Annotated in this window: 845 protein-coding genes, 5 tRNA genes, 2 other RNA genes, 2 pseudogenes and 1 riboswitch (2 of these 855 running past the window's edge); of the genes and pseudogenes, 418 read left to right on the top strand and 436 right to left on the bottom strand. The window is 55.1% G+C overall.

Translation table 11 applies throughout. The features are described from left to right. The 3 genes from FIV00_RS12110 to FIV00_RS12100 all read left to right on the top strand — a co-directional run. Nucleotides 1–209, top strand: the 3' end of a protein-coding gene (locus FIV00_RS12110) for a flagellar biosynthetic protein FliO (RefSeq protein ID WP_152500982.1). It extends 1,351 nt beyond the left edge of the window; 209 of the gene's 1,560 nt are visible here — the last part of the coding sequence; its start codon lies beyond the left edge, outside the window; it ends in the stop codon at nucleotides 207–209. A gap of 50 nt (nucleotides 210–259) precedes the next feature. Then, on the top strand, nucleotides 260–976 hold the full coding sequence (fliP, locus tag FIV00_RS12105; protein WP_152504239.1) for a flagellar type III secretion system pore protein FliP: 717 nt from the start codon (nucleotides 260–262) through the stop codon (nucleotides 974–976). 139 nt (nucleotides 977–1,115) lie between these two features. Next, nucleotides 1,116–2,186 carry a DUF2336 domain-containing protein gene (locus tag FIV00_RS12100; protein ID WP_152500981.1) on the top strand — a complete coding sequence of 357 codons (1,071 nt, stop codon included), beginning with the start codon at nucleotides 1,116–1,118 and terminating at the stop codon, nucleotides 2,184–2,186. Between the two features lie 105 nt (nucleotides 2,187–2,291). Here FIV00_RS12100 and FIV00_RS12095 read toward each other — a convergent pair whose 3' ends face one another. From FIV00_RS12095 to FIV00_RS12075, 5 genes are all read right to left on the bottom strand, one after another. Beyond that, complete coding sequence (locus FIV00_RS12095) at nucleotides 2,292–6,563, bottom strand: hypothetical protein (protein WP_209006902.1); 4,272 nt, start codon at nucleotides 6,561–6,563, stop codon at nucleotides 2,292–2,294. A gap of 109 nt (nucleotides 6,564–6,672) precedes the next feature. Further along, nucleotides 6,673–7,386, bottom strand: coding sequence for a MotE family protein (locus FIV00_RS12090; protein WP_152500980.1), 714 nt, complete (start codon nucleotides 7,384–7,386; stop codon nucleotides 6,673–6,675). Beyond that, nucleotides 7,383–7,958: a DUF6468 domain-containing protein gene (locus FIV00_RS12085; protein ID WP_152500979.1), complete on the bottom strand. Its 576-nt coding sequence runs from the start codon at nucleotides 7,956–7,958 to the stop codon at nucleotides 7,383–7,385. Before FIV00_RS12085 ends, FIV00_RS12090 begins: the two co-directional genes overlap by 4 nt. Then, nucleotides 7,955–9,151: a flagellar motor switch protein FliM gene (gene fliM / locus FIV00_RS12080; protein ID WP_247649414.1), complete on the bottom strand. Its 1,197-nt coding sequence runs from the start codon at nucleotides 9,149–9,151 to the stop codon at nucleotides 7,955–7,957. Before fliM ends, FIV00_RS12085 begins: the two co-directional genes overlap by 4 nt. Nucleotides 9,152–9,201: 50 nt before the next feature. Beyond that, nucleotides 9,202–9,711: a flagellar basal body-associated FliL family protein gene (locus tag FIV00_RS12075; RefSeq protein ID WP_152500977.1), complete on the bottom strand. Its 510-nt coding sequence runs from the start codon at nucleotides 9,709–9,711 to the stop codon at nucleotides 9,202–9,204. A gap of 326 nt (nucleotides 9,712–10,037) precedes the next feature. Between FIV00_RS12075 and FIV00_RS12070 the strand changes: the two genes are divergently transcribed. The 6 genes from FIV00_RS12070 (at nucleotide 10,038) to FIV00_RS12045 (ending at nucleotide 16,569) form a co-directional block, all read left to right on the top strand. After that, nucleotides 10,038–10,736, top strand: a complete 699-nt coding sequence (locus FIV00_RS12070; protein WP_209006901.1) for a flagellar hook-basal body complex protein — start codon at nucleotides 10,038–10,040, stop codon at nucleotides 10,734–10,736. A 22-nt stretch (nucleotides 10,737–10,758) separates the two neighbouring features. After that, the gene (flgG, locus tag FIV00_RS12065) at nucleotides 10,759–11,541 is read left to right on the top strand and encodes a flagellar basal-body rod protein FlgG (RefSeq protein ID WP_152500975.1); all 783 of its coding nucleotides are present in this window, start codon (nucleotides 10,759–10,761) and stop codon (nucleotides 11,539–11,541) included. A 14-nt stretch (nucleotides 11,542–11,555) separates the two neighbouring features. Next, nucleotides 11,556–12,539 carry a flagellar basal body P-ring formation chaperone FlgA gene (flgA, locus tag FIV00_RS12060; protein WP_152500974.1) on the top strand — a complete coding sequence of 328 codons (984 nt, stop codon included), beginning with the start codon at nucleotides 11,556–11,558 and terminating at the stop codon, nucleotides 12,537–12,539. Continuing rightward, nucleotides 12,539–13,288, top strand: a complete 750-nt coding sequence (flgH, locus tag FIV00_RS12055; RefSeq protein WP_152500973.1) for a flagellar basal body L-ring protein FlgH — start codon at nucleotides 12,539–12,541, stop codon at nucleotides 13,286–13,288. Before flgA ends, flgH begins: the two co-directional genes overlap by 1 nt. Nucleotides 13,289–13,576: 288 nt before the next feature. Beyond that, complete coding sequence (locus FIV00_RS12050; protein WP_152500972.1) at nucleotides 13,577–14,383, top strand: lytic transglycosylase domain-containing protein; 807 nt, start codon at nucleotides 13,577–13,579, stop codon at nucleotides 14,381–14,383. A 203-nt stretch (nucleotides 14,384–14,586) separates the two neighbouring features. After that, the gene (locus FIV00_RS12045; protein WP_173005964.1) at nucleotides 14,587–16,569 is read left to right on the top strand and encodes a bifunctional 2',3'-cyclic-nucleotide 2'-phosphodiesterase/3'-nucleotidase; all 1,983 of its coding nucleotides are present in this window, start codon (nucleotides 14,587–14,589) and stop codon (nucleotides 16,567–16,569) included. Between the two features lie 235 nt (nucleotides 16,570–16,804). Here the strand turns inward: FIV00_RS12045 and dksA are convergent, their stop codons facing one another. Both dksA and FIV00_RS12035 read right to left on the bottom strand, forming a co-directional pair. Further along, nucleotides 16,805–17,221: an RNA polymerase-binding protein DksA gene (gene dksA, locus FIV00_RS12040; protein WP_152500971.1), complete on the bottom strand. Its 417-nt coding sequence runs from the start codon at nucleotides 17,219–17,221 to the stop codon at nucleotides 16,805–16,807. A 165-nt stretch (nucleotides 17,222–17,386) separates the two neighbouring features. Next, nucleotides 17,387–17,806: a flagellar assembly protein FliX gene (locus FIV00_RS12035; RefSeq protein WP_152500970.1), complete on the bottom strand. Its 420-nt coding sequence runs from the start codon at nucleotides 17,804–17,806 to the stop codon at nucleotides 17,387–17,389. A gap of 384 nt (nucleotides 17,807–18,190) precedes the next feature. Between FIV00_RS12035 and FIV00_RS12030 the strand changes: the two genes are divergently transcribed. The 10 genes from FIV00_RS12030 (at nucleotide 18,191) to flaF (ending at nucleotide 28,020) form a co-directional block, all read left to right on the top strand. Further along, on the top strand, nucleotides 18,191–19,276 hold the full coding sequence (locus FIV00_RS12030) for a flagellar basal body P-ring protein FlgI (RefSeq protein ID WP_152504236.1): 1,086 nt from the start codon (nucleotides 18,191–18,193) through the stop codon (nucleotides 19,274–19,276). A 2-nt stretch (nucleotides 19,277–19,278) separates the two neighbouring features. After that, nucleotides 19,279–19,587, top strand: a complete 309-nt coding sequence (locus FIV00_RS12025; RefSeq protein WP_152500969.1) for a rod-binding protein — start codon at nucleotides 19,279–19,281, stop codon at nucleotides 19,585–19,587. Next, nucleotides 19,584–20,078, top strand: coding sequence for a hypothetical protein (locus tag FIV00_RS12020; protein ID WP_209006900.1), 495 nt, complete (start codon nucleotides 19,584–19,586; stop codon nucleotides 20,076–20,078). The genes FIV00_RS12025 and FIV00_RS12020 overlap by 4 nt, the downstream gene beginning before the upstream one ends. A gap of 265 nt (nucleotides 20,079–20,343) precedes the next feature. Then, complete coding sequence (locus FIV00_RS12015; protein WP_152500968.1) at nucleotides 20,344–20,736, top strand: hypothetical protein; 393 nt, start codon at nucleotides 20,344–20,346, stop codon at nucleotides 20,734–20,736. Nucleotides 20,737–21,145: 409 nt separating this feature from the next. Beyond that, nucleotides 21,146–22,300 (top strand): flagellin, encoded by a 1,155-nt coding sequence (locus FIV00_RS12010; protein ID WP_152500967.1) that lies wholly within the window; start codon nucleotides 21,146–21,148, stop codon nucleotides 22,298–22,300. A 193-nt stretch (nucleotides 22,301–22,493) separates the two neighbouring features. Next, on the top strand, nucleotides 22,494–23,648 hold the full coding sequence (locus FIV00_RS12005; protein WP_152500966.1) for a flagellin: 1,155 nt from the start codon (nucleotides 22,494–22,496) through the stop codon (nucleotides 23,646–23,648). A gap of 250 nt (nucleotides 23,649–23,898) precedes the next feature. Further along, entirely contained in the window at nucleotides 23,899–25,395 is a 1,497-nt protein-coding gene (locus tag FIV00_RS12000; RefSeq protein WP_152500965.1) for a flagellin, read from the top strand. Between the two features lie 289 nt (nucleotides 25,396–25,684). Beyond that, nucleotides 25,685–27,178, top strand: coding sequence for a flagellin (locus tag FIV00_RS11995; protein WP_152500964.1), 1,494 nt, complete (start codon nucleotides 25,685–25,687; stop codon nucleotides 27,176–27,178). A gap of 91 nt (nucleotides 27,179–27,269) precedes the next feature. Further along, nucleotides 27,270–27,764 (top strand): flagellar biosynthesis repressor FlbT, encoded by a 495-nt coding sequence (gene flbT, locus FIV00_RS11990; RefSeq protein WP_152500963.1) that lies wholly within the window; start codon nucleotides 27,270–27,272, stop codon nucleotides 27,762–27,764. Next, nucleotides 27,646–28,020, top strand: a complete 375-nt coding sequence (gene flaF, locus FIV00_RS11985; protein WP_152500962.1) for a flagellar biosynthesis regulator FlaF — start codon at nucleotides 27,646–27,648, stop codon at nucleotides 28,018–28,020. The genes flbT and flaF overlap by 119 nt, the downstream gene beginning before the upstream one ends. A gap of 101 nt (nucleotides 28,021–28,121) precedes the next feature. Here the strand turns inward: flaF and FIV00_RS11980 are convergent, their stop codons facing one another. From FIV00_RS11980 to FIV00_RS11970, 3 genes are all read right to left on the bottom strand, one after another. Beyond that, nucleotides 28,122–29,657 carry a flagellar protein gene (locus tag FIV00_RS11980; protein WP_152500961.1) on the bottom strand — a complete coding sequence of 512 codons (1,536 nt, stop codon included), beginning with the start codon at nucleotides 29,655–29,657 and terminating at the stop codon, nucleotides 28,122–28,124. Between the two features lie 11 nt (nucleotides 29,658–29,668). Then, the gene (flgK, locus tag FIV00_RS11975) at nucleotides 29,669–31,522 is read right to left on the bottom strand and encodes a flagellar hook-associated protein FlgK (protein WP_152500960.1); all 1,854 of its coding nucleotides are present in this window, start codon (nucleotides 31,520–31,522) and stop codon (nucleotides 29,669–29,671) included. Nucleotides 31,523–31,596: 74 nt separating this feature from the next. After that, entirely contained in the window at nucleotides 31,597–32,979 is a 1,383-nt protein-coding gene (locus FIV00_RS11970; RefSeq protein WP_152500959.1) for a flagellar hook protein FlgE, read from the bottom strand. 312 nt (nucleotides 32,980–33,291) lie between these two features. On the opposite strand from FIV00_RS11970, the gene FIV00_RS11965 reads away from it, so the two are divergent. The 7 genes from FIV00_RS11965 (at nucleotide 33,292) to FIV00_RS11935 (ending at nucleotide 40,447) form a co-directional block, all read left to right on the top strand. Continuing rightward, a complete protein-coding gene (locus FIV00_RS11965; protein ID WP_152500958.1) occupies nucleotides 33,292–34,137 on the top strand; it encodes a MoxR family ATPase in 846 nt (281 codons plus the stop codon). 9 nt (nucleotides 34,138–34,146) lie between these two features. Then, nucleotides 34,147–34,689, top strand: a complete 543-nt coding sequence (locus FIV00_RS11960; RefSeq protein ID WP_209006898.1) for a hypothetical protein — start codon at nucleotides 34,147–34,149, stop codon at nucleotides 34,687–34,689. Between the two features lie 39 nt (nucleotides 34,690–34,728). Further along, entirely contained in the window at nucleotides 34,729–35,253 is a 525-nt protein-coding gene (locus tag FIV00_RS11955) for a histidine phosphatase family protein (RefSeq protein WP_152500957.1), read from the top strand. Nucleotides 35,254–35,336: 83 nt separating this feature from the next. Beyond that, nucleotides 35,337–36,830 carry a YcjX family protein gene (locus FIV00_RS11950; RefSeq protein ID WP_152500956.1) on the top strand — a complete coding sequence of 498 codons (1,494 nt, stop codon included), beginning with the start codon at nucleotides 35,337–35,339 and terminating at the stop codon, nucleotides 36,828–36,830. After that, nucleotides 36,827–37,873 carry a YcjF family protein gene (locus tag FIV00_RS11945; RefSeq protein ID WP_152500955.1) on the top strand — a complete coding sequence of 349 codons (1,047 nt, stop codon included), beginning with the start codon at nucleotides 36,827–36,829 and terminating at the stop codon, nucleotides 37,871–37,873. The genes FIV00_RS11950 and FIV00_RS11945 overlap by 4 nt, the downstream gene beginning before the upstream one ends. 108 nt (nucleotides 37,874–37,981) lie before the next feature. Further along, on the top strand, nucleotides 37,982–39,157 hold the full coding sequence (locus tag FIV00_RS11940; RefSeq protein WP_152500954.1) for a VWA domain-containing protein: 1,176 nt from the start codon (nucleotides 37,982–37,984) through the stop codon (nucleotides 39,155–39,157). A gap of 159 nt (nucleotides 39,158–39,316) precedes the next feature. Beyond that, nucleotides 39,317–40,447 carry a hypothetical protein gene (locus tag FIV00_RS11935; protein WP_152500953.1) on the top strand — a complete coding sequence of 377 codons (1,131 nt, stop codon included), beginning with the start codon at nucleotides 39,317–39,319 and terminating at the stop codon, nucleotides 40,445–40,447. Here the strand turns inward: FIV00_RS11935 and FIV00_RS11930 are convergent. The 3 genes from FIV00_RS11930 to FIV00_RS11920 form a co-directional block, all read right to left on the bottom strand. Continuing rightward, nucleotides 40,444–42,447, bottom strand: coding sequence for a diguanylate cyclase (locus tag FIV00_RS11930; protein WP_209006897.1), 2,004 nt, complete (start codon nucleotides 42,445–42,447; stop codon nucleotides 40,444–40,446). The two genes, FIV00_RS11935 and FIV00_RS11930, sit on opposite strands and share 4 nt — an antisense overlap. Before the next feature lie 267 nt (nucleotides 42,448–42,714). Next, entirely contained in the window at nucleotides 42,715–43,143 is a 429-nt protein-coding gene (locus FIV00_RS11925; RefSeq protein WP_152500952.1) for a universal stress protein, read from the bottom strand. A gap of 70 nt (nucleotides 43,144–43,213) precedes the next feature. After that, nucleotides 43,214–44,005: a helix-turn-helix domain-containing protein gene (locus tag FIV00_RS11920; RefSeq protein ID WP_152500951.1), complete on the bottom strand. Its 792-nt coding sequence runs from the start codon at nucleotides 44,003–44,005 to the stop codon at nucleotides 43,214–43,216. A 221-nt stretch (nucleotides 44,006–44,226) separates the two neighbouring features. Between FIV00_RS11920 and FIV00_RS11915 the strand changes: the two genes are divergently transcribed. Beyond that, nucleotides 44,227–45,453, top strand: coding sequence for an MFS transporter (locus FIV00_RS11915; RefSeq protein WP_152500950.1), 1,227 nt, complete (start codon nucleotides 44,227–44,229; stop codon nucleotides 45,451–45,453). A 113-nt stretch (nucleotides 45,454–45,566) separates the two neighbouring features. Here the strand turns inward: FIV00_RS11915 and FIV00_RS11910 are convergent, their stop codons facing one another. Both FIV00_RS11910 and FIV00_RS11905 read right to left on the bottom strand, forming a co-directional pair. Continuing rightward, complete coding sequence (locus tag FIV00_RS11910) at nucleotides 45,567–45,887, bottom strand: 2Fe-2S iron-sulfur cluster-binding protein (protein ID WP_152500949.1); 321 nt, start codon at nucleotides 45,885–45,887, stop codon at nucleotides 45,567–45,569. 146 nt (nucleotides 45,888–46,033) lie between these two features. Continuing rightward, complete coding sequence (locus tag FIV00_RS11905) at nucleotides 46,034–46,396, bottom strand: Hpt domain-containing protein (protein WP_209006896.1); 363 nt, start codon at nucleotides 46,394–46,396, stop codon at nucleotides 46,034–46,036. A 5-nt stretch (nucleotides 46,397–46,401) separates the two neighbouring features. Between FIV00_RS11905 and FIV00_RS11900 the strand changes: the two genes are divergently transcribed. After that, nucleotides 46,402–46,635: a hypothetical protein gene (locus FIV00_RS11900; RefSeq protein WP_152500948.1), complete on the top strand. Its 234-nt coding sequence runs from the start codon at nucleotides 46,402–46,404 to the stop codon at nucleotides 46,633–46,635. Nucleotides 46,636–46,650: 15 nt separating this feature from the next. Here the strand turns inward: FIV00_RS11900 and FIV00_RS11895 are convergent, their stop codons facing one another. Next, on the bottom strand, nucleotides 46,651–46,965 hold the full coding sequence (locus FIV00_RS11895; protein WP_152500947.1) for a hypothetical protein: 315 nt from the start codon (nucleotides 46,963–46,965) through the stop codon (nucleotides 46,651–46,653). A gap of 279 nt (nucleotides 46,966–47,244) precedes the next feature. On the opposite strand from FIV00_RS11895, the gene FIV00_RS11890 reads away from it, so the two are divergent. Beyond that, nucleotides 47,245–52,755 carry an antitoxin gene (locus FIV00_RS11890; RefSeq protein ID WP_152500946.1) on the top strand — a complete coding sequence of 1,837 codons (5,511 nt, stop codon included), beginning with the start codon at nucleotides 47,245–47,247 and terminating at the stop codon, nucleotides 52,753–52,755. 123 nt (nucleotides 52,756–52,878) lie between these two features. On the opposite strand, the gene FIV00_RS11885 is transcribed toward FIV00_RS11890, so the two are convergent. The 5 genes from FIV00_RS11885 to FIV00_RS11865 form a co-directional block, all read right to left on the bottom strand. Next, nucleotides 52,879–53,412, bottom strand: a complete 534-nt coding sequence (locus FIV00_RS11885; RefSeq protein ID WP_152500945.1) for a MarR family winged helix-turn-helix transcriptional regulator — start codon at nucleotides 53,410–53,412, stop codon at nucleotides 52,879–52,881. A gap of 152 nt (nucleotides 53,413–53,564) precedes the next feature. Beyond that, the gene (locus FIV00_RS11880) at nucleotides 53,565–54,170 is read right to left on the bottom strand and encodes an ABC-type transport auxiliary lipoprotein family protein (protein WP_152500944.1); all 606 of its coding nucleotides are present in this window, start codon (nucleotides 54,168–54,170) and stop codon (nucleotides 53,565–53,567) included. A gap of 25 nt (nucleotides 54,171–54,195) precedes the next feature. Further along, a complete protein-coding gene (locus FIV00_RS11875) occupies nucleotides 54,196–56,190 on the bottom strand; it encodes an MlaD family protein (protein WP_152500943.1) in 1,995 nt (664 codons plus the stop codon). Nucleotides 56,191–56,200: 10 nt separating this feature from the next. Then, the gene (locus FIV00_RS11870) at nucleotides 56,201–57,010 is read right to left on the bottom strand and encodes an ABC transporter ATP-binding protein (protein WP_209006895.1); all 810 of its coding nucleotides are present in this window, start codon (nucleotides 57,008–57,010) and stop codon (nucleotides 56,201–56,203) included. An 8-nt stretch (nucleotides 57,011–57,018) separates the two neighbouring features. Then, on the bottom strand, nucleotides 57,019–58,167 hold the full coding sequence (locus FIV00_RS11865) for an ABC transporter permease (protein ID WP_152500942.1): 1,149 nt from the start codon (nucleotides 58,165–58,167) through the stop codon (nucleotides 57,019–57,021). A gap of 122 nt (nucleotides 58,168–58,289) precedes the next feature. Here FIV00_RS11865 and dgcN point away from each other — a divergent pair, with 122 nt between their 5' ends. Both dgcN and dgcA read left to right on the top strand, forming a co-directional pair. After that, nucleotides 58,290–59,303 (top strand): N-acetyltransferase DgcN, encoded by a 1,014-nt coding sequence (gene dgcN, locus FIV00_RS11860; RefSeq protein WP_152500941.1) that lies wholly within the window; start codon nucleotides 58,290–58,292, stop codon nucleotides 59,301–59,303. Next, nucleotides 59,300–60,283, top strand: a complete 984-nt coding sequence (gene dgcA, locus FIV00_RS11855) for an N-acetyl-D-Glu racemase DgcA (RefSeq protein WP_152500940.1) — start codon at nucleotides 59,300–59,302, stop codon at nucleotides 60,281–60,283. Before dgcN ends, dgcA begins: the two co-directional genes overlap by 4 nt. Here dgcA and FIV00_RS11850 read toward each other — a convergent pair. Beyond that, complete coding sequence (locus FIV00_RS11850; protein WP_152500939.1) at nucleotides 60,280–61,446, bottom strand: MFS transporter; 1,167 nt, start codon at nucleotides 61,444–61,446, stop codon at nucleotides 60,280–60,282. The genes dgcA and FIV00_RS11850 overlap by 4 nt on opposite strands. Before the next feature lie 120 nt (nucleotides 61,447–61,566). On the opposite strand from FIV00_RS11850, the gene FIV00_RS11845 reads away from it, so the two are divergent. Continuing rightward, the gene (locus FIV00_RS11845; protein ID WP_152500938.1) at nucleotides 61,567–62,763 is read left to right on the top strand and encodes a protein phosphatase CheZ; all 1,197 of its coding nucleotides are present in this window, start codon (nucleotides 61,567–61,569) and stop codon (nucleotides 62,761–62,763) included. A gap of 80 nt (nucleotides 62,764–62,843) precedes the next feature. Here FIV00_RS11845 and FIV00_RS11840 read toward each other — a convergent pair whose 3' ends face one another. The 3 genes from FIV00_RS11840 to FIV00_RS11830 form a co-directional block, all read right to left on the bottom strand. Then, nucleotides 62,844–63,860 (bottom strand): threonine/serine dehydratase, encoded by a 1,017-nt coding sequence (locus FIV00_RS11840; protein ID WP_152504230.1) that lies wholly within the window; start codon nucleotides 63,858–63,860, stop codon nucleotides 62,844–62,846. Between the two features lie 136 nt (nucleotides 63,861–63,996). Then, nucleotides 63,997–65,046: a glycosyltransferase family 1 protein gene (locus tag FIV00_RS11835; protein ID WP_152504229.1), complete on the bottom strand. Its 1,050-nt coding sequence runs from the start codon at nucleotides 65,044–65,046 to the stop codon at nucleotides 63,997–63,999. Further along, nucleotides 65,043–65,846 carry a UDP-2,3-diacylglucosamine diphosphatase gene (locus FIV00_RS11830; RefSeq protein ID WP_152500937.1) on the bottom strand — a complete coding sequence of 268 codons (804 nt, stop codon included), beginning with the start codon at nucleotides 65,844–65,846 and terminating at the stop codon, nucleotides 65,043–65,045. Before FIV00_RS11830 ends, FIV00_RS11835 begins: the two co-directional genes overlap by 4 nt. Before the next feature lie 268 nt (nucleotides 65,847–66,114). Between FIV00_RS11830 and FIV00_RS11825 the strand changes: the two genes are divergently transcribed. Beyond that, nucleotides 66,115–66,894 carry an SDR family oxidoreductase gene (locus tag FIV00_RS11825; protein ID WP_152500936.1) on the top strand — a complete coding sequence of 260 codons (780 nt, stop codon included), beginning with the start codon at nucleotides 66,115–66,117 and terminating at the stop codon, nucleotides 66,892–66,894. 66 nt (nucleotides 66,895–66,960) lie between these two features. On the opposite strand, the gene FIV00_RS11820 is transcribed toward FIV00_RS11825, so the two are convergent. The 4 genes from FIV00_RS11820 to FIV00_RS11805 form a co-directional block, all read right to left on the bottom strand. Next, nucleotides 66,961–68,223 (bottom strand): OmpP1/FadL family transporter, encoded by a 1,263-nt coding sequence (locus FIV00_RS11820; RefSeq protein WP_152500935.1) that lies wholly within the window; start codon nucleotides 68,221–68,223, stop codon nucleotides 66,961–66,963. Between the two features lie 616 nt (nucleotides 68,224–68,839). Then, a complete protein-coding gene (locus tag FIV00_RS11815) occupies nucleotides 68,840–69,952 on the bottom strand; it encodes a TRAP transporter substrate-binding protein (RefSeq protein ID WP_152500934.1) in 1,113 nt (370 codons plus the stop codon). 1 nt (nucleotide 69,953) lies between these two features. Then, nucleotides 69,954–70,760, bottom strand: a complete 807-nt coding sequence (gene thiD / locus FIV00_RS11810; protein ID WP_152500933.1) for a bifunctional hydroxymethylpyrimidine kinase/phosphomethylpyrimidine kinase — start codon at nucleotides 70,758–70,760, stop codon at nucleotides 69,954–69,956. A 34-nt stretch (nucleotides 70,761–70,794) separates the two neighbouring features. Next, nucleotides 70,795–71,568 (bottom strand): hydroxyethylthiazole kinase, encoded by a 774-nt coding sequence (locus tag FIV00_RS11805; RefSeq protein ID WP_152500932.1) that lies wholly within the window; start codon nucleotides 71,566–71,568, stop codon nucleotides 70,795–70,797. A 68-nt stretch (nucleotides 71,569–71,636) separates the two neighbouring features. Continuing rightward, nucleotides 71,637–71,747: riboswitch (TPP riboswitch) on the bottom strand. Between the two features lie 139 nt (nucleotides 71,748–71,886). On the opposite strand from FIV00_RS11805, the gene FIV00_RS11800 reads away from it, so the two are divergent. Together FIV00_RS11800 and FIV00_RS11795 are read left to right on the top strand one after the other, a co-directional pair. Continuing rightward, the gene (locus FIV00_RS11800) at nucleotides 71,887–72,123 is read left to right on the top strand and encodes an Lrp/AsnC ligand binding domain-containing protein (protein ID WP_152500931.1); all 237 of its coding nucleotides are present in this window, start codon (nucleotides 71,887–71,889) and stop codon (nucleotides 72,121–72,123) included. Between the two features lie 24 nt (nucleotides 72,124–72,147). Continuing rightward, nucleotides 72,148–72,561, top strand: a complete 414-nt coding sequence (locus FIV00_RS11795; RefSeq protein ID WP_152500930.1) for a hypothetical protein — start codon at nucleotides 72,148–72,150, stop codon at nucleotides 72,559–72,561. Between the two features lie 34 nt (nucleotides 72,562–72,595). On the opposite strand, the gene FIV00_RS11790 is transcribed toward FIV00_RS11795, so the two are convergent. From FIV00_RS11790 to FIV00_RS11775, 4 genes are all read right to left on the bottom strand, one after another. Beyond that, complete coding sequence (locus FIV00_RS11790) at nucleotides 72,596–73,597, bottom strand: DMT family transporter (protein ID WP_152500929.1); 1,002 nt, start codon at nucleotides 73,595–73,597, stop codon at nucleotides 72,596–72,598. A 428-nt stretch (nucleotides 73,598–74,025) separates the two neighbouring features. Continuing rightward, the gene (sbmA, locus tag FIV00_RS11785) at nucleotides 74,026–75,285 is read right to left on the bottom strand and encodes a peptide antibiotic transporter SbmA (protein WP_152500928.1); all 1,260 of its coding nucleotides are present in this window, start codon (nucleotides 75,283–75,285) and stop codon (nucleotides 74,026–74,028) included. 247 nt (nucleotides 75,286–75,532) lie between these two features. Continuing rightward, nucleotides 75,533–77,830: a xanthine dehydrogenase family protein molybdopterin-binding subunit gene (locus FIV00_RS11780; protein WP_152500927.1), complete on the bottom strand. Its 2,298-nt coding sequence runs from the start codon at nucleotides 77,828–77,830 to the stop codon at nucleotides 75,533–75,535. A 283-nt stretch (nucleotides 77,831–78,113) separates the two neighbouring features. After that, complete coding sequence (locus tag FIV00_RS11775) at nucleotides 78,114–78,704, bottom strand: VOC family protein (RefSeq protein WP_152500926.1); 591 nt, start codon at nucleotides 78,702–78,704, stop codon at nucleotides 78,114–78,116. 188 nt (nucleotides 78,705–78,892) lie between these two features. Here FIV00_RS11775 and FIV00_RS11770 point away from each other — a divergent pair, with 188 nt between their 5' ends. Next, on the top strand, nucleotides 78,893–79,894 hold the full coding sequence (locus tag FIV00_RS11770) for a DMT family transporter (protein WP_209006894.1): 1,002 nt from the start codon (nucleotides 78,893–78,895) through the stop codon (nucleotides 79,892–79,894). A gap of 37 nt (nucleotides 79,895–79,931) precedes the next feature. On the opposite strand, the gene FIV00_RS11765 is transcribed toward FIV00_RS11770, so the two are convergent. Beyond that, nucleotides 79,932–81,602, bottom strand: a complete 1,671-nt coding sequence (locus FIV00_RS11765; protein WP_152500925.1) for a long-chain fatty acid--CoA ligase — start codon at nucleotides 81,600–81,602, stop codon at nucleotides 79,932–79,934. 304 nt (nucleotides 81,603–81,906) lie between these two features. Beyond that, nucleotides 81,907–83,064 carry an AAA family ATPase gene (locus FIV00_RS11760; RefSeq protein WP_152504227.1) on the bottom strand — a complete coding sequence of 386 codons (1,158 nt, stop codon included), beginning with the start codon at nucleotides 83,062–83,064 and terminating at the stop codon, nucleotides 81,907–81,909. A gap of 82 nt (nucleotides 83,065–83,146) precedes the next feature. Between FIV00_RS11760 and FIV00_RS11755 the strand changes: the two genes are divergently transcribed. After that, a complete protein-coding gene (locus FIV00_RS11755) occupies nucleotides 83,147–83,689 on the top strand; it encodes a hypothetical protein (protein WP_152500924.1) in 543 nt (180 codons plus the stop codon). A 13-nt stretch (nucleotides 83,690–83,702) separates the two neighbouring features. Here the strand turns inward: FIV00_RS11755 and ade are convergent, their stop codons facing one another. Further along, entirely contained in the window at nucleotides 83,703–85,421 is a 1,719-nt protein-coding gene (ade, locus tag FIV00_RS11750; protein WP_152500923.1) for an adenine deaminase, read from the bottom strand. A 353-nt stretch (nucleotides 85,422–85,774) separates the two neighbouring features. Between ade and FIV00_RS11745 the strand changes: the two genes are divergently transcribed. The 8 genes from FIV00_RS11745 (at nucleotide 85,775) to eda (ending at nucleotide 95,439) form a co-directional block, all read left to right on the top strand. Continuing rightward, entirely contained in the window at nucleotides 85,775–87,094 is a 1,320-nt protein-coding gene (locus FIV00_RS11745; RefSeq protein WP_209006893.1) for an ROK family transcriptional regulator, read from the top strand. Nucleotides 87,095–87,117: 23 nt separating this feature from the next. Beyond that, nucleotides 87,118–88,134: a sugar ABC transporter substrate-binding protein gene (locus FIV00_RS11740; protein ID WP_152500921.1), complete on the top strand. Its 1,017-nt coding sequence runs from the start codon at nucleotides 87,118–87,120 to the stop codon at nucleotides 88,132–88,134. Nucleotides 88,135–88,209: 75 nt separating this feature from the next. Continuing rightward, complete coding sequence (locus tag FIV00_RS11735) at nucleotides 88,210–89,295, top strand: ABC transporter permease (protein ID WP_152500920.1); 1,086 nt, start codon at nucleotides 88,210–88,212, stop codon at nucleotides 89,293–89,295. After that, nucleotides 89,295–90,068: an ATP-binding cassette domain-containing protein gene (locus tag FIV00_RS11730; RefSeq protein ID WP_152500919.1), complete on the top strand. Its 774-nt coding sequence runs from the start codon at nucleotides 89,295–89,297 to the stop codon at nucleotides 90,066–90,068. Before FIV00_RS11735 ends, FIV00_RS11730 begins: the two co-directional genes overlap by 1 nt. A gap of 83 nt (nucleotides 90,069–90,151) precedes the next feature. Beyond that, the gene (locus FIV00_RS11725) at nucleotides 90,152–91,099 is read left to right on the top strand and encodes a carbohydrate kinase (protein WP_152500918.1); all 948 of its coding nucleotides are present in this window, start codon (nucleotides 90,152–90,154) and stop codon (nucleotides 91,097–91,099) included. Between the two features lie 99 nt (nucleotides 91,100–91,198). After that, the gene (gene zwf, locus FIV00_RS11720; protein ID WP_152500917.1) at nucleotides 91,199–92,674 is read left to right on the top strand and encodes a glucose-6-phosphate dehydrogenase; all 1,476 of its coding nucleotides are present in this window, start codon (nucleotides 91,199–91,201) and stop codon (nucleotides 92,672–92,674) included. 139 nt (nucleotides 92,675–92,813) lie between these two features. Beyond that, a complete protein-coding gene (gene edd, locus FIV00_RS11715; RefSeq protein WP_152500916.1) occupies nucleotides 92,814–94,634 on the top strand; it encodes a phosphogluconate dehydratase in 1,821 nt (606 codons plus the stop codon). A gap of 166 nt (nucleotides 94,635–94,800) precedes the next feature. Then, nucleotides 94,801–95,439, top strand: coding sequence for a bifunctional 4-hydroxy-2-oxoglutarate aldolase/2-dehydro-3-deoxy-phosphogluconate aldolase (gene eda / locus FIV00_RS11710; RefSeq protein ID WP_152500915.1), 639 nt, complete (start codon nucleotides 94,801–94,803; stop codon nucleotides 95,437–95,439). 38 nt (nucleotides 95,440–95,477) lie between these two features. On the opposite strand, the gene FIV00_RS11705 is transcribed toward eda, so the two are convergent. Further along, complete coding sequence (locus FIV00_RS11705) at nucleotides 95,478–96,104, bottom strand: PilZ domain-containing protein (RefSeq protein WP_209006892.1); 627 nt, start codon at nucleotides 96,102–96,104, stop codon at nucleotides 95,478–95,480. A 317-nt stretch (nucleotides 96,105–96,421) separates the two neighbouring features. Here FIV00_RS11705 and pgi point away from each other — a divergent pair, with 317 nt between their 5' ends. The 5 genes from pgi to FIV00_RS11680 all read left to right on the top strand — a co-directional run bounded on the left by pgi (nucleotide 96,422) and on the right by FIV00_RS11680 (nucleotide 100,598). Next, the gene (gene pgi / locus FIV00_RS11700) at nucleotides 96,422–98,044 is read left to right on the top strand and encodes a glucose-6-phosphate isomerase (RefSeq protein WP_152500914.1); all 1,623 of its coding nucleotides are present in this window, start codon (nucleotides 96,422–96,424) and stop codon (nucleotides 98,042–98,044) included. A gap of 257 nt (nucleotides 98,045–98,301) precedes the next feature. After that, the gene (locus FIV00_RS11695; RefSeq protein ID WP_152500913.1) at nucleotides 98,302–98,571 is read left to right on the top strand and encodes a glycine zipper domain-containing protein; all 270 of its coding nucleotides are present in this window, start codon (nucleotides 98,302–98,304) and stop codon (nucleotides 98,569–98,571) included. Nucleotides 98,572–98,622: 51 nt separating this feature from the next. Then, entirely contained in the window at nucleotides 98,623–98,892 is a 270-nt protein-coding gene (locus FIV00_RS11690; protein ID WP_152504225.1) for a bacteriocin, read from the top strand. 98 nt (nucleotides 98,893–98,990) lie between these two features. Continuing rightward, nucleotides 98,991–99,263 (top strand): hypothetical protein, encoded by a 273-nt coding sequence (locus tag FIV00_RS11685; protein ID WP_152500912.1) that lies wholly within the window; start codon nucleotides 98,991–98,993, stop codon nucleotides 99,261–99,263. 603 nt (nucleotides 99,264–99,866) lie between these two features. Continuing rightward, the gene (locus FIV00_RS11680; RefSeq protein WP_152500911.1) at nucleotides 99,867–100,598 is read left to right on the top strand and encodes a DNA alkylation repair protein; all 732 of its coding nucleotides are present in this window, start codon (nucleotides 99,867–99,869) and stop codon (nucleotides 100,596–100,598) included. Nucleotides 100,599–100,815: 217 nt separating this feature from the next. On the opposite strand, the gene FIV00_RS11675 is transcribed toward FIV00_RS11680, so the two are convergent. After that, the gene (locus FIV00_RS11675; RefSeq protein WP_152500910.1) at nucleotides 100,816–101,352 is read right to left on the bottom strand and encodes a hypothetical protein; all 537 of its coding nucleotides are present in this window, start codon (nucleotides 101,350–101,352) and stop codon (nucleotides 100,816–100,818) included. Between the two features lie 83 nt (nucleotides 101,353–101,435). On the opposite strand from FIV00_RS11675, the gene FIV00_RS11670 reads away from it, so the two are divergent. Then, the gene (locus FIV00_RS11670) at nucleotides 101,436–101,648 is read left to right on the top strand and encodes a hypothetical protein (RefSeq protein WP_152500909.1); all 213 of its coding nucleotides are present in this window, start codon (nucleotides 101,436–101,438) and stop codon (nucleotides 101,646–101,648) included. A 66-nt stretch (nucleotides 101,649–101,714) separates the two neighbouring features. Here FIV00_RS11670 and FIV00_RS11665 read toward each other — a convergent pair whose 3' ends face one another. After that, nucleotides 101,715–102,638 carry a hypothetical protein gene (locus FIV00_RS11665; RefSeq protein ID WP_247649379.1) on the bottom strand — a complete coding sequence of 308 codons (924 nt, stop codon included), beginning with the start codon at nucleotides 102,636–102,638 and terminating at the stop codon, nucleotides 101,715–101,717. Nucleotides 102,639–102,984: 346 nt separating this feature from the next. Between FIV00_RS11665 and FIV00_RS11660 the strand changes: the two genes are divergently transcribed. Continuing rightward, the gene (locus FIV00_RS11660) at nucleotides 102,985–103,239 is read left to right on the top strand and encodes a hypothetical protein (RefSeq protein ID WP_152500907.1); all 255 of its coding nucleotides are present in this window, start codon (nucleotides 102,985–102,987) and stop codon (nucleotides 103,237–103,239) included. 143 nt (nucleotides 103,240–103,382) lie between these two features. Here the strand turns inward: FIV00_RS11660 and ald are convergent, their stop codons facing one another. Then, nucleotides 103,383–104,522, bottom strand: a complete 1,140-nt coding sequence (ald, locus tag FIV00_RS11655; RefSeq protein WP_152500906.1) for an alanine dehydrogenase — start codon at nucleotides 104,520–104,522, stop codon at nucleotides 103,383–103,385. Between the two features lie 182 nt (nucleotides 104,523–104,704). Between ald and FIV00_RS11650 the strand changes: the two genes are divergently transcribed. Continuing rightward, nucleotides 104,705–105,172, top strand: coding sequence for an Lrp/AsnC family transcriptional regulator (locus tag FIV00_RS11650; protein ID WP_152500905.1), 468 nt, complete (start codon nucleotides 104,705–104,707; stop codon nucleotides 105,170–105,172). A 209-nt stretch (nucleotides 105,173–105,381) separates the two neighbouring features. Beyond that, nucleotides 105,382–106,272 (top strand): SMP-30/gluconolactonase/LRE family protein, encoded by an 891-nt coding sequence (locus FIV00_RS11645; RefSeq protein ID WP_173006237.1) that lies wholly within the window; start codon nucleotides 105,382–105,384, stop codon nucleotides 106,270–106,272. Here FIV00_RS11645 and FIV00_RS11640 read toward each other — a convergent pair. Together FIV00_RS11640 and FIV00_RS11635 are read right to left on the bottom strand one after the other, a co-directional pair. Continuing rightward, a complete protein-coding gene (locus FIV00_RS11640; RefSeq protein WP_152504224.1) occupies nucleotides 106,261–107,259 on the bottom strand; it encodes a glutathione S-transferase family protein in 999 nt (332 codons plus the stop codon). The two genes, FIV00_RS11645 and FIV00_RS11640, sit on opposite strands and share 12 nt — an antisense overlap. A 38-nt stretch (nucleotides 107,260–107,297) precedes the next feature. Further along, nucleotides 107,298–107,729, bottom strand: a complete 432-nt coding sequence (locus FIV00_RS11635; RefSeq protein ID WP_152500903.1) for a DoxX family protein — start codon at nucleotides 107,727–107,729, stop codon at nucleotides 107,298–107,300. A gap of 107 nt (nucleotides 107,730–107,836) precedes the next feature. Between FIV00_RS11635 and FIV00_RS11630 the strand changes: the two genes are divergently transcribed. Beyond that, entirely contained in the window at nucleotides 107,837–108,736 is a 900-nt protein-coding gene (locus FIV00_RS11630; RefSeq protein WP_152500902.1) for a LysR family transcriptional regulator, read from the top strand. 25 nt (nucleotides 108,737–108,761) lie between these two features. On the opposite strand, the gene FIV00_RS11625 is transcribed toward FIV00_RS11630, so the two are convergent. The 3 genes from FIV00_RS11625 to FIV00_RS11615 all read right to left on the bottom strand — a co-directional run bounded on the left by FIV00_RS11625 (nucleotide 108,762) and on the right by FIV00_RS11615 (nucleotide 110,565). Continuing rightward, on the bottom strand, nucleotides 108,762–108,986 hold the full coding sequence (locus FIV00_RS11625; RefSeq protein ID WP_152500901.1) for a hypothetical protein: 225 nt from the start codon (nucleotides 108,984–108,986) through the stop codon (nucleotides 108,762–108,764). 40 nt (nucleotides 108,987–109,026) lie between these two features. After that, nucleotides 109,027–109,614, bottom strand: coding sequence for a hypothetical protein (locus FIV00_RS11620; RefSeq protein WP_152500900.1), 588 nt, complete (start codon nucleotides 109,612–109,614; stop codon nucleotides 109,027–109,029). A gap of 126 nt (nucleotides 109,615–109,740) precedes the next feature. Then, nucleotides 109,741–110,565 (bottom strand): rhodanese-related sulfurtransferase, encoded by an 825-nt coding sequence (locus tag FIV00_RS11615; RefSeq protein WP_152500899.1) that lies wholly within the window; start codon nucleotides 110,563–110,565, stop codon nucleotides 109,741–109,743. Nucleotides 110,566–110,943: 378 nt separating this feature from the next. Here FIV00_RS11615 and FIV00_RS11610 point away from each other — a divergent pair, with 378 nt between their 5' ends. The 3 genes from FIV00_RS11610 to FIV00_RS11600 all read left to right on the top strand — a co-directional run bounded on the left by FIV00_RS11610 (nucleotide 110,944) and on the right by FIV00_RS11600 (nucleotide 114,111). Next, on the top strand, nucleotides 110,944–112,032 hold the full coding sequence (locus tag FIV00_RS11610; RefSeq protein WP_152500898.1) for a YjgN family protein: 1,089 nt from the start codon (nucleotides 110,944–110,946) through the stop codon (nucleotides 112,030–112,032). 203 nt (nucleotides 112,033–112,235) lie between these two features. Further along, on the top strand, nucleotides 112,236–113,306 hold the full coding sequence (locus tag FIV00_RS11605) for a M48 family metallopeptidase (RefSeq protein WP_152500897.1): 1,071 nt from the start codon (nucleotides 112,236–112,238) through the stop codon (nucleotides 113,304–113,306). A gap of 124 nt (nucleotides 113,307–113,430) precedes the next feature. After that, nucleotides 113,431–114,111, top strand: coding sequence for a GntR family transcriptional regulator (locus FIV00_RS11600; protein ID WP_152500896.1), 681 nt, complete (start codon nucleotides 113,431–113,433; stop codon nucleotides 114,109–114,111). A gap of 147 nt (nucleotides 114,112–114,258) precedes the next feature. On the opposite strand, the gene FIV00_RS11595 is transcribed toward FIV00_RS11600, so the two are convergent. The 7 genes from FIV00_RS11595 to FIV00_RS11565 are packed head-to-tail and all read right to left on the bottom strand — an operon-like array spanning nucleotide 114,259 to nucleotide 120,179. Beyond that, nucleotides 114,259–115,128, bottom strand: coding sequence for a dioxygenase (locus FIV00_RS11595; RefSeq protein WP_152500895.1), 870 nt, complete (start codon nucleotides 115,126–115,128; stop codon nucleotides 114,259–114,261). A 10-nt stretch (nucleotides 115,129–115,138) separates the two neighbouring features. Beyond that, on the bottom strand, nucleotides 115,139–116,446 hold the full coding sequence (locus tag FIV00_RS11590) for a TRAP transporter large permease (RefSeq protein WP_152500894.1): 1,308 nt from the start codon (nucleotides 116,444–116,446) through the stop codon (nucleotides 115,139–115,141). Then, nucleotides 116,443–117,003: a TRAP transporter small permease subunit gene (locus FIV00_RS11585; protein ID WP_152500893.1), complete on the bottom strand. Its 561-nt coding sequence runs from the start codon at nucleotides 117,001–117,003 to the stop codon at nucleotides 116,443–116,445. Before FIV00_RS11585 ends, FIV00_RS11590 begins: the two co-directional genes overlap by 4 nt. 31 nt (nucleotides 117,004–117,034) lie before the next feature. After that, nucleotides 117,035–118,120, bottom strand: a complete 1,086-nt coding sequence (locus FIV00_RS11580) for a C4-dicarboxylate TRAP transporter substrate-binding protein (RefSeq protein WP_152500892.1) — start codon at nucleotides 118,118–118,120, stop codon at nucleotides 117,035–117,037. Nucleotides 118,121–118,151: 31 nt separating this feature from the next. After that, nucleotides 118,152–118,607, bottom strand: coding sequence for an OsmC family protein (locus tag FIV00_RS11575; RefSeq protein WP_209006891.1), 456 nt, complete (start codon nucleotides 118,605–118,607; stop codon nucleotides 118,152–118,154). Between the two features lie 10 nt (nucleotides 118,608–118,617). Then, nucleotides 118,618–119,298, bottom strand: coding sequence for a malonic semialdehyde reductase (locus FIV00_RS11570; RefSeq protein ID WP_152500890.1), 681 nt, complete (start codon nucleotides 119,296–119,298; stop codon nucleotides 118,618–118,620). Further along, nucleotides 119,295–120,179, bottom strand: coding sequence for a fumarylacetoacetate hydrolase family protein (locus FIV00_RS11565; protein WP_247649378.1), 885 nt, complete (start codon nucleotides 120,177–120,179; stop codon nucleotides 119,295–119,297). Before FIV00_RS11565 ends, FIV00_RS11570 begins: the two co-directional genes overlap by 4 nt. A gap of 101 nt (nucleotides 120,180–120,280) precedes the next feature. Here FIV00_RS11565 and FIV00_RS11560 point away from each other — a divergent pair, with 101 nt between their 5' ends. The 8 genes from FIV00_RS11560 to FIV00_RS11525 all read left to right on the top strand — a co-directional run bounded on the left by FIV00_RS11560 (nucleotide 120,281) and on the right by FIV00_RS11525 (nucleotide 125,733). Beyond that, nucleotides 120,281–120,667, top strand: a complete 387-nt coding sequence (locus tag FIV00_RS11560; protein WP_152500889.1) for a YciI family protein — start codon at nucleotides 120,281–120,283, stop codon at nucleotides 120,665–120,667. Nucleotides 120,668–120,763: 96 nt separating this feature from the next. Further along, complete coding sequence (locus FIV00_RS11555; protein ID WP_152500888.1) at nucleotides 120,764–122,038, top strand: malonyl-CoA decarboxylase; 1,275 nt, start codon at nucleotides 120,764–120,766, stop codon at nucleotides 122,036–122,038. A gap of 122 nt (nucleotides 122,039–122,160) precedes the next feature. Next, nucleotides 122,161–123,219: an MBL fold metallo-hydrolase gene (locus FIV00_RS11550; protein ID WP_152500887.1), complete on the top strand. Its 1,059-nt coding sequence runs from the start codon at nucleotides 122,161–122,163 to the stop codon at nucleotides 123,217–123,219. 181 nt (nucleotides 123,220–123,400) lie between these two features. Further along, nucleotides 123,401–123,775 carry a helix-turn-helix transcriptional regulator gene (locus tag FIV00_RS11545; protein ID WP_152500886.1) on the top strand — a complete coding sequence of 125 codons (375 nt, stop codon included), beginning with the start codon at nucleotides 123,401–123,403 and terminating at the stop codon, nucleotides 123,773–123,775. Next, a complete protein-coding gene (locus FIV00_RS11540; RefSeq protein WP_152500885.1) occupies nucleotides 123,772–124,230 on the top strand; it encodes an SRPBCC domain-containing protein in 459 nt (152 codons plus the stop codon). Before FIV00_RS11545 ends, FIV00_RS11540 begins: the two co-directional genes overlap by 4 nt. Beyond that, entirely contained in the window at nucleotides 124,227–124,802 is a 576-nt protein-coding gene (locus FIV00_RS11535) for a dihydrofolate reductase family protein (RefSeq protein WP_152500884.1), read from the top strand. The genes FIV00_RS11540 and FIV00_RS11535 overlap by 4 nt, the downstream gene beginning before the upstream one ends. Nucleotides 124,803–125,008: 206 nt before the next feature. Beyond that, nucleotides 125,009–125,473: a hypothetical protein gene (locus FIV00_RS11530; protein ID WP_152500883.1), complete on the top strand. Its 465-nt coding sequence runs from the start codon at nucleotides 125,009–125,011 to the stop codon at nucleotides 125,471–125,473. Continuing rightward, complete coding sequence (locus tag FIV00_RS11525; RefSeq protein WP_152500882.1) at nucleotides 125,470–125,733, top strand: hypothetical protein; 264 nt, start codon at nucleotides 125,470–125,472, stop codon at nucleotides 125,731–125,733. The genes FIV00_RS11530 and FIV00_RS11525 overlap by 4 nt, the downstream gene beginning before the upstream one ends. A gap of 353 nt (nucleotides 125,734–126,086) precedes the next feature. Here FIV00_RS11525 and FIV00_RS11520 read toward each other — a convergent pair whose 3' ends face one another. From FIV00_RS11520 to FIV00_RS11500, 5 genes are all read right to left on the bottom strand, one after another. After that, nucleotides 126,087–126,866: a hypothetical protein gene (locus FIV00_RS11520; RefSeq protein ID WP_209006890.1), complete on the bottom strand. Its 780-nt coding sequence runs from the start codon at nucleotides 126,864–126,866 to the stop codon at nucleotides 126,087–126,089. 687 nt (nucleotides 126,867–127,553) lie between these two features. Beyond that, nucleotides 127,554–129,074, bottom strand: a complete 1,521-nt coding sequence (locus tag FIV00_RS11515) for a proline/glycine betaine ABC transporter permease (protein WP_152500881.1) — start codon at nucleotides 129,072–129,074, stop codon at nucleotides 127,554–127,556. 10 nt (nucleotides 129,075–129,084) lie between these two features. Then, nucleotides 129,085–130,134, bottom strand: coding sequence for a glycine betaine/L-proline ABC transporter ATP-binding protein (locus FIV00_RS11510; protein WP_152500880.1), 1,050 nt, complete (start codon nucleotides 130,132–130,134; stop codon nucleotides 129,085–129,087). A 73-nt stretch (nucleotides 130,135–130,207) separates the two neighbouring features. Beyond that, the gene (locus FIV00_RS11505) at nucleotides 130,208–131,179 is read right to left on the bottom strand and encodes a glycine betaine ABC transporter substrate-binding protein (RefSeq protein ID WP_152500879.1); all 972 of its coding nucleotides are present in this window, start codon (nucleotides 131,177–131,179) and stop codon (nucleotides 130,208–130,210) included. A 33-nt stretch (nucleotides 131,180–131,212) separates the two neighbouring features. After that, nucleotides 131,213–133,540: a DUF1989 domain-containing protein gene (locus FIV00_RS11500; protein WP_152500878.1), complete on the bottom strand. Its 2,328-nt coding sequence runs from the start codon at nucleotides 133,538–133,540 to the stop codon at nucleotides 131,213–131,215. 108 nt (nucleotides 133,541–133,648) lie between these two features. Between FIV00_RS11500 and FIV00_RS11495 the strand changes: the two genes are divergently transcribed. From FIV00_RS11495 to FIV00_RS11480, 4 genes are all read left to right on the top strand, one after another. Next, the gene (locus FIV00_RS11495) at nucleotides 133,649–134,662 is read left to right on the top strand and encodes a LacI family DNA-binding transcriptional regulator (RefSeq protein WP_152500877.1); all 1,014 of its coding nucleotides are present in this window, start codon (nucleotides 133,649–133,651) and stop codon (nucleotides 134,660–134,662) included. Nucleotides 134,663–135,006: 344 nt separating this feature from the next. Beyond that, a complete protein-coding gene (locus FIV00_RS11490) occupies nucleotides 135,007–136,200 on the top strand; it encodes a GlxA family transcriptional regulator (protein ID WP_152500876.1) in 1,194 nt (397 codons plus the stop codon). A gap of 279 nt (nucleotides 136,201–136,479) precedes the next feature. Then, entirely contained in the window at nucleotides 136,480–137,397 is a 918-nt protein-coding gene (locus tag FIV00_RS11485; protein ID WP_247649377.1) for an MBL fold metallo-hydrolase, read from the top strand. Beyond that, a complete protein-coding gene (locus tag FIV00_RS11480) occupies nucleotides 137,394–138,344 on the top strand; it encodes an MBL fold metallo-hydrolase (RefSeq protein ID WP_209006889.1) in 951 nt (316 codons plus the stop codon). Before FIV00_RS11485 ends, FIV00_RS11480 begins: the two co-directional genes overlap by 4 nt. Before the next feature lie 9 nt (nucleotides 138,345–138,353). Here FIV00_RS11480 and hemA read toward each other — a convergent pair whose 3' ends face one another. From hemA to FIV00_RS11415, 13 genes are all read right to left on the bottom strand, one after another. Further along, nucleotides 138,354–139,568, bottom strand: coding sequence for a 5-aminolevulinate synthase (gene hemA, locus FIV00_RS11475; protein ID WP_152500875.1), 1,215 nt, complete (start codon nucleotides 139,566–139,568; stop codon nucleotides 138,354–138,356). Then, nucleotides 139,568–140,002 carry a DUF302 domain-containing protein gene (locus FIV00_RS11470; protein WP_152500874.1) on the bottom strand — a complete coding sequence of 145 codons (435 nt, stop codon included), beginning with the start codon at nucleotides 140,000–140,002 and terminating at the stop codon, nucleotides 139,568–139,570. Before FIV00_RS11470 ends, hemA begins: the two co-directional genes overlap by 1 nt. Before the next feature lie 93 nt (nucleotides 140,003–140,095). Continuing rightward, nucleotides 140,096–141,355 (bottom strand): NAD(P)/FAD-dependent oxidoreductase, encoded by a 1,260-nt coding sequence (locus tag FIV00_RS11465; protein ID WP_152500873.1) that lies wholly within the window; start codon nucleotides 141,353–141,355, stop codon nucleotides 140,096–140,098. A 22-nt stretch (nucleotides 141,356–141,377) separates the two neighbouring features. Continuing rightward, entirely contained in the window at nucleotides 141,378–142,082 is a 705-nt protein-coding gene (locus FIV00_RS11460) for a c-type cytochrome (protein ID WP_152500872.1), read from the bottom strand. Nucleotides 142,083–142,088: 6 nt separating this feature from the next. Continuing rightward, the gene (locus FIV00_RS11455) at nucleotides 142,089–143,384 is read right to left on the bottom strand and encodes a c-type cytochrome (RefSeq protein WP_152500871.1); all 1,296 of its coding nucleotides are present in this window, start codon (nucleotides 143,382–143,384) and stop codon (nucleotides 142,089–142,091) included. After that, nucleotides 143,368–144,639, bottom strand: a complete 1,272-nt coding sequence (soxC, locus tag FIV00_RS11450) for a sulfite dehydrogenase (RefSeq protein ID WP_152500870.1) — start codon at nucleotides 144,637–144,639, stop codon at nucleotides 143,368–143,370. The genes FIV00_RS11455 and soxC overlap by 17 nt, the downstream gene beginning before the upstream one ends. 20 nt (nucleotides 144,640–144,659) lie before the next feature. Next, nucleotides 144,660–146,357 (bottom strand): thiosulfohydrolase SoxB, encoded by a 1,698-nt coding sequence (gene soxB, locus FIV00_RS11445; protein WP_152500869.1) that lies wholly within the window; start codon nucleotides 146,355–146,357, stop codon nucleotides 144,660–144,662. Between the two features lie 92 nt (nucleotides 146,358–146,449). After that, nucleotides 146,450–147,301: a sulfur oxidation c-type cytochrome SoxA gene (gene soxA, locus FIV00_RS11440; protein ID WP_247649376.1), complete on the bottom strand. Its 852-nt coding sequence runs from the start codon at nucleotides 147,299–147,301 to the stop codon at nucleotides 146,450–146,452. A 39-nt stretch (nucleotides 147,302–147,340) separates the two neighbouring features. Beyond that, entirely contained in the window at nucleotides 147,341–147,670 is a 330-nt protein-coding gene (gene soxZ / locus FIV00_RS11435; RefSeq protein WP_152500868.1) for a thiosulfate oxidation carrier complex protein SoxZ, read from the bottom strand. A gap of 25 nt (nucleotides 147,671–147,695) precedes the next feature. Next, entirely contained in the window at nucleotides 147,696–148,118 is a 423-nt protein-coding gene (gene soxY, locus FIV00_RS11430) for a thiosulfate oxidation carrier protein SoxY (RefSeq protein WP_152500867.1), read from the bottom strand. Between the two features lie 22 nt (nucleotides 148,119–148,140). Continuing rightward, nucleotides 148,141–148,614, bottom strand: coding sequence for a sulfur oxidation c-type cytochrome SoxX (gene soxX / locus FIV00_RS11425; RefSeq protein WP_152500866.1), 474 nt, complete (start codon nucleotides 148,612–148,614; stop codon nucleotides 148,141–148,143). Between the two features lie 153 nt (nucleotides 148,615–148,767). Continuing rightward, nucleotides 148,768–149,328, bottom strand: a complete 561-nt coding sequence (locus tag FIV00_RS11420) for a thioredoxin family protein (RefSeq protein WP_152500865.1) — start codon at nucleotides 149,326–149,328, stop codon at nucleotides 148,768–148,770. Nucleotides 149,329–149,344: 16 nt separating this feature from the next. Next, a complete protein-coding gene (locus FIV00_RS11415) occupies nucleotides 149,345–150,085 on the bottom strand; it encodes a cytochrome c biogenesis CcdA family protein (RefSeq protein ID WP_152500864.1) in 741 nt (246 codons plus the stop codon). A gap of 81 nt (nucleotides 150,086–150,166) precedes the next feature. On the opposite strand from FIV00_RS11415, the gene FIV00_RS11410 reads away from it, so the two are divergent. The 4 genes from FIV00_RS11410 to FIV00_RS11395 all read left to right on the top strand — a co-directional run bounded on the left by FIV00_RS11410 (nucleotide 150,167) and on the right by FIV00_RS11395 (nucleotide 153,293). After that, nucleotides 150,167–150,535 (top strand): hypothetical protein, encoded by a 369-nt coding sequence (locus FIV00_RS11410; protein ID WP_247649375.1) that lies wholly within the window; start codon nucleotides 150,167–150,169, stop codon nucleotides 150,533–150,535. Nucleotides 150,536–150,542: 7 nt separating this feature from the next. Then, a complete protein-coding gene (locus FIV00_RS11405) occupies nucleotides 150,543–150,926 on the top strand; it encodes a helix-turn-helix transcriptional regulator (protein WP_152500863.1) in 384 nt (127 codons plus the stop codon). A 41-nt stretch (nucleotides 150,927–150,967) separates the two neighbouring features. Then, nucleotides 150,968–152,023, top strand: a complete 1,056-nt coding sequence (locus FIV00_RS11400) for a YeeE/YedE family protein (protein ID WP_152500862.1) — start codon at nucleotides 150,968–150,970, stop codon at nucleotides 152,021–152,023. A 181-nt stretch (nucleotides 152,024–152,204) separates the two neighbouring features. Then, nucleotides 152,205–153,293, top strand: coding sequence for a YeeE/YedE family protein (locus FIV00_RS11395; RefSeq protein ID WP_152500861.1), 1,089 nt, complete (start codon nucleotides 152,205–152,207; stop codon nucleotides 153,291–153,293). A gap of 36 nt (nucleotides 153,294–153,329) precedes the next feature. Here the strand turns inward: FIV00_RS11395 and FIV00_RS11390 are convergent, their stop codons facing one another. Beyond that, nucleotides 153,330–154,055, bottom strand: a complete 726-nt coding sequence (locus tag FIV00_RS11390; RefSeq protein WP_152500860.1) for a LuxR C-terminal-related transcriptional regulator — start codon at nucleotides 154,053–154,055, stop codon at nucleotides 153,330–153,332. Nucleotides 154,056–154,170: 115 nt separating this feature from the next. Between FIV00_RS11390 and FIV00_RS11385 the strand changes: the two genes are divergently transcribed. Next, on the top strand, nucleotides 154,171–154,611 hold the full coding sequence (locus FIV00_RS11385) for a hypothetical protein (RefSeq protein ID WP_152500859.1): 441 nt from the start codon (nucleotides 154,171–154,173) through the stop codon (nucleotides 154,609–154,611). 39 nt (nucleotides 154,612–154,650) lie between these two features. Continuing rightward, nucleotides 154,651–154,884 (top strand): hypothetical protein, encoded by a 234-nt coding sequence (locus FIV00_RS11380; protein ID WP_152500858.1) that lies wholly within the window; start codon nucleotides 154,651–154,653, stop codon nucleotides 154,882–154,884. A 346-nt stretch (nucleotides 154,885–155,230) separates the two neighbouring features. Here the strand turns inward: FIV00_RS11380 and FIV00_RS11375 are convergent, their stop codons facing one another. Next, entirely contained in the window at nucleotides 155,231–155,932 is a 702-nt protein-coding gene (locus FIV00_RS11375) for a hypothetical protein (protein ID WP_152500857.1), read from the bottom strand. A gap of 305 nt (nucleotides 155,933–156,237) precedes the next feature. Between FIV00_RS11375 and FIV00_RS11370 the strand changes: the two genes are divergently transcribed. Together FIV00_RS11370 and FIV00_RS11365 are read left to right on the top strand one after the other, a co-directional pair. Further along, entirely contained in the window at nucleotides 156,238–156,426 is a 189-nt protein-coding gene (locus FIV00_RS11370) for a hypothetical protein (RefSeq protein WP_152500856.1), read from the top strand. A gap of 647 nt (nucleotides 156,427–157,073) precedes the next feature. Then, nucleotides 157,074–157,364: a hypothetical protein gene (locus FIV00_RS11365; RefSeq protein WP_152500855.1), complete on the top strand. Its 291-nt coding sequence runs from the start codon at nucleotides 157,074–157,076 to the stop codon at nucleotides 157,362–157,364. A gap of 2 nt (nucleotides 157,365–157,366) precedes the next feature. Here FIV00_RS11365 and FIV00_RS29775 read toward each other — a convergent pair whose 3' ends face one another. The 3 genes from FIV00_RS29775 to FIV00_RS11355 all read right to left on the bottom strand — a co-directional run bounded on the left by FIV00_RS29775 (nucleotide 157,367) and on the right by FIV00_RS11355 (nucleotide 157,945). Continuing rightward, complete coding sequence (locus FIV00_RS29775) at nucleotides 157,367–157,510, bottom strand: hypothetical protein (RefSeq protein ID WP_173005959.1); 144 nt, start codon at nucleotides 157,508–157,510, stop codon at nucleotides 157,367–157,369. A gap of 94 nt (nucleotides 157,511–157,604) precedes the next feature. Then, on the bottom strand, nucleotides 157,605–157,802 hold the full coding sequence (locus FIV00_RS11360; protein ID WP_152500854.1) for a hypothetical protein: 198 nt from the start codon (nucleotides 157,800–157,802) through the stop codon (nucleotides 157,605–157,607). Between the two features lie 67 nt (nucleotides 157,803–157,869). After that, nucleotides 157,870–157,945, bottom strand: a tRNA-Lys gene (locus tag FIV00_RS11355). A gap of 645 nt (nucleotides 157,946–158,590) precedes the next feature. On the opposite strand from FIV00_RS11355, the gene FIV00_RS11350 reads away from it, so the two are divergent. The 3 genes from FIV00_RS11350 to FIV00_RS11340 all read left to right on the top strand — a co-directional run bounded on the left by FIV00_RS11350 (nucleotide 158,591) and on the right by FIV00_RS11340 (nucleotide 161,873). After that, nucleotides 158,591–160,366, top strand: a complete 1,776-nt coding sequence (locus FIV00_RS11350) for an acetolactate synthase 3 large subunit (RefSeq protein ID WP_152500853.1) — start codon at nucleotides 158,591–158,593, stop codon at nucleotides 160,364–160,366. Between the two features lie 26 nt (nucleotides 160,367–160,392). Next, a complete protein-coding gene (gene ilvN / locus FIV00_RS11345) occupies nucleotides 160,393–160,965 on the top strand; it encodes an acetolactate synthase small subunit (RefSeq protein WP_152500852.1) in 573 nt (190 codons plus the stop codon). A gap of 83 nt (nucleotides 160,966–161,048) precedes the next feature. Further along, the gene (locus tag FIV00_RS11340) at nucleotides 161,049–161,873 is read left to right on the top strand and encodes an arylamine N-acetyltransferase (RefSeq protein WP_152500851.1); all 825 of its coding nucleotides are present in this window, start codon (nucleotides 161,049–161,051) and stop codon (nucleotides 161,871–161,873) included. A 27-nt stretch (nucleotides 161,874–161,900) separates the two neighbouring features. On the opposite strand, the gene FIV00_RS11335 is transcribed toward FIV00_RS11340, so the two are convergent. Continuing rightward, nucleotides 161,901–162,356, bottom strand: coding sequence for an SRPBCC family protein (locus FIV00_RS11335; RefSeq protein WP_152500850.1), 456 nt, complete (start codon nucleotides 162,354–162,356; stop codon nucleotides 161,901–161,903). A gap of 23 nt (nucleotides 162,357–162,379) precedes the next feature. Next, nucleotides 162,380–162,796 (bottom strand): SRPBCC domain-containing protein, encoded by a 417-nt coding sequence (locus FIV00_RS11330; RefSeq protein WP_152500849.1) that lies wholly within the window; start codon nucleotides 162,794–162,796, stop codon nucleotides 162,380–162,382. A gap of 56 nt (nucleotides 162,797–162,852) precedes the next feature. Between FIV00_RS11330 and FIV00_RS11325 the strand changes: the two genes are divergently transcribed. Further along, nucleotides 162,853–163,185 (top strand): helix-turn-helix transcriptional regulator, encoded by a 333-nt coding sequence (locus FIV00_RS11325; RefSeq protein ID WP_152500848.1) that lies wholly within the window; start codon nucleotides 162,853–162,855, stop codon nucleotides 163,183–163,185. A 152-nt stretch (nucleotides 163,186–163,337) separates the two neighbouring features. Next, a complete protein-coding gene (gene serA / locus FIV00_RS11320) occupies nucleotides 163,338–164,582 on the top strand; it encodes a phosphoglycerate dehydrogenase (protein ID WP_152500847.1) in 1,245 nt (414 codons plus the stop codon). A 44-nt stretch (nucleotides 164,583–164,626) separates the two neighbouring features. On the opposite strand, the gene FIV00_RS11315 is transcribed toward serA, so the two are convergent. Then, on the bottom strand, nucleotides 164,627–165,253 hold the full coding sequence (locus FIV00_RS11315) for a DUF1826 domain-containing protein (RefSeq protein ID WP_152500846.1): 627 nt from the start codon (nucleotides 165,251–165,253) through the stop codon (nucleotides 164,627–164,629). Beyond that, nucleotides 165,250–166,464, bottom strand: a complete 1,215-nt coding sequence (locus FIV00_RS11310; protein ID WP_152500845.1) for a GTP-binding protein — start codon at nucleotides 166,462–166,464, stop codon at nucleotides 165,250–165,252. Before FIV00_RS11310 ends, FIV00_RS11315 begins: the two co-directional genes overlap by 4 nt. 164 nt (nucleotides 166,465–166,628) lie before the next feature. Between FIV00_RS11310 and FIV00_RS11305 the strand changes: the two genes are divergently transcribed. The 6 genes from FIV00_RS11305 (at nucleotide 166,629) to FIV00_RS11280 (ending at nucleotide 171,502) form a co-directional block, all read left to right on the top strand. After that, on the top strand, nucleotides 166,629–167,066 hold the full coding sequence (locus FIV00_RS11305) for a thiol-disulfide oxidoreductase DCC family protein (RefSeq protein ID WP_152500844.1): 438 nt from the start codon (nucleotides 166,629–166,631) through the stop codon (nucleotides 167,064–167,066). Further along, the gene (locus FIV00_RS11300; protein ID WP_152500843.1) at nucleotides 167,059–168,744 is read left to right on the top strand and encodes an SDR family oxidoreductase; all 1,686 of its coding nucleotides are present in this window, start codon (nucleotides 167,059–167,061) and stop codon (nucleotides 168,742–168,744) included. Before FIV00_RS11305 ends, FIV00_RS11300 begins: the two co-directional genes overlap by 8 nt. A gap of 131 nt (nucleotides 168,745–168,875) precedes the next feature. Continuing rightward, a complete protein-coding gene (locus FIV00_RS11295; protein WP_152500842.1) occupies nucleotides 168,876–169,352 on the top strand; it encodes a hypothetical protein in 477 nt (158 codons plus the stop codon). A 138-nt stretch (nucleotides 169,353–169,490) separates the two neighbouring features. Beyond that, the gene (locus FIV00_RS11290) at nucleotides 169,491–170,240 is read left to right on the top strand and encodes a pyridoxine 5'-phosphate synthase (protein ID WP_152500841.1); all 750 of its coding nucleotides are present in this window, start codon (nucleotides 169,491–169,493) and stop codon (nucleotides 170,238–170,240) included. Then, nucleotides 170,241–170,825 carry an HD family hydrolase gene (locus FIV00_RS11285; RefSeq protein ID WP_152500840.1) on the top strand — a complete coding sequence of 195 codons (585 nt, stop codon included), beginning with the start codon at nucleotides 170,241–170,243 and terminating at the stop codon, nucleotides 170,823–170,825. A 53-nt stretch (nucleotides 170,826–170,878) separates the two neighbouring features. Continuing rightward, the gene (locus FIV00_RS11280; protein WP_152500839.1) at nucleotides 170,879–171,502 is read left to right on the top strand and encodes a LysE family translocator; all 624 of its coding nucleotides are present in this window, start codon (nucleotides 170,879–170,881) and stop codon (nucleotides 171,500–171,502) included. 28 nt (nucleotides 171,503–171,530) lie between these two features. Here the strand turns inward: FIV00_RS11280 and FIV00_RS11275 are convergent, their stop codons facing one another. From FIV00_RS11275 to FIV00_RS11265, 3 genes are all read right to left on the bottom strand, one after another. Continuing rightward, nucleotides 171,531–172,328: a siderophore-interacting protein gene (locus tag FIV00_RS11275; protein WP_152500838.1), complete on the bottom strand. Its 798-nt coding sequence runs from the start codon at nucleotides 172,326–172,328 to the stop codon at nucleotides 171,531–171,533. Nucleotides 172,329–172,486: 158 nt separating this feature from the next. Further along, the gene (locus FIV00_RS11270) at nucleotides 172,487–172,981 is read right to left on the bottom strand and encodes a YHS domain-containing (seleno)protein (RefSeq protein ID WP_152500837.1); all 495 of its coding nucleotides are present in this window, start codon (nucleotides 172,979–172,981) and stop codon (nucleotides 172,487–172,489) included. A 140-nt stretch (nucleotides 172,982–173,121) separates the two neighbouring features. Beyond that, nucleotides 173,122–173,727 (bottom strand): TetR/AcrR family transcriptional regulator, encoded by a 606-nt coding sequence (locus FIV00_RS11265; protein WP_173005958.1) that lies wholly within the window; start codon nucleotides 173,725–173,727, stop codon nucleotides 173,122–173,124. Between the two features lie 176 nt (nucleotides 173,728–173,903). Here FIV00_RS11265 and gatC point away from each other — a divergent pair, with 176 nt between their 5' ends. The 4 genes from gatC to FIV00_RS11245 all read left to right on the top strand — a co-directional run bounded on the left by gatC (nucleotide 173,904) and on the right by FIV00_RS11245 (nucleotide 177,463). Beyond that, nucleotides 173,904–174,191 carry an Asp-tRNA(Asn)/Glu-tRNA(Gln) amidotransferase subunit GatC gene (gene gatC / locus FIV00_RS11260; RefSeq protein WP_152504218.1) on the top strand — a complete coding sequence of 96 codons (288 nt, stop codon included), beginning with the start codon at nucleotides 173,904–173,906 and terminating at the stop codon, nucleotides 174,189–174,191. A gap of 17 nt (nucleotides 174,192–174,208) precedes the next feature. After that, complete coding sequence (locus FIV00_RS11255; protein WP_152500835.1) at nucleotides 174,209–174,694, top strand: GNAT family N-acetyltransferase; 486 nt, start codon at nucleotides 174,209–174,211, stop codon at nucleotides 174,692–174,694. A 3-nt stretch (nucleotides 174,695–174,697) separates the two neighbouring features. Beyond that, the gene (gatA, locus tag FIV00_RS11250) at nucleotides 174,698–176,182 is read left to right on the top strand and encodes an Asp-tRNA(Asn)/Glu-tRNA(Gln) amidotransferase subunit GatA (RefSeq protein ID WP_152500834.1); all 1,485 of its coding nucleotides are present in this window, start codon (nucleotides 174,698–174,700) and stop codon (nucleotides 176,180–176,182) included. Nucleotides 176,183–176,362: 180 nt separating this feature from the next. Further along, nucleotides 176,363–177,463 (top strand): NAD(P)/FAD-dependent oxidoreductase, encoded by a 1,101-nt coding sequence (locus FIV00_RS11245; protein WP_152500833.1) that lies wholly within the window; start codon nucleotides 176,363–176,365, stop codon nucleotides 177,461–177,463. A gap of 3 nt (nucleotides 177,464–177,466) precedes the next feature. On the opposite strand, the gene FIV00_RS11240 is transcribed toward FIV00_RS11245, so the two are convergent. The 4 genes from FIV00_RS11240 to FIV00_RS11225 form a co-directional block, all read right to left on the bottom strand. Then, nucleotides 177,467–177,817, bottom strand: coding sequence for a ribbon-helix-helix domain-containing protein (locus FIV00_RS11240; protein WP_152500832.1), 351 nt, complete (start codon nucleotides 177,815–177,817; stop codon nucleotides 177,467–177,469). A gap of 174 nt (nucleotides 177,818–177,991) precedes the next feature. Beyond that, entirely contained in the window at nucleotides 177,992–178,585 is a 594-nt protein-coding gene (locus tag FIV00_RS11235; protein ID WP_173005957.1) for a DJ-1/PfpI family protein, read from the bottom strand. Nucleotides 178,586–178,739: 154 nt separating this feature from the next. Further along, nucleotides 178,740–179,507: a class II aldolase/adducin family protein gene (locus FIV00_RS11230; protein WP_152500831.1), complete on the bottom strand. Its 768-nt coding sequence runs from the start codon at nucleotides 179,505–179,507 to the stop codon at nucleotides 178,740–178,742. Next, nucleotides 179,504–180,637 carry a TauD/TfdA family dioxygenase gene (locus tag FIV00_RS11225; RefSeq protein WP_152500830.1) on the bottom strand — a complete coding sequence of 378 codons (1,134 nt, stop codon included), beginning with the start codon at nucleotides 180,635–180,637 and terminating at the stop codon, nucleotides 179,504–179,506. Before FIV00_RS11225 ends, FIV00_RS11230 begins: the two co-directional genes overlap by 4 nt. Nucleotides 180,638–180,805: 168 nt before the next feature. On the opposite strand from FIV00_RS11225, the gene FIV00_RS11220 reads away from it, so the two are divergent. From FIV00_RS11220 to ilvC, 3 genes are all read left to right on the top strand, one after another. Beyond that, entirely contained in the window at nucleotides 180,806–181,699 is an 894-nt protein-coding gene (locus FIV00_RS11220; protein WP_152500829.1) for a LysR substrate-binding domain-containing protein, read from the top strand. Nucleotides 181,700–181,944: 245 nt separating this feature from the next. Continuing rightward, on the top strand, nucleotides 181,945–182,595 hold the full coding sequence (locus FIV00_RS11215; RefSeq protein WP_152500828.1) for a TetR/AcrR family transcriptional regulator: 651 nt from the start codon (nucleotides 181,945–181,947) through the stop codon (nucleotides 182,593–182,595). A 104-nt stretch (nucleotides 182,596–182,699) separates the two neighbouring features. Then, the gene (gene ilvC / locus FIV00_RS11210) at nucleotides 182,700–183,719 is read left to right on the top strand and encodes a ketol-acid reductoisomerase (protein WP_152500827.1); all 1,020 of its coding nucleotides are present in this window, start codon (nucleotides 182,700–182,702) and stop codon (nucleotides 183,717–183,719) included. Nucleotides 183,720–183,783: 64 nt separating this feature from the next. On the opposite strand, the gene FIV00_RS11205 is transcribed toward ilvC, so the two are convergent. From FIV00_RS11205 to FIV00_RS11170, 8 genes are all read right to left on the bottom strand, one after another. Next, entirely contained in the window at nucleotides 183,784–184,545 is a 762-nt protein-coding gene (locus FIV00_RS11205; RefSeq protein WP_152500826.1) for an AraC family transcriptional regulator, read from the bottom strand. Nucleotides 184,546–184,591: 46 nt separating this feature from the next. Further along, nucleotides 184,592–184,888: a putative quinol monooxygenase gene (locus FIV00_RS11200; protein ID WP_152500825.1), complete on the bottom strand. Its 297-nt coding sequence runs from the start codon at nucleotides 184,886–184,888 to the stop codon at nucleotides 184,592–184,594. A 2-nt stretch (nucleotides 184,889–184,890) separates the two neighbouring features. Next, nucleotides 184,891–185,535 (bottom strand): class I SAM-dependent methyltransferase, encoded by a 645-nt coding sequence (locus tag FIV00_RS11195; RefSeq protein WP_173005956.1) that lies wholly within the window; start codon nucleotides 185,533–185,535, stop codon nucleotides 184,891–184,893. Between the two features lie 111 nt (nucleotides 185,536–185,646). After that, nucleotides 185,647–186,549, bottom strand: coding sequence for a D-alanyl-D-alanine carboxypeptidase family protein (locus tag FIV00_RS11190; protein ID WP_152500823.1), 903 nt, complete (start codon nucleotides 186,547–186,549; stop codon nucleotides 185,647–185,649). A 33-nt stretch (nucleotides 186,550–186,582) separates the two neighbouring features. After that, nucleotides 186,583–187,344 carry an ABC transporter permease gene (locus tag FIV00_RS11185; protein WP_152500822.1) on the bottom strand — a complete coding sequence of 254 codons (762 nt, stop codon included), beginning with the start codon at nucleotides 187,342–187,344 and terminating at the stop codon, nucleotides 186,583–186,585. Then, entirely contained in the window at nucleotides 187,341–187,832 is a 492-nt protein-coding gene (locus tag FIV00_RS11180; protein WP_152500821.1) for a GNAT family N-acetyltransferase, read from the bottom strand. Before FIV00_RS11180 ends, FIV00_RS11185 begins: the two co-directional genes overlap by 4 nt. Then, nucleotides 187,829–188,764, bottom strand: a complete 936-nt coding sequence (locus FIV00_RS11175) for an ABC transporter ATP-binding protein (RefSeq protein ID WP_152500820.1) — start codon at nucleotides 188,762–188,764, stop codon at nucleotides 187,829–187,831. The genes FIV00_RS11180 and FIV00_RS11175 overlap by 4 nt, the downstream gene beginning before the upstream one ends. Nucleotides 188,765–188,989: 225 nt before the next feature. Beyond that, nucleotides 188,990–189,640 carry a pyridoxamine 5'-phosphate oxidase family protein gene (locus tag FIV00_RS11170; RefSeq protein WP_152500819.1) on the bottom strand — a complete coding sequence of 217 codons (651 nt, stop codon included), beginning with the start codon at nucleotides 189,638–189,640 and terminating at the stop codon, nucleotides 188,990–188,992. Between the two features lie 421 nt (nucleotides 189,641–190,061). Here FIV00_RS11170 and FIV00_RS11165 point away from each other — a divergent pair, with 421 nt between their 5' ends. The 3 genes from FIV00_RS11165 (at nucleotide 190,062) to FIV00_RS11155 (ending at nucleotide 193,240) form a co-directional block, all read left to right on the top strand. After that, nucleotides 190,062–190,964 carry a pirin family protein gene (locus tag FIV00_RS11165; protein WP_152500818.1) on the top strand — a complete coding sequence of 301 codons (903 nt, stop codon included), beginning with the start codon at nucleotides 190,062–190,064 and terminating at the stop codon, nucleotides 190,962–190,964. A gap of 70 nt (nucleotides 190,965–191,034) precedes the next feature. After that, nucleotides 191,035–192,189 (top strand): GNAT family N-acetyltransferase, encoded by a 1,155-nt coding sequence (locus tag FIV00_RS11160; protein ID WP_152500817.1) that lies wholly within the window; start codon nucleotides 191,035–191,037, stop codon nucleotides 192,187–192,189. Nucleotides 192,190–192,328: 139 nt separating this feature from the next. Beyond that, the gene (locus FIV00_RS11155) at nucleotides 192,329–193,240 is read left to right on the top strand and encodes a PhzF family phenazine biosynthesis protein (RefSeq protein WP_152500816.1); all 912 of its coding nucleotides are present in this window, start codon (nucleotides 192,329–192,331) and stop codon (nucleotides 193,238–193,240) included. On the opposite strand, the gene FIV00_RS11150 is transcribed toward FIV00_RS11155, so the two are convergent. Beyond that, nucleotides 193,237–194,133, bottom strand: a complete 897-nt coding sequence (locus FIV00_RS11150; protein ID WP_152500815.1) for an AraC family transcriptional regulator — start codon at nucleotides 194,131–194,133, stop codon at nucleotides 193,237–193,239. The genes FIV00_RS11155 and FIV00_RS11150 overlap by 4 nt on opposite strands. Nucleotides 194,134–194,304: 171 nt before the next feature. On the opposite strand from FIV00_RS11150, the gene FIV00_RS11145 reads away from it, so the two are divergent. Further along, complete coding sequence (locus FIV00_RS11145; protein ID WP_152500814.1) at nucleotides 194,305–195,069, top strand: SDR family NAD(P)-dependent oxidoreductase; 765 nt, start codon at nucleotides 194,305–194,307, stop codon at nucleotides 195,067–195,069. Nucleotides 195,070–195,142: 73 nt separating this feature from the next. On the opposite strand, the gene FIV00_RS11140 is transcribed toward FIV00_RS11145, so the two are convergent. Further along, nucleotides 195,143–196,045 carry a DMT family transporter gene (locus FIV00_RS11140; RefSeq protein WP_152500813.1) on the bottom strand — a complete coding sequence of 301 codons (903 nt, stop codon included), beginning with the start codon at nucleotides 196,043–196,045 and terminating at the stop codon, nucleotides 195,143–195,145. A 58-nt stretch (nucleotides 196,046–196,103) separates the two neighbouring features. Further along, complete coding sequence (locus tag FIV00_RS11135; RefSeq protein WP_152500812.1) at nucleotides 196,104–196,754, bottom strand: glutathione S-transferase family protein; 651 nt, start codon at nucleotides 196,752–196,754, stop codon at nucleotides 196,104–196,106. A gap of 153 nt (nucleotides 196,755–196,907) precedes the next feature. Here FIV00_RS11135 and FIV00_RS11130 point away from each other — a divergent pair, with 153 nt between their 5' ends. From FIV00_RS11130 to FIV00_RS11120, 3 genes are read left to right on the top strand one after another with little or no spacing between them, the layout of a single operon-like run. Further along, complete coding sequence (locus FIV00_RS11130; RefSeq protein WP_371419583.1) at nucleotides 196,908–197,222, top strand: ArsR/SmtB family transcription factor; 315 nt, start codon at nucleotides 196,908–196,910, stop codon at nucleotides 197,220–197,222. Nucleotides 197,223–197,227: 5 nt separating this feature from the next. After that, nucleotides 197,228–197,740, top strand: a complete 513-nt coding sequence (locus FIV00_RS11125; protein ID WP_152500810.1) for an SRPBCC domain-containing protein — start codon at nucleotides 197,228–197,230, stop codon at nucleotides 197,738–197,740. 2 nt (nucleotides 197,741–197,742) lie between these two features. Then, nucleotides 197,743–198,441 (top strand): DUF899 domain-containing protein, encoded by a 699-nt coding sequence (locus FIV00_RS11120; protein ID WP_152500809.1) that lies wholly within the window; start codon nucleotides 197,743–197,745, stop codon nucleotides 198,439–198,441. Nucleotides 198,442–199,100: 659 nt separating this feature from the next. Here the strand turns inward: FIV00_RS11120 and FIV00_RS29770 are convergent. Beyond that, on the bottom strand, nucleotides 199,101–199,253 hold the full coding sequence (locus FIV00_RS29770; RefSeq protein WP_173005955.1) for a hypothetical protein: 153 nt from the start codon (nucleotides 199,251–199,253) through the stop codon (nucleotides 199,101–199,103). Between FIV00_RS29770 and FIV00_RS11115 the strand changes: the two genes are divergently transcribed. Together FIV00_RS11115 and FIV00_RS30550 are read left to right on the top strand one after the other, a co-directional pair. After that, on the top strand, nucleotides 199,252–200,808 hold the full coding sequence (locus FIV00_RS11115; RefSeq protein WP_152500808.1) for a 2-isopropylmalate synthase: 1,557 nt from the start codon (nucleotides 199,252–199,254) through the stop codon (nucleotides 200,806–200,808). The genes FIV00_RS29770 and FIV00_RS11115 overlap by 2 nt on opposite strands. Before the next feature lie 1,428 nt (nucleotides 200,809–202,236). Then, nucleotides 202,237–203,238: pseudogene (locus FIV00_RS30550) on the top strand (methyl-accepting chemotaxis protein); the annotation flags it as partial. Between the two features lie 138 nt (nucleotides 203,239–203,376). On the opposite strand, the gene FIV00_RS11105 reads toward FIV00_RS30550, so the two are convergent. Continuing rightward, nucleotides 203,377–203,793 (bottom strand): 4-oxalocrotonate tautomerase, encoded by a 417-nt coding sequence (locus tag FIV00_RS11105; protein WP_152500806.1) that lies wholly within the window; start codon nucleotides 203,791–203,793, stop codon nucleotides 203,377–203,379. A gap of 125 nt (nucleotides 203,794–203,918) precedes the next feature. Here FIV00_RS11105 and FIV00_RS11100 point away from each other — a divergent pair, with 125 nt between their 5' ends. After that, nucleotides 203,919–204,509 (top strand): TetR/AcrR family transcriptional regulator, encoded by a 591-nt coding sequence (locus FIV00_RS11100; RefSeq protein ID WP_152500805.1) that lies wholly within the window; start codon nucleotides 203,919–203,921, stop codon nucleotides 204,507–204,509. On the opposite strand, the gene FIV00_RS11095 is transcribed toward FIV00_RS11100, so the two are convergent. The 3 genes from FIV00_RS11095 to miaA form a co-directional block, all read right to left on the bottom strand. After that, on the bottom strand, nucleotides 204,502–205,059 hold the full coding sequence (locus FIV00_RS11095; protein WP_173005954.1) for a GNAT family N-acetyltransferase: 558 nt from the start codon (nucleotides 205,057–205,059) through the stop codon (nucleotides 204,502–204,504). The two genes, FIV00_RS11100 and FIV00_RS11095, sit on opposite strands and share 8 nt — an antisense overlap. An 81-nt stretch (nucleotides 205,060–205,140) precedes the next feature. After that, complete coding sequence (locus FIV00_RS11090; protein WP_152500803.1) at nucleotides 205,141–205,680, bottom strand: GNAT family N-acetyltransferase; 540 nt, start codon at nucleotides 205,678–205,680, stop codon at nucleotides 205,141–205,143. 193 nt (nucleotides 205,681–205,873) lie between these two features. After that, nucleotides 205,874–206,830 carry a tRNA (adenosine(37)-N6)-dimethylallyltransferase MiaA gene (miaA, locus tag FIV00_RS11085; protein WP_152500802.1) on the bottom strand — a complete coding sequence of 319 codons (957 nt, stop codon included), beginning with the start codon at nucleotides 206,828–206,830 and terminating at the stop codon, nucleotides 205,874–205,876. Here miaA and serB point away from each other — a divergent pair. After that, the gene (gene serB, locus FIV00_RS11080; RefSeq protein WP_152500801.1) at nucleotides 206,829–207,719 is read left to right on the top strand and encodes a phosphoserine phosphatase SerB; all 891 of its coding nucleotides are present in this window, start codon (nucleotides 206,829–206,831) and stop codon (nucleotides 207,717–207,719) included. The two genes, miaA and serB, sit on opposite strands and share 2 nt — an antisense overlap. A gap of 72 nt (nucleotides 207,720–207,791) precedes the next feature. Here the strand turns inward: serB and FIV00_RS11075 are convergent, their stop codons facing one another. From FIV00_RS11075 to FIV00_RS11050, 6 genes are all read right to left on the bottom strand, one after another. Beyond that, nucleotides 207,792–209,279, bottom strand: coding sequence for a Do family serine endopeptidase (locus FIV00_RS11075; RefSeq protein ID WP_152500800.1), 1,488 nt, complete (start codon nucleotides 209,277–209,279; stop codon nucleotides 207,792–207,794). 149 nt (nucleotides 209,280–209,428) lie between these two features. After that, nucleotides 209,429–209,614 carry a DUF2065 domain-containing protein gene (locus tag FIV00_RS11070; protein WP_152500799.1) on the bottom strand — a complete coding sequence of 62 codons (186 nt, stop codon included), beginning with the start codon at nucleotides 209,612–209,614 and terminating at the stop codon, nucleotides 209,429–209,431. Next, on the bottom strand, nucleotides 209,611–210,546 hold the full coding sequence (gene hflC, locus FIV00_RS11065) for a protease modulator HflC (protein ID WP_152500798.1): 936 nt from the start codon (nucleotides 210,544–210,546) through the stop codon (nucleotides 209,611–209,613). The genes FIV00_RS11070 and hflC overlap by 4 nt, the downstream gene beginning before the upstream one ends. 2 nt (nucleotides 210,547–210,548) lie before the next feature. Continuing rightward, nucleotides 210,549–211,745, bottom strand: coding sequence for an FtsH protease activity modulator HflK (hflK, locus tag FIV00_RS11060; protein WP_152504216.1), 1,197 nt, complete (start codon nucleotides 211,743–211,745; stop codon nucleotides 210,549–210,551). Nucleotides 211,746–212,001: 256 nt separating this feature from the next. After that, nucleotides 212,002–212,466 carry a GNAT family N-acetyltransferase gene (locus FIV00_RS11055; protein ID WP_152500797.1) on the bottom strand — a complete coding sequence of 155 codons (465 nt, stop codon included), beginning with the start codon at nucleotides 212,464–212,466 and terminating at the stop codon, nucleotides 212,002–212,004. A gap of 18 nt (nucleotides 212,467–212,484) precedes the next feature. Further along, entirely contained in the window at nucleotides 212,485–213,009 is a 525-nt protein-coding gene (locus FIV00_RS11050; protein ID WP_152500796.1) for a dihydrofolate reductase, read from the bottom strand. Nucleotides 213,010–213,166: 157 nt separating this feature from the next. On the opposite strand from FIV00_RS11050, the gene FIV00_RS11045 reads away from it, so the two are divergent. Genes FIV00_RS11045 through FIV00_RS11035 form a run of 3 tightly spaced genes read left to right on the top strand, consistent with a single transcriptional unit; the run spans nucleotide 213,167 to nucleotide 215,639 of the window. After that, nucleotides 213,167–213,538 carry a TfoX/Sxy family protein gene (locus FIV00_RS11045; RefSeq protein WP_152500795.1) on the top strand — a complete coding sequence of 124 codons (372 nt, stop codon included), beginning with the start codon at nucleotides 213,167–213,169 and terminating at the stop codon, nucleotides 213,536–213,538. After that, entirely contained in the window at nucleotides 213,538–214,218 is a 681-nt protein-coding gene (locus FIV00_RS11040) for a TIGR02453 family protein (protein WP_152500794.1), read from the top strand. Before FIV00_RS11045 ends, FIV00_RS11040 begins: the two co-directional genes overlap by 1 nt. Nucleotides 214,219–214,277: 59 nt before the next feature. Next, entirely contained in the window at nucleotides 214,278–215,639 is a 1,362-nt protein-coding gene (locus tag FIV00_RS11035) for a GH1 family beta-glucosidase (RefSeq protein WP_152500793.1), read from the top strand. Between the two features lie 2 nt (nucleotides 215,640–215,641). On the opposite strand, the gene FIV00_RS11030 is transcribed toward FIV00_RS11035, so the two are convergent. Next, nucleotides 215,642–216,715 (bottom strand): serine hydrolase, encoded by a 1,074-nt coding sequence (locus FIV00_RS11030; protein ID WP_152500792.1) that lies wholly within the window; start codon nucleotides 216,713–216,715, stop codon nucleotides 215,642–215,644. 169 nt (nucleotides 216,716–216,884) lie between these two features. Here FIV00_RS11030 and FIV00_RS11025 point away from each other — a divergent pair, with 169 nt between their 5' ends. Then, nucleotides 216,885–218,270: a multicopper oxidase family protein gene (locus FIV00_RS11025; RefSeq protein WP_152500791.1), complete on the top strand. Its 1,386-nt coding sequence runs from the start codon at nucleotides 216,885–216,887 to the stop codon at nucleotides 218,268–218,270. A 13-nt stretch (nucleotides 218,271–218,283) separates the two neighbouring features. On the opposite strand, the gene FIV00_RS11020 is transcribed toward FIV00_RS11025, so the two are convergent. Next, complete coding sequence (locus FIV00_RS11020) at nucleotides 218,284–219,078, bottom strand: thymidylate synthase (protein WP_152500790.1); 795 nt, start codon at nucleotides 219,076–219,078, stop codon at nucleotides 218,284–218,286. Nucleotides 219,079–219,225: 147 nt separating this feature from the next. On the opposite strand from FIV00_RS11020, the gene ssrA reads away from it, so the two are divergent. The 4 genes from ssrA (at nucleotide 219,226) to FIV00_RS11000 (ending at nucleotide 220,795) form a co-directional block, all read left to right on the top strand. After that, nucleotides 219,226–219,598: a transfer-messenger RNA gene (ssrA, locus tag FIV00_RS11015) on the top strand. Between the two features lie 175 nt (nucleotides 219,599–219,773). Continuing rightward, nucleotides 219,774–220,343, top strand: coding sequence for an SspB family protein (locus tag FIV00_RS11010; RefSeq protein WP_152500789.1), 570 nt, complete (start codon nucleotides 219,774–219,776; stop codon nucleotides 220,341–220,343). 17 nt (nucleotides 220,344–220,360) lie between these two features. Next, entirely contained in the window at nucleotides 220,361–220,570 is a 210-nt protein-coding gene (locus tag FIV00_RS11005) for a DUF4169 family protein (protein WP_152500788.1), read from the top strand. 6 nt (nucleotides 220,571–220,576) lie between these two features. Then, nucleotides 220,577–220,795, top strand: a complete 219-nt coding sequence (locus tag FIV00_RS11000; protein WP_152500787.1) for a ribbon-helix-helix domain-containing protein — start codon at nucleotides 220,577–220,579, stop codon at nucleotides 220,793–220,795. Nucleotides 220,796–220,802: 7 nt separating this feature from the next. Here FIV00_RS11000 and FIV00_RS10995 read toward each other — a convergent pair whose 3' ends face one another. Next, nucleotides 220,803–224,579: an AsmA-like C-terminal region-containing protein gene (locus tag FIV00_RS10995; RefSeq protein ID WP_209006888.1), complete on the bottom strand. Its 3,777-nt coding sequence runs from the start codon at nucleotides 224,577–224,579 to the stop codon at nucleotides 220,803–220,805. A 198-nt stretch (nucleotides 224,580–224,777) separates the two neighbouring features. Then, nucleotides 224,778–226,202 (bottom strand): FAD-binding oxidoreductase, encoded by a 1,425-nt coding sequence (locus FIV00_RS10990; protein WP_152500785.1) that lies wholly within the window; start codon nucleotides 226,200–226,202, stop codon nucleotides 224,778–224,780. Nucleotides 226,203–226,343: 141 nt separating this feature from the next. On the opposite strand from FIV00_RS10990, the gene FIV00_RS10985 reads away from it, so the two are divergent. Further along, nucleotides 226,344–226,832, top strand: coding sequence for a thioesterase family protein (locus FIV00_RS10985; protein ID WP_152500784.1), 489 nt, complete (start codon nucleotides 226,344–226,346; stop codon nucleotides 226,830–226,832). Between the two features lie 162 nt (nucleotides 226,833–226,994). Beyond that, the gene (locus FIV00_RS10980) at nucleotides 226,995–228,638 is read left to right on the top strand and encodes a chloride channel protein (RefSeq protein ID WP_152500783.1); all 1,644 of its coding nucleotides are present in this window, start codon (nucleotides 226,995–226,997) and stop codon (nucleotides 228,636–228,638) included. Between the two features lie 20 nt (nucleotides 228,639–228,658). On the opposite strand, the gene FIV00_RS10975 is transcribed toward FIV00_RS10980, so the two are convergent. Next, nucleotides 228,659–229,693 (bottom strand): phytanoyl-CoA dioxygenase family protein, encoded by a 1,035-nt coding sequence (locus FIV00_RS10975; protein WP_152500782.1) that lies wholly within the window; start codon nucleotides 229,691–229,693, stop codon nucleotides 228,659–228,661. A 75-nt stretch (nucleotides 229,694–229,768) separates the two neighbouring features. Next, nucleotides 229,769–231,583 (bottom strand): aminopeptidase P family protein, encoded by a 1,815-nt coding sequence (locus FIV00_RS10970; protein ID WP_152500781.1) that lies wholly within the window; start codon nucleotides 231,581–231,583, stop codon nucleotides 229,769–229,771. 249 nt (nucleotides 231,584–231,832) lie between these two features. Between FIV00_RS10970 and FIV00_RS10965 the strand changes: the two genes are divergently transcribed. Further along, complete coding sequence (locus FIV00_RS10965; RefSeq protein WP_152500780.1) at nucleotides 231,833–232,030, top strand: hypothetical protein; 198 nt, start codon at nucleotides 231,833–231,835, stop codon at nucleotides 232,028–232,030. Nucleotides 232,031–232,150: 120 nt separating this feature from the next. On the opposite strand, the gene FIV00_RS10960 is transcribed toward FIV00_RS10965, so the two are convergent. Beyond that, on the bottom strand, nucleotides 232,151–233,041 hold the full coding sequence (locus tag FIV00_RS10960) for a 50S ribosomal protein L11 methyltransferase (protein ID WP_152500779.1): 891 nt from the start codon (nucleotides 233,039–233,041) through the stop codon (nucleotides 232,151–232,153). 141 nt (nucleotides 233,042–233,182) lie between these two features. Here FIV00_RS10960 and FIV00_RS10955 point away from each other — a divergent pair, with 141 nt between their 5' ends. Then, on the top strand, nucleotides 233,183–233,749 hold the full coding sequence (locus tag FIV00_RS10955) for a tetratricopeptide repeat protein (protein ID WP_152500778.1): 567 nt from the start codon (nucleotides 233,183–233,185) through the stop codon (nucleotides 233,747–233,749). A 24-nt stretch (nucleotides 233,750–233,773) separates the two neighbouring features. Here FIV00_RS10955 and FIV00_RS10950 read toward each other — a convergent pair whose 3' ends face one another. From FIV00_RS10950 to FIV00_RS10840, 23 genes are all read right to left on the bottom strand, one after another. Beyond that, nucleotides 233,774–236,212, bottom strand: coding sequence for an ATP-dependent helicase (locus tag FIV00_RS10950; RefSeq protein WP_152500777.1), 2,439 nt, complete (start codon nucleotides 236,210–236,212; stop codon nucleotides 233,774–233,776). A 333-nt stretch (nucleotides 236,213–236,545) separates the two neighbouring features. After that, nucleotides 236,546–238,606, bottom strand: coding sequence for a methyl-accepting chemotaxis protein (locus FIV00_RS10945; protein ID WP_152500776.1), 2,061 nt, complete (start codon nucleotides 238,604–238,606; stop codon nucleotides 236,546–236,548). A 375-nt stretch (nucleotides 238,607–238,981) separates the two neighbouring features. Then, a complete protein-coding gene (ligA, locus tag FIV00_RS10940; protein WP_152500775.1) occupies nucleotides 238,982–241,138 on the bottom strand; it encodes an NAD-dependent DNA ligase LigA in 2,157 nt (718 codons plus the stop codon). Nucleotides 241,139–241,148: 10 nt separating this feature from the next. After that, nucleotides 241,149–242,816 (bottom strand): DNA repair protein RecN, encoded by a 1,668-nt coding sequence (recN, locus tag FIV00_RS10935; RefSeq protein WP_152500774.1) that lies wholly within the window; start codon nucleotides 242,814–242,816, stop codon nucleotides 241,149–241,151. Between the two features lie 105 nt (nucleotides 242,817–242,921). Then, entirely contained in the window at nucleotides 242,922–243,734 is an 813-nt protein-coding gene (locus FIV00_RS10930) for an outer membrane protein assembly factor BamD (RefSeq protein ID WP_152504215.1), read from the bottom strand. Between the two features lie 286 nt (nucleotides 243,735–244,020). Continuing rightward, nucleotides 244,021–244,965, bottom strand: coding sequence for a UDP-3-O-acyl-N-acetylglucosamine deacetylase (gene lpxC / locus FIV00_RS10925; protein ID WP_152500773.1), 945 nt, complete (start codon nucleotides 244,963–244,965; stop codon nucleotides 244,021–244,023). Nucleotides 244,966–245,221: 256 nt separating this feature from the next. After that, nucleotides 245,222–247,000: a cell division protein FtsZ gene (ftsZ, locus tag FIV00_RS10920; protein ID WP_152504214.1), complete on the bottom strand. Its 1,779-nt coding sequence runs from the start codon at nucleotides 246,998–247,000 to the stop codon at nucleotides 245,222–245,224. A 115-nt stretch (nucleotides 247,001–247,115) separates the two neighbouring features. Next, complete coding sequence (ftsA, locus tag FIV00_RS10915) at nucleotides 247,116–248,438, bottom strand: cell division protein FtsA (RefSeq protein ID WP_152500772.1); 1,323 nt, start codon at nucleotides 248,436–248,438, stop codon at nucleotides 247,116–247,118. After that, the gene (locus tag FIV00_RS10910) at nucleotides 248,435–249,127 is read right to left on the bottom strand and encodes a cell division protein FtsQ/DivIB (protein ID WP_152500771.1); all 693 of its coding nucleotides are present in this window, start codon (nucleotides 249,125–249,127) and stop codon (nucleotides 248,435–248,437) included. The genes ftsA and FIV00_RS10910 overlap by 4 nt, the downstream gene beginning before the upstream one ends. Nucleotides 249,128–249,336: 209 nt before the next feature. Continuing rightward, nucleotides 249,337–250,263, bottom strand: a complete 927-nt coding sequence (locus FIV00_RS10905; protein ID WP_152500770.1) for a D-alanine--D-alanine ligase — start codon at nucleotides 250,261–250,263, stop codon at nucleotides 249,337–249,339. Then, the gene (gene murB / locus FIV00_RS10900) at nucleotides 250,264–251,235 is read right to left on the bottom strand and encodes a UDP-N-acetylmuramate dehydrogenase (protein ID WP_152500769.1); all 972 of its coding nucleotides are present in this window, start codon (nucleotides 251,233–251,235) and stop codon (nucleotides 250,264–250,266) included. It lies immediately after the preceding gene. An 11-nt stretch (nucleotides 251,236–251,246) separates the two neighbouring features. Then, nucleotides 251,247–252,647 carry a UDP-N-acetylmuramate--L-alanine ligase gene (gene murC / locus FIV00_RS10895; RefSeq protein ID WP_152500768.1) on the bottom strand — a complete coding sequence of 467 codons (1,401 nt, stop codon included), beginning with the start codon at nucleotides 252,645–252,647 and terminating at the stop codon, nucleotides 251,247–251,249. Further along, nucleotides 252,644–253,750 (bottom strand): undecaprenyldiphospho-muramoylpentapeptide beta-N-acetylglucosaminyltransferase, encoded by a 1,107-nt coding sequence (murG, locus tag FIV00_RS10890; RefSeq protein ID WP_152500767.1) that lies wholly within the window; start codon nucleotides 253,748–253,750, stop codon nucleotides 252,644–252,646. Before murG ends, murC begins: the two co-directional genes overlap by 4 nt. Nucleotides 253,751–253,767: 17 nt before the next feature. Beyond that, entirely contained in the window at nucleotides 253,768–254,925 is a 1,158-nt protein-coding gene (locus tag FIV00_RS10885; protein ID WP_152500766.1) for an FtsW/RodA/SpoVE family cell cycle protein, read from the bottom strand. Nucleotide 254,926: 1 nt separating this feature from the next. Further along, nucleotides 254,927–256,327, bottom strand: a complete 1,401-nt coding sequence (gene murD, locus FIV00_RS10880) for a UDP-N-acetylmuramoyl-L-alanine--D-glutamate ligase (RefSeq protein WP_152500765.1) — start codon at nucleotides 256,325–256,327, stop codon at nucleotides 254,927–254,929. Between the two features lie 5 nt (nucleotides 256,328–256,332). Continuing rightward, nucleotides 256,333–257,418: a phospho-N-acetylmuramoyl-pentapeptide-transferase gene (gene mraY, locus FIV00_RS10875; protein ID WP_152500764.1), complete on the bottom strand. Its 1,086-nt coding sequence runs from the start codon at nucleotides 257,416–257,418 to the stop codon at nucleotides 256,333–256,335. A gap of 10 nt (nucleotides 257,419–257,428) precedes the next feature. Next, nucleotides 257,429–258,859, bottom strand: coding sequence for a UDP-N-acetylmuramoylalanyl-D-glutamyl-2,6-diaminopimelate--D-alanyl-D-alanine ligase (locus tag FIV00_RS10870; RefSeq protein ID WP_152500763.1), 1,431 nt, complete (start codon nucleotides 258,857–258,859; stop codon nucleotides 257,429–257,431). Next, complete coding sequence (locus FIV00_RS10865) at nucleotides 258,856–260,325, bottom strand: UDP-N-acetylmuramoyl-L-alanyl-D-glutamate--2,6-diaminopimelate ligase (RefSeq protein WP_152500762.1); 1,470 nt, start codon at nucleotides 260,323–260,325, stop codon at nucleotides 258,856–258,858. The genes FIV00_RS10870 and FIV00_RS10865 overlap by 4 nt, the downstream gene beginning before the upstream one ends. 89 nt (nucleotides 260,326–260,414) lie before the next feature. Continuing rightward, nucleotides 260,415–262,127: a penicillin-binding protein 2 gene (locus FIV00_RS10860; protein ID WP_152500761.1), complete on the bottom strand. Its 1,713-nt coding sequence runs from the start codon at nucleotides 262,125–262,127 to the stop codon at nucleotides 260,415–260,417. A 10-nt stretch (nucleotides 262,128–262,137) separates the two neighbouring features. Beyond that, the gene (locus FIV00_RS10855; RefSeq protein WP_152500760.1) at nucleotides 262,138–262,491 is read right to left on the bottom strand and encodes a hypothetical protein; all 354 of its coding nucleotides are present in this window, start codon (nucleotides 262,489–262,491) and stop codon (nucleotides 262,138–262,140) included. A 2-nt stretch (nucleotides 262,492–262,493) separates the two neighbouring features. After that, nucleotides 262,494–263,534 (bottom strand): 16S rRNA (cytosine(1402)-N(4))-methyltransferase RsmH, encoded by a 1,041-nt coding sequence (gene rsmH, locus FIV00_RS10850; RefSeq protein WP_152500759.1) that lies wholly within the window; start codon nucleotides 263,532–263,534, stop codon nucleotides 262,494–262,496. After that, nucleotides 263,531–263,998 (bottom strand): division/cell wall cluster transcriptional repressor MraZ, encoded by a 468-nt coding sequence (locus FIV00_RS10845; protein WP_152500758.1) that lies wholly within the window; start codon nucleotides 263,996–263,998, stop codon nucleotides 263,531–263,533. Before FIV00_RS10845 ends, rsmH begins: the two co-directional genes overlap by 4 nt. Nucleotides 263,999–264,539: 541 nt before the next feature. After that, nucleotides 264,540–265,592 (bottom strand): AraC family transcriptional regulator, encoded by a 1,053-nt coding sequence (locus tag FIV00_RS10840; RefSeq protein ID WP_209006887.1) that lies wholly within the window; start codon nucleotides 265,590–265,592, stop codon nucleotides 264,540–264,542. A gap of 112 nt (nucleotides 265,593–265,704) precedes the next feature. Here FIV00_RS10840 and FIV00_RS10835 point away from each other — a divergent pair, with 112 nt between their 5' ends. Next, complete coding sequence (locus tag FIV00_RS10835; RefSeq protein ID WP_152500757.1) at nucleotides 265,705–266,151, top strand: cupin domain-containing protein; 447 nt, start codon at nucleotides 265,705–265,707, stop codon at nucleotides 266,149–266,151. A gap of 42 nt (nucleotides 266,152–266,193) precedes the next feature. Next, on the top strand, nucleotides 266,194–267,681 hold the full coding sequence (locus FIV00_RS10830) for an NAD(P)/FAD-dependent oxidoreductase (protein WP_152500756.1): 1,488 nt from the start codon (nucleotides 266,194–266,196) through the stop codon (nucleotides 267,679–267,681). Nucleotides 267,682–267,698: 17 nt separating this feature from the next. On the opposite strand, the gene rnpB is transcribed toward FIV00_RS10830, so the two are convergent. Next, an RNA gene (gene rnpB, locus FIV00_RS10825) (RNase P RNA component class A) lies at nucleotides 267,699–268,111 on the bottom strand. Nucleotides 268,112–268,387: 276 nt separating this feature from the next. Between rnpB and FIV00_RS10820 the strand changes: the two genes are divergently transcribed. Both FIV00_RS10820 and FIV00_RS10815 read left to right on the top strand, forming a co-directional pair. Next, on the top strand, nucleotides 268,388–268,954 hold the full coding sequence (locus FIV00_RS10820) for a carboxymuconolactone decarboxylase family protein (RefSeq protein ID WP_152500755.1): 567 nt from the start codon (nucleotides 268,388–268,390) through the stop codon (nucleotides 268,952–268,954). 55 nt (nucleotides 268,955–269,009) lie between these two features. Next, on the top strand, nucleotides 269,010–269,588 hold the full coding sequence (locus tag FIV00_RS10815; protein WP_152500754.1) for a TetR/AcrR family transcriptional regulator: 579 nt from the start codon (nucleotides 269,010–269,012) through the stop codon (nucleotides 269,586–269,588). An 18-nt stretch (nucleotides 269,589–269,606) separates the two neighbouring features. Here the strand turns inward: FIV00_RS10815 and FIV00_RS10810 are convergent, their stop codons facing one another. Beyond that, nucleotides 269,607–271,082 (bottom strand): PLP-dependent aminotransferase family protein, encoded by a 1,476-nt coding sequence (locus FIV00_RS10810; RefSeq protein ID WP_152500753.1) that lies wholly within the window; start codon nucleotides 271,080–271,082, stop codon nucleotides 269,607–269,609. Between the two features lie 80 nt (nucleotides 271,083–271,162). On the opposite strand from FIV00_RS10810, the gene FIV00_RS10805 reads away from it, so the two are divergent. Further along, the gene (locus tag FIV00_RS10805) at nucleotides 271,163–271,837 is read left to right on the top strand and encodes a pyridoxamine 5'-phosphate oxidase family protein (RefSeq protein WP_152500752.1); all 675 of its coding nucleotides are present in this window, start codon (nucleotides 271,163–271,165) and stop codon (nucleotides 271,835–271,837) included. 96 nt (nucleotides 271,838–271,933) lie between these two features. On the opposite strand, the gene FIV00_RS10800 is transcribed toward FIV00_RS10805, so the two are convergent. The 3 genes from FIV00_RS10800 to FIV00_RS10790 all read right to left on the bottom strand — a co-directional run bounded on the left by FIV00_RS10800 (nucleotide 271,934) and on the right by FIV00_RS10790 (nucleotide 274,413). Further along, nucleotides 271,934–272,560, bottom strand: a complete 627-nt coding sequence (locus FIV00_RS10800) for a lytic transglycosylase domain-containing protein (RefSeq protein WP_247649413.1) — start codon at nucleotides 272,558–272,560, stop codon at nucleotides 271,934–271,936. A gap of 399 nt (nucleotides 272,561–272,959) precedes the next feature. Continuing rightward, the gene (locus FIV00_RS10795; protein WP_152500751.1) at nucleotides 272,960–273,724 is read right to left on the bottom strand and encodes an N-acetylmuramoyl-L-alanine amidase; all 765 of its coding nucleotides are present in this window, start codon (nucleotides 273,722–273,724) and stop codon (nucleotides 272,960–272,962) included. Further along, complete coding sequence (locus FIV00_RS10790) at nucleotides 273,721–274,413, bottom strand: molecular chaperone DjiA (RefSeq protein ID WP_152500750.1); 693 nt, start codon at nucleotides 274,411–274,413, stop codon at nucleotides 273,721–273,723. Before FIV00_RS10790 ends, FIV00_RS10795 begins: the two co-directional genes overlap by 4 nt. Nucleotides 274,414–274,676: 263 nt before the next feature. On the opposite strand from FIV00_RS10790, the gene FIV00_RS10785 reads away from it, so the two are divergent. Beyond that, entirely contained in the window at nucleotides 274,677–276,839 is a 2,163-nt protein-coding gene (locus FIV00_RS10785) for a bifunctional diguanylate cyclase/phosphodiesterase (protein WP_209006886.1), read from the top strand. 14 nt (nucleotides 276,840–276,853) lie between these two features. Here the strand turns inward: FIV00_RS10785 and arsH are convergent, their stop codons facing one another. The 7 genes from arsH to FIV00_RS10750 all read right to left on the bottom strand — a co-directional run bounded on the left by arsH (nucleotide 276,854) and on the right by FIV00_RS10750 (nucleotide 281,922). After that, a complete protein-coding gene (gene arsH / locus FIV00_RS10780; protein ID WP_247649412.1) occupies nucleotides 276,854–277,513 on the bottom strand; it encodes an arsenical resistance protein ArsH in 660 nt (219 codons plus the stop codon). Nucleotides 277,514–277,586: 73 nt separating this feature from the next. Further along, nucleotides 277,587–278,000: an arsenate reductase (glutaredoxin) gene (gene arsC / locus FIV00_RS10775; protein WP_152500748.1), complete on the bottom strand. Its 414-nt coding sequence runs from the start codon at nucleotides 277,998–278,000 to the stop codon at nucleotides 277,587–277,589. Between the two features lie 12 nt (nucleotides 278,001–278,012). Continuing rightward, nucleotides 278,013–278,354 (bottom strand): helix-turn-helix transcriptional regulator, encoded by a 342-nt coding sequence (locus FIV00_RS10770; RefSeq protein ID WP_152500747.1) that lies wholly within the window; start codon nucleotides 278,352–278,354, stop codon nucleotides 278,013–278,015. Between the two features lie 66 nt (nucleotides 278,355–278,420). Further along, complete coding sequence (locus tag FIV00_RS10765; protein ID WP_209006997.1) at nucleotides 278,421–278,879, bottom strand: winged helix DNA-binding protein; 459 nt, start codon at nucleotides 278,877–278,879, stop codon at nucleotides 278,421–278,423. Between the two features lie 117 nt (nucleotides 278,880–278,996). Next, a complete protein-coding gene (locus FIV00_RS10760; protein WP_152500745.1) occupies nucleotides 278,997–280,301 on the bottom strand; it encodes a TRAP transporter large permease in 1,305 nt (434 codons plus the stop codon). Then, nucleotides 280,301–280,858, bottom strand: coding sequence for a TRAP transporter small permease (locus FIV00_RS10755; protein WP_152500744.1), 558 nt, complete (start codon nucleotides 280,856–280,858; stop codon nucleotides 280,301–280,303). Before FIV00_RS10755 ends, FIV00_RS10760 begins: the two co-directional genes overlap by 1 nt. 71 nt (nucleotides 280,859–280,929) lie before the next feature. Beyond that, nucleotides 280,930–281,922: a TRAP transporter substrate-binding protein gene (locus tag FIV00_RS10750; protein WP_247649374.1), complete on the bottom strand. Its 993-nt coding sequence runs from the start codon at nucleotides 281,920–281,922 to the stop codon at nucleotides 280,930–280,932. A gap of 230 nt (nucleotides 281,923–282,152) precedes the next feature. Here FIV00_RS10750 and FIV00_RS10745 point away from each other — a divergent pair, with 230 nt between their 5' ends. Then, on the top strand, nucleotides 282,153–283,619 hold the full coding sequence (locus FIV00_RS10745; RefSeq protein ID WP_152500742.1) for a glycosyltransferase family 39 protein: 1,467 nt from the start codon (nucleotides 282,153–282,155) through the stop codon (nucleotides 283,617–283,619). 141 nt (nucleotides 283,620–283,760) lie between these two features. Further along, nucleotides 283,761–287,345 (top strand): hydantoinase B/oxoprolinase family protein, encoded by a 3,585-nt coding sequence (locus tag FIV00_RS10740; protein WP_152500741.1) that lies wholly within the window; start codon nucleotides 283,761–283,763, stop codon nucleotides 287,343–287,345. Between the two features lie 165 nt (nucleotides 287,346–287,510). On the opposite strand, the gene FIV00_RS30545 is transcribed toward FIV00_RS10740, so the two are convergent. Further along, nucleotides 287,511–288,134 (bottom strand): DUF1062 domain-containing protein, encoded by a 624-nt coding sequence (locus tag FIV00_RS30545; protein ID WP_152500740.1) that lies wholly within the window; start codon nucleotides 288,132–288,134, stop codon nucleotides 287,511–287,513. Between the two features lie 334 nt (nucleotides 288,135–288,468). Beyond that, entirely contained in the window at nucleotides 288,469–289,245 is a 777-nt protein-coding gene (locus FIV00_RS10730; protein ID WP_152500739.1) for a HugZ family protein, read from the bottom strand. Between the two features lie 181 nt (nucleotides 289,246–289,426). Here FIV00_RS10730 and FIV00_RS10725 point away from each other — a divergent pair, with 181 nt between their 5' ends. Next, a complete protein-coding gene (locus FIV00_RS10725) occupies nucleotides 289,427–289,864 on the top strand; it encodes a BA14K family protein (protein ID WP_152500738.1) in 438 nt (145 codons plus the stop codon). Between the two features lie 97 nt (nucleotides 289,865–289,961). Here the strand turns inward: FIV00_RS10725 and FIV00_RS10720 are convergent, their stop codons facing one another. Together FIV00_RS10720 and FIV00_RS10715 are read right to left on the bottom strand one after the other, a co-directional pair. Further along, a complete protein-coding gene (locus FIV00_RS10720) occupies nucleotides 289,962–291,182 on the bottom strand; it encodes an alanine racemase (protein WP_152500737.1) in 1,221 nt (406 codons plus the stop codon). Nucleotides 291,183–291,254: 72 nt separating this feature from the next. Next, nucleotides 291,255–292,079 (bottom strand): extensin family protein, encoded by an 825-nt coding sequence (locus FIV00_RS10715; protein WP_173005952.1) that lies wholly within the window; start codon nucleotides 292,077–292,079, stop codon nucleotides 291,255–291,257. Nucleotides 292,080–292,129: 50 nt separating this feature from the next. On the opposite strand from FIV00_RS10715, the gene FIV00_RS10710 reads away from it, so the two are divergent. After that, nucleotides 292,130–292,756, top strand: coding sequence for a LysE family translocator (locus FIV00_RS10710; protein WP_152500735.1), 627 nt, complete (start codon nucleotides 292,130–292,132; stop codon nucleotides 292,754–292,756). 74 nt (nucleotides 292,757–292,830) lie between these two features. Here FIV00_RS10710 and FIV00_RS10705 read toward each other — a convergent pair whose 3' ends face one another. The 27 genes from FIV00_RS10705 to FIV00_RS10580 form a co-directional block, all read right to left on the bottom strand. Continuing rightward, entirely contained in the window at nucleotides 292,831–293,913 is a 1,083-nt protein-coding gene (locus FIV00_RS10705; protein WP_152500734.1) for a DUF2336 domain-containing protein, read from the bottom strand. A 709-nt stretch (nucleotides 293,914–294,622) separates the two neighbouring features. After that, the gene (locus FIV00_RS10700) at nucleotides 294,623–295,222 is read right to left on the bottom strand and encodes an FMN-dependent NADH-azoreductase (RefSeq protein WP_173005951.1); all 600 of its coding nucleotides are present in this window, start codon (nucleotides 295,220–295,222) and stop codon (nucleotides 294,623–294,625) included. 369 nt (nucleotides 295,223–295,591) lie between these two features. Then, entirely contained in the window at nucleotides 295,592–295,810 is a 219-nt protein-coding gene (locus FIV00_RS30540; protein WP_371419582.1) for a DUF6127 family protein, read from the bottom strand. A gap of 245 nt (nucleotides 295,811–296,055) precedes the next feature. Further along, nucleotides 296,056–296,409, bottom strand: a complete 354-nt coding sequence (locus FIV00_RS10690; RefSeq protein WP_152500733.1) for a hypothetical protein — start codon at nucleotides 296,407–296,409, stop codon at nucleotides 296,056–296,058. Further along, complete coding sequence (locus FIV00_RS10685) at nucleotides 296,409–296,873, bottom strand: lysozyme (protein ID WP_152500732.1); 465 nt, start codon at nucleotides 296,871–296,873, stop codon at nucleotides 296,409–296,411. The genes FIV00_RS10690 and FIV00_RS10685 overlap by 1 nt, the downstream gene beginning before the upstream one ends. Beyond that, nucleotides 296,863–297,078 (bottom strand): hypothetical protein, encoded by a 216-nt coding sequence (locus FIV00_RS10680; RefSeq protein ID WP_152500731.1) that lies wholly within the window; start codon nucleotides 297,076–297,078, stop codon nucleotides 296,863–296,865. The genes FIV00_RS10685 and FIV00_RS10680 overlap by 11 nt, the downstream gene beginning before the upstream one ends. Before the next feature lie 22 nt (nucleotides 297,079–297,100). Next, a complete protein-coding gene (locus FIV00_RS10675) occupies nucleotides 297,101–297,433 on the bottom strand; it encodes a hypothetical protein (RefSeq protein ID WP_152500730.1) in 333 nt (110 codons plus the stop codon). Nucleotides 297,434–297,443: 10 nt separating this feature from the next. Continuing rightward, the gene (locus FIV00_RS29765; protein WP_173005950.1) at nucleotides 297,444–297,587 is read right to left on the bottom strand and encodes a hypothetical protein; all 144 of its coding nucleotides are present in this window, start codon (nucleotides 297,585–297,587) and stop codon (nucleotides 297,444–297,446) included. 141 nt (nucleotides 297,588–297,728) lie between these two features. Continuing rightward, nucleotides 297,729–298,238 (bottom strand): hypothetical protein, encoded by a 510-nt coding sequence (locus FIV00_RS10670; RefSeq protein ID WP_152500729.1) that lies wholly within the window; start codon nucleotides 298,236–298,238, stop codon nucleotides 297,729–297,731. Continuing rightward, nucleotides 298,238–300,379, bottom strand: a complete 2,142-nt coding sequence (locus tag FIV00_RS10665) for a collagen-like protein (RefSeq protein WP_152500728.1) — start codon at nucleotides 300,377–300,379, stop codon at nucleotides 298,238–298,240. The genes FIV00_RS10670 and FIV00_RS10665 overlap by 1 nt, the downstream gene beginning before the upstream one ends. Before the next feature lie 242 nt (nucleotides 300,380–300,621). Further along, nucleotides 300,622–301,047 carry a hypothetical protein gene (locus FIV00_RS10660; RefSeq protein WP_152500727.1) on the bottom strand — a complete coding sequence of 142 codons (426 nt, stop codon included), beginning with the start codon at nucleotides 301,045–301,047 and terminating at the stop codon, nucleotides 300,622–300,624. Between the two features lie 843 nt (nucleotides 301,048–301,890). Beyond that, nucleotides 301,891–302,316 (bottom strand): hypothetical protein, encoded by a 426-nt coding sequence (locus FIV00_RS10655; RefSeq protein ID WP_152500726.1) that lies wholly within the window; start codon nucleotides 302,314–302,316, stop codon nucleotides 301,891–301,893. After that, a complete protein-coding gene (locus FIV00_RS10650; protein WP_152500725.1) occupies nucleotides 302,313–304,427 on the bottom strand; it encodes a hypothetical protein in 2,115 nt (704 codons plus the stop codon). The genes FIV00_RS10655 and FIV00_RS10650 overlap by 4 nt, the downstream gene beginning before the upstream one ends. A gap of 43 nt (nucleotides 304,428–304,470) precedes the next feature. Then, complete coding sequence (locus FIV00_RS10645) at nucleotides 304,471–304,965, bottom strand: hypothetical protein (protein WP_152500724.1); 495 nt, start codon at nucleotides 304,963–304,965, stop codon at nucleotides 304,471–304,473. A gap of 3 nt (nucleotides 304,966–304,968) precedes the next feature. Then, the gene (locus tag FIV00_RS10640; protein WP_152500723.1) at nucleotides 304,969–307,401 is read right to left on the bottom strand and encodes a hypothetical protein; all 2,433 of its coding nucleotides are present in this window, start codon (nucleotides 307,399–307,401) and stop codon (nucleotides 304,969–304,971) included. Continuing rightward, complete coding sequence (locus FIV00_RS10635) at nucleotides 307,398–307,985, bottom strand: hypothetical protein (RefSeq protein WP_152500722.1); 588 nt, start codon at nucleotides 307,983–307,985, stop codon at nucleotides 307,398–307,400. Before FIV00_RS10635 ends, FIV00_RS10640 begins: the two co-directional genes overlap by 4 nt. A gap of 22 nt (nucleotides 307,986–308,007) precedes the next feature. Then, a complete protein-coding gene (locus FIV00_RS10630; RefSeq protein ID WP_152500721.1) occupies nucleotides 308,008–308,346 on the bottom strand; it encodes a hypothetical protein in 339 nt (112 codons plus the stop codon). Nucleotides 308,347–308,425: 79 nt separating this feature from the next. Then, nucleotides 308,426–310,681 (bottom strand): hypothetical protein, encoded by a 2,256-nt coding sequence (locus FIV00_RS10625; protein ID WP_152500720.1) that lies wholly within the window; start codon nucleotides 310,679–310,681, stop codon nucleotides 308,426–308,428. Beyond that, on the bottom strand, nucleotides 310,678–311,163 hold the full coding sequence (locus tag FIV00_RS10620) for a hypothetical protein (RefSeq protein ID WP_152500719.1): 486 nt from the start codon (nucleotides 311,161–311,163) through the stop codon (nucleotides 310,678–310,680). Before FIV00_RS10620 ends, FIV00_RS10625 begins: the two co-directional genes overlap by 4 nt. A 155-nt stretch (nucleotides 311,164–311,318) precedes the next feature. Further along, nucleotides 311,319–311,804 (bottom strand): hypothetical protein, encoded by a 486-nt coding sequence (locus FIV00_RS10615; protein WP_152500718.1) that lies wholly within the window; start codon nucleotides 311,802–311,804, stop codon nucleotides 311,319–311,321. A gap of 155 nt (nucleotides 311,805–311,959) precedes the next feature. Beyond that, entirely contained in the window at nucleotides 311,960–312,445 is a 486-nt protein-coding gene (locus FIV00_RS10610; protein WP_152500717.1) for a hypothetical protein, read from the bottom strand. 337 nt (nucleotides 312,446–312,782) lie between these two features. Next, nucleotides 312,783–313,820 (bottom strand): hypothetical protein, encoded by a 1,038-nt coding sequence (locus FIV00_RS10605; RefSeq protein ID WP_152500716.1) that lies wholly within the window; start codon nucleotides 313,818–313,820, stop codon nucleotides 312,783–312,785. A 379-nt stretch (nucleotides 313,821–314,199) separates the two neighbouring features. After that, on the bottom strand, nucleotides 314,200–314,676 hold the full coding sequence (locus FIV00_RS10600) for a hypothetical protein (RefSeq protein ID WP_152500715.1): 477 nt from the start codon (nucleotides 314,674–314,676) through the stop codon (nucleotides 314,200–314,202). Between the two features lies 1 nt (nucleotide 314,677). Then, nucleotides 314,678–315,496, bottom strand: coding sequence for a hypothetical protein (locus FIV00_RS10595; RefSeq protein ID WP_152500714.1), 819 nt, complete (start codon nucleotides 315,494–315,496; stop codon nucleotides 314,678–314,680). Between the two features lie 193 nt (nucleotides 315,497–315,689). Continuing rightward, nucleotides 315,690–316,478 (bottom strand): hypothetical protein, encoded by a 789-nt coding sequence (locus tag FIV00_RS10590; RefSeq protein WP_152500713.1) that lies wholly within the window; start codon nucleotides 316,476–316,478, stop codon nucleotides 315,690–315,692. A gap of 135 nt (nucleotides 316,479–316,613) precedes the next feature. Continuing rightward, entirely contained in the window at nucleotides 316,614–317,486 is an 873-nt protein-coding gene (locus FIV00_RS10585) for a hypothetical protein (RefSeq protein ID WP_152500712.1), read from the bottom strand. 1 nt (nucleotide 317,487) lies between these two features. Then, nucleotides 317,488–317,799 carry a hypothetical protein gene (locus FIV00_RS10580; RefSeq protein WP_152500711.1) on the bottom strand — a complete coding sequence of 104 codons (312 nt, stop codon included), beginning with the start codon at nucleotides 317,797–317,799 and terminating at the stop codon, nucleotides 317,488–317,490. Nucleotides 317,800–317,997: 198 nt separating this feature from the next. On the opposite strand from FIV00_RS10580, the gene FIV00_RS10575 reads away from it, so the two are divergent. After that, nucleotides 317,998–318,279 carry a hypothetical protein gene (locus FIV00_RS10575; RefSeq protein WP_152500710.1) on the top strand — a complete coding sequence of 94 codons (282 nt, stop codon included), beginning with the start codon at nucleotides 317,998–318,000 and terminating at the stop codon, nucleotides 318,277–318,279. Here FIV00_RS10575 and FIV00_RS10570 read toward each other — a convergent pair whose 3' ends face one another. The 6 genes from FIV00_RS10570 to FIV00_RS10545 all read right to left on the bottom strand — a co-directional run bounded on the left by FIV00_RS10570 (nucleotide 318,280) and on the right by FIV00_RS10545 (nucleotide 324,563). After that, complete coding sequence (locus FIV00_RS10570; protein WP_152500709.1) at nucleotides 318,280–320,004, bottom strand: portal protein; 1,725 nt, start codon at nucleotides 320,002–320,004, stop codon at nucleotides 318,280–318,282. 4 nt (nucleotides 320,005–320,008) lie between these two features. Continuing rightward, the gene (locus tag FIV00_RS10565) at nucleotides 320,009–320,236 is read right to left on the bottom strand and encodes a hypothetical protein (RefSeq protein ID WP_152500708.1); all 228 of its coding nucleotides are present in this window, start codon (nucleotides 320,234–320,236) and stop codon (nucleotides 320,009–320,011) included. A gap of 315 nt (nucleotides 320,237–320,551) precedes the next feature. Then, nucleotides 320,552–322,804 carry a hypothetical protein gene (locus tag FIV00_RS10560; protein WP_152500707.1) on the bottom strand — a complete coding sequence of 751 codons (2,253 nt, stop codon included), beginning with the start codon at nucleotides 322,802–322,804 and terminating at the stop codon, nucleotides 320,552–320,554. Beyond that, a complete protein-coding gene (locus tag FIV00_RS10555) occupies nucleotides 322,801–323,286 on the bottom strand; it encodes a hypothetical protein (protein ID WP_152500706.1) in 486 nt (161 codons plus the stop codon). The genes FIV00_RS10560 and FIV00_RS10555 overlap by 4 nt, the downstream gene beginning before the upstream one ends. A gap of 194 nt (nucleotides 323,287–323,480) precedes the next feature. Then, on the bottom strand, nucleotides 323,481–323,966 hold the full coding sequence (locus FIV00_RS10550; protein ID WP_152500705.1) for a hypothetical protein: 486 nt from the start codon (nucleotides 323,964–323,966) through the stop codon (nucleotides 323,481–323,483). 123 nt (nucleotides 323,967–324,089) lie between these two features. After that, the gene (locus FIV00_RS10545) at nucleotides 324,090–324,563 is read right to left on the bottom strand and encodes a hypothetical protein (protein ID WP_152500704.1); all 474 of its coding nucleotides are present in this window, start codon (nucleotides 324,561–324,563) and stop codon (nucleotides 324,090–324,092) included. Nucleotides 324,564–324,909: 346 nt separating this feature from the next. Here FIV00_RS10545 and FIV00_RS10540 point away from each other — a divergent pair, with 346 nt between their 5' ends. Further along, entirely contained in the window at nucleotides 324,910–326,694 is a 1,785-nt protein-coding gene (locus FIV00_RS10540) for a radical SAM protein (RefSeq protein WP_152500703.1), read from the top strand. An 11-nt stretch (nucleotides 326,695–326,705) separates the two neighbouring features. Here the strand turns inward: FIV00_RS10540 and FIV00_RS10535 are convergent, their stop codons facing one another. From FIV00_RS10535 to FIV00_RS10510, 7 genes are all read right to left on the bottom strand, one after another. Further along, nucleotides 326,706–327,608 (bottom strand): aminoglycoside phosphotransferase family protein, encoded by a 903-nt coding sequence (locus tag FIV00_RS10535; protein ID WP_173005947.1) that lies wholly within the window; start codon nucleotides 327,606–327,608, stop codon nucleotides 326,706–326,708. Continuing rightward, nucleotides 327,574–328,068, bottom strand: a complete 495-nt coding sequence (locus tag FIV00_RS29755) for a hypothetical protein (RefSeq protein ID WP_173005946.1) — start codon at nucleotides 328,066–328,068, stop codon at nucleotides 327,574–327,576. The genes FIV00_RS10535 and FIV00_RS29755 overlap by 35 nt, the downstream gene beginning before the upstream one ends. 14 nt (nucleotides 328,069–328,082) lie before the next feature. Next, a complete protein-coding gene (locus tag FIV00_RS10530; protein WP_152500701.1) occupies nucleotides 328,083–329,663 on the bottom strand; it encodes a terminase in 1,581 nt (526 codons plus the stop codon). Then, the gene (locus FIV00_RS10525; protein ID WP_152500700.1) at nucleotides 329,647–330,117 is read right to left on the bottom strand and encodes a hypothetical protein; all 471 of its coding nucleotides are present in this window, start codon (nucleotides 330,115–330,117) and stop codon (nucleotides 329,647–329,649) included. Before FIV00_RS10525 ends, FIV00_RS10530 begins: the two co-directional genes overlap by 17 nt. A 273-nt stretch (nucleotides 330,118–330,390) precedes the next feature. Beyond that, nucleotides 330,391–330,915, bottom strand: coding sequence for a DUF6362 family protein (locus FIV00_RS10520; RefSeq protein WP_152500699.1), 525 nt, complete (start codon nucleotides 330,913–330,915; stop codon nucleotides 330,391–330,393). 20 nt (nucleotides 330,916–330,935) lie between these two features. Further along, nucleotides 330,936–331,361: a hypothetical protein gene (locus FIV00_RS10515; protein WP_152500698.1), complete on the bottom strand. Its 426-nt coding sequence runs from the start codon at nucleotides 331,359–331,361 to the stop codon at nucleotides 330,936–330,938. Further along, nucleotides 331,361–331,699: a hypothetical protein gene (locus FIV00_RS10510; protein ID WP_152500697.1), complete on the bottom strand. Its 339-nt coding sequence runs from the start codon at nucleotides 331,697–331,699 to the stop codon at nucleotides 331,361–331,363. The genes FIV00_RS10515 and FIV00_RS10510 overlap by 1 nt, the downstream gene beginning before the upstream one ends. A 221-nt stretch (nucleotides 331,700–331,920) precedes the next feature. On the opposite strand from FIV00_RS10510, the gene FIV00_RS10505 reads away from it, so the two are divergent. Then, the gene (locus tag FIV00_RS10505; RefSeq protein ID WP_152500696.1) at nucleotides 331,921–332,655 is read left to right on the top strand and encodes a LexA family transcriptional regulator; all 735 of its coding nucleotides are present in this window, start codon (nucleotides 331,921–331,923) and stop codon (nucleotides 332,653–332,655) included. A 202-nt stretch (nucleotides 332,656–332,857) separates the two neighbouring features. Further along, the gene (locus FIV00_RS10500; protein WP_152500695.1) at nucleotides 332,858–333,178 is read left to right on the top strand and encodes a hypothetical protein; all 321 of its coding nucleotides are present in this window, start codon (nucleotides 332,858–332,860) and stop codon (nucleotides 333,176–333,178) included. A 31-nt stretch (nucleotides 333,179–333,209) separates the two neighbouring features. Here FIV00_RS10500 and FIV00_RS10495 read toward each other — a convergent pair whose 3' ends face one another. From FIV00_RS10495 to FIV00_RS10475, 5 genes are all read right to left on the bottom strand, one after another. Beyond that, a complete protein-coding gene (locus tag FIV00_RS10495) occupies nucleotides 333,210–334,622 on the bottom strand; it encodes a 3'-5' exonuclease (protein ID WP_152500694.1) in 1,413 nt (470 codons plus the stop codon). Continuing rightward, entirely contained in the window at nucleotides 334,622–335,143 is a 522-nt protein-coding gene (locus tag FIV00_RS10490) for a hypothetical protein (protein WP_152500693.1), read from the bottom strand. Before FIV00_RS10490 ends, FIV00_RS10495 begins: the two co-directional genes overlap by 1 nt. A gap of 55 nt (nucleotides 335,144–335,198) precedes the next feature. Continuing rightward, on the bottom strand, nucleotides 335,199–337,028 hold the full coding sequence (locus tag FIV00_RS10485; RefSeq protein WP_152500692.1) for a DUF294 nucleotidyltransferase-like domain-containing protein: 1,830 nt from the start codon (nucleotides 337,026–337,028) through the stop codon (nucleotides 335,199–335,201). Nucleotides 337,029–337,134: 106 nt separating this feature from the next. Further along, entirely contained in the window at nucleotides 337,135–338,922 is a 1,788-nt protein-coding gene (locus FIV00_RS10480) for a sodium:solute symporter family protein (protein ID WP_152500691.1), read from the bottom strand. 14 nt (nucleotides 338,923–338,936) lie between these two features. Further along, nucleotides 338,937–339,197, bottom strand: coding sequence for a DUF4212 domain-containing protein (locus FIV00_RS10475; protein WP_152500690.1), 261 nt, complete (start codon nucleotides 339,195–339,197; stop codon nucleotides 338,937–338,939). 816 nt (nucleotides 339,198–340,013) lie between these two features. On the opposite strand from FIV00_RS10475, the gene FIV00_RS10470 reads away from it, so the two are divergent. Then, a complete protein-coding gene (locus FIV00_RS10470; protein ID WP_152500689.1) occupies nucleotides 340,014–340,322 on the top strand; it encodes a helix-turn-helix transcriptional regulator in 309 nt (102 codons plus the stop codon). An 80-nt stretch (nucleotides 340,323–340,402) separates the two neighbouring features. Further along, nucleotides 340,403–341,587 carry an NADH:flavin oxidoreductase/NADH oxidase family protein gene (locus FIV00_RS10465; RefSeq protein ID WP_247649373.1) on the top strand — a complete coding sequence of 395 codons (1,185 nt, stop codon included), beginning with the start codon at nucleotides 340,403–340,405 and terminating at the stop codon, nucleotides 341,585–341,587. A gap of 174 nt (nucleotides 341,588–341,761) precedes the next feature. Here FIV00_RS10465 and FIV00_RS10460 read toward each other — a convergent pair whose 3' ends face one another. Together FIV00_RS10460 and FIV00_RS10455 are read right to left on the bottom strand one after the other, a co-directional pair. Then, nucleotides 341,762–342,082, bottom strand: a complete 321-nt coding sequence (locus FIV00_RS10460; protein ID WP_152500688.1) for a hypothetical protein — start codon at nucleotides 342,080–342,082, stop codon at nucleotides 341,762–341,764. Nucleotides 342,083–342,163: 81 nt separating this feature from the next. Continuing rightward, complete coding sequence (locus FIV00_RS10455) at nucleotides 342,164–343,048, bottom strand: LysR family transcriptional regulator (protein ID WP_152500687.1); 885 nt, start codon at nucleotides 343,046–343,048, stop codon at nucleotides 342,164–342,166. Between the two features lie 106 nt (nucleotides 343,049–343,154). Between FIV00_RS10455 and FIV00_RS10450 the strand changes: the two genes are divergently transcribed. Both FIV00_RS10450 and FIV00_RS10445 read left to right on the top strand, forming a co-directional pair. After that, nucleotides 343,155–344,717, top strand: a complete 1,563-nt coding sequence (locus FIV00_RS10450) for a proton-conducting transporter membrane subunit (RefSeq protein ID WP_152500686.1) — start codon at nucleotides 343,155–343,157, stop codon at nucleotides 344,715–344,717. Between the two features lie 16 nt (nucleotides 344,718–344,733). Beyond that, nucleotides 344,734–347,109, top strand: coding sequence for a YbcC family protein (locus FIV00_RS10445; RefSeq protein WP_152500685.1), 2,376 nt, complete (start codon nucleotides 344,734–344,736; stop codon nucleotides 347,107–347,109). Between the two features lie 82 nt (nucleotides 347,110–347,191). On the opposite strand, the gene FIV00_RS10440 is transcribed toward FIV00_RS10445, so the two are convergent. The 10 genes from FIV00_RS10440 to FIV00_RS10395 form a co-directional block, all read right to left on the bottom strand. After that, nucleotides 347,192–348,061, bottom strand: coding sequence for a 3-keto-5-aminohexanoate cleavage protein (locus FIV00_RS10440; protein WP_247649411.1), 870 nt, complete (start codon nucleotides 348,059–348,061; stop codon nucleotides 347,192–347,194). Between the two features lie 76 nt (nucleotides 348,062–348,137). Next, nucleotides 348,138–349,160, bottom strand: a complete 1,023-nt coding sequence (locus tag FIV00_RS10435; RefSeq protein ID WP_152500684.1) for a branched-chain amino acid ABC transporter permease — start codon at nucleotides 349,158–349,160, stop codon at nucleotides 348,138–348,140. After that, on the bottom strand, nucleotides 349,160–350,023 hold the full coding sequence (locus FIV00_RS10430; protein WP_152500683.1) for a branched-chain amino acid ABC transporter permease: 864 nt from the start codon (nucleotides 350,021–350,023) through the stop codon (nucleotides 349,160–349,162). The genes FIV00_RS10435 and FIV00_RS10430 overlap by 1 nt, the downstream gene beginning before the upstream one ends. A 1-nt stretch (nucleotide 350,024) precedes the next feature. Then, nucleotides 350,025–350,735, bottom strand: a complete 711-nt coding sequence (locus FIV00_RS10425) for an ABC transporter ATP-binding protein (protein ID WP_152500682.1) — start codon at nucleotides 350,733–350,735, stop codon at nucleotides 350,025–350,027. Further along, nucleotides 350,722–351,450: an ABC transporter ATP-binding protein gene (locus tag FIV00_RS10420; RefSeq protein ID WP_152500681.1), complete on the bottom strand. Its 729-nt coding sequence runs from the start codon at nucleotides 351,448–351,450 to the stop codon at nucleotides 350,722–350,724. Before FIV00_RS10420 ends, FIV00_RS10425 begins: the two co-directional genes overlap by 14 nt. A 68-nt stretch (nucleotides 351,451–351,518) precedes the next feature. Then, a complete protein-coding gene (locus tag FIV00_RS10415; RefSeq protein WP_371419571.1) occupies nucleotides 351,519–352,808 on the bottom strand; it encodes an ABC transporter substrate-binding protein in 1,290 nt (429 codons plus the stop codon). 36 nt (nucleotides 352,809–352,844) lie between these two features. Further along, the gene (locus FIV00_RS10410) at nucleotides 352,845–353,768 is read right to left on the bottom strand and encodes a 3-hydroxyacyl-CoA dehydrogenase family protein (RefSeq protein WP_152500680.1); all 924 of its coding nucleotides are present in this window, start codon (nucleotides 353,766–353,768) and stop codon (nucleotides 352,845–352,847) included. Nucleotides 353,769–353,771: 3 nt separating this feature from the next. Next, entirely contained in the window at nucleotides 353,772–354,572 is an 801-nt protein-coding gene (locus FIV00_RS10405; RefSeq protein WP_152500679.1) for an SDR family NAD(P)-dependent oxidoreductase, read from the bottom strand. After that, on the bottom strand, nucleotides 354,569–354,919 hold the full coding sequence (locus tag FIV00_RS10400) for a cupin domain-containing protein (RefSeq protein WP_152500678.1): 351 nt from the start codon (nucleotides 354,917–354,919) through the stop codon (nucleotides 354,569–354,571). The genes FIV00_RS10405 and FIV00_RS10400 overlap by 4 nt, the downstream gene beginning before the upstream one ends. A 62-nt stretch (nucleotides 354,920–354,981) precedes the next feature. Continuing rightward, the gene (locus FIV00_RS10395) at nucleotides 354,982–355,821 is read right to left on the bottom strand and encodes a cyclase family protein (protein WP_152500677.1); all 840 of its coding nucleotides are present in this window, start codon (nucleotides 355,819–355,821) and stop codon (nucleotides 354,982–354,984) included. A gap of 177 nt (nucleotides 355,822–355,998) precedes the next feature. On the opposite strand from FIV00_RS10395, the gene FIV00_RS10390 reads away from it, so the two are divergent. Further along, nucleotides 355,999–356,754, top strand: coding sequence for an IclR family transcriptional regulator (locus tag FIV00_RS10390; RefSeq protein WP_152500676.1), 756 nt, complete (start codon nucleotides 355,999–356,001; stop codon nucleotides 356,752–356,754). Between the two features lie 55 nt (nucleotides 356,755–356,809). On the opposite strand, the gene FIV00_RS10385 is transcribed toward FIV00_RS10390, so the two are convergent. The 5 genes from FIV00_RS10385 to FIV00_RS10365 form a co-directional block, all read right to left on the bottom strand. Next, nucleotides 356,810–357,631 carry a citryl-CoA lyase gene (locus FIV00_RS10385; RefSeq protein WP_152500675.1) on the bottom strand — a complete coding sequence of 274 codons (822 nt, stop codon included), beginning with the start codon at nucleotides 357,629–357,631 and terminating at the stop codon, nucleotides 356,810–356,812. Continuing rightward, nucleotides 357,628–358,821 carry a CaiB/BaiF CoA-transferase family protein gene (locus tag FIV00_RS10380; RefSeq protein WP_152500674.1) on the bottom strand — a complete coding sequence of 398 codons (1,194 nt, stop codon included), beginning with the start codon at nucleotides 358,819–358,821 and terminating at the stop codon, nucleotides 357,628–357,630. The genes FIV00_RS10385 and FIV00_RS10380 overlap by 4 nt, the downstream gene beginning before the upstream one ends. A 27-nt stretch (nucleotides 358,822–358,848) precedes the next feature. Further along, entirely contained in the window at nucleotides 358,849–360,372 is a 1,524-nt protein-coding gene (locus tag FIV00_RS10375) for a tripartite tricarboxylate transporter permease (protein ID WP_152500673.1), read from the bottom strand. Nucleotide 360,373: 1 nt separating this feature from the next. Next, nucleotides 360,374–360,865, bottom strand: a complete 492-nt coding sequence (locus tag FIV00_RS10370) for a tripartite tricarboxylate transporter TctB family protein (RefSeq protein WP_152500672.1) — start codon at nucleotides 360,863–360,865, stop codon at nucleotides 360,374–360,376. Between the two features lie 83 nt (nucleotides 360,866–360,948). Next, nucleotides 360,949–361,929, bottom strand: coding sequence for a tripartite tricarboxylate transporter substrate binding protein (locus FIV00_RS10365; RefSeq protein WP_152500671.1), 981 nt, complete (start codon nucleotides 361,927–361,929; stop codon nucleotides 360,949–360,951). 117 nt (nucleotides 361,930–362,046) lie between these two features. Here FIV00_RS10365 and FIV00_RS10360 point away from each other — a divergent pair, with 117 nt between their 5' ends. The 3 genes from FIV00_RS10360 to FIV00_RS10350 are packed head-to-tail and all read left to right on the top strand — an operon-like array spanning nucleotide 362,047 to nucleotide 365,104. Further along, nucleotides 362,047–362,712, top strand: coding sequence for a response regulator transcription factor (locus tag FIV00_RS10360; RefSeq protein WP_152500670.1), 666 nt, complete (start codon nucleotides 362,047–362,049; stop codon nucleotides 362,710–362,712). Continuing rightward, entirely contained in the window at nucleotides 362,709–364,094 is a 1,386-nt protein-coding gene (locus FIV00_RS10355) for a sensor histidine kinase N-terminal domain-containing protein (protein ID WP_152500669.1), read from the top strand. The genes FIV00_RS10360 and FIV00_RS10355 overlap by 4 nt, the downstream gene beginning before the upstream one ends. Next, nucleotides 364,064–365,104, top strand: a complete 1,041-nt coding sequence (locus FIV00_RS10350; RefSeq protein ID WP_152500668.1) for an ABC transporter substrate-binding protein — start codon at nucleotides 364,064–364,066, stop codon at nucleotides 365,102–365,104. Before FIV00_RS10355 ends, FIV00_RS10350 begins: the two co-directional genes overlap by 31 nt. A 76-nt stretch (nucleotides 365,105–365,180) precedes the next feature. Here the strand turns inward: FIV00_RS10350 and rraA (FIV00_RS10345) are convergent, their stop codons facing one another. Genes rraA (FIV00_RS10345) through acnA form a run of 3 tightly spaced genes read right to left on the bottom strand, consistent with a single transcriptional unit; the run spans nucleotide 365,181 to nucleotide 369,411 of the window. Further along, the gene (gene rraA / locus FIV00_RS10345) at nucleotides 365,181–365,681 is read right to left on the bottom strand and encodes a ribonuclease E activity regulator RraA (RefSeq protein WP_173005943.1); all 501 of its coding nucleotides are present in this window, start codon (nucleotides 365,679–365,681) and stop codon (nucleotides 365,181–365,183) included. Beyond that, nucleotides 365,678–366,832: a 2-methylaconitate cis-trans isomerase PrpF family protein gene (locus FIV00_RS10340; RefSeq protein WP_152500667.1), complete on the bottom strand. Its 1,155-nt coding sequence runs from the start codon at nucleotides 366,830–366,832 to the stop codon at nucleotides 365,678–365,680. The genes rraA (FIV00_RS10345) and FIV00_RS10340 overlap by 4 nt, the downstream gene beginning before the upstream one ends. Then, nucleotides 366,832–369,411, bottom strand: coding sequence for an aconitate hydratase AcnA (gene acnA, locus FIV00_RS10335; RefSeq protein ID WP_173005942.1), 2,580 nt, complete (start codon nucleotides 369,409–369,411; stop codon nucleotides 366,832–366,834). The genes FIV00_RS10340 and acnA overlap by 1 nt, the downstream gene beginning before the upstream one ends. Nucleotides 369,412–369,500: 89 nt before the next feature. Between acnA and FIV00_RS10330 the strand changes: the two genes are divergently transcribed. Both FIV00_RS10330 and FIV00_RS10325 read left to right on the top strand, forming a co-directional pair. Beyond that, nucleotides 369,501–370,172 (top strand): IclR family transcriptional regulator, encoded by a 672-nt coding sequence (locus FIV00_RS10330; RefSeq protein ID WP_173005941.1) that lies wholly within the window; start codon nucleotides 369,501–369,503, stop codon nucleotides 370,170–370,172. A gap of 103 nt (nucleotides 370,173–370,275) precedes the next feature. After that, complete coding sequence (locus FIV00_RS10325) at nucleotides 370,276–371,151, top strand: oxaloacetate decarboxylase (RefSeq protein WP_152500664.1); 876 nt, start codon at nucleotides 370,276–370,278, stop codon at nucleotides 371,149–371,151. A gap of 118 nt (nucleotides 371,152–371,269) precedes the next feature. Here the strand turns inward: FIV00_RS10325 and FIV00_RS10320 are convergent. Further along, nucleotides 371,270–371,346: transfer RNA gene (locus FIV00_RS10320), tRNA-Ile, on the bottom strand. Between the two features lie 239 nt (nucleotides 371,347–371,585). On the opposite strand from FIV00_RS10320, the gene FIV00_RS10315 reads away from it, so the two are divergent. The 3 genes from FIV00_RS10315 (at nucleotide 371,586) to FIV00_RS10305 (ending at nucleotide 375,570) form a co-directional block, all read left to right on the top strand. Beyond that, complete coding sequence (locus FIV00_RS10315) at nucleotides 371,586–372,641, top strand: AI-2E family transporter (RefSeq protein ID WP_152500663.1); 1,056 nt, start codon at nucleotides 371,586–371,588, stop codon at nucleotides 372,639–372,641. A gap of 124 nt (nucleotides 372,642–372,765) precedes the next feature. Further along, nucleotides 372,766–373,539, top strand: a complete 774-nt coding sequence (locus tag FIV00_RS10310) for an SIMPL domain-containing protein (RefSeq protein WP_152500662.1) — start codon at nucleotides 372,766–372,768, stop codon at nucleotides 373,537–373,539. A gap of 552 nt (nucleotides 373,540–374,091) precedes the next feature. Continuing rightward, nucleotides 374,092–375,570, top strand: coding sequence for a PAS domain-containing methyl-accepting chemotaxis protein (locus FIV00_RS10305; RefSeq protein ID WP_152500661.1), 1,479 nt, complete (start codon nucleotides 374,092–374,094; stop codon nucleotides 375,568–375,570). Nucleotides 375,571–375,735: 165 nt separating this feature from the next. Here the strand turns inward: FIV00_RS10305 and FIV00_RS10300 are convergent, their stop codons facing one another. From FIV00_RS10300 to FIV00_RS10275, 6 genes are all read right to left on the bottom strand, one after another. Further along, on the bottom strand, nucleotides 375,736–376,323 hold the full coding sequence (locus FIV00_RS10300) for a GNAT family N-acetyltransferase (RefSeq protein WP_152500660.1): 588 nt from the start codon (nucleotides 376,321–376,323) through the stop codon (nucleotides 375,736–375,738). A 373-nt stretch (nucleotides 376,324–376,696) separates the two neighbouring features. Beyond that, a complete protein-coding gene (locus FIV00_RS10295) occupies nucleotides 376,697–378,706 on the bottom strand; it encodes a methyl-accepting chemotaxis protein (RefSeq protein WP_152500659.1) in 2,010 nt (669 codons plus the stop codon). 464 nt (nucleotides 378,707–379,170) lie between these two features. Continuing rightward, nucleotides 379,171–380,268 carry an FAD-binding oxidoreductase gene (locus tag FIV00_RS10290; RefSeq protein ID WP_152500658.1) on the bottom strand — a complete coding sequence of 366 codons (1,098 nt, stop codon included), beginning with the start codon at nucleotides 380,266–380,268 and terminating at the stop codon, nucleotides 379,171–379,173. A gap of 132 nt (nucleotides 380,269–380,400) precedes the next feature. Then, nucleotides 380,401–381,252: a transglutaminase-like domain-containing protein gene (locus FIV00_RS10285; RefSeq protein WP_152500657.1), complete on the bottom strand. Its 852-nt coding sequence runs from the start codon at nucleotides 381,250–381,252 to the stop codon at nucleotides 380,401–380,403. A gap of 7 nt (nucleotides 381,253–381,259) precedes the next feature. Then, nucleotides 381,260–382,372 carry a permease gene (locus tag FIV00_RS10280; protein WP_173005939.1) on the bottom strand — a complete coding sequence of 371 codons (1,113 nt, stop codon included), beginning with the start codon at nucleotides 382,370–382,372 and terminating at the stop codon, nucleotides 381,260–381,262. After that, a complete protein-coding gene (locus tag FIV00_RS10275) occupies nucleotides 382,365–382,697 on the bottom strand; it encodes a helix-turn-helix transcriptional regulator (protein ID WP_152500656.1) in 333 nt (110 codons plus the stop codon). Before FIV00_RS10275 ends, FIV00_RS10280 begins: the two co-directional genes overlap by 8 nt. A gap of 383 nt (nucleotides 382,698–383,080) precedes the next feature. On the opposite strand from FIV00_RS10275, the gene FIV00_RS10270 reads away from it, so the two are divergent. Continuing rightward, entirely contained in the window at nucleotides 383,081–385,228 is a 2,148-nt protein-coding gene (locus tag FIV00_RS10270; RefSeq protein ID WP_152500655.1) for a di-heme-cytochrome C peroxidase, read from the top strand. A 65-nt stretch (nucleotides 385,229–385,293) separates the two neighbouring features. On the opposite strand, the gene FIV00_RS10265 is transcribed toward FIV00_RS10270, so the two are convergent. Beyond that, the gene (locus FIV00_RS10265) at nucleotides 385,294–385,767 is read right to left on the bottom strand and encodes a DUF6428 family protein (RefSeq protein WP_152500654.1); all 474 of its coding nucleotides are present in this window, start codon (nucleotides 385,765–385,767) and stop codon (nucleotides 385,294–385,296) included. A 75-nt stretch (nucleotides 385,768–385,842) separates the two neighbouring features. Between FIV00_RS10265 and FIV00_RS10260 the strand changes: the two genes are divergently transcribed. The 8 genes from FIV00_RS10260 to FIV00_RS10225 all read left to right on the top strand — a co-directional run bounded on the left by FIV00_RS10260 (nucleotide 385,843) and on the right by FIV00_RS10225 (nucleotide 391,541). Further along, complete coding sequence (locus FIV00_RS10260) at nucleotides 385,843–386,169, top strand: helix-turn-helix transcriptional regulator (protein WP_152500653.1); 327 nt, start codon at nucleotides 385,843–385,845, stop codon at nucleotides 386,167–386,169. Nucleotides 386,170–386,460: 291 nt separating this feature from the next. Continuing rightward, nucleotides 386,461–386,535, top strand: a tRNA-Thr gene (locus FIV00_RS10255). A 1-nt stretch (nucleotide 386,536) separates the two neighbouring features. Beyond that, a tRNA-Leu gene (locus FIV00_RS10250) sits at nucleotides 386,537–386,601 on the top strand. An 80-nt stretch (nucleotides 386,602–386,681) separates the two neighbouring features. Continuing rightward, the gene (locus FIV00_RS10245; protein WP_152500652.1) at nucleotides 386,682–386,936 is read left to right on the top strand and encodes a hypothetical protein; all 255 of its coding nucleotides are present in this window, start codon (nucleotides 386,682–386,684) and stop codon (nucleotides 386,934–386,936) included. Between the two features lie 60 nt (nucleotides 386,937–386,996). After that, a complete protein-coding gene (locus FIV00_RS10240) occupies nucleotides 386,997–388,151 on the top strand; it encodes a slipin family protein (protein WP_371419570.1) in 1,155 nt (384 codons plus the stop codon). A 221-nt stretch (nucleotides 388,152–388,372) separates the two neighbouring features. Next, nucleotides 388,373–389,848 carry an MFS transporter gene (locus tag FIV00_RS10235; protein ID WP_152500651.1) on the top strand — a complete coding sequence of 492 codons (1,476 nt, stop codon included), beginning with the start codon at nucleotides 388,373–388,375 and terminating at the stop codon, nucleotides 389,846–389,848. A 156-nt stretch (nucleotides 389,849–390,004) separates the two neighbouring features. Next, nucleotides 390,005–390,904, top strand: a complete 900-nt coding sequence (locus tag FIV00_RS10230) for a M91 family zinc metallopeptidase (protein ID WP_152500650.1) — start codon at nucleotides 390,005–390,007, stop codon at nucleotides 390,902–390,904. 70 nt (nucleotides 390,905–390,974) lie between these two features. Next, nucleotides 390,975–391,541: a hypothetical protein gene (locus FIV00_RS10225; RefSeq protein ID WP_152500649.1), complete on the top strand. Its 567-nt coding sequence runs from the start codon at nucleotides 390,975–390,977 to the stop codon at nucleotides 391,539–391,541. 15 nt (nucleotides 391,542–391,556) lie between these two features. On the opposite strand, the gene FIV00_RS29745 is transcribed toward FIV00_RS10225, so the two are convergent. The 4 genes from FIV00_RS29745 to FIV00_RS10200 all read right to left on the bottom strand — a co-directional run bounded on the left by FIV00_RS29745 (nucleotide 391,557) and on the right by FIV00_RS10200 (nucleotide 397,979). Further along, on the bottom strand, nucleotides 391,557–392,735 hold the full coding sequence (locus FIV00_RS29745; RefSeq protein ID WP_173005938.1) for a DUF930 domain-containing protein: 1,179 nt from the start codon (nucleotides 392,733–392,735) through the stop codon (nucleotides 391,557–391,559). Nucleotides 392,736–392,880: 145 nt separating this feature from the next. Then, nucleotides 392,881–394,875, bottom strand: a complete 1,995-nt coding sequence (gene rpoD / locus FIV00_RS10210; protein WP_152500646.1) for an RNA polymerase sigma factor RpoD — start codon at nucleotides 394,873–394,875, stop codon at nucleotides 392,881–392,883. A 532-nt stretch (nucleotides 394,876–395,407) separates the two neighbouring features. Further along, entirely contained in the window at nucleotides 395,408–397,348 is a 1,941-nt protein-coding gene (dnaG, locus tag FIV00_RS10205; protein ID WP_152500645.1) for a DNA primase, read from the bottom strand. A 130-nt stretch (nucleotides 397,349–397,478) separates the two neighbouring features. After that, nucleotides 397,479–397,979 (bottom strand): GatB/YqeY domain-containing protein, encoded by a 501-nt coding sequence (locus tag FIV00_RS10200; protein WP_152500644.1) that lies wholly within the window; start codon nucleotides 397,977–397,979, stop codon nucleotides 397,479–397,481. Between the two features lie 246 nt (nucleotides 397,980–398,225). Between FIV00_RS10200 and carA the strand changes: the two genes are divergently transcribed. Then, a complete protein-coding gene (carA, locus tag FIV00_RS10195; protein ID WP_152500643.1) occupies nucleotides 398,226–399,413 on the top strand; it encodes a glutamine-hydrolyzing carbamoyl-phosphate synthase small subunit in 1,188 nt (395 codons plus the stop codon). A 90-nt stretch (nucleotides 399,414–399,503) separates the two neighbouring features. Here carA and FIV00_RS10190 read toward each other — a convergent pair whose 3' ends face one another. Beyond that, a complete protein-coding gene (locus FIV00_RS10190; protein ID WP_152500642.1) occupies nucleotides 399,504–399,941 on the bottom strand; it encodes a MerR family transcriptional regulator in 438 nt (145 codons plus the stop codon). 900 nt (nucleotides 399,942–400,841) lie between these two features. On the opposite strand from FIV00_RS10190, the gene FIV00_RS10185 reads away from it, so the two are divergent. The 4 genes from FIV00_RS10185 to FIV00_RS10170 all read left to right on the top strand — a co-directional run bounded on the left by FIV00_RS10185 (nucleotide 400,842) and on the right by FIV00_RS10170 (nucleotide 405,797). Further along, a complete protein-coding gene (locus tag FIV00_RS10185; RefSeq protein WP_173005937.1) occupies nucleotides 400,842–401,084 on the top strand; it encodes a helix-turn-helix transcriptional regulator in 243 nt (80 codons plus the stop codon). Between the two features lie 171 nt (nucleotides 401,085–401,255). Beyond that, nucleotides 401,256–404,618 (top strand): carbamoyl-phosphate synthase large subunit, encoded by a 3,363-nt coding sequence (gene carB, locus FIV00_RS10180; RefSeq protein ID WP_152500640.1) that lies wholly within the window; start codon nucleotides 401,256–401,258, stop codon nucleotides 404,616–404,618. Between the two features lie 123 nt (nucleotides 404,619–404,741). Continuing rightward, nucleotides 404,742–405,215: a transcription elongation factor GreA gene (gene greA / locus FIV00_RS10175; RefSeq protein ID WP_152500639.1), complete on the top strand. Its 474-nt coding sequence runs from the start codon at nucleotides 404,742–404,744 to the stop codon at nucleotides 405,213–405,215. A gap of 111 nt (nucleotides 405,216–405,326) precedes the next feature. Beyond that, nucleotides 405,327–405,797: a hypothetical protein gene (locus FIV00_RS10170; RefSeq protein ID WP_152500638.1), complete on the top strand. Its 471-nt coding sequence runs from the start codon at nucleotides 405,327–405,329 to the stop codon at nucleotides 405,795–405,797. 17 nt (nucleotides 405,798–405,814) lie between these two features. On the opposite strand, the gene FIV00_RS10165 is transcribed toward FIV00_RS10170, so the two are convergent. Continuing rightward, complete coding sequence (locus FIV00_RS10165) at nucleotides 405,815–406,282, bottom strand: Lrp/AsnC family transcriptional regulator (RefSeq protein ID WP_152500637.1); 468 nt, start codon at nucleotides 406,280–406,282, stop codon at nucleotides 405,815–405,817. A 213-nt stretch (nucleotides 406,283–406,495) separates the two neighbouring features. Here FIV00_RS10165 and FIV00_RS10160 point away from each other — a divergent pair, with 213 nt between their 5' ends. The 3 genes from FIV00_RS10160 to FIV00_RS10150 are packed head-to-tail and all read left to right on the top strand — an operon-like array spanning nucleotide 406,496 to nucleotide 409,464. Then, the gene (locus FIV00_RS10160) at nucleotides 406,496–407,497 is read left to right on the top strand and encodes a mitochondrial fission ELM1 family protein (protein WP_209006884.1); all 1,002 of its coding nucleotides are present in this window, start codon (nucleotides 406,496–406,498) and stop codon (nucleotides 407,495–407,497) included. Nucleotides 407,498–407,544: 47 nt separating this feature from the next. Beyond that, nucleotides 407,545–408,513, top strand: coding sequence for a thioredoxin-disulfide reductase (gene trxB / locus FIV00_RS10155; protein WP_152500636.1), 969 nt, complete (start codon nucleotides 407,545–407,547; stop codon nucleotides 408,511–408,513). Between the two features lie 54 nt (nucleotides 408,514–408,567). Further along, the gene (locus FIV00_RS10150; protein WP_152500635.1) at nucleotides 408,568–409,464 is read left to right on the top strand and encodes a LysR family transcriptional regulator; all 897 of its coding nucleotides are present in this window, start codon (nucleotides 408,568–408,570) and stop codon (nucleotides 409,462–409,464) included. Between the two features lie 559 nt (nucleotides 409,465–410,023). On the opposite strand, the gene msrP is transcribed toward FIV00_RS10150, so the two are convergent. Then, nucleotides 410,024–410,986 (bottom strand): protein-methionine-sulfoxide reductase catalytic subunit MsrP, encoded by a 963-nt coding sequence (gene msrP / locus FIV00_RS10145; RefSeq protein WP_152500634.1) that lies wholly within the window; start codon nucleotides 410,984–410,986, stop codon nucleotides 410,024–410,026. 190 nt (nucleotides 410,987–411,176) lie between these two features. Further along, nucleotides 411,177–413,240, bottom strand: a complete 2,064-nt coding sequence (locus tag FIV00_RS10140) for an elongation factor G (protein ID WP_152500633.1) — start codon at nucleotides 413,238–413,240, stop codon at nucleotides 411,177–411,179. A gap of 476 nt (nucleotides 413,241–413,716) precedes the next feature. On the opposite strand from FIV00_RS10140, the gene FIV00_RS10135 reads away from it, so the two are divergent. Beyond that, complete coding sequence (locus tag FIV00_RS10135) at nucleotides 413,717–414,013, top strand: hypothetical protein (protein WP_152500632.1); 297 nt, start codon at nucleotides 413,717–413,719, stop codon at nucleotides 414,011–414,013. Between the two features lie 74 nt (nucleotides 414,014–414,087). Here the strand turns inward: FIV00_RS10135 and FIV00_RS10130 are convergent, their stop codons facing one another. Then, the gene (locus FIV00_RS10130) at nucleotides 414,088–414,567 is read right to left on the bottom strand and encodes a DUF992 domain-containing protein (protein ID WP_152500631.1); all 480 of its coding nucleotides are present in this window, start codon (nucleotides 414,565–414,567) and stop codon (nucleotides 414,088–414,090) included. 530 nt (nucleotides 414,568–415,097) lie between these two features. Here FIV00_RS10130 and FIV00_RS10125 point away from each other — a divergent pair. Genes FIV00_RS10125 through FIV00_RS10110 form a run of 4 tightly spaced genes read left to right on the top strand, consistent with a single transcriptional unit; the run spans nucleotide 415,098 to nucleotide 419,327 of the window. After that, nucleotides 415,098–416,099 (top strand): glycosyltransferase family 2 protein, encoded by a 1,002-nt coding sequence (locus tag FIV00_RS10125; RefSeq protein WP_152500630.1) that lies wholly within the window; start codon nucleotides 415,098–415,100, stop codon nucleotides 416,097–416,099. Beyond that, a complete protein-coding gene (locus FIV00_RS10120; RefSeq protein ID WP_152500629.1) occupies nucleotides 416,083–417,612 on the top strand; it encodes a hypothetical protein in 1,530 nt (509 codons plus the stop codon). The genes FIV00_RS10125 and FIV00_RS10120 overlap by 17 nt, the downstream gene beginning before the upstream one ends. Next, entirely contained in the window at nucleotides 417,609–418,379 is a 771-nt protein-coding gene (locus FIV00_RS10115) for a class I SAM-dependent methyltransferase (protein ID WP_247649372.1), read from the top strand. Before FIV00_RS10120 ends, FIV00_RS10115 begins: the two co-directional genes overlap by 4 nt. A 36-nt stretch (nucleotides 418,380–418,415) precedes the next feature. Further along, nucleotides 418,416–419,327 carry a lysylphosphatidylglycerol synthase domain-containing protein gene (locus FIV00_RS10110; protein WP_152500628.1) on the top strand — a complete coding sequence of 304 codons (912 nt, stop codon included), beginning with the start codon at nucleotides 418,416–418,418 and terminating at the stop codon, nucleotides 419,325–419,327. A gap of 64 nt (nucleotides 419,328–419,391) precedes the next feature. Here FIV00_RS10110 and FIV00_RS10105 read toward each other — a convergent pair whose 3' ends face one another. Further along, on the bottom strand, nucleotides 419,392–420,591 hold the full coding sequence (locus FIV00_RS10105; protein ID WP_152500627.1) for a pyridoxal phosphate-dependent aminotransferase: 1,200 nt from the start codon (nucleotides 420,589–420,591) through the stop codon (nucleotides 419,392–419,394). A gap of 285 nt (nucleotides 420,592–420,876) precedes the next feature. On the opposite strand from FIV00_RS10105, the gene FIV00_RS10100 reads away from it, so the two are divergent. After that, a complete protein-coding gene (locus FIV00_RS10100; protein ID WP_152500626.1) occupies nucleotides 420,877–422,610 on the top strand; it encodes a caspase family protein in 1,734 nt (577 codons plus the stop codon). Between the two features lie 7 nt (nucleotides 422,611–422,617). On the opposite strand, the gene FIV00_RS10095 is transcribed toward FIV00_RS10100, so the two are convergent. Both FIV00_RS10095 and FIV00_RS10090 read right to left on the bottom strand, forming a co-directional pair. Next, nucleotides 422,618–423,748 (bottom strand): hypothetical protein, encoded by a 1,131-nt coding sequence (locus FIV00_RS10095; protein ID WP_152500625.1) that lies wholly within the window; start codon nucleotides 423,746–423,748, stop codon nucleotides 422,618–422,620. 254 nt (nucleotides 423,749–424,002) lie between these two features. Then, nucleotides 424,003–424,578 carry a TetR/AcrR family transcriptional regulator gene (locus FIV00_RS10090; RefSeq protein ID WP_152500624.1) on the bottom strand — a complete coding sequence of 192 codons (576 nt, stop codon included), beginning with the start codon at nucleotides 424,576–424,578 and terminating at the stop codon, nucleotides 424,003–424,005. A 73-nt stretch (nucleotides 424,579–424,651) separates the two neighbouring features. On the opposite strand from FIV00_RS10090, the gene FIV00_RS10085 reads away from it, so the two are divergent. The 3 genes from FIV00_RS10085 (at nucleotide 424,652) to FIV00_RS10075 (ending at nucleotide 425,818) form a co-directional block, all read left to right on the top strand. Then, nucleotides 424,652–425,065, top strand: coding sequence for a RidA family protein (locus FIV00_RS10085; RefSeq protein WP_152500623.1), 414 nt, complete (start codon nucleotides 424,652–424,654; stop codon nucleotides 425,063–425,065). Nucleotides 425,066–425,309: 244 nt separating this feature from the next. Further along, nucleotides 425,310–425,540 carry a hypothetical protein gene (locus tag FIV00_RS10080; RefSeq protein ID WP_152500622.1) on the top strand — a complete coding sequence of 77 codons (231 nt, stop codon included), beginning with the start codon at nucleotides 425,310–425,312 and terminating at the stop codon, nucleotides 425,538–425,540. A 38-nt stretch (nucleotides 425,541–425,578) separates the two neighbouring features. Further along, entirely contained in the window at nucleotides 425,579–425,818 is a 240-nt protein-coding gene (locus FIV00_RS10075; protein ID WP_152500621.1) for a hypothetical protein, read from the top strand. Between the two features lie 119 nt (nucleotides 425,819–425,937). Here FIV00_RS10075 and FIV00_RS10070 read toward each other — a convergent pair whose 3' ends face one another. Beyond that, nucleotides 425,938–426,354: a VOC family protein gene (locus tag FIV00_RS10070; protein WP_152500620.1), complete on the bottom strand. Its 417-nt coding sequence runs from the start codon at nucleotides 426,352–426,354 to the stop codon at nucleotides 425,938–425,940. Between the two features lie 330 nt (nucleotides 426,355–426,684). On the opposite strand from FIV00_RS10070, the gene FIV00_RS10065 reads away from it, so the two are divergent. From FIV00_RS10065 to FIV00_RS10045, 5 genes are all read left to right on the top strand, one after another. Then, nucleotides 426,685–427,917, top strand: coding sequence for an ABC transporter substrate-binding protein (locus FIV00_RS10065; RefSeq protein ID WP_152498999.1), 1,233 nt, complete (start codon nucleotides 426,685–426,687; stop codon nucleotides 427,915–427,917). 135 nt (nucleotides 427,918–428,052) lie between these two features. Then, nucleotides 428,053–428,946, top strand: coding sequence for a carbohydrate ABC transporter permease (locus FIV00_RS10060; RefSeq protein ID WP_152499000.1), 894 nt, complete (start codon nucleotides 428,053–428,055; stop codon nucleotides 428,944–428,946). Nucleotides 428,947–429,010: 64 nt separating this feature from the next. Further along, a complete protein-coding gene (locus FIV00_RS10055) occupies nucleotides 429,011–429,838 on the top strand; it encodes a carbohydrate ABC transporter permease (RefSeq protein ID WP_209006944.1) in 828 nt (275 codons plus the stop codon). A gap of 10 nt (nucleotides 429,839–429,848) precedes the next feature. Beyond that, on the top strand, nucleotides 429,849–430,940 hold the full coding sequence (locus tag FIV00_RS10050; protein ID WP_152499002.1) for an ABC transporter ATP-binding protein: 1,092 nt from the start codon (nucleotides 429,849–429,851) through the stop codon (nucleotides 430,938–430,940). A gap of 19 nt (nucleotides 430,941–430,959) precedes the next feature. Beyond that, on the top strand, nucleotides 430,960–433,446 hold the full coding sequence (locus FIV00_RS10045) for a glycoside hydrolase family 2 protein (RefSeq protein WP_247649371.1): 2,487 nt from the start codon (nucleotides 430,960–430,962) through the stop codon (nucleotides 433,444–433,446). On the opposite strand, the gene FIV00_RS10040 is transcribed toward FIV00_RS10045, so the two are convergent. From FIV00_RS10040 to FIV00_RS10020, 5 genes are all read right to left on the bottom strand, one after another. Next, on the bottom strand, nucleotides 433,443–434,453 hold the full coding sequence (locus FIV00_RS10040) for a LacI family DNA-binding transcriptional regulator (protein ID WP_152500618.1): 1,011 nt from the start codon (nucleotides 434,451–434,453) through the stop codon (nucleotides 433,443–433,445). The two genes, FIV00_RS10045 and FIV00_RS10040, sit on opposite strands and share 4 nt — an antisense overlap. 115 nt (nucleotides 434,454–434,568) lie before the next feature. After that, on the bottom strand, nucleotides 434,569–435,069 hold the full coding sequence (locus FIV00_RS10035) for a hypothetical protein (RefSeq protein WP_152500617.1): 501 nt from the start codon (nucleotides 435,067–435,069) through the stop codon (nucleotides 434,569–434,571). A 30-nt stretch (nucleotides 435,070–435,099) separates the two neighbouring features. Next, entirely contained in the window at nucleotides 435,100–435,774 is a 675-nt protein-coding gene (locus tag FIV00_RS10030) for a L,D-transpeptidase (protein ID WP_152500616.1), read from the bottom strand. A 21-nt stretch (nucleotides 435,775–435,795) separates the two neighbouring features. Beyond that, nucleotides 435,796–436,374, bottom strand: coding sequence for a L,D-transpeptidase (locus tag FIV00_RS10025; protein ID WP_152500615.1), 579 nt, complete (start codon nucleotides 436,372–436,374; stop codon nucleotides 435,796–435,798). 65 nt (nucleotides 436,375–436,439) lie between these two features. Next, complete coding sequence (locus FIV00_RS10020) at nucleotides 436,440–436,766, bottom strand: hypothetical protein (RefSeq protein ID WP_152500614.1); 327 nt, start codon at nucleotides 436,764–436,766, stop codon at nucleotides 436,440–436,442. A gap of 476 nt (nucleotides 436,767–437,242) precedes the next feature. On the opposite strand from FIV00_RS10020, the gene FIV00_RS10015 reads away from it, so the two are divergent. After that, on the top strand, nucleotides 437,243–437,716 hold the full coding sequence (locus FIV00_RS10015; protein WP_173005935.1) for a DUF3775 domain-containing protein: 474 nt from the start codon (nucleotides 437,243–437,245) through the stop codon (nucleotides 437,714–437,716). A gap of 390 nt (nucleotides 437,717–438,106) precedes the next feature. Then, nucleotides 438,107–439,066 (top strand): DUF1624 domain-containing protein, encoded by a 960-nt coding sequence (locus tag FIV00_RS10010; protein ID WP_152500613.1) that lies wholly within the window; start codon nucleotides 438,107–438,109, stop codon nucleotides 439,064–439,066. On the opposite strand, the gene FIV00_RS10005 is transcribed toward FIV00_RS10010, so the two are convergent. Together FIV00_RS10005 and FIV00_RS10000 are read right to left on the bottom strand one after the other, a co-directional pair. Next, nucleotides 439,054–440,451, bottom strand: a complete 1,398-nt coding sequence (locus FIV00_RS10005) for an FAD-dependent oxidoreductase (RefSeq protein WP_152500612.1) — start codon at nucleotides 440,449–440,451, stop codon at nucleotides 439,054–439,056. The two genes, FIV00_RS10010 and FIV00_RS10005, sit on opposite strands and share 13 nt — an antisense overlap. A gap of 92 nt (nucleotides 440,452–440,543) precedes the next feature. Further along, nucleotides 440,544–441,431 (bottom strand): choline/ethanolamine kinase family protein, encoded by an 888-nt coding sequence (locus FIV00_RS10000; RefSeq protein ID WP_173005934.1) that lies wholly within the window; start codon nucleotides 441,429–441,431, stop codon nucleotides 440,544–440,546. Nucleotides 441,432–441,471: 40 nt separating this feature from the next. Here FIV00_RS10000 and FIV00_RS09995 point away from each other — a divergent pair, with 40 nt between their 5' ends. Then, entirely contained in the window at nucleotides 441,472–441,762 is a 291-nt protein-coding gene (locus FIV00_RS09995; protein ID WP_152500610.1) for a SelT/SelW/SelH family protein, read from the top strand. 88 nt (nucleotides 441,763–441,850) lie between these two features. Here the strand turns inward: FIV00_RS09995 and FIV00_RS09990 are convergent, their stop codons facing one another. After that, nucleotides 441,851–443,086: an alpha/beta hydrolase gene (locus FIV00_RS09990; RefSeq protein ID WP_152500609.1), complete on the bottom strand. Its 1,236-nt coding sequence runs from the start codon at nucleotides 443,084–443,086 to the stop codon at nucleotides 441,851–441,853. A 66-nt stretch (nucleotides 443,087–443,152) separates the two neighbouring features. Here FIV00_RS09990 and FIV00_RS09985 point away from each other — a divergent pair, with 66 nt between their 5' ends. Continuing rightward, on the top strand, nucleotides 443,153–443,623 hold the full coding sequence (locus FIV00_RS09985; RefSeq protein WP_152500608.1) for a MarR family winged helix-turn-helix transcriptional regulator: 471 nt from the start codon (nucleotides 443,153–443,155) through the stop codon (nucleotides 443,621–443,623). Between the two features lie 128 nt (nucleotides 443,624–443,751). Here the strand turns inward: FIV00_RS09985 and FIV00_RS09980 are convergent, their stop codons facing one another. The 3 genes from FIV00_RS09980 to FIV00_RS09970 form a co-directional block, all read right to left on the bottom strand. Then, nucleotides 443,752–444,783 (bottom strand): fatty acid desaturase, encoded by a 1,032-nt coding sequence (locus FIV00_RS09980; protein WP_152500607.1) that lies wholly within the window; start codon nucleotides 444,781–444,783, stop codon nucleotides 443,752–443,754. 298 nt (nucleotides 444,784–445,081) lie between these two features. Beyond that, a complete protein-coding gene (locus tag FIV00_RS09975; protein ID WP_152500606.1) occupies nucleotides 445,082–445,477 on the bottom strand; it encodes a carboxymuconolactone decarboxylase family protein in 396 nt (131 codons plus the stop codon). Beyond that, the gene (locus tag FIV00_RS09970) at nucleotides 445,425–445,907 is read right to left on the bottom strand and encodes a MerR family transcriptional regulator (RefSeq protein ID WP_152500605.1); all 483 of its coding nucleotides are present in this window, start codon (nucleotides 445,905–445,907) and stop codon (nucleotides 445,425–445,427) included. Before FIV00_RS09970 ends, FIV00_RS09975 begins: the two co-directional genes overlap by 53 nt. A 212-nt stretch (nucleotides 445,908–446,119) precedes the next feature. On the opposite strand from FIV00_RS09970, the gene betC (FIV00_RS09965) reads away from it, so the two are divergent. Further along, nucleotides 446,120–447,634, top strand: coding sequence for a choline-sulfatase (gene betC, locus FIV00_RS09965; RefSeq protein WP_152500604.1), 1,515 nt, complete (start codon nucleotides 446,120–446,122; stop codon nucleotides 447,632–447,634). A gap of 29 nt (nucleotides 447,635–447,663) precedes the next feature. Here betC (FIV00_RS09965) and FIV00_RS09960 read toward each other — a convergent pair whose 3' ends face one another. From FIV00_RS09960 to FIV00_RS09950, 3 genes are read right to left on the bottom strand one after another with little or no spacing between them, the layout of a single operon-like run. Further along, complete coding sequence (locus FIV00_RS09960; protein WP_152500603.1) at nucleotides 447,664–448,671, bottom strand: hypothetical protein; 1,008 nt, start codon at nucleotides 448,669–448,671, stop codon at nucleotides 447,664–447,666. Nucleotides 448,672–448,724: 53 nt separating this feature from the next. Beyond that, nucleotides 448,725–450,326, bottom strand: coding sequence for a D-Ala-D-Ala carboxypeptidase family metallohydrolase (locus tag FIV00_RS09955; RefSeq protein WP_152500602.1), 1,602 nt, complete (start codon nucleotides 450,324–450,326; stop codon nucleotides 448,725–448,727). A gap of 24 nt (nucleotides 450,327–450,350) precedes the next feature. After that, nucleotides 450,351–451,334, bottom strand: coding sequence for a hypothetical protein (locus FIV00_RS09950; protein ID WP_152500601.1), 984 nt, complete (start codon nucleotides 451,332–451,334; stop codon nucleotides 450,351–450,353). Between the two features lie 303 nt (nucleotides 451,335–451,637). Here FIV00_RS09950 and uvrB point away from each other — a divergent pair, with 303 nt between their 5' ends. Together uvrB and FIV00_RS09940 are read left to right on the top strand one after the other, a co-directional pair. Next, complete coding sequence (gene uvrB, locus FIV00_RS09945; protein ID WP_152500600.1) at nucleotides 451,638–454,655, top strand: excinuclease ABC subunit UvrB; 3,018 nt, start codon at nucleotides 451,638–451,640, stop codon at nucleotides 454,653–454,655. 133 nt (nucleotides 454,656–454,788) lie between these two features. Beyond that, nucleotides 454,789–455,076 carry a GIY-YIG nuclease family protein gene (locus tag FIV00_RS09940; protein WP_152500599.1) on the top strand — a complete coding sequence of 96 codons (288 nt, stop codon included), beginning with the start codon at nucleotides 454,789–454,791 and terminating at the stop codon, nucleotides 455,074–455,076. A gap of 352 nt (nucleotides 455,077–455,428) precedes the next feature. Here FIV00_RS09940 and FIV00_RS09935 read toward each other — a convergent pair whose 3' ends face one another. Together FIV00_RS09935 and FIV00_RS09930 are read right to left on the bottom strand one after the other, a co-directional pair. Next, nucleotides 455,429–456,577: a caspase family protein gene (locus tag FIV00_RS09935; protein ID WP_173005933.1), complete on the bottom strand. Its 1,149-nt coding sequence runs from the start codon at nucleotides 456,575–456,577 to the stop codon at nucleotides 455,429–455,431. 129 nt (nucleotides 456,578–456,706) lie between these two features. After that, a complete protein-coding gene (locus FIV00_RS09930; protein ID WP_173005932.1) occupies nucleotides 456,707–458,020 on the bottom strand; it encodes an adenylate/guanylate cyclase domain-containing protein in 1,314 nt (437 codons plus the stop codon). A 232-nt stretch (nucleotides 458,021–458,252) separates the two neighbouring features. Here FIV00_RS09930 and FIV00_RS09925 point away from each other — a divergent pair, with 232 nt between their 5' ends. Further along, on the top strand, nucleotides 458,253–459,467 hold the full coding sequence (locus tag FIV00_RS09925) for a DUF1176 domain-containing protein (protein ID WP_152500596.1): 1,215 nt from the start codon (nucleotides 458,253–458,255) through the stop codon (nucleotides 459,465–459,467). A gap of 59 nt (nucleotides 459,468–459,526) precedes the next feature. Here the strand turns inward: FIV00_RS09925 and FIV00_RS09920 are convergent, their stop codons facing one another. Then, entirely contained in the window at nucleotides 459,527–459,910 is a 384-nt protein-coding gene (locus tag FIV00_RS09920) for a hypothetical protein (RefSeq protein ID WP_152500595.1), read from the bottom strand. Nucleotides 459,911–460,241: 331 nt separating this feature from the next. Here FIV00_RS09920 and FIV00_RS09915 point away from each other — a divergent pair, with 331 nt between their 5' ends. Continuing rightward, nucleotides 460,242–461,735 carry a hypothetical protein gene (locus FIV00_RS09915; protein ID WP_152500594.1) on the top strand — a complete coding sequence of 498 codons (1,494 nt, stop codon included), beginning with the start codon at nucleotides 460,242–460,244 and terminating at the stop codon, nucleotides 461,733–461,735. Between the two features lie 99 nt (nucleotides 461,736–461,834). Here FIV00_RS09915 and FIV00_RS09910 read toward each other — a convergent pair whose 3' ends face one another. The 4 genes from FIV00_RS09910 to FIV00_RS09900 all read right to left on the bottom strand — a co-directional run bounded on the left by FIV00_RS09910 (nucleotide 461,835) and on the right by FIV00_RS09900 (nucleotide 465,253). Beyond that, entirely contained in the window at nucleotides 461,835–462,833 is a 999-nt protein-coding gene (locus FIV00_RS09910) for an NAD-dependent epimerase/dehydratase family protein (RefSeq protein ID WP_152500593.1), read from the bottom strand. Between the two features lie 113 nt (nucleotides 462,834–462,946). After that, nucleotides 462,947–463,555: a class I SAM-dependent methyltransferase gene (locus tag FIV00_RS09905; protein WP_152500592.1), complete on the bottom strand. Its 609-nt coding sequence runs from the start codon at nucleotides 463,553–463,555 to the stop codon at nucleotides 462,947–462,949. 6 nt (nucleotides 463,556–463,561) lie between these two features. Beyond that, on the bottom strand, nucleotides 463,562–463,684 hold the full coding sequence (locus FIV00_RS30425; protein WP_256366679.1) for a hypothetical protein: 123 nt from the start codon (nucleotides 463,682–463,684) through the stop codon (nucleotides 463,562–463,564). A gap of 75 nt (nucleotides 463,685–463,759) precedes the next feature. After that, the gene (locus tag FIV00_RS09900) at nucleotides 463,760–465,253 is read right to left on the bottom strand and encodes a multicopper oxidase domain-containing protein (RefSeq protein ID WP_152500591.1); all 1,494 of its coding nucleotides are present in this window, start codon (nucleotides 465,251–465,253) and stop codon (nucleotides 463,760–463,762) included. A gap of 219 nt (nucleotides 465,254–465,472) precedes the next feature. Between FIV00_RS09900 and FIV00_RS09895 the strand changes: the two genes are divergently transcribed. Continuing rightward, nucleotides 465,473–466,009, top strand: coding sequence for a LuxR C-terminal-related transcriptional regulator (locus tag FIV00_RS09895; RefSeq protein WP_152500590.1), 537 nt, complete (start codon nucleotides 465,473–465,475; stop codon nucleotides 466,007–466,009). A 98-nt stretch (nucleotides 466,010–466,107) separates the two neighbouring features. Here FIV00_RS09895 and clpS read toward each other — a convergent pair whose 3' ends face one another. Beyond that, nucleotides 466,108–466,404, bottom strand: coding sequence for an ATP-dependent Clp protease adapter ClpS (gene clpS, locus FIV00_RS09890; protein WP_152500589.1), 297 nt, complete (start codon nucleotides 466,402–466,404; stop codon nucleotides 466,108–466,110). A 378-nt stretch (nucleotides 466,405–466,782) separates the two neighbouring features. Between clpS and FIV00_RS09885 the strand changes: the two genes are divergently transcribed. The 7 genes from FIV00_RS09885 to FIV00_RS09855 all read left to right on the top strand — a co-directional run bounded on the left by FIV00_RS09885 (nucleotide 466,783) and on the right by FIV00_RS09855 (nucleotide 476,901). Further along, on the top strand, nucleotides 466,783–467,346 hold the full coding sequence (locus FIV00_RS09885) for a chalcone isomerase family protein (protein WP_152500588.1): 564 nt from the start codon (nucleotides 466,783–466,785) through the stop codon (nucleotides 467,344–467,346). Further along, nucleotides 467,343–468,731, top strand: a complete 1,389-nt coding sequence (locus FIV00_RS09880) for an MFS transporter (RefSeq protein WP_209006883.1) — start codon at nucleotides 467,343–467,345, stop codon at nucleotides 468,729–468,731. The genes FIV00_RS09885 and FIV00_RS09880 overlap by 4 nt, the downstream gene beginning before the upstream one ends. Nucleotides 468,732–468,767: 36 nt before the next feature. Beyond that, entirely contained in the window at nucleotides 468,768–469,145 is a 378-nt protein-coding gene (locus FIV00_RS09875; RefSeq protein WP_173005931.1) for a DUF6665 family protein, read from the top strand. Between the two features lie 278 nt (nucleotides 469,146–469,423). After that, the gene (locus FIV00_RS09870) at nucleotides 469,424–471,454 is read left to right on the top strand and encodes a calcium-binding protein (protein ID WP_152500587.1); all 2,031 of its coding nucleotides are present in this window, start codon (nucleotides 469,424–469,426) and stop codon (nucleotides 471,452–471,454) included. A gap of 167 nt (nucleotides 471,455–471,621) precedes the next feature. After that, the gene (locus tag FIV00_RS09865) at nucleotides 471,622–474,711 is read left to right on the top strand and encodes a PAS-domain containing protein (protein WP_152500586.1); all 3,090 of its coding nucleotides are present in this window, start codon (nucleotides 471,622–471,624) and stop codon (nucleotides 474,709–474,711) included. After that, on the top strand, nucleotides 474,708–475,418 hold the full coding sequence (locus tag FIV00_RS09860; protein ID WP_152500585.1) for a response regulator: 711 nt from the start codon (nucleotides 474,708–474,710) through the stop codon (nucleotides 475,416–475,418). The genes FIV00_RS09865 and FIV00_RS09860 overlap by 4 nt, the downstream gene beginning before the upstream one ends. 481 nt (nucleotides 475,419–475,899) lie before the next feature. Further along, nucleotides 475,900–476,901 carry a DUF1402 family protein gene (locus FIV00_RS09855; RefSeq protein ID WP_152500584.1) on the top strand — a complete coding sequence of 334 codons (1,002 nt, stop codon included), beginning with the start codon at nucleotides 475,900–475,902 and terminating at the stop codon, nucleotides 476,899–476,901. Between the two features lie 27 nt (nucleotides 476,902–476,928). On the opposite strand, the gene FIV00_RS09850 is transcribed toward FIV00_RS09855, so the two are convergent. Beyond that, nucleotides 476,929–477,567, bottom strand: coding sequence for an MBL fold metallo-hydrolase (locus FIV00_RS09850; protein ID WP_152504198.1), 639 nt, complete (start codon nucleotides 477,565–477,567; stop codon nucleotides 476,929–476,931). A gap of 213 nt (nucleotides 477,568–477,780) precedes the next feature. Between FIV00_RS09850 and FIV00_RS09845 the strand changes: the two genes are divergently transcribed. From FIV00_RS09845 to FIV00_RS09810, 7 genes are all read left to right on the top strand, one after another. Continuing rightward, the gene (locus FIV00_RS09845; protein ID WP_173005930.1) at nucleotides 477,781–478,878 is read left to right on the top strand and encodes a DUF1176 domain-containing protein; all 1,098 of its coding nucleotides are present in this window, start codon (nucleotides 477,781–477,783) and stop codon (nucleotides 478,876–478,878) included. 214 nt (nucleotides 478,879–479,092) lie between these two features. Then, nucleotides 479,093–479,953 carry a cold-shock protein gene (locus FIV00_RS30470; protein WP_305773834.1) on the top strand — a complete coding sequence of 287 codons (861 nt, stop codon included), beginning with the start codon at nucleotides 479,093–479,095 and terminating at the stop codon, nucleotides 479,951–479,953. 159 nt (nucleotides 479,954–480,112) lie between these two features. Next, nucleotides 480,113–480,637 carry a GNAT family N-acetyltransferase gene (locus tag FIV00_RS09830; protein ID WP_152500583.1) on the top strand — a complete coding sequence of 175 codons (525 nt, stop codon included), beginning with the start codon at nucleotides 480,113–480,115 and terminating at the stop codon, nucleotides 480,635–480,637. Then, complete coding sequence (locus FIV00_RS09825) at nucleotides 480,634–481,482, top strand: 23S rRNA (adenine(2030)-N(6))-methyltransferase RlmJ (RefSeq protein ID WP_152500582.1); 849 nt, start codon at nucleotides 480,634–480,636, stop codon at nucleotides 481,480–481,482. Before FIV00_RS09830 ends, FIV00_RS09825 begins: the two co-directional genes overlap by 4 nt. A 94-nt stretch (nucleotides 481,483–481,576) precedes the next feature. Continuing rightward, nucleotides 481,577–482,023: a hypothetical protein gene (locus FIV00_RS09820; protein ID WP_209006882.1), complete on the top strand. Its 447-nt coding sequence runs from the start codon at nucleotides 481,577–481,579 to the stop codon at nucleotides 482,021–482,023. Nucleotides 482,024–482,051: 28 nt separating this feature from the next. Next, nucleotides 482,052–482,705: a ribonuclease T2 gene (locus tag FIV00_RS09815; protein WP_152500581.1), complete on the top strand. Its 654-nt coding sequence runs from the start codon at nucleotides 482,052–482,054 to the stop codon at nucleotides 482,703–482,705. A 47-nt stretch (nucleotides 482,706–482,752) separates the two neighbouring features. Next, on the top strand, nucleotides 482,753–483,400 hold the full coding sequence (locus tag FIV00_RS09810; RefSeq protein ID WP_152500580.1) for a glutathione S-transferase family protein: 648 nt from the start codon (nucleotides 482,753–482,755) through the stop codon (nucleotides 483,398–483,400). Between the two features lie 107 nt (nucleotides 483,401–483,507). On the opposite strand, the gene FIV00_RS09805 is transcribed toward FIV00_RS09810, so the two are convergent. The 3 genes from FIV00_RS09805 to FIV00_RS09795 all read right to left on the bottom strand — a co-directional run bounded on the left by FIV00_RS09805 (nucleotide 483,508) and on the right by FIV00_RS09795 (nucleotide 489,095). Next, on the bottom strand, nucleotides 483,508–486,687 hold the full coding sequence (locus FIV00_RS09805) for an efflux RND transporter permease subunit (RefSeq protein WP_152500579.1): 3,180 nt from the start codon (nucleotides 486,685–486,687) through the stop codon (nucleotides 483,508–483,510). Between the two features lie 43 nt (nucleotides 486,688–486,730). Further along, on the bottom strand, nucleotides 486,731–488,236 hold the full coding sequence (locus FIV00_RS09800; RefSeq protein WP_152500578.1) for an efflux RND transporter periplasmic adaptor subunit: 1,506 nt from the start codon (nucleotides 488,234–488,236) through the stop codon (nucleotides 486,731–486,733). A 187-nt stretch (nucleotides 488,237–488,423) separates the two neighbouring features. Continuing rightward, on the bottom strand, nucleotides 488,424–489,095 hold the full coding sequence (locus FIV00_RS09795) for an outer membrane protein (RefSeq protein WP_152500577.1): 672 nt from the start codon (nucleotides 489,093–489,095) through the stop codon (nucleotides 488,424–488,426). A gap of 376 nt (nucleotides 489,096–489,471) precedes the next feature. On the opposite strand from FIV00_RS09795, the gene FIV00_RS09790 reads away from it, so the two are divergent. The 10 genes from FIV00_RS09790 (at nucleotide 489,472) to FIV00_RS09745 (ending at nucleotide 499,403) form a co-directional block, all read left to right on the top strand. Next, nucleotides 489,472–490,488 carry a calcium/sodium antiporter gene (locus tag FIV00_RS09790; RefSeq protein WP_152500576.1) on the top strand — a complete coding sequence of 339 codons (1,017 nt, stop codon included), beginning with the start codon at nucleotides 489,472–489,474 and terminating at the stop codon, nucleotides 490,486–490,488. A gap of 79 nt (nucleotides 490,489–490,567) precedes the next feature. Further along, on the top strand, nucleotides 490,568–492,541 hold the full coding sequence (uvrC, locus tag FIV00_RS09785; RefSeq protein WP_209006881.1) for an excinuclease ABC subunit UvrC: 1,974 nt from the start codon (nucleotides 490,568–490,570) through the stop codon (nucleotides 492,539–492,541). A 170-nt stretch (nucleotides 492,542–492,711) separates the two neighbouring features. Further along, nucleotides 492,712–494,259, top strand: coding sequence for a sulfotransferase (locus FIV00_RS09780; protein ID WP_152500575.1), 1,548 nt, complete (start codon nucleotides 492,712–492,714; stop codon nucleotides 494,257–494,259). A gap of 78 nt (nucleotides 494,260–494,337) precedes the next feature. Continuing rightward, a complete protein-coding gene (locus tag FIV00_RS09775) occupies nucleotides 494,338–495,447 on the top strand; it encodes an endonuclease/exonuclease/phosphatase family protein (protein ID WP_209006880.1) in 1,110 nt (369 codons plus the stop codon). A 97-nt stretch (nucleotides 495,448–495,544) separates the two neighbouring features. Continuing rightward, nucleotides 495,545–496,123, top strand: coding sequence for a thymidine kinase (locus tag FIV00_RS09770; RefSeq protein ID WP_152500574.1), 579 nt, complete (start codon nucleotides 495,545–495,547; stop codon nucleotides 496,121–496,123). 119 nt (nucleotides 496,124–496,242) lie between these two features. Further along, complete coding sequence (locus FIV00_RS09765; RefSeq protein WP_152500573.1) at nucleotides 496,243–496,536, top strand: HlyU family transcriptional regulator; 294 nt, start codon at nucleotides 496,243–496,245, stop codon at nucleotides 496,534–496,536. 129 nt (nucleotides 496,537–496,665) lie between these two features. Beyond that, nucleotides 496,666–497,238 carry a CDP-diacylglycerol--glycerol-3-phosphate 3-phosphatidyltransferase gene (gene pgsA / locus FIV00_RS09760; RefSeq protein WP_152500572.1) on the top strand — a complete coding sequence of 191 codons (573 nt, stop codon included), beginning with the start codon at nucleotides 496,666–496,668 and terminating at the stop codon, nucleotides 497,236–497,238. A gap of 51 nt (nucleotides 497,239–497,289) precedes the next feature. After that, a complete protein-coding gene (gene moaD, locus FIV00_RS09755) occupies nucleotides 497,290–497,541 on the top strand; it encodes a molybdopterin converting factor subunit 1 (protein WP_152500571.1) in 252 nt (83 codons plus the stop codon). A gap of 3 nt (nucleotides 497,542–497,544) precedes the next feature. Further along, nucleotides 497,545–498,009, top strand: coding sequence for a molybdenum cofactor biosynthesis protein MoaE (locus FIV00_RS09750; RefSeq protein WP_152500570.1), 465 nt, complete (start codon nucleotides 497,545–497,547; stop codon nucleotides 498,007–498,009). Between the two features lie 98 nt (nucleotides 498,010–498,107). Continuing rightward, a complete protein-coding gene (locus tag FIV00_RS09745) occupies nucleotides 498,108–499,403 on the top strand; it encodes a multidrug effflux MFS transporter (protein ID WP_247649369.1) in 1,296 nt (431 codons plus the stop codon). A 30-nt stretch (nucleotides 499,404–499,433) separates the two neighbouring features. On the opposite strand, the gene FIV00_RS09740 is transcribed toward FIV00_RS09745, so the two are convergent. Further along, a complete protein-coding gene (locus tag FIV00_RS09740; protein WP_152504192.1) occupies nucleotides 499,434–500,492 on the bottom strand; it encodes an alcohol dehydrogenase family protein in 1,059 nt (352 codons plus the stop codon). Nucleotides 500,493–500,577: 85 nt separating this feature from the next. On the opposite strand from FIV00_RS09740, the gene FIV00_RS09735 reads away from it, so the two are divergent. Further along, nucleotides 500,578–501,102 (top strand): TetR/AcrR family transcriptional regulator, encoded by a 525-nt coding sequence (locus FIV00_RS09735; protein WP_152500569.1) that lies wholly within the window; start codon nucleotides 500,578–500,580, stop codon nucleotides 501,100–501,102. Between the two features lie 109 nt (nucleotides 501,103–501,211). On the opposite strand, the gene FIV00_RS09730 is transcribed toward FIV00_RS09735, so the two are convergent. Further along, the gene (locus FIV00_RS09730; RefSeq protein WP_152500568.1) at nucleotides 501,212–502,114 is read right to left on the bottom strand and encodes a branched-chain amino acid aminotransferase; all 903 of its coding nucleotides are present in this window, start codon (nucleotides 502,112–502,114) and stop codon (nucleotides 501,212–501,214) included. Between the two features lie 244 nt (nucleotides 502,115–502,358). Between FIV00_RS09730 and FIV00_RS09725 the strand changes: the two genes are divergently transcribed. From FIV00_RS09725 to FIV00_RS09715, 3 genes are all read left to right on the top strand, one after another. Continuing rightward, a complete protein-coding gene (locus FIV00_RS09725) occupies nucleotides 502,359–502,916 on the top strand; it encodes a MarR family winged helix-turn-helix transcriptional regulator (RefSeq protein ID WP_152500567.1) in 558 nt (185 codons plus the stop codon). Nucleotides 502,917–502,953: 37 nt separating this feature from the next. Beyond that, nucleotides 502,954–503,652, top strand: coding sequence for a response regulator (locus FIV00_RS09720; protein ID WP_152500566.1), 699 nt, complete (start codon nucleotides 502,954–502,956; stop codon nucleotides 503,650–503,652). 65 nt (nucleotides 503,653–503,717) lie between these two features. Next, nucleotides 503,718–505,076 carry an ATP-binding protein gene (locus FIV00_RS09715; protein WP_152504191.1) on the top strand — a complete coding sequence of 453 codons (1,359 nt, stop codon included), beginning with the start codon at nucleotides 503,718–503,720 and terminating at the stop codon, nucleotides 505,074–505,076. Here FIV00_RS09715 and FIV00_RS09710 read toward each other — a convergent pair. The 6 genes from FIV00_RS09710 to FIV00_RS09685 all read right to left on the bottom strand — a co-directional run bounded on the left by FIV00_RS09710 (nucleotide 505,019) and on the right by FIV00_RS09685 (nucleotide 509,028). Then, nucleotides 505,019–505,819: a DUF1194 domain-containing protein gene (locus FIV00_RS09710; protein WP_152500565.1), complete on the bottom strand. Its 801-nt coding sequence runs from the start codon at nucleotides 505,817–505,819 to the stop codon at nucleotides 505,019–505,021. The two genes, FIV00_RS09715 and FIV00_RS09710, sit on opposite strands and share 58 nt — an antisense overlap. Before the next feature lie 62 nt (nucleotides 505,820–505,881). Further along, nucleotides 505,882–506,223, bottom strand: coding sequence for a tRNA-binding protein (locus FIV00_RS09705; protein WP_152500564.1), 342 nt, complete (start codon nucleotides 506,221–506,223; stop codon nucleotides 505,882–505,884). Between the two features lie 82 nt (nucleotides 506,224–506,305). Then, the gene (locus FIV00_RS09700) at nucleotides 506,306–507,007 is read right to left on the bottom strand and encodes a TetR/AcrR family transcriptional regulator (protein ID WP_152500563.1); all 702 of its coding nucleotides are present in this window, start codon (nucleotides 507,005–507,007) and stop codon (nucleotides 506,306–506,308) included. 95 nt (nucleotides 507,008–507,102) lie between these two features. Further along, on the bottom strand, nucleotides 507,103–507,921 hold the full coding sequence (gene proC, locus FIV00_RS09695) for a pyrroline-5-carboxylate reductase (RefSeq protein WP_152500562.1): 819 nt from the start codon (nucleotides 507,919–507,921) through the stop codon (nucleotides 507,103–507,105). Further along, nucleotides 507,918–508,418 carry a YbjN domain-containing protein gene (locus tag FIV00_RS09690; protein WP_152500561.1) on the bottom strand — a complete coding sequence of 167 codons (501 nt, stop codon included), beginning with the start codon at nucleotides 508,416–508,418 and terminating at the stop codon, nucleotides 507,918–507,920. Before FIV00_RS09690 ends, proC begins: the two co-directional genes overlap by 4 nt. A 343-nt stretch (nucleotides 508,419–508,761) precedes the next feature. After that, on the bottom strand, nucleotides 508,762–509,028 hold the full coding sequence (locus tag FIV00_RS09685) for an accessory factor UbiK family protein (protein ID WP_152500560.1): 267 nt from the start codon (nucleotides 509,026–509,028) through the stop codon (nucleotides 508,762–508,764). Nucleotides 509,029–509,194: 166 nt separating this feature from the next. Here FIV00_RS09685 and lgt point away from each other — a divergent pair, with 166 nt between their 5' ends. The 11 genes from lgt to FIV00_RS09630 all read left to right on the top strand — a co-directional run bounded on the left by lgt (nucleotide 509,195) and on the right by FIV00_RS09630 (nucleotide 521,063). After that, nucleotides 509,195–510,028 carry a prolipoprotein diacylglyceryl transferase gene (gene lgt / locus FIV00_RS09680; RefSeq protein WP_247649367.1) on the top strand — a complete coding sequence of 278 codons (834 nt, stop codon included), beginning with the start codon at nucleotides 509,195–509,197 and terminating at the stop codon, nucleotides 510,026–510,028. Continuing rightward, entirely contained in the window at nucleotides 510,025–511,113 is a 1,089-nt protein-coding gene (locus FIV00_RS09675; RefSeq protein WP_247649366.1) for a class I SAM-dependent methyltransferase, read from the top strand. Before lgt ends, FIV00_RS09675 begins: the two co-directional genes overlap by 4 nt. 48 nt (nucleotides 511,114–511,161) lie before the next feature. Then, nucleotides 511,162–511,929, top strand: coding sequence for a peptidoglycan editing factor PgeF (gene pgeF / locus FIV00_RS09670; protein ID WP_152500559.1), 768 nt, complete (start codon nucleotides 511,162–511,164; stop codon nucleotides 511,927–511,929). A gap of 15 nt (nucleotides 511,930–511,944) precedes the next feature. Continuing rightward, on the top strand, nucleotides 511,945–513,102 hold the full coding sequence (locus FIV00_RS09665; protein ID WP_152500558.1) for a Xaa-Pro peptidase family protein: 1,158 nt from the start codon (nucleotides 511,945–511,947) through the stop codon (nucleotides 513,100–513,102). Nucleotides 513,103–513,195: 93 nt separating this feature from the next. After that, nucleotides 513,196–513,717, top strand: coding sequence for a hypothetical protein (locus tag FIV00_RS09660; RefSeq protein ID WP_152500557.1), 522 nt, complete (start codon nucleotides 513,196–513,198; stop codon nucleotides 513,715–513,717). A 235-nt stretch (nucleotides 513,718–513,952) separates the two neighbouring features. Continuing rightward, complete coding sequence (locus tag FIV00_RS09655; RefSeq protein WP_152500556.1) at nucleotides 513,953–514,885, top strand: ribose-phosphate pyrophosphokinase; 933 nt, start codon at nucleotides 513,953–513,955, stop codon at nucleotides 514,883–514,885. A gap of 211 nt (nucleotides 514,886–515,096) precedes the next feature. Then, a complete protein-coding gene (locus tag FIV00_RS09650) occupies nucleotides 515,097–516,104 on the top strand; it encodes a BMP family protein (protein ID WP_152500555.1) in 1,008 nt (335 codons plus the stop codon). An 87-nt stretch (nucleotides 516,105–516,191) separates the two neighbouring features. Then, a complete protein-coding gene (locus FIV00_RS09645) occupies nucleotides 516,192–517,739 on the top strand; it encodes an ABC transporter ATP-binding protein (protein WP_152500554.1) in 1,548 nt (515 codons plus the stop codon). Continuing rightward, entirely contained in the window at nucleotides 517,736–518,818 is a 1,083-nt protein-coding gene (locus FIV00_RS09640; RefSeq protein ID WP_152500553.1) for an ABC transporter permease, read from the top strand. The genes FIV00_RS09645 and FIV00_RS09640 overlap by 4 nt, the downstream gene beginning before the upstream one ends. Beyond that, nucleotides 518,815–519,759, top strand: a complete 945-nt coding sequence (locus FIV00_RS09635) for an ABC transporter permease (protein ID WP_152500552.1) — start codon at nucleotides 518,815–518,817, stop codon at nucleotides 519,757–519,759. The genes FIV00_RS09640 and FIV00_RS09635 overlap by 4 nt, the downstream gene beginning before the upstream one ends. Before the next feature lie 11 nt (nucleotides 519,760–519,770). After that, entirely contained in the window at nucleotides 519,771–521,063 is a 1,293-nt protein-coding gene (locus FIV00_RS09630) for an amidohydrolase family protein (RefSeq protein WP_152500551.1), read from the top strand. A 40-nt stretch (nucleotides 521,064–521,103) separates the two neighbouring features. Here the strand turns inward: FIV00_RS09630 and FIV00_RS09625 are convergent, their stop codons facing one another. After that, entirely contained in the window at nucleotides 521,104–521,868 is a 765-nt protein-coding gene (locus FIV00_RS09625) for a hypothetical protein (protein ID WP_152500550.1), read from the bottom strand. Nucleotides 521,869–521,957: 89 nt separating this feature from the next. Between FIV00_RS09625 and FIV00_RS09620 the strand changes: the two genes are divergently transcribed. Both FIV00_RS09620 and FIV00_RS09615 read left to right on the top strand, forming a co-directional pair. Further along, nucleotides 521,958–522,509 carry a MarR family winged helix-turn-helix transcriptional regulator gene (locus FIV00_RS09620; RefSeq protein WP_152500549.1) on the top strand — a complete coding sequence of 184 codons (552 nt, stop codon included), beginning with the start codon at nucleotides 521,958–521,960 and terminating at the stop codon, nucleotides 522,507–522,509. 9 nt (nucleotides 522,510–522,518) lie between these two features. Continuing rightward, entirely contained in the window at nucleotides 522,519–523,205 is a 687-nt protein-coding gene (locus FIV00_RS09615) for an MOSC domain-containing protein (RefSeq protein WP_152500548.1), read from the top strand. 25 nt (nucleotides 523,206–523,230) lie between these two features. On the opposite strand, the gene FIV00_RS09610 is transcribed toward FIV00_RS09615, so the two are convergent. Next, nucleotides 523,231–523,572: a TfoX/Sxy family protein gene (locus FIV00_RS09610; RefSeq protein WP_152500547.1), complete on the bottom strand. Its 342-nt coding sequence runs from the start codon at nucleotides 523,570–523,572 to the stop codon at nucleotides 523,231–523,233. 326 nt (nucleotides 523,573–523,898) lie between these two features. Here FIV00_RS09610 and FIV00_RS09605 point away from each other — a divergent pair, with 326 nt between their 5' ends. The 6 genes from FIV00_RS09605 (at nucleotide 523,899) to FIV00_RS09580 (ending at nucleotide 529,472) form a co-directional block, all read left to right on the top strand. After that, nucleotides 523,899–524,534, top strand: a complete 636-nt coding sequence (locus tag FIV00_RS09605; RefSeq protein ID WP_152500546.1) for a 50S ribosomal protein L25/general stress protein Ctc — start codon at nucleotides 523,899–523,901, stop codon at nucleotides 524,532–524,534. Between the two features lie 140 nt (nucleotides 524,535–524,674). Next, nucleotides 524,675–525,418 (top strand): aminoacyl-tRNA hydrolase, encoded by a 744-nt coding sequence (gene pth, locus FIV00_RS09600; RefSeq protein ID WP_152500545.1) that lies wholly within the window; start codon nucleotides 524,675–524,677, stop codon nucleotides 525,416–525,418. Between the two features lie 186 nt (nucleotides 525,419–525,604). After that, entirely contained in the window at nucleotides 525,605–526,624 is a 1,020-nt protein-coding gene (locus tag FIV00_RS09595; protein WP_152500544.1) for a ribonuclease T, read from the top strand. Nucleotides 526,625–526,737: 113 nt separating this feature from the next. Beyond that, nucleotides 526,738–527,838, top strand: a complete 1,101-nt coding sequence (gene ychF, locus FIV00_RS09590) for a redox-regulated ATPase YchF (RefSeq protein ID WP_152500543.1) — start codon at nucleotides 526,738–526,740, stop codon at nucleotides 527,836–527,838. Nucleotides 527,839–528,007: 169 nt separating this feature from the next. Beyond that, a complete protein-coding gene (pcp, locus tag FIV00_RS09585) occupies nucleotides 528,008–528,676 on the top strand; it encodes a pyroglutamyl-peptidase I (protein ID WP_152500542.1) in 669 nt (222 codons plus the stop codon). 112 nt (nucleotides 528,677–528,788) lie between these two features. Further along, nucleotides 528,789–529,472 (top strand): fumarylacetoacetate hydrolase family protein, encoded by a 684-nt coding sequence (locus FIV00_RS09580; protein WP_152500541.1) that lies wholly within the window; start codon nucleotides 528,789–528,791, stop codon nucleotides 529,470–529,472. A gap of 63 nt (nucleotides 529,473–529,535) precedes the next feature. On the opposite strand, the gene FIV00_RS29735 is transcribed toward FIV00_RS09580, so the two are convergent. From FIV00_RS29735 to FIV00_RS09570, 3 genes are all read right to left on the bottom strand, one after another. Next, nucleotides 529,536–529,703, bottom strand: coding sequence for a hypothetical protein (locus FIV00_RS29735; protein WP_173005929.1), 168 nt, complete (start codon nucleotides 529,701–529,703; stop codon nucleotides 529,536–529,538). A 267-nt stretch (nucleotides 529,704–529,970) separates the two neighbouring features. Further along, on the bottom strand, nucleotides 529,971–531,305 hold the full coding sequence (locus tag FIV00_RS09575; protein ID WP_152500540.1) for a HAMP domain-containing sensor histidine kinase: 1,335 nt from the start codon (nucleotides 531,303–531,305) through the stop codon (nucleotides 529,971–529,973). 36 nt (nucleotides 531,306–531,341) lie between these two features. Next, nucleotides 531,342–532,019, bottom strand: coding sequence for a response regulator transcription factor (locus FIV00_RS09570; RefSeq protein WP_152500539.1), 678 nt, complete (start codon nucleotides 532,017–532,019; stop codon nucleotides 531,342–531,344). A 204-nt stretch (nucleotides 532,020–532,223) separates the two neighbouring features. Between FIV00_RS09570 and FIV00_RS09565 the strand changes: the two genes are divergently transcribed. The 3 genes from FIV00_RS09565 to FIV00_RS09555 all read left to right on the top strand — a co-directional run bounded on the left by FIV00_RS09565 (nucleotide 532,224) and on the right by FIV00_RS09555 (nucleotide 534,849). After that, nucleotides 532,224–532,577 carry a PepSY domain-containing protein gene (locus tag FIV00_RS09565; protein WP_152500538.1) on the top strand — a complete coding sequence of 118 codons (354 nt, stop codon included), beginning with the start codon at nucleotides 532,224–532,226 and terminating at the stop codon, nucleotides 532,575–532,577. 77 nt (nucleotides 532,578–532,654) lie between these two features. Further along, entirely contained in the window at nucleotides 532,655–532,876 is a 222-nt protein-coding gene (locus FIV00_RS09560) for a hypothetical protein (protein WP_152500537.1), read from the top strand. Nucleotides 532,877–533,073: 197 nt separating this feature from the next. After that, the gene (locus tag FIV00_RS09555; RefSeq protein ID WP_152500536.1) at nucleotides 533,074–534,849 is read left to right on the top strand and encodes an SLC13 family permease; all 1,776 of its coding nucleotides are present in this window, start codon (nucleotides 533,074–533,076) and stop codon (nucleotides 534,847–534,849) included. A gap of 6 nt (nucleotides 534,850–534,855) precedes the next feature. Here the strand turns inward: FIV00_RS09555 and FIV00_RS09550 are convergent, their stop codons facing one another. Beyond that, on the bottom strand, nucleotides 534,856–535,755 hold the full coding sequence (locus FIV00_RS09550) for a GyrI-like domain-containing protein (RefSeq protein WP_152500535.1): 900 nt from the start codon (nucleotides 535,753–535,755) through the stop codon (nucleotides 534,856–534,858). A 181-nt stretch (nucleotides 535,756–535,936) separates the two neighbouring features. On the opposite strand from FIV00_RS09550, the gene FIV00_RS09545 reads away from it, so the two are divergent. The 4 genes from FIV00_RS09545 (at nucleotide 535,937) to FIV00_RS09530 (ending at nucleotide 538,331) form a co-directional block, all read left to right on the top strand. Continuing rightward, nucleotides 535,937–536,836: an NAD(P)-dependent oxidoreductase gene (locus tag FIV00_RS09545; RefSeq protein WP_152500534.1), complete on the top strand. Its 900-nt coding sequence runs from the start codon at nucleotides 535,937–535,939 to the stop codon at nucleotides 536,834–536,836. A 106-nt stretch (nucleotides 536,837–536,942) separates the two neighbouring features. Continuing rightward, nucleotides 536,943–537,305 (top strand): hypothetical protein, encoded by a 363-nt coding sequence (locus FIV00_RS09540; RefSeq protein ID WP_152500533.1) that lies wholly within the window; start codon nucleotides 536,943–536,945, stop codon nucleotides 537,303–537,305. A 73-nt stretch (nucleotides 537,306–537,378) separates the two neighbouring features. Further along, on the top strand, nucleotides 537,379–537,834 hold the full coding sequence (locus FIV00_RS09535) for a MaoC family dehydratase (protein WP_152500532.1): 456 nt from the start codon (nucleotides 537,379–537,381) through the stop codon (nucleotides 537,832–537,834). Further along, a complete protein-coding gene (locus FIV00_RS09530) occupies nucleotides 537,834–538,331 on the top strand; it encodes a MaoC family dehydratase (RefSeq protein WP_152500531.1) in 498 nt (165 codons plus the stop codon). Before FIV00_RS09535 ends, FIV00_RS09530 begins: the two co-directional genes overlap by 1 nt. 29 nt (nucleotides 538,332–538,360) lie before the next feature. On the opposite strand, the gene FIV00_RS09525 is transcribed toward FIV00_RS09530, so the two are convergent. The 14 genes from FIV00_RS09525 to FIV00_RS09460 form a co-directional block, all read right to left on the bottom strand. Next, nucleotides 538,361–538,840, bottom strand: coding sequence for a GNAT family N-acetyltransferase (locus tag FIV00_RS09525; RefSeq protein WP_152500530.1), 480 nt, complete (start codon nucleotides 538,838–538,840; stop codon nucleotides 538,361–538,363). Between the two features lie 14 nt (nucleotides 538,841–538,854). Further along, nucleotides 538,855–539,517, bottom strand: coding sequence for a 5,6-dimethylbenzimidazole synthase (gene bluB / locus FIV00_RS09520; protein ID WP_152500529.1), 663 nt, complete (start codon nucleotides 539,515–539,517; stop codon nucleotides 538,855–538,857). A gap of 6 nt (nucleotides 539,518–539,523) precedes the next feature. Beyond that, nucleotides 539,524–540,072, bottom strand: coding sequence for an adenine phosphoribosyltransferase (locus FIV00_RS09515; protein WP_152500528.1), 549 nt, complete (start codon nucleotides 540,070–540,072; stop codon nucleotides 539,524–539,526). A gap of 104 nt (nucleotides 540,073–540,176) precedes the next feature. After that, nucleotides 540,177–541,058, bottom strand: a complete 882-nt coding sequence (locus FIV00_RS09510) for an S-methyl-5'-thioadenosine phosphorylase (protein WP_152500527.1) — start codon at nucleotides 541,056–541,058, stop codon at nucleotides 540,177–540,179. Between the two features lie 71 nt (nucleotides 541,059–541,129). Then, nucleotides 541,130–541,621 carry a heme-binding protein gene (locus FIV00_RS09505; RefSeq protein WP_173005928.1) on the bottom strand — a complete coding sequence of 164 codons (492 nt, stop codon included), beginning with the start codon at nucleotides 541,619–541,621 and terminating at the stop codon, nucleotides 541,130–541,132. 68 nt (nucleotides 541,622–541,689) lie between these two features. Next, the gene (locus FIV00_RS09500) at nucleotides 541,690–542,529 is read right to left on the bottom strand and encodes a cytochrome c1 (protein WP_152500525.1); all 840 of its coding nucleotides are present in this window, start codon (nucleotides 542,527–542,529) and stop codon (nucleotides 541,690–541,692) included. 30 nt (nucleotides 542,530–542,559) lie between these two features. Next, on the bottom strand, nucleotides 542,560–543,825 hold the full coding sequence (locus FIV00_RS09495) for a cytochrome b/b6 (RefSeq protein WP_152500524.1): 1,266 nt from the start codon (nucleotides 543,823–543,825) through the stop codon (nucleotides 542,560–542,562). 25 nt (nucleotides 543,826–543,850) lie between these two features. Further along, a complete protein-coding gene (gene petA / locus FIV00_RS09490) occupies nucleotides 543,851–544,414 on the bottom strand; it encodes a ubiquinol-cytochrome c reductase iron-sulfur subunit (protein WP_152500523.1) in 564 nt (187 codons plus the stop codon). A gap of 297 nt (nucleotides 544,415–544,711) precedes the next feature. Further along, a complete protein-coding gene (locus FIV00_RS09485; RefSeq protein ID WP_152500522.1) occupies nucleotides 544,712–546,550 on the bottom strand; it encodes an ABC transporter ATP-binding protein in 1,839 nt (612 codons plus the stop codon). Nucleotides 546,551–546,552: 2 nt separating this feature from the next. Beyond that, nucleotides 546,553–546,981 carry a hypothetical protein gene (locus tag FIV00_RS09480; protein ID WP_152500521.1) on the bottom strand — a complete coding sequence of 143 codons (429 nt, stop codon included), beginning with the start codon at nucleotides 546,979–546,981 and terminating at the stop codon, nucleotides 546,553–546,555. A gap of 411 nt (nucleotides 546,982–547,392) precedes the next feature. Then, a complete protein-coding gene (locus FIV00_RS09475) occupies nucleotides 547,393–549,276 on the bottom strand; it encodes a bifunctional diguanylate cyclase/phosphodiesterase (RefSeq protein WP_152500520.1) in 1,884 nt (627 codons plus the stop codon). 131 nt (nucleotides 549,277–549,407) lie between these two features. Next, nucleotides 549,408–550,727, bottom strand: a complete 1,320-nt coding sequence (locus FIV00_RS09470) for a methyl-accepting chemotaxis protein (RefSeq protein ID WP_152500519.1) — start codon at nucleotides 550,725–550,727, stop codon at nucleotides 549,408–549,410. Between the two features lie 157 nt (nucleotides 550,728–550,884). Continuing rightward, nucleotides 550,885–551,286 carry a DUF2177 family protein gene (locus FIV00_RS09465; protein WP_152500518.1) on the bottom strand — a complete coding sequence of 134 codons (402 nt, stop codon included), beginning with the start codon at nucleotides 551,284–551,286 and terminating at the stop codon, nucleotides 550,885–550,887. Nucleotides 551,287–551,382: 96 nt separating this feature from the next. Further along, nucleotides 551,383–553,236, bottom strand: a complete 1,854-nt coding sequence (locus tag FIV00_RS09460) for an ABC transporter ATP-binding protein (RefSeq protein ID WP_209006878.1) — start codon at nucleotides 553,234–553,236, stop codon at nucleotides 551,383–551,385. Nucleotides 553,237–553,397: 161 nt separating this feature from the next. Between FIV00_RS09460 and FIV00_RS09455 the strand changes: the two genes are divergently transcribed. Both FIV00_RS09455 and hemF read left to right on the top strand, forming a co-directional pair. Next, nucleotides 553,398–553,880: a tRNA (cytidine(34)-2'-O)-methyltransferase gene (locus tag FIV00_RS09455; protein WP_152500517.1), complete on the top strand. Its 483-nt coding sequence runs from the start codon at nucleotides 553,398–553,400 to the stop codon at nucleotides 553,878–553,880. A gap of 41 nt (nucleotides 553,881–553,921) precedes the next feature. Next, the gene (gene hemF / locus FIV00_RS09450) at nucleotides 553,922–554,848 is read left to right on the top strand and encodes an oxygen-dependent coproporphyrinogen oxidase (RefSeq protein ID WP_152500516.1); all 927 of its coding nucleotides are present in this window, start codon (nucleotides 553,922–553,924) and stop codon (nucleotides 554,846–554,848) included. Nucleotides 554,849–554,895: 47 nt separating this feature from the next. Here the strand turns inward: hemF and FIV00_RS09445 are convergent, their stop codons facing one another. The 5 genes from FIV00_RS09445 to FIV00_RS09425 form a co-directional block, all read right to left on the bottom strand. Further along, the gene (locus tag FIV00_RS09445; RefSeq protein WP_152500515.1) at nucleotides 554,896–556,008 is read right to left on the bottom strand and encodes an HD-GYP domain-containing protein; all 1,113 of its coding nucleotides are present in this window, start codon (nucleotides 556,006–556,008) and stop codon (nucleotides 554,896–554,898) included. 128 nt (nucleotides 556,009–556,136) lie between these two features. Beyond that, nucleotides 556,137–557,381, bottom strand: coding sequence for a CCA tRNA nucleotidyltransferase (locus FIV00_RS09440; protein ID WP_152500514.1), 1,245 nt, complete (start codon nucleotides 557,379–557,381; stop codon nucleotides 556,137–556,139). Nucleotides 557,382–557,385: 4 nt separating this feature from the next. After that, the gene (locus FIV00_RS09435) at nucleotides 557,386–557,646 is read right to left on the bottom strand and encodes a DUF6111 family protein (protein ID WP_152500513.1); all 261 of its coding nucleotides are present in this window, start codon (nucleotides 557,644–557,646) and stop codon (nucleotides 557,386–557,388) included. After that, nucleotides 557,646–558,296 carry a CoA pyrophosphatase gene (locus tag FIV00_RS09430; protein WP_152500512.1) on the bottom strand — a complete coding sequence of 217 codons (651 nt, stop codon included), beginning with the start codon at nucleotides 558,294–558,296 and terminating at the stop codon, nucleotides 557,646–557,648. Before FIV00_RS09430 ends, FIV00_RS09435 begins: the two co-directional genes overlap by 1 nt. 24 nt (nucleotides 558,297–558,320) lie before the next feature. Next, complete coding sequence (locus tag FIV00_RS09425) at nucleotides 558,321–558,935, bottom strand: DUF1285 domain-containing protein (protein WP_152500511.1); 615 nt, start codon at nucleotides 558,933–558,935, stop codon at nucleotides 558,321–558,323. A gap of 287 nt (nucleotides 558,936–559,222) precedes the next feature. On the opposite strand from FIV00_RS09425, the gene FIV00_RS09420 reads away from it, so the two are divergent. From FIV00_RS09420 to FIV00_RS09405, 4 genes are read left to right on the top strand one after another with little or no spacing between them, the layout of a single operon-like run. After that, nucleotides 559,223–560,242: a MoxR family ATPase gene (locus FIV00_RS09420; RefSeq protein ID WP_152500510.1), complete on the top strand. Its 1,020-nt coding sequence runs from the start codon at nucleotides 559,223–559,225 to the stop codon at nucleotides 560,240–560,242. 33 nt (nucleotides 560,243–560,275) lie between these two features. Further along, nucleotides 560,276–561,199, top strand: a complete 924-nt coding sequence (locus tag FIV00_RS09415) for a DUF58 domain-containing protein (protein WP_152500509.1) — start codon at nucleotides 560,276–560,278, stop codon at nucleotides 561,197–561,199. Nucleotides 561,200–561,202: 3 nt separating this feature from the next. Beyond that, nucleotides 561,203–564,022 carry a DUF4159 domain-containing protein gene (locus tag FIV00_RS09410; protein WP_152500508.1) on the top strand — a complete coding sequence of 940 codons (2,820 nt, stop codon included), beginning with the start codon at nucleotides 561,203–561,205 and terminating at the stop codon, nucleotides 564,020–564,022. Nucleotides 564,023–564,038: 16 nt separating this feature from the next. Next, nucleotides 564,039–566,114 (top strand): hypothetical protein, encoded by a 2,076-nt coding sequence (locus tag FIV00_RS09405; RefSeq protein ID WP_152500507.1) that lies wholly within the window; start codon nucleotides 564,039–564,041, stop codon nucleotides 566,112–566,114. Here FIV00_RS09405 and FIV00_RS09400 read toward each other — a convergent pair. Further along, on the bottom strand, nucleotides 566,111–566,611 hold the full coding sequence (locus tag FIV00_RS09400) for a GNAT family N-acetyltransferase (RefSeq protein ID WP_152500506.1): 501 nt from the start codon (nucleotides 566,609–566,611) through the stop codon (nucleotides 566,111–566,113). The two genes, FIV00_RS09405 and FIV00_RS09400, sit on opposite strands and share 4 nt — an antisense overlap. 374 nt (nucleotides 566,612–566,985) lie before the next feature. Here FIV00_RS09400 and FIV00_RS09395 point away from each other — a divergent pair, with 374 nt between their 5' ends. Then, complete coding sequence (locus tag FIV00_RS09395; RefSeq protein ID WP_152500505.1) at nucleotides 566,986–567,960, top strand: glutathione S-transferase family protein; 975 nt, start codon at nucleotides 566,986–566,988, stop codon at nucleotides 567,958–567,960. Nucleotides 567,961–567,986: 26 nt separating this feature from the next. Here the strand turns inward: FIV00_RS09395 and FIV00_RS09390 are convergent, their stop codons facing one another. Next, nucleotides 567,987–568,472, bottom strand: coding sequence for an NUDIX domain-containing protein (locus tag FIV00_RS09390; protein ID WP_152500504.1), 486 nt, complete (start codon nucleotides 568,470–568,472; stop codon nucleotides 567,987–567,989). Between the two features lie 413 nt (nucleotides 568,473–568,885). Between FIV00_RS09390 and FIV00_RS09385 the strand changes: the two genes are divergently transcribed. After that, the gene (locus FIV00_RS09385) at nucleotides 568,886–569,821 is read left to right on the top strand and encodes a metallophosphoesterase (protein WP_152500503.1); all 936 of its coding nucleotides are present in this window, start codon (nucleotides 568,886–568,888) and stop codon (nucleotides 569,819–569,821) included. Nucleotides 569,822–569,837: 16 nt separating this feature from the next. Here the strand turns inward: FIV00_RS09385 and FIV00_RS09380 are convergent, their stop codons facing one another. Further along, nucleotides 569,838–570,419 carry a hypothetical protein gene (locus FIV00_RS09380; protein ID WP_152500502.1) on the bottom strand — a complete coding sequence of 194 codons (582 nt, stop codon included), beginning with the start codon at nucleotides 570,417–570,419 and terminating at the stop codon, nucleotides 569,838–569,840. 232 nt (nucleotides 570,420–570,651) lie between these two features. On the opposite strand from FIV00_RS09380, the gene mtnA (FIV00_RS09375) reads away from it, so the two are divergent. Next, entirely contained in the window at nucleotides 570,652–571,758 is a 1,107-nt protein-coding gene (mtnA, locus tag FIV00_RS09375; RefSeq protein WP_152500501.1) for an S-methyl-5-thioribose-1-phosphate isomerase, read from the top strand. A gap of 60 nt (nucleotides 571,759–571,818) precedes the next feature. On the opposite strand, the gene FIV00_RS09370 is transcribed toward mtnA (FIV00_RS09375), so the two are convergent. Then, a complete protein-coding gene (locus FIV00_RS09370) occupies nucleotides 571,819–572,430 on the bottom strand; it encodes a GNAT family N-acetyltransferase (RefSeq protein ID WP_152500500.1) in 612 nt (203 codons plus the stop codon). A gap of 145 nt (nucleotides 572,431–572,575) precedes the next feature. On the opposite strand from FIV00_RS09370, the gene FIV00_RS09365 reads away from it, so the two are divergent. The 4 genes from FIV00_RS09365 (at nucleotide 572,576) to FIV00_RS09350 (ending at nucleotide 576,546) form a co-directional block, all read left to right on the top strand. Continuing rightward, nucleotides 572,576–572,851, top strand: a complete 276-nt coding sequence (locus FIV00_RS09365; protein ID WP_152500499.1) for a flagellar biosynthesis protein — start codon at nucleotides 572,576–572,578, stop codon at nucleotides 572,849–572,851. A gap of 251 nt (nucleotides 572,852–573,102) precedes the next feature. Continuing rightward, nucleotides 573,103–573,798 (top strand): response regulator transcription factor, encoded by a 696-nt coding sequence (locus FIV00_RS09360; protein ID WP_152500498.1) that lies wholly within the window; start codon nucleotides 573,103–573,105, stop codon nucleotides 573,796–573,798. 29 nt (nucleotides 573,799–573,827) lie between these two features. Next, nucleotides 573,828–575,360 carry a HAMP domain-containing sensor histidine kinase gene (locus FIV00_RS09355; RefSeq protein ID WP_152500497.1) on the top strand — a complete coding sequence of 511 codons (1,533 nt, stop codon included), beginning with the start codon at nucleotides 573,828–573,830 and terminating at the stop codon, nucleotides 575,358–575,360. Between the two features lie 133 nt (nucleotides 575,361–575,493). Continuing rightward, the gene (locus tag FIV00_RS09350) at nucleotides 575,494–576,546 is read left to right on the top strand and encodes a hypothetical protein (RefSeq protein WP_152500496.1); all 1,053 of its coding nucleotides are present in this window, start codon (nucleotides 575,494–575,496) and stop codon (nucleotides 576,544–576,546) included. A 57-nt stretch (nucleotides 576,547–576,603) separates the two neighbouring features. Here the strand turns inward: FIV00_RS09350 and flhA are convergent, their stop codons facing one another. The 9 genes from flhA to FIV00_RS09305 form a co-directional block, all read right to left on the bottom strand. Then, a complete protein-coding gene (gene flhA, locus FIV00_RS09345) occupies nucleotides 576,604–578,781 on the bottom strand; it encodes a flagellar biosynthesis protein FlhA (RefSeq protein ID WP_152500495.1) in 2,178 nt (725 codons plus the stop codon). Between the two features lie 82 nt (nucleotides 578,782–578,863). Then, nucleotides 578,864–580,216: a sigma-54 dependent transcriptional regulator gene (locus FIV00_RS09340; protein WP_152500494.1), complete on the bottom strand. Its 1,353-nt coding sequence runs from the start codon at nucleotides 580,214–580,216 to the stop codon at nucleotides 578,864–578,866. A gap of 12 nt (nucleotides 580,217–580,228) precedes the next feature. Further along, on the bottom strand, nucleotides 580,229–580,579 hold the full coding sequence (fliN, locus tag FIV00_RS09335; RefSeq protein ID WP_152500493.1) for a flagellar motor switch protein FliN: 351 nt from the start codon (nucleotides 580,577–580,579) through the stop codon (nucleotides 580,229–580,231). Beyond that, nucleotides 580,576–581,271 carry a FliH/SctL family protein gene (locus FIV00_RS09330; RefSeq protein ID WP_209006877.1) on the bottom strand — a complete coding sequence of 232 codons (696 nt, stop codon included), beginning with the start codon at nucleotides 581,269–581,271 and terminating at the stop codon, nucleotides 580,576–580,578. The genes fliN and FIV00_RS09330 overlap by 4 nt, the downstream gene beginning before the upstream one ends. Nucleotides 581,272–581,309: 38 nt before the next feature. Beyond that, entirely contained in the window at nucleotides 581,310–582,356 is a 1,047-nt protein-coding gene (fliG, locus tag FIV00_RS09325) for a flagellar motor switch protein FliG (RefSeq protein ID WP_152500491.1), read from the bottom strand. A 2-nt stretch (nucleotides 582,357–582,358) separates the two neighbouring features. Continuing rightward, nucleotides 582,359–583,975 (bottom strand): flagellar basal-body MS-ring/collar protein FliF, encoded by a 1,617-nt coding sequence (gene fliF / locus FIV00_RS09320; protein WP_152500490.1) that lies wholly within the window; start codon nucleotides 583,973–583,975, stop codon nucleotides 582,359–582,361. A 326-nt stretch (nucleotides 583,976–584,301) separates the two neighbouring features. Then, nucleotides 584,302–584,577, bottom strand: a complete 276-nt coding sequence (locus FIV00_RS09315; RefSeq protein WP_152500489.1) for a DUF1153 domain-containing protein — start codon at nucleotides 584,575–584,577, stop codon at nucleotides 584,302–584,304. Nucleotides 584,578–584,950: 373 nt separating this feature from the next. Next, a complete protein-coding gene (locus FIV00_RS09310) occupies nucleotides 584,951–585,610 on the bottom strand; it encodes a flagellar hook assembly protein FlgD (protein ID WP_152500488.1) in 660 nt (219 codons plus the stop codon). 31 nt (nucleotides 585,611–585,641) lie between these two features. Then, the gene (locus FIV00_RS09305) at nucleotides 585,642–587,657 is read right to left on the bottom strand and encodes a flagellar hook-length control protein FliK (protein ID WP_209006876.1); all 2,016 of its coding nucleotides are present in this window, start codon (nucleotides 587,655–587,657) and stop codon (nucleotides 585,642–585,644) included. A gap of 319 nt (nucleotides 587,658–587,976) precedes the next feature. On the opposite strand from FIV00_RS09305, the gene mnmA reads away from it, so the two are divergent. The 3 genes from mnmA to FIV00_RS09290 all read left to right on the top strand — a co-directional run bounded on the left by mnmA (nucleotide 587,977) and on the right by FIV00_RS09290 (nucleotide 590,225). After that, a complete protein-coding gene (mnmA, locus tag FIV00_RS09300; RefSeq protein ID WP_152504187.1) occupies nucleotides 587,977–589,155 on the top strand; it encodes a tRNA 2-thiouridine(34) synthase MnmA in 1,179 nt (392 codons plus the stop codon). A 114-nt stretch (nucleotides 589,156–589,269) separates the two neighbouring features. After that, nucleotides 589,270–589,346: transfer RNA gene (locus tag FIV00_RS09295), tRNA-Met, on the top strand. A 138-nt stretch (nucleotides 589,347–589,484) separates the two neighbouring features. Then, complete coding sequence (locus tag FIV00_RS09290; protein WP_209006875.1) at nucleotides 589,485–590,225, top strand: hypothetical protein; 741 nt, start codon at nucleotides 589,485–589,487, stop codon at nucleotides 590,223–590,225. Nucleotides 590,226–590,471: 246 nt separating this feature from the next. On the opposite strand, the gene FIV00_RS09285 is transcribed toward FIV00_RS09290, so the two are convergent. From FIV00_RS09285 to FIV00_RS09275, 3 genes are all read right to left on the bottom strand, one after another. Then, nucleotides 590,472–591,539: a metal-dependent hydrolase gene (locus FIV00_RS09285; protein ID WP_152500485.1), complete on the bottom strand. Its 1,068-nt coding sequence runs from the start codon at nucleotides 591,537–591,539 to the stop codon at nucleotides 590,472–590,474. 432 nt (nucleotides 591,540–591,971) lie between these two features. Next, the gene (locus FIV00_RS09280) at nucleotides 591,972–593,309 is read right to left on the bottom strand and encodes an adenylate/guanylate cyclase domain-containing protein (protein WP_209006874.1); all 1,338 of its coding nucleotides are present in this window, start codon (nucleotides 593,307–593,309) and stop codon (nucleotides 591,972–591,974) included. 137 nt (nucleotides 593,310–593,446) lie between these two features. Then, nucleotides 593,447–594,319 (bottom strand): DUF4437 domain-containing protein, encoded by an 873-nt coding sequence (locus tag FIV00_RS09275; protein ID WP_152500483.1) that lies wholly within the window; start codon nucleotides 594,317–594,319, stop codon nucleotides 593,447–593,449. Between the two features lie 121 nt (nucleotides 594,320–594,440). Here FIV00_RS09275 and FIV00_RS09270 point away from each other — a divergent pair, with 121 nt between their 5' ends. Beyond that, entirely contained in the window at nucleotides 594,441–595,346 is a 906-nt protein-coding gene (locus tag FIV00_RS09270; RefSeq protein WP_152500482.1) for a LysR family transcriptional regulator, read from the top strand. A gap of 695 nt (nucleotides 595,347–596,041) precedes the next feature. Then, nucleotides 596,042–599,908, top strand: coding sequence for a G8 domain-containing protein (locus tag FIV00_RS09265; RefSeq protein ID WP_152500481.1), 3,867 nt, complete (start codon nucleotides 596,042–596,044; stop codon nucleotides 599,906–599,908). Nucleotides 599,909–600,244: 336 nt separating this feature from the next. On the opposite strand, the gene FIV00_RS09260 is transcribed toward FIV00_RS09265, so the two are convergent. From FIV00_RS09260 to FIV00_RS09250, 3 genes are read right to left on the bottom strand one after another with little or no spacing between them, the layout of a single operon-like run. Next, on the bottom strand, nucleotides 600,245–601,051 hold the full coding sequence (locus tag FIV00_RS09260; RefSeq protein ID WP_152500480.1) for an SDR family NAD(P)-dependent oxidoreductase: 807 nt from the start codon (nucleotides 601,049–601,051) through the stop codon (nucleotides 600,245–600,247). Next, nucleotides 601,048–602,031, bottom strand: coding sequence for an LLM class oxidoreductase (locus FIV00_RS09255; RefSeq protein WP_152500479.1), 984 nt, complete (start codon nucleotides 602,029–602,031; stop codon nucleotides 601,048–601,050). The genes FIV00_RS09260 and FIV00_RS09255 overlap by 4 nt, the downstream gene beginning before the upstream one ends. Nucleotides 602,032–602,047: 16 nt before the next feature. Beyond that, nucleotides 602,048–602,827 (bottom strand): CmcJ/NvfI family oxidoreductase, encoded by a 780-nt coding sequence (locus FIV00_RS09250; protein WP_152500478.1) that lies wholly within the window; start codon nucleotides 602,825–602,827, stop codon nucleotides 602,048–602,050. A 118-nt stretch (nucleotides 602,828–602,945) separates the two neighbouring features. Between FIV00_RS09250 and FIV00_RS09245 the strand changes: the two genes are divergently transcribed. The 4 genes from FIV00_RS09245 to FIV00_RS09235 all read left to right on the top strand — a co-directional run bounded on the left by FIV00_RS09245 (nucleotide 602,946) and on the right by FIV00_RS09235 (nucleotide 605,390). Continuing rightward, nucleotides 602,946–603,866: a LysR family transcriptional regulator gene (locus tag FIV00_RS09245; protein ID WP_209006873.1), complete on the top strand. Its 921-nt coding sequence runs from the start codon at nucleotides 602,946–602,948 to the stop codon at nucleotides 603,864–603,866. A gap of 17 nt (nucleotides 603,867–603,883) precedes the next feature. After that, nucleotides 603,884–604,033 (top strand): hypothetical protein, encoded by a 150-nt coding sequence (locus tag FIV00_RS29730; protein WP_173005925.1) that lies wholly within the window; start codon nucleotides 603,884–603,886, stop codon nucleotides 604,031–604,033. Between the two features lie 230 nt (nucleotides 604,034–604,263). Continuing rightward, a complete protein-coding gene (locus FIV00_RS09240; RefSeq protein WP_152500477.1) occupies nucleotides 604,264–604,647 on the top strand; it encodes a hypothetical protein in 384 nt (127 codons plus the stop codon). A gap of 164 nt (nucleotides 604,648–604,811) precedes the next feature. Then, the gene (locus FIV00_RS09235) at nucleotides 604,812–605,390 is read left to right on the top strand and encodes an alpha-ketoglutarate-dependent dioxygenase AlkB (protein WP_152500476.1); all 579 of its coding nucleotides are present in this window, start codon (nucleotides 604,812–604,814) and stop codon (nucleotides 605,388–605,390) included. A 15-nt stretch (nucleotides 605,391–605,405) separates the two neighbouring features. On the opposite strand, the gene FIV00_RS09230 is transcribed toward FIV00_RS09235, so the two are convergent. Together FIV00_RS09230 and FIV00_RS09225 are read right to left on the bottom strand one after the other, a co-directional pair. After that, nucleotides 605,406–606,248 (bottom strand): PHB depolymerase family esterase, encoded by an 843-nt coding sequence (locus FIV00_RS09230; RefSeq protein ID WP_152500475.1) that lies wholly within the window; start codon nucleotides 606,246–606,248, stop codon nucleotides 605,406–605,408. A gap of 147 nt (nucleotides 606,249–606,395) precedes the next feature. Further along, nucleotides 606,396–607,241 carry an enoyl-CoA hydratase/isomerase family protein gene (locus tag FIV00_RS09225; protein ID WP_152500474.1) on the bottom strand — a complete coding sequence of 282 codons (846 nt, stop codon included), beginning with the start codon at nucleotides 607,239–607,241 and terminating at the stop codon, nucleotides 606,396–606,398. Between the two features lie 68 nt (nucleotides 607,242–607,309). Here FIV00_RS09225 and FIV00_RS09220 point away from each other — a divergent pair, with 68 nt between their 5' ends. Then, the gene (locus FIV00_RS09220; protein WP_209006872.1) at nucleotides 607,310–608,353 is read left to right on the top strand and encodes a LysR family transcriptional regulator; all 1,044 of its coding nucleotides are present in this window, start codon (nucleotides 607,310–607,312) and stop codon (nucleotides 608,351–608,353) included. Nucleotides 608,354–608,507: 154 nt separating this feature from the next. Here the strand turns inward: FIV00_RS09220 and FIV00_RS09215 are convergent, their stop codons facing one another. From FIV00_RS09215 to FIV00_RS09195, 5 genes are all read right to left on the bottom strand, one after another. Continuing rightward, nucleotides 608,508–609,419: a 2OG-Fe(II) oxygenase gene (locus FIV00_RS09215; protein WP_152500473.1), complete on the bottom strand. Its 912-nt coding sequence runs from the start codon at nucleotides 609,417–609,419 to the stop codon at nucleotides 608,508–608,510. Nucleotides 609,420–609,607: 188 nt separating this feature from the next. Then, a complete protein-coding gene (locus FIV00_RS09210; RefSeq protein WP_152500472.1) occupies nucleotides 609,608–611,593 on the bottom strand; it encodes a cation:proton antiporter in 1,986 nt (661 codons plus the stop codon). 3 nt (nucleotides 611,594–611,596) lie between these two features. After that, the gene (locus tag FIV00_RS09205; protein ID WP_152500471.1) at nucleotides 611,597–612,205 is read right to left on the bottom strand and encodes an NAD(P)H-dependent oxidoreductase; all 609 of its coding nucleotides are present in this window, start codon (nucleotides 612,203–612,205) and stop codon (nucleotides 611,597–611,599) included. A 124-nt stretch (nucleotides 612,206–612,329) separates the two neighbouring features. Further along, complete coding sequence (locus FIV00_RS09200; protein ID WP_152500470.1) at nucleotides 612,330–613,316, bottom strand: zinc-dependent alcohol dehydrogenase family protein; 987 nt, start codon at nucleotides 613,314–613,316, stop codon at nucleotides 612,330–612,332. 383 nt (nucleotides 613,317–613,699) lie between these two features. Next, nucleotides 613,700–614,896, bottom strand: coding sequence for an aminotransferase (locus FIV00_RS09195; protein ID WP_152500469.1), 1,197 nt, complete (start codon nucleotides 614,894–614,896; stop codon nucleotides 613,700–613,702). A 438-nt stretch (nucleotides 614,897–615,334) separates the two neighbouring features. Between FIV00_RS09195 and FIV00_RS09190 the strand changes: the two genes are divergently transcribed. Genes FIV00_RS09190 through FIV00_RS09175 form a run of 4 tightly spaced genes read left to right on the top strand, consistent with a single transcriptional unit; the run spans nucleotide 615,335 to nucleotide 619,217 of the window. Next, the gene (locus FIV00_RS09190) at nucleotides 615,335–616,426 is read left to right on the top strand and encodes a PotD/PotF family extracellular solute-binding protein (RefSeq protein ID WP_209006870.1); all 1,092 of its coding nucleotides are present in this window, start codon (nucleotides 615,335–615,337) and stop codon (nucleotides 616,424–616,426) included. A 28-nt stretch (nucleotides 616,427–616,454) separates the two neighbouring features. Then, nucleotides 616,455–617,312 carry an ABC transporter permease gene (locus tag FIV00_RS09185; RefSeq protein WP_209006869.1) on the top strand — a complete coding sequence of 286 codons (858 nt, stop codon included), beginning with the start codon at nucleotides 616,455–616,457 and terminating at the stop codon, nucleotides 617,310–617,312. Further along, nucleotides 617,312–618,154: an ABC transporter permease gene (locus tag FIV00_RS09180; protein ID WP_152500468.1), complete on the top strand. Its 843-nt coding sequence runs from the start codon at nucleotides 617,312–617,314 to the stop codon at nucleotides 618,152–618,154. The genes FIV00_RS09185 and FIV00_RS09180 overlap by 1 nt, the downstream gene beginning before the upstream one ends. A 13-nt stretch (nucleotides 618,155–618,167) precedes the next feature. Continuing rightward, nucleotides 618,168–619,217: an ABC transporter ATP-binding protein gene (locus FIV00_RS09175; protein ID WP_152500467.1), complete on the top strand. Its 1,050-nt coding sequence runs from the start codon at nucleotides 618,168–618,170 to the stop codon at nucleotides 619,215–619,217. A gap of 237 nt (nucleotides 619,218–619,454) precedes the next feature. Here the strand turns inward: FIV00_RS09175 and FIV00_RS09170 are convergent, their stop codons facing one another. Together FIV00_RS09170 and speB are read right to left on the bottom strand one after the other, a co-directional pair. Beyond that, complete coding sequence (locus FIV00_RS09170) at nucleotides 619,455–619,799, bottom strand: RidA family protein (protein ID WP_152500466.1); 345 nt, start codon at nucleotides 619,797–619,799, stop codon at nucleotides 619,455–619,457. After that, nucleotides 619,796–620,848, bottom strand: a complete 1,053-nt coding sequence (gene speB / locus FIV00_RS09165; protein WP_152500465.1) for an agmatinase — start codon at nucleotides 620,846–620,848, stop codon at nucleotides 619,796–619,798. Before speB ends, FIV00_RS09170 begins: the two co-directional genes overlap by 4 nt. Nucleotides 620,849–620,969: 121 nt before the next feature. Here speB and FIV00_RS30535 point away from each other — a divergent pair. The 3 genes and pseudogenes from FIV00_RS30535 to FIV00_RS09155 all read left to right on the top strand — a co-directional run. Beyond that, a pseudogene (locus FIV00_RS30535) lies at nucleotides 620,970–621,137 on the top strand (LysR family transcriptional regulator); the annotation flags it as partial. A 66-nt stretch (nucleotides 621,138–621,203) separates the two neighbouring features. Next, complete coding sequence (locus tag FIV00_RS09160; RefSeq protein WP_247649365.1) at nucleotides 621,204–621,896, top strand: substrate-binding domain-containing protein; 693 nt, start codon at nucleotides 621,204–621,206, stop codon at nucleotides 621,894–621,896. A gap of 231 nt (nucleotides 621,897–622,127) precedes the next feature. Then, nucleotides 622,128–623,159 (top strand): GlxA family transcriptional regulator, encoded by a 1,032-nt coding sequence (locus tag FIV00_RS09155; protein WP_209006868.1) that lies wholly within the window; start codon nucleotides 622,128–622,130, stop codon nucleotides 623,157–623,159. On the opposite strand, the gene FIV00_RS09150 is transcribed toward FIV00_RS09155, so the two are convergent. From FIV00_RS09150 to FIV00_RS09115, 8 genes are all read right to left on the bottom strand, one after another. Beyond that, nucleotides 623,156–624,085: a 3-hydroxyacyl-CoA dehydrogenase NAD-binding domain-containing protein gene (locus tag FIV00_RS09150; RefSeq protein ID WP_152500463.1), complete on the bottom strand. Its 930-nt coding sequence runs from the start codon at nucleotides 624,083–624,085 to the stop codon at nucleotides 623,156–623,158. The genes FIV00_RS09155 and FIV00_RS09150 overlap by 4 nt on opposite strands. Next, nucleotides 624,085–624,819, bottom strand: a complete 735-nt coding sequence (locus FIV00_RS09145; protein ID WP_152500462.1) for an SDR family NAD(P)-dependent oxidoreductase — start codon at nucleotides 624,817–624,819, stop codon at nucleotides 624,085–624,087. The genes FIV00_RS09150 and FIV00_RS09145 overlap by 1 nt, the downstream gene beginning before the upstream one ends. Further along, nucleotides 624,819–626,237, bottom strand: coding sequence for an aminobutyraldehyde dehydrogenase (locus FIV00_RS09140; protein ID WP_152500461.1), 1,419 nt, complete (start codon nucleotides 626,235–626,237; stop codon nucleotides 624,819–624,821). The genes FIV00_RS09145 and FIV00_RS09140 overlap by 1 nt, the downstream gene beginning before the upstream one ends. A 12-nt stretch (nucleotides 626,238–626,249) precedes the next feature. Beyond that, nucleotides 626,250–627,125, bottom strand: coding sequence for a 3-keto-5-aminohexanoate cleavage protein (locus FIV00_RS09135; protein WP_209006986.1), 876 nt, complete (start codon nucleotides 627,123–627,125; stop codon nucleotides 626,250–626,252). 56 nt (nucleotides 627,126–627,181) lie between these two features. After that, a complete protein-coding gene (locus FIV00_RS09130; protein ID WP_152500459.1) occupies nucleotides 627,182–627,976 on the bottom strand; it encodes an SDR family NAD(P)-dependent oxidoreductase in 795 nt (264 codons plus the stop codon). Beyond that, nucleotides 627,973–629,508 (bottom strand): choline-sulfatase, encoded by a 1,536-nt coding sequence (gene betC, locus FIV00_RS09125; RefSeq protein WP_152500458.1) that lies wholly within the window; start codon nucleotides 629,506–629,508, stop codon nucleotides 627,973–627,975. The genes FIV00_RS09130 and betC (FIV00_RS09125) overlap by 4 nt, the downstream gene beginning before the upstream one ends. Next, a complete protein-coding gene (locus FIV00_RS09120; RefSeq protein WP_152500457.1) occupies nucleotides 629,505–630,626 on the bottom strand; it encodes an SRPBCC family protein in 1,122 nt (373 codons plus the stop codon). The genes betC (FIV00_RS09125) and FIV00_RS09120 overlap by 4 nt, the downstream gene beginning before the upstream one ends. Nucleotides 630,627–631,826: 1,200 nt before the next feature. Beyond that, nucleotides 631,827–632,549, bottom strand: a complete 723-nt coding sequence (locus FIV00_RS09115; protein ID WP_152500456.1) for a LuxR family transcriptional regulator — start codon at nucleotides 632,547–632,549, stop codon at nucleotides 631,827–631,829. 360 nt (nucleotides 632,550–632,909) lie between these two features. On the opposite strand from FIV00_RS09115, the gene FIV00_RS09110 reads away from it, so the two are divergent. After that, nucleotides 632,910–635,162, top strand: a complete 2,253-nt coding sequence (locus FIV00_RS09110; protein ID WP_173005924.1) for a methyl-accepting chemotaxis protein — start codon at nucleotides 632,910–632,912, stop codon at nucleotides 635,160–635,162. Between the two features lie 179 nt (nucleotides 635,163–635,341). Here FIV00_RS09110 and FIV00_RS09105 read toward each other — a convergent pair whose 3' ends face one another. Beyond that, complete coding sequence (locus FIV00_RS09105) at nucleotides 635,342–636,268, bottom strand: LysR family transcriptional regulator (protein ID WP_152500454.1); 927 nt, start codon at nucleotides 636,266–636,268, stop codon at nucleotides 635,342–635,344. Nucleotides 636,269–636,374: 106 nt separating this feature from the next. On the opposite strand from FIV00_RS09105, the gene FIV00_RS09100 reads away from it, so the two are divergent. The 12 genes from FIV00_RS09100 (at nucleotide 636,375) to FIV00_RS09045 (ending at nucleotide 650,162) form a co-directional block, all read left to right on the top strand. Beyond that, nucleotides 636,375–637,880, top strand: coding sequence for an ABC transporter substrate-binding protein (locus FIV00_RS09100; RefSeq protein WP_152500453.1), 1,506 nt, complete (start codon nucleotides 636,375–636,377; stop codon nucleotides 637,878–637,880). Nucleotides 637,881–637,952: 72 nt separating this feature from the next. After that, a complete protein-coding gene (locus FIV00_RS09095; RefSeq protein ID WP_152500452.1) occupies nucleotides 637,953–638,876 on the top strand; it encodes a carbohydrate ABC transporter permease in 924 nt (307 codons plus the stop codon). After that, nucleotides 638,873–639,739 carry a carbohydrate ABC transporter permease gene (locus FIV00_RS09090; protein ID WP_152500451.1) on the top strand — a complete coding sequence of 289 codons (867 nt, stop codon included), beginning with the start codon at nucleotides 638,873–638,875 and terminating at the stop codon, nucleotides 639,737–639,739. Before FIV00_RS09095 ends, FIV00_RS09090 begins: the two co-directional genes overlap by 4 nt. A 5-nt stretch (nucleotides 639,740–639,744) precedes the next feature. Next, nucleotides 639,745–641,280 carry a sulfatase gene (locus FIV00_RS09085; protein WP_247649364.1) on the top strand — a complete coding sequence of 512 codons (1,536 nt, stop codon included), beginning with the start codon at nucleotides 639,745–639,747 and terminating at the stop codon, nucleotides 641,278–641,280. Nucleotides 641,281–641,337: 57 nt separating this feature from the next. Continuing rightward, a complete protein-coding gene (locus FIV00_RS09080; RefSeq protein WP_152504181.1) occupies nucleotides 641,338–642,237 on the top strand; it encodes a formylglycine-generating enzyme family protein in 900 nt (299 codons plus the stop codon). A 104-nt stretch (nucleotides 642,238–642,341) separates the two neighbouring features. Further along, nucleotides 642,342–643,262 carry a LysR family transcriptional regulator gene (locus FIV00_RS09075; RefSeq protein ID WP_152500449.1) on the top strand — a complete coding sequence of 307 codons (921 nt, stop codon included), beginning with the start codon at nucleotides 642,342–642,344 and terminating at the stop codon, nucleotides 643,260–643,262. A 143-nt stretch (nucleotides 643,263–643,405) separates the two neighbouring features. Continuing rightward, the gene (locus tag FIV00_RS09070; protein WP_152500448.1) at nucleotides 643,406–644,749 is read left to right on the top strand and encodes an ABC transporter substrate-binding protein; all 1,344 of its coding nucleotides are present in this window, start codon (nucleotides 643,406–643,408) and stop codon (nucleotides 644,747–644,749) included. Nucleotides 644,750–644,828: 79 nt separating this feature from the next. Beyond that, on the top strand, nucleotides 644,829–645,704 hold the full coding sequence (locus tag FIV00_RS09065) for a carbohydrate ABC transporter permease (protein ID WP_152500447.1): 876 nt from the start codon (nucleotides 644,829–644,831) through the stop codon (nucleotides 645,702–645,704). Further along, a complete protein-coding gene (locus FIV00_RS09060) occupies nucleotides 645,701–646,531 on the top strand; it encodes a carbohydrate ABC transporter permease (RefSeq protein WP_152500446.1) in 831 nt (276 codons plus the stop codon). Before FIV00_RS09065 ends, FIV00_RS09060 begins: the two co-directional genes overlap by 4 nt. 7 nt (nucleotides 646,532–646,538) lie before the next feature. Then, nucleotides 646,539–648,074 (top strand): sulfatase, encoded by a 1,536-nt coding sequence (locus FIV00_RS09055; protein ID WP_152500445.1) that lies wholly within the window; start codon nucleotides 646,539–646,541, stop codon nucleotides 648,072–648,074. Then, on the top strand, nucleotides 648,071–649,057 hold the full coding sequence (locus tag FIV00_RS09050) for a DUF4432 family protein (protein WP_152500444.1): 987 nt from the start codon (nucleotides 648,071–648,073) through the stop codon (nucleotides 649,055–649,057). Before FIV00_RS09055 ends, FIV00_RS09050 begins: the two co-directional genes overlap by 4 nt. Nucleotides 649,058–649,082: 25 nt before the next feature. Then, nucleotides 649,083–650,162, top strand: coding sequence for an ABC transporter ATP-binding protein (locus tag FIV00_RS09045; RefSeq protein ID WP_152500443.1), 1,080 nt, complete (start codon nucleotides 649,083–649,085; stop codon nucleotides 650,160–650,162). Nucleotides 650,163–650,516: 354 nt separating this feature from the next. On the opposite strand, the gene FIV00_RS09040 is transcribed toward FIV00_RS09045, so the two are convergent. Both FIV00_RS09040 and FIV00_RS09035 read right to left on the bottom strand, forming a co-directional pair. Continuing rightward, nucleotides 650,517–651,461: a 2-dehydro-3-deoxygalactonokinase gene (locus FIV00_RS09040; RefSeq protein ID WP_173005922.1), complete on the bottom strand. Its 945-nt coding sequence runs from the start codon at nucleotides 651,459–651,461 to the stop codon at nucleotides 650,517–650,519. 50 nt (nucleotides 651,462–651,511) lie between these two features. Then, entirely contained in the window at nucleotides 651,512–652,477 is a 966-nt protein-coding gene (locus FIV00_RS09035; protein WP_152500441.1) for a formylglycine-generating enzyme family protein, read from the bottom strand. Between the two features lie 146 nt (nucleotides 652,478–652,623). Here FIV00_RS09035 and FIV00_RS09030 point away from each other — a divergent pair, with 146 nt between their 5' ends. From FIV00_RS09030 to FIV00_RS08995, 8 genes are all read left to right on the top strand, one after another. After that, nucleotides 652,624–654,102, top strand: a complete 1,479-nt coding sequence (locus tag FIV00_RS09030) for a sulfatase (RefSeq protein ID WP_152500440.1) — start codon at nucleotides 652,624–652,626, stop codon at nucleotides 654,100–654,102. 64 nt (nucleotides 654,103–654,166) lie between these two features. Beyond that, the gene (locus tag FIV00_RS09025) at nucleotides 654,167–655,153 is read left to right on the top strand and encodes a tripartite tricarboxylate transporter substrate binding protein (protein WP_152500439.1); all 987 of its coding nucleotides are present in this window, start codon (nucleotides 654,167–654,169) and stop codon (nucleotides 655,151–655,153) included. Nucleotides 655,154–655,214: 61 nt separating this feature from the next. After that, nucleotides 655,215–655,715 carry a tripartite tricarboxylate transporter TctB family protein gene (locus tag FIV00_RS09020; protein ID WP_152500438.1) on the top strand — a complete coding sequence of 167 codons (501 nt, stop codon included), beginning with the start codon at nucleotides 655,215–655,217 and terminating at the stop codon, nucleotides 655,713–655,715. A 17-nt stretch (nucleotides 655,716–655,732) separates the two neighbouring features. Then, nucleotides 655,733–657,223 carry a tripartite tricarboxylate transporter permease gene (locus FIV00_RS09015; protein WP_152500437.1) on the top strand — a complete coding sequence of 497 codons (1,491 nt, stop codon included), beginning with the start codon at nucleotides 655,733–655,735 and terminating at the stop codon, nucleotides 657,221–657,223. Between the two features lie 41 nt (nucleotides 657,224–657,264). After that, complete coding sequence (locus tag FIV00_RS09010; RefSeq protein ID WP_152500436.1) at nucleotides 657,265–658,746, top strand: sulfatase; 1,482 nt, start codon at nucleotides 657,265–657,267, stop codon at nucleotides 658,744–658,746. 10 nt (nucleotides 658,747–658,756) lie between these two features. Continuing rightward, entirely contained in the window at nucleotides 658,757–659,449 is a 693-nt protein-coding gene (locus tag FIV00_RS09005; RefSeq protein ID WP_152500435.1) for a DsbA family protein, read from the top strand. Nucleotides 659,450–659,538: 89 nt separating this feature from the next. Continuing rightward, entirely contained in the window at nucleotides 659,539–661,209 is a 1,671-nt protein-coding gene (locus tag FIV00_RS09000) for a thiamine pyrophosphate-binding protein (RefSeq protein ID WP_152500434.1), read from the top strand. A gap of 1 nt (nucleotide 661,210) precedes the next feature. Then, a complete protein-coding gene (locus FIV00_RS08995; protein WP_152500433.1) occupies nucleotides 661,211–662,161 on the top strand; it encodes a 3-hydroxyacyl-CoA dehydrogenase family protein in 951 nt (316 codons plus the stop codon). A 10-nt stretch (nucleotides 662,162–662,171) separates the two neighbouring features. On the opposite strand, the gene FIV00_RS08990 is transcribed toward FIV00_RS08995, so the two are convergent. The 5 genes from FIV00_RS08990 to FIV00_RS08970 all read right to left on the bottom strand — a co-directional run bounded on the left by FIV00_RS08990 (nucleotide 662,172) and on the right by FIV00_RS08970 (nucleotide 667,653). After that, nucleotides 662,172–662,849 carry a FadR/GntR family transcriptional regulator gene (locus FIV00_RS08990; RefSeq protein ID WP_152500432.1) on the bottom strand — a complete coding sequence of 226 codons (678 nt, stop codon included), beginning with the start codon at nucleotides 662,847–662,849 and terminating at the stop codon, nucleotides 662,172–662,174. Nucleotides 662,850–663,263: 414 nt separating this feature from the next. Then, nucleotides 663,264–664,055, bottom strand: a complete 792-nt coding sequence (locus tag FIV00_RS08985) for an SDR family oxidoreductase (RefSeq protein ID WP_152500431.1) — start codon at nucleotides 664,053–664,055, stop codon at nucleotides 663,264–663,266. A 32-nt stretch (nucleotides 664,056–664,087) separates the two neighbouring features. Continuing rightward, nucleotides 664,088–665,581, bottom strand: a complete 1,494-nt coding sequence (locus tag FIV00_RS08980; protein ID WP_152500430.1) for a sugar ABC transporter ATP-binding protein — start codon at nucleotides 665,579–665,581, stop codon at nucleotides 664,088–664,090. A gap of 40 nt (nucleotides 665,582–665,621) precedes the next feature. Beyond that, a complete protein-coding gene (locus FIV00_RS08975) occupies nucleotides 665,622–666,563 on the bottom strand; it encodes a substrate-binding domain-containing protein (RefSeq protein WP_152500429.1) in 942 nt (313 codons plus the stop codon). Between the two features lie 109 nt (nucleotides 666,564–666,672). Continuing rightward, complete coding sequence (locus tag FIV00_RS08970; protein WP_152500428.1) at nucleotides 666,673–667,653, bottom strand: ABC transporter permease; 981 nt, start codon at nucleotides 667,651–667,653, stop codon at nucleotides 666,673–666,675. Nucleotides 667,654–667,849: 196 nt separating this feature from the next. Between FIV00_RS08970 and FIV00_RS08965 the strand changes: the two genes are divergently transcribed. From FIV00_RS08965 to FIV00_RS08945, 5 genes are read left to right on the top strand one after another with little or no spacing between them, the layout of a single operon-like run. Next, nucleotides 667,850–668,671, top strand: coding sequence for a transketolase (locus FIV00_RS08965; RefSeq protein ID WP_152500427.1), 822 nt, complete (start codon nucleotides 667,850–667,852; stop codon nucleotides 668,669–668,671). Then, entirely contained in the window at nucleotides 668,668–669,627 is a 960-nt protein-coding gene (locus FIV00_RS08960; protein ID WP_152500426.1) for a transketolase family protein, read from the top strand. The genes FIV00_RS08965 and FIV00_RS08960 overlap by 4 nt, the downstream gene beginning before the upstream one ends. A 3-nt stretch (nucleotides 669,628–669,630) precedes the next feature. Further along, nucleotides 669,631–671,094, top strand: a complete 1,464-nt coding sequence (locus tag FIV00_RS08955) for an FGGY family carbohydrate kinase (RefSeq protein ID WP_152500425.1) — start codon at nucleotides 669,631–669,633, stop codon at nucleotides 671,092–671,094. A gap of 40 nt (nucleotides 671,095–671,134) precedes the next feature. After that, nucleotides 671,135–672,118: a sugar-binding transcriptional regulator gene (locus FIV00_RS08950; protein ID WP_152500424.1), complete on the top strand. Its 984-nt coding sequence runs from the start codon at nucleotides 671,135–671,137 to the stop codon at nucleotides 672,116–672,118. Next, on the top strand, nucleotides 672,118–672,894 hold the full coding sequence (locus FIV00_RS08945; RefSeq protein ID WP_152500423.1) for an SDR family oxidoreductase: 777 nt from the start codon (nucleotides 672,118–672,120) through the stop codon (nucleotides 672,892–672,894). The genes FIV00_RS08950 and FIV00_RS08945 overlap by 1 nt, the downstream gene beginning before the upstream one ends. Nucleotides 672,895–672,922: 28 nt before the next feature. Here the strand turns inward: FIV00_RS08945 and FIV00_RS08940 are convergent, their stop codons facing one another. The 5 genes from FIV00_RS08940 to FIV00_RS08920 form a co-directional block, all read right to left on the bottom strand. Then, nucleotides 672,923–673,381 carry a 6,7-dimethyl-8-ribityllumazine synthase gene (locus FIV00_RS08940; RefSeq protein ID WP_152500422.1) on the bottom strand — a complete coding sequence of 153 codons (459 nt, stop codon included), beginning with the start codon at nucleotides 673,379–673,381 and terminating at the stop codon, nucleotides 672,923–672,925. 658 nt (nucleotides 673,382–674,039) lie between these two features. Continuing rightward, nucleotides 674,040–682,010, bottom strand: coding sequence for a DUF5801 repeats-in-toxin domain-containing protein (locus FIV00_RS08935; protein ID WP_152500421.1), 7,971 nt, complete (start codon nucleotides 682,008–682,010; stop codon nucleotides 674,040–674,042). Between the two features lie 221 nt (nucleotides 682,011–682,231). Next, complete coding sequence (locus FIV00_RS08930) at nucleotides 682,232–682,594, bottom strand: hypothetical protein (protein ID WP_152500420.1); 363 nt, start codon at nucleotides 682,592–682,594, stop codon at nucleotides 682,232–682,234. 569 nt (nucleotides 682,595–683,163) lie between these two features. Then, nucleotides 683,164–683,394 carry a hypothetical protein gene (locus tag FIV00_RS08925; RefSeq protein WP_209006867.1) on the bottom strand — a complete coding sequence of 77 codons (231 nt, stop codon included), beginning with the start codon at nucleotides 683,392–683,394 and terminating at the stop codon, nucleotides 683,164–683,166. A gap of 535 nt (nucleotides 683,395–683,929) precedes the next feature. Then, complete coding sequence (locus tag FIV00_RS08920) at nucleotides 683,930–684,685, bottom strand: DeoR/GlpR family DNA-binding transcription regulator (RefSeq protein ID WP_152500419.1); 756 nt, start codon at nucleotides 684,683–684,685, stop codon at nucleotides 683,930–683,932. Between the two features lie 137 nt (nucleotides 684,686–684,822). On the opposite strand from FIV00_RS08920, the gene FIV00_RS08915 reads away from it, so the two are divergent. Beyond that, nucleotides 684,823–687,240 (top strand): FAD-dependent oxidoreductase, encoded by a 2,418-nt coding sequence (locus tag FIV00_RS08915; protein WP_152500418.1) that lies wholly within the window; start codon nucleotides 684,823–684,825, stop codon nucleotides 687,238–687,240. Nucleotides 687,241–687,251: 11 nt separating this feature from the next. Further along, a complete protein-coding gene (locus FIV00_RS08910) occupies nucleotides 687,252–688,178 on the top strand; it encodes a choline/ethanolamine kinase family protein (RefSeq protein ID WP_152500417.1) in 927 nt (308 codons plus the stop codon). Here the strand turns inward: FIV00_RS08910 and FIV00_RS08905 are convergent. After that, the gene (locus FIV00_RS08905; protein ID WP_209006866.1) at nucleotides 688,165–688,938 is read right to left on the bottom strand and encodes an inositol monophosphatase family protein; all 774 of its coding nucleotides are present in this window, start codon (nucleotides 688,936–688,938) and stop codon (nucleotides 688,165–688,167) included. The two genes, FIV00_RS08910 and FIV00_RS08905, sit on opposite strands and share 14 nt — an antisense overlap. Nucleotides 688,939–689,149: 211 nt before the next feature. Here FIV00_RS08905 and FIV00_RS08900 point away from each other — a divergent pair, with 211 nt between their 5' ends. From FIV00_RS08900 to FIV00_RS08880, 5 genes are all read left to right on the top strand, one after another. Continuing rightward, entirely contained in the window at nucleotides 689,150–690,082 is a 933-nt protein-coding gene (locus FIV00_RS08900) for an ABC transporter substrate-binding protein (protein WP_152500416.1), read from the top strand. Between the two features lie 117 nt (nucleotides 690,083–690,199). Further along, entirely contained in the window at nucleotides 690,200–691,213 is a 1,014-nt protein-coding gene (locus tag FIV00_RS08895) for a glycine betaine/L-proline ABC transporter ATP-binding protein (protein ID WP_152500415.1), read from the top strand. After that, the gene (locus FIV00_RS08890) at nucleotides 691,210–693,195 is read left to right on the top strand and encodes a proline/glycine betaine ABC transporter permease (RefSeq protein WP_152500414.1); all 1,986 of its coding nucleotides are present in this window, start codon (nucleotides 691,210–691,212) and stop codon (nucleotides 693,193–693,195) included. Before FIV00_RS08895 ends, FIV00_RS08890 begins: the two co-directional genes overlap by 4 nt. A gap of 2 nt (nucleotides 693,196–693,197) precedes the next feature. Further along, nucleotides 693,198–694,073 (top strand): phosphotransferase, encoded by an 876-nt coding sequence (locus FIV00_RS08885; RefSeq protein WP_152500413.1) that lies wholly within the window; start codon nucleotides 693,198–693,200, stop codon nucleotides 694,071–694,073. An 8-nt stretch (nucleotides 694,074–694,081) separates the two neighbouring features. After that, nucleotides 694,082–696,514, top strand: a complete 2,433-nt coding sequence (locus tag FIV00_RS08880; RefSeq protein WP_152500412.1) for an FAD-dependent oxidoreductase — start codon at nucleotides 694,082–694,084, stop codon at nucleotides 696,512–696,514. Between the two features lie 105 nt (nucleotides 696,515–696,619). Here FIV00_RS08880 and FIV00_RS08875 read toward each other — a convergent pair whose 3' ends face one another. Next, nucleotides 696,620–697,552 carry a LysR family transcriptional regulator gene (locus FIV00_RS08875; protein ID WP_173005921.1) on the bottom strand — a complete coding sequence of 311 codons (933 nt, stop codon included), beginning with the start codon at nucleotides 697,550–697,552 and terminating at the stop codon, nucleotides 696,620–696,622. Nucleotides 697,553–697,872: 320 nt separating this feature from the next. On the opposite strand from FIV00_RS08875, the gene FIV00_RS08870 reads away from it, so the two are divergent. The 10 genes from FIV00_RS08870 (at nucleotide 697,873) to FIV00_RS08825 (ending at nucleotide 709,360) form a co-directional block, all read left to right on the top strand. Continuing rightward, nucleotides 697,873–699,342 carry an NAD(P)-binding domain-containing protein gene (locus tag FIV00_RS08870; RefSeq protein ID WP_152500410.1) on the top strand — a complete coding sequence of 490 codons (1,470 nt, stop codon included), beginning with the start codon at nucleotides 697,873–697,875 and terminating at the stop codon, nucleotides 699,340–699,342. Nucleotides 699,343–699,344: 2 nt separating this feature from the next. Beyond that, the gene (locus FIV00_RS08865) at nucleotides 699,345–699,824 is read left to right on the top strand and encodes a CMD domain-containing protein (RefSeq protein WP_247649363.1); all 480 of its coding nucleotides are present in this window, start codon (nucleotides 699,345–699,347) and stop codon (nucleotides 699,822–699,824) included. Next, nucleotides 699,821–700,408, top strand: coding sequence for a peroxidase-related enzyme (locus tag FIV00_RS08860; RefSeq protein WP_152500408.1), 588 nt, complete (start codon nucleotides 699,821–699,823; stop codon nucleotides 700,406–700,408). Before FIV00_RS08865 ends, FIV00_RS08860 begins: the two co-directional genes overlap by 4 nt. Before the next feature lie 8 nt (nucleotides 700,409–700,416). After that, complete coding sequence (locus FIV00_RS08855) at nucleotides 700,417–701,511, top strand: NAD/NADP octopine/nopaline dehydrogenase family protein (RefSeq protein WP_209006983.1); 1,095 nt, start codon at nucleotides 700,417–700,419, stop codon at nucleotides 701,509–701,511. Between the two features lie 44 nt (nucleotides 701,512–701,555). Continuing rightward, entirely contained in the window at nucleotides 701,556–702,662 is a 1,107-nt protein-coding gene (locus FIV00_RS08850) for a PotD/PotF family extracellular solute-binding protein (RefSeq protein WP_152500406.1), read from the top strand. Nucleotides 702,663–702,742: 80 nt separating this feature from the next. Then, on the top strand, nucleotides 702,743–703,729 hold the full coding sequence (locus FIV00_RS08845; protein WP_152500405.1) for an ABC transporter permease: 987 nt from the start codon (nucleotides 702,743–702,745) through the stop codon (nucleotides 703,727–703,729). Continuing rightward, complete coding sequence (locus FIV00_RS08840; protein WP_152500404.1) at nucleotides 703,726–704,520, top strand: ABC transporter permease; 795 nt, start codon at nucleotides 703,726–703,728, stop codon at nucleotides 704,518–704,520. The genes FIV00_RS08845 and FIV00_RS08840 overlap by 4 nt, the downstream gene beginning before the upstream one ends. After that, entirely contained in the window at nucleotides 704,513–705,598 is a 1,086-nt protein-coding gene (locus FIV00_RS08835; protein WP_152500403.1) for an ABC transporter ATP-binding protein, read from the top strand. Before FIV00_RS08840 ends, FIV00_RS08835 begins: the two co-directional genes overlap by 8 nt. 643 nt (nucleotides 705,599–706,241) lie before the next feature. Further along, nucleotides 706,242–707,903: a sulfotransferase gene (locus FIV00_RS08830; RefSeq protein ID WP_173005920.1), complete on the top strand. Its 1,662-nt coding sequence runs from the start codon at nucleotides 706,242–706,244 to the stop codon at nucleotides 707,901–707,903. 215 nt (nucleotides 707,904–708,118) lie between these two features. Beyond that, nucleotides 708,119–709,360, top strand: coding sequence for a metallochaperone AztD (locus FIV00_RS08825; RefSeq protein WP_152500401.1), 1,242 nt, complete (start codon nucleotides 708,119–708,121; stop codon nucleotides 709,358–709,360). An 80-nt stretch (nucleotides 709,361–709,440) separates the two neighbouring features. Here the strand turns inward: FIV00_RS08825 and FIV00_RS08820 are convergent, their stop codons facing one another. The 3 genes from FIV00_RS08820 to nspC all read right to left on the bottom strand — a co-directional run bounded on the left by FIV00_RS08820 (nucleotide 709,441) and on the right by nspC (nucleotide 712,381). Continuing rightward, nucleotides 709,441–709,776: an IclR family transcriptional regulator C-terminal domain-containing protein gene (locus tag FIV00_RS08820; protein ID WP_209006864.1), complete on the bottom strand. Its 336-nt coding sequence runs from the start codon at nucleotides 709,774–709,776 to the stop codon at nucleotides 709,441–709,443. 218 nt (nucleotides 709,777–709,994) lie between these two features. Next, nucleotides 709,995–711,233 carry a saccharopine dehydrogenase family protein gene (locus tag FIV00_RS08815; RefSeq protein WP_152500399.1) on the bottom strand — a complete coding sequence of 413 codons (1,239 nt, stop codon included), beginning with the start codon at nucleotides 711,231–711,233 and terminating at the stop codon, nucleotides 709,995–709,997. Between the two features lie 50 nt (nucleotides 711,234–711,283). Further along, the gene (nspC, locus tag FIV00_RS08810) at nucleotides 711,284–712,381 is read right to left on the bottom strand and encodes a carboxynorspermidine decarboxylase (RefSeq protein WP_152500398.1); all 1,098 of its coding nucleotides are present in this window, start codon (nucleotides 712,379–712,381) and stop codon (nucleotides 711,284–711,286) included. 665 nt (nucleotides 712,382–713,046) lie between these two features. Here nspC and FIV00_RS08805 point away from each other — a divergent pair. Then, nucleotides 713,047–713,232 (top strand): hypothetical protein, encoded by a 186-nt coding sequence (locus FIV00_RS08805; protein ID WP_152500397.1) that lies wholly within the window; start codon nucleotides 713,047–713,049, stop codon nucleotides 713,230–713,232. A gap of 260 nt (nucleotides 713,233–713,492) precedes the next feature. Further along, nucleotides 713,493–714,524, top strand: a complete 1,032-nt coding sequence (locus FIV00_RS08800; RefSeq protein WP_152500396.1) for a hypothetical protein — start codon at nucleotides 713,493–713,495, stop codon at nucleotides 714,522–714,524. Nucleotides 714,525–714,767: 243 nt separating this feature from the next. Here FIV00_RS08800 and FIV00_RS08795 read toward each other — a convergent pair whose 3' ends face one another. From FIV00_RS08795 to FIV00_RS08780, 4 genes are all read right to left on the bottom strand, one after another. After that, the gene (locus FIV00_RS08795; protein ID WP_152504178.1) at nucleotides 714,768–716,111 is read right to left on the bottom strand and encodes a TRAP transporter large permease; all 1,344 of its coding nucleotides are present in this window, start codon (nucleotides 716,109–716,111) and stop codon (nucleotides 714,768–714,770) included. Nucleotide 716,112: 1 nt separating this feature from the next. After that, nucleotides 716,113–716,649, bottom strand: a complete 537-nt coding sequence (locus FIV00_RS08790) for a TRAP transporter small permease (protein ID WP_152500395.1) — start codon at nucleotides 716,647–716,649, stop codon at nucleotides 716,113–716,115. 109 nt (nucleotides 716,650–716,758) lie between these two features. Then, the gene (gene dctP / locus FIV00_RS08785; protein ID WP_152500394.1) at nucleotides 716,759–717,808 is read right to left on the bottom strand and encodes a TRAP transporter substrate-binding protein DctP; all 1,050 of its coding nucleotides are present in this window, start codon (nucleotides 717,806–717,808) and stop codon (nucleotides 716,759–716,761) included. A gap of 22 nt (nucleotides 717,809–717,830) precedes the next feature. Further along, nucleotides 717,831–718,880: a pyridoxal-phosphate dependent enzyme gene (locus tag FIV00_RS08780; protein WP_152500393.1), complete on the bottom strand. Its 1,050-nt coding sequence runs from the start codon at nucleotides 718,878–718,880 to the stop codon at nucleotides 717,831–717,833. A 101-nt stretch (nucleotides 718,881–718,981) separates the two neighbouring features. On the opposite strand from FIV00_RS08780, the gene FIV00_RS08775 reads away from it, so the two are divergent. Further along, entirely contained in the window at nucleotides 718,982–719,446 is a 465-nt protein-coding gene (locus FIV00_RS08775) for an Lrp/AsnC family transcriptional regulator (protein WP_152500392.1), read from the top strand. Nucleotides 719,447–719,458: 12 nt separating this feature from the next. Here FIV00_RS08775 and FIV00_RS08770 read toward each other — a convergent pair whose 3' ends face one another. After that, a complete protein-coding gene (locus tag FIV00_RS08770) occupies nucleotides 719,459–719,908 on the bottom strand; it encodes an Lrp/AsnC family transcriptional regulator (protein WP_152500391.1) in 450 nt (149 codons plus the stop codon). A gap of 122 nt (nucleotides 719,909–720,030) precedes the next feature. On the opposite strand from FIV00_RS08770, the gene FIV00_RS08765 reads away from it, so the two are divergent. The 13 genes from FIV00_RS08765 (at nucleotide 720,031) to FIV00_RS08705 (ending at nucleotide 734,758) form a co-directional block, all read left to right on the top strand. After that, nucleotides 720,031–721,182, top strand: a complete 1,152-nt coding sequence (locus FIV00_RS08765) for an amidohydrolase (RefSeq protein ID WP_152500390.1) — start codon at nucleotides 720,031–720,033, stop codon at nucleotides 721,180–721,182. Then, entirely contained in the window at nucleotides 721,179–722,345 is a 1,167-nt protein-coding gene (locus tag FIV00_RS08760; protein ID WP_152500389.1) for a Xaa-Pro peptidase family protein, read from the top strand. Before FIV00_RS08765 ends, FIV00_RS08760 begins: the two co-directional genes overlap by 4 nt. A gap of 9 nt (nucleotides 722,346–722,354) precedes the next feature. Then, complete coding sequence (locus FIV00_RS08755; RefSeq protein WP_152500388.1) at nucleotides 722,355–723,101, top strand: aspartate/glutamate racemase family protein; 747 nt, start codon at nucleotides 722,355–722,357, stop codon at nucleotides 723,099–723,101. A 193-nt stretch (nucleotides 723,102–723,294) separates the two neighbouring features. Beyond that, nucleotides 723,295–724,038: a FadR/GntR family transcriptional regulator gene (locus FIV00_RS08750; RefSeq protein ID WP_152500387.1), complete on the top strand. Its 744-nt coding sequence runs from the start codon at nucleotides 723,295–723,297 to the stop codon at nucleotides 724,036–724,038. Nucleotides 724,039–724,221: 183 nt separating this feature from the next. Next, on the top strand, nucleotides 724,222–725,283 hold the full coding sequence (locus FIV00_RS08745) for a sugar ABC transporter substrate-binding protein (protein ID WP_152500386.1): 1,062 nt from the start codon (nucleotides 724,222–724,224) through the stop codon (nucleotides 725,281–725,283). An 11-nt stretch (nucleotides 725,284–725,294) separates the two neighbouring features. Then, nucleotides 725,295–726,113: an ATP-binding cassette domain-containing protein gene (locus FIV00_RS08740; protein ID WP_152500385.1), complete on the top strand. Its 819-nt coding sequence runs from the start codon at nucleotides 725,295–725,297 to the stop codon at nucleotides 726,111–726,113. Further along, the gene (locus tag FIV00_RS08735) at nucleotides 726,103–727,326 is read left to right on the top strand and encodes a sugar ABC transporter permease (RefSeq protein ID WP_152500384.1); all 1,224 of its coding nucleotides are present in this window, start codon (nucleotides 726,103–726,105) and stop codon (nucleotides 727,324–727,326) included. Before FIV00_RS08740 ends, FIV00_RS08735 begins: the two co-directional genes overlap by 11 nt. Nucleotides 727,327–727,335: 9 nt before the next feature. Continuing rightward, complete coding sequence (locus FIV00_RS08730; protein ID WP_152500383.1) at nucleotides 727,336–727,785, top strand: hypothetical protein; 450 nt, start codon at nucleotides 727,336–727,338, stop codon at nucleotides 727,783–727,785. Between the two features lie 17 nt (nucleotides 727,786–727,802). Next, the gene (locus FIV00_RS08725; RefSeq protein WP_152500382.1) at nucleotides 727,803–729,422 is read left to right on the top strand and encodes a GMC family oxidoreductase; all 1,620 of its coding nucleotides are present in this window, start codon (nucleotides 727,803–727,805) and stop codon (nucleotides 729,420–729,422) included. 8 nt (nucleotides 729,423–729,430) lie between these two features. After that, entirely contained in the window at nucleotides 729,431–730,876 is a 1,446-nt protein-coding gene (locus tag FIV00_RS08720) for an NAD-dependent succinate-semialdehyde dehydrogenase (protein ID WP_152500381.1), read from the top strand. After that, on the top strand, nucleotides 730,873–732,039 hold the full coding sequence (locus tag FIV00_RS08715) for a mandelate racemase/muconate lactonizing enzyme family protein (protein WP_152500380.1): 1,167 nt from the start codon (nucleotides 730,873–730,875) through the stop codon (nucleotides 732,037–732,039). Before FIV00_RS08720 ends, FIV00_RS08715 begins: the two co-directional genes overlap by 4 nt. 205 nt (nucleotides 732,040–732,244) lie before the next feature. Then, nucleotides 732,245–734,155 carry a caspase family protein gene (locus FIV00_RS08710; protein ID WP_152500379.1) on the top strand — a complete coding sequence of 637 codons (1,911 nt, stop codon included), beginning with the start codon at nucleotides 732,245–732,247 and terminating at the stop codon, nucleotides 734,153–734,155. Between the two features lie 213 nt (nucleotides 734,156–734,368). Further along, nucleotides 734,369–734,758 carry a nuclear transport factor 2 family protein gene (locus FIV00_RS08705; protein ID WP_152500378.1) on the top strand — a complete coding sequence of 130 codons (390 nt, stop codon included), beginning with the start codon at nucleotides 734,369–734,371 and terminating at the stop codon, nucleotides 734,756–734,758. A 230-nt stretch (nucleotides 734,759–734,988) separates the two neighbouring features. On the opposite strand, the gene FIV00_RS08700 is transcribed toward FIV00_RS08705, so the two are convergent. Beyond that, nucleotides 734,989–736,074 (bottom strand): S-(hydroxymethyl)glutathione dehydrogenase/class III alcohol dehydrogenase, encoded by a 1,086-nt coding sequence (locus FIV00_RS08700; RefSeq protein ID WP_152500377.1) that lies wholly within the window; start codon nucleotides 736,072–736,074, stop codon nucleotides 734,989–734,991. A gap of 88 nt (nucleotides 736,075–736,162) precedes the next feature. On the opposite strand from FIV00_RS08700, the gene FIV00_RS08695 reads away from it, so the two are divergent. From FIV00_RS08695 to FIV00_RS08685, 3 genes are all read left to right on the top strand, one after another. Further along, the gene (locus FIV00_RS08695) at nucleotides 736,163–736,921 is read left to right on the top strand and encodes an IclR family transcriptional regulator (protein ID WP_152500376.1); all 759 of its coding nucleotides are present in this window, start codon (nucleotides 736,163–736,165) and stop codon (nucleotides 736,919–736,921) included. Nucleotides 736,922–737,003: 82 nt separating this feature from the next. Further along, nucleotides 737,004–738,404 carry a selenium-binding protein SBP56-related protein gene (locus tag FIV00_RS08690; RefSeq protein WP_152500375.1) on the top strand — a complete coding sequence of 467 codons (1,401 nt, stop codon included), beginning with the start codon at nucleotides 737,004–737,006 and terminating at the stop codon, nucleotides 738,402–738,404. A 3-nt stretch (nucleotides 738,405–738,407) separates the two neighbouring features. Further along, nucleotides 738,408–739,076 (top strand): hypothetical protein, encoded by a 669-nt coding sequence (locus tag FIV00_RS08685; protein ID WP_152500374.1) that lies wholly within the window; start codon nucleotides 738,408–738,410, stop codon nucleotides 739,074–739,076. Nucleotides 739,077–739,163: 87 nt separating this feature from the next. Here FIV00_RS08685 and FIV00_RS08680 read toward each other — a convergent pair whose 3' ends face one another. The 11 genes from FIV00_RS08680 to mtnK form a co-directional block, all read right to left on the bottom strand. Further along, entirely contained in the window at nucleotides 739,164–740,186 is a 1,023-nt protein-coding gene (locus FIV00_RS08680) for a LacI family DNA-binding transcriptional regulator (RefSeq protein ID WP_152500373.1), read from the bottom strand. A gap of 20 nt (nucleotides 740,187–740,206) precedes the next feature. After that, a complete protein-coding gene (locus FIV00_RS08675) occupies nucleotides 740,207–741,211 on the bottom strand; it encodes an ABC transporter ATP-binding protein (protein ID WP_152500372.1) in 1,005 nt (334 codons plus the stop codon). Nucleotides 741,212–741,222: 11 nt separating this feature from the next. Beyond that, nucleotides 741,223–742,251: an NAD(P)-dependent oxidoreductase gene (locus tag FIV00_RS08670; protein ID WP_152500371.1), complete on the bottom strand. Its 1,029-nt coding sequence runs from the start codon at nucleotides 742,249–742,251 to the stop codon at nucleotides 741,223–741,225. Nucleotides 742,252–742,265: 14 nt separating this feature from the next. Next, nucleotides 742,266–743,078: a carbohydrate ABC transporter permease gene (locus FIV00_RS08665; RefSeq protein ID WP_152500370.1), complete on the bottom strand. Its 813-nt coding sequence runs from the start codon at nucleotides 743,076–743,078 to the stop codon at nucleotides 742,266–742,268. Continuing rightward, nucleotides 743,078–743,965: a carbohydrate ABC transporter permease gene (locus FIV00_RS08660; RefSeq protein WP_152500369.1), complete on the bottom strand. Its 888-nt coding sequence runs from the start codon at nucleotides 743,963–743,965 to the stop codon at nucleotides 743,078–743,080. The genes FIV00_RS08665 and FIV00_RS08660 overlap by 1 nt, the downstream gene beginning before the upstream one ends. Before the next feature lie 125 nt (nucleotides 743,966–744,090). Next, the gene (locus FIV00_RS08655) at nucleotides 744,091–745,401 is read right to left on the bottom strand and encodes an ABC transporter substrate-binding protein (protein ID WP_152500368.1); all 1,311 of its coding nucleotides are present in this window, start codon (nucleotides 745,399–745,401) and stop codon (nucleotides 744,091–744,093) included. Between the two features lie 374 nt (nucleotides 745,402–745,775). Beyond that, the gene (locus FIV00_RS08650; RefSeq protein ID WP_152500367.1) at nucleotides 745,776–746,918 is read right to left on the bottom strand and encodes an NADH:flavin oxidoreductase/NADH oxidase; all 1,143 of its coding nucleotides are present in this window, start codon (nucleotides 746,916–746,918) and stop codon (nucleotides 745,776–745,778) included. 213 nt (nucleotides 746,919–747,131) lie between these two features. Beyond that, nucleotides 747,132–747,797 carry a class II aldolase/adducin family protein gene (locus tag FIV00_RS08645; protein WP_152500366.1) on the bottom strand — a complete coding sequence of 222 codons (666 nt, stop codon included), beginning with the start codon at nucleotides 747,795–747,797 and terminating at the stop codon, nucleotides 747,132–747,134. Next, on the bottom strand, nucleotides 747,790–748,809 hold the full coding sequence (locus FIV00_RS08640; RefSeq protein WP_152500365.1) for a sugar-binding transcriptional regulator: 1,020 nt from the start codon (nucleotides 748,807–748,809) through the stop codon (nucleotides 747,790–747,792). The genes FIV00_RS08645 and FIV00_RS08640 overlap by 8 nt, the downstream gene beginning before the upstream one ends. Next, entirely contained in the window at nucleotides 748,806–749,915 is a 1,110-nt protein-coding gene (gene mtnA / locus FIV00_RS08635; RefSeq protein WP_152500364.1) for an S-methyl-5-thioribose-1-phosphate isomerase, read from the bottom strand. Before mtnA (FIV00_RS08635) ends, FIV00_RS08640 begins: the two co-directional genes overlap by 4 nt. Further along, nucleotides 749,912–751,174, bottom strand: coding sequence for an S-methyl-5-thioribose kinase (gene mtnK, locus FIV00_RS08630; RefSeq protein ID WP_152500363.1), 1,263 nt, complete (start codon nucleotides 751,172–751,174; stop codon nucleotides 749,912–749,914). The genes mtnA (FIV00_RS08635) and mtnK overlap by 4 nt, the downstream gene beginning before the upstream one ends. 138 nt (nucleotides 751,175–751,312) lie before the next feature. Here mtnK and FIV00_RS08625 point away from each other — a divergent pair, with 138 nt between their 5' ends. The 5 genes from FIV00_RS08625 to FIV00_RS08605 all read left to right on the top strand — a co-directional run bounded on the left by FIV00_RS08625 (nucleotide 751,313) and on the right by FIV00_RS08605 (nucleotide 758,557). Further along, nucleotides 751,313–752,827: a sugar ABC transporter ATP-binding protein gene (locus FIV00_RS08625; protein ID WP_209006862.1), complete on the top strand. Its 1,515-nt coding sequence runs from the start codon at nucleotides 751,313–751,315 to the stop codon at nucleotides 752,825–752,827. A 10-nt stretch (nucleotides 752,828–752,837) separates the two neighbouring features. Then, a complete protein-coding gene (locus tag FIV00_RS08620; RefSeq protein WP_152500362.1) occupies nucleotides 752,838–753,851 on the top strand; it encodes an ABC transporter permease in 1,014 nt (337 codons plus the stop codon). A 55-nt stretch (nucleotides 753,852–753,906) separates the two neighbouring features. Further along, nucleotides 753,907–754,929 carry a substrate-binding domain-containing protein gene (locus FIV00_RS08615; protein WP_247649407.1) on the top strand — a complete coding sequence of 341 codons (1,023 nt, stop codon included), beginning with the start codon at nucleotides 753,907–753,909 and terminating at the stop codon, nucleotides 754,927–754,929. A gap of 178 nt (nucleotides 754,930–755,107) precedes the next feature. Further along, nucleotides 755,108–756,121 (top strand): LacI family DNA-binding transcriptional regulator, encoded by a 1,014-nt coding sequence (locus FIV00_RS08610; RefSeq protein ID WP_152500360.1) that lies wholly within the window; start codon nucleotides 755,108–755,110, stop codon nucleotides 756,119–756,121. Between the two features lie 186 nt (nucleotides 756,122–756,307). Beyond that, nucleotides 756,308–758,557 carry a glycoside hydrolase family 2 TIM barrel-domain containing protein gene (locus FIV00_RS08605; protein ID WP_152500359.1) on the top strand — a complete coding sequence of 750 codons (2,250 nt, stop codon included), beginning with the start codon at nucleotides 756,308–756,310 and terminating at the stop codon, nucleotides 758,555–758,557. Between the two features lie 37 nt (nucleotides 758,558–758,594). On the opposite strand, the gene FIV00_RS08600 is transcribed toward FIV00_RS08605, so the two are convergent. Then, entirely contained in the window at nucleotides 758,595–759,314 is a 720-nt protein-coding gene (locus FIV00_RS08600; protein WP_152500358.1) for a GntR family transcriptional regulator, read from the bottom strand. A 128-nt stretch (nucleotides 759,315–759,442) separates the two neighbouring features. On the opposite strand from FIV00_RS08600, the gene FIV00_RS08595 reads away from it, so the two are divergent. The 8 genes from FIV00_RS08595 to uxuA all read left to right on the top strand — a co-directional run bounded on the left by FIV00_RS08595 (nucleotide 759,443) and on the right by uxuA (nucleotide 768,306). Continuing rightward, nucleotides 759,443–760,492 (top strand): Gfo/Idh/MocA family protein, encoded by a 1,050-nt coding sequence (locus tag FIV00_RS08595; RefSeq protein ID WP_209006861.1) that lies wholly within the window; start codon nucleotides 759,443–759,445, stop codon nucleotides 760,490–760,492. Further along, the gene (locus FIV00_RS08590) at nucleotides 760,493–761,512 is read left to right on the top strand and encodes a Gfo/Idh/MocA family protein (protein WP_152500357.1); all 1,020 of its coding nucleotides are present in this window, start codon (nucleotides 760,493–760,495) and stop codon (nucleotides 761,510–761,512) included. Beyond that, a complete protein-coding gene (locus tag FIV00_RS08585) occupies nucleotides 761,509–762,564 on the top strand; it encodes a Gfo/Idh/MocA family protein (RefSeq protein ID WP_152500356.1) in 1,056 nt (351 codons plus the stop codon). Before FIV00_RS08590 ends, FIV00_RS08585 begins: the two co-directional genes overlap by 4 nt. Nucleotides 762,565–762,597: 33 nt before the next feature. After that, nucleotides 762,598–763,872 carry an ABC transporter substrate-binding protein gene (locus tag FIV00_RS08580; protein WP_152500355.1) on the top strand — a complete coding sequence of 425 codons (1,275 nt, stop codon included), beginning with the start codon at nucleotides 762,598–762,600 and terminating at the stop codon, nucleotides 763,870–763,872. Between the two features lie 68 nt (nucleotides 763,873–763,940). Continuing rightward, nucleotides 763,941–764,909 (top strand): carbohydrate ABC transporter permease, encoded by a 969-nt coding sequence (locus tag FIV00_RS08575; RefSeq protein ID WP_152500354.1) that lies wholly within the window; start codon nucleotides 763,941–763,943, stop codon nucleotides 764,907–764,909. Further along, the gene (locus FIV00_RS08570) at nucleotides 764,902–765,954 is read left to right on the top strand and encodes a carbohydrate ABC transporter permease (protein WP_152500353.1); all 1,053 of its coding nucleotides are present in this window, start codon (nucleotides 764,902–764,904) and stop codon (nucleotides 765,952–765,954) included. The genes FIV00_RS08575 and FIV00_RS08570 overlap by 8 nt, the downstream gene beginning before the upstream one ends. A 31-nt stretch (nucleotides 765,955–765,985) precedes the next feature. Continuing rightward, complete coding sequence (locus FIV00_RS08565; protein WP_152500352.1) at nucleotides 765,986–767,095, top strand: ABC transporter ATP-binding protein; 1,110 nt, start codon at nucleotides 765,986–765,988, stop codon at nucleotides 767,093–767,095. Further along, nucleotides 767,092–768,306, top strand: coding sequence for a mannonate dehydratase (gene uxuA / locus FIV00_RS08560; RefSeq protein WP_152500351.1), 1,215 nt, complete (start codon nucleotides 767,092–767,094; stop codon nucleotides 768,304–768,306). The genes FIV00_RS08565 and uxuA overlap by 4 nt, the downstream gene beginning before the upstream one ends. 127 nt (nucleotides 768,307–768,433) lie before the next feature. On the opposite strand, the gene FIV00_RS08555 is transcribed toward uxuA, so the two are convergent. Together FIV00_RS08555 and FIV00_RS08550 are read right to left on the bottom strand one after the other, a co-directional pair. Next, nucleotides 768,434–769,321, bottom strand: a complete 888-nt coding sequence (locus tag FIV00_RS08555; RefSeq protein ID WP_152500350.1) for a protein-L-isoaspartate O-methyltransferase — start codon at nucleotides 769,319–769,321, stop codon at nucleotides 768,434–768,436. A gap of 145 nt (nucleotides 769,322–769,466) precedes the next feature. Further along, entirely contained in the window at nucleotides 769,467–771,803 is a 2,337-nt protein-coding gene (locus FIV00_RS08550) for a WD40 repeat domain-containing protein (protein WP_209006860.1), read from the bottom strand. A gap of 289 nt (nucleotides 771,804–772,092) precedes the next feature. On the opposite strand from FIV00_RS08550, the gene galE reads away from it, so the two are divergent. Then, entirely contained in the window at nucleotides 772,093–773,121 is a 1,029-nt protein-coding gene (gene galE / locus FIV00_RS08545) for a UDP-glucose 4-epimerase GalE (RefSeq protein ID WP_152500348.1), read from the top strand. 104 nt (nucleotides 773,122–773,225) lie between these two features. On the opposite strand, the gene FIV00_RS08540 is transcribed toward galE, so the two are convergent. From FIV00_RS08540 to FIV00_RS08475, 14 genes are all read right to left on the bottom strand, one after another. Continuing rightward, nucleotides 773,226–774,053: a glycoside hydrolase family 16 protein gene (locus FIV00_RS08540; protein ID WP_209006859.1), complete on the bottom strand. Its 828-nt coding sequence runs from the start codon at nucleotides 774,051–774,053 to the stop codon at nucleotides 773,226–773,228. After that, nucleotides 774,050–775,393: a polysaccharide pyruvyl transferase family protein gene (locus FIV00_RS08535; protein ID WP_152500347.1), complete on the bottom strand. Its 1,344-nt coding sequence runs from the start codon at nucleotides 775,391–775,393 to the stop codon at nucleotides 774,050–774,052. The genes FIV00_RS08540 and FIV00_RS08535 overlap by 4 nt, the downstream gene beginning before the upstream one ends. A 40-nt stretch (nucleotides 775,394–775,433) precedes the next feature. Further along, on the bottom strand, nucleotides 775,434–778,235 hold the full coding sequence (locus FIV00_RS08530) for a glycosyltransferase (RefSeq protein ID WP_152500346.1): 2,802 nt from the start codon (nucleotides 778,233–778,235) through the stop codon (nucleotides 775,434–775,436). 6 nt (nucleotides 778,236–778,241) lie between these two features. Further along, complete coding sequence (locus FIV00_RS08525; RefSeq protein WP_152500345.1) at nucleotides 778,242–779,771, bottom strand: DUF6212 domain-containing protein; 1,530 nt, start codon at nucleotides 779,769–779,771, stop codon at nucleotides 778,242–778,244. Between the two features lie 221 nt (nucleotides 779,772–779,992). Beyond that, complete coding sequence (locus FIV00_RS08520; RefSeq protein ID WP_152500344.1) at nucleotides 779,993–781,180, bottom strand: polysaccharide pyruvyl transferase family protein; 1,188 nt, start codon at nucleotides 781,178–781,180, stop codon at nucleotides 779,993–779,995. 19 nt (nucleotides 781,181–781,199) lie between these two features. Then, entirely contained in the window at nucleotides 781,200–782,549 is a 1,350-nt protein-coding gene (locus FIV00_RS08515) for a glycosyltransferase family 4 protein (protein WP_152500343.1), read from the bottom strand. Continuing rightward, a complete protein-coding gene (locus tag FIV00_RS08510) occupies nucleotides 782,546–784,807 on the bottom strand; it encodes a glycosyltransferase family 2 protein (RefSeq protein WP_152500342.1) in 2,262 nt (753 codons plus the stop codon). Before FIV00_RS08510 ends, FIV00_RS08515 begins: the two co-directional genes overlap by 4 nt. 5 nt (nucleotides 784,808–784,812) lie before the next feature. Continuing rightward, nucleotides 784,813–785,607, bottom strand: a complete 795-nt coding sequence (locus FIV00_RS08505; protein ID WP_152500341.1) for a hypothetical protein — start codon at nucleotides 785,605–785,607, stop codon at nucleotides 784,813–784,815. Nucleotides 785,608–785,618: 11 nt separating this feature from the next. Beyond that, nucleotides 785,619–786,875, bottom strand: coding sequence for a glycosyltransferase family 4 protein (locus FIV00_RS08500; protein ID WP_152500340.1), 1,257 nt, complete (start codon nucleotides 786,873–786,875; stop codon nucleotides 785,619–785,621). Continuing rightward, nucleotides 786,875–787,714 carry a class I SAM-dependent methyltransferase gene (locus FIV00_RS08495; protein ID WP_152500339.1) on the bottom strand — a complete coding sequence of 280 codons (840 nt, stop codon included), beginning with the start codon at nucleotides 787,712–787,714 and terminating at the stop codon, nucleotides 786,875–786,877. Before FIV00_RS08495 ends, FIV00_RS08500 begins: the two co-directional genes overlap by 1 nt. Next, a complete protein-coding gene (locus tag FIV00_RS08490) occupies nucleotides 787,711–789,921 on the bottom strand; it encodes a glycosyltransferase family 2 protein (protein ID WP_152500338.1) in 2,211 nt (736 codons plus the stop codon). Before FIV00_RS08490 ends, FIV00_RS08495 begins: the two co-directional genes overlap by 4 nt. 99 nt (nucleotides 789,922–790,020) lie before the next feature. After that, entirely contained in the window at nucleotides 790,021–790,623 is a 603-nt protein-coding gene (locus FIV00_RS08485) for a calcium-binding protein (RefSeq protein ID WP_152500337.1), read from the bottom strand. Between the two features lie 495 nt (nucleotides 790,624–791,118). Then, nucleotides 791,119–792,495, bottom strand: a complete 1,377-nt coding sequence (locus FIV00_RS08480; RefSeq protein WP_152500336.1) for an HlyD family type I secretion periplasmic adaptor subunit — start codon at nucleotides 792,493–792,495, stop codon at nucleotides 791,119–791,121. 1 nt (nucleotide 792,496) lies between these two features. Further along, nucleotides 792,497–794,245 carry a type I secretion system permease/ATPase gene (locus FIV00_RS08475; protein WP_152500335.1) on the bottom strand — a complete coding sequence of 583 codons (1,749 nt, stop codon included), beginning with the start codon at nucleotides 794,243–794,245 and terminating at the stop codon, nucleotides 792,497–792,499. A 440-nt stretch (nucleotides 794,246–794,685) separates the two neighbouring features. Between FIV00_RS08475 and FIV00_RS08470 the strand changes: the two genes are divergently transcribed. From FIV00_RS08470 to rfbA, 6 genes are read left to right on the top strand one after another with little or no spacing between them, the layout of a single operon-like run. Beyond that, the gene (locus tag FIV00_RS08470) at nucleotides 794,686–795,120 is read left to right on the top strand and encodes a MarR family transcriptional regulator (RefSeq protein WP_247649361.1); all 435 of its coding nucleotides are present in this window, start codon (nucleotides 794,686–794,688) and stop codon (nucleotides 795,118–795,120) included. 13 nt (nucleotides 795,121–795,133) lie between these two features. Next, nucleotides 795,134–796,417: a glycosyltransferase gene (locus FIV00_RS08465; protein WP_152500333.1), complete on the top strand. Its 1,284-nt coding sequence runs from the start codon at nucleotides 795,134–795,136 to the stop codon at nucleotides 796,415–796,417. Then, the gene (rfbC, locus tag FIV00_RS08460) at nucleotides 796,414–797,004 is read left to right on the top strand and encodes a dTDP-4-dehydrorhamnose 3,5-epimerase (protein WP_152500332.1); all 591 of its coding nucleotides are present in this window, start codon (nucleotides 796,414–796,416) and stop codon (nucleotides 797,002–797,004) included. The genes FIV00_RS08465 and rfbC overlap by 4 nt, the downstream gene beginning before the upstream one ends. Beyond that, nucleotides 796,992–798,053, top strand: a complete 1,062-nt coding sequence (rfbB, locus tag FIV00_RS08455; RefSeq protein ID WP_152500331.1) for a dTDP-glucose 4,6-dehydratase — start codon at nucleotides 796,992–796,994, stop codon at nucleotides 798,051–798,053. The genes rfbC and rfbB overlap by 13 nt, the downstream gene beginning before the upstream one ends. Next, nucleotides 798,050–798,961, top strand: a complete 912-nt coding sequence (gene rfbD, locus FIV00_RS08450) for a dTDP-4-dehydrorhamnose reductase (RefSeq protein ID WP_152500330.1) — start codon at nucleotides 798,050–798,052, stop codon at nucleotides 798,959–798,961. The genes rfbB and rfbD overlap by 4 nt, the downstream gene beginning before the upstream one ends. Further along, complete coding sequence (gene rfbA, locus FIV00_RS08445) at nucleotides 798,958–799,866, top strand: glucose-1-phosphate thymidylyltransferase RfbA (protein WP_152500329.1); 909 nt, start codon at nucleotides 798,958–798,960, stop codon at nucleotides 799,864–799,866. Before rfbD ends, rfbA begins: the two co-directional genes overlap by 4 nt. Nucleotides 799,867–799,895: 29 nt before the next feature. Here rfbA and FIV00_RS08440 read toward each other — a convergent pair whose 3' ends face one another. The 6 genes from FIV00_RS08440 to FIV00_RS08415 all read right to left on the bottom strand — a co-directional run bounded on the left by FIV00_RS08440 (nucleotide 799,896) and on the right by FIV00_RS08415 (nucleotide 806,428). Continuing rightward, nucleotides 799,896–800,786, bottom strand: coding sequence for a carbohydrate kinase family protein (locus FIV00_RS08440; protein ID WP_152500328.1), 891 nt, complete (start codon nucleotides 800,784–800,786; stop codon nucleotides 799,896–799,898). Beyond that, nucleotides 800,786–801,841 carry an ABC transporter ATP-binding protein gene (locus FIV00_RS08435; protein WP_152500327.1) on the bottom strand — a complete coding sequence of 352 codons (1,056 nt, stop codon included), beginning with the start codon at nucleotides 801,839–801,841 and terminating at the stop codon, nucleotides 800,786–800,788. The genes FIV00_RS08440 and FIV00_RS08435 overlap by 1 nt, the downstream gene beginning before the upstream one ends. A gap of 3 nt (nucleotides 801,842–801,844) precedes the next feature. Continuing rightward, nucleotides 801,845–803,341, bottom strand: a complete 1,497-nt coding sequence (argH, locus tag FIV00_RS08430) for an argininosuccinate lyase (protein WP_173005918.1) — start codon at nucleotides 803,339–803,341, stop codon at nucleotides 801,845–801,847. Continuing rightward, entirely contained in the window at nucleotides 803,338–804,141 is an 804-nt protein-coding gene (locus tag FIV00_RS08425) for a carbohydrate ABC transporter permease (protein WP_152504174.1), read from the bottom strand. Before FIV00_RS08425 ends, argH begins: the two co-directional genes overlap by 4 nt. Before the next feature lie 80 nt (nucleotides 804,142–804,221). Continuing rightward, on the bottom strand, nucleotides 804,222–805,121 hold the full coding sequence (locus FIV00_RS08420; RefSeq protein WP_152500326.1) for a carbohydrate ABC transporter permease: 900 nt from the start codon (nucleotides 805,119–805,121) through the stop codon (nucleotides 804,222–804,224). Between the two features lie 65 nt (nucleotides 805,122–805,186). Beyond that, on the bottom strand, nucleotides 805,187–806,428 hold the full coding sequence (locus tag FIV00_RS08415; protein WP_209006981.1) for an extracellular solute-binding protein: 1,242 nt from the start codon (nucleotides 806,426–806,428) through the stop codon (nucleotides 805,187–805,189). A 135-nt stretch (nucleotides 806,429–806,563) separates the two neighbouring features. On the opposite strand from FIV00_RS08415, the gene FIV00_RS08410 reads away from it, so the two are divergent. Both FIV00_RS08410 and FIV00_RS08405 read left to right on the top strand, forming a co-directional pair. Next, nucleotides 806,564–807,724 carry an ROK family transcriptional regulator gene (locus tag FIV00_RS08410; protein ID WP_152500324.1) on the top strand — a complete coding sequence of 387 codons (1,161 nt, stop codon included), beginning with the start codon at nucleotides 806,564–806,566 and terminating at the stop codon, nucleotides 807,722–807,724. A gap of 16 nt (nucleotides 807,725–807,740) precedes the next feature. Continuing rightward, a complete protein-coding gene (locus FIV00_RS08405) occupies nucleotides 807,741–810,074 on the top strand; it encodes a PIG-L family deacetylase (protein WP_152500323.1) in 2,334 nt (777 codons plus the stop codon). Between the two features lie 69 nt (nucleotides 810,075–810,143). On the opposite strand, the gene FIV00_RS08400 is transcribed toward FIV00_RS08405, so the two are convergent. From FIV00_RS08400 to FIV00_RS08360, 9 genes are all read right to left on the bottom strand, one after another. Next, nucleotides 810,144–810,974, bottom strand: a complete 831-nt coding sequence (locus FIV00_RS08400; protein ID WP_152500322.1) for a nitroreductase family protein — start codon at nucleotides 810,972–810,974, stop codon at nucleotides 810,144–810,146. Nucleotides 810,975–811,269: 295 nt separating this feature from the next. Beyond that, entirely contained in the window at nucleotides 811,270–812,142 is an 873-nt protein-coding gene (locus tag FIV00_RS08395; protein ID WP_152500321.1) for a Pnap_2097 family protein, read from the bottom strand. A gap of 8 nt (nucleotides 812,143–812,150) precedes the next feature. Continuing rightward, entirely contained in the window at nucleotides 812,151–813,422 is a 1,272-nt protein-coding gene (locus FIV00_RS08390; RefSeq protein ID WP_152500320.1) for an MSMEG_0569 family flavin-dependent oxidoreductase, read from the bottom strand. Next, nucleotides 813,419–813,730 carry an MSMEG_0570 family nitrogen starvation response protein gene (locus tag FIV00_RS08385; RefSeq protein WP_152500319.1) on the bottom strand — a complete coding sequence of 104 codons (312 nt, stop codon included), beginning with the start codon at nucleotides 813,728–813,730 and terminating at the stop codon, nucleotides 813,419–813,421. Before FIV00_RS08385 ends, FIV00_RS08390 begins: the two co-directional genes overlap by 4 nt. Further along, complete coding sequence (locus FIV00_RS08380; RefSeq protein ID WP_152500318.1) at nucleotides 813,723–814,715, bottom strand: sll0787 family AIR synthase-like protein; 993 nt, start codon at nucleotides 814,713–814,715, stop codon at nucleotides 813,723–813,725. The genes FIV00_RS08385 and FIV00_RS08380 overlap by 8 nt, the downstream gene beginning before the upstream one ends. After that, nucleotides 814,712–815,254, bottom strand: coding sequence for an MSMEG_0567/Sll0786 family nitrogen starvation N-acetyltransferase (locus FIV00_RS08375; protein WP_152500317.1), 543 nt, complete (start codon nucleotides 815,252–815,254; stop codon nucleotides 814,712–814,714). Before FIV00_RS08375 ends, FIV00_RS08380 begins: the two co-directional genes overlap by 4 nt. A 1-nt stretch (nucleotide 815,255) precedes the next feature. Then, the gene (locus tag FIV00_RS08370; protein ID WP_247649360.1) at nucleotides 815,256–816,356 is read right to left on the bottom strand and encodes an MSMEG_0568 family radical SAM protein; all 1,101 of its coding nucleotides are present in this window, start codon (nucleotides 816,354–816,356) and stop codon (nucleotides 815,256–815,258) included. Next, complete coding sequence (locus FIV00_RS08365) at nucleotides 816,346–817,368, bottom strand: Nit6803 family nitrilase (protein WP_152500316.1); 1,023 nt, start codon at nucleotides 817,366–817,368, stop codon at nucleotides 816,346–816,348. The genes FIV00_RS08370 and FIV00_RS08365 overlap by 11 nt, the downstream gene beginning before the upstream one ends. A 72-nt stretch (nucleotides 817,369–817,440) precedes the next feature. Beyond that, nucleotides 817,441–817,923 (bottom strand): MSMEG_0572/Sll0783 family nitrogen starvation response protein, encoded by a 483-nt coding sequence (locus tag FIV00_RS08360; RefSeq protein WP_152500315.1) that lies wholly within the window; start codon nucleotides 817,921–817,923, stop codon nucleotides 817,441–817,443. 280 nt (nucleotides 817,924–818,203) lie between these two features. On the opposite strand from FIV00_RS08360, the gene FIV00_RS08355 reads away from it, so the two are divergent. The 5 genes from FIV00_RS08355 (at nucleotide 818,204) to FIV00_RS08335 (ending at nucleotide 822,736) form a co-directional block, all read left to right on the top strand. Further along, complete coding sequence (locus FIV00_RS08355) at nucleotides 818,204–819,571, top strand: PLP-dependent aminotransferase family protein (RefSeq protein WP_152504171.1); 1,368 nt, start codon at nucleotides 818,204–818,206, stop codon at nucleotides 819,569–819,571. Between the two features lie 174 nt (nucleotides 819,572–819,745). Continuing rightward, nucleotides 819,746–820,414 (top strand): cupin domain-containing protein, encoded by a 669-nt coding sequence (locus tag FIV00_RS08350; RefSeq protein ID WP_152500314.1) that lies wholly within the window; start codon nucleotides 819,746–819,748, stop codon nucleotides 820,412–820,414. A 2-nt stretch (nucleotides 820,415–820,416) separates the two neighbouring features. Continuing rightward, nucleotides 820,417–821,100: an SDR family NAD(P)-dependent oxidoreductase gene (locus FIV00_RS08345; protein WP_152500313.1), complete on the top strand. Its 684-nt coding sequence runs from the start codon at nucleotides 820,417–820,419 to the stop codon at nucleotides 821,098–821,100. Next, the gene (locus tag FIV00_RS08340; RefSeq protein WP_152500312.1) at nucleotides 821,100–822,173 is read left to right on the top strand and encodes an NAD(P)/FAD-dependent oxidoreductase; all 1,074 of its coding nucleotides are present in this window, start codon (nucleotides 821,100–821,102) and stop codon (nucleotides 822,171–822,173) included. Before FIV00_RS08345 ends, FIV00_RS08340 begins: the two co-directional genes overlap by 1 nt. After that, complete coding sequence (locus FIV00_RS08335; protein WP_152500311.1) at nucleotides 822,170–822,736, top strand: TetR/AcrR family transcriptional regulator; 567 nt, start codon at nucleotides 822,170–822,172, stop codon at nucleotides 822,734–822,736. Before FIV00_RS08340 ends, FIV00_RS08335 begins: the two co-directional genes overlap by 4 nt. A 63-nt stretch (nucleotides 822,737–822,799) precedes the next feature. Here the strand turns inward: FIV00_RS08335 and FIV00_RS08330 are convergent, their stop codons facing one another. The 3 genes from FIV00_RS08330 to FIV00_RS08320 form a co-directional block, all read right to left on the bottom strand. After that, nucleotides 822,800–824,338 (bottom strand): tripartite tricarboxylate transporter permease, encoded by a 1,539-nt coding sequence (locus FIV00_RS08330; protein WP_152500310.1) that lies wholly within the window; start codon nucleotides 824,336–824,338, stop codon nucleotides 822,800–822,802. A 30-nt stretch (nucleotides 824,339–824,368) separates the two neighbouring features. After that, on the bottom strand, nucleotides 824,369–824,896 hold the full coding sequence (locus tag FIV00_RS08325) for a tripartite tricarboxylate transporter TctB family protein (protein ID WP_173005915.1): 528 nt from the start codon (nucleotides 824,894–824,896) through the stop codon (nucleotides 824,369–824,371). Nucleotides 824,897–824,971: 75 nt separating this feature from the next. Then, on the bottom strand, nucleotides 824,972–825,934 hold the full coding sequence (locus FIV00_RS08320; protein ID WP_173005914.1) for a tripartite tricarboxylate transporter substrate binding protein: 963 nt from the start codon (nucleotides 825,932–825,934) through the stop codon (nucleotides 824,972–824,974). A gap of 172 nt (nucleotides 825,935–826,106) precedes the next feature. Here FIV00_RS08320 and FIV00_RS08315 point away from each other — a divergent pair, with 172 nt between their 5' ends. The 7 genes from FIV00_RS08315 to FIV00_RS08285 all read left to right on the top strand — a co-directional run bounded on the left by FIV00_RS08315 (nucleotide 826,107) and on the right by FIV00_RS08285 (nucleotide 834,512). After that, the gene (locus tag FIV00_RS08315) at nucleotides 826,107–827,000 is read left to right on the top strand and encodes a GntR family transcriptional regulator (protein WP_152500307.1); all 894 of its coding nucleotides are present in this window, start codon (nucleotides 826,107–826,109) and stop codon (nucleotides 826,998–827,000) included. Nucleotides 827,001–827,086: 86 nt separating this feature from the next. Next, a complete protein-coding gene (locus tag FIV00_RS08310) occupies nucleotides 827,087–828,172 on the top strand; it encodes an isocitrate/isopropylmalate dehydrogenase family protein (protein WP_152500306.1) in 1,086 nt (361 codons plus the stop codon). Between the two features lie 74 nt (nucleotides 828,173–828,246). Then, nucleotides 828,247–828,939, top strand: coding sequence for an aspartate/glutamate racemase family protein (locus FIV00_RS08305; RefSeq protein ID WP_152500305.1), 693 nt, complete (start codon nucleotides 828,247–828,249; stop codon nucleotides 828,937–828,939). Beyond that, nucleotides 828,933–830,219: a 3-oxo-tetronate kinase gene (otnK, locus tag FIV00_RS08300; RefSeq protein WP_152500304.1), complete on the top strand. Its 1,287-nt coding sequence runs from the start codon at nucleotides 828,933–828,935 to the stop codon at nucleotides 830,217–830,219. The genes FIV00_RS08305 and otnK (FIV00_RS08300) overlap by 7 nt, the downstream gene beginning before the upstream one ends. Then, the gene (otnC, locus tag FIV00_RS08295; RefSeq protein WP_152500303.1) at nucleotides 830,216–830,857 is read left to right on the top strand and encodes a 3-oxo-tetronate 4-phosphate decarboxylase; all 642 of its coding nucleotides are present in this window, start codon (nucleotides 830,216–830,218) and stop codon (nucleotides 830,855–830,857) included. The genes otnK (FIV00_RS08300) and otnC overlap by 4 nt, the downstream gene beginning before the upstream one ends. 6 nt (nucleotides 830,858–830,863) lie before the next feature. Continuing rightward, a complete protein-coding gene (gene rraA / locus FIV00_RS08290; protein WP_152500302.1) occupies nucleotides 830,864–831,337 on the top strand; it encodes a ribonuclease E activity regulator RraA in 474 nt (157 codons plus the stop codon). 289 nt (nucleotides 831,338–831,626) lie between these two features. Then, on the top strand, nucleotides 831,627–834,512 hold the full coding sequence (locus FIV00_RS08285) for an EAL domain-containing protein (RefSeq protein ID WP_209006858.1): 2,886 nt from the start codon (nucleotides 831,627–831,629) through the stop codon (nucleotides 834,510–834,512). Nucleotides 834,513–834,556: 44 nt separating this feature from the next. Here the strand turns inward: FIV00_RS08285 and FIV00_RS08280 are convergent, their stop codons facing one another. After that, nucleotides 834,557–835,576 carry a LacI family DNA-binding transcriptional regulator gene (locus FIV00_RS08280; RefSeq protein ID WP_152500300.1) on the bottom strand — a complete coding sequence of 340 codons (1,020 nt, stop codon included), beginning with the start codon at nucleotides 835,574–835,576 and terminating at the stop codon, nucleotides 834,557–834,559. Between the two features lie 157 nt (nucleotides 835,577–835,733). Here FIV00_RS08280 and FIV00_RS08275 point away from each other — a divergent pair, with 157 nt between their 5' ends. The 12 genes from FIV00_RS08275 (at nucleotide 835,734) to FIV00_RS08220 (ending at nucleotide 846,211) form a co-directional block, all read left to right on the top strand. After that, on the top strand, nucleotides 835,734–835,913 hold the full coding sequence (locus FIV00_RS08275) for a hypothetical protein (RefSeq protein WP_152500299.1): 180 nt from the start codon (nucleotides 835,734–835,736) through the stop codon (nucleotides 835,911–835,913). A gap of 32 nt (nucleotides 835,914–835,945) precedes the next feature. Next, a complete protein-coding gene (locus tag FIV00_RS08270; RefSeq protein WP_152500298.1) occupies nucleotides 835,946–837,088 on the top strand; it encodes a TRAP transporter substrate-binding protein in 1,143 nt (380 codons plus the stop codon). A 120-nt stretch (nucleotides 837,089–837,208) separates the two neighbouring features. Then, nucleotides 837,209–837,724, top strand: a complete 516-nt coding sequence (locus FIV00_RS08265) for a TRAP transporter small permease (RefSeq protein ID WP_152500297.1) — start codon at nucleotides 837,209–837,211, stop codon at nucleotides 837,722–837,724. An 11-nt stretch (nucleotides 837,725–837,735) separates the two neighbouring features. Further along, complete coding sequence (locus FIV00_RS08260; RefSeq protein WP_152500296.1) at nucleotides 837,736–839,067, top strand: TRAP transporter large permease; 1,332 nt, start codon at nucleotides 837,736–837,738, stop codon at nucleotides 839,065–839,067. 8 nt (nucleotides 839,068–839,075) lie between these two features. After that, complete coding sequence (gene hisD, locus FIV00_RS08255; RefSeq protein WP_152500295.1) at nucleotides 839,076–840,389, top strand: histidinol dehydrogenase; 1,314 nt, start codon at nucleotides 839,076–839,078, stop codon at nucleotides 840,387–840,389. Between the two features lie 4 nt (nucleotides 840,390–840,393). Further along, nucleotides 840,394–841,146 carry an SDR family NAD(P)-dependent oxidoreductase gene (locus tag FIV00_RS08250; RefSeq protein ID WP_152500294.1) on the top strand — a complete coding sequence of 251 codons (753 nt, stop codon included), beginning with the start codon at nucleotides 840,394–840,396 and terminating at the stop codon, nucleotides 841,144–841,146. Continuing rightward, the gene (locus tag FIV00_RS08245) at nucleotides 841,143–842,138 is read left to right on the top strand and encodes a zinc-binding dehydrogenase (RefSeq protein WP_152500293.1); all 996 of its coding nucleotides are present in this window, start codon (nucleotides 841,143–841,145) and stop codon (nucleotides 842,136–842,138) included. The genes FIV00_RS08250 and FIV00_RS08245 overlap by 4 nt, the downstream gene beginning before the upstream one ends. Before the next feature lie 10 nt (nucleotides 842,139–842,148). Next, nucleotides 842,149–842,439 (top strand): UxaA family hydrolase, encoded by a 291-nt coding sequence (locus FIV00_RS08240; protein WP_152500292.1) that lies wholly within the window; start codon nucleotides 842,149–842,151, stop codon nucleotides 842,437–842,439. 12 nt (nucleotides 842,440–842,451) lie between these two features. Beyond that, the gene (locus tag FIV00_RS08235; RefSeq protein WP_152500291.1) at nucleotides 842,452–843,633 is read left to right on the top strand and encodes a UxaA family hydrolase; all 1,182 of its coding nucleotides are present in this window, start codon (nucleotides 842,452–842,454) and stop codon (nucleotides 843,631–843,633) included. A 51-nt stretch (nucleotides 843,634–843,684) separates the two neighbouring features. Next, a complete protein-coding gene (locus tag FIV00_RS08230) occupies nucleotides 843,685–844,695 on the top strand; it encodes an Ldh family oxidoreductase (RefSeq protein ID WP_152500290.1) in 1,011 nt (336 codons plus the stop codon). 79 nt (nucleotides 844,696–844,774) lie between these two features. Continuing rightward, nucleotides 844,775–845,764 (top strand): YeiH family protein, encoded by a 990-nt coding sequence (locus FIV00_RS08225; RefSeq protein ID WP_371419581.1) that lies wholly within the window; start codon nucleotides 844,775–844,777, stop codon nucleotides 845,762–845,764. A gap of 27 nt (nucleotides 845,765–845,791) precedes the next feature. Then, nucleotides 845,792–846,211: a universal stress protein gene (locus FIV00_RS08220; protein ID WP_152500288.1), complete on the top strand. Its 420-nt coding sequence runs from the start codon at nucleotides 845,792–845,794 to the stop codon at nucleotides 846,209–846,211. A gap of 130 nt (nucleotides 846,212–846,341) precedes the next feature. Here FIV00_RS08220 and FIV00_RS08215 read toward each other — a convergent pair whose 3' ends face one another. Then, on the bottom strand, nucleotides 846,342–847,496 hold the full coding sequence (locus FIV00_RS08215) for a fumarylacetoacetate hydrolase family protein (RefSeq protein ID WP_152500287.1): 1,155 nt from the start codon (nucleotides 847,494–847,496) through the stop codon (nucleotides 846,342–846,344). 227 nt (nucleotides 847,497–847,723) lie between these two features. Continuing rightward, a complete protein-coding gene (locus FIV00_RS08210) occupies nucleotides 847,724–848,722 on the bottom strand; it encodes a LacI family DNA-binding transcriptional regulator (RefSeq protein ID WP_152500286.1) in 999 nt (332 codons plus the stop codon). Between the two features lie 113 nt (nucleotides 848,723–848,835). On the opposite strand from FIV00_RS08210, the gene FIV00_RS08205 reads away from it, so the two are divergent. The 10 genes from FIV00_RS08205 to FIV00_RS08160 all read left to right on the top strand — a co-directional run bounded on the left by FIV00_RS08205 (nucleotide 848,836) and on the right by FIV00_RS08160 (nucleotide 858,710). Continuing rightward, nucleotides 848,836–849,849 carry a phosphotransferase family protein gene (locus tag FIV00_RS08205; RefSeq protein ID WP_152500285.1) on the top strand — a complete coding sequence of 338 codons (1,014 nt, stop codon included), beginning with the start codon at nucleotides 848,836–848,838 and terminating at the stop codon, nucleotides 849,847–849,849. Beyond that, nucleotides 849,846–851,144, top strand: coding sequence for a phosphopyruvate hydratase (gene eno / locus FIV00_RS08200; RefSeq protein WP_152500284.1), 1,299 nt, complete (start codon nucleotides 849,846–849,848; stop codon nucleotides 851,142–851,144). Before FIV00_RS08205 ends, eno begins: the two co-directional genes overlap by 4 nt. A gap of 10 nt (nucleotides 851,145–851,154) precedes the next feature. Then, complete coding sequence (locus FIV00_RS08195) at nucleotides 851,155–851,997, top strand: fumarylacetoacetate hydrolase family protein (RefSeq protein WP_152500283.1); 843 nt, start codon at nucleotides 851,155–851,157, stop codon at nucleotides 851,995–851,997. Nucleotides 851,998–852,008: 11 nt separating this feature from the next. Then, the gene (locus FIV00_RS08190) at nucleotides 852,009–852,749 is read left to right on the top strand and encodes an SDR family oxidoreductase (RefSeq protein ID WP_152500282.1); all 741 of its coding nucleotides are present in this window, start codon (nucleotides 852,009–852,011) and stop codon (nucleotides 852,747–852,749) included. A 124-nt stretch (nucleotides 852,750–852,873) separates the two neighbouring features. Next, the gene (locus FIV00_RS08185; RefSeq protein WP_152500281.1) at nucleotides 852,874–854,148 is read left to right on the top strand and encodes an ABC transporter substrate-binding protein; all 1,275 of its coding nucleotides are present in this window, start codon (nucleotides 852,874–852,876) and stop codon (nucleotides 854,146–854,148) included. 26 nt (nucleotides 854,149–854,174) lie between these two features. Further along, nucleotides 854,175–855,164, top strand: coding sequence for a carbohydrate ABC transporter permease (locus tag FIV00_RS08180; protein WP_152500280.1), 990 nt, complete (start codon nucleotides 854,175–854,177; stop codon nucleotides 855,162–855,164). Next, the gene (locus FIV00_RS08175) at nucleotides 855,157–856,056 is read left to right on the top strand and encodes a carbohydrate ABC transporter permease (protein ID WP_152500279.1); all 900 of its coding nucleotides are present in this window, start codon (nucleotides 855,157–855,159) and stop codon (nucleotides 856,054–856,056) included. Before FIV00_RS08180 ends, FIV00_RS08175 begins: the two co-directional genes overlap by 8 nt. After that, nucleotides 856,056–857,165: an ABC transporter ATP-binding protein gene (locus tag FIV00_RS08170; protein WP_152500278.1), complete on the top strand. Its 1,110-nt coding sequence runs from the start codon at nucleotides 856,056–856,058 to the stop codon at nucleotides 857,163–857,165. Before FIV00_RS08175 ends, FIV00_RS08170 begins: the two co-directional genes overlap by 1 nt. Before the next feature lie 3 nt (nucleotides 857,166–857,168). Continuing rightward, entirely contained in the window at nucleotides 857,169–857,933 is a 765-nt protein-coding gene (locus tag FIV00_RS08165; RefSeq protein WP_152500277.1) for an SDR family NAD(P)-dependent oxidoreductase, read from the top strand. 24 nt (nucleotides 857,934–857,957) lie between these two features. Continuing rightward, complete coding sequence (locus FIV00_RS08160) at nucleotides 857,958–858,710, top strand: SDR family NAD(P)-dependent oxidoreductase (RefSeq protein ID WP_152500276.1); 753 nt, start codon at nucleotides 857,958–857,960, stop codon at nucleotides 858,708–858,710. 56 nt (nucleotides 858,711–858,766) lie between these two features. Here the strand turns inward: FIV00_RS08160 and FIV00_RS08155 are convergent, their stop codons facing one another. Then, nucleotides 858,767–859,096 (bottom strand): L-rhamnose mutarotase, encoded by a 330-nt coding sequence (locus FIV00_RS08155; RefSeq protein ID WP_152504170.1) that lies wholly within the window; start codon nucleotides 859,094–859,096, stop codon nucleotides 858,767–858,769. Nucleotides 859,097–859,122: 26 nt separating this feature from the next. Further along, entirely contained in the window at nucleotides 859,123–859,971 is an 849-nt protein-coding gene (locus FIV00_RS08150; protein ID WP_152500275.1) for an amidohydrolase, read from the bottom strand. Between the two features lie 92 nt (nucleotides 859,972–860,063). Here FIV00_RS08150 and FIV00_RS08145 point away from each other — a divergent pair, with 92 nt between their 5' ends. Then, entirely contained in the window at nucleotides 860,064–861,194 is a 1,131-nt protein-coding gene (locus tag FIV00_RS08145) for a mannitol dehydrogenase family protein (RefSeq protein ID WP_152500274.1), read from the top strand. After that, on the top strand, nucleotides 861,184–862,146 hold the full coding sequence (locus tag FIV00_RS08140; RefSeq protein WP_152500273.1) for an aldo/keto reductase: 963 nt from the start codon (nucleotides 861,184–861,186) through the stop codon (nucleotides 862,144–862,146). Before FIV00_RS08145 ends, FIV00_RS08140 begins: the two co-directional genes overlap by 11 nt. An 11-nt stretch (nucleotides 862,147–862,157) precedes the next feature. Here the strand turns inward: FIV00_RS08140 and FIV00_RS08135 are convergent, their stop codons facing one another. After that, on the bottom strand, nucleotides 862,158–863,060 hold the full coding sequence (locus FIV00_RS08135; protein WP_209006857.1) for a GntR family transcriptional regulator: 903 nt from the start codon (nucleotides 863,058–863,060) through the stop codon (nucleotides 862,158–862,160). 138 nt (nucleotides 863,061–863,198) lie between these two features. Here FIV00_RS08135 and FIV00_RS08130 point away from each other — a divergent pair, with 138 nt between their 5' ends. From FIV00_RS08130 to FIV00_RS08115, 4 genes are all read left to right on the top strand, one after another. Continuing rightward, entirely contained in the window at nucleotides 863,199–864,221 is a 1,023-nt protein-coding gene (locus FIV00_RS08130; protein WP_152500272.1) for an ABC transporter permease, read from the top strand. Nucleotides 864,222–864,266: 45 nt separating this feature from the next. Next, entirely contained in the window at nucleotides 864,267–865,208 is a 942-nt protein-coding gene (locus FIV00_RS08125; protein WP_152500271.1) for an ABC transporter substrate-binding protein, read from the top strand. 69 nt (nucleotides 865,209–865,277) lie between these two features. Beyond that, entirely contained in the window at nucleotides 865,278–866,069 is a 792-nt protein-coding gene (locus tag FIV00_RS08120; RefSeq protein WP_152500270.1) for an ATP-binding cassette domain-containing protein, read from the top strand. Next, nucleotides 866,066–867,076 carry a zinc-binding alcohol dehydrogenase family protein gene (locus FIV00_RS08115; RefSeq protein ID WP_247649359.1) on the top strand — a complete coding sequence of 337 codons (1,011 nt, stop codon included), beginning with the start codon at nucleotides 866,066–866,068 and terminating at the stop codon, nucleotides 867,074–867,076. The genes FIV00_RS08120 and FIV00_RS08115 overlap by 4 nt, the downstream gene beginning before the upstream one ends. An 84-nt stretch (nucleotides 867,077–867,160) precedes the next feature. Here FIV00_RS08115 and FIV00_RS08110 read toward each other — a convergent pair whose 3' ends face one another. The 7 genes from FIV00_RS08110 to FIV00_RS08080 form a co-directional block, all read right to left on the bottom strand. Then, the gene (locus FIV00_RS08110; RefSeq protein ID WP_152500269.1) at nucleotides 867,161–868,705 is read right to left on the bottom strand and encodes a sulfatase; all 1,545 of its coding nucleotides are present in this window, start codon (nucleotides 868,703–868,705) and stop codon (nucleotides 867,161–867,163) included. Between the two features lie 56 nt (nucleotides 868,706–868,761). Beyond that, on the bottom strand, nucleotides 868,762–869,745 hold the full coding sequence (locus FIV00_RS08105; protein WP_152500268.1) for an ABC transporter ATP-binding protein: 984 nt from the start codon (nucleotides 869,743–869,745) through the stop codon (nucleotides 868,762–868,764). After that, nucleotides 869,738–870,790: an ABC transporter ATP-binding protein gene (locus FIV00_RS08100; RefSeq protein WP_209006980.1), complete on the bottom strand. Its 1,053-nt coding sequence runs from the start codon at nucleotides 870,788–870,790 to the stop codon at nucleotides 869,738–869,740. Before FIV00_RS08100 ends, FIV00_RS08105 begins: the two co-directional genes overlap by 8 nt. Next, nucleotides 870,765–871,907 (bottom strand): ABC transporter permease, encoded by a 1,143-nt coding sequence (locus FIV00_RS08095; protein WP_152500267.1) that lies wholly within the window; start codon nucleotides 871,905–871,907, stop codon nucleotides 870,765–870,767. Before FIV00_RS08095 ends, FIV00_RS08100 begins: the two co-directional genes overlap by 26 nt. Beyond that, a complete protein-coding gene (locus FIV00_RS08090; RefSeq protein ID WP_152504166.1) occupies nucleotides 871,904–872,887 on the bottom strand; it encodes an ABC transporter permease in 984 nt (327 codons plus the stop codon). The genes FIV00_RS08095 and FIV00_RS08090 overlap by 4 nt, the downstream gene beginning before the upstream one ends. 121 nt (nucleotides 872,888–873,008) lie before the next feature. Then, nucleotides 873,009–874,949 carry an ABC transporter substrate-binding protein gene (locus tag FIV00_RS08085; protein ID WP_152500266.1) on the bottom strand — a complete coding sequence of 647 codons (1,941 nt, stop codon included), beginning with the start codon at nucleotides 874,947–874,949 and terminating at the stop codon, nucleotides 873,009–873,011. Nucleotides 874,950–874,985: 36 nt separating this feature from the next. After that, nucleotides 874,986–876,206: a mandelate racemase/muconate lactonizing enzyme family protein gene (locus FIV00_RS08080; protein ID WP_152500265.1), complete on the bottom strand. Its 1,221-nt coding sequence runs from the start codon at nucleotides 876,204–876,206 to the stop codon at nucleotides 874,986–874,988. A gap of 215 nt (nucleotides 876,207–876,421) precedes the next feature. Here FIV00_RS08080 and FIV00_RS08075 point away from each other — a divergent pair, with 215 nt between their 5' ends. Next, nucleotides 876,422–877,081, top strand: coding sequence for a GntR family transcriptional regulator (locus tag FIV00_RS08075; protein WP_173005913.1), 660 nt, complete (start codon nucleotides 876,422–876,424; stop codon nucleotides 877,079–877,081). 28 nt (nucleotides 877,082–877,109) lie between these two features. Here the strand turns inward: FIV00_RS08075 and FIV00_RS08070 are convergent, their stop codons facing one another. Continuing rightward, on the bottom strand, nucleotides 877,110–878,726 hold the full coding sequence (locus FIV00_RS08070) for a GMC family oxidoreductase (protein ID WP_152500263.1): 1,617 nt from the start codon (nucleotides 878,724–878,726) through the stop codon (nucleotides 877,110–877,112). Then, the gene (locus FIV00_RS08065) at nucleotides 878,723–879,454 is read right to left on the bottom strand and encodes an FCD domain-containing protein (RefSeq protein WP_152500262.1); all 732 of its coding nucleotides are present in this window, start codon (nucleotides 879,452–879,454) and stop codon (nucleotides 878,723–878,725) included. Before FIV00_RS08065 ends, FIV00_RS08070 begins: the two co-directional genes overlap by 4 nt. Nucleotides 879,455–879,734: 280 nt before the next feature. Here FIV00_RS08065 and FIV00_RS08060 point away from each other — a divergent pair, with 280 nt between their 5' ends. The 8 genes from FIV00_RS08060 (at nucleotide 879,735) to FIV00_RS08025 (ending at nucleotide 888,639) form a co-directional block, all read left to right on the top strand. Beyond that, nucleotides 879,735–881,135, top strand: coding sequence for an aldehyde dehydrogenase family protein (locus FIV00_RS08060; RefSeq protein WP_247649358.1), 1,401 nt, complete (start codon nucleotides 879,735–879,737; stop codon nucleotides 881,133–881,135). A 53-nt stretch (nucleotides 881,136–881,188) separates the two neighbouring features. Then, nucleotides 881,189–882,160: an ABC transporter substrate-binding protein gene (locus tag FIV00_RS08055; RefSeq protein ID WP_152500261.1), complete on the top strand. Its 972-nt coding sequence runs from the start codon at nucleotides 881,189–881,191 to the stop codon at nucleotides 882,158–882,160. Nucleotides 882,161–882,229: 69 nt separating this feature from the next. After that, a complete protein-coding gene (locus tag FIV00_RS08050) occupies nucleotides 882,230–883,750 on the top strand; it encodes a sugar ABC transporter ATP-binding protein (RefSeq protein WP_209006856.1) in 1,521 nt (506 codons plus the stop codon). Beyond that, nucleotides 883,747–884,730, top strand: a complete 984-nt coding sequence (locus FIV00_RS08045; RefSeq protein WP_152500260.1) for an ABC transporter permease — start codon at nucleotides 883,747–883,749, stop codon at nucleotides 884,728–884,730. Before FIV00_RS08050 ends, FIV00_RS08045 begins: the two co-directional genes overlap by 4 nt. A gap of 3 nt (nucleotides 884,731–884,733) precedes the next feature. Then, nucleotides 884,734–885,732, top strand: coding sequence for an ABC transporter permease (locus tag FIV00_RS08040; protein ID WP_152500259.1), 999 nt, complete (start codon nucleotides 884,734–884,736; stop codon nucleotides 885,730–885,732). Continuing rightward, entirely contained in the window at nucleotides 885,732–886,841 is a 1,110-nt protein-coding gene (locus FIV00_RS08035) for a mandelate racemase/muconate lactonizing enzyme family protein (protein ID WP_152500258.1), read from the top strand. Before FIV00_RS08040 ends, FIV00_RS08035 begins: the two co-directional genes overlap by 1 nt. Next, nucleotides 886,838–887,866: a zinc-binding dehydrogenase gene (locus tag FIV00_RS08030; protein WP_152500257.1), complete on the top strand. Its 1,029-nt coding sequence runs from the start codon at nucleotides 886,838–886,840 to the stop codon at nucleotides 887,864–887,866. The genes FIV00_RS08035 and FIV00_RS08030 overlap by 4 nt, the downstream gene beginning before the upstream one ends. A 2-nt stretch (nucleotides 887,867–887,868) precedes the next feature. After that, on the top strand, nucleotides 887,869–888,639 hold the full coding sequence (locus FIV00_RS08025; RefSeq protein ID WP_152500256.1) for an SDR family oxidoreductase: 771 nt from the start codon (nucleotides 887,869–887,871) through the stop codon (nucleotides 888,637–888,639). A 7-nt stretch (nucleotides 888,640–888,646) separates the two neighbouring features. Here FIV00_RS08025 and FIV00_RS08020 read toward each other — a convergent pair whose 3' ends face one another. Beyond that, entirely contained in the window at nucleotides 888,647–889,549 is a 903-nt protein-coding gene (locus FIV00_RS08020) for a LysR substrate-binding domain-containing protein (protein ID WP_152500255.1), read from the bottom strand. 97 nt (nucleotides 889,550–889,646) lie between these two features. On the opposite strand from FIV00_RS08020, the gene FIV00_RS08015 reads away from it, so the two are divergent. Further along, nucleotides 889,647–890,351, top strand: coding sequence for an SDR family oxidoreductase (locus tag FIV00_RS08015; RefSeq protein ID WP_152500254.1), 705 nt, complete (start codon nucleotides 889,647–889,649; stop codon nucleotides 890,349–890,351). Between the two features lie 24 nt (nucleotides 890,352–890,375). On the opposite strand, the gene FIV00_RS08010 is transcribed toward FIV00_RS08015, so the two are convergent. The 12 genes from FIV00_RS08010 to FIV00_RS07955 form a co-directional block, all read right to left on the bottom strand. Further along, a complete protein-coding gene (locus FIV00_RS08010; RefSeq protein ID WP_152500253.1) occupies nucleotides 890,376–892,007 on the bottom strand; it encodes an alpha-D-glucose phosphate-specific phosphoglucomutase in 1,632 nt (543 codons plus the stop codon). Further along, nucleotides 891,995–894,004 carry a 4-alpha-glucanotransferase gene (gene malQ, locus FIV00_RS08005; protein WP_152500252.1) on the bottom strand — a complete coding sequence of 670 codons (2,010 nt, stop codon included), beginning with the start codon at nucleotides 894,002–894,004 and terminating at the stop codon, nucleotides 891,995–891,997. The genes FIV00_RS08010 and malQ overlap by 13 nt, the downstream gene beginning before the upstream one ends. Next, entirely contained in the window at nucleotides 894,001–896,109 is a 2,109-nt protein-coding gene (gene glgX, locus FIV00_RS08000; RefSeq protein ID WP_152500251.1) for a glycogen debranching protein GlgX, read from the bottom strand. Before glgX ends, malQ begins: the two co-directional genes overlap by 4 nt. Further along, nucleotides 896,106–897,542, bottom strand: coding sequence for a glycogen synthase GlgA (gene glgA, locus FIV00_RS07995; protein ID WP_152500250.1), 1,437 nt, complete (start codon nucleotides 897,540–897,542; stop codon nucleotides 896,106–896,108). Before glgA ends, glgX begins: the two co-directional genes overlap by 4 nt. A 1-nt stretch (nucleotide 897,543) precedes the next feature. Further along, nucleotides 897,544–898,803 carry a glucose-1-phosphate adenylyltransferase gene (glgC, locus tag FIV00_RS07990; RefSeq protein WP_152500249.1) on the bottom strand — a complete coding sequence of 420 codons (1,260 nt, stop codon included), beginning with the start codon at nucleotides 898,801–898,803 and terminating at the stop codon, nucleotides 897,544–897,546. A 31-nt stretch (nucleotides 898,804–898,834) separates the two neighbouring features. Then, nucleotides 898,835–901,045 carry a 1,4-alpha-glucan branching protein GlgB gene (glgB, locus tag FIV00_RS07985; protein WP_152500248.1) on the bottom strand — a complete coding sequence of 737 codons (2,211 nt, stop codon included), beginning with the start codon at nucleotides 901,043–901,045 and terminating at the stop codon, nucleotides 898,835–898,837. Further along, on the bottom strand, nucleotides 901,042–903,420 hold the full coding sequence (locus FIV00_RS07980; protein ID WP_152500247.1) for a glycogen/starch/alpha-glucan phosphorylase: 2,379 nt from the start codon (nucleotides 903,418–903,420) through the stop codon (nucleotides 901,042–901,044). The genes glgB and FIV00_RS07980 overlap by 4 nt, the downstream gene beginning before the upstream one ends. A 496-nt stretch (nucleotides 903,421–903,916) precedes the next feature. Then, entirely contained in the window at nucleotides 903,917–905,179 is a 1,263-nt protein-coding gene (locus tag FIV00_RS07975; RefSeq protein ID WP_152500246.1) for a ferric reductase-like transmembrane domain-containing protein, read from the bottom strand. A 21-nt stretch (nucleotides 905,180–905,200) separates the two neighbouring features. Further along, the gene (locus tag FIV00_RS07970) at nucleotides 905,201–905,695 is read right to left on the bottom strand and encodes an EF-hand domain-containing protein (protein WP_152500245.1); all 495 of its coding nucleotides are present in this window, start codon (nucleotides 905,693–905,695) and stop codon (nucleotides 905,201–905,203) included. 26 nt (nucleotides 905,696–905,721) lie between these two features. Continuing rightward, nucleotides 905,722–906,207, bottom strand: coding sequence for a DUF1772 domain-containing protein (locus tag FIV00_RS07965; protein WP_173005912.1), 486 nt, complete (start codon nucleotides 906,205–906,207; stop codon nucleotides 905,722–905,724). A 147-nt stretch (nucleotides 906,208–906,354) separates the two neighbouring features. Next, nucleotides 906,355–906,990: an AraC family transcriptional regulator gene (locus tag FIV00_RS07960; RefSeq protein ID WP_152500243.1), complete on the bottom strand. Its 636-nt coding sequence runs from the start codon at nucleotides 906,988–906,990 to the stop codon at nucleotides 906,355–906,357. A 14-nt stretch (nucleotides 906,991–907,004) separates the two neighbouring features. Further along, nucleotides 907,005–907,370, bottom strand: a complete 366-nt coding sequence (locus tag FIV00_RS07955; protein ID WP_152500242.1) for a hypothetical protein — start codon at nucleotides 907,368–907,370, stop codon at nucleotides 907,005–907,007. A 404-nt stretch (nucleotides 907,371–907,774) separates the two neighbouring features. Here FIV00_RS07955 and FIV00_RS07950 point away from each other — a divergent pair, with 404 nt between their 5' ends. From FIV00_RS07950 to FIV00_RS07940, 3 genes are read left to right on the top strand one after another with little or no spacing between them, the layout of a single operon-like run. Continuing rightward, nucleotides 907,775–908,080: a hypothetical protein gene (locus tag FIV00_RS07950; protein ID WP_152500241.1), complete on the top strand. Its 306-nt coding sequence runs from the start codon at nucleotides 907,775–907,777 to the stop codon at nucleotides 908,078–908,080. Between the two features lie 51 nt (nucleotides 908,081–908,131). After that, nucleotides 908,132–908,416: a hypothetical protein gene (locus tag FIV00_RS07945; protein ID WP_152500240.1), complete on the top strand. Its 285-nt coding sequence runs from the start codon at nucleotides 908,132–908,134 to the stop codon at nucleotides 908,414–908,416. Between the two features lie 46 nt (nucleotides 908,417–908,462). After that, the gene (locus tag FIV00_RS07940; RefSeq protein ID WP_152500239.1) at nucleotides 908,463–909,089 is read left to right on the top strand and encodes a TetR/AcrR family transcriptional regulator; all 627 of its coding nucleotides are present in this window, start codon (nucleotides 908,463–908,465) and stop codon (nucleotides 909,087–909,089) included. Nucleotides 909,090–909,251: 162 nt separating this feature from the next. Here the strand turns inward: FIV00_RS07940 and FIV00_RS07935 are convergent, their stop codons facing one another. Both FIV00_RS07935 and FIV00_RS07930 read right to left on the bottom strand, forming a co-directional pair. After that, nucleotides 909,252–910,415 carry a porin gene (locus tag FIV00_RS07935; protein WP_152500238.1) on the bottom strand — a complete coding sequence of 388 codons (1,164 nt, stop codon included), beginning with the start codon at nucleotides 910,413–910,415 and terminating at the stop codon, nucleotides 909,252–909,254. Between the two features lie 571 nt (nucleotides 910,416–910,986). After that, on the bottom strand, nucleotides 910,987–911,931 hold the full coding sequence (locus FIV00_RS07930; protein WP_152500237.1) for an alpha/beta fold hydrolase: 945 nt from the start codon (nucleotides 911,929–911,931) through the stop codon (nucleotides 910,987–910,989). Between the two features lie 178 nt (nucleotides 911,932–912,109). Here FIV00_RS07930 and FIV00_RS07925 point away from each other — a divergent pair, with 178 nt between their 5' ends. Continuing rightward, nucleotides 912,110–912,829 carry a YafY family protein gene (locus FIV00_RS07925; protein WP_152500236.1) on the top strand — a complete coding sequence of 240 codons (720 nt, stop codon included), beginning with the start codon at nucleotides 912,110–912,112 and terminating at the stop codon, nucleotides 912,827–912,829. Nucleotides 912,830–912,960: 131 nt separating this feature from the next. Here FIV00_RS07925 and FIV00_RS07920 read toward each other — a convergent pair whose 3' ends face one another. After that, the gene (locus FIV00_RS07920) at nucleotides 912,961–913,986 is read right to left on the bottom strand and encodes a LacI family DNA-binding transcriptional regulator (protein WP_152500235.1); all 1,026 of its coding nucleotides are present in this window, start codon (nucleotides 913,984–913,986) and stop codon (nucleotides 912,961–912,963) included. Between the two features lie 143 nt (nucleotides 913,987–914,129). Between FIV00_RS07920 and FIV00_RS07915 the strand changes: the two genes are divergently transcribed. The 9 genes in view from FIV00_RS07915 to FIV00_RS07880 are tightly spaced (at most 56 nt apart) and all read left to right on the top strand, a layout consistent with a single transcriptional unit that may run on beyond the window. Beyond that, complete coding sequence (locus FIV00_RS07915; RefSeq protein WP_152500234.1) at nucleotides 914,130–915,209, top strand: sugar ABC transporter substrate-binding protein; 1,080 nt, start codon at nucleotides 914,130–914,132, stop codon at nucleotides 915,207–915,209. Between the two features lie 56 nt (nucleotides 915,210–915,265). Further along, nucleotides 915,266–916,783, top strand: coding sequence for a sugar ABC transporter ATP-binding protein (locus FIV00_RS07910; RefSeq protein ID WP_152500233.1), 1,518 nt, complete (start codon nucleotides 915,266–915,268; stop codon nucleotides 916,781–916,783). Further along, nucleotides 916,776–917,741 (top strand): ABC transporter permease, encoded by a 966-nt coding sequence (locus FIV00_RS30265; RefSeq protein ID WP_247649357.1) that lies wholly within the window; start codon nucleotides 916,776–916,778, stop codon nucleotides 917,739–917,741. The genes FIV00_RS07910 and FIV00_RS30265 overlap by 8 nt, the downstream gene beginning before the upstream one ends. Next, nucleotides 917,738–918,682 (top strand): ABC transporter permease, encoded by a 945-nt coding sequence (locus FIV00_RS07905; RefSeq protein WP_247649356.1) that lies wholly within the window; start codon nucleotides 917,738–917,740, stop codon nucleotides 918,680–918,682. The genes FIV00_RS30265 and FIV00_RS07905 overlap by 4 nt, the downstream gene beginning before the upstream one ends. After that, nucleotides 918,679–919,632: an SMP-30/gluconolactonase/LRE family protein gene (locus FIV00_RS07900; RefSeq protein ID WP_152500232.1), complete on the top strand. Its 954-nt coding sequence runs from the start codon at nucleotides 918,679–918,681 to the stop codon at nucleotides 919,630–919,632. Before FIV00_RS07905 ends, FIV00_RS07900 begins: the two co-directional genes overlap by 4 nt. Nucleotides 919,633–919,640: 8 nt before the next feature. Continuing rightward, nucleotides 919,641–920,531, top strand: a complete 891-nt coding sequence (gene ltnD / locus FIV00_RS07895; protein ID WP_152504163.1) for an L-threonate dehydrogenase — start codon at nucleotides 919,641–919,643, stop codon at nucleotides 920,529–920,531. Beyond that, nucleotides 920,531–921,763: a 3-oxo-tetronate kinase gene (otnK, locus tag FIV00_RS07890; RefSeq protein ID WP_152500231.1), complete on the top strand. Its 1,233-nt coding sequence runs from the start codon at nucleotides 920,531–920,533 to the stop codon at nucleotides 921,761–921,763. Before ltnD ends, otnK (FIV00_RS07890) begins: the two co-directional genes overlap by 1 nt. Beyond that, entirely contained in the window at nucleotides 921,760–922,407 is a 648-nt protein-coding gene (locus FIV00_RS07885) for an aldolase (RefSeq protein WP_152500230.1), read from the top strand. Before otnK (FIV00_RS07890) ends, FIV00_RS07885 begins: the two co-directional genes overlap by 4 nt. Then, nucleotides 922,404–922,746 carry the 5' portion of a hydroxypyruvate isomerase family protein gene (locus tag FIV00_RS07880; RefSeq protein ID WP_152500229.1) on the top strand. 416 nt of this gene lie beyond the right edge of the window, so 343 of the gene's 759 nt are visible here — the first part of the coding sequence; its start codon is at nucleotides 922,404–922,406; its stop codon lies off the right edge, out of view. Before FIV00_RS07885 ends, FIV00_RS07880 begins: the two co-directional genes overlap by 4 nt.

The raw sequence follows: 922,746 nt of genomic DNA, 5'->3' as shown, positions 1-922,746 counted from the left end.
TTGAGGCAAAGAGTGACGACCAGGTTCAGGAACAGTCCCAGAGCCTGGACACGCTGCGGGCAATCAAGGAACCAAAAGAGCCGGCGACCGGCCCTGCCGTCGCGCCTGTTAGGCCGGCACCAAAACCCACGCAAGGACTTGGCGACAAAAACCCGATCGAAGACGAGATGGCTAAAATTCTCGATGAACTGGGCGGACAGCCGAATTGATGTCAGGACTCAGTCGCACGATGCGGTGGAACCGGTGGTCTTTGGTTGCAATGCTGACGGCCGTATTTTTGACCGTCTTTGCATTTCCCGCAGCCGCACAAGAAATTTCCGTCGGTTTCGGCGAAGACGCGACACTGACGGAACGCGCCGTTCAGCTGGTCATACTGCTGACCATACTGTCGCTCGCACCATCCATTCTCGTAATGGTCACAAGCTTTACCCGAATTGTCGTTGTTCTGTCGCTGCTGCGGTCGGCAATTGGTCTGCAGACTGCGCCTCCCAACATGGTGATGGTCAGTCTGGCGCTGTTTCTGTCCGCGTTCATCATGATGCCAACATTGCAGGCTGCCTATGAGGCCGGCGTTCAGCCCATGATCGATGGCGACATTGAGTTTGACCAGGCATATGAACGCGCGTCGGAACCTTTCCGGGATTTCATGCTGTCACAGGTCCGCGAAAAGGACCTTGCCCTGTTTCAGGAACTCTCCGGGCGCGATGCACCCGAAAGCCCGGATGATCTTGCGATGGCAACGCTCATTCCTGCTTTCATGATCTCGGAGTTGCGCAGGGCTTTCGAAATCGGCTTCCTGCTTTATCTTCCCTTTCTCATCATCGATCTCGTAATCGCTTCAGTGCTCATGTCCATGGGTATGATGATGTTGCCTCCGGTTGTTATCTCGCTACCCTTCAAGCTGATTTTCTTTGTTCTGGTTGATGGCTGGAACCTGGTTGCCGGCTCTTTGGTGAAGAGTTTCGGGGGCGGTTAGCGTCTTCAATGGAGTGCCTGAATTTCGTAAATCCAGGCACAGACGGCTAACTTTAAAAGTAGAAGAAAATTAACATAGTAATGTAACTATTATTCTTAATCTTCGGGCTGTTCCGCCCGTGTAATCTATTGGAAGATCGGTGATACAGGAACAACTTGAGCAACTTGCCCGGATACGAGAGCCGGAAGCAAGGTCAAGGCTCATCAGAACGCTCGTTGGCGAATATGCCCGCTCTGAGGATCACGACCCCTCGGAAACGGAGCGTGAACTGTTTTCCCGGATCGTCCTGTCCGTCTTTGAACAACTTGACCGCTCGGCACGATACGAACTTGTCGTTCGGCTTGCCAAAACAGATCGCATCATTCCAGATCTCGCTGACCGTCTGGCAAAAGAAGACTACGAGCTTTCTGAGCCCGTCATTGAATGCTCGCCCATGATCAGTCAGGGAGAGTTGATGCAGATCGCGAAAGCCGGCGGAAACAACAAACGGCTGTCCGTTGCACGACGTCAGGATCTCAGCGAAGAGATCACCGACACATTGATTGCTCGTAGCAGCCGCAATGTGGTCAATGCGCTCCTTGAAAATCTGGATGCCCCCTTCTCCGTACGCGGAACACTGGCGCTGCTCATTTTCGCCAATACAGAGGCGGAAATCCTTGCAGGCATCGCAAAGCGCGCGATCAAGGATGAAGAGTTTCTGGAAACCCAGATGCATATTCTGGAAACCAACTGCCCGCTCATCCCTGCGCCTCTCAAAAAGGCGCTGGAGTCAGGCGAGCTGAAAAGACTGGCGTCCAGGATCGACGATCCGGAACGCGAAGGTGACATTGAACTGGATGGGCTTCTCTATTCCAGGCATGAGGCCAGCATCCAGATAGCCAACGGCGAGCTGTCCTTTGATGCAATCCTGCGAACCTTGTTTGAACAGGACCGCATGGATGCTGCAATCTGGCTGATCAGCCGCAAGATCAATCTGGCAGATGATGTTGTGGCCGACACTCTGAAGTCGGACGCAGACGGCGCAATTCTAAGGCTGATGTTGCAGACAGGCATCGACGACAAAACCTATCGCGATTTCCTGAAAGCAAGATGTGGCTGGCTGGACCGTAGCAGCCGATCTATCCCTGAACTGGTCATGCGATACAAGGCGGAGCTCAAAAGTCCGCGTCAGACCCAGGCCGCACCGCAATTGCAACGCGCTGCCAACTAACTTTCAATTCAAGATTTGAGAGAACTTGTTTCGTGCGCCTGTCGGTGCGTGAAGGGCAATTGACCTGGCTTTAGCGAGCTAGAAGACCACAAACCCAAGTGCTTATCAGCCCGCTGCTTCCTCAGCCTCGGGGCCGGCCGCCGCCTGTCCCCTGTTGCTGTCTGGCGACATGTACTGACGGCGATACTCTTTCAGGAAGGTTTCAAGTGAATCGACATCTGCAAGAGCATTGGCCACCTCCAGGAATTCCACACCCTGCGTCTCGACCGGGCGGGTCACGACCTCAAAGGCCATCGCTTCCTGGCTGTCCGCCATTTTCTTCATGTATTTCGTCTGCAGGCGTTCCAAACTTAATTGGTCGCCAGCAAGGGAGTAAGCAATACCGGCGCGCAGAATGTCACGGCGCTCAAGCTCGCCCAGGGGAATATTGTCAGACCAGCGTGAACCGTGCATGGCCTCCAGCTGTTCGCCCGCATCTCTCCAGCTTTCCGCGGCCCAGAACGTATCTGCGCGCAACCGGTCGACATCAGACCCGCGCATGTTGCGGACCAGCTCCAATGCAAGGTCAGGACGGCCATTTTCGGTGAGTGCCCTCGCCTCGACGATGTTGCGTTGCCGCTCCAGTGTCGAGGGCAAACTGGCTTGCCGGGTCCTGTTCAGGACCCGAAGTGCTTCGTCGGCTTTCCGATCCATCAGATAGATGGCCGCAAGGTCTGCAGCAATTTGTGCACGCGCTGCTCCCTTCAGGCGATTGTCCACCTGATGGCGCAGCAGTTCCGTCGCCTGATCAAGCAGATCCACTTCGACAAGTCGCTTGGCCAAAAGGCGCACCATCTCGTCGCCCTGGCGCCCGATCGGCGTCATTTCGCGGAAGTCATAGTAAAGAGCCAGCGCTTTGACGGGCTGCATCTCATCTGCTTTGCCGTCAAGGAACAGCGCATTGAAGAGGCCGTTCATCTCTTCCTGCAGGAGACGCGTTGTGTCGGAGTCGGGTTCTGCCTGAACAGCCGATTTCATAGCCTCAAAGGCTTCCCGATATTGCCCCCGTTCCGCATAAAGCTGTGACAGGAAACGCAACGTCTTGAGCTCGATTTCATCCCCGCGCCAGGAAGTAGCGAGGCTGGCAAGCCGCTCGATCGTTTCATCATTGTCGATTTCACCGTCGCGGTACCGGATTCTCAAGGCCCGGTACTCTGCCTCAGCTGAGCGTGGACGGTCGTCAGATCGCGTGACAAGGTCAAACACCGTAAGCGCTTCCTGGGACCGGCCCGAGGCATCGGCGACCCGGCCGCGCAAAATGTCATATCGCGCGGCCTGCGCCTGGGTGACTTCACTCGGTTCAATTTCAGCCAGAATACCGTTGGCAAGTCCAAAATCGTTGACCTCGACCATCGCCTGCGCAGCTGCAAGCTTGAATTCGGTCTGTATCGCGGATGGATAATTGCCAACAACCGCGCGGCCACGTGGCATCGCGATCCGTGCTGGTGTCCATTTGCCGAGCTTGACGTCCACAATTGTCTGCCAGACCGCAGCGTCTGGGCTGTTTTTCAGATCTGGCCGGTTCAGGTGCATATAGGCTTCTTGAGGACGGTCAGCCATTGTCTGGGCCGCGCCCATCATCAGATTGAACGAGCTGTCTTCGGCAAGTGCAGGCTCTTCCTCGAGCGCCAGCTTCATCAACCCGAGCGCTTCTTGTGCAAACTGATGCGCCAGATAGAAACGCGACAGCGCCATGAGAGGTTTGCGGCGCTTGCCTTCCGGAGATCTTGCAAGCTTTGCCTGCAACTCCAGCAACCTTGACCGGTAAGCACCCGGACCTTCCGTACTCAACGAGACGAACTCGACATTGTTGCTGTCATCCGGCGCAATGATCGAGTTGAAAGCGCCAGTGCCGCCGCGCAAATGCCGATTTGAAAGCGAGAGACCGCCTTCCTTTTCAATCATCACATCGTCGCCAAGGATCTTCACCTTCAATTCGTCGGATTTCCCGACGATGGCGATACCCTGCGCGGAACTCAGTGCATCGAGTTCAACAAAGCTTTGCTGCTTCAATAAACCTCTGGGAGGTCCGAAGCCGGTGACAAGTGAAATCTTGTCTCCCACAAACGGGTCGACAACCTGACGAATATTTTGAGGATCCTGATAGAGAACGCGGAGCACTGAACCGCCATCACCGCGCACGGTCCGCTCCAGCTGCAGAGGCCGGGAAGGTTCCAGGATCATGTCCCCGATAACCAGCGACCATGCATTTCCGTCTGCGCCAACAGTCGCAAGAACCGGATCGTTCATGTCAAGGCGCAGGATCTGGTAGTCTTCGAAGTGCTTGACAGCGATGGCGTCCACCGTCTCGGCAAGCGCTGCCGCCATGCCCCGTGTATCGATGGTGGCATCGGTGTCGAAAACCAACCAGATACTGTCATTGCGGCGAAAGACTGCACTGGAAACAGGTTCTGAAAACGGAAAGACAACTCTTACCGTGTTGCCGATCCGGCGCGCTTCGGCAGACACGATCTTACGGGCTTCTGCCGCAAAACTCGCTGGCGGCGTTTCCGGTGAAGGCATCTCGTTGGCCTCGCGGCCGCCTTGGGCACGCCAGACCTCTGGTGCGTTTTCCGGGCGTGAAGGCAGTTGAATACCTGCAGGCACCTCACCGCCGCCAAACGTGCGCTGCTCCTGAACCTGCACAGCTCCATTTGGAACGGGCACCTCAGGCTGACTGTCCGGTACAGCGGCCTCGACAGGCTCCAATGTTGGAATGCCATTGCTCACGGGCGTGGCTTGCGTCTGACCAGGCTTCTGCTTGGAAAGGTCCAACATAGGCGCTTTGCGGACGACTTCGTCTCCGGTCAGCGTTTCCTCCCCTGTCTGAGCGCCAGTCTCGGCCTGCGCCAACACCATCGGTGCAGGCTCATTGTCCGCCTCTGTAGTGCTGGCAATTGTCGCTGTTGTCAGGTCGTCGTCTTCGCCTTGTGCGTTACCGGCAACAAGCAAACCAGATGCAACCACTTCTGGTGCAGGAAGCGTTTCGACCGCCGGAGCGGTCGTTGTGGCAACTTGCGGAAGGATGTCGATCTGCGCGTCAGCCGATCGAACATTGGCCGGTGGCCCCGCCTCTGCCGTCAGCTGCGGCGGGGCTGGTTCCTCAAGGTTGGGTTTCGTGCGAGGCACCATGGCAATCTGCTGGTTCGGAACAGCGATCGCCTCAGCATCAGTCGGCACCTCGGGTAACACCGCGGCGGCCTGATCAGATTGCTGTGCCTGCGGGACCGCCGCTTCTGGCGTCGCCGCTCCATTGTTGCCGCGCTCGATTGGAACAACGGTATAGGCCGGCGAGTCGTCCGCCGTCGATTCCTTCAAAACACCGCCACTGGCGCTTGATGTTTGTGCCGGAGGCAGACCTCGTGGATCGTTTACTTCACGTGTATCGCGCAAACCGGGCGCGCTGATCATGTTCTTGCGGTTTTGATTGTCTTCAACCGACAGCTCTTTGTTGATCAACGCGTTGGCCGGGTCATTCACCTGCATGTTCTCAGGCGTGACGTCGATCACGTAGGTCTGTTCCTCGCGGAAAGCGCGGATATCGACCGAAGGTTCGACACGCATCAGAAACTTGAGCTTGCCCTTGTCCAGAAAAGACGTCGCATCAATGACACCTTGAGGAAGATGAGCGCGCAAATGAGCAATGTCGAGCTGGGCCGGATGATTGAAGGTCAGCTTGATGATGTCGTTTTCCCGCACGAAAGCGGTGTCGAACTTAATTGACCAGTCAAACACAAGGCGTGTGAAAGTCGGATGTTCTCCCACGTGCAAGGTAACTTCCGGCCCTTCCTGGGCTTTCAGCCGGGCCTGTTCAAGCGCACGCACCTTGCGCATTGCAGCTTCAGCACGCTTGGCCAGTTCCCGAACGACGTCGTCCGGAAGCCCCGGAGGAAGCCCCTGCCAATCCATTGGCAAAATGTCGACAAAGAGCTTCTCGCCCGCTTCCAGCGTGTTGATCTGGAATTGATTCTTGAGCGCAAAACGGATCGCGCTGCCGTCCGGGTCCCGGCGGGCGATCGTGACATAATCGCCAAGATCAAGCGGCACATCATCAACTTTGATGTCGATCGGTTCTTCGAAGGATATTCTGAGAACGCCGCCCGTGATCACCGCATCGTAGATCGGCAACAGCGTACGGTCTTTGAAAGTCAGGACGATCCGCCCGTAGCGCTCTTCCTGAATGGCATCGAGTTCCACCGGCTCGAGCGTTTCAGCATTGGCTGTTGCGCTCGCCGCTGCGGCGAACAGTATTAAGCAAAGAAGTGCAGAGTGAAGAAGACGCAGCAAAGGGCTTGCACTGCCACGCCCGACAGATCCGTCATTCTTCTGCAATGTCAAGAACGGTACCCGCAAGTTGCCCTGTCCTCAAACGACGCCAACACGCTATTGTTAATGAGCTGTCCTTAACGTGCTCTTACGCGATCCTCTTAAATCCGCTCATTCCTGCTCAATTTGACGGTATTTTTGGGAGCGTGTCGCTCGTTGGAGCCTTTGCCTGCATCTGTTTCTCTGGCTCAGGCACATTCGTCGAATTGCTGGCAATCGCCACAGTGAGCTTTTCAGCAGCTTCCGGAGACATCTTCGCCAGGATCGCCGCCATCTTCCGCGGCTTCATCTGTTGAACGACCTTCATGAGAATGGGCAGACTGAGCCGGTTGAATATGCGCGCTGCATCCTTGGGTTTCATGTTTTCATACATGGTCACAAGGTCAGCGATCTCATCCTTTTCTTTTTGCTTATTCTTTCCGACGGTCTTTTCGATGCGTTGCTCAAGCTTCTTGAGCTCATCAAGACGCTTCTGTATGCGTTCTTCGGTCGCCTGTAGAAGTTTTTCGCGAAGATCAAGTTGACCTTCCTGCTCTTGCAACGTCTCGCGACGCTTGCCCAGGCTTTCCAGTACTGCTCGCTCGGCTGCTGAGCCACCGATTTCCAGGCTGTCCGGCAAGACGGGCTGGTCCGGAGGGGCCCCTCCGCCAGGTGGCGCTGGCGGCGCTGGTCCATCGGCTGCTGCATTTTCAGCCTCGGCACCTTCGGTCTCCTGAGCAACCGCGGCATTGATGGGAAGACTTGTGCTTTCAGGTCCCGCGACAAACCCGAGAAGCTTGAGCGCAAGCAAAGCACTTGCAGAGATCCCCAGCAATGGAAGCAATCTCAGGTTCATGCAGCGGCACCGTTGCGTTTGCGGAACTGTTCAAGACGCGCTGTTGCTTCCGCCGCAGCGCTTCTGATGTCCGAAGCTCGGCTGTTTCTGGTGCGTTCCGGTTCAGCCGCCGGCGCCATCGGCGCTTGATATGGATCAGTATATGCTGGCGGTGTAGGCCCGCCATATTGCGTTTGCTCTGACGGAGCGCGCACCGGATAGGCTTCGCCTCGTCCACCCATCGCAGGACCGGGACTTGCGGAACGCGCAGCTTCGGCAATCTGGGTGATCCTGCTGAAGATCTTCTCTCCTTCACCGATCTGCGAGACCAGCGCACTGGACATTGTTTCTGCTTGTTTCAGGCGGCTACCAAGGGTTTTGTCGGCATCGGCCGCCGTAGTCTTCAGCCCCAGGATTGCCCGTTCAGCGATTTCTGTTGCCGTCATGAGTTCGGAAATGGTTGCCCGAAGCACTTCTTCATCGGCGCGAAGCCTCTGCAGTCTGCGGTTCAGCATCCAGCAGTATCCGATCGTGATCAGCAAAAGTACGGCGACCAGCCCTTCGATGATCATTCCGAGTGGCAATGTGCTCATGGTTGGTCCATTTCGTTTTGCATGGCACGCTCGAAAGCAGCCAGGGTCATTTTCGGCTTGCGCAAATTCTTTGCGACACGGATTGCAATCGCGTCTTCCACTTTTCCAAGCGTCCCTTCCGTCAAGGGAATATTGCCGCATTTGATGGTGACCGAATCCGAGGGTTCAACATCAAAAACAAGCGTTTGCCCAACATCCAGACTCAACACTCGGCCAAGTGGCAGATAGGTCTCGTGAAGAACGGCATCTATGTCGACTTCTGCCGCGTGGATTTCCGTTGCAAGGTGACCTTCCCAGATCGGATCCCGGCCGAACTTTTCGCCCATGAACATCTGCAACAGCAGGTCGCGGATCGGCTCCAGCGTTGCATAGGGCATCATGATCTCGACGGAACCGCCGCGATCTTCCATGTCGATCCGCAATTCCACGAGGATCGCGGCATTGGCCGGTCGGGAAATGGCCGCAAATCTCGGATTTGTCTCAAGCCGCTCCAGATTGAAATGGACCGGGGACAACGGAGCAAAAGCCTGCTCGGCATCCTGAAGGATCAGTGCCACCATCTGCTGAACGAGGCCGGTTTCAATTGTGGTGTAAGGCCGCCCTTCGACACGCACTGCGGACGTTCCGCGACCGCCGCCCAGAAGAACGTCAATGATCGAGTAAATCAGGCTAGATTCAACGGTAATCAATCCAAAGCCGTCCCATTCTTCGGCTTTGAATACGCCAAGAATCGCAGGCAGCGGAATGGAATTGAGATAGTCCCCAAACCGTACGGAACTGATTGAATCGAGTGAAACTTCGACGTTGTCCGAGGTGAAATTGCGCAAGGAGGTCGTGGTCAGCCGCACAAGGCGGTCAAACACGATTTCCAGCATCGGCAGACGCTCATAGGAGACCATCGCCGAATTGATCAGTGCACGGATCCCGCTCTGATCGCCGGCGATTGTATCTTCGATGTTGAATCCGAGGAGATTGTCGATCTCTTCCTGGTTCAACACACGGTCAGCGCCGCGGGTCGCGTTTTCCAGATCAGGCTCGCTGTCGTCGATCATCGCGGCCCATTGGGCTGCCATGTCATCGGAACTGCCGGCTCCCTGCTCCTCTAGAGCAGCGCCCCAGGCTGCGGCGAGATCTTCGTCATCGTCACCGCCTGCGCCCTGCTCCGCCAGGGCAGCACCCCAAGCGTCGGCCATATCCTCTTCGGACAGATCGTCTTCGTCGTCGACATCAGCCATTCAATTTGTCACTGAACAAGGATTTCCTTGAACAGCACCCCTTCCACCTTCGCCGGATAGACCGACAAATTGATCCGTCTGAGCAATTCTTCCTTCAGACGAAACAAACCGGCAGACCCTTCCAGGTCCGCTGGGCGCAGTTCTCGCAGATAGATCTGAAACGCATCCAGAATGCGTGGCAGATACGGCTGGATCTGATCGATCATTGCCCGATTCTCGACTTCCAGAGCGATGCGAACCTTCAGGTAGGTCGTTCGCCCGTCAGTCGCCAAATTCACTGTCATTTCCGGAAGGTCGTAAAAGACAACCGGCTTTTGCACGGCCTGCGGCGATTCAGGATCGCCCGACATGACCATTGGCGCACTGCTTCCCATCAGGAAGTAATATGCGGCACCGCCTGCAGCCAGCAGAACGACCAGACCGATTCCGCCGAACAGGAACAGCTTTTTCTTGCCACCACCGGCAGATTCCGCCTCGTTCTCGCCTTCGTCATCGGCTGCGGCGTTTTCATCAGTCATCCGGAACTCCGCTCAAGCGGGCGTCACGCGCGCGTCTATTTATTACTAAAGAGTTAATGGTTAACGAAAGGTTACCAAGCCATTAACGCGAGTCACCGGGCAAAAATTGCCAAGCGGTTAATTTCTGCCGGAATCTCTTGCCGCACGCATCCGCCTCGTTTGGCTTTTACCCAGATTTCCCAAGGATTTAAAAACTGGCACGCCTCGTGCATTAACCTTAACGAGCCCGCAGATCTGGGGAGATTTGGCCGGCTCATCGGGGAGCATGAAGGGATACGTTCACCATGGAGAACGCTCAGTTAGTCGCCTTATCAAGGCAATCGATCTTGCGGAATCATCTTGATGTGATCGCCAACAACATGGCGAACCTGAACACATCGGGCTTCAAATCGCAGAACTTGCATTTTACAGAATACCTGATGCCGATCGCCGAAGGGTCCGCCTTCGAGCCGGCGGACCAGACCATATCCTACGTCGATATGTTCACGACGCGGACCGACTTCACACCCGGCTCGATCAAGACGACCGGCAACGACTTTGACCTTGCTTTGAACAGCGACGGTTTTTTCGTTGTGCAGATGCCTGATGGCACTGAAGCCTACACACGCAGCGGCACATTCCATCTCGATGACACTGGGCAACTGGTGACTGCGGGCGGCGAGCCCGTCATGACCGAAGGCGGTCCGATCACCTTCTCCGTTGAAGATGGCGGCGTACAGATCACGGAAGACGGAACAATCGCAACCGAGCTTGGCATTCGTGGCAAGATCCGCGTCGTCGATTTTGAAGATGTACGTGAGCTGGAAAAAATCGGCGACACGCTCTTCAAGGGCGAAGATGCGGAACCTGTTCTGGCACCACGCATGGTTCAGGGTGCTTTCGAAAACTCCAATGTCTATGGCGTCACCGAGGTGACGCGTCTTGTCGAAGTTACCCGCGCCTACAACGCGACTTCAAAAGTTGTCAAAGACCTCGATGAGTTGAGACAGCAAGCCATTTCCACACTCGGCAGATTTCAGGCCTGACGCGCTTTAGGGAAGCAGAACAATGAAAGCACTCCATATCGCCGCAACGGGCATGAAGGCCCAGGAACTGAACGTCGAGGTCATCTCGAACAACGTCGCCAACATGCGCACGACCGGCTTCAAGAAACAGCGCGCCGACTTTCAGGACCTTCTCTACCAAAACCTGCGCCGCATGGGCACGGAGACTTCAGAAGCCGGCACGATCGTTCCGACCGGCATTCAGATCGGGTCCGGCGTGAAGCTGGCTTCAACCGCACGCATCATGTCCCAGGGCTCTCTGGAACAGACCAGCAAGGAACTGGACGTTGCCATTCGTGGAGAAGGTTTCTTCCAAATTGATCTTCCGGACGGTACGACCGCCTACTCCCGCGACGGCTCCTTTGAGCGCGACGCAAACGGCCAGCTGGTGACCGTTGATGGCTACACGATCAATCCAGGCATTACCATTCCGGAGAACACGCAGGACATCACGATATCCAACACCGGAGTTGTCCAGGGTGTTGACCAGGGCGGCAACACAGTCCAGCTCGGTCAGCTTCAGCTGGCGCGGTTCGTGAACAAGGCCGGTCTGGAAGCCATTGGTGACAACTTGTTCCTCGAAACAGACGCCAGTGGCGCTGCTGAAAATGGAAACCCCGGCGATCAGGGGTTTGGCAGCGTTCAGCAGTATTTTCTTGAAATGGCCAATGTCGACGCCGTGACCGAGATCGCCGACCTGATCTCCGCCCAGCGTGCTTACGAGATGAACTCACAGATCATCCAGGCCGCTGACGAGATGTACTCCACCACCACGAACCTCCGCTAAGTGGGATGGCTGATATGATGAAATATCTGAAAAAGGCCATCGGCGGCTTTCTACTGGTGGCGATCACCAGCGCCGCATCCTTAGCGGATGACCGCCCGGTGCTGCGCTCGCAAGTCATGACCTTGTCGGAGATCGTGACAGTTGGCGATTTCTATTCAAATGCGGGTCTCCTGGCCTCCAAACCGTTGTTCCGGTCTCCAGATATGGGAACATCGGGCAACGTACCGGCTCAGCAGGTTGCTGATCGCGCCCGCGCCGCCGGACTACAGAATGCAGGAACCGATGGCTTGCGCACCGTGGTCGTTCATAGGGGCGCAACCACATTGAACCGCGACCAGCTATCCGGGCTCGTTCGCTCCGCTCTTGCAGCGCGGGTTGCCGGCATCGATCCGAAAAACCTGGAGATCAAACTGACCCAGGCGCCCGATCGCATTCTTGCTGACCCAAAGGTTCAGGATCCGGTTCGCGTTGATGGCTTCGACTGGTCGCAAACCACAGGACACTTCAAGCTCCGCGCAACAGTGGCTGTGGAACATGGCACCGAACCATTGATCCTTCTTGGGACTGCAATCGAGATGGTGCATGTGGCTGCCCTCGCCCAGCCGTTGCAGCGGGAGGACGTCCTCAGGGAAGAGGATCTGGTCACAATCCGCATGGCAAGAACGAAAGTTCCGTCCGGAGCACTGATCGATGCTGACAGCATTATCGGGATGGCAGCACGCGTGAACCTGCGCGCCAATGTGCCTCTGGCCCGGAGAAACTTCCAGCGCCCGATCCTCGTGGACCGGGGAGAGAAAGTCACAGTCACTTTCGAAATGCCCGGCATGAAGCTGACCTCACGAGCCAAGGCCATCGATGAAGGCGCAAAAGGTGACGTCATCGATGTGATGAACCTGCAGTCACGGCGCATCGTCCCTGCAACCATCACTTCACGCGGCCACGTACGCGTACATGCTGCCAATCCCATCGTTGCAAGCCTGAACAGCGAGACCAATTGATGTTGAGCACTTCTCACAAAAAAATGCTGGCGGGCATTGCGCTCGCCGCCCTCGCCGCAGGCTGCAGCACCGCAGATCAGCTTGCCGAAGTGGGCAAACAGCCTTCGCTGAATGCCATTCAAGACCCAACAACACAGCCTGGCTATCGGCCCGTGCAGATGCCGATGCCTGAACCCCAGCAAGCCCACTACAATCCGAATTCCCTGTGGCAATCCGGCAGCCGGGCGTTCTTCAAGGATCAGCGCGCGAGCCAGGTAGGCGACATTCTCACAGTCGTTGTCACCATCGACGACGAAGCGCAGATCGACAACGAGACCGAACGCAGCCGCACAGAAGCCAGTGGCGCTGGTGTTGGAGGCGCTCTTGGCACGGCAATCGACACAATCTTTATGCCTGCGACCACCGCAGCAAGCGATCTTGCGAACGTGAACAGCAACTCCACATTCCAGGGTCAAGGCAGCGTCGACAGAGAAGAAACCCTCGAGACAACGATCGCAGCCGTCGTGACCCAGGTTCTGCCGAACGGCAACCTGGTAATCGAAGGCCGGCAGGAAGTCAGGGTCAACTTCGAGGTTCGTGAGTTGATCGTTGCCGGCATCGTCAGGCCGGAAGACATCACTGCAAACAACCGCATTGCCAGCGAACAAATTGCTGAAGCCCGCATTGGCTATGGTGGCCGCGGACAGATCACGACGGTTCAGCAACCGCGCGTCGGCAATCAGGTTTTGGACATCTTGTTGCCGTTCTAACGCTGATCGCTTCTTCAGTCCCCCGGCCGATGTCGGTGACGTGTTCTAGAAGCGTTGCAGATATCGGCTGATGACGGGCATGGCGTCTCGCTCCCTGAGCGCCATGCCCGTTCTCTTTGCTTCCGGCTCTCAGACGAATTGGGCAATAACAGTCTGACAGTGTTCGACTGCCCAAACATTCTGCCGGAAACAAAAATGATGTGATCGCTTTTGCCCGATTGTCGGGATGACGTGAAGGTAATTTCAGCTACACTAAGACCATAAGTTTATCGGCTCGACGGGGTCCCCATGCGCATTGCTCTATTCTCTCTCTTTACAATCTTTTTCATGAGCGTCACGCCAGCCTTGAGCGCCACGTGTGGCAATGGGCCGGGTGGCTACGAAGCCTGGAAACAATCCTTCATCGCAAACTCTTCAAGCTATGGTTTGAAAGAGCGTGTCGTGAAGAAGGCACTTCAGGGCCTCACCTACAACAAAAAGGTTGTCCGGCTAGACCGGAACCAGAAGTCATTCAAGCTGAGTTTCAAGCAGTTTTATGCCAAGCGGGTCAACAATGCGATGATCAAGCGCGGGCAGAAGCTGGGCAAGACTTATGCCCGTATCTTCAATGGGATTGAGCGCAAATACGGCGTCCCAGCACCAGTGATCCTGGCGATCTGGGGATTGGAAACCAATTATGGCAGCTTTTCCGGAAACATGTCGGTCCTGCGTTCGTTGGCAACTCTTGCTTACGATTGCAGGCGTTCAAAGTTCTTCACGAACGAGCTTGTGAACGCTTTGATGATTGTTCAACGCCGTGACATGACCCCCGCCGAAATGAAAGGCGCCTGGGCCGGAGAAATCGGCCAGACCCAATTTCTCGCCTCTTCCTACATGAAATACGCAGTCGATTGGGACCGAAATGGCAAGCGGGACCTCGTTCGCTCGATTCCCGATGTACTGGCTTCCACCGCCAACTACCTCCAAAAACACGGTTGGCGCCGCGGTCAACCATGGGGACCTGGAACGGCGAACTACCGGGTTCTGAAGAAGTGGAACAAAGCCAGCGTCTACGTTCAGACGATCTCGGTTATGGCGGAAAAGATCGGCAGTTGACCTGATCTTTGGCGTCCGGCCATTTCGCGAGTGACAGTCGCAGTTTTGCCGTCATAAAGTTGTAACTCCGGCAGCGCAAAACCGGGTTCAGCCAGGAGCTGGGGTATTTGGACCCTGAAGGGAAGAATGCCCCAGGTTTCTGCCGTTGTTTCTGATTGCATCAAACCAAAAGACCGGCCTCAAAGCCGACAAGGAGCCTCCAGATGTCCAGCATCAAAAATCTATCCTTATCCCGCCGTACATTGCTTATGGGCGCCGCGGCAACGGGCTTCTCCGCTGCACTTCATCCTTACTCCGTGCTGGCCAAAGAAGGCACTGCCCATATCCGCCTGATGGAGACAACGGATCTTCACGTTCATGTTTTTCCTTATGACTATTATAGCGATCGTCCCATCGATACAGCGGGACTGGCACGCACAGCCACATTGATCCGGCAGATCCGCGACGAAGCAACCAACTCTGTCCTGGTCGACAATGGAGACTTTCTCCAAGGCAACCCCATGGGTGATTTTGTTGCCTATGAGCGCGGCATGCGCGAAGGCGACATGCATCCGGTAATCAAGGGAATGAATGTCCTTGATTTCGACGCGGCTGCACTCGGCAACCATGAATTCAATTATGGCCTGGACTTCATGATGAAAGTCCTCAATGGCGCCAATTTCCCCGTTGTTTGTGCCAACCTGGTCAAGGGTACGACACTTGCCTCAAATGCACGTGGAGACGACCTGTTCCTGAAGCCCTACGTAATCGTTGAAAAGGAAGTCACGGACGGTGCCGGTCAGTCCCACCCGATCAAGATCGGTTTTATCGGCTTCGTTCCACCACAGATCATGAACTGGGACAGGCGACATCTTGAGGGGAATGCCAATGCACGCGACATTGTCGACGCTGCCAAGGCATTCGTTCCTGAGATGCGTGAACAGGGCTGTGACCTTGTAATAGCACTTTCCCACTCGGGCATTGATGCAACCGACTATTCCGAAGGCATGGAAAATGCATCGCTGCACCTGGCGGCAGTTGACGGCATTGATGCGGTCTTTACGGGTCACCATCACCGCGTTTTCCCAGGTCCCGACTACGAAGGTCTCCCGGGTGTCGACTTTGAAAAAGGCACGCTCTTCGGGAAACCGGCCGCAATGGGTGGCTTCTGGGGCTCGCATCTTGGCGTTATCGATCTGATGGTCGAAAGGGACGGCAATGGATGGCGGATCGCCAACTTCATGACAGAAGCACGCCCGATCTACGAAAAAGAAGGTCGCAAGGTCACGCCTCTGGTCGAAAGCCAGCAGGACGTTCTCGACGCCGTCAAGGAAGATCACGAAGCAACCCTTGCCTACGTTAGGCGACCGGTTGGCAAGACATCTGCACCGCTTCACTCTTATTTTGCACTCGTCGCAGATGACCCGAGTGTCCAGATCGTTTCACAAGCCCAGACCTGGTACATTGATCAGATGATGAAGGGCACGGAGTGGGAAGGCCTGCCAATCCTCTCCGCAGCAGCTCCCTTCAAAGCGGGAGGTCGCGGCGGTCCGGACTATTACACCGATGTTCCTGTCGGCGACGTTGCCATCAAGAATGTTGCAGACCTTTACCTCTACCCAAACACGGTGCGCGCCGTTGCCATTAAGGGAAGCACGGTCAAGGAGTGGCTTGAAAGATCTGCAGGGATTTTCCAGCAGGTAGAGGAAGGCGGCAAAGATCAGCCGCTGATCAACCCGGAATTTCCAAGCTACAATTTCGACGTCATTGATGGCATCACTTACGAGATCGACCTTACCCAGCCATCGAAATACGACCCGAATGGTGAATTGATCAATCCGGACGCCAACCGCATCGTCAAGATTGAATTCAATGGTGAACCCCTCAATATGGACGACACATTTGTTGTCGCCACCAACAATTACCGTGCTGGCGGCGGCGGAAACTTCCCCGGCATCAATGACGATGTTGTCGTTTTCGTTGGACCGGACACTAACCGGGACGTTCTCGTGCGCTTTATCGTCGAACAGGGCACCATCAACCCGTCTGCGGATGCAAACTGGTCATTCAAACCTGTGCCGGAAACCACGGTTTTGTTCGAAACGGGTCCAGGCGGTACTGAGCATGCCGGTTCCGTTGAAGGTGTCAGCATTGAGCCTGCTGGCGACGGAACAGACGGTTTCGCTCAGTATCGCATCAAGCTCTGACATTGGAGAGTTGTAGGTTTGCTCTCTCAGTTTCTGAGCAAGCTGTCATCAGACCACTTGGGCGGGCTTGAAGGCCCGCCCGGGCTTTCCTGTGCGACGTGAGCAATATCAGTTGCCACGTGCCATGGGTCCGACATTCGGACATCAGAACAAAAAAAACCTTCCCGTTTAGGGAAGGTTCTGAAAGTCTTTCGGATCCGCCTTGTAGTTCAGCGGATCGGCCGTTTTCCGGAATTCAGTCGTCGCGATAGACCTTTTCCCGACGTTCATGCGCTTCCTGAGCCTCAATGGACAGGGTCGCAATCGGTCGAGCTTCCAGGCGCCGAATTGCAATCGGTTCGCCAGTCTCCTCGCAATAGCCATAACTCCCGTCCGCAATACGTTCCAAAGCGTCATCGATCTTCGAAATCAGTTTCCGTTGACGGTCCCGGGCACGCAGCTCAATCGAGCGATCCGTTTCAGACGACGCACGGTCAGCAAAATCGGGATGGTTCTGGCTTTCTTCCTGAAGATTTGTGAGCGTCTCTTTGCTCTCTTTCAGGATCTCTTCCTTCCAGGCAAGCAGCTTGTTTCGAAAATACTCACGCTGCCTGTCGTTCATGAACGGCTCGTCTTCCGAGGGTCGATATTCAGACTCAATTTCAACCGTCATCGATAGCTCCGGTTTACCGTTATGCCGGGCGCAATATATAGCCGGTTCCTCCAGTCGACAACGGTTCATTTGCGAAAACACAGATTAAAGAAAGTTAATAACTTTCAACCTGTTGCACCGAATTGCACGCATTTATATGGAAATTTTGATTTGGGACGATGGGCTTCAATCCGGGAATCGGCCGAGCTTTGCAAGTTCCACTTTCACTCGCAATTCGATCTCTTCAAGAACCGAATCGACCTGCGGATCGCCGCTATTCTGGCGGTCCGACACCTGACGAGACAGCAACTCCAGGCGGTCTTCAGATAGATGTCCTCCAAGAAGGTCGGCCCGCAGAGTTTCAAGGTTATCCAACAGCTGATGTCCGTGTTTGGCCGCTTTCCTGCGCCGCTCTGAAAGCGCATCGACTTCCTGCAAGGCGAGCAATGCGTCCATCCCCTGGATTGCCGCGCCGCCTGCAGTTTGCGCGCTTTGAGTTACCTCAGAACCCAAATCAGGCGCAAAACTATCCGAACCTGCGTCGGTTCGCTTTTTTGCGCCCCTGCCCTGCACGCCTGTGATCGGTTTATTGCCTGTAATCCGCATATTGGTTCTTCCAGTCCGCCTTGCGGCACAAATGGCACCAAGTTGATTGCGCGTTCCCGGAGCCTGTCAGATTCTGCCGGTAAGGGTAAATGAGTCCTTGCACATCAGGCAATATTTGCCGGGCCCACAAGGTGTTTCATCAACTCAATACATGAAGTTTGCGTGGATATCGCCACAAACATACCAGCATCCGGCGCAGAATCCCGTCATTTTTTATCCATGTCCGAACACACTTGGAAAACTGGCACGGCTCTCGCATTACGCAATTGGCAAACAAGCGAACCGCCAAGTTTGACCAGGGTTTACGAGACGGATCAGAAACAGCTTATGCGACAGTCGGGCAAAACACATTCTGGATGGAAAACGCAGCTTACGCTGCTGTTTATGGTCCTTTGCGCAGTGACCGTCTGGCTTTTGACGCCGGCGTCAGCGGCTTCCCGGATCAAGGATATCGCCGACTTTGAGGGAATTCGTGAAAACCAGTTGATCGGCTACGGTCTTGTTGTCGGCCTGAACGGCACCGGCGACTCGCTTAACAATGCCCCGTTTACCCAGCAGAGCCTGCAGGCAATGCTTGAACGGTTGGGCGTCAACACAAGAAACGTGGATCTGAATACCGACACGGTCGCGGCAGTGATGGTTACGGCAAACCTGCCGCCCTTTGCCACGCAAGGAACCCGGATAGACGTCAATGTGAGTGCACTTGGCGATTCTGAATCGCTGCAAGGTGGAACGCTCCTTGTGACGCCGCTGGTTGGCGCCGATGGCGAAGTCTATGCTATTGCACAAGGATCCGTTGCAATCGGTGGCTTCTCCGCCCAGGCCGATGCAGCGTCTGTGGTGCGCGGCGTGCCAACATCTGGCCGGATCGCAAACGGCGGCCTTGTTGAACGGGAACTGGAGTTCAGGCTCGCGTCTCTGACTACGCTGCGTCTCGCCCTTCGCAATCCCGACCTGACAACGGCGCGCCGGATCGCACTTTCCATCAACGAACTCATCGGCATGCCAACGGCGGAACCGTTGGATCCCTCGACAGTTCGCCTTGATCTTCCACGTCAATACGATGGCAATATTGTCGATCTTTTGACCGACATCGAACAGTTGATTGTCGAACCGGATTTGGCAGCCCGGATCGTGATCGATGAAAACTCCGGCATTATCGTGATGGGGCAGGATGTGAAGGTCTCGATGGTTGCGGTCGCTCAGGGCAACTTGACTGTAACGATTGCAGAATCGCCGCAAGTATCTCAACCTCTTCCCTTCGCAAACGGTCAGACAGCAGTTGTGCCGCGCTCGGAGGTTGGTGTGGACGAGGATGGAACAAAGCTCGCGATCGTTCCTGAAACAGTCACTTTGAAGCAACTTGTTGACGGATTGAATGCCCTGGGCATCGGCCCTCGTGACATGATTTCAATCCTGCAGGCAATCAAAGCCTCTGGTGCTCTTCAAGCGGATATCGAGGTGCTGTAATCATGGAACTTTTTTCGACCGCTCTGAACCAACTGCCACCGCAAACCAATCCTCAAAACAACGTTACCTCTGACAAGACAGAAGTCCGCCAGGCGGCTGAAGAATTCGAAGCCGTGTTCCTGAACACAATGCTTCAGAACATGTTCACCGGGCTCGGCGAAGGTGGAACCTGGGGCAAGGGTCATGGGGCAGATGCGTGGCAAAGCCTCTTGATTGACGAATACGCTCGTACGATCGCTGAATCCGGCGGCATCGGGCTGGCCGACAGTGTCGAACGCGAACTGATTGCTCTGCAGGAGGGGTCCAGATGACAGCTCAACCGAACAACACTTCTTTCCCGTTTTCCCTTGATCGGCCGAGCAGTCCTCAAGAAGCCGAAGGCTTTTGCTCTGCATTGTCTGGCACAATGGAAGCACTTCTGTCGGTGATAGAGATGGAAACCGACCTTGTCAGAGCCGGGAAACTGAAAGAAGCCGGTGAGCTGCAAGCGGACAAGGCACGGCTGATCCACGAATATACGCGCGGAATGATGACCGCCAAGGAACATGCCGTAGCTCTTGGCAACCTCGCCCCGGCAGCCACTCAGTCCCTGAGAAGACAGCATGGGGAGTTTCAGCCGGTTCTCAGAATAAACTTGGCTGTGTTGTCGACGGCACGGGACGTCGCCACCAATCTGGTCGCAACTGTTGCCAAGGCAGCGGGAGCTAAAAACGCCACCGCTCCAACCACATATGGCCGAACCGGCGCAGCTCCCGAGGGCCCACAATCAGCGCGAGGCATCGCGGTCAATCAAGCGCTATAGGCCGGTAGCACGTTCCTGCGAAACAAAAATTGCAAACAAATACAAGGCTCTCTTACGGAGAGCCTTTTTGTTCAAGCGTGTGGACAGAAGGTTTCCCTGAGGCGCACTTTCCTCTGCAACCAAGCACAGCAACGAATCAGGAACACCTACAACCTGCAACGCAAAGGTCTATCCAAATCTAATCATTCCGTTAACGGAGGATTCATTCCCATGCGTTATCTTGCATAGGTAACGGGTATTTGTATTTCGTAACCCGGAGGGAAAGATGTTGGATACGGGAATTGCCCGGCCGCCATCGCCGACCTACACGGCGATCACGCCGGCTACACGGGCTCCGGAAAGAAACCAATCTGCTGCGGCAACCGAGTTGCCTGCTGAAGAGACAGTTACGCCGTCTAGCGAATCTTCCGGCAGTCAACGATCTGCGACTTATGAGAATGAGCGTTCTTTGTTTGAAGACAAGGCTCAACGGCTCGAGAGACGAAATGTTGCCGATCCGGAAAGCGGCAGCTTCATCTATGTCGCCACAAACATCGACACAGGTGAAGTCGTGCGCCAGGTTCCAAGCGAAACCCTTCGCAGGCTGCGCGCATACGCAGAAACAATGGATCAGCAGCAGCCCTCCCCTAGATCTCAGATCCTAGAACGCACGGCCTAACAAGAAGTTCGCACGCATTCTATCGCCCTCAAGTCACGCTAACAGCACTGTGCAGAGCTGCTCTCCGCGGGAGTAAAGTCGCGGACAGGTGCGTACATCGACGCTTGTTAGTCGGTTTCAAGATTATCTCGGCACTGAATCTGACAGCACTCTTTCCGGCAAATCCCTCCCCCCACTTTTTGAATTAAGAATAAAACACCCTGATTCTTCTTATGAATCAGCTTGTTTACTCTACCTTAACTATAAGTAAAAAATAAGAATTAACCAAGCAAGTTAACTATATTTTTTTACATATACTTAAAGTTAAAACGCACTAACCAAATTACTTAGGATTCGATATAAGTTTAACTGACAGTGTTCCCAAGTCATTCAGGAAGAATGGCGTCAATACTACAGAAGGAACTCTGTGATGGGTGATATCACCATTTCTAGCGCGGTGCGCACGAACCTCAATTCTCTTCAGGCTACTTCTCAGCTGATGAGCTCCGTGCAGGAACGGCTTTCAACCGGCAAAAAAGTGAATTCGGCTCTGGACAATCCGAATTCTTTCTTCACGGCCCAAGGCCTTGAAAACCGTGCAAACGACCTGTCCACCCTGCTCGATGACATGGGCCAGTCGGTTCAGAACCTGAAAGCAGCGGATAAAGGTATCAGCGCGATTTCGGACCTGGTTGACGCAGCGAAAGCAAAGGCGAACCAGGCTCTGCAAACGTCCAGCCAGTCAGAACGCCAACAATATGCTTCAGAATACAATGAACTTCTGACGCAGATTGAAGATTTGGCGGGTGATGCTGGTTACGGCGGCAAAAACCTGCTTGGCGGAACCGGCAACGACCTTTCGGTGACCTTCAACGAAGATGGTTCTTCTTCGCTGTCGATCACGTCCGTTGACTACACAGATACAACCAGCTCAGCTGGCTTGAATCTATCGGACCTTGCAGCTGGCGACAGCGGTACAGCTTCCATAGCTCTGACCAATGGTACAGCTACGACAGCCCTGACCGCCGGTGACACACTGGTGTCCGATGATGATTTCACAGCAGGTGATACGCTGACCTTGACGGACAGCACCGGCACAGAGCTCGGCTCTCTGGAAATCACAGCATCTACCACGGTTCAGGACCTGACCGACTTCCTCGATGACAGCAGCACTGATGTCAGCGCTTCTTTCTCGGCGGGTTCGGTTGCCATCACGGCTGACTATGAAGTCACCGTTGATTCAGATGCCAGCGGCTTCACTGCAGTGTCCACAACACACTCAACGACAAATGGGTTCTCGTCAGACTCCAAGATCGAGTCGACTCTGGACAGTTTGACAAGCGCACAGAACACTCTTCGTTCTCAGGCTTCAACGTTCGGTACAAACCTTTCCATTGTTGAGAACCGACAGGACTTCACCAAGTCTTTGATCAACACTTTGGAAGAAGGTGCTGGCAAGTTGACCCTGGCGGACACTAACGAAGAAGGTGCAAACCTTCTGGCTCTGCAGACTCAGCAGACACTGGCTTCTACCTCGCTGTCCCTGGCAGCACAGGCAGACCAGAACGTGCTGCGGCTCTTCTAAGCCCCTCGCCTTCAGCAGAAGGAACATTATGGGCGGCGACCGAAAGGTTCGCCGCCTTCTCTTTGCTTACCAAGTATTAAGGTTAAATAGCGCTAACCAAATATCTTTACAGGTTGTTTCCTAGATAGGCGGCTTGATGTTTCCCGAACCCAGGAAGGGTTTGAGTATCTCGTATTCCTAGAAGGGAAACAAAATGCCAGACATTACTATTTCGAGTGCTGTGCGCTCGAACCTTAACGCACTTCAATCCACTTCTCAGCTGATGAGCTCCGTGCAGGAAAAACTTGCAACGGGCAAGAAAGTGAATTCGGCCCTTGATAATCCGAATTCATTCTTCACGGCTAAAGGTCTGGAAAACCGTGCGAACGACTTGTCGACCCTGCTGGACGACATGGGCCAATCGGTTCAGACATTGAAGGCAGCCGACAAAGGTATCAGTGCGATATCAGATCTTGTGGATGCAGCGAAAGCGAAGGCCAACCAGGCTCTGCAGACATCCAGCCAGTCAGAACGCCAGCAATTTGCTTCTGAATACAACGAACTCTTGACCCAGATCGAGGATCTGGCGAAAGATTCCGGTTATAAGGGCAAGAACCTGCTGGGTGGTACAGGTAACGATCTGTCGGTTATCTTCAATGAAGATGGTACGTCTTCACTGTCGATTTCTGCTGTCGACTTTACTGACACTTCCAGCTCGACCGGGCTCAGTCTCTCTGACCTAGCATCCGGGGACAGTGGCACCGCGTCCATTGCCTTGACCAACGGTACGGCCACCACAGCTTTGACTGCAGGTGACACGCTCGTTTCAGACGATGACTTTACTGCCGGGGACACGCTGACCCTGACAGACAGCACCGGAACGGAACTCGGTTCCCTGGAAATTACTGCGTCCACTACTGTTCAAGATCTTACTGACTTCCTCGACGACAGCAGTGCTGATGTAAGCGCTACTTTCTCGGCCGGTTCGGTTGCGATTACTGCGGACTATGAAGTCACCGTTGATTCGGATGCAAGTGGTTTCACGGCCATTTCGTCCACTCACTCAACGACGAACGGCTTCTCATCAGATTCAAAAATCGAATCCACTTTGGACAGCCTGACGAGTGCTCAGAACACGCTACGTGCTCAAGCCTCTACTTTTGGTACCAACCTCTCCATTGTTGAGAATCGGCAGGACTTTACGAATGCCTTGATCAACACCTTGGAAGAAGGTGCCGGTAAACTGACACTGGCAGATACAAACGAAGAGGGTGCAAACCTGCTGGCCCTTCAGACCCAGCAATCTCTTGCCTCTACTTCGCTGTCTCTGGCAGCTCAGGCAGACCAGAACGTGCTGCGACTGTTCTAAGTCAGACACAAAAATATCACTGAAAAGGCGGGCTTCGGCTCGCCTTTTTTGCTTTTAGGCACTTTGTTCGCAAAAGCTGCCCTCTCCCCCCATCCTTTCCAAAATCGCTATCGACTTCAAGGCGTTAACACCTCGTTAACCCTATAATGCGATCCAATTAACCAATGATTAGGGTTAACAGGAGATGATCCTAATCAACCTGCTCAGGAAGAGCAGAAGTACATTGTGACCCAGGAAAGGGAATTATCAGATGCAGGACATCACCCTGTCAGCTGCCGTGCGGCAGAACCTTCTCACGCTTCAATCCACCGCAGACATGATGTCCGGCGTCCAGAACAAACTGGCGACTGGATTGAAAGTGAACTCCGCGCTGGACAATCCGAATTCCTTCTTCACTGCATCCGGCCTGAATTCCCGCGCCAGTGACTTGGGCAATCTTCTGGATGACATGGGCCAATCGCTTCAGACCATCAAGGCGGCCGACAAAGGTATCCAGACTATCACCGACCTTGTCGAAACTGCGAAAGCAAAAGCCAACCAGGCACTGCAGACACAAAGTCAGTATGAGCGGAAGACTTTCGCAGAACAGTACAACGATCTCCTGGAGCAAATCGAAGACGTTGCGAAGGACAGCTCCTACAAGGGCAAAAACCTGCTCGCTGGCGACGGAAACGACCTGACAACGATTTTCAACGAAGACTCGACGTCAAAATTGACCATCGAAGCTGTTGACTATACTGACACCACGCTTTCGAACGGCCTGAACCTTACAGATCTTGCAGAAGGTCAGGGAGGCGCTACCTCCTTCACACTTCAAGGCGGAAAAACCACCATTACGCTTGAATCTTCAACCGGTGGACCAAGCCTGAATTCAAGCTCAACCTTGTCCGACTCCACTCTGATCGCGGCAAGCGCAACGCTGACGCTCTTTGACGGAGCCGCGACGCCGGCCGCTGTTACAGGTGGCACTCTGCAAGCTACCGCAGGCGTGACGGTTCAAGACCTGATCGACAACTTGAACGGTATCGCAGGTGTCCGTGCTGAGTTTGACGAGACCAATGGTGAGCTGACTGTCTATAGTGATGAAGACCTTTCCTTCAGCACGAGTACAGCAGGCGCATCATTTGCCACGGTTGCGGCAACGGCGTTTGCGGCTGATACCGCCGTTCTTGCAGACAGCGGCTCCTTCGCTGTTGGCGATACCTTGACACTGACTGACGGCAACGACTTCGAACTCGGCTCGCTCGAAATTGAAGCGGATACCACCGTTCAGGATCTGGAAGACTTCATTGATGACTTCAATGGTGTCAACGCTTCATTCGACACCGGCTCCGGCCTGCTATCGATCCAGTCGGACACAGATTTGTCGTTGACAAGTGACAGCACCGACTTCGCGTCTTCCGCCTTTACAGCGAACACCACTGGTGTCAGCGTCGCAGCACTAAGTGACAGTGGCTTTGCCACTGACAATGACATCAACCGCGTCGTAGACCGCCTTAACACTGCGCTCTCAAATTTGAGATCCCAGGCTTCTGAATTCGGTACAAATCTTTCGACTGTTGAGATCCGTCAAGACTACACAAAGACGATGATCAATACTTTGCAGGAAGGTGCAGGTCTCTTGACCTTGGCTGATACCAACGAAGAAGGTGCAAACCTGCTGGCGCTTCAGACCAGGCAGCAGCTGGCTTCGACATCACTGTCCTTCGCATCGCAGGCGGATCAGACAGTGCTATCTCTCTTCTAATAAAAAGAGAATCAGTCAGACGCACGACTCACAAGCTGACAATCAGAAACGGCGGGCCCTCGGTCCGCCGTTTTTGTTTTTGTTCTCGATTACTGAATTTCGACTCAAAAAAATCACACGAAAAATCAACACGTTAAAAGAAAGCTTTTGGTAACTTTTATTTACAGCAGGTTAATGAGTGCATGACCGCTTAACTTTCCATTTAGATTTACGACCAGGGTGCGAACTCATCTTGAAAAATCAAGAACGCCCCTTTGAGTGTACTGAATAGGAAAAACGGTGAAGTCTCATGCCTGATATTGTTCTTTCCAGCGCGGTCCGGGACAATCTCCTGTCGCTCAAGCAAACAGCCGACCTTCAATCAGTAACGCAAACGCGGCTGGCCACGGGGCTGAAAGTCAACACGGCACTCGACAACCCCAATTCGTTCTTTACGGCACAGTCACTAAATGACAGAGCCAGCGATCTTTCCAATCTTCTGGACAACATGGGGCAGGCCGTTCAAACCATTCGCGCTGCGGATAAGGGCATCACATCGATCACAAAACTGGTTGAATCGGCCAAAGCGATCGCCAACCAAGCGCTTCAAACGTCGAGCGAATACGAGCGCAAGCAGTTTACAAGTCAGTACAATGATCTCCTTGAGCAAATCGAGGACATGGCCCGCGATTCCAGCTACAAGGGTAAAAACCTTCTAGCAGGCGCTGGCAACGAACTTGAAGTTATCTTCAACGAAGACAGCACGTCGAACCTGACAGTCGAACCAGTCGACTTTACAGACGCTTCGCTCGATGACGGGCTTAATCTGGACGATCTTGACCCCGGTGGAACAGGAACTTCTGCATTTGATATCTTTGGTGGCACTGCAACCATTTCGCTTTCCGGGTTACAAGCATCTTCAAACTTGACTGACCTTGGCGCTTGGTCAGCTGGTGATGTTGTGACAATCGTGGACAGTTCCGGAACCACATCGCTGACTGTGGGTACCACAATTACAACTGTTCAAGACTACGTTGATGCCCTGGACGGACTGAACGGTGTCCATGCAACATTCGATGAATCTACGGATTCCATCTCCATTACATCCGGTCTCGACAATACGGTTTCAATCCAGAAGAACACTGCAGGCGGCGGTTCTCAAACGAATGGTGGCGATGCCACAACAGGTACGACCTCGCTATCAGTTTCTGCTTTGACCGCGTCCTCAACGCTCGTTTCTTCAGGTGGTTTTCAGGCTGGCGACACCATTACCATTACGGACGGCAACGGGTTTGAACCAGCCTCTTTGGAAATTGACGATGAAACAACCGTTAGTGACCTTGTCAGTTTCATTGACAATGTCAAAGGATTGGACGCGTCTTTTTCTGGCGGCAGCATAAGTTTGATCGGTGAAGTGTCGTTCGACATCACCAGTAACAACTCGGATTTCAATAGGGGAACGCTTGGAGCCAGTACCGGCACTGTTAGTCTGTCGGCTGCTGCTTCGGAGTTCAAAACCGACACCGATATCGACCGAACGCTTCAGGCAATTAACGCAGCTCTCGATGAACTAAGGAACGCTGCACGTGCGATGGGTACATCATTATCGACTGTTGAAGTACGAACCGATTTCACCCAGAACCTGATCAATACGCTTGAGGTTGGCGCAGGTGAGCTCACCATTGCCGACATGAACGAAGAAGGTGCCAACATGCTGGCTCTGCAGACACGCCAGCAGCTCTCCTCGACTGCTCTGTCCCTCGCGAACCAGGCAGATCAGAGCGTATTGAGCCTGTTTGGTTAACACAGTTGGTAAATTTCATTAAGGTATCAGTGATGGTCGTTAACCAATTCGTTAACGTTTCATGGCGATACTCATGTGTGGAGGTCACAGAATGGCGCTCAAGGTCGAGCTAAAACCGGGCGAGCGAATTATCATTGGTGACAGTGTCATTACGAATGATAACCAGCGGACTCGCCTTTTTATCGAAGGCCAGGCACCTATTCTGCGAGAAAAGGACATTCTCACGCCGGCCACTGCGGATACGCCAGCCAAACGGGTCTATTTGGCCGTGCAGCTGATGTATTTGTCTACCGACTTGGAGAGGATTCAGGAGAACTACTTCACCCTCGTCAACGATATCGTGAAGGCCGCACCGAGTACGATTCCATACGTTACAAGAATTAGTAACGCCATCCTAACCGGCGCCTTCTATAAAGCACTGAAAGAAGCACGCAAGCTCATTGAGTATGAAGGGACGCTGATCGGTCATGTACAAACAGGCAGCGCAGGCTTATCAGAAGACCAGCCAGGTGGCAGTGTCACCGAGGGAACTGGAAGCGAATCTGCTGATGAAAGCCGCAGCCCGGCTTCAATTGATCAAGGATGAATGGGCAGACGCCTCCCTCGCGGAAAAGGACGACGTGCTCACCTATAATCGAAAGCTTTGGACAATTCTCGTAACGTCTGCGACTGGCGCTGAAAGTCAGTTGCCTCAGGACATCAAAAACAACATCGCATCACTGGGCGTTTTCGTTTTCAGGCAAACCGTGAGTGTGATGTCTTCAGATGACCCTAACAAGGTTTCTTCGCTTATCAGCATCAACAGAGCCATTGCAGAAGGCCTAAGAGCCCAACCCGAATAGGCAAACAGTTTCAAAATCAAAAAAGGCCGGTGCGCACAGCGACTGGCCTTTTTTTAATTCCTGTTTGCTTCAGACTTGTCCGCTGATCCCGGAACAGCTGATCAGAGATAATCGGAGAGGCTCAGATTGAATACAATCGACGATGCCCTGTAGGAAACTTCGATATTGTTTTGCAATGTCAGAATTTCTGCCGCCAGCTGATCTTTGTCGACACCTTCAATCTCTGCAATCGTTCCCTCGTAGCTACTTTTGATTTGAACGTGACGGTCGTTGGTCATGGATGCGGTTCGGTAGGAGATGGCAATATCTGTCGACATATCGACGATCCCCGATTGATCGACACCTGGTGGTTGCAGCGTGGTCCGAAGTTTCGAAGAAAGCGCGTTGTAGTACTCTTCGTCAGTCTGGGTTCCGCCAGAAAAGTCGGCAGCGACAAATGCGGCCAGGGACTGCACCAACTCCTTGAGAGGCGTTTCGTTCGCGCGCATCCCGTATTCAACAGTTAGATTGCGGTCGACGACAGCATTCTTGTCGGTTCTCGGGTCTGTTGTTGTTGTATTGCGACCGGTGTACCACTCCACCGTTGTCGATCCACCCGCAGTCAGTGCGGTTGCCGTGTCATAGGGCGGGCCGTCGATGCGCTGGGGCTCCTCACCGTTGTAGGTGCTGAAAAACTCTTCTGCCGCCCATTCATCTGAGACAGCCCGCAGCGTTGTTTGCGCTTGTGCTTCGATCTCGGTAGCCAGCGCGTCTCGCAGGTTCTGGGCAGTCTCTTCAAGATCGGCACCGATCTGAAAGGTCCCCTCCTCTTCCGTATTTGAAGCGGCAGTGAACTCAATCGAGATGGTCTCGGTGTGATCGGGCGGCAGGCTTAGTTCTACGGAAATGGTTTCGCCCAAGGCTGGTTGACCGGTAAACTGTACATCGAAACTGTCCGGATCGGCTGCCAGCGGACCGGTGATAGCGACATTGGAAAGTGTGGACGTCACCGAGGCAATATCAAATCCGAAGTCGTGCGCTCCGTCCTCAGCGATCGTGAAGGTGGAATCCGTCGGCACCAGACCTGCATAATTCGTGGTCAAAGCGGAGGTCGTCGTTCTGCCGGTGTTGCCAGACCCAAGGTTAGCCGACGCAAACTCGTCCATGTAGTCGCGCAGTCCTGACAGCGACCCTGACCCGTTCAAGATGTCATCGAGCGGTACCACAGGATCGTTGACGGAATCCGTGCCGCCAAACACATAATAGCCAGCGATCTCGGTATTCAGAATATTCAGGGTCTCGCTCAACAGCAGCTCGGCACGGGATTGCGTTTGCGTCTGTCCGTCGTCTTGAATGACAAAGTCATTGGTATCGAGCGCCGATTTGGCATCTCGCCGGATGTCTTCGAGCCGTTCCAGCGACATCGTCGCCGTTTCCAGATGAAGGTTCGCGACCGTGATCGTCTGCTGATAGGTTTCGATCATGCTGACTTTCTGGGTCAACTCGATATCGAGCAAGCGCCGGTCGCCGATTTCTCCGTAGGTCGATCCCACCTTGCCGCTTGCAAGCTGCGTAGTCTTTTCCGCAAGCTTGTCATTCAGCGCACCCAGCTGCTGGGTCAGGTAAGTCCGGGATGTGGTAATGGACGAGACAGGCATTACACTAAACCTTAGACGATATTCAGAAGCTCATCGAAGAGCTCGTTGATGGTCTGCATCACGCGGGCATTGGCCGCGTAGGCGTTTTCCAGCTGAACCATGAAGGCTAGTTCTGTATCCAGATCGACCGCATAGCTCTCTTCGTAGCGGATCGCGAGGTTCATGGTCAGCGTCTCTTTTGACTTTGCATAGGTCGCAGCGTCTTCAGCCTGGTTTCCCTGGTACGAAACTGTCTGATTGACGAAATCGATGACACTGCCCTGGAATGGGGTAGAGCCGCTACCGATGCCTGTGTCAGGATCGAAATAGGTCGATGACGATGTTAGGGCACTAGCGAGAAACTGGGCACGCGCCGGATCATTGGCAGTATTTGCAGTCGGGGTTGTCTGGTAATTGACCAGCAGTGCACTGTCGGCCAAGAGATCTGGATTGATCGCGATGCTGTTCGCGTAGGAGAGCCTTTGACCGCCATCTTCCAGCGCGTCGGTGAACTCAACAGGGGAATCCCGGCTATCGACAAAGATTGCCAGTCCAAGGCCTTGATCGCTATTGGCGGTCACAGTCACATTTGCATTCAGGCTTTCAACTGTGGTCGGACCTGTATTATCGCCAAGGACACGCAACTCGTCGGAACCGTTGTTGCTGACCAGCAAGCCTGTGCTGCCAAGTGCGGCGACGATGTTGGTGATGTAGGTCGACGGTGTTCCGCTTGAAATGTCTATCCCGAATACTGTGTCATTCGGATTGGCGGTTGCTGAATTGTCGAGCGGCAAAAGCGACGCATCTTCAACAGCAACCAATGTTACCGTTTGGGCGACACCGCCAGTGTCCGTGTACTCCAGGGTAATTGTATTGCCTGACTGAAGCGCAGAGACATCCAAATCAAAACCGCTGTCCAGGCCAACGGTGACGTCGCTACTCTCAACGGTCACGTTGGAAAATGCCAGAGACATTTCCGCGGCGATCGTGTCCAGCTGCGCCTGAGCCTCGACAAGTATGTCGTCACGCAGCTCCGCCGTCGCCACCATTGCGCCAGAGTTCGAGGCAGCGATCAGATCATACGACGTGCCGCCAGGTGTCGTTACCATTACCGTGTTGCCGGGTTCTCCCGGCCGCAGGATGTGGGACGGTGTGAAGCTCAGTGTGGAGGCCTGGTTGTCCGCATAAAGCTGCTGCCCATCAGCTGTCTGGATGAACAAGGTCTCGTTTGCGCCTTTGGAGACATTGACATCAAGATACCCTGAAAGCTGCTCGACCAGCCGATCCCGCTCGTCTTCCATGTCAGCGGTCGAAATGCCGGACTGATAGGCATCTCGAATAGCATCATCGATGTCTTCGATGCTCTTCAAAAGCCCGTTGACGGTGTCGGTCTGTGTTGAAAGTGCGTTGTCGGCTTCCTGACGCAGATCGTCAATGCGCTCGTATGAGCTGTTGAGTTGCCTTGCGAAGGAATCTGCAATCGACACAACATCATTCTGGGCCGCAAAATTTCCCGGATCATTGATCAGGACAGACAATGCGGAGGACAATTGTCCGGCAAGGGATGTCAGACTACTGCTGTCATTGATCGTACCGAAAATATCGTCGAGACGGTCTGTAAAGTCGTTGATTTGTTTTGCGTAGTTCGTATCCGACAAAGAATTGAAGTAGTCGGCTTGAACATATTCGTTCATGACGCGACGGACTTCCGTCGCATTCATACCAGCTACGTTGCCGAGCCCATCGAAATAAACCTCGGCTGAAATCGTTTTCTTGGAATACCCGGCTGTATCCGCGTTTGCGATGTTGGTTGCCGTTACATCCAACTGACGCTGATTGTATTGAATCCCGAAGACCGCGGTATTCATGGCACTCATCAGACCCATGGCGGCTTCTCCTTCGTAAAACGCTGCGACTTAGCCAGAAAAGCCGGCGGGCAGACCCGCCGGCGTTGATGGTCTTACCGGACCATGTTGAGCGCGCTGTCCAACATCTCGTCCGCGGACGTAACAATCCGCGAATTTGCCGAATAGGCCTGCTGAGTAACGATCAGCTTCGAGAATTCATCGGCAATGTCGGCATTGGAAAGTTCGAGTTTTTTGGCCAGGATCTGACCACCACCGGTCAAGTCCGCCTCGCCGGAGGACGTTGTGGCGGCAAAACCGGCACCGTCGACACGCCGAAGGTTCTGCTCAGCTTCGAAAGTCGCCAATGGGATTTCATAAACCGCGCGTTGCTGACTGTTGGAGTAACTGGCGATAACGCGGCCGGATTCGTCCACCGCAACGCCGGTCAGTTCACCGGCAGGATAGCCGTCCTGATCGAGGGACACAGAACTCGTCGTTCCATCGGGATCTGAATATTGCGTCAACGACCCATTAGCGAAGGAGAACTCAACATTCGCTGCAGTCGTTCCGCCGATATTGAGAGACGCAATTGTGAAGCCGTCGCTGGTACCGTTGACAGTGCCGATAGAGCCAGCTGTCATACCGTTCAGCTCACCTGTTGTATCGAAGGTGACATCACCTACGTCGTACCAGGCGTTGGTCGCATCGCCTCCGGAGCCGATATACATCGTCCACTCATCAAAGACCGGACCGGTTGAGTTGTAGTTCGCCGTTTTTGCATAGCGAACTTCGACATTCATCGCAGTACCATTTTCATTGTAAATGGTAATCGAACCGCCAGAAACGGAAGTATCGAGAAAGTCTTGCTCATCCGCCACAGCAATGTCACTGGTACCGACACCTGCATCCAAAAGGGCGGACGCATCAGTAGTGCCGTCATAGTCGGTCGTGTCCGGAATGCGCGGAAGGTTGGCTTGATATTCAACGGTGGTTGTCGCAGATGCCGAGAGCGGCTGATTCTCGATTCGGACAACTGTTGGATTGTCGCCAATGGCATTGCCAGTGTCCGGATCAAGCGGGAAACCCTGAAGGTAATAGCCTGACGCATTGATCAGATAACCTTCCTTATCCCGCTCGAAGTCGCCCGCGCGGGTGTAATAGGTCTCATCGGCAAAGGTTGTCGACCCATCGACAACATCCGATGCCTGCGTCACGACAAAGTAGCCTTCGCCGTTAATCGCCATGTAGGTGTCCACATCGACAGACGTGATATCGCCCTGCACTGTGTTGGTTGCGCGCGATGTGGCAAAGGTCGTACCGGAAACCTGCGCAGCCTGCGTGGCACCGCCACCGGACACAAGATCGGAGAAGGTAGTATCCAACCGCTTGAAACCGGTGGTCTGCGAGTTGGCAACATTACCGGAAATGTTTTCCAGTGCTGTTGCCTGCGCAGCCAGTCCGGAAACGGCTGAGTTGATAGCCCCATAAATACCCATATTCGGTCCTCTTGATAGCTCGGGCACTGCTGACGCGGGCTTGCGCCCATAATCCGCCACATACCCGCAAGGGACGTGCCAACTCACACACTTCAAGAAAAATATATATTTTCCAGTAATTTAACTCATTTCAATAGTGTAAGCGGCAGTCCATCACCCCGGCAAGGATCGGACAGGAAGGCAATTTCTTCCCCCCGCGATGGGCAAGTCTGTCCGCTTGAAGCCAGGCCCCATTGCATTCCTTTTGTGGGCTTGCGTCCTTCTCAACGTCCTGTCACTTTCGCCGGAAATTCAAGTTGAACGGACGACCAAATGCGCTTTGAGGGAACTGAAAACTACGTCGCGACCGAGGATCTGAGGATCGCAGTCAATGCTGCGATAGCACTTGAACGGCCACTCCTGGTCAAAGGTGAACCGGGAACCGGCAAGACCGTCCTCGCACAGCAGGTGGCGGCAAGTCTGAACACGCCCTTGATAGAATGGCACGTCAAATCGACGACCAAAGCTCAACAGGGGCTTTACGAATACGACGCAGTATCCCGATTGCGCGACAGTCAACTTGGGGACGAGCGGGTCAAGGACATCAAAAATTACATTCGAAGGGGCAAACTTTGGGATGCCTTTGAAGCGCCTGAAAGACCCGTGCTGTTGATTGACGAGGTCGACAAAGCAGATATCGAGTTCCCGAACGATTTGCTCCTCGAACTCGATCGGATGGAATTTCACGTCTACGAGACAGGCGAAACGGTTCGTGCCAGGCAGCGTCCGGTCGTGATCATCACTTCCAACAATGAAAAAGACCTGCCGGACGCCTTTCTTCGCCGGTGCTTTTTCCATTTCATCAAGTTCCCGGACGCCGAAACCATGACCGATATCGTCGAGGTTCATTTTCCAGGCATCAAGCAGCGCTTGCTATCGGAAGCCTTGCGTCTCTTTTATGATGTGCGGGACGTGCCGGGACTAAAGAAAAAGCCATCCACTTCGGAACTGATCGACTGGATCAAATTGCTGCTAAATGAAGACATTGATCCGGAAACCCTTCGTCAACAAGATAGCTCCAAACTGATACCACCGCTGCACGGCGCACTCTTGAAAAACGAACAGGACGTGCATCTATTCGAGCGTCTTGCCTTCATGGCACGGCGCGAACGATCCTAGGAGACTTTTTTGTCGAAACGGCATTCAGTCCTGCGTATGGTTTCGGGCCTGGCTCTGGCGATCGCTGTGACGCAAGGGTCGGCTGTGGCACAGGTTCCACCGGAAAAGGATGCCGGGTGGCAGAGTGATGTCAGTGGACTTCGTCATTTTACCGGGTTGCGTTGTCCTGACACGATCGGTGCGTTCTCGCGCATCAAAGTCATGGAAGGCGATGCCGTCAGTCAGGCAAGCTGCATCTACACGGGCCGCGATGGCATCACCGCTGTGTTGCGCAAACACACTCAAGGCACCGGGCGTCGCGAAGCCCTTACCTTTTCCAGAAGCTACAAGGCAGCAGGTTTTGAGCCAATCACGTTGAGCGGGGCAGCTTCCACCGGCATTTCATTCCGTACCCGCAACTGGACACCAACAAGTCTTTGCGAGACTTTGTGGTATTTTTCCGGGACAGACGCTGACTATACGCTCTGGCTTTCCTATACACTGCCGACTCAAGAAGCTGAAGTCGGACCGGCCATCGAAGTCTTCACAAGCGCATTGGCCGATCAGAACTGACGCACGGCACCAAACGGCAACCCAACAACTGGAAGCGTCATGCGGCTACTTCTTCTCAGACATGCAAAGTCGGACTGGGGCGACGACGATCTGGAAGATATTGATCGTCCACTAAACAGCCGCGGCAAGACTGCAGCCATGAAAATGGGTCGCTACCTTCAACAAAACGGCCTCCTGCCAAATCAGATTATGTGCTCAACGTCGCAGCGCACTCGAGAAACACTTTCACGCGTTCTGCAGTTTTTGCCGCAGGAAGCGCAGATCCACCTCATCTCGGATCTCTACCGGCAAAGCGAAGACGACTACACACCGCTGATACGCAAGTATGGCGGCAGAGCGCAAAACCTGATGGTCATCGGTCACAATCCAGCCACCGAGGATACAGCCCTCAGTTTGACAGGCACGGCAGCGCCGGAGGCTTTGGCTGATCTTGAAGAAAAATATCCGACCGCAGCGCTGTCTGTTCTGGACTTTGATATTGCGGACTGGTCAGAGTTGGGACCCAAAACCGGTCACCTGGAACGATTTGTCAAACCGAGAGACCTCAAGGACGAACCAGATTAGGGTGTCGTCTCAGACCCTTTTCCAACTGATTTCCCGTTGATCCGGCCCCTGCCCGCGCTTACATGAACGCGCTGGAGGCGATTTTGAACCCATTGACCACATTGACGGAGGAAACCCGTCTTACCTTGGCCAACCTGGCGGATGCTGCAACCGATCTTGCAGTACCAAGCGTAAGGCTCGGGGTGACCGGACTTGCCCGCTCGGGCAAAACAGTTTTCCTGACCGCTCTTGTCCACAATCTGGTCCACGGCGGCCGGCTTCCTGTCTTCAGCGCAGCTGCCGGACACAGGATGACCGGTGCCCGCCTGCAGCCGCAACCCGATGACGCAGTTCCACGCTTCGACTACGAAGCCCACGTGCGCGCCCTGGTCGATGATCGGGTCTGGCCGGATTCGACCCGGCAAGTTGCTGAGCTTCGGCTGACAATAGACTATGAGAGCGCGTCCTATTTCTATCGCAAGCTGGGTCCAGGTCGCCTGCATGTCGATTTGATCGACTATCCCGGTGAATGGCTGCTGGATCTGCCGCTGCTGAACAAGGATTACGCCACTTTTTCGGCAGAAGCCTTACAGCGCGCCCGCGCAACAAACCGCATTGAAATCGCGTCTCCTTTTCTGGAAGTCGTCGGCAAAATGTCACCCGACACGGAGGAAAACGAACCGGCAGCCCAGGAACTCTCTGCGGCATTCAAGAGTTACCTTGCCGGATGCAGAGCCGACACGCACGCTCTTTCCATGCTGCCGCCAGGACGCTTCCTCATGCCCGGCGATCTGGACGGCTCCCCAGCCCTGACCTTTGCACCATTGGACTTTCCCGCAGACGCCGGTGCAGCGCGGGCCGGCACGTTGCGTTCTATGATGGAGCGGCGTTATGAGGCCTACAAAGCCCATGTCGTTCGCCCCTTTTTCCGCAACCACTTCGCCCGACTGGATCGCCAGATCGTGCTTGTCGATGTTTTGAACGCCCTTAATGCCGGTCCCGACGCGGTGGCAGATCTAGAGGTCGCGCTCAGCGAAGTGCTTGGCGCTTTCAGGCCAGGCAAGCGAAGTTGGTTGTCGTCAATCCTAACGCGCCGCATCGACCGGATCTTGTTTGCCGCAACCAAAGCGGATCACCTTCACAGCTCAGACCACGACCGGCTCGAGGCAATTTTGAAGAGGCTGGTCTCAAGGGCTGAAGAAAAAGCCAGGTTTAAAGGCGCTGAAGTCGACGTCCTGGCCATGGCTGCAGTGCGCGCGACACGCGAAGCCACGGTCAAACACCGCGGCGAGGCATTGCCTGCTATTTTGGGAACACCCCTGCCTGGCGAGCGATTGAACGGAGACACCTATGACGGCAGAACCGAAATCGCGATGTTTCCCGGAGACTTACCCCAGGATCCTGAATCACTTTTTGACAAAGATGAATCACTGCATGAAGGGGTTCGACCAAACTTTCAATCTGCTCAAGCAGATCTTCAGTTTCTGAGATTCAGACCACCGGAACTGGACACAACGGCAGAGGGTCTCACCTTGTCGCTTCCGCATATTCGATTGGACCGTGCCCTGGAATTCCTGATCGGAGATCGACTCGCATGACCGGAACCCCTCCCCCTGCTGGACGTCGTCCGACAGCGTTTCGACTTGAGGACCGCAAGGTTCGCCTGACCGACGACGAAGACAAGATGCCTTCGGCTGACGAGGCACTCATTACCCAGGCCTTTCTGGAAGACGAGGAACCGCGCCTGCCACGGACTGCCAGCACACCCAAGTCCGGCTTCAAATTCGGCAAGTGGCTGATGATCGGGCTGTCCGGCCTCGTATCGCTGACAATCGGTCTGGCTGTCGATAGTCTGATCCGGGATCTTTTTGCCCGCACTGACTGGCTGGGATGGCTGGGCGTTGCACTCGCAACGCTTGCCGCACTCGGTTTGTTGGGGTTGGCTTTGCGTGAAGTCGCCGGACTGATGCGCCTTGGAAAAATCGACAAGTTGCGTGAAAGACTGTCCGAAGCTGCTGAAAACGACAATGCCAGCGCCGCGACAAGTGGACTGAAAGAACTCTTGGCTCTTTATCGCGACAGACCGGAAACGGCGCAGGGTCGCAAGGCTCTGGCCGGTCACATGCGTGAAGTGATCGATGGCCGGGACCTGATCAAACTTGCGGAGCGGGACCTCTTAGGTCCGCTCGACCTCGAAGCAAGGCGTATTGTGATGAACAGCGCCAAACGGGTGTCCATCGTCACGGCCGTCAGCCCACGCGCGCTGGTCGACCTCCTTGCAGTCCTTTTTGAAAATCTGAGAACCATACGCCGCCTCTCTGCACTTTATGGCGGACGCCCTGGAACACTCGGCTTCCTGCGCTTGGCAAGGCAGGTTCTCACGCACCTTGCGGTGACAGGAGGCATGGCGGCTGGCGACAGCCTGGCCTCGCAGGTTCTCGGTCACGGACTGGCCGCGCGCTTGTCCGCACGGCTCGGCGAAGGTGTCGTAAACGGGCTCCTGACTGCTCGCATCGGCATCGCGGCAATCGATGTCTGTAGACCTGCACCTTTCGTCTCCGGAACCGGACCTTCAATTTCCGACTTCATGGGTGAATTGGTGTCTCTGGCAAAAAAGGAAGACCCACAAGACACCAACTAGATTCCGCCCAAAGGTTGGCTCATAACCTCCCCCGTTGAAACAGTGTTGCCTGTCGGCCCTGTTGCGCATTGGCTCGACATGCCCCCGGTAGCCGGATAATTTCCTGAAATGTTCATCAATTTCTTTTCTGAGCTGAAAGCTGCCGGCGTTCCGGTTTCCTTGCGGGAATATCTCACGCTCATGGAAGCATTGGACAATGATCTTGCGGAAAAAAGCGTTGAAGACTTCTACTATCTGGCGCGCCTTTGCCTGGTGAAGGATGAAGGCAACCTGGATAAGTTTGATCGCGTTTTTGGACACGTCTTCAAAGGTCTTGATCTTCTGAGCGAGGTTCCCTCTGAAGACATTCCCGAAGAATGGCTCCGCCGCCTGGCAGAAAAGCACCTGAGCGAAGAAGAGAAAGCGCAGATCGAAGCCTTGGGTGGTTTCGACAAATTGATGGAAACTCTGCGCGAACGCCTGAAAGAGCAACAAAAGCGCCATCAGGGCGGAAACAAATGGATCGGCACCGCCGGCACGTCGCCCTTTGGCGCTTATGGTTACAATCCCGAAGGGGTGCGCATCGGTCAGCACGAAAGTCGGCACCGGCGTGCGGTCAAGGTCTGGGACAAGAGAGACTTCAAGGATCTGGATGACAACCAGCTCCTCGGCACACGAAACATTCAAGTCACCCTGAAACGCCTGCGCAATTTTGCAAGAACAGGCGCGGCAGATGAGCTTGATCTCGATGACACCATCCGGTCTACCGCACATAAAGGGCTTTTGGACATTAAGATGCGTCCGGAACGGCACAATGCAGTCAAAGTGCTTTTGTTCTTCGATATCGGCGGTTCGATGGACGACCACATCAGGGTTTGCGAAGAACTGTTTTCAGCGGCGCGGTCTGAATTCAAGGTCATGGAGCATTTCTATTTCCACAATTGCCTCTATGAATATGTCTGGAAAGAAAATCGCCGCCGCCACACGGAACGCATTCCAACCATGGATGTGCTGCACAAATATCCGGCCGACTACAAGATCATCTTTGTCGGCGATGCATCGATGAGCCCTTATGAAATTGCCTATCCGGGAGGGTCTGTCGAGCATTGGAATGAAGAAGCCGGGGCGACATGGATGCAGCGCGTGACAGGCCTCTACAAAAGTGCAGTGTGGTTGAACCCCGTGCGCGAAGAACATTGGACCTACACACATTCCATACAAATGCTGAACGAACTCATGGAAAGTCGCATGTTCCCGATGACCGTCGAGGGTCTCTCGGAGGCCATGAAGGAATTGGCGCGTTGATCACTGCGCCAAAAGCCTCACGAATTCCGCGTCGATGGATCAACAAATCCGCATCGTTTGCGCAAGTTCGAAATAGCGTCCTGCTCTTGCCCCCCAAAAATCCTTGACGGGTCTCATTGCCGGCGCACACACATAGTGCAGATCAGTGGAGTGAATTGCGTGACGGAAACGGACAGACAATCCACGAAAGCGACACAAGCCTCGCATGCCACGACAACCGGGATGGTGGGCGGCGGCTTCTATGATGAGAACTCAGCGCCTCAATGGCGTGCGATTGAAGCTGTCTTTCCACTCATCACAAATGCAATGGCAACTCTTGAAGTTGAAGGTGAAGGTGATGGGACGATCAGGCTTGCCGACTTCGGCTGCTCAGAAGGGCACAATTCCATTGCGGTCATGGCTGAAGCGCTCGATACCTTGTTGCCTCGCACACCACGTTCCATCCAGACGATCCACTCGGATCTGCCGACAAACGACTTTTCAAAGCTGCTCTTGAACATTCGCTCAGATGGCCGGAGCGTATTTGGCAGCGAAAAGGTCTTTTCCTGCGTTGTGGCGGGCTCCATGTATGACCAGCTGGTTCCCGATGGCTCTCTTCATCTGGCGACAACTTTCAATGCGATTGGCTTCCTCTCGCGCCGTCCCCTGTCACAGTTGCCTGATTACATTTTTCCAAATGGCCCAAGCGCCGTGCGGTCAAACGGGAAAGTTTCCGAAACCGATCACCAGACATTTGCCGAGCTTGCCAAACAGGACGTCGCCAGTTTCTTAAAAGTCCGTGCTCGTGAGTTGGTTCCCGGCGGCAAACTGATCGCTCAGGTCTTTGGACGTGACAGTGATGCGAGCACCAGCGACGGTATCTATGACTTGCTCAATGACGCGGTTCTGGCTTTCGTTGAAAACGGTGAAATCTCAAGAGATGCCTATGCGCGTTATTACCAGCCCGTTTACATGAGGTCGCTGGAAGAATTGACCACTCCTGCAACCGATCCCTCATACGCGGTTTCAGACTTGTTCAAGCTCGAACAAAGCATGTCCTATGAAGTGCCGGTTCCATTCAACGAAGCGTTTCAGCGAAACGGCAATCTGACAGAGTACGCAGCGCAATACGTCGATTTCTTTCGCGCATTTACCGAAGCCGTTTTAAGAAATGCCCTGCCTGACAGCCCCGGACGGGACAAGCTCGTTAACAAGGTTTACACCAAGGCGCTGGAGTTGCTGATGGCGAACCCGGACGCATATCCGTTCCGCTACATTGGGGTTGCCATGCTGCTGACCCGGAAAGCTTAGGCAGCATTTTCCTTGTGTGCGACATCGCCTTGTTTTTTTGCAACGGTCTCCTGGTCTTGTGCAGCATCTTCCCTCAGGAGCTCAAGATCGTCTTCCGTTTCATCAAAATCAGATCTGGCAACCGTGACACGGTTCCGGCCATTGTCCTTGGAAAGGTACAAAGCATCATCTGCGGACTTCATAAGATCCTGAGGCATGCGCCCATGGTTTGGATACCCCGCAACACCGCATGAAACCGTGATTTTCGGCAGGCTTTTTTCGCCGTAACGCACCACGATTTTTTCAATAGCAACCCGGACCATTTCGGCAACGTCTTCGGCGTGAGACAGGGATGTCTCGGGAAGAAGAACCATGAATTCCTCACCGCCCAAACGGCACGGCATTTGTTCGCCATCACAGACTTCTTCCAACGTCGATCCAACCGCACGCAACACCATGTCACCTGCATCGTGACCATAGTTGTCGTTGAATTTCTTGAAGTGATCGACGTCAATCGAAACCAGTGAGATCGGTTGTCCATTGTGCTGAGAGCGTTCAAGCCCTGATCTCAACACATCAATGAAATGCCGCCTGTTGAAGAGGCCTGTCAAAGGATCTCTTATCGACTTGTTGTGAAGTTCATCGCGCATGCGCGTATTCGCGATTGCAAGACTCACTTGCTCTGCGGCCATCTGGGCAAGTTTACGCTGAGATAGAAAGTCCTCATCGCTAGCGCCAGCAGCCGGAGAAAGATGCATCAAACCAACGGTTTCTCCATGTGCCAGGATCGGCAAGCAGAGATACACATCGTCTTCAAGATCTGGAGCGACGTGGCTACAGCGGAAACTGACTTCGTTGTCGCCGTAGATATAGGGCCTGCCACGACGCAGTCCCCAGCAGGAGTTGGGGCGAATATGCGCTTCCAGGATACCGCCATTCCAGGTACAGGCTCCGTCCAGCACATCGCGCGAGTTTGAGTAAACATAGACGGCGCCCGCACTGCTCGGCAGCAATTTGGTCATGAACAGGCTGACCATTTCAAACAGCTCGTCCAGCGAGCTGCTCGACTGCAGCCATTCGTTCAGCTCGGACAAAAGGCGAATTTCCCGCGTCAGCTCCGCCTGTCTTTCAATCTCAATGCGTTCCTGTTCCTTGACTCTGATCAGATGCGCCTTGAAAGCCTTGAAAGCGCGGCCGATATCCCCGATTTCATCATTCCGGTCCACGGGCAATTCAGCGTCAAAGTCATTTCTGGAAAGTCGGCGAAGGGCATTCACGACTTCAAGCAAAGGTACACCGATTGCCCACCGTCCTAGCCACATTGCCAACAGGACGGAAAATCCGGCCGCGCCCAACGAAATCAGAATCGTGAAACGTATGGCATTCTGCTCGTGCTTAGCCGCCGCTTTTGCTGCGCTTTCGGCAAGCGCCTGCACGCGGAACAAAAGTTGTTCCAGTTCCATATTGAACTTGGAATGAGTTCCGCTCACCTGCTGCAGCAGTTTCTCCGCTTCAAGGCTGTTACCTCGTTTGGACTTGCTCAGTATTTTGGAAATCGCAACGGAGTAGTCTTCATGCTCTTGACTGATCGCTCTGATGGTTTTCAGAACGGTCTGAAATTCCGTGACCTGTGCCTCTGTGCTCGCAAGTGAAATGCCTTGCTCGGCAATTTCGGCAACGTCGGCGAATTCGCTGGTTATCTTCCCACCCAGGTAGAGGAGCCTGGCTTCTGTCTGGGCCCGTTCCTCTTCGCTTCCGACTTCCCGGCCTTCGATGCCGATCAAACTCATTCTCATCAGACGTTCGACAAGAATTGTCTGCTCAAGCCTGTGGGCCGTAACGTGACCGATTGCATCCGTCAGCGGAACCTCGGCTTCTGCGATGAACTCAATTTCCTGGCCGATTTTCCGGATTTGATAGACCCCAACACCCGACGCGGCGACAACAAACCCGACACAGATCGCGACAATACCCAACAATTTGGCGGTGATTGAATAACGAAAAGCCGAACGCATGCGCATCTTTAACTCCATATAAGCGCGCGGAGCTTTACTTAAAGTTGTTAAAATTGACTTATGTAACGCTGAAAAGGAAGGTGACAATTTTACCTAAAATTTCAAAACCATCGAAATCATCATTAACAATTTATTTCTGAGTACTACACAGCAAAAGTAATTTCCTCATCCTCGACAAGTATGAAGGAAAGACCTGTCCAACGAAGAATGCGCCGCCTCTCGCATCGAGAGCGGCGCACTCCGGGTCATCATCATTAAGCTGGTGTCGGGTCGTCAGCTGCTGCGCAAAACCAGCACCGAACATGGCGCATGACGGACGATGTGTGCTGCGTTGGAACCGATGAAGTATGTTGACAAGCCAGGCTTGTGCGACGTCATCAAAATGAGATCGCAGTCCGACTTCGTCGCCTCTTCAATCACCTCATGATAGACGGACCCCATTCGAACCATCAGGTCGATTGTTCCTTCCGGGACATCCAGTTTCGAACCGATCTGCTCAAGTACCGTTGCAGTTTCCTTGAATTCTCTCTCCTGCCAGCCATCCGGGAGCTGACTGGCAACAAAGCTCTGCACTTCCGGACAGACCGCCATCAAATGGATCTTGGAACCATAGTCGCGCGCCATTTGTGCAGCTTTTGCAAGCGCTTGCTCTGCAAATGCGGGTTCGCCGGGATCGACGGGAACGAGGATTTTCTTGAACATGGCAAGTCTCCCTGAAGAGTGGTGTTGCCATACTCTTGGCGTTCCATGGCACAATTCGCCATGAGGCAGATCAATCCCCTGAAAGGTCCCCAAAATAGCGGCCCGGCGTTACCCCGAAAGCTTTCTTGAATGTTGAAACGAATGCACTCGGCCCTTCATAGCCGAGTTTATGCGAAACATCTGAGACGCTGCGCCCTGCAGCAAGCAGTTCGAGCGCTCTGAACAGCTTCACCTGACGGCACCAGGTCCGGTAATTCAAACCGGTCTCTGTCTTGATCCGCCTTTCAAAAGAGCGAACGGATGTGGCGCAACGGCCGGCGGCTTCTTCAAGCGAAGGAATATGCGCCGGGCAACGGACCACCGCCTCACACAAATCCCGAAGCCTTGCGTCCTGCGGCATCGGCAACTGCAAGGGGGCGGCCGGCAGCATCTTGAGTTGATCCAAAATCACCGCTGCCAGTCGGCCCGCCGGACCGCCTTCGGTTTCAGATCTCGGGTAGGACATGAACTCCAAAATCAAGGCTCTGAGCAGCGTGGTCACCTGTATCACCTGAGGTGTGGTCGGCAGATCTCTTGCGTAATCAAGTTGAACATAAACATACCGTATCTCGGTCTCGGTGAGGTATCTCGTCTGATGCTCCACACGTGGAGGCAACCAGACCGCACGCTCTGGAGGCGCAAAGAACGTGCCCATCTCGGTGTCGATTGCAATCGATCCCTTGACCACGTGAAACAATTGCGCGCTGTCGTGCGAATGCCAGCCATTGTGACCTATGCCGGCGGGGGCGCTGTTGGCATAACCAATGAGCGGACCCGAAACAGCTCCTACCGGAAACTCTGACAACTCCGGATGAATGGCCATGTACGATCTCCAATCAGTCGGTGAGCTTCAAGAATGCGCTGCCCGAACACGTCTTGACACCTCATTTCCTTGTGGTTGAGGCAGTCGTGAAGCTTGTTTCATGCGGCAGTTTTGGCAACTCGGAAACATATCATGACAAAACAGCGCTAACACGCAGTTTCTTTTTGAAGTTAGAAGCAAGTCACTTCGCTGATGGACAGTTTCTCCTCGACGGTTTCTGAATGACCTATTTCACGCAAAATGCCCACCCAAATGAAATCACGGGTTGGCGCTCTCCTGTTGTCTTGTTGATGATCATGGCCGGGGCCATGCAGCTTTCCTTTGCTGCCTGGTGGAACCTGATGAACAATTTTGCGGTCAATGAGCTGGACTTCTCTGGCCGCGAGATCGGAATTCAGCAATCCATCCGCGAGATCCCGGGCTTCCTGAGTTTTTTGGCCGTTTATCTGCTCTTCGTCATGCGCGAACAAACACTTGCCTATGTATCCTTGCTTTTGCTCGGGTTCGGGGTTGCCATAACCGGCTATTTCCCAACAGCGATGGGCTTTTACATAACCACGCTGATCATGTCGATCGGCTTCCATTATTACGAGACGATGGCACAGTCGCTGTCTCTGCAGTGGCTGCCCAAGGCCACGGCAGCAGCAAGCCTGGGCAAGATAATCTCAGTCGGTGCGTTTGCTCAGCTAATCGCCTATGGCCTGATCTTCATTGCGTGGAAGACATTCGATCTGTCGTTTGCGACCGTCTTCGCAATAGCGGGTGGATTGACCCTTGTTGTGCTTGCTTTTCTGGTGATGGCCTACCCGCACTTCCGGGAAGGCGTGCCGCAGCACAAGAAGCTTATTCTGAGAAAAAGGTATTGGCTCTACTACGCCCTCACCTTCATGGCCGGTGCCCGCCGGCAGATTTTTACCGTCTTTGCCGGTTTCCTCATGGTCGAACGTTTCGGCTATGACGTCCACGAAGTGGCTGCTCTGTTTCTGCTCAATGGCGCATTCAACATGGTTCTGGCCCCGAAGATCGGCAAGCTGATTGTACGTTTTGGAGAGCGAAAGGCGCTGATTCTGGAATATATCGGTCTGATCGGGGTCTTTGTCTGCTACGCCTTCGTGACCAACGCGACACTGGCGGCAAGCCTCTACGTGATCGACCATGCGTTCTTTGCGATTGCGATCGCGATCAAGACCTATTTCCAGAAGATCGGTGATCCGGCGGATATTGCCCCGACCGCCGGTGTTGCCTTCACCATCAACCACATTGCAGCGGTGTTCATACCGGTGCTGTTCGGTTTCATCTGGCTCATTTCGCCAGCAGCCGTTTTCCTGGCCGGTGCCGCAATGGCTGCAATCAGCCTGTTCCTGGCCACGATGATCCCGAGCAATCCGGATGAAGGCAATGAGGTCGATTTCTGGTTTCGCAAGCAATCAGCCCAGCCGGCCGAATAACGCACCTGGGACAAGCTGACACAAACAGCGAGTTCGAGGCTGCGTCTATCGCGGCCCCGTGACCCGAAAATCGTCAATCAAACACTGAAAACAGATCGCGCGAAGACGAACGATCAGGCCTGCCGTTCAGGGACATGGACAACCAGTCCGTCCAGCTCTGCAGACACCTGGATCTGGCAGGAAAGGCGCGAAGTCGGCTTCACGTCATACGCAAAGTCCAGCATGTCTTCTTCCATCGGCTCCGGAGAACCGGTCTTTGAAGACCAGGCATCATCGACATAAACGTGGCAGGTTGCGCAGGCGCACGCGCCACCGCACTCGGCCTCGATGCCCTGCACCATATTCTTGATAGCGTTTTCCATCACCGTGGAGCCTTCGGCGGCTTCAACTTCGGTCCGGTTTCCGTCTGCGGTGATAAAAGTGATCTTTGGCATATGTCGCGTCCAAGCCCTAGATTGCGGTTCCAGCTGCCCCGAAATAAAGCTTCCGTGCAAAAGGTCAAGGACCATGCAGACCTCAGAGGTGTGCATGCGACGAAATCGACCGCTTGGATCGTGCTCAGCGCTTGGCGGGCTCCCGCCTACCCTTCCAGCAGATCCCTGATGTACTTGTTGGCCTCGTCCACCGCTGCAACAAGACCTTCAGTGGCTGCATCCTTTGTCGATTGCATCTTGCCCTCAAGGTTCTCGCAAACGGTGGCCACGCGGTCTGCGCCGATCGCACGGGCGGATCCTTTAAGGGTATGCACAAGGTCGAGCCGAACCGACTTGTCCGTTTCCTGAGCGAGCCGTTCCAGCGTGGAACATGACTGTGACTTGAAAAGGTGCAGAACCTGGACTTCCAGATCACGGTTTCCAAGGGTGTTGGTCGCCAGCTGCACCAGATCGATGGGTGCTTCCGGTGCGACCCGGCCGGCAACGCGGGCCATGGATGAAGGGGCCATGAGGGGTGCTCCAAAATACTCAATACCTGCCTGACGGCACCCGGCCGCAAGCAATTTCTGGTAATGAGCGTGCCCTCCAAGCCGCAAACACCGGGTTAAATCAGCTCGTCAAAGGCGCAGAAGCGGCTGATGTCCCCAAAAAATTGAAATCTTGGTTAACGCAGTTTCAGTCAGCTCTTAAAGAGAGATTAAAAAAGTCCTTGCAATTCCGTCATTTCCCCGAAGTTGCAATTTCCTGAAATCAGGTTTCGCCGTTAACTTTTTCCCTTTTTTTGACTTGCGGAAAGCACATCAATCGCGGCAGGCGTCAGCTTGCAAACGAGCCAGTCAGGCTTGATTGGGTTGGAAAACCAAGGCTCTGCCCAGCCTGCCTCTATGCAGGCACGGATGGTGCGGGCTGGAATTTCCCGCCCGTTATCGTCGAAGAGCGGCAGCTTGCCACCCGGTTGCGAAAGGCCTTTTTTCAACCAACGCTTTTGGGGAGCCGTCAGATTACCCGCTTTAAGCGAAGCGGAAACTGCTCCTTTTTCAGTGTCTTTCGACACTCTGACCTGCTTCGATTCCGGCATTCAAACTGCCCCCTAAGTGACTCACGCTATTGCCGTTTCTTGTTCGTTAGGAGAGATTGTGCCATTACAGTAACTGATGCGGCAAGATGGGGAGTGAACCGTCGAACGGAAAGTTCGCGGTCGGTCAGCGGCGGCCCTCCTCTAAGAACAGATTTTGTGGCGTTGCATTCTGTGCAACAGCCCCAGAAGCGACGCATCCGGTAGGTACTGTTTGGAGCTGCTTTTGCAGCTTCGCTGAAATACCGGTGTGTAATGAGTACGGACGTGAGGCGATCCTAAATGGCAAATCCGACAAAGGCGAAAGATCCGGCGGAAGCGGCACTGTCTGCGGTTGAAGAAGCCCTGAAACTCGATTTCGGTGGCCCTGAAGCCGGGACTGCGGAAGCGGCACCTGAGGCGAGCGCAGCAGCTGATGCAGAGCCAGCGCGCAGTCAGCAGGCGGACAACCGGTCATCCCAGCGCGAGGAGCGCCAGTCCCGCAGGCGTGGTCGCGGCGGACGACCGCCGGCAGCCAATGACGATCGTCGGAACATCGGCAGTCTTATCTATGCACTTCAGCGCCGCCCCTCTTCGGCACCGTTCTGGGGCGCTCTCGCCCTGAGTGCCGTCTGGGCAGCGCTCGGCGGCAGTCTCTTCATGACCGCCTTTTCCGACAAGGTCTCTTCGCTCACTGATCCGCAGGTACTCACGTCTTCACCGGAAGTCATCCTGGCCATCGTCGGAATTGTCGTCCCCATTATCTTCTTCTTTGTCATGGCCATGATGATCTGGCGCGCGCAGGAAATGCGCATCGTTGCCCGTGGCATGACCGAAGTCGCCTTGCGCCTTGCTGAACCAGAAGACATGGCGAAGGAATCCATTCTCAGTGTCGGCCAGGCCATCCGCCGCGAAGTAGCGGCCATGGGCGACGGCATCGAAAGGGCGATTGCCCGCGCGAGCGAGCTGGAAGTCCTCGTGCACAACGAGGTTTCCTCACTCGAGCGCTCTTACAATGACAATGAGCTAAAAATCCGCGGCCTGATCGAGGAACTGGTCAGCCAGCGCGAATCCATCGTCATGAATGCCGAGCGCGTTCGTGAAACCATTGCCGGAGCGCATGAGAAATTCTCCTCACAGCTGTCCGACACATCCGGTGAACTGGGAACAACGGTCGATCAGGCCACTCAACGCCTGACTGACGCAGTCAACAATCGCGTGGAAGAGCTTACCGCGACCGTCGACTCGCGCATTGAATCTCTTGGTGCAACCCTGAATGCCTCCGGCAACGAACTGGTCGACAGCCTGACAGTGCGCGCAGAAGACTATGTTGCCCGCCTGTCCACTACCGGCAATGAACTGGTCGACAACTTGGCCGAAACCGGCTCCACAATGTGGGAAACGCTCTCGACACGTGGCAACGAAGTCAACGACCGGTTTGCCGATACCGCAAATACGTTTGTTGAGACACTTTCCGCCCGCAGCACCGAAATCAACGACACGATGACCACGTCCAGCACGTCGGTGATCGACACGTTGAGCAGCAAGGCGGACGAGTTCCGGCTTACTCTGGAAACAACCGGCAATTCCGTCGGCGAAGTGATCACCCAACGCGGTGAAGAGATCAACGCAAACCTGTCCCTGACGTCAGGACGCCTGATCGACACAATCACCTCCCGCACTGAAGAGCTGGTGTCCACGGTCGACACACGCGTCAACACGCTCGATCAGTCTCTCGCGGAGACGGGAACCCGGGTCGTCGACAGCATTTCCGAAAAAGGTCAGGCAGTCACCGATACCATTTCCATCCGGGGCGCTGAAATCGTCGAAACGTTGTCCAGCCGCTCAACCGAGGTTGCTGAAATCCTGCGCGGGACAGGCGAAAGCATTGTGGTCGATCTGTCGTTGCGCGGCGGTGAGATTGCATCCAAGCTGGATGAAACGGCCGGTTCTCTCACCCAGACCATTTCCGTTCGCGGTGGTGAACTGGCGGAGAAGCTCGATACGATTTCCGAGCGGATCTACACCGCAATTTCGATCAATGGCGCTGAGCTTGATGAGCGTTTGACCGCTCGCAGCAACGAAATGGCGACCATGCTCGAGCAGCAGACGGTCGGTTTCCGCGACACGCTGGAAGGCGTCTCCACTCAGTTTGCTGCAAGCCTCGGCGAACAGACTGGTAACCTGACACACAAACTGGCTGAAACCGGCACACAGCTGGCTGAACTCATCGGCAGCCGCGGCGACCGCGTGGCAGGTGATATCAACCAGATCAGCGGCAAGATCGCAGAAACACTGGAAGTACGCGGACTGGCACTAGAAGAAGGCCTTTCAACACGGCTTACCGAACTGGAATCCATCGTCACCGACAAGGGCGGTCAACTGGTCGACGCGTTCGATACCAAGACGCTTCTTTTGTCCGAAGCGCTCGATTCACGCCTGTCCACACTCGATACGACGTTCGCATCGCGCATCGACACGATGGACGCATCGCTCGGCAATCGCCTCACCGCGATGGACACCTCTCTCGACCAGCGTTTCTCAACCATGGACGCAACGCTCACCGACCGCATCAGCACCATGGATGCATCGTTGGAACAGCGCGTCGGATCTCTGGACAGTTCGCTTAGCGAGCGTATCGCCACGATGGACTCTTCGCTAGGCAGCCATATCAACACGTTGGACCTGACGCTGGATCAGCGCACAGCTGCCTTTGAAGCAACCCTCGAAGCCCGCACCCAGATCCTGTCCGACGCCATCGAGAACCGGACGACCGGGATCAGCGAAGCGCTGGAAGAAAAGACCCGCAACATCACCGACGTTCTGGCGGACCGCTCCGATGCAATCACGTTGCAACTCGGTCAGCGGATCGAATCTGCCGGCAATACGCTTGCCGACCGCGCCGAGGAAATCGGTCAGAACCTGTCGACACGTGTTGATGGTGCCGCGACAGCAATGGCCGACAAGGCAGAGCTCATTTCGGCTTCAATGACCAGCGGCACCGATCGTATCGATGAAACTCTGGATGCACGTGCGCGTCAGATTTCCGAAACGCTTATTTCCCGCACCAAGGAAATCGCCCAGGCCTTTGTGGAAGGTCAGGACGAAATGACGTCGGCGCTCGACAACAGACTTGCTGAAGCCGGCAACGTCCTTGGCAAGCAGAGTGAACAACTGACTGAGTCCCTTTCTGAGCGCATTGCGGAAATCAACGTTTCGCTTGGTGCCAAGGTGTTCGAAGTTGCTGAAACACTCGACAGCCGCGCAACGCAGCTGGAGACACTCCTCAACGAACGCCTGGAGAGCATCTCCGGCACACTCACCGGAGAAAGTGAGCGTGCACGGGATATCCTGACGGCCGTGATCTCCGAAGCTGGCGCAACCCTGTCCACTGAGAGCACCCGTCTGCGCGATGTGGTTCAGGAAGCAGTCACAGCTGCTGTTCAGACCCTTGCCGACGAGCGCACGAAAACCGTTGAGATTGTTGACGGCGCCTTGAACCAGGCGACTGAGAAGCTCACCGGCGAAGGCGATCGCATGCGTCAGATCGTTCTGGGCTCCGTTGGCGAAGCGCGCGGTGTGCTGGCCGGCGAGAGCCAAAAGGCAGCTGATGCGGTTACAGCAGCAATGCAGCAGGCGACCGGGGCAATGTCCGGCGAAAGCGGCAAGATCCGCGAGCTGGTTTTGGCCGCAGTTACCGATGCAGCACGGGCCATGGGCGCCGAGAGCGAAAAAGCCCGCACGCTCTATGCCGGCACGCTGGCCGAATTCACAGGATCCCTCACCGGCGAAAGCGAGAAGGTTCGCGGCGAACTGTCCGGTCTGATTGCTGAAATCTCCGGCAACCTTTCGGCGGAAAGCGAACAGGCACGCCTGACCCTGGCAAAGACACTGGAAGAAATCCGTGGCCAGATGTCGAACGAAGCTGGCATGGTCCGCGCCCGCGTCAACAGCGCGGTTGCGGAAGCCGCCGATCTTCTGGTTGGCCGTGGAAACGAAGTGGCAAACGAGCTGCTGAGCAAGGCCACCAGCTTGAACGAGGCGTTTGGTGCACGTTCCGGCGAGTTGGCCAAGATTGTTGGCGCGGATGGCAACGAGTTGATCAACGCGATCGAAACCCGTGCCAACGACCTCACTGGCCGTCTCTCGGAAGTCCACAACGCCATCCTTGAGGCCATCACCGTCAAGGGTCGCGATGTCACTGACACATTTGCCCACACTGGCCTCGACGCGACCCGGTCGCTCGTCGAAGCAGGCGACCGGATTGTTGCCAGCATCAACGAGCGCAGCGATCAGGCCACGACGCTGCTTACCGACACAAAGCGCAGGCTGGAAGCGGATGTGACCGAGATCCTCAACAAGATCGAGGACTCCAACTCCAACCTCCAGACAATCGTCAGTGTCGCTGGCGAGAACCTGACGGAAGTGGAAGGCAATCTGGCACGTCGTGCAGGCGAGTTCCGCTCCGCCGTCGATCGCGCCGTGCAGGAAACCAACTCCACAACATCGCTGATCGGCGAACAGGTTTCCAATCTGCGGGATGTCACAGACACGACCCTTGCCGATATCCGGAACCTGACCGGCCGCTTTACCGACCAGTCAGAAGAACTGACCAAGGCTGCACGTCATCTGGAAGACACAAACAGCTCCGTGGAGAGCCGTGTTTCCGAACGTCGCACAGCCATAGAGGATGTTGCCGACACGTTGCTGGCAAAAACGGAGGCGGTCGATACGCTGATGCGGTCCTTCACGCAGACGCTGTCGGAAACGCTTGAGTCAGCTGACGACAAGGCCCGCGATGCGGCCAACATGCTCGGTGCAGCAGCAGAAGCTGCATCCAAACAGGTTGCCGAGCAGTTTGAATCGATGCGCCTGACGGCAGGTATGGAAGGCCAGAAGGCAAGAGACGCCATCCGGTCGGCTCAGGATGACATCATCTCTGAGATGACCCGCACCGTCAGCGACGCTTCCGAACGCTTCAACGATGCTGCCGGCCGCATGCGTGACGTTGCACGCGAAGTGCATCACGAGCTGGAAGCAACGCGCAGCGAACTCAAACAGGGCGTTCTTAATCTGCCGGATGAAGCGGAAGAGTCTTCTGCAGCCCTCCGCAAGGTGGTCAACGAGCAGATTCGCGCCCTGACCGAGCTTTCGGAAATTGTGGCAAAACAGTCCAATGCTCTGGATATCTCTAAGCCCCAAGCTCAGGTAGCAACGGCGAGTGCGGCCCCCGCCCCGCAACCGGCTCCACAGCCAGCTCCGCAAGCTGCCCCGGCAAGCTTTGCTCCGGTAGCGCCTGCAAGCGAGCAGCGCCCGCAGCAAACACGCCCGGCCGAGCCACGCCGTCAAAAACCGGCCCCGGCTGCCAGTGGCGGATCAAGCGGCAAAGGATGGGTTGCGGATCTCTTGCGCCGTGCCTCGAGTGACGACGATGCCGGCTCTGACACAGACATGAGCCGGACACCGCTGCAAACTGTTGAAAGTCTCAACTCGCTTTCCGTCGACATTGCACGTGCAATTGACCACGAGACATTCATTGACTTGTGGAACCGCTATCGCGCTGGTGAAAGGCACGTGTTTACACGCCGCCTCTACACCCTTCAGGGCCAGCAGACCTTCGACGAAATTCGTCAGAAGTATTCCCGCGACCCTGAATTCCGGACTGCAGTAGAGCGCTATGTTGCGGATTTCGAACAATTGCTGGCTCAGGTTTCCCGCAACGACCGTGACAACATGCTAGGCCAGACATACCTGACCTCCGACACCGGCAAGGTCTATACAATGCTGGCACATGCAAGCGGTCGTCTCGACTGATCAACTTGTAGCCTCGAATATCACGAAAGGGCGGCCAGTGGCCGCCCTTTTTCTATGAGCCCGTATGGCAACAAAATCAGTTCGCCAAGCGCTGATAAGCACCGGATGTCGCTGTTCAATCAATCAGGCGATGGGACCTTCGGACGGGTCTGAAAGATTGCTCTTGATCCGATCAATCACTCGCAGGAAGTCTGCAATGTCCTGATCGGTCAAACCAGCAAGCATCTGTCTCTCGACGGCTTTGAGTTTCGGAGCGAGATCCTGAAAGACCTCCCTGCCTGAAAAGGAAAGCTCAAGCAGAAAACTTCGGCCATCGGCAGCATTGGTTTCACGTGTCAGAAAACCGCGTTCTTCCATGCGTTTGACAGCTCGACTTACAACGACTTTGTCCATACTGGAGCGCGTCACGATTTCTGTTGCCTGCAAGCCAGTCGTCGCGGAACTGAGGATCGCCATAATCCGCCACTCAGCGGGCATCATGCCATAGTCCCGCTGGTAAATTGCTGCCAGCGCTCTTGTGACATCGGCATAAAAAACACGCACCTGATAGGGAAAGAAACTCTCCAGATCGAACTCTGAAGATTGCTGATGATCTTTGCAGGGACCTTTCGTCAGGCTGCCTTCTTTGTCAGCGTCAGTTTCGCGTGACCTTTTCATTGCTGTCCACTAAGCCGGGTTGTTTTCTTCGGTCATATTACAGGCGGCTTAGTTACATCTGCAACTTGATCGCTTGTAGATGACACAGGCTTCTGGCTGCGAAGGCGTGAGCTTGTTCGCTGAAGCGGAATATCGAGAACTGAAAACCCTCGTCACACGTTGCGAAGCGTCCAGGCAGCCATCTCTGCAAAAACGCGATCGGCTGACGAGTTCATGGCTTCAACAGCCTTGTCGACCGAAGTGCTGCCAGACGGGGTCTCCGCGCGGAAAACCTTGGTCGCGACAGTACGTCCATTGCGATCGTTCACCACCCGGGCCGAAATCTCCACAACACCGCGATTGGCACCTTCGACCTTGAGTTCAAATGCCCTGATTTCCGTCTGCAGTTGGTAGTCGATCAACAGACCATCGCCGGGCAACCCGACGCCTCGCAGACGGCCGGTATTCTGGAGCGTCTCCACCAGTTTCAACTGGACCACATTGGGCAAGGTGTCAGCCCATGCGCTGTTCGGGAAATAGCTGTAGATCGGTCCCTTGTCGACAACCGCTATATAACTTGTATCGAGCGCCTTCAGCGCTCTGGGAGCAGCCACAAGCACCTGAACCCTGCTCGAGCGGCCAGCCGAACCACCGACATCAGCAGCCTCGATGCTGTAAAACGCTGAAGGCGCAGAGCTTGTACAACCGGACACAAGCACACCAAGCCCGAGCGCGCCAAGTACGCGCCTACGGCTTATGTCTGTGGTTGCCTTTGTCATTTACCCCGCCTTCTTTATCTTTTTGTCAGCGCCGCCGGCCACCTGAGTAGGTCGGCACATCCTCGCCGCCAAAGATCACCCTGTTGGGACTGCGCTCAAAGCTTTCTGCTGCTCGTTGAATGGAAACCAGCGTCCGGTTGAGCTGCGCCAGTGCGGAGGCAAAGTCGGTTGAACCCTGGGTGGCGAATTTTGAAAGACCGCCCGCGATGGAATCAGCCCGGCTTTCAAACGCCACGGCCACTTTCCGGATGGCCTGCGCTGCAAGCGTTGCTTCCTTGATGAGGCCTTCACCATCGCCGTCCACCATTGTCGACACTTTCTCAACCAGGCTTTCCACCCGAACTGACGTTGAGTTCAAAGTCGCCGTCATCTGTTTGGCATCGGTGATGATCTGGTCAACATCAGGCGTGCGCTTGGAAAGGTTGGCGGTCATCTGTTCGACATTGTCCGCAGCCTGACGAGCACTCTCCAGGATCGCCGGTATCCCGTCTTCCTGATTGGCCAGACCGGCGGCGGTCGTCTCGACGGACCCGACGATGTTGGCGATTTTTTCAGGATCCACTGCAATCAGCAATTCGTTTGCAGTTTCAAGCGTCGTGGAAAAGCGCTCTGCAGCAGCCTGCACATCGGTGATCAATGCAGCAATCCGGTCATCCTGACCACGTACAGTCGCAGAGACGGCTTCAAAATTCTGAACCGTTGACTTGGTGGAAGCGATGATCTCGTTGATCTGGCTCTGCTGATTGTTGAAATTGTCGATCACGCTGGCCACACCGTCGACAGCGTTTTCAACCGTTTCCGGGTCAACGCTTGCCAGGATTTCATCAACACGCACCAAAGACGCATTCATGCCTTCGGTGAAGGAACTCACGGAATTGACGACCTCTTCAATCTGGAGCGGGTCAATAGCAGCGGCAATCTCGACACCGCGTGTCATGATGGCATCCACTTTCACCACCACGTCGCGTCCGCCTTCGATGATTTCCTTGATGGCACCATCCTGCTTTTGAATGGTTTCGACGATTGCGTTGACATTGTGCATCGTCTCGCTGGTCGAGACGATCAGCTTTTCAATGTCCCCGGTGCGCTTTTCAAGCACTTCGCCAAGTGCGGCCGCGCCCTTCATGACCTTCTCGACTTCTTCCGGCTTGACGGCCTCGACAACCTTGTGGACCTGATCCAGGCCTTCGTTCAGCTTTTTTGTGAAGTTTTCCAGTTCCTGGGCCGCTCCCTGGGCGTCGGCCATCAACAGGTCAATATCCTTGCTGGCTTTGCCGAGGCTGGCGGAAAACTCCGTGAGGTCGTCAACAATGGCCGTAACCTTGTCGGACGGCACGGCGGCCAACAACCGTTCTCCCTGGTCAACCAGCCCTTCCATGCGACCGGCGAGACTTGAGAAGGCATCGGATGCTTTTCCGATACTGGCCATGAAATCCTTCACGCCGTCGGAATTGGCTGCCAGTGCCGCTGAAAATGTCTCGGCGTTCGTGATGATTTCGGTTATCGCCGGGCGGTTTTCTTTCAACAGGTCGTCGATGGTTTTCATCGTCGAGTCCGCACGTTTCAAAACGTCGCGGGCACCATCGACGATGTCATCGAAGAAGGAGCGCTCGGCATAAATCACCGGAACCTGCTCGCTTTCCTGATTGAGCAGCAATGGCGAAGAACTCGACCCACCGCTCAAGTCGACATATGCAACACCGGTAAGACCCGTGAAATTCAACGTCGCCTTGGTGTCTTCGTGCAGCGGAGTATTCGGGTTGATACGGACAGTGGCGACGACCTTTGTTGGGTCGCCCGGTGCAAAATCGAGGGATTTGACGTCACCGACCTTGATGCCGTTGAAAAGCACCTGACCACCGACAGGCAATCCTGTCACGGGACCGGGATAAACAATCTTCAACTCAACATTCTGTCTGGATTCAGCAGTTACGGCGAGCCAGTACACGAAGCCGAACGCACCGATCAGGGTGGCCACCATGAAGGCACCGATCAGGATGTAGTTCGCGCGGGTTTCCATTCAGTTCAACCTATACTCGGCGCAGCGCCCGCTGCCCCCGGAAATACGCCTCAATCCAGGGATCGTCATTTTTCATCATATCGTCCAGTGTCCCGATGGCCAGAACACGCTTTTTCCCAAGAACAGCAATGCGATCACAGATAGAATGAAGACTGTCGAGATCATGTGTGACCATATAAACGGTCAATCCGAGAGTCGAACTCAAGTTTGCAATCAGCGAATCAAAAGCCGCCGCACCGATCGGGTCGAGACCGGACGTCGGCTCGTCCAGAAACACCAAATCTGGATCAAGTGCAAGAGCACGGGCCAAACTGGCCCTTTTGACCATGCCACCGGACAGTTCGGAAGGTAATTTGTCGGCTGCATCCTGCGGCAGACCAACCAATTCCAGTTTCAATGTCGCCAACTCGTCCATCAATTGTGGCGACAGTTTCAGGTGCTCACGCATCGGCACCTGAATATTCTGTTTGACGGAAAGAGACGAAAACAACGCGCCTTGCTGGAAAAGTACACCCCATCGGCGTTCGATAGCCTTACGTTCATTCACGCTGGCTGTAGAAAGGTCATGGCCGAATACAGAAATCGATCCGGATCTTTTGCGGTTCAGACCCAAAATCGTGCGCATCAGCACCGATTTCCCGGTTCCCGATCCCCCGACGAAGCCCAGCACTTCGCCGCGACGCACGTCGAGATCGAGATCCTGCAGAATGATCTTGCTGCCAAACCCCACGGTGACGTTCCGAACGGACAGAACATTGCCGGCGCCTTCACTCGTATCGGCAGGCGTATTCTCAGTACTTACAGGAGCAGTCAGCGTCATGGCCTGGATCATACTCCAATCGCAGCGAAGAATATGGCGAAGAACCCGTCCACAACAATAACGAGGAAGATCGCCTTCACGACGGACATGGTGGTGTGGCGGCCAAGCGATTCTGAAGATCCTTCGACCTTCAGGCCTTCCACACAGGCAATAAGGCCAACGATCAACGCCATGAACGGCGCTTTCACAAGTCCAACAACAAGCGTTTCAGTTGTGATCGCTGCCTGAAGCTGCGTGAGGAAGGCTGCTGGCGGGATATCGAGGTAAGCCCATGTCACCAGCCCGGATCCGAACAGCGCCGACATGTCGGCAACAAAGGTCAGAATCGGAAGCGCAATCATGAGCGCCAAAATACGTGGCAAGACGAGAACTTCCGTCACGCTGAGGCCGATCACATGGAGCGCATCGACCTCTTCCTGCATGCGCATTGCACCAAGCTCCGCGGTGAACGCGGAACCGGAACGGCCTGCGACCATGATCGCGGTCAAAATAACCCCGATTTCCCGGAGCACCAGAATACCGGCCAGATCAACCACAAAGATGTCTGCGCCAAATTGCCTGAGATAAAAACCGCCCTGCTGGGAAATAATGGCACCGATCAAAAAACTCATCAGAGCAACGATCGGAACAGCGCCGATACAGCTTCGGTCGAACTGGACAGCAATTGAAATGCTGCGCAGACGCTTGGGATGCAAGAGCACCGTTGACAGAACCAAGCCGAGCGACCCCAGGATGTGGAGCATTGCCATGGCGTCCTTGCCGGCATCAACCATCTGACGACCGGTGGCTTCCAAAAATCCGGCGATCGAAAAAACACTTCTTTCAGGCCGGTAGCTCGGAGGGTGATGACGATCAATCTCATCGAAAAGCGTTTGGCGAATGGGTGTAACGCCCGTCAAACCGACCCTGCGTCCCTCAAATTCCAGTCTGCCGCGCGTCCTGTGAATGAGCCAAGCACCACTCGTATCCAGATGCTCAATTTTGGAAACATCTATACAGGTCAGCCGATCCTTGCCGACATTCAGTTTTTCAATGAGCTTTTCAGCGTCGCCGATTGTGCTGACGGTCCAGTCGCCCGACAGCGCCAGAAACTGGTGCTCCGGACCATCCGCTTCAAACTCCATATCCGGTGCAATGTTCTTTTCCAGGAATGCCATTGCGGATGGCTGCCCCCTTGCCGCTACTCAATCATCCTCCGTATACCTGATTGAAAAGATCAGGTCACGGCCTCATAAAGGAGGCTTCGATTTCTACCAACAGCCACCTGAAAGCGTAACACATGGAAATTGCCCGGCCTTATCTGTTGTTTCTTGGGGACGTTCCCGATGCCCTGGCGGCGAAGACCGCGACTGGTATTGTTGACTGGCGCAAAGACTGGTGCGTTGGTCAGGTGCGATTGCAAGGTTGCGCGGCCGATACGGGCCTGCCTGACATGTCGATCGGTGAAGGCAAGGCTGCCGGTGCACAGACACTGGTTATCGGAGCCGTCAACGCAGGGGGCCGGCTGCCGGATCACTGGGTGACCTCCATCGTTGAAGCTCTTGATTCAGGTCTTGATGTTGCTTCCGGCCTCCATGTGCGGCTCGGCGATATTGAAGCCATCAAAGAGGCGGCAGAAAGAAACGGTCGCCAGCTGCACGATGTCCGGCTGAACACCATGACTTTTGCCACCGGCAAGGGCACCAAACGCTCTGGCAAGCGCATTCTCGCTGTGGGCACGGATTGCTCGGTCGGCAAGAAATACACCGCCCTTGCAATGGACAAGGCTATGAATGCCCGCGGTTACGACAGTTCGTTCTGTGCTACCGGCCAGACTGGCGTCTTCATTTCCGGCCGAGGCACAGCGCTGGATGCGGTGATTGCCGATTTTATCGCAGGTGCCGCCGAATGGCTTTCGCCTGAAACAGACGACAACTCCTGGCAGATCATTGAGGGACAGGGGTCCCTGTTTCACCCTTCCTTTGCCGGTGTCACGCTCGGTCTCCTCCACGGGTCACAGCCGGACGGGTTCATCGTGTGCCATGAACCGACCCGCACGAAAATGCGCGGGGTCGAAACCCCGTTGCCAAGCATTCAGGACGTCATTGACCTGACCATCCAGTGTGGCCGATTGACCAATCCGAACATCCGCTGCGTCGGTATTGCGGTAAACACAGCCGCGCTCGACGAAGACGAAGCACAGGCCTATCTCGCGAAAATCGGCGAAAAACACGGTCTGCCAGCAACAGACCCGGTCCGGTTTGGGATGGAAGCAATTGTCGACAAGGTTTCTGCCGAGTTTGGTGCACCATGAGTTTGTCAGTTGAGTTGGTCGCCGAGCGGTTTGAAATCGCCGGAGGGTTTAAGATATCGCGTGAAACGCGAACGCATGCACAAGTTGTTATGGTCACCGTAAGCGACGGCACATCGACTGGCCACGGCGAATGCGTTCCCTACCCTCGCTATGGAGAGTCACTTGAGAGCGTTCAAACGCAAGTCGAGGAGATTGCCCCTCTTCTGAAAGAAGGGTTGTCGCGAGAGGCTTTGCTCAAGACCATGCCTGCTGGGGCTGCCAGAAACGCTGTCGATTGCGCGCTCTGGGACTTTGAGGCCAAACGTTCGGGCCGGTCCGCTGCCACGATTGCCGGGTTGGGTACTTTGAAGCCTGTCACGACGGCCTTCACCATCAGTGTCGACACACCCGAAATCATGGCGGAAAAGACCGCAGCAGCTGCTCATCGCCCGCTGTTGAAAGTCAAGCTTGCAGGTGCGGGAGACGACGAACGCATAGCTGCTGTTCGCGCTTCCGCACCGAACAGCACCTTGATTGTCGATGCAAATGAAGCCTGGGACGAAGGCTGCTTTGACAAAAACATGTCGGCTTGCAAGGCGGCAGGCGTTGCCCTGATCGAGCAGCCTCTTCCCGCCAAAGGTGACGAGTTGCTGGCAGACGCAAATCATCCTGTGACGCTCTGCGCCGACGAAAGCCTTCATCCTGGAAAAGGCGTTGACGAACTCCGCCGGAAATACGATGCGGTCAACATCAAGCTCGACAAGGCCGGTGGACTGACTGCAGCGCTTCAGCTTGTTCAGGAAGCAAGGGCAATGGAATTCAAGGTCATGATCGGCTGCATGCTCGGCACGTCCCTTGCAATGGCGCCAGCGGTGCTGATTGCACAGGGTGCTGATTTTGTAGACCTGGATGGCCCTCTTCTCCTGGCCCGTGACCGGTCTCCAGGTCTTCATTTTGATGGAAGTACGCTTTACCCGCCACAGCCTGAACTCTGGGGCTAGCCGAATTCCGTGCGTCGGCGCACCAACGGCGTCAGCGCGAGCATGAAGAGCGTACCGGCAAGAGCCACCAAAGCCATCAGGTAAAATGGCCAGTCTGGATTGAGATCATAAAGCGCCCCGCAGACGCTCAGTCCAATGGCCATCTGTATGCCGACCGAAGTCGCCAACAAACCTTGCCCGGTTCCAGCCCACCGGCTGGGCACGACCTTGGCAAGAATAGCCACGGCCCCAAGATGTGCTGCGCCGAAACTCAATCCATGCAGTAGTTGCAGTGCCGCCATTGTTTCCAGCGTCTCGGCAAACGGAAACAAGCCCCACCGGACCACCGCTGCCGCGCCGGCTGCAAACAGGAAAACCGGAGGATCAAAACGCTGCGCCAACTTGCCGGCGATTGCAAACAGACCGATTTCTGCAACAACGCCAATGGCCCAGAGCCCTCCGATTGCCAGGTCGGGCACATTTTTCGCTTGCCAGTAGAGCGTCCCAAAACCATAGAACGCGGCGTGACTGGCCTGAAACAGCCCCAGAACAATCAGGACAGGCCAGAACCACACCGTTCGAAAGGGTGTCGGAGCGTCCTCCCTATCCGCTTGAGCGGCGTGTTCATCTCGTCGCTGTCTTGGCAAGCTCATGACCACAGCACATGTGGCAAGGCTTGCGCCACAAATCGCAACAACCAGCAGCCAGGCCGACCCTTCTGACGTCAGCGCTCCACCAGCAAGCGTTGCAACTACAAATCCTGCTGATCCCCAAAGTCTCATGCGCGCATAGTCGGCCCCCGTGTTGCGTTGAACATCCAGCGCGTAGGCATCGCTCAATGGAACGATGGGAGCGTTCATCACCATAAAACCGATGACCGCGACACCGAGCATCACAAGACCGCCCGGGAGAAAGAAAAGTGCAAGAAATCCCGCGCCCACAAGAGAGTAGATCATAACCGAGAAACGTCGCTGGCCAGACCTGTCGGACAGATTCGAAAGGATCGGGCTTGCTCCAATACGAGAAATCGTACCGATTCCCAGAATTAATCCGATTTCAACCGGACTTAAGCCCTCCAAACCGAGAACAACCGGGAAAAACGGCAGGAACAGGCCAAATCCAAAAAAATGGCAAGCAAACAGTGCAGAGACTCTTGCACCAATCGGGAAAGAAATGTGTGACATGAAAACCCGGTAAAGAGGTCACCGCAAAAAGATGTTAACGATTTTCATCTTACTCTTTGGGCGAAGTTGACCGTGTTACGGCAACCAACGACCCTTAGGCAAGTTGAGATTCGCGTCCACATGAAAGCGGAAGCAAAACAGGAACAAACAGAGCTGATCAGCGACGCTGAATATCAGACTCTTGAGCAAACCCTGATGGAATCCGACCGCGGGCGTCGGTTTCTCAAGGAATTCCTCAAACGACAAAAGACTCCGGAGACAACGGAGATCCTTGGCGCAATTCAACGACTTGAAAAAGTCGTGACCCGACAGCGCAAGGTACCTGACCTCGACAAGATTCGTCTCGACATTGCAGACATGCATGAGGCCATTGAACGAACGAAGTCAGAGATTGCCAATATCAAGCAGGAAGAGGACGACAGCAACCGTTTTGTCGATGCCTCTCACGAATTGGATGCGATCGTTACACAGACCGAGGGCGCGACCCAATCGATCCTCGAAGCCGCGGAACAAATCCAGGAAAAGGCCTGGGTTCTTCGTGAAAACGGTGCCGACGACGCGACTTGCGACGATATCGACGCAAAGGCCACCGAAATCTTCATGGCGTGCTCCTTCCAGGACCTGACCGGTCAGCGGACCAACAAGGTGGTCCAGGTATTGCGCTACCTGGAGAGCCGCATCAATTTGATGATCAACATCTGGGGCATTGAAGATGTTCAGCCCGATGCTCTCGCCGGCCCTGTCGACTCGCGCCCGGATGCCCATCTTCTGAACGGACCGCAACGTGCCGGCAGCGGCGTTTCCCAAAACAACGTCGACGAACTGATGTCGGCAAGCGACGATGTCTTCGATGCCGCACTGAAGGAAAACAGCACCGAAGTGTCCGCCGAGGCACCTGTAGCAGAACCGGTAGCAACGCAGGCAAGCGAAGCAGATGTCGACGCCATAATGGCCAGTGAAACCGATGTTGATGCTATCATGGCTGGTGGTACTGAGCCTATGGATGCCGCCGCCATCGACGACATGTTCGCTTCAGCTGGTCCTGCTGAGGCAGACGAACCGGAAGTCGTCGAAGACGATGAACTTAAAAGCGCGGATCCTGACGCCACGCTGGACGAAGCTGCCATTGAAAAGCTGTTCGACAACGAGGTTGCCGAGAGCGAAGAAACCAACGTTGAAGTATTGTCTGACGCCAACGCGGAAGCAGAAGCAGAAGCTGACGCCGAATGGGAACTGACGGCTGAAACGACCGAAGCCGAAGGCGATGATCCTCTGGAACAGTTGTCAGAAGCCGAGCGTCAGGCTCTCTTCAACTGATCCAATGCTTTAAGTAACGAAAAGGCGCTGCATATTGTGCAGCGCTTTTTTGTATCTGTCAGACTGAAGCATCCCTCTATTCAAGGGTGTTGGCGCGAATTCGCTTTTAACAGCATATCCATATCGATGTTCCCGCCAGTCAGCACAAGCCCAACGACCTTGCCGCGCAGCGGAAGTTTACCGGTCAAGACTGCAGCCAGTGCCGCAGCGCCACCGGGCTCTACGACGAGTTTCAACTCCCTGAAGGCAAATGCCACTGCATCCAGTGCTTCGTCGTCCGAGACGGTGACACCCTGTCCGGCCATTTGACGAAGGATTGAAAAGCCGACGTCCCCCGGACTTTCGGAAAGCAGGGCATCACAGACCGAACCGGTTTTCCGGCTGTTTGACAGTAGGACGCCAGCTTCCAGCGAACGTTTATAGTCATCGAACAGTTCAGGTTCGACCGTGTGAAATGTGGCGGATGGCGCCATGTGTGAAAGAGCAAGCGCGATACCGCTTGAAAGTCCACCGCCGCCCGTGCAGGCCAGAACATCATCCAGGCGCAATCCCAATGCGGTCGCCTGAGCAGCCAATTCAAGTCCAACGGTTCCCTGCCCCGCAATGACCGCTGGGTCGTTAAAGGGGTGAACGAAGGTCGCCCCGGTTTCCGCACCGATCCTTGCAGCGATGGCATCGCGGTCTTCATTCTCGCGATCGTAAGTCACGACCTCAGCACCGAATTCCCGCGTGCGAGCAAGTTTGATCGCAGGTGCGTTCTTCGGCATGACGATTGTTGCCGGCATCCCAAGCAAGCGCGCACTTGCAGCAACACCTTGTGCATGATTGCCGGATGAACACGCGACGACCCCATTGGGCCTGTCATTTTCAGGAATGAGACTGAGTCGGTTGAAAGCACCCCGAAACTTGAATGACCCGCTTCTTTGCAGGTTCTCCGGCTTGATCAGCACAGTCGCCCCTGTGAGTTCATCAAGCAACGGATGGCGAAGAACTGGTGTCAGCAGCGCTTCTCCACGAATTCGTTCAGCCGCTGCTTCTATGTCTGAGAAAGATAAGGCCTTTCCGGAATAAGCGGCCGACTCTCCATCGGAGGGCATGGCATCAGTCTTGTTCATCGACACTCACTTCAGTGACTATAGGGAAGTCCGATGACTAGTTAGAAATCGGCTCAATATCAACAAGCCGGCAAGAATGAACCACATCACATGGGAGAAACACCGCAACTTCCCGGCTTCATTCAGCTGCGTTCGCTTCGGCAAACTGGGTATTGTGAAGGTCTCGCGCCCTAATGCAATTGTCCAGAAACTGATGAGCGCTCGCAGCCCATGTGTAATTCATCGCGATCTTGCGGCAATGTTCACGTGGGATATCAAGCGCCGCTTCAGCTGCCTCCTGCAGATTTTCAGACAAGATGCCCGCGCCGGTATCACCGATGACATCCAGAGGCCCCATCACGGGATAAGCGGCGACCGGCACTCCGCAAGCAAGTGCCTCCAGCATGACATTGCCGAATGTATCGGTGAGCGATGGGAAAACGAAGACATCGCCATCGGAATAGTGCCGGGCAAGTGCTTCACCGACCATTGCACCTGTGAAGTGGACGTCAGCATATTCACGGCGAAGCACTTCAAGTTGAGGGCCGCCGCCAACAACGACCTTTGAGCCCTTCAGCTTGAGATCCAAGAACGCCTTGATGTTCTTTTCAACCGCGACACGCCCGACATACATAAAGACAGGCCTTGGCAAGTCGGCTGGAAGAACGGACCCTTCATAAGGCTTGAAAAGTTGCTCATCGACGCCTCGGGACCAGCGCATCAGGTTCTTGAACCCGCGCTTGCGAAGATCCTGCTCAAGAGACCGGGTTGCGACCATGCAGCCGCACCCTGCGTTATGGAACCGGCGAAGCCAGCCATAGGACCAGTTCAACGGAACGGGCAGACGTGCAGACACATATTCTGGAAACCGCGTGTGGTAGCTCGTCGTGAATGGCAGGCCGGTCTTTTTGGCAACACTAGCAGCAAGCACACCGAGCGGCCCCTCGGTTGCTATATGCAGATGTTCGCAGTCATATTCCTCGATTTTGCGGCGAACCATGCCCCGATGCGCAAGGGACAGGCGGATTTCAGGATAGGTGGGGCATGGCAGCGTTAGAAAGGCCTGAGGCGACAAGACCTCAACACGAACGCCAATCGCTTCCAGCTCCTCAGCAGTTCGCTCCAGGGATCTGACAACACCGTTGATCTGCGGATGCCAGGCATCCGTCACAATCAGAATGGAACTCATGCGGCGACCGAAGCTTCCTTCGCCTCCACCGGCACGGCTCCCAACCGGGCGCTGTTCACCCATCGTATCACCTCAAACGTCCCATCATGGTGCTCAGCAACCGCAGTGCAGCTCTCCACCCAGTCTCCGGTGTTGATATAGTGAATGCCGTTCATATCACGGTTGGCGGCATGGTGAATGTGCCCGCAAATGACACCATCAACACCCTGGCGCCTTGCCTCTTCGGAAAGGGCTTCTTCGAACCGTCCAATAAAGCTTACCGCATTTTTGACCTTCAGCTTCGCCCAGGCAGAGAGCGACCAGTAAGTCAGGCCCAGGCGGCGGCGTACCAAGTTAACCCAGGTGTTGACGTTCAGCGCCGTCACATAGGCTTTGTCTCCGAAGAATGCGAGCCATTTGGCGTGTCGGATCACAACGTCGAACTGGTCTCCATGTATGACCAGATATCGTTTTCCGTTCGCCGCTTCATGCACGATTCTATCGGCAACCTCTACACCTCCGAAATGAGTGCCCAGAAAGTTTCTCAGGAACTCGTCGTGATTGCCGGGAATGTATAGAACACGTGCGCCCTTTCGGCCTTTGCGAAGGATTTTCTGGACCACATCGTTGTGCAGTTGTGGCCAGTGCCAGGACCGTTTCAACCGCCAACCGTCGACAATATCTCCCACGAGATATACCGTCTCGGCGTCGTTTTCCTTCAGAAAGTCCAGCAGCAGTTCAGCTTGGCAACCACGTGTGCCCAAGTGCACATCCGAGATGAACAGGGCCCTGTAGTGGCGCGATGCCTCCGAGACAGACATAGCAATTCTCCAAATACCTTTTGGAGCGCTTTAGACGCGATTCAGGTATCACTATTGTGACAAAACGCCAGGGATACCGCCGAGGTTCTGATTTCCGGCGATTATGATTAACGTTGGATCAGTCCGCAAAACGTCAAGATTTCTAGCTGAAACAACCTGACCTTACGCCAATCCCCTACCTGCAAGAGCCTGTTTCAGCTATCAGATTGACGGCACATTCGTAGGCAGCCAAAAGAGGCAACACGATTGCCCAAAGAGGAGACAAGAAATGGACCTGGGTCTAAGCGGTAAAAAGGCCATCATCTGCGCATCCAGCCGAGGCCTGGGTCGGGGCTGTGCGGAAGCCTTGGCAGAAGCGGGATGCGACATTGTTCTGAACGGGCGCAACGAATCCGTGCTTGCCGCGACCAAAGCCGCCATTCAGGAACGCTACGATGTAAGCGTCCAAAGCGTCGCTGCCGACGTCTCAACCCGTGAGGGTCAGGACGCTTTGCTTGCGGCCTGCTCAGCACCCGACATTCTGATCAACAACAACGGCGGTCCACCTCGCCGGGACTACACCGAACTCACCCGGGAAGCACTGCTCGAAGGCACGGTTCAGAACTTCGTCACACCAATCGAATTGATCCAGGCCGTAGTGCCTTCAATGAAGGAACGCGGTTTCGGGAGGATCGTCAACATCACGTCCCTTTCAGTCAAAATGCCGATTGAAGGGCTGGATCTTTCCAGCGGAGCGCGGGCGGGTCTCACAGCCTTTCTGGCCGGTGTAAGCCGTCAACTGGCTCCCCACGGCGTCACGGTAAACAACATCCTGCCCGGCAAGATGGATACGGACCGCCTGAAAGGCGGCTTTGAACTGTCTGCAAAACAGTCCGGCAAAAGCGTCGCCGCGGTCCGCGAGGAACAGGCAGCCGGCATCCCGATAGGGCGATTTGGCAACGCGGAGGAGTTCGGTCAGGCCTGTGCATTCTTGTGTTCGCAATATGCCGGCTACATCACCGGACAGAACCTCCTGATTGACGGCGGCCTTTATCCAGCAGCGTTTTAAGAGACCGCTCCTTCGTAAAAAAGGCCGGGGTTTTCCCCGGCCCATTGCATTCCCACTTTGACTTGATCAGAACTTGTAACGCAGCGACGCTGAAATGATGTTCACATGGCTGTCGACATCGGCAGTGTAGGTGCCGAAGGTCGCGTTAAAGTCCTGGTGGTTGGAATCGATATTGATCTTTGTCGATTCCGGGATGATGTGCGTGTACCCCAAATCAAAAGACAGATGCTTGTTGAAGTTGTAGCTTGCACCTGCGGAGAGCCACCAGCGATTGTTGTCCGGCAAACGGGTCGAGCGGATATCCTCGTCGATCGGTGAGATTTCGTAGCCAAGACCAGCGCGAAAGGTCAGCTTCTCGTTGTAGTCGTATTCCCCACCAAGCGAGAAAAACCAGCCGTCATCATAGTTGAAATGAAGCGTGGTCAGCGCTGCGCCGGTTGCATCGGAAATTGCACGCGGCGATTTCAACCGGCTCCAGTTTGTCCATTCAACGGTACCCAATACACGAATTTTGTCAGTGATTTTTTGCCGGGCAGAAATGTTGACCATATCGGGCGTTACGACACCAAGGCCGATGGCCCGGGTCACACCTCCAACGATCAGGTCACCATCAAGGTCATGACCGACGCCGGAACGATAACCGACACCGATTTCCGTACCCTCCATCGGGCGTACCGTCAGACCGGCCGTAACACCATAGCCGATGCTGCTGCCCGAGATTTCGTTCGAACGCGGAAACCCTGCTCCCGAGGTCGCGTCTGCCGACTTCAGCGAGACATCGAGGTATTGAACCTGAATACCGACGGCCAACGAAAACATCTCGTTGATCTGAAGCGCAACAGCCGGATTGACGTTCAGCGAGAACACCGACGACGATCTTGAATAGAACTGAGCCGCCCAGTTTTGCTCCGGTTTGGTAGACAATCCGAAGGGCGCATTGACGCCGACACCGAAGACCAACTGGTCGTTCAGTCGATAGGCGGCATAGGATGCCGGAATAAAAGCATCAGACGCGATGTCACCGCTTCCGATAGAGGATGTCCCAAGCGCTCCCCCGCTGAGCGTTCCATCGATTTCCGAGACCGGGAAAAGCCCTGTGTTGTGCGCCTCGACAGTCAGGCCCTGTTGCGCACCTATCAGCGACGCCGGGTTCCAGTACATAGAGGATATACCACCGCCCGAAGTTCCGTAGCCTGCGAATGACAGCCCCTGATAATAAGAGCTTTGCTCACGAAGAGCGAAGCCCCCTGCATGCGCACTGGTCGCAACTACAGATAGAATAATTGCAGAAGTTGTAAGTAGTAGTGTTCTTTTGTCTGCCCACGGCATTACGTTTTCTCCCGTCCTCATGCCCAAGGATGTTTCGTGACATCTCTAGACAGGTTTCCCGGAGAACGAAGACCGATTCAACACGTTAAAAAACTCAATCAGCTTTAAGAAAAACTATGCTGCAGCGCGAAATACGCCTTAATCAGACAGGTTATTCTCTTGGGCAGGATCATAACACTGACAAAAGGTTCGCTTCTGAGACTGTTTGTCACGTTGGCGACACACTTTCACACGATTGCCTAAAAAACAGGCAATCGAGCGGCGACCTTCCGATAACGTCAATTAACCTGTGGACGTTGCGGCTTTGCCACACGTACCCCAAGGGAATATGCCGTCCTTGTTGGACAAACTTCCGCAGAAACACTGGCAATTTGCACAATCCATAGAAAGGCAGATTTGAAGACTGTGCCCCGTTTGGTGGCCCCAAAAGGTCTCCGAGATGCCGGAATCACCCCGAATTCAGATCGAATTTTCCAAGAAATCACCTGCTTCAAGGGCACAACCTGTGTGTGTCATCGCCCTGCACATCCATGTGGTTGTTGACGCAACTGCCTGATATGCAGTTGCGAAACCGGCAGCGCCAGACCGGGACGGGACGGCACTGCCGAAAGTCACTTCACACACTGTCGTCTCTGGCTGTCATGAAGCTGCGCATTGCCACTCTGCTCCAGGGACCAAGTCTGTGCTTCGCCGTCTGGTGACTTTCATAGATGCGTTTCGCCAAGGGGTCTTTCTCGGCAAACTCTGTCAGGACGATTCCCGCGGTTTCTTTCAGGGCACTCATGATGTCATCGGGATAAGGCAACACGCTGACGCCGTCTTCGTCCTGAAGCAGCTGTAATGAGCCCGCGTTTTCCCAATCACTTTCAGCAAGTGCCCGTCCGTTCTCCGCACGGCATGCCTCAAGCAAGATACTCTGAAAGTCTTCAGACAACCGATCAAATGCACCCTGATTGAAAAGCGCTTCACCAGTGCCGTTGGGTTCATGAAAGCCAGGCGAATAGTAGGACTTGGCGACTTTCTGAAAACCCATTGCCCGATCGGACCAGGGACCAAGAAACTCGGTAGCATCGAGAACACCCGATTGAAGTGCTTGAAAAAGTTCCCCAGGCGGCAGTCCCACAGGCGTTGCCCCGAGACGACGCATCACCTCGCCGCCAAGGCCCGGCATCCGGATTTTCAGTCCCTTGAGATCATCAAGCCCTTGAAGCTCTTTTTTGTACCAGCCGCCCATCTGGACGCCCGTATTGCCCGCCATGACAGGTTTCAGTCCAAATGGGGCATAAAGCTCGTCCCAAAGTGCTTGTCCGCCGCCGCGTTCGATCCAGGAAATATGCTCGTATGGCAACAGTCCGAAGGGGATGGCCGTAAAGAACACCGAAGCCGGGATTTTGCCTTGCCAGAAGAACGATGCCGTATGCGCCATTTCAGCCGTTCCGGCCGACACTGCATCAAACACGCCGAGCGCCGGGACCAATTCACCCGCTGCATAAAGCCGGATCTGAAAACGACCATTGGACATGGCCGCGACCTGATCGGCTATCCTTTGTGCACTCACACCTGGGCCCGGCAGGTTCTTCGGCCAGGAGGTAACCATCTTCCATTCGATGGGATCAGCATCGTCCGCGATTGCCGGCACTGCGAGCACGGAAACGCCTGAAAGGGCCGATGCCCCCAGCAAGGACCGGCGGTTGATGAGACGTCCTTCTGACGATTTCATGTCCGTCATCTCATTTGCTCCAAAGGGAATGAAAGTGGTGTACTGGCCCGTGTCCCTGGCCGATTTTGAGCAAATCAGACGCGGCAATAGCTGCCTGTATGTAGCTCTTTGCTGATCTGACCGAGGCTTCAAGCCCCTGCCCCTTGGCAAGCCCTGCGGCAATCGCAGATGACAGGGTACAACCGGTTCCGTGCGTGTTGCCCGTGGCAATTCGAACGTCACGAAGCCAGATCGCTGGCCCATTCAGTGTCAGGAATAGATCTGCACTCTCCTGACCGGTTCCATGCCCGCCTTTGAGCAGAACGGACTGCGCGCCCATCTTGAGAAGATGCTCAGCCTGCTCCTGCATCTGTGCTTCTGTTTCGGCTACATCCGTTTCAAGCATTCTGGCCGCTTCGTGAAGATTGGGCGTGATTACCTCCGCGAGAGGTACAAGAAGCTCGATTAGACTGGAGACAGCTCTGGTTTGGAGCAGAGGGTCGCCGGAAGCGGCAACCATCACCGGATCAAGGACAACTGGTCCGGTTGAGTGGGCTCCAAGCCCCTCAGCAACAGCTTCTATGATAGGCACCTTTGAGAGCATCCCGATTTTGGTCGCCCCGACTTTCAAATCGGAATAGACGGCATCCATCTGCGCCCGCACAAAATCGGGTGGAATATCGTGAATGGCGCTCACGCCAAGGGTATTTTGCGCAGTCAAGGCGGTCAGGACGCTGGCCCCATACACGCCGTTTGCCGAAAAGGATTTCAGATCAGCTTGAATGCCGGCGCCACCGCCGGAATCAGAGCCTGCAATCGTCACCGCAATCGCGGTCATGGTGTCCTCCTTCGAAAATCTGGAATTCTGATGCTTAAGCGCTGCGAAGACGGGCTTCGATATCGCTGAGGCTGAGGCTGTAAAGAGCATCGAGCAATTCAGGCACGAACGTGCCCGGGCCCGCTGCCTGACCGGCAGCAACTTCACCTGAAATGTTGAACACCGACAAACCGGCCGCCGCCGCCAGTGCTGTGTCCTTCTCGACACTGGCAAATGCTGCCAAAACGGCACCACCTGCACACCCGGTCGCCGTCACGCGCGCCATCAGGGGATCGCCGTTGAGAAGATGAAAATCTCTCTTGCGGCTTTCGATCTTGTCCCGTTCTCCGGTTACGGCAAGAACCGTTCCCTGCGCAATCAGTGCCTCGACATCTGCCCGGTCCTGAAAAAGAGCGTTCTGTTCAGCCTCGTTCAGGCGAACGAGATCCGGCTGAAAGGCCAAAAGCTCCTTGGCGAAAGCGCATCGGACCGGCGACAGGTTCACAAAGACCGGGTCGATCAGGACAGGATGATTGTTCTCCCGCGCGGCTGCCACGGCCAACGGAATGGCTGCACGGCGGGTTTCGTCAAGCGTGCCAAGATTGACCAGAAGCGCATCCGCACCGGCGGCGAAACTCGCAACCTCCTGCGGCGCAATGGTCATGGAAGGAATGGCACCAAGTGCGAGCAGCACATTGGCGGTAAAACCCTGTGCAACGGCATTGGTTATTGCGTGAACGCGCGGTGTTCGCCGGCGCACACGCTGCAGAAGATCAAAAACCGTCTCGGGTTGAAGATCTTGCGTTGAAGCCGCGATTGAGAGGCTCATGTGTTCCCCCCGGGCATCGTCGGTTTCAGGCCGGAAAATTCTGCAAGATTGAAAAAGGCTATTGCCAGAGACATCGTCATCTCAAATCCCTCCGCCGGTACCAGCCGGATCAGGTTCAAGGAGTTGGCAAGTCGCCTCTCAGCCCGCGCCACAATGGCCGGGCACCCCCATGAGATGCTTGCACTGCTAACAAGGCTGACAACGGATTGCAAGTACCTGCCCAAAGGCTTGTCGGCATCTGCAATTGACTGTGGCGAGGAGATGCGCGATGTCCTTGAGAGCAATTTAATCCAACGCGCCAAACGTCCGGAGCTCCGTATGACCCCGTTTTTCGTGATGATCAAATGCCAACTGGGAAAGACCTATCAGGTTGCCAGCGCTATCGCAGATGCAGAAATCGCGTCGGAAGTCTATTCCACCAGTGGCGATTATGATCTTCTGGTCAAGTTCTATGTCGAAAGCGACGCGGATATCGGCCATTTCGTCAATGAAAAGGTGCATCCTATCGATGGGATTCAGGACACCAAGACGATCATTACTTTCAAAGCCTTTTAAGGCACTGCAAGCAGGAGCCGAAAAATGCGCATGATGAAATCCGCCTTGCTATCCGCCACCCTCTGCATTCTTCCAGTCACCGCGAGTGTACCGGCAAAGGCACAAGGCATGCCGCCGGAACAGATCAAGCAAATTCTTGAAGTCACCAAGACCAGCTGGGTGGCCTTCCGGGACTGGGAAGGCCAGGACCTCATCTATTTTACCCACCTTGAAGCCTGGAAATGTGGCATCGACTACGTCTTCTTCGGCCTGAATGGAAGTCCGTTGGAAGAAATCTGGGAGCTGGATGCGTGTGACCCGGACAATCCGAATGCTGTTTTGAAAGACAAGCCGTATCTGGAAATGCCGGACGGCTCTGTTCAATCCATCAGCGTTCAGCTTGTCTTTCCGGACGGCACCAAAAGCACGGTCGAGACCTTCCCCTACAAGCCACAATGACCAACGACACTTGGCTCAAAGCCTGACCCTGCGGTCACGACTTTGACGGTGAGGACGCTCTTCGTGCCTTGGTTCTGTCGAGGCCAAGCCTGTGCTCGCGGTAAATCACGAAAATGCCGGCAGCAATGACAATCATCGCGCCGAGCACTACCTCTGTAACCGGCACTTCGGAAAAGATCAGCCAGCCGACGACAATCGCCCACAGCATGTTGACGTAGTCGAACGGAGCAATGGTTGAGGCTTCCGCGTAGCGATAGCTTTGCGTCAGAAAAATCTGTCCGACCCCACCGGCAAGCCCGATCAGAACCAGCAGTCCTGCAGTCGATGCATCCGGCCAGACCCACGCTTGCCCAGACGCAAGCAGGCCTAAGGGAAAGGTCAGCAAAGACAGCAAGGTGGCAGCACCAGCAAACCAGGTGACGATGGTTGACGTGCGTTCCGTCTCGCACAGCTTTCGCACTGTGATCATGGCCAGCGCGGCAAAACCTGCACCCGTCACACCAATCAGCGCGCCAAGCGCCGAAGCATTGTCGAGTTGCCCTTCCCCCAGATGGGGAGACAAGACGACGAGAATGCCCAAAAATCCGACGCCGACCGCACTCCAACGATAAATACGCACCTGTTCGCCAAGCAGAAAAAACGCGAGAACAACCACGATCAGGGGTGTGGCAAAACCGATCGCGGTCGCATCCGGCAATGGCAGCAGATAGAGCGCAGTAAAGCCGCACACCATTGCTGAAAGTCCGACGGCAGCGCGCGTCAGGTGGCCCTTTGGGTTCTGTGTTTGAAAGGCAAGCCCAAGTTCGCCTCGAAAAGCAACCATCAACAGAACCGGGAACAGACCGAAAAAGTTTCGTGCGAAAACAAGTTGACCAATTGGCACGGTTTCAGCTGCGATCTTCAGCGCGGTTGCCATGACGAAAAACGCAATTGTCGAGGCCAGCTTCAGTGAAATACCGAGCATGGGCGCATGACGCGTCATGCCGGTCGGTGCAGGCTGCCGTTTCAATCGGGTTTTCACGCTTGCAAGCGTCATGACGAATTCCAGGAACCGGCGCAATGAAAACGTCTTGCCCGTGATGCACCGGACTGGAAATCACGTGACGTTGAACAGAAACTGCCATCGACTGAAAGCTCAGCCGCATCAAGAAACGGATCGCCTTGAAAAGGCAGTTTTGGGGCGGGGTCTTAAATGAGTAGCCTGAACAGTATCTGTCCTGTGCGCATCATTTGCAACGCCGCTCTTGAAATTCGTCATCAGGAGATACGAGCGCAAGCCGGATCAGACGCCATCCGGCGACGCGGTTTCAAATCGCTGGAACCACTCAAAATGTCTTCTGCCAATCGGACTTTGGTCTGCATCGTCATAGCTTTAGCGCCATGCACAAGCACAGCCCTGCAGCTCTTTTGTCGCAAATCTCTGCCTGTTTGACGCCTGAAATTGTTCTTTCAGGCTGCCAATCCCTAGAGCTTAGCCTCTTTTTCCGACAGCAGTCTCGCCAGTTCTTCCGGCGGCATCGTCTCGCGCTCGGCGATGGACACTTCAAAGCCCTTGAGGCGTTTGTAGATGGAAAGCAGTTCGATAATCGTCGACCAGGAATTCACCAGATACTGGAAGGAATTCGAGACCTGGCCAAACGCCGTCAGGATCTGCTGGACGATACCGTATGTGATCGTACCGGCGACAATCGTTGGTACCAGAATGAAATACGTGAACATGTTGTCGGCCTGCAGATAGAACCCGCGCGCCAGATTGAAATAGAGGTAATGAAAATAGAGACGGAAGTAGTTCTTCCTTACATTGCTGAACAGCTCGGTGAGAGTTGGCGGCTGAGCCCTGTGCTCATGATCCTCACCATAGACGAGCTCTTTTCGGTACGCGGCTTCAACCCTTTGGTTGTGAAACTCAAGTCCGGGCAGCCTGATCCCGACCACGGCAAGCAGAACGGTCCCGAACAATGACCACAAAATGGCTGCAGTGAAGAGCGGCGCGGGGATTTCACCGACAATCGGCAAGGTGCTGACATAAGTCGACAGACTGAAAAGCACAGGAAGGAACGCAATCAGCGTCATGACGGCGTCGATCATGGAAACACCCAGGCCTTCCATGATGGAGGCAAAGCGCATCGTATCTTCCTGAATACGCTGCGAAGCACCCTCGATGTGACGAACATTGCCCCACTTGGCGACGTAATAGTCGTTCATCGCGGTACGCCAGCGGAAGATATAGTGGCTGACAAAGAACCTGTTCATCACAAACAGGGCCATCGACAGCCCTGCAATCTGCGCAAACATCAGCATGAGCATGTAAAAATCGGCGGCAACAACGCCTTTGTCGCCTTCCAGCGCATTTTGCAGCGTATCCCCGAACGGTCGCCGCCAGTTGTTGATCGCCACCGAAACCTGAACCGAAAAATAGGTGATGAAAATGATCAGCGAAGAACCCCAGACGGACCATACATGCCATCTGTGATCGCGCTCGAAATACCACCAGAAACCGCCGAAAAGCACGGTGCAAACGGCGTAGTAGATGTAGAACCACAAGAAGTCGGGTGTCACGAAAAACCTGAGATCGATCGGGGGTGGACCTTCAGGTGCAGTTCCAAGCCCCAGGCTTGGACCAAGGTCACTGGCAAATCCGTACCAGACGATTACTGCAGCAAGCGACCATATCGCGGCAGACAGGAAAAACAGTTTTGGTTTCGGAAAGAAGGATTGAAACACAAGTAAATTCCTGACTGTTCGGTTTAATGAGTGACGATCAGAGCCGCCAGATAGTCAAACTGTGCTTGGTAACGACGAAATCAAGCAAGAAGCTGAATAACACTATTCACACAATTATAAACACTACAGCGTCTAGCCGTAGTCCCAGGTGACACAACAACACTCAAATTCCTGTGTGGCGTCGCTGTGACTTGCACAAAAAAAGAGGCATCTTTTGGATGCCTCTTCTGATGAACAACAATCAACTTTACCGGGCCGCCTGGATTGCGTCCCAGACCCGCAACGGCGTCGCGGGCATATCGAAAACCTCTTTAACGCCCGCTCCGTCTTTCAACGCTACCTGAATGGCATTCATGACCGCAGCCAGGCCACCGATTGTTCCGGCCTCGCCCGCACCCTTGATACCCATGGCATTCGTAGTGGATGGAACGTTGCGCGTTTCAAAGTGAATCTCCGGCAGGTCCGCCGCCCGGATCAATTGATAGTCCAGCAGTGACGCGGTCAACAATTGTCCTTCTTCGTCATAAACCGTGTGTTCGCACAAGGCTTGGCTAATGGCCGAGACCACACCGCCATGCACCTGACCCGTTAGCAGCAATGGGTTCACGGTCACACCGAAATCGTCCACGATGACGTAGTTTGCAACAGTGATGTCGCCGGTTTCCGGATCGATCTCAAGCTCACAGATATGCGTGCCATTCGGATAAGTGTTTTCTGACTGCGCAACTTCTTCTCGAGCGGACAACGTCTCACCGGCACTTGCTACGATCTCGGCAAGAGTAACCTGCTGGTCCGTCCCGACGACGCGTACCACACCGCTTTCAAGTTCAAGATCTTCAATGCCAGCCTCAAGTTTGTCGGCAGCCAGCTCCTTGACCTTTTTGACCAACGAGATACTGGCGTCGCGCACAGATGGCAATCCAATCGGAATGGATCGGGAACCACCGGTTCCACCACCCTTGCGGACACGGTCTGTATCGCCCTGAACCAGAGTGACATCCTCGATGCTGACGCCGAACTGTTCGGCAACAACCTGGCTGTACGCCGTATCGTGGCCCTGACCGTTGGTTTGCGTTCCGATGAGGAGTGTCAGGCTTCCCTTGTCATCAAGCTCAAGAGTGGCTTCTTCGCTGCCGGCAAAGGCACATGCCTCGACGTAGGAACAGATCCCGATACCACGGTATTTGCCGGATTGAGCGCTTTCTGCCTGACGAGCTTTGAAGCCCGCCCAGTCCGCCACTTCAAGTGCTTTGTCGAGGTGGCCGGCGAAGTCTCCGGTGTCATAAAGGCGCCCTGTCTGGGTCGTGTAAGGCAGTTGATCCGACCGAATGAAATTGAGCTTGCGGAATTCGATCGGGCCGAGACCTGTTTCTTCGCCGGCCTTGTCGATCAGACGCTCAAGTACATAGGCTGCTTCCGGACGCCCCGCTCCGCGATAGGCATCGGTCGGAACCGTATGCATATAGACACCATCGATTTTCGCAAAGACCGCCGGAATGTCATAAAGCCCGGATGCCATCGAGGCACCTAGATAGGGGATGAACGGACCGAACTGATTAAGGTAAGCGCCCATGGCAGCTTTCACATGCACATTGAGGCCCAGGATTCGGTTGTTTTCATCGAGTGCGAGCTCGGCATGGGTCAGATTGTCCCTGCCGTGTGCGTCGGTCACAAAATGTTCCATTCTCTCACCTGCCCAGCGCACCGGACGCTCCAGTGACCTGGCAGCAATCATCGCCAGCGGGTATTCTCGATAACAGAAGGCCTTGGTCCCGAAACCGCCGCCGACTTCCGGAGTGATTACCTGGATCTCGCTTGCCTCAAGTTCGAGCGTGCTGCAGAGAATATCGCGCACACCATGACCGCCTTGCGTCCCGAGCGTCAGCTTAAAACGTTTATCCGACGTGTTGAATTCGGCGACACAGCCGCGCAGTTCCATGTAGTTGACGACAATCCGGTTGTTGACAACTTCAATCGACACTGTCTTGTCAGCTTTGGAAAAAGCTTCTTCTGTTTTGGCCTGGTCACCATGTCCAAGTGTGAAAGAGACATTCGTTCCCAGCTCCGGCCAGACCTTCGCCGCATCCGGCTTCAAAGCGTTTTCAATGCCGATGACCACATCGAGCGGTTCATAGTCGATTTCGAGCATCTCTGCAGCGTTTTTGGCAAGGTTCAAATCGTCGGCGACGACAAACGCAATAGCATCCCCGACGAAACGAACCGTGTCTTCACACAAAAGCGGTTGAGGTGGCGCTTCGTAGTGGGTTCCATCCAGCTGCTTGATACGAGCGGCCGTCGACAAAGACTTTCCCGCAACGTCCGTGCCGGTGAGAACCATATGCACACCGTCCATCCCGCGGATGTCATCAGCGTTCTCGATCTTGATCTTGGCGTGAGCCATCGCTGAACGAACGACAACGCCATGAAGGCAGCCGTCCGGCATATAGTCGCCGGTATAGATCCCCTTGCCTGTGATCAGCGGTTCGTCTTCTTTCCGACGCAATGGAGCGCCGACACCGAATTTCGGAGTGACCATCTGGTTCATGAATTTGGACCTGTATTTTTGGGAAGAACTTCCCTGAGAATTTGCCGCGCAGCGAAGGTGGCTCTTTCCTAGAACATAGTGCCCATAAGCGGTGGATGCCAGAGGGACAGTCAGCCCGCGAGCCTTGTGTCCTTTGAATTGTGCTGCTTATTCGGTTGAATCAAACATGCTCTGAGCAACCCTTTTGGACCACTCGACTTCCGTCAGTGTGCACCAAGCTTTTGGTTTGCGTCAACAAAGCCAACGAAACTACAGTCCGCACACGTCACGCCTAAAAACAGGATCATGGGCGTTCGTTAGGATTTTTTGCGCTCCGGTCTTCAGAAAGGCTCCTGCGTGTTTCGTGCGTAAGGTTCTCGATTGCGTCGGCAAGATGAACTTCCTGGATATTGTAGTCTCCCCGTGCAACACGAAGCTTGTGAGCCTCGAGCATCACCTCACCCATTGACACCCCTGCAGGTGGTCGAAACCGATAGCTGGCCAATTCGATCAGTAACCCGAGCGGATCGCGAAAATAGATTGAATCCATGAAGCCGCGGTCTTTCGGACCGCTATGGGAAATTCCTAGCGCGTCCAACCTGCCAGCAATCTGCCGAAAGGTTGCCTGGGACACGTCAAGCGCCAGATGATGCACGCAGCCGATCGTCTGCGGTGCAGCTTCCGCATCAGGCTTTCGGTCTTCGTTGGTGAAAATGGTGATCAAGCGCCCATCACCCGGATCGAAATAGAGATGGCTCTGATTGGGGTCGTCGAGATTGGGTTGCTCAAAGACAAATGGCATCCCAAGCAATCCCTCCCAGAAGTCGATGGAGGTTTGTCTGTCCGCTCCGACAAGCGTGATGTGGTGCACGCCCTGCGTCTGAATCTTACGCAAAATATCCTCCCCTATCCATTCCGCGATGTCCCAAGATATGCTTTACCGAACCGCAAATTCAAACCTGCGCCTTTTCTTCTGCCAAAATCTGGCTAGTCTTGTTGCAAACGAAACCAATTGCCCATCCTCTTGGAGCACCCTGCTCCCTTCCTATTGCCCTTTGAGGCAGATGCGGCTCAGGACCAGGTATGAACAAGTCCCCAGAAGACCCAGCGCCCGATGAGGGTGAAGGGCAATCGCGCTCCGGCACGATGACCAGACTGACAGCCAGGCTGACCAAACTCACCGAGGGGCTGCCTTCGAACACAATCGGGGCACTTTGGATATTGTTGGCGGCTTTTTTGTTCTCCATCATGGTGACACTGATCAAATTTGTTGGTCAGGAACTCAGCGTCTTTCAGATCCTTCTGGTTCGTCAGCTTGTCATGTTGGCAATTGTCGCCCCGACGATCCTGACTGGGTTGCCGAATTCATTGGCGACGCAGCGGCCTTGGCTGCAAATCACCCGTATCGCTTTTGCCTCAACCGCAATGCTTTGCGGCTTCACCGCAATTATCGAGCTGCCCCTGGCCGACGCGACGGCGATCAGTTTCTCCAAAACGTTTTTCGTCACGATCTTCGCGATCTGGCTGCTGGGTGAAACGGTCGGACTGCATCGCTGGGGGGCAACCATTATCGGATTTCTGGGCGTTCTGCTGATGCTGCGCCCGGGAGGCGACACGCTTGTCGATCCTTACGCCGCGCTCGCAATAGCCGGCGCGGCCGGTGCCGGCATGGTGATGATCGTCGTTCGCATCCTTACCCGCACCGATGCACCGGTGACGATCCTGACTTACCAGGCGTTGGGTGTTGGAGTGATCATGAGCATACCGGCAGTGCTGACTTGGCAACCGCCGACGGCGAAGCAATGGCTTCTACTCGTCATGATCGGAGGCATCTCCTGGGCAGCCCAATTGGCCAACATCAAGGCGTTCAAGGCTGGCGAAGCAACCGCCATTGCTTCGTTGGACTACACAAGGCTGCTTTATGCCACCATTTTCGGAGCAGTTGTCTTCAGCCAATGGCCAAGCACCGAAACACTGGTTGGCGCAGGCATCATCATCGCTGCATCCATTTATACCGTCCACCGGGAGGCCCGGAGAGGCAAGAAACTCGCCCGCGCCTCGGACGGGCGCGGATATTCAAATTGAAAGCACCACTTGAACGGCAGAGCACAGTGCATTGACGTCAGGCGCTTTTTGCCTGCGCTTCAGATCGTTTCTGAGCCTCTTCCTCAACCAGTTCCTTCTTTGACAATTTGCCAACCATGGTTTTCGGCAATTCATCCCGGAACTCGAACTCCCTGGGCATTTCGATGGAAGAAAGGTGATCCTTGAGGAAGGTTTTGACGTCCTCCCCGGTCATTGAGAACCCATCCTTCAGTTTGATGAACGCTTTGGGAGACTGACCGCGATACTCATCAGGAATGGCAATTACAATGGTTTCGTCAACCGCTTCGTGCTGGTAGATCGCTTCTTCGATGACACGGGGATAGACATTGTAACCGGAACACAGGATCAGGTCCTTGATCCGGTCAACAAGATAAATGAAGCCATCCTCATCCTGATATCCGACGTCACCGGTATGCAGATACCCTTCAGGCGTAATGGCCTCGTCGGTGGCATCCTGACGCTTCCAGTACCCCTTCATCACCTGTGGTCCATGAAGGAGCAATTCGCCTTTTTCGCCTTCAGCAACCTCGCTGTGGCGATCTTCAATGCTGACAAATCTGGACGACGTACCGGGAACCAGGCGCCCGATGGAGCCCGCGCGCCTGTTCTCGTCCAGCGGATTGACAGCAGCAACAGGTGAGCTTTCCGTCAGACCATACCCTTCCACAAGGATGCAACCGGTCAGCTTTTCAAAGCTTTCCTTAACCTCGACCGGAAGCGGGGCGCCGCCGGAAAGGCACAGATTGATGCTGGAAAGGTCATAGTTTTCGGTGAGGGGCGAATTGTTGATCGCCGTATAGATCGTTGGAACACCCGGGAAAAGCGTCACTTTCTTGCGCTTGATCGCATCCAGCAAAGATTTCAGCTCAAATCTCGGCTGGAGCACCATTTCAGCACCAAGAATGATCGACAGGTTTTGGGCAACCGTCATGGCGAAGACGTGGAAGAACGGAAGAACGCAAAGCATCTTCTCTTCACCTGCCCGTGCCTTTTCAAAGACACATCGCATCTGTTCGATATTCGCAGACAGGTTCTTGTGCGTCAGCATCGCTCCCTTCGGAACGCCTGTGGTGCCTCCGGTATACTGAAGGACAGCGATGGACTCAGCCGGATCGATATCGACAGGTTTCGGCTTTTGTCCCTTTGCAAGCAGATCGTCGAAGCGGATATGAGCCGCATCATTTGGGATGTCTGCCAGTTCCTTGCGCTTGAAAAGGCTGAACAGCACCTTCTTTACGGTTGGCAGGCAGAAGGACATCGGACAAACGATAATCTTGTCGAGGATCTTTTCCTTCCGGACTTCCTCCACCTTGTCGTAGATGATTTTCAGATCCATCGTCACCATGATGCGCACATCTGCATCGCGGGCCTGGAAGGCGATTTCACGCTCCACATAGAGCGGATTGAAGTTGGCGACCGTTGCGCCGACCTTCATGATCGCAAAATAAAAAATCGTATAGAACGGCGTATTTGGAAGACACAATCCGACATGCACACCCGGACCGACGCCCATGGCCTGAAGACCCGCGGCTGTTTCGTCCACCAACTCGCCAAGCTCGGCATAGGTCCAGACCTTGCCCATGAAATCGGCGGCCGGTCGTGACCCGAACTCGGCGACAGTGCTTTCAAGATATTCGTGTACCGGACGGGGCGTAAATGCCTCGTTCCACTCCTCCGCAGTCGTCATAACGTTCTCCAACGCATTTTTGTCGCGCTGCTGCATATGCGGGCCGTTTCCCGAAACCTTCGCGAAAGCAGGGCTCTTCTGAAGATCTCTTTTCCCATTTGGCTCCGTCAGTCAGCTTAGCGCCGCCTCTAAAGGGCTCTCCTGACATGACGCAACCTTCCGTTCACGTCAACTCGCGACGTAACGACACCTTTTCATTTTTTTCGCAGGCACGAGGCATAAGTCTTAGGTAATGCGCCTCGGAAAAATGGCAATAGTAAAAGAAATTCAAAAACTTAATTCGCAGTCACCAGGCCAAGGGCCATTATCTCTTTGGCCAATTCCATTTGGGTGTTTCCACCCCGTCCACAACCGTCTCACCCAGTTCCTTGCGCAATTCATAGCGAAGACACCCTCGTTGTGATGCAAGAGCTTCAACAAGTTCAGCAGCGTGCGACACCACGATGACCTGGGTCTTTTCAGCCGCTTTGGCGACCAGCCTGCCAAGCGGTTCCAGGAGCGCCGGATGGAGACTTGTCTCCGGCTCATTCAGCACAATGAGCGGTGCCGGTCGCGGCGACAGGAGTGCCGCGGTTAACAACAGGTAGCGCAGCGTGCCATCCGACAATTCGCTCGATTTCAGCGGTCGCAACAGACCTTTTTGCTGCATAAGCAGCTCAAAGTACCCGTCATTGACGGCAACTTCGACGGAAGCTCCAGGAAACGCATCATCTATCGCATCGGCCAGTTCACGTTCATCGCCAATTTCCTGGATAGTCTGCAGGGCTGCGGCAAGATCAGATCCATCCGCACTGAGCACCGGTGTTCTGGTCCCGATCCTTGGAAACCTCGCCGGTGCTTCGCGGTCGGTGCGCAAATGATCGTAGAACCGCCAGGCCCGCATACGTTCGCGCATCACCAGCAACTCAAGTCCATCCTTGGGATCGGCTGCATGGGTCATCATGCTGTCGAACCTGGCAAGGTTCTGAAAAACCGGGATCCTTTGTCCCTGGGCATTCAAAACGCGTGCTGTCGGTCCGTTGCGCCCGGCAATTTCATTGGAACGGGATAACGCCTCACCGGCCCACAAGGCTTCTGCCTTGATTTCCGGATCCATAGAAAAGAGCGACCTGCCCGCATCGGCAGGCAATCCAAGGTCAATTGCATAGCCGTAGTCTTCATCGGCAAATCCGAGTTTCAGACTGACCACATTCTTGCGAACGGTCCCCTGAACAGGCGCTTCTCCCCGTTTCATCGCACGCGAAAATGCTTCCGGGCCTGCCCAAAGGGTCGAGTTCAAGCCACCCTCGGCAGCAAGCGATGCGATTGCCTGACCCTGGGCAACTTCGGCCAACAGCCGGATCGAACGATACAGGCTGGACTTACCGCTGCCGTTCGCGCCGGTGACCAGCGTGATCTGATCCAACGGCAGAACGATGTCCCGCAGGGAGCGATATCCGGAAACCGCGAGCGTAAGAATCATTGGCACCAAGACCCTGCCATGTGAATGTCTACCACCATAAAGTGTATTTCCGATGTGAAGACAAAATCAGAAACCTGAATCTATGTTCAATCCAAAAGAAGCTGCCGAAGACAGATATGCCCAGCATTTGGCCATCCTTTTCATTGCAGCTGCTGTCGTCCTGATTTCAATGCTCGTTCATTTCAATACCGGATTGAAATATTGGCTGCTGGGCAGCTTTGGGGAAACCGTTCCTGGCACCATCCTGAGTATCTCCGAAAATACCGGAAAATCCGAAGATTCGACGCCTCAATTGGAAAATAGTGCTGAAAATACAGAGGCGCACACCGGACCGTGGAACAGTGCAACCGTCGTCGTTGAAATTGAACTCGTAGACGCAACGACTCAGATCTTGAGCTTTACAATGAAGCCTCAGGACATTCATCGCGAGCACACTGGCGACCTGTTGGTAACCTACCTGCCAATCAACCCTAAGATTGCTTATACCTCCCGCAATATGGACAGAATTGCGATAGACGGAAAAGCTCTCCTTTGGTCACTACTTGCAGGCTTGATCATCACCTTGCTTGCAGCCCGTTCCTGGCAAAAATGGGCGCGCCTTAGAAAAGGACTTCGTGGCTATTGACTGGTTCGCGTCATTACCCCTGATCAACCAACTCGAATTTGTTCACATCGAACATCCCGAAATCGGTGATCTTTAGGTGAGGAATCACGGGTAGCGGCAGGAACGCAACTTGAAGAAACGGCTCTTCAAGTGTGCAACCGAGGTCTCTGGCCGCCGCGCGCAAATGTTCCAGGTCTTCGCGAACGGTTTCAAATGGCTCCAGGCTCATCAATCCCGCGAGCGGGAGGGCAAGTTCCGCTTTCACGCCCTGGCTATCTGCAACAGCAAATCCGCCCTTCATGGCGATCACCCTGTTGACCGCATGTGCCATCGCCTGTTCGTCAGCGCCTACGACACAGATGTTATGACTGTCGTGTCCGACAGACGAAGCAATCGCGCCCTGTTTCATCCCGAACCCGTTGACGAAGCCGAGACCGATATTGCCGGTTCCCTTGTGGCGCTCGACAACGGCGACCTTGAGCACGTCCTGGTTCAGGTCAGCAAGTGTCTTACCACCGGTCACAGGCAGTGTCCGTTTCAGGTGCTCCGTGATGATCTTTCCGGGCACCACGCCAATGACGTCAGCTTCGCTGTTACGGGCGGGGATGTCGAATTTCGCTGCCTCGACCGATGAAACCTTGACACTGTCCAGACCGACCGGCGGCACGATGGTCCGCCTCTCGAAAGTGTCTTTGCCGATAACAACACCACCGCTGATGACCTGCGCCACCCGGCAGTCTTCAAAGTCGCTCAAGAGTGCAATGTCGGCCCGCTTTCCAGGTGCAATTGCCCCCCGGTCCCTGAGGCCAAAGGCATTGGCGGCTGACCAGCTGGCTGCCCGGTATACATCCACCGGCCGGATACCTTTCGCGATCAATCTCCGGATCATGCTATCCAGATGACCCTCTTCGGCGATATCCAATGGGTTTCGATCATCGGTACAAAGCGCGACAAAGGCGGAAACGTCTGAACTCAGGATGGGAGCAAGCGCTTCCAGATCCTTGGAAACTGAGCCTTCCCGGATCAGTATCGTCATACCCTTGGCCAACTTCTCAAGTGCTTCTTCAGCTGTTGTTGCCTCATGATCCGTTCGAATGCCGGCTGCCAGATATCCATTCAGAGCGTTGCCGACGACCAAAGGCGCATGGCCATCTATATGTCCATCCTGAAACGCCGCAAGTTTTGCCAGGACGTTGGGGTCTCTGCCCAGCACGCCCGGAAAGTTCATGAATTCAGCGAGGCCGATGACGCTCGGATGGTCTTTAAACGGCAGCAGGTCTTCGATTTCCAGCTTTGCACCCGCAGTTTCGAACGCGGTTGCCGGGACACAGGAAGACAGGTTGACCTTGAGATCCATAACGGTCTGCAGGGAACTGTCCAGGAAGTACCGAATGCCCTCAATACCCAGCACATTCGCAATCTCATGCGGATCACAGATGGCCGTCGTGACACCGTGCGGCAACACGCACCGGTCGAATTCAAATGGCGTGACCAATGAACTTTCGACATGAAGATGAGTGTCGATGAAACCGGGCACCGCGGTCAGCCCCTGCCCATCCACCGCCGCCTTGCCGGAGTAGCTCCCGTGCGTGCCGACAATACGGTCGCCGACAATCGCGATATCGGACTTCACGCTGCTGCCATCGATGACACTGAAAAGAGCGCAGTCCTTCACGACCAGATCAGCTGGCTCGTCTCCAGCGCCTGCTGCAATTGCACGCGCAAGGAAGGCTTCATCGTGGGCTACCGGCATGGGTCTCTACTCCGATTCTTATTGTTTTCCGACAATACGCAACTTGCAGGACGCGACAATGACTTCGTTTTTTCCCCGCTTCAGAAATCAGCAGAGTCCGCATTAAAATCAGGAAATAACTTAACCGGAGAGAGGGAGCAGCCAGAAAGTACCCTTAAGGCACCTGGCTCAACCTTTCCTTTAGGTGAACATTCTTCATGCGTGACAGTCAGTTACCGCATCACAACACAAAACCCATGCGTTGCAGCAGCGAATTCCAATTGACAGGACGGTTGATCAGGCAAATAATTTCATCAAAATAAATTATTATGAACCGCCCGCAGAAGGTGGCCTCTGGAGGAGCAAGGAAGGTGGTGGACACTCGCAAAAGTGGCCGTGGTTCCAATTCCGCACAATTGCGCAGATACAACGAACGTATCGTGTTGCAGATCCTGCGTCGTGCCGAAGAAGCTTCGAAAGCCGAGCTTGCCAGAGCCGTTCAGCTCACCAACGCCGCCATAGGCGCCATCATCCAGAACCTCATCGAAGAAGGCTTGATCATCGAAGCCGGCAAACGCCATGACGGCAGCCGAGGACAGCCGGCCACCATCTTGCGGCTAGCTTCCGGCGGAGCGTATTCCTTCGGTGTCAGGTTGGACCGAACGAACATGGAAACCGTTTTGATGGATTTCGCCGGCGAAATCATCGATCGCCGGGTTCACGACAGGATCCTGCCAGCCCCTGAGGTCGCCGTCCAGATCCTGACCGAAGACCTGAAAAACCTGAAAGCGCAACTGAGTGAAGAAGAGCAAGCTCGCATCACGGGAATTGGATTGGCGCAGCCTTTCAACCTTGGTGCCTGGCTCCATGAGCTTGGACTTCCGGAAGCCGACTTCAAGAAATGGGACGCATTCGATCTGGCCGAAGCACTTGAAGAAGTCTCGAATATGCCCGTTTTCAGCGAAAACGATGGCACCGCTGCTGCGGTTGCGGAACTCTTTTACGGTGTCGGTCGTCAGAACGACGATTTTCTCTACATGTTCTTGGGTCCGGCAATCGGTGGCGGGTTGATCCTGAAAGGCGACGTTGTCCGCGGAGTGTCAGGCAATGCCGGGGACGTTGCCATGATGCCGGTTCCACCGAGCACACTCGATACAGCACCAAAATCGCGGACAGAATGGGACCTCTTGCTGACCCGGGCGTCGCTTGTCGCTTTTGCTCGCCACATGTCTCCAAGTGACTTTGCCAGCCTGAACAGATCGGATCTGCAGGCAGCAGTGGCCGACAATGACATCAAGTTCCAGGAATGGATGGCAGATTGCGCCTCCGCACTCGCACTGGCTCTGCGTTCAGCCTATGCCCTTGTCGATGCGCCACTGGTGGTAATCGACGGTGATCTGGGTGGAGCGTTCCCCGAAATGTTCCAGGAGGCACTGCAAAAGGCCGTCGAAGACGCAGCCCCGGAAAAACGGCAGTCGCCGCAGATTTTGATCGGCAGTTTCAGGCATGACGCAGGCGCCATCGGCGCTGCCAGTCTGCCGCAATTCTTCAATTTCTCGCCAAGGGCAACGATCCTGACAGGCGGGAAAGACACCGGACCCGCTGGAAGTGGCAGCTCGGAAGATAGAGCCAGTTTTCCGGCAAGGGCAGCACGGTTGGGGTCACATCTGGCCACACCCAATCGTCCGACATGAAATAGGCCAGGGAGGAAAACCAAATGATCCGCAAACTACTTGCTACAGGTTCCGTTCTCGCCGCCATGGCTGCCACACCGGCAGTCGCAGCAGACATTTCCGCTTGCCTGATCACGAAGACGGACACAAACCCGTTTTTCGTGAAGATGAAGGAAGGTGCGACTGCCAAGGCGGAGGAACTTGGCATTGAACTCAAATCCTTTGCCGGCAAGGTCGACGGCGACCATGAGACCCAGGTTGCCGCCATTGAAACCTGCATTGCAGATGGCGCAAAAGGCATTCTTTTGACTGCATCAGACACGTCTTCCATCGTGCCTGCTGTCCAGCAGGCTCGTGACAACGGTCTTTTGGTGATTGCCCTCGACACGCCCCTGTCTCCGATTGATGCAGCTGACGCAACCTTTGCGACCGACAATTTCCTTGCTGGTGAGCTGATCGGAAAATGGGCCGCAGCCGCTTTGGGCGACGATGCAGCCAATGCCAAGATCGGCATGCTGGATCTTGCCATCAGCCAGCCGACCGTGGGCGTGCTGCGCGATCAGGGTTTCCTGCAGGGCTTTGGCATCGATCTTGGCGATCCGAACAAGTGGGGCGACGAGACCGACCCGCGCATTGTTGGCAATGATGTAACCGCGGGCAACGAGGAAGGCGGTCGCAAGGCCATGGAAAACCTTCTGGCGAAGGACCCCATGATCAACGTCGTTTACACAATCAACGAGCCTGCAGCCGCTGGTGCCTATGAAGCCCTGAAGTCTATCGGGCGCGAAAATGACGTCTTGATCGTTTCCGTCGATGGCGGGTGCCCAGGCGTTCAGAACGTCAAGGACGGCGTGATCGGCGCGACATCCCAACAATACCCGCTGCTGATGGCATCGCTCGGCATTGAGGCGATCAAGACCTGGGCCGACAGCGGAGCGAAGCCTGAGCCGACCCCTGGCAAGGACTTCTTTGATACCGGCGTTGCCCTTGTCACAGACAAACCGGCAGACGGTGTTGAATCAATCGACACGACCAAGGGTACCGAGCTCTGCTGGGGTTAAGGTCTCAAGACACGACTACGGAAGGGGCATGGGCAGCCTTGCCCCTTCTTTTTTGTGACAGAGGAACAAACGGGCATGACCTCAGACACTGAGACTGACGACAAGAAAGCGGACAATTTCGAAGCCGCCGCCGCGTCCAGTCCGCAAGCCGTCGCTTCATTCGACGATCAACATCGCGGATTTGGACACAAGATCCAGCACACGCTTCATCAGACCCCCGCGCTGGTTCCGCTTATTGTGCTGGTGCTTTCCATCATCGTGTTTGGGCTCCTGCTGGGCTCGAAATTCTTCTCGCCATTCGCCCTGACACTGATCTTGCAGCAAGTTCAGATCGTCGGCATCGTGGCTGCGGCGCAGAGCATCGTGATCCTGACCGCCGGCATAGATCTTTCCGTCGGCGCAATCATGGTGTTGTCGTCGGTTGTCATGGGGCAATTCACTTTCCGCTACGGACTGCCTGTGGAAGTCGCCGTTGTTTGCGGTCTCATCTGCGGTACGCTTTGCGGTTACATCAACGGCTTTCTGGTCGCTGTCGTGAAACTGCCGCCATTCATCGTGACGCTCGGCATGTGGCAGATCGTTCTTGCCACCAACTTCCTCTATTCCGCGAACGAGACCATTCGGTCACAGGAAATTGCAAAGGCCGCACCCCTGCTTCAGATCTTTGGAAGCAAGGTGAATATCGGCGGGGCAATCTTCACTTATGGCGTTATCTTCATGGTGCTGCTCGTTGTCGTACTCGCTTACGTTTTGCGACAAACCGCATGGGGACGGCATGTCTATGCGGTCGGAGATGATCCTGAAGCCGCCCAGCTTTCCGGCGTGCAGGTCAAGAAGGTCCTGATTTCGGTCTACATGCTTTCCGGACTTATCTGCGCCTTTGCAGGCTGGGCCATGATCGGCCGGATCGGCTCTGTCTCACCGACCACAGGTCAGCTTGCCAACATCGAATCCATCACGGCTGTCGTCATTGGCGGCATCTCTCTTTTTGGCGGACGCGGTTCAATCGTCGGCACGCTCTTTGGGGCTCTTATCGTCGGGGTCTTTACCCTGGGGCTGCGCCTGTTGGGCGCGGACGCACAATGGACTTACCTGCTCATCGGCCTGCTCATTATTGCCGCGGTCGCGGTTGATCAGTGGATCAGAAAGGTGTCGGTCTGATGGAACCCGTTCTTCAAGCACGCAATCTGGTCAAACGCTATGGCCGTGTGGTGGCCATGGACCATGCCGATTTCGAACTCTACCCTGGCGAAATTCTGGCCGTCATCGGTGACAACGGCGCTGGCAAGTCCACCTTGATCAAAGCTCTCAGTGGGGCGGTGTTTCCCGATGAAGGCGACGTGCTGCTGGACGGCAAAACCGTTCAGTTTAACTCACCGATCGACGCCCGAGAGGCTGGTATTGAGACCGTCTATCAGACGCTCGCCATGTCGCCCGCTCTGTCGATTACCGACAATATGTTCATGGGACGCGAACTCAGGAAACCCGGATTTCGCGGCAAGTGGCTCCGTCAGCTCGACCGGGCCCGTATGGAGGAAATTGCCCGGGACAAGTTGAACGAGCTGGGTCTCTTGACGATCCAGAACATCAATCAGGCTGTGGAGACCTTGTCCGGTGGACAGCGCCAGGGTGTTGCGGTTGCCCGTGCAGCTGCTTTCGGCTCGAAAGTGGTGATTATGGATGAACCGACAGCGGCCCTCGGCGTCAAGGAAAGCCGGCGTGTTCTGGACCTGATCAAGGACGTGAAGGCGCGCGGTCTGCCTATTGTCCTGATCAGCCACAACATGCCGCACGTTTTCGAGGTTGCCGACCGGATCCACATTCACCGGCTCGGACGACGCGCCTGTGTGATCAAACCGTCTGATTTTTCCATGTCGGATGCCGTTGCCATCATGACCGGCGCGATGGATCCACCTGAAAACCTGGCCGCCTGAACGGCCTCTTGAAGCTTCAACTGGGCCCTCTCGGCAACGCCGGGCCGGTCCGGTTGGAAAACAATGAATGATATGGACAGCGAATGTTTCTGATTTGTGGCGAAGCCCTCTTTGACCTCTTCGGCGAGGCATCCAACGACGACAGCATCGGTTTCGACGCCCGCATTGGCGGATCCCCTTTCAATGTGGCCATGGGCCTGGCGCGCCTAGGTGAGGAATCCGCCTTCTTCGGCGGGATTTCAAAGGATGCACTTGGGGAAAGACTGGTTCAAAAGTTCCGGACCGAGGGTGTTTCGGATCGTTACATCCTCAGAACGGACTACCTGACAACATTGAGTCTGGTCCAAAAGGACGAACATGGTTCTCCGGCATATACGTTCTACGGCTCCAATGCCGCGGATCGCATGGTCACGAAAGCCGACCTGCCTGCCTTCGACACGCCACCGCTTTTCCTGCACATCGGCTCCTACACCGCGCTCGTTGAACCAATAGCAGGTGCGCTTAAGGCATTGATCGAACGCGAGCGGGACCGGACGCTTGTCTCCTTCGACCCGAATATCCGCCCAACCGTCGTCGCCGACATGGCGCTCTGGCGAAAAAACACAGAAGCGCTCATACCGTTGACGGATGTTGTTAAAGTCAGTGACGAGGATCTTGCGCTGATCACACCAGACACCAGCATTGAGGACATAGCTCGCAGTTGGTTACGATCTGGCGCTGCGCTCGTCATTGTCACGAAAGGCGGAGAAGGTGCTTCGGTCTTTGCACCCGGCATCGAACTTACCGTGCCCGGCATCAAGGTTGCTGTGGAAGACACGGTCGGCGCCGGAGACACTTTCCAGGCAGCGCTTCTGGCAGGTTTGAAGGAACTCGGCGCGACAAACCGTTCCGCTCTTGCCGCACTGGATGAAGGCCAGCTAAAAAGACTTGTCGAGTTTGCGGTCCAGGCAGCGGCCGTTACCTGCGCGCGGCGCGGTGCGAACCTGCCGAGAAAGGCCGAGCTGGAAAAAGAATGGGCAGCGCTCAAATGAGGGGCTGACAAGTTAATTAAATCGATTTAAAAGACACCCGAAATCGGCCGGAGAACCCGTTACCTGTTAATCGGTCGACCGTTTAGAAGGGATTTGTCCATGGCGGTACGCGTCATTGAAGTTGAAGATTTCGATCTGGTCGTGTTTGGCGCATCCGGTGATCTCGCACACCGCAAATTGTTGCCGGCTCTTTATCATCGCGATGCTGACGGCCAGATGCCGGAAAAAGCGCGCATCATCTGCAGTGCTCGCCGCGACTACACACACGACGACTTCCGTGACTATGCCGAAAAAGCACTCAAGGAACACGTCAAAGACCTGGACGACGAACATCTCAAGCAGTTCCTGGCGCGTCTCTATTATGTGAAGATCGACATTGCGACCGCCAAGGGCTTTGAAGATCTCAAGACCATTCTCGAAGAACGCCCTGAAGTGATCCGAGCCTTTTATCTCGCGGTCGGCCCCGATCTCTTCGGCACAATTTCAGAGAACCTCGGGCGGATTGGCGTCGTCAACAGCAACTCACGCGTGGTCATGGAAAAGCCCATCGGCAAGGACGGCACTTCGGCAAAAGCGCTCAACGACACTGTCGGCGCTGTCTTCGCCGAAGACCAGATCTTCCGGATCGATCACTATCTCGGCAAGGAAACAGTTCAAAACCTGATGGCGCTGCGCTTTGCCAACGCCCTGTTCGAACCGCTCTGGAACGCCGCTCATATCGACCACGTCCAGATCACGGTTGCAGAGTCCCTAGGAACCGGCGGACGTGCCGGCTACTACGATACGGCCGGCGCATTGCGGGATATGGTCCAGAACCACATCCTTCAATTGCTCTGTCTGGTGGCGATGGAGCCGCCTGAATCCATGAACGCGGACAGCGTGCGTGACGAGAAACTGAAGGTTCTGAAAGCGCTTTCCCCAATCGACGCGCAAAGCGCCGATAGACTGACAGTCCGCGGACAGTACCGCGCAGGCGCCTCCGCAGGAGGTGCAGTTCCCGGATATCTGGAAGAACTCGGAAACAACGAAAGCCGCACGGAAACCTTTGTTGCGCTGAAGGCGGAAATCGCCAACTGGCGGTGGGCCGGCGTTCCCTTCTATTTGCGCACAGGCAAGAGGCTGGCTCAGCGCGTGTCTGAAATTGTCGTGCAGTTTCAGCCGATCCCGCATTCCATCTTTGACGTGGAAGCTGGAACCATCACGGCCAACCGGCTGATCATTCGTCTGCAGCCGGATGAAGGCGTGCAGATGCAGGTGATGATCAAGGACCCTGGCCCGGGTGGAATGCGCCTGCGTCAGGTCCCGCTCGACATGAGCTTTGCCGAAGCCTTCAAGGTGCGCAATCCAGACGCCTATGAACGTTTGATCATGGATGTGATCCGGGGCAACCAGACGCTCTTCATGCGCCGCGACGAAGTCGACGCCGCTTGGGCCTGGATCGACCCGATCCTGGCGGCCTGGGCGGCCTCCAAGGAAGCTCCAAAGGGCTATACGGCCGGGACCTGGGGCCCATCAGCCTCCATCGCGCTGGTGGAACGCGACGGCCGCACATGGTCGGAAGACGACAGCGAATAATACGGACATGCGCAGGCCAACCGCCTGCCGAGACGCCGTCCGAGATACCGCGAATTGCGAGGATTGCCAGAGACAATCCTCCTCACTCGCTGGAAAGAGAACAGCCAGGCCGCAAGTCGGCTAGCAAAGGATCAAAGCAATGACCATCCAGGACCGCATCGGCGCCGTCACCGAACGGATCGTCAAACGCAGCCATGACAGCCGTTCAAGATATCTGGAGCGGATCGGCAAGGCAGCCGACCAGGGCCCGCAACGTTCCCGCCTGTCCTGTGGCAACCTCGCGCACGGTTTCGCTGCGTGCGGTCTGACAGACAAGAAAGCGCTGTCCGGCGACATTGTACCAAATCTCGGGATCATCACGTCCTACAACGACATGCTTTCGGCACACCAGCCTTATGAGACCTATCCTGCACTGATACGTGACGCTGCACGGGAAGCTGGCGCAGTCGCTCAGGTCGCAGGTGGTGTTCCTGCCATGTGCGACGGTGTCACCCAGGGACAGGAAGGCATGGAATTGTCGCTGTTCTCACGCGACGTAATCGCCATGGGCGCTGCCGTTGGCCTGTCGCACCAGATGTTCGACGCGGCGGTTTTTCTGGGGATCTGTGACAAGATCGTCCCCGGTCTGGCAATCGCGGCCTTGTCGTTCGGCCACCTGCCAACCGTCTTCATTCCGGCAGGACCCATGACCACGGGCATCTCCAATGATGACAAGGCCAAAGTCAGACAGCTTTACGCTGAAGGCAAGGTTGGCCGGGATGCGCTTTTGGAAAGCGAGTCCAAAGCCTATCACTCACCGGGAACCTGCACCTTTTACGGCACGGCCAATTCAAACCAGATGCTGATGGAGATCATGGGTCTGCATATGCCAGGGGCTTCCTTCGTCAATCCGGGCACGCCGCTGCGGGACGCGCTGACAAAGGAAGCGGCAAAACGCGCTCTTGCCATCTCGGCGCTTGGCAACGAGTTCACGCCGGTTGGTGAGGTCATCGACGAAAAGGCAATCGTCAATGGCGTTGTCGGCTTGCACGCTACTGGCGGCTCCACAAACCACACCATGCATCTGGTTGCTATCGCAGCGACAGCGGGCATCCGCCTGACATGGGACGACATTTCAGACCTCTCCGATGTGGTTCCGCTGCTGGCGCGCGTTTATCCGAACGGCAAGGCAGATGTGAACCATTTTCAGGCAGCTGGCGGCCTCGCCTTCCTGATCCGCGAATTGCTTGGAGATGGCTATCTGCATCAGGATGTGAAGACCGTCTATGGCACAGACCTTTCCGGCTACACTGTTGAGGCCAAGCTCGACGGCGAAGGCAATCTGCAACGCGAAGCTGCGCCCGAAACATCCGGCGATGAAACCGTTCTGGCACCGGTTTCCAAAGCCTTCCAGCCAACGGGCGGGCTGAAAATGCTCACCGGGAATATGGGCAAGGCTGTCATCAAGATTTCCGCGGTGGCCAAGGAACGGCACATCATTGAAGCCCCTGCCCGTGTCTTTCACGACCAGAACGATTTCCTGACTGCCTTCAACAACAAGGAGCTGACCGGCGATGTCGCGGCAGTTGTCCGGTTTCAGGGACCCAAGGCAATCGGCATGCCGGAGCTTCACAAGTTGACCCCCTGCCTCGGCATTCTGCAGGACAGAGGCCATAAGGTAGCGCTGATTACCGATGGTCGTATGTCAGGCGCGTCCGGCAAGGTACCGGCCGCAATTCACGTGACACCTGAAGCTGCCGCCGGAGGCCCAATAGCGAAAGTTCGCGACGGCGATATGATCCGCATCAATGCGATCAGCGGCGAATTGACTGTTCTGGTGGATGAGGCAGAGTTCAATGCGCGCCCACTTGCAACAGCCGATCTGAGCGAACACCAGGACGGTGTCGGCCGCGACCTCTTCTCGGTCTTTCGCAATGCCGTCGGCACAGCCGATACCGGCGCCCATGTCTTTGGCGCTTGAGGAAAAATCGATACGAAAGCCGGTTTTGACAAAATGGCTCGCCGGCCGGACCGCAGCGAAAAATAGGGACACAATCGGTTCCTCAGAACCGATGCAAAAACGCCCAAAGGTGTGGCCCAGTTCGCTGCGTTCGACAAAGAGACCAGATAGAGACTTTGGAGGCGATATGGCCCAGGACATTGAAAAAATCGAACGTGTAATGTGCGCTGCTCCGGTGATCCCGGTTCTGGTCGTTGAAGATCCGAAAAAGGCCGTACCAATGGCCACGGCCCTCGTCCGAGGCGGCTTGCCAGCCATCGAGATCACTCTCCGCACGCCCCATGCTCTGGAAGCTATCGACGCCGTAAACGAACACGTGGAAGGCGCGATTGTCGGAGCCGGAACTGTTCTGAACGACAGGCAATATGATGCTGCCGTTTCGGCCGGCGCACGTTTTATCGTGTCACCGGGCGCTACCGATGCACTGCTGGATGCAGCTGATCAGCACAGCGTGCCTCTCCTGCCGGGTGCAGCCACTGCATCCGAAGTGATGATGCTCCTGGAGCGCGGCTATGAGCGTCTTAAGTTTTTTCCCGCCGAACAGGCAGGCGGCGCTTCTTATCTGAAATCGCTGTCCTCGCCGCTCGCAGCAGCCAAGTTCTGCCCGACGGGAGGCGTCAGTCTCGACAAGGCACCGGACTATTTGAAACTGCCGAACGTTCTGTGCGTTGGTGGATCCTGGATTGCTGACGCCAAGGCAATCGCCTCGGAAGACTGGTCGGGCATTGAGGAACGCGCGCGTGCCGCCGCTGGTCTGAACGACTAGAAATCCGATGAATAGTCTGGGCTTCGCTTATGGGAAGCTCAGAATTCGGTTGCCGTTTGCATGGGATCGTCTTCCGAAGACATGTCGGCATCATCGGATGCGCCACCTGCCGTGCGGTCGTCTTGTTCAAGCGTTCTGTTCCACAACAAGCGCATTCCGGCAGAGGACTCGTTTCGCCATGCAAATTCGGCAACCACCGGTCGGTCGAACTTATTCATCGTCAGCAGGACTTCCTCAGGCAGTGCAGTCAGGCCTTTGGCCTTGACACGGCACCCGTTCTTGCCGGCATCGACAATGGTTCCCTCGATCTCGGTGATGCCGTCCAGGTCAGCAATCTTGACCGGGATCTTGACGTCGTTGCGCTTTTCACGGCGCTTGTCGGCACCCAGTTTCTCCTGCTTGGCGAAAACGACAGCAGCATCGTTACCCTTGACGGACGTCACGTGCGCCTTGAGCAGCTTGCCAGCATCCTTGGCCCGAATGCCGATGTTCTTGTAGAGTTCCTGAACATCCACAGACGTCAGGCGGCACCCCCATTCGTTGACATTTGAGACGACGGCGTTCACCACTGAAAGATTGTCGAAGTCAACGACGAGCACTTCCTCCTCGGCATCCGGCTGATCCTTGAGGTGAAACAGAGTATTCTCGCTGCTTTCCGTCGTCATGCCACAAACCTTGCTCCGGCCCGTTGCCAAACATTGAGAAGCGGGTCTCGCCCGGCAAGTTCGGGCAGAGAATCACGTCCCTTTCAGGTTGCAATGGTAGTCACACCTGAGAAAATTTGTAATTGACACAACACGCAATTTACTTGTCACAAGCGCGCGAGGCAGGCGTGGTAGCACCGGATGGGAAATCTCGAGACTATCGTCAATTGCATATTTTCCATTTTGATCTCCCCCTTCCGAACAGCCTGTGCTAATGGAAGCGCGGAAACCAAAATACGGTTAAATTCAGGTGATTAAACCGATTTAAGGAGACGTTCATGGCACTCGAAGCCCAATTCGTTTCACTCAGCCAACATGCCGAGAAACTGAAAGACACCACGCTTCGGGATCTGTTCGCGAACGACCCCGCACGCTTCACCGCGTTTTCAGCGAAAACCGATGATCTTCTTCTGGATTATTCCAAGTCGATCATCGACGCCGATGCTTTGGCTCAGCTTGTCGACCTCGCAAAAGCAGCCGATGTTGAAGGTCGCCGCACAGCAATGTTCTCCGGTGAAAAAATCAACGGCACGGAAAATCGGGCTGTGCTGCACACGGCCTTGCGCAACAGGTCGGACGATCCAGTGATCGTGGACGGCAAAGACGTGATGCCGGATGTGCGTGCGGTGCTCGATGCCATGGCGAACTTTTCCGAAGCGGTTCGATCGGCAGAACTGACGTCCTCCACGGGCGCGCCCTTTACCGATGTCGTCAATATCGGCATTGGCGGCTCGGACCTTGGCCCTGTTATGACCACGCTGGCGCTTGCACCATATCACGACGGACCTGAACTTCACTATGTGTCCAATGTGGATGGAGCGCACATCGCCGACACGCTGGCAAAACTGGATCCAGCGACAACGCTGGTCATTGTCGCCTCCAAGACCTTCACCACCATTGAAACCATGACCAACGCGCAGGCCGCGCGCAAATGGATCTCCGACACACTCGGCGAAGATGCGGTCGGCAGCCACTTCGCAGCGGTTTCAACCGCGCTCGACAAGGTTGCCGCATTCGGCATCGATCAGTCCCGCGTCTTTGGATTCTGGGATTGGGTGGGCGGCCGCTACTCCGTCTGGTCAGCCATCGGCTTGCCCTTGATGATTGCCATTGGTCCCGACGCCTTTTCGGACTTTCTGGAAGGTGCCCATGCCATGGACAAGCATTTCCAGGAAGCCGAACTTGCAAACAACCTGCCTGTTCTGATGGCCCTGATCGGCGTCTGGAACCGGAATGTTCTCGGACACAGCGCACGGGCTGTCCTGCCTTATGACCAACGCCTGTCGAGGCTGCCGGCCTATCTGCAGCAGCTGGATATGGAATCCAACGGCAAGAGCGTCAAACTGGACGGTACACCCGTTACCCGGGAAACAGGTCCTCTTGTCTGGGGCGAGCCTGGAACGAACGGCCAGCATGCGTTCTACCAGCTGCTTCACCAGGGCACGACGGTGATCCCATGTGAGTTTCTGATCGCGGCCAACGGGCATGAAGACGATCTGAAGCACCATCACGACCTGCTTGTTGCCAATTGCCTTGCCCAGTCAGAGGCCTTGATGCTGGGCAGAACGCTGGAAGAGGCAAAGGCTCTGTTGAAGGCCTCCGGCCAGGCCGAAGACGAAGTCGAACGCCTGGCACCTCATAAGGTCTTTCCAGGAAACCGTCCGTCAATCACACTGGTTTATGACAGCCTGACCCCCTTTGCACTCGGCCGCCTGATTGCGCTTTATGAGCATCGGGTGTTTGTCGAAGGCGTAATCTGGGACATCAACTCCTTCGATCAGTGGGGCGTTGAGCTCGGCAAGGAACTCGCAACCGCGCTGTTGCCGATGGTCAAGGGCGACGCAAGTGCGGACAGCAAGGATGCCTCCACAAAAGGACTGTTGGCAGCGCTAAAGAGCTGAACGGCTTTCGGGCGGTCGAAAAGCAACACTTTAACGTTTATGGCAGCAAGCGCGCTGGAACGCGTGCCAACGCCATACTTTCGCCCAAACGGCGCTATCTGGTTCACATCGTTGAAGAACTCTGATCAGATATCCCGGTGGCTGCAATTCGCTTGGAAGAATGAACGATTGCCCCGAGCGGCAAAGCAGCTTACCTTCGGTCAGACTTTTAATGAATTGACACGCCGTCACGTGCGGCCGGAAAGGAGACGAATTCCATGAAGAAGCTTGTACTGCTCGCCGCAGTCGGCCTTGCGCTGGCCGGATGCCAGTCTGATAGCCAGCGCGACCGCGCTCTCGTCGGCGGCGGCCTTGGCGCGGCAACAGGTGCCGCCATCGGTGCTGCGGCCACTGGTGATGTCGGCGGCGCGCTTGTAGGTGCAGCCATCGGTGGTGCCGGCGGTGCGATTGTCGGATCTGCCACTACACCGAAAAACTGCGTTGCCTATGACCGTTACGGTAATCCGTACCGCGTGGCTTGCCCGTAAGACGGCCCACGCAGGCAACACTTCGGTGATGTGACCGGTAGGAAGGAAATGATGAAAAAACTGCTTCTCATCGCTGCATCGGCAGCCTTTCTGGCAGGTTGCCAGTCAGACAGCCAAAGGGACCGTGCGCTTGTTGGCGGTGGTCTTGGCGCGGCAACTGGCGCGATCATCGGCGCCGCAGCTGGTAACGGTGCAGGCCCTGCGCTTGCTGGCGCTGCAATCGGCGCAGCAGGCGGCGCGATTGTTGGCGCGGCGACGACACCTAAAAACTGTGTCGCTTATGACCGCTACGGCAATCCCTACCGAGTTGTTTGCCCATAACAGCCTATCCGGCCTTGGATAACCCGAGGCTGGTAAGAAACTGTTAACCATAAATCCTCACCCTTGGCGGACTGAATTTCGCCAGGGGGCAAAACCGGATGAAACCCATCCTAACTGCGGCAGCTTTCGCCGTTCTTTTGGCTGGTTGCGCCAACACCGAAAGCCAGCGGGACAGAATGCTGATCGGCGCCGGCCTCGGCGCGGCCACTGGCGCAACGATTGGTGCGGTTGCAGGATCAACTGTCAACGCGACGATCGCAGGTGCAGCCCTTGGCGCTGTAGGCGGCGGCATTGTCGGCGTCGTCACCACCCCACGAAACTGCATTGCCCATGATGAATATGGAACGCCTTACAAAGTGCGGTGTCCGTAGGACTTCAGCGATATCGCGGCTTACAGAATAGCGTATTTGCTTGATGTGGCGGTGTTTCAATCGAAGCCGGCAAAGACAACGCGCGGAAGTGTTTCGCGCACAATACCCTGCCGAACTGTCATTACGTTTCATTCGCAACAGGCAACCGAGCGGTTTGGCCTATTCTGAAAAGGTCTGCTTCTCGCCGTCCCTGGGCATTTGCTTTTCCCTGGGCCCTTGCATTTCATCTTCGGGCAAAACGACTTTCACCCCGGGAGCTTGTTTCTCAAGGTCCCGTTTGATGAGGCGGTACACAAACCGCCTTAGCAGGCTTCGCAACGCAACCTTAAAGCCCCAAAATTCCCCCATAGAGTGAAAATAACAACCGAGAATACAACTTTCAATAAGGGGGACTACGAGCGCAATCTGCGTCCAACTCGGGCCCGCTCTTTTGAACACCGCCATCAACCGGACTGTATATGTCCTTACAAATAGCTATTGTTTGCTGGCAGAGTGACTTTCAATGTCACTGCAGTCGGTCACGATGTTCGTGGTTCGGATGATGCGGAAGATTGCTCGCACGTTTCTTAAGTCAAACAGTCATTTCCAGCTGGGAGGCATAGATTGAACACACCAATTGATGATCTATACCAGCGGGTGGTTTTGAAGCTCAGAAAGCTCGGAGAAGCTTCACCATATGGAGCGGACGCGAACGAACCGGATCCACGCTATCTCGGGTATGGGGTCAGAGCACCTGAAATGAAACGCGTGCTCTCAGCGCTGAAAACCGACTTTTCCATTCTCGACGATGACCAGAAGATTTGTCTGGCTAAGCGGCTCATTTTTTCCGGATATGGTGAGCAGAAGACTGTTGCACTGGCACTGTTGGAACGTATTCCCGCCTATTTCTCTCCGGACCGGTTCGACCTATTGGAGGATTTGATCAGAGGTCTTCACGGCTGGAGCAAAATAGACGCGTATACCGGTGCGCTCTTGAGCGAAGTGCTGAAGGTTCATAAAACTGAGCTGCTTGAACTGCTTGTTTCGTGGAACGGCGATGATGACCTTTGGCTCCGGAGAGCAAGCGTCGTCACTTTCACCCGCAAAGTGGCAAAGTCTGGATTGTACAAGGATGTTGCACTCGCGAACTGTAACGCGTTGATAAACGATCCAGAACACCTCGTGCAGACTGGGGTGGGATGGTGTTTGAGAGATCTTATGCGGTGGCACAAGGAAGAAGTGCTAAACTATGTCATCGGCCTGCGAAGGAACGGTATCAGCAGTACAATTACACTTTACGCACTGCGCGACATCAAAGGTGCAGAACGCCAGGCCGTCTTTGATCAATCCGCCTGACGGTCACCTTTGGAAATAGGATCAGACATTCTGAAGTCACCGAGACCTCAAGGGCAGCGAGACTTTTCGAAGCTTTCGACGAACTGCGATTTGCAGCATGAGAAAGCAGTCAGCCAGCTCACAGTCTTTACCACCATTGGCAGAGCCGGGTACCAGACCCCCTGCTCCACTTTCTTGATATCTTTCAAGGTTTCCAGAGCAACGGTGCGCTTGTGAGTCACCGCAAATGCTTGTCGCCCCTCAGTTCGCCGTTCATCGCTTTCCGGTACATTTCCCAGGCAGCGCCCTTGCGTTTGTCAGGCATCAGTCCGTGCAACACGCCATCGATTAGCTCACCAGCGTCAGTCAAATATTTGCTGTAGATGCTGAAGGGTGGACCCATCTTGTCGAATGCCTCTCCCCCTGCTGCCAACACTCTTCCAAATGCATCGGCTGCTGCATCAGGATCATTCTCAATCAACTGAGGAGTGATTTTCTTATAGTTCTCGTGAAATGCCTTGATCGCATTGAAGGCCTTGAATGCTTCATTGATTTTATTGGGCTGCTTCAGCGCCTTGCTTGCCTTGTCGAGCCTGTCTGCTGCTGCGTTCAGCTTGCTCTCTGCGTAAATGTCGCTCGTAGCCCGCGCGAGTGTTCGAAGGTCCTTTGCTGCATTTTCAAACTCGCCTCCGAGTGCATTTGCGTTTGAAATTACACTGCAGATTTCCTTGTTCCAATACTCATCCCAAAAGCCATAACAGGGATCATCAGCCATAAATGCTCTCCAAAAAAAATTTAGTATCCACAAAACGTAGGTCAGCACCGGGCAAATAAAAACCTATGGAAAAACATAGTATTATGCGTTCAACAGGAGCATTGAACGTGATGGAGATGAACAAGGAAAAACCGGTGAAGGAGTTGATGGCGCAATTACCGCTCACGATCATCCGGATTCTGACCGCTCAGGATGCACAGCACAGACAAACCATGGCAGGTGAACTCGTTAGGAAAGGCAAGCGGCAAATCCCTTGGACGACGGCAGCTGAAATTCTCAGTATGACCGGGCAGTGACCATATTACTTAGAGAACTTGATCATTCACAGCGACTTTTTCGTACCCAGGCTCCAAAGGTCGCGTTCACCCGAAGTCCCTAATCGGGTTAAACGGCGCATCCACTTTGGCCAGACGGAAAAAGAGACCACTTTGCTCGGTTTTCAACTTATTGAGGTGGATCTTAAACTCAGGGTTCTTGTGAAACAGTTCAGGGCTGGCCATTTTTTGAAATTCGAATGAAGAACCATGATCCTTTCGCAGGAATCTGACGACCCTTCCGTTGCCGAGCGGCTCTTGATTGAGCTCAGACCTGAAGATGTTGACAACGGTGATGGCAAGAAATTCGCCCCGGTTCTTGAACCAGAACTTCCGATCAGCCGCCTTTGCAGAGCCAGTTTCTGCTCCAGGAGGGTGGGTTGCTGGATGCAATCCCGCAACCTCCTGATCGGACGTGTATTTTCCGTTTGAATCACGCATTGCATGAAAAATCTCATGCAAGAGTGTCATTCCCGCCTTGAAACCCGGTCCCAAATAGGATGGTGAGCCCGGGACATATTTTCCCGGCGTGAAGAACAAACGCGGAGGCTGGCCTGCGCCTGCCGGCTTAAAGCGGGCATCTGCCTTTGCCAGGTCCCCTTCGGGAATAACTCGGATTTTCCTCGGCATTGGACCAAAGGCGTGGAATACAACGCGCGGCACGGTTCCGGTTTTGAACAAGCTCTCCATTTGCTCCCGCACGGCTTGCACATAGCTGGATGGCCGCCAAATATGTCCTTCCTTCAAATTGGCGGGCTGTGACGATCCCATAATCTTGAACGTATCGTCCAACTCAGAGGCTGTTGGAAAAGGTAGAGAAGCAAGGTCGATGTCAACCCGTCCGATTGTGGTCGGACCAATCAATCCGTCATCCACAATGAGCTGATGGTTTTGAAACAGCTTGACCGTCGATTCAGTGCCGCCACCGAAAACACCGTCGAAGACGCCCGGAACGCTTTCTGAGTGGGTCATGTCATAGCCCAACCGATCCAACGCTTTTTGTGCGGCCGCAATCTCTGGTCCTCTGCGGCCGCGCTTCAGATAATTGCTGTTCGTCAACTGTCTTAAAGCGGCGACGGCGTTTAGTTCCGGTGATCTTAAGTTCAGCATGGCAAACCACTCACTCGCATTTTGTGCCGGCGGCACGTTCGCTCAAGGGATATCTGGTTTCCAAAAACAGTCTCCTCCGAGACGGCATACATGAAAGTGATCCGCGTCACATTCAGAAAGATTTGATCGGAGACATGGATGTCGGAAGGTATAGAGTGACAAGCAACACATCGGCACGCCCCATGGCAGCGCAAGGGACCCAGACTTCATGAAGATCGAGATACCGGAGGAACCGACCCACATGGTGACAGCAATTGTCGCCTATGCCGGTATTGCCAAGCGGCTGCATGTGGAACTTGAAAAACATGCAGAGACTGCCGGGATCGACCTGGAAGCCATCAAGTCCGATCTGCTCAATCAGGCCAAGAAGACCGTGCCACACGGGGATTTTGCCAAGGACGAGGTCGGCCTCTACCACACCATGTTTGAAGCCATCGATACTATTTTCAAGCCGACAAAATAGTCACTCAAGGATTTGGGCGATCGGTTATGCCCTTTCAGACCCCAGCCGCATTGTCTGCTTGCCCATCCGCTCCTTGGCAATGACTGGACCAACAAAAAAAGCCGGCATGAAAAGCCGGCTTTCTAAGGTTTGCCTGTGTTGGATCAGGCAGCCTGGCTGGCACCACCCTGTTCCAACGCGACTTTCGGATCGACATAGTCATATCCAAGTGCTGTCGCGACAGCTTCACAGGTAACCTGACCGCCGATGACGTTCAGACCCGGCAGGAAGTGAGGATCGTCGAGCAGGGCCTGCTTCGCACCCTTGTCAGCAAGTGCAAGCGCGAAAGGAAGCGTTGCGTTGTTCAGGGCATAGGTCGAGGTCTTCGGCACTGCGCCCGGCATGTTAGCAACACAGTAATGAACAACATCGTCTATGATGTAGGTCGGATCTGAATGGGTTGTTGCGCGCGATGTTTCAAAGCAGCCACCCTGGTCGATGGCAACGTCTACCAGCACCGAACCCGGCTTCATGCGGCTGACAAGATCCTTCGACACAAGCTTCGGAGCTGCCGCTCCGGCAACCAGAACCGCACCAACAACAAGATCAGCTTCCAGCACCTGGCTCTCAAGCGCCGCCCTGCTGGAATAAACTGTCTTGAGTGCCGGGCCGAATGAGAGAGCAAGTTCACCAAGAACCGCCGTATTGCGATCAAGCACGGTCACATCGGCACCAAGTCCAATGGCCATGGTAATGGCATGAGCGCCCACAACACCGCCGCCGATCACGACGACCTTCGCAGGCTCAACACCGGGAACTCCACCGATCAGCGTACCGGAGCCGCCATGTGCTTTTTCAAGCGCCTTGGCACCGGCGATCACCGAAAGGCGACCAGCAACCTGAGACATCGGAACCAGAAGCGGCAGACGACCACGAGCATCGGTTACGGTCTCATAGGCAATGCAGGTTGCGCCGGACTTCACCAGATCTGCTGTCTGTTCGGCATCCGGAGCCAGGTGCAGATATGTGAAGAGAATATGATCCGGCCGCAGCATTGCACGCTCGCCTGCCTGCGGTTCCTTCACTTTCACAATCATCTGAGCTGCATCGAAAACCTCTTTCGCCGTCGACAATATCTTTGCACCAGCAGCTTCATAGTCGGCGTCGCTCGCGCCGATCCCGACACCAGCCTTCGTTTCGACAACGACCTCATGACCATGTGCAGTCATTTCAAGAACGCTGTCGGGTGTCAGACCGACCCGGTATTCGTGATTTTTGATTTCCTTTGGCACACCAATACGCATTTCCATCTCCTCTGAAAGCGTTCTTTGATTGCCTTCAATTCTACGCGCCTTCTTGTCGAATGTGCTTGCGTTCACTGTTCTTAAAATGACATGCGACACAATATTTGTGCGCAAATTATCCCAATCTTCAAATTTCCTGCTAAGTTGATATTACATGACAGCAATATATGCGGTGCAACATAATGCAACTCGACCGTCTCGACCGGAAAATCCTGAATGTGCTTCAAAGCGAAGGGCGCATCGCCAATGCAGACCTTGCCGACAAGGTCGGGCTTTCTCCTTCAGCATGCCTGCGCCGGATGCGGACCCTGGAAGACGTCGGGATCATCGAAAGATACGTCGCCCTCCTCAATCAGAAGAAACTCGGCAGACACATGGATGTTTTTGTCGAAATTTCGCTTGTCGGACAGTCCAAGGAGACCCTTGAGAACTTCGAGCGCGCGGTCGCTCGTTCCGAAGAAATCATGGAGTGCTTCCTAATGGCCGGAGATGCGGACTATATCCTGCGCCTGACGGCACATGACCCAATGGATTTTGAGAGGATACATCGGGATCATCTGGCCCAATTACCGGGGGTTCTGCGCATGAAATCATCATTCGCGATCCGTCCGATCGTCCGGCGCACAGCGATACCACTCAACGGCGAATAGGCCTTGAAACAAGCATTTATCTTTCTGTTTTGCAGGATGATACGCAGCATTTTTCATTGGTATTGGCGGTCAACATCGTGCTCGTAATGACCGTTTCCTCCCTCGCAACAGCCTCTGACAGCCGCCCCTTTGAAGTCTCGACGCCGCGAGCCCTGCCCGCTATAGTCCGCCTCCATTCAAAGACTTGGTTTTTCAAGGAACCCGCGCCGGTGTCTCACACGATCACCCGTTTTATCGACACGACCTACCAGCTTGCCGAATGCCCTACCTGGGATGACAGAAAAAACCGCCTTCTCTGGGCCGATATCCAGGGCCGAACGATCCAGTCCATGGATTGGGAAAGCCGTGACATCACCACCTGGCATTTCGACAATGAGGTCGGGTCCTTTGGCCTGACCGAGGACGAACGGCTGATCGTCGCTGTCTGGGACAAGGTGCTGCTGTTCGATCCGGAGAGCGGCGACAGCGAAGTGCTGGTAGAGATCCAACCCGATCAGCCGCGCACACGTTTGAATGATGGAAAAGTCGGCCCGGACGGAGCGTTTTGGGTCGGAACCATGGACACCAACTCGCCGCGTGATCCGATTGCTGGTCTTTACCGGGTGGATGCCTCCGGAGAAGCCGCGGAAATTCGTGACGAACTGTTATGTTCCAATGGCCTCGCCTGGACACCTGACGGCACGTATATGTTCCATTCCGACACCTCTCCTGGCTGGATTGAATATTATTCTTTCGATCCTGTGGCAGGCACGCTCGGATCAAAGATGCTCTTTGCGCAGCAGACAAATGAAACCGGACGCCCGGACGGGGCCACTGTCGACGCTGACGGCAACTATTGGAGCGCAGGTGTTTCGGCAGGTGTTCTGAATTGCTTTGCACCTGACGGCAATCTCTTGCAGGCGATCAAGATGCCTGTCGAGAAGCCGACCATGCCCTGCTTCTGTGGCCCGGATCTGGATCATCTGGTCGTGACCAGCATCAAGCAACCGTCAGACCCGACCGCGATTGAGCCTGACACACTCTCCGGTGGCCTGTTTCTCGTCGAGGGTCATGGCAAATCGGGTCGGATAACCTATCGCTTTAAAACCTCAGGCCGCTGACCGGTGAGGTGTCGGTTCCACCGAACCTTCATCGAGAAAGGGCAATGTCGGTCCGAGTGGAACAAGACCTGCGGGATTAAGGGCTTCGATTGAGTAGTAGCCCGCCTTGATGTGATCAATTCGCGTGTTGTCTCCAAATGCCGGCTGATTGTAGAGCCGCTCAAGATAAGCGCTTAAAGCGGGATACTCGCGAATGGCCTTCAAGTTGCATTTGAAGAGATCGACATAAGCTGCGTCAAAGCGAACCAGTGTCACAAAAAGCCGGATATCACTTTCAACGATATCCTCTCCAGTCAGATACGCACGCCCGTCGGACAGTTGCGTCTCGAGCATGTCGAGCGTTGCGAAAATGGTTTTGACCGCTTCTTCATAAGCAACCTGGCTTCTCGCAAAGCCTGCCCGATAGACCCCATTGTTGAGTGTGTCATAGAGAAGCTCGTTGAGTGCCTGAATCTCTGACTTCTTTCCGGCAGGTGTCAGAGTTGGTTTTTCTCCGGTCAGATTTTCAAAACCGGTGTCGAATATCCGGATGATGTCGGCCGACTCGTTGTTGACAATCGTCTGTCTTGCCCTGTCCCAAAGCACGGGAACTGAAGCCCGTCCACTATATCCTGGGTCGGACATTGAATAGAGCTCGTGCATGTATTTTGCCCCGATCTCCGTGTCCGCACCCGTCGATCCTGGAAAGTCGCCAAAGCTCCAGCCTTGTCGGGTCATCACAGGTTCCAGAACAGACACTGAGATGATGTCTTCAAGTTTTTTGAGCTTGCGGGCAATGAGGGTGCGTCCTGCCCAGGGGCAAATGTAATTGACAAAGAGATGATAACGGCCGGCAACCGCCTTGTGCGCAATCTGCCCATCCGGTCCGGCAGCCCCATCCGGCGTAATCCACGACCTGAAACTGGACGTTTGACGAACGAACCGTCCCTTGTCATCGTTTTTTTGATAAGGGTGCCAGTCGGCACTCCATTTCCCATCAACAAGCATCATTTCGCCTTTCTATAAGCATTGAAGGGAGCCTGTGATCAGGCCACCGGCACCTGTTGCAGTGTTACTCTTCCGCCCTCAAGGGAGAGCGCATACGCCCCACTTCCAAGCAGAGACTGAACGATCAGCGCCAGCGCCCAGAATGCAGGGAACTCCCAGCCGCCGTTCTCATTGGAAAACAGCCAACCATTTTGCGCATGAACAAAGACTATTGCTCCAATGAGGATCGGCAAAAGCGCAAGGCTCACATAGCGGGCAAACAATCCGCTAATCAGGAGCAGCGCACCGATCACCTCAGCCAGAATTGTCACGTAGGCCAGGGCCGCTGGAAGCCCCAGTGACTGAAAGAACCCGACCGCACCGGCGGGCGTAAAGACGAAAAACTTGAGCCCGGCATGGGCTAGGAAAAGAAGTCCCAATGAAACACGCAACATAAGCGCGGCATAAGGAGCGGTCCTGGTATCAATCATCGTGAATTCCCTGAAGTCTGATTTAGGTTGCTTCAGAGACTTAATTGAAGAAGAATATGCGATAAATATGCAAAAAAGAAACTTATAGTATCAAAAAAGTATACAATATGAATCTTATCGACTGCATGCGGGCCTTCTCGGCTGTTGTTGAAACTGGGTCCTTCACCAAGGCGGGCGACAGACTGAACTTGTCGAAAACTCTGACGAGCAAAAAGGTACAGGCGCTTGAGGCACATCTGGGAACCCGTCTTTTGAACCGGACGACCAGAAGCCTCAGTCTTACTGAAGCCGGTCACCTCTTCCATGGGCGGTGCGGGCAGATCCTGGAAGATGTTGAGGAACTGGAGGCCTTGATCCAGAACCAGGCAGCCAGTCCACGTGGCCGTTTATCGGTGACAGCACCGACAACATTTGGCGAAATGTTCATAGCTCCGCTGATGCCGGCATTTACCGAAAAGTTTCCGGAGATTTCCGTCGATCTCAATCTCACCGACCGGCATATCGACCTTGTCGACGAAGGCTTTGACGTGGCAGTCAGAATTTCTGACTTGGCAGATTCTGCGCTAATCGCAAGGAAACTTGCTCCTGCCCCGATCCACATTTGCGCTTCAATTGGCTACTTTAGAAAGTACGGAAAACCTGCGCATCCAACTGATCTTGAACATCATCGATGCGTGATCGACACAAACTTTCAAAACGCCAGTTCCTGGCCGTTCAAGTTAGATCGCGAAATTCGATCCGTTCAGGTCAACGGCCCGCTAGCGGTCAACAGCGCCCGAGCGGTTAAAGATATCGTCCTTGCCGGAAGTGGGATCGCGCTCATTCCGGGTTATATGATTGCCAGAGAACGCCGAGAGGGTCAGCTGGAAACCGCACTGTCCGACTTCAACGCATTCAACATCAACGTCTATGCGCTTTATAACTCCAAACGCAACCTGGCTCCGAAAGTCCGGGCCTTCGTTGATTTTCTGGCCGACAAACTCTCCGAAACCGCCACCGACTGGTGATTGGCAAAGGATCGAATTGAGCCCGTCAGCGCTGTTCCTTACCGCAGGATTTCAGCGCTGCAATGACTTGTTCGGCAGTAACGCCCGGCACTTGGATCTTGGTCTCGCCGAATAGGTGCACAACGGCGTTTTCACCGTTGGCATTTGTTTCGTTGAAGATCCGCACAGATTGATTTTCCGGTATGAGAACAGCCATGGAGCCGCCTTCCACGCTCAAAAGAATGGACGAGGCTATCAAGGTACAAATCATCGGCCTTCTCCGGACAGATAAGAGATCATTGCAAGACGCCTCAATAACGGCAACCGCGAACCCTTACCGGCTTCCAGACAGTTCTGGCGGGTTGAACCTGCACCTGACGACTGACTGTCCTGTAGACTGCCGGCTTTTGGACCACATGGCTCCTGGCCGGTTGGATCAAGACCTTTTCCTTGACCGAGCTGTAGACGGCTGGATGGCGCACGGCGACTTTTGATGCCGGCTGGACCAGAACCTTCTGACTGACGGTTTTGAAAACGGCCGGATGCTTGACCTTGCACAAGACGTTACGGCCTTTGATCATCCGGTATTCCCAGCCAATGCTAGCTGGCTGCACCTGCACCTGGCGGTGCTGCGTCTGATAGACGGCCGGGCTTTTGCGGTAGGTCACACGCTCAGGCTGCACCAGAACCCGCCGGCTCTGATAGCCGTAGACCGCGGGCTTTTTCACCACGTAGCTGGACGCGGCCTGAACCAGAACCTTCTCATGGACAGTCTTGTAGACAGCTGGCACGGTTGCCTGCTCATAGCAGGAAAGCGCCTGGCCGCCAGCAAATGCAGCTGACCCCATCAATGGACCAATCACCAGCGCGGCAACCGCGCTCCAGAACCTGCGACGCATAATACTTCCCCCAGTCTGGTGCAGAAACGGCTCTGCCCTTTGACTTTAGGGAAGTTGATCAATGGGTTAAAGCGAAAAAGTTAACAATCGTTAACGCGTTTCGTGCCAATTCGGGACTGACCCCCGTCAGACCTTCGTCTGCGCGGTCTGGGCCTCGTCGCTCCGGACACCTTTTTCGTAGTCCGTGTCTTCATTGATTATGTGTTTGGCTTCTTCCGGCACCCACTCGCCCCAGCGCGGTTGCAACTGGTGGTCCACCGAAACCCTGTCATCGAAAACGAAGCATTCACCTTTCCAGAGACTGTTTTCTTCCGGAACGCTTTCAAGGTAGTTCAGGATACCGCCTTCAAGATGATAGACTTGGTCAAATCCGTTTTTCAGCATCCAAGCAGTTGCTTTTTCACAGCGGATACCGCCAGTGCAGAACATCGCCACCTTGGGCTTCTTCTGCAAGGCTTCCTGGTCTCCCACCCAAGCCGGGAACTCTCGAAATGATTGCGTTTCCGGGTTCAGCGCCTTTTCAAAAGTGCCAAAGGCGAATTCATAGTCGTTGCGCGTGTCGATCACGACAACATCCGGATCGGAGATCAGGTCGTTCCAGTCTTGGGGTTTCACATATTCCCCGACGATCTCATTCGGATCGATACCGTCAACAGCCAGACGCACGATCTCCTGTTTCAAGCGCACTTTCATGCGCTTGAACACGTGACGGTCAGTCCAGGATTCTTTGTGATGCAGATCTTTCAAACGCGGATCCGCGCGCAAGTGAGAGAGAACCGCACGCACGCCTTTTTCCGGACCGCAGATTGTGCCGTTGATGCCTTCAGATGCCAGCAAAAGGCTGCCGCGCACATCCTGCGCCACACAAAAGGCTTTCAGGGGATCACGCAGCGCTTCGAAATCTTCGAGCGGTGTAAACGAATAGAGTGCAGCAACGAGGAAATCGTTCATCGGGCTTTTTCTTTTTGTTGAATGTGCCTGGTACAGCGCAAGAAAATCTGGCGGCTGCTACGCATTTCGCACTCTCTATACAGGCTCGACAGCCAGTCTGCAAAGTCCGCAGTATCGCGGATCTCCAGGCCGCCTGCATTCGCCCGCTCCAATCATATCCAATCCGCGACATACCAGGTTCGACGGAACGGCAACCGGTTTCGGGGCCGGTGTCCTTAACCATGCTGAAACGTATGATTGTACTCAGGTCTGAACTCCATTAATCAGACCATTCTGGTATCCAGATCACACACCAGAAAATCATTCCGTGCTAATGCCCATTCTCGCTAAGGCATATTATTCAGCATTCAGGTTTCTCTATTCAAATAGGCCAATGACATGGACACGACCCCCCAACCAACGCCTGTCACCCATCCGTTTCAATTCAACGGCCGGGCGGGCGAGTATTTCGGCATCTGGATCGTCAATCTGCTGCTCACGATTGTCACTCTCGGCATTTACAGCGCCTGGGCCAAAGTTCGGCATCAGCGCTACTTTTACGGAAACACGGTTCTTGATGGCCACAATTTCGAGTATCACGCCCGACCGATCAACATTCTGATCGGCCGCATCATCGTCATCATCGCGCTGGTAATCTATCAGGCGCTAGCGTTCATATCCCCTGCCCTGGCCGGTATTCTTATCCTGATCTATCTCGGCTTCGTTCCCTGGTTGTTCAACCGGTCCATCAGGTTCAATGCACGCGTTACCAGCTACCGGAACCTGCGCTTCAATTTTGAACCTTCTTACTGGAAAGCCTTTCTTGTTTTCCTCGTCATGCCGATGGTGGCAGTGTTTACAGCCGGCGTTCTGGCGCCTGTGGCCTCACGCATGCACAACGCCTATATCGGCAATCGACTGCGTTATGGAAACTCCTCGTTCAAGACAGATCCAAACCTCGGCGACCTTTATGCCAACTGGGGTATGACCATCCTTGTCATGTTCCTTGGTTTCATTGTCATCGGGATCATTTCCGTTGCGGTTGCGCTGCTCTCGGGCATCGATTTTTCCGGCATCGGAACGGCCTTTGAAAGTGATGACGCTGTTCCCACCGGTTTTGCCTTCAGCTTCCTTTTGTTCGGCGTGTTGATCTATACAGCACCGGTTCTCGCCTTCATTTTTTATGCTGCCGGCGTCCGCAACATCGCCTTCAACAGCACGACACTGAACGAAAACCGGCACCGGCTGCACTCAAGCCTCAGCCGTCGACGTTACCTCTGGATCCTGCTGTCCAATCTCGTTGTCATCCTGTTTACACTGGGTCTGATGCGTCCCTGGGCTGCAGTGCGTACCTGGCGCTATTTTGCCGACCAGACGCAGTTGAAATCGCTGGAGCCACTGGACACATTTGTCGGTGACAACATTCAGGAAGGTTCTGCGGCAGCTGCCGAGTTCACCGCCATGGAAGGCATTGAGTTCGGCCTTTAGAGCAAAGGGAGCAATTGCCGCACTGGTACTGAACCCGAAATCTGCTTTCATGCGAATGCGCATGAAAGCAGATTGTTCTAAAGGGTCTGGCCCATATAAACGAGCATTCAGGTCGACCAGGAAAGAATTGCAATGCAAAATCACAGCTCCGCGGGTATTCCCGCGCAGATCTGCGCCTGCTTGGCGCTCAAAGGTATGATTTTATGAACCCGGACCCGAACCAAGCCGGCAACCGAACCATCATGCAGACCGTAAACGGCAAGTTTTTCGAAAGTGGCGAGGCAAAAAGCCTCCCTGCAAAGATCAAGAGAACCGGAGAACTGATCCTTGTCGACATCGACGGTCAGCCCAGCGCGAGAATGCTTGAGCTTGACCGTGTCAGCGACAAGCTTCATGGACTTTCCAGGAAGGTTTATTTCGCTGGTGGAGCCGTGTTCGAAACCGGGGACGACGTCGGCATTGACGAGCTGTTCGGTCACAAGGGCGGTTTCGTCGATCAACTGAACCGTTTCGAAGGCTCGCTCAAATGGGCTGCAGCTTCCTTCATTCTGTGTCTCGTCGTTGTTTTTGGTGCCTATCGCTGGGGCTTGCCCCTGGCCGCCTATGCTGCGGCTCATGTCACTCCGACTGTTTATTCCGACATCCTCGACTACGGCACTTTGCAATCTCTCGACAGATCAGTCTTTTCTGCGTCCGAATTGCCGGACAGTGAAAGACAAAAGTATCAGACTGTTTTCGAGGAACTGCTGCAAACCGCGGAATTGGAACCGGACAGCATGAATCTGGAGTTTCGCAAAGGCGGCATCTTTGGCGCCAATGCATTCGCACTCCCGGGCGGAACCATCGTCGTGACCGATGAGCTGATCACATTCAGCGAAACACTCGATGAAGTGGCCGGTGTGCTTGCCCACGAAATCGGTCACGTGACCGAAAAACATTCTCTCCAGCAGATTTATCGAGTTGCCGGGTTTTACCTGCTGATCGGCGCAGTCACAGGCGATGACGGTCAGCTGTTGGATGAATTGGTCGCTCAGGCGGGCATCCTGCAATCCAGAGCCTATTCACGTGAGTTCGAACACGATGCGGACCGGGTCAGCGTTGAATTGATGCTGAAATCAGGTAGGGACCCACTCGCGGTTACGCGCCTCCTGGACAAGGTCCTCGCCGATTGCGGAGAATCCTGCGAAAGAACCGATATTCTTTCCACTCATCCAGGGATGATTGACCGCAAAGCCGCCATCAAGACACTGATTGAGAAACAGGCTCAAAACTGATCTGCCCTGAAAATCGGCATTCGGCAGCCCAGATTGGCGATATCCCTATCAAATTTGCTTGACCTTACCTGGAATACTTCTAGTTAAAAGTGGTATAACAGCCATAATATCGATATTATCAGGTATGAACATTCAAACACACATCGATCCGGCACAAGAGCCTTCAGCAACGCAACGCGCTTATTTGTCCATCAGGCGTATGATCCTGGTAGGTGAACTGCCCCCTGGTCAGAAGTTGAAAATCGAGAATCTGCGCAAGATCCTCGACATGGGCGGATCGCCAATTCGCGAAGCACTGACCTTGCTGGTCTCCGATCTTTTGGTGGAACGCCTCGATCAACGCGGTTTCCGCACAGCAGAAATCAGCCCGCACAACTTCAGCGAAATCCTGAAATTGCGCTGCCAGCTTGAGGAGATGGCTCTGCGGGAAAGCCTGGCTGTCGCAGATCAGGCTTGGGAAGATCGGCTCGTGATCAGCCATCACCGGATGATGCGTGAACCACGCGGCAACGTGGAACGGTTTGAAGAGCTGCACAAGGCCTTTCACATGAACCTCATCAGCGCCTGCAACTCGCCGGTACTGCTCAAGTTCTGCAACCAGCTTTACGATCTCAACATCCGCTACCGGTATCTCGCCGGTAAAGCGCTGAATTATTCCAAGCGGGATATCGGCAAGGAGCATCAAGACATCATGAACGCTGCGGTCGATCGCGATGCGGACCATGCCTGTGCCCTGCTTCTGGATCACTACAAGCGGACCGGCGCTTTCCTGGAAAGACACTTCACGCTCGAAGCTGCCGAATAGGCGAAACACGCAATGATTTGCTGTTGTTTCCTGGCGCTGCTGCTGCGAAGGTTCAACGCGAAAGATCCCACTTCTGAAAGAAAGTATCAATGCGCCCTGCAGCTCACTCAGGGTTTTGTGTGAGCCTGTCTCTGTCTTTTGACGGTCCTATTCGCGAACCAGCACCAGATCAAAATCCGCCACAAGATATGGTCCGTCTACTTTTCCGGATAGTTCAAACCCTTCGGTTGGAAAGGTTCCGGCAGCCTCTTCGACATAAGTCATGACAAGATCCGCACGCACGCCAAAAACCGTGTCCTGATCCAGGTAAGGATCGTCATCGGGGAAAATCTCCGTAACGAGTGGCCGGAAACCAGGCGCTTTGACGATATAATGGAGATGTGAGGGCCTCCACGGGTGGCGCCCGCTTGCCGTTAATATGTCGCCCACCGGTCCGTCACTTGGCACCGTATAGCTTACGGGTTTGACGGTGGTAAAAGCGTATCGCCCGTCCTTGCCGGTCGTTTGAATGCCATGAAAGGAATAGGTGTCCTGATCCGGGTCCTGGCTGGAGTAAAGCCCGTTTGGCGCTGTTTGCCAGATGTCGAGTTCAGCACCTTCGATTGGTTGGCCTTTGTCATCCCGAATGGTTCCCTTGGCAAGAAGAACCTGCTCGTTGAAATCCTGTCTTAGGTCCCCTCCAATTGCCAGAGGCGGCGAACCGGTGATGTGGAACGGCCCGAGCACACTTGAAGATGTGCCGTGCGGATTGGAATGAAGCATGTCGACCAGAGACGATAGTCCGAGCACATCTGAAAGGAGCACGAATTCATGGCGCTCCTTGTCAGAGATGTCGCCTGCCCATTCCAGAAACTCGATCCCCTTCTGCCATTCTTCATGGGTCAGGTTGGTCTCTTTTGCAAAGGCATGCAGGTGTGTGACGAGGCTCTTCAGAATCTCCTTCAATCTCGGGTCCGTTTCAGGCCCGAAATAGCTCATGAAGACGTCGGTAATGTTGTCCTTGGTCACGTGACGCATGACAGAGTTCCTAGTTCAGTATGGCCAGGCTCAGAGAAGGCCAGCGGATCAGAATAATGAGGACGATCAGCATCACCACCGCAAAGGGAAACGCGCCGATAAAGACATCCTTGAGTGAAATCCGCGGATCGTTGAGCGTTGCCTTGATAACAAAGCAGGATATGCCGAGAGGTGGTGTCAGCAGACCGATCTCGGCACCGACGACCGTGACGATGCCGAACCAGATCAGGGACAGTCCCATAGGCTCGACGAGAGGCAAAAACAGCGGCACGACAATCAGGATGATGGAGGCCGTGTCCAACAGAGTGCCGAGGAAGATCATCAACAACACGTAGATGACCATCACCCAGAAGAAGCTCATCTGGGTTTCAGTCAGAAGGTCGCCAAGCTCATTCGGCAGACCGGCAAGACCCAGCATGCGGCTGTAGATCGATGCAGCGGTAATCAAAAACAGGATGGATGCCGTGATGTGCCCCGTTTCGAGAAGCGTGCTCCAAAGAGAATGCAGCGAGAGACGGCGCCGGAAGGCTGCAATAACCAGACCCAGAAGCGCACCGGCGGCCCCGGCTTCAACAGGGGTGAACCATCCCGTGTAAATACCACCCAGGACCACGGAAATCAGGAACAGCGTCGGCAGGGTCTTTTCGGCAATTTCCCACGGAGACATCCATTCAGTTTCCTCCGCAGGTCGCCCACCCACATAGCTGGGTGCAAATCGGCCCATCAGAAAGATGGCAATCACATAGGCTGCTGCCAGCAGAAGGCCTGGCACCACACCGGCCAGAAACATGTCGCCAACACTTTGCTCGGCAACAAAGGAATAGATGATCAGCATGGCCGAAGGTGGAATGATCATGCCAAGGACCGAAGACCCGGCGACAACGCCGACGGCAAATCGCGGGTTATAGTCAAAGGCCAGCATTTGCGGGACGGAGACCTTTGAAAACACCGATGCTGAGGCAATCGAAGATCCGGTCACGGCAGCGAAGACAGCATTGGCGCCGACTGTTGCCATGCCGATGCCACCTTTGACCTTCTTGAAACCTGAATTCATCACCGCATAAATGTCGGCTCCCAGCCCTGCCTTTGAGACAATCAGGCCCATGAAGGTAAACAGGGGAACCGTGGCGAAAGTGTATTCCATCACACTGTCGCCAATCGCGATCTTGAGAAGATTGACGGCCAGATCGAAATTGTCCCGCATCAACACGATCGAGACAAAGGACACCAGCCCAAGCGCGATTGGAATGTAAACACCGAGATAGACCAGTACGACAATCGCGATGACGGACAGAATGCCGATTTCGAAAGGGCTCACGCGTTATCCTCTGGCTGTTTGGTGTAACGGACAGGGTCGGTGGACCTCTCACCGGTCAGGGCTTTGAGAGCAAACAAGATCAAGCACAGGGCTGCGCTCAGGAATATGGCAAGTTTCAGCGGCCACCAGGGAGCCGTGAAAATGCCCGGGACGCCGAAATAGTCCTGTGTCTCGTACATTTCCAGAAACTCTGGCCAGATTGCATAGGCAACCAGCGTCATGAACACGGCCGAGGCGAAGTTGATGATCCGCCGGATCGATTCAGCAAGTTTCGGCTTGGTCGCCTGAAGGATTGTCAGAAAACCGTCCGACCGGGTGAGCCGGTTCATTCTCACCACGTCGGGCAGTTGCAGGAAGACAATCAGCACCATGGAGAACTGAACGACTTCGACAGCGCCGCGAAACGGTGCGTTGAACAAACCGCGCGCGACGACGTCGTAATTCACCACCATGATCAGGGCGAGCACGATGAGGGTACCAACTGCGTTGGCACCCATGGCCACCCAGTTGGCAAGTCTGGAGAAGGCGCGAACGCCAGAAAGAATTGGACGCAACATTCTGGCGCTCCACTTGTGCGCTGCTGGCGCTTTACTGAGAAAGCTCTGCAGACCAGTCGCGGACAGGTGAGTACCCGGCTTCCTGCAGCTTCGTCATATAAGCTTTCAGCATATCGCTGCCCGGTTCACCTTTGGAATCCAGCTCTGCGGCCCATTCCACGGCAATGTTCGGCATGGCTTCCGCCCAGTTTTTCCGCTCAGCCGGGTCTAAGTCAACGACCGTCCCACCGGATTCGACAAATGCTGACCGACTTGCATCGGCTCTGTCCATGGCAATGCCGGCAACGTGGTCGCGATACTCAACAGCCACGTCCTGCAGAACATTTTTCACTTCGTCCGGAAGACCGTCCCAATAGTCCTTGTTGACCGTGATCGTCTTGGAATTCACCGCACCAAGGTCTGCCTTCAGCATGTAGGGAGCGACTTCCGCGATCTTGAATGTCTTTGCAGCTTCCGGCCAAAGCATCGCATTGTCGACCAGGCCGGTCTGCAGCATGTTGTAGAAGTCGGTCAGACCGCCACGCACGCCTGCAGCACCTTCGATGCCTTCAAGATACCGCAGGTTCATGCCGGCTCCGGCGACCTTGCTGCCCTCAACATCCTTCAGCGAGTTGACCGGGTCCTTGGAGAACAGCTGATAGGTATCGAGCACGACGCCAGTTGCCAGATAGACCTGGTTTTGTGCCTCGAACTCCTTCTGCATCGTCGGGAACTCTTTGGCGATCTCATCCACCGCCTTGGCAACCGCCCGGGAATCCGGAGCAATGAACGGCGTTACGGCTGCAAGCGCCTGGCTTGGCAACTTGGATGAATGGAAAATCGTCGTGACGATGCCGATGTCGCCCAGTCCGAGTTTCACACCTTCCAGAACACCTTTCGGCTTGACGATGGATCCGCCATAGCTCTCCTGCCAATCCATCTTGTAGTTACCAGTCTCAGCAAGACGTTTGTCGACTTCCGGAATAAAGAAGTTGGTGAACTCCTTCACCCAGAGCGCTCGTGCCGGATATCCGTCAATGACCACAGCCTTGATCGTTTCCGTCGCAAAGGACGGCACTGCGGTTGCACTCAGGAAAGCCAGCGCCAATGCGCTCTGTCTTGTCAGTTTTCCAATCATGACATTCTCCTCCCAAAGAAAGCGAGACCGGTCAGGCTTTTTGCCAGATCGTCTCAAGTTTGGTCCCTGACTGTTCGAACAGTTTGGACAAGGGACAGTATTTTGCGACTTCATCGCCGACCCGCCGAAGATCGTCTTCCGAAAGACTTCCGTCGGCGCTCACAACCTGACGCAATGCAACAAAGGGAACGTCAATCTCTTCCTCCAGCGTGACGCCCCTGCGGTCGAATTCGCAGGTGATTTCAATTTCCATATGACCGATATCGACACCGAGTTTCGCAGCGCATTTGTGTCCGATGACATTGGTGCAACCGGCCAGTGCCCCAAGAGCAGCCTCAGTCGGTGCCGGTCCAAGATTGGTCCCGCCCCGTGCAACAGGCTCGTCAATCGAATAGCTGACATCGCGAATTCCGATATCCGTCCGCGAATGCGACAGGCCATTTGCCTTTGCCCGGAGTTTGACGACTGTTTTTTCCTTCAAGGCCACGGACCGAACCTCACAGAAACTTGCAAGCCGTGTCGAACGGCAGCCTTGGCAATTTCTGAAACAGAGCCGTTTCGTCGGCATAGCCGAGATTGCAAAGGAAGTTGGATTTCAGGGATGTACCAGAGAAGAACTCTTCATCGACGATCGCATTGGAAAACCCGGACATGGCTCCAACATCCAGTCCAACAGCACGCGCCGCGATCATGAAATAGGCACCCTGCAGGGTTCCATTGCGAAAGGCGGTCACCTCGGAATGCTCGGGCTTGTGCATGAAATGGGGGCGCCGGTCTTCATGAGGAAACAGGTATGGCAGCTCTTTCCAGAACTCGACGTCATGCGCAATGATCACGGAAACCGGTGCCGACATCATCTTGTCGATATTCTTGTCTTTCAACGACTTGGCCAGACGCTGCTTGGCTTCGGCTGTTTCGACAAAAAAGAAGCGCGCCGGGCATGAGTTCATGCTGGTCGGCCCCGCAGCGGTGATGTCGTAAATGATTTCCAGCAACTCTGGCGGAACAGGCTTGTCCTGCCAGGCATAATGCGAGCGGGCCGAGCGCAGGATCAGATCGATGCTGTCATTGTCCAGCGTCTCGATCCGGTCGCGCAGGTCCCTTATGGTTGCTTGCGCTTCCGCCCTCAGTTTTGCGAGCGCTTCGCCTGAAGGTGCCTTGGACGCGATCATGTTCATTCAGCCGCCTCCGTCGTCACCTGATCTTCTTCTGCGACAATCGGGTTTGCGCAAATGCCGATACCTTCGATCTCGACCTCAACAGTTTCACCAGGGCGCAGCCAACGCGGCGGCTTCTTGGCATGTCCTACACCCGGAGGCGTTCCCATGGCCAAGAGGTCCCCAGGCTCCAGTGTTGAGAATTCTGAGACAGTCGCAATGGTGCGGGCAACGCTCCAAAGCATGTCCGATGTGGTTGCGCTCTGCAGTATTTCAGTGCCGACGCGAGACTCGATCTTGAGCCCATTAGCGCCCTCCGGCAGCTCGTCAGGCGTTACTATGACTGGACCGATCGGCCCTGTTGCGTCGAAATTCTTGCCCGGTGTCCATTGATGGGTCTTGCGCTGGTATTCACGCACCGAGCCGTCATTGAAAAGGGTGTAACCAAAGACGTGATCGAGCGCGTCTTTTTCGCTGATGTGCTTGCCGCCCTTGCCGATGATCACCATCAGCTCCGCTTCATAGTCAAGTTGTTCGGAGCACGACGGGCGGACCATCGGCGCACCTGCCGGGATCATGGATGTGGTGCACCGCATGAAGAGCGCCGGGTAGACCGGAACGTCATAGCCACCTTCCTTGATGTGGTCGACATAGTTGAGGCCGAGGCAGATGATTTTGCCGGGGCGGATGACCGGAAGTCCAGGTGTCAAAGAGGTGACCGGCTCCGCGTCCACCTTGTTCTTTTGTCCTGCAAGGCTGTTCAGATCCACCGATCCTTCGATCAGCGGCCTCAGATCCGTGCCAACCCGTCCGTCAATCGCCGTCAGGTTCCAGGCCCATTCCCCATCGACGAGAAAGACACCCTGCCCCGACAAACCTGTCCCTACAATAAACCGCATCATACGCCTCGGTGTTTCTGTAATTTTTGATACTTTGACGACTATCTTATAGATTGTCAAATAATATCGATTTTTTTAAACTGCCGGAAAGAAGGAGATCAATCATGCCGAAATGGGCAGACTACAAACGTATTGCCAAGGAACGCGGAGCACTCGCGCTTGAACTCTTTGTTGTGAATTCCAAACCAGCCGGACCGGATGCGGACCTGCCGGGCACACTGCCGGACCACCTGGCCTATCAGGCCGAGCTGGAACAGGACGGGAAACTGGTTTTTGCCGGACCGGTGTCCGACGCCACGGGTGAAGATATGAATGGCGAAGGCATGATCATTTACAGGGCCGCCTCGCTTGAAGAGGCCAGAGCTCTCGCCGAGAACGACCCGATGCACAAGCGCGGCGTCAGAACCTTCGCCATTCGCCGATGGTTGGTCAATGAGGGCAGTTTCACGGTTTCCGTCGGATTGTCCGGGAAGAAGGTCAGCTTCTCCTGACTTCCAGGTGTCGGCATTGCCTATTTGGGGGAGTGTCCGCGCTGCCCATGTACACCTATCTTATGAGACACAGCTGTTAGACACTCGGAGCCGCCCATGACCATTCTTGGCGATTTGCTGTCGACAATCTTTGAGCGCCGGTATTTCAGAGGACCGGCCGCGCAGTTCGACGGCCGTTCGCTTGAAGACCTCATAAAAGCGCTTGTTGGCGCAACAGGCGATGTCACAGGACTGACTATTGCCGATCAAATCCTGCTGCGATACCAGGAGCTGACCGATGAAGGGAAACTGGCCTTCTTTCATCATCTTGCCGGAGACATGAACATTGATCCGGAGCAGGTGCGCCAAACGCTGGACGCCTATGAAGCCAGCCCGAGCAAACAGACCTATCGGGACTTCATGGCGGCAGTGGAACCTGATCGCCAGGAATTGATCCGTCGCTTGAACCAGATACCGGGGGCAACACAAGTTCTGGTTCAGATGCGGGCGGATCTGTTGCGGCTTGGTGGACAGGATCATGAGCTGCAGGCACTCGATCAGGACTTTCGGCACCTTTTCCTCTCCTGGTTCAATCGGGGTTTCTTGGTTCTGCGTCCCATCAGCTGGGAAAGCCCCGCGCATATTCTTGAAAAGATCATTGCCTATGAAGCGGTGCATGAAATCGGCAGCTGGGAAGATTTGAGACGTCGACTGGCACCGGTTGATCGAAGGTGCTTCGCGTTCTTCCATCCTTCGATGCCGGATGAACCCCTGATCTTCGTTGAAGTGGCTCTGACAAGCGACATTCCAGGGTCCGTTCAGGAATTGCTGGCCGAGGGCCGTGAACCGATCACGGCGGATAAAGCCAGGACAGCTGTCTTCTATTCCATTTCCAATTGCCAGGCAGGCCTCGCCGGTATTTCTTTCGGCAACTCACTGATCAAACAAGTGGCCACGGATCTCGCAGCCGAGCTTCCGGATTTGAAGACATTCGTGACCCTGTCACCCATTCCCGGCCTCACCCGCTGGCTGGCCGACAACGGAATCCCATTCGAGGGCGCAGACGCTAAACAGCTCAAACTGCTCGCTGCCCACTATCTCATGTCGGCAAAACGGAAGGACGGGCTGCCGCTCGATCCGGTCGCCCGCTTCCACCTTGGCAACGGCGCGCTTGTTCACGCAGTCCATGCCGATGCAGACCTTTCCGAAAAGGGCACAGCACAGTCGGCCGGTGTGATGGTCAACTATCTCTATGACCTTGCAAGAGTTCCGCAAAACCACGAAGGCTTTGCGACACGGCAGGAAATCGCCGCGAGTTCGGACATTCGGTCGTTGGATGGCACGGCAAGAAAGCAAGACTTGAGCAATCAGGACCAGGTACCAGCTGCATAATGGCAGTCCTTTAAGTCCAGCATTTCATTGCAACAAAACCTCATACAATCGATGTAATTTTGCATTTGAATTTAAAATCGATATTATCGACTCTATAAATATTAAATCGATGGGAGGTGGACATGACACGGAAACTGGTTGGTGCCGTTTTCTTCGGTGCGTGCCTGTTGGTTGCCACAGGCGCACAGGCACAGAGCTGCCTGAAAGTAACGCTCACCGGCACGCAAGGCGGACCGCCCGTATTCAAAGGGCAGGCAGGCGCGGGAACGCTCGTGCAATTCGGATCTGTTGAAACCAAATGCAATGACATTCGATTGCAGTTCGACACCGGGCGTGGCACCACACAGCGCCTTAGCCAGGCAGGCGTTCCGGTCGGTCAGCTCGATGCGGTTTTTCTAACGCACCTGCACTCAGACCACACCGAAGGTCTCGCCGACATGATGCAACTGCGTTGGCATTTCAACTCCGGCGGTCCGAAGGTCGACCTTGTCTGTAGCGAGGAGACGAAATCACCGCTCGGCTTTTCGTTGAGCTGCGCACGTTTTGCCAAACACATTGGCGATTCCCTGATCCAGTCCGGCGAGATCGCGCAGCGCCTGGCGGAAAACAAGAAACGATTGCCTGGCGGACCGGCAGAGCTCATTGTCGTCAAGGACTTCAAACCGGAAGACGAGGCGCAGAAAGTCTGGTCAAAAGGGGATGTGTCGGTCAGCGCTATCCGCTCCACCCACATTGCCGGGCACGCGTCCTATCGCGTCGACACACCAGCAGGCAGCGTGGTCATAGGCGGCGATGCCGGAAATGACATGCGCAAGCCCCCACGCAAGACCTCCACATCCGATCAGGTTGAAAAGCTTGCAGCTGGCGCAGACATTGTCGTTCATTCAACCATTCACCCTGTGATGGGGCCTGACGGCGGCACAGGCTTTCCGCCGCCGATATTTTTCCGACAGAGTAACGCGACCGATCTTGGCCATCTCGCCAAGCGTGCCGGTGCCAAACACCTGATGCTGACCCATCTGATCCCGCCTGTTGGGGCACCACGTCAGGGTCCTTACAAACTGCCCGACGGCGCCCTGAGCGAAGACGACTACCGCGACGCGGTTTCAAAGAGTGGTTTTGAAGGAGAAACCACCGTTGGTCAGGACCTTGCCTCCGTGATGTTGACATCTTCCAACTGATTCAATGGCTCAAGACGGCCTCGGACGCACAAACTCCGAGGCCCCGAGCCGTTTCGACCGATCAGAATGTACGCAGCACATCGGTCTGATTGAAAACACCAGCCTGCTCTGGCTAGACCTTAAGATTGCACTGGTGACGGACTGGTCTTGACACTCTGGGCTGCGTTCATAATATAGCCATATGGCTATACATTATCAAAACAGTCTCGACCGGGCCTTCCATGCTCTTGGGGACGGAACTCGCCGCGAGATGATTTCAATGCTCGCAAGCCGCGGGGCTTTGTCCGCAGGAGAGCTGCGTGCGCCATTCGATGCTGCGCAACCCACGATCTCCAAACATTTGAAAGTACTTGAAAACGCCGGCCTTGTTCGCCGGGAGATAAACGGGCGTGTCCATCACTTTCACCTCGTTGCGGACAGCATGAGACAGGCGGAAGACTGGATTGCACGGCATCGCACCTTCTGGGAAGGCGCTCTTCGGAACCTGGAAAGTTTCGTCACTGATGGGCAACCAGAGCTTCGGGCAACGGACGGAAGTGACGAGGATACAGAATGACGGAAGCTCAGATTCCGTTGATCGTCAGCCGTACCATCGCGGCTCCTTGCAGCCGGATTTTCGCAGCCTTTACTGACCCTGCCGCACTTGCCAGATGGTTCAAACCAAATGCGGACACACCTGTCGAAATATTGACTTACGAATTTCGCGTTCGTGGCAGATACCGCCTTGCCTGGCTTTTGCCCGATGGAAGGAGACCCGTGGTTAGCGGCACTTTCGAAGAAATAGAGCGAGACAGGACAATCAAGATGACCTGGATCTGGGAAGCTCCCGACCCGCTCGCAGGAGTACCAATGCGTGTCACATTTCACTTCAAACAATCCGGCGAGGCCACTGAAGTCAAAATTGTGCATGAAGGCATTCCCAACGACATGGCCTGCACGGTGCACCAGGAGGGCTGGGAAAGCACATTGGACCTCCTGTCAGACACTTTAATCGAAGGACAGGCGACATGAGAAAACTCGCGATTCTGACTTTTTTAACGATGGATGGTGTGATGCAGTCACCGAGTTCACCCGACGAAGATCGATCTGGAGATTTCGAGGGCGGCGGTTGGGCAGCGCCCTTCTGGCAAGACGTCATGGAGCAGGTTCAACGCGAAGCCATGAATGAACCCTATGACATGCTGTTCGGGCGAAAGACCTACCAGCTTTTTGCCGGTCACTGGCCGGAAGCGGAGGACAGCGGCCCTGCCCGCATAATGAATAGGGCAAGAAAATTTGTCGCAACAAGGACGATGGACGAGTTGACCTGGTCGCCTTCCGAAAAGCTGAGCGGCGATCTCGTGACCGAAATTACGGACCTGAAGGCATCGAACGGGCCTTTGCTCCAGGTGCACGGCAGCTGGCAACTCATCCAGTTGTTGGCCATGCATAACTTGATAGACGAGTTTCGGCTTTGGACATTTCCGGTCGTTGCCGGATCCGGCAAACGCCTCTTTCAGGAAACGGGCTCTTTGAGCGGTTTTGTGCTCAAGAAACTGGAAGCCACCCAGTCAGGCGTTGTCATGAGTATTTACGACCGTTGAACAACAAGAATGCCGTTTAAAGTTGGCAAGTCTCAACTCGAACCTTGCCTTGAAAAGAGTGTCCGGTCGAAAATCCTTGATGCTTCGGATCAAACTCTAAGTCACGATCACAGAAACGTTGCGTTGCTTTTTCTGAAAACTTGTGTCTATTTTGGACAAAATTTGACCAAAATCGAAACATCGATTCTAGATGCAGGAACTCGCACGTGTCGCTTCAAGTTGAGACAGACCTTGAATCCGAGGAAGTCCAAAACCTGGAAAAGCTGGTCCACGACTGGTTTCTGGATATTTTGGCCGAACATTCCGATAAGGAAATCAATGCCCTACTTGGGATAAGCAGTTCGAAACTGTGGAAGCTGAAAAACGGCCATCAGCGATTGCAGGCGGTCGAGCTGCTTCTGTTACATCAGGGACTTGGTATTCCGCTTCCCAATACTGTCAGGTCAGCTGACAGCGCATCAATACCGTTGAACGACAATTCCGACAGGCCTGCGCGCCCAACAGATACAAAGAAGCTATTTGATTTTGCATATGACCGTGTCTGCGATCTGGAGAACAGAAAGCCGGCAGCCTTGCGCGCAAATGCGTTTGAGCGACTGGAGCAGACATTTCACATTCTAAAGACTGTCCAGGGCACACCCGAGGCCCTGGAGATTAAGGACCTTACATGAACAACAACGCAGACTTCACTGCGGAGCAATTGACATTCCTGCAGCTCTTTCACATCGCAGCCCAGTATGACTGTCTTTACATCCTGGACTTTTACTGCATGAACGAATTCGATCACGACAAGGTCACAGACCTGAGCGACAGTGAACGTCGGCACCTGGCGGAACTGGCGGAACGTGAAATCTTCGAACACGCGATCGAAAACGGCTATCGGCCAACCTTGCCTTTTAACGAGGGCGGAGAACATGAATTCCTTTGTTAAGAAGCTATCACTAGACCGGGTCGAAAGCGGCGCCGCCGGTGACGAAGCGCAGTTTCTCTACAAGTTCTGGCGTCAGAACGAAGGTTTCTACCTGCAAGACAGCCAGGTCACGCACCTTTCCAAGAAGCTGATGCTGTTCCGTCCGGACCTGGTTCCCGACGACGTGCCGCCAGTTACACTCATCGGAAAAGACTCGACATTCCGGAACTACCTGCCGCCGTCTGACCAACCAACATCCTTGCCGCTGGATTACCGCCGGAAAGTGGCACCAGGGTATCACGCGGCGATCCGTGGAGAGCCCTGGTACGACATTCAGCGCACCGGTGACATGATGGGCGAAGGCACACCCGACCTTACTCTTGAGCGGCTGGTTTTGAAGTTTCAGACGCCGGGAGGTTTTGAGCGGATATTCTGTCTTCTATGGCTTTTGGAGGAGCACTCAGGATCTGGTCTATCATATCCAGAACATCATCACGCTCGTTTCCGGCCAGGTATAGGTCGTTATCAATCGGGATGGGTCCACCAGCCTGCCAGCGCACCGCATTTGCATGCAGGCGCGTGAAGCCACACGACCTTAGAAAACCGTCCTTGAAAACGCGCTTTTCCATCCAGCCGTAGTAAAAATCCGCGTCCCATTCGTCGAGCGCTTCAATCTGTGCGATGCGGTTCAGCATGCCGCCGAGATGGGAATTCTGCCATTCGGGACGCACTTCAGTGCCCCCCATATAAACCGTGTCTCCGGTGATCTTTTCAGCAAAGCGTGGCTGTTCTTCTGCCAATTCGACCTGACCGCCGGTTTCTGCCGGAAAGCAGCGATAAAAGTGTTTGCGCCAATAGTCCGCCAACGTTTGTGGAGGTCGGATCTGGTCAAGGCGTGCGCACACCCTGCCAACCAGTTTGTCCTTCACATCCGTCACCCCGAGCCAGAACGCCCGTCCACTGGAGAACGTCTGTGTTCGCGGAGAAAAATGTGCCTCGAGAATCTTTAGTCCACTGCGTTCGGCCATCCTATCAATCTGATCGAAGTCGTGCCCTCGGTGCAGCGTAAGACCTTGCCTTGCAAACGCGCTGTCGATCGCGCCCCAGGCGCGCTTCAAACGTATTGGATCGACCTCGGATCTCAGCTTGACCATGTGCCCACCAGGTAACTGTTACGCTAACTTGTCCAAGAGAGAACAACCCCGCTGCATCGGACGCACAACTTGAATGACCGCTAAAGCTGCAATATGGCAGCAAATGACAGCGGATCGTTTTCCACGGTATCTGCGTCGCCTCATGCGATAAACAAAATACGTCTAGGGGCGCCAGAAATACCAGTATCAATGAGCCTTGTGGTAAATACCGATGATCAACATTAACAGACCTTTGCATGAATAAAGGCAGTCGCTCACGCAGATCGTCGTGATCAGGACCAAGGTACCCGGTTCGATTGGCACTGTGCACAGGCTCAGGCTTGGTGGAAAAAATCATCGGCGATGCCATCACGACTTTCATCGCACTTTTTAGCTGAGCTGGAACGTCTTTCTGGGGGATGAGCGCGGGGTCCAGCTTTGTCCTGGTTTCCCGTGTCTAAATTGCTAACTCACGCGGAGATGGTCGGGTGGCAGCGCTCGGTAGGAATGCTGCAGGTTTTCTCTTTGCTCTGCTTGCTCTTTTTAAGGGCGGCCCGAGGCACTTTCCCGGACATGAAAAGAGACACTTCCGGAAACAGTTTCCAGCAAGCGATCAATGGGGGCAGTCGGCTTCTCAAAAAAGTTCAGCGAGCGAGATGGCCCGCTCGCTGAAATCTTGTTGGTGACCTTTCGCGCTTCTGCGCTGGCCTAGTGCCGCCCGCCAACCACGATACGGTCGAGGATGAGCGCGCAGAACAGGATCGCAAGCCCGGCGAGGATACCCTGCCCTGCGGCTGCATATTGCAGAGCTTCCAGGACATCCTCGCCAAGGCCTTTGGCACCGATCAGCGATGCCACGACGACCATTGCAAGCGAGAGGAGGATTGTCTGATTCACACCTGCCATGATCGTTCTGCGCGCCAGCGGCAGGTCAACACGCCAGAGCAGGTAGCGCGGGGTCGCACCAAAAGCGAGTGCAGCTTCACGCACTGTTTCAGGCACCTGCTGAAGCCCGAGAACCGTAAACCGGATAACAGGCGGGCTCCCGAAGATCATCGTGGCAACAACACCTGCCGGCTTGCCTGAGCCGATAAAGGCCACGACCGGGATCAGATATACAAAGGACGGCATGGACTGCATGAAATCCAGGATCGGGCGTATGACACCGAAAACTCTGGGCCTGCGGGCACAATAGATGCCGAGCGGAATGCCAAGACTGATCGATATCAGGGCTGCCGCGCCGAGAAGCGCGATCGTGGTCATTGCCTTTTCCCAGAAATCGAGCAGCCCGAGATAGGCAAGGGCAGCACCCGTAAAGATTGCGACCCGTGGCCCCGCCGACAGATACGCCAGCATGATGATGACCAAGGCAACAACCGGCCAAGGCGTACCGACAAGAACGACCTCAATACCGTCGAGCAGCGTGCGCATGCCAAAGGTCAAACTGTCGAAAAAGCCCCTTCCAACGGTTTTGGTCCAATCAAACACCGCCTGCACACCATCACCAACACCCAATCGCCAATTGCGATCTGTCGGGAAAGTGGCAAGGGCTGCGATGGCGTCCGGCTGTGCAAACCTGATCACCGACAACACGACGACGGCAATGGTCAGTCCAGTGGCAACCGCAAGCCTCTGTGCAGACCAGCCGCTCGCAACGCTCTGATCCGACCGCCACCGCGTGAATTGCTCTTCCAGCGTCCAGTTTGCCAGAGACGCGCTCAGGAACTTGATCCCGATCAGTACAAGGAGACCGAAAGCAAGATAAACCAACCCGCTGGAGTCGGCGGCAGCTGCTGCCGCCTGCGCGTCCGCTAAAGCCGTCTCCAGAGAACTGGCGGCTCGTTTGAGGCTCTCAAGTGAAGAAGCCCCTGACTTTTCAGCGGCCGCAATTTGCTGCTGCCGCAACTCCAGCGTCTGCGCAATCTGTGCAGCCCGCTCTCTAAGCGACCCACCCAGATCCCCGAACAGACCGAGACCGATTTGAATGTATGCAAAGGTCTCCAGAACCAAAAAACCCAGGAACCACGACCAAAGGCCGCGAGCTCCGAACCAGATAGGACCCAGCAATCCGGCTGCAAAATTCAAGGTGAAACAATAACCCGGCGCCTTCATCATTACGGCAAAGGTACGCTGGTAATAGTCCTGCCCGGTGCCAACGAATGTGGCAATCAACGTGTTCAGCCTGTCAGCGGTTTCAGGCTTGATATCATTTTCATCGACAACGCTCATGATATGCCCCTCATGCCTGACTGCTTTGGATTGCTCGCAGAAGCTCCGTCTGGTCGATGACCCCAAGATCCTGTCCGTTTTCCTTGACCCGGACCACTCCGGCTCCTTCGGTGCAGATCGAAATCAGGTCGTTCAGGTCCATGTCCGGATGCGCCGTACCGGCACCCTCCGGTATCGGACCGTTTTGGGCCTCGAACTCGGCGACTGGTTTCATGACCGCGTGGGCAAAAATCATGTTGAGTTTGGAGATGCCGGCAACAAAGTCAGCGACGTAGTCGTCAGCCGGATTGAGAATGATATCTTCCGGAGTGCCTATCTGGACAATCTGACCGTCCTTCATGATGGCAATCCTGTTGCCAATGCGAATGGCCTCATCAAGGTCGTGGGTGATGAACATGGTCGTTTTGTTCAGCTTCGCACTCAGCTCCATGAACTGATCCTGCAATTGCTTGCGAATGAGAGGATCAAGCGCTGAAAAGGGCTCATCCATCAAGAGAATGTCAGGATCGGAGGCAATGGCACGTGCCAGCCCGACACGCTGCTGCATGCCACCCGATAATTCATGCGCGTACTTGTCCTCCCAGCCGCTCAAATCGACCAGGTCCAGAACCCTGTCAGCCTCTTCCCAGCGCCGCGCTTTGCCGGTGCCACGAATTTCCAGAGGCATGGCAACATTGTCACGCACGGTTCGGTGGGGCATCAGCCCGAAATTCTGAAACACCATGGCGACCCTGTGATTTCGCAACCGGCGAAGTTCAACAGGGTTCATCTCAACAACGTCCTGGCCGTTGACCAGGATGTGACCGGCAGTGGGTTCCAGCAGACGATTGACGTGGCGCACCAAGGTCGACTTGCCGGATCCGGACAACCCCATGATACAAAAGAGTTCACCCCGGTTAATCTGGAAGGTCGCATCAGCGACACCGACCACACAGTCATACTTTTCAAGAACTTCAGCTTTGGAAAGGCCCTCGGCATGAATGGCGCGCAGAGCTTCCTCTGCCCGACCCCCAAACACTTTCCACACAGACCTTGCATCGATTGCGATATCGTCAGACACACCTGTCTCCTTTTTCCAAAAAGGAGGCGCAGCCCCGGCGCGAAGCGGCACCGGGGCGTGACCTGGGAGAGTGTTAGTTCAGGCCGAGCCAGCCATCGACAACTTCACCATTCCCATCGATCCAGGCTGCAACGACATCATCGATCTCACCACCCTTGACCACGACTTCATAGGTCAGTTGCGACAGGTGATCCGCATCCATGCTGATATTGGCAAGGAACTGTGCCGCCGCCGGGTTTCTGTCCTCGAGGGACTTTGAATAGGCAACCTTGACGGTCTTGACGAGATCGCCGGTCGTGATCTTCGACTTGTTGTACCAGTCGGCATCCTGGTCGGGCTGAATGATCGTGAACTGCTCCGGATCATGCTCAGGTTCTTCAAGCATGGTGACGTCATAAAGTGCGTGCACATAATGTGGTTTGTAGCAATAGAAGACGACACCTTTCTTCTGATCGACGGCGTCTTTCAGGCGAGCATAAAAGACAGTTTCGTCTTCGGTTGTCGGCGCGAGGAATGTCTCAATGCCATAGTCCCGCACCTTGACCTTGTGCACGTTGGTCGACGCCCAACCGGAAGCACCCACCCAGATTTCGCCGGTTCCGTCGCCGTCACCGTCAAACAATCCCTGTGCGTCAGGTGTGGCAAGATCAAACACGGATTTGATGTTGTGCTCTTCCGCCATGTAGGTCGGTGTGCAGAACCCGGTTTTGCCGGAATAGCTGCCGGCAGACAGAGCAACTGTGCCCTTCTGGTCGACATATTCGTCTGTAAACGAAGACTGGTTCGGCAACCAGACGTCGGGGTGAACGTCGATATCACCACGACCGCCATCCATCGCAGCAAAAATAACCGCATTGGCGCCCGGTGCATAACCGACCTCACCACCAAGCCGTTTTTCGATGACCTGGCCGATCAGGTTGGCCATGATTTTGGCCCCAGGCCAGCTGGGTTCACCCACCATGACTTTGTCTTGTGAAAAGGCACCGGACGTGCCGAGACCCATGATCAGTGTGGCCGCTAATAAAGATTTCGTTCCGTATTTCATTTTTCGTTCCTCTGGTAGGTTTTGTGTACGCTCTCAGGCGCGTGCCCGCTTTCGTTGCGGGTCTATGAAGGGGATGTCGGAAACCGCAGCGCCGAGACGTTTCATGCGTCCGTCAAGCTGCCCGATTTCAAGGTTTGTTCCGGTTTCTGCGTGTTCAACAGCAATCCGAGCCATCGCGATCGCTCGCTCCAGCGAGGGTGATCGCGTGGCTGAAGTCACAACACCGACCTGCCGCTCGCCGGCATAAACAGGAGCTCCGTGTGCCGGCACGTCGTCGCTGTCGATCAGGAGACCCTTCAGCACCCGGCGTGGTTCACGGGCATTTCTTTCAAGTGCGTCTTTGCCGGAGAAGTCTTCTTTCTTGAGGTCCACCGCAAAGCCCAAGCCGGCTTCATAGGCATCGACACCCGGTGCAAACTCGGCATTGCGGGCTGCAAGCCCGGCTTCGATCCGAATAATCTCGAGCGCTGCGGTTCCCATCGGAGTTACGCCGAACTCTTCACCGGCAGCCATGACCGCGTCCCAGATTGCAATCGCATCGGACTTGGCACAGAAGATTTCGTAACCCAGTTCGCCGGTGTATCCAGTGCGTGACAGCAGGAACGGCGCACCTTCACGGTCGTTCAACCGGGCAACGGTGAGACCGAACCATTTCATTTGGTCCAGCGAAGGCACATGCGGTTGTGTGAATACGATCTTTTGCAACAAATCGCGTGACTTTGGGCCTTGCAGTGCAAGATTGGGCAAGGCGTCGCGATTGTCCTGAATGCGCACATGCAGTTCCCTCTCCCGCGCCAACGCTTCAAGAGTGCGGGCACTTTCCTCCGATCCACAGCACCAGCGGAACAGTTCCGGGCCGAGACGCAGCAGTGTTCCGTCATCGATAACGGTTCCGCTGCCATCACACATCAAGGTGTAATAGGCCCGCCAAACCGCGAGTTTCTCAACATTGCGCGTGGTGGCAAGCTGCATCAGCTTTGCAGCATCCGGTCCGATGATGTCGTACTTGCGCAAACCGCTCATGTCCTGAACGGTGACCGCTTCCCGGCAGGCCCAGTATTCGCCGAGTGTGCCATGGGAGGGAAAACTGACAGGAGCCCAGAGATTTCTTGCAGGTGCAAATTGCTGCGTCAGACTCGTCAACCGCTCATGGAACGCGGAGTTCTGACTGATTGTCATCGGAGCATCTTCCTTTTCGCGATAGGCCACAGCCCTACGGACCGGTTGATCGGGCCGATAAATACGCACGTGAATGTCAGTTGGGTTCCACCCGTTGATAGGGTCAATGTCATCCGGACAGGCAGTAGACACGCAGACCATGTCGGCCATCGCCTTCATGGCGACATAGTCGCCAGGCCGCGAATGCGACTCTTCCGTCTGGATGGTGTGATGGTGCGGGTCGACCCAGGTGTTCCAGAAGAAATTGATGGCTGGCCATGCTGACCTGCGACCAACCCCATACCGCGCAAGCGCATTTGACATATTGTCCGAGCAGTTCACGTGTCCTGGAAAGCCACGCTCCTCGTAGCCGCGCGCTGTGCAGGCAAGACCAAATGTATCGTGACGCCCACACGTGTCCTGAACCACATTCAGCATGGGGCGCATTTCACGATCGTAGAATTTATCAAATAGTCCCGGCTCAGGATAGGAGCGCCTCACCATCGAGCGTGTCGCGGTGCTGTCGATCATCCACTCCTGACCGCTTTGAAGCCCATCGGAGCGGAACGCCATAAAATCCGAGCACTGCTGCCCTTCTATGTCGATGATCTGAACGATCTCGCCTTCTCGCAGTTCATAGGCAACACCCGTTCCCCTTTGAACAGTGAATTCCTCTCGCATGTCGCCAAGTGGAAGGGGCAACGGTCGCCCTGATGGAGCCGCAGGCGCGTGGCTGACAGACAAGACTCCACCGGCCGTGCCATTGATCAGGTCATTTGTGTTTGCAGGTCTCACCAACCAGACGTCTGCAGTCTTTTCCGCTTTCAAGACTATTGGCTCAACAGATGCCTTTAGCAGATGGGCACCAAAGGAAAGTCGCTCTCCACCCCCTTTTGATGCGACCCAGCCGCAAAATTCAGCGCTGTCAAAACTTTGAGTATCGAGCTCTGAGGTAGCAGCGAGCCCAAGTGCAGGAAGCGCCTCGCCGCCGCCGTCTGAAAAGGCGACAATCTGAAGTTCACCGACACCAGCAATACCATCAACGGACAGGAGATCACCGGGAAGCATCTTCAAATGCACGGCCTCGCGTGGAGACAGCGCATAAGTTCTGATCTGCGTCGGTTTCCTGAAGCCGGGAAACTTTCTCCCCGGCGTTTCATGACCGACGTTGTTGAACGCGTAAAGTACTGCCTGGCTGCGCATATTGAGCATTTCCGCCATATGTAACTAGTTACATAGCTTGTTAAGACCCGTTACATATGTCAAGTCTCTCTTGTTGCAGAATTTCAATTCGGGCAGTTTTGGAGGCGCATGGACAATCCCAAATACCGCAAACGCGCCAATCTCAGGGACGTTGCCAAACTGGCAAATGTTTCTGTCGCGACTGTTTCCCGTGTCCTGAATACTCCGGACAGTGTTGCTGAAAACACCAAGGCGGTGGTCAATGCAGCAATCGCCGAACTCAGATTTGTCCCGAGTGCAGCTGCACGCGCCATCAACTCGGGCCGCTCTCGGGTTGTCGGCGCATTGGTCCCGACCCTGGACCATGCGATCTTCGCGCGATATCTGGCGGCCCTGGAACAGAAACTATCCGAATATCGTCTGTCGCTTGTTGTCGCCACGACCAACGGCGATGCCTCCGTTGAGGCGCAAAAGGCTCAAACGCTGGTGGACATCGGCGCGGAAGGACTGATTGTCTCGGGCATCACGCATGAACCCGAACTGTTTGAACTTATCGAACGCTGCCAGTTGCCGGCTGTGGCGACATCCTATTTCGATCCGGACTTCCTTCTTCCCACAATTGGCTATGACAATGCCGGTGCCGGCCGGATCGCCCTTGAATATCTTCTGTCGCTCGGCCACTCGGCAATCGCGGTCGTTCACGGTTCTCTCAACAGCAACGACCGCACACTTGCACGTCTCAAAGGTCTTGAAGGACACGACACCGCGCGCCTGAGCTTCTTCGAGGCGGACCTGTCCATTGAGGATGGCTGCGCAGCGACAAACAAGATCCTTTCCCGTGACGACGGGCCGACGGCGATCCTGTGTCTCTCAGATGTGCTTGCGACCGGCGTTCTGTATGAACTGAAGCGTCACGAAGTTGCCGTTCCGGACGATATCTCGGTCATCGGGATCGACGATCTGCCCGGATCTGCGCACACGTTCCCTGCCCTCACGACGGTTCATCTTCCTGTCGTCCGTATGGGCCATGCGACCGCAACTGCTATTTCAGAATGGATCGAACACGGAAAAAGGCCGTCCGAACGGCTTTTCGAGACTGATCTGGTGATCCGGGAATCCACCCGCGCCAGAACTGGAATCTAGCCATGGCGGATTGTGGTTCTATGCGCATGTTTGCATCTGTGCCATGGTCAGAAAATCGACCGTTTCAGGCACAAACGAGATCAAATTGCTGAGAGCAATCAAATGCGAAATGAAAAATCGGTTGATTTTTTCATCTCATCACGTGAAATTATTGGAGAAAATTTCACAAGCAGGTCTTCGTGTTGAAAGTCCGATGTCGTTGAAACCGCAGAAATGCGCCCAGTCGGTTGTTAGAACGCGTAAGATGACGAAAGAGAATAGCGAGCCGCCTGGCACAAGCTGGACCCATTTGGCTCTGTCAGCGGAAAGAACCGCTCCGCGCAAAGAACGACTGGTGTCATGAGATGAATGAAGCCTTTCTGAATCCGATCCAAAGCCACGAAATCGAATTGAGAGAAGGTGATGGTGCCCAGACGCGGGTGTCCTTGCGAGAAAGCTGTTCGCTGACAAAGAGCCCCCAAGAAAGGTCCACCAAGGACGGGTTCGATGCAAAAACTGAAAAGCAGCATCGAAAGATCGGGTTTCTGCTCGTCGATGGTTATGCGTTGATGTCCGTCGCCTCGGCGACCGAACCTCTTAGGGCGGCTAATCTTCTTAGTGGCTCAGATCTTTTCAGCGTTACCTACTATTCGCACAATGCCGGCAAGGCGCGCGCAACTTGCGGCGCTTACTTTGAAACCGAGCCGCTTGGGATTCTGACAAATCAGGTGGACCTGCTTCTTGTCGTCGCCGGCAGCAATCTGGGTGATGCCGAAAACGCCAGTCTTTTTGCCCAGCTGCGCAAGCTTGCAGCACATGGTGTTGATCTGGGCGGCATCTCCGGGGGCGGAGCTCTATTGGCAAAAGCCGGACTGATGAATGATCGGCGGTTCACGGTTCATTGGGAACATTTCGAAGAACTCAATGCCCTCTCCGATGCTTATTTTCTTGAACAGCGTTTGTTTGTGATCGACCGCAACAGGTACACCTGTGCAGGTGGCGTTGCTTCCTTGGACATGATGCTGGCGCTCGTGAAATCGGAACAAGGTGCAGAGCTTGCCGGCAAGGTCAGCGACTGGCTCGTACACAGCGGTATGCGTGGTCAGGACGAACCGCTCCGATCCAGATATCTGGGCAGTAACACAGGCGTCAACAGCTGCGTCACGGCTGCCGTCGAACTGATGGAAAGCCATGTCACCGATCTTCTGACGCTTGATCAAATGGCCATGCTGGCGGGTGTCAGTTCTCGGAAACTGCAACGCAATTTCAAGTCGGATCTCGGGATCGGCGTGATGCGCTATTACATGGATATCCGTCTTCACAAGGCTGACGAATTGCTGCGCAAGACCAGGATGGCAGTTGCACAGGTTGCCTTTTCAACCGGCTTTGTCGACCAAGCCCACTTTGCCCGCGTCTACAGGGAAAAATACGGCCTTTCCCCTCGGGAACGTCGGAAGAAAACCCAGATTTCAAGATCAGACGAACGCTCAGTGGCGAATGGCGGTCTTTCGGCTGCCGGTTCGTTTTCAAAGATCGAGCTCAGCCCTGAACTGACCTGACTGCACCTTTGGAGAGAGTGTCCTTGCGGCAAATCTGCGGCATCAAACAAAGGTCCGCAGAAACTTTCCCGAATGCCCCCTTCGGCCTCCCGCCAATTTCAGGCTTGACCTTTTCTGAGGTCAAATTCTGCACTGCATCTCACAGAATTGCATGACTTTGCCTGGCCGGATCAGAGCCTGCCGTTGAGGACATCTTTGGCTTTCTCGACGTCATTTGAGCTTGTGCAAGCATCATATTTCATACATATTCAAATATAAGAATTTAATTAGAGGTTTTGTATGATGCCCCTATCCCGTCGCGCCTTCCTGTCAGGTTGCGCCGCCTTGCCCGTGTCCCTTCAGTTTGGACGGTTGGCAAAGGCCGAACTCTCCATCGGAAACGGAGTTTTGACGACGGTAAGCGACGGGCATCTGACGCTTCCGGGCAGTTTTGTCTTCGAGCCTATGCCCTGGGACGAACTCGCGCCGCTTTTGAAAGAGGCCGGTATTTCCGAAGCGACATTGAAACCGGATTGCAACGTTTCGCTCTACCGGGATGAAGACAAAACAGTCTTGTTCGATGTTGGCTCGGGCCCTGATTTCCAACCTTCGGCAGGCAAGCTTCTGGAAGGTTTGGAGCTGAGTGGAATTGCGCCGGAAGATGTCACACATGTCGTTTTCACGCACGCCCATCCAGATCATATCTGGGGGCTGCTCGATGAATTCGATGATCCCCTGTTTTATGAGGCAACCTACATGATCAGCCGCGCAGAGTGGGACTATTGGTGGAACCCTGAAACAGTCAACACGATTGGAGAAGCACGAGCTGCGATGGCCGTCGGCGCAAAACGCCGGTTCGAAGCCATTGAGAACTCAGTCGAATTCTTTGATGGAGACCAGGAAGTCCTGCCCGGCATCCAGGCTGTTTCGACACCTGGCCACACACCTGGGCATATGAGTTTCGAGGTCCGCAGCGGTTCTGAAGCTGCGCTGATCGTCGGAGACGCTATCGGCAACCACCATGTTGCATTCATGAAGCCGGAATGGCCGAGTGGTTCTGACCAGGACGCAGAAGTCGCAGCCTCAACCCGTATCGCATTGTTGGACCGCATCATTGCCGACGATTTGAAACTGGCAGGCTTTCATCTGCCGTCTGGCGGGATCGGGCGTGTTGAACGCGCTGCTGGCGGCTATCGTTTTCTTCCGGAGGCCATATGATGCGTTTTGTCGGACTGCTCCTTTCCATCAGCCTTGCCTTTTCAGCGCATGCCAGCGAAGACATTCCAGATCAATATCCGGGATCAGCGCTCTATTCAAAGCCGGTCGAAGTGATACCTCATGTCTGGTCGGCCATTGGCGCGACAGCTCCGCCAACTTACGAAAACTCCGGTCACAACAACAACTTGAGCTTCATCGTTACCGGAGATGGCGTGATCGTCATCAACGGCGGTGCAGCTTACATTCTTGCCAAAGCTCTCCACCGGGAAATCAACGTCGTGACCGACCAGCCGGTTAAGCTTGTCATTGATGAAAACGGCCAGGGGCATGCAATGCTCGGCAACTCCTATTGGGCAGAGCAAGGGGTTCCCATTCTTGCGCATGTCGACGCAGCCCATGAAATCGAGGAACGCGGCAACCAGATCCTCGAGGGCATGAAAAGATACAACCGGGACAAGGCGGAAGGAACGTTTGTCGCTCCGCCAACCGAAACATTTGAAGACAAACGCGTCATCGAAATGGGTAATTTCCGCATCGAGGTTCTTCATCTGGGCCCGGCACACGGGCCCGGTGACACGCAAGTCTGGCTGCCGGAACAAAGCCTTGTTATCGCAGGCGACATGGCGTTTCACGAGCGCATGCTGCCGATTTTTGAAGATACAATTGTCGCGGACTGGCTTGAGACCTGGGAAAACGGATTTGAAGCACTGAATGCAACTTATGTCATCCCGGGCCACGGCCACCCGACAAATATGGCTCAGGTTCGCCGCTACACCCGTGACTACCTGCTCTATCTGCGCAGCAAGATCGGAGACCATCTTGAAGACGGTGGTGACCTGGCCGACGCCTACTATGTGGACCAGTCGCCCTACGCGCACCTGGACACATTTGAAGAACTTGCGACAAAAAACGCCGGCCGCGTCTATGAGCAGATGGAGTTTGAATAGTCTGGCCGCCTAAGCAGCGACCGGACGGCGGGCCAGCTCGCATCGTGTCCACAACGCTTCTAGCGCCGAGACGAGGTGATCAATATCCGAAGCGGTGTGAACGGGCGACGGCGTGATGCGCAGCCGTTCGGTGCCTTTGGGCACGGTCGGATAATTGATCGGTTGAATGTAGATCTTGTGATCTTTCATCAACACGTCGGAAATCAGCTTGCACTTGACCGGGTCGCCTACCATCACCGGGATAATATGGCTCGGATTGTCAAGGTGAGGCAGCCCTATGGCATCGAAACGGCGTCTCACCTGAGCCACATTGGCTTGTTGTTGAAGACGCTCGACATTGCTGTTCTTCAGATGTCTCATCGAAGCCGCCGCGCCGGCTGCGACTGCAGGCGGTAATGCGGTAGTGAAAATGAACCCACTGGAGAAGGAGCGCACAAAATCACAGAGCTCCGCTGAAGCCGATATGTAGCCACCGACAACACCAAAAGCCTTTCCAAGCGTTCCTTCAATCACTGTCAGGCGGTCCATAAGCCCTTCCCGCTCAGCGATCCCACCGCCGCGTGGACCATAGAGACCAACCGCGTGCACTTCATCAAGATAAGTCATGGCGCCATATCGGTCCGCCAGATCGCAAATTGCTCCAACCGGCGCAATATCACCATCCATTGAATAAACGCTTTCGAACGCGATGAGCTTTGGTTGTTCAACAGGCAGCTCCGCAAGCCTGGCTTCCAGATCAACCAGATCATTGTGTTTCCAGATGACCTTCCGGGCGCGGCTGTGACGGATACCTTCGATCATGGACGCGTGGTTCAAAGCGTCGGACAAAACCACGCAATCCGGAATACGAGACGCCAGTGTTCCAAGTGCCGACCAGTTTGCCACATAACCGGACGTGAACAGCAGTGCGGCTTCCTTGCTGTGAAGATCTGCAATTTCGGCTTCCAGCAACGCATGGTCATGCGTATTGCCGGATATGTTTCGGGTTCCGCCCGCACCCGCACCGCACCTGTCGAGCGCATCGTGCATCGCGCTCAGCACTGCTGGATGCTGGCCCATGCCCAGATAGTCATTCGAGCACCAGATGGTGACCTCACCAGGGCCATTGTGGCAGGTCGCGCTTGGGAACCTGCCGCAATGGCGTTCAAGCTCGGCAAAGGCACGATAGTTGCCTGCCTCGCGGAGCGAATTCAGCTCGGATCGGAAAAAAGCGCCGTAATCCATCAGTTGCCAACAGCCTCTGCAACGATCTGCTGCATCAGGTTCTCCACGGCCTGCATGGACCCGTCCGGATAATCCTTGTGCCCGATCATCACACCTTCATCGGTCTCCATGACAAAGATCCCATAAGGACAATGCGTGATGTTCATCGGATCCTTTTCCATGACCTGCCGTGAAATCACGGCAGAGCAGAACAGGAAGATGTCTGCATTCTTGAAGATCGTCGCATCGCTGCCGACATCCGATCCGGTCCGGTTGAGCATTGCCCCGACATGACTGACATAGTCGATGACCAGCCCTTTTCCCACGATCGCGCTTTCGACCGCAAAGGTCGCATCCTCAAAAGAACCGTCGAACGGATAGGTAAAGGGTTTTTCGGCCAAGGCGGCGGTGCTGAGTGCAAGGCCGAGCGTTGCAGCGAGAACGACAGTTTTCATAGCTTGATCCTCTTTCGGGTTGGGCAGGCTTTGCCTGGAGCAGTGTCCCGGGGCAGTCGTTGCAACGACGATCCGGGACACCAAGCTTTCGGCCTACCCGAGCATGTCTGTGGTGATACCCGAGTACCAGCCCTCAGACTCCTCGTAGGTTGCCTTGCGCAGATCTGCGCTTTCACCGGTCTGGGAGATAAACCCGTCGACCTTGGCTATTTTTTCCGGTGTCGCCTCGTAAGTGGCACCGACCTTGACCCCATCGTTGGGAGCAATGAGAGACCAGCAGGTGTTGGAGAATTTCGCCGGGAAGACCTTGGAACCGGTCAGTGCCCCGCGCACGGCGTTTGCACACACCTTTGCCTGCGAGTTTGCCGAGAAGCCGGATTTCGGCATGTCGCCCTGACTTGAGGCATCTCCGAGCACGTAAATGTCGGCATCCGCTTTTGTCGACATGTCCGCCGCGTTTACCGGGGCCCAGTTGCCATCCGTTACGCCTGCCAGTTCGGCAATGCGACCGGCCTTCATGGCCGGGATCACATTGCAGACATCGACCTTGGTTTCCTCACCATCAATCGTGACCGTCATCGCATAGGGATCGACCGAGACGTTTCCGCCGCCAAAGTCTTCACCGATCCAATCGACCATTCCTTCATAGTGGTTGGCCCAACCTTCCTGGAACAGCGCCATCTTGGAAAACTTCGGCTTTGGATCCGCAACGATGATCTTCGCGGTTGGATTGTTCTGTTTCAGGAAGTGAGCCACCATCGAGACACGCTCATAGGGTCCAGGTGGACAACGAAAAGGATTGGGTGGTGCCACCATTGCAAACGTGCCACCTGCGGGCATTGCCATCAATTGCGCCTTCAAAAGCTCGGACTGTGAACCGGCCTTATAAGCGTGCGGCATCGCGTTTTGCGCGCTGAGGCCCCAACCCTCAACAGCGCCTTCGACAAAATCGATCCCCGGGCTGAGGATAAGCTTGTCATAGGGTACGGTGCCGCCGCCGGCCAGGCTTACGGTTTTTGCATCCCGGTCAACGCCAACAGCCCAGTCATGCACCACGTTCACACCGCCGGCAGCGAGCCCGCCATAAGTGTGCCCGATGTCTTCAATTTCCTTGAAGCCACCAAGATAAAGGTTTGAAAAGAAACACGTATAGTATTTCCGCGTCGGCTCGATCAAGGTGACATCAATTTCACCCTTGCTGTCCTTGGCAAGGTAACGCGCCGCTGTCGCACCACCGGCGCCACCGCCAACAACCACCACCCGCGGTTTCCCTTGTGCCCTGACAATGGGCGCGGATAGGGTCGCGGCCACTGCAGCCGTTGTGCCTATGAATTGCCGTCTGTTCAGTGTCATTTTATCCTCCCTAAATGCACTGTCATTGCTCGAGCGCTGAAAAATAGGCCGCCAGCGCCGCTATCTCCTCCGCGTTCAGGCGTCCTGCCATCATCTGCATCACCGGATGTGCGCGCGTCTTGTTCTTGTAGGCATGCATCGCAAGCACAAAGTCTTCTTCCGGCCACAGGACAATGGATGGAATGCCGTCATCTCCGCCATCGGCCTGGTGGCAGGTCGTACATTCGCTGCTGAGATATTCGCCATATTCCGGATCGCCTTTGAGCGCGAGAATGGCGGGGTCAAGGTCATGATCAGTCGGGCTCGCCGTCGGGTCCGCCTCCGGAATGTTGGCTGGGCTGTCTGAATACGCCCGAAGGTAAGCAATCAGGTTCAGCCGGTCTTCTGCCTTCTTGAGGCCCGCGAAGCTCATACGTGTGCCGCTTGCAAGCTTGCGTGGGCTTTCCAGGAACGCATCCAGTGTATCGGCGTGCCATTCCAGCCCGCCGGTACCGGCACGTACCAGGGCCTTGGAATATCGAAAGTATTCGTGACTGGCAGCTCTGCGACCAAAGAGACCGTTCAGATGCGGTCCAATGCGGTGTTTTGCGCCTTCACCCAGCTGATGACAGCTCTTGCACTTTCTAAATACTTTTTCGCCCGCTGCGGGATCACCGAAATCATCTGCAATTGCCGTTGTACAGAACGCGGCAAGTGCAATTGCTGAAAGGAGATGAGCGAGGCGCATCTTGCTCTACTCTCCGAACGACTTCAGATAAGCGGTGATCGCGGCAAGGTCGTCTTCCTTCTTCAAGCCTGAGAAGGCCATTTTCGTGCCTTTCATGTAGGACCTCGGCTTTGCCAGAAATTCTACCAACGCTGCTTCATCCCAGACCCGGCCTTCACCGTGTGCAGCGACAAACACCTTGGAATACTTGAACCCCTCCACTGAGCCCATCTGGCGGCCGAACAAACCGTTCAGTTGAGGGCCAGACTTGTTTTTCGCGCCCTCACCAACAGCGTGGCAGGCTTTGCATTTCTTGAAGACCTTCTCACCCGAAGCAAAAAGGGCCGGATCGATGGCCGTTGAAGAGGCCGCGGCAACTTCTGTGTCTCCCTCCGCGGCTTCCGGCGCAGCGGTAGTGGCAACAAATGTCGGCGTATCCTGCGCGGTGGCATCATTCATGACCGACTCGCCACCATCTTCTGGTGTCACATCAAGGAACGTCGCGCGCATAGTGATTTCAACGCTTGGCTTGCAGTTTTCCATGCAAGGCTCAGCACGCCACTTCGTGTATTCAAGCTCCGGCCGGTCATCGACCACAAAGCCATCCTTGTTATACATTTCAAAGTCGGCGAAGTTTTCGTGGCTGAGTTCGAAGTCGTCGTCCACAAGGTCGTTGGAATAAAGAATGTAGGCGACAATCGCATATGTCTCGTCTGCTGTGAGTGTCTGCGCTTCGCCGAATGGCATGGACCTGTGAACATAGTCCCAAACTGTCGATAGGTACGGCCAATAGGACCCGACAGTCTTCACCGGATCCTTGTCTGCCAGCGTGTCAAAACCGCCTGCCAGAACTGGCCAGTTGTCCACCCCTTCTGCGAAATCGCCGTGGCATGAAGCGCATTTGTCGGCGAAAACTTCTTCGCCTGTATAGGCGTCACCGCGCCCTTCGGGCAGACCGCGGCCATCCGGCAGGACATCGACATCCCATGCTGCGATTTCTTCGGAAACAGCTTGGCGTCCAAGACCGAATTTGCCTTCGGTGCGCGGTGCATATTCCGTCAGATTTTCGCCACTCGCCACCCGTTCATTTGCAGACGCCTGGATTTCTTCAATCTTTGCTCTGAGCTCTGTGACGACCTGCGCTTCTTCCGAGGCGCGTTTGCTTGCATCCTCAGCCTGCAACGACACCTGTTCGACACGCCGTTCCAGCGATTCAATCTGGTTCTGTCCGTAGTCCAGGTTCGCAACCAAAAGCGCGGCTGAGATGGCAAGCGCCGTGCCGCCAGCAATCGGTAGAACAAGCTGATTAAGAGACTTCGACATTCTCGACGACCCCATTTTCATCTACGAACCAGGTTTGGATACAATTGTTGTGATAGACAGAGTTTTCGCCGCGCATTTCCCGCAGCTGCTGTTTGGTCGGCTGGACATATCCCGTTTCGTCCATCGCACGCGACTGCAGCAGCATCGCGTTGCCGTCCCATTCGGTATCCAGATAAAAGCGTGTCAAAGCCTTGGTATCGCCCTGTTTTCCGAGACGCGCAGTTTCCCAGGTGATGCCGCCGTCCCTTGACACGTCAACGCGCGTAATCTTTCCGTGGCCGGACCATGCCAGGCCGGAAATGACCATGGGGCCTTTGGAGTGGTTGATCGGCATTTGCGGACTGGGCGACGTGATCACCGATTTTGCATCCATGACCCAGGTCCATTTGCGCGCGGTCCCGTCTTCGTAAACGTCGGTGTATTTCGAGGTTTCCTCGCGGCTTTCCACTGCGGCATCGGACACTTCGATGCGGCGCAGCCACTTCACCCACATGTTGCCTTCCCAACCGGGAACAACGAGACGCACCGGATATCCGTGCTCCATACGCAAAGCTTCGCCATTGGCCTTGAAGGCAACAAGAACATCGTCGAGCGCCTTCTCCATCGGGATGGAACGGCCATTGGACGAAGCGTCAGCACCTTCCACATAGACCCATTTGTCTTTCAGGTCTCCGGCGGCACTGAGCCCGGCTTCATTCAAGAGCGTGCGCAACGGAACACCGGTGTATTCCATGTTGTGGATCATGCCGTGGGTGAACTGCGCCCCGTTGAGTTGAGCGCCTGCCCACTCCATGCCGGTGTTGGCGGCGCACTCACAAAAGTAGACGTGGTTTTCTCTGGGAAAGCGTTCCAGATCCGAATAGGTGAAGATCAGCGGCTTGTCGACCAGACCATTGATCATCAACCTGTAGTCTTCCTTTCGCAGTTCAATGGCCCCGGAATGGTGCCGCTCAAAGGCGCAGCCCTGTGGGGTGATGGTGCCATCAAGTGCATGGATCGGCGTGAAGTTGATTGACGAAATCGGCGAGGCAGTCAGCCATTCGACATTCCTGCGAACCACATCTTTTTCAAAACTGATCGGAAGACCATAAGGCGTTTCATCGACGCCAACTCCAGTGATCGATGCCCAGTCCTGAACGTCGGTAATCAACGGATCTGCACTATTGGCACTTGCAGCGCCAGCTACAGACGCCCCCGCAATCGCGACACTTCCTTTCAGGAAATTTCTGCGGGATGTTTCTTTTTTGATGCCCATAAAAGGCCTCCCTGCCTCAACTATGCGCCAATGACTTCCACACTGTTATTCGGTTTCGCAGTAACCGTACCGAGTTTGCGAATGTGATTTTCGACCACGTCCCAGATCTGCGGTCCTTCAGTGCCTTCGTTCACACTTGCCCATCCGGCGACCACATAAGATCGAGCGGGATCAATTGCTTCGCCTGAATTCAACAGGGTCAGGTTCGAAATACGGCTGCCCTGCGGTTGACCGATATCGATCCGGTAACCAAGCCCGCCAGTGCGCACCATGTCACCGCCCTGCTGGTAATAGGGGTCGGGGTTGAAGATGTTGTCGGCCACGTCTTCCAGAACCACCTTCAGAAACTCGCCGGTCATTTCGGTGCGGTAGGCCTGTCCATAGGACATGGACGTCACATTGAAGATGTCTTCGCGGGTGATGTCCTGACCGGGGATCAGCGAGGGGCCCCAGCGCACACCTGGACTAAGTGCGATTTCAGCATCGCGTTCGGAAAGCAACGCGTCGCAGATGAGGTCATCCCAGGTGCCATTGAAGTTGCCGCGCCGATAGAGAAGACTGTCGGTCTTCCCGATAACTTCGGACATCTCGGCCAGATACGGAGCTCTTTGCTCGTCAATCAGCGCAGAAACTTCAGCATCAGGTTCAATCACATCGGAAAAGATCGGAATGAGTTTGTGGCGATATCCAAGCATCTGTCCGTTGCGGATATCGAGATCGACACGGCTCACAAATTTGCCGTTGGATCCCGAGGGTACGATGATGGTCTTTCCCGACAGAACAGGTTCCGGCAATGCGTCATGCGTGTGCCCGGACAAAATGACGTCGATGCCATCAACGACCGTCGCCATCTTCTTGTCGACATCGAAACCGTTGTGGCTGAGGACAACGACACATTCCGCGCCTTCAGCTCGGACTTCGTCGACCATTGCCTGCATGTTCTCGTCCCGGATGCCGAATGCGTATTCGGGGAACATCCATCCCGGATTTGCGATCGGCATGTATGGGAAGGCCTGACCAATAACGGCAACCTTGGTGCCGCCACGTTCGAACATCTTGTAAGGAGGGAACAACTCGGTCGGTTCGTCCCATTCGACATCGAAGATGTTCTGGCCAAGCGCTGCAAACGGCAGGCTTTCCACGATTTCGTTGACACGTTCACTGCCGAGCGTGAACTCCCAATGGAATGTCATCGCGTCCGGGTTCAGAGCGTTCATGACATTGACCATGTCCTGACCTGCTGTTTTGAAACAGGTGTATGAGCCGTGCCATGTGTCGCCGCCATCAAGGAGAATGGCATCCGGGCGCTCGGCCCGAATGGCCTTGATGACGGTCGCAACCCGATCAAGCCCTCCAACACGGCCATAGGCATTTGCAAGCGATGCGAAATCTCCGGAACTCAAGGCATAATGGCTCGGGCTGCCGTCCTGGATCCCATAGAGTTTGCGAAATTGCGCGCCGGTGACGTGGGGAACAGCCCCCTTGTTGCTGCCTACGCCGATATTTTCCGAAGGCTCCCGAAAATAGATCGGCTTGAGCTGGGCATGGATATCCGTGACGTGAATGAGCGAGACGTTTCCAAAGGTATCGAATTCAAGAAGCTGGTCTTGCGTCAGCGTTTGTTGCGCCGCCAAACGAGCCCAATTGCCGAAACCGGACGCTCCGACGATTGCCGAAGCCGCCATTCCGACCTGAAGAAAGTCGCGACGCGAAATCATGTTTCCATTGGCTCCATAAAACATATGCGCATAAGTGAATATTTGCAGTGTAACAAAGGGCCCCACCTGTTTGCTGGGGCCCTCAATTGGCTTTAGTTGCGGACGGACGGACCTTCAACACTCAGGCCGTTTCCGCGCGTGGCAACATAGAGTTCAAGAGCCACAAACTCGGGTGAACCGGGTTTGTAGGTCTCCGCACGCGTATCGCGCACGCATCCCTTGAACCGTGCATGCACGGAATTCAGCTTCGTGTTTTTCAAACGATAGGTCGGGAACCCGTTGATCTGCCCCTGGCTCAGGTGATCAGCCCTGATCATCATTCCATAACTGTCTTCATGACAGTTGGCACAGGACAGCTCCAATTGGCCGGTACGCGTATAATAGAGTTCCTTGCCCTGTTCCCACGTGGCTTTGGCAGGTCCGTCGATCGCCACATTGACAGGCATTCCGCGCGAAACAGAAGATATCAGCGCGACCATATCGGTCATGTCGCCACCGGTATATTTCCATTTCTCAGCGCCCATGCGCGTTTCGCGACAATTGTTGACCTCCATTTCAAGAGTGGTCACCTTGCCCTTGTCTTCGTTCCACTTCGGATAGACGGCACGCACACCCGCCATGTCCTCCGGAGCACCGTGACAGCTCTCACACGACTTGCCTTCAGTTCCGTCAACGGTTTCCCAATTGACCATGGCGTTTTCGACGCCAATCATGCCGGGATTGTCGAAATCGTCCATCTGAAAGGCCTGGGTTTCGTCCGAACGAAAGCGCCAGCCGGAATAGATCGTTGAAAGATTTTCAGCGTGTGCTGGTGCTTCAACCTCCGTGACGATGGAAATCTCACCATTGATTGTCAGGCTGTCGTCATCAGGGTCCGATACCGCCGTCCCCGGCATCATGACCAGTGCGGCCACCGAGCAAATTGCTATTGTCTTTTTATGCACGCCTTCCTCCCTCTCCAAGACGTATGGTGGATCGGAAGATCAGTTGACAGTGATCTTCTTTGACGTGTCGTAGACAGATCCGTCGTCGTCATACCAGGTGAACTTGAATTCACCCGATTCCGGCACGACCGCCTCGAACTGGAAATACGGGTTCGTGGAAATGGCCGGCTCAAGCGTCACATCGATCACGTTCTGACCGTTAAAGTCTGCCGTGAAGCGATTGATGATCGAGCGCGGAATGATGTTGCCGTCATCGTCTTTACGCTGACCACTTTCCATCTTGTGGCTGATCAGCGTTTTGATCGTGATCGTCTCGCCGGCGGCGGCTTTTTTCGGGACCTTTACCCGGGGTTTCACACCAGATGCCATGATAAATCTCCTAATACCCAGGGGATCAGCCGCCGCAGCCGCCGATGGTCACTTTCACGTTTGCTTTCGCCGTCTGGAAGGACCCGTCTTCCATCTTCGCGATCGCGACGACATCCTGTGTCGTTGCAAGGCGGATACGGGTTGAAGCGCTTCGCGAGGCACTCAAGGGACCGAATTTGAAGGTCGCAACGTTTGGTACCGGGTTGCCATCGGCAAATAGCGTGACTTCCACAGCGCCTGGCGCATCGAATGCGATCGGCACCGTGTTTCCGTTTTCAGCGATTTCCGGGGCTGTCAGCGTGATCGCCCCTTCCCCAAGCTCCGCACCGCCAGTCAGCGCCGCGATCTCGTCATCGGTCGTGCTGGCAAATACGGGCAGGCTTGTCAGACTCGCCAGCGCGAAAGTGCTGGAGCCGAGCGCCAGAATTTTTCGCCGTGTCAGTTCCATGTTGGTCTCCATTTCAGGAAAGTCATTGTTCCTTGAGCGTTACAAGAAAGGCGACGACATCTTCGACTTGTTGTGCCGTCAGCAATGGCTGCACTTCGCCGTCTCCATGGGCTTCGCCTGTGTAAGCGTCTCCCAGGCGAATGAACCCTTCGGTTCTGTAAAATGAGGGCATCAGGCTGCCGTCGAACATCACTTTGGCATTGGCGACAATGCCCCGCAGTTCCGGGACGGTCCATCGATCCGCGACACCATCGAGCGGAGGTCCGATTTCGCCGTGAAATGCAAGATGGCTAAGCGCCGAAACCTGATGACAGGCAATGCAGTTTCCCGCACCCTTGTTCATGATTTCTGCCCCCACTGCGGGGTCTCCGGCCACTCCGGAGAGCGACGTTTCAACGGCTCCATCAACGAAGACAACGTCAGTTGGTTTAACCGCTTCGGCAAATGCCGTGGATGCGGTAAGCATAGCTGTGAAGCCGATAATTACGTGTTTCATGCGCCCTCCCTCAGACGATTCTCATCGACCGTTTGTGCGACACTACATCACATATTCCTTTTTACGCAATAACAAATTCAATTAAATGAATTTATCTATCTGTTCGCAGGTGCAGCAATTTTCAGAATAAAATGTCGCCACGGAAACTGGTCGCTATTTGCCCTGATTTTCGAATTTTCGCGCATGATATTTCTGGAAAGGTTCATCGCTGTTATAGCCTTCCTCAACCACCCAGCTCAGCATGTTCAGTGTCGTCCAGCGCCCGAATGCACCCGGCATATTTGCGACCGCCGCCTGAGTTGCCATGTCCCCCTCAGAAACCTCTTTGGGAAAGAAATAGATATTCGGGGTAAACAACGCACCCCAACGCTTGACCATGTCTTTTTCCGGCAATGTCGTGCCATCGAAATCGGTGACCTCGACATCGCCGAACATATTGATCTGCACAACAAAAAAATTGTCTTCGATGTATTGCTCTATCTCCGGCACCACGAAGACTTCCTCATGCATCTTTTGGCAATAGATGCAGCCGCGCTGCTCCACAATGACCATGAGTCGCTTGCCCTCGGCATTGGCTTCTTCAAGGTCTTCAGAAAGATCCTTGAATGTGTCGCGCATCCAGTCTGCCTTGTGGAGCCCGTCGTCTCCAATCTCGGCGGCAAACACCTGGCAGGACAGGAGGATTGCGCCTATCGCAGCAAACAAACGTGTCATCGTGACTTCTCCTCGATTAGCCAATGGCACTGAACCAGGGAACGTATTCCAGCATCCATTGAGCGATAACGTTGATGGAGTTTGTGGCGATCAGAACGCCGAAAAGGATCAGGAGAGCGCCCATGAGTTTTTCGATGAGGCCCAGATATTTGCGAAACCCTGCCATCCAGGACATGAACGGTCCGATGAAGAGCGCAGCAACAATGAAGGGAAGCGTCATACCGACGCCATAGACGAACAGGAGAGACGCCCCCTGCCCGGCGGTCTCCTGACCCGCTGCTGTGAACAAGATGGCGGCAAGGACCGGACCGACACACGGCGTCCAGCCAAACGCGAAAGCCAGCCCAACGACAAAGGCGCCAACCAGACCGACATTCGCTGAATTGCCGGTCTCCACCCGCAGTTGCCGATAGAGAATACCGATGCGGATAACCCCGAGAAAATGCAGCCCCATCGCGATAATGATCGCGGCGGCCACCCATCTCAGCACATCGAAATAATCGCGCACGAGCTGACCGAAAGTTGTGGCTGTGGCACCCAGCCCCATGAAAACGGTGATCACGCCCAGCGCAAAACAGCAGGCCGCAAGAAAGGCACGGAGTTTCACCGCGCCGGTGACCGCCTCCCCGCCGTCCACCTGATTCATTCCAACCCCGGCCAGGTAGCTGAGATAGAATGGTACAATCGGTAGGATGCATGGCGACAGGAATGACAGGAAACCTGCTGCCAGAGCACCAAAAAAGCTAATCTCGAACATGGAATGAGCTGCTTCTCAGCTTGATATATTCATAAATTAGATTATGATTAAGTGTGCGGGTTCGTCAATCGGGGACACATATTGACTTTCATAAAGGCGCTCTTCGTTCTGCTGCTTGCGTTTGCGCCAGCTTCCGCAGCGGCGGAAACATACTTGCTCATGGCTGAGGAAGACGGCTGCTATTGGTGCGCCAAGTGGGATGAAGAGATCGCACATATCTACCCCAAGACGGCAGAAGGCAAGACAGCTCCGCTCAAACGCTATGATTTGTATAGCGAAAAACCCGAAGTCACCTTTGACAAGAAGGTCCGCTTCACACCAACCTTCATTCTCGTGCAAAATGGCGTCGAGGTCGGTCGAATCGAAGGATACCCCGGTGAGGATTTTTTCTGGAGCCTGCTCGGCATGATGTTCAGCAGAGCAAATATTCCACTGGAACAGACAGGTTGAGCAAATTATGACTGCTGACGTGCCAGGCACACCCGAAAACTCAACCAAAAGCGCTTCTCGCTTGCCGGTATTCGACGCCGATATGTGCGCCGAAGACATGGACAGGATGATGAAGAACGCCCAGCGTGCATCCAATTTCCTGAAGGCCATCAGCCACGAAGGCAGGCTGATGATCCTGTGCCACCTGGCATCGGGAGAAAAATCGGTCGCCGAACTGGAAAACTTGCTTTCTGCACGACAGGCCGCCGTTTCGCAGCAACTGACGCGCCTGCGTCTGGAGGGACTGGTGACACCTCGCCGCGAAGGCAAGGCGATCTACTACAGCTTGACAGACAATCGCCCGAAGCAAATCATGGAAGTCGTTTATGACCTGTTCTGCCGAGAGGAATAACCGTACGCGTTAGCAGCGCCCGGTTATGGGAGGAGCCGGACTTGCTTGAGGTTCTCGGAGAAGCCAACTTGGTTGCGCTCATTGGTCTCCTGGGTGGAATTGCCCTGGGCCTGGCTGCGCGCATCGGAAGGTTTTGCACACTCGGCGCCATTGAGGATTTCCTCTATGGGTCGGATGACGGCCGCCTGCGCATGTGGGCGTTTGCGATCGGTATCGCAATCATCGGCTCGCATATCGCAATGTCTACCGGTTACCTTGAAGGCGCGAGCACAGCCTATCTGGACAGGGTTTGGAACCCGCTTGGATCCATCATTGGAGGCTTGTTGTTCGGCTATGGAATGGCGCTCAGCGGCAACTGTGGCTATGGAGCACTCGCGCGCCTTGGCGGCGGCGATCTGAGAGCCTTTGTCATTGTCCTTGTTATGGGCTTGTCCGCCTATTTCGTGATGTCCGGCCCTTTGGCTCACTTCCGCGTCTGGCTTTTCCCGGTCGAAACGGGCGCTCAAACGCCGCAAGGGGTCAGCCAGTTTTTTGAAGCCAGTTTCGGTGTCGCACCTGTCGTCACCGGGGTCATTGTTGGCGGTCTGATCATCGCATTCACGCTCAGCAGCTCCGCTTTCCGAAAATCTCCGCACCTGATCTTCTGGGGCGCTGTTGTTGGCCTTGCCATCGTCTCCGGATGGGTCGGGACCTATTGGGTCGCCATGACGGGTTTTGAGGCGGAACCTATCGAGACACACACATTCGCAGCCCCCATTGGTGACACCATTTATTACGGCATGACCGCATCCGGGAACACACTGTCCTTTAGCGTCGGATCGGTTGTCGGCGTCATTATCGGTGCGTTTCTGGGCTCTTTTTCCAAAGGACACTTCCGGTGGGAGGCCTGCGAGGACCCGCGCGAACTGCGCCGGCAGATCACCGGGGCTGCGATCATGGGACCAGGTGCGATCCTGGCGATCGGCTGCAGTGTCGGGCAGGGAATTTCCGCGTTTTCCGTTCTGGCTTTCAGTGCCCCGGTAACGTTCCTTGCAATTTTTGCAGGTGCCGCGTTCGGCCTCAAGCAACTCATCACCGGCTTTGCTCCGGCTGAATAGTCCAATCCATCCCGCTTGAATGCCTGTTAATCGCAATCGCGTTCCTTGCAATCTACATATTCATAATATCGAATTTTTCTATACTTCCTTGAGTTCGGTCAATGCGCACCCGGGTTCGAGTCTCAAAACTGAAGGGACATTCAACAACTGAAAGCACCCGCCCTGCAGCAGAGGACTGATCATGGACCTGACCCATATCCTTGACAGACTTTCAGAACCGACGGTGCTTTTGCTTGGCGGACTTCTGGTTGGTGTGCTGTTCGGTGCGCTCGCACAGCAAAGCCGCTTTTGTTTGCGCGCCGCTGCGTTGGAGTTTTCACGGCGCCGGCCCGCAGACCGTCTGCCAATCTGGCTCCTGGCTTTTTCAAGCGCCTTGATTGCCACACAGCTTCTGGCACGTTTCGGTGAAATCGATACCGGAGAAACCCGCCAGCTCGCCTCTCCCCAAAGCCTCTCCGGCGCTTTGATTGGGGGACTGATGTTCGGTACCGGCATGGTCATGGCCCGCGGATGCGCAAGTCGTCTTCTGGTGCTTTCCGCGACTGGAAACCTGCGCGCCCTGCTGTCCGGACTGGTATTTGCCGTTGTCGCCCAGGCAAGCCTTTACGGCAGCCTCAAACCAATGCGGGACTGGCTGTCCGGTCTTTGGACAACAGTAGATACCGGTGGCAACAATCTGAGCTATTTTCTGGGCATGACGGACAGCGCCATATTCCTCTTCGGCAGTCTCTGGTTTTTTGCCGGTCTCGCATTCGCCTGGCGCAACCGCAGCTCCATTTGGCAAACGGCAGCGGCCATAGGGGCCGGCCTCACGGTTCCGCTGGCGCTGTGGTTCACCACCTCCATGACACGGCAGGCGTTTGATCCGGTCCCGGTTGACGGCGTAACGTTTACCGGCCCCTCTGCCGACATGCTGATGCGTTTCCTGTCCTCCCCGTTCGAAGGAATAGACTTCAACACCGGTCTTGTACCCGGCGTGTTCCTCGGCTCGTTTCTGGCGGCGTTTTTGACAAGACAACTCCTCTTGCAGGGTTTTGAAAGCGGCCCCTCCATGGCCCGGTATCTAACCGGTGCAGCACTGATGGGGTTTGGCGGCATGCTGGCAGGAGGCTGTGCCGTTGGAGCCGGCATCACGGGGGCGTCCATCTTCGCAGTCACGGCGTGGCTGACATTGATCGGAATTTGGATGTCCGCCGTGATCACCGACCATGTGTTCAGTCAGCTGTCCGTTTTCTCAAGAATGGGACCGGCCCACGCAAGTTTCGACTGACAGGCGCACGGCGCACAAGGCCTGCCAGGGCACTTGCTAAAGGTGAATGCGCCCCGTGACGATTGCAGTTGCGAGCGCTTGCTCACGCGTGCGCGCTCCGAGCTTTGCCCGTGCGTTGCGCAAATGCAGATCGACCGTGACCGCCTGGATCGACATATGCTCAGCAATCCGGGCAGTTCTGAAGCCCTTGGCCAGCAAAAGAAGGCATTCGCGTTCCCGGTTGCTCAGGCTGGCTTGCGACAGGTTCTCCAGGCGTCCGATCTTATGGTGCGCGATCGCCGCACAGATGTGAAGCAGTGTGCCAAACTGTTCGTTGACCGCCTCAATGTCTGGCCGTGACAAGTCGCTGACAAGGTTCCACCCTTTGACAACCGGGTCGTCCTCTCGCGACATTCTGAGCGCAATCCCGGACGTCAGCCCATGTTCCTCGGCACGGCGAATGACAGCAATGTCTTCCTCGGTCAGATACGCATGATCCGGCAAAAAGTGTATTCCGGTCATGAACTGGCTGGGCAGATTGGGCGCGTAAATGAAGAGCGGGTCGCGCTCGTAGTCTTTTTGCTTGAAGTAAGCAGCCTTCCATTCGGTCAACTGGTCGGAAAACCAGATATCATTGGCTGTCGGCACGACATCTCGTCTGCGCTGTCCGTAGACCGCTCCCTTGAAACCGAAACTTTCAAAAAAACCGATCGTTTTTTCCCAAGCTGCCTGTGGGCTATCGGCCGACAAGACTTGGTCGGCAAACTGCTCCAGTTTCTTCATTTCTTGTCGATCTTCTCCCGGACTAAAAGACTGTTTTAGGCGCTCAGCTAATGAAATCCATAGCTTGAGCGTTTTTTACGCCGCGTTAGTGTCGATGCAGAGAGAAGGATTTTCTGTGATCACACAAGTCAAGAACCGTTCAAAAGTTGAGCTTCATTTAAACACAAAAGTGTTTTCCCCAATTCGCAAAGCCCTCAAGCCCGGCATATTATCCGGTATTTTCGGGGCTTTTGCCTTTGTGCTTCTGCCAGCGTCATCTGCTGCCGAAGCGGCTGAATGCGAAATCATTTCCGACGTCGGTCTTTACTATGAACGCCTGGAACAGGCGATCATGCTGATGGAATACAAAGACGTCGTGGTGCGTGCGACTGACGGCAAAATTCGGTGCGAAGAAGACGCCGGCAACGCGCGGCAAGTGTGTTCTGTCGAAGGCTCCGGCGAAATGCTGATCGATTCTGAACGAGGCACTTTCGTTGTGCGCCTGCCCGCAGACACCGTGAGCGAAGTTCAGATCTATCAGACAGGTGATCTTTCCTGTGGCCCGAAATCGAACTGACGTCTTGCAAGCATCCATTTCATTCAAGGAAACACGACCATGAAGATGCTGTGCCTTGCAGCACTGACCCTGTCACTGTCCGCCGCGGTTTCAGTAGCCAGCGAAACAGACATCAAACCAACCTGCGAAAAGCTGGTCGCGCTCTATATCGAATTGGGAAAGAGCTCAGGTCAGGCCGTCAGCAAAGAAGCAGCGCGCGCCGCCGTGATGTCCGAAAACCCAAGCGACGCAGACTGCGCCGCAATGCTGGCTCTCTTTTCCAAACAGAAATGACGAGAACATGAAGGTTCGATCGTAGCTGCCTTACGGCCAAGACGGAAAATACAATCAAGTCCGCCTGCACCCTTGAGCAGTTTGGTGTTTTCTGACCCAACTAACCGGAGCTAACCGGTGGGCAAATCCAACGAACAGGCACAGGCTCACACGCGTCCCCTGACATTAAGTGCTCGCGCCGTCCCGGTCTCTCACACGGTCAGGCCGAAGGCACTCGCAAGTGTGCCTTCGCCGCACATTTTCACCTAGGCGAGGGCTCCGCTTAAGACCAAAAGGGCGCGGCCAAAGACATTAAGAGTAAGGGCTAGTTTCCAGGAATTCGCTGGCAAGAAAAGAGGGCGCGGGATCAGTCCTCGCCGCACTCGTCTTCGGCCTTATCGTCATCTTCAGGAGCTGGAAGCTTGCGCGGCTCATCGGGCGCGGGCAACTGGTTGGTGCCTTTGGTTTTGCTCTGGGTCACCTTCCGGATTTCCTGCATCCGGTCGGTCAAGGGTTTGACATCCTTGCCGAATTGGCCAAGAGTCTCGCCAATTTCAGCGATACCTGCCAGAACCGTGTCGAAGTTGCCTTGGGCTTTGAGCACCTCGTCTTCAATCTTCGCGATCCGCTTGAGAATTCTGCGGCGATGGGCATCATCAAAGGTTGTGCTGTCCTGGACGAGCTGCCGCATTTCGGCGATCAGCCCCATAACCTTGGAACGATCGTCGGCATTGAGTTCGAAATATTCTTCTGAAGAATGGCTACGCTTTACAATATTTTTTGCATTACGAGCTGCGACATTGAAGTAAAATTGATCCAGTACTTTTTCAAATTTTAGACCATCCTTTTCCAAAAAAGATGTATGTAAGTCAAAATAGAAGGATGAAAACTCATCATCTTCAATCTCAGTTACTGTGGCTTCGACTAGCGCCATAGCTTCGATAGCGTCAACTCGGAGATCAGTAAAAACTTCTTCGATGTTATAACTTAACAACCTTAAGCATAAAGTCATCGTTTCAATAGGTGTTTCTGGAATTACATATTGTTCTCCAAACATGATCTGCTTCATCTTTTAGCACCTTGTGGCGAAGTTGTGTTTTGCACCCAAGCAACACACCAGGCGCTTATTGAAATCTTTAAGTTGAAGTATACGATTCTGCTCGCTAGAGAAAATACAAAGCTCGGCCTAGCTGCCAAGAAAGGATCCAAATCCTTTCGAAGTGCTGCGACAGATCGGTTCATAAACCAGTCTCAAAGATAGTTCGCGACCCTTGCAGCCAAATACCTTGACCTGCTCAGATTGCTTGCCAGAACAAATAGAATAAGCAGCTGATGTCGTGACGGTCTGGTAGAGGTCACATAAAGGTCAATCAGGTGCTGGAAAAGCTCGAAACCGGCCGTGCCGGCGCAACACAGGTGCACCGGGAAGCAAGTATTGGGTCCAGGGAATACGACCTGGCTACCTACGCGACAGAAGCCATTGACGAGCTGGCAGACAAGCTTTCAGGTGAAGAACAGTGTTTACATGCAAAACCGGCAAACACACCAGGTTCGGAGCGTTGATTCGCTCGGAACAAGATCCAAGACGCAAGTGGTATTACATGCGGTGTAAAAAATTATCCCAATATCGATGACGGTCTGGGGAAAACCTACACAACATCTTGCCTCGTGCCGATTAAACTGGATGCTAAAAGGGCTTCAAGATTGACGGGGGCCGGTGACCAGGAACTTGCACTTCCACAATCACCAGCCCGCCTTGTGCCCTTGAGGTTGGCTCCCCAGGGAAGGGACATCGGAAAAAGTCGTCTAAGATCCGTTGTTCCGTCGCCACCTTGTCGTGCGATATTCGCACGCCCCACTTTGTCCGCAACATATCAATTTGGCAAGTGCATCACAGTTTTTGTGCACACTTCGATAAAACTTATCGACCCGACTAGTCGGGCCGACTACTTGGCGCGAACAGTCAGCTACGCATAGCCCCACCTACTCTCCCCTTCCTCCACAAAGCCGTCATAGGCCCTCTGGCTGACGAGCACGCAGTGTTTGGTAACGCGCTGGTTCTTGAGCGCCAGTTTATTGCCAAACCCGAAAAGCAATACTTGCTAGTCGTTCACTGCTTTCACTTCCAAGCGTCATTCGCGCTTCCCTAACGTAAGATTGTGTGTTAGGTTGTAACAATTAATAATAGAGCTTTAGGGAGATCAAATATTATGAATGATAAGAAAGGCGTTATCCTTGCACAGGAGTTAAGAATTGGGACGAACCCAGACTCTGATCTATTGCTGAGCATAGGAAAAACAGAGAGCAAAGACTTCAAACTAGGCGACAAAAAAATCCATCATGCGTGGTATATGCCTATCCACAACTTACAGCATCTTTCTCATTTCTACTTGCTCGACGTCACCCCTAGCAAAAACGACCCGCACGACATAACTGTTGAGGCCCATATGCACCGAGAAGGCGAGGTTCGAATTCGCGTTTTTGCAATCATCGTCGATTAAAATTACCCCCTTTCTACGAATCGGTCATAGGCGGCAAGGTCAACCAGCAGGCAGTGCTTGTCAACGTGCTGGATCTTGACCACCTGTTTGTTGCCGAGCCCGCGCAGCACCACCGTGTCAGGCGCTTGTTTCAGCGCGGTTGACATGCCAACTTCCAGAAATTCCGTATCCTGGAAGATCTTGCCAAGCGCCGGGTGGCGGCCGGTGGGGACCGCGAGATAAGGGCCCTGCCCTGGGGCCTTAGGCTTTCTTCAGGCTGAGACCAGCCAGTGCCAGGTGTTCCTGGGCGAATTTCAGTTCGAAGAGTTCTTCCTTGTTTTCAAATCTCATCAGAACACCACCGACCGTTAGCTTTTCTCCGCCGCTGTGGCTGTCGATCGGCGAGGCCAGGATGTGTTCCAGGCGCGGCTGACCGCGCTCCCCTAAGTCAGCACCCATCAAAATCTTCACGTCGGCAAAGAGCTGCATCGCCGCTGACAGCGCGTCTAACTATTCAGGGATGTTTTGGTGGGTGAGTGGGGGCTCGAACCCCAGACCCGCTGATTAAGAGTCAGCTGCTCTACCAACTGAGCTACACACCCATCGTCGCGTTCACCGCACAAATGCGGTTCGCAAGGAGATGGGCTGTATATAGGGCGTGCTGCATCAAAGCAATGGAATTTGAGCCACTTTTTTAAAGAACGGGCGACAGAGATACGACAGGATCAAGCTCCGGGGTGCTTTGAGCAAAGATTGCAATCTGATCGGATGCTTGCCGTAACATTCAAAAACATCTGCGATCTTTAGCGCAATAATCGAAATTGGGGCTTGACCCGCCAAATCCGCCTCACTAGGGTGCAGCGCATCAAGACCGGGCGGACAGCCTGGCTTGTGTCATGGATCCAGAGGCTGAAAGAGGCCGATTGATCAAGGCGGTACGAAAATGTACCACACTGTCCAAAACCGGGCCTCAAACGCCCGCAAGCATCAAAGGACCGGGACGACATGATGATGTCGCTCATTCTAGTAGTGGTAGGAAAGCGCGCCTCCGCGGCGGGATAATCCCGGACGGACAGGATGGCGCGCGACCAAGGCTCCCCAAGGGGCCTTTTTTTGTACCCCCCTCCTGACAGCGCTTCCAAAACGACCCAACCGGACCTTTGACGCCGCATGCGGATGAGGAAACAACAAGAACTGACGAGCCAAAACCTGACTGTTTCAGGTGCTTGAATTGAGGACGAGAACGAATGACACGGGAAATGACCGGCGCCGAAATGGTCATACAGGCGCTGAAAGACCAGGGAGTTGACACGATCTTCGGCTACCCGGGCGGTGCAGTGCTTCCCATCTATGACGAGATCGTTCAGCAGGAAGGCCTTGAGCACATTCTTGTGCGCCACGAGCAGGGCGCCGGCCACGCGGCCGAAGGATATGCCCGCTCCACCGGCAAACCAGGTGTTGCGCTGGTCACGTCCGGCCCTGGTGCGACCAACATGGTCACCGCACTGACCGATGCCATGCTCGACAGCATTCCGCTCGTCTGCATTTCCGGGCAGGTCCCAACCCACCTCATTGGCAACGACGCCTTTCAGGAATGCGACACGGTTGGCATCACCCGTCCCTGCACCAAGCACAATTGGCTGGTGCGCAACGTCGACGACCTGCCGCGCATCCTGCACGAGGCCTTTTATGTCGCAACTTCCGGCCGTCCCGGTCCGGTTGTTGTCGATGTCCCCAAAGACGTTCAGTTTGCAACCGGAACCTATCAGGGGCCGACGCCAAACCCCGCGGCTGCGCACAAAAGCTACCGTCCGCAGGTCAAGGGTGACGCCGCAGGCATTCGCCATGCTGCCGAATTGATGGCAGCTGCGAAGAAGCCGATCCTTTATACGGGTGGCGGGGTGATCAACTCCGGAACGCAAGCCTGCCAGCTGCTGCGTGAACTGGTTTCGCTGACCGGCTTCCCGATCACATCGACATTGATGGGCTTGGGCGCTTATCCGGCTTCCGGGGACAACTGGCTCGGCATGCTGGGCATGCATGGTACGTTCGAAGCCAACATGACGATGCATGACTGCGACCTGATGGTGTGCATCGGCGCGCGTTTCGATGACCGCATCACCGGGCGCACCGACGCGTTCTCACCGAACTCGCGCAAGATCCATATCGATATAGACCCCTCTTCGATCAACAAGACCATCAATGTCGATCTGCCGATCATCGGCGACGTCGGTCATGTTCTTGAGGATCTGGTGCGCATCTGGCGCTCTTCGTCCTTGAAGGCGGATGAAAGTGCGATGAAAGCCTGGTGGGAGCAGATCGATGCGTGGCGGGCGCGCAATTCACTTGCCTATAAGCCCAATTCCGACGTGATCATGCCGCAGCACGCGATCCAGCGTCTTTATGAACTGACCAAGCACCGCAAGACCTTCATCTCCACCGAGGTCGGTCAGCACCAGATGTGGGCGGCGCAGTTTTACGGCTTCGAAGAGCCGAACCGCTGGCTCACGTCCGGCGGGCTTGGAACCATGGGTTACGGTCTGCCTGCGGCCATTGGCGCTCAGGTTGCCCATCGCGATGCACTTTGCGTGGACATTGCCGGAGATGCCTCGATCCTGATGAACATTCAGGAGATGTCGACTGCCGTTCAATACGGCCTGCCGGTCAAGGTCTTCATCCTGAACAACCAATATATGGGCATGGTGCGTCAGTGGCAGCAACTGCTGCACGGCAACCGCTTGTCCCATTCCTATACCGACAGCCTGCCCGACTTCGTCAAGTTGGCAGAAGCTTATGGCGGTGTCGGTTTCCGGGTGGAAAAACCGGCTGATCTGGACGGTGCCATCGAAGAAATGATCGCAATCGACAAACCGGTCCTTTTTGACTGCCGCGTCGCCAATCTCGCCAATTGTTTCCCGATGATCCCCTCGGGCAAGGCTCACAATGAAATGCTGCTGCCGGACGAAGCCAACGACGAAGCAGTTGCCAACGCAATCAGTGCTGAAGGCAAATCTCTCGTCTAAGGCGACCAGGCAAAGGAATTTTGAACATGAACGCACAAAATGTAGATGCGCCTTCCGCCTATTTCCTGGCGGAGGTCAGCAATGAGATCGAAACTCACACGCTATCGCTCCTCGTCGACAACGAACCGGGCGTGCTCGCCCGTGTGATTGGTCTCTTCTCCGGCCGGGGCTACAACATCGACAGTCTGACCGTGTCGGAAACCGAGCATGAGAAGCACCTGTCGCGGATCACCATCGTGACCACCGGCACCCCGATGATCATCGAGCAGATCCGTCATCAGCTCGATCGTCTGGTGCCTGTTCACCGGGTAACCGACCTGACGGTGCGGGCCCGACGGGCCAACCAGGACAAACCCCTGGAACGCGAGCTCGCGCTGGTCAAAGTCGTTGGTGACGGCGACAAGCGGCTTGAAGCACTGCGCCTCGGCGATGCCTTCCGGGCAACCGTGATCGACGCGACCACGGATCATTTCGTCTTCGAGATTACCGGACGCACGTCCAAGATCGAACAGTTCATCGCTATCATGAAACCGCTTGGGCTGGTTGAGGTCTCCCGCACAGGTGTTGCTGCTGTTCAGCGTGGTCCAGAAGGGCTCTGACCCCTGGCACCAATATCCAAGAGCTTTAAGAAGAAAGGCCGGCTGCTTATATGCAGCTGGCCTGTTTCTTTTTCGGACTGTTCATGCCCTTTGATCTTTCAACCTATCTTGCCCGAATAGGTCTTCCCGAGTGCCCGCGCACTCTTGAAGGCTTGCGGAAGCTTCAAGCGGCCCAGATCGCTTCCATTCCATTTGAAAACGTTCTGCCTTTTCTGGGGCAGGTACCGGATCTTGACGACGACGCGCTCTGGCAAAAACTCGTGCTGGATCGAAAAGGCGGCTATTGCTTTGAGTTGAATGCCTTGCTGACAAGAGCCCTTTCAGCTCTTGGCCTTCCCAGTCAACGTGTGCTTGCCCGGGTTCGAATGGGCGCAGCGGAAGGCGGTGTTCGGTCACATCAGGCACATATCGTGGAAATGGATGGAGCCGACTGGCTGCTGGATACCGGCTTTGGTGGCCAGGCACCGGCAGAACCGATCAACCTCTCTACAAGCGGGGAACAGCCTGTCCGGGACCAGACTTACCGCATGCGGTTTGACACCGCTGAAAACGAAGAGGTTCTAGAGCGAAAGACCACCGCAGGCTGGGTGCCGCTTTATGGGTTTGACCGGGTGTCACCCAAGCAGGTCGATGTGGAGGCTGCCAACTATCTTTGCGCCAAATGGCCGGAGATTTCCTTTTCGTCTTCCATCAAGTTCTACCGGTTGACCGACGACGGATGGATCAGCTTTCAAAATGGCCTTGCAGGCTATACGTCAAACGGCGTCAAGGCGTCACGCACCATCTTAACCTCAAGCGACCTCTCCCGATTTATGCGTGAAGACCTCGGTCTTGGGTACAACGATGCCGACATCGACGCGGTTGCGAAACGTCTCGCTACCCTGCCTCCGCCTGCTGTCACCAGCTAACGCTGTCCTTCGCGGACGACACGCGGGCTACGCGTAGTATCCCTCCCGCAGATTTATACCGTGCTCCACAAAGGCTTTCAGACAACACAGCATTTGCGTCCAACCCTCGCAATTCCCATAGGATGCCTTGCTGCCTTTGGCAGTTTCCCCCCAGCCTTCCTCGCTGATGGTTATCAGCGTCCTGCCATCATCAAGTTCGCTGAGTTCCAGGGTAACCGTTGTTTCGCCTTGGTCCTCGCCATCTGTCTGTTCATCAGACGCCCAGTGAAGAACAATTTTCCGATCTTTGACGACTTCGCTCACCCTGACTGGGAATTGACCGGGAAATTCTGCAAAGCTCCATAGGACGGTTGCTCCGGGCTCCATACGCCCAACAGCGCCTCCGGTGGTGAAATAACCTGACAAACGGTCTGGATTGACGATGGCTTCAAAAACCTCAGACACCGGTTTGGATATCCGGCCGGATACGCTGAACGACAACATGGTTCTATCCTCGCTTCACATCTTCAGTTTTTGCCGGCAAAGGTCACCAGGTTTTCAAGGTGATAACTCCACCCTTGCCTGTGCGCCGCTATCAAGTCTCGTTGCTCTGCTTCCGGCGCAGCTTGCCACCCACTGTGAACAAGCCTGATGTGGCTCCCCGCCTTCAAAGCTGAGATCTGGAAGCTGACTTCAGTCTCAAATGACCAGCCTTCATCCCACCATTTCAGCAACAGGAAATTCGGCGCCTGGATCTCAAGAACCCGCCCGTGGGTATGATGCTCTCCGGCTGCATCTTTCCAGGGCTCAAAAAACCTGCCGCCGGAAACCGGGTCCAGAACAACCCCCTCCCCCCACCAGAGGCGCGGGCTTACAAGAATGTCCCAAAGGTGCTCCGCAGGTGCCTGGCACTCTTTTGCAAGGTCGATTTGAACAGCAGACATGGCAACTCGCCTTCATGTGTCTTGCAACACAATCTATCATGTTATATTTTTATAACATGTCAAGCAGCGATGATTCAGACAGAATATTCAAGGCTCTGGCCGATAGACGAAGACGACGGATGCTGGATCTTCTGAAAGGCGGTCCTCAAACGACAGGCGCACTCTGTTCCGCCTTCCCTGAGCTGGATCGCTGCACGGTGATGCAGCACATGCGTGTTCTGGAAGCTGCAAATCTCATCATCGTTCAGCGCAAGGGGCGCGAACGCTGGAATCATCTCAATGTTCTGCCGATCAGAGACATCTATGACCGCTGGATCGGCGAATATGCGGAAAGCGCTGTCGAGTTGATGGCGAAGCTCCGCACAGACCTTGAGACCCCGGCGAATTGAAGCTGGAATTTTGTCCGGAACATCCTTCTTATTGACGTTTGCCGACCTAGACGCGACGCAAACGAGCGCGTATACGACACCGGCAATTTATGCCATCGAAGACGCTGCTTCGGTCCCATGGCAACTTCAGGACAAGAGAAGGCAAAACGCCCATGATTCATGGTCTTTCCCGGCCGAAAAATCAGATCCGCTGGCTGCTGCTTGAAGGCATTTCGCCGACAGCGCGCGCGGTTCTTGAAAAGAACGGCTACACCAATGTGGAAGTCCTGCCGGGTGCCCTGGAGCAGGATGCCCTTATCGAGAAGCTGCAGGGTGTCCAGATCCTTGGTATCCGCTCTCGAACGCAAGTAACTGAAGCCGTTCTCGAGGCAGCCAAGAGCCTTGTCGCCGTCGGTTGTTTTTCGGTTGGCACCAACCAGGTTGATCTTTCTGCCACGTTGAACCGTGGCATACCGGTCTTCAACGCCCCATTTTCCAACACCCGATCAGTCGCGGAGCTGACGATTGCCGAAATCGTCATGCTGATGCGTGGCGTTTTCCCGAAATCGACCGCAGCCCATGAAGGCCGCTGGCTGAAAAGCGCGGTCGGATCCCACGAAATTCGCGGCAAGACGCTCGGGATCGTCGGCTACGGCAATATCGGTACACAGCTTTCCAACCTTGCTGAAGCCATGGGCCTCAGGGTCATCTATTTCGACCTGGTCGACAAACTCCAGCATGGCAACGTCATACCGACCGATAGCCTGGATGCGCTGCTTGGTGAATCGGACGTGGTGTCCCTGCACGTTCCCGATACGCCCGGTACGCGCAACATGTTCAAGGCCGAACAGATCGCTGCCATGAAAAAGGGTGCGTTCCTGATCAACAACGCTCGTGGTCAGGTGATCGATATTGACGCTCTTGCCGATGCTCTGAAGTCAGGCCATCTGGCCGGCGCTGCGATTGACGTTTTCCCGGTTGAGCCAAAATCCAACAAGGATGAGTTCATTTCTCCGCTGCGCGGCCTGAACAATGTCATTCTGACCCCGCATGTTGGCGGTTCGACAGAAGAAGCCCAGGACCGGATTGGGGAAGAGGTCTCCAAGCGTCTGGTGGAATACTCCGATGTCGGTTCCACAATCGGTGCGGTTTCCTTCCCGCAGGTGCAGCTCTCAAGAGGCTCGGACGCGACGCGTTTCATTCAGGTGCACCACAATGCACCCGGAGCCATGAGAACTTTGAACGACCTCTTTACCCGGCACAACCTGAACATCTTCTCTCAGCACATGCAGTCTCATCAGGACATCGGTTATGTGGTGCTGGACGTCGACACGCCGGTGGAGCAGCCGGTCGAAATCCTGGAAGAAATTCGCAGCCTGCCCAACACGATCAGAGCAAGGTTGCTCAACCGCGTCTGACAAGCAAAGCAGATGAGGCCCCGCCTGCATCGGCGGGGCCGATCTCAGTCGATCGGATCGATCACGAGAAGCAGTCTTGCTCCTACGCTTTCATCGACAGCAGGAGATCGGTGCAAAAGCCCAGTTCGCTCCTCACCGGACCATGCACTGCCACGAAAAAGGGCGACTGCGCCACGTTTCACACTTTTGATGCGTGACGGTTCGGACAGGTCTTCCTGCGGGACATAGTCCGTGCCGGGCCCCCGGTAAGTGCAAAGCAAACGCGCCGGAACATTGTCCATATGAAACTTCGGGCACATCATCTCGTCAGATACGTCCAGGCGGATCCGCATCTGTCGGACGTTCAGCGTTTTGCTCAGCATCACTGCCAATGCGGCAATATCACCGGTCAAGATGTCGCGTTCAGAACTTGATGGGATTTTTGCCTGTTCGCAGGCGGCAATCGCAGCCGTTTCCGCCAAATGAACCGGCACGGTCGTCCTTAACTCCGGAAGGCTTTCCACCGGCAATCCGTCAATCCAGTCCACAAATGCAGGTTCGCAAGTCCTGTTCCAGATCGACGCAGCCACCCCGCGCAGATGGATATCTGCGAGGATCTCCGGTTCAGGCCCACTCATGACATCGCTTGCCACTCGATAGGGCGTATCATCCATCGCTTCCAGGATAGTCATGCTGCTTCTTCCACCCGGCGCCAGCGCGGAAAGGGATCCGGCAATTGCTGGAATGAATTCAGATCATCACCGGCACTTTCGTCAAGCAGACATTGGTCCAGTCGTTCCTTGATCGTTGGCCAGTCGATACCGGAGCCGATAAACACCAACTCCTGACGCCGGTCCCCAAAGGGCTCGACCCAATTGGACCGAGCATAGGCTTGCGCCCGCGGATCCTGAGGCCATTGGCTCGGCGGGACTGATGCCCACCAGGTTCCGATCGGGCTCACGCTGGAGAGTGCCCCGGCCAGTGAGAACTCCGCGACCCATTCGGGCCGTGTGGCGATCCAAAAATGCCCTTTGGCACGGATGACGCCTTCAAGCGGGCTATTGAGCACCTCATGGATTTTCACAGGATCGAAAGGACGACGGGCTCTGTAGACGAAGGATGTGACACCGTATTCTTCTGTCTCTGGCACATGTTCAGCGAACCCATAAAGTTCCTTGGCCCACAAGGGGTGTTCGTGCGCCTTTTGAAAGTCGAACAGTTTTGTATCGAGCACTTCCGAGGGATGGATATCGCCATAATCCACTTCAAGGATCCGGGTGTCCGCGTTTAGGCTCCGGATGATCTTGCGGGCGGCATCAACCTGTTCCGGCCGTGCGGCGCTGACTTTGTTGAGAACAACAACATCTGCAAACTCTATCTGGTCGGTAAGAAGATGCACGAGTGTGCGTTCATCTTCGTCTCCAAGGACCTCGCCTCTGTCGCGCAGAAAATCGTGACTTGAGAAATCGTTCAGCAGATTGACCGCATCGACAACCGTAACCATGGTATCAAGTCGGGCAACATCAGACAGGCTCTGCCCTGCTTCATCGCGAAACTCGAAAGTCGCCGCAACCGGCAAAGGCTCTGAAATGCCCGTCGATTCAATCAGGAGATAGTCGAATTTGTTCTCAGATGCCAACCGCTGAACTTCGATCAAAAGATCATCACGCAATGTGCAGCAAATGCAGCCGTTAGACATTTCAACAAGGGTCTCTTCGGTCTGGCTAAGCTCTGAGCCGCCGGCACGCACAAGATCGGCGTCGATATTGACTTCGGACATGTCATTGACGATGACCGCAACCTTGAGACCTTCGCGATTGTTGAGTACGCGATTGAGAAGTGTGGTTTTTCCAGCGCCGAGAAATCCCGACAGCACGGTGACGGGTAAGCGTTTATCTAACATGGCCTCTTCAACCGATTTGTAATGTTATTACATTACAACTAGTCTGAAAAAGCATGGGAGGCAAGTGGGGTTTTGCGAGAAAAAACGCTGCGGCGTTGTGCCAAATCGAAATCACAAGCGAACTTGAGCACACTGAGACGTAGAGCCTGCATTCAAGGGGCAACATGACATCTGGCAGTCAATCCGACGAGACCATTCCCGGGCAACTGCCGCAAGGCAATCTGATCGTTTTTGACGGTATCTGCCTGGTCTGCTCCGGGTTTGCGCGTTTCATGGCACGACACGACAAAACCGCGGATTTCAGGTTCGTTGACGCGCAGTCTGAAACCGGCCGCTCACTTTACGAAAAGTATGGCCTTGATGCCGACCTCATGGAGACGAATATCGTCATAGTCGACGGTCAAGCCTACACAAAGATGGCCTCGTTCACCGCAGCCATGCACAGCATCGGATGGCCCTGGAAGCTGCTGACTGTTTTTGATTTTCTGCCCATCGGTGTTGGAAACTGGCTTTATGACCGGATTGCGCAAAACCGCTATCGTCTTGGACGCCGTGCATGTCCCCTTCCCTCAAAAGAGTTGAAAGACAGGCTGATTGACTGAAACCGTCTCTCCAAAAAGGATCGTCATTCTCGGCGGCTATGGGGTGTTCGGCGGCAAACTTGCCGCAGCTCTGCTGCGCAAAAACACTTTTGATGTCATTGTCGCAGGTCGGAGCCTTGCAAAGGCAGAAGCCTTTTGTCGGAAAAATGGTGGCAAACCGGTTCAGCTGGACAGCTCTGCGAAGGACTTTGAAGACAGTCTTGCAAGGCTATCGCCCTTTGTGATTGTCGATGCTGCTGGTCCGTTTCAATCCTACCAGGAAGGTGACTATCGGGTTGCCCAAGCCGCTCTCAAGGCAGGCAGCCACTATCTCGATTTTTCCGACGACGCCGAATTTACAATGGGCATATCTTGCCTCGATGAACTCGCCAAGAAGCGTGAGCTTGTTTTGCTCTCCGGCGTCTCAAGCGTTCCTGCATTGTCGTCTTCAGCTGTTGACGCCTTGAGGTCGGCGTTTTCACGGCTCGACCTCATCGAAACCACACTGTTGCCAGGTAACAAGGCACCACGAGGACTTTCCGTCATTCAGGCAATCCTGGCACAGGCAGGACATCCGCTTGTTGTCACCCGTTCAGGACAGATCGAAACTTTCACCGGTTGGTCAGGACTGTCTCGCCGGAAAATCGGTCCTGCCGGGCAAGACGGCCTTCCTCCGCGTTGGTCTTCTCTTATCGGTGCTCCCGACCTTGCGCTCTTTCCAAAGCATTTTGAGGCCGGAACTGTACTGTTTCGGGCCGGACTGGAACTTTCCGTCATGCATCTCGGACTCTGGCTGCTTTCCTTGGGAGTTCGGCTGAAACTCATGAATTCTCTTGTTCCAATGGCACGGCCTCTCCAGCTTGCAGCGAAGACCCTGAAGCCCTTCGGGTCCGATCGTGGCGGCATGGAGGTCAAATTGTCCGGTCTCGATCCTCAAGGCGCTCCACTCAGCAAAAGCTGGACATTGATCGCAGAAGAAGGAGACGGGCCTCAAGTGCCCGCGATTGCCGCTGAAGTTCTGTGTGTACGCCTGTTGGACAGGCAAGTAGTACCGGGCGCGCGCGCCTGCCTTGGTGAAATCAAACTCAACGAGATTGAACCTGCCATCGCAGGACTTAAGGTTAGGTGTTTCAACGCCGCCGACCCAAGCCCAACGGTGTTTCAAAGGGCGTTGGGCAATGAATTCAATTCCTTGCCAGGTTCAGTTCAGGCACTTCATACGGTGTTTGATCGGCATCGTTGGATAGGTGAAGCCAAAGTGTCTCGTGGACGCTCCCTTGTAGGCAATATCCTTTGCAACATCATTGGGTTTCCACCAGCACATGACCGAACGCATGTTGAAGTGACGATTGAACGACGCGGCGGCAAAGAGGTCTGGCAACGCAACTTTGGCGGAAAGATCTTCAGATCGGTACTGTCGCCAAGAGACCGATTGGGCCAAGGCCATGTTTACGAGCGCTTCGGACCGATGCGATTTGAGATCGACCTGACGCGCACCGGAACAAAGCTTCGCTACCCGGTCTCTCGCGGCACAGTGTTTGGCATACCGCTGCCCTTGTGGCTTCTTCCCGTCAGCGAAGCCAGTGAATATGAATTGGACGGTCGCTTCCGGTTTGATGTGAAGATCTCACTGCCATGGTTCGGAGAGCTCGTTCACTACCAGGGTTGGCTGTCTCCGGCCAAAACAGATCAGCGCTGACCCTCCAACATCAGTTGTAGAAGACCGTTTTCGGCAGCTGCGCTCATATGCAGAAAAACTGCCGACTTTCTCCCAAGGGCCTCAAAGGTTGCCCGATAGACAGACCTGCAGTCTGCAACTGGGAGCAAGATATGACCGAAGACACGTTTCAACCCTGGCTCTGGTTCCGTCACGACAATCGGCGCTGGATCGGCGCTTCAGAGTGCGCACTCGCCGGCCTTCTGGTCGCCTATTCTGTTGCCTGGATGCTCAAACAGGAAGAGCCTCAGGGAACGATGCTCATCGACCCGTTCCTGGCGGCCGTTTTGGGCGGCATCGGCGGATTGGGTGCCGGCTTCGTATTTTCCGGCTGGTATGGACGACCGGGGCGAAATGGATGGTATTTGTCTGTCTTTGCCGCCGTGCTCGCTCCTTCTTTAGCCGGCGGCCTCGCAGGAACGTGCCTGTTCCCTGGGCCCGGCACGCTTATCGGTGCCTACATGCCCCTTTGGACCTTCCGCTTTCCGCTGACCTTTTCAGTCTGGGCGATCTGCCTTGTTGCTATTCACCTGCATTTGCGAAAACTGAGGGCGGATAGTCCAGCTACGGCGTCTGTATTTGTTAAATAATCAGCACTTCAAAGCGTCTCGAAACATTGTCCTTAGAGACAATTTCTTGTTTGACATCAATGACTTTTGAAACAATGTTGCGATTACAGCCTAATCTCTTCAAGTAAGATCGCAGCCGCGTTTTACGGAATACGAACCATGTCTTCAGTGTCGCGCCTTTCAGTCAATGTCAACGCCGTCGCAATGTTGCGAAATCGCAGGGATTTGCCGTGGCCCAGCGTTACGGGACTTGCCGCGATTGCCATGGAGGCCGGAGCCAAAGGCGTTACGGTTCACCCTCGACCGGATGAACGGCATATCCGGAAAACGGATGTCTTCGATCTGGCCGAACTGATCGAAGACCGTTTCCCGAACAAGGAGCTTTGCCTGGAAGGGTATCCTTCCGCGGACTTCATGCAACTGGTCGAGGAAGCACGGCCCGAACAAGTTCTGTTCGTACCTGACGATCCAAGCCAATCGACCTCGGATCACGGCTGGGATTTTACAAAGGACACGGGAGAACTCGAGACGGCGATTGCAGCCGCAAGAGAATGGACAGTCACCGTTTCACTCTTCTGCGACCCAGATCCCACAACTCCTGAACAGGCAGCACGCCTTGGTGCGGAGCGGATTGAAATCTATACCGGTCCTTATGGCGCTTGCTACGACGATCCCGCACGCGCGCAAAAGGAGCTGGAAAAGATTGCCCTTACGGCAGAAGCAGCAAAAGATTGCGGGCTTGGTGTCAATGCGGGACACGATCTGACCGTTGAAAACATTCCGGCTTTGATCGAACGCACACCATTCATTCGCGAAATGTCGATCGGACATGGTTTCACGGCAGATGCCCTGATTTTTGGTTTTGCAGAAAGCGTTCGAAGGTTCCGCAAATCGATGGGAGAACTTTGAATGCCCGATACGCTGGCGCGACAGGTCGCGTTCCTGTTGGAGGCAGACAAACTCAAGGAAATTGTACGTCTAAATCAGCTTTCCTCCGGAAGCCGGCGGGAAACGACAGCAGAACACTGCTGGCACGTCATTCTTCAGACATTGACGTTTGCCGAGCACGCCGGCAAAGGCACGAACCTAGACCATGTTGTCAAACTGCTGACGGTGCATGACCTCGTTGAGATCGACGCCGGAGATCATTGGGTGACGGAAGACAATGTGGATGCGGTCAAGATCCGGGAGCATAGCGCGTCCGAAAGGTTGTTTGCCCTGCTGCCTGATAGTCAAGCCGAAGAGTTCAGAAATCTTTGGCTCGAATTCGAAGCCAACGAGACGCGGGAAGCGAAATTCGCCAATGCCATGGATGCACTTCATCCAATGGTTCTTGTGTTCGCGTCCGGTCTTGACGACCCCACCCACGAACCCATTTCTGCTGCTGTCTTGCGAAAAACCAAAGAGCCCCGTCTTGCCCCTTTTCCGGGACTTTGGGAATATGCCCAAAGCCTACTGGCCAATGCGGTTCAGACCGGGCGCCTCCTACCCTGACTTTCTCCTCACCTGCCGCGGATAGCGGTCCTGCCTTTTGAGGAACTTGACTGATGAAGATTGATTTATGGCTCGTGTTTGTTGCCGTTTCTCTCCTACCTGCCATAAGTCCCGGCCCGGGTGTCATGCTGGCAATTTCCAACACGCTGCGCTTTGGCCGCAACGCCACTCTCGCGTCCGCGGCGGGAAACGCCGTCGGCCTGGTTGTCATCGGCTATGCGGTTGCCTTGGGGTTCGGCGCTCTGATGGCCACATCGGCCCTCGCCTTCACAGTTTTGAAATTCGTTGGCGCTGCTTACTTGATCTATCTCGGCCTGAAGATTTTATGGGACAAGTCAAGTTTCCAGATACACAACACTGTGCCGGCCAAACGCAAGAAGCCGGTAAAACTCTTCCTTGAAGCATTGCTGGTGTCTGTGACCAATCCGAAGGCCATCCTCGTTATCACCGCGCTGTTTCCGCAATTTATGCAAGCAGAAGGCTTCAGTCTGTTGGAGACAACAATCCTGTCCTTTACTTATGCCTTGCTGTGCTTCGCGAACCACGCGGTCATTGCCTTTGCTGGCGATCACATGAGACGCTTTCTGACCTCGGCCAATCGCATTCGTTGGGTGCGCAGAGTGACCGGCGGCCTGTTTGTCGGTTTCGGTGCGGCACTGGCTTCAGCAAGCCGCTGATACCGATATCAGGCAGCAGGTAGATGCGTTAGGCTGCTTCCACCCTTTTCATTTTCTGGTGTTCCTCTTCAATCAGGCCGATCTTCCAGTAGCCGGAAATATAGGTATCAGCCTTTGGCAGCCGACGTTCATTGTGGAGGTAGTCTCTCAAAGCCCGAATGACCGAGCTTTCCCCGGCAATGCAAGTTTGAACAGTTCCTTCCGGCCAATGCATCGCCCTGACAAAATCGATCTGAGCGGTGGAGGGCTTGTGAACGTCATCCTGGATCAGCCAGTGAACCTCAATTCCCGCAGGAAGTTCCAAGTTGCGAATGTCGTCTTTTGAAGGCACTTCAAAAAGAGCAACGCCCTTGGCGTCGGCAGGCAGCATTTCCAGCGTCGCTTCTGCCACCGGCATTGCCGAAAGATCTGCCGCGACAAGATACCAGTCTGCATAAAATGATGTGATCTTGGGCTGGCTTGGTCCGAAGAACCCCAGGAAAGAACCCTCACTGGCTTGTTGCGCCCACTTGGTGGCAGGACCCTCGTCACCATGAGCAACAAAGTCGATATCCAACTCCAACTGATCGCTGCGGAAGGCACGAACCGTATAAGTTCGAACCGGATGAAGCTTCTTGCCTGCTTCTTCGGCCCCAAAATGTTTCTCGAAAGACTCGCGGCTTTCGTTTTCTCGCGGAAGAACCAATTTGCAATTGGCGCCTTCGTGTCCCAACGGGAAATCAGAAAGCTCGGGTCCCTGAAACGTTACCCTGATGAAGTTAGGGCTCAGATACTTTGCCGACTTGACAGTCAGAAACCTGGGACGGCGTTTTGGTCGAAGTGCCATGACTACCTTTTTTAAGTTGAGTTTCATACTCAAGAAATAGCATCGAATCACCTCCGTTTAAAGATGCTTCTGTTTAAGTTTCTTCGACACACCGTCAGGCAATCAGAAACAAAAAAGCCCGCCGGTTGGCGGGCTTTCTTGCAACAGGAGAAAGGCGATCAATTGCGGATGATCGGCTCTTTCAGCTCTTCCGGCTTTTTGTCCTTGATGATTTCCCAGTTCAAAGTTGCGTTGTTGATATGACCAGGCACATCCTGCTCGAAACGCTCCTGAACTTTCAGGGAGTTGTTCAAATAAAGCTTGCCGTCGACGATCGACCAGGCTTCCGGTACGACCGGCACCTTGAAGCCCATGGCTGCACCAAATGCGCAAAAACCACCGTATTGTGGGGCGTATTTCGCAGGCTCAGCAGCAAACTTGTCGCGGTTTTCTTCAGAAGAGAATTTCCAGGTCACGTCATCATAGGTGAACGTATATTCGTCGGAACCGGCAACCGGCTTGCCTTCGGTGAAATAAGCGACGGGATCAGTGCCGCCGATGGCTGCGCCACCCTTGGTGAAAGTGGTGATCTCGTCAGCGGAAGCTGTGAAGGACACTGCTGAAAACAGGGCTGTCAGACCCAGCAGAACAGATTTGGAGGTGTAAAGCGGCATTGACGTCTCCTTGGCGATTGGGAGAGCGGCGCACTTCTGCACCGCACTGGTCGGAAAATGCCCCTTGACGCTTCTCAATGCCAATCACCCTTGATCACAGAAATGCCAGCCAAACGACAGCAAATTGTGAGTAGACAAATTCAAAGTCCCGGCAATCCCTCTGGTGGCATCGGCTCTCTTGGCGCAATCAATCCGAGTACAAGATAGATCGCCCGTTCAATGTCGTCATTACGAATGTCGATGCCGCACAAAAGGATGCGAAAATAGATGAGACCCAACAACAGATCGATCCTGGTCTCCATGTCAGATTCAAAGGGTGTTGCAATCAGCACTTGACGCAGCATCAGTCTTTGCGATGCCTCGACTTCATCCAGTACCGCCACCAGCCGCAACTCCCGGCGATGGGGAACCAGTGACCTGAGCGCGGGGCCAAGCCGGGTTTGATGCAGCAAAGCGGCATAGTATTGAAGACACTGCTGAAGATCCTGCGCAACGCTGGCGCGTTGTGGTGGAGGCGGCACCGACAGGCGAAAAGCCTCCAGAAGCGCAGCTGCGACAAGCTCCGTCTTGTCGCTGAACCTTCGATAAATGGCTTGCTTGCTTGTGTGGGCACGCGCCGCGATTTCGGCAATTGTCGTCTTCTCAAGGCCGTGTTCAGAAACCTCACTAAGAGCCGCGTCAAGCAAGGCAGACGTAACCCTGTTGTCGAGCGGTCGACCAGCTGGAGGTTTCAAATCTGCCTGCACGACTTCCTCACTCAAGTCAAAACGGTACCCGTTGGAACCGTAATAGTGAGATTATCATTAGGAAACAAGCATCGCCGCTTGATTTTTAAGGCAGATGGACAGCAAAGAGGAGCGGAATGCCGCGTCCACGTGCAGGAGCGCACTGGAACTTCGCGGCAACAGCCGATGAGGAAAAAATGTCAGTTGATACCGATACGGTAAAAAGAGTTGCCCGCCTGGCAAGGATCAAAGTGAGCGAAGATGACGCGACCAGAATGACCGGCGAACTGAACGCCATTCTGGGATTTGTCGAGCAGCTTGACGAAGTCAATATTGACGGTGTCGAACCGCTGACATCGGTGGTTGAACAGACCATGAAGAAGCGTGCAGATGGCATCACCGACGGCAACAAGGCCAACGACATCACTCTGAATGCGCCGGCTTCTGAAGACAACTTCTTCATGGTTCCCAAAGTCGTTGAATAAGAGGCCTTAAGTTCGGGATGAGCTCGCCAGACGCCATCAAAATTGAGGTGGAAAGTCCTTTGTCGCCAGACATGAGAGACATGATCACCGAGTTGAATGCAGTGCTTGGATCGCTGACGCCGGAAGAAGCCAACTACAGCATGACCGCTGATGAGATGGCTGGTCCTGAAACGACCGTCTTTATGGCTCGCGTCGATGACAAAGCGGCAGCATGCGGTGCGCTTTATCGGCACCCTGATGGCATCGGCGAAGTGAAACGCTTCTATGTCCGTCCCGACTACCGGAGGCTCGGACTTGCAAGGCAAATCCTTGATCAAGTCATCGCTCGAGCTGTCGAAGAAGGTTTCGCCGAACTCGTTCTGGAGACCGGACACAACTACAAGGCTGCCCGTCAGCTTTACGAGAATGCCGGTTTTGTCGAATGCGGACCCGTGCTCGACTATCCCGAAAGTCCTTATTCCGTTTTTTATTCCCGGCCGACCAAGGCCCACCAAGAGACCTGATCCATGACCGATCTGACTAAACTCACAATTGCCGATGCCCAAATAGGCCTGAAGAACAAGGACTACACCTCGCTGGAGCTGACCGAGGCATTCCTGAACAACATCGAGGCAGCCAACGCCCAACTCAACGCTTATGTTGCCGTTACCGCCGAAAAGGCCCGCGATATGGCCAAGGCATCCGACGAGAAACTCAGCAAGGGCGAAGGCGGTGTTCTTGAAGGCATACCACTGGGTATCAAGGACCTGTTCGCGACAGAGGGTGTCCACACGCAGGCCTGCAGCCATATCCTCGACAGCTTCAAACCGGCCTATGAATCCACGGTCACGTCCAATCTTTGGGCGGACGGTGCGGTTATGCTCGGCAAGCTCAATATGGACGAGTTCGCCATGGGTTCGTCCAATGAAACCTCCTATTACGGCCCGGTGATCAACCCGTGGCGTAAAGACGGATCCAACCAGGATCTTGTTCCGGGCGGTTCCTCAGGCGGTTCAGCTTCAGCTGTCGCAGCGCGCCTTTGCATGGGCGCGACAGCCACAGACACCGGTGGCTCCATCCGTCAGCCTGCTGCCTTTACCGGAACGGTCGGCATCAAGCCAACCTATGGTCGTTGCTCACGCTGGGGCGTCGTCGCCTTTGCCTCATCACTCGACCAGGCAGGCCCGATCGCACACACGGTTCGCGACAGTGCAATTCTTCTGAAATCCATGGCTTCTGTCGACCCGAAGGACACCACTTCGGTTGATGTCGAAGTGCCCGATTACGAAGCTGCGATCGGCAAGTCCGTAAAGGGTCTCAAGATCGGTATCCCTGCCGAATACCGCATGGAGGGCATGCCGGGTGAAATCGAAGAGCTTTGGCAAAAGGGTATCGCCTGGTTGAAAGATGCCGGTGCTGAAATCGTCGACATCACCATGCCGCACACCAAATACGCCCTTCCCGCATACTACATCGTCGCGCCGGCAGAAGCCTCTTCGAACCTGGCTCGCTATGACGGTGTTCGCTACGGACTGCGGGTTCCCGGCAACGATATTGTCGAGATGTACGAAAACACGCGTGCTGAAGGCTTCGGCGAAGAAGTGAAACGCCGTGTCTTGATCGGCACCTATGTGCTGTCTGCCGGTTACTATGATGCCTACTACCTGAAGGCTCAAAAAGTCCGCACCCTGATCAAGCGCGACTTCGACCTCGCATGGGCCAACGGTGTCGACGCGATCCTGACGCCGGCAACACCTTCAGCTGCTTTCGGCGTTGCCGATCAGGACCTGCACTCAGATCCGGTGAAAATGTATCTGAACGACATTTTCACGGTAACCGTGAACATGGCAGGCCTGCCGGGCATTTCCGTTCCCGCCGGTGTCGACAAGGATGGACTACCGCTCGGTTTGCAACTGATCGGCAAACCGTTTGATGAAAGCACGCTGTTCCAGGTTGGTCAGGTCATCGAAGATGCCGCCGGTTCTTTCGAACCGCAAAAATGGTGGGGCTAGTTGCCCGCGGCATTCCTGCTACAGCTCTCGTGATCTCAAACTAGCGGGAGCAAACCTGAAACGAGGGTCTCTCGGTGCTGTCTCTTATATGCATCTCGGGAGGCCCTTATGGGGTTCTCATACAGCAACTGAATTCCGCCGGTGGCAGGCCTGAGTACCGATTGGAAAACAGGACCGGTCATGACAGATATTGAAACTCTGATCATCGGCGCAGGTGCGGTCGGGCTGGCTACAGCACGCGCACTGGCGCTTTCCGGCCGTGAAGTCATGGTTCTGGAAAGACATAGCCTGATCGGATCTGAAACCAGTGCCCGAAATTCCGAAGTCATTCACGCAGGGATCTATTACCCGACCGGCAGCGTGAAAGCGCGTCTTTGTGTTGACGGAAAACATCAGCTTTACGAGTTCTGCTTGGACAATGGTGTTGGCCATGAGCGTATCGGCAAATTGATTGTCGCCGCGCATGATGCGCAGCTAGACGAACTTCGGAAAATCAAACAGAAAGCCGCGGAGAACGGGGTACGCGATCTCGTTTTTGTGGACCGCGACGAACTGCGTGAACGGGAACCGGCTCTCAACTGTTCCGGGGCGCTCTGGTCACCATCTACCGGTATCATAGACAGCCATGCCTTCATGTTGGCATTGCAGGGCGGTCTGGAGGCAAGTGGCGGTCAGGTGGTTCTGAACACAAATGTCACCAGCATCGAAGCGGAGCTCTCTGGCGGATACCGTGTCCACATCGAAACCGAAGACGGGGAAACATACACCCTCACCTGCAGGGAGCTGATCGTTTCTGCCGGACATGGCGCACCAGGTCTGATGCAGGCGTTTCCGGAGGCCATGCCGCCCAAGGCCTATCTGGCCAAAGGCAACTACTTCAAACTCCAAGGAAAAGCGCCCTTTTCAACGCTGATCTATCCGGTTCCCGAGCCTGGCGGGCTAGGCGTTCACCTAACGCTGGATTTGCAACATCAGGCACGTTTCGGCCCGGATGTGGAATGGGTCGAAGAGTTTGACTACGTTGTCGACCCAGCCCGCGGCGACCGGTTTTATGGAGCCATCCGCTCCTATTGGCCTGACCTTCCGGACGGCTCCCTGGTGCCCGACTATTCTGGCATAAGGCCAAAAATCGCCGGTCCAGGAGAACCAGCTGCGGATTTCAGGATAGAAGGACCGCAATCGCATGGTCTTCATGGATTGGTTGCGCTTTACGGTGTTGAATCCCCAGGGCTGACGGCATCGCTTGCGATCGCTGAGGAAGTGAAAGTCCGTCTCAACTGAACGTCAGTGAACTCTTTCACTTTCCGCTTCCAGAATGCCATCGGCGTCCAGTGCGGCGATCGGAAGCCGCTTGTCGGAGGGAACATCTCCGGACAGTTGCAGGGCAAGGTAGCGCCCACAGCAGACACGCAAAAAACTCGTGAAATTGCCAAGGTCATGACCGGCATCGATGCTCTCGTGATGCAGCTTGGTAATCAGCTGAACCACATTCATGCCGTCTCTGGCAGCGATTTCTTCCAAAACGCTCCAGAAGAATGTTTCAAGACGAACCGATGTCACCATGCCGTCAATACGCAGGGACTTGGTGCTGCTCTCCCAAAGAGCCGGATCGGCTTCAATAAAGAGTTTGCACATATTCTCCTCCAGCTCGCTCTGCAATCACGCTTTCAGGCTGACGCCTCGCGGGTGGCTCACCCCAAACGCCAAATTGGAACTTTTTCAACGCTTCAGGCTAAGAGTACCGCCTCGTGAGAAATATCCCAAACACGTCTCATGTAGACGTATTTGGGATCCTTACCTGTGCCGTTGTCAGGCGGCCAGTGTTCCAACAGAAGAACCGGTTAAGACAGCGTGAAACTGGGCTATCCAGGCAGGATGAGCCGGCCAAGCCGGCGCGGTGATCAGATTGCCATCCGTTACAGCTCCGTCGATGGCAATATCCGCATAGGTCGCTCCGGCAAGCTCTACTTCGGGACGGCATGCCGGATAAGCCGATACCGTGCGACCTTCAACCACCTTGGCGGCCGTCAGGATCTGTGCCCCATGGCAAATGGCGGCAACCGGCTTGGCCGCGTCCATAAAATGCTTCACGGCGTCAATGACCTCAGTTTCGAGGCGCAGATATTCAGGCGCTCTGCCGCCCGGTATCAACAGTGCGTCATAGTCGGCAACGTTCACGTCCGCAAAAGTGGCGTTCAGGGTGAAATTATGCCCGCGTTTTTCCGTATAGGTCTGGTCGCCTTCAAAGTCATGAATGCAGGTAGCCACCGTTTCTCCGGCTTTCTTTCCCGGACAGACAGCGTCAACGGCATAGCCCATTGCGAGCAACGTCTGAAACGGTACCATCGTTTCATAGTCTTCGGTAAAGTCTCCTGTGATCATAAGGATCTTCTTCGCGCTCATGCTTCATCCTCCATCAGCAAACAACGATGGAAAAAGGCTAGCAGGCAAAGCAATTGTGCGGGTATTACGGGAGTACTACACGCCAGTTTTTTGCAAACAGGACCTTGCAGACGGCATCGCAACCAATGCCAAGCGGCTGCAAAAAACTTGGAAATCAATCCCGATAGTCAGGTTCTGATCGATCCAATTCCCGTTTCCAGTAGTCGAAATGAGCGTAGCCCATTCCAACATACGGTTCCCATTCAGCTGCGGTTTTGGCCGCCAGATTTTCTGACATCACAGCCAGCGGCTGACCTGTTGCATATGCCTTTAACAGCGTCTCGGCGGCTCTCTCGAAAAAATAGAGGCTCTCAAATGCTTCGGGAACTGTCATTGCAGATATGGAAATGCCGTGATTGCCCATAATCAGCACAGGTTTGTCTGCAAGGGTTTCGGCGATCCGGCGCCCTTCTTCAGCTTCATCCGCCATCCCGCCAAACCCAAGATCGATGGCAACCTTACCGAAAAATCGAGCGGTGTTGAGATCAATCGGCTTCATGCTCGGGTCCTGCAGCGTTGCCAGCGCCGTCGCATTCGGCGGATGACAATGAAACAACACCCGGGCGTTTGGGTTCATACGGTGAACGGTTCCGTGAATGCACCAGGCAGATGGATCCGGCGCATTGGGCCCTTCCATGACGGTGTCGTCATGAGCATCGAGAAGGACAAGGTCGCTTGCCCTCACCTCGGAAAAATGCCGCCATTTCGGGTTCATCAAAAACTTTGAACCGTCCTCCGACACCGCCGCACTGAAGTGATTGCCAACGGATTCGTGCCAGCCGAACCTGACCGCAAGACGGAATGCCGCCGACAGGTCTTCGCGCAGTTCCATTTCGCTCTGGCGTGCCTTGCCGCTGAAATCAACATCGGTGACAACACTCATTCCATCCGTTCCTTCTTCCCCTCAAGCACCCGATAGATGGACCTTAGTTCGCCGCGATCGGTGTAACAGCCCCGCAGATGCCGATCCCCGCTGTTTGCCGAATACTCCGCGCGGCCGTGTACAATCCGGTGATTGTCAAAAACGATACACTCGCCAGCGTTCAACCGGAACTGCATCATGTATTTTTCACGGCGCATCATCTGCCCGAAGCGGCAGAATGCCGGGTAAAACCGGTCTAGTTCCTGCTGAGGCAGGTCAAACATGTCAGCGTGATGCTGGCTGATGGTAACGCCGGAAATGTTTCCGTATTCATCGAGTTCGATCACACGCTGCCGGGAGCGCATGTCGAACCGTTCATGCTCGCAGAAATAGGGTACGTCAGTCGCAACCAAGAGTTCAAAGTCTTCTGGAAAGGCAAGACGAAAGTCTTCCGCCACCGCCAGGCCATCGACAAAGAGACTGTTGCCTCCTTCAACGGTGTTGGCACGGCAGTGAAGAAACTGGACCCCGGGCGCCAGGTCTTCATCTGGCAGGTCAGTATGCAACGGCAAGGCTTTTGATGTGAAAGCCAGATTGGTGGGTTTGATATGGGTTTTGACCTCAAAGACCTGGCCAAAATAACTTGGCCGGACATGACCGATCAGGCTGGCCGTGTCCAGAAGAGCCGCATCCGTATCGGGCAACCCCGTCAATAGCGCAATGCCATCGGTGAGCATGGCATTGGCCCAATTGCGAAGCTCGGTTTCGCCTTCCGTCAGTCGGCTGTAAGAAAATCGGGCCATACGGCCATAGTGATCGGCGAACCAGGGAGATCTGCTCACCTTCGCCACATCTGCCCGCTTTTCACCCTTGGCGTAGTTCGCCAACAAAGACAGCGGCATGCGTGTGACATGACCTGTTCCTGCCCAGGCAATTTCCAGCACGCCGCCCGAAATTGCCGCCGAAACAGCCCTTGGTGCTTCCACCTCCGCGAAAATATCAAAGGCCCGTTCCCGGGTTTCGTGATCGAAGGAACTCGGGCAATTGTCTCGCAGCCAGAAGTAGTTGAAATAGGCTGTTTCGCCGGTTTCAAGTGGCACATCCATGCCTCGTTCTTTCAGCAACACGCCGGTTTCGCCGGTTCCGAGCATTTCGATCGCTCCTTAACTTAAGGTATCTTGTCACTTCATACGGACAACGGGAGCAGCTGAAAATCTCAGTTTTCCCATAACTCTTGGGAAAGGTGCACTTGAGGATTTGATTTGAAAAGACGATAAAAATGCAAGTTAATTTAATCCGTAGCTTAAGATAAGGTACATATGGATCGACTTCCACCTCTCAGACTGCTGCACGTCTTCGAAACAGTCCACCGAACCGGAAGCCCCAGCCGCGCGGCAAGGGAGCTCAATGTCTCCCTGCCTGCGGTCAGTCAGTCATTGAAGCAACTTGAAGATCATGTCGGCACATCTTTGCTGGACCGAAGCACAAGACCGGCAGGTTTTACGGAAGCTGGCGAAATCCTCTTGAACGCCGTTGTTGAAAACAGAGAGAGGCTGACCGACGCTCTTGAGGACATACGGGCACTGACAAACGCCACCGGCGAAGCCGTGACGCTGGCCTGCACGATCGGTTTTGCCACTTATTGGCTGATGCCACGATTGGAGGCCTTTTACCTCGATCACCCCGACCTAGCCGTCAACGTTCAATCAACTTCGCAGGAAGTGCCGCGTCTCGGTCCGGGGGTCGATATTGCCATGCGCTACGGCGACGGTGCCTGGAGTGATGGTTCTGTGGAATTGCTTTTTGAGGAGAGCATCGAACCTGTCTGCGCACCTGAATACCTTGAACGGATCAAGGCCGACGATGGCAGCCTCGCCTCTTCCTTCCTGATCCATGTGGAGACAGATGATCGGCGATGGGTCTCCTGGCCCGACTATCTGAACAGAACCGGACTTAGGGCTGCAGGTTCAGCCAGAGGCCTCCGGTTTTCAAACTACGTCCAGGCGGCACAGGCCGCGCTTTCAGGGCATGGCATCATGCTCGGCTGGCGCTCGATCACGGGTGACTACTCCGAAAGAGGATTGCTGGTACCAGCCGGACTACCTCCACTCACCCCGAAAGACGCCTATCACGCGGTCCTCTCACATCGCAGCCGCAACCATGAGAAAGCAGAGCTGGTCGTTTCCTGGCTCAAGCAAGTGGCCACTCGATAACCCGAAGACCTTGCTCGACTTAGCAGGCCGGAAGCAGTGTCTTTGTGAACCTGTTGACGATCATCGCCCGGTGCCTTCACCGTCCACGCGAAGACCACCTGACTGCCATCGAGCCTGAGTTTCCAATTGGTGAAAATCCCTCTTGACCAACTCAGCAGGCTTTGCCATAACCTCACCCGAACCGTACCGTACGGTTCTCACCTCGGATCTATCAGGAAGAGCCTCTGAAGGCCACATTCAGTCCCATGCCAGCAGCCGCCTACGACATTGCCACATCCCGCCCGGACGCCGCGCCAGAATTTTCGCCGCGCCAGCAGGTCGTGTTGCAACATGCGCTGACGCTGTTGGTGGATGGCGGCGAAAAGGCCCTGACGACTGCAGGATTGGCCCGGACGGCAAGCTGCTCCAAGGAAAGCCTTTACAAGTGGTTCGGCGACAGAGACGGCCTGCTGGCAGCTGTTGTCGCTTTCCAGGCCAGCCAGGTGCAATTTCCGTCAGAAGCAGGAGCAACCGCTGACGCGGAAACCTTTCGTGCCCATGTCTCCTCCTTCGTGGAGGCACTGCTCGGAGTGCTCTTTTCCGAAACATCGCTTGCACTCAACAGGCTTTCGATCGGTCAAAGCAACACCAACTCCAACCGGCTCGGTCATTTGCTGCTCGTGCGCGGGAAGCACATGATTTCGTCCCGTGCGCGCACCATGCTGGAAAGCGGTCGGCGCCACGGATTACTGAAATTCGACAGCGCTGAAGACGCTTATCAGGTGCTTTATGGCCTGGCGATCCGCGATGTTCACATTCGCCTGCTGCTCGGTGAAACCGCAAGCCCCGACGAGCAGGATCTCAAGACACAGGCCGAGACGGCAGTCGACCGCTTCTATCGTTTATTCGGAGCGTAAGCAGCGACACTCCAGACTTCGGCTTGAACAAGTTCAAAAGACAAAGACCGGGTCAAAACCCGGCTTTAACTAGCAAACGGAATGCAAACGGGAGAAAGGAACCCATGCGCGTTTATTACGATCGTGATGCAGATATCAATCTGATCAAAACCAAAAAAGTCGCCATCATCGGTTACGGCTCACAAGGCCGTGCCCATGCCATGAACCTCAAGGACAGCGGCGCAAAAGAGATTGCGGTCGCACTGCGCGCCGGGTCGACGACCGCGCTGAAAGCGGAAGCCGATGGTTTCAAGGTCATGACAGTGGCGGAAGCTGCTGCCTGGGCCGACCTCATGATGATGGCAACGCCGGACGAGCTGCAGGCCGACATCTATCGCGACCACATCGCAGACAACATCCGCGACGGCGCTGCGATTGCGTTTGCGCATGGCCTCAACGTTCATTTCGGCCTGATTGAGCCGAAATCCACTGTTGACGTTCTCATGGTCGCTCCGAAGGGCCCTGGTCATACAGTGCGCGGCGAATACGAAAAAGGCGGCGGTGTTCCGTGCCTGATCGCAGTCCACCAGGACGCTTCCGGCAATGCGCAGGATCTTGGCCTGTCCTATGCCTGTGGTGTTGGCGGCGGTCGCTCGGGCATCATCGAGACAACATTCAAGGAAGAGTGCGAGACAGACCTCTTCGGCGAGCAGGCCGTATTGTGCGGTGGTCTCGTTGAACTTATCCGCGCCGGTTTCGAAACCCTGGTCGAAGCAGGTTACGCACCTGAAATGGCCTATTTCGAGTGCCTGCACGAAGTGAAGCTGATCGTGGACCTGATCTACGAAGGCGGCATCGCCAACATGAACTACTCCATCTCCAACACAGCGGAATGGGGTGAATACGTCACCGGACCGCGCATCGTGACTGCCGAAACCAAAGCGGAAATGAAGCGCGTGCTGGAAGACATCCAGAACGGCAAATTCACTTCCGAGTGGATGCAGGAGTACCGTGCAGGTGCTGCCAAGTTCAAGGCAACACGTCGTCTGAACGACGCGCACCAGATCGAGGAAGTTGGCGAAAAGCTGCGCGGCATGATGCCGTGGATCAAGTCCAACGCGCTCGTCGACAAAACCAAGAACTGATCAAAGTCCCATCGACAGCCAAAGAGAAAGCCCCGTTGATTTCAGCGGGGCTTTTTTGTGCCTCCTATTGGCTCGTATTGAAACTGGCACGATATGCCGACGGCGTTTTGCCGGTCAGCTCACGAAAGGCAGCATTAAAGGCCGACAGGCTCTGATACCCTTGCGCAAAAGCGATTTCCGTCACCGGCAGGTCCGTCTGAGACAAGGCTTCAACCGCGCTGATAACCCTCAGTTTTTGCAGGCACTGGCGCCAGGTCATGCCCAGTTCGTCAGACAGTTTTCTCGCCAAGGTCCGTGGGCTCATCGCAACAAGGACAGCCAATTCCTCGAATGTCGGCGGGTTCGCAAGAGACTGCTCTGTCAGATCCAGAACACGCTCGACCGCTGCCGACCGTGGTGCCGGCATGGAAAGACGGCTCGGCGATTCGGAAAGCTTCCAAATGACAGAGGCAAGAGTGCCGAAGAGACCCTGAGCATAGCTCGAAAGGGTGTCTTCGGTTTCGCTCCATTGGGCGCATTCCAAGACCAGTTCCCGTGCCAGCGGTGTCATTTCAAACACGCTCAGAACATTAGGCGGCGCCGGAACAAACGCTTTTGCAAAGAGCACTGACCGGCATTCTATCTTCACGGGCAAGGAGATCTCGATTGGTTTGTCAGCCCTGATGAGGGCGGCCCTTGCCGGCGGCTGAGACCATATGGTCCCTTCTGCTTCCAGTCTCAGTCCTCCGCTCACGGAGTAGAGCAGATAGTGCCGGTCAAACTTGAATTGCTGTTTCGGTGCCGGGCCAAAACACTGTGCAACGGAATAGGCTGGAAGCTCTGTCATGCAAACCACCTTATCGCGAAGTCGCGAACACGAAAGTCTGAAGGCGTCACGTTTCCAGAGGCGTTGCCCGATAACGGCGACTGGAAGGCGCTGAAGTCATCAAAGGGCGAAGCACCACACCGATCTTCGCGAAATCTTCGGACTTGAGATAAGCCTCAAATCCAGCTTCGTCCTGCCATTCATGCACGATGCCGACATGACTTTCGCTGACAGGGTCGCAATAGGGTCGAAAGGTTCGGCACCTCGGCATCGCGGTGACCGTTTCAGCTTCATCCAACAAAACCTGCAGAGCCTCCTGTCGGCGCGAGGGATCCACCGTGAAATCAACTAGTGCTATCAGCATGATCAACTCTCCAGAATTTGGCCCAAAAACGGATCCTGATTGGCGACGCGGCAGGCCGAATAAGCATGGCTGCAGCGCGATGGAACACCATTGGGGAAACGATGCACTTCGATGGACTGGAACCCCGCGCGACGAAGCAGATCACAAACGTCATCTTCGTGATACCAACGGTGGCGCCACCGCAGCCAGATGAACCATTGGCAGATGTGAGGTTTGCTTACCGAAAGGACCAGGCGGCCGCCGGGCTTGAGAAGTTCAAGAAGGTGTCTGAGCCCGTGCTCGGGATCTTCAAGATGCTCCAGCACGTGGGCACCGAGGATCAGGTCGTAGGTCTTGTCCGAGGTCAGTTCGTCCAGGCGCACCGGCAATGATCGCAGCTGGCGTCCAGCTAATCGCAATCGTCTGCATGCCTTTTGCAGCATGGTCGATGACGGGTCGACAAGCGTCAGAGACCTAGCTTGACCGGAGACTTCAAACAGGGCGGCTGCAAAATCGCCGCAGCCAGTGCCGACGTCACATACGTCCTTGTCGTGCACTGTCAGGCCAAGCTTGGAAAACAGAAAACGATAGGCAGCCGGAAAACCCAGTCGTTCCAGGGTTAAGGCCCACCGATCGGCTCCCTTCTCGTATCGCTCTGCCAGAGTCATGTGCATGTCCCTCGTGAAAACGGAGGGATCTTGCAATGCCGAGATGAAGTTCACCTCCTGCGAAGGGACAAATTTGCGCTGTGACCTGCCAAATTTATCGACGTCGACACGTCAGAAATTGGCTTCGATCAACCGGGTCACTTCCTGGTCACGTGCAGCTTCGCTTTTCCCGCCGATCACAACGACGATCAACTGCTTTCCGCTTCGTCTCGCCGTAGCGACAAGATTGTAGCCGGACATCCGGATATAGCCGGTCTTCAAACCGTCGACACCCGGAACCTTGCCAATCAGATTGTTGGTCGCTCTGAAGGTCCGGCCGTTGTAGCTGAAGGATTTCTGGCGATAGTAGCTGGAATACTGCGGAAACCTTCGCTTGAGAGCGAGCCCGAGTTTTGCCATGTCACGAGCACTCGTCACCTGCGCCGGATCCGGAAGCCCGGTTGCATTGACGAAACGCGTCTTTCCCATTCCAAGCGCACGTGCCTGCTGGGTCATCTGCCGTGCGAAGGCCGCTTCGCTGCCTGCGATATTCTCCGCAACGGCAACCGCAACATCATTGGCCGACTTTACGGCAAGCGCGCGTGCAGCCTGTTGAACGGTTATCGTTGAGCCTGCCTTGAGGCCGATCTTTGCAGGAGGCTGCGCTGCCGCATTTGCGGAAACTTCAAGCGGAGAAGACAGGGAGTAACGACCATTTGAAACTGCTTCGAACAGCAGATACAGCGTCATCATCTTGGTCAACGATGCAGGATACCGCGGCGCGTCGGCATCGACATCATAGAGCTGTTCACCCGTGGCCGCATTCAGCACCAGTGCGGAAAAGCCGCGTTCAACGGCCGTTGCCGGTGCATAGCTGATGACAGGCAACGAGGAGCTCTGGACGGATGCGGACGCAGCGGCATTCGTTGCAGGCGATGGTGCCTGCGATGACGGCCCCTGAGCGGTTTGACAGCCGGCGAGAAATCCCGCCAGCAGAACCACGGATGTCTTTTTAACGAAAGAAGACCAGAGCATTGTTTGTCTCACGCATGACCGGCGCTTTCCTGCCTAGGCTTTCAGACGATAGCCGGTCTTGAATATCCAATGTACGACGGCCAATGAGCCGCCCAGAAAAATCATGGTTGCCAGCAAAGACAGCCACAGGCTGACATCCGCCTGTCCGTAAAAGCTCCAACGGAATCCGGAAATCAGATAGACCACCGGATTGATGAGGGTCACTTTTTGCCAGAACTCCGGCAGCATATTGATGGAATAAAAGCTTCCGCCAAGAAAAGCCAGTGGCGTCACGATCAGGAGTGGTACGAACTGCAGCTTCTCGAAATTGTCTGCCCAGATGCCGATTATGAAACCGAGAAGTGCGAACGTAACCGCTGTCAGAATGAAGAAGGCCACCATCCAGACCGGATGCTGGATCTGAAGATCCACAAAGAAGTTGGCCGTGATCAGAATGATCAACCCGACAATAACTGACTTGGTTGCCGCAGCCCCAACATAGGCGACGGTAATTTCCAGGAAAGAAACAGGCGCTGACAACACTTCAAAAATCGTGCCCGTAAAGCGCGGGAAATAGATGCCGAAGGAAGCGTTTGAAAGGCTCTGCGTCATGAGCGACAACATGATCAGGCCGGGCACGATAAAGGCACCGTAGCTGACACCATCAACTTCGGTTATGCGAGAACCGATAGCAGCCCCGAAGACCACGAAATAGAGCACCGTGGAGATCACCGGCGAAATCACACTTTGGAAGACGGTCCGTTTGGTCCGCGCCATTTCCGAAAGGTAGATGGACTTGACTGCTTCAAAGTTCATGCGCTGGCCCGCCCTCTCTGCAGCTCCAATTCCATCCTTGGCAAGGTACGTCCGGGAATGGATCCGGACGGTGTCCGCCCGACAGTTTTAAACCCCATGCGCGCATAAAAAGGTTCCGCGAAGGGGTCAGCATCCAGGCCAATGCGCTCCAGCTTCAGCGAATTCGCCTGGGCATGAAGTTCATCAAAAAGCGCTCGGCCGACACCTTTGCCCTGACAACTCGGGTCAATGAAACACGTTTCAAGTTCGCCAGTTGCCCCATCCTCTTCAACGGACAGACGAATGCAGCCGGCAAGCTTTCCGCTGCTGTCCTCGGCCAACCAGAACTCCGTGCCGGTTATCCAGCTGTCTCTGACAGTCAGTTCTTCGGTACACTGCGCCATGAAATCATCGTCATAGCCGTTGGACTGCTTGGAGCGCAGGCAAAGATCTGTCAGGGCGTCCCGGTCTTCAGCTTTCGCGCGTCGGATAAAATAGTCCGTCATCATGCTTGGTCCCGATTTTCTCTAACCAGCCCGACAAATATGTCTTCCAGCGACGACTGGTCTGTCTGCAAGTCTTGAAATCTCACGCCGGCGCTCGCCAGGTCCGTCAGCAACGACGTGATCCCTGTGCGTTCTGCGTGGGTGTCATAAGTGTAGGTCAAACTGGTCCCGTCATCCTCGAGAACGAGTTCGTAGCCCTTGAGTTCTTCAGGTATTGCATCAAGGGGTTCGGAAAGACTGAGTTTCAGCAGCTTGCGACCAAGCTTGCGCATCAACTCCTGCTTTTCCTCGACCAGGATGATTTCCCCCTTGTTGATCACCCCTACCCGCTCGGCCATCTGTTCGGCCTCTTCGATGTAGTGCGTGGTCAGAATAATCGTGACGCCCTTTTCCTTGAGCTCGCCGACGATCCGCCACATGTCATGACGCAACTCCACATCGACACCCGCAGTTGGTTCGTCGAGAAACAGGATCTTGGGCTCATGCGCAAGAGCCTTGGCAACGAGCAGCCGGCGCTTCATGCCACCCGAGAGCGCCATGATCGGATTGTCCTTTTTGTCCCAAAGCGTGAGGTCTTTCAAAATTCGCTCAATCAGCGCCGGGTCTCTTTTCAGGCCAAATAGACCACGGCTCATCGCAACAGTGTCACCAACTATTTCGAATGGCGCGGTCGGCATTTCCTGTGGAACCAGACCGATCAACTGCCGCGCGGCCCGGTACTCCCTGATTGCATCGTGTCCGCCCACCTGGATACTGCCTCTGGTTGGCTGAACGAGACCGCAAATTGTGCTGATCAAGGTTGTTTTTCCGGCACCATTGGGTCCGAGCAACGCAAAGACCTCGCCCTGACTGATATCAAGCGAAACGGACTTAAGTGCCTGGAAGCCACCCTCATAGGTTTTTTCCAGGTCTCGGACGGAGAGTATTGGTGACATGAAGACCTAAACCGGAACGAACAGTTCAGTTTTGACCGGATGGCCAAAGACGAAGCACCCTCGCATGTGGGCAGAGCCTCCGCAAGATGCAAGGTATCCCGTTCGATGATCGGCTGCCAAAGGCCCTACCCGCTTGTTATACAATGCTATCGTCGATTGGGCATGAGCATTGGAAGAAACGTGAAAACCCGACCGCTCCGAAGCTCTGACACATGTGGACCGGGGCTAGTAAAGCGTTCTTTTGTAGTCTTCTTCCAATTTGTCGTCCAAGGCCTTCATTTCCCCAGCATCGTCCGGCGCCCCGGTTGTCTGATCCATTATGATGTTGATCAGCGACGGCATTTCGCTTCTGTCCTGAAACTTGGACGGATCCCACAACTGCGATCTACGAAACGCCTTGGCACAGTGCATGAAGACCGATGTCACCTTGACCACAATCGCGACCTTGGGCACCCGGTCATTGATGCTCATGGCTTTGAGCAACTCAGGATCGACAACAAGGGTGGCTGTACCATTGACACGCAAAGTGTCATCAAAACCCGGGACCATGAACAGCAAGCCCACACTCGGGTTCGCCACAATATTGCTCAAGCTGTCTAGGCGATTGTTTCCCGGTCGATCTGGAATCGCCAGTGTTTCCTGATCCAGGACCCTCACAAATCCAGCGGGATCCCCTCGCGGGCTGACGTCAGCTCTGCCATCCACGCCCTGCGTTCCCAAACAAAGGAAAGGCGAGCGGCTTATAAATTCTCGTGCATGTTTGTCGAGCCTCGTTTGGCACTTTTGAATGGCAAGCTCGTGTGTTGCGGGAAAGAGCTCACGCAGAGACGTTTCGTCCCGAACGATGAAATCCGGATTGACCGAGAATTGCTGCATTTTCCCTCCCCTATGTGACTTCAATGCCTGAACGCATGCGATTGAATCAATTCGCTGCGAGCTCTGATCACCGAATTAGCAGGCGAATCGAAATCTGACGCCAGCATTTGCAATGCACTCAACGTGCCTAGCGTCAGCAATGAGGTACGTTCCTCATTCTTGACGACATTGTCAATCCCTTTAGCTGAAACAGGCGTTTTGATCTCAAATGGTCCCAAGTATCAAAAACAAAAAATTCCTGATGTGAATTCTGTTTCCGACGGTTCAATAGACACACGATAGCCCGCTGAAACCAGCAGTACCTTCAGCAAGCAATTGCACTGTTTCCTGGACTTGAACACTGCGTTCGTTGGCCGGCTATGGGAATTCAGTCGATTGTCTCTATTTTCGGTGTGAGAAAACCAACTCGGGAATTGTGATCATGTCAGTCCGTCCAGTCACGCATATCGGTGGAACGCAGTCGACGCTTGAAGGCGCAGGTGTCAAGCTTGAGCGTGTCTTCGGATTTCAGGACCCGGAAATGCTGGATCCGTTTCTTCTGCTGGACGATTTCCGCAATGAAAGGCCTGAGGATTACCTGGCCGGTTTTCCCTGGCATCCGCATAGAGGCATTGAAACCATCACCTATGTTCTCGCCGGAACTGTCGAACATGGAGACAGCCTCGGCAATACCGGCCACCTGGGTGCGGGCGACGTCCAGTGGATGACTGCAGGCAGGGGTATCATGCATCAGGAAATGCCCACGGGCGACGACAGAGGCCGCATGCACGGCTTTCAGCTCTGGGCCAACTTGCCTTCGTCTTTGAAAATGACAGAACCTCGCTATCAGGATGTCGCGGCGAAAGAGATACCGGTTGTCGTTGACGACGACGGCACGTCCGCGCGGATCATCTGCGGCGAGTTTTGGGGCAAACGCGGCCCGGTAGATGGTATCGCCGCGGAACCGCAATACCTCGACATTCATGTGCCTGCGGGACAAAAAAAACGTTTTAAAGTAGACACTTACAAGCAGACTTTTGCCTATGTCTTTGAAGGCTCTGGAACGTTCGACGGGGCCTCGGAACCCTTTGGCGTATTGACTGAAAAGGAATTTGGAGGCGAAGAACTCAAGATCCGGGATCAGACCGGCAATCGGTCACTCGTTGTTTTCGGCAGCGGTGATGAGATCTGCGTTGAGGCAGGCGATGAAGGTATTCGTTTCCTTCTGGTTTCCGGTGCCCCAATCAAGGAGCCCGTTGCGTGGCACGGCCCAATTGTGATGAACACGCGCGATGAATTGGTGCAAGCGGTTTCCGAACTTCAGAACGGCACGTTTATTCGATAAGGATCGACCTGCCTTGTAACGTTCACATTATCTGGCTAGGGCTGTCGGGTAGACAACCAACCGGACAGCCATGCCCTTAAAACTCAGAGCCGCAACCAGAGCCGATGCCTCGGCTCTCACCGACATTCTGCACAGCGCCAAGGCGTCCTGGGGATATCCGGACGACAAGATGGCTGAGTTCAGAAAGCACTGGCTCATCACCGAAGAGATTATCGACAATCAATATGTCACTGTCGCGGAAAGGAATGGCAGCCCGGTTGCCTTTTCGGGTCTGGCGGCACAAGACAAAGACACGTTGTTGGTTGACTATCTCTTTGTCGCCCCGCAGGCCCAACGTCAGGGCATCGGGGATCTTCTGCTGACCAGAGCACACGACCGTGCCCGCACGCTTGGGTTATCCAGACTTTACCTGGAAGCAGACACACATTCCGAGGCGTTCTATGCACGGCAAGGCTTTGCGACCATTGCAAAACGGCCGAGCGAAATGTCGCCAGGTCGCACTATACCCATGATGGAAAAGCATCTGCAGTCTCCGGTGCATGCCGTCCGCGGAGTGGATCTGAGCCTCTCCCCCGATAACTGGGCCTTCGAACAGGCAAATGAAGCCGCAATCGCTGAACACTTTGAAGAAGCAAAGAAGCGAATTGGCCTGCTTTGGAACGGCCGCACCTTGAAACTGACCGACTATTCCTTTGAAGACGGTGAATTCAAGGGCAGTTGCACAGAGTGTTCATATTCCGCTTTTCTTGCCTGGCGCGATTGGGGAGCACCCGATCCCTCCGCTTACAACGTCTTTGGCTCAGCCATCCTGAGGTCGGCTGACGGTGCTCTGTTGTTTGGCGTAATGGCTGCTCATACGGCGACTGCTGGCGCAATCTATCCGCCCGGCGGCAATCTCGACCCGACTGACCTGTCACCAGAAGGCAAAGTAGATGTCGTCGGAGCAATTTACCGGGAGTTGGAAGAAGAAACCGGTCTGAACGGCAAGGACGTCACGGCTGGAGACGTTCTAATCGCCTTTGATGGACCACGTATTTCCATTGCCCGGATTTTCGATCTCGATCAGCCCGCCGAAGAATTGCGTCGCTCGATCATGCGCTTTTCGGACAGCACGGAAGAACGTGAATTGGCAGATATCAGGATCATTCGCGAACGGGCCGATCTGAATGATCCTGCGGTCGTGTCCTATGCACGTGCGTTTGCAGAGCATCTGTTGCCTGAATGAACGCCCGCAACGGCCAGATCCGGGCAACCCTTTGTTCACCAAGAATGGGCACTAATCACTGGCGGGACTTGCTGAGACATGCAAAAGTCCGCTCACCTCAGGAAGAGCTGACTGGTGAGTCTCTAGGGAGAATAACAATATGAGCCGTCGCTACGCGATCTTGGATGTCTTCACCAACACGAGCCTTGCCGGTAATCCGCTGGCAATTGTTCTGGACTCCGAAGGTCTCAGTGACGAGCAGATGCAAAAAATTGCAGGCGAGTTCAACCTGTCGGAGACAGTGTTCGTCTTTCCACCGGAAAACCCCGGACACTCCGCCAACATGCGGATATTCACGCCCAAGCTAGAGCTGCCGTTTGCCGGCCACCCAACCGTCGGCACCGCCATTTTGATGGCGAAGGAAAGATTTGGTGAAGTTTCAAACGAACAGGATGCGGTCGTTGTTCTGAAACAGAATATCGGCACCGTTCGCTGTGCGGTGATCCTACGGGAAAATGCTGCAGCCTTCGCGGAATTCGACGTACCGAGCCTTCCGGAGCCCGCCGGTCCCACCCACAATGTGGAATTGATCGCCGCCGCGCTCAACTTGGAGCCAACCGATATTGGCTTTGAAAATCATGCCCCTTCCCGCTTCCGCGTAGGACCTCCCTTCACCTTCGTACCGGTGCGGGACCTTGATGCGCTGGCGCGCGCGAAACCGGTTCAGTCCATGTGGAAGGCAGGCTTCGGCAAGGACGGGCACAATGATGCCTATGTCTATTGCCGGGAAACTCGCTCGCATGACAGCGCCTTCCAGGCCCGCTTGTTTGCGCCCGACATGGGCATCCCGGAAGATCCTGCCACCGGTTCAGCTGCCGCTGCCTTTGCCGGCGTCGTCGACTATTACGACGACCTTCCAAGCGGCACCCACCATATCCGGATCGAACAAGGGTTCATCATGGGTCGGCCATCCCTGATCGATCTTGAAATCGACATCGACGGCGGCAACATGCATGCGGTTAGAATTGGCGGTCAGGCAACACTTGTCGCCCGCGGCGAATTGTTCCTTTAACGGGTCGAGACGTCAGAAGAACCGATTTTGTCAGCGCGCGGTGTCTGACCGAATTGCCGGGAATACTCCCGGCTGAACTGGGTCGGGCTTTCGTACCCGACCTGAAACGCGGTGTTAGAAACAGACAGTTTGTCATTCTGCAACAAGCGCCGCGCCTCCATTAAGCGCAGCCTCTTTTGAAACTGAAGCGGTGTTGTGCCGGTAATGTTCTTGAAACCGGCATGAAAGGCCGAAACGCTCATGGCCGCGTCCTGCGCAAGATCCTCGATACGCAGAGCCGTTGCAAACTCCCTCTTGATCCTGTCAATCGCCGTCGATATGCGCGCAGCACGACTGTCGCGTTTGACCAGTTGTCTCAAGATACTGCCGTGCTCGGCCTTTAAAAGCCAGAAATGCACTTCCCTTTTGATCAAGGGCTCCAATACCGCGGCCGCCTCGGGCATTTCGGTCAGTTCGAACAGCCGCCGCATGGCATCGACAATTGCGTCATCGGCTTTGCCGCTGGAGACCGCCACCGTCTTCTCGCTTCCGTGCTCCAGGAGGTCCAACTCGCCCGACAGGTCACGCAACAACGCAATGTCCAGATCGAGCGCCAAGGCAACATAGGGCTTCTGGGAACTTGCCTCGATCACTTTGGATTCGGCCGGCAGATCCAAACCGACGATCAGCGACTGGCCGCTGGCAAAGCGAACCGTTCGGCTTCCGACATAAGTTTGTTTGGCACCTTGGAGAACCAGGCAGAAAATTGGATGAAAGACGACAGGATAGACCTGTGTCCTCTGCCTTTGACGCACCAAAGTTACACCGGGAACGCCAATGTCGAAGGGGTCGTTTCCGACCCTTCGTTCGTCTGCAAAATCAATCAGCTTTTGCGTCAATTGGTCTGTCTGCATCAAGCTCTCCCGGATCTCTGCAGATAAAGGCAAAACTCTGAACTGACAATCACACTACCTTAGCATTTCAGAGAATTAGGCAGGTTTTCAGGAGGAACCGGCAGGTACGACTACTGGCGAAAAGCTATCTCAGTGTCATCAGATCCACTGAACGCAGTTTGGAGACAACAGATGACCAATGGCACGAAAATCGCTTTGATAACCGGCGGCAGCCGCGGTCTTGGCCGGAACATGGCCATACACTTGGCACGGCACGGCGTCGACAGCGTCCTGACCTACAATTCCAACAAGGCGTCAGCAGAAGAAACCATTGCAGAGATCGAGGCACTCGGTCAGCGCGCAGTCGCAATTGGGTTGGACACGACCGACACTTCGGCCTTCCCAGGTTTTTATTCGGACTTGAGAGCCGTATTGAATGAAACTTGGCAACGCGACGGGTTTGATATTCTGGTCAACAATGCTGGCACTGGTGTTCACAAGTCCTTTGCGGACACCACCGAAGATGAGTTTGACCACCTCATGAACATCCACGTCAAAGGCGTCTTCTTTCTGACCCAAGGACTTCTGCCGATGCTCCCGGACGGCAGCCGGATCCTCAACATTTCCACCGGTCTTGCACGCTTCACAATCCCCGGATATGCGGCTTATGCGACGATGAAAGGAGCAGTTGAAACACTGACGCGCTATCTCGCGAAGGAACTCGGACCACGGCGCATTGCTATCAACACACTGGCTCCAGGCGCGATTGAAACGGACTTTGGTGGTGGTGCTGTCAGGGATGTTCCTGAACTCAACAAAATAATCGCGGGCATGACAGCCATGGGCCGAGCAGGAATGCCAGATGATATCGGAGGTGCGGTCGCCGCGATTCTAACAGGCGAAACGGGTTGGATGACTGGACAACGCATCGAAGTCTCCGGTGGCCAGAGTCTGTAAAATGGCCAGAGAACCGCATTGCAGCGGCATATTCTCTCCGCCGCAACGAATTCTGGCGGAAAACCAAGATCGTTTAGTCCGGCTCTTTGGCATCTGCTTTGGAGGCAAAGGTATCAACCAGTCCAGGAAGGACAACGGCGAAGACAATCAGAGTGGCCCCAATCAACATGTCTGGCGTGACCGTCTCGCCCAACAGGAAGAATGCGGCAACAAACGCAAACACAACGGACAGGACAATCAGCAATGACGCCGTGACGGTGGAGACCTCGGACATGGCTTCGTACCAAAGGTAGTAGCAAAGTGCTGTCGAAAAGACACCGAGCGCCAAGAGGACGGAAATATCTATCGTTGTCACCTGAAGCGGGTAGAAGAATAGCGAGGGTGTCAAAACCAGGCCGCACGGCAGCAAAATCTTCAGCAACACCGCCATCCGGTCCAGGCTGGACCTCGTTTTTTTGACAGATGCTGCGCTGCCGACTATGAACATTGCCCAGCTGATACCAGCACCAATCTCCCAGATATCGCCTTCCAGACCAGTGGCGCCGACTTCAAGATCCTGCCGTACTGTCAGGTAAACGCCAGCCAACGCCATCGCGGTGGCAACACCGTCGGACCACCTGACACTCTCCACCCGTGTGATGACAAGAAACAGAAGCACGAAGAACGGCGCTGTGTTTTCGAGCACCATTGCATTGGTGGCGCTGGTCTTCTCAAGGCCAATGTGGAACGTGATGTAGTTTAGTGTAAATCCGGCGATAGCCAGGCATTGATACCGGTCATAGGGAAACAGCCGGAACCGATACCCTGAGAGCATCAGCAGTGCGAAGATCGTTGTACAGCCGATCCAAAGCCGGAAAACGGCTATCTGCAGCCCGTGCAAGTCAGAAGTCAGGAAACGCACGGATACGGAATTCATTCCCAGCAGAAATGCTGCGACGACGCCCATAAAGAGTGCGAACAGGTAGGAACGGCTCATAACAAGGCCAGCCTAGGGGCTGGCCTTGTTAACGGCAATGGCCGTTCAGTCTGAAGAGCTATTCCGCCGCTTCCGCACGAGGCTTGGGAGCAGTTGCAGCCCAGGCCGGAACGGCTTCGAGGCGTTGCAGGTACGCGTTGACTTTCGGAAAATCCTTTAGAGGCACCTGGGATTGAGGATGCATTGCCAATGCGGAATGGCTGCCGACCGCAAAATCAGCGACCGTCAACTCATCACCTAGGACGAAGTCCCGATCCGCAAGGTGGTTTTCCAGAACCTCAGCAAACCGGCGGAAATTGTCCAGACCGGCCTCGATCTTGACAGAGTCGGGCGCGCCAAGGCCGAATGCTTGCTTGGCAACGGTCTCCCAGACAATGTCTCCGAGCGCACGATTGAAGTGTTGAACCTCCCAGGACATCCATCGCAGCACCTCGATGCGGCCCTGCCGATGTGTGGGACAAAACTCTTCGGCACCGGCACGTTCACCTAGGTAAATCATGATTGGATTGGCTTCCCAAAGGCTGAAATCGCCGTCAACAAGCACTGGCACCTTTTGATTGGGATTGACCGCCTTGAGTTCGTCCGAGCGATGCTCCCCTTTCATCAGATCGTATTTCTGGATCTCGGTCTCGCCATCGAAACCAAGATGACTGACCGCAGCCAACACGCGTCTGCTGTTGGGAGACAGGTCGGTTACATAAAGCTTCATCTCATCCACTCCTTTGTCGGGCCACTCTCAACACACTGCAGCTGGCCCTGTTGAGCTATCGGTAATCTGCACTTCTTTACTCAACCAATTAGTTGACTATAATGAAACTAGATGATAGTCAACCAAAAGGTTCACTTTATGACTGTGCTTCAGATGCCCCAATTGGACGCTACCTTTTCCGCACTCAGCGATGGCACACGACGTGCCATTGTCTCTCGTTTGGCAACGGGTGAAACGACACTTTCCGACCTTGCCGAACCCTTCGACATGTCGCTGACGGCAGTTTCCAAACATTTACGTGTCCTGTCCGATGCAGGCCTTGTTGAAGTCGAAAAACGCGGCCGAACCAGGCATTGCAGGCTCCGCGGGGCCCCGATCAAGGAAGCCGTCGACTGGCTTCAGAAATACGAAGCTTTCTGGATTGACCGCTTCGATGCCCTTGCCCGCCATCTGGCCAAAGAGGATTGAGTAAGATGACTGTTCAGCAGACTGCCAAAGAGTTTTTGAAGTCGGAACCGGGTCGGGATCCTATCATTGTCGAGGGTCTTTTCAGGGCGGCTCCCGAACGGGTTTTCCGCGCCTTTACCGATCCGCGGGATGTCAGTTGCTGGTTTATTCCCAAAGCCGGTTCGCTTGAGCAGGTCGAGATCGATCTGAAGATCGGTGGGAAATGGTGCTTTGTGATTGATAAGACCGACGAAAAGCAAATTCACTTTGAGGGAGAGTATCTGCTCATCGACCCTCCCAACCGGCTCGAATTCAGTTGGCGTCACGTCAAGGAATTTGCCGACGGCACGCGCGAAACAACTGACACGTCAAAGGTCGCTGTAACTTTCACCGCTGCCGGCAAGGCCACCGAAGTCCGGCTTTCGCATGAAGCCATCAAAACCGAAGACGCGCGTCACGGCGTTGGCGGCGGCTGGAACGGCTGTTTTGAGCGGCTTGCCGATTTCGTCAAGGAAATGGAACACGTACCGGGAGAATGAAAATGTCATCACCACAGATCGTTAGTCGGGATGAATGGCTTGAAGCGCGAAAGGCTCTCCTGGCAAAGGAAAAGGCTTTCACCAAGGAGCGCGACCAGCTGTCCGCTGCACGCCGCGACTTGCCGCTTGTGCTCGTGAATGAAGACTACGTTTTCGACACAAGGGATGGCCCGAAGAGCCTGTCAGACCTGTTTGGGCCGCAAAGACAGCTCGTTGTCTATCACTTCATGTTTGGCGAGAACTGGGAGGAAGGCTGTCCGAGCTGTTCCTTCTGGGCCGACAATTACGAGCGGCTCGATGTCCATTTGGCAGCCCGGGACACGGCACTTGTTTCTATCTCCAGCGCGCCGCTGGAAAAACTGGAAGCCTACAGAACACGTATGGGCTGGACGTTTGACTGGGTCTCTTCCCTTGGCACCAGCTTCAACAATGATTACGGAGTTACGTTCCCCGGCAAGGAAGATCCGGCAGGCCGTGGCTACAACTACAAAGGCCAACCAGTTGGCACCGAGGAGTTGCCGGGCGTGAGCACCTTTATCAAGCTCGAAGATGGTCGGGTCGCCCACAGCTATTCTACCTATGGGCGGGGTCTCGACATCTTGAATATGGCCTACAATCTTCTGGATCTGACGCATCTCGGTCGCGATGAAGAAAGCCTGCCCTACCCTCAGGCCTGGGTAAAACGACGCGATACCTATTGAGCCGCCGAAAAACGAATTTCCCGGAACGGCGACCTTACTTGGACATCGGCAGAAAGTTTCTGCCGACACACTGGTAGGTCTTCAAGACCAGTACAAAGATGGCACGCGCCAACTACAACTCATATCTCGTAACCGCGTCGAATTGAGCATTCGACATTTCGAACACGGCATCCTGTTGTTTCGCCCAAAGCCACATTCTTGAACCAGGCACCTTGCTGCAACCAACCAATTCCAGTTCGACATATAAGCAGAAAACCGCTTATTTCCTTTAGGTTTGGGTCAGTCACATTTTTCAGGGCCACGGTGATCGTGCAACGCTATTCGCGTAATCCTTTGTCCTTCAAAGACAATGAGTTTGGTTTCTCCCGGTTCAATTATGGGCCAACTCTGCGGTCACACCAAAGACAAGGGCGTATCCTAGTCGTTCCGTACGCAAAGCCTCCATCTGGAAAGAACCTTGTTGCATCGGATGAAAACCTGCCTTAAGAACGAAACTCGTTAACTGTCAGGTCATGCTTTTAAGCGAACCTCGACAGACGCAATTTGAAGATGATCAAAGGCCAAAGACAGATCCATGATCGCGGCAAGCGACATTTCCGGCTCTTCTGTTAACGCGCGGTCCACGCGCGGCCTCCTTCTACTTGGCGATCTCCTCCTTCTTAGATGCCCCTGAGCGTCGGCTGATCCGCGTATGAATGGCGGAACGGGCACTTAGGGGAGACACTTTGAAAACGCATCACGAAATCCGGATCGCGCGCCCAGGTTCCATCAATTGCAGAACGGCCCGATCCAAGACTGGGACGAAACGACATGACTGCCACTCCTGAGAAGGACCAGATCCGCATCTTCGACACCACCTTGCGTGACGGAGAACAATCGCCCGGCGCGTCGATGACACTGGAAGAGAAGCTGCAGATCGCCGAGATCCTCGACGACATGGGCGTCGACATCATCGAGGCCGGCTTCCCGATTGCCTCCAATGGCGACTTCGAAGCTGTCAGCGAGATCGCAAAGCGCTCCAAGAACTCCGTCATCGCGGGCCTTGCCAGAGCGATCCATGCCGATATCGATCGCTGTGGTGAAGCCGTCAAACATGCTGAAAAGGGCCGGATTCATACATTCGTCTCCACGTCTCCAATTCATCTGAAGTTCCAGATGAACAAGACGGAAGAAGAGGTGATGGAGATCATCACCGACACGGTGACCCGCTCCCGCAATCTGATCGAGGATGTGGAATGGTCCGCCATGGACGCAACCCGCACTCCGATCGACTATCTGTGCAGATGCGTTGAGGCTGCGATCAAGTGTGGTGCCACCACGATCAATCTGCCCGACACGGTCGGTTATGCGACCCCGGATGAATACAAGGCGATGTTCGAGCAGATCCGTGAACGTGTCCCAGACAGCGACAAGGCAATTTTCTCGGTCCATTGTCATGACGACCTGGGCCTGGCAGTTGCCAATTCGCTGGCTGGTGTCGCTGGCGGAGCACGCCAGATCGAGTGCACGATCAATGGCCTCGGAGAACGCGCGGGAAATGCCTCGCTGGAAGAAATCGTCATGGCCGTTCGGACCCGCGGCGACATCCTGCCTTATACGACCCAGATTGATCCGAAGTTCCTGGTACGGGCATCCAAGATGGTCGCCGGCGCATCCGGTTTCGCCGTGCAATACAACAAGGCGATTGTTGGGAAAAACGCCTTCGCGCATGAGAGCGGCATCCACCAGGACGGTATGCTGAAAAATGCAGAAACCTACGAAATCATGCGTCCGGAAGATGTCGGAGTGAAAGCAACATCCCTGGTCATGGGCAAGCATTCTGGCCGTCATGCCTTCCGCGACAAGCTGCGAGAATTGGGTTTTGAGTTGGGCGACAACGCACTGCAAGACGCGTTCCGCCGCTTCAAGGACCTGGCCGACCGCAAAAAGCATGTTTATGACGAGGACATTGAGGCCCTGGTCGAGGATGAAATCAACATCCTGGGTGAAAGCACAAAAGTGATTGCCCTGACGGTCATCGCCGGAACGGGTGGTCCGCAAAAAGCAATCCTGACGATGGATGTGAACGGTCAACACATCACCAAGGAGGCAACAGGTGACGGACCTGTTGATGCGACTTTCAACGCCATCAAGGCGATCGTACCGCATGAGGCAACACTGTCGCTCTATCAGGTGCATGCTGTGACCGAAGGAACAGACGCGCAGGCGGAAGTCTCGGTGCGTCTGGAAGCCGACGGTCGTATCGCTACTGGCAAGGGAGCGGATACAGACACCTTGGTGGCTTCTGCCCGTGCGTACGTTTCGGCCGTTAACAAACTGGCTCTGCGCCAACAGACCGGTAATCCCGGCGCGCTCGCAGCTGTTTAAGCCGTCGACGAAAAAAGAACGGAAAAAGGCCGCCAAGTGCGGCCTTTTTTGCTTCTTCCTGCGACCTTAGAGCGAAAACCGTCACAAGTGTCTGCGTGCTCGTCCTTGGACGTATCTCACCAATCAATCAGCCCAGCTGATTCGATTTTGACACGAAATGAGTCGGCAAAATTGGTGATTTTGCCAGATTGATTGCGAGTGCTTGGCACGCCCAATTTTTCCTAAGTGCAAATACATAGGCAATTCGACCTAGCGCGTTACATCCTAGGATAGGTGATCGATAACAAATTGACGGCACCAGTATCTTCACGGTTGCACATGAAGTCAAAAAAATGTGATTTATCAATTTGTTAAGTTCAAAGGCCCCTAATCCCCTCACGTTTGATTTGCGGTTCGTAGTGCTAAGGGGTGTGGGGCATGGAACGACTACTGAGTACGGTCAGGATTGGACCGAGAATTTATGTTGGCTTTGGCGTCATCATCCTTTTGCTGGCTTTGCTGGCGGGTACGGGATACTTCGGTCTATCGAACTCAGAGACGACATTTTCGGAATATCGAGGTTTGGCGCGCGATACCAATCTTGTGGGACGCTTGCAGGCAAACGTGTTGATGACGCGGCTAGGCGTGAAGGACTTTGTCATCAAGAGCGACGAGGCAGCGATTAGCGTTGTCAAGGAGCGCCTCGCAAAGGCGCAGTCCTTCCATAAGGAAGCCGAAATCGAAATCCAGGATCCGGAGCGTGCCAAAGGTATTCTTTCGATCGGCGGCGCATTGGGCGACTATGGCGTTGGGTTCGATAAAGTGATCGCACTGCAGGCCAAGCGCAACGAAGATGTGGCGATCCTGAACGAAAAAGGTCCTGAAATTCGAAAGGAAATCACCAAAGTCGCCGTGAGTGCTTTTGAGGATGGTGATGCAACAGCAACCTATTGGGCCGGGCGTGTTCAGGAGAGCTTTTTGCTTGGAAGGCTCTATGCGCAGAAGTTTCTGATCGTCAACGACGCAGCATCTGCGGAGCGTACTCAAAACGAGTTTGAAAAAACGGCCGAGGAGCTCGTAACGCTGATTGGTGAGTTGCAGAATCCCACTCGCGTAGCCGCTGCAAAAGCCGCACAATCTGGCCTTGAAGACTACCGCTCTGCGTTTGGACAGGTTGTCCAGCACATTACGGCGAGAAACGATATCATCCACGGAACGCTGGACAAGATCGGACCGCAGATTGCCAAAACGGTCGAAGATGTAAAACTCAGCGTGAAAGCCGATCAGGATCAGCTTGGGCCGGAAGCTGTTGCGAGTATCCAGGCCACGGAGCGAATGGAACTTGCAATCGGTCTGGCGAGCCTGTTGATCGCCGTTTTCGCTGCAACCGTGATTGCGAGATCCATTGTCAAGCCGGTTCACTCCATGACTGCGGCGATGCAGCAGTTGGCCGATGGCAGTATTGATACCGAAGTCCCGGCAACCGGCTTCAAAGACGAAATTGGTGAAATGGCAAAGGCTGTTCAAGTCTTCAAGGACAATGCCGTTGAACGCCAGAGGCTGGAAGGGGAATCTGCGGAAGAGACTGCAAAGCGGGTTGAACGGCAACGCAAGATCGATCGTCTGATCGATACTTTCAGGGACGAGTCCGGAGGGCTGCTCGATTCAGTGGCAGACAACATGGACCAACTGAACAACACGGCCAGTGACCTGGCGGACATTGCCGAGCTGACGTCAGGCCAGGCAAATGGTGCAGCAACCTCTTCCGGGAATGCGTCAGAAAATGTTCAGTCGGTTGCATCCGCTGCAGAGGAACTTGGCGCTTCCATTCAGGAGATCGCCCAGCAGGTCAACCGCACGATGGAAATCGTCGACAAGGCAACCAGTTCAGCTCAGTCAACAAACCATCAGGTTTCCGGACTGGCAGAAGCCGCCCAGAAAATCGGCGATGTTGTCAACCTGATTTCCGATATTGCAGGCCAAACGAACCTGCTTGCCCTTAATGCGACCATTGAGGCGGCAAGAGCAGGCGAAGCAGGCCGTGGCTTCGCGGTTGTTGCTTCTGAAGTGAAACAATTGGCCGAACAAACAGCCAAGGCAACTGAGGAAATCAGCTTGCAGATTTCCGGAATTCAAACATCAACGAATGAAGCCGCAACAGCAATCGACGAGATCGCAACAACAATGGAAGAGGTGAACAGCTTCACCACGAACATCGCGTCTGCAGTCGAAGAACAAGATGCGGCAGCGAAGGAAATCAGCCGGAATGCACAATTGGCTGCGGCCGGTACGTCTGAGGTCTCTGAAAACGTGACCCAGGTGAATTCGGCAGTCGTTGACACGCGCCGGTCGATCGAACAGATGCGAACCGTCTCAACGGCCAGCACCGATAACTCGGCCTCCTTGAAACTCACGGTGGATCGCTTCTTGGAAAGTGTGGCCGCAGCGTAGCGCTGCATCGCGAACGGTGAGAAAAACCATGAAGGCCTGGCGTCATGCCAGGCCTTCATTTCGTTTGGCTCCAATGCTCTTTCAAACAAATGCCATCTTTTATGCCCGACGGTTTGAACCGGCATCTTTTCGCGCGGCTCAGCCTCGCGCTATGCGCTCCCCCAATTCGCTGTTGGTCATGGCGCGACCGTCGAGGTTCCAGGAACCGTCGACCGTGTGAACCAGATTGGTGTAAATCCGGTCTCGTGGAAGTGTTCCACCTGTAGCGTTTTCAATGATGTCTGTAGCTTCCCTGAAGAAGCCGACCTGGGTGTCCCGATCCGCAAGCGCAAAAGACGGTGTTTTGCACTCCAGCCACGCAGCTGACACTGGCTCGCCTCCCGAAAGAGCAGCGAATTTCGGAAGCGCCTGGATTTGCATTGTGACATTGGGCGTCATGACCGTGTTACCCGTCAATCCATGCCATTTCAGGAATGCCTGGGTAATCTTGCGACCAGCTGCGGCACCTGTATCAGCGTCGAAGACGCCCTCTGTGTACGTCAAAGCCAAAGGCATAAGAATCTGTCTCCTTACTCAAATATAACGTTCGTTATATTCTTCGATAAGCTCCATATATGTAACGATCGTTATATCTTCAAGAAAAATATTGCGGTCGTTATATAATTTAAGGCCGAACGAAAATGACTAAGCAGAATACGCGCAAGGCTGAGACGCGGAAGTCCCTCCTGGAAGCCTCCGGTCGGATGTTCAAAAAAGAAGGGTTTGACGGTATTGGCGTTGACGGTATCGCAAATGCTGCCGGAGCAACATCCGGAGCATTCTACGCCCATCTAAAATCCAAGAACGATGCGTTCCGAATGGCGCTTGAAGCAGGGCTGGACGAGGTTATTGAGACAATTCCTGACTATCAAAGGCAATACGGCAAAGGCTGGGTTGACGCCTTTTCGCGTTACTACCTGGGTGCCGCGCATCGCAAGGATCGCGCCTGCGGCTGTGCCATGACCGCCATGTCGCCCGACGTCGCCCGGGCAGATGCAGACACGAGGGAACTCTACGACCTTAAGATGGATCGCATAGCAGACTTGATTGCGCGGGGATTGCCGGGTGCGGTCGAAGAGGAAAGACGAAAATCTGCCTGGGCCTTCCTGAGCATCCTCATAGGCGCGCTCACCACAGCACGTGCCATGGCTGACGAGAAACTGGCAGAAGAAGTGGCGAATGCGGCACTGCCAGTCGCGCTCGCGGCAGCGTCCGGGTGTGAAATCAGTTAGACCCGCTTGTCGGAATGACCAGGCCACGCGCTCTTTCATGTTCCTGTCGTGTGATCCGGTAGAAGCGGCATGACACGCCGTGTTTGGTCATTTCCATCCACGGTCTTAGACCTGCTTTTTCCATGACGGCAAAGGATTTTTGGTGCTCCGAGGCGGCGTATGCGAACATTTGGTCCTCTGCTCTGTGCGAGAAGAACCAGTCAACCAGAGCAATTGCGATTTCGCTTGCGTATCCTTGTCTCCAATATGCCTGTTTCAAACTGTATCCCAGTTCATATCCGTCCGGTTCGTTCTGCCAGGAGAACCCTGCCCGCCCGATAAAGTCCTCATCAATCGTTTCAAGCTTCCATTTGCTGATGCCCGTGCGTCGATGATCCTCCACATAGGATGTCAATCGCCGGCGAACTTCCGCCTCCGCCATCGGTGCAAGGCCCGGCGAATGGTAACGGTTGACCTCAGGGTCTGAATGCAAGTCTCTCAGCAATTCATAATCCGTCTCCAGAAACGGCGTTAACCTGAGACGTTGTGTTACCAATATCGGATCGGACAAGGAGGCGTTCTCCCAACAAAAAAGAAGACCGTTCAAGAACGGTCCATTTCAAGTCACTCGCGCTGTCAAATCTTCGTCTCGTCAGGCACTCATCAAATACGATTGCATGGAGGGACTGAGCATCTGAAACAGGTCTGCCTGCATTCCGTCAATCGCCTTGCTTTCCCGGTGATAGAACCCGGCATCCTGAATTGCCTCGCGCATGTCTCGGTTGTCCGTACGAACGACCGCGACCAGATGCGAAAAATAGGTGTTTTGGAAAAACCAGTCGGAGAGCCCTTTACAGAGGCGCTTGGCAAGGTCTTCGTCCTGCTCAAGCACGTCGGTGTAGAGGCAATAGTTCAAGCTGATCTCTGAAGTTTCGGCGAGTGGGGTAAACCCTGCCCAACCGATAAACTTGCCCTCCTCCGTCACTGCCTTCCATTTGGCAAAGCCATGATCCGTCTGGTTCTGCAATGCATTACGGACCAGTTCCGCCGCATCAACCACGACGCAATTTGTGGAAGTATCAGTACAAAGGTTGCCGTAAGGGTCTGAATGAAGGTCTTTGACGAGATTAATATCGGCGGGAGACAATGGGACAAGTCGCACTGAACCGCATTCGAGAAAAATCGTCTGCACCGTGTCCTCCCTTTATCGGCGATATCCCGGGACTGAAAAACGTCTGACAACAAGCCATTGCCATGTAACTTTAGATTGTGACGCCCCGAAGACAGACCAAAGTATAATGTCAATAATGGCAAAAATATATTCGCATTACCAACAGGTTAGCGAAATAGTGCTCGCTGCAGCGCACACCCCACAGGTTGACGGGTCATTTTTCCGCGAAACCCGGCAACTGTTCCAAATCGATTCCAACTGAAGGATCAATCCTTTGCCAATCGGTCATCTGGTTTCGGAACCAGGTTTCCTGTCGTTTTGCATATTGCCGCGTTGCAACAGTGAGCCTGTTGATAGTTTCGTCCAGACTGGCCTTCTGCGACAACAAGTCCCGGATTTCGGCGATTCCTATGGCGCGCATACCGGGCAGTTTTGGAGAGAGACCTTTGCCCAACAATGCCCGGACTTCTTCAATGCCTTCCTCGCCCACAATCATTGCAGCGCGCCTGGCGATACGTTCGTGAAGCCAGGCCCTTGGCGGAGCCAGCACCAGGCGCAAAGCTTGTTCGGGTGGCAGAAAGGGCGTTGCATGTTGAGCTTTTTGCAAGACGCTGAGCGGTTGGCCAGTCGCAAGAATGACTTCAAGAGCACGGGCAAGTCGTTGCGGATCGGCAAGTTCACCAGCGGCGACAATGTCTCCAGCGTCCGCAAGCGCTTGTCTGAGCCCTTCGACCCCTTCCCTGTCCGCCAGATCGCGAGCTCTTTCGCGAATGTCCTCCGGTATATCCGGAAGCTCCGCAAGCCCTTGCGTTAAAGCCTTGAAATAAAGGCCTGTACCACCAACCAAAATCGGCACGCGTCCTTCGGACCAGACAGCCTCTATTTCTGCACTTGCCATTCGCAACCAAGCGCCTGTGGAAAAGGCCTGTGAAGCTGGCAAGACACCGTAGAGGCGATGCTCGGCGTCGCGCTCCTCGCTCGGGGACGGCCTTGCACTCACAAGGCGCAAGTCTTCGTAAAGCTGCATGGAATCGGCATTGATGATCACTCCATCCAGTCTTTTGGCAAGATCCAGGGCCAAAGCGGACTTGCCGCTCGCCGTGGGTCCGGCTATCAAAATGGCGCGCCACCCGATTGTTTTCTTTCTCTTGTCTTCCAAGGCTTCATCCATGTCTCTTGTCGCCACCCTGGTTTCCACTCCAACGGCTCCTGCGGTGAACGCGGATCTCATCAGCAAGGCGGAGGCTGCTCTTGGAGTAACCGGTTCCGCGACGGTGCTCAATCCGGGTGTTGCAGCCGATATCCGGTTTGAAGGCCCGAACGCAAGTGCCGCTGACACATTGCTCCGCGATGTGATCGGGTGGGAACCTGTTGACGTATTTGTCCAGGCTCCAGACAAACGCCGCAAGAAACTGCTGATCGCTGACATGGATTCCACCATGATCCGGCAGGAATGCATCGATGAATTGGCAGCTGAACTCGGTCTGAAAGACAGGATTTCCGAAATCACCGAGCGCGCAATGCGTGGCGAGATTGAATTTGAGCCGGCATTGCGGGAACGGGTTGGCCTTCTGGAGGGTTTACCCGTCTCCGCGATCGACACGGTGCTGAGCAACCGCATTCAGCTGATGCCCGGTGGCCGGACACTTGTTCAGACCATGAAGTCTGACAGCGCTTATTGCGCGCTTGTGTCGGGTGGATTCACACATTTCACCAAAGCCATTGCCGCCATGATCGGCTTTGACGAAAATCAGGCTAATACCCTGCTTGAATCGAATGGCAAACTGAGTGGTAAAGTCGGCGAGCCGATCCTGGGCCGGGATGCCAAGCGAACCCGGCTTGAATATCTGGTTGCCGAAAACGGCTTGGATTTCGAAGATACATTGGCGGTTGGTGACGGTGCGAACGATCTTGCCATGATCGAGCGTGCTGGATCAGGTGTTGCCTATAGGGCCAAACCGGCCGTTGCCGCTGCCGCCGACTTCCGCATCGACTACGGCGATCTGACGGCCCTTCTCTATCTTCAGGGATACGCCGAAAAAGATTTCGTACTGAGCTGACCCGAGCCCACTGGATCAAAAAAAGGCGCCGTCACCGGCGCCTTTTTCTTGTTCAGGGCAATCCTGGTGAGACTATTCGTCCTCAATTCGCACTGGAACAAAGCGAACATCGCCTGAGGGGTTGGCCAGCAGCAACAAGGCAGACCGGCGCCCGCCTTCCTTGAGCTTCTCAATCTCGGCCTCGACGTCTGCCGGTGTTTCCACCGGTTCCTGAGCGACTTCCTTGATCACGTCACCCGCCTGGACCCGTTTTTCTTCTGCAGAAGAACCAGCCTCGACTTCAGTCACAACAACGCCGGTGACATCAGCTTCAATGGAGAACTGCTCACGAAGCTCATCGTCGAGTTCAGAGAGCGTCATTCCGAGGACTTCGCTCTTCTCAACCGGCTTTTCTTCCTGCTCTTCTTCAGTTGTCGCGCTGGCTTCGGTAACGTCGTTCTCTTCCAGACGCTCCAGAGTGACGCTGATAGTCACTTCTTCACCCTTACGAAGAACGACGACTTCCACATCCTTGCCGATAGCTGTTTCGGCAACCATGCGCGGAAGTTCGCGCATCGCTTCAACTTCACTGCCATCGAACTTGATGATGACATCTCCCGGCTCGATTTCGGCTTTCGAGGCAGGGCCATCTTCAGTCACGCCGGCAACCAGTGCACCCATCGCCTCGTCCATACCAAGGCTCTCAGCGATCTCGTCGGTGACTTCCTGGATGCGCACACCCAGCCAGCCGCGCCGTGTTTCACCGAACTCCCTGAGCTGATCGATCACGCGCGTGGCCGTTTTCGCCGGAATGGCAAAGCCGATACCGATCGACCCGCCGGAGGGAGAAATGATTGCTGTGTTGATACCGACGACATTGCCCTGCATGTCGAACAGCGGACCGCCGGAATTGCCCCGGTTGATCGATGCGTCGGTCTGAATGAAGTTGTCATAAGGACCGGAGTTGATGTCGCGGTTTCTTGCCGACACAATTCCGACGGTAACCGTTCCGCCCAGGCCGAACGGGTTGCCGATTGCCATCACCCAGTCGCCAACACGTATGGCATCTGAGTCACCAAGCTGGACGGCCTTCAAAGGCGTTTTGGGCACCACTTTCAAAACGGCCAGATCTGTCTTTTCATCCGTTCCGAGAATTTCCGCCTTGAGCTTGGTGCCGTCGTTGAAATTCGCTGTGACCTCGTCAGCGCCTTCAATCACGTGATTGTTCGTGATGATGATGCCTTCTTCGCCGTCAATCACGAAGCCCGACCCAAGCGATTGAACGCGGCGAGGTTGGCCATCGTCACGGTTCTGCCGGTTGAAGAATTCTTCAAAGAACTCCTGGAAAGGAGACCCGTCCGGAACCTGGGGCATCGGCACGCTGCGCCTGCCCTGTACAGTTTGCGCGGTGGAAATATTCACCACGGCATCTGCCAGGTTTTCCGCAAGGTCAGCGACGGAAACCGGTCCTTGTGCCTTTGCGGTCTGAATGGGTTGAAACGCGATCATTCCGCCGAGAACGATGCCCGCCGCAGCAAAGGCGACCCGGGACATTCGACGGCGAACAAAATTTGGAGCCATAGGGCTTTCTCCTCATCCCAGCCGATTGGACTGCGGTCCGGCAGAAAAAGCCGAACAAGACAGCCGATGGGTTTCAATCAGGCCTGTTATCCAAACCAGAATATAGAACGGGCGGGAGGATTTTGCCCCTCCCGCCCGAAAACTTTTCGTTATCCGCGTATGATCCACACAACAAATAGTCCAATGGCGGCCACGATCAGGCCTGTGGTGCGCAAAGTCTGGTCTGAGGTTTCAAGCGCACTTCGCATGATGCTCTTCATGCCACCGGGCACCAGAGCATAGAGCACACCTTCCAGAACCAGCACCAAACCAAGCGCCGTCACAAGGTCATTCATTGCGCGGCGAGTGACGGTGCACCAGTAGAGATGCCCGACCCGCCGTTGTCATTGTCCGAATTCGGCGCGTTCACACCAGTTGGATCCTTAAAGAAGCGGAAGAAACTGGAATCGGGTGACAAGACCAGGCTTGTATCCCCGGACCGCAACCCTGCTTCATAGGCCTGCATGGACCGGTAGAAGGCAAAGAACTCAGGGTCAGCGCCGAACGCTTCTGCGAAGATCCGGTTCCGTTCCGCATCACCATCACCGCGAATGATCTCTGAATCCCTGTTCGCCTCAGCGACAAGAACCGTCGCATCACGATCCGCACGGGACCGGATACGGCGGGCGACTTCTTCACCCTGCGCGCGGATTTCAGTGGCTTCACGCTGACGTTCCGTCTGCATTCGGGCATAGATGGCCTGAGAGTTCGCATCGGGAAGATCGGCACGGCGGATCTTCACATCGATCACCTCGATGCCAAGTTCCTCAGCATTTGCACTCACATCCCGGCGAATGGCTTCCATGGTTCCTGAGCGGTCGTCACGAACCAGTGCGACAAAGCTCGTGCGGCCCAACTGTGAACGAAGCGACGATTGCAGAAGCGTCGACAGGCGCCGGTTAGCAGTCAGAACAGTTTGAACACGTTGATAGAACAGCACCGGATTGGAGATCTTGTAACGCGCGAAGGCGTCCACAACCAACCGCTTCTTGTCCGAAGAAATCGGCTCCAGTGGCGGCATGTTGAGGTTCAGCACACGCTTGTCCAGATAAACAACATTCTGGACGAACGGGATCTTGAAGTAGAAACCGGGTTCGGTTCTCGGTTCATCCACAATCTTACCGAACTGCAATACCAATGCCTGCTGGGTCGGATTGACGATGAAGACTGACATGTAAGCGCCAACGGCGACTACGATCAGAAGAAGGGCAAGCAATCCACTACGCATGATCAGTTCCCTCCTGTCCGAGCGGTCGGCGCATTGCCGCGGCCGTTCAGGTCATTGAGCGGCAGGAACGGCAGGACACCGGAGCCGGATGTTTCGTTGTCGATGATGATCTTGTTGTTGGCTCCCAAAACCTTTTCCAGAGTTTCGAGATAAAGACGTTCACGTGTCACATCCGGAGCCTTGATATACTGCTCGTAGATCTTGCTGAAACGCTGAGACTGACCGGTCGCCTCGGCGATTGTCTGATCCCGGTAGCCGTTGGCACCTTCAAGAACACGTGCAGCTTCACCACGCGCTTCCGGCACAATCCGGTTTGCATAGGCTTCAGCTTCGTTTCGGATACGCTCCTGGTCGGCGCGAGCCGCCTGAACGTCACGGAACGATTCAATGACCTGCGCAGGCGGGTCAACACGCTGCATCTGGACTTCAGCAATCTCGACACCAGCGTTGTAGCTGTCCAGCGTAGTTTGCATCAAAGTCGCAACGTCGTTCTGAATGGACACACGATTTTCAGTCAGGATCGAGTCAATATTGGAAGCGCCGACGACTTCACGCATGGCGCTCTCTGCAACCGCCTTCACGGTTCCATCCGGCTCCTGAACGTTAAACAGGAAGTCGGTGATGCCTTCCCGCGTATTCTTGATACGCCACAGGACCTTGAAGCCTACGTCGACGATGTTTTCGTCGCCGGTCAGCATCAGGCTTTCTTCCTGAACGTCGCGTGCGCGCACAACACCGGAGCTGGAAACGCTTTCCTCGGTTCCGACCGTGGTTTCACGCTGCAGCTCAACCTTCGGCGTATAAACTTCACCAACCGGATATGGCCAGTTGTAGTTCAGGCCCGGGGGCGTCTGGTCGGCAACTTCACCGAGCACGAGCTCAACACCGACTTCACCTTCGTCAACGACGTAGAAACCGGTTGCGAGCCAGACGATCGCGACAATACCTGCAACAATCAACACGCCAAGAAAACCGAGGCTGCCACCGCCGCCGCCCGGCAGAACGGTTTTCATGCGGTCTTGGGTACGCTTCAAAAGTTCTTCCAGGTCTGGCGGATTACCGCCTCCGCCCCGGTTCGGGCCACCGCCCCACGGACCGTTGTTGTTACCGCCGCCGCCACCACCGCTGCCCCAAGGGCCGCCGTTGTTGCCGCCGCCTTTCCAGGGGCCGCCGCCACCTGACTGATTGCTCCAAGGCATCAAAACTTCCTTCTTTGACATCCGGCAGTCCGCCGGATTTGGACCCAGGACCCGTGGTCCTGAGCCGCTTTTGACTCACCGTTGGTTATAGGGAGGTTACCCGTGGCTTTCAACGTAAAGCCCGGCGCTATTTCCCAAAGTTCGTAAACAGAACCAAACCATATTGTCGGTGCACTTTCCCTCGCCGCAGGTGGGGTATCTCGGCGGTTCTGTCAAGGCCAAACAACACGAGTTCTGCCTGCCCGGCATGAAACCGTCAGGGAAGGTGGACCATATCGACATGTGCAATGCCGTCTTCATCATACTCGTCCGACACGGTCTGAAATCCCAGCGACCCGTAAAAAGCCTCCAGGTGTGCTTGTGCGGAAACGTGGATCTTGCACGCCGGAACCAGTTCTCGCGCCTTTTTGACACCTGCCAGCATCATCTTGCGCCCAAGGCCTGTTCCGCGCCCCTCAGATGCAACAACAACCCGCCCGATGCGCGCCTCGACAAGCTCAGTGTCTGAAGAAAGCCGTATGGCACCCACCAGGGTGCCAGTGTCGCGATCTTTCACCAGATAATGCAGCAATTCGGGGTCTTTACCGTCAATATCGGCATAAAATGACGCCTGCTCCAGAATGAAGATATCCTGACGCAGCCGCAAAAGCGCATAGACTTCGTATTTGTCCATCTCTTCAAAGGACGCCCAGCGCGCATCGAGATTTTCAGCCAATGTCATGTAAGTTCCACCGTGACTTCAGGATGCCGCCTTGCGGCGGTACGTCACATAAATGAAATCCGCGCTGTCTTTTTCGCCTTTCTGTCCAGGCTCGCGGCAGGTTACTTCCCAGATGGACGGGTCGATTTCCGGAAAGCTTGTATCTCCGTCAGGGTCCGACTGGATTTCGGTTATCTCAAGCCGGTCTGCCTGGGGCATCGCCTGGGCATAGATCTGCCCCCCGCCAATACACATGATTTCCTCAGCTTGAAGATCGTTTGCAAGCTCTTCGGCCCGCTGCAGGGCCGTCTGAAACGACGTTACAGCCTCGGCTCCGGCTGGCGAATAGTCCGGATCTCGCGAAACCACCACATGAGGGCGACCGGGCAATGGCCGTCCTCCAAAGGACAGGAATGTCTTGCGGCCAAGAACAACAGGCTTACCCATTGTCATTTTCTTGAAGCGCTTCAGGTCGCTCGACACCTTCCAGGGCATGTCGCCTTCTGAACCGATAATTCCGTTTCTGGCAACTGCTGCGACAAGAACGAGCTCAGGCAAGACCAACTCCGAATCCGGTTTTCAAACTGCTGGCCGCGTCCTAGCATGGATTGCCGCACGGAGAAAAACCTTCCCTTGACGGTCTTAGTTTCGAAAGACTGTCGGATCCGTCTCTTCGCAAACGTTCTTGACCGGCAACGTTGCAAAAGGGAGCTTTAAAAAGATGTCCGAACTTATGGAAACCGTGCTTCTAGAGCGCATCCGCACCTTTATTCCAGACAAGGCTGTTGAGCAAAAACGCATGTTTGGCGGCACATGCTTCATGGTCAACGGCAACATGCTGGTCTGCGCCTCAAAACGCGGTCTGATGGCCCGCGTCGGCAAGGAACAGGAAACGGCTGCTCTTGCCAGACCGCATGCGTCGCCCTGCAGACCCGCAGGCCGTCCCATGCCCGGGTTCATCCGCATCGAACCTGATGGCATTGAAAGCGATGGCGATTTGAAAGACTGGATCGAGATGGCACGTGCTTATGTCTGTGCTCTGCCACCCAAGGCGGTAAAACCCAGGAAACGCAAATCTGAGAGGGCGATTTGATGACCGAGCCCGGATTTCAGAAGGAAACTTTCTTGTTTTTGAAAGCCCTTGCCGCCAACAACAGCAAAGACTGGTTTGACGCCAACAAGTCGGACTATCAACGCCATGTCAAAAAGCCGGCCGATGCCTTTCGCCCAGCCATGAACAACGCTCTGCAAACGCTGACAGGCCATGAGATGACGTCCAAGCAGTTCCGGATCAATCGGGATCTGCGCTTTTCGAAGAATAAGACGCCCTATAACACCCACATCCGTATGGCTTTCTGGCCCGTTGGCGCTTCCTTTGAGGGAAGAGACGCGCAACCCCCGAGCTTTTTCCTGTCAATCGAGGCGGACACCATTCGCTTCGGCACAGGATGCATGGCCTTTTCCAAACCCGTTCTCGGAGCGTATCTGACATTGCTGGAAAAGGGTGCTGGTGAGAGCATTTCAATGCTTCTCGCGCTTGCGCGATCCGATGGTTTCGATGTCTCCGAACCGGATCTGGTCAATCCACCACGTGGATTTCCAAAGGATCACGCCTATTCCGACCTTGCCCGGCACAAGGGGATTGCCCTCTGGAAAGATCTTCCGGACACGGGCTGCCTGCAGGGCGACAGCGCCGTAACAGCACTCGCCCATGCATGGAAACCTACTTTGTCCTTCTGGCAATATTTCGCCGATCTGCAGGAAAGAACTTGATCCAAAGCGCTTTGGAAATTAAACCCATCGGCACGTCCCACCCTTAGAGACATAATTCGATGGCAATATCCAAAGACTTGGCAGCGCGTTTTCCCAATGACTTTCTGTTCGGCGTTGCAACCGCTGCCTATCAGATCGAGGGAGCTGCCAATGAAGACGGACGCAAGCCAAGCATCTGGGACGCGTTTTCAAAGATGCCGGGCCGGGTCTACAAGGGGCATTCGGGGGATGTGGCATGCGACCATTATCACCGTTGGGAAAGCGACCTTGACCTGATCCGGTCACTGGGCGTCGACGCCTACCGGTTTTCGATCGCCTGGCCTCGCATCCTGCCTGACGGACGCGGCCAGGTGAACGAAAAGGGCCTCGATTTTTATGATCGCCTGATCGACGGGATGGTTGCGCGTGGCCTCAAGGTTTATCCAACGCTCTACCACTGGGACCTGCCACTGACGCTTGCCGGTTACGGCGGCTGGACCGCTCGCAACACTGCAGAAGCATTTGCGAAATATGCCGAGATCGTTGTTAGACGGTTGGGCGACCGCATGGACGCTCTGGCAACGATCAACGAACCCTGGTGCATTTGTCACTTGAGCCACCTTTATGGCGTCCACGCACCTGGTGAAAAGAGCCCGGCAGCTTTTGCTGCTGCTGTTCACACATTGAACCTTGCGCACGGACTTGGTGTAGAGGCCGCAAGGTCGGTGCGTCCGGACCTGCCCATGGGTATCGTAATCAATGCTCATTCCGTTTATCCGGCAAGCGGGTCGCCAGTCGATCAAGGCGCTGCTGAACGTGCCTTTGAATTCCACAACGGTCTTTTCTTTTCGCCGCTTTTTGAAGGGTCTTATCCCGCTGAGGTGCTCGAAGCCTATGGGGAGATGATGCCGATTGAAGACGGCGATTTGCAAACCATCAATCAACCTCTCGATTGGTGGGGCCTGAATTACTATACGCCGCTGCGGGTCAAAGATGATGGCTCAGCTGACACCCTGTATCCGCGAGCTGAAGTCGTTCCACCCAAGCCCGGTCCGGACCTGACCGACATCGGCTGGGAAATCTACGAGACCGGCCTGTCCGACCTGATGAAGGGTCTATATGAACGCTATAGCCTGCCGCCGATGTTCATCACCGAAAACGGCGCGTGTTACAACGATGAACCGGTGGATGGGGCCATACGCGACACACGTCGGATTGACTATCTGGACAAGCATTTTCGCGCCGTTGCTGACGCCAGGGACGCCGGTGTACCGGTCAAGGGGTATTTTCTCTGGAGCCTGATGGACAACTACGAATGGGCAGAAGGTTATAAGATGCGCTTCGGCATTGTTCATGTCGACTATGACACGCAGGTCCGTACCCTTAAGGACAGCGCCCTTTGGTATCGCAATCTCATTTCAGAGCATGTCAGCGCCCGTTGATTTCACGAAGCCTTCCGTAAATTGGCGAGGATGATTTCGCTCCACACGCGTGTGGGCGGGATCCACGCCATCCAATTGTTGTAGTTTCCTGAAAAGACGACCGCCGCAATGTCCGCTTTTGGGCAGAGGAACAAGCGCTGACCGCCATTGCCGAAACCGGCAAACCAAGGTGTTGGACCACCTAGAGCGGCAACCGGTGCCTGCCCACAGAACCAGAAGTACCCATAATCCAGCCCTTCGCTTGTTGCCACGACTGGGCGCAGCGAGGCATTGAGCCAAGCCTCCGGGATAACACGGCGGCCCTCGTAAACACCGTTGTTGAGCACCATCCGGCCGATTTTCAGGAGGTCGGGTGCCGTGAGCCTCAATCCGGAGGCCGGAGAATGTGTCCCGTCCTTACCCGCATTCCATTCAAACCGATTGATGTCGAGTGGTCTGAACAGCGTTTCATTGGCAAAGTCAGGCAAAGTCTTGCCTGTTCCCCGTTGCAGAATCTCACCAATCAATGCGGTTGCGCCACCGCTATAGACCCAGTGCGTTCCCGGCTCGGCCACGAGGGGTCGCTCAAGAACATAGCGAAATCGGTCCGGCGCCATTTCCATCGCAATCTCACTGTTCTCCGGGTCTGTATAGGGACGTGCTTCATCCCATTCCATTCCAAGCGTCATGGTGAAAGCATGTTCGATGGTCCGCAGCTTTCGTTCAGGCTCTCGCGCAAGATCCTGATAGTCTGGAAACAAGTCGAGTATCGGTGTGTCCAACCGCGGCACATCCCCCCGTTCCAGGGCGATGCCGTACAGCAGGCTGACGATGCTTTTCGAGACGGATCTCAAATCATGAAGCGTGCCCGCGTCGAATGCGACCTCACCGAGAGGCCGGCCCCAGTTTTCATCGGTGCCTTTGCCATAGCTCTCCAGAACCGTCTGACCGCCCCTCTCTGCAAGTACGCAATGCAAGAAGGGCAACAAACCGGCTTCCTCACCCGCCTGTAGTTTTCGTCCAATCATCGGGTCAAAGCCACGCTCTTCGGCAATCAGCGCATGGGGCGACAAAGAAAGGCCGTTCTGAAATTTCATTTTAAAATCCCCTGGAAAAAGCAACTTGGAAACACAAAGTTTCAGCCCGAAAAGCGAGCATTCTGTGACGCCTAATGTAGTGCTAGAACAGGCACCTTGACCTTCCCCTCACTGGAGCCGCCACTGTTTGAAGCGACAGGGGAACAAGTCCACGCGGAGAACACTGAAATTGGATCGCAGAACTTTCCTGAATGGGTCACTTACCGGAGCAACCGCAGCACTGTTGCCGCGTTTTTCGCTTGCCGCGACAGCGGACGGGTATTTCGAGCTGACGGCTGCAAAAGGCAGCCGTCGCCTTTTTGGCGACGATGGCGAACTTTCGGAACTGTGGCTCTATAATGATCGCCTTCCCGGTCCAGAAATCCGGGTCAAGCGCGGCGAGCGTGTGAAAGTGCGCTTCGTCAACACACTGGATACGCCAACTTCGGTCCATTGGCACGGTATTCGTATCGACAACGCCATGGACGGCGTTGCAGGACTGACGCAGGACGCTGTCGCGCCGGGCGAGAGCTTCGACTACGATTTTGTGACACCGGATTCTGGCACCTATTGGTATCACGCCCACAACATGAGCTGGAATCAGGTTCCGCGTGGTCTTGCCGGACCACTCATCGTCGCAGACGAAACTCCTGCCTTCGATCCTGACTGTGACATCACGATGATGCTGAGCGACTGGCGGCTGGACGAAGACGGCCGCCTCGACACAAACAGTTTTGGGGCGCGCCACGACTTTTCCCATGCAGGTCGTCTGGGCAATTGGCTGACCGTCAACGGAAACTCGCTCCCCGACATCCGATTGAAGAAGGGACATTGGCACCGTCTAAGACTGATCAACAGCTCAGCATCCCGTATCCTGGACCTTGCCCCTGCCCGCTTCGGCGCTCGACTGATCGGGCTCGATGGTCAGCTATTCGATGCCCCGAGAGAAATTGACGACCTTGTGCAGTTGTCTCCTGCGCAGCGGATGGATTTGATCTTGAAACCAGAGACGAGCGGTACGCTCCCCTTCGAGTTGATGACGGGCCAAGCCTTCACTTTCGCAAATTTTGTCGTTGAAGACGCCAATCCGGGTTCAGCCAATCTCAAGCTGCCACCAAAGAACACATTACCTGAACCTGACCTGGAAAACGCGCTGAAGTTGCCGCTTGATATGGCAGGCGGTGCCATGGGTGGTATGCGCGCTCTGATGCGGACACGTTCGGAAGACGATCTGCGACAGATGATGTCCGAGGGGCAATTTTGGACACTCAATGACACGGCCGGCATGTCGGAGCAGCCTATGGTCACCTTAAAGCGCGGTCAGACGGTCGTATTGGACAGTCTCAATGAAACCAGCTTTCCCCATGCCATGCACATTCACGGTCACCACTTCCGAGTACTTGAACGCAATGGCCGCGAACTGGTCCATCAGGACTGGCGCGACACGTTCACAAGCGAACCAAATGAGCGGGTAAAGATCGCATTCGTTGCCGACAATCCGGGCAAGTGGCTGATCCACTGCCACATGCTCGGCCATGCGGCCTCGGGCATGATGACTTGGTTTGAGGTGACTTGAACCTGGCTCGGCACTAAACCGCGATCGGCGCGGCAATATGCGGATGCGGATCGTAACCTGTGAGCTCGAAATCTTCGAACTTGAAAGCAAAAAGATCTGCAACGTCCGGGTTTATCTTCATTTCCGGCAACGCACGCGGTGACCGCTTCAATTGCTCACGTGCCTGTTCGAAGTGGTTTGAATAAAGATGCGCATCGCCGAAAGTGTGTACAAAATCCCCAGGCTTCAGCCCGGTGACCTGAGCCACCATCATGGTCAGCAACGCATAGGAAGCGATGTTGAATGGCACGCCAAGGAAAACATCGGCTGAACGCTGATAGAGCTGGCAGGACAGTTTTCCGTCCGCCACATAGAACTGAAACAGCGAGTGACACGGCGGCAACGCCATTTCATCGACGAGTGCCGGATTCCAGGCTGACACGATCAGACGACGACTCTCCGGATTGGTGCGGATCATGGTGAGCAGATTGGCAATCTGGTCGATAGAGCGCCCGTTCGGGGCCGGCCATGAGCGCCATTGATAGCCATAAACCGGACCGAGTTCTCCGTTCTCGTCTGCCCAGTCATCCCAAATCTTCACACCGTTCTCTTTCAGATAACGGATATTCGTGTCACCTGCCAAAAACCAGAGCAGCTCGTGAATGATCGATCTCAGATGAAGCTTCTTGGTGGTGACCAGCGGAAAGCCATGTGAGAGATCGAAGCGCATTTGGTATCCGAAAATCGAACGTGTTCCGGTTCCGGTTCGATCACCCCGGTCAACACCTTCTTCCAGAATTTTCGCCAGAAGATCGTGATATTCCTGCAAAGCTTGGCCCTCGATAACCCAAATTCGGCTGGTCAGCGCTAACTTGGCAGATTCTCAGGAAATCGCACCCCTTAGGTCCGACTTTCCCCAATTCCCGATCGATCTGTGGACGAGCTTTCCCGGCAAAGCAGTTTCGAACCGGCAAAAACCCTTTCATTTCAGAACCGGAGCCCCTATATCAAAGGGGCTGGTTCGCCAGCTATGGCAATAAACTGTCAGTGCAATAAACCTATCGGACCCGGGGGCGGTACCCGGCGCCTCCACCCAAGCTCATGAGGCTTAGCGATCTGAAATCTCATGAGTTTCGGCGGGGGCGAAATAGGATCGACGAGGGCGTAAAGACTGTTCTTTTGCTCGGCATTGTACCACCGTTATCGGGCTGTCTTAATAGTTGCAAACGACAACTATGCTATGGACAACGCTGTAGCTGCGTAATGCAGTTCCAGTAGTCCTTTAAAGCCCTGCTGGATTAGCACCGGTAGGCGGGGTTCGGAGGCACCTGGCAACAGAAGCCTCCACTTGATTTTCCCAACTTTGTTGAATGATTGACCTGCCTTCGAAGGTGAAGCCTGATAACATCATCGGGAGAGGCGGATTAATCTGGGTTCACTTTGAAAAGAGCCTTTTCTTTTTGATCTCGGACCGTCAAAGTGCTGTTGTTAGATGATATTTCCAGCGAGATTCGACGAAAACTGATGTCTGAAGACCTTCTGCGATACGACATTTTGATCCAGGACGCGCTGCGCAGCGCCGTCAAAAAGATACTGGCCGAAGTCGGACGCACCGGCCTGCCCGGGGAACATCATTTTTACATCGCCTTCGACACCAACGCGCCAGGTGTCAGAATTTCCCAGCGTCTCAAAGAACGCTATCCGCAGGAAATGACGATTGTGCTTCAGCACCAATTCTGGGATCTGGCGATTGGCGAACACGCGTTCGAAGTCGGTCTCTCCTTTGGCGGTGTACCAGAGAAACTTCTGGTGCCGTTTTCAGCCATCAAGGGCTTTTTCGATCCATCCGTCCAGTTCGCGCTTGAATTCGATCCAGGCAAGACAGCGGAAGAACTGCCTGAAGAACTCCTCGAAGCGGTCGAGGAATTGGCCAAGGTTGAACAGGAACACGAAGACGGCGAAGAAAAGATCGACCCAAGCTCGATTGAATCTGCCACACAGGACGGTGTCAGCGATGACAAACCCGTTGCCATCCCCACTGGCGATGGCGGTGGGGAAGTCGTTTCGCTGGATGCCTTCCGCAAGAAGACCTGACGTTCGGAGCCGACCTTATGAGCGCGGAGATCATCAATCTGCGCATGGCGCGCAAACAGAAAAACCGGCAGGACAAAGACAAGGTAGCCGAAGACAACCGGCGCAAGTTTGGACGGTCCAAGGCAGAGCGCGACGCTGCCCGACAACGCCGCGAAAATCTCGAGACAAAGATTGAAGGTCATCGTTTGGAAGGCGTGAAGCGTTCTGACGAGGACCATGACGTTTGACAAGACATGGCGCTGCTCAAACGCTCCCTCACCCTGCATGGCCACCGCACCAGTCTGGCGCTGGAGCCCGAGTTCTGGGAAGTGGTGGACGAGAAAACCCAAGCCGAAAGACGGTCGCTCGCAGGACTTATCGCTGAAATTGATGACAATCGCGATCCCGAAGACCCACTGTCTTCTGCAGTCAGGGTCTGGGTCCTGAAACAGATCCGATCAGCAATGGATTAAAGCTGCACTAGCGTGCGCCGGGAAGAACAAGCGGCGCACCGACATCACGTGTGATCAGATCCTCGATGGAAACCGGAGGATCGAGCGGTGGCAGGGCGTTCGTCGGCTTGGCAGCCGGCGCTGAAGCCGGCGGCGGCACCGGCGCTAATGCATCGGAGCCCAACACTGCCCGGATGCGCTCAGCGAACGGCTCCTGGGATTCGGTCGGCGCTGCAGTACTTTGCCTGCTGGGCGCAGGTGCAGCTTCCTGTGGTGCCACTGAATTGTCCTGACCGGTATCACCGGATTGTTCCCGTTCCAGGCGCAGTCGTTCTTCTTCGGCGGCAAGCGCGGCGGCTTCGGCCGCCAGTCTTTCACGCCGTGCTTGCGCTTCTCTTTGCTGCTTCAGCTCTCGAACAAGCCGGTCACGCTCCATGATTTCCGCCTGGAGCTTCTCGACCCTCTCAACTTCCTGCTCAAAGGCTCTCAAGGTCAGATAGGCGGTAAAAGGCGCGATATCGACGCGCCGGGACGGCGCATCCAAAGCGCCCTCAAACAACAGACCAACCTGCGGCTCTGCCCCTGTCACGGCATTCTCACCCGGGTCGATCTTCACTGAGAAGTCCGCGTCGAGTTCGTTCGTTCCAAGATCAACTTCTGCCGACCCGAATATTTCAGCACGCTGCGAATCCACAACCACATTTCGGGCGCTCAGCCGGCCACCAACAAGCGTCAGAGTGCCATCAACACGTTCGAATGGCAGGTTCCCTGCAGACATATGGCTTACGAAGACTTCGCGAATCCTGTCATCCTGCAGGTCCAGACCTGCATCGACCGCACGCGTCACGAGTGGGAACGCCTGCGGGCTCAAGCTGCGGAAATCACCGTCTTCAAGCGCAAATGTGCCGCCACCGCTCAGTCCCGTGACAATTGCGGAAATGGATCGCCCAGCGCCTTCAAATTCCAGGAAAAGATCTAGCGTGCCAGAGGCCACTGCCCGGTCGCCCGGACGCCAGACAACCTGCCGCAAGTCGCCGTTGTCGAGTTTCAGCCGCCCCGAAATTGCAGCTTCGGCCTCTGACCTGCGCAACGAAAGGCTGCTGGTCAGTGCCCCACCCGCGAAGACACCGTTCAGACCGTCGAGGCGCATCATCACCGGGGTCAGTCTGAGTTCCGCGTTCGGATTGGAAATCTCGAGCGTTTCATCAATGATCATTCGATCGGCCTGGAGGCCAAGCGTCAGGTCAAACCCTTCAAGCAAGGGAGTACCGAATGGAGCGGTCGGCCAAATGCTTGATCCGTCTCCTGCGGAAAACCATTGATCAGGTCCAAGAACAAACTCGCTCAAACCGCGAAGATCAACCTGGTTGAGCGTAAGTTCTCCGGCAAAACGGCGGTTCCGTTCACCCGGTGCAGGCTCCATATCACCTTCGAGCCGTCCCTCGAACTGCGTCTCCCCGATCTTTCCTGAGGCTTTGGTCAGCGCAAGAGCTGTTCCGACACCTTCAATTTCAAGATCCAATTGTGCCGGAATTGTTCCCGTCATAATTGGCAAGACGCGTCCGGCCATCAGCGCAAGCGGCGCCAGGTCGGAGGTTTTCGCACCGACCCTGAAGCGGAAGTCAGGATCGGTGTCCTTCTTCAGCGTCACCGTGCCCTCAGAGGTCAATTCCGAAGTACCGACCTGTGCAGCGACATCGACTTCCAGCCCCTCTTCCGGAACGCCCTTGGCACTAAGAGACAATTGCCCATTACCACTGGTTTCAACTGGAATGACATCGAAACCCAGTTGCTGGAGCAACTTGCTACCGTCAGGGCCAAGCATGGAAACGGACAGATTGACTTCTGCATTCTGCCAAGTGTCGACCCGACCTTTCAGCTCCGCGTCGATTGTGGTCTCAGCACCTCCTGCTGCACCTTCAAGGCGAAGGGTCATATCCGTCCCGTCCCCTGCCGCAGCCGCCTTGAGTTCACCTTCGAACTTTGCCGGAACCAGACTGCTTGCGGCTTTTTCAAGCCGCTCTGCAAAGGCCGTTTCAGGCAGAAGGCTCCCGGTCAGTGCAACAAGACCTGACAGGTCACGCGCATCAAGCGTTCCGGTGACGGCGCCATCTGGAGCGGAGAACAGATTGTCGATCCGGCCTTCAACATCAAAGCGCGCACCTGCGAGATCGTCCGCAAACAACCTGTCGATCCGGACGCCACCATCGGAATACTCTGCTTCCAAGGCAACGCCCTCACCCTCGACACCGCGGGCGACCACTTCTTTGGCTCGCAATCTCAGGGAAACGTCGAAACCTTCCGGGTCTTCCGTCTTGCCTGACGCATCGCGCTCCGGGCGCAAAAGACCTGCCAGACTTTCGATCTGATCCAGGTCGAGCCGCTCGGCATCGAGGCTGAGAGAGAAAACTGAATTTCCATTTCTAGGCTTCCGATAGGCGAGACCACCGCGTGCCTCTGAGCCTGAAAGCGTCAGCCTGAGATTGTCCAGTGCGGCTCCTTCCGGAACCAGATTCAGCCGCCCCTCCAACGAGACAGGATCAATGGCCGTCACGCCGGTATCTCTTTGGCGCCACCAGCTCAAAAATGCGCCGGGCTGCTCTGAGCTGACAGAAACAGCGCCGCGATAGGTCAGCTCCGGGTCGAGACCAAGGTCACCCTGTGTCGCGACCAAGGTACGCCCTGGCAACCGCCCTGCCAGTCGGGCAACGCGCCAGCCACCCAACATGGTTTCAAGATCAAGACGTACGTTTTGGATGATGCCGCCACCGGCCACCACGGCCGGCACATCCATTGAAAGGGCACCGTCGATCGGAGGCAGCGGGACGGCCCTCAGCGCGGCGACCAACTGCCGACTGGCAGTCTCCAGCTCAACAGGAGACTGCGGTCCGCCGCCCAGCAGCCTGTCAAGATCAACCTGTTTGGACTTGGTGCGCACTTCAAAGCGTTTATCGCCTGCATAGACAAGATCGGCGCTGCCGGTCATGCCCAGGCGATTGTCTTCAGGACCATAGCGAAACTCGAACGCAGGAATGGCAACTTCTGCGATGTCCGCAGTGAATTCACCTTCTGCCTGCCAGATATTCCGGTCGTTTTCCTCTATCGGAACGGATGCAATATTGAAACGCCCGCCGAAGGCAGGGGCAGCATCCACTTCGTTGAGCATCCCGTCGAAAGAGAAATTCACCGGGCGGTTTGTTGGTGTCACTTCACCCTTGATCCGCAGGCCCGTGTCTTGCTGGGCACGTCCGGTTGCAAGGCTGATATTGTATGGTGCGCCGTTGATCGAAAGACTTCCTGCCGCTTTGAATGGACCAGCCAGGGAGCGGGCACTTACAGCAAGGTTGCCATTGTCGATCCTGTGGGTCTCTCCGGAGCGGGCGTCGATCACCGAGAGAGCACCGTCGCGTACAGTCACTTTTTCAAAGGCGATGTCTTCTGGCGGCAGTTTGGACAATGCCCCGCTGGAGGTGATTGCCGTCAGCCAGTCCAGTCGTCCACCTTCGTCGAGAGAAAGCGTCAAGTGCGGACGGTCGAGCTCCATGTCAAGAACGCGGATCTCGCCTTTCAGAAGCGGCGGCAATTCGATCCGAACATTGAATTGCGACACAACAAGAAGCGGATCTTCTGCCTCACCGACGCGAACATCGGAAAAACTGATGGACGGCGCCGGAAGCAAACGCAGATCCGCCTCACCGAGCACCGTTACCCTGTGGCCCAATGCACGCTCTGCATAGGTCTCAAAAGTGGAACGATAGTTGGTCCAGTCGACAAAAAACGGCCCTACCAGTGCGGCAACCAGCACCAGAATGACGGTAATTCCCAATGTGATATAGACGGAGTTCAGGCCTTGTCTCCTTGTGCTCCCGGGTCACCGTAAGTCATGCGGGATAGATTTAGCCTATCTGTGCTGCACTGCAAACACAGTAACATAAAACTGTCTGTGCTCCGGCGGACAACCGCAATTGGCCACCGAAGCTTAGCGATCTGATTCGATACAATATCACGACTGCGGCAGTATCTTGCCCGGATTCATAACATTGCCCGGATCAAGCGCCTGTTTTAAGGCCTGCATCACATCAAGTGCTTCGCCATGCTCCCGGCGCAGGTACTTCTGCTTGCCCTGGCCAACACCGTGTTCACCAGTACAGGTTCCCCCCATATCGATGGCACGGATGGCGAGGCGTTCCACGAATGCTTCCGTCCTGCGCTTTTCCTCTGGATCATCGAGATTGACCAGGATCTGAACATGAAAGTTGCCATCGCCGACATGACCAACGATGGGGGCCAGAAACCCTTCAGAACGGATATCTTCTGCTGTTGCCGAAACGCAATCAGCAAGCCTGGAGATCGGCACGCAAACGTCCGTCACCATGATCTGTGCATCCGGCTTCAACGACTTGCCTGCCCAATATGCATCATGACGCGCTGCCCAGAGCTTTGACCTGTCCTCGGCAAGCGTGGCCCAGTCAAACGGGCCCCCGCCCATTTCCTCAGCAATGGCTGAAAAGGTCTCGGATTGTTCCCGAACGCTGGCTTCAGATCCATGGAATTCAAGAAACAATGTCGGCGTCTCGGCCAACTCAAGCTTCGAATACGCGTTGCACGCCTTCACCTGAAGACTGTCCATCAGTTCGATCCGTGCAACAGGCAATCCCATCTGAATTGTCGCAATAACCGCATTGCATGCAGACTGTACGTCAGGGAAAGGACAGACACCGCCTGAAATCGCTTCGGGTTGACCGTGCAGTCGGAGCGTTAGCTCCGTAATGATCCCGAGCGTTCCCTCCGACCCAACGAAAAGCCGGGTTAGATCGTAGCCGGCAGAAGACTTTCGCGCGCGTCCACCAGTGCGAATAATTCGACCGTCCGCAGTCACGACCGTCAAGCCAAGGACTGCGTCTTTCATCGTCCCATAGCGGACCGCGTTTGTCCCGGATGCACGCGTTGCCGCCATGCCGCCAAGGCTCGCATCCGCGCCAGGATCAATTGGAAAAAACAATCCCGTATCGCGGATGAAGCTGTTCAATGTCTTGCGCGTGACGCCCGCTTCAACCCGGCAATCCAGGTCCTCGCTATTGACTTCCAGTACCTTGTCCATCCTGGAGAGGTCGATCGAGACGCCGCCGGACGGCGCGTTGACATGGCCTTCCAACGACGATCCCGTGCCGAAGGGGATAATCGGGACCTGATGCGCTGAGCAAATCCGGACTGCCTTCGCAACTTCTTCCGTCGACAGGGCGAAGATGACCGCATCGGGTGGCTGGTTTTTCAGCCAAGTCGTTGTGTGGGCATGCTGCTCTCGAAGCGCATGCGAAGTTGAAAACCGCTCACCGAAAAGATCGCTCAGTTGCGACAGTGCCGTACTGAAACGTTCAGGCTGACTGGCGTCTTGCACGTCATCCAATGCGGTTGCCAAATCAGACATGTATTCCATCCTCCACGGGTCAGGGTTGTTGGCGGTCGCCCTGCTTGCTAACGCAGAATATGTGAGCAGATCCCCAAAAGGTCAAAGTGGAAGTTGCGTGTTAAGACACTGTATGTGGCGAAGTGGATAAAGGTGCTGACAATGACGGTGGAATGGGAACAACATCCGATCAGGAGCAACGTCATGTTCGTCCAGGAAGACTGGATCGACTACAACGGTCATCTGAACATGGCTTACTACAACGTTTTGTTCGACAGAGCCGTTGATGAAATCTTCCTTGGGCTGGGCCTTGGCCCCGACTACGCGAAAACAAGAAACGCCTCATTTTTCACAGCTGAAACTCACGTTTGTTATCTGCGCGAACTCAGTGCCGGGATGCCCGTGACAGCAACACTTCAGCTGATCGACTTCGACAACAAGCGTGCCCACTTTTATCAGGAACTCTGGAACGCAGATGAGAACTGGCTGTCAGCCACCATGGAACAGATGAGCCTCCATGTAGACTTGTCGGCCAGAAGGGTTGCTGATTGGCCAAAAGACGTCTTTCAGAACCTGGCAGGTCTTGCCAAGGCCCATGAAAACCTGCCGCGACCGGAGCGCAGCGGTAGACGCATTGAAATTGCGAAATGAGGTCTGCCAAGCATCAGGATATCGCTCTCGAGGCAACCTTTTCTCAAAATTGAAGTTTTGTGACGCGATTTAACGTTCAAAGTGTCGTCGGGCGACTAGTTATTTGCTGCGACTCGGGCAAAATGCTCAAAAGCAGGAATTCCGCTCCATGTGCCATGACTGATGCGTAAAATAATAGAAACAGCCGGTCAGCTTCCCAAAATCCTCATCAGCTGGATTACTCCAAACCTGCGCCAGTTTCGCGGCAACAAACTCCCTCTCATCTGGTTCTTGGCTATTGCCGTCGGCGCGTTGGTGGCTTTTGCTGCAATTGCCTTTCGGACGGCAATCGGGTTGATCCAATGGCCTTGGCTTGGAACAGTTACCGAGTTGACCATTCAGGCAGCACGGCAACAACCCTGGTGGGTCATCTTGCTGGCACCGGCGTTCGCGGGACTGCTTGTTGGTTGGATCCTTCATCGTTTCCACCCTCAACAGCGCGCAGGGGGCGTGGCTGACGTGATTGAGGCACGTGCGCATGGCGGGCGGGGCTTGCCACTCAGCGCAGGCCTCTGGTCCGCGGTTGTCACAGCCATTTCTCTCGGAGGCGGCGCAAGCGCCGGACGCGAAGGACCTGTTGTTCATCTGGGCGCAACGCTCGGCACTGCTGTTTGCAATTTCTTCAATCTGCCGGACGCCGGACGACGCGTGATGCTGGCCTGCGCGGTCGCCAGCGGCGTCTCTGCGTCGTTCAACGCTCCCATTGCCGGCGTTTTGTTCGCCCATGAAGTTGTACTCGGCCACTACGCTGTTTCGGCCTTCGTACCCATTGTTCTGGCATCGGTGGTTGGGACGTTGCTATCCCGGCTCTGGTTCGGGAATGTCGCCGCGTTTGAAATTCCCCAATATGAGATTTCCTCTTATCTGGAGATCCCCGCGTTCGCTCTTCTGGGGCTGACTTGTGCAGCCGTGGCTATCGCATTTCAATTCGCATTGATTGGCACGGACTGGACCGCACGTAACATCTCAATGCCGTTGTGGTTCCGTCCGGTGCTTGGCGGTCTGGCTGTCGGTGCAATTGGCATCTTCTTTCCGGAAGTTCTCGGCGTTGGATATGAGGCGACCGACCTTGCTCTGAAACACGAGCTGACAATTCAGACCATGCTCACGCTTCTTGTGGTCAAGACCGCCGCAACAGCCATCACCCTTGCCTCCCGGTTCGGCGGCGGCATATTTTCGCCGTCCCTCTATCTAGGCGCCATGACAGGTGGCGCCTTTGGACTGATCGCAGCCTCCGCTTTTCCGGAAATGGCGTCCAGTCATGGTCTATATGCGATCCTTGGCATGGGAGCAGTTGCTGCTGCGGTGCTTGGAGCGCCATTTTCAACAACAGTGATCGTGTTCGAGCTGACCGGTGGTTATGCCCTCTCCATAGCCTTGCTGCTTGCAGTTTCGATATCAACCGGACTGACGCAGGCCGTTCACGGCAAATCCTATTTTCATTGGCAATTGGGGATGCGCGGCTGCTTCGTGAACGAAGGCGTTCACCAATTCCTGAGTGAGACCGTAAAGGTTCGCGACTTCATGGATCCGCCTCCGGAAAAGGAAGAAGAGCGTATTTTCAATCCAGGTGAAGACGGTCCCTATCTACACGACACGGATTCGCTGGAAAGTGCCCTGAAAAGCTTTGATTCCTGCGGCAAGGCGGCACTCCCAGTGGTGCGCAAGGGCGATGCCACCAAGGTTATTGGTATGGCCCGGCACGTGAGAGGCCTGCGCTATTTCAACGCCGCGTTGATCAAGGCCACGAAGGAAGAGCACAACTGACACTTGGACGTGCCAGATTCTTAAGACGCTGGCGGTTCCGTTGGAAGAACCTTACCGGCATACATATGTGAGGCGCGCCCGTTCTTCCGTGCCTCTCGATCTTTCATGGCAACAAACAGTCGAGCCTGTTGTCCTCGAATACCCGGCAGATTGAGCGGATCAAGACCTGCCCAGGGAAGGAACGGATTGCGACGCAAGGAACCATAAATACCGACCCTTACTGAGGGACGGTCACTCGATGCCCGCGCATGAAAACCGTGCGTATCAGCCACGACGAGCGTATTTCCCGGAACCGCGAACCGGGTGGGTTGAGGGTAGTTCAGTCGGCTCAACTCGTCCGCCCGCAACCTGAACGATCCTCTTGCGTGAAGCTTGTTCTTGTTTTCAGCTGCGACAAGGCTTTGCTCTCGCTCCCAACTCAGCCGTTCTTCGGTAAGACGATGAGACCCCGGAATGTAAGTGAACGGCCCTTCCGCATCGTCAATATCGTAGAGAAAAAACCAGGATTTGGCGGTCTGATGGAATGTATCGGAATGAAAAGCCGTTTGCGGATCAGCACGCTTTTTGCTGTCCGGATCAGTCATCACAATATGAAGATAAACCAACGGGTCCCCATTGGTGGAAGCCAGATACCGCAGGCCGTTCTGGTACGGCTTGCTCCACACAAGCGCTTTCAGAAACGGAAGGTCTTTCAAAACATTTGGAGGTAGCGGAATAAAGCGCGTTACAGCATTGCCTTGGCGCATATCCCATGCATGGAAGCGCGTCGTCTCGACTTCCTGCCGAATGCCCGCAAGTTCGTCATCCGTCAAGAGCCCTGGCTTTGCTATGAAACCGTCGCGCTCATAAGCAATCCGGTCTTCTTCTGGCAACAGATGTTTGAGTTGGCGTCGACGAAAATCCGCCAGTTTTTCCGCAAGTTTGATGCGGTGTACATGGAGCCCGGCCTCATTCAGGCGTCGGCTGCCTATGAGCGGATTGTCGCAAAAGGATTTCGCCCCGGTTGCCAAAGCCGCGGCGTAATAAGGCATCTTCAGTATTTCTGCGGCGCGCACGAGGTCACCTATCGATAGCAAACTGCAATTAAATAATTTTCGAAACGAAGCCGGATTTCTCCGGCTCCGGCAATACTAGATTGTCTTTGTGGCTTGTTCCAGCCAGATGCGTTCTTTTGCCCCAACCAATGGGCCTATCTCGCTACGCACACGATCATGATAGCGGTTCAGCCAAGAGCGTTCTTTGTCGGTCAAGAGGGCAACATCCACCAGTCGAAGGTCCATCGGGACCAAGGTGATCGTTTCAAACCCCAGCATCGGTCGCTCACCTCCGGCTATGTCCCGTGCTTCGGTAACGATCTCCAGGTTTTCAATCCGGATACCGTATTCTCCAGCCGGGTAATAACCAGGTTCGTTCGACAGGATCATACCTGGCTTCAAAGGGGCTGTACCTGTCTTAGCAATGCGCTGTGGTCCTTCATGGACACTGAGGTAGGCCCCCACCCCATGACCCGTGCCGTGATCGAAATCAAGCCCGGCCTGCCAGAGATCGATCCTGGCGAGCGTATCGAGTTGAGCGCCGGTCGTCCCTTCCGGAAAACGCGCGGTCGAAATGGCGATATGGCCTTTCAGCACGAGCGTATAGTGCCTTTTCATGTCAGCCGTAACGTCGCCCACCGCAAGCGTGCGGGTGATATCGGTTGTTCCGTCTTCGAACTGCGCACCAGAATCGATGAGGAACGGTTTTCCCATCGGAATTTTCAAGTTGCTGCTATGGCTGACCCTGTAGTGGCAAATGGCACCATTCGGCCCGGCACCGGAGATCGTATCGAAGGAAATGTCTTTCAGAACACCGGTGTCCCGCCGAAATTCCTCAAGTTTTTCAGCAACACCAATTTCGTCCAGTTCGCCTTTCGGAGCTTCCTCGTCGAACCAGCACAAGAACTTGATATAGGCCGCAGCATCGCGGATATGGGCCTCGCGAGCACCCTTCAACTCCACATCGTTCTTGACTGCCTTCGGCAAAAGCACCGGGTCCTGAGCTTCGATCAAGGATCCTCCGGCATCGCTTATTGCATCTGCAATGCCGATGCCTGCCAGCGATGGGTCAATCATGACGCTTGCGCCGTCTCGGCCAAGCGCTTTGAGCCCTTCCATAAACTCACCGGGTTCAGCCAGATCAGTCAGCTCGGAAAGTGCATCGCGCACCGAGTTGGAAAGCTTGCGACTGTCGATATAAAGAGACGGTTTGCCGGTTGACGGAACAGTTGCGAACGACAAAGGCAAAGGCGTGTGAGTGACATCAGAGCCACGGATATTCAGCAACCAGGCGATTGAATCGGGCTGGGTCAGCACACAGGAATCTGCCTTCTTTTCCGAAAGCGCTGCCTGAATTTCGGCAATTTTGCCCTCAGATGCCTTCCCGGCGAGTTCCAGGGGATAAAGCTTTACCTTACCGAGCGGAGGGTCCGGTCGGTCGATCCAGATCGCATCGATCGGATTTTCATCCAGCGTCACAAGCTCCGCGCCCGCAGTCTCGCAGACTTCCCGAAGCCGGCGCACTTCACGAACCGTATGAAGCATCGCGTCGACACCAAGTTTTTGCCCGGGCTTCAATCTAGATGCGAGCCACGCCGTGACGGGATCGGTAATCAAGTGTGCAGCCGGAAACACTGCCATATCGACCTGCTCACGCACCTGGATAGTGTATCGACCATCGACGAAAATAGCTGCCTGATCATCGAGTACTGCTGCAACTCCCGCCGAACCTGTAAATCCGGTCAACCACTGAAGCCGGCAATCATGTGGGGGCACATATTCACCCTGATGGGCGTCGGCACGCGGTATCAAAAAGCCATCTAGGCCAAGACGGCCAAGTTCAGCCCGCAGGAGAGCCGCATGCGGCGCTCCGCAGGAAGGATCGCTGAGATCTTCAAAAGATTGAAACATGGCGGCACGGTAATTTGCCCGCAGCTAGGGATCAAGCCAGATAATTTTTCCTCCCAAGCACCCAAACGAGAATGAAAATCGCACCTACAGTGCGATGCACCATCTATTTCGCATATGCGAGAGACGCAGAGCAGTCATGCGCAATCAGGCCTACCAGACTCAACGGCAAAGGCGCATATAGGGATCAACACAACAAGAAAGACGTGGCTCCCTAGGGAAGCTCTCAAAACTCCAAATGGGATTGAGAAAATGACCATGAAAACGACGACATCCACCCGCAACGGCTTCATGCGCCGCGCATTCGATCGCATGGTTGAGGCCCGCTCTGTTCAGGCACGCCGCTATGTCAACGGTTACCTGCTGTCTCTCGACGACGCGACGCTCGCTGCACACGGCTATGACCGTGATGAGCTTGAGCGTGAAGGGTCTACGACCACTGGCTTCTGATCTGATTGCCGGTTTGGGCTCAGGACAAGATAGAGAACTGTGCACATTCTAAAGCTCGCCGTTTGTCACGGCGGGCTTTTTTGTTGTTTCACGGGGCCAAAATAGGCATATCGATGCGCTTCAGGCCAAATTACGGCCGCGCACCAGTGTGAGTGTCAACCAACCATCTTTCTCACGCCGTCGGTCCAGCACAAATCCCTGGCATCGATAAGCGAACAGGATCCTGGGCCCGTCTTCCACGCGAAGACCGGACAGGACCAGTGTCGCTGTTTGGGTCATCTGTTGCCCAATGGATTTGGCCATTTTCATCAAGGGTCGCGCCAATATGTTGGCAATCACGAGGTCGAACGGACCGTAAAGTCCGAAACGTCGGTCATCCATGCCGTTTGCCGTAAACCCACGGACCAGATGACTTGCGCCGTTGAGACGGGCGTTTTGAAGAGCAGTCTGGGTAGCGACCGGGTCGATGTCTGTGGCCAGCACGATTTGTCTGGATTTCAATGCAGCAGCAATCGCAAGAACGCCTGTGCCGGTGCCCAAATCCAGGATGCTGTCATACTCACGCAGTGAAAGCAGCCGATCAATTTCCTCCAGGCATCCTGCAGTGGTCCCGTGATGTCCGGTTCCAAACGCAAGAGCTGCCTCGATCTCCAGCCCGATAGCGCCCGGCAGGACCTTGTCCCGGTCGTGGCTTCCATGAACCAGAAACCGCCCGGCCCGAACTGGCTTAAGTCCTTCTAGGCTCTTTTCAACCCAGTTGATATCAGGTAGTTCCTCAGCTTCAAGCGGAGCGGCAAATGCGTCGGCACCAACGCGATCGCGAACGGTTGCCTCTGCTTCCTCGGGCGAAACCTCAAACAACAAGACCTCAGCTGCCCAGACCCTCCCGTCAGACGAAGCCTCGTAAACCGTCACCGGATTGCCTTCATCCTCGAATGCACGTTCCAGAATGTCAGAAATTCGTTTGGCTTCCAGTTCCTCGGCTGTAATCCGCACCCGAATGGTTTTCATGTTCGCTCACGCCTTGTTGAAATGGCCACAAGGCCAGCGGTATAGCGGCCCGGCCATTCACATTCCAGTGGAGCCTCAGCAAAAGCCTGGGCAAATCCCTGTTCCGCCCCATCTCTAAAGAAGAGAGAAACGGGAGGATCCATGTCCACACTTGCGAGAAACCACTCTCCGTATTGGGTTATGGCCGCCATTGCCACGGCTATAATGCTTTTGACTGTTCCACCGCAGGCCGCCAATGCGACAACAGAGCAGGACACATTGTTCCGCGCTCTCAAGAATGCTCCCAATGAAGTGGAAGCCAAGAAGATCGAGAACCAGATCTGGGAATCCTGGCTGAACGCTGCCCCGACCCCGGGCATACGAGAAAGCATTGATGAGGCCATGAGCCGGCGCGGCATCTATGACTTTCAAGGTGCAAAAGACATCCTTGATGAAGTGGTAAAAGAAGCACCCGACTATTCGGAAGGTTGGAACCAGCGCGCCTTTGTGTTGTTTTTGCAAGGCAACTACGACGAAAGCCTTGAAGACATTGACCGTGTGCTGGAGCTCGAACCCAGGCACTTTGGGGCCCTCTCAGGCAAAGCGATGATCTTCCTCAGCATGGGACGCGCAAAGCTCGGTCAAAAGCTACTGAGAGAAGCTGTCGAGATTCATCCATATCTGAATGAGAGAAACCTGCTGATCAAACCGAAGGGCACGGATCTTTAGCAAAATGCCGAGATCGGGCAGCCCTCAATGCCGTTCCACGAAACTGTCGATGACCTTCTTCACACCGGCCTTCTCAAAATCGATGGTCAGCTTGTTTCCTTCGATCGATTTGATCGCGCCATAACCGAACTTGATATGGAAAACCCTCTCACCGAGGGAGAATTCCGACGGTGTTTCGCTGACGGATTTTGCAACAAGCTCTCCTTCTATGGTCAAAGGTCCCTGCCGCTTCATGCGGGCGGATTTGTAGCCGCGTCCACCACCTTCTGAAAAACCGTCCGAGTTTTGCTTGGCACGCTGTGCCCGTTGCCAGCCGGGCGTCGAATAACTGCCGCGTTCGAAAGGGTCATTGTGGTCAAAACGCGATGGCCCATAACCGCCACCTGCATACCCGCCATAATTTGAAGACGGTTCGGCAATCTCGACGTGGTCCGCTGGCAATTCGTCCAGGAACCTGGAAGGCACCGTGGATTGCCACAATCCGTGAATCCGGCGATTGGAGGCAAAGTAGATCTTTGCCCGTTTCTTGGCGCGGGTAATGCCGACATAGGCAAGCCTGCGCTCCTCCTCCAGCCCTGCCCGGCCACTCTCATCGAGGGCACGCTGGTGGGGAAAGAGACCTTCTTCCCATCCCGGCAAGAACACAGTGTCGAACTCGAGCCCCTTGGCCGAATGCAGTGTCATGATGGAAACGGCGTCGCTTGCATCCGCACTGTCCCGATCCATCACCAGCGAGATATGCTCCAGAAAGCCGCTGAGAGATTCAAACTCGTCCATGGAGCGAACGAGTTCTTTCAGGTTGTCGAGCCTTCCAGGCGCCTCGGCCGACCGGTCCTGACGCCACATTTCCGTGTAACCGCTCTCGTCCAGAATGATTTCGGCAAGTTCGGTGTGTTTGACCTGTTCAAGCTGGTTCCGCCAGCGCTCGAAATTGTCGAGCACATTTTTGAGTGCATTGCGAGGCTTCGGCTTCAGCTCTTCAGTGTCGATCAATTGCGCTGCGGCCTGCATCAAAGGAATGCGTTCGGCACGGGCAAGGCCATGAACGAGTTTGAGTGTGGCGTCACCCAGTCCACGCTTCGGCGTATTGACGATGCGTTCAAATGCCAGGTCATCTGCCGGCTGCGCGACGCACCGGAAATAGGCCATGGCATCGCGAATTTCCATGCGTTCGTAAAACCTGGGACCACCAATCACCCGATAGTTCAATCCCAGGGTTACAAAACGATCTTCAAACTCGCGCATCTGGAAGGAAGCACGGACGAGCACCGCCATTTGATTGAGAACATGCTCTTTGGACTGCAGCGCCTCAATTTCGTCGCCGATGGTGCGGGCTTCTTCTTCTGAATCCCAAACGGAAGCGACTGAAACCAGATCATGATCCGGCTCGTTGAAATCAGTGAAAAGCGTTTTGCCGAGCCGCCCTTCATTGAAGGAAATGAGATGGGAAGCCGCGGCCAGAATATGACTGGTGGACCGGTAATTCCGCTCAAGGCGGACAACCTCGGCGCCCTTGAAATCATGTTCAAAGCGCAAAATGTTATCAACTTCCGCCCCACGCCAGCCATAAATCGACTGGTCATCGTCGCCTACGCAGCACACATTCGGGTTGCCCTGTGCCAGCAGTCGCAGCCAGAGATACTGTGCTATGTTCGTGTCCTGATACTCATCGACCAGCATATAGCGAAACCGGTGCTGATAGTCCTTCAGAACATCCGGCCGGGTCTTGAAAAGCGTGATGACATGCAGCAGCAAATCGCCAAAATCCGCGGCGTTGAGGATCGACAAACGCTCCTGATACTCCTCGTAAAGCTTGCGCCCCTTGCCATTGGCAAATGCGCGCGCCTCGCCTTCGGGAATGTCGTCTGGTCCAAGCGCACGGTTTTTCCAGCCATCGAGCATTCCTGCAAACGCACGGGCTGTCCAACGCTTGTCATCCAGTCCCTCGGCTTGAATGATCTGCTTGATCAAACGGATCTGATCATCCGTGTCGAGAATGGAAAAGCTGGATTTAAGCCCGACAAGTTCGGCGTGTTTTCGCAGAATCTTGACGCAGATCGAGTGGAACGTCCCGAGCCAGGCCATGCCTTCGACGTTACCGCCAACAAAGCCCGCGATGCGCTCTTTCATTTCCCGCGCCGCCTTGTTGGTGAACGTGACGGCCAGGATTTCGGAAGGACGCGCGCGACCCGTTGCTAGAATATGGGCAATACGCGTGGTCAGTACCCGCGTTTTCCCTGTTCCGGCACCTGCCAGTACAAGCACAGGGCCTTCCGTTGTTTCGACAGCAAGCCGCTGTTCCGGATTGAGACCTGTCAGGTAGTCGGGCGCTTGACGCGCCGCCATGGCGCGGGCAGCGATCCCTCCAGCAGGCCTTGCAGGTGCTGCTGCGGGCTCCGCCCTGGTGCCGATCGGCTGAAAAGGATCATCAAACGGATCGTCATACCCGTCAGGGTCTGCCATGATTTTTGGGTCCGATTACATCAAAATGTTCGCTGAGAACAATATAGCAACAAACCGAGTGTGGCGAGGCGGAAGATTAGGATTTCGTGGGGACAAGATAAAGCTGTAAACGAGCTCGAATAATTGGTTGGGCTGGCGGTCTCAAAGGGCAACTTCCTGCCTCTTGATGGTCAGAGGCAAATCTCGAGAGAGAGTTTCCAAACCAAGGGCAGTTTCGTAGGCACCCCACAATCAGGCTCGTCGTGCCGCCCAGGTCTTGGTTGCCATGATCCCACAAAGAAAACGGGGCGGCACCAAAGTACCGCCCCGCTCAAATTGACTGTTTCCTGAAGATCAGGCCGCTTCGTCTTCGCGAACCTCGTTCAGGAACGCCCCGACAGCGTCGGAAAGGTCATTGGCAACCAGCCCCAGCTGTTCAGCGGACTGGCTCAGCGTTTCCGATTTCTGGCGTGTCTGATCAATTGAACCCGAGACACCGGCAACGTTGCTTGCCGCGGCTGAAGCGCCATCAGAAGCAAAGGTGATGCTTTGCGTGATTTCGCTCGTTGCAGCATTCTGCTCGTCAACGGAAGCCGAAATCGTCTCGGTGACACCGCGCACTTCTTCGATTTTCTCGACGATGTCACGGATTGCGGCGACCGATTTCTGGGTCGATCCCTGAATGCCGGAAATCTGGCTGGCGATCTCATCGGTCGCACGTGCTGTCTGGGTGGAAAGCTCTTTCACTTCCGCTGCCACAACGGCAAACCCCTTGCCGGCTTCACCGGCACGCGCCGCCTCAATTGTCGCGTTCAAAGCCAACAGATTTGTCTGCTCGGCAATGGCACGGATGATCTCGACGACTTCGCCGATCTTGTCGGCCGTTTCCGCGAGGATGGAGATATCCTTATCGGCCGCAACCGCCGTTTCAGAAGCAGACGCTGAGATCTGCATGGCCGTTCCGGCCTGGCGGGAAATCTCGCCGATGGACGCCGACAGTTCCGCCGCAGCAGACGCAACGGTCTGAACGTTGGTGGTTGCCTCTTCCGTTGCCGAGTTTGCAGCGCGCGCGCTCTCGTCGGCATGAAGAGCAATCGTCAGCATTTCACCGGCACTGTCCTGAACACCTCTGGTCTCGCCGGAAAGCTGTTCCTGGATGGTTGTCACGGATGTCTCGAAATGCCGGATGGCGTTTTCGAGCTGAGTCCGCCTCTCGCGGCGTTTGATGCGATCAGCCTCGGCAGCTTCTTCGAGTTGCTGCTGATGTATAAGCTTGTCGCGAAAAACCTCCGAAGCTCTGGCAATATCGCCAATTTCATCAGGGCGATCTGTGTCGGACACAATCACGTCCAGATTGCCCTCGGCCAGTTCGGTGATGGCATCACGCTGGCGGCTCAGCATCTGCGTGATCGCCATAACCTGCCAGACAACAAGTGCCAGTGTAGCCGCAACAAAACCAACGGCGATCGTTGCCAGAACGAAGATTTCGGAATTCAGTCGGGCTGCGTCAGTATCGGCAGCCGCTTCGGCGCGATGGATGAAGTCATCAGAGACCGTTTTGATGAGGTTCAGACGTTCAGTCGCCTTGGCAAACCAGGCAGCGCCTTCAATGCCTTTCGCATCCTTGGTTGCCGGCAAGTCGTGAATAGCCTTTCGCCAAACCAACGTCTCTTCAACTGGTTCACCCTTGACCGTGTTTTCCCAGAGTGTCTTTTGCTCTTTTGTGGCGATCGAGAGAAATTCCTTCAGGAAAGCCTTCTCGCCGCCATAATGCGTGACGACTGACTTGTAGGTCTGAAGATTGACTTCGCCGGTCAGATTGAACTCGTTCAGCAGAGCTGCACCCGTTGCCCTTTCCAGACCACCGGACTCCATAGCTTCAACCAGTGTCAGATAGGCAAGGAGCTCAGTTGTGATCTCAGGAGACGGGCTGGATTCGGTGGTAATCCCCACCACATGGATCAACTCATGAACTTCGTGCGTGTAGTTCTTGACCACATCGCCAGCCGTAAATTTTTTCGCGTCAATAGCCTGCCGGAACGCGTCGGTCTTGTGCACTTCCTCCGCAACATGCTGAAGATCGGCAAGCAATGCCTCGTCATTGAGATCAATTGCGGCAAGGTGATCATCGAACATCTTCAATGCCGCATCGACATTCGGCCGCTGTGCATCAAGTTTAGCGCGAGCAGCCGGGTCATAATCCGACTTGATGAGCGCAACGCTCATCCCCCGCTCTTTTTGAAGCTCGTGAACGAGATTGCCGGCATCTTCAGCAATCCGGGTCAATGGCCTCATGAATTCATGATGAGACAGTTCGACAGACTTTTCATAAACACTCAAAGCCGCGAAACCGATCACGGCGAGCATCGGAACAATTGCAAGGAGCCCGATTTGCACCTTAATGCGCTTCATCATCGCATCCCCCTCCAGAACAGAATTACGTTCCTTAGAATTGGAGGGAGCGTGTTACTTGTTACTTAACGTTAGCTGCAAACTTGGCAATTTCCGACACAAAACAAGCCATTCGCCAAGTGTATCAATTTCAGGTAGCAGATCGAGTTTTTCCACCCCTGTCATTAGTATCAATACGTACAATGTCAGATGAAGATTCTTTCGCGCAGATGTGACTTGCCGGAGGGGATTCTCGGGGCGCAATTTCACGCTAGTTTCACGCCGTGAGACCGCCGATGATCAGCAACTTATTTGGCGGGAAAATGCGTACCGCCCCAGGTTGGTGTCAATGCGTCGCGGGTGTTCTGCGATCAGTTGACCGATCATCAACGCCTTCGCCTATGCGCCAACAAGATCAAACCAGTCATCCTCGGAGATGACTTCAACATCCAGATCCTGCGCCTTCTTCAGCTTTGATCTAGCCCCGGGACCAGCCACCACAAGATCGGTCTTTTTCGAAACCGAGCCCGATACTTTGGCCCCAAATCGCTCCGCCATCGCTTTCGCTTCTTCCCGGGTCATCCGCTCCAGCGAGCCGGTAAAGACGACAGTCTTTCCAGCTACGGGTGATCCTGTGGCATCGATCTTCTCGGCCTCTCTGGGCCTCACCTCTTCCAGCAATGCATCAAGCTGGGCGCGGTTTCTTTGTTCTGCAAAAAACTCGACCAGCGCGTCTGCAACAATATGCCCGATTCCATCTATGTCATTCAGGTCGGCAAAGGCCTCGCCTGAAGTATCATGAGCTGCCTGCATGGCTTCATAAAACGCCTGCCACGATCCGTAGGCTCTGGCCAGCAATTTGCCGTTCCCCTCGCCTACGTGTCGAATACCAAGTGCGAAGATGAAGCGATGCAGGTCAATATCGCGGCGCGCATTGATCGCTTCGAAAAGGTTCTTGGCCGACAGGGCACCCCAACCCTCCCTGTTGCGCAATTTGGTCAGCGACCGCTTGTCCCGTTCTTCCAATGTGAAGATATCCGCCGGCGTCATCACCAGGCCGTCCTGGTAAAAGGCATCGACCTGCTTGTCGCCGAAGCCCTCAATGTCGAAGGCATTGCGTGAAACAAAGTGTTTCAGCTTCTCCGTTGCCTGAGCTGGACAAATGAGCCCGCCAGTGCACCGGCGGACCGCATCAACCCGACCTGTCTTTTCATTCTTCTCCCGCACCGCATGACTGCCACAGGAAGGGCAGACGGTTGGGAATTCAAAGGCAACTGCGTCAGCCGGGCGCTTGTCGAGGTCGATATCGACGATCTGGGGAATAACGTCACCCGCGCGCTGGATCTTGACCGTGTCTCCGATCCGCAGGTCCTTGCCCTCGCGGATGGGTTCTCCGTCCTGACCTATGCCCTTGATGTAATCTTCGTTGTGCAAGGTCGCATTGGAGACGACAACGCCCCCAACGGTGATGGGTTCCAGTTTGGCAACCGGTGTCAGAGCGCCGGTTCTGCCAACCTGAATTTCGATATCATTCAAAACAGTGAATGCCTGTTCGGCAGGAAACTTGTGTGCGATTGCCCATCTGGGTGACCGGGACACAAACCCGAGCCGTTCCTGCAAATCAAGCCGGTCGACCTTATAAACGACGCCATCGATATCATAGTCGAGCTGCGCGCGGCTTTCTTCAATGCCATGGTAGACACCAAGAAGTTCCTCAACGGTTTCACAGCGCTTCATCAAAGGGTTGATTTGAAAGCCCCAGTCCTTGAGCTGGTCAACCATGCCGAACTGAGTTTCGGCGGGCATCGCACTCATCTCACCCCACGCATACGCAAAGAAACGCAAGGGTCTGGAAGCCGTGATTTCGGACTTCAACTGGCGTAGAGAACCGGCGGCTGCGTTGCGCGGATTGGCAAAGACCTTGCCGCCATTGGCATCCATGCGCTCATTCAGGGCCTGAAAATCCTTGTGCGCCATATAGACTTCGCCCCGAATTTCAACAACTGCGGGCACCTCACCTGCAAGCGTTTGGGGGATATCCTTTATGGTTCGCGCATTGGCCGTGACATTCTCGCCGGTGGTTCCGTCTCCGCGCGTTGCTGCATAAACCAGTTCACCGTTTTCAAAACGCAGCGACAGGGACAGGCCGTCAATCTTCGGTTCGGCCGTCACACCAAGAACACCCTGAAGTGGATCGAATTTCAAAAACCGCCGGACCCGGCCAACGAAGTCACGCACATCATCATCGTTGAAGGCATTGTCCAATGACAGCATCGGTACACGATGCGTAATCTTGCCAAACCCGGATGCGGGTGCTGCCCCCACTTGTGTAGAGGGGCCATCTTCAACAGCCAGAGCGGGAAACCGCTCCTCAATTGCTGAATTCCGTCTGCGCAAGGCATCGTAGTCCGCATCGGAAATAGATGGAGCGTCTTCCTGGTGATATCTGCGGTCATGCTCGGCAATTTCCGATGCAAGCCGCTTCAACTCGACCGCGGCCTGATCCGGTGTCAGCGCGTCAACATCTATCGTGGAGGTCTCAACGGTGTCTGCCATGAGCGTCTCTCTATTCCGCGGCTGTCAGGAGTTTGCGGGCCGCTGCCCTTGCTTCTTCGGTAATGACGCTGCCCGCCAACATACGAGCGATCTCTTCGCTCCGGTGGTCATCATCAATTCGTTGTACGCGGGTCGCCACCCTGTTGGGCTTGGCAGCCTCTTTGGCGATCAGAAAATGTCCTTCGGCGCGCGCAGCAACCTGCGGCGCATGCGTGACCGTTAGTACCTGAACAGTACCGGCAAGTCGCGCCAGGCGGACCCCAATCGCTTCGGCAACGGCCCCCCCGACACCGGTGTCGATCTCGTCAAAAACAAGCGTGGGCGCAGTGCCTTTATCCGCGAGGCACACTTTCAGAGCCAGGAGAAACCTCGACAATTCACCGCCAGAGGCGACTTTCATCAGCGGTCCGGGTTTGGTACCGGGATTGGTCTGCACATGAAATTCCAGCTGGTCGATGCCTGTTTTGCCCCGGGTTTCAGGCTCGCTCTGCATCTCAACGATAAAGCGTGCGCGTTCAAGCTTCAGATCCGGCAACTCCCGTTCAACGGCCTTCTCAAGAGCTGCTGCCGACTTTCGACGTTTTTGCGATAGGAACGCTGCTTTCTTGTCGTAGCTTGATTGGGCTTTAGCGGATGCATCAACAAGGGCTGCCAGCTTGTCTTCACCGGCATCAAGATCGGCAAGATCAGCGACCATCCGGTCGCAAAGAGCCGGTAACTCCTCGACAGTTACCGAGTATTTTCTGGAGGCGGCCCGCAGCGCAAACAATCGCTCTTCCACGCTTTCCAGTTCGCGCGGGTCGAACTCCGTTTCTCGCAACGCGCTTTCAAGACCGCCACGCGTTTCTTCAAGCTGATCCAGTGCTTCTGAAAGCGACCGAACCGGCTGCCCCAGCAGCCTCGGCAACTGGTCCACCTTCCGCTCAAGACGCCTGAGCAGGCTTGCCAGTTCCGGGATAGGTGACGCCGATCCGTTCAGCGTCTCGAACGCTTCATTGAGATCACCGGCGATCTTCTCCACCTGCATCATGTCCGTACGGCGTTCTGCCAATTGCTGCTCTTCGCCTGGCTCCGGCTTCAGCTGCAACAGTTCATCAACGGACGATCGAAGATAGTCTGCCTCTTTGCGCGCAGCCTCGATACGTTGCTCATGTTCGCTTACTGCTCTGGCAGCTGAACGAAAAGCGGAATAGGCCGCAGCAACACCTTCTGCATCAGCCGTCAGACCGCCAAAGAGGTCGATCAGCGAACGGTGGCTATCGGGATCGACAAGCGCCCGGTCATCATGCTGGCCATGTATCTCGACGAGCAAGCTTCCAGCCTGTCTCAAAAGTCCCGCGCTGACCGGCTGATCGTTGACGAAGGCACGGGTTCGCCCATCCGCCGTTTGTATGCGCCTCAGGATCACATCACCGTCGTCATCGACATCATTAGCTCGCAAGAACTCACGCACCGGATGAGCGCCAGCAACATCAAAGACTGCCGTCACCTGACCCTGGTCTTCACCATGACGGACAAGATCCGCATCACCGCGCGCACCGAGCGCAAGTGACAGCGAATCCAGCAAAATAGACTTACCGGCACCGGTCTCGCCTGTGAGGACAGACATTCCGGCCGTAAAATCAAGGTCAAGACGGTCAATGAGAACGATGTCACGGATAGACAGCGTGACCAGCATGAAGGGTTGCTCCTAAAAGTTCGGCGCGGCCCACCATATAGGAGGACCGCGCCGTCTTGCCAGAGCCTTGTTAAGGCATTTCAACGTGATTTACGTGGATGCAGACTAGACCGAGCGGAATGCGCGGCTGATCCAGCTTCCGCTGTCTTCAGACGGCTCATAGCCACCTTTGTTGAGAAGCGAGAACGCATCCTTGTACCACTGCGTATCCGGGTAGTTGTGACCCAGAACAGCGGCGGCCGTTTGTGCCTCGCTGACAACACCCAGCGCATAATAGGCCTCGGTCAGCCGGAACAGCGCTTCTTCAACATGCCGGGTCGTCTGGTACTCCACGACGACTGTCTTAAAGCGGTTGATGGCAGCAATGTAGTTGCGCTTTTTCAGATAATAGCGCCCAACCTGCATTTCCTTGCCGCCGAGCTGGTCTTTCACAATCCGCAGCTTCTTTTCCGCATCCGGAACATATTCTGAATCAGGATAGCGCTGGATCAGTTCGTTAAAGGCTGCGGCGGACTTTCTGGTCACAGCCTGATCGCGCGTGATGTCGGGCATCTGCCGGAAATAGCTCTGACCTGCCAGGTAGAGCATGTAGGCCGAATCCTGATCGCCTGGATAAAGTGTCACGAAACGTTTTGCGGCGGTAACTGTTTCCGTGTACTTGCCGCGCGAATAATTCAGAAACGCCAGGTTCACCAGCGATTTCTTGGAATATTCGGAATAGGGGTAAAGCTTGTCCAGCTCCTCAAATTTTTCTGTTGAGTCGCCAAGCTTTCCTTGAGAGCGAAGTGCAAGGCCTTCGTTGAAGAGAACTTCCGGCGGAGTGTCGTTCAGAGCAAGCTCGTCAAGGTCGTCCTTGCCACCGCAAGCGACCAAAGCAACCGGCAAGGCCAGTATGCTCATTCTGAGAAAGAATTGCATTCGCTTGGTCCCGTTCCAAGCGAAACCAGTATCCATTCCGTTCACACCCATACTCCCGGGCTCATTCGCCCATCCGGCCATCAGCTTTCCGGCCATCAGCTTTCCGGCCATATTCCTGCGTCGACAGCAGTGTTTAGCGGAAATCACCTGTCCCCGTCACGCCTTCATCGGCCATCTGACGGTTTTTTTGAGCTTTTTTATGGCAAGGTGCCTTATTTGATCAGTTTTTCCGCCAAATAAAAAGGACCGCTTCGATGAAGCGGCCCGTAACTTGATATCATTCCTGTCAGGATACGTCCGGGCCGAAAGCAACTGCTGCGGCCAATCCGCCATTGTCAACCTGACCCACCTGCCTGAAGGCCGGTGACTCCACAATTTCGAAAGAGCCCGGATCCTCGAACAACTTGACCAGAATGGCGTGGTTCATCTTGTGGCCGCCCTTATAGGAGCGGTAGAGACCGAGAATCGGCAAGCCCGCAAGAGCAAGGTCACCAACCGCATCCAGCGCCTTGTGACGGGCGAACTCGTCGGGCCAGCGTGTACCTTCCGGGTTCAGAACCTTGTCTTCGGCGATTGCAACGGAGTTTTCCAGTGAAGAGCCAAGCGCAAAACCCATTTTCCAGAGCTGCTCGACGTCTTTGACATTGCCGAAAGTACGGGCCCGGGACAGCTCGTCACGGAATACATCCGGGGTCATATCGGAACAAAATTCCTGGCGCCCGATCAAAGGCGTGTCGAAGTCGATGGTAATGTCGAACTTCGTGCCTTCATAGGGATGCAATTCACACCAGGCACTGCCGGTGTCGACCCGAACGGCCTTCTTGACCTTCAGGTAACGGCGACCGCGATCCAGCCGCTTGACGCCCACCTGTTCGATGGCTTCCACGAAGACAGCACTGCTGCCATCCATGATCGGCATCTCCGGGCCGTCGATTTCAACAATCAAATTGTCGACGCCCATGCCGAAAAGCGCGGCCATGATGTGCTCAACCGTGGAGATCCCGTCTTTGGAGGGATCGCCGAGAACGGTGCATAGGGCAGTTGCGGAGACCTTGTCCCAGAGAGCTGGAACCTCAACGCTGTCATCTTGATCTGTACGGGTGAAAACAATTCCGACGCCGGCTTCGGCCGGTATCAACGTGATCGAGGCGGGCTTGCCAGAATGAACACCGATACCGGTCAACGTCACTTGTTCTGCAAGTGTCGTCTGTCGGTCTACAAAAGCGGTCATAAGCCCCTACCCTTTCAGTGTGTGATCTGGACAGCCGCAAAATCACCCTTTCGGGTCTACGAACTTTTAACGATCACGAGTTGGGGGCAAGATAGTCGCGAACCAGCTATGAACGAAATAAAGCTTTATTACGTTTTGTAACGATCCACAGACCTGCAAATCACTGATCTAAAAGCGAAAATCAATTCCGTTACGGAAACAGCCCGAAGCGTGAGCTCCGGGCTGTTGCGATCAGGGAAGGAGATCGCGTTTCGAATCAGTTGGCTTGACGGCGCAGGAACGCCGGAATTTCCAACTGCTCGTCTTCTGAGGCGGCAACCGGCTTGGGTGCAGCGCGTCCGGTGCCGTCAAGCTGACCTGCGGCCCCTTGTGCTGCAGGCCTTTGCTGCGGCGCACGTGGAGCTGGCTGAGGAGCAGGCTGCATCTGCGGAGCCGGGCGTGTGGCCTGAGGTGCGCTCAGTTCCTGTTCCTGGTCTTCCTCATCTTCCCGGCGGCCAAGACCGCTGGCAAGGCGGCGCAGCAGCCCCATTGGCCGTCTGTCTTCCTCTCCGCTGTCATCGAACTGAGCAGCAGGGGCGGCAGGTTGGGCCGGTGCAGGCTGCGGAGCCGCAGTTTGCTGTGCCGGTGCTTCGGTATTCTGTGCCCGGATTTCACGCTGAGCGATCGGCGGGAAATCTTCAACGCGCGGCATGCGCGGTGCAGGGCTGTGTTCTTCCGCTGCAGGCGGAATGTAAGGCTTGCTGACCGGAGCATCTTCAACAACGCGCGCTGGCGTTTCGTCTTCGATGTCCATCATCGGTGACTTGTGTGCCAGACCCGAAGCGACCGGCTGCACTTTCTTGATCTCGACAGCCGGGTCGCTGGCAACGGAAACCGGTGTCGGCTCAGGGATCGCAAGTTCCTTTTCAAGATTTGCGACCGCTTTTGCAGCGGCATCTTCAGTGATTTGCTTGGCAGCAGCCGGAGCCGCAGCAGGCTTGGATGTTGCGATTTCAGCAATCCGGGCAGGCGCTTCCGACTTCAAAGCCTGTGTTGTTGATGCGGGAAACGGAGCCGCGGCTGCGCCTTCCTCCCGATCAATCCCGGTAGCAACCACAGACACGCGGATGATGCCATCCAGCGTCTCATCGAATGTCGCTCCGAGGATGATGTTTGCGTCCGAGTCGACTTCTTCGCGAATGCGGGTTGCAGCTTCGTCCACCTCGAACAGGGTCAGGTCATTGCCACCCGTGATCGAGATAAGCAGACCCTTGGCACCCTTCATGGATGATTCATCCAGAAGCGGGTTCGCAATCGCAGCCTCGGCAGCCTGTTGTGCACGCTTCTCGCCGCTGGCTTCGCCTGTACCCATCATCGCCTTGCCCATTCCGCGCATCACGGACCGGACGTCAGCAAAATCTAGGTTGATCAAGCCTTCCTTCACCATCAGATCGGTGATGCAGGCAACACCGGAATAAAGGACCTGGTCGGCCATGGCAAAGGCGTCCGCGAAGGTCGTCTGTGCGTTGGCGATCCGGAACAGGTTCTGGTTTGGAATGACGATCAGCGTGTCGACATTGCGCTGCAGCTCATCAATGCCGCTGTCGGCAATGCGCATGCGTCGGGCGCCTTCGAACTGGAACGGCTTGGTAACAACACCGACCGTCAGGATGCCCTGCTCGCGCGCTGCGCGGGCAATAACGGGCGCAGCGCCGGTACCGGTGCCGCCGCCCATACCGGCGGTGATGAACACCATGTGCGATCCAGACAGATGATCGTTGATTTCGTCGATCACTTCCTCGGCTGCTGCTGAGCCGACTTCCGGCTGAGAGCCTGCACCAAGACCTTCCGTAACAGCCACGCCCATCTGGACGAGGCGGTCGGACTGGTTCATGGCCAGCGCCTGGGCATCCGTGTTGGCGCAAACAAAGTCGCACCCCTGGAGACCTGCAGTGATCATGTTATTGACGGCGTTTCCGCCCGCGCCGCCGACGCCGAAGACCGTAATTCGCGGCTTCAGCTCCTGAATGTCGGGCATCTTCAGGTTGATGGTCATATTATCCTCGCGACCCACTGGCGCCCCCGCTACGGGAGAAGCCTCTTCTTCCCTAATTTCCTCTGCCATGCTCGGCAGCTCCGTTTCCTGGTTCTCGTCTTCTTGGCTCATGTCGTCAGAAGCTTTCCCTGATCCACTGACCGACACGGGCCAGATAACCAGATTGCCCGCCCCACCCGGATCGACGGCTCTTGTGCTCGAACTGTTCGATCTGGGCGACTTGCGGATAAATCAAGAGGCCTACCGCGGCAGCAAATGCCGGACCTTTGGCAGCCTCGGGAAGACCGGCGACGCCTAATGGCCGGCCAAGACGGACGTTGCGCCCCAGGATGTGACGCGCAACTTCTCCAAGACCCGTGAGCTGACTTGCGCCCCCTGTCAGAACGATCTGCTTGCCCACCCTTCCGGCAAAACCGGAGGCCGTAAGCCGATCCCTCACGAGTTCAAGGATTTCTTCCACGCGCGGACGAATGACCCTGGTCAAGGCCGAACGCGGAATCTGGTTTGGCAGGTCGCTGTCGCTTTCCAGCGGCGGGACGGTGAGCAAGTCACGATCGTCGGAGCTAGACGCCAGCGGCGAGCCGTAAAGTGTTTTCAAGCGCTCCGCATCCTGAAGACGCGTTGCAAATGCGCGAGCAATGTCTGTTGTCACATGGTTGCCACCAACAGCAATCGCATCCAGATGCACCATGTGACCGTCGACAAAAACCGACAGCGTTGTAGTGCCGCCGCCCATGTCGATGCAGGCAACACCAAGTTCGGCCTCATCGTCGACAATCGTGGACAAGCCGCTGGCAAACGGCGTGGCAACCATGGTTTCCACATGAAGGTGGCCACGATTGATGCATAGCTCGAGATTGCGGACAGGCGGCACTTCTGCCGTGACCACCTGCATGTCCACGCCAAGTTTGTGGCCCATCATACCGCGCGGATCGCGAATTCCACGGCTGCCATCCAACGAATAGGAAATTGGCAAAGCGTGGGTGACCGCACGGCCGTCCGTCACTGAATGGCTTGAACCTGCAGAAAGCACGCGCTGAATGTCGGCCTCGGAAACACTGTCGCCGGCCAGCGGCACACCAGCGCTGTAGATCTCGCTCTGCAACCGGCCGCAACTGATATTCGCGATCAGAGATTCAACGGTGACACCGGCCATGCGCTCTGCGCTGTCGACCGCAAGACGGATTGCCTGTTCGGCAGCATCCATATCGACGACGACACCCGATTTGATGCCGCGCGAACGCTGATAGCCATATCCCAGCACTTCCACCTTGTGGGACCGGCTGGAGAGGATGGCTTTGTCTTCCTGCGGGATCAGTTTGGCAATCAGGCAGCAAACCTTGGTCGAACCAACGTCGAGAACGGACATGACAACAGCGCGCCTGCTGGGCAGGGGCCGCATTTTCGGAAGATAAAGGTTTGATGAGGAACGGCTCATGTGTCCCGCTCCTTCTTCTTCGACCCGCCTTCGCCACCGGTCATGATGTTGCGCTCTTCGGCAGCCTCATCCGACAAACGAACGGTGACCCTGTCGCCAAGGCGCATGTCGATGGCCACGATGTCTCGCGACAGCAATCCGTTTTCATCATCCATCTTCACAAGGTCTGCCAGAGCCGCATCAATATTCTGCTCCGGGAGCCGGATTGAGATACCGTTTTCAAGTTGAAGATCCCAACGACGATCACTGATCAGAAATGCAGCCCGCACACGTGGCCGCAGCTCCGGCACATTCTCAAGGGCCTTGTTAATTTCGACAGCCCTGCGTTGCGCACCGTGATTAACGACCAGCAACAGGTTTGCATAACGACCGTCGACATCGTCAGTAATGACGTCGCCTGATTCGTTTACGATCGACACCAGATCTCCGCGTTGCCACAGAGCGTACGGCACCCTCTCTTCGATCTTGATCTGAAGTGTGCTCGGATAAAATTTCATCACCGAGGCGTTCTTCACCCAGGCCATGTCGTTCAAACGCTCGCGGGCACCCGCGGCATCGAAGAGTGCTAGTGATGTACCCTCATGAATTTCGAGCGCTTCGAGGATCTGAAATTCGTTGATTTCACGCTGCCCTGACAGCTTGACCGCTTCGATCCCGAAGCCGGCCGCAGAGAGCAGCGCATCGGACACGATGCGTCCGTGCCCTCCTATGACTATTCCATAACCAATTGTTAAGGTTAAGAAACCCAGGGCAGCCGCAGATCCTGTCCAGCGAGGAATATCGGCGAGAAGTCCCGCGGACCGCCACACCGGTTGGCGATGCAAACGCGAAACACCGCGCCCGCGCGGAGCCAATTCGGCTTCCAGCGGGGTCAACAGGTCCCGGTTATTTTTTCGCCCTAGCGACAGCAACTCGCGTCCTCAACCATCCAACTGACCAGGTCTTTGAAACTCATTCCCTTGTGTGCCGCCATTTCCGGAACAAGAGATGTGGGCGTCATGCCTGGTTGCGTGTTCACTTCAAGGCAGATCAGTTCTCCGCTTCCGTCTTCGCGTTCGTCGAATCGGAAATCGGCCCTGGAAACACCTCGGCATCCCAAAGCCTGATGCGCCTTAACCGCTAGTGTCTCTATGGTTTGGTAAACAATCGGTGAAATTTTTGCAGGAAGAATGTGTTTTGAACCGCCTTCTACATATTTTGCATCGTAATCGTAGAAGCCGTGCCCCATCGGAATGATATCAATGACGCCAAGGGGGGTATCATCCCTCACCGCGCAGGTAAGTTCCCGCCCTTCAATGAACCGCTCGCACATCAGAACATCGGGGTAAGGCCAGTCGGTCCGGCTAAGCTCCTGGGGCGGAAACTCTTGATCTTGCTTGACAATCAGGACTCCGAAGCTGGAGCCCTCATTGATCGGCTTGAGGACGTATGGCGGCTCCATCGGATGCTCGCGCTGGATCTTGTGCCGGTTCACGACAATGTGTTCGGTTATCGGAATTCCGGCGGCTCCCATCACCGCTTTGGCCTTCACTTTGTTCATCGCAAGGCTGGAAGCCATCACACCGGAATGGGTGTAGGGGATGTTAAGAAATTCTAAAATTCCCTGAATGCAACCATCCTCGCCGAACGGTCCGTGAAGCGCATTGAAGGCCACATCAGGCTGCAATTTCTTCAAAACAGCAGAGACGTTCCGATCAACATCGACCCGGGTGACTTTGTAACCCGCCTCTTCCAGGGCATCCGCGCAGTCTTTTCCGCTGGAAAGAGAGACCGGTCGTTCATTGACCCATCCACCCATCAATACGGCGACGTGTTTCTTAGCCATCTACGCGGCCTCCCCTTCTTGTCCAAGGAACGGCTTGATGGCACCTTGCGTGCCAAACTGACCGAGACGTTTGATTTCCCATTCCAGCTTTATGGCGCTGTGTGCCAGCACCTTCGCCCGCACCGTTTCGCCCAGGAGTTCCAGGTCATATCCGGTGGCCGTGCCGGTATTGATCATGAAATTGCAGTGCATTTCTGACATTTGCGCACCACCAATCGTCAGGCCCCGGCAGCCGGCGGCATCAACTTCCTTCCAGGCCGAAGTACCCGGCGGGTTCTTGAAAGTGGATCCACCCGTCTTCTCACGAATTGGCTGGGCTTTTTCCCGATGGGCGACAACTTCAGACATTTCCCCGCGAATGGCGCTTTCGTTCTGTGGAATGCCCTCGAAGACTGCGGAGGTAAAAATCAGGTCTCGGGAAGCTGCCGAATGGCGATAGGCGTACCCCATCTCCGAATTGCTTAACACCACCTTCTTTCCGTCTCGGTCGATTGCAGTCAGTTCCACCATTCGTTCGCGGGTTTCAGTGCCATGGGCACCTGCATTCATCCGAAGCGCGCCGCCGAGCCCGCCAGGAATGCCGGTGTAAAATGCAAATCCGCCCAACCCGGCTGTTGCTGCCGCTTCCGCCAGGCGTTTGTCGGGAACAGCAGCACCAGCACTCAGGCGATTTCCCTCCATCTTTTCAATGGAACCGAACCCCTTGGCACTCAGTCTTACAACCACCCCTTCAAGGCCGCCGTCGCGGATCAGAAGGTTTGAACCAAGACCAACGGGCAGCACAGGAATGTCGCGCGGCAGCTTCGCCAAGAAAGCTGAAAGATCGTCTTCATCTGCAGGTTGGAACATCAGCTGCGCCGGCCCCCCCGTCCGGAACCAGGTCACTGCAGAGAGCGGCTGATTGGTCGTCAGTCTGCCGCGAACACCGTCTTCAAGTTCCGGATAGAGCTGAAGCAGATCGGGAAACGACATTCCTGCCTCCCTCACAATTTTTCAAGCTGCTTGGGCAAGGCATAGGCCCATTGTGTGATGTTTCCGGCGCCAAGGCAGACGACGAAGTCGCCAGGTTCCGCCAGTTCCTTGACGAGACCAGGGATCTCTTCGGGACCATCGATGGCCTGAACCTGTCGATGCCCGCGCGTTTTCATGCCGGACACAAGGTCGGTATGCAGAGCGCCTTCAATCGGCTGCTCACCCGCGGCAAACACCGGTGCGATTATCACACTGTCGGCATCGTTGAAGCAGTTGGAAAAATCGTCGAACAGGCTTTGCAGCCGCGTATATCGATGCGGCTGCATAACGGCGATAACTTTGCCCGCTGTGGATTGACGGGCCGCATGAAGGACCGCCTTGATTTCCACGGGATGATGACCGTAGTCGTCAAAAATCTGGACCCCATCCACGGTCCCCGTGTGGGTGAACCGTCGCTTCACGCCGCCGAAAGAGGATATTCCCTTTTCCAAATCTTCCGGACCGACACCGAGTTGCGCTGCCACAGCAATCGCAGCCGTAGCATTGGATACATTGTGCAGTCCCGGCATTGGCAGAACGAGATCCTTCAGTTGGATCTCCTGATCCGTGCGCCGATCCCTGATGGTGACTGAAAAGATCGACTTGCCGCCATCCATGGACACATCGGTGTATCGGACATCCGCCTGCGGATTGGTGCCATAGGTAACCACGCGGCGGTCTTCAATGGTTCCGATCATGGTCTGGACTTCCGGATGATCGAGACACATCACGGCGAACCCATAGAACGGCACATTCTCGATGAATTGCCGGAACGCCGCGCGCACCCCAGCGAAATCGCCATAGTGATCGAGATGCTCTGGGTCGATGTTTGTGACGATGGCAACATCTGCCGGAAGCTTTACAAACGTACCGTCGCTTTCATCGGCCTCTACAACCATCCAGTCACCAGCTCCCATCCGGGCATTGGTGCCATAGGCATTGATGATCCCGCCATTGATCACTGTCGGATCCAACCGGCCCGCGTCCAGCAAGGCCGCTACCATGGACGTGGTGGTTGTCTTGCCATGGGTTCCACCGACCGCAATCGCCTGCTTGAAGCGCATCAGTTCTGCCAGCATTTCAGCGCGACGCACGACAGGAATAAGCTTCTCACGAGCTGCGACCAGTTCCGGATTGTCCTTCTTGATCGCCGAAGAGACGACAAGAACTTCAGCTTCCCCGAGATTATCCGCCTCATGCCCGACAGCGACTGGAATGCCGTTCGCGCGCAGCCTCTGAACATTGGCGTTCTCGGCCATGTCGGAGCCCTGCACCTGATAGCCAAGCGTTTTCAACACTTCGGCAATACCGCTCATGCCGATACCGCCGATGCCGACAAAATGGATCGGTCCGATGTCCTGCGGCATTTTCATGGCCGTTCTCCTTTTTTAAGCGCAATGGTCTCGACCAAATCGGCCAATCGCTTCACTGCATCCGGTTTGGCGACGCTGCGCGCTCTTTCAGCAGCTTTCGACAGCATGTCGGGTGCATCCATGAAGCGTTGAATTTCTTTTGCTAGGCGCTCCGGATGAAGGTCCACCTCGCGGATCGGCCAGGCGCCGCCGGCCTTTTCAAGAACCTTGGCGTTGGCCGCCTGGTCCTGGTCAATTGCCCCTGGAAGCGGAACCAGGATGGATGGACGGCCAAGAACGCTAAGTTCACTCACCGACGAAGCGCCGGAACGGCACACAACAATATGCGCTTGGGAGATGCGCTGTGGCATGTCCTGGAAAAAAGAAGCGCACTCAGCGGCAACACCAAGATCTTGATAAGCCTTTTGCACGCGATCCATGTCTTCTGGGCGGCATTGCTGCACAATGCGCAAACGGGATCTTGTTTCAGCTGGCAAGTGTTCGACACTCGGTGGAACCAGATCTGAAAAGAACCTTGCTCCCTGGGAACCACCGAAGACAAGCAGTTTGAATTCACCATCCGAGCGCGGCGCGTCATAAGGTAGATCGGCAGCCTCCAGAACGGCATCGCGCACTGGGTTCCCTGTTTCGACCTGTTTATTCGAAGACGCATCGGGCAAGTCCTCGATCGGAACATTTGTGGCGATCGCAGTCACACCTTTCGCCAGGAGTTTGTTGGCACGGCCCATGACCGCATTGGCTTCATGAAGAATGGATGGCGTTCCGGTCATACGGGCTGCAAACATGGGCGGAAAGGTTGGATAACCTCCAAAACCCGCGACAACGTCAGGCTTCAAGGTCCTGATCACGGAGCGTGCCTGCAACGTGCCCTTCAGGAGACTGAAAGCAGTCTTCGCGAGTGAAATCGGATTGCGGCCTCGGATGGTTTCAGATGCGATGATGTGCACTTTTCTGGCGGGAAAAGCAGACCCGTATTTGTCTGCACGTTCATCGGTTGCCAGTTCCACGGTCCAACCACGCCGGAGCAATTCACTTGCCAGCGCCTGCGCGGGAAATAGATGGCCACCTGTGCCACCTGCCGTCAATAAAACTATTTTACCCATGGAATACCGGTCTGAAACTACATCAACGAAGAAGGCGAAAGTCGGCTAACCGTCACAGCTTCGCTGCGCGAGGGCCGCGGACGCCGCCGGGTTAGCGCCAAAATGGCACCTGCAGTCATGGCAGACGACAGCAGCGACGATCCACCATAGGAAATGAATGGCAAGGTCATGCCCTTGGATGGGATCAGGTGAAGATTGACGGCGAGATTGATGGTTGCCTGTAACCCGAACAAAACCAACAGACCAGCCGTGGCGAGACGGCTGAACGCATCCTGGTCGCGACCCGCATGGCTGAGCCCCCGGATGACGATAAAGGCAAAGACACCAACCAGCAGCAGGCAAACAACAACACCAAATTCCTCGCCGACAACGGCGAAGATAAAATCCGCATGGCTGTCCGGCAGAACCCGTTTGACAGTCCCTTCACCCGGACCCTGACCGAACCAGCCTCCGGACAGGAAGGACTCCATTGCCGTGTCCACCTGGAAGGTGTCACCGGAACTCGGATCAAGAAAACGATCAACGCGATTGGTAACGTGCGGCAGAAAAACGTAGGCCGCAAAGAGACCCACAACGCCGATCAGCCCCAGCGCTATGATGATCACCCACGAAATGCCATTGAGAAAAAACAGGCCTGCCCAAACGAGACCAAGCAGCATGGTCTGACCGAAATCGGGCTGTGCGATCAACAGCGCCGCGCAAATGGCAAACAGGACAAAAGCAAACAAGATGCCCGGGATCTCGCGTCTCCGTCCGCTTTCAGAGAGCAGAAACGCCACCAGGATCACAAAAGCCGGTTTCAGAAATTCCGATGCCTGCAAAGAAACTCCGGCAATATAAATCCACCGGCGCGCGCCCTTGGTTTCAAATCCCATGAATAGCGTGGCGATCAGTAGAAAAACCGAAACCGTGAACACGACAAGCGCTGCCCTGCGGACCATTCTGGGTGTCATCAAGGACGCGGCCAACATGATAACGAGCGCAGGAACAACAAACATCGCCTGGCGTTTAACGAAGTAAAGAGAGTCAACGCCAATTCGTTCCGCCACGGGCGGGCTTGCCGCAAAGGCAAAGACCACTCCTGCCAAAAGCAGCAGCCCGAAAGCAGCAAGCAGATAGTGATCCACCGTCCAGAGCCATTCGGCAAATTTGCTGCGATCTGCGCGCGAGACCATACTAAGCCACCTCCTGAGTGTTACCAGCACCAGGCAAGGCACGCACCGCATCTACAAAAGCAGCGCCCCGCAGTTCAAAATTCGGAAATTGGTCGAAGCTCGCACAGGCTGGAGACAGCAAAATCGCTATCTCGGCTGCGTCGTCTTCAGCCGCTTCGGCAACGGCATCCTTGACCGCTTGAGGCATCGTTCCGCTGACCTTGTAGGGAACGCGACCATCCAGTGTCTTGGCAAAGGCGTCCGCCGCTTCACCGATTAGGAAAGTTTTCGCTATCTTCGGGAAATACTCGTCCAAAGAAGAAATACCGCCTTCTTTGGCACGCCCACCTGCAATCCAGTATATCCGGTCAAAGCTGGCCAGCGCCCGCGCCGCCGCGTCTGCATTTGTTGCCTTGGAATCGTTGATGAAGAGCACCCGTCCCTGTCTTGAAACGACTTCCATGCGATGGTGAAGGCCCGGAAATGTCTTCATAGCTTCAGCGATAAGGTCTGCAGGAAGTTCAAGCGCGCGCAATGCGGCAAACGCAGCAGCAGCATTCTGACCGTTGTGATCACCGCGAAGACTGTCGATGCCTCCAAGCGTTGCAACTTCGCTCTGCGTTCCTTCGTGAGCTTCGAAGAGGCGACCGTGACGCGCATATATACCATTGGTGAGTTCACGCTCTCCTGCGATCCGACAAACCGGTTTGCGCGCAAGTTCCAGGCGATCAGCAATCGTTGAGGACAGCCGGTCATCCACGCCGACAATGGCAACTTTCGAACCAGCCACCAACCGTTCCTTGATCGCGGCATAGTTCTCCATGGAACCATGCCTGTCGAGGTGGTCAGGCGACAGGTTCATGTGGATGCCGACAGTCGCATCGAGCGAAGGTGCCAAATCGATCTGGTAGGAAGAACACTCCACAACATAGTGGCGGCCTGGCTGCGGTGTCTCCAGGTCCAGAACCGGCGTGCCGATATTTCCGCCGACCTGAACATCCAGGCCGAGCTCTTTCAGGAGATGCGCAACAAGTGCAGTTGTCGTCGACTTCCCGTTTGTACCGGTGATGGCAATGAGCGGAGCTTCTGGACAAAGCCTACGCTTCTCGCGACAGAAGAGCTCCACATCGCCGATGATTTCGACACCTGCATCTCTGGCCAGTTCAACTGACCAGTGCGGCAGAGGGTGCGTCAGCGGGACCCCTGGCGCAAGCACCAGCGCGCTGACATCCGACCAGTCGATCTGCCTCAGGTTTCTTGTTTGCAAACCTTCGCCTGCAGCCTGTTGAACCCTGCCTTCACTGTCGTCGAAACACACCACATCCGCGCCGCCCGCCTTAAGAGCACGCGCAGTTGCAAGTCCGGATCCGCCCAATCCGAACAGGGCAACCTTCTCATTTGCGAAAGTGGTGACTGGGATCATGTGGCCTACCTCAGCTTCAGCGTGGCAAGGCCGACCAGAGCAAGCACAACGGCAATGATCCAGAAGCGGATCACAACCTGGCTTTCCGTCCAGCCCATGATCTCAAAATGATGATGGATCGGGGCCATTCGGAAAACCCGCTTGCCCGTCAATTTGAACGAAATGACCTGGACAATCACGGAAACGGCCTCAAGCACGAACAAACCGCCAATGATTGCCAGAACGATCTCGTGCTTGGTCGCGACCGCAATAGCTCCAATCATGCCGCCCAGAGCAAGCGATCCCGTATCGCCCATGAAAATCGCCGCCGGAGGCGCATTGAACCACAAGAACCCAAGGCCGGCGCCAATGACAGCGCCACAAATGACCGCGAGCTCACCGGTTCCCGAAACATGATGGATTTGCAGATAGTTTGCAAAAACTGCGTTCCCGGACAGATAAGCGATCAAACCAAAGGAAGCACAGGCGATCATCACCGGCACGATCGCGAGCCCGTCGAGCCCGTCCGTCAGGTTGACCGCATTGCCTGCACCGACCATGACAAAGGCGGCAAAGGGGATGAAAATCAGCCCGAGATTGAGCGTGAAATCTTTCAGGAATGGAAAGGTGATCGCCTCGGAAAACTCCGAGGTGTCGAGCACAGTAACCGCATAGGCAGCAATTCCGGCAATCAAAAATTCAAGACCGAGGCGCGCTTTGCTGCCAAAGCCCTTGTGAGATGACTTCGTCACTTTGAGATAGTCGTCGTAAAAGCCGATACTGCCGAAACCAAGCGTCACGAAGATCACCACCCAGACATAGGGGTTGGAGAGATCCGTCCACAAAAGGGTTGCAACCATTGCCCCGGAGAGGATCATCAGTCCTCCCATCGTCGGCGTACCTTTTTTGGTCAGGAGATGGCTCTCCGGTCCGTCGGACCGGATAGGCTGACCATGGCCCTGGCGAATACGCAGGCTGGCGATGATTTTGGGACCAAACAGAAAGACAAAAAACAGGGCGGTCATAATCGCACCGCCTGTGCGGAACGTGATGTACCGGAACACATTCAGTGCCGATATCTGATCCGCAAATTCCCCCAAGAAATAAAACATCAGCTATCCCTTATGCCGCCGCGATGTCGTCCGCGGGCGGATATTCCTTTTTGAGGGCCTCGACAAGCGGGCCCATTCGGGTACCGAGCGATCCCTTGATCATAACAACATCGCCGGACCTGACCTCGCCCAAAAGAAGGTCTTCCAGATCTTTTGCATTTTCGCTGTAGTGAGCCCGTATTTCCCTCGGCAGATTCTGCCAAAGCGCATGCATGTGCGGTCCAACGCAGTAGACCGCATCTATGCCGGCTTCGCTGATCGGCACGTGCAACTCGCCGTGCAGCCGATCGGCTTCCGCGCCAAGTTCCAGCATGTCACCCAGCACTGCCACACGTCTTCCAGGTCGCGTGACCGGCGCCTCGCCCAGCACGGCAAGCGCAGCACGCATAGAAGCCGGGTTGGCGTTATAGCTTTCGTCAATAAGGTTCAGTTCACCATCCGGCATCGGCAGTCGGCTCACCTCGCCTCGGCCTTTCGGCGCGCGCATGGCATCAAGTGCCAGACCGGCTTTGGCAAGGTCCGCACCAAGATCAACCACCGCGGTCAGCACCGCCAGGCTGTTTTTGACGAAGTGTTTGCCGGGCGCACCGATCTTGTAAGTGATTTCCTGTCCCAGGATGTTTGCATCGACACTTGAGCCGGCCGGATAGCTTGCGTGATTTTCGATATGGCTGTCGGCTGACGCAGCCTCACCAAAGGTTTGAACGACCGATACGCCGGCATTGACGGCCAGGAACTTCAACAGATCGTATTGCTGGTTGTCCCTGTTTAAGATCGCGATGCCACCCGGCTCCAAACCACTGAAGATCTCCGCTTTCGCCTGAGCAATCTTTTCAACTGAATCGAAATACTCAAGGTGAACCGGCTGAACCGTGGTTATGATCGCAACATGCGGGCGAACCATCTTGACGAGCGGGATAATCTCACCCGCATGGTTCATTCCGATCTCAAACACGCCAAAGTCGGCATCCGCCGGCATACGTGCAAGCGTCAGGGGTACTCCCCAATGATTGTTAAAAGATGCTGCCGAGGCATGAACCTTGCCGGATTGTTCCAGCGTCAGGCGAAGCGCTTCCTTTGTTCCGGTCTTGCCAACAGACCCCGTCACCGCAACAATTCTGGCCTTTGACCGCGCGCGCGCAGCAATACCCAACTTGCGCATCGCTTCAAGCGTATCACTGACGACCACATAGCGGCCGTTTTCCGGCAATTCTGAAAGCTTGTCTTCTGAAACGAGCGCCAAGGATGCGCCGGCTTCAAGCGCTGCGGCAACATAGTCGTGACCGTCCAGGCGATCACCTTTGATCGCTATGAAAGCATCCCCCGGCTCAAGAGACCGGCTGTCGATGGATATTCCGGTGATGTCAGCACCAACATCACCTCTGGTGCTGCCTGCTGCAGCCTCAGCAAAGGCATCCATAGTCCAAAGCGGCTCGCTCATGAGTTTCCTTCATTGCTGATGGCGCGTTGCACAGCTTCGTGGTCGGAAAAGGGAATCACTGTGTCGCCAACAATCTGGCCCGTTTCGTGTCCTTTTCCCGCAACACACAAGATATCGCCGGCTTCGAGGCGGCGCACACCTTCGGAGATCGCCTTATCCCGATCCCCAATCTCAATCGCTCCTTGTGCACCCGCAAGAACGGCCTTGCGGATTTCGGCCGGATCTTCAGACCGCGGATTATCGTCGGTGACAATGACCAGATCCGCTTGTCGGGAAGCCGCAGCCCCCATCAATTCACGCTTGCCGGGATCCCGATCGCCTCCAGCGCCAATCACGACATACAATTTTCCACGTGCGAATGGCTTCAGCGCCGCCAAAGCATTGTCCAGCGCATCCGGCTTGTGGGCGTAGTCGACAAATACAAGGCCACCTGAACCTGTCTTGCCGGCGAGTTCCAATCGTCCAGGAGCCCCCTTCAGGTTCTCAAGAGACCGAAGCGCCGTACCTGTATCGATACCGGCCGAAATGGCCAATCCCGCCGCGATCAACGCGTTGGAAACCTGAAACCGGCCAATCAGAGGCAGCGTAACCCTGTATTCACCGCGTACGGTCTGGAGGGTCAGCTCCTGCCCCGCGCCTTGCGGCCTCAGGCCGGTAAGAGTGAGATCCTTGCCGGTCTCTCCAACCGTGAAGAGGGCAAGACCACGTTCACGAGCAACATCTGCGACCCTGTCGGCATACTTTTCACCCGGATCCAGAACCACCGTTCCACCGTTTGGCAGGAGTTCAGAGAACAGGCGGAGCTTGGCTTGAAGATAGTCCTCAAGAGTGGAGTGATAGTCCATATGATCGCGGCCAAGATTGGTGAAGCCAGCCGCTGTCAGCCGCACTCCGTCCAGCCTGTATTGGTCCAGTCCATGGGAAGAGGCCTCCAGGGCCGCATGGTCAATCCCTTCAACATGAAGCTCTGCAAGATCCTTCTGCAAAGCCACCGGGTCAGGCGTCGTCAGTCCGCCATAACTCTCGCCATCAGGCTTGATTGTTCCAAGAGTTCCGAGGCTTGCGGCCGGATGGCCTGCCGATTGAAAGATTTGCCGGACGAATTGCGCAACGGATGTTTTACCTGCAGTTCCGGTGACGGCGACAATCGTGTCCGGCTGCGCACCGTAGAACCTAGCCGCCATGCGTGCCAGAACCTGGCGCGGCTCGTCCGCACCGAGGACAATCGCGTCGGGCGAACAGCTGTTTCTGACCCTCTCGACCGCATCCAATGCGCACAAGATGACAAGAGCCCCGGAAGCGACCGCATCCGGGGCAAACTTTGTGCCGTCGACTGTGGCGCCGTTCAGAGCCGCGAAAAGAAAGCCGGGACCGACGTCTCGACTGTCCGCCGTCAACCCAGAAATCTGCAGGTTCTTCGCCTCGCCCGGCACATCAAGGCCGGCGGCTAGATATTCAAGATCCATCTCACCCGATCATCATCTGTGCGTCGTCATTTCGAGAACCGGTACCGGCTGCGACCCCGCCAGCTCCCGAAGTTGGTTAAAGTGTCTCCTTAATAGGAAATCTCGATTGGTTCATCCCCTTTGCCGAAGCGCGGCATCACACCCAGCATCGGTGCGGCACGGCGCACGATAGCGCCAACCATAGGCGCTGCGTTCCAACCAGCAGTTACACCTGTTCCCTCACGTTCGCGCTTAGGCTCGTCGATCACGACAAGCACCACATATCGCGGGTCGTCCATGGGAAACGCTGACAGGAACGAGTTGCGCCGCTTGTTGTCGACATATCGGCCATTTTCGATCTTTTCCGCGGTTCCCGTTTTGCCACCAACGACATAGCCAGGAACATCTGCCTTGCGCCCTGATCCGGAAAGAACATTCAAGCGGAAAAGATACCGCATGATCCGGCTAACTTCAGGCGAAATAACTTGTTTCTCAACGGCTTGAACATCTGCCGGACTGCGCGGAACAAAGGTTGGAGGCAGGAGCTTGCCTCCATTGACGAGTGCTGCGGCAGCAACTGCGGTCTGCATCGGAGTGACTGAAATACCGTGACCAAATGAAATCGTCATGGCTGCCAGCTCATTCCATTTCGGCGGCAGCAATGGCGCAGCATTTTCCGGCAACTCAGTCTTCAAACGCTTCGTCAGATGAAGGCGCTCGAAAAATTCACGTTGCCTGGAGATACCGGTTGCCAACATCATCTTGGCTGTGCCGATGTTGGAGGAATAAATGAAAATTTCCGGGACAGACAGAATTCGGTTTTTCCCGTGGAAATCGGAAATCGTCCGACCTCCGGCCCGAATCGGACGCGTGGCATCAAAACTATCGTTGATTGAAACGGCACCAGAATCCAGTGCCATCGCAGTCGTGAAGGTTTTGAAAACGGAGCCCATTTCAAAGACGCCGCCCGTCGCTCTGTTCAGACGGTCTTTCTCAAGCGCCTCCGAACGGTCATTCGGGTCGTAGTCCGGCAAGGAAGACATCGCAACGACTTCGCCGGTTTTTGCGTCCAAGACAATTCCGGCAGCGGCAATTGCCTTGTAGCGCTCCATCGCCTTGACCAGTTCGTCGCGCACCACGTGCTGAACCCGCAAGTCTACCGACAAACGCACGGGCTCCATCGAGCGGTCGGACGTGAAGCCGAGAGACTGCAGGTCGGCAAGCCACTCGCCATCAATGTATTTCTCGATACCCGCCAGACCCTGATTGTCGACGTTGACCGAACCGACAATGTGACCTGCTGTTGGACCGCCAGGATAAAATCTCTGGTTCTCAGACAGGAACCCGACGCCAGGCAGACCGAGATTGTGAATCTTCTTGGCCTGTTGCGGCGTCATTTCACGCTTCAGCCAGACAAAGCCGGTGCCGCTTTCCAAGCGACGGCGCACCAAGGCCTCATCAAGTTCCGGAAGAACACGGATCAGGCCCTCGACGGCCTCATCGACGTCAATGACGCGGCGCGGTTCGGCATAAAGAGACGCGGTCTTGATATCCGTCGCGAGGATTTCTCCATTACGATCAATGAGATCAGGCCGCGATGCCGAAACGGAATCCTGTGCGGAGATAAAGGCACGCGACGGCGCTTCCTCCATCTGCGCAAGCATGACAAGACGCCCAGCGATGGCGACATAAACACATGCAAAAGCAAGCATGGCGACATAGACACGTGATTTGACCGCGCTTGAAGACACTGATCCCCGGGCAGCCCTTGGCTGGGAGCGCCGCACTTGAAGGAAACTTTCCGGTTCGCTTACCAAGGTCATAATGCCACCCTCACCGGATCGTTGCCGATGAGCCGGCATAGCCGCCCATCTGGTTGCCGCCGATCGGCTCCAGCATAACCGGACGCGCAGGAAGGTCTTCCGGCGCCACGATCTGCTTCACATCAAGCGGCTTCAGTTGGAGATAATCGTTGTAACGCTCGACCAGGGCCTGCAGCCGGTCCGGCTTGTTCAAGAGACTCCATTCGGCTTTCAAATGCCGGATAGCATTTCGCTCTTCATCGATCTGTCGCTGAAGATCGGCAACTTTCTCCGCCGATTTCGTTGCCGCGAGCTTCATGTCGTAAACGGTCGCCGCGCCTATAACGACCGCCAGAATGAACAATATGTTCAGCGTACGAACCACCTTCAGCCCCCTAGCCCATGATATTCCGCCAGGCGTGGAACACCCGCCGCATGGATATCCAGTTCCCGCGCCGGCGCATCCGTGCGGCGACCGGCCCTGAGCTTTGCAGAACGAGCCCGCGGGTTGACGCCTGTTTCATCAGCAGCCGCTTCCACAGCCTTGCGCGTCAAAAGCTCAAATGTCGCCGGTGGCACTTCCTGCTCCGGCATATGACGCGAACCACCGCCACGAGTTCGTGTCCTGTCCTGGAAGAACCGCTTCACGATACGGTCTTCCAGCGAATGAAAGCTCACCAGCACAAGACGCCCGCCGGGTTTCAGTATGCGCTCAGCGGCACCCAGCGCTTCAGCCGCCTGGTGCAGCTCGCCATTCACGTAGATCCGCAGCGCCTGGAACGTGCGTGTCGCCGGATGGATCTGTGCTTTCTTCGGTGAGCGGCCAAGCACCTTCTCGATAAGGCGCGCCAATTCCAGCGTCCGGGAAAAAGCTTTTTCCTTGCGCGCGTTGGCAATCGCGTGCGCAACAGTCGTGGCTCGCTTTTCTTCGCCCAACAGACCGATGATGCGAATGAGGTCCTTTACCGGCACCTCGTTGACCACGTCTGCCGCAGACGGTCCGGACTGCTCCATACGCATGTCGAGCGGACCGTCTTTCATGAAGGAAAAACCACGCTCGGCCTCATCGAGCTGCATGGACGAAACGCCAAGATCCAGAACGACCCCGTCAACGCCATCAAATCCAGACTGACGGGCATGACCTTCCAGACCCGCAAACTGTCCGGCAACAAGCATCAGGCGACCTTCCGCTTCCTGGACCAATGCCTGCCCGCCGGCTATCGCATCCGGATCCCGGTCGATGCCGACAACCTTTGCGCCACGCTCAAGTATTGCGCGGGAGTAACCACCAGCTCCGAATGTGCCATCGATCACGACGCCATCAGGCTTCGGATCCAACCACTCCAGCACCTCATCCAGAAGAACCGGCACATGACGCTCAGGTCCGCCTGCGGCGAGATTTTCATCTCTTACGCCAAGCGCCATCATGCCGGTCCTCCTTGAGAGGAGACGGGGCTCTGCCCCGACAGCATCGCGAGCGCGCGCTTTTGGGCCTCCGCGCTGTACTCACGAAACTTGGTTGGTTCCCAGATCTGAAATTTGTATTTCAAGCCTACGAATGTGACTTGATCGGAAATGCCCGTGTGATCGCGTATCATGTCGGAGATGGTCATACGCCCATCTCCGTCAATTTTCGGGTTTTCGCTGGCTCCGAAAAGAGCAACGGCAAGTGCATCGTGATCGGGTGAAAGTTTGGCAAAAGCCTCGGATGTCGCCTCGATCTGCGCCAGCAGTTCGTTGCCACCAGCATCGACCGCGTCGCAATGGGAGGATTTGATACAATAAAGACCTTCAAAACCATCTCTCGCAAGCACCGAACGGAAAGGTGCCGGGATCGACACGCGACCCTTGGCATCCAGCCGGTTGGTGAAGTGAGAAACAAATCCGGCCATAAATCCCCTCGAAGCGGGTCCCCACCCGCAGAAATCCCCTAGTCACCCTGGAATGAAGGAAGGCCAGATACCCGCCAGGACATGCAATTTGCGAAAGCGGCTCCTGATAAGCCGTTAAAACAGATGCCCTGAGCCCGACAAATATGGGCCCGCACTCCCCATTCTGGGTTCTTATGGGATACCATGGGAATTCATGGGCGGTCAATGGAATCTCATGGATTCCAGCTCGATTTGATCGCACACGACCCCGTCGAGCGATGTTATGACGAACATGCTTAATGAAGCCTTGACAGAAACCAAGAATCGGATTCGCAGGAATACGGAGGTTTTCCAAATTGGCGCTGCAAACTCCGGCAATAATTGCCTAGCGCACAAAGACTTGTGGAGAATGAAAAACGTCGGGCAACCGTGCGACGGCTTCGGCAAAAATTCAGCCAGGTCTCGAAATATCCATAGATCCGGGTTAGACGTCCGCAGCTAAAAAATACCCGCGCATTGCACAATAGGCCTGAAAAAGTCTTTTCGTCCCTATGAACGAAACTCAACCGAGTGTTTGGTAGCCCCTAGTCTGCCTTGGCGTTTCGCCGAAACATCGTTTGTAAGCAACGCTAAAACGGCCAAAATGCCGATGCCCCGACAAATCAGCTACCTCCGCAATCGAAAGACCGTCGGATCCGCTGATCAGAAGATGGCGCGCATATGCCAGACGCATGCCCTGCAAATACTGGATCGGGCTGCGACCAAACTCTCGTTTGAAAAGCAGCTGGAGATTGCGCGGAGTTGTTCCGGCATAGGAACTGATGTCCAAAAGACCGATATCTTCGTGAAAACGGTCACAGATCATTTCAGTAGCGCGCTTAACGATCGCCGGTGTTGCCCCCCCGCTGGTCCTGCTCAGCATTGGTGACACCGTATTTGGCTGGCTGTCCAACAGGGATGTTACCAGCGTTTCTTCCATAAGGTCCTGGCTACGATCATTCTTCTTGCCAAAGACCTCCCCGGCTTCAGCTCCTCTGAAAAGCCCGCGAAGCCTTTTTGCCCATCGGGCAAGATCCGGATGCGTTAAATCCAGCTTTGCGTTGAACCGAATAGGGCCAAGCTCGGTTCCAGCCATGCGGACCGCCACCTGTCGTACAAAGGTCCGTTCGATTTGCAAGAGAACCTGTTCGCACCCCGCGTGCCACCGCATCTTGGTATGGCGATCCGGGTTCAGCAGGGTCGCAGTGCCGGTATTGGACGAGACAAACTGACGACCATTCGTAACCTCTGCGGTACCGGCAATTGGTATCTGTATCAGATAGAAATCCGCCAACTCGCCTGGGTCGATGGTCACATCGGCACCGTATCGAAGGTAATTCAGGGACAGGTGTCGACCGGCCACCCTGTTCTGGCATGCGTCAAAAGGAGTGTCTGCCGAAGCCAACTCCAGTCGATGATTGCAAAAATGACGCGCAACAATGTCCCGGGCTTCATCGACATCCAACGTTTCGAAGCACCGATAGCGATCCAGCGGAGTTTTGCCTGACAGCTGCGATATCATGCATGAGAGCATGCCGCCGAAGCCTTCGGCGTTCAAGAAGAACGCGTTCTGCAATGCGGCATTTCACAGCAGCAGATCAGGTTTTTTCGCAAATCGGATAAAATTTCTACGCAGGCCGCGCTTAGCTTTTGTGCCCATTAACGCAACGACAAGCGAGACAAGCATCATGCAGAACGGAGCAGGCGTCACCTCTGCCGAAAAGGGGTTGGACAACATCAGCTGGAATGTTGTTGGGCACACCTATACGCCCAAGTTGGTGAGCAACAATGCCTTTATCTGGCATGCCGAGATTCCGGCGGAAACCTTCGTGCCCCCTCATATTCATCCCACACAGGACGAGTGGATCGTCATGCTTGAGGGTGAATTGGAAGTCGAAATGGGCGGCAGCGTTCACAAGGCCGGCCCCGGAGACACGGTTCGCATGCCCATGGGCGAAGCTCACGGTATTTTCAACCGGTCCGGAAAGACGGCAACCTGCGTCTTCGGTGTCGCACCGACCCGAAAGTTGTTCGACCTTTTCGGCGCTCTGAACGGCATTACCGATCCTGCGGAACTTGTGCGGCTTTCTGCGTTGCACGAGGTCGATTTTCTTCCCCCGCCAGATGAGGCCTGATCAAACGGGCCGTCTCATAGGTTAAGATAGAGGATTAATTCAATGACGAAACGCAAGACTGTCGCTGTCATCGGCGGCGGCGTGAGTGGACTTGCGGCTGCCAAAGCCTTTGACGAACGTGGCCACCGCGTTCTCGGGTTTGAACGCAGTCACGATCTTGGCGGGGTATGGGAACCATCAAGGTCATACCCGGATGTCCAGACTCAATCGCCGAAAGACCTTTACCGTTTCACAGATATGCCGATGCCGGAAAGCTACCCGGAATGGCCAAAAGGGCCTCAGGTGCACGCATACCTGCATGCTTATGCCGACAAGCATAAGCTTGGCAGACTATTTCGTCTCAATACCCGCGTTCAATCCATGGAAAGGCGCACCGATGGCGGGAAAGGCTGGACGCTCACCTTGGAAGCCGCAGGAAAGACATGGTCTGAAGAATTCGATTTCGTTGCTGTATGTACCGGTCAGTTTTCCGACAAGAACATTATCCGCCACCCAGGACAGGATGAATTCGAAGCTGCCGGGGGCAGCGTCATGCACAGCTCCGAATACACCGACAGCAATCTGGCAGACGGCAAAAGAGTGGTCGTGCTAGGCGGGTCGAAATCAGCCACGGACATTGTCGTCAATGCATCCCGAAACGGTGCGAAATCCGTCACAATGGTCTACCGGGAACCGGTTTGGCGCGTTCCCTACTTTGTGGGAGGCATCAACTTCAAACGGCTTTTGTACATGCGCGCGCAGGAGCAGCAGTTCAACAGCTGGGGGCGGTCACCCATACGTAAAGCTGTATTCGCCGCGTTCACGCCTTTGATTTGGGCCAATTTCCGAGGACTTGAAACACTTCTCAAACTTCAACTGAAACTCAAAAAATGGGACATGGTTCCCGATGTCCCAATTGAAAAGGACGCATCTTGCTCATTGCCGATCGTGACGCCAGGCTTGTTCGAAGGTTTTGAGGACGGATCCATAAAGCCGATAAAAAGCACGTTTGAACGCTATGAGGAAGGCCATGTGGTTCTTGCGAACGGCGACAGGTTGCCTTGCGATCTTGCAGTTCTCGCTGTTGGCTGGAAACTGGGTGTCCCCTACCTGGCGCAAACGTATCAAGAAAAGCTGATTGAGCAGGATGGGCAATATCGGGTCTACAGACTTGCCGTTAATCCCGATCTTCCCGACATGGGGTTTGTCGGGTTCAATTCCAGTTTCTGCACGATCTTGTCCGCTGAAATGATCGCCAATTGGCTAGTGCGATATGCCGACGGCAAGCTTGCCAATCAACCGGACGCGGACGAAATGCGCAAAAACATTAATGAAATGCTGGAATGGAGACGACACGAACGGCCTGCTGCCAAGGTTTATGGCGGTTTGTGTTCTGCGCCATTCCATTTCCGCCATTTCGACGAGTTGCTGGCCGATATGGGCGCAACCAGGCGCAAGCGCACCAATCCGGTGGCCGAACAGTTCTTATACCCGAACGCGGATGCATATGGAGAATTCTTGAAGAGCACGCCGCAATACACAGCGAGCTGAAAATCGTCAAAAAAAGAAGTGCCAGCCGGCCTGTAAGCCGGGTTCTGTATGGCCCGCATCCGCGGACGTGACAGCCATTCGTCTGGGGCACCTGTTGCCAGGCACCTCACGCAACCAACCCGGACAGTTGGTCTGGAAACCGACCCGGGCCAGGATCGCTCCATGGCCCAATACTGTCCCTATTCGGTCTTGCTCCCGGTGGGGTTTACCATGCCGCTGCTGTTGCCAGCAGCGCGGTGGGCTCTTACTCCACCCTTTCACCCTTACTCCGATACAATCTTGCGATCGGACCGGAGCGGTTTGCTTTCTGTGGCACTTTCCCTAAGGTCGCCCTCGCCGGGCGTTACCCGGCACCGTGTTTCCTTGGAGCCCGGACTTTCCTCCCCCGCAACCTTTCGGCGTTTGCGGCAGCGGCTGTCCGGCCGACTGGCGCTTGCGGACTTAAGTGGCTTTGCCGACAAGGTCAAGCAACTGCGCAAACCGCGTCCAGTATCCTGTCAATCATTGCAGGTCACCGTATTTGTTTGACGCTTCGGGAGAGCAACTGAAAACACCGGTTTCACGTTTCCTTGAGCCAGTTGAAAAACCTATATTTTCTGCCAAAAATCCGAGCTAGTTTATTTTTGACTATGTAGTACAGAATTCCCATATGTCTCCCGCTACCATGAGTGCAAGTCGCGCTCTGAAATGAAAGAGAGACAGCCAGATGACTGAATTTTCACGCCACACACTTGAGACTGCGCCCGAGCAAAGCAAGCCGCTTCTCAACAACTCACTTCAAGCGTTTGGGATGATACCGAACCTGCATGCCGTCATGGCAGAATCTCCTCAGCACCTAGAGGCCTACCAGAAGCTTCATGAACTCTTTCAGCAGACCAGCCTGACGGCAGCTCAGCAAACTGTCGTGTGGATGACAATCAATGTGGAGCACGCCTGTCACTATTGCGTACCTGCCCATACCGCCATCGCACATATGCAGAAAATCAACAGCGGCCTCATCGAAGCCCTTCGAAACGCGACACCGCTTGAAGACGCGAAACTCGAAGCCCTTCGTCGGTTCACGCTTCAGGTCGTGCGTCAACGCGGCAATATCTCAACCCAAGATGTGGAGAGCTTTCTGGCCGCGGGCTACAGCAAACAACATGTTCTTGACGTCATTCTTGGCGTCGCACAGAAAGTAATGTCTAATTACGTCAACCACCTGGCTGACACGCCTGTTGATCCACCGTTTCAAAAATTCGCTTGGACCCCGGCGGCGATCGCAGCTGAATAACGACTTTCAGTCTCCGGCGAACCAACTGCCGGAGACTGAAATGCAATGAAGTTTCATGGCCGGAAGACCAAAATCCTTTGATGTCGATGAGGCGATTGATGCCTTTGTCGATGTATTCTGGACCAAGGGCTACAGAGGCACTTCTGTTGACGATCTTCAAGACGCTGCAGGCATCAAGCGCGGCAGTTTCTATGCCGCCTTCGGCTGCAAGGACGACGTGTTTGAGATAGTTCTCGAAAAATACTGGAGTGAAGCAACCGAGGCCGGCCTCAAGATCCTCGACGAAGACAAGCCGCCAAAGCAGGCGGCGGCGGAATTCATCAGGCACATCGGGTCGTTCATGTCCCTCAATACGCCGCGTGGCTGCCTACTTCTGTCGTCATCGAGCGAAACAACAGGCGCAAATAACGGCGAGAAGCCACTTGTATGCGCAAAGATGACCGAGCTGGAAAACCGCCTGTTGCGGACGCTGAAAAAAGACGATGACGAAACGTCTGCGATCTGCGCTCGCGACCAGGCCAATTTCGTTCTCGCCGTTATCCTTGGACTCAACGCAATGGCAAAGGCTGACTGTGGTTCCTCAAGGATTATGGCGGCGGCGGATTATGCTGCAACAAGCATCGCGTCCAAATAGAGAAACAGTCGCTGATATTCACGTGCTGAAATCTCCATTCTCCAGTAAGCTGCTAAGTGTATCGATACCGGCTACCATCTCCTTTTCCTGAGCACCGGCGAAACCGATGATGAGTCCCGCTTTTGCATCTCTACCGAGATAGCAGTTGCTCATTGGCGAAACCGCAAAACCTTTGGATTGCATGGCAACAGCAAGAGAGACGTCGTCAATCGGCTCCCGAAAGAGGAGCGCAACTTGCACATTGCCCGTTGGCAGCTTGACATCGACACGATTGCCCAAACGGGCCTGCAAGGTTTCAACCAACGCAATTCCACGCGCTTCGTAGATCCGTCGGATCTGCTTCAGATGTTTTTGATATGCACCGCAGTCCATGAAATGCTCAAGCGCGGCCTGTGCCTGAACGTTGGTCGCACATCCCATGTTGCGCATGAACTGCTCCAATGATGCCACCAGACCCTGTGGAACCACGCAATAGGCAATGCGCAAACCCGGCATCAGACTTTTTGAGAAGGTCCCGAGATAAACCACCTGACCTTCACTCGCCAACCCCTGCAAAGCTGCAACCGGGCGGCCTGAAAACAGGAACTCGCTGTCGTAGTCATCCTCAAGGATTGCCGCTCCGGCCTCCCGGGCAGCGTCCAATAGTGCAAGTCGACGCGCGAGCGGCATGCGTGTGCCAAGCGGATATTGATGCGAGGGCGTGACGTAGATCAGCCTTGGAGGTTTCTCCAACTGAGCGAGTTTGCCGGGATCCGCCCCTTCTTCATCCACCGGCAGCGGACGTACCTTAAGCCCTGCCACATGAAACGCGGTACGAGCACCGAGATAACCCGGCTCTTCGAGCCAGGCTTCATCTCCGGGATCAGCCAATGCAAGAGACAGCAGGGACAGACAAGCTTGCATGGAACTGGTGATCAGGATCTGCTCCGGTTCTGCTCGTACCCCACGTTCAGTGGCCAAGTAGCGCGCCAGACGTTTCTTCAATGCCGGCAGGCCGGAAAAATTGCGGTATTGGAGATCCGGACTACGCTCCAGTCTGGCCGCACGGCGAAGCGATCTTGCCCACTCTTCGTAAGGGAAACAGTCTAACGCGGGTGTTCCAGGCTGCAGAGCTCCATGCCTGAAGGCCCACCCGTTTCCACGAATGTTTGCAGCCATGAGCTCTCCACGTCTGGAAAGGCGCGGCGACGTTGCACCAAGTTCGGAGGATGAAGAGCTACCTTCCAGACGCATGCCATTTGCAATGCGCGGCGCAGCTCCTGACTTGACCCTGGTAATCCCTTCAGCCCGAAGCAGTTCGTATGCCGTGTTCACCGTATTTCGGCCAACCTGCAAGGAGGCGGCAAGACGACGAGTTGACGGCAAGGCACTTCCCGAGTGCAACAGACCAGACTGAACCGCTTTCCTGATTGATCGATAAATCTGCTCAGCAAGTGGAACATCAGACCGTCTTTTAAGCGTCAAAATGCCTTCGGGTAAAACTGGTTCTGTCATTTTTAAGAAACCGGATCTTTTTTGGAGCCAATTTCTTGAGCAAAGAACATCACACAACTGACAGTCAAGTGGAGAGTTTGATGTCCTCCTTGGAAAAGCGACAGGCAACTGATTTGCCGCGCTACGCGAAAATCCGGCAGATGAACAGAGGCAGCTACGATCGGGATCTCGTCAACGAGATATTGGATGCCGGTCTTTTGGCGCATTGCGCCTTCATCCATGAACGAAGACCCATGGTCATCCCGATGGCCTACGCGCGCTCAGGCAACAAAATCTACATTCACGGTGCGAGCAAAACCCGCATCATCAAGGAGAATGCAGACGGTGTCCCCGCTAGTCTGACCGTAACTCTGGTCGACGGTATCGTAGCCGCCCGTTCCGCCTTTCATCATTCAATGAACTATCGCTGTGCGATCGTTCATGGGACCGCGCGACTTGTCGAAGATCATGCCGAGCAAATCGAGGCCTTGAAAGCGATCACCGATCATCTGATGCCCGGTCGTTGGGATGAATGCCGCGATATGACAGCAATCGAGCACAAAGCGACGGGCGTACTCGCACTTGAGATCGAGCATGCAAGTTCAAAAGTCAGAACCGGGGGTCCGGTCGATGATGAAGAGGACCTCGGAACAGACCTGTGGGCAGGCGTCATCCCTGTCGTCACCTCCCTTGGTCCGCCCTTTGCCGCCGCAGATGTTCCGGACGAGACGCCAATTCCCGCTTCGGTACCGGCTGCACAACGGAAGTTTGCGTAGGTTTGGCGAGCGCAAAAAAACCCGCCGGGATTTCCCGACGGGTTCTTGTCCACGACTGACCGCCCTGCAGTCTAGTGTGCTGTTTCCCCAACCAAATCAGATGGAACCAATAAGGCGTTTGACCTTGGAGCAGTAGCGACGGCTCACCGGGTTCATGCGCTTTGCGTAATGACCAGCGTTGTAGCGCAGGATCGTGCCACACAAATCGCCGCCCGCTTTCTGGTGCGCACCGGCAAGATACTTCATGCCCCATTCGAGATTGGTCGCCGGATCATAGAGCGCTTTGGTCGAACCACGATATCCGATGCCACGGGCCGTTGCCGGCTTGATCTGCATCAGACCCACCTCACCGGCCCTGCCCCGGGCGCGCGGATTGAAATTGCTTTCAACTTCGACAACAGCCTTGGCTATTTTGACCGGAACACCGTGTTTGGCGGCAGCCTTGCGTATCAGCGACGTGTAGCTGCTGCGACTGGCTGATTTCTTGGATGTCTTCGCCTTGGCGTTTTTTGTGCTTTTTGCGGTCGATTTTGCTTTCGCGGTCGACGCCTTGGATTTCTTCGTCGTCTTCTCCGACTTGTCCGTTTCGATGATGTGAAGGATCGGCTTTGATCCTGAGCCGACATTCATGGCCTGCTTCACATCTTTGGATTTGTCATCCTTATCCTTCTTCTTCGTGTCAATCACATGCAGGATCGGGTCCGATCCTGATCCGACCGCCATGGCAGCAGGTGAGAAAGAGGAAGTAGCATAGGCGAAAAGGCAAAGCGCCCCAGTAACTTTCGTTAATGACCGTAACATTCAGTCCAGCCCTTTTGGTTTTTGGTGTTGTTGATTTCGAGGCGGAGAAATGACGGAGCTATGGGACAAAATTGGGCGCTTCCCAATCACGAATTATTTCAATTTATTTCGAATTCTCTCGGAGATTCAGTGCAAAAATTCGTCAGAAACTGCAAATTTTGACGAAATTGGGCAAGCAAGAGGGCGTTTGGTTGGCGATCTGGAGAAAGACTGTGACGCCATCTTGCGACTCAAAACTTTTTTCTACCGCAGCGCAACATAAACTCAGCAGTTCCAGGAACGACCTGCCGGAGAAAAGTCTTTGTCCGAAGCCGGTCCGGTTCAGTCCGCAAGTGACGGCAATTTCTTCAGAAGGCTGTGCAGCGTTTCGATCGTTGATCTGTCAACCACGCCATCAACCCTTTCAGGTCGGAAATGCCGTTGGAACGCGGAAACAGCATGCTTTGTCTGGGAGCTGAAATCACCACTCACTGCGACCTCGTAGCCATAAAGCGCAAGCATGGACTGAAGAGCTTCCACAGGCTGGCCGCTATCGCCCTCCTGCATCAGCAAGCCGCTACCAATAGGGCTCGGATCGACGAAGTGGCCAACCCCACACTCTGCCAGGCGGCCCCACGGGAACAGCTCGCCAGGGTCGACTTTTCGTTCCGGAGCGATATCGGAATGTCCCAAAACCATCCAGGGCTGAATTCCATGCCTTTTGCAGATGTCGCTGACAAGCTCGATGACGGCGTCGACCTGTGCCGGAGGGAAAGAGCGGTACCCGAATTCATGTCCCGGATTGACGATTTCAACACCGATCGAGCGGGAGTTCGTGTCCGCTTCACCTTTCCAAAAGCCTTGCCCTGCATGCCATGCTCGCCGCGCCTCTGGAACGCACTGTAGGATCGATCCATCTTCATCGACAAAGTAGTGAGCAGAGACTTCTGCTCGAGGGTCGCAAAGCCTTTGAAGGGCAATTTCCGCGGATTGCATGCCGGTATAGTGCAAAACGACCATATCGATTTTGGCACCATTGGCCCTTGGGCCGTGATTGGGAGACGGATGAACCCTTGCCGGAACTCCGGTATCTGTTGCGACGCTCATATACCCCGTTCCGCACTTATCTGTGCCCAGGCGTTGTTCAACGCGGCAAGCCGGTCATTCGCTATACGGACGAATTCTTCCGGGACACCCCTGGCAATCAAACGGTCCGGATGGGTTTCCTGAACTTCGCGGCGGTAGTGAGCCTTGAGGTCGGCGTTGCTGGCGTCGGGACCAAGCCCCAGGACATCATAGGGATTTCCGTCCTTGCGCACATGGCGGGCAAGGACTTTTGAGAACTCTCGTTCGTCCAGTCCAAAGACTTCGGCCACTTTCGAAAGGTAGCCGACTTCGCTTTCGTGTACGACACCGTCGGCCTTGGCGATATGAAACAAACCGTCAAGGATGTCGAGCAAAGTCTTGTGATCGTAGGGGAACAGATCGGCCAGCTTCTTGGCATAGACTTCAAACCCGGCAACGTCCTCCTGCGCCAGGTTGAAAAGACGGGCAACGTTGCGCTCTTCTTTGGGGGGAACTTCGAAAAGTTCGCGAAACGCAATGATCTCGTCGGTGGTTACAACCCCATCTGCCTTTGCCATCTTGGCCGACAAGGCGATCATTGCAACGGTAAAACCAACACTGCTGGTGCCTTCCGGGCGCGCCAGAACAAGCTGCACGAGCCGGTCAACGAACTGGGCTCCACCAGTACCAATAGAACTTACAATACTGCCCAGGCTGCTCCAGACGCTCACCCATGCGCTCCTATTCGGAATTGCGCCAGAATGTTCTGGCCAGCCCAATCCATCTGAATCATTTGCTTTCCACACTCATATCGACCAGAGGGATGTTTGACCAGCGATCATGGCTTCAACCGGACATGAGCAGCGGCTCCACCAGGATCGAAAACAACTAGGACCTGCAAATATGGTCCTGATTCCTCGCGAAGATTCATGTTGGTGAAAGGAATTGCGCCTAAAATTTTCGCACTTGTGTTGAGATATTGGTAATACGCCGAATGGCTGCCCCCCTGGTCAGAAGAAACATTGTTATATTTTTCATATCGATGTCATTGGTTCTGACATTGGCGCTGGGGGTTTATGCGAGCAATAGACTTCTGACTCATTGGCTGGTTGTGCGCGGTTTGGAGCAAGCCTTCATTCCCTATGAGAAGTCCATACAGGATATGCTTGTCTCCTTGCAGCAAGGTCGCCAGCCTGAATTGCCGAAAGTCAGCCAACTGCGATTGTCCAAGGCACAGGAGCCGACATCCCTGCTTCCGACAAGCACTTTGAACACCGTCGGAGATATGTTGCAGCTCAAAATGGGAAGGTCGGAAGTTCTGGACGCAGCTGTGGTCCTTCCGAACTCGGCACCGGGCACAAAACATCTCGACACCGACTTCAGCAAGATTGAATGGTACAAGGCCAACACGCTGATTTCTGCTGACACGCTGGCCAGCGCACGCACCGCACTGAATTCGTCAAAGCTTTTGACGGCCGTTCCGGATATGACACTGTTCGGAAAATTCGGGCCAAATGCAGTGCTTGCATACAGACCGGAAAATATCGGTCCAGATGTGCCTGGCTTGCTCATATTAGTGACCCAGTCGGAACTGCTCGCAAGCTTGACGCCTCTGGTTTGGTCGATCAGCGCAGCGATCGGCGGCCTCTGCCTTGCGTCCATCGTGTTTGCAGGCTTTCTCTTGTGGATGCGGTTCTATGATCAGGTACGCACAAACCGCGATATCCAGTACCTGGCGCACCATGACACGCTAACCGGGTTGCCGAACCGCGCCGTGTTCAATGCGCGTTTGACGGAGGCCCTGCGTCTGTCACAGGCCAAAGCCTCAAACATTGGCGTCATGTTGATCGACGTCGACAAATTCAAGGAAATCAACGACACATACGGCCATGGCACCGGTGACGTGTTTTTGCAGATTGTTGGCGAACGCTTAAAGTCCGTCTTCAACAACCATCTTGTTGCCCGTCTATCTGGCGACGAATTCGCAGTCATGTTGACCTCGATTTCAGATCCGGCTCGCATGACCCGCCTTGCAGCGGATATGAACGCGGCCACCGAGGCTCCTTGCACAATCGATGGCAAGGACATCAAGATCTCACTCTCAATCGGGATTGCACGTGCGACAGACGGATCCTGGCGGGCTTCGCGTTTGCTTCATTGCGCCGACCTTGCTCTATACCGGGCAAAACACAGCGGGCGCTCGACATTTGCCTGGTACACGGCTGAACTCGACGCCGAAGCTCAAAAACGGAAGGAAGTCGAGGAAGGCCTGACCAAGGCCCTCAAGTTCGATCAGTTCAAACTGCTTTACCAACCACAATACTCTTTGCGCGACGGAGAGTTGAAGGGTTATGAGGCGCTGATCCGCTGGGACCATCCGGCCAAAGGAACCATTCGTCCTGACATATTCATCCCTATCGCTGAAGATACGGGGCTTATCGAAGAGATTGGCACTTGGGTTTTGAACCATGCCTGCCTGGAAGCAGCGCTCTGGGAAGACAAGAGCCGTCGTATTGCTGTCAACGTCTCAGCTGCACAGTTCATCGCGGGTGAAACGCAACACCGCGTTGCAACTGCACTTCGGAATTCTGGACTCGATCCGCATCGACTTGAGATCGAGGTTACAGAAAGTCTCCTGATTTCAAACACAGATGCCGTTATTGAAACACTGCGACAGATCCGCGACATGGGCGTGTCGATTGCGATGGATGATTTCGGTACAGGCTACTCATCGCTTAGCTATCTCAGCCTGTTTCCGTTCGATAAAATCAAGATCGACAAGGCCTTTGTTCAAAACCTCGGAAAAGATGCCAGCACGGATGCCATTGTCACATCCATCGTGGGTCTTGGCCGTTCACTCGATGTTATCATCACCGCAGAAGGTGTTGAAACAGAAGAACAGGCGGTGCTGCTGAGCGCTGCCGGGTGTGATTTGGTGCAGGGATACATGTTCGGCAAGCCCGACGAAGTAACCCGGCATGAAGCCGAATACCCCATCTTTCCTCTAAACGAAGAAGGCGGTTTGTGGTTCCCGCAAAATATGGCTCGGCGTACGAATTCACCGAAAATCCGTCTTGCTCCGAAACTCGCTCAAAGTTCAAAACCTATGGAAGACGCAGAGACAGACGCAAACTCGGAATTGAAATCGGCTGGATAAACACAAGGTTTCGCCTAAAGAACAACACCTACTGCGGCTTCAGATGATGCAGAGCGTTTTACTCGATCTGCCTTGCGTTCTGAGTACCTGTCCACGAGATAAGCGGATCTGCCTCGAACCAGCAGCGTGAATTTCATCAACTCTTCCATCACGTCAACAACTCGATCGTAAAGAGGTGACGGCTTCATGCGCCCGTCTTCGTCAAATTCCTGATAAGCCTTCGGCACCGACGACTGGTTGGGAATTGTAACCATGCGCATCCAACGTCCGAGAATGCGCATTTGATTGAGCGCGTTGAAGGACTGAGATCCACCCGACACCTGCATGAGCGCAAGGGTCTTGCCCTGTGTAGGTCTAATAGCGCCGGTACTGAGTGGGATCCAGTCAATCTGGGATTTCAATACTCCAGTCATTGCGCCATGTCGCTCTGGAGAGCACCAGACCTGAGCTTCCGACCAGTTGCACATGTCCCTGAGCTCATCCACTTTTGGATGGTTACTTTCAGCATCATCCGGCAATGGCAGGCCGGCAGGGTCAAAGATCCGGGTTTCTGCTCCGAAAGCGTTCAAAATTCTTTCAGCCTCTTGAACCAGAAACCGGCTGTAGGACCGTTCTCTCAAAGATCCGTAAAGCAACAGAACACGCGGTGCATGCATCTCTTCATTCAACGACATGAGCCGATCGCCCTCAATCGGCGCAACATCGGCTTCAGTGACATTACGCAGGCCGCTTCCAGCCAGGTCGAGATCAGGCATCCGTTGTTCCAGAGTTCACAATCTCACCGTCTTCCTTGGTAAAAGATCCGATTTCAGTTGGAAGCAGGTCCATCACCTTTTCCGAGGGGCGACACAGAAGAGCCCCTTTGTCGGAGACGACAATCGGCCGATTGATCAGTATTGGATGTTCCATCATAAAATCGACCAGTTGATCATCAGTCCATTTGTCATTGGAAAGCCCGAGTTCGTCATAGGGAGTTCCCTTCTGACGAATGAGGTCCCGCACAGGAATGCCCATCTGGGCAATCAGTTCGAGAAGCTCTTCTCTGCTTGGCGGCGTTTTCAGATATTCGATGATCTGTGGCTCGATGCCTGACTTTCGGATCATTTCAAGCGTGTTACGCGACGTCCCGCATTTGGGGTTGTGATAGATGGTGATTGTCATGTTTTCCCTGTCCTAGACAGCGTTTTCAGGCTTGGAGACAATGCTGGATGAAAAACCGCAAACGCTCGGATCGTTGCCACAGCAATCCTCTACGAGAAAAGCCAGCAAGGCCCTCATGGCTTCTATGTCTACCGAGTAGTGGATATGCCTGCCATCTCGGCGTGCAATAAGCAGTCCCGCCCTCTCAAGCGTCGTCAGGTGAAACGACATACGGGTCGGAGGTATGTTCAGTTGCATGGCGACGTCTCCGGACGGCAAGCCGTTCGGACCTTGCTGCATCAACAATCGAAAGGCAGCCAGTCTGTTGTCTTGAGCAAGTGCGCCCAGCGCCGATACAGCGTCTTGATCATTCATAATTCGGTACTACAAGAAATTTTGGAATATACAACAAAAATTTTCTTAAAAGTTTCGAGCGAAGATCTACATTGCCGCTGCAGCGCGGGCTGCCTGATCATAGTTGCCAGATACAAGCCGCAGCGTCGCAGCCAGGCGAGACAGTTCGGTTTCATCAAGCCCAAGTGACTTCATGGGCTCTACCAGCAAAGCCTCACGCAAACGCCTGTATTCCAAGCAGGCCGTTTCGCCTGCCGCAGTAATCTCGGCTGTTTTTTCCTTGCCTCGTCTACCCGACGCTATCAGCTTCGCTTTTTCCAGCTTCTTGAGAGCATATGTCACCGTGTGCGTGTCCTCGATATTGAGAACAAGACAGATATCCGAGAGTGTTTTCGCCCTCCCCCTGTGATTGACGGAATGCAGCACCAGAACATCGAGAGGACCTAGGCCCTCAGATCCACTCGCGGACATGCAACGCACCATCCAGCGGTGGTAGGCGTTCACCATCATCGTCACTGCAAACTCGATTTCGGAGAGCGCAGGCATTGCCCCGGAAGCCAGATGGGCGGCCGACACAACAGGCCCGATATTGGCATCTTTTTTCTGAACTGGTTTAGCGTCGGGTTTATCCGTCAATTTCAGGGACCTCCGGGCAGGATTTCGTCAGTTGCTTAGCATTGTCTGCGGCAACCAAAGAGCCAAGCCCGGAAATGCAACAATCAGGGCAACGGCCACGATCATCAACAAGAAGAATGGCAGCGCCATGCGTGCCACTGTAAAAATGTTGCGTCCTGTCATGCCTTGAAGCACAAAGAGATTGAAACCGACCGGTGGCGTAATCTGGCTCATTTCAACGACCAAAACCAGATAGATGCCGAACCAGATGAGGTCCAATCCCGCCTGCTCGACCATTGGAAGGATCACGGATGTGGTCAGGACAACAACGGAAATTCCGTCCAGAAAGCACCCCAGCACGACAAAAAACAACGTGAGAGCAATCAAGAGCGCATAAGGCGACAATTCCATGGCACCGATCCACGTAGCGAGCTCACGGGGGATGCCAGTGAAGGCCATAGCAACCGTCAAAAACGCGGCCCCAGCCAGAATAAAGGCAATCATGCAAGAGGTTCGCGTCGCTCCCATCAAAGCCTTTGCAAAGCTCTCACGCGACAAGGTTCCGGAAATCCAGGACAGCAAAAGTGACAGCATGACGCCAATTGCAGCCGCCTCAGTAGGAGACGCCAGGCCTGCGTAAATCGAGCCGATCACACCGACAATCAATGCGATCACCGGAAAGAGGCGCCTGGTCGCATAAAGACGCTGAAGAAAAGGAACAGCCATCTCTTGCGGCGGCATCTTGCTCTTGTTCATCATCGCCCAGATAGCGACATAGCCCATGAAAAGCAGGCAAAGCATCGCGCCCGGGAGAACTCCTGCCATGAATAGACGCGCAATAGACTGCTCAGTGGCAGCACCGTAAACAATCAATATGATCGACGGCGGGATCAAGAGGCCGAGCGTGCCGGATCCAGCCAGCGTACCAATGGCCATCCGTTCGTCATATCCCCTCTGTTTCAGCTCCGGCAATGACATGCGGCCCACGGTGGCAGTCGTAGCAGCCGAAGACCCAGAGACCGCCGCGAAAATCCCGCATCCGAGAATGTTCACATGCAGCAAGCGACCGGGCAAGCTTCGCATCCAGGGCGACAACCCGGCAAACATGTCCTCCGACAACCTGGAACGAAACAGAATTTCGCCCATCCAAACGAACATAGGCAATGCGGTCAGGTCCCAAGAGTTTGCCGCACCCCAAACAGTCGTCGACATGACCGGGCCGGCAGGAACTGGTACCAGCGCCATCATCGCTGCCAGAGCAACAGCAAAAAGAGCGACCGCGACCCAAATACCGGTTGCAAGCGCAGCCAGCATTCCCAAGCCCAAAAACGCAGCTATCCAGGAAAGGTCCATTATTCGCTCCCCTCGATTGGGTCGGATCTCACAGCTGTTTCAAAGCTCGGAGCACCACCGGTAACGGCAACAATCAAATCGTCGACAAGCGATATCGAATAGACAAGCAAACCAAATGTCATAACAAGCTGTGGGTAGATCAGCGGCACTGGGATGATGCCCACCGACGTCTCATCGAACTGAAAACTGTCATAGGCCAGCATGCCTGCGTGCCATGTGAAGAATGAGGCCAGTGCAAGAGCAAGCATGAGCACCCAGATATTCAGCAGACGCGCCGCAGGAGGCTTCACCGCCTGCAATAGGATCGAAACGCGAATATGGTCACCATTGCGCAACGTTCCGGCCAAGGCCAAGAAGGAAGCACCCACAAGCAGGAAACCTGCAAATTCTGCAAGAGAAGGGATTTGCAACCCCAATGGTTCCAGACCGAGTACGGTCCTGGCCCAATCGAACATTCGTCCAATCACCTGAAGGACTACGAGTGATGAAATGGCCACAAGGCAGCTGGCAGCCAGAACCGTTGACGCTTGATAAAGCGCGTTCAATGCATTTCGCATCCGCTTCCCCCGTCGGATAAGACGCTAAAATGAAAAACGCCGGGCCTGTGGGCCCGGCGCTAGAAGCTTGTCTATTTTTTATAAGCTTCAAGTACAGCTGCACCGGTCTCACCGGCTTGTTCCTGCCACTCGCTGGCCATGGTTTCTCCGATTGCCGCGAGCTCTTCAATCAACTGCGTGCTCGGCTGCACCACCGTAATGCCGTTCTCAGCCAGGACGTTAGTCTTGCTTTTGGTCTCAGTTTTTGAAGCTTCCCATCCGCGTGTTTCTGCGACTTCTGCAGCCTCAAGAACCGCAGTCTTCTCTGCGTCGCTCAATCCATCGAAGGCACGCTTGTTGACGATGACCATGTTTTTCGGCAGCCAGGCCTGTGTATCATGATAGTGCGTCAGGAAATCCCAGGCTTTTGAATTGGCACCGGTCGACGGGGATGTGATCATTGCATCCACCCGGCCAGTTGAAAACGCCGTGGGAATATCCGGAACTTCGATCTGCGCCGTAATGCCCCCTGCCAGAATGGCAAATCGCTCAGTTGCAGCATTGTAGGCTCGTATTTTGAGCCCCTTCATGTCGTCAAGCTTGGCAACTTCTTTTTTGGCGTAGATGCCCTGGGGCGGCCATGGCACAGCGTAAAGCAACTGTAGCCCCTGTTCACCGAGCTTTTCTTCAAGCGCAGACTTGGAGGCCTGATAAAGCTTCCATGCATCGTCATAGGAAGGCGCAAGAAACGGCACCGAATCAACCCCAAAGACCGCATCTTCATTGGAAAGACGCGACACCAGAACTTCGCCAATAGGTGCAATGCCTTTGCGAACAGCATTTTTGATTTCTGGATGTTTGAACAATGAACCCGAGGAATGCACCTGGATGTTCAACGAACCTCCGGTCTTTTCTTTCACATCCTCAGCGAATGCGGTGATGTTTTGAGTGTGAAAGTTTCCGTCTCCATAGGGAGTAGGCATGTTCCATTCGGTTTCGGCGGTGGCTACAGAGATACCTGCGAGACCGAAGGCGGTAGCGGCAGCCAGACAAAGCCCGGCCTTGGGTAAAAAACGTGAATTCAACAAAACAGTCTCCTCTTGGAAGCAGGGCTCACCCTGACGGGATGACGCTCAGGTGCATTCTTTGAACACCTTCAAAAGCGCATCTTCTTTGAGGCTAGACTCAAAAATACAAAACATCAACATTTTATCGATAAATTATTATTGTATCTCTTTTTGGGTGTTCTGGCTTTGCTAACTCCAAAGGATTGGCTAGCGTTCGCGCGTGCAATTGGATGGCGAGGAAGGTGTAAGTGCTGCAGAAAGACAAGCGGGGGGAAACAGGCAATGTTTTCAATTCACTCTCCCTGGCCGCATTGCTGCTGATTTCAGCGGCATTGCGTTTTGTTAATCTCGACAGGACCAGTCTCTGGTATGATGAAGCTGTCAGTTGGAGCCAATCCAACGGGAGCTTCTCCGAGCTTCTCACAGCCGTTTCCGCCGACAACTACCCCCCATTGCACAACATCATTCTTTGGCTGACCATGCCGATTTTGGGAGACAGTGAAATCGCCTTGCGCCTTCCGTCGGCAATCCTCGGAACAATTGCTGTCTGGCTCACTTATCTGGTTGGCAAGTCCATTGGCAGCCAGCGGCTAGGCCTCTTGGCTGCTGCCTTGCTGTGTTTCTCGCCGTTCCACATCTGGTATTCGACGGAAGCCAGGATGTATGCCCTGTTGGCCACCTGCGGACTGGGCTTTTTGCTTTCGGTGCTGAACGTGCTGAAGCAACCTTCTCGCAAATGGCTCGCATTGCTCACCGTTTTTGGTGTTCTTTTTCTCTACAGCCATATCTATGCGCTCTTGGCGTTCGCACCGGTTGGTTTGATCTGTGCAGCTTATGCGTTACGCGATGTCGTCAGGAACCGGTCCCTGACTGGATCTCCTGCCGTTGCGGCCTGTATTGCGATGGGTGCAAGCACAATTGCCTTTTTTCCGTGGCTGCTGATCCTGGCAGGCCGTGCGAAATCGGTTGCGGCAGACGGCTTCTGGATCGCATTCCCGGACCTGACATTCCTGAAGAACACAGCATTTGCGATCTCCGGATCACTCGGGCTTATCACACTACTATTGGGCTTCGCAGGAGTTTTCGCAGTCAAGCCGATCTATGAAATGGCCACGCGTTCTGGGAAAACTGCCCGCTCAAATCAGAACCTGATTGTGTTGCTGGCTTACACCTTTGGGCCGCTTGTCCTCGCTTACCTGTATTCCGTGCTGGTCCAGCCCATTCTCTTTGATCGCTACCTGATAGCAGCCTGGCCCGGATTACTTTTACTCGCGTCAGCTGGCGCTTGTTCGCTTCAACCCCGTTTGTTGCCGCCAGCGCTAATCACTGCGTCTTTGATGCTGTCCTATTCTGAACTGAGATTCACTTTGACGGAAAAAATCCGACCTGAATGGCGGGAGATCGTTCAGGACTATCGAGAGCTGCGAATGCCGAACGACAAGCTGACACTATACAAAGGCTTTGCAGCCCCTGCACTTGAGTACTACTTGCGAGAACCGAATGCTTTCAGAGCAGAAGACAAGTCTTTGCAACCTGCGGCATTGTCACTGGACAAGAAAGGTGGAGAACGCTGGCTGCTTATCGTTCACAGCAATGCTGAAGAAACCGAGGCAGCAACCCAGGCAGTCACCAACGATACGCAGCCTCCCGCGGCCCAGCGCTTTGGCTGGGGCGCCAGCGGATTAAGATTGCTCAAGGTGCCAACAGACCCATAAAAACAATCAATGGGATGTCATTGAGATTTTTTTATCGACATTTTATCGATAAAATGTCTACATAAACTCATTCTAGAAAGGTGCGAGCTCTGACAGTAGGCCTCGCAGATGCATAAAAGCGGCAGAATTAGAGGGAAGAAAATGACAGGTAAGTGGGATTTTTGGATCGACCGGGGTGGCACGTTTACTGACATTGTTGGTCGGGCTCCGGACGGAACTCTTCACCCTCACAAGGTCCTGTCCGAAAACCCGGAAGCCTACCGTGACGCCGCGATTCAGGGCATTCGCGATCTGCTCGGCGTCGAACAGGGGCAACCGATTCCTTCAGATAAAGTCGCAACGGTGAAGATGGGCACAACTGTTGCCACAAATGCGCTCCTGGAGCGCAAAGGCGAACGGACCGCTCTCTTTATTACCAAGGGTTTCCGAGATGCCTTGGAAATTGGTTATCAAGCCCGGCCCCAGATCTTTGCGAAAGAAATCATCAAACCCGAATTGCTCTATGAGCTGGTTCATGAAATTTCTGAACGTGTTCAAGCTGATGGCGTCGTTGAAATCGCACTGGATGAAAACCAGGCAAGGCGCGAGATGCAATCGGCCTGGGACGCAGGAATTCGTTCTGTCGCAATTGTATTGATGCACGCTTACGCGTTTCCAGCGCACGAAAAGTCTTTGAAAAAAATTGCTGAGGACATCGGCTTTCCTCAGATTTCGATTTCGCACGAAGTTTCACCACTGATGAAACTCGTCGGGCGCGGGGACACCACAGTAGTAGATGCGTACTTGTCACCGATTTTGCGCCGCTACGTGAACCAGGTCCAGGAAGAGCTAGGGACCGGCCCTCGCCTGATGTTTATGCAATCGTCAGGTGGATTGACAGCAGCTGACCTTTTCCAAGGCAAAGATGCCATCTTGTCTGGCCCGGCCGGTGGAGTTGTCGGCGCCGTGGAAACCTCTCGAATGGCAGGATTTGAGAAAATTATTGGCTTCGACATGGGAGGCACATCCACCGACGTCTGCCACTTTGAGGGCGACTACGAACGGGCATTTGAAACCGAAGTCGCTGGGGTGCGGATGCGCGCACCCATGATGATGATCCACACGGTTGCTGCTGGTGGCGGGTCCATCCTTCACTATACCGATGGCCGTTTTCAGGTTGGCCCGGATTCTGCCGGAGCCAATCCAGGCCCTGCCTGTTACCGCCGTGGAGGACCTCTCACGGTGACCGATGCCAACCTCATGACCGGCAAACTGGCTCCAGATTTCTTCCCTAAGATCTTTGGCCCCAACCAGGACGAAGCGCTGGATGCCGACATCGTTAGAAAGAGGTTCACGGACTTGGCGATGCGTATCGGCGATGGCCGTACGCCCGAGGAAGTTGCCGATGGCTTTCTGAAGATCGCCGTCGAAAATATGGCCAATGCAATCAAGAAAATCTCGGTTCAAAGAGGTTACGATGTAACCGAATATGCACTGACCTGCTTTGGCGGCGCCGGTGGCCAGACAGGTTGTAAAGTGGCCGATAGCCTCGGCATGAAGACGGTGATACTGCACCCGTTTTCCGGCATCCTATCGGCTTATGGTATGGGCCTTGCGGATATCAGAGCAGATCGCCAGCAAGCTGTCGTGAAAACGCTCAACGAGGATCTCCTGCACGAGTTGGCTGGTTTGCGAAACCTATTGGCTAGCCAGACCGAAGCAGAACTAGATAAACAGGCCATTCCTGCCGACACCCGGCGCACGGTCGCAACGGCACACTTGCGATATGACGGTACTGATACACCTTTGCCCGTACCACTTGGCGGCGTGGATGAAATGCGTGCAGCGTTTGAAGACGCTCACAAGAAGCAATTCGGTTTTGCTTACGAAAACAAGCCGATTGTGGTCGAAGCGTTGGAGGTTGAAACAGCAGGCGGCGGCGCAGGGTTGGTCGAACCCGACATTCATCTCTCAACAGATACGCCGAAACCAGCGACATCAACTTACATTTATTCAGAAAGCGGCTGGCACAAGGCAGGCATTTTCAAACGTGAAGAGCTGAAACCCGGCATGAGTGTTTCCGGGCCGGCCATGATTATTGAAGCGCATGCAACGATCGCCGTTGAAGACGGCTGGCAGGCTGAAATCAACACCAAGGATCATGTCATATTACGGCGGGTTGTCCCTCTGGTCAGGGCCGATGCAATTGGCACCCATGCAGACCCGGTGATGCTGGAAGTCTTCAACAATCTCTTCATGTCAATTGCCGAACAGATGGGCGTGACGCTCCAGAACACGGCCTATTCGGTCAACATCAAGGAACGCCTCGACTTTTCCTGCGCAGTCTTTGATGCCGACGGGGCGCTTGTTGCCAATGCACCGCATATGCCTGTGCACTTGGGTTCCATGGACCGTTCTGTCGAAACGGTCATCAAATTGAACAAAGGTAAGATCAAGCCGGGTGATGTCTTCGCTCTAAACGCACCTTACAACGGTGGCACTCATTTGCCTGATATAACCGTCGTGTCCCCGGTGTTCGACGATGAAGGAAAGGAGATTCTGTTTTGGTCTGCGTCGAGAGGCCATCATGCCGATGTTGGCGGCTCTGCCCCTGGTTCAATGACACCGCGCGCGACAAGTGTCGACGAGGAAGGCGTCCTGTTTGACAACTTCAAGATTGTCGATGAGGGGCGTTTTTGCGAGGCGGAACTCATTGACCTTTTGACCGATCACACCTATCCGGCAAGAAACCCGCACCAGAACGTCGCAGACTTGTCGGCACAAATCGCCGCCAACGAAAAAGGCATTCAGGAACTGAACAAGATGGTCAACCACTTTGGCCTGGATGTGGTTCAGGCCTATATGGGACATGTTCAGGACAATGCCGAAGAAAGCGTCCGGCGCGTGATCGAAGCGCTCAAGAACTCCGAATATGAGTACCCGACAGACCAGGGTGCGGTGATCAAGGTCAAAATCTCGGTCGACAAGAATAAGCGCGAAGCGACGGTGGATTTCACAGGCACCTCAGCGGTGAAACCAAACAACTTCAATGCACCGGAACCAGTCACACGCGCGGCAATCCTCTATTGCTTCCGAGTGATGGTTGAGGGTGACATTCCGATGAATGCCGGTTGTCTGAAGCCGATCAACATCGTCATTCCTGACGGGTGCATGTTGAGACCTTCCTATCCAGCCGCGGTCGTAGCGGGAAATGTTGAAACATCCCAGCATGTCACCAACGCTGTATTTGCGGCACTTGGGGCAATGGCCAATGCCCAGGGGACCATGAACAATCTGACTTTCGGCAATGACACTTACCAGTACTATGAAACCATCTGCTCCGGTTCACCGGCTGGTCCGGGTTTCAAAGGCACCGATGGTGTTCATACCCACATGACAAATTCTCGTCTCACCGATCCTGAAGTTCTCGAATTTCGCTTCCCGGTCTTGCTTGAAGACTTTCACATTCGCAAAGCCTCGGGAGGGAGGGGAAAATGGAATGCAGGTGACGGCACGCGCCGTACGCTTCGTTTCCTTGAGAAAATGGACTGTTCAATTCTGGCGTCTCACCGGACTATCACCCCGAAAGGGCTCGACGGTGGCAGCGATGGCGAAGTTGGTAGAACCGAAGTTCGCCGAAAGGACGGAAGTATCGAGATACTGGAAGGTTGTGACCAGACTGAACTGGACGCCGGTGAAGCTGTCACGGTCATTACCCCTACAGCGGGAGGTTGGGGTACAGACTGACCCAGTCTATTCTCAATGAACAAAGCCGCCGCTTGGTGGCTTTGTTCATGAAATGCTTCGAAAGGGAACATCAGCTTTAGGGCGTTTGGAAAAACAACATGACTGTTGCATTTGATTGCATTGCAAGATCCAGCGCCTTTTTGCCAACGCACGCAAAAACGTCCCTTACGGATCAGACAATCTGAAGAGTTGCAATTTTGCTGCGCTTTCAAACTCAACCCAGACTTCGCGGGCGACTGGTTTCTTAAGGCATTTCGCTGTGTTCACCTCGTAGCCTCGAATGCGAAAAAGACCCGCGGCCGCGTGTTTGACTATCTGTTTGCGTGACAGGCAAAGCCCTCTTGCCAGAACGGTGTCCAGTCTGACCCGAAGCATTTCGGGGTTGAAAATGACAAGCCGTACCTTGGAGCGCGTAGTGTCTGAGATGAGAACGAGCCTTCTCTCAAGTTGAAAGCAGCAGGTCGCCTTCCCGAGCTTCGATTTTGATACTGAAGCAATGACCTTGGCTTGTTGCTCAGCATATGCAGGATCATTGCTTTGGAGCGCGTGTAAGTCGCGCTGTCCCACACTTGAAACAGGCCTTCTTTCAAAGACGCTGCAGTTCCATCTCTTGCCGCAAATTTGGCATCTATAGATGAGCCACGCATCCAATCGACTTCCGTTTGCATTCAGACGGAATTTTTGTGCTGAGGTAAAAGATCTTTCTGTGGTGCAGCGACTGCAGTGACGGTTGATTTCAAGTGTTTGCGAACCTCGAATGGTCCATTCGATTTCTGTATCCGATGACATTCCGTTGGTCTTCCTGAAGGAAGTCCGCCAACAGACGTACGGGACGGTCGTGCAAACGGGTTCACCCGATTTTGCAGACCCACGGTCTGGCTATTTGGAGATATCGGTGGCGTATCAAAAGGCTCAGATACGGTCTGGACAAGCCATACCGGTCCCGATCCGCCACATTGACGAACAAGTCGTAGCTCGCGCTAGAAGCGCAGGTGCGGGATCGAAGACCGGTTAAATCGTAGGCAATTTAGACGTCCTGATTGAAAGCCATCAATTCGATATCCATCCTGAGTGATAGATTCAAGTGCAATCAGGCGCAGAAACAACACTTAGGATCAATTTGTTAGGCACTTCGCGCCTGCTTCGCTAAATCCACTAACGTTGGCCGCAGTTCTTCAGAACGCTCTAAGCGGCTGAGAAAGAAAAGCCTTTCAACTTTGTCGCCTGCGACCAGATCCAGGCCTTCAGGATCAAGACAAGCAAGTTTCCAACTCGCAGATTGCGCCTTGCATAGAACTTCTGCGTAAAGCTTGATAGCGTCTCCGTGGTCGGAATTCATATGCTCGACCGCTCTGCTTTCCATTGCGGCCCAAGCCTCCAAGTCCACCACTTCTGTCAAAAGATCTTTAGAACCCAACTCGTAGGCCTTTCCGAAGCCGCCGTTGAGACTGGCACGCAGCATCTCCAATCGAAAAAAACAGAAGTCGCCAAAGTCAATGTAAAGCTCTGCCTTTGGATGACGAGCGAGATAGCGGCTACGCAAACGTTCATGAATGTCTGATGTGCGCTCAATACGGACAGCTTTGCAGAACAGTGAAATTCTGGGGTGGGCCAGCGGATCGCCCTTGCCAGGCTCACCGAGCAGCAAAGAACATGATGGATTTTGTAATATAGCAGCGCTGTGTCCCGACAATGCGCTGGTCAAGATCACTGGTGTACCATCAAGGTCAGTCGCGACTGCGACTCGGCTCGCAAGTGGATGCCCCGTATCAGCTTCATTCGCCGCCAATGCTCCAAAGCGCGCGGTTCGAATTAAAGTCTTTGCCTGTCTGAGAGCCTCATTTGTTGTCTCTCGAATAACAGATTTCTGGATTTGGCCTGAACTTTCTGAATTCGTCACGATTGCTATCCAGTTTCATCAAAACCCATTAGGCATGTGCCGCTCACAATGCCACTCCATAGCAGAAACCTGAACCTCAGATGAACGGACTTCTCAGAAGTGGTTCAGAGCACTTGTGTGATTTTGCGAACATCAGCTACGGCGCCAATTGAAAAGGCGCAGGCCATTGGAGAAAGAACCGATGAACAAGATGAGCAAACGCCTTATTGCAACAGCGCTGACCGGGGCCCTCCTCGTTCCAACTGTCGTGACTGCCGAAGCAGGATCTCGGCATGGCTGGCGAGACCATGGTGGCGGCCACCATCACCACCACAGAAAGCACCGCAAACACAAACGTCACAAGCACAATGACAATCTCGGAGCTGCAGTTGCGGCTGGCGTAATCGGTCTTGCTGCGGGCGCTATTCTCCTCGGAGCAACAAGTCAGCCAAGTTACGCGGCTCCTCCTCAGAGGAACTACTATCCACCGGCACCATACCCGGGACATGTTCACGGCAATGTGGGCTATCAACCTTGGAGCCCAGCCTGGTACCAGTACTGTTCATCTAAATATCGGTCATTCAACCCATCGACCGGCACTTACATGACATATCGCGGTGTCCAGCGCTTCTGCCAATAGCAGTCAGACTTTGAAGAATGAAGCCCCGTCAACTCAGGGCAACGGGTTCCCGGTCAGCCGAACTGGCCACTGCTCGTTGCTTCTTTTTTCGCACTAATCAGTCAGCCATGGTTTCAATGGACGCAAAACCCTCTGGAGCTTCACCGGCGTCGAAAGGTTCTGAAACCTCTATGACCTTGTCAGGATAAAAACCGTTGAATTTCGTACGAAGCGACAGGCTGTAAGCACCAATGTGCCCGATTTCGATCCAGTCACCTGTGTCAACGGTCTCAGGGAGCCAAAAGGGTCTGGAAAGGATGTCGACACTGTCACAGGTCGCACCGCAAACCTTGTAGGGTACGATTTTATCCGCACGCCCTGACCTTGTGCGCCGTGCGGGATCCGGGATGAAACGTGCCGGCAAGGTAATCTTTCCAGTCCAGCTATCTGAAAGAGAAGCCCAAAATCCGTCATTTATATAAAGACGTCGTCCCTTTCTCAGCAGAACACGAACGATGAGTGAAATCGATCTGGCGACAATCACTCTACCAGGCTCTGCCACAAGCGGAACTCCTCCAAACTGCCAGTCAACAATGTCATTGTTGAGCTGACACATGAGCTCCTCCAAAGAAGGCATATCTCGTGCTTTTTTGCGCGGGTCATTTCCATAAACGGCCGGAAACCCACCACCTATGTCCAATCCAACGATTGGCACGTTGGCTCTCGATCTGATCCAATCCGCAGAAGCCAATGCGCGTTCGTATGTCTCCGGTTCCTCAATTTGGCTACCGACGTGAAAGCACAACCCGCATTTGAAGCCGATCCGATCAATCCGCTTCAAAAGCTCAACAGCGTGCCCGGGAGCGGCTCCAAATTTCTTCGACAATTCGTATGCTGCATGCCCCTTTGTGGCGATACGCACATACAGGGTTATCTTCTGAGGATCGATGTCCAATCCCCGGACAATACGAAGTATTTTGGCAACTTCATCTTCGTGATCCAGAGAAAGCGTACGAATACAATAGCCTTCGAGCGCTAGCCGAATATCCGATTGAGCTTTGATCGGATGCATGTAGAGCAACTCGGCCTCCGGTGCTGCAGCCCGAACCGCCGCGAACTCTGCAGGAGATGCCACGTCAAAACAGTCTATGCCAGCATCTGAAAGTGCATTTAGAACAAACGGTTCACCGTTGGTTTTGACCGCATAAGCGGTTTTTCCCGGAAACAATGACTGAAAATTTTGAGCGTCTTGGCGCAAAACACTGGGCCGGAAACAATAAATCGGCTGATCTGGGCGAAGATCGAGCGCGGCATCGACTGCGGTTGAATATCGGTCCATAAACGTCCCCAAAACACGGTAACAGTTGCCAAAGGGAACAAGCCTGAGCCGGATTTGCAAGGCATCGCGATACTACTGACAAATAATATAGGTGCAGTCCTGACCGTGACAGCCGGCGTCAAGGTGAATATGGGACTTGTGGTTTGGATCTGCTTCAGGTCCAAGAACTGTTGTAAATCTCTTGCAGGCTGAAGCATGAATGCGGTCTAGGAAATTGCTTTCCTTTGTGCGTTTTCCCCAGTCGTCTTCAACCGAGATGATCGTTCCGTTACCGAATTTGAAATGAGAAATGTCGAGCGCATTCCCAAGAGCGTGTTCGGACAACTTTCCATCCGGCAGGTTGTTGCGCCGGCGACACTGGTATCCTGGTCCACTTTGTAAGACCGAAACAGAAGTGCCCAGGCTGTCCAAGGCCATAGGGACAACGTCTTCCTGTAACCACACGGCAACAACCTTCGCGAACTCACAAGAAATCGTAACAGGAACAGAAAACTCAACCTTATGCTTGATTGTCGAAACACTCTCAATCCTGACGGGATCCGATATTCCGCACGCCAAGTCGTCCAGTTGGCCTTCACGCATTGCGCCAGAAATCGGTTTCAATTCCATAAATGTGACATTGGGGATGATACACGGAACTCTTTCCGGAGTGGTCTGTTGTGGTTCTGGTGTTGGCACTATCTCTTCCAGTTTCGGTTTCGCGGATGGAACGTCAACTCCCTCAATAAACCCAATACTGTTGAGGTCGAAAAGTGGTTTTGTTTCAGGAACAGGCGTTGCCTGACCTGGCAAGACAGCAGCAGAGAAGTGACCCAGTAAAGTCCAAATAACCAGAACCGAAACTTTGTGATTCACGTCTATCCTCAATCCCTGTCCGGCAAGCGCCACCAATTGCATTCGCCTTGCCCCGAGCATAGACTCGGTATCCATTCAACAAGGCAGATCCTATGACACTGGAACTTTATGTAGCTTATGTGGCCGCCACGCTAATTGTACTTGCCGTCCCCGGACCAACAATCATGCTTGTGGTAAGCTACGCGCTCTCGCAAGGACGTAAGTCAGCTGCGGCCAGTGTGATGGGCGTCGGATTGGGTGATGCAACTGCTGCAATAGTCTCGTTGATGGGACTAGGAGCTATTCTGGCCACCTCCGCGACTGCCTTTGCGATTCTCAAGTGGATCGGCGCTGCATATCTCGTTTGGTTGGGCATCAAGATGTGGCGCAGCAGGCCAGCGGCATTGGGCCCCCACGAGGTCGAAGACGTTCCAGCCAAGAAGATTTTTTGGCACGCGTATGTCGTAACCGCATTGAATCCAAAGGGGATCGTATTCTTTATGGCGTTCCTGCCGCACTTTATCGCTCCGCAAGCGGCTGTAACACCTCAATTGATCCTATTGGGATCCACTTTTGTTATTCTTGGTATTCTCAATGCCGCAATCTATGCATTGGCAGCAGCTGCAATTGGCACCAAGCTTCGAAGCCCTTCACTCATGCGTCTGGTCAACCGTATAGGTGGTGGTTTCCTGATATCCGCAGCTGCAATGACTGCGACAATTCAAAGATCTTCCGGTTGACCTCTTACTGAGAAATCCTCCGGGCACAATCGTATGTGTGGTCGGACATGTCAGTGAATTGTAAGTGTTCCGCTTTAGGAACTCGTCAGACCGAATGATGACCCACCCTGCTTGATCGCCTGCAAGGACCTCATCGCACCAGCTTCGCTCAGAGCCGCGTATCTTTGGATTGCCGAATTGAGTTCGGATCCCCCCAGTCGCAAACGCCGCGCACGCATCGTGAGAATATCTTTGAAGGCTTCGGTGGTCACGCCATTGGCCTTGCAGACAATGATGAGCGGCTTATCGCTTGTACTGAAGAGAAGCTGCGAGACCGCTGCGGATGGGAGACCACTCAACTTTGCAAGCAACATCCCAAGCTCAGCCGTTCTATCCGCGCGAGCGAAGGCAGTAACAGCGTCATCCACCTTTGTTTTTTTTGCGATGACGTCTTTTATCATCGCGTTTGATTGCTCACGTGCTTCGTCCAACTTTTGAGTGCGTGCAGCAACTTCAGTCGCTGCCCTCTCCGCCATAAGCTGAACAAGTGTGCTGTCAGCGCCAAGCGCACTGACACGGTTCTTCAGTTCTGAAGTCAAAAACGGTAACAGCGCGCGTCCGGCCTCGTCTGGAAGGTCACTCCGATCTATGAGCGCTGCTTGGATGGCCTCATCAGACCGAGCTTTCTCGACCAGCTTTAAAAATGAAGCATCTGCAAACTGAGCACCCTGGTTGTTGGCAACTTTGCTGAGAACCTTGGAGTCCCCTCGGTCAACCAAAACTTCCGTGACCGACTTGTCGACAGATTTTCGTCCGGCGATCGCTCCAAGATGATCCATAGAAGCAGAAGACGCTATCGTAACAAGGTCCTCAGACGTCAGAACGGGTGAATGTTCCAGAACCGGCTCGGCGACGTCGATTTTGTCGCTTGCCAGTTTGACCATCAGCTCATTTGGCGCATCTTTTTCACGACAGACACGCTTGGCCAATATAATCCGCGTTTCTTCTTCAAGTTGGCCGAGGACTTTCAGAACGATGTCACCAAAGAGCAGGCTGATCTGTTCGTCGCGATCATCACGGCTGCTGACGAACAAATCGGTCAACGTCGTGATCAAGCTCTTGCGCCCTGACGCACTGGGGTCTCTAGCCAGTTCTGATAATTTCGTAAGACTGAACATCAAAGCTCCAACGCGCATCTCGCGTAAGTGCAGATTACCAATCTCTCGTTAACACTCCGCTACCGATGTCGAATGGAATGCGGGGTGTCGAAGCAGTCTCGAAGTGTGGCGAAATTCAAGCGAGAGCGTAAATTATCAACGTCAATTGTCAGAAAAAGCGAACATCTTTGCATTCACGCAATGTATCTTTTTCTTTCAATAAGTTACTTATTTTTTCGACATCCGAAACAACCCGTACGAGCATTACTTCATTGCATTGCAGCATCTTTTTTGCTTCGCTTCCACAAATCGCTGACTTAATATTGATAAGTCAGACAGAGGTAATCGGGAGCGGGCAGATGACCCTAGTACGAAACCTGAATGTGATTGCCTTCCTTGCAGCTTTCGCCTTTTTGGCTGCAATCGTGGTTGGGCTAATTTAGCTTCAACCCAAAAAAGAGAGAGAATATAGGCCGTTATATCATTGACGACCTGAACAAGAGCCAATCGAACGTGTTAATCGCGACTTAGCTGCCAGCCGCACCAGAAGGTGTCGGCAGGTCAGTTGTGCGAATTGGTTAAATTATCTTTCAACTGCATCGGCAAGCGGTAACAAGCCTTGAACAGGTTAAGCTGATCACTTTGCCTAAATTCCAAAAGCACATTACGCACTCTTATAGGTTGCATTCCCTGAAATTCAGCAGAAGCACGCGCGGCGAACAATCCACCGTTACGCAGCCGACTGCAACGATGCGGTCAGAGCAGCCTGACGTCGTGTTGGATCGATCATAAGCTGGTCGGCTGCGATTACTTCAACATCGGTGATACCGAGAAATCCCAGAACATGTTTCAAATAGTTAGAGGCAAAATCAATTTCAGATCCAACCTTTGTACCACCCGACGCCACAACAACGATTGCTTTCTTACCCTCCAACAGGCCGACGGGACCATTGTCGGTGTATTTAAAGGTCTCTCGAGCACGCGCGACAAGATCGATCCAGGCCTTCAAGGCCGCTGGTATGGAAAAATTGTAAATCGGTGTGCCTATTACGATCGTGTCAGCTGACTTTAGCTCATTCACAAGCGTATCTGAGAGTGCCAGCTTCATACGCTGATCCGAAGTGCGCGATGCTGTATCTGTGAAGTTAGCTTCCACCCACGCTTCATCCAAGAACGGCAGGCCTTGCGAAACATCTCGCCGCAACACTCTGGTGTCTTTGCACTTTTCGAGCATACTCTTTACCAGCGTCTCTGTAAGTTCCCGAGACACGGAGCCCTCGGCACGTGCTGAGGCATCGATATGAAGGATCGTTTTTCCCAAGTTTTGCATCTCAATCTCCAGTTACGACCGCTGTTGCCGAAAGGGTCGTTTCAAAATTTGAGATAATATCCGTTTTTTTTGAAAACTAGGCCTGTATTATTGAACAGTGTGTTGACTCGACTGATGTCGAATTCTTGTAAACCTGAAATCAGATCAGAATTCTGATGTGCACCAAACCCTGTTCGTTGGACGCTAAAGTAAAACGAGGTGAATTGGCGGGTCGAACAACGGACTTTTGTATCTTCAAAATTGTCACCTACCTTTAAGAAAATCTATTTCCCGTAATCTGGTGGCATTCTTGCGCACTACGCATAGCCCCCCTAAACTCAGCAGAATACCAAGAGTTTGGCGCTGGAACTTTGAACAGAATTGGGTTCGCTATCTCAACCCGGTTAGGATTCTATACAATCCCGCAAGGGCCAAAGCGCCAATAACTGTATTGATAATTTTCCCTTTGACGCTCGACGTTCCTTTCCGAAGATCGCGGAGAAAATGCATATCTTTCTGGGCTTCCAACGGTTGATCGACGTCCACGCCGAGAGTCCGTAAAACTTCTCGTGCCCCTTCAGCCCCACTTTCACGCGCAACCTCTCGCAACTGATCTTCAGTCAATTTCCTCTCCTCGAAATCCTATTTGAACTGTTTGGTACCATTGACCACATCGCTGAACGCGGGCATTTGCTCTTCCTAGCGCCTGATCGGTGCGGAGCAAGGCAAGGTCCAGCGGTTCGCCTTCTCGAACGCCAGAGCGTTCTTTCTTACGGCAGTCTGTGGGATAGTCGGGCAACTCTCTGGTTGCCTGTGTCTCTGCGGTTTGCGTTGCGGCCGCTCGCAATCGATCGTCAACGGTTGCGCAACCGCTCAATAAGATCAGGCTGCACAACGCAACTGTCCTCCACAGTCGAAACATAATGCTCCAACTCCTGTGATGCGGCTTCCGCTTCCACGTTGGCCTTTTCAATTAGGGAGAGAAAGCGCCGATTGGCTCGATCGGTAACGACCTTGCGGCGTTTCAATTCTTCAAGCTGAACACGTGCTGCGGTCAATTCCGCCTCTGCCACGTATTCAACAATGGCCTTTCGAACCGCGCTCGACTTGTCGACCTGATGCCAAATGAAAAGGCCGCCTAAAACGGCGGCAATGGCAAGGGCTGAACAAGCGGCGCGGCTCTGAAGGATCCAGGCGGCCAGACCCATTATCTAAGGCCTTCCAAGCACATCCTGTGCTCTGCCGAGCGGCGGTTGACCAGGCCCTTGATCGTTCGGCCGCCTGCCTTGTTGAACCAGGTGGCCGCATTGCAAGCGCCTTTGTAATCGCCACTGTTCAGACGCTTGCGCGCTGTTGACCTGCAAAAGGCCCCTACCCCAATGTTGTAAGTCAAGCTCACGAACGTGACATAGGACTTGGGAGGAATGGCGTCAGGGTTTTTCAGACACTTGCGCATGCCGCGCTCGTGTTTCTTGAGCGAGGCCAGCAACATTGCGTCACATTCGGCCTTTGTGTGCCTGTCCCCCATCTTCACGCCGTAAGTTTCGCCGTAACAGACGGTTGGCACTCCAACGACATCCTTATAGGCAACCAGGCGCAGGCCTTCCCAAGCACCCACAAGAGCAATTGCGGTCGCGCCAACAGTTCCGGCCAGGCGGGTTTTACGTCCCATCTTTCATGTCCTTTTGAACGAGTATGCGGGCAGCGAATGCGCCGGCAGTGGCAAGAGCCGAGAGAAGCGCCAGGCGTCCCGGCTCGATAGTGTCGCCCAGGAAGGGCAACGCCACTTCAGCGCCAGACAAAAGCGCAGCAAGCAGCATCAGGCGAACGCTCCATGCCCTTGCCAGGACACGACGCCAGCCGATTTTCAATTTCATGATTGATGACCTTTGGAGAGAGTTAGGCGGGCGCGGCCAGAGCCATGGCCAAGACCAGCGCCCACCACAGAGCACCCAGGAGCATTTCAGAAAGTGTGTTGCCTAGGGACGTTCGGAACCGCAGTTCATAAGCACCGACACCGAGCAGGCCGAGCGGGACCGCCGCGAAGGCAAGCCAATACGATGCACCAGACCAGAGCGACCAGGCGGCGAGCATCAGCAACACGAAAAGCCCGGGGCGAAGGAACAACGCTACATAGTCAGACCCGAATGACACCAACGACATTGCCCGGACGAAATTGGCTGTCGCGTTGCTTGTGGTCTCTCTGTTCTTCGTCGTGCCGGCGAAGATCAAACCACAATCCTTAACCGGGCACGGCCCAGACAATGAAACCGACCAAAACAACAAGACCAAGGTGAGAGCCCTGGAAGGAACTGGTCAAACCGGCGAAGATGACGGCCACATAAAAGAGTGCGCGCCCTGGAAGCGGGTCAGTCAGTTTCGGCATGCTACCGCCTCAGATCCGGTTGAAGACCATGAACACGGGCAGTGTTGCCAGCCAGACGAGAGTCACCGAAAGCATGAGCATCCTTTCGGACATAAAAAAACCGCCTCAAAGGCGGTGCAAATGGATCGGATCAGAAGTGGTTCAGATTGTCAGATAGTAGGCCCAAAGATCGTCAATCACTTCCGGCGTATATCCCAGGGCTGGACCCAATTGCGTGACAAGCGGATGTGTCCGCTCAAATGTGTCGGCCGTGCGCCACTCGATATCAGCAACAGCCCGTTCTGCCGGATTGCTAATCTTCGCGATAATGGACGCAACATCGTCCTCAGTTGTTCCGCTGTGAAACAAGCCGAGCCTAATTTGCCTTGAGGTAAGCGGGGGCATTGCGGTGCGGATTTCATCGGCAGAGGGCGGCACCCATTCAGGTATGACGCCCCCCGCATCTAGCCAAGCTTGGGCTGCCGCGATGACTTTGATGTTCCAAGCATTATTCTCACCCGGCCTAATGCCTGTCAGAAGTTCCTCTTCAAGACCATCAGGATATCGAACGCGGTAGTTCGCCGTCCCAACGACTTTGGCCATTGCCGTTTCCGTGTGGTCCGTTTCCCAATGTGGTTCGAACCCAATAAATTCAATGATATCAGCGTTCATTATGCAACTCTCTGATAAATAGCGCGGTTACTGGAACTAACGCCCTTGTGACGCCAGGTGCCTGTGACACTCGACCCAAGAGGCTGGCCGGAGTCGCTAGTATAGAAGTCATTTGTGCTACCAAGCCGTATGGCCTTCGAAGCATTCCTACTCGGTAACGGCCCATAGGCTCCCAATACTGTCCCGATTGGGAAATTTGTGTTGTCTCTGGTTGAGCCATCATAAACTAGGGCAAGTTTATGAAATCCGCCGTCGTTCTCTTCAGCCGCAAACGCGTTTGCACTGTCATCCCAGCCCAAAGCTCTCCAAGTGTTGGAATTGTCGTCGTAGTGCTGGAGCCAACTGTCCCCACCACCGTTGTCACCAACAAACATCTCAGTGGTTGCATGAACGCGACCTGAGACCTTCACACCGGAACTGTCTGTCGTGAGCTTTACGGAGTTGTCATAGTAGAGCAAAACTCGGTCGTGTTCGAAAAGCGCACAGGAGTGGTTCGTACCGGCGCTGTCTTCATCCTGAATGTAAACACCGCTTGAGTTTGAGTGGTGCCGGTTCTGAATGTAGAGGTGGCCGGTATTGTTCCAGATGTAACTGTTTGAACCGTTGTGGCCGATACCGAGGTCGGCGCCGTTGCCCCAATAGGCATAGAAATTATCTTGCCACTCTGTATGCGCCGAAATGTCCCCAGTCGGCCCTGGTTCCCCCTGCGGTCCCTGTGGTCCAATTTCCCCCTTCGCCGCAATCAAACCCCAATCATCAGGCGAGATACTAGGGTTCTGGCCAACGTTGACCCGCAACGAAATGTAGGATGAGCCGTTATAGGTCACCGTTTCATCGGCGTTATAGGTAACGCCAGAAGACCAAAGGCCCATGTAGGTCAAGCCCGGATCGCCGGTTGCGCCTTGAGGGCCTTGCGCTCCTTGCGGACCTTGCAAGCCTTGATCGCCTTGAATTCCCTGAATGCCTTCCGGCCCCTGGACCCCTTGTTGACCCTCCGGCCCCTGAATACCCTGTTGACCTTGTAAACCCCGCTCGCCCTTGGCCGCGACCAAATCCCATTCGATAGAAGCGTCATCGGGCGTCACATTGGTATGACCTGCCACACACAGAAAGTAGGATCCGTCAAAAGAGACCGTGTCGTTCGGATCATAGGCAACCAGATTTGACCATACGCCCCGGTGGTTCATGCCAACCGGGCCGGGATTACCCTGCGGCCCCTGTGTGCCTTGCAACCCTTGCGGGCCACGGCCGAAAGGAACGCCAACAGACCAGGCACCGACCGCGTTTGAAAGCTTCCAGTATACCTCGCCAACTTCCACATCGAGAAACGAGAAATTCGCCGGCTCCGCATTGTAGGCGGCTCGATCAGCGGTCAAACCGGAAGCATCAGGCTCAAATGCTTTTCCCACCGGTCCTTCCGGCCCTTGCGGGCCTTGTGGACCAATGAGGCCTTGTGACCCTGTCGGACCGGCTGGCCCTTCCGGGCCTCTTGGACCTTCCGGCCCCTGAAATCCGGTTGGACCGCGCGGACCTTCATAGCCAAGTGGCCCACGCTCGCCTTGCGGGCCTTGCGCCCCTTGCGGCCCCTCGGCTCCTTGCGGGCCGGAAGGCCCCTGATTGCCAACCGGTCCTTTAGGTCCCTGCTCTCCTGGCAATTGAGCGATTTCCAACACCTGCTGCAATGTTGGCACATCAGAATTTTCATTTGCCTCAAGCGCATTGATCAACCGGCGGTTTGCCAGATCATAACCGCCGTTTTTCTCAATCAAAGCACGGGCAGCAACCGACTGCATGTTGATCGCTGTGCGATCCATCGCCCTTTCCATGACGGCCGGGTCAATCTCGCCGCCAGCAAGGCTGTAAGGCTGATCGTAGTCGCTGACCAGGATCACTGTCAGCTTTTCGTCAATTTGAAGATCAGCCGCTGTAAAATGGACCGTACCGGTAGAGAAATCACCGCCTGTAAAATACCAGTTGCCCGGTGACTGCTGATATTCCCAAAGGGTGGTTGACCCTTGAGCATCCGTATGGGTGACCTGAAGATTGCGTTCATCGACAAACTGGAACGGCAGATCGGCACGATCCGTCACACCGTCGCCCATCACCTGGACGCGGCCTTCTTCCAAAGCTGCTATTGTCATATTTGATTTTCCTAGAGAGTGCTCACGTGAAGCAAAGCTTCACCAAACGCAACCCACCGACAGAAAAATCGAGTGGGACGTGAGTTTACTTATGAGTAAAGTGCAAAAATTTATTATAACATCAAAATTTAATTCATAATATATTTTAAAAAAGATAGAAAGAATATAATTTTACCAAAAAATACTATCTAATTTCTAAAAACCAATATTGAAGCTAGAGTATTATTTAAGATCAAAACACATCAGTCGTCTATGATCTCCATTGCCGCCGCACTGATCAGCTTTTCATCTTCGAACCACACTATCAAACCGAGAGCGTCGTAATCGAAGGGCGTCTGAACCGAACCATTTTCATAAAGGACGCCCACGCCGATCTTGTCAGGGTCGCTTCCCATATGCGCGATGAGTTCCTCCTCGGACATTCCAATCAGGTTTTTGCCGCGAAACCCAAAATAGTCTTCACATTCAACAGTTTGAATCAGTCCATGTTCGGTTGTCACCGATTTTACAAAGTCCTGAATAATAAAGCTCCCCCATTCCTCCGGCGTTGTCCCTTCCGGCACATGGAGCTTCAATTCAAATCGTTCGATAAAGTTTTTGATCGGTGCACCAAACTTCATTGGTCCCACGCCAATTCCAGGGATCCATTCCCATTTCAAATCGGTCATCTCGCGCCCTTTCCACGTCGACTGTGAGCTTCCCCGGACTTCGCCTTTTGAGCTGCATCTTTGGCACGCCGAATCCTATCTCTCAGCTGTGTCTTTTCTCGCCGCGACGTCGAATGCTTTAAAGCCGCTTCCAAATCCATGGTTTACCGATCGCTCTGCCGCTCTCGCCTTACAGTCCTAGCTTACGTTGTAACTGCTTGCTTTCCGTGCTCCAGCTATCAACGGCAAGCTTTGGTACAAAATCAGTTGAACAACTCAGCATGTGTTTTCGATGGAAAAAATTTGTTTACTCAATTGAAACTATTCAAATTAAATACATAAAATAGCGATTTCATATTTGACAAATATTCCTAATTACTATTTTTTCGACAAAAAAAGTACAAAAATTACTCAATCTCCACAATCGGATCATCAAATCCTATGATATCAATTACATGATCATCTAACAAAACTATGTAGTGATTTAGCTCAAGATCTTTCCTGATACCTTCAGTCATCTTGTGATATTCATTGAAAAAATCACCGTCCGTGACCTTCTAAATATGCGAATAACCCACATCCAACGCATAGAGGTCATGAAGAGTTCGATAGGCATCACCTTCATCCATGACACGGTAGCAATCATGTCTCCCAAACCTGATTTTCAGGAATCTCCCTTCATTGAGATCCACTCTGAGGGTTAGGTATTCCAGATCATCCGTAAGCTGGTACAGAAAAAAGAAATGGTACAGATCAATATTTTCCAAAAGCTTGTCAGCTAACATCTAATTCAACCCCAATTTCAAAACGCCAATGAATACTCAGGATAAGCTGACTTTGTTGCTCATACCTATTCAGATCATCTCAGTCGTCTATGATCTCCATTGCCGCGGCGCTGATCAGCTTTTCATCTTCGAACCATACTATCAAACCGAGCCCATCGTATTCGAATGGGGTCTGAACCGAACCATTTTCATAAAGGACGCCCACGCCGATCTTGTCAGGGTCGCTTCCCATATGCGTGATGAGTTCCTCTTCGGACATTCCAATCAGGTTTTTGCCACGAAACCCAAAATAGTCTTCACATTCAACACTCTCAACCTTGCCAAGGTCAGTTGCCACCGACTTCGCAAAATCTTGGATAGTGTAGGATCCTAACCCCGTGGATGTTGTACCTTCCGAGACCCTAAGCTTCAAATCGAAACGTTCGATATATTCTTCGATCGGTGTGCCAAATTTTATTGGACCGACACCAACACCAGGGGTCCATTCCCATTTCCAATCGGTCATCTCGACCCCTTTCCTCGGCGGCTATGTGTTTCCCCCGATTTTGCCCGGCGTGCGGCATCTCTGATGCGATCTATCTTGTTGTACAGCTTCTTTTTTTCCCGCCGCGACGTCGATTGTTTCAAAGCCGCTTCCAAATCTTTTGTCTGCTTCTCTGCTTTGTTTATCGCTCTGCCGCGATCGCCATGCGGCCCGTTTTTGCTGCTATCCGTCGCTTTCTTTCCACCATTCCCGTTCTTTCTTCGTCGCTTTGTTTCTGCCCCATTTCCTTCATCCGGTCTTCTGTTTTCAAGAAGACTAGGATCCTCGTGGGTCTCAGTTCCAGGGGACCGCCCCTGCCTAAGTCCTGGAAACATCAGACGCTTAATGACGCCCTCGAAGCCACTGGCAGCTTCATCTGGCGTTGCTCCGAAGTAGAACCCGGTCGGCTCATCTCTTTCCAGCGGCCCCAAGCGAGGTAAAAGAGAGATACCCGGTCGCGGTGACACCCTTTGAGCATACTGCGCCCCAGTATACTTGTAGTGAGATGACTGCCCGATAAGATCGACACCATTCAGCAACTCGCTTGGAGACGCGTCAACACCAAGGTAACCCGGTGGAGACACTCGCCCCAGCAAATCCCGGGAAGTTAGCGCTATGGATGAGCCACGCTGCGGGTAATCAAGATCAAACCTTGTGCGTATTTCCCTTTCTCGTTTTCCTCCATTCGCACGCGCCAATCGTGAGGCGGCCTCTTCAGGAGAAAGGCCAAACCGGTCTCTCAAAAGGTGCCATTTGACACGAGATGCCCGAAAGCTCTGTTGATAGGGTTCCTCTGCAATTGAACTGATGCCCAGATCGGCTAGAGACCCGAGGCTCTCATATGCCGTTTTCACCTTGTCATCGGCATCGCTTTCCAGATCCTTCTTCAAAGAGGCGGCATATGGCCTTGGCAACACTCCTTTTTCTCGCGCGATCAGGCGTACCACTGCGCCCTTGTCGGCTTTGCCGTCATCAAGAAACGCAAACGCACGGTCGCTCAGCGTTTGTCGATCCAGCGCCTCGATCTCGGCGCTTCCATCGGAATTAAGCCACTTCAAAGCAGAAATGTTTATGCTTTGTTCTTCTCTAGCAAAAGTTTTAAGATCATTCAACTGCACTTTTTGGTGGGGTGTCAGAGCGGTGTTTGCGTCGATTTCGCGCGGATCAAAAAGCCCGTGGGTCTCTTCAATGCGCCTTTCGATACGTTCGGCTTCAGCGGCCGACGCGCCGGATTTCTCAGCAAGAGTGCCCATATAGATCCGCTGCAGAGTGGCGTCGGACAGGCCTTGAAGCTGCTCAGACCATTCAGGATCTAGATCTTCACGCTTGTTGTCTGAGGCGTCTTTCCGCGCCCCATTGACTGATAAGACATCGGCAGTTTCGTTGCCGCGAACTCCAAGTTCTGCTTCCAGAACACCGAGGCGTTCGTCAAGGGGGCGCGCTCCTATCCAGGTTTCGGCCACTCTTTCCTTGATCCGCTGAAACGCTGTGTCTTTGACCCGGGCAGGCAAGGGCACCGACCTTAAAAGCGTTTCTGCTCTTTTCAGCGCACCAGCGGCCTGCGCCGGGTCCCTGCTCACCTCCTCAATGAGAAGCTCTTCATCTTCCGCCAGTCCGTGCTGGAAGTACTTCTCGTTTTCGGCAGCCTCAATCGCCGCAAAACCACTCACATACCGGTCCCGGTCTGTCTTGAAATTCTGCTCGGCGCGCGTCTTGCCTTCCTCAGAAAGCCCCCTCAGGCTCTCAGCATGTTCCTTTTCGAGAAAGGCAACCATGTCTTCAGTGTAACCAGCGCCGCCAGGCCTGTTCCTGGCGCGTTCGGCAATGGAACGCTCTGTCACCCGGCTCCGGATTTTTTTCTGCCGGTTTCGCTCCTCGGCTTCGTCAATCTGATGCTGACGTTTCTTCGCATCCTGGGCCACTTGGGCCGTTTGGACCGCAGTGCCTGCAAGGCTTGCAAAGTCCTGAGCAGAGCTGCGTATTTGTCGGCCAAAGCCTTGCGTTGCCACGCCGACAGCCGTATCGGCGACCACTTGCGGGCTGCCAACACCGGGAAGGCTTTGTGTGCCGGAAAATCTTTGCAATCTCGCCATTGAAAAATCCAATAGATGAAAATTGACTGTCCGAAGGCTTTGATCAGCCGCTGGACAGGCTGTAAACGGTTTTGCCGAGGGTGGTGAAAGCGCTTGTCGCTCCGCCAAGTATCGCGCCCGCAGCGCCAATCTGGCCGGCTTTACGGCGTGACTGCGCCCGCTCCCGGGCGGTCCTGGCCTCGAAGGTCAGATTGTCCCGTTGCCCTTCAGCCCGATACCGGATGGCCTCAATGTTTTGCGCCGCTTCATAAGCGTTGTCATCGGCAACATCCGTGAGAGACCCTGTCTCAGACAGGCCCCGTTCTGCCCCGGCGGCTCTGTTGTATCCACCGGCTCGGGTAAACTGTTCCAGGGTGCGCCGACGCTCAAAGGAGGCTTGCGTTTGATTGACACCTTTTTGCCGGTCGGCCAGTTCGGCCCTGCGTTCTTCTGCCTTGGCTTCCGCATCCGCTTGCTGGCGAATGCCTTGGGCTTGCACAACGCCGCCCGCCAGCGATCCCGCAATGGAAACCGCTGCCAATACTGCTGGATGGCACATATATTATGGCTCCACGTCTCGGCCAAAGTTGATGGCCAGAATTGTTGATGGTTTTCCGCCACTGACTTCAAGTGACAGTTGCCCGCCGTCCTGCCAGCGCGTCTCAACGCACTGGTTAAGAACGCCTGACCGCAATGGCGCTGGCTCGCCGGAAGGGTCGCCCGCGCGGTAATAAACCAGCTCGTCCAGATAACCGTCTTCCGACCCGGCCCGGAGCGATCCGGTCTGCTGAACGGCAATCTGGCAGCTATCAACGCGCATCTTGCGGCCAAGGGCCGACCCGTCTTGCGCCGCAATCGGATAGGGCAAGGTTTTGGCTTGTGCCGTGACATTCAGGCCGATCAGGATATCTTCCGCCGTCTGGCCATTGGGGAGACTGACTTCCCCTCCGTCCACGGTTGCCGGGTAGTCCGTTCCATCGGCAAAAAGCACAACCTCTTCGCCTTCCAGATGGCTCAACCCTGTCACCGTGTTTGCCGGGACGCCGCTATAGAGCGCCGCACAGTCAAGATGCCACGCCTTCTCGGCTGCGCCGTCTTGAAACGGCCTCTGCATGATTTCGATATAGCGCCGGGTCGCACCGTTGATGGTTCGCCGGACTATCAGCCAAACCTCATCAGAACCGCTACCGGTGAGATCGGCCAGGCATTCCACCGGGCCGCCAAAGTCATGACGGTGCATGCCATAGACCTGCTGCTGACGTTCATAGGTAAAGCCGACGACGCTGCCCTGTTTGTCCCAGGCCCAGATAATGCTGTCAGGGTATTGCTGATAACAGGCACCTGAAATTCCGGGACGGAAAAGATGAGACTGCACCTCGCTGACCGATTGCGACACCCGGCCATCGGCGCCAAAGTCATAGGCCATCTCCCGCATATCGGTGCCATAAGGCCCGAAATAGAGAAGAACAGACCCAACCTTTATCGGGCTGACACTATTGGCGCCAAAATTGGTCTCCGGCCGTTGCTCGACATTTTCCGGGCCGAACGGGTCCTGATCGGTTGCCTTACCAACGGCACGCACAGCCTTTGAAGTCCCGACAATCAGATCATTGTCATCGACCAGCCACTGAATGCGGTTCACCTGGCCGGACAGGATACCAGCGGTAACGGCATCCGAAGCCTCAAGAACATGCGACACACCGAAATTGGTAAAATCCTCGGTCTGGCTTTCCCAGACCTTTTGCGGTTCTTCCAGAGTTCCGGCAAAGGCAAGCCGGCTCTTGTGCCAACCAACGGTTTCCGGCCAGCCTGTCGTGCCGCTCCAGGCACCCAGCCGCCAGGCCGTTTGTGCCTTGGTGTCAAGCAATGCTTGCCCATAGAGCTGCACTTTCACCACTGTGCTGGAGCTTCGACTGACGATCTTGAACCAGCGCCAGAAACCGTCGGAACCGCGAAACCGGATGTGCCGGCCGACATCGGAGGATTGAAACCCGGAACCGCCATTCACACCGGCGGCACTCGACGCCGCCAGGTTGAAGGCCGTCTGGTTCTGGCCGGCCTGGTGAAAGACGATCTGGCCAATGGCCGAGTTGTCGCCATTTGACCCGCCCCCTTGCTTGAAGCTCAGCCGGTAGTAACTGAACGCCGTTTCATTGTGAAAGGCATATTGCCGCCATTCATTGGAGGCCCAGGTGTCCTGCCCGTCTTGCGTATCCAGGATCGTCCAGTTCGAACCGTCATTCGACGCCTCGATGTTCCATTGCCAAGGCATGTCGTCGTTTTGGCTGTTGTCATTCGGCGCCTGCAGCATGTAGGCATCAATAACAACGGGACTAGCAAAACGATATTGCACCCAACCCGATGCCCCACCGGACAAGACCACCTTGCCTTCCGAGCGATTGAACACTTGCCAGGCCGCCGTGCTGTTATTGGATGCGCTCACAGTGCCGCTCGGCGCCGTGTTGGATGTCATGTCCGGAACCGGATTACCAAGCCCGGATGGCTTCAGACTGGTCGGGGTGATGTTCACATCCAGATACGGCCCGTCCTTGAATGCAATCGGACCGATGGACCAGGACGTCTCGGACTGACGTTTAAGCGCCTGAGGTGCGATGCCTCCGCCGGTGATGAACAATGTGTCCGTGGATTGAACAAACTTCAGACCGGGCAGGTCCGACAGAGTATAAGGCGTTGAAACCTCAACACTGCCAACGCGGCCTGCGCTGGTATAGACCCGAAAATACAGGTGGCCGAATTCCAGCATGTAGTACTGGCCGTTACCGAACTCGAACGGGATCAGCCAGCCGCCCTGGCTGCTGTTTTTCATCTCCCCGATGAATTTGGTTCCACCTCTGCGGCGCAAGCCGCCGCGTTTTAAGGTGATGAAGTTTTCGCAGCGCTCAAGTGACGAGCGGAACAATTCCAGATCGGAGCGGTAAATCAGCTCCGGGTCCAGTTCACCGCGGCTAAACGTGGCTTGCAGATGATAGCTCATCGGTTCGTAATGATTTCCAGATCGATTGCAGGAAGCGGTGTGCCCTGCCCTGTGTCGTAGCTCCCGGCCTTGTCAAAGGCTTCGGTGGCCGCCTGACGCAGGGCCTCAGCGCGGCTGTTCTTGCCCGTAATCACATGAGCGCATCCGGCAGCCAGAAACAGCGCAAAGCCGTGCACGAAGAGCGGTGCAAATTCGGTTTCGCGTGTGACACGCCGCACGTATCGAAGGGGAAACGGCGGCGGCTTGTCGGTCATGATCCGCTGTCCGATCACTTCAAACTTGAGGATCTCGCCACCCGGAGCTCCATCGGCGGTTTGCTGTGGCAAACGCAGGGCATCCGACGGTTTCTTGTATTGATAGGCCCATCGAAATGGCGGCTTCCCGGTCTCAACGGGTAGATGTGTCAGCGTGGTCGCAAAATCCCAGTCATGCATGGCAAGATAGGCATCGCGATGCGCGGCGTAGTGGTTCCGGAACCAGCGTGAGGCAACGGATGAAAAGTCGAAATCCCGTATCGGTGCTTCTTTCAAATGCGCAAGTGCCAGGTTCGCCATCTCCACGGACGTGTGAACGGTTCCAGTCATTCAGCTCTGCTTTCTGTTGATGTCAGGCGGCAGGTGGCAGGGTCATCTCGGCTTCATAGCCTTCAAGAGCCCGCACCGCTTCTTCCTTGTTGTCAGCTTTGACACCGGCATAATCCGCTGCCATGGCCTGTTGGGTCTTCCAGTGTTCCTTGCGCCAGCCCGCCGGCAGCGGGCGGCCAAAGGCTCCTCCGGCGGCGCTCTTTTGCTTGCGGTTCCAATCGGCGGAAATCACATTGTTCAAGGCATCGCGCTGCTGGTCCTTTCGGCTCGGCTCAGTCCCGAACCGATCCTCAAAATCCCTGGCATGGTTTTCTTCAAGCCGCTGCAGATGCTTGAGCCGGCGCATAATGATCTCGTCCATTCCAGACCCTTTCGTGAAAAAGAAAAGGGCGGCCAAAGCCACCCATTGTGATCAAATTGTGTTGGTAGTGTCTCAGCGTTCAATTTGCGGCAGGTGGCCCGCCCCGGGTCTGCGGTAGCAAGCCCGCTGGTGGTGAATGCGGTTCGCGCTGCTTTGCAGCAGCTTCGCCTGCAGCCAGCCGCCGCGCCCTGACCTGTTCTTCGGCTGCCAGAACATTCACCTGAAAGCGATCTGTCACCTTGTGCCGAACACCCGTCTCATCATCGTAGAGCAGCGTCATACGCGGGCCATAGCCATCTTCATCCGCCACGCCTCGGGCCCTGTCGTGTCCGGTGTGTTCGTTGGGAGTCAGGTACCACTTGCTCGCTTTGATACCCTCACTGGCCAGAACGGTCTCTACGTTTTCACGCACATAGTGGCGGTCCTCGCCATCGATATCCGGATAGGCGGTCTCGACCGGATATTTCAGAACCGTTCCCTCTATCTCTGGCGAATAATTGGAAAGAGACCATTTCTGCCGGAACTTCCAAAGCGCGAATTCATGGGCGGCCTCCCGGTGACCGTCCATCTCCAGATAACTTTCCAGAAGCATGTCATAATAGTCTTTCAGCGCCTCGGCTTCTTCCTCCGGACTGGTGCCGAGCCGCTGATAGCGGTCATAGGATGTCTTTCGCGCGAACGGATCCTCTTTGTCGATCTTCCTGGAACCTTCCCCATTCGCGTCCAAAGGATTGGCCAGAACCGGCTGCAGTGCACCATCATCAACATCACCTTGCGGGGCCACGATGGCTTCGGGCTCCACCGAACCATCCGAACCAGGCGCCAACTGCTGATGTCCGCGCTCTTCATCGGATCGGCCCTCAAACACGACAAAAGGCAGATATTTGTCGACAAAAAGCTCGCGGTCCTTGTTGGCATCGCGCGACAAGGCCAGATCTTGGCCGAATTCAATCTGCTTCTGCCGGTCGTTTCCTAAAGCGGCTCTTGCCGCTTTTTCCGTCGCCCGCCAGTCGATTTCCGGGCTCTCGCCGTAAAGGAAATCATTCAGATCTTCTGTGGCAATGCCCAGTTGTTCAGCCGCGCTTTCACCAAGATTGCCCAGCACCTTGCCGTGATCGATTTCGGTAACGAGCAGATGCAGCAACTGATAAGTATCGGCAAGGTCTTCGCCCGACTGATAAAGCTTGTAGCCCTGCCGGATCACCTGTGCGACGGCCGCCGCCACCGGAGCTCCTGGCCCGGTTGACGACGCAAGAGCTCCAACAAGAACCGACACGGCTGCATCCTCGGCAGCGCTTTGCGCCAATCCTTCGGCAATCGACTTGAGATCAATTCCCATGGCAGCTGCCACTTCGGAAGGCGGCAGATCGTGTTCCAGCGCAATGGCAACGACGGTCGTTGCCAACAAAAGACCAGTCGCCGTGCCTGCAATCACTGACCCTTTCCTGAAATCGATCCTTCCGGCAACTCTGGAAGCCTCGCTGATCAGCTTACCACTGCTGCCCTCCAACAACGGCAAGCCGGCCTTCTGACCGAACGGAACGGGTCTAGCCAGATCGTGCGGGTTTCGGAGGCCTTCCTGCAGCGCGCCCGTGACAGGCAACTTAGTGTCAACACCAAGTCTCAACATATCAGGCTCGCCCTGGCCAAAGCCTGGGCTAAACTTCTTACCGCGATCCCCGTCCGGTCCGCTGCCGAGTTCCAGCCGTCTTATTCTGTCTGCCCGCTCACGCCGTGCCTCTTCATAACTCCCCGGAAAAACAAGCACACCCTGCTTGTAATTTGCGCGCTTTCCATAGTTGTGACGGACAATGTTCATGTATTGTTCTTTGGTCAAATCAAGATCTGGATGCGTTACCAGCTCCAGCATCGCCCGTTTCACGGTCCAGAACCTGAAAGGCCTGTCGACAATCATTCGTTGCTTGCCGTTTTCATCGCGGTATCTGTTCTTCGCGAAATCGATATCCTGAGTAATAACCTCAAAATCGAAATCGGGATTGAGATCCATGAACTTGCGTGCCGTCATGTCCCAGATCTCTTTCCCCCCGCGCCGGCTGTGTCTCTTGCCTTTGGGGTCGTATATTTCCTTTTCTTTGTCCGTTAGTGAGGAGACGTCGAGAATTTTCATTTCACTTTTCAAACCCTCGACCCAACTCTCGAAATCAAGGAGCTTTTTGCCTCGTAGATGTTTTGAAGCCCGCATTTCAGCGTGAGCATCCTCACTAAGGAAAAAGTAGTCGCCTCGCTCCGCGAGAACGTTAAGCCCTTCGATGCCCGCGAGGCTCATGATGCGACTGATTTCAGAAACATCGATCAAAACAACGGTATCATTCATTCCGGCTGCTTCCCTGCGAATTCAAGAAATGTAGCTAGGTTTTCTCGCACATAAGCTTCGGTTTCAGAGGATCTAAGACCTGGGAGCTCCTTGCTCTCAACCAGTTCCGCCAAAAATTCAGCCGTATTGAGAGCACCAAGGCTATATGGAACTTCCGCCTTAAAAGCATACCAGTCCATGAAATCGTTTCGGGTTTCGTGAGACTCAAGCGGATTCAGATCCCAATAATCAGGGTTGTCAGGGAAAAAATTCGGTCGACTTTCTAGCAACCGACCCCACTCGATGCCTTTGAGAAGCGCTTGATAAATCTCCTGATGACGCAGCATCAGCCCGGCCAGTTCAAGCGCGTTTTCAAACGGCATCTTGGGCGCAATCTTCCCACTGCCTATTGCATATTCTTCAAAATAGGCTTTGCCCTCATCGGATTGCCGGAAAGCTTTCAACTCGTCCCGCCAACCGGTGATGTCATCAAAATCGGCCATCTGCCGGATACTCCGTTTTCAACACTATGTTCGTGAATGGCTACGGTGGTCCTCTCGGATCGCGCAAAACATCCATAAGCAGCGCGAACCCGCAACCGACCCCAAATCCTTTTGCCCAAAAGAGACTTACTCTTCGAAGAAAACTCGAAGCCTGCTCATTCCGACTGTTTCCCGTCGAATTCAAAGAATATTTCGAAGTCGCTTCGCGCGTATGCTTCAGCTTGGGGAGATCTCAGTGCTGGCAGCTCCTTGCGCTCAACCATTTTTGCCAGGATTTCAGCCATATGCAGAGCGCCATCGTCATATGGAAGCCCGGATTTGAACGCATACCAGTCCATGAAATCGTTTCGGGTTTCGTGCGATTCCACCGGATTCAGATCCCAATAGTCTGGATGGTCGTGAAAAAAATTCGGGCGCTCCTCAAGAATCCGGTTCCATTCAATGCCTTTGAGAAGCGCTTGATAAATCTCCTGATGACGCAGCATCAGCCCGGCCAGTTCAAGCGCGTTTTCAAACGGCATCTTGGGCGCAATCTTCCCACTGCCTATTTCATATTCTTCAAAATAAGCTTTGCCTTCATCGGATTGCCGGAAAGCTTTCAACTCGTCCCGCCAACCGGTGATGTCATCAAAATCGGCCATCTGCCGGATACTCCGTTTTCAACACTATGTTCGTGAATGGCTACGGTGGTCCTCTCGGATCGCGCAAAGCATCCATAAGCAGCGCGAACCCGCAACCAACCCCCAATCCTTTTGCCCAAAAGAGACTTACTCTTCGGAGAAAACTCAAAGCCTGCTCATTCCGACTGTTTCCCGTCGAATTCAAAAAATTTTGCGTAGTTGCTTCGCGCGTATGCTTCAGCTTGGGGAGATCTCAGTGCTGGCAGCTCCTTGCGCTCAACCCGCCTTGCCAGGAATTCAGCCATCTTTAGAGCGGCATCCTTATATGGAAGCCCGGATTTGAACGCATACCAGTCCATGAAATCGTTTCGGGTTTCGTGCGATTCCAGCGGATTCAGGTCCCAATAGTCTGGATGGTCGTGAAAAAAATTCGGGCGCTCCTCAAGAATCCGGTTCCATTCAATGCCTTTGAGAAGCGCTTGATAAATCTCCTGATGGCGCAGCATCAGCTCGGCCAGTTCAAGCGCGTTTTCAAACGGCATCTTGGGCGCAATCTTCCCACTGCCTATTTCATATTCTTCAAAATAGGCTTTGCCCTCATCGGATTGCCGGAAAGCTTTCAACTCGTCCCGCCAACCGGTGATGTCATCAAAATCAGCCATCGGCCGGATACTCCATTTTCAACAATATGTTCATGAAATGTTCCGAAAATCAATCTTTGATTGTAGTGGAGTAGAATGCCAGCTTGCCCTGAAGTCGCATGCCGCCATCTTGCTTTGATGAGGTTCTTTCTAGCGGTGTTTTGACGAACCGTACAGAGACTTTAGATGTCCCAACGGCCTGTTTAGACAGAGCTTTTGAAAAAGGTAAAGAGTTTCATCCGGTTATGATGAGCGGCTCATTATGCGCCCTGGCAAGTCGATTGAAACCCTCTTCCACCATCGCGGAAGAGGGCTGATGTTCATCCCGGGCGGTTGAGCCACAACCGTCGCAAAGCCTTTAGATATTCACCTTCAGGCAGGCAAGCTTCACATTCTTGCGGGTGTATTTCCGGTCCCAGTTCAAGGCATTGCGCAGCTCGGCAAGAGTTGCGCCCTGGCTCTTGGCTAGGGACGCCCCTGTGAAATCCATGCCCGCCGGATGGATCAGCTCGAACCTGCGCGTTGTCAGATAATCCGCACCGCCGCCATCGCCGATATCCGGATCCCGCGTGATCTCCGTTCCCTCGTTGCCATAGATCGTTGTCCGGTTCGGCACCTCATCGATATGCATGAAAGCACCGGGTGCGAACAGGAAGCACGAATACTCATCCGAGTTCGTTCCACTCGACACGGGCATCATTTCCGAATGCACCACCATCATGCCCGCGTAATAGGGCACCTCGAAAGGGGCTTCGGACGGTTTCTTGAACTCGATCTTTTCATCGTCCAGCAACGTGCCATAGACAAAGCTGTGCATTGCGATAACACGCAAATCATCCAGGTTCTCGCCCATGGTCAGCCGCGCCCGGTTGATGGCCTGATAGCTGATCCGGCTGGCAGCGGTTGGAGAACCGACATCGGCATAGATTGAATAGACCATGTCACCGGCATCATTGGCCACGTTATCGGCAACCACGCCTTCCGCCGTGGCGATGATCCGCTCTTCCTTGCGCCGTCCCCAATAAGCGCCGATACGCTCGGCCACCCGGTTCATGGCACTGTCACCCCGGCCAGTCGCGGCATAGCTTGCCACCGTCTTGGCGCCATACTTCTTGGCGAGACGGTGCTTATACGCCTTCATGTCGCTTGCGGTGATCTTGCTTGTGGTGATCTTGTTGTCGCTGTCATCGATCACGGTCGGTTCGGCGTCGTCGAGATCCTCCCAGTACGGCACTTCGATCTGATTGCCACCCGCCTTGAAGCGCTTGGCGATATCGGGAGCCGGTGCGGCCAGAATGCCCGACTTTTCCAGCATGATCAGTTTGGCGGGTTTGTTTTCCGCCATGTAGGGCGTGAAGACACGCGGTACCACGATGTCTGAAATTTGAGACGTCATTGATTATCCTATGGTTGTAGATATGAACGAATTTGGCCAGCATGAACGGCCGCCTGGAGCGGCACCGCTGGCAGGTTGGGAAACGGAAAACGGTCAGGCAGAAACGATCCGCGAAGCACCTTGTGCCGCGCAGTCCCTTAAGACTGAAATTCCATTTCAAGTGTGTTTGAGTAATCTCAGTAAATGCAGAGCCGTTCTAATGGCCGAAATCGCATATTTGCAAGATTTTTAACCAATTAAGCTTGAATACTCAAAATAATCTAGACAAATTCATGCCATCACTGAAAATGCTAAGTCATCAAAAAAGTAAAATCGACCTAGGTCGAAACTGAAGAAACATAGATACACTTGGATATTATAGATCTAACCAAGTAAAAAATTATAAGCCGAACAATCTCGGGTCCCGTCCTGCTGAGACGATCAACTGCTCCGCCAACATAGGCGTACGTTCCAATAGTGCCGCCTGCAACCGTAAGTCTTGAGTGTCAAGTTCAAAAGGATTTGTTCGTTTATCACTACTCTGTTTCGTACGCACATTCCGTTTTTCCGTTGTTACAGAATCCCGTTGCTTCAAAAAGTCCCTTTGTTCCGGCGTGAATACTGGTGGCTCGGTTTTACCGAAGGTTCGCTCCCAACTGGGATGGAAGCCGGACACACGCTTACCCGCGTAATAATCCTCCCAATGATCTTCGTTGTCGAAGTACAGTTCCATGGCATCGTAGTAATCAATTTCGAATTCTTCCGAAATTTTTTCTATAAACGGCTCATGATGATTTACTGTTGTGTTGAAAGGCGCCTTACCTAGCGCGCTCCCAATCCGTTTGGCTACAAAGTTGGTTATCGGTTGAGTTAGCAACTTATGCTCCTGTTTCACAATATGAATCTATAAGTTCATTAATTGGGGTGATCCGGGTGATGAAGCCTGCAGCTTTGGCAACGCCCGTCACAACTCCGGTCACAGCATCTTCGGCAAAGAAATGCCGGAAGACTTCAAGACCGCTTTCCTCATCGAGCGCATCAAGCTCGAAACTGGAAACAGCGAACACGCCACGTCCCGTGTTGAACCGGGCAATGGCACTTTCATCGATCCTCGCCTTTTCAAGTGGGCAAATGCTGTTCAGTCGAAAACAGCCTGTGTCGTCGCAAAAAGAAGGCAGATTATCAGCAACCCCAAACACCGTGACATTTTTGGCGACGACAAAGCCAAGCTTGTTCCGGTCATCTCGTCCGGTAAACCGCACGAATTGACCGCTGTGAATGTCCTCAGGTCGCCCGGTTATGGCAACATCACCAGGTGCCATAACCGGCATCAGGCCAGTAAAATGAATGCGGTCACTGTCCGGGTAATCAAAGAGCCAAAAGGAACTGGCACCAAAGAGAATGATCACCGCAAAGGCCGCATATACCGTTGGCCGGCTCAGCCTTGCCTCCTCCACCTGTTTCCAGGCAAGAACACTGGAATAGCAAGCCAGAGCCAGTGCGATCAAAGCCAACGTGATCGAATACTCTTGAATATAGTAAGCGGCAAAGAAGACGTCATTTGCCCCGAACAGCATCAGTAAAAGAACAAAAGTTGAAACCGCAAACCAGAGTCTGCACCGGTTGAAGAAAACCACATTCGCGAAAAACGGCCACGACAGATTCGCAATCAAAAACAACATGCGTTTCGCAAGCATTCAACCGTCCCAAGTCATTCCATTTCAAACCGGCTCAGAGCCGTTCGGTATTTGCGGTGCGCCGCAGATGCCCCACTCAAAAGTGGCTCCAGTCTTTGACCATTGCCACCTTTTGATCTTGTTGCGCTGGATTGACTGCTCCAGAAAAGCAATAGCTCTCACAACTCGGCTGACGTCAAGTCCAGTGCATCGCTCATTGCTCCGGTGCGATGGATCGGAAGGGCACACTCGCAGGTCGTAAGAAAATCAGCGTTTGGAATTTCAGACACTCGATCTGCTCATCGGAGCCCGGTTCATAGTCCGTGTAGACAAACATTGAGTGGTGCTGTTTGCCCGTCTTCTTCTGAACGAACTCGGTGACGGACGTGCATGTCGTGTCGAAGAGCTGATGCCTGACCGTGAATTCCTCATCGGTGAACTTCTTCATCGGCGTTCCAAGTTCGGTGACCGTGCCGGAACCGGCCATGATGTTCATAATACCGTAAAGTTGTTTTCCAAGGTCCTGAATGAAGAGCCCGTCAGGATCAAGATAAGATTTGATGTCTGTCTCTGCAGTGAACTCTGGAACATAGGTTTCCTTGGTCAAGTCCACGTTCAACACCGTGATCGTGTCAGGTTGCTGGTACTGTAAAAAATCGAATGGATAGGTGTAATATTCGGTTCTGCCATAGGGTGTAAAATACTGAGAATATCCATCAATCTCTGAGAGTTCACCGGCATTCCTGGATATGGCTTCCTGCGAATACCCCAAAAACAGAACCCCAACAGTGCTGCCAGGCCGCACCTTGGATGACAGTGGTCCAATAGAGCCATCGACATAGCTCTGAATTTCGCTCTGAAGCACTTTTGGCTGCTCAGGCCAGGGGATAACCTGATCTGCGATGGCACCGGACGCCAAAACCGTCAGTCCGGATATCAAGGCCGCCAAAACAACCGGATACACCCGGCTGGACTTTTTCAAGTTCGCAAGAAACGCCTTCATCACATGCACCCTTTTCCAGATCCTGTCTGTTCCTTGCCTGGATCATATGTTCATTATTTGTTCCGATCAATTAAAAGTTGAAAAACACCCTCACAGCCAGATGACGCTCGCCCGATGGAAGCTCGGAACGGATGCTCAAAGCCTGAACAAAGCCGGGTCGCGTCCCGCCGCAAGGATCATCTGCCGCGCTTTGGCCGGGTTCCGCTCCAGCATCTCGGACTGTTCCTTCAGGCTGAGGCTGTCGCTTGCAAAGGGGTTTGTGCCGTTGCCGCCGGTGTTCAGCCCGGGCAGGCCATCTTCGGCAAGAGCGCTGTCATGGATAAAAGCCAGCAGTTTGACCGCCGTCGGGTCCGCCACCTGTTGCAAGCCATCGGCACCGGCTGTCGTCAGCGCCCCCTTCTCGGAAAACCAGCCGCTCAGGTCGATGCCATTGGCTTTCAGTCCTGTCATCGCCCTGTCGGCCTTGGCGACCACATTCTGATACCCGTCGCTTTCCGGTGCGCCGTATTCCTTGATCAGGGCCTGGTGGGCCGCTTGGGTTGTCTCGGCCTGTTTTTGGGCCGTTACATGCGCGGCTTCGGTGTTGGCCGCAAAGTGGTCCGCCATCTTGCCAACCCAGCGGTCATGCAGCTTCTGCGCGGCTTCCGGGTGAAGCCCGGCTTCCTGAAACCACCCGCTTGCCTCTTCGGCAAAGGCCTGATCATAGGGAAAGTCTTCTGCCAGCCCTTCCGGAAGATCGAACCGATAGCCGTTTTCAGGTGTCCAGCTTTTCGAAACGTCCTGATAAAAGGCTGCCTTTTCATCGCTGCTGGCACTCTCGCCCGGCAGCATCACGGCGCTTGAAAGCTGGTCCTGCAACGCATGAAAATCACTAAAGACACTTTCCGCGTTGCGCCAGCCGTTGTCAGCGGCAAAGGCTCGCTGGTCCTCCGTCAGGCCGGACAGGAAAGCATCCGGTCCCAGTGCTGCGTCCTCGCCCGCATATGCGGCGTCATTTTGATCGTCCAACTTAAAACTCCTCGTCATGCTCAAATTCGGGAAGCGTTTCCAGGCGGGCTGCCGCCTGCAGGGCGGCATGTTCTTCCGGCGGTATGCGCAGCATCGACAGGATCCGTGCAAACAGCGCCTTGCGCCCGTCCAGATAGCCGCCTGCGCGCGCGCCCAGATCAACCGGCGGTGCCTGATAGATCCCGCAATCTGCTGCAAGATCCGCCAGCACAGTCTCGCCGTCTGTACTTAAAAAGACGGACCTATAGGCCCGTTCCAGCTCTGCGGCCCTGTCTTTGCGCCGCCGCGCCCGCCGTTTGAGGCAATGCCACATTCGTTTCTCCAATAGCTGACCGGACCAGACAAGCGCCGCCCGGTTTTCATGCCCCACGAGTTCAGAAACTGTTTTTCTTGTATGGTTTGCACAGATCCGAAAAGCTTAACGGCCCTCTTGCACCACCCAATAAGCACGCTTAAATTGTATTCAGACGAACATTCGCCTATCACAATCCGATAAGGACAGAAGCACCACATGCCCAACTACGACCTGGCCCGCATGAAATGGGGCGGCGTTTTGCTCGGTGCCGCCGCGCTTTACAAGGTCGACGAAATTCCGATCATCCATCTAAACGCCGGAGATTTTCACGTCTCCCTGGAAACCGCCGCGCTCTGGGCGTTCCGCGTGGCAACGGTTGTGTTCATTTTCCTTCTCATACGCTCCATCAGTTCAGGCGTGCGCCACGGGCGCGAGCTTGACCAGATGATCGCACGCGAGAAAGCGATGAAACGCGGGGAAGACCGCTTCCGGGACTGATCAAAGTCCCAGGTCTTGCGGCAGGGTACTGCCATCCAGCGTCCCGTCTTCGCTCAGGGTCTTGATCAGCGGAGCGCCGTCCCTGGCCATTTTGGCCATGCTTTCCCCGGCCGCCAGTTGCTGTTGCTGCTGGGTTTCGGCCTCGCGCTTTTGCCGCAGCGCCTCCACCTCTTCCGGGCGCCGCTTCAGCTTGGCCGGCAGCCCCAGCGCCCGGCGGGTCAGGTCGTATTCCTCTTCCCGGTCATGCAGATCCAGAAGGGTCGGGTCACTCGCTGCGGCAACACCGAGATATTCCTGGAAGCCCATGATCGCCTCGAAATGACCGGCCTCGCGCATCTGATCGATGGGCGCTGTCGGTTTCAAGGTCACATCGCTGCCGGCAATCGTCTCGGGCGGCGCCAATGGCGATCCTGAGGCAAACGCACCCCGCCGGCCCAAAATGCCGACTTCGCGTTCAAAAAGGGCCTCATTGCCGGCCATTATGTTGGTCGAAAACGGACCGATCATGTCGGCCATTTCCTTGCGGCGGATATTGGCTTCCGTTGCCGTCCGGCCGCTGCCCTCCAGCAGCGTCTGCCACAGGTCGCCGTATAGGCCGACCCTCAGCTTCTCGCGGATGTTCTCGATCTGCGCATCCGCCGCTCCCGGACTGACCGTATCGATCATCGGCCGGAACAAGGGCCGCCCCTGCTCGTCGATCAGCCCCGGGTTGATGCGCCCGGGGTTGAGGTCGAGCTGCCGTTCCTGGGCATGGGTTGCGATGGGCGGGCGCACGGCCTGCGAACTGGCAATCAGCGCATCCTTGGCAAGGCTTTGCAGGCTCTTGATGTCGCTCATCAGCTTGGCCTGCGGCGGCGAACCATAGGGCGACAGGCCGTCCCGGTCCCACCGGCTGATCACGAGCGGATATTCAAAGAAGCCTCCCCTTCGGCAAATGTGCTTGCTGTCTTCTTCAAAGTGAATGCTCTCGTAGCGCGACTTGCGGATGTCGGCCGCATCGTCCTGTCCGCCCTCACGCAGAAAACAGGCATGCACGAACCGGTGCTCGGCATTCTTGCGCTTCGGGTCGCCCGCCTCCTCCCGGATCTTGTCGGAAAGATTGCCGCCATATTCCTTGGCCGCCTGCCAGGCCTTCAGCGTTCTGACACGGAAGAACCCGCAATCACTGCCCTGTGCATCCACAAGCAGGTAGACCTCGTAAAGCGGCACATAGCGGTAGTGAACAGGCGTGCGGATGTCGGCAAGGCTCGTCTCGTTTTCCGCCGGAAACAGAACCCCCGTGCCCAGCTTGACGGTGGACAGAAGCCGTGACCGGTTGGCCAGCGCAAATCCAGACCGGCCGGACGCCCGCACGCGGAACAGATGATCACGCACGGCTTCGAAAAACTCTTCGTCTTCCTGTGTCGGCGGAGGCGCGAACGGATCGCCGAAACCGACGCCGTGCCAGTTGAAGCCTTCCGGCATGGTCAGCGACCCGACGCCCGATGCCAGCCTGTCCAGCAGCCAAACCGCCGTCGGATCATAAAGCTTGCGCGAGCGCTCCCGCGCTGCTGAGCTTTGAAACGCGCTCATTCCGTCGGCGGCGGTAATGCCGCCCGGCCGGTTGAACGCCCGCTCCATGTCGGGCGCGGTATAGGTGACATAGTCCTGCCAGTCGGCCTCATACCATTGCCGCTCGGCCCTGGCCGATTGCAGCTCGGATTTCAGATCGTCAACAATGTTCATATGGTCAGGCCCGTCCCAAAAGCGTCACACCCGGGCGCGAGGCACTGCCATAGTCCGGCACGCCCAGCGGGCTGGTCAGGTTGGTTGCCCTGGTTCCGTAAGCTGCGGCCCTGCGGCGGCGGCTGTTTTCCTGAAGGTTGCGCGCCTGCCGCTGCGGATCGGGTTCGCGCGGCGGCGGCGGTGTCGGTTCCGGGTCCGGCTGCTTGGAGCCGCCCCCACCAAAAAGACACATGAGTGCTTCCTTTCTGAATATTTGGAAAACGTCATTGGAAGAAAAGAGCGGCCGGTGTTTGCCGCAAAGCGGTCACGCGCCGCCGGCAGGCAGGCACCACCTTACGTCCGGGTCCAACCGGCCGCTGCGTGCACTCTTCCAAAGTAACGTGATGAGGCTTGTTTTAGCCCTGTTTTGACGAACCGTCCAGCAAGGCTGATGCTCTCAAGCCCCTGTTTAGACGCGAGAATTCAAAAATGCCTTGCAGTCGAGGCACTTGCCCACCGGCCCCGGTTAAGCGCAGGACGGCCCAATCTTTCAAGCGCCGCCCCGCTGTCAAAGCTGCGCCGGGTCCGGCTTGGCCCTTGGCTTGGCCACACCGGGCATCAAGGGTTCCCGGACAGGCTTTGAAACTGGCCCGGGAACTGGTTTTTGACCTGGCCTTTGAGCTGTCTTGAAAGCTGGTTTCGGGGCAGGAACAGGGGTGTTTTCCAGCCGCGGGCTTTCGGGCGCGGCAGTTGATCCGCTCTCATCCCTCTTGCCGCCGGTCCGCAAGCGCCCGGCCCCATACCGCGCTTGCCACCGCCGCTCACGGGCCGCCCCGGCATTGGCCTGAAAATGATCGCTCACATGGTGCTGCTGGCCTGTCTCGTCCTCATAGCTCAAGGTCATGCGCGGCCCGTAACCATCCTCATCTTCATCGGCCTGTGCCTTGTCCCGGCCGGTTCTTTCATTGGGCGTCAGATACCATCTGGCCGCACGAATGCCGTTGTCCCGCAAAATGGCCTCCGCCTCCTGGCGCACATAGCCGTGGCCGTCCTCTTCAAAGTCCGGATAGGCCGTTTCAACCGGGTATTTCAACACCGTGCCTTCGGCTTCCGGAGCAAAGGCTGACAAGGCCCATTTCTGCTTGAACTTCCAAACGGCAAACTCTTCTGCGGCTTCCTTGTGGCCATCCATCTCAAGATAGCTTTCGCGCAGCATTTCCCAATATTCGGCAAGCGCCTCAGCCTCCTCCTCCGGCGATCTGCCAAGGCGCTGATAACGGTCGTAGGACGATTTGCGGACAGGGGCATCAAGGCCGCGCCTTTCCGCACCGGGCTTGGCAAGCGGCACGGCGCGATCGCCTTCAATGACCGGACCATCCGGACCGGCCGTAACCGCGTCAGATCCCAAACCTGAAGGCTTTTCGCGCGGCACCGCAGCTCCATCGTCAAGAACCTGCTGTCCGGTTTCAGCGGCAATCTGCGATCCGGTCAAACCGGACGCCACTTCGACGCCGGGCCGGGCTGCGGCGATGGCCGCCCGGTGTGCCTCGGCCCTTGAGACAATCTCACCGGCCAACCGCTCCGTGGAGGCTCCTTCCCCGGCGGCCTGCACCAGTGTGCCAGCATCCTCTTCAATGGCCGTGCGCAAGCCGCCCAGCCTTTCGTCCAGCTCGGCCTCGTCCCCGCTGGTGCCGAACACCAAGTCGATTGCACTGCCGACAGCGCCCGTCAGCGCATCGCGCCCATCCACATAAAGCCCGAATGCCTCGGACCCTTCGATGGCCGTTGCAATCCCGGCCATATGCTGGATGGTCTCATTCTCCGGATAGGCCGCGCCATAAAGCTGTGTCACGGCAATGATATCATCGATATTGCCCAGTACATCCCAGGCTTTCTTTATTGGCCCGACAGGCGTCAGCGTAATTGCCAGATCTATCCCAGCTTCCGCTGCAAGATCCGCCAGTTGCTCACGGGTAAAGTCAATTCCGAGCGCCTGTGCGGATTCCAGATATCCCGCACCGCTTTCATCCGCTTCCCGTGTGATCAACTCATGCAAGGCAGCAGCAGCCGCAGCCGTGATGATAACCGGCGCTCCAGCGCCGAACAGTTTCCTGGCTTTTCCTGCCGCCCGCTTTCTGTTGGTCTTGCGCATTTTTCGATCCTCCAATTGGATCGCCTGCCGCGTCTCTTCCCTAATCCTCCTGGCTGCTTCATAACTTTCGGGAACATCATAGACGTGTTGTTCCAGATTGTGGCTCTTACCGTAATTCCCGGAAAGCAAGTCAGCCCGCAATTCGGTGAATTGCGCCTTAGACAGCTCAACATCAGGATGCGTCATCAGCCAGCTTAGCGCGGACTTCATGCTGAGACGCTCAAAGGGAACTTTCTTTAGGGGATGGTGTTTGCCAACCCTGTTGTCGAGAAAGTCCTGATCCGCGCTGATCACCTCAAAGTCGTATTCGTGAGCATGGTCAAGCATGAACTTTCGGGCTCCCATGTCCCAAAGTTCCTTATTGTTGCCTTGAGTCCCCGCCTTGCGGAGCGGATCGTACCTCTTTTGTTCTTTGCTCGAAGCAAGGTTTATTCGCACCGCATCCAGGACTTTGTTGCCATGATACCGTTTTTTTTCTAACCAGCTCTCAAACAATTCTCGCTGATCACGACTGATCTTATTTACATCCTCATCGCCCGTGAATGATTGATGAACATATAAAAACCTGTCGCCCCGCGCGACGATCGCATCCAGTGCTTTGAAACCACCAAATTTGAGAATTGTCCCAAGCTGCGCCTGGTCCAGAAGGACGACCTTTTTCCGGCTCATGCAAGGTCTCCTTCTTCACCAGCCCTGAGTATGAATGCATATCTTTTAAGCAAAAAGGCTCTGGTTTCGGGAGATTGAACCCCGGGAAGATCCCCTCGAAGAATGTCACTCGCAACATCGACTCCAGCCAATCGAAACGCCGCATAGACAGGAGGATAGCCTGCCTTAAAGCAGAACCAGGGCCAGAACTCGTTCATCATCACAACGGCGTCTTTAGGATAGAGCTCCATTTCAGGTGCATCATCTCTAAACGGCCCGCGCGCATCCATCAGCTTTTCCCACTCGGCAACCTCCTTCATCGCCGCAAGTGTGTCCTCATTTTCAAGAAGAACTTTTATAAAATGAAGAACCTGGGACACGTGCACCTTAGGTCTGATCTGGTTCACAAACTGATCCAGATAGGCCACCCATTCGTCGTCCCAGCGTGCCTCAAGGTCACGATACTCGTCCCGCCAGCCGGTAATGTCTTCAATATCTGCCATTCGCTTAGTCCTGAATTCCTTACCCAAAATGTTCATGAATTGTTCCGAAGATCAAGCACTGCAAGTCCGCTTCAAAAATCATCGCTGTAAAAACCTGTCGCCCCGCGCGATGATCGCATCCAGTGCTTTGAAATCACCAAATTTGTTAATGGTGCCAAGCTGCGCCTGGTCCAGAAGGATATCCTTTTTCCGGCTCATACCAGGTCTCCTTCCTCATCAGCCCTGATTATGAATGCATATCTTTTAAGCAAAAAGGCCCTGGTTTCGGGAGATTGAACCCCGGGAAGATCCCCCCGAAGAATGTCACTCGCCACATCGACCCCTGCCAATCCAAACGCGGCATAAACGGGAGGATAGCCTGCCTTAAAGCAGAACCAGGGCCAAAACTCGTTCATCATCACAACGGCGTCTTTGGGATAGAGCTCCATTTCAGGTGCATCGTCTCTAAACGGACCGCGCGCATCCATCAGCTTTTCCCACTCGGCGACCTCCTTCATGGCCGCAAGTGTGTCCTCATTTTCAAGAAGAACTTTTATAAAATGAAGAACCTGGGACACGTGCACCTTAGGTCTGATCTGGTTCACAAACTGATCCAGATAGGCCACCCATTCGTCGTCCCAGCGTCTCTCGAGGTCGTTATACTCGTCCCGCCAGCCGGTAATGTCTTCAATATCTGCCATTTACTTGGTCCCGAATTCCTTACCCAAAATGTTCATGAATTGTTCTGAAGATCCAGCATTACCAGTCCATCAATTCCGGCTCCCCGGATGATAGCGACGCATCGATAATTGTCCGTCGTTCCATCACTGCGCCTCCTTCGGAAACCCGACTATCCAGGAGAATTCCTCTCTCACGAACTGTTCCGCTTCGGGCGAGCGGAGAGACGGCAAGTCTCCATTCGCCAAATCAATGGCCAACCTCTTACCAGCACTGAATGTTGATGGACCCAGGGCAATGTTTTGTTTCATTGCATACCAGCGCTTGAATGCACTGACAGTCTTATTGTCTTCAACCGGGCACAAGTCCCAGAAGCGCTCGTCTTCCTGGCCAAATTCGGGATTATCATCCAGAAACTTCACCCATTTGGCGGACTTTTTCAGCGCCTCACGAATCTCATCGTGCCGGAAAAGCTCTTCCGCGAAACGCACCTCCTGTTCAAAGGTCAGCCTGGTTGCGTTTCCCCAACCGAATTTGCCAAAAAAGACCCGCCCTTCATCCGTCGCCTTAAAAGCTTCCAGCTCTTCCCGCCAGCCGGTAATATCGTCAAAATCTGCCATTGCTTATCTCTGCGGCTCGAAAGTGGATGCTTGACCCTTGCTGGGCCGAAAACCGGGTCAGATGGCATCTGCCGCACCCGTTTTTGTTCCCGCAATGTTCTAAAGCAACCTCAGGAGTACGCAAGAAAAAATGCAACCCGAGTGAGATGACTTGCACGCAAAGCTTCGTCTAAGCGAAACCGGATATCCGTCCGTGACAACAAAGCAAGGCGGCACGAGCCGAACCCTCCCTAGAACTACTTCGGCAGATTTTACGGATCTAGAGTTCACTGCTATACTGCCTGCTTACGTATTCACACAGAAATTCGATTTAGTCGGCCTGTAAGAACCCATCCGGGAGGACAGCATGACTAAGAATTGCTTTCATATAATACTGATCCGTCCGACCAAATATGACGACGACGGCTATCCGATACATTGGCACAAGACATCGATACCGGCGAACTCCTTGTCCTGCCTGCATGGAATTGCGCTTGACTGCAAGAAGCGCCAAGTGCTTGGCCGGGAAGTGAAAATCACCATCCGGATGATTGATGAGGGCAACACCCGCATTCGTCCGGACACGCTCATCGAAGAAATCCGTGCAGACGGCGGCAGGGCCCTCATTTGTTTTACAGGCGTGCAAAGCAACCAGTTCCCGAGGGCAGTCGATCTGTCCAGGCCCTTCCTCAAAGCGGGTATGCCGGTTGCCATCGGCGGGTTTCACATCACCGGTTCGATAGCCATGCTCCCCGATATGCCGGAAGATATGCGGCAGGCCTCTGAACTTGGCATCACCTTTTTTCTTGGCGAAGCCGAAGGCGGCCGCTTCGATCAGATCCTGAAGGATGCCCATCAGGGTACTTTGAAACCGGTCTATGACCACCTGAAGGACCTGCCCTCCTTGCCCGGCATGCCGGTTCCCGTGGTTGAAAGGGAGCAGATTGAAAAATCGACACTCGGCTACGGCAGTTTTGACCTGGGCCGTGGGTGCCCGTTTGAATGCAGTTTCTGCTGCATCATCAATGTCCAGGGCCGGGGCAGCCGGTTTCGCTCCACCGGGGACCTGGAAACCATCATCCGGGATCATGCCCGGATCGGCGTGACCAAATTCTTCGTCACAGATGACAATTTTGCCCGCAACCGGAACTGGGAAGCCTTTCTGGACACCCTTATTGATCTGCGGGAGCGGGACGGCCTGAAATTCACTCTGATCATTCAGGTGGATACGCTTTGTCACAAGATCCCGAACTTCATCGAAAAATGCGTGCGCGCCGGGGTCGATCAGGTCTTTATCGGTCTTGAAAACATCAATCCTGACAACCTTGCCGGATCGAAGAAACGTCAGAACAAGATCACCGACTACCGGGACATGTTCCTGGCCTGGAAGCAGTATCCCGTTGTTCTGACTGCCGGGTACATCATCGGCTTCCCGAACGACACCCGGGAATCCGTCCTGAACGATATCGGCGTCATCAAAAGGGAGCTCGCCGTCGACATTCTGTCTCTGTCGATCCTCACTCCCCTGCCCGGTTCAGAAGACCACCGCAATGCGGTTGCCGCTGGTACGTGGATTGATCCGGATCTCAACAAATACGATCTCACCCACAGCGTCATTCGCCACCCGAATTTTCCGGACGGAGAGCTGGACAGGCTCTATCTGGACGCCTGGGCCTCATTCTATGAACCTGAACATTGCCGCACAATCTTGCGCCGGGCGGCAGCCCTTGGCAGCAATAAGAAGATCTCCACCATGAACCGCCTCCTGATCTATGGAACCGGATCACGGCTCCACAATGTCTTTTCTCTCGATGGCGGTTACCTCAGGCTGAAATACCGGAAAGACCGGCGCCCCGGCCTGAAACTTGAAAACCCGCTTGTTTTTTATCCGAAATACTATCTCAGCACGGTCCGCAACATGTCACTTCTGGCTGCCCGGCGTTGGCAATACCTGCGTTTCATCAGGAAACTGTGGTCGGACCCCAAACGCTTCGACTATACCGACCAGGCCATAGCGCCGGCCGGACATGGCGACTTTGAAACCCTTGACCTTTATACCGCCACCCGGGGCGGGCGGCAGGCCGTTGCAAGCCATCGCAAGATGGAAGGCATCAAACGGAAAGCCCGCAGCAAGACCGTCGCAAGCGCCTGACCCGGAAACATTTAGTTGGAAGCAACACGAAGCAGCCCCAACCGGCTGAGCGTCTGACGCGACTGGCGGCAGAGACCCTCATGGCTCCTGCCGCGATAATAACTCAATGCGATCACCGCATTTTGCAAAGCCCAGGCACGGGCCCGGCACCAGTCGGTGTCCGAAACACCCCCTGTTTCCCGGAAGGTTTCTCGCGACGCAGGATGTACCCACGACCAAGCTGCGGCAAAATCGGCAGCCGGATCGCCGACGGCGGTCAGCCCCCAGTCGATGACAGCCGTCAGTCTGCCCTCGCTTGCAATCAGGTTGTCGGCCTTCAGGTCACCGTGCAGCCATTTGGCCGGTCCCTCAAACGGGGTTTGCAGAGCCATTTGCCAAAAGCTCCTGGCTTTGCCGGCATCGATCTCATCGGCCACGATATCTATACAAGACTGCACGAAATCGGTCAGCTCTTCCAGGGCGACGCCCCGTTTATGATTGCTCTCCCCGGCACGCGGCGCACCGTCAGTCGGCACACCCTGCAGGCCCTTCAGGAACACAGCTAAATCCCGTGCCGCCTGCTCCTGATCCACAAGGGCATCAGGTGTTGCCTGCACTCCTTCGATCCAGTCATAGATTGCAAATCCATGTTCGCAGCCATCGCCCGGGCGTTTGCGAAAGCGCACAACAGGCACGTTCAGCGCAAGGCCGGACAAACGGGGCAGCCAATCGGCTTCCTTTTGCAGAAGACCAACAGCAGACGCGCGCTTCGGCAACCGCGCCACCAGCTCCTCACCGATCCGGTAGAGCGCATTGTCCGTGCCGCCTGATGCCACGGGCCGGACTTTCAGACCGCTCCACTGCGGGGCATGCTCATCGAGGAGCTGTCTCAAGAGCCCGTCATCGGACGGCAACTCCTCCTGCTGGTCCGGCATGAAGGTCCTTCCCGCGTCTCGTCCAGGCGTACATGTAAAAGTCTTCGCCGCCCCGCCCATAGCTTCTAAGCAGTCCCTCCCGCTCCGCGCCAAGCGCTTCGATCCAGCCATGCGCGAGATCGTGGTTCTTATAGCTGATCACCTGCAACCGCCGGCAGTGCTTTTCGATCTCTGGCCGCAAATTCAGGATATGGCGTGTCATGAGGGGCACACAGCGCCGGAACCTGTCGGTGCCGAATGCCCAGGCCTGCCAGAAATCCGGGTCGAAAGCAGACGCCCGGCTGAAACCGAACGCCGCCGCGGGCTGCCCTTGGTACCACACGGACCAGACCCAACCGGGCACCGCGGTTTCCATCGCGCAGATCCCGAGCGCGCGCGTATCCCAGTTTTGCCAGAGACAGGCAATTTCACGATAGTCTTCCGGGCGCATGTTGGCCGCGATGAAACTCGCGTCACGCACGCAGAGGTCCTTGATCAGAAGCCGTCCAGAGGGTCGTCCAGCGGGCGGGCGCGGACGGTGTTCTGCTGCCGTACGATTTTCTTCACGTCCGCTTTGTCTTTCCATCCAAGTGCCTCGACGATTGCATCGGCCTCGTCCGGGGACGCTCCGAGTCGGTCTTTGATGTCTTCCTTGCTTTCAATCAGGATCTTGCCGTTTCTGATTTTCCAGCGATGTGCCGTCAGCTGCGCCTTGATGGTCGCTGAACGCTTGATTGCCAGCCCCGCCCCGCTCTTTGGATGCAGGGCCTCCCGCAGCCGCCAGTAGAGCTGAGCACGCAAGTTGTAAAACGGCATGCGGCTGTCCTTGGCCGTTTCCCCCGACTGGGCCGAGAAGACGCATTTTTCGACCGGGATATTGTTTTCACGGCTGAGAAACCCGACCGTGTCCCCGCCCCAGCCGCCGGTGCAATCGACAACAATCAGCGCATTGTCGCGCCGTTCCTTGATGATCAATGCGCCGACATCCGATCCGTCCTTGGTGTCGGCGCCTTTGCGCACGATGCTTTCGCCAAACCGTCTGCCATGGAGCGGCTGCAGCACCGTCTTGTCCTTGCCGCCCTGCGCCACGTCGACGGCCAGCACATCCATCGGCTTGTCCGCGTCCACACCCTCTTCATAGCGCTGGAAAGCCAGATCCACCCAGTCCGATGGGATCACCTGCCAGTCATGGTCCTGGCGCGCGGCCTGAAAGTCCCCGGTCTTCAGCGCGGTGCGCATCGGCTCGGGCATCTGGTCAAGCTGGGCATCGTAACTCTCACCCAGATACTGGTTGTCCTGCCGTTTTGCCGGAATGAACGTCCGGCTCTTCGGCGTGCGAACCTCGCCCTCGATCTCGACCGGCTCCGGTCCATCCACCCAGACGGTGCGCACAGCGTCGCCATCGTCGATAAAGACCGCCCATAGCAGAGCGCCCGGCTGCACCGTTCCATAAAGCGGATGCAGCGGATCAAGCCAGGGCGCAAACCACTCCATCAGGTAGTCGCCTTGCCCACCCAAAGGCGGGTTGGTGGCGATCAACCCCCGGCAGCGCTGCCCCGGCCGCGCCGAACGAAGCCACCCAAGAACGAAGATGATCTTGCGCGGATCCATCTGTGCGCCTTCATCAAAGGCTTTCAGATCATGGTCCCGCCCCTGCCAATCTTCTTCAGAGCCCGGTAGACCCAGATGCCCGAATTCAATCATCCGTTCCTCCGGCCCGACCCAGCGCGGTGGATTGCCCGATATCTTGCCCATGCCGGACGTCCGCATCAGCGCATTCATGCGCTCGATCAAACCTTTGAGCGACTTCAGCGATTGACGGAAAACGGCCGCCTTGTGATGTGCAAAAAGGGCAAGCCCGGCAATCAGATCCGTCTTCCCACCCCCGGCCGCACCGCCATAAAGCGTCAGGTCGGCTTCGGAAAAATAGCCCTCCGTTTGCGGCCCTGCCTGGGGCCGCCAAACCTTGAACTGGTCCAAAACACCCGCTTCATCCAGTTGTTTTTGCAGGGCAACGCGGTCGTTCGCTGCCATCTGGTCAATGTGGTCAATCAGCGTATCAAGCGCCGTTGTCATCCCGCCTGCTGTCCTTTTCGGTTAGAAGCGCCATCACACCCAGGGCAATTTCCTCTGAACTGCGCGGCTTGAACTTGTCGATTTGCCCAGCCTCCTCCGGCCCGCCCCAAATTCCCCAGGCCTCCACCTCGGATCGATCCCGCCAACCGGCCCGGTTCTTCATATTGAAGCTCCAGGCGCTGGCATTGAATTTGGCAAGGTCTCCTCGAGCTCCCTCCTTGCCGATCTTTTCCCATTCCAGCAGCCCGCGCCGTGCCGCCTCATCCAGTTTTTCCGGCGGAAAGTCCTCCGGAAACTGCTCTGCGTAGTAGCGAATGGTCTTGCGGTCGGCGTCCGGGAAGCTCTCGATCGAAAACCCCGCCGCCAGATGCCCGCAAAACGCTTCGCAAACCCGCCTCCGCATCTCCACCGTCGGCCATTTCAAGGCACGCTCTTCATCAGTCATGTCACCCATGCCTGTTTTCCGTTTGATTGGATTGATTGTTGAGGTTGGATCGTCAACGCGAACGTGTTCAGCTTGAACACGTTCCAGCGACCACAAACGTATCGAGCGTCAGACGAAAATCTGACAAGAAGGGCAGTCGCAACTGCCCGCTTTAGAACTTCAACTAAAAAAATAACTCTGTTTTGACGACACTGTCCAATTGCAAGTCTGTCTTGAACACCCTGTTTAGACACGTGCTTTCAATTTCGACTGGATGCACAAGGTGCTGTTGTCGATCTGACGTTAAGCGCCACAACTCCTAACTTCTGGCCGGGCGGCTTCGCTCCTTTCCTGAGAGACTTCAGCGTATGGCCAGGCGGCCCCTTTCTCGGCCAGTTTCTTCAAAATCGCCCGGTTACGGCTCGCCACCGTCGTTCGCTTCCAGCCATATTTTTCGCAGATCCGACTGAATTTTCCGCCGCCTGCCTTACACATGACTTCAAACTGCAAGGCACGGCGGCTGTCGGGGTCTTCCACTAGCGAGAACCAGGTGATTGCTTCTTCAGCTCGGCTGATCGCTGATGGCGGAAAGCCCCTGCGCCTTTTGGCAATCTTGCGCCGATAATCCGGCCAGGCGCTGAACAGCTTCCTCGGGCCGTCACCTTTACCGGTCACTGCAATAATCTCGGTCGCCTCGATCAAACGATCGAGAATTTCTTCCGGCGTGTTCGGCAGCATTTGATATCCTTTCCAATGAATTGTGTACTTGTTCACGTCATCGACACGACTGATCCGGCGCGGCTGAAATGCCAGAGCGCGCCGAAGCATTCATTCGTCGGAGGGAAAAGCTAGGCCGCTGCCTTAAACGGCGAGCTGTCTGTTGAAGCCATCCGTTTCTCCAGCTCATAAGAAAGCAGCACGGCCAAAGTGATCGTCGGCGCGCCTGGGTTGATCTCCTTGGCCTTTGTCATCAGGTCCTCAAGATCGAGCTGATCAAAGCAGTCCAGGAAATTCCGTCTCTCAATCCATTCCGGCTTGTTCAACACCAGCCAGGAGACCGCAGTGACACAAGGGGCCGACCAGTTGCCCCGGTTTTCAGCCGTGTTGATCAGCCCGAACACAAGCCTCAAGTGCTCCGCACCGTGTTTATTCAGCAGCGTCTGACAGGTTCGTCTGGCCTTGGATTGGTGCCGTCCTGAGATCCGCTTGGTGTGCGTGACAAAATGCACCCCATATTCCGCAGCGATCCTGTCCACTATTCCGCCTGATGCCATCAAGTGGTTTCCTTCTTTGGTCCGTTCTTTTGCCCCAGCGCGCTGAATGCAGCTTCCGCCCGCTCGCGCGCTGACGAAGGACGCCTCCTAAATTGTTCTCTATTTGTTCCTACAAATTTGCTGCGCCTTTCGCTTTGCCGATGGCTTTCGCCACGCGTGACCGATGAAACACTTGTGCTGCGTTGCTTGAGATGCCGCAGCTCAAGCGTCAGCAGCCTCGTTCGCGCCTTTTCAAGTGCAAACTCATCCTCAAGTCTTGCGTCCGGCCGCTCCGCCCTGATCCTCAAATGCGCGACTTTTGCACGGGCTGCATCGATTTGATCCCTAAGCTCGCTCATCGCCGCCCCCCCCAATCACCTCGGCACATAGGGCACTTGTCGCCTGCGCCTCCGGATCGGTCGAAAGCCGGGTCGATTTCATTGCAGTTTTCATTGTGCTTCCCTGAACATACTCTTTACACGAGTAATTCGTACGCTTATTGCGTATATACGTCAAGATGGATTTCAGCTAAATTGTATGTTATTGCGTACGCCATCACGAACAAACGACCTCAGCGAGCATGAGTGAAATTGAACAATCCGCTGTCTCAAAACAGCTTGTCGACCTGAAGGACAGAAGCGGCTTATCCATTCGCGCGATCGCTCGCGAAATGGGCTATCAGAACGCTTCGTCCATTCAGCGCTATTTCAGTCAGGACTTTTCAAAACCTGCCCTGCCTTCGGACTTTGTTGCAAAGCTGCTGCCCGTTCTCGTCGGAAAGGGTGAGCATCCGATCACGCGCGAAGATATACTGGCGCTTGCCCCGGATTCCATAACCGATCTGGAGGCTGCAAGCACGCCTGCAAGAGCTGCACAGGCCCTGGAAATCAAGGGGCAGGTTGCTGCCGGTCTTTGGATGGAGGCTGGCCTTTTTGAAACGGACGCAACAAAAAGGGCGACACTTTCCGGTGATCTGAGATTTCCTCCAGAGAGCCAATATCTTTTAGAAATCAATGGCGAAAGTCTCAATCGAATTGCGCGCAATGGCGATTTCATTCTGTGTCTGGACTTCATGGAAGCCGGTATCGAAATCAAGTCAGGTGATCTTGTCGTGGTGGAACGCTCTCGTGATGGCGGACATACGATCGAACGCACCGCAAAACGTATCTTGCGTCACAATGGTCAGATTGAACTTCATCCTGAATCGGACGATCCTCGGTTCCAGGAACCGGTGGTTTATAACGAGCATGATGAGGAAGCCACAGAAGTCCGCATCATTGCAAAGATACTGAGCGTAATCCGTCAAATCGTCTAACGATCTTATATGACGTCGCTGTATCGACGCATGAAAACGTGCTGAATTATGCGCTTCGATTTGGCGCAATACTTTATGTATCGCGGTCGAACGAAGCTCCTTATCTTTCTACGTATCAGGCATACATCCAGATGCAATTTGCTTGAAATGTACGCAATATGCGTATACGTTGATTGCGTATTAACATACTGGAGGTTTTTGAATGGCGCTGAACTTGGATCGATCATACTTTTCCGTCGTCTGCGATCTCGGCAATTGTCTCTATACGCCCGAACGAGAGCTTGAGGAAATGAGCCTCACGAAGCTCATTGAAGACGTTCGAGGCGGTCAATTGGAAAACATCATTGCAATATTCGAATTCAATCCGGAAGAAGGTTGGTGCAACGACATCACTGATGCCGTGCTGTCAGATGCATGCCCGGAACCTGGACAAAAGACCGGACAAGGCGGTACCTGGTCCGACTATTCAGACGAGCTGATCGATGGAAAGCGCGCTGGCGTCCAACTCCTTGCAGCCGCATGAAACAAGAAACTGTTGCAAGCAATGGCACCTCTTAGTTCAGGTCCTTCAAAAGCCTGCCATGCCGCCTGGTTTGCTGAACAACTTGCCCGAATGTTTCAAATCCAAGCGAGATCAGGACCGGCAACAATTTGCATAACGCCTCGGCGGTTGCCCGCGCATCGCCCAGCGCGGTGTGGCGAAGGTTTTCAGGAATTTCGACACCAAGCCTGTCGCACAATCCGTCGAGGGAATGATCTTCACCTGTCCCGAATACGACGGCCGAAAGCAGCACTGTATCCAGGATCGGGTGCTCCCACGCAAGCCCTGACTGCCTGCCATGCCGCCGGAGAAATGCCATATCGAATGGCGCATTGTGCGCCACAATCACGGCATCCCGGGCAAAATCGTGAAAGAGCGAAACAGCTTGCTCTGCGCCCGGCGCATCCGCAACCATGTCGTCACTAACCCCGTGAACCTTGGTTGATGCCGGTGGTATAGGACGCCCCGGATTGACGAGCTGATCAAGCGTTTCACCTTCAACAATGCGCCCATTCACAACCCTGACTGCGCCAATCTGCACGATCTCGTCTTTGTTGGGCATCAATCCCGTCGTCTCGGTATCGAACACAACGAAACTGATATCTTTAAGGGGGATGTTCTCAATCTCGCGCTCCGTCTCGCGCGCCGACAAATCAAAATCATAGATCAAGGGCCGTGACGCATCCGGTGCGATGGAGGCGTCTGTGCCATCGATCAGGATCATGTACCCGGTGGCTGCGGAAAGCTTTTTCAGGCGCAACCTGAATTTCAAGTTGCCACGCGTGCCGCGCACACTTGCCTCAACCTCCTGTCGGGCTTCATCGAGCTGTTCAAGTCCCGATGTCAGATCGGCTTCCTCAAAATAGTCGAAGATGGACGCGCTTAAGCGCGGCACCTGAACCTGCCCCAACACATCCGCCGCCTGACCGTCATAAAGCATGATGCGGTTTGCGGGACTGACGAGAACGATCGCCACCGGAATTTCGGTCAGCAGCAAGGCCAGATGCGCTCGTTCAGCTGTCAGCCGGCTCGTTTCCTCGACAACCAGCTGGTCAGCATCTTCTGATACTTCAGACAATCTGCCCGATACGGCCCGAAGAGCCGGCGCAAGATCACCAAGATAACGGGCCTGATCCAGATCGAATGGAGCATCCGTGTTGGCATGAATGCGCGTACGCATCGCAGATGCCATATGTTCAATCGGCTTGGCGACGTTTTCATCAAACAGCAACCAGACGCCGGCGCTAATCGCCAGCAGCCCAAATCCGGAAAGGATAGCTGCAAACACAAATCCAGAGGCCGGGCTGGTTTCCGTTGTTCTCAAAAATCCGAAATAGAGCGAAAACCCAACGACTAGAATGCTGCCGGCGGTGACCCCGGCAAACAGCAAGAAAATACGGAAGCGAAGGCTGAGCGAGGTAAACATCACTCTGTCCTGCAGACTGTGGAAACGATCGGGTCTTCGGCTGCAACTTGCGTCCAGGTGATGCCGTTTATCGCCCCGTCATCTTCAAAGCTCACGCCATCCATCAGAGCGGCCCGCTTGAGGGCAACGCAATCGGCAACGACAGGCAATTTGCTAACTGGAGACCATCGACCGAAAAAATAGGTTTCTGCCAGCCTGACCGCTGGTTGCGCCGGATGGGTGCGAACCGATGCCATGTCTATGGCAACGAACCGCTCAACAAACGGAAAGACAAATGTCCATGGTCGATAAAACGCTGTGTTCTCAACGGTCTGGGCAACCACGACATCTTTCGGCAACGTGTCCTTGACCCTGGGATACCAGCCATATTCGTTTGCAATGGTTGTTGCCAACATCGCAAAACCGGCTGCGACAGGCGCAAACCAGCGTGGAAGACGTCCCTTTAGCAATCTGTTCAGCAGCATCACGAGACCGGCGGCAGCTACCCCTGCAACGATCGTCGCGATCAGTTCCACAAACATGGCTTCCTCCCGTGGGCCACTGCGTTCTTGGCTGTAGCGGCCTCTCTGTAATCTGTCAGCTTAGCATGCCTCTTCCGTGCCCCACGGCGGACTGCATCGTCTTCACCACGACAAAGGCGTCTCGGAGATGGCTCCGTTCGAAATCGGACAGGCTGGACGGTTGTAAGAAGTTGTCCGGCGCTTGTCCCTGCTTGATCAGGTTGGATTGATGCTCCAACCGGGTCCCTGCGATCAGGTCATAAGCATCCAACAGATCCCCTGCACCCGATTGACTGAGCTGCCCCGTTTGCCGCGCTTCTTCAAGCCGCGCCCTCGTATTGACAGCACCGATTTGTCCCCGCAATGCATAAATTCGTGCAAGGTCGACGATCGGCACAACCCCGTTGAGCTTCAGGTCGAGCGCATTTTTGTGCTCACCTGAGCGGATCGTTGCAAGCCCACGCAGAAGATTTAAAGGCGGCATGTGTTTCAGGGAATTGCTGATCATGTGAGCGACAAAAATCGAATTTTCGCTCGCGACTTTGAGAGTCGTTTCCTGCAAATCCTCAAACAGGGAAGCGTCTCCGCCAATCGGTCGCAGATCGAACATGACAGAACTCAACATCTGCGCTTCAGGGTCGGGCTTGGCGATCCATCCCTCGTAGTAGGACTTCCATACACGCAAAGGCTGACACCATCGCGGGTTGGTCGCCATCATGTCGCCCGGACAGTAGACGTATCCGCAAGTGTTGAGGCCGTCTGAGACCAGACGCGCCAAATCAGCAAAATAGCCGTTGCGGTCATCGTCGCTCGCGTCATCGGACAAAAACAGGCAATTGTCCTGATCGCTGACGCCTGTCTGCTCCTGGCGTCCCTGCGACCCGCAGGCAAGCCAAAGATATGGTACCGGCGGCGGGCCGAGTTTGTCTTCCGCTAGCGCCAAAAAACGGCGTGTTGCCGTGTCGGCTATATCTGTAATGAGCCGTGTGACAATCTCGTGCCGACTGCCGCCCGCGACAAGCTGAACCAGTAAGGCCGGTATGCGCGCCGTAACGCTGGAGATCTCTTCAGCATTGACACAGCGGGAAATCTCTCCGACCAGCTCAGCGGAACTTATCGCCTGAAAGGTCGTCAAATCCGTTTGCGTGACAATTCCGGCAAGGCGCCCACCCTCGACAATCGGCACATGACCAATCTTTCGCTCCATCATCAGATGCAAAAGGTCCGAACCGATTGCAGATTTTGGAAGCGTCACCGGGTTGGCCGTCATGATGTTTCTGACGGGCGTCTCGGGATCCAACCCTTCCGCGAGCACTTTTCCAGCAAGGTCACGAATGGTGACGATACCGACAAGCGTTTCGTCCGTGTCAGTGACACAAAGGGACGACACCCTGTTGTCGCGCATTTCTCTGGCCGCAAGTCGTGCGCTGTCAGAAGGTCGACACGTGAGAGGGTCTTTCGTCATGAGCGTTTCCGCTCGAGTTGTCGCCAACTCATTGCCGCGTGTTTGTTTCTTGTGCGCCCTGTCAAAGAACTTCGAGACAGGCTGATGGGTCGCCATAAGGTCGTTAAACACTGCCGGCGGCAACACCAGCAAGAGAGTATCCTCGCTCGTTCGTGCAGAAGTTACGGCCACACCATCAAGCAGCAATCCCCGTTCACCGAAGGAGTTGCGTAACCCCAGTTGGCTTATGAGTTCGTCGTTTTCGTCGCGAACCTCAACGGACCCGTCATAAATTAGGAAGAGGCCGCGCAGTGTGTCGCCAAGATCGTAAACAACGCTGTTGGCAGTCAAATTCCACACGTCAATCTGACCGGACAATTGCTCCAGCTCGGTTTCCGGCAGCACATCATACGGATGGACCGATTTCAGGAACCGCAGGATCTGATCCGGTTTCAGGGGCATGTGAGTCGGCCTTGTCTGAGAAACGCAAGGGTCCTGCCCGTTCAAGAACGGACAGGACAGGTCTGGGAGAAAGGAGGAGCCGAATTTCGGCTCCTCTGTGGCTGCCTTAGTGCGCCTGGGCTTCGCCCGCCCCCCGCGGCACGCGTACGCTCTCGACGAGATCTTTTATCTCCTGAGGCGTTTCCTTGGACATGCCGGACACAACATATGCCACTGCAAAGTTGACCAGCGCGCCGATTGCACCAAAGGACGTTGACTTGATCGGCCCAAGGAGCGGATCGGCGTCCGAGAAGGAATTGGTGTCGGGGATGAACAACCAACCCTTGTGCAGGAAGATATAGACCAGTGTCACAACAAGGCCTGCCAGCATGCCCGCCACAGCACCGGTGTTGTTGATGCGGGTCGAGAAGATACCCATCATCAAGGCCGGGAAGATGGAAGCCGCCGCCAGTCCGAAGGCAAGCGCCACCGTCTGAGCGGCGAAGCCGGGCGGATTGAGCCCGAGATATGTTGCGACGACAATCGCAACCGCCATGGCAATTCGGGCAGACAACAGTTCCTTCCGCTCCGAGATCTGCGGGTTGATCGCCCCCTTGATGAGATCATGACTGACCGCCGACGATATCGCTAGCAAGAGCCCCGCCGCTGTCGAGAGCGCTGCTGCCAGACCACCTGCTGCCACCAGACCGATCACCCAGCTGGGTAGGTTTGCGATCTCAGGGTTCGCCAGAACCAGGATATCACGGTTGAACTTGGTCAACTCGTTTCCAACCCAGCCTTTTTCTTCCGCAACCACCTGCATTTCGGCATTCTGGTCGTTGTAATACTGGATCTTGCCGTCGCCGTTCTTGTCTTCCCAGTCAAGAAGACCGGTTTTCTGCCACGTGTCCATCCAGTCGTACTTCGGATCCTCGGCAATCGTTTCGACCGCAACAGCACCCCCGTTGATCCCGCCATTTGGCCACATCATTTCCGTGATGTTGAGCCGCGCCATGGCACCGACAGCCGGAGCAGTCAGATAAAGAAGCGCGATGAACACAAGCGTCCAACCGGCGGACCAGCGTGCGTCGGAGACCTTCGGCACGGTGAAGAAGCGCATGATCACATGCGGCAACCCAGCAGTACCGATCATCAGCGACAGGGTGAAGAGCACCATGTTCAACGTATCGGAGTGGTGCGCCGTATAGGAATTGAATCCGAGATCCGTCACCACCTGATCCAGCTTCGTCAGAAGCGGCACACCGCTGGCAACATCATCTCCAAAAAGGCCGAGACCCGGGATCGGATTGCCTGTCAGCTGCAATGAAATGAAGACCGCCGGAATGGTATAGGCAGTGATCAGAACCACATATTGCGCCACCTGCGTGTAGGTCACGCCTTTCATGCCACCGAAAACCGCATAGGCGAAGACGACGCAGGCACCAATCAAAAGACCGGTCGTGTTGTCCACTTCCAGGAATCGGCCAAAGGCAACGCCTACTCCGGTCATCTGACCGATAACATAAGTGGTCGAGGCAACGATCAGACAGATAACTGCGACGATGCGAGCTGTCTGGCTGTAGAACCGGTCTCCAATGAATTCAGACACCGTGAACTTGCCGAATTTGCGCAAGTAAGGTGCAAGCAGCAATGCCAGCAGCACATAGCCACCTGTCCAACCCATCAGAAAAGTGGAATTGTCATAACCGGTGAAGGCAATCAGGCCGGCCATCGAAATGAACGAGGCGGCCGACATCCAGTCGGCGGCAGTCGCCATACCGTTGGTGACAGGATGAACACCGCGGCCTGCGGCGTAAAACTCGGACGTCGAACCCGCGCGGGCCCAAACTGCGATGCCGATGTAGAGCGCGAAAGAGCCGCCCACAAACAGCAAGTTGATTGTAAACTGATCCATTTGTATGGGCGCCCTTATTCTTCGTCCACACCGTGTTCACGGTCGACCTTGTTCATCCAGAATGCGTAGAAGAAGATGATCGTCAGAAAGACGAGGATGGAGCCCTGTTGAGCGAACCAGAAGCCGAGATCGGTGCCGCCTACGGATATTCCGCTCAGGAGCGGCCGCAGCAAGATGCCGAACCCGAAGGAGACCAGCGCCCAGATAACGAGGCTGATCGAAATGATACGCATATTGGCTGCCCAATATCCGTTTTTGGATGAGTTGTCGGACATGATGTCTCCTCCGCCTAAACCCGTGTTGTCCCTTGAGGTGTGGCTGCAGCCACAACCTGCTCCGCTTGTCCCGCGGCAGAGTGCTTTGCCGTCGCGGTCCATCCTCCCGCCCGACTTCCATGAGCGGGCACCCAGCTGCGGCGAGCACCCCGTGGTGCCGCGGCCGGTTTGCAATTTCAGAAACTTGGCGTCCGGAATAGCCTGTCGCTGACGGAGCGGTCGGCACCTCAGCATCGGACTGGGTCCGGTTGCTGTGGTCGAAGTAGCACCCTCGCCGGCGCAAGTGTCTGATTGCTGCAACGCAGTGTAGTAACAGCACGAACCTGTCAGACAAGACTACTTACGTATGGCCTACTTACGTATATCAATACTTAGGTATATAATCACTTTGGCTGACGAGTACGTATTTTCCCTGATAGGTCGAAAATATTACCTTGAAAAATTGTAAAAATACCCGCAATGACTGTAAATTCGAAGAAACTAACCACAGCACGAAATCAACTTTTGAAAAACTTTAATTATATAAAACAATTATTTAAATGACTTTCTTTCGAATGCTGACCATTATTTGACAGTCTGAAATTTACTTACAATCAAAATATTAGAGAGTAAATTTGATGTAATGCAAAGAACTAAAGCGCGCCCTATGAACGATATACATCGTTTGCCACTTTTCGGAAAAGTTGCCAAAGCCAATCGATTGACGGTGTTGGTCAGCAACGCAGCCGAACTTGCCGTCAAAATTCAAAACGCCAATGCCCACTCTGGTCATTTTTAGAGTCTTGACAATATATATACATCGAGATATTTCGATTTATGGACATTGAAAAATCGATATCAGCCCTGAACAATCCGGTTCGTCGCAGGATTCTAGAGTGGTTGAAGGACCGCTCAAACTTTCCGCCTGCTTTGCCGGGCCATGAAGAGCTGGAAGGTGTGTGCGTCGCCTATATTCAGGAGAAAGCAAAACTCTCTCAGTCCACAATCTCGAATTATATGGGGCTGCTGAAACAAGCGGGTTTCGTGGTCGCAGAACGCCACGGACAATGGACGTTCTACCGGCGCAACGAAGAAAATATTCAAGCATTCATCTCCGCAGTCAAAGACGAACTTTCGAAGCCTTGAAGCACAGAGGCCGATCTTGATCCAATCAGACTCGTCTTCAATCGAGTCGGCATATCGAAATATTTCGATGGAAAGATAAGATGAAAATCCAACCTGCAACAAATCTGCTGACGCTGCCACTAGACCTCCCCTGTGGCGTGCGATTGAAAAACAGATTGATCAAGTCAGCTATGTCTGACTCCCTTGGAGATGGGGCTGGAAACCCAACGAAAGCGCAAATCCGACTGTATGAAAGATGGGCCGAAGGCGGTGCTGCTCTGTCGCTGATCGGAGAAGTCCAAACGGACCCGCACTATCCGGAGAAGCCGGGCAACCTCGTTTTGGCAGCAGGTGTGGACTTGACCGCCATGAAGGCACTGGCCAAACGCGGATCAACCAATGGTGCACATATCTGGCCACAGCTTGGTCACGCAGGCGCGCTGGCTCATGAACCGATCAGCACCCCCAAAGGGCCCTCTCCCTTGGATGTCGAAGGTTTGAAATGCGAGGGCATGTCCTTGGCAGAAATCCGTGACCTTCCCATGTCCTACGCACAAGCAGCCAAGCTTGCGCAAAATGCTGGGTTTGGCGGTGTCATGATCCATGCCGGTCATGGGTTTTTGTTCAGTCAGTTCCTCTCCCCTCTTTTCAACCATCGGTCCGACGCCTATGGCGGCTCCGTCAAGAAACGTTTTCGCATCATCGGTGAGGTAATAGACGCTGTTCGAGATGCTGTTGGACCGGCTTTTCCGATTGGCATAAGGATCAACGCGACCGACAAGCTCGAAGGTGGAATCTCTGCGGTTGATGCGCTGGAAGTTGTGCGACTACTGGACGAAACGTCAGTCGATTTGATCGATATCAGTGGCGGCACTTATTTCCCAGGCGCTAAATCGAGTTCTGATGGCACCTCGTCATCTGGACCCTATTTCACAGACTTCGCCAAACGCGCCAAAAAAATCACGTCCAAGCCGCTCATTTTGACAGGAGGATTTGAGACCCGGGATCAGGCTCAGCAAGCCTTACAGGATGGCTCGGCCGATGCCGTCAGCCTGGCTCGTGCAATGGCGCTGAACCCGTCGCTTGCGAATGAATGGTTTAGCGATACAGCTGGCGATCCTGAGTTTCCGGTGTTCGACAAACCGCCGCGCGGAGGTATCACCGCGTGGTACTCAATGCTTCTGACAGCCTTGGGAGAAGACAGGGAGATCATTTCGACCAAACTCCGGCAGAAGCTCTGGCAACATATGAAGCGAGGGATGCCGAGCGTTGCACGATTTGGCTAAGTCGGTTCGGTTGATCCGTTCGAAACAGGGCTCCGAATGTTCCTGAACTAGTCTGGCCGTAATTGCTTTGGCGGTAAGGTGAACACCCTCCCATTCGGAGGCAGTTTGATCCAACGTGCGACAGTCTGCTTTGTCCGGCTTTGGCTTCCGGTCTTTTGGTCCACGTCCACGAAACTACTCAGGCAAATCCTGCTCAAGAGAAACAACAGAGGACGCTCCATGCCCCTTTTCCCTTGTGTAACGCATTTGGTTGCCACAACCCTCGATAATTTCACAGTCCAGTTCCAGCGCTTCTCCATTCAGCGTCGCGGTCCTGCAAAAATATCCGTCTTCCCAATACCACTCACCAATCAGCTCAAGACCATCCACGTGGCCGGAGATATTGCCCGTCGAATGGATCGTAAATCGCAGATCTTCCCCGACAAGCACCTTGTCCGCATAAGCCTCCACAAACTCTTTTCGAGACGTGACCCGGCGCCAAGCAACATCCTTCATGGGCATTTTTTATCCTTCCGCGCGATGATCTCGCCTGTGCTGCAGTTGCCCTTCCAACACTCTTTGGCAGGTCAAGCGTTGTCATGAATTGGTATTCTTGAATGTTTTCAACAACTCCGCGACGAGAGGGTTTGGAAACCGCCTTTGCAGCGTCACGGCAAAAAACTCTTCCTTGATGCCCTCAAGTCGTCCAAGTTCCATCAAGGTGCCAGCTGCCAGTTCATCCCTCACAACAATTGGCGGAATCACAGCAAGACCGGCATTCTCACGTGCAAGCAAACGCAACATCGCCATGTCATCAGCTTCTGCTGCGATCTTTGGCACGATCCCAAGCTGCACCAGTAGCGCATCAAACGACGCCCTGAGAGCCGACTCCGGTGTCGGCAGGATCAGGGGTTCTGTTGCAAGCAACTCGGTCGAAGGGCGTTCCGCCAGCTCCGGCAGGCCGATTGGGCCAACCAGACTGACCGGCTGTTCAGACAGAGTGTGAACAAGATACGGGCTCGAGGCATCGCGGGCCGGAACGAGATTGGTCAGCACAACATCTGCCGAAAGCGCTTCAAGCGCCCTCAAGAGGTCTCCTTGCGGGCCAGACCTCAGGACGACCTCGACATCCGGCCGCCGGATCATCGGCTTCAGAAACCCGATTTGGAAATTCCGCGAAAGTGTCGCCAGCGAACCGACCCTCAGGACTTTGCGCTCCGTACCGGAATGTCGAAGCGTTGCCGTCAGGTCTTCAGCCGTCCGAAAAATCGCGTCCGCATGGTCCAGCGCGATCCTTCCGGCCTCGGTCAGCAGGAGGCCGCGCCCGCGCCGCTCGAAAAGATCATGACCAAGAGCAGCTTCGAGCGTTTTGATCTGAGACGACAGCGCAGATTGTGAAAGGTTCAAGACACGTGCAGCACCCGTCAGTGTTCCTTCCCGTGCAACGGCCCGAAACAATCTCAGGTGATGAAGGTTCAACATAATTAGTTCCAAAAAATAGAACGAATTCTGATAATATATCTATTTTTTAAAATTAATACCAGCCGCTATATGCACTGCGACACATGCAACGATCGCGAGGCACCCCATGTCGCTGCTCATTCCATTGGCCCTACTGGCCCCGGCACTTTTGCTTGCAACAGCATTGTTCGCAAAAGTTCGATTTGGCGGTCAGCCGGGTTTTTCGAGAAGGTTTTCGGAATACGCAGCGCTTGCTGCGCTATTTCTTTCTGTCGGCGGCCTTGCGCAGTTGCTCACTTTCGGGTCATGGCAATTTGCGCTCTCCGGCGGCCCTTTTGCTCTGGCAATTCGCCTGGATGCCCTCAGTGCGACGATGACAATGCTTGTGGCATTAATCGGCTGGATCGTTCTGCGGTTTTCTCGCACCTATTTGGAAGGCGAGCCACGCGAAAGTTCATTTCACGGATTGATGCTCGCAACGCTTGCCGCGGTGCTGTTCCTTGTGCAGGCTGGAAGTCTTCCGGTTCTTGTTATCGGATTTTTTGGCCTTGGATTTGGCCTGCGAAGACTGTTGCTTTTTTATCCTGAACGGGCGGAAGCACGCAGGGCGGCGACCAAATTTGCCATTGTCTGGCATGCTGGAGATGCGGCGCTGATCCTGAGCAGCATCCTGTTCATAACCGCCTATGGGACCACAGATCTTGGAGCGCTTGCCCAGGCTGTAAAACCGGAGCTCACTCTCACGCAGCACCTTGCCATCGTCTTTCTTGTCGTTGCCGCAGTTTTAAAGACTGCAACTTTCCCGCTCCACGGTTGGTTGACGGAAGTCATGGAAGCACCCACGCCGGTTTCTGCACTTCTTCATGCGGGCATCATCAATGCTGGCGGGTTCTTGTTGATCCGGACCGCCGAACTTGTACAGGCCAGCCCAGGTTCCATGGGTGTGCTCGTTGCCCTCGGTGGTCTGACGGCCCTGTTCGGCGCAGTGGTCATGCTAACCCAAAGCGCCGTCAAAACGGCTCTTGCTTGGTCGACGATTTCGCAAATGGGGTTCATGTTGCTTCAGTGCGGTCTCGGCTTGTGGTCACTCGCACTCCTGCACATCGTGGCGCATTCGCTCTACAAGGCACATGCATTCCTGTCATCGGGTGAGGCAATCGTCGCTGTTGCCGGTCTGCGCAAGCCTGGTCCAATTGCCGTGCCGAGTTTGACCAATGTCGCAAAGTCATTTGCGATAGCTCTTGTTCTTTATGGCGCTCTTTCCCTGGTCTTCGCATTGATTGCTGGTCCCAAGTCGCCACAAGTCCTGGCCATTGGCGCAATCCTGATCTTTGGTGTCTCCTACCTTGTCGCCCAGGGGCTCGCTGACGAGGCACCAGCGGAACTGACCTATCGGACATCAGTCCTGGCCACGATCGTCGCACTTGCCTACTTCGCCTTTCAGCAAACCTCCTACCTGGTTTGGGGCTCGCTTTTGCCGGCAGCACCAGACCCCGGAACGCTGGAATGGGCACTGATCACGTTGGCAGTCCTGTCGTTCGGCCTCGTTGCCTTCGCGCAGGCGCTTTTTCCACTCTGGACGCACCATCCATCAACGGCTGGCCTGCGCGTCCATGTCGCAAACGGCCTTTACCTCAACGCACTTCTTGATCGCTTCGTTGGCGGTTATCAGGTCACGAAATTCAAGTAAGCCGGGAGAACGACACATGTTCATCAAACACGCTCAATTCACGTCGGCCCGGAAATCAGGCATCTTGCAGGCAGGGGAAGCCGCCATCCGCGCTATCCCTCCCGCATTCCCGCTTGACGCCACGGTCGCGGTCAATCCGTTTCTCGGTCAGGTGAATGAAAACATTGCAGCTACTTCGGCACGTCTTGCCCGTGTTGCCGGTGTCAACGCAACACAACCAAGAAATGTTCTCTTTGAAGACATCCAAACCGGACGCATCGGCGATGAAGATCTGATCGCGGCTCTGGGCGCGAGCTCGTCGCCCTTGAAACCGGGCAATCTCGAAGCATTGAAAGGCCTTGCGTCACGGCCCGCACGGAAGCCAAGGACTGCTAGCACAATCGCAGACCTTGCTGCAACCGCTACCGGTATCGACTGGCCATCCGTCATCTCAAGAACATTCGGGCTTTGGGCTTCAGGTCATTTTGACAGGGGTCAGGCTCTCTGGACACCGGCACCAGACGAAGGAGCCCTTGTGGCCTGGCGCGCCTGGGCCAGCCGGGACCTTACGCCAGAAATTGCAGGTCTTGGTGGATTTTGCTCGCGTGTTTCGGCGTCCCCTGACACCTCTGAACAAGCTGTCTTGAAGACAACAGAAAGTCTTGGTCTCAGCATCGCTGCTGCTGAAACAGCATTTCATCGCCTTCTGCTCGACCTTGGCGGCTGGGCACAACACGCCCGCTGGCAGCTCTGGCAAGCCGAATTGACTGGCGGAACAGACACAACGCTTGCCGATCTTTTGGCCATTCGGCTGATCTGGGAGGACGCCCTGCTCATGCAGTTTCCCGAGATCAACGACCAGTGGAAGGATGAAATCTCGGCGCACGAGGAGCCGCTTGCAGCGTCATGCGATCAGGTAGTTGACGCAATTCTGCAGGAAGCTTCCGAGCGCACCTACCAGCGCGAAATCATTTCTAAGCTTGGACCATCCAACGCTGGGCTCAAGCGCCCTACGGTTCAAGCTGCCTTTTGTATTGATGTTCGCTCCGAGGTCTTCCGGCGCGCGCTTGAAAGCCAGAGCACGGGCATAGAGACCATCGGATTTGCCGGTTTCTTCGGCCTGCCACTCGCGCACACAGACCATGGGTCGGACGTCGTTGAAAACCACCTGCCGGTCCTGTTAAAACCCGCTCTGGCATCATCAAGTCAAGGTGACAAAAAAACTGAACACAACGAACGGGTCGGACGCCGTGTGCTGCGGGCCTTTGATCGGTTTCGCCAGGCTGCCGTTTCTTCGTTTGCATTTGTCGAGGCCGCCGGTCCGCTCTATGGGCTCAAGTTGGTCCGAAACGCCATCGGCATTACTGGTAACAAGTCTGGGCATTCACCAGCCCCGTACCTAGATCCGGATCTGGACACCAAAACAAAGATTGAAATTGCGGCCACCGTGTTGAAGGCCATGAGCCTGACAAAGGGTCATGCCCCGACGGTCCTACTCGTTGGCCATGGAGCGCAGATGACAAACAATCCCCACAAGAGTGCCTACCATTGTGGCGCTTGTGGCGGGTATTCAGGAGAAGTGTCCGCGCGGCTACTGGCATCACTGCTCAACGACCCAGAAACCCGCGCCGGACTTCCCACCAAAGGCATCGAAATCCCTTCAGATACGCACTTCATTGCGGGCCTTCACGACACTACAACGGACAATGTTACCCTCTATCCGGAGGATTGCGGCCGAAGCGGAACGGAAGTCCTTTCTCTGGAAAAGTGGCTGGCACAAGCAGGTGCCGCAGCGCGCGCCGAACGAGCGCTTCGACTGCCGGGTGCCAAAGCCTCCTCCATCGCCTCCAGGGCCATGGACTGGTCGCAGATCCGACCGGAATGGGGTCTTGCTGGATGCGCCGCATTTGTTGCCGCCCCACGGTATGTCACCGCAACGGCGGATTTGGAGGGTCGCGCCTTCCTTCACAGTTACGATTGGCAATCAGACGAAGACTTCAAAACCCTGGAACTAATCCTGACTGCGCCGGTGGTCGTGGCAAGTTGGATCAGCCTGCAATATTACGGGTCTTCGGTTGCACCGGAAGTCTTCGGCGGCGGCAACAAACTGATCCACAACGCGGTTGGCGGAATTGGGGTGGTCGAAGGAAATGGCGGCGCCTTGAAACCCGGCCTGCCTTGGCAGACCCTCCATGACGGCAAGAAACTGGTTCACAAACCGCTGCGTTTGTCTGTGCTGATCGAAGCCCCTCAGGATGCAATATCTGCTGTCCTTGAGGCGCATCCTGAGGTCACAGCCCTTTTCGACAATGGTTGGCTGCATCTCTTCGCAATGAAAGAGGGCACAGCTGTGAGCCGCTATGAGCCTGGAGGGAAATGGTCAGTCGAGGATCATTTGGACAAGGCCGCCTGAGCTTTCAGCATATCCGTTGATTGACAAATCAGAACTGGTGGCGGTGTCTTTGCCGCCGCCGATTGGCTCAAGGTTGCGACCCTCAGAATGCAACCCGGTCCCCACCCTTCAGATCGAGGATTTCCCTTGCTTCTTCAGGTGTAGCCACCTCGCTCCCCAGCTCTTCGACAATGCGGCGGATCTTGGCGACCTGTTCCGCATTCGAGCGTGCCAGTTCTCCCCGCGCTATAAATAGGCTGTCTTCAAGGCCGACACGCACGTTCCCACCCATCTGGCTGGCCGCAGTGGCCATAGGGATCTGGGCGTTGCCGGCTGCCAGGATCGACCAGCGATAGTCATCTCCAAACAGCTTGTCGGCAGTCTTCTTCATGAACACGAGATTGTCGATATCCGCTCCTATGCCCCCCAGAATACCCATGACGAACTGAATGAAGATCGGAGCCTTGAACAATCCGGTATCCATACAGAATTTCAGATTGTAGAGGTGGCCGACATCATAGCACTCATGCTCGAATTTGATGTCATGCGGGGCAAGTGTCTCGGCCGCTTCGCGGATATCCTTGAAGGTATTGCGAAAGATATTGCCGTCCGAATTCGCGACATAGTCCCGCTCCCAGTCGAACTTCCAACTGTCGTAACGTTTGGCAAGAGGATGAAATGAAAAGTTCATGCTTCCCATATTCATCGAACACATTTCAGCGCTGAAAGTCGCAGCCGGTCTGATCCGGTCCTGAATGGACAGGGTTAGGGATCCGCCCGTTGAAATGTTGATGACAGCATCGGTTGCCTGCTTGATGCGCGGCAGGAACGGCGCAAAGTCGGCCGGATCAACGGATGGTGCGCCCGTTTCGTTGTTGCGCGCATGAAGATGCAGAATGGATGCCCCTGCTTCAGCCGCTTCAATCGCCTGCTCGGCAATTGCATCATAGGTATATGGCAGAGCGTCAGACATTGTGGGCGTGTGGATGGCCCCGGTCACCGCGCATGTGATGATGGTTTTGTTGCGTTTACCGGCCAAGACCGCCTCCTCATTTATCCGATTTGTTTTTCACCACCCGGCGCGACAGCGGGAAAAGCTCCAGCCCCGTGCGTTCCTTCAGGGTTCCCCACAGGCCTTTGGGGGCTTTCAGCATGACTACGATGGCCACGACACCAAGAATGAGCAGGTAAGTCGTACCAAGATCCGAGAGCGTCTCTCTCAGCAGGAAGAACACGATCACACCAATAATCGGCCCCTCCAGTGTTCCAATGCCGCCGATAACGACAATGAAAATGACAAAGGCAGTCCAGTCATTGACATTGAAGGCTGCATCCGGGGAAATCCGGAGTTTTTGCAGGAAGATCAATGCACCGGTCATCGCCGTCAGACCCGCAGCAATGATGTAGACAACGAATTTGTGCCGCCAGATATCGATGCCAAAACTCTCCGACGCCACCTCGCTGTCGCGTATCGCGGTCAGCGCCAGACCATTGCGGGATCGCAGCAACATGTAGATCACCACGAGCACCAGGACGGCCATTCCAAGCGCTAGCCAGTATGTCGTTGCTTCACGCATTGATCGGTTGGAGGCCATGCCACGCACGATGGCCACAGGCAGGCTGGTGCCGGACCCACCGCCGAGTGCGGAAATCTGCGCAAATGACAGTCGGAACACCTCGGCGATCACCCAGGTTCCAATCGCAAAATAAGCGCCGCGCAGCCTGAAGATAAGCAAGGCCACGGGCACAGCGACAAGGGCTCCAAGTATCCCGGCCAGAGGTATAGCCACGATGGGCGAGACACCGGCAAAGATCGCAAGAGCGAAGAGCATGTAGCCACCAAAGCCGACAAACGCCTGCTGACCGACAGAGACCAGCCCTGCATACCCGGCGAGCAGGTTCCAAAGGCATGCAAGAGAGAGATAGAGAAACATCTCGCTCAACAGTCTCATGTCGGCTCGGCCTGCCCACCAGGGTGCTGCAATCAAACCGGCAACGACCAGAATACCGACGACCGCAGCCGTCCGGGTCACCGTCGAGGATCGGGATATCGAATAAGTTGTCGTAGTCATCAGTCGATCCTCGGAAACAGTCCGCGGGGCCTGACGGCAAGCACGAAGAGGAAGGCGATGTGGCCGGCAAGAAGCTGCCACCCTGGATTGATCTGCGCGCCGATGTTCTGGCTGACCCCCAGGATGATGCCACCAATCAATGTGCCCCAGAGATTTCCGAGCCCGCCGATAATCACAGCTTCAAACCCAAATATGAGACGGCCAGGACCGATCGACGGATCGAAACTGGTTCGAATGCCCAGAAAAACCCCGGCAATGGCGACCACAGCAAGAGACAAAGCCATCGCAAGCCCGAAGACATGTGCCTTGTTCAGACCCATGAGTTCAGCAATATCCTGTTTGTCGGAGACGGCCCGGAATGCTCTGCCCAATGCGGAGCGGTAGAATACCCATTGCAGACCGGCGATCACCACGACAGCCACCAGGAACATGATGAGCGGCAAGACACCGACGTTGAGGTCACCGGGCAGTGCAATGCTGGCTGTCTCTATCGGTCCGGCACTCATCTTCTGAGGGTCGGCGCTATAGATCTCAAGGAGACCGTTCTGGATGATAACCGAAAGCCCGAAGGTCACCAGCAAAGGAGGCAGGATGTCGTCTCCAAGCGTTTGATTGAGGATGCCGCGCTGCAGCACGTATCCCAGCGCGGCCATTGCCGGGACCACCAGCAATAGCGCAAGTAAAGGAGAAATCCCGAGCACTGACGTCACCGAAAGCCCCAGAAAAGCCGCCAGAACGATGAAGTCGCCATGTGCAATATTCACCAGGCGCATCACACCGAAAATGAGTGAGAGACCCGCAGCGAAAAGCGCATAAAGCCCGCCGAGCAGGATCCCTTGAATGATGGCGTTGATCCAATCCATCTCAAACTCCGAAGTAAGCGGCGCTGATGTCGTCGCGGTTCAGCGTCTCAGGACGCCCTTCCAGGGAAATTCGGCCTTCCTGTAGGCAGTAAACACGGCTGGAAACACTCAGGGCTTTGGCTATGTCCTGCTCAACGATGATGGCACTCATGCCCTCACCGATAATGTTTGGCAGCGCTTGGTAGATCGATTTGATGATGATGGGTGCGAGACCAAGGCTGATTTCATCGAAAAGCAGTATTTGCGGGTTCGACATCAGGGCGCGCCCGATGGCGACCATCTGTTGCTGACCACCTGAGAGTGCCGTTGAAGGAACGTTCCTCCGTTCCTTCAGGATCGGGAACAACTCAAAAACCTTCTCGAGCGACCAAGGTCCCTTGCGACCCATCTGCCCGCCTATGATGAGGTTCTCTTCAACCGATAATGACTGAAAAAGCTGGCGCCCTTCCGGAACCATGGCAATGCCTGCCGCAGCGACCTGATCTGCGCGACGCGAACCGATGGCCTCGCCGTTCCATAACACCATGTCGGGTTGGTTCCTGATCAGTCCGGTAATAGACCGCATCAGCGTGGTTTTGCCAGCACCGTTGGCGCCGATGATGGCGATAACTTCCCCGGGAAAGACATCGATCGAAATTCCAAAAAGTGCTTGGAAATCGCCGTAATAGGCTTCAAGAGCCTGTGTGGACAGCAATGCATCAGCCATCTGCATCCACCCCCATGTAAATCTCCTGCACGGCTTGGCTCGCCATGGTTTCCTTCGGATCGCCGTCAGCGATCTTCCTGCCGAAATCGATGACGATCAGGCGGTCAACAACGGAGAGAAGCGCGTGAACGATATGTTCGATCCAGATGATCGAGAGACCGGTCTGGCGGATCGTGTTGATCGTCGTGACGAGATCCTGGCACTCCTTTTCCGTTAGGCCGCCGGCAATCTCGTCCAGAAGCAGAACTTGTGGCCGGGCGCACAGGGCGCGTGCCAATTCCAGCCGCTTGCGGCCAAGCAATGTCAACTTGCCAGCCGGATCATTCGCACGGTCGATCAAACCAGTCAGCTCCAGAACTTCAAGGCAATGCGCATTGGCTGCAGCTAGCGTGTTCTGGGTTCCGTGTGTGGCCGCGACCAGCGTGTTCTCAAAGACCGTCATCCTGGAAAAGGGCTGCGGGATCTGGAACGAACGTGCGACACCAGCCCGGCAGCGCTTGGCTGCCGAATGTCGTGTCACATCCTGTCCGTTGAGGTAGATCGTTCCCCGGTCGGAGCGAACCGTTCCTGTGATCAGATTGAACATGGATGTTTTTCCGGCGCCATTGGGGCCAATCACACCCAGTGCCTCACCGCTCCCGAGTTGATAGCTCAGGTCATCTGCCACGGTGATCGCGCCATACGCTTTGGAAACGGATTGTAGTTCTAGGACCGGTTTCATGCAGACCTTCAGAGCTGGTGTCTTGGAGGGGCTGGCGCGCGGCCTGGAAGCCACGCGCCGTCCAGGCATCAGGAAAGCAACTGCAAGGTCCCTGTTGTCGGAATCTCGGGTGCGCTGTGATTGGAGGTGATCACCAGCTCCATCCCATTTGCCCCCTTCTGCCACTGTCCTGCAACCAGCGGCGTCTTGGACACGTTCTTGACCGGGCCAAAGTCCCAGTTCACGTGACCAACGACCGTAGCCAGATCGGTTTTGGAGATGGCTTCCAGGATCGCATTCGGATCATCCAGATCAGCACTGCGCCGAATAACGTCTGTCGTCACTTCAAAGAGTGCATGTTTGAAGCCGATGGGCTGTGTCCATGGCCGGCCGGACGATGCTGTATACCCTTCCGCGAGCTGCTTCGCTGATACGCCGGTCAGGGAAGAGCTGAATGGATGGTTCGGTGTCCACCAGATTTCAGATGTCAGACCGTTGCCACGCTCCCCAAGAGACTCAATAACAGAGGGGAAAAGAAGAGCCTTGCCGATGGTCACCACCTTCGGATTGAAGCCTTGTTGCGCGGACTGCGACCAGAAAGTTCCGAAATCGGGCGGTATCATATTGCCGGTAATGATATCGCATCCCGCTTCCTTGAACGCCGAGATCTGACTGGAGAAATCATCCGTTAGAGGCTGATAGCGGCCAGGATCTGTCAGCTCGAATCCACTGCCGATCAAGGCCGGCGGAAAGCCGTGGATCTCGTCGCCCCAGGCATTGCCATCCGCATCATTGGGGAAAAGCCCGCCAACCTTGCGCTCAACGCCGCTTTCCTCCCACAGCGCCAGGAAAGCCTTGATGACGTCTTCCAGGCCCCAGAAGAAATGATAGGTGTAGTCAAACCCGGTTGCCGGGTCGCCGTTTCTTCCAAAAAAGTACGGTTGCCACGGACAATCCGTCGTGACGCAGGGCACTTCGTTCAGTTCGGCCTGGTCAGATACCGGATTTGTGGTGTCCGGCGTGGAGGCCGCAACAATGATGTCGACTTCATCACCCAGGATCAGTTCGGATGCCACTTCAGCCGCACGGTTCGGATTGGATTGGCTGTCCTTGGAAATGATTTCAACCTGATAGGTCTTACCATTGTTCTCAACACCGGCTGCGAGCACCTTGCGGATACCCTCAAGAACGTAGTCGTCAGCCTCGGCAAATCCCGCCAGGGGACCGGTCCGCGGACTGACATGACCGATTTTGACCACAGGATCCGCAGCATAGGCGCGAGTGCGCGTCAAGATCGCGGGCGCGGCCAGCCCGGCCGATGCGCCGGCCAGAAATCCGCGGCGGGTGATACCTTTTTTCTTCCCAATCAGCGTCATCATCTTTCCTCCCAGATGCGCTCAAGATTTAAGCGGCTGTCACGTCAGGATCGTTTCGAGCTTCCTAAGGTGAGTTGCGACACGCGTTCGGACATCCTCCATGTCCTCCGGCGTCCAGCTCATAAATCCTTCACCGCTCTTCATGCCGAGCTTTCCGGTCTCAACCAGATCACGCAGATAGGGTGAAGGAGCTGGCCGATTGTCGAGGTCGGCCAGAACATTTTCATGAATATCGAGTGTCAGGTCCGTGCCCACGAGATCGGCATTTGCGAGCGGACCGAGAACCGAAAGTCGGCGCCCAAAACTGGCATTGACAACTTTGTCGACGGCCTCGGCAGTGCAGACGCCACTTTCCACCAGATAAATGGCTTCACGCCACATCGCATGCTGAAGACGATTGCCGATAAACCCGGCAACATCCTTTTCAACTCGCACCGGCGTCTTGCCGACAGAGGTCAGCAGCTCGACGGTTTGTTCGATGGTTGTTTCATCCGTCCATAGCGTCTTGATGACTTCAACAAGCGGTATCAAGTGAGGCGGGTTCCACCAATGGGTGCCCAGTGCACGGTCTTGATGTTCCAGGTCCGCCATGATCGTAGTGATCGGTATGACCGAAGTATTGGACGCAAAAACGGCATTTGGGGATGCATACTGCTCCACTTCCTGGAACAAGGCTCGCTTAAGCTCAGGTTTCTCAGGGGCCGCCTCGAACACGAAGTCTGCGTCGCACACGCACGCGTTGATCTCTTTGTGGGCCGAAATACGGTCAAGAACATCCGCAACCTCGGCGTTTTCGACACCCAGGGCATCAAGGCTTTTGGAAACACGTTCAGGCAAAGCGTCAAGACCGGCCTGAAAGGCATCGAAGACATTGACCTTGTGTCCTGCTCGGGCAAAGGTCAGCGCAATACCATGCCCCATCAGCCCAGCGCCAAGTACGGCTATTGTGAAAGATCGCGCCATCGTTCAGCCCGCCGTGTAGCCGCCATCGGCGTAAAGTATGTGACCGGTGTAGAAGTCCGATGCATGCGATACCAGAAACAACAATGGCCCGATCAGATCTTCCGGTTCACCCAGGCGCCCCTTCGGTACGCGGGCGATAAAACCTTTGCGGAAACCCTTGGCCGTATCGTCTTCCTCGAACATCCATGCTGTCAGCGGAGAGCGGAAAACAGTTGGAGCAATGGCGTTGACGGTGATGTTCTCTTCGCCAAGTTCGCACCCAAGAGCTTTGGTAATGCCGTCAACGGCAGCCTTTGACGCGCAATAGGCTGTGTATCCGGCCGGATGACCAAGCAGGCCGCGCGCGGATGAGACCAGCACGATCTTTCCGCCGGTAGGCTGCTGCTTCATCTTTTTGGTGGCAGCCCGTGTCAGAAGCCAAGACTGAGTCACGTTGGCTTCCATCACGCCGTCGAAATCCTTTGGAGTGAGCGTATCGATCTTCGCGACCTTGTTCATGCCTGAAGCAACAACAAGTATATCCAGCGACCCAAAGCGCTCGACCGCAAGGTCGGCAAGACCGTCGCAAACTGTCTCATCAGTCGGACGCACGGCCTTTGTGACGACATCAGCGCCAAGTTTCTCACATTCGGCAGCCACTTCGTCCAATGCCTTCTCGTTGGCTGCTGCCAGGACCAATTTGCAGCCCGCCCCCGCAAGGGCTCTTGCAGCGACTGCGCCAAAGGCTCCCGAAGCGCCAGTAATCAGCGCAACCTTGCCCGAGACATCAAACAATCCCAGCGGGTTCTTCCAGGCATTACTCATGTCTTTGCCTCCGACGGATACGGGATCACGACAAGCATCGTGCACACCAGGTTTGAGCGGTTCTCGATGGTACGCACTTCATTCGGTGCGATGGTGCAGCTGTCGTACTTTCGCAAAACAGTCTCTGCGCCTTCGGTCATCACGGTCATCTCGCCCTCCAGGACCACGTAGACCTTTTCGAAGGGAGTTGAGTCAGGCCCCGCCCCTCCACCAGGCAGGAACTGGCTTAGCCCGACCCACTGGTTCTCCGGACCACCTTCTTCGAACCCCTGCAACCGCAAACCGACCACATCCCGGTGATTTGGCGCTTCATAAGGGGCAGCGTCTTCAAAGCGTTTCACATGCATTGTCACCCTCCCGAACCTTGTGCATGAAGGTCGCCCACAACGGGGCGGCCCGTGATGAAGGATCAGAAGGTTTCGCCTGCCTCGATGCGATACTGTTGGCCGCGGTCGATCATCGCCACAAGGCGGATGATGCACCCATCGCCCCGGTCCCAGTTCCATGGGAAAAATGCAAACGTGCAGCGTTTTCCAGTGACTGCATCAAGATCGCCGCCAACATTTTCAATGCCAAGGATACCGTTGCTGAACAGCTTGTTGTGAACCGGTTCCCACTCGGGAAAATCGTCTTTCCAATCGCGGCCGCCGGACCACTCAAGATACTCCTGCTCCAAATGCGGCAGGATTGGGCCGTTGCGCTGCGGACCGATAGCCGTCGCAAGCGGGTGGTCGTTTGCCTGGGTATCGTGACCAACAACCTTGATGCCTTTCTCCACGATCCAGTCGGCGGCGGAAGGCACGAGGCCGGGACAGTAGGCAAAGTAGTCACCATCCTCATATTGCTTGTGCCAGCCCGTGTTGATGATCAGGACATCGTTCTTGCGGATTGCATGGCCACAAGCCTTCTCCAGGTCGTCGCCCGTGATCGGCTCCCACTTTTCCTTCGGCACCGAGACAACCAGCCCGGACCCGAAAAAATGAGGCAACGGCACTTCGTCGATGAACGGTGTTCCGGGAACGACATGAGCCGGTGCATCGATGTGCGTCGTCACATGCATCGTGGTGGTGATTGTCTGGGACAGCACACCGGACTTGGCCATGTAGTGCTTCCGCTCAATCTGGACATCTTTGAAATACGGCCAGTTCGGGCACTGAAATCCATAGCGGTGCGACAGGTTATAGAACTCGACGCCCATATCGTTGTTCAGGTTTTCCTGAAACTCGATCCCGCGAATCATCACTGACATTTTTGATCCTCCCGAAGGCCAGCGCCAATCTGTATTGCTTTACGGTACGAGTGTATCATAATGCGGTCAAGTGTTTTCTCGACACGACGCGTATATTTGCTATATGCAGACAGTATCACGCTGCATTAGCATGCGATTCCAGACCGGAGCTGGACTAGGAACACGGCGGAAAAAGTCATGAATATCGAAAGGAAAGCGCAATCAAATCAAGGCGTTCAAGTTATTTCTCGAGCAGCCGAGATTCTGCGGATTCTGAAAAAAGACAACTCCGGACTAAGCCTTGGCGGCATAGCTGAGCGCGTACACCTGCCCCGCTCTACGGTACAGCGTATCGTGAATGCGCTCATCGCCGAACGTCTGGTCATGGCAAGTTCTGCCGAAGGGGGGCTAAGGCTCGGGCCGGAAATCCAGTCGCTGGCCGCAGCTGGCCGGATCAATATGGCCGAGCTCATTCGGCCTGTCTTGGTCGACCTCTCTTCAAAGACAGAAGAGACCGTTGACCTGGCCGCATTTAGGGAAGACCACATGGTCTTCGTTGATCAGGTGATTGGTTCCCATCGCCTTAGAACCGTCTCTGCCGTTGGCGAAGTCTTTCCCATGACAACAACAGCCAACGGCAAGGCTGCACTCTCCTTGTTCGAGGACGATGCACTCGTTGCAATCGCAACACCGGAATTGAAAGCGACCGAGGATGACACCAAACCATTGTCGGAGTTCATGCGGGAGATCGAAGACATCCGGCAAACCGGCATCGGTTGGGACCTGAACGAGCACACAGACGGCATTTCAGCAGCCGGTTTCGCCTTCAAGGATCCAATGGATCAGATCTATGCAGTATCGATACCTGTTCCGTCTCACAGGTTCACGCGTCTCAAAGGCGCTCTGGCGGAGCTCCTCCTCCAGGCAAGAAAATCAATCCTGCAGCTTCTCTGATCGAAATAGCTTGACGATCATGCCGGCATCACATTGTTTCACCGGCACCGGTGGGTCAGGTCTGGCCGTCAATCGGATTCGGCCCAGTATAGGACCAGCGATAAGCTGGCGGTGTCGGCCCCTTGTTCCGGCCACCCTGGTTCATTTGCTCCCAGGCATGCGCGATCACACCGACGGACCTGGACAGGCAAAAAAGCCCGCGCGCGAGCTGCCCGGCGAAACCGAGCTCCGCATAGACAACAGCGGTCGCTCCATCGATGTTCATGGGAACGGGTTTGCTCTTCCGGGTGTTCAGGATCTTTTGGATTGCCCGTCCGATTTCGGCAAACCGTCCGCTCACAACACCGTCCGCAGCGGCCGCGTCCACAAGACCTAGCAGGCGTGGCGCTCGCGGATCTTCTGGCTTGTGAAACCTGTGGCCAAAACCTGGCACGAAAACGGTCCGCTCGGCCTGCCAACGATCAATCATCTTCGCAGCGGCCTGATCAAGGCCAACGCCGTCTTTCATGGCATCATCAATCCAGCCATAAAGTTCTACAGCCTGTTCACCCGCCCCCCCGTGAACGTCGTCGAGCATATTGACTGCAGATGCCATTGCACCGTTAAGACCAAGGCCGCAGGTAACCGCCATGCGCGCCGCGGCAATCGACGGTGCCTGCGGACCGTGATCAACCGCCGCAACGAGAGCGCACTCCAAAAGCTTTGCCTGTTCGGGCGTGGGCAAGTCGCCTCTCGTCATCAGCCAGATCATTTGAGGAAAGGTGACGTTGCCGATCAGCTCTTCGATCGGGTGGCCGCGTAGCCGTATCTGCCCGGGCGCCATGTCTATGATGTCTGTCGTCCACCAATCGGATACATCTTTGCCTGCGCTGCTCATAGTGCACCGTCGCTTCGAAGGTCTTCCAGCTCCTGGCTGCTGAGACCAAGCTCACCCCAGATTTCATGATTGTGCTCGCCAAGAAGCGGCGGCGGTGCGGACACCTTGGGTGCATCACCATCCAGCTTTATCCCGGTCGTCGTCACGGCGATGTCCCGATCGACACCAGGCACCTGCTGAAACGTGTGCAGGAAGCCTCGATCCGCGATTTGCGGCATTTGCAGCACTTCTGGAACGGTCAGGACAGCCCCGGACGGCACACCGATGCGATTGAGTTCCTTCGCCCAATCACGCGCTGGGCGGGTTTTCAGAACGACCTCTAGCTCAGCTTTCAGCGCCAGACGGTTCTTCTTCCTGTTTTCGCGCGTCGCGTAATCAGAGTGCTCGCGCAGTTCACTCAAGCCCAGATGATCGGTAAGCAACACCCACTGCTCATCCTTGTTGGCTGCAATGTTCAAAAGACCGCTGCCTGCCTGGAAGGCTCCTGAGGGAGCTGACGTGACGTTCTCATTGCCGTTCGCTGCGGGTTCAACACCAGCATTCAGGTAGTTGGATACCACCCACCCCATGGTCGCGAGCACCGATTCAAGCATGGAGACATCGATGAAGCTGCCCCTCGGCGAAGCATTCAACGCTGAAGCGACCGCAAATGCAGCGGTAATTCCGCCGACAGTGTCGGCGACCGGGTATCCAACGCGTAATGGCGCGCTTTCGCTGTCACCGGTGATCGACATGACACCGGAAGCTCCCTGAATGATCTGGTCATACGCCGGGCGATGGACCCAGGGTCCATCCTGTCCGAAGCCGGAAATGGCGCAATAGATCAGTTCAGGTCGCTCTTTCTTGAGTGCATCGTAACCAACCTGCAATCGGTCCATAACACCGGGACGAAAGTTTTCGACCAGCACATCTGCGGACCTGACGAGCTTGATGAAAAGCGCTCTTCCCTTCGGGTGTTTCAGATTGACAGTGACGGATTTCTTGCCCGCATTCTGCGCAAGAAAAGAAACACCCATGCCTTTCTCGTTCAGATCGGGATCAGCGCCAAGATTGCGGGCCAGATCGCCTCGGCCCGCGGCCTCGACCTTGATTACTTCCGCCCCAAGATGCGCCAGATGGTGGCAGCAAAATGGGCCGGCAAGAACATTGGTCAGGTCGAGGACCCTAATCCCTTCAAGCGGTTTCGACACCTGATGTGTCCCTTCGTGCTGCCGTTATCAATCGCCGTCAGCGACACCTTCCGCACGCAGGCGTGCACGACGGGCTCTGTAGCCGGGCAGAACAACAAGAACAACGGCAAGGATCAGCAACCCGAGCGTCATCGGCCGTTCCCAGATAAATCCGACACCGTCGTAAAGCTGCATGGCACGGGAGAAGTTATTCTCAAGCAAAGGCCCAAGAATGAACCCGATCAGCAAGGGAGCCAATGGATAGTCTGCAAAGCGGAACAGCGTTGCACAAATCCCGAAACCGACAAGGAGAAGAAGCTCCGTGGCGTTGTTCTGGCCGATATAGGCGCCCATCAATGTGAAGAACAGGATGAACGGGATGAGATAGTTGCGCGGAACCGCCAGAACCTTTGCGATGTAAGGGATCAGCGGCAAGTTGAGGATCAGAAGAACCAGATTGCCAAGATACATGGAGATGATGACGGCCCAGAAAATCTGAGGTTCATCGACCATCAGGCGCGGACCTGGACTGACATTAAGCGCGATCAACGCACCCAGCAGGATTGCAGTTGTTCCTGAACCGGGGATGCCCAGTGTCAGCAGCGGAACAAATGAACCGGTGCAGGCGGCATTGTTGGCGCTTTCAGGAGCAGCAATGCCTTTCACTGAACCTTTGCCGAACTCTTCCTGCTCTTCCTTGTTCGCGATGTTGCGCTCAACCGCATACCCGAGGAAAGAGGCAATCGTCGCCCCTGCGCCGGGCAGAACACCGATAAAAAAACCCTGGAGCGACTGCCGGCCGATCACCGGTGTAATCTTACGCGCTTCGTCCTTGGTAATCCGCAAGTTCTTGATCTTGCCACCATCACTGCCGTCGCCGGTTTTTGAACGTGCAGGGTCAAGCACAAGGAAAATGGCTTCAGGGAGCGCGAACATCGCCATGGCAAGCGTGATGAAGCCAAAGCCGGACTGGAGATCCATGACGCCCATGGTGAAGCGCGGCATATTGAACAGAACGCCTTCGCCGACCGTTGCCATCATCAGTCCGAGGAACGTCATCAGCAGAGCCTTGCCGACTTGGCCGGTGCCGGCAAATGCCGCAATCGCTGACAACCCGACAACCATCAGTGCAAAATATTCAGACGAATGAAACAGCAGCGCGACGGAGGCCAGCGCCGGAGCAAACACCATCAGCAGGATCGCACCGATGGTGCCCCCCGCAAACGAGGAGATCGCGGCAACCGTCAAGGCCTTCCCGGCCTGCCCCTTACGTGCCAGCGGATAGCCGTCGAAGGAGGTAGCAACAGTCGAAGCGACGCCTGGAGCATTGATCAGGATCGAAGACGTCGAACCACCAAAAACCGCACCATAATAAACGCCAGCAAGCAGAATCAGTGCAGCTGACGGATCACCGATTGTGATCGCGACCGGGATCATGATGGCAATGATCGACATCGGGCCAAGCCCGGGCAGCATGCCGATGAACGTACCGATCAGACAGCCGCCTACAACCATCATGATGTTTGTGAATGTGAAGGCCGTTGCGAGGCCCGTCAGAAGTCCTTCGAGCATCTCAGCCTCCAATCAGAAAAGACGGGAATGGACTTAAGAAGATGCCCAGCACCACGTCCACAAGGTACCAGACCGTACCGGCAGCAATAGCGGCGACAACGATCATCATGACATAGCGGCGCTCACCGAGAATGAAGCTGCCAACCGTGAGAAAAAGAAAAGTGGAGGTTAGGAACCCAAGCGGCCGCAGCAGCAACGCATAGGCAACCATCAAGCCCAACAGGAGAAGCGCCTGGCCGACCTTGTACTCATGTAGACGCGACAGATTGATGTCTGCAGCGTCTTTCTTGTCGGGGGATTTTTCCAGACCGAGCAAGATGCTCAGCGACAGAAGAATTCCGCCAATGGCCAAGACTTTGGGAAAGCTTGAGGGCCAAATTGGGCTGCGTTGCATGATCGGCGGCAAAAGCGCGTCCATGGTGAAATAAGCTGCATAGCCATAAGCCAGACAGATCAACAAGATGACCAGTGCTAGCCAGCGATCAAGCGCCATCGTTCCCCCCACATTTTTTGGATTGGGCGGCACGTCCGGGAAGTCCCGGACGTGCCTTGCGTTTCAGCTTTGCTGAACGTCGATCAGAGGAAGCCGAGCTTCTTCATCAGATCGCCGATGGACTTTTCCTGCTCTTCAAGGAAAGAGCGGAAGTCGTCGCCAGGATTGTGGATGTTCACCCAACCGTTGCGAGCCCGAACTTCTTCCCACTCATCGGTTTCGTACATCTTCGCAATGGCATCCTGGTAAGCGGCCAGTTTGTCCGCCGGAAGACCAGGTGCAGCGAAGAAACCGCGCCAGTTGACGAAGGTCGTGTCATTGCCCTGCTCGACCATGGTCGGGGCATCTGCATAGGCGTCGACGCGTTCAGGTGCAGTCACACCAATGATGCGCACTTCGCCTGCCTTGGCCAATTCAACGGCTTCTGAGAAGCCGGTGGAAACGGCCTGAACTTCACCGGAAAGCAGACCAGCCATGGTCTTGCCGCCACCGTCATAAGGCACGTATTTCATCGCGACCGGATCAGCACCGGCTGCCTGGAACACCATTGCGGCAACCAGATGGTCCATGCCGCCCGGCACAGAACCTCCACCAATCGCGGTCCCGGCAGGATCCGCCTTGAAGGCTTCGATCAGACCGTTGACGTCCTTGATATCGCCGTCGGCAGGCACCACGAGAGCCGCATAGTCACCGATTGTGCCGGCAACCAGAGTCAGATCACGGAAGTTCTGCGGGAACACACCGGTCAGCGAGCGGATCACGATCGGCGTGGAGTTGACCATGAGCGTGCCATGGTTGCTGTCCGCGTTTTCAATCAGGAAGCCGATGGCCTTGCCGCCACCGCCGCCAGACATGTTCTCGTAAGATGCCGTGCCGACGAGGCCTGCCTTCGTTAGCGCTTCACCGGTGCCGCGTGCTGTGCCATCCCAGCCACCACCTGCACCGCCTGGAATCAGGAAGTGGATGCTATCGACAGCCGGTTCTGCAAAGGACGGGGTTGCAAATGAAAAAGAGACTGCAGCAGCAGCCAGAACGACCCGACGGGTCATTTTCAAAAGTGTCATATTTTCCTCCCAGACACGCTGGGGCTTAACGAGCCCCTTGCAAACATTAAAAGTATTGGGAAAGCTGACAGGAACCTGTCACGCTACCAAAAAACAACGACAAACGGCTAAATTGGCATGCGCTTCCTACTGATCGAGGACAATGAGAAACTGGCTAAGGCCATTGTCGAACGGCTGAGCCTCGACGGTCATGTCGTTGATCATGCACCTGATCTGGAAACGGCCGCCGCCTGTTTGGCCAGCACCGGTTATGAGCTCATTCTGCTTGATATCATGCTTCCCGACGGGGATGGACGCACGTTCCTGGAAAGGCATCGCACAGGCGACAATGACACTCCTGTTATCGTTCTGACGGCGCGTTCTGAAGTATCGGACCGCGTCCGGATGCTCGACCTCGGTGCCGACGACTACATCACCAAACCCTTCGACTTTTCCGAACTCGAGGCCCGTTGCAGGGCCGTGCTTCGTCGAAGACAAGGCGCATCGCGCAACCAGAAAACCTTCCAGGATGTTGTGTTTGATCCGCTTGCAGGAACCGTTGCGGTTGCCGGAAACGTCTCCGACCTCAGGAACCGGGAACTGCGGCTGCTCGAAGTCTTTTTCTCGGCACCCGACATGATCTTTTCAAAGTCACACCTGGTTGACCGCCTGTTCTCCTACGACGAAGACGTTTCTGAAAATGCGATTGAGGTCTATGTGGGGCGCGTCCGCAAGAAGCTACAGGGAGGGCGCGTCAAGATCGAAACTGTGCGCGGTGTTGGCTACAGGATGACGGCCTCATGACAGCCGTCCGTACACGAGGTTCGCTCAGAAGGCGGCTTCTCCTTCAATTGCTGCTTGTCGCGGCCATTCTGTCGGTTGCGCTCTATTTCACGGTGCGTGCACTCGCCCAGCAGGCGGCTGAAATCACCCAGGACAACATCCTGATTGCCTCGGCAACTGCAATTTCGGAGGCCGTTCGCGCCGAACGCGGCCAGATATTGGTCGACGTACCCTATTCAGCCTTGTCGATGCTTGGATCTATAGCCGAAGAACGAGTGTTCTACCGCATCACCGCAGACGATCTGACTGTCACGGGATACGATGACTTGCCGGCACCTTCTGCCACTTTTGACGCTGGCAATCCGGTTTTTGCAACAGCCATCTACCGCGAGGACGAAGTGCGCATCGCAGCGCTGCCAAGACGTTTGACCGTGGGCGATGAAACAGTCATTTTGACGGTGCTTGTCGCTCAAACCCGGCTGGGACTTGCTGCTGTTTCTCTGCAGATCTCGATTGCTGCGGCTGCGGCTGGTATTGGATTTTTCGTTCTCTCAGGGGCACTTAGCTGGTTTGCGACCAACAATGCCATGCGGCCATTGAACAGGCTTGCCCAGTCGGTTGCGCGCCGCGGCCCGCAGGATTTGAGCCCGGTCGAAACGTCGGCCCCGACCGAGCTCGTACCCTTGCTACAGTCCCTCAATACGTTCATGGGCCGACTCAGCGCCTCACTGGCGAGAACCGAAGACTTCATCGCCGAAGCAGCACATCACGTGCGCACACCGCTCGCAACGGTCAGAACACAATCAGAGATCGCCATGCGCAGCGTCCGAAAACCGGAAAACAAACAGATCCTGCGAGAAGTCATACGCGCTGCAGACGAGAGTTCGCGCTCTGCAGGTCAGCTGCTTGATCATGCGATGGTCGCGCTGCGGTCCGACAATCTTGAGAAGGAACGCCTCAATGTGAAGGAGCTCGCTCAGGATGTGATCAGGTCAATCAGTCCGACTGCGGACTTGAAGGATATAAGGATCACCTGCTCTGGTTCGGACACAATCGGCTCGGTTGAAGGTGACCCGATCCTGTTGCAGAACGCGCTGCGAAATCTCCTGGACAACGCTGTGAAATACTCGCCGGAGGACAGCGTCATCAAGGTGGAAATCCTGCAATCGGGATCAAGTGTCAGGGTCGATGTCATCGACGAGGGCCGTGGTCTCGGTGACGGCGACCGGAAACACCTGACCGAGCGCTTCGGCAGAGGTGACAATGTCCGCGACATTATTGGCTCCGGCCTCGGGCTCACCATTGTCGAGGAAGTCATGCGCGCTCATGGCGGCACGCTGGAACTGTCTGACAACCCGGAAAAGAGAGGCACATGCGCGTCCATATCCTTACCATTGGCCTGATCGCATCGTTCTGCGCCCTGATCACGACGGCAAGCGCATTCGTTGCCGAAGAGGAGCGCCTGTTTGAGGTCGAAAACCGAACGGCAACACTCAACATTCTGTCGACGGGCGACCTCAGTATCTTCGCACCGCTCATCGAGGCTTATCAGGCACGCAACCCGGGCATTGAAATCCGTTATGTCACCGCTTCCAGCAGCGAGTTGATGAAGGCACTTTTTGAAGAGAATGCGGAATTCGACATTGCGATGTCATCGGCAATGGACCTGCAGACTAAACTCGTCAACGACGGCTTTGCCTTACGCCACGTGTCAGCGGAAACCAGCACCCTGCCCGACTGGGCCAAATGGCGAGATCGTCTGTTCGCCTTCACCCAGGAACCAGCGGTCTTGGCCTTTTCCAAATCTGCATTTGAGGGATTGCCGACGCCGACCAACCGGGACGAACTGATTGCGCTGCTGCGCGAGAACCCGGACCGCTTCAACGGCAAGGTCGGGACTTATGACATAAGGGAAAGCGGGGCTGGGTACCTTTTTGCCACGCAAGACTCCCGACAGTCGGAATCCCTCTGGCGAATGGCCGAGGTGATGGGCAGATTGAACGCGCAGCTTTATTGCTGTTCAAACCAGATGATCCGGGACGTTGCCGACGGACGACTGGCGCTCGCCTATAACGTTCTTGGTAGCTACGCGGCGGCACACCTTCCAGACAACCCGGATCTCGATGTCCTGCAGTTCAACGATTTTACCACCGTCATGTTACGGACGGTACTCATTCCAAAGACGACCCAGGATGTGGACCTGTCCGGCCAGTTCATAGACTTCCTGGTATCGGGTTCCAACCGTGAGCTGATCGAGGAATTGACCGGTTTGCCTGCGATTGATCCAGGGGTCTTACAGCGTGAGGCTGCCTTCCGCCCCATCCGTCTCGGTCCGGGCCTGCTCGTTTATCTTGACCAGCTCAAGCGTCGCACATTTATCCGCGCCTGGCTGAACGCCATGGTGCAGCCCTGAAATCGACAATAGAAAAATTTGAACCGCTCTTCGGCGAAAGACACCCTCCAGATAAAAGCCGGACCTGCTTCGGATCTCAAAGTTGAAGCGGTTCGTCAGAGACCAGAACTCCGTCTTCGTCGCAGTAAAGGCACTTCCCCGGTTCAAAGAAAGCACCGCCGAACGCGACGGGTACATCGATTGCGCCCTTGCCGGTCTTTCCCGAACGAACAGGGCTTGTTCCCAAGGCTTTGACGCCGATCTCAAGATCAGCCAAAAGATGGCTGTCTCTCACCGCACCGTTTACGATAATGCCCGCCCAGTCATTTTGGATAAGCCGCTCCGCCATCCGATCACCAAGCAGCGCAGTACGGTTGGAACCGCCACCATCCAGAACGATGATGGCGCCATTGCCTGGTTGAGAAAACAACGCCTTCTGAACCAGCTTTGTATCATCGACCATGACCGCCGTCCTGATACGGCCAGAAAACCTGCGTTTGCGTGCGAAATCCCGGAACGGCAACTGAACGAAAGTTACCTTCTCCGGATAGGCATCGTTCAGATCGCACGTTGCGAAACAAGCCAGGGCTTCGCTCACGGCTCTTGCCCGAGTAAGGCTGCGGGGTAAAGGACCGCACCTTCCATGATACGCCTTTGAGTGCGAAACGTTCCGGCCGTGACCGCTTCAGGCCCGAAGGCACCTGTCCGCACATCCGCTGTCACGGTAAGAACTCCGGATGGCGTCCCTATTCTCAGATCTTTTCCCTCAATCTGTGCAAGTTCCTGAACCAGCGAGCCCGGCACCTGAGCGGCAACAGCCGTGCACATGCCGCCCGTCAGTGTAATCGCGCGATGGAAATTACCCATCGAGATCAGCCGGACGTTGATGTCATGCGTTTCCGGTCCATGCCTCGCACCATCCAGAGACGTAAACTCAGAAGAGCCGCCGAGGATCGCCACCTTCGGCGTCGATCGTTTGACCTCGCTGAAGGACCCTTCCATGCCCATGGCGACAGCGCCCGCGCAACGCACATTCTCCAGGCGCGCCATCAAACCGGCATCTGCATCAAGTTGTTCAGGCAACTTGGAGGCAGATGTGCCTAGATCCGCCGCGCGGACATAGACCACTGCATTGGCTGCATCGATCAGAGACACCGTGACCGGACCAATATCCGCCACTTCGATTTGATCAACGACATGACCGCTCGGAAGCAGTTTTCCGGTGGCCGCCCCTCCCGGCGTCAAGAACTCAAGCACCACCGGCGCTCCCGTTCCTGAAACACCCGGTATGGAAACATCGCCCTCTTCGACAGCCTTACCGTCCCGTAGGGGAAAACGGGCATGATACAACCGGTCGGTGTTGGTGTCGTAGATGCGTACAAGAGCATCGGATTGCCCGGGCGCAAGTTCGACCATGCCCTCATCGACGGCGAATGGGCCAACACACGACGCCATGTTCCCGCAAGCCGATCCGTAGTCGGCCAGAGCTTCGTCAACGGCGATCTGAACGAAAGTATAGTCGACATCCGCATCGTCGCGATCCGAAGGGCGGACAATGACAACTTTGGAGAGCGATGACAGACCACCGCCCATGCCGTTGAGCTGGCGGCCATACGCGTCCGGACTGCCAAGAACATGCAGAAAAATCCGATCACAAAGGGCACGATCGGTCGGCAGATCCGCACCGTTGAACACCACTGCCTTGGAAGTTCCGCCCCGGTAAAAGGCAGCTCGCAACCGATTCTGCATCAGGCTGCTCCTGCAAGGAATGACCGGAACGCACGTGGCAATAGTCCGCCGGCGGCAAACGTTGCACGCTCACCGTCATTGTAGAGCCGCAAATCCAGAGGGGTTGTTTCGGCACTGCTATCCTTGCGATTGATGGTCAGCGTTGCCCCGGTGAGGTCCTTGTCGAACGCAATATCAAATGTCTCGCTACCATCAAGGCTTAAGGTCTTGCGCGTGACACCATCTGGAAAACACAGTGGGGCGATGCCCATATTGACCAGGTTTGAACGGTGGATCCTCTCGAAACTCTCAACGATCACGGCTCTGACACCGGCAAGCCAAGGCGCTTTTGCAGCCGTGTCTCTTGAGGAGCCGCAACCATATTCCTTGCCGCCGATCACAACAAGTTTCTGGTCTCGCTCGAGATAGGTCTGGATGGCCTTGAACACCGAGGTGACTTCGGCCTCTGGCTCGATCCTTGCCCAAGAGCCTTCCTTGTCCGGTGTCATTTCATTGCGCAGTCTGTAATTGGCAAAGGTCGAACGCACGACGACGTCGGAGCATCCGCGCCGGGTTCCGAAGGAGTTGAAATCGCGGGGAGCGACACCTTGTTTCTGAAGGAACTGGCCAGCTTCAGATTCCGGAGTGATGATACCCGACGGCGATATGTGATCCGTCGTCACACTGTCACCCAGAATAACCAGAGGCCGAAGGCCCAAAATAGGCGCAACCGGTGAAGCGTCACGCTCGATTTCGCGAACGAACGGCGGGAAGGAAACATAGGTCGACGGAACCCAGTCATAGGTGCCGGCATCCGTCTCAAGTGCGTTCCACTCGGCATTCACGTCGTTGATTGCAGCGTAGTTTTTGTTGAATTCATCCGGCGTGACAAACGTCTCGACGATCTTTGTAACTTCGTCAGCGCTGGGCCAGAGGTCGGTCAACATGACCGGATCGCCGTTCTGGTCGCTGCCAAGCGGCTCTAGAGTGATGTCCTTCAAGATTGTGCCCATCAAGGCGTAAGCCACGACCAGGGGCGGAGACGCGATCATGTTGCGCGACGCAAGCGGGTGGATCCGCCCGGCAAAATTGCGGTTTCCCGACAAAACGGCGATGCCCTTCACATCATGCGCCTTGATCGTCGCTTCATGCGCAGGATGCAGCGGCCCGGACATGCCGTTGCAGGTCGAACACGAAAACGCGGCGACCTCGAAGCCAAGTGTGTCCAGCGAGCTTTGCAGTCCGCTCTCCTTTAGGTACTTCGCAACCACCCGGGATCCAGGTGCCAGAGAGGTTTTGACATGCGGCGGGACCTGCAGCCCTCTGGCAACCGCATTTCGGGCCATCAGGCCGGCTGTGACCATGTTCCGCGGATTCGCCGTGTTGGTGCAGCTGGTAATTGCCGCGATGATCACATCGCCATCGCCGATATCATGCGCTTCCCCTTCGACCTGAACCCGGCGCTCGGTTTCACCTTTCAATTTCAGTCGCTCGGTCGCATCCGACAAATCAATCCTCTGTTCAGGGCGCGACGGGCCTGAAACCGAACGCCCGATCCGGCTGAGGTCAATTTCGACGACTTCGTCATAGTCAACAGCGCTATCAACTCCTTCCAGCCAAAGGTTCTGCGCCCTGCAATAAGCTTCCGAGCGCGCAGCGCTTTCATTGCGCCCCGTGTCGTTCAGATACCCGATGGTGCGCTCGTCAACCGGACAAAAGACCATGGTCGATCCATATTCGGGTGCCATGTTCGCGATCGTTGCCCTGTCGGCAACGCTCAAGGCGCGGTACCCTGAGCCGAAGAGTTCAACAAATGTGTCGACAACGCCAAGTGCCCGGAGTTTTTCGGCAACGACAAGAGCAATATCGGTCGCGGTGATGTCGTCCGAGGGCGCACCGGATACTTCCAGCCCGATAACACGCGGCACGTTGACCGGAGTTGTCTCGCCGAAAAGAATGGCTTCCGCCTCCAGTCCACCAATTCCCCACCCCATGATACCCAGAGCATTGATCATTGGCGTATGGCTGTCGGTGCCAAGACTGGAGTCGGGTACCAGAAGATCGGCATCATCCTGAGACGGCAAAACGGTTTGGCCGAGATACTCAAGATTGACCTGATGGCAGATACCACCTCCCGGCGGAATGACCCGCAAGCGGGGAAATCGTGTTTCACAGGCCTTCAGAAAGGCAAATCGTTCACGATTGACTTCAAATTCACGGTCCATGTTTTTCTGGAGAGCAAACCTGTCAGCCCAGTGATTGATCGACATGGAATGATCGATCACGAGATCAACGGGCAGGCTCATGTCGACCGTGCCCGGATCACCACCCTGTTCTTCCAGCAGATTGCGCATCGCCATGATGTCGATAAGCGCCGGGATACCGAGCATATCATGCAGCAAAAGACGTGCGGGCCGGAACGGGACGGCGTCTCCTTTGCGCGCCAGAACGTCCAGTGCTGCAGCACCGTCTTTCGAATGGCGGGCCGCATTCTCGGCCAAGAGGCGCAGAGAATAGGGCAGGCTGCGAAAGCCTTCTCCGAGAAGACCGCAATAATCAGCGGCGCGAAACTGTGTGTGGGGGACCTGATGGTAGCGCACTATACCTCTCCTGAATTGGCGCTAGGCTAGACAGTCTTGCCCGGATGCTGCAAGTTGAACCGGACTGCGTTTCACCAGACAGAACGGCCATGACTGCCAATCGCACAGAATCCGTTGAACGCGCGCTGTCGATCCTGAGCGCGTTCTCAACGCAAAAGCCAATCATGACCCTTGCGGAAATCGCCGAGGAAACCGGTCTTCACAAGAGCACGATCCTGCGTCTCACCAATTCAATGCGCATATATGGCTTTATTCAGCGCGACGAAAACGGCAGTTTCAGCGTCGGACCGAGCGTTTGGCGCCTTGGTCTGATTTTCCGCCGTGACTTCACCCGGCGAGAGCATGTGGCCCCGTCTCTAAAGATCCTCGCGGAAGCGACGGGAGAAACCGCATCCTTTTACGTGCGCGCAGGCAATGAACGTGTCTGTTTGTACAGGGAAAATTCCCCAAACCTGTTACGCTTTCATGTTGAGGAAGGCATGCGGCTGCGGCTTTCGACGGGAGCGTCCGGTCTCGTGCTCCGCCGATATTCGGGAGAAGATGTTGGTGATCTTTCCCTCTTCAACGAAAACGGAACGGTGAGTGCCGTCGGACAGACCAACCCCAATATTTCCTCGATATCGACGCCCGTCTTTACTGGGACCAGTGAACTCGCCGGAGCGCTCACCGTCTCCGGTCTCGCCACACGGTTTGATGAGGAGGCGCGTGCCAAGGCAATTCCGCTTCTGGAAAGTCTCGCCAAAAGTCTGACAGCAAATTGATCCTGACAGTTTCACCTGACAGAACGCACTAGAGCACAGCTTGCTTTGTCTTGGCGCGCACAGTACGCCAAAGCCTATGTTCCATTGACCGGAGATCGCTGCAATGATGAACCATGAGATCAACAAAGCGTTTCGGCAACGCCTGAACAAGGGCGACGCGATATTGATGCCCGGTGCAGCAAATGCGCTGGCTGCAAGCGTGATCGACCGTCTCGGTTTTGAAGCGGTCTATATATCAGGGGCCGGTCTCACCAACACGTATCTCGGCATGCCGGACCTCGGTTTCATCTCCCTCCCGGAAATTGCTCAGCACACGGCCACCATCCGCAACACGACTGAATTGCCGATTGTCGTCGATGCGGACACCGGCTTCGGCAATGCTCTCAATGTAAGCCACACCGTTCGCACGCTGGAACGCGCCGGGGCCAGTGCGATCCAGCTTGAGGACCAGGTCAATCCAAAACGATGCGGTCATTTTTCAGGCAAGGACGTCGTCGATTTGAGCGAAGCACGCAGCAGGATCAAGGCTGCCGCCGACGCACGGCAGGATCCGAATTTTTTGATCGTCGCACGAACGGATGCCTGTGCAACCCATGGCTTTGACGCTGCTGTTGAGCGAGCTGAAGCCTTCATTGAAGATGGCGCTGACGTGACCTTTATCGAGGCTCCCAAGGATCTTCAAAACATTCGGGACATTCCCCGTCGGCTGCCCGGCACCCCTCAACTGATTAATCTGGTTGTGGGTGGCAAGACCCCGATTATCGATTTCAACGAGTTGGACCAAATGGGGTTTGGGCTGGTCCTTTATGCAAACGTCGCGCTTCAAGGTGCCCTCAAAGGCATGCATGACGCTCTCTCAATGCTGAAAGTTGACGGCCGGATGGACGAGACCGGCCCGGTCGCAAGCTTTGAAGTCCGCCAGGACGCGGTCAGAAAGAGTTATTATGATGACTTGGAGAAAAAGTATTCGACAGACTAGTCTGCTGTTCTGACGCAGAGGCGTTCGACTTCGGAAGTTTCCCGACTTCGAACAAACATTATAGTCGAGAAACCCCAACTGCAGCGAAATCCTCGTTTCAGTCGCGGGAAATATAAAATGGTGGGCCCGGAGGGACTCGAACCCCCAACCAATCCGTTATGAGCGGACGGCTCTAACCAGTTGAGCTACAGGCCCACGGCACCTGCCGGTTCGCGCCTGCGGCGGCCGATGCGGATCTTCCCTATACCACGGCAATTTTGTCGGGCAAGTGCTTTGCGCAGACATGATGCAAAAGCTCTTGGAAATCAGGTTTTGCGGTCGCGGATTCTTAACAACACACAGCCCTCAAGCAAAAACAGGTTCCGTTCACGAGCTGCTTCGGGTCTAAATGACATCCAAACAATGTCTGTTCGAATCCCTTTCGCGGAGCTGCCATGCGATCCCCGCTCCTGTCCGTTACCTTAAGTGTTTTCCTGGTCCTGATGATTGGTTGGCTCCTTGTCGTCGGCCGGTCGCTGGTGCTGCCATTCGTCATAGCACTGATCGTCTGGTACATGATTAACTCGTTGTCTCATGTCTTTCAGCTGATACCGATTGGCCGCTGGCGCTTGCCCGGGTTTGTCACCTTTACGCTGTCCCTTCTGTCGATCTTCGCTGTCAGCACGTTTGTTCTCGACATTGTCACGGTCAACCTGACCCAGTTGGCTCAAGATGCACCGACCTATCAAAGGCGCCTTGAGGAACTGTTTGATCAGGCTTCCTCGTTGTTTCACCTCAATGATCCGATTGAGCTGAAAGACCTGCTGCCGGAGTCCGTCGTTCCTCGCATGGTAACGGCAGGGGCCAGCTTGGTGACGACCATAGCCGGTTCAGCCAGCCTGGTATTCATCTACGTGTTGTTTCTTGTGCTGGAGCAATCGACCTTCGACCGCAAGTTCGAGAGGCTCTTTTCAGATCCTGAAAAAGCTCAGGCGGCGTTTGCTATTCGGGCAGAGATCAACCGCTCGATCATGCATTATTTTTCGATCAAGACGGCCGTATCAGTCGCAACCGGCGTCCTGACCAGCCTGGTGCTGCTGGCCATTGGTCTGCCCTATGCAGCTCTGTTCGGCTTCATTGCCTTCCTGTTGAATTATATTCCAACCATCGGGTCACTGATCGGTGTGATTTTTCCCAGTTTGCTCGCAGTCGTCTACTACGACACTCTGGCACCATTCTTCGCCATTGCGACTGGTCTTGGGCTGATCCAGTTCGCCGTCGGCAATCTGGTTGAACCGAAGCTGATGGGTTCCAACCTCAACCTGTCCGGACTGGTCATCATGCTCTCCCTCGCCTTCTGGGGTGCCATCTGGGGCGTTGTCGGGATGGTTCTGTGTGTTCCACTCACCGTCATGATCGTCATTGTGTGTGCGAGGTTCGAAGCGTCCCGACCGATTGCCGTGCTTTTGTCTGAAACAGGCGAGGTCGGCTTTGCGGAAAGCAAAGCCTAAAGTGTGCGAAGCTGACTGCGCCCGTTTTGAGAATGAATGGAACATGAACCGGTTAGCCATACCCAGGCCGCAATAAAGAGCGATATCGCCGCCAAATCGGATGTTTCAGAAAGGACCCTTTTTCATGACCTCCCATTTTTTGCAGGCCCCACTCCGGTCAGTCTCATTCTTCCGTCAACTGACGCTCGCAACATTGCTCGTTGTCGCGCCGCTCGCCTCCGGCCCCGTTTCTGCCGAAGAAGCTCATGCCGTTCAGTCCGGCAACATCACCATGCAGGGCCGTGGGTCCGTTGCAGTGGCACCGGACATGGCGGTCATCACCGCCAATGTGGTGACAACCGCAAAGACGGCCGAAGACGCTCTGTCTGAAAATTCTTCCGCCATCGGCAAGGTTATTGATGCCATCAAAAACCAGGGCATAGAGGCAAAGGACATCCAGACCCGCGGCTTTGGAATCTATCCGCGTTATGAGCAGTCCAACAGCAGCTCGGGACGCCAGCCAAATATCATCGGATATGAAATCCGCAATGGTGTGGAGGTCAACGTTCGCGATCTGGCCAAACTGGGTGGCCTGCTGACGCTTGTCGTTGAAAACGGAGCGAATTCAGTCGACAGCATTCGGTTCGAAGTGAGCGACCCGAATGAGAAGCTCGATGAAGCCCGCAAAAAGGCTGTTGAAAATGCGCGCCACAAGGCGGAGGTTTTTGCAGCTGCTGCCGGCGTTGGACTTGGCAACATTCTGTTCATCACCGAAACCTCTACACAGATGCCCCAGCCTTTGATGATGCGGGCTGAGAGTATGATGGCCTCATCTGCTGTTCCGATCGAAGCAGGCGAAACCACAATCAGCGCAGATGTTACCATTCGCTGGGAGATTGATACGAAGTCTGGCGATTGAGACCAGGCTGAGGCGAACATCTATCACCGCGGTTTCGGTCTTGAGTGAACGTCAGGGGCCAAACCTGCGGTGATGGACGTGAACAAACAACATGTTCAACGCGTTCGGAAACACATGTATTCAGCAGATCGTCCTTTAAGAGATCTTGCTGAAGCATTGAAAAATGACGTCAAATTTTCAAGAATGTGAAAGTCGTGCTGCATTTTGTCGGTAGTTCCAAGAGTGTATTTCTGTGACACTGCTTACCCCAACACCGAGCAACCCAGTATCAGATCATGGATGCAGAGGAAAATTCTGAAATTATCGCAATTTTACTTAGTCTCCGGCACCCGCAAAGGCTATTCTAACTTCGAAACAGCCAGTCATCATGACAGCAAATGAATATATCTAAGACTAAATCTAAGGTTGCATTAGGTAAAATCGCTTATATATCTAAAATTTATTTTGCTTCATGTGATCTAGCGAAAGATAGTCTGCGTATTAACTTGTTTTTATTTTTTTCCTCCAGTCTTAATGAAATTGTTGAAACGTCATCTGCGTAAGGGGATTCGCATGTCGATCGTCAATTGGAGCTCAGCTCAGCCTGTTCTGAACGCGTTCAGTCGCTCACAGGCCATGATCGAATTCCGGCCCGACGGCACTATCTTGACGGCGAACCAGAACTTCCTCGGCGCAATGGGATACGCCCTGACTGAAGTTCAGGGCCAACACCATCGACTGTTTGTTGATCCAGACTATGCCGATAGTCAGGAATACCACGACTTCTGGCAAGACCTTGCCAGGGGTGAATTCAAGTCAGAAGAGTTTCTGCGCTACGACAAAGGTGGCAATGAGGTCTGGATACAGGCCTCTTACAACCCGGTCTTCAATCGTGCTGGCAAAGTTGTGAAAGTTGTCAAGATCGCATCCGACATTACGATGCGGAAGGTTCGCAGTGCAGATTTTGAAGGCCAGGTTGACGCGATTAATCGCTCCCAGGCAGTCATTCACTTCGAACTCGACGGCACCATCACGGATGCAAATGACAATTTCACAGGGGCTGTCGGATACACCCTGGATGAAATTGTTGGCCAGCATCATTCCATCTTCGTCGACCCGGACTATCGCCGGAGTTCCGAATACGCGACCTTCTGGGAAGAATTGGGCACGGGCCAGTTCAAGGCGGGTGAGTTCAAACGTTTTGCCAAGGGCGGTCGTGAAATCTGGATACAGGCCACTTACAATCCGATCCTTGACGCGGCTGGGCGTCCATTCAAGGTGGTGAAGTTTGCAACTGACATTACTGCACAGGTGCAGGAACGCGAGCGTCGTGCCGAAATCCAACAGAAAATCGATATTGATCTTTCGGAGATCGGTAACTCAATTTCGGAAGCCGCCGAGCAGGCAACGAACTCGGCTTCCGCGTCTCAGCAGACGTCCTCCAGCGTTCAGACTGTCGCAGCAGCCGCCGAAGAACTGGTTGCATCTATCCAGGAAATCAGTCGCCAGGTGCAAACCGCCCTTGAGGTTTCCGAAAGTGCGGTCAATCAGGCGGAGCAGTCCAGTGAAATCATGTCGGGGCTATCTGAAGATGCCAAGACCATTGGCTCGGTGATCGAACTGATCGATGGCATTGCCGACCAGACCAATCTTCTGGCTCTCAATGCAACAATCGAAGCTGCCAGGGCCGGTGAAGCCGGCAAGGGGTTTGCCGTTGTGGCATCGGAGGTGAAAAGCCTTGCATCGCAGACCAGCAAGGCGACGGAAGAAATTTCCGCACAAGTCAACTCTGTCCAGCAAACGACAGGACAGGCAGTTGATGCCATTGAAGCAATCATGTCGGTGATCCGGAAGATTGGTGAGATCGCAACAAGCATCTCAACAGCGGTAGAAGAGCAGAACACCGTCACCAATGACATATCGTCGAACATGCATTCAGCTGCTCAGGGCGTCGAGCTCATTACGAACAACATGCAGAGCATTTCCGCAGCGACGGCACAGATCAATGCCGCGACCCAAAACGTTCGCGACGCATCCCGCTCGATCATGTAACTGCCTCCCGGTGCTCAGCACGCAACGACAGACCAGTTTGCAAGCGGTTCCCACGACAGTTTGAGCCGAGCGAGCACCGCTGCACCTCAGGCACTCTGCCGCAGCGGTATCGTCCTTGAAATCCGGATACCTGCGCTCTGACGGACCGCTGTTTGGCATCGGCACCTAGAGCGTGCGGAACCAGACCTGCATCGGTTTTTCCGTTTCCCCATCTTCGCCGAGGTCCTTCCAAGGAAAGGTCACCTGGATACCATCGAGTTTTTGATATCCCCGCTTACGCCAGAACGGATCGAGCGGGCGATAATCTGCCGGTTTCAGGGGATGGTCGTCCGGGCGGATCACGGCACAGAAGACGGCCTTTGCGTAACCGAGCCGGCGCGCATGTGCTTCACGTTCATCAAAGAAGCGATGCCCGATCCCCCGACCTCGATAGTGCGGGTCAAGAACCGATTCAGCCAGATAAAAGATCCGGGAAACATCGTAGCCGCGCTCTTCCAAAGGCGCGCGGAAGTCTTTGAGTTCGTCGCCAAGCGGTTCGCCCGTTGCAGCTCCAACAAGTTTACCACCGTCATAAGCACCGACGATAACAGCACCGTCAGTCTCACCATAGCGGCGCAAGTACCGAGCTTCATATTCCAGCGAGCCGTCATAAAGATAAGGCCAGTCCCGAAAGACCGAAATCCGCAAATCCGCAAGTGCTTCAAGGGCGTCTTTCAGATCACTACCCGTCAGGCTTCGAATTTCCAAGGTCACGGTCAAGCCTCTCTTGTGACGATAAGAATTGCGGCGGCTAAGTCCGACTCGCGATCAAATCATAGCTGAAACTGAGCTTTCCAAAAAAGCACGCCTGTGAGTTCAAACAGCCTTTCATTGAAGTGCGTGGTCCGCAACGTCTCTCGGCAGTCCTGCTGGATCGGATGAGCGCGATCGAAAACACTCCTTCTAATCACCCAGGATCTGCATGACGAATTCAGCCACGGAAATCGCGAAAAATGCCGTTTGCAAACGGACGCGCGAGGGCCTGACCCGACTGCGGAAATGACTTCGGGGGCGCATCCCGGCTTGGACACGCCCCCGAAGGTAAGGCCTGGAAGTCATCGCGCTCTTCTTGAGCGAACCGTTGCGACTAGGCCGCAGCAACGTCTCCAAGGAATTCATCGATCACATGACGCAGCTGTTCGGAATTGTCCGACACGCCATTGGCTGCCGAAAGCACCCGTTCTACCGAGGCCTGACTTTCGTCAGCGGCCTGTCTAACCCCGACAATGTTCTCCGAAACTTCGCTGGAGCCGGCGGCGGCCGAGTGCACGTTGTTGGTGATCTCGGAGGTTGACGCTCCTTGCTCTTCAACAGCAGCTGAAATTGCCTCAGTTGCTGAGGACACTTCACGCATGGTCTCGGCAATTCCGCGAATGGCGTCAACGGAACTTTCGGTCTCCCGCTGAATGTCGGTGATCTGCGTGGAGATTGCCTCCGTCGCCTTGGCTGTCTGGGTTGCCAGTTCCTTGACTTCCGAAGCAACCACGGCAAACCCCTTACCGGCCTCGCCAGCACGTGCAGCTTCAATGGTCGCGTTGAGTGCAAGCAGGTTGGTTTGTTCGGCGATCCCCTGGATCAGTAGGATAACCTCACCGATCTTGACCGCAGAATCCGCAAGTCCAGCGATCTTTGTGTCAGTCTCGATCGTGGCATCGGTCGCCTTGACCACGATGTTCTTGGTCTGGCTGACCTGCCGTGCGATTTCACCGATGGATTCCGACAAGGTTTCTGCCGCCACTGCAACCGCCTGAACATTGGTTGAGGCATCTTTCGAGGCGTTGGCAACGCTATCTGCCTGCGATGTTGTCTGGGTCGCAATGGACGACAGGGTGCCGGCAGAGATTTCCATTTCTCTGTTTTCTGCGTTGACGGCATCAAGCACACCCAGAACCGTATGTCGGAAGTCGGCGATGAGGTCGTCGACTTTCCCCTGTCGCTCGGCCCTCGCCTGCTGCTCGGCTTCGCTTTCGCTCATAAGCGCGAACCGTTCAACGGACGTCGTCTTGAATATCTGCACGGTATCGGCCATTTCGCCGATTTCCGTCTTTGAGCCGGTAAAGGGAACTTCCGCCTCAACATCGCCAGCTGCCAACGCCTTCATCGAATTGTTCAACTGATTGATGGGGGCAGTGATGCTGCGACCGATCAAAACACCCAGAAAAATCACTACAGCCAGGATGCCTGCACCGGTGATCAAAAATGTCCGATCCATATTGAGCATGGTCGCGGCAAAGTGGTCGTTCGCCGCAAGCTGACCATTTTCAGAAACTTCCCGGATCTTTGCAAAGTCCGGCTGCATGTCAGCAAAGATCTGGCTAAGCTGCTTCGTCTCCAGCTGGAGCAGCATTGCAATTTCGGCATAGGCCTTGAAACCGCTCTGATAAGCATCCATCAGGCTTGAGAGCTCGCCCGTAAGGTCAGCGGGCAACGCGGCTTCCTGAATTAAAGCGTCATACTCTTCCCGCCTCTTGTCGATGCGACCGATGTATTTCTCCGTGCCGCGAAGCATGAAATCCTTTTCGTGACGGCGCATCATCAACATCTTGACGGTCAGCGCATCCATTTCAGCAGACTTCAGCCTTTCCTCGACCTGATGAACGGCCTGTCTCAATTCTCCCTCTAGACCTTCCTTTTCATTCAGTCCGATGGTCTGATGAAGATCTGCGACCTTGTGGAATTGTGCGTTGTGCCGGGCCACGTCTCTCTTGAGGTTTGCGACACTTTCCTTTGCAGCAGCTGAGGCATCAATTTGAGCCATGTCCGTAAGTGCTGAATTGACCTTCGCAACAGCGGCATCGTATTTACCGATATATTTGGTATCGCGCCTCAGCAAGAAGTCCTTTTCACTCCGTCGCATCTGAAGTGCGCCGATCTCGACAGCTTGAACAAGTTCATACAGCTTTGCGTATTGATCCTTGGTGTCCAGGGACTGCGTGGTCTGCGTCCGTCCGACCAAATACGTGATGCCGAATGCTCCAGTCGCGAGAATGGTGAGCAACACCAGCAGATTGATCCGCATTGCAATGCGCAACCGGCCCAGCAATCCAAAACTCTTGGCGCCGTTCCATGAAAATTTAGATTGACCTGATGGTTTCATGAGCTCCCCCCTGAGCCAAGTCCACAAATCTGAATAGAAGAGTATTCCAACCGAGGACCACTACTTCCCCGATAACTGCTTTAAATAATACTTACAATAGTTAAATTTTACTAAAACGCTTAATAATCGCCAGAACACGGTTGTGTTATCTGATCAAACGCCAGCCTATTTAGACGGCAAATCTGTCGAGGATCATGGCCTGGCAAATAGGGCGTCTGAAACAACTGGATTTCGCGAGAAGCTTTATTTTAAACAACTTAAAGATGTGACCAGCAAAGCTATTCAGCCGCCACTCTTCATCTACGACATCCAGACAATGGAAACGACGAGAAAACGCTTGCGCGATCATTGAAAGTGCATTCAGGAGAACGTGAAACTCGGCAGGCACACGAGAGTTTTTTGCTCAATGCGACGCCTGTGCTGCGGTGTCATTGCGTCGTCCGTCGCGCCGCATAGCGATGCCGTCAATCACGCGCTTCCAGCCACTCCTGTGCGCTCTCAAGGTTGCCCTCAGTAACACCTTCTGCCAGTTTTTGCCCAACGACGGCACCAAATTTATAGCCGTGCCCCGAACACGCTGAGACAACGGTCGCCCTGTCTTGAGAAGCCACGAAGAAATGCTCATCTGCCGTAAAGGTATAGGCGCAGGTGACGACATCGTCGACACGGTATTCCTCAATGCGCGCAAACGGCGGCGAAAAGTGATTGCGCAAAATCTCGCCTTCACCCGCCAAGGCAACCCGGTCCTGGTCAGGTCCCGCTTTGTATTTGTGAATTCCCGCACCGAATTTCAGACCTGTACCGGGCACCGGTGGCAGAACATAGCCATCAATCGGGCCGCCAGGATCAAGAATTGTTGGCGCTTTGGACCATGCCTGCACCAGGTCGTCCGGGGGCGTCAGGTAAACGACGGCAGTCCGATATGTGGTCAATTTGGCCGCGAGCTTTGGAAACAGGCGCAGCGTCCAGGCACCTGCCGTGACGATGATGTGGTCGGCGGTGAGCACATTGCCGTCAGACAGCGTCACGGATCCTGCCTCTGTGTCGACAGCATGAACCTCGGTATTCTCCCGCAAATCGGCACCCGCCGCCCGCAACCAGTCTCTGAGATCGGCGGCGATTTTCTGGCATAGCAATACGCCACCTTCCGCGCTCACGGCGCCAAAGCGGATCGTTGTCGGATCGACAAAAGGAAAGCGCTCTGCCGTTTCTTCTGGGCTCAAATCTTCAAAGGGATACCCTCCGTCGATTAGCCCTTGCCGATAAACATCACCGCCATCGCCCGGCTCCTGCGAGAGCAGCATGAAGCCTGTTTCTATGAGGTGTTTGGCATCAAGATCGAGCCACATCTCGTCCCAGGCAGCATAGGCATCGTCTATCCTGCGCTGATAACCGCCCTGCCCGCCGTATGCACGCCGAATGATGCGGTGTTGATCACCGGAGGCGGACAAAGGATTGGGAATGGGTCCCTGCTCCAGCAGGGTCACGGACACACCGCGCTTCGTTAATGCCCAGGCGGTGGAAAGACCGGAAATTCCGGCCCCGACAATAAGAATATTCATGAGAGAATCCTGCAATCTGTTTGGCCAGACTAACGGGTGAAGCCTGGGGCGCAAGAAGTCTTCTGCTGCAAACAAACGGGAACAATCTCAATACGATCTTGGTCAGGCTTTGGCGCGCGAACATTGCGACGATCATGCAAAGGCGTCTTGTATGCCGACAAATTCGCGCCGGATCGTTACCTCAGCGGCTTCCAGATACCCCTCCTGGTTAACCCAGGCAGGCTCGCCGATCAGTTTTTCGCATTTTACACCGAGTTCGGGAAATGAGAGACCCATGGAATGGGCAACCGCGACCCGGTCTCCTGGTTTTGGATTGAGACCACAACAGATGTTCCGGGTCTCCATCTTCAGATGATGCGCAATATCCCATTCAAGAACAACACCGTCATGCCGCGTCACGACCCAACAATGCATGTCGCTGCAGCATCCGTTCTTTTCTTCCGGAAAGAAATAGCCAGTGACATAGGCTGCTTCAAAACCTGCGGCTCTCAGGGAGGCAATCAAGTAGGTGTTGATGTCAACACAAGAGCCCTCGGTCGTGCCACATGCCAGATAGGGAACCTCATCACAGCCATCATTGAACCGCACTTTAGGGTGCGCATAGCGAAATTTCTCCGCCGCCGCATTGACCAACGCCTGGATCGCTGCATGCCCGTCCGGTTGTGCCTCGGTGATGTTGATCGCATCAAACACCAGCGCTTCTGCGGCCAACGTGAAGCGATTTCGATGCGGGATAAAAATCGTGTCCGGATAACCCGGGCCTACCTCAGAATAGACATAGCGAATTTCGATTGCTTGGCCGGCATCAGGTGTCACCAAAGCCGCCATCTGTCCGGTTGTGCTTTCACCTGTCAGAGCGAAGGAACCACCGGATGCGTCGAAGTGCAATGGCATCTGGTGCGGGGTTGGCAGTCCGGTCGGAACAAGCAATTGCCTGGCGGCGTTCTGATGCGGCTCAACAACAACGGAAACATGCGTTCGCATAGCAACCTCAAACCAGTTGAAAGACAAGCCCCGAGAGGACCGCTCCGACAAATCCTAGCCCGAGATACATTGCAAAGACCGGCGGCTTGACCAGCGACCAGACAGCCGCCATCGCCGGAATGGAACTGACAGCGCCTGCGATCATGAAAGCCATTGCAGCGCCCGCACTCATACCTTGGTCCATCAACCCGGCAAGCAATGGCGGTGCAACGTAGCTGTTCAGGTAGGCGGGCATGCCGACAAGCGCTGAAATCACGATGGAGCCTAGCCCAGTCCCTCCTACGACACCTGCAATCAGATCGGCCGGTACATAGGCGACCAACGCAGCTTCAAGCACGTAGGCAAGTGCAAGCCATTTGATCAGGAAAAGGGCATTGTTCTTGAGCTCATCTGAAAATTTTTGCCGGCGTTCCACCTCCCCCCAGAACCGCCAAACCGGACGGCCTGTCAAAGGTGATGCGCCGCAACCGCACCCACCCGCCATGGAACCGGATTTCACCGGGCTGGAAAAGACGCCCAATTTCAACAGCACCGAAACGAGAAATCCACCAAAGAGACCGAGTGAGACTGCAAACACCGCCTTTCCGATGGCGAACGACCATCCGAGCGCACCGGCCGTGATCAGCAGTGTTGGCGGGTCAATCAGCGGCGATGACAACCAGAACGCCATGATTGCGGAAAGCGGCGCTCCAACCGCCAGCAAACCGGCGATAAATGGAATGACTTCGCAGGAGCAAAACGGTGCGAGCCCTCCGAAAAGAGCCGCAAGGACAATTGCCTGCGCTTCACGACCCTCAAATGCCCGCCCAACATAGGCTTCGGCCCCGGCAGCCTTGAGCCACGCGATCAGCGCAGCGGCAAAGGCAATATATGGCAACGTGCCGCCAAAGGCAGAGATCGCAAAACTGACAAATGGAACGAACTGCCCGCTGTCAAACACCAGGACCAGAAGCGGACCGGCGATCACAATCGCCCAGGTCGACAGAATATAGTTTCGACCGGGGAAGGTCTTCCATGTCCAGCGAGGTTTCAGCGCCTTGCTGTTGTCGGGTTTTGGCGGGCAGCAGCTTGCTTCTGCCACGCAGTGGGGTGTCCGAAGATTGTTTGCCGCATCAGTCATTTGCCGCCCGCCTCGCCATTTTCGGTTCACCGCAATCGGCTTCGTCAGAACAGCATTCCTTCAGGATATAGCCGGCAAGGTTCTCCAAATGAGCAAAGGCGGCACGATTGATCACCGTGCGCCCGTCCTTTTCCTGCAACACCAATCCGGCGGAAGACAGAAACTTCAAGTGATGCGCAAGGGTTGATGCAGCCATTCCTGTGCGGGATTGAATATCCCCCACACTCAAACCACTCTGCCCTGCTTTCACCAGCGTCAAAACCACCTGGAGCCGGGCTTCAGAGCCCAGCGCGGCAAAGCCTTGTGCAGCCACTTCCGGTTCCATGTTGACCTCACTAATATAACTATATTTCTAGTTATATAGTTTTTATCGCAGTGTCAATGGCTCCAAATCCAACGTCCTCACTCCAAAGGTCAGAATTTTCATCGACTTGCTTCTTGGGAAAATCGGCAAATGCCGCCGTGGGACGGCTGACCTGATTTTGCTGCCAAGGCAACCACGAGCACAGAGAAAAACAACCTCTGGCTTATTTGCGAAAGGCCGCAGCAGCCAAAGCAACCTCGCATTCAAATAAACTTCAGAAGGAAATGAACAAGTCTCATTTCATTGACACAAAATACGAGCTAACCTAACGTAAAGAAGTATTTCTATTATACAACCTGACACACCTTTTAATTGTATTTCCAAGTTGAATTGAGGAAGATACAATGAAAATACTCAAGATTTTCAGCTTATTGATCGTAGCAATTGCCACAACCAGCCTTTCAGTAGCAGCATCAGCAGAAGAATGTGTCCCCGCAAGTTTTGATGGAGCCTTCGATGGTGAGATCACCCTTTGCCAGAACTGGGATGCACAAGCGCAACAGGAATTCTGGTTTACACCGCAAGGGTCCAGGGTCATGCCCTATGCCTGGTTCCTGGCACTTGAACAGGCAGGCTCACAAGCGCCCTTTTCCGACAGCAATCACCTGGACACTTTCCGGTACTTGCCGCAAAAGCCGACACCCCTCAATCCTGATGGGCTGCCCATCGGCTTCACCCGTGACAAGATTGCCGATGATGACCCGCTTGCACCGGTTTCAACCGAGTGGCTCGGACTGACATGCTCCGCCTGCCACACCGGGCAGATCGAGTTCAACGACAAGAAGCTCCTGATAGACGGCGCGCCGGCAATGGCCGACTTCGAAGGCTTCATGTGGTCTCTAGAGGACGCGCTCACGGCAACCGTTGAAGATGAAGCCAGGTTCGAACGCTTCGCCGAAAAGGTCCTCGGTCAACCGACAACAACAGCTGGCGACAAGACGACACTGAAGAAGCAGCTCACCGAACTGGCCCAAACACGTTCAGCCTGGAATGAGCTGAACAAGGGAGATCATGAGTACGGATTTTCACGGCTTGACGCCATCGGCGCCATCTTCAATGCCGTCTCGGTTTCCGCACAAGGCCTGGACGATGAGAACGGCAAGCGCGCCAATGCACCGGTTAGTTACCCGTTCATTTGGGACACGCCGCAGCACGATTTCGTCCAGTGGAACGCGAGCGTGGCCAACGAAGGGGCGGGTGCGTTGGGCCGGAATGTCGGCGAAGTTCTCGGTGTATTTGGAGGCCTCAACTATAACCCGATCGACGGCAAACTGTCTGAGTGCCTCGCTGAAGATACTGGTTTCCTGGGCCGGTTGACTCAGGTTTGGAAGAGCATCTGGGGCGGCCTCGACAACACGATTTGTATCGGACATGCCTCTTCGATCAAGGCTGACGGTCTTTTTAAGCTGGAGGCCTTGCTCTGGGACTTGCAGTCGCCCGAATGGCCGGAAGACGTTCTGGGCAAGATCAATTTTCAGCCGGCAGCCGACAACGGCCCCTCCATGGTGGAGCGCGGCAAGGCACTTTATGAGCAACGCTGTCTTGAATGCCATGATGGCCGGCTGGACAATACCGAACTGACCACGGCCTTCAAACGCGACGACCCAAACCGGCGCATAGAAGCAGAACGTGTTTCAGTTGAGAAACTCGGGACAGATGCCCAGATGGCCGGAAATTTTTTGGGTCAGGTCTATCCCATCTCGAAAGAAATCAACGGACAGGTCAAAGCCTTTCTCCCACTGACGTTTCCACTAACTGACAAACACCGCTTTTCGTCTCAAGGCGGCGGTGCGGAGCTTGTCAGCTACGCAGTGCGCGGCGTGATCGTGAACAAGGTTCTCAACGATCCCCAAAACACGCTTGATGCCATCATGCTGGGCCAACCGGAAGAGCGGCGGGCATTTCTTGAGCGGGTACAGGCCCGCCTTGTTGAAGCGCAGGATGCAAGCAATCTGAAGCGTATTCGCATCCTGATAGACGCCATAGAAGAGGCGGAACGCGATGATCTGATCGACTGGGTACAGGGTCTCGACATTTCCCGTGACGGTATTTTGCGGTCTAAAATCCGCGAGATCCTAAGACGGAACGAACCGTCGACGGATGGCGATACGTCCGCCGCGGACGCGGAGGCGGCCCGACAACGGCTGTTTGTGTACAAGGCCAGACCCTTGAACGGCATATGGGCAACTGCACCCTATCTGCACAATGGATCAATCAGAACGATGCGTCAGCTCATGTTGCCGGCGGAATGCCCGGAGACAGGCGAAGAAATCGATGCTGAAACAGGCCAACGACTGTGCCGCCAGAAGACGTTTGAAGTCGGCAGCAGAACATACGATCCAGATACGCTCGGCTTCATCGACGCCGGTGGCTTTGTGGTCGACACCTCGCTGCCGGGCAACAGCAACACGGGTCACGAATACAGCACCCGGTTTTTCAGGGACAATCCGGAACAGCTCGACGCGCTCCTGGAGTATATCAAGACCCTTTAACGTCACCCCTGGCAGAGTCTGAAAATGACTGTGCCAGGGAAGCCTTGGTTACAGCGCAGGCCTCATTAACCGCAGCATTGAGACTGTGGCGAGACCCCACAACAGCTGGACAGGTTTTGGTTTGCAGGCATCTCCAGTGCCGGTTTGCACTGCGCGCGAAGCTGCGTCAGCCGAACAATGACCTTCGCACCCGTCAATTCGGGTGTATCGATCCCATAGAGTTGCATTCCCTCGTTTCCGTGCGCGAACTCCGCTTTCAGAGGCACGGTCGCCAGGCCGCTGACCCTGGACATGCTTTGTCCGAGGATGGCGCTCAGTTTTCCAACCGTCATATGGCGACCATTCGCGCCATCGAGCAACTGGAGCGCTGCCTCGGACCAATTGGCAATGCGTGTGCCGCAGTCGATGCTGGTTACATGAGACAGCTTGAGTTCAGTGACATGATAACCCGCTCCAATTTCGCCCTCATCTGTCAGAAATACGACCGGCGCTTCACTCGGCAGTGCCTGAAGTGTTTCCATAAGATCACTTAATGACATATCGTCTCCTTTCATTTCAAAATTTATTGAAATATATTTTCATGGATCAATTGAAATTTCAAGAAAGTTTGAAATATGAATGAAGCCGAAGCACTTTCCGCCCTTTCCGCGATTTCCAGCGCGACACGGTTGCGGATCTTAAAGAGACTGGTTGCGGCGGGCCCTGACGGCATGACCGCCGGAGAGATTGCAGAGGCATCCGAGGGAACACCGTCGCGAACATCATTTCATTTGTCGAACATGGCCGATGCAGGCCTGATCACAGCGAACCGGAGATCAAGACAGATTTGTTACAAGGTGGATTTTACGGCGATGGGCGCATTGATCCGGTATCTCCTTGAGGATTGCTGCAACAACCATGAAACAGTTCGCGCCTGCTGCACACCAGCGTGCCGTTGCTGATTATCGTCGCAGTGCAGATTGTCACAGGAAACACTAAACTCGTTACGCTCTGAAGGAAGAACAGCAGCGCGAAATGTGGATGTGACAAAATTACCACTAACAGTTGCCCATTTGCATCATTCGGGAATAGTAAGCCTTTTCACACTTGAGCTCGTCGCCTGTTTTGTATTATCACCCTTTCGCCGGTCAGATTTTCGGACCAAATGTCAGCGGTTAGGCTATTTTTGCCACTCGCGTGATCCGACACTGTCGCAATCACGTACGGACGTTGTTTTGAACATTCCGGCACAAGCGCATGTAGTTCAACGGTAGAACACCGGGAATGTTACCCGGAAGCAACAGGTTCGACTCCTGTCTTGTGCTCCATGGATAGCTCAGTTGGTAGAGCATCGGATCCAGATTCCGAATGTCGCGGGTTCAACTCCTGCTCCAAAACCCGGTCGTGAAAACCGGACTGGCCTTCCAAGCCAGCAGCTAGTCAAGCTGTTAACAATGCGGGATCTGAAGAGAGCTTGCGGACGCGGTTTGTACATCTGTCCTTCGGCCTGAATGTGCAAGTTGCAGATGTCGGAAGCCTTCGTCCGGTCGCGTTTCAAGGTCGCGCCGCAGCCTTGCTGGAAATACCGGTTTTCGAACGGGTGTGCCCTGCCCTGCTGCCGCAAGATCCGCTGTCTCGTGCCCCGCCGAAAGCCTTTGTGCTTTCTTCAGGTCTCAATATTTCGTCCCGGAAGCCGACAGTCGGTCTGCCGGATTTCAACAACCTCTAACCAGCTTCAACCCGAAGAAAGGACAACCACGTGCCTTAGTGCAATGGAAGGAATATCGAAATGATGAACTTTCTCAACAAGATCCGCGGGCGAACCCGCGTACTGATTTCTGAAAACGAACGTGCTCTTCACCTGTTGAAAGGTGAGCTTAAGGGTATCCTTGGACCAGGGGACCACAGCCTGAAAAACGGCCGCGGATCACTCGTGATCGAGCGACACAATCTGGCGATACCTCAGTTTCGTTCTGTCTATGAGAAGGCACTTTTCGATAAGTTTCCTGACGTTGTCGAAAAGCACCTCACGGTAGTTCGGACCGGACCGGGTGAAATCGCGATTGTCGAGCGCGACAAGCTCATTCATGCCGTGGTTGGACCTGACGAAAGGCTGGTTCTCTGGAACGAAGCCGGCCCCTGGGCCTGGCAGGTAATCGACACGGTTGCAGAACCTGAATTGCCTGCAAAGCTGCAGCGTCGTTTGAGCGAAGCCCAAAAGGCCCAGCACCATGTGGTGATCCCGGTGACTGACGGTAGCGTCGCGCTTCTGTTCGTTGATGGAGTTCTCAAAAAGGTTCTGCAGTCAGGTCTGCATGCTTACTGGAGCACTGGACGAAAGGTGTCTCAAAAGCTGATTGATCTGAAGCGTCAGAGCCTGGATGTCACCGGTCAGGAAGTCTTGACGCTCGACCGTGTCACGATCCGGATCAACCTGTCTGCGGAATACCGCGTGGTTGACCCGGTAAAAGCCACGCAGGACGTGAAGGACTTCACGGACACGCTCTATAGGGCGCTCCAGTTGGTGTTTCGTAAGCAGCTTGGTGCGCTGAAGCTTGACCAGATCCTTGAACGCAAGGGAGAGGTGAACGAAGAAGCCGAGGCGCAGATCAAGACTGACATGGCGAAGATCGGTATCGAGGTTTCCGATATCGTTCTGAAAGATGTCATTCTGCCTGGCGAAATGCGTGAGATTCTCAACAAGGTGGTGACGGCTGAAAAAGAAGCTGAAGCCAATGTCATCCGCCGCAGGGAAGAAACGAACGCAACACGTTCGCTTTTGAACACCGCAAAGGTCATGGCCGAAAATCCGGTCATGTTGCGCCTGAAAGAGTTGGAAGCTCTCGAGGCCATCGCAGGCAAGGTGGATCGTTTGACGGTCCACAACGGGACTGGAGGCCTCATGAACGACCTCGTCAAGCTGCGTGACGACACTGCAGCGTGACTACGACATTGAACGGCGCAGGGAAACCTGCGCCGTTTTTCTTGCAAGGTGGTTTCAGGGTCGGTGCGTCACGAGTTTGAACCCACAACGGTCTTTCAAACCAAATCCGGATGACAATGGCTGTCAGGATCAAACACGAGCAAATAATAAAATAAGTTTTTTCTTTTTTTATTCACAGTCAACCTATATAGAAAGGTAAATATTTTTTTATTGAGGTTCCCATGGCCGTCAGCTCGCCTGCTCAGGATTGCCCTCCACATCTGTTTTCCCGTGACCGCGCTGCAGGAACTCTGGCCCTGATGCTCGGGGTTGGGTCTCATGCCATCAACGGGTTTGTCACGACAGCGGTTCTCCCGGACATCATTCGCGATCTCGGTGGACAAGACCGGGCCTTTTGGGTTTTCAGCTCCTTTGAAATGATGGCCATCCTGGCAGGCTGTCTGACCGGTGCAGTCAAAGTGCGTTTCGGCGCACGTCTGCCGTTTCTCTTGGCGACCAGCCTGCTTGCATTCGGTTCCACGCTGGCAGGTCTCAGCGGTTCTCTGGAAGGTCTAATTGCCGGGCGCGCCTTCCAGGGTTTCGGGGAAGGCATGATCATCGCCCTTTGCTATGGGCTTATACCCGACCTTTTTCCAAACCATGTCGCACCCCGTGTGTTCGCTTTGCTGTCGGGTGTTTGGGCTCTCGCAGCTGGCATCGGCCCCGTTTCAGCAGGTCTTTTGTCAGAGCTTTGGTCCTGGCGCGCTGCATTCCTGGTGAATATTCCACTGGTCCTGTTGCTATTTGTCCTTATGAACACGGCGCTGCCGGCAGGGTCCGCCGTGGCCCGCTCTGGTCACAAACCGGAACAGTCAACGGGAAGCAATCGAATTGCCCTGCGCCTCCTTCTGCTGATCACGAGCATTTACCTGCTGACCGTAATCGGCGAGGCACAGACGCCTGTCCGGTTGGCACTGACCATTTTGGCCGGGCTTCTTGCGGCCACTATTTTGTTGAAGATCGATGCAAACAGCATCCGCAGGCTCTTCCCGAGACAGGCCTTCCGGCTTGAAACGTTGATCGGACTGGGCACCTGGATTGTTTTTCTGACCTCAGTGGTTGCGGCAGTCCGCGCAATCTTTGTGACCACCTTCGGACAAGTCTATTGGGACATGAGCGTGACCGAAGCGAGCTATGTTGCGGCTGGTCTTGCTTTTTCGTGGACAGCCTTTTCCTGGGTGTCCGCACGCGCACCATCCCGCAAACGCGAGTTGACCTATCTGGTCACAGGTCCCGTATTGATCGCCATTGGCATGGCGATGACCGGCTATTCCCTGGAAACGCGCTCGCTCATCCTCTTTGCCCTGGCCGCCATTGTCGCCGGTGCCGGACACGGGCTGTCCAGCCAGATCCTGATGCGCTCACTGATGTACACAGCGAAAGGTCAGGAGCAGAACCTTGTTTCCAGCATTCTGCCAACCATCTCCTCAGCCGGCATTGCGATCGGTGGCGGCCTGACCGGTCTGATTGCAATCCAGACCGGACTGATTACGCCCGGCGCCGAGACCTTGTTGACCAAGGCTGCCATCGCACAGTCCGGTGCTTTGGTATTCTACACCAACGCATTCCTGATGTTGGTACCGGCAAGCGCAATGATGATATTGCGGCGGCGTCTCATCCTCGTGGAAAGCCGAGACGTTAAAGCTGATCGAGCCTAAGCCTCGATCTCGCAGACAATCCCGGATGCACTAAACCTGGCTAGTGAACGCAAAACCTGAATGTGCTGAAAGACGAAAAGTGTGACGTGGCGGCATTGACTAAAACGGGCCCAAGGCGGAAAATTTCATCATTATTGCTCGAAAAACGGTAGTTACATGAAATTTCCCGCCGCCCGGCTCCTCATTGACCAGCACATCTGCCCGATGTGTTTTGGTGTGCCGTTGCCGATTGTCTGGAAATGTGCCTGGACGGTACTCACCGGCATGATGCCCCAGGCGCGCGTCACTGATCTTTGCATCTGCGTTGGCCCGCCGCCGCCCATAGGTGGCGATCCCATTGTAACCGGAGCCTGGACGGTTCTGGTCGAGGGCTTGCCGGCTGCACGCATGACCGACCTGACCCTGAAAGCAGGCTCCATCGTTACCGGATACCCAACCGTTCTGATAGGCACAGCAGGCGCAGGTGGCGGCGGAGCTGGAGGTGGTGGCGGCGCAGCCGGCCCCGGCCCGGTCGGCACCACCAAAGTTGGACCGTCAATTGAAATTGAAGGAACCGAACAGTTCCGAGAGCAAACCGTTCAGGCACTGGCCAAAATCGCGCAGACGCCGTCCGGCGCCAAGCTTTTGACCGATCTGCACAACTCAGGCAAAACGATAACGATAAAAGAGACCACTGGCGGGAATAAGGTCACTGGCTTTACCAATGACGGCAAACTCGATTCCAGCGGCAATCCGGGTTCAGGCTGTGATACGACCGTGCACTACAATCCCAACCGGACGAGCTATGGAACTGCACAGCCCTGGCAGACACGCCCGCCCGAAATCGGTCTCGCCCATGAGCTGATACACGCTCAACATGCCGCCGATGGTGAGCTGGATTTCTCGAAGGTGGACAATGACAGCAAGCCAGATCCTGCAGATCCGACCAAAAAGGCCAAGGTCATCAAGGAAGAAGCCAAGACCGTTGGAATACCACCACATGACAACGAACCCTACAGTGAAAACAAAATCCGTGAGGAATGGGACCCCAAGCAACCCGAACGGTTATTCTATTAATCGACGCTTTCTGCTGCTCGGGCTGTTGTCCTCAGGCTTCAATTTCAGTTTCCAGAAAAAGGCATCCGCAATGTCATCGTCCAGCAATCAAAACAATGACATATCCTTGGCGGTTCAATTGCAGCAAGACGGTCCGACGCTCCGTCTCAACTACCAGGTAAGCAATCTGAGCGATCGAACCGCATATCTATTCGATGTCCTTCATGACGAGTTCAACGGCTCTGTTTTTCCGCTGGTAGAGGCTTCTTACGCAACAATCGAGCAAGGCCAACTGGTGTTCAGCCGTCAGATTGTTGACGTGCCCGAGGGAATGCTTCTGGAAGGGTTCAATATTCCCTTTGTCACACCGGTCAGGCCAGGCCGTACTATCAAAAAGTCAATCTTGCAGCCACAACCGGTTTACCCCTGGACCGCCTATATCGACCGGGATGACTTCCCACCGGCACAAGGTGTTCTCGACATGAACGCCTATTTTCGTATCGGCTACTTTATGGAAGCACAGGGTACAAGCGAACTCGCCCGTGTGGCGGAGACCGACAACGGGTCTCACCCGTATTTCGACCCGTTCCCCATAGAGTCCCAGAAGTACCTCATGACCGGACCACTTGGCACAGTCCGGGTCTATGACCTTGGCTGAGGCAATCAGCGCCTCCTAAAAACCTGTCAGCCCCCTCTCAGCCCATTGGCTTTGAGGAATTTCCGGTCCAATCTTGAAAGCGAATTTTTCAACGCGTGTCACCTCGCCATCCGTCTCGCACCGAAAAGCGACATCGAACCAACGCCCCAGACTTCGAAACGCAGCCCGCCTGGGTTCCAGCACCGTGCCGGGCTGAGGCCTGAAGCTGGGCAAAAGTTCAGGTGGAACCGGGCTGGCAATTGTCAACTGCGCACGCAGCTCCGTCATACACAAAAGGTTCAGCCGTTGCCCGGCTGGCATTCCCCGCATGGCTGTCCGGCTGCGTGTATCGTCCAATATCCGCTCAGAATAGAGTTCGCGTGCCTGCAATAAATCCTGACGTTGAGGAGCTGATGCGGCAGGGCGCACACTTGCCTGAGGCCTGTCGGGCTTGGGCGTTGGCGTTTGAGACGTCGCGATCCGGCCAACCGTTCCAAAGTCCTCAACAGGCGCAGCATCGTCATCGCCAAGAAGCTGTTCAACGCCCGGCTCTTCGACGACATCCGTCTCCACTTCCTGCTCTGGCTCTGGCTCTGGCTCTGGCTCTGGCTCTGGCTCTGGCTCTGGCTCTGGCTCTGGCTCTGGCTCTGGCTCTGGCTCTGGCTCTGGCTCTGGCTCTGGAGCAGAATTGTCTACCGTCTCGGTCTCTTCAATCTCTTCCTGCGGCAGGTCAGTCTCTTCCTCTACTATCTCAGAAGTGTCTTCAGTCGTTTCTTCCGGAAGCTCTTCTGAAGCCTCGTCTGTCTCGCTATCCTCTGCGTCCGGAGTGGAGGTGCCCTCTTCGTCTTCGTCGCTAAACTCTTCCACCGACGGCAGTACCGGCGTCTCCTGCGGCTGCTCTGCTTGTGCAAGTTCTTCCGGCGCAGGCGCGGATTGCTCGGGTTCTTCTGCTTCAGGCTCTTCCGATTCCGGTGGCGGCTCTTCTGCCTCGGGTTCTTCCGGGATCTCTGCGACTTCCGGCTCTGGCGGTGTGATCAGCTCAACTTCAATGGGTGTTTGCACCGGCGTCGGCTCATAACCGGATATCACACCGGTCAACAGAAGAGCGGCCAGCCCGTGCAACAGCAAGGACGCCGTCAGACCGAGTGCAAGATACCGTTTTTCCTCGGAGTTTACGTCCTCCATAGGTCTGTCTGTATCTGCGATTAGGGCCAAAAAAGCGCTCCTGAGCGAAAACCCGCCGTCAATCCAGTGTCACATTTTCTGAAAATGGTGTCGATGTTGTGTCACACCATGCCATTGAGCAAACAAAAACCCGGCATCACTGCCGGGTTTCCGCATTAGTGTTCTGAAAGCAGCCTTAGCTGTCGAGGAACGAGCGCAGCTTGCGAGACCGGCTGGGGTGTTTCAACTTGCGAAGTGCCTTTGCCTCGATCTGGCGAATACGTTCACGCGTCACGGAGAACTGCTGACCAACCTCTTCCAGAGTATGGTCGGTGTTCATGCCGATGCCGAAGCGCATTCTGAGAACGCGCTCTTCACGCGGTGTAAGCGAAGCCAGAACACGTGTGGTGGTTTCACGCAGGTTCGACTGGATGGCGGCATCGATCGGCAGAACGGCGTTCTTGTCTTCGATAAAATCGCCCAGATGCGAATCTTCTTCATCCCCGATCGGCGTTTCAAGCGAGATCGGTTCCTTGGCAATCTTGAGAACCTTGCGGACCTTTTCAAGCGGCATCTGCAGCTTTTCAGCCAACTCTTCTGGTGTCGGTTCGCGTCCAATCTCGTGCAACATCTGACGCGATGTTCGTACGATCTTGTTGATCGTCTCGATCATGTGCACCGGAATTCGGATCGTCCTCGCCTGGTCCGCAATCGACCGGGTAATCGCCTGACGGATCCACCAAGTTGCATAGGTGGAAAACTTGTAACCGCGCCGGTATTCAAATTTGTCCACCGCCTTCATGAGACCAATGTTGCCTTCCTGGATGAGATCCAGGAACTGAAGACCGCGGTTTGTGTATTTCTTTGCAATAGAGATCACGAGGCGCAGGTTGGCTTCGACCATTTCCTTTTTGGCGATGCGTGCTTCACGCTCGCCCTTCTGGACCATTGCTACGATCCGGCGGAATTCTGTGATCTCGAGACCCGTTTCGGTTGCCAGCGTCTGGATTTCCTGACGCAGCTCGCGAACGGTTTCTTTTTCCTTGGCAATGAAGTTCTTCCAGCCACGGGTGGAAAGATTTGCCACTTTGCGCAGCCAGTTCGGGTCGAGTTCGGCACCCTGATACTGTTTCAGGAAGTCGGTACGGTCGACGTTGTAGCTGTCCGCAAGACGCAAAAGCCGGCCTTCATAACCCATCAGACGCTTGTTGATGTCGTAAAGCTGAGCAACCAGGGCGTCGATACGGTTCTGGTTGAGAGACAGGCTCTTCACATCGACAATGATGTCTTCTTTCAACTTCTTGTAGCGGCGCTCCTGGCTCGGCGACAAGGTCTTGTTGGCCAGCTTGTTTTCAACCAGTTGGTCCTGAAGACGGCGCAGCTTCTTGTAGTTGTCTGCGATGTTGTCGAAAGTTTCCAGCACTCCCGGCTTCAGCTCGGCTTCCATGGCCGAGAGAGAGACGTTGGATTCAAACTCGTCGTCATCGTCCTCGTCGCTGTCGCCTTCACCCTCTTCACCTTCGGTTTCTTCCGAAACGCCGCCAGTGGATTCAGCTGGCTTTTCACCGGGTGCAACGTCATCGTTTGCAACGGCCGGGCCCGCTTTGGCGTCCGGGCCAGCATATGTCGCTTCAAGATCGATAATATCACGCAGCAGGACCTGGGCTTCATTCAGCTCGTCGCGCCAGATGATGATGGCCTGGAACGTCAGCGGGCTTTCACACAAGCCTGCGATCATGGCCTCGCGGCCGGCCTCGATGCGCTTTGCGATAGCGATTTCGCCTTCGCGGGAAAGCAGCTCCACCGACCCCATTTCACGCAAGTACATGCGAACAGGATCGTCAGTGCGGTCTGCCGGTTCCTTGGTCGTGGTCGTCTTGGCAACCGCCGTCGTCGTGGCCGTCACCAACTCGCCGCCATCGACTTCGTCCGGGCCGTCGTCAGCTTCTTCGGAATCGATCACATTGATGCCCATGTCGGAAAGCATCGACATGGTGTCTTCGATCTTTTCGGAGGACACCTGCTCTGAAGGCAGGACTTCGTTCAGCTCATCGTAAGTGACATAGCCGCGTTTCTTGGCGGCTTTGATCATCTTCTTGACGGCGGCATCCGACAGGTCCAGCAGCGGGCCGTCCGGACCGTCCGTGCTCTGCTCCTGATTTTCGTCTGCCTGTGTCGCTTTGGCTACCATATCGTGCTCCAGTTCGTGGCCGATGCGGCCACGCAGCGCCCTTTGTTTAGCTTCAACCCAATCCGGTTTCGGCGCGCCTGCTTTTACTTGCGGCGTCGATCCAAAGAATCAGTCTGGGTTGTTTGTAAGCCGTGTCCCTTAAGTCCCAATTAACCGTACACTTTTCGACATTGTGAAAAATCAGCATCGACGAAGCGCACGACCTTCTTGTCTCACACTCTACAATCGAGCGCGGGTGTGGTGTTCAAACGGGTTGCAGCGTTTCTTCAGACTATTGCCGCGAGCTGGCTTGGTGGCTGCGGCGCGCAATGGCTGCAAAACCCCTATTTAGCTCGACGCTCACGATTCGCAAGTGTGATTCGTCACAGGTCAATGGGAAAATGCGTTTTTTGGCCTTTTGCGGGGCAACAAGCGGGTTTTTATGGCTTCTTTCAAGCCCGCGCGGCATTCGACATTCAAGAAAGAGAGCTCAACTTTTCCGCTCGTCTTTGCCGGCAATCACTCAAGAAGTTCACGACGGCACCGAGCTGGTCTATCCAGCAGCAACTGTTTCAGCCTGTGCCTGTGGTCCTGCCTGTCTGATTTTTTTGGCCCGTTCCGCAAGATCCTGTTCCTCGCGCGCGCACTCCTCGCGGCGCCGACTAAGATCCTGCGTCAGCGCCTGAATGCGCGCCCAGGAATGTTCGTCGATTTCTTCATCGGTACTTTTGAGTTCCGTTGCCAGCTCGTCTTCCAGGGCGTTCAGTTCCAGGACGTCGATGAAATGGAGGTAGGCCGCTTCGACAAAATCCTCCGGTGGATTTGATTTCAACAGGGGGAAACGGTGATTGAGCGCGGAAAACTCCGCTCGTTTTTGCTGCTGAAGTCCGATCGTCTCCAACATCATCTCATACATGATGTCCTTTAGCGGTTCGTCAAAGGCACTCGTCAGATCCGCAATCGGCGTCTCTTCCAGATCGTCCACGATGCGGCACAGAATATCGCGCAGTTGCACATGCAGTTCATTGACAAACGGCAGTCTGGAAAACCGCTCGAAATTCCGGTCCAGCAGGTGCGGGAACCGCATGCAAAGACCCAACACCAGGCGTTCGGTGCCGAAATCATCACTTGCGGCCACGCTTTCACGCACCTTGCCGAGTGAGGGAATATCGGCGGATTTCTTCCCATCGCCGCGATTTTGTCGGGCTTGTTCGAAAAACAGATTGGACAGCTTGAATTTCAGGTCGAGCTGATAGCGACGACGGACACGTTCATCCCTGATCGTACCAATCAGATCGTCAAACCGCTTCTCAAGAGCTGCCTTGCGTTCCGGTGTGTCCAGGCGTGAAACCGAGATCTCCCTGTCCCAAACAACGTCGAACAGCGACTGGGCCCGGCCAACCTCGGTATGGAACCCTTCCAGCCCTCGTTTTTTGACGAGATCATCAGGGTCCATGCCGTCCGGCAGGAAGCAGAACTGGAATGAATAGCCACTTTTGAGAACCGGAAAGATCCTGTCGATCGCGCGATGAGCCGCTGAAACACCGGCAACATCCCCGTCAAAGCAAATCACAGGTTCCGGGGCGAATTTCCAAAGCCGCACGACCTGATCCTCGGTAAAGGCCGTGCCCAAAGAAGCAACGACATGCCGAACACCTGCTTGCGACAATGCAATCGCATCAAGATAGCCTTCCACCACCACAGCTTCGCCGGACTTGAAGGCGGGTTCACGTGCCCGGTGCGCATTGAACAGCATGACGCCTTTGTGAAAGAGCGGCGTTTCCGGAGAATTCAGGTATTTCGGCTGTCCGTCGGGCAAGAGCGTTCGCCCGCCGAAGGCGACCACACGTCCGCGATCATCCTGGATAGGTATCATTAGTCGACCGCGAAAGCGGTCGTATCCAGGCCGACCGTCCTCCGGCTTGATTACCAGCCCCGCTTCCACCATGACAGCTTCCGGAACATCCTTCGCCGCCAGATGGCTTTTCAACGCATCCCGGCTGTCCGGTGCAAAACCGAAACGGAATTCGGCAAGCGTTTCACGGCTAAGGCCACGCCCAAGCGCGTACTTGCGTGCGGTCTCGCCACGACCGCCGGCAAACTCGGCCTGAAAAAACTGCGCGGCCATCTCGCAAACATCTGCAAGCCCGGCCCGTTTCTTTTCCCGTCTCGCAGCCTGCGGGTCGGGTGCAGGCAAGGCAACGCCAGCTTGTTCAGCGAGCCGCTCAACTGTCTCCGGAAAGCTGAGGCCCTCTGTTTCACAGACGAAGGTGAAGTGATCGCCAGACGCGCCACAGCCAAAACACTTGTACCGATTGCGCCGGTCATCGACATGGAAACTCGGGCTTTTTTCCTGGTGAAACGGACAGCATGCCCAATAGTCGCCCTTGCCGGGCTGTGTCTTGCGCCGGTCCCATGTGACCCGTCGCCCAACCAGATCTGACAGCGTCAGCCGGGCACGAATTTCATCAAGAAGACGCTGATCAAAGCGCATGGAGTTATGGCTGCCTGGAGTTCAGAAATAGCGATCGATCCGTGGCTGCCACACGGACGACCAAACGGACGGATAAAAATAGTGGGTAAATGCGAATGAAGCTAGACCGCGATGGGATTTCTAACTGCCGTTACTCCGCTTCGGTGCCACTGGCTTCAGCTGTTGCAGCGCCGTTTCCGTTGGTTCGCAACATATCCTTGACGACGCAAGAGGCTTGAACAAAGTCCATTTTCCCCGGATATCGGGTCTTGAGTTCACTCATGCAGCGGCCGATGTCTCTCAGCCCATGGGCATCGATGTCCTTGACGGTCTCTTCACAGATCGCCCGCACTTCCTCGTCACTCAATTGAGCGGGCAGAAATTCGCGAATAATTTCCTGTTCAACACGTTCCTGTTCGGCCAGATCGAGCTGCCCACCGCTTTCAAATTCAACAGCGGAGCTTTCCCGCTGGTGGATCATTTTCTGAAGAATTTCAATAACGTCATGCTCGCTGACGCCGTCCTTGCCGTTCTCTCGGGCCGCAGCCTCACGGTCCTTTACCGCGGTCTGAACCAGACGCAAGGTCGCACATCGGCGTTTGTTGCCGTCATCCTGCGCAGCTTTGAGGGCCGCGTTGATTCTGTCACGCATCGCTTCGCCCATGGATTACTCTACCCCTGCCATGCTGAGGCTCGATGCCGTTCGGCGCCCACGCGAACCACTCAGCCAAGTCATTGAATTTTAAAGATCTTTTTTCAACGGATCAATATTGACGATCCAAGCCGCTTCCCATAGAGTCCCGCGCTTAATGCAGACGGCCTAGCGCGGGTCCTTTTTCCCGCTTCAGACGCCTTTCCTGCAGCGCATGATGTCACCAACAAGATCTGGAAACAAGACATGACGACTGCAGACGCATGGTCCGAGACCCCGGCGACCGCCCTTCTTGTGCTCGCCGACGGCAGCATCATCGAGGGTGTAGGCCTTGGCGCCACGGGACAGGCCGTTGGTGAAATCTGCTTCAACACCGCCATGACCGGCTACCAGGAAATCCTGACCGATCCGTCCTACTCCGGACAGATCATAACCTTCACGTTCCCCCATATAGGTAACGTCGGGACGAATGACGAGGATATCGAGACCGTCAACATGGCTGCCGACAGCGGTATCCGTGGCGTGGTACTTGCGGCAGAGGTAACCGACCCAAACAATTATCGGGCTGCGCGCCATCTGGATGCCTGGCTGAAGAGCCGCAACATGATCGGGATATGCGGTGTGGACACACGTGCACTGACCGCTCTCATTCGGGAAAAGGGTGTGCCCAACGGGGTTATCGCTCATTCCCCGGACGGCAGATTCGACAGAGACGCGCTGAAAACAGCTGCGTCGAACTGGCCCGGCCTTGTCGGTATGGATCTCGCAAAGGACGCTTCGACAACCCAGTCGCACCCTTGGTCGCAAACGACCTGGCAGTGGGATGAAGGATTTGGCGAAAAAACCGAAGGCAGATTCAAGGTCGTTGCGATTGATTTCGGTATTAAGCGCAATATTTTGCGGTTGTTGACCGATGCCGGTTGCGAAGTGACTGTTTTGCCGGCAACAGCGTCGGCAGAAGATGTGCTCGCACATCGCCCGGATGGTGTTTTCCTGTCAAATGGTCCGGGTGATCCGGCCGCAACGGGTACTTATGCCGTCAACACGATCAAGAAAGTCGTCGACACGGGTGTCCCGACTTTTGGCATTTGCCTGGGACACCAGATGCTTGCGCTGGCGCTTGGCGGGAAAACCCTGAAAATGCACCAGGGCCATCACGGCGCCAACCATCCGGTCTTCGATCACACGACCGGAAAGGTTGAAATCACATCTATGAACCACGGCTTTGCAGTCGACGCTGAAAGCCTGCCTGACAATGTCCAGCAGACGCATGTCTCGCTGTTCGATGGCTCGAATTGCGGTTTGGCAATGAAGGACAAGCCGGTTTTTTCCGTGCAGTATCACCCGGAAGCCTCCCCGGGGCCCCGCGACAGCCACTATTTGTTCAAGCGGTTTACGGATCTGATGAAGGCAAGAGAAACCGAACCGGCTTAGTCAGGTGTCGAAAAGAGACACAAGAACCGACACTCAAAACGAAAAAACCCGGCAAGCAAGCTTGCCGGGTTTTTTTTGAACCGAAACCAGTTAGTGAACGAGTTCGTCGAACACCGTGAGGATCTGGTCAACCTCTGCGATCTGATCATCAAGCATCTGCTTCTGTTCCAGCAGAATTTCCTGCTGGCCTTTACAGATCTCTTGAAGTTCCTTGAACTGATCTTCGCGTTTGGAGTTTCCTTCAACCAGCTTGATCACCCTGCGGATTTCAGCGAGGGTCAAACCGATTTTCTTTGCCTGAAGGATGACACGCATGCGTGACACATCACGCGGCCCGTAAAACCGGCGCGCGCCTTTGCGCACGGGGTTCAGCAGACCTTTTTCTTCATAAAAACGCAGTGTGCGCAGCGTGACATTGAAGCGTTCTGACATTTCGGAGATCGCAAGTGAGCGATCTTCAATTACCATGTCCTGCCCCGGACCAGCGATGTCCGGAACAACGACCATCTTGGTAGCTACATTGTTCATTCTATTAAGCCCGATCTTGTCCTTTTTGTTCCAGGCCTGATTGGGTCATGTAACGCCCCTGGTTTTCCGGTCCCACCATCGGTCCGCCAGGTCCCACTGACACTACACTTAAAGCTCCTGTTGCCGGAAAGCGTGGCTTACCGGTTCAGAAGCTCCCAACATCAGACTCCTAGGAGACTAAGCACCAGTCTAATACAACAGAATGACAGATAAAATCTACAGTAAAATTGGAATTATTGACTACTTTCCGCGCAAGTTTCAGCTTTTTGAAAACTAAAACTTCAATAAATGCAGAAAGGACATACAACTTTGAATAAATAGTTCCTGATGGAATTTGATTTCAGGGTATAAATATTAATTATCGATAATCTGGCACTAATAAATAGAGTAATCTTCAGTCGCGATTTCCACAACGATTTTCCCTAACCCCACGGCAGATTGAGGTCAAAAAATACTTTGTTTTCTTTGCCTTAACCCTGACAATTATTACATGACGCTGCCAGTCTTTAAATATTATCTAGAAAACTCGCGATCAATCTGAATTCTAACCGACTGCTGTGAGGCAATCTTTCACACCCACATTGCACGCTTAACGTGCAGATCTCAACGAAATTGAAAGTCATACACACAAACTGAGCGGAATTCCGTTCTTGTCGAGCGTACGAATCTAATCCTTCGCGCCGCTAATATTTGTCCGTCTGTTCAAATTTCAAGTGGTGATCGCGCATTCGTCGCACAAAAAAGAGCACATTGTGCACTTCCCGATTGACAAGAACGCGTCCAGGTTATTTTTGTCTTATTTGTCAGCACGCTGGCTGCTGACGAAGCCCGTACGGAACGAAGATATTCCGGAACATTGGTAATATGGCCGAATCAAAATCAAAAAATCCTGTGCAAGGCATGACCCCCCAGCAGTTTCGCATCTGGCGGCGCACCCTGGGACTGAAGCAAAAGGACGCTGCCGACAGGCTCGGTCTGAAGAAGCGCATGATCCAGTACTATGAAAAGGGTAACCGGGACGGCCGTCCGGTAGAAATCCCGAAATCAATCCGACTCGCTTGCTATGCCTTGTCCGAAGGAATTGGTGACTTTGACGGTCAAAGCACCGCTCCCTTGCCCGCTGAAAGCAAAGAGACCGATTAAACCTGCAATTTGGACGCAGAAAACGTCTGAATGATACCCTGCCGGGGTTCCATACCGTCGTTCTTTTCCCTATAAGACGCGCTCAGCCAACATTGTCATTCACCTCATGATAGAGCCCGACCGAATAACGGCGACGTTATCCGGACTGGCCGCTGCGAGCTGCGAGCCGAGATGCCCAAACGCACTGATATCTCTTCCATACTGATCATAGGTGCCGGTCCGATTGTTATCGGTCAGGCCTGCGAATTCGACTATTCCGGCACGCAGGCCTGCAAGGCGCTGCGAGAGGAAGGGTATCGCATTATTCTGGTGAACTCGAACCCGGCGACGATCATGACTGATCCCGATCTTGCCGACGCCACATATATTGAGCCGATCACGCCAGACCTTGTGGCCAAGATCATAGAAAAAGAGCGCCCGGACGCACTTCTGCCAACCATGGGTGGGCAAACCGCGCTCAACTGTGCGTTGGATCTTGAGGAAATGGGGGTCCTTGAAAAATTCGGGGTGGAGATGATCGGCGCCCGTGCCGATGTCATTGAAAAGGCCGAAGACCGAGAAAAGTTCAGGGCCGCCATGGATGTGATCGGTCTTGAAAACCCGCGTGCATCCATCGCATCGTCACCCGCCATTCGAGGAGAAGACGGCAAGATCACCGGATATGACCGCAACGCCGGATATCTGGAAGCCATGCGTGCGCTTGACGAAATCGGTTTGCCAGCCATCATTCGTCCGGCATTCACACTCGGCGGCACCGGTGGCGGCGTTGCCTATAACCGGGAAGAATACGAGACAATCGTTCGCTCGGGCATCGACGCCTCGCCTGTTGGCCAGGTTCTGATCGATGAAAGCCTGCTCGGCTGGAAGGAATATGAGATGGAAGTGGTCCGCGACAAAGCGGATAACTGCATCATCATTTGCTCGATTGAAAACGTCGATCCAATGGGCGTTCACACCGGAGATTCAATCACCGTTGCACCGGCACTGACGCTGACGGACAAAGAATACCAGATCATGCGCGATGCCTCGATCGCAGTTCTGCGCGAGATCGGTGTGGAAACGGGGGGGTCGAACGTGCAGTTCGCCGTCAATCCCGAAAACGGCCGTCTGGTGGTGATCGAGATGAACCCGAGGGTTTCCCGTTCGTCTGCACTTGCCTCCAAGGCAACAGGTTTCCCGATCGCGAAAATCGCGGCCAAACTGGCGGTCGGCTATACGCTGGATGAACTTGAAAACGACATTACCGGTGGTGCCACGCCTGCATCCTTCGAGCCGACGATCGACTATGTCGTCACCAAGATCCCGCGTTTCGCTTTCGAAAAATTCCCTGGGTCTGTCCCGACCTTGACCACTGCAATGAAGTCGGTCGGCGAAGTGATGGCCATCGGCCGGACCTTCAATGAAAGTCTGCAGAAAGCTCTTCGTGGTCTGGAAACCGGCCTGAATGGTCTCGACGAAACCGAAATCCCCGGGCTTGACCAGGGCGATGACCGCAATGCACTTCGGGCCGCGGTTTCAACCGCGACCCCGACACGCCTTTTGAACGTCGCTCAAGCCATGCGTCTTGGTATGAGCGTGGAAGAAGCACATCAGGCAAGCGGGATCAGCACCTGGTTCCTGGAACAGATGGCCGACATCCTGGCGATGGAAGCAAAAGTGCGCAACATTGGTCTGCCGAAAGATGCGGCAAACCTGCGCAAGCTCAAATCAATGGGCTTTTCGGACGCAAGACTGGCGAGCCTTGCAGGGCTTGAGGCAGACGATATCGTTAAGTTGCGGCAGGAACTGAACGTGCATCCGGTCTATAAGCGCATCGACACTTGCGCAGCCGAATTCGCTTCCCCGACCGCTTACATGTATTCGACCTATGAAACCCCTTTCATGGGCAAACCGGCCTGTGAATCCCACCCGTCCGATCGGAAGAAAGTCGTCATTTTGGGTGGCGGACCGAACCGGATCGGACAGGGCATTGAATTTGACTATTGCTGCTGTCATGCCGCCTTTGCGCTTGATGACGCCGGGTATGAGACCATCATGGTCAATTGCAATCCGGAGACCGTGTCTACGGACTATGATACCTCCGACAGGCTCTATTTCGAGCCGCTGACGTCAGAAGATGTCTTGGAGATCATACGTCGCGAGCAAGAGAACGGTACGCTACACGGCGTTATTGTTCAGTTCGGTGGTCAGACACCACTCAAGCTGGCTCAGTCGCTGGTTAAGGCCAACGTGCCGATCCTCGGCACCTCTCCCGATATGATCGATCTGGCCGAAGACCGGGACCGCTTCCAGAAGCTCTTGATCAAATTGGACCTGAAACAGCCGGAAAACGGTATCGCCTACTCGGTCGAACAGGGCCGTTTGATTGCAGGGCAGCTCGGTCTGCCATTGGTCGTACGCCCATCCTATGTTCTTGGTGGCCGCGCCATGCAGATCATTCGCGACGAAGAAGCGCTCAATTCATACCTGCTCGGCACCTTGCCCGAACTGGTTCCGGCTGAAGTTCGGGCCAAGTATCCGAACGACAAGACCGGTCAGATCAATACGGTGCTGGGCACCAACCCCCTCTTGTTCGACCGCTATCTGGACGGTGCGATCGAGGTTGATGTCGACGCGCTTTGCGACGGCAAGGACGTCTTTGTTTGCGGCATCATGGAACACATCGAGGAAGCCGGCATTCACTCTGGTGACAGCGCCTGCTCTCTTCCTGCTTTCTCCTTGAAACAAGAGCTCATCGACGAGCTGAAGCGCCAGACAACGGCATTGGCCCTGGCGCTTGAAGTCGGTGGATTGATGAATGTGCAGTTCGCGATCAGAGGCGATGAAATCTACGTCCTTGAAGTGAACCCTCGCGCCTCGCGAACGGTGCCTTTTGTTGCCAAGACGATCGGTGAGCCCATTGCCAAGATCGCCAGCCGGGTCATGGCTGGTGAGAGCCTGGCATCATTCGGCCTCTCCGAGGCAAAACTCGATCACATCGCGGTCAAGGAAGCTGTGTTCCCGTTCGCGCGTTTCCCGGGTGTCGACACCATTCTTGGTCCGGAAATGCGCTCCACCGGTGAGGTCATGGGCCTCGACACGGCCTTCGGACAGGCATTTGCCAAAGCACAGCTTGGCAGCGGCACGGGCGTGCCGGGAAATGGCACCGTCTTCATCTCCATGCGCGACGACGACAAAGCTGGTGTCATGGATGCGGTCCGCAGCCTCGAAGCTGCTGGCTTCAACATCATTGCCACAGGCGGCACACAGAAATATCTCGAGGCAAACGGCATTGCAGTGAAGAAGATCAACAAGGTGCTTGAAGGCCGACCCCATATCGTCGATGCTATCAAGAACGGTGAAGTTCAACTCGTCTTTAACACCACGGAAGGTGCGCAGGCGATTGCCGACAGCCGGTCGATGCGCCGCGCAGCTCTCCTGAATAAAGTGCCGTATTACACGACGCTTTCGGGTTCCGTTGCTGCCGCCAAGGGAATAACCGCCCACAAGGCGGGGAGCCTTGAAGTAAGACCTTTACAATCCTACTTCGGCTGAGGCTATTATACTCGTTGACCGGCCGGGAAAGCGCGCCTTTCCCGGCTTGGTTTGTTTTTGTAGAAGCGCGGTCCTTTAAGAAGAGATGAGAAGAGGACCCAATAAGCTGAAGGTCTGAGACCCATGGAAAAAGTTCCGATGACCTCTGCCGGTTACAAAATGCTTCAGGATGAGCTGAAGGAACGTACCACGGTTGAGCGTCCGCGCATCGTTGATGCCATTGCTGAAGCACGCGCACATGGCGACCTGTCGGAAAACGCAGAATACCATGCAGCCAAAGAAGCACAGAGCCTGAACGAAGGCCGCATTGCGGAACTGGAAGACAAGCTGTCCCGTGCCGAGGTTATCGACGTGACCAAACTTGACGGCGAGATCGTCAAATTCGGTGCGACCGTTTCCCTGATCGACGAGGACACGGAAGAAGAAAAGAAATACATGATCGTTGGCGACGTCGAATCCGACGTGAAGCACAACAAGGTCTCGATTTCGTCTCCCATCGCGCGCGCTTTGATCGGCAAGTCGGTTGGCGACAGTGTTGAAGTTGCAGCTCCCGGCGGTGCTCGCTCCTATGAGATCGTCGAAGTCAGGTTCATGTAGACCAGAGCTTCGCAAGCAACTCATTTTCAAGCAACTTTTCTACCGCTTTACCCTTTGACGCCTGCCGGTCTATCGCTAAAGTAGCAACCGGCACGTGTCGGAGAGCAAGTGATGGTCTTTCATGCAATTGGCGTATGGTTGCTGGTGATCTCGGTTCCATTGTGGGCCTATCGCTGGTTTGCGTTCTCCAAGCTGACTGGTCGCGAGAGACTGGCATTCAAACGCCTGATCAAGCGCAGGCACGAGAATTCGTTTGGATTTGCCCTGCGTGTTTTCGGCTTTCTGGTAGCGCTTGCCATGTCGGTGATACTTTTGGTCCTCGGCCTTCGCTATTTCAAGCAAGGATCCCTGGAACTTGGCACCTTCCGCGACACCATGCGCGGGCGTCTTTATTCCGGCTTGGAGCCGGTTGACCAGGCATTGAACACATTCCACTACGATCAATGGCTGCCGATCGCCATCCTGACCACCTGTGCACTTCTCAGCGTTGCCTTCACGCTGGTGGCAACCGCTCTCAGGGATATTTCGGTAATGGGCCGCCTGCGCAAGCGCCTCAGCAACATCGGTGACCGGAAGGACTGACCGGCCTCAGGTAAAATTCAATCGATTGGTACGACAGGCTCATCTTTGGTCCGACGGATTGTCAGGGCCGTACGCACGCTGTCGACATTTGGAGCTGCCGTCAGTTCCCGGATGACGAAATTCTGGAACGTCTGCAGGTCTGGCGCGACACATTTCAACAGGAAATCAACCTCGCCGGACAACATGTAGCTCTCTCGCACGAGCGGCCACTTCTGGACTGTTTCCTCAAACGCGATCAGATCGGCCTCAGTCTGGCTATGCAAACCCACCATGGCAAAAGCGGTGACGTCGTAGCCAAGCTGCTTTTCATCCAGCAGCGTCCTATATCCGAGAATCAGTCCGGCCTCTTCGAGCGCCCTCACCCGGCGCAGACACGGTGGAGCGGATATGCCGACGCGCCGCGCCAACTCCACGTTGGTCATTCGCCCGTCCGCTTGCAATTCTTTCAGGATCTGCCAGTCAATGGCATCGAGCCGCGCTTTCAAATCCGTCTCCTTTTAGCTCCGCCTTGGGTCGTCCGGGATGGACCAAGATGTGGATGATTCACCCGGGGCGCATTGGCGTCTTGCGGGCGCGAACCGTCCCGCGCTAACGTGTCTGTCCTTGTGCCGGAGTATGATTTTTTGCGCGTTTGTGCAAGACTATAACAAAATTGCGCACGATTTCGAAAGATTACGATAGGGGAACCCCTCCCGACAATGCGAACCATGCCGGAGATTTCCCCGTCCTCGATTTGGGTTCTCACCGACGGCAAGGCCGGTGATATTGCGCAATGTGCAGGTGTTGCTGAAGCCCTTTGCGTGCCCTTCGAAACCCGCACAATTTCTCCACGTCCGCCCTTTTCCTGGTGGCTGCCATTTGGTCCGACTGATCCTCGTGAGTGGGAGAAGAGGCCAGGGAGCCCGATCGCGCCTCCCTACCCGGATTTGGCTATTGCGTCCGGCCGCAGGGCTGTGGCTTACCTTCGGCGTATCAAGCGGCGCTCCAAAGGATACACATTCACGGTTTTCTTGAAGGACCCTCGGACCGGACCGGACAGCGCAGACTTGATCTGGGTCCCTGAGCATGACGCGCTACGTGGTCGCAATGTTCTCGTAACACCGACGTCTCCACACCGCTTTTCTGTATCCAAACTGGATGAATTAAGAGCGCAAAAGTCGCCGGAAATAGACAAACTCGCCACGCCGCGAGTCGCAGTGCTGATCGGTGGCGACAGCCGACATCACACCTTCAGCGAAGACGACCAGAACATCCTCCTGACCGGTTTGCGGGAAATTGCCCATCAGGGCGCCAGTCTGATGATCACCGCCTCCCGGCGTACGCCACCGGGTCTGGCCTATGGGCTTGCCAGTCTCGCCAAGTCCGGGGGACATCTTTATTGGACGGGCGAACCTCCGAACCCCTATGGGACTTTTCTGGCGAAGGCCGATGCGATCGTTGCCACAGCCGACTCCACCAACATGATCGGCGAAGCGACCGCCACCGGCAAACCCATTCATGTCTTTCATCCAGGCGGTGGTCACGCAAAAATCACCCGGTTTTTGGGGACTTTGCAGCGACTGGGTGCGATTCACCCCTTTCCAGGTGCGCTGAAAACCACTACCTACGAGCCGATAGATGCCACGCCCGTTATTGCCGAACGCATCCTTGCCGATTACGCGGCACTGCGACGGAATGACAACAACGAGCCGGCAGACTGATTTTTCGCCGCCAGGCAAGAACACTTGAACAGGACAAAGGGGCGACCATGAGCACAGAACACAGCAAACTTCTGATCATCGGCTCCGGGCCGGCCGGATATACGGCTGCCATTTATGCCGCGCGCGCAATGATCGAGCCGACGCTTGTCGCTGGCATTCAGCCAGGCGGACAGCTGACCATCACAACGGACGTTGAAAACTACCCTGGTTTCGCCGATCCCGTGATGGGCCCTTGGCTGATGGAACAGATGCAAAAGCAAGCTGAAAATGTCGGCACGAAGATTGTCTACGACACAATCACCAAGGCTGACCTGTCCCAGCGTCCTTTCCGCCTAGAGGCCGACAGCGGTACTGTCTTCACCGCCGATACGCTTGTTATCGCCACCGGGGCGCAAGCACGCTGGCTCGGGCTGCCGTCGGAACAGGACTATATGGGGGCTGGCGTTTCGGCATGTGCGACATGCGACGGCTTCTTCTACCGCAACAAGGAAGTCGTGGTTGTTGGCGGTGGCAACACAGCAGTTGAAGAAGCGCTCTACCTGGCAAATCTTGCGTCCAAGGTGACCCTTGTTCACCGCAGAGACAATCTGCGCGCGGAAAAGATCCTTCAGGATCGTCTGTTCAAGAACCCGAAAATCGAAGTGATTTGGGACCATCAGGTTGATGAAATACTGGGTGGAGGCGAACCGAAGGCCGTAACCGGCGTGCGTCTCAAGAACACCCAGAGCGGCAGCACTCAGGAAATCTCCGCTGACGGTGTTTTCATTGCCATCGGTCACGCACCTTCCGTGGAACTCTTCAAGGATCAGCTTGGGTTGAAGCCCAACGGCTACCTGGAAACGGCACCGGACTCGACAAAGACCTCTATCCCGGGTGTCTATGCAGCCGGTGATGTGACGGACGACATCTATCGCCAGGCCGTAACCGCCGCCGGTATGGGCTGCATGGCAGCGCTTGAAGCAGAGAAATTTTTGGCCGAACACGAGATCGAAACCACCCAACAGGCGGCTGAATAGCCCGCCGTCGGGCCCGAAACTGCCGGGCCCGCTACGTCCTGTGGAGGGGCACGCATGGATTGGGACAAACTGCGAATTTTTCATGCGGCCGCTCAGGCTGGCAGCTTCACTCATGCCGGCGACAGCCTGCACATGAGCCAGTCCGCCGTCAGCCGGCAGGTCAGTGCGCTTGAGCAGGATCTCGGAGTCCCGCTCTTTCATCGCCACGCACGCGGTCTATTGCTGACGGAACAAGGGGAGCTGCTCTACCGGACCGCATCAGATGTGTTGATGAAACTCGAAGCGGTTCAGACAAGCCTGACCGACAGCAAGGAAAAACCTTCAGGAGCACTGCGCGTCACCACGACGGTAGGTCTGGGGTCCACCTGGCTCACGTCACGCATCAAGAACTTCATCGATCTATACCCAGACGTCGACCTGCATCTGATTTTTGACGATGACGAGCTTGATCTTGGTATGCGTGAGGCAGATGTCGCTATCCGGCTGCGCCAGCCCACTCAGCCGGATCTGATCCAGCGCAAACTCTTCACCGTGCACTTTCACGTTTTCGCCGCGCCGGAATATCTGCACCGCTTTGGCGCACCGTCCACGATCGAAGACATCGACAACCACCGTATCATCACGTTTGGCGAACAGGCACCAGCCTATTTGCGATCCATGAATTGGCTGGAGACCGCCGGTCGAAGCTCGACTGATCCGCGTCGCTCAGCGCTCAAGGTGAACAATCTGGTTGCCATCAAGCGAGCTGTTCAATCAGGTGTCGGCATCGCAATGCTGCCGGACTATATCATCGATCATGCGTCCAACATGGTTCCGGTGATCACGGAAGAAGAAGACAAGGTGCCGTCATTCGACACGTATTTCGTTTATCCTTCGGAACTCAAGAACACGGCGCGTGTCACAGCGTTTCGTGAGTTCTTGCTGACCAACGCCGAGAATTGGGTTTATTGACCTGGCAAGCGTCCTGCTGGCCCCCTCGCCTCTGTCGGCTCGCCCCTGTCAGCTCGCCCCTGTCAGCTCGCCCCTGAACTGCTCGCCCCTGAACTGCTCGCCCCTGAACTGCTCGTAATTCAGGCTACAAGGGTGCAGAATTTGAGCACTTCGTTCAGGGCTCTCTGAGGAAATGGCCATAAAAATCCGCTTTGTCCAAAAATAATTTTATACAAAATTCGAACTTGAATGCAGTATTCGGGTTCAAAACAGGCCTTCTAAGGCGTTGAATTTGCTCAGTTTAAATTTGAAACGAATTTTCCGGACATCAGCCCTGCGAAAAATGCATAGCAGGTCTGCGCGGCTGCCTCTTGTTTATGCAGCTTGTGCACTGCATATAAGCAGTACTGTTGGTCACGCGGGCGTCACGTCCTCCTCCCAGTGATGTCCAGACCAGCTGTTCCCCTCTGGAAGGTGATTCTACTGTTTTCAGTGAATCAAAACAAACTGCCGGGTCCTTAAAGACCCGGCTCTTTTTTTGCCTATACTATATTGCAGCGCACAATGCGCCGATCTGCATTTACATGAACAGCAATTCGCCCGTCATGTTCTTGTAGATCCCGGCAACCTGTTCTTCATAGCCGTTGTAAAGAAGTGTCTGTCGGCGTTGATCCGTCCCAAGCAAACGCTCGGAGTCTTGTGGCCAACGGCGGTGCGGAACCGAAGGATTCACATTGGCCCAGAAGCCGTATTCTTTGGGCTGAATTTCTTCCCAGAAACTGACAGGCCGCTCTTCCGTGAAGGTGATGCGCACGACGGACTTGATACACTTGAAACCGTATTTCCATGGTGTGACCAGACGGATCGGCGCTCCGAATTGATTCGCGAGCGGTTTGCCGTAAACGCCCGTCGCCATGAAGGCCAGTTCATTGGTGGCCTCTTCCAGCGTCAGGCCTTCAACATAAGGCCACGGATACCAGGACTGTTTTTGTCCACTCGCGACCGAGGGATCAAGGAAGGTTTCAAATCGAAGGTATTTCGCATTTGATTTGGGACTGGCCAGCTTCACCAGTTCGGAAAGCTCAAATCCCGACCAAGGCACGGCCATCGACCAGGCTTCCACGCAACGATGACGGTAAAGCCGCTCTTCGAGTGGCATCTGACTCAGGAGCTTGTCGATATCCACGATCTGCGGATTGTCGACAAGACCATCTAGCGTGACCGTCCACGGCCGGATCTGGAGTTCCTGCGCGGCCTGCCAGATCTGCTTGTGTGAGCCGAATTCGTAAAAGTTGTTGTAAGTGGACGCGTCTTCCTCATCAGTCAGGTCGCGATCAAGTGTGAAGGCTGGGTTACGCTTCACTGGATAGAGGCCCGCACTTGGGTCTTCTTCAGCAAAGGCCGGACGTAGTCCAAGACCTGTGCCCAGCAGAGCGCCGCTACCGGCCAGACCTGCGAGGATCTGCCGACGGTTCAGGAAGACATGTTCCGGCGTCGCTTCGCGCTCGGGAATCGCCCAGCTGCGCTTTTTCAATATATTCATTCTCAGGCTCCTGTTTGCCCTGAAGAGAACCGAAATCGGTGTTCAATGGCAAATAACGCCCTGGTGACCATTAGCAATACGAATGTGAACGACGTCCAATTAGCAGCAAAGTGGTAGCTGCAGTCTCCCGACAACCAGTTGAAAAGAACGAGAGGGAAAGTTGCCCTCTCATTCAGTCGCTATTCCCGTATCAGGCGGCCTGCTTGCCTGACCGCTGCAGAGCCTGATCTGCCGCCTTGCCGGAAAGTTCCGCCAGATGGTCGAACGCCGACATATAGCTGGCAACCCCTGCCGTTGCAGACCGCAGCTCGACGATCAGATCGCTGATCTCCGCTTCGGGCATCAGGGCCTGAACCTCGTCCCAGCCTGGCCAGTCCGGCCTGGCGTCGAACCCGAGCAGTTGACCGCGTCTGGCCGAGACAATCGCATTCACTCGGGCAGTCGCGTCGTTCGGACAGGCAATCGTCACTTTGTGGATCGGCTCGAGCAACACCGGTTTGCAATCTTTCAGTCCTTCACGAATGGCAAGGATACCCGCCATCCTGAATGCCTGGTCCGAACTGTCGACGGAATGATAGGACCCATCCGTCAGACAGATGGAAACATCAACCACCGGAAAGCCAAGCGGACCTTGTCCGAGCGCGTCCATGACACCGTCCCGCACTGAAGGAATATACTGTTTGGGAACAACGCCACCGGTGATCGTATCGCTGAATTGAAGACCCTCGCCCCTTGGCAACGGTGCGATCTCGAGCACGACATCACCGAACTGGCCGTGCCCTCCGGATTGCTTCTTGTGCCGGCCACGCACCTTTGTGCTGGTCCGGATCGTCTCGGCGTAAGGTACATGCGGCGCATGGGCAGCTATGTCCAAGCCGTATTTTCCGGCCAGCCTTTCCTGGGCAACCCGTAAATGCATCTCACCCTGTCCTGCCAACAGTGTTTCTGCTGTTGTCTGGTTCTGACTGATCGTGAGCGACGGATCTTCCTCGGCAAGCTTTGTCAGTGCGGTCGACAATCGAACCTCATCTTTGCGCTGCGCCGCTGCAATTGCTGTTGCAAGTACCGGACTGCGTCTCTCATCAGCCGGCTTGGCTGCGATTTTGCCTGCCTCGAAGGCAATAAGGTCGCCCGTCTGGACATGTTCAAGCCGGCCAAGGGCAACCAGATCTCCTTTGCCTGCGGTTGCGATCTTGGCGGCATGTTGGCCGAAAACGTTGAAAAGACCAGACACCTTGATTTCTGTTTCACCATTGAGAAACAGGCTGTCGCCGTCGGAAAGCTGACCGTCCAGAATGCGCGCTATGGAGAGTTTCCCGCCATGTTGAGTGTGCAGCGTTTTGATCACCTGCAGGGCCGCTTTTTTGTCGCCGTCCAGAACGCGTTCCCTCAGCCGATCGACAACCGGAACTTCATGACGAAGCGCCTTCAGCAGCTTGCTGACACCATTTCCATGTTCGGCTGACCCGAAGAAGACAGGACAGATAAGACCATCCTGCATTTCATTGACGAGATCGGCAAAAATCTGCTCGCGATCCGGTGCAATGTCTTCCAGCAGCGCTTCCATGAGGTCGTCATCGTGGTCTGCCAGATGCTCCAGCATCGTGAAACGCGCTTCATGTTCACGCGCCAGATCCTCATCGGACATGTCGATCTGCGTGCTTGGTTCCTTCTCGTGATAGACATGGGCCCTTTCAAGCGCCAGATCGATAAACCCGGTCGCGTGACCGTCTTCCCAGATAGGTATCTGTCGAAGCACCAGCGGAACTGCCGAGGCCGGCTGCAACACGCTGAGCACATCTCTCACCCGACGGGTACTTTTGTCGATCTTGTTCAAAAACAAAACCCGCGGAATGGCGCGGGCTTCAAGAGCTTTCAGTATGAGTTGCAAGGCCGGAACCTTGCGTTCGTCATCCTCCGCGACGACGATGGCCATGTCGGCTCCGCTTAGGGCTCCGTCCATCTCGCTCAGGAATTCAACTGACCCCGGACAGTCAACAAAGACGAAGCGGTCGCCCAGATAGTCTGCATCGGCGACATTTATTTCAACGCTCATCCCATGCGCACGTGCTTCCGGCGAAGCGTCGCCGACCGTGTTGCCATCCGTGATTGACCCCTGACGCGCAACTTTGTCGGTTCGCGCGAGAAGGGCTTCCAGCAAGCTGGTTTTGCCGCTGCCGAACGGACCAACTAGTGCAATACAGCGCGGCGTAGTGCCGGCGGCGTTTCCTCTTCCGTTTGTTCCGATTGCCATAATGTGCCTCTCGTGTTTGAGGGGGGAGCCCCTAAAACTACGCGGCAAGGCCGGTTCGGTTGGACGCGGGCCCGCCGCGTCTCGCCCGGATGGGATCGAAGGCCCAAAAACCCGGTACTCTTAAGCACCAAGCCCCAACTGAAAGGCACATCGACCGGGGGCGGTCTTTCATCGTCGCGCCGAAAAGGAGCTGAACGCAAGGAGAATTATTGACGCAGCGCAACAATTCGGATGGTTCTCGGTCCGCCATTCCACTGGAAAACGCACAATCAGGTCCCCACATATGCATTAGTCTGGCGCTAACAGCAGGATTATGAACTTCGGAACTGTGCGGATATTATGCCCGTCGGCTGTGTCTGCTGGACGGATGCCAACGACCAGGCTGACAAGCGAGACCGTGTTCATGCATCAGACGTCGGCTGACAAGCGATACACTCGGCAAGCCCTTACCTTGATCACAATCAGGAACAAGCATCATGACCCGGATGACTGCAGCAACGGTAGTGCTAGTTGCCACTCTTCTCGCGGGAACAGCGAACGCACAGAACAACCAGCTTCGCGGCTTGCCACAGTCCGGTTCGTCCCTGCTGCCTTCAGCGCAGCAACAGCTGAACCAAAACAGGAACAGGCAGCAGTCGGGGTTCTCGACCCGTCAACAGATCGAAGGGGCAAACCGGCTGAACAGAACGGATCAGATCAACCGCGCCAACACCCGTCCGGATGTCTCATCGAACCCTTGCGCAGGGGCAAACGAGAGCTGCCAGAACAGGTAACCGGCCAAACGAAATTTGGTAAGACAAGTGAGCGCAAAGCCCGTTCCAGTCGGAAACGGGCTTCGCCTTTCGGTTCAGTTTATGGGTTCGAGCGTCATCTTGCTGACACCGATGGTCAAATTGGTGCCCGTTTGACTTTCCAGGCTGAACGGATTCAGCGCGATTGACCGGTCAAGCCCCCCGATAAGAGCATTGGCTTTGATGCCTGCCCCCAGGCTCGCGCCTGCGGTCAAACCGCCATAGGTCCCCGCCAACAGGCCCGGCTTGCGATCCGCAGAGGGTGCTAGGACGCCCCAAACAAGGTTGGCTTCCTTGGTAGTTCCGATATCGAGGCCATAGTCCCGCACTTTACCCTTGTAGTATTCGACCGTTCCGCCATCGGCAGGTTTGAAGCTACAGCCGAGCGTAGCTGAAGAACCAACGATGAAATTGTGCTCTCCCTCCAACAGACAATTAAGTGTCCCAATTTCGACAGTTGGCGTGTTCTCGGAGGCGAGAGCCGTTCCTGCACAAAGAACAGCGGCCACAGCAAAACCAAATCTAGAAAAACGCATTCTGAAACTCCTGGTATTGAATGCCGGCAGGCTCTCAGGAAGAGAAGCCTGGCCATCGTCACCATATGGGTCGGCATCAAGTCAAAATCGCGGCAAAATTTTAAACACGCAAAAGTCGTACCCCATCACAAGTGGAATAGCCTGCTTTCCTGCCTTTCGACCGCAGGACAATTGCTGGGCAGTACAATGCATCGCCAGCATCCCAAGTGGTCAAACTTGGTCGATGCTGCCTGCTGGGCTGTCACCTATAGCCTTCAATTCTTGACCTACACTTGAATGAAGCTTGAAGGATGTGATCCGACATCGTCAAAACAGGCGATAGCCAAGAATTCTCAAAATATAAATTTGAAATTTATTTATAAAACACGAAGAAAAAATCAGAAGACTATCGATTATTTAAAATCACCAAAGTTATCCATTTCTTAAACTGTAATATCTAATTGTAACGATGCTTGGGAGGGGGTTTTCTGGCTTGGAACATTAGCAGGGAAACTCAAGACCGTTTGTCAGATGTTTGCATAGTGTCGTTCATGAAACTGATCGTTCAAATTCCGTGCTTCAACGAAGAAAAAACGCTTCCGCTTGTTGTTGCGGAAATACCCAGATCCATTCCAGGTATCGACAAAGTCGAAATCCAGGTCATTGACGACGGCTCCACCGACAACACGGTCGATACAGCGATCGCCTGCGGTGTCGACCACATCATACAAAACGGTCACAACAAGGGGTTGGCGAGAAGCTTCCAGTCCGGCATCGAATCCGCCCTCAATCTCGGAGCAGATATCATCGTCAACACGGACGGTGACAATCAGTATTCGGGCGCATCCATCCCCGACCTGGTAAGACCCATCGTCGAAAATCGAGCAGATATCGCGATTGGCGACCGCAACCCCGGTGAAAATCGTGAATTCTCCTGGGCGAAACGACAACTGCAAAAGTTCGGGACGCATGTGGTGCGCAGTCTCGCTCAAGTTGATGTAAGCGATGCGGTCTCAGGCTTCAGAGCCTACTCACGCGATGCGGCCCTTACGATCAATGTCATGACCAGATTCAGCTATACCACCGAGACGCTGATCCACGCCGGCCAGCACGGACTGAAAGTGGTGTCCGTTCCAGTGTCGACAAACCCGACAACCCGCCCATCGCGGCTGGCAAAATCCACCATTCGGTTCTTGCAAAAGCAGCTCGTAACGATCCTGCGCAGCTATTTCATGTACCGTTCGCTCAGTGCTTTTCTCTGGGCAGGCATCTTGATGATTACAATCGGTCTTCTGCCGGTTGTGAGGTTTCTCTATTTTTACGCTATTGGCGATGGTGACGGCAGAATTCAGTCGCTCGTTCTGGGCAGCATGTTTCTCCTGGCGGGCTATATCACGGTCGTCATCGCGTTCCTGAGCGATGCGTTGGCAACAAATCGTCGATTGACGGAATCTGTTCTTCAGCGCCTCCGCCGTCTGGAACAAGATACCCAGCCGCCGCCGGCCAACCCGCAAATTCAATCCAGTGGCCAGCGCGATGACGATATCCAGTGAAATCACCGGGTCTGCCAACCCAATGCCGCTAAGAAAGTCATGGGACCTGATCGCCATCGGCATGGTCCTTTACGCATTGCTGGCGACTGGTTTGCTGAAAAGCGTTGACGGTTTTCCGCTCGGGCAAAACCTCTACGACGAATACTTTCTTGCGCTTTTGGACGGGCGAATGGACCTGCCTGCGCGCGTGGCACAATTTGAAGGACACTATACCCCGGACGGGATTGCCTATCTCTACCATGGCGTCGGTCCGCTGATACCCCGTTTTGTCTTTGGTTGGATCTGGCCGTTTGAGACCTATTCTCTCGCACCGCTGGCAATCTGGTTATGGTCCTGCCTCGGAACACTCGGTCTTCACGCAGCGTTCCACAAGGCAACGTCAGGAGCATTGGAACAACTCGGCAGTCGAGGCCTCACGCTCAGCCGAATGCTCGGCATAGCGATCTGGTTCGGGTCACCGGGATTTTTGCTGTGCGCAAGCACGTCCTTTTATCACGAACCCATTGCCTTGGCGTTTGCAGCAACAAGCCTCTTCATATTGATTTGGGCCAACGTCGCCTTTGGCGAATGGCCTCTCTGGAAAACAGTCCTACCCTGCGCAGCACTTGCAGCGCTGGCACTACACGCCAGGCCAAACGTTGCAATCGGGCTCTATTTCGCAACAATACTTGCCCTTGGCTTGCTCGCCTGGATGTCGCTGCGCATGCATTTTCTGCGGATTGTGATCGCTCTGGCAATTATGGGTGCAGGCGGCGCAGGTTACCTCGGCCTGAACGCGGCCCGCTTCGGATCTCCCACCGAGACCCATGGCAGCTTCTCCCAAAGCGACGTTCAATACGGATTTGTCTACTGGGGTGCTGAGGACACCGACAGCGAAAGAGCGCAGGCGTTCAAAGACCACGGCAAGTTCAATATCAAGCGTATTCCGCACAACGCGACGATCTATCTGTTCGACATTCCCGCCGTAACGGGTCAGCTCCAGGCAGTCAGCGAAGCGTTTCACGCATCGGTCAGATCGACGCTGGCGCAAGACCTCGGCTTTATTCGCGTTGAAAGTCCTTATGTCGGCATGGTGTTTCTTTGGCCGCTCTGGATACTGTTTGCCGTGAGTGCACCTGCGGCCGGCGGACAGGTCTGGCGTCGCATGGCTATACCATTGGCTGGCGGGTTCGCAATCGCCGGACTGACCCTGGCCTACGGAACCATAACGCTGCGCTATCGGGTCGATCTTTGGCCTTTGCTCGCGCTTCTGGCGCTCCTGGGAGCATCTGCGATTGCAAAACTGTTCGCCAAAGGCAAGTCCGGACTGTTTTTGAAGGTCGCACTGATAGCCGCCTTCCTGATCGGAATTGCCGTGTCCGCCAGCACCGTCGCCCAGCTACGCGGTTTCCAGATGGCACCTCAGAGCAAACCCTTCTGGAGCATGGAAGAATGCCGGCACCTGACTGGCCAGAAAGACTTTTCAGACGCTGACACTGAGCGGATCTGCCGTCCGCCGAGGATCGGACATTGACGTTATCCAGGGCCATCACACCAATGCCTAGTGCCAAACAACTCTATGTCGGCGCCGTCCGCGCTGTGCACCCACTTGCCCGAGCCACCGGGCTGCTGTCCTGGCTGCAGTCTTCGGCAAAGAAACATCGGTTCGCCCACTGGCTCAGAAGTCTGTTTGCCATTCACGATATCGACGGCCTGATCGACCTCGATGTGCCTTGGTGGACCTATAGGGCAATCGACGAAACCGAGGCTTTCCTCGCTTCGAGGTCAAAAGCAAGGGTTTTTGAATATGGATCCGGCGCCAGTACCGTTTGGCTGGCCAAGCGAGCTGGAACCGTGGTCAGTGTAGAACACGACGCCGGCTGGCACTCTCTGGTCCAAACACGGCTTGCCATGGCCAACAGCGCAACAAACCTATCGCACATCCTCATTGAGCCCTTGAAAGTGCAAGCAAAAACGGACTCACGGTACCTTTCGGTCAAACCCGGTCACAATGGATTATCATTCGAGGACTATGCCAAATCGATCCTCGATCAGGATGAAGCCTTTGACCTCATCGTCATTGACGGTCGTGCACGCGGCGCATGTCTGGAACATGCAGTCTCTCGCCTGAAACCAGATGGTTTGATTGTCTTCGACAACTCGAAGCGCAAACGTTACCGGCAGTCGATTGCCGCCTCCGGTCTGGCTGCTCGGCATCTTGCAGGTTTGACGCCTTCGCTCCCCTATCCGGACGAGACCACCTTGTTGACATTTTCACCGAAACGCACGGCAAAGACATAGAGGTCTAAATCCGTGAGGACGCTGCCGGAGCAAGAAATGACTGCCTTGGCCAAACGAGCAAATTTGAAGAAGCTCGCCGTTTGGGTGGGACGCTTTGTGCTTCTGGCAGCATTGATTTTTCTTGCATTCGAGTTGCGCAAGCATTGGTCCGGAATTTCCGGGTGGCGCCCAACAGGCCAAGATGTAGCGCTCCTGTTCAGCCTTGCTCTCATTTACGCGCTGGGCCTGCTGCTTCTGGCAGAATGCTGGCATTGGATCTTGAAGCTATTCGGTACACTTCACCGGAAGCTGGCCTACGCTTCATTTCTGATCACACAGGTTGCCAAATATCTCCCAGGCAATGTTGCTCATCTGATCGGTCGCGGGCTCTATGTTCGCGACAACGGTTTGAAAGACGGTCATATCGTTCAGGCAACCTTGCTTGAAATGGCGATCATTCCCTCAGGTGCCATCGTGGCAATCATGATCCTGGGTTGTGCAGGCCAGCTTGGCGCGGTCCTTCCCTTCATTCCAATTTGGCTTTGGTGGTTGGGAAGTTTTGCAATTCTTGCCTCAAGTGCGATTGCGGTCGGCCTCTCAGACCGTTTGGGCCTGAAGTTGCGGCCCGTCCTGTTGGATCTGTCCTTCAGTCTTGGTCTGTCTGTCCTGTTCATGGGACTTCTCGGCACAGTATTTGCGGCAATTTTTTTAATGCTCTCCCCTGCACCGGTGGCTGCCCTCGCCGGCAGTGCAATCCTCGCTTGGCTTGTTGGGTATCTGACACCCGGCTCCCCGGGAGGTCTGGGAACGCGCGAAGCAACCCTCTTTGCACTTCTCAGCAGCCTGCAAATGCAAGACACCGCACTTTTGGCAGCCGCTCTGTTTCGGCTTGTGACCGTTCTTGGTGATCTCATCGCGTTTCTGGCCGGCTGGTTGTTGTTCCGAAACACCGACAAAGGCGGGACCTGATCCAATCAAAAAAAGAGCGGCAAAAGCCGCTCCTTTATCCGTCATGCGCCTATCGGCAACATGACTATTTCAGGTTGCCACAGAACCGCTGAATACGCGTACAGGCTTCTTCAAGCGCTTCCGTAGACGTTGCATAGGAAATTCTGAAGTTCGGACCAAGACCAAACGCCGAGCCATGAACAACTGCAACACCTTCGCTCTCCAGGAGTTCAGTGACGAAGTCTGCATCCGTCTCAATGACTTTGCCGGACGGAGCCGTACGCCCGATTGTTCCCGCGCAAGACGGGAATACGTAAAATGCGCCTTCCGGAACCGGACAGCTGATGCCGTTGGCCTGATTGAGCATGGAAACGACAAGATCACGCCGAGCCTTGAAGACTTCATTGTTTTTCGGAATGAAATCCTGTGTACCGCTCAGTGCTTCCACCGCAGCCCACTGGGCGATCGAGCAGGGGTTTGATGTCGATTGCGACTGCACCTTTGCCATTGCCTTGATGAGCTCGGCCGGGCCGCCGGCATAGCCGATGCGCCAACCGGTCATGGCATAGGCCTTGGAGACACCATTGACCGTCAGGGTGCGATCATAAAGTGAAGGCTCTACTTGTGCCGGCGTGGTGAACTGGAAATCGTCATAGACCAGGTGCTCATACATGTCGTCGGTCATGATCCACACTTGAGGATGCTTGACCAGCACATCGCAAAGCGCCTGCAACTCAGCCTTCGTATAGGCAGCGCCTGACGGGTTGGACGGAGAGTTGAAGATAAGCCATTTCGTGCGCGAAGTGATTGCGGCATCGAGAGCTTCAGGTGTGATCTTGAAGGTTGATTTATCAGCCTCCACGATCACCGGCTCACCACCTGCCAAAAGCACCATATCAGGATAACTGACCCAGTAAGGCGTCGGAATGACGACCTCGTCACCAGGGTTCAAGGTCGCAATCAGGGCATTATAGAGTACCTGCTTGCCGCCGGTTCCGACGGTGATCTGGTTGGTCTCATAGTCAAGGCCGTTTTCCCGCTTGAATTTGTCGACAATAGCCGCCTTCAACTCCGGAATACCGTCCACAGCCGTGTATTTGGTCTTGCCTTCGTTGATTGCCGTGATGGCCGCCGCCTTGATGTTTTCCGGCGTGTCGAAATCCGGCTCGCCAGCACCGAGACCGATCACATCGCGGCCTGCGGCTTTAAGCTCGCGCGCCTTGTTGGTGACGGCGATGGTCGCAGAAGGTTGAACACGCGCCAATGCGTCAGCAAGAAAGCCCATAATGTCCTCCAGGGGGAAACGGGAATAACAGCGCGCGGACCCTAAAACCGCTGACCGAGGATGACAAGACCCATGAGCCAATTCTCTGACGCTGACCAAGGAAAAGCCCTTGCGTTTCAAGCTGCGGTTTTTGGCAGTCTTTGCTTGTCGTTCCCAAGATAACGAAACGCCGTGCCGCTGACGCAGCGTCTGCCATGCCTTGACGGGTCACGCCGCACCGTCCCATGATCTCTTTGAGGACGAAGAAATGGCATCTTCCGGTCCGGTGCATCGAACGGGGGCTCAATGCAAAAACCAACACTGCTTTTCCTATTGGTCCTGGGCATGCTCTGGCAGCCTGTCGCGTCTTTGGCAGCAAGCGACCGTGTCGCGCTCGTGATCGGAAATGCCAGCTATCGCCACGCAACTCAATTGAGCAACCCCATCAACGATGCAACCCTGATCGCGGACAAACTGACGGATCTCGGATTTCGTGTGCATCTGGTCAGAGACGCAAGCTTTGAAAAATTCACTGCTGCTTTGAGAAAATTCGAAACGGATCTGCAATCCGCCTCGACTGGCATGTTCTATTATGCAGGCCACGGAATGCAGTTTCGCGAAGAGAACTTCCTGCTTGCGACGGACGCAGCCATCATAGACCAGCAGGATGTTGTCACGAGCGGCAAGAACCTCAACGAGATCATTGGCATGATGGAAACACACGTGCCATTGAGCCTTGTATTCATCGATGCCTGCAGAAACAATCCGTTTGCCGACAATCTGAGACAGAAGCTTGCCGGGCGAGCGCGTGCGCTTGGCCTAAGCCGTGGCCTGGCGGTCCCAGAGCAAACTGCCAATTCTCTCGTTGCGTTTGCGACGAAACCGAATGAAGTCGCGCTGGATGGCGACACCCACAATTCTCCCTTCACGACAGCGCTCGCAAAGCACATTGTCACTCCGAATATTGAAGTCTCGACGATGCTGAAACGGGTCACGCGTGATGTGCTTGAGGCTACCGGGCATCAACAGCGGCCAGAAGTCGTCGCTTCCATGTCATCAGAGTTCTACTTCTTTCACAACAGCGCTTTGGTCGCCCCTGTGGTTACCTATGACAACGATGTTGAGCGGGAAGCTGCAGCCACGCTCGCACTCAAGGAAGCCGTCAGGAACAATACGGTTATCGGCTACCGGACTATTCTTGAGCAGTTCCCGAAAACCGCCGCTTCAGATGTCGCAGACAGCCTTTTGAAGGAATTGCAGCAGAAGAAAACATCCGGTTCGAGCAGAGCCTCACAAGAGCAGACGGAACTGACCGTATCAGCACAGACGCTTTTGGATCGCATGAGCGAGGCAAGCCGAACGGGCGCGCCCCTGACAGTCGCCAGTACAGCACCGGACGTGATCGAGCAGAGCCTGGGCTTGGGTGTTGAGGGATATAAGAAAATTCAAACAGCCCTGAACATGCTTGGTCACGACGCTGGCACCGAAGACGGCGTCTTTGGTGCAAAGTCGCGATCAGCCCTGCGCGAGTTTCAGATTGCGACGAAAATCGAGGAAACCGGCTACGTCGACCAGACAGCACTTTTGCAGCTGATCAAGGTATTTGAGGAAACGCCGAAGGTGCTGGATGGCCTTTGGCAGCTCCAGGTGCATCGCTTCAACCCTCACCCGGAAGACCCCTATCAGGTCAATGCGAGAACTCATTTGTCTTCGGCCGATCTCCGGTTTCGCGATGGCCAGTTTTTTCTCCTGGATTGGACCAATCTTGCCGGTGCTTCCCGTCAGGACGATCGCAATCCCTTTGCGAATTTTCGCGGCGTCGTCTCGCAAGACAAGAAACTCACCTTACGATTGGAAGCAGACTATTTGTTCGGAAAACGAAAGGTCAGAACCGTGGAGATCCGAGGGACACTGCCTGAGTTTGTCGCTTATGGGTCTACTTTGGGGTTCACCGGCCCACGCCTTGAACGCAATGGGCCCAAGGACGAAATGTGGGTTCGCGTTGAGCTGAAACGGAAACCGCCTGAGAAGACGAACTGAACGATCCTCAGCTTCTCGTTTCCAGGATCAGTTTTGGCTCATTTGTGGTCTCATCAATCAGCGCACACTTGAAGCGTTTCTTCTTGGTTTGGCCGTTGAGGATATTCACCGAAACCGACAGTGGAACGTCCGAGCCCTGTTTGGCGGATCCGATCAATGCCTGGTAATCATTGGCATGAAGCAGAGTCTCGGTAATCGGTCGATTGTCGATGGCATCTGACGTCAGATGGTAGATTTTCATGGCCGCGTTGTTCGCTGCAATGATCATACGGGTCTTGGTGTTGATCACCAGCATTGGAGCACTACAGATTTCAAAGACTTTTGTGAAATCGACATCGCCACCGGCATGACCGGCTGAAAAGAGCACTCCACCCACAGTTCCGCCGACCCGAAAATACATGGCATCGTATTTCAGCTCCAGGCTCTCGTTGCTGGCAAGCAGAAACTTGCCCCGGCCTGTCGCGCTCGCACGCCGCGTCAGTGAAGCGAGTGACAGTGAAACGATCGTCCGGCCGACCCTGTTTTGTATGTGGGCGATATTGCGTCCGAGGATCAGTCGAGCATCGTCAATTTGAAAACTCTTCAAAAAGCCATCGCTGGCAAATCGCACATAGCCGAAATTGTCGACCAGCAGCACCACACGCGTGGATGATGCAACGAAGTGCTGGAGTATTGGCGCCAAGCCAAGTGCGATCCGGCCGGGATTGTCGTCGCTTTGTCCGATTGAAGGAAAACAAATTGCCAGGATCTTTCCATCCGGCAACTCATAGCGATACGCAACGATTGGAATGCCTGGAATGCGATGGTCGGGACCACCGCCCACATCAAACGGACCTGCCTGTCCGTCTCTGATCGCACCTTGTACAAGATGCAAGATGGTCTTCCGATCTTCCGGCGACAAATGCCGCAACGCCTGGTTCGATGGCGCTTCCTGGAGGTCCATCACTTCACTGTTGAAGCTCTGGGAACCGATTTCATGCCAAATCAGTGTCTTTTTGCTGATGTCCGCTATGAAAAACTGAAGGCCTGCAAGCGCGAGCGCCGGACCGTCTGCATCAAGCGCCGGAGCCTTTACCGGTTCAGCTTTTGAAGCTGTCGAAGTCTCTGCGAGTGCGCCCTGTGCCGCATTCATCGTCATTTCACTCTTGACCTGTTTTTAGCAAGCTCTCCCGTGACGATGAGTATGTGTGACAAATACAAACAAAGACTAAAACCTTGCCATAAAATCCAAAAAGATAAGTAGAATTAGGGATACTATTTACAAATATATCTATTTCTAAAATTGAAATAAACAAGTTGTTTACCAAGAACACTGGTTTCACTTGTTGAAACTTCCCGATCAAAGAACTGCCCGACGATTGAATTCAGACTGGTCTTTGATCGTGCTGAGGTTCACTTTTCACCGAGGACTGTCCGGAATATGGAGGCTATTTGCTCCTTGGACGGTTTCGGGCCCTGGTTGGTGGCGTACATGAGAGAGATGCCATCGATAAGCCCCGCACATGTCTCGATCGGTACATCCGTCCTGCCGCCTGAGATGAGTTTCAGAAAAAATGCGATGGGTCTTCTTGCCGCTTGAGCCAGCTTTTCGCCTGCACCTGCAAGGTAATCCTGTCGCGCAGCTGCGAGAGTCAATTCCAGGCGCGCCAGGAACAAATGCCTGGCGCCATCGGTATAATCTGCGAGTTCCTCAGCCACATATTCAACCGCCGCATCGACGCCTTCGCTTGCGGCCCTTTCGGAAAAACCGACTTGAAGCTCATCGCAGTCCTTTTCGAGCAATTCCGCAAGGTATTCGCAAGCCGCGTTCAGAAGGTCCGGCTTCCTTCGATAGTAATAGGATGTTGATCCTTGGGGAATCTTCGCAACTTCGTCGACTGCACGATGGGTAACGCCATCCAAGCCCCTTTCCGCGAGGAGCGTAATGACAGCATCCAAAATCAGCATTCGGCGGTCCGTTTTTTTCATTGCCACAAAATCTCTACATTTGTAGTGTTTTTCTAAATCATCGAATTGTTAAATCAGACGAATGAAGTGAACCATGACACAAACGATCAAAAGAATGAACCCGCCCTCATTGCCGGACGCAACGGCCATCGGCTACTCCCAGATCTCCATTGTTGAAACCGGAAAGCTGGCATTCGTTTCCGGTCAGGTTGCGCTGCCGGCAGATGGGTCACCTGTTCCCGAAAACCTGCGGGAGCAAGCGGCCATCGTTGCAGAAAATGCTGGAGCCGCCTTGCAGGCGCTTGGCGCCGAAGCAACGGACATTGCCATGGCGCGCTGTTATGTGACCGACTTGACGCCTGAACGATTGGATGAGGTGTTTCCGCCAATCCTTGATTTCTTCAACGGGGCCAAGCCCAGCCTGACCGGCATCGGCGTTGCCGCGCTTGCCGCACCAGAGTTTCAAGTAGAGCTGGAGCTGACGGTAAGCTTGCAAAACAAGAACTGATCGTTCGCACAAGTTCTCCAGTCGAGCACCAGAATCAGGTGCTCTTCTGGCTGGCAGCAAATAGAGATTTGCAACGAAACCGATTATCCAGCCGCTCTGCACAACGGGTCGTTGAACGGAGTTTTAAACCGTTCGAATTTGCCGCAAAATTGTCATGAAATCATACGGCCTCAGTCCGATTCAGGACTGCGTCGCGGCGCAATTTTCAATCAGATTGCGACCATCCAAAGTGATGGAGGCCGTGATGCCGGTTCAAAAAACACAAACAAAGAGACTGTCGGGAGCGGGTTTACCGCTCGCCTTACTGTTTCTCTTGGCAACGGTCCTTTTGCTCGGGACAACCTTGCTGCTTGAGCCAGGTATCGGTCTTCCGTTTGCGGCGTTTCTCGCCATGGTCACCTTGACGCAACTGCTCGGCAGACGTGTCTTCGACGAATTGACGGAAGCCTCGAACCGGGCTGAGCAGAGCCGGTAAAACCAACACTATCCCATCACCAAGAAAACTGGTTGATCATGTCTCGCGTTCAGAACCAGAGCAAACGCAGAGTTGCTTCGCACAAACACGAACTGAGTGAAGCCCGCCCACTCCTCCAGGCTATTCTCCTGGGCATCGTCCTGGCGACCGCATTGATTGCGGCAGCGGCAATGGCAAATCCAGACGACTGGACGGATGGCCAGGGCAGCAAGAACCAGAACCTGAAACAGGGGCAGGTTCATCAGATTTCAGCACCTCTCCAAGCCAGGTCGGAGTAAACACCGACCATGGCTGGTGCACTGAAAAGCACTGGAGAGTTGACACCCTAATCATGCTCGAGGCTACTGCAATAGCGTAGCCTCGACGCGTTGGAAACCCAGCCTTGGTTTCCTGGTTATCACCACTTTCCTGTGTTTTCCATGGACGCCCAGGGTTCTCGCGCCTCAAGCGGGTCACCTTTTTGCAGGAACTCGATCGATTGGTTGTCCGGTGTGCGCACAAAGGCCATTCGGCCATCGCGCGGCGGACGGTTGATGGTGACACCTGCTGCCTGAAGGTCTTCGCAAGTTCTATAGATGTCATCGACCTGATAGGCGAGGTGACCGAAGAACCGCGCTTCCCCCAAATCCTCTGGGTCATAATTCCAGGTCAGTTCAACAGGCGTGTCCTCCCCTCCAGGAGGTGCCATCATGACAATCGTGAAGCGTGCTTCAGGCTCGTCGTATCGGGCGGTTTCCTTGAAACCAAGAAGCTCAAAGAACGCCATGGACTTTTCAAGGTCGCTAACTCTGAGCATCGTATGCAGATATTGCATTGCTTGATCTTTTTGTTTGAAACTGGACTCTAGTTTCTGCAAGGCCGTTTGCCGAACGGATCAGATACACGCCGAATTGGAACTGCGTGCTGGTATCCATATGCATCGATTGCACTTGCCGGGCATTTTTTGACGGACACAGTCACTCGAAACTCCGAATGGTAACGTTGTCCCTAATTGTCTTATCATTTTTGTCATTCTTGACAAGAAAAATACAAATTATTCTTTTTCAATATATTTTTCTGACACTTAAAAGGTTTCAATATCAGAATTTGACTCCCAACTGACTTTAGGTTTATCGATAAACAATCAGAAATCTGGGAGGAGACTATGAAAGCACTACACGCTGTATTTGCAGCAACCACCGCACTGTGCGCGGCGACTGCCGTCCACGCGACGGATTTGGAAGTTACGCACTGGTGGACATCAGGTGGTGAGGCTGCCGCTGTTGCAGAGTTTGCGAAGGCGTTTGACGCGACGGGCAACAAGTGGGTTGATGGTGCGATTGCCGGTTCCGGCGGCACGGCGCGTCCGATCATGATCAGCCGCATCACGGGCGGCGATCCGATGGGCGCGACGCAGTTCAACCACGGCCGTCAGGCAGAAGAGCTTGTGGAAGCCGGCCTGATGCGCGACCTCAGCGATGTGGCGGCGGAAGGCAACTGGGCGGAGATCGTGCGTCCTTCCAGCCTGCTCGACAGCTGCACGCTTGACGGCAAGATCTACTGCGTGCCGGTCAACATTCACTCGCCGCAATGGCTGTGGATCAACAATGCCGTTTTTGAAGACAACGGCCTGGCCGTGCCGACCAACTGGGACGAGTTTGTCGCCGCTGCGCCCAAGCTGCAGGAAGCCGGCGTCGTGCCGCTCGCCATGGGCCAGCAGCCCTGGCAGACCACCCTCGCCTTCCAGACCCTTCTGACTGCGCTCGCAGGTCCGGAGACCTACACCAAGGTGTTCGGCGACAAGGATGCCGACCTTGCTGGCGGCCCGGAACTGGCCAAGGTCTTTGAGGCCGCGGCAACAGCCCGCGACATGGCCAAGGATTCCAACGTTCAAAACTGGAACGATGCCACGAACATGGTCATCACCGGCAAGGCCGGCGGCCAGATCATGGGCGACTGGGCCCAGGGTGAGTTCCAGGTGGCCAACCAGGTCGCCGGCAAGGACTACACCTGCCTGCCGGGCCTTGGCGTCAATGAAGTGATCCAGACCGGCGGCGATGCCTTCTACTTCCCGCAGGTGGACGATCCGGAGATCTCCGCGGCCCAGGCTGAACTCGCCAAGGTCATGATCTCCCCGGAGACACAGGTTGCCTTCAACCTGAAGAAGGGTTCCCTGCCGGTGCGCGGCGATGTCGATCTGTCGGCTGCCAATGACTGCATGCGCAAGGGCCTTGAGATCCTGGCCAAGGGCAACATCATTCCGGGCACCGACCAGTTGATGTCTGCTGACAGCAACCAGCAGGTCAACGACCTGTTCGTCGAGTTCTTCAACAACCCGTCCATGTCGGCTGAAGACGCTCAGAAGCTGTTCGCCTCGATCGTCGCCAACGCCGACTGATCCGCACAACGGGCTCCGCCGGTTCCGTCAACAGGGCTTGACGGCATCGGCGTCCTCCAGCCCTGCGCGCAGTTTCTGCGCGCAGGGAATTCTGGAACACTGCAAGCAGGCTTTTACGGGACAAGGAAGACAGGCATGGCCGCACCCTCAGGCCCAGCCAGATGGCACCGCAACTTGAGTGCCAAGGTGGCGGCAATTCCGATGATTGTCACCGCCCTGGTGGTCTTTATCGGCGGAACCGCCTGGACGGTTCTCTACTCCTTCACCAATTCCAAGCTGCTGCCACGGGAGAAGTTTATCGGCTTTGGCCAGTATGAACGCCTGTGGAGCAGCAACAAGTGGCTGATCTCGATCGAGAACCTGGCCATCTATGGCGGCTTCTCCCTCGTCTTCTCCCTCCTCATCGGCTTCATTCTGGCCGCCCTGCTCGATCAGAAGATCCGCTTTGAGGACACCTTCCGCACCATCTTGCTCTATCCCTTCGCGCTCAGCTTCATCGTCACGGGTCTTGCCTGGCAGTGGATCCTCAATCCGGATTTCGGCATCCAGCATGTCGTGCGCAGCCTGGGCTGGGAGAGCTTTGCCTTCGACCCGCTCTACAATCCCGACATCGTCATCTACGGCATTCTGATTGCCGGACTGTGGCAGGGTACCGGCCTCATCATGTGCCTCATGCTGGCCGGGTTGCGCGGCATTGACGAGGACATCTGGAAGGCCGCCAAGATTGACGGCATCCCCATGTGGAAGACCTATATCTTCATCGTCATCCCGATGATGCGCGGCATCTTCATCACCGCCATCGTGCTGGTCGCCTCCGGCATCATCAAGGTCTATGACCTGGTCGTCGCCCAGACCGGCGGCGGACCCGGCATCTCCTCAGAAGTGCCAGCCAAATACGTCTATGACGCCATGTTCCTGTCCCAGAACCTCGGACAGGGCTTTGCCGCCTCCACCATGATGCTGCTCACCGTTGCCATCATCGTCATTCCCTGGGCCTATCTCGAATTCGGAGGCAAGCGCCGTGGCTGATACTGCATATCTTTCCGGCCCCTCAGGTCCAAAACCCCGGCGCGTCCTGTCCCGCCGCAACATCATGATCTACGGCACGCTGATCGTCGTCTCGCTCTACTATCTGCTGCCTCTTTACGTGATGGTCGTCACCTCCCTCAAGGGCATGCCCGAGATCCGTCTCGGCAACATCTTCTCGCCCCCGGTCGAGGTTACCTTCCAGCCCTGGGTCAAGGCCTGGGCCGAAGCCTGTACCGGCCTCAATTGTGACGGCCTGTCGCGCGGCTTCTTCAACTCCGTGCGCATTCTCATTCCGTCCGTGATCCTGTCGATCATCATCGCCTCGATCAACGGCTATGCGCTCGCCAACTGGCGCTTCAAGGGCTCGGAGACCTTCTTCACCATCCTGATCGTCGGGGCCTTCATTCCCTATCAGGTCATGATCTATCCGATCGTCATCATGCTGCGCGAGGTCGGTCTTTACGGCAGTCTCACAGGCCTGGTCATCGTGCACACCATCTTCGGCATGCCGATCCTGACCCTGCTCTTCCGCAACTATTTTGCCTCCGTACCGCAGGAACTCTTCAAGGCCGCCCGCGTCGATGGCGCTGGCTTCTGGGGCATCTATTTCCGCATCATGGTCCCCATGAGCCTGCCCATCTTCGTCGTCGCCATGATCCTGCAGGTCACCGGCATCTGGAACGACTTCCTGTTCGGCGTCATCTACACAAAGCCGGACCTTTATCCGATGACGGTGCAGCTCAACAACATCGTCAACTCGACCCAGGGGGTGAAGGAATACAACGTCAACATGGCCGCCACCATTCTCACTGGCCTTGTTCCCCTCACCATCTACTTCATCTCCGGCAAACTCTTCGTCCGCGGCATCGCCGCCGGAGCGGTCAAAGGCTAACGAGAAAACAATGGAAACAAGTATCTCCGTCAAGAACCTCGCCTTAAGCTTCGGACACCTGGACGTGCTGAAGGATCTCAACCTGGAGATCGGCAAAGGCGAATTCCTGGTCCTGCTCGGGTCCTCGGGCTGCGGCAAGTCCACCTTGCTCAACTGCATCGCAGGCCTGCTCGATGTCACCGGCGGCCAGATCTTCATCGGCGACAAGAACGTCACCTGGGAAGAGCCCTCAAAGCGCGGCATCGGCATGGTGTTCCAGTCCTATGCCCTCTACCCCCAGATGACCGTTGCCGGCAATCTCAGCTTCGGCCTGAAGAATGCAGGCCTGCCGAAGGCGGAAATCGAGGAACGGGTCAACCGCGCCGCCAAGGTGCTGCAGATCGAGCCCCTGCTCAACCGCAAGCCCGCGGCCCTGTCCGGCGGCCAGCGACAGCGGGCGGCCATCGGCCGGGCCCTGGTGCGCGATGCCGATGTCTTCCTCTTCGACGAACCGCTCTCAAACCTGGACGCAAAGCTCAGGGCCGACCTCAGGGTCGAGATCAAGCAGCTGCACCAGAAGCTGAAGAACACCATGATCTACGTCACCCATGACCAGATCGAAGCCATGACCCTGGCCGACCGGATCGCCATCATGCGCGGCGGACGCATTCTGCAGCTGGCATCGCCCAACGAGATCTACAATCGCCCGGCCAGCAAATACGTGGCCGAGTTCATCGGATCGCCCACCATGAACTTCTTCGAGGGTGAACTCAAAGCCGACGGCGGAGCCTACAGCTTCACAAACGGCACACTCACCGTCCCCTTGAACGACTATCAGTTCAAGGAAACCAGCCCCGCCCCGGAACCTGCATGGTTCGGCATTCGACCCGAACACATGAGCTCAGGCGATGCCGCACAAAACGCCCCCGTGCGCATGAACGCATCCGTCGAACTCGTCGAACCCCTCGGATCCGACACCCTCGCACGCGTCAATGCACTGGACCATACCCTGTGGGTGCGAATGGACGGACAGGCAAACATCAAAAATGGCGACACAATCAACATCGGGTTCGATCCCAAACGCGCAAACATATTCAGCAAAAATAACGAAATCAGAATCTGAGCCGCTCGGAGTTTCTATAGTGAACTATCACGCCAACGCCCAATCAGCAGACGGTCTCTCCTCGCAGAAAACCGCAACTCAATCCTTGAACAACGGCTGGACGTTGCGCTGTGCACGAACGGTTGCCGCCGCCCCGATCACGCCGGACATGAGCTGGGAAGCAACCGTTCCGGGCTGCGTGCACACCGACCTCATGGCGGCACGTACCATTCCGGATCCATATCTGGACTGCAACGAATTGGCGGTCCAATGGGTCGGAGATTGCGACTGGACATACGAAACGGAGTTCAATGCTGATCTTGCAGTCGGTCAACGGCACACACTTGTATTCCACGGTCTGGATACGGTTGCGACAGTCTCATTGAACGGCGACATCATCCTTGAAAGTGAAAACATGCATCGGACCTATCGGGTCGATGTTACCGACAAGTTGAAAGCTGAAGGCAATGCACTCAAGGTGGATTTCCTGTCGCCCTATCAGCACGAAAAGAAACTGCGTGAGGAGTTGGAACCGCGCCCCAATTGCTATCCGGGGCCAGGCAATCTGATGCGCAAAATGGCCTGTAATTTCGGCTGGGACTGGGGTCCCACACTCGTCACAGCCGGGATCTGGCGGAATGTGGACCTGGTCAGCTGGTCGACGGCCAAAATCGACAATCTTCGAACGGACGTGTCGATGACCGGTGCCGATGGCCGGGTCTGCATTCATGCCGGGATCGATGGGATGTCCGAGGGCCTTGAACTTGAAGCCCGTATTGGCGATCAGTCCGCTTCGACGTTCCTCTCAGGCAATGTTGGCTTTCTTGAACTCAATTATCCTGCACCGCACCTGTGGTGGCCACATGGAATGGGCGGCCAGCCACTTTACGATCTCGAAGTCTCGTTGAAAAAAGACGGCGAACTGCTGGAGCGGCAAACAAGACGCATTGGGTTCAGAACAATCGAACTGGATCTGTCCGGTGACGACGACCAATCGGCCTTTACATTCATCGTCAATGGCAAGCCTGTCTTCGTCTTTGGTGCAAACTGGATCCCCGATGATTGCTTTCCCGCGCGCATCACGCGTGACCGGCTGGCCGAACGCATCACCCAGGCAAAAGATGCCAACATGAATATGTTGCGCATCTGGGGCGGCGGCATTTACGAGAGTGACGACTTTTACGACCTGTGTGACGAAGCCGGCATCATGGTCTGGCAGGACTTTCTCTTTGCCTGTGCCGCATATCCGGAAGAAGGCACGCTTCCGGCAGAAATCGAAGCTGAGGCCAAAGACAATATTTCGCGTCTGATGTCGCATGCATCACTGGCGATCTGGAACGGCAACAACGAAAACATTTGGGGCTTTCAGGCCTGGGGTTGGCAAAAACCGTTGGCCGGCAAAACCTGGGGTGAAGGCTACTATCTGGATTTGCTTCCGCGCCTTATCGATGAGCTGCATCCAAGCGGCACATACTATCCGGGCAGCCCCTATTCCGGTTCAATGGAACGCTTCGCAAACGCGGACGAACATGGTTGCCGCCATATCTGGGATGTCTGGAACGAGGTCGGCTATGAAGTTTACGCCAATTACGCACCGCGTTTCGTTTCCGAGTTCGGGTGGCAGGCCCCTCCGACCATGGCAACGCTCACGCAATCGATCTCAGATAATCCGCTGACACCGACCTCGCCCGGCGTCATGCATCACCAGAAGGCAAGTGAGGGAAACGAAAAGCTTCTGCGTGGCCTGAAAGGTCATCTGCCGGAGCCGGACAGTTTTGAGGACTGGCACTTCACGACACAGCTCAATCAGGCGCGGGCCATACATTTTGGTATCTCCCATTTCCGTGCGCTCCAGCCACACTGCATGGGGTCAATCGTCTGGCAGTTGAACGACTGCTGGCCCGTCACCTCCTGGGCTGCGATTGATGGCTATGGCCGGAAGAAGCCGCTTTGGTACGCGCTCAAAAAAGCCTATGAACCGCATTTTCTCACAGTCCAGCCATCCGATAGCGGTCTTACACTCCACATCGTCAATGACGCCAACCTGGAATGGCGAACGCCGGTGTCAATCAAGCGCGTCAGCTTAGACGGAAAAGAGCTTGCCGAGCACACCATCTGGCGCGTTTGCGTGGAGCGGAACAAACCAATCAGTGTGCAGTTGCCAGAAAGCATCACGACACCAAACGACAAATCAAACGAGTTGATTGTCGTCACTGCTGACGGTTGCAAAACGTACTATTATTTCCAGGAGGACATCGGTCTCAAACTGCCGGAACCGCGCCTCAGCTTCGCCATCGAGGTCACCGCATCCATCACCAGGATCGTCGTCACAGCAGAAACCTTTGTGAAGGATCTCTGCCTCTTTGCCGATCGCATTGGTCCGGACGTTACTGTTGATCGGATGCTGGATACGCTTTTGCCGGGTGATACGCTGACCCTTGAATTGGAAAACGCGCAAGATCTCTCGCTTGAGGACCTTAGTCATCCAGGCGTTATCCGAACCGCGAACACATTGCTGGCGTCCTAGAGCAGCTCTGTTTTCACGATTTGCTGCAAGGAAGCCGGAGCCTCACCCTCAATCTGGCGGATCAACATGTCCGCCAGGTTCCAGCCTGCATCCAGCCTTGAAAAATAGGAGGTGATCGGCCGCTTGGCGAGATAATCGCCGAGATTGGTGCCGCTGCGTACGGAAAAGTTGAACTCTTCAATTCGATTTGCCGCCGCGTCGCGAACGCCTCTGCGTGCGCCCATCAGCACGATATCGTTGACACAGACGAAACTGTCCGTATCGGTTGTCCTGACGAGTTCAGCAGCTGCTTCCCGGGCAACATTGGCCTGCGGGTCGAGATTGCGCACAAGCGTCTCCCGATATGACAGTCCTTCTTCGGCAAGAGCTCTCTTGTAGCCCGCCATACGTTGCAAGACGTAGGTGAATTCGGCCGGGCCATCGAGCAGGGCAATGTTCTTGTGACCGAGCCGGATCAATTCCTTCGTTCCCTGCCAGGCCGCAAATTCATTATCGACATCGAAATAGGCATGCTGCGAAAAGAGTTCGGTTCGCCCGAAGGTGACGAAGGGCAGCTCCATTTCCAGAAGATACTTGGCGCGCGTATCCTGTGGTGTCGTATGGTCCATGATGACCCCGTCGGTGGCACGTCCCCTGACGAGTTTTTCCAGCTCTCGGATGTCTTCGCCACCATCTGGCGCGATGATGGTCTGGATGGAGTAGTCCGAGTTTGCACATCGCTGGTGGATGCCCTGCAATATGCCAAGGAGTGTCGGATCGCCTATTTCCGTGTCGGTTGGAAAATTGAGCAACGCGGTCAGCACGAAGGTCCTGCCGGTGCGAAGCTTCACGCCTTCCATATTGCGGACATATCCGAGTTCTTCCGCAACGCGGTTGACCTTCTCGGTCATTTCAACGCTGGTCTTCGGCGACCCGTTCACGGCGCGCGCAACCGTCGTCACCGACACACCCAGCCGTTCGGCAATCATCTTTAATGTGACATTCTTGCTGGAAGACGGGCCGGGCATGGACTGGAAGAAACCGATTCAGATGAAACAAATTTGAACGACCAGAATAGCCCGGCAAATCCCCCGACTGCAAAGCAAACGTTGAACAGAATGAATTGCGGCTGCTAAGCCCTGCCTAACCCGCCAGAAGCCTCTCAAAGGCGACTTTCAGTTGATAGGAACCCTGCTGACCCTGAACGATGTCCTGCAGGTCACCTGCCTCGTCAAAGAGCAGAAGCGTGACATGCTGTGCACCATACCGGTTGGCAAATTCCCGGCCCTTCTGTGTCCTGATATTGGCAACCACATAGTCGATCTCCTGGCCCTCAAGCATGTCGAGCGCCTTGCGTGTCTCGCGCTGAAGGGCAAGGCACATGGAACACTGCGGATCATGTATCTGCACAATGGTCGAGACCCCGTTCCCAACACGCTCGAGATCATGCTCATGCATGGTTGTCATGACGTTGTCGGCGAAAACGTAACCCGTTCCCCCCAGGACTGCCGCGCCTATGGCAACGTTGCGAATAAGCCGGAACATGCCGCGTCTGTCCATGTCGGCGCCTGAAGCAGATTGAGTGGAGGCCACAGCTGACGCGCGCTTGGCCTTGCGATTGGTGCTTTTCCGTTGTTTCTTCATCGGTCACCTGTCTGAAAAATGTCTTTGGTGTCAGATCACGAGGATGCCCGCGCCCGAGCGCACGCGGTCGTAGAGATCGATCACATCCTGATTGACCAGCCGCACGCAGCCCGATGACACGGCTCGGCCGATCGAGGCCGTTTCATTCGTGCCATGCAGCCGATAAAGCGTGTCGACACTGCCCTGAAAAATGTAGAGCGCTCTCGCTCCCAGCGGATTTTCAAGACTTGGCGCCATGCCGCCGTTTCTGGCACTGTATTTTTCAAGTTCCGGCTGGCGCGCGATCATCTCATCCGGTGGAGTCCAGGTCGGCCATGGGCGCTTCCATGCGATCCTTGCCCGGCCCGACCATTCAAACCCCTGCCGGCCAAGCCCGACACCATACCGCATGGCCGTCCCATCCGGCTCAACAAGGTAAAGGTAGAAACGGCTGGTATCGACCACCACGGTGCCGGGCTTCTCCTGAGTTTGATAAGGCACCCTTTGTCGCCTGTACTGGGGCTTCAAGACCTTCGGGTCGACCGCAGGAAGCGGGAACTCCTCGTTGGGGCGCGATCCGTAATTCAAGACGAATTCAGGATCGACGCGCGGTTGAACGGAGGTTGGTATGGGAGCCTTGGCCGTGGGTGCGCAAGCTGCCAGCGACAGTCCGGCAAGACCCAGCCCGCCCGACAACACCTGACGCCGTGTCAAAAATCTATTCATGTATTTTCGTCCGAACGCCTCTTAGAGAACCACAACACGAGTTCCCACAGGGACACGGTTGTAGAGGTCAACCACATGATCATTGATCATGCGAATACATCCGTTCGAGACGGACCTGCCTATTGAGGATGGCTGGGTAGTTCCATGGATCCGGTAGTAGGTATCCCGGCCGTTCTTGTAGAGATACAGTGCCCGGGCGCCGAGAGGATTGTTGACACCGCCGGGTACACCATTGGCGTAACGCGCATATTTTTGCGGCTCACGACGGATCATGTTCCGGGTGGGCGTCCAGCTCGGCCATTCAGCTTTGCGCTGGATGATTGCCGATCCCTGGAAGGCAAGGCCTGCCTTGCCGACGCCGACGCCATAGCGCCGCGCGCGACCCCACCGTTCCATCAGGTACAAAAAGTGGTTTCGCGGATCCACGACAATGGTGCCGGGTGTGTAGTTCAGGGAATAAAATACCCTTTGGGGTGCGTATTCCGGATTGAGTTTAAAAGTCTTTTTGAATTTGGCCGTGTGATGGGCACTGGCCACATCTGCATTTGCAACGACCAGTGCAGCCGCACCGCCGAGCAGCAGCTCTCTTCGATTGAACATCTGAAGTCTCCTGAAAAATCTGAATGTGCCGACCGGAAAACCGGTCAGGTGATCAAGACAGACTTTCAGGTATTTGGCGGACGGGGCTCGAGACGTCCCGAAACGGAACTCCGCCTGAGCGGCCGCGTCGTATCGAGACGCTCACGCGTCTCAAATGTTTCCAGCAAACCGGAGCCAATAACCGCCTTGCAGTCCGAAGACTTGCAATAGGTTGGTTTGGTGTCCGTTACAGCCTTGTCCTCGCAGCATTCGTCATCAAGCAGAACAGCTTCATCAACGACGTAAACCGCGATTGCTTCGGGCGCCGTCTGATAAAGATCAACATTGCCGCGCGCAAGGCTTTGTTGCGCGCCAGCCAAGAGAAGGCCGACAATGAGCAGAATCCGAAACATGACAGGAAGTTACCGGCGATTCCTGACAAAACCTATACAACCCACTTCACACTCCCGTGAGCAGGCACGCGTCTGGCGTGACGGTGCTCGACGAGGTCACGCTAAACTTGGCCGACAAGTCTCTGGCTTTGGAGAAGCTGGGGTCCGACACGCATGCACCCCTCTGCATGAATGCCGGACCCCGAGCGCCCGGTCCGCCTCCGGAAAAAGGTTCTCGCCCAGCTTAACAAGCTTGACGTCAAATCCAAGCAGGAAACGCACCTCGCCGCATTGGCGTTGATCCCGGTCAAGGACAGAATTTTGCTCGTCGTGCAAATTAACCAATAGGCCGAAGTGTCTGCAAGACGGATTGGGTTTGCTGGCGCGGAGGAGACCAAAAATAATTCAAATCCCAATCAAGAGGATTTGGTTGCCGGGGATAACCTCGGGCAGAGACCATCTCAGACCGGGTGACGGCAAATACAGGAATTCGGAACATGACCATTGCCAACGATGAAAAGTGGATCGATAAAGAAACATCGGGTTTGTCGGAGGCAGCCATGGATATCGACCTCACAATTTCCGCGGATACGGTCCGCCTGTTCGCCCAGAAAGCGCGCGCGGTCGCGTCCTCGATTCAGGACACGTTTGAGGACGGGCATGAAGGCGACGTGGAATTCGACGCTGACACCCTTGAAGAAAGCCACAGCCATGATGGTTTGGCCGAAGAAGAAAGCGACGACCTTTCAGACGAGGAACTTCGTGAACTGATAGAGGACCTCAACGTCGACGAGGCAGCGAACCTTGTGGCCATCACCTGGATTGGTCGCGGTGACTTTGAAGCTGAGGATTTCGATCAGGCCGTTGCGGAAGCCAAAGACCGGGCAGTCGGATCCACTGCCAAGTATCTCCTTGGCATGCCGCTTCTTGCCGACTACATGGAAGCAGGCCTGGACGCACTTGATCTTTGAGCCTGCCAGCGGCCTTCAAAAACTTCCCTAGGGTCAATAGCCGAGCTGTGATTTTAGCGCCTACTCCACAATTAAACGGTTTCCTTGGGAAAACCGGTTGAAGAAGCATTTCTTGTCTTTCCCCAGGCGCTCGATTGTCGCAGTGTCGTCAGTGGTGATGGGAGCAGGGAGCTGAGTGCAATGCTACAAGACCCGACGAACCGTGATGCATTTACAGTTCATCGACCGTCTCCGTGGCCATATGTCGGAGGCATGATGGCAGCAACTGCTTTGATCACGACATTGGTCATCGCATTCAGCAGCTAGAAAACCCAACAAAATCCGAACTTTGTTGTCAGGCGGCCCCGGTTTCTAGAACCGGATGACCAGGTTTCTGTCCGGAAAGTACTTATGACCACGAAGCGATTGGCCGTGCTTGATCTCGCCCGTGGCCTCGCTGTGGTCGCCATGGCGATTTATCACTTTTCCTGGGATCTTTCCTGGTTCGCGTTCGTCGACTGGCCTGTGTCTCAGGGAACAGGCTGGCGAATATTCGCAGCTTCCATTGCCGGCAGCTTTCTCTTTCTTGCTGGGGTCAGCCTCGATCTGGCGCACAATGACCGCATTCGCTGGCAGGCATTCGGGCGACGGCTTGCGATGATTGTGGTAGCTGCTGCGGCTGTTTCACTTGTGACCTATTTCACCTTTGGCGATAGTTTTGTGCGTTTCGGGATCCTGCACTCGATCGCATTGGCCAGTCTCATCGCCCTGCCCTTTACCAGGGCTCCACTTATACTTGGTGCCGGCGCGTCCATCGTGTTTCTGACGCTGCCTTTGTGGGCAAAATCTCCGGCCTTCGATGGCTCGCTCTGGCTATGGACCGGGCTCGGCACGACTGGCTACCCAAGCGTTGACTACGTCCCCATGGCGCCCTGGACAGGGATCACGCTCGCCGGCCTTGCCGTTTCAAGAACTTTTCGTGCACTCAAACTCTGGACCAGATTGTCTGAGTTTCGCCTGAACAGCTCCTCGGCAGGTATCATTCGTTTAATGGGACGCCATTCATTGGCAATTTACCTGCTGCATCAACCGGTGCTTTACGGGCTTGTGTGGTCAGCGGCTGCAATCGGACCCGATATGGATCGGTCAGGTAAAGCATTCGTCCGTAATTGCTCACTGGCATGCGAAGACAGTCTTGGAACACCTGGCATCTGCCGGTCCGCATGCAGCTGTACGCTTGAGCAAATGAAATCGGACAACATATGGGACGCCCTCCAGGAGGATCCGCAGAACCAGTCTTTGCGCAGCCGAATGAACACAAGCTACGCCCAATGCCTTGCCGATGCCGAGCTTGCTCCTCAGGACGACTGAAGCGCGTGATCGCACGCCCTGAAGGCAAGCGCGAGGGCAGTCAATGTGGGGTTCACGGCGACAGGTGCCGGAATGAGGCCTGCACCAGCCAGATAGAGATTGTCGAAACCGTGAACCTTCGCGTTGCGGTCGGTGACACCTGACGCGCCTTCACAGTCCATCCGACACGTCCCGACAAGATGCGATGTGCCCGCCGGCACCCAGACGGGTTCTCCCCCCTTCCGCCACGGGCCAAGCTTTTCACCAAGGTGACGAATATCTTCTTCCAACCGCTGCATCTGTTTGCGGTCGTCTTTCGAATACGAATACGTCACCGAGACGTTGCCGTCATCATGGAAGGAAAGGGAATTCCCTTCATTGAACTCGACAGGCAAAAAAGCTTGGAATTCCAGCAATCGGTTCGGATTGTCGACCTCTTCCACAACGGGCAGCGGACACGTATCCCGTAACACCTGAATATGCCAGGGCGCGTTCTCGGTCGGGGCAACCCAATATCTGGGTGGAACATCATCGCGAGCAGGCGTGGATGCCAATTCGGGAGACAACACAAGTTGCGCGAAATGGAGCGCATGGAAGGAAAAACCACGTCCAAGGGCATCGGGTCTGATGCCAGACTTGTGGAGCAATCGCGGAGTTCCGAGTGCACCGCCTGCAATCAGGATAATACCTGCGCTCAAGACCCGGTCACTGGCATCGCCCGTCCGGACTGCCACACCGGTCACCTTGCCGTTTTTGGTCAGTAACTTTTGCGCAAGCGCTGGCGCATAAATCCTAATCCGTTCAAGAACTTCGCGGTCGACTGCGGTCAACAGATCTGCCGTGCCGGCGAAATGCAGTCCGCCACCTCCTGCGCGGTGGCCCGAGAACGGCAGGCTTTGAAGCGTACGCCCCTCCTCTCGAAGTCCGGGCAACAGGCGCTCCTTGATGTTTGCACCGACCCGAGAGCCAGTAGCGGCATCAATCGTGACCTGAAGAGCCGTTTCCGCTTCACTGTAATAGTCATTCCACTGAGCGTCACTAAGGGCGTCAAAACGTTCAAACACCGAAGCTCGCGGGCAATTGTTGGTCCACAAGACGCCTTGGCCGCCAATCGCGGCTGTGTCGGCAATTCCCGGCAGGACAGCGTCCTGATCCAGCGCCATGATCGGTTGCAAGAAGGGATCTACGGCTCCAAAAAAGGCATCGGGATCCTGTTGGAACTTGGGTTTATTGCGAAGATGAAAACCGGGCGGCTCCGTAACCGCCTCCCCCTGTTCAAGCACAGCGACACTTAGCCCCTTTCTTGCAAAACGGATCGCACAAGAAACGCCGATCGGGCCGGATCCGACAATGACGACGTCAGCCTGCGTATCTGTCGTCTGATTGGGCAGATCTAGAATTCGCATCGACCATTTTCCTCCGGCCCCCGGCAAGTCTGTGGCACTGGAATGGTAGCACTATCTCCACGCTGGGCAATCCAACTGTTTCAAGCAATAGCTCAACTCAGCTGGTCGATGTGCCGCAAGGCACGTGCGCAACGTCGGCTTGCAAAATCGCAAAGGTTACGCGGGTTTTCGAGTGCCCAAAGTGCCGATATGACGTCACAGCGAACTTTCATGAAAAGAAGGTCGCGCTCTGTCCAGGATGCTATCAGTGAAGTGCCGTTCCGATATGCCGTGAGGAAGGCCTGCTCCTGGGGAGGCGTAAAGTTCATTTCCAACGCAGCATAGACGATATCCCAAAGGGGGTGCGCCATCGCGGAAAACTCCCAATCAATGAAAAGGAGGCTCCCGGAGCTGCTTAGACAGTTACCGGGCGAAACATCCCCATGACTGGGTACCAAAATGTCGGTGTTCAACGGGTCGATTGACCTTTGCACAAACCTCAGCACGTTTGAAAGTTCAGGAACCTTCGCCGTGACATCGTCAATGCTTCCTGGGCTCCTGATCTGTGCGGCAAGCACTCTGTCTGGATCCAGAACGCCCTGAAAGGTGAGCTTCGAACCGTGCAGCGCGGCAAGTTTCGTTCCCAGTTCTTCGACAAACGCTGTTGGAGCAAGGTCTTCTTCTTCCTGGGCACGTGTGACAAGCACACCGTTTTCAGGATCACAATAGACGGCGGGCAAGGCGAGACCGATCTTCGCCGCAAGCTCCATATTGTGCGCTTCTGCGATCCGGTCCACGGTTCCGACCACCGACGGACCAGGCACTCTTACGAAAAACCACCCATTTGAAGTTTCTGTCCGAAAGACCCTGTTCGTCAGCCCTGCTGCCGGCATGGATGAGATGATTTCTCCCAGCACCGCTCGCAGGTCAGCATCCCGGGCCGAAAGCAACAGGAGGTCGGGCGCAACGGCATCTGGTGTTCGAGAGGAGGACTGTGGCACAAGCTTGAATAGATCATTCTGAGAGAGGTATCAGGACGCTATGGCCAACGTCCCTTCGCCCCATATCATCATCACCTATTGCCGCCAATGCAATTGGCTGTTGCGCTCAGCCTGGATGGCGCAGGAAATTCTGACAACATTCTCCGAAGAAACGGGCACTGTCTCACTGGTGCCGGACACTGGCGGAACCTTTACGATCACCTGTGAAGGACAAACCATATGGGATCGAACAACTGATGGCGGATTTCCAGAGGCCAAGATCCTGAAACAACGATTGCGGGACCAGCTCTGGCCTGAAAGAGACCTCGGTCATTCCGACAAGCCCAAATGAAACGAATAGTCGCCGGCAAATAGGGTCTCCAAACACGGCAAGCCTGGCACAGGTCTTCTCATGCCAGGCAGCTGATATGAGGACCCGGTCAGCGCAGATTATCCTGGATCCAACTTGCAGCCATTGCTTCTCGGGAGTCACGTTCAGGGCAATGGCCGGGCGTATCGTAGACAACACGTTTGACATGCGTTCCGCGTGACAGAAGCTCATCAACATCTGAGAGCGGTGCGACGGGATCATCATTTGTCAAAATCGCAAAGATTGGCGTCTCCACCTGGGGCACCTCATAGAGACCCTGCTGCTTTAGGGACAGAGTCCTTGCAATTGCGGAAATGTCCTCAAATCCTGCCCCAGGTTCCAGTCCGAAACGGGTACGCACCCCATCCATGGTGTATTTCGGAAAATGCGCATACGCCTGAGGTGGTGCCATGAGAGGGCTGTGTATCGGGCCACACATGTAGATGACACCGGCCAGATTCAGTTCCGGGCGGGCAATCCACGCACGAGCGGCCGGGTGACCACCAAAGGAAGCTCCTTGAACGAAGAGGTTCTGGGCATCAATTTCCGGCAATGTCTTGAGATGCTCGACAGCAGCGACGTGCAGTTTGTCGAGATCGGGACTGAACCGCCATTCCGCAGATTCGCCCATGCCCGGCAAGTCCAGCGACAACATTGCAATTCCACGAATGGAAAGCTGCTTTTCGAAATATGGCAGAAGCTCTTCCTTTGCGACATCCGATCCCATGGAAACCACCACTGCAGGAGCTGGTCCATCGGTGGCCGGTAAATGCAGCCAGGCTTTGAAAGAGCCTTCTTCGTAGGGAACCTCGATTTCCCGAATGAGGAGCTCGTGGTGTTCTGCAAGTGCCCTGTAGCCCACATGCGCAAGATCCAGCGCAGCACGTTGCAGCGGGTCATCGGTGTGAGGTGAAGATGCTCTCAAAAAATAGGTAACAGCTGCTCTGTACCTTGCGACCGCATCGGCTGAGTTGCCGTTTTGCGCAAACGCCTCCCCCTCGCGCATTGCCTGTTCGCCTGCTGCGCGCCACTCGACAATCCAACTTCCTTCCCCCTGATAGGCCGGATCATCGGGAAGGTCTCGGTCAGCACTTGCTGCCGCGATACGGCTCAGCACTGCTTCGATTTCCCCTCTGTCTCCCCCGATGTGCACCCAACTGTCGGGTTCAACCGGATGATACCAGTTGCCTTCTTCGGGCGCTCGAAAGCGTGTGCCGTCAATCTCCTGTGCCCCAGCCTGACCACTGCCCAAAAACACCGCTGCACAAAAGAGCGCACCACAAATCTCATAGCCAAAACGCATCATTGCCTCCTTATTGTCAATCTTAGTTGACAATTGACAATGTGGTGATGGCTGCGGAAGCTGTCAAGCATGAATGACAAAAAGCCGACTCAACCTCCATTTGCCAGCATCCGCGGCTTGGTCTTCGACCTGGCCGAACAGCTGGACAAACGCATGATTGAGTTGCGTCAGGGGACGGGATTGGATGCCGCCCGCCCCGCAGATGCCAATTTATTCATGATGATCTGCCGCAACCCTCGGACAATCTCCGAATTAGCGCGGGATAAAGGCATCAGCCGCCAGGCCGTTCATTCCGCAGTATCCAGACTGGTGGATTTGGGCGCGCTCAGACTGGAGCCTGTCCCGGGCAGCAAACGCGACAAGCTGCCGGTTCCGACGGAACTTGGTCAGGAAGCGCGTGTCAAAGTGGCTGGTTTGTTGAAGCAGATGGAAAGCGAGTTGGAGGAAGCCGTGGGAACGGATGACCTTGAAAGACTGCGCGCACTCTTGATCAAACTGGTCGCCACACAGAAATCAAAAGACGTCCAAGGCAAACGTTGATCAGAAAACGGCCCGCAATCCCTTCCCATGAACGGAGTTGCGAAGACGACCAAAGCCTAAACTGCGAAACCTCGAAGAAGGCGGATCGTGAACTCACCGGACCGGAATTATGTGCCTCTTGGAACCTGTTACGGCAGAGCACGTGCCTGTGAAAATGACAACAAGCGCCTGGAGTCCTCGTCCCAAAGCCGAAGCCGCAAGCTGCTCAGGCTTTGCCGGATCGTCATGCGGTTTCCCTCGGCGAAATAGTCATGATCTCGAAGCACTTCAGGCAACCGGTAAAAGGGAATCCGGCTATTGAGGTGGTGGACATGATGAATGCCGAGATTGGCGACGGCCCATTGCAGAACCGACGGCAACACATAGTAGGAGCTGCCGAATAGCGCAGCCTCGTGCAACTGCCAGTCAGCCTCGGCGTCCCAGTGTGTTGTTTCGAACTGGTGCTGAACATAGAACAGCCAGACACCGACCGTTGCGGCAAGCAAGGTCGTCGGAAGGAAGATCAGCAGGAGCGGTGCCCAACCGCCAATCGCAAAGACAATCGCAAGACCTGCAAAAATAGCGACATTTGTCGCCATGGCGCTGACCCAGAACTTGGTATTCGTCATGAAGCCGAAGGGCAGCCGGTTTTCCAGATAAAACGTGTAGGCAGGCCCGAGCCCGAACAACACCAGCGGTGAGCGATAGATCTTGTATTTCAGCTGATTGCCTGGCGTCATGGCTCTGTATTCAGCCACGGTCAGCGTATGAATGTCGCCCATACCGCGTCGGCCTAGGTTTCCAGACGAACTGTGGTGTATGGCATGTGCCCGCCGCCAGACGTCGTAGGGCGTCAGTGTCAGGACACCAAGGATCCTGCCAAGCCAATCGCTCATGAAACGGCTTTTGAAGAACGATCCGTGGCCACAATCGTGCTGGATCGCGAAAAGGCGCACGAGAAATGCCGAATTCACCAGGGCGATCGCCACAGTGAGCCAGTAACTGACCCCCATGGCCCACCAGGCCAGCGCCCACAGGAGCACAAAAGCACCAAACGTAACGGCAATTTCAAAGGAACTGCGCAAAGTGCTGGGTTCACGGTAAGACGCAAGAATGGTCACCCAATCCTTTGGCGCTCGCATTTCCGGCTCAGCGCCAGCAGCATCGGTTTTTTCGAACATATACCTGCTTCTTATGATTTCCCTTCCTACATAGACAGATACTGGGCTCTTGCAATGCTACAATGTGATATCCGGGACAATTCTTGGGCATTAAGCGATTTAAGCAACCTCACCTTGTCGGAATTATTTGCTCAACTTGATGCTTTCACTTCAATTGCAATCCTCTGAGCTTCCGGCAAACACCATCTGCCTGGCCGATTGGCGACTCCAAATGGAGCCGCCATTGGTCAGAACTCGCCGAAAGCAACGAACCAAAGGGCCAACGGCTTTCAGGTAACGAGTGGTTTTCAGAACGCTGCTACGCCTGGGTTGCGCTGATCCCGTCTTGCGCGTCAAACACCTCACGGGCAGCATTCAGCCCGTTGATTGCAGCCGGCAGACCGCCATAGACAGCCATCTGCCAAATCGCTTCCAGGATTTCACCGCGCTCCGCACCAGTTGCCAAAGTGTGTTCGATATTGACTTTCAACTGTGGTCCAGTCTGCCCGCCGAGCACTGTCAGCGCAGCAATTGTACAAAGCTGGCGGGTTTTCAGATCAAGTCCGGGGCGCGCATAGTGACGCCCATAAGCCCATTCGATCAGACTTTCTGCAAAGTCCGGCAACAGGTCGTCATACCGGTCGCGCAGGACCTCTTCCAGGTCAGGGTTGAGATTTTGCGTCAGCTGACGCCCGCGTTGAAGTGCTGTGGTCACAAGACTGGTCCTTCACTACTGGCTGCGAGCCGTGTTCGGTCCGGGCACAGCTTTCGAAAGCCGGATCGACGGTCTCGCCCGCCTCCATTTTTCGGTAAAGTTCAACTTTATCGTCCAGAACATCCAGCATCTCAGTCAACCTGGCGATATCACGGGCCACCTTGCAGCGATGTGCTTCCAACATTTCACGGCGCTCGGTCAGCGACGCTCCGCCTTGCGTGCGCAACTCCGCATATCGCAATCGGTCCCTGATCCCCATGCCGGTCGCCTTGAGCCGGTCGAGAAAGTCGATCCATCTGAGGATAGCCTCGTCATAAACCCTCCGGCCGCCGGCATCCCTCAGGGCACGCGGCAACAAACCGATCTTTTCGTAATAGCGCAAAGTGTCGGTCGAAAGTCCCGATTTTGCTGCCAAGTCGCCAATCCGCATGTCTGTCTCCGAACGGAACGATTTCCTTCACCTACCGGTTGGAGTGCACTCCAGGTCAAGCAGTTTTTTGAACCATTGCCTTTGCGCCCTTTAGTGCAGTGTCGGCCCCGTTGAGTTTCATGTCGATTTTAATTGATCGACCAATCAAAAAAAGCGCATCATCAATTCGAGCGACACACTCCCGGGCAGCGGCGAATGAAGAGGAAACGGGCATGAGCGGCAAAAACATTCTCATCCTGATGGTTGATCAGCTGAATGGAACGCTGTTCCCCGACGGGCCTGCCGATTTCCTTCATGCTCCAAATCTTAAAAAGCTGGCAGAAAAATCCGTCAGGTTTGAAAACGCCTACACGGCCTCACCACTATGTGCTCCGGGTCGCGCAAGTTTCATGTCCGGTCAGTTGCCGCGCCGAACAAGGGTCTATGACAATGCGGCCGAATTCGCGTCCGACATCCCGACTTACGCCCATCATCTGCGCCGGGCCGGATACACAACCTGTCTATCGGGCAAGATGCACTTCGTCGGACCAGACCAGATGCATGGTTTTGAAGAACGCTTGACCACAGATATTTATCCGGCGGACTTCGGTTGGACACCGGACTACCGCAAGCCTGGAGAACGCATCGACTGGTGGTACCACAATATGGGTTCGGTCACCGGTGCAGGCGTAGCTGAAATCTCGAACCAGATGGAATATGACGATGATGTCGCGTTTCAGGCCGTTCGCAAGATCTACGACTATGGCCGTGGAAAATATGACCGGCCCTTTTGTCTGACGGCGAGCTTCACACACCCGCACGATCCTTATGTCGCCCGCAAGAAATACTGGGATCTCTACGAAGACTGCGAGCATCTTCTGCCCCCGGTTCCGGCGATGGACTACGAGGATCACGACCCGCATTCCAAACGTATCTTCGATGCCAATGACTGGCGCAGTTTCACCATCACCGAGGACAATATCCGCAGATCGCGGCGCGCCTATTTTGCAAATATTTCCTATTTGGACGACAAGATCGGCGAAATCCTGCATGCACTGGAAGCGATGGATCTAACCGAAGACACGACTATTCTCTTCGTGTCCGACCATGGCGACATGCTTGGCGAACGAGGGCTCTGGTTCAAGATGTCCTTCTTTGAGGGGTCTTCACGCGTTCCACTGATGATCGCCGACAAGGACCTGGCCGCTGCACATATCAAAACACCTGTAAGCACGTTGGATGTGCTGCCCACTGTCTGTGACCTCGGCGGCATCGACATGGACGAGATCATGCCGTGGACCGACGGCGAGAGCCTGGTGCCACTGGCAAGTGGCACAGAACGTACGTCACCGGTGTTGATGGAATACGCTGCAGAAGCCTCCTATGCGCCGCTTGTCGGCATTCGTGAAGGCGAGTGGAAATACATCCATTGCGAACTCGATCCGCCGCAGCTTTTCAACCTGTCGAACGATCCGCACGAACTCAACAATCTTGCAGCAGATCCGGACCATGCGGATATCAGTGCCCGTTTCGCTCAATCCATTAGAACGGGCTGGAACATGGCTGCCTTTGATGCGGAGATACGACAATCCCAGGCCAGGCGCTGGATCGTCTATGAAGCTCTGCGGAACGGCGCCTATTTCCCCTGGGACTACCAGCCACTCCAAAAAGCTTCGGAGCGCTACATGCGCAACCATATGGACCTCAACGACGTGGAAGAATCCCAAAGGTATCCGCGCGGAGAGTGATGAATTTTTCAGGTTTCTAACGTTCGGTCCTACTGCTCGGCAAAAATCTCATACCCGGCAGGCAATGGTTTGCCGTCGCGTTCGGCTTCGGCTTTCAGGCGGTCGAGCAGGTCCTGCCGGCTGTCCTCAAAACTGGGCATGACACCGGTTGCAGCAAAAGCCATCCGTTCCAGACCGATGCCGCCAACTTCAGCTGCCGATTTCGACTGCCCGGACGGTGTGATCCCGATTTCCGCAATCTCAAGGTGCCCTACCGGAGGATAGGCAAGTCCATCTTCCATGCCCGCACTCAATGGATAATGGATACTCACCGTCGGGTATCCGGGGCTCGCTGGATGCCCCTTTGGGGCAAAGTAGCCGGACCCGTCACCTTCGGCGCGAGCCTCGTCCGTTGGCCTCAGGAAGGTTCGACCGGCCCGGACCAAGTCGTTTGTTTCCGCGAAGGGAGCAAAAACATCTGTCGAAACAAACACCATCCGGGCAGGATCAAGCTTGGCGTTTTCAACCAGGAAAGACAACAAGGCGGCAAATAGACTGCCTTGCTCTAAAGGGGCCGATTGGCGGATGCCGCAGATTGTAAAAAGGGCAAGAACACCGGTTTCATTGCGACGCGCAATGTCTTCCAATCTCGAGGCTGGCTGGACAAACAGGCTGTTGCCGGAAACAGGAACTTCCAAAGTCTCGTCATATCGCAGACCGCCATTGAAGCTATCGCCTGTCAGCAGCCCGAGTGGCTCCGTCGTTTTGTAGCCCAACTGGCCGAAATGTGACCGAAACTCCGTTTCAAGCGAAACAGCCGCTTCTGTGGCACCGAAGGCAAATCCTGTTCCGGCCGTCAGGCCGGCAGCTCCGGCAAGCGACAGCTCCAGAACGGTTCTACGGGAAATCTGCTTGGTCTCGCTTTTCGTCATCTCGTTCAATCGCTCTCGCCGGGTCTGTCCTGAAACACTCGTTTGACTGCCTGATCCATTTGTTCCAGGCCACACAGAGGTCTTCAGAATACGCACAGAAAGAGCTTTGACCAGATCCAGCTCCATTACAAATTCTCAAGAAAGTTTACGCTCGATGCGACACTCATCGGGAGACTGAATCAGCGTTGGTCCCAATTGGCGCGTGTTCCACGCACATCGATATGCACAAAGCTTCGGTATATTCCGACCCCGCCTTCAAACAGACCACTTGAGCGAAGTGTTTTCATGCGGCTGGCCCAGTCGCCGGTAACACCGGCACCGCCCCCGACAACCTTAAAGTCTGCAGCAGTGAAGGCCATGTGCTGGCTGCGCGTCGCCCCGCCAATGCTGGCATTGTATTTCGGGCTCCGGTAGACGCTGGTCAGAACCACCGGGACACCAACCTGTTCACGAAACTCATCCAGAGCCCTGGCAAGAGGCAGAACATTTTCCCAGAGTTCACGGGGTGGATCGGTGTTGAGGCCGTTGGTGCCGTGGGAGCCGCCCTTGATCAGAAATTCATGCCACTTGAAATGGCGAATATCTGGCAGGCGTTCTTCAAAGAATGCCTGAAAAGCATGCGCTGGGGGCACGACACCATCGATGTTTGGCTTGTTGTCGTCGACGACCGCATCCGCATTTGCATCTGAATCCGGTTGTCCCTGTTCGTTCTCGCTGACTACATCCAGCTTCAGGTCCACATGCCCATGGTCATGAAGAAATTTCAGGAAGGTCGCGCAACCGCATTGTTTGGAAACTGCCGATTTGTTGAAGACGCCGTCTCCGACATATTTTCCCTTCGTGTAGATGGATGAAAAGCTCCAAAGATAAGGCGACGGCAGCCTCTTCTTGCGATAGCCCCAGCCGTTATACCGTTCCCATCGCCAAAGTGCTCTGGGCAAAGACCAGTCGGAGAGACCCGCAAGCTTCTGGTGAGTGAGCGCGTCCCGGGCGCTCTCCTCCCAGGAGTTCGGAGGCAGCCAGGCGGCAGGACGCCCTGACGGCACGCGAAAAGTGCGGTTCGACAGCGGGTCGCCGTTATGAAGATGCGTTGAAAAATTATAGGACGATTCAAGCAGGTGGATCGCTGCGACGAACCACCAGGGGATCCCGAGCGGGGTACCGACAGCTTCATAGCGCGCTTTCTCCGCCACTGCCTTCAGAGCATATTTCTTGACCAGCGCTTCACGGTCATTCTTGAAACCGGAGGATACAAAGAACCGGATGTATTCGTCCGCAATTTCCTCATATTTGCGGCTTGTCGAGGTCTTGGGTCCGGTCAGGATACCGGTATTGACGATATCATCGGGTATCTTCACAGGATCAAGGACTGGCGCGATCATGTCCTCGTCGTTGTTCAGATCCTCCACTTCCTGGTCGGAATTGTGTGTCTTGCGCATACCTTCATCATCATGAAAAAGGCGAAGCGCTTCGCCCAGACGTCCGATAATCGATGACAATGCGGGCGCTTGAATGGGATTGCGAACCGGAGAAATTGCAACAAACGTTCGGTCCAGATCCGCCATGGCCTCCAGCATTTTCTCGGTAACGTTCAAAAAGCGTCGGGTACCGGCACGAAAGCCTTCCACGCTTTCCAAAAGGCGGCGCTCTAGCAGCTCGTTGCCGAAGGTGCGGATCGCGTTCACTTCTTCAATCGTTTGGGCCTTGTCGAGCAGATCGAACAGATTGACCAAAGACAGATCGTCGTTGAGCTGAGCAAGTACTTCTTCAGACGAATCCACAACACCCTCCTTGAGACCAGCGCCCTATTGGCTGCCGGCGGCAGCGAGACGAACTTTTCGGATGGACACCCAGAATGCATTTGACCGTCGCCGGATCTCCTCGGCCTCAACCGCAACCTCGGTGAGGTTGGCGACGGTTACCTGTGGTGTTTCAGCAGCCGCGACCAGGACATCCAGTGCCTCCGAAGTCTGGTCAAGCAGGTTCACGTAAGCTGTCAGGCTTTCGTGAAAGCGTTTTATGCTGAGCGAAATGGCACTGAAGCGCTTGTTGGCTGCAGCGACAGCCTTGGTATCGCCGGACAGTTCCGCGATCCGGCGGTCTGCCCGTATATTGAAGAGATCAATCTCTCGAGCCTTGCGGAATATGTTGTAGATGGGTGTCGTGTCGTCCGCGAGTGCCTGGATCAGCTCCTGAATGTCATCCTTGCTTCTGAGGATAGATTGCCGGACGGTTGCATTCGCGCGTGCCTGTCCAAGCCGGTTGGCAAGATCCTTTGCGTACGCGGCAGAAGGCGGGATCAGCGCCGACATGCCGCCGCTTGGCACCACACCGATCGCCGCAACCGAATTTGCCAGCCGCACAAGCTCGTCGATCCGGTTGCCGAATTCCTCCGAGCGTTTGCCCTCGGCGATATCCACCAGCATGCTGTTATAAAGTGTGATCGCTTCCAGGGCATCACGACGGGCGATGATCGAGGGATCCTCGTTGATACGGGCATTGTCCTGACTGCGGGCCGTGTCCGGATCGAAACACAAGGGATATCCGAGACGGGATGTTCCGCATCGGGCATTGCCTGCCGTTGACGTTTTGGCCGAGACAATAGGCGAAATCTCGTCCAGCAGCAGGTCGCCTGCATCTCTCGCCTGCGCGAAAGCGTCTGCATAAGTTGTCAGAGTCTCGACAGGTATTCCTGCACACCCAGTGAGAAAAAGAAAAAGTGTTGTCCAAAGCCAGTACAAGGACTGCCTTGCCAGAAGCAGTGGTTTCACTTCGCCGGAAATGCTCAATAACTCCCCCAAACCGGATTGCACCTACGGCACTTATCCGCGACGAAAGTAAACTACAGGCAGATACAGTTAGCAACCATAAGAAGCGGCAGATAAATACAACCACCTGTGGTAACAAGGTTGTGGAGCTGAAAATGCTGCCCGAACTTGCACTTGCCTTCAAAATCCTGGGCTGCTTCGGATGGGTCTTAGAAAACCTCCTGACACCGTTCTGTCAGGAGAGTGGCAGGAAGTTTGAATTTGCGGAACAAAACCGCAACGGCCCTCTTCCCTCGCGCGCGCAACCGGACCATATTGGCCGGTATGAGCAAGCGCCCCACGAAATCCGCCCCAGACGAAAAAACAACACCGGAAGGCTTCGGCGAAGCGCCGCAGAAGCCCTTGAGTGGTGCACCGCTCAGTGGGTCAATCGAAAGCTGGGCTGCGGAAATCGCCGAAGAGGCCGAAAAGCCAGCGCCGAGCGCAAAATCGAAGATCAGGAACCCTGCTGACCTCGCGGATCTCGCACCAGGCGCTCCAGGCACCATCAGCCGCACTGCGCGGACCTCTTCGCGCGAGCGGGAACGGGCTGGCGGCGACGGCGCTGTCGCACGCAATGTCGCGGAAGGACGCAAGGCGAAGCTGTCGCCCAAAGGGGCCAAGGCCAAGGGCAAGATCGAAAAACCGACCAAGTCTGCGCGCGGCACGTCCATCGGCAAGGCGGACAGCGTCAGAGAACGTGCGGCCGGTGGCCTGAACCCGGTGGCCGGCCTCGACATGACGCTGGAAGAGGCTGAACAGCTTGAGCAGAAGCTCAAGGAACATCAGAAAGACAACAAGAAGAAAAAGAAAGAAAGCAAGTTCGGAGAACTAACCGGCAACCAGGGTGCCACCGCAACCGTGGAGGCCCTGTCTGCGCTCATCGAGAGCGGCAACCCGCTGCACAAGAATGGTGAGTTATGGGTGCCGCACCGGCCCGACCGACCGGCGAAATCCGAAGGCGGTGTTCCCATTGTCCTGAAATCGGACTATGAGCCCAAAGGCGACCAGCCGACGGCGATTGCCGAATTGGTCGGCGGCATGGACGGTGGCGACCAGACGCAGGTTCTGCTTGGCGTCACAGGCTCGGGCAAAACCTACACGATGGCCCAGGTGATTTCCCGCACCCAGCGTCCCGCCCTGATCCTGGCACCGAACAAGACGCTTGCCGCTCAGCTTTACGGCGAGTTCAAATCTTTCTTTCCCGACAATGCCGTCGAGTATTTCGTTTCCTACTACGATTATTACCAGCCCGAAGCCTATGTACCGCGCACCGATACGTATATCGAGAAGGAAAGCTCAATCAACGAGCAGATCGACCGGATGCGCCACTCTGCAACGCGCGCCCTGCTGGAACGTGACGACGTTATCATCGTCGCCTCGGTCTCCTGCATTTACGGTATCGGTTCGGTAGAAACCTATACGGCCATGACCTTCGCCATCGAGGTCGGCGAACGTCTTGATCAGCGTCAGCTGATCGCCGACCTGGTGGCCCTGCAATACAAGCGCAATGATGCCGCTTTCCAGCGCGGCACCTTCCGTGTGCGCGGCGACACGATCGAGCTGTTCCCGGCCCACTATGAGGATCGGGCCTGGCGGATTTCTCTCTTCGGAGACGAGATTGAATCGATCGTTGAATTCGACCCGCTTACAGGCAAGAAGTCGGGCGAACTGAAAAGCGTCAAGATTTACGCCAATTCGCACTATGTCACGCCCAAGCCAACGCTGAACCAGGCAGTAAAGTCGATCAAGGCGGAACTGAAGCAGCGGCTGGAAGAGCTGAATGCCCATGGCAGGCTTCTGGAAGCGCAGCGTCTGGAACAGCGCACAATGTTCGACCTGGAAATGCTGGAGGCAACCGGCTCGTGCCAGGGCATCGAGAACTATTCGCGCTACCTGACCGGCCGCAAGCCCGGTGAGCCGCCTCCCACCCTGTTCGAATATCTGCCGGACGATGCCATTGTCTTCACCGACGAAAGCCACGTCACCATTCCGCAGATCGGCGCCATGTACCGGGGCGACTTCCGCCGCAAGGCAACCCTTGCAGAATATGGCTTCCGCCTGCCCTCCTGCATGGACAACCGGCCCCTGCGGTTCGAGGAATGGGACGCAATGCGCCCCCAATCCATCGCAGTATCCGCAACGCCCGGGTCCTGGGAGATGGAACAGGCCGGCGGTGTCTTCGCTGAACAGGTGATCCGCCCAACCGGCCTGATCGATCCGCCGGTGGAGATTCGCCCGGCAACCAGCCAGGTCGACGACCTTCTTGGCGAGGTACGCGAGGTCGCTCAGAAGGGTTACCGCACGCTGGTGACGACGCTGACCAAGCGCATGGCAGAGGACCTGACGGAATATCTGCACGAGAACGGTGTACGCGTGCGTTACATGCATTCTGACATCGACACGCTGGAGCGCATTGAGATCCTGCGCGACCTGCGCCTTGGCGCGTTCGATGTTCTGGTGGGCATCAATCTCCTGCGCGAAGGCCTCGACATTCCGGAATGTGCCTTGGTTGCCATTCTCGACGCCGACAAGGAAGGCTTCCTGCGCTCCGAAACCTCTCTGATCCAGACCATTGGCCGCGCGGCCCGAAACGTCGACGGCAAGGTCATTCTTTATGCCGATCACATGACAGGCTCCATGGACAGGGCCATCGCCGAAACCAATCGCCGCCGGGAAAAGCAGCTCGCCTACAACGAAGAGCATGGCATCACGCCTGAGAGCGTCAAACGCAACATCGCAGACATTCTCGACAGCGTTTATGAACAGGACCACGTCACGGTTGACGCCGGCTTCGCCGAAGAAGGCTCCCTCGTCGGCCACAATCTGGCGGCCCATATTGAGGATCTGGAAAAACAGATGCGCGACGCCGCCGCCGATCTCGACTTCGAAACCGCTGCGCGCCTGCGCGACGAGATCAAGCGGCTACAGGAAACCGAGCTGGCCGTCGCCGACGATGCCATGGCCCGTCAATCCGACGTCAACGACAAGACCGGCGGTTACAAGGGTGACAAGAAATTCGGTGCCGGTGGAACCAAGGAAGGTGCCAGCGGCAAGAAAAAGGAAACGGCCCGCGACAAGGCAAGAGCTGCAAAAGCAAAGAACGCTCTGCCCTCCCCGAGCGCCAAAGTCCGCAAAAACACACTCGACGAAATGACGGTTGGCCGCACCGAAGTGCCGCTCGGCTCCGACGACCCGAAACCCGTGGTACGCGGCAAGATCGGTGCCGGGTCTTACGAAGACCCGGTGGAGGAGAAGAAAAGACGCGGGCGACCGAAAAAGAGCGGACGACCAGGGCAGTAGGTCTCGGTCAACGTTTGGGATTTAGTTGGACCATGGATCATGTTCGGGGTGACACTTGGTCCGGCGCAAACCATTGCATACACAGACGTCATCCCCGACTTGATCGAGGATCCAATCCACGTCACATAACGGCATGGCCTTCTTCGTCTATGTTCTGGCAAGCCGACAGCGCGGAACACTTTACACTGGCATCACAAATGACCTTGGGCGACGGATCCATGAGCATCGTCAGAAGATCGGCAGCAAGTTCACTCGACGCTATGGTGTGACAAGGCTGGTCTACTACGAAGTCTTCGATGACCCGAACACGGCCATTACACGAGAAAAACGGCTAAAGCGCTGGCCACGTGAATGGAAAATCCAGGCGATCGAAGAGTTCAATCCGGACTGGCGAGACCTTTATGAGGAGCTAAACCGTTAGGAACCGGTCTGGCTGATAAGGGGATTGGATCCCCGATCAAGTCGGGGATGACTGCTGATGTCTGAGGGGCTACCGAGCTTATAGCTTAGCGGTGTCACGTTGCTGAACCGGTAAACGCTTTAAATCTTGCGAGAACTTGATCCTCAGCTAAACGGTAATAGTTCGGCAAAACGTTGCATCTGCCAAATGTTCTGGAAATGATTGAACCACGGATCGCGACGTAAGCGAGACCCATTGTCTGACGCAAAAATTTGCCCTGCCTTCAGCGTCATCCCCGACTTGACCGGGGATCCAATCAACCTGTCGTTTCCTAAACGTGGTCGGCTAAGGACGCAACGGTTCCACCGACCTCTTACAGTGCCCACCCGGTCGTGATCCACGACCGTTCCTTGCCGTTAACGTAGAGACCGATCTCGACAGTCGCATCGGGGTTTGCCGGGTCGGCGTAGAACCACAAATGCGCGTCGTGACCGCCACCGGTCTTGAAATAGTAACCGGCGCCTCCGTCGTCGGGATTTCGAAGGTCTGCCGGGGAGTAGGTCTGGCCAAAGCCGCCGGACACCAGAAGCGCACCGTTCAGAACACAGACTTCCAGAAACGTGTTGCCGCGGTCAGTCAGCAACAGGGCTTGCAGGTCATGGTCATATTCCAGGTAGCGGTCCGGCGCCTCGAGCGAGAGGATCTCTCCGTCTGCGGGGCAGGACCCCTCGTCCACGGGCATCGCCGTTTGCAGCGGGCGCTCGAGGGTCAACTGCAGATGAACCGACAGCGTGCCTTCGGTATAGGGCAGCTGCTTGTCACCGGTTCGCGTGCGCACAAAATTGGTGATGTCGATCAAGGCTTCGGTCAGCTTTACTTCTTCCTGTGCCGTCAGAACAGAAGAGAAGGCTTCCATGAACGGGCTGTTCTGCCCATCGCCGTCATAGGCCAGATGGTTGGGTTGGGCGGAGTAGATCACCATCAGGTCGGAGAGCTGATGATTGACCCTGGACAGACCGGAAGCGTCCGGATTGAAGAGTTTTTCCAGGGACCGTGTTGCGGCAAAGGGATTGTCCCGACAGGCGTCCACGATCAGCAGTTTGACACCGGACGATGCCCCTAGCGCTTCTAGAAACTCTTCCATCCTGACGGCGGTTTCCTCAAAGACAGCGCGCGTGGCAGCGCCGGTATCAGTCGCGAGCAGATAATTGACGTTGTCTGCCTGAACGCCGTGACCGGCAAAGAAGATGGCCGCTACATCGACATCGACAGCATCCTGCCGGAACGCGGCAAGTGCTGTTCGCATCTCCGAGGCATCGGCATTGAGCACCAGTCGGGTTTCGAACCCGAGCGCGGCAAAGGTTCTGGATGCAAGATCTGCATCACGCGGCGGATTGTCCAGCGGCAAGACATTGTCATAGGCGGCGTTGCCGATGATCAGAGCCAGTTTGCCATCTGCCACAGCCGAAAATGGCAGCAGAAACAGAACAGTTCCGACAAGTGCTGCGGCGGCTTTTCTCATCAATTGCTTCCCCCATCGGTATGGCCGGACCAGCATGTTGCCTACAGGCTCCTCAAATTCCGAACGCACATACGCTTGCGGACTATACCAGCCCTGGCCGGTTCGTTGCACATATTGACGCTGCGGAATTTAATCTGGCATCTGCATAGGCAGTGCGAAAACCGGAATTGGATCGGCAAGTCCGCGCAGGTGCTGGGGCCCGAGTGAAACAAGGTCGTCCTTTGAGAGCCGGTCGGCAACGTTGGCATCCATGAGGACAGACCGCCCGAGAACCTTGGCCTGTGCTTCCAGGCGGGCAGCGCGGTTGACCGTGTCACCGTAGACAGTAAAGGCCTGCCGATCTGATGAACCGATGCTGCCAGCAGCAACTTGACCAGCTGCCAGTCCGATGCGGATTGAAAAACCGGCCTCGCCCGCTTCAGCGATCAGCGCGTTGCTGGCGGCAACCGCAGCCTGCTCCGGGTGCGCGCTGTCAATCGGCGTACCGAAGGAGGCCATCAGTCCGTCACCGGTGAACTGAATGACGACCCCATCGTGCCGACTGACCTCTTCTGCACAGCCGGACAGGAAGTCGTTCAGGTTTTCAATCACTTCGGTCGGCATGCGACCAGCCGAATAGGCCGTAAAGCCCGCAATATCCATGACAAGGATTGCCGCATGACGTTCTTGCGGGACAAGTGCGGACGGATCGTCGATCAAACGACGGGCAATGGCTTCAGGCACATAACGACCGAGTGTCGCCGCAATCTGCTCGCGCTCTGCCTGGGCAGCGACCTGAGCCATGAAAACCCGGCGGGCACGCAGCACGGCAAGCGCCAGGATGAGCGTTGCAATCATCAGGAAACCGGTCTCTTCGATCCGGTTGCCGCGCCCGATGAAATTGGCAGACAGAAACAGCGCCTCATAGTCTGCCCTGGAAGCCCCGGGGGTCAGGTCCGACCAGGAAAGCGTGGTTTCCAAGTCCGAGATCGCGACAAAAAAAGCTGCGAACCAACCGGCCACCGCAACACCGCCGGACCAGAGAACCAGTCTCGGTGACAAGGACAGTGTCGCCATGGCAACAAGCGGAAACAGGTAGTAGATGCCGTAGGCCCTGAAGGCGAGGATTTGCGGCACCGCCTCTCCCTGGACCAGGGGCAAAAATGCAAAGACGGCACATATCCCGAGAATGTCGACCGTGTAGATCGCGAATTTCATCCACCAGCGGTCGAAGCGCGTTCCTATCACTGCGGCATGCGCGATGCCGACGGCGGTGAATGCACCCAGCACACCGAAGACCAGCGGATTGGGATAAAAGCCGAAGGCAACCCAGGAAGAACCTACCCACAGGAACGCTGCGCCGACGACAAGCGTCCGGCAAATGATGGCAAGCCTCAGACCACGCTGCTCGGCCCGCAAAAGACGGGAAGTGTCTGGCAACTCACCGGCAGGGGTTTGGATCATTTTGCGCGCTCCATCGGCGAAGACATAGGACCGGCCGCAAAAAATGTAAGGCTCCCAATGACGATACAGTCCCTGATACACGAAACATCGGAAAATTGGTTGCACACCCCAAGAACCGCGAGCCGCATTGGTTGTCGAGTGGTTTTCCCACACGCGGCAGACCGAATGATCGATTGACAACGCACGCAACGTCGTCATCTTCAAGGCATGATCTGGGTCAGAGGGGGCTGACATGGCGTATCGAATTTTTCTTTCTCTGAGTGTATTGCTCATGGGCGTGAGCAGCGCCTCTGCGGAGTTGGCCAAAACCGACTTCGGCACGTGGTCGGTTTCCTGCGATGAGAACACTTACTGCATTGCCGTTACCAGCGGCGAGAGTTCGAATGGCGAAGCGTTCCGCCTGAAGATCGAGCGCGGTGCAAAACCCGCCAGCCAGGTCTATGTCACCTTTGATCCGACGACGGAGCTGCAGGTCGGCCTGCCGGCGCGCATCGAGATCGAAAGCCTTGAAGAAGACAATTACGGCTATTTCGGCAAGGTCGACAAAGTCTACAAGGGCAATGAAATGACCTTTGGCGGCGCATCCGATCGGGACCTCATCGAGAAACTGCGAATGGGTGAAGATGCTGCCGTCCAGATCGAATTCGGCGGATCCACCGGAACACTCACCTATTGGGTGTCGATGAATGGCATCACTCATTCCCTCCTGAAAATGGATGAGGTTCAGGGCCGTATCGGCCGTCTGGACGCCATAGTTGCCCGGGGTGGCCTGTCGTCGGACAAAGCCACCGGTATCGCAGCGGCGCCTTCGACCGCGAGCCAGCCTGTTGCCCGCGACAATGCTGCCGCGGCAACAGACACGGCCTCGTCATCGGACGCAGCGTCTGCTGCCCCTGCCAACGACCTGCCGCCTCCGGTGATGCCATCGCAGGATCAAACTGCGGGCCTGAGCGGACCTGTCGGTCAGGTGTATAGCCTGAGTGAAGTGCCGGATTCGGTCCAGATGACCGGTTATAGGGTACTAGACTGCGCGCTTGAAGAAACCGTGCCGGCCTTCGGTGCGCAATACTACGCCGAGGGCGATGTCGAAACCTGGGTTGTCCCCTGCACCATGGCCGATGCCAATGTGCCCTTCTACATGATGGTCCACATTCCCTTTAACCCGTCTCTTGACGAGCTTAAGGAATTCGAGACACCGCCGGACTTCAACCAGCCCAATCATGCGCTCGTCAACAACCTGTTCTTTGACCCGGATAGCGGCCAGGTGACAGGCACCACATATTATTCGCCAAACTATGATTGCGGCGCGTTCGAGCGCCATGAGATGGAAGCCGAGTCGGGCAACTTCACGCTGATGGAATATCAGGAAAAATCCAATTGCGACGGCGTCACGGGCCCCCCGGAAGGCTGGCCGCTTAGCTGGACGATCGACGAAATGGGTGGCTAGGAGGCAACCTGAGCGTCAGCTATTGGGAACCATTCTGGAGGCTGCAATGGGCTGCGGTCTCATTGTCCCGACGTGAAGAGACCTTGAAAGGTTGCACATTGGATCACCAGAACACCGTTCATGGTGGAAGCATTCATGTCGATGACAATCTCGATGTAGTCGCTTTTTGACCCTTTCACATACTCAAGCTGCTGCTTGCACTCGTCGAGGCCGCCATCGGACTCGATGATGATCTCATTGCCCATGCCTCCGGAAGGAACGACAGTCAACGCAAGTGCCCAGGGGTCTTCGTCGACATGGTCGCCTGCCGTGATCGCCAGAATGTCCTGTCCGGCGATCCGGTATGTCAGGAGCTGCTGATATGCGGCAGCGGGCACCCCCGGCAACGCCCCTGCACAGGAAATAGCAACAGCAAGGAAAACTCGGTTCAGCAATCGGGTCATCAGTCTAACTCCCCCAAAAACGGTCGCCAAAAGACGCCATGCAACAAGCGACGCGTCAACAAAATTGCCTTCGAAAGCAGTCGACCCGCCCTGATCCATGACTGGTAAACATGACAGGTTCGACGCTGCCGGCAGCAACCCATTTGTTAACCAAAACGTAAACTCCGTTAAAATGCCGGGGATATCTGTCTTTTAGGGGTAACACTTTGCAAGGTATTGTGGCGTTCAGCGCTCGTGAGTCGTTGAAACGCCCACGACAAATGAGTTAATAAAGAGTTAAAGTTTGCGTATCTCGCCGGTGCGGCGCCGGCGCGGAAGTCAGGAGACAGGAATGGGCATTTTCTCGAAAACCACGCGCCCTGGGAGTGACCAGGAGCAGCGGGTCGAGACATCAACAGCAAGCCAGCAGGTAGAAGAGGCAACACCGGCTCCAGGTCAAGGCGGCAATGTTGAGCAGCTTTCACCTTTTGCGCTCAAGATGCAGGAGAAAATGAACCAGCTCGACGGTCTGAAGTCGCGGGTTGGCGGCCTTAACCAGACCTTCGATCAGATGGCGGCCTTTGCGGCGGAAAGCCAGACCTCGATCCGTATGATGGCGGAATATCTGGAAGCCTCACGCGCAAGCGTTGAGACCGAGGTTCGACTGAAGTCCGAAAACGCCAAGATCTCGACCGATCTCCTGGACGCCGAGCACAAGATCAAGACGCTGACAACGCAGTTGGAAGACGCCCAGGCGGAAGTGCATTCTCTCCGGAAGCGCGCAACAGAAACCCGCACGGCCCTGGAAACCGCGCGCAATGATATTGTGTCCATTCGCGACAACAACAAGAAGGTCAATGAAGACCATCGCCAGCAAAGCGCAAAGCTGGTGGACGCCAATGCGCAAGTCGCAGACCTGTCGGGTCAGCTTAACGATCTTCAAGCCAAGCACGACACGCTTGAAAAGCACGCAGAAAGCCTTGGAAACGATCTTGAAGCGTTCAAACTGCGCGAAAAGGAACTGCAGCAGAACCTGTCTGAAAGCGCAAAGCTGCTGGAAGACGAGATCCGCAAGAACAACCAGGCCTCAAGCGAACTGGAATCGGCCAAGCGTGAGCTTGTTGAGTTCCGCAACGACAACATCGACCTGAAATCTCATCTCGACGTCGCAAATCAGGAACTGGTCTATGCCAAGTCGCGGCTTGAGGAAGAACAGCGCAAACACGACAACGAGGTTTATGCCCTCAATGCTGAAATTGAGAACCTGTCGTCTCAGCGACGGATCGGCGCCCAGTCCTTGCAGGAAATGGCACGCGAGAACACCCAACTGAAGGACCGCAGCCGTGACCTTCTCAAGCGCATGCAGGAAATCGAACACCTGCTCGACAGTGCGCAGAAGAACCACGAAAAAGACCGCAACGAGCTGATGGCAACCACCGCGAAGCTGCGCGAACTCAATCTGCGCTACAATTCCGCGCTGACGGACCTGAACCACCAGCGGAATCAGAACCAGAAATTCGCCGACAATCTGGAAGATCTCGTCGAAGAGAACAAACGCCTGCAGCGCTACAAGATCCAGGTGGATACGGCCAACGAACAGATTGTTCAGCTTAAATCCGTGATCGCCAACTACCAGATGGCGATGGAGGGCAAAGGACCGGCGGAAGAACTCGGCATCACAGAGGGCTTTGATCCGGCAGCAGAACTCGGCATCACCGAACCGGCCTCAGACGATCTGAAGCCAATGGATCTGGACAATGCGAGTGACGCCGCTGGCGACCTGACCGACCCCGATGATGACACACCGGGCGGTGGCAACGACAAGATCGTCAAGCTCCGCGACTAGATCATCGAAAGTATCAGAGCGACTATATGAAAATCAAAGCGGTCTTGAAGTGTTCAAGGCCGCTTTCGTTTGCGCTCGCAGGAGATGGCGAGTGGGAAATCAGCTTGCCTGCAACAGCCGGTCTGCCCGTGAAAGATAAGCGCCGCAAAGAGCCTTGAGTTCATCATCAAAACTGCCGTTTTGCCGATATCCCAGCGCCCGGATGGCTTTGTCATTCAAACGACCGGCCGTTTCACCGTGTCCCCGTTCCTTCGCAAATCGCAAACCTGTTTGGGTGCCCACAAGGTCAAATATTTTCTTTGCCACCCGCAGGTCGGACAGACGCTCTTCGCCGCCAAGATTATAGACCGAAAGGTTTTGTGCAGATGGCCAAGCAAGAGCCTGACAGATGGCATCCGACAGATCACTGACAGGCAGGTAGGAACGTTCAGTCCGGCCATCTGATTCAAGTGAGAGCCGCTGCCGTTTGAGGGCTTCTATCACCAGGCGCGGAATTCTCTTTTCCGCATGCTGACCTGCCCCAACCGTCGTGACCGGCCGCAGGATTGTTGCTGTTAGCCCGGCTTGCGCTGCCAGCATAACCGCTTCCTCAGCCATTGCCTTCGACGTTGCGTAGGGTGTTTCGGGTCTAAGTGGCGCGGTTTCCCTGACCAGATCCCTGCCCGAGCCATAGACCTGATGTGTGCTGACATGGATGAATTTTTTGACCCCAAGATCGCAGGCCGCATTCAACAATGTCTCTGTTCCAACTAGATTGACGTCGAAAAAGAGTTCGGGATTTGCAATCGATCGAGGCACATGCGTTTCAGCAGCAAGGTGAATGACTGCGTCACTACCCTCCAGTGCCTTGTAAACGTCCGAAGTCGAGCGGATATCGCCGCGCAGAATTGGAAGATTTTTTCCCGAAAAGGGATAACCGAGCCGCCGGAAATCCGCCGCATAGGTCACACGGTCAAAGACCACGAGTTCTTCGACATTATTCATTGATGCCAATTGAGACACCACCCGGGCCCCGACAAAGCCCAACCCACCCGTGACGACAATTTTGCGATAGGAAGTGTTCTGTTCCGGTGCAACCGTTTTCGCATCGCGTTTCATAGTGGGACGGATCCTGTTCCTAGGCTTGTCTATTTGCTTGGAACAGCAGTTTTCGTGCCAGTGACCAGTCTCAACAACTCCCTGTTTGGCTCAAAGCTTTTTCGCCCCCATCCTCAGAGGAGCTCGTCTTTGCGCTGCAACGTATAAACGCAAGCAGGCGGCACATTTGCCGGGACGAACGCCTCCTTGTTTGCGGCAAGGCCAAGACGGTCAAGTGTATTGCCCGATACGGGACACACGGGCATATAGGAAAAGAGACGAAAGACCCCGCCCGGCCGCAACGCTGAAAATCCGTTGCTGACAATTCGCATGACTTTGGCGCGCGTCATGGACATGAGCGGCAGCCCGCATACGATCGCTCCTGCTCCGTTGCCTCCGAATGGCGTGATGTGCCGAAGTCGATCCGCATCCGATCTGATGATGGCTACTCCGGGATACCGGGCGGCCAAAATGCTGCTGAATTTTTCGCTTGTTTCCACCAGTGCCAAGCGATCTTGCGGAATTCCGGAAGCAAGCAATGCTGAAGTAAACACACCCGTCCCTGGCCCAAGCTCAATAACGGGTGCAGATGTAACGTCAATTCCTTTGGTTATTGCAGCACCAAGGGCCAGACTGGAAGGTGCGACCGCGCCGACCAACAAAGGGGCATTCAACCACTCTCGGCAAAAAAGAAGCGCATTCGAGGAGTTAGAAACGTCCCGTTTTCTAGAAAGTTTCAGCATACAACATCAACTCCAACGACCCTTTGGGAACAGCACGGCGATCGGTGTGCCGTTGTTGGCAGCAATTACCAGCGCCGGATCAAACAACGGCGGTTCGACCGGCGTTTTCAAAAGTGTCGCGCTGCTCACAACATTCGCCGAATGAATTTCAAACTGAAAGGGACACACGGAACGTAACGTGCCGCATATATCTTGGCCGTTTGATCAGGTGACCGTGAATTGGCCCATCATGCCGCGGTCTTCATGTTCCAGAATGTGGCAGTGATACATGTACGGGTGCTGCTCCGTTGCCGGATGATCAAACCGCACGACAAACTCGGACCAGTCGTCATCATCAAGCACCACCGTATCCTTCCAACCTTGCTGATCTGGAGGCGTGACAGAGCCTTCCATCTGCTCGATCAGGAACGAACATCCATGGACATGAAACGGGTGGGCGCCCTGATTGGAACGGACCCGCCACCGTTCCCAGACACCTCGTTTGACCCGCTCATTGATGACGGACATATCCATCGCTGCGCCATTGATGGTCATATCCATTGCAGCGTGACCTGCATGCGCTCCATGATCACCGCCATCCTCCATATCGAGGACAAAGTCGCGGACATTCGCTATCTCGGCCTCTTCGGGCCGGACAATTGATGCAAGGACGTCGGGTAACGGAGCCTTGTGAGCGACAAGAGCCTGATCGACATTCAGCTTCAAAGACCAATTTGTTGAAGGCGCATTGGTTTCACTGAAAATGTTTTGCAAGCCGCTGATCAGCCCTTCTTCTTCGGCGTCAATCTCATCTTCGAAAAAGACAAGCAATTCAGCTGAAGCCCCGTCTGATAGATCAACGACAACCTCGCAGCGCTCGCCCGGCGACATTTCCATTGTTGTCATGGGGACCGGTTCCGCCAACAAACCACCGTCGCTGCCGATCTTGAAAAAGGTTCGGTTGTCCGCAAATGCAAGGACGTAGAACCGGGCATTGGCTCCATTCAACACCCGAAGCCTCACCTTACCGGCGGGCACGGCAGCAACCAATGGTGCTATGGCCCCGTTGATCAGCACGGTTTCTCCGAACCACCCATCTTCCCCGGCCTCGTTCAGGGAATATACGAACTGACCCTGCGCATCGAACGTTCGGTCCTGGATAATGACGGGCAAATCATCGACGCCATAGCGAGAGGGCAAATCGATTGCATCGCTCTCCTCATCATCGATGATAATCATGCCAGCCAGGCCACGATAAACCTGCTCACCGGACTTACCGTGCGTATGAGAGTGGTACCAGCAGGTCGCGGCCGGCTGCAGGATCGACAGCCTAGGCTGCCACTGATCTCCCGGCGCGATTTCAAGCTGCGGCCCTCCATCGACAATTCCAGGCACATGCAATCCGTGGCCATGAATGGCGACGCCTTCGCTCAAGGAATTGGTGTAACTCAAATTGAGTTCACTGTTCCGGCGCGTTCGAAGTGTCGGACCCAGATAGTCCTGGCTGATCCCGAGCGTTGAGGTTTCCAACCCCGGCAAAAAAGCGCGCTTGCCAGTGCGAATTTGCAGATCGACAGGGTCGCCGTTGGTGCCGTCGACAAGTTCAGGTATCGGCAATCGCGTCGGCTGCATGTTTGACCAGGCAGGGCAAGTAAAACCGACGCTGAATGCGGAAACGCTTCCGGCAATAAAATGTCGCCGAGACAGAGAAAATGGCATGCTTGTCCTCAGATCACATGAGACTTCGTTGATTGCCGCCAAGTCGACATTGCAGATGATTGCAAATGCGGAAGCAGCTGTTCAGATCTCTGATTGACAAGCGGACCAAGATCCATCGGACAAATGCCCGATTTTCAGTCTGAAACATCCGGCATATGGTCAATTTAACGCTTCGACCGACTGGTGCATGGCTATTCGGGAAACGAAAAGGAACGATACATGATCGACCCGTCAGGGCCATTTCGCCACTGGCAAACACTGTTTGCTGTCTTCGTGCTCATTGTTTTTGGCACCAGCATTATTGAAATTGTCTCAGAATTCATGAGTGGAGAAACCTTGCACTCAATGGCTGACGACATTGCAAGGCTGGCCGTGAGCGCATTGGTGCTGGCGGGATTTGTTATTGATCGCCGCGCACAGCAAAACGCTTTGAAGGATCTTGGTGGACAACTCCAAAAGGCGCGCGGTCAACTTGCCCGGCTTGATTCAAGATCCCCTGAACTTGCAGGGCAATACCGCGCCGTGATGCAGAAACAGTTTGACGCCTGGAACCTGACCGGCAGCGAACAGGATGTTGTCATCGGCATGTTGAAGGGATTGTCCTTCCGAGAAATAGCAGGACTTCGTCAGACGCGAGAAAAGACCGTTCGCCAACAGGCCTCGTCTGTTTACCGGAAGGCGGGTGTTTCCAGTCGAAACGAACTCACAGCCTGGTTCTTTGAGGACATGCTTGATCCGCCGGCGTCGGACAACTGACGACCAGACCTGTCTCCGATGACCTTACTCGCATTCCAGTCGGTTCCGTGGAAATCGCGTATTGCGTCGTGAGACACCAGAGACTGAGAAAACTAAAACTATTCGGGTTCGACCGTGAACTGCAGCGGATAACCAAGTTGCCCTGCTGCATCAATCGCACGCGTCGCCTTCGTCTCCGCTACATCTTTCGGATAGACCGAAACAACACAGGCCCCTTTTTGATGGGCCGTCATCATCACCACCTCAGCCTGCGCCATATCCAGCCGAAATTCGGCCTTCAAAATCAGCACCACAAATTCACGCGGGGTGTAATCGTCATTCACCAGCACGACCTTATAAAGCTTTGGCCGCTGAACCTTGGTCTTTTGTTTCGGTTTTAGGTCAATCTCACTCATCGCACTGGCCTAAGCTGCCGCCGTATTCTCCGGACGCATTGTTTTGACTGTCTCTTTGGAAGTACCGCCAAAATATTCATATCGGCGTATCGTCGACTTGCTAATATTTCCTTGCTGATAACCGCAGCATCTGCCGCAGGTTACCAAAAGGAAGCAGCCTGTCTCTGGAAGACAGTATAGTGCATCGCGAAATCGAAGAAAACATGAGAGGCAAATAATTGTTCCAGATTCGCTAAATGCGGAACAGTTCAACGGGCTCTTGAGCGCAAAATTCACGAACGCGTGAAGTCGGCAGTTCATTTTTGCAAATCTAGCAACCGTTCTCACTCGTAGGCAGTCCAGTCACTCAAGGCAGAACTGCCGTCTGGAGGAAAGAACATGACCCGGCGTCTCACCACAAAAGTATCTCGCTGGCCGGCAACGGCTCTGTTCGGCCTGCTGCTCGCCTTTGCTCTTGTTATGCCGGATACCGCGCGGGCCGACCTCGGGGCTGCTGCCAGATCTGTCCCATCTGCCGAGCTGGTGGGCAAGGGACGAATGACTTATCTGGGGTTCAAGGTCTTCGATGCGGAACTTTACGCCCCAGGCGGCAGTTACCGACCGTCAACTCCCTTCGCTCTGAAACTCACCTACCTTCGGAATTTCAAAGGCAAAGACATCACGTCAAGCTCTGTTAAGGAAATCAAACGTCAGGGCGGCGTGTCAAAGCAGCAATTGGACAGCTGGACCAAGCAGATGCAATCGATCTTCCCGAATGTTTCCTCCGGTCAATCAATCATTGGGGTACGCACGGCAAAAGGAAGTACCATCTTTTACCTTGGCAACCGCAAACTGGGCTCGATCAACGACGCGGCCTTCACAAACAAGTTCTTCTCGATTTGGCTCGGTAACAGCACACGCAATCCGCAATTGCGCGCCAAGCTTGTCGGCGGCGGTTCGTGACGGCAGACACTGATCACTCACAGCACGCATCCATGGATACCGCAGCTTCGCCTGGAACAGATCTTCAAGCTGAAGGCGCGCAAGGCACTCAAGGGTCTTCTTTTCAGGCCGGAACTGCACCTGTAACAATCTCAGGACTGGCTATCTATAGCGCGATGGCCTTTCCCCTGGCCTTCGCCGGGTTGCCAATCTACCTGCATGCTCCAGACTTTTACGCGGTAACGCTTGGACAGCCTATCGCCGCGCTTGGTGCTGTTCTACTCGGTCTTCGTTTGTTCGATGCGATTCAGGACCCCTTGATCGGCAGCCTCAGCGACAGGTTCCATCATCGCCGCGGAGTGATCCTTGGTGCAGGTGCGGTACTGCTGGGTGCCGGTTTCTGGATGCTGTTTCATCCTATGGAACAGATCCCCTTGCTGTGGTTTGCCGTTTCAGTCTTGCTGTGCACTACCGGTTTTTCTGTTGTGTCGATCAATTTCCAGACGCTTGGCGGCCTGTGGCGAACCCATAGCCGGGACCGCACCAGAGTAACTGCCAGCCGGGAAGCTGTCGGGCTGCTCGGTTTGCTGGCCGCGTCGGTTGCTCCGCCGCTTTTGGCAGGTCTCAGCGGCAAGGAGGCCGCCTTTCACTGGCTGTCGCTGGTCTATCTGCCATTCCTGGCAATCGCCCTTTGGCTCCTTTTGCGCTGGATGCGGCAAACGCCCGTCAACGAGCCGCCGCCAAATGTCCGTGGAACCGGATGGCTGAAATTGATCGGCGATCGTTGGCGGGCGCTGTTTTTTGGCATGGTCTTCCTGAACACATTCGCCAGCGCTATTCCAGCTGTTCTGGTGCTATTTTTCATTCGGGACCGTCTGGAAGCAGAGTCCTTTACAGGTTTGTTTTTGCTGATTTATTTCCTTGCTGGTGCGCTGTCCATGCCGATCTGGACATGGTTCGCAGCCCGTCTTGGAAAAATGCGCGCCTGGCAGTGTTCACTCGGGGCGGCAATCCTGACTTTCTGCTGGGCAGCTCTTTTGCAGCCGGGTGACATCACAGCTTACGCCCTCGTATGCGCATTGTCAGGATTGGCTCTCGGTGCCGATCTTGCTCTACCACCAGCAATCCTGGCTGATCATATCGACGAAGACAACCGGCAGGCCGATGCCTCCAGACTGTTCTCGGTCATGGCGTTTCAGTCAAAGGGCGCACTTGCGGTCGCGACCGGCCTGGCGCTGCCTCTTCTTGGACTGGCGGGATACCAGCCGGGCGGCACCATGACACCTGAACTCGGTTTCCTCCTCAGTGTCACCTATGCCGGTGTTCCTTGCGTTTTGAAACTTCTTGCCCTCATCGGGCTTCTCTGGTTCGAAAAAGACCTTGCCCTGAACAAATCCCCTGTGTGACTTTCCTGGAAGAAGCCTGCAGATGGAACCAGCAAGATGAGTGTTCGACCGCCGAGACAGACATTGATGTCCGACAAGGACCCGTTGGCGGCGGCACTTGAGCAAGAGATTCTGAACGAAAAGGCATCAACCCTCTCCCGCTTGAACAAGAAGCTGGAGGCCGCCCTCGATTTATTGAAGAAGGCCGAAGCAGACCTTGACCGTTCACCGGAAGACCGGCATGCAAAACTTGCTGAGGCAAGTGAAGCGCTCTGGCACGTCACCATTCAGAGAGAACTTTGTGGCCTTCGGCAGCATCGTGCATTCTATGATTTTCTCGGCGTTCCAAAGGCCGTGCGGCTGCACATGGGCCCAGCCAGCAGCATCAGAGCATTGAAACCAGAGCGACAAGATAAGACTGGTTTAGATCGCTGATTGAACGCAGGTCTAATCCGGACACAGGTTGTCCGACGAGTTGAGCTCGCGAAGCCATCTCAAATCTGCGCCTGTCGAAAAGTATCATTTGTATCAAGTGTGAAACAGCTGCTGATACGTGGCTTACAATTAAGACGTTTCTTCCTTCATCCAAACATCCAGCAGATACATCCAGCGCTGAAGATGGCTGCTCCGCTATCGAATTCAAAGCGGAACTGGGCAGGACAGTTTGAACCCAAAGCAGCAACAGATCTGCATACATTTGAAGGAATATTGAAATGTCTACCAGGCTAACTGGCCGAGCAAACACATCTCCTGCCAATACCGGTAAATTTGAACTATTGCGACCTTCTGAGAACCTCAGAGAGGGTGCCAAAGCCAGCGAAACTGAGGAATTCATCTCAGAAACGCAAGGACGTGACACCATTTTCAGCGACGATAATGGCCGACGCACCGGGCGTGAAAGCCAAATCATCGATGTCGAGTTCGAGAGCGAAGGTGGTCAGGAACCAATCGCAATGCGTGGCCGCTTGCAAAACAATCTCAAGCAACTTGGATTGGCCAATTCTCAAGCTGACGATCAAGAGTCTGCAAACTGGAACGTCATTGCCGAACTGGAATCGGACTTTGCCAGCGCGATGTCTCGCCTTCAGTCAAATTTAAGTTCAAACCTGAAAAAACTGGGCGCAGCCAACCAGTTTGAACCTTTTCCGCCGAATCCCAGTTTTGAGGCTGGAGATTTCCAGCCGCTGGATCAAACCATTTGGATCGACTGGTATAGTGACGATTTTTATGCCGGTGGCGATGGCATCGACATTGCCTACGGTCTCGGTGGCGTCGACAATCTCTGGCTCAACGGCGGCAACGATGTTGCTTACGGTGGCAGCGACAACGACTACATTTATGGCGGAGAAGGCGCAGACCGACTTAACGGCGATAGCGGCGACGACAAACTTTACGGTCATGATGGTAACGACACCCTCAATGGCGGCACCGGTGATGACTACCTGTCAGGCTGGCGCGGCGATGATGAACTTCTCGGCGGAACCGGCAACGACACTCTGGAAGGCGACGGCGGAAACGACCTGCTGAACGGTGGCCACGGTGACGATTATCTTTATGGCGGAAATGACGATGATCTCCTCTATGGCGGTCATGGAAACGATCGCCTCTACGGAAACCGGCACAATGACCGCGTCTATGGTCAGGACGGCGATGACGTGATCAGTGGTGGCACTGGTGACGACAGACTTTACGGCGGCAACGGTGAGGATCTGATCTATGGCGACTTTGGAGACGACATTCTCTACGGCGGTAGCGACAACGACACTCTCCGCGGTGGCCGGGACGACGACACCCTCTACGGCGAATCCGGAAACGATACCCTTTTCGGCGAAGAAGGAAACGACACCCTTTTCGGCGGCAGCGGTATCGACCGGCTTTATGGTGAAGACGGCGATGACAATCTGAACGGTGGTTCCGGCAACGATCTGATGTGGGGTGGCGACGGCGCCGACACCATGTATGGCGGAATTGGCGCTGATGCCATGCAGGGCGGGAATGACGATGACGTGATGTCGGGCGCCAACGGCAACGACATCCTGTGGGGTCAGAATGGTGCCGACGTCCTGAACGGCGGTTGGGGCAATGACTCCCTTTACGGCGGCGAAGGCGACGACGAAGTCAATGGCGACGGCGGCAACGACTTCCTCTATGGGCAGCAAGGAGAAGATACAATAAATGGCGGGTCAGGAGCCGATCAGATGTTCGGCGGTGAAGACCGGGACAAATTGTATGGCGGGATCGGCAACGATACGCAATATGGCGGCGACGGCAACGACCTGGTTTATGGCGAGGATGGAGCTGACAGTCTTTACGGAGGTGCCGGCATTGACCTCATAAATGGCGGTGAAGGCAACGACTTCATCAGTGGCGGAACCAACAGCCAGGGTTTCAACTTTGGCGATGGCCTTTTCGGAGGCTCAGGCTGGGACACATTCCATTTCCAGTCCGGTGACAGCGGTGGTGCTGGCGGCAATCCGATGGACATCATCTTCGATTTCGGTGATGGCGGTGACATGCTCTTTTTCGAGGGTTTTGGCGGCGCGAACTTCCTCGGAGAACAGTCGAGTTTCTCAAACGGCCTAGGTGCTGAAGCTTATTTTGAGCACACGTTTTTCGACGTTGACGGCATCGGAGATGCAACGGTGGTTCACATTCGGGACGATGCCGGTCAAAACGCAGATGTCTCCGTCATCTTGCTTGGACATCTTGACCTTGATGCCCAGTCTGACGTGTTCATCATTTAACTTTCGGTACTGCAAGATGTCAGGTGGCGGGAAAACCCGCCGCCTTTCTTGCTTTATCGGGGTGAAACCTATGCAAACAAAAACAATGTCCTAGAGTGCACCGAAGCTTCAAGCAGCACCATGATGGCTGCATCAAATGCCAGACGAAATGAAACAAGGTGCGGGATATGACTGCAGACAGTTCAAACGATATCGTTGAAAATGAACCTGTTTCGGATCTGGGGTCACCTGCCGCCTCCCTCCAAGGGACGGGTGGCGACCAGCCGTCGTCCAGCATTCTTTTGGACGGTTTCGAGGCCCTTTCAGAAGGTGTCGCGCTCTGGGACCGCACCTGGCGTCTAATTTCCTCCAATGCAGTTTTTCGCGAACGCGTCTTTGAAAACGACACAAGACTGTTTTCGGTCCACAGAGATTTCCAAGAGATTTTCACAGACCTAGTCGATCATAATTGCTTCGACATTCCAACCGACACTGATCCAAGTCAGTTTGCCAATGATCTGCAAGAAAAAATGGCAAGCGATGGAAATGCCTACCTGCGTCACCGCGACGGCCGCGTACTGCAAGCAACCTCCAGCGAAACCAAGCAGGGCAATTTCCTGACCGAATTGCGGGAAGTTACCCGACCTCATTCACAGGACAAAATCGGCGAACATGTTTTGCTCGAAGCAATTGAGGCTTTCGATGAAGGCTTTGTGCTTTATGACAGGGACCGGCGCTTGGTATACGCAAACAGCCAGTATGCGAACATGCTTGGACCACACAAGGATGTGTTGAAACCAGGCACTCCCATGTCGGAAGTCATCCAGCGCGCCATGAGCGACGGCCACGTCACCATCATTCGAGGGCCAACCGGCGGACCAGCGCAAATTTTTCAGACCCTCGATGAACTCGGCACCCTCAAAATCGACATTAAGGTAGCTGACGGCACGTACAGAGTTATCACGCTTACCCGCCTCAAGGGCGGCGGCGTCGTCGCAACCGTGCTCGATATCACTGAGCGCTTCAAAGCCGAACGTCTGTTTACCGACGTGGTCGCTCGCCTGCCGGTCGGGGTTGCCATTGAAAGCGCAGATGGCCGCTTCACACATTGCAACGAGGCCTTCGCCGCCCCTTTCCAACTAAGTGTCGACGAAATTCTCGCGCTGTCGGATGAGCAACGAATAGAAATCCTCGCTCACCACATCGCCACCGTGAAGGGACAGCCAGTTGGAAACGATGCTGCTGCCCACTTCAGCAGGGCCGCTCAGGAACAGCGTCAAACGCTCGCGTCCATGGAGGTCAGTTTCAAAGACGGCCGCCACTTTTTTGTGGAACGGGCCGTCACTCAGGACGATGGCAGAGTGATCGTAGTAACCGACACGACTGCCTTGATCGAAGCGGAGGAGCTTAGTCTCTCTGTTCTAAACGATGCCATCCAGTCTCTGGATGAGGGCTTGGTGCTCTACGACGCAGACCTCAACTTCTCGATGGCAAATCGCGAATGGCACCGCATGTTTTTCAGCAACATACCCGCACCCGAAATTGGCGAAAATGTCGTCAGTATCATGCGGCGGCTGTTCAAAGCCGATGTGATGTGCATTCCAGAAGGCCTTGAAGAGGCTTCATATGTGGAAGAGCTCGAAAACACCATCCGCACCTATGAGAAAAAGATAACCCTGAAACTCGCAAACGGAGCAACACTGCTTGCTTCTGCGCACAAGACCGAACTGAACGGCTATCTGGTCTCCTTTATGGATGTCACGGAGCAGCTCCGCGCGGAAGAAGAACAACGCGAATCCGATATGCTGCTGCGAAAGATCGTTGAAGCCTGTCCGGCGAATTTTCTAGTCTCCCGGGTCGACGACGGGAAGATCATCTATTGTCCACCTGCTTCCAGGGAACGTTTCGGCAATATCCAGACGACCCTCAGCTTCTTCTTGAAGCCGGAAGATCGCGAGGCGTATCTAAGAGCCCTGCTGCCAACGGGTCAGCTTGACGACTATCGCGTCCAGTTCCGCAGAGCTGACGGATCCATCATGGAAGGTCTGACAGCTGCCAGGGTCACCGATTACAAGGGCGAGGATGTCATCGTCTCCTCCACCCGGGATATTTCCGATCAACTTGCCATGCAGGCTGAGCTTGAGCGTCAACGCGAACTTGTCCACCAAAACGAGAAACTCTCCGCACTCGGTGAACTTCTTGCAGGTGTTGCACATGAACTCAACAATCCACTTTCTGTAATTTCCGGCTACGCCCAGATGCTTCAGGGCAAGATCTCCGACCCAATTCAGGCAGGTCGCGTTGACCTGATCTGCCAGTCCGCAGAACGGGCGACAAAAATCGTTCGAACGTTCTTGTCCATGGCGCGTCGCAGGCCAGCGAGGGTCGAGCTCTGTTCCGTCAACGACGTGCTGGCCACCGTCCTCGAAGTCTCAAGCTACGGACTAACGTCCAGCGGTACGATCCTAACAAGCACACTCGACCAGAGCGTGCCGCCGGTTTCTGGCGATTTCGATCAGCTGGCACAGGTCTTCAGCAATCTCATCACGAACGCAAAGCAAGCCGTTCAACCTCTTGGACATGCGGGCAAGCTCTCCGTCCGGACACGTTTCGAGGCAGGATCGAAGCGGGTGGTCGTCGACGTTGAAGACAATGGGCCAGGTATCCCTCCGCATCTTCAAAAGCGCATTTTTGAGCCCTTCTTCACGACCAAGGATGTCGGCAAGGGCACGGGGGTCGGCCTCGCGTTTAGTCATCGCATCGTCGCCAACCATGACGGAAAACTTGTGTTGAAATCAGCTCCGGGAAAAGGAACACGATTTTCCGTCAAATTGCCCGCCGTGACGGACCAAGCGGAAGCCAACAAGGCGCGTGTCAAAGAGGAAGTTGCCCCTGGGAATTTCTCGGTTCTCATTGTTGAGGACGATGTTGGCGTTGCTCAACTTCTCTACGATATTCTGAAAGAAGAGGGGTACAACGTAACGAAGGGTGTCTCTCCAAGAGAAGCACTACGGAAGGCAGAGGCTCAGTCTTACGATGCCATTCTGTGCGATTATAAAATGCCCGGCATTAACGGCGCGGAATTTTTCTACGCGTTGGAAGTCATCGCACCGGAAGCGGCCCAACGGGTGGGTTTTGTCACGGGAGACACTATGAGTGACAAAATTCAGCGCTTTTTCAGCTCGACCGGATGTCCACATATCGAAAAGCCCATCGCAAAGGAAGATCTCCTTCTGCTGTTGAAACAGATTGTTGAACAAAGAAAGAAAACTACATGAGCGAGGACTGTCGCGAGATCATAATCTGTGATGACGAGGCACCGCTGAGAAGAATGCTGAGCGACCATCTAAGTGAGTGTGGCTATCTTATCCGAGAAGCTGAGGACGCCGCGTCCTTGTTCGTTCTGATGAATGAGCGGGAACCGGATCTCGTGTTGCTCGATGTCAAAATGCCAGGCAAGGACGGGCTGACAGCTCTGCGCGAATTGAGAAAAACGTCTGTTGTCCCTGTTCTCATGCTGACGGCCGCAGGTGAACTGGTCGACAAGATCCTCGGCTTGGAATTCGGCGCCGATGATTATCTTGTAAAGCCGGTCGATCTTCGTGAGCTTCAAGCGCGGATCAAGGCGACAATTCGTCGAAATGAAATCGGCCAAGGAGCGAAGGACAAGTCCAAAGCACCTGAAGGAGCGGTGCAATTCGGGCCCTGTCGACTTGATGTTGATAGCGCTCGTCTGTTTGGGCCTGATGGCAATGAAGTAACCATTACTGCCATGGAGTTCCGTCTGTTACGTGTATTTGCGGCCAACCGTGGACGGATACTCAATCGGGACCAACTGCTTGAACAGGCACATGACAAGGCTTGGGAGCCTTTCGACAGATCAATCGACCTGCGAATTTCGCGCATCCGGCGAAAAATCGAACCCAATCCGGATAAGCCGGAAATCATTCGAACAGTTCGAGGCGTTGGTTATATTTTCGACTGACAAGCCAACGAATGCAGACGATCGTTCGAAGTGGTGACAGATCATGCAGACAAGACATTCAAATCAACCTTCGTGACGGACCAACAGAAACCGAAGACAGCGGCTGGTCTAGGCAAGGCCTAGGCTAAGTACAGCTCTGAAAACGGCTTGGTCTATTTCACTAAGAGGCGTGTTCATAACTCACCTGTGATCCCACCTCTCCATGGAGGTGCACTAGTGTCGTTGATGGGGGGGGGTGATCGGACTGATCGCAGGATTCCGAAACCTTGTGATAGTCATCACTTCTTTGTTGATGTCCCCGACTTAGAAAAGCGTACCGCTTGCATCTTGTATGTGGCGGTGCTTTTTTCTGGGGGCAATCTGAAAAATGAGTTATTTACAGTCTCGCTCAGCGAACTATGTGAAACCGTTATGGTTCGAGGCGCTGCCGGGTTCTGTTCGGCGAAACATTAACAACAACGTCAATCGCAGAGCGATCACAATGTGCAGGAAGACCGGCCCGCTAAGGTTCACATCCAGACTGGCGACAGGATGCCTTGCATTGGCGTTGCTATTTAACCCGGTGTCGACACACCTGATGCCGGTGGTCGAAGCGCAGGCCCAATCCGTGCGCGCGGTCCCCGAGGGAAACAGATACAAGTCCCAACCCAAGATCCCGTTTGCTTCCTCCCGCCGCACCAATGCGTCCAAATCCAGCTACGATGCCAAGTTCAACAAGGTCTTGTCGGTTCTCAAGCGCGACCGCCGGCTGTTAGGTTCCATCAAGCGCGTGTCCAAGCGCTACGGCATAGACCCAATCCATCTCATCGGCGCGATTGTCGGCGAACACACCTACAATTACGACACGCTCGACAGCGCTCAATCGTACTACGTCAAGGCGCTCGCCTATGCCGGCATCAGGTTCGAGTTCGAATTGAATGGCGAGCATGTCGACACATTTGTCGAACGGCCACAGTTTGAGCGCTGCAGCAAGGACCACATTCAAAAGAGCAGCGACAGGCGCTGGTCCTGCTATGAGAATGTCTGGAACAGCAAGTTTCGTGGCCGCAGGGTTGATGGCGTTCGGTATCCGAAGAAGAACTTCAACGAAGCGTTTTTTCAGCCGCTGTTTTCAGGTCAGAGTTTCGGGCTGGGTCAATTAAGCCCACTCACCGTTCTAAAGATGACCGACCGAGTTGCCCGTCAGAGCAACTATCGCAAGCTCGAAGCTTCCAAGCCGAAGGAAGTCTATAAGGCCACCATGGATCCGAATATCTCGCTCCACTACATGGCGGCGATCATTCAGGACGCGATTGCAGCTTATAAATCCGTTGGCAAAGTCGACATCTCGAACAATCCGGGCCTGACGGCGACCCTCTACAATCTCGGCGACCCCTGGAGCCGGGCTGCCAAGTTCCGCAGAACCGGAAGATCCTGGCCCCGCGAGAACTATTATGGCTGGCTGGTCAACGATCGCATCGATGACCTTCGGGCTTTGCTCTGACAACCCAGTCTTAGACAGTGTGTCGAACTAGGTCAGAAACGGATTTGTTTCCCGTTCCTGTCCCAGTGTCGATGCCTGGCCGTGGCCGGGCAAGAACGAGACATCGTCACCGAGCGGCAGCAGTTTTTCCTGAATGGATTTGATCAAGGTCGCATGATCGCCTCCAGGCAGATCGGTTCTGCCGATCGAACCTGCAAAGAGCACATCGCCGGAGATGGCGAACCGCAGTTCCTTGTCGAAGAAAACCAGATGACCGGGCGAATGACCCGGGCAATGCAGAACATCGAATGTCCTTCCGGCAATTTCGATCTGATCACCTTCGACCATCCATCGATCCGGCATAACCGGTTTGACGCCATCCACACCGAATTGCACAGCCTGATCGGAGATCCTGTCTATCAGCGGCTGGTCGGCTTCGTGAGGACCCTCGACAGGCACACTCAGCGCAGCAGCAAGGTCGGCTGCGCCGCCCACATGGTCTATGTGACCGTGAGTGAGCACAATTTTTTCGACGCTGACACCCTGCTTTTCAATTGCAGCCTGAATGCGCTCGACATCGCCACCAGGGTCCACCACAGCACCTTTCATCGTCGCCGGGTCCCAGATCAGCGAGCAGTTTTGCTGAAACTGTGTGACGACAATAACCATGACCTGGATCGGCGGCATCTCGTCACCGTCCTGGCCGTCGGGTCCATTTTCTTCTTGCGACAAAACCGCCTCCTCTCGTGAAACCCAAGTTCCGGCATTATAAGTAATACGGGACAACACAGGCCGTTATTAGGAATATGATCATAAGCGGCTTCACCTTGCCGCAAGCATTTCGTACAAGAAGACAAGACCGCTGAGAAGACGGCAGCCAAAATCGGGTATCCGAACCATATGAAGCGAAGACTATTAACACTGCTGATAACAACGGCGGCAGCCCTTGTCCCCGCCTCGGCGGGAATGGCGCAGCCCGGCAGAACGGCTCCCAGTTTTGAAGGCTGGACCGTTGACTGCGGCAATACGGGTGTGTGTTTTGCGTCTTCCTTTACCAGGTCCCAATCCGTCTGGGTGGATGTTCGGATCGTTCGTGATTGGCAAGCAGAGGCCCAACCTCTGGTGCGTCTGACAACCAACACGGAGCTGCCTCAGGACGGAACACTACAGTTTGAAGTTGATGGAGGCGTTATTGAGGCGCTGCCGATCGAGCAACTGCGCGAGATGCAGACCGCAGTGACACCTCCTGCAGGCTTCCGCCCGCTCGGCGGTGAAGGTTTCTGGTATCCGACGGGCCCAGCCACAGTGACATTGCTGGAGGCCATGCGTTCCGGCCGGGAACTGACAATTCAATTGCCCTCCGTGGGAGATGCAGATCCCGTTGCTGTCCCTGTTCCCTTGCAAGGCCTGAAGGCCAGCTTGCTCTGGCTCGACAATCGGCAGGATCGTACCGGCACCGTTGCCGCAATCATATCAAAGGGCGATGAGCCTGCCAAAGATGCTCCGCATGCAGTCCCGGTCGTCAGCGCAGATCAATTGCCGCCGGAAGTCGCCGCCGTTTGGTCCGCCAACAGGCTGTGCTCCGAAATTGACCCGACAATCTTCGCGAGCCTCAACGCCGTCCGCGTGCCTCTTGAAGACACGTCATCGCTTTATATTATTCCGTGCGGCGCACCCACCGCTATAAACAGTCCCTATGTTGCCGTGCTCTCTGGCAAGGACGGAGCCGCGCGTCAGGTGCATGTCGCTCGCATGTCTGAAAAGGGGCCGATTGCATCGGATCTGATCTACAACGCAAGATGGATCCCGGCAGATCAGCAACTTATAAGCTACTTCAAGGGCTCCGGCGTCGGCGAATGCGGGCTCTGGAACCGGTGGAGCTGGAACGGAACAGGACTGGTGCTGCTGGAAGAAGCGACACGAAAAACCTGTGACGGCACACCCCCCGACTTGTCCAATTGGTCAAACACCTGGCCGACCAAAAACGCCTCCAATTAGGCCGTGGACCAAGGAATTTCTTGCGATTTTGCCTCTCTCGCCCTTATGATGATGACGCAGCGGCTGGAGAGGGATGCGGCAGGTGTGTTTCAGCCCTATCCCAGAATGTTGAACAGACGTACCGGGTGCGTCTTGGCGAAGTGACTCGACTGTGAAGGCGGGTGAGATTGGGTGTGATGTGTCGGTGCGGCACAGAAATTAAGGTGATTTAGTAATGCACGATGGCGATTCGGACCGGCGGTCGCGTGGTCGACGCGGCGGCAAACGCGAGTTTGGCGGTCCGCAAGACTTCGGCAGTGATTTTGGCGGAAGCGACTTCGGTGGCGATTATGGCGGTGGCCGCAGCGGAGGTTACCGGGGCGGACGTGACAATGATTTTGGTGGCGGCTACGGCCGCGACAATAGGGATGGCGGATATGGCGGCGGCCGTGGCGGATACGGCGGCGGCGGTGACCGAGACGGCGGTTACGGCGGTGGGGGCCGCGGTGGCTACGGCGGTGGTGGTGATCGCGAAGGCGGCGGCGGACGCGGCGGTTACGGTGACCGTGATGGCGGTGGTGGTCGTGGTGGCGATGGCGGCGGCGGTGGTCGTGGTGGCTATGGCGGCGGCGGCGGCCGTGGCGGATACGGCGGCGGCGGTCGCGAAGGCGGCGGCTACGGCGGTGGTGGTCGTGATGGCGGTGGTTACGGCGGTGGTGGCCGGGACGGCGGCTATGGCGGTGGTCGTGGCGGATACGGCAATCGTGAAGGTGGTGATGGCGACGGCTTCCGTCAACAGCGCCCTCGCGGAGATGGCCCACCGGTTGAGCGCGGTCCACGCCAATCTGGCACCGTGAAATTCTTCAAGACGGACAAAGGCTTCGGCTTTATCACACCTGATGAAGGCGACGCGGATGTGTTCGTCCATATTTCAGCGGTGGAACGCTCCGGTATGGCTTCGCTGGACAGCGGGCAACGGATCTCGTTTGAAACCGAACCCGACCGTCGTGGCAAAGGACCGAAAGCGGTAAACCTGCAGGTCGTGGAAGAGGACGGCGGCCCCTCGGAAGACGACAGCGCACCTGTTGAGGAATAGACTTCCGAACACGGTTTAACTGCACAGACATGAACAATCTAAGGGCGCAGCGTTGCTGCGCCCTTGTCGTTTTCCGGCCTCAGAATGGACTTCTTCAATAACCATAGGTACGGCCTTTCGGCCGAATACCCTCGTTAACTCATCTGACAAGAACTACCAATGGACAATGAAAACACGCCAGTCCGGGTCCGCCCATTTCTACCCGGGGACCTTGGAACTCTGCTTCCACTGAACAATGCTGCAGCGCCAGGTGTGAGCGCACTGAGCGCAGAAGCGATGCTGGACTTGATCAACAGCGCGTTGATCAATCTTGTGGCGGAAATCGACAACGCGCCAGTAGGCCTTCTCCTGTGCATGGGCGATGGTGCCGACTACAGCAGCCCAAACTATGTCTGGGTAAGCGAACGCTTTTCCAATTTTGCCTATATCGACCGCATCTTCGTTGACGAAACACTGCGAGGCCGAAAAATTGGAGACGCGCTCTATGCGGAACTTTTCCGGCATTTCGCCGGGACGGGACGTTCATTCCTGTGCGAGGTCAATGAGCGCCCACCGAACCCGGGTTCCTTGCGGTTTCACGGACGCCTCGGTTTTCAGGAAGTCGGCAAAGCGGATCACACAAACACTGCCGTTATCTACATGAAACGGGATCCGGAGCCTTCTCCAGGAGAAGGTGCTCAATGAACTACCGTCACGCCTACCATGCTGGAAACATTGGCGATGTGCTCAAACACATCGTATTGACCAGGTTGATCGTCTATTTTCAACGCAAGGACAAGCCGTTCAGGGTCCTGGACACCCACGCCGGGATTGGCCAGTACGATCTGAACTCGAAAGAGACCCAGAAAACGGGTGAATGGAAGCAAGGGATCGGGAAAGTCCTTGCGGCAGATGCACCTGCTTCAGTTGAAACTCTTATAGCCCCCTGGCTCGACGTGGTCCGCGATCTCAATCCGAGTGGTGACCTGACGATCTATCCAGGGTCACCCGGCCTCACGCGGCAATTGTTGCGAAAGACTGACCGGTTGAGCCTGACTGAACTGCATCCGGCTGACTTCAAAACACTGTCCGCCCACTTTGAAGGAGACTTTCAGGTCAAGACAATTCATCTCGATGGTTGGATGGCCATGGGAAGTTTTCTGCCGCCAAAAGAGAAGCGGGGCTTTGTTCTGGTCGATCCGGCATATGAAGCAACCGATGAATTTGATCGCATGACACAGGCAGTAAGCAAGGCTTATCGGAAGTGGGCGAGTGGAACCTATGCGCTCTGGTATCCAATGAAGGATGCAAAAGCGATCAACCGAATGCACGAAGCTTTTGAAACATCCGGTATCAGCGACGTGCTCGCAATAGAACTGAATGTCGGGAAAAGTGGCCCTGATACACGAATGCTCGGATCCGGGATGACGTTGATCAACCCGCCGTTCACTCTTGCGGATGAAATGCGGGTTCTGCTGCCGTGGCTGTGTGACATACTGCATCAAGGGCCTGGAACAAGCTGGCAAGTCAAACAGGTGATCGCCGAATAATTGCGCCATAGGGCACTTTTGCTCCTATCGGCGCTTGACGTTGCACCTCTGCTCGCCCATCGTCTCCACTCAGTTTGCCTTCGGAGTTATTGCCGTGCGTATTGCCCGTTCCGCCCGTTTGATCCTGTCTGTCATGACCGCCTGCGCAAGCCTGGCCACCCCCGTGGTTGCCGACGAGCACCGCGCCTATTTTTCCTTTGGCGGTGAGCCTCGGCTTCCAGACTGCACAGCAGGTTCCGTTCAAAGCGCAGTTGCCGGTTCCGTTGCAAAGGCAAGGAAAGATTACTACGGCGGCCGCACGATCCTCAGCATCGATGAGATCACGGAAGTCGCCTATCGGGCCAACGACGTCAGTCCCCTTGCACGCCGCTTCTGTCGCGGCAAGGCAAGCCTTTCCGACGGCAGCTATCAATCCGTTCATTACATGGTTGAAGAACACGCCGGTTTCGTCGGCGTGAGCTGGAACGTGGAAGCCTGCCTTGCACCGTTGGACAAATGGCGCGTCTACGGAGCATATTGCAGCACCGCGCGTCCACACTGACGCGATCACCTGCGGCAAAGGACAATTCATGGCGCTGATCAGCCGCGCATTGGGCTTTTGTGCATGTCTGATGGCAGCCAGCCTACAGTCGTTTTCGTCGCTCGCCGACCAGGCGGGTGACTTCGATTTCTATGTCCTGGCGCTGTCCTGGTCGCCCACCTACTGCAAACAGGAAGGCGAAGACGCGAACCCCCATCAATGTGATGTCCGCAACCCTTTCCGGTTCGTCGTGCATGGCCTTTGGCCCCAATATGAAAACGGCTATCCATCTTCCTGCCCGGGCGTACGACAAAGGATCGATCGACAAATCGCAGTTGATATGGAAGACATCATGCCCAGCCATGGACTTGTTTTTCACCAGTGGCGCAAGCACGGTACATGCTCAGGTCTGGAGCCTGATGAGTATTTCGACCTGACCCGCGATGCATATGAAAAAATCACTATTCCCGGGGCGTTTGAAAAACTGAACAAGCGCGGTAAGGCGGCACCGGCAACGGTCGAGAAGGCTTTCAGACTTGCCAATCCTGGTCTCAAGGAAGACGGTATGGCCGTCACCTGTTCAAGGGGTGAATTTGAAGAAATCCGCATCTGCCTGACCAAAGATCTCGCTTTCAGATCCTGTGCAGCTGTCGACCGGAGAGGCTGCCGCAACGGAAAACTCGCTGTTCCGGCACCGCGCTAACCGCATCCGAAAACGCTTTACCTGTCCAATTCTGAGGAAACACCGTCATGAAATTGCGTTCTTCACCGCCTTCACCGTTTGGCCGGAAGGTGAAACTGGCTGCGGCACTCCTTGGATTGAAGGACAAGATCCAGATGGAAGACGCAAACACCGCGGATCCATCCGACAGTCTTCGCAGCCAGAACCCACTCGGCAAGATCCCGGCACTGATCCTGGACAATGGCGATGTGCTCTATGACAGCGCTGTTATCGTGGAATTTCTCGACCACCTGGCAGGAGGCGGCAAACTGCTGCCTCAAGGCGATACCCGGTTCACCGTACTCCGCGACCAGACACTGGCTGACGGCATTATGGATGCCGCGTTGCTGAGGGTTTACGAAAAGCGCTTTAAGGATCCAAAGTACCGGGACCCTGCCTGGGACGCCTATCAGGGAGCAAAGGTCGAGCGTGGCCTGGCACATTTTGAAACCAAAACACCACCCGCCCCGTCTTCCGCAAACCATGTCACAGTTGCTGACCTGACGCTCGCCTGTGCGCTCGGATATCTCGATATGCGTTTCAACGGCGACTGGCGGTCAAGCTGTCCGAACCTGGTTGCCTGGCTAAGCGCTTTTGAAAAGGCTGTCCCTGCATTCGCAGACACGAAGCAACCCGCCTCGCCTGTTCCCGACAACGCACCGGCCCTCCTGCAATAAGAGTTGCTGGACTGGAAACAAAAAAGTTTGTTTCCAGATGCTTATCCACCCACGGGACCTGAGGCCGGTTAGGCTGTCGAACACTGCCCTATTATGCAGAGACAGACCTATGTTCCTCCGCCGGACAATGGACGTCGGCCACGGATTTTCAAAAGCCGGCGACCGCTAGAAACAGACTTGCCGAAATCGTTCTGCAAAGCCAAAAGCGTTGGCACTAGCAGGATCACGAGGAAAAGGCCGACACCGAGCCCATAGGCCAGAGTAATGACGGTCGGCTTCAGAAAGAGGGCCTGACGGCTCGTTTCGAACAGCAGTGGCGCAAGTCCGAAAACGGTGGTCGCGGTCGTCAACACGACTGCCCGCAATCGATCGCACACCCCTTGCACCAGAGCCTGCCGGAACGGATGGTTCTTGGCGTATTCATCGATTGTCGTGACAAGCACTATACTGTCATTGATGATGATGCCGGACATGCCGATGAACCCGACCACGGAGAACATCGACAGCGGCAACCCGTGCAAATAGTGACCCCAAAGCATACCGATTGCGCCGAACGGGATGATGATCATGATCATCAGCGGTCGTGTCCAGCTCTCAAAAATCCAGCAAAGCGTCAGATAAATCCCGGCCAGACAAAGCGCAAACCCCAGCACGGCATCTGACAGGAAAGACCGTTCCTGTTCAGCCAAACCGCTCATCTCGCTTTCGACATCAAAATCCGATGCGAGTTGAGGCAACAATTCGCTTTCCAGAATGCTTGTGACCCGAGCAGCAGCCTCCGGATCGTCCTCAGAAACATCGCCGGTCACTCTTAGAGTGCGCAGACCGTCGCTCCGCCGGACAGATGCAAATCCGTAGCTGCTGTCCACATTGACGATTTCACTGAGTGAGACATAGGTGCCGGAATTGGTGCGAATGCGTGTATTGTATAGAAACGACGCATCGGTCTCGTCATCGGGCATCAGTACCTTGACCTTGGCAGTTCGGCGACCGATCGGAAATTCTGCAACTTCAATGCCTTCCAGCCTATTGCGCAGCATCTGGGCAACATCATCCGTGGTGAACCCCAGCGCTTCTCCGCGCGGGGTCAGTGTCAGGCTAAGTTCGGGCTTGTCATAGGCGAGCGTATCTTCAAGTGCACTGACCCCTTCCATGGGGGCAAGCGCTTGCTTCAGGAACTCTGCTGCCGCCTTGAGGTTTTCCGTGGAAGATCCATAGAGCTTGACGTCAATCGCGTCTCCACCCGGTCCGGACCGCTCCCCTCGCAAGGCCAGCGTTTCCAGAAGCGGCGGTCGCTGGATTTCTTCACGCCAGTCTCCAATAAACTGAAACGCGGAGTACGGCCGTAGATCCGGATCCAGAAGTTCGATGGAGATCCCGCCGAGCTGATCGACGTCTTTGGAATCTGCGCCGCTCAAACCACGCCCGGCAGTCCCCCCGACCGTGGAAAGTGCGAAGACAACCGGTTCCGTTCCGTATTCTTCCTGATATCGCGTATTTACGACATCAAGTGCTCGCTCCAATTCAGCGATCATCGCCTTGGTGTCTTCCCGTTCCGTTCCGGGCATCATGGCAATGCTTGCAGACACCACAGCCCGTTCCGGCGCATTGAAGAAGCGCCACCTGACGCTTCCATCAACAAACAACGTCAGGGACAACAACAGAACCATCACAGCAAACCCGATAGCTGGGTAGCGGACCGTGATCAACCAATCGACAAAACGGCGGAACAGGTTCTCGCGAAACCAGACAAAGCCGCGGTTGAACCACCGGTTCGGCAGATCGTACCAATGGGTCTTTTTGCTGGCCGACAAGGCATGGTTCATATGAGCCGGCAGGATCAGAAAGCTCTCGACAAGGCTGGCAACCAGAACAACTGCGACCGTAAACGGAATGTCCGCAATCAAGGTACCGAACCGGCCACCGATCGCGGTCAGCCCGACAAATGCAATCAGGGTGGTGATTGACGCGCTGAATACCGGGGCTGTCATCCGGCGAGCTGCAAGACTGGCGGCTTCCGCAGGCGGATAACCGCGTCTGTGCAGTGAATCTGCGTGTTCACCGACCACAATTGCATCGTCCACGACAATGCCGAGACAGATGATCAGCGCAAAAACAGACACCATATTGAGTGTCAGGCCGAACGCATACATCAGCCCGATGGTTGCCGCCATGGCAACCGGTATGCCCGCCGCCACCCAGAACGCGGTTCGCGAAGACAGGAACAGAAACAGGAATGCAAGCACCAGGGACAAGCCAAAGATGCCGTTCTCGACCAGGATATTCATCCGGTCGATAATGTTTTGCGAACGGGTCCGGGTCAGTTGCACCTCGACACCATTGGGCAAGGTTTCCTGAAACTCCGCGGTTATTCTCTCAACATCCCGCTGAATGGAGATGGTGTCACCCTGTGCGCTTCTGTCGACACGCAGCACTACTGCCGGCATGCCCTTGTGATAGTAGGCACGGCCACTTTCCACGCCTTCCGTAACGATCTCCGCAACGGAACGCAGCTGTAGTTTTTCACCCTGCGAGGGCGCTTTCAGGACAATTTCACCGAGGTCCTGTTCGCTTCGCCGTGTCTGGCCTGTCCTGAGCCGGGCACCACCGCCGCTGACGTCGCCGGCTGGCGTCGTTTCCATTTCCGCCTCAACAACATCGGCGATCTCACGAAGGGTCATATCGTGGCGGACCAGCATGTCCTCGCCGACATTGACCCTGATAATTGGATTGGCCAGCCCCTGAATGGAGACCCGCGTTACACCCTGGCGAAAGAGAGTCGTCTGCAAATCCTCTGCGAACCGTGCCAGCTGGTCGATATCAACCGGTCCGAAAATCACAACGTCGGTCACCCTGTCGCGATAAACGCCACGGGTCACCACCGGCTCCTCGATGCCTTCGGGCAAGCTGGAACGGGCCTGGTCGACGGCGGCCTTAACATCGTCGGTCGCCTGCCCCATGTTCCAGTCGTCTTCGAATTCCAACTCGATGCTGACTGTGCCCTCACGGGCAACGGACGTTGCTTCGTCCACGCCGTTGATGGCAAGAAGCTGAGGGCCGAGTATTTCCACGACGGATTGATCGAGATCTTCCGGCCCGGCACCAGGCCAGTTGATCTCCACGTCGACTTCTTCGCGCACAAAATCTGGAAAGAACTGGGTTCTGATCTGCGTGCTGGCTGCTATCCCGGCCAAAAGCATGAGGAGAAGCAACAGGTTTGCTGCCGTCCGGTGACGCACCATGTAATCCAGAAACGACGCAAATCTCGGTCCACCGGGTGAACGCATTTCAGGTCACTCCACTCAAGTCATCGGCTCCGAAGACACGCCTTTATCCGCTGCGACCGCGCCTTTGCTCCAATCGGTCGACAAGGTCCTTTGGCACCATCGGTTGGCTCAAAAGCGCCAACAGACGGGCCTTGCGGTTCTCCGGTATGTTGGATTCGTTCAGCTGAGCAATCAGCGCTGCGCGCCGTTCCGGATCCAGGGCGACCAGATCGTCCGAGTTGCGCTCATCATTTGACGGCGACGCCTTGGCGACAGCAGGGCCTTCCGGCTGGTTTGTGCTTCCATCGGTGTCTCTTGGGGAGACCTTCAATCCGGTGCCCAATTGTGGAAGGCGCTCTGTTACATATTTTTCGCCAAACGGAACATTTGCCAACACAACATCTTCACGCATGCGACGAAGAACTTTGGCCTGAATTTCTTCAATCCTGTCGCCTTCGCCGATTATCAACAGTCTGCCATCTTCGGTCACCGCACCTGCCGGCACCACCGCTACGCGGTTCAGTTCTGGTTCCTGGATCTCGACTTTCACAAAATCACCCGGACGCAGCACGGCACCCGGCTCAATTTCAAGTGTTGCAAACAACGTCCGGCCGGCTTCCCCTTCAGAAACAACCGCAGCCGCACGGTCGATATTGCCCGGAACGACGATTGAGCGCCCACCGAGCTGCAACGTCACTGACACGGGCGCTTTGATCAGTTTGCCGCGTTCATCCAGAAGTCTTGCAAATTCGCTGGTGGAAACGGAAAACTTCACTTCCAGGGCAGTTGGATCGATCAGCACAGCAAGAGTTTCCGACGGGCTGACACGACGCCCCAGGGTCGCATCGACTTCCGACAGATAGCCATAGAAAGGCGCCGTGAGGGTCGTTTCATCCAGAACACGCTGCGCATCTTTCAGCGCAATCTGAGCCCGTTTCACAGTCAGATCCATGCGCTCGATGCGTTTGCGCGCGGTAATAACGGACTGCAGACGGTTGCTCAGCGACTGTTCAAGAGAGGCAACACCCAGCTCTTCGGTCTCAACCTGAACGGCCGTCGAATAGCCCTTGTCCTTGAGCTGCTGCTGACGCTCCAGTGCCTGTCTGCGCAGTGCAAGTTGGCGGCGTGCTGCTTCCAGCTCCTGTTCAGCGCCGACAATTGCTTCCTCAGCCTCGGCCTTCTGCGCCTCTGCGTCAGCCAGCGCGGCTTCAGCGTCCAGGAAAAGAAATTCCGCATTTGCCGGATCAATCTTGAGAAGCAACTCACCTTCGGCAACAGCAGCGCCATCGCGGAACTTGCTCGCAACGTTTACCAGGCGGCCTTCAGAACTCGCCCTTAGCTGCAGACTGCGCCAGCTTTCAACCTGGCCAAATGCAGTCGTCAACGGCGTGACGGTTTGTGGTGCGAGTTCACTCACATTGACGGAATAGATGCGCTCTCGAGCCGGTCTCTGACGGGTGGTTTCTTCCGCCGTAAGGGCATCATAAAACTGATAGGCGCCGTATCCGGCAAACCCGACCATAATCGCCATCAATGCCAGACCAATAAGCCCGCGCATCAAAAACCGCATTCATCTCTCCACCAAAAACATCGTCCCTGCCATGAATGCAGGCACGGACACTGCCGCAGCACTTAGTACAATATCAGTCTAATACCATGGTTGTGGGGCTAAATTCTGAAAAGCTTGTAACCGCTTGTAACAAAGAACCCGGCACCTTCCGGCGCCGGGTTGAATGCTGTCAATTCTGAAGCTGGGCTTAAAACTTGTAGCCCAGTCCGAGTCGGACCTGAGAATTGCTGAATTCCGAGCTGACGCCGGTGCCATTCAGATTGAAATCCTGGCTGCCGAAATCCTGATAAGAATAGTCGAGGCGCGCGCTGACATTGTTGGTAATGGCTGCTTCGCCGCCCGCACCCAGGGTCCAGCCAAGAGCCGTCTTGTTGTCGCTGTCGCCATTCCCCGAAAGCTCCAGATCGGCGATTGCCAGACCGCCGGCACCATAGACCAGATAACGATCAAAGGCATAACCGACACGGCCGCGGATGTTCGAATTCCAGCTGGACTTGGATTCCAGCGTCAGACCGCCGTTTGTACGTGAATCTTCAAGGCTTGTGAGACTGAAGTCCGCTTCGGCACCGAGGACCACATTGGGCGTGATCTGATAATTGTAGCCGGTGTAAAGACCACCGCTTATGCCATTTGCACTGGTGTCCAGGCTGGCACTACCGCTGGTGTTGTTGTCGAAGTTTCCGAAAGCCCAGCCGAGATTGCCGCCGACATAAAGCCCGGTCCAGTCGATGCTCTGCTGTGGGGCAGGAACCGCCTCGTAGGCTGGTGCCGGCGATTGCGGCAGATCCGCAGCCCAAACCGGGGCGGTTCCAGCCGTTGCGGCAGTCAGGGCCAAGCCTGCAATTGCAAGACGTTTCATTGATGGTACTCCAGATCCACATATCCATGTTTGGTGGCCAAAAACAGTCGACCACACGGAACAGAACGAGGTATTACCGCGTCCTCACTCGCCCCCTGCGGTGAGATATGGAGAGCGTTTGTGGCGGATCGGGATTGAGAATTGGGAGTTTTGATGACAAATGGAGGCAACAATCTGGCACAATGAAAGTACGGTTAACCGACTCGCAAATTGCAAGAGGGTGCCGGTAAAAATGACCTATCACTCTGTTCAAAGATCCTTGTCCACGGCTTTCCCCGCCCCAATCTATTGCGTATAAGGCGCCCAACTGTAATTGAGCGCTCCTTCCCATTTGCCGCTCTCTGATGGCACGACCGACCCGAACCGGAACCTTTAGATGCTGTTTGACTACATAAGCCTTGCAGGCGGACTTGTTGTGCTGATTATCGCCGGCGATGTCCTGGTCAGGGGGTCGGTGGGCATTGCCCAGCGGCTCGGCATCCCAAATCTGGTCATCGGTCTGACGATTGTGGCATTCGGCACCTCGGCTCCCGAGTTGGTTATTTCGCTCAAGGCTGCGCTGGAAGGTGCCGGTGGCATATCCATTGGTAACGTCGTCGGCTCCAATATCGCCAATGTGCTGCTGGTGCTCGGCATGCCTGCCCTGATTGCAGCCACCCCATGTGGCGAGTCGGGGGCCACCAGAAACGCGCTTTTCATGGTCGCCGTGACCATAGTCTTCATCACGTTCTGCTTCTTCACACCGATCGGCCTGCCGGAAGGTTTCATCCTTCTCATTCTGCTCGGTGCGTTTCTGGCAGCCTCGACAATGGTCGCCCAGCGACACCGGAAAGAACAGAAAGCCATCGCTGCAGCTGCGGCCGGTGCTGCTGTTGCGACGGATCAACCCGAAGAAGAAGACGATGCCCTCGACGATGTTGACGATGTACCGGACTCGGTCTGGATCGCCGTCATCTATATTGTCCTTGGCCTGGTTGGACTGCCACTGGGGGCACATTTCACCATCAGCGGAGCAACCAGCATCGCAAGCGCGTGGGGTGTCAGCGAAGCCGTTATTGGTCTGACGATCATCGCTCTAGGCACCTCTTTGCCCGAACTGGCCACGACTGTCATGGCCGCCATCCGGCAGCATGGCGCGGTCGCCATCGGCAACGTCATCGGCTCGAACATCTTCAACCTGCTTGCCATCATCGGTATCACTGCGGTCGTCGTGCCGATTGACGTTCCGCCTGAAGTTCTGAAACTCGACATCTGGGTCATGCTGGCCTGCGCGATACTTTTGACCGCTCTGGCCGGATTTCGGATTTGTCTTGGGAGAATATCCGGCCTCGCCATGACAGCTGCCTATGTCCTTTATATTGCGACCGTCTATATGCTGGGCCACAGCGCCTGATCATCAAACGGCTGGTTTTCCCTCTGCACATCGCGCTGTGCCCCTTTCCCCGGGGCGGCAAGACGCATAAATATCTGACATGCAGCAAGAACCTGATTCTCAATTGCCGGATGAGAAGACCGAAGGCGAGACCGAACCTTTGAAGAAGGGGGTCGACGTCATCGCGGATGAGGTAAAGCGCCTGCCAAACGGCCCTGGCGTCTATCGCATGCTGGATGAGAATGGCGAGGTTCTTTATGTCGGCAAGGCACGCAGTCTGAAGAAGCGTGTCACCAGCTATACGCGCCTGCAGGGTCAATCCAACCGGATCATGCGCATGATACTGTCGACAGCATCGATGGAATTCGTCGTGACGCAGACAGAACCTGAAGCCCTGCTGCTGGAAGCCAATCTTATCAAACGCCTTCGGCCGCGCTTCAACGTGCTGCTGCGCGACGACAAATCCTTTCCCTATATTCTGGTGACCGGTGACCACGAATCCGCGGCTATCGTCAAGCACCGCGGTGCACGCAAACGCAAGGGCGACTATTTCGGCCCTTTCGCCTCCGCCGGTGCTGTCGACCGGACCATCAATGCGCTCCAGAAAGCCTTTCTGATCCGGACCTGTTCCGACAGCTACTATGAGAACCGGACCAGACCCTGCCTGCAGTATCAGATCAAGCGCTGCGCTGGTCCCTGCACCGGCGAAATCGATCGAGAAGACTATGCGGGTCTGGTTTCTGAAGCCAAGGCCTTCCTGTCCGGTCGCAGCCAGCTCATCAAGAAACAGCTTGCCGAACAGATGGAAACCGCGTCGGCGGACCTGGAATTTGAAAGAGCTGCCATCTATAGGGATCGTCTGTCAGCGCTGTCCCATATCCAGGCGCATCAAGGCATCAATCCACAATCCGTTGAGGAAGCTGATGTCTTTGCCATCCACCAGGAGGGCGGGCAGAATTGCGTCCAGGTTTTCTTCTTTCGCACCGGCCAGAACTGGGGCAACAGAGCCTATTTCCCAAAAGCGGACAAGTCGCTGGAGGAAGCAGACATCCTGGAAAGCTTTCTTGCGCAGTTCTATGACGACAAGCCGGCACCAAAACAGATCCTCCTGTCACACAAGCTGACGGAGCAGGAACTCCTGTCTGAAGCCCTGACGGAGCGCACTGGACGCAAGGTAGAGGTCGCAACGCCCCAGCGCGGCGAAAAGAAAGAACTTGTAGACCATGCTTTGACAAATGCACGCGAGGCGCTCGGACGGCGCCTTGCTGAAACCTCAAGCCAGGCACGGCTGCTGAAGGGCGTGGCGGAAGCATTTGACCTGAAAGCGCCACCTCGCCGTATTGAAGTCTACGACAACTCTCACATCATGGGCACAAATGCGGTTGGTGGCATGATCGTTGCCGGTCTTGAAGGTTTCACGAAAGGCCAATACCGCAAATTCAACATCAAGTCCGAAGACCTGGTTCCAGGCGATGACTATGGGATGATGCGTGAAGTTCTGATGCGCCGCTTTTCGCGTCTCCTCAAGGAACATGCCCGCGAATGCGCCAAAGACGAGCAAAACACGGCGCAGAACGGTGATGCCAACGACGAAGACAGCGATGTTCCCATTGCTTCTGAAATGCCAGCCTGGCCAGATCTGGTTTTGATTGATGGTGGTCAGGGTCAACTGACGGCCGCACGGGAAACGCTGGAAGAACTCGGCCTTACCGACGTTCCGCTTGTCGGCATCGCAAAGGGACCCGACCGGGACGCAGGACGAGAGAAGTTTTTCATCCCAGGAAGGCAGTCGTTCATGCTGCCGGAGCGGGATCCGGTGCTTTACTTCGTTCAGCGTTTGCGAGACGAAGCGCACCGCTTTGCGATCGGCAGTCACCGGGCACGTCGCAAGAAAGATATCGTGAAGAACCCGCTTGACGAAATCGCCGGGATCGGCCCGACCCGAAAGAAAGCCCTTCTGACCCATTTTGGAACCGCCAAGGCCGTCTCCAAGGCCGGACTTGATGATCTGGCAGCCGTGCCGGGAATTTCCGAAGCCATGGCTCGTCTGGTCTATGACCACTTTCACGAATAGCGGCGTCAAAGAGGTCGGTTTGGTCTTGCCTCGTTTTCGCCCAGCGCGTTTCCGGCATTTTATTCCGTCAACCTAGCTGCTAGAAGCGGCTGACTTCCAAACCCGCGATACTCGGGTTCCCACGTATTTCCAAAACTGCGCAGCTATCCGCGCCAAGCCCGGAAACGAAGATGTCTCAATATACGATCGACCGCGCCTTCAAGCTGATAGACAGCCAAAAATTCGCTGAAGCGATGCCCTTGTTGATCGATCTTCACGATCAGGATCCCGCAAATGCCAGGGTCAACTATGGCCTTGGCCTGGCTTACTTGTTCTTCGGGCAGCCTGGACGCGCAGTGCCGCATCTGGCGTCCGCCGCCAAAGCCGCAAAAAAAGAAGCTGCGGTTCACACGACCCTTGCCAGTGCACTGAACCTGAACGCGCAAAGTGAGGAAGCCTTGGCTCCAGCCCGCAAGGGCGTCGCCCTAGATGGCAAGTCGGAATACACACAACGGGTCCTCGGCCAGATCTACGCCGACCTGCGCAAACCGGTCATGGCCAAACAGGCATTCGAACGGGCTTTGATCGCGGAACCAGGATCAGCCAGATCACAACTCGGCCTCTACGACGTTGAAAGAAGCCTCGGTCACACGGATGCTGCGGAAGAGTGTATTCATGCTGCCTTCGAGTTGTCACCCGACGACGCGCTTGTGCTTGTCGCTGCTGCCAATTCTTCGGACGAAAGCCTGAAGGAAAACGTCCTGACCAGGATTGAACGCATCTTGAGCACTGTACCGGAAGGTGCTGCTCACCCGGAGATCGCAAAGCTGTCCTTTGCTGCCGGTAATATCCTGAACGACCGCCAGGACGTCGAAAAGGCATTTCACTATTTCGACAATTACCGAGCAGGTCTTTACCGAGGTTATCAGCCGGAACACTACGAATGGTTCGTCAAAACCTGCAAAACGGTTTTCACCGAAGAGTTCTTCAATAGCCGCAAAGACTTTGCACTTTCCAGCGGACGACCTGTCTTTGTCGTCGGCATGCCGCAGTCCGGCGGGTCTTTGATAGAAATGGTGGTTTCCAGCCATCCTGATGTAACAGCTGCCGAAGAAGTTCAGGCTTTCCTGCAGACCATTGGAGAATTCACCAAGGGGCAACCTCACGGCCCCGCACTGTTCGATCAGGCTCTCGCTCTCGACAAGAGAACCGCGCAGCGCATCGGACGGAAATATCTGGGCAGCCTGGACAAACTGGACAAAAGGTCCAAACTGATCATCGATACCACACTGCTCAGCTTTGAGTATCTTTGGCTGCTTGCCCTGCTCTTTCCCAATGCGTCCTTCATTCACGCAACAAGATCGGCAGCAGACACCTGCTTCGATCTCTATAGGACGCCGTTACCTGCAGAGCACACTTACAATGCGGACCAGAGCTCCCTCGGGCACTATCATGGCCAGTATCTTGAATTGATGGATCATTGGCAAAACGTCCTGCCAGTGACGCTTCTGGATCAGTCTTTTGAAACTCTTGTTGCAGATCCGGAAGCCGAAAGCCGGACGCTCATCGATCATCTGGGCCTGACGTGGAATGACAGTTGCCTCGCTCCTTTTGACAAAGAAAGTCAGGAAGGTTCTGTGACCACCAGCCAGAACAAGCTGTCTATGCCTGGCACATGGAAAGACTATGGATCTCAAATTCAGCCAATGCTGAAGGCGCTTGAACATTCTTCAGCTTGAAGGGCGGCAATCAGCAGTGCATAGACAGATCGTCTGCGGTCTCTAGTATCGCCGGATGAACGCCGGAAAATTCTCCTGATGCAACAACAAAAACCAGAAATGCGCAGATCACTGACACGAGCGGGAATATCGCTGATCGGTTGGTGCGGCTTGCTTGGAGCATTGACCGTCTGCCTCATGGGGCTGTCTACATTCGTCGCGCCTGATTTCTGGTTGGCGGACAATATGAGCTTTTTCCTCACGCAATATCTGATGGCTGCGCTGGCAGGCGTGATCGGCGGGCTGCTTGGATTGTTTGTCAGCCATCGCTTCAAGCTGCTCTACAGGTTTTTCTGGCTCCTCTCATTGGCAGCCTTCGCAGCCCTGGTGGCTCAGACCTCCTCTCGCACCCAGGCAAACACGATCTCACCAACGGCCTTGGCTGATGGCAGACAGCCGCTCAAGATAATCTCGATAAATATCGAACATCTCTTTTTGGGTGACGAGGTTCTCACCACGTTTCTTGAAAGGGAAAAAGCCGACATTGTCGTAATGCAGGAAGTGCTCTGGTGGCTGCAGGAGCGCAGATGGGAGCGGCTCGGCCTTCCGATAGGCAGCACGGGCCAAAACGGATTTCCGGAACACCTGCAGATCGGAGAACTTGGCGGATTGGCAGTCTATTCCCGCTTCCCCATAGTGAAGGCCGAAACGAAAGTCATTCAAGGCAAACTGCCGGCTGGTGCAAATGTTTATTACGACGCGGACCGCGAGCTGCTTTCGTTGACGCTGGATACTGGCGGGCCCCCTCTGCAGCTGGTGGTCATACATCCTGACAGCCCGCGGACCGAACCACGGTGGCAGAACAAGCGGGACTATCTCGATGAGCTGGACAAGGTCATTGAGCGCCTGCGCAATGAAAACTCCGGACAGATCCTGGCAATCGGCGACTGGAACAGTTCGCCCTGGTCGGGCCGTTTTCAGGAAACGCTCAGCACCAATGACTTGGCGACAGCTTATCCAGGCGGCTGGCCACGAAACACCCGCTTCTTTTTCGACTATCGCCTTCACCAGATCCTCGGGGCTCCGGTCGATCAGTTTGGTGCATCTTCAGATCTCCAGATTGTCGACGTGACGCTTGGGCCGGACATCGGATCTGACCACCTTCCCCTGATTGTCGAACTTGGTCTTGTCGAGCCTGCCGCCGATTGAGCGATAAGCTGTGGCCTTTGCCTGAAAGTGTTTGAGGCTTGGCCTCCGATTGGGAACACTGCGAACGACGATCAACCCGATTCCCGATCCTTGGCTCATGGCAAAACTCTATTTCAATTATTCCTCGATGAACGCCGGCAAGTCGACAGTGCTGCTGCAGGCTGCATACAATTACGAGGAACGCGGCATGAACACGCTGCTTCTGATCGCTGCCTTCGACGACCGGGGCGGCAAAGGAAAAATAGCCTCTCGCATCGGACTTGCAGCTGAAGCTGACATTTTCTCTTCGGCTGATGATGTATTCGTCCACATTTCCAAGGCGCGGGAGGCCGGCAATCTGGATGCAGTTCTGGTAGATGAAGCGCAGTTTCTAACCGAAGAACAGGTCTGGCAACTTGCCAGGGTCGCAGATCAGCTCCGCATTCCCGTCATGTGTTTCGGTCTACGCACGGATTTTCAAGGCAAACTCTTTCCAGGCAGTGCCGCGCTTTTGGCTCTGGCGGACAATTTGAAGGAAATCAAAACAATCTGCTGGTGCGGTCGCAAGGCGACAATGGTTGCGCGCCTTGATGAAAATGGCGCGATTCTTGAAGAAGGTGATCAGGTCGTCATTGGCGGAAACGAAACCTATGTGTCCCTTTGCCGGCACCATTGGACGCAAAGGGCACTTGGCTAGTTTACGCAGAGCCTTCTGAAGCCGTGCCTCATCAGACCGACCAACGACTTCATAGAGCCCTTGCACCCCATTCCAGCGCCTCGTAAAAGGGAGGAAAGCAAGTCAGGAGTGGGCCCAAGATGCTTGGCAAAATGTTCAAATCGCTGTTCTCGTCGTCTGGCGAAGGAAAAGCGAAAAGCAGTTCAAAAGCCACCACCGTGCAGCACGATGCCTTTCGGATCATCGCTGAGCCGCAATCGAACAACGGTCAATGGCAGGTGTCCGGTCGGATTGAAAAAGACTTCGGCGAGACCACCAAGGTGCACACCTTTATCCGGGCAGACACGATGCCCGACGAAGAAGCTGCCGCCAGAGAGATGGTGCGTAAAGCCAAAATGATGATTGACCAACTAGGCGATAGCATATTCGATTGAAACCGGTAGACGGTTCCACGAGGCACTCGCGTTAGAGTAATTTTTGGGGCGTTGGGCTGAAACTCCGGACAAGGAAAATGGCAAGCGTTTTCCGATCCTGACTTCAGGCGCCCGCATCTGAAAGCCGATATGAAACGAAACGTTGTTCTGAGCCTGCCCAATCTATTGACCTATGGTCGCATTCTGGCGGTACCGGCGGTCGCGGCCTGCTTCTATTTTGAAGGCAACACGTCTCGCTGGATTGCCCTGGCTCTTTTTGTGGTTGCGGCGATTACCGATTTCTTTGACGGCTATCTTGCAAGAGCTTGGCAACAGCAGTCTGCGCTCGGCCGCATGCTTGATCCGATCGCCGATAAATTGCTGGTATCCGTTTGCCTGCTTATGCTTGCTGCAGATGGAACCATCGGTGGATGGTCACTGGTTGCAGCCATCATAATCCTGTGCAGAGAAATTTTGGTTTCCGGGCTGAGGGAGTTTCTTGCGCAGCTGCAAGTCAGCGTTCCAGTCACCCAGCTCGCGAAATGGAAGACCACGGTCCAACTGGTCGCCGTTGCGTTCTTGCTTGCTGGACCAGCAGGCGATTCCGTATTGCCGGGAACAACGTTTGTCGGCTTGATTGCGCTTTGGCTGGCTGCCACACTCACCCTATATACGGGGTATGACTATTTTCGAGCCGGGATCGGCCACCTCATTACGGAGTGACCGACAGGTCAGATCCGGAATTGTAAAAACAGCCACTTTGTCGAGGAACTAATGAACATCCGCTATTTCGCATGGGTTCGCGAACGGGTCGGCCTTGAAGAAGAAACCATCGAAGTGCCTGCCTCCGTCAAGACAGTGGCAGACCTGATCGGGCACCTGAAATCGCTGGACGAAAATCATGCCGCAGCGTTTGAAGAAGAAGACGCGATCCGTGTCGCCCTCGATCAGCTTCATGTGGAAGCCGATGCAGAACTCGGCGACGCACGGGAAGCTGCTTTTTTCCCGCCTATGACAGGCGGCTGAAGAATGAAGGTCACACCGGTCGCCCGCGTTCAGTCAGAAGATTTTGATGTGCAATTGGAATCCCGCGCTCTTGCCGAAGGACGCAAGGATGTCGGCGCACTGGTGACGTTTACCGGATTGTGCCGAGATGAAGCGGGGACGCTGAGCGCCCTCGAACTGGAACACTATCCCGGGATGGCCGAAGCGGAGCTTATGCGCATCGCTGAGCAAGCGGTGCAACGCTGGCCATTGACGGGACTGACTGTGGTTCACCGATTTGGAAAGATACCGCCAGGGGAGAACATTGTTCTCGTTGTCGCCGCCTCGGCCCATCGGCGCGCCGCCTTCGAGGCCGCCGATTTCTTGATGGATTATCTGAAGACCCGCGCGCCCTTCTGGAAAAAGGAACACTTGGTGGACGGGGACAGTGGTTCCTGGGTTGAAGCAAAATCGGGAGATGAGGACGACGCTGCACGCTGGTCTTCGTGACAAACCCCTGCTTTCGTTCTATCGCTACCACCGGCTGACAAATCCCGCTATACAATTCAGGCCATTGGCCTCCTGCCTCCATATTGGTTCCGACACCCGTGAAACAGCACAGTGATCCATCAGACGCCGCAATTGGCGGCAATCCGGCTTCGGAATCGAAGGACGGTTCGTGCGAGGTCGTCCGGGATCCAGGCATACCGTTCATCGAATTCGTCACCATCATCGCGATGATCATGGCGCTGAATGCCATGGCGATTGACGTCATGCTGCCTGCCCTGCCTGCCATTGGCGATGCCCTGCAGATCGTTGAGGAAAACAATCGCCAACTGATCCTGCTGTCCTATCTGATCGGCTTCGGTGGCGGTCAGCTGTTTTTTGGTCCGGTCACAGATTCCCTCGGGCGACGCAAAGTGCTGGTCAGCGGGCTTGCCGTTTATAGCGCAGCCAGCATCGCCGCCATTTTCGCACAGAACCTCGATCAGCTCCTGCTGGCGCGTGTGCTCCAGGGGCTTGGCTGCGCTGCCGCAAGGGTCGCCGCCCTCTCCGTCGTGCGTGATTGCTATACCGGCCGGCGCATGGGAAAGGTCATGTCGCTTGTCATGATGGTTTTCATGGCTGTGCCGGTTGTCGCACCTTCCATTGGGCAAGCCATCTTATTGACGGCGGGATGGCGCTGGATTTTTATCCTGCTGCTTTTGGCAGGCCTTGCCATGCTGGTTTGGACGGGGCTCCGCTTGCCCGAAACACTGCCGGGTGAAAAACGTCGGCCCATGGTGCTCTCGCACATTGTCGATGCATATGGTCTGGCGCTGAAAACACGGGTCTGCTTGGGCTACACCGTTGGATTGGCGTTCATTTTCGGCGGTCTTTTTGCTTTCCTGGCAATGTCGCAGCAGATTTTCGTCGACGTATTCGGCCTCGGAAAGCTGTTTCCGATAGTCTTTGCCGCCATTGCGATTGCCATGGCGGTGGCTTCCTTCACAAATGCCCAGCTTGTCGAGGCGATCGGCATGCGCCGGCTGTCTCACGGTGCAGCAGTCATCTATACCTCGCTCGGGATGGTGATCTTTCTCATGTCCGCTTTGGGTTTTGAAAACCTGTGGCTGTTCCTGATCTGCGCAAGCCTTGTGATGATGTCCTTCGGCTTTCTTGGGGCAAATTTCAACGCGATGGCGATGGAGCCTCTCGGCGCGATAGCCGGAACGGCATCGTCTGTCATCGGCTTCATCAGCACCCTGGGGGGCGCAATACTCGGATACATAATGGGCCAGCTGTTCGACGGGACAACTCAACCTCTCGGACTGGCCTATATGGTTTACGGGTTGTGTGCGATCGGCTGCATCCTTTACGCTGAACGCGGACGGATGTTTCACGCGCTGGAACGCAAAGCATAGCCGCACCGCCGTCCATGCCTTAGAGCTGGCTCACGACCTGACTTTGATCCCGATCTTGCCGACAAACGACTTTGCTTGAAAGCTCTCTTGTGCCTTGCTCAGATCTTTCAGGGCAAACGTTTCAGCGACAACGGGACGAATTTCACCGGCTTCTATGTAACCGACCAGATCCGTGAACACGTTTGCTGGCTGAAAGGTGCTGCCGAGGAGAGCCAGGTCGCGCAAATAAAGCGTCCTCAGATCCAGCTCGACGATTGGTCCCGCGATCGCACCTGAGGTGACATATCGCCCGCCATTACAAAGCGACGCGACGAGATCATCCCAACGCGGACCACCCACGAGGTCAAGAACCACATCAAATGCCCGGTCCGGCAATTCAGCATCCCGGTCAAGCGTCTCATCTGCGCCAATTTCTCTAAGCGCAGCTGCCTTGGAGGCACTCGTAAGTGCGGTCACATGAGCCCCGCGACGTTTTGCGAGCTGGATCGCGGCTGACCCGACGCCGCCGGACGCGCCGGTGATCAACACTCTTTCAGCCCCAAGGCCACAGCGCTGGATCATGCCTTCTGCCGTTGAAAATGCGCAAGGAAACGTCGCCAGCTCGATATCGCTCAGGTCGGAAACGACAGTGATCGCATCCAGTGACCGGGTCTTGGCAAATTCGGCGAAGCCGCCGTCATGCTCGGAGCCAAAGGTCTGGACCACCGGCTCATCGCTTTCAGCGTCAACCGCCTGCATCGACCGAACGAGAACCCGCTGACCGATGCGATCTCCAGAAACACCCTCCCCAACAGCGACGATTTCGCCGCAACAATCGGCTCCTTGAACACGCGGAAAGGAAAGCGGCGTTCCGGACCAGCTGCCATCGGCGTCCGCGTCCGTGCCGTAACCTCCGGTCGCACCGGAAGCGGTGTCGCCACGAACGCTTTTGGAATACCAGCCGGTGCGGGTGTTCACGTCGGTGTTGTTAACTGACGACGCTCCAACCCGGATCAGCACTTCGCCCTTTTCAGGAACCGGGACCGTCAGGTCTTCCCGCCACTCCAGCTTTTCCGGTCCACCGTGACCGGTCAGGACGATACCGCGCATCTTTTGCGGAATATTCACGCTGTCACCTCATGTAGAATGATCGTTCTACTTGCTCATGTAGAACGATCATTCTACATAGTCAACCATGACGTCCACATTCACCAAGATAGCGGCAGGACTGGAACGGGTTTTCGCCGAAAACGGCTTTGCCGCACCCAGTGTCGGCGAATTGCGGGACGCAGCTGGTGTCAGCCTTCGCACACTCTATAAATACACACCCTCCAGGGAAGAAATGGTCTATGCCGCTCTTGAGCACCGGCATCAGCGCTACATGGAGCTAATCTTCGGAGAGCTACCGGAGGAACCTGCGGAAGCACTGGGAACGATCTTCGATCGGATCGGGCTCTGGATGCAGACGGAATCAACCCGTGGCTGCCTTTTCCATGCAGCCGTTGCAACCGCTCCTCAGGACCAGCGCCTCATTCAACTGCTTAATGATCACAAGGTTGAAGTTGCCCAAAAAACTGCACAAGCCGTTAAGCTGGAAGGCAAGGAAATTGAATTGTCCCTCATCATGGAAGGCCTGACACAGTCCTGGCCGCTTTATGGTGCTCAGGCAGTCGAAAATGCCAAGAAACTTGGCGAAGGGCTGAAAAGCACACAGCATTGATGGCAATGACGGCAGTTTGCCACGAAAGAAAATGCTCAAGATCAAAGTCGGGACACAAAAAAGGCGGGCCTGAAGCCCGCCTCGTTCATAAGATCCCCGCGCGATGCGATCAGCCTGCAACGGCCTTCAACGAGGGCGCTTCCGGGCGCACTGCGGTATCGTAGTCTTCCATCAGGTTCTTGATGATATCGCCGACCTGGAACTGGTGATCGGCAATTTCCGACACCGGCGTGACTTCGGCAGCTGTTCCCGTGACAAAGCACTGTTCGAAGTCAGACAATTCGTCCGGAAGGATCGACCGTTCAATCACTTCTATACCCCGGTCTCTTGCAAGGCCGATCACCGTGCGACGCGTGATGCCGTCAAGAAAGCAGTCCGGCGTCGGGGTGTGGATCTTGCCATCCTTGATGAAAAAGACGTTGGCGCCGGTCGCCTCGGCAATCTGTCCCCGCCAGTCCAGCATCAGCGCGTCTGCATACCCTTTGGATTCGGCGGCATGCTTTGAAATGGTGCAGATCATGTAAAGGCCAGCGGCCTTAGCCTTGTAAGGCGCGGTCTGCGGATCTGGCCGACGATAATCCGCCATATCAAGACGAATGCCCTTCAATCGCTCTTCCGGTGCAAAGTAACTGGGCCATTCCCAGGCCGCTATGGCTAGGTGAATGGTGTTTTTCTGCGCGGAAATGCCCATCATTTCGCTACCGCGCCATGCGACCGGTCGGATATAGGCGTCGACCAGGTTCATGCGGGCAAGGGTCTCTTCCTTGGCCGCATTGATCTGCTCTGCGGTCCAGGGAATGTCGAAACCCAGCATTCCGGCGGAGGCCAACAGTCGTTCAGTATGTTCTTCAGACTTGAAGATCCGGCCGCCATAGGCACGCTCGCCCTCAAATACACTGCTGCCATAGTGCAGCCCATGGCTCAGGACATGGAGCTTTGCGTCCGACCAGGGCACGAAGGTGCCGTCGTACCAGATATCACCACTGAGCTGATCAAAAGGCTTCCCAGCCATCTTCCATCTCCCGCCCGCTCTTTGAGCGAATATTGTTGTCCTTGTGCAGAGGTAAATAACGCCAATGACTTGCGCTCTTTTTACCGCTGTATTTTTTGCACAGCACGCCTACTATCGGTATCCTGATGTCCGCTGCGATCTTGATCGGATTCGTTTAGCATCTGATGCGTAAAAAAGCATCTAAAAGACCGATCATTTCGTTCGCGGTGGCTAACAAGTAACAATCGACCAGAATTAAGTCAATATGGCTGACGTAAATTTCAAATCGACACTTTCTCCCGTTTCCGGCGGGGAACACGGGGCCAAATCCGGTGACCGGGATCGGGAGGGCGACGAAAACCTTCCTTACGATCTCATCGAACTTCTGTTCTTTGCCTATCGGGAATTTACCGGCGATCCGGATGACGTTCTGGCGAAGTTCGAGTTCGGCCGCGCCCACCACAGGGTTCTGCATTTTGTGGAGCGTAATCCCGGCATCATGGTCACCGACCTGCTTGGAATATTGAAGATCACAAAGCAGAGCCTCGGGCGTGTTCTGAAGCAACTGGTTGACGCCGACATCATCGAGCAACGTGAAGGTCATCATGATCGTCGCCAACGTCTTTTGTTCACGACCGATCAGGGCCATGCACTTGCTGTTGAACTGACCCGGCTGCAACAACAGCGCCTTGAACGCGCCCTAATTGGATTGCCAGATGGAAGCAACGAAGTTATCCGCAAGTTCCTGTTGCAAATGATCGATCCAGAAGCGCGTGCAGACATCCTGAAGCTCGTCCGGACGCCTCACGACTTGCTGGACTAATTGAGACCAACAGCCAATCGGAGCGAAGACAACCGCAATGAATGTTCAGGTCCCGGACGACAACGCCAACCACATCCTTCTGGTCGATGACGACAGTCGTATCAGGGATCTCTTGTCCCGATTGCTGAAGGAGAACGGCTATCGGGTTTCTGCTGCAGCTAATTCCGCGGAAGCACGCCAGTGCCTGTCGGGACTGGAGTTCGACCTGATCATACTTGATGTCATGATGCCCGGCGAAACAGGATTGGAACTTGCAGGTGCATTAAGGGAAGACTCGGAAGTTCCAATCCTCATGCTGACGGCCCGTTCAGAGGCGAATGATCGTATTGCCGGCCTTGAAGCCGGCGTTGACGACTATCTCTCTAAGCCCTTTGAACCTCGAGAACTGATGCTGCGGATTGCTGCAATTCTGCGTCGAGGCAGCCAGCAACCGGTGATCGCTCAGGAAGAAATCCGTTTCGGTCCGTTTTCTTACAATGCGTCGCGCGGCGAATTGAAAAACGGCGATGCCATGGTTCGCCTGACGGATCGCGAAAAACAGATCCTGTCAATCTTTGCCGAACAACCAGGAGCGACCGTACCACGTCACAAGATCGTCGGCGATGAAAGCGGTCTAGGCGAGCGCACGGTCGATGTGCAGATCAATCGCCTCCGGCGCAAAATAGAGACCGATCCGGGCAACCCGATCTATCTGCAGACGGTGCGAGGAATTGGCTACCGACTGGCATGCGACTGAAACGCCTCCAGATGGTATTTACCTCCCTACTGCGTCGCCTGCCCTCTGCTGAACGATTGAAGCCAATGATCGCGCCGCTCAAACCATTTCTTCACCTCTACGGCACGGTTTCCAGGTTCATGTACCGGGTGATGCCCAAGGGGCTGTTTACACGGACATTCCTGATCATCGTCGCGCCGATCGTAATACTGCAGTCGGTACTGGTCTTCGTCTTCATGGAACGCCACTATCAGCTGGTGTCACGACGCATGTCTGAGGCGGTCGTGCGAGAAATCGCAGCTGTTGTCTATGTTCTGGAAAACTACCCGCAGGATCCCGACCACCTCAAGATCGAGGAAATGTCCGCACGGGCACTTGGCATGTCAATCACGATCCTGCCGCTGGAGCCCCTGCCGCCGCCAACGTCCAAACCCTTCTTCGATGTTATCGATCAGGAACTCAGTCTTGCGATCAGCCAACGGATCGGCAAACCGTTCTGGATTGATACCGTTGGACGATCCCGTTTCGTCGAAATCCGCATTCAGCTGGAGGACTCGATCCTTCGCATTTTCACCCGCCGCAGCCAGACCTACGCGTCCAATTCACACATTTTCCTGGTCTGGATGTTCTCAACCTCGCTGGTTCTGGTGTTCATCGCACTTTTGTTTCTGCGCAATCAGATCAGACCGATCATTCGCCTGGCGAATGCGGCCGAGGCGTTCGGCAAGGGCCGTCCGGTTGAAAACTTCCGCGCCAGCGGTGCGCGTGAAGTCCGGCGCGCGAGCGTTGCCTTTATCGATATGCGCCGCCGGATTGAGAGACAAATCGAGCAGCGAACGACAATGCTCGCCGGTGTCAGCCACGATCTTCGCACGATCCTGACCCGCCTGCGCCTTCAATTGGCCTTTCTCGGTGACACACCGGAAAGCGACGCCATGCGCAAGGACGTCGACGAGATGAGCAATATGCTGGAAGACTACCTTGCCTTTGCCAGAGGGGATGGCGACGAGGATATCCAGGTCACCGACATTGCGATCTTGCTGGAAGAGCTCGAGGAGGAAGCCGAGATTTCCGGGCAATCCGTGACGATCCGCTTTGACGGCCCGTCGGATGTTGAAATCAGGCGACTGGCCATGAAGCGATCTCTGGCCAACTTGGTGACCAACGGATGCAAATATGGCTCCCGCGTCGAGGTTGAAGGCCGCATTGCCAATGGTTGGCTGACAATTGTCGTTGATGACGATGGACCGGGAATTCCACCGGATCAACGTGAACTCGCCTTCCGCGCCTTCCATCGACTGGATCTCGCCAGAAACATGGATGAAACCGGCAGCGGTCTCGGTCTTGCAATTGCAAGGGACATTGCCCGCTCGCACGGTGGGGACATTTACCTGGAAGCGTCCCCACTGGGCGGTCTGCGGGCAAAACTGCGCGTCCCCGCGTGACCTAAGTCTCCTGACTGCAGCTCGGCAAAACCAAGTCCCATGATTTCGCGCACAAGTTTGCGAACCATACCTTCCGTGTAGTCTTCATAGGTGTTGATCGGTTGGGCAAAGGCGCCTGGGCCCGTAATGACCTTGTTGACGAAATACCCGAAGGTTCTCTCTTCTTTTCGGATGACCAGCGCATTGACGGTAACATCAGCAAAATCGTGGGTCGCATAGGCGACCAACGGATCGTCCCCCTCGTTGTTGATGCCATCCGCAGACACGTCGATGACTTGTCGGTCGCAGTGCTCAGGAGCTGTCGAGAGAACATCAGTTGCATGAACGAGCGCTGATCCGAGCGATGTCATGAATTCTCTATGATCGCGCTCTGTGGCCAGTATCGCATCTCCCGCTGCAGAAACACTTGCTTCGTCGTAAAGAAATCTCCAGTCAAGCAGCGTGTTCTGCTGGTAGCGCCCGCTCCATTCAAAACCGTGCAACCAAATTCCATCGACTGTCTCGATGGCCTTTATCACATCTGGATGCTTGAGAGCAGCGGCGATTCCGGATTGCTGCAGCTCGTATTCTTCCTCGGTGATGCTTGCCGAAACATCTACTGCCAGGACCAGGGCTAGCGAACAGGCCTTGGCGGTTGAGGCAGGAAACAACAGCAAGACTAGCAAGGCCATTTGCCGCAGTGCCGATTGAGCCGGAAATAATCCCGGCACGTCGCAGGCAGCTTTCCTGGTCAGATGGAACATGGAGCCGTCGGAGGGCCTTTCTCTGGATCTGGGGCACGGTTTTGTAGGCCGAAGACCAAATCCTAATAGAGACGACCACCGATGGGAACGTCCTTGTCCGGCGTGAGAAGCACAACCTCACCTTCATCGTCCGGCACGCCCAGTGTCAGCACCTCCGACATGACCGGTCCGATCTGGCGCGGTGGAAAGTTGACCACCGCCATCACCAGTTTTCCAATAAGTGTCTCGGGTGTGTAGTGCTTGGTAATTTGAGCAGAGGTCTTTTTGACACCGATTTCAGGCCCGAAATCGATCTTCATTTTGTAAGCCGGCCTTCGGGCTTCGGGAAATTCCTCGGCTTCTACGATACGTCCGACGCGTATATCCACTTTCAGGAAATCATCAAAACTGATCTGGTCGCTCACGAAAGGATCCTTTCATTCCGCAAGCGACCTTGTCCGGTCAATTCCGCTATTGCAAGTCGGTTTCCGCCTTGCTGGTGCGGTTTCAAGCCCCGGCTGGTGCTTCATCAGCAAAGTCGGCGCTGTCATCTTCCGTTTCGTCGCCACGCCTCCGCCGATGGTTGCGGCCTTGGGCAGCCTTTTTCAAGAACGAACGCATCCTCTTGGCGGCACTTTCAACGCCCTTGAGGCGCTTCATGAACGAAGTTCCCTTGTCGAGTTCCTTGTCCAGCTTCGCCATTGTCCGCGGCATGCCTTCGTCTGCTTCGTCCAACCACACATCAAGGACACGGCCAAAAGCAATTGAAAGTCCCTGCGAGACCACTGTTGCCTTTACCCCTGCCACATCGATGCCAGCGGCAATCAGCATCCACTTTTGGGATCGCACTTCAATCGCATTGAAATCCAGAGCAAGCGCTGGATCCTTTTGGGCGGCTGCCCGCAAGGCCCGAACGGTTTCCTTGTATTCGGCCAGTGTGTCGATCCGTGTCATCAGGACGTCGAACAAGCGGTCGCGGGCCGGCTGATCGCCCATGTCCTCATCCCGTTCTTCCAGGACGCTTGTATCGATTTGCTCATAGAACGCAGCAACCAGCTTAAGCTTAGATGCATATGCGCTTCGCATATCCGACAATTTGACCTTTGCCTCTTCAGCAAGCAATGGGAGCGACACCTCGTCATAAGGGTGTGTCTCAAGCAGCTTCAGAAAAGTCTTAAGGATCTTCTGTTTGGTCTTTGCGGTCGCCATGAACGGGCCTCCAGTTTCCTTCGTAGGTCAAAGATAGGAAGCAAAGGCGCCCGCGAAAAGGGTGACCCCGCGCCGCAGGCCCATTTGAGCAAGGACTATTCGGCCAATTCCTTGGCGCGCCTGATTGCAGCAGCAACAGCGTCTGTCATGACAGGCTGTAGCCCTTCTGCGTGCATCAGCACGTCAAGAGCCGCCGCTGTTGTGCCATTTGGGCTGGTGACATTTCGACGAAGTTGCGAAGGGTGTTCACCCGTCTGGTGCATCAGTTCACCGGCGCCGCTGACCGTGGCAACGGCCAGTTCCTGGGCAATTTCATCAGGCAGTCCTGCTGCCTTTCCCGCTTCACAAAGCGCTTCCGCCAGGAAAAACACATATGCGGGACCCGAACCGCTGACCCCGGTCACCAGGTCTATCTGATCTTCCGTATCGAGCCAGACCACCTTGCCGACAGACGACAATAACTTGGTCACATCCGCTCTTTGCGTATCAGTGACTTCCTGTGTTGGAAACACTGCAGTGATCCCGCGTTGGACCATCGCAGGCGTGTTCGGCATGCACCGGCAGACAGGAACCTTGCCGAAATGCTGTTGAAATTTGGAGACAGGTGTGCCGGCTGCGATGGAAAGCACAAGCGTATTGGCGCCAACGACCGCTTTAAGCTGCGGCAGCACCTGATCCATCATTTGAGGTTTGACGGCAACAAGCACGATCCCAGCCGTCAAATCTGGCGGAGCAGCGGTTACATGGCGCACGCTATGCTTGGCAAGCAGCGCGCCCATTTCAGCGGAAAGGTTTGGATCGGCGACAACAATCGCGGCGGGGTCGACACCCTCTGCCAGCCATCCCGACAACATTGCCCCACCCATCTTGCCGGCTCCGACGAGAAGGAAAGGGCGATCTTTGGAAAAACTCATGCTTCTCCTGCGGTTTCAAACAAGGCCGAGTTCATTGCCTCGGAAGCCGAATACCCGGCCCAGACAACGAACTGGAAGGCTTGATAGAAACGTTCGCAGTTTTCAAGTGCATTTGTGAGCATTGCTTCAATTTGCGCTGAGGAGGCCTCAGCCCCGCCGGACAAAAGCAGCGACTGGCGGAACATGATGACGTTCTCTTTGTGCCAGAGATCGAAATGTCCCATCCAGAGTTGCTCGTTCACCATAGCCAGCAACCGGAGAACTTCGGTTTTGCGTGGTTCGGTGACCTTGAGGTCGAACGCACAAGCCAGATGCAGAGCCTCGACCTCTTCCATCCAGGAAAAGGACACATGGTAGTCGCACCAGCTCCCGCCAAGGGAGATGGTTATTTCGTCCTCGTCCGACCGTTCAAACGTCCAGTCGTTCAAGGCGGCGACAGTCTCGATGGTATCGACGGGATTGCCAGGTCGCTCGAATTCGATCTCGATGAGGCTCATGTGCCTTCTCCCCTTTCGAGCCGGGGCCGAATACCCGATTACAACAACCGGGCGGGCCGCCGGGAAATGTCCCATGCCGGAGGAGCAAAACGCGTCCTTGATGGCCCTTTAGATCGAACCGGTTCCGTCTTGCTCCGACGAATCCCTGTTATCTTTGAGTATAGGATCAGGAATGATTTAAGCGATACATACCAACTGATCCGGAAAAGCCGAAACTTGTGGACGACGCCGCAAGAATTTTGATCATACTGCTCAAAAACACTGCAATTCTGCCGCGTGTGAGCGTCGTATTTCTGTCATTCACAATTAACAGAAATCGCTCACATCAACGTTAGAACTCAGTTCAGGCGTCGGCAGACGGGTCCGAACCCGGGTTTTCAAGCTTTGCGAGGCGCGATTCGAGCTCTTCAACCTTGTCGAGTGCCCGGGTCGCCATTTCCTTGACTGCTTCATGTTCTTCGCGAGAGACGACGTCCATTTCCGAAAGAAACCGCTCGGCCTGTGCACGAAACGCTGTTTCAACTTCGCGGCGCGCGCCCTGGGCAACACCGGCTGCGTCTGTCATCAGCTTGGCAAAATCGTCGAGAACTCGGTTTGGGCCTTGGGTCATCGGACCCTCCTATTTGCGGTAGAAGCGAATAGGTGACACGTATGAGGGAATGCGCGCAACTTCAAGAACCAATTGCGCCGCACCCTGTGTCTTGACGAAGACGCCAAGATCCGCCAAGCGTTGCGCCTGGCTTTGCCCGTTCCGGATCTCGCCTTAAGGATTTGCCGTGCCGCCATTATTGGTTCTGCCGTTTCCCGCAATCGACCCAGTGATCTTCGAGGTCGGCCCTTTCGCCCTGCGTTGGTACGCTTTGGCCTATATTGTCGGCATCGTTCTGGCCTGGCGATATATGCGCATTCTCGCTCAAAACGAGCGACTTTGGGGCAACCAGAAGCGACCGAGCCCGGTCGATCTCGATGACTTCGTTTTGTGGGGAACGCTCGGGATCATTATCGGTGGCCGACTGGGGTATGTCTTATTCTACAATCCCGCCTATTACCTTGCCAATCCAGCCGAAGCGATTGCCATCTGGAGTGGCGGCATGTCCTTTCACGGCGGGTTTGCCGGGACTGTTATCGCCATGATCCTGTTCGCCTGGCGCCGGGGGCTGTCCATTTGGACGCTCTTCGATCTCGCGGCCTGCGCAGCACCAATCGGCCTGTTTTTCGGACGGATAGCCAATTTCATCAATGCAGAGCTCTGGGGACGACCAACCGACGTGCCGTGGGCCTTCGTATTTCCAGGCGCAGGGCCGGAACCGCGACACCCCAGCCAGCTTTACGAAGCTGCGCTGGAAGGTGTCGTCCTGTTTCTGGTCCTGCGCGTCTTGAGCCATCGGTTTGCGCTGTTAAAGAGACCTGGCTTCCTGGCTGGAGCATTCGCATGCGGCTACGGCATCGGTCGTTCAATCGTTGAATTTTACAGGGTTCCAGATGCCCATATCGGCTATTTCGGTGGGTTCCTGACAATGGGGATCGTGTTGTCGCTGCCAATGATCCTGGCAGGCATCATCGCCATGATCTGGGCATCTCGCAACAAGACCGGGGCCGCCGTTTCGTGACGGATCTGAAAGAGAGACTAAAAGCGCGCATTGCGGCAGAAGGTCCGATCACCGTTGCCGAATACATGCGGGTATGTCTGAGCGATCCTGAAGCCGGCTACTACACGACCCGAGATCCATTTGGCCGCGACGGAGACTTCATAACTGCTCCGGAAGTCAGCCAGATGTTTGGCGAACTGATCGGTGCCGTCTGCCTTGCCGCATTTGATGCGATGGGATCGCCTGCCGAAGTCCAGTTGGCAGAAATAGGCCCAGGCCGCGGCACGTTGATGGCTGATGTTCTTCGCATGGCCTCACTTCGACCGGATTTTCTGAATGCTGCCCGCCTGAACCTGGTCGAAACAAGCCTTCGGCTTCGCAAGACGCAAGAGAAGACACTCCGCGACAGTCCGCTTCAACCCACTTTCAGGTCCGCCTTTCAGGAGTTGCCGGGCGGGCCTCTTCTGCTGATCGCCAATGAGTTCTTTGATGCGCTGCCCATTCACCAGTTCATTAAAACCGCTGATGGCTGGCGAGAGCGTCAGATTGGTCTGTCGAAGGTTGGTGAGCTCATGTTCGGGGCGGGAACTGCCCGTCTTCCAGACAGCGCAGTGCCTCATGAATTGATTGCAGCGCCCGAAGGAACGATCGTTGAAACTCAACCGGCTGCAAACGCGATTGCCGAAGAAATCGGCAAGCATCTCACAGATCACGGCGGCGTTGCCCTGATAATAGACTATGGCTATCTGAAGACCGCGGCGGGGGACACGCTGCAAGCGGTCTACCGACATGCCTTCGATAACGTATTGAATCACCCTGGAGAAGCAGACCTCACGGCACACGTCAATTTCGAGGCGCTTGCCGCAAGTGCTATCAGGGGCGGCGCGATTGCTCTCCCGGCCAAGAAACAGGGCGATTTTCTGGTCAGTGCAGGACTTTTGGAGCGCGCTGGAGCACTGGGAGCCGGCAAATCACACACTGAGCAAGAGCGTATTCGCGACGACGTGGAACGCCTGGCAGCACCCGATCAAATGGGGGACTTGTTCAAGGTGCTTGCAATCACAGGACAGGAAATTTCGTTTCCACCATTTGACAGAGCTGCGTGAAGATACCAAGGATTTGGAATTCGAATCTATCCCACACCGGAGCAAAGCATGAGACTTGAGGCAGCGGAATTGCAGCTGGAAGGGTTGAACCACGGGTTCTTCACGCGGCAAGGCGGTGTTTCAGGCGGCATTTATGATAGTCTCAACATCGGCCTCGGCTCTGATGACGACCGTGACAGCGTTCTTGAAAACCGACGTCGTGTAGCTGCGGAAATGAACGTCGATACCGCCAACTTGCTCGCTCCCTATCAAATCCACTCCCCGGACGTGATTGCAGTAACAACACCTTGGCAAGACGGCATGGACCGCAGGGCGGATGCCCTGGTCACAAGCACGCCCGGCCTGGCAATCGGCATATCGACGGCTGACTGTGGCCCAATCCTTTTCGCCGACCCGAAGGCCCGGGTTGTTGGCGCTGCCCACTCGGGCTGGAAGGGTGCTGTTACCGGCGTTCTGCAAAACACTGTGTCTGCCATGGTGGATCTCGGCGCTTCGCCGTCCGGCATCACCGCCGTACTCGGACCTGCCATTTCACAATCGGCATATGAAGTCGGACCGGAGTTCCAACAGCGCTTCCTTGAAGCAAACCCGGCGAACGAAATCTATTTCTTACCATCTGAGAAAGCCGGTCACTTCATGTTCGACCTGCCGGCCTATATCGGCGACACGCTCCATGGGCTCGGCCTTGCAAAGGTGGCCAATATGGGCCTTTGCACCTATGCCGACGAAGACAGATTCTATTCCTACCGCCGCACAACACATCGTGGGGAACCGGACTACGGCCGCCAGATCAGTGCAATCGTTCTGACGCGATAAATTGGACAAAGGCTCATGGCACTTCATTTTTCCGACGAAGAATTCAAATCACGTCTTGCGAAACTTCACGCGACAATGGAGGCGGAGAAGCTCGACGCGATGCTTTTGTTCGCGCAAGAGAGCATGTACTGGCTCACCGGTTACGACACCTTCGGCTATTGTTTCTTCCAGTGCCTCGTCGTTACGAGTGACAACCGAATGGTGCTTCTGACACGTTCAGCCGACGAACGGCAGGCCAAACACACGTCCAACATTCCCGATATCCGGATCTGGATTGACCGGGGTTCGGCAAGTCCAGTGTCGCAGCTGAAGGAAATGCTGTTTGACATGGACCTTCTGGGAAGCCGCATCGGTATCGAGTACGACACGCACGGAATGACCGGCAAGATTGCACTTCAGATAAACGAAGAACTGTCCACCTTTGCAGACATTCGTGATGCGTCCCCGTTGATACCCGAATTGCGTTCGGTCAAGAGCCAGGAAGAGATCGTCTATGTCCGTAAAGCCGCCGAGCTGGCCGACAAGGCATACCTGGCCGGCCTCGACGAAATTCGGCCGGGCGCTGACGAGGGCCGCGTCCTGGCCGCCATGCAGGCCACAATCTTCGAAGGTGGAGGCGACTATCCAGGCAACGAGTTCATTATCGGGTCGGGTCGGGACGCCCTGCTCTGCCGCTACAAGGCGGGTCGCCGTGTACTTGAAGCCCAGGATCAGATCACGCTTGAATGGGCTGGTAGCTATCGACACTATCACGCTGCCCTGATGCGCACCGTGGTTATCGGAACACCGAGCGACCGGCACCAAGAGATGTATCTTGCCGCACGCGAAGCGTTGGCTGCGGTCGAAACGCAACTCGTTCCGGGTCGGACTTTCGGTGATGTCTTTGACGCTCATGCGGAACGGATCGACAGCCACGGCATGATGCCGCACAGGCTCAATGCCTGTGGCTATTCCCTGGGGGCAAGGTTCACGCCGAGCTGGATGGATACGCCCATGGCCTACAAGGCCAATCCGGCCGAAGTCAAAGAGAACATGGTGATCTTCATGCACATGATCTTGATGGATTCCATATCCGGAACAGCCATGACCCTTGGTCAGACCTACCTGACAACACAGGACGCTCCGGAAAGCTTATCCACGCTGCCTCTCGACCTGCCGGTCAAGTCAGGCTAAACCAAGGGCAAATCTGCGGCCCGGTTCTTTCTTTGCGATTCTCGTGAAGGGCCCGCATCCACGGTAAATTGACAAAGAGTGCCAGGCATCTCCATGGTCCGTTTTTTCAATCAGACTTCTGTTTTTCCTCTGCGCTTGATCGCCGGCTTTCTGGTCGCAGGTCTTTTGGCCGCCTGCCAAGCCTCGCCGCAACCCCCGACCTCAATCACGTCAGCCGCACCCGCGCCATCTCTGTCTGGTCCTTCTGACGAGGCCCAAGGCGTCACATTTGCCTTTGAACCCTTTACCGGAGCACCCGGCAATATTGCTGACGAACTGTCCGAATTCATCGGAGCGGAAGCACGCAAACAAGGCATCACTCTGGTAAGGCGCGTTGGTGCCAGCGCAACTTATCGCGTGAACGGCTATCTGTCCGCCACCGGACAACCCTCAACGGGAACCGTATTCTACGTTTTTGATATCGTCGACGGGTCCGGACGCCGACTCAATCGAATCTCAGGCACCGAATCCACCGGCGGCGCATCCGGTGATCCCTGGCAGTCGGTCAATTCGGGGACATTATCGCGTATCGCAAATCGCTCGATGGTAGAAATAAAGGCCTGGCTCAACCGATAATGAAACGGTTAGCCGGGTAATTAACGCCGTACGTCACATATTTTAAAAAAAACAGGTGTTCTGCCCCTTACGGCGGTTGTGGTCCAGGTGGTTGATTGCTAAAACGCCGCCGCCTGCCGAAGGATCTCCTGCAGATCTTGCGGCGTCCGGCAACTCGATAAGATCTAGTCCATTTCCGTGCCTTTCAGGGGCTTCCTCTTGAAACACGGTGTCGCACCAGAAGGACTTGCGGCTCATGAAGATCGTCGCGGGCAATTCGAACCGAGCCCTGGCGGAGGAAATCTCCACTTACCTGGATGTACCTCTGGCCAAATGCCAGGTCCGGCGATTTGCCGACCAGGAAATCTTCGTTGAAATTCAAGAAAACGTGCGTGGCGAAGATGTCTTCGTCCTGCAGCCAACCAGCTACCCGGCGAACGACCACCTTATGGAACTGCTCATCATCATCGATGCGCTACGCCGTTCCTCCGCACGTCGTATCACCGCGGTGATCCCTTATTTCGGCTACGCCCGGCAGGACCGCCGAGCTTCCGGCCGAACGCCGATCTCGGCGAAGCTTGTGGCAAACCTCATCACCGAAGCAGGTGCTGACCGCGTTCTAACCCTGGATCTCCACGCCGGACAGATCCAGGGTTTTTTCGATATACCGACCGACAACCTGTTTGCTGCTCCGGTTATGACGCGCGACATCAAGGAACGTTATGCCACCGACAACGTCATGGTGGTGTCACCGGATGTCGGCGGTGTGGTCCGTGCCCGCGCCCTCGCCAAACGTATCGAGGCTCCTCTCTCCATCGTCGACAAGAGACGCGACAAGCCTGGAGAATCAGAAGTCATGAACATCATCGGCGAAGTAAATGGTTATGACTGTATTCTTGTCGACGACATCGTCGACAGCGGCGGCACCCTTTGCAATGCTGCGGAAGCGTTGCTTGCAAAAGGTGCAAAGTCGGTGACGGCCTATATCACCCACGGGGTCTTGTCCGGTGGTGCCGTTGCGCGTGTTGCGTCTTCTAAACTCAAAGAGCTGGTCATCACCAATTCAATCGAGCCGACAGCTGCAATCACAGCGGCCTCCAACATTCGGGCCATCTCGATTGCTCCCCTCATGGGCGAGGCAATCAACCGTACGGCGCTCGAAAAATCGGTATCCAGTCTGTTCAACTAAGTCCGACTGTATCGTCACCTTGAAAGAACGCCGGCTTGTCCGGCGTTTTTTGTTGCCTGAAATTCAAGTTGCTCCTGACGTGTCTGAATTCCAAATCGGCAAAAATTTTCCCAATTGATCAAAAAATATCGCTCTAGCGCGCTGCACAGCTTGTGGGCACGCATATTTTGTGATCAACTTTTTCCGCAAAAATACCTTCCAGGGGACTCAAATGCTCACTTCAAAACCATTTTCGAAGGCCCGCAGGGCCCTCCTGTCGGCTGCCTTGTCGGTCACAGTGGCCGCAGGCTTTTTGTATTCACCGGCAGAAGCTGCAGATCCGATCAAGGTCGCGGCCATCTACACTGTTCCCGTTGAACAACAATGGGTCAGCCGCATCGACAAGGCGCTGAAAGCTGCCCAGGAACGCGGCGAGATCACCTACACGTTCTCAGAAAACGTCGCCAACACCGACTATGAACGCGTTATGCGCGAATATGCCGAACAAGGCATGGACCTTGTCGTTGGCGAAGCGTTCGCGGTTGAACGTGCGGCCCGAAAAGTGGCTGCCGAATATCCTGAAACGGCCTTTCTGATGGGCTCGTCCTTCGGTCCGGCGCAGCCGAACTTTGCCGTTTTCGACAACTGGATCCATGAGCCGAGCTATCTGTCGGGCATGATTGCCGGTGCCACAACCAAATCCAACGTCATCGGTATGGTCGGCGGCTTTGCAATTCCGGAGGTCAACCGGTTGATGCATGCCTTCATGGATGGCGCTACAGCGGTCAATCCCGATGTGAAGTTTCTCGTAACCTTCATCAACTCCTGGTACGATCCGCCAAAGGCGAAAGAGTCCGCGTTTGCCATGATCGACAAGGGCGCTGACATTCTTTACGCAGAGCGCTTCGGTGTGTCCGACGCGGCCAAGGAAAAAGGCCTTCTTGCAATCGGCAACGTGATCGATACGTCCGGTGACTACCCCGGCACAATTCTTTCATCCGCTTTGTGGCATATGGAGCCAACCATTGACCGCGCAATCGGAGCCGTTGTTGACGACAGCTTTGAACCGGCGGACTACGGTCCCTTCAGCTTCATGTCTTATGGCGGCGGCAGCTTCATTGTCGACGAGAGCCTTGCACCGGCCGATGCCGTTGCAGCTGCGAAAGAAAAAGAGCAGGAAATCCTGGACGGGCTGTTCCGTGTGAACGTGAACGACACCGAACCGAAATCCACCATGTAATGGTGATTGCCGGCGATCATTCGGTCGCCGGCCCTTCCCCGTCCCGCCCGATGGCGGTGGCCCACATTTCTTATTCCGGAGCTCTGCATGACCGCACCTGCACAGGAGGCTGCGCTCGTCCTGCGGTTGGACGGCATCACCAAACGGTTTGGAGCGCTGACGGCGAACGGCGAAGTTTCGCTTGATCTTCGCAGCGGTGAAATTCTTGCGCTTCTGGGCGAGAACGGCGCCGGAAAGACCACGCTGATGAACATACTCTTCGGCCACTATGTTGCCGATGAAGGACAGGTGCTGGTCAGCTCCGGAGATGGCGGTCTCACAGAGCTCGAGCCAGGCTCTCCCCACGCAGCGCTTAAGGCCGGTATCGGCATGGTGCACCAGCACTTCACGCTGGCTGAGAACCTGAGTGCTCTCGACAATATCCTTCTGGGAACGCAAAGCCTCGCGACACTTTCCACCGCGCGTGCACCGGCACGTGCGAAACTCGAAGACCTGATGACGCGATCCGGGTTGACGGTGTCGCTGGATGCCCGCATTTCCCAACTGTCCGTCGGTGAAAAGCAGCGTGTTGAAATCTTGAAGGCTCTTTACCGAGATGCGCGCGTGCTTGTCCTCGATGAACCGACAGCGGTCCTGACACCGCAAGAATCGGAAACCTTGTTCGCAACGTTGAAGACGCTTGCTGAAGACGGTCTCGGCATCATTTTCATTTCCCACAAGCTTGCGGAAGTGATCGCATCGTCCCACCGCGTCGCTGTCTTGAGAGGCGGCTGCAAGGTTGCCGATCTACCGACAGCAAACTGTGATCAGCGCAAACTGGCCGAACTCATGGTCGGGCACGAAATTGTTGAAACCATTCGGACCGAAAAGGATGCCGGAGGATCGCTGTTCGTCCTCAAGAGGATCTTCGCCGGTCACGGTCGTGATGCGCTGCAAGATGTGAATCTCGACCTGAAATCGGGTGAGATCCTCGGAATTGCAGGCGTATCCGGAAATGGTCAGACAACTTTTGCCAAAGTCATTTCCGGACTGGAACCGGTGATTTCTGGCGAAATGCTTCTGGAGGACCAGCCGCTCACTCATGTTGACGCGCGCAAGATGATCGATATCGGCCTCGCCCGCATTCCCGAAGATCGACATCATGACGGCATTGTTGGCGCAATGAGTGTTTCGGAAAACCTGGCAATTGAATCCATTCGCAAACCAGAGAACCAGCGCTTTGGTCTGTTGCGTTTTGCCGCGATCCGCGAGCGCGCCCGCAGCCTGATCAAGGCCTATGACATCCGGTGCCAGAGCGAAGACAGTCCGGCACGGCTGCTTTCGGGGGGAAACATCCAGAAGATTGTTCTGGCCCGCACATTGGAAACAGTGCCAAAGGTCGTCCTCGCGGCTCAGCCGTCCCGCGGCCTTGATGTCGGAGCGACATCTGACGTGCACAAACGTCTTCTTGCGGCTCGCGATAGAGGCGCTGGCGTCATTCTGATCTCCGAAGACCTGGATGAACTGATGCGTCTTTCGGACCGCATTGCCGTGATCCATCGCGGAAAGCTGTCGGAAGCTGACCGGACTGAAACGCTCGACCGGAGCACACTCGGCTTGCGGATGGCGGGCCATGATGGAGAAGAAGCCGCATGATCCGCTTTGAACCCAGAGGCCCGGTTCCCGTTTCAAGGGTGCTCCTTGTATCCGTTGCTGCTGCAGTGGCAGCCTTGTTGCTGGCAGCCATACCCATGGCGTTCGCCGGCCTGTCCGTCTTTGGTGCCTACGGCCTGATGGTCAAGGGCGCTTTCGGATCAATGTTCGCCTTCACCGAGATGCTTACGCGCGCCACGCCCCTGATCCTGACCGGTCTGGCAGCCGCCGTCGCCTTCCGGGCAAAACTCTGGAACATTGGCGCTGAAGGCCAGCTCTATGCGGGTGCTCTAGCCGCAGTTGCTGTCGGCACGGGAGTCTTTGGAGGCCCTTCGTTGTTTCTCATTCCCCTGGTCATTCTGGCCGGGGCCCTGGCGGGCGGACTTGTCATGCTCGGCCCAACGCTTTTGAAAACCCGCCTTGGTGTCGATGAAGTGGTCACCACGCTCCTCTTGAACTTCATCATCCTGCTTTTTGTCCAGATGATGCTGGAAGGCCCGATGAAAGACCCGATGGGAATGGGCTGGCCACAATCGGAACCCATCCTTGATGAAGCTGCGTTGCCCAAACTGATGGCCAGAATGCGCATCCATTGGGGCCTGATCATTGCGCTCGTCGCCTCGCTCGGTGTCTACTTTCTGCTAAAGCGCACGGTCTGGGGTTTCGAAATCCGCGCAGTTGGTGAAAATGCTGCGGCAGCGCGCCATTCCGGTATTCCCGTCACCGCTACCTTCGTGCGGGTTGGGCTGATTTCCGGTGCTCTGGCTGGTCTTGCGGGCGTCGGTGAAGTTGCAGGACTGAAAGGGTATCTGACGGCGGACTTGTCTCCCGGTTTCGGGTATTCGGGAATTGTCGTGGCCATGCTGGCTGGCCTATCTCCCGTCGGCGTGATCATCGCAGCCCTCTTTATCGCCAGCATTTTCGTCGGCGCGGATTCCATGTCCCGCGCAACGGGTGTTTCCAATTATCTGGCGGACTTGATGGTCGCAATGTCTCTGCTCTGCGTCCTGGTGGCTGGACTGTTCTTGAGGTTCAAGATCCGCTTTGTTGGTGCCCCGTCTGCAAAGGAGACAGCAAAATGACAGAGATCTTGGACATTCTACTGTCTGCCAATTTCTGGGCGGCGGCGCTGCGCATCGCTACGCCTTTGATCTTCGGCGTGATCGGGGCACTGATTTGCGAGCGTGCCGGGGTTCTTAATCTAGGTATCGAAGGCATCTTTACTGCAGGCGCAATGGCAGGCTGGATGGCCGTCTGGCTTGGGGCCGGCTTGTGGGGTGGTGTCTTCGTTGCGGCATGCGCGGGGGCACTCTTCGGGCTGATTCACGCGATCCTGACAGTGCCACTCGGCTTGTCGCAGCATGTATCGGGGATCGGTGTAACGCTCTTTGCGACCTCGCTCAGTTATTTCATCTATCGCACGGCCCTGCCTGACGTCTCCTCGCCGCCACGCATCGACGCTTTTCAGCCACTCGACATTCCTGTCCTCAGCGAATTGCCATTCATCGGTCCGGCGCTCTTTCAGCAGACACCGCTGACGTTTCTCGCCCTCTTTCTTGTTGTGGCAACAGCATATGTTCTCTACAGGACCCCGCTGGGACTGGCGATCCGAGCCGTTGGCGACAATCCTTCCGCCGTTGAGTCTCAAGGCCTTTCTGTCTATGCGATCCGCATCGGAACAGTCGTCGCCGGATCCGCCATCATGGCACTTGGAGGTGCTTTCCTAACGATGTCCGCCTTTGACGCCTTTTTCTTCGGCATGGTCAACGGTCGCGGCTGGATCTGTATCGCACTCACCGTTTTCGCTTCCTGGCGCCCTGGCAAGGCGCTGATCGGTGCACTGCTCTTTGGAGCATTCGATGCCTTCCAAGTCAGGCTCCAGACGGAAGTCGGCAGTTTCATCCCCGGTCAGGTCTTCCTGATGATGCCCTATCTTCTGTCGATCGCGGCGCTGATCGTGGTTGCCCGCCGGGCAGACTACCCGAGAGCGCTGCTTGTTCCCTATTTCCGCGGCCAACGCTGAGGTGTGTCCCGATGAGCTTTGACCTTCTCGTAAAAAACGCCAATCTGCCGGATGGTCGAACCAGCGTGGACATTGCTTGCCGCAATGGTCGGATCGAAGCGGTTGAAACCGGCATTGCCGCAGACGCCCAGACCATCATCGACGCTGATGGCAAACTGGTCTCACCCCCGTTCGTGGACAGTCACTTCCATATGGATGCGACGCTCTCACTGGGATTGCCGCGCATGAACCAGAGTGGAACGCTCTTGGAAGGCATCGCGCTCTGGGGGGAGCTCAAGGAGATACTGACCGTTGACGCAGTTATTGAACGCGCCCTGAATTACTGCGACCTTGCCGTCTCACAAGGACTTTTGGCCATTCGAACACATGTCGATGTCTGCGATGACAGGCTGACCGGCGTCAAAGGGTTGCTGGAGGTTCGCGACAAGGTAAAGGACTATATCGACCTCCAGCTTGTCGCTTTTCCGCAAGACGGTCTCTATCGCTCTCCGAATGCCGAGGCCAACCTGTTAAAAGCCCTTGATATGGGCGTCGACATCGTCGGTGGTATTCCGCATTTTGAACGCACCATGGATGATGGCGCCCGGTCTGTCAGAAGGCTTTGCGAAGTGGCGGCTGAACGCGGCCTCATGGTTGATATGCATTGCGACGAGACCGACGACCCCATGTCTCGTCACATTGAAACGCTTGCCTATGAAACCCAACGCCTTGGCCTGGAGGGACGTGTCGCAGGCTCACACCTGACGTCGATGCACTCGATGGACAACTACTATGTTTCCAAGCTTCTGCCGCTGATTGCCGAAGCTGAGGTTCATGCCATTGCCAACCCGTTGATCAACATCACGCTCCAGGGCCGCCATGACACATACCCGAAACGCCGCGGCCAAACCCGCGTTCCGGAAATGCGCTCCTATGGCATCAATGTGGCCTTCGGTCATGATTGCGTGATGGATCCCTGGTACTCCATGGGATCCGGCGACATGCTCGAAGTGGCTTCAATGGGGCTCCACGTCGCACAAATGACGAGCCGAGAAGCAATCCGCTATTGCTTCGACTGCGTTACCAGTCATCCGGCAAATGCCATGGGCCTTGAAGGCTATGGCATTGCAAAAGACTGCAAGGCGGATTTCGTATTGCTTCAGGCGCGCGACGCAATCGAGGCAATCCGCCTCAAGGCGACACGGCTTAAAGTGGTCAAAGGCGGGAAAGTCATTTCCACAACACCAGCGCGTCAATCGCAACTGACATTAAAGGGTCGTCCGGACATCGTCGATCCAGCCTCTTATGCACCATCGGAGAACTGATCTGGAGAGCTGTGCCGGGTTTTTTCCGGCACAGCTGGTCTTAGTGATCTGCAAGTTCGCCCGGCAGGCTCAAGTCTCCAGAAGCAACGTCAAACACGTCAACAACACATAGCAGTGATGCGTGGATACTCTGGTTGACCCTCAGCGCTGAAGTCACGCCGTCATATTTCAGGCCATCGACGACTGATGCATCACTGAACGAAACATTGATGGTGATTTCCTGTTCGTCCAGAACCGGTGAAAAACCGGGACTGTCGATATAAAGCGGAAGGCCCGGCCAGGTTGCCGGCATTTTGGGATTGGCCCCATCCGGGATATCCTGAACTGACAAGGCGCCCGGCCCGCACGCATCGTTCGGAGTCAGTACAACCCAGTGCGAATGCCACTTCGCGCCGTCATTGCCGACATCACCGTCCCCATCTTCGTCAAAGAGCGGTGTATCATCGAAATCAGGATGGCTCGTTGCAGCCAACGCCAGAATACCTTTGCCACCTTCAAAGCCGACGCTCGCCGGTTCAAGTGACGTTGGCCAGACGTAGGAATGCACAGGCGCACCAGCCAAGTCCCCATTCTTCTCAGGTACTGTTGCCCCGGCGCTTCCCGTAAGCGTCATATGAAAAGTGACGACACGGCCCTTTCGGTGCACATGCGCGGCGAGGATGTCATAGTTTTGGTCGGTCTCCCCATTTTCCGGGGAGAGGATCGCTCCGTCCTGATTGAGTGCGTGATGACTGTGGTCCCCGCCCGCAAGAGATGCGGCCGGCATTCCAGCGACCAAAAGACTTCCAAGGATCTGCTTCAACATTTGCCAATCTCCTTTTCTGAAGGCAGAACCTAATTAATAGCGAGTCGATACTATTGCAAGTTTAATTTCGACTCGCTACATATTGATTCATGACTGACTTCACAGAAGCGCAACAGATTCGAGACCTGATCGATCGCCTGACCCGTTTGAGCGCGGCAGAAGAGTGGAACGGCCCGTTGAACCCTTCGCAATTTGCAGCGCTCAGCTATCTGGCTCGGGCCAACCGCTTTTCGCGAGCGCCTTCGCATGTGGCGGACTATCTGGCGACGACGCGCGGTACGGCGTCCCAGACCCTCAAGGCGCTGGCACGCAAGAACCTGATTGATGAAACCCGTTCAGATGCCGACAAACGCAGCATCCGATATGACGTTGCGCAAGACGGTTTGGACCTTCTGAATGTTTCATCGGGTATGGACGAGGTCATTGATGATCTGCCAAAAGACACATCAACCGCGCTGGCGACCGGACTAAAGGCTCTCGTGAGCGCAATGCTGCTTCAGAGAGGCAATCGGTCCTTCGGGCTCTGCCGGACCTGCAAACATCACGAGAACCTTGAAAAAGGTGGATACTGCAAACTGCTCGAGGTTGGACTGTCGCCGGTCGAAACCGGCCAGATTTGCCACGAACACGCTGCTACATGAGGCAAGTGCATGACTTTGAAAGCGAAAATCCTCAGCATTTATACCGGCAAGCCTGAACAGCTTTGGCAGGACAAGGAACAATCCGCGATCCGAAAGACACTGACCGCCGGTCCGCAACAGGTCGGCCGTGAAGGCCTCTTAACGGACAGTCAGGCAGACCGTGCTGTTCACGGTGGACCAGACAAAGCCCTGCACATCTATCCTTCCGAGCATTACGCTTATTGGCGGGAAACATTTCCCGACCGGCAGGAAATATTCAAACCGGGAGGCTTCGGAGAGAACATTGCGTCGGACGGATTTACAGAAGCAGAGCTTTGCCTCGGCGACGTATTTGCCGCCGGCACGGTTCGTGTCCAGATCTCCCAGGCCCGCCAACCGTGCTGGAAGCTCAACATGCACACCGGCAATCCGGCACAGGCCGCCCATTTTCAGAAAACCGCGCGGACGGGATGGTATTTCCGGGTTTTGCAGGAAGGCCAATTTGAAGCGGGTGACGAGCTGATCCTGGTCGAGCGCCCCTGCCCGGAATGGAACCTGAAGGAAGTAATTCATGCCAGGTTCAGCCCACGCGTTGATCCGCAGATGGCACGCGCCCTGTCTGAGCTCCCTGAATTGGCCGAACCCTGGCAAAAAGCGTTTGCCAAAAAAGCCGATCCGGCTTTTCAGGAGGATACATCCCGTCGGCTTAAGGGGTGAACCACATCCTTAAGACAAAGAAAAATCACTTGGGTTTCAGCGTCATTGCATTTGCGACGGCAAGGTCCAGCCAGTCACGAAGGATGTCATCGGACGCATCGTCTTCTGCCACAAAGAACAGGCCACTCATCACACGCCCTCCCTGCATCATTGGTGTCGCTCCGGGCAACGTTTCCGCTGTTCCATGATTGTCTTTCCCAACCCGGAACATAAACCGACTTTCTCCATCCTTTGTGCGGTCAGCACCGCACACCATATGGCCATTGAGCAAGAAGCACGTGCCTCCCATCATCTTCTTTTCTGAAAGTCCCCCTTTGTCCGCAAGCGCATCACGCAGCCTGTTGTTGAGGTCCTCGTCGATTGCCATGGCAGCTCCACCCGTTTTGTTCTGGACAGTTTTGTCCGGACGCCAAAATCAGTCAACCTTTCAGTTGAGTAATTACTTTCCTCCAAAATAGAACGGAGCACTACCAGTCGCCTCTGGACATTGACCACACGAAATAACGCTCGAATTCGGCGCCTGAAACAACAAAATTGGAGCGGCAGACTTGCGTAATTGCGGGTGTTTCTGTATGTACGCGCTCGCGCCTGCACCCCTGGAGGAGGCGCATGTGGATCGATCCCGAACAACTGAAAGTCTTTTGAAGGCGCAAAGGTTCGCCGATCCGTTCTTAATACACCAAGGAGTTTCCCATGGCTTCCAGCTATGAGCTGAAGGCGTCGGCACGGGACCGGGTGGGCAAGGGGGCCGCACGGGCACTGCGTCGCGAAGGCCTTCTCCCCGCCGTTATCTACGGCGACAAGAAACCGGCACTGCCGATCACCATTCCGGTAAAAGAAACAACCATTACCCTGCACAAGGGTGGCTTTACCGCGCAGATCGGCACGATCAACATCGACGGTGAAAAGCATCAGGTTATCGCCAAGGACTATCAGCTGCACCCGGTGCGTGATGACGTCCTGCATGTCGACTTCCTGCGTGTTGCCAAAGGCGCGACCCTCACGGTCGAAATTCCGGTCCAGTTCATCAATGAAGAAGACTGCCCGGGCCTGAAAAAAGGCGGCGTCTTGAACATCGTCCGTCACACGGTCGAAATGAACGTGCCTGCAGACAGCATTCCTGAAGCGCTGGTTTTGGATCTTGCCAAAGCTGAGCCGGGCGACAGCCTGCACATTTCCGCAGTTGATCTGCCGGAAGGCGCTGAGCCGACCATCACCGACCGCGACTTCACCATCGCAACGATTGCGGCTCCGGCCGGCATGAAAGAAACCGACGAAGGTGAAGAAGCAGAAGGCACTGAAGAGGGCGAAGAAGAAGCAAGCGAATAAGCTTCACTTCTGTTACAACAACAAGGAGGCGGTCACCGCCTCCTGCCCCGGCGCTCCATCACGGAGCAAGTTCGGGGACGACTTCAAAGCAGCCGGTTGGGCTGCTTTTTCGTTTCAACAACGGACGTGAAAGGCACATTATGAAGCTGATCGTCGGTCTCGGTAATCCAGGTGCGAAATACGCAGGAAACCGGCACAACATCGGTTTCATGGCCGTGGACGAAATTCACCGCAGCCATTCGGCTTTTCAGCCCTGGCGCGCCCGGTTTCAGGGTCAGGTTTCCGAAGGACGCCTCGGAACAGACAAGGCTCTCCTGTTAAAACCTTCAACCTACATGAACGAAAGCGGTCGGTCGGTGGGTGAAGCCATGCGCTTCTATAAGCTTCAACCCGAAGACATCGTCGTTCTCTACGATGAGCTCGACTTGCCGCCTGCCAAATTCCGCATGAAAAAAGGCGGTGGTCACGGTGGCCACAATGGATTGCGTTCCATCTCCGCGCATATCGGGCCGGACTACCGGCGTCTTCGTCTCGGCATCGGACACCCCGGCGACAAGAAGCTGGTATCGAACTATGTTCTTGGTGACTTTGCAAAGGCGGATCAGGACTGGCTGGAACCACTTCTTGAGGAAATAGCGAACCATGCCGATCTGCTCGCAACCGGGCAGGACAGTCAATTTGCCAACAAACTGACGCTTTCACTGGAACCGCAAAAAGCACAGCGCAAGGGCAAACCTGAAGTAGCGGGCGAGCGCCCTGGCAGGCCTGCGGCAAAACCAAAGGGGCAAAGCCACATTCGGCAGGCCCGTCAGCCTAAGCCAACGGCCATGCCCAAATCCGGGCCGATGGCAGACATGCTGAAAAAACTGTTCCGTGGCGACTGACCCCAGCTCCAGCGAATACAGTAAATTGGCTGCTGTTACGCCGGAACCAAGCAAAGCACAAACAGGATTCGCAGCTCTCGTCATAAGAACGACATGGTGACACGGCAAGGATTAGGTCGTTCCCCCCGAGAAGACACCAGGAGCATTTGTTCGCGGTGTCCGTCCAGTGGTTCTGGGAGGTAGGCAATGCGTTTTCTTATTGCATTGATCGCAGGCAGCTTTTTGGTGACGACACCGGCATCGGCGTTCAAGAAATTGGAAGGCTATTTCATCGCCTTCGAAACCTGCGAAGCCTATCACAGCAAAAACAGGCAGACCAATCCGGGCAGCATCACCACCTCTCCCAATATGGCCTATAAGATGCTCGGGTTGAACAAGGAAGGTGGAGACTATTTCCAGGTTCAGATGGACAACGCTCCCGTATCAACCGCTCGATGGGTCAGTGCGGACTGCGGCATTCACGTGGTCAAGGCCGATACCCGGACAGGTGGCACTGGAACAGGCGGTTCCGATGATGTCATCGAGCAGGAAGGCACAGAGTCCGTCGACAACCTTCTGACCCTCTCCTGGCAGCCAGCGTTTTGTGAATTCCGACCCGGCAAGAAGGAATGCCGTGACCTGAACGATGGCCTTCTTCCGCACACGACCCGCCAGCTCTCCATCCACGGCCTGTGGCCGCAGCCAAAGGACAACATTTACTGCGGAGTGCCGACCAGCATCATAGACCTGGACAAGCCCGATACCTGGGATCGTCTCCCTGCTCCGGCGATCGACACCGAAACCGCCGATGCCTTGCAAGCTGCCATGCCAGGATATGCCAGTTTCCTGCACCATCATGAATGGATAAAACACGGCACCTGTTTCCTGGGCGAAGGTGGCGCTGATGAATATTATGATGACACGCTTTACCTGACTGAACTCGTCAATCAATCCGCTGTCGGGGACTTGTTCTTCAACAATGTCGGTGCCGAAATCACAGGGGCCGATATCCGCGCAGCCTTTGACACATCTTTCGGCCAAGGCACAGGAGACAGGGTTCTGATCAAGTGCACCAGTGACGGCAGCCGTACCTTGATCAACGAGATCTGGCTCGGCATGAAAGGCAAGATAACTCAGGAAAGCGACCTGGGTAAGTTGATGCGGGCGGCCGATACCGTCGCAATGGGGTGCAACCGTGGCATCATCGACAGGACGGGTCTGCAATAACGCAACGGTTCAGCCTTCCGTGTCTGAACTCGTCGCTCAAAGTCTTGACCTGCCGTCAAGGCTCGGGCATGTAGCCCGGCAACAGTTTCAGACCAAACCGAAAGCGAACTCCCATGGGTTTCCAGTGCGGCATTGTCGGACTGCCGAATGTCGGCAAGTCCACGCTCTTCAACGCGCTCACGAAAACAGCCGCGGCCCAGGCCGCCAACTATCCCTTCTGCACGATCGAGCCGAATACGGGTGAAGTTGCCGTTCCTGACCCGCGCCTTTATGCGATCCGCGATATTGCGGCTTCGAAGGAAGTCATCCCGACCCGAATTACTTTCGTCGACATTGCCGGTCTGGTGCGCGGAGCTTCCAAGGGTGAAGGTCTTGGCAACCAGTTTCTGGCCAACATTCGCGAAGTCGATGCCATCGCTCATGTGCTGCGGTGCTTTGAAGATGATGACATCACCCATGTCGACGGTGCGATTGATCCGCTTGCGGATGCCGAAACGGTAGAAACCGAGCTCATGGTCGCGGATATGGAAAGCCTTGAGCGCCGTATCGCTCCCTTGAAGAAAAAAGCGACGGGCGGCGACAAGGAAGCAAAAGTCGTATTGCCGATCATGGAGGCAGCCCTTGCCTTGTTGCAGGACGGCAAACCGGCGCGCATGCTGGAAACTGCAGACGCAGAGGAAGCAAAGCTCTTGAAGGGTTTGAACCTGCTGACCTCAAAGCCGGTTCTTTACGTCTGCAACGTTGATGAGGCTTCAGCAGCAACCGGGAACGCATTTACCGAAAAGGTTATGGCGAGGGCCAAGGAAGAAGGCGCTGTCGCCGTGGTGATATCGGCCGCAATCGAAGCCGAGATTTCTCAACTCGACAATGAGGAACAGGACGAGTTTCTGGAAACCATCGGACTGGAAGAACCGGGCCTCGATCGCATGATCCGCGCTGGCTACGACCTGCTCGGTCTGATCACCTATTTTACCGCTGGCCCCAAGGAAACCCGTGCTTGGACAATCACGGAAGGCACAAAAGCCCCCGGTGCCGCCGGTGTCATCCACACGGACTTCGAACGCGGTTTCATTCGTGCACAAACAATTGCCTATGACGACTATGTTTCTCTTGGCGGTGAAAATGCTGCCAAGGAGGCAGGCAAGGCAAGGGATGAAGGCAAGGAGTATATCGTCAAGGATGGTGATGTACTGCTCTTCAAGTTCAACACCTGATAAGGGCACTCTGCAGCTGAAAACCGTCTGACTGTTGCGCAAAATGGATCCGGTGTGAAGTGCATGTCGGGCGATTTGGCTTTGCAGGCTGATTGCAGCGACGCCGGTCGGCTAATGGGGACCGCGCGTGCCATGCTACAGCGCATCCGCCTGAACAGGATATAGTCGCATGAAGTCATTGCTGTTGACGGGATTTGAGGCATTTGGCAACACACCGGTCAATCCGGCCGAACAAGTTGCAAGGCTTCTGGACGGCGATGTCGTGGCCGACACCCGCATTGTATCGAAAATTATCCCGAATACGTTTTTCGTATGCATCGAAGCCGTCAAGGATGCACTACAGAAAACTGGTGCTGATGCCGTCGTAATGATGGGAGAATTTGGCGGACGTGCCACGATAACCGTTGAACGCTTTGCGATGAATTTCAACGATGCCACCCGCTACGGTTTGAAAGACAATGCTGGCATGGCTTTGCAGGACCAGCCAACCGTCAAAGACGGTCCCCTCGCCTACCAAAGCACACTTCCGGTCCGCGCGATGGTCAAGGCAATGCGCGCGGGCGGTATTCCCGCTGACATTTCCGATACGGCCGGAACTTTCTGCTGCAATCACCTTTTCTACGGTGTTATGCATCACCTTGCTGAGACTGAGAGCAAAGTTCGCGCTGGTTGGGTGCACCTGCCTCACCTGCCACAAGTGGCGGCGATGGAAGGAAATCTCGGAGCACCCAGCATGTCTGCGCAGACGTCGGCAGAAGGCCTTCGCCTTGCGATAGAAGCCCTGGCAAGCCATCAAAATGATCTGAACGTGCCTGTTTCCGGTCGATTGCAGATCTGATCCACAGTGCGTAGGTGTCGGCCTTTGATAGAGGTGCGTCGCAGGTGTCACTCGACAGAAATGATGGGATGCGGCAAACAGACGGTCATCGCCATTTCAGGAAGGTCGAACCATGCCGACGGTGTTTCCCGCCCCGCAACCCGCCATATTGCCAATCAGCGACAGTAAACTCGGGTTTCCTGTGCGACGGGTCTATTGTGTCGGTCGGAACTACGCGGCTCATGCTGTTGAGATGGGTCATGACCCTGACAAGGAACCTCCGTTTTTCTTCCAGAAAAACCCGGACGATCTCGATCCCTCCGGAACGTTTCCTTATCCCCCACTCAGCCAGGATGTTCATCACGAGGTAGAACTGGCGGTGATGTTGAAATCGGGTCACGCCAATATCAAGGCCGAAAACGCACTTCAGCACGTTTATGGGTATGCGGTTGCTCTGGACATGACCCGGCGGGACTTACAAGGTGCGGCCAAAAAGGCTGGCCGTCCCTGGGAAGCCGGAAAGGCATTTGAACGTTCAGCCCCAGTCGGCCGGATTGTTCCGGCCGCCGATTGCGGTTTTCTGAGCGATGGCAAGATTTCACTCACCGTCAATGGTGACATTCGTCAGGACGGCGACCTTAACCAGCTGATCTGGAAAGTCCCTGAGATCATCGCAAAATTGTCCGAGCTTTTCCAACTGGGCGCTGGTGACGTCATTTTGACGGGAACACCTGCCGGTGTCGGTCCCGTTTCCAAAGGCGATGTGCTCCTGGCGACCATAGAAGGATTGCCCGAGCTGCGGGTTGCGGTTGGCTGACAGTTCGGCATCCTGGATTGCCAACTTTTCAGCAAGCAGGATGCCCTTGTTTTGGTTCTACGCTCAGCTTCGATCCAGACCGAGCATCAGCAGCGGATTGGGGCCTTTGTGGTTCCGCCATTTGTCGCTGTTCTCAGGTCGGCGCAGGCGAGCAACCCAATTCGTTCTTGGCACGCCATACTTTTTCAACAAATCGTCCACTTCGTAAAAACGATTGTTCTCGCGGGTCATTTTCCTTTCCTTTCCATTATACGGCTTTCGCCGTTTCCTAATGGAAATATGGGTATGAAAACGCACGGGTCCATTGTTCTGAGATTAACGTTTCGTCATGTTTGAAGCGCGCGATCAGTATGAGGCCACTCCCCTGTCCCATATCGGTTTCAGATCACGTCATCGAATGGGGCGTCCTGCGTTCCGACCGCGTGTGTCCGGATCGACAATCGTCACCCTCTTTGAGAGATAGGCAATTTTCCCCGACCGAGAGGCACGAGTTCTGGATCACGGAAACCGGATTTCTATTCTCAATCCTTTTCGTTCAGGAGCGTCCGGTTGACTTGAGGCCATTAAAAGCTCTGCCCGATGCAGGTTTGTAATGGTTTTGACAAGGGCCAGGCCAAGGCCTGCACCGGGCGTTGTTCGACTTTCCTCAAGCCGGTACATCGGCTCCAGCACGCGGCCATAAAGATGTTCCGGTATTCCCGGACCTGTGTCTGCAAGGACAAGGCTTTTGCCCCGCGCAATGAGTGTGAGACGCGCGCTCTCCGGCGCGTGTTTCAAACTGTTTTCAATCAGATTGGCGACGGCTTGCAGGATCAAGCGCCGGTCCCCTGAAATGGCCTGTGTTTCTTGAACAACAAGATCGAAGCTCCGGCCACTGTCTTCTATGACCGCCCGGTAAATGTCCGCCGTTTCCTCGGCAAGCCTGGCGGGACTGAGGGTCTCGAACCTCTGCCGGTGTTCACCAGATTCAAGCTTGGCAATGCGCAGCAAGGCCTCGAACAGGTCGATGATCTCGTCAGTCTGTTCCATCGCCACGCTGATCGCATCTTCGTCGGCCGCTGTCGCTTCAATCATTTCCAGCTGGCCACGCAAACGGGTCAGGGGTGTTTTCAGGTCATGCGCAATATTGGCCGTCAGGTTCCGTGTCTGTCGCAGCAGGATTTCCAGCTGAGATGTTGTCTGATCGATCGATCGCGACAGACGAATGAAATCATCACTGCCGGACCCTGGTTCGATCCGCGCCGTCAGGTCGCCTGCAGCCACCTTGTCGAGCACTCCTGAGATGGCGGACAAACGCCGTTGCGCCCGCCAGCCCAAAAGGCCTCCGATCCCCAGCATGGCAACGAGTGTCAAACCGCCCGATACAGCGAAGATATTGATCAGGACCTCCAGATAGTCATCCCGATCGTCAAGGTTCGTCCCGACAGCCAAAGTGCCGCCGGCCGCCTGTGCGATATACACGCGCCAGATACCGTCGAGATCCTCACCAACAACCTTTCGACCAAGTTTGATGGTCCTCAGTCCCGGCCTGTTCTCGGTAAGCTTAGCCAAGGCGCCATACGTTGCGCCGCCAGGTCCCTGAAAGGCAACAAACCGATCTTCGGTTTCATAGAAAAGGGCATTATCCGGGCCGATCGCAGCGATCCTGCCAGCAACATCGGCCAAACGGGTTTCCAGTTCAGCATCTATGCGGGCATTGATCTCCCGATCGATGAAGAGGATCGACACGAATCCTGCAAAAGCGACAATAACGAGGAAGACAAGCGTGAGCTGCACGGTTTGACGCAGGACCGACATCTGCATCAGGGCTCGTATCTGATTAAGCAGTTTCAACAGCAGATGCTCCGGTCAGATACCCGATTTTCCGGATCACACTTCGAAGACATAGCCTGCTCCTCGCTTCGTCCGGATCAGAGATCCCTCGAACGGTTTTTCGATCTTTGCGCGCAATCGGCTGATATGAGTTTCAACGACACTGCTTGTCGGGTCGAAGTTGATATCCCACACACGCTCAAGAAGCATCGCCCGGGTCAGGACCCGGCCCTCGTTGCGCATGAACACTTCGAGAAGACGGAATTCTTTCGCGTTGAGATCGATTTTCTGCCCCTGTCGGACGCAAGTCTGTTTCAAGAGATCCAATTCAAGATCGCCCGACTTGAGCTTCACCGGCTCTGCATCTGGAACAGAAGACCTACGACGGCCAAGCGCTGCAATCCGTGCCAGCAGCTCGCTAGAGGCGAAAGGCTTGGTCAGGTAGTCGTCCGCGCCTGCCTCGAGGCCTTCGACCCTGTCTTCAACTGCTTCCATAGCTGTCAGAAACAAGACAGGTGTGCTGTTTCGAGAGGCTCGAATGGCCTTCAGAACCGACAATCCGTCAATACCTGGCGTCATCCGGTCGAGCACAATGACATCGAAATCTCCAGTCGTCGCACTTGCCAGCGCTTCTCTTCCATCCGAAACCCAGTCGACAACATGACCAGCCTCGCTGAGGCTGGAATGCACCCACTTGCCGATGCCACTATCATCTTCCAGAAGCAAAATGCGCATCTTTAGTTCAATGTCCTTGGCCTTAGACGGTCCTCATGCCGCCCTACCTTTCAAGGCGTACAACGTTCGATCTCAATGAGGAAACCGAATTTCGCTTCTTTACAAAAATGTATATTTCGCGCCAGAGGCGGGCAAACTCCATCGCTTATCTCTTGGTCATCGGAGGGCACGACGCCGCCGCAGACAACCCAAGAGGACGAAGACATGAAAACCACCGCCAAGATTTTTGCAGCCAGCCTGATCGCAGTTGGGCTGACGGGTACCTCCCTTGCCATTGCCGCTCAGAAAAATGCATCGGACGCCCCGCTTCAGTCCGACCTTTCCATCGCGCAGGTCTCCGAAATCGCACTTGCGGCACAGCCCGGGGCAATTGAGGAAATCACGCTGGAAAACGAGGACGGCAAGACTGTCTTTGAAGTCGAAATCAACACCGACGCAGATGAAGTGGAAGTGCTGATCGACGCAGCGACAGGTGAGGTTCTATCCGTGGAAAAAGACAACGACCATGCGTGGTTCGGCGGCAAAGACAAGAAAGCCGGTGCTCAAGAGAAGGGGTGACCTCGACCTCAAATGGAGCAGTGGGTCCCTTCCCGCTGCTCATTTCCAATCCCGTAAAGCTAACTTTGGAGACTGATATGAATACCATGAATTCCTACCTTGAAACCGGCAAGACTGCTCTTCGGCGCTGTGGCGCAGCCGTCGCCGGGGTTGCCGGTCTCCTTGTCGGCGGCCTTCTGGTTTCCGCTTTTGCAACGCTGGGACTGGCGATCATCGGCATCGGAGCCGTTGCCATGTCGATCCTGCTTGCTGCCAGCGCCCTTGCACCCGGTGAGGACAAGAAGGTTGCAACAAGCTGACCCGGCGCTTTGAAGTCACGTGTCGTACGGCCCGGTCAAAGCACCGGGCAGACGTCATGCCGGAAACTCCAAAAAACGCGCGAAAAGGCCGGCGACCGAAGGGTCGAAATCCAATCGACGGCCTTTTTCTGGCGAATCTCGGCAATTCGTCCTAAAACCGGCTATTGCAAATTGGGGCCGCATCCGCCGGAGCTTACGTGACATTCGATCAAACCGCCCTTTTTGTGTTGTTCGGTGCCGTCTTTGCCCTGCTTGTCTGGGGCCGCATCCGGTTCGACCTGATTGCTTTTGCAGCTCTCATTCTGGGTGCGCTGCTTGGTCTTGTGCCGTCGGGAGAAATCTTTACCGGCTTCGGTCATCCTGCCGTCATCATCATCGCACTTGTACTGATTGTTTCACGCGGGCTTATGAATTCCGGTGCTGTCGAGCTAATTGCCGGACATCTCTTATCTGCCTCGCGAAGCCTTTCCGGACATATCGGCCTGATGTCGGTTGTCGGCGCAGGGCTTTCAGGCATCATCAACAACGTGGCGGCACTTGCGCTTTTAATGCCGCTGGATCTTGAGGCAGCCCGCAAGGGTGAGCGGTCGCCGGGCCTGACCTTGATGCCCTTGTCTTTCGCAACAATCCTCGGCGGCATGATCACCTTGATTGGTACGCCTCCAAATATTGTCATAGCCGAATACCGCTCCGATGCACTCGGTCAACCGTTTGCGATGTTTGATTTCGCTCCGGTCGGACTGGTGGTCGCCGTGACAGGGATCGCCTTTGTCGCTCTTTTTGGCTGGCGTCTGCTACCTGCCCATTTTCGAAAGCCGCCCAAGCAGGAAGGATTTGCAGAAAGCCTGTACTCGGCGGAACTCAAAGTCGGAAACATCCCGGATGACAAGCCACTTAGTGTCGGCGATCTCTACCCCGTTGCCGACGACAAGGACGTGGTCATCATTGGACTGATCCGCAACGGCAGGCGTGTCAGGGGCTTTGCGCGCCGCGAACCGATCAAATCGGGTGACTTCCTCGTCGTGGAAGGCGATCCCAAGGCCATCGAGGCCTTCATGGGGGCAGCGAAACTCGAATTCGCAGGCTCCGAGCGACACAAAGGCGGCCTGAGCGGAAGCGCCTTGTCGTTGCTTGAAGCCATCGTACCCGACAATGCGCGCATCATCGGTCGGTCAGCCTTCGACATGCGCCTGCTCTATGGACAAAGCGTCACGCTGCTCGGTATTTCCCGCCAGGGACGCCGCATTCAGAAAAGGGTGCGTCACGAGATCATCCGGCCGGGAGATGTCCTCCTCATGCTCGGTACCGAAGATCGACTCGATCACGCCAGCAGCTGGTTGGGTGTCTTGCCCCTGGAAGGGCGCAAGACCGGCATGATCCAACGCAACAAGGCCTGGCTTGCAATCGCCGGTTTTGTTCTGGCTATTACCGCTGCCGTTGCCGGACTTGCCTATCTGCCCGTCGCGCTGGCTGCATGCGTCGTTCTATATGCTGCAACCGGGCTGATCAGCGGTTCAGAGGTTTATACCGCCGTTGAATGGAAGGTCATTGTGCTGCTTGGTTCGTTGATCCCTCTTGGGCAAGCCTTTGAAAATGCAGGCAACGCTCAACTGATTGCCGATGGTATCGTTGCCCTGACTGCGGGAGCCCCTGCCTGGATCACGCTAGCCGTGCTGATGGTCGTGACCATGACCCTGTCGGATTTCCTGAACAATGTCGCCACCTGCCTGATTGCGGCGCCGATATCTGTCCAGATTGCAGGCAGTTTGGGTGTCAACTCGGATCCCTTCCTGATGGCGGTCGCTGTGGCTGCATCCTGCGCCTTCCTGACGCCAATCGGCCACAAGAACAACACCATCATCATGGGGCCTGGCGGTTATCGCTTCGGCGACTACTGGCGCATCGGTTTGCCACTGGAGCTGCTGGTGCTGGTCGTTTCCATACCCGCGATCCTGGTTTTCTGGCCACTTTGATCCATTTTACGCGGCCGGTTTGAGCGGCAGGCAGATATCGGTCAGAAGATCCGCAGGGGCCGTATCACGCGGATTGTTGAGATAGACTTCCATACAAGGCGCGTCATCGGGCACCCGTCCGGACTGCGTTAGCCATTCGCCATAGAGCCAGCGATAAGCCTTTTGCATATCGGCATAGGGACCCTTGTAATGAAGAACCGCATAGTCGCCACCGCGCGTTTCCACCGCCTCGAGCGGGGCTGTCATCGCAAATCCATCTGTAACGGCAACACCGGCAACTGACCGAAGTTCGTCTTCCGGAACGCGGGTCGGGTCGGAATAGTAGAGCGCCTTCATCGCACCCGATTGTCCGATCTGGTTGCGTGTGACCAGCATGCCGATCAGCTTTTCAAAAGCCTGACCAATCTGCAGATAGGATCCTTTGTGAGGCAATACGGCAAGCGTTTCGGAAGGCAGGGATTTGATAGTTACATCATGCATGAGGTTGGTTCCTTTTAAGCTGGGGATTGGGGCACCGCCGAGGACCGGTTGCAGCTTGGTCAAAACCGTTTCGGCACGGTAGACCGACGGGCTCTGGCCATATGATTGTTTGAAGCTGCGCGAGAAGGCTTCTTGACTGCCATACCCGGCCCGGCTGGCGACTTTGGAAAGTGGAAGGTCGGTGTAGGAAAGATCAGCAGCCGCACGATGCAGCCGAAGCCGTTTCACCGTGGCGACGATGGACTCACCGTAGGTGGACTGCCAGACACGGTGCCAGTGCCAGGGTGAAAGGGCCGCCACGTCCGCGAGCGTCGCAAGATCCGGATCTTCATCCAGGTGGGCGTAGATATATTCGATCACTCGCGTGAAGCGGCGGATATAGCCATTGTCTTTCGAACTAAGATTGGTTGTCTGGTGCTGGGTCATGTGGCCGTCCTGGAAAAGTGATCGGACACTAGCACCGCACCAGATGATAAATCTTGCGGATTTGATCCACCGAGGGATCTCAGGTCACGTAGATTTTCCCGGGAAAGACGAAAGACAGACTGGTCTCTTCGAGCAAATTGCTCATGATGAGCGCCGTTCTTTCAAACTGGAGCTGTCGACAATGAACGCACGGAAACGCATCCTATTTACTGGCGGCTCCGGCAAAGCCGGCAAACATGTCATTCCCTATCTGCTTGAACAAGGCCACAGGGTAGTAAATGTCGATCTGACGCCGCTCGATTATCCCGGTGTCGACAATCTGACGGCCGATATCACCTCCTCCGGTGAAATGTTCAATGTCATGACGAGCTACGCCAATTTCGATGAGCTGGAACCCGGCAATGGTGTCCCGGCCTTCGATGCCGTTGTACATTTTGCCGCCGTACCGCGCATCCTGATCCAGCCGGACAACAAGACTTTCGCCGTCAATGCCGTAGGCACTTACAATGTCATCGAGGCAGCGGTGAAGCTGGGCATCCGGAAAATCGTGATCGCTTCGTCGGAAACGACCTATGGCGTCTGCTTCGCCGACGGTGTTGTCGACCCGAAAATTCTACCCGTCGAAGAAGACTATGATGTCGATCCCATGGACAGCTATGGCCTATCCAAGGTCGTCAACGAACAAACCGCACGTGCTTTCCAGCGTCGCTCCGGATACGACATTTATGCCCTGAGGATCGGCAATGTCATCGAGCCGCATGAATATGATCGTTTCCCCGGCTTCTTCAAGGATCCGGCGCAACGGCGCCGCAATATTTTTTGCTACATCGATGCGCGCGATCTCGGTCAGATTGTCGACCTTTGCCTGGAAAAGGATGGCCTTGGGTATCAGGTCTTCAATGCGGGGAACGACTCCAACTCGGTCGATATTCCCAACTCGGAAATCCTGGAACGGTTTTTCCCGAGCGTTCCCCTGAGTCGCGATCTCGGCGACCACGAAGCGCTGTTTTCCAACCGCAAGATCCGGGAGGTGCTTGGCTTCCAGGAAAACCACAATTGGAGGAAATACGTGAAAACCTGACCACGCCTTCAACCGGTGCTACCGGAAACAGGTTTACTTGCCGGAATCCGGTGGATAGCGTCTGATGGCGCCGGAAAAGGGGAATGGCTAGCATGAAGGAACGCCCATGAATTTTCTGAAGATAGTGGCCTGCGCCAGCATGCTTTGTCTGACCGGGACAGCCGCCATGGCGCAAGGAACCGGCTCGGAAGGCTATTTCCAAGTATACAACAATACCGAGGGCAACATCGTTGTCGGGTTCTACACTGATGACGGCAGTGGCTGGAGCGACAACTGGCTATCGGATGCCCTTGGTCCGGGCGAGAACGTGCGTGCTGAGTTTTATTCTGACACGGGCAACTGCGAGCAGGTACTTCAGATCGGCTGGCACGGGGACGATGACAGCGAAGTTCTGGACGAGCCGATTTCAATCGATATCTGTGAAGCCAGCAATGTCTATTTGGACGATAATGAAATTTATTTCGACTGAACCTGGTCCAGCCTGGCTTCAGGACGCCAGATACATCCTGACCTGCTCGACCGAATGATTCCGGAAAACACCTATGACGGATCTCCTTTATTTCGAGGATTTACAACCAGGTCAGGCGTTTGATCTCGGTTCAATTACGGTCACACGGGAAGAAATCATCGGGTTTGCCGAAGAATTCGACCCCCAGCCATTTCATCTGGATGACGACGCCGGAGAAGCTTCACTGTTGGGCGGCTTGGCGGCTTCAGGCTGGCACACAGGGTCCCTGGTCATGCGGTTGTTGGCCGCGAACCTCCTCAACAGGACAAGTGGCAGGGGCTCTCCGGGCATCAGCAAGTTGCAATGGAAACAACCGGTCTTTCCGGGCGATACATTGACAGCCCGTGCAGAAATTCTGGAAACCAAGAACTTGCGCACCAAACCAGACCTCGGCATTGCTATTTTCCGGATCACGGCGACCAAGCAAAACGATACAAAAGTCATTCATTGGGAAAATCCGATCCTGTTTGCCAAGCGGGACATTGCCTGATGACGAAACCCTTCGACGAAATCGAAATCGGTGAAGCACTCGAGCTTGGGCAACACACCTTCACCCGAGATGAAATCATCCGTTTTGCCGAGCAATACGACCCCCAGCCGTTTCATCTGAGTGAAGAAGCAGCCGCGGGGACCCATTTCGGCCGACTATGCGCGTCCGGCTGGCACACGGCTTCAGTGTTCATGAAACTCTGGGTCGCGCGGCACAAAGAGCTTGTGGCCGAGATGCTCGCCAATGGAGTGACGCCTGCAAGAATGGGCCCGTCGCCAGGATTTGAGGATCTGAAGTGGATAAAGCCGGTTTTTGTTGACGACACGCTACGCTACAGGCGGATCGTCACCGGCAAAACAGAAAGCCGCAGCCGCCCGGAATGGGGCTTGATTCATTCTGATATGCTGGCCGTCAATCAGGACGACAAACTGGTATTTTCGTTCAAAGGCACGGTTTTCGTCGAACGCCGACAGGCCGCGACGCTTTCCTCAATCTGACGGGCTCAGGTGCGCAGCAGGCACCCACATCAAAGCGTGCGCGCAAACAGCACTTCATCGTGAATTTCGATCCCGTAGTCGCCCCGAAGCGGAATACCGGGCTTCTGCTCACGCTCCCGGTCAATTACGCCCTGGCCGATCCGCTCAAGCCGAAAGCCCCGTCGCTGATAAAACCGGAAAGCATCCAGATTGTCGTTGGACGTGCGCACGGTCAGGCGTGGCATGCCGATTGAACGCGCTTCCGTCACCACTGCATCCAGCAGCTGACTACCGACCCCGCCCCAACGGTTGAGGGAGTCGAGTGTCAGGATTTCCCACTCGTCAGCTCGCTTGATCAGAGTCACCATGCCGACAAGCTCTTCACCGTCGTAGGCGACGTATCCCGGCAGTCGTGATGCATCGACCATTTCATTGTCGAGCATGATTTCAGGAGCAGTCCAGCGATCCATCAACAACTGGTGGACGTCGGCGTGGTCACTCTCTTCGGTCGCACGAATAATCACAGGCATCTGGGATTCATCTCCTAACGGCGAAACAACCGTGTCTCCAACGGACTGCGCGATTGCCATCGCACACGCTCCAATTCCGGATCGATGTGTTCTTCTTCCGGAAAACCGACGCATAGATAAGCCACGAGCCGCCAGCTCTCGTCAACCTGAAGAATTTCGGAGACTGCAGCCGGATCAAGAATAGACACCCAGCCCACGCCAACTCCTTCGGCCCGCGCCGCCAGCCAAAAGGTGTGGATCATGCTGACCGTGGAATAGGCAAGCGTCTCCGGCATCGTCATGCGGCCAAGGCCATGTCCCTGTGCGGGGTCTTCGTCACTAAAGACGGCCAGGTGGACAGGTGCCTCTTTCAGCCCGGACAACTTGAGCTGACGGTAAAGCGCAGCCTTGTTGTCGTCATAAGTATTTGCTGCCGTTTCGTTTTCCGCCTCAAAACACGCAGTCACTTCAGACCGTTTGTCCGGGCTTTCAACAATCACGATCCGCCAGGGCTGACTGTTGCCGACTGAGGGTGCAAGATCGGCCAAATGCAGCAGATGATCCAGCAGACCGGTCGGCAACGGGTCCGTTCGGAAGCGGCGTACATCGCGCCGCCATTTCAGAAGCGTTTCGAAGTCCTGGCGGAACCTCTCCGAAAAGTCCGGTTTTTCGTCTTCGCCCACGGAACCTCCCGACATGGCAAGTCAGTGACCTGGAAATTCCACCAGGGTCCGGACCGGGACATTCATGGCTTCCAGTTTCTTGCGACCACCGAGATCCGGCAGGTCCACAATGAAACAGGCAGCTTCGATATTGGCACCCATCGAACGCAACAGCTTACAGGCAGCTTCGGCAGTTCCGCCGGTTGCAATCAGATCATCGACGACAATCACACGGTCACCTGCACTGATGGCATCTTTGTGCATTTCCATTTCGTCGAGGCCGTATTCCAGTGAGTAGGCGATGCGCACGGTCTCGTGCGGCAGCTTGCCTTTTTTACGGATCGGCACAAAACCCGCAGAAAGCTGGTGGGCAACGGCACCGCCAAGAATGAAGCCACGAGCCTCAATGCCGGCAACCTGTTCGACCTTCGATCCCGCCCAGGGTTGAACCAGTGCGTCGACGGCACGCCGAAATGCCCGTGCATTCCCAAGAAGCGTCGTGATGTCGCGAAACAGAATTCCATCGGTCGGATAATCCTTGATCGTCCGGATCGCTCCGATCAGTTCATCCTGGATTGTCTGGTCGGTCATCTATTCACTTTCTTTCGCTGGCTGTTCCTCTCCGACCGGTGCTTATAACAAGATTGTCGGACCGTTCGAAGCAAATTCAATTAGATCAAAACGTGTTGTTTCGTTCAGGATGGCCTGTTCAGAACGCGTCCTGCAACCGCATCAAGTTTGGCAACAAGTGCCGGGTCTCGTTTTTCCGGCGCAGTCATGAACGCAAACTCAAGCGCAGTGTCCGACCCTGCAGGACAGGACTGGTGTTGCCTCGGCAAGTCCCGTGCGACGCGGGCAACCAGGCGCTGTGCGTTTTCGGCATTGTCGTGCAGCACCTTGATGATGGCTTGAATATCAACCTCGCCATGGTCCGGGTGCCAGCTGTCAAAATCCGTCACCATGGCAATGGTGGCGTAGCAGATCTCAGCTTCACGGGCCAATTTTGCTTCCGGCATATTCGTCATGCCGATTACATCGCAGCCCCAGGTCCGATAGAGGTGACTTTCCGCGAGCGATGAAAATTGCGGTCCTTCCATCGCCAGGTAAGTTCCACCCTTTGAATAAGCCAGATCCTCCGCCTCCGCAGCAGCTGCGACGGCTTCGACAAGCTTCGGACTGACGGGTGTGGCCATGGAAACATGCGCAACGCACCCCGTGCCGAAAAAGCTCTTTTCGCGGGCAATTGTCCGGTCGATGAATTGATCCACCAGAACAAAGGTTCCCGGTGCATGTTCTTCCTTGAGAGAGCCGCAGGCGGATACAGACAACAGATCGGTCACGCCGCAGCGCTTCATTACATCGATATTGGCGCGGTAATTGATAGTGGTTGGGGAATAGACATGGCCACGGCCGTGGCGCGGAAGGAATACAATCTTCAGGCCTTCAATGGACCCGACGCGAACCTGGTCGGAGGGCTGTCCCCAAGGGCTTTCAACACTGATCCATTCCGAGTTCTCTAGTCCCGGCAAATCGTAGATGCCGGATCCGCCGATAATGCCCAAAACTGCGTCTGCCATGTCCGCTCCAAAAATGATCTAAGTCCTGCCAGCCTTGTCCGAACAAAGCCCGGCTGCCGCTTCGAGGTGGGTTATTTCAATTGTTCTGCAATGGCGTCAAGACCGGCTTCAGCACATTTGGCCTCATTTTCAGTGCCCTCTCCGCCGGCCACGCCTATTCCACCCAGCAGCTCACCGGACTGCGAGACAATCGGCAACCCGCCGGCAAGTGCAAGGACGCCGGAGAGCGTTCGAAGATCCTCACGCGCCTCATCCTGCGCCAGAGCGTCAATTTCGGATGTCGGCAGATTGAACGTTGCCGCGGTCCAGGCCTTGCGGCGCGCGGCGTCGGTCACATGGGCCCCTCCCATGTTGCTTCTCAATGTGACTTGCTCCAGGCCGAACCGATCGACGACCGACACACCCACTTGATGACCAGCTTCATTACACACCAGCACCGCGCGAAGCGCGGCTTTCATCGCCAATTGCATGTCGAGCACCGACACCCGGTGCGTCGCCGCAGACCCGGCCACAGCGCTCCAGGAAAGGACAAGCGTTCCCAGTAACAACAACAAGCGGTGCATTAACATTCCCCCAAAGAAAAAGCCGCCGGAAACCGGCGGCTTTCATCATGCATTCTGCAGGCAATCAATCAATGCTCAACATTGCGCCATAGTTTCTTCTTGGTGAAGTACAGCAGTCCAGCAAAGACGATCAGGAAGATCATGACGCGGAAGCCGATTTTCTTGCGATCTTCCAGATGAGGCTCAGCAGCCCACATCATGAACGCCGCAACGTCCTTCGCGTACTGATCCACCGTCATGGGCGTACCATCTGTATATTCCACGGCCTCTTCAAACAAAGGAGGAGCCATGGAGATGAACTCGCCAGCCAGGAACGAGTGGTTATAGTACTGCCCATCCGGCACTTCCACGCCTTCGGGAGCATCCACATAGCCCGTCAGCAGTGAGTAGATATAGTCCGGACCGTTTTCCTGGTACTGCGTGAAGATGTCAAAGACAAACCACGGGAAGCCGCGCTGTGCAGCGCGCGCTTTTGCGAGCAGGGAAAAGTCCGGCGGGTAAGCGCCGTTGTTGGCAGCACGTGCCGCCTGCTCGTTGGGGAATGGCGAGGGGAACCGGTCGGCCAAAATCGCCGGTCGGTCATACATGTCGCCGAAATCGTCTGGTCCGTCGACAACTGTGTATTCCGCCGCGACTGCCTTGGCCTGGTCTTCGGTGAAGCTCGGGCCTCCATCTTCGGCCAGGTTGCGGAAAGCAACAAGTCTCAGACCGTGGCAGGCCGAGCAGTTTTCACGATAGACCTTGAAACCGCGTTGCAGCTGGGCCCTGTCATAGAAACCGAACGGACCGGCAAAAGACCAGCTCTGATAGTCGATTTCGACCTTGGCGCCAGCAGCCATCGCCGGCGTCGCAATGGCAAGTGCTGCCACTGCTGCTAGGGAACGAACCATTTTGATCATGGTGCTCATTGTCTCAAATAACTCCTGATCCGGTTCGCGTTACTTCGTTTCCGGAGCTGCAGCTGCAGCAGCCGGTTTGCCTGATCCACCCTTCAGCACCGATTCTGAAATCGATGCCGGAAGCGGCTTCGGTTTTTCAAGGAAACCGAGCATCGGCAAGATGACCAGGAAGTGCGCGAAGTAGTAGGCGGTGAAGATGCGCGAAAGCGTCACGTAGATGCCTTCAGCGGGCATTGCGCCAAGATACCCAAGAGCCACACAGACCGCTGCAAAGATCCAGAAGAACTGTTTGAACAGCGGACGGTAAGCACCGGAACGCACCTTTGAAGTATCCAGCCACGGCAGGATGAACAGAACTGCAATCGCACCGAACATCAACACAACACCACCGAGCTTGTCCGGAACGGCACGCAGGATCGCGTAGAACGGCAGGAAGTACCATTCAGGAACGATGTGCGCAGGCGTAACCAGCGGGTTGGCCTCGATATAGTTGTCGGCGTGACCCAGATAGTTCGGCAGGTAGAATGCGAACCATGAGAAGAAGATCATGAACACGACAATCGCGAACAGGTCCTTCATCGTGTAGTACGGATGGAACGGAAGCGTGTCCTGTTTGGTCTTCGGCTGAACACCGGTCGGGTTGTTGTTGCCCGTCGTGTGGAAGGCCCATACGTGCAGGATCACCACGCCGAAAATCATGAACGGCAGCAGATAGTGCAGCGAGAAGAACCGGTTCAGCGTCGGATTGTCGACCGCAAAGCCGCCCCAAAGCCAAGTCACGATGGCTTCACCGACCAGCGGAATCGCCGAGAACAGGTTGGTGATAACCGTTGCGCCCCAGAAGGACATCTGCCCCCACGGCAGGACGTAGCCCATGAAGGCTGTGCCCATCATGATCAGGAAGATGATCACGCCAAGGATCCAGGAAATCTCGCGTGGCGCCTTGTAGGAACCGTAGTAGAGACCACGGAAAATGTGAATGTAAACGGCGATGAAGAACATCGAAGCGCCGTTTGAGTGCAGATAGCGTAGCATCCAGCCGAAATTCACATCACGCATGATGTGCTCGACGCTGTCGAACGCTGCACCGGTGCTGGGCGTATAATGCATCACCAGAACGATACCGGTCAGGATCTGCGCAATCAGCACGAAAAACAGGATACCACCGAAGGTCCACCAGTAGTTCAGGTTCTTCGGGGTCGGGAAATCTACAAAGGAACCGCGCATAAGCGAAATAACCGGCAAGCGGCTTTCAAGCCACTTAGCCGCAGCGCTTTGCGGTACATAGTCTGAATGTCCAGCCATGGCTGTCTCCTAAAAATGTCTGCCGTTAGCCGATCTTGATCGTCGAGTCGCCAACGAACTCGAGCGGCGGAATCAGCAAATTCTCGGGAGCCGGGCCCTTACGGATACGGCCGGCAGTGTCATAGTGGGAGCCATGGCATGGGCAGAACCAACCGCCAAACTCACCTGCGTCACCAATCGGAACGCAGCCAAGGTGTGTACAGATACCGATCTGCACCAGCCAGTTTTCCTTGCCCTCAACACCACGGTTCGGATCGGACGCATCCGCGTCAGCCGGCAGGTTGGCGTTACGCGCCAATTGGTCCGGCAAATCCGCGATCGGCACAGACTTGGCTTCGTCCACTTCCGTTTCGGTGCGGTTGCGGATGAATACCGGCTTACCACGCCACTTTACCGTGATTGACTGCCCCTCTTCGACGGCAGACACATCAACTTCAATAGATGCCAATGCCAAAGCGGAAGCATCCGGGTTCATCTGATCTATGAACGGCCATACCAACGCGCCGGCGCCTACAACGCCCATTGCCCCGGTCGCGATGTAGAGAAAGTCACGGCGGTTCGGTTCTTCCGCATCCGTGTTGTGTGCCAAGGTCGCGTCCTCTTTTATGTTCAACCTGTACCGAAAGCCCACGCACGGCCCAAACCCTTCTGCCCCAGAAGGACCTCGGAACCATGCCGGGCTCTACGGAGACCGGGCACCCTCAAACGCGCACCGGTCAAGCGGTTTGTCTTTTTGCACCCTTCGAAACGCTTGTCCAGTTCAACAAACGCCCTAGAACGCATATGTCGCAGGCAAAACCGCTGCCGCGTTTGTTCAGACCCTATTTTGGCACGGAGTGCAAGACCGGAAATGGATTTCCCGGCCCTGCATTTTGTTATGGGTCCACTAGGCTGCCTGAACAGGAGCCAGGAAGCCACCTGATTGATGTTGCCAGAGCTGGGCATAAAGGCCATTCCGGTCAAGCAATTCCTGATGTGAGCCTTCCTCGATGATTCGGCCGTTGTCCATGACAATCAGCCGATCCATCGCCGCGATGGTCGAAAGCCGGTGGGCGATCGCAATCACAGTCTTGCCTTTCATCAACTCAAACAGGCTTTCCTGGATGGCGATTTCCACTTCGGAATCAAGTGCGGAAGTCGCCTCATCGAGCACAAGGATCGGCGCATCCTTCAAGAGCACCCGTGCAATCGCAATCCGCTGCCTTTGCCCGCCCGAAAGCTTGACGCCGCGTTCACCGACATGAGCATCCAGTCCAGCCCTGTCGTTGAGGTCAGTCAGACCACCGACGAACTCAAGTGCATGGGCCTTGCCGAGCGCTGCTTCGACCTCTTCGCGGCTGACATCCGGCTTGCCGTAGGCGACGTTCTCGAAGATCGAACGATGAAGCAGTGATGTGTCCTGCGTCACCACCCCGACATTTGCGCGAATGTCATCCTGTCGAACACCAGCAATATCCTGCCCGTCGATCAGAATCTTACCGCGCTCCAGATCGTAAAAGCGCAACAGCAGATTGACCAAGGTCGATTTACCCGCACCTGAACGGCCGATCAGGCCGATCTTTTCACCAGGCTGAATGTTCAAGGTGAGGTCCTCGATCACACCGGACGCCTTGCCATAATGGAAGCCGATCCCGTCGAAACGGATTTCGCCTGCAGGCACTTCAAGTGCAGTCGCCTCAGGCACATCCACAACATCGCGCTCACGCGAGATCGTATTGATGCCATCCTGAACCGTCCCGATGTTCTCAAAGAGGCCTGACACTTCCCAGAGAATCCATTGCGACATGCCCTGAAACCTCAGAACCAGTGCAACCGCAACAGCAATCTCGCCCGTGGAAACAGAGCCCGCCTGCCAGAGACTGATCGACATCGCGGCAACTGCGAACAGGAGCACCATGTTCAATGTCGTCAGCGTGATGTTCATTCCCGTAACCAACCGCATTTGCAAGAATACGGTTTTGAGGAAGGTCATCATCGAAGTCTTTGCATAGTCCTCTTCTCTCGCAGCGTGTGAAAACAGCTTCACGGTCGAGATGTTGGTGTATGCATCCACCACGTGTCCCGTCATGACTGACCGCGCGTCTGCCTGTTCCCTGGAAACGTTTTTGAGTCTCGGAATGAAGATCCGCATCGTCACCAGATAACAGCCCAGCCAGGCCATGAATGGAATGGCGAAATAAGGACTGGCCTCAGCCACGACGAACAGTGCTGCAACGAAGTAGACAATCACATAGACCAGAATGTCTGCGATCCGCGTGACAACCTCTCTCACGGCAAGCGCTGTCTGCATCAGTTTGTTGGCGATCCGTCCCGCAAAATCGTTTTGATAGAACGAAATGCTCTGACGCAGCAGATATCGATGCACCCGCCAACGCACCGACATGGGATAGGTTCCCATCAGGCCCTGGTGGAACAACATCTCCCAGATGGCAGCAACGCCCGGCAACAGTACCAGCACAACCAGCCCCATCCAGAGCAATTGTCGCCAATTGTCTTCAAAGAAGGTCTCTGCGTTCTCGGTGCTGAGCCAGGTGACCAGCTCGCCCAGAAACGTGAAGATCAGAACCTCCAGCACTGCGATAATCGCCCCCAGGACAGAGGCAGTGAGCAAAATGGGCCAGACTGGTTTGGTGTAGTACCAACAGAAGGCCCAAAAACCCTTGGGAGGAACGTCGAGTTCTGTGTTTTCGAACGGATCAATGAGCTTTTCGAACCGATCAAACATGATTACCTCTCAGACCCGCTCAACCGTAACACAGTCAAATGCGCCATGGCATCTTCCTGTCCCACGGGTTTCGAATACGGGCGTATCAATCGGCCAGATGCAAATATGAGCATGCTGGCAACGAAACTTGTGAAGGCCAGAGCCAGGACAAAAGTGCCCCAGAACAGCGCACCCAGCTGACCCAGGAACGCTGTCGCGGTGAGTTGCTGGCCTGCGATTTCCAAAGCCTCGATCCGGCTTAGGTTGAAAAAGAGCACCGGAATGAAAAACAGCCCGGCGACTGCAAATGTAGTGCCCAGAAAAAGAGCTGCGGAGGCAACTGTCCTTTTCAAACGCACAAAAATACCGGGATCCGGCTCTTCGGGAGGGGTCACCTCGAAGTCCGGACGGCCCGCCAATGCGGCCAGGTCCGGTGTGAATTGGACTGACATCGGATCGTCTCCGAAATGGGATGTGTCACTGGTGACGGCGGACATACAACGAAACGGTATGCAGCCACATATGAGCGGCTTGTGCCGGTCACCGCAGATCTTAGGATTATGAACGAGGACTGAGCGCGTCGCTAACGGAGGCGGACAGTAATCCCTGGGCAACCCTCAAGGGCGACAAATGGGTGGATCATGCAACGATCTATCATGTAGGCCCTCCTGGTTGCGTGGCGGGGAAGCCACTTGTGACTTGGAAATGAATCAACTTCTAGGAGCTGACTGGAAAATTAGGTACCCGCTTTCGCATCACTTGGGAAGGACAAATTCGCCACTTCCGTACATGAGCAATGCAACTGTTGCGGATGAGACACAGACCCAACAGCCCCCTCGCCGAAGCGCTGCGAGAGCAACGGATCACCCTTTGGCAATAGCCAAATCGGGAGGATTGTTCTCTTCCAGCTCGAAAGACATCACATGCAATTCCGCTTCCCTCGGAGAAACAGGTGCGGAAACTGCGCTGCCCTGGATCTGCTTGCACCCAAGTGCTCTCAGGACATCGACCTGCCGTGACGTATCCACACCGACAGCAACCGTTTCCAGTCCGAATTGATCTGCTAGCCGAAGCACGGACTGTACAAGCTGATGCCGCTCGCAGTTGGCTTCCAAACCAGCAACGAGGTCTGGGCAGACTTTCATCACATTGGCCGCAACATGCAACAGCTGACCGGCGCCGCCATGCCCGCCGCCAAATCGATCAATAGCGACTTTGCAACCAATCCCTTTCAACGCTTCGATCGCGTCAAGAAGCCCGTCTTTCTCGTCAAAACGGATGATTTTCTCATCGAATTCCACGATCAGCGCTTCGAGTGGGATGCCATTGTCGCTGCTCAGCTTTTGAAGCGCTTCAATAAAGTCTGGTGACTTCAAGCTTGCCTGAGAAAGATTCAGCGCCATGGTGAAGGGCGAATTTGAAACTTCCCTGAGGTTACGGATCTCCGCAAGACCACGCTGCAAGGCGAACATTTCAATCCTTGCAATGCGCTTCTGGTCTTCCTGGACCGATAGCAGCGTGACGGGGTCGACAAGACCTTCACTTGGATGAAGCCAGCGCGCATAGACTTCGTAACCGACTATTTTGCTCTCTCGAAAACAGTATTGGGGCTCCATCAAAAGCGTCAGGTTGCTGTTTTCCAGATCCTGGTCGAGTTGCGCCATAACCATTCGCCGATGGCGATGCGTCGCGCCAACCGCATCTGAATACCATGCGACCCGGCCCCGGCCCGTTTTCTTGGCTTCATAAAGAGCAATATCGGCCCAGTTGATAAGTGCCGATGCACTGACCTTGGCAGTGTCGGCCAGAACCAGTCCAACGCTGCCGGCCACGCGCAATTTGTGCCGGTCCACGGTGATCGGCCGCTCAAGACCGCTCATGATCTTCTTGCCAAGACTGTCCAGCTCATCCGCACCGCTCGGCTCCGGTATGACAGCAATAAATTCGTCACCGCCGATCCTCGCCACCAGTCCCTTGTCGCCGACCGCGGTTTGCAGAACCTGGGCGGCGTGCCGCAACACGGCATCACCAGCGCTGTGTCCGTGGTTGTCGTTGATGTCCTTGAAGTGGTCGAGATCAAACTGGATGATCCCGAGTTTTCGGCCCGTACCGTTTTTCTCCTGCACGAGTTCCTGCAGATAAGACGACAGCTTCGAGCGATTGGCAACGCCGGTTAGATCGTCGTGTTCTGCCTGAAATTTCAGCCTGTTACGCGCATCTTCTAGTTCCTTGACATGCTCAACCTGAGTGGTCACATCCCGGCAGATCAGGATGATTTTCGTCTGGTCAGACGTCGTCCCTTCAACAACAGCGAATGTCAGCTGGTTCCAGAATGTTTCGCCATTCTTGCGCTGATTCATGATCAGCTCTTCGACACCTGAACGAAACCGGGTCAGATCGTATTTGAAGTCGGCGATCTCCTCAGAGGGCAGCTGGTTTTCGCTGGGCAAAATGAACTCTTGAGGTCGGCGTCCTCGAATTTCGTCTGCGCTGTAGCCTGTGATGCGGGAATAAGCAGGGTTTGACCACTCGATGCGCCCATAGATGTCCTGCATAACCAGGCCTTCATGGACATGCTCGACAACAAGCTGCAAGATCGCGGCATCGTTTCCGAAACCAGACAGGCTCTCCACCTCGGGAGACGCAGTCTTCCGCGTTCCCAATCGATAAGCGACGAGGAACACGACAACCGCTCCCAAGCAGAAAATCAGATACTGCACTGGCGGCGACGCCAAGATCTCTGCCATGGTCTTCTTCGATTCAAAACATGCTCCGCGTTAGTCTAAGGTATCAATCCTGAACCAATCTCTAAAAGAACGCAGATTTACTTATATATTGTCATTTTTAACTAGAATTTTGCTACAGATCACAAGTATAATCAGACCGCCCTGACGCTTTGTAGGAACTGGCCGACTTGCGATTGAAGGCTGTCGGAATAATTGCCAAGTTCGGAAGCCGCCGACAACATCTCTTCTGTGGCGCTCTGGCTGGTGTTCATCACGGAACTCAGGGTGTTGACGTTGGCAGTGACAAGTTCTGAGCTGCTTCGTGCAGCCAAAGCATTCTCGCCTATGTCCTGGCTTGCCGCGGATTGTTCCTCGACGGCATCCCGGATTTTCCCCGAAATTTCACTCACGCGGCCAATTGTTTCTGCAATCGACCGGATTGCTCCTTCCGAGAGTTCAGCCACTTCCTGTACAGACGTTACTTGAGCAGAAATGTCTTCTGTCGCCTTTGTCGTTTGTTCAGCCAGCGCTTTGACTTCATTTGCGACCACGGCGAACCCGCGCCCTGCCTCGCCTGCGCGCGCAGCCTCAATGGTGGCGTTGAGGGCCAGAAGGTTGGTCTGACTTGCAATCTGGCTGATCAGTTCAACGATCTCGCCAATTGCACGGCCCGTTTCCGAAAGCCGCCCGACAACCTCATCGGTCTTTCGTGCCTCTTCAACTGCAGCGCTTGCAATCTCTGTCGCCTGATCGACATCCTCACGAACACGAAGCAATGAACCGGAAAGACGTTCAGCAGACACGGTCACGCAATCGACAGAACCACCTGCTTCTGAAGTTGCCTGATGCACTTCATCAACGGCAACAATGGAAGAGTTCACAGCTTCGCTCAGCCGGGTAGAGTTGTCTTCAACGCTGCCGGCAGCTTTCGTCAGTCCAGCGACCACACCGATAACCGACTTTTCAAAGTCATCGGCAACATCTTGCATCAGTGCTTTGCGTTCCTGGCTCATCGCATCCTGATGCGCCTGATCCTGCCGTGCCTGCTCCTGTGCCTTTTCAACCAAATTGGCTCGAAAACCCGTGACCGATCTGGCGATCTTGCCGATTTCGTCCGTTCGATGTTCACCTTCGATCCGGATATCCAATTCACCTTCCGACAATTTATCGAGACCGTTTTGAAGACGGCGAAGTGGTCGCGCAATTCCGAGCGCAAGCACCACAGCGATGCCGAGAAATGCCAGGCCGACAGGTGAGACTACGAGTCCGATCGTGACCATCTGGTCGAGAATGAGGGTATCAATTTTCGAAACGACATCACCGGTCAGGAAATTTTCTGCTCCGGTCTTTGTTCCAATTTCCTGCAAAAGCGCCTGTCGAAACACATAGAACGCAAATGCGGTACCGGCCATCATGATCGCAGCGGCCGTGAAGACCATTGCAACGAACCGGCCCTTTATTGAGAGTGTCACGCTACTTCCCCGATTGAAAATCAGCAGGCGATGGAAGACCGCGGGATCGCGTCCAATCACCTCATGAGCGAGACACTACCGGAATGCACGTAAAAATTCAGTAACGACCGGAGATGCGGGCAAATACTTAGGCTTGTAAGCAGCTTGTTTTCATAAGTCAGGTCACAAGCCGTGTAAGGATGTAACCCATACCAGCAGAGAAAGCAGACAGAACCGTTCCCCATGAAATATCAACTACAGCAACAATAACCGGCCAGTTTTTCAAGGTTGCATAGTTGGTTACATCATACGTTGCGTAAGTAAAGAAACCGAACAATGCACCATAGACGATAGCGGTCATAAGACTCTCGCTCTTGAGAGCCGGTGCGACAGCGAAAATAACAATGCCTACAATATAGATAATGTAGAAGGCGCCTGCTGCCGCCATGTTCGGCTTGTCCATCAGGAGATGGCCAATGCGATCAAAATAGAACCGTGTCGCCACTTGCGACAACCACACATAATCCACCCCGAGGAAAACAAGAGCGGTTGCAAAATAGGCGATAACGTTCTGGAGCATCGAGACCTCTGAAGTTTTGAGCTCCTTCTACGCGCTCTGTCAGATACCAGATCAGCTCGTGCTTCATGGGTGCCAACACAACCCGTCGACATGAATTCAGGCTATTTGAGGCTCTTCGACGAGAAATCCACCCGATTGCCGACGCCAAAGTTTGGCATAAAGGCCTTCATCATCGGCCAACAGCACCTCATGCGTTCCTTCCTGCAGAACCCTGCCTTTGTCCATGACAATCAGTCGGTCCATTGCTGCGATCGTGGACAAGCGATGCGCAATAGCAATGACTGTTTTTCCTGCCATCAACCCTTGTAGATTTTCCTGTATGGCAGCCTCCACTTCAGAATCGAGTGCAGACGTTGCCTCATCAAGTACAAGGATCGGCGCATCCTTCAACAATACGCGCGCAATCGCGATGCGCTGTCTTTGCCCGCCTGACAGCTTGACACCACGCTCGCCTGCATAGGCATCGAACCCCTTGCGACCACGTTGGTCTTCCAGGGATTGAATGAAATCGAACGCGTGAGCCCGCCTGGTTGCTTCGGCAAGTTCTGCCTCACTGGCACCGGGCCGACCGTAAAGAATATTTTCGCGGATCGATCTGTGAAGCAATGACGGGTCCTGCGTCACCATGCCAACAGCATGCCGCACAGAATCCTGCGTGACGTCCCTGACATCCTGACCGTCAATCAGGATGCGCCCCGCCTCCACATCGAAAAAGCGAAGAAGGAGGCTTGCCAGCGTTGTCTTGCCAGCCCCAGACGGCCCGACCAATCCAACCCGCTCTCCAGGAGCAATGTCCAAATTGAGATGATCGATCACCCCACCCTTTTTGCCATAGTGGAAACGGATACTCTCAAACTGAACCCTGCCATCGGAAACGACCAATTGGGGCGCATCCGGTTGATCAGACAGAGCAATCGGCTTGACGACGGTTTCCATACTGTCCTGCAGAGAACCGAAATGCCGGAACAGACCGTTCAGCTGATTGAACAGCCGGTTCAGCAGGATATTAAGCCGCAGGATCAGACTGAGTGCGAAGGCGACATGCCCGGTGCTGATCCCGCCATCCTGCCAGATCTTCAGAGCCATTGCTGTAATCGCAACAATCATGACACCGTTGATCACGCTCATGACAATCCGAATGGAGGTCAAAAGCCGCGTAAATGTCGTCAGTTTCACAAGGTAGGATTCGACCGCCCCGCGAGTTCCGCGGTTCTCGGTGATCGTGGAACCAAAGAGTTTGACAGACTGAATATTGGTGTATGTGTCGACCAGTCTTCCGGTTACCCCGGAATAGCTGTTGGCAACGGCTCTCGAAGCATCGCGTATCCGCGGTACGAAAAACCGCGCGGTCACCCCGAAACACACAAGCCAAATCAAGACAATGCCGCCCAGCCTGATATCGAGGTCCGCAACCAGTATCAGCGTGGTGAGTGCGTAAACGACAATGAACCAAGCAACCTGCAGCAGGTTGGTCATGAAGTCGCCGGCGGACAGGCCCGACTGCATGACTTTTTGCGACAGCCGGCCTGCCAGATCGTCCTGAAAATAGCTGAGGCTCTGCCTCATCACGCGCTTGTGGCTCTGCCAACGAACCAGATTGAAAAAGCCTGGCACGATGGTCTGTTCTTCCAGCAACGCCATCAAGGAGTTGTTCAGCGTCCGCACGACCAGCACCACGAAGACCATGCCGAGCAGCGTCCAAAGGTGATCGCTGAAAAAGGTACCCCTGTTTCCGGTTTCCATAAGATCGACGATCGTGCCCAGAAAGTTGAATATCGAAACTTCGATGAAGGCAGCTGTCCCGCCGAGAACGAGCATGGCCACAAAAGGCCAGCGCACTTGGGAGACGAAATATCCAAGCGCAGAAATACCGCCCTTTGGGATATCCTTGTCAGGTACGGGTCGAAATGGATCGATCCAGGTTTCAAAAATGCGGAAGAGCGGGGACAACGAGGCACTCCATGGGCCGGGCGCGAATCTGTTTGATATCCTACGCGCCTGTCTGTCACATGGCCCAGACAATTTCGAAAACGAAAAGCGCGCAGTCGCATGACAAAACGGACTTCAGCTGTTAAGCACCCTTCCCCGCCAGCCGCAGAGACCTGGAAACGATGCCCGACATTGCCCTTTATCAGCCCGATATTCCGCAAAACACGGGCACCATTTTGCGACTGGCAGCCTGTCTGAACACAAAGGTCCACCTGATCGAGCCAGCAGGTTTTCCGATTTCTGACAGTGCACTCAGACGGGCCGGGATGGACTATCTTGAGCGCGCAGCCATGACGCGGCACATTTCATTTGCTGAATTTGAGGACTGGCGTACAGAGCGCCGTGCGCGCCTGGTGCTTCTGACAACGAAATCCGCAACGCCTTACACCGCATTCGGGTTCAAAGACGACGACATTTTGCTGATGGGGCGTGAAAGCAGCGGGGTTCCCGATGATGTGCATGCGGGAGCAGATGCCCGCATCACCATTCCGATGGCCGAAGGCATGCGGTCCCTGAATGTCGCAGTTTCAGCAGGCATGGCTCTCGGTGAAGCCTTGCGACAGACAGGCACATTTCCTAAAAGCCTCACCGAAGCTAATTCCTGAAATCAGCATCAGTCAGCCGTCAACCAGCCAGGGCCAAATTCATGAACGCACCTTCACCGGAAAATCGTGGCGGACCGATCCCGGACGGCATCGAACAGAAGAAGGCGGACGCGCCATCCTGGTTTCGGAAACTCAGAGACAGGATCTGCAAGGCATTTGAAGACCTGGAAGACGAAATCAGCGACAAGAACGGCCCATTTTCGGATAAACCCGCAGGCCGCTTCGAGCAAACACCCTGGGAGCGCACCGACAGCACGGGGGCAAAAGGCGGCGGCGGTGTCATGTCGATCATGCACGGCCGGGTTTTTGAAAAGGTCGGTGTGCACATCTCGACTGTCCACGGAGAGTTCTCACCGGAATTTCGTGGCCAGATCCCTGGCGCCAGTGAAGACCCAAGGTTCTGGGCGTCCGGCATCAGCCTGATCGCACACATGCACAATCCGCATGTGCCCGCCGTGCACATGAACACCCGAATGGTTGTGACAACGCGCCAGTGGTTCGGCGGTGGTGCGGATCTGACCCCTGTCCTTGATCTGCGGCGCACGCAGGAAGATCCGGATACCGTCTCGTTCCACGAGGCCATGCAAGGTGCCTGCGAAGCACATGACGTTGCTGACTATCAGCGCTACAAGGCCTGGTGCGATGACTATTTCTATTTGAAACACCGCAATGAGCCGCGCGGCATAGGCGGCATCTTCTATGACTATCTGCATAGTGGCGACTGGGATGCGGATTTTGCATTCACCAAGGACGTTGGCCTTGCCTTTCTCTCAGTCTACCCAGAATTGGTGCGCCGAAACTTTGAAAAGCCCTGGACGGAAGAAGAGCGCGAGGAACAACTGATCAGACGCGGCCGATATGTCGAATACAATCTGCTCTACGACCGTGGGACGATTTTTGGCCTCAAGACCGGCGGCAATGTCACCTCTATACTCTCATCCATGCCACCCGTGGTGAAATGGCCCTGATCTCCAAGGCGCATCCATGAAAAGATGCATCGCTTGAAGGACGTGATCTAGGCTGCCGAACCGCGACGTACTTTCTGTTCAGAACGGTTGAGCTCTCCAAACCCTCTGTCGAGCAGCATGCGCGCAAAAGCGGACACCATTTTCTGATCTAGCTTTGGCCCCATGTCCTGCATCATGGAAATTGCAGTTCGCACAGGCAGGCCTTCCTTGTAGGCACGTTCTTCGGTCAATGCCGTAAAGATGTCACAGATCGTAATGAGCCGGACCTTGGGCGAGATCCTTTCGCCCTTCAGTCCATCAGGATACCCGGTCCCGTCCAGATACTCGTGATGCTGGATTGCCATCTTTTTTATGTCGATCGGCAATTCAAGCCGCGGCTTCAGAATTTCCCGGCCGTATAGAGGATGCTTGTCGATAATGGCCCGCTCCTTGTCCGTCAGCTTGTCGGCCTTGTCCAGGATGGAGAGCGGAATGCGTGTTTTCCCGATGTCATGAACCAGACCACCGGCAATCACCTCTTCGCATTCCCCCTTCGACCACCCCAGATGGTTCGCAAACATTCCGGCCAAACCGGCAACTTTCAAGGAATGACTATAGGTTGGACTATGATGCGAATTGACCGCTTCCATCCAGAATGACAAGCCTTCCTGGGACATCGCATTGAAGATATCGCTCGCGCTGCTCTTCAACACACTGACCGGGATCTTTGTACCTTCGGCGCTGGCAAGGCACATGTTTTCCAGAAAAACGTTGCCCTTTCTGTAGGCCTCGACGGTCTTTTGCGGCATCCGCGCGGGTAGAGTGTCCGCTACATCTTTTTGCGTGAGTGAATTCAGCCGGCGCAAGATCAGCGCCAGAGGCGTCTCCCGATCCAGCATCTCGGATTTTCCGAGGGCTCCGGCCTGGATCACTTCTCGACGGTTTTTCTTGGCCACAAAACAAATGACAGGGATCGCGGCAATGCTGCCCCATGCGGCTTTCAACGCAATCAAGCCGGCATCTGTTGCATCGAGCAGCTCCACGATAGCGATCTTGCCCTCACCAACTGTAGCCGGTGAAACCTTGTCCATGTCGATCAGACGGGCATGAAAAAACAACGGCAACCGCCTGACCGGTGACTCCATCGGGAGCGGACCATCCGAGATCAGAACAATTTCCATTACGGCCTCATCTTGAACCGGCAAACAAGCGTCATGCGGTTACGCCATCGCAAAATTGATGAAGTTTCTCAGGTCATCTTGTCGGTATTTGCTTTAAAAAGCGCTAAATAGCGCCAGACCGGCACAAACTAAAGCTTGGACGGCAATTGCCCGATCAGCTCGTCCTTTCCGAGCGAAAACCCACTGTCCCGCCATGCGATTTCAAGTTGATCAAGCAGATCGCCAAGAGATGGTCCCGGAGCATGACCGCACGCGATCAGATCGGCACCTTTGAGCGGAAACTTTGGCTCCTCTGCCGTACGCAATCCCTTTAGTCTGGTGGCAAAGTCGGTTCCATCCGCCTGACTTTGCGCCAGCAAGGACGCCCATCTGACCAGCAGTCCATCGACGGCTCCCTGGCGACCGAAGTCATACAACAGTGCCGAGCAGGACGGAAAGACGTCGGCCTGCCGGAGGCATTTCATCGCCTCCCACGCGGTTTTCATGCGTTTGCGCTCTGCGTTCGAAAGACGAAATCGATCGCAGATCCGTTCCAGATCTTCGTGCACGAAACCTGCAAGCACCACCAGACCGACTTCAGGATCGAGCACTTCTGAAGCCTGATCCTCAAGGCTACGCAAAGCATCGAAATCGTTGATCCGCGCAAGACCGCCCGTCGCGATTTCCCAAAGTCCGCAATCGTTCATCAGACGAAGTGCGCGCGCAGCCAAGGGAGCGCGCAGAAGGCGGCGCATTTCATGACCGATGCGTTCGGCCGACAGGTGCCTCAGACCCTCACGCTGTCGTAAGCATGCCCCTAACCCGGCCTCGTCAATGTCGCCGGCGCCATACGCCGCATAGATACGAAAGAACCGCAAGATCCTCAGAAAGTCTTCTCGAATTCGCTGATCCGGATCACCGATGAACCTTATGCGACGGTTCAAACAGTCGTCGAGCCCGCCAAGAGGGTCATGCAACACTCCATGCCTGTCGACATATAGCGCATTGAGTGTGAAATCGCGCCGCTTGGCATCCTTGACCCAGTCCCGCCCAAAGACGACCCTTGCCTGACGGCCGAACGTTTCAACATCCTCACGAAGTGTGGTCACCTCATAAGGCACTCCGTCACTGACAACCGTAATCGTTCCGTGATCGATCCCTGTCGCGATGGGTTTGAGGCCTGCAGCCTGAGCACGCCGTATCACATCCTGGGGCTGAGCGGTCGTGGCAATATCGATATCGGGCACGGGATGATCCAGCAGCGTATTGCGAATAGCGCCGCCAACGACCCGGGCCTGATCTCCGTTCTGCTCAACAGCTGCAAAAACATTCTGGATGCCTTGCGACTGAAGCCAGTCTGTCTGCCGGAAAATGTCGTCAACATTCACCGTCATTTTTTCATTCATATCGGCCCGGAACAAATTGACCGTCACGCATTTCAGACGGCCTCCAACTGGTGCCTTCCGGTGCGCGATTGTAGGACGCCATGCCCACGAGACCGCCGACGACGAGAACCAGACCTGTCAGTGTCAGCCAGGCAATTGGCCCTTTCGACCAGTTGCCGGGTCGATCTTTCTTGTTGCTCAACCATAGCCACAATGCATAGGCGAAGAATGGCAACAGGAACAACAGAAGGTGGGTAAGAAAAACACGCAGCATTAGCCATAAACCGTTTCGTAAAGGGACCGGATGATACCGGCGGTAACACCCCAGATGTATCGTTCACCGTAAGGCATCTCATAGAAATAGCGTCGTTTACCCTGCCACACGCGGCTTTGCTTGATGTGGTTGTCAGGATCCATCAGAAAACCGAATGGGACTTCGAAGACATCTTCGACTTCATCCGGATTTGCACGAAATGCAGCATCGGAGCCGATCAATCCGATCACGGGGACAACGCGGTAACCGGATCCGGTCAGATAGGGAGACAGCCGCCCGATCGGTGCGACGCGATCGGGTTTCAAGCCGATCTCCTCATCTGCTTCACGCAATGCTGCTTCAACGGGTCCGGCGTCGGTCGGATCGATTTTTCCACCCGGGAAGGCGACTTGACCTGCATGCGATTTCAGGTGCCCCGTACGCTGTGTCAGGACAACGCTCGGCCCGTCCTCACGCGGCAAGATGCCGATCAGCACGGCAGCATCGCGCGGAGGTCCCTCCCAGCGTGCATAAGGCCCAAGATCAGGGTTCAGAACATGGTCACCAGTATCCTTGTCCGCGTTGTCACTCTCCGCGAGCGAAAGACGCTGCCGCAAGTGTTCGGTGACATCCGCACCGGGCAAAAATTGGTGCAAGGTGGAAGTGCTCATGCAGTCAGACAGTCCTTCTGCGGTTCAGTGCTCTTCGGTTTCACGCAGGAGGTCGGGCTCCACCGCAAAAAAAACACCTCCGCTCCAGATCCCCAGCTCCGTTTCAGTTTCACTGTCCCGTTCTTCCATCATTTCCGCCAGCTGATACATCAGCGCCCGTGTAAACAGCGCCTCCAGCCGGCCTCTGACATGTACATAGGGTTTTAAGCCGCCGCTGTCCGGTTCTTTTTCAAATCTCAAGGGATGGTCGGGCCCGGCCTCGACGAGATCACCGAGATTTGTCCGCAGCGTCAACACCTGGTTTTCACCCGTCCCGTCAACAGCCAACTCAACAGCCAGGAGGGGAGCATCCTCGACCGTGATACCGATCTTCTCAACTGGTGTGACAAGGTAGTGTTTGTCGTCTTCGTCCCGTCGTAGCACTGAGGCGAACAGCTTGACGAGCGCTTGCCGGCCAATGGGCGAACCGAGGTAAAACCACGTTCCATCCCGGGCAATGCGGATATCGAGATCACCGCAAAACGGCGGGTTCCACTTGTCGACCGGAGGCAAAGACCGGCCAGGCTTATCGGCTCGGCTCATCAAGGCTTTCAGTCCCTCAGGCATTGCCTGGCCAACAGTTTTTGTTCCATCCGCCATTTGCAAAAAGTCCTTGCAGCTGTCCTTCGACACACACCGGGATTTTTGACAATTCCCGATGACCTTTATTCGATCCAAGCCGGTTAAGCCGGGGAAGTAGTCACAAGCTTTTCCCCAGGCCAGGGAAAGAATCTTGGACCTTTCCACTGTATGGCGCACAATTGCGCCTTATCTACTCATTTATATGGTGTCAGACTGCTTGAGTCGCAGCAACTCCGGACGAATGAGCATTCATACCCGGCATGTTAATCGGCCGGAGTTTTAAAAAGTTACGGGAAAGGTGATTCATGAGCGTTGTTTCCCCCTCCAGCCCAACCGAAGCTGACCTCGCCGCGGTCGCGGAAAGCGCGGAGCGCGCGGTCAACCGCATCAGCGATGCAAAGGTTGATATCGCCCGCATCATTTTCGGCCAGGAGACAGTTGTTGAGCAATCGCTCGTCACCATTCTGGCCGGTGGACATGGTTTGCTGGTGGGTGTCCCGGGTTTGGCAAAAACCAAGCTGGTGGAAACACTTGGTACCGTTCTTGGCCTTGATGCCCGGCGTATCCAGTTCACCCCGGACCTGATGCCTTCTGATATTCTCGGCGCGGAGGTCATGGAACAAAGCAGCGATGGTGGCCGATCCTTCCGCTTCATACCAGGCCCGGTTTTTTCTCAGCTGCTGATGGCAGACGAAATCAACCGCGCCAGCCCCAGAACGCAATCCGCGCTTTTGCAGGCAATGCAGGAATATCATGTCACGGTGGCTGGTCACCCGCATGACCTGCCACGCCCTTTCCACGTACTGGCAACTCAGAACCCGCTTGAACAGGAAGGCACTTACCCACTGCCGGAAGCGCAGCTCGACCGGTTTCTGATGCAAATTGACGTGCACTATCCGGACCTGGATGCTGAGCGCCGTATTCTCCTGGAAACGACAGGCGCTGACCAGGCTGAAGCCCAGGTCGCCATGACATCGGAAGAGCTGATGGAATATCAGCAACTCGTCAGGCGCATGCCCGTTGGGGAGTCAGTTGTAGAAGCAATTCTCAAACTGGTGCGGTCTGCCAGACCGGACGAGGGAACAGCCAATTCCGGTGTTACGGATTTGATCGCCTGGGGTCCCGGTCCGCGCGCCAGCCAGGCGCTCATGCTGACAGTTCGCGCAAGGGCACTTGTCGATGGTCGCCTCGCTCCCTCCGTTGACGATGTGCTGGCTCTTGCCGAACCGGTTCTGCAACACCGAATGGCTCTCACATTCGCAGCGCGGGCAGACGGACACACCGTGCGGGATGTCATTAGGCGGGTGAAGGAATCTATCACCTGATCTGACATGGTCTTTTTGAGGGAGCTGGACTGAATGGATTCCGGAAACAACACGGCAGGCATAGACCAGGCGACATGGCCGAACGTGATCGGCGAAGCCAGGTCTGTAGCCGATGCGTTACCGGATCTCCTTGTTGAAGCCAGCCATGTTGCAAGCTCGATCATCGCCGGCTGGCATGGTCGCCGCCGCGCTGGGCCGGGCGAAAGCTTCTGGCAATTTCGGCCCTTCAACATGGGCGAACCGGCAAAGCGAATTGATTGGCGCCGTTCTGCCCGGGACGATCATCTTTACGTGCGCGAACGCGAATGGGAGGCAGCCCATACTGTCTGGCTCTGGTCGGACCTCTCATCTTCCATGGTGTTTCGCTCGCGCCTTGCTGAAGTCACCAAACGCGACCGGGCAATCGTTTTGATGCTTGCCCTTGCCGACATGCTGGCCGAAACGGGCGAACGCATTGGCCTTCCCGGATTGACCCGACCCTTTTCGGATCGTCGGGCCGCAGAGCGCCTGGCAGATGCACTCGCGCACTTGTCCAAACCTGTGGCACTTCCCGACACCATGTCGATCAAGAGATTTGCCGATGTGGTGCTGGTCTCAGATTTCCTCGATCCCATGGACGAGATTGCGGAATGGATAGCCAGGGTCGCCAGCACCGGCGCACGCGGGCATCTGGTTCAAGTGCTCGATCCGATTGAAGAGACCTTTCCATTCGATGGCAGGATTGAGTTTACCGATCCAGAGAAAGGCATCCGGCTGACCGCGGGACGTGCGGAAAACTGGCGCGAAGACTATCACAACCGGTTGGAAGCCCATCGGGCTGAAATTCGGGATATGGCGCGGCGGGCCGGATGGACCTATGTTCTACATCATACCGACCGGCCGGCATCCGAGCCTTTGCTGGTTTTGCACAGTGCGCTCTCAGGTGCGCTTGATGTGATGCAGAAAGGAGGCGTCTGAGCCGTGTTTGCAGGCCTGCCCCTGACGTTTACCGCACCGTGGATCCTGGCGGCCCTTGCCTTGCTGCCGGTCATCTGGTGGCTTTTGCGGCTCACGCCTCCGCGTCCGCGCGAGATCCAGTTTCCGCCTACTCGGCTCCTCTTGGATATTGATCAGCACGAGGAAACACCTCAGCGCAGCCCATGGTGGCTGACACTCCTGCGTTTGTTGCTGGCCGCGCTTTTGATCATCGCCCTCGCCGGTCCAATCTGGCGCTCATCAGAACCGGTTGCGACCGGAGACGGCGTCTTGTGGCTGCTGGTCGACAATGGCTGGACTTCAGCAAGCGGCTGGGATGCACAGGTGAGTGCAGCAGAACAGATCCTCAACACAGCATCTCAGGACGGCCAGCCTGTGCTTTTCGCGGCAACAGCTGAAGGACCGGGCCAGAGCTTCGTGCCGGAAGCAGCTGCAAGTGCACTTGAAAGGCTAAGGGCCTTGGAGCCCCGGCCCTACCCCCCAAGGCGCAGCGAACTGAGCATCGGATTGCGAAAGTCCGCACAGGAGACACCGCCTGGCGCGGTGGTCTGGCTGTCCGACAACACGCACACCAATGGTGCGTTCTTGTCAGATCTTGCACAGATCATCGGCGCGGCCCCCGTGACGGTGATGTCCGGACTGGACACGCCAATGGGTCTGAAAGACCTTACCAACGATGCCGAAGCTCTTTCACTCAAGGTCATCAGGCACCCAGATCAGAAAGTGGGAGCCGCCACTGTTAGAGCGCTTGATCTCAAGGGACTGGTGCTTGGCGAAGTTCAGGCAACCTTCGATGCCGATGCAACGGAAACAGAGGCACGGTTTGAACTCCCAACGGAACTGCGCAACGACATTGCGCGTGTGGAGATTTCAGGCGAAGCAGCGGCTGGTGCTGTCCAGCTTGTAGATGACAGCTGGCGACGCCGGACGGTTGGTCTTATCTCGGGACAATCCGGCGACCTTGATCAGCCGTTGCTGTCACCCGTCTACTATCTGGAACGAGCGCTCGCACCCTTCTCAGACATTCGCCGCCCACGTGACGCGGACATTGCAGAAGCCGTTCCAGGACTGATCGACCAGGGCATATCCGTGCTCGTTCTTGCCGATGTCGGCCGGCTCCCGGACACAACCGCCGACACATTGCGCGACTGGGTTCAAAACGGTGGAACACTGGTTCGCTTCGCCGGTCCGCGCACTGCAGGCGGCAGCGACGACCTGATCCCCGTCCGCCTTCGTGCCGGTGACAGATCGCTTGGCGGCTCGCTCTCCTGGAAACAGCCTCAACACCTGGCAGCCTTCCCTGAAGGATCGCCGTTTTCGGGCCTCAAGGTGCCGGAAGAAGTCACCGTCACCCGGCAGGTTCTTGCCGAACCGACGTCGGAACTTCCGGAAAGAACCTGGGCCATGCTGGAAGACGGCACACCGCTTGTGACAGCAGCTCCCATTGGAGCCGGCAGTGTCGTCCTTTTCCACGTCACCGCCGATTCAACGTGGTCGAACTTGCCCCTGTCGGGTGTCTTCCTGAACATGTTGCGCCGGATCCTGGCCGTGTCCAACGTGGCAGCCGCCTCGGAAACGGCAGAAGATGGACAACCCAGCCAGAGTGTTCTGCCTCCGCTGCGTCTTCTGGACGGGTTTGGCCGCTTCGGTCCGCCACCGGTTGAAGTCACCCCGGTAAACAGTACGGTCTTCCGTGACGCACTGGCCAGCCGCCGCACGCCGCCCGGTCTCTACGGCACAGAGGATGGGTTCAGAGCACTCAATCTGCTGCAACGCGATGACAGCCTGGAAACGCTTGATTTGACGGCTCTTGGCGAACGGGCAGAAGCCGTGCCTTATCCTGCCTCCGACCCATTCGATCTGAGATCTCTTTTCTTTACACTGGTCTTTCTTCTCATGATCGTGGATGCGATTGCAGTTTTCCTTTTGGCAGGTGGGTTGGCGCGTGTTGGCTTGCGGAACCGAACCGCCAGCCTGGCGATCCTTGTGGCCCTTGCTGCGATCCCGTTTACGGGGATTGCACCGCAAAACGCCCAGGCCCAGTCAACCTCATCTGAATTGCAGGCGCTTGAATCAACGCTTGATACCCGCCTTGCCTATGTTCTGACCGGCAACCCTGAAATTGATGACGCCAGCGCTGCGGGTCTCTCCGGACTGACGCAGTTTCTGGCAGAAAGAACAGCTCTGGAGCCTGGACCACCGGCGGCGGTGGATATCGCCCGCGACGAGCTGGCCTTTTATTCCCTGCTTTACTGGCCCATTGATCCGGCCATGGACAAGCCCGGCGACCAAACCATTGCACGCATTGATACTTTCATGCGCAATGGCGGCACGATACTGTTCGACACCCGCGATCACATCAACGCTTCGACAACCGGCTTCGGGTCGACACCGGCGACGCTGAAGTTGCGGGAAATCTTGGAGGATCTGGACGTACCACCGCTTGAGCCGGTGCCGCAGGATCATGTTTTGACCAAGGCTTTCTATCTGTTGGAAACGTTCCCTGGTCGTTACGCAACCAGTCCATTGTGGGTGGAAAGTCTTGAAGAAACCACGACCCGTGGCGACCGGCCTGTTCGGGCGGGTGACGGCGTTTCACCAATTCTGATCACCGGCAATGATTTCGCAGCCGCCTGGGCGATTTCGGACAGCGGAGAGTTCGTCTATCCGACGGTTCCCAACAATCCGATACAGCGCGATTATGCGTTCCGTTCGGGCGTGAACATCGTCATGTACAGCCTGACCGGCAACTACAAAGCCGATCAGGTTCACATCCCTGCTCTTTTAGAGCGGTTAGGACAATGAGGTCTCGCGAGCGCTGATGGTCTGGTCACTCTCCTTCGACCCGCTTCTGCCCCTTTGGGCCCTGATTGCCGGTGCTGCCATTACACTGTTGCTCACAAGCCTTTCCGGCTTCTTGAACCTGCGGGGTTGGTTCCTTCGGGGCATTACGATGGCCTTGTTGCTGCTGGCGCTTGCCAATCCGGCAATCGAGCGCGAAGACCGTGAGCCACTTTCCAGCGTGGTCGCCCTCGTCGTCGACAAAAGCCAAAGCCAACGTCTGGCCGAACGCGAGACAACAACGGACGAGACAGCGGCAGAAGTTCAAAGCCGTATCGAAGCCTTGAGTGGTTTTGACCTGCGCGTTCTGGAAGCCCGGAACTCAGGGGCAGGCAATGGCACGGAACTGTTCCAGACACTTTCCAACGGGTTGGCGGACGTTCCCCCTGAAAGGGTCGGCGGCGCAATCATCATCAGTGACGGGCAGATCCACGATCTGCCGGAAAGCGCAGCATCGCTCGGTTTTGACGCACCGGTCCACGGTCTGATCACCGGCACTGCCGATGAACGCGACCGCCGTATCGTTCTGGACAAGGCCCCCCGATTTGGTCTTGTGGGATCGGAGCAAACGGTCAGTTTGACGGTCGTGGATCAGGGACAAGGCACAGGGCCAGGTGACGCTGTACGCCTCACCGTCAAACGCGACGGCGACGTCATTACGGAAAGAACAGCCCGCACCGGCGAGAAAATCGATATCCCCGTCGGGATCGCCCATGGAGGCGACAATATCTTCGAATTCGAGGCAGAGCCACTCACTGACGAATTGACCACGCTGAACAACAGGGCGGTGGTGACGATTGACGGCATTCGGGAAAACCTGCGCGTCTTGTTGGTCTCCGGGTCGCCTCATGCTGGAGAACGCACATGGCGAAACCTGTTGAAGTCGGACGCCTCGGTTGATCTGGTTCATTTCACCATCCTGCGGCCGCCTGAAAAACAGGATGGTACCCCCATCAATCAGTTGTCGCTGATAGCCTTTCCCACCCGAGAGCTGTTCTCCGTCAAGATCGACGAGTTCGATCTGATTATATTCGACCGCTATGTCCGGCGCGGCGTGTTGCCGATGCTCTATTTCGACAACATTGCCCGCTATGTTCAAGATGGTGGCGCGGTGCTTCTGGCTGGCGGACCGGATTATGCGGAAGGCGGAAGCCTCTACCGCACACCGCTTGCGCCAATTCTGCCCGCCCGTCCGACGGGAACCGTTTTGGAGCAGCCCTATCACGCAACGCTGGCCGAACTGGGCGAACGGCACCCGGTCACGCGCGGTTTGCCAGGCTCGGAGCAGGATCCGCCGGACTGGAGCCGCTGGTTCCGTGCAGTCGATACCGAACTCGACAAGGGCCAAACCCTGATGTCCGGTCCAAGCGACACACCGCTGCTGGTATTGAACCGGGAAGGCGAGGGCCGTGTCGCCATGCTGCTCTCCGATCACGTTTGGCTATGGGCGCGCGGTTTTGAGGGTGGCGGACCGCATGTGCCACTGTTGCGCCGCTTGGCCCATTGGCTGATGCAGGAACCGGACCTTGAGGAAGAAGCTCTTAGCGTTTCCATGCGCGGTTCTGAACTGACTGTCGAGCGACAGACCTTGGGTGAGAGCGTCAGCAATGCCACAATCGTCACCCCGACGGGTGAACAATCCGATATCACATTGACGGAACAACAACCCGGCCTTTGGACTGGAAGCCTTCCGGTAACTGAAACTGGCCTCTTCACCGTAACTGAGGGGGACATGAGCACCCTCATCCATGTCGGACCGCAGAACCCGCGCGAATACACCGACGTGCTGTCGACCGCCGATTTGCTTGATCCGATCAGTGAAGCCACCGGTGGTGCAACGCAGAGGCTGCGGGATATTGGCGGCGATCTTGATGTTCCGCGTGTGGTCTCCATGCAGCAGTCAGCCAGCTATGCCGGCAATGGCTGGATAGGCCTGAAGACCACAGAAGCCAGCGTTCTAAATGGAGTGGATCGCTATCCGCTCCTGATCGGCCTGCTGGGCCTGGCGGTGCTTCTGGGCGCTATTTCACTGACCTGGTATCGCGAGGGCCGCTAAGGTTCCTGGCCACCACGCACACCGCCATTGGGCATGTCGCCGTCGTTCAGTAGCGCGACCAACAGCCGCGCAGGGTCGACAGGTCCAGGCAGTGTCACGCGACCGAACGGGACCTGCTGAAATCCGAATGGGCTGTAATAGGGTGCGTCTCCGACAAGAAGAACCACTCTGTCACCCGCCGCAGCAGCAGCGTCCATTGCCGTGCGCATGAGTGACTTGCCCAGTCCTCTGTTCTTGAAATCCGGAGAGACCGTCAACGGCCCAAGCAGGAGCGCATCGGCGTCGCCGATTAGAACGGGTGACAACCTGATGGATCCAGCCACTTGCGACCCGGCAACCCCCACAAAGCTGAGATCTGGCCGATGCGGCACGCCTTCGCGAATCCGGAACGCGGTTCGTGCAAACCGACCTGGACCGAAGGCTTCGGCCTGCAGTGCTTCAATAGCGTCGTTGTCTGTGATGTCTTCGGGCCGAATGACCCACGGTGTCTGTTTCATGAATTGGTTCCCGGCGGGCAATCTTGCAGGAAAGCGCAGCTGCCAGAAACCGGTCTATCAATCTTTCTTGGAAAATCCGGGATCTGGTCAGACGCGACGAAGCGGACGAGAGATTTCTCGTCGGATGGTTCGTCGTCGAAGTGTCAGACCTGTGGTCATTGATCCCAGTCTCGCCATGCGCCTTTCCACCATTGCGGGGACGGCTGCAAATTCATGGAGAAAAGCGGTTAGCACGCAAGCCCTTCCCGGTCCAGTGCTTTTTGCCGTTCATAGATGCAGTAGATTGTTCACGCTTTCCGAACACAGCATTCAGCCGATTGATTTTGCGGTCGGACACACGACTTAATCCAGCAGCGAAAACAAAGGAGATGGACATGGGTTTGCTGGTTGACGGCGTCTGGACAGATCAGTGGTACGACACGAAATCGACCGGTGGCCGGTTCGTTCGCAAGGATGCTTCATTTCGAAACTGGATCACACCGGACGGTGCTGCCGGTTCTTCGGGCAAAGGCGGCTTCAAAGCTGAAGCAGGCCGCTATCATCTGTTTGTTTCCTATGCCTGTCCGTGGGCACATCGCGCTATGGTGTTCCGCAAGCTGAAGGGTCTGGAAGACCTTATCTCGCTCTCCGCCGTTCAACCCTTGATGCTGGAAAACGGCTGGGAATTTGCCGAGACCGAACCGGTGGCTGGTGCGAAATACGCCTGGAACATCTATGCCAAAGCTGACCCTTCCTATACCGGTCGCGCAACAGTGCCAATTCTTTGGGACAAGCACCAGAACACGATCGTCAGCAACGAGTCTTCGGAAATCATTCGAATGTTCAACTCCGCGTTCGATGATTTGACCGGGTCGAAACTTGATTTTTACCCTGCCGCGCTTCGCATCGAGATCGACGAGGTCAACGAGCGGATCTACCACACACTAAACAATGGCGTTTACAAGTCCGGCTTCGCCACGACACAGGAAGCCTATGAAGAGGCCGTAACAGCATTGTTCGATACGTTGGATTTCCTGGAAGACCGCCTTTCGACACGTCGCTACCTGGCCGGCGAACAATTGACGGAAGCCGATTGGCGCTTGTTCACCACTCTGGTGCGTTTCGATGCCGTCTATGTCGGCCATTTCAAATGCAACATCAGACGCATCGCCGACTATCCAAACCTGTCGAACTATCTTCTGGAGCTCTACCAGGTGCCTGGAGTTGCTGAAACCGTCGACATGCCGACGATCAAGCAACACTATTACGGTTCACATGAGAGCGTGAATCCAACCAGAATTGTCCCCGTCGGCCCCGACCTCGACTTTCTGGCCCCGCACAATCGCGACAGGTTGAAGGCCGCGGCCTGACGCAGTGCGAAAGGCGCTACCTGGTTTCACCAGCGGCTGCCGGCGGTTCCTTCGCCGGCCAGCCATTCTTCGACACGTCGAACGGTTGCCGAGGTGACACCAGACGGAAGGTTCCCTGGCGCGAAAAAAGCTGCTTCAACGATCTCAGCGTTGGGGCTCAGGTAGTTTTCTGCCTCGGTCCATTCCGAAACAAGAAAAAGTCCCACATGGTCCCTGCCTGTTGCTTCTTCGTTGAGATAGACATTCATCAAGACAGGTTCACCTGAGGTCGAGATACCGGCCTCCTCAAGCACCTCGCGGCAGGCCGCTTCGACCATTGTTTCGCCTCGGTCGACGCCACCGCCAGGCAAATACCACCCTTCCAGATAGCTGTGTCGGACCAACAAGACCCTGTCCTTCGCATCAAGGACCAGTACCCGCACGCCGAGCGTATAGGGGTTTCGGACGAGCCCCAGTCCCTGGATCATTCGCTTGGTCCAGTTTGAAGGCAGATAGGAAAGGACCTTCAGCATTCAATGCGGGCCCTCACCGGGCCAGCCAGAATCCGGCATCCAGCTTTGCGAACCATGCAGTTACCCCATGTTAACCCATGCATTGCGTGCAAGGCAGCCCAGCCAGAATAACGCTCCTCATCGCAACTGCGAATGCCTATATATCAGGCAACATGATGATTTCGAAGGCAGCGCAATTCAGGCTGTCTGACCCCTGAAGGATACTCCGATGTTGAACGCTCTTTTCGGCAAACGCCGCCGTCGTCATTCCCACTATCAGTGGAAACCGGCTGTTGATCTCAGCAACCCCCGCGTTGTTGCTGCTCTGACGACGTTCACAAGCAACTGATCAGCGACAGAAAAATCTGCCATTTTGAAAAAGGCGCTGCGTTATTTGCTTGACGCAGCGCCTTTTGCTTTGAAGATGCGCGCCCATGTCGCTATTCACGCTCGCCCACATCTCGGATCCGCATCTTGGACCTCTTCCGGATCCCAAGCTGCTCCAGCTTTTTTCCAAACGCATTCTTGGGTACCTGAACTGGCACCGGAACCGGTCCAAAATCATGGGTGCCAATTATTTGGAACAGCTTGTTGCGGACATGAAGGCACAGGCACCTGACCACATTGCGGTCACCGGTGATCTGGTCAATATCGCGCTGCCGCTGGAGATAACCGGGGCACGGGCCTGGCTGGAAGAGATCGGCGAGCCGACAAACGTATCAGTCGTTCCCGGCAACCACGACGCTTATGTTCCCGGTGCATTTCGCAAGGCCCGAATGGCCTGGTGGCCCTATATGTGCGGTGATCAGGCAACCGAAGAGCCCGATCTGTCAGCAAAGTCCGGGGCAACCTTTCCCTATGTTCGCAAACGTGGCGATATCGCGCTCATAGGTGTCACAACCGGACGAGCCAGCGCACCTTGGTTTGCAACAGGCAGAGTGGGCAGCGCCCAGAGCAAGCGACTGAGAACCATTTTGGAAGAACTCGGCCGCGAGCGCTTGTTTCGGATCGTCATGCTGCACCACCCGCCCTTTAAACATGCCACCCGTTGGCACAAAAGACTGTCAGATGCGTCTCGCGTGCGTGCGGTTGTCAAGAGAGCCGGGGCTGAACTCATCCTGCACGGCCATACTCATATCGACAGTTTTGAAGAGATCGACGGCCCACATGGGCCCATTCCAGTCGTCGGTGTTCCCTCAGCGACCAGCGCTCCGGGCGGCAAAAGCCGACCGGCACGCTACAATTTGTTCACGATCGAAAAAGGTAATGAAGGCTGGTCTTGCCGGATGGAGGAACATGGTTTCGTTGTTCCCCACGAGCCAGTAAGCCTACTCGAACAAAGAGACATTTCGATTCCCGTTGCCCGATAGACCAAACGTTTCGGACTCAAAGAGGATTGGCAAACCAGGCAAACGCGACCAGCCCGATGACGCCGGCGGCAAGACCAATTCCGAATGCTCCGATGACGGACAGCCAGGGTGTGCTGCTTTCCTTGACGCGCACCACTTTTGAATCGAGCGCCACCTGGCGCAAGCGATTGTTGAGCCAATCGCCTTCAAGTGCCTTTTCCCGTTCAAGCACCCGCTCGGCGATGTACTCCGTCAGGCAATCCGCCATGTCATCGATATTGGCCGTTTCCAGAATAACCACCCTGCCCAGACGGGTATCTTTCAAAAAACGATAGGTCCGGCGATCACCGCCAACCACGACATGACTTGTTGCATCGATCCACAAACGCGGTGTTGAGCCCGAAATGATCTGTAGCGAAAACTGGTCGTCGTCCTCCGGGATTTCCTTGAAGACGTCCTTGAGTTCATCGGCCAGCATATCAAGCCGGGCCCGCTCGGTTTCCTGCAGCTCAACCACCACATCGGACCGCTCGACTTCACCGAGCTGAACTTTCCGGATAGCATCGCGTAATGAGCGCATGCGTGTATGTGGAACAACGTTATCCTGCATTTCAGACATGAGGCGCCTGACTCCGTGCTTCTGCCGATTGGTGAATCAAGTCTTAACCGACTCATTTCGGAGCGAAACAGCCTTGACGCCGTTACCACCAGCTATCCACCGGCATTGATCTGAACATGGTTAACAAAGCTTAAGGGATTTTTAACCCTGACGCCAGCAAGCCCATGCTGGCGTGTGGCATGTTCATGGGTTATGCAAAAACAATCCGCACCAGGTTCAAGGAGACGTTGCGATGAATGTGGACGGCAAGAAGTATCGCACCATCTGGCTTGCAGCAGACGGTGCGTCGGTCGAAATCATCGACCAGACAAAGTTTCCATACGCATTTGAAATCGTGAAACTGCACACGATGGAGGATGCCGCACATGCGATCCGCGTGATGCAGGTGCGTGGCGCTCCCCTGATCGGCGCAACTGCTGCCTATGGCGTAGCATTGGCCATGCGCGCGGATCCGTCTGATGATGCCTTGCACGCGGCCTGTTCCGCCCTGCTGGAAACACGTCCGACCGCGGTCAATCTCCATTGGGCACTCGACCGTGCTCGCAAAACTCTCATTCAGGTCGCTCCGGAAATACGCACCGAGGCTGCCTTTACGCTGGCGAACGACATCTGCGATGAGGACATTGCCATCAACATGGCAATCGGCATGCATGGCATGGAATTGATCGCGGCCATTGCAAGGACCAAACGTGAAGGCGAGCCAGTCAACATCTTGACGCATTGCAATGCCGGCTGGCTGGCAACGGTCGACTGGGGAACGGCAACAGCCCCTGTCTATATGTCTCACGACAGCGGCATACCGGTCCATGTGTGGGTGGACGAGACCCGGCCCAGAAACCAGGGAGCTTTTTTGACCGCTTGGGAACTAGGCCATCACGGCGTGCCGCATACCGTGATTGTCGACAATGCAGGTGGCCACTTGATGCAGCATGGCGAGGTCGACATTGTCATCACCGGGACAGACCGCACGACAGCCACCGGAGATGTTTGCAACAAGATCGGCACCTATCTCAAGGCACTCGCAGCCAAGGACAACAATGTGCCCTTCTTTGTTGCCCTTCCCTCACCGACCATCGATTTTTCGCTTTCCGATGGCGTTCGGGAAATTCCAATCGAAGAACGCGGTGGCAACGAAGTCAGCCAGATAACCGGCCGCACTGAAGGTGGTTCGATCGAGACGATCAACATCGTTGCCGATGGCTCTGCCGTCGGCAATCCGGCTTTCGATGTGACCCCTGCACGTCTTGTCACCGGGTTGATCACGGAACGAGGTGTGCTCGATGCCAACCGCCAGTCGATCGCCAATGCCTTCCCGGAGCGCGTCAAGGTCAGCGCGTGATCCGCTCAAGTTCGAGAGCGCGCCGAAGTGGCAGAACCATCAGGTACGAGAATCGAAGCGCTAACCGATAACCGGAATATGCGGCGCTCTTTCCTTGTCGTGAAGACCCAGAAGCCTTGGATCGTCGGCAATCTCGACAGCACGCTTGTAGGGCCTGTAACCGCAGGACATATAAAATTTCAGCGCCTGCGGACTGTCACCCGTACATGTGTGGAGCCAAAGACGTTTGGTCTGCGGCCGTGCCCAGGCCATTTCGACAGCTTGCGCCATGAGCCAGCGCCCTGCCCCCCCGCCAATTGCTTCTGGCACCAGGCCAAAATAGGCAACTTCCGGCTCCTCGGGATTGGCAAAGTCAAGCTCCAGAGTGCCGATTGGCTTTCCATTTCTAAGTGGCAAGTAGTTTTCCCGCGTCGGCTCACCGAGCATGTTACTTAAAGTGGCATCGTCATAAACAAGACGTCCGAACCAGATCCAGTCTTCACCGACCTGCCGAAACAGAGCGCGATAATCATCTAGATCAGGAGCAGCCCACCGCTCCAACGTAATATCGTCTCGAGGTGCCGCAATGGGCTTTTCCGGTGCACGAAGCATTTCCAGATAGGTGACGATAAAAGCGATCTTTCCATCAGGCACATCCGTATAGCCATCCACATCGAGCACTTTGGTGGTCATTTTCCCTCCAGGAAACCGTGTCTTCAGTTCGCAAATAGCAGTTGGAAGCCCCCTCACCAAGGGGTCGATTCGCGTATTGCGACGAGTTAACCGGCTGTTAACCAAGACTTGAGACCTTGGCGGGGTATCCAGGAAAGATGCGAAGATGCCCAAGGTCGGAAACTACGTCCAGCGCGACTATCACAACAAGTTCCGTTCACAACGGAAATCGACTTGGTCCGACTACAACAAGGCCTGGGCCAAACGACGCCAGGCATCCACTCAAAAAATGCAGGAACTTCGCAACCTTGCCAGCAACTTCACCAACATCGGTGTTCAGGCGAGCCAGGCAAACACTGTTTTCCTGATGCAAAACCAGGGTCAGGGCACGGCCTATGCGAGCCCCACTGCGGTCATGTCCCGCATCAACGTGATTGTCTGACTCAAAACCTGACGCCACCGTAATTGCCGATAGACCTTAATACTGTCGCATGTGACACCAGTCGTTGTGGCTCGATCAGGCTTCATCCCGTGGACGTGCACTGCTTTTCATCAAAGCTGTCTTGACCCACAATCAATTGCTGCAATCTTGAGAATTCGCTCACCAGCCGCCAGGCCTGATTCTAGTCAAAATTGTGTATAACTAAATTGCTACGTCCCTCGACTTAAAAACGGGGATCAACGAGTTGCGCCATGATACCAAACATTCTGATCGTCGATGACGATGCACATTTACGTGGCATCGTCCGGATCGCCGTTGAAAATGCCGGGATGTCCACTGCCGAGGCCTCAAGCGGGCAACACGCGCTCGACATCATGCAGCAACAAATGCCGGACCTCGTCATTCTGGATGTCGGCATGCCGGTCATGAACGGCTTTGATTGTTGCCGGCACATCCGAAGTCTGTCGCGTGTGCCAATCCTGTTTCTGACCGCTCGCGATGAAGAAGTTGATCGTGTGGTTGGTTTCGAACTTGGGGCCGACGATTATGTTTCAAAACCCTTTTCTCCACGCGAACTCGTCTTGCGGATCAAAGCCATCCTTGGCCGCGGCAAAGGAACGGATGAGGACTTGCTGCAACACGGAGACCTACAACTCGACACGCGGGCACATCAGTGCCGCCTCGGATCCAAAGAGTTGCCGCTGACCGCAACGGAATTCGCTTTGCTGACAACGCTCTTGCATCAACCGGACAAGATGCTCGACCGAAACACGTTGATTGAAGGAATGTATGGCCGCAACAGCGCTCTGTCGGGTCGGACAATCGACAGCCACGTGCGCAATGTCAGAGCTAAGGCGGCTTCGCTCGATTGTCCTGATTTCATAAGGACAGTCCGCGGTGCCGGGCTGCGACTTGGAACTTGCAAGCTGGAGCAAGACACGCAGTGAGCGGGCCAGTTCAGAGATGGCAACCGCCCATGTCATTCATGGTGCTGGTGGTCTGCTGTGTAATGTTTGCAGTGCCCGTGAGTGCAATCCTGATCCTGAAACTGGGGGTCAACCGCTTCATTCATGAGACCGAACAATCACTTATCCAACAAGGGGCGATCTACTCCAGCGCCTACGCTGCTGCGTTCGAGGCAGCGACACGCGAGACCGGAGGCGAGAAAATGCCCGGCTACTATCTGCCCCCCCAAAAACGGGTTTTCTGGAACGCGAGCGCAAGAACATTTCGGCCGTTGCTGGACCTGCGACAGGATAAGGTCCTCCCGGTTCGACCTGGCGCAAAACCAGTTGCACTTGCTCCTGGGAACAGACACCGGGCAATAGCGCCAGATCTTGAGCTTTTGTCAAAACGAGCTGGTCGCACAACGCTTTCAAACGTCTTGTTTCTCGATCACAAAGGCCGGGACCTTCATGCGAGCACTCCGGAAGGTTTTGCGGAGTTGCCCGAGGTCAACAAGGCTCTCAACGGCGGAATAGGCGCAGTACTGAGGTGGCGCAGTGGAGCTGAAAGGTCATCTTCCTTCATCCGACTGAATCGAGGAACCGGGTTCAGGGTGTTTGTCGCCTATCCGGTGATCAGCGAAAATCGCGTGATCGGGGCTGTTTATCTCTCCCGAACACCCGACGAGCTAGGCACTTATCTTTCTGAGGAGTGGCTGTCAGTCATTGTCGTCGCAGCTGTGACCGCTATTGGCGCTACCCTTCTTGGTATTTTGCTTGTTCGGCAGATTTCCAGGCCCATAATGGATCTACGAAACCGGGCACGCGCTCTGGCAAGGGGCGACCTGGAAAACCTGGACCACTTGCAGCACTACGGAACCCGCGAACTGGCGCAGCTCGGTGACGCCGTCGTTTCAATGGCAAGGACCCTTTCGGAGCGATCGACAGAAATCAGCACCTACACGACACATGTCACACATGAACTGAAGGCACCAGTGACTGCCATAATTTCTGCTTCCGAACTACTCGAAGAAAGCTCCCTGCCCGACGCCTCACGCAGGCAACTTCTTGAAACCCTGAAAGCCCAGGGGCAGCGAATGGAAAGGTTGTTAAATCAGCTTCGGGACATAACAAGACTGCGTCAACAAATGAGGGGCTCGCCTGCAAAATTGGCAGACATGCTGCCGGCGCCATCCGATTTGCATATCATCACGACACCGGATGATGCCATCCTGCCGCTTTCTCTCCGACACGGGCAGACGGTTTTTGCACATCTTGTACAAAATGCAATCGGCCATGGCGCCAGCCAGATCAGGATTGTCTGGCGGGACAATGTGCTTGAGATCCTGGACAATGGCGAAGGATTTGAAGACAAGGATATAAGCCGGCTAACCGAGCCCTTTTATACGACCCGGCGCGACAACGGCGGGACCGGTCTCGGCCTCTCGGTTGTGAATGCCATTCTTGAGCGATATGGCACTCGGATTGAGGCGGCTCCGTCACCGGAAGGCGCGCTCTTCCGGATTGCATTTCCCGTTGACAGTCAGTCTGAGAGACAACCCTGAACCTGACCTCATACCTGCACCAAATCTGCACCTGACATGCGCAACAGCAGGGCCGTAGTCTTAGACATCGTGGGTATTGTCCAAAGCGTCAAAATCACGCTCCAAGCGCGATAATCCACGCAAGGCAAACTTCATGAACGCTCAGTTTTCTACAGCAGCGATTGCAATCGCGAGTCTTTTCATTGGCACCACGATCAGTCAGGCATCGGACAATCCCAGTGAAAAATATCTGAATGCCCACAAGGAGTATTCAGCCGCTTCTTGTCCGCTTGAAGCCGACAACATCACGCATTTCGTCTATTTCGCACGCGACCGTGCTTCGATCCGGGATCATCCCCTCTTGAAGAACGACCGTCTTTCCGGAGCGCAGATCATGTATTCCTGGAGGCAGTTGGAACCTTCACAGGGGCGATATGATTTCTCAGCAATAGAAGATGACCTCGTCTATTTGGCCGCCCATGGGAAAAAACTCTTCGTACAATTACAGGACGCTTCGTTTTCACCGCATTTCAAGCCTGTTCCAAACTATCTGCTGTCTTCCCGATATGATGGTGGTGTTTCACCTCAATATACAGACGACGGCGAACTGGAAGGCTGGGTCGCAAAACGCTGGAACAATGCGGTGCAGGGTCGTTTTGCAGCGCTCTTGAAAGCGCTCGGTGAAGAGTTTGACGGCGAGATCGAGGGGCTAAATCTTCAGGAAACCGCAATCGGCATCAGTTCTGAGACAGATCCTTCGTTTTCCTCTTCGATCTATGCAAGCAGCGTGAAAACCAATATGCGCGCTTTAAAATCAGCCTTTCGAACGTCCACCGTGATGCTTTACGCCAACTTCATGCCCGGTGAGTGGCGCCCATGGGAGGACCAGGGGTACTTGAGCGGGCTTTACGAATTTGGCGAAGAAACGGGAGTTGGTCTTGGTGGCCCGGATCTGATCTACACCCGGAAGGGTCAGTTGAACCATACCTTGGCGATGATGCACGAACGGTCCTATTCAGCCCCTCTTGGGATTGCGGTCCAGGACGGTAACTACATCGGCGAAACGAATACGCTGAAAGTTCTCCATGAGCGAAAAAACATAGTGCCCGTCCTCCATGCCTTCGCGAAGGATTTCCTGAAAGTCGACTATATGTTCTGGAGAAATCAGAAACCCTATTTCGAAGAGGATCTTCTTCCCTGTCTCTGACAGGCCTGATGAAAACCAGGCAGTTCTTGATCGGGCTCTCGCTTGAAGAGCGCCCGATCAGATCGAGCCGATGGTCTTCAACTTGATGCGCGGATGCACTTCCGATTGACTCATGATCGTCGTATGTGCTCGGAAGCGCTCGACGATGGAGCGGACGAAGGGTCGGGTTTGCGGCGATGTCAGAAGCACGGGCACCTCGCCCTGCTGGGCTGCTTCTTCGAAAGCATCCCGCACTTTGCCGACGAACTCCTGCAACTTGCTTGGCTGCATGGCGAGCTGACGATCATCGCCTTCACCGACAATCGATTCCAGAAACGCCTGCTCCCATTGCGGCGACAAGGCGACCAGAGGCAGATATCCGCCGGGTGCAAGATTGGCTGCACAAATCTGTCTGCCGAGCCGCATGCGAACATGCTCTGCAATTGTATCCGTGTTGCGTGTCATGCCGGTTGCTTCTGACACGCCCTCCAGGATCGTGCCGAGATCGCGCACCGAAATTCGTTCATTGAGCAGCGCTTGCAGCACCCGCTGCAGACCGGACACGGTGATCTGCGAGGGCACAAGATCCTCAACGAGCTTGGCCTGTTCGCCTTGCAGTTCCTTCAGCAGCTTTTGAACATCACCATAAGTGAGCAACTCGCTGATATTGGCCTTGATCGTCTCGGTCAGATGGGTGGACAAAACGGTTGCGGGATCGACCACCGTGTAACCACGCAAGGACGCATCTTCACGGTACTGCGCCTCGACCCAGGTTGCCGGCAATCCGAAAGTCGGTTCGGTCGTGTGCGTTCCCGGCAGCTTGACCTGACCGCCCGCCGGATCCATGACCATGAAGTGGTTCGGATAAAGAATGCCGCGCCCGGCTTCGACTTCCTTGACCTTGATGACGTAGTCGTTCGCACCAAGCTGGATATTGTCCAGAATGCGGACCGGCGGCATGATCACACCCATATCGCCGGCAACCTGCCGTCTAAGCGCCTTGATCTGCTCTGTAAGCACGTCACCATCGTTCTGCGCCTTGCCGTTGATCAGCGGCAACAAGGCATAGCCAAGCTCGATACGAAGCTCGTCCATTTTCAGAGCGTCTGTGATCGGCGGTTCGGGCGGTGGCTTCGGTGCGGCCTCAATGGCTTTTTTCTGCGCAACCTTGGCCGCTTCCTGTTTCTTGCCAGCGCTGATACGGAACGCGAGGTAACCGGCGACGCCTGCCAGACCGAAAAACGGTACCATCGGCATGCCGGGCAGAAGCGCCAGGATGACCATGACGGCTGCCGACATTCCGAGCGCTTTCGGATAACCAGTGAACTGGCTGGTCAGGGCCTTGTCTGCAGCACCGTGAACGCCGGCTTTTGAGACCAGAAGGCCAGCTGCAGTCGACACGATCAGTGCGGGAATTTGCGAAACAAGGCCATCGCCGATGGTCAGAAGCGTATAGTTGTTGGCGGCCTCGGAAAATGACAGTTCCATCTGGGCCACGCCGATGAAGATGCCGCCCAGAATATTGATGAAGGTAATCAGGAGTCCGGCAATCGCATCGCCGCGCACGAATTTCGACGCACCATCCATGGCACCGAAAAACGAGCTCTCATCTTCCAGCGCCTTGCGCCGTGACTTGGCTTCACTCTCATCGATGAGACCTGCTGAGAGGTCAGCATCGATGGCCATCTGTTTGCCCGGCATTGCGTCGAGTGTAAACCTTGCGGCAACTTCTGCGATACGGCCGGAACCTTTGGTGATGACGACAAAGTTCACAATCACCAGGATCGCAAACACGATGATCCCAATGACAAAGTTCCCGCCCATGACGAGATTGCCGAAGGACTGAATGACATTCCCGGCCGCAGACGTTCCTTCGTGACCATTGGAAAGGATCAACCTGGTGGAGGCGATGTTCAGGCCGAGCCGCAGCATTGTTGCAATGAGCAGCACTGTCGGAAAAGAGGAGAATTCCAGCGGCTTTTGAATGAACAGCCCGGTCATCAAAATCAGAACCGAAAAGATGATCGACACCGCCAGGAACATGTCCAGCATGACCGGAGGCATCGGCAGGATCAAAAGCGTCAGAATGATCAGAATGCCGGTCGCAAGACCGACGTCACCCTTGCGGAGGGTGTCGATCAACTCCTGCATGCTCGGAAAACCCGCAAAAGCGCCACCGGCTTGAGGTGCTGCCGCCTTCTGCTCCGGTGCTGGTCCGCCCGGTCCGCCTTGTCCGCCTGCTGCCGTGTCCGACATTCTTATTCCGGTTCCTTAAAAGTGCTTCTGGTCAAAAGCTTTGAAACACCATTCGTCAGTCAACAATTGCCTTGTCGAATTTTCACGCTCGTGCTTCGCCGGGGCTGGGTACACTGACGCCCTCGTCGGTATATTGGTTCAGCTTGTTGCGAAGCGTACGGATGGAAATGCCCAGGATTTTCGCAGCATGGGTTCGGTTGCCAAGGCAATGATCCAGTGTGTCCAGAATGAGGTCCCGTTCAACGTCCGCAACAGTGCGGCCAACAAAGGATCTGGTTACCGCTTCTGCTGTTTGCGCGGCACGTTCCGCAGGGCTCCTGGAAATGGCGAGCGGTGTACCATCCGGCATGCGGATCGCCTCAACGCCTATCTCTGCACCGGATGCCAACAGGACAGCCCGGTGCATCGTGTTTTCAAGCTCGCGCACATTGCCCGGCCAGGGATTGGCCATCAGCGCCTGTCGCGCTTCACCCGCAACGTTGCGCTGTGGGACTCCATTGGCTTCCGAATAGTGCTTTATGAAGAACAGCGCGAGTTCCATGATATCTGCCGGACGTTCACGTAGCGCAGGCAGTTTCAGGTTCACCACGTTCAGCCGGAACAAAAGGTCCTCACGGAACTGCCCCTGTCGGACGCTTTCGGCAAGATCCCGGTTGGATGTCGCCAAAATTCTGATATTGACCGGAACAGGACGCGTGCCGCCAACCCGGTCAATGACCCGCTCCTGAATGGCCCGCAACAGTTTTGCCTGCAAGCGCACATCCATTTCTGAAATCTCATCGAGAAGCAGGGTACCACCATCGGCTTCCTCGAATTTGCCAATCCTGCGGGCAACAGCTCCTGTGAACGCTCCCTTTTCATGCCCGAACAGCTCCGATTCCAGAAGATGTTCCGGGATCGCCGCGCAATTGATCGAAATGAATGGCTTCGACGCGCGGTTGGAGCACTTGTGGACGTGTCGTGCAATAACTTCCTTGCCCGTTCCGCTCTCACCGGTAATCAGCACCGAGGCCTCGGAAGGAGCCACCTGCTCGGCCAGTTTCACGACGCTGGCCATCGCTTCGTCACGGTAGATGAGATCACCGCGCTCCTGCGCGACGGCTGCCAGAACCGCAGCGATCATTTCCGGGTCCGGCGGCAGCGGTATGTATTCCTTGGCACCGGCACGAATGGCTGAAACTGCTGCCTGTGCGTCCGTTTCGACGCCACAGGCAACCACCGGAACATGAACCCGTTCGTTCTGTAGTTTCGTGATCAGGCCTGCAATGTCCAGATGGACCTCGACCATCATCAGATCGGCGCCGCGCCCGGATCTGAGGACTTTCAGAGCGCCTTCCACATCGTCTGCGTGGGTGACTTGCGCACCGCCCTGCATCGCAATTTTCGATGCCGTCGTCAGCTGTCCGCCAAGTGTTCCGACAATTAAGAGACGCATCCGCTTTTCTTCCTATCGATCCGTCTTGATGATTTCCGTCATGGTCACTCCGAGCTTGTCCTCAACAAGGACAACCTCGCCGCGCGCCACCAGCCGGTCATTCACATAAATATCAATCGCCTCGCCAACCTTGCGGTCCAGCTCCAGAACGGTTCCTGAAGCCAGTTTCAAGAGGTCGGAGACATGCATGCGCGAGTGTCCGAGCACCGCAGAAATTCGAACGGGCACGTCAAAAACGGCCTCAAGGTCGGCAGCGGATTGCGGCGCATGCACTTCGTCTTCTTCCAGACTGCGCTGCGGCGCTTCCAACTCGTCGAGCGGAATGCTGTGTTCCTGCTCTTCGCCTATTTGTTCGTCACTCATACGTCAGTACCTTTCTCCGCCGACGTGTCGGACACTTGTGCCTTCTTCGCGGTGCCGCGGGCTCTCAAATAAGACCGAATGGAAGTGTCGATCTCTGCTTCAAGAGCCTTCCGGTCGCGCCGAATGCCGCCATCCGCCCATTCGATATGGCAATCGCCTCGGCTGATTTCGGGTTCCCCCAAAATGACAAGGCGGCCTTCAAAACCCTTTTCATGGACAATCGGATCCACTTTCGACTTCAGCGCCTCAACATCCTTTTCCGCAATGCGGATCACAAGATGAGGCGCCTTGCGAAGCGGACCCAGGCATTCTGACACCAATGCCACGGCTTCGGCCAGCGGTTGACGCGCGATCAGGTGGGCGCACAGTCGTCTAGCCACAAGAAATGCAAGGCCAATCGCATCTTTTTCTCGTGCGGCCTGTTGTTCGTCCAGAGAGTGCACGACGTCGCCGACAGCGACGACGAGGCGATTCACTTCTTCTGTCAGCAGAGTTTCCTGTTTGGTCTGCAAGTCCTGAAGCGCCTTTATCCGGCCTTCCTCGAAAGCCTGAGCCTTGGCCTTCTCCAGAATTTCCTCATGCTGGGCGACAGGGATCTTCGGGATTTCCGGCTCAGGCGGAGCAACGATCTCCGGCTCCTCTTCCTGAGCGGAAAAGTCCATGTCAAACAGAAATTTGGACGGGTTCGTCATGCTTCCCATTCTGTTGTAAGTTCGGTTTGGCTGCTGCATCAGTAGATAATCTCGTCGTCACCCTTGGACTTGGAGATCAAGATCTCGCCCTTCGCCGCCAGGTCCTTTGCCTTGTTCACCATGCTTGTCTGAGCTTCGTCGACATCACGCAGCCTTACGGGCCCAAGTGCATCCATGTCGTCCTGAAGCAATTTGGCCGCGCGCGAAGACATGTTGCCGAAGAAGAAGTCGCGCGCCGTATCGGTTGAGCCCTTCAATGCAATGGCCAGCTGATCTTTTTCTACGTGGCGCAGAAGTGTCTGACAGCTTGCTGCGTCCAGTTTCAGGAGATCGTCGAAAGTGAACATCAACGTCTTGATGCGGTCGGCGGCTTCACGGTTGTCTTCTTCAAGCGCCGCAAGGAACCTGGCTTCCGTTTGTCTGTCGAAATTATTGAAGATGTCGGCCATCATCTCGTGGCTATCGCGCCTGGAGGTGTTGGTCAGGTTTGACATGAACTCTACCCTGAGGGTCTGTTCGACCTTCTCAAGAACTTCCTTTTGCACGGCGTCCATGCGCAGCATGCGGCTGACCACTTCAAGTGCCAGTTCCTCGGGCAGAATACCAAGCACCCGTGCGGCATGATCTGAATTGATCTTGGAAAGAACCACCGCCACAGTTTGCGGGTATTCGTTCTTCAGATAGTTGGCCAGAACATTTTCTTGCACATTGGAGAGTTTCTCCCACATGTTGCGCCCGGCAGGACCACGGATCTCCTCCATGATGACGCTGACCTTGTCGCCGGGCAGAAAGTTCGCCAACAACCGCTCCGTCGCATCGACGTTGCCCGTCAAGGCTCCCTTTGAGCTGACCCTGCGGACAAAGTCCTTGAAAAGATCTTCCAGCATATTCGGCGTGACCGGCCCGAGATTGGCCATTGCAGCCGAAACCTGACGAACTTCGATCTCATCCAGCTTCGACCAGATCGGCGTACCGTGGGACTCGCCGAGCGCCAGCAACAGAACAGCTGCACGCTCCGCGCCTTTAAGGTCGCGGTCTTCCTCGTCTAAGCTGACCTGAAGCTGTTGTTGGAGTTGGTCGCTCACGCTCAGGCCGCCTGTTCATCCAGCCAACCGCGGACGATGTTGACCGCCTCGGTTGGGTGATCCTTGATCATGTCGCCCACTTTGGCGATCGAACTTGCCTGCATTGCGCCTTCCTGCTTGGCCTGCTCCAGCCACTCGATAACAAATTCGTCCTCAGCCTCATCCTCCTGCGGCACATCCGTTTCCACGACCAACGTGCCATCGGGACCGATCATCAACTCCTGCGGTTGCTTTTCCTCAGGCGTTACGATGCGACGCAGCAGTGGGCGAACCACAAAGAGAAGAAGAAGAACTGCGATCAGGAAGAGAACACCAAGCTCTGCGAAGCGAATGATGTCATCGCGTGTGAAGTCGAAAAGACCATCGCTTTCGGCCAGAAGATCTTCCTGCGGGGGCAGCGCGAATTGCAGATTGACAACTTCAACCAGGTCGCCGCGCTCTTCGTCGAAGCCAATTGCGGAGCGCACCAGCACTGCAATCCGGTCCAGCGTTTCCTGCGAACGCGGTGTATAGACAGGATCACCATTGCCGTCAGGCTGATAGGTGCCATCAACAAGCACTGCAACGGAAAGACGGTTGATTTGACCGGCCTCGATTACCTCTGTCCGTGTCGAGCGCGAAATCTCGTAGTTCACAATCTCTTCGGTAACGCTTGTGGTATCCCGGTCACCAGCTTGACCGACATCGCCTTCAGCTTGCGGCAGCTGATTTCCAACTGTGACTTGTCCATTGCGAGAAATCGCCGAACTCGCCTCTTCCTTGGTTTGCGTGGACCGAACGACCTGCCCTTCCGGGTCGAAGGTTTCGGTCGTTTCGGTCAAACGGTTGTAGTCGACTTCGGCATTGACCCGAACACGTGCGCGACCCGGCCCAACGATGGAATTCAAAATCTCCTCGACCTGATTGCGCAAACGTCCTTCAATCGCCTGGTTACGCTCTTGCAGTGAGGCGGTCAGCATGCCGTCTTCGTCATTGCCAACACCGGACGCCAGCAGTCGGCCTGTTTCGTCGACAATGGAAACACGATCCGGATCAAGCCCGTCGACGGCCGTTGCCACAAGATGCTGCACAGCGCGGATCTCGCCGGGACCAAGCGCGCCGCGCACACTCAGAACGATGGATGCTGAAGGCGGACGGCGGTCTTTCTGAAACAACTGCCGCTCAGGAATGACGAGATGAACCCGCGCAGCACGAATACGATCAAGCGAACCGATGGTTCGCGACAACTCGCCTTCCATCGCACGCAAGTGGTTGATGTTCTGAACAAAGCTGGTTGCACCCAGAGTATCGGTGCGGTCAAAAATCTCGTAACCGATCGAACCACCTGTCGGCAGACCTTCTGCGGCAAGCTGCATCCGCAAACGCGCAACCTGTTCTTTCGCGACCAGAATGGTCGCGCCCTGACGGGTCAGTTTGAATTGGACACCCTGGCTTTCAAGCTGTGTGACGATGGCAGCTGAATCTTCCAGGGTCAGCTCGTTGTAGAGCGTCGTCATCTGGGGAGACGTGACCCGGAAGATAATGAACGCGAAAACGCCGATCAGGATCGCCGCAACTGCTCCCATGGCAGCAATACGTGCTGGTCCCAACGCTTTTATGAATTCAATCAGTCCGTTCACGAGTGCCCGCCCGCATCTGAAGCATGTCTAAAGCTGTTATTGTTGGAGTCGGTTCGACACACCACACTCCTGATGGGCAAAATTTGCCGCCCAGATGGTTAACAAGCAGTTAACGATTATGTCGCCAAAGCGACGAATTGGCGGCTTTCTGCGGAAATGGCGTGTGCAAAATGCGACGGAAGTGGGGAAAAACTGCCTACTTTATTAATTTTTGGATAAGTTCCGTCAAAACGGCAATATCAAATCATCAACAAAAAAGGCCGGCGCAGCCGACCTTCTTCAAGCACGCCCTTCGCGTGCCTGGATACTAAATTGTGCCTTGAGGATCAGGCGCGATATTGCTGGATGCGCGTTGCCCGCAGCCCGGCAAGACCGTGCTTCTCAATAGAGCTTTGCCAGGAGAGGAACTCCTCTACCGTCAGAGTGTATCTCTGGCAGGCTTCTTCAAGGGATAGAAGGCCCCCACGAACGGCAGCTACCACTTCAGCTTTGCGGCGGATAACCCACCGCTTTGTCGAAGTCGGAGGCAAGTCTGCTATAGTAAGCGGACTACCATCGGGCCCGATGACATATTTTACACGCGAACGAATATGTTCGGTCATTGTACTCTCACACTAACCATGACCAAGGTTCAATTGAGACTACATGACGACGCTTAACAAACGCCTAAAGCAAAATTGTGTTTTTATTAACTATAGAATCTAAATTTAGTGAATGATATTTAGGATTCTACAAAGATAATCATTCAATTGTTTAACTAATGAATATGGTTTTATTAACCATAATTACTATCTCGTGCAAATTGCAACGCAATCCGGTTAACCAGTGCAAATGGCATCAGGTCCAAGAGACCGGGTTTGAGATTTTTCTTGAGCAACGTAACAGTCTTCACCGAACGCATAAGAAAACGTCCAGCCGCGCGGCCAGCTGAAATACAGCGAGGTTTCAGCTTTGATCGAGCAGCCTCAAGGGGCCTCAGCTTGGCCTGGACACTGAGAGCACCGACGAGACAGGTACACTTCGCCCATCGACACTTAGTACCGCCGAGCCGCTTGACCAGTCGACGCTGTCGACAATGCCGGAGACTGCGGTCGTGACTTTTTCCGGACGGCTGTTGGCATCCCTCAAATCGAACGAGATCGAATAAACGCCATCAGCCGCATCCGTTCCCGCATCGGTCTGTCCCGCCCAATTGAATGTGCCCGATCCAGCTTTAAGCTCGACTTCGCCGCTATACACAAGATCGCCACTCGAATTGCGGATCTCAAAGCTGCCTGAAGCGTCTTCTTGCAACTCGTACCCCCAACTGGCGGCACTGCCGGACAGCAAGGTGCTGGACGCATCTGCGGTAATCTCGTTCCCGATATAGCTGACATAGCTCATGCTCTGGTTGGACTCCAGAGAAGCTATGATGCTTTCGAGGTTCTTGTTCTGCTGAATGGATTGCTCGACGTTGGAATATTGAACCAGCTGATTTGTGTACTCAGCTGAATCCATTGGATCGAGCGGATCCTGGTTCTGGATCTGCGTTGTCAGAATGCTCAGGAACAGCTCATAATTCGCCATCAAGCCGTTCTGGCTTGTCGTGCTGGCGCTTTCAGCGGCCGTCGACGTTGCAGAAGAAATTACAGTCATTGTCAGCTCCTGGGCGCAGTCCCGCCCCACCTTAGATTTTCAGATCAAGACCACCGCGTTGCTGGGCAAGCGTCATGCGCACGATGTCCTCGACTTCAGGCTCCAGCTCCGCAGCCTCTGCTCCATCGGCGTCGTGCCTGCCAGCGGGCTGGTCACCCTGGCCATTTCCGGACGCAAATTGTTGTTCGCCATCCCGCTTTAGAGAAAACTGCAGATTGTCTGAATCCGGGTTCAGACCCGCAGCTTCCAAAGCGCGTTCAAGCCCACGTTGGTCGCGCAGGAACATGTCGAGTGTTTCCGGCCTCTCAACGATCAGGTGCGCCTGCACGCTTCCGTCCGAGCCCACCTTCATATTGACTTCAACCCGCCCGAGTTCAGGCGGATCGAACCGCATCTGGAAACGGGTCTGGCCGTTTTTCAGATTGCGGGCAATTTCCGCAGCCACCTGAGAGGCCACTTGTGCCGATTGAGCCTGATTAGGCGTTTGAAGGCTTTCAGTGCGCATGGCACCGGTAAGTTCGCCACCCCGTACGGTCGCCGAACCGATTTCACTGCTCAAGCTCAGGTCAGCTGTGACCAGTGAGAGATCCGGTTTTTCTGTCGTCACACCGGCGGACACTGCAGCAGCTGCTGCTGCCGGCAGTGCTCCGTTTGCCAGGCGCGCCTCCGGACGTGGTCCTGCGTCAGCGCCCGCGTTTGCTGCAACCGGTCTCTCTCTTGAAGTCTCTGCGTTGACATCAGGCGCTGCATTGCCAGCCACTTTCGCATTGGCCTTGTCGGCCTGAGGAGACACCTCGGCAACCGGCTTTACCAAGGCATCAGAGCTCTTCAAGCCTTTGTTTGGTGACGCTGCCTGCGGAGCCAGATCAGCGGGACCGGAAGGAATTCCAGCGTCTTTGGCCTGACTTGAAGGGCCCGCCTGCGTCGCAAGCGTCGGCTTCTGCTCTGCTCCGTCCTGTTTCAGAAGTTGCGGCAGCTGCGCACCATCATCATTCGAGACAAGGGGTGTCGAAACTCCGACGGATGGCTTTGCCGTCTCTCCTGCCGGGCGAAGCAATTCGACAGCCTGACCCTTTTCAGGCCCACCTTCCTTCAAGGATGCACTTGCCAGCATCAAGTCACCCTCACTCGGCACTGCGCCGGATACCGGCTGCACTGGCGATTGAAGGCTCTGCTGCTGTACGACCTGCTTTGACCCCGCACCAGGGGTTGGCGCTCGGAATTCTTCCGGCAACTCGGATTGCCAACGACGCGTATTTGTTGAAACGGGGACGGGAACATCTTGCCCCGTATCAACTCCCGCCTGACCTCCCTGCAGCGGTGCTGCGGGCCCGGCCTGACCGGCCGCGCTCGATACAGGACGAACTGGCTCAGGCAAGCCCGTGCCAAAAGCTGGCACTGACCCGGCCGATAGATCGTTCGCTGCACCGGAAACGCCGGCACTGCCAACCGGCGCCTGACCGGAATTGCTTGCACCGACACCGGCCGCGCCGATAGTAGAAGCTGCACCGGAAACGCCTCCCTCAGGCACGAATGCAGTGAAACCTGCCTCTACGCTCGGCAGAGTTGACAGCGCCAACAGCGGGTCGGCAGCTCCCTCTTCATTTTCCGGCAGATCCTCAGAGGATATTTCCTGCCCAGGCTGCGCCTCTACCGCTTCAGCCGGCAATTGACTAGCGCCAGCTTCATCAAGTGCGCCCAGCGCGACATCCACAAGGCTCGCACCATCTCCGGCTGGCGTTACAGATACCGCATCAGCCAGGGACGGAACCTTCGTGCCTTCCGCCTCCGCACCTGCAAGACCCGCATCGAGCAGCGAAAGCCGCCCCTCCTGACCAAGAGACTGACCAGCAGACCCGACGTCGCCGACCTCAAGCGCCCCAAGCTCGCGCGCAAAGTTGGAGACCTTGCCGCCAACACCAGGTATTTGGACCGAACCACCCAGACTGCTTGCACCGGCAGCCAGGGCATTGGCCGAAACATCATTCGTCATTCCAAATGGCAGCACATTTGCCCCCAATTCGCTTACCCGCCACAGCAGGCACATTTCATCACCGGATTGAAAGCAAGCACCGGGCCAGTTTTCAAACACTGGACAAACCATTGAAAAATATAAACTAAAATATGCCTTCTCTGTTAGAAACCGAAAAAGCAGGCGGCAAGCTTTGCCGATCCGGCAAAGCGTGCCTGCCATGCGGGGGATGCGATTGGCAGACGCCAGGCTTATCTGTATAGTGCCGCCGAATTTGAAAAGACAAAGGATCTGAGCGGCCGGCAAAAATCCATAGTGGAGACCGGGACCGCTGTTGTCGGCACAAAGCGGTGCCGGTCAGGTTGATCCGCCAGAACTTCTGGAAGTTGAATTGATGCGAAACAGTCTGGATCTTCCCAGCCGCCCAGAAGACACGCGTGTCGTCGTTGCCATGTCAGGTGGCGTCGACAGTTCAGTCGTCGCGGCGCTGATGAAGGCAGAAGGATATGACGTCATTGGCGTCACGCTGCAGCTTTACGACCACGGCGCTGCCGTGGCCAAGGCAAAATCCTGCTGCGCCGGTGTCGACATTCACGATGCGCGAAGGGCTGCGGAAAAGATCGGAATTCCACATTACGTGCTGGACTATGAGAGCCGCTTCAAGGAACAGGTGATGGACCGGTTCGCCGACAGCTACATTGCCGGCGAAACACCGATCCCGTGTGTCTCCTGCAACCAGACGGTAAAGTTCACCGATCTGCTGAAGACCGCACGCGATCTCGGTGCGGATGCCCTTGCCACCGGACACTATGTGCGCTCATCCCAGAAGGGCAACAAGCGGGCGCTCTTCCGCCCGACGGATCTTGACCGTGACCAGAGCTACTTTCTGTTTGCAACAACGCAGGAGCAGCTTGATTTCGTGCGCTTTCCCCTTGGTGGTATGCCGAAGGAAAAAGTCCGTGAACTTGCGGCGGAGTTCGGCCTGTCCGTTGCCAACAAACCTGACAGCCAGGACATCTGTTTTGTGCCCGACGGTGACTATGCTTCTGTGATCCGCAAGCTGCGTCCCAACGCGGCTGAGCCTGGCGACATTGTTCACATGGACGGACGCGTCTTGGGCCGGCACGAAGGGATCATTCATTTCACGATCGGTCAGCGGCGCGGCATAGGCGTGGCGACAGGCGAGCCGCTTTATGTGGTCCGGCTAGACGCGGACGACCGGCGCGTGGTGGTAGGGCCAAGAGAAGCCTTGGCGACCCGGACCATCCTCTTGCGCGAGACCAACTGGATCGGCGATCAGCCATTGGATGAAGGCGACGAAATCGAAGTCTTTGCCAAGGTCCGCTCAACCCGTCCGCCGGCACCTGCAACGGTTCGGATCCTGAACGGAAAGGCCTTTGTCGACCTTGCAAACGGCGAAACAGGCGTTGCACCGGGTCAGGCCTGCGTTTTCTTTGACGGCGATGATGAAACCGCAAGGGTTCTTGGGGGCGGCTGGATCCATAAAACCGAGCGCACCGGCGAACAGGCCATTGATTTTCCACAAGCGAACGCCCCGGTTTCGGCTGCTTGAGAAGCTGCAAAAAAGAATGCAGGCGGGCGCTCATTCAACGCTTGACGCCCGCCTGCCCGCTCACTATAAGCACCCCACATCGCGCGGACCTGACAAGGTCCAGCCGCTTTGGATGGCGGAGTAGCTCAGCTGGTTAGAGCAGCGGAATCATAATCCGCGTGTCGGGGGTTCAAGTCCCTCCTCCGCTACCAAATTTTCCAAAAAAATTTAAATTGCACATGAGCTGCTCGCCTAGACGCGCGTTAATGGATTGTTTGCGTTTTGCGCTTCTTAGTTTCAGCGCCAAGCACCCACAACCAATCCAGCATCCTCATGGAATTTGACTCAAAGTGACATTGAACAAGGAAAGACGGTCGACAAAGGCCCTCTTGAAACGAACTGTTATTGCAATTGCTGGCTCAATAGTGCTGTGGCTTGCCTGGAACTATTTTTTTCCAAAATCAGTTATTCACTACCGGCTCGACGTGACATTCGAAGTGGACGGCGTCCCGGTAACGGGTAGTTCTGTTCAGAAACTCGTTGTCTATCGCGTTCGCGGGATCGGACACAATAAAGCTAGTTGGCATACTTATGGAGAAGCGGTGAGGGTTGATTTGCCGGGTCATGGAGCGGTGTACGTCCTGATGACCACTCCCACCCCCGACGGTACATATACATTTTCTACCAAGGGCAGGTTTGATTTTCTCGTTTCTTGGGCATGCAAGCTTAAGGAACAACGGGGAGACAGAAGCTGGGATGATTTTGTCAGAATGGTTGGTCAAGTTTCCGGCGAATGCAAAGTGCCGGATCAATATGTGCCGTTGATGGTTCGCTTCATTGATGAAACCAAACCGACATCAGTGCAACGGATCCATCCGAATGAACGGGAAAAGAGCACCGGGAAAAAGGTTCGGTTTGTGGGCGCCAAGATCGAAGTCACCGACGAACCTCTGACCTCAGGCATCGATAAACACCTGCACTGGCTCACAGAGAAGAGTGAGAAGCGACTAACTCCAGGTTATACTGGGTCTGAAAACCCTTCACTGCCAGACACATTAAAGCACAGCTATTTTTGGAGGCACGAAAGCTAACAAGACAAACAGGTAGCCGTTCTTTCCGGTCGAATCATAGTCCGCATGTCGGGGGTTCAAGTCCCTCCTCCGCTACCATCAATCCCCCAACCCTTTGATGCCGTTTGGATGGCGTCGTACGATCTGCCGAACCAAGATGCCAAATTATCCCTGCATGGGACGTTGCGCATTACTGGGCAAGTTGACGTCAATCTCGCTTCTGCTCATGGCAATTTCAGCAAAATAGATTGGTCGCTCAGTGATTTTCTAGCATTCGGCGATATCTTGAACTTCGTTTCTTTCGAGGAATTTTTGCTCGGATGCTCTGATGGATGGCCGGCCTGATATTCGGTTCCCCAACCAGCCAAATTCGGTGCCTGCGTTCGATATGCTTGGTAAAATAGGTTCTGGCGATATCTTTTTGAACTGACCATCCACGTATTCGGCAATTGCAAACCGAAAGATGTAGCTTGGTGTCAAACCGAGGCGATAGTCAGAGGCGATAATTCTGCCGTCGATCAGATCTGTCCTGACAAAGCCATCGCTGAACCAGACCATCTTTTGATATTCAGGATCATCGAGAACACACGAAACGAGAGCAGAATCAAACTCATGCTTATAAACGACGGCATCGTGATCATCATCGAAGAGCGACACATATAAATTGTAATATTCACCGTCCGCCTGCCCAATCACACGCCAGAGAAGTGTGTTGAAGGGTGTGACCACCGTCTTCACGTTCGTTACGTCGATACCTCGTTCGGCAAAAATGGATTTGCCTCGCGCGTGAACATGTTGTTGGACGATCAAGCCCCAGACCAGATAGCCGGTGCTGAAAACGAGTGACGCTACAAGTATCTTTTTCAAGCCGGCTGACCAGTTTGCACTGGCGATTGCCCACGCGACGGCGACAAGCAACGGCACAGTGAAAACAGGATCAATAATAAAGATGGAACCTGTCCCGACAGGATCTGGGAAGAATGGCCAGAACACCCGTGCGCCGTAGGCGTTCATTGAATCGAGAAGCGCGTGGGTCGTCAGACACAGGAAAACGGTCATCCAAACGAGTATCCGACTACCCTGAAGAGATTTGAACAAACGGAGGATCAATTCACCAATCACTGGAGCTGCAACAGCATGAATGAAGAACGAATGCGACCAGCCGCGATGATAGACAAATTGATCAATCTTCGTCTCAAACGGGATCAAGACATCCAGGTCGGGCAAGGTTCCCAGCAGTCCCCCGATCAATACGGCTTTTCTGGGTCCCAGTTTCGATCCAAGGCAAGCGGCAGAGATTGCTGCCCCGAACGTAAATTGTGTTAGTGAGTCCATAATCTACGTACTCTCCAGAGATATGCTCAGTCTTCGATCTCGCTTCACAATGCAATCAATGCGGATTTTGCATCGTGTGAGAGACGTGTTCGATGGCGGTGTATCTATGTGCGCAAAACCAGCCGTTTATTGCTGCCACAGTCATCTTTCGAACGGGCCAAATTGCTGGAATGCTGTTTGGGACAAGAAATGCCAGGCCAATAGGAAAACACCCCAAACTGTGAGAAAAATGCGGGATCACATACAATTTTCTTCGACTGCAGGTCTGTCGTCTGCCCGTCAAGCCTGGTGCAAGTCCTGATCATCTCGGTGGGATCGTCAAGGGTAGACTTAGCGCTACAAGTGTTTTTCATTTCGCATAACCACGCACCTACTTTGCCCGTAATTTCCAAGTGAGCCGGATGGCTGTTCATTTGTTGATCTGCAAACAATTCAAATCACTGGGCGCGACGTCCAAACGTCTACAGCCTCTTGACGCCCGCGGATCTCATAGTGGCCCGCCCTGTAAAGACCCGGCGCAACATCAAACGGATCCGCTGCGCTGGCCCTGACGGCCGCAATCAACTCATTGCTGACGACGAACTCTGTGCCGATCTTGCGTGTTAACTTTTCCATCCGGCTGGCAACATTCACGGTGTCACCAAGAACCGTGTATTCCAGCTTGTGTTCATCACCGATATTGCCAACAACGGCGGGACCGTAATGTACGCCAATTCCGACACCCACCGGCGGGTCGCCAACCCCTTCCCTTTCCGCGTTCCAGTCCCTGATTGTCTCTGCCATCTGTGCGGCGCATCTCAGAGCCCGAACAGCATCGTCAGGCCGGGAGCGTGGAGTGCCGAAATGAACCATCACGGCATCACCGATAAACTTGTCGATCGTTCCGTCTTGATCAAAGGCCACCTTGGCCAGGCGTCCGTGAAAGGTCCGCAACAGCGCGATGAGGTCCTGCGGCGGCAGCTTCTCTGAAATCGACGTGAAATCGACCATGTCCGCAAAAAGCACTGCAACGGGCCGGTTGCCAGGCTCATCAGGCTCCCAACGGCCCTCAGCAAATTCGCGGACGATATTTGGCGAGAAGTAACGCGATAGCATCGCTCGCTGCGCTTCTGCGGCCACCTGGCGGCGAACAAGTGCGCGCGATCGGACCACCACGATCGTAAGGATGACCGAAATCAGTATTAGAAACACCACTTGGTTCGATAGCCGGGCGAGACCGACGGCGTTCGGATCAAGTATCTTGGCGAGCGCTATCTCCGCACCCATGCCCTCATCGAGCACGTCTCCCGATGTGAAAGGGATGGCACCTTCTCTTGTCGCAACCCAGACATATCCAAGCGTCCAGGAACCAACAGCAGCAAACCCTGTCCAGATCACCAGCCCGGGTTTGTAGCTGAGTGCCATGCTGACGACGAAAACACCGAGGTAGAGGAACGCAGGCGTCCGCAGGTTCATCTGCTGCGTCCAACCTTCAAATTCAAAGGGAGTGGGAACGATCAGAACAAAACTAAGCGCCGCCGCATCAAGGAAAATGAACCCCAGCACCAGAAGTTTGTTTTCGGAGTATCGATGCCGTAGCGCGAACGGCACAATTCCGAGGAGTGCAAAGGCCAGGATCGCGCTCACATAAAGCAACGAACGTTCAAAAGGAAGCGTGAGCGATACCCATACGGCCAGGAGGAAAAGAACCGCGTTCCGTCCCCAGAAGACATAGGCAAGGCCGGATGCTTCCTCGCGCGCGATGGCTTCGCTCACGGACCGGGAGGTCATCGGTCGACGTGCGGGTTCAGAAGAATGCAAGTGTATCCCTTCGCACTGCGCTGGTATGGCGGCATTCCAATTGAACGAGATGTTTCGGCAGAAACACGCGATTTGTCTTAGCGGCGCTTGAGTGTGCTCAGAATTCTTCAGGAGCGCGACACAAGGTACTTGCCCGTAACGCTCAGGTAGAAAATGCATGGGTCGTTTCCGGTGCAAGTCACCGCATGAACCGCTGCTGCTTGAGAGCCAAAATAACTGCCCGGGTTGAGTAGTGTGGCCTCGCTTGCACCGGATACCTGATGCGTCGCGGATCCTTCAATAACGACGGCACGCAGCCAAGCGTTCCCGCCGGTGATCGTTCCTTCGAACCCGGCTGGCAGCTTTAGGAAAGATCCGTTTTTACCGACTTCCGAAAGATCTCCCCACAGAAACGCGATCTTGGCTTCATCCGATCCGGCCGAAGTGCCCGGTACGTCGACCCAAGACACATCAGCTGCATCGATCCAGACAATGTTGTCTGCTTCAACGTTGACCGGAAATTCGCCATTTGCAAACGCCCGGTCCTTTGGCTGAACGAGATAGGGGCCTTGCTGGATCTCCAGAAATGCACTGGAAAGTCCCACATCTTCACGCGCGGCTGTGATGTGCGTTGCTCCGGCAGGCTGGGTCCAGAACGACCCCGGGCCCATCCACATAAGCTCCGCGGAGGGATCGTCATTGTGCACCGCTCCGCTGATGACCACGGCTCTATACGTGATGTTGTGTATGTGAGGTGGAGAACTGAAGCCTGGTTGGAACCGGATAATGGTTCCGGTTGGAACGTCTTCTCGGATGTCGCCCCACAAGACCCCAGCTTGCGGACCGGCATCACCACGAGCGGGGTTCAAGGGTTGAAAGGCGACTGCTTCGCGTGGCACTACCACGACCGTCTCCGACGATTGGGAGCCTTGTGAAGCGGCCAGAGGTACAGCAAGCGCACCGAAGACGGCCAAGGCGACAGCCAGGATGGAGAAGCGCATCGTGAAAATCCCGATTTTTGTACGGCAAAGACGCCGTCTTGATGTCTCCTCCTTTAAATAGGCTCCAGAAACCATTAATAATCCGCAGAAAATAAAAATTACTATTTGGAAAAAACAAATAATGTCCATCGATCTCAAATCGCTTGAATTGTTTGTTCGCGTGGCGGCGCTGGGGGCAATCGGCAAGGCGGGCACAGAATTCGGCCTGTCTGCAACGGCCGCAACACAGCGTCTGCAAGCCCTTGAGGCAACGGTTGGAACGCAGCTGTTTCACCGGACCACTCGTGCAGTGTCCCTGTCGACCGATGGTGAAATTTTCCTGGCGCATGCAAAGCGCATTTTGGGAGACGTTGAAGAAGCTCTTGCGGACATTCAGCCTGATCCGCGAGATATCAAGGGAGAATTGCGGATTGCTTGTTCCGCTTCTTTCGGGCGCCTGCACATCGCGCCACACGTGACCGAGTTCCTCGACAGGCATCCTGGTGTTTCGCTACAGCTCGCCATGAGCGACTCTGTCATAGACATCGTCGAACAGGGAATTGATATAGCGATCCGCATCGGTGCGTTAGCGCCCTCAACACTCAAGGCGCGCAAGCTGGCCGTAAGCCCGAGACGCCTCGTCGCAGCGCCAAGCTATCTTGAAAGGTATGGCATTCCTTCTTCGCTGGACGAACTCAAGACCCACAACTGCCTCGCAAGGGAAGACATGCGAACCTGGTCGCTTGCAGCGCCTGACGGAACGGTTCACGACATAAAAACCAGCGGCAATTTCTCTAGCACAAGCGCAGAAGCGATTACTGAAGCCGCGTTGTCCGGCCTTGGCATTGCACGCAAATGCACCTGGGAAATTGCTGATCAACTGGCTGCCGGCGCATTGAGGCCTGTACTGGGTAGCTATTCCGTCTCACCCTTTTGGAAAGTGTTTGCTGTCCGCCCACCCTCGAGATTGCCTTCGGCGCGTGTGCGCGCCTTCACCGATTTTCTGGAATCCAAACTCAACAAGATCCCGGAGCTTTGCGGTGATTGAACTCAATTCGATCGCGCCAACGCACCACCACTTATCATTCCAGGGGGATCTGAAGAGCATAGCGCCCAGGTGGAACAATTCTCGCCCTAGAGGCTCCGCCCAAACACTGCCAGATGCAGACACTACACTCGAAGTTTAGAGGGCTGGAAAGTGGAAGTATCCAACGAATATCGCGGTGACCACCTGGGCATTCCACCGGGATTATGCATTTCGATCGAGACGCTTTGACGGATCATCATGTGCGGCCATTGTCACTCGGCTTGCCGAGCACCAAGACGAAGTAAAGGCGACATTCCTCTCTCCAAAGCCAAACCAAGAGCGGCTTTGCGGCTTAGAGAATAGAATAGGTGACTGTCTTCATAACGGTAGACTAGCGCTTAGTTTCAAAGAAACTTAGCTGACTAATTTACTGGAAAAACACAACCATTTTTTAAATATTCTGGGAATAATTCACGAGAGATTTCCACGTAAAAATGCCGATACTTTCTATTTAAAGTTGCTTATTTTGATTACACAATAAAAACAAGAAAAATTCGAAAAATCCCCTTATTTTTGAAGCGTTATCGCTGAGATACAGGCAGGGTCAGAGCTTTTGTTCTGATCGGCTAAGGACTTACGTAAGCACCAAAGAGCGACGTATCGGCTGAGTGATCCCGAGTTTCTTTGGTGTCACCTTCCGCGGGGATAGCCAGAAAATGATGCCGACAATCAAGGACAACAACGCCTTTCTTATGGCCATGGGTCAGGGCAGCCGAATAGAAATCCATGCTCAGGATGCTGAGAAGGAGAGTTGGGTCCAGCTCGCCAAAACGGCGGAGGCCGGATCCTCGTTTCTCACCCTTTCCGGCAAGACCAAGTGGCAAGCGGGAGACAGGGTCGCTCTGGCATCAACAAGCCAGGACGCGCATGAAGCCGAAGAAGCGGTCATCAAAAAGGTAACCGTCAATGCAAACGGCACGACCACGCTCACGCTTGATGCACCTCTGAAATACACGCACTTCGGCGAGAAGCAGACTTACGACAACGGCAAGTCAGGCGCGGACTATAGGGAGTGGACTGTCGACACACGCGCTGAAGTTGGTCTTCTCAGCCGCAATGTGAAAATTCAAGGCGATGAGGACAGTAAGGCAGACGGCTATGGTGGCCACACCATGGTTATGAACGGCGCGGAGATGCATATCTCAGGCGCTGAATTTTACCTCATGGGACAAAAGGGTCTGATGGGCCGCTACCCGCTTCACTGGCATATGAATGGCAATGTCGAAGGCGAGTATGTTGAGAACAGTTCAGTCCATCATTCTTTCAACAAGGGCATTACGCTGCACGGTATCCAGAATGCCTGGATCGAAGACAATGTCGTCTTTGACACCATCGGGCATGGTTATTTCCTGGAAGACGGGTCCGAATTCGGCAACGTCCTGAAGGATAATCTGGGCTTTGTGACACGGCAGACGGAGACGGCAGCCGGAGCGTCACACAAGTCAGACTTTACCGGCGTTTCCACGTTCTGGCTGACAAACCCGCAGAATCATATGGTGGGCAATCACGCCGCCGGTTCGGATAATTCCGGCATCTGGTTCACCCATCAGGACAAGGTGATGGGCACGTCCGCGACCGTTGATGACTACAAGGGATACGCACCCAAGCACAGGATTCACGGCGTCTTCGACGACAATACATCCCACAGCAACAGCGTGAACGGTCTCGCCCACGCACAATCGATCAATGAAGCGAACGGCACATTCTCCGATTCCCACTACAAGGGCGACTTTCTGATCGAGGATTTCACGACCTATAAGTCAGGCGATCAGGGCATCTGGACGCGATCCACCAGCGGCGTGATCATCGACAATTCCGTGTTTGCAGATAACAAATCCGGTTCTTTCCTGGCAGGTCGTCATCTGGTGAAAGACAGTTTGTTCGTCGGTCGCTCCAAGAACGTGACGAACGACAGCGACAGTGAAAGCTCTGGGTCCAGTCAGTTCGGAGCGGCTTCCGGTGAAGGGGTGCGGGGGCACCAATTCTACGATTCACCTGTCGCGCTCGACGGCGTGCATTTCGCAGGGTTTACCAATGACAAGGACAGCGCGCTACTGGCCGGAAGCGGCTTTCACCGACGGACAAACAATTCAACGAAGGACCTGACCTTCGAAGACGACACGCCCGGGCACAACCGGATGGACCGGTTCCTGGGGCCGGGAAACAGATCACCAGAAGACACAAATGCAGCAACATTCGCATTGGTTGATCTGGATGGCAGCCTCGCCGGAACCCGGGGAGCGTCGATCACCCAAAAAATCATCGATCGCTTTCCAGGTGACCGGATCGATGTCCTGGAACAGGGAACAACGGGTTTCAACGCACTGGGAAATGCCCGTTTCGACAGCCAGCAGAACTTGTGGGTCAACAGCGGCAACGTCGATTTTGGCATCCAGCGGTTCGACACAAGTGCTGGAAAGCGCGTCAAGCTGGAGATCGAACGTTCAGACAACGGTGCAAAGCTTCTGCTCAACGAAGATACCGGCGGCAACAATGTCTACCTCGACCTTGTCGCAATAGAGGACCGTGGACAGACGTCTGGCACCGGCTTCGACCACTACACCGTACGCTATCCTGACGGATTGCCGAATGTGATCGACGTAGAACTACGCGACATGAAAAAGGGCAGCGCGGTCTATTACAAATTTGTTGACCTGCCCACCGGGTTAACTGTCCGGGGCGCAGATCAGGTTGGTGGTCTGGGCGCGCTGAAATCCGCAGACGGCACGGCCTATTTTAGGAACGGAGACACCCTGTATGTAAAAGCCGTCGCCGACGTGGGGGAGAGCGTGCCGAATGTTCCGGACACGCGGGTTGCCAAAGACAATTACGGTGACGAATTCCAACTGCATATCAAGAATTCCGGGGCTTACAATGCGAGCGGTAACAACGCACCACAGGATGCCGACACAACAGTCTTCGATCCTTACATCCTCCCAATTCCAGAAAAACCAGAGTCAACCTCTGTCACGTCAGAGATTTCCAGCGGAGATGACCGTTGGTCGAGCAACGCCAGTTGGCAGGGCCGCAAACCGCGCATGGAGGATATTGTCGTCATCGGCAAGGATGATCGGCTGGTTCTGAATGAGAATGCGCGGGTGAAAGGCATCATCATCGATGGCGGCGAGCTGCTTGTCGAAGACGCCAAGGACCTCTCACTGACCGCCGATTGGATACTTGTCATCAATAGTGGCCTGTTCCAGGTGGGCACGGAAGACAAGCCTCACAAACATGATTTCACACTGACACTGACGGGCGACGACCCAAAGAACGACGTACGTTTTGCAAATCTGCTGAAGCCCGGCGCGGCCGGTGTCGTGCATTCCGTCGACAACAATGACGGTGAAGCCTTCGCCGGCACTGAGCGCGATCAGGACCTGAACGGCCTGGCAATCACGGGTGACCGCCAATTCGGTGGAGACAGAGACGACGTTTTCCAGGGTACCGACCACAACGATCTCCTCCTCGGGGGAGCAGGCGACGACCAGCTCTACGGAAAAGCTGGAGATGATTTGCTGAAGGGTGAGGCCGGTGCTGATGCTCTTTATGGCCAGGACGGCAATGACACGCTCTATGGCGGATGGGCTGACGACACGCTCAACGGCGGTGATGGTAACGATCGCCTTTACGGTGGCACGGGCAAGAACCAGCTTCAGGGCGGCGAAGGCAATGACACAATTTATGGCGGAGGAGATGCCGACAAAGCATATGGCGGGGGTGGCAACGATACGATTTGGAGTTCTTGGGGGGATGACCTGCTGAACGGTGGCGATGGCGCCGATCATCTTTACGGCGGCACCGGGAACGATCTGCTCTTCGGCGGAAATCAAGATGACCGGCTTTATGGGGAGGCTGGCGCTGATGAACTTCATGGTCAAGACGGCAATGACACGCTTTACGGCGGATGGGCTGATGACAAGCTGAACGGCGGAGATGGTGACGATTTCCTCCACGGAGGAACAGGTAAAAATCAGCTCAATGGCGGTGAAGGCAACGATACCATCTACGGCGGCGGTGATGTCGACAAGGCGCAAGGAGGTGGCGGCAACGACACGATCCGAGGCTCCTGGGGCGCGGATTTTTTGAGCGGTGGTACGGGCAACGACAAACTATTCGGCGACACCGGGAATGATGAATTACGCGGCGGCGCAGACAACGACCAGCTTTTTGGTGGTGCTGGGAACGATACCTTGCAGGGAGATGCAGGTGTAGACCTCCATATCGATGGAACCGGACTCGACAAGATCACAGACTGGGACCCGTCAGCTGATAGCTTTGTTTTTGTTTCTGACGGAGAGTTGGACGAGCTCCACGGTCTTAGAGGGGGCGGAAAACTCTACTTCGAAGATATTAGCCAGCTGACTGCAGAGCGCTCCGGCATCGATCTTACGATCAAGATTGAGGGTGTCGCCGAGGTGGTGCTGAAAAACTTCCACGGCGCGAACACCAAGCAGGATCTTCTGGATATGGGTCTGCTCTTCGAGCATTCGGCCCTGTCGCCGGCCGTGCAAGATCTGTTCTGATTTCCGAAATAATAAAAACCGGGTCTGGATCCGGTTCCAGGGAACAAAGCTACCCTGGCTGGCGGCTACCTGAATGGTGAGACTATGTCCGAAATAGAATTCGAGCTCACTTACTCCGTACATGCGGACAAAATCGGGAACGGAAACGTTCTGAAAATTGGAAGTTTGGTGTTCAGCCTCGACGTATTTGAAATGGTATAAACTTCGCTCGTGCAACCAATTCACTGCAAGGATCAGCCGTCGAATTCTATGACATGTTGCGACGGCTGAAGATCCACTCGGGTGAGAGTGCTGCTGACTTGGCGTTCGGAACGGATCAATCACAGCAAAGAAAAGTCATGCTCTTGGTGACGCGAGAAACCCGGTTAGCATTGACTCAATGGCGGCGACGACACGCTGGTTCTTGTGAGCGTCCAAGGCATCGTGATGCGGATTGGCGAACCGACCTTGATCGTTGTCGAAATAACGGCCGGAAGAATCAGAGAACTCTTTGCTCAATGCAGCACTGATCAGGATATCCGCACCAACGTTCAGATCATTGCCTTTCACCCCATAAGCCTCCTTCACCATTTTACTGGCCAGGAACGAAGAAGGGTTCACGGCAATAATGGCTGGTCCGTCCTTGCCGAGTGTTTTCGCAAGATGCATTGACCACATGGTCAGGCCTAGTTTGCTTTGTGCATAAGCTTCGCTGTCGCTCAAGGACGCTCTACCGGTAAATACATTGAGGTCGACAGAGGCCTGTGCAGCAGAAGACAAGTTAACAACGCGCCCCTCGATCGGAATGATCGGCAAAAGCAACTTGGTCAGGAGATAGGGCGCAACGGTATTTACGATGATCCTGAAATCGAACCCGTCTTTTGTCACCGCATTGGGAACCTTGAACACACCTGCATTGTTGATCAGCACATCGAGGGTTTCGTATTTCGCAATGATGTCCCTTGCCAGTGCCTCGACGTCTTCCATTTTGGAAAGGTCGGCGACGAAAGCCTCAGCAGTCCCACCGACCTCAGCCAATGCGATTTCCAACTTTTGTTTGCTACGGCCATGCAAGAGAACCTTGTGACCCATGGCTGCAAGCTTTTTGGCTGTTAAAAGCCCAATACCATCTGTCGAACCTGTTATGAGAATGGTTTTGCTCATGAAAGATTTCCTCTAATTCCAAAGTCGGGCAGAAGCTCTTCTGCCAAGAGTTTGAGTGTTGTTTTTGTGTCTTTCGCGTTCAAACGAAGGTTTAACGCAACATGATTGACGCCAATGTCCTGAAGGTCTGACAGGTAGTTTTTCAGAAATTCAGTACCGGACTGGAAGCCCAGATGAATGGGACGCGGTTTGGCTTTGGGGTCATCCAAAAGATCCACATACAGAGACTGCATCACAGGTCTGTTTTCCGCCTCCCCCTTGGCAAGGCGGTTTCGATACTCACTGATGACACGGTGTTGAGAGGTGACGTCACGCGGAAAGGTGACCCATCCATCTCCGTGAGCGGCAATCCAGTCGGGTGATTGCTGGCTGCCTCCGGTGATCAGCATGGGGATGCGTCCTCCGACAGGTTTGGGCAACATGTCCATGGTTCCGTTCAAGACACCCTGGTGACCCTCATAACGCGGACGATCATTTGCCAGGGCACGAATGTAGCGGTAGCTATCGCGGAACCGGGCTCCCCGGTCAGGAAAGCTCATATTGAGAGCTGGATATTCTTCTGGGCGGTCTCCCGACGCGACACCCAGGATCAAACGTCCATTGGACAACACATCTGCTGTTGCTGCTGCTTTGGCTATATGAGCCGGATGACGAAGCGGCAAGATGATGCTGGCAGTCCCAAGAGCGATATCGTTGGTAAGCGCCGCAAGCGTGCCGAGATAGACAAACGGATCGAACATCTGCCCCACATCTCCAAACGACGGCACGTCGAACGGGACATCGCGTAACCAAAGCGCGGAGAAGCCGAGAGATTCCGCCAGTTGCGCCATCTCGATATGCTTCGCCATCGTCGGCTTGGCACCAATCGCATAGCCTTCGATTGGCACCACGAGGCCAATGCTCAATCGGTTTGGCGAAAACACCGAATTGTATCCCCGATTGATTATCGGAAAGTCTGAAAGGTTTGCTCCGTCCGGCATGTCTCGTGTCTCTCAATCAGTATCTAATGAGCGTTCGGCTTTCGATGCTCTTCCTGATTGTGTGAACGCTTTCGTCTTCGGTCATATCGAGGGCGCTATGGGCAATCGAAGGCAAACCACAGTTGTCGTAGATGTTGAAGATTGCGACTTCATCTGGAGTCATCCTGGATTGATAAATCCATTCATGGTCCGGATTGGCAACAAGCCCGAGTATCTGGCCTTTCCTGTCCGGGTAGATAAGATCAAGCAGCACCCAGTCAGTTTCATTGAGACTGGAAGGTCGAACGAAACCAAGGGGCGCGCTGTTGATCGGATTATCTACAGGGCGCCAGACATTGATAAAGGCGTAGTGGTCTTTGCTCCACTCGGCAGCCTGATCACCACCCAGGATATCGATCAGACGCTGTTTTGCACCGTCTTCGCTGTAATCGCTGTGAACATTGCGTGCCGGGGGACGGACGGCATTTGGATCGTCAACTCGTATTGTATGGTCAAATATGATGACTTCTTTTGCCCCAAGTTTGGTTTTGAGAAGTTCGGTTAGCTCTGTGTCATATGTTTTTTCCCAGAGTGCTCTTTCTGCGGAAAAGTTCACCACGGTCGGTGCGTCGGCGAAGGTGACCGAATCCTTGTCAAATGACACTGAAATGTCGCCTTCTCGGGCATCCAGGACAGCAATGTCCGTGGACCGCAGTTCGGGAGAGATCAGATTTCCCTTAATGCCATCCGCGTCCAGGTGAAAGGCCTGCTGTTCCGGCTTATGTACATGGTAATTGACTGTGGCAGTCTGGGTCATCGCCATCTCGCTTTGCTTGCTGCGCTCTTGCTTCCTTTTCCTCTATCGGGAACATAACCATTGTCATTTGCAAAATTAATTGCGAAGATCCCATTTCAGAATTCGGGATTTGAATATAATGGGTTTGGAAACAGACGGTCTGCGTCTTTTCATTCTGGCTGCCGAAAAACTGAATATCAGTGCAGCCGGGCGTGATCTTGGGTTCGCTCCAGCTGTCTCAAGTGCAAAACTTGCCAAGTTGGAACAGTCCATCGGAGCAGATCTCCTTCACCGATCGACACGGAAGGTTTCGCTCTCGCTCGAGGGGTCTGAATTTCTTCCCTATGCGCGGGAGATCGTCGCCCAGGAAGATGCGGCTCGTGCAGCACTGGGTCAGCGAGACGCACAAGCAGCAGGGACGCTTCGATTTACAGCGCCCAGCACTTTCTCCCAGCTCTACATAGCGCCAATCCTGCCGGAGTTTTTCAAAGCTAATCCGAACGTCAAACTCGATCTGAGATTGTCCGATATCCGGCTCAATCTGATTGAGGGCAGTTTTGATCTCGCACTCCGCAACGCGGTTTTGTGTGACAGCAGCATGAAAGGCCGCAAGCTGGCGGATGACACACGGATACTGTGTGCATCGCCGGCTTATCTTGAAGTCTTTGGCACACCTGCAACACCTGATGATTTAAAGAAACATCATCTGATAGGGTTCCAGGACGCATCGCCTCGTGAGCTTGTGTCGCAATCGGGTGAAAAAGGTATTTTTGAACCGCAAAGCTCGTCCAACCGCCTCGTTGTCGACGACGGCATGGCTCTGAAACTCACCACTCTGGCTGGAAGCGGTATTTCTTCAAACTCGCTTTGGAGCGTGGCCCGCGACCTCGCCGAAGGCAACCTCGTCAGAGTGTTGCCGGACTATCGCATGGCTGAGGAAACCGTCCTTTGGCTCATGTATCCACACACCAACGTCCTTTCCGCGAAGGTGAAGGTCTTCATGGACTTCCTTCTAAAGCACATCGGCCGCAACCCGCCCTGGCAGGCAACGAGCAGTTAGCCAAGGAAATTCGTGAGGTGAAACGCTGTCGTCGAGTGCTGCCCATTTTTGGCCGCCTGTCAGCTGTAACGTCCTTCTCCAGAACCCTCAACATGCGCAACCCGAAGATCGTTCAGGACCTTACCCGCGCCGGCGATCCCAACCTTGCCCTCACCCGCAACAACTAACGTTTTTTGCGTTGAATTCTCTTCGTGAAAACAAGGGCGTTATCTCTTTGCCGCGAGGCTGGACAGCGATCTTTGGCCAAAGACCGAAGCCTCAAAGGGATATGGCGCGAATATGTGGTATGCGCTCCCTGCAATGGTACTCGGTCAGCAACAATCCCATCTAAGGTGAAACCGTGGAGACAGCTCAAGGATCTGTCCCCACTCTCAGCCCTTAATCGGAGATCCAGTTGATGACTACACAGGTATCGCAATCAACCGGGCTGGACCACGTGTCGAAAGCCCTGCAAGCAGTGCATAAGCATCTCTTGACCTTTCAAACGGAACAAACCGGTTTCAATGGAAGCCCGCTACAATTGTTTGATCGCGTCACAAAAGATGGCGCTTTTGCCTGGCTGAAGCCACTTCGGGACACGATCGTTTCAATTGACCAGCGTCTCGCGGACGAGAAACCCATCTCAGATGAAGAAACGAAAGCCTTCGGCAACCAATGTCGCAGTTTGCTGGACGCGAAGTCTGGCCCGTTTCGCGATGGTCTGAACGCCGCATACCAGTCTCACCCTGAGGCGATTTTGGCGGTGGCCACAGCCCGAAGGTCTGTTGAAGCCATAAAATAAGCGCACCGAAACGTTTGCTTTGAAGTAGACAAAGTCGAACTTGGTGCATGGGATCAAAAGCAAGAGGTTCAATAAGGACTTCAGCAGGATAGCGCGGCAGCTCTTTGACCTGCTCAGCGCTATCCTGTCTCCCCACTACATTGCTTGAGGACACATGAACGACGATGGATCTTTTTGCACACGAAGATTTTGGGCCAAGAAATATTCTGCCTCATAGCGGCACCGCAAATTTCTTTGGCACCATTCTCTCGCATGAAGGTGCCGACAAAGCTCTGGCCAGCCTCATGTCTGATATTGAGTGGCGCAACGACGAGTATTATTTTGCCGGCAAACATATTGTCACGGCGCGAAAAATTGCCTGGTATGGCGATGCGCCCAGTCATTCAAACCAACGGCGCGTATTTCACTGGGTGCCCGCATTACTCGAATTGAAAGAGCTCGTGGAACGGATCTGTGGCCATAAATTTCAAAGCTGTCTTTTGAATCTGTACCATTCAGGTGAGGAAGGCCTGGGTTGGCACAGCGATGGAGAGAAAACACCCGTTGCATCTTTATCGCTTGGCGCGACGCGGCGTTTTGTGTTCAAGAACAAGGCTGACAAGGGAACTCTGGAGGTCCAACTCGCGCATGGCGATCTTCTTGTCATGGAAGGGGAAACCCAGGACTATTGGCTTCATCGAGTGCCGCCAATGAAAAGCGTTAAAGAACCGAGGATCAATTTGACATTCCGTCAAACGGCTTAAGGTTATCAGGAAGCCTCAGCGAAGCTCCAATTCCTCAAACCAGTCCAACATGCGCGGTCCCCACCCTTCAGGTGCACTGTGCCCTCCCTTGTGCAACATCAAGTCAATGCGTCCGGCATCGCAGTCGGTCCAGTGCCTCAGCCAGAGTTCACCATCAAAAGTGCTCGTTTCCGGTTGGCGTTTGCCGCAACCATTGATCTCGCGCAGAACTTTGAGGGATGCCCATACGTCTCCCTGAACAACCGTGTCGTCAAAGAATGATCGGCCCTCCAGGGGAACAACCCTGTCCGTCCAGCCGTGAGTGTGAAAGAGATACACAGGTTGCATACAGCGCGTTGGCAGCCGCTCCCAGAAAGCACCTGCCAGAGGTGCGTAGGCATCAGCAAACTCTGGTTGCCAGCATGCCATATTCCAAACCATGGATCCTCCGCGGGAAAATCCCGACAGTAGAACCGGCGCTTCTGAGAGATCTGTGTTGGACCGGATATCGGTCAGAACCCTGGCGAGAAACTCTGCGTCGTCGCGCTCAAATTCCATGTTGTCTGCGCGGACCGACCAATCCTTCGTCCATCGCGCTTCGGGATGCTCGCCATTTGGAGCAGCGAAAATATAGCCGCGCGAATGCGCCTCTCCCGCAAGACCAGACTTGAGTGCGCTGGCACCAGTGCTGCCACCACCATGCAAATGCATCACAATTCCCAAAGGCTCGGGCACTTCAGGATAGATCACATGATAGCTTCCACCTTCGATGGTACAGGGTGTCTGGGGATCTCCACACGCCTGGGCGTGCAAGCTGGCGGGGCTCAAAAGGGCCGCGAAGGCAACGCAAGAAATTTGGAATAAAACCCTGTCCAACATCTCGGTCTCCAATTGTTTTGTGCCCGTTCAGCCCAAAGCACAATTAATTCAAACAGGTTTGGGTTTTGTTCGCCAAAGGTATTTGCAAGGCCGCAATAAATCGCTGGCCACCACGAGACGTGGTGGCCAAGACATTTCCGCTCCAGATCAATTGATTTCCTGGACTTTCATGACGAGCTCACCCCATTTGCGCTGATTTTCGATGTCATGTTCCAGGCCCTGCTCATCAGCAATGCCAAAGCGCTTGACCGCAGGTGTTTTGCTGGTGGCCTGATAAAGCCAATAGGCCTCGGCCTTCAACGCATCCTGGATCGGGCGGTCGATGGATTCATACACCATCTGTTTACAGGCATTGATCGACTCGGCAGGGAACTGGGCGATACGCTTTGCAAGGGCATCCACATAGGGACCGATCTCATCGGGATCGAGTGCCTTGTTGATTGTACCCAAACGTTCCGCATCGTCCGCGTCATAGTCTTGCGCGCTGAGGATGATCTCAAGCGCCTTGCCCAACCCGGTCTGGCGGGCCATGCGTGACGCGCCCCCGCCGCAGGGCAGGATGCCCATCCCGACTTCCATTTGCATGAACTTGTATTTGCCGCGCGCAACAAACCGCATGTCGAGAGCAAGCGCCAGCTCATGGCCACCGCCGCGCGCAAATCCTTCGATCTTCGCAATCGTGGCCTGAGGAACTTTGCTGATGCGCTCACACACAGCCTGAAGATCCAGGAGTTGTGCCTCATCGCGAGACACTGCTTCGGTCGACATGTCCTTCAGCAGCTCGGTGTCATAGTGACATACCCAGACCTCAGGATTGGCCGACTGGAAAACAACAACCTTCACTGACCGGTCGCGCTCCAGACGCATGGCAAGGCTGTTGAGATCCGCCAACATCTCCTGCCCCTGTACGTTCACAGTACCAAAGTCAAAAGTCACGGTCGCAATCGAGTCCTGAACGTCAACTGTGAACGTCTGAAAATTCTCGTACTTCATGGGGCTTCCTTCTTTTGTTGCCCTGCACCAAAGGTGTGGGGACTGTTGAAAACGATTTGGGGCTATCGGTGTCGAGCGTGACGCGGGTTTGTTTATGTTATGACTTCTGGTATTTAACAAATAAAGCGGCTATTAAAGTATTCAGAATTCGGAAATTTGATATAATGGGCATTGATACAGATGAACTGCGATTGTTTATCCTCGCAGCCGAGTTACTGAACATCAGCGCGGCAGGTCGAAAGCTGGGCATGGCCCCTGCAGTTGCCAGCGCGAAGCTTTCCAAACTTGAACACAGGGTGGGTTCAGAACTGCTACACCGAACCACGCGCAAGGTATCTTTATCCGTCGAAGGATCGGATCTCCTGCCGTTTGCACGGGAAATAATTGCTCAGGAAGAGGCAGCCCTTGCTGCCCTGGGTCATGGGTCGGCGAATGCGACCGGCACGCTGCGCTTTACGGCACCGAGTACCTTTGCCCAGATGTACATCGCCCCCATCTTGCACGAGTTCCTGGCCCAGTACCCTGAAGTTTCTTTGGATTTACGCCTCTCGGACCTTCCGTTCAATCTCACCGAGGGCAGCTTTGACCTTGCGCTTCGCTTTGCTCCATTGTCCGAAACGAGCCTCAAAAAAAGAAAGCTGGCGGACGGCAAACGCATTCTTTGTGCGTCTCCATCTTATCTCGACGCATATGGGACACCCGAAACCCCTTCTGATCTGGCGCATCACAAACTCATTGCGTTCGGGCATCTGGATCCCAGGCCCCTCAAATCCACTCAGGGCGATATTGCGATGTTCGAATACGGAGACAAAAAGAACCAACTGATCATGGATGACGGGCTAAGCCAAAAGCAGGCGACTATATCAGGAGCTGGTATTTCGATGAACGCGCTCTGGAGCGTTCACGAGGAACTGTCTTCGGGACTGCTCAAGCGCGTTCTGCCCGATTATGAAGCCGCTGAAGAAAATGTATTATGGATGATCTATCCGAAATCCAACGTGCTTTCCCCCAAGGTGCGGGTATTCATGGATTTCCTCATCGCCAAGATCGGTAAAAACCCACCCTGGGAAAGTGAGTTACCCGAAAAGTCCAGTGACCATGGCAGCCACTGAGCGTAGCGCTGATTGAAGTATCAAATATAAAACGCCGCTTTGCCGGCCATGCCTGACGTCCTGCACCAGGACCGTCTGGTCGGGAAAACCGCAAGCCTCAACCGAAAAATCGCGAAGCAATTTAGCCGCTCCGCGATTCTTCGAGATTCAGAGCTTAAAAGGGCGCAAAACCATCGTTTTTGACGTCTGGCAAGCTCCAGCGTTCCGTGGGTTCAATTTTGGGCACAGACGCGCCTTCGATCGGTAGCTGCCCATGATCTCCGTAAAGCCAAAGAACGAAGTTGAAGCGTTCGCCGCTGGTAATGGGCTCCGATGCATGGGGCACGCTACCGTGGTGGATCAATGCTGTTCCGGGTTCAAACGTGAGTTTTTCAATCCGGCGGGTGGCAGGATCAATGAAACTGACGGCAGAACCGGAATAGTCTTCACCGGGTAGGTTCAGATTGATGTTCAACGTTACCGCCGAAGCATCCGAGTGCGGCCGCAAAGACGTGTCCTTATTCTCCTGCCATTGGATTGAGAATCCGAATGTCTGTGTGTCGAAGCCGACGACATCTGGAAACAACAGACGTGATACGGGACGCATGTACCGGTTCATCAGCTCCTGATAGAACGCCTGGAATGTTGGTGCGGCAAGATAGCCCTCTGAGCGAGGATCAAGCATGGCGCCGCCACGATTGAGGACGATGCCATAGGGTGGGCGCAAGGGAATCTCAGCCTCCCCGACCGCATCCATATAAGCGCGCAGAGTGTGAAGTTGGTCTACATTGAAAAACTGCGTGCGATAGACGCCTGGGAAGACTTCTTTCCAAAGCTCTTTGACCTTGTTTTCTTTGGTCGGATCGATCCACGCTGCCTCAATGGTATCGCGTAGACGCGGATCGAAGATCGAGCTATCCAGCGCCGGAGATCCGCTGTTGTGGCCGCCGTCCCATTCGGACCAGGCTTTGGCGAAAAGTTCTTTGTTCTCGGTCCAGAAACGCTGAACGGAAGGCGCGCGTTGCAACATCGCCTCACGCGAAGGCCGCTCAATGGTGCGGGCGTGGTGTAGGGAAGTCTGCGACATGACAGCTAGTCCTTATCAGTATGCGGTTATTGTGCCTGACCACATACTTATTTTATCGAAATCATAATTAAACGGACTAAAATTGAATTCATAATTCTGTTTTTTATCATAATTAGCGATCATCCCGGCCGACGCGGATTTCCAGCCTGTCCCGAAACATTCATAGGGGCGTGTTTGCGAAGAGCACCTTACGGCGCCTTCGCCTCGTGGTCCGCAAGTATCGCTTCCAGATCCTCTTCGGTCGGCGGATGCCAGCCACGGTCGGTGCTGAGATCAAAAACGTCGCGTTTCCCGAATATCTGCTCCTCACGCTCTTTCATGAGAGTTTTGGACTTTTCGATATAAGCGGTGTTTTGACTGACCGGTATCTTGGGATCATGAACAAGCGCCATCTCTTTAAGGATATGACGGTCGTCCTCTGCAAATTTCCGCGCCGCCAGTTCGGCATCAAATGGGTGCATCCCAAGCCGCTCCAACGCAGAACGCCCTGTACGCACGCTGGAATCAAATGTTTCACGAATGATTTCAACGCAGCCCATAGCAAAGAGATCATAAACATGCTGCCGATCAACCGCGCGGGCGATGACAGGCACGTGGGGATAGTTTTCGCGTACGTAATGGACCAGTGCGTTAATCTGCTCTTTGCCGTCGATGGCAACGATCAGAAGCTTCGCCTTCTCAATACCGGCTGCGTGGATCAAATCGGGGCGTGTTGCATCTCCGAAAAACGCCTTGAAGCCAAAGCTGCGCAACATATCCAAATGGCCGGCATTGTAGTCGACAACGGTGGTGGAGTAGCCCGTTGCGCGCAGCATCCGGTTGACGATCCCTCCAAAACGGCCGTGACCTGCAATGATCACCTCTCCCACTTCATCGATCTGGTCCGCATCACGTTCCTGCGTTTTCACAAAACGTGGCGCAATGACCTTCTCATAGAGGATAAACAGCCCCGGCGTCAGCAGCATGGACAGAGCCACAATCAACAACAGCTGATCCGCCAGGTTCTGAGGAATAACATCATTGGCAACCGTGAAGGACAGGAGAACGAAACCAAATTCACCGGCTTGCGCAAGCCCCAGCCCGAAGAGCCATTTGTCCGCCCCTTGCAGCTTAAACATCCAAGCCAGCGCCAATAGAACAAGAGATTTGAGTGCAATAAGCCCAAAAGTCATGCCCAGGATCGAAGCTAAATTGCCGAGGAGTAACTCGAAATCGATCGCTGCGCCCACAGTGATGAAGAACAAGCCCAAAAGCAGGCCACGGAACGGATCAATATCGGATTCCAATTCATGACGATATTCGCTGTTGGCCAACACCACGCCCGCAAGAAAGGTGCCCAGAGCAGGCGAAAGCCCCACCAGTGTCATCAGCAGTGCAATTCCGATAACGAACATCAGAGCTGCGGCAACAAACAGTTCGCGCAGACCTGCCATGGCGATAAATCGGAATAGCGGACGCGTCAGATAAACACCGCCAAGGATCACGGCTCCGATCGCGCCGATGGTTATCAGAGCAGCTTGCCAGCCCGGCAAGCCATCCACCAGGCTTATGGACGCGCCGTGGTCCCCTTGCCCATGGTCGCTTGCGTGACTGCCGCCATGCCCATCGGCTACATGTGCGCCGGCTCCATGGCCCCCGCCAGCTGCCAAATCCATGAGCTCCGGCATGGCGAGCAGCGGGACAAATGCCAGCATTGGAATGACCGCGATATCCTGGAACAGCAGGACCGAAAAGCTTGATTGTCCACCGTTGGAACGCATCAAACCCTTTTCATTCAAAGTCTGCAGCACAATTGCTGTCGAGGAAAGCGCAAGCACAAGGCCTATCGCAAGCGAAATGGTCCACGGTTGCCCCAGGATCATGGCCACGCCCATGACCAAAACTGTTGTGCCCCCTACCTGCAGGCCGCCTAGGCCAAGCAGCTTGGCGCGCATGTTCCAGAGCATTCTGGGTTCCAGTTCCAAACCCACCAAAAACAGCATCATCACAACGCCGAATTCAGCGAAGTGCTGAATGGAGATCACATCAACGCCCAGCGTGGCCAAAAGTGGACTGATGACAATGCCGGCGATCAGGTATCCGAGAACGGAGCCCAGACCCAGCCGCGAAGCGATCGGCACAGCAACCACACCGGCGACCAGAAAAACAAAGGCCAGAAGCAGAAAATCGGTCATGCATCACTCCTCGCTGAGGCTAAGAATGTCGCTGGCGCAAGTAAGCTCTTCAGCGGTTGCATCTTTTAGCTTGAATTTGTCATCCCGGATCCGGGTCAGGAGCTCGACATACCCATCGATGTGATGTGTCAGTTCAGCGCCCTCGCCCGCCTTCAGTGCACCAAACAGCACGTAAGGCGGTGGAAAACGCATCTGGCACAGTCCAGCTGTCTGCTCGAGCGGCGTCAGGAACGTGCGCATCGTATGCTGCTGATAGCCATCTCGTGTATAGGCCTCATCAGAGCCGCCGGCTGTGATAGCCAGAAGCAAAGTCTTACCCGCAAGCTTGTCACCACCGTGGCCATAGGCAAAACCGTGCTGCAGCACGAGATCCTGCCATTCCTTCAAAAGACTTGGTGTGGAATACCAATAAAGTGGAAACTGGAACACGATCACATCGTGCTCCAGAAGGCGCGTCTGTTCCTTGCCGACATCAATATCATGACGCGGATATTCCGCATAAAGGTCTACAAAAGTAATGCCTTCGATGTTGCTGGACCGCTTCGCCATTGCGCGGTTCGCCCGGCTGAATGTCTGGCCAGGATGCGCGTAGTAAACAATGATCTTGGCCATCAAAAGCACCTTCCTGCTGTGTCGTTGACAGGCAGATGTGCTGAAATGCCCGTATGTTCTAGTGTTGTTTTTGCCGGCAACCGCATCGCAGATACGGCCAGCACACCACTGTCTTATCAGGAAGCTAGAGTTCGATGACAACTTTGCCGATTGCTTGCCCACTCTCGAGACGTGCATAGGCCTCGTTGACATCGGCAAATCCGAATTCCTTCTCGTCCAGTACGGGCTTCACCGCGCCAGCATCCACAGCTTCAGCAAGGGATTTGAGGATGTAGCCATGAACTTCGCGGCCCACATCGTGTATCATCGGCAACAGCATGAAAACCACATGCAGCGACAGTCCCTTGAAATGCGCGGGTGTCAGGTCAATCTCCAAAAGCGCGACGGTTGAAGATACGTGACCGTTGAGTTTCGCTGCTTCGAAGGAGTTGGCCATATTGGCACCGCCCACGGTGTCAAAGACCACATCAAATCCAACGCCGCCGGTATTGTCTGCCACAACATCAGCGGTTTTCGCGGTCATGAAGTCAACCGGACGTGCTCCGAGATCGGAGATCAGCGTCAATTGCGCAGTTCCGGTACCCGTGGCTGTCACGTCCGCACCCATGTGATTGGCCAATTGCACAGCAACATGACCGACACCGCCTGCACCACCCTGGATCAGAACCTTCTGCCCTTTTGACACATTGGCCCGGGTCAAACCCTCATAGGCGGTGATCCCGACAAGAGGCAGCGCCGCTGCCTCGCGCATCGAAAGCGCTTTTGGCTTGTGCGCGACCAAGCGCGCGTCAGCACAGATGTATTGCGCAAGAGTTCCCTGAAGTCCCAACAGACCGCCTGCACATCCATAGACCTCATCGCCTGCTTCAAACCCTGCGACGCCCTCGCCCACAGCTTCAACTGTACCGGCAAAATCCATGCCCAGAACGGCAGGCAGGGCTGGCGATAGAGGGAGATCCGTGCCCATGTTTCGGATCATGGTGTCAACAGTATTGACGCTGGTGGCGGCAATTCTGACGAGGACATGGCCCGGTTTCGCCACGGGTTTATCGATCTCGGCCAGTTCAAAAACCGAGTCCGCACCATAGCTGTTCAGAGACATAGACTTCATGGGTTTGCTCCTGCGTTCTGTATTTGCAGGTTTGGTACAATCTCTTCATTTCAGAATAAACGGATAAAAAACAGAATCAGAATTTAGATTTTCAATATAATAAGGATGCGGATGTCACGTCCGACATGGTGCGATGTCCCGTATGTGCCAATCAGTTGATTTCCAGGGCGGCAACCGGGCCCTCATCCTCAGGCAGGCCCAACCGGGAATAATTGTGCGTCAGCAATAGCTTACGTTTGCCCAGTTTTCCGCACACAGATACCGTGTATCTGTTTGCGGGCACATCGTACCAAAAAACGTTTGACAACCATCACTTCAACATTTCACCGAGGAATTTGAGTTGGGTAGCAGCAAGTCGTCCCTTTGCGACTGATCCGGTCCACTTAGTTGGCGCAGGTATCGGATGCCGCACGTGAAAAGGCCTCAAGCCTGGTTGGCAGTTGCTCAATGGTTCGACAACTGACATTTGCGAAGGCAAACCTCAAATACTGGTCCTGGCTAGGTCCAAAATAGCTGCCTGGAAGGGCCAGGACGCCGCAGCTCCCGGCCAACCACTCAGCGACCCTGGCCCCTGAAACATCAGAAAAGGGGTGACGGACATAGGCAAAGTAGGCACCGATTTGCTCGATCTTCCAAGCAGGATGATGAGCAAGTGCCTTGCGGAAGGCTGCTGCCCTCTCTGCGATTTGTGCATTGATCTCAGCGCGCCAATCACCCAAGTTCGCCATGGCCCAGGGTAGAGATATCTGTGCCGCCCGTGCCGGGCAAATCTGAACACAATCAAGGATCTTGCCAACTTCACGCAGCACTTTCCTGGACGCGGTCAAAGCGCCGAGGCGGTGCCCAGGAATGGCGTAGCTTTTGGAGAAGCTGTAAAGACTTACGAGTGTGTCCTGCCAACGTCGATCCTTGAACAAACCATGAGGGGCAGCATCGTCAATCAGAAAATCGCGATAAGTCTCGTCCAGGATCAGTTTGATGCCTTTTTCATGGGCAAGATTGAAGAAAGCCTCAATCAAGCCAGATGGATAGACGGCTCCCGTGGGGTTGTTGGGCGTCACGAGGACAATGGCCTTAACACTGTTGTCAATCAGCTCTGCGGCATCTTGCACATCTGGCAAGAAGCCGTTTTCAGCATGCAACGGCAGGGGTCTCGCCTCGATACCCAGCATATCAAGGGTCATCTTGTGATTGAAATACCAGGGGACCGGCAAAAGGATGGCATCGCCAGCTGCGGCAAGCGCCATGATTGAGACAAAGAATGCCTGGTTGCAGCCTGCGGTAATTGCAACCTCTTCAAAATCAATCGGAGCTTTAAACAGACTGGAGCAATTTGCAGCGTAAGCGGTTCTAAGTCGATCGTCACCGAAGATGTCGCCGTACTGCGTTGCCTCTGTAGTACTTGCAGCCAATCCGATCTTTTCCAAAAACACCAACGGCGGCGGGTCACCTGGAACCGCTTGACTCAAATTGAGAACTGGACCCAACCGTCCGTCATATGCCGACAACCAATCTGTCGCCTCCGGGATCGGAGGCGTGGCTGTGTCGATAAGATTCAGATTCAATTTCGAAGTTGCCACGCTTGCGTTGTGAATTTGTGCCTGCACGCTTGTTGAAAGCGCGCAAAAACGACCATAGTTCGCGCAAGCCTCCTTCAAATGGAAACTTATCAATCAAAACATGGATAAATATGAACGTATCTATTTCTGAAAAAGGCGGACTGCTCGGGCCGGAGCGCCTCGCCCTCAACCTGTCCTGCTATGTGACCAAATATCCTCATAAATTTGGCAGGAACACGCGGTGAGACGAGCTGTTCGCCACCCATGACTTTGATCACTTCTGAGCCAATCTGATGAAAAGCAGTTCAGTCGTGCATACTTTTTCATCCAAATCGTGAAGCTTGTATTTTTTTGCAAGAAAAATTCGATTCAATGAAGTGTTAATGCAAACGACAAGACCGGAGCTTACCTCAGATAATTCGAAGCGGTCGCATAAGACCGAAAATCAGAGGTGGAACCGTGACTTTCAAACTAACCCGACGAGGCATCCTGAAGGCAAGTGCTGCTACTGCAGCAACACTCGCGATGCCTTCAGTTGTAACAGCCGCCGGTAAAAGCGATTTCAGCGGCAAGGAAATCCGGCTCTTGACCTGGTCCGACAATACCGGACTGGCAATTCTTGAGAACATAGCAAAACCCTTTGAGGAAATGACGGGCGCAAAAGTCATTGCCGACCGAACCGGTTCAACCTCGGAGATGGTCGCAAAACTCAGGGCTTCTGGTGGCAAGGCGCAATACGACGTGATTACGCTGGCCGGCGTGGGTGCGGTTGAACTTGCCGGTGACGGTCTGTTGGCAAAACCCGACCTCAACATGCTGCCAAATCTTGAAAAAGTAGATCCGCGCTTCCGTTCAGGTGCGGAAGGTCACGGCATCGGTTACCTGCTTTGGACCGGTGGCATGATCTACAATACGAAAACTTTCAAGGAAGCACCGAAGTCTTATGCAGAAATGTGGGATACAGCCCACGCTGGTCGCCTGTTCCTGCCACCAGCAACCTGGACAGATGCGCTGGATACGATTTTTGCAACAGGTAAGATGATTGGCGGAGATGGAACGAACTCCGAAGAAGCCTTCGCCAAGCTTGCTGAACTGAGAAGCAGCATATTGACCTTTGGAGAAAATCCGGGCCAGATCTCGGAACTGTTCCGATCCGACGCCCTCGACATTGGCGGCGTATACGCACCAGCATTTTTTGCCAAAGAACTTGCCAATCCGGCAGAGTCCAACATGGGGGCAACCTACGACCTTGACGAAGGCTTTTTCGCGGATCTGATGTATACGATCGTGCCGAAATCCAAACCAGGTGACGACGACGTAGTGCATGCTTTCATCAACTACACTCTAGACGACAAGGTTCAAGGCGTGATGGCCGAGGCCGTCCTAAACGGGCCGATCAACCAGCAGGCCGTGATGAGTGAAGCGGCAAAGGCAAGTCCGTTTATCATCAAGCCTGAACAGTTAAGCGAAAAAGCCGTTGTACATGACAAAGCCTTTGTCGCTGACGTTCGGGAAAAGTGGATTGCGACCTATCAACAAACCTTGTCTTAGAAGGCAAGGATTTAAGTGACCCTCAATCGTGTCGACTGAATTTCTTCCAAAGAAACAGGCGCTGCTGTTCGCAGCGCCTGCATTTATTGCCATTCTTCCGTTTCTGGGAGCGTGTTTCTACATACTGCGTTTTTCGCTGTCGGCTGAACAGGGAACAATTGAAGGACTATCGATCCAGGCCTATCGGGATTTGATGACTCCGTTTTTCGGCAGATCCGTTTGGCTGACCCTGAAACTGGCGTTTATCGCGACGATTATCGTGATGGTTCTCGCAGTGCCGCTGGCCTTTGTCATGACATCGTTACGCAGCTCGTTTTTCAGGCGGTTGCTGACAATTTCCATCCTTCTACCGCTCATCTTGAACCTCTTGGTCCAAGCCTATGGCTGGATCCTGCTACTTGGCCCATCCGGTGTCCTGAACTCGACCCTTAAGGCAATGGGGATTATCGAACGTCCGTTGTTTCTGCTTTTCAACGAGACAGGCGTTTTGCTGGGGCTTGTGCAAACGTCCTTACCGCTTGCTGTCTTTCCGATCGTCGGAGCTGTAAGAGCCATTTCACCGGAATACCTGGAGGCAGCAAGTTCCTTGGGGGCCGGACATTGGCGCACCTTCAGGGACGTTACAGTCCCCCTTTTACGACCTGGACTTGTCGGGGCAGCTTCCATTGTCTTTGCGTTCAACGCCAGCGCTTTTGCCATTCCTTTGCTTCTTGGCGGACGCCGCGTACAGATGATGGGCTTGGTCATACGCGACATGATCTCTCCCCTGTTCAACTGGTCGGGCGCTGCCGCTGCCGGAATGATCCTCATTGTTTTGACACTGATCGTTCTTGTCGCCTCTTCCTGGCTGGTTCGATTGACGACAACTGCAAAGGAATCCAGTTGATGCGGGTCGGACTTCTCCCAACAGAGGGTGGTGGAACCTACCGGTTCGTGGTTCTTTTTCTGGCAAGCATTGGAATTCTCATTTCCGCGCTGCCGGTGATCGTTGTGACGATCATGTCGTTTTCCGCATCCGAATATTCGAGTTTTCCCCCCACGGAGTTTTCGTTCCGCTGGTATTTCGAAGTCTTGCAGCTGTTCACAAACGAGGACCCATCCAGCGCGCAATCGGTCGTCGATTCCACCATTACGAGCCTCCTGGTCGCGTTTTTGGTGATGGTCATTTCAACACTGGTTTGTGTTCCGCTTGCCTATGCGCTGGCGCGCAGCGGCCGAAACTTGCGTGAAGGCATGGAACTGCTATTCACTTTGCCCTTGGTGTTTCCATTGGTGATGCTGGGCATAGCCTTTCTCCTCATTGCCGAAAGTCTGCAACTGGATCTCGGCATATGGCGAATTGCGATTCCGCATATTGCGCTTGTATTGCCGTTTGTCTTGCGCAACTGCTTGAGCGCCATGAATGGCATCAGCGTCGAAATCGAAGAAGCCGCGATTTCACTCGGCGCGTCGCCACTACGGGCGATTTGGGATGTTGTCATCCCGCTGATGAAAGCCGGCATTCTCGCCGGTTTGATCTTTGCGCTCATAATAAGTTTCAACGAATTCACCGTCACCTTCTTCATGTACACGATTGATGTCAGCACGTTGCCCATCTGGATGTACAGTCGAACAGTGTCGTCGCTGGATCCTGCGACTCTGGCGCTTTCCGTCTTCATAATTGTGGTTGATGTTTTCCTGGTGCTGCTTGTCGACAAGCTGATCGCCGGACGTGGCAACCTGTTCTGACAAAAGGCTCAACGTGACTAATACGCATTTGAACATTGAGGCGGTTTCAAAGTCGTTCGGGCCCGTAACTGCGCTTAATCGAGTTGACCTGAAGATTGAACGTGGATCGTTTGTCTGTCTTTTGGGACCATCCGGCTGCGGCAAGACAACACTGCTGAGGATTATCGCTGGTTTTGAAAAACCCACGGAAGGGCGTTTGCTGCTGGATGGCGCCGATATCTCAGAAGTGCCGCCGCACAAGCGTGGGTTCGGAATGGTATTCCAATCGCTTGCTTTGTTCCCTCACATGAGTGTCGCTGAAAACATCGCGTATGGGCTGAAACTTCGCAAAACGACGGCAAAGGAACAGCGTGAACGTGTAGAAGAACTTCTCAACGTTGTTGAGCTTCCCCACATTGCAGATCGCACCGTTTCGGCGCTGTCAGGCGGACAGCGACAGAGAGTGGCAATTGCCCGAGCACTCGCAATCAAACCAAAGCTATTTCTTCTGGACGAACCATTGTCTGCACTGGATGCGAAACTTCGCGACAACATGCAGATTGAACTGCGTAGGTTGCAGCAAAAATTCGGAGTTACAACGGTTTTGGTCACGCACGATCAAACCGAAGCAATGATGCTGGCTGATGAACTTGTGGTTCTGGACCACGGGAAGGTTCAACAGGCAGCCACACCAACTCAAGTTTACCGCCAACCAGCCAACAGCCTGGTGGCTGATTTCATTGGTGCTGCAAACCTTGTTCAAGCCGAGATTGGTCAGAACAGGCAACTGGCAATCTTTGGGAATAGCTTCAAAGCGGCGGCTGACTATGAACCCGGCACAGCTGTCAACGTTGCTGTGCGAGCAGAGAACATTTCCTTGCGTCCAGCGCAGGCAAATGAGGGGTCAACCGGGCGTGTTGTGTTTGCCCGTGATCTCGGCGCCTTCAAAGAGTGGCTCGTCAGTGTAAAGGATCAGGAAATCCGGGTGCGCGGTTCGGCCTCCGATGACAGCGAATTCCAGGTAGGAGATCTCGTCCACCTGACTGCTGATCCGGCTCGATTAGCTGTCTTTCCCGTCGACTAGTCTGAAGAGACGCAGAAACAGAGGAATTGTTGCGCTTTTCATGGAGAGCCGTTGTGAGGCTGGTCTGAATGGCCAGCCAAAATCAAGGCTCTGTCGTTTCAGCGAAAGGCACAACCAACCGCGTGTCGCAAGGGTAGTCCCGCAAAGGCCGCGGGAAGAAATCGTCGACCGCAACAAACAAGGGTCCCCCAAGCCTAAGCGTCAACGACACTCCGACCCTTGCGCCCCCACGAGCCGCTATTCCTTGGCGGCGATAATCATGACTTCGACCAAGAAATCAGGCGAAACGAGCTTACTTTCCACACAAGCGCGCGCTGGTGGATTTTGCACATCGATCCATGCATCCCAGACGTTGTTCATAGCGTCAACATCTCCCATGTCGGAAACCCAGATCTGTGCGGACAATATGCTGGACTTGCTGCTTCCCACAGATGCCAGGAGACGATCCACTTCGGCCAGCATGGACTGTGTTTGACGTGTCATGTCCGGGCCTTCGCCAATCTGACCTGCCAGATAGACGGTGTTACCATGAACCACCGCCTGGCTCATGCGGCTTCCTTTCTCAAAGCGTTCGATGGTCATACGTCTTTTCCTTGTGTCCTGGGAAGGGAGGGTGAAAACTGCATGAGGCTCAAGATTTCGAAGAGCATCTGAGCACCTGCATGGGCAGTGTTGGTGCTTTGATCATAGGCAGGAGCAACTTCAACAACGTCGCCACCAACGAAATTGAGGCCCTTGAGACCGCGGATCAGACGCAGTGCTTCCCGCGAGGTCAGGCCGCCTATTTCCGGTGTGCCGGTGCCGGGGGCAAAGGCGGGATCCAGACTGTCGATATCAAAGGACAGATAGGTCGGGCCACTTCCGACAACCTGACGCGCTTTCTCAATTATGTCCGGAAAATTTGCATCTGTTATGTCTTTGGCTTCGACCACCGTCATGCCGGACATTTCAGAAAACTCCCAGATATAACCGGCGGCACCGCGAATACCGATCTGGATCGTACGCTCAGGCGACAAAACGCCATCCAGCACAGCGTTACGGAAAGGCCCGCCATGGTGGAATTTCTCATTCTCATAAGCGCCGCCCGTATCGCAATGCGCATCGATATGCACCATGCCCACAGGTTCGTTTTGGCCGACCGCACGCAAGATTGGATGCGTGATGGAATGATCGCCGCCAACACCGATTGGTATCGCCCCGGCAAGAACAATCTGCCTCACGAAATTTTCAATTTCTTCGTGACTTAGGCCAAGGTCGAACCGGCTGCTGAAGGGCACATCGCCAAGATCAGCGACAGCCATTTCGTGCAATGGAGCTGTTTCGAGAGCATCATTGTAAGGGCCTACGCGCTCGATGGAGCGCAAAGCTCGCGGCCCGAAACGAGCGCCGTTTCGATTTGTAACGCCCAGATCCATAGGCGCACCGTAAAGGGCAACCTGAAGCTCGCTCGCCTGTTCCAAAGTCGCTTGCGGAGCATCGAGAAGTGTCGGAATTCCGGAATAAGGGGCTGGTCGCTTTCCGCCTTCGGAGAAAATTTTCGAGGCGATCTTCTGATACTTTGGTGTGAACAATGTCCCGCCATCGGCGTTGCCGAACTTTTCCCTGAGAGCTTCGAGTTTTGGGTTCACCATATGTCGCTCCTCAACAAGATGTTTGGAACTGAATAATGCGGTTTTTAATCGTCACAAAGTTGAACAATCCAAAGAATACTTGCATAAAAATGCATGCGATTTTTTGAGGTGTATTTGAACCATGGCCCGACGAAAGAATGCTTTTTCAGGAACCGTTAGCGGTGCAGATATTCGTCTGATGCGGGTCTTCAAAACCGTTATCGAGTGCTCCGGTCTTTCTGCGGCCCAAACAGAGCTTGGCGTTGGGGCTTCAACGATTTCAAGACAGATTTCTGATCTGGAAACGCGCCTTGGTATCCGACTTTGTCATCGTGGAAGAAGTGGTTTTTCTCTTACCCAACAGGGCGAAATCGCATTGGAACATATAGAGCGGCTCCTCGCCGCGGCCGATGAGTTTGCCACCAGTGTCGCTTCGATCAACCGACAGCTTGTCGGGAAAATCGACATAGGCATGATCGATTACACGTTGTCAGACGAACGCAATCCTTTGGTCTCAGCAATACGGCGTTTCAAAGACGATGCGCCGGAGGTCGATGTCAGCCTGATGACTGGAACACCGGCTGAAGTGGAGCGGGCAGTCATCGACGGGAAGCTGCATTTTGGAATTGTGCCGGATTACCAGCGTCATCCCAGTTTGAAGTATCGTCACCTGTATGATGAGGAGGTGGGGCTATTTTGCGCCGGTGAACACCCGATGTCGGTTGCGCTTGATGCCGGGAAAGACCTGAGCCAGGAAGAAATTCTAGAACACGCGCTGGTCTATCGCGGCTATTTTGAAAGCAACAAAATACGAAACCTCAAACAAAATTTCCCGGTTGGGACCATCGTTTTTCAAACCGAAGCTGTACTGGCTTTGGTAGGAGCGGGGGTTTATCTCGGTTTTTTTCCAACTCATTGCACGAGCCAGGCGCTCTACGAATTCAAGGAGTTACGGTCAGATATTTTCCGCTACTCCTCGCCAATTTGCGCTGTGTGGCGCGGTGATCGGAATCAATCACCTGTTCTGCAACAGTTTCTGGAGCTGATCACAGTCGACGCACCCCACTAGCGCTACAAGGTCAGTCCTGTGGATTTTGTTCCGCCTGAAAGCGACCTTCACTCTCTTCGGGACAACTCACTCAAAGAGGGCATTTGGCAAAACAGAAATAGCGGGCGAGATATGTCTCGGTCTGAGCCTGGGTTAATGTAAGCTGGCCAGTTGAACTTCACCGTAAGCGCGCTTTTTGGTACTTTGATAGTTCAAGAAACGCGGCGTTGGCCTCCTGATTGGATCTATGTTTTGGAATTGGTCATTCTTGCGACACCCTACTTCAATCTTGCTGCGACCATGTCGTTTATCGATCCCTTTCGAGCTGCAAACTACCTGATTGGGTCTTCGAAATTCCAATGGAATATTTATTCGGCTCAAGGAGGACTTTTACCATCCAGCAGTGGCCTCGAAGTACATACAAAGGCATTGACAGATGCCGCCTCGTTAAAAGCCGACCTTGTCGTGGTCAGTTCGAGCTGGACGCCCGAACAAAGCTATGCGGATGTCATTACTTCATCGCTGAAACGGTGGGCGCGCGATGGGAGGACAATCGGTGGAATTGACACTGGCGCTTTCGTTTTGGCGAATGCCGGCCTTTTGAACGACAAGAGGGCAACGGTTCACTACGAGCATATCGATGCCCTTAAAGAAACAGCGACCAACACATCAGTTTTGGAAGACCTCTTTGTTGTTGATGGCAGAATTTTTACGTGCTGTGGCGGGACAGCGGCTTCCGATGCCGCGTTGTACTTTCTGAACAGATTTTGCGGATTGAGTATTGCGAATGCGGCCGCAAGATATGTGTTTCATCACGACGTACGCGGACCCGGCAGATCGCAGAATCCTAAGGTGATCGAACCTACGGGACAAGTGACGCCAAATACAGTTAGAAGAGCAATAGACTTGATGGAAGCAAATCTCGAAGACCCGATATCCATCCCAGAAATCTGCAGGCGCATAGCAATTTCGCAGCGGCAGCTGGGTCGTCTGTTCACTCAATTCGTTCGCAAGACGCCTGTAGAGTACTACCGCGACATCAGACTGGACCGTGCACGCGGACTGGTTACGCAAACGGAGATGAAACTCAGTGAGGTGGCGGCAGCCTCAGGGTTTAACAGCCAAGTCCATTTCAGTCGCTCTTATCAGCAAAAATTTGGTTTGCCACCCAACAAGGACCGCGTCGAGGGACGTGTGCCCTTTGAGTTCAGGGCTTGGCCAATGCACAGTCCGACAGCACACCAGCACAATGATACTGAGACGAATTCAGATTTGGGCGACTAGCGTAAATCGCGTGTAGCAGTTTGAATTGCCACCAGCATTTTATCTCGAACACGCGACAGATCTTCTGGAGTTTGTCCGCATGCCTGCTCTTCCAGTCCAGCCACGAGTTGCTCGACAATCTGGTCGTCTAAGCGTGGGTCACCGAGGTCGTCCCACCAACCATTGAACGTATCCTTGAAGTGCTCGCAGAACGACCGGAGCCCCCCTTCTCCCGCCCCAAGGTGAAACAGCATGGTCGGCCCCATTGAGGCCCACCTCAAACCGGGTCCAGCCCACATTGCCTTATCGATATCTTCGACACTCGCAACGCCTTCGATTGCCATATAAATCGCTTCCCGCCAAACAGCGGCCTGCAAGCGGTTGGCAACGTGACCGGGCATGCCTTTGTTTATGCGTATCGTGACCTTCCCTACGTCCTGATAGAATGTTTCCGCCCTCTCCAAAACGTTCGCGCCGGTTCTTGAGTTTGCGGTAAGTTCCACGAGCGGGATCAAGTGTGGAGGATTGAATGGATGTCCGAGTAGAAAACAAGCCGGGTCTTTCCAACCATCCTGCAAAGCTTCCAACGTTAGGCCGGACGTAGAACTCGAAACAATCGTATCCTGTTTCAAAGCCGCTTCGATTTCGCGATAGGTAGCATGTTTGACAGGAAGACGTTCAGGAACGTTTTCCTGGACGAAATCGGCTTCCTCAACGGCTTTTGCGGCCGTGTTTGCAAATGACAATGCATCAGGTTGAGCCCGATCTACGAGCCCGAGTTTCTCAAGTGCAGGCCAGGCTTTTTCGATATATGCCCGGACGCTCCCTTCTGAATCTGTGTCTGGGTCGAATACTGAAACACTACGTCCGGAGGCCAGGAACAAGGCTGCCCAACTGGCGCCGATTACGCCCGCCCCCAGAATGGCAACATGGGAAATCCGTTTCATTAGAACAATCCAGGGTTAAGCGGTGAGGCAGCAGTCATACCGCCATCGAGTGTGAACATTTGCCCCGTAGCAAAGCTCGCATCGTCAGAAGCAAGCCAAACTGCCATCGCTGCAATGTCTGATGGTTTGCCGAAACGCCGGATTGGATGACGTGCGATCGCATCAGTCTCGGCCTTCTTCGGATCCATCGCGAGGTCGAATCCGGCTTCCAGCATGCCTGTTTCGATCCAACCCGGGCAGATTGCATTACATCTGACAGCCGGACCATGATCGACGGCAACCGAACGCGTCAGCCCATGCACAAACGCTTTGGAAGCATTGTAAAGAGCCATGGATGGATCGGCGACTGATCCGGAAATTGATCCGATATTTATGATTGAACCGCCCAAAGACATTTGCGGTATGAACGCCCGACAAACATTGAAGACGCCGCGTGCATTGGTTCCGATAACCTGGTCCCAGTCCTCATCGGAACTGTCCACAACCGTTTTTTCGACCTGAACGCCTGCATTGTTCACCACAACATCGAGTGCACCGAGAGATCTTGCCGCATCAAAAACAGCGTTCGGGTCGGAAACATCGAGGCGAATCCAGCGCGCTTCAAATCCGTCAGGCTGCTCCCCGCGACCACAGGCGACAACGTCCGCTCCCTCGGCGCGAAAGGTGTCGACGATACCCCGTCCAATGCCAGACCGTCCTCCGGTAACGAAAGCCTTCTTCCCTGAAAGCCTCATCAGTGCGCTACCATGACGTGACGGATTGATGTGTAGGCGTCCAGTGCATAGACTGACATGTCGCAGCCGGTACCCGACCCTTTCATGGCAGCCCACGGCATCTCTGGTGTCGCTACACCGTGCGTGTTGACCCAGGTGAAACCGTAGCGCAGCTTCGACGTCATACGCATTGCAAGTCCGACATCCTTTGTCCAGACGGAGGATGCCAGCCCGTAAGATCCGGAATTCGCCGTTTTCAGTGCCTCGTCAGCGTCGCCAAACCGTGAGACCGATACGACGGGTCCAAACACTTCATTTCGCGAAATCTCAGAATTGTTGTCTGCATCTGCAACAATGGTAGGTCTATAGAAGAAACCACTCCCCTCGCCGCTTTCGCCCCCAGCGACCACTTTGCAGGAAGACCGCGCTCGGTCCACGAAGGCGGCCACACGGCTCCTGTGACCTGAAGACACAAGAGGCCCCATCTCCGTACCCTCTGTCTTGGGGGCACCGACTTGTATCTGGTCGACCTGGTTGACAATCGCAGTCAGCAGTTTCTCATAAGAGGCTTCGGCAACAAGAATCCGGCATGGCTGCGCACAGTCCTGCCCCGCATTGAAAAAGCTGCCGTAGCGAATGGTCTCGGCAACAGCTTCGAGATCGGCATCGTCAAAGACGATCACCGGCGCTTTGCCCCCCAATTCCAAGTGAACATGCCGGATCTGATTGGAAGCGGCCCGCATCGCGGCCATTCCCGTTGCAGGCGACCCCGTGACGCTGATCGCTTCCATCTGAGGACTGTTGATGAGTTGATCACCAACGGTGGGTCCTGGGCCATGAACGACATTCAACAGCCCGGCTGGCAAGATGTCTTTAAGAAGCTCTGCCATTCGCAAGGTTGATAGGGGCGTCAGCTCTGACGGCTTGAGGACGATAGAGCATCCGGCCGCGATAGGTGCGGCCAGTTTCCAGGCAGCCATCATCAAAGGGTAGTTCCAGGGCGCGATGGCCGCGACCGGCCCCACCGGATCTCGGCGGATCATGGACGTGTGGCCGGCAACATATTCACCTGCCGCAGACCCCGTCATCGTTCTTGCCGCGCCTGCAAAGAAACGGAAAACATCGATTGTCAAAGGCATTTCGTCGTCATGTGCCGATGGCCAAGGCTTGCCAACATCAAGGCTTTCAAGCTCAGCAAGCTCCCGGCTATTGGTTTCAATAGCATCCGCGATCTGCAGGAGAAGAGCCGAACGTTCCGCAGGCGAGGACGACGAGAATGTTTCAAAGGCTTCCGCTGAACCTCTAACTGCCGCTACGACCTGTTCGGGGCTGGCATCTTTTACCTTGGCAACTTCATTGCCTGTTGCGGGGTCGAGCACACTCCGCGCCTCGCCGTCACCGTCCACCAGTTCGCCGTTTATCAGCAGTTTCGTCTGCATGGTCTGTCCTCTTCAAAATCCGACACGGTCAGCCCCTTTCAAACCCAGACGCTCGCGTGCTTCGGCCGGGGCAGCCACCGTCAGTCCCAGATTTTCAATGATTGTACGAACGCGCTTTACCTGCTGTGCATTGGACGTCGCCAATTCACCTTTGCCGATGAAAAGGCTGTCTTCCAGACCAACGCGGAGATTGCCGCCAAGTATTGCGCTTTGAGTTGCGAACGGCATTTGGTGGCGGCCTGCCGCCAAAACGGACCACTCGTAGGAATCGGCACCAAACAGTTCGTTTGCTTTCTTGTGAAGATGAACGAGATTGTCGATATCTGCGCCCATTCCACCCAAAATTCCGAAGACCATCTGGATAAAGAAAGGCGGTTTGATCAGTCCCTGATCGACGAACCATTTTACGGTGTAGAGGTGGCCGAGATCATAACACTCGAATTCGAATTTGGTTCCATGCTCACCACCAAGCTTTTCTATCGCGTAGCGGATGGTCCGGAAGGTGTTCGGAAAGATGAAATCCTCGGTCATTTCCAGAAAAGGGCGCTCCCAGTCGAACTGGAACTCATGGTATTTCTGAAGCATCGGGAAGATCCCGAAATTTATCGACCCCATGTTGAGCGATGCCATCTCAGGACTGGCATCCGTGGCCGCAAGCAGCCGTTCATCGATGCTCATTCCGAGACCGCCACCTGTTGAAACGTTCACGACCGCGTCGGTCGCCTGCTTGATGACCGGCAGAAATTGTTTGAAGGTTTCGGGCCTCGGATCCGGCTTGCCCGTTTCCGGATCGCGTGCATGGAGATGGATAATTGATGCTCCGGCCTCCGCCGCCTCGATGCTAGCGGTCGCAATTTCGGCAGGTGTGACCGGCAGATACGGCGACATCGACGGCGTATGAATACCGCCTGTCGGCGCGCAGGTTATGATGACGGATCGCGGCACTACAACTTCATCTGCTGCACCTGTGCAGACAGACCTCCGTCAAGTACCCAAAGCTGGCCAGAAGCGTAACGTGCCTCGTCCGATGCAAGCCAAGTCACCAGATTGGCGATATCGGTTGGTGTGCCGTATGTGCGCAGAGGATGCACATCCCGGACAGCTTGCTGCAATGATTCAATGTTTCCACCAGCTCCGCCGGATCCTTCGCCGCTGAAGAAACTCTGCAACATCGGTGTATCTATGTAGCCCGGACAGATTGCATTCACCCGAATGCCTTCGGGGCCATGATCGCAGGCCATGGCGCGTGTCAGAGCATGGACGGCTCCCTTGGTCGCGCAATAGGCCGCGAGACCCGGATCGGCGATGAAGCCATCATAGGACCCGAAATTGATCAGGCTTGCGCTCGACCCAGTTTTGGCGGCCTCACGCATCAGCGGCAAAGCATATTTGGACGTCAGGAACGTCCCCGTCGCGTTAACCGCAAAGCTGCGGTTCCAGTCCTCCAGCGTGGTTTCCTCGATGGTCTTTTCAATTTCGATACCCGCGGCGTTTACGAGAATATCAAGCTTGCCCGCATGGGCACCAACGGTTTCCATCGCATTGATCGCGTCCTGCTCCAGCGTGACGTCAAGCTTCACAAAGGTGCTGCCGTCATCGGCATCGCTTGACAGCGACCCTCCAGGCGTCAAATCAGCTGCGAAAACCGTTGCGCCCTCTTTGATGAAGCGTGCAACGATCGCGCGTCCAATACCTCCGCGCCCTCCGGTCACAAGGGCCGTCTTGCCAGTCAGCATCATGGGTCTTTGTCCGTGGTTGGAGGAAATCGATATCGTCCGGCAGCAGCGGTCCAGTCCATGTGATTGCGTACATACTGGCGGCTGGCATCCGATGGCGGGTCATAATCCCAGGTCTCACCTGCACCTGCTTCCATAGCCGCATGCAAGGCGCGCCGCGCCTTTTGCGTGGCAACCACCTTTGCTCTGAGATCGTCGCCGTCCCATCTTCTTGCGACCTCCGCGGCGAACTCCGCTGCTGCCTCGGCATAAGCGGGGTCGTTCGCCAGATTTGTCGCCTCAAACGGATCCTTGCTCAGATCATAAAGCTGGGGCGGATCAGCGTCACAATGGATGTACTTAAGCCGGCCCCGCCGGATCATGACGACGGGATAGGGCGTCATTTCTGCGCAGTATTCTCCGATTGCCTCATCGACCGGGTCCGGTTCACCGCGCGCCAGCGGCAACAAACTGCGGCCATCGATAGGCATTCCGAGCATGTCTTTTTCACCGCCGCCAATTTCAAGAAATGTCGGCAGCAGATCGACCAGGGAGCAGGCATTTTCCGCGTGTCCATGCACAATGCCGGGTCCTGCCATGACCAGTGGCACGCGCGCGGAATGCTCGAAGAAATTCATCTTGTACCAAAGACCGCGTTCACCCAGCATGTCTCCATGGTCCGCGGTCACGACGATGATCGTGTTCTCAAGTTCTCCTGTCTCTTCAAGGGTTTGAACCAACAAACCCAACTTGCTGTCGAAGTAGCTGACATTCGCCAAATAGGCGTGCCGCGCCTTGCGAATTTCCGCTTCCGTCAGCGGGACATAGGACGCCTCGATGCCGTCCATCAGGCGGCGTGAGAACGGATCCTGGTCTTCCGGGGCAGGCGTGAAATGCGGAAGCGCAATATCGACATCGTCATAAAGGTTCCACCACTCCGGCCGCGCAACATAAGGGTCATGAGGATGGATGAAGCTGGCCACAAGCGCAAAGGGGGCATCGAGACCCTGCGCCTTGTCTCTTGCGGCATCAATCAGCCAGCGCTGGGCCGCAAAACCGACTTCCTCGTCGTAGTCGATCTGGAATGTCGCCAGGCCAACACCGCTTTCCTTGACGGTCTGCATGTTGTGATACCACTTGTCGATCCGCTCATCCGGTGCTTCCCAATCCGGTGTCCAAGCAAAGTCGGCAGGATAAATATCTGTCGTCACTCTGTTTTCGAACCCGTGCATCTGGTCCGGGCCGACAAAATGCATCTTGCCGGACAGACAGGTTCGATATCCAAGGGCTTTCAGGTAATGGGCAAAGGTCGGGATTGAGGCCTTGAATTCGGATGCGTTGTCATAGGCAGCGATCCGGCTGATCAATTGTCCCGACATAAACGCAAAACGTGACGGGGCGCATAGTGGGGAATTGCAATACGCCGCATCAAACCGCATGCCTCGCTTAGCGAGCGCATCCAAATGTGGGGTCTTTGCGACGGGATGTCCGTAGGCTCCGGTAAAGTGGGGCGCTAACTGGTCTGCCATGACCACCACAATGTTGGGGCGGTTCACGCAGCACCTCGTGTGTAGGCGTCTAGGACCAGACCGTGAAAGTGGTGGACCGCATGCTCGGATTTCCCCGATCCCTCAGGATCGTGCACGATCCGTCCTTGTGTGAAAGCCGGTGTGCTCATACCCCTTTGAACGCTTTCAACGAGGCCAATGTCCTCAACCTGCAGCACTTCGTCCAAATAGCGGATGGCATCTCGTTCCATCTCATTTGGTTCCGGGGTCTCCAGGAAGAAGTCATAGGTTTCCAGTGTGCGGTCCGGACCGACCGGAATGATATTCAGCACAATCATGCTGGACCGTCCCGGGTAACGCATAAGGCAAGTTGTCGGCCACAACCACCAAACCGCATGCGTGCGAACCGTGGCATTCGAAACATTATAAGCGGTGTTGGAGGATTGACCGGCATCGGCCATATGGCTTGAATAGATCCCATGCGTGGTCACCTTGTAGGTGTCCATGTCCACAAGATCGCAAAAGTCCTTGTGCGCCGTCGGGCAGTGGTAACATTCCAGAAAGTTGTCGACGACATTTTTCCAGTTGGATTTGATGTCGTATGTCAGCCGGTGCCCGAAGGTCAGTTTATCGACGTCCGGCGCCCAATGGCGGATCTCCGTTTCCAGGTCTCCTGACTGTTCAGAAAGTGCGGCAGCATCAGGATCAAGATTTACGAACACAAAGCCGCAGAATTCTTCAACTTTAACCTGATCAAGGCAGATTTCACCGACGTGAAAATCATGAAGGTTTTCAGTATGCGGTGCGCGGGCAAGCTGGCCGTCAAGCTTGTAGACCCAGGCATGGTAGGGACACATGATCCGAGTCGTCGTGCCTTCTCCCGACATGAGCTCATGTGCTCGATGCTTGCAGACATTATAAAACGCTCTAAGGATACCATCACGTCCACGAACAACCACGATGGGATGGCCGGCAATCTCAGCGGTCACATATGAACCGGGTTTTCGTGTCTTCTCGACATGACACACCCACTGCCAGGTGCGACCAACAATCGACTGAATGTCCGCTCGAAACCACTCAGCATCCGTATAAGCTGAAGCAACAAGTGAATTCGACCGCGCCGGATCCACATCGTAGCCGGCTGTAACGTGCGACAAAGATGACATGGCAAAAAGTCTCCATCCTGGAGATTCAGTCTGCCGTTGAATTGGTGAGCTGAGTTAACTTTTTTGGACACTTAGTTAACTATTTTGGTCACAGCGCATAAATGTAATTGCGTGACTCAGTTGTTGTCGAATTGGCTCCGGATTAATAGAAGGCTTCTTCGCAGGCATTGAGGCAAGCCACGATAGGCTGGGGCACTTTCAGTCACGATTTCAAAGGGAACGCGTGACACAAATCGCCAGGGAAAGTTATCCCGAAAACGAAGGGCATGGTGTCGAGCGCCAATGCTCCCTCTGAGATGATCCTACGCTTTGAATTGGCCCACCGGTAGTCCTAGGAAAACGAAGTATCCAAGAAATGAGAAGGTACCACCAAGCAGAAATACAAATCGTCGAGCTGGGGTAGTGCCGGTAGCGGTCCTCCGCTGCGAAAATTTACAGCTTTTGAATTCTTGGCTGCGCACTAGTTTTCGCTGGTTTGTGAAATAGCCGAACTTGGCATCCGGTCTTGCACCAGATGCGTTACGCTCGTCAGTCAGCGGAAATTCCCTCCACTATTAGAAGATGTGAGCTGAAAACACCGGAGCGTTTTTCCAAGTTTCAAAAACGTGCACGCGTGCGACAGGATAGGACGAACCAACGACTTTCTGGTCGGGTTTCCCTTTCGGTCTGGTTTGCAACTTCCAAAACGCCTGAAGAACTCATCGCCTTCATGGTTGCCCGCACATCCATCTCACGCGCAGGAATATTTTCCAATAAACGAGCGGAAAGATTGACACAGTTCGTTGTGTTCAAAGGTCTATGCCGCTGCATTATAACAGGTTGTAGCCGCGCTGGATTAGAGCGTGAGCCGACATCATCGGATCCAGCAATTTGTTCCGCATGATCATCGGAAGAAAAAGGTCCCCAAGTTCAGCTATCTTTGAGGCAGCATCGATTGACCAGCCGCACCTGAAGTAGTCCCGATTTGATTGTTAGTGCGCGACTGGGGTTTGGCCCGTCCGGACGATGGTGTCCGGTGCCGGTGGTCGGTAGCCAAGGTGCTTTGTGGGCGCTTGAAATTGTACGGTTTCCTATACCGTTCAATCAGGATGCGCAGTTCTTGCAACAGAACAGAAGCCAATCGCGGCGTCAGGCCAAGGCGGTTTTCAAATGAGTTGGCCAGTCTTGGGAAACGAAGACCAGATCCCGTGGAAACCTTCGCTAGGACACTATGCCCGCACGGATTGCCAATGCAATTGCGTGCGCCCGGTTCAACGCACCGAGTTTCTTGGCAGCCGAGATCATATAACTGGAGACGGTGTTTTCAGAAATCGACAAGATGACACCGATCTCATTGTTGGTCTTTCCCTCAGATGACCAGTAAATGCATTCGCGTTCGCGCGGTGTCAGTTGATCATTGGGTTCAGAGACCGCGTCGGCAACCTCAGACACCTGATTGTAGGTGTAAAGAGCAAGCAAGTGTAACGTGGCCAGTTCGTCCGGGTCGAGTTTGCCGCGTTGGCCTGCAAACGACACCGCCCCCCTTCGTCCCAAAGCATCGTATGTCGGAAAGTATACGCCGCCCAGCATACTAAAGTCCTTGAAAAGACTGACAGAGTTCTGGATTTCTTCCGGAGTGCGCTCTTTGTTGACGGTTTCAAGTTCCCATTCAAGCGGTGCAAGAGACCTCCGCAGCTCTGCGACGATAGGACTGTTCACCAACAATTTCATTTCGTCGTAGGCGCGAATGAGCTCGGGTGGCCAATTGCTGACGATCATGTGCGACGACAACTCGGTCGAATTTTGATCCGGCAAAAACAGCACGGCAAATCGCTCGAAACAGAACTCATCGCCAAGCTTCTTGAGAAACTTGAAAACATCGTAGTTGGTTCGCACCTGCGAGAGTTGCCTGTAACACTCCCCAACAAATAAAGTCTTGCCCATTGCCCACTCAATAAATCCCACATCCAGATTTGTTCATTTGTTTGAACGGATGCCGTGACCCAATTGCCTGAACCTTGTCGAAGAGCCAATGCTATCGAACTGGCCAGGCATTTGCTTTCTTCTTCTTATTGGAAGAATTGCTTACCCTTATGTTGGTATTGGGAGATGTTCACGCAATAAAAAAACGACAATGACAGCGAAAAAGCAGTCCTGTGATTTACCCACGTTTGTAAACAAAGACTTAAGAGAGCACCTATGTTTTCTCACCCACGGTTAACCTGAGAACTACGTTCAGTTGTTTTTCGCAACCTCTAGGTCATGCTCGAACCAGATCCAGCTTTAGCGCGCAGGGGTGGCTTGATGCACGCATCAGACAACATCAAAGTAAGTGAACTCGAAGGAACCTCGGTCAGGCAACACAGCAACCAGAAACTGCGCATGCGCATTTTCCAGGGCATTTCCGGACGGCTCGTCGTTGGGCTTGGGCTCATTGTCCTGCTTGGAGTGGCGATCGGGGCGACAGGTCTTTCTTTTCTTTCCTCGGTTGAACGCACTTTGAACCAGATCACCGATGTGACGGCACCTTCGGTTGAAACAGCTGACGATATGATCGCCAATATCTGGGAAACCAATAAGATCGCCGAGGAAATCATCGCCGACGAAGAAATTTCAGATGTTGAACAGCTTGCCATCGAGTTTAGAGAAAAGTCTGAACTCTTCCACGTCTACATGACCGAGCTGGAAGCTCTTGTCGTGGATGAGAGCTTGCTCGCGAACATTGAAGACGCCAGGAGAGAGCATCGCGAATTCATCAAGCACACGAATGAGATGATCCTGGCGCATACAGAAGAACTCAACGAGGAGAAAGCTGCTGTCGAGTTGCTTTCCGAGTTCGACAACAGCGGTGCACAACTTATCAAAATGCTCGATGAATTTGCACTGGAAAATGAAGAGGAAATGGCCAAGGCACAGGCAGAAGGCGATCGAATAGCAAAGTCATCAAACGCGTCGGCAGCGGACGTGAACAATATCTTGAAGGAACTTTTTGAAAGGGACTATCCGGTCGTTGAGGCTGCCCTGAAATTGCAGCGTATCATTATCGAGATGCAGGACACCGCAGGCGAATACCTCGCGGTAGAAGATCCCGATGCTCTTGAGATCCCGTTTGAGGAGTTCCAGGACCTTGCTGAAAATGCATGGCCTTATCTGGAGATCCTCGACTCATTGGCCGAGTCCGAAGAAGACAAGGACGATGCCGCGAAGCTCCGGGTTGCATTTGAGACATGGTTCTCGACGGCAGCGCTGGATGAGCAGCTTTTCGATACGCATCGAGACATGCTGAAGAAAGAATACGAAGCGGACCTTGCCACGGAGATTTTGGAAGAAGATGCCGACGCCGTCGCGACCGCGTTGGAAAAAGTTGCCTCCGCTGCTGACGCGATCAGTGATGGTGCCGACGAAGCAAGCGCTGTGACGGTCGCCAACGCGCAAATGGCCATCGCCGCAGCCGTTGCCTTGCTGATCGCAGTTTCTGCTGTGCTTATGTTGATCGTCAGGAAAACAGTCGTCCATCCGATCGTGGATATGACCAATGCCATGCAGTCGCTGGCCAACGGCAAGCTGGATGTTGAGATACCCGCAGTCGGCAAACAGGATGAGGTTGGCGAAATGGCTGCGGCAGTCGAGGTATTCCGGGACAATGCCATTGAAACGGAAACATTGAGACAGAAGCAGGTAGAGAACGAACGGCGTATTGAGGAAGAAAAGAGAAACGCTACGTTGAACATGGCCGACGAGTTGGAGTCGAGTGTCATGGGTGTTGTTGAACACGTTTCCAACGCCACACAAGAAATGACGGTCACCGCGAAGTCGATGTCGGACTCCTCGGCTCAAACAAGATCAAAAGCAACAACCGTGGCAAGTGCTTCTGAGGAAGCAACAGTGACGGCTCAGACTGTTGCGTCTGCGGCCGAGCAGTTGTCGCAATCTATCCAGGAAATTTCCAGGCAGGTAGAAGACGCCAAAAACGTCGTTTCGAATGGTGAGCAACAGGCCATTTCGACAAACGCGACGGTTCAGAGCCTTGCAGAAGGGGCTCAGAAAATCGGAGATGTCGTAGATCTCATCAATGACATCGCAGAGCAGACCAATCTTCTGGCCCTCAACGCGACAATCGAAGCCGCACGCGCTGGCGAATCCGGTCGAGGGTTTGCCGTTGTTGCGGCAGAAGTTAAAGAACTTGCCTCGCAAACGGCCAAAGCCACCGAAGAGATCAGGCAGCAGATAAGCTCGATGCAGGATTCGACCCAAAAGACGGTCGGGGAAATCGAAACCGTTGTCGAGGCAATGTCCAAAATCAGCGATATGACGACCGCGGTGTCCGCTTCCGTGGAAGAACAGAATACGGCGACACAGCACATTGCCCAAAACATCCAACAGACCGCATCAGGGACGAGGGACGTGTCGGAAAATATCGTCGATGTCAATTCGGCCGCCCAACAGTCCAGCGATGCCGCCGGTCATGTTGTGAAGGTCGTTGGCGAATTGTCGACGCAGGCAGATATTTTGCAAGTTGAGTTGAGCAAGTATTTGGCGACCCTAAGGGCTTCGTGAGAATTCTCAAAAGAGGTTCGTGCGTCGCGTGGGAATTCGAGACACATATCGGTAATGGTCAGTGAGGGAATGTCAGCGGATACTGATTGAAAACAGCCGGCAATATCGCAACGGGACACCAGGTTTACCGAGTGATTGATCCCGCGTTTCGACAATGCGGTCTGGTCTCACGATCAAAATCAGGAAAATTCCGCCCCCCAGTTCGAGAGGGAAGCAACCTGGGCTTTAGTAAGGTCAAGCATCATCGTCATCGCATGATTGGCTTCCAGGCTTCTCCGGTATATCGGACCTGAAGCAAATCGGATTGCGGGGAGATCGGTTGACACAATTTTCAAACCTTTTCCGCTGTCAGAATTCAAAAAACTGCTTGGCAAAACTGCCAGATAATCGCCTTGTCTGAGGAGTTCCAGCGCCGTCAACATGGAATCGCACTGCAGGTTTGCACCTATACTAATCTCCGCCGTGTCATCCAGAGTGGCATTGATGGTGTCCAGATAGGCAACTTCGCTTTGATATGAGAGCCATGTTTGCGCGAGCAAATCCTCTGCGGCGGCGCTGCGGTCATGAATTGGATGTTCTGCATTCGCAACGATCACAAGCTTGGCGTTAAAAAGTGCTTTCCGAACCAGATATGAGGGCAAAGACTCGCGTCTTTGAAACCCACCAAAAAAAGCATCAAACTCCCCCTCTTTCAGACCCTCCACTCCTTCGGTGTAGTTGGTCGATTTCAGCTTGATAAAGAGTTTGGGAAACCGTTGATGCATCTTTGCAATTGCAGGAGGCAGTATTGTGGTCATCCAGACAGGAGCCGCGGCAATGCGCAGTTGACCCTGTTCTCCGTTTTGAAGTGCATTGAGTTCAGCTTCCGCGAGTTGATGTTCTCGCAGTAGATGCCGCGCCTGAGCATGTACAAGTTTGCCCAACGCTGTCAGATGCAGACCTCTGTCGCGCCGCTCGAACAACACGCCGCCAACCGCGGCTTCAAGAAGCTTGAGGCTACGTGTAAGGGCCGGCTGTGTAACCCCCACCATCTCTGCGGCCGCGCGCATGTTGTTTGTCTCAACAATAGCCACCAGCCTACGGAGGAGTTCTGGTTCGTAGATCATTGATCAGATTTTCTAATCAAAAATTTAGAAAAATTCAAATGCGTTATCAATTGAAACACATTAGCATTTTTTCAATTGGGTGCGCCGCACCTACTGGGAGGAAAAAATGAGTACATTTGAACTTTCGCGTCGTTCGTTTTTGACCCGCGCAAGTGCTGCTGTTGCAACGACTGCATTTGGGACAGGAGCTTCGATTGCACAGACCGTGCCCGCTCCGGTGAATACCGTTCCCGAGGGAGCCAAATTCCGCTGGATCGACAGTGGTGACCAGAAGGCAGTCTTCTTCAAGAAGTTCTTTGAGAAATATGGAGAAGCCCGGGGCATCGATGTTATTTATGATCCGCTTCCCTGGAATGAAATTGCCAAAGTCGTTCCCCTTGGTGTTCGCAACAACACTGCGCATGACGTGTTTGTTTTGCCGCGCAACTTCAGCCTTGCAGATGCGGTCAGCCAGGGCTGGGTTCAGCCCTATGACGAATTCATCCCCAACATTGAAGAGTGGAAAAAAGGCTTCCCGTCCGGAGCGTTTCTACCTGGCATCAACGAGTTCGAGGGCAAGACATATGGCCTGCCATTCACCTCGAACAAACGCTACGCATCTCACCTGCTCTACAACAAAGCCTATATGGATGCAGCTGGATTTGACCCTGAAGCCAAGCCGCTGACCCACAGCCAGTTCCGGGAAGCGGCGCGCAAAATCACTGAAGCAGGCCAGGGCAGATACTTCGGTTTCATCATTGGTGGATCGCAGCTCAATCGTTGGGCCGACGTTGTGCGAAATATCGGTCGCATCGCTGGCGCGAGCGCGGGTGGGGACGGCATCCTGGACGCTGACATTGACTTGCGTACGGGAGAGTATGTCTTCGATAGCGATGAGTATATCGCCGCGATCGAATTGCTTCTTGCCATGCAGTCCGACCGGAGCATGTTCCCCGGCTTCATCAACCTGAACGCCCCCCAGGCAAGAGCGTACATGCCTCAGGGCGCAGCAGGAATGATCCTGCAGGGACCGTGGAACATTCCCTCCTGGGAGAGCCAGAATCCCGATTTCGACTTTGGCCTGTCTTCAGCTCCTGTGCCAGAGTCCGGCAAGCAGGGCAAGTTGACGATCAGTCAGGGTGGCGCAAAACCAAACACCATTAGCTTGTGGTCAGGTTCCGAAAATGGAGCGATCGCTGGAGAGATCTTCCACTATCTTGGCACGCTCGAAGGACAGATCGAGTGGGCAAATGTGGTTGGTGCGGGCGATCCGCCAATCATGCCTGAAGCAGTGGCCAAAGCCGACATGTCGCCGCGTTCGAAACAGATCTTGAACCTTTTCAACGATCAGATCCGTGTCGGTCCCAATCCGCTGGTTCGCAATGGCGAAATGTCAAAGGTGGTTGCCGCCTATGTTGCTCCAGACGTTAATTTTGCGCGTACCGTGCAGGGTCTGGTCGCCGGTCAGCTATCCGGTGTCAAGGAACAGATGTCCGAACTTAAAGATCGCTACAATAGCGCGCTGGATGCCGCGTTCGCGAAAGCAAAAGCAGACGGTGCAAATGTGGATCGCTCCGAACTTGTCTTTGCAAATTGGAACCCGGACGTCGATTTCGGCGCAGCAGACTACTGACGTAGGTGTCCATTCAGGGGCCACAATCTCGCATGTGGCCCCTAACCCAATTCTGTAAGGTCAACTCTTTCCATGCGCGTCCTTGGAACTCTCCGGGTACACCGGTTCCATTACCTTATGATGCTGCCTGGCCTCGTATTGGCAGGCATGTTTGTCTTTTATCCAATCTTCGCGGCCATGTTCTATGCAATGCATGACTGGTCCGGGTTCACCGCACAAAAGATCTTTGTGGGGTTCGGTAATTTTCTAGCCCTGTTTCAAGACCCGATTTTCTGGAATGCCTTTGGACGCTCAATCGTGTTCCTTCTTGGAACCGTTCCGCTACAGATGGCAATCTCACTCATTCTGGCAATGGTGTTGAACATGCAGCTTCTGAAGCTGTCAACATTCTTCCGCACCATGATCTTCCTGCCGGTTGTGACCCCGGTCGCGGTTATCGGAATTGTCTGGACGTTTCTTTTGAGTCCTTTCAACGGCCCTGTGAACGGCCTCCTCCTGGATCTGGGACTGGTTTCTCAGCCGATCGATTTCCTTGGCTCCACTCAATCCGTCATGCCGTCCGTCATTGGAGTATACGTATGGAAGTGGCTCGGAATAACGCTGATTTACTGGCTTGCCGCTTTGCAGACGGTGCCGGATGAAGTCTACGACGCAGCTCGCCTGGACAACTGCAAAGGTCACCGGCTCGCTTTTTATGTTGTTCTTCCGATCATCAAACCATTTGCACTTGCAATATTGCTGATTTCCTCCGTAGCCGCTTTGAACGTATTTCCTTTGATCATGTCGATGACGAACGGCGGCCCGTTTTTCGGTTCCGAAGTGATGGAGATTTTCATTTATCGCACTGCCTTTGCAGCTGATGACGGCAGCATTCCGCAGTTGGGGTATGCGGCCGCGGCCGGCGTGCTGTTCGGTGCAGTGCTTTTGGGCCTGACCGCCCTTCAGGCGCTCGCAACACGGCGCACCCGAATGGCAACTGCAGGATCAAAAGCATGATTGCGCGCCTCTCCCCCAAACGGATCGTTTTTGGTGACCATGCGCCAACCCTGCGGATCACATTGACGTCGGTAATCCTTGCGCTGTTGTGCCTTGTCTGGATTTACCCCTTCCTCTGGATGGTTTCGACATCCCTGAAGTCCAATATGGAGATGTTTGCCAATCCGGGCCTGATCCCGCAGGACTTCATGTGGGACAACTACCGCCGCGCCTGGGTCGAAGCGAATATGGGGCGCTACTTCTTCAACACGCTGATTGTAACGGTAGGGTCTGTTTTTCTGGTCACAGTCAGCACGGCAATGCTGGGATACGTGCTGGGACGCTATCGGTTTCCAGGACGCACCACCTTCTTTATCGCATTCGTTGCGACGGTCTTCATTCCACAGGGTTTCACGATCATTCCCGTGTTCGAACTGCTGAGCATGATGGGCCTTTCCTCCAACCTGTTTGGACTGACGCTCGCAACCTCCGGTCACGCGATGGTCGTTTTCGTGGTGCTTTTTGCGGGATATTTCAGCCAGTTACCCAAGGAACTGGAGGAAGCTGCTCGTGTCGAAGGCGTCACCTTCTTCAAGATTTTCTGGTACGTCATGTTGCCTTTGGCACGGCCAATGGTCGTAACCGTGGTCATCATGCAAGTGTTGCACGCCTGGAACGACTTTCTATTGCCGCTCGTCATCACACTTGCAAACCCGGCAATCCGGACACTTTCCGTCGGAATCTATGCGTTCAAGGGCGAACAATCGATCGATTGGACTGGCATGTCGGCGGCGGCAACGATCTCGATCGTACCCGTCGTTATTCTCTTCGTTCTTCTTCAGCGTTACTTCATCAACGGCCTTGCTGGCGCCGTCAAAGGATGACGAAATTGACAAAACGTACCAACATCTTGCTCATCACCACCGACCAGCAGCACTTCAGCGCTCTCGGTGCCGTCAATCCAAAAATCGACACGCCAAATATCGATCGGTTGTGCCGGAACGGCACGCGCTTCGACAAGGCATATTGCCCTGCGCCCACCTGCACACCATCACGATCAAGCATTATTACAGGCTTATATCCCTCTCAGCATGGAGCCTGGACGATTGGCTGCAAACTGGACGAAAATATTCCGACAATCGGAAATTCGTTGTCTCAGCACGGCTATGCCACAGGACTTATCGGGAAAGCCCATTTTCAACCGCTCGCGGGCGATAGCCTGGAAAAACAGCCTCTGCTGAGGGACATCCCCTTCTGGCGCGAATTCAATGGGCCTTTCTATGGTTTCGAGCACGTAGAGCTGGTGCGCAACCATGCGGATGAAAGCCACGTTGGTCAGCATTATGCCGCTTGGCTTGAAGACAAGGGATTGACTGATTGGCCAGACTATTTTCAGCCGCTTCCTGGCGACGATGCCTCCAAAGCGCCTGCTCGCGCACCAGATGCTCCCTATTGGGCCCGCAAGGACCGGAATTGGCAATTGCCTCAGGAGTTGCACTACACGCCCTGGATCGGTGAACGGTCTGTCGCCTTCCTGGAAAAAGCAAAGACCGAAGGAAAACCCTTCTTCCTATGGACAAGTTTTCCGGATCCTCACCCTCCCTACACGGTTCCCGAACCGTGGGCCTCAATGTACGATCCGCAGGACATGGAACCGGGTGAAGTCGTCCCGGGAGAACACGATCTCAACGCACCGCATTTCGCGAAAACTCAAGAGCCTGATCCAGACTTTGCAAGCTGGCATGACCCGCACGAAGCTCACGGCTGTGACAGCCACCTTTATCCAAAGGACGAGCTCAAGAAGGATATGGCCGCCTATTACGGCATGATGAGCTTCCTGGATCAGGAGGTTGGACGCATCCTTGACTATCTTGATGCCGAGGGCCTGACTGAAGACACGCTTATCGTCTTCACGACCGATCACGGGCACTTTTTGGGACAGCACGGACTGGTCGCCAAAGGGCCATTTCACTATGAAGACATGCTGCGAATTCCCTTTATTGTCAGTTGGCCGGGACGAGTACCTGAAGGTCATGTGAGCAAGGCTATTCAAAGCCTGCTCGATCTGACACCAACTTTTCTTGAAGTTACAGGTCTTGGTCCAGCCCCCGAATTGCAAGGAGTTTCGCAGTTGCAAACCTGGCTGGGAACAGGTCCGGACGCTCGCAGTTTTGCAATCTGTGAAAACAGACACAATCCGGTCATGCCCCATGTAACGACCTACATCGAGGACCGTTTCAAGATTTCCGTCTACAGAACCGAAGAGCATGGAGAACTGTTTGACCTGGAGGAAGACCCGAATGAGATCCAGAACCTGTGGCACGACCCAGAAAGTCAATCATTGAAAACTCAAATGCTCCTTCGGATGATGCAAGGCGTCCAATGTTCTGAGCCTTTGAAATCTCCTCGCGTTGCACAGGCCTGAAGAGTGAAACTACACCAGGCATCACACAAGGCGTGCTGCACCCCGACCAGGGGCCTCATCGATCGTCCTGACTGTGCTGAACAAAAGACCCCAACATCAAGCGACGGAAGGCCAGATCTCGACACGGCGGTCATCCCCGGCGGGAACGCGATTCTCGGAACGAGGTTCCCGCTGATACCGAATGATGGAGAGGAAAGCCGGAAGGCCCCTGTGTTGCGTCAATTCAGAATGACGACAACCACAATCACGAATGCAGAATATGCGGCCTTCGTTCAAAGCACCGGTTATGTAACAGACGCAGAGCAATACGGTTGGTCGTTCGTGTTCTGGGCACAGCTTCCCGACAGCACAAGCGAAACGCAGGCAGTCGCCGGGACGGAATGGTGGCGCAAAGTTGAAGGAGCGAACTGGCGACACGTGGCAGGACCGGGAAGCGAAGCAGACTGGCAACCTGATCATCCTGTCGTGCATGTTTCGTGGAACGATGCCAAGGCATTTGCGAGCTGGGTGGGTGGACGTCTGCCCACCGAGGCTGAATGGGAACATGCCGCACGAGGAGGATTGGGAGATATCCCTTATCCGTGGGGAACCCGGGAACCCGACGATGAAACTTTCCAACCCTGCAACATATGGCAAGGCCGGTTTCCGCAAGACAACCTTGCTTTGGACGGACACCTAACCACAGCACCTGCGAAGTCGTTCGAACCCAATGGCTTCGGCCTCTACAATATGGTTGGAAATGTCTGGGAATGGGCGGCAGAGCCTTACAAAATTCCTTCCTTGAAAAGGGCAGTTCGGCAAAAGCTCGCTTCCATGAAGGGGTTCAAGTTGCTCAAGGGAGGCTCATTTTTGTGTCATCAAACCTATTGCTGGCGCTACCGCATTGCAGCGCGAAGCGGCGCGTCGCCCGACACGTCTTTGGCCCATCAGGGGTTTCGAGTGGTTTTTGATAAATGAGTGCAACATCCAGAAGCGTGGACACATCAGATGCCAGCTGCATACTCCGCGTGAAGGCAAATGCTCCAACAGCCTGACAATCGATCTTTGGTTCGGAAAATAGAATGTACGCCAAGCACAGGATAGACCTGCGACTGCTGACATATTTTCACACCGTCGCGGCGACCGGCAACATCACAAAAGCGGCTGAAGAATTGAACATCGCTCAGCCGACTTTGTCGAAAGCCCTGAAACTTCTGGAACGACAGACAGGCACAACCTTGATGGAACGCAGCGTGCATGGGATCAAACTGACCCCCATAGGCGAACGGCTCCAGCAACATGCAACCATTGTCCTGGCACAAGTCGGCAAGGCGCTGGACGAAGTCGACCAGCTCCGCACAGGTGGACTAGGCGAGGTTCGGGTGGGTGCAGGTCCTTCTTGGGTAAGGCGGTTTCTGCCAGAAATCGTCGCTGAGATGATGCAAGAAAGCCGCGACATCAAAGTGGAAATTGTCGGTGGTTTCGATGATAGCCTGACGGAACGGTTGGAAGCCGGCGAGCTGGACTTTATTGTAGCTGAACTTCCTCTTGCCGGTGTTGACGAAAATGAAGTCGACAAGCTGACCACCGACAATCTTGTTGTCGTCGGCCGGCCGGAACATCCATTAGCAGGCCGAAAAAATGTCTCCGCTGCGGAAGCTCTGTTACATGACTGGGCGCTCCCACCGGCAAACAATCTGGCAAGACGAAAACTGGATGGTGGCGCAACGACACTTGGCTTGGCACCGCCACGGCCGGAAGTCGTCTCATCATCGCAAACGTTTCTGATGACCGTTGTGCATCTTGCCGATTTGCTCCTCTACACGACCCGGACACAGCTAAAATCACCAGAAGGCAAAGGACTTGTCGAAATGGATGTGCCGCAACTCATCACCAGCCGGGAAGCCGGAATTATCTACCGAACACCCCGACTGCTTTCCCCGGCGGCCGCACTGCTGGCAGAGCGATTGAAGGAAGCCTGCCAGCAGGATCCATTTAATTAGTGGCAGAAATCCAACATCCCTTCCATAGCCAATAGCTATGGAATTGCTTAATAATATCATTTTTTCATGCCATCGGGACACGCTACGCTTGGAGCAATCTGAAGGAGTAACTGACTTCGTTCAGATGATGGGAGGATCAAAATATGCTTTTTCGAAATAACTTCGCCAAACGCGCCTTGCAAACCACCGTGGCCCTGGCTGCATTGACAGGTACGGCATTCGGACCAGCTGCAGCCGCGGACCAGGAACCGATCACAATCGTGATCAATCAGTCCCCCTGGTTCGCGGGATTCCAGGCCGTTGTCGAAAAATATGAGCAAGAGACAGGTAACATCGTCGAGCTCGACGTAAACCCATTTGCCGGCAGCCTTGAGAAACAACGCACGGCGGTCCGCTCCGATGAAAGCCCGTTTGATCTTGTCATCATGAACGCGGGCTTCTTCACCGAATTCTATACCGGTGGATTTCTTGATCCACTGAACGCGATCGATCCGGAATTCAAACTCAGCAAAGACATCTATACGTTCGATGACAGTGTCTGCTGGGATGCCAAAGCCGTCCGCATAACATGCGAAACCGGTGAATTGATGTCGGTCCCGGTAAACCCGAACATTCTTATTCTTCACTACCGATCGGATCTGTACCAGGAACACAATCTGTCGGTGCCTAAAACCTGGGACGAGTTGCTGGAGAACGCAAAGGTTCTGAAGAGCAAGAACATGTATGGCATCTCGCAACGCGGTCAACGCGGAGCCTTCGACGTCACCTACGATGTCTTTCCGTACATCTGGGCATATGGCGGTGGCATCATCGATCAGCAAGAAGACGGCAGCTACCGCATTTCCATGAACAGTCCTGAGACACGGGCAGGTATGGAAATGTATTTGAAACTCGCCGAAGAAGTCGGTCACCCGTCAACTGCCGGACAAACCCAGACAAATGTCATCCAGAACATGGCGACCGGCCGTGCCGCGCACATTGATTCCGTACTCGCTCCGGGGCTGTTCGATAATCCTGACAAGTCTGCGGTTGTCGGCAAGGTCGATTATGCGGCTCCTCCAGGCACTGTAGAACATGGTTCTGCGACCCCGTTGGGGCATTGGCTTGCCGGGGTTCCAAAGAACATTCCTGATGCCAACAAAAAGGCTGCGCTCGCATTCCTGACCTGGTTCCAAACCGACGCAGCTCAGCGGGCTTATGCAGAGGCAGGATCAGCTCCTGTCAGCCGTGCTGTCCTAACCTCAGAGATGGCGGATACGCAGGAGTTCCGTTGGATGAAAGCGCTTGCCGATGCGCTGCCAAATGCCCGGCTGACGTTCACAATTCCCGAGGCCAGTCAGCTCCTGGCGGTGACCGAGCTGCGTTTCAACCAGGCGATCGGTGAAGAAATGCCATTGAACGAAGCCTTGAACACAGCAGCGGCTGAGATCGCCAAAGTGCTCGAGGACGCGGGCTACAAGTACCAGAAACTTGAAGATCTGAACTAGTCGCACTCCTCCCCAACTCACGGGGCTGTTTGTCACCGGACAGCCCCTTTTTTCTTACGATTTTGCTGGATTCGACCCTATGAGTGCAGACAGGTTTTGGCGGCATGCAACTCTGTGGCCAGCTATTTTGCTCTTTGTCGCGCTGACGATACTGCCATTGGCCAATCTACTCGCACTGAGTTTCAATGATGTCGAATGGGTGAACAGAACACCTGTGTGGAACTGGGTCGGTGTCTCTAACTATCAGAAATTACCCGACGACAATCTGCTGCGCGCAGGATTGCTGAACACCGTGATTTTCGCGGTCGCCGCTGTCGCGATCCAGATGTTGATCGGCTTCATTCTGGCGCTGTTGACCACCCAGATCACCCGCGGCCGCAGCTTCTACCGCACCATCTTCATCCTGCCCATTCTGGTGCCTGGGATTATCATCGGAGCGATCTGGAAATTGATGTATTCCTACGATTTCGGCGTTCTGAACCAGGTGCTCGGTTTCTTGGGAATATCAGCGCTTGATTGGCTCGGAAGCCCGAACCTGGCTCTCCTGTCGGTTATCATTGTCGACGTGTGGCACTGGACGCCATTCTGTTTCCTTCTTTTGCTGGCCGGTTTGGAGTCTCTGCCCGACGATATTTTTGAGGCGGCCCGCATTGACGGCGCTACCGGTTGGCAGATCCTGCGCGACATCACGCTTCCACTCATGATGCCAGCCATCATAGTGACCTTCGTCTTTCGAATGATCCTCGCTTTCAAGGTTTTCGACGAGATCTACCTTCTGACCGGCGGCGGTCCGGGGACCGCCACGGAGGTGATCAGTTTTACGATTTACCGCCGCTTCTTCACCGAAGACCAATCCGGATACGGTGCGGCTATGTCCATTGCCGTCATCGCGATCATCGCCGCAATGATCATCGTCGCAACCAGGGCAACTGCTGGTCGAGGGAGCAAAGTATGAGCGAACGCCTTCGATCTGCAGATCTGCTGCGTCATGCGGTTCTCTTCACCTTTGCCGTAATTGTGCTGTTCCCTTTTTTGTGGATCGTTATGGCGGCCTTCAAGACCCAGATCGACCTGCTCATGGGCCGGTTCTTTTTCCAGCCGAACCTGACGGGTTTTGTTGATGTGATCTTCGACAAGACGTCAGACTTCGGCAGGAACTTCATGAATTCGATGATTGTCGGCATCGGCAGCACCATTCTGGTTCTGGTCGTTGCGACACTCGCGGCCTTTTCTTTGTACCGATTGCAATGGCCCGGCTGGGTATTGCATTCGTTGCTCGGATGGTCGGTCATCTTTCACATGGTGCCGCCAATCACGCTTGCCGGCGCCTGGTATACAATGATGCGTTCCGTGGGACTGGATAACACCTATACGGGCCTCATCCTGGCTCATGCGACCTTGAACCTGCCAATGGCTCTCTGGATGATGGGTGTTTTCATCCGTGACGTTCCAAAGGAACTTGTCGAGGCTGCGCAAATCGATGGCGCCAACGTTCCAAACATACTCTGGAACGTCGTTCTTCCTATCGTCCGCCCCGGCATCGCTGCGACAAGCATCCTGGCGTTTGTTTTCAGCTGGAACGAGTTTCCCGTCGCGCTGGTTCTGACACAGAGGCAAACAGCGACCGTCCCGCTCGGGATCGGCAAATACGCCCAGGAGAACACAATCGCCTTTACGGAAATGGCGGCAGCTTCGACGCTTTCAATTGTTCCAGCACTAATCCTGCTGGTCTTTGCTCAAAAACTGATCGTTCGCGGACTGGTTTCCGGCGCAGTTAAATAGGTGAATTATGAAAACGGTTTTCGTGCTCTTCGATTCTCTCAACCGGCACATGCTCTCACCCTATGGCGGCACTCGAATTCCAACGCCGAATTTTGACCGTCTGGCGGCAAGGAGCACCACATTCGACAAGCACTATGTCGGTTCGATGCCCTGTATGCCCGCCCGACGGGATCTTCTTACAGGGCGTCTCAGCTTCCTGCACCGCAGCTGGGGCCCCATGGAGCCTTTCGACAATTCGTTCCCCGAAATTCTCGCAAGAGAAAAGGGCGTCTACAGCCATCTGGTAACGGACCATTTTCACTATTTCGAGGACGGCGGTGCCACCTATCACACAAAATATGACAGCTACGACTTTATCCGCGGACAGGAAGGTGACCGCTGGAAGGCCATGGTGCAGCCGCACTGGGAACGCTTGAGGGAAAAATACGCTGAGGGTCAATTTTCCAAGGAGCGCCGAACTTACAAGGCGCAGAACATCATCAACCGGGAGTTCATCCGGGAGGAAAAGGATTTTCCGTCAGTACAGGTTTTCGATGCCGGTATGGATTTCATCGACCGGAACAAGGATGCCGACGATTGGCTTCTTCAGATCGAGACCTTTGATCCTCACGAGCCATTTCATGCCCCTGAAGCGTACAAGAAACCATTCGAAACCGGTTGGACAGGCCCTATTCTCGACTGGCCGAGATACGGCCGTGTAGACGAGCTTCCAGAAGAATGCGAGGAGCTGCGCGCCAACTACTATGCAACTGTTTCGTTGTGTGACGCTCTTTTGGGCCGTCTGTTGGATCAGTTCGACCGTGAGAATCTGTGGGACGATACTCTTCTGGTGGTCACAACAGACCATGGTTTTTTGCTTGGAGAGCACGATTTCTGGTCCAAAAACCGGATGAATATCTATGAGGAAATCGCGCATATTCCGCTGTTCGTATTTGACCCGAGAAGACCCGGAAGTCATGGAACGCGCGTCGACGGATTGACACAGACGAGTGATATCGCACCAACATTTCTGCACGCCTATGACGCGAAGGTTCCTGGAGAAGTCTGCGCCCAGTCGTTGCTTCCAATGCTTGACGGTGCCCCTTCGACCTACGAAGCGATCCTTTACGGCTATTTTGGAGGGGCAGTGAATATCACGGACGGGCGCTATACCTACCACAGGTATCCGCCCGACTTGCGAACGCAGGAAATCTATCAGTACACGCTCATGCCAACGCATATATATGAGCCCTTTGCCCTCAAGGAGTTGCGCGAAACAACCCTGGCGGATCCCTTTCCGTTCACCAAAGGAACGCCATTGCTGCGCGTACCGGTCAAGCCGGGAACGGCAATGTCCCGTGCTTACGGGCCGGATTGTTTCATTGAAGACGACACTCGCCTCTACGACCTTGAAACGGATCCAGGTCAGCAAACACCGTTGGCTGAGGCAGACATCGAGGCCAGATTGGCCACCGCAATGGCGCGTATAATGGACACATTAAGCGCACCGCAGGAAGCTTTCGACCGCCTCTCGCTAAGCACCACGATGAGTGCAGCAGAATGAGCGCCAACTGGCCAATATCTGAGCGGGCCCTGCTGGAAGCCTTGGTCGGCGACCGGCGGCAACTGGCCTCCATTCGACAGGTGGAGCTGCAGGACGGTGCAGAACGCGGTGTGCGAGCGCTTGTGTTTTCTACCGGCGCCGGACTTGATTTCTGGGTTCTCCAGGATCGCAGCATGGACATTGGCCTGCTGAGCTGGCGAGGAACTCCCCTTGCCTGGCATCACCCGGACGGTTTTGCAGACCCAGCGCTGCGCCCATCTTCAAGCGACGCGGGTAGAGGTGTGCAGCGTGCCCTGGGAGGATTTCTCGTCACGTGCGGTCTGGACAATGTTCGTCAACCGCGTGGCGATCTTCCTCTACATGGCTCGCTTCCGTTTACCCCCGCGCGGTTGATTTCCTCATTCGAAGACTGGTCGTCACCTACTCCTGCCCTCATAGCGGAAGGTGAAATCGTTTCCGCGCATCTGGGTAAGTCCTGCTACCGAATGCGCAGACGCATCGAAGCACCGATTGCCGGATCGAGTCTCACGATAAAGGACTGGGTGGAAAATATCGGGCCAAACGAAGCTGAACTCATGATCCTCTATCACATGAATTTCGGCTTTCCGGTTGTGGCTCCAGGGACGACTGTCTCACTGAACCATTCACCTGTCCCTTTCAAGGCCCCGATTACGTCCGGCTGTGCGAAAACCGACCTTGAAGCAGATTGCCGACCCTCAGCTGGAACCAACGGTCGCTTCCAGGTGGATCTTCATCGAGATGCCTCCGGGCCATGGCCTGGAATTCACGTGAGGCTTTCAGGAGAGGCGTCTGCGTTGCCATATATGCAGTTCTGGCGGGATCCTCGCCCAAGACGAAATGTCCTGGCTATTGAGCCGGCCAATTGCGATCGCAACTCCGACGGCACCAGCGGACCTGGCACGACGCTCGCGCCCGGTGAGGTGTGGACCTCAACCCTTCAAATCGAATTTTCCGGACCTTAACGGACAGCCGACAAAGGAAACAGTCATGGCAACCGTATCGCTGCGAGGCGTCAACAAGTCATTCGGCAGACATCAGGTCATCAAGGACATCAGTCTTGATGTCGAAGAAGGTGAATTTGTCGTGCTGATCGGCCCGTCCGGCTGTGGCAAATCCACTCTTTTAAGAATGATCGCCGGTTTGGAATCCATTACAACCGGCGAATTGCTGATCGACGGCAAGCGTATGAACGACGTTCCCCCGCGCGAACGCGGCATCTCCATGGTGTTTCAGTCTTATGCGCTCTACCCACATATGACGAGCGAGAAGAACATGTCGTTTTCGTTGCGGATCGCGGGCGTCTCAGAAACAGACAGAAAGCAAAAAGTGCAGCACGCTGCTGACATACTCGGACTGTCTTCCTACCTTGAGCGCCTGCCTCGGCAGTTGTCTGGGGGGCAAAGGCAACGTGTCGCCATGGGGCGTGCCATCGTTCGCGAACCCTCCGTGTTTCTGTTCGATGAACCGCTTTCCAATCTCGATGCAAAACTGCGTGTAAAGATGCGGGCCGAGTTGAAGGAACTGCATCAGAAATTAAAGACGACGACAATCTATGTGACTCACGACCAGGTCGAGGCCATGACACTCGCAGACAGGATTGTTGTTCTGCGTGACGGAGTGATCGAACAAATGGGGGCACCGCTCGACCTCTATGACGCTCCAGCAAATGCCTTTGTAGGTACCTTTCTGGGGTCCCCGTCGATGAACCTATTTGACGGAGAGATCCGCCAAGGTGAACCGGACGCAGTTTATTTGCCTGATGGAGAACGCTTCCCGTTGTCGCAACGCTCAGAACATCGCGGCCAGGTGCAAGTGGGCATACGCCCTGAGAATCTGAAGCTTGTTGCGCAATCAGATCCCAACACGATTACGGCAGAAGTCGTCGTTGTGGAACCAACTGGAAGCATTACGGAAATCGTTCTCAGAAAAGGCGAAAGGGACTTTACAATTACATCATCCGAACGCCTGAACTTGCAGGCTGGAGAAACGGTATCGCTGGCCGCAGACGCAAACGCCATACAAGTGTTTGAGGCCGACGATAAACTGCTTCTGAATGAAAGCGCTTAGCGCCGCACAACATGGCATCCGCTTTCGGACATTCATTTCATTGGTTCAGACTCTGCTTGAGCTACTCTCTGAAGTTCGGACACATGCGTACGCTGCTGACCTTCAACAACAAGGTATTCTGGTCGTCGATGTGTCTCAGATTGATGTTGGCGGCCACAGCACTTTTGCAGGTTCATTGCTTGTGCTGTTACCCAAAATGGTCCTGTCCACCATGAGAACGACAACGACGGCAAGATGATCGCCCCCCGGTTTGCAGCCTCTGTTCAGGTTGAATGAGAATGCCGCCTTACTTGCGTTGCACAGTCGTGAGCATGTCACCAAAAGGTCCAAAAAGTCGCCGTGTTAATGTGTTGATCAGCTGGCAGTTTTTGGAGCACGGCCCTGCAGCAAACGGCAGCCCGCTATAAAGGCCTCTTCACCTTGAATACACGTGATGGAGTGTCCGTGCCGGGTAAATGCCAGATGGTAGGCGCTCAGGAGTTGCTGAGATCCAATGACGATCAGTTCGCCGGAACGATCTGCTTTCATCTCTGCTGTTGCCGCGGCTATTTCCGAACCGATCATGACGCCGGACACAAATGACTTTCGCTCCACGGGGCTGCGATGCGGATCCGCGACGAACTCAGCGCGCACCCGAAAGGGTGCTTCCAACAGATTGCCGCCCGAGCGCACACATTCGACACCGGCGACAAAGGTGTTCCTGTCCATCTCAGCGCCAGCGTGCCGCATGCAATCTGCAAGAACACTTTGACCACACATCAGGTCGAAAAGTTCTCCAGTCATAAAGGTGCGGATCGATGTGATGCTGCCTTCACTGACATTCACCCATTTGCTGTGAGAACCTGGCAGGCAAAAGACGGCATTCTTTTCGTTCTGCAATGCCATGCCTCCAAGAACCTGCACCTCCTCACCGCGCATGATCCCGCTGACATGCCCAGTGTCTTCGCATGAGGCGACCCCGGGAACGATTTGGATTTCGGCACATTGGGAATGTTGGGCCGTAAATAGCTTTTCGGCGATCATGGCAGCAACGCAAGGCGCGCGAACAAGAGGCACCGCACACCAGCCCAGATCACTGCCGACCATGCCAGCCATCAAGATCTTTGCAACCCGATCTCCCTCAAGCCAATCGCCTATGTTTTCCTGCAAGACTGCTTCACAGCTGCCGGGATCGATCTTCTTGACGCCCTGCACTGAAGCTCTTTGGTCCAGACAATTCCCGGTCTCATCGACAAGGTAGGCCCGAAAACTGCTTGTGCCCCAGTCTACATAAACTGCATTGGCCGTTGGCTTATTCACTTGACACTCTCCACTTCCAACGAGACGGTCCTCAACCTGGCGACGCCCGGTCAACAGTTCTCCGAATTGTCGTAAACAAGCCTGAAACCCATATGAGTGGAGGCGGAATCCGCCGTATTTGCGGTACGGGCGGCGATGCGGTACCGGAAGCAATAGCTTTGATGGCAAAGGAATGAACCACCCTTTAGAAGAGCCATGTCCTTGAGAGACGACATCGCCACTTTGCTGCTGCTATGCCGCATCGGTTCGTTGACGAAAGAATCGGCGGTCCACTCCCATACATTTCCAACCATATTCTTGAGGCCGTAACCGTTGGCTTGAAAGCTGTCGGAAGGGGCTGTGGCTTCAAAGCCATCAGATGCCAGGTTCGCATTCGGAAAATCGCCTTGCCAAATATTGCAGGGCGTGAAGGCGTCGTCTGGATCCTGATCTCCCCAGGGATAACGCACATCGCCCAAGCCACCACGCGCGGCATGTTCCCATTCCAGTTCTGTTGGCAATCGACCTCCTGCCCACTGTGCAAATGCAATCGCATCGTTCCTGGAAACGTGGACGACCGGATGATGCGCCAATGCGCTGCGGGTGTCTTCCCGTCCGCAAAGGCTCCTCCAACAGGCACCTTCCGCAACTCGCCACCAAGGCGTTTGCGCAACCGCTTGCGTGGGGGGAAAATCGTCCGGCAACTGATGATGGAAAACAAATGACCAGCCGATGCGTTCTGCATCCGTCTGATATCCGGTCGCCTCAATGAAATGTGCAAATCGCTGAGTTGTAACGGCAACCCTATCTATCTCGAAAGACTGGACCTTTCCAAACCGTATGGGTCCTTCGAAATCTGATCGGATAGCAGGAAAATCTGTGCCAAGCATGGCCTTTGAGGCCTGGATTTGAGCGACCATTCGTTCGCTTCGATCCTCGGCGGCAAGAGGAAAACTGCAGGCTGTTTTCCTGATTGCCGTTTCACCGCCTTGCCTCACCGCGCAGCAAGATCGATCTCCATTCAAATTGGCTTCCATGCATACCTCCCTGGAGCCTCTTCCGCGTTGCGGTCGAGTAAACCAAAAAAAACAAATTGACATTTTGGCCCAACCAATTCAACCTTTGAAGGACAGAAAGAGCCAAATACTGAGCATCTCAGGCTCTGGGAGGAGATTTAAGGCACATGAATCTCGGAAAAGCCGAAAACCAAAAAGACAATGTGAAGGCAGATGAAGAAGATCGTCCGAACATTATCTTTATCATTACTGATCAACAGCGCTTTGATACGATTGCGGCCCACGGCCACGATCATATGGAGACACCGCATCTGGACCGTCTGGTCAGCGAAGGTGTGTCCTTTACGAACTGCCACATCACAGCAGCGAGCTGCGTGCCGTGCCGTGCGAGCCTTTTCACCGGCTACTATCCTCACGTGAACGGAGTGCTGGAAAACGAACAGTTGTGGCAGCACACATGGGTCGAGAAGCTGCGCGACGCCGGATACACATGTGTCAATGTCGGCAAGATGCACACCAATCCCTTTAACGCGGATGCAGGGTTCGACGAGCGCTACATCGTCGAAAACAAGGACCGCTATTTGCAGGGCCGCTGGTACTTCGATGAATGGGATAAAGCACTTGCCGCGCATGGCTTGGTGAAACAACAGCGCGAAAAGTATCGGGAAAGGGACGATTACGGTCGGGCGCTTGGTGCTTTCGAATGGGAACTGCCGGAGAACCTGCATTCAGACGTCTTTGTCGGCAATTTTGCCAAATGGTGGTTGGACACGAAGCCGAAAGCAGAACCGCTTTTCATGCAGATCGGATTCCCCGGTCCGCATCCCCCCTATGATCCAACGCCCAGATTTGCCGAACGGTACATGGGCAAAAACAACATACCTGCCCCAAAAGTCAGCGATACCGACCTTTCAGGGCAACCGTCTTACCTTGAGCACAAAAGGGTGCACGACGCAGAGGTGGACCACGATTCCATCCTTTGGAACCCTGACAGATCCGACGAAGACATACGCCGGATGCGAGCTTACTACTACGCCAACGTCACGATGATCGATGAAAGCATTGGCCGGCTAATGCAGTCGCTTGAAGACAATGGTTACATCGACAACACGGTCATCATCTTTGTTTCGGATCACGGAGACTGCCTGGGGGATCACGGCGTGTCTCAGAAGTGGTCGATGTACGACGTGGTGACCAAGGTCCCGGCGATTGTATGGGCGCCCAAACGCTTCGAAGGATCGCGTACGCTCGATGGGCTTTGTCAATTGTTTGATTTTGGTCCAACCATTCTTGAACTGGCCGGGCTTGCCGTCCCTGACGACTACGAAGCTCAAAGCCTCTTGCCTGCCCTAAAAGGTGAAGACTGGACGCCCCGGGAGCGCGTTTACTGCGAACAGGCCGGAGACATGGCGCTCACAGGCGCTGACTTCATCACCATGGTTCGCGATGAAAGATACAAGCTCGTGCATCTCATGGGCTCTCAGGAAGGTCAACTTTTCGACCTTAAGACCGACCCGGATGAAATGATCAATCTCTGGGATTGTGAAGCCCACGCCGAAATCAGAACCAAAATGAAAGAGGACATTTTGAACTGGTTGATCGCAAGCAATCACAAGACACGCGACAGGTTCGCGCGCGCTCGTTAGCGCAAAACGGGAATTCACTCACGCGAAGCGGAAACAATACTGAACCAAACATCGGGAGGAGAAGATGTCTTTATTCAAATCAACGCGCAGGACGATCCTTGGATTGGCCGTAGCCGCCGCCGCAACCCCCGGCTGGCTCGCGCTCGGCACATCTGAGGCTGCCGCCGAGTTTCCGAACAAACCGATCAAGGTCTATGTCGGTTTCAAACCAGGCGGTCGCACGGATACCATTGCCCGCAAGATCTCGCAGTACATCAATGACAACGAGTTGCTCGCGCAACCCATGGTGATCGTGAACAAGCCCGGCGCCGCATCAGCAAACGCTGCCCGGGAAGTCCTGAGCGCTGATCAAGATGGCCACACCATCATGCATTGGTCGCATGGAATGCTGATTTCAAATGCGTTGGGCGTCAATGAGATTCATCCGGAGGATTTCACGTCTCTCGGCTTTTCAGGTGGCGGCAGTCCGGTCTGGGCCGTCAGGAGCGATTCTGAAATCAAATCCCTCAACGACCTGGTCACGAAACTCAAGGCAGAGCCTGAGAGCCTGGTCGAGGCAGTTGGCATTGGAACCGTGCCGCACCTAATCGGCGCATGGCTGGCTGATTCAGCAGGGTTCAAAACGCGTTTGATTGGTGCTCCCGGTGGTGCAGACCGACTTGCCAGATTGATTGGAGGCAACGCGGATATCGCCCTGTTTTCGGCTCAGGAATATAAGAAGTTCCAGCCGAACGGCGTGAACGCAGTTGTGTTTTTTGGGGCTGAACGCCTCGCCAATCTGCCGGACGTGCCGACAGCCAAGGAACTCGGTTATGACGTGGTCTGGGCAAATCCCGCCTGGTGGCTCGGCCCAAAGGATATGGATCCGGAGGCCGCCGAAAAACTCTCTGCGGCGATCAAGACCGCCATTGAGAGCGATGAGATGAAGGCATGGTTTTCAGAAAACTCTCTTGATCCGTACTGGACGGCCGGACCTGAAGCAACAGAACAGTCCCTGGCTGTTCTGACGACACTGAAGAAGGTCGCGGAAGACAACAACATCAAGAAATAGGCGCCAGTCATTACCCGTGGCTCGTCAGAGCCACGGGCGGATAGTGCGGAGGAACAAAACTATGTCGGCCAGACAAACGGCGAAGATGGAGGTCTTCGTGGGCGTCGCCCTCATTCTATTCAGCGCTGCAATCTATTCCGCTGCGGGGTCCCTTCCGCCGCCGAACTTCGAGCCACTTGGATCAGCAGCTCTGCCGCGCATATTGGCCGCTATCATGGCTGGTCTTTGCCTGATCATGATGCTGCGCGGTTTCCGCACCCTGCGAGCACAGTCACCGTCTCTGAACAACGCATCTGCAAAGGGCGAAGAAGCCCCCGACTTACCGCCTCAAAGACCATACCTCTCTGCAATCGTATTTGTCTGCACGGTGTGTTTTGTCGCCGCAATGGATCTGAAGCTCCTGTCCTTCCCACCTGCAGGCATCGCTTTCATGTCTTTGATCCTCTTTTTGATGAACGACATGAAGGTAAGGCAATTACCTCTAATTGTTGGGTTTTCCGCAGCACTGGTTCTATCCAGCTACTGGGTCTTTACCCGGTTCTTCTTTATCGACTTGCCTTAAGTGAGAGGAACGCAGGTATGCAGCCTTTCTTGGATTCCCTGTTTTATCTACTTCAGCCATTGCCATTCGCGCTTGTCTTCCTGGGTGTCGCACTGGGCATCGTTGTGGGCGGAATTCCCGGTCTGACGACCACGATGCTTATTACGCTCACACTGCCACTGACTTTTTTCATGGACAGCGTGAACGCAATCATCTTGCTGATCGGTATGTATGTCGGGGGTATCTCAGGCAGTCAGATTTCAGCGACACTTTTGCGCATGCCAGGCACCCCATCATCGATCATGACGACCTTTGATGGCTATCCGCTGACACTCAAGGGCCGTGCGGAGCGTGCGCTCGGTCTCGGCATTACCGCTTCTTTTGTCGGAGGCATTGTCTCCTTTCTGTTTCTTGCTGTCCTTGCGCCTCCGTTTTCTCGGCTGGCCGTAACTTTTGGCCCCTGGGAGTATTTCACAATGGTGCTGATGGCACTGGTGATGCTGTCAAGCCTGAGTCAGGGATCGCTGCTGAAGGGCTTGATCGCCGCCTGTTTCGGGATGCTTCTGCACATGCCGGGCATCGACCCCTCGGCCGGCATAACCCGATTGACATTCGGATTTGAATCGCTCGAAAGCGGCCTCAGTCTCCTGCCGGTTTTGATCGGTGCCTTCGCGGTCAGTCAGATATTCAAGGACATCATCAACATTGACATGCGTCCGCCGCTCGCCAAACTCGGCCGCCGAGGCATGTTGCTGTCATTCGGTGATTGGACCCGTTTCGCACCGAATTTTCTCCGCTCGAGCCTGGTTGGCACATGGGTGGGGATCCTCCCCGGCATCGGCGCAAACATTGCGTCGATGCTGTCCTATTCCATGGCACGAAGCGCCTCTAAGGAACCCGAAAAGTTTGGCACGGGCCACGAACCCGGCGTGATCGCCGCTGAAACCGCCAACAATGCATCCGTAGGCGGTGCATTAATTCCGCTCATCACTCTTGGCATTCCAGGCTCGGTGGTCGACGCCATCCTGATTGGGGCATTGATCATGCACAATCTGGAACCCGGGCCGCTCTTGTTCATCTCCAACCCGGAAATCGCCTACGGCGTGATCACGGCGTATCTGGTTGGCAATGTGATCATGTTCGCCATCATGATGTTCGCGGTCGTTTACATTGCAAAAATGCTCTACGTACCAAGATCGTACCTGCTCGCCTCGATACTCCTCTTCTGCGTTATCGGTATTTTTGCGGTCGCCAACAGCTTCTTCGATGTCTGGATCATGCTGGCACTCGGTGTCGTCGGCTTCGTTATGGAACGCGCTAAAATGCCGCTCGGGCCTTTTGTAATCGGCTTTGTCCTTGCGCCGATCGCGGAAGAACAATTGCGATCCGGCCTGATGTCGACCGGGGGCAGCATAGAACCCCTGTTCACACGCCCGTTTGCTGCGGCGTTTCTCGCGATCTCCGTATTGTCGCTCTGCTGGCCCCTCCTTCAGGCCTGGTTGAAGCGCCGAAGACTTGCGTCCGCGTAACAGGTTCCCTCAAGGCTAAGAAAAGAAACGGGCCAGGCGATATGGCAACAAAACCCAATATACTCTGGTTCTGTGCCGATCAGATGCGATATGACACGATTGCATCGCTCGGGAATAGCGAGATACGCACACCGAATATCGATCGGCTCGTGGCTAGCGGAACAACCTTCGAAAATTGCTATGTGCAAAACCAGATCTGCACACCCAGCCGGGCCAGTTTTCTGACCGGCCGCTATCCGGCTGCACATCAGGTCTACCGAAACGGGAACAGCCACTTTCCCGTTGAAGAAAAACTGATCACCAAGACATTCGACGAAAATGGCTATGATTGCGGGCTCGTCGGGAAACTGCATCTGTCGACAGCGGCTCATCTTGAATCAAGGCCCGATGATGGATACCGCCACTTCGAGTGGTGCCAGAACCCCGCTTGGGAGCGGGTACCGGCCAGCAACGCATATTGGACCTGGTTGCGAAACAAGGGCGTTGACCCGAAAATGCTGTTTTCTGACGCCAAGCAGTATTTGCGCATTGGACCCGAACCGGAGTTGCATCAGGCAAACTGGATTGCCGAACGCGCCATATCTTTCATGGAAGAAGCGCGCTCGGGGCCCTGGCTCTTGAGCCTCAACCCCTTCGATCCGCATCCTCCCTTCGACCCGCCGGAAAGGTTCCTTGCCAGATTTGGAGACGGCGAAACGCTGACACCGCCGCTTTTCCGGCAGAGCGACATTGCACACCAAGCCCGTTTTTTTGATGTCAGGACACAAAAACGGGTCGCTGTGAACCCTGTTCTGTCGCCTGAAGAAAAACGAACTCAGCAGATCGAGGAAGGCGACATTCGCGGATCGAAACCACCTGATCGATTTGACGGAAAAAAGGTGAAGGCGGCCTACTATGCCATGATTGAAAACCTCGATGCCGCTTTCGGTCGCATCCTGGATCATCTGGAAAACACCGGCGCGATCGACAACACGGTCATTATTTTTACGAGTGATCATGGCGAATTGCTCGGCGACCACGGTCTCATCTACAAAGGTTGTCGGTTCTTCGAGGGGCTGGTTCGCGTACCTCTCATCTTTGCCGGCAAGGGAATTGGCAAAGGTCATCGCTCCAGGGCGATGGTTGAAACAATCGACATCGCGCCGACATTGTTGGACTTGGTCGGACTGGACATCTCTCCCGCCATTCAAGGCAAATCACTCGGCCCTTTGATGACCGGGAAATCCATTCCGGATACGCACAAGGACTGCGTGGTAACCGACTTTAACGACTCGCTCGGCAACAGCGCCGTCACTCACTACACCCAGGCAAGCATGACTTGCGATGGCCGCTACAAGCTGGCGGTTTACCACTCGCATCCCGGCCTCGGTGAGTTGTTTGATCTGCACGAAGATCCCGACGAATTTGTCTGCAGGTGGAACGATCCCGCCTATGCCTCCCTGAAATCGGATTTGCTCGCACGCCATCTCGACCGCATGATGGGCACGGTACCTGCCGGACCTGAGCGAGTAGCGCCTGCTTAGGGGAATTGAAATGCCCCAAACCCTGACTTTTTTTGTCACGCTCAGATCGCCTTATTCCTACCTCGCGGCCGAGCGGATTGCTCAAATAGTCGCAAAAAGCGGTGTCCAACTGGATTTTCGCCCCGTCTATCCCCTGGCAATCCGGAACCCGGAATTTTTCAGCAAGGCAAACCCTGCCTTGCTCAGCTACCTGCGGCGCGATGCGGAAAGGGTCGCCGTCATGAATGAAATCCGGTTTTCCTGGCCGAACCCTGATCCAGTCGTGCAGGATCTGGACACCGGCGAAATCGCCAATCACCAGCCTTACATCTATCGATTGACACGTCTGTGCGCAGCGGCCTGCAGGAGCGGAGAAGGTTTCGAATGCTACAGGCGCTTATCCGCATTGTTGTTCTCGGGCACTCGCGGCTGGCACACTGGTGACCAATTGGCGGCCGCGATGTCGCATGCCGGGCTCGACTTTTCAATGTTGGATCAGATGGTCCGCGATGATCCTCACCAGTTGGATGCGGAGCTCAGGAAAAATGCAGAGCTCCAGAAAACGCTTGGACACTGGGGAACACCAATGGTCCATGTGGCCGGCGAAACATTCTTCGGACAGGACCGGCTGGATATGTGTGTTTGGCATATGATCCGGCAAGGTCTCTTACCTGCCGGTGCGGACCGTGCTTCCCAAAAAGAACCAGATTCCGACATTTCATAAATTGGTTAGACCAATATGTTTTTTTGTATATAATGGTCATACCAATTTCACCGGAATGGTGACAGTCTCACAACGGATCGGAACGGAAGATGCAGAGGACAGGTGCAGATATCATCGCGGACGCAATCGACAGCCAGGAGGATGTGGATCACGTCTTCTTCGTTGATGCAGTCCTTCGGCACACCTTGATCGAGTTGGAGAAGCGCGGTGTAAAACGCATTTTGGCACATAGCGAAAAGGCAGCGGCCTATATGGCTGACGGCTACGCGAGAGCCAGCGGAAAGACAGGTTTTTGCATGGCTCAGGCTGTTGGCGCTGCCAACCTCGCCGCCGGGCTGCAGGATGCGTATCTCGATCGCGTTCCGGTTGTCGCTATCACAGGACGGAAACCCGACACCCATCAGCATCGGAACGCTTACCAGGAGGTGTCACACGCACCACTTTACCAGCCGGTGACGAAGTTCACCGCAGAGGTTCGCACGGTCGACCAGCTGCCGCGAGTGCTGGGACATGCGCTGCGTGCCACCAAGACTGGAACCAGAAGACCAGTGCATCTCGACTTGGATGGCCTCAAAGGTGACCGCGTTGAAGAGGCAGCCTATGACGGACGTCCGGCCGACATCGCATTCTCCAGTTCAGGAGCAACACTCAACAGCACCGCCCATCCGGAAGACATTGCAAATGCCGCGTCTTTTTTGGAATCTGCGTCCAGGCCAATACTGGTTTGCGGCGTGACAAGCCTCTATGAAAACGCCGGTGACGCAATCAAGGTTTTGGCCGAAAAGCACGCCATTCCTATTGCTACATCTGTGGGCGGGCGTTCAGTTATTGAAACCTCACACCCAAACCACATTGGCGTTGTCGGCACTTACTCGGCACCTTATGCCAATCGCCTGCTGAACGAGGCAGATCTTGTCATCTATGTCGGATGCCATGGCGGCGATCAGATCAGTTCAGACTGGACAATCCCCGCACCCACCACACAGGTCATTCAAATTGACGCTGATCCGGTCGAACTCGGCCGCGGGCACCCCAATACCTGCGGCTTGGCAGGTGATCTCACTCTAAACTGCCTTGCTTTGGCAAAGAACAGCAAGATCACGCACGACCGTAAGGCCTGGCTGGATGCTTGCTCAGATGAGGCACGTAACTGGCTGCAGAAGGCGATCAGCAAAAGCAAGGAACCTAGAGACCTAATTCCCGCCGAACTGCTCGCCCATGAGGTCGGGAAAGCTCTCCCCGAGAACGGGATACTTGTTGCGGACACAGGTTTTTCCGCAACATGGACAGCGCAACTCACCGAATTCCGTCATCCCGGCCAGAAATATCTTCGCGCAGCAGGTTCCCTGGGCTGGGCATTTCCAGCCGCGATCGGCGCTCAATGCGGCGCTATGGACCAGCCGGTATTGTGCTTTTCAGGAGATGGCGCGTTTTACTATCACATGGGAGAGCTTGAGACCCTCAAGCGCTGGAACCTGCCTCTGGTCACTGTCATCAACAACAATTCAGCACTCGGACAGGGCCTGCGCAGCGTGAAAAAGCTGTACGAGAACCTGGATGGCAGGATGGGTGATCTGGTGGAATTCCATCCCACCAATTTTGCCGAGCTTGCCAAAGTTTTCGGTATCGATGGCTACCGCGTGGACAGGGCAGACGAGATCGGTGGCATCATAAAAACCGCCCTAGCCAACAAAAGACCCGCAATTATCGACGTTGTTACGGACCCGGACTGCAATCCGGAACCGGCCTGGAAGATATAACATGACAACCTATGACAATGTGACAATCGTCGGTGCGGGTCTTCTTGGCCATGCGCTTGGTCTTGTGCACGCTCTTGGCGGATGCAGGGTTATTCTGCAGGACATTTCAAAGGAACGTCTGAACTGGGCTGAAGGACGGCTACCAGCGTTGCTGGACGACCTCGTCGAATTTGGCTTGATTGAAAAGACTTCAGCAGAAGCAGCGCTCACCCGCATCAGCACAAGCCATGAGCTTGATGAAGCTGTTGCTGAAGCCGATCTCATCGTCGAGGCAGTCGTCGAGGATGCTCATGTCAAACAGGAACTATACTGCAGGCTCGAACCACTTGCCGGTCAGAACGCTGTCCTTGCCAGCAACACTTCATTTCTTGATATCTTCCCGCTTGTACCGCCAGCCTTGCGCGCGCGTTCCTTGATCGTCCACTGGTACACGCCACCTTACCTGATCGATCTTGTCGACGTTGTGCCATCACCTGTTGCCGATCCAGAGGTCGCGACAAAGATGGTCGGCTTTCTGCGCGGAATTGGCAAGAAACCGGTTCTGCTCAAGAAATTCGTTCCGGGCTATATCGCCAACAACATCCAGATGGCGATTGAAAGCGAAGTGTTCCGGCTTCTGGATACAGGTGTTGCCGACATTGTCGATATCGATGATGCCCTACGCTTTGGCCTGTCTCAGCGTCTCAGCCTCATGGGTCAGTTCAAAAAGATTGACTACACCGGCCTTCAGGTTGTGCGCGATATTCATGCGACGGGTCTCTATACGCCGCCGGGCAAGCCAACCGGGACACCCAAGCTGGATGAAAAGCTGGCCGACGGAAGCAGCGGCGTTCTGGCTGGCAGTGGATTTTACGACTATGGCGATACGGACGCGCAGGAACTTTTCAAGCGTAGAGACAGCAAACTCGCCCGCCTGAAATTGCTCATGTCAGAATTTGAAGACGATCTGTGACCGCCAGTCGTCAATAGCTTAGGAACCGGGCAATCATCCAGTCAATGTGATATTGCATTGCCGTACGGGCAGCCTGCGGGCGCCGCGCCGTCAGCGCGTCGGTAATTTCCTGGTTGTTGTCTACGACTTTCAAGCGGTTTTTCAACGACCTTGTTCCGCGATACCATCCCTCCCACAGCTTGCCGCTCTTCTGCTCCCAAAGAAAGTCGAGCAGTTCAGGAAAAAGGCTGTTTTCCGAGGCGTGGGCGATACTCATGTGAAAAGCGCGGGTTGCCTCATGAAACTCGGGAGTATCGTCCGGAGGGACCGCAGCGTTGGCCTTGTTGGCTTGAACAATACGGGAAAGACTTTGCTCAGATGCGTTTGACGCTACTAAAAAACAGGCTTCACCTTCTATAAGCCTGCGCATTTGCAGCACTTCGTAAGGCCCAGGAGTGCTCTTGATCGCTTGCAAAAGCGAAATGTCATCATTTTGGTTGGGCATGACATACGCACCGGAACGATCGCGTATCTCGATGAGCCGTGCGGCTTCCAAAGCAAGCAGAGCTTCACGAACGGTTGTGCGGCTGACGTCAAAATGAGACGCCAGTTCTCGTTCTGCAGGGAGGCGGCTCAAAGGTTTATAATCGCCGTCCTCAATCTTCTTCTTTATTAGAGAAACAACCCGTTCATACGTTCGTTGCACCATATGAAGTCCAAAAATTATCGATTTGCCGACCTTCGTTTTACCAACTCAAACAGAACTTTACATCTGCCAATTTGGGTCGAGCATCTAAGATAGGACTTCCAAATTCATTTTGCCCCTCATGGATCAATCCGGCATCCGCAAAAATGATCAGCCCAACCTGAGCAGTCCGACGTTATGTGCAGTAAATCGGAGGATCAAAGCTCGGAAAAAAGCGTCTCAAGCTGGAAGAGATTGACGCGAAGTTCAGCTCTGGTGAGGGATGCAGGCTAACAAGTGAACGGCAGTTTCCAAGCTCATCGATCATTGGCAGCAATGTCGTTTCGCTGTGTTATGCACGCTCTCACAAGACCAGAAGCTATCGAGCAATCAAATGCACCGATTGCAGCGAAGAATAACCTCAATAGGCTGCACAGACTACCAGCAGCAAAACCCACCGTCGACGAGAAGATCAACGCCGGTGCAAAAGGAGGCGGCATCGGACAAAAGGAACACTGCCGGTCCTACCATTTCATTGACATCGGCCATCCTCTGCATCGGCGTCTGGCTTTCGAAATCCTTGGTTTGATGCACCATTTCCGGGCGTGTGTTCATTGGTGTGGCTGTGTAACCTGGAGAGATCGAGTTGACCCGTATGCCGCGATCGACCCATTCCATAGCCATGGATTTCGACATGTGAATGACACCAGCCTTCGAGGCGTTGTAATGAACTTGCATCAGGCCCCGGTTCACAATCACACCTGACATTGAGGCGATGTTGACGATTGACCCACCGTGCCCATGGGCCAGCATGGCGCGCGCCTCGGCCTGGCAGGAAAGCCAAACGCCCTTCATGTTGATGTCCATCAACGTTTGATATTGCTCCTCGCTCATGCTTTCGCAAGCCTCGGCATTGGCGATGCCAGCTGCATTGAGCGCCAGGCGAAGCGGGCCGAGTTCCGCTTCGGTGCGCTCCACAGCTGCGGCCAAGTCCGTTGCCGATGTCACGTCTGCCGTGATTTGAATGGACTTACGTTTCGTTGCCGCGATGAGTTTCGCAGTATCCTGAAGGCCGCCATCGGAGCGGCGGTCCACGAGCGCCACATCGGCTCCACATTGCGCCAAGCCAAGCGCAATCCTCTGACCGATGCCGCTGCCGGCACCAGTCACCAGTGCCGTGCGATCAGACAGATCGAACAACGCCGGTGTATTCAGGTTCATAGTCGACATGGGAAGCCTTCTCGCTCTTTCGCCATTCGTTGCTACATCGTTGCCAGTTCCATGACCGAGACGTCGTTTGCCTCGCCCCGGTTCAATATTCCGGAAAGCTTGCCCTGAGCCATGACCATCACGCGATTGGATACTCCAAGCACTTCTTCCAGGTCTGAACTTATCACTATGACCGAGACACCTTCCCGAGCCAGACCGACTATAATGTCGTAAATTGAAGAGCGCGCGCCGACGTCAATCCCGCGCGTCGGTTCATCCAGAACAACTACACGCGGATTTCGGGCAAGCCATTTGGCAATCACCACCTTCTGCTGGTTCCCGCCCGATAGTTCGTCGGCATTCTGATGGCTTTGCCCTTTGACTCCAAACTTCAATATGCCACCGTCAGCAAATGCGCGGGCGCGTTTTCTGGTAACCCAACCTTTCCGGGCCACCTGGTTCATATTCGCATACGCGAAGTTTTCAGCGATCGAATGCGGTAACACGAGGCCCTGCTGCTTGCGGTCCTCCGGCACCAGAACAATGCCATTGCGGATGGCATCCCGCGGTTTTCGGGGCGAAATGTCTTTTCCATCAAGCAGGACCTGCCCCTTTGAGACCGGATCGACACCTACGATGGCCCGCGCGAGCTCCGTGCGGCCCGCTCCCACCAGTCCGGCAATGCCGAGTATTTCCCCCCGGGCGACATCGAAGTTGATGCCCGTAAAGCTTCCAAGCCCCGAGGACAGGTCACGGACTTCAAGCACGGTGCGGTCTTGTGGATTGGGAATCGGAGGGAACATACGTTCCAGGCTGCGGCCCACCATGGCTTCAACTATTGTGCGAACCGGGACGTCCGCGTTTTCAAATTCCTGAACCTTGGAGCCGTCCCGCATGACAACAATGCGGTCGGCGATCTGTTTGATCTCTTCAAGCCGGTGCGAAATATAAATGATCCCCACGCCGTCCTGTTTTAACCGTTCGATCTGCTCGAACAGTTTGATGGTTTCATCTCCACCCAATGCTGCAGTCGGTTCGTCCAGTATCAAAAGCCGGGCGTTGAGCGTCAGTGCTTTTGCGATTTCTATCAATTGCTGGTTGGCAGTGGACAGGCCCTGCACAAGACGCCGAGGTGAAATGTCGAGACCAAGACGTTGTAGTCCCGCATGAGCCCGTTGTTCCATGGTCTTGCGATCAACGACGCCAGCCTTCTTGGGATAGCGGCCAACAAAAAGGTTCTCGGCAATCGAAAGATGCGGCAAGAGCAGAAGCTCCTGATGGATCATGCCGACACCGGCGTCGATCGCCTCACGTGGACTGGCGGGCGCGAAGACCGCGCCCTGCCACTTCATTTCCCCGGAACTTGGGAGAATTGTCCCGGAGATAATGTTCGAAACCGTCGATTTGCCTGCACCGTTTTCCCCCAGAAGCGCCACAACTTCACCAGCTTTGATGTCCAGATCAATTCCGTGCAGGACTTCGATCGGCCCGAAGGACTTTCGAACATTCCTCAGCGAAAGGAGCGGCGTGGACTCTTCAGCCGTCATGGTCTTGGCGCTTTCAGCTTTCCTAGGCAGGCAGGGTTTCTTACGGGTGCTTTTCCACGAACTTCGCCGCGTTTTCACACGTTGTCAGTACAGCGTTCGGGATCTGACGTGCTGGCACCGAAGCGTCATTGGCAACTGCGATTGCGGAGTTAACAGCCAGAACACCCATAGCCTGCGTGCTTTGTGTAGCCGTCACGATGAAAGGCGTGTCACAAGCCACCAGCGATTCCAGCGCAGCACCGTCGCCGTCATATCCGCCAATGATGACTTGATCGGCAAGACCTGCAACTTCTACTGCCTTTGCAGCCCCCATTGCCAGACCATCGGCTTGACCAAAAATGATATTGATATCGGGATTGGCCTGCAACATGTTCTGAGCGATCTGAAAGCCTTCGTCGGGAGACCACTGCTGGCTCCACTGTTGTGCCACCAATTCTACGCCCGGGTTCTCGTCAATGGCCATCTTGCAGCCTTCGAAACGCTGAACTTCCGGTGTCGTGCCTTTCTGACCATGGATGACAACCATTTTGCCTTTGCCGTCTGCAAGGCCAATGATGTGATCGCAGACCTGATAGGCGGACAGAACGTTTTCGCCATAAATCACCGTGTCACCCGGCTCGCCGTCCGGCTCGCGGTCGACGTTGATAACGGGTATGCCTTCGGCGCGTGCCAGACGCGTCGGAACAGCGGCCGCAGCGGCACCGGCAGGAATATAGATAAACGCGTCAATGCCTTGGGTGATCAAATCCTGAACCTGGCTCACCTGAGTGGCAGTGTCGTTCTTTGCATCGACAACAATGACCTCAATGCCCAGTTTGCCGGCATAGCCTTCAACACCAAGCTTGATCTGGTTGAAGAAGTCAGCTTGCAGATTTGGTACCGCGAGGCCAATCTTTTTGATGCCAATTCCTTCGGCAAAGGCGGCGCCTGATGTCGCAACCATCGCGGCTGCGACGATCAAGCTCTTAAAACTGGTTCTCATGGTATCTCCTCCTGGTTTGGTGGTCCGTTTCATTTTGTTGGACCTTTGGAAGTCCGAGCATTCGGACCATTTGAAAACTTTGAAAACCTGGGGTTGGTGTCATCGGAACTCATCGTGAACCACGGTGCTTGAAGGTTTCGGCGGCCACCGCCAGAACGATGACAAGACCGATAATGACGGCTTGAAGGAACGGAGACACACTGAGAAGATTGAGACCGTTGCGCAGTACGCCGATAATCAGGACGCCTATGATCGTGCCGACCACTCCTCCCGTTCCACCGGACAGGCTGGTGCCTCCAATCACAACTGCAGCAATTGCATCCAGTTCATAAGCGACACCCGAACTTGGTTGCACCGAGTCCAGGCGGGCGGCCAGCAAAATACCGGCCAGCCCTGAAAGAACGGCGCACACGACATAGACCATAACCGTGGTAAGTCGGACGTTGATGCCCGCAAGCCGGGCCACCTCAGGGTTGCCCCCGATCGCGTAAAGAGATCGGCCTTCTTCACGAAACCGCAGAAACAGCATGGCGACTGCGAAAACAACAAGCATGACCGCTACGGTTACAGTCAGAAATCCGAAGTGCCGGATAATGGCTCCCAAGTTGAACCAGGTCGGAAACCCGATGATCTGAGATCCATTGGTAATCATGTTCGCAAGTCCGCGCGCTATCGACATCATTGCCAAGGTCGCAATGAACGCGGGAACCTTAAACTCGGTTATCAGCAGCCCCGACACGGCACCAGCCAGGGCCGCCGACAGCAGAGCGCCGGTGATGGCCACGCTCATGGGCAGGCCGGCCTCAACATTGAGGTACCCCAGCACCATCATTGACAAGGCAAGGATCGACCCGACTGACAAGTCGATACCGCCGATCAGAATGACGAAAGTCATACCAACAGCCATGATGCCGAGAACCGTAATCTGATCGGCAATGTTCAGGAAATTCCGAAAGGAAAGGAAAGAGTCGGTTGCAAAAGACAGGAATGCGCACAGCACCAAAAGCCCGATCAAAGGCCCTGTCGCCCCGCTGAGCGAAAAAAAATCCGAATATTTCGGCTTTGCCTCCGACTCGGTAGACGTCGTCATTAGTTCGTTATCCTCCCGTATCGCATATTTATTCATGTGCGATATTTATTTCGTACCCGCTTCTTTTTCGCCTGTCAATTGGGCAAACAAACCAAATTCTCCAAACCATTGAGCTGCCGACTGGATTAGGAAGTCGCTTGACACTCGCTTTGTTTGCATGTTTTTTTGCATGTGAATTTTTATACACAGGCCAACGATGAACACGCATGATCTTCAAACAATTGCAAACCGCATCAGACGACGTGACCTGCAAGCCGTCTTTGATGCAGGGGCAGGACATATCGGTGGAGAGCTTTCAGTCATTGATCTGCTAACGGCCTTGTACTTCAAGATCATGTCCGTTGATCCGGATGATCCATTGGCTCCGGACCGAGATCGGTTCGTTTTGAGCAAAGGCCACACCGCGCTCGCGCTTTATACAGTTCTGGCTGAAAAGGGATTTATTCAGAAGGATGAGATCTCGACCTTCCTGAAACCTCATTCACGGCTGAACGGGCATCCAAACCGCACAAAAGTCCCGGGTGTGGAAACCAATACCGGTCCGTTGGGGCACGGGTTACCCATTGCTGTTGGCATGGCAATGGCCGCAAAGCTAAGCGGGGCATCCTGGCGAACGTTCGTGATTACCGGCGATGGTGAAATGCAAGAAGGCTCAAATTGGGAAGCAATCATGAGTGCTGCGCATTTCCAATTGGGAAACCTGTCACTGATCATCGATCACAACCGACTGCAACAGGGTGCGCGTCTTGAAGAAACCAATGACATTGCACCGTTCAGACCCAAGCTTGAAGCCTTTGGATGGACCGTAGAGGAGATTGACGGTCACGATATGGATCAGATTTGCGCAGCGCTCGCTTCAGTATCAATAACGACGAACAAGCCAAAGTGTATCGTTGCTCACACGAACAAGGGACACGGTGTCTCGTTCATGTCCGACAATGTGGCTTGGCACCACAAGGTACCAAACGAAAGCCAGTACAAACAGGCTATGGCTGAACTGGAAAAGGCGGCGCCATGAATGCAACCTTCGATACAGCCAAATTGCATGACTGCCGGGATGCGTTTGTCGGAGCACTGGAACAACTGGGAGCAGCCAATGAACACATTGTTGCAGTATGCAACGATTCAGTTGGATCGTCCAAACTTGCAGGATTTCGTGACAAATTTCCGGACCGATTGATCAATGTCGGCATCGCCGAACAGAACATGGTTGGTGTCGGTGCCGGACTTGCAAATGGCGGAAAGATACCGTTCGTTTGCGCCGCATCACCGTTTCTGACCGGTCGTGCGCTGGAACAGATCAAAGCAGACGTCGCCTACTCTGAAGCGAATGTGAAACTGGTCGGCATCAGCTCCGGTCTTGCCTATGGTGAACTGGGCGCCACACACCACTCGATTGAAGATTTTGCCTGGGTGCGTGCCCTCCCCAATGTCCCTGTGGTTGCGCCAGCAGACCGAAATGAAACAGCTGCGGCCATCAAATGGGCTGCAGACTATCAAGGTGGTCTTTTCCTGCGTCTGAGCAGAGTTGGCGTGCCGGACCTGTTCCCGGAAGATCACGTTTTTAAACCAGGGCAAGCCAATCTGCTGCGCAGTGGCTCGGACGTGACCATCATCGCCAACGGAACTTTGACTTATCGGGCGATGATTGCGGCGGAAATGCTCGACTTGCAAGGGATATCGGCGCGCGTTTTGAATATGGCCACGGTGCGCCCAATCGATACTACGTCAATCGTCAATGCAGCTACCGAGACCGGTGCCATTGTCACATGCGAAGAGCATACGGTGTATGGCGGGCTTGGCAGTGCAGTCGCAGAGGTTGTCGTGGACGAATGCCCGGTTCCTATGAAACGCCTTGGCGTTCCGGGTATCTTTGCGCCCACAGGGTCAGCCAATTTTCTGCTGGACGAATTCGGAATGTCACCAGAGGGTATTGCCGGAAGTACCGCTGATCTGTTGAAGCGCAAAGGATAGGCCGTGTCGCGTGATGTCATTCTTGCGATTGACGAAGGTACGACGAATTCCAAAGCCGTGCTTGTGTCGCTATCCGGAGAGATAATCGCTTCAGGAACTGCGCCGGTGCCGATCCAGCATCCTCAATCGGGATGGGTTCAACAGGATGCTTTGTCGATATGGACTGCAACTCAAGACGCGATCTCGGAATGCCTCGACCAAGCTCCAGACGCCAGTGTACTCGCCCTCGGGATTTCCAATCAGCGTGAATCGATTCTGATTTGGGATCGCAAGTCGGGTGCGCCACTTGGGCCGGTATTGACCTGGCAATGCCGCAGAACATCAGCAATTTGTGCAGACCTGAAAGCAGCGGGGCATGAAACGGAGGTGATCGCACGCACCGGTTTGCCGCTAGATCCACTGTTTCCGCCAACAAAAATTGCCTGGCTTCTGGAGCATCACGCAGCAGGCATCGAAGATATCTGTATTGGTACGGTGGACAGCTGGCTGATCTGGCAGTTTTCGGGCGGTCGCGTACATGCCACCGACCGTTCAAATGCAGCGCGCACACAACTGTATAATCTTGCTCTGGGTAAATGGGACGACGGTCTTTGCAATTTGTTCGGTGTAAACCCGGCTTCACTGCCTGAAGTTCGGGATTCCGCCCATGTCTTTGGTGAAACCCGGGATGTTGGCGTGTTGCCTGAGGGCATTCCTATTTCTTCTGCCATCGGCGATTCACATGCTGCCCTGTTTGGCCACGGCGCATTCGAACATGGCGACGGCAAAGTCACCTTCGGCACAGGCTCGTCGATCATGACCACGATCCCTGAATTTGTTTTGCCACCGAAGGGACTGACGACGACCATCGCATGGTCACTTGACGGCCAGGCGACCTATGCTCTTGAAGGCAACATTCTGGTCAGTGCGTCGGTTTTTCCCTGGGCGGCGAAAATCCTGGGTTTAGAGAATGTGGATGAACTGCTCAACCTGGCGCATACTGTCGAGAGCGCCAATGGCGTCTGCCTGGTGCCGGCCCATGTTGGCCTTGGGGCGCCTCACTGGGACGCGCAGGCACGTGCACTGATCTCCGGCCTGTCATTTGTGTCTGAGCCTGCTCATATCGCCAGGGCCGCAGCAGATAGCATGGCTCATCAGGTAGCTGACATTTTTGATGTCATCTCAGAAGCAGGAAAGAATGTAGGAAGGCTTTTTGTCGATGGAGGCCCGAGCGAAAACGGCTTCCTGATGCAATTGGTGGCCGACTTGATTTCGCACCCGGTAACGCCTTGCAAGAATTCTGAAACGTCGGCCGTCGGCGCGGCATACCTTGCCGGTCTCGCCACAGGTTTTTGGCCTGATCTGCATGCGTTGAGAAGCCTAATGTCTCATGACCAACCCATCGAGGTAGGGATTACGAACAGGGAAAGAAAGGAATTACGTGCTGAATGGCGAGATGCCATTGCACGCACAACACTCCGGTTGTAGTGAATAAATATTCACTATCTGTCCTCAAAAGGTCCACCGAATGTCCCGGCTAAACGAACTTCGAATGATTGCGCGCGTTGCTCAGATGTACCACGTGGAAAATCAACGCCAAGCCGATATCGCTAATCATCTCAGGATCTCGCAGGCTACGATTTCGCGAATGTTGAAACGTGCGCAGGAAGAGGAAATCGTGCGCACCACTGTTGTGGCTCCTTCCGGCACTTATGCTGATCTGGAAGCGGGTCTACGCAGCAAATTCGGTCTGTCCGAAGCAATCGTCGTCGAGTGTTCAGAAGACAGAGACGGTGCGATCATGGCGCGGATTGGCGAGGCAGCGGCGCACTTTGTTGAGGCAACGTTGCAGCCAGGCGAAATCATCGGTGTTTCAAGCTGGTCTGAAACGATTTTAAAGATGGTGGACAACATTCATCCAATGAAATCCGGCAAGGCGAAATTTGTCGTGCAGACACTCGGCGGCATGGGCGACCCCACAGTCCAGATCCACGCCAACCAACTTACGACCCGCTTGGCCAAGCTCACAGGTGCCGAGGCATCTCTGTTGAGTGCCCCGGGTGTTGCACAATCGCGCGAAGCCAAACTTGTTCTATCGGGGGACTCCTATGTGCGCGAAACAATGGATCTTTTTGAGAAAGTCACCCTCGCAATTGTAGGCATCGGCGCGGTAGAACCTTCCAGTATGCTGGCACGCAGCGGCAACGTATTCTCCACGCGAGAACTCGCCGCAGTGAAGGAGGCGGGCGGGGTTGGTGACGTCAGCCTGCGGTTCTTCGACATTGATGGAAATCCGGTGAAAACACCTCTCGACGAACGTGTCATCGGCATGACCTTGGACGAGCTTGCCCGGATCGACAGGGTGATTGCGCTTGCCGGCGGACAGTCCAAAACCCACGCCATCCAAGGCGCATTGAAGGCCGGTGTCATAGACCTTCTCGTGACAGACAAATTCACAGCTGGGCGTCTGGTATCTGACGCCCAAGATCAGACCTTATCGGAGCAGATGTAATGGACAGATTTGCGGGCAAAAGCGTGGTCATCACAGGTGGCAACAAAGGGATCGGATATTCCATTGCTGAGCGCTTCGTGTCCGAGGGCGCGAATGTCGTCATCGCTTCCGTCGAAGACCAGGTGATGGAGGCAGCAACCAAACTTGGTCCGAACACCCGGGGCTTTGTCTGCGACGTAACTGACAAGGAGCAGGTCGCGGCACTCTACGAATTTGCCAAGAGTGAATTCGGCGGGACTGACGTGTCTGTTCAAAACGCCGGCATTATCACCATAGCCAAGGTTGAGGATCTGACCGAGCGGGACTGGGATGCGACGATGGAGGTGAACACCAAAGGTGTTTTCCTGTGCTGTCAGGAGGCCATCCGCCACATGCGGGCGTCGGGCAACGGTGGACGGTTGATCAACACCGCCTCGGGACAGGCCCGCGACGGGTTCATCTACACACCACATTATGCTGCTTCGAAATTCGGCGTTATGGGGCTGACCCAAAGCCTTGCCAAGGAAGTTGCACTTGAAGCCATCACGGTGAACGCCATCTGCCCTGGCATCATCCGAACCGACATGTGGGACTACAACGATCGGATCTGGGGCAAGATGCTTGGCAATTTCGGACCCGGCGAATTGATGGAGAACTGGGTTCAGAACAATATCCCGATGAAGCGCGCTGGCGAAGGAAGTGACGTGGCCGGTCTGGTAGCATTCCTTGCAAGCAAGGACGCCACCTACATTACCGGCCAGACAATCAACGTGGACGGCGGCTTAATCATGTCCTGATGCTCAAAGGCAAAAATCACACGGCAACTTACGCGGCAGGTGTGTCCAGATCCTGATAGAGCTTCACAATGTCCAGGGCGGAATCGGCCGCTTCTCGTCCTTTCTTGACGAAATGCTCAGCGAAGAAATTGATATGGTCGTCGGTTGGCTGGAAATTGTGTGGTGTCAGGGACACTGACAGAATAGGAACGCCGGTTTTCAATCCGACATCCATCAGGCCTGTAACGACAGCAGCTGCCACGAAATCATGCCGGTAGATGCCGCCATCAACGACAAGAGCAGCAGCCGCTATCGCATCATATTCGCCGGTTTCCGCCAGCTTTTGCGCAAGCAGCGGCAACTCGAACGCGCCTGGAACGTCAAAAACCGAGAGCTTTGCGTCTACGCCGGACTCATCAAGTCTTTCCTGGAACCCAATGAGAGCTTGATCGACGATTTCTGCATGCCAGCGCGCTTTGAGAAAGGCGAACTTTGGGGGTTTTGTCATTGTTATCTAACCTATCAATTTACAGGATCTCATGGCATCTAAACAATCAGGCCTGTGCTTGATTACACCATTCTCTCCCATACAGACTATCACCGTAAGTCCCTAAATTTCCTCGGTTTCTTTTGGTTCACTCGAACCGGGTCGCGCTCGCGGTATATTGCCGCCAGTGGAAAATTTCACCCAGCACTGAGAGTCCACCTCCTCTAGCCCACGCCACTGTTTTCGTCAAAACAAATGAAACAGATCTGAACCCCACAATTTTCCAGCCTGCGAATGCAAGAACCATGGGTTTGCAGACCGACACTTCTGTCTCCAAACCCTGACCATTGCTCCGAAACTTAGCCGTAGATTTGATCTGGACTAAATCCCAGATGCTCTCCTGGCTTCGGAGGGCAACGCTTTAGCAACCGATAGCAGCATTTGGAGATCGATTGACGCAGTCAGGCGCACCGCGGTTTCACGCAGAGCTGTCGATTGAAAGGTGGCAGACAAACGCGTCGAGCGATTTTGCAAATTAAACGTCTCTAACCCGCGAAATCGAACTAATCCGATCCATAAAGGGTGCGAGTGCTGACTCGTGCAAGCATTGACAATCCAATTTGACCACTCGAAGAGACTGATCAGCGTTGCAAATAATTCCGGAGCCCATGATGCCGTCTTAAGCCGCGTGGACGGCAATGTTTGTTTCCGTACCCTCGGTGTCGAGCACCACACGAACCGTATCGCCAATCGATGCGTGGTCCTGAAGGGTCGCTACTTCCTGCCAAGCGTGATCTCCTTCCTTGCCGACTTCGATGCGAACCTCGCCATTCTCACCGCGTTGGGCGCGGATGTTTTCAGCCGCATCGACCGCTGAACCAAAGGCATTGGCCAGAAGCTGGCCGAGGTCGAGCTTGTCGCCTTCTCCGAACTGGTAGTCGGTGATGATGTCAGCTTCGGCCAGGGAATTGAGCACGAATGTGTCAGCACCAGCGCCACCTGTGAGCGTGTCCGATCCGAGACCACCGATGAGAATGTCATCACCGTCGGTGCCAACCAGGATGTTGTGACCGTCGTCGCCGGTGATGACGGATCCGCTGACAGTCACCGTGGCCGCAGCTTCAGGTGCGCCAGCGTCATCGTCGGACGTGTTCGTGTTGTCAGCCACAGTTCCGGGCGCCTCTGAGCTCCCGGAAATGGAAGAGGTCGTCAGAGCCGTTTCGTCCGATTGGACATCCAGTTCGATCGAGCGCGTCACGGTGGTGCCGTTGGCAAAGACCAGCTCAAGTTCGACCGCATCCTTGCCGTCATATCCTTCAACCGGTGTGTAGGTCACCGTGAAGTCTTCGCTGATATCGACACTGCCGATAGACGGATCGCCTTTGATATCGACAGAAGCAAGGCCTGCTGCAACCTCTTCCGCGGTCGCTGTATAGAGCACTATCGCAACCCCGGCCGCGATGACCGCGGACTGCCGGTTGGTGTCTTCGGTGTCGGCAACATCATCGTTAGCGGCGCGGAAGCTCACGCCGGCATAGGCGCCCTCAGATCCGTCCACTTTGGTGTAGGTGCCTTCCGCGAAGACCGTGTTGCCGTCGACGGTCCGCTCGGCCCTGGCGGCGTCGACGTCGATCGAAGAGATGCCGTGTTCGGACAGGTTCTGCAGTTCACCCGCCTGGCTGATGCCGTCGGAATTGGCATCCTGCCAGACCTTGATGTCGCCGAATGCGGCATCTTGAATGTCGATCACGCCGTCACCGTTGTCATCGAGCGAGGCGAGTGCTTCCAGAGAGTCCGCAAAGGAACCACCGTTGAAAACTTCGGAGAACACTTCCGATCCGTTTTCAATGGCTCCGGACCCGTCAAGATCGACCACCAGCATGCCATCATCTGGGCCAACCCAGCCGATGGTCTCAGCTGTTCCGTCGGCGTCAATATCGAAGGCCACCGGACCGCCCAGAAGCTCTGTGCCATCGCCGTCAAGATCGAGAATGATCGGGTCGGAGACTGTCACCAGCAGACCGGCATCATTGATCGTGTAGGTCTCGCCTCCAGATGAGAAGCCAAGGGTGGCGAACGCTACGATGGTCGGGTCGGCCGCGCCCGCCAGGGTGTATGCGGTCGCAAAATCGGCATCCAAGCCGTTACCGGCTGAATTGAATTGAACGAGCAAATCGGAACCACTTTCGAGAACACGCACATAATCGGACGAAGCGCCTCCACTTCCAATCGCCGCCTCAAGGGCGTCTAGATAGTTCTGAAAAGTGGTGCTGTCAGGCGGTGTCAGGGTGATCATCACATCATCGAAATTGATGACCTCAACGCTGTCCGTGATCGTGTCGGCGCCGTCCCGGCTGTCGACCGTGTCCTTGATCGTGATTGTTCCGTCGACATTTATAGTCAGGACATAGTCCGCTGCATCACCGGTCAGGGAGAGGCTGTCTGAGCCTTCGCCACCATCAAAGAAGTCGTCACCGGCACCGGATTGGAAAGTATCACCCCCGCCATTGCCATTGAACACGACGCTGTGGCTGCTGGTCATGTCGGACGCATCGACGGTATCGTCATCGCCGCCGCCATTGATCGTGATCGTCGTCGGATCGAGATCAGTGCCGGTGAAATCGCCGGACACAACAAAGTTGTCGGCACCGCCAAGGCCATTGACGTTAATATCTTCAATGCCGTCGAGTTCGGCGATGACGGTCGAAGCGCCGGTCGGCCCGGCCAGGCTGCGCGACACCACGATCTCCGTGTCGGCATCGAGCAAGCCGCCAAGGCCGGTCCGGATGTTGTAGTCGGTTACCGTCTCGATGAAGAAGGTCTCATCGGCGGAGGCATCGCCGGTGACATCAAAGATGTCGGTGTCTGCGCCGCCATCGACAATGTCGCGGCCATCGCCGACGGTCCAGAAGATCGTGTCGTCGCCGGCACCGGTGTCGATCGCGTCATCGCCGGTGCCAAGAGTAACCTGGTCGTTGAAACCCGTTCCGGTGATATCGTCATTGCCGGCGCTGTTATCGTAGATGCTGACCTCTGGCGCATCGCCGGAGAAGGTGTTGGTTGTGCTGACGATCGCGCTGACATCTGTTGCGCCAGAGGTCTCAACACCGATGCCGATCTGCTCAAGTTCATTGTCGATAAAGCTGTTGCCGGAAATAGCATCAGCGTCGGCACCGTCATTGGCCAGGCCGACAAAGTTGTCTTGCAGAACGTTGTCGGTGATCGTTGCATTCGAGCCCGGATTGAGGAAGATGCCGGTCGTGAAGCCCGAAATCTTTGAATTGCTGACGTCCAGCCCGTCTGCGTTGCCAGTTTCGTTAAGCACGCCGCGCGCATTGGCGAAACCGCCCGTGCGCTCGATCAGCATATTGGTGATGGTGATGTCGTCCGCCACGACGTAGATGCCGGGCGTCGTACCTGCCGATGCATCCTGCAGTATGTGTACACCGTCGATCGTGCTGTCTTCTGAGCCTGTGTCAAAGGTGAAAGAGCCGGTGACCACGCTTTCCGTGCCGCGCGACGCATCGTCTCCGGAAACGCCCTCATTAGCGCCAAGGATCGTCAAATCCTTGTCGACGGTGACGTCTTCATCGTAGGTGCCAGGCCCGAGCAGGATCGTGTCGCCATCTAAGGTGCCGGCATTGTCGATGGCGTCCTGGATCGTGGTGTAGGTCGCTTTCAGGGCGTTCGTCGTGCCGTCGAACACCCGCACCAACCCGGTATGCGTCACGGTCACGGAAAACTCGCCCGCGGCGCTGTCGCCGTCGCCGTCTGTCGCCGTGATGTTGAATGTCAGGTTGATCTCATTGGCCGCGGCGCTTGAGACCGCCAGGGTGTCGAGATTGGCCAGCAACGTAAATGTGTATTCGACCGTCGTGTCGTCGAGCGACACGGTGAAGACCTGATTGGCATCCGGATCGGCGCCGGTGTAGCCAACAAGGGTGCCGTTCACGAAGTCAAAACTTACCGTAGCGCCATTCGACGTAAGTGTAATGCCGGTACCCGAACCGTCGGTCACCGTCACATTGTTCTCAGCGGTCGTTGTATCGGTGAACGTCGCCGAGCGGTCACCCGTCGCGTTGCTGCCATTGTTGCCGTCGTCGGCACCGAAATCGATGCCGAGCGAACCGCTGATAGTGTTATCGTCAGCGCTGGATGTCAGCAGGACATCCGCGTTGATTGTGCCGTCTTCAACGCAGGCTGCAACGATTTCCGGTACGTCGTCGGCGACATTCACCGTCACCAGGCCGGTCAGCGTGACTGCGTCGCCATCGCCGTCGACGGCGTCGATGAACTGACCGAGCTCGAGCGCGATCGGGTCGTCGGTGCCGTGATCGAACTGCTGGAGCAAGGTGAAGACAGCGTCTGTTCCGTCGAGCGTCAGGGTGAAGAGAATTGTGTCGTCATCGTCGAGCGTGCCGTTATCCGGATCGGTCGTGCCATCGTCGACGAAGCCGCTGATGGTTGTGCCGTCCGAGACGATGCGCACTTGAGTGCCGCCGGCAGTCAGCGCACCAAAGTCCTGCGCTGCAAACGTCTGGAGCGCGAAACCTCCGCCGTCGACGCCGAAATCGACGGTAGACGTGAGGTCAAGGGTGGCGATGAAGGAGCCTGCGCCGGCCTGGAATACATAGACCTGGCCAACTTCCGAACCCTGCGTTGCGTCTCCCGGCGCACCGACGGCGATGGTGTTTCCGTCGATTGAAACCGATGAACCCAAGTCGTCTCTGCCGAATGAGGACGGCGTCGGGTCCTCCAGCGTTTGGATCAGGTCTCCCGTCGTCGCGTCGAAAACGTAGCTGCGGCCACCTTCATTTCCACCCGCGTCGCGGGCCGACGCGCCGATAATGATCTGGTTGCCGTCGATGGCGACGGAAGTACCGAAGAAGCCACCTTGCACGGGATTCGGGTCATCGAACGTGTAAAGCAGCTGGGATGTAGGTGCCGTCGGGTCCGTGACATCGAAGGAATAGAGATAGGCCTGGCCGCCATTTAGTGCGGTGGTGTCGTCCCCTCGCGCGCCAACCACCACGAGATTGCCCTGGATCGCGACATCAATCCCGAAATTGTCCAGGTTCACCGGACTGGGGTCGGTAAAGGACAGGATGTGGTTGCCGGCGGTATCGAACAGATGCACTTCGCCAGAGGACGTTCCATTGCTCGGGGCGGAGACGACAAGGTAATCGCCGTCGATGTCAACCGCATCGCCGAACCGGTCTTCTCTCGAAGGGTTCGGGTTTCTGATGACAATTGACGGATCCGGGTTGCTCGGGTTGCTGGCATCGAACAGATATGCTTGCCCACCTCTTGTCCCCCCGTCAGGAACCCCGACGGCGCCAATCAACAGCAGATTACCCGATATGGCCACATCGGAGCCAAACAGAGCTTCTCCGGGGCGGAACGCCCCGTTGAACAACGGCACATCGTAGCTCGTGATCAGGTTGCCCGTCGTTGCGTCAAACAAGTGAGCTTCGCCCTGACGGGGCCCGCCCTGGGTATCGAAAGGAGCACCGACAAGGATGAGGTTTTCTTCAATGTCGACAGACACGCCGAACTGCGGTCCACCAAAGAAACCGCCACGACTGAAACCGGCGCCGTCGAATGTGTGGACGAGGTCGCCGGTGGCCAGATTGAAAAGATGGACGTCGCCGAAATCTCTGCCATTGCGCTCATCGCGCGGCGACCCTACCAGCAGAAAGTTCTCAAAAACGGCGACGGACGCCCCGAAACCGTCGGCGCTGGTCACCGCGGGGTCGTCGAATATGACGGGTGCACCCGCCTCGTCCACCGTCGCCGTCACCGCAACGTCTGTCAGCTCCGGTCCGTCGTCGGTGATGCGGATGATTTCGTAAAATTCGCTCCCTAGCGGATCCGTCAGATCTCCTTCAACATCTCCGTCGCCATCGGTGACAGTGAAGTCCAAGTACAGATCAATGGGATCATTGTCGCCTGTCCCCGGATCGGGGTGGTCGAAAGCCGCCAGCTGCGTGAAATCATAACTGCCATCCGGCCGAACGACGACCTCGAAGACGTTTTGCAGTGAGGTCTCCGTCTTACCGATGATTGTTATCACCCCGGTGGCAGTGTTCGTACTTACGTCGGTGGTTACCCGTTCGCCGCCGACCGTTAAATAGTCAGTGTCTTCAATCAACGGAAAGCTGGAAAGAAAAATGTCGTCGCGGATGACGAAGCCATCATCATCAGAGAACACTGCGGCGTTGGTTACGACTGCGCCATCGGCACCCGGATCAAACTGGAGCTGCCCGCTGACTATGGTCTCCAGACTATCTGCTTCATTAACTTCAACAGGATCGAAGGGGTTGGGTTCAATGGGATCGGGCCCGTCATCGTCGAAGGTAAGCCGGTCGCTGATGTCCTCGCGTGTTGAAACGGTATCACCGTCAGCGTCGGTTACCGTGAGCTGAGCCCAAACCGAACCTGGATTAACCGTGCTGTCGTTGCCAATCGCGATGTCTTCATCAGAGCTATCGGGATCGTCGTGCCAAAGCGACACATACTGGGCAATGCTGATGCTGCCATCATCTTCAATGGCTATGGCAAAAGCGGCCGGGTCGTTAGCGTCCGCAGTCGCGCCAATTGCATCATACCGGCCAACGATCAGATTGCCTTCCACAAAGAGGAAGATCTCCTCTCCCGGGCCAGTGTCTGCTTCACCCGTTGTGTAGAGGCCGGACGAAACCGGACCCGTTGAATCGGCACCTGCGGCATCCACCAGCACCAATTCAAGCGTCTGATCCTGGATAGGCGCGTCGGCACCGGCATCGAGCGACGCGTCCACATCAATCACGGTGTCCCGTGCATAGATGGGACCGAATGGAAGAAGGTCGTCGTCGGAGCCAACACCACCAGCACTGGTGAGTATGCTGGCGAAAAGATCGATCACATCCTGATCGTATTCCCCTGTGGTCTCATCGAACACATTGTCGCTGTGCTGCTCACCGTCGGACGTCTCATCGACGCGAACAGTACCGGGGCTAGGGTCACGACGCGTCGGGGTCGAGTCCAGAAGTACGAGCTGCGGATCAGGCACATCGTCGTTGATGACGACGGCGAAACTGCCGGTCATGCTGTCGCCGTCGCTGTCAGTTGCGGTGAAGTCGGCGCTGAGTGTCAGAGCGTCGCTTTCATCCTCACCGCCAGAGCCGGTCTGATCAAGGTGGTCCACATTGTCATGCAGGGTGAAGCTGTAGCTGCCTTCGTCAGAAGCCGAAGAGCCATCATCAAGGCTCAGGCTGAACACAAGACGGTCACCGGCGGTGCGGCCCTCGATGGATGTGACCGAACCGTCCGTATTCGTGCCGGTGATAACGACAAGAACCGCTTCCCCGTTGGACGTCAAAGCTGTGCCGCCGGTCGTAACCACCGCAACACCGCCGGTGACGTTGAGGGCGACCTGACGGTCAATGCCATCGGAGACCGTACCCTGGCCTTCGTCCCAACTGTCCGCTCCCCAGTTGATACCAAGCGAACCGATCGCCGTTGCAGGGGTAAACGCGTCCGTATCCGCGTCAGCCTCCTCGCTCACCATTCCAAGGATATCACCCGCGATCACAGGCGTATCGTCGTCCACAGTCACCGTCAGTGTGGAGCTTGCGGAATCGCCATTGAAATCGGTGGCGGTGAAGCCGAATAGCAGAGGCAGACTAGTACCCTGGTTCGCACCGTCATGATCCAGGTTTTCATAAAGGATGATTTCGTACGCTCCGCCGAAATCCTGAACATCGCCGGTGATGATGAGCTCGACAGTGAAAACAATTTCACCCGAACCGTCAGTCTTTGTCGCGGTCAAGAACTCACCGCCAGGAGAAGCTACGTTTTGCGAGAAGGTCAGTTCCAAGGGCACGCCGTCAGACGTCAGATCTGCCGGGAGGTTATCCTGATCAAATAAGAGACTGATCTCGTTGATCGTTCCGGCGTTCTGGCCGAAACTGAGACCCAAATCGCCGGTGGCCGTCAGGGGAAGATCTCCGGCCCCATTGGGATCCGTTCCGTCGGTCAGATTGGCCTCGTCGAGCGAGACTTCAACCGCACCGCCAATAACAGGGGCCGAATTCGGCAAATCCGGTGTCTCGTCCGCGCTGCTGCCATCGCTTTCCGGCCCTTCGCCGGATAAGAGGTCGTCCGTGCCCGCGCCATCGCCGCCCGGCGCTTCGCCCGTCAAAAGGTCGCCAAAGCCCAAGCCGTCGCCGAGGTCCCCAATCGAGACGTCTTCAAAGGTCTGGCCGCTTCCCTGCGGGCCACCCAAAGCCGTTGCAAGATTGGTTGTTTCGCCCGCTGCAGTCTGAATCTCGTCGGCAAACTGAAGATTGGCGAGCGCCGTGAATTCATCGATAGAGAGCGTCTCGCCTTCTCCCACCAGGGCGATTTGCGAATTGGCGTCACCTTCGAAGAAACTCTGGATGATGACCATTCCGCCATCAGGAAAAATCATCTGCAGGTCGCTGCCGATCCTGATGAAGGAAATGTCCTCGCTCAGGATCGGCCTGAAATCAACCAGCTGGCCGGACGCAAGAAGCGTGACGATGCTCTGCTGCGCGTCAGGATGTGCAATAACCAGAGGCCCACCTACTGGCTCGTCGTTCGCGTTGTTGGAGACGTTGGCTTGGGCGATCTGCACGATCTCATTCATTACTGCGCACTCTGCACATTGGTGGTTTTAACTAGAGTCTTACTCCTACCATTTACAGTTTTTTTACCCTTATAAATAGCCCACGTTTCATTAACTTTATTAAAGGTAAATGCGAGAGTTCAATTTTGAGCGCAACCACCAAACAAGGTTAGAAAGGCGGCAAGCTAACAAGCACTTTAAGGCAACTATCTGACTTAATTGCATATTTCGAATCGCGGGATTCAAAACACCGGGCTGGTTCTGCAAAGCCGCAATAGTGCGGACATGGAAACAAAGCTGACCGCCGCGAACGTGATCCAGCTGGCCTCGAAATAGAGAGTGGTAGCCACGAGCCCGAGCCCGTTTGCGGACGCTATTCGATCGATCCACCTTTTCAGGGGCCTTCGTCTGCGGTCGTCGAAAAACTGTCCTAGGAGAATCGTAAGAATGACGATGGCTGCCAGGCCGGTGGATACCAGAACATCGGGGAAGCGGTTGAAGGCCGCATCCATGCTCAGCAAGAAGCTCTGCCCCGGCATGTCCGTGACCAATTGCAATCCGTCATAAAAGGCAATGAACCCGCCGACACCGGCCACTGCAGCCAAAACGTTGCCGCTCGTAACCTCAGAATTGCAAGTCAGGTGCTATTTTGTTGATCTTGGATTTAAGTCGATTGAGCATTTCGCCAAGGTGGCAAAATAACACTACTGGAGACATCCCACGTATTGGGGATAGAAAAACAGATAGCCCCGATCTCTAAGGGTGCCGCATCAAGTGAATGACCCCGACGAGAGCAACAAGCTACTGTCCAAGCCAGAAAACCGTTTCTTCGGCATCTGAGCACTCCTCTTTCACCGGAAGTGCACACAAAATTCACAATCGGGTCAGACCCGTTTCTGAAGGCATGAGCAGTTTCGCAAATAGCTTCACAACCATACCGCCAATTGAGAGAGTCGATCGACACCTCTTGATCGGGCAAAAGAAACGCTGATGCCTTGAGGCATCAGCGTTTCACAATCAGGCCCTTGTGCCAGAATATTTTCGCTGCTGCAGGGAAACTCTTCGAACAGCCAGCTGGCAGCTTGCACCTGATTGAACCAGTGGCAAAGGGAAACCGGCACCAGGTTGGGAGGCCTGACCAGGATATCCCGGTCCCCTTTGCCAATTTTACGGCTTATTGCGGGATCGCTGAGAATTCAGCTTCATCCAACATGCCGTCCTGGTTCCCATCGGCTGCTTTGTAGGTTTCTTCTGCAAGCGTAGCACCTGCAGCCTGAATTTCTTCATACGTCACAAAGCCATCCTGGTTTGCATCCAGCGTCGCAAAATCAACGGCTTGCGCAAACGCGGCTGAAGACACGAACAGGGCACCAAATGCAAGTACTGCGGACATAGACTTTTTCATGGGTAATCTCCATCTATCTAGTTCTCGTCCCACGAGGTGACATCTCGGTGAGACACCCGCATAAGGTGCGCAGACTTTACGGCCTCAATTAGATGTTGCTGGGGTATTAAATGGTCACAACAATGATCATAGAGCGGCAGTTAATTTGAATTTTTGTCAATCTCGGCAAGTCTGGTTTGATTGTAGTTTGTCTTTGCCAATGATGAGCCCAGTGTTTCTAGAGTCGCTCAGCTTTCACCTTCTGTTTCCATTCAAGTTCGACTGGCGACAGGAACTGGTTCCTAAAGTTTTTGCGCTTTGAAGTGGCGCACGCCATGGTCCGATCCAATACCTCCGCCTGGCTTCCTCACGGATTTTGCAGGTTTCCGGCGAAAACAGGTGAAACAACTATTGCTCCAACAGAGGCGTCGCGGTTCCTGCAGCGAAGCAGAAGCCAATCATGGCGTCAGCTGATCGTTGGAAACTGAGACCGCATCGGCGATCTACGGCATCTGACAGTAGGTAAAAGGGCAGGCAGGTGAAGGGTGGCCGGTCGTCAGGGGAACCGAATGTCCAGATCCGCGAACAAGTCGGCAAAATCCGCAGATGGTGCTCTGTCGGTCACGAGATAGTCGCCGGGTTTCAATGTTGGCTGACGGAGCGCCGGCTTGCGCATTTGTGGCTCAAATTTGGAGTGATCGACCGCCATGATCGCACGCGCCGCATTTGCCAGCATTGCGCTTGCAATGTCTACCTCGCATTGCTCGTGGACGAGAAACCCCTTCCGGGCGTCGACCAGCGAGGCGGACAACAGAACGTAATCCACCTGCATTCGCTCAATGACATCAAACGCTGACCGGTCGAAGGAGGCACCGTCATGGTCCCGCAATTGCGTTCCCGCCATGGAGACATTGTTGCCCGGGATCATCGCAAGCGTGCTTGCCACATAGGCCGAATTGGTAACAACGGTGAGTTCGCGCCGGTTTCGCAGCGCCTGTGCAACGAAACCGGAGGTTGATCCGGTATCGATTGCGATACTGTCGCCATCCTGGATGATTTTCACGACCTCTTCAGCGATCGTCACCTTGGCTTCACGGTTGAGGTTCATGCGGGCCAGATATGGCAGATCCGCCGCCGACTTGGTCGAAACCAAAGCGCCATGCACCTTCTGCAGCGCGCCCCGGTCAACCAATGGGCGCGAAACCCGGCGGATGGTCTGGTCCGAAACTCCGAGGAGACGCGACAGCTCTTGCACACTGACGGTGCCACGCATGTCCACGGTCTGTAAGAGCGTTGTTTCGTATTTCGACATGAAGCCTGTTTACACCAAAGTTTCTGGTCGAATAAGTCTATTTTGCACTTGGAATTCAACAAATTTCAACAACTCTATTGTAGCGGTGTTGATTTTTGTTAGGATTTGAGCTGTCCCTCAGCATTTGGATCTGCAAATTGACCCAACATTCGGCCAAACACCTGATCATCGGCGGCGGCATTATCGGATGCTCGATCGCATATCATCTGACCCGGATGGGCGAAAAGAATGTGATTCTCCTGGAACGTGCAGGCTTGACGGAGGGAGCGACATGGCACGCTGCCGGACTGGTCGGGCAGCTGCGCTCATCGCGCAATACCACGCGTATGCTTAAAAAGTCGGTTGAAATGTATGACCGGCTTCAAAACGAAGAAGGCATGCAGTTCGACTGGAAGAAAACCGGTTCGCTCAGACTTGCCGCGACAAGGGAACGTCTTCTGGAAGCAAAGCGTCTGGCCACCATGGCGCGCAGCTTTGAGCTGGAAATGCAGATCATAACTCCTGACGAGGCAAAGGATCTGTTCCCACTGATTGAGGCGCGCGGTCTTGAGGGTGCTGCTTTCATTCCCTCTGATGGCTATGTCGACCCGGCTTCGCTTTGTCAGGCTGTCGCGGGTGCTGCCCGCCGCCAGGGCGCTGAAATCCGCCAAGGGGTCGAGGTGCTCGACTTTGCTGTCTCGAATGGCCGGATCACGAATGTCGAGACAAGTGAAGGCACGTTCGAAGCCCAGACAATCATCCTTGCAGCCGGCATGTGGAGCCGGGAACTCGGCTCGAAACTCGGCATTCGCGTTCCCGCTTGCGCGGTCGAACACCAGTATATCGTCACCGAGCCGACCGGCACCGAAGTTGGCCATTTCCCGACGCTGCGCGATCCGGAGCGCCTGGTCTATTACAAGCCGGATGTGGCCGGTCGGCTGGTCATCGGTGGCTATGAAGAGGATACGCTTCCTTTTGGAGACCGGGGCATTCCAGGTGCTTTCGTACGTCAGTTGCTGCCGGAAAACCTGGATCGCTTTCTGCCGCTTGCGGATCTGGCCAGCCAGGTCACGCCGGTCGTCAACGAGGTCGGCATCCGCCAGGTCATCAACGGGCCGATCCCCTATTCCGCCGATGGTGATTTTGTCATGGGCTGGCAGCCCGGCTTCAACAATCTGATGATGGCAACCGGATTTCTCTACGGCATCGCCGCAGGCGGCGGAGCCGGTGAAATGATTGCCGAATGGGTTGTCGAGGGGCAATCTTCTCTCGACCTATGGCCGCTTGATGTGCGCCGTTTCGGGCCACACCACGGAACCCGCACTTTCATGTATCCGCGCGCGGTTGAACACTATGCCCACCATTACAAGAAGAGATATCCGGGCCAGGAACACGAGAGCGCTCGTCAATTGCGATTGTCACCGCTTTACCAGACGCTCAAGGACCAGGGCGCGGTCTATGGCTCAAAGAACGGCTGGGAACGACCGCTTTGGTTCGCCCCTGAAGGCGTGGCACCGGTTGACCAGTTGGACTTCCTGGATCCTGGCTGGAAAAAATACGCAGCCGAAGAACACAAGGCCGTCCGGGAGCGGGTCGCGTTGATTGACCAGTCGAGCTTTTCCAAGTTCGAGATTGTCGGTGCGGATGCTCTCGCAGTCTTGCAACGGCTGGCTGTTTCCAACATGGACAAGCCTGTCGGCTCGGTCATCTATACCCAGCTTTGCAATGATCGTGGGGGCGTTGAGGCGGATGTAACGATCATCCGGCTGGATCAAGATCGGTTCTATCTGGTGACCGGATCCGGTTTCGGTGTTCACGACAGCGACTGGATCAAACGCAATCTGCCTGAAAACGCTTCAGTACACATCATCGAGGTGACGAGCGGATATGCGGTCATCAACATTGTCGGGCCGCGCTCACGTGACGTTTTGGCGACTGCCTCCGAAAGCGATGTCTCCAATCAGGCGATCCCTTTCTCCACGATGAAGGAAATCGTCGTCGGCGCGGCTCCGCTTCGGGCAGCCCGTATCGGCTATGTCGGTGAGCGCGGCTATGAACTGCATATTCCGACCGAATTTGCCACCCATGTCTACGACACGCTCTGGGCGGCTGGTAAAGCCCACGGCATAACGAATGTCGGGTACAGGGCGATCGAGAGCCTCAGAATGGAAAAGGGCTACGTTTATTGGTCCGGCGATGTCACACCGGACTATACCCCCATCGAGGCTGGCCTCGGCTTCAGGGTTCACCTCAAATCGAAAGGTGATTTCCTTGGGCGTTCGGTCCTGGAGACGCAAAAGAACAAGGGTGTCGAACGCAAGCTTTGCACGTTCGTCACGAAGGACCATCTGCCACTGACAGGAGGAGAAACCGTCCTGCTTGGAGACCAGGTGGTCTCGTCCGCGACCTCGGTTGGCTATGGGTATACTGTCGGACGGACAATTGTGCGCGGATATCTGGACAAGGCGCACTGGAACCGCACTGATTTCAGTCTGGAAGTCTTTGGGGAACGTCACCCGGTCACACAGGCCACCAGTCCACTTTACGATCCTGAAAACAGCGCACTCAAGGGATAAACGGGGGGAATATGACGGAACACGCTGAAAAGGTGCTCACGGCACTGCGTTCCGCGCCGCAATTTGCAGACATTGTCTCGGCAAAGCAGATAACCCGCCTCGGCGGATTGACCAATCTCGTGCACCGCGTCGACCTCGACGATCAGTCGGTTGTCGTCCGTATTCCGGGCGAAAACACCGAAGAATACATCGATCGGAGCGTCGAGAAGCACAATGCAATCGCTGCAGCCCAGGCCGGTGTTTCCGCCGATGTCCTTTACGCCGACGCCGCATCCGGCGTGATGATCATGCGTACGATCGACGGGATCGAAACCATGACCCCCAATCTCTTCAAGTCGCGTGCCGGATCGCCGGGCCGGGCCGGGGCCGCTCTCGCCAGACTGCATGCATCGGGCGAAACATTCCGGTTCCGCTTCGAGCTTTTTTCCATGATTGACGATTACCTCAAGGTTTTATCGACCAAGGATGTTTCCCTGCCGGATGGGTATGAGGATGTTGTGACCATCGCAATGCCCATTGGTGAGGTTCTGGCTGCGGCAAACCTGCCCCTGGCACCTTGCCACTGCGATCCTCTTTGCGAAAATTTCCTGGATGACGGCGAGAGGATGTGGATCGTTGATTGGGAGTATTCCGGCATGAACGATCCTTTGTGGGATCTCGGAGATCTCTCGGTTGAGGCTGGAATGAATGCGGCGCAAGATGCGGAAATGCTCGAGGCCTATTTTGGCCGCAAGCCGACAGCCGCGGAGACTGGCCGGGTTGTGATCTACAAGGCTATGTGCGATTTGCTCTGGACCCTGTGGGGGCTAATTCAGCTTGCGGACGAAAACCCGGCCGAAGACTTCTGGGCCTACGCCACCGGCCGGTTCGAACGTTGCCGGAAACTGATGCAGGATCCGTCCTTTCAGTCACATGTTGCTGCCGTCAGGGCCGGTTGAGCACCTCCAGAAGTTCGGCATGCAAGTTCGGAGTGGCTGCCGTGACAGTGCGTCCGTCTGATGTCATTGTCAGCGGATTGCCTTGCCAGTCCGTCATGACCCCGCCGGCCGCCTCAACCACGGCAGATACCGGCAGATAATCGTAGGGCTGCAAATCGTAGTCCACGACGGCATCGACATGGCCCCGCGCCAAAAGCGCATGCGGATAACAATCGGCACCCAGTCTGCGCAGCTGTCCCGAACGAACGAGGCGCTGAAATGCTTCCGGTTCAGACAGAGCCAGTTTGTCGCCCTCATTGATGAACAGGCGGGCGTCTGCAAGAGAACGGCAGGAGCTGACATGGATGGCCGTCCCGTTGCACGTGGCCTGAAGGTTTTTGCCCCCGGCATAGACTTCGCCGAGTGCCGGCATCCGGATCACACCCATCTTCGGACAGCCTTCGATCAGAAACCCAAGCAACATGCCGAAAAGCGGCAGGCCGGCGATGAACGAACGTGTGCCATCGATTGGATCAATGATCCACATCGCAGCCGCCTCCCCGGTCTGTCCGAATTCCTCTCCGAAGATCGCTTCATCAGGAAAATGTAGCTGGATGCTGTCCCTGAGAGATCTTTCTGTCGCCTTGTCTGCCTGGGTGACAGGGCTCAAATCAGCCTTGGTTTCGGTCTCGGGATTTTTCCTGAAATAAAGAAGGCTGACTGCTGCAGCCTCTTCAGTCATCGCCAAGGCCTTTTCCAACCTGTTCGAAAGATCCGGCATTCCGCGCTTCTCCGCATTTCCGACGATTATTGACTAACGAATGATCGCTTAATGCTCAAAATGTATCCAAAACCCACAAAATTTGAAGCCATATGTTGCTTTTTGTTGATTTATGCTGGCAGTCTAAGAAGGTGTTGTGCCGAGATGGCATCTGCTGAGGGGGTGATGCCTGGGCAGTCCCGCATTGGCAAAATTCGTCAGGGAGGAAAATATGAAGCGCGTTTCTTTAGCACTGTCCGCAATGTTGGCAGTCGCGCCTGCACTCGCAGCCGAGTCCAGCGATCCGATCAAACTTACTCTTCATGACTGGTCCGGCCAGCTGATCACAACCAAGCTCATGGGCGAAGTTCTGAAGGAAGCCGGCTATAACGTCGAATATGTTCAAGCCGACTATATTGCCCAATTCGCAGGCCTGAAGACGGGCGACTTGCATGTCGCCATGGAAATTTGGGAAACGACCGGGCGCGAAGCGATGGACGAGGCCTTTGCGACAGGAAATGTCGTCAATCTTGGCGAAACCGGTCTCCAGGCAATCGAGGAATGGTGGTACCCGTCCTACATGAAAGAGCGCTGCCCCGGCCTCCCCAACTGGGAAGCTCTGAAGGATTGTGCTGAAGAATTCTCGACGCCTGAAACTGCGCCATTCGGCCGCTACCTGGGCGGACCCGTTACCTGGGGCGGCTTTGATGAAGAGCGTGTCGAGGCTCTCGGACTGGACTTCGAGGTGGTTCATGCCGGCACTGACGCGGCCCTTTTCGCCGAACTGGAAGCAGCTTACCAACGCCAGGACCCGATCATGCTTTGGGTCTATGCGCCCCACTGGGCCCCTGCGAAATATGATGGTGAATTCGTTGAATTCCCGCCGTTCTCACCGGAATGCTACGCCGATCCGTCGGTTGGTGTGAACCCGGATGCTGCCTATGACTGCGGCAAGCCGCGCGGTCCAATCTGGAAAGTCAGCTGGGCCGGTGTCGCCGACAAGTGGCCGGGCGCTGCGAAGGCAATCGGGAACTTCAACCTCTCCAACGCCGATTATGGCGCCATGGTCACCGAAGTCGATCTCAACGGCAAATCCGTTGATGACACGGTTGCCGCATGGATGGCCGACAACAAGGACACATGGTCGGGCTGGATTGCCAAATAAGGCCGTTCCATACTTCCTGCACGCAGCAATCCGAATTTGATGCGTGCAGGACACCAGTCCGGATGACTGGCAAGACAGTTTCCCGACACAGGGAATAAAACCTCCACCGAGGACTGGATGACGAAGCCCGTAATTCTCGATTGCCGGAACGTATGGAAGTTATACGGCCCGCAGGCCGATACTTTTTTGAAGACCAACGCCACTCCTTCTTCCGCCGATCTGGAGGCGGCCAATCTCATCGGAGCGGTACGGGCGGTGAATGTCCAGATCCGGAAGGGTGAGATTTTCGTCATCATGGGGCTGTCAGGCTCCGGCAAGTCCACGCTTGTGCGTTGCATGTCGCGGCTTGTGGATTCCACAGCTGGCGAAATCCGTTTCGAGGACAAGGACCTGCTCAGTGCCAGTGAAGAGGAACTGATCCAGATCCGACGCAAGAAAATGGGCATGGTGTTCCAGCAATTCGCCTTGCTGCCGCATCTGACGGTTCTGGAAAACGCTGCTTTTCCGCTCGACATCCAGGGCGTTGACAAGAAGACGCGCGAAGAACGGGCTCGAGAAGTCGTGGAACTGGTGGGTCTCAAGGGGCGTGAGGGCTATTTCCCGCGCGAACTTTCAGGCGGTCAGCAGCAGCGCGTCGGCATTGCCCGCAGCCTCGCCGCCGAACCGGAAATCTGGTTTCTGGACGAACCGTTCTCCGCACTTGATCCTCTGATCCGGCGCGAAATGCAGGACGAGTTCCTTCGGCTTCAGAACATCCTTCACAAGACGATTGTCTTCATCACCCATGATTTTGACGAGGCCATCCGGCTCGCGGATCGAATTGCGGTCATGAAGGACGGGATCATTGAACAGGTAGCGACCCCTGAAGATCTCGTTTTGCAACCGGCAACAGACTATGTCGCTGAGTTCACGCGCCATGTCAGCCGGGCGAAGGTAATCCGCGCAGCATCCGTGATGGAACCGCTGAACGGCGACAGCTTCGCCGGCGAAGTTTCCCATAACGCCGTGATCGAAGCCATTGCCGATCCGGTGGAAGCTTCGGACCTCCCGCACAAAGTCATGGACGGTGACAGGCCGGTCGGACAGATTTCCCGAAAGGCGGTCATCGACGTGCTGGTGGGACGCAGATGAGTGCGCGCGTGGCAAAGTCCGGCTGGCTGTTCTGGGGAACGCTCTTCGCAGTCACCTGGCTGCTGTCGAGCTACTCCTTTCAGCTCTACAAGGCACTCGATGCCCGTTGGATCGTTCGCTACCCCAAGGGTTGGGAATTGCCACTCGAAGACCGCATCAGTGCGTTTCTTGACTGGCTGGTTGAAAGCGCCGGCTTCTACTTCTTTTCGTTTCGCGACCTGACCCGTGCCATCTCGGCGTTGATCGAAGCCCCGTATCAGGTGTTGCGCAATCTGCTGGTCGAAGGCTTCAGCAGCGGCGTCGGCGATGCCGCCGCACAGATAGCCCCGGCGCTCAGCTGGGTTGCGGTGATCGTGACGATCATGGCGATAGGGCACTACGCGCGCGACTGGTTTCTATCCGTTCTTGTCGGGGCCTGTTTTCTATATCTTGCCGTATTCGGGCAATGGGAAAGCGCCATGGTGACGCTTGCCTCGGTGCTTATCTCGGTTCCGATTGGCGTCGTTGGCGGACTTTTTCTTGGGATCCTGGCGTATCGGGTCCGCTGGTTTGAGCGCATGCTGCGGCCGATCCTGGACCTGATGCAGACCGTTCCGGTTTTTGCCTATCTCGTACCCATCCTGATCCTGTTCGGATTCGGTCCCGTCGCAGCACTCGTTGCAACAGTGATTTATGCCATGCCACCCATGGTCCGTATAACCATCGTCGCACTGAACTCGGTACCGAAGGAAGTGATCGAAGCGGGCCGCATGGCAGGTTGCCGCAATCGGCAGATGATGTGGAAGGTCCTCGTTCCGTCGGCGGTTCCGACCCTGATGGTCGGTGTGAACCAGGTGATCATGCTGACGCTCAACATGGTGATCATCGCGTCCATGATCGGCGCCGGCGGCCTCGGCTTCGATGTTCTGTCCAGCCTGCGACGGTTGGATATCGGCGGAGGCATCGAGGCTGGGCTTGGCATCGTGGTCATGGCGATCGCGCTCGATCGGGCAAGCCAGGCCTTCGCGGAACGGAGCGCGCGTCACCCCCTGGAAGGCAACCTCTTGCAGCGCCACCCATGGTCCGGAACGGTCTTTCTTGTGATCGCGTCAACGCTCATTCTGGGCCAGTTCGTCCCGGCTGTTCAGACTTATCCGGATGCCCTGACGATTACGACGGGACCGTTCTGGTCTGATGCAATGCAATGGATCAACGTCAACTTCTTCGACACATTCGAAGCCATCAAGACGGTGATCCTTCAATGGTTGCTTCTCCCGGTGAAGAAGTTTTTCAGCGGAATTCCCTGGGCCTGGGGGATCGTTGCGACCGCTCTCATCGCCTGGCGGGTCGGTGGTTGGAAGATCGGCTTGCTCGCAGGACTTCTGATGGCTTTCATCGCCGCCTCCGGGCTTTGGTCCAAGGCCATGGTGACGATTTACTTGTGCGGTGTCTCGGTTCTGATTGCGACGATCATCGGCATACCGCTTGGTGTCTGGGCTGCAGAAAGTCCACGCGCCGGGCGCGTCATCCTGGGGCTGATGGATACGCTGCAGACCCTGCCCAGTTTTGTTTATCTGATCCCGGTTGTCATGCTGTTTCGCGTCGGCGATTTCAGTGCCATGATTGCCGTGATCCTTTATGCACTGGCTCCCGCCGTCCGCTACGCTGCGCACGGTCTCAAGGAGGTTCCGCCGTCCCTGATCGAGGCGGGACTGATGTCCGGTTGCACCAGGCGGCAACTGCTGTGGCGCATCAAGCTGCCGCTCGCGACACCGCACCTCTTTCTGGGTTTGAACCAAACAATAATGCTTGCACTGTCCATGCTGGTAATCACCGCGCTCGTGGGCACAAGGGACCTAGGTCAGGAAGTCTATATCGCCCTGACCAAGGCCAATGCGGGCCAAGGTATCGTCGCCGGCCTTTCAGTCGCTTTCATTGCAATCATTACCGACAGGGTCATCAACGCGCTTGCGACAGGCCAGCGCGAAAGGTTGGGGATTTAAGCATGTCTGAAACCGCAATTGCACGAGCCAAGGCACTTGCCTGCTTCTCCGACCCTCAGGACATAACCCCATTGGGAGGCGGCATCACCAACATCAATCTTCTTGTGCGCGACGGTGACCGCCGTTTTGTCGTCCGCCTTGGCGACGACATTCCCGAGCACGGCGTCATGCGCTGGAACGAACTCGCACTCAGCCAGGCTGCTGAGATGGCAGGCGTTTCTCCGGCTGTCTTTCATCAGGAACCCGGAGTTCTGGTCTTGAATTTCGTGGAGGCGCGAACCTTCGAGGAAGCAGACGTCCGTGACCCGGCGAACCTGAACAAGATAATTGATCTGGTCGCCAGAGCTCATCGGGAACTGGGCGGCCATCTGAGCAGCCCGATCCTCACATTCTGGCCGTTTCAAGTGAACCGGACCTACGTAACGCGCCTGAAAGCCGATAGATCGGCACATTCTGACTTACTCCCTGGTCTGATGGACACCCTCTCCGATCTCGAAAAGGCCGTTGGCCCGGTCGACCTTGTTGTCGGGCACAATGATCTGCTCGCAGCCAATCTTCTTGATGACGGTGAAAGACTTTGGCTGATCGACTGGGAATATGGCGGATTCAACTCGCCGCTCTTCGATCTTGCCGGCCTCGCATCCAACAATGGTCTGTGCGAAGCACAGGAAAACGCGATGCTCGAGCAGTATTTCGAGGCGCCGGCAGAAACGCACTGGCGGGCCTACCAGGCCATGAAATGCACGTCCCTGATGCGAGAAACGCTCTGGTCGATGACCTCGGAAATCCATTCGCGCCTTGATTTCGACTATGCCGCCTACACCCGTGAAAACATGGACCGGCTGACCGCCGCCCTTTCTAAATTCCGTGAATTGTGAGAGTCCTCATGACACTTCCCTCATCCTCGAAGATCATCATTATCGGCGGCGGCATTGTCGGTTGTTCGACGGCCTATCATCTGGCTCAGATGGGGCAGGAAGTTCTGCTTCTCGAAAAGGCGGCCCTGACGTCCGGCTCCACATGGCACGCCGCAGGTCTGGTCGGTCAGCTGCGTTCCAACGCCAATATCACGCAGCTTCTGGGTTACTCGATCTCGCTATACGACAGGCTGGAAGCCGAAACTGGTCAGGCGACCGGCTGGAAAATGAACGGCGGCCTCCGCCTCGCCTGCAACAAGGAACGCTGGACCGAGGTCAAACGCCAGGCAACCACCGCCCACAGTTTCGGACTGGACATGCAGCTGCTGACGGCAAGAGAAGCGCAGGAGCTTTGGCCGCTGATGGATATCAGCGATGTCGTCGGGGCCGCCTATCTGCCAACGGATGGTCAGGCAAGCCCCTCCGACATTACCCAGTCACTCGCCAAAGGCGCGCGGGCTGGTGGTGCAAAGCTGGTTGAAAATACATCGGTTCTTGAGATTTTGACCGAACGCGGGACCATTAAAGGTGTACGGACCGCCAAAGGCGATATCGCTTGCGAGAAACTGGTGCTGTGCTGCGGACAATGGACCCGGGAACTCGCGGCAACGATAGGGGTCACCGTGCCGCTGGTTTCCGTCGAACACCAGTACATGATCACGGAAGCCTTTGGCGTCCCCTCCAACCTGCCGACATTGCGCGATCCGGACCGGCTGACCTACTACAAGGAGGAAGTCGGCGGTCTTGTCATGGGCGGATATGAGCCGAACGGTATTCCCTGGGCGGTCGACGGTGTACCCGACCCGTTCGACTATCAGCTGCTGGACAGCAACTTCGACCACTTTGAGCAATTGATGGAACTGTCATTGCCGCGCGTGCCCGCTCTTGAAAATGTCGGCATCAAGCAACTGGTCAACGGACCGGAAAGCTTTACGCCGGACGGTAACTTCATTCTGGGCGAAGCACCTGAGATGGCGAATGTCTTCGTCGGTGCCGGTTTCAACGCTTTTGGCATTGCGGCGGGCGGCGGTGCAGGAATGGCACTGGCCGAATGGGTCGCAAAGGGTGAACCGCCCTACGACCTCTGGCCGGTCGATATCCGCCGCTTTGGACGGCCCCACACCGACACCGACTGGGTGCGAACCCGCACGCTGGAAGCCTATGGCAAGCACTACACGATGGCCTGGCCTTCGGAAGAACACGACAGTGGCCGGCCCTGCCGCCGGTCGCCGCTTTATGATCGGTTAAAATCGGCCGGGGCTGTTTTCGGTGAGAAACTCGGCTGGGAGCGCCCAAACTGGTATGCCGAAGCCGACGAGGAAGCACGCGATATCTACACGTTCGAACGTCCGAACTGGCACGCTCCGGTCGGCAGGGAACACAAGGCAGCCCGTGAAGCCGCCGTCCTGTTTGACCAGACGTCTTTCGCAAAATTCATCCTGAAAGGCCCGGATGCCGAAGCCGCACTGAGCTGGATCGCCGCAAACCGCGTGGACAAGCCGGTGGGCTCGATCATCTATACGCAGATGCTGAACGACCGCGGTGGGATCGAATGCGACCTCACCTGCGTGCGAACGTCCATCGATGAATATTATATCGTCACCGGAACCGGCTTTGCCACACACGACTTCGACTGGATCGGACGCAACATTCCGGACGGATTGAGGGCGGAGCTCATCGATGTCACATCGTCGAATGCGGTGCTGTCGCTGTTCGGGCCAAAAGCGCGGCACATTCTTGCTGCCTGCACCCGGGCTGACGTCGGCAACGACGCGTTTCCCTTCGGTCAGGCGCACCGGATCGGAATTGCCGGCTGTCCGGTCCTCGCGCTGCGCATTACCTATGTCGGTGAACTTGGCTGGGAACTGCACTTGCCGACCGAATACGCACAATCAGTCTATGACGCGCTGCACGATGCCGGGAAAGAATTCGGCCTGCGCAACGCCGGCTACCGCGCAATAGAAACGCTGCGCCTTGAAAAAGGATATCGCGCCTGGGGATCAGATATCGGGCCGGACCATACACCGGACGAGGCCGGCCTCGGCTGGGCTGTCAAGATGAAGACCAATGCCGACTTCAAGGGCCGCAGCGCCGTGCAGCAACAGCGCGAGAACGGCGTGAAGAAAATGCTCGCAACCTTCACGACCGACGGCGACGTCATCCTGTCCGGACGGGAAACGATTTACCGCAATGGTGAACGCTGTGGCTGGCTGAGTTCGGGCGGCTATGGCCATACGCTCGGCAAGAGTATCGGAATTGGCTACGTCAGGCATCCGGACGGCGTTACGAGAGACCATGTCCTTTCCGCAGACTATGAAATTGAAGTTGGAACCGAGCGGGTAAAAGCCGATGTCACGCTTGCTCCGCTCTTTGACCCAAAAATGGAGCGGATCAAGACCTGAGACAGTTCGCTGTCTTGAAAACTCAAAATGATGCTTCGTTTGTTACCTTTTGAGGGCTCCTCACCTGGTGCCCGGAGACGTTACGGAGAGCACGTTCGAGGTGCATTATTTCCAAAGCTTTTCAACACCTTGAATGATCTGCTCGCTTTCGGCAACGCAAGCTTCGACCACCAGATTGAGACGATCTCTCAGTGGGTTCTCGTCGTCGGCGAACAAACCCCATGCGTAGTTAATCTTGGCCGTCAAAGGCCGGATTGACACACCTTCAATCGGCACGCCAAGTGCAGTTACCGGATCACAGAGAGCGACCCCCAACCCTGCCCGCGCCGCCATTGCCGCGCTCAGGGACGAGTTGGTGGCAATTTCAGACGAAGGTCTTATGCCTGCTTCGCCAAGTGCGCGATTGATTGCGTCACGAACACCGTAACCGTTGCAGATGGTTGCCATTCTTTCGCTCGCGAACACCGAGAGCGGGATCGGCTCGTCACCATCAAAGCGGCTCCCCTTCCGGACCACGGCAACGACCAGAGAGTCAAAACGAGCAAGGCATTTCAAGCGGTCGTGCTCACTCGGATAGGCTGAAAACCCAAGGTCGGCCGTGCGTTGACGAAGTGCGTGCAGAACCCGTTCCGAAGTTGTCGTTTCGACATGAACAAAATCAGGCAATACGTCAGCGACGCGTGACAGCACCGGTCCGACCAGTCCTGCGGACATCGTCGGAGTCGCCACGATGTCGATAGCAGCTAACCTTTCGTCTCTGATCGCATGAGCCCGTTCCGTCAATTGTGACAGGTTCGCCATAACACGCTGGGATTCTTCAAAAAATTTGATCCCCTTGGCGGTCGGAGAGATTTTTGGCCCGTTCCGCTCGAACAACGCAAAACCTACGCGCGCCTCCAAATCCTTGACCATTCTAGTCACAGCCGGCTGGCTGATTGACAACCTCTGGGCGGCGGCCGTCATGGACCCGTAGCGGACCACAGCGGCAAAAGCTTCCATTGAGCGAATGTCAGGCCGCCCATTATTCAGTGTTGACATATTAGAGAACCTATCATTACGGTAAGCTATCATTGACGCGTCAGTATGCAAAATTAGCATAGCAAGCTACTATGCGATCGGTAAGGGGACCGGCGCAATGACACTTGGATTTGTGAACGCGGTTGTTTGGGGCAAGTTCGGCCAGGATCAGATCTGTTCGAATACTTCTGCTCCGAAATCCAGGGGCTTCGCTGTTGCAGGGGGCTCAATCTGCCAAGCTTTTTCCAGGCAGCCCTGCAAACCGCACATCTCCAACCCGGGTCGAGGTGTCAACTTGCCAATGATCGTCGGTTCTAAGAAATTCCTGGAGGGCATGTAAGATGACAAAAATACTGTCCTCAATAGACTCGCAAGGTCTGGCGGTGCTCGAAGCCCGTCTCAAGGATGATCTGGATCTGCTTTGCTACCCCTCCAAGGACTGGATACCGCAAAGAACGGATGTGACAGACGTCGTCATCATTGGTGGCGGAATGTGCGGGATGGTTGCCTGGCTGGCTTTGAGAACAGGCGGAATTCACAATATCCGCGTTCTCGATCGGGCCACCAAAGGCTACGAAGGTCCCTGGCTGGGATACGCCCGCATGGAAACCCTTCGGTCTCCCAAGTTTCTGACCGGCCCTGCCTTCGGACACGGTTCCCTGACATTTCAGGCCTGGTTCCGTGCCCAGTTCGGCACGAAAGACTGGGACGAACTGGACAAGATCCCACGCACGATGTGGATGGACTACCTTTGCTGGTATCGCAAGGTTCTCGAGATTCCGATCGAAAACAACGTTTCGGTCGATCATGTGGAGCCCGATGGGGACCTGTTGCGGCTCACAGTCTCGGGTGCGGAAACGGGAACCATTCAAACCCGCAAACTGATCTTTGCAACGGGACGCGACGGAACGGGCGGCCCGAATATTCCCGAATTCATGAAGGAGCTGCCGAAGCATCTGTGGGCGCATAGCGCAGACGAAATCGACTTTGCCGCTCTGAAGGAGAAGCGCGTTGCCGTTATCGGTGTTGGCGCGTCGGCAGTCGACAATTCGGCAGAAGCACTGGAGCACGGCGCAGCGGAAGTGCGTCACCTGGTTCGCCGCAAGGAGATGCCGACAATCAATAAGATGATGGGCATTGGCAGCTATGGATTTACTGCCGGTTATGCCGCCTTGCCCGACGAATGGCGCTGGCGTTTCATGCAATACAGCTTTGCAACACAAACCCCCTCTCCGCGCGGATCAACCTTGCGGGTCAGCCACCACCCGAATGCTTACTTTCATTTCGACAAGGCAACGACGCGGATAGATCAGTCCGGCGGCGGAGCACTCCTCCATTTTGCAGACGGTACATCCTACCAGGCGGACTTCGTCATCCTTGGGACCGGATTTGTCATTGACCCAATGGCGCGGACGGAATTCGGTGAAACGGCAGCGGAGATCCTTCTCTGGCATGACGTCTACACCCCACCTGCCGGCGAAGAGTCTGCCGATCTGGGACGGTTTCCCTATTTGAATTCCGATTTCACTTTCAGGGAGAAGAACCCAGGCAAAGCCCCATGGCTGAAGAATGTCTATTGCTTCAACTACGGCGCATCAGCGAGCCTGGGCAAAGTGAGCGGCGACATTCCAGGCATCAGTGATGGTGCCGCATGGCTGTCTCGCTCCGTCGCGGCTTCGCTCTACGGTGAGGATATAGAGGCCCACTGGCAGGGGATGCAGGACTACGACACGCCGGAACTTCATGGCGATGAATGGCAACCGAGCGAGCTGCCGCTGGAAGCACACCGAAGGGAGAGCGAGGCGGTATGAATATGTCTGACCTCACAATCCTTACCCAGGCCGGTGTTGCACCGGATAGCACCTTGTCCAGGGTGGTATCGATGCGCGGCAACATCATTGGCATGACGCAGTCTGCCGAGGAAGCCGTTTTGCGCCCGAAGGAAACAGGCGCCTTTCCCCACGACCTTCGCGCAGCGATAGCCGCACGCGTCTCGCGCCTCGCCGGAGATGAAGCATTGACGGCATATTATGTGGCTCAGGCCGGACAATACGCGGCTTTGGGAGAGCTGGGAGACCCGTGTGAGCAGCATGCAGATTTGGCTGTGGTTTTGTCTTTCGTCGACAAAATCGCAAATCAGACCCGGGATGCTGCTGCCAACGATATTTCGGACCTGCAGGAAGCAGGTGTTGCCGATGCCGATATCGTTCGGCTGTGTGAATTGGTTGCCTTCCTTGCTTTCCAGATACGTGTGATTTCCGGATTGCGCCTGATGAATGGAAAAAGCACGTGACCCGGATCGTCCACAAATTCACGCGCAAGGTTCCCGAATGGCGTCCGCGCCTGAAGCCGGTGAAACTGGAAGAAGCCACTCAGGAGCAGCTCGACGCGCTCAAGGTGACCCCCTCCAACACCAAGGTGTCGGCCTACGTCTTGACCCTTGCCCATGATGTCGAGAGCCTTTCGGTTCGCTCCCCGCTGTTCAACGCGATCATGTACGATCGTGGCGGCATGTCACGTGAAGAGCGTGAACTTGGTGCTTTGGCGGCATCCATGGTCAATCGCTGCATTTATTGCGCAGCAGTTCATGCGGACCGCCATGCAAAACTTGCCAAAGACGAAACCGTGACGGACGAGCTGTTCCTGAACGGCAGCAATGCCGATCTCAGCCCGAGAAACCGTGCGATTTTCGATTTTGCGCGCAAGGCCGCTGAGGCACCGCCTTCAGCTGGTCCTGAAGATATCGAAAAACTGTCAGATGCAGGCCTCTCAGATGAAGAGATATTCGACCTCATCTTGTCATCCTCTTTGTTCGGATGGGCAAATCGCCTGATGCACGTCTTGGGCGACCCGGTGGGTCGAAAGGAGACGGCATGAAGGATCAGATGCGTGTAGGCATTGCAGGTGCCGGATCAATCGCGTGCGGCACGGCAGCACTTTTGTACAGGAACAAGCATCTTCCGACACTCTGGTCGCCGTCGGGTAGAAGCACGACCGCCTTCGAAACCAAGCCCTTGCAGGCTCACGGGGTGTTCGAAGAAGAATTTATGCCTGCAATAGCCCAATCTGCACAGGAGCTGGCCGAGACGAACGATGCACTGATCATCGCCTTGCCGGCAACCGGGCACAAACAAATCATGGATGCGCTGGCCCCCCATATTCGCGAGGGGCAGCACGTCATTATCTCATCCCATGCGTCTTTCGGCGCTGTCTATCTTACGCAGGCTTTGGCAGCGCGTGGCGTATCGGCACCCGTCACCGCATGGGGCACGACTATCGTCTCGGGCCGCCGCGAGCAAGGACCCAGGGTACGCGTCAACACCATACGAAACCGGGTTGATCTGTGCACCGTGCCCGAGGCTGAAACAGATCACGGACTGGCCCTTTGCAAGAGTTTGTTCGGCGACCGCTTTATGCCACGCGATGGCTTGCTGGCCATTTTGCTGTCCAATCTCAATCCGCAGAACCACCTCGGAATCGCCCTTTGCAACATCACCCGGATGGAGCGTGGTGAGGACTGGAGCCAGGGACTGAATGTCACGCCGAAGGTAGGACGATTGCTGGAGAAACTCGACCTTGAGCGTCTTGCAATCGCCAAGGCGCTGGATCTGAAGGTTAAAACGATCTTCGAACACTTCCACCAGAGTTTCCACGTGCCTGTTGGATCCATTTCCGAAATGAACCAACAGATGCACACGCATGGTTATGGCGGCCTTGGACCGGCAACGGCAGACAGCCGTTACGTGACCGAAGATGTTCCATATGGACTGCAGGTGACCGTAGTTCTGGGCCGGTTGGTAGACAGGCCTGCCACGTTACATGAAGCCGGCATTAGGTTATTTTCAGCAATGTATGACCGGGAATTCGCGCTCGAAAACGAATTCCTCCATGCGTTGGAATTGGAAAGCTTCAGCCTTTGCGACTTGCAGCATGCGTCCCGCACCGGGGTGCTGCATAGACCATCCACGCCACAAACTTAAACAAAAAAGGATGGACCAAACTTAACCGACTAGGAGACGCTAAGATGACCAAACTTACCATTGACCGCCGACGCTTCCTGGGTACTGCTGCCATTGGGGCAGCAACTCTTGCCAGTCCTGCCTATCTTCGCCGTGCGAGTGCTGCAGGCGGTGAAGTGAACATCTGGACGTACAACGATTTTGTTCCCGAGGCCTTCAAGAAACAGTTCGAGGCGGACACCGGAATTAAGGTGAATATTCGCCTGGTTGATGACCAGGGCAAGCAGTTCAACCTGCTCGCCGCCGAAGCGCCCAATCCCACAGTGGACATCATGACCGTGGCCGGTCACCGTTTCCTACAATTCATAGACAGCGACCTGCTTGCCCCGCTCGACACCGGTCGGCTGAGCAACTGGGGGAACATCAACCCGACATTTTCCGAGAGCGACTGGTCGACCATCAATGGGCATAAGTGGGGTGCACCTATCCTGTCCGGCATGGAAGTACTCGCTTACAACACCGAGCTTGTCACCCCCGAGGAAGCCAGGAGCTGGGACGTTCTCTTTTCGGAAAAGTATAAGGGCCAGACCGCCTATATCATCCAGGACATGATGTCGATCGTCATGCTCAAGATGGGCTACGACGGGAATATGGTTGCTTATCTCGATGACCCTGAAAAAGCAGCTGCGATTGTCGAAGAAGCCAAGGCGTTCCTGATCGAGAAGAAACCGCTTGTCAGGAAATATTATGACAGTGGCGCTGAAGTACAGCAGATGTTCATCAACCAGGACATTGCTCTTGGGCACAGCTGGAATGGCCCTGCCGCGGCGCTCATCAACGATGGGTTCCCGCTGGCCATGACCATCCCGCAGGAAGGGTCTTACGGCTTTGTCTACACTTACAACATTGCCAACAACGCTCCGAATGCTGACAACGCTTACACGTTCCTGGATGCCATCTTGGCCTCTCCGGAAATCGGTGCGTCGATGACCAAGGCCTCCGGCTTCATCTCCACCTACAAGGATGCATCGAACTATCTGACGGACCTTGAAAAGAAATCGACTTCGTTCTCGGACGACGAACTTGAAAACCTGCAGTTCTTCCGCGCTGAAGCGAATGAGATGAAGTACGGGCTTGTCGATCCGGCTGTTGAAGCCATCAAGGCTGCCTGAGCTGTCGCTCTGAAGATCAGAAAGACCTTGTCCGCCCGTGAGGCGGGCAAGGCAATCAAGTCACATTGGGGGAAACTGGCATGAGCGATGATGTCGCTCCACGCACTGGCCGCGGCTCTGACACCATGGAAAGAAAAGGTCTGACCTTCTGGGGCACATTGTCAAGCTGGACGCCTTATCGGGTTGTTGTCGGGCTCGCAACCGCTTCGCCGCGACGTCAGTTCCTGATCCTTGCTACCTTTCCTTTGCTATGGGTGCTCACGCAACACCTTGGACCAATGCTGCAGATGCTTCGGGTGAGCTTTACCGATGCCTATCCGGTTGCACCCGGGGTGGAGCAGCATTTCACCCTCGACAATTATGCGCGTTTCTTTGGCGACTATATTTTCTGGCAGCCGTTTTTCCGCACGCTCATCTTTGCCAGCGTCTTCACTTTTTGCACTTTGATCCTGACTTATCCCGTCGCCTATTTTCTGGCGCGTCACGTCAGCCGCAAGAACCAGATGCTGATGCTTCTTCTATTGCTGATCCCGTTCTGGGTCGGTGAAATCGTCCGCACCTATGCAATCATGATCCTTCTGGGAAACACCGGAGCGGTGAACCAGTTGCTCAAGTGGCTGGGCCTTATCGATCAGCCGATCCCGTTCATGTACACCAGCTTTTCCATGGGTGTCGGGATCGTCTACCTGACTGCACTTTACATGCTTTTACCGCTGTATTCGGCATTGGAAAAACTTCCCAGAAGCTACAATGAAGCTGCCGCCGACCTCGGCGCTTCGGCATGGACCCGCTTTCGCCGGGTTACTCTTCCCCTCACGCTGGAAGGGATCTCGTCAGGATGTACGCTGGTGTTCCTGATATCGACAGGGTTCTATGCAACTCCGGTTCTGCTCGGTGGTCCTTCCACGACCGTATTTGCCGAAACGATCGCCGGGTTCTTCCATGTCGCTGGCGATGAATGGCCGACAGGTGCCGCCTTTGCGACAATCATGTTCATTGCCGCGATATTCCTGACCGGCGTCTTCCAGAAACTGATGAACTCTCTACGCAAAGGAGACAGGAATTGAACCGGGGCAACCGTATCCTGCTCTCTTGTGTCTACTGGGCGTTTGTTCTCTACGTCTTCGTCCCTCTGGTCCTGATGATTGTCATGGGCTTCAAAGACAGCAAGTTTATCGGCTTTCCGATCCGCTCGTGGACACTCGACTGGTACACCGGCGTCTTCGACGATGCGGCGGTGCCGTCGGCATTTATCTATTCGGTTGTCATTGCAGTTCTCGCAACGGTCATCTCCGTTTTCGTCGGAACCTGGATTGCAGTCCTCTTGGAAGGCAGGAAGTTCCTTGGCCGGACCGCAATTTTCGGCCTGACAATTTTGCCTGCGCTCGTCCCCGGTATTATTTCCGCGATTGCCTTTCGGATCTATGCAAGGTGGCTCGGCATCGAACCGGGAATGGGCGCTATTGTGTGGGCGCATGCTGTTCACAACGTACCTTTTGTGGCCTTGGTGCTCATGGCACGGCTGTCGACATTGCCGAAAAGCCAGATTGAGGCGGCGCGAGACCTTGGTGCCGACCCTATTCTGGCGTTCTTGCGGATCACCCTGCCCTATCTTGTTCCTGCAATTCTGGGAGCCAGCATCTTTTGCCTGTTGCTCAGCTTTGATGATTTCGTCCGTTCCTTCTTCCTGGGAGGTTATGAGCCGACGTTGCCTGTCCTGATATTCGCCAAGCTCAGATCCGGCATGTCGCCGGAAATCAATGCCATTGCGACAATCGCGCTGATCCTGACGGCTGCAATCGGCATATGGGCGGAACGTTTCACCCGACGTATGAACAAGGAGTCCCGAAATGACTGATACGAATGCCCTTGTTCGCATCGAGGGTGTGACCAAGAAGTTCGGCGAGACCGTCGCGTTGGACAACCTCACGCTTGATATCGCCCGGGGTGAATTCGTCACCTTCCTTGGCCCGTCCGGTTGCGGCAAGTCCACGACGCTCAGAATTCTTGGGGGCTTTGAGCGACCAACATCGGGGCGCGTCATTCTGGATGATGTTGACGTTACGCGGCAGCCACCGGAAAAGCGCCATGTGAACATGGTGTTTCAGGATTATGCCCTGTTCCCTCATATGACCGTTCGCCAGAACATCTCTTTCGGCCTTGAACTCAAAGGGATGAACAAGACTGATATTCGCCTCCGGCAGGATGAAATTATGTCGTTTCTGGAATTGGACAATTTTGGAGACCGATACCCAGGTCAACTGTCGGGTGGACAGCGACAGCGTGTGGCGTTGGCTCGGGCGCTCGCACCTGATCCCGCCCTACTGCTACTTGATGAGCCGCTCGCGGCGCTTGATGCGAAACTTCGCGGTCAGGTTCAGCAGGAACTCAAGGCAATCCAGCGGCGAACCGACAAGACTTTCTTCTTCGTAACCCACGACCAGGAAGAAGCTCTGACAATGTCAGACCGGATCGTGGTCATGAACCAAGGCCGCGTTGAACAGGACGGAACGCCCGAGGAACTTTATTTCCATCCCGCAACCAGGTTTGTCGCCGAATTCATCGGTGAGACAAACCTCCTGACCTGCAAAATGCGCGGTCAAGATGGCGATGCGATTGTGATGGACTGGTTTGGCAAGACGCTAAAAGGTCTGTCGCCAGGTCATGTTCCCCAGGTTGGCGATACCATCACGGCATCAATCCGATTGGAAAAACTCGCCTTCCACGCGGCGCGTCCGGAGCACTCTAATGCAGTTAAGGGAACCGTTGTCGGCAAGACTTTTCTCGGCAGCCGCATGACGCTCGACCTGATTGTCGAAGAAGCACAGGGCGCAAGACTTCGCGCCTTCGTAGATGCGGATGTCGGACAATCAATCGGCTCAGAGCCGGTTTGGATTGGATGGGATAGTGACAGCATGGCGGTGCTTCGCACATAGAGCTGAAGACGACACGAATGTCCGTCACAGGCGAATTTGCAATAGTTAGCCGTCTATTGTTTCCAGCTTCAACATTTCGTCTGCGATCTATTGCCGTTGTCGCTTTCCGCTTCAATCCGATTGAAGACACCTTTTGGACGTCGCAGCAGAAGCAACGTCGTGGGCGAGCTGTTCAATAAAGCTCAAGGCTATTTTTTGATCGTGAACGCTGGAACTGTGCCGAAATGCGTAAGAACTTTAGGGTCCCCTTCTAAGGAAAAGAAGCGTCCCCAATCCTCTCACGCGTAAGTCTCTCCAAACACCTGAAACAAACGCAGGTCCGGTCCTTTCAGGACCGTGAACGGCCTGGGATTCGTTGTTGGCGATATCCCGGCAATCTCCAAGGGGAATTTCGCGACCATCCATATGATTGGTTGCGTTTTCGGGCTGATACAACTTGCTACAAATCAGTGGTACGCCTGGCACACTTCTACGACAAATTGACAATAGTCTGCCTGTCCGAAGCGAAATTCGGCTCTCTCAGATCAGGGCAGAGAACCAATTGAAACTAAGGTGAATATTTGAATTCTCACCCACCATGATGACTGCAGCCGCTTCAACCAACACATCATTTCTTCGCATCAATAGGTCTATTGGAATTGATATGAGTTCGGAACTAGCGCGCCTTGTGCAAATAGCCTTGTCTCATCAACATGCTGGACGACTTTCCATCGCATTCGGTCTTTTTGAAGACATTCTCAAACGGGATCCGAACAACGCTCAGGCAAATTTCACGCTCGGTATCGCAGCTTATCAGGCCGGAGATATTGGGTTGGCGATTGCCCGTCTTAATATTGCCGCCGACAAAGCTCCCAAACACCCGCAGGTTCATCAACTTCTCGGATTGGCACTGCTGAATGCCGGTGATCTGAAGTCCGCTCAAAAGTCTCTCAAGAAAGCGATTTTGCTCAGCCCCAACGTTGCCGACTTTCACGCCCAGCTTGGAGATCTTTATACAAGAAAGAGGCAACCAGACCTGGCCCGCGCAAGTTTTGAAGCTGCGCTGAAGATTGAGGCGAACAATGGCTATGCCTTGATTGGTATGGGGCAGCTTGAGGTTTCGGTAGGCAATATCGAAGACGCGGTAACCTGGTTTGAACTCGCGATTTCCCAAAAGAAAGAACTGCCGGCGGCTTACCAATTTCTAACAATGACAAAGACTTACCAGTCGAGACCGGAGGAACTCAGCCAGATCGAAGAGCTGCTGAAGAACGTGGCTCAGGCAAATACAGAAAAGTCCAATTTGCATTGGGCTGCAGGCAAGATTTACTACGACATCGGCGATACTGAGCGCGCGGTGCAGCACTATCGCAGCGCTCGGAAACTTAGATATTCGGACTTTGATCAGGTTAAGTACGAAGAACGCATGGCTTTTATGAAGGAAGTTTTTGACAAGGACTTCTTTTCAAGCCGGCTGGAATTTGGAGACAAGAGCAAGCGACCGGTTTTCATTTTTGGGATGCCAAGATCCGGAACCACGCTGGCAGAGCAGATTATCAGCCGTCATTCGCACGTCGCCAGCGGAGCGGAGATTTCCTACTTCAGACATCTTCAGCAAGACCTTGGCTTGACCCGGGCACCAAGCACGGCACTTGAAACACGGCTGAAGAGCATGGAAGCTCGTGATTTCAAGACTTTTGCCAAAGGCTATTTGAGTGTGTTGAACGATGTCGACAAACGAGCCGACCGTGTCACCGACAAGATGCCGCACAATTACGAAATGCTTTGGCTGATGAGCCTTCTATTTCCAAATGCGGCCTTTGTTCATTGTTGTCGTTGTCCTGCCGATACCTGCATTTCGCTTCTGTCTCACGCACTATCTCCGGCACATAGCTATTGCCTGACGCAGCAATCGGTTGGTCGGTATTTCCATGCATATGCGAATTTAATGGAGCATTGGCAGCAAGTGTTGCCCGTACAGTTACATCGGTTGAGTTATGAAAAGCTGGTCGATGACCAGCTCGGTGAGAGCCATAAACTATTGGAACAATGCGGGCTCGAATGGGAAGAGGAATGTCTCGAGTTCTATAAGGGCAGCAGCCCGATCACGACCTTTTCCAACCTGCAGGTTCGCAGGCCGATATTTCGGTCCTCAATAGGACGCTGGCGCCGATACAAAAACCTGCTCACGGATCTCTTCGATGCGCTTGGCTCGTTGGCTCCACGTGAACTGCGCGAAGGAGAACAGTCTCATCTCCCCAAGCCTGGCTGCACGACAAACAATCCTGACAATGATGCCTCAATAGAGAGACAAAGAGGTGCTTGAAGGAGGTTTCTTCATTTCTCGCATCCGGTTGGAAGTCTGTTTTCGAATAAGGCAGCACCTTAGACAAGCATCGCGACCTGACCTGTAAAATGGGTCACCATCCACCTTACCTCTCCTGCTCGCGTATCCAACCTGATCCAACTTTTTCACCTGTCGGCAGTGGACCACGCTTTCCAATTGGATTAAGTTTGTTATGTTATATCGTAACATAGAGGATGAAGATGTTCTTCAACTATCCACATGCCATGGTCGCCGCAGGTGCGCTTGCCATGGCGTTGGGCTCCACCGTGCCCGCAATTTCTGCCGATGAAACAAAGGAAACCTGGCGTCTCTTCATCACCGACCAGGCTGAAGGACTGATCACGGTCGTCGACCCCGCGAAAAACTCCGTGCTCAATCGCTTCTCGACGCTCGGCTATGTGACACACCTCAAACCGACAGAGAGTGGCAAAGCGCTGTTCGCGGTTCAGATGGATCATGACGCAGTCCACGTTGTCGAAACTGGCATCGTCCTTACGGACCACGGTGATCATCAGGATATCGAGATCAAGGATGCAGCGCTTCTGCCGACAGTGATTGAAGGCCCCAGACCTGTTCACGCCGTAATGCATGACGACAAGATCCTTCAATTTTTTGACCGTGATGGCGAAGCCCGGGTCTATACGGAAAAGAACCTCTTGGAGGGCAGCGCTGAGCACAAGGTCGTCAAGACCGCGGCTCCACATCACGGCGTGGTTGTTCCAATCGATGATCACTTTGTCGTATCGGAACCCAATCTCGACACAGCCACGCCTGCAGACAAGTTACCGCCGCGGCTTGGCGCAAAGGTCGTCGACAATAAGGGCAAGCAGGTTGGAGAAGTTGCGACTTGCACAGGTCTACATGGCGAAGCGACATCCGCCGGTCTTGTGGCATTTGGCTGTGTTGAAGGTGTCCTCGTCGCGCAGTCGGATGGCAGTGGTCCTCCGGACCTTGAGCTCATTGAGTATTCCGCAGACATGCCCGATGGTCGCGTTGGCACGCTAGTTGGTGGAAAAGCCCTCCAGTTCTTTCTTGGCGACTACGGCGATGACCGGCTCGTCTTGATCGACCCGTCCAGCGACACTCCCTTCCGTTTGGTCGACCTTAAAATTCGAGACGTTCACTTCGTTCTTGACCCAATCCGCGTGAAATATGCCTACGTTTTCACTGAAGACGGAAAACTTCACGCTCTCAACGTCCTGAGCGGCGAGCTCGTCCGGTCAGCCCAAGTCACCGAGCCTTACAGCAAAGATGGCCATTGGCGGGACCCGCGGCCCAGGCTTGCCGTTATGGGTGACCTGATCGCCGTCACAGATCCGCGCGAAAGCCTTGTCAGGCTTCTTGATGTGAATACGTTCGAAGAAGATCGGACCATCGCTATTGGCGGCTCGCCTTTCAACATCGTCGCCATCGGCGGTTCGGGCCTTCAACACTGAGTGTCAAACAGCTCGTTCGGAGTCGGCTGTTCCCAGGGGCAGCCGGCTATGTCAAATGACCTGATATCTGGAACAGTGCATTATTCAATCGCAAACCTATCGGATCCACCTGTCTCCCGAGCAGCCTGCTTAGCACATTCAAACAAGGCCCATCTGTCTTCGGGTTCCTTCATCAGACCAAGGTTTGTGACTGTCGTCATGACACAGGCCAGTTCCTGCTGCGCGTCGAAAACGGGCACTGCCTGACCTGTAATGCCGGGAGACAGATGGCCTGTAAGTTCTGCCCAGCAGGAATCGCGCATTTGTTTCAGTTCGCGCTTTGATGGTTTCTTGTTGCGATACCCGGCAGGTTGCAGTTTCCGGGCAACGTCCGCATGGGCCTCGGACAGGTAAGCCTGGAACAATAGCCCGCACACAGAGTTGTCCAATGGTAGGACATTGCCAAGACTTGCTGTGTTGACGGCAAAATAAGCACTTCTATACCGCCGTACGATGGTTGGCCCGCGTTCCGTCCATATCGCAACACCGGCGCCAAGGCGACATTCTCAGTCTATAAATATGTCTCAAAAAATTGAGCCGCTGGCAGGACTGATATCCTGTCAGCGGCTATTTTGCTGGTCTGTAGTGTCAGGCCTTAGAACGTAATCGCCCGATCACCCGCAGCATCCTTTATGCGGGTCGACAGTCCGATGCGGTTCAAGATGGCAAGGAACGGGTGCGGCGGCAGTTCTTCGACGTTGGCCATCTTGCTCACGTCCCATTCGCCAGTGGCGATCAGCATCGCGGCAGCAACAGGCGGCACACCTGCGGTGTAGGATATGCCCTGACTGCCGACTTCCTCGTAGGCTTCCTTGTGGTCGGCGACATTGTAGATGAAGACCTCATGATCCTTGCCGTCCTTGACGCCTTTCACGAAGTCACCAATGCAGGTTTTTCCCTCGTATTCCGGCGCTAGTGAAGATGGGTCCGGAAGGCAGGCCTTTACCACTTTGAGCGGGACAACATCCAGGCCCTCTGCCGTCGTGACCGGCTGTTCGGAGAGAAGACCGATATTCTTCAAAACGGTGAAGACATTGATGTAGTGCTCACCGAATCCCATCCAGAAACGGACATCGGCACCATCCATATTTCTGGCGAGAGAATGGACCTCGTCATGGCCACACAGATAGGCCATGCGCTTGCCGACAACCGGCAGATCATATTCCTTGCCGATTTCGAACATCTTGTTCGCCTGCCAGTCGCCATTCTGCCAGGAATAAACTGTGCCGGTGAATTCGCGGAAATTGATTTCCGGATCGAAATTGGTGGCAAAGTAGCGGCTGTGGCTTCCCGCATTGATGTCAACAATGTCGACCTCGGTGACTTTGTCGAGATAGTCGTCCTTGGCAAGACGGGCATAAGCATTGACGACACCCGGGTCAAAACCTGCTCCCAAAATGGCCGTCACGCCGGCTTGTTCGCATTCCTTGGCCCGCTTCCATTCATAATTGGCGTACCAGGGCGGTGTCTCGCAAATCTTGCCGGGCTCCTCATGGATCGCTGTGTCAATGTAAGCCGCACCGGTCTTCAAACACGCGCTCAGGACAGACATGTTCAGGAAGGCCGTGCCGACATTGATGACAATTTGCGCTCCCGTCTTGCGGATCAGTTCAGCGGTCGCTTCGATATCGAGCGCATTCAGTTCGTGTCCTTCAAGGACGCCCGGCTGTTTAAGAGCTTTTTTCTCGTGCACGGTCTCGATAATCTTGTCGCACTTGGACTTGGTGCGCGAGGCAATATGGATGTCACCGAGCACATCGTTGTTTTGTGCACATTTGTGACCAACGACCTGGGCAACCCCGCCTGCACCGACAATGAGAACGTTCTTTTTCATGTGTTCCTCTACCTTCCTTGGAACGTGAGCCTTGTTTCGTGCAACAGATCTCAGGAGAGACTCTGCTCGTAATCCTGGTAGTTAAATTCGCGGACAGGCACGATCGTCCCATCCAGTTCCTTCATGGCAATGGCCGGCATTTTTACACCGTTGAACCAATTCTTCTTAACCATCGTGTAACCGGCGGCATCCTGGATCGACACACGGTCGCCAGGCTTGAGTTCATTGGAAAATCTGAACTCGCCGAAAATGTCTCCAGCAAGGCAGGATTTTCCGCAAATCATGTAAGGATGTTCTCCCTGATCCGGGGCCACCCTGGCGCTTTCCCGATAGATCAGCAGATCGAGCATATGCGCTTCTATGGACGCGTCGACGATCGCCAGGTTCTTGCCGTTGAACAGGGTATCGAGCACCGTGGTCTCGAGGGTGGTCGAATTGGTGATCGCAGCTTCGCCTGGTTCCAGATACACCTGAACACCGTATTTGCCCGCAAAAGTCTTCAACCGATCTGCAAAGCGATCGATCGGATACCCCTCCCCTGTAAAATGGATGCCGCCACCAAGACTGACCCATTCGACTTGCTCAAGCAGTGAACCGAACTTTTGCTCTATGTCGGCCAACAGCCTATCGAACAGGTCAAAATCAGCGTTTTCGCAATTGTTGTGGATCATGAACCCACTGATCCGATCAACGACCTTTTCAACTTCCGCAACATCCCATTCGCCAAGCCGCGAAAACGGCCGGGCGGGATCTGCCAGATCGAAACTCGAAGAGGACACCTGCGGGTTCAGGCGCAGGCCACGCACAATGCCGTCAGCCTTGTCCGCAAAGCGTTTCAGCTGATTGATCGAATTAAAGATGATCTTGTCGGCGTGCGAGATTACCTCATCGATTTCGTAATCGGCATAAGCAACCGAATAGGCATGCGTTTCCTTGCCGAACCGTTCATGCCCAAGTCGCACTTCGTTCAAGGACGACGACGTTGTGCCGTCCAGGTAGTCGCGCATGAAATCGAATACGCACCAGGTTGCAAAACACTTGAGCGCCAGGAGCGCTTTGGCACCAGATCGCTCCCTTACATAGGCGACTTTCTCCAGATTTTGACGAAGGCTTGCCTTGTCGATCAGATAGTAAGGTGTCTGAGGCATGTATCTAAATGTCCAACTATTCAACTGGCTGAGAACCAACGCTGCAGAACTGACCATCTGCAGTCTTTTCACTCCAACTAGGTGGATTGGGACTTCAAATCCAGTGCTAATCTTTGGGCCGAAGCACAAAAAGTGACTTACCAAGCGCCAGTTCGAATGCTGGCTTTTCAGGTCGCAACCACTCTACCACAAAATCCCGGTACCATCACAAAATCGGGCTGTATCCGAACAAGCCCATTTTGCCAATGAATGATCGTAACCGTGTGCCTTAAATGAATTGCTTCGGTTGCCTGAGAGGTTCCGTCCCGATCTCGCGCGATTAGGTCTTCGTTGACCAGATTGTCTAACACACGTTCCAAGTGGTCAGCCTGAACATCCGTTGAAATTGCAAGCTCGGACAGCCCAATTCGACTAGAACCCGAACGCCCATTTTGCACCAACTCATTAGGGAGGTTCTTTGCACGACTGTGCCGCGCTAGCCGCCTTTCAGTCGCGCGACATAGTGCCAAAACGATCCAAACAGCCCGAAGAACAATTGTAAACAAACTACTCACAAGGTGATGAGAATTTGCTCAAGAGGTTTAGCCCGGTTTTTGCACCTCTCCCCTATGGTGATTTCCCAGTTTCTTTTCGATACGGAAACATCTTTTTGGGGGACAGGAACAATGCTCACGACAGGTTTTGATGCGACAACAAATGATGCGCAGACCAATGAAACAGAGACTCCCAATGCGCGCTCAAAATTCTATCCAATCATGGGCTCAAACATCAGCGTACAGGCAATAGTCGAAGGGTCGCTCCTTGCCGATATCGACCTTGACCCCGTTCCCGAATACGGCATCCATTATTGAGCGGTATCTGAAGCGGTGTTTACCGTAAGGATGATGTCATTCATTTATGGGAAACGGCATTCAGCCACCGGACTTAATGACCGACACGCAATAAGCCGATGCGGACAAAGTATCGGATCGGATTGACTATATGCGCTTCAAGTATGTGAAGCCGAAACCGTCCTTTCGCCACTTAGATTTCGAACCTTCATAAAATCGACAATCATAAAAGACGCATTCATTTTGCTAGCACTCGCAATAAGCCAGGTTGGTTGGGAAACATGCTCTTTCCGCTTTATGTCATCGTCGCCATCTATCTCCTAACCTTCACAATTACGCTTTTTCGCAACCGCCATACAGTAAAGGGACAGAAGATTTCTGGCGTCCGGTCTCTGCTGATCTCTACCGTTTTTTTATTCCTTGGCACGATGGCTGCGAGTGACGCACATAGCTTCATTGGTTCAGCCTATCTGTTTCTCGCAATTCTATTCGCTGCACCGCTTTTCGCGTTTGGTTTTGGGAGGCTCTTGGCGACGGCGCTGACTTGGCTAGGCCAACATCGCGTACTCTTTTCAACCGTCTTCCTATTCGCGTTCCTTTCGCCAATTGTTTTACTGACATTTCTAGAATTCACACGACTTCAAACTCAGCAACAAATCCAGGAAAGGTTGTTGCTCTTTCAAGACAAAACACTGATAGCAACTTTCAACAACAAAAAAATAATTCTGCCCGCCCACCCAAGATTTTCCATCTTTCATACATGTATCCATGAGCGCAGCGGCCTTGAAAGGAACTGCACCACTCGTTTCAACCAAAAATCCGCACTTAAACTTAGAAGCTCGGCTCTGCTTGAGCCACCAATGAGACTTCAACAACTCGAAATCAGACCCCGGCGACACTCCGCTGACTGCGAAAAGCTTACTAGCGCCGAATGTTCGGAGACCAGCAATCCTCGAGGCTGGTGTGAACGTAGAACCGACGATCTCAGCAAAGCCTGGTGCGACGTTATTCCGGACGGTCAAATGAAGTTCGAATATCGCGAGAACTGGCCCAGCGATTTGTGGATTACAAGTGGTGTCGACGAGATTGCGTTCAAAAAACAAGTCGACCTGCAAGATCATGAAACAGCTTCGTTACAATGCACCGAGAAGGCAAAGTCCTACTGCAAGTTCTATTTCAAACTGGCCAATAACATTTTAGTCAGCGCCTATTTTCAACAAACCGACAAAAGCAACGCTCCAAAACTCGCAGCCAATGCCCTTAATAATGCTCGCCGTATGTGGGAGCTTATGATCGACCCGGAGAGTTCTTAGTACTCCAGCAAGGGTGGCAAACTTAACGTCTGACATTTTTGGAGATAGAGCGTACTTGAGTATTGTTCCATGTTGGCGACCTAAGTCTATCCTCCACCAATCATCAAGCAGTGCACCCATCATATGGCACTAAGGACAAACAATTTCAGACCGCACTTGTGGTCACACAAATCTCCGAAATTACTGTTTCGACCCGGAAGGCACCATACTAACCAGAGCAATTGTTTTTTGCAGCGACCTGGACTAAAGCGACGCCAGATCCCTGAGCATCAACGCAATGCCCGGGAAGAAGATTAGCAAGGCTGACATCACGAAGAGGATCACGAAGAACGGAAACGTTCCTTTGATCACCTCCATGTAGGGCCGGTTGAAGATCGCGATCGCAGTGAAAATGTCACATCCGAATGGTGGAGTTGCGGACCCGATAGCCATTTGCAACGTAACCATCACACCGACAAGAACCGGATCAAGTCCCGACGCATCGACAATCGGCACGAAGATGGGTGTCAATATAACCAACACCACCAGTGAATCGACAAACATGCAGCCAACGAAGAAGCTCAGCGCGATTACTGCAAGAATATATTTGTCCGATGCCCCTTCCAGGTTGAGCGGTTCAAGCAGGCCCTGAGGTATTTGCTCAAAGGAGATATACCAGGAAAACGCCTGCCCAACACCGACCAGAATGAACACAACAGCCGTAATCAGACCTGTGCTGAGCGCCGCGTTCAAGACGTCGTTCAGCTTCAGCTCGCGGTAGATCACGCATTCAACAATCAGCGCATAAAGAACTGAAAAGGAGGCGGCTTCAGTCGGCGTCACTGCTCCTGAATAAATACCGCCCACGATAAGGGCGGGAAACCCCAGAGGTAGCAGCGCTTTCTTGATCGCGGCAAGCCGCTCGGCAGCGGTTTTGCGCTCCACGAGAGCAATCGTTTCGCCTTGAACTAGGCTGTAAACGTAACAATAGCCCGAAAATAGAACCGCCAGAACGACACCAGGACCAATCCCCGCGATGAACAGCTCACCGACACTGGTGTTGGCAAGAGTGCCGTAGAGAATGAGACCGATACTTGGTGGAATGAGAAAGGCAATGTCGCTGGCATTGATGATCAATGCCATGACGAAACTGTCCTTGTATCCTGCCTTCAACAGCTTCGGGCGCATGATCTGACCAACGGAAACCACCGTGGCTTGCGTAGAGCCAGATACCGACCCGAAAAGCGTGCAGCTGAGGCAGGCAGTGATTGGCAGACCACCCCTTCGATGACCAAAAAAGGCTTCAATCAGTCCCAATAGATTGTTGGCCGTATGACCCCGCGCCATGATATCGGCTGCCAATATGAACATCGGCACGGCAATCAAAGCATTCGGCGAAATACCGGTCACGATCTGCTGGATGATGACGCCGGTGTCAATTTGAGAAAAGTGGACCAACCCGACCATTGCCGCAACGGCCAAAGGCACAACCATCGGGAAACTGAGAAACAACAGCACAATCATCGTCACGACCAGGGTGAAGGTGATGACAAAGATGTCCAGTTCGCCTGCGACTATATCGTTGAGGAAGCTCATAACATCGCCCATCTCAGACACCGATATCTTCCGCTTCACCGTCCTGAACATCCAGTGACAGATAGGTTCCCCTTTGCGTGACATTCATCAGAAACGCGATCAGGTACTGGAGACTGGCCATCGCAAGACCGACGGGAATGACTGCGTAAATCAAATAGACCGGAAATTGCAGAGCTGGCGATAGCCGATTGATTTCCTTGACTTCCTGAACATAGAGGACCGATTTGTAGGTCAGAAACATCAGCAAAAGCCCTGTCGTCAGTGAGATCAACGTCAGCAGGACCTTCTTGGAACGCGGTGAAAGCGCATCATAGACGGCGGTCATACGGATGTTCCGTCCTCTTCGGACCGCATAGGCGAAGCCCACGAACGTGACGCCCACAATCAAAAACTGGTTCAATTCTTCAGCGAAAAACAGGCTCTGCCCAAATGCATATCGACCGATTGCATTGGCTGTTGAGTTCACCATCATCAGCAATACCGCAATGATGATGATTGCCTTTTCGGCAAACTCAATCCCTCTGTTTGCAGTTAAGAGAAGCGTTTTCATTTTCAACTCCCGTCTGCCGGCCGTTCATCGGCTCAGCCGCGCCCTCCTCGCGCGTAAAACGCAAAAGGCACGGGAATACATCCCGCACCTTTCGCGCGTCTTTGTGGGCCTATGAGGCGTCCTTTACCTCTTGAATCAGGTTTTCAAGAATTCTCTGGGCGCGGTCTCGAGCCTCTGACTTTTCCTCTTCGCCGTAAGCGTTTTCCACGACTGCGTAGTAAGTTTCATGCAGGCCCGTGCTGAGCTCCTTGAAGATCGCGCGCTCTTCTTCACTCAGCACAACAACATTAAGGTCTGGACGCTCCGCCAGGATTTTGTCCATGTTTTCCTTGTTGATTTGGAGCTGATAGTCGTGAGCAGCCTGCTCCGCAGCTTCTATCGCCTTGTGAACCATGGCCTGCTTCTCAGCACTCAGGCCGTTGAACCATTCGCTGTTGGTAGAGACCGTACCGACATAGGGCTGCTGCCCCGGGAACATCAGGTAGTCTTGGACCTCATGCCACTTGGCGTTGTAGATAAAGTAGATCGGGTTGACCATGCCATCGACGGTCTTCAGCTGAAGAGCACCATAGACCTCCCCCCAGGAAAGCGGCGTTGGCGTTGCCCCGAAAGCTTTATAGGTTTCCACTGGAATTGTTGACGTGAAGGTTCGGATTTTATGCCCTTCAAAATCCGCGGGGCTGCGAATTTCCTTGTTGGCTCCCCAGGCCATTTCGCCTTCGGAAATCATGGTCAGCAGTTTCAGATTGACCTTTTCGAACCTGTCGCTGAGGTCGTTGTAGATTGTTTCACTGCCCGTCAGAACCTTACGGACAACATCCACATCGCTTCCGAGGACATACGGAACACTGAGTGCCTGCACTTCTGGCACGTAGGACCCCAGGTGACCGGTGCCGACTGAAACAAATTGAACGACACCTTTGGCAGTCAGTTCAACGATGTCGTTTTCGGTACCCAATTGGCCGTAATAGAAGATCCTGACCTTAATATCGCCGCCCGACTCTTCCTTGATCGTCTCGGCAAATTTCTTTGCAAAAATGTCCTGCACATCGTTTTTGTCCTCTTCTGAGGCAAACTTCCATGTCTCAGCGCCGGCACCGGTCGCCAGGCCTATGGCCAGCATTGCTGGAATGACGAATTTCGTGAATAGTTTCTGCATGTTGCTTCCTTTCACGACCCGCTCACGCGGGCCCCTCTGAGATTATGACAAGGGGTAAAAAATCCTTGCCGGTTGTTATGTCGGGGAGCTGTGTGCACAAGGCGCCAAACCCTGCTGCGCCTGAAGGTGTGGTCGCTATGCCAAGCCTTGTCATGGCCGCGGCCGCTGCTGATCCATCTGTTTCGGAAAGTGTCTGGTAGATCACGTTGCAGCGCTCAAGAACGCGCCACGCAACGATTGAGGGTTCTTTGCAGTCCAGACGCCCCATGTTGGAATCCGGCCCGTCGGATCGAGCAGGCCGACCTGCGTCATGGCTCGCCTTCAGACAAGCCGCAGCCTCAGGCTCAACAACGATCAGCTCCGGCTGGACTGTCCAGTTCAAGCGGATCATGTGAGACATCGCAGCTGCGAGGCCTCCGACACCGGCCTGGAGATAGACATGGCTCGGCCAATCGCCCGATGCTTCGAACGAAGCCCGTAATTCTTCTGCGATGACGCAGTAACCTTCCATCACCCATTTCGGGATCTCGGTGTATCCGGGCCAGGTGCCGTCAGCCAGCAGCGTTGCACCGGTTTGCGCCGCATCGTCAATCGCTGCTGCGACGCTCTCGTCATAAACGTCGCCGGACCACACAACCTCCGCGCCCAGCGCACAAAGTCTCTCAGCAAAACTTGCCGGAACGGTTCTTGCCAGATGAATACGCGACTTGGCACTCACCCATTGTGCGCCTGCGGCAACGCCCAGCCCATGATTGCCTGCACTTGCGCAAACAAAGGTCTGCGTGTTGGCCATAGAACGCACATCAGCATCCAGGAAGCGTGGCGGTGTCAGGATCTCGCCGGTCTTTGCAAACCAGGCTTCACCGACGAGGCGGGCGACGGCGTAAGGAGCGCCGAGCGCCTTGAAGGCGCCCAGGCCCATTCGAGAGGTTTCATCTTTGGCCAGAAAGGAAAAGCCGCCGGGCCCTTGCAGTCGTCGCATTGGTGAGACGGCGTAGTTTTTCTGTGCTTTGAAGAAAGCAACCGCCTGTTTGAAATCAGGAGAAAAGTCGAGAATGTCTGTGTGTTTCATGCTCCATGATGTAGCATTTTCGGATTATTTGATTTTTTCATTATCTGGCTTAAGCTCGACGAAATTTACCGTTCAGACATTCAAACCAGAGAATTTGCATCATGCTTGACAATTTGGACGATGCGGACCGAACAATCCTGAGATTGATGCAGCGGGACCGTCGGATTGGGCTGGAAGTCCTGGCTGAAGAATGCGGATTGTCCGTCCCGTCAGTGCAACGGAGGCAGAAGCGGCTAAAGGATAGCGGGGTCATTCAGCAGGAAGTTGCCATTCTCGATGCATCGAAGCTCGACTGCAACATGACGCTTATTGTGATGGTGGAACTGGAGCGCGAAAGCCTTCAGCAGCTCGATATGTTCCGCAAGCTTGCCCGTTCCGAGCCACAAGTGCAGCAATGCTATTACGTGACCGGAGAAGCAGACTTTATCCTGATCTGCACAGCGCGCGACATGCAGGATTTTGAAGAACTGACACACCGGCTATTTTTTGAAAACTCAAATGTAAGACGGTTTCGTACGTCCGTTACCATGGAGCGCACCAAAGTCGGGTTGACCTTGCCGATATAGCCAGATCGCTGCCTAAAGCACGTCGAGAGATACCTTGACCCTGTCCATTACAACCGAGGTCTTGAAGCGGCTGATATTGGACTCGTCAAAGAAATGGTCCTGTGTGAACTGCTCGTATTCCTTGATGTCCCGAACCGTCAGGATCAAGGTGAAGTCGGCTTCGCCAGTCGTGTAGTAGCATTGTTGTACACACTGGGCATTCTTCATCTTTCGCTTGAATTCATCCAAGTGGCGCCGGCTTTCCCTCTCAAGAATGACATCGACAATAATTGTCATGTCCCGCCCCAGCATCGACGGCGAGAGAACTGAAACATCTCTTTCGATCACACCGCTTTCGCGGAGCCGTTTCAAACGCTTTTGCGCAGCTGCGGGAGACAGCCCGACGTCCTGACTGATCGTTTCAGCCGTCAATCTCGCGTCCTGTTGCACGAGCCGCAGTATTTCCAAATCCTTGTCATCCATCGTCTGAAATTGATCGCCTTTTCCCGATTTTTCAATGTTTTTCGTCGCCCGACTACCAAAAAACGACGCCATCCAGCCCTTGAGACATTGTAGTTAGAGATGAGGATACGGGAGGCATTTTCATGCAAACGTTTGACCAACGTCTGACCGCACGACGGCGTGACTTTCACCGCAATCCTGAACTCGGATTTCAGGAAAAGCGAACCAAACTTGAAATTGCCCGCGAACTGCGAGCACTCGGTCTTGACGTGCATGAAGGCTCAGGGGTCATTGGTGTTCTGCGCAGTGGCCGCGGCAACCGGGCCATCGCATTGCGTGCGGATATGGACGCACTGCCGATTGGAGAAACGTCATCCCACGGCCATCGTTCCAAAACGCCCGGCGTCATGCATGCCTGTGGTCATGACGGTCATATGACCATGCTTTTGGGTGCAGCGGAACGGCTAGTCAAAGAACCTGATTTCGAAGGCACTGTCGTGTTCTTGTTCCAACCCAACGAAGAACTCGGGCTTGGCGCTAAGGCAATGATCGATGAAGGCGTGTTAAAGCAATTCCCGATTGATGAGATTTATGCGATCCACAATTTGCCAGGGACACCGACCGGCCAGGTGTCCACCCGGGCAGGCATTATCTGCAACAGCGAAACACTCTTTGAGATCACTGTGACTGGCAAAGGCGGGCATGCCTCCATGCCGCACACCGGCGTTGATGCAATCACGGTCGCTGCAGAGCTTGTCCTTGCCTTGCAGAGCATTGTCTCCCGAAAGCTTCCGCCAGGAGCAGGAACAGTCGTTTCCGTCACCGAATTTGTGACGGATGGACAACGTAATGTCCTGCCTGGCCAGGCTGTCCTGAAAGGGGACTACAGAGCCAGATCGCCGGAGGACCGGGTTGCAGTGGAACAATTCATGCGTCAGATCGCCGACGGTGTGGCTGCGGCTCACGGCGTAAAGGTGACGGTGAATTGTGAGACGGAATTCATCGAGACGATCAACGCATCCGTACCGACGGAAGCAGTCTACCGCGCGGGACGAGCGGCCGGATGCGAGGTTATTGAAGACCGGCAGCCGATGAGTTTTTCCGAAGATTTTGCGCATTTTTGCGCGGCTGTTCCCGGTTGCTTCCTGTTGCTGGGAAACGGCGAGACGGGTGCAAACGGTCAGCCACTGCACGCTTCCGATTATGATTTCAACGATGCCTTGTTGCCAATCGGCGCGGAGTTCTGGGTGCAGCTGGTGCGCGATCGGTTGCCGCGGCGAAAGGACAGTCAATGACCGAAGTGCCTTCCCGTGGATTTCCCGAAACAGAATTTGAGGCGCGGACGCACCGGGCCCAATTTCGTATGGCTGCAGCTGCTATCGATGGGATCCTTTTCACCAGTGAGCCCGAAATTCGATACTTCAGTGGTTTTCAGACTTTGTTTTGGCAAAGCCCGACCCGTCCGTGGTTTCTCTATCTACCTTCAACTGGCAAACCGATTGCTATCATTCCAGAAATCGGTGCGCAGCTGATGCACAGCACCTGGCTGGACGACATCCGCACCTGGAGCGCGCCCTGCCCTGAAGACGACGGTATGAGCCTTTTGACGGAGCTGCTCACACCGCTTGCGAGAGAACGAAAAACGCTTGGCGTGATGAAAGGCCACGAAACCGGACTTCGTATGCCACTGGGCGACTATGAAAGGCTGTTACAAGGTCTCCCGAACCTTTCAATTGCTGACGCGACTGGCCTTGTTAGGTCTTTGCGCATGATCAAGTCCGAACGGGAAATCGAAAAACTGGCACACATTTGTGCCATTGGCTCACGGACATTTGCGAAGGTTCCTGAGCTGGCACACGAGGGGCAACCGTTTGAAGACTTGTTTCGCGCATTTCGCCGAGAAGGCCTCGCGCAAGGAGCCGACGATGTTCCGTATCTTGTCGGTGGTGCGGACCAAGGTGGGTACCATGATGTGATTTCACCCCCCTCTCGCCGCCCCTTGGCTCGTGGTGACGTCCTGATGTTGGACACGGGCGCTGTCTGGGATGGATACTACTGCGATTTCGATCGCAATTTTGCCGTCGGGCCCGCCGACGAGGCTGCCCAGAAAGCTTATGACGTGCTGTGGCGCGCGACCGAAGCGGGGATCAATGCCGCCCGTGCCGGCATCACTTGTCATCAGCTTTATCAGGTCATGCGGAGCGTTATCGCGGAGCTGGACGACAGGGGTGGTGATGTTGGCCGATTGGGTCACGGACTGGGTATGCAACTCACCGAATGGCCTTCGCACGCTCCCTTTGATCACACGCCCATCGTGGAGAACATGGTCCTGACGCTGGAGCCCTCGCTGAGTTATGGCGATGCCCGGATCATGGTTCATGAGGAAAACATCGTCATTCGCGAAGATGGTGCGCAGTTGCTTTCCGAACGCGCCTCCCGCGACCTTCCCGTCATCTGAGGTGACCTTATGAAACTGGAATTCGACACGGATGCAGGGATCGGAACGCGGGCAACGATGGGCGTGATCGTTCTTGCGACCGACGAAACGCTGGAGCCAGAATTTTCCAGGCTCATGGCACTCGACGGTGTCGCGCTTTATCACAGCCGCATTCCAATGGTGTCCGACGTTCGTGCCGACACGCTTGCCAAAATGGAGAGAGATCTGCCGTATTCGGCAGGCCTCTTGCCGCAATCGCTTGATTTCGATGTGATCGGGTATGGATGCACTTCGGCCTCAACGGTGATCGGCTCGCAGAACGTTGCCCGTGCCATTCAAACGGTCTATCCCAACGCCCTGGTTTCTGACCCTTTAGCCGCTGTTATTGCCGCAGGACGAGAGCTCGGTGCAGAAAGGCTCGGTTTCATAACACCCTATGTGCCGGACGTATCTGAGCGCATGCGTTTGAAACTGATTGATGCCGGTTTTGAAATTGCGGGATTCGGATCCTTTGAGGAAGGCAATGACAGGGTCGTTGCGCGGATCAGTGAGCAGTCGATCATTCACGCAGCCAAGCGGATCGCCGCGAAAGCTCCTTGCGATGCAATCGTCGTTTCATGCACAAACCTCAGAACATTGAATATACTCAAGAAAATTGAACACGCGATCAGCGTGCCGATCATCAGCAGCAATCAGGCACTGGCATGGCACATGCTGCGGCTCGCAAACATCAATGAACCGCGACCCGATTTTGGCACCTTATTCGGCCAACACTGATTTTGATGACCTTTGCATCTGGCACGCACAGTTTGGCTTGGGATCGGCAACAATCGACTTGGTCACCCGGCTCCCTCTTCGCCTTCAAGGTCATGGCACAAATTGCAGAGTTGTTTGCAAGTCCCGCATGATTCTCACGATCATGCACAAAAACATCTGGACAATCAAAACATCAGATGTTTAATATCATCTCATGTCTGAATTGCTCTACTATGATCTCAAAGACACCGCTGGTGTTGTTCCGTCGCTTTCGACGCAGGTTTGCCGCGAATTAGGCAGGCGCATCGTCGGAGGTGTCGTTCGTGAGGGCGACCTGATCGACGACGAGAACAAGCTTTGCGAGCGGTTTGGCGTTTCAAAGTCTGTGGTTCGCGAAGCGGTCAAACTTTTGGTTGCAAAGGGGCTTCTGGAGGTTAAGCGCGGCAGCGGCACACGCGTCCGGCGGCGCGCCAGCTGGAACCTTTTGGATGATGATGTCCTGGCGTGGCATCTCAGCGTTGAGCCAAGACCCAGCTTCTTAAATCAGCTGCTCGATGTGCGTCAGGTTTTCGAACCGAGTGCGGCGGCCTGGGCGGCAAAATCAGCGACCAAGGCTCAAATCGATGAAATCCGTGCTGCGCAACAAAAGATGGAAAGCGCTTCGGAGATCCAGGATTACGTGGTGGCGGACGCCCTGTTTCACCGTGCTGTGCTTCGTGCGGCAAACAATGAAGTCCTGATGGCAATGGAAGGTGTGATCTTTTCTGCGCTTTTAAGCTCAATCCGACTGACTAATGCCGACCCAAGGGACAACAAGCGTTCCGTTCCCCTTCATCAAAAAGTGCTCGCCGCAATCGAAGCGCAAGACGCTGCGGCGGCAGAAGCTGCCATGAAAGAACATCTGGAGGACACTCGCGAGCGCCTTGCTCACATCATGTCAGGGGCCAGCGGAAAATAGGAAACACTCGCCTGCCTGGAGGGGCAGTTGCAGAACTTCACGCCTGTTGGTGGTCAGGCTAGTGGCCGGCGGTTCGAGCTTGTTTGGAACCTTACTCGTCCCGCCGGATCGATCGCTTAATCGAAGGAATTCCACCAGAAGATCCGGCGCTGAAAGCGCTGAAACATCGACGAGGAGGATAGGATGTTTCCAAGCACTATGAAAGGCTTATTGATAACAGGCACGGCATTGGCCACACTTTTGGGAGCCGGGGCAGCCGCCGCGGAGGACATGGTTGCCTTGCTGTTGCCAGAGAATGTAAATCCACGCTGGGAACAGCAGGATGCGGCAGCTTTCGTATCGACAATGAAGGAAATCGCCCCGGACGTTCGGGTGGAAGTCTTCAACGCCAACAACGACACGTCCGTACAACAACGCCAGGCCGAACAAGCGCTCACGCAAGGGGCAAAAGTGCTTGTCGTCATTCCCATTGACGGTGAAAGCTCCGCGGTCATCGCGGATATGGCTGCGGAAGAAGACGTGCCAACAATCGCCTATGACCGAATGATCAATTCGGCGAACACCTCTTTCTGGGTGCAGGCGGACTTGGAGGGAATGGGTTTCGATCAGGCCAGTCACGTCATTGAAAACACCAAGGACGGCGACACCCTGGTTCTGCTCAAGGGCTCTCCGACGGATCCGAATGCTGCGGTCATTCACAATGGACAATTGCGCGCTCTTACCCCCCTGTTTGACAGTGGCAAGCGCATCATGGGGTATGAAAATTGGACACAGGGTTGGGACCCGGCAATTGCCAGGCGCTCCATGGATCAGGCCCTGACCCAGCTCAACAACAATGTTCAGGGTGTTGTCTCGTCAAATGATGGTAACGCCGGCGCTGCCATTGCGGCACTGGAAGAACAGGGCATGGCCGGAACGATGCCGGTTTCCGGGCTGGATTGCACGGTTCAGGCCCAACAGCTGATGCTTCTCGGCAAGCAGACACAATGTGGCTGGCGTCCGCTTGCCGATATGGCAAACGCAGCGGCCAAGGTGACTGTGAGGCTCATCAAGGGTGAGGACTTTGCCGATCTGGCTCCGCAAAAGGTCAAGAATGGCGTAGGGGCCGAAGTCGCCTATGTTCCAGTTGGCTCCTATTCCGCCATTGGTGCTGAGGGTGTTGCCTACGTCATCGAAAACGACCCATCGATCACAAAGGAAATGGTCTGCCAGGGCGAAGCCGCAGCAACCGATTTCTGCAAGTAACCGGGCAATCCATGTCTTTGGAAAACAACAAGCAGGTGGGGCCGACGGCCCCGCCACCGCACTTGCGCGTTGCGGGCATCGAAAAACGCTTTGGTGGTGTTCACGCACTCAAGGGCGTCGACTTCGAGGTTGCGCGCGGTGAGGTCATGGCACTTGTCGGCGACAATGGCGCCGGCAAGTCGACGCTCATGAAAATTCTGGCCGGGGCGCTCACGTCAGACGAAGGTGATTTCTTCATCGACGAAAAGCCGGTCGTGATCAGCAATCCTCATGATGCCGGCGCACTTGGCATTCAGATTGTTTATCAGGATCTGGCCCTTTGCGAGAACCTTGATGTCGCGGCCAATCTCTCGCTTGGAGCTGAACCGGTGAAATCCGGCTGGCAGTTTCTACCGCGCATCTTGCGCCCCCTCGATGATCTTGAGATGGAAGTTCGCGCCCAAGCCGCCATAGACCGGCTTCAGGTACGAACGCTCAAATCCGTGCGTGCCAAAGTCGGTGGCCTTTCGGGCGGACAACGCCAGGCGATTGCCATTGCCAGGGCCGTCGGCGCGGAGTGCAGTGTCGTGATGCTGGACGAACCGACTGCGGCTCTGGGTGTTGCACAGACCCGGCAGGTTCTGGATGTCGTCAAACGGCTGCGCGACACCGACCATGCCGTTGTCTACATCTCTCACAATATGCGCGACATTTTCGAAGTTTCCGACCGGATCTGCGTTCTGCGCCACGGAGCCAATGTCGCAACCTGGAAAACACCCGAGACCACAGCCGACGAAATTGTCGTTGCCATGACTGCCGGATTGGACAACGGGGCGAATAATGCAGCCTAACTCTTCATTTTCGCCGGTTGAACGGCTGCGACGGCTGCGCGAGACGCGCCTCGGTTCGTTCGTGCCAGTGCTTCTCGCCTTGGCAGCAATCTGGCTCTATTTCGGGATAGCACTCCCCATATGGGAATTCTGGGGTGATCAGGATGCAACCAGTATCCGTTTCATCTTTCTCTCACCGCGCAACATATACAATCTGTTCATGCAGTCAGCGGTGATCGCGACACTGGCCGTCGGAATAACCGTTGTTCTGCTTTTGGGAGAGATCGACCTCTCCGCAGCAGCCACGGCGGGTGTTTGTGCCGCCCTTCTTGGCGTCCTCGTGCTCGCTGGTATCCCGGGTTGGGCAGCTTGCCTGATTGTCATGGCCGTTGGCATCGTTATGGGGGCAGCACAAGGGTTACTGATCGCATATGTTGGCATACCCTCCTTTGTTGTCACGCTAGCCGGTTTGCTTGGCTACCAGGGTTTGATGCAGAAAATCCTGCCGACGGGAAACCTCAACATAGGCGACCCTTTCGTTCGGGCCATCGCGCGCATCCTGGTACCAGATATTTGGGGCCTCCTACTCGCAACCCTCCTTGTCGTTGCAATCGCCGCGCTGGCTTTGCGCCGTCAGGCAGAGCGCAAACTTCGAGGCCTTGAACTCGACACCGCCACCACGCTTTGGGGGCAGGTCGCGTTCTTTGCGATTATTGTCTTTGCAGCAGTCCTGACGATGAACGCCTATCGATCGGTTCCACTCCTGATCGTTCTGCTGACAGGTGTCACCGCAATCGTCGGCTGGGTCACGACCTCGACACCCTTCGGCAGATCGATCTTCGCTGTCGGTGGCAATGCCGAAAGCGCGCGGCGCGTTGGCATGAATGTCAAGCGCATCCGTGTAGCAGCCTTCGGGATTGTTGGCCTTCTGGCTGCAATCGGCGGCATATTCGGAGCATCCCGCTACGGGTCCGTATCCTATACCGCTTTCGCCGGCGGTTCCCTTTTGCTGGAAAGCATTGGTGCGGCAGTCATCGGCGGCACGTCTCTGTTTGGCGGTCGCGGTTCTGTCTGGAACGCAATCCTTGGAGCACTTGTTATCGGGTCTTTGGGCAATGGTCTGGACCTATCTGGAGCGAGTGCAGCAGACAAATTGATGTTCTCGGGCGCCATTCTTCTTCTTGCCGTGGCGATTGACGCGCTGTCACGCCCGGCAGGCAACGGACAGCGATAGGAGGTGCCAATGTCGACCGCAGAAACTCAGACGCTCCTCCTGAAAGTTCTCGACGAAATCATTCCGGCCGGCGGTGCACGGCGCATGCCGTCTGCCGGTGTGAAGGCAGTTGCCGATGGTGTCCTCACGGCAACTGCCTATTCAAACCGGTCTCCAGGAGCAGTGATCCGGCTCCTGGAGGCAATCTCACTGAAATCGCCCGACTTCCAAAACCTTTCATCGAACCTGCGGGTCGATGTTCTCAAGGAGGTTGAAGCAGCCTACCCGGCCGACTTCACCGAACTCGTTCGCCTCACATACACCGCCTATTACAGCCGGGCGGATATTCGCCCGATGCTTGGTGTCGGCGCTCACCCGGTGCACCCGGATGGATATCCCGTGGAACCGGAAAGCGACGCTCTGATAGATGAATTGACAACCCCGGTACGTGCCCGCGGCACCGCCTACCGGCTGGCTTGAGGCTCTGGAAAGGCAAGATGACCAACGAACCTGTCGACGTCCTGATAATCGGTGCCGGAGCCTCGGGCGCTGCAATCGCCTGGTCCCTTCTGGAAACCAGGATGCGCATCCTTTGCCTGGAACAAGGTGATCATTTGCAGGACAAGGATTTTCCGAGCCGTAGGGAAGACTATGAGCTTGCCCGCTATGGCGCATTTTCATGCGATCCGAATGTCAGGAAACTGAAGCAGGACTATCCGATAAATTCAGATGACAGCTGCATCACACCTGTGAACTGGAATGGCGTCGGTGGATCGACCATCAATTTTCTAGGCCACTGGCCGAGGATGAAACCATCGGACTTCAGAACACGAACTTTGGACGGCGTCGCGGAAGATTGGCCGGTGGACTACGCCACTCTCGAGCCGTTTTACAATTTGAACGATGAGAACACGGGCGTCTCGGGGCTGGGTGGCAATCCGGGATATCCAGACTATTCCCCGCCACTCCCACCGATACCGATCGGACATCTCGGTCAGACCCTCGCGAAAGGTTTCAACAAACTGGGCTGGCACTGGTGGCCTTCGGACGTCGCCATCCTGAGCAAGGACAGGGACGGCCGGCAAAAATGCGTGAATGCCGGAACGTGCGATCTGGGCTGCGCTGCAGGGGCCAAAGGCGGCACCAACTTCACTTATTGGCCGATACTGGAAAATGCAGGCGTCGAACTCAGAACCAATTCCCGTGTCCGCGAGATCGTAATCGATCAGGAGACCGGCTTTGCAACGGGAGTTCTTTATCACGATGCGGAAGGCAAGCTGCATGAGCAGAAAGCGGAGTTGGTCGTCGTCGCCTGCAATGGTGTTGGAACGCCGCGACTACTGTTGAATTCAAAGTCGAAACTCTTTCCTGAAGGAGTGGCCAACAGGTCCGGCCTGGTTGGCAAGAACCTGATGTTTCATCCACTGACAGGCGTAGCCGGTGTCTTCGATGAACCCATGCGTGGGCACGAAGGTCCGATGGCCTGTTCGATCCTCTCGCAGGAGTTCTACGAAACGGATCCAGAACGCGATTTCGTTCGTGGTTATGGATTGCACTCAGGCCGCTCAACGACCCCGATGACATTCGCGCTTGGAGGCTATGGGATCGACAACCCGATCCCCTGGGGTGCTGAACACAGGGAGATCATGGACAATGTCTATCCCTATCTGGCGGGTTTGACTGTTGTTTCCGAAGATCTTCCCGAAGAAGCAAATTGTGTCAGCCTTGATCCGGAACTGACCGACAGCGACGGCATACCCGCGCCGAAGATCACCTACACGCTTGGTGACAACACACGCAAAATGCTTCGCCACGGCGAGGCGAAAGCAAAAGAACTTCTCCTGGCCGCCGGAGCGAAACAGATCCTGGCCAAGGGTGATGACAGCGTTTGGTGGCGCGCTGGCTGGCATCAGATGGGCACGTGCCGCATGGGAGACGATCCGGGTAGATCGGTCGTCAACGCGTGGGGCCGAAGCCACGATGTGAAGAACCTCTTCATTGTCGACGGGTCCATCTTCGTGACCGCTGGCGCGGTCAATCCAACCTCAACGATCCAGGCTTTGGCGCTTTATATCGGCGACCGGATCAAAACCAACATCGCAACGCTTTTCGATTGAGGCTGCAAATGAATTTCCCGAGCAAAATGTATCTGGGTGGTGCTCTGGTTGATGGTCAGGGCAGTATTGAAGTCGCCAATCCTGCGACGGAAGAGACGGTCACCATCGTGGCCGCCGCGGGCTGTGAAGATGTGCGGTGCGCCCTCGAACACGCTCGAAACGCTTTTCCTTCATGGTCAAGGACATCCATCTTCGAACGCCAGCAATGGATGACAAAGCTGCGCGATGAAGTCATACGGCATGAGGACTATCTGAGAACCTGCATCCACCATGAGCTTGGAAAGCCATGGGCGAGCACCGAGGAAGACTTCGAGAGCCTCAAGAACTCTCTCCAGTTCTATGCCGAGGAAATTGCCCGTTTTCACGACTACGGCCTTGCGGATCGTACAGGCACTCACACGCACACGATGGTTCACGAAGCTGCCGGCGTTGCAGTCGCGTTTCTTGCCTGGAACTTTCCGCTGCTCAATCTTGCTTTCAAGATCGGCCCGGCGATGGCGGCCGGATGCCCAATCATCATCCGCCCCTCAAACGACACACCGATATCCGCATATGCAGTTGGTGAACTTTGCGCCAAAATTGGGCTTCCGGACGGGGTGGTGCAAATCCTGGCAACTGACAGCTATGAAGCCGCCGATACCTTGTCAGCATCGCCAATCCCGGCTGTCATAACGTTGATCGGCTCGACCGCAACCGGGCGCCACATCATGCGAACCGGCGCAACGACGATCAAACGGTATTCCATGGAACTTGGCGGAAATGCACCTGTCCTTGTGTTCGCCGATGCGGACCTGGAAACGGCAGCGGACATCGTTTGCGGAGTCAAATTCAGCAATGCCGGACAGATATGCGTTTCTCCAAACAGGGTGTTTGTCGAAGCGCCCATACTTGAAGAATTCACGGCAAAGGTTGTTGAACGGGCTCAAAAGGCCACAACAGGTTGGGACCGGAATGCCGATATCACAACAGGCCCTCTCGTCAACGCGAGGGCCTGGAAACGGATCAAGAAACTCATCGACGATGCGGTGTTGGACGGAGCGGACCTTCTTGCCGGTGGTGACCGGCCGGCAGGGCTGAACCGAGGCCATTTCCTGGCCCCAACTGTGCTGGCAAATGTGCGCGAAACCATGGATGTCTATCGACAGGAGACTTTCGGACCGATCGTAAGTCTGATCCCGTTTCAAGGCGAAGACGACCTCTTGGAAAACGCAAACGACTGCGACGATGGTGGTCTGACGGCCTATATCTTCACGCGAGATCTGGCAAAGGCGGAACGGTATGCCGCTGGTTTGCGCTACGGCGAAATCCAGATCAATGGTGTGAAATACGACATCGACCTGCCGCATGGCGGTATCGGCCAATCGGGCATCGGCCATGACTGCTCAGCTTTGGCGCTGAATGACTACCTCGTCTTGAAACGCGTCACCCGCGCGCTTGAGAGAGGTGCGGCATGAAAATCACCCGCGTCACCAGTCACGTTCTGCAATACGATTTGCCGGAAGAACTCGGTTACTCCCAACAGTTTTATGCCAAACGTAGCGCTCACCTCGTTGAAGTGGAAACGGATGCCGGCATTACCGGTTGGGGCGAGTGCTTCGGACCGGGCAATGTCGCCCTTGCAAACAAGGGGATCGTTGAAAAGGTCATTCAACCGATGATCCTCGGCGACGATGCGCTGGATCGGGATGTCATCTGGCACAAGGTCTATAATCTTTTGCGGGATCACGGCCAGAAGGGCATGCCCCTTCAAGCGCTCTCCGGCGTTGACATCGCCCTTTGGGATATCGCCGGCAAAGTGGCAGGACTTCCATTGCACAAACTGATCGGGGGGGCTCATCGAAGGCAGGTCCAGGTCTATGGCTATGGCATGATGCTCAAGCGGGAGAGCGTCGATGAGCACGTGGCACGTTTCAGGGCCGAAGCAGCTGAGATCATGGACAAGGGATTTGTCGCGGCAAAGATGAAATCCGGCCTGGGTCCGAAAGAAGACGTTCGGCTTTGCGAGGCCGTTGCCAAAGGGGTCGATGGTCGCGGCAAATTCATGGTCGATGCCAACCACTGCTACACGACGTCCGACGCGTTTTATGTCGGCAGAGCCCTGGATGACTTGGGGGCCTACTGGTTCGAGGAGCCTGTCGCACCCGAGGACCTCGACGGCTACAGGGAACTGCGAGCCGGATTGAAGGTCAACATCTCTGGTGGTGAAGCTGAATTCAATCGATGGGGCTGGCGCCAGATCCTGGAAAACCGGGGATTGGACATTGCTCAGCCGGAAGTGTGCGCGATGGGTGGTGTCAGCGAATATCTGCGCGTTCTAACCCTTTGCCACTCCCATTTCACACCAGTCATAAACCATGTCTGGGGTTCGGCCATCGCCGTCGCCGTCAATCTCCAGCTCCTGGCCGCAATGCCGCCACTCCCGGGAGGTCTGAACCCATGGGAACCGATGCTCGAGTTCGACACAACCGACAACAAGTTCCGGGATGCGTTGCTCGTCGAGCCCCTGCATATCCAGGAAGAGGTCTATAAGAATGGTGGATTTGTGACGATCCCTGATCGCCCAGGCCTCGGCGTGGAACCGGACCGCGACTTCATTGCCAAATATGAAGTCGACTGAACGTATCGTCTCAATGTCAGGCCAAAAAGCCAGATAGTTGGGGAGGTATCGGCACCGGCCTATCCGAAGCGACCAACCACGTTCCAGTCGACGAAGGCAAACTCTCCACTGTCGAGAATGACTGTCGACACCCGCTTGATGCCCGGAAAAGCATGCTGTGATAAGGTGCCAACCTGCTAAATTTCATGTCGGCTGAGCAGCATCAATGCATTCCGTTTTTGTTTTTCTTAAAACCGTCATCCTTTCTTCTTTGCTCTGCGTATTTTTGATTTCGCAAGCAAACTCGGCACAACGCGTTGCACTGGTAGTCGGGAATTCGAATTATTCATCGGTCGGCAAGCTGCCCAACCCTGTCCGGGATGCCACGAATATCGGCGCTGTCCTGAGCGAACTCGGATTTGAAGTGATTTATGGGCAGGATCTCACTCATCAGGACTTCCTGTTGACGCTCAAACGCTTCTCTAACGCGCTCAAGGGGTCGGACGTTGGCCTGTTCTTTTATGCCGGGCATGGAATGCAGATTTCCGGACAGAATTACCTTCTACCAACGGATGTGGAGCTCGAGACAGCCAATGCGATAGACTCTGAACTCGTTGCCTTGAATTTGGTCCTGAAGGAAATGGACCAGCGGACCAAAACAAAGATTGTGTTGGTTGATGCATGCCGAGACAACCGGTTCATGCCCGGCGCAAACCGCTCCGTAGACGCTCAGATTGTTGAAACTGACCTGGGCTTGGCTCCACTGGAAGCCGGCTCTGACACACTGGTTGCCTTTTCAACGGAGCCGGGAAGCGTTGCGAGAGATGGTGCGGGTTTGAACAGCCCTTTTTCAGAAGCGCTTTTGCATCATATTTCGACGCCGAACCTAGATGTCGCGCGGATGATGAGACGCGTGAGAAAGCGCGTGATGGATGCAACTCAGAACGCGCAGGTTCCCTGGAGCAACTCGTCGCTGACAGGCGACTTTTCCTTCAATTATCAGGGAAATCGGGCGCTTACATCTGCCGCCAAAGAAACCGCGCTTTGGGATGCCGTCAAAGACGCCGATGATCCAGACCTGATAAGGGTATATCTGAAGCGCTATCCCAATGGTGAATTCACCAAACAAGCATTGGCGCTCATCAAAGCCGCCCCGGAAAGCAAAATTGAACTTTCAGAGCGCGAAAACAGGGAAGCACGGAACTCCCAAGCAAGGCATGTCCAGAACTGTTTGCAGCGCGAAGAAGATGGATATGACGGCGAACCGTCGATAACGGTAAATGCGTGTTCCGACGCTGTCGCACAGTTTCCAAATTCAGATATCCTCAAACTGATTTACGGTCGTGCGCTTGATCGTTCTGGCAACGAGACGGCGGCCGCCAAGCAATTCCGGCAGTCCGCCGAACTTGGCAATACCGATGCCATGGTTGAACTTGCAGTCGCCTACGACCTTGGCAAAGGGGTTGAATGGCGCGCGGGTGAAACCATGCGCCTTTTGGAAAAGGCAGCTGTTCTCGGCAATACCCACGCGATGGAAATGCTCGGGCATATCTATCTTGAAGATCGTCAGGTCGAATACGACGACGCGGTGTCATTCGAGTGGTTTCGGCAAGCTGCGGAAGGCGGCAACGCCAGTGCGGCCTTTTCAGTTGCCACCGCCTACAAGCACGGTGAAGGCGTTCGCCAGGATCACTTTCGTGCCCGGTATTGGTTTCAAGTCGCGCTTGCCGACACCAATGCCGATCAAACACTGGCGATGATCAACCTGGCGGATTTGCTCGCAACAGGTCAGGGCGGCGACAAAAATCCCGAGTTCGCACAGTCCCTCCTAATGAAAGCTGCGGCGCAAGGAGACCAGCTGGCAATGCGTTCTCTCGCCGAGTTCTATCTCGACGGAACATTTGAAAGCGAGACAACTGCGACCGCCGTCGACTGGACGATGAAGGCCATCCGTGAAGGCGGACAAATCGAGGCTGAATTCTGGTTTGTCGATCCTGAAAAGAACAAAACCTACCCTGCAAGCTTCAGAAAAGAAGTCCAAAACCGATTGAGGGAAGCAGGCGTCTATTCCGGCGCGATCGATGGTGTCATCGGCAAAGGGTCACTGATGGCAGTGTTTCAATACGCCAACCAATAGTCCGAGAAGCGAGTGGATATCCGGACCTTTTCGAGCGAGACCGTCGCGGCCGCCACCTACCCTCACTAAACGTGAGGTTGAAAACCTTGCTTCGTCTGACGAAGGCGCGCAATATGGTCCCCTACAACCAACTATAAAAGACGGCGCAATCGCGCGGCGGCGATTGCCGAAAGTCTGGCTGATGGTCGTTTAATCGTTCGGAGGGAAGCGCTCATGACAACCGAAGAGGTCGTTCGCAACGCCATTCAGTCGTATAACCGCGCGGATGTCGAGGCCATATCCGCGCTGTTGCATGACGACATTCACTATCGCATCCATGCCAATGCGGAAACTGCACCTTACTGTGCAGATTGCGGGGGCAAGGCAGCTTTCTGGGAAGCGATTGGCCGGATTCAGTCAGACTGGAGTATCGACGACTATCGCCTGACAGATATCATCGTCTCAGGCGAACGCGCTGCAACACAGATCAGTCTCACAATCACCAGTCGCCATACCGGAGTTTCGCGAGAGACCGAGCTGGCCTTGTTCTGGACGGTGAAGGACGGCTGCGTCGTCGAACTTCACGAGTACCACGACACCGCGGCGGCGGCTCTGTCAAAATAGCTGTTCCGACGGTTAGCATTCTCAAGTGAAGGCAACGAAAAACAACACCTCAACTCGACTGTTGCCGGGTGTTCCGCCGTTCATTGTAACCGGGTAAAACCCAAATGCGACCCAGTCACCGGCCGCGTCCGCAATTTTTGCGGCTTACGCGGCTTGGACAAAAGCCTGCCAAGGCGTTGAGTTTGCGCCTGGCGGCTTGCTGACTAGAACTCGACAACCGCGCGAATTGATTATCCTTCGTGCATCAGGTCGAACCCATGATTGATTTCTTCCAGTGGCAGTTTGTGCGTGATCATCGGATCGATTTCGATCTTGCCGTCCATGTACCAATCGACAATTTTCGGCACGTCTGTCCGGCCCGAAGCACCCCCAAACGCTGTCCCGCGCCAAACCCGCCCGGTCACGAGTTGGAAGGGGCGCGTCGAGATTTCTGCGCCGGCAGGGGCAACACCGATGATGATGCTTTCACCCCACCCCTTGTGAGCCGCCTCCAGAGCAGCGCGCATCACCTTCACATTGCCGGTCGCGTCGAACGTGTAGTCCGCGCCACCCCTGGTCAGTTCCACCAGATGCGCAACAATATCCCCCTCGACCTTTGACGGGTTCACAAAGTCTGTCATGCCGAAGCGTTTCGCCATCGTGGCTTTACCGTCGTTGAGATCGACACCGACGATCTGGTCGGCACCGGCCATGCGAAGGCCCTGAATGACATTGAGGCCGATACCGCCCAGTCCAAACACAATCGCGCGAGAGCCGATCTCCACTTTGGCCGTGTTGATCACTGCGCCAATCCCCGTCGTCACGCCGCAGCCGATGTAACAGATCTTGTCGAACGGAGCGTCCTTGCGAACCTTGGCAAGCGCGATTTCCGGAACAACCGTATGATTGGCAAAGGTTGAGCAACCCATATAGTGGTGAATGGGTGTCCCATCGAGCTTGGAAAAGCGGGTCGAACCGTCGGGCAGCAATCCCTGGCCTTGTGTGCTTCTGATCGATTGGCAGAGATTGGTCTTTGGGTTGAGGCAGTATTCGCACTCCCGGCATTCGGGCGTGTAAAGCGGGATCACGTGGTCTCCCGGTTCAAGACTGGTCACCCCATCACCAACCTCGATGACGACCCCTGCCCCTTCATGTCCCAGGATTGCCGGAAAAATGCCTTCCGGATCATCGCCTGAACGGGTGAACTCATCGGTGTGACACAAACCAGTGGCCTTGATCTCGACCAGCACCTCGCCGGCTCTTGGGCCTTCGAGGTTAACCTCCATAATCTCCAGTGGTTTGCCTGCTTCAAGAGCCACGGCTGCACGTGTTCGCATTTCTGCCTCCCGATATTTAGCTTGCATTGAGAAATTTTTGTCTCATGATTTGATAGGCAGTCTTACAATTTGAGAAAGACCCGTCAATATGCACCTAGAACGTCTGATCAACCTCCTGGAGATCATTGCTGTCGCAGGGCGTCCGGTTTCAACGCTTGAAGTGCAGAAGGCGACCGAACTGCCCAAACCGACCTGCTACAGGCTGATACAGACCCTGCTCGACCGAAAACTCCTGGATCAACCTTCCGACGACGGACAATACGTCGTTGGTGAACGCCTGATCCGCATCGCATTGCTGGGCAAATCGGATGTCGATGTCCGGCGATGCGCGGCTCCGCTATTGAAAGCCGCAGCCACCAAATTCAACGAAACGGTTTTCCTGGCACGCTTTCGCAGCGGCAAGGTGGAAATCATCCATGTGGAAACCCCGGACGATCCGGCACGCGCCTTTATTCATCCAGGCCTCGGCGTTCGTCCGATGCATGCCTGCTCCTGTTCCAAGGCGATTGCTGCATTCGCCGAACCAGACTTTCAGGAAGAAATCCTGTCCCGCAGCATGAAGCAGTACACCGAGCACACCAAGATCACGAAAGCTGAACTCCGGGCGGAATTTGAGGAGATTTCAAAACGGGGATTTGCCGATTGTGATCAGGAAATCGACCTGGGCATCGCAAGCGTTGCTGCACCGGTTTCGATCGGGAATATCGGCGCAACGTTCAGTGTTGGTGCGGTGGGTCCCATTCGCAGATTTGGAAAGGAATATCGACTTGAGATCGGCCAGAAACTGACCGGTCTATCGGAAAAAATCAGTGGAGCCATTCAGCTCTGCAACGTTGCGGAGATCTAGCCAAAAACTGATTTTTAGCCCGATTGCGGGCTGGAACTGCGTGTCCGGAATGGCGGCATTGCTACCAAAATGGGAGGAAAAAATGAACCTTAGGCCAGATCCTACATTCCATGCATCGCCAAAGCTTGCGATGCAGGCACCGGTCGAAAATTATGCATTTACGGTAATGCTCAGTCCCGACGGATCGCAATCCGACGGCATAGCCGTTGTTGACCTCAACCCGAAGTCCGACAGCTACGGGCAGATCGTTCATCAGGTGATCGTGCCCAACAAGGGCGATGAGTTCCATCACTTTGGCTGGAACGCATGTTCGTCGGCTCTGTCGCCGCTTTCAGGTCACGCGTTCCTCGAACGGCGCTATCTCATTGTTCCAGGCATCCGTTCATCGCGCATCTATGTGATAGACGTCAAGGAACCTTTGAAGGCGAAGATCCACAAGACAATCGAGCCCGAAGAGGTATTCGCCAAGACCGGATATTCTCGTCCCCATACAATTCATTGCGGTCCCGAGGGGATCTATGTCAGCTGCCTTGGCGGCCGCGGTGAAGACGGTACGGACGGCCCTCCGGGTATCTTCATCATGGACTGCGAAACCTTCGACATCATCGGTCAATACGAGATGGATCGGGGCAAGCAGGACAAACACTATGATTTCTGGTGGAACCTTCCTCAGGACTACATGGTCAGTTCTGAGTGGGGTTTGCCACCGCAGTTCGAAAACGGTGTCGTCCCGGAAGATCTACTGTCCAACAAATATGGACATTCGATCCATTTCTGGGATCTGCGCAAGCGCAAGAATATCCAGACGATGGATTTTGGCGAGAACCATCAGATGGCGCTGGAGATCCGCCCGGCTCACGACCCCACCAAGTCATATGGGTTCTGTGGTGTCGTCGTCGACACCACCAATTTGCAGGGTTCAATCTTTACCTGGTGGCGCGACGAAGACGGGAAATGGAAATCCAAGAAAACCATCACCATCGATCCACGTCCGGAAAAAGCTGAGAACTTGCCACCACTGTTGCAGGGTTTCGAAGCCGTTCCGCCGCTCGTGACCGATATCGACCTCAGCCTCGACGACAAATACCTTTATGTTGCGTGCTGGGGGCTGGGAGAAATGCATCAATATGATGTCTCCGACCCGATGAACCCTGTTCTGACGGGCAAGGTTGAATTGGGCGGCATTGCCAGGAGCGCCAAGCATCCCAACGGCAAGGATTTCGCCTATGGCCCACAAATGGTGGAAATCAGCCGCGACGGAAAACGCGTCTACTGGACCAACTCGCTTTATTCGACCTGGGACGATCAGTTCTATCCTGGAACCGAAGGCGGCCAGATGGTTATGGCGCGTGTCGGCGAAAACGGCGGATTGGAGCTCGACAAGGATTTCTACATAGATTTCCCGAAGGGCTTGAGGGCCCACCAGATCCGCCTTGAAGGTGGCGACTGTTCAACGGACAGCTTTTGCTACCCTTCGGTCTGACGCATGACCGATCTCGCGACGACGACGGCCCTATGGTGGGCCGTCATCATCTCCGGCATCTATCATGGTGTGAACCCGGGCATGGGATGGCCGTTGGCTGTGTCAGCAGCATTGATGGAACGCGACCACAGAGCGTTGCCAAAAGCGTTGGCGCTTCTCGCCGGTGGCCATTTCCTGGCGATGATCTGCATCTTGCTGCCGTTTTCCCTGCTGCTGTTTCTGGTCGAATGGGAAATGGAAATCCGGATCGGTGCAGGCGTTTTGGTGATCGCAATGGGCGTTTACCTGCTCATCAATCGCAGACACCCGAAAATGCTGGCCCGGGTCCATCCGGCCCGCCTCGCCTTCTGGTCGTTTCTTGCGGCAATGGCCCATGGGGCAGGCCTGATGCTGGTCCCGATCTTTTTAGGAATTTGCGAGGCCGGCGGCCTCGACGATGGCCACCTGGCGGCACAAAGCCTTATGAACAACAATGTCGTGATTGCATTTCTGGTCGCCGCCGTCCATACGCTGGCCATGATGGTGTCCGGAGGACTAATCGCCCTTTTCATCTATCTTTGGCTGGGATTGAAATTTCTGTCGAAGACCTGGTTCAATCTGGACCTGGTCTGGGCGCTCAGTCTTGTCCTTGTCGGGGCATTCGGCATCTATTCGGCCTACGCTGGACACTGACCAGCACATCCAGCGCAATTGGCTGAGCCGATTGAAATGCGGAATATTTTTGCGCAACCAAACGTCTCGTCGCTTGCAAGATCTGCCTTACCGGCGAGGAGCAGCCGTACTTGCGCGCGGCACCAGTGTAGGCGGGATTATCACTGGCTGGCTGGCGTTCTTGTCGTTTTCAAGAACCGATATCAGTTTTTGGCAGGCCAACTGCCCCCAACGTCTGCGCGGCAGGTGGACGGTCGTCAGCCCGGGATTGAAGACCGCCGCATAGGGCATGTCATCATATCCAACGACAGAAATATCGTCTGGAACACGTATCCCGCGATTTGCAAGACCATGAAGAAACCCAGTTGCCGTCTCATCATTGTGCACGAAAACGGCCGTCGGCAGGCTTCCCTCATCCACAAGCCGGTGTGCGGCATCGATACCGAACTGGACCGACAGCAGACCCACCCTGGCACGCTCTTCCTGGATATCAATGCCCGCCTGCTTCAAGGCCTGTCGAAATCCGAAATAACGCCGTTCGAACCCGTGCACCTGTAACGGACCACATATCTGAATGATGTCCTTGTGACCCAGCTCGATGAGGTGCTCGGCTGCCAAGCGCCCGCCCAGAGCGTCATCCGTACGCACCGAAGGCACATCGACATCCTTGTGCCCTGCACAAGACACAAGAGGAGGCCCCTTGTAACTGCCATCACCATTTGTCGGCATGAGATCTGCGGGAAAATCGTAGGTATTCAGGATCAGCCCACCAGCCTGGTTCATCAAAAGCATGTTGGAGTAAACGCGCTCGTTGCTCGCCACTTCGGACGTATCACCGATCAGAACCACATATCCATGCTGGCGCGCCTCCTCTTCGATCCCTTTGAAAAATTCGGAAAAGAACGCGTTTGTAATATCGGATACCAGGACAAGGAGCGTCTTGCTGCTGCCACGGCGCAAATCGGCGGCCGCGCGATTGGCTCGGTAGCCCATCTGCCGCATAACGCTGAGGACGTGTTCGCGCGTTTCTTCGTTGACGTCTTCCGGTCTCGTTATCGTCCGCGACACGGTCGCGACCGAAACACCGGCCTGTCTTGCTACGTCTCTCGATGTCGGGCGCTTTGAACTCATTAATTCCGCAGCTGCGTCGGTCAGGCAGCGATAGGCCGCCCTTCGGGATTGAATTTATGAATGAATTCCTGCTTGGGCCGCAAGTATATTGTGTCCCCGACATTCTGATCATGTTGCCCGTTAAGGCTCACGGTCAACACGCCCGCCTCCGGAACTTTCACATATAGGATCGTATCGTGGCCCAGTCGTTCGACAAGCGTAACCGTGCCTTCCCAGGCATCATCGCTCTGGCCTACGGAAAAATGCTCCGGTCGAACACCAAGCGTTGTGGCCCCAACTGCGTCTGCAAGACGCCCCTTCACGAAGTTCATTTTGGGTGAACCGATAAATCCGGCCACAAATTCGCTTGCCGGTTTGTTGTAGAGCTCCATCGGACTGCCAACCTGTTCGATATAGCCTCCGTTCAGAACCACAATCCGGTCTGCCATCGTCATGGCTTCGACCTGATCATGCGTCACATAGATCATTGTCGTGTCCATCCGCTGATGAAGTTCACTGATCTCTACTCGGGTTTCGGAGCGCAGGGCCGCATCCAGGTTGGACAGCGGCTCGTCAAGCAGAAAAACCTGAGGGTTACGTACAATCGCGCGGCCAATTGCAACGCGCTGCCGCTGGCCACCCGAAAGCTGTCCCGGTTTCCTGTCGAGATAAGGCCTCAGCTTCAATGCATCGGCCGCCTCGTGAACTTTCTCGGCAATTTCCTTCTTTGATCGTCTTTCGAGACTGAGCGAAAAACCCATGTTCTCGGCAACCGTCATCTGCGGATAAAGCGCATAGGACTGGAAGACCATCGCGATGTTGCGCTGTTTCGGAGACAGCGCGTTTGAAAGCTTGTCGCCGATCATCAACTCTCCTCCGGAGATCTTTTCAAGACCGGCGATCATGCGCAAAAGCGTAGACTTGCCGCAGCCGGACGGTCCGACAAAAACGACAAATTCTCCGTCTGCGATCGAAAGATTGATGTCGTGAAGAACTTCGACGTTCCCATAAGCCTTTGAAAGGTTCTTGAGTTCCAACCCAGCCATCGGTTCCTCCTTTAGCCCGCTACCAGCGGAGCTCGAATGATTTTTCTGACGGTTTCACGAGATGCGGGCTGCAATTGCCGTTCCGGCACACCTTCCAGAATTGCTTTGACGTCGTGAACCAGCATGTCTCCAATCGGATGCCGTCCCCCTTCAACGGCTGCGGCTCTGTGCGGCGACCAGATAACATTCTCGCTCTGCCGCAACAGATCGCGCTGCGGCACCGGCTCTCGCGGAAAAACATCGCAGGCCACACGGATCCGGCCAGCGTCTGCAGCCTCGACCAAAGCTTCAAAATCGACGAGATGTGACCTGCTGATCACGATCACCAGGGTGCCTTTCGGCATTTTTTCAATCAGGCTTCGGGAGACGAGCTTGTAGTTCTCCTCCGTCGGCGTTGCTGCAACAATGACGCAGCGGGATGTCGTGACAACCTCTTCCAGGTCGCAGAAGTCAGCCCCTTCCGCATCTGTCGACGACGCCTTCAACCATGGATCAAATGCCTTGATACGAGGCGAAAAGGGAGCGAGCAGACGCGCGCATTCCCTTGCAATTGAACCAAATCCTACAAAGCCAATTGACTGTCCGTAGAGCGAGAAATCCGTTCCAATATTGTCATGGAACCAGCGCTCCGACCCGCGCCGGAACCGCTCATGCTCGTCAACAATGCTTCGTGCACCGGACAGAATTAGGCCCAGCGTCATTTCCGCAACCGAGTACCGGAACCCGGGAGCACATGAGAGAACCTCAATGCCGCGTGCAAAACAGGCCTCGTAATCCAGGCCGATCTGGAATGTTCCCGACACCTCGATAATCGCGCGAAGATTTGGAGCCGCATCGATCTCTGCCCGGTCGAGTTCAGGCTTGGACGCAACAACGAACTCGGCATCCGGAAGCCGATCCAGAAAATCGTCTCGCGCCATCTGCCAGTTCACCCCGCCATGAACGTCGCAAAGCGTTTTAAGTTCCGCAAAAGCGCTTGGCCGGAACAGTTCTTCAACCTGCCTGAAATGCTGGTCCATTATGAGAGTTGGTTTTGACATCTCGATGTGTTCCTTCACTTCACAGCGCCTGCGGTCATTCCACGAACGAAGTGACGCTGGAAAAACAGAAACAGGAGCACGACAGGTATGGCCATGATGACCGTGCCGCTCGAAAGACCTGTCACGTCGCGGGTCATGGTGCCCTGAAAGTTCAACAACCCGACCGACAGGGTGCGCATTTCATCCTGGGTCAGCAGCAGCAAGCGGAGTAAAAGATCGTTCCAGCTCCACAAGAACTCGAGCAACGCCGTGGTAACGACTGCCGGCATGGCAATCGGCATGATCACGCGACGATAGATCTGAAACTCGGTCGCACCGTCGATGCGCGCAGCTTCATGGAGCGCTTTCGGCACACCTACGAAGTATGAGGTGAACATGAAGACGAACACCGAGACGGCAAGCGCCAGGTCGGCGACGATCACGCCGAAATGTGTATTGAGCAGACCAAAGGAACGGACAATCTGGAACAACGGCAGCACGATGGCGGTCACCGGGATCATCAAGCCTATCAGGAAGATGATCTGGAGCACCATCTTGCCCCTGAAGTCCATGAAAACCAGTGCATAGGCGGCCAGCGAGGCAATGACGACCATCACAGCGGCATCGACAACCGAGATGATGAGGGTGTTGTAGAAATATCCGCTGAAACCGCCTTCGGTCCAGACACGGATATAATGCTCGAAGGTAACGCTGATTGGCGGATACCAGGCAGGATTGACCAGTTCAGTCGTTGGTTTGAGAGATGTGAAAACCGTCAGGATAAGAGGCGCTGCCATCAGGACGGCAATCACGCCAAGTACAAAGAGCAGGAGCCAGCGGCCGTACATCACCGGTCCTCCCTGTTCTGGATTTGCATATAGATGACGGTCGCCAGGCTCACAATGACTAGAAGCGCGACACCGATTGCCGACCCGTAACCATATTGATTTTCAAGCGCGCCGCGCTTGTACATGTATGTCGACAGAATTTCGCTGAAACGGATCGGACCGCCCTTGGTGGTTGCCCAGACAAGATCGAACACCTTGAATGACTGCGTCAGCGTCAGGATGAACACCACAGCCGTCACCGGACGCAGCGCCGGCAGTGTGACATACCGGAAGGCCTGTACAGGCGTTGCACCATCCACCTTGGCAGCTTCATAAAGGTCTTCGTCAACGGCTTGCAATCCAGCCAGAAAAATGATGACGCTCAGGCCGATTGTCGACCAGCTATGGGCAAGCGCCAAGGCGTAAAGGACAACGTCGGGGCTTCCCAGCCAGGGTGTTGCCAGCGCCCCAAGACCGACCGATTCAAGCATTTGGTTGATCACACCTGATGGCTGGTACATCCAGCGCCAGATCGTCGCGACGGCCATAGGCGAGATAACAACGGGAAGCACGATGCAGGTCTGGATCAGCAAGCGCGCTTTCCAGACCCGTGCAAGCATGGCTGCAATGACCAGACCGAGACCGACATTGATCACAATGATGACGCCGGACCAGACAAACGTGTTGCGAAAGGCTTCCCAAAAAATCTTGTCGGTGAAGAGCCGCACATAGTTCTCAAAACCCACATACTCGCGTTTCGGACTGATGCCGTCCCAATTGGTGAACGAGTACTCGACGACCGAGATGGTGGGGTAGATCGCAAAGACGAAATAGATCGTCAGAGCTGGCAACAGAAACAGAACCGGGTTCAGCCTCTGAGCCCATTTCGAGTCCGGGTCGAAAAACATCGAGCCACTCCCGAGGAACGGAGATTGAGATGTGCCGCGCAACTGCCGAAAAAGGCAGAGCAGCGCGCGATCCGCGCCCCCGGACCGGAAGAGATCCGGGGACAATTCGGCTGACGAGCGAGTACTTACCGTTCGGCAATGCCGCCGGGGAGCATGATCTCACCGGCCTCCTTGGCCGAAGACCAGGCACTTTGCATCTCGGACGTAAACTCTTCCGGCGTCATGACATCCAGCAGAAGCGCCTGAAGACCATCATAGGATACCGTGGTCAGGCTTCCCGGTGTAATCGTGTCGAGAAAAGCCGGAACGGTCCCATTTGCGGCATGGTCATCCGACGTTTTCCAGATATCGACAGCCAGAGGTGACATTTCAGCCTCAGCCAGAGCGTCATCCAGAGCACCGACCGGTATGGTGCCTGCATTCAACAATGCGACACGACCATCGGTCTCCAAGAACATGCTGTTGAGAAACTGAACGGCAATATCGGCCCCTTCCGACCCCTGACGAATGTACCAACCACTGCCGATGGAATTCGTCGGATGAATTTTCTGTCCGTCTTCGAAGGGGGGAACGGCAAAAACGCTATAGTCGCCGATACGGTCGCCAGCTGCCTCAATACCGCCGCCGATCACCCAGGGACCGGTGAATGTCATGGGAATCTCACCAGCCCAGAACCGGTCCATCAGTTCGCCATAGCCGATTGCCACCGGCGTTGACCCGAACCAGCCTGCCTTGCCCATTTCCTGAAGCTTGGCGGATGCGGCCACAAAGGGGGCATCGGTCCACTCACCGTCCCCGAATAGAACATCTTCGATGCCTTCAGGTCCGGCGTAACGTCCGAACATCATCGATTGCCAGTGTGAGATCGGCCATTTGTCAGCAGCACCAAGACCGATGGGTGTGTCAAACCCGGCCTCTTGCAACTTGGCGACAGCAGCCTCCATTTCCGCCCAGGTTGTCGGCACTTCAATACCGTTCTCGGCGAAAATGGCCTTGTTGTAGAACATGCCCGTCGTTTCGACTTCGTTGCCGAATGCCCAAAGTTTGCCGTCACTCGAGGTCTGAACGACAATGCCTTCCGGAATCGTGTCGCCCCAACCATGTTCAAAATAAGCATCGGTCAGGTCGGCGACCAGACCACCTGCAATCAGAGCTGCCGGCTGTCCGGGTCCGGTTCCAAATGTGAAGAGATCAGGTCCCTCTCCTGCGGACAATGCAGGAATAAGTGCAGGATTGAACAAGTCGGACGAGTTCTTGACGACTGTGATCTTTGCATCGGGGTTCTTGGCGTTAAACGCTTCTGCAAGTTCATCGTAAATTGTGGTCTGCCCCGGTTCTCCAGCGACCCAGACAACAACTTCAGTCTGCGCGGACAAGGTCCCTGGCAAACCGGCAAGAACAGCAAATGCGACACCTGCGGCCAGAAAGTTCTTCATGGTTCTCCTCCCATTGAACTGCTTATTTCAGCCAATGTATACGTATACATCATCAATGTAAACGTATACATGATCGAAAAATAGGTCCGCTGGACATCTAGAGCGCTAAGGCTCAGACATCCTTGCAGGAATCGCCGTTACGATTTTTAAAGTTGGTTGCCTGCCGACAATATCGATCAGCGGTTGGAAATCGAGGAAACCGCCACATTCTGAAACAGCCCACCGACACACAGTAGCACCAGCCTTTCGGTGCGGGCGCTTGTCAGCGCCACACACTAAAGAGACATGAAATTAGCCGGCTAGAGTATCTTCAACGGAAAGATGCGTCCTTGCTTTGCTTGTGCAGGTCGCTTCCAACTGCTTTCAGCGTCCGATCAATCTGACCGGAGCCCCAGTTTCCTGAGCAACCGATCCCGTTTCATCAGCCACCAGCCTGACTCGATCGGCCAACTCTCAAAAGAAGTATCATCGCCAAGAGTTCCAGCACTGCGCAAAGGCCAGTTGGGATCATCCAAAAGCTCTCTTGCAAGAGCAATCATGTCGGCTTTCCCTGCCTGGAGGATGTCCTCGCAAGCCTGCGGATTCCATAGGAAGCCCACCGCCATGGTCGCAATCTCCGCCTCTTTGCGCACCTTCTCGGCAAATGGCGTCTGGAACCCTTCCTCGATTTTCATCCGGCGCGGACGTTCTTTACCACCGATGCCACCCGTCGAACAATCGATGAGATCCACGCCGGCTTTCGACAGTGCAATTGCAGTCTTGACCGTGTCTTCGACTTCCAGACCACCGTCAAGCCAGTCGGTCGCCGACAAGCGGAACGCCAAGGGGTAGTCTTCCGGCCAATGGGCACGAATGGATTTCGCGACTTCGACTGCGAACCTTGACCGGTTTTCAGCTGAGCCGCCCCAACGGTCGGTGCGTTGGTTTGAAATCGGAGACAGGAACTGGTGGATCAGAAAACCATGCGCCGCATAAACCTCGATCATCTTGAACCCGGCCTTGCGAGCTCTTTCAGCTGCCCTGCCGAATGAATGGACAACGCGCTGAATGTCCTCATCGGTCAGTTCAGCTGGTTCCGGCCATCCTTGTGCATATGGGATCGCGGACGGCGCGCACGCCTGCCACGGGTCTTCGCCTCGTGCAGAACTGTCTTCCTGATCAACCGGTGTTTCACCATGCCAGGGACGCCTTTCCGACGCCTTCCGGCCGGCATGGCTCAGCTGAATGCCGGGAATTGCACCCTCTTTGCTGATGAACTCGGCAATGGGTTTGAGGGCGCTGATCTGAGCGTCGTCCCAAAGCCCGAGGTCGCCGTGCGTTCGCCGTCCGTCCCTTTCCACAGCGGTCGCCTCGGCATAAACCAATCCGGCCCCACCAAGGGCAAACCGACCCAGATGAACCATGTGCCAATCGTTCGCATGACCATCGATCGCTCGATACTGGCTCATGGGTGAGACGGCAATGCGGTTCTTGAAAACCACTTCACGAAGCTTGAAGGAGGAAAATAGTTTCGACATGCATATCACCACTGAGGTCCGGTTGTAGCTGAGTGCTACTGAGCACTTCCGGCAATCTCAACCAGCTTGAGCAGGATTCGACCTGAAATGAAGTTCACTTTTTAGATAAGTTGCAGAATGGCTTGAGCTGGTTTGGCGCAAACAACGACTGCTCGTCCGCGAGCACGTTCCTGAATGCCCCGTCAGCCAGGTAGCGGCAAGAACACTAGCTGCTCAGGTGGACTTGATCCCATAGTTGGCAACCGCCCCAAGAACCTCGTCGATTTGTTTCGCCGAAAGGATATGAGGTTTGCCGACCGATTGGCTGACGATATAGGCGTGCGCCAGAACTTCCAGCTCTTCCATGCGCCAGAGAGCCTTTTCCAGTGTTTCACCAACGACAACGGCCCCGTGATTTGCCATCAGACAGCCGTGCCGAGAGATCATCGCACCGGTAACATGTTCGGACAATTCGTCGCTTCCAAAAAGCGCATAGTCCGCAAGCGGCACGGTGTTGCCTCCGAAAATCGCGACCATATAGTGACATGCCGGAATCGCCATCCGGTTGATGGACAACGCGGTACAGTGAACCGGATGAGCATGAACAACGGCATGCATATCGGGCTTGTCGCGCAAAAGCGCCTGATGAAACTGCCATTCGGTCGACGGTGGAAAAGGTCCCTTGGCCTTTCCTTTTCCTTGAAGGGGAACGGTCGCCAGCATGTCAGGTGTCATCCTGTCATAGGGAACACCGGAGGGAGTAATGATCATCTTCTTGCCGGCACGCACGGATATGTTTCCAGATGTGCCCTGGTTGATGCCTCGCCGGTTCATCTCCTTGCACGTGTCGATGATCGCCTGCCTGAGTTTTTTTGTGTCCTTGTAAGGTGCCTTAAGCATATTCCGTCGCCAATTTGAGCAAGTCGGCCGCCGTGCTTGAGCAGGTGGCGACATGAGTGGCATATCCGCCGCGAATGGCCGCAAGCATCGGCTCGGCCCGATCTGGACCCGAACCGACCAGAAGCCCCATATCCTTGTTGCGCATCTGATCAAGCGTGACCGCAATCATGCGATCCTCAATGTCCCGATTAAGGCCCTGGCCCTTGTGGTCAATCAGTCTGCCACAAATGACTCCAATAGCGCCCTTCTCCGCACAAGACTCAATATCCGCCCTATCCAGGAGACCTGTGTGAACCACATGGCTGTCTTCGCCACAGGTTCCGCAGGCGAAAATAGTCTTGTTGCAATTCGCCACGGCCTGAAGCTGCGCTTCAATAACCGGTTCCTGCCTCAGCCGTTCAACAAGATCCTTGTTGGACAAGACCAGAGGCACATGCAGATTGACACAGTGAGCCCCATACCGTCTGGCGAGCGTCGCCGAACAGGTTTCCGCCGCAAATCCGAGTGCTGCCGGACGGGACCCGACAAGCTGGACGATCGTCAGGTTTTCCATAGTGACGCGCGGCGCCGCCTCAGCCACCCTGTAAACCGTCTCGCCCCAGGCAACACCGAGCCGGTCACCCGGTTCCAAAAGCCCGGGAAGCCAGTCAGCCACAACACGTGTCACCCGCTCCAGAGACTTCTCAGCACCGTCTGGTGACGACGGAATGACGACGGCATCTCGCAGACCGAACTGATCAACAAGGCGGCGCGCCAGATCCTGATTTCGAAAGACATCCGTGTCGAGCGATATGCGCACATAGTCCCGCTTGCGGGCTTCCGCCAGATAATTGACGACCGTCGCCCGAGAAATACTGAGCCTTTCGGCAATCTCGTTCTGATTCATGCCGTCCTGATAGTAGCACCAGGTAACCTCAACGATTGCATCTTCCTGCGGGCGAGCGCGTGCAACCTGGCCGCGCGCGCCGCTCCTGCCGTCCGCTGGTCGGGACTTGGACGGACTTGGTCTCATGCTCTCTTGGCGACCTGCGCAAGATCGGGAAACAATTCTGCAAGCCCTGCGGCACTTGCCTCGCAAATACCCCGCTCGGTGATCAGACCCGTCACCAGATGGTTCGGTGTCACATCAAACGCCGGATTGCCGCCCGCGGTCCCAATCGGAGTAACCTGCACCTGGCCGATACTCCCGTCATCCGTCAGTCCCTGCACATGGGTTACTTCCCTTTCCATGCGTTCTTCGATCGGGATTTCGGCGACCCCATCATCGACGGTCCAGTCAATGGTCGGCGACGGCAGCGCGACATAAAACGGAACGTTGTTGGCCTGTGCTGCAAGTGCTTTCAGGTAAGTTCCGATCTTGTTGCAAACATCTCCGCGGCGCGTGGTGCGGTCCGTTCCGGTGATCACCAGATCCACCATTCCATGCTGCATCAAGTGACCGCCGGCATTGTCGGTGATGTAAGTATGCGGAATGCCGTGGCTCCCAAGTTCCCACGACGTCAACGCACCCTGATTACGAGGCCGCGTCTCGTCGACCCACACGTGGATTGCAATGTTTTCATCATGCGCCTGATACATTGGGCTTGTCGCCGTGCCCCAATCCACCGTCGCGATCCAGCCGGCATTGCAATGGGTCAGGATGCGCACGGGTTCCCCGTCCCGCTTGCCGGCTGCTATCTTGCGGATGATTTCCAGACCGTTCAAACCTATGCGGTGATTGATGTCCACATCCTCGTCTGAAATGTCATGCGCAAGCCGCAAGGCAGCAGCGGACCGCTCACTTTCAGGCAGCGCTTTCAAAGCAGTTCGGCACCGATTGAGCGCCCATCGAAGATTGATGGCCGTCGGCCGTGTCTTGTCCAGAAACGCCCAGGCATTGTCCAGATTTGCATCAGAAGGATCGGTCGCTGCGGCAAGGGCCATGCCATAGGCAGCGGTGGCCCCGATCAACGGTGCACCACGCACCCGCATTTCAACTATCGCATCAGCAAAGTCCTGAAGCGTTTCAACATGTTGCACCCGAAATTCGTGAGGCAGCCATCGTTGATCGATAATTTGAAGTGCGCCCTTGTCCTCATCCCACCAAAGCGAGCGGTAGTGGGTTCCGTTGACCTTCATAGGATGTCCTTCTTGTTGACTTGGCGCGCAAGCAACAGCAACTCGTCCAACGAACCACACGTCTCGGCATTGAGGATAAGTTCCGCGCCCATGTGGAGATTGCGAGCTTCCAGTGCTGCCTTGAGGCCCTTGTCTTCGATCTCTTCGAAATCCGCGTTGTGCGCCAGCGACAATGTCCTTCGATGCATTTCGATGCCGCAGAACCCAAGAGCTTCTGTCCAGATTTCTGCGAGCAGACCGGCACAGGCGTCGGCTGAATTATGTCCCTGCCCTTCAAACAGCGCTTCCGGATATAGCATTCCCGTTCGTTCGGTCTGCCAGAGACGGGTGAACTCTTCTTCAAAAATCTCGACGACCTCCCGGACCACAGTCAGGAGCCATTCCTGATAGTCGTCCAATTTGTCTTTTGTCCTATGCGCAGGCTGGCTGAAATAGGCCATGAAGAAATTTGCCAGCAGCATCCCGATATCGAACCCCATTGGTCCGTATTGAACAAATTCCGGATCGATGACGCGGCTTTCTGTGTCAGTGGACATGATCGAACCGCTGTGAAGGTCGCCATGCACCATCGTCTCCGTGTTGGAGGCGAATTTCATCAGGTGGCGCTGCACCTTTGCCTTCAGCCTGGCATCTGAGCGCAAATTGGCAACGACAGCATCCAGTCCGTCTGTATGGTGGTTCATCTCCGCGTCATAATACGGGTCGGTGAAGACGAGCGCTTCGGTAATCGCCGGTATTTCAATATTGCCGGAAAAGAGGCCGACATCCTTTTTTTTGTCTGCGCTCTTCATGGACAGTTCCGATCCGCGAAAAGCTGTCCGCGCGCAAAACTTTCCGAGGAAATTTCCAAGGCCTGCAACCTTGTCGCCGTCGATCAGCTTTCGGCGCAGGATCTTGTGCGGTGCCAGGAATTCCATGACAATCAGCGCCTGCGTGTCGTCAAAGTGATAGACAGCCGGCACCGAGCCCGGATCGCGTTCGGCCTGTCGAACCAGGGCGTGATTTTCAAAAAAAGCCCGGTAGAGCGGCAAAGGCCAGCTGTCGCCGACAAGACGAACATAAGGCAACGCCTGCTTGACGACCACGGCCCCTTCCGGGCCCTCCACGATGAAAACCAAATTCAGATTGCCGTCACCGACTTCACGTACGGTCCAAAGTGCCGGGTCGGATCCGACGCGTTTCGCCACGGCGTCGATCGATGCGAGACGGGCTGCGAGCGTTTCCGGCGTTAACGGTCGATACTGATCAGGCGTATCCATGACTGTGAAATTTCCTCTCTTATCCCACCCGATAATGATCAAGATTGTTCAAAAGTCAACTCGGTTGACAAATGACTATTTTGCGTGCTGTAACTCTAATCAAGGGGATAAAAGCCCCGCAAAATTTTGGGAGGAACGGTGCAAAACGTCACCTGCAAACTCCGCGGTCTGGAAAAGTCCTTCGGACAAAATCACGTCCTCAAAGGCATCGATCTGGATCTGCGGTCCGGAGAAGTTACGGCATTGATGGGAGCCAACGGCGCGGGCAAGTCTACGCTCGTGAAAGTGTTGTGCGGCTACCATTTTGCCGATGGCGGCAACATTGAGCTAGGCGGCGAACCATTCTCTCCAACAGATGCCGCCGACGCCATATCCAAGGGCGTCGTAACGGTTCACCAGTCTATCGACGACGGCGTGATCCCGGATCTGGACGTGGCCACCAACCTGACTCTCGACCGCTTGACCGAGCCTGGCGTCGGATTGTTTGTCAACGACAGGAAGCTGAGAGCGCAAGCGCGCGAAGTCGCCGAGAGCATGGGACTGACCATGGACGTGCGCATGCGTGTTGCCGACCTTGATGTCGCCGACAGGCAGATGATCGCGATCGCTCGCGCTATGGCCCGCGCACCAAAACTGCTCATTCTGGACGAGCCTACATCGTCCCTTTCGTCATCCGAGGCCGAGCGCCTCTTTGCCCTGATCGATCGGCTGCGGGCGGAAGGGGTGGCGATCTTGTATATTTCTCACCGCATGTCCGACATTCGGCGTATCGCTGACAGGATCGTCACAATGCGTGATGGTGCGATCTCGGGCCTGTTCGAAGCAGAACCTCTCGATTATGTCGGTGCGGTCAATGCAATGCTCGGGCATCAGATGACCGAAGTGGACATCGATCCCGTCCCCGGCGGACAGCCGGTTCTTCAGCTCCAAAATCTGAAACTGTTTGAAGACAGTCGGCCAATTGACTTCGAAGCCCGCGAGGGAGAAGTCGTCGCCTTTACCGGCTTGCTCGGATCCGGAAAGACGCAGCTGGCCGAAATCATTTACGGGCTTTCAAAACCTTCCGGCGGCAATCTCCTTCTGGATGGAAAGGAATATCAGCCAGCAGGTGCAGGGGATGCGGTCTCCAAAGGCGTCTTCATGTCGCCCAAGGATCGGAGCGTGAATGCTGTCGTGCCCGATTTTGATATCGCCAACAACATGACAGTGCCCTTTCTGAGAGCCTTCAGCCGATTTTCATTTCTGGGCGACAAGGCGCAACGCAAAGCGACCGACGACATGATCGACCGGATCGGAGTGGTTTGCCAATCCAATTCCGACGGCATCGACACCTTGTCGGGCGGCAACCAGCAAAAGGTCATGATTGGTCGCTGGTTGCTCAAGGCCTCGCGCATTCTCCTGCTCGACGAGCCTTTCCAGGGCGTCGACATCGGTGCGCGGCGCGATATAGGACGGTATATCCGCCAAACGGCTCAGGACCGAACAACGCTTGTCTTTGTCGCTGAAATCGACGAGGCGCTGGAAATTGCGGACCGGATCGTCGTCCTGAACGAGGCGGCAATCGCCGGTGAATACATCAACAAGAATGTCGACTTGAACAGCCTGGTTGCGGATGTGTCCGGCCCCGGTGAGCGGCTGGCTCTCGCAGGATGATATTTGGAAAATGAACAAGAACGCACTCGATTTCGCTATTAAATACGGCTTCCTGATCCTTCTGGGCGGGCTCGCGCTTTTCTTCTCGATTTATGCGAGCGGGTTTGCCAGCCCGCGCTCGGCTGTCTTCATTTTGCAGTCGGTGGCGATTACCGGCATCCTGGCCCTCGGTGTCACGTGCACCCTGGTGGTCGGCGGTTTTGACCTCTCTATCGGGTCGGTCGCGACCTCGGCTTTGATGCTGTCGGCCTATACGATGGTCGTCCTCGAACAATCGGCCTTTGTCGCAGTTGCACTCTGCCTCATTATGGGAGCGATCGTCGGACTGGTGAACGGCCTTTTGATCGTCAAGATGCGTGTGCCCGATCTTCTGGCCACCCTTGGCATGATGTTCCTTCTGATCGGTCTTCAGCGTATTCCGACACAGGGCAATTCGATTGCAACCGGCATGAGCCTTGAGAACGGGGCGGTGGCCGAAGGCACTTTCTCCGCCGCTTTTCTCTGGCTCGGTCGTCATCGGTTCGACCTTTTCCTGGACAGGCTCGTGCCCGTGCCGGTGGTCGTCTTCCTGCTGATCGCCCTCTTGATCTGGCTGTTTCTCGGCTACACCCGGCATGGACGCCTGATGTATGCGATCGGCTCCAACGAAAGAGCGGCCGGACTGGTTGGCACAAATGTCCACCGCTACAAGATTGTTGCTTACATGATATCCGGCATGCTTGCCTCGGTTGGCGGAATTCTGCTTGCGGCGCGTTTGGGCCGCGGCGACATCGCATCGGGTAACAATTTGCTGCTCGACAGTGTGGCTGCTGCCCTGATCGGCTTTGCGGTTCTCGGTGCAGCCCGTCCGAACGCATTCGGCACCGCAGCAGGTGCTCTTTTTGTCGGCATTCTCCTTCAGGGTCTGACCATGATGAATGCCCCTTACTACATGCAGGATTTCGTCAAGGGAGCCGTGCTGGTCGCGGCCCTGGTCTTTACTTTCTACCTGTCATCGCGACGCGGAGGCAGGAGAACTGCGTGACGCCCGCCGGGCGCCGTTCATATTGGGAGGAAACAATATGCTCAGACGTGAATTCATGAAGCTGGCCATGGTGGCCGGCCTGGGTCTTGGCGGCGGCAGTGCGCTTGCAGCCGACATGCCCGCACCCTTCGACAAGCCTGAGGACGTGAAAATCGCACTTGTGCGCTATCTTTCGACAGGCGACTTCTTCCAGTCCTATCTTTCGGGCGTGGAAAAGCAGGCTGAAGCGCTTGGTGTCGACTTGCGTGTCTTTGACAGCCGCCAGGATGCGGCTCTGCAGGCGGATATGGTCGACCAGGCAATCGCCCTTGGCGTTGACGGGATCGTCATTCAACATGGATTGACGGAGTCCATGAAACCTGCCGCCCAACGGGCCGTCGATGCCGGCATCAAGGTTGTCGCGTTTGATGTGAACGTCGAAAACGAATCCATCCCCCAGGTCGAGCAGTCCGACTACCTTCTTGGCAAAATGGCGCTCGATCAGGCGATCAAGGACAACGGCAACAGCTTCACCGCTGGTTATGTCTACGTGCCAGGCATTGCCCCCCTTGACCGACGGGACATCGCCTGGAAGGAAGTCAAGAAAGACAACCCAGGCATCAAGGAAGCTGCCATGTTCGGCACGCTCGACAATCCGATTGCCAACTCGGTTGCCAATCAGGCGCGCTCTGTGCTGCAGGCCAATCCGACCATCAACGTCGTCTTCGCACCTTATGACGAGTTTGCGAAGGGTGTGAAAATCGCCGTTGATGAGGCCGGCCTCAACCAGGACATCAAGATCTATTCCGCGGATGTCTCCACCGCCGACATCTCCGCCATGCGTGAGCCGGACTCAGCTTGGGCGGCAACGGTTGCCACCAACCCTGCCGTCGTTGGCGAGGTCAGCGTGCGTACTCTTGCACTCATGCTGGCCGGTGAAGATCCGGGCAAGCAGGTCATTGTTCCGCCGACCCTGATCACACAATCCTTCCTGAACGAGCAAGACGTGCGCAACATGGAAGACCTTGGCGAAAAGATGCCCCAGTTCCAGCACGCCGATGTTTCCGTCGCCGAATGGATCCCCTTGCCGGCCCGCTAAGTCCGGTCAAGCCAGCTAGAAAAGCCCGGCACTGTGTTGCCGGGCTTTTTTTTGTAAATCAGCTCGCATTCGATCCGAGGCTGATGCCTTGAAATCCGAACATATTGCAATTTCTATGAGGTTCTGGATGTTGTAATCCGCTCTCACCCATCGGCATTCATTCCGGCAAGTAGACCCAGTGGCCAAACTAAAAGACATTGCTGAAATTGTCGGCACTTCAATTGCAACTGTGTCCAGAGTTCTGAACAGGGATGCCACGATCTCCGTTTCACCGAAGACCCGCGCACGTATTGTCGCCGTTGCGGAAGAACTCGACTACAAGCCGTTGAAGGAACGCCGGAGCACACACACCTCTGGACGAACGTCTTTCCGCCCGAAAGTTTCAGAAATATACCTCGAACTTGGTGAGCGCTGGAAGCACGTCTCCGAAGGGTCTTATTATTCAAGACTGAAAAACGGCGTCGAGAGCCGGTGTCTTGAACTCGATGTCCACGTGGTAACGGTAAAGCGCCTTTACCCCGAGCTTTTCCAGTCGGATGGCAAAACCCGCGGCGCCATTGTTGTCGGGCAAGGGTCTGGCATTCACAGACAGGCTCGGGATTTTTGGCAAAATCTGATCGTATTTGCCGATTTCCTGCGCGAAGAACCCGATTTTGACAGCGTTGGGCACGATCTTTATTCCGCGACTGAGCAGCTCATGACCGGTTTGACATCCAGGGGCTATCGCAGAATTGGTTTCATCGGTGGGTGCTCGCTCGGCGAACATCCTGAGATCTACGAAGCTCGATTTGAAGCTTACAAAGACTGGCTCAGCAGAAAAGGTGTTTTCGACACTTCTCTCGTCTCACTGGCGGGAAACACGACGGACAATGGTCTTGAATGTACACGAGAGTTACTTGCTGTAACACCGAGACCGGATGCCATTGTGGCCTGCACTGACGACATGGCGGTTGGAGCCTACAAGGCTGTTCGGGACGCCGGTCTCAAAGTGGCGCAGGATGTAGCGGTTGTCGGGTTCAATGACAATCCGGCATCGGAACTTTTGGACCCGGCATTGGCAAGTGTAAGGCTCGCTCCGGAGGAGATCGGCGCTTCAGCTGTCAATCTGTTGCTGGAACGGCTCGCAGGACGCTTCACCGCCAAGAAAGTTGTCCTGCAGTCTCCGATAATCTGGCGGAACAGCGTGAAGTAAAATTTGCATCAAAAATTTTAGTAAAATTTTACTACACAGACTTTCGGCGCCGTCACATTGTGGTCGAACTTGAGGGCTGCAACAGCCGTCCCACTGGCGATCGCGCCCTCAGGTATTTCCGGTTGGGTAGCTCCAATGGCGTATCTGCCCAACCGGACCCACAAATTCCACCGGACAGGACCACCAATGCCCAAGAAACTGAATTTCTGTGAAGACTGGACCTTCACCGCTGGTTTTGAGCCGGAAATGGCAGGTCAACACCTCGACGGCGACACGGTGAGATTACCGCATACCGCCATTGAATTGCCGTTCGACTATTTTGACGAACGCTCCTATCAGAAACCCTTCACCTATCAAAAGAAGCTGCAATGGTCTGACACCTTTAAGAACAAGGAGATCAATCTCCTCTTTGACGGTGTCATGGCGAATGCATCAGTTTATTTGAACGGTACGCACATTGCAGGACATAAGGACGGTTACACGCCGTTTGAAGTCCGATTGACAGAAGCTTTTCGCGAAGGCGAATGCCTGATCACCGTATGCGTCGACGGAACGGAAAATCCCGAAATTCCACCTTTCGGTGGCCGTATCGACTATCTGACCTATGCAGGCATCTATCGCGAAGCGTGGTTGCAAATCGCTGACAGTATCTCGATCAAGAATGTGAAGATCGAGACGCGAAACACCTTGAGCGATGCCCCCGGCGTTGAGGCCAGGATCTGGTTGAGCAATCCTTCTCAAACGGCGATCAGAGGTCAGCTGCAGGGCGAACTGGTTTCACCTGACGGCAAGATCATTGCGACGTGCACAACTGACGTTATCACCGATCAGGTGTCCGTTTTGACATTCGAGAACCTGGAAAACATCTCGCTATGGGACCTGGATAAACCAGACCTCTACGCGCTCCGCCTTGCTTTGCGCGCAGATGGTTCAAAAGACAATTTCGAGACATTCTTTGGATTCCGGACCGCAGAATTCACACCGGAAGGCTTCCTTCTCAACGGCAGGAAAGTGAAGCTGATCGGGCTGAACAGGCACCAATCCTTCCCCTATTCCGGTTATGCACAGGGCAGAGCTTCGCAGGAACGCGATGCCCAACTGCTCAAGGAAGAGTTGGGCTGCAATATCGTCAGAACCTCTCACTACCCTCAATCGCCATGGTTTCTGGACCATTGCGACAGGATCGGGCTTCTGGTTCTGGAGGAAACACCCGGCTGGCAGCATATTGGCGGAGAGGCCTGGAAAGACGAAGCGGTTCGAAATGTGCGGCGCATGATCGAGCGGGACTGGAACCATCCGTCCATCGTGCTTTGGGGTGTCCGCATCAATGAATCTCCGGACGACGACGCCTTTTATCAGCGCACGAATACCCTTGCCCGGGAACTGGATGGCACGCGCCAGACGGGTGGCATTCGAAAAGACACAGAAAGTTCGCTTCTTGAAGATGTTTACACCTTCAACGATTTCGTTCTGGGGTCGTTTGAAGACTCTCGCGTCAATCGTCCACGGACGCCGCTGAGAGACCAGAAGGAAACCACGGGTCTCAGCAATCCGGTGCCCTATCTCGTGACCGAATATAACGGTCATATGTACCCCACCAAGATCTTCGATCAGGAACAACGGCAGATAGAGCATGTCACCCGACACCTTGAAATTCTGAACGCTGCCTATGGTGACGACGCTGTCTCAGGCTGCATTGGCTGGTGCATGTTCGACTACAACACCCATCAGGATTTCGGATCCGGTGACAGAGTTTGTTATCACGGTGTCATGACAATGTTTCGGGAAATGAAGCTTGCGGGTCACGCCTATGCAAGCCAGATGAGCCCGGATCGCAAGGTGATTTTGGAACCTGTCAGCATATGGGCACGCGGTGAACGCAACATCGGCGGCACGCTTCCTCTGATGGTGTTGTCGAATTGCGACGAGATCAGAATGACCTATTCCAATGGCAACAGCTTCGAGATCTTCCGCGACAGAAAGAACTTTCCTCATTTGCCGCATCCACCGTTCTGCCTCCCGCTGAGTACGGAGGCCGAAGACGCCCTCGGGGTCTGGGGGCATGACTGGCCGGATGTAGAATTTATCGGTTACCTGAATGGTGAGGTGGCCGTCAGGCGGAAATTTGTCGCCAACCCCTTGGCAACAGAGCTGCGCCTGGAAGCGGATCGGGTGACGCTCAATCCGGACCATTACGAAACGCGCGTCCTGGCTAAGGCGCTGGACCAGGTCGGCAATCCGCTCGCCTTTCTCAATGACAGCATTTCCATTGAACTCGATGGACCGATTGAACTCATCGGGCCAACGACAGTCGCCATGAGAGGTGGCGGCACCGGCTTCTGGGTGCGCGCGCAGTCAGGACAAAAGGGACGCGCGAATATCAGCGTGAAAACATCCCGGTTTCCCGAAAGAAGGATCACTCTTCAGGTTGAATAGCCCTGCCCCGCACCGGCAACCGACGGTTTGCGACTGCTCAATCATCGAAATAGTCCGAGTGCCGTATCTCAAGATCGGACAAGACCTTCAAGATGGAAGAGAAATGCAATTCACCAAAACGCACCGCTTCTGAGAGGTCCTGAGCGCAGATTGCTTCAAAAATCCGCGCATGCTCGTCTTTCAGAAATCCCAGATGGTTCTTGTCTCGGAGAGATAAAACGCGCAGTCGGTCCAGAACCATCTTTTCCTTCTCCAGAACCTGTGCAGCACGCGGAAATCCCGTTGCTTCGGCAAGTTCAAGGTGAAACACATCGTCCAGGTTTCCGAAAACGACTGCGTCGCCAATCGCAGCAGCGTCTTCCTGCGCTTGCAGGTTTTGAAGCAAGCGATCGTGTGAGGCACTGGGCAAGCCGCCGGAGGCCAGGCGGCGAATATTCGCCATCTCAAGAGCTTCCCGCAAATAGCGGGCTTCAAGGATTTTCTCCTTGTTCAGCCGGGAAACAAAATTGCCGCGGCTGGGATAGGTGACCACCAGTCCCGCCTCGCGAAGGCGCATGAAGGCTTCTCGAACCGGCGTTCTGCTGGCCCCGAATTTCGCAGCAATTTCAGCCTCAGAGACAATGCATCCGGGCTGTAGATCCATATTCAGGATGGCGTGTTTTATCGACCCGAAGATCTGATCGCCCGCAGGTTTGGAAGCGTCAATGCGCTTGAATTCCAGGTCCGTGCGTGCCGGACTATTGGCAGTTGTCGTCATTGCGTTTCGACCAAATTGATACAGGAAATTTCCAGATGCCTACCTACCGGTATACCGGTACACACATCTATTTACAACCGGTATACCGGTGTGCTAGTTGATAATTATAGGTGGTCGAGAAGGTCCTAATGAGTATGCAAGTAGCCTTGATCGGACTTGGTATGGTGGCGCAGACCCATGCACGCGCCATTGCCGCCACAAACGGCAAGGTTTCATTGCGAGGCGTTCTTTCGCGCAGCAAGGAAAGCGCCGAAGCGTTCTTGACCGAGGCATCCGATATCTTCCCGAATGCGCCAAAGGCCTATGCAGGCCTTCAGGAACTGGTGTCCGATCAGGACTTGGATTTCGTGATTGTCTGCACACCGCCAAATGCCCGGGCGGACATTGTCTCAGCACTTGCAGACCGCGGCCTTCCAATCCTCATGGAAAAGCCGATTGAGCGGACCTATCAGGCAGCAGAAGAAATCGTCAGGCGCTGCGAAACCGCTGCAGTTCCGCTCGGCATTGTCTTTCAGCATCGCATGCGCGCTTCCGCCAAACAGCTGAAAAGGGTCCTGAAACAAGGGACATTGGGACAGATCGCCATGGTGGAGATCTCGGTTCCCTGGTGGCGGGCGCAGTCCTACTACGACGAACCCGGTCGCGGAACCTATCAACGCGACGGTGGTGGTGTGTTGATTTCACAGGCAATCCATACACTGGATCTTGCCTTGTCTCTAACTGGCCCGATCATCGAAGTTCAGTCAATGGCGGCAAAGACGTCCCTTCACGACCTGGAAGCAGAAGATTTTGTCAGTGCCGGGTTGCGATTTGACAATGGTGCGGTCGGCTCTCTCGTTGCCAGTACGGCAAGTTTTCCCGGCGGCGCGGAATCGATCACCCTTCATTGCCAGCATGGATCTGCAGTCCTGAAGTCCGGTCAACTGGAGCTCCTGATGCATGATGGCAGCATCGACACATTCGGCGAGGAAAGCGCGACGGGTGGCGGAGCCGACCCGATGGCATTCACGCACGAATGGCACCAGGCGGTGATCGAGGATATGGCCGACGCAATTGTCGACAAACGCGCACCGATATGCAGCGGTCGCGAGGCATTGCGCGTGCACCGTTTGATCCAGGCCCTGATCCAATCGGCTACGCAAAAGTCAGCCGTAGCAATCCCCCAATTGGAGTCCTGAATGTCAAAATCCCTCAAGTTTGCTGCGTTGGGAATTGATCACCGACACATCTTTGGAATGTCGGAGAACATGAAACAGGCTGGGGCTGAATTTGCATCCTGGTGGACACTGGGAAAACCTGAAACCCACGAAGGCTTTGCAAAACGTTTTCCGGATGTTCCGATGGTCGAGAACCTGGAAGACATTCTCAACGATCCTGCCATAGATCTCGTGCTGATTGCGTCTGTGCCCGCGCAACGCGCGGAGTTGGCGATTGCCGCGATGGAGGCCGGGAAGGATGTCATGGTCGACAAGCCCGGCTGCACGACGCTGGAACAGCTGGATGCGATCAAAAACTGTGTTGAACGGACTGGCCGTATTTGGTCCGTGAACTTTTCTGAACGCTTCGAAGTCGCAAGCGTTACGCGAGCTGCGGAATTGGTTCAGGAAGGCGCTATCGGCAAGGTGGTCCAAACTCTGGGCATGGGACCGCATCGACTGAACGAAGCCACCCGGCCTGAATGGTTCTTCGAGCGCGACAGCTATGGCGGCATCCTGACGGATATAGCATCACACCAGATCGACCAGTTTCTTTATTTCACTGGGTCAACAGATGCCGAGATCACCGCTGCAAGCGTAGCAAACTACGCCAACCCGCATCGCCCAGGACTGCAGGATTTCGGCGAAATCGTGCTGCGCAGTTCCCAGGGACACGGTTACATTCGTGTCGACTGGTATACGCCCGATGCGCTCCCGACCTGGGGTGATGGCAGACTGACGATCTTGGGAACGCAGGGCTATATTGAGCTGCGCAAATATGTCGACGTGGCTGGAGCGCCTGGCATCGATCACTTGTTCCTGGTGAACGGTACATGCTGCGAAAAGATCGACTGTTCAAAAGCCGGTTTGCCCTACTTCCAACGTCTTAGCGACGACATCAGAAACCGCTCGGAGACCGCGATGCCACAAGCCCACGCCTTCAAGGTGATGGAGCTTGGACTGAAGGCACAGCGCATTGCTGAAGATCGAGGCCAATCATGATCCGGGTCGCAATCATTGGTGCCGGAATCGGCCGGGCCCATCTGGAAGGCTATCGCGCTTTGCCCGACAGGTTTTCCGTCAAAACCATGTGCGATCTGGATGTTGAACGTGCAGCGGATGTCGTCGCGGGCACCAGCGTTCAGGTAGAGACGGATCTTTCCAAGGTGATGTCCGATCCTGCCATCGATCTGGTGGATGTCTGTCTGCCGCCACACCTTCACTACCCCGTCGTGATGCAGGCCCTTGAAGCCGGCAAGCATGTGGTTTGCGAAAAACCGCTGGTGACCTCGCTCAAGGAAGCTGACGAGTTGGTGGCCGCCGCAAGAAAGGCAGACCGGCGCCTGACCCCGGTCTTCCAGTATCGCTTTGGGCCGGGCATGGCCAAACTGAAGGCCTTGATCGATGCCGGGCTTGCGGGCAAGCCCTATGCCGCAAGTCTTGAAACGCACTGGGACAGGGATGAAGCCTATTACGCGGTGCCCTGGCGCGGAACCTGGGAAGGTGAAAACGGCGGCGCTGTTCTTGGCCATGCCATTCACAATCATGACTTGCTCATTACGGTCATGGGCGCTCCGGCGCGTGTGAACGCTGCAGTTGCCACGCGCGTGAACGACATTGAAGTGGAAGATTGCGCTGCAATTTCATTTCAAATGGCCAATGGCAGTGTGGCAACCAGTTCGATCACCCTCGGTGCTTCGACAAACACCAGCCGTATTCGGTTCTGCTTTGAAGGTTTGACGGCCGAAAGTGGCAGCGAACCATATGCGCCGGCTGAAGGTGAATGGACATTCATTGCCCGTGCGCCCGTCAAGCAGGCGGAAATCGATGACGTCCTGTCCGGGGTGCAGGATGGACTTTCAGGGTTTGCCGGCTTCTTTGAGGCCTTGGCGGACGCACTGGAAAACGACGGCACACTTGCCGTAAGCGCGGAAGACGGGCGACAATCCATTGAGCTCGTCAGCGCGATTTACCAGGCAGCACGTGAGAACAGGTCGATAAGCCTGCCACTGACTGCCGACAACGAGCTTTATTCAGGCTGGAAACCAAAATAGCTGACCTGAATACTGATAAAGGGAGGAGTAAAGATGAACAGGAAACTCGAACTTGCCAGCGGTGCCGTACTCGCATCGCTCATGCTGGGCGTCGGAGCGGCATCTGCTGAAGAAATTCGGCTCATGTGTTCCTCAGACGGCAACGAATGCGAAGCCGCGATGGAAATCATTCAGCGCTTTGAAGCTGACAATCCCGGCGTCAAGGTTGTCATGGACAAGGTGCCGTACAAGGCAATTCTGGAAAATCTGCCGGTTCAGCTTGCGGCCGGAACCGGTCCGGATATCGCCAAGGTGACGGATCTCGGCGGGCTCAACGAGTACTATCTCGATCTCGCGCCTTACGTAGATCGCGACTATTGGGAAACGTCGTTTGGCGACACGTTGAACTGGTACCGTTCGGGACCGGACGACGATGGCATCTATGGCATGCACTCGCAGCTGACGATCACAGGTCCTTATATCAACAAGACCCTGTTCGAACAGGCCGGTGTCGAAATTCCGGCAGCTGATGCTGACTGGGACACCTGGGCCGAGGCTGCCCGCCAGGTCGCCGAAGCAACGCAAACGCCATTCCCGATGGCTATGGACCGGTCCGGTCACCGCATCGCGGGTCCTGCGATTTCCTATGGTGCCAAACTGTTTAACGAAAACGGCGATCCGATCCTCGTCGATGACGCTTTCACGGAATACGTCAACAAATTTGTCGGATGGCACAATGACGGTACCATGGCCCGTGACGTGTGGGGCGCCAGCGGTGGCACCAGCTACCAGGATGCAGCGCAGGAGTTCATCAACGGCGAACTCGTCTACTACTTCTCGGGCAGCTGGCAAGTGCAGCGGATGGATTCGTCCATAGGCGACGCCTTTGACTGGGAAGTCGTGGGATCACCATGCGGTGCTGCTGGCTGTTCCGGCATGCCGGGCGGCGCGGGCTTTGTCGGCTTCAAGGACACCAAACATCCTGAAACCGTTGCCAAGCTGATCGACTATCTCGCTCAGGAAGACAACTACACCGAACTCACCGCAAAGTCGCTCAACATTCCGGCGCATTCGGGTGTGGCGGCCAAGGGCGTGACTTATATCGACGCCTCTCAAAAGGCCAACGACGCGCTGAACGCATGGGGAGCGCAGGTCGCCAAGATCCTGCCTGTCGCCTTCAAGTATCAGGGCTACAAGAACAACCGGGCCATGTTCAACATCACCCTGTCCAGGGTTTCACAGGCAATTGTCGGTGAGCTCAGCGTTGAAGACGCCATGGACCGGGCGAAGGAAGACCTCGCAACCGCCTTGGCGGAAGCTGGCAAATAAGACCGGTTAGCTCTTAAGGGCGGGCGCACCCTGCGCCCGCCCCCTTCGGCATTGGCGGGCAAGATGTCATGATCAGAATTGTTTCCTTCTTTATGGACCTCATCGACATCCCGATGAGGCATGCACAAAAGTATCTGCGAGGGCATACAATTGCCTGGGTGTTCCTTTTGCCCAACCTTGTCCTCTTCGGCCTGTTCGCGTTCCTGCCAATTCTTTTGAACGTTGCTTATGCCTTTACCGGCACTGACAACATCATGCTTTGGGACAGAACTTATGTGGCTGGCGACAATTTCGCCGCACTGACGGCCTGTTCCAACTATCTGGATGCAAACAGCTGCGAACTCGATCTGTTCTGGCGCTCCGTTCACAACACGTTGTTGTTCATAGTCCTTCAGGTCGGGATCATGGTGGGCGTTTCACTGGTGACTGCGCTGATCCTGAACCGCAGAATTCGTGCCCGCGGATTTTTCCGAAGTGTCTTCTTCTTTCCCGTGCTGTTGTCTCCGGTCGTTGTCGCCCTGATCTGGAAGTGGATCCTGCAGAGAAACGGTCTTATGAATGCGGGCCTTGAGCAACTCGGGCTAGAACGCGTTATCTGGATGCTTGACCGGAACTGGGCCTTCGCATGGTCTGTGTTCTTGTCTGTTTGGGCGCATATGGGGTTTTATACCCTGATCCTCCTGGCGGGCCTGCAAGCGATCCCACGAGATGTCTATGACGCGGCAACCATGGATGCCGCAAAGCCCTTCCGCACTTTCTACCGGATCACACTGCCTCTCTTGATGCCGACCATGCTCGTCGTGATGGTGCTGGCACTCATCAAAGGCGTTCAGACGTTTGATGAGGTGTACGCATTCACCGGAGGCGGTCCGGGTTCAGCCACGACACTGATCATCCAATACATTTACGAGACGGGTTTTGCCGGAGCACCAAGGCTGTTTGGCCTGGCCTCAGCAGCGTCGATCATTCTTGCAGTCGTCCTGGCAGCTTTGACCTTCCTCCAGCTCAAGTTTACGAGGAAGAACGCAGATGGCTAAGACACTTGAGTTTTTGACCCGGACGCGTGGTCACGGCAAGCTTCACTGGACGGACTGGTTTACCTACGCCTATCTGCTGTTCGGCATCTTGCTGATGTTTGGCCCGGTTGTCTGGCTGGTCATGTCATCCTTCAAGACGGATGCAGAACTCGACCGGTTTCCACCCCGCTTTCTTCCCTATGCAGCCCAAACAGTTGAACTGGAGGGGTACTCCAAACCCCTGCCGCTTTACAAGGTCGTCGCTGGAGACCTGACCGGTGAGACGGTTGCGCAGGTTCGGCGGATCGGCCTGACCTCCCAGGTTGTGCGCCTCGATGCGCCGGAGGAGATTATCAAGATCAACCTGAAGGACCGGGAACCGATCGAACGGATCTCGATTGCGACCGAAAACTACACCGATCTCTTCAGCAAATTCGATTTTCTGCGGTTTTTCTGGAACAGCACCTTCATCACGGTCGTAGCAACGGTAATCATGCTGATCGTGAATTCGATGGCCGCCTTCGCCCTGGCGAAATACAAGTTCAGTGGCAGAGCCGCCGTTATGGCCATGGTCATAGGGGTTTTAATGATCCCGCAAACCGTGGTTCTCGTTCCCTTGTTCATCGTGACCAAGGAACTCGGGATGCTCGACAGCCTCTGGGGTGTCATTGTGCCGGGAGCCGCCACGCCGACCGGGATTTTCCTTTTGAGGCAATACATGCTGACCATCCCGGACGAAATCCTGGATGCTGCGCGCATGGACAAGGCAAGTGAGTGGAAAATCTACTGGCGCATTGTCCTTCCCTTGAGCGCGCCTGCAATTGCCGTTCTGGCGATCCTTGCCATCATGTGGCGCTGGAATGATTTCCTCTGGCCGCTGATTGCGCTGTCCAGATCTGAAAACTTTACACTGCAATTGGCGCTGAACTCCTTCCAGGGTGAGATGACCACCCAGTGGAGCAGCCTCTTGGCCATGACGGTTCTGACCCTTCTGCCGGTCGCCTTCGTGTTTGCCTTCTTACAGAAATACATCGCAACCGGAATTGCTTCGACTGGTGGCAAATAACCAAAACAAACAATGAGCGGGAAGCGCAGCAATGGCCGATCTCAGACTGAAGAATGTGACAAAATCCTACGGTGCCGTTGAGGTCATCAAGGGTGTCGACCTGGAAGTTGCCCACGGTGAATTCTGCGTTTTCGTCGGCCCGTCGGGCTGCGGCAAATCCACCTTGCTGAAGATGATTTCCGGACTGGAAAGCATCACAAGCGGCGATCTCTTTATCGGCGACGACCAGGTGAATGAAGTCGCTGCTGCCGAACGCGGGCTCGCAATGGTGTTCCAGTCTTATGCGCTTTACCCGCATATGAACGTGCGTCAGAACCTCTCCTTCGGACTTGAAAATCTGAAGACGCCGAAACCCGTCATAGAGGAAAAAATCAACGCAGCTGCCAAGATGCTGCAGATCGACGAATTGATGGACCGGCGGCCACGGGATCTGTCGGGTGGACAGCGCCAGCGTGTTGCGATCGGTCGTGCAGTCGTTCGCGAACCGCGCATCTTTCTATTTGATGAACCGCTTTCAAATCTTGATGCGGAACTGCGCGTCGATATGCGTTCTGAGATCGCCCAACTGCACCGTCAGCTCGGCAACACCATGATCTACGTGACCCACGATCAGGTCGAGGCCATGACGATGGCCGACAAGATTGCGGTGCTGCGCAGCGGGCTGGTCGAGCAGTTTGGCAAACCGCTGGATCTGTTTAACGATCCAGCCAATATCTTTGTTGCCGGCTTCATCGGCTCTCCAAAGATGAACTTCATTCAAGGCGAACTTCAGGGCAATCGCCTCCTGTTGAAAAACGGCGAAACCATTGAACTGCCTGAATCCAGGTTCCACCTGACAGACACCGCGAAAGTAACGCTGGGAATACGGCCGAACGACATCGCGCCCGGTTCCGACGAGACCCATGGACTGAATGCGAACATCAGATCGGTAGAGCAACTGGGGGGCGATTCCTACATCTACGCAGTCAGCGACATGGGGGACAACATAACGGTCCATCGCCCGGGACAGGTGGATGTCTGCGTCGGCGACAAGCTTTTGCTGGAAGTCGATGTCGATACAACGCATCTTTTTGACACTGAAACCGGACTGACGCTGCGCAAAAACAGAACCGGCAACACTTCCGAGGCAACTGCTCAATGAAACAGACTTGGCGCTGGTTTGGTCCCCACGACACAATCGGAATTCATGAATTACATCAGGCCGGAGTGCAGGGCGTCGTCAGCGCATTGCATCACATCAAACCCGGCCTTGTCTGGAGCAAAGAGGCCATTGTTGAGCGGCAGGCTATGATTTCCCGCGGCGGCCCTGAAAGCGCAACACCGATCCATTGGGATGTCGTGGAGAGCCTGCCGGTTTCAGAGGCGATCAAACTGCAATCGGCGGACTTCAAAGAGCATGTGGCAAACTACAAGACCAGCCTGCAGAACATTGCTGCCTCCGGCATCAAGACCGTGTGCTACAACTTCATGCCGGTTCTTGACTGGACGCGAACGGATCTCAGACGAAAGCTTCCCCACGGTGGAACAGCCATGTGGTTCGACCTTCTCGACTTTGCTGCCTTTGATCTGTTTCTCTTAAAGCGACCGGGAGCTTCGGACGACTATGACGCCGACTTTTGCGAGCGAGCCCGGCAAAGAGCTTCCGAACTCAGCGATCAGGAACGCCAGGCTCTCCAGCAGAACATCGTGGCCGGCCTTCCGGGAGCAAACGACACCTGGACACTCGACGAGATCCGTGTGCATCTATCAAGCTACCAGAATGTTTCAGCGGACACATTGCGCCAGCATCTGATCGACTTCCTTTCCGAGGTTGCCCCTGAAGCAGACAGGCTCGGCCTGCGTCTTTGCTGCCATCCCGATGATCCCCCTTTCTCCTTGTTGGGACTGCCGAGGGTCATGTCGACGGAAAACGATTACCGGCGTGTCATGGAGGCAGTTGACATCAATGCCAACGGCATAACGCTTTGCACCGGATCGCTTGGGGTCTCGCCGGAGTTTGACGGTGTCGGCTTCGTGGAACGGCTTGGCGGGCGGATCCATTTCGCGCATTTGAGAAGCACCATGCGTGTTGCCCCTGCAAACCGCGCAAGAACCAGCTTTTTCGAAGCGGCCCATCTGGAGGGCGATATCGACATTGTCGGTGTTGTCGAGGCTCTCTTAGGAGAGGAAAAACGCAGGCGGGCGGAAGGCAGAGACGACCACGAAATACCGATGCGCCCGGACCACGGCCAGGACCTCCTCAGCGACCTGAGCATCGAAAGCATGCCCGGCTACCCCCTGATCGGCCGCATGCGCGGGCTGGCGGAACTAAGAGGCGTCATGTCAGCATTCGAAAGAGAGACGAGAAACTAAGTCGACTAAGTTTTGGAAGTTGGCTTTGAAATATCCTGCCAAGTTTGGAGGGCAATCAGCCCGAGGCACTGAAAACGTTTGCCCGCAGCCCAAAACCTCATCCAGCTGCGCAAATAGGTTGGGCTTGCTAGTCAACCGGGTCGTATGACAAGGCCCAGTTGGCGCATGAAAACCAACAGCGGGTTGGGTCTGAGGGTCTTTGCCAAACGAGACTTTGAACGAATTCGATGCCGGGGCGCCGAAAGGCGTCCTGCAGTCTTTCTTCTTCCTGCCGCTTCATTGAACCGGCATCACCTTCAGCGTGAATGAAAAAGGCCTGGCATATTCGCGAGGCGGAAAAACCTGCAGTGCAACGCTTAATGAGAAAAGCTGCTCCATGACGGGAAAACCGGGGACCGGCAGGCCGATTGGGTTTTCCCGGGACACCAAGCGGAACGACCAGGCGGCCATCGGGAGCAAGCCCTTCTATCCAGTTTTCCAATGGCGCCAGAACCGCAAAATTCACGTAGATGCCATCGACTTCGCCTTTGGGCCAGGCCGCTGCATCATCGACGTGAAACGTGACATTGGCACGGCTTTCCAGCGCCGGTCGTGCGATCTGCGCTAGCGTGTCGTCCAGCTCTACAGCAACGACATGACCATCCGGTCCGACAAGCTCGGCAAGAAGCGCCGTATAGTAGCCGGTCCCGGCTCCCAGATGGACAATTGTCTCGCCGGCTTTTGGCGCAAGCGCCCCCAGCAACCTGGCATGAAGCGATGGACTGCCATTATTGACGCCACGCCCCGAGGACAACACGAACAGTGCATCCTGATAGGCATAGACCGGGTCGTTTTCGGCAAGCTGAATGGGGCAGTGTGCGAGGTCAACAACCTTCCATGGGTCCGACCCCAGATAATCTTCCCTGCGCACTCGGCTGAATGCACGCTCTATGTCTTTGTTGGCTTCAACACCGGCGGTTGCACAGATTTGCTTGGCAAAAGCAGACCGCACGATGGCAAGTTCTTCAGGTGTCATCTTCGCTTTGTCCGATTGAGTTGGCGCTATCAAAAAACAAGATTTCGGAATAATTGCGTCGACGCATGCAGAAATCGAAATTGCAACCGAGACGCTTGCACAAGGTGACAGGCAGATGATCTACGAGCTTGTTCCGACAGGTTGATCAATCCGGCATCGGGATCCTTTTCAATCCATCCTTTTCGACCGATTGCAGCAACATGCCATGATCTGCCCGAAGACAGGTGCTTGCCGGCCAGTCGCAGGATACCCAGCCACTTTCCTGGCCAATCAGAAAAGCTTTGCGCCGTCCTTCAAAGAGATCATGGCTTTCAACAAGACCCGCCCCGTCACCAACAACAATGGCTCCCTCCGGCCCGCCCCAATCGAGCCAATTGAAGGTTCTCTGATCGCGATTGAATTCTCGAACCCACCAGCCATGTCTTGTCCCGTGGACACGCGCCGGGGCGAATTCAGACCCCGCGGCAATGAACTTTCCGTCAGGCGACCAGACAAGAAACTGCGGGTAGTGTGAAAAGCTGGTTTCAGTTGTCAGAACGTCGCCGCTTTCCCGGTCCCAGATCACCACACGAGCGCGCATGGATGAGGCAAGCCGAGACCCGTCCGGCGACCAGGCAAGCTGTGTTGAATTGTCGACGGTACAGCAAAAGGCACTCTTCTCCTCGCCTGCCTTTTCATCCCAGATCCTGACCGTTCCATCTTCTGAAGCACTCGCCAAAAGGTCCCCCTCCGGCGACCAGGCGAGGTTTTCAACACTGTCTTCATGGATTGCCGACTGGGAGATTTCGGCACCCGTCCTGGCGTCAAACACACGCACAAGACTGTCGTCTCCGCCAGTTGCGATCCTGGCACCATCCGGAGACCAGGCAACGGAACGAACTGTATCCTGATGGCCCTCCAGGAGCCAAACCTGGCTGCCGGTTCGCGCATCCCAGACACGAGCGGTCTCGTCCCATGATCCGGTGGCGATTTGTGTGCTATCGGGAGACCAGGAAAGCGTGAGAATGTCGTTGGTATGGCCGTTCAGAGCTACAAGCTTCCGACCAGTTGCCATGTCCCAGACGATGTTCACCTCTTCTCGGTCAGCGGACACCAAAAGTGAGCCGTCGGGCGACCAAGCCAAGACACGGATTTCAGCCTCATGACCGGTAAGTTCATCAACCAGTTTCCCGCTTGTTTCGTCCCAGACGATGATACGCCCGTCCTCTAAAGCCATTGCAGCCCGACTTGAGACGGGCGACCAGGCAACGCGGTCGACTGGTTTTGCCTGACCGCGAACCGTCAGAGTTGTCTCCTGGCTCTTTCTATCCCAAATCCTGAGCGCATCATCGGAATACCCGGCAGCAAGACGTCCTCCATCCGGAGACCATTCCAGAGCACCAATCCAATTGTTTTCGTCCACTCTTGAATAGGTTTGGCCAAAGCTTTCTGTTTCCCAGAGCCGCAGTCCGCCATCATCGCCTGCGGCGGCGATCGCTCCTCCGTCGGGAGACCAGGCAACGTTGACGCAGACATAGTCCGGACTTCCACAGGCCAGTTCAGCAGCTGTCTTGCCAGACGGGACATCGACCACGCGGACATCATTGGTGCCAAGCACAAATGCGATTTTCTGGCTGTCTGGTGACCAAGCGATCCCCCTTTCGGCATCATCCTCAAAGTCAGCGATTTCAAGCACCAGCTCGCCGGTGACGATATTCCAAACGCGCGCCGTGCGGTCCTGTGATCCACCGGCAAGAAATTCGCCATTCTGTGCCCAGGCCAGCGACAGAATGGTGTCGTCGAACCCTTTCAGAACGTTGGTCTGTTCACCAGTTTCGGGATCAAATACCAAGATGTCGAAACCTGGATCAGAGGTCGCATAGTCGGTTGAAGCAAGTGCAAGATGCTTGCCGCTCGGTGACCAAGCAAGTGCCTGAGCTGTCGAATAGGTCGCCGGAAAGAACTCACCGATATTTTCCGTCACCGACCACAGCGCGACCCCACCTGCCATCGTCGCGGCCACTTTAGATCCGTTCGGAGACCACGCGACGGCTGAATCATCCGGAAGGCCTCCGTCAAATTCAACGATCAGGGAGCCCGTACGAGCATCCCACAGCCGCGCCGGATCGCTTTCTGCAGCAGTTGCAAGATACGCTCCATCCGGAGACCAGGCCAGATCGATCACCTCCCCCTTGTGACCAAAAAGGACTGCGCTCGCTTCACCGGTATCGACATTCCGGATGGTAATGAACGGACCCCACGGAGCCGTTGCAACGCGAGTACCGTCCGGTGACCAGGCGATATAGTCGACTGAGGCCGCCCAATGGCCCGACAAGCCGGCGATGAAACCTTCACTCAAGTCGACTTTTTGCGATATCGGGCTTTTGTCTTCTTGTAGGCGTTCACCGGCAAACGCGCTGCTGACGACACAAAGGCCCAACAGGACAATCATTCGTCGAAAGACCGTTCTCCGACAAAAGCGCAAAGCAATTGCGGGCTTCATGAAGCTGTCTCCAAGTCGCAATGGCAACCGCCGCATTATGACACTGCCGATGGTCGCTTCCAAGAAAAGCTTGCCGGCATGTGTTCCGGACCGGTGCGAGACAGGCACAAGACGCGCAGTGAAGCATTAGCCAGTTTTAGTCGCCGAGAATAACACTTCAATTAATACACACTTCAGATCTGGATCTATTTGCGAAATCAAGTAAAATTACAAAGTAAGAAAGCTAAAATACTTCGAATTTCGAATTAAATTAGCTTTATTATAGTATTAATTACTTGAAGAGGTCCAGATGACTGTACTCATTACCGGGGGCGCTGGTTACATCGGCTCCCATTGCTGTTTGTCATTCCTTCAGGCGGGACACGACGTCGTCGTCGTAGACAACCTGTCCAATGCCAGCGATGTGAGCTTGGACCGGGTGGCGTCGATAACGGGTGCGAAGGTTGCGTTGGAGATCGGTGACATCCGCGATCAATCAAAAGTCGAGGAGATTTTGAAACGGTACGGCTGCACTGCGGTCGTACACTTTGCCGGCCTGAAAGCGGTCGGGGAATCAACCCGTGTTCCGCTTACCTATTATGATAACAATGTGGTCGGCACTCACAGTCTTCTGTCGGCAATGGCAAACTGCGGCGTCAAGCAATTGATTTTTTCATCTTCCGCTACGGTCTATGGAGAGCCACAGTTTCTACCCCTCACCGAAAATCATCCGACCAGCGCGGTCAATCCATACGGCCGAACCAAACTGATGATTGAAGACATGTTGCGCGATACCGCGGCAAGCGATCCAACATGGCAGTTCGGTATCCTGCGGTATTTCAATCCGGTCGGTGCGCATGAGAGCGGGCTCGTCGGCGAAGACCCGCAAGGTATTCCGAACAATCTCATGCCGTTCATCACACAAGTTGCGGACGGACGGCGAGCTGAACTGGCGGTTTTTGGCAACGATTACGATACACCGGATGGCACCGGTGTACGTGACTACATTCATGTCGTCGATCTCGTGGAAGGACACCTTCGGGCGCATGAAATCCTGGCTGCCGGATCTGCCCCTTCAAATTGTTTCGCCGTCAATCTGGGCACCGGCAATGGCTACAGCGTTCTGCAGATGGTCAAAGCCTTCGAGCGAGCGTCCAACAAGCAGATACGCTATTCATTCGCGCCGCGCAGAAGCGGCGATGTCGCCGAGTGCTATGCCGATACGCATCTTGCAGAGAACCTTTTGAACTGGAAGGCAGCGCGCGGTCTCGACGACATGTGCAGAGATACCTGGAAATGGGTCCTCAACAACCCACGCGGCTATGAAACTGCAGCCTGAAGACAGGACGGGTCAATGGAAACAGAAAAGCCGGCAAATTGCCGGCTTTTCTCCCTCATGTGTCAACGCTGCGGTTCTGCTTCACGCACCATCTCCTCAAACCACTACTGCTGAAAGTCCCGAAACACTCTGACGCTGCGGATCGCCGTTGCCGCTCCAGCCACATCACCATCATTCTTTCCGGCAAATGGGGCGACGGCATTGCTCAACAGAACCAGGGCCGGTGTATGGGCAAACTCATTCGGCGCAGCAAAGACTTCAAGGTCATCGACATAAAATCGAAAGCGATTGCCGGTCCATAACATTGCATACCGGTGAAATGCGTCATCCAGACGGACATGTGCGCGATAGCTTGCTGCCAGGACATCTTTTTGAGGACGCCAGCGCCGCGCCGTGACCTGAACGATATTGGGATATTTGACTTCGGCGACATCCAGTTCGAAATGGGTATCACCTTCGGTCTTTCGATCCGACACCAGCCAGAAGGCATTGTTGACGCCTGCTTCGCGTGCGATGCGCATCTCACATTCGAAGTACCCATAGGTTTGACGGAAGTCCCTTGTGCGAATGTAGCCGCCGGTGAACGGTCGTTCCGGATCTGACTGATGCCCGAGACGAAGGTTCACTGCACCATTTGCGAGGACAACGTTCTTTGGAAAGCGCATTGTCTTGTGACCGTCGCCACCAATCCTGACCCGTTCCCATGCCTTGTCAAACTGACCCCGGTCGCTGAAGTCTTCCCGAAACGTGAGCGCCCACTCTCCCTTCGTCTGTTGAAGTGGTGTCGGCAGATCGATCGAGGACAAGGCAAACAGCGGCACGGTCGCCGCCAGGGAGGCTGCGCCCGCCAGCGAGCCAACCGCCAGTCCTGAAAGGAATTTCCGGCGGCTCACCACGCCATGTGCTTCGAAATCGATGTTTGGCCTGGTCAACTTGCCAGTTTTTCCTTGGCGTCCGGAGCTGTCTTCTCACGCAGTTTGAGTTCCAGGTTCCAAGCCCGGCTGCGCAGGGTCTCAATCTCTCCTGTCATGAAGTCCACTTCATTCCTGAACCAGCCGGTAACGTCCTCAACCGACTGATCGACCCGTACGAGATTTGGCTTAACCAGCGCTTGCTCCGGCGGAGAGGCAACCGGCTTCGCCAGCACATGGTTCAGGCCATTCTCCGTGAGGAAGCGATAATATTCCGCATAGTTCAAACGATAGACATGCTGCACCTTGGAGAAGTCGGCGCTTTCGAATATGCGCTCCAGGTTGATCGGCAGATAGTCTTCAATCTCGACCGAAGGAATGGCAAAGAGCGTCGACAATTCGCGTATCCGACTGTCATAGGTAAAGAACACTGCTGGAATGCCCTGGTGAAGACCGATCACATTGCCATGAAGACGAAATCCGACGAGAACGTCGACATTATCTCTGGCATCGGCCGCCCATTCGTCAACATCAAAGAAAGCCTGCATGCGGTCGCTCACAAGTGCTTCGACATCCTTGTCCCCTTCAAGATGATACTTGTTGAGGATTGACTGAATGTGCTTCTGCTTGGCTTCGCCAGTCTCGAAAATCGCGAGCGTTTCCTCGCGTTCGCCTTGCGAATACAGCCGGTTCGCCGAGCGTTTGGCGACAGCTTGAATAAGCGCCCGTTGCATTCTGTTGGTCTTGGTAGCGTTGGAGGCATAATCGGCCGACAGATACTTGTTGAGCGTCAGGCCCACTCGGGCATTGGCCGGATCCAGCGGCTTGATTTCAATCGACGGCCTCAGGTTCCGATAGAAACTCGGGCACCCGATGATCCGGATGTTCTTGATGCCGATATCGTTGAAGACTTCGGCACTGTAAACACCGCGCACGCCGATGGTTTCGCATTTGTCTGCGATGATCTTCCAAGCTTCCACACTGCCCTTTGGCAGCTCAAGTTTCTTGTATTTTGCCGCCTGCGCACCAACGCCTACCGGAACAATTGGCCCTTTCAACTTTTTCAAAAGCGGAATGACATTACCAATGTCCACTGTCTCGGTGAGATAGTTCGACCCCCGGATAACGGTCGCGTCGTAGTCGTCCTTCGGCCAGAGTTTTTCGTCTGCTGCGTGAGCAAACTGAACATTGGTGATCTGGTCGTAGGCAAGCGCCTTCAACATCGCGTCATAAACCAGAACGTCACCGGTATTGATGCCGCCGCGCGCAAATGTCGACAAGGGATCATCGATTTTCAGAAACGCAGATTTGTTGCCCGGCTTGACGGCCGCACCGCCATTGAGAACGAAGAGCTTTTTCATGTGACAGAAACCTTTCCAAGTGAGGGCTCAAACCCTTCGATTACCGGACCGACGATTGCCGGCTTCGCTGATGCCTCGGGGGAAAACTCGCCGGCTCGCGAGCCGGCCCATAGACGGTCTGAGACCGGGACACTTGAGCAGCGGGCGCCTTGGCGCGCCGGATGCTCTGCAGTTGATCGGGGAACCAGGTGTGAAGTTGACGCAAGAACGGCTGCAAGCTCTTCTCCCAACTGCGTTCCGCACCGCGTGACGCCGCCTTTGCAGATAGCGATTGGCGCAGTTTTTCGGATTTGGACAAAGCCTCAAGCGCCGCAATCAGATCATGCGTTGCAACACCGTCATCTTCAGCACGTAGCAGCACGCCGTCGGCTTTGTGGTCGATCAATTCATCAACGGCCCCGACATCCGTTGCGATCGGAATGCAACCAAGGCGCTGCGCCTCGATGATTGTCAGCGGGGCACCTTCCCATCTTGAAGGCAGTACAAAGACATCTGCCCAGGCCATCAGACGGCTCAAATGACGATTGTCATAAATCGGCGGGTCAACGCGAATACCGACCTCTGCAAAACGGTCTTTCCACGATCCGCCCGTATCGGCATCCATGACGTCCGATCCGACGATGCGCCAGTCGATGCCAATGCCACGCTGTTTAAGCGCTCGCGCTGCGGCAAAGATCCGTTCGATGCCCTTCTGCCTGTCCAGGCGACCGAGAAAAACGGCTCTCAACCTGCCGTCGCGACCAAGCGTCCGGCTCTCCGCAAGAGCCTTGGCGTCCTCGCCTGCAAGCGGATAACCAGCGGCATTGGGAATATGCAACAGTTTGGCCATGGGCACTCCCATGCCGTGCAGCCATTCGGCCATGTCCCGCGAACAGGTCAGGACGCTGTCGTAGATATGTTCATAGGCGAGCGTAAGATAAGGGTGTCCCGCTGGCCGTCCAAGTTCGGAACTGTCCAGGACATGCACATAGTTGACGACCTTGACCCCGCGCCGCCTGAGTTCGCCGAAAATAGCATTTGCCGGAGCCAGCTGGTTGTTGATGACAACGTCCAGTCCGGACAAAAAGCCAAGCACTTCTTCTGAACGTGCATACTCGTCATGCCCCATCAGCAGTTCATGACCGGAGAACATGTTTGGCCCGCCCCACAGCGGATAGTCATCAGCGAGGAAGTTGATGCTGTCGAAAACACCATCATTGTCGGCGATGCGGTTATAGACGGGCTTGCCCAATACGTAGAGATGGACCTCGCAGCCGGCGTTTTTCAGAACGCGGGCCGTCGCATAGGCAACTTTCTCCACCCCGCCATATGTGGCAATCGGCAACAGCAGCCCGACGCGAAGACGTTTTGTCTTCGACGCCAGACGCGGCATGATCGGTGATGCACCGACACTATGCCTGAGCAGTTCGTAATATTTGCTTCGTTCCGGAAAATAGACGGAGCGCCAGATCCAGCGCTTATCGGGCCCGTGCCGATATCCAGATTCCCGCAACGCCCCGAGCGTTGCCAAAAGACTGTTGGTAGCCGAGAGGGCTGTGCCCTGAATGTTTTCAGCTGAAAACGGCCCTCTGATAACAACTTCGGCAATCTTCGGCGATGGGGTCGCCCCCCTCAAGGTTCTGATCCAGTCGTCGGATTTGTCTTCCACGCATTGCTTCATGATGCTGAGCGAACACATCCAGCCAAGCGGCTTCTTGGAGAGTTCGGCACCGTCGCCGAGCGTGTTGACTTCGATCGCAAGCTTGTCCTTGTCGCTTTCAAATCGCAGTGCCACGAAATGGTGGGACGCGGAAAGCCGCTCACCGAGCCAGAGCACATTGTGCAACAGGCCACAGCCATTGAGTGCTGCCCTGTGTGCCGGCGACAGCCAGAGCCAGAAGGGAGGTACACCGAAGGTCTCCGGCTCGGCTTGCGCCGACCAGAAGGTTTTCACGAATTCCTCAATGCTGTGCGTTTCATGTTTGGCCACAGGATCGGTGAAGAGATCCACCAGGTAAGTGTCGGCACCAAAGGCAACGAAACGCGGAGCTTCTTCGTGTTCCCAGCCCAGCAAAGTGTCCGTCGAGAACAGTTTTTTATGCTTGTCCTTAATGTAACTCAGGATGCTGTCGCGCGTGCGGTTCGAGTCCCGCAACATGCTCTCGGCACGCTGCCGATATTCGAACCCGAAGAAAGGATAGTTCGATCCCTTGAAACCAAGCGAGATCGCTTGAAGCCAAAAATCCCAGTCCTCGAAGCCGGACTTCATGCTTTCGTCAAAACGAACGCCGGCATCGAGGAGGGATCTGGAGACCAGGCTGCCGGCCTCACAGATATTGTCGAAGGTGACGTGCAGAAGACGGGAATACGCAGTCGTGTAATTTCCGCTCCACTCAATCCCGAACTTGTCGATGTTTGGATAGACCCAATCGATCTCGTCATTGGAGCGCATAAAATCCATGAGCACCCGGATTGCGCTTGGTGTGATCCGGTTGTCTGCATCGAGGAAGTAGATTGCCTCAAGATCGGAAAAACTGCGCAAGGCAAAATCGATCCCGTAATTTCGTGCAGAACTCAGTCCGCCATTTGCCTTCTTCAGATAGTAGACATTCTCATAGGCCAACGCGTAAGCCCGGGCGGTCTGACCGGTTTCAGGATAAGGGCAGCCATCGTCGACGATGACGACCGCTATGTTGAAGGGCGCTTCCTGCTCCAAAGCTGCGTCGATTGCCTCTGTCAGCAGAACCGAGTGCTTGAATACGGGTATGACGATCGCAACGGTGGCCGTTGGCATGCCGGAACCGCCGAATATTGCGTGACGCACATTCGGCAATCCCGGTCTTGAACCTGTTTGTTGAAGCATGACGGCCTACCCGCTCACAACTGCGCGGAAGTTACCGAATTTTGCCCAGGCAAAGTCATTGTTGCCCGGCTCGCGCATGCGTGTCGCGAAATAGACATTCTGCCAAACGCCGATCTGCTCGCTGGCAAATGCGCTCACTTGGGCTGTCTCGCCGTAAGTTATTGAAGTCCAACTGGAAAAGGCCTCACCAACAGCCTGCTCCCGTTCCTCGGAAAACAGCGCCTTGGCAGCAGCCAGATCCTGCGCAACCACAACAGCAAATTCGATATCTGCCGCCTGGTTGTTGTCGATAAAGGCTTTGGCCGACATGCGGATGACCTGCGGTGGGCAGGCGGCGGGCAAATAGCCAATCGTCATGCCTTCCGCTGGCGGATGGCACCCGATTGCGCGCTCTGTCGGCAGCGGCATGATGGCTTCGAAGTCGAAGGACACTTCATCGGAATTGGCAAGACTTGCGTGTTCTAGAATGCCGGGGGCAATCGGCACATCCCGGAAACCTTCGTCAAGGTCGACCTGTTGAGATTGTGCCGGTATGTAGTTGGCGTGCTGCGGCATTGAGACACCCGGAATGCCGCCCCAAACCTGAAGCGCTAGACTGTTTTTCAACACCGAAACACCGTTGGCGGCATCCCGCACGTGGAACATGTCGACAGGTTGCAACCCGCCGACCGACAGGCGTGGCACGTCCTCTTCGGTCTGCTCGGCTTGGAGACGGAACTCCAGTGTCCGTTTCAATCCTGCAGTTGAACGTGACAACCCAAAAATATTCCAGCCGGATGCCAGGTCACCGCTGGAAAAATGCCATGTGTCGACGATCCGAAGGTCTTCCAGCGTCACGAGCTGGGCACGCAGCTTGATGTCCGGCCTGGAGCCGGCTTGCTCTACATGAAGTGCAACGCCACTGACACCTGAGCTCGGCACAGGGAGGATTTGAGTGATGCCGTCAGCCGAAGCACTTGCAAGTACGTTTGGATTGAGCGGGTTTTCCGCAGGTTCGTTGCTGAACAGAAGGTCGAGCGGCTGGAGACCGTGCCTGTTCAAAAATGCTTCAAGCGCAGCGAAGCGATTTTGAAGATCATCGTTGAGGCTGCGGAGTGTCTTGAGCTCCCGGCTGGACAGCACCAGGCGGCGTGCACCGGATATGACTTGTTCAGACACAAGCCCCACAAGCGAGGAGATTGCTTCAACTTCGCTTCCGCGTCCCCAGCCGATGACCGGCGGCAACTGCGTAACGCCTCTGTGTTGCAGCCATTTGAGAAAGCTGTCTTTCTCATCGCTTGCCGACGGATCCATGATGACCGCAAGCGGAAGAAGAGGAGCTTCAGAGACTTGAAAGCGCCCGGAATTCTCATCCGTGAATTGCGCAAAGCCTTCCTCAACACCCTCGAACCAAACGGTTTTGACCGCTTCCAAAAGTGAACCTGGAATATCCTGACGAGAGACACCGACGACGATAAGCGTCAGCTCCTTTAATAGCAGGATCTCCCTGGAAGAGTTGTTTACCGGAAACGCATCTTGTGTGGCCACGACTGACATTCAAGCCCCCAATAGAACTACGAAGCGACCCTTTCGGAGAGAACGCCCCTAAATCAAGTATACAATCCGAAGAATCATGATTATTTGTGACAATAATGCGGCGCAACATAGAATTTTGTCAAACTTTTTGTATGTTTATATTATTGAATATTTTATTCAAACAAATAGGAATTATTATTACAAGAAAAGTATTTTTAATTTACTTTCAAATTCAATATATTTTACATGGCAAGGGCGGTTTGAGGATGACTCAGAGTCGTTCGCTCGCGCATAAAGTGAGCCACGCGGTTCTCAGTCAGAAAATCACTCATGGTGAAGTAGGTGTCCGCATAGGCGCGATTGAATGCGTCGAAAAGGCTCTGGTCCCAAAAGTCTCGCAAACGGAAAACCTGATCGCCGAAGACATCGAAACTCGGAATGCTGAATGTGTCGGCGAATTCGCGTGTGCGGCTGTCATAGGTGAAGTAGAGGGCCGGAACACCATTGGCCAAAGCCATGAGGTTTCCATGCAAGCGATAACCAAGGACGAAATCGCAAGCCTTTACGCAATCGTCATAGTCGGAAACGACGTCGGAATAAAACAGTCGGTTCCTGTAGAGAGCTTCAATCTCGTCATCGAGATACCATTCGCTTACCCAGGCATTTTTGCGCAGGGCGGCAATTGCCTCTTCACACTGATCCTGTGTGCCCAGAACCAGCTTCTTCTCTTCAAGCTCACCTTGGGCCATGAGGACAGTATCGAAGCGGCCCGCGACCGACTTGATGAGGTCTCGATGGAAGGTCAGGTATTGCCGGATATCCTTTGCATATGCTGGCGAAACTTCACGCCGCACCGTAACACCGACTTTCCTGACATCATCGATATTTGGCAGACGGATCTTCATGTCAGGGTCATTGCGCCGAAACGCTGTCGGGCAACCAATGACCCGGGTGTTTGTGATCCCGATATCTGAAAGTATCTCAGCCGTATAGTTGCCGCGAACTCCGATCGAGGCAGTTGAATCCGCAATCAGTCGCAGCACGTTCTGTGTGGTGTTGGACAAGGATAGTTTTCCGTCAACCGGCGCCTGGGCACCGATCCCGAATGCCAGCACCGGCAGCTGAAGCCGGTTCAGAACCTGTTCCGACAGCTCCCAGTTCATTTGTTCGTTGATGTAGTTGGATCCGCGGAGCACGACATAGTCGAATTCTTCACGCAGGCGGTCGATTTCGTCCGGGTTGAATTCCCGGATCGTGAGGGTATCCAGCTTGTCGAAATTCAACAGTTTGAGCGATGAATCGAAGACAAATGCATCCCCAATATTGTGGTAGTGGTTGATGTTGCGCTGAATGTCCCGGTGGCTGTACCAACGCACATTGTTATGATCATAAACTTCGCCGGATGGTATCATCACCAGGATACGGGACATTCCGGTTTCCTTTGCTTTTTCAGGCACTTTGCTTGAGAGTGTCCGGCAAGTCCGCAAGAGCTGCTGAACGGCCTTCCATGACATCGCGATAAAGAACCACGTGCTCTCCGGCGCTCTCCAGATGGGTTTTAGGGGGCTGGATGCCGGCCCGAAGCCGGCTCCACAGGTCTTGGTCCGTGAGCGCTTCGCACATGCGATCCGCCAGGTCCTCCGGGCTTGAGGCACGGGCATGCAGACCATCGACCCCCGGGCGAACCTTTTCAGACATCCCGCCAATGTCGCTGCAGATGATCGGACGGCCGTGAAAAAAGGCTTCTTGAATGATCACAGGAGAGTTTTCCCACCAGACCGACGGCATCATTATCCAGTCGGCCTGACGTACGAGGGACGGCATGTCGGTATTCTGATAGCTGCCTGCAAAGCGGACGCGTTGGCCAGCCGTATCCAGCAGTTCGCCGATCCTTTGCCGAAACTCTTCAGGCTGTCGTTCCAGATTGCCACCATGAATGGTCAGCGTGGCATCGTCCCCCCAAACACTCTGGGGTATCCTATGAACCGCATCCAACAGAACATCGATGCCCTTGTAGGGTGTCATCTGACCAAAAAAGGCAAAACGGCACCGACGTTCAGAGCCCCCGGAAACTGGACGGACATCCGCGGCTTCGCGCACATTCAAGCCGTTTTCAATGACGGAAATCTTGTTCTGAGGCAGCCCCCAGGCAACATAGCGGTCCGCAAGAAACTGGCTGGGAGACACATAGCCGTCGGCAACACTCAGCATGGCTTGAATGAACTGCTGACGACGTAAAAATGCCCCAGGTGCGATGTCTGGAAAACAGCCGTGACAGGCGATTGGAGAAGCTGCTTTACACAGCTTGTGGCCCTTTGTTTTGACCATTTGTCCATGATGATGACAAATCGACAGAAACTCATGGAATGTCACAAGAATGATCGCATCGGGCAATGCATCGCGAACGGTATAGAGCGCTTCCAGACCCAATCCGATAAAATGGTGAAAATGAACAACATCCGGACGAAGTGTGCGCACGAAGCGGCGCAGATCCCTGCATAGGTCACCGGTATTGCGGTTGGAGACAAGAAAGGGATCGTAGTCGTCAGCATGAAAGAGCAATTCATCATCAGCATCATCAACACCCATCAGGGCGGATTGACCGTGCCTTGGATACTCGTTTCCGACCCTTGCAAGGAAAAAGGACTGCGTCCCCGGTTGGGCCTTCAGACCGAGATGGAGATTGTAGGATGCGACTTCCGCACCGCCGAGTGAAAGCGTCGGATGCCCATGGGAAATGATCAGTACGCGCAGTGTATCGTCTGAGATTTGCGCTGTTTCGGATGGCGATACGGTCATGCCCTGGCCTCCACCAACTCCGGCAAGACTGGTGACCAGAAGCGGTCGAAACTGCGCCGGTCGATTTCGGCAACAAGTTTTTTCCAATTGGCATTGGCCGGTGCGCCGTCATCGGCGTGGATCATTTCCACTTGCGGCACCCAAAGCGAACCAACCCCGGAAAGCTTCAATCGCAATGCCGCATCAAGGCCCTTCTCGTCGGTGCCGAGATAGTTCCGGGAAAACCCGCCCGCTTCTGCAAGAGCCGACCGGGACAAGATACAGCAGTCGAACGGCACGGCGGCAACCTTGGTTGTTTCCGCTCCCAAAAGGGTTCGGCGCGGATAGCCGAGATAGTGCTGCTTCACCTGATGGCGACCATCCTCCATCTCAATCCAGGCACCACCCCACCTGATAGTGTCGTCTTCATAAAGAATGGTTGGCGCGACCAGCGGGGCTTCATCGTGAGCTTGGAAAGCCGAATGCAGCGTCTCCAACCATCCAGGTGCCCGCGGCAGAACCGCAGAAGAAAGACAAACGATTGTGTCGCACGGCGCTTCGCTGGCGCCTGCCTGGATCGCATCGAGCGCGTCGCCGGCATGGTTCACCAGAACCAATCGAACGGCCAACCCGAAAAACCCGACGACCCGGCGAAAGTCTTCGATCTGCTCTTGCCCCATCTCGTCAGATATTGCCAAGACAATCGGTAAGTCCTTCAAGCTCGGGTCGAGCGCACAAAGGGATAGAAGTACTCTGGATCTTTCAAAATCGTCATCCAGTCCGATAACCAGTGCAAGCACCGCGCTTTCCGGGAAAGGACCCAGGTCGTAGGTTTGGGAAACCGCCGGATCCGGCGCTTCCGCCACCTGTACAAAGGGCAGAAAGTGGCGCTCAAGGACGTCGGGACGAAAGGCAGTAGAAGGATCAAGGCCTGACACCAGCCGCCGCAATGCCGGTTTCAGTGACGCCCGGCCAAGTGCGATCGGGGCGAAAGCCGATCTGCCGTCTTTGAGAACAAGTTCAAGATACGCTTCCTTGAAGACAACGCCGTCTTGCGCTGGAACATGAACGAGAAATCCATGGCGCTGTTTCGCATCCGGCCCTGTCAAAAACGGAGAGAGTGTCTCGAACGCACTTGTCACATCCGGACGCCGCTGGTTTGTCCAACGGGCATCAAGTCGGCAGCTTTTCCCATCTGAACGAAACAACACGGTGTCGACACGCTCTTCCGGGTCCAGAAGCCAACCGGACAGCAGCGCACCTGCGCGATCCACACAAGCGCTGAAGTCGATCCCGACGCGAACCGGTACATCCAGCTCGCTGACAGTTTCCCGACCATCGAAACGCTTGCTGGCCTCTTCCAGAAGGGCCCTGCCATCGCCTGCTGGGGAGAGCTTCGGCAGGAGGGACCGGATGTGCGACGGCAGGGCCCTGACCGGCAGTACCGACTTGCGTTCATGTACATGAACTGCATTCCAGCCTGCCCGGCTTCGAACAAAGATCTTTCGGAGAGATTGGACATCCGTTCCACCTTCGACAGTAAGCAGACCGGAAAAACCAACCGCCTTGCCTCCTGTGTCCTTGCGTTCAAAAAGTCCGCTAGTGAATGCTCCGATCTGAAGACGGTCCCCCAAGACGAAAACGCGGCATGTACCGGCAGGAATGGCCTTGGCCCAACCTTGCAGATAAGTGTCGCCCTCATCGAACGATCCCAGAATTTCCACAAATCCGTCACGCCCCGAGAAGCCGTCGACAAGTCTGGCCGTTGTGTCCATGACTTCCGGTGTGGCTCCGCAGTTCAGCAGCACTTGAACCAGGCTGTCGATCACATCCGGCTCCGCCTGGGACGCAACCTCACTCACTTTGCCGAAGAAGCTTTTGAGGTCATCCGCCTGATACTTGAACCCATAGGGATGAGAATGACCCTGGCACCGGATCGTGAGACGTTCTGGCCGGATATCCAGCCCGACTGGCAGGGAAAGAACGGCAACGAATGGTGTCTTGTTACCCTTCATCCGTCCATCGTGCTGCAACACGGCAACCGTACAGGAAACCGTTGCCTTCGGATCGTCATTGAGAACGGCTGGCCAGCCACCTGAAAAAACGTTGCCAACGCCCGCGACCAGAAGTGTTTCGCGATCAAGTCCAACGCAAAGAAGTGAATGCCCGTCGACCGGGACGGCGGAAATGTCCGTCCTATCATTGTTCGAAGCCGCGTTCTGACGCTGCCGGGTGTTCGGCAACTTCTGCACTCCCTCCAAAGTGACGACTGGCTCCATTCAATCTACCTCCAAAGGCCACCGGCCGTGGCGAACAGCATTCCGCCGACAAAACCGAGAAGGATTGCCAGCAGAAGCAGGTGGACCTTGAGATTGTTCCGGCTTTTGTCACCGAGCTCAGTGAGCCGGCTGTCAAAACTCTTCAGCGTCGTATCGAACCGGAGCAGGAAGACTTCGAGTTCCTTCACACGCTGGGACAGTTCCCCCTGCCCTCCTTTCAGGATGGCAAGCGCTTCGCCAAGTTCACCTTCGTTTGACGCAAGCGCATCGATGCGTTGAACAGTCTCACGCAACAGCTTGGTGGCATCGCGCTGCCCAATGGCGCTTTGGCGCTGTGCCACGATCAACCGGTCAACCTTCTCCATTACCAGAGCCAGCGGCATTGCAACGGCCGCCTCGGCAGCCCGCTCCTCAGCGCTCGGTCGCGGCAACTTGAGTTGCGAGTCACCTTCTGGTGTTTCCGCAATAACGGTCAGGCCTTCCGGAGCAGAGGCTACAGCCTGTGGCAACTCAATATCGAAGGCATAGTTGCCGTCGCCAATGCCGTTTCGTTTCAGATCGACACGCGGGTTTTCAGCAACCTTGCTGAGAACCCGTTCGCCGTCATGAAAAACATGAATGGTCATGCGGTCGCTTGGGCTTGAGGCATCCCAGGCCCAACCCAAAAGCCGCCCGCTTTCGAACGCGTCGACGCGTCCCTGCAGCCTGGCAGGGACCGCTTTGACCTGATCCACATCGGTAACATCCGATCCGGAACTCTTGTTGTCGCTCTTTACCTTTTCAAGAGAAGTCACACTCATTTCGATCCTCCTCACGCAGCAGGTGCGCGCGGCGTTGACTGCCGGCCTTGAAAGAGGCCCAGATACTGTTCGGCAACGGACGCCACCGAGGGAGGCGTGCGAACATTTGCCGCTAGATTTCGGTAGAGTTCGACGTCTCCGGCAGCCGTCGCCATGGTGATGGCCAGGCTGACGGGGTCATTCTTGCGAACATGAAGACCATCCACGCCGTCCTTGACAGCCTCCGCCATACCCCCGACACCACTGGTTATGACAGGGCGGCCATGCTGCTGAGCTTCCGCAATGACCAAGGGGGCGTTTTCCCACCAGACAGACGGCACGACCACCCAGTCAACCGGTTCCATGAGGCCGGCGACTTCATCAGGTCGGTAAGCACCGAGCCGCTGCACGTTCGGCGCCGTTTCTTCAAAGAGAGCGTCAATACGCTTGACGAATTCCTTGTCCTGAAAAGGTGCCCCGCCATGAACCCTGAGTTCAAAATCAAGCTCCTTGTCCTTAAGCAGACGAGCTGCCTGAAGGAGGACTTCGATACCTTTCCAGGGCGTCAGATTTCCAAAGTAGCCAAACACTGTTTTCGGCTCGTCTGTCGCCGCCCTGCTGGCTACAGGTGTGGTGTCAGGTCGTCCGTTGCTGATGATGCGTATCTTCTCAGCCGGAAGTCCCCAGCGCACATAAACGTCCCGCAAGAACGCACTTGGTGCGACGAATTCATCCACTGTGGCCAAATGTGTTTTGATGAAGCGTTCCCGCAAACGCAGGTCATTCGGTTTGGCTTCCGGAAGACAGCGACAAAGTCCCCCCGGCCCCAGCGCCGCACAGGCTTCATCCGGACTTTTCATCAGGACGCCGTCATTGGCGCAAATCGCGTAATAGTCGTGCAGCGTCATGACAATACGGACATCCGGGAGCACGCGACGCAACAGCACAGGGAGTTCGACGCCGAAGAGCAGCAAATGATGGATATGAACGACATCCGGCTGGAAATTTTCAAGCAGAGTTCGCATGTCAGGAACAAAGGCCTGCAAATCGACCTGGCTCATGTTGAACCGGTCAAAATGGCCTGCCCACATCAGCAGTTCATCGCCGCTGTCACTGATCGCCTGAAAGCTGGTGCCTGGATGCGGTTCGCGGTGCAAATGGTTCGTCGCACCGACAAAGAGCGATTGATGCCCCGCCTTCCGATACGCCTTGGCGAGCTCCAGAGCGACCGTTTCCGTACCGCCGGGATGCAGATCCGGGTGATTGTGGGCAAAAACGAGAATGCGCATCACGTCACCTCCGCGTTTGTCTTCAAGGCAACGAAAAAATCCTGATAGTGCAAAGAATTGCTGCCACCGCGCCAATGCCCCAATCGTTTAACGGCCAATTCGAATCCTGCGGCTTGCAAGGCGCTTTCGATGAAACCGTCATCGAAAGCGACTGCCATCATCGGTTCCTTTTCATCGGCAAACCAGGCAGGCCCCTCACCCACTCGCTTAAAATCGATGCGCGGCTTAGCGTCTGGATTTCTGTCCGGAACCATAACGAACGCCGAAACAAACAAGCGTCCACCTTTGCCCAGAAGGCGCGCGATTTCCTGGAAATAAGGTCCAATTTCATCCGCAGGCAGATGCGTGATAACGGATGTCATGATGGCAAAATCGAAAGCACCGCTCGCAAATGGCAAGGCCACTTCGTTGCCACGGATATAGCCTTCGGGATTGTAGAGCGAGTTGGCAACATCAAGATGCGCGAAACGAAAGTTCGGATAAACCGATGAGATGTTTCGCGTACACCACTGGATGCCCGCAGAAGCCGGGTCAAACCCGACATAGCGCGCTTTCGCCTGATCGAGGAACTGCGTGAGCGGAACCGCCATCCGGCCAATGCCGCAGCCGATGTCGAGCACTTTCTCGTGGGCACGCAGCCCGCCAAGCTCGATAAAGTGCCCGAGGAATTCGGTGCCAATGGCAAGATAATCACCGTCTCCGACAAAGTTGTCTTCACTTGGCGGCACCGGAAGGAAACGATTGCGCAAAACGTAGGCCTGAAGATCGGCAAGTCGTTCCCCACTTAGCGCGACGGGCAACAATCCCGCCGTATCCCGAATGAGAACCGGCGAATTCATGCTCTTGACCCTTCTTCACGCAGAGCCGCGGCTCCCATCAGTGCGACGATATCGTCCTCCCATCGGGACTGATGAAGCCAGCGATTGTACTGTGAGGCGACACCGCCGGTGTAGTCATCGTTCTTGCGGATGGAAACCCGCTCAAAATGGTAAAGCTCGGCATCACCGATGTAGCAGATCTTCCGGTTCAGCTTCCTGAGCTTCAAGCAAAGGTCACTGTCTTCGTAATCACCGACAATGTAGTCATTGGTGAAGCCTCCAACGGTCTCGAAGTCTTCCTTCGCCAACACCATGCAGGCACCGGTCACCCCGGGCACTTCACGAGAAGAGCTGGCTTCGGGAAACTGTCTCGGAAAGCCCTTGTAGTAGTGGTGATTGAACCAACGACCTTTGTCGTCCTGAATGAATTTCAGGCCTGCGTGCTGGATTGCATTATCTGCGTAGAGCAGTTTGCCGCCGACCGCCCCGATCTGCTCGTCCATCATCAGGCTGGCGCACAATTGCTCCAACCAGCCTGCCTCGATCGGCACGACATCGGAGTTGATCATGGCAAGGTAGCGGCCACGCGCAGCCTCTGCGCCGGCATTGCAGGCAAGGGCATAGCCGCCGTTGCGTTCCATGACCACAAGGCGCAGCGGCAAGCCATAAAGCAAGTGAAAGCCGGCGAGCAGGTCCTCGACATGCGTGACCTGCTGAGGCGAGTCGAGCACGAAGACGATTTCCGCGTTTTCCGCAAGCCAGCTGTCCGTTGAGAAGGCGGCCAGCTGGGCCTTGATGAACTCGAATACCTTGTAGAGCGGAATGACAATCGAAACCGTCGGGTTCGTCAGCACAGTGCCGAACGTAATCTCTTTGGGTGCGCCAACCGAATGACGAAAGCGCTCCTGAATTTCAGACAGAATATGCGACAGGCAGCCGGACAGGACTTCATCGCTCACATGCCGAGGTGTTGCCACCGAAAGTGCTTTTGCCCTGACCTCGCAAATGTCGCTTGGTTGCGGCGGAGGGACCAGCGAAGCCCGTTCGCCCGACACCAGCCTGAGCTCGAAACGGGGCTGAAGGTTGTGCCGCAATGAGCTGCCAACTGGTGCGAAGGCGACAAACCGTTTGATTGCGTAGCCGCCCTGCGTTTCCGGAAGGACACCGTCAAACGTCATGAGTTCCAGTGGAATGGGTGCATGTGTTCCTGAGAGAATATCGATCCCGCGATAGGCCTTTCCCGGGTCCCGCATCCAACCTCCAACCAGAACACCGGCCTCACCAGACAGGGCTGTTTCGATGGAACAGAAGGAAGTTGATTCAGCAAGCGACCCATGGCGTCGCGCTGCTAGCGGTTCATTTGCTTGCATATTCAAAACAGCCGCCTCGGTCTCCTCGGACCGTTTTCCGATTTCGGCTATGAGGTAGTCCCGAACCTCCGGCAACTTCCGGGAGTTCGTCCCCCACCAGGTGCTCAACGAACGCCCTGCGTTTTCAACGGCGATCCTGCGAATGGCGAGGCCCCATGCCCCAGCAAGCACGAGGAAGCCGTTTTGCGGCGGCTGATGAAGCTCAACCGAGCCGAGAAACAGTCTGTTCCTGCCGTTGTTGTAAGAGACGTTGCAGGTTGAACTATCAAGACGTTGAATGCCGAAATCGCCGATCAAAACAGCCGTCTGAAGTTCGGTGCTGTCGCTGTTGAGAAGCGTCTCCAGAATGTGCACCCTTCCGACACTCGCCACGAATTCGACAACCGGAGGAGCGTCATTGACAGAGCGCAGAAGCTCGCGTGCAAAATCGACAAACCTGCGCGAACGTGACAGCCGGAACATGCCTGACCAGGCGTTCAGAAACGTCGTTACGAATACCGCACAGGCAGCCTGACTGAGACCGCTCGTGATGGCAAAGGCGTCGGCCATCGGTATCGATTGGGCAACATCTACCGCCAAACGAGCCTCAGAACCGATGGCACCGGCCGTAAGCTTAAGATCCAGCCTTGACTTTTCCTTCAAGGAGAAGGCCCAGACAATGCGCGATCGACCATCCAGACGCGCAAGCCTGACACTAGCGATCGAACCGAATGAGCTCGAGGATTGTTCTTCCAGCCGTGGAGCTGCATTCACCTGATGAGGAGGATCCCACACAAGAAGGCAGACCCCCGACGTCAATTGATAGATTTGCGGCGACTCAAAGTCCGCCTCGGCGTATTTGCCCAGCGTCTCGAGCATCTGCGTCCTTCGATTGAGGGCCTGCAAATACGGCGCAGACCCCGGGCTGGAAAACGCCGCTCGGGCGCCCGGAAAACCGCGCGCCCGGGACGTGGCTTATCAGGAGACGACGATGTAGCCTTCAGGATTGTTCTGAAGCTCATCGGCATCGACATTGTTGAGCGTCACGGTGTCACCGTTGCCCAGATCAATGACCGTGTTGTTGCCCACCTGCGTCGCACGTGCGGCAACATCAGCCGCAGAAGAAACGCCGGTGCTGTTGATGTTGTTGGAGATCTGAACCAGATCACCCACCTGGAAGTCCATCACGATGTCATTGCCACCGCCACCGGTGAACACGAAGACGTCGTGGTTGCCACCACCGAACATCACATCGTTGCCTGCCCCGCCATCAATCAGATCGGTACCTTCACCACCGAAAATGATGTCGCCACCGTCACCGCCTTCGATGTAGTCGGAACCGCCACCGCCGAAGATCGTGTCACTGCCATCTCCACCCAGAATGACGTCTTCGCCGCCCTGACCAAAGATTTTGTCGGCGCCATCTTCGCCGGCGATCACGTCACCGCCGTTCCCACCGAAAAGAAAGTCATCGCCCTCGTCACCGAGAATGATGTCCGATCCACCCAAGCCGAAAATAAAGTCTTGGGCATTGGTACCTTGCAGGAAATCCTGGAAGGCGCTGCCTTCAATTGTAGCCATTGCAAACTCCTGAACTTGCCTCGTTAAAATGACGCCCCGCAGATCGCGGCACACCGCACCGCACAACGTCCGCCTTTCGCTATGCAGCACTGACAATACACAATTATTACTGTTAGCAAAGAGAAGAATAGTGAAAAAAATAAGGCAATAATTTGAAAAATAGAAATTGAAATCAATTTATTCAATTCTATACTTTGAAAGTATAATGAAATTATTCTATTTTTGTTTTGAATTTCAAAATAAAATTAAATAAACCAAAGAAGCTCTTATAGGTTGTATTTTTTTTATATATTTTTCAGATGCTTAAAATAATAATATCGAATTCAACGATCAATCAAAGTGAAACTAATCTTGAAAATACAACCAATGTTTGCATCTTCTGGCTGCAGATGATCTGAATAATTTTGCAATGCAACATGGCCATGCATGCAGCGATGCCGGCGAGCACGGAAAGGCACACACGTGCGCTTTCTCAAAAGGGAAAAATATGGTCGGTCAATCTTCCCTGAAGGCTCGATTGAGGCTGTCAGAAATCGGTTCGACGAGATACTCGATCGCCTTGCGGGCACGACGAACAATGAGCACTTCAGCCGGCATGCCTGGATAAAGAGCCAGGTCTGGCCTGCCTTCAAGCGCATCCGGTGTCACTTCTGCCCGCACAACGTAGAACGCCGCCTGTGTCTGCGGGTCGACAGTCTGATCGGCGGCCACAAAAGTCACCTGCCCAACAAGTGGACTGGCGCTACGCCTGTTATAGGCGGTCAATCTGATCCGCGCTTCTGAACCTACGCTGACAGAATCAATGTCATTGAGATTCATGCGCACCTCGACAAGCATCTTTTCGTCACGCGGCACGATATCCATAATCGCCTTACCAGGCTCGATGACACCACCCGGCGTGCGCGTTTCTATGTCAGAGACAATTCCGGCCTGAGGTGAATTGACCACCAGCCTGTCGAGCACATCCTTTGCCGATACGATCTGCTCATTGGTTAGGTTGAGATCAAGCTGCGTTTCAAGGATCTTGCTGGCGATGTCGCTTTGCCATTCCTGTTCGGCCTGCAAGAGCGCCACTTCCGCCCCCTGCCGCGCTTTTTCAGCACGCGCCTTTTGCGCGACCAACTCACCGCCGTCTCCAATCATCTCACTCAGTTCGAGCTGGACGTCACTGAGCATGGCCTTCGACGTAAAGCCCTTTTCCGCAAGCGAAGTCAGCGCGGCGACCCGCTCTTCAAGCAATGCACGCTGTTGCCCCGTGGCTTCAATCTGAGCCTGATTGGCCTCAATCTGTGCGGCATACTGCTCGATTTCCTTTTGCTGAAAGGAAAGTTTGCCCTGGTAAACCTGACGCCGTTTTTCAAAGAACCGGCTTTCCGCAGCAAGCACGTCTTGCGTAAGCGGAGCATCGCTTTCCAGAAGCTCCTTGGGAAAAATGATGGCCTCCGCTCCGTCCCGCTCGGCCCTCAGGCGGGACAACATGGCAAGCAGGCTGACGCGTTTGCCGCGCAGCTGGGCAAGCTCTGCCCGAGCGCGGGTATCGTCCAGCTCGACAAGTGGCTGTCCGGCATCCACAAAATCGCCCTCCAGAACCAGCAGCCGTCGCAGGATCCCACCTTCCAGATGGCTGATTGTTTTTCGTTTGCTATCAACAATCACGCTGCCGGTTGCGACGGCCGCACTGTCCAGATCGGCAGTAAAGCCCCAAAGTAGAAACCCGCCGAATCCGATTGCCACCGCCAACACGGCAGCCAACAAAGGCTTCTTCAGGCTCGGTGGACGTGCGTCATCCGCCACCAATCCCGCCTTCCAGAATGCTTCATCAGGCTCTTTGGATGTCGGGCTGTTTTGGAGTTGCCTTTGGTCTTCTGACATCTTAAGCGACCTCTCCACTGCCTGGCAGCGACCGGTTGGTACCGGGCGCGGGCAAACGGCGTGTGATACTGCTGACGACATCCGTTCTGTCGCCGAACTGGCTGACACGCCCGTCCTCCAGAACAAGGATCTTGTCAGCAACTTCCATGATGGCCGGCCTGTGCGCGATCACGATGACAATGGCCTCGTTTTCCCGCGCCTCGGCTATGGCACGCAGCAGCGCAACCTCTCCCTCGGTATCCAGATTTGCATTGGGCTCATCGAGCACCAGCAAACGCGGTCCTCCGAAAAGGGCTCGCGCCAGGGCAACACGTTGCTTTTGACCGCCGGAAAGCGTGTACCGATTGTCGCCGACGGGTGTATCGTAACCCAGCGGCATCCTGCCGATCATCTCGTGCACCCCCGCCGAGCGTGCTGCATCGATCACCATCTGCGGGTCCGCTTCATACATGCGAGAGATGTTGTCTCTCACGGTTCCGTCCAGCAAAGACACCGACTGCGGCAGATAACCGACCATGGCACCGAAAGAGGCCCGCTCCCACAAGTAAACATTGTTCCCGTCCAGAAAGACCCCGCCTGTTGTCGGCTGGAGCACACCGACAAGCAGGCGGGCAAGCGTCGATTTTCCGGCTGCAGAAGCACCCACGACGCCAAGAACCTCACCAGGTTCAAGCGAAAACGAAATGCCTTTGATCACCGGAACCGGCGCATTTGGTGGAGCATAAACCAGCTTTTCAACCTTAAGCGCGCCTTGGCTGGGTGGCGTTGGCACGGTCTGGCGCAAGGAAGAGTGGTTTTCAAGGACGTCACGAACCCTGTTCCAGGCAGTGAAGGCGAACACCCATTGGCGCCAGTTTTCAGTCATATTGTCGAATGGGGTCAACAGTCGGCCCATGATGATACTCGCGGCAATCATCGTACCGGCCGTGACCTCACCCTTGATGACAAGATCAGCACCAAGCGCCAACACGGCAATCTGCATTCCAAATCGTATGCTGCGGGTCAGTGCGTGTATTGCCTTGCCGCGCCGACTGCCCATGGCCATCAATTCTGCCGCATGCAATTGACCCTTGCGCCACCGTCTGGAGAGCGCAGGCATCAACCCCATCGCATCGATCGTTTCCGCATGGCGGAGCGTTGCCCCGATGGTCGCAACGTTTTGAAGGTTGGCCGTGCTTGCTTCTTTCAACAAGGGACGGGTCAGCATATCAGACAAGAGATTGAGACCGATAAGCGTGACTGCCGAGACGACCGCCAGCAGCCCGTAGAAGGGATGCAGCGCGAACAGTACGATCAGGAACAAAGGCACCCACATGGCTTCCAACGGCGCGCTGATCGCGTTGCTCGTAATGAACGTCCGCAAATCATTGAGATCACGCAGCACTTCGGAGGCCATGCTACCTCCCTTTTCAAGTGAGGATTTCACACCGGCCTCGATCGCGGTCAGATTGAGCCGCCGAACCAGTTCGCTGCCCATGATCTGAAAAATCTGACTACGAATGAACTCCAGAACCGCAAAGAGCACCAGGCCCGCAACAGCAATGATCAGAAGCATATTAAGTGTGTCGAGGCTCCGACTGTTCAGGACACGGTCGTAGACCTGGAGCATGAAGAGCGGAACCACCAACTGTAAAAGCGTGATGAACCCGCTCAAAATCGCAGCGACAGCCAAACCGGTTGCAAAGGTAACCCTGGCCTCTCTGATGAGGCGAAACGGATCAATAGCGGCCGGTATTGATTGCTCAGCCATTTACAATTCTCCAAATATTCAACCGATAGATGTGTTCGCAAGTGCGAAAAAAATCAAATTTGCCCAGAAAACGACACATCTTTTCCCTAGTAATGATGAATGACTATAGATTAAATCGAGTCAACTAACGCCTTTAATTGTGGCGATCGATTGACGAGCAGTAGAAAGTTAAAATTAAAAACAATGAATGCACTGAAGTGCATAGAAAGGGAGCAATTTAGTGATGAGATTAGTTCGAATTTAGTTCGAATATTGGCGGGAGTTCGGGGCACATGCACGATATATTTAAAGAGACGGTGTCTGGCTTAAATGGCCACACGACGAGTATTAAACCTAGAGTTGAGGAAAATGGCAGCAGATCGATCGACACAAACAGGAATAACAACGCCCCCCAAGCCCCACATGTAAATCACTTTGATCTCGTAAGAATTATCGAAAGAATGTACCGGCGATATCTCGATCGCTTGCGCATCGATCTCATTCGAATTGGTGCCGACGACATTTCTCCTGCGCACGCGATGCTGCTGTTTACTATCGGAGACGATGATCTTTCCGTTCGTGATCTCATGGATCGCGGCCACTATCTCGGCTCGAACGCATCCTACAGCCTGAAGCAACTGGTTCAGTCTGGATATGTTGATCGGACAGCATCAGCTCGCGACAGGCGCTCTGCTCGCATCCGCCTCACGGACAAGGGCAAACAGCTTTGTGCTGACATAAAGACCGCAGATGAGGTCAATCAGGATCAGGTCGTTCAATCCGAAAAAGATTTGCAAGCGCTTGAAGAGACATTCGCAATGCTGCGTAAGCTCGAAGTTCTTTGGGCAACAGACCTGCAGCGGGCAACGCCGCGCCTCGACATGAACCGGTTCTGACCGGAGACGATCCATGCATATCGTGTTTGTGCACCGGCACGGACCCGGCCAGTTTGTTCACTTGGCCCGGCGCCTGATTTCAGATGGTTGGACGGCAACGCTCATCTGCGAAAGCATGGATCGTCCGGTCCCGGGCCTGCGGGTTTTTCGATATGGTGACAAACCGGGTGGCCAAGGCCGATCGGGTGAAATTTCCGGCAAGGGCTCCGTGCCTTACATCGTCGCTGGTCGACGAGTTGCCGATATACTGAACAAGCTTAGCTTGAATGGCCGAAAACCTGACCTCGTGATGGGCCATATTGGTTGGGGTGGCATGTTGTTCGTCAAGGATGCACTGCCGGACGTACCCGCCATCGGCTATTGCGAATATTACTTCCAACCGCAAGGCGGCGACCTCGGATTTGCTCCAACGGAAGAGGTGTCTCTCCATCATCGCCAAACGGTTCGATTGCGCAATACGGTTCAGCTGGCAACGCTGGATCAGATTGATATCGGCATCAGTCCGACCGCCTGGCAAAAAAGCCGCTTCCCACAGGAATTCCAATCAAAGATCGTTGTTCAGCACGAGGGCATAGACACTTCGCGAGCGCGCCCCGACAGTGTTGCGAGTTTTCGTCTGCCAAACGGCCGGCTTCTGACCGCCGGCGATCCGGTTGTCACATTTGCAGCCCGCAGTCTTGAGCCTTATCGCGGCTTTCCACAATTCGTCAAAGCTGCAGCACTGGTTGCTACCCAAATCCCGGAGGCACAGTTCGTCATTGCCGGCGGCGACGGGGTCAGCTACGGCCGCCAAACAGGAAATGCTTCTGAGCTGCGCGACAGACTTGTAGCGGAAACCGGCTTGCCTCAGGATCGCGCGCACTTTCTGGGCCAGGTGCCACATCAGGACCTCGTTAAGCTGTTCCAGGTGTCAGCTGCCCACGTCTACCTGACTTATCCTTTTGTTCTGTCCTGGTCGTTCCTGGAAGCAATGGCGTGTGAAGCGCCGATCATTGCGTCAAACACAGCACCTGTTCAGGAAGTGATCCGTCATAAGCGCAATGGAACGCTTGTGGACTTCTGGGACACGAATGCACTTGCCGACGAAGTCTGCGCGGCTCTAAGCGATCCCAAAAGCAGGTTCGACATGCGCAGGGCGGCCAGAAGAACGGTTGTTGACCGCTTTGAACTCTCAGGCTGCACCCTGCGTCTGCAATCCATGCTGCAGAAGGTGTCGTCTTTGCGCGCCCGAATGTCAGCGCCTGCAAAAAACAGCAAGCAAATGCGACAGCCGATACTGGAACGGGGTCACGCATGAAAGCGATGTCGACGGAAATTGCAGAGGTATTGCAGATTGTTCCTGCCTGTCATCAGGACGCTCGCGGGTATTTTGCTGAAACCTATAACAGATCTGCCCTTGAGCCACTCGGCGTAACTGCCGATTTTGTCCAGGACAACTTGTCCTTTTCCAAGCGAGAAGGGACTGTCCGCGGCCTTCACTTTCAAGCACCTCCATTTCAACAGGCCAAACTCGTTCGTTGTTCCAGCGGCTCGATCTTGGATGTCGCAGTGGACATTCGGTTTGGGTCGCCAACCTTTGGCATGCATGTCGCAAGAGTGCTGAGTGCTCAAAACAGGCATCAGCTCTTTGTCCCGGCCGGATTTGCACATGGGTTTTCGACGCTCACGCCAAATGCCGAAGTCCTTTACAAGGTCGACGCGAATTACGCCCCGCAAAGCGAATGCGGGATCCGTTTCGACGATCCGGTCCTGGCAATAGACTGGCAACTCGGCAACGACCCGGCTTACCTGTCTGACAGGGACAAGGACCTCCCGCAGTTCACCGCCCTGCCACCTGTTTTCACTTATGCTGACATGATCGAGGTGTCCGAATGCCTGTCCTGATTACAGGAGGAGCCGGCTTTATTGGCACCGCTTTGTGCCGATACCTGCTCGAACAGTCTGACGATGAAATCATCGTGCTCGACAAGCTCACCTACGCTGCCAACACCAGGGCCGTTGCAGAGTTCCGCAAGAACCCGCGTTACACCCTCGTTCAGGCGGACATATGCAACTTCGGGAAAGTTGATCAGATTCTCAGACGATTCAGCCCAACTGTGGTTCTGAACCTTGCTGCAGAAAGTCATGTCGACCGGTCGATCGAAAATGCAACCGACTTCGTGGAAACAAACATCAAAGGCACGATGGTGCTGCTTGAGGCCATCAGAAAGTTCCTGGCATCGCGCAACGGCTCTGAAGCAGCGTCCTTTCGGTTCCTGCACGTCTCGACAGACGAAGTGTTCGGGGATCTTGCAGACCTGAGTGGCAACAGCATCTTCAGGGAAGACACGCCTTACAATCCGTCATCACCATATGCAGCCAGCAAGGCCGCGTCAGATCACCTGGTGAGGGCCTGGTGCCGCACATATCGAATCCCTGCGATTGTCACCAACTGCACTAACAACTACGGCCCGGAACAATATCCGGAGAAACTGATCCCGCTGGTCTGCAAACACGCAATGAACGGATGGACGCTCCCGGTTTATGGCGATGGGCATCAAACCCGTGACTGGATCCATGTTTCCGATCATGCCCGCGCGCTTCATTTGGTTCTGAAACATGGGAGACCGGGGCAGACTTATGCCATCGGAGCCCGCAACGAAGTCTGCAATCTCGATCTGGTTCATCTGATTTGCAGGACGTTCGACAAGCTAGTCCCTGAGAAAGCTCCTCATGAACGCCTGATCCGTTTCGTCACTGACCGTCCAGGGCATGACCGGCGCTATGCCGTTGACCCAAAAAAGGTCGAGATAGCAACCGGATGGAAGCCGGAAGTTGGCTTCAACGAAGGTATTGAAGAAACCGTTCGCTGGTATCTGGATCAGGCTCTCGAAGCGTCCGTTCAACCCCATCAAATCCCGACACTTGCCGCTTCCGGTAGCGCGACAGCATGACGGGGACAACCAGGGTTCTGGTCACCGGCAAAAACGGCCAACTTTCAAAGTCTCTGAAAGTTGTCTCTGATACAGCAGCCGATCTTGAATTCTGTTTCTTTGACAGAAACACGCTGGACGTCACCAAGGCTCAAAGTTGCAGCTCGATGATTGACCGATTGCGGCCGAACTTCGTGTTGAACCTTGCAGCCTACACCAAGGTAGACGACGCCGAACGCTTTCCAGACAACGCGCATCATGTGAATGGCGTTGGTGCTGGAAATCTTGCTCAGATTTCCGCTGTTAACGACATTCCGATCATTCACATCTCAACCGACTATGTATTCGATGGTGAAAAGCGATCACCTTATGTTGAGACTGATCGCACAAACCCGGTCAATGCCTACGGCATGTCGAAGCTGGCAGGCGAAAACAGCGTCAGTCGACTTAACCCCAAACACATCGTCCTTCGAACGGCCTGGCTTTATTCACCTTTCGGATCGAACTTCGTTTCCTGGCTGCTGTCTGCAGCTGCCAGTGGGCGTCAGCTTCGTATCGTGGCCGACCAGGTCGGCAATCCAACATCGGCACTGGACCTTGCAAAGTCACTTGCGGACCTCGTGCGCCAGCTCGAAGACGTGGACTGGACCAGCTATTCCGGCATCTATCATCTGGCAGCCCCGGAACCAATGACCCGTTTTCAATGGGCAAAAAAGGTAATTTCCGTCTCCGGCAAACTTTACGGTCCGACCTGTCAGGTCTGCGCAGCTGCCTCGAGCGAATTCGCAACACCTGCCGTAAGGCCATTGAGGACGGTACTCAGCATGGACAAATACCAGAATGCCTTCGGACTGAAGTTTCCGCCCATCGAGAAGAGCATCAGTGATGTGCTGCAGGCATTGCCCCGACCCAGGAGGGATGCGCATTGAAGGGTATCGTTCTTGCTGGCGGCTCAGGAAGCCGTCTTTATCCTATGACCCTGGCGAGTTCGAAACAGCTCTTGCCGGTCTATGACAAGCCCATGGTCTACTACCCGCTGACGACATTGATGCTCGCCGGGCTCAAGGAAATCCTTGTGATCTGTACGCCGCAGGATATCGGCGGCTTTCAGCGCCTGCTTGGTAGCGGCCAACAATGGGGGATCAAGTTGCAATATGCTGCTCAGGATCACCCGGCAGGCATTGCGCAGGCATTCCTGATTGCAGAAGACTTTCTCGCAGGAGAACGCGCCTCGCTCATCCTCGGCGACAATATTTTTTTCGGCAAGGGCTTGCCGGAAAAAATGCTGTCAGCAAAAAACCGGTCGAATGGTGCAACGGTTTTTGCCTATCAGGTTCATGATCCGGAACGATATGGTGTGGTTGAGTTCGACACCGATTATCGAGCGGTTTCTATCACCGAAAAGCCCACCGAACCGTGCACGGATTGGGCGGTTACCGGCCTCTATTTCTATGACGCAGATGTCGTTGATGTCGCAAAGTCCTTGAAACCCTCTGCCAGAGGCGAACTTGAGATCACTGACATCAACAAGGCTTATCTGAACTGTGGCAGTCTGCACGTCGAGCGGCTGGGTAGAGGCTTTGCCTGGCTCGATGCAGGCACCCCTCAATCGCTATTGGATGCTGCCTCGTTCATACAGACGCTTGAATCGCGCCAACGGCTGAAAATCGCGTGCCCGGAGGAAGTTGCGTACCACCAGGGCTGGATTGGCAAGGAAGAGCTGCAACATCTGGCCGACAAGGTCTCCGGTTCAGCCTATGGAACGTATCTGCAGTGGTTGGTGAATGAACCCACCAGACCCCTGCACGAATTCGACAACGCACTCGCGTCCTGATCCTTTAGGTTAAGAATTGCGCAATCCGATCAGGAAGCCAGTTCATTGCCGACAGACCAGGCAGCACCGCCGGACGACTGCACCGCTAAAGCGCCACATCGATTGCCATTTGCCAGGCAGGAAACCACATCTTCCCGGGCCAGCCAGGCCGACAAAAAGCCGCCGTTGAAGGCATCACCTGCACCGGTTGTATCAATCGCTTCTACTGAGTGTGCCGCAGCATGTACCGGTGCGTCGGCGCGAATTGCCGTCGCACCGGACGCACCTTCTTTGACAACAACAAGTGGTCCGCTGCCGATCTCAAGACCTGAAGCTGTTAGCGCTGCAAATTCACGCTGGTTCGGCAGAAAAACATCAACGGCCTGAATAAGGCCGGACATCTCATTGCCTTGCCCAAGCAATGTGTCGTCCCAGCCGCAATCAAGCGAAATGCTCCAACCGGCTTGACGGGCAATTGCAAGCACATCCGGGCTTTCGCAAAGGCTTTTCAGCTCACCTATATGCAAGTGTTTGATTGATCTGGAGGAAGGTGCCGACGGATCCAAAACAGGAAAGGCAGCCCCGGATTTCTGACTCAAAAAGGATCTGTCCCCTTGCAAGGGTATTGCAACGGTAATTTGGGGCGACGCATTGGGAGCGGCCGGTGCGCACATGGATAGGTCCAGCCCTCTTTCGCGTCCCTCCTGCAGGATTTTTGCCTCAAAGGGTGCGGCCGGTAAGACGCCGCTCAGGGCAGTTTGCCAGCCAAGAGCGGCAAAAGCGGCTGCCGTATTGAATGCACCGCCACCTGCATGCAGTGAAACACCTTCAGCAAAGACTTCAGATCCGAGGCTGGGCATTCTGGGAACGCCGGCAAAAACCAGATCGCAATAGATCCGTCCGATGCAGAGGACCTGGGCTGATGTGTCCGAGTGCAGCATCAGACCAACGCGGCTCCGGTTTCAGTGTCAAAAAAGTGCAGCGTTTCCGGTGCAGCCCCGAGCTTGACTTCATCTCCTACCAGAACGCCGCTCTTGCCTGGCACTTTCGCAACGATTTCGCCCTCTGGTCCGTTCACATAAATCAGGGTCTCAGAACCGAGCGGTTCGCGAACGACCACCTTACCGGTCACAATCGGGTTTTCAGTGTCAATTGCCAGATCATCCGGCCGGATACCCAAAAGCATCTCGCGCCCGTCCTGAGTTGTCTTGCCGGGATTGATGCTGCCGCCGCTCTTCAGCCTTATCTGCTCACCGCCTCCGATGATGCTGATCATGTTCATGGATGGTGCGCCGATAAATTGCGCCACGAAGGTATTTGCAGGCGAATAAAAAACCTCTTCCGGTGTACCCACTTGCTGAATATGGCCGTCTTTCATGATCACGATGCGGTCGGCAAGCGTCATGGCTTCAACCTGATCATGCGTCACGAAAATGATTGTATTGCCAACCTGCTGATGAAGCTTCTTGATCTCCAGCCGCATCTGGGTTCTCAATTGCGCATCGAGATTGGACAGCGGCTCGTCGAACAGAAACACGGCTGGCTGGCGAACCATCGCACGGCCGATTGCAACACGCTGGCGCTGACCACCCGAAAGCTGCGAGGGCTTGCGCTCCAACAAGTCGGTCATATCCAAAATGCGAGCGACATCCTCAATCCGCTTCGCCTTCTCCGCCTTGCTCAGGCTCGAAGTCCAGAGGCCGAAGGCAATGTTCTTGCGCACTGTCATGTGCGGATATATGGCGTAGTTCTGAAAGACCATAGCAATGTCGCGGTCCTTCGGCTCCAGATTGTTGACCACCCGATCCCCGATCCGGATTTCTCCAGCGGTTATGTCTTCAAGACCGGCAATCATGCGCAGACTTGTGGACTTGCCGCAGCCGGATGGACCGACAAAAACAACAAATTCGCCGTCCTTGATGTCCAGATCGATGCCGTGTAGGACTTCAACCTTCCCATAGGACTTGGTCAGCTTGTGCAATGACAGGTTCGCCATGGGTCAAGTCTCCAGAAGCGATGAAAAGGTTTGGTCGAGCGCGATTGCAGCAGCATCGTAGCGCTGCCTGCGCGCGCTTTGCCGGCTTGCAAGCGCCGCCAACTGGTCGCGATAACTCACAAGGGCATGACGCAATGCCTGTGGTGCAGGCCCACCAAGGCGATCGCGGCAGGAAACGAATCTTTCAGGCGACACAGCTGTTCTGTAATCGTCAGAGCTCAAACGCGGGTCCCGTCCGGTTTCCTGGGCAAAAGCTGCTTTGAAATGATTGAACCCGTCTCTTAGCGAGGTTTCTTCTGCAAGCACGCCCTTCGATGTTGCGGCAGCGATCTCGTGGGCTTGCCGGAAGCTCAGCCCTTCATCGCGCACCAGCGTATCCGCCAATTCGGTTATGGTGACACAGGCAGCGTCTGCGTTCTTGCGCACCCGGTCTTCATCGATCCGGGCCGCGGAAACGAACGCAGCTAGCAATCTCAGAACCCTGCTACCGCTTTCAAAAGTCGCGTATCCGGCTTGCTGCACCTCGCCTTCGCTATCATTCATGTCAGTGAAGGGTGTATTTCGCATTGTGTCGACCATGACGTCGCAGCGCCCCGCCGTGACAGCAGACAGATGACGCATATGCTCGATCGGTACCGGATTGCGTTTTTGCGGCATGATCGAGCTTATTTGAACGAAGCTGTTGGGCACATAAAGCTGGCCGACCTCGAAAGAAGACCAGAATGCCAGATCCTGAATCAAACGACCAAGGTGGACATAGACCAGTTTGAGTGCCGAATAGAGTCCGGTGACATAGTCCACGGACGCGATGCACCCGTACGAATTCAGCACAGGAGTTTCGAAACCAAGCAGCACAGCCATTCGTTGCCGGTCTATCGGAAAGCCAGTCGTGGTGATCGCAGCTGCGCCCATCGGGCAATGATCGATCGTATCGATGGCAAGTGCGAGACGTTCCATATCCCGCAAGAGAACTTCCAGCGCTGCGCACAGATAGTGACCGAAAGTGGATGGCTGAGCGGGTTGGCCATGGGTATAGGCAACAATCAGGGTCTCAGCTTCGCGCTCTGCCTTGTTGATGAAAGTTCGGGCTAGGTTCTCAGCCTCCCCCCATAACCTGTCCATGCGCGTTCTCAACGCCAGCTTGAACAAGGTGTGGTCCATGTCGTTGCGGGATCTTGCGGTATGCAGCATACCCCCAAGGTCGCCGAGCTTCCGGCGCAGCAGCGCTTCCACGTAGAAGAAATAGTCTTCGTGTTCGCCGGTGTAGACCAGCGACGCCACATCGACATCATTATCGATCTCGAACAATGCAGCGGCAAGAGGCTTCACCTGATCCGGCTGCAAAATGCCTGTTTCCGACAACATGACCAGATGGGCCTTGTTGATGGCTGCCATATGCCCGGCATAGTTTGCCTTCACGCCTTCAAAGAGGTCCGAAAGCACGGTCTCCTTGTAGACAGGATCGGGGAATTGAGAGGTGTCCTTCACTGGTCCGGTCATCCCTTGAGCCCTGCCATAACGACGCCTCGAATAATGAAGCGCTGGAAAATCAGAAAAACGATAAGAGTCGGGATCGTGGAAATCGCCGCGCCGGTCATGATCAGTTCCCAGGCAACATCGACTTCGTCTCCAAACCCAGAAAGACCGACCGGGACCGTATACATCTCAACTGAGTTCGTGACGATCAACGGCCAGAGGAAAGCTGTCCAATTGCCGAGAAACACAAAAATCGCCAAAGCAGCCAAGGCTGGCTTGACCAGTGGCATGGCGATCTTCCACCAGATCTGGAATTCATTCAGACCGTCGATGCGGGCTGCTTCGAGGAAGTCATTCGGAACGCTTTCGAAAAACTGCTTCATCAGGAACGTCCCGAAAGCTGTCATCAGCCCCGGGAACATGATGCCCCAATAACTGTCGAGCCAGCCGAAAGCCTGGCTCATCGTGTACCAGGGAATGACCAGCATCTCTGTTGGGATCATCAGTGTCGACAAGATGGCAATGAAGACGATGTAGCGGCCCGGAAAGCGGAATTTGCACAAAGTGTACCCGACCAGGCTGTCGAAGAAGAGGTTCGACACTGTGGTAATCAGCGCAATGATGATGGAGTTCACAAACCAGAGATAAAAGCGCCCGTCTTCAAGAACATAAGTGTAGTTCTCGATCGTCGGCTCTTCCGGGATCAGATTGACGTTGTAGACTTCATGCGGCCACTTCAACGACGTCGAGATCATGTAGACGATCGGCGCGATCATCAAAATTCCGCCGAGAAACAGAACCATCCACCGCAAGATCTGACCCATATTGGCGGTTTTTTTGGTTTGCGTAGTGAAGACGGCATCGGCTGCGGCGCGTGGCAGCTGACCGGGATTGGTTGCGAGGCTCATGTGTTGTCCCCCTTCAGGATCCAAAGCTGAAGAAGGCTGACCACCAGCAAGATAAGAAAGAGGACAACCGTCTGCGCCGCGGCATAGCCCATGTCAAAGCTGCTGAAGGCCGTTTCGTAGATCATCAGAACCAACGGTTTCGTGGAATTGAGCGGCCCGCCCGGATTGTTCGTCGTCATGTTGAAAACATGATCGAAGATCCGAAGGAAACCGATCGACGAGAAGACCACAATGAACACGATCGTGGGTTTGAGGAGAGGCAACGTGATGCGGGTGAGCACCGTCCACCAGCCGACCCCGTCGATCTTGGCAGCCTCATAGTAACTTACGGGAATAGCGCGTAAGCCCGCCATGAAAATGATGACCTGAAATCCAAGCCCCGCCCAGATTGCCGGCGCCAGAATGGACGGCAGGGCATTGGTCGTCGAATTCAGGAACTCGATCTGGGGAATTCCGATCGAAGCCAGCATATTGTTAAAAAGGCCGATTGGCACCGGTTGATAGAACCACCGCCACACCCACGCCATGGCAACCGCAGACGTCATGAACGGGAGGAAATAAAGCATCCGCAGGAAGCCGTGCAGAAAGCGTGTCTTGTCGAGGTGGTAAGCAATGACAAAGCTGATCACCAGCGAAACGGGTGTACCAAGCAAAAGGTAGGCAAACGTGTTTCGGAAGACTTTCCAGAAGACCGGATCGTTCCAGAGTTTTTCGTAGTTTTCCAGCCCGGTCCAGGTGCGCTTGCCAAGGAGGTTCCACTCCTGAAAGGAAATCACGAAGGCCGTGCCCGTCGGATAAAAACGGATCACCACATAAAACAGGACCGGGATCGCCAGAAACAGCCATGCCCATACAATCTGCTTTTGCCTGATGGAGAGGTTCTTGTAGGCAGACATGCCGCACCGTGCGATCGTTGAAAAAAGGACTGCCGCAAGGCGGCAGCCCGTTCGCTTAGTCGGTCTTACTTGTAGTAGTCGTCGAGGATCTTCTGCTCTTCGGCTGCGGCAGCAGCCAAGCTCTCTGCCGGGTCCTGACCTTCGATGTCGATCCTTGCCACCATGTCCACCATTGCCTGGCGTTGTGCGGATTCATTGGCAAACTTGGTGGTGTTGGCGTAGGCAAGTCCGCGAATGAACGGCCCGAAAGTCGGATCATTTGCGTTTGCCTCAACCATGCCGACCGAAGGCTTTGCCGGCAACTCGCCAACAACATCGAGCCAGAGCTGCATTGCCTCGTCGGAGGTCAGGTACTGCAGGAACTTCACGGCCGCGTCGTATTTCTCGCCTTCCGCCTTGGAGGTAATGCCGTTCACCCAATAAGATGAATAGTTCGACCTCTTGCCGTCAGGCCCGGCCGGCAGCTCCGCGACGCCCCATTTGAGGCCGCGAACCTTGTTCAGGGATCCGATCCGGAAAGAGCCGTCAATGTGCATGCCGGCACGGTTGCCCTTGAAGGCCGCCTGCGGCTCGTCCATGAAACCGGACTGAGTGACTTTGTGCTCTTTTTCCAAGTCTACATAGAAATTCAATGCGGCCAGTCCGGCATCGTCCGTGTAGTTCACGGTCTTGTAGTCTTCCTTGTAAGGCTCACCGCCGAACTGACGCACCAGGACCTCGCGCCACCAATGGTGGTCCTGCGCGGTCATGCCGGTGGTAATGCCGACCTGTGTGATGTTGCCAGCGCCATCGACCTTTGTCAGCTTCTTGGCGGCCTCGACAAGTTCATCAAGCGTCTCGGGCGGATTTTCTATTCCTGCCTCATCAAAAAGCCGAGTGTTGTAAAACAGTGCCAGCGAACGCACGGCCGTCGGCAAAGCGTAATAGGCGCCGTCCCGTTTCATCGCCTGAACCATCGGGAAGAATTCTGCATCGATGGCCGCCGGATCAAACTGGTCTTTCGGCAACGGCTGGATGAGGTCCGCCTCGATATAGTCATTCAGCCAGCCGTAGAACAGCTGAACCACGTCCGGCCCCTCACCGGCTGGAATGGCCGCTGCAACCTTGGTGCGATAATCCGCATAAGGGAAATGAGTCATCTTCACGGTGATGTCGGGATTGGCTTCCTCGAATTTTTCGATCAGCTGCTCCATCGCATCAACACGTGCGTCGAAGAAATACTGCCAGTATTCGATTTCGACAGCCATTGCAGAACTGCCGAACAAAGTGGCCAGAGCGGTTAACCCACTCAGCGCCATGCGCTTCATGTATTTGGACATTGATGATGCTCCCGTCTGGATGCGTGCACGCTTGGTCTGGAGGGACGGTCTTTGCCGCCTACATGAAAATTGATTAAGTCAAATAAATTGAATTGTCAATTTTCTTGAGTTATTAGATCGGACATGAAAATCGAGACGCAAATCAGAGGGTCCAACCCATTGCGTAGCCGGAACCGGAACCGGCAGGCGGTCCTCGGCAGCATTCAGGCGGCTGGCACGATGGGTCGTGCCGAAATCGGACGTTCGCTCGGGCTGACGACACAAGCCGCGTCCAACATCATTGCTGAATTGCTGGCTGATGGCCTCATCGAAGAAAAAGGGACCAGAGTTTCAGGCCGTGGCCTGCCAGCCGTCCAATACGGTCTGAACCCCAAAGGAGCCTACGCCTTTGGGGTCGAAATCAGACCCGATGCGATCTTCACCGCGCTTGTCGATCTTGCCGGCGCCCAGATCAGTACACAGCGCACGGCACTGGAAGACAATTCGCCGGCAGCTGTCTGCGACCATGTTTTGCGCTTGCGCGATGCCATGATTGCCTCATCGCCCATTTCGCTGGACGCAATCCTTGGAAACGGCATCGTCATGCCCGGACCGTTCGGTGACACGGGCCTCACCGGGCGTAGCTCAGACCTCAAGGGCTGGGAGAATACAGACGCACAAAGCCTTTTCAAGGAAACGCTCGGAGGCGTGGTCGAACTCTCCAACGACGCGAATGCCGCCGCGCTCTCTGAAAGCCTGACCGGTGTCGCGCAAGGCATTGGTTGCTACGCGTTTCTCTATTTTGGTCGTGGGCTTGGCCTCGGAATTGTCCAGGATGGCAGGCTCGTGTCAGGGGCCTTCGGAAATGCGGGAGAAGTTGGCCACATACCCTTCCCGGGGCCAAACGGTCCAGCTCCCCTGGAAAGCCTGCTCAGCCGGGATTCCATTCAGACCTATATTGGCAGCAAGAGCCCGATAGATCTGGACGGGATTTCAGATCTCTTCAGTGCACAGGATCAACGACTGGCAGACTGGCTTGAAAGAGCGGCAAACGCTTTGGGGCATGCGGTTCTGACACTAGAGAACCTGCTCGATCCGCAGACCATTATCCTCGGCGGCGCGATGCCGCCCGAGCTCATCGACCACCTGATTTCAAACTGCCCGCTTCCGGCCGCGTCGATTGCCAATCGCAACGACAATTTGCTGCCAAGGCTGCAACGCGGGACATGCGGGCGACTGACCGCAACCCTCGGTGCAGCGTCACTGGTCCTGCACAGCGCCTTCACTCCAATTACCGTTTCTTGAACCTGAGGACACATCCATGCCACTGACAGATCTGCACCGGATAGCCCGGCAGAAGGCCGACCCTTTTCTGGTTCAGCTCTGGCGGGCTCTGGTCCCCTTGCGCTCGGTCATATCTTTCATGAATACCGGTGCCCATCCGGACGACGAGACGTCCCAGATGCTGGCAAGTTTCAGTCTCAACCACGGCATTGACCTTTCCTACGCCTGTTCGACGCGCGGCGAAGGCGGGCAAAACATCATGGGACGCGAGGCGGGTGCTGCACTCGGAGTTCTGCGAACTGCGGAAATGGAACAGGCTGCCGACATTCTCAACATGCGCCTTTATTGGCTGTCGGAAACTCCCGACGATACGATTTTCGATTTCGGTTTTTCCAAGTCGGGCATCGATACCTTGCGGACCTGGGATCACAAACGAACGCTGAAACGCTTCGTCGATATTCTGCGTGAGGAACGCCCTGACATCATCTGCCCTACATTTCTTGATGTACCTGGACAACACGGCCACCACCGGGCCATGACCCAGGCGGCCGAGGAAGCGATAGTTTTGGCGGCCGACCCTGCTTATACCGAAAGCAGTTACCCAGCATGGCAGGTTTCCAAAATGTATTTGCCCGCCTGGTCTGGCGCGGGGCAATCCTATGATGATGACCTGCCACCGCCGCCGGCAACAATCGAGGTTTCCGGTCTTGGACGGGATCCGGTCACCGGAGCCACCTTCTTTCAACTCGGCGAACAAAGCCGGGCATTTCACCAGAGCCAGGGAATGGGTCGATGGATCCCCAAAGGCCGCGAACACAGCTGGCCTCTACACCTGAAAGTCTGCCATCTGCCAGATGGTGAAGCCTCCCTGGAGGCTGGCCTGCCATCAACTCTAAAGGACCTTGGCGACACGCCAGAACTGGCCAACGCTCAGTCGGAAATCGAAGCGGCACTCGGCGCTTTCCCTGATGCTTCAGCCATTTTGAAACATGCAAGCGCTGCCCTTTCTCATTTGCGGGCAGCAGCTGCGGACATCTCTCCGGCGCATAGCCACAGAGTTGCGCGCAAAGAAAGCCAGCTCTCAACACTTATACGGGTCGCAGCTCAAGTCGATTGCCATGGCTGGCTTGAAAAAGACACCCTAGAGCCAACCGACCAGGCATCAATTTCGACTGAAATAGATCAAGGCGATGCTGAGCAACTTGATCTTTCACTCCACCTTCCCGGTCACTGGGAAGGTGACCTGACCTCGGTCCGGACCGTCAATGCCCCGATCAGTGATCCTTACCCGTCCCGATACCTCCCTCATCAACCGGACGCGCCATGCCTAAAGCTTGAGCTGACGACCCATGGCGTCAAAAGTAGAACCCACATTCCATTCGACATTCCACCACAAGTTCTGCCAGAACGAAGTGCCGACCTGACACCATCCTCGGTGGTTGTGAACCTCTCCGCCCCTGCCGATAACATTTCCATCAGGCTCGGCAATGTTACGCCGCCAGACGCCTCAAAGACACTGGATACGCCGGAGGGTTGGGCCGCCAATAGAACCGAAACAGGGTTTGATATTGCAACTTCGGGCAATCTCGCCAAGGGACTTTATCATCTGCCTCTGCTTCTCGAAGGCATTCCGGCCCAGAGCGTTCAGTCCATCACACGCGCCGATCTTCCGCGCCGTTCCCTTTGCCAGCTGGCAAAGGTTTCGATACGGGTCGTAGACGCAGGAACGACAACCGCGCGAATTGGGTATGCCGGAGGCGGCAATGACCGCGTCGACTATTGGCTTGAGCAGCTTGGCCTGAACGTCAGCCAGATTTCACAGGACGACCTTGAAACCGATGCGGCGCTTTCACGGTTTGACACCATTGTCATCGGAATTTTCGCTATAAAGTCCCGCTCTGACGTATTTGAGGCACTGCCTGCCTTACACCGTTGGGTTTCAAACGGAGGCACACTGCTGACGCTTTACCACCGCCCGTGGGACAACTGGCACCCGTCCTCAACACCTCCGGCGCCTCTTGAAATCGGTCAACCGTCGCTGCGCTGGCGCGTGACTGACGAAGCCGCGGAGGTGACCGTCCTTGATCCCACGCATCCGCTCCTTAACGAACCGAACATCATTGGGGCAGATGACTGGTCCGGCTGGCACAAGGAGCGCGGACTTTACTTTGCAAAATCATGGGATCCGCAATACGTGCCCCTGTTGCAAATGTCTGACCCAGACGAAGCGCCCCACAAAGGGTCGCTTCTATCCGCCGACATCGGCCGTGGACGGCATGTCCATTGCGCTCTGATCCTGCATCATCAAATGGAAAAGCTCGTTCCTGGCGCGTTCCGCCTGATGGTGAACCTCGTCACCCCGAGGCAATGAAAACCCGGCTGGAAAACCCTTGGACCAGCCGCACACAGTCCCGCATTGACTTGGTCACGACGGTCATCCTCAGGACAGATTGAAGCCCTTGGCTCGGACAAACGCTCCAAAAGCGTCGCGTTCAGGCAGGGAATACTGGCGGCTTTTGTCCTCTGACCAGCCATAGGTCGTTGCTGTTCCAAAGACTTCCGTCGCACGCTGACTGTCATAGGGCTGCTGTGCTTCCCTCCTGGTGTCATAGTCGGTGATGACTTGCTCCGGGCCGTCTTCGTGGTAGCAGTCTTCGTGCACGGTTACGGACAAGGGCAGGCGCAGGCTGATCGTCGGTGTCTCCTGTACTGGATAGCCGAATGCCAGCCCGGCAACGGGAAACACGTGGTCCGGCAACGCCAGAAGTTCGCTGACAAGGCCAGCTTCGTTCCGAATGGCACTGATTGGACAACACCCGAGGCCGACAGCCTCGGCGGCAGTGACGAATGCCGACAGCGCAATACCAGCATCGACGGCGGCATTGAAAAATGCATCCAGATGGTCGTTTGCAAAAGTGCGGCCGCGCAAGGCGTGAAGCTGTCGCTGCCGCCTGTTGTTTCCGCAGAAGACGGCAATGTTCGGAACCTTGCCGAGCCACGCAGCCGAACCGGCCATTTGCAAGAGACGTTCCTTGATCGTCTCGTCACGGACAATGATGATGTCGCGCTGTTGAAGATCGCTTTTGGTGGGCGATGCCAGGGCCGCAGCACACAACAGCCCGAAAAGTCCAGGCTCCACTTGCCTGTCTTGGAATAAACGACAAGACCCACGCTCCAGCATACTCTTGAGCACCTTGGCTTCAGCAGCCAGACCATGGAGGTCAATCAATTCGCCGTACCTGAGATTAAGTTCGTCTGAAATTGAATTCATCGATACGCCTACCCTGAAAACCCGTCTGACGGAAATACCCACGGCATCAATGCCACCTACCAACCAGCCATCGGAATCGCCGACAGGTTTGGGAGTTCCCGACACTAGAGCGGAAATAGGTCCTAGATCGCAAGGCTCTCCTGGTAGAAGCCTTTGGCTGACTGCGGGATCGTGATGACGCCAGTCCCGGCGTTTGAAATCTCCGCCATGGCACTCAGCAAGTGCCGGAGAGTGAACCAGCAGCAACGGCAAAGCCGTTTGGAAAAACGTGTGGGGCCGACAAACGGTCCTGCCTTCAGTTCATTTTTCCATATTCACAAAAGACTTCGCAGACCCGGCGTTCGTTCTTTCCTGTCAACAGCAGTGAAGCCTTGACTGCTTGCTCTGTCTCGATCCAATCAGCTATTCGAACCGCAAGAGATTCATTGAGTTCAAGGTTCCCAAAGAACAAGACATCCCGCCGCCGCAGCGCAAAATGATGCGCCCTTTTGCCGAAGCGATCTGACGCTGCTCTTTCCGCGGCAGCTACAAACGATGGAAAATACATTAGCCCAGCGCGGTTGAAGTCTAGGGACGGACAGGTGCTGTAGACGAGGTCTGGATCTCTGCCTTCTGCCTGGAACATGCGCAAGCCAAGATGCCCATCCGCACCAGAACGGGCAAGTCTGGCGGCATGGTAGGGAAAATCTAAGTCGGCAGGCAATGCCGGTAGTGCGGGAAGCCCGGCAAAATCCACTCTGGCAACGCTCGCGTTTTCGCCAGCCACCATGCGGGAGACAAAAGTCGACACCAAGCAGACCGATGCAATTGGTTCACCTTTGAGCTTCAGGACATGCAGCGAAGCCAGGCGGGCGCGCGAGACCCGGTAGAGTTTTGAGACTGTCTCCAGACTGTCATCGAGATCGGCAAGAAAGAGACCCGGACAATCCACCGACAATGCACAGAAAGCAGCATAGACATCATTGCCTCTCCGATCCTTGAAGCTGGCATGTTGCTGACCGGAGGCAGTCGCGATCAGACGCCAATGACGGTGCCCGAGTGTCTTGAGCATCCAATTCTCGGACAGGCCTGCATACCCAAGCTCGGGCATCCCGAGCGTTTGACTGCTTTGCCAACCGCCTTGCGACCGCTCTTTGGAAATTTCGACAAGTTCTGCTGAGCTTTTCATGGTTTCAATCAGGAGACCTTGCTGAGCGTGGCTCTGTTGGTCTCGTGCAGGGTTTCAATCTGTTCACTGAGATATTGCGCATCGTCGCCCACACCCAGAAAACGCCCGGACCCCCAGGTGTTCAGCCACCCCAGCCCCAGAAAATAGAGTCCCTTAACCGTGCACACACCGCGGTCGTAAATCGGACGCCCGCGCGCGTTTAGAACATCAACCTTCAGCCAGGAATAGTCCGGCCGAAAGCCGATCGCCCAGACAAGAGACGTGATGTTCTGTCTGTCAAAATCGAGCTGCGAGGGCTCCTGCTCGGGTCGCCAGACTTTCTCAAAAGGTTTTTCTTCCGGCGCATCGATACCGTTTGTGGCGATATAGTCGTCAATCGCCTTTCGGATACCGACATAACTTTCATCGGCATCATCAAGATTTTTTTCCAAATCCTGAGCAAACACAGCCTCGGACCCGGATGCTCCAGACAGACTTCCATAGAGGGTGACACCGTCGAGCGCGAATTTCCGCAAATCTATCTCATGCCCCCCGTCGCGGCCTGTCAGGTAGTGATTGGTCTTCTCGTGAACTGCCTCACCTTGGGGATGATCACGCATGGTCAGGTCATAATGGCCCATGTCGTAGAGCCAGTCGGTGGCATCCCGCCCCCTGTACATGCGTGGTGCTCTCGGTGCCGGGCCAACTGCGAGATGTACTTTCCGGCCTGCAAGCTTCAGATCTTCCATGATCTGAACACCGGACTGGCCGGCTCCGACAACGAGTACATTTCCCTCCGGAAGTTGAGCGGGTGACTTGTAGTCTCCGGCCTGGATCTGAAAAATGGACGGATCGATTTCTTCGGCGAAGGAAGGAATGATCGGTATGTCATAACCTCCCGATGCAATCACCACCTGTTCGGCAAGGTAGTTTTGTTCATTCGTGCAAACGACGAACCTCCCATCGTCACGTCTGCTGACTTCAGTTACCGTGACACCTTCCTTGAGCGGAGGGTCGAAGCTGCGAACGAAGGCCTCAAGATACTCGACGATTTCATCTTTCAACATGAACCCGTGCGGATCGTTGCCGGTATAAGGAAAGTCCGGCAGCTTGCACTGCCAATTCGGCGTCACCAGGCAAAAGCTGTCCCAGCGGTTTTCCCGCCATTGATGAGCAAAGCGATACCGCTCCAATACGACATGTTCGATATTCTTCTTGCGGAGACAGTAGCTGGCGGACAAGCCGGCCTGCCCACCTCCCACAATGACAACAGGGATGGAAACATAGGTATTGCTGGTCATGACGATGTCCTGCTTGCAAGTCCGGCATCAAACCGAAGAAAGGTAACGGTTGCATCGGGGTAAGTTTCAAAAGTGTTGGATCTAGTCTTCAGGGTTGCCAACTGGGACGCTGCTCGAGAACACGGATAACCATGCACCGCACGAACCCGTTCGCTGGCAGCTTCGAACGCCTTCTCACTGAGATCGACGAACTCATTGAGCGGATAAGCCTCGCCCTCTTGGAAGAAGTTGCGGATTATCGAGGATGGCGAATAACAAGCCTCCTCGTCACCATTGGGCCACCGGATCCGAAATGTCAGGTCAGGCATTGGCCACCTCCCTTGGCTTCAGTCCGAGGTAGGGGCTTTGTCGATGGTCCCAGAGAACCTCTTCCTCTCCTTCAAGGGACAATGAAACGGTTGAACCTTGGGACGCTTCTCCAACTTCGGCCGCCCAGATGCCCCTTTCCTGAAACCGGGCAACAACTGCACTCGTAGTGTCTGTCGGTGCACTGAGAAGAAAACCAAAGGAGGGAAATGTGACCAACCAGCGCGCAAGCGGAACGCCTGGGGGCGGTTGTATACACTCAAGCGAAAGCTTGATCGCAACCCCTGAACATTCCGCAAGCATGAGTGAAGTGCCGACAAGCCCTCCTTGTGAAATGTCTTTCCCAGCTGCACACAAACCGTCTTCAGCAAGACGTGGCAAAACTTCGGTATCCTGGCGCAGTTGTTCAGCCGGCGCATCGAGAACCGCTTGCCAATTGTTAAAAGGCGCCCTGTATCCGCCGCGGTGGTCAATCGCCGCAATCAGCTTGTCGCCCGGAGCCGCATCAAAGCTGGTGATCAACCTCTTTGCACGGCCCAGTATCGAAACAGCAAGCTGGCTCTGTCCTGCTCTGAAATTGGTATGACCGCCGACTATCGGAATATCGTAGGTCTGCGATGCAGCCCGCATTCCTTCCAAAATCAGTTCGGCCTTCGATGTTTCTGCCGTCCATATCGCATCCGTCACGGCGATAGGCCGTCCACCCATTGCCAGAATGTCGGACATGTTGACCATGATGCTGCACCATCCCGCAAACCAGGGATCTGCCTCGACAAATGCGTTGATGAAGCCCTCAATGGCAAACAGCAGATAGTCGTCGCCATCTGGTAAAATGGCAGCGTCATCGCCGGGCCGGCCAGGCGCTGTCTGGCTAAGGCCGAGTATGCCGCAGGATGCATCGATGTCGCGTTTGCCCATCAATCCGGGATCGTCCCGCAAAAGCTTTGCGATCCCCGATAACGTGTCCGGCCAGCTCAGTTCGGTCATTGCCGCCCCCTCAAGGGCATGGTCCAACCGAGTGCCGGTTTTTCGAAAGGAGGATACGCGTTCAGGTTCGCCTCCATTTTCATGTGGCGCTTGCCGTGAATATCGATGGCTTCAAGACACGACCAATGCAGGCGTTCGAATAGTCGGACGTTCTGTTCCTGAACATGTGCATAAAACCGGTCACAGCCGAAAGCATTGGCAGAAGAAACCGCAAGCCTGATGAGTTCAGCACCAAGCCGCCCCACACGGCGGTGAGACTCAGCGACTGCCAGGCGTGATCCCCACCAGATACGAGGTTCTTCCTCGTGGATCCTGACAGTGCCAACAACTTCATCGGCCTCACCCGCTATTGTCGACAGAGCGACTAGAGGCAGAGCCCGGTGGTCCACATCGTCACGATCATGCCCTTGAAAGATCTGCTGCTCTTCACAGAAAACCTTTATGCGCAGTGCTGTCGCCCCGGCGAACTCCCAAGGTGCGGACGCAGCCTTGATGGAAAACTGCGGCGAGAGAAACGGCTTTCGGCCAAATTCGAACATGTCACCGCACCTGAAGCTTTTCATAGACAGAAAGCGCTGAACATGCGCCGCACCGTCCACACCCGGCCTTGATGTCCTCAGCACGCAATCCGCCATCGACAACCATTTTCGACAAAGGCCGCAAAATGGAGTCCATAAACTCAGCGGTGGGTGCAGGATGACTTTCCAAGGGCGTACCCGAGACGGGCACAAAGGGCACGACGAACGGATAGACGCCGATTTCGATGAGTTTTTGGCTTGTTTTCAAAATGGCGTCGGCTGTGTCGCCGAGCCCAGCAAGAATATAGGTTGAAACCTGACCGCGACCGAACACTGGCACCGCTGCGCGAAAGGAATCGAAATACTTTTCAATCCCGACCTGCGCCTTTCCAGGCATGATCCGTTTGCGGACATCGGGTGTCACCGCCTCAAGATGCATTCCGAGCGCATCGACACCGGCCTCTTTCATGCGAGAATGCCAGATATCATCTTCCGGCGGTTCGCATTGCGCCTGAACGGGAATGTCGACGGCAGCCTTGATTGCCTTCACGCTTTCGACCATGACGGCCGCCCCACGATCCGACCCCTTCGGAGTACCTGTGGTCAGCACCATGTGTTTGATATCGTCCAGCTCGACCGCGGCCCTGGCAACTTCCGCAAGTTGCTCTGGTGTCTTGTGGGCTATTGTGCGTCCGGCTGCGAGCGACTGACCTATGGCACAGAACTGACAGGTCTTGGTTCTGCTCTGATAGCGAATGCAAGTCTGCAAGACCGTTGTCGCAAGAACGTCTCGTCCGTGCAGTGTTGCAATTTGATGATAGGGGACACCGTCTGACGTCTTCAGATCATAGAATTTCGGCCGCCCGGGAAAACTGATCGTACCAATTTTATTGCCCTTTTTGAGCACATTGCTTTTGCCGTCAGACCCGGGTGCGTCGGCCAGAAACGGGCTCTCGAAAGCTGGCGCTGTATGCACCGGCACCATGACTGTGACACCATCTACGGTCAGCGCCTTGTGGTCCGTCGGCCCTGCACCTCCCCGCCTCGCTTCATGTCCGGCCTTCGGGTCAACGAGGCGAATTCCATGGGTTTGCAGTTCATTGATGAGAACTTCAGCCGGCATTGAAAGGCTCCTCGATTTCGGATTGGATTTGAGACGGGACATCGGCATCCCGCAAAGTGCTCGCAGCAGATGGTGCTGCTACGGGCAACACTGTCTTCGCAGGCCTCGTGTCATGCACGAGATGCAATAATTCCGGGCGGGCGTAATGCCCGACGCTATCCATCATGCGCTTGCGCTTTGTGATCAATCGCATATCCAGATCAGCTGTCAGAATTCCCTCGCCTTCCGTCAAAGGCGGCACGACATGCCGGCCTTCGGGCGAAATGATGCACGTCATGCAGCCATCCCTCAGACCACGCTGCAGCTTCGGATCTTCGCTGATGGAATTGATCTGTTCGTCCGTCAGCCACCCGGTGGCATTGACAACGAAACAGCCGCTTTCAAGCGCATGATGTCGCATGGAAACCTCGATCTGTTCTGAAAAGATCGGACCAACGAGCGACCCTGGAAACTGGGCAACATGAATTTCTTCGTGCTGCGTCATCAGGGCATATCGGGCAAGCGGGTTGTAGTGTTCCCAACACGCAAGCGCACCAACACGTCCAACGGCGGTCTCGACAACTTTAAGGCCTGCGCCGTCACCCTGCCCCCATATCATTCTCTCATGGTAGGTCGGGGTAATCTTGCGCCTCTTGAGGCACAGCGAGCCATCCGCATCAAATATCAGTTGCGTGTTGTAGAGCGAGCCGTGGTCGCGCTCGTTAACACCGATCACGGCCACAATGTCGAGTTCTCTGGCAAGCGCTGACAATGCAGCTGTCTCAACGCTCGGCACCGACACGGCCTCTTCGTAAAGTCGAAGATGCTCCTGCCCGGCCAACATCGGCGGCAAGACAAAGGAAAAGTAGGGGTACCAGGGAACAAAGGTCTCCGGGAAGACCACGAGCTTTGCCCCCTTACCAGCTGCTTCGCGCATCGCAGACATGACCTTGTCCAGCGTGCGCGCTTTCGACGTCAGATCAGGCGCTATCTGGACAGCTGCAACTCGAATTGTTTCGGATGATGTTGTCATTGCCGGCTACTGAATTTGGATTGACAGGAAGTGTTCTGCCCGGCCGCGTTGATCGGCCGAGCACTTGCTGACCTAGAGGGTCCAGGTGTCCAGAATGAAAGCACCGTCCCGGCGGTGCAGCAGCACGATGTCAAGAACATCCTGCGGAGCAATTGGTGTGATGCCGGGAATGAGTGAGGGTTCACCGTGCCCCATCAAGGCCTGCAGTGCAAAGCGGCATGCATAGACCTTGCCCCCTTCTGACATGAATTTCTTGATCTGGTTGTTCATTGCCAGGTGGCCTGGGAAGGCTTCATCGCCTAGCTTCGGGAACCCTCTTTGAACACCAAGTGAAACACCTGGCCCATAGAGCAGAATGGAGGTTTCAAACCCCTTCCGCTGAAGCCGCGTGGCCTGGAGAAGATTGACCAGCCCGATCGAACCTTCAAATGCAACGGTGTGGAATGTGACGAGGGCCTTTTCGCCCTCTTCCGCCTGAACATCTTCGAAAACCTTCTCTTCGTAGTTGACGAAGAAATCGCCGTCTGCGTGTGCCGGTGCCGTTACCTCTGGCATTTCATGCTCCTGTTATAATGACCATACAATAGCCATACAATTATTGACTTACCGCATCATTGTATGCATATCATTTTCACGATCAAAAGTGAAAAATGCGAAAAACCTGCAAGTGCAAAAATCAAAATCAATTGCATAATTCCTAAGCCGATGAGCGCTTAAAACTGAGGCAAAAACACTCGTTCTCCTTGCAACAAACTCCATACAATCGACTGCATACATACAATCAGAATCAATTCTGCTACACAGGACGCAACAAATGGACATGCCCGGATTCGGAATGAAGAACTGGAAACCCGCCCTGCCCGAAAGCGGCAAACCGCGATACATCGAAATCGCAGACCTGATCGCAGCAGATCTTCAAAAGGGAATCCTTATGCCGGGGGACCGGCTACCGCCTCAGCGAAAGCTGGCCGATATTCTCGGGGTGGATTTTACGACCGTGTCGCGCGGCTACGTCGAAGCACGCGAAAGAGGCCTTGTAGAGAGCCATGTCGGACGCGGAACGTTCATAAAGACAATCAAGGGACCAGCTATCGAGAGCGAGCCGCGTCGCGCAGAGCAGGTGGACTTGAACATGAATCTGCCGCCGGAGACAGACAATCCGGATCTCATTGAACGCATGCAGGCCGGCCTTTCGGTGGTTTCAGGAAACCTGATTTCCCTGCTGCGATATCAAAACGGAACAGGAACCGAAGTCGACAAAGAGGCAGCATCTTCATGGCTCAGCATGCGGGGAATGGTGCCATCGCTGGAACGGGTTTTCATCACCCCTGGCGCACATCCCGCCATGATGACAATTCTCAACATGCTTGCAGAGCCCGGCGACACCGTTCTGAGTGAAGCGGTTACCTATCCAGGCATCAGGACCATTGCCCGCTCACTCGGCCTTAAACTCATTGGTCTTGAGAGCGACGAACACGGCATTAAGCCTGACGCTCTGGAAGATGCCATTCGGGCCCACAATCCGAAAGCGCTTTACCTGAACCCCACACTTCAAAACCCAACGACCCTGACAATCCCGCAAGAACGACGACTTGAAATTGCTGCCGTTCTCAAACGCCACAATCTGCCCCTGATTGAAGACGACGCATACGGATTTATTCCAGAACATGCGCCATCTCCATTTGCGGCGGCGGTTCCGGAACTCACGTGGCACATTGGCGGTCTGGCCAAGTGTATCGGCGCCGGTCTTCGCCTCGCGTATGTCGTTGCACCGGACACCAAGGCAGCCCTGAGCTTCACATCCGCAATTCAATCCATGACGGTCATGGCCTCACCGGTGACCATGGCACTCGCGACAAGGTGGATCCAGGATGGCACGGCAGATCACATTCGCCGCTTCATCCGAACGGAAACAAAAGCGCGTCAAGCATTGGCTACCGAAATCCTGACCGGTTTTAGCTTTGCCGCAGATCCGGTCAGCTTCAACATCTGGCTAAAGCTGCCGCCAAACCTTTCCAGAGCAGCTGTTGTCGGTCAGATGTCCGGGAAGGGCATCGGCCTCGTCCCGAGTGACCCATTTACCGTCGAAGGAAATCCCAGCGAACATATCAGGGTCTGTCTGGGCGGGCGGATCACCCGCGATGAACTCAAAACGTCACTGCAACTCCTCGCCCATACGCTGGAACACAACATATACAGCTGACAGACTTCGATGGGCACAGCTTGCGAGAAGGGTCAAAAGAACATATTCCTAAACTACCTATTGATAGGTAGATAAATTTTCATTATCTTGTGTACACTTGCGCTGCGGGAGCACGGCCACCGACCAAGCCCTGCGCGTTTTCTTAACAACGGTCGCACCAGATGGAGATCCGGCATGGAACTGAATGCTGACTTTTCGGAACGCGTTGTCGTTCATTCAGACGAACTGGAATGGCAAGCCTCTCCGATGAAAGGCGTCGACCGGCGCATGCTCGACCGGATCGGTGGCGAAGTCGCCCGGGCGACAACGATTGTTCGCTATGCTCCGGGCAGCAAGTTTTCCGCCCACACGCACACAGGTGGCGAGGAATTCATCGTGCTTGACGGCGTCTTTCAAGACGAACACGGAGACTTTCCGGAAGGCACCTACGTGCGAAACCCGCCAACTTCAGCGCATACACCCGGATCAGACGACGGCTGTACGATCTTTGTGAAGTTGTGGCAATTCGACATGGATGACCGCAAGCAGTTCCGCAAGAACATGGCGGACGAACTGAGTGAAACGAACGACGGCGTCGCAACTGCGTTGCTGCACCAGGATAAGCGTGAAACGGTCACGTTTCATCGGGTCGATCCAGGCGCGACCCTCGCGGTAGAAGACAAAGGCGGCATTGAACTTCTGGTCATTTCCGGCAGCGGTACAAGTGGCCGCGAGACCCTGAGAAAGGGATCCTGGTTACGCCTTCCTGCAGGAGACAGTTTGACACTGGATGCGGGCGATGATGGTGCAAAGGTCTGGATGAAAACCGGACACCTGCCCTACGCCAAGGCACCGGAGGTTTAAGAATGAACTCTGAAAGACCCCTTGCCATTGTCGCAGGTGCAGGCGCAGGTCTTGGCCAGGCACTTGCAGCGCGCTTTGAGAACGGCGGATACCAGGTTGTCGGCTTGGGCAGAACCAAACCTGAAGCGGTTTCCGGTCGGTTTCAAACACTCGACCTGGCCGATGAAACTTCGGTACCGGATGCGATTGCGGACCTTATCAAGGCGCATGAAGCTCCCAAAGTTGTGATCCACAACACCGCGGAACTCGTCATCTCTCCCTTTTTGGAAACGTCTCTTGGCGACCACCAAAGTACCTGGGCGTCGATGGTTCAAAGTGCGGTACTGCTCGCCCAGTCAGTGATCCAGCCAATGATCGCGGCCGGCGGTGGCACTTTTATCGTATCTGGCGCGACGGCCTCACTTCGGGGCGGCGCACGCTTTTCAGCGTTTGCCTCTGCGAAATTTGCCCTAAGAGGCCTGAGCCAATCCTTGGCACGCGAGTTTCAACCTGCCGGAATCCATGTCTCTCATGTCATTTTGGACGGCATCATCGACACACCGCGGTCGCGCGCTTTGCACGCGCTTGATCCTGTGAAAATGATCCGGCCAGTCGACATTGCCGAAAGCTATTGGCAACTCGCGCATCAACCCAAATCCGCCTGGACACATGAGCTGGATCTCAGACCCGCCACCGAGGGCTTTTGATGTTGACGGAAACACTCATCGTCGGGGGAGGTCTCGCAGGGCTCAGCCTTGCAGCACACCTTGAAGCCAAGGGGCAAACCTATCTTGTGCTGGACGCCAGAAAACGATTTGGCGGCCGAATCCGTTCTGACGAAATCGACCGCGAGCGCTTTGATCTCGGTCCCGCCTGGTTCTGGCCTGGCCAGCCACGCATTGCTGCCCTCATCGACCAACTCGGACTGGAAAAATTCGAACAGTATGCAACTGGCGACCTGACCTTCGAAGATGAACGTGGCAACGTTCAAAGGGGTCAAGGCTTCGCGTCCATGCAAGGCTCCTATCGGCTGAAAGGAGGTCTTGGCAGACTGATATCGTCACTTCAAAGGCGTCTGCCGGAAACGAACCTGAAACTGGCGTCCAAGGTGGTCGCGCTTGACGCAAGAGCGGACCACATTATGGCAACCACGCAAAACGGCGAGAACCTGAAGGCAAGACGCGTTGTTCTTGCCTTGCCGCCGCGGCTCGCAGCTGAACAGATCGCGTTCTCACCTCCTCTTTCAGAGGCTGCTGTATCAGCAATGTCAGACATTGCCACCTGGATGGCCGGCCAAGCAAAAGCTGTCGCCGTTTATGACGATCCTTTCTGGCGCAACTCAGGTCTTTCCGGCGATGCAATGAGCCGAGTGGGCCCGATGGTGGAAATTCACGACGCCTCACCTGAGGCAACCGGTCCCTATGCGCTTTTCGGGTTCATTGGTGTTCGCCCCGACGACAGGAAAGATGAAAAACGTTTGCGCAGCGCAGTGATCGCTCAACTTGCAAGACTGTTTGGACCCCGTGCCGCGGAGCCCAAAGCACTCCTCATAAAGGACTGGGCTTTCGACCCTTTGACAGCGACTGCACTGGACCTTCAACCACAATATGCCCACCCCCGTTACGGCCTGCCCGAAGCGATGACGGATCTTTGGGACAACCGTCTGCTTTTCGGGGGAACGGAAGTTGCGAGCCAATTTGGGGGCTATCTGGAAGGAGCTCTGGAAGCCTCTGAGAATGTGTTGCATAAAATCCTGCAGGAAGCACAGGTGGATGCATGACAAAGGATACGAAAACGGCACTTCTGGATGCTGCGGAGCGAGCCGTCAGAAGCCGTGGATTTGACGGGTTCAGCTACGCTGATCTGTCCGAGGACGTCGGCATCCGCAAGGCAAGCATTCACTACCACTTTGCAACCAAGGCTGAACTGTCCGCAGCCTTGATGAAGCGCTACCGGGAAACGCTGCAATCTGCTTGCGAAGAGATTGAAGGGTCATCCTTGAAGGCGGCAGAGCAGCTATCCAAACTCATTGAGATCTATCGTCTTGCGATGAGCGAGGGCGACAGCCTGTGTCTGTGTGTTGCCTTCATCGGCAGCCGGGAAAGCCTTTCGCCGGCGGCGATCGGCGAGATCACGGAATTCAGGAAAATGGTACTCAATGTGCTGACCCGGATCTTTGAAAGGGGACGCGGCGATGGTTCAATTTCAAATGTTCAGGATCCGCGCAAGGAAGCCCAGGCAGCGCTGTCGTTGATGGAAGGCGCTCAACTCAGTGCGCGTGCGCAAGAAGAACCTGCCGTCTTCGACAATGCGCTTGCCCTTTTGCTGGGACGGCTGAGCTGAGGCGGTCAGCGACACTCCAGTTTTGAGGGCACACCCAAAAAATGCGTCGGCGCTCGCAGCCGTCTATTTCTGGTGCGCCAAATGCTTTACCGATTTTCCGAAAAAGCGCTGCCCCAGTTTGAAGATCAACGGTGCAAGCACGATACAGAGCAAAATGATACTCAGAACCAGTGACACGGGACGTTCCCAGAACACACTCAATGTGCCTTGCGAAATGATGTAGGACTGGAGAAACGTTTCTTCAGCCATGGATCCCAGCACCAGTGCCAGAACCGTCGCAGCTGGCGAATACCCGAACTTTTTCATGGCAAAGCCGACGGCACCGCTGAAGACAAGTATCCATGTCTCCACGATACTTGCATTGATCGCAAAAGCACCGATCACACACAAAAGGACGATAACGGGAACAACGTGAAGATAGGGGATATCCAGAAACTTCACGAACAGCGGTATCGCAAAAATGCTGAGGGCGATCAGGAACATGTTGCCGAGATACATACTGGCAATCAGACCCCACACAAACCCCGGGTCATTGACGATCAGCAGCGGCCCGGGCTGCAGCCCCCACATCATGAAGGCACCGAGCAATACTGCCGTCGCGCCGGACCCTGGAATACCTAACGACAACAAGGGAACCATGGCACCGGCTGAAGCCGCATTGTTGGCCGCTTCAGGTGCCACCAGACCGCGCATTTCGCCTTTGCCGAAATTCTCGGGGTCCTTGGCGACTTTCTTTTCCACCGAATAGCCGATGATTGACCCGAGTGTTGCACCCGATCCCGGCAGCACACCCGCCAGAAAACCAATGGCTGAACCGCGAAAAAACGTGAATTTGGATTCAGCGTAATCCTTGCGTGTCGGCCAGAATTCCTTGTCACGGAAACTGATGCGCAGCTTTTCAGCCGGCTGACGATGTTGGCCGTTCAAGATACAGTGCAAGAGTTCACCGATACCAAAGAGACCAATCGCAACGGCAACGAAATAGACACCGCCGATCAATTCCGGTGAGCCGAAAGTGAACCGCTGCTGCCCGCTCATCACGTCGACGCCAACACTGCCAACCGCAAATCCGATCAGGGCGGAAATGAACCCCTTGAATTTGTTGTCGCCCATCATGGTTGTCAGCATGAGCAACCCGATGGCAATGATCAGGAAGTATTCCGACGGACCGAACTTGGAAGCGAAGTTCGCCAACGACGGCGCAAGAGCCGTGATCAGAAGCACACCGATGGTGCCCCCGAAGAAGGAGGCGATCGCCTGCATCACAAGAGCCGGGCCAGCGCGTCCCTTTTGCGCCAGCGGATAGCCATCGAGCGTCGAGGCAACGGTTGCCGATTCACCGGGCGTATTGATCAGGATCGACGTGATGGTACCGCCATACATCGAACCATAATAAATGCCGGCGAGCATGATGATGGCCGTGGTCGGATCAAGACCGAATGTAAGGGGCAAGAGTACAGCAATGCCAGCTGCCGGACCAAAGCCCGGGAACAGGCCGACAATCATGCCGACAAAAGCGCCAAGCAGAAGAAACAGCAGCCCTTCAGGTGAAGCTGCGATGCTGAGGCCGAGAGAAAGGTTGGAGATAACTTCGCTGAACATGGATCGCACTCGATTGACGGCGTGTCTTGATCAAAAGCCCAGTGGGCTCAGAGGCAGAGAGGCATTCAGAAGGATCTTGAAAAGCCAGTACAGGAAACCTGGCAGCGCAAGACTGTAGAGGATGTTGGTGACTGGCCTGGACCGATCGAATGTGAAGAGGAATGCCAGCATGAAGGCTACCATCGCCAAAAGAGCGCCAACTATCTTGAGCGCCGCCACGAAGCCGCAGATATAAGCGAAGACGATCACAACATCCCGGGCATGTTCCTGCCCGCCATCGATAGTGTGAGTGTCTAGGCCCAAGGCTTCAGCCGTACCTTCTGCAGCCGGTTCCGGTTGGTGTGTATGACCGCTTCCTGATGTACGCTCCTGGAACCACTCCCTGATATCAAACCAGAGGTTTATCGAGCAGGACACGACCAGCAACAAGCCGATCATGAGGGGGAAGAATCCTGCCGCCGGACGACCAGACTGAGTATAGAGCGTCAGGGTCGATGTGCCGTAAATCGTGTAACCCAGGGCAACCAAAAGCAGTGCCCCGGCAAACCACTTCTTCATCTTGATTTCTCGCTCACACTTGAAGGACGCATGGGCAAGGCAACAATTCCAGCCCATGCGCGTTGGAAGCGCAGATCAGTTGATCGCGCCAATTTCCTTCAGGACGGCTTCATACTTTGCGCTGGTGGCTTCCAGATAAGTTCCGAATTCCGCACCCCAAATCGGATTGCCTGACATGCCGTTCTTCACGAGATAGTCCTGCCATTCCGGCTTTGAAACTGCCTCTTTCAATGTGGCAACCCACCATTCCTGGACAGACGGATCGAGATCGGGTGCCAGCACCACGCCGCGCGGCAACGAGAAATCGAAATCATAGCCAAGTTCTCTGAATGTCGGGATATCGGGGTGGTTCGTGCTGCGTGCGGAATCTGAAAATGCGAGTGCCGTGAACGTTCCCGCATCGATCTGCCCGGCAACTTCGGAGGGATTGGCAACGACCGCGTCGACACTGCCCGAGGTCAATGCCGTGACCAGCTCACCTCCAGATCCGATCGGCACATATTCGTATTCAATATCAGCGGCATTAGCAAAGAGGCTGGCGGTTACCCGCTCAGGGCCGGCAGATCCGCTGCCTGCAATCGTGAAGCGAACTTCCTTAGCCGCCTTAACAACATCGTCGAGGTTCTTGAAATCGGAGTCGCTGCGCACAACCAGAAACATTGCATCGCTTGCAAGAAGCCCAACAGGCGTGAAGTCCTTGTAGGTCCAGTCGGTATCGGCAACCAAAGGCGTGCCGAGAAAGTTTCCGCTGGTTGATGTCGCGGAATAGGGATTGCCAGCCTGGCGCTTCACGTAGCTGAAGCCAACCGCTCCACTCCCACCTTCGCGGTTCTCCACCACGATGTCGTTCGGATAAAGGTCGTACTTGTTCAAGATATCGACAATCGTGCGCGACATTCGGTCGTTGCCGCCTCCCGGCCCGAACGCAACTGTGTAGGTCAACCGCTCTTGCGGATAGTCGGCTGCGAATGCCGTCACTCCCGAAGCAGCAACAATAACCGCCGTCGCAGCGGCAGCAATCGTGGAACGCATGATCATGGCTTCCTCCCTTAGATCAATTTGCATTTTTTGCTGAATACGTGCAATAAAGAGGAAGTCAAATTGGATGTCAATCAAAAAAAAACCAATCATTGCGTTAAGTTTGGATTTATGGCTTTATTTCAGACGTGAAAGTGACCATCAGCCTCAGTGATCGGACTAGAAGAACGCAATGAAAACCAATCAACTAGCCGCAAAAGTGGCCCATGGACTTTCCCAGAAGATCACGTCCAGGTCTTTAGGCGCCGGCGCACATATCAGCGCACAGAATGTTGCTGACGAATTCGGCGTGTCCCGCTCACCGGTTCGCGAAGCGTTGGAAATGCTGGAAAAGGCCGGCCTTGTCGAAAAACGCACCAATCGCGGCTATTTTGTTTCGGAAACTGAGCCCAAGCCAGCCTCTGCGGATATTCTGAAAGCTATGGCACCGGACGACTCGTCCGTTTACCTGCGAATAGCTGAGGACTGGCGAACGGATCGGTTGCCAGACGAGGTGACTGAACAATACCTTCGTGAAAAATATGATCTCTCGCGAGGACGTCTCCAGGATATTCTGGTCCGTGCTGTCCGCGAGGGTTGGGTCGAAAGAAAACCCGGATACGGCTGGCGGTTTCTAGATGTCGCCAAAACCCCTGAAGCATTTGACAAGATTTATCATTTTCGAATGGCGATTGAGCCCGCAGCAATGCTTGACCCTGACTACAGCGTTGACTGGAAGATACTCGCATCTCTCAAAGATGAACAACAACGCCTGCTGGACCACGAGATTGAGAACAACAGTGTCGAGCACCTTTTGTCAGTCGGTGCGCGTTTTCACGAGGAACTCATCAAGTTCTCCGGCAACCCGCATTTCCACATGGCACTTGTGCGCGTCAATCAGATGCGCCGACTGCTGGAATACAAGGCCGTGGTCAGCCGGGACCGCTTTGTCGAACAGACCAATGGCCACTTGGAAATCATAGGTCATCTGGAACGCGCAGAGATCGCGGAGGCATCCTATGCCATGCGCCACCACCTTGGCGGCGCCCTCAAAGGAAAGTCGGAACTGCTCAGAACAAAAAACTAGAGTCACTTTCCGGATTGCATTTTTGCATTTTATAGCTATAAAAACCAATCAGACAGAAATTGAACCTGCCTGATTGGAGGAAAGACATGCGTTTGATGGTTTTGCCCTGTGATGGGATCGGACCGGAAATAATGGGAGCCACGCTCGATGTGGTCAGAGCAGCAAACCAGAAATTTGACCTTGGCATTTCATTCCAAGAAGAAGCTTCGGGTTTCGAAAGCCTGAAGGCTCATGGCACAACGCTGCGAGAAGACGTTCTGGATCGCGCGCGCACCCAGTTTGACGGTGTTATCCTGGGCACTCAATCCCACATGGACTATCCGCCAGTTGCCGAAGGCGGTCGCAACGTCTCAGCCGGGTTCAGGATCGGGCTGGACCTTTATGCCAATGTGCGCCCCGCCCGCTCGAGGGACTTCTTGCCCAACAAAGCGCCCGGCATGGATCTTGTCATCATGCGGGAGGCAACAGAGGGCTTCTACCCCGATCGCAACATGTACAAGGGTGTCGGCGAGATGATGCCGGATCCCGATATGGCCCTGTCAATTCGCAAGATAACGCGACAGGGCTCGCTGAGGATCTGCCGCGAGGCATTCAAACTCGCTATGCAACGCGACAAGAAAGTCGCGGCAATCCACAAAGCCAATTCCTTTCTCATGACTGACGGTCTTTTTCTGGAATGCTTCCGGCAAGTAGCCAAAGAGTTCCCGGGTGTTCAAACTGAAGAACTGATCGTCGACGCCTTTGCCGCCCTGCTCGTCCGGCAGCCGCAGAACTATGATGTCGTTGTTGCGACCAACTTTTACGGAGATATCCTCTCCGACCTCGCATCTGAGCTTTCAGGATCACTTGGCTTGGCAGGTTCCATCAATGCCAACGCTGAAACAGGGCTTTGTTGTGCACAGGCCCAGCATGGTTCAGCGCCTGATATCGCCGGAAAGAATATCGCAAACCCGACCTCGCTTATCCTTTCCGCAGCCATGATGCTGAGTTGGCTCGGAGAACGGCGTGGTGTCTCAAAGCTTATGGAGGCAGGCGCGGCAATTTCAGAAGCAGTCGACCGTGTAATTGACGTACCTCAGAACCGCACTCGCGACATTGGCGGCTCCATTGACACCGACGCTTTCGGCCAACTGGTGGCGTCAACCGTCTCAGACCTCAGTCTCGCAGCTTGATCATCCTCCCAAGATGACGTGCCTGCAGCAAGGCGGCGGTCGCGCGACAGACCGCCGCCCCAACGGAGATGCAAATGGTCACCGAGAGACCCAAAATCGCCTTCATTCACGCAACACGCCTTGCCATCGATCCGATTGAAAACACGGCAAAACGGCTCTGGCCCGAAGTCCGAACAGCCTCTCTCCTGGACGATAGTCTCGAAAGCGACCTGAAGGAGGCTGGCGGCCTTACCGCGACGCTACATTCAAGAATTGCCGACCTCACGGACTATGCGCGCACGTTGAATATCGACGGCATTCTCTTCACCTGTTCATCCTTCGGCGATGCGATCGAGGAAGTGGCGCAGCGCACTCCCTTGCCGGTCTTGAAACCGAACGAGGCAATGTTTCGCGACGCTCTTTCATACGGAGAACGCCTGGCCATGATTTACACATTTGAGCCGGCGGCTACCGGCATGGAAGCTGAATTTCAGCGGTTAGCAAAAGGGAGTGGCTCGAGCGCATCGCTAACCAGTGTGTTTTGCGCAAACGCTTTGGATGCAAAGCGATCTGGAGACATCGCCGAACATGATCGAATGATCCGTGACTGCACCCAACTTCTCGACGGTTTTGACGCAATCCTTTTGGCGCAGTTTTCAATGGCGAGTGCAGCCGAGCCATCGCGACGGGTGACAAAAACGCCTGTACTCACCAGCCCGGAATCTGCACTGGCGGATTTACGAAGCCGAATAGAAGTCATGCAGCAAAAGGCGGTTCAGTCATGCTGATTGGTGTAATTGCGGACGACTTCACCGGCGCCAGCGACATTGCGAACACTCTCTCCAAGGGTGTCGCGCCGGAAGGTGGATTGCTCACAGCTCAGTATTGCGGTGTTCCTGCCACCTCAGCCAACAGCGACATTCAGGCCGGTGTGATCGCGCTAAAGAGTCGGACATCACCGGTCAATGACGCTATTTCAGAAAGCCTCGCTGCGCTTGATTGGTTGCAAAGCCAGGGCTGCTCGCAAATCATCTTCAAATATTGTTCCACTTTCGATTCCACCCCGACAGGAAATATCGGGCCTGTGGCCGAAGCGCTTGCGATTGCAATGGATGAGAATAACGTCCTTGTCTGCCCTGCCTTTCCAGGCGCTGGCCGCAATGTCTATCAGGGACACCTGTTTGTTCATGACAGGCTCCTGAACGAGAGTGGCATGCAGCATCACCCACTTACTCCGATGACGGATCCTGACATTCGCAGATGGCTGCAAAAACAAACGGCGTGGCGTGTTTCGCATCTTCCGGTGGGCGAACTTCACGAAGGTCGATTTGCACCAAGAAGCATATCAAGCGACACCCAGACAACTGAGAAGACTTTCCTGGTTGCAGACGCAATTTCCGACAACGATCTGATCGCCTTGGGAGCCGCATTTCAGGGAGCCAGATTGCTGACAGGTGGGTCCGGGATTGCGATGGGTTTGCCGCGAAATTTCTTCAAAAAAGGCTTACCTCAACCGACCAAATCCACTGTCCTTTCGAATATGGGCGATGGCGCAATTCTTGCCGGCTCCTGTTCGGGCGCAACGCGGCAGCAAATTGAAGCTCATGCCGAAAATCATCCGGTTCTTGATATCGATGTGCCATCTGTCCTGAGCGGCTCACTGGATAGTGCGGCGCTCGTTGAGTTCTTCACGAAACATCGGCAAGACGCACCGCTTGTTTATTCTTCAAGCGCTCCGGAAATTGTTGCACAAATTCAGGAAGACTACGGCGTCGCACGGGTAGCAGAAGCCCTTGAACAGCTCTTTGCCGAAACCGCAACGAAACTGATCGATCTGGGTTTCACGCGGATCGTTGTGGCGGGTGGCGAAACCTCCGGCTCTGTCGCAAAGGCCCTTTGTCACCACAGTTCTGTTGAAGCGATGCATATCGGTATCGAGATTGATCCCGGAGTTCCCATACTGCACCTCGACACCTCAAAGCCCATTTGCCTGGCCTTGAAGTCGGGAAATTTCGGTGCGCGCAATTTCTTCAAAAAGGCCCTGGACATGATGAAGGGAACAGCATGAGCCCCTTGGAAGAAGCGCTACGCGGTCAGATGTCCGTGCTTTGTCGCTCATTGTTCCAACGTGGTTTCAGCGTCGGAACTGCCGGAAATGTTTCCGCGCGTGTTCCGGACGGTATCCTCATCACACCGACAAATTCAAGGCTTGGGGACATTGAACCGCAGCGAATTGCGAAGCTTGATCCTGCGGGCCGACACGTTGCCGGCGACATGCCCAGCAAGGAGGTCTTCCTGCATCAGGCTTTCTATGAAACGAGACCTGAGGCCCGGGCTGTGGTCCATCTTCATTCCACATGGGCAACGGCGCTCTCTTGCAGGCAGGACACCGACCCATCGGACTGCATCCCTCCCCTTACCCCCTATGTGGTGATGCGGGTCGGGACTGTCAGGCAGTTGCCTTATGTCATGCCGGGCGATCCTGCCGCAGGCGATCTGATACGCAGCTTGAATGGCTCGTGCAGCGCTGTGCTGCTCGCAAATCATGGCCCCGTCGTTTCAGGAAAAGATCTTTTTTCAGCGGTTTGCGCCGCAGAGGAACTTGAAGAGACGGCCAAATTGGTTTGTGCTTTGCAGGATGCACCATACAGGACGCTGCAAGAAAACGACGTCGCAGCGCTGCGCGTGAAATACGGCAATATGTGAGGACCCATGAAAACCGCTGACCTGATCGATGACCACGCGGATGTTCTCTCGCTTGTCCACTTACCTTTCAGACGCTTTGGAAGCCGCGCCCATTTTGCAGGCCCGATCCAGACGATAAAGTGTTTTGAGGACAATTCAGTCGTCCGAAAGGAATTGGAATCTCCTGGCAATGGACGGGTGCTCGTCGTGGACGGTGGCGGCTCAACGCGCGTTGCCCTGCTGGGCGACATGCTTGCTTGCCTCGCTTTGAAGAACGGTTGGGCGGGACTGGTGCTAAACGCCGCCATTCGAGATAGTGTCGAGATCGATCAAATGGATATTCTGGTCTATGCGCTCGCCACCTCACCGATCAAGAGCGCCAAGGACGGTTGGGGCAAAGCCGGGGAAGACATTCACTTCGGCGGTGTTGAATTGCGGCCTGGCAATTGGGTCTATGCCGACGCAGACGGCGTTCTTATAAGTGAAAGACGTCTGATCTGACAGCGCTTCCACTTGTGAAAATGAGTGCACGCAACGAGGTCCACGACCGGGCGTCCGACAATTCTTGCTACGATCGCCACTTTCAATTGACGCAGAGACAATGGTTGCACAGTTCTGTACAGCCAATTTAAAACTGCAATAAAAACTGTGCCTTTCCCCGATAACAAACCGACATTTACGATACTTTTCATTATTGTTGTTTGTTTATGTTTGCCTAACCCAGGCGTATTACGGTCAAATACTGGGTAACGAGGCCTGTATGAGTATCGAGGCGCTTAAAAGTAGTTTTATGGATCTGACAAGCGACGCGATCGCTGTCGGGCTCGTTGCTTCAGGTGCACCAGCACCGCGCTTGATCTATGCAAACACCGCCTTTTCAGAGTTGACCGGACATGAGCAGGAAGACCTGCTTAGCATGTCCATGGATGAACTCTTTGGCGACAGCCCACAGGTCAGCATTCAGAACAGCGTCGCTCAGGCGCTTGAGAAGGGCCATCAGAAATTCACGTTGAAGGCAAAGCTCCTTCGTCCTGGCAACACCAGCATCTGGGTGAGCATCTCCTTCTTCTTCAAAGAAGTTGCTAATGCTGATGCGTGGCATCTATGCGCGACCTTCAGGCCTCAGGTTGAGACAGAAAGCGCCGCGGATCTTGCAGATCAATTTCAGAGGGAACGGGATGGTGCAATCAAGGAGCAGCAACGCCTCGTTTCCGCGTTGAATGCCTATCCTGATCCAATCGTCATCTATGATACCAATCTCAGCCTGGTGTACTGGAACGATGGCTATGCTGCCGCCATCACGGACGATCCCAACGAACTCGTTGCCGGAACGCACCTGAAGGATGTGCTGCGACTGGCCATCAAATACGGACGTTACCCGGAGGCAATTGGCCAGGAAGACGAATGGGTCAACCGCATTTTGTCTTCTGACACCCTGGACAGGGAAATTGAAGATGTCGAGTTGAAAGGCGACGTTCATCATCGTCTTTTGAGGTCACGGTCTTCCAACGGCGACTATGTGATCATTCGGCTGAATTCGACCGAGCTCGTCCGGCAAAAGCGAACCGCCGAGGCCGCCCAGGAACGACTGTTGGCAGCACTCAATGCCTATCCCTCGCCTTTCGTGATTTATGATTCCAACGACTGTCTGGTTGTCTGCAACGATGCCTATCGTGCATCGATGTCGAATAACCACGACGATTTGAAAGTTGGAATGCACCGCACGACAGTTGGCCGGATCGCCATTCGAGCCGGAAAAATTGCCGACGCAATCGGCCGCGAAGAAGAGTGGATGTCCGATGCACACCAGCAGAGCGATGTCGACAAGCCGGTTCAGGACCTGGCGCTGCCGAATGACGTTCACCATCGGTTGCTGAGATCCCGGGCTGAAAATGGTGACCTCGTCATTTTGCGTTTGGACACGACTGAGCTGGTTCGTCAACGGCGGGCGCTGGAAGACACGCAGGATCGCCTGATATCCGCGATCAAGGCCTATCCGGACCCCTTTGCCATCTATGATGCCGATCTCAACCTGGTGATCTGGAACCCGGCCTATGCCCGCTCCATGACGAAGTCACCCGATGACTTGACCTCGGGCACCAACCTGAAAGTGCTTCTTCGAAACGCCGCCATGGAAGGTCTCATACCGGCTGCCATTGGACGAGAAGAAGAATGGCTTGAAGACTACTATTCGCCTGACCTTCTTGCGCCGGGTGTCGAGGATTTCGAATTCGCGGATGACCAGCACCATCGCATGGTCAGATCTCGCACCGAAAAGGGTGAATATGTCGTTCTGCGATTGAACATCACCGAAGTTGTGCGTCAGCGCAGGGCCGTCGAGCAGTATTCCAAACGGCTTGAAAAAGCGAACCAGGAAATCACCTACAAGGCATTGCATGATGACCTGACAGGTCTCGGCAATCGACGGTACCTTTCCCTCAAATTCGACGAGCTCGTCGATCTAAGAAGCAAGAAAGGTGGCGAAATAGCCGCTCTGCATATCGATCTCGACCGATTTAAACACATCAACGACACAATGGGGCATGCAGCCGGCGATCAGGTGTTGCTGGACATCTCCGAACGTATTCGCCGCAATGTCGAGAGCGCAGATGTGGTTGCACGCATCGGCGGCGATGAGTTTGTCGTCCTGATTTATGTACCCAAAGACAACGACCGGCCAGAAACACTAGCAAAGATCCTCTTGCAGGAACTTTCCCGCCCGACACTTTTTGAAGGCAAGGAATGCAGATTTGGCGCGTCCATAGGTCTCGCCCGCACACCGCTGGCCCATGTTGATCAGCTTCTGACCAATTCCGATGTCGCACTTTACAAGGCCAAACGCCGCGGGCGCGGCCAGCTGGGGATTTTTGACAAGTCGGATCTGGAGGAAGTGCGGCGCACCAAGGAAGTGGCAGATGACGTGCTTCGTGCCATTGAGCAACTGGAATTCGAACCATTCTATCAGCCACAAGTGGACGCAAGATCCGGCCAGACCGTCGGCATTGAGGTGCTTGCCCGCTGGCGCCATCCGGAGAAAGGCATTCTTGCTCCCGCAGCATTTCTTTCTATTGCGACCGATCTCAATGTAGCTGGAGACATCGATCGCCTGATATTCGAGCAGGCAATTGGCGAGTGCCAACAGGCATTCGGCCGTATGTCCAATCCACCTTCATTGTCATTCAATGTCAGCGAAAACCGGGTCAACCACAACGAAATCGATGCCATCCGGCACTACGTCCAGACCTATTCAGGTCAGATAAGCTTTGAGCTTCTGGAGACGATCTTCCTGGAGGAACAGCAAGACGACTTTCTATGCCGTCTGGATCAGCTGCGCGATCTCGGAATTGCAATTGAAGTCGATGATTTCGGAAGCGGCCGCGCCTCCGTTGTGGCTCTGCAACGGATCAACCCCGATCGTGTCAAGATCGACCGACGGCTCACCGCCCTGGCAGCAGGGGGCAGCGGCGGCCTTCGCCTTCTCAGGTCCATTATTGAAATTGGCCATTCACTTGAAATGGGTGTCACGGCGGAAGGCATTGAAACAAACGAACAGGCCGAAATACTTGCCAAACTCGGCTGCGATCGGCTTCAGGGGTATCACTTTGCCAAACCAATGCCCTATCAGGACTTGCTGAAATTCTTCAATCTGAAATCCGGGGTGCTTTGCGGCGGCTAAGGCCGTCGGCGCGACCAGACAAATCCAGTCAAACTGCGTTCGCCTCAGAAACTGCTGCGGCGGTAGATTGCCGTCGGCAATTCAATGCTGTCCGGTTTCTTGCCATTCAACTCGTCCAATAGAGCCTGGGCCGCGAATTGTCCCATACGCCGATGAGGTACATGGACGGTCGTCAACGGGACCGGTGCAACGCTTGCCAGCTCAATGTCGTCGAACCCCGTGATCGCAACATCTTCCGGAACTCTGAGGTTCATCGCAGCGGCTGCCCGCAGCGCTCCGACGGCAAGAACATCATTGCCGCACATGACGACAGTGGGTGGCTCCGGGTGCGCCATGAGTTCGTGAAAAGCTGTCTCGCCGTTTTCGATGGAGTAAGTCGTTTCAACCATCCGAAGTGTGCTGGGATCCAACCCCGCCGCACTCATGGCGTCGCGAATGCCCAGAGCGCGTTCCCTCGCCCTGTCATTGGAAAGCGTGTCGGCAGAAATGCACCCGATCTTCTTGTGACCGGCAGCCATGACGATGTCGGCAAGCTCATGCATTGCCGCACGGTTGTTAAAGCCGACTGCCAACCTGGAACCCTCCGGGTCAAAGGCCCATGCAACAAGAGTGGGTATTTTTCGTTTCTCCAGGAACTCGTAGACGCGCGGCTTGCGATGATACCCGATCAACAAAAGCGCGTCGGCCCCGCGCGCAGTCAAGGTCTTGATCTGTTCTTCTTCCAGGTCTTCCTCATATGACGAACTGGCTACCAGCAATGTGCAGCCGCTTTGATGGAGTTCTTCCTGGAACGCTTGCAGCCCGCGCGCAAAAATCGCGTTTTCCATTGTGGGGATGATTGCACCAATGGTGTTGGTTCTATTGGCAGCAAGGGCACGCGCGCTGTAATTGGGCGAATATCCCAGCCTGTCAACGGCTTCCATCACCCGGCGCATCGTCTTTTCGGTAACCTGATCAGGCAGATTGAGACAGCGCGACACCGTAGCGGTCGACACACCTGCCGCATGGGCAACATCGGCAAGCGTGGGAACCTGGCCGGTCGGGGTATTCTTCGTCTCGTCCATTGATCATTTCCGTGAGCCGGTGCCGACCAAGGCACTGGAGCCAAGGGTTTGCTTACAACTCTTGGCTCTCCAAGAAAATAACTTTTCTGCTTGCAATGGAAAATGTAAGCGCTTACATTTTTCCTTAGCCGGGTGAACTCATCGTTGGGAGGTGATCATGTTCTTGATTGTGGCAGCAGTCCTGTTTGCCGTTTTTGTGATCAACGTTTCGATCGGTTCTTTTGGTGGAACGCCGTTTTTCGGGAATGTCGGTGAAATGATCCTGCTCTTAGCAGTCTCAATAGCCTTCACGGCGACCACCCTCAAAAAGGAAGCAATAAAGCGGGCCGGCAAATAGCTTGATCGGAATAAAGTTTTAGGGAGGAATTCATGAAAAAGACCGAAGATCTCGCCTCGCGCGAGCGTCGTAACTTTTTGAAGCTGGCCAGCGCCGGCGGCTTCACCGCAGCAGTCGTAGCAGGTGCTGCCGGAACGCTGTGGTCGGACGAAGCCGTTGCGCAGACCGCGCAGGAGGAAGCTGCCCGCGAGAAAGCAGCAGACCATATCATGACGCTTGCGACCGCCTATCTGCTCGGCGCGTCGCGCAGCTACCCCATCATGCAGCTGGACCTTAAGGAAAACATCCAGAACGCAACCAACGGCAAGGTTTATGTCAAGTTGGCTCCGGGCGGCCAGCTTGGTGCGGGCGGAGCGCTCGCTCAGGCCGTTCAGGGCGGCACGATCCAGGCAGCGCAGCACTCACTGTCGAATTTCGCACCGTTCGCCTCGACAGTTGACCTGATCAACATGCCGTATTTCTGCGGCTCGAACCAACGCTTCACCAATCTTGTGACATCAGATGCCTGGAAAAAGGAAGTCCATCCGAAGATTGAAGCTTCGGGTTTCAAAGCCCTCTTCTATGTGGTGATCGATCCGCGTGTTGTTGCCATCCGCAAAGGTGGAAACAAGGTGATCACACCTGGCGACCTGTCCGGCGTGAAATTCCGCGTACCAGGGTCCGCCATGCTTCAGCAATATTACCGCATGGTCGGTGCAAACCCGACGCCCGTCGCCTGGGGTGAAACACCTTCAGCGATTAAGCAAGGGGTTGCCGATGCTCTCGATCCGTCAGTCGGTGCACTTTACGTGTTCGGCTTCAAGGACATCTTGAGCCATGTGACCTTCACCCAGGCCGTTCCGGACAGTCAGGTCTATTCCATGAACCTTGAATGGTTCAACTCGTTGCCGGCCGACGTTCAGGAAGGCATCGAATTTGCTGGTGAGATCACCGCTCAGCAGAACCTTGCCAAGGTACCGGCTGCCCGGTCCTACGCCATGTCCGAACTGGTGAAGTCTGGTGTGGAATTCCATTCGCTGAGCGAAGATCAGCTTGGAGAATGGAAAGAAGCCGGTGGCTATCAGCGCGAAGAATGGGATCAGTTCAAGGTCGAACTGGCCGGTTCCATGGAAGCGTTTGGCCGTCTGGAAGAAGCCGCAAACACAATGGGCCGCTACTACGTCCACGACGCTTAAGACGTCGCTCCTTTGGGCCGGTGCCTTTTCGCACCGGCCCCTGTTTTCTGTTCAATAAAGCCTTTCCCGCACAACCACCGCATCAGAGGACCCTCTGATGTGAACGGTAGAGGAGTGCCCATGTTGAAAGTCCTTCAAGCCGTGGACAAGAACGGAGAACGCTGGCTGTTGCTGGTCTTCTACGTGATGCTTGTTCTGACCATGTTCGTCGAAGTTGTTCGGCGCGAAGTGTTCGCCTACTCATCCATCTGGGGTGAGGAAATTGTCCGGTACTCGTTCATCTACCTTGCCTGGATAGGCGCTGCAGCGGCCGTCAAGGAACGCGGGCACATCCGCATCGATGTGATCATGCAGTATGTCGGTCCCAAGGTGAAAGCGCTGCTCTACATCCTGGGCGATCTCGTCATGGCTGCCGTTGCATTGGTTGCTGTCTACTGGTCGTTCGAAACCGTTCTCGTTTCAGCAAAATTCGGCTCCGTGACCCACGGTCTGCGCATCTCGCAAGTCTGGTTCCTGATGGCCGTTCCGTTCGGGTTCGCGCTGGTTCTGTTCCGGCTCGCTCAATCTCTCCTGCGCGATCTGCGCGACTTTCGTGACGGACGTCCCGTTTACGAAGGCGACAAGCTCTTCGACTGAGGGAGGCACCTATGCTCTGGCAACAATTACAACAACAGACCGTCGAACTCGGCTGGGACTTTTATGGTCCGGTTCTGATCTTCATCGGCCTTGTTGCACTCGCCGTGCCTGTCTGGGCCGCAATCGGCTCCGCGGCAATCGCAATGCTGATCATCTCAGGCGCGCTACCGCTCTCCCTCGTCGGGGAAAGTCTCTTTCACGGCATCGACCACTTTGCCCTGACCGCCGTTCCCCTGTTCATTCTGACGGGTGACGTTCTGGTTCGCACCGGTCTGAGCCGCAAGTTTCTCGATGTCGCGGAAGCCCTCACCTGCTGGGCCAAAGGCGGCTTCGGCTCGGCCACCGTTCTGGTCTGCGGCATGTTCTCCGCAATCTCGGGATCTGATGCGGCAGGTGCCGCGGCCGTTGGCCGGATGACCATCGAACGCCTTGTGGAAAGCGGGTACCCGCGCCCTTATGCCTGTGCACTGGTTGCCGCTGGCGCCTGTACCGGCATTTTGATCCCGCCTTCGATCGCCTACATCATCATCGGGCTGGTTCTCGGGATTTCCGCGTCGACCCTGTTCCTTGCCGCACTCATTCCCGGCATCGCCATTCTTCTGTCGATCCTGGTGACCAACATCGTGATGAACCGGATCTACGCCTATGAAGGCGGTGGTCTGATGACCTTCAGCGAATGGTCTGCCAATCTCGGCAAGGCCTTGAAGTCAGGCTGGTATGCGTTCATCGTCCCAGGCGTCATCTTCTACGGTATCTTTTCCGGACGCCTGACACCAACCGAGGCCGGTGCCGTCGCGGTGGTTATCACCATCGTCATGGGCTTTGTCCTTGGCACACTGAAACTGTCCGATTTCCCGGCAATGCTCGTCAGCTCGGCGAAGGTGAACGGTGTCATCGTTCCGATTATCGCCTTCTCGCTGCCGCTCGCACAGGCGCTGGCGATCCTCGGTGTTCCTCAGGGTTTTGTCTATGCAGTGACATCGCTGACAAGCGAACCTGCGCTTCTCATACTCCTGATGGTCGGTATCCTGATCGCAGCGGGCTGCGTGATGGAAACAACACCGAACATCGTGATCCTGGCGCCGATCCTGAAGCCGCTTGCCGACAATATCGGCATGAACGAGATCCAGTTCTGTATCATGATGATCACCGCGCTTGGTGTCGGCTTCATCACGCCTCCACTTGGGTTGAACCTGTTCGTCGTGTCGGGTCTGACAGGCGAGTCAATCCTGAAAATCGCAGCACGGGCCGTGCCGTTCGTCTTCTTCATGCTGATCGTGACGTTGATGATCGCCTATGTGCCTGCAATCTCCACAACGCTTCTTCCTGACATTTACAAGTAGGGTCTGAAATGACTGTTGAATATCTAAAGAAGGCGGTCCTGACATCAAAGACCGATGCTTCCGAGACCACCAAAATCGTGCAGGAAATCCTTGATACGATTGAAGCGGGCGGCGACGCCGCCGCCCTGGAATACGCTGCCAAGTTCGACAAGTATGAGGGTGACATCATTTTGAGTGATGCAGCAATCGAAGCTGCATCAGCCAAAGTGCCGGAAAAACTCAAGCGGGATATCGAATTCGCGCATCAAAACGTGAAGCGTTTCGCCGAAGCTCAACGTGAGACTTGCCAGGACATAGAGGTTGAAGTGATCCCTGGCTTGATCGCTGGACAAAAGAGCATCCCGGTCGACACTGCCGGGTGCTACATCCCCGGCGGCCGCTACAGTCATATCGCCAGCGCCATCATGACCGTCACCACCGCCAAGGTGGCAGGCTGCAAGAACATCATTGCTTGCTCACCACCGCGTCCGGGCATCGGCGTCAATGCTGCGATCATCTACGCCGCCAAAGTGTGTGGCGCTGACAAGATCCTGGCAATGGGCGGCGTACAAGGCGTTGCAGCAATGACCTTTGGCCTCTTCGATTTGCCCAAGGCAAACATCCTGGTCGGCCCTGGCAACCAGTTTGTTGCCGAAGCCAAGAGGATCCTTTTCGGCAGGGTCGGTATCGACATGATCGCCGGACCGACAGACAGCCTTGTTCTGGCCGATGCGACCGCCGATGCCGAAGTCGTGGCCGCCGATCTCGTTGGTCAGGCCGAACACGGTTACAATTCACCCGTGTGGCTTGTGACGGACGACCGTTCATTGGCCGAAAAGGTGATGGCACTCGTGCCCAAACTGATCGACGATCTGCCGGAAGTGAACCGGGACAATGCCACAGCCGCCTGGCGCGACTATGCTGAGGTCATCCTTTGTGAAAACCGGGAAGAAATGGCGGCAACTTCGGACCTCTATGCGCCTGAACACCTCACAGTGCAGGCGCAGGACCTGGACTGGTGGCTCAAACGGTTGTCCTGCTACGGATCGCTGTTTCTCGGTGAAGAAACAACCGTTGCCTTTGGCGACAAGGCGTCGGGACCAAACCATGTTCTGCCAACCTCCGGAGCTGCGACCTATACCGGCGGTCTTTCCGTTCATAAATACATGAAGATCGTCACATGGCAGCGCGCAACGCGCGATGCAGCCAAGCCAGTGGCGGAAGCAACGGCTCGTATTTCAAGGCTTGAGGGTATGGAAGGCCACGCACGCACGGCCGATATCAGGCTCCGGAAATACTTCCCCGACGAGACATTCGATCTCAGTGCCGATGCCGGGGTCTGATCGCATGACTGCCCTCTTCGACGTAACCGGCAAGGTTGCTTGTGTGACCGGAGCAAGTTCCGGCCTCGGGCGCCGAGCCGCCACCGTACTGGCAAGCGCCGGTGCGTCGGTGGTTGGCGTTGCACGCAGAGCCGAAGACCTGGAAAACTGGAAACAAGAAGCGGACGGCCACACAGCGGCTGTATCAGCCGACCTCAGCGACCGCGCCAAGCTTGCAAAGATTGTCGAAGAGGTGAGCACGCCTTTCGGTCCACCTCAGATCCTGGTGCACGCAGCCGGCATCAACACCAGGCAGGTCGCGGACGAAGTTACCCCTGAGGGATGGGACATCACTTTGACGCTCAACCTCACGATACCGTTCTTTTTGAGCAAAGCCTTTGTCCCGGCCATGCGGGAAAAAGGCTGGGGCCGCATCGTCAATTTTGCTTCATTGCAAACCGAGCGCGCCTTTCCCGGAGGTATTTCTTATGGAGCCTCAAAAGGCGGGATTGGCCAGCTGACGAGAGCAATGGCTGAAGCCTGGTCTGAAGACGGTATCAACACCAACGCGCTCGGGCCTGGCTTCTTTCCAACGGAATTGACGGCCGCGGTCTTTGGTGACAAGGAAAGAGCTGAACGAAATGCTGCTCAAACCTGCATCGGGCGAAACGGCGAACTGGAAGATATCGACGGACCGTTGTTGTTCCTGTGTTCTGAAGCCTCCAGCTACGTGACCGGCCAAATCCTGATGGTCGATGGAGGGTTTACTGCAAAATGAAAGCGCTTGTTTATACAGGACCAGAAGCCCAGTCCTATCAGGACGTCGCCGATCCTGTTCCGGTGCAGGATGAAGTTCTCATCCGCGTCGCCCATACCGGCATATGCGGTTCCGACATGCACGCCTATCTGGGTCATGACGAGCGCCGGCCGGCGCCGCTGATCCTTGGTCATGAAGTTGCCGGAACGGTTCAGACGGGGCCCCTGTCCGGTCGGCATGTCACGGTCAATCCACTGGTAACCTGCGGCAAATGCGAAGCCTGCAAATCCGGGCGTGACAACCTGTGTGCGGAACGCCAGATAATTTCAATGCCGCCGCGTGAAGGCGGTTTTGCAGACTATCTTGCCATGCCGGAACGGAATCTGGTGACCGTTCCAGATCACGTATCGGACGCACAAGCTGCTCTGGCAGAACCGATAGCCTGTGGTTGGCACGCAGTGCGGTTGGCCCGCGCCGCGCTCCGTTGCGAACCTGCCGAAGCGCGAACACTTGTGATCGGCGGTGGCGCTATCGGCCTCGGTGCAGCACTTTCTTTGAGAGCTCAGGGCATGCCTGATGTCCGTCTGGTCGAACCGAATGAGAGCCGTGGTCAATTCCTCGCAAAAACCTGTGGCATTGAAGTCCTGACGCCGGAAGAGGCAGACACAAGCGGTCAATATGACCTGGTGATAGACGGCGTCGGTTACGCCGCGACACGAGCAGCCGCCTCGGCGTCCGTAAAGCCTGGCGGTGTCATTGCCCACATAGGCTTGGGATCCGCAGACGGGGGGCTCGATATACGTCGTGTTACCCTTCAGGAAATTACCTTTATCGGCACCTACACTTACACTGCAGAAGACTTCCGTCAGACTGCCAAAGCGATGTTCGAAGGAAGGCTAGGCGCGCTAAACTGGGTTGAAATCCGGCCTTTGTCAGAAGGCCAGGCAGCCTTTGCCGACTTGCGTGCAGGCAAAATCTCGGTGCCCAAAATTCTACTTTCGCCAAACACCTAAGGAGACATTCATGTCTGAAATCCCCCATCTTCTTGTCCATGAACATGCCGACAATGTCGGTGTGGTCGTCGTGGAAGGACTGACGGCCGGTACCGATATGCTGTGCTGCGTCACCCACGACAACTCTACATTCCGACTGACCGCGGGCGCTGATGTGCCCATCGGACACAAGATCGCACTGAAAGATCTGAAAGACGGAGACACGGCTGTCAAATACGGCGAGGACATCGGCAAGATCATTGCCGATATCGAAAAGGGCGGACATGTCCACACCCACAACTGCAAAACAAAGCGCTGGTAAGGAGCCCTGCCCATGTCATCCAAATACTCAAATGTCACGGTGAAGGCCTATCGGCGGGAAAACGGCCGCGTCGGCGTACGCAACCACGTCGTCATTCTGCCGGTTGACGATATATCGAACGCAGCCTGTGAGGCCGTGGCCAACAACGTCAAGGGCACCCTTGCCATTCCGCATGCCTATGGTCGCCTTCAATTCGGCGAAGATCTGGAATTGCATTTCCGCACCATGATCGGCACCGGAGCCAACCCGAATGTTGCTGCTGTGGTCGTGATCGGGATCGAACCCGGCTGGACCAAACGCATCGCGGACGGCATTCGCGAAACCGGAAAGCCGGTCGCCGAGTTCTCCATTGAGCAGAATGGCGATTTTGAAACCATTCGCGCAGCATCCTGGAAAGCCAAGGAATTCGTTCACTGGTCAACCGAACTTCAGCGCGAAGAATGCCCGCTTTCAGATCTATGGGTTTCGACAAAGTGTGGTGAAAGCGACACCACGACCGGCCTTGGATCGTGCCCGACCGTCGGCAACATGTACGACAAGCTGCTTCCGGAAGGCATTACCGGCTTCTTCGGCGAAACATCAGAGATCACCGGCGCTGAGCACATTTGCCAGAAACGGGCAATCAACGAGGAAGTCGGCGAGCGCTGGCACAAGATGTGGAAAGCGTATCAGGACGATGTGATCTTTGCTCACCAGACCGACGACCTGTCTGACAGCCAGCCTACGAAGGGCAACATTGAAGGCGGTCTGACCACGATCGAAGAAAAAGCGCTCGGCAACCTTGAAAAGATCGGCCGAACCTCGCAATACATCGACATCCTGGAGCCGGCTGAAGCACCCAAGTCCGGTAAAGGCCTCTATTTCATGGATTCATCATCCGCCGCTGCGGAATGTGTGACCCTGATGGCAGCCGGTGGCGCCGTGATCCACACCTTCCCGACAGGACAAGGCAACGTGGTCGGCAACCCGATTGTTCCGGTCATCAAGATCACTGCCAATCCGCGCACAGTGCGCACGATGAGCGAACATGTTGACGTGGATGTCTCCGGTATTTTGCGCCGGGAGATGACCATCGATGAGGCCGGCGACGAATTGATCGAAATGATCCGTCGCACCGCCAATGGGCGCAACACGGCTGCAGAAGCCCTAGGTCATAGAGAGTTCTCAATGACCAAACTTTACAGAAGCGCCTGATTTGCCGGCTGGATGGCCGGTTCGCCGGCCATCTTTAGGAGTGACGACTTTATGGAAACCTCAGAGCGCCTCAGTCTCGCCGAAGCGGTCAGTCTGATTTCCGCGGCTTTTGTCGCGGCCGACGTCCCTTCAGCAGTGGCCCATACAGTCGCTGAGGCTCTGGTTGCCGCCGAAGCCGAAGGTCAGATCGGTCACGGGTTTTCTCGCGTTGAAGACTACGTTGCCCAGGTACGCTCGGGGAAAATTCGCGCGCAGGCACCAGTCGATATCAGGGAAATCGGAACCTCTAGCCTGCTGGCGGATGCCGGTTTCGGCTTTGCCTATCCAGCCCTTGATCTTGTCATTGCACGTGGGGCTGCTCTTGCTCACGAAAGCGGGTGCGCGACCATGGGTGTCACGCGGTCTCATCACTGCGGTGCCCTGTCCGTTCAGGTTGAAAAGCTTGCCAGACAGGGGTTGCTCGGCATCATGGTTGCAAACGCGCCCGCTGCGATGGCACCGTTCGGCGCCAAGTCAGCGGTCTTCGGAACCAATCCGATTGCCTTCGCTGCACCAAGGGCGGACAAAGATCCCCTGGTCATCGATTTGTCCTTGTCGCGAGTGGCGCGCGGCAAGGTGATGAATGCCCGAAAGGCGGGTAAGCCGATCCCCGAAGGATGGGCGCTCAACAAGGACGGCCAGCCGACCACGGATGCTTCGGAAGCACTGGAAGGCACCATGCTGCCAATTGGCGAAGCAAAGGGCACTGCGCTCGCCTTGATGGTCGAAATTCTGGCTTCGGTAATGACAGGGGCAGCCAAGAGCACTGAAGCGTCTTCCTTTTTCAGCAGTGATGGTCCACCTCCGGGGGTCGGACAATTCCTGATCGCCATGAAACCTCAGGATCAGGCTCATTTCGCGGATCGCATCGAAGGCTTGTTGCAACTCATCGAGACCATGGAGGGCGCACGCCTTCCCGGCACCAGGCGATCCACAGCCATTCGCGAGGCAAAGGACAAGGGCGTTGAAGTGCCAACCCGGTATCTTGAAGTCGTGAGAGGGCTTGCTGATGTCTCAGTCTGACCTCAATGAACCGGCCTCGGCCGCGCCCGCTGAAAACGCCGGAAGATCAAAATTCAGTGCTGATGTGCTGCGCACAGTTATGCCCGGTGTGCTCGTTGCCCTGGTTATTGCGCTCGCCAGCCAGTTCATCGCCGAGCACTACGGCGCACCGGCTATGCTTCTTGCGCTCTTGATCGGCATCTCGCTGAACTTCTTGTCCGAGGATGTTCGCTGTCAGGCGGGCATTGCATTCAGCGCCCGAACCCTTCTTCGGCTGGGCGTCGCTCTTCTGGGGCTACGCATCAGCTTCGACATGGTAAGTGCGCTTGGCTGGCCGGTCGTGGGCCTGGTCGTTGCAGGCGTCCTTCTGACTATCGCTTTTGGCCTTGCAGTTTCGCGCCTGTTCGGCTTCCGTTACCGGTTTGCGTTTTTGTCGGCAGGATCTGTCGCGATTTGCGGGGCCTCAGCCGCCATGGCCATCGCTGCCATCTTGCCTAAAGATGAAAGATCAGAGGATAGGCTCGTCTTCACCGTGGTCGGCGTCACCATATTGTCAACGCTTGCCATGATCCTTTATCCGGTTCTGTCCGAACAGCTCGCACTCAGTGACAGAGCTGCCGGCATTTATCTCGGCGCGACGATCCACGATGTCGCACAGGTCGTCGGTGCGGGCTTTTCCGTTTCGCAGGAAGCCGGCGAGACGGCGACGCTGGTCAAACTGCTGCGTGTCGCCATGCTTGCACCCATCGTGATGACAGCACTGATCGTGCTTCGGATGACCGTCGGCAGCAGTGCTTCTGGCAACCCCGGCATGCCCCTCGTCCCGGCATTCGTGGTCGGCTTCGTGGCCTTGGCAACACTCAATTCCGTTGTCGCGCTTCCGGCAGTGATCACTGAACTGTCGGCAGACCTGTCTCGCTGGCTGTTGCTGCTGGCAATCGCGGCGGTTGGGCTGAAAACAGTTCCCAAAGACTTGATGAAAGTCGGCAAGGCAGCCGCAGGACTGCTGATTGCAGAAACAGTTTTTCTAGCTGCACTGGTCGCATTCGGGCTTCTTGTCGTGCTGCCAGGCCTGCAAGGCGGCTCATAACAGTTCAAAAATGGAGGCTTCAGGTCGATGTATAAAAATGTTCTCATTCCCGTCGCGCTGGATCATGAAACACTTGTCCAGCGGAAACTTGAAGTCGCCCGGCATTTATTGACCGACGATGGCCGGATCACTCTATTGACCGTGCTTGAAAACATTCCGGGCTTTGTCTCGGAGTTCGTTGACCTGAAAATTGACAATCATCTGACTGACAAGGTGGCCGAAAAGCTGCAACAGGCGGCTGACGGAGACCAACGGGTCGACTGCAAGGTCGTGACCGGCAAACCCGGTGTCCAGATTGCAAGCTACGCAAAAGAAAACAATATCGACTTGATACTGGTCGGTTCTCATCACCCGTCAGCACAGGACTACTTTTTGGGATCGACAGCGTCTCGGGTCGTGCGGCGTGCTGAATGCTCCGTCTTTGTTGTGCGTGATGATGACAGCTGAGGTCAATCGCCCCCCAGCAGACCTGACAAACCGGCAGACCTGACACAAACGATGGGAGCGAACCAACAACGCAACTTGTCACGTCACTGGAGCACCTCCCTGAAGTGTTGAAACGGTTGATGGATCCGCTCTAGATAAGCTTGCGGCTTGAAAGATTTGCCATCAACGCGCGGTTTCCGAAACGCCATTCAGGACAGTGCGTTGACAGTCGCACTGTGTTTCGGAGTGTTCCCAACTGGGGACAGGATATCTCGACAATGTCGCCCAGCTTATGGGTGAAGCCCTCGCCGGGCGTGTCGCGATCTTCCGTCGGTGCAAACAGCGTTCCAAGAAACAGGAAAAAACCATCTGGATACTGGTGATGGCGGCCGCAGGCCTGCGCCACAAGGTCAAGCGGATCTCGGCTTATCTCGGTCATTGTCGAATGCCCGGAGAGCGTGAACCCATCTTCACCCGTGACTTTCAGATCAAGTTCCAATCTGCGCACATCATCCATGCCGAACGCATCGTCGAACAGACGTACCGCAGGGCCGATGGATGTTGACGCGTTATTGTCTTTGGCCTTGCCCAGCAACAATGCGGACCGACCTTCGATGTCGCGCAGGTTCACGTCATTTCCGAGCATCGCACCTTTGACTTGACCGGAACTGCTGACTGCAAGAACGACTTCCGGTTCAGGATTGTTCCACCGCGAAGCAGGGTGCAGACCGACTGCAGCACCAGAACCAACAGCTGACATAGGCTGCGACTTCGTGAAAACTTCTGCGTCTGGCCCGATGCCAACCTCCAGATATTGCGACCACATATCTTCAGCGACCAGGGCGTCTTTTAGTTGAGCGGCTTTTTCAGAGCCGGGCTCAACGGACTTCAGGCTCTCTCCCATGATGGCTGTGCAGCGTTCACGGATCTGATCCGCTTTCTTGGGATCTCCCTTCGCCCGTTCTTCAATCACGCGCTCAAGCATGGAAGATGCAAACGTCACACCGCAGGCTTTGATCGCCTGAAGGTCTGCGGGCGCCAATAGCCAGGGCTGCGAAGTGTCAGGTGTTTCGCGGGAGTTCAATGCGATCTGATCGAGACGGCCAATCGGTTCACCCTCGGCGCTGGTAAGCCAGGCCGCCGGGTTTTCAAGTTCAAGAAGATCGTGAACCGTTGACACAGCCTTGCAGGTGACATCATGCAAAACACCGTCTTTCAGCGCACAAATCGATGGCCCTGAAACATCGGGACGCCAGACCCTGAACAAAAATGTGCCGTCATTAGGAAGGTTCAGCGATGAACTCATGATGCTCTCGTATCCGCAATTTTAAACACAGTCTGTCTTGCTGCCAGTCTCGCAATACTTCCAAAAACCACACCCGAGACATCACCGGACATGGGCTCGGTGAGCGAGACTGAACCGAAACATGATGAACGCATAACACTCAGCCATGCCCGGAACCAGCGTTGGCCCATCACCCAGCGTCTGAAAAAGTGAAGTCCGAAATACTGGTTTGCAAACAACAAGGGCTCTCAGGATTTTCTGATCACGAGTTCGGCCTGAAATTCGAATATCTGAGCATTTTCATCGTCGGCGGTACCCGACTTCAAAACCTGAAGTGTCTGGTTTGCAAGAGGTGAAACCGGGACGCGGATCGTCGAGATCCCACCTTCAATCCAAGTATAGAAAGACGGGTCGCCATATCCGATGAAGGCGATGTCGGAACCGGGTTTGCGGCCCGATGTCAAAAGAGCGTGCAGAGCCCCATTTGAGATTTCAAACCCGCCGCAGACTATCGCCGTTGCAACACCTTCCGACAAAAGAGCTTCTGCAGAATTTCCTCCCATGGAAAATGATGGCGGTGCAGTCTTGATCAGTTCATGAATTTCGGAAAGTCCGCTCTCACGAAGTCCCTTGCGATAGGCTTCCAGACGGTTGCGACCAGAGGACAGATCAGAATTCGCGCCGATATAGGCTATTTTCCTATGACCCGTTGCGTGAAGGTGTTTGACTGCGGCTGAGATCGCTCCGGCATCATCCACCAGGATCGCAGCTTCACGTCCGGTCACGGAGCGTTGGCGGATCAGTTGAATCACGTCGAGCCCGTCAAGATGATGCCGATCTCCACCCATAAGGTGAGGGTCTCCAGGGGCCGGCACGACAACAACGGCCTTTGCCTGAACTTCGCGCAATTGCTGCATTGCCTTGTGCTCTGTTTTCAAGTCGTCGTCTGTCAGATGAATGATCAGCTGATAGGAAAAAGCTTCACAGATTCGGGCAAGTTCATTGGCGAAACTGGCATAAAACTCGTTGACAATGTTGGGCAGAAGCAGCCCGACAATCCGAGTACCGTCGCCTCGCATGGCTGTCGCAGCGGCGATCTTGACATAGCCGAGTTCAGCCGCCCTTTTTTTCACGAGTTCCCGAGTGTCTTTCTGGACATTCGGATGATCGGAGAGCGCCCGGGAAACGGTCATATGCGAGATCCCGAGGTCCTTTGCGATGGTTTTGATCGTTACCCGAGCCGCCAAACTTCTGCTCTCCGTTTTGTCACAGCGCGCAAACTATGACTTGACAGAGACGAGAGTGCAATGGCAAATGTTCACGTGAACATAATTCAATCAAGCCAAACGAACGGGTGAAAATGCCGACCGCGCTCAGGAAAAGGTGCGAAGAACTGATTGACGAGCTTGGACTGGCTGATCCGGCGGCGATCAGTGTTGTTCGTCCGCTCACCGGTGGCGTCGCTTCAGATATCGCGATGGTCGAAGTTGAAGGCCAACGCTTGTGCATCAAATTCGCCCTTCCGAAACTGAAAGTCGCTGAGGATTGGAAAGCACCAGTCCACAGAAACAAAGCTGAATTCGAATGGTTGAGAGTGGCGGCCGATATTGCTCCGGAAAGCGCTGTCAAAGTCTTCGGCAGGTCGGAAGAAAACCACGGCTTCGCAATGGAATTCCTTGCCGGAGACGACGTATTCCTCTGGAAATCGGATTTGCTCGAAGGCCGGCGTATCCCATCTCGTGCAAACCTGGTCGGCAACCTGCTCGGAAGCATCCATGCAGCCTCGACCCGTCCAGGCTTCGAAACTGCGCCCTTCCAAAACCGTGATGACTTTTATGCGCTCCGCATCGAGCCCTATCTTGTCTTCACCGCAAAGAAGAAGCCCGAAGTTGCAGAGCAGCTGACTGCGTTGGCAAGCCGCCTCTATGAGACTGAAACAGTGCTCGTCCACGGGGACGTCAGCCCTAAGAACATCTTGTTCAAGGGAAAGCAGCCAGTCGTGCTCGATGCAGAATGCGCCACTATGGGTGCGCCTGAATTCGACGTTGCCTTTTGCCTGAACCATCTGATCTTGAAAGCACAGCACGTGCCGACGCTTCGTCCGGCTCTCGCAGCCGACCTTGAAGAGTTTTGGAGTGCCTACGCGGCCCATGTCAGTTGGGAAACACCAGAACGGATCGAACGCCGAACAGCAGAGCTTCTGCCAGCCCTGATGCTTGCCCGCATCGACGGCAAGTCGCCGGTCGAATATCTGGACGAGAGCTCTCGTTTGACAATCAGAGAGGCATCGATCGCATTGCTGAAAAAGCCAAAAACAAAAATCGGCGAGATCGCCGAGACATTTGCACAAACATGGAAGGGTAACAGCCGTTGACCGCGATCACATCAGTCAGAGGACGGCGGGTCTGGGACTCCCGTGGCAATCCGACGCTAGAAGTCGACGTTATCCTTGAAGATGGAAGCCTTGGCAGGGCAATCGCTCCGGCGGGAGCAAGCCGAGGCACCCGCGAAGCCGTTGATTTGCGCGACGGAGGAAGCAATTTGCGCGGTATGGATGTTGCTCAGGCCCTGGAGAGCATCAACAAGACGATTGCTCCGGAACTTGTGGGTTTGAGCGCGAACAATCAGAGTGCCGTGGATGATCGTCTGCTTGAGCTGGATCCCTCGCCCATCAAGGAAACGCTCGGCGGCAATGCGATGGTCGCCACTTCGCTCGCCGTCCTTCACGCGGGCGCTGCAAGTGCGAAGAAACCGCTCTGGCGTCATGTTGCGGATCTTTATGACCAAACCCCGTCCATTCCCCTGCCCGAAATCCAGATTTTCGGAGGCGGTGCACATGCCGGACGCAGGGTCGACATTCAAGACTTTATGATCATGGTCCCGGGCGCTCAGAGCTTCGACGAGGTGCTTGAAATCACGAATGAAGTCTATTTCGCAGCCGGAGACATCATGGCCTCGAAAGGCCGGTTGGCCGGAGTTGCCGACGAGGGCGGCTGGTGGCCGGTTTTCGACAGCAATGAAGAAGCCTTGGAAACTCTCGTTAAAGCCATCGAAAAAGCAGGTGAGAAACCCGGCGCACGGGTCGCAATCTCGCTGGACATCGCCGCATCCGAATTCGGCCAAAACGGAAAATACCGGCTTGCGCTCGAAGACAAGGCAATGGACAGTGCCGAGCTGATTGACCTGCTTGGAAACTGGATCGACACATATCCAATTGTCTCGATCGAGGACCCGGTTGGAGAGGACGACACTGACGGAATGATAGAATTCACCAAGCGGTTTGGCGAACGGGTTCAGATCATTGGCGATGATTATCTGGTGACCAACGCCAAACTGGTGGAAGCCGCAAATGCAGATCGTGCTTGCAACGCTGTTCTGATCAAGGTCAATCAGGCAGGAACCGTCAGCGAAGCAGTGGACGCCTTTGCTGCGGCAAAAAAATCAGACTGGGGGGCAATTGTTTCTGCGCGATCCGGTGAAACTGAAGATGTTTCCATCAGCCATCTGGCGACGGGTCTTGGGTGCGGACAATTGAAGGTTGGTTCCTTCACCCGCTCGGAACGGATGGTAAAGTGGAATGAATGCCTGCGTATCCAGGAGCAACTGGGCAGCGGGACTTTTGCTGCCGGGAGCGCTTTGAAAGGCACCTGGTGGGGCAAAAAACACTAAGGACGAGTACATGAAGTTTTTGAGACTTGGGGCAGCCGGTCAGGAAATTCCCTGCCTTTTGGACGAGAGCGGTACGGCGCGCGACATTTCTTCTCTGGTGTCAGACATTACGCCTGAAACCATTGCCGGTCTGACCGCGGCTGTTGCCGGTGTCGATCCTGCTAGTTTGCCGGAAGTCGATCAGGCAGGTGTCCGTGTGGGGTCTCCCGTCAGTCAACCGCGCAACATCTACTGCATTGGCCTCAATTACAGTGATCATGCCAAAGAGGCCGGCATGCCGATCCCCGATGAACCGATCCTCTTCAACAAGGCGTCCGGAACATATTGCGCGCCTTTTGATCCCATTCTTTATTCCGACAAGATGACCAAGCTGGATTGGGAAGTTGAGCTTGGCATCGTGATCGGCAAGCAGGCCTTCAATATTTCCAAGGATGAAGCGCTGGAGCATATTCTCGGATACACACTCGTCAACGATGTGTCTGAGCGGTCCTGGCAGCTGGAACGCGGTGGGCAATGGGCCAAGGGAAAGAGCTTTCCCAACTTCTGTCCGACAGGCCCGTGGATTGTCACCGGAGACGAATTGGATGACGCAAAATCCCTGCCGATGTGGCTGGACGTCAACGGTCAGCGAATGCAGAACGGCAACACCGACACCATGATTTTTGATCCGGCGACCATTGTAAGTTACCTGAGTGAGTTTCTGCGACTGGAACCGGGTGATCTGATTTGCACCGGCACACCTCCAGGCGTCGGCGCTGGCATGAAGCCTCCGGTCTGGCTAAAAGTTGGTGACAGGGTCTCACTTGGCATCCAGGGGCTGGGAAGCCAGGAACAGACTGTTCAGAAGATCTGAAGGAAAGAAGTGTGTCGGAGAGACTGAAGGGAAAAACCGCGATTGTAACTGCAGCAGGCCAGGGTATCGGCCGGGCCGTTGCAGAACGCCTGCGTGATGAAGGTGCCGTGGTCTTTGCCAGCGATCTCAATGAAACGCTCTTTGACGGACTGGCCGGTGTAACAACCGGTCAGCTCGATGCCACCGATCAGGCTGCCATTGACGACTATTTCGGAAACTTTGAACGCGTTGACGTTCTCGTTCACTGCGTTGGCTATGTGCACCAGGGAACGATTGAAGAATGCGATGAGACCGAGTGGCTGCGGTCCACCGACATAACTCTTAGCAGCGCCTATCGCGTTCTGCGGGCTGCGATCCCTAAAATGAAGGCTTCCGGCGGCAGCATCATTACCATCGGTTCGGTGGCAAGCTCGGTCAAAGGCTTTCCCAGACGAGCAGCTTATGGCGCGGCAAAGGGCGGCGTAATCGGCCTGACCAAAGCTGTTGCGGCGGACTATCTGAAAGACCGGATCAGGTGTAATTCTGTTTGCCCGGGAACGGTAGACAGTCCAAGTCTTCGCCAACGCATCGAAGACCTTGCCGAGGAACTCGGCGGCCGAGAGGCAGCTGAAAAGTTCTTCACCAGTCGGCAGCCATCTGGCCGATTTGGCCAAGTGGGCGAAGTAGCATCGCTCTGCGCTTATCTGGCGTCGGATGAAAGTGCTTTCGTTACAGGACAGGCAATCAACATTGATGGAGGCATAACGATTTAAGCGGAACACGTGCTGATCCGCGAAATTGAACACTGATTTTTGTTCACGTGCACAACAAATTGTTCACGTGAACTAATGACAGCCTGCATATCCAAAAAGCGTCATGATCGAGGAGGAAGAACCGATGACGAACTTGCATAAGAAATTGATGGTAACGGTGGCCGCAGCTGCAGTTACGACATTGGCAATTGCCGGTGGTGCACACGCCGAACCCAAAACCAACCTGCTTCACCAGTGGCATTCGGGTTCGAATGCCGAGGCAATCAATGTGCTTGGGACCATGTTTGAGGAAAAAGGCGGCTCCTGGAAGCAGACAGCCATCCCCGGTCACACGTCCAACACGATTGCCCGTTTGCGCGCCGACGTGATTTCCGGCAATCCCCCATCTGCGGTTCAGCTCAAAGGTCCTGAAATCGGCGAATGGGCGAAGACAGGTCTGACAGCTGATCTCAATGCGCTCGCCGAAGAAGAAAACTGGGAAACTGTTGTTGCCCCTGAACTCGTCAGCGTCATGAAACCGCACGGCACTTGGGTTGCATCGCCCATGAACATCCACCGTATCGATTGGATGTGGGCATCCAAATCCGCAATGGATGCGATCGGCGCAGAAGAGCTGCCAAAGACTTGGGATGAGTTCAACGTCCTGGCCGAACGGATGGCTGAAAAGGGCATTGTACCCGTCGCCCATGGCGGTCAGGACTGGATTGACGGAACCCTGTTTGAAATCGTGGTTCAGGGCATCAGCACCGACCTTTTCAGAAAGGCGTTCATCGAACTCGACCTGGAAGCACTTAACAGTCCGGAAATGGTCGCCGCCTTCGACCAGCTTCGCAAGATGGTCGGCTGGATGGACCCGGCTTTCCCTGGCCGTGGTTGGGAAGAGCCGCTCAACATGATGGCAAAGGGTGAAGCCGGTTTCTATTTCCACGGCGACTGGGCCATCGGAACCATGAACGCCGCCGGTTATGAATACGGCAAGGATTATCTGTGCGCCGGCGCACCGATGAACAGCGGCGAACCCGGCTACATCCTGAATTCCGATTCAGTCGTCTTCTTCAAGCAGAGTGACCCGGAGTTCATCGAAGGACAGAAAATGATGGCCTCGCTCATCATGTCCCCGGACTTTCAGAAGGTCTTCAATGTGGCCAAGGGTTCCATTCCGGCTCGCATGGATGTCGAGTTGGGTGACGAATTCAACCCGTGCCAACAGCTCAATCTGGTTGATCTGAAAAACGCAGCGGAAGCTGGAACCGTGGTGCGCTCAATGGCACACAACATGGCAGTGCCTGAGAAGTTCCGCAAAGCCATGTTCACGGTCATTTCCGAGTTCATCACAAGTGACATGAGCTCTGAAGATGCCGCACAGAAAATGGCGGAAGCCGTGATCAACGAATACTGATCACATGTCCTCAAGGAAGGGGCCTGTTGCAGGCTCCTTCCTCCTTCATCGGCACAAAACCACTCGGGCAAGCCATGCAATCTGTTGCACAAATGCCGGAATTCAGAACCCGCTCGGTCAGCCGCGCAGCTCGCATGGCGCAGCTCGTGCCAACCCTGGTTCTGCTCCCGACCCTTATCACCACTGGCATCTACATATTTGTGTTTGTCTGCTGGAACATCTACTTGTCGCTGTCCAGTTCGACCTTGCTGCCGGTTTATGACTTCGCAGGTTTTGATGCCTACACAAGGCTTTGGCGCAACCCGCGCTGGACGACCGGCGTCAACAACCTGGCAATTTTCGGCGCGCTCTACATTGTGTTGTCCCTCCTGGTCGGCGTTGTCCTTGCTGTCCTGATGGACCAGCGTATCAAGGGCGAAAACTTCCTTCGATCCATATTCCTCTATCCGATCGCAATTTCCTTTGTTGTGACCGGAACCACCTGGCAATGGATCTTGAACCCGTCCACCGGTCTGGAAAAATTCTTCCATGACCTTGGCTGGACGAGCTTCGAATTCAGTCTGATCACAAGCCGCGAAACGGCGCTCTATGCCGTGGTCATCGCCGCGGTCTGGCATGCGTCCGGATTTGTGATGGTGATGGTTCTGGCCGCCCTGCGCGGGGTTGATCATGATGTGGTCAAGGCAGGTCGGATCGATGGCGCTGGCATGTTCAAGATCTACCGCCGGATCATCCTGCCATCCATTTGGCCGGTCATCATTTCTGTCCTGATCATTCTCCTGCAATTCGCGATCAAGACATTCGACCTGGTCCTGGCGCTCACCCACGGCGGTCCGGGTATCTCGACCACCTTTCCTGCGATCTTTGTTTATGACCGCCTGTTTGCCGCCGGGGAGCTTGCGCAAGGCGCGGCGGCGGCCGTCTGGCTTCTGATCGGCCTGACTGTCGTGCTGCTTCCGGTCATTGCCCTTGGCTGGGTGCTGCGCAAACAAAAGAACGGAGGCGGCCATGCCTGACATAGACACCCTGCCCGATTTCAATCGGAAGAAGCCGTTCAATCCACGCAGGTTTGCAACGCGGGTCGCGGTCTATTCGATCCTGATCGTGGTTGGCCTGTTCACCATCATGCCGCTCGCGGTGATCCTTCTGAATTCGCTGCGCTTCAATGCCGATATCCTGCGGGAAAGTTTCATCGGCTGGCCCACCAGGATCACCCTTGAAAACTGGGACGTTGCGTGGAGCTCGGCCTGTATCAACGCAAGCTGTACAGGCGTGAAGCCCTATTTCATCGCGTCGATGCTCATGGTCGTCCCCGCAACGCTCATCTCCACGGCAATCGGTCTGGTGAACGGCTTCGCGCTCACAAAATGGAAAATGCCTTTTGCCAGCGTTGTCTTCGTCGCCATCACCATCGGGGTTTTTCTGCCGCCCCAGGTGGTTCTGCTGCCCTGGGCGATTGCCCTCTCCTGGCTCGGATTATCGAAATCGCTGGCCGGTCTGGCGCTGGTTCACATCATTCAGGGAACGTGCTTCACGACCCTCTTTTGCCGGAATTATCTGGTCAATCTTCCAGACGATCTGATCAAGGCCGCCCGCATCGACGGAGCCGGTTTCTTCAGAACCTTCTGGAAAATTGTGGTGCCCCTGTCACCGCCGATCATCATCGTGACGATCATCTGGCAATTCACCTTCATCTGGAACGAGTTCCTCTTCGCGGTCACGTTCAGCTCTTCGGATTTCAGGCCGATCACGGCCGCGCTGATGTCATTGAATGCGGACGACACCGGTGTCAGCGAATATGGCTTCGGGTCCGCTGCGGTCCTGATCGCGGCAATACCGCCTCTCCTCATCTACTTCTTCGGCGGGCGATATTTCGTTCGCGGCCTTACGCAGGGAGCAGTCAAATAATGGCGCGTCTCACAATCGACAGTACCTGGAAAAAATACGGCGAGTTTCTGGCGCTCCGGGACATCAACCTCGACATCAAGGACGGCGAGTTCGTGGTGCTTGTGGGTCCGTCCGGCTGCGGCAAGTCCACGCTGTTGTCCATCATTGCCGGTTTGGAGGAAACCTCCTACGGCACACTGACCTTGGGTGAAAGAGACGTCACCGATCTATCGGCGAAAGACCGGAACATCGCCATGGTGTTTCAGTCCTATGCCCTCTATCCGACCATGACCGTTCGCGAAAACATCACCTTCGGAATGGAAAACAGGCGTGTACCCAAGGATGAACAGAAGAAGGCCGTCGCTGACGTAGCTCGTCTTCTCCAAATCGAGCCGCTGCTGGACCGCAAACCATCGCAACTTTCCGGTGGTCAACGACAGCGTGTTGCCATGGGACGGGCTCTCGTACGCGATCCGCAGCTGTTTCTCTTTGATGAACCATTGTCAAATCTCGACGCCAAATTGCGCGTGGAGATGCGCACCGAGATCAAGAAGCTTCACAAGAGACTTGGCCAGACCATCGTCTACGTCACGCATGATCAGATCGAGGCAATGACACTGTCTGACAGGATCGTGGTTATGAGCGGCGGTGTCGTGCAGCAGTTCGCGGATCCGGACACGATTTACAGGGAACCCGCGAACAAGTTTGTCGCCGGCTTCATGGGATCGCCATCCATGAATTTCATCGATGTGGACGTCGAAGGCAGCCAGAACGATATTCGGCTTGTCTATCGATCAAATGGTGCGGAGCTGGTTGTTCCACTTGGCACACGTCACGAAGAACTGCTGCCCTATGTAGGTGGCAAAGTGACCATTGGCGCACGCCCAGAACATTTCGTTCTGGACGGCAAACAGGAAGGTACTCTTGTTCCGATTACGGCCCGCGTCGAAGTGGTGGAGCCGACGGGCCCTGACACGATGTTGGTGTTTCAGGTGGCAGATCTGTCCCTGGTTGCCGTTCTGCCTGCCAATTTCCGCCCTGCCGAGGATGAAGAGATCAATTTGCTTCTCGATCTCGAACATGTCTGCTTTTTTGATCCGGAATCAACAGCTCGCATTCCAAGGATCTAAGCGATGTCGACCTTTGCCACCTACCCGAGCCTCGCCGGTATGAACGCCTTTGTCACAGGGGGGGCCACGGGGATCGGTGCTGCGCTCGTCAAGGCCTACGCAGCTCAGGGTGCGAAAGTTGGGTTCGTCGACATCAATGCAGATGCGGGCAATGAGCTCTGCCAGAGCCTGCGCGATGCCGGTGCCTCCGTCTGGTTTCAAGCTGTTGATGTCTGTGACATCCACGCATTGCAGGCTGCAATCACCACCTACAAGGGCACCTCGGCACCGTTGGACATCCTGGTGAACAACGTAGCCAACGATACAAGACACGACTGGCGGGACGTCACCGTCGATGACTGGGACCGGGCAATGGCGGTCAATCTCCGCCCGACATTTTTCGCAATCCAATCGGTTGCGGCAGACATGATCCGCAGGAAAAAGGGAGCAATTGTCAATTTCGGATCGATAGCCTGGAAGGCCAAGCACGGCGGAATGCCGGCCTATACCACGGCCAAGGCTGCCATCCATGGATTGACCAGGTCCTTTATCCGTGAATTCGGAACCAGCGGCGTCCGCGTCAATACCGTTTTGCCGGGCATGGTGCTGACGGCCCGCCAACTGGCTGAACATTACAGCGAAGACGTCGATGAAATCCTCAAACAGAACCAACCAATGGCCGGCAGGATCACCGAAGAAGATGTTGCTTCACTCGTGATGTTCCTCTCAGCAGACGACAGCAAAATGTGCACTGGTCAGGAATTTACGCTTGACGGCGGTTGGCTCTGACCGCCCGATATTCAGGAGTTTAAGATGAACACATACAATCTTGATGGCCGCGTTGCGATTGTGACCGGCGCCGCCAGAGGCATGGGATTTGCCGTCGCCGAACGATTTCTGAAGTCAGGTGCCAGCGTGACACTCTGGGACCTCAATGAAACCGCCCTGTTAGACGCACGACAGAAACTGAGCCAATTCGGGGACGTTCATTCCGACAGTGTGAACGTTGCTGACTTCACCGCGGTCAAGGCAGCGGCAGAGCGTGTAAAACAACGCTGTGGCCAGATCGACATTCTGATTAACTCGGCCGGTATTGCCGGGGTAAACACGTCCCTTGCCGATTATCCGCTGGATATCTGGAACCAGGTGATGCAGGTAAACCTCAACGGCATCTTCCACACCTGCAAAGCCGTTGTTCCACACATGCAGAACAACGGCTATGGCCGTATCGTGAACATTGCATCCATGGCCGGCAAAGACGGTAATCCGAATGCGTCTGCCTATTCAGTCTCCAAGGGTGCGGTAATCACTCTCACCAAAAGTCTCGGCAAGGAGCTGGCTCGCGAGGGCATCACGGTCAATGTGGTTGCGCCAGCCGTCATTGAGACGGAGATGCTCGCCGACGTGACCGAAGAACAGATCAATTACATGCTTGCCAAAATACCGATGGGTCGCATGGGAACAGTGAAAGAAATCTCCAGCCTCGTGAGTTGGTTGGCTTCGGAGGAGTGTTCCTATTCGACCGGCGCGGTCTATGACCTTTCCGGCGGCCGCGCGACCTACTGACGAGATAAAGGCAGGCAAGGAAGACCGGCCGTCACCTGAGGTCGGGTAAACTGGCATCAGTCCAGATGAAAAACCTCTTCCATGCTTGCCCACCATTCGTCCGGCTTTCGGCTGTCCAGCGGTCTTTGCATCGGTCCGCAGACCTTCCACCAGTCCTTCGTTTCCGCGTCGGCGGCAATGGCAGCGCTGTCGGCTTCAAAATCCGTCCCAGTGTACTCCCAATAACTGAACATCAGGTTTTCAGGTTCTTTCAGGAAGATCGAGTAGTTCGTGATGTTCGAACGCCTGAGCCGATCAAGAACACCTGGCCACACCGCAGCATGCAAACGTTTGTATTCCGGAATATTCTGCGGATCGATCCCGATCACCATGCCCATTCTTTTCACTTGAGCCACCGTTTCTGCTCCTATTGTTAATGACTTCCGGGATCATTGATCCTGTAAAACCGTGACGCCGTTTCGCCGAATACCGCATTACGTTCCTGATCTGAAAGCTGCTGCATCATGGATTGCGCGCAGCCGAACCAGTCAGTGTAGCTTCCTTCCAATTCCAGAACAGGCCAATCGCTGCCCCACATGATCCTGTCTGCTCCGAACTCAGTAACGACATGATCGACAACCGGCTGCAGGGTTTTTGCTGCCCAGCCTGTGCCATACTCGTTGGCAAGGCCTGAAACCTTGCAATGGATCTGTTCGTGACTGGCCAGATGCGCCATGTCGCAGCGCCACGCGTCTCCCGCATCTGCACCGCCTGAGATGACGGGCTTGGCACAATGGTCGATCACTATCTTCAGATCCGGAACGGCCCGGGCAAGACCGTCGATCGCCTGCAAGTGCCTGGGCTGGACCAGCGCATCAAACGACAGTCCAAGGTCCGCAGCAATTGAAAGGTTCGACAGAACACTTGCCTGCAGAACCCAGTCCGTAGCCGCAATATCCTGCAGCATTGGCCTCACGCCTTTGAAAAGCGGATTGGCCGACAGTCTTTTCAGGTCCTTTGCGGCCAGGCCGCTTTCAAGGTCGACCCAACCGACCACGCCCCTGATCAATGAATTCTCTTCGGCGAGTTCCAGCAGAAAATCCGTTTCAGCGACAGTGGGCGCGGCCTGAACAGCAATGGTTGCCTCAATGCCGCAAGCCTTGGCATGCGGCATCAGATCTTCAGGCAGTATGTCGCGCCGGATCGTGGCAACGCTGTCGTCCATCCAGAAATAGTCACCGCGCGCAATTTTCCAGAAATGCTGATGAGCATCGACAACCATGGCCACTCCCTTTACCCGCCCCAGGAAGTTGAAACATGTTGACGGGCAAGTGTTCTTAATTATAAAAAACAAATAACGACACAGGAGGCGTCATGTCAACAACCCCGATTGTTCAGTTTGGTACCAGCCGCTTCCTGCAGGCACATGTTGATCTCTTCGTTTCAGAGGCATTGGACAGGGGCGAGGCGCTTGGACAAATTTCGGTCGTTCAAAGCAGCGGCGACGCGGCCCGGGCAAATCGCCTCAAGGCTTTGGCGGATCCTGCTGGCTACGACGTCCTGATCAAGGGCGTCGACGGCGGCACTCTGGTGAACACTGCAAAGAAGATTAAAAGCATCCGAAAGACCTACAGCCTGCCAGCAGATGTGCAGGACGTGGCCGGGATAATTTCGGAAGATGCCGAGATCATCATCTCAAACACCGCCGACGCAGGATTCAAACGACAGTCCCAGGATACCGACACGGAATTTTCAGCCGGCATGTCCTACCCTGCGAAACTGACCTGGTTTCTTCATCAACGTTTCCGATCAGGCAGTAAGCCACTTCAGGTCATGCCCTGCGAACTCGTGCCGCAAAACGGATCAGTTCTCCGAGACCTCGTTCTGGAAATTGCGGCGTCATATTCTCCGGACTTCCAGGACTGGCTCAGCTCAAATGTCCTGTGGGTGAATTCGCTGGTCGATAGAATCGTGTCAGAGCCTCTTGAGCCAGCCGGTGCGGTTGCAGAACCTTATGCGCTTTGGGCGATTGAAGACCAGCCGGGCCTGAAACTTCCATGTAAACATCCGAGCATCAAGGTTGTTCAGGATCTGGAGGAAGTCGAGACGCTCAAGCTCTTCATTCTCAACCTTGGTCACACTTATCTTGTATCGCGCTGGCTGAAGTCGAAAGACAATCCGAAGCAGTTTGTGCGCGATATGATGGACGATCCGGAAGACTTGGCAGACCTTGAAGACCTATACCGGCAAGAAGTCGTCACTGGCTTCAAGGCACATGGTCGCGAACAGGAAGCAGAGGCTTACGTTGCTACGACGCTCGACCGATTTCGAAACCCCTTCCTCGATCACAGGCTTGCGGATATCGCGCAAAACCATGAAGAGAAAACGCAACGCCGTGTTGCCGGTTTCCTTGCATGGGTGCAAAGGGCAGATCCCGCGATGAAGATGCCACGGCTTGAAAAACTGGCACAAACTCAAGAAATGGCGGCCACTCATGGAGCTTAACAAGATAGGCAATACCGATGTCGAAGTGACCGATCTTTCCTTTGGGACATCGGGCATCGGAAACATCGGGAGGATCGTTTCCGATCAGGAGGCAGAAGACGTATTGCAGCATGCCTGGAAAGCCGGCATCCGATACTATGATACGGCCCCACATTATGGCCGCGGGTTGGCAGAACTTCGTCTTGGCCGCTTTCTGCAGCAATTCGGCCCACAGGACTATGTGATTTCATCCAAGGTCGGCCGCGTGTTGTCGCCTGGAACCCCGCTCAAGGAAGCAGACGGCTTTGTCGAGCCGTTGCCGAACAGTGTTCGCTATGACTATTCCGGCGACGGCATCGAAGCCTCGCTGGAACATAGCTTTGAGCTTATGCAGGTCAGACATCTCGACATCGCCTATATCCACGACATCGGAACCTACACCCACGGTCAGAACAATGAAAAACACATGTCGGATTTGTTGGGCACGGGCCTTGATCGCCTGCAACAGCTCAAGGACAAGGGCAAGATCCGGTCGTTCGGACTTGGCGTGAACGAAACGCAGATTTGTCTGGATCTCCTGAGCCACACCGATCTTGACGCCATCCTTCTAGCTGGCCGTTTGACGTTGCTCGACAGGGGCGCTGAGGAAAAGCTGATCGACGTCTGCCGGCAGAAATCCGTTAGTCTGGTTCTTGGTGGAATTTTCAATTCCGGCATTCTGGCGACCGGACCGAAAGAAGGCGCTTGGTTCGACTATGAACCCGCTTCCGAAGAAATCCTCCAGGCTGTGCGAGATCTGAAGGCCAAAACGGATGCTATCGGTATCCCCCTGGCGACCGCGGCGCTTCACTACGCCCGCACTCATCCCTCGGCTGCGTCGGTTTTGCTTGGAACGGCACGGGTCTCATCGCTGGAAAGAAACCTGGCAGCATTGTCGGAGACACTTCCGCAGGAATGCCTCGACCTCTTCTAAGCACTGGACCCTTAAACGTGCTTGTGGCCGCGTAGCGAGGACAAAAGCGTTTCCTTCGAACGCCGCAAGTGCTTCAACGCGGCTGCTTCCGAGCGCTCCGGATCTTTGTCTATCATCGCATTGATCCAGTCCAGATGCTCGTCAATCGCTGCTGCATTGCGTTCCCGTTCATCCCGCTTGTCCCACATGTAGTGGTAGTGGAAGATCAGCGAGATGACCTTCTGTGCCTCAACAACGAAGCGGTTTTTGACAACGCTGTTGACCGTCGTGTGAAAGGTTTCGTCGAGCATTGAAAAGTCGTGATATCGCGTCTCGAGATCTTCCCGCAATGCTTCATGCTGCTCTTTCAGTGACGCCAGTTTCTGCCAGATGTCATGATCATCGGGCAACTGGAGCAGTTGGCGAACAGCATTCATTTCCAGGAGCATTCTGAAATCGGACAACTCAATTGCAAATTCCGCCGTGAAGCCAGAAAGCGTCCAGCCCCCCCTTGCGCGCCTTTCGACAAGTCCAAATCGGCTCAGGCCCGCAAGAAACTCCTGAAGGCTATGCGCCGGTACACCGAATTGTCGCGAGAGCTGTGCCACGTTGAGCGATGTTCCCGCTGGAACGTCGAACCTCAGGATCCATTCCAGAAAACGCTTTTCCAACTCCTCGGCAGAAATATGTGCATCAACCGGTTCAAGACGATGGCCCACTTCGGGTTGGCGAATAAGCGTTTTCGTTCGCCCTTCCCAACGCACGATTTTCTCGCTATCCAGCTTTTGCAAGGCACTTCTGACGATCGTACGACTGACTTCCATCTGATTGGCAAGCGCGATCTCGGGCGGCAGTTGGTCACCCACTTCCATACTGCTGCAAATGTCGAGCAGTTTGTTGTATGCACTCCTGAAGCGATCGTCTGTTCTTGCCATGAACGCAATCCAACATAATAGAATCAAACAAGAATTCCTGTATTTCGTATGATTTAATAAAAAACAATTGACGTCAATATCGCCACCTCGCATATTGTATTTAATAATTAAATTCAATTTTTCGCCACGGGAGGTTTTATGGCGGATTTTGACCGAAGCGATGCTCCGGCATCCTGGACGTTCAAATTCTCAGCAGGGTCACTGCACAAGCTATCCGCGCTCCTGACGCTGGCAGTGCTCGTATTCGCCTTCTCGTTCGGCAATGACGCTTTCTTCACCGTCAACAACGGCTTGACGGTTCTGTTGCAAACGTCGGTCATTGGTCTGCTCGGCGTCGGCCTGACCATGGTGATTATCACCGGTGGCATCGATTTGAGTGTCGGCTCAGTGCTGGCGCTCTCTGGCGTTGTCACCGGACTATCCGTCAAGGCGGGCATTCCCGTGGCCCCGTCAATGGCACTCGGCGTGCTGACTGGTGCTGCCTGCGGTGCGTTCAACGGCTTCGTTATCACCAAAATGAGGATCACACCATTTGTGGCGACCCTCGGTATGATGTTGATTGCACGCGGCATTGCCCTGCAACTGACCGGTGCGGCCCCCATTTCGCGCCTTGGCGAAGCATTTGGCACCCTGGGCAACGGCTCGTTGTTCCGGATCGTGGAGGAAACCGGTGGGATTTTTCCGAAGGTCGTTTTTCCCGGCATTCCCTACCCTGTCATTCTTCTGGCAATCGTTGCCGTAGTTGCGGCCTATTTGCTGAAACGTCGCAAAACCGGCCGTCACATCTATGCAACCGGTTCGAATGAAGAAGCCGCAAGACTGTCAGGTGTTCTGGTCGATAGGACCAAGATCTGCGCTTACACCTTGTCGGGTGCACTTGCCGGGTTGGCTGGCAACGTTCTGATGTCAAGGCTCGTCACGGTACAGCCGAACGAAGGCGTCATGTATGAACTCGATGCCATCGCGGCGGCGGTGATCGGTGGAGCCTCACTGATGGGTGGGGTCGGCAACATTTCCGGCACAATGATTGGTGCCTTTATTATCGGCGTTCTGCGCAACGGTCTGAACATGGCCGGCGTCTCCGCCTTCATCCAGCAAATCGTGATCGGCTTCATCGTCATTCTGGCGGTCTATGTCGATCAGATCCGAAACCGGCGCTGACATGCCCGGTCTCTCAACAGCGCATCTTCAAACGGAGGAGAACTTATGAAGAAGCTGATTACGACCGCAATGATGGTAAGTGCACTGGCACTGTCCGGAGCTGCATCGCAGGCTGGCGAAATCGCCGTCATCGTGAAGACAACCAATTCCAATTTCTGGCAGAACGTCAACAAGGGCGCGACAGCGGCCATCGAAGGTGTCGAAGAACACACGATGAGCTTCAACGGCCCGGCATCGGAATCTGCTGTCGCCGATCAGGTCAACCTCGTTGAAAACGCGGTCAACCGTGGCGTCAAAGGTATCGTACTCGCCCCATCAGACCCAGAGGCCCTGGTCCCTGCCGTCAAGAAAGCCTTTGAGGCTCAAATCCCTGTCGTGATCATTGACAGTGGACTTGCCGAAAATGGCAAAGACTACTTCCAGGCGTTCCTGTCGACAGACAACTGTGCAGCAGGCCAGCTCGTCGCGGACAAGATGATTTCGGAAGTCGGGAAGGAAGGCAAAGTCGCCGTGATGTCCTACGTCGCCGGTGTCGGATCTGAAGTTGGCCGTGTCGGTTGCTTCGTTGAGCAGATCACCGAGAACTCGAACATTGAGATTGTCGGGCCTTACTACTCGCAGTCACAGATGGCGACTGCCCTGAACCAGACAACCGATGTTCTTGCCGCCAATAGCGATCTTGTCGGCATCTTCGGTGCAAACGAGCCGACCGCAATCGGCATGGGCCGTGCAATCGTGCAGGCAGGCAAGGCCGGCAGCATCACGGCACTCGGCTTTGACGGCAACTCCGATCTTCAGGATTTCGTCAAGGACGGTACGCTTGCAGGGACAGCAGTCCAGGGCTCCTTCCAGATGGGTGAACTCGGCGTACAGGCCGTTCTCAAACTTCTGAACGGCGAAGAAGTTCCGAGCTTCATCGATACAGGTGTTGTCCTTGCAACCAAGGAGAATATCGACAGCCCTGAGGTTCAGAACGTCCTTTATTGACGCACTTGGCCGGACGCTCCTGACCTGGAGCGCCCGGCCCAATTCCAGACTTTTGCTAGGACCGGCAATATGACCCTGCACTCCCAGTCTGGACCGCCATTGGTTCAGATGATCGACATTGAAAAGCACTTTGGCGGCATCCGCGCCGTGAACAACGTGTCGCTTGATCTTTATCCTGGCGAAGTTGTCGGCGTGCTTGGTCATAACGGTGCCGGCAAGTCCTGTCTGATGCGCATATTGTCGGGTGCGATGATGCCAAATGAAGGCACAATCAAGGTCAATGGGCACGCAGCTCATATTCAAAATCCGCACGATGCGCGCGAGTTCGGCATTGAAACAATCTACCAAACACTCGCCCTCGCCGATCATCTGAACGCACCTGCAAATCTGTTTCTTGGACGTGAACTGACGAACCGGTTCGGCGATCTGGACGACGCAAGGATGATGTCGGAATCAGAGCGTGTGCTGCGACGCCTGAACCCGAATTTCAAGAACCTCAACGACCCGGTCGCAAGTCTCTCCGGTGGGCAGCGTCAGGTGATAGCGATTGCACGGGCGATCTATTTTGAAGCGAAGATCCTGATCATGGACGAACCGACCGCGGCCCTTGGCCCCTCGGAAACGGCGATGGTGGGTGAGCTGATCAAACAGCTGCGGTCCGAGGGCATCGGCATCTTGCTGGTCAGCCATGACATGCACGACGTTTTCGAACTCTGTGACCGCGTCGTGGTGATGAACAAGGGCCGCGTTGTCGGCGCTCATCACATCGATGAAGTGACAAAGGATGATGTGCTCAGCCTGATCATCAAGGGCGAACTTCCGGCTGATTGGTCCGCTCGCAATCTGGAGCCTCAGGCATGATGGACACAAGAACGGACGTCATGAATTGCCTGGTGTGCGTCGAGCCTGGAAAGATGGCTCTGGAGACAAGGCCCATGCCGGTCAGTGCGCCGGAAGACTGGGTTCTGGTCGATATTGCCGCAATCGGAATTTGCGGGACCGACTATCACATCTTTGAAGGCAAGCATCCCTATCTGAATTACCCACGTGTCATCGGTCACGAATTGTCCGGTTATATCGCCGAAGGACCCGAGGCGGGCAAACTCGTGGTGGTCAATCCTTACGTTTCCTGCGGCACATGCCGGGCCTGTCGGCGTGGCAAACCGAACTGCTGCAGCAATATTGAAGTACTGGGTGTCCATCGCGACGGCGGCATGTGTTCACGCCTCGCTGTGCCCAGGCAGAACCTTTATTCAGCCGACGGCCTGACAGCCGAACAGGCTGCAATGGTCGAGTTTCTGGCCATCGGCGCCCACGCGGTTGCCCGGTCCGGGATATCCAGTGACGATCTTGTGCTGGTCACCGGTGCCGGTCCCATCGGCATTGGAACAGCGCTGTTCGCACGCCTTGCCGGCGCTGAAGTTCATCTTATGGATCTGAGCCGTGCACGCCTTGATCTTGCGAGCAAACTGTTCGGCTTCAACGCGCTTCACATCGCCGGTGACACGGTGCTGGAAGGCGAGCTTGCGGACGGCTTCGATGCCGTCTTCGATGCAACCGGAAATGCCAGGGCAATCGAAAACGGCTTTCCCTTGCTCGCGCATGGCGGCAGCGCCGTCCTGGTCAGCGTCGTGAAGGACGACATAACATTCAACGATGCCGAGTTTCATAAACGCGAAGCCCGGATCATCGGGTCGCGCAACGCGCTCAAGTCGGACTTTGACCGTGTCATGGACGCCATGCGCAGCGGCAAGATCCCGACAGACGCACTCGCATCGCGAAAGCTCGGCCTGAGCGAACTTCCGGAAGAGTTTCCGAAACTCGTCGAAGATCGGGAACACCTCATCAAAGTGCTGGTGTCCCCTTAAGAAAAGCCCTGACGAACCTTCACTGGTCTGTTTGCTGCAAGGTTCAGGGCACACAGCGGCGCTGCAGTGCCTGGGGCATGGTCCTTAGTGCCAGCCGACGCGCGGCGCAACGGGGATCCTGTCATCCGGCCTGCTGCTGATCATGTCCATATGCTCCTTCACAACAGCTGCATAGCCCGCATCCTCGAAAAGATTTGCCATTTCCGACGGATCATCATGAAGGTCATAGAGCTCGCCTGTTTCCGTTTTCAGGTCGACCGACATCCGGTATCGATGGCTCCGAACTGTTGTCAGATCCATATCAATGCCGCTTCGGGCAGCATCGACCTCCCACTCATTGAGTGCAAAGTCGCGACTTACCTTTCCAAGCATCACCGAGCGCAACGACCGGCCATTGTCAGGTGAAGCCTCGATACCGGCCAAATCCGCAAGTGTTTGCCTCAGATCCACCGTCGACACGGGATCTTTGACAACGACCCCTTCTGGAACGGATGGTCCACGGATAAGGCATGGCACACGAAGCAGGCCGTCATAGAGCATCGGCCCCTTGAGCAGAAGTCCATGATCGCCAAGCCACTCACCATGGTCGCTGATAAAGACGATGATTGTGTTTTCAAGTTCATTGTTTGCTTCAAGTGCTTCGAATATCCGGCCAACCTGGGCATCGATCCAGGCAATCATCCCGTAGTAGATTGCGGTGATGTCCCTGAGCTGTCGCTCGTCAAGCGGGTCCACAACGCCCCAGTTCTTGCCGCCTTCTGCATGCTCCCGTTTAAGGTTATGCCGCACTGGGCTTTCCAGAAACGCACGGTGCCACCAGGGCCGGTTGTCCAAGTCAAGCTGCCAATGACGTGGAAGGTCGACCTCATCGGGATGATATAGATCGCACCAGGGTTTGGGCGCCAAAAAAGGAGGATGCGGATCCGGAAAGGAGACCCAGGCAAACAAAGGCTTGTCGCCCCTGTTCTTGATCATGTCGATCGCTCGATCCCCTATCCAGGGAGAAGAATGCCATCCTGGCTCGAGCGCAGACCGCCAGGCCTGAAAATGCGACGTTTCAGGCTGCACATGCTCTTTGGCACGATTCCAGCGAACACGTCCGCCGCCATCACCGTCCAGAAAGTTCTCGTAGTGGAGCGTATAAGGTGCCTCTTGCCAACCGCAGTGGTGGTGCGGACGCAGCATCAATTCAACCTGCCGGAAACCAAAATAGGGCCCGCCCCAGTCGGCGGGAAAGTCTGCAGTGCTGTGATAACACTCCGGTGCACCGGTTGGATGGAAGGTTTCGTTGCTGGCAAAATGGGCTTTGCCGATAAACCGCGTTTCATAGCCTGCATCCGCGAAGACGTTGGCCAGCCCCAAGGACCCGATTTTCTCATCAAGGTTACGGCCATTGTCCCTGACACCGTGTGTATAGGGCAGCTTGCCCGTTAAAATGGAAGCTCTTGCCGGCTGACACATTGGGTGGGGTGTAATGCACTTCGCAAACATTGCCCCGCCCCGGCCAATCCTGTCGATGTTCGGCGTCTTCACATGCCGATCTTCGAGGCCAATGCAATCACCGCGCTGCTGATCCGTCGAAATGAGGATGACATTCGGTTTTTCGTTACGCGGCTTTTCAATGGTCATGAGGGGTTTGGTCCTAATTCTTTCGTGCGAAGCTAAGGTCGTTGCCGACGAGTTCTTCAGATCTCGCCCGCGAAGTGACAAAGCACGTCCGCGTCCTGCACTCTCTTGGCAGGTGGCGCTTCGTTGCGGCAAAGGTCCGTTGCGTGTGGGCACCGCGCTGCAAAACGACACCCTTTGGAACCTGCCGCACCGTCTGCCAGCTTGGATGCCTTGTGTTTGCCACGCCGTTTTCGTGGGTCGGGCACCGGGACGGCATCAAGCAATGCGCGCGTATAGGGATGTTTGGGCGCCCGGAACAGTGCCTCTGTTTCCGCCAGCTCAACCACCTGCCCCAGATACATCACCGCTATGCGGTCGCAGATGTGTTCAACAACCGCCAGGTCGTGCGCGATGAACACATATGTGAGAGAAAACTCCTCCTGCAGATCCTGCAAAAGGTTCAGGATCTGAGCCTGAATGGAAACATCGAGTGCCGATACCGCTTCATCGGCGATGATCAATTCAGGCTGCGTGGCCAGCGCCCTGGCAATGCCCAGTCTTTGGCGCTGACCTCCTGAAAAGGCATTCGGATAGCGCATCAGGAATTCCGGCCTCAATCCGACCTGTCGCAGCAGTTGTGCCACACGCTCCGACAGGTCCTTGCCGCTCAGACCTTCAGACTTGCGCAGGCTTTGGCCGACAATTTCCAAGACGCGTAGACGAGGATTGAGCGAGGACTGAGGATCCTGAAACACCATGCGCATGTCTTTCCAGATATCGCGCAGTTCGGCCTTGCCACTCTGGCAAAGATCCACTTCCTGACCGTCCTTTCGGCGCAGGACAATACTGCCTGAAGACGGTTTCAGCACACGCATGATGCATCGGCCAAGGGTTGTCTTGCCGCTTCCGCTCTCACCGACAATGCCAAAGGTTTCGCGGCGGCGAACATCAAAACTGATCCCGTCGACAGCTCGAACCACATCCGTGGATTTGCCGAACAAACCACCACCAACGGGAAAGTGCATGTTGAGGTCTCGAACCTCCAGGATCGCATCAGACATTGGCGGCCTCCTCCTGATAAAGGAAACAGGCAACATCCGTTTTGCCGGTTCTCAAAAGCCTGGGTTCATCCTTGTCGCAGATACCAGCCATGGCCTGGCCGCATCTTGTGCGAAAGGCACAGCCTGAAGGTCGTGCCAGCGGGTGGGGCACCATCCCCTTAATCGCCGGCAGCCTGCGGCGTTTCTCCATTCCCAGTTTCGGAACCGACTGCATCAGGGCCTGGGTATAGGGATGACGCGGATCCTCAAAGATCGAAAAGACATCGCCCTTCTCGACGACTTTGCCCATATACATGACCGAAACGTCTTCAGCGACTTCCGCGACGACACCAAGATCATGTGTGATGAGCAGGACGCCCATCTCCAACTCTTCCTTCAGTTCAGCGATCAGATCAAGGATCTGCGCCTGGGTGGTGACATCAAGTGCAGTGGTCGGTTCATCGGCGATCAGAAGGCGCGGCCTGCATGAAAGCGCCATGGCGATCATGGCGCGCTGACGCATGCCCCCCGACAATTCGAAGGGATAAGCCTCGAACCTTTCAGAAGGACGGGGAATGCCCACCTTGTCGAGCAACTCGATCGCCTGTTCCTTTGCTTCCGATTTGCTCACACGCCGATGCAGCTGGATCGTCTCGACAATCTGCTTTCCAATCTTCGTAATCGGCCCGAGTGAGGACATCGGCTCCTGGAAAATCATGGCAATGTCCTGTCCACGGATTTCGCGAAGATCCCGCGAGCCAGGGCGCATTCTCGCAAGGTCGACAGAACGCCCGTCTCCGGGCCGGTAAGTGATGCTGCCCTCCACGATCTTGCCCGGCGCATCAACAATCCGGAGGATCGAGCGTGCCATGATTGACTTGCCGCATCCGGACTCACCCAATATGCAGTGCGTTCTGTTTGCGTGAATGTCCAGATCGACACCTTCGACTGCCTTCACCACCCCATCGTCGGTAAAGAAATGCGTCTTCAGACCCCGGATCTCGACCAGCGACTGCGCGTTTTGTCTTGTCTGGTCTGGTTCAGTGTGCATGCGGATCAGCGGCATCACGAAGGCCGTCTCCCAGAAAGTTGAGTGCCAGAACGGCAATCACGATCATCGTTCCCGGCGCAATCAGCAGCCAGGGTGCTTCAATGATCGAACGGATGTTCTGTGCCTCTTTCAAAAGCGTTCCCCACGACACGATGGGCGGCTGAAGCCCTATGCCAAGAAAGGACAGGGACGTCTCGGCCAGGATCATCAGCGGAACGGCCAGGGTCAAAGAGGCGATGATGTGGCTGGAGAACGAAGGCACCATGTGTTTGCGGATGACTTCCCAATCCGTCAAACCGTCAAGGCGGGCCGCCGTGATGAAGTCTTCATTTCTGAGCGAAAGAAATTTGCCGCGAACCTCGCGCGCAAGGCTGGTCCACCCGATCATCGAAACAATAATGGTAACCACGAAATAGGTGTAAAGCGGTGGCCATCCGAGCGGGATCGCCGCGGCAAGTCCCATCCATAAAGGTATGGTGGGTATAGACCGCAAAAACTCGATCAGGCGCTGAATGAGGGTATCAACCCATCCGCCGTAGTAGCCGGAGAGGCCACCCAACGACACGCCGATCACCAGCGAGACGACAATGCCGACAAGCCCGATCGACATGGAAATCTTCGTACCGATAATGATGCGGCTAAGGATATCCCGGCCCAACCTGTCCGATCCGAGGAAATACACAATGTCACGTGGGTTCTTCGGGCCGAAGAAATGCGTCTTGGACGGTATCAGACCCAGGATCTCGTAGCTGTAGCCTTCCACGAAAAAACCGAGCGGGATGATCTTGTTCGGGTCTTCAACATAGCTGCGCCGCATTGTCGCCCGGTCCACCTGCATTTTCAGCGCTTTGGCATGAAGCTGGAAAGAGCGCTTGCCATTCTCGTCTGTCACCAGGAAGTGAATTCCCTGCGGAGGAACGAAAATGCCACGCCGGTTGGTCTCGTCGATCTTTTCCGGCGCCAGAAAATCGCCGAACAAGGCCATGAAATAGATGAGACCGGTGATCCAGAGACTGACATAGGCAACACGATGACGACGGAATTTGCGCCACATGAGAGCCCATGGACCCAGCAGCTCCGGGGTGTGTTGTTCTTCAGTGTCCGACGGCCCAAGCGTTGTTTCAACGGTCATTGATAGCGAATCCTCGGATCAATCCAGGCAAGCAGCAAGTCGGAGACAAGTGTACCGATCACGGTCAGTATGCTGACCAGGAGGATGAGTGATCCCGCGAGATACATGTCCTGCACCAGCAATGCCCTGAGGAGAAGCGGTCCCGTCGTTGGCAGGTTCATGACAACTGCGACAATGATTTCCCCGGACACAAGTGTCGGAAGGATCCAGCCGATGGTCGAGACGAACGGATTGAGTGCCACACGGACCGGGTATTTGAGCAGCAGCTGGAACTCGGACATGCCCTTTGCGCGCGCCGTGACGACATACGGCCTGTAAAGTTCATCCAGGAGGTTGGCGCGCATGATGCGGATCAACGCAGCCGCACCCGAGGTGCCGACAACCACGATCGGCATCCATATGTGCGCCAGAAGATCCAGAAACTTGTCGAAGGTCCAGGGTTCGCCAAGATATTGCGGGCTGACAAGTCCGCCGACACTCTGACCGAAATACTTGAAGGCCACATACATCATCACCAGAGCGAGCAGGAAATTTGGAACCGCGAGCCCGATGAATCCAAAAAACGTGGCGATATAGTCCCCGGCAGAATATTTGCGAACGGCAGAATAAATGCCAATCGGAAGGGCTGTCATCCAGATGAAAAGAAGTGTCATCAGCGAAATGGCGAACGTCCAGCCGAGCTTGTCCCAGATGATGTCGTTGACGGGAATGTTCTTTTCAAAGGAGATCCCGAAATTGCCGTGAAACAGGATCTGGGACATCCATTTGAGATATTGAACATACATTGGCTGACCGAGACCGTACTGATCCCTCAGCGCCTGCATGGTTCCCTCGTCAAGGCCGCCGGAATCGCTCAACTCGGCTGCCAATGTGTCCAGATAGTCACCAGGTGGCAGCTGAATGATCACGAAGGTCACGACCGAAATCAAAAAGACGGTCGGGATCATGTAAAGAAGGCGCCGGTATAAAAAGCCAAACATATCCGATGTTGCCCGCCAGGGATGATGCCAGAGAAAAACCGCGAGGTGCCGGGAGGACATGGCAAACCTCGCGGTGGAGTGCACCCGGTCGCAACATTGAGAAACCGGGTGGCAAGTTTACTTATGGCAGATTGTCGCCGCCTTCGAAGTAAAACTGAGACGTATAGGGCGCCGGCGTCCACAGCTGGCCGGCAATTGGCATCGGGTCCACATGGTTGCGCAAATTGTTCCTTGCGATACCAAAGGCACCGTTGCTCTGGATAAGCCCCACTGTCAGCAATTGCTTGCTGGCACTGTCGATGAGTTTCACCAGCGACTCTTCCTGTTTTGCAGGGTCGGCAGTCGAAGTCACACCGCGGTAGATCTCAAAGAGTTCCTTGATCTCTTCCGGAGGCTCCGTTCCGGTGCTCGGATCCGCTCCCCAGGCTGCCCATTTGGGAGCCCAGAACACTGCCTGGCCACGCGGCAGGTAACAGTCCGGATTGGCGTAGGCATCAACCAGTCCACCCGGGCAGTTCCAAAGATAAGCGTCATGTTCACCGGAACTGACAATCTCGAACAGGCGAGACCTGTCACTTGCCCTGACCTGGAAGTCGAGACCGACATCCTTGGCGTAACCGGCAACAAGTTCCATCACGTCCGGGTATTGCCAGCCGAATACATCAGCGACCAGAAACACAAGGGTGAACCGTTCGCCATCAGGCCCCAGTCGAAAACCATCCTCGTCCTTCTTGTCCAGCCCGATGCTGTCGAGCAGGGCACCGGCCTTTTCCGGGTCATAGCTTGTGGAGTGCTTTGCCCATTCTTCGTTGTAGAACGGAGACAGGGGATGCGGCGCTGTTTGAACCGGATTTCCCGCACCGAGATACACAATGTCGTTGATCGCTTCGCGGTCAACCGCGTGGCTGACGGCCTTGCGGAAATCGAGATTGTTGACGATCTCGTTTTTGACCGGATCTGCATTGTTTAGGTTGAACATGAGCGCTGTCTGGCTGCCAGGAATGTCTCCAACCTGATAAAAGTCGTATTTACCCCTGTCTTTGTTGTCGGTCAGCGCCGCCAGATTGACCGGCCGACCGATATGGCGCGCCATGTAGTCAATCTCTCCGTTGAAGGCTTTCAGCAAGATGGCTTCAACGTCTTCCACCTGGTCCCAGGTAATCTGATCGATGTATGGCAGCTGCTGGCCATCCGGATCGACCTTCCAGAAATAGGGATTACGCTCGGCAACGACCCTTTCTGTTGCGCCGTAGCCATTCTTCAGATGCCAGGGGTGCAGCGTCGGACGGTCGGCATTTTGCCAGAAAATAGGCGTGTGCATGGGACCGGCTTTCAGATTGAACAGCTGAACCCAATCTGCTGCCGCCGGCTCTGCATCCACCAGCTTCTGAACGTCCGGATTGTGATCGATATGGAATTGAGCGAGATAATGCTTCGGAAAGTTGACGACGTAATATCCGAACCCGTAGGCCATGTTCTGCAGGAACAGTCCATTCGGCTCCTCAAACTTGAACTCGACCGTCGTGTCGTCAATCTTTTTGACCTGCACCGGACCTGCCGTTTCGACAAAATTCGGGTGCTTGCTCGGTGTCAGCCGCTCATCAAGCAGAACCTCATACCAGAACATGATGTCATCGGCCGTGAACGGCTCGCCATCCGACCATTTCATGCCGTCACGCAGCTTGAACGTGAAGGTGGTGGCGTCGTCGGACACCTCAAAGCTTTCTGCGATATTCGGTTCAATGGAAGACCAGTTGGGGCTCCAGCGCACCAGGTTCTCAGATCCAATCAAGCGCACGATATTGTGCTGATCCCCGCCGCCAAGAATGGCACGGCGCAAGGTACCGCCATATTCGCCAACGCTGGTGATCGGTTCCATTACCAAAGGTGACTTTGGCAGTCTTTCTTCAACACTTGGAAGCTCCCCCGCTTTGACCTTTTCGGCAAGTTGCGGTGCTTCCTTGAAGTCCGCTGCAAGAGCAGTTCCCATGTGCAGCATCGTCAGGGATGCCATGGCAACGCCACCGATCAGAACAGACTTCAAGTTTCTCTGCTTACTCATTTGCTCCTCCTCTATCAGCAAAGAGAATTCGAACCGTCACCAATTGGTGACCGAACCATCCGGGTGCCGCAGGTGCGGCGCTTCAACATGAGCCGGGCTTTGACCGGAGATCGCTTCTTCGTCGACCTCCACTCCCAGTCCGGGTCCTTCGGGAATTTGATAATTGGGGCCATCCAGAACGGGCTGAACGGGAAACAATGCAGGATCGTGAAATCCGAGATCCTCGACCGGAGATTGGCGCGTTTCCAGCCAGCTGAAATTAGACACAGCCGCTGACATGTGAACGGTTGCGGCCGTGCAGATGGGCCCAAGCGGATTGTGGGGCATCAAGTCGATGTAGAATCGCTCCGACCAGCCCGCGACCTTCATCGCCTCGGTGAAGCCACCGATATTGCAGATATCGAGACGCATATATTGCGTCAGTCCCTGCTCCAGAAAGGGAGCGGCAGCCCATTTTGAAGCGAACTCCTCACCGACAGCAAAAGGGATATTTGTCATCGTACGCAACGATGCATACGCCTCCGGCGCTTCGCTGCGAATGGGCTCTTCCAGAAAGTCCAGTGTACCGGCTGGCAGCATGGCGCAGAAGCTGGCGGCCTCAGCAACACTCAACCGGTGGTGCATGTCGATGCCTAGCGTGACCGCGTGTCCGAATTCCTCCCTGATTTCAATCAGATCTCCGGCCACATCCCCAAGACCGGCCTTCGGATCGAAAGTCACATTGTCTCTGAAGTTCGACGGATAGATCCTTATGCAATCCCATCCCGCCTGGACGAGTTCACGGCTTTGCCTCAGCAGCTCAGAGCGCGTTGTCGCCATAGTGCTCGCGAATGTCGGAACGACATCTCGCTGCCGACCGCCGAGCAATTGATAGACCGGTACGCCCAGCCGCTTACCCAGAACATCATGCAGCGCGATGTCGATTGCGGAAAGAGCCGCCGTCAGGACCCTGCCACCTTCAAAATACTGACTGCGGTAGCATTCCTGCCATATCCGGCCGATGCGCCTGGAATCCTGACCCAGAAGAAAGGAAGCAAAATGATCGATCGCAGCTGAGACCGCCCCTTCCCGTCCGGAAAGGCCGCTTTCACCCCAACCATGCAATCCGTCTTCCGTCACCAGCTTGACCAGCAACTGATTTCGTTTGCCCACACGAACGACAAAGGGCGTGATGGATGCAATCCGCGCTGCGCGATCCTCCCATCCCCGCGAGACTGGCGTTGCCTCGTAGTCAACAACTCCTGAAGCCTCTTTCATGTCGTTTACCTCTCTTCCAATTGCAGGCAAGCTACACCAACAATTTCAAATCGTCGACTATTTTTTTAATTTAGTCGACTTTATTTATGTTTTTGACGTACCTTTTTCTGTATATTCACGAACAAAGTGCAGCAAAAGATCAAAACTACGGATTGAGCGGACGCGTTTCGGTTGCTACCAATGACGCGCGGACGACACGTCACCGAAGGGAAAGCATGAGCGCATTCAGCAAATCCGATGACCAGGAAGCTTCGTTATATGAAGCAGTGCTCGACGAGATCTCAACGGGTCGTCTTGAGGCCGGTCAAAGACTGAAAGTGTCGGAGCTGGCCAATCGCTTCGGCGTGAGCACAAGCCCCGTTCGCGAAGTACTGCGCCTACTGCAAGGTGAAGGGTTTGTTGAAATTCACCCAAACCGCGGCGCGGTGGTCAAGCAGGCGGATGCCAATACCATTCAGAATATCTTCGAAGTGCTTCAGTTGCTGGAGCCCTATTTTGTTTCCTGGTTCGCCGACTACGCCCAGCCGGAAATGATTGAGGAGATGGAAGACATTCAGCGGCGGATCGAGGAACTGCCAACTGCTGATCTGATTGCCTTTCGAAAGCTGGATATTGAATTTCATTGGGCGATTTGTCGCCAGCACTACAATCACGTCGCGGCCGATCTATGGAGGAAGCTGCGCACCGCGTTGAATGTCCACGGTGCAAAACTGAGAATCAGCCCGGTCCGGTATCAGACGATCATGGAAGAGCATCGGGAGCTGATCGCGGCATTCAAGGCGCATGACGCGGCACGCGCTGAAGCGGCGATCAACAAGCACGTTGCCGGATCATTCACGCAAATGTCGCAACAGATGCGCGCGCTCGGCATCTGAACTCCGCCGGGTGCCTAGGGCATGCGGGTTATTGCTGGAGCACAAACTCAGCGCATCTTGAGCCCAGCATCATTGCCGGCGCATTTGTATTGCCCGCATTAATGTCCGGAACAGCAGACATATCGCAAACGCGCAGTCCCTCGACACCGCGCACCCTGAGTTTGGCATCAAGGACCGCCATGGTGTCGCCGTCCGCCCCCATCCGGGCCGTACCGGCGGGATGGTAGTTTGTTTTGACAAACCTCTTGCAATGCTGCCTGAGCGCATCATCGGATGTGTCGGCTGCATCGGGGATAGCAACCCGTTGCAATCTGGAGGCAAGCGGGTCGGTGCGAAACGCTTCCAGGAAAAACCGCTGCCCGGCGATCATCTCCTCCATATCCTCTTCGTGCTTCAGAAGATTGGGGCACACGATCGGCATGTCGGCAGGATCGGCAGATGCCAGTTTTACCTCTCCACGAGATTTCGGCTTTACAACCACCGTTGTAACGGTGACGCCGTAGCCATCTTTCAGTTCAGACTGCGCATCGCGGTCAAGATAGACGATCGGCACGCAAAAAGCCTGGATCGTCGGGTTTTCAGTTCGATCACGCGGATTGACAAAAGCCCCGGCCTCGACACCCGCTGATGTTATGCGTCCGCTGCCGAATACCTTGTACTGGATCCCGTTCCACAGCATTCGCCACCCTTCGCCCTGACGGTAGTAGCCGTGCGGGCCGTTGGCATATGCGGTGATGGGCACTTCCGGGTGGTCGATCAAATTCTGCCCGACACCCGGAAGATCCGCTTCCACCTTGATGTCGTGCTCTGCAAGATGGGACGGATCGCCGATCCCCGACAACATCAGAACCTTGGGTGTAACCAGTGCACCGGCCGCGAGAATGACTTCGCCATCCGCATGAGCTGTCTCAACACCATTCTGGTCGCGGTACCGGACACCGACGACCCGCCCGTTTTCAACAATAACCTTCTCCACCTCAGCCTGAAGCTTGATGGTTAGCCGGCTATCGTTTTTCAATGGTTCAAGAAAAGCGTAAGCGGTCGAGCTGCGTCTGCCGTTGCGGTTGGTGAACTGATAGAAGCCAACACCGCGCTGCGAAGTTCCGTTGAAATCGGTATTGTAAGGTTCGCCGAGCGATTGTACCGACTGGACAAACCAGCGGGACATCGTATCGACATAGCCAGGATCAGAGACTTTTACTTCACCATCAGTTCCGTGAAGGTCCCCCGCCAACCGGTTGTTGGCTTCCATGCCCCTGAAATGCGGCAACACATCGGACCAGGACCAGCCCGGATTATCATTGTTTTCGCGAAGAAGCTCGTTCCAGGCATCATAGTCGCCCGGTCTGCCGCGCATATAGACCTGAGCATTGACCGAAGATCCGCCCCCAAGAACATGCCCCTGCGGGATGTCATGCACCCGGCCATCAAGATGCGGTTGGGGAACCGTCTTGTGGTACCGCATATACTTGGACCCATTGATCATTTTGAAGATGCCTGGGGGCATGTCCAGGAGTGGGTGCCGATGAGAATGACCGGCCTCCAGCAGAAGCACCCGCGCATTGCCTTTTGTGACCAGCCGTGCAGCCGCGACTGCACCACCGGACCCACCCCCGACAACGATATAGTCATAGGCCGCAGTCATTCCTCTCCCCAGTCAAATGTCACCCGGACAAACTCCCATGCCGCTTTGAGGTGATTGGTCAGAGCTTCTTCCGCGGCAGCCGGATCTCGCTCCAGAATGGCATCCAGAATTGCCTTGTGAGCGATGTAGTTCACCTCGTTCCTCTCCGGCGAACGCAGCATCTGGTCCCACTGCGGAGCCAGCCATGAGGTGTAGCCTTCGTGAATGGCGGGAAAAATCGGGTTTCTTGGTATCCGGTAAAGCACGCCATGAAACGCCACATCGGTCTTGTAGAACTCCAGCGAATCCGGGATAGCCTTGCGATTGTTCTCCAGCGCGGTTTTCAGGTCGACAATGTCTTCTTTGCGCGCCGACATCGCGGCATCGCGAACAAGAGCACGCTCCATAAAGACACGGCTGTCATAGAGGTTCTTGATGCCGGTCTTGTCCGTTAGAAGATGCTGCACGACATTCCCGCACGCGTGCAGAACGGTCGCATAGTCGGGTTTGCGCACAATCGGCCTGAAGCGCGGCCGCGTTTCGACCAGGCCGCGGCTCGACAGCTTTGAAATAGCCTCACGGATCACTGTTCGACTTGTGCCGAACTGTTCCATCAACTCTCGCTCAGCCGGTAGCGGTGCTCTGTTTTTGAGCTGCCCTGACGCGATCTGTGCTTCGAGCGCTGCCACCACATTGTCAGCAGCACGCCCAGCGTCGTTACCGATCTCCACGGAAGTTCTATTTTCCATCTCAACCCTCTATTGATCACCTTTTTGGTATGACAGAAAATAACTCTTGGTAAAACCATTTTTTCAAAGCTATTTTCCGATTAAGAATTTTAGCGTTTTATTTCAATTATTTAAGAAATTTTTTGCATTGCTTGTTCAAATTTGGTTTGACATTTCCACTTCCCTGCACCTTATTAAATTTAGTTTGGTCATACCAAAAGGCGTTAGCTTAGTGTTCGATTTCACATTTACCGATGGGCGACCCATTTCCGCGGGCATGTACATCAACGGCCGTTGGATAATGCGTGATTCCAGTGCGGCAATTGAAGTCGAAAATCCTGCGACCGAGGCCATTTTGGCAACGATCATCGAAGGAACCGAGGAAGACGCTGTCACCGCTCTTAAATCCGCCCAGGCAGCACAACCCGCGTGGGCCGCGTTGCCCGCAATTGAACGTGGTAAAGCGGTAGCTGCACTGGCAGATGAAATTGAAACAAATCAGGATGCGTTGGCACGGCTGGTGAGCCTTGAGCAAGGCAAACCTCTGGCCCACGCACATGATGAAATTGGTGCGACGCAGACTTTCTTGCGCTACGCGGCTGAAAACGCGCGGCGGATTGTGGGCGACATCGTCACATCCGACAATACCTGTGAGGAAATCCACATTCGCCGCCATCCCTATGGTGTTGTGGTCGGCCTGACAGCCTGGAACTACCCTTCCGCGCTGGCTGCTCGAAAGCTTGGCCCTGCGTTGGTTGCAGGCAACACGTTCGTCTTGTTGTCCCACGAGGCAACCCCCCTTTCAGGTCTTGCCTTGGCAGCGTTAAGTGAAAAAGTCGGCATTCCTGCCGGGGTCTTCAACGTCGTCACCGGACGCGGTCGCGTTGTCGGAGAAACCCTGGTCAAGAGCCAGCTTTCCAATCTTGTTACCATGACTGGCAGCACCCGTGCCGGTCAGGAGATCTATCGGGCCAGCGCAGATCTTATCAAGGTCGTCCGGCTGGAACTCGGCGGCAAGGCCCCTTTCATTGTCATGGAGGATGCCGACATAGACGCCGCAGTCAGCGCAGCTGTCGCAGCCCGTTACACCAATTGCGGACAGATCTGCACCTGCAACGAACGCATGTATCTGCATCGCGGGATCGCGGACGAATTTCTCGAAAAGTTCGTCCAGGCTTCCAAAGACCTGACCATCGGTGACCCGCTGAGTCCAGTTGATCTAGGACCCAAAGTGAGCCGGTTTGAGCGTGACAAGGTCGCACAGATCGTCGCCACCAGCATCAATGCCGGCGCTGAGGTGCTTCTGGCAGGCGGCATCCTGGATAGCGGTCCTTATCAGAAGGGGCACTGGCTTGCGCCGACCGTTCTGGAAACCAAGAACAACAGCCTGCCGGCAATACGCGACGAGGTATTCGGACCGGTGGCAACCGCGATGCGGATCGACAGTTTTGAGGAAGCTATACAACTGGCCAACGATACCCAGTTTGGCCTCTCGGCTTATCTCTTCACCAATAACTACAAAAGACTGGCACGTGCACCCTACCTCCTGAAATTCGGCGAACTCTACCTCAACCGGTCGAATGGCGAAGCCGTTCAAGGTTTCCATACCGGTTGGGGCATGTCCGGACTTGGAGGTGAAGACGGCCGCTATGGCTTCGACAACTATCTGCGCAAGCAGACAGCTTATCTGAATTGGGGTTAGCGCCTCATAGAAGCGGCCCGGAGGATTTTGGCCGCACCTTTGTGGAGGAAAAAATGAAACGTACTCTCTTGATGGCAACTGCCGTTGCAATCGGCGCGATGACGACAATGGCATCGGCATCCGGACTTCCGCCGCTGGAGCAAAAAGACCGCTACAAGGTCGGGTTTGCGCAGATGGAATCCAACAACCCCTGGCGCATCGCGGAAACCAAATCCTTCCACGACACCGCTGACAGCTGCGGCTGGGATCTTATTGCGACCGATGCAGCAGGCTCTGCCGCAAAGCAGGTGGCCGATGTCGACAGCATGATTGCTCAAGGCATCGACGTCCTGTTCTTGCCCCCGCGCGAGGAAAAGCCACTCATTCCTGCAGTGAAGAAAGCCAAAGCTGCCGGCATACCGACATTCCTCGTTGACCGTTCTGTCGACCCGAATGCAGCCAAGCCTGGCGAAGACTTCGTTGCCTTCCTTGGTTCGGACTTCATTGATCAGGGCCGCAGAGTCGCCGAGTGGACAATCGAAAACTTCGAGGGCGACAAGGGTGTCATCGTTCAGCTGGAAGGCACGACTGGATCTTCACCGGCCAACGACCGCAAGAAGGGTTTTGACGATCGCATTACGCAAGATAGCCGCTTTGAAATTGTTGCATCCCAGTCAGGCGATTTTGCGCGCGACCTCGGACGCCAGGTCATGGAGACACTGCTTCAGGCTCATCCGGACGTGAACATTGTCTATGCCCACAACGACGAGATGGCGATTGGCGCTATTCAGGCACTCGAACTGGCAGGCCGCAAGCCTGGTCAGGATGTTCTGGTCGTCTCGATCGACGGGACCCGGGACGCTTTGCAGGCGATCATCGACGGAAAGATGGGCGTCACCGTTGAAAGCTCACCTTTCTTCGGACCGCTCGCTTGCGAAACCATGAAGCGTTACGCCGCTGGCGAAACCATCGAACCATGGGTTCAGGTGAAAGACCGCATTTTTACTCCCGAAAATGCAGCGAAGCACATCGACGAGGCCTACTGAACCCCGCCTGCCGGAAGGGACATCCCTTCCGGCATTTTCTTGAATTCTGAAATCCGAACTGGAGTGGATATGGCGCCGCTATTAGCCATGTCTGGGATAAAGAAGCATTTCGGTGGGGTGCCAGCACTCAGACGCGCTTCGCTTGAAATCGAACCGGGAGAAGTCCACGCCCTGATCGGTCAAAATGGTGCGGGCAAATCCACCCTCATCAAGATTCTGACCGGCCTTTACAGGCGCGACGAGGGCGACATCGAATTCGCCGGAGCACCCAGTCACCTGACCTCTCCCAGAGAAGCACAGGAAACCGGCATCGCGACGATTTATCAGGAACTGAACCTGGTGCCGCTGCGTTCTGTCAGCGAAAATGTCGTCATGGGCCAGGAGCCCAGATCGCTCGGCTTTCTCATCAACTGGCCTGAAGCCCACAGGCGAACCCGTGAAATTCTCTCGCGCTTTGGCATCGACATCGATGTGACCGCGCCTCTGGGCAGTTATTCGACTGCAATTCAGCAGCTTGTCGCGATTGCCAGGGCGGTTTCCATGGATGCCAAACTTGTCATCATGGACGAACCGACATCTTCGCTCGACAGTTCTGAGGTTGAAATCCTGTTCAGTGTCGTGCGCGAGCTCAAGTCATCTGGCGTCTCGGTTCTCTATGTGTCCCACTTCCTGGATGAATTGTTCCAGATCTGCGATCGCGTCACCATCATGCGCGACGGACAGACGGTCGGGTGCGAGACGATTGCAGACACCTCAAAACTGGACCTCATCGCTGCCATGCTCGGACGCGATGCAGAAGAAATTGCTGCGGAAGGTCTGACAGAGCTTTCAGGCGGCAAACAGGACTTTGAAGAAATCGTGCTTCAAGTGGACAAGGTCTCAACCGGACCCCGCCTGACCGATTTTTCCATGACCCTTCACCGCGGCGAGATCGTCGGCCTTGGTGGCTTGCTCGGCGCAGGCAGAACGGAAGCCGCCCGTTCCATCTTCGGACTGGATGCCCTGACCAGCGGTGACATGCATCTGAAAGGTGCGCCATACGAGCCCACAGAACCGGCCGAAGCCATCAAGGCCCGGATCGGATTTCTGACGGAAGACCGCAAGGCGGAAGGCATCATCCCGCATATGTCGGTGCGGGAGAACCTGACGCTGGCCCTGCTTCCGCACCTTCGAAAGAGCGGACAGATTGATCTCGAGCGCGAAAAGGCGCTTGTCGAAGACTTCATCAAACAGCTCGGGATCAAGACGGCCCATATGGATCAGCCGATCCGGGAGTTGTCCGGCGGCAACCAGCAAAAGGTGCTCCTTGCACGCTGGCTGGCGACCAAGCCCGACATCCTCATTCTGGATGAACCAACGAGGGGGGTCGATGTCGGCGCAAAACGCGAGATCCAGACCATCATCCGGAACTTTGTCGATGAAGGTCACGCGGTTATTTTGATCAGTTCCGAATTCGAAGAGCTGGTCGAAGGCGCCAATCGCATTGTTGTGATGCACGAAGGCAAGGCCGTTTCAGAGCTCACCAACCCCGGCATCACCGAGAACGCGCTCGTCAGAGCCCTCGCACATCACGAGGAGCCTGCACCATGACCAGCCTCACGTCTGAAGAACCCATGCGAACAGATTTCACGAACCGGTTGAAGCAGCATGGAGGGCTTGTTGCCCTGGCACTCATTCTGATCTTCAACATCCTCGTCACGCCAAATTTCCTGCAGGCGCAGACACTGGCCGTCAACATCTCCCAGGTGGCAACAATTGCGATTGTCGCAATGGGCATGACATTGGTGATAGCGACCGGTGGCATTGACCTGTCTGTCGGCGCTGTCATGGCACTGAGCGGTGCGCTTGCACCGCTCATATTCCTTTCCGATTTCGGCACCACCTACCCGGTACTGGGACTTCTGGCTGCGCTTTTCTTTCCACTCGTCGCAGCTCTTGTCTGCGGATTGTTCAACGGCGCTATCGTCGCTGTCTTGAAGGTTCAACCGATTATCGCAACGCTGATCCTGTTCATTTCAGGCCGCGGCATTGCCCAGGTACTGACCAACGGCAATCTTCAGACCTTTTCCAATCCCGAGTTCAGTTACCTCGGCACGGGAAAGATCCTAGGCTTTCCGTTTCAGGGCTGGCTGGCAATCGCAATTGCATGCTTGCTGTTCTGGCTGGTCAACAGGACCATTTTCGGCCGTTACCTGCTTGCGATCGGTGGCAATGAACGCGCCGCAAAACTCTCCGGCGGACCTGTTCGCCGGGTCAAGATCGGTGCCTATGTCATCTGTTCGGTTCTGTCCGGCCTCGCGGGACTTATCGTTGTCGCCATCAACTCGGCCTCGGATGCAGCGCGCAACGGCAACCTGATGGAACTTGATGCAATCGCGGCAGCGGTTGTTGGTGGTGCGCTGCTTCAGGGTGGCAAGGCCCCGATCTTCGGCGCCATTCTTGGCGCCGTTATCATCCAGCTTGTCAAATACACGCTGCTTGCCAATGGCGTTGAAGACGAAGTCGCCCTGATTGCCAAAGCTGTGATCATTCTGGCTGCGGTCTACATCCAGCAAGCGCGAAAGGAATGATCCGTGCTTGATCAAAACGCTTTTGACCTGCGGAAATATATTTCCCGCAACCCGCAATCTGTCGCCGTCTGGATCGCGCTGATCGTTCTGATCGCGTTCGGACTGATGCGTTACGACAACTTCGGCAGCGCCTATAACATCACGTCGTTCCTGAACTACAACGCCATGTTCATCGCGATCTCGGTCGGCATGTGCTTCGTGATCCTGACCGGTGGCATAGACCTGTCGGTCGGTTCGGTTGCCGCATTCACGTCGGTCGTCGCAGCTTACCTCAGCCCATACGGGATCGAAGTTGCGATGCCCCTGGCAATCCTATCCGGTGTTGCCTTCGGTCTCTTCAATGCGATCTGCATCGTCTATCTGCGGATTCCTCCTTTCATCACGACGCTTGCGACGATGCTCGGCGCAAAGGGGGGCTCGCTCGTGATTTCCGGAGCGCAAACCATCTCGGTCGATTGGGGGTCCAACTTCACCAAGCTCGGCATGGAAAAGGCATTTGATGTTGTTCCCTGGACTATCGTGCTCGTCGCTATCCTGGTCGTGGCGCTCTGGATCGTGCTGGAAATGACAAGCATCGGCAGGACCATTCTGGCTGTTGGTGGCGGCGAAGACGCTTCCGTGATGATGGGGCTCAAGGTCAATCGAGCAAAGATTTTCGCCTATGCGCTGTCGGGTGGCTGCGCGGGTCTGGCCGGTGTTTTTCTCGCGTCCGGTTTCGGCGCCGGGCAGCCACTGGAAGGTGTCGGCTGGGAACTTTCGGCCATCGCCTCCGTTGTGGTTGGCGGCACGTTGCTGACCGGTGGACTGGGGTCCATACCGGCAACGGTTGCCGGGGCCTTGCTTCTTGGTCTTGTCTTTAACATTCTCAACTTTGAAAACGGTAAGGGGTGGATCAGCTTCAGTGCTTACTGGCAGATGGTTATCCGTGGTGCATTTCTCTTTGCGGTCATTTTGTTCCAGACCCGTGTGATGAACCGCAACACGGTTGTGGGGCAAGGCTGATGGCAGCAATCAAATCCATCGAGACAAAGCTCTTCCACGTTCCCCTGGCTGAGGTGCTGGTTGACGCGAAACACGGCACGCACACGCTGTTTGAACTCGTAACGGCAACGGTCACACTCGAGGACGGCTCCACCGGCACAGGTTACACCTACACCGGCGGCAAAGGCGGTCATGCCATAGCGGCCATGATCCACCATGACCTTGCACCGTTTCTGATCGGACAGGACGCCGCCTGTGTCGAGGGGCTTTATGACGGCATGCAATGGCATGTCCACTATGTCGCCAGAGGCGGCATCGCGTCCTTTGCCATCTCTGCGCTCGACATTGCCATGTGGGACATTCGCGGCAAATCCCGCGAGTGGCCATTGTGGAAGCTTGCCGGCGGAGCAGACAGTTCCTGCAAGGCCTATTGCGGCGGAATTGATCTGAATTTTCCGTTGCCAAAGTTGCTCGACAGTGTTCAGAGCTACCTCGATCGCGGCTTCAACGGCGTCAAGATCAAGATCGGGCAACCCACGCTTGAGGAAGATGTCGAGCGTGTGGCCGCGGTCAGGAACCTGATTGGCCCCCACGTTGCCTTTATGGTCGATGCAAATTATTCAATGTCCGTCGACGAGGCGATCAAGGCTGCAAAAGCCTTTGCACCCTTCGACCTGCTGTGGTTCGAGGAGCCCACCATTCCCGATAACTACAAGGGATATGGCCAGATCGCAGACGCAACGGGCATGTCCCTCGCAATGGGCGAAAACCTGCACACGATCCATGAATTTGAATATGCCTTCGACCAGGCGAAACTGAGCTTTGTCCAGCCGGATGCGTCCAATTGCGGTGGCATTACCGGCTTCCTGCAAGTCGCGGATCTGTCCCGACAACATGGTGTGCCGATCTGCAGCCACGGAATGCAGGAACTTCATGTCAGTCTCGTATCTGCGCAGTCGAATGCAGGCTGGATCGAAGTACACTCCTTTCCGATTGACCAGTACACGCGGCAGCCGCTAGAGGTGAGAGATCATCTGGCGCGCGCACCGGAGATGCCGGGAATCGGCGTCAGTTTCGACTGGTCGCTACTCGCCCCCCATAAAGTGCTTACATTTCAGAGGCCAAAATGATCAGCCAGGCAGCCGTCTATCGCGGCGACAAGACCTTCTCACTTGAGCAAAAAAACGTTCAGCCACCGGGCCCCGGCGAGGTGCAGATCAAAGTCGCCTATTGCGGAATTTGCGGAACCGACTTGCATATCTTTCTCGGGCACATGGACAAACGTGTTGGCTTTGAAAGAACGATCGGCCACGAAATGTCGGGCACAATTTCGGCAACCGGCGAAGGTGTAACAGGACTTTCAACGGGGCAGCGCATTGTTGTCAGGCCCCTGGACCATTGCGGAGATTGTCCGGCCTGCAATGCAGGGCATGAGCACATTTGTCACAATCTCAAATTCATTGGCATCGATTCAGAAGGTGCCTTTCAGGAATACTGGAACGTACCGGCGCATACGATCCACGTTTTGCCCGAGGGCCTCGATCTTTCACATGCTGCTTTGATCGAACCACTGGCTGTTGCCTGTCACGACGTTGAGCGGGCCAAACTGGTCAAAGATGAAGATGTGCTCGTGATTGGCGGAGGCCCGATCGGTTTGCTGGTCGCGCTTGTCGCTCGCCAGGCGGGCGGCAATGTCGTCATCAGCGAAATCAGCGAAACCCGACTGGCCTATGCCGCAAAACTTGGCTTCAAGACCATCAACCCGAAAACCGAGGACCCGGTTGAAAAGGTCAACACGCTGACCGGAAACAAGGGGGCAGACGTTGTTTTTGAAGTTTCCGGCAGTCAGCCCGGTGTCGACCTAATGACGGCAGCAGCCGCCACACGGGGCCGGATTGTCATGGTTGCCATCCATGCAAGCAAACCGACGATCGACCTCTTTCAGTTTTTCTGGAGAGAACTTGAATTGTTTGGCGCGCGTGTCTACCGGCCAGAAGACTACGACACGGCCATGCGTCTCTTGAACGAGGGTGTCGTCGACTGCGCCTCCTTCATCACGGACATAAAACCGCTTGGAGAAATTCAGACTGCCTTCACGGCACTGACGCAGAACCCGAGTGCCATCAAATCAATGATCCAGATTGCCAGGGATTGAAAATGAGCGTTTTGGAAACTTTCAACCTTGCCGGCAAAACCGCGCTTGTCACCGGTGCAAAACGGGGTATCGGCAAGGCCATGGCCGTGGCACTTGCCGAAGCAGGTGCAGATATCGTTGCCGTCAGTGCAAGTCTCGAAGCCTCGGGCAGCGACGTAGAGCGAGAGGTAACGGCCCTCGGTCGGCAGTTTTCCGCGTATCAATGCGATTTCTCGGATCGGGCTGCCCTTAAATCCTTTATTGAAGCGGTCAAACGCAACCATCCGGTGATCGACATACTGATCAACAATGCCGGCACCATCAAACGCGCTCCGCTTCAGGACCACGGTGCCGATATCTGGGACGAGGTCATTGAGGTCAATCTGTCTTCCCAATTCATACTCACCCGTGAGATCGGCAAGGGCATGGTCGAAAGAGGATCAGGGAAGGTTATCTTCACTGCATCGTTGCTGACATTCCAGGGTGGTATCACCGTTCCGGGCTATGCTGCCTCGAAGGGTGGCATCGGGCAGTTGACCAAAGCCTTTGCAAACGAATGGGCAGCCAACGGCATTAACGTCAACGCCATCGCGCCGGGTTACATCGCGACAGACAATACGGAAGCTTTGCGGAACGATCCGGTCAGATCGAAATCGATCCTGGAGCGCATTCCGGCCGGACGGTGGGGCAAGGCAGAAGACTTTGCAGGCCCGGCTGTTTTTCTGGCGTCTCCAGCATCCGACTATATGCACGGTACCGTAATGACCGTGGATGGCGGCTGGATGGGCCGCTGACACCGTTTCAGGGATGTGGCTCGAGAGGCGACCTCTTTCCTGCCATGTCCCTGAGCCAGTGAACAACTCGCAACACCGCCGATGATCGCTGCACACCCTTTCGGTGCAGCAGATAAAGCGCTGACGAACTGTCCAGATGTGTCCTGGCAACCACGGCCAGCCTGCCGCTTTCCAGATCACGGCTGACGAGAAAACCGCTTGCGAGCGCTACCCCCTGTCCGGCAATAGCTGCATCGAGCGCCAGAGCTGTCTGGTTAAACCGCATGCCGCGCGCACCCTCACCGCTCCCAGTGTCACATTCGCGTAGAATGAGTGGCCATAAATCATGATCGTCATGCAGTCTCGGCAGCGCTGCGAGCTCCGATACGGACAACGGCAATTCGCAGTCCCTCACCAGCGAGGGTGCTGCCACGGCTAGAATGTCGTTTGAAAACAGCAGGTGTTCTTGAAGGCTGGCGCCGAAAGGCGGGCTGCCAAGGCGAACTGCCAGATCAATACCATCGGTGCGAAAGCTGGACACCTTGTCTGTTGCCATCACTCTGAGATCAATGTCCGGATGTGCCGCACTCAGGTCAGGCAGGTTTGGGATCAGCCACTTTGCTGCAAAACTTGGGGGTACGCTGATGATCACACGTGCGCTGCCGGGTCGAAGATCCTCCATCGCCCCCCGCATCAAAGCAAAGGCTTCAGATATCCGGCCATGAAAGCTGCGCCCGGCGGACGTGAAAGACAATCCCTTCGAGTGCCTCTCGAACAGCATCACCCCGAGCCCGGCTTCCAGCGCTCTGACCTGTTGTGCCACAGCCCCTTGCGTGACACCAAGTTCCTGCGCAGCAGCTCGAAAATTGAGATGCCGGCCGGTTGCCTCAAAGGCTTTAAGCCCGTTCAGGTTCGGTAACTGAGATAACATGTCAATAGTTTTTCTACATTCACAACGCGCGAAACATAGCTCGTAAACGCCGGAAATGCGAGATACTTTGCCAGAAACAGGTCAAAGGAGCGCAATTATGACTGTAGAAAAAGTAGCCCTCATTACAGCTGGCGGCAGCGGCATGGGCGCGGATGCTGCAAAACAGCTCGCGCAAGATGGATTCAAGATTGGTATCCTGTCTTCTTCCGGGAAAGGCGAACGTCTCGGCCAGGAACTGGGAGGGTTCGGTGTGACCGGCTCAAACCTGGAAACCGGTGACCTGCAGCGTCTGGTCGATGGCGCCATGGAGCGTTATGGACGCGTCGATGTGCTGGTCAATTCAGCAGGTCATGGACCAAAGGGCCCCGTCCTGGAAATCTCCGACGACGACTGGCACAAGGGCATGGATGTCTACTTGTTGAATGCAATCCGCCCGACACGCCTCGTGACGCCCATCATGCAGAACCAAGGCGGCGGCAGTATCATCAACATTTCCACGTTTGCGGTGTTCGAACCCGACCCTCTGTTTCCGACATCAGCCGTCTTCAGGGCAGGTCTTGCGGGTTTCACGAAACTGTTTGCCGACAAATACGCAGCCGACAACATTCGCATGAACAACGTCCTGCCCGGCTTCATTGACAGCCTGCCGGAAACAGAAGACAGGCGTGCACGTATCCCTATGGGCCGCTACGGTCGTGCCCAGGAAGTGTCGTCACTTATTTCATGGCTGGCCTCGGAAGGCGGCACCTATATGACAGGACAGAACCTTCGCATAGATGGTGGCCTTACCCGGTCTGTCTAGGCTGCCTAAGGCCGCACCGGCTCATCAGGTCATCACATCGGGGGCGGTTCGGCCGGTATAATGTGTCAACCTGCTGAGCTCTGCGACCGCCTCTGCGATGTCTTTCAGCGCGGCCTGTGTCTCAACGCCAAGATCGCCATCCGTCGGTGCATAGCGTTCCAGGTAAACGCGCAAAGTCGCGCCTTCCGTTCCCGTGCCGGACAAACGCAAGACACCGCGCCCGCCGCCCGCAAACCAGATCCGGATCCCCTGATTGTTGCTGACGGAACCATCGACGGGATCCTGATAGGAAAACTGGTCGGCAGCAGTCACCTGGCAGTTGCCCGCGGTCTTGCCCTCAAGCTCTGGCAGTCTGGCAATTATGTCGGCCATCATCTCCTGTGCGGCGTCTGCACTGACAGCCTCGTAGTCGTGACGCGAATAGTAGTTCCGGCCATAAGTTGCCCAATGATCTTCAAGAATATCACTGACGGAAACGGCACGTTCCGCCAGTATGTTGAGCCAAAGCAGAACAGCCCAAAGACCATCCTTTTCCCGAACATGGTCCGAACCGGTGCCTGCGCTTTCTTCACCGCATAATGTGACCCGTCCGCCATCGAGCAGATTGCCGAAGAATTTCCATCCCGTGGGCGTTTCATAGCAACCGATGCCAAGTTTTTCCGCAACCCGGTCACAGGCCGAACTCGTCGGCATGGATCGTGCAACTCCTGCAAGTCCGGCGGCATAACCCGGCGCACGTTGTGCGTTGGCTGCCAGAACGGCCAGACTGTCGGACGGCGTGACGTAGATACCTTTGCCAAGAATCATGTTGCGGTCGCCATCACCGTCGGATGCGGCGGCGAAATCCGGACCATGCTCAGACATCACCAAGTCAACCAGCGGTTTCGCCCAAATCGGGTTTGGATCAGGGTGCCCCTTGCCGAAATCGACCGAGGGAACCGCGTTGATAACGGAACCGGCAGGCGCTCCCAGTTCGTCTTCCAGGATTGCCTTGGCATAGGGGCCGGTCACGGCATGCATGGCATCAAAGCGCAAGGTGAAACCGCCGGCAATCAGATCCCGGATCTTGCCGAAATCGAACAACTGCCGCATCAGCTCCGCATAATCCTTTACCGGGTCGACCAACTCGACTGTCATGGATCCCAAGGACTGCTCTCCGAGCCTTTCCAGGTCCAGATCATCCGTTTCCAGCGTGTGATATTCCGCAATTTTTGAGGTCTCTTCAAAGATCGCTGCCGTCACGCTTTCCGGAGCCGGTCCACCGTTCGAAATATTGTATTTCAGTCCGAAATCTTCGTCGATCCCGCCGGGATTGTGACTTGCCGACAAGATCAGACCACCGTTTGCCTTGCGTTTTCGAATGAGGTTCGATGCAGCTGGTGTTGACAGCAATCCGTTCTGACCAACGATTGCTCGTGCGGCTCCGTTTGCAGCGGCAATGCGCAGGATTGTCTGAATGGCCTCGGCATTGAAGAAACGCCCGTCTCCACCCACAACCAGTGTCTTGCCTTGCACACCGTCAATCGCATTGAAGACGGATTGAACGAACGTCTCCACATATCCAGGTTCCATGAAGATACGGGTCTTTTTCCTCAAGCCGGAAGTGCCTGGCTTTTGACCTGAAAAAGGTGTGCAGGAGCGTGTCACTTTGGACATGGTTCCAGTCCTTTCTGTTCGTTCTCATGGATTGAATTGCGTGTGGGGGGCATCAGATCTCGAAGCCGCGCAGGAGACGCGGCTACGGGAAATTGTTCTATTGGGACCGGGAGCCTCCGACGCCAGTTTGGATGCTGGTTGATCGTACCAGGAAGGTTTTGCGCTTCCGTGACACCAAACAGGTCATCCAGTTGAATGGCAATCATTGCAGCTTGTGATCCTGCAAGACCGGCATGAATGGTATCGCCAATTCGACCGGTATCCATATTTGCGCCCAACTCACAAAGCCTGCGCAGGCCATTGCGCTGATGCGCACGCACCCCGTGACGATCATGCGCCTCGTTGGCATTGAGCCAGCCGATTTCGCGCCACCAGTCAATATCAATTCCGTGCCAGAAGCCTGCCATCGTGGGTGTGTCATGAGTGCCGAAACAAGCAAGACTGAAGGGACGAAGATCCTGTGATGCGACCAGTTGCTCCTGATCGTCGGTTTCATACTGCCAGACCGCATAGCTATAGAGCCCGGCCTTGTTCAAGCCCTCCCGGAAGCCATCCGGCACCAGACCAAGATCCTCACCGACAACAACGCAGCCGTTTCGGCAGGCTTCGATTGCAATCACCGCCAGAAGTGCCTCAAAGGGTTGCGAAACATAGCCACCGGGACTGCCGTCATCCGGAAGCCAATAGCTTCGCAGAAGCCCAAGTGCGTGATCTATACGAAGCAGTCCGCACTTGTTCATCAACGACCCAAGCATGGACCTGAGCGGTTGATAATGGTTGGCTGAGAGCTTGTTCGGCGCATGCGCGGCCAGATCCCAGGATTGGCCCTTCGGGCTTAAGTGATCAGGAGGAGCACCAATGGAGATCCCTTCGGCAATCGTATTGCCGTTCGTCCAAACTTCAGCACCGCCTCGGCGCGGTCCGACGGCAAGATCCAGATAGAGGCCGAGCCGCATGCCGCTCGACGTGGCACTTTGCTGTGCGGCTCCAATCTGCTCTTCCGCGCGCCATTGCATCCATTTGTGAAACGTCGCGCGCTCCCCAGCCTCCAACTGCGATTGTCTTCCCGGAGCTTGAAGCGCCTTCGGCCACCTTTGGAAAGCCTCACCATGCTTCTCGCTCAAGGCTTCGAATGTCGCAAAATCATTCAGCGCTTCGCCGGAAGCCTCACAAAAGGCTCGAAACTCGGCCTGCTCTGCTTCAGAACTTTTCTGAGCGAAGACAGCATATTCTGTTTCCAGAACAGCGCGGTGCATCGCTCGGAATTCTGCATAGTCGATCAGCTCCTCCCGCGGTCCGGGCCCAAGATCACTGGCTGCTGACAGATGATCGGTGTTGAAAAAGCCGCGATGCGTCGGAGAATACGGGCTGATCGTTTCTGCAGCGGCCCAACCGAGCGCGTGGATGGGATTGATACCGAAGAACTGCGCCCCGCTTCTCCCAAGAGCCGCGGCTGCGACACCAAGATCAGAATAGTTTCCGAGCCCGCCGTTGGTCCGTGATCTGAGGCCATAAAGCGCGCCGCACACGCCCCAGCAGCGATTGCTGCCGGCAGTCTCTGAAAGGTTTGGTGCGTGTGAAGGTGGAGACATCATGAACAGGTCTTCAGCCCAGCCCTCACCTGCAGCGTGAAGCAAAAAATAGCCGACCGGCAAATCGGAGATCGAAATGGCCGTACTGCTTGTTCCTGTCTGAACTTCATCACCATCTTCGGTGACAATGCTCCAGTCACACCGGGTTGGAACGGCAATGCTGGTTGAGCTGCCTGCCTCCAAAACCAATTCTTGAGGCAGTTTGCGACCGTGCCTTGACGCTTGGCTTTCCGCCAAGGCTTCGGACACCTCGGCATCCGTTGCGGTCGAAATTCCAAGCCCGCCGAGAAGTGCCCGAAGGGTTGGTGGCTCTGCTTCCAGCTTTTGACCCGCAAGGTTTCGGAATTCAAGATAAACGCCGGATTCCCGCGCCAACGCCTGCAACTTGACGTCCGCGCTCATCATGCACCCTCATGACTGCGCAGCGTGAAGGCGGCAACCGATTGCGGAGCAACCAGCACGCTCGCACCCGTCACGGGTTCGGCGACCTGTATGTCCGACGAACTGTTGATCTCCCAGATCCATTGCCCGGAACCGCTGTCAGGCAAGACCAGCTCCAGGTCTCGTGGCTTCCGATTAAAGGCAAGCAAAACCTCATCTTCGGACTGAAGACCGGCAGAACATTCGGCACACCCGCGCAGCAGCAGGCACAAACTGGAAAGGCCGGGGTCGCGCCAATTTAGCGCCGATCCATCAAAATCCCGCCATTCCACATCAGGTCTGCCATCGGTCGTGCGGCTCATACCGTGCAGAAAACTGTTCTGTCGGACGGCCGCATGTCTGCGGCGGAAACCGGAGAGAGCCGATGTAAATTCGATCAGTCCATCATCAAGCGACTGCCAGTCGATCCAGCTCGTCGCGTTGTCCTGACAATAAGCATTGTTATTGCCATCCTGACTGTTACCGCCCTCGTCACCTGCCAGGATCATCGGCGTTCCCTGCGACAGCAGCACCGTGGCCAGGATGTTGCGAACCCTTTGGCGTCGAGCCTCGACAATGACCGTATCGTCGCTCGTCCCCTCAACGCCGAAATTGTCGCTGTAGTTGCTTTGGTGGCCATCGCGATTGTTTTCGCCGTTTGCTTCGTTGTGGCGCTTCACATAGCGCGTGGTGTCAGCAAGCGTGAAACCGTCATGAGCCGCTGCAAAATTGACCGATGACCAGCTGCGCCGCCCTCCTGAGTCAAAAAGATCGGCCGACCCCAGCAGCGCTGAGCCCAGATCCTGCGCGCTATGCCCGTCACCTCGCCAGAAACGGCGAACCGTATCCCGATACCGGTCGTTCCACTCGGCAAAGGGGGGTGGAAACTTGCCAAGCTGGTATCCCCCCGGACCGACATCCCAGGGTTCGGCAATCAGCTTGACGCCCGCAAGAACGGGGTCTTGCCGCAGAGAATCCAGAAAACCACCGTGCATATCGAAGCCATGTCTTTCACGGCAAAGACTGACGGCAAGATCGAACCGGAACCCGTCGACGCCCATCGTCTGAACCCAGAAACGCAAACTGTCCATGACCATGCGCAGCACGAACGGATGACTCACGTTCAATGTGTTCCCACATCCCGTATCATTGACGTAGTAACGGCGTTGGCCGTCCAGGAGCCTGTAGTAAGACGCATTGTCCAGCCCCCGAAAACTGAGTGTTGGGCCCAGATGATCGCCTTCTCCGGAATGGTTGTAGACCACATCGAGGATCACCTCTATCCCGGCCTCGTGGAACCGGTCCACCATCGCTCGAAACCCGAGGACCCCTGAAGGTCCGAAGTAGCGCGGTTCGGGTGCGAAAAACCCGATTGTGTTGTATCCCCAGTAGTTGACGAGCGATCGCGCCTGAAGTGCGCCTTCTGACTTCAGGGCCTGAACAGGCAACAGCTCGACAGCGGTGACACCCAGTCTGGTGAGGTGCTCCAGAAAGGCCGGAGAGGAAAGACCGTCATATGTTCCGCGCAGCGTTTCTGCCACTGCGGGATGTAGCTTGGTTGTCCCCTTCACATGGGCTTCATAGCAAAACGCATCGTCCCAACCACGGCCCAGCGTTTTGGCATCAGTTAGGAAACTTAGCGGGTCCGAAACCACTGATTTGGGAACATGCGGAGCGCTGTCCCGGTCATCAAAAGATAGATCCACCTGCGGAGAGCCTACTTGATACCCGAAAGTGGATGGGTGCTCGGAAAAGAGGCCGTGGAACTCCCGGGTGTAGGGATCGAGCAGCAACTTGTTCGGATTGAACCGATGTCCGTTTTCCGGGGTGTACGGACCCTCAACCCGATAACCGTACAGCGTGCCGGGCTTTAGGCCTGGCAGATAGCCATGCCAAACAGAGCCAGTTCGTTCTGGCAGATCAATCCTTTGCAGCTCGTGCAGCCCATCCGCTGAAAAGATGCACAGTTTCACTCGCGTGGCATTTTCCGAGAAGACGGCGAAATTGGTACCGTCTCCATCAAAATGCGCGCCAAGACGATGCGGACTGCCTGGCGCAATTTCCAGGGCGACCCGGCATTGATCATTCATTCAGCGAGTTCTCCGTAAAGGTTCGCATAGGCTTGAGCCGACTGTTCCCAATCCACCGGCTGTCGCATCGCCGCCCGCTGCATGGATTGCCAGGCGGTCTTGTTGGAATAACAGCTCACAACCCGGTCGATGGCCGCTTGGACACCAGCAACGCTGACATCTCCGAAGACAAAACCTGTGGCGCATTTTGCGGCAAGCGCCGCTGCATTGGCATCGATCACGGTGTCGGCCAGACCACCCGTACGAGCAACGACCGGCAAAGTTCCATAGCGCAGTGCGCAAAGCTGGGTCAATCCGCACGGCTCGAACCGCGAGGGAATGAGAATGGCGTCGCTGCCACCTTGCAGCAGATGCGCAAGGCCTTCGTCGAAACCAATATGGACACCCACATTTGACGTGAATGTACCGGCCGCCTCGCGGAACGCATCTTCAAGACCTGGTTCGCCTGTCCCCAGAACTGCCAATTGCCCACCACGCGCCACAATGTGCGGCACGGCTCCTGCAAGAGCATCCAGTCCTTTTTGGTGTGTCAGGCGACTGATTACGCAAAAAAGCGGCCCGTCGCACTTCGGATCAAGCCCGAGGCGTTCGCTGATCTCTTTGCGGTTTGTGTCCTTGCGGCGCAGGCTCCGGCTGTCATAGGTGGCGGCAAGCGCTGTGTCGTCCGCAGGGTTCCAGATGTTCGTATCAATGCCGTTCAAAATGCCCGAAAGACTATTTGCGCGCGCGTGCAAAACACCATCAAGTCCCATGCCGAAATGAGGTGTCAGGATTTCACGGGCATAAGTCGGACTGACCGTCGTGATCCTGTCGGCAAACATCATGCCGCCTTTCAAAAACCCGACGTCGCCATAATATTCCAATCCATCCGGGTTGAACCAGTCGGCACGCAAGCCAAGCTCGTTCAGAACATGTGCCCCGTACCGTCCCTGAAAAGCAATGTTATGGATGGTCAGAACCGACTTCGGCCCCGCGCGACCTTCCTGTTTCAGATAGACCGGCGCAAGTGCAGCCTGCCAATCGTGCGCGTGAACGACATCGGGACGCCAGTCGCCCAACCCATCAAAGCTGATGCGAGCTGCCGCCTGCGCCAATGCCGCAAATCTTTGATGGTTGTCCGCCCAATCCGCTCCGTTCTGGTCGGTATAGGGTTGGCCCGGGCGATCGAACTGGCGCGGCGCATCCAGCAGTAGCAACGTAATGCCTTTGGCCTTCACCTGAACCAAACGACCGGCCCCGCCTGGAAGATCGCCAAAACTGGCGACCTCCTTGCCCTTGGCAACGAGCGGCTGCAAAGACGGATAGGCCGGCAGGACCGTGCGGCAGTCGATACCGACCTGCGCGAGCGCCTGCGGCAGGGCGCCAACCACGTCAGCCAACCCTCCAGTCTTCACGAACGGAGCGCACTCCGAAGCCACCATCAAGACATTCATGTCATGTTTCCAGTCGATCGATCATGGATTGCGTGATCAGACATATGCCCTGTTCGGTCCGTCTGAAACGCTTGGCATCAAGTTCGGGGTCTTCGCCCACGACCAGACCTGGCGGAACTTTCACACCACGGTCCAGAACCACATCTTTCAGATAGGCACGCCGACCGACTTCGCTGTATGGCAACGCAACAACGCCTTCCAGCTCGGCATAGGAGTGCGTTTTGACGCCTGTGAAGAGCAAGCACCTGTAGAGCGAGGACCCTGACACAATACAGCCTCCGGAAACCATCGAAGATACGGCCTGTCCGCGCCTGCCTTCTTCGTTGTGAATGAATTTCGCCGGGGGCGACAGTTCCGAATAGGTCCAGATCGGCCAGTCATTGGCATATATATCGAGCCCAGGCGTAAAATCCGTGAGATCGATATTGGCCTGCCAATAGGCATCTATCGTCCCGACATCACGCCAATAGGGCTTGGATTCCAGACCGGACATCACGCAGGAGCGACCGAACGGATGAGCCATGGCTCCACCCTCGGCAACGATCTGCGGAATAATGTCCTTGCCGAAGTCGTGACTGGAACTTGGATCGATGGCGTCTTTCAGAAGAAGTTCATAGAGGTATTCTGCGTCAAAAACGTAGATCCCCATGCTCGCCAACGCCTTTTCGGGATCGCCAGGCATCGCTGGCGGATCAGCCGGCTTTTCAACGAAGTCCAGAATATTGTCAGCCTCGTCAACGGCCATGACGCCAAATCCCTTGGCCTCCTCCCGCGGCACTTCCAGACATCCGACCGTCACTTTCGCCCCGGTCCGCACATGCTGCTCGATCATGATCGAGTAGTCTTGCTTGTAGATATGATCGCCGGCCAGAACGAGAATATATTTTGGATCATAACTCCGAATGATCTTGATGTTCTGGTTCACCGCGTCGGCGGTTCCCTTGTACCAGTTCTCTTCATCAAGCTGTTGCGATGCCGGCAGAATATCGAGAGACTCATTGCGTTCGGCACGAAAGAAACTCCAGCCGCGCTGAATATGCCGGATCAGGCTGTGGGCCTTGTATTGTGTCGCAACACAGATCCTTCGAACACCTGAATTGACCGCATTGGACAGGGCAAAGTCGATGATGCGTGTCTTGCCGCCAAAATAGACCGCCGGTTTTGCCCGGATATCGGTCATTTCCTTGAGCCGGCTGCCACGGCCGCCTGCAAGCACGTAGGCAAGTGTTTGCTGTGCCAGTCTGTGTCTGTCCTGTTCCATCGAGGCCTCCCAGTCTCTTGTTTCTTCGCAGCTATTCTCCGCAATATTCAAAAAAGAGCGTCGCCAGCGGCGGCACGGTAATTTCGATCGAGTGTTCGCAGCCACGGGCAGCGACGGCACTTGCGATCACTTCCCCGGCATTGCCCTGATTGCTTCCGCCATAGGACTGTGCATCCGTGTTCAGGCGCTCGCTCCAGCGTCCGGCTTCAGGAACACCAATACGGTAGCCGGTCCGGGTGACCGGTGTGAAGTTCGCCACAACAAGAACCGGCACACTTCCGTCCTTGCCGTTTCGGACCCATGAGAAAACAGATTCTTCGGCGTTACCGCCGTCAATCCACCGGAACCCCTCGGCGGCACAATCGAGTTCATGAAGCGAAGGCAAGGACCGGTAGAGTGCGTTGAGATCGCGGATCAGTGCCTGAATTCCGGCATGGGCCGGATACTCAAGCAGATGCCAGTCGAGGCTTTGCTCGTGGTTCCATTCCGAAGGTTGCGCAAATTCACCGCCCATGAACAGCAGCTTCTTGCCCGGATGCCCCCACATGAAGCCGTAATAGGCTCGCAAGTTGGCGAAACGCTGCCAATCGTCGCCCGGCATGCGTCCGATCAGGGACCCTTTCCCATGGACCACCTCGTCATGACTAAGTGGCAGAACAAAGTTTTCCGAAAATGCGTAATGCAGTCCGAAGGTCATCTTGTCATGGTGATACTTCCGGTTCACCGGATCTTCTGACATGTAACGCAAGGTGTCGTTCATCCACCCCATGTTCCATTTAAATCCGAACCCAAGACCCCCGGATGACGTGGGTGCACTCACCCCTGGATATGCGGTCGACTCCTCGGCAATCGTCATGATGCCCGGGTCGGCTCCATAAACCGCTTCGTTCATCTGTTTCATGAAGGCGATGGCTTCCAGGTTTTCACGTCCTCCGTGGACGTTCGGTACCCACTCCCCTTCATTGCGCGAGTAGTCGCGATACAGCATCGAGGCCACCGCATCGACCCGAAGACCGTCGATGTGAAACTCCTCAAGCCAGTATTTCGCATTGGTAATCAGATAGTTGGAGACTTCTGTGCGCCCGTAGTTATAGACCAGCGTGTTCCAGTCCGGGTGATACCCTTCTTTGGGATCCGCATGTTCATAAAGCGCTGTACCATCGAACCGTCCGAGCCCATGGGGATCGGTTGGAAAATGTCCCGGCACCCAGTCAATGATCAGTCCCAGATCTGCCGCATGGCAGGCTTCAACAAAAGCGCGAAAATCATCCGGCGACCCAAACCGGCTTGTGGGCGCAAAAAGGCCAACCGGCTGGTATCCCCATGAACCGCCAAACGGATATTCTGAAATCGGCGTCAGTTCGATGTGGGAAAATCCAAGATCCTTCGCGTAATTGACGAGGTCTTGAGCCAGCTCGTGGTACGTTAGTGCGCGGTTCCCATCCTCAGGAACGCGCCGCCAGGATTCCAGGTGCACTTCATAAATGGAAATGGGTTTGTCGAACCGTTGCAGGTCTCCCCGCTTGTCGATCCAGTCATTGTCTTTCCATTCATACCCGCGCAGATCCCGTACGACAGACGCCGTTTTGGGCGGATGTTCCGAACCGAACCCGACCGGATCGGCCTTGAGCGGCACGAGTTCACCGGAATTGCCGATAATCTCGTATTTGTAGGCCATGCCGTCGCCGACATTGGGGATGAAAATCTCATGGACACCCGTAGCGCCGCGCCGACGCATGATATGCCTTCTTCCATCCCAGCCGTTGATGTCCGCAACGACCGAAACGCGTCGGGCATTTGGCGCCCACACCGCAAAGTGCACTCCATCAACGCCTTCGTGCGTGACAACATGAGCTCCCAGGGCCTGCCACAGCCGGCCATGCGTTCCCTCACCCAAAAGGTACTCATCCATGTCACCCAGAACCGGCCCGAATGCATAAGGATCAGTTTCTGTCCAGACGTCGCTGCCATGTGTCATGCGCAACCGGTAGGAAAACCGTTTCCGGCGGCGAGGCACTTTGGCGGCAAACAGGCTGTCCACGCCTTCAACAGGGCTTAGCTTGACCAGCGCCTTGCCTGACCCTTCTTCCAGTACCTCAATGGTTTCCGCACCGGGACGAAAACAGCGCAACACCAGATCGCCATCAATCTCATGAAGTCCGAGAACCGAAAACGGATCACCATGCTCACCGGCTGCAATGGCTCGCGCTTCCGCAAGATCGATCAGCGCGCTTTGTGTCATCCCGTCAGCTCCAATCTGACCTTTTCGGACGCGTTCACCTGCCAGATATCGCGCGCATAGCCCTTGATCGTCCTGTCGGAAGAGAACCAACCCATATTTGCGGTATTGCGCAGCGCCATGGCCGCCCAGTTCTGCGGATTGCGATACACTTCATCAACACGCCTTTGCGTATCGAAATAGCTGTCAAAATCACACGTCACGAGGAAATAATCGTGGTCATAGAGCGTGCCAATCAGACCGTGGTAGCGTGACGGGTCACTTGGAGAAAACACCCCTTCGAAAATCTGACCGAGGACACGGGTCAGACGCGGACTTGCTTCAATGGCCGCTCGAGAAAACCCATGAACATGACGCCGCTCGACCACTTCTTGAGCCGTTAATCCGAAGAGGAAGAAGTTCTCTGACCCAACGTGCTCGCGGATTTCGACATTCGCGCCGTCCAAGGTCCCGATGGTCAAGGCACCGTTCAGAGCGAACTTCATGTTGCCTGTTCCAGAAGCCTCCTTGCCGGCCGTGGAAATCTGTTCGGAGAGATCGGCTGCAGGGATCAACCGCTCGGCCATGGTCACGTTGTAGTTCGGCGGATAAACGACCTTCAGCAGATCCTTTGTCACGCGGTCATTGTTGATCACACGGGCAACATCGTTGATCAGGTGAATGATCTGCTTAGCAACATGGTAGCCGGGAGCGGCCTTACCGCCGAAGATCTTCACACGCGGTGTCCATTCGGCATTCGGCGCGTCATGCATTTCATTCCAGAGCGCGATCGTCTCCAGGATATTCATGAGCTGGCGCTTGTATTCGTGAATACGTTTGATCTGGATATCGAACATCGCCGCCGGATCGATCTGGATATCGCAGCTCTGCGCGATCCAGTCCGCCAGTTGCTCCTTGTTCTGCCGCTTGGCCGCGCTGTAAGCATCCAGAAACGTGCGATCGCCGCTCTTTTGATTGAGCGCCTTCAACTGCTCCAGATCTCCGACCCAGCCTTCGCCGATCTCCTGCGTGACCAGTTCACTCAAGGGAGCGTTGCAGGTGTGCAGCCAGCGGCGCGGTGTAATGCCATTCGTCTCGTTGACGATCCGCGTCGGATGAATGCGGTTGAGATCCGCAAAGACAGTTTCCTTGACAAGGTCGGTATGAAGTGCGGAAACGCCGTTGACCTTGTGCGCCATGATGAAGGCAAGTTCCCCCATACGCACATGGTCCTGCTCCAGAATACGCGGGCTGCCAGGGTACTTGGCCTGCTGGTCGTCCTCAATGGCGCGAATGATTTCCAGATGGCGAGGAAGAACCCGCCCCAATAGACCGATATGCCAGCGCTCCAGCGCCTCGGGAAGCAAGGTATGGTTGGTATAGCCCAGACACTGACGCGCCAGCTCGATTGCTTCGGCCATCGGGACATCATGTTCATCCACCATCAAGCGGACAAGCTCCGGACCGGCAATGGCCGGATGCGTGTCATTCAGCTGAATGGCGACGGCATTTGGAAGCTCTCGGATATTGTCATGGTCGCTCAGGAAACGGCGCAGCAGATCCATGATTGACGCTGCGGTAAAGAAATATTCCTGCTTGAGACGCAGTTCCTTGCCGGCATCCGTTGTATCGTCGGGGTAAAGCACCCGGGAAATCGTTCTTGCCAATGCTTCGGAGCGGCCTGCCGCCAGGTAGTCGCCGCGATTGAAGCTCTTTAGATCGAATTTGGCTTCAGGTTTGGCCGACCAGAGACGCAAGGTGTTGCCCCAACTGCCCTTCCAACCGATAACCGGCGTGTCATAGGCTGTTGCCAGAACCGTTTCCCACGGGTGCCAGTGCGCCTTACCTTCGTGATGTTCCACATGACCACCGAAACCGATGCGGAACTGGACTTCCGGACGTGCAAACTCCCAGGCATTGCGCTGCGACAGCCAGGTCTCAGCGGTCTCAACCTGGCTTCCATCGACGAAGTCCTGTTTGAAAAGCCCGTGCTCGTAACGGATGCCGTAGCCATAGGCGGGAATGCCAAGGGATGCGAGGGAATCCATGAAGCAGGCCGCAAGCCTGCCGAGACCGCCATTGCCAAGGGCCGCATCCGGCTCATTCAGGACGATAGCCTCATAGTCTTGCCCCAGTTCCGCTAACGCAGTCTTGGCTTCTTGAACAAGTCCAAGGTTCGCCGCTGTGTCTTCGACAAGGCGTCCGATCAGAAATTCCATCGACAGATAGTAAACGCGCTTCGCGCCGCTCTCATAGGTTTCGCGCGTGCTGCGAAACCAATGATCAACCATCCGGTCGCGCAGAGCGAGCGACAGCGCCACGCGCCAGTCGTAAACGGATGAATGCGCCGCGTCCTTGCCTTGCGAATTGCGCAGGTGTTTCAGGATTTCTTCTTTCATGTTCCGGCCTTTTGGACGTTCCCAGATCTCTTGCTTTTTGCGTCTTTCAAGACGCCGCCATCAGCCGCGACCTTATCGAAGCCCCTTTCCTTTTTCCATCGACCTGCCGAGCATAGTAATCGCTCGTGCGCGTTGCACACATTTTCTTCACATATAATTATTTCAATCGATTGATCCGGCGCGGTTCAGCCAATGGCGAACAGCAACCGCGCCCACAGAAAGAGCAGTCTCGTTCGTTCAGCGGGTGCTCTTCCAGAGGACACAAACGGTCTTAGCCCAATCCAATGAGCCTATGACACAACAGGGTGAACCTGACACCCGGGGACGCATTGGTCGCCATACCAAGGTGAATTCATAACAGCGAGGCACAGACATTTCGGGCTTTGGCGCTTCAATGCCAAAGCCCGAAAGCTGATCATCCTTGCGATCAAGACAAGCTAATGAGATTAAACCAATGCAGCCATTGGCCGAGAATTTTTCAATGGCCGCTCTATTGTCATCTGAATTCAAAAGCCTCGACGTGGATGGCCTTGCGTTTCACGCCTTCTTTTTTGAGGTCTTTCATCAATCCATCGACCATTGGTTTCGGCCCGCAGAGAAAATACTCATACTCCGTGAGTTCGTCCGGCAGCCGTTCCTTCGCTGCATCGACACGCGCAAAGTCACCTTCATCGGAAAACAGAGGATAAAGCGTAAGGTTGCTTCGGTCTGCTGCGACGGCTTCGAGCTCCTCGAGAAATATCGCTTCTTCCCTGTTGCGAGCCGCATAAGCGAAGTTGATTTCCCGATCGTCATCGGCACTCATTGCCCGCAGCTTTGAAAGGAACGGTGTAAGCCCTATACCTCCGGCGATCCAGACTTGCTTCTTGCGCTCGGTATTTGAGGCATCGAAGCGTCCATAAGGACCCCGAACGATGACTTCCCGTCCCGGCTGCAGTTCTTCGCGAACTTTACGCGTCCAGTCGCCAAGCACTTTCATGGTGAAACGCAGACGACGTTCATTCGGCGCACTTGAGATTGTGAATGGATGAGGCTCTGACCAACCTTTGCCCTGTATCTCCACAAACGCAAACTGGCCCGGTTTAAACTTCAACATGTCGCCAACAGGCTTCAGAACGACTTCAGTGGCGCGTTCCAAAGAGTTTACGGTTTCTATTGTGAAACGCATGGCGGTGCGCTTGTTCATGCCGAACATGGTGTAGATGAGCGCGATCGTGCCAATCAAGGCTGCCAAAATCAGAACGATGCCCGAAGCACTAAATCGCTCGTAGAAGATCCCGGGTGCGTTCATGAAGTGGCCGATTACCAGGATATAGACCAAAGCCATGACCTTGTGTGGATTCCGCCAGCGGGAATAACTGATCTTGCGATTGAGAGCGACAAAGAGCCCGATCACCAGCAGAACCATCGACGCCATGCCGATCTGCGCTGACGGGAATGTTGAGTTGAGGATCGGGTCAACTCCTGCCGGAAGCTCCTTGGGAATACTGAAGAAGTGCACAAGGGCAAAAACTGCGGTGAATGTGCCTGCCACACGATGAACCTGATACATTCTATCCAGTCCACCGAACATTTCCTCGAAGACTTCCAGCCGCGTCGCCAGCACCACCGAACAGGTCATCAGCAGAAAACCGATGCCTCCCAGAAGTGTCGACAAGGTGGTTCGAAGGGAGTGCTGCTCGGGCGCGAAGGCGAGATGCAACACAGCGAAAACTCCAACCAGAGCGATGATGGCATTAATGCCTTGCAGACGCAGCATGACCTTGCCTCCTTTCCGGGTTTAGTTTTTCGTGGACTGAGGGTGAATGGCAGCTTTGGCTGCCACGACAACAGAGAACCCTGAAAGATACTCCGGCTCGCTCAGCGTCTTGTCCTGATCCAGATCGGCGCGCAGGAAATCAAATTCGAGGGACTCGTCATACTCAGCTGCGGTTACCTGACTGTCCGCATTCCGATCCCAAAGCGCAAAGACCACACGCATAGCTGTTTTGAAGGCTTCGCTTTGGCCAGCGTCTTCGGCCGCGTTATGCATGCCAAAGCCCCAGTTGTAGAATTCGTCGAGCGTCAGAGCCTTGGAACTGTCATAGTCCATGGAGGAAAAAACATCGTCGCCAAAGCTCGAATACTCGCTGGGTGTCACCTTGCCATCGCCATCCTTGTCGATGGATTGAAAGGCCAGACCGGAAAGCTCTTTCCAATCATTGTCGGCAGCTGCGGTTGGCGGCACGAGCGCCAAGCAGGAAAAACATGCGATGGTTAGAATTGACCTTTTCATTTGAGGTTCCTCCAGGGTTGATGTGGTCACAGACCACTTGGCGTGATGAATCCAGTTGGTTTTTCAGAGACGTATCCGGTGCGCACCGCGCAGTAGAAACCGAGAATTCCCATGACGGTCCGGAACCAATGCATTTGTTGCCAGGTTGCTAACTCAGCAGTGCTCGCGTCCGCCCCCAGTGTTCCGCCTGCCAGCAGCGGGTTGGCCGTGCCGAAATAAGCCGGCAAGGTGGCGACCATCAGGAGGGTGGCCGTGGCAGCTGCGGCCAACCAGAATCTGGTCGGTTGCTTCTTCCAGATTGAAATCGCGGCAACAGTCATCACGGAGCCTGTCCCCAGAACGGTAAGAACAGCCATGGTGCCGCCCACGGGAAGCAGGTTTGCGCTAAAGACTTGCGCGAACTCCGCCGGATCCAGACTTCGCCAGTACGGCACAAGACCGGTAGCAATCAGGAGTGAGCCACCCGCCAAAAGACCCAGCAAGACGGCCGCAAACTGTGAAAGTGCCTTCAATGTGCTTCTCCCTCTCCCGCGTCTCGAACTGAAAACAGGACGCAATGGCTCACCCGGTGCAGCGCATCGGTTGGGCTTCGATCGATTGTCGGTAACTGCCGCTGTTCAGATCAGACCGTGAGGCCTGATCCGCCAACCTATTTCGGCTTACTCAATCGCCTTGTTGAGCTGCTTGCGAAAATCGGAAGGCGTCTGTCCGGTCCATCGTTGAAATGCTCTGCGAAAGGCTCGTTCATCTGAATACCCGAGCAGAAAGGCAATTGAACCGATGTCATTGCGGTTATCGCGCAAGAGCTCCATCGCACTGTGTTCACGGATCTTGTCGATCAAACCTTGGACTGTCGTGCCGTTTTCTGCCGCGATCCTTTGCGCTGTCCGTACACTCATGTTGGCGGCGGCGGCAACGCTGACGGCGCTGAACAAGCCAGCCCGGGCGTTTTCCGCAGCAGCGTTTCTGAGCGCTTTGAGTTCCTTTGGCTCTTTCGCAGCTTCAATTTGTTTCTTCACGCCCGAGAGGTGGGTCTGCACGTAGTTGAAAAGTTCAACATTCGCCTGCTTGATCGGCTCATCGAGTTTCTCCGGCTTCAAGATGAGGCTTATTTCGCTGGCATTGAAGTCAACTGGAACACCGAAGTAGTCGACATAATGCTGCACATCGCAATTGGGTTCGTGCGAAAAAGTTATGCGCTTGAAGCAGTCAGATAGTCCAAGAAACTCTGAAAAAAGGCGTGCAATCGACGCAGAGCCTATTTCTGCTGAACGGCCATTGTCGATGTGGTTCATGGGATGACTGGATACTATTTTGCTTCCGAAGAATTTTCTTGGAATGCCAGCTCCAATTGATCCGAAATGACAGAACAGTTCTTTGTCAGAAGTTTTATGGCCGTGCGAAGATCATCAGCGAACCGGGCCCCCTCTGCCAATCCTCCAAAAAACGAGAATGGAGCGGCCCGCGCAATATCGAGGGTAATCGGTTCATTTGGAAAGCGCTCGCCAAGCAGCAACATTATTCTTGGCGTGACATCTTCCGGCGGACGGGCAATTGGGTTCATCAATATGTTGCATGAGATACCCGCTGCATCCTGAACTTCAGAAATTGTCAACGCGCGCGAGAGTGCCGAAGCGACAACGGTCATGACCGTTCCATTGCTCACGGTCGTCATGATTGAGCCTCCGCAGACCTTGTCCAGGGCAAAGTGCGACGCAGTCCAGAATGTCGTTGAACTGCATTAAACTCTTCAAACCTGCTGTCTTTTGGAAAAAGGCGTTTCATCTCAACTCACTGGTCAATGACTGTTGAGATAAACATGAATGCATGAAGTTCGGTTTTACAGGACCATTTCTGCCAAATGCCGGACAATTCTCGCCAATGTGGGTCAATCCGCGCCAGCATGCAGGGGAATTGCACTCCCTATTTGTTCTAGCGCTCAATCGGAAATGGATCAGGCTGACCATGAACGGTTCAGTCCCAAAACGTGTTTCCGTGACTGTAGTCACAGAAAGAAAAAAACAAATATCTGAATATTAAACCCTGGGGAAGAGTTGATACTTTAGAAGGATTTTACCAATGCCAAGATATTCTCAAGTTTCTATCAGACAGTTCAAGGATAAAACAAAGCCTGAATTCGACGATAATTTTAATTTTGCTTCAGACATCGGAGGAGAAAATGAAGATGACGCTTCTTCTTCATTCGACAATTTCGAATTCGCTTCCGAAGAGAAGGGCTCATCGGAGGATACCATTCCGACAGAAACTGTTACATTCAACTATGAGGAGATCAAGGTAACTTATCGCGAAGACGCGGTTCTTGATTTCGCGTTGACGGGAGACGACGACTTTGCGCCGGGAGCGACCGACGACTTTCTTTTCTGATCGAGAACAGGAAACGGTCGGCCTCAACTGTTTGAGGGCGGCCGGCCGCCTATGCAGCGCTGGATTTTCGGGCCGCATCGAAAAGCACCATTTGCATTAAAACGCAGCCCTGAGTTGGCTTCAGGAAAACGCTCAAAGAACAAGGGCACGAAGCGTGCAATAGCGGCGCTCCATCGAGAATCACCACTCACGATAAAGCGTTGGAATGCCGCTTCACGAATTTGCGGCAACAGCGTGACCGCTCTGAATTTAAAGTGTATCAACAAAACGCACACGATTTTCCGCTATTGCACCGCAACAGGGAAAATTGAAAAAGTACTTGTGATTCAACAATAAAAGTCCCGTTTCAATTAAAAATTTTAACACTTCCAGCATAAACTATATGGAGCGGCATAGTAAAAGTTCGCGACAAATTGACACGATAAGTCATAAACCTTATCAAGAAAAAATGATTGAACGAGATATAAAAATTGTAGAAACCGCCTTGCAGCTGTTTGCGCACTACGGTGTCAAGAAGACAACGATGAGTGAAATCGCAAACGCCGCCGGGGTGGCACGTCAATCTCTCTACAATGCTTATGATGGCAAGGAAGACCTGATTTACGGCGCACTGGAGCATCGCGCACGCGTCTCGGCGTCTTCAATTGTTGCAGAATGCTCGGATCTGGAAAGTGTCGGAGAGCGTCTGGACGTTGCTTTCAAATATCTCGTTCTGAAACCCTGCGAAATCATGCTGCAGGTGCCCCACCGAGAAGAGATTTTGCAGGTGGTTGAGAGTTTTGAGAACGAGAAGAAGAATAAAATTATCCAGCTTTACAACAATGTTATCATGGAAACGCTGAGCCCATTTGAGCACAAGACCCGGCTGGGTCAGGTCAGCTTCGCGGAACTCTGTAATTTTATCAGGTTTTCATTCGACCAAATGAAGAAAAACGTGGTCGACCTTGAGCAGTTGCACCATACCTATTCGCCGTTGAAAAAATTGCTCGAAAACAGCGTAGATGCTTAGTTTGCCTAAATTGTAATATCGGCAGATTCTTTTCCCCAAATTCTCAGCACAAAGTGACAAGGCCGTTCTATGGGGGCGGCCCGGCAGGGTGGAACCTGCCGGGCCGAGGACTGACTAGAGGTCATAGAGGTCAAAGACCGCTGTCAGTGAGCTCGCGTCAAATCAGAACGTCCGCTGCAGGCGAACACCGAAGAGGAGTTCGTCAACATCGGAACCTGCGTCCGGATCAACATTGGCATAACCAACATCAGCACCCAGGATGAAGCCAGAGACCGGCTCCCACTGTACGGAACCATCGATCGCCCAACGGGAGAAGTCGGTGAAGCCGTTAGCCTGGTCGACGTCCATGTAAGAACCGTCGAGTGCAAGACCGATAGTGGAAGTTGCCTGGACATATGCACCAGCTGACAGGGAGTAACCTTCGGAAGTACCGCCGGTCGCACCGAAGTCAGACACGGTCACGCCACCTTCAGTGCTGCCTGCACCGATGTAGGACAGAGCGCCGTCAGCATAGAAACCCTGGAAGTAGATGTTCGAACCGGAGTTGATCATCGGCAGGTTGAACACGACGCCACCGCCGATTGCCCAACCGAGCTCATCGTCAGCACCGTTGTTGGTTCCGCCAGTCTGGTGAGCAGCAGCTGTGCTCGGGTAGACCTGGTGCAGAGCACCGGAAAGCTGTGCAGAACCCCAGCCCTGGGAAACTGCGAGAGCAGCAACGACGTCCGGCATGCGGGTGCCGCCATAATCGCCAACCTGACGGCCAGCCTGATCTTCAAGAGCGATCGTAGCGGAGAAACCGTTGCCGAAAGCTGCAGTGTAAGCGATCTGGTTGATGGTCTCATCGGACCAGTCACGATCAACAACACCAATGAAGGACTGACCGGTGAAGATGTCGAAGTTCGAAGCGAGGTAACCAGCTGTCAGTCCGCCCCACTGAATGTAGGTAGAACCGAAGTCGAAGGTTTCAGTATCGTTGTCTACGCGCTGAGACAGCTCAACATAGGCACGCAGAGTACCGAACTCAGTTGCGGTACGAGCGTCGAGGTACAGGTAACCCTGTGTACGCCAGGAGTAACCGTCAGAATCGCGAGTGCCCCATGCACCATCATCGAGAACGTTGTTCACGATGAACTGGGTACGAACACGGCCACCAACACGCAGGCAGGTTTCTGTGCCCGGGATGTAGTAGAAGCGTGCGCCGTATGCGTCACAGATACGAACGTAGTCGACCGGCTCCGGAGCAACCGGAAGATCGGCAGCCTGAGCGGTGGCAGCAGTAGCAACTGCAGCAGCGCCGAGCATCATGCCCTTAAAGAGTTTCATAGTGTTCTCCAATTTCTAAACTGCGTAGCAACCAAACGAACCGCAGAAATTAAGCCAATTTCTAATTTTTACTTAAGTTTACACGAATCATTCGATTCTAAACTTAGATCGATTGCCTGCTCGCATGATAAAAACTGATTTCCCCTCTCAATAGCAAGCCTAGAAATCACTACGAATGAACATTCGAAACCCAAGTAGCATTTTTGCAACATATTGTTTCTAAACAAATATTTAGATTTCAACACGAGAAGCCCCGGCCGATTTCCAACCGGAGATGCGAGTAGTTAATTACTTATTGGGAGAAAGTATTTCTCCAAACGAGTGGCGAGTGCAGGTTATTGCGTTTGCAACCACACATAGCTTGCTCGTGCTGCACATTTAGACTCTAAGAGTCTTTTTGTCAAATTGTCTCTTTGTAAATTTGTCAATAATGCAACTTTGTCGCACGCAGACTAGGGGTTGTGGTTTTGTCGGATTTGATTCGGTGAAGGGCTCAAGAGCAAAACCCAAGCGATTGAGCCCCAGGCAAATCAGCGACCAATTCGCCATTTCAGGACGCGTTGTTGAATTTTCAGACTTCTGACGTCTGTTTGAGCCAGTTCAGGATCACTCCGGTTGTTTCAACCGGCATTTCCTGCTGCAACCAATGACCTGCATCCAGGCAGACAACGTCGACCTTAGGCACGAAGTCGCTCAAATTGGGAGACTTCGGCACGAGATCTCGATCCCCATAAATCATGAGAGCGGGGTGCTGGATGATGGGATTGACCTTCTCCAGCAAATGCCAATTGCGATCAAGGTTGCGGTACCAATTGATACTGTTCGTAAACCCTGAAGCTTCAAAGGCAGAATCAAATACGGACAGTTCAAGATCGCTCATGAGCGGTTCCCCGACAGGGACTTTTGCCCTGGCCAGGTTGATCATCATCATCCCCGGCTCTGGAGCCATCTTCGGCTCGTTCTTTCGAAACAAATTCGTCAGGAATTGATGACGGTTTTCGTCCAGGATCGCATCCGCTACGCCGGGGCGACGATTGAAATGCACCATATAGTGATCACTTCCCAGAAAGCCTTCGATGAAGTCTATCCATGGGATTTTTCCACGTTGCTGATATGGCAAGCTGAGCGCAACGACTTTTTCAACGCGATCGGGGTGCAGCATAGCCGTGCTCCAGACAACATTTGCACCCCAGTCATGACCGACGAAAACTGCCGTCTCATATGCGAAATGATCTAGAAGCGCGACGAGGTCGCCCGTCAGTTGTTCGATATCATAGGCGGTCACATCTTTTGGCCGCGAGGAATTGCCATAGCCGCGCTGGTTGGGAACAATGACATGGTAGCCCGCAGCGGCCAATGCAGGCATCTGAAACCGCCAGGAAAAGGCATGTTCCGGCCAGCCGTGGCACAGCACAATCGGCCTTCCCACATTGTTCTGTCCGCACTCAAAGACCTCCAATTCAATGCCGTTGACCGAAATCATTGTTGGTTTGGGAAAGTCGGCCGGATCATACATTTATCTGCCCTTCTGGAAATGAGATGAGAACAGGTGCAACCCGGGGTGACGCCGTGTTCTGGATCAGGTGTGTCGAGGCGGGTGTCACAAGTGCGAAAAGTCCTTGCTGACGCCCGTAAGTGGTGCTTAAGGTCAAACAGTGCCAAATTCTGGCACCTTTAAGGGCTTGTCTTGCCAAATGAATATTCGCCTCAGACAAGACGCCATCGTGCGCAGCCTTCGACGCTGCGGCACATCGACGATATCTGCACTCGCCGCAGAGGTTGGCGCTTCCAGGCGGACGGTTCTGCGTGACATCAGTGCGCTACGCGACCAGGGCTTCGTCATTCATGCCGAGCCGGGCCGAGGTGGCGGGTTGCAGCTTGATCCGCAATCGGTTCAAACGGCGCCGCGCCTCTCGGTCATCGAGGTCTTTGCGCTGCTGATCAGCGTTGCCTCGATGCGGGCAGCCGGATATCTGCCTTTTTCAAAGCTCGCGGATGCGGGGCTTGCAAAAATCGAGAAAGCTCTACCGTCAGACAAGGTTCGAGACTTAAGACGTTTCCTGGATTGCCTGTATGTGGGAGAGCTCGCACCTCAGGTCGATCTGTCCACTATGGGAACAATGGATCCAGCCCTGCTTCCTGCATTTGAAACAGCATTTCTTGCGCGTTTGCATCTGCGTTTCAGCTATCGCGACGCAAAAGGTGAAACAAGCCGCCGATATGTCGAACCGCAGGCAATGTTGATACTGCCACCGTTGTGGTATCTGGTCGCCTGGGACCCCGCACGAAATGACTTCCGACACTTCCGCATGGACCGGATCAGCAAACCGGTCTGCGTTGAAGGCGCAACCTTCAGAAGACGGAACATCGTTTTCCAGGATGGCGTGAGGCCTGTAAAGCAGATCCGGAACTGAATTCCTCAACAGGAACTGACCAATGACGGGCCGGCAGCGAGCGTAAAACTCAGGTTGATCTTTTGACCTGACATCTCGGCAACCGCTCAAACAGAGTTCGAGCACTCGGGTCGCGACGGGATTACCATCATTCAGGTGGTTTCGCCGACATGCAACTGAGTCTCCAGCTTGTCTGTCAGCTTCTCCGTTTGGGCCTCCGGCGGCGCAGATATCCAGGTTGCAGCTGCAACACCAATTTCATATCTCGGCGTTTGTGTTGTCGTAATCTTCAGGGGCAACGCAGACAGGAACCCAAGACCATTGAAGCCTGCGATAGCGACCTCGCCTGGCACGTCGATACCTTCAGACATGCAGTGCATCAGACCGCCTGCTGCAAGGTCATCATTTGCATAGTAAATTGCGTCCGGGCGATCGGATTGTGTCAGAATATCCTGCGTCAGATGTCTGCCGACCACCATTGAAGAAGCTTCCGTGGAAGTGCGTTGCGCAATCAATTGTCCGCCGCCTTCCCGAATACATGCTGCAAAAGCTTCAAAGCGTTTCGTCGCCCGCAGGTCATGTCCGGCCTGACTGGCGACATAGCCGAACGATCTGTAACCGCGCTCAAGCAGATGAGACGCCATATCCCGTCCAGCTTCAGTGTGCGAAACTCCAAAGCAAGCAGACATCGGCTCACCGTCGATATCCATGATCTCGGCAACCCTGACACCGGTTTGCTCAACAATGCGCCTAACCGCCTCACTGTGCTCAAGACCGGCCAGGATCAGGCCACGTGGACGCCATGACAAAAGGTCGAAGACGAGCTCCTCTTCAGCTGCCTGCGTGTACTCCGACACGCCGAAAACCGGTCTCAATCCCGCTGTGCTCAGCGTATCGCTTATTCCGGAAAGAACTTCCGTAAAGACACGGTTTTGCAGTGTCGGCACCACAACGCCAACAAGCGGATTGTCATAGGCCGCGATACCGCCCGCCAACCGATTATGGACGTAACCGATTTCCCGCGCAGCGTTGTTTACCTGTTCGCGAACATTTCTCGAGATGTATCCTGCGCCGCGCATAACCCTGGAGACGGTCATCTGACTGACACCTGCCACACGCGCGACATCGTGCATCGTCGGCTGGTCTTTTCTGGATTTGCTGCTGCGCCTTGTGGCCATCGAAGTCTCTATAATTCAACGACTTTCATTTTTTTCTTGACGAATGTTTACATAAACACAATACCTATATCAATGTGTGTTTACGTAAACACATTGGGATTGCAGAAGTTCAATCCGACCTGTTGGTCATTTGGGAGGAAAAGATGAAGAACCTACTTTTGAGCGCGACATTTTTGCTCGCCGGTGTTGGAACAGCACTCGCAGACACTTATCGACCCGAGTGTTTTGTCCCAGCTCCGGAAACATCCACGATTTCCTATGATGCAAAGGAAGGCCCCTACAAGTTGGCCTTCGTGAACGGCTTTGCAGGCAATGACTGGCGCATTCAGGCAATCCAGTCCGCAAAGGCCTGGGCTGATCGTCCGGAAAATGCGGGTAAAATCGACACGTTCTCCATCGTGTCTGTCGGAAACGACAGTGCTGCCCAGATTGCAGCGATCGACAATTTTATTGCTGCCGGATACGACGCCATTACCTTCATCGCAGTCAATCCGACCGCTTTCGAACCGGTAATCCGGCGCGCTGAACGTGCCGGCACGATCCTCGTCCCGTTCGATAACGTGCTCGACACGGACAAGGTGGTGCAGGTCAACGAAAGCCAGAAGGAACTGGGCGCACTGAAAGCGCAGACGGTTATGGACATTCTTGGCGGCAAAGCTGAGAAAATCCTGATGGTGAATGGTCTGCCTGGCAACGCGACCGACCGGGATCGCCGCCTCGGCATGATGAGTGTTCTGGAAAAGGTCGACGGATTGGAAATCGTCGAGGTTGTCGGCAATTGGGACACCGGCACGAGCCAAAAAGTGGCTGCCGATGCGCTCGCGACACACGGTCAATTCGATGCTGTCGTCTCTCAGCATGGGTCTGCTGGAACCATCAACGCGCTGCAATCCGCCGGACATCCGATTGTCCCCATGGGTGTCGACGGTGAAAACGGCGTTCGCATGTTGATGGACGAGCTGGATATTCCCGGTGTATCGGCAAGCCAGGCACCTGCGATGTCGGCAATTGCTCTTGAAGCCGCGGTCGCTCTCCTGGAAGGCAACGAACTGCCGCAGACAATCTACCTGCCGATTCCTCAGGTCAAAGCTGACGAATTGGAGGCTGGTGTGAACTATTTCCCTGATCTGCCGAAAAGCTTCAATACCGGCACCGGCTATGCGGAATGTTTCCCGCCCTTCAGCCCAGAAGAAATTTCCGGACAAAATCCAAGCAATACATAATTCACAAATGGTCCGGCGGCACCATCGCGTGCCGCTGGACAACTTGGAAATTTTCAATGACAGACCCCGACAAGCCCCTGCTGCGGATGCAGGACATTTCGATGCACTTTGGTGCGACGAAGGCATTGAACAACGTCGATTTCGCCTGCAAGCCGTCCGAGATACATGCAATTCTCGGTGAAAATGGTGCAGGCAAATCGACACTTATGAAGCTCATCTCCGGTGTGCTGCAGCCAACCGAAGGCCGCATCATTCTGGATGGCCAGGACGTCCGGCTGACGACACCGCGCGTTGCCCAGAACCACGGGCTCGTATGCATGTTCCAGGAACTGTCTCTCGTTCCTGATCTGACCGTGCGGGAAAACTTGCTTCTTGGTGCGCCGGGAAGCGGCCTTGGATGGCTCCGTTCAGAAGCGCTGGTCAAGGCCCGAGACGTTTTGGACCGGATTGATGGCGGTCATATTAAGATGTCCGCCCGCGTGTCCGATCTGACGCTACCATCTCGGCAACAGGTGGAAATTGCCAAGGCGCTCATGCGCAAACCAAGATTGCTTATCCTGGATGAAGCGACTTCGGCACTGAATGCATCGGTTGTGACGAAGGTCTTCGACTTGATCCGCGCAGAGCGAGACCAGGGGACAAGTGTCCTTTTCATCTCCCATAGATTTCACGAGATTGAAGCCCTGGCCGATAGGATTTCCGTGTTTCGAAACGGGAAACGCGTCGAGACATTCGACAATGGAGATCATTCCTATAACGAAATCATCAACATGATGGTTGGACAGAGGATTGAGGAACTGTTTCCACCCAAACCCCCCGCACGCACAGATGCACAGGAAGTGCTGAAGGTTGAGAATTTTTCTTGGGACGGACGCGTTACGGATATCAGCCTGACGGTTCACGAAGGAGAAATCGTCGGGCTGGGCGGTCTTGATGGCCAAGGGCAAGGAGCGTTCCTGATGGGCCTCTTCGGCCTGCTAAGGACTGCCGAAGGCAAGGTCACAGTGGCTGGAAAACCCGTTTCCGTTACAAGTCCCAAGGCCGCGAAGCAGCCGGATATCGCATTGGCATTCATTCCTGAAGACCGGAAAACCGAGGGTTTGATTCAGGAACAGAGTATTTTGGAAAACCTGCAGCTGGCTGCAATCGGGTTGAAGGACCTGGACGCCTCAAACCCGGGGCTTTACCAGGATACGCTTGAACGTCTTGAACTCAAACATGGCGGCCTGGAACTGCCGGTTTCGTCGCTTTCCGGCGGCAATCAGCAGAAGGTTGTGTTGGCGAAATGGTTGGCGCTCAAACCGCGGTGCCTCCTGCTCGCAGATCCGACACGCGGCATTGACGTGAAAACCAAGACACAGATTTACGGCATGTTGCGCCGCCTCGCCGATCAGGGCACTGCAATCCTTCTTCTCAGCACGGACTATGAAGAACTCATCCAGCTTTGCGACGAGACCCACATTTTCTACGCCGGCCAGCTGGTCAGCTCCATGAGCGGGGAGGACATGACCGCACAAAACATCATCGCGGCTTCGCTGAACGTTTCCGAAAAACGCAAGGTGGCTCATGCTTGACTACATTCGAGCCAACCGGCGTGAAGTCATAGCCGCAGTCGTCCTGCTGGTGCTTCTGTCGCTCTACCTGGGAACGCATCCTCGAGGGGCTTCCACCTATGTAATGACGATCTGGGCGAACCAGTGCCTGATCCTTGGTTTCGCGGCGATTGCCCAGTTTTTTGCCGTTGTTGTGCGAGGGATTGACCTGTCGGTTGGGGCGGTAATAGCGCTCACCAACACATTGGCCTCGCACCTGCTAGACGGATCGGCGGGAGCCATTGGATTCGGTGTCGTTGCCGTACTCGCAGCCGGTGCACTTTGCGGGCTCCTGAATGGTCTCATCATCGTCTTCGGCCGCATACAGCCGATTGTTGTCACGCTGGCAACGGCATCTATTTTTGTCGGCGGTGCCCTCATGCTCAGACCAACCCCCGGCGGTGCAGTCAACTATGATCTGGCAGATGCTCTGACACTCGACATCGCCGGCATTCCGACCGCGTTGATCATTTCCGGACTGCTGGTCTTTGCGTTCTGGTTACCCTTTCGCAGAACCGGGCTCGGGCTTGGGCTCTATGCGCTGGGGTCATCTGAGCAAGCAGCGTTTCAATCCGGCATCAACACACGCCTCATTCGCATCGCCGCTTTCACGCTTGCCGGTCTCTTCGGTGGAGCCGCAGGGCTTTACTACAGCTTTGTCACGACAACCGGTGATGCTGGAATTGCCGCAAACTTCACATTGAATTCCATTGCTGCCGTCGTGTTGGGCGGGGTGCTTTTGCGAGGCGGGGTCGGGTCTCTCATTGGGGCGTTGGCAGGCGCTTTCATATTGAAAACAATCGCTTCGCTGATGTTCTTTTCCGGCATTCCATCGTTGGCGCAACCCCTGTTTGAAGGGCTCATTCTGGCAGCTGCTATCGCGATTGGCGGCGCAGATGTCCTTCGTACACGCAACAGGTTGGAGGTCTTTGGCCGATGAGCCGCACAATCACCCCTGACAGCATGATGCCCTATTTCGGGACCGTGGTGCTCATCTTGGCGGGAAGCTTGTACTTTCCGCAAATATTGACCTTCGACTATTTGAGTCAGCAGCTTCAAATCGCTGCATTTCTCGGTCTGCTCGCAACTGGTGCGACGATCGTCATCTTGCTCGGGCATATCGATCTTTCAGTACCATGGGTCCTGACCGGCGCGGCAATTCTGTCCACGGCCTTGGTTGGGTCCGGCAATCCCGTCCTGACCGCACTGGCAGTACCGGCCGCGCTTGCCTTCGGAGCGCTGATTGGTGTCATCAATGGCATTGGCGTTGCCATTTTGCGCATTCCATCGATGGTCTGGACGCTGGCTGTCAATTCCATTTTGCTTGGTCTTGCGGTGCTCAATACCGGCGGCTTCAATCCGAAAGGCGAAGCCAGTCAGCTCATGGTTTCCTTGGCATCAGGCGACGTACTCGGCCTGCCCGTCAGCTTCCTCACCTGGATGGCTGTCAGCCTCGCAATCGTTGTCTTCCTGACCAGAACGCCGTTTGGCCGATACCTACGCTCAATCGGTTACAACGAAAAAGCGACATTCCTGTCCGGTGTCTCAACGCCAAGCGTTGTCTTCGCGGCATTCGCGCTTGCTGGTATGTGTTCCGCATTGGGCGGTGTCCTGCTCGCCGGCTATGCGAACCAGGCATACCAGTCGATGGGAGATCCGTTTCTTCTGCCGACGATTGCTGCAGTCGTAATTGGCGGAACATCTATTCTCGGCGGGCGCGGCGGACTTTTCGGCACAATCGGCGGCGCGTTGTTCATAACGTTGCTGACATCGATACTCTCCGTGATGCAGATCGGAGACGCCTGGCGGAGCATCGTCTTCGGAGTGATCATCCTTGCCATGCTTTTGTTCCAGACAATGAGAAAAGGTGCACGATCATGAAGCCCGGCTATGTCACGGTCGATGCGCGTTTCGAAAGTTTTGTCGACACATCAAGTGAACCCGAAATGATCGCAGAGGGCTGCACCTGGACGGAAGGACCCGTCTGGCTTTCTGATGGTCTCTTTTTCAATGATATTCCGGGCAAACGCATGTTGCGATGGACGGAAGAAAATGGCCTCTCGATCGCACTTACAAACAGCGAATTTGCGAATGGCAATACGTTGGACTTGGCAGGCTACATGGTGTCCTGCGAACATGGCGGGCGACGGGTTGTCAGGCGGCAGGACCCTTACGATCTGAACTCTGTGGAGACAATCGCCGATAGTTTTGAAGGCAACCGGCTGAATTCGCCAAATGATGTCGTCGTTCGCTCGGACGGCTCGGTTTGGTTCACCGACCCACCCTACGGCATAAACTCGGATGTCGAAGGATACCCGGCCGAAAGTGAGCTTGGCGGTTGCCACGTATATTGCGTTTCGACCGACGGAGCGATCCATGTGGTCGCAACCGATTTCGACAAACCGAACGGCTTGGCCTTTTCACCCGATGAGACAAAACTCTATGTCGCCGATTCTGGCGCTATTCGTGGCGCGAGCTTTCCTGGGATCGACTACAATTTGCCTCATCACATCAGGGTCTTCGACGTCGACGGGCCAAACTTGAGCAACAGTCGTGTATTTGCCGTGATTGCGCCTGGCATTCCTGACGGGTTCCGCGTTGATCATCAAGGTTTCGTCTGGACTTCGGCTCTTGATGGCATTCATTGCCTTTCGCCCGAAGGCGCTCTGATCGGCAAGATCGTTCTGCCCGCGCAGACATCCAATATATGTTTCGGCGGACGAGACGGCATGACAATGTTTATCACGTCCTCCGACAAGGTTTACCGGGTCCGCAGCAGCCGCAGGGATGCCGCCCAAGTGCTGCGTGAAAAGACTGGGAGGCCCTCATGACCCGGCCGGTGAAAGTCGCCGTCGTCGGCCTCGGGTCCATGGGCTTTGGCATGGCCCGATCATGTGTTCGCCAGGGATATCAGGTCTTCGGCTCCGACATTGTTACTGAACGCATGGACAGTTTACGAAATGAAGGTGGCGCAGCCGAGACTGTCGATGCTGTCGCGGCGTCACTAGATGCGGTCGTCGCCGTGGTTCTGAATGCTGATCAAACCGAAACCATTCTGTTTGGTGAAACGGGAATTGTTCCGAAATTGAAGCCTGGTGCCGTGGTTGTCGCCTGCGCGACAGTGCCTCCCGATTTTGCAAGGAGCATGGAAACACGCTGCCAGGATCACGGTGTTCATTATCTTGATGCGCCGGTATCCGGCGGATCGGTCAAGGCAGGTGAAGGCAAGCTCTCCATAATGGCAGCCGGCACACCAGAAGCGTTTACCGCCGCCCAACCGGTGCTGGAGGCCACAGCTGAAACCGTGTTCAAACTCGGAGACACAGCCGGCTCCGGATCAGCGATGAAAGCGGTCAACCAGCTCCTGGCAGGTGTGCACATTGCAGCCATGGCCGAAGCCCTGACTTTCGGCATGACACAAGGCATCGATCCGCAGAAATTCATCAACGTCATCAGCAGATGCGCCGGCACAAGCTGGATGCTTGAAAATCGGGCTCCGCACGTGGTTGCGGGCGACTACACACCACACAGCCAAACCGTCATCTGGCCCAAGGATCTTGGCATTGTACTGGAGGCAGCAAAGGGCTCAGGGCTTGAAGCGCCGATTACGGAAGCAGCTCTACGGCAATACAACAAGGCAGTTGAGATGGGTCTGGGGCATGAAGACGACGCAGCCATAACCAAAGTCTATGCCCGTAGTGCCGGTTTGCAGTTGCCGGGGGAAGGCTGATGCGGCTGGGATGCATAGGGGACGACTTCACCGGCTCAAGCGATCTGGCCAACACGCTCGCGAAACAGGGCATGCGGGTGACGCAGTATTCAGGCACACCTCGGACCGATGCTGCAGAGACCGTTGACGCAGGTGTCGTTGCGCTCAAAAGCCGATCGATCGATCCTGGCGATGCCGTCGCGCAATCCCTTGAAGCTCTGGATTGGCTGAAGTCGCAGGGCTGCGAGCAGTTTTTCTTCAAATATTGCTCAACCTTCGATTCGACACCGGAAGGCAATATCGGTCCTGTGGCGGATGCACTTGCTGAAGCACTCGACGCACAAAAAGTGATTGTCTGTCCTGCGTTTCCTGGAACTGGACGTTCCGTCTACCAAGGTCATCTGTTCGTCAAGGATACGCTCTTGAGCGAATCTGGAATGCAGACGCATCCCCTGACACCAATGACAGATCCTGACATCCGGCGTTGGCTGACACGGCAATCGCGTTTTTCTGTCGGCCATGTTGCCGCACAGCACGTACAAAGCGGCACTGATGCCATACGCCAATGTATTGAAAGTGAGCACCATTCAGGCAAGCGGTTGATCGTGATCGATGCCATCCGGGACGAGGACCTCATTGAAATAGGCAAAACGGCAAAGGACTTGCGACTTGTCACCGGAGGCTCCGGGGTCGCACTTGGGCTGCCAGCAAACTTCGGCTGCACGCCCTCGCTGGTTCCGTGGACTCCTCAGCCAGGAAAATCCATTGTTCTTTCCGGTTCCTGTTCACTGGCCACACGCCGGCAAGTGAAGGCACATATCGCGCAACATCCATCGCGGGAGGTCAACGCGGCAGAGGTAATCGAAGGACACTTGACCGCCGAAGAGACGGCTGACTGGCTGCTTGGCAGTGAAGGCATTCCGATGGCTTTCAGTTCGGCAGATCCTGACATTGTTGCCGATATCCAGGCCACCTACGGTCGAGAGCGTTCGGCAGCTGCGTTGGAAACCTTTTTTTCCGACGTTGCCAAGGTCGCGCGTGCAGGCGGTGCAACGCGGATCATCACAGCTGGCGGAGAGACTTCAGGTGCAATTGTGGAAGGCCTCGGATTGGAAACACTGGAAATTGGCCCTGAAATCGATCCTGGCGTTCCGGCGCTAAGGGCGGGGCCTGACCTGGTGGTCGCGCTGAAGTCCGGCAATTTCGGCGCTGAGGACTTTTTTGAAAAAGCGGACCGGATGCTCAAAGGATGAGTGAGGCAGCCTTAAGGGAACAGATGTGCCTTCTCGCCCGCTCTCTTTTCGAGCGCGGCCTGACCCACGGGTCCACCGGCAATATTTCCGCACTGACCGAAGATGGTGGTCTCCTGGTGTCCCCGACCGGAACAAGTTTCGGTCGTCTCGATCCGGCTCGACTGAGCAAATTCAATGACAAGGGAAAGCACATTGAAGGTGATCGTCCAACTAAGGAAATGCCACTGCACACGGCGTTCTACGACACGCGCTCGACTGCAGGCGCCGTAGTGCACCTGCATTCCTGTCACTCCGTTGCCCTTTCCATGTTGCCCGATGTTGATCCGGAAAACTTTCTGCCAACGCTGACGCCATACGCCATCATGCAACTCGGCAGGGTAAAACTTCTGCCGGTTTTCGTACCGGGTGATCCCGCGATGGGCGAGGCTGTCCGGGGACTGGCAGGCAAACGCAGCGCAGTCATGTTGGCCAATCACGGTCCTGTCGTTGCGGCAAAAGACGTGGAAGCTGCATGCAATGCAATAGAGGAGCTTGAAGCAACCGCGAGGCTGACACTACTACTGCGTGGAGAACAGCCAATCCCCCTCAACAAGGAACAAATTCATGCAGTCGTTTCCAAGTTCGATGTGGAGTGGGATGAGTGACTAGCTTCTCGGCAAATCTCGGCTTCTTGTGGGCCGACCGCTCCCTGCCAGCGGCAATCCGGGCAGCCAGGGCGCACGATTTCGATGCCGTTGAATGCCATTGGCCTTATGAGACACCAGTGCTCGATTTAAAGGCGGCACTTGAGGAAACGGGGCTCAAGATGCTCGGCCTGAATACAAGGCGCGGTGATGTCTCGAAAGGAGAAAACGGTCTTGCTGCGCTTCCTGAAAGGGAAGATGAAGCTCGGGCAGCAATTGACGAAGCAATCGATTATGCGAACCGCACCGATACCGCTGCGATCCACGTAATGGCCGGGAAAGCGAGCGGACCAAAAGCGC

This window comes from Labrenzia sp. THAF82 (assembly GCF_009363435.1).
Classification (GTDB): domain Bacteria; phylum Pseudomonadota; class Alphaproteobacteria; order Rhizobiales; family Stappiaceae; genus Roseibium; species Roseibium porphyridii.
The sequence above is the reverse complement of the archived record's forward strand: the minus strand, read 5'-3'. Positions and strand labels throughout refer to the sequence as shown.

Excerpts from the sequence above, each read along its gene's own strand:
- fliP (WP_152504239.1), top strand. The coding sequence starts at position 260 with ATGCTGACGGCCGTATTTTTGACCGTCTTTGCATTTCCCGCAGCCGCA.
- FIV00_RS12090 (WP_152500980.1), bottom strand. The coding sequence starts at position 7,386 with ATGAACCTGAGATTGCTTCCATTGCTGGGGATCTCTGCAAGTGCTTTG.
- FIV00_RS12085 (WP_152500979.1), bottom strand. The coding sequence starts at position 7,958 with ATGAGCACATTGCCACTCGGAATGATCATCGAAGGGCTGGTCGCCGTA.
- fliM (WP_247649414.1), bottom strand. The coding sequence starts at position 9,151 with ATGGCCGACGCTTGGGGTGCTGCCCTGGCGGAGCAGGGCGCAGGCGGT.
- FIV00_RS12075 (WP_152500977.1), bottom strand. The coding sequence starts at position 9,711 with ATGACTGATGAAAACGCCGCAGCCGATGACGAAGGCGAGAACGAGGCG.
- flgG (WP_152500975.1), top strand. The coding sequence starts at position 10,759 with ATGAAAGCACTCCATATCGCCGCAACGGGCATGAAGGCCCAGGAACTG.
- flgA (WP_152500974.1), top strand. The coding sequence starts at position 11,556 with ATGATGAAATATCTGAAAAAGGCCATCGGCGGCTTTCTACTGGTGGCG.
- flgH (WP_152500973.1), top strand. The coding sequence starts at position 12,539 with ATGTTGAGCACTTCTCACAAAAAAATGCTGGCGGGCATTGCGCTCGCC.
- FIV00_RS12050 (WP_152500972.1), top strand. The coding sequence starts at position 13,577 with ATGCGCATTGCTCTATTCTCTCTCTTTACAATCTTTTTCATGAGCGTC.
- FIV00_RS12045 (WP_173005964.1), top strand. The coding sequence starts at position 14,587 with ATGTCCAGCATCAAAAATCTATCCTTATCCCGCCGTACATTGCTTATG.
- dksA (WP_152500971.1), bottom strand. The coding sequence starts at position 17,221 with ATGACGGTTGAAATTGAGTCTGAATATCGACCCTCGGAAGACGAGCCG.
- FIV00_RS12035 (WP_152500970.1), bottom strand. The coding sequence starts at position 17,806 with ATGCGGATTACAGGCAATAAACCGATCACAGGCGTGCAGGGCAGGGGC.
- FIV00_RS12030 (WP_152504236.1), top strand. The coding sequence starts at position 18,191 with ATGGTCCTTTGCGCAGTGACCGTCTGGCTTTTGACGCCGGCGTCAGCG.
- FIV00_RS12025 (WP_152500969.1), top strand. The coding sequence starts at position 19,279 with ATGGAACTTTTTTCGACCGCTCTGAACCAACTGCCACCGCAAACCAAT.
- FIV00_RS12020 (WP_209006900.1), top strand. The coding sequence starts at position 19,584 with ATGACAGCTCAACCGAACAACACTTCTTTCCCGTTTTCCCTTGATCGG.
- FIV00_RS12015 (WP_152500968.1), top strand. The coding sequence starts at position 20,344 with ATGTTGGATACGGGAATTGCCCGGCCGCCATCGCCGACCTACACGGCG.
- FIV00_RS12010 (WP_152500967.1), top strand. The coding sequence starts at position 21,146 with ATGGGTGATATCACCATTTCTAGCGCGGTGCGCACGAACCTCAATTCT.
- FIV00_RS12005 (WP_152500966.1), top strand. The coding sequence starts at position 22,494 with ATGCCAGACATTACTATTTCGAGTGCTGTGCGCTCGAACCTTAACGCA.
- FIV00_RS12000 (WP_152500965.1), top strand. The coding sequence starts at position 23,899 with ATGCAGGACATCACCCTGTCAGCTGCCGTGCGGCAGAACCTTCTCACG.
- FIV00_RS11995 (WP_152500964.1), top strand. The coding sequence starts at position 25,685 with ATGCCTGATATTGTTCTTTCCAGCGCGGTCCGGGACAATCTCCTGTCG.
- flbT (WP_152500963.1), top strand. The coding sequence starts at position 27,270 with ATGGCGCTCAAGGTCGAGCTAAAACCGGGCGAGCGAATTATCATTGGT.
- flaF (WP_152500962.1), top strand. The coding sequence starts at position 27,646 with ATGTACAAACAGGCAGCGCAGGCTTATCAGAAGACCAGCCAGGTGGCA.
- FIV00_RS11980 (WP_152500961.1), bottom strand. The coding sequence starts at position 29,657 with ATGCCTGTCTCGTCCATTACCACATCCCGGACTTACCTGACCCAGCAG.
- flgK (WP_152500960.1), bottom strand. The coding sequence starts at position 31,522 with ATGGGTCTGATGAGTGCCATGAATACCGCGGTCTTCGGGATTCAATAC.
- FIV00_RS11970 (WP_152500959.1), bottom strand. The coding sequence starts at position 32,979 with ATGGGTATTTATGGGGCTATCAACTCAGCCGTTTCCGGACTGGCTGCG.
- FIV00_RS11965 (WP_152500958.1), top strand. The coding sequence starts at position 33,292 with ATGCGCTTTGAGGGAACTGAAAACTACGTCGCGACCGAGGATCTGAGG.
- FIV00_RS11955 (WP_152500957.1), top strand. The coding sequence starts at position 34,729 with ATGCGGCTACTTCTTCTCAGACATGCAAAGTCGGACTGGGGCGACGAC.
- FIV00_RS11945 (WP_152500955.1), top strand. The coding sequence starts at position 36,827 with ATGACCGGAACCCCTCCCCCTGCTGGACGTCGTCCGACAGCGTTTCGA.
- FIV00_RS11940 (WP_152500954.1), top strand. The coding sequence starts at position 37,982 with ATGTTCATCAATTTCTTTTCTGAGCTGAAAGCTGCCGGCGTTCCGGTT.
- FIV00_RS11930 (WP_209006897.1), bottom strand. The coding sequence starts at position 42,447 with ATGCGCATGCGTTCGGCTTTTCGTTATTCAATCACCGCCAAATTGTTG.
- FIV00_RS11925 (WP_152500952.1), bottom strand. The coding sequence starts at position 43,143 with ATGTTCAAGAAAATCCTCGTTCCCGTCGATCCCGGCGAACCCGCATTT.
- FIV00_RS11920 (WP_152500951.1), bottom strand. The coding sequence starts at position 44,005 with ATGGCCATTCATCCGGAGTTGTCAGAGTTTCCGGTAGGAGCTGTTTCG.
- FIV00_RS11915 (WP_152500950.1), top strand. The coding sequence starts at position 44,227 with ATGACCTATTTCACGCAAAATGCCCACCCAAATGAAATCACGGGTTGG.
- FIV00_RS11910 (WP_152500949.1), bottom strand. The coding sequence starts at position 45,887 with ATGCCAAAGATCACTTTTATCACCGCAGACGGAAACCGGACCGAAGTT.
- FIV00_RS11905 (WP_209006896.1), bottom strand. The coding sequence starts at position 46,396 with ATGGCCCCTTCATCCATGGCCCGCGTTGCCGGCCGGGTCGCACCGGAA.
- FIV00_RS11895 (WP_152500947.1), bottom strand. The coding sequence starts at position 46,965 with ATGCCGGAATCGAAGCAGGTCAGAGTGTCGAAAGACACTGAAAAAGGA.
- FIV00_RS11890 (WP_152500946.1), top strand. The coding sequence starts at position 47,245 with ATGGCAAATCCGACAAAGGCGAAAGATCCGGCGGAAGCGGCACTGTCT.
- FIV00_RS11885 (WP_152500945.1), bottom strand. The coding sequence starts at position 53,412 with ATGAAAAGGTCACGCGAAACTGACGCTGACAAAGAAGGCAGCCTGACG.
- FIV00_RS11880 (WP_152500944.1), bottom strand. The coding sequence starts at position 54,170 with ATGACAAAGGCAACCACAGACATAAGCCGTAGGCGCGTACTTGGCGCG.
- FIV00_RS11875 (WP_152500943.1), bottom strand. The coding sequence starts at position 56,190 with ATGGAAACCCGCGCGAACTACATCCTGATCGGTGCCTTCATGGTGGCC.
- FIV00_RS11870 (WP_209006895.1), bottom strand. The coding sequence starts at position 57,010 with ATGACGCTGACTGCTCCTGTAAGTACTGAGAATACGCCTGCCGATACG.
- FIV00_RS11865 (WP_152500942.1), bottom strand. The coding sequence starts at position 58,167 with ATGGCATTCCTGGAAAAGAACATTGCACCGGATATGGAGTTTGAAGCG.
- dgcN (WP_152500941.1), top strand. The coding sequence starts at position 58,290 with ATGGAAATTGCCCGGCCTTATCTGTTGTTTCTTGGGGACGTTCCCGAT.
- dgcA (WP_152500940.1), top strand. The coding sequence starts at position 59,300 with ATGAGTTTGTCAGTTGAGTTGGTCGCCGAGCGGTTTGAAATCGCCGGA.
- FIV00_RS11850 (WP_152500939.1), bottom strand. The coding sequence starts at position 61,446 with ATGTCACACATTTCTTTCCCGATTGGTGCAAGAGTCTCTGCACTGTTT.
- FIV00_RS11845 (WP_152500938.1), top strand. The coding sequence starts at position 61,567 with ATGAAAGCGGAAGCAAAACAGGAACAAACAGAGCTGATCAGCGACGCT.
- FIV00_RS11840 (WP_152504230.1), bottom strand. The coding sequence starts at position 63,860 with ATGCCCTCCGATGGAGAGTCGGCCGCTTATTCCGGAAAGGCCTTATCT.
- FIV00_RS11835 (WP_152504229.1), bottom strand. The coding sequence starts at position 65,046 with ATGAGTTCCATTCTGATTGTGACGGATGCCTGGCATCCGCAGATCAAC.
- FIV00_RS11830 (WP_152500937.1), bottom strand. The coding sequence starts at position 65,846 with ATGTCTGTCTCGGAGGCATCGCGCCACTACAGGGCCCTGTTCATCTCG.
- FIV00_RS11825 (WP_152500936.1), top strand. The coding sequence starts at position 66,115 with ATGGACCTGGGTCTAAGCGGTAAAAAGGCCATCATCTGCGCATCCAGC.
- FIV00_RS11820 (WP_152500935.1), bottom strand. The coding sequence starts at position 68,223 with ATGCCGTGGGCAGACAAAAGAACACTACTACTTACAACTTCTGCAATT.
- FIV00_RS11815 (WP_152500934.1), bottom strand. The coding sequence starts at position 69,952 with ATGACGGACATGAAATCGTCAGAAGGACGTCTCATCAACCGCCGGTCC.
- thiD (WP_152500933.1), bottom strand. The coding sequence starts at position 70,760 with ATGACCGCGATTGCGGTGACGATTGCAGGCTCTGATTCCGGCGGTGGC.
- FIV00_RS11805 (WP_152500932.1), bottom strand. The coding sequence starts at position 71,568 with ATGAGCCTCTCAATCGCGGCTTCAACGCAAGATCTTCAACCCGAGACG.
- FIV00_RS11800 (WP_152500931.1), top strand. The coding sequence starts at position 71,887 with ATGACCCCGTTTTTCGTGATGATCAAATGCCAACTGGGAAAGACCTAT.
- FIV00_RS11795 (WP_152500930.1), top strand. The coding sequence starts at position 72,148 with ATGCGCATGATGAAATCCGCCTTGCTATCCGCCACCCTCTGCATTCTT.
- FIV00_RS11790 (WP_152500929.1), bottom strand. The coding sequence starts at position 73,597 with ATGACGCTTGCAAGCGTGAAAACCCGATTGAAACGGCAGCCTGCACCG.
- FIV00_RS11780 (WP_152500927.1), bottom strand. The coding sequence starts at position 77,830 with ATGAACCAGATGGTCACTCCGAAATTCGGTGTCGGCGCTCCATTGCGT.
- FIV00_RS11770 (WP_209006894.1), top strand. The coding sequence starts at position 78,893 with ATGAACAAGTCCCCAGAAGACCCAGCGCCCGATGAGGGTGAAGGGCAA.
- FIV00_RS11765 (WP_152500925.1), bottom strand. The coding sequence starts at position 81,602 with ATGACGACTGCGGAGGAGTGGAACGAGGCATTTACGCCCCGTCCGGTA.
- FIV00_RS11760 (WP_152504227.1), bottom strand. The coding sequence starts at position 83,064 with ATGATTCTTACGCTCGCGGTTTCCGGATATCGCTCCCTGCGGGACATC.
- FIV00_RS11755 (WP_152500924.1), top strand. The coding sequence starts at position 83,147 with ATGTTCAATCCAAAAGAAGCTGCCGAAGACAGATATGCCCAGCATTTG.
- ade (WP_152500923.1), bottom strand. The coding sequence starts at position 85,421 with ATGCCGGTAGCCCACGATGAAGCCTTCCTTGCGCGTGCAATTGCAGCA.
- FIV00_RS11740 (WP_152500921.1), top strand. The coding sequence starts at position 87,118 with ATGATCCGCAAACTACTTGCTACAGGTTCCGTTCTCGCCGCCATGGCT.
- FIV00_RS11735 (WP_152500920.1), top strand. The coding sequence starts at position 88,210 with ATGACCTCAGACACTGAGACTGACGACAAGAAAGCGGACAATTTCGAA.
- FIV00_RS11730 (WP_152500919.1), top strand. The coding sequence starts at position 89,295 with ATGGAACCCGTTCTTCAAGCACGCAATCTGGTCAAACGCTATGGCCGT.
- FIV00_RS11725 (WP_152500918.1), top strand. The coding sequence starts at position 90,152 with ATGTTTCTGATTTGTGGCGAAGCCCTCTTTGACCTCTTCGGCGAGGCA.
- zwf (WP_152500917.1), top strand. The coding sequence starts at position 91,199 with ATGGCGGTACGCGTCATTGAAGTTGAAGATTTCGATCTGGTCGTGTTT.
- edd (WP_152500916.1), top strand. The coding sequence starts at position 92,814 with ATGACCATCCAGGACCGCATCGGCGCCGTCACCGAACGGATCGTCAAA.
- eda (WP_152500915.1), top strand. The coding sequence starts at position 94,801 with ATGGCCCAGGACATTGAAAAAATCGAACGTGTAATGTGCGCTGCTCCG.
- FIV00_RS11705 (WP_209006892.1), bottom strand. The coding sequence starts at position 96,104 with ATGACGACGGAAAGCAGCGAGAATACTCTGTTTCACCTCAAGGATCAG.
- pgi (WP_152500914.1), top strand. The coding sequence starts at position 96,422 with ATGGCACTCGAAGCCCAATTCGTTTCACTCAGCCAACATGCCGAGAAA.
- FIV00_RS11695 (WP_152500913.1), top strand. The coding sequence starts at position 98,302 with ATGAAGAAGCTTGTACTGCTCGCCGCAGTCGGCCTTGCGCTGGCCGGA.
- FIV00_RS11690 (WP_152504225.1), top strand. The coding sequence starts at position 98,623 with ATGAAAAAACTGCTTCTCATCGCTGCATCGGCAGCCTTTCTGGCAGGT.
- FIV00_RS11685 (WP_152500912.1), top strand. The coding sequence starts at position 98,991 with ATGAAACCCATCCTAACTGCGGCAGCTTTCGCCGTTCTTTTGGCTGGT.
- FIV00_RS11675 (WP_152500910.1), bottom strand. The coding sequence starts at position 101,352 with ATGGCTGATGATCCCTGTTATGGCTTTTGGGATGAGTATTGGAACAAG.
- FIV00_RS11670 (WP_152500909.1), top strand. The coding sequence starts at position 101,436 with ATGCGTTCAACAGGAGCATTGAACGTGATGGAGATGAACAAGGAAAAA.
- FIV00_RS11665 (WP_247649379.1), bottom strand. The coding sequence starts at position 102,638 with ATGACCCACTCAGAAAGCGTTCCGGGCGTCTTCGACGGTGTTTTCGGT.
- FIV00_RS11660 (WP_152500907.1), top strand. The coding sequence starts at position 102,985 with ATGAAGATCGAGATACCGGAGGAACCGACCCACATGGTGACAGCAATT.
- ald (WP_152500906.1), bottom strand. The coding sequence starts at position 104,522 with ATGCGTATTGGTGTGCCAAAGGAAATCAAAAATCACGAATACCGGGTC.
- FIV00_RS11650 (WP_152500905.1), top strand. The coding sequence starts at position 104,705 with ATGCAACTCGACCGTCTCGACCGGAAAATCCTGAATGTGCTTCAAAGC.
- FIV00_RS11640 (WP_152504224.1), bottom strand. The coding sequence starts at position 107,259 with ATGCTTGTTGATGGGAAATGGAGTGCCGACTGGCACCCTTATCAAAAA.
- FIV00_RS11635 (WP_152500903.1), bottom strand. The coding sequence starts at position 107,729 with ATGATTGATACCAGGACCGCTCCTTATGCCGCGCTTATGTTGCGTGTT.
- FIV00_RS11630 (WP_152500902.1), top strand. The coding sequence starts at position 107,837 with ATGAATCTTATCGACTGCATGCGGGCCTTCTCGGCTGTTGTTGAAACT.
- FIV00_RS11625 (WP_152500901.1), bottom strand. The coding sequence starts at position 108,986 with ATGATTTGTACCTTGATAGCCTCGTCCATTCTTTTGAGCGTGGAAGGC.
- FIV00_RS11620 (WP_152500900.1), bottom strand. The coding sequence starts at position 109,614 with ATGCGTCGCAGGTTCTGGAGCGCGGTTGCCGCGCTGGTGATTGGTCCA.
- FIV00_RS11615 (WP_152500899.1), bottom strand. The coding sequence starts at position 110,565 with ATGAACGATTTCCTCGTTGCTGCACTCTATTCGTTTACACCGCTCGAA.
- FIV00_RS11610 (WP_152500898.1), top strand. The coding sequence starts at position 110,944 with ATGGACACGACCCCCCAACCAACGCCTGTCACCCATCCGTTTCAATTC.
- FIV00_RS11605 (WP_152500897.1), top strand. The coding sequence starts at position 112,236 with ATGAACCCGGACCCGAACCAAGCCGGCAACCGAACCATCATGCAGACC.
- FIV00_RS11600 (WP_152500896.1), top strand. The coding sequence starts at position 113,431 with ATGAACATTCAAACACACATCGATCCGGCACAAGAGCCTTCAGCAACG.
- FIV00_RS11595 (WP_152500895.1), bottom strand. The coding sequence starts at position 115,128 with ATGCGTCACGTGACCAAGGACAACATTACCGACGTCTTCATGAGCTAT.
- FIV00_RS11585 (WP_152500893.1), bottom strand. The coding sequence starts at position 117,003 with ATGTTGCGTCCAATTCTTTCTGGCGTTCGCGCCTTCTCCAGACTTGCC.
- FIV00_RS11580 (WP_152500892.1), bottom strand. The coding sequence starts at position 118,120 with ATGATTGGAAAACTGACAAGACAGAGCGCATTGGCGCTGGCTTTCCTG.
- FIV00_RS11570 (WP_152500890.1), bottom strand. The coding sequence starts at position 119,298 with ATGAACATGATCGCGTCCAAGGCACCTTCAGGCGAAGCGCTCGCAAAA.
- FIV00_RS11565 (WP_247649378.1), bottom strand. The coding sequence starts at position 120,179 with ATGATGCGGTTTATTGTAGGGACAGGTTTGTCGGGGCAGGGTGTCTTT.
- FIV00_RS11560 (WP_152500889.1), top strand. The coding sequence starts at position 120,281 with ATGCCGAAATGGGCAGACTACAAACGTATTGCCAAGGAACGCGGAGCA.
- FIV00_RS11555 (WP_152500888.1), top strand. The coding sequence starts at position 120,764 with ATGACCATTCTTGGCGATTTGCTGTCGACAATCTTTGAGCGCCGGTAT.
- FIV00_RS11550 (WP_152500887.1), top strand. The coding sequence starts at position 122,161 with ATGACACGGAAACTGGTTGGTGCCGTTTTCTTCGGTGCGTGCCTGTTG.
- FIV00_RS11545 (WP_152500886.1), top strand. The coding sequence starts at position 123,401 with ATGGCTATACATTATCAAAACAGTCTCGACCGGGCCTTCCATGCTCTT.
- FIV00_RS11540 (WP_152500885.1), top strand. The coding sequence starts at position 123,772 with ATGACGGAAGCTCAGATTCCGTTGATCGTCAGCCGTACCATCGCGGCT.
- FIV00_RS11535 (WP_152500884.1), top strand. The coding sequence starts at position 124,227 with ATGAGAAAACTCGCGATTCTGACTTTTTTAACGATGGATGGTGTGATG.
- FIV00_RS11525 (WP_152500882.1), top strand. The coding sequence starts at position 125,470 with ATGAACAACAACGCAGACTTCACTGCGGAGCAATTGACATTCCTGCAG.
- FIV00_RS11520 (WP_209006890.1), bottom strand. The coding sequence starts at position 126,866 with ATGGTCAAGCTGAGATCCGAGGTCGATCCAATACGTTTGAAGCGCGCC.
- FIV00_RS11515 (WP_152500881.1), bottom strand. The coding sequence starts at position 129,074 with ATGAGCGTTGTCGATGAAAATGATATCAAGCCTGAAACCGCTGACAGG.
- FIV00_RS11505 (WP_152500879.1), bottom strand. The coding sequence starts at position 131,179 with ATGAAATACGGAACGAAATCTTTATTAGCGGCCACACTGATCATGGGT.
- FIV00_RS11500 (WP_152500878.1), bottom strand. The coding sequence starts at position 133,540 with ATGCGCAGCCAGGCAGTACTTTACGCGTTCAACAACGTCGGTCATGAA.
- FIV00_RS11495 (WP_152500877.1), top strand. The coding sequence starts at position 133,649 with ATGGACAATCCCAAATACCGCAAACGCGCCAATCTCAGGGACGTTGCC.
- FIV00_RS11490 (WP_152500876.1), top strand. The coding sequence starts at position 135,007 with ATGAATGAAGCCTTTCTGAATCCGATCCAAAGCCACGAAATCGAATTG.
- FIV00_RS11485 (WP_247649377.1), top strand. The coding sequence starts at position 136,480 with ATGATGCCCCTATCCCGTCGCGCCTTCCTGTCAGGTTGCGCCGCCTTG.
- FIV00_RS11480 (WP_209006889.1), top strand. The coding sequence starts at position 137,394 with ATGATGCGTTTTGTCGGACTGCTCCTTTCCATCAGCCTTGCCTTTTCA.
- hemA (WP_152500875.1), bottom strand. The coding sequence starts at position 139,568 with ATGGATTACGGCGCTTTTTTCCGATCCGAGCTGAATTCGCTCCGCGAG.
- FIV00_RS11470 (WP_152500874.1), bottom strand. The coding sequence starts at position 140,002 with ATGAAAACTGTCGTTCTCGCTGCAACGCTCGGCCTTGCACTCAGCACC.
- FIV00_RS11465 (WP_152500873.1), bottom strand. The coding sequence starts at position 141,355 with ATGACACTGAACAGACGGCAATTCATAGGCACAACGGCTGCAGTGGCC.
- FIV00_RS11460 (WP_152500872.1), bottom strand. The coding sequence starts at position 142,082 with ATGCGCCTCGCTCATCTCCTTTCAGCAATTGCACTTGCCGCGTTCTGT.
- FIV00_RS11455 (WP_152500871.1), bottom strand. The coding sequence starts at position 143,384 with ATGTCGAAGTCTCTTAATCAGCTTGTTCTACCGATTGCTGGCGGCACG.
- soxC (WP_152500870.1), bottom strand. The coding sequence starts at position 144,639 with ATGGGCATCAAAAAAGAAACATCCCGCAGAAATTTCCTGAAAGGAAGT.
- soxB (WP_152500869.1), bottom strand. The coding sequence starts at position 146,357 with ATGATTTCGCGTCGCGACTTTCTTCAGGTCGGAATGGCGGCTTCGGCA.
- soxZ (WP_152500868.1), bottom strand. The coding sequence starts at position 147,670 with ATGGCATCTGGTGTGAAACCCCGGGTAAAGGTCCCGAAAAAAGCCGCC.
- soxY (WP_152500867.1), bottom strand. The coding sequence starts at position 148,118 with ATGGAACTGACACGGCGAAAAATTCTGGCGCTCGGCTCCAGCACTTTC.
- soxX (WP_152500866.1), bottom strand. The coding sequence starts at position 148,614 with ATGAAACACGTAATTATCGGCTTCACAGCTATGCTTACCGCATCCACG.
- FIV00_RS11420 (WP_152500865.1), bottom strand. The coding sequence starts at position 149,328 with ATGACACGTTTGTTTGCTGCGATAGGCGCAATCCTCCTGTCCTGCCAG.
- FIV00_RS11415 (WP_152500864.1), bottom strand. The coding sequence starts at position 150,085 with ATGTTCGAGATTAGCTTTTTTGGTGCTCTGGCAGCAGGTTTCCTGTCA.
- FIV00_RS11405 (WP_152500863.1), top strand. The coding sequence starts at position 150,543 with ATGACTGCTGACGTGCCAGGCACACCCGAAAACTCAACCAAAAGCGCT.
- FIV00_RS11395 (WP_152500861.1), top strand. The coding sequence starts at position 152,205 with ATGGACCTGACCCATATCCTTGACAGACTTTCAGAACCGACGGTGCTT.
- FIV00_RS11390 (WP_152500860.1), bottom strand. The coding sequence starts at position 154,055 with ATGAAGAAACTGGAGCAGTTTGCCGACCAAGTCTTGTCGGCCGATAGC.
- FIV00_RS11380 (WP_152500858.1), top strand. The coding sequence starts at position 154,651 with ATGAAGATGCTGTGCCTTGCAGCACTGACCCTGTCACTGTCCGCCGCG.
- FIV00_RS11375 (WP_152500857.1), bottom strand. The coding sequence starts at position 155,932 with ATGAAGCAGATCATGTTTGGAGAACAATATGTAATTCCAGAAACACCT.
- FIV00_RS11365 (WP_152500855.1), top strand. The coding sequence starts at position 157,074 with ATGAATGATAAGAAAGGCGTTATCCTTGCACAGGAGTTAAGAATTGGG.
- FIV00_RS29775 (WP_173005959.1), bottom strand. The coding sequence starts at position 157,510 with ATGTCAACCGCGCTGAAACAAGCGCCTGACACGGTGGTGCTGCGCGGG.
- FIV00_RS11360 (WP_152500854.1), bottom strand. The coding sequence starts at position 157,802 with ATGGGTGCTGACTTAGGGGAGCGCGGTCAGCCGCGCCTGGAACACATC.
- FIV00_RS11350 (WP_152500853.1), top strand. The coding sequence starts at position 158,591 with ATGACACGGGAAATGACCGGCGCCGAAATGGTCATACAGGCGCTGAAA.
- ilvN (WP_152500852.1), top strand. The coding sequence starts at position 160,393 with ATGAACGCACAAAATGTAGATGCGCCTTCCGCCTATTTCCTGGCGGAG.
- FIV00_RS11340 (WP_152500851.1), top strand. The coding sequence starts at position 161,049 with ATGCCCTTTGATCTTTCAACCTATCTTGCCCGAATAGGTCTTCCCGAG.
- FIV00_RS11335 (WP_152500850.1), bottom strand. The coding sequence starts at position 162,356 with ATGTTGTCGTTCAGCGTATCCGGCCGGATATCCAAACCGGTGTCTGAG.
- FIV00_RS11330 (WP_152500849.1), bottom strand. The coding sequence starts at position 162,796 with ATGTCTGCTGTTCAAATCGACCTTGCAAAAGAGTGCCAGGCACCTGCG.
- FIV00_RS11325 (WP_152500848.1), top strand. The coding sequence starts at position 162,853 with ATGTCAAGCAGCGATGATTCAGACAGAATATTCAAGGCTCTGGCCGAT.
- serA (WP_152500847.1), top strand. The coding sequence starts at position 163,338 with ATGATTCATGGTCTTTCCCGGCCGAAAAATCAGATCCGCTGGCTGCTG.
- FIV00_RS11315 (WP_152500846.1), bottom strand. The coding sequence starts at position 165,253 with ATGACTATCCTGGAAGCGATGGATGATACGCCCTATCGAGTGGCAAGC.
- FIV00_RS11310 (WP_152500845.1), bottom strand. The coding sequence starts at position 166,464 with ATGTTAGATAAACGCTTACCCGTCACCGTGCTGTCGGGATTTCTCGGC.
- FIV00_RS11305 (WP_152500844.1), top strand. The coding sequence starts at position 166,629 with ATGACATCTGGCAGTCAATCCGACGAGACCATTCCCGGGCAACTGCCG.
- FIV00_RS11295 (WP_152500842.1), top strand. The coding sequence starts at position 168,876 with ATGACCGAAGACACGTTTCAACCCTGGCTCTGGTTCCGTCACGACAAT.
- FIV00_RS11290 (WP_152500841.1), top strand. The coding sequence starts at position 169,491 with ATGTCTTCAGTGTCGCGCCTTTCAGTCAATGTCAACGCCGTCGCAATG.
- FIV00_RS11285 (WP_152500840.1), top strand. The coding sequence starts at position 170,241 with ATGCCCGATACGCTGGCGCGACAGGTCGCGTTCCTGTTGGAGGCAGAC.
- FIV00_RS11280 (WP_152500839.1), top strand. The coding sequence starts at position 170,879 with ATGAAGATTGATTTATGGCTCGTGTTTGTTGCCGTTTCTCTCCTACCT.
- FIV00_RS11275 (WP_152500838.1), bottom strand. The coding sequence starts at position 172,328 with ATGGCACTTCGACCAAAACGCCGTCCCAGGTTTCTGACTGTCAAGTCG.
- FIV00_RS11270 (WP_152500837.1), bottom strand. The coding sequence starts at position 172,981 with ATGCCGCTTTACACCTCCAAATCTGTTCTGCTGGGTCTGACAGCCCTG.
- gatC (WP_152504218.1), top strand. The coding sequence starts at position 173,904 with ATGTCAGTTGATACCGATACGGTAAAAAGAGTTGCCCGCCTGGCAAGG.
- FIV00_RS11255 (WP_152500835.1), top strand. The coding sequence starts at position 174,209 with ATGAGCTCGCCAGACGCCATCAAAATTGAGGTGGAAAGTCCTTTGTCG.
- gatA (WP_152500834.1), top strand. The coding sequence starts at position 174,698 with ATGACCGATCTGACTAAACTCACAATTGCCGATGCCCAAATAGGCCTG.
- FIV00_RS11245 (WP_152500833.1), top strand. The coding sequence starts at position 176,363 with ATGACAGATATTGAAACTCTGATCATCGGCGCAGGTGCGGTCGGGCTG.
- FIV00_RS11240 (WP_152500832.1), bottom strand. The coding sequence starts at position 177,817 with ATGTGCAAACTCTTTATTGAAGCCGATCCGGCTCTTTGGGAGAGCAGC.
- FIV00_RS11235 (WP_173005957.1), bottom strand. The coding sequence starts at position 178,585 with ATGAGCGCGAAGAAGATCCTTATGATCACAGGAGACTTTACCGAAGAC.
- FIV00_RS11230 (WP_152500831.1), bottom strand. The coding sequence starts at position 179,507 with ATGAGTGTTGTCACCGATGTTGATTTCAGCGGCAAGGCACGCCAGAGC.
- FIV00_RS11225 (WP_152500830.1), bottom strand. The coding sequence starts at position 180,637 with ATGCTCGGAACCGGCGAAACCGGCGTGTTGCTGAAAGAACGAGGCATG.
- FIV00_RS11220 (WP_152500829.1), top strand. The coding sequence starts at position 180,806 with ATGGATCGACTTCCACCTCTCAGACTGCTGCACGTCTTCGAAACAGTC.
- FIV00_RS11215 (WP_152500828.1), top strand. The coding sequence starts at position 181,945 with ATGCCAGCAGCCGCCTACGACATTGCCACATCCCGCCCGGACGCCGCG.
- ilvC (WP_152500827.1), top strand. The coding sequence starts at position 182,700 with ATGCGCGTTTATTACGATCGTGATGCAGATATCAATCTGATCAAAACC.
- FIV00_RS11205 (WP_152500826.1), bottom strand. The coding sequence starts at position 184,545 with ATGACAGAGCTTCCAGCCTATTCCGTTGCACAGTGTTTTGGCCCGGCA.
- FIV00_RS11200 (WP_152500825.1), bottom strand. The coding sequence starts at position 184,888 with ATGCTGATAGCACTAGTTGATTTCACGGTGGATCCCTCGCGCCGACAG.
- FIV00_RS11195 (WP_173005956.1), bottom strand. The coding sequence starts at position 185,535 with ATGACTCTGGCAGAGCGATACGAGAAGGGAGCCGATCGGTGGGCCTTA.
- FIV00_RS11190 (WP_152500823.1), bottom strand. The coding sequence starts at position 186,549 with ATGCTCTGGTCTTCTTTCGTTAAAAAGACATCCGTGGTTCTGCTGGCG.
- FIV00_RS11185 (WP_152500822.1), bottom strand. The coding sequence starts at position 187,344 with ATGAACTTTGAAGCAGTCAAGTCCATCTACCTTTCGGAAATGGCGCGG.
- FIV00_RS11180 (WP_152500821.1), bottom strand. The coding sequence starts at position 187,832 with ATGATGACGGACTATTTTATCCGACGCGCGAAAGCTGAAGACCGGGAC.
- FIV00_RS11175 (WP_152500820.1), bottom strand. The coding sequence starts at position 188,764 with ATGTCACCAATACTCTCCGTCCGAGACCTGGAAAAAACCTATGAGGGT.
- FIV00_RS11170 (WP_152500819.1), bottom strand. The coding sequence starts at position 189,640 with ATGCAGCAATTCTCGGTCAATCCGGATTTCATCGTTCGGGACGAAACG.
- FIV00_RS11165 (WP_152500818.1), top strand. The coding sequence starts at position 190,062 with ATGTCAGTCCGTCCAGTCACGCATATCGGTGGAACGCAGTCGACGCTT.
- FIV00_RS11160 (WP_152500817.1), top strand. The coding sequence starts at position 191,035 with ATGCCCTTAAAACTCAGAGCCGCAACCAGAGCCGATGCCTCGGCTCTC.
- FIV00_RS11155 (WP_152500816.1), top strand. The coding sequence starts at position 192,329 with ATGAGCCGTCGCTACGCGATCTTGGATGTCTTCACCAACACGAGCCTT.
- FIV00_RS11150 (WP_152500815.1), bottom strand. The coding sequence starts at position 194,133 with ATGCAGACAGACCAATTGACGCAAAAGCTGATTGATTTTGCAGACGAA.
- FIV00_RS11145 (WP_152500814.1), top strand. The coding sequence starts at position 194,305 with ATGACCAATGGCACGAAAATCGCTTTGATAACCGGCGGCAGCCGCGGT.
- FIV00_RS11140 (WP_152500813.1), bottom strand. The coding sequence starts at position 196,045 with ATGAGCCGTTCCTACCTGTTCGCACTCTTTATGGGCGTCGTCGCAGCA.
- FIV00_RS11135 (WP_152500812.1), bottom strand. The coding sequence starts at position 196,754 with ATGAAGCTTTATGTAACCGACCTGTCTCCCAACAGCAGACGCGTGTTG.
- FIV00_RS11130 (WP_371419583.1), top strand. The coding sequence starts at position 196,908 with ATGCCCCAATTGGACGCTACCTTTTCCGCACTCAGCGATGGCACACGA.
- FIV00_RS11125 (WP_152500810.1), top strand. The coding sequence starts at position 197,228 with ATGACTGTTCAGCAGACTGCCAAAGAGTTTTTGAAGTCGGAACCGGGT.
- FIV00_RS11120 (WP_152500809.1), top strand. The coding sequence starts at position 197,743 with ATGTCATCACCACAGATCGTTAGTCGGGATGAATGGCTTGAAGCGCGA.
- FIV00_RS11115 (WP_152500808.1), top strand. The coding sequence starts at position 199,252 with ATGACTGCCACTCCTGAGAAGGACCAGATCCGCATCTTCGACACCACC.
- FIV00_RS29770 (WP_173005955.1), bottom strand. The coding sequence starts at position 199,253 with ATGTCGTTTCGTCCCAGTCTTGGATCGGGCCGTTCTGCAATTGATGGA.
- FIV00_RS11105 (WP_152500806.1), bottom strand. The coding sequence starts at position 203,793 with ATGCCTTTGGCTTTGACGTACACAGAGGGCGTCTTCGACGCTGATACA.
- FIV00_RS11100 (WP_152500805.1), top strand. The coding sequence starts at position 203,919 with ATGACTAAGCAGAATACGCGCAAGGCTGAGACGCGGAAGTCCCTCCTG.
- serB (WP_152500801.1), top strand. The coding sequence starts at position 206,829 with ATGTCTCTTGTCGCCACCCTGGTTTCCACTCCAACGGCTCCTGCGGTG.
- miaA (WP_152500802.1), bottom strand. The coding sequence starts at position 206,830 with ATGGATGAAGCCTTGGAAGACAAGAGAAAGAAAACAATCGGGTGGCGC.
- FIV00_RS11075 (WP_152500800.1), bottom strand. The coding sequence starts at position 209,279 with ATGGCTCCAAATTTTGTTCGCCGTCGAATGTCCCGGGTCGCCTTTGCT.
- FIV00_RS11070 (WP_152500799.1), bottom strand. The coding sequence starts at position 209,614 with ATGAATGACCTTGTGACGGCGCTTGGTTTGGTGCTGGTTCTGGAAGGT.
- hflC (WP_152500798.1), bottom strand. The coding sequence starts at position 210,546 with ATGCGTAGTGGATTGCTTGCCCTTCTTCTGATCGTAGTCGCCGTTGGC.
- hflK (WP_152504216.1), bottom strand. The coding sequence starts at position 211,745 with ATGCCTTGGAGCAATCAGTCAGGTGGCGGCGGCCCCTGGAAAGGCGGC.
- FIV00_RS11055 (WP_152500797.1), bottom strand. The coding sequence starts at position 212,466 with ATGACATTGGCTGAAAATCTCGATGCGCGCTGGGCGTCCTTTGAAGAG.
- FIV00_RS11045 (WP_152500795.1), top strand. The coding sequence starts at position 213,167 with ATGTCCGAACTTATGGAAACCGTGCTTCTAGAGCGCATCCGCACCTTT.
- FIV00_RS11040 (WP_152500794.1), top strand. The coding sequence starts at position 213,538 with ATGACCGAGCCCGGATTTCAGAAGGAAACTTTCTTGTTTTTGAAAGCC.
- FIV00_RS11035 (WP_152500793.1), top strand. The coding sequence starts at position 214,278 with ATGGCAATATCCAAAGACTTGGCAGCGCGTTTTCCCAATGACTTTCTG.
- FIV00_RS11030 (WP_152500792.1), bottom strand. The coding sequence starts at position 216,715 with ATGAAATTTCAGAACGGCCTTTCTTTGTCGCCCCATGCGCTGATTGCC.
- FIV00_RS11010 (WP_152500789.1), top strand. The coding sequence starts at position 219,774 with ATGTCTGAAGACCTTCTGCGATACGACATTTTGATCCAGGACGCGCTG.
- FIV00_RS11005 (WP_152500788.1), top strand. The coding sequence starts at position 220,361 with ATGAGCGCGGAGATCATCAATCTGCGCATGGCGCGCAAACAGAAAAAC.
- FIV00_RS11000 (WP_152500787.1), top strand. The coding sequence starts at position 220,577 with ATGGCGCTGCTCAAACGCTCCCTCACCCTGCATGGCCACCGCACCAGT.
- FIV00_RS10990 (WP_152500785.1), bottom strand. The coding sequence starts at position 226,202 with ATGTCTGATTTGGCAACCGCATTGGATGACGTGCAAGACGCCAGTCAG.
- FIV00_RS10985 (WP_152500784.1), top strand. The coding sequence starts at position 226,344 with ATGACGGTGGAATGGGAACAACATCCGATCAGGAGCAACGTCATGTTC.
- FIV00_RS10980 (WP_152500783.1), top strand. The coding sequence starts at position 226,995 with ATGCGTAAAATAATAGAAACAGCCGGTCAGCTTCCCAAAATCCTCATC.
- FIV00_RS10970 (WP_152500781.1), bottom strand. The coding sequence starts at position 231,583 with ATGTTTCAATCTTTTGAAGATCTCAGCGATCCTTCCTGCGGAGCGCCG.
- FIV00_RS10965 (WP_152500780.1), top strand. The coding sequence starts at position 231,833 with ATGACCATGAAAACGACGACATCCACCCGCAACGGCTTCATGCGCCGC.
- FIV00_RS10960 (WP_152500779.1), bottom strand. The coding sequence starts at position 233,041 with ATGAAAACCATTCGGGTGCGGATTACAGCCGAGGAACTGGAAGCCAAA.
- FIV00_RS10955 (WP_152500778.1), top strand. The coding sequence starts at position 233,183 with ATGTCCACACTTGCGAGAAACCACTCTCCGTATTGGGTTATGGCCGCC.
- FIV00_RS10950 (WP_152500777.1), bottom strand. The coding sequence starts at position 236,212 with ATGGCAGACCCTGACGGGTATGACGATCCGTTTGATGATCCTTTTCAG.
- FIV00_RS10945 (WP_152500776.1), bottom strand. The coding sequence starts at position 238,606 with ATGATGAAGCGCATTAAGGTGCAAATCGGGCTCCTTGCAATTGTTCCG.
- ligA (WP_152500775.1), bottom strand. The coding sequence starts at position 241,138 with ATGGCAGACACCGTTGAGACCTCCACGATAGATGTTGACGCGCTGACA.
- recN (WP_152500774.1), bottom strand. The coding sequence starts at position 242,816 with ATGCTGGTCACGCTGTCTATCCGTGACATCGTTCTCATTGACCGTCTT.
- FIV00_RS10930 (WP_152504215.1), bottom strand. The coding sequence starts at position 243,734 with ATGCAATTCTTTCTCAGAATGAGCATACTGGCCTTGCCGGTTGCTTTG.
- lpxC (WP_152500773.1), bottom strand. The coding sequence starts at position 244,965 with ATGACCGCTTTTGTAGACCGACAGACGACACTTGCAGAACAAGTGACG.
- ftsZ (WP_152504214.1), bottom strand. The coding sequence starts at position 247,000 with ATGACCATCAACCTGAAGATGCCCGACATTCAGGAGCTGAAGCCGCGA.
- ftsA (WP_152500772.1), bottom strand. The coding sequence starts at position 248,438 with ATGAGCCGTTCCTCATCAAACCTTTATCTTCCGAAAATGCGGCCCCTG.
- FIV00_RS10905 (WP_152500770.1), bottom strand. The coding sequence starts at position 250,263 with ATGGCTAAGAAACACGTCGCCGTATTGATGGGTGGATGGGTCAATGAA.
- murB (WP_152500769.1), bottom strand. The coding sequence starts at position 251,235 with ATGTCGTTTCCCGATCTGCTTCAGCTCTATCCGGAACTTGAAGACGGT.
- murC (WP_152500768.1), bottom strand. The coding sequence starts at position 252,647 with ATGAAAATGCCGCAGGACATCGGACCGATCCATTTTGTCGGCATCGGC.
- murG (WP_152500767.1), bottom strand. The coding sequence starts at position 253,750 with ATGGGTAAAATAGTTTTATTGACGGCAGGTGGCACAGGTGGCCATCTA.
- FIV00_RS10885 (WP_152500766.1), bottom strand. The coding sequence starts at position 254,925 with ATGGTCTCGCGCGCAGATCGCAGCAAATTTGCCGAATGGCTCTGGACG.
- murD (WP_152500765.1), bottom strand. The coding sequence starts at position 256,327 with ATGATCCCAGTCACCACTTTCGCAAATGAGAAGGTTGCCCTGTTCGGA.
- mraY (WP_152500764.1), bottom strand. The coding sequence starts at position 257,418 with ATGTTTTATTTCTTGGGGGAATTTGCGGATCAGATATCGGCACTGAAT.
- FIV00_RS10870 (WP_152500763.1), bottom strand. The coding sequence starts at position 258,859 with ATGAGCGAGCCGCTTTGGACTATGGATGCCTTTGCTGAGGCTGCAGCA.
- FIV00_RS10865 (WP_152500762.1), bottom strand. The coding sequence starts at position 260,325 with ATGGATCTTGAATATCTAGCCGCCGGCCTTGATGTGCCGGGCGAGGCG.
- FIV00_RS10860 (WP_152500761.1), bottom strand. The coding sequence starts at position 262,127 with ATGACCTTGGTAAGCGAACCGGAAAGTTTCCTTCAAGTGCGGCGCTCC.
- rsmH (WP_152500759.1), bottom strand. The coding sequence starts at position 263,534 with ATGATGGCGCTTGGCGTAAGAGATGAAAATCTCGCCGCAGGCGGACCT.
- FIV00_RS10845 (WP_152500758.1), bottom strand. The coding sequence starts at position 263,998 with ATGGCCGGATTTGTTTCTCACTTCACCAACCGGCTGGATGCCAAGGGT.
- FIV00_RS10835 (WP_152500757.1), top strand. The coding sequence starts at position 265,705 with ATGCAGAACGGAGCAGGCGTCACCTCTGCCGAAAAGGGGTTGGACAAC.
- FIV00_RS10830 (WP_152500756.1), top strand. The coding sequence starts at position 266,194 with ATGACGAAACGCAAGACTGTCGCTGTCATCGGCGGCGGCGTGAGTGGA.
- FIV00_RS10820 (WP_152500755.1), top strand. The coding sequence starts at position 268,388 with ATGACTGAATTTTCACGCCACACACTTGAGACTGCGCCCGAGCAAAGC.
- FIV00_RS10815 (WP_152500754.1), top strand. The coding sequence starts at position 269,010 with ATGGCCGGAAGACCAAAATCCTTTGATGTCGATGAGGCGATTGATGCC.
- FIV00_RS10810 (WP_152500753.1), bottom strand. The coding sequence starts at position 271,082 with ATGACAGAACCAGTTTTACCCGAAGGCATTTTGACGCTTAAAAGACGG.
- FIV00_RS10805 (WP_152500752.1), top strand. The coding sequence starts at position 271,163 with ATGTCCTCCTTGGAAAAGCGACAGGCAACTGATTTGCCGCGCTACGCG.
- FIV00_RS10800 (WP_247649413.1), bottom strand. The coding sequence starts at position 272,560 with ATGGCGGTCGGATCAGGATCGGACCCGATCCTGCATGTGATTGACACG.
- FIV00_RS10795 (WP_152500751.1), bottom strand. The coding sequence starts at position 273,724 with ATGAGCGTCGCAACAGATACCGGAGTTCCGGCAAGGGTTCATCCGTCT.
- FIV00_RS10785 (WP_209006886.1), top strand. The coding sequence starts at position 274,677 with ATGGCTGCCCCCCTGGTCAGAAGAAACATTGTTATATTTTTCATATCG.
- arsH (WP_247649412.1), bottom strand. The coding sequence starts at position 277,513 with ATGTCGTTGAATGAAGAGATGCATGCACCGCGTGTTCTGTTGCTTTAC.
- arsC (WP_152500748.1), bottom strand. The coding sequence starts at position 278,000 with ATGACAATCACCATCTATCACAACCCCAAATGCGGGACGTCGCGTAAC.
- FIV00_RS10770 (WP_152500747.1), bottom strand. The coding sequence starts at position 278,354 with ATGAATGATCAAGACGCTGTATCGGCGCTGGGCGCACTTGCTCAAGAC.
- FIV00_RS10765 (WP_209006997.1), bottom strand. The coding sequence starts at position 278,879 with ATGCCTGCGCTCTCCGAAATCGAGTTTGCAGTGACGATGATGGTGAAC.
- FIV00_RS10760 (WP_152500745.1), bottom strand. The coding sequence starts at position 280,301 with ATGGACCTTTCCTGGATAGCTGCGTTTTTGGGCTTGGGAATGCTGGCT.
- FIV00_RS10755 (WP_152500744.1), bottom strand. The coding sequence starts at position 280,858 with ATGCGAAATGCATTGAACGCGCTTTATCAAGCGTCAACGGTTCTGGCT.
- FIV00_RS10740 (WP_152500741.1), top strand. The coding sequence starts at position 283,761 with ATGACAGGTAAGTGGGATTTTTGGATCGACCGGGGTGGCACGTTTACT.
- FIV00_RS30545 (WP_152500740.1), bottom strand. The coding sequence starts at position 288,134 with ATGTCATCGGATACAGAAATCGAATGGACCATTCGAGGTTCGCAAACA.
- FIV00_RS10725 (WP_152500738.1), top strand. The coding sequence starts at position 289,427 with ATGAACAAGATGAGCAAACGCCTTATTGCAACAGCGCTGACCGGGGCC.
- FIV00_RS10720 (WP_152500737.1), bottom strand. The coding sequence starts at position 291,182 with ATGGACCGATATTCAACCGCAGTCGATGCCGCGCTCGATCTTCGCCCA.
- FIV00_RS10715 (WP_173005952.1), bottom strand. The coding sequence starts at position 292,079 with ATGCAATTGGTGGCGCTTGCCGGACAGGGATTGAGGATAGACGTGAAT.
- FIV00_RS10710 (WP_152500735.1), top strand. The coding sequence starts at position 292,130 with ATGACACTGGAACTTTATGTAGCTTATGTGGCCGCCACGCTAATTGTA.
- FIV00_RS10705 (WP_152500734.1), bottom strand. The coding sequence starts at position 293,913 with ATGTTCAGTCTTACGAAATTATCAGAACTGGCTAGAGACCCCAGTGCG.
- FIV00_RS10700 (WP_173005951.1), bottom strand. The coding sequence starts at position 295,222 with ATGCAAAACTTGGGAAAAACGATCCTTCATATCGATGCCTCAGCACGT.
- FIV00_RS10690 (WP_152500733.1), bottom strand. The coding sequence starts at position 296,409 with ATGGGTCTGGCCGCCTGGATCCTTCAGAGCCGCGCCGCTTGTTCAGCC.
- FIV00_RS10685 (WP_152500732.1), bottom strand. The coding sequence starts at position 296,873 with ATGGGACGTAAAACCCGCCTGGCCGGAACTGTTGGCGCGACCGCAATT.
- FIV00_RS10680 (WP_152500731.1), bottom strand. The coding sequence starts at position 297,078 with ATGAAATTGAAAATCGGCTGGCGTCGTGTCCTGGCAAGGGCATGGAGC.
- FIV00_RS29765 (WP_173005950.1), bottom strand. The coding sequence starts at position 297,587 with ATGCCGAAACTGACTGACCCGCTTCCAGGGCGCGCACTCTTTTATGTG.
- FIV00_RS10670 (WP_152500729.1), bottom strand. The coding sequence starts at position 298,238 with ATGAACGCTGATATCATTGAATTTATTGGGTTCGAACCACATTGGGAA.
- FIV00_RS10665 (WP_152500728.1), bottom strand. The coding sequence starts at position 300,379 with ATGACAATAGCAGCTTTGGAAGAAGGCCGCGTCCAGGTGATGGGCGAC.
- FIV00_RS10660 (WP_152500727.1), bottom strand. The coding sequence starts at position 301,047 with ATGACCGATTTGAAATGGGAATGGATCCCTGGAATTGGCGTGGGACCA.
- FIV00_RS10655 (WP_152500726.1), bottom strand. The coding sequence starts at position 302,316 with ATGACCGATTGGAAATGGGAATGGACCCCTGGTGTTGGTGTCGGTCCA.
- FIV00_RS10650 (WP_152500725.1), bottom strand. The coding sequence starts at position 304,427 with ATGGCGAGATTGCAAAGATTTTCCGGCACACAAAGCCTTCCCGGTGTT.
- FIV00_RS10645 (WP_152500724.1), bottom strand. The coding sequence starts at position 304,965 with ATGTGCCATCCAGCAGTATTGGCAGCGGTTTCCATTGCGGGATCGCTG.
- FIV00_RS10640 (WP_152500723.1), bottom strand. The coding sequence starts at position 307,401 with ATGAGCTATCATCTGCAAGCCACGTTTAGCCGCGGTGAACTGGACCCG.
- FIV00_RS10635 (WP_152500722.1), bottom strand. The coding sequence starts at position 307,985 with ATGACTGGAACCGTTCACACGTCCGTGGAGATGGCGAACCTGGCACTT.
- FIV00_RS10630 (WP_152500721.1), bottom strand. The coding sequence starts at position 308,346 with ATGGACGAGATCATTATGCGCCGGCTCAAGCATCTGCAGCGGCTTGAA.
- FIV00_RS10625 (WP_152500720.1), bottom strand. The coding sequence starts at position 310,681 with ATGAATGATACCGTTGTTTTGATCGATGTTTCTGAAATCAGTCGCATC.
- FIV00_RS10620 (WP_152500719.1), bottom strand. The coding sequence starts at position 311,163 with ATGGCCGATTTTGATGACATCACCGGTTGGCGGGACGAGTTGAAAGCT.
- FIV00_RS10615 (WP_152500718.1), bottom strand. The coding sequence starts at position 311,804 with ATGGCCGATTTTGATGACATCACCGGTTGGCGGGACGAGTTGAAAGCT.
- FIV00_RS10610 (WP_152500717.1), bottom strand. The coding sequence starts at position 312,445 with ATGGCTGATTTTGATGACATCACCGGTTGGCGGGACGAGTTGAAAGCT.
- FIV00_RS10605 (WP_152500716.1), bottom strand. The coding sequence starts at position 313,820 with ATGACGTCTCAAATTTCAGACATCGTGGTACCGCGTGTCTTCACGCCC.
- FIV00_RS10595 (WP_152500714.1), bottom strand. The coding sequence starts at position 315,496 with ATGCTTGCGAAACGCATGTTGTTTTTGATTGCGAATCTGTCGTGGCCG.
- FIV00_RS10590 (WP_152500713.1), bottom strand. The coding sequence starts at position 316,478 with ATGAAGGCGTTTCTTGCGAACTTGAAAAAGTCCAGCCGGGTGTATCCG.
- FIV00_RS10580 (WP_152500711.1), bottom strand. The coding sequence starts at position 317,799 with ATGTGGCATTGCCTCAAACGGCGGGCGCGGCGGCGCAAAGACAGGGCC.
- FIV00_RS10575 (WP_152500710.1), top strand. The coding sequence starts at position 317,998 with ATGCCCAACTACGACCTGGCCCGCATGAAATGGGGCGGCGTTTTGCTC.
- FIV00_RS10570 (WP_152500709.1), bottom strand. The coding sequence starts at position 320,004 with ATGAACATTGTTGACGATCTGAAATCCGAGCTGCAATCGGCCAGGGCC.
- FIV00_RS10565 (WP_152500708.1), bottom strand. The coding sequence starts at position 320,236 with ATGTGTCTTTTTGGTGGGGGCGGCTCCAAGCAGCCGGACCCGGAACCG.
- FIV00_RS10560 (WP_152500707.1), bottom strand. The coding sequence starts at position 322,804 with ATGAGCCGGAAAAAGGTCGTCCTTCTGGACCAGGCGCAGCTTGGGACA.
- FIV00_RS10555 (WP_152500706.1), bottom strand. The coding sequence starts at position 323,286 with ATGGCAGATATTGAAGACATTACCGGCTGGCGGGACGAGTATCGTGAC.
- FIV00_RS10550 (WP_152500705.1), bottom strand. The coding sequence starts at position 323,966 with ATGGCAGATATTGAAGACATTACCGGCTGGCGGGACGAGTATAACGAC.
- FIV00_RS10545 (WP_152500704.1), bottom strand. The coding sequence starts at position 324,563 with ATGGCAGATTTTGACGATATTACCGGCTGGCGGGAAGAGCTGGAAGCT.
- FIV00_RS10540 (WP_152500703.1), top strand. The coding sequence starts at position 324,910 with ATGACTAAGAATTGCTTTCATATAATACTGATCCGTCCGACCAAATAT.
- FIV00_RS10535 (WP_173005947.1), bottom strand. The coding sequence starts at position 327,608 with ATGCCGGACCAGCAGGAGGAGTTGCCGTCCGATGACGGGCTCTTGAGA.
- FIV00_RS10530 (WP_152500701.1), bottom strand. The coding sequence starts at position 329,663 with ATGACAACGGCGCTTGATACGCTGATTGACCACATTGACCAGATGGCA.
- FIV00_RS10525 (WP_152500700.1), bottom strand. The coding sequence starts at position 330,117 with ATGGGTGACATGACTGATGAAGAGCGTGCCTTGAAATGGCCGACGGTG.
- FIV00_RS10520 (WP_152500699.1), bottom strand. The coding sequence starts at position 330,915 with ATGCTTCGGCGCGCTCTGGCATTTCAGCCGCGCCGGATCAGTCGTGTC.
- FIV00_RS10515 (WP_152500698.1), bottom strand. The coding sequence starts at position 331,361 with ATGGCATCAGGCGGAATAGTGGACAGGATCGCTGCGGAATATGGGGTG.
- FIV00_RS10510 (WP_152500697.1), bottom strand. The coding sequence starts at position 331,699 with ATGAGCGAGCTTAGGGATCAAATCGATGCAGCCCGTGCAAAAGTCGCG.
- FIV00_RS10505 (WP_152500696.1), top strand. The coding sequence starts at position 331,921 with ATGAGTGAAATTGAACAATCCGCTGTCTCAAAACAGCTTGTCGACCTG.
- FIV00_RS10500 (WP_152500695.1), top strand. The coding sequence starts at position 332,858 with ATGGCGCTGAACTTGGATCGATCATACTTTTCCGTCGTCTGCGATCTC.
- FIV00_RS10495 (WP_152500694.1), bottom strand. The coding sequence starts at position 334,622 with ATGTTTACCTCGCTCAGCCTTCGCTTCCGTATTTTCTTGCTGTTTGCC.
- FIV00_RS10490 (WP_152500693.1), bottom strand. The coding sequence starts at position 335,143 with ATGTTTGTGGAACTGATCGCGACGATCGTTGCAGGGGTAGCTGCCGCC.
- FIV00_RS10485 (WP_152500692.1), bottom strand. The coding sequence starts at position 337,028 with ATGCCCCTGAAACCGGATCAGATCCTGCGGTTCCTGAAATCGGTCCAT.
- FIV00_RS10480 (WP_152500691.1), bottom strand. The coding sequence starts at position 338,922 with ATGGATCAGTTTACAATCAACTTGCTGTTTGTGGGCGGCTCTTTCGCG.
- FIV00_RS10475 (WP_152500690.1), bottom strand. The coding sequence starts at position 339,197 with ATGTCCGACAACTCATCCAAAAACGGATATTGGGCAGCCAATATGCGT.
- FIV00_RS10470 (WP_152500689.1), top strand. The coding sequence starts at position 340,014 with ATGGACATTGAAAAATCGATATCAGCCCTGAACAATCCGGTTCGTCGC.
- FIV00_RS10465 (WP_247649373.1), top strand. The coding sequence starts at position 340,403 with ATGAAAATCCAACCTGCAACAAATCTGCTGACGCTGCCACTAGACCTC.
- FIV00_RS10460 (WP_152500688.1), bottom strand. The coding sequence starts at position 342,082 with ATGAAGGATGTTGCTTGGCGCCGGGTCACGTCTCGAAAAGAGTTTGTG.
- FIV00_RS10455 (WP_152500687.1), bottom strand. The coding sequence starts at position 343,048 with ATGTTGAACCTTCATCACCTGAGATTGTTTCGGGCCGTTGCACGGGAA.
- FIV00_RS10450 (WP_152500686.1), top strand. The coding sequence starts at position 343,155 with ATGTCGCTGCTCATTCCATTGGCCCTACTGGCCCCGGCACTTTTGCTT.
- FIV00_RS10445 (WP_152500685.1), top strand. The coding sequence starts at position 344,734 with ATGTTCATCAAACACGCTCAATTCACGTCGGCCCGGAAATCAGGCATC.
- FIV00_RS10440 (WP_247649411.1), bottom strand. The coding sequence starts at position 348,061 with ATGTCTGACGCTCTGCCATATACCTATGATGCAATTGCCGAGCAGGCG.
- FIV00_RS10435 (WP_152500684.1), bottom strand. The coding sequence starts at position 349,160 with ATGACTACGACAACTTATTCGATATCCCGATCCTCGACGGTGACCCGG.
- FIV00_RS10430 (WP_152500683.1), bottom strand. The coding sequence starts at position 350,023 with ATGGATTGGATCAACGCCATCATTCAAGGGATCCTGCTCGGCGGGCTT.
- FIV00_RS10425 (WP_152500682.1), bottom strand. The coding sequence starts at position 350,735 with ATGCAGATGGCTGATGCATTGCTGTCCACACAGGCTCTTGAAGCCTAT.
- FIV00_RS10420 (WP_152500681.1), bottom strand. The coding sequence starts at position 351,450 with ATGAAACCGGTCCTAGAACTACAATCCGTTTCCAAAGCGTATGGCGCG.
- FIV00_RS10415 (WP_371419571.1), bottom strand. The coding sequence starts at position 352,808 with ATGATGACGCTGATTGGGAAGAAAAAAGGTATCACCCGCCGCGGATTT.
- FIV00_RS10410 (WP_152500680.1), bottom strand. The coding sequence starts at position 353,768 with ATGGCGCGATCTTTCACAATAGCCGTACTTGGCGCTGGGCTGATGGGG.
- FIV00_RS10405 (WP_152500679.1), bottom strand. The coding sequence starts at position 354,572 with ATGAGTAATGCCTGGAAGAACCCGCTGGGATTGTTTGATGTCTCGGGC.
- FIV00_RS10400 (WP_152500678.1), bottom strand. The coding sequence starts at position 354,919 with ATGCATGTGAAACGCTTTGAAGACGCTGCCCCTTATGAAGCGCCAAAT.
- FIV00_RS10395 (WP_152500677.1), bottom strand. The coding sequence starts at position 355,821 with ATGTCAGTGATGATTCGCGGGATCGAGTTTCAGGAAAACCTGAACAAC.
- FIV00_RS10390 (WP_152500676.1), top strand. The coding sequence starts at position 355,999 with ATGAATATCGAAAGGAAAGCGCAATCAAATCAAGGCGTTCAAGTTATT.
- FIV00_RS10385 (WP_152500675.1), bottom strand. The coding sequence starts at position 357,631 with ATGAGCAGCGCAGGCAAAGATGTATCCGATTGGTGGACGACAGACATC.
- FIV00_RS10375 (WP_152500673.1), bottom strand. The coding sequence starts at position 360,372 with ATGCTCGAAGGACTTCTGACGGGCCTCGCAACGGCCTTCACATTCACA.
- FIV00_RS10370 (WP_152500672.1), bottom strand. The coding sequence starts at position 360,865 with ATGGCGCTTGATCGCTGGCTAGCACTGGTCATCTTGTTGATCTGTCTG.
- FIV00_RS10365 (WP_152500671.1), bottom strand. The coding sequence starts at position 361,929 with ATGACACTTTTGAAAATGACCCGTCGGGTCGTTCTGGCTGCTGCTGCA.
- FIV00_RS10360 (WP_152500670.1), top strand. The coding sequence starts at position 362,047 with ATGCGCTTCCTACTGATCGAGGACAATGAGAAACTGGCTAAGGCCATT.
- FIV00_RS10355 (WP_152500669.1), top strand. The coding sequence starts at position 362,709 with ATGACAGCCGTCCGTACACGAGGTTCGCTCAGAAGGCGGCTTCTCCTT.
- FIV00_RS10350 (WP_152500668.1), top strand. The coding sequence starts at position 364,064 with ATGCGCGTCCATATCCTTACCATTGGCCTGATCGCATCGTTCTGCGCC.
- FIV00_RS10340 (WP_152500667.1), bottom strand. The coding sequence starts at position 366,832 with ATGCAGAATCGGTTGCGAGCTGCCTTTTACCGGGGCGGAACTTCCAAG.
- FIV00_RS10330 (WP_173005941.1), top strand. The coding sequence starts at position 369,501 with ATGACTGCCAATCGCACAGAATCCGTTGAACGCGCGCTGTCGATCCTG.
- FIV00_RS10325 (WP_152500664.1), top strand. The coding sequence starts at position 370,276 with ATGATGAACCATGAGATCAACAAAGCGTTTCGGCAACGCCTGAACAAG.
- FIV00_RS10315 (WP_152500663.1), top strand. The coding sequence starts at position 371,586 with ATGCGATCCCCGCTCCTGTCCGTTACCTTAAGTGTTTTCCTGGTCCTG.
- FIV00_RS10310 (WP_152500662.1), top strand. The coding sequence starts at position 372,766 with ATGACCTCCCATTTTTTGCAGGCCCCACTCCGGTCAGTCTCATTCTTC.
- FIV00_RS10305 (WP_152500661.1), top strand. The coding sequence starts at position 374,092 with ATGTCGATCGTCAATTGGAGCTCAGCTCAGCCTGTTCTGAACGCGTTC.
- FIV00_RS10295 (WP_152500659.1), bottom strand. The coding sequence starts at position 378,706 with ATGAAACCATCAGGTCAATCTAAATTTTCATGGAACGGCGCCAAGAGT.
- FIV00_RS10290 (WP_152500658.1), bottom strand. The coding sequence starts at position 380,268 with ATGAATATTCTTATTGTCGGGGCCGGAATTTCCGGTCTTTCCACCGCC.
- FIV00_RS10285 (WP_152500657.1), bottom strand. The coding sequence starts at position 381,252 with ATGCGAACGCATGTTTCCGTTGTTGTTGAGCCGCATCAGAACGCCGCC.
- FIV00_RS10280 (WP_173005939.1), bottom strand. The coding sequence starts at position 382,372 with ATGACTGATGCGGCAAACAATCTTCGGACACCCCACTGCGTGGCAGAA.
- FIV00_RS10275 (WP_152500656.1), bottom strand. The coding sequence starts at position 382,697 with ATGGAACCGGAAGTGGCTGCACAAGGCTTTGCCGCGCTGGGCTCTGAA.
- FIV00_RS10270 (WP_152500655.1), top strand. The coding sequence starts at position 383,081 with ATGAAAATACTCAAGATTTTCAGCTTATTGATCGTAGCAATTGCCACA.
- FIV00_RS10265 (WP_152500654.1), bottom strand. The coding sequence starts at position 385,767 with ATGTCATTAAGTGATCTTATGGAAACACTTCAGGCACTGCCGAGTGAA.
- FIV00_RS10260 (WP_152500653.1), top strand. The coding sequence starts at position 385,843 with ATGAATGAAGCCGAAGCACTTTCCGCCCTTTCCGCGATTTCCAGCGCG.
- FIV00_RS10240 (WP_371419570.1), top strand. The coding sequence starts at position 386,997 with ATGATGAACTTTCTCAACAAGATCCGCGGGCGAACCCGCGTACTGATT.
- FIV00_RS10235 (WP_152500651.1), top strand. The coding sequence starts at position 388,373 with ATGGCCGTCAGCTCGCCTGCTCAGGATTGCCCTCCACATCTGTTTTCC.
- FIV00_RS10230 (WP_152500650.1), top strand. The coding sequence starts at position 390,005 with ATGAAATTTCCCGCCGCCCGGCTCCTCATTGACCAGCACATCTGCCCG.
- FIV00_RS10225 (WP_152500649.1), top strand. The coding sequence starts at position 390,975 with ATGTCATCGTCCAGCAATCAAAACAATGACATATCCTTGGCGGTTCAA.
- rpoD (WP_152500646.1), bottom strand. The coding sequence starts at position 394,875 with ATGGTAGCCAAAGCGACACAGGCAGACGAAAATCAGGAGCAGAGCACG.
- dnaG (WP_152500645.1), bottom strand. The coding sequence starts at position 397,348 with ATGCGCTTTGATCAGCGTCTTCTTGATGAAATTCGTGCCCGGCTGACG.
- FIV00_RS10200 (WP_152500644.1), bottom strand. The coding sequence starts at position 397,979 with ATGCGTGACAGAATCAACGCGGCCCTCAAAGCTGCGCAGGATGACGGC.
- carA (WP_152500643.1), top strand. The coding sequence starts at position 398,226 with ATGACGACTGCAGACGCATGGTCCGAGACCCCGGCGACCGCCCTTCTT.
- FIV00_RS10190 (WP_152500642.1), bottom strand. The coding sequence starts at position 399,941 with ATGAACAATGTAGCTACCAAGATGGTCGTTGTTCCGGACATCGCTGGT.
- FIV00_RS10185 (WP_173005937.1), top strand. The coding sequence starts at position 400,842 with ATGACCCCCCAGCAGTTTCGCATCTGGCGGCGCACCCTGGGACTGAAG.
- carB (WP_152500640.1), top strand. The coding sequence starts at position 401,256 with ATGCCCAAACGCACTGATATCTCTTCCATACTGATCATAGGTGCCGGT.
- greA (WP_152500639.1), top strand. The coding sequence starts at position 404,742 with ATGGAAAAAGTTCCGATGACCTCTGCCGGTTACAAAATGCTTCAGGAT.
- FIV00_RS10170 (WP_152500638.1), top strand. The coding sequence starts at position 405,327 with ATGGTCTTTCATGCAATTGGCGTATGGTTGCTGGTGATCTCGGTTCCA.
- FIV00_RS10160 (WP_209006884.1), top strand. The coding sequence starts at position 406,496 with ATGCGAACCATGCCGGAGATTTCCCCGTCCTCGATTTGGGTTCTCACC.
- trxB (WP_152500636.1), top strand. The coding sequence starts at position 407,545 with ATGAGCACAGAACACAGCAAACTTCTGATCATCGGCTCCGGGCCGGCC.
- FIV00_RS10150 (WP_152500635.1), top strand. The coding sequence starts at position 408,568 with ATGGATTGGGACAAACTGCGAATTTTTCATGCGGCCGCTCAGGCTGGC.
- msrP (WP_152500634.1), bottom strand. The coding sequence starts at position 410,986 with ATGAATATATTGAAAAAGCGCAGCTGGGCGATTCCCGAGCGCGAAGCG.
- FIV00_RS10140 (WP_152500633.1), bottom strand. The coding sequence starts at position 413,240 with ATGGCAATCGGAACAAACGGAAGAGGAAACGCCGCCGGCACTACGCCG.
- FIV00_RS10135 (WP_152500632.1), top strand. The coding sequence starts at position 413,717 with ATGACCCGGATGACTGCAGCAACGGTAGTGCTAGTTGCCACTCTTCTC.
- FIV00_RS10130 (WP_152500631.1), bottom strand. The coding sequence starts at position 414,567 with ATGCGTTTTTCTAGATTTGGTTTTGCTGTGGCCGCTGTTCTTTGTGCA.
- FIV00_RS10125 (WP_152500630.1), top strand. The coding sequence starts at position 415,098 with ATGAAACTGATCGTTCAAATTCCGTGCTTCAACGAAGAAAAAACGCTT.
- FIV00_RS10120 (WP_152500629.1), top strand. The coding sequence starts at position 416,083 with ATGACGATATCCAGTGAAATCACCGGGTCTGCCAACCCAATGCCGCTA.
- FIV00_RS10110 (WP_152500628.1), top strand. The coding sequence starts at position 418,416 with ATGACTGCCTTGGCCAAACGAGCAAATTTGAAGAAGCTCGCCGTTTGG.
- FIV00_RS10105 (WP_152500627.1), bottom strand. The coding sequence starts at position 420,591 with ATGGGCTTTCTTGCTGACGCATTGGCGCGTGTTCAACCTTCTGCGACC.
- FIV00_RS10100 (WP_152500626.1), top strand. The coding sequence starts at position 420,877 with ATGCAAAAACCAACACTGCTTTTCCTATTGGTCCTGGGCATGCTCTGG.
- FIV00_RS10095 (WP_152500625.1), bottom strand. The coding sequence starts at position 423,748 with ATGACGATGAATGCGGCACAGGGCGCACTCGCAGAGACTTCGACAGCT.
- FIV00_RS10090 (WP_152500624.1), bottom strand. The coding sequence starts at position 424,578 with ATGAAAAAAACGGACCGCCGAATGCTGATTTTGGATGCTGTCATTACG.
- FIV00_RS10085 (WP_152500623.1), top strand. The coding sequence starts at position 424,652 with ATGACACAAACGATCAAAAGAATGAACCCGCCCTCATTGCCGGACGCA.
- FIV00_RS10080 (WP_152500622.1), top strand. The coding sequence starts at position 425,310 with ATGCCGGTTCAAAAAACACAAACAAAGAGACTGTCGGGAGCGGGTTTA.
- FIV00_RS10075 (WP_152500621.1), top strand. The coding sequence starts at position 425,579 with ATGTCTCGCGTTCAGAACCAGAGCAAACGCAGAGTTGCTTCGCACAAA.
- FIV00_RS10070 (WP_152500620.1), bottom strand. The coding sequence starts at position 426,354 with ATGCAATATCTGCATACGATGCTCAGAGTTAGCGACCTTGAAAAGTCC.
- FIV00_RS10065 (WP_152498999.1), top strand. The coding sequence starts at position 426,685 with ATGAAAGCACTACACGCTGTATTTGCAGCAACCACCGCACTGTGCGCG.
- FIV00_RS10060 (WP_152499000.1), top strand. The coding sequence starts at position 428,053 with ATGGCCGCACCCTCAGGCCCAGCCAGATGGCACCGCAACTTGAGTGCC.
- FIV00_RS10055 (WP_209006944.1), top strand. The coding sequence starts at position 429,011 with ATGATCTACGGCACGCTGATCGTCGTCTCGCTCTACTATCTGCTGCCT.
- FIV00_RS10050 (WP_152499002.1), top strand. The coding sequence starts at position 429,849 with ATGGAAACAAGTATCTCCGTCAAGAACCTCGCCTTAAGCTTCGGACAC.
- FIV00_RS10040 (WP_152500618.1), bottom strand. The coding sequence starts at position 434,453 with ATGCCCGGCCCGTCTTCCAGCAAGAATGTCACATTAAAGATGATTGCC.
- FIV00_RS10035 (WP_152500617.1), bottom strand. The coding sequence starts at position 435,069 with ATGAAGAAACAACGGAAAAGCACCAATCGCAAGGCCAAGCGCGCGTCA.
- FIV00_RS10030 (WP_152500616.1), bottom strand. The coding sequence starts at position 435,774 with ATGAATAGATTTTTGACACGGCGTCAGGTGTTGTCGGGCGGGCTGGGT.
- FIV00_RS10025 (WP_152500615.1), bottom strand. The coding sequence starts at position 436,374 with ATGTTCAATCGAAGAGAGCTGCTGCTCGGCGGTGCGGCTGCACTGGTC.
- FIV00_RS10020 (WP_152500614.1), bottom strand. The coding sequence starts at position 436,766 with ATGTTTCGGATTCTGCTCATTGTCGGCCTTCTCTTGGCTGGCGCGCAA.
- FIV00_RS10015 (WP_173005935.1), top strand. The coding sequence starts at position 437,243 with ATGACCATTGCCAACGATGAAAAGTGGATCGATAAAGAAACATCGGGT.
- FIV00_RS10010 (WP_152500613.1), top strand. The coding sequence starts at position 438,107 with ATGACCACGAAGCGATTGGCCGTGCTTGATCTCGCCCGTGGCCTCGCT.
- FIV00_RS10005 (WP_152500612.1), bottom strand. The coding sequence starts at position 440,451 with ATGCGAATTCTAGATCTGCCCAATCAGACGACAGATACGCAGGCTGAC.
- FIV00_RS09995 (WP_152500610.1), top strand. The coding sequence starts at position 441,472 with ATGGCCAACGTCCCTTCGCCCCATATCATCATCACCTATTGCCGCCAA.
- FIV00_RS09990 (WP_152500609.1), bottom strand. The coding sequence starts at position 443,086 with ATGATGCGTTTTGGCTATGAGATTTGTGGTGCGCTCTTTTGTGCAGCG.
- FIV00_RS09985 (WP_152500608.1), top strand. The coding sequence starts at position 443,153 with ATGAATGACAAAAAGCCGACTCAACCTCCATTTGCCAGCATCCGCGGC.
- FIV00_RS09980 (WP_152500607.1), bottom strand. The coding sequence starts at position 444,783 with ATGTTCGAAAAAACCGATGCTGCTGGCGCTGAGCCGGAAATGCGAGCG.
- FIV00_RS09970 (WP_152500605.1), bottom strand. The coding sequence starts at position 445,907 with ATGCGGATTGGCGACTTGGCAGCAAAATCGGGACTTTCGACCGACACT.
- betC (WP_152500604.1), top strand. The coding sequence starts at position 446,120 with ATGAGCGGCAAAAACATTCTCATCCTGATGGTTGATCAGCTGAATGGA.
- FIV00_RS09960 (WP_152500603.1), bottom strand. The coding sequence starts at position 448,671 with ATGGAGCTGGATCTGGTCAAAGCTCTTTCTGTGCGTATTCTGAAGACC.
- uvrB (WP_152500600.1), top strand. The coding sequence starts at position 451,638 with ATGAGCAAGCGCCCCACGAAATCCGCCCCAGACGAAAAAACAACACCG.
- FIV00_RS09940 (WP_152500599.1), top strand. The coding sequence starts at position 454,789 with ATGGCCTTCTTCGTCTATGTTCTGGCAAGCCGACAGCGCGGAACACTT.
- FIV00_RS09935 (WP_173005933.1), bottom strand. The coding sequence starts at position 456,577 with ATGAGAAAAGCCGCCGCAGCACTTGTCGGAACTGTTCTGTTTCTGCTG.
- FIV00_RS09930 (WP_173005932.1), bottom strand. The coding sequence starts at position 458,020 with ATGATCCAAACCCCTGCCGGTGAGTTGCCAGACACTTCCCGTCTTTTG.
- FIV00_RS09925 (WP_152500596.1), top strand. The coding sequence starts at position 458,253 with ATGGCGTATCGAATTTTTCTTTCTCTGAGTGTATTGCTCATGGGCGTG.
- FIV00_RS09920 (WP_152500595.1), bottom strand. The coding sequence starts at position 459,910 with ATGACCCGATTGCTGAACCGAGTTTTCCTTGCTGTTGCTATTTCCTGT.
- FIV00_RS09915 (WP_152500594.1), top strand. The coding sequence starts at position 460,242 with ATGGGCATTTTCTCGAAAACCACGCGCCCTGGGAGTGACCAGGAGCAG.
- FIV00_RS09910 (WP_152500593.1), bottom strand. The coding sequence starts at position 462,833 with ATGAAACGCGATGCGAAAACGGTTGCACCGGAACAGAACACTTCCTAT.
- FIV00_RS09905 (WP_152500592.1), bottom strand. The coding sequence starts at position 463,555 with ATGCTGAAACTTTCTAGAAAACGGGACGTTTCTAACTCCTCGAATGCG.
- FIV00_RS09900 (WP_152500591.1), bottom strand. The coding sequence starts at position 465,253 with ATGCCATTTTCTCTGTCTCGGCGACATTTTATTGCCGGAAGCGTTTCC.
- FIV00_RS09895 (WP_152500590.1), top strand. The coding sequence starts at position 465,473 with ATGATCGACCCGTCAGGGCCATTTCGCCACTGGCAAACACTGTTTGCT.
- clpS (WP_152500589.1), bottom strand. The coding sequence starts at position 466,404 with ATGAGTGAGATTGACCTAAAACCGAAACAAAAGACCAAGGTTCAGCGG.
- FIV00_RS09885 (WP_152500588.1), top strand. The coding sequence starts at position 466,783 with ATGACCCGGCGTCTCACCACAAAAGTATCTCGCTGGCCGGCAACGGCT.
- FIV00_RS09875 (WP_173005931.1), top strand. The coding sequence starts at position 468,768 with ATGAGTGTTCGACCGCCGAGACAGACATTGATGTCCGACAAGGACCCG.
- FIV00_RS09870 (WP_152500587.1), top strand. The coding sequence starts at position 469,424 with ATGTCTACCAGGCTAACTGGCCGAGCAAACACATCTCCTGCCAATACC.
- FIV00_RS09865 (WP_152500586.1), top strand. The coding sequence starts at position 471,622 with ATGACTGCAGACAGTTCAAACGATATCGTTGAAAATGAACCTGTTTCG.
- FIV00_RS09860 (WP_152500585.1), top strand. The coding sequence starts at position 474,708 with ATGAGCGAGGACTGTCGCGAGATCATAATCTGTGATGACGAGGCACCG.
- FIV00_RS09855 (WP_152500584.1), top strand. The coding sequence starts at position 475,900 with ATGTGCAGGAAGACCGGCCCGCTAAGGTTCACATCCAGACTGGCGACA.
- FIV00_RS09850 (WP_152504198.1), bottom strand. The coding sequence starts at position 477,567 with ATGCCGCCGATCCAGGTCATGGTTATTGTCGTCACACAGTTTCAGCAA.
- FIV00_RS09845 (WP_173005930.1), top strand. The coding sequence starts at position 477,781 with ATGAAGCGAAGACTATTAACACTGCTGATAACAACGGCGGCAGCCCTT.
- FIV00_RS30470 (WP_305773834.1), top strand. The coding sequence starts at position 479,093 with ATGCACGATGGCGATTCGGACCGGCGGTCGCGTGGTCGACGCGGCGGC.
- FIV00_RS09830 (WP_152500583.1), top strand. The coding sequence starts at position 480,113 with ATGGACAATGAAAACACGCCAGTCCGGGTCCGCCCATTTCTACCCGGG.
- FIV00_RS09825 (WP_152500582.1), top strand. The coding sequence starts at position 480,634 with ATGAACTACCGTCACGCCTACCATGCTGGAAACATTGGCGATGTGCTC.
- FIV00_RS09815 (WP_152500581.1), top strand. The coding sequence starts at position 482,052 with ATGGCGCTGATCAGCCGCGCATTGGGCTTTTGTGCATGTCTGATGGCA.
- FIV00_RS09810 (WP_152500580.1), top strand. The coding sequence starts at position 482,753 with ATGAAATTGCGTTCTTCACCGCCTTCACCGTTTGGCCGGAAGGTGAAA.
- FIV00_RS09805 (WP_152500579.1), bottom strand. The coding sequence starts at position 486,687 with ATGCGTTCACCCGGTGGACCGAGATTTGCGTCGTTTCTGGATTACATG.
- FIV00_RS09800 (WP_152500578.1), bottom strand. The coding sequence starts at position 488,236 with ATGCGGTTTTTGATGCGCGGGCTTATTGGTCTGGCATTGATGGCGATT.
- FIV00_RS09795 (WP_152500577.1), bottom strand. The coding sequence starts at position 489,095 with ATGAAACGTCTTGCAATTGCAGGCTTGGCCCTGACTGCCGCAACGGCT.
- FIV00_RS09790 (WP_152500576.1), top strand. The coding sequence starts at position 489,472 with ATGCTGTTTGACTACATAAGCCTTGCAGGCGGACTTGTTGTGCTGATT.
- uvrC (WP_209006881.1), top strand. The coding sequence starts at position 490,568 with ATGCAGCAAGAACCTGATTCTCAATTGCCGGATGAGAAGACCGAAGGC.
- FIV00_RS09780 (WP_152500575.1), top strand. The coding sequence starts at position 492,712 with ATGTCTCAATATACGATCGACCGCGCCTTCAAGCTGATAGACAGCCAA.
- FIV00_RS09775 (WP_209006880.1), top strand. The coding sequence starts at position 494,338 with ATGCAACAACAAAAACCAGAAATGCGCAGATCACTGACACGAGCGGGA.
- FIV00_RS09770 (WP_152500574.1), top strand. The coding sequence starts at position 495,545 with ATGGCAAAACTCTATTTCAATTATTCCTCGATGAACGCCGGCAAGTCG.
- FIV00_RS09765 (WP_152500573.1), top strand. The coding sequence starts at position 496,243 with ATGCTTGGCAAAATGTTCAAATCGCTGTTCTCGTCGTCTGGCGAAGGA.
- pgsA (WP_152500572.1), top strand. The coding sequence starts at position 496,666 with ATGAAACGAAACGTTGTTCTGAGCCTGCCCAATCTATTGACCTATGGT.
- moaD (WP_152500571.1), top strand. The coding sequence starts at position 497,290 with ATGAACATCCGCTATTTCGCATGGGTTCGCGAACGGGTCGGCCTTGAA.
- FIV00_RS09750 (WP_152500570.1), top strand. The coding sequence starts at position 497,545 with ATGAAGGTCACACCGGTCGCCCGCGTTCAGTCAGAAGATTTTGATGTG.
- FIV00_RS09740 (WP_152504192.1), bottom strand. The coding sequence starts at position 500,492 with ATGCGCGGTATCGTCCTGACCGGTCACGGTGGACCGGAAAAGCTGGAG.
- FIV00_RS09735 (WP_152500569.1), top strand. The coding sequence starts at position 500,578 with ATGACGTCCACATTCACCAAGATAGCGGCAGGACTGGAACGGGTTTTC.
- FIV00_RS09730 (WP_152500568.1), bottom strand. The coding sequence starts at position 502,114 with ATGGCTGGGAAGCCTTTTGATCAGCTCAGTGGTGATATCTGGTACGAC.
- FIV00_RS09725 (WP_152500567.1), top strand. The coding sequence starts at position 502,359 with ATGGCTGACGTAAATTTCAAATCGACACTTTCTCCCGTTTCCGGCGGG.
- FIV00_RS09720 (WP_152500566.1), top strand. The coding sequence starts at position 502,954 with ATGAATGTTCAGGTCCCGGACGACAACGCCAACCACATCCTTCTGGTC.
- FIV00_RS09715 (WP_152504191.1), top strand. The coding sequence starts at position 503,718 with ATGATCGCGCCGCTCAAACCATTTCTTCACCTCTACGGCACGGTTTCC.
- FIV00_RS09710 (WP_152500565.1), bottom strand. The coding sequence starts at position 505,819 with ATGTTCCATCTGACCAGGAAAGCTGCCTGCGACGTGCCGGGATTATTT.
- FIV00_RS09700 (WP_152500563.1), bottom strand. The coding sequence starts at position 507,007 with ATGGCGACCGCAAAGACCAAACAGAAGATCCTTAAGACTTTTCTGAAG.
- proC (WP_152500562.1), bottom strand. The coding sequence starts at position 507,921 with ATGAGTTTTTCCAAAGATCGCCCTTTCCTTCTCGTCGGAGCCGGCAAG.
- FIV00_RS09690 (WP_152500561.1), bottom strand. The coding sequence starts at position 508,418 with ATGAGCCTCATCGAGATCGAATTCGAGCGACCTGGCAATCCCGTCGAT.
- FIV00_RS09685 (WP_152500560.1), bottom strand. The coding sequence starts at position 509,028 with ATGACCCAAGGCCCAAACCGAGTTCTCGACGATTTTGCCAAGCTGATG.
- pgeF (WP_152500559.1), top strand. The coding sequence starts at position 511,162 with ATGAGACTTGAGGCAGCGGAATTGCAGCTGGAAGGGTTGAACCACGGG.
- FIV00_RS09665 (WP_152500558.1), top strand. The coding sequence starts at position 511,945 with ATGGCACTTCATTTTTCCGACGAAGAATTCAAATCACGTCTTGCGAAA.
- FIV00_RS09660 (WP_152500557.1), top strand. The coding sequence starts at position 513,196 with ATGGTCCGTTTTTTCAATCAGACTTCTGTTTTTCCTCTGCGCTTGATC.
- FIV00_RS09655 (WP_152500556.1), top strand. The coding sequence starts at position 513,953 with ATGAAGATCGTCGCGGGCAATTCGAACCGAGCCCTGGCGGAGGAAATC.
- FIV00_RS09650 (WP_152500555.1), top strand. The coding sequence starts at position 515,097 with ATGCTCACTTCAAAACCATTTTCGAAGGCCCGCAGGGCCCTCCTGTCG.
- FIV00_RS09645 (WP_152500554.1), top strand. The coding sequence starts at position 516,192 with ATGACCGCACCTGCACAGGAGGCTGCGCTCGTCCTGCGGTTGGACGGC.
- FIV00_RS09640 (WP_152500553.1), top strand. The coding sequence starts at position 517,736 with ATGATCCGCTTTGAACCCAGAGGCCCGGTTCCCGTTTCAAGGGTGCTC.
- FIV00_RS09635 (WP_152500552.1), top strand. The coding sequence starts at position 518,815 with ATGACAGAGATCTTGGACATTCTACTGTCTGCCAATTTCTGGGCGGCG.
- FIV00_RS09630 (WP_152500551.1), top strand. The coding sequence starts at position 519,771 with ATGAGCTTTGACCTTCTCGTAAAAAACGCCAATCTGCCGGATGGTCGA.
- FIV00_RS09625 (WP_152500550.1), bottom strand. The coding sequence starts at position 521,868 with ATGTTGAAGCAGATCCTTGGAAGTCTTTTGGTCGCTGGAATGCCGGCC.
- FIV00_RS09620 (WP_152500549.1), top strand. The coding sequence starts at position 521,958 with ATGACTGACTTCACAGAAGCGCAACAGATTCGAGACCTGATCGATCGC.
- FIV00_RS09615 (WP_152500548.1), top strand. The coding sequence starts at position 522,519 with ATGACTTTGAAAGCGAAAATCCTCAGCATTTATACCGGCAAGCCTGAA.
- FIV00_RS09610 (WP_152500547.1), bottom strand. The coding sequence starts at position 523,572 with ATGGCAATCGACGAGGACCTCAACAACAGGCTGCGTGATGCGCTTGCG.
- FIV00_RS09605 (WP_152500546.1), top strand. The coding sequence starts at position 523,899 with ATGGCTTCCAGCTATGAGCTGAAGGCGTCGGCACGGGACCGGGTGGGC.
- pth (WP_152500545.1), top strand. The coding sequence starts at position 524,675 with ATGAAGCTGATCGTCGGTCTCGGTAATCCAGGTGCGAAATACGCAGGA.
- FIV00_RS09595 (WP_152500544.1), top strand. The coding sequence starts at position 525,605 with ATGCGTTTTCTTATTGCATTGATCGCAGGCAGCTTTTTGGTGACGACA.
- ychF (WP_152500543.1), top strand. The coding sequence starts at position 526,738 with ATGGGTTTCCAGTGCGGCATTGTCGGACTGCCGAATGTCGGCAAGTCC.
- pcp (WP_152500542.1), top strand. The coding sequence starts at position 528,008 with ATGAAGTCATTGCTGTTGACGGGATTTGAGGCATTTGGCAACACACCG.
- FIV00_RS09580 (WP_152500541.1), top strand. The coding sequence starts at position 528,789 with ATGCCGACGGTGTTTCCCGCCCCGCAACCCGCCATATTGCCAATCAGC.
- FIV00_RS29735 (WP_173005929.1), bottom strand. The coding sequence starts at position 529,703 with ATGACCCGCGAGAACAATCGTTTTTACGAAGTGGACGATTTGTTGAAA.
- FIV00_RS09570 (WP_152500539.1), bottom strand. The coding sequence starts at position 532,019 with ATGCGCATTTTGCTTCTGGAAGATGATAGTGGCATCGGCAAGTGGGTG.
- FIV00_RS09565 (WP_152500538.1), top strand. The coding sequence starts at position 532,224 with ATGAAAACCACCGCCAAGATTTTTGCAGCCAGCCTGATCGCAGTTGGG.
- FIV00_RS09560 (WP_152500537.1), top strand. The coding sequence starts at position 532,655 with ATGAATACCATGAATTCCTACCTTGAAACCGGCAAGACTGCTCTTCGG.
- FIV00_RS09550 (WP_152500535.1), bottom strand. The coding sequence starts at position 535,755 with ATGACCCAGCACCAGACAACCAATCTTAGTTCGAAAGACAATGGCTAT.
- FIV00_RS09545 (WP_152500534.1), top strand. The coding sequence starts at position 535,937 with ATGAACGCACGGAAACGCATCCTATTTACTGGCGGCTCCGGCAAAGCC.
- FIV00_RS09540 (WP_152500533.1), top strand. The coding sequence starts at position 536,943 with ATGAATTTTCTGAAGATAGTGGCCTGCGCCAGCATGCTTTGTCTGACC.
- FIV00_RS09535 (WP_152500532.1), top strand. The coding sequence starts at position 537,379 with ATGACGGATCTCCTTTATTTCGAGGATTTACAACCAGGTCAGGCGTTT.
- FIV00_RS09530 (WP_152500531.1), top strand. The coding sequence starts at position 537,834 with ATGACGAAACCCTTCGACGAAATCGAAATCGGTGAAGCACTCGAGCTT.
- FIV00_RS09525 (WP_152500530.1), bottom strand. The coding sequence starts at position 538,840 with ATGCCTGTGATTATTCGTGCGACCGAAGAGAGTGACCACGCCGACGTC.
- bluB (WP_152500529.1), bottom strand. The coding sequence starts at position 539,517 with ATGTCGGGAGGTTCCGTGGGCGAAGACGAAAAACCGGACTTTTCGGAG.
- FIV00_RS09515 (WP_152500528.1), bottom strand. The coding sequence starts at position 540,072 with ATGACCGACCAGACAATCCAGGATGAACTGATCGGAGCGATCCGGACG.
- FIV00_RS09510 (WP_152500527.1), bottom strand. The coding sequence starts at position 541,058 with ATGGCAGACGCAGTTTTGGGCATTATCGGCGGATCCGGCATCTACGAT.
- FIV00_RS09505 (WP_173005928.1), bottom strand. The coding sequence starts at position 541,621 with ATGCACCGCTTGTTGTTGTTACTGGGAACGCTTGTCCTTTCCTGGAGC.
- FIV00_RS09500 (WP_152500525.1), bottom strand. The coding sequence starts at position 542,529 with ATGAGCACCATGATCAAAATGGTTCGTTCCCTAGCAGCAGTGGCAGCA.
- FIV00_RS09495 (WP_152500524.1), bottom strand. The coding sequence starts at position 543,825 with ATGGCTGGACATTCAGACTATGTACCGCAAAGCGCTGCGGCTAAGTGG.
- FIV00_RS09485 (WP_152500522.1), bottom strand. The coding sequence starts at position 546,550 with ATGTTTGATCGGTTCGAAAAGCTCATTGATCCGTTCGAAAACACAGAA.
- FIV00_RS09480 (WP_152500521.1), bottom strand. The coding sequence starts at position 546,981 with ATGTCAGTCCAATTCACACCGGACCTGGCCGCATTGGCGGGCCGTCCG.
- FIV00_RS09475 (WP_152500520.1), bottom strand. The coding sequence starts at position 549,276 with ATGGCAGAGATCTTGGCGTCGCCGCCAGTGCAGTATCTGATTTTCTGC.
- FIV00_RS09465 (WP_152500518.1), bottom strand. The coding sequence starts at position 551,286 with ATGCTCCAGAACGTTATCGCCTATTTTGCAACCGCTCTTGTTTTCCTC.
- FIV00_RS09455 (WP_152500517.1), top strand. The coding sequence starts at position 553,398 with ATGCCCGACATTGCCCTTTATCAGCCCGATATTCCGCAAAACACGGGC.
- hemF (WP_152500516.1), top strand. The coding sequence starts at position 553,922 with ATGAACGCACCTTCACCGGAAAATCGTGGCGGACCGATCCCGGACGGC.
- FIV00_RS09445 (WP_152500515.1), bottom strand. The coding sequence starts at position 556,008 with ATGGAAATTGTTCTGATCTCGGATGGTCCGCTCCCGATGGAGTCACCG.
- FIV00_RS09440 (WP_152500514.1), bottom strand. The coding sequence starts at position 557,381 with ATGACGGTGAATGTTGACGACATTTTCCGGCAGACAGACTGGCTTCAG.
- FIV00_RS09435 (WP_152500513.1), bottom strand. The coding sequence starts at position 557,646 with ATGCTGCGTGTTTTTCTTACCCACCTTCTGTTGTTCCTGTTGCCATTC.
- FIV00_RS09430 (WP_152500512.1), bottom strand. The coding sequence starts at position 558,296 with ATGAGCACTTCCACCTTGCACCAATTTTTGCCCGGTGCGGATGTCACC.
- FIV00_RS09425 (WP_152500511.1), bottom strand. The coding sequence starts at position 558,935 with ATGGCGGATGGAACAAAAACTGTTGGCCAGGCAATGCCTGAGGGACTG.
- FIV00_RS09420 (WP_152500510.1), top strand. The coding sequence starts at position 559,223 with ATGAGCGTTGTTTCCCCCTCCAGCCCAACCGAAGCTGACCTCGCCGCG.
- FIV00_RS09415 (WP_152500509.1), top strand. The coding sequence starts at position 560,276 with ATGGATTCCGGAAACAACACGGCAGGCATAGACCAGGCGACATGGCCG.
- FIV00_RS09405 (WP_152500507.1), top strand. The coding sequence starts at position 564,039 with ATGGTCTGGTCACTCTCCTTCGACCCGCTTCTGCCCCTTTGGGCCCTG.
- FIV00_RS09400 (WP_152500506.1), bottom strand. The coding sequence starts at position 566,611 with ATGAAACAGACACCGTGGGTCATTCGGCCCGAAGACATCACAGACAAC.
- FIV00_RS09395 (WP_152500505.1), top strand. The coding sequence starts at position 566,986 with ATGGGTTTGCTGGTTGACGGCGTCTGGACAGATCAGTGGTACGACACG.
- FIV00_RS09390 (WP_152500504.1), bottom strand. The coding sequence starts at position 568,472 with ATGCTGAAGGTCCTTTCCTATCTGCCTTCAAACTGGACCAAGCGAATG.
- FIV00_RS09385 (WP_152500503.1), top strand. The coding sequence starts at position 568,886 with ATGTCGCTATTCACGCTCGCCCACATCTCGGATCCGCATCTTGGACCT.
- FIV00_RS09380 (WP_152500502.1), bottom strand. The coding sequence starts at position 570,419 with ATGTCTGAAATGCAGGATAACGTTGTTCCACATACACGCATGCGCTCA.
- mtnA (WP_152500501.1), top strand. The coding sequence starts at position 570,652 with ATGAATGTGGACGGCAAGAAGTATCGCACCATCTGGCTTGCAGCAGAC.
- FIV00_RS09370 (WP_152500500.1), bottom strand. The coding sequence starts at position 572,430 with ATGACCACCAAAGTGCTCGATGTGGATGGCTATACGGATGTGCCTGAT.
- FIV00_RS09365 (WP_152500499.1), top strand. The coding sequence starts at position 572,576 with ATGCCCAAGGTCGGAAACTACGTCCAGCGCGACTATCACAACAAGTTC.
- FIV00_RS09360 (WP_152500498.1), top strand. The coding sequence starts at position 573,103 with ATGATACCAAACATTCTGATCGTCGATGACGATGCACATTTACGTGGC.
- FIV00_RS09355 (WP_152500497.1), top strand. The coding sequence starts at position 573,828 with ATGTCATTCATGGTGCTGGTGGTCTGCTGTGTAATGTTTGCAGTGCCC.
- FIV00_RS09350 (WP_152500496.1), top strand. The coding sequence starts at position 575,494 with ATGAACGCTCAGTTTTCTACAGCAGCGATTGCAATCGCGAGTCTTTTC.
- flhA (WP_152500495.1), bottom strand. The coding sequence starts at position 578,781 with ATGTCGGACACGGCAGCAGGCGGACAAGGCGGACCGGGCGGACCAGCA.
- FIV00_RS09340 (WP_152500494.1), bottom strand. The coding sequence starts at position 580,216 with ATGCGTCTCTTAATTGTCGGAACACTTGGCGGACAGCTGACGACGGCA.
- fliN (WP_152500493.1), bottom strand. The coding sequence starts at position 580,579 with ATGAGTGACGAACAAATAGGCGAAGAGCAGGAACACAGCATTCCGCTC.
- FIV00_RS09330 (WP_209006877.1), bottom strand. The coding sequence starts at position 581,271 with ATGACGAACCCGTCCAAATTTCTGTTTGACATGGACTTTTCCGCTCAG.
- FIV00_RS09315 (WP_152500489.1), bottom strand. The coding sequence starts at position 584,577 with ATGACCGAACATATTCGTTCGCGTGTAAAATATGTCATCGGGCCCGAT.
- FIV00_RS09310 (WP_152500488.1), bottom strand. The coding sequence starts at position 585,610 with ATGACTGTAATTTCTTCTGCAACGTCGACGGCCGCTGAAAGCGCCAGC.
- FIV00_RS09305 (WP_209006876.1), bottom strand. The coding sequence starts at position 587,657 with ATGTGCCTGCTGTGGCGGGTAAGCGAATTGGGGGCAAATGTGCTGCCA.
- mnmA (WP_152504187.1), top strand. The coding sequence starts at position 587,977 with ATGCGAAACAGTCTGGATCTTCCCAGCCGCCCAGAAGACACGCGTGTC.
- FIV00_RS09285 (WP_152500485.1), bottom strand. The coding sequence starts at position 591,539 with ATGGACTCACTAACACAATTTACGTTCGGGGCAGCAATCTCTGCCGCT.
- FIV00_RS09280 (WP_209006874.1), bottom strand. The coding sequence starts at position 593,309 with ATGACCTCCCGGTCCGTGAGCGAAGCCATCGCGCGCGAGGAAGCATCC.
- FIV00_RS09275 (WP_152500483.1), bottom strand. The coding sequence starts at position 594,319 with ATGCGCTTCTCCATCCTGGCTGTCGCCTTGGCCGTCTTCGGTGCGCTT.
- FIV00_RS09270 (WP_152500482.1), top strand. The coding sequence starts at position 594,441 with ATGTCCATCGATCTCAAATCGCTTGAATTGTTTGTTCGCGTGGCGGCG.
- FIV00_RS09265 (WP_152500481.1), top strand. The coding sequence starts at position 596,042 with ATGATGCCGACAATCAAGGACAACAACGCCTTTCTTATGGCCATGGGT.
- FIV00_RS09260 (WP_152500480.1), bottom strand. The coding sequence starts at position 601,051 with ATGAGCAAAACCATTCTCATAACAGGTTCGACAGATGGTATTGGGCTT.
- FIV00_RS09255 (WP_152500479.1), bottom strand. The coding sequence starts at position 602,031 with ATGCCGGACGGAGCAAACCTTTCAGACTTTCCGATAATCAATCGGGGA.
- FIV00_RS09250 (WP_152500478.1), bottom strand. The coding sequence starts at position 602,827 with ATGACCCAGACTGCCACAGTCAATTACCATGTACATAAGCCGGAACAG.
- FIV00_RS09245 (WP_209006873.1), top strand. The coding sequence starts at position 602,946 with ATGGGTTTGGAAACAGACGGTCTGCGTCTTTTCATTCTGGCTGCCGAA.
- FIV00_RS09240 (WP_152500477.1), top strand. The coding sequence starts at position 604,264 with ATGACTACACAGGTATCGCAATCAACCGGGCTGGACCACGTGTCGAAA.
- FIV00_RS09235 (WP_152500476.1), top strand. The coding sequence starts at position 604,812 with ATGGATCTTTTTGCACACGAAGATTTTGGGCCAAGAAATATTCTGCCT.
- FIV00_RS09230 (WP_152500475.1), bottom strand. The coding sequence starts at position 606,248 with ATGTTGGACAGGGTTTTATTCCAAATTTCTTGCGTTGCCTTCGCGGCC.
- FIV00_RS09225 (WP_152500474.1), bottom strand. The coding sequence starts at position 607,241 with ATGAAGTACGAGAATTTTCAGACGTTCACAGTTGACGTTCAGGACTCG.
- FIV00_RS09215 (WP_152500473.1), bottom strand. The coding sequence starts at position 609,419 with ATGTCGCAGACTTCCCTACACCACGCCCGCACCATTGAGCGGCCTTCG.
- FIV00_RS09210 (WP_152500472.1), bottom strand. The coding sequence starts at position 611,593 with ATGACCGATTTTCTGCTTCTGGCCTTTGTTTTTCTGGTCGCCGGTGTG.
- FIV00_RS09205 (WP_152500471.1), bottom strand. The coding sequence starts at position 612,205 with ATGGCCAAGATCATTGTTTACTACGCGCATCCTGGCCAGACATTCAGC.
- FIV00_RS09200 (WP_152500470.1), bottom strand. The coding sequence starts at position 613,316 with ATGAAGTCTATGTCTCTGAACAGCTATGGTGCGGACTCGGTTTTTGAA.
- FIV00_RS09180 (WP_152500468.1), top strand. The coding sequence starts at position 617,312 with ATGCGGGTCGGACTTCTCCCAACAGAGGGTGGTGGAACCTACCGGTTC.
- FIV00_RS09170 (WP_152500466.1), bottom strand. The coding sequence starts at position 619,799 with ATGACCATCGAACGCTTTGAGAAAGGAAGCCGCATGAGCCAGGCGGTG.
- speB (WP_152500465.1), bottom strand. The coding sequence starts at position 620,848 with ATGGTGAACCCAAAACTCGAAGCTCTCAGGGAAAAGTTCGGCAACGCC.
- FIV00_RS09150 (WP_152500463.1), bottom strand. The coding sequence starts at position 624,085 with ATGAAACGGATTTCCCATGTTGCCATTCTGGGGGCGGGCGTAATCGGC.
- FIV00_RS09145 (WP_152500462.1), bottom strand. The coding sequence starts at position 624,819 with ATGAGGCTTTCAGGGAAGAAGGCTTTCGTTACCGGAGGACGGTCTGGC.
- FIV00_RS09140 (WP_152500461.1), bottom strand. The coding sequence starts at position 626,237 with ATGCAGACGAAACTGCTGATAAACGGCGAACTGGTGGACGGTGACGGC.
- FIV00_RS09135 (WP_209006986.1), bottom strand. The coding sequence starts at position 627,125 with ATGTCGCCGTATCTGCCGGTCACACCTGCCGAAATTGCGACCGCTAGC.
- FIV00_RS09130 (WP_152500459.1), bottom strand. The coding sequence starts at position 627,976 with ATGATGCTGACTGGCAAGACGGCCCTTGTGACCGGAGGGCGCGGAGGT.
- FIV00_RS09120 (WP_152500457.1), bottom strand. The coding sequence starts at position 630,626 with ATGTCATCTTTGTCGCACGTTACAGCCGGCTACGATGTGGATCCGGCG.
- FIV00_RS09115 (WP_152500456.1), bottom strand. The coding sequence starts at position 632,549 with ATGGGCAAGACTTTATTTGTTGGGGAGTGTTACAGGCAACTCTCGCAG.
- FIV00_RS09110 (WP_173005924.1), top strand. The coding sequence starts at position 632,910 with ATGCACGCATCAGACAACATCAAAGTAAGTGAACTCGAAGGAACCTCG.
- FIV00_RS09105 (WP_152500454.1), bottom strand. The coding sequence starts at position 636,268 with ATGATCTACGAACCAGAACTCCTCCGTAGGCTGGTGGCTATTGTTGAG.
- FIV00_RS09100 (WP_152500453.1), top strand. The coding sequence starts at position 636,375 with ATGAGTACATTTGAACTTTCGCGTCGTTCGTTTTTGACCCGCGCAAGT.
- FIV00_RS09095 (WP_152500452.1), top strand. The coding sequence starts at position 637,953 with ATGCGCGTCCTTGGAACTCTCCGGGTACACCGGTTCCATTACCTTATG.
- FIV00_RS09090 (WP_152500451.1), top strand. The coding sequence starts at position 638,873 with ATGATTGCGCGCCTCTCCCCCAAACGGATCGTTTTTGGTGACCATGCG.
- FIV00_RS09075 (WP_152500449.1), top strand. The coding sequence starts at position 642,342 with ATGTACGCCAAGCACAGGATAGACCTGCGACTGCTGACATATTTTCAC.
- FIV00_RS09070 (WP_152500448.1), top strand. The coding sequence starts at position 643,406 with ATGCTTTTTCGAAATAACTTCGCCAAACGCGCCTTGCAAACCACCGTG.
- FIV00_RS09065 (WP_152500447.1), top strand. The coding sequence starts at position 644,829 with ATGAGTGCAGACAGGTTTTGGCGGCATGCAACTCTGTGGCCAGCTATT.
- FIV00_RS09060 (WP_152500446.1), top strand. The coding sequence starts at position 645,701 with ATGAGCGAACGCCTTCGATCTGCAGATCTGCTGCGTCATGCGGTTCTC.
- FIV00_RS09055 (WP_152500445.1), top strand. The coding sequence starts at position 646,539 with ATGAAAACGGTTTTCGTGCTCTTCGATTCTCTCAACCGGCACATGCTC.
- FIV00_RS09050 (WP_152500444.1), top strand. The coding sequence starts at position 648,071 with ATGAGCGCCAACTGGCCAATATCTGAGCGGGCCCTGCTGGAAGCCTTG.
- FIV00_RS09045 (WP_152500443.1), top strand. The coding sequence starts at position 649,083 with ATGGCAACCGTATCGCTGCGAGGCGTCAACAAGTCATTCGGCAGACAT.
- FIV00_RS09035 (WP_152500441.1), bottom strand. The coding sequence starts at position 652,477 with ATGGAAGCCAATTTGAATGGAGATCGATCTTGCTGCGCGGTGAGGCAA.
- FIV00_RS09030 (WP_152500440.1), top strand. The coding sequence starts at position 652,624 with ATGAATCTCGGAAAAGCCGAAAACCAAAAAGACAATGTGAAGGCAGAT.
- FIV00_RS09025 (WP_152500439.1), top strand. The coding sequence starts at position 654,167 with ATGTCTTTATTCAAATCAACGCGCAGGACGATCCTTGGATTGGCCGTA.
- FIV00_RS09020 (WP_152500438.1), top strand. The coding sequence starts at position 655,215 with ATGTCGGCCAGACAAACGGCGAAGATGGAGGTCTTCGTGGGCGTCGCC.
- FIV00_RS09015 (WP_152500437.1), top strand. The coding sequence starts at position 655,733 with ATGCAGCCTTTCTTGGATTCCCTGTTTTATCTACTTCAGCCATTGCCA.
- FIV00_RS09010 (WP_152500436.1), top strand. The coding sequence starts at position 657,265 with ATGGCAACAAAACCCAATATACTCTGGTTCTGTGCCGATCAGATGCGA.
- FIV00_RS09005 (WP_152500435.1), top strand. The coding sequence starts at position 658,757 with ATGCCCCAAACCCTGACTTTTTTTGTCACGCTCAGATCGCCTTATTCC.
- FIV00_RS09000 (WP_152500434.1), top strand. The coding sequence starts at position 659,539 with ATGCAGAGGACAGGTGCAGATATCATCGCGGACGCAATCGACAGCCAG.
- FIV00_RS08995 (WP_152500433.1), top strand. The coding sequence starts at position 661,211 with ATGACAACCTATGACAATGTGACAATCGTCGGTGCGGGTCTTCTTGGC.
- FIV00_RS08990 (WP_152500432.1), bottom strand. The coding sequence starts at position 662,849 with ATGGTGCAACGAACGTATGAACGGGTTGTTTCTCTAATAAAGAAGAAG.
- FIV00_RS08985 (WP_152500431.1), bottom strand. The coding sequence starts at position 664,055 with ATGTCGACTATGAACCTGAATACACCGGCGTTGTTCGATCTGTCTGAT.
- FIV00_RS08980 (WP_152500430.1), bottom strand. The coding sequence starts at position 665,581 with ATGACGGCTGAAGAGTCCACGCCGCTCCTTTCGCTGAGGAATGTTCGA.
- FIV00_RS08975 (WP_152500429.1), bottom strand. The coding sequence starts at position 666,563 with ATGAGAACCAGTTTTAAGAGCTTGATCGTCGCAGCCGCGATGGTTGCG.
- FIV00_RS08970 (WP_152500428.1), bottom strand. The coding sequence starts at position 667,653 with ATGACGACGTCTACCGAGTCGGAGGCAAAGCCGAAATATTCGGATTTT.
- FIV00_RS08965 (WP_152500427.1), top strand. The coding sequence starts at position 667,850 with ATGAACACGCATGATCTTCAAACAATTGCAAACCGCATCAGACGACGT.
- FIV00_RS08960 (WP_152500426.1), top strand. The coding sequence starts at position 668,668 with ATGAATGCAACCTTCGATACAGCCAAATTGCATGACTGCCGGGATGCG.
- FIV00_RS08950 (WP_152500424.1), top strand. The coding sequence starts at position 671,135 with ATGTCCCGGCTAAACGAACTTCGAATGATTGCGCGCGTTGCTCAGATG.
- FIV00_RS08945 (WP_152500423.1), top strand. The coding sequence starts at position 672,118 with ATGGACAGATTTGCGGGCAAAAGCGTGGTCATCACAGGTGGCAACAAA.
- FIV00_RS08940 (WP_152500422.1), bottom strand. The coding sequence starts at position 673,381 with ATGACAAAACCCCCAAAGTTCGCCTTTCTCAAAGCGCGCTGGCATGCA.
- FIV00_RS08935 (WP_152500421.1), bottom strand. The coding sequence starts at position 682,010 with ATGAATGAGATCGTGCAGATCGCCCAAGCCAACGTCTCCAACAACGCG.
- FIV00_RS08925 (WP_209006867.1), bottom strand. The coding sequence starts at position 683,394 with ATGAAAAAGTCTATGTCCGCAGTACTTGCATTTGGTGCCCTGTTCGTG.
- FIV00_RS08920 (WP_152500419.1), bottom strand. The coding sequence starts at position 684,685 with ATGTCGAAATACGAAACAACGCTCTTACAGACCGTGGACATGCGTGGC.
- FIV00_RS08910 (WP_152500417.1), top strand. The coding sequence starts at position 687,252 with ATGACGGAACACGCTGAAAAGGTGCTCACGGCACTGCGTTCCGCGCCG.
- FIV00_RS08905 (WP_209006866.1), bottom strand. The coding sequence starts at position 688,938 with ATGCCGGATCTTTCGAACAGGTTGGAAAAGGCCTTGGCGATGACTGAA.
- FIV00_RS08900 (WP_152500416.1), top strand. The coding sequence starts at position 689,150 with ATGAAGCGCGTTTCTTTAGCACTGTCCGCAATGTTGGCAGTCGCGCCT.
- FIV00_RS08895 (WP_152500415.1), top strand. The coding sequence starts at position 690,200 with ATGACGAAGCCCGTAATTCTCGATTGCCGGAACGTATGGAAGTTATAC.
- FIV00_RS08890 (WP_152500414.1), top strand. The coding sequence starts at position 691,210 with ATGAGTGCGCGCGTGGCAAAGTCCGGCTGGCTGTTCTGGGGAACGCTC.
- FIV00_RS08885 (WP_152500413.1), top strand. The coding sequence starts at position 693,198 with ATGTCTGAAACCGCAATTGCACGAGCCAAGGCACTTGCCTGCTTCTCC.
- FIV00_RS08880 (WP_152500412.1), top strand. The coding sequence starts at position 694,082 with ATGACACTTCCCTCATCCTCGAAGATCATCATTATCGGCGGCGGCATT.
- FIV00_RS08875 (WP_173005921.1), bottom strand. The coding sequence starts at position 697,552 with ATGTCAACACTGAATAATGGGCGGCCTGACATTCGCTCAATGGAAGCT.
- FIV00_RS08870 (WP_152500410.1), top strand. The coding sequence starts at position 697,873 with ATGACAAAAATACTGTCCTCAATAGACTCGCAAGGTCTGGCGGTGCTC.
- FIV00_RS08865 (WP_247649363.1), top strand. The coding sequence starts at position 699,345 with ATGTCTGACCTCACAATCCTTACCCAGGCCGGTGTTGCACCGGATAGC.
- FIV00_RS08855 (WP_209006983.1), top strand. The coding sequence starts at position 700,417 with ATGCGTGTAGGCATTGCAGGTGCCGGATCAATCGCGTGCGGCACGGCA.
- FIV00_RS08850 (WP_152500406.1), top strand. The coding sequence starts at position 701,556 with ATGACCAAACTTACCATTGACCGCCGACGCTTCCTGGGTACTGCTGCC.
- FIV00_RS08845 (WP_152500405.1), top strand. The coding sequence starts at position 702,743 with ATGAGCGATGATGTCGCTCCACGCACTGGCCGCGGCTCTGACACCATG.
- FIV00_RS08835 (WP_152500403.1), top strand. The coding sequence starts at position 704,513 with ATGACTGATACGAATGCCCTTGTTCGCATCGAGGGTGTGACCAAGAAG.
- FIV00_RS08830 (WP_173005920.1), top strand. The coding sequence starts at position 706,242 with ATGAGTTCGGAACTAGCGCGCCTTGTGCAAATAGCCTTGTCTCATCAA.
- FIV00_RS08825 (WP_152500401.1), top strand. The coding sequence starts at position 708,119 with ATGAAGATGTTCTTCAACTATCCACATGCCATGGTCGCCGCAGGTGCG.
- FIV00_RS08815 (WP_152500399.1), bottom strand. The coding sequence starts at position 711,233 with ATGAAAAAGAACGTTCTCATTGTCGGTGCAGGCGGGGTTGCCCAGGTC.
- nspC (WP_152500398.1), bottom strand. The coding sequence starts at position 712,381 with ATGCCTCAGACACCTTACTATCTGATCGACAAGGCAAGCCTTCGTCAA.
- FIV00_RS08805 (WP_152500397.1), top strand. The coding sequence starts at position 713,047 with ATGCTCACGACAGGTTTTGATGCGACAACAAATGATGCGCAGACCAAT.
- FIV00_RS08800 (WP_152500396.1), top strand. The coding sequence starts at position 713,493 with ATGCTCTTTCCGCTTTATGTCATCGTCGCCATCTATCTCCTAACCTTC.
- FIV00_RS08795 (WP_152504178.1), bottom strand. The coding sequence starts at position 716,111 with ATGGGCGATGTTATGAGCTTCCTCAACGATATAGTCGCAGGCGAACTG.
- FIV00_RS08790 (WP_152500395.1), bottom strand. The coding sequence starts at position 716,649 with ATGAAAACGCTTCTCTTAACTGCAAACAGAGGGATTGAGTTTGCCGAA.
- dctP (WP_152500394.1), bottom strand. The coding sequence starts at position 717,808 with ATGCAGAAACTATTCACGAAATTCGTCATTCCAGCAATGCTGGCCATA.
- FIV00_RS08780 (WP_152500393.1), bottom strand. The coding sequence starts at position 718,880 with ATGAAACACACAGACATTCTCGACTTTTCTCCTGATTTCAAACAGGCG.
- FIV00_RS08775 (WP_152500392.1), top strand. The coding sequence starts at position 718,982 with ATGCTTGACAATTTGGACGATGCGGACCGAACAATCCTGAGATTGATG.
- FIV00_RS08770 (WP_152500391.1), bottom strand. The coding sequence starts at position 719,908 with ATGGATGACAAGGATTTGGAAATACTGCGGCTCGTGCAACAGGACGCG.
- FIV00_RS08765 (WP_152500390.1), top strand. The coding sequence starts at position 720,031 with ATGCAAACGTTTGACCAACGTCTGACCGCACGACGGCGTGACTTTCAC.
- FIV00_RS08760 (WP_152500389.1), top strand. The coding sequence starts at position 721,179 with ATGACCGAAGTGCCTTCCCGTGGATTTCCCGAAACAGAATTTGAGGCG.
- FIV00_RS08755 (WP_152500388.1), top strand. The coding sequence starts at position 722,355 with ATGAAACTGGAATTCGACACGGATGCAGGGATCGGAACGCGGGCAACG.
- FIV00_RS08750 (WP_152500387.1), top strand. The coding sequence starts at position 723,295 with ATGTCTGAATTGCTCTACTATGATCTCAAAGACACCGCTGGTGTTGTT.
- FIV00_RS08745 (WP_152500386.1), top strand. The coding sequence starts at position 724,222 with ATGTTTCCAAGCACTATGAAAGGCTTATTGATAACAGGCACGGCATTG.
- FIV00_RS08740 (WP_152500385.1), top strand. The coding sequence starts at position 725,295 with ATGTCTTTGGAAAACAACAAGCAGGTGGGGCCGACGGCCCCGCCACCG.
- FIV00_RS08735 (WP_152500384.1), top strand. The coding sequence starts at position 726,103 with ATGCAGCCTAACTCTTCATTTTCGCCGGTTGAACGGCTGCGACGGCTG.
- FIV00_RS08730 (WP_152500383.1), top strand. The coding sequence starts at position 727,336 with ATGTCGACCGCAGAAACTCAGACGCTCCTCCTGAAAGTTCTCGACGAA.
- FIV00_RS08725 (WP_152500382.1), top strand. The coding sequence starts at position 727,803 with ATGACCAACGAACCTGTCGACGTCCTGATAATCGGTGCCGGAGCCTCG.
- FIV00_RS08720 (WP_152500381.1), top strand. The coding sequence starts at position 729,431 with ATGAATTTCCCGAGCAAAATGTATCTGGGTGGTGCTCTGGTTGATGGT.
- FIV00_RS08715 (WP_152500380.1), top strand. The coding sequence starts at position 730,873 with ATGAAAATCACCCGCGTCACCAGTCACGTTCTGCAATACGATTTGCCG.
- FIV00_RS08710 (WP_152500379.1), top strand. The coding sequence starts at position 732,245 with ATGCATTCCGTTTTTGTTTTTCTTAAAACCGTCATCCTTTCTTCTTTG.
- FIV00_RS08705 (WP_152500378.1), top strand. The coding sequence starts at position 734,369 with ATGACAACCGAAGAGGTCGTTCGCAACGCCATTCAGTCGTATAACCGC.
- FIV00_RS08700 (WP_152500377.1), bottom strand. The coding sequence starts at position 736,074 with ATGCGAACACGTGCAGCCGTGGCTCTTGAAGCAGGCAAACCACTGGAG.
- FIV00_RS08695 (WP_152500376.1), top strand. The coding sequence starts at position 736,163 with ATGCACCTAGAACGTCTGATCAACCTCCTGGAGATCATTGCTGTCGCA.
- FIV00_RS08690 (WP_152500375.1), top strand. The coding sequence starts at position 737,004 with ATGAACCTTAGGCCAGATCCTACATTCCATGCATCGCCAAAGCTTGCG.
- FIV00_RS08685 (WP_152500374.1), top strand. The coding sequence starts at position 738,408 with ATGACCGATCTCGCGACGACGACGGCCCTATGGTGGGCCGTCATCATC.
- FIV00_RS08680 (WP_152500373.1), bottom strand. The coding sequence starts at position 740,186 with ATGAGTTCAAAGCGCCCGACATCGAGAGACGTAGCAAGACAGGCCGGT.
- FIV00_RS08675 (WP_152500372.1), bottom strand. The coding sequence starts at position 741,211 with ATGGCTGGGTTGGAACTCAAGAACCTTTCAAAGGCTTATGGGAACGTC.
- FIV00_RS08670 (WP_152500371.1), bottom strand. The coding sequence starts at position 742,251 with ATGTCAAAACCAACTCTCATAATGGACCAGCATTTCAGGCAGGTTGAA.
- FIV00_RS08665 (WP_152500370.1), bottom strand. The coding sequence starts at position 743,078 with ATGTACGGCCGCTGGCTCCTGCTCTTTGTACTTGGCGTGATTGCCGTC.
- FIV00_RS08660 (WP_152500369.1), bottom strand. The coding sequence starts at position 743,965 with ATGTTTTTCGACCCGGACTCGAAATGGGCTCAGAGGCTGAACCCGGTT.
- FIV00_RS08655 (WP_152500368.1), bottom strand. The coding sequence starts at position 745,401 with ATGAAGAACTTTCTGGCCGCAGGTGTCGCATTTGCTGTTCTTGCCGGT.
- FIV00_RS08650 (WP_152500367.1), bottom strand. The coding sequence starts at position 746,918 with ATGTCGAAACTATTTTCCTCCTTCAAGCTTCGTGAAGTGGTTTTCAAG.
- FIV00_RS08645 (WP_152500366.1), bottom strand. The coding sequence starts at position 747,797 with ATGCTTAAGGCACCTTACAAGGACACAAAAAAACTCAGGCAGGCGATC.
- FIV00_RS08640 (WP_152500365.1), bottom strand. The coding sequence starts at position 748,809 with ATGAGACCAAGTCCGTCCAAGTCCCGACCAGCGGACGGCAGGAGCGGC.
- mtnA (WP_152500364.1), bottom strand. The coding sequence starts at position 749,915 with ATGAAGGTCAACGGAACCCACTACCGCTCGCTTTGGTGGGATGAGGAC.
- mtnK (WP_152500363.1), bottom strand. The coding sequence starts at position 751,174 with ATGGATACGCCTGATCAGTATCGACCGTTAACGCCGGAAACGCTCGCA.
- FIV00_RS08620 (WP_152500362.1), top strand. The coding sequence starts at position 752,838 with ATGAACAAGAACGCACTCGATTTCGCTATTAAATACGGCTTCCTGATC.
- FIV00_RS08615 (WP_247649407.1), top strand. The coding sequence starts at position 753,907 with ATGAAGCTGGCCATGGTGGCCGGCCTGGGTCTTGGCGGCGGCAGTGCG.
- FIV00_RS08605 (WP_152500359.1), top strand. The coding sequence starts at position 756,308 with ATGCCCAAGAAACTGAATTTCTGTGAAGACTGGACCTTCACCGCTGGT.
- FIV00_RS08600 (WP_152500358.1), bottom strand. The coding sequence starts at position 759,314 with ATGACGACAACTGCCAATAGTCCGGCACGCACGGACCTGGAATTCAAG.
- FIV00_RS08595 (WP_209006861.1), top strand. The coding sequence starts at position 759,443 with ATGAGTATGCAAGTAGCCTTGATCGGACTTGGTATGGTGGCGCAGACC.
- FIV00_RS08590 (WP_152500357.1), top strand. The coding sequence starts at position 760,493 with ATGTCAAAATCCCTCAAGTTTGCTGCGTTGGGAATTGATCACCGACAC.
- FIV00_RS08585 (WP_152500356.1), top strand. The coding sequence starts at position 761,509 with ATGATCCGGGTCGCAATCATTGGTGCCGGAATCGGCCGGGCCCATCTG.
- FIV00_RS08580 (WP_152500355.1), top strand. The coding sequence starts at position 762,598 with ATGAACAGGAAACTCGAACTTGCCAGCGGTGCCGTACTCGCATCGCTC.
- FIV00_RS08575 (WP_152500354.1), top strand. The coding sequence starts at position 763,941 with ATGATCAGAATTGTTTCCTTCTTTATGGACCTCATCGACATCCCGATG.
- FIV00_RS08570 (WP_152500353.1), top strand. The coding sequence starts at position 764,902 with ATGGCTAAGACACTTGAGTTTTTGACCCGGACGCGTGGTCACGGCAAG.
- FIV00_RS08565 (WP_152500352.1), top strand. The coding sequence starts at position 765,986 with ATGGCCGATCTCAGACTGAAGAATGTGACAAAATCCTACGGTGCCGTT.
- uxuA (WP_152500351.1), top strand. The coding sequence starts at position 767,092 with ATGAAACAGACTTGGCGCTGGTTTGGTCCCCACGACACAATCGGAATT.
- FIV00_RS08555 (WP_152500350.1), bottom strand. The coding sequence starts at position 769,321 with ATGACACCTGAAGAACTTGCCATCGTGCGGTCTGCTTTTGCCAAGCAA.
- FIV00_RS08550 (WP_209006860.1), bottom strand. The coding sequence starts at position 771,803 with ATGAAGCCCGCAATTGCTTTGCGCTTTTGTCGGAGAACGGTCTTTCGA.
- galE (WP_152500348.1), top strand. The coding sequence starts at position 772,093 with ATGACTGTACTCATTACCGGGGGCGCTGGTTACATCGGCTCCCATTGC.
- FIV00_RS08535 (WP_152500347.1), bottom strand. The coding sequence starts at position 775,393 with ATGAAAAAGCTCTTCGTTCTCAATGGCGGTGCGGCCGTCAAGCCGGGC.
- FIV00_RS08530 (WP_152500346.1), bottom strand. The coding sequence starts at position 778,235 with ATGCTTCAACAAACAGGTTCAAGACCGGGATTGCCGAATGTGCGTCAC.
- FIV00_RS08525 (WP_152500345.1), bottom strand. The coding sequence starts at position 779,771 with ATGTCAGTCGTGGCCACACAAGATGCGTTTCCGGTAAACAACTCTTCC.
- FIV00_RS08520 (WP_152500344.1), bottom strand. The coding sequence starts at position 781,180 with ATGTCCCGTATCCTGGTGATGATACCATCCGGCGAAGTTTATGATCAT.
- FIV00_RS08515 (WP_152500343.1), bottom strand. The coding sequence starts at position 782,549 with ATGACCGTATCGCCATCCGAAACAGCGCAAATCTCAGACGATACACTG.
- FIV00_RS08510 (WP_152500342.1), bottom strand. The coding sequence starts at position 784,807 with ATGGAGCCAGTCGTCACTTTGGAGGGAGTGCAGAAGTTGCCGAACACC.
- FIV00_RS08505 (WP_152500341.1), bottom strand. The coding sequence starts at position 785,607 with ATGAGTGTGACTTCTCTTGAAAAGGTAAAGAGCGACAACAAGAGTTCC.
- FIV00_RS08500 (WP_152500340.1), bottom strand. The coding sequence starts at position 786,875 with ATGCGCATTCTCGTTTTTGCCCACAATCACCCGGATCTGCATCCCGGC.
- FIV00_RS08495 (WP_152500339.1), bottom strand. The coding sequence starts at position 787,714 with ATGAATTCGCCGGTTCTCATTCGGGATACGGCGGGATTGTTGCCCGTC.
- FIV00_RS08490 (WP_152500338.1), bottom strand. The coding sequence starts at position 789,921 with ATGCTCGAGACGCTGGGCAAATACGCCGAGGCGGACTTTGAGTCGCCG.
- FIV00_RS08485 (WP_152500337.1), bottom strand. The coding sequence starts at position 790,623 with ATGGCTACAATTGAAGGCAGCGCCTTCCAGGATTTCCTGCAAGGTACC.
- FIV00_RS08480 (WP_152500336.1), bottom strand. The coding sequence starts at position 792,495 with ATGTCAGAAGACCAAAGGCAACTCCAAAACAGCCCGACATCCAAAGAG.
- FIV00_RS08475 (WP_152500335.1), bottom strand. The coding sequence starts at position 794,245 with ATGGCTGAGCAATCAATACCGGCCGCTATTGATCCGTTTCGCCTCATC.
- FIV00_RS08470 (WP_247649361.1), top strand. The coding sequence starts at position 794,686 with ATGTACCGGCGATATCTCGATCGCTTGCGCATCGATCTCATTCGAATT.
- FIV00_RS08465 (WP_152500333.1), top strand. The coding sequence starts at position 795,134 with ATGCATATCGTGTTTGTGCACCGGCACGGACCCGGCCAGTTTGTTCAC.
- rfbC (WP_152500332.1), top strand. The coding sequence starts at position 796,414 with ATGAAAGCGATGTCGACGGAAATTGCAGAGGTATTGCAGATTGTTCCT.
- rfbB (WP_152500331.1), top strand. The coding sequence starts at position 796,992 with ATGCCTGTCCTGATTACAGGAGGAGCCGGCTTTATTGGCACCGCTTTG.
- rfbD (WP_152500330.1), top strand. The coding sequence starts at position 798,050 with ATGACGGGGACAACCAGGGTTCTGGTCACCGGCAAAAACGGCCAACTT.
- FIV00_RS08440 (WP_152500328.1), bottom strand. The coding sequence starts at position 800,786 with ATGCTGCACTCGGACACATCAGCCCAGGTCCTCTGCATCGGACGGATC.
- FIV00_RS08435 (WP_152500327.1), bottom strand. The coding sequence starts at position 801,841 with ATGGCGAACCTGTCATTGCACAAGCTGACCAAGTCCTATGGGAAGGTT.
- argH (WP_173005918.1), bottom strand. The coding sequence starts at position 803,341 with ATGACCGGACCAGTGAAGGACACCTCTCAATTCCCCGATCCTGTCTAC.
- FIV00_RS08425 (WP_152504174.1), bottom strand. The coding sequence starts at position 804,141 with ATGGGTCAGATCTTGCGGTGGATGGTTCTGTTTCTCGGCGGAATTTTG.
- FIV00_RS08420 (WP_152500326.1), bottom strand. The coding sequence starts at position 805,121 with ATGTCTGCCTACAAGAACCTCTCCATCAGGCAAAAGCAGATTGTATGG.
- FIV00_RS08415 (WP_209006981.1), bottom strand. The coding sequence starts at position 806,428 with ATGAAGCGCATGGCGCTGAGTGGGTTAACCGCTCTGGCCACTTTGTTC.
- FIV00_RS08410 (WP_152500324.1), top strand. The coding sequence starts at position 806,564 with ATGAAAATCGAGACGCAAATCAGAGGGTCCAACCCATTGCGTAGCCGG.
- FIV00_RS08405 (WP_152500323.1), top strand. The coding sequence starts at position 807,741 with ATGCCACTGACAGATCTGCACCGGATAGCCCGGCAGAAGGCCGACCCT.
- FIV00_RS08400 (WP_152500322.1), bottom strand. The coding sequence starts at position 810,974 with ATGAATTCAATTTCAGACGAACTTAATCTCAGGTACGGCGAATTGATT.
- FIV00_RS08395 (WP_152500321.1), bottom strand. The coding sequence starts at position 812,142 with ATGAAAAGCTCAGCAGAACTTGTCGAAATTTCCAAAGAGCGGTCGCAA.
- FIV00_RS08390 (WP_152500320.1), bottom strand. The coding sequence starts at position 813,422 with ATGACCAGCAATACCTATGTTTCCATCCCTGTTGTCATTGTGGGAGGT.
- FIV00_RS08385 (WP_152500319.1), bottom strand. The coding sequence starts at position 813,730 with ATGCCTGACCTGACATTTCGGATCCGGTGGCCCAATGGTGACGAGGAG.
- FIV00_RS08380 (WP_152500318.1), bottom strand. The coding sequence starts at position 814,715 with ATGACCGAACTGAGCTGGCCGGACACGTTATCGGGGATCGCAAAGCTT.
- FIV00_RS08375 (WP_152500317.1), bottom strand. The coding sequence starts at position 815,254 with ATGTTCGAATTTGGCCGAAAGCCGTTTCTCTCGCCGCAGTTTTCCATC.
- FIV00_RS08370 (WP_247649360.1), bottom strand. The coding sequence starts at position 816,356 with ATGCCGGCTGAAGTTCTCATCAATGAACTGCAAACCCATGGAATTCGC.
- FIV00_RS08365 (WP_152500316.1), bottom strand. The coding sequence starts at position 817,368 with ATGACAACATCATCCGAAACAATTCGAGTTGCAGCTGTCCAGATAGCG.
- FIV00_RS08360 (WP_152500315.1), bottom strand. The coding sequence starts at position 817,923 with ATGCCAGAGGTAACGGCACCGGCACACGCAGACGGCGATTTCTTCGTC.
- FIV00_RS08355 (WP_152504171.1), top strand. The coding sequence starts at position 818,204 with ATGAAGAACTGGAAACCCGCCCTGCCCGAAAGCGGCAAACCGCGATAC.
- FIV00_RS08350 (WP_152500314.1), top strand. The coding sequence starts at position 819,746 with ATGGAACTGAATGCTGACTTTTCGGAACGCGTTGTCGTTCATTCAGAC.
- FIV00_RS08345 (WP_152500313.1), top strand. The coding sequence starts at position 820,417 with ATGAACTCTGAAAGACCCCTTGCCATTGTCGCAGGTGCAGGCGCAGGT.
- FIV00_RS08340 (WP_152500312.1), top strand. The coding sequence starts at position 821,100 with ATGTTGACGGAAACACTCATCGTCGGGGGAGGTCTCGCAGGGCTCAGC.
- FIV00_RS08335 (WP_152500311.1), top strand. The coding sequence starts at position 822,170 with ATGACAAAGGATACGAAAACGGCACTTCTGGATGCTGCGGAGCGAGCC.
- FIV00_RS08330 (WP_152500310.1), bottom strand. The coding sequence starts at position 824,338 with ATGTTCAGCGAAGTTATCTCCAACCTTTCTCTCGGCCTCAGCATCGCA.
- FIV00_RS08325 (WP_173005915.1), bottom strand. The coding sequence starts at position 824,896 with ATGAAGAAGTGGTTTGCCGGGGCACTGCTTTTGGTTGCCCTGGGTTAC.
- FIV00_RS08320 (WP_173005914.1), bottom strand. The coding sequence starts at position 825,934 with ATGATCATGCGTTCCACGATTGCTGCCGCTGCGACGGCGGTTATTGTT.
- FIV00_RS08315 (WP_152500307.1), top strand. The coding sequence starts at position 826,107 with ATGAAAACCAATCAACTAGCCGCAAAAGTGGCCCATGGACTTTCCCAG.
- FIV00_RS08310 (WP_152500306.1), top strand. The coding sequence starts at position 827,087 with ATGCGTTTGATGGTTTTGCCCTGTGATGGGATCGGACCGGAAATAATG.
- FIV00_RS08305 (WP_152500305.1), top strand. The coding sequence starts at position 828,247 with ATGGTCACCGAGAGACCCAAAATCGCCTTCATTCACGCAACACGCCTT.
- otnK (WP_152500304.1), top strand. The coding sequence starts at position 828,933 with ATGCTGATTGGTGTAATTGCGGACGACTTCACCGGCGCCAGCGACATT.
- otnC (WP_152500303.1), top strand. The coding sequence starts at position 830,216 with ATGAGCCCCTTGGAAGAAGCGCTACGCGGTCAGATGTCCGTGCTTTGT.
- rraA (WP_152500302.1), top strand. The coding sequence starts at position 830,864 with ATGAAAACCGCTGACCTGATCGATGACCACGCGGATGTTCTCTCGCTT.
- FIV00_RS08285 (WP_209006858.1), top strand. The coding sequence starts at position 831,627 with ATGGATCTGACAAGCGACGCGATCGCTGTCGGGCTCGTTGCTTCAGGT.
- FIV00_RS08280 (WP_152500300.1), bottom strand. The coding sequence starts at position 835,576 with ATGGACGAGACGAAGAATACCCCGACCGGCCAGGTTCCCACGCTTGCC.
- FIV00_RS08275 (WP_152500299.1), top strand. The coding sequence starts at position 835,734 with ATGTTCTTGATTGTGGCAGCAGTCCTGTTTGCCGTTTTTGTGATCAAC.
- FIV00_RS08270 (WP_152500298.1), top strand. The coding sequence starts at position 835,946 with ATGAAAAAGACCGAAGATCTCGCCTCGCGCGAGCGTCGTAACTTTTTG.
- FIV00_RS08265 (WP_152500297.1), top strand. The coding sequence starts at position 837,209 with ATGTTGAAAGTCCTTCAAGCCGTGGACAAGAACGGAGAACGCTGGCTG.
- FIV00_RS08260 (WP_152500296.1), top strand. The coding sequence starts at position 837,736 with ATGCTCTGGCAACAATTACAACAACAGACCGTCGAACTCGGCTGGGAC.
- hisD (WP_152500295.1), top strand. The coding sequence starts at position 839,076 with ATGACTGTTGAATATCTAAAGAAGGCGGTCCTGACATCAAAGACCGAT.
- FIV00_RS08250 (WP_152500294.1), top strand. The coding sequence starts at position 840,394 with ATGACTGCCCTCTTCGACGTAACCGGCAAGGTTGCTTGTGTGACCGGA.
- FIV00_RS08245 (WP_152500293.1), top strand. The coding sequence starts at position 841,143 with ATGAAAGCGCTTGTTTATACAGGACCAGAAGCCCAGTCCTATCAGGAC.
- FIV00_RS08240 (WP_152500292.1), top strand. The coding sequence starts at position 842,149 with ATGTCTGAAATCCCCCATCTTCTTGTCCATGAACATGCCGACAATGTC.
- FIV00_RS08235 (WP_152500291.1), top strand. The coding sequence starts at position 842,452 with ATGTCATCCAAATACTCAAATGTCACGGTGAAGGCCTATCGGCGGGAA.
- FIV00_RS08230 (WP_152500290.1), top strand. The coding sequence starts at position 843,685 with ATGGAAACCTCAGAGCGCCTCAGTCTCGCCGAAGCGGTCAGTCTGATT.
- FIV00_RS08225 (WP_371419581.1), top strand. The coding sequence starts at position 844,775 with ATGCCCGGTGTGCTCGTTGCCCTGGTTATTGCGCTCGCCAGCCAGTTC.
- FIV00_RS08220 (WP_152500288.1), top strand. The coding sequence starts at position 845,792 with ATGTATAAAAATGTTCTCATTCCCGTCGCGCTGGATCATGAAACACTT.
- FIV00_RS08215 (WP_152500287.1), bottom strand. The coding sequence starts at position 847,496 with ATGAGTTCATCGCTGAACCTTCCTAATGACGGCACATTTTTGTTCAGG.
- FIV00_RS08205 (WP_152500285.1), top strand. The coding sequence starts at position 848,836 with ATGCCGACCGCGCTCAGGAAAAGGTGCGAAGAACTGATTGACGAGCTT.
- FIV00_RS08195 (WP_152500283.1), top strand. The coding sequence starts at position 851,155 with ATGAAGTTTTTGAGACTTGGGGCAGCCGGTCAGGAAATTCCCTGCCTT.
- FIV00_RS08185 (WP_152500281.1), top strand. The coding sequence starts at position 852,874 with ATGACGAACTTGCATAAGAAATTGATGGTAACGGTGGCCGCAGCTGCA.
- FIV00_RS08175 (WP_152500279.1), top strand. The coding sequence starts at position 855,157 with ATGCCTGACATAGACACCCTGCCCGATTTCAATCGGAAGAAGCCGTTC.
- FIV00_RS08170 (WP_152500278.1), top strand. The coding sequence starts at position 856,056 with ATGGCGCGTCTCACAATCGACAGTACCTGGAAAAAATACGGCGAGTTT.
- FIV00_RS08165 (WP_152500277.1), top strand. The coding sequence starts at position 857,169 with ATGTCGACCTTTGCCACCTACCCGAGCCTCGCCGGTATGAACGCCTTT.
- FIV00_RS08160 (WP_152500276.1), top strand. The coding sequence starts at position 857,958 with ATGAACACATACAATCTTGATGGCCGCGTTGCGATTGTGACCGGCGCC.
- FIV00_RS08150 (WP_152500275.1), bottom strand. The coding sequence starts at position 859,971 with ATGGTTGTCGATGCTCATCAGCATTTCTGGAAAATTGCGCGCGGTGAC.
- FIV00_RS08145 (WP_152500274.1), top strand. The coding sequence starts at position 860,064 with ATGTCAACAACCCCGATTGTTCAGTTTGGTACCAGCCGCTTCCTGCAG.
- FIV00_RS08140 (WP_152500273.1), top strand. The coding sequence starts at position 861,184 with ATGGAGCTTAACAAGATAGGCAATACCGATGTCGAAGTGACCGATCTT.
- FIV00_RS08135 (WP_209006857.1), bottom strand. The coding sequence starts at position 863,060 with ATGGCAAGAACAGACGATCGCTTCAGGAGTGCATACAACAAACTGCTC.
- FIV00_RS08130 (WP_152500272.1), top strand. The coding sequence starts at position 863,199 with ATGGCGGATTTTGACCGAAGCGATGCTCCGGCATCCTGGACGTTCAAA.
- FIV00_RS08125 (WP_152500271.1), top strand. The coding sequence starts at position 864,267 with ATGAAGAAGCTGATTACGACCGCAATGATGGTAAGTGCACTGGCACTG.
- FIV00_RS08120 (WP_152500270.1), top strand. The coding sequence starts at position 865,278 with ATGACCCTGCACTCCCAGTCTGGACCGCCATTGGTTCAGATGATCGAC.
- FIV00_RS08115 (WP_247649359.1), top strand. The coding sequence starts at position 866,066 with ATGATGGACACAAGAACGGACGTCATGAATTGCCTGGTGTGCGTCGAG.
- FIV00_RS08110 (WP_152500269.1), bottom strand. The coding sequence starts at position 868,705 with ATGACCATTGAAAAGCCGCGTAACGAAAAACCGAATGTCATCCTCATT.
- FIV00_RS08105 (WP_152500268.1), bottom strand. The coding sequence starts at position 869,745 with ATGTCTGATGCGATCCTGGAGGTTCGAGACCTCAACATGCACTTTCCC.
- FIV00_RS08100 (WP_209006980.1), bottom strand. The coding sequence starts at position 870,790 with ATGCCGCTGATCCGCATGCACACTGAACCAGACCAGACAAGACAAAAC.
- FIV00_RS08095 (WP_152500267.1), bottom strand. The coding sequence starts at position 871,907 with ATGACCGTTGAAACAACGCTTGGGCCGTCGGACACTGAAGAACAACAC.
- FIV00_RS08090 (WP_152504166.1), bottom strand. The coding sequence starts at position 872,887 with ATGTTTGGCTTTTTATACCGGCGCCTTCTTTACATGATCCCGACCGTC.
- FIV00_RS08085 (WP_152500266.1), bottom strand. The coding sequence starts at position 874,949 with ATGAGTAAGCAGAGAAACTTGAAGTCTGTTCTGATCGGTGGCGTTGCC.
- FIV00_RS08080 (WP_152500265.1), bottom strand. The coding sequence starts at position 876,206 with ATGAAAGAGGCTTCAGGAGTTGTTGACTACGAGGCAACGCCAGTCTCG.
- FIV00_RS08075 (WP_173005913.1), top strand. The coding sequence starts at position 876,422 with ATGAGCGCATTCAGCAAATCCGATGACCAGGAAGCTTCGTTATATGAA.
- FIV00_RS08070 (WP_152500263.1), bottom strand. The coding sequence starts at position 878,726 with ATGACTGCGGCCTATGACTATATCGTTGTCGGGGGTGGGTCCGGTGGT.
- FIV00_RS08065 (WP_152500262.1), bottom strand. The coding sequence starts at position 879,454 with ATGGAAAATAGAACTTCCGTGGAGATCGGTAACGACGCTGGGCGTGCT.
- FIV00_RS08060 (WP_247649358.1), top strand. The coding sequence starts at position 879,735 with ATGCGTGATTCCAGTGCGGCAATTGAAGTCGAAAATCCTGCGACCGAG.
- FIV00_RS08055 (WP_152500261.1), top strand. The coding sequence starts at position 881,189 with ATGAAACGTACTCTCTTGATGGCAACTGCCGTTGCAATCGGCGCGATG.
- FIV00_RS08050 (WP_209006856.1), top strand. The coding sequence starts at position 882,230 with ATGGCGCCGCTATTAGCCATGTCTGGGATAAAGAAGCATTTCGGTGGG.
- FIV00_RS08045 (WP_152500260.1), top strand. The coding sequence starts at position 883,747 with ATGACCAGCCTCACGTCTGAAGAACCCATGCGAACAGATTTCACGAAC.
- FIV00_RS08035 (WP_152500258.1), top strand. The coding sequence starts at position 885,732 with ATGGCAGCAATCAAATCCATCGAGACAAAGCTCTTCCACGTTCCCCTG.
- FIV00_RS08030 (WP_152500257.1), top strand. The coding sequence starts at position 886,838 with ATGATCAGCCAGGCAGCCGTCTATCGCGGCGACAAGACCTTCTCACTT.
- FIV00_RS08025 (WP_152500256.1), top strand. The coding sequence starts at position 887,869 with ATGAGCGTTTTGGAAACTTTCAACCTTGCCGGCAAAACCGCGCTTGTC.
- FIV00_RS08020 (WP_152500255.1), bottom strand. The coding sequence starts at position 889,549 with ATGTTATCTCAGTTACCGAACCTGAACGGGCTTAAAGCCTTTGAGGCA.
- FIV00_RS08015 (WP_152500254.1), top strand. The coding sequence starts at position 889,647 with ATGACTGTAGAAAAAGTAGCCCTCATTACAGCTGGCGGCAGCGGCATG.
- FIV00_RS08010 (WP_152500253.1), bottom strand. The coding sequence starts at position 892,007 with ATGTCCAAAGTGACACGCTCCTGCACACCTTTTTCAGGTCAAAAGCCA.
- malQ (WP_152500252.1), bottom strand. The coding sequence starts at position 894,004 with ATGATGAGCGCGGACGTCAAGTTGCAGGCGTTGGCGCGGGAATCCGGC.
- glgX (WP_152500251.1), bottom strand. The coding sequence starts at position 896,109 with ATGAATGATCAATGCCGGGTCGCCCTGGAAATTGCGCCAGGCAGTCCG.
- glgA (WP_152500250.1), bottom strand. The coding sequence starts at position 897,542 with ATGAATGTCTTGATGGTGGCTTCGGAGTGCGCTCCGTTCGTGAAGACT.
- glgC (WP_152500249.1), bottom strand. The coding sequence starts at position 898,803 with ATGGAACAGGACAGACACAGACTGGCACAGCAAACACTTGCCTACGTG.
- glgB (WP_152500248.1), bottom strand. The coding sequence starts at position 901,045 with ATGACACAAAGCGCGCTGATCGATCTTGCGGAAGCGCGAGCCATTGCA.
- FIV00_RS07980 (WP_152500247.1), bottom strand. The coding sequence starts at position 903,420 with ATGAAAGAAGAAATCCTGAAACACCTGCGCAATTCGCAAGGCAAGGAC.
- FIV00_RS07975 (WP_152500246.1), bottom strand. The coding sequence starts at position 905,179 with ATGCTGCGTCTGCAAGGCATTAATGCCATCATCGCTCTGGTTGGAGTT.
- FIV00_RS07970 (WP_152500245.1), bottom strand. The coding sequence starts at position 905,695 with ATGAAAAGGTCAATTCTAACCATCGCATGTTTTTCCTGCTTGGCGCTC.
- FIV00_RS07960 (WP_152500243.1), bottom strand. The coding sequence starts at position 906,990 with ATGAACCACATCGACAATGGCCGTTCAGCAGAAATAGGCTCTGCGTCG.
- FIV00_RS07955 (WP_152500242.1), bottom strand. The coding sequence starts at position 907,370 with ATGACGACCGTGAGCAATGGAACGGTCATGACCGTTGTCGCTTCGGCA.
- FIV00_RS07950 (WP_152500241.1), top strand. The coding sequence starts at position 907,775 with ATGCCAAGATATTCTCAAGTTTCTATCAGACAGTTCAAGGATAAAACA.
- FIV00_RS07945 (WP_152500240.1), top strand. The coding sequence starts at position 908,132 with ATGCAGCGCTGGATTTTCGGGCCGCATCGAAAAGCACCATTTGCATTA.
- FIV00_RS07940 (WP_152500239.1), top strand. The coding sequence starts at position 908,463 with ATGGAGCGGCATAGTAAAAGTTCGCGACAAATTGACACGATAAGTCAT.
- FIV00_RS07935 (WP_152500238.1), bottom strand. The coding sequence starts at position 910,415 with ATGAAACTCTTTAAGGGCATGATGCTCGGCGCTGCTGCAGTTGCTACT.
- FIV00_RS07930 (WP_152500237.1), bottom strand. The coding sequence starts at position 911,931 with ATGTATGATCCGGCCGACTTTCCCAAACCAACAATGATTTCGGTCAAC.
- FIV00_RS07925 (WP_152500236.1), top strand. The coding sequence starts at position 912,110 with ATGAATATTCGCCTCAGACAAGACGCCATCGTGCGCAGCCTTCGACGC.
- FIV00_RS07920 (WP_152500235.1), bottom strand. The coding sequence starts at position 913,986 with ATGGCCACAAGGCGCAGCAGCAAATCCAGAAAAGACCAGCCGACGATG.
- FIV00_RS07915 (WP_152500234.1), top strand. The coding sequence starts at position 914,130 with ATGAAGAACCTACTTTTGAGCGCGACATTTTTGCTCGCCGGTGTTGGA.
- FIV00_RS07910 (WP_152500233.1), top strand. The coding sequence starts at position 915,266 with ATGACAGACCCCGACAAGCCCCTGCTGCGGATGCAGGACATTTCGATG.
- FIV00_RS30265 (WP_247649357.1), top strand. The coding sequence starts at position 916,776 with ATGCTTGACTACATTCGAGCCAACCGGCGTGAAGTCATAGCCGCAGTC.
- FIV00_RS07905 (WP_247649356.1), top strand. The coding sequence starts at position 917,738 with ATGAGCCGCACAATCACCCCTGACAGCATGATGCCCTATTTCGGGACC.
- FIV00_RS07900 (WP_152500232.1), top strand. The coding sequence starts at position 918,679 with ATGAAGCCCGGCTATGTCACGGTCGATGCGCGTTTCGAAAGTTTTGTC.
- otnK (WP_152500231.1), top strand. The coding sequence starts at position 920,531 with ATGCGGCTGGGATGCATAGGGGACGACTTCACCGGCTCAAGCGATCTG.
- FIV00_RS07885 (WP_152500230.1), top strand. The coding sequence starts at position 921,760 with ATGAGTGAGGCAGCCTTAAGGGAACAGATGTGCCTTCTCGCCCGCTCT.